Origin of the sequence: Paenibacillus sp. EC2-1 (assembly GCF_049311625.1) — a bacterium.
Classification (GTDB): Bacteria; Bacillota; Bacilli; order Paenibacillales; family Paenibacillaceae; genus Paenibacillus_AQ.
On the sequence record NZ_CP186006.1, the window covers coordinates 3117501 to 4040246 of the forward strand.

Here is a 922746-nt window from a genome sequence, read left to right on the forward strand (position 1 = left end):
CAGTCGTAATATCTTTTAAGTTATTATACAACTGCATATATGCGGTACCACTACTTTGCATATCTATCGTCTGTGGTGCCATGGTCAAAATAAAATCCGGTCCAACTTTTTGCTGTAGTTGACGTACAGCGTTCGTCAGATTCGCAACATTCATACCATTTTCTAAATCAATATCGAGACCATCCAATCCAAATTGGGTGATTACATTATATATACTATTCACAAAATTAGTTACATTGGGCGAGGCACTGCTCAGATTCACGTTCCCTTTTTCTCCGCCGATTGAAATAATGACCTTTTTGCCTTGAGCTCGTTTTGCCTGAATATCATTGATTAAATCCGCATTAGAATATCCACCAAGTGCATTAGAAAGACTTGAATCGACGTTAAAAGTTACTCCACCAGGTTTGGTTGGATCCATATCCGCAAAAGATAATACGATAATATCGTACTCACTAGGCACATCACTTAGTTTCAAGGCTGATGATCCATTGATAAAATTCTGCCAATAACCGGTTAATGTATGTTTAGGCAGGCTTCCATTACTTCCACCCGATAGAGTTGTTCCACTCACCGCCATACTTGCAGCAGAAACATTACCCACAGCATCTTTTGCTTTCACTGTAAATGTATAAGTTGATCCTGCCGAAAGACCAGTAACTGTAGCTGTCGTGCCTGGTACAGATAAGGCAAGTGTGTTCCCTTGATAAATATCATAACCAATAACACCTACGTTATCTGTTGAAGCGTTCCATGACAAAGAAATGCTGGAGAGAGTATTTCCTGTCACTAAGACATTTGTTGGAGCAGTAGGGGCCTGCGTGTCTGGACCGCTACTGTTATTATCCGTAGTAACACTGACAGCATTACTTGCATTCGATAGATTCCCCACTGCATCTTTCGCTTTAACAGTAAAGGAATAAGACGTATTTACATTCAGATTAGACACAGTATAAGCAAGTGTCGTGCCTGACACATTCCCTACCTCGGTCGAACCTTGATAAATACGGTATCCTGTGACACCTACATTATCTGTAGATGAGGACCAAGACAAAGACACGCTTGACGAGGTCTTTCCTGTGATTTGCAGATTACTTGGCGCAGTTGGCGCTTGTGTATCGGTACCGCCTCCACTGCCCTGAATTTCTTGCCATAGTGCTGGTACATTAGAAGGTTCCCATCCAGGAAGGGAGGTATGTGCTTGTATATCTTTATATGTCTTCCCTCCGTATGTGACTGTATCGTTTACAGCATAGGAAACGTAGGGAGCCCATGCGCCACGATCAGCTGCTGATGCCATCATCGGCAATGAGCTAAGAATAAGTAAAATAACTAAAACAAGCAGACCAATTTTCTTATGTCTGAGCCGGATAGCCTTAACACTTTTTTTCATAATATCTCCTCCTATAATTTCATATGGCCTCTCTCCAACCCGCTCAAAATTTCACCTCCTTTCATGAAAAACCAAATCAAGGCACGAAGAAATAATCGTCCAAAACAAATAAACCTGTATCTGTTGTGCAGTTCATTAATAGAAGGAGATCGAGAGAGTTGTACTGAAGCATAATATAGAAGAAAGGAATTGCAAAAAAACTGCGAATGGTATCCAAACAAAGAGGAACTTACAAAATTGGGGAGTTTTGAATTGTCTACAACCAATAATTACATTTTATATATGTATTGTAATTAATTGGGCTGATGCTGTCTATAACAATATTTTAGGGATGGGACAGGGGAAAGCAGATTAAGGAAACAAATTTATTAATTTTCATAAATATAGAAACTGTTTACATTTATAATGTGTCTATACTAAATATAGGAAAATCCAAGATGAAGCCAAGGAGGTTTATCGAATTGAAATTGAAATCATTTCTTCTCATTTGTTTTTCCATGTTTTTTGTAGTGTCCACGGTTCAAGCAGCCACAACAATATCAATAAGTGTTAATGGTACTACTGTTAAAACGGACGTTGCTCCTTTTATTGAAAACGGAACCACCTACGTTCCGTTGAGAAGTGTTGAGCAGATTGAAGGACTCTCTATAAAAAGCTGGAACAACAAAACTAAAACACTTATAATATCAGACCCTAGTAAGTCAATGACGTTTCGAGTCAATAATCAAAGCCAGTCGGATTCACCCCTAATTAAAAATAATCGTGTAATGGTTCCTATTCGTTTTATCGCTAGGAATTTCAGTAGTGATGTAGCCTGGAACGCTTATACAAAAACCGTTCATGTAGCAAAAATTAATGACAAAGAAAAAGCTAATTTGAAATCGGAAGACATAACAGAGTCCCGAATTGCAGCTATTAATATTCCGATAATCTCTACGTTAAAAGAGCTTACTGCAGGTGAAAGCAGTGCAGGATATTTCCAATTGATGTTTCCTGAAGGAGAGTCGAAAAATTTCTTCACAATACAGAATGGAATTATTAATCATTACCAAGTTAAAGAAAATGCAGCTTGGCTTACATGGAGTGGAATAATCGGAGGGAATAAGAATACAAATACATTCTGGGTAACAAACACCGACATATCAAGTGAAGTAGGGCAACGCCCTACGAGCAAAGATCGGTTATTTTTCTATAATATTTCTGAACATTCTGGGCAGTCTCAGCATGGATACATCTCCACTAATGGTGAGAAAACAATCCTTGGAAGCAAAGATATGAACAGCTTAAATGACTTATATCCAATCCCAGAAGAAGAACTAAAGCATTAAACTAAAGGACTGTGGGAAGCTTTATTAACCCAAGCAATTTCATATATACTGCGACTTCATCTTGCAGAGCCGCAGCAACATGCGAAATATCAGCATCAACAACATCGAGTCCGAACCCACACCAGTTAATACAAAAAACCTTTGTTGATGAACCATCAACAAAGGTTTTTCACGCTGATATATCGTAATTCTTATGCCGGAATAATCAGTCTTATCACTGTACCCTCACCCGGTGCCGTCTCGATAAGAAGTCTCGCCCCAATTCCATGTGCCCGCTCTTCCATACTGAACAGTCCGACACCTTGTTTCTCTTCACTACGGATAATACCTACGCCTTTATCAATAATACTGACCTCAACCGAAGTTGAGGTTTGTTCAATTCGGACTTCAGCTTGATCCACTTCAGCATATTTCCCGATATTTAACAGTGCTTCCTGGATGATACGGTAGATCACCGTCTCTTGTTGATAATTCAAACGTTTGGTTAAACCCGATTTGAAATCCACTCTTATACCATAGTGTTCGGTGAAGTTTTCGATATATGTGCGGATGGCAGGTACAACACCTAGGTCATCGAGTATAGAAGGTCGAAGCTGCCACGCCAATCCACGGACATCTTCTATAATATTAGAGACTTCTTGTCTAACAACAGTCAATTCATCAACAGTCGAACTCTTCATTTCTGAAATATTAGAGGAAGATTCCAACCGTTCCTGCTCAGCTATTAAGATCCGGTCCATACTAATTAACAATGAAAATAAACTTTGGCCAATGCCATCATGAAGTTCGCGCGAGAAACGCTTACGCTCTTCCTCCTGAATGTCCATCACCTTAACCATCATACGCTTTAATTCTTCTTCCGCAGCTTTAAGGCGGGTAACTTCATGGCGAATGGCTAAGAATTGTACAGGTTCTCCCTCTTCATCAAAAAGAGGCACGATTGTTGTATCAACCCAGTAGTACGTTCCATCCTTGGCTTTGTTTCTAATCTCCCCATGCCATACAGAACCAGATTTAATGGTATCCCAAAGTGTCTTCATAAATGCTTTATCATGATAATCCGAGTTGATAAGCCTATGATCCTTACCAAGTAATTCTTCACGAGAATATTTTGAAATCTGACAGAACTTATCATTCACATATAAAATTCGGCCTTTATAGTCCGTAACCGCAACAATGGAGGATTCATCTAGGGCGATTTTTAAATCACTTAATTGTCGCAGCGAATTTTTTACGTTATCCAAAATATCAGGATCTGCATGAATGCCATCAAGCTGATTCAAAAGTTCCATGACATGCTGACCAATCACCTCAGGGTAATGGGAACTTTGATTATTATTCAAAGGTTAGCAACCCCTTTTGCATCGCATATTTAATCAAGTCAGGACGTGATTTGAGACCTAACTTCTCCATCAAATTGCTTTTGTGGGTTTCGACTGTCTTTACACTAATAATCAGCTTCTCTGCAATTTCTTTGTTAGCATATCCCTTAGCAGTCCAGGATAACACTTCTTTTTCTCGATCTGAAAGGGATTCAAACTCGTCTGTCCCTTCGCCATTCTTAACTTTTTCAATATACTGCCCCATTAAACGTTTTGTAGCTAGTGGAGTTAAGTAAGCATTTCCCGCAGCCACATAACGGATAGCCGTTAGTAATTCTTCATGCGGAGCGTTCTTTAAAATATACCCTGAAGCACCCGCTTGAATGGCGCGAAATAAATATTGTTCATCATCATGCATCGTTAGAACTAATATGTAAATGTCCGGCATCAGCTTTTTCAATTCTTCTGTAGCTGTCATACCGTCTTTGCCGTGCGGCATGCTCAAATCCATTAGAACCACGTCAGGTTTTAATTCCTCAGCCATACGTATGGCCTCATCTCCGTCCGCAGCTTCCCCAACCACTTCTATATTCTGCTTCTCGCCTAGTAGCAACTTGAGTCCGGACCTTACTACAGCGTGGTCGTCCACAATCAACAGACGTATCATGATTCCCCTCCTAATATCCGTTCCAGTAAGTGTGACTTATATCATGATATAAGAAAACAACAATCCCAGCAAATACGGATTGTTGTTACTGTATAGAATATACAAGCATTAAGCACATTTAAATGTATACTAAGCTGTTTCTGGTTTTCTAGAAAAATACGTTGCTGCTTTCTCTAGCATCGCCAACTCAGGCGTCGTATAGATCGCGCCAATTCTTCTACCCATTAACAGAATACCCATCGTTTCATTGTCTTCTGTGCGCACAGGTGTAGCTGCAGCAACAACAAGACGTTCAGCCAGCATGATCGAATCAACACTTCGACGCTGTTCATCAGAAGTACATGTTCTCTGAACAGTTCGTCCGATCCGAATGACTTCACCTGAGATCCCCTGTCCTGGCCGATTTACCATATACCTGAACTTTTCATTGATGTTACCCGAAGCTGCAATCCATCGAATTTGACGGGATGAGGCATCATATAATGCAAGTGCACAAAAATCGCACTCTATATGTTGACGCAACTCCGATAAATAATGTTCCCACTCCGCTTCTCCGGCATTCATTTCGAGTCCCTCCCATATATAGTTGTTCATTATAATAATTATTGTATATTGATCAAAACAAATTGTAGATCGGGGTATTCCCTGAAAAAACACTAAGGGTACACGAGCATGAATTGCATGATTAGGCGATATCATAACGAATTCACTCGCTAAATTCTATGATATACCTCACTAAAATGAGGGGATACCCTCAGAAAAAATTCAGAGCGTTCCCCGATGTTCGATTGTTCCGTAATCTTTTATGATAGATACAACAAGAGAACAACACGGGAGGCTGATCATAATGGCCATGACGATTGAACATCAACAAACATTTAAAGCATGCTGTAATGCAGTGAAATCCAAGACAGAACATTCCGCTCTTAAAGGAATCGCTCAATATTTATCAGAAGAACAGTTCGGATGCTTAGAAATAATTATGCAGACAAGAAAAATTGCCAAGGGTTCCTATTTATTCTGGGAGAGCGAAGATGCAGATAAACTATATTACATTATTTCCGGACAGGTGAAACTGCTGAAATCAACAGAAGATGGCAAAGACCTTATTCTCTCCGTTATGCAGAAAGGTGATTTGATCGCACAATTCAACGGCCTAGCGAGCGCTCAGTACGGATTCAGTGCAGAAACAATGAGTAATGCTCAAGTGGGCGTGATTTTGCGAAAAGATCTGGAAGAACTATTGATCAACCGTGGCGATATTGCACTGCAATTCATGTATTGGTCGGGTCTAAACAATCAAATTATTGAATCTAAATTACGTGACCTTCTTCTACATGGTAAGCCAGGAGCACTTGCCTCCACTTTGATCCGTATGAGCAACACGTACGGTATTCCAGCTATAGATGGTTCCATTCATGTTCAATTAAAACTAACTAATGCTGAACTTGGTGAAATGATCGGCTGCACTCGTGAAAGTGTGAATCGTATGCTCGGAGATTGGAGAAACGAAGGAACTATTGATATCGAAGACGGAAAAATGATTATTCGTGAAATCGAAAAATTGCGCGAAATTTGCAAATGTCCGAATACTTCGGGCTGCCCTGTCCAAGTATGTCGTCTATAGGTCGATCTCTCGAATTAAAAAGACACCATTTTATTCAATGAATAATAATGGTGTCTTTTTATTTATTTTATAAAACTCGAGTTATGCGTCTTGTTGATTTTGTTTCAGCCGTGTCACAATTTCATGAGCAGTCTTCTCTCCATTACTTATACAGTCTGGAATGCCTACTCCATAATAAGAGCAGCCTGCCAACAATACATTAGGATATCTATGCTCAAAAGCTGTCTCAAGAGAATCCACGATTTCACGGTGCTTTAAATGATAATTCGGCATATTATTGTGCCATTTCGTCACTTCATAAGTAATGGGTCTAGCTGCTAAACCCAGACTTTTGTGGATATCCATCATCGCCACTTCTGTCAGTTCTTCTTCCGTCATATTCATCAGTTGATCGTAAGCAGGATTCGAACTTTTATAAAATAGCCTAAGAAGGAGACGACGCTCTTTAGACGTATGCTCCCATTTCCTACTGGTCCACGTACAAGCGTCACACATCAAATCACTATTCTTGGCTGTGATAAAACCTGTCCCATCACTCGGTAGTTGGCTATCCATAACATCAAACCCAAGATAAATACTAATCATCGACTTCGTGTGCAGCTGTGCTAATTGATTCGTGAGTGAATAATCCTGAAGCAGCTCTTGTGTCTGGTGGCTACCACCGCTGAGCACAACATAATCTGTCTTTAACTCGCGGCCATCCGCCAATGTAATAACATAACCCTCTTCACTCTTTCTCAAAGTCTCCGCTTTTACACCTTTATAGATAAGAGTATCTTCCAAGCGTTGTTCCATTCGGTCTATTAATGTAGACACACCCGATTTGAAGGAGATAAACTTTTTGTTGCTAGCGCCTAAATAGATGTGTCTGTTTTCACCGAGGCCCTTAATAATGCTTCCATATTTATTCTTGTATTCAAGTAGATAAGGAAATGTCGACGCGATGGTCAGATCATGCAAATCACCAGAATAAACACCAGAAATTACCGGTGCAATCTGTTTATCTACAAGCTCTTTACCGAGGAAGGCTTCTAAAAACAAACCAAGCGAATCTTTTTCCTCAAATGTTTCGTTTGGGATGTATAAATCTTTCAATGCCTCAACTTTTCCTTCGGCTGATACGAGCTCGCTTTCAGCGAGTGACCTCAGGTCGGTTGGAATGCCGAATACTGAATCCGCAGGGATCTTTTTCAATCCTGCTTCTGTATAAATATACGAAGTCCCTGTGGCGTTATAAACAACCTCTTCAGTCAATCCTAACTCTTCCAATAAAGGGGCAACATTTGTCTTCCTTGCAACGATGGAGTCCGCACCTGTCTCCATAATGAATTCACCATTCGAGAGGGTTCTTATTTTCCCCCCAAGGATTTCATCGCTCTCTACAAGAACCAATTGCATATCCAAGTCGCATTGTCTTGCTTCCTTCTGCAAATAATACAACGTAGATAATCCTGTAATACCACCACCAATAACAACCGTCGTTACCATGACAATAACACCTCGTATATGTAAGTTATGAACAATTGTTTATTATGATTTACTGTCTAACATTCTATCCAATTCAAAAGTATAACATAGGTGGACGGGCATACTGCGACATGAGCCTTTCAAATATGTGAACAGTTGTGAAATACTGGAGCCACTTGGGCATAAAAAAGAACTCTGCAAAAAAATCACAGAGTTCTTTATCGTGAGACAATGATCAATCTTGGGTCAATACATCTAACAAGCCCGAAGGAAGTTTAAATTGCTGGTTGCTGATCTGAATATTTCTTAACTCTTCTAATAATGACTCTTGAGGGTGTGAATCTTTAATAAGCTGTACTTCATGCTGCAAACGTTCCATTTGATGATCCAAAGCGTTAGCAGTATCTGCAGCAATCTTCAACTCAAGCAATAGTCTTTCCGGTACAGACTGGTTGTATTTATAAAAAATCTTGTGCTCTAAACTTGCCCAAAAGTCCATTGCAATGGTCCGAATCTGTAACTCGACACATACATGTTCCACGCGATCTGAAAGAAATACAGGTACTTCAAGAAGCAAATGTAGACTTTGATAGCCATTTGGCTTCGGATTCTTAATATAATCTTTAACATTAAGAACTTTCAAGTCGCTTTGATTCTCTAACATTTCACTGACTTTATATATATCAGAGAGAAAAGAACACGTGATTCGCAGGCCTGCAATATCCTTAATATTCTCTTCGACCGATTCTAGAGAGATTGGGACTCCTTTACGATTCAATTTTTTGAGAATACTTTCCGGAGACTTCAGCCTGGATTTCGTATGTTCAATCGGGCTGTAATCATGAAGAGCTTGAAACTCTTCCTTCAATATTTCAATTTTGGTTTCTATTTCGTCAAGTGCAAATTTATATTTCATCATAAAACGTGTGATTTCATTCTTCATTATTTTGAGCTGTCCGAGTTGCTGTTGGTTCATTTCTAGTCGTCCTTTCAGTACGATGATAGATCGAATGATGCATTTATGAATTGCATGTTACTCATTTATTATTCTAAACTTTTAAGGCTTACGACTGCAACTTTCATACATTAACTAATTGTTAGCTGTAATACTTCTGATACAAAAGACCGCTTAAAGCGGTCTACATCTTTACGTTGCTTGTGCTTTTTTAGTTCTTACCGCTGCGATCTGTGGATAGGCAATTCCAAGTAGGATAATAATGACGCCGATCCACTGTGTCATTGAAACATGTTCCCTTAACACAAGCATCGACACAATAACAGCCACAGGAAGTTCTCCGGCACCGAGAATCGTGGCGAGGCCTGTGCTAATCTTCGGCGCACCCAAAGCGAATAAAAGAACGGGTAGCACTACACCAAACGCCCCTAATATCAACCCATATATCCATAAGCCATTAGCAGGTGAAACCTCTAAGAATACTTTGGGGGTAAAGAGAACGGTCAACAAGATCAGTCCCCCACAGGACATATAGAAACTTCTTGTGATTGGCGACATCTGTGTCTCAACCCTGCCACTAAAGAATACGAACAACGCCATCATGAGTGCCGCAGCAAGACCTAACAGAGTCCCTCTCAAGTTAAGCTGTAGTTGCTCTGCTCCAATGATTCCACCTGCTAACACCGTTCCAACAAGCAAAATAATGATAGACACCAGCGTGGCTCGAGATGGAATCTTCCTGTTCACAATTGCTTCAATAACGACCCCCATCCAGGTAAATTGGAACAGGAGTACAACTGCTATAGAAGCTGGGATACTTTGAAGTGACAAATAATAAGTTACTCCAGTCAGACATGTACAAAGCCCCACACAAGCAAGTCTGCCAAACTGTTTCAGCGTTATTCTTCTCCTCGCAAAAACAAGCATTAATACAAGCAAGATGAGCCAACCTGTAAAGAACTGGCTGATCATCACTTCTTGAAACTTAAAACCCTTGCTGTACGCCAGCTTGACAACGGTTGACAAAATGCCGAAGCAGCATGCTCCTAAAAATACATACAGTGAATTTTTGAGTAATTGATACAATTGTTTCTCCTCCACAGAAAAACCCCGCTCCTTTTTGTTTTGGATACCAGAAAACAAAAAAAAGTGGGGTCAAAATTTACATTATTCATTTACGATTCATTGTATGATAAAAGTTGATTAAAGTAAACGGTTCGTAAAATATTGGTACAGCCTATCTTGCTCATAACATCGATTATATGCAAGATAAATTGCGGATAGGGTAACTTATCTTCCACGCTTAAGGCTCAATTAGAGCTTTCGTTGCATACCATCTTCCCTTCTTAAGTTTCAAAGAAAGACTAACCGGTTCATAAAATCCCATTTCTTTCGTGTCGTATTTATGTGTAACATACACTTTAGCCGTTAAGAACAAGTGAAAAGGAAAAGAAACTCCGATCTTATGAGCAGACGAATCGTATACATACCCTTTTTTTGTCATACCTCTTTCTACTGGATCTATTGATTTTAATGTAGATTTATTCATATAGTCAGTATAATCATAAGCACCACTCATTCCTCTTTCTAGGATGAAGCGAACATCCTTCGCAATCCAAAAGCTGAATGCAATATATACAGCGATAATGATTATCACAGAAGTTAATACCCAACCTTTCAATTTCACGTTACTCCCCCTTATTTGAGATTAATCTCCTTACTCTATATAACAACTTCAAAGATCATAATAAAGTTGCAGTACTCCTCAAAAAAATCCCCTCGGTCAACCGACCATAAGGGGAGCCTCTACACTTTTATGAGAATAATACGGGTTCAACCTCTTTTGACTTCCGGAAATAATTCACACTAGGTCTAGGTAACCCAAGATGATCCCTTAAAGTAGTCCCTGTGTAATCCTGACGAAACAATCCACGCTCCTGTAATACGGGAATGACTAGGTCAACAAACTCTTCTAATCCGCCCGGAAGAACCGGTGCCATGATGTTAAATCCATCGCAGGCGTAATCCTCATACCATTCCTGCATGAAGTCTGCAAGCTGTTCAGGTGTGCCAACAAACTGCATATGTCCTCTTGACGCAAGTACTTTTCTGCCGAGTTCTGCGATCGATAGTTTTTCTTTATAAGCCAAATCCAACAGAAGCTGAATTCGACTTTTCATTCCATTAGAAGCTGCTACAGGATCTGGAATATCAGATGGTAGCGGTTGATCTGGAGACAATCCACTCAAATCATAATTTAAAAATCCAGATAACACCGCAACTGCCGTAGACTCAGGAATTAGCGCTTGAAGCTCATAATATTTTCGCCATGCTTCTTGCTCCGTATTTCCGATGACGGGAGAGAGTCCAGGCATGATCTTGACATCTCCAGGTTCACGTCCATATTTAGACAACTTGGATTTCACAGATTTATAAAAACTCTTTGCTGCCTCAAGTGAAGTCTGGGCTGTAAAAATCACTTCAGCATACTGCGCAGCGAAATCTTGTCCCGCTTCTGATGAACCTGCCTGAATCAGTACTGGATAACCTTGTGGAGGTCTTGGTACATTCAGTGGTCCCAGGGTGGAAGACCACTGGCCTTTATAATCAACGGATCTAACCTTAGTAGAATCAGCAAACTTTCCTTGTTCCCGATCGAGTATCAGTGCATCATCCTGCCAGCTATCCCAGAGCCGTGTAGTCACATCGACGAATTCTTGCGCCATTTTATAGCGTAAACCATGCTCTGGATGCTTCTCTCTTCCGAAGTTTTGAGCTTCAATATCTAACTGCGAGGTTACGATATTCCATCCCGATCTTCCACCACTAATATAATCGAGTGAAGCAAACTTCCTAGCAACATTATACGGTTCATTATAGGTCGTAGACACCGTTGCAGTAAGACCTATCTTTTGAGTTACCATGGATAGCGCAGGCAGTAGAGTCATTGGATCAAGCATTCCCGAAACAGACTGCTCAACCTGCTGAACATGAACATATAACAAGTCTGCAAAGAATAGCATATCGAATTTACCTCGTTCTGCCGTTTCAGCTAGTTTTTGATAGAATGAGATATCAAAGAGTTGTTCTACTGCCGAATCAGGGTGACGCCAACCTGCATGATGGTGGCCGGTATAATAGATAAACGCTCCTAAATGCATCTGTTCATTTCTAATTCCCATATTGATTTCTCTCCTTTATTTACGTTAAGTCTTCAGCCCGTATAAGTATCTCTCCACCTCAGCCAGCGCTTCTCAAGCACTCTTACGACGGAATCCGACAGCTTGCCAATAATGGCAAAAATAATGATTCCTACAAATACAACATCTGTCTGAGAGTATGCTCTTGCATCCTGAATCATATATCCAATCCCTGCGCTCGTTCCCATCATCTCCGCAACAACCAGTACAAGCCACGATACGCCAAGAGACAATCGGACCCCTAGTAAAATATTCGGTAGAGCAGCCGGAATGATGACCTTATGAATCTGCTGCCATTTCGAAAATTGAAAAATCCGTGAAACCTCGAACAACTTAATATCCACACTTCGTATTCCAAGGAATGTGTTTACATATACCGGGAAAAAAGCTCCCAGGGAAATCATAAGCGTCTTGGAAAACTCACCAATTCCAAACCAAAGAATAAACAATGGGATAAGCGACAACAGTGGAACAGTTCTCAGCATTTGCAGAGACGGATCTAACGTTCGCTCAACGATCTTGCCTAATCCTGTAGACATTCCAAGTAGAAATCCTGCTAACCCACCCAGTACAAATCCAAGCATGGCCCGAATAAAACTAATCCGAAAATGATCCAGTATTTCCCCACTTACAACAAGTCTGAAGAACTGACGAACGATGGCATACGGCGTAGGTAGCAGGTTCGGTCCAATCCACCCTAGACTACCCGCGATCTGCCAAATAACTAGAAGAATCACAGGTAAAATCCAAGCATGCAATGAGCCCGGAATACCTTGAAGCCAAGCTCTGTGTGTAGTCTTCGAATTAACGTTGCTCTCAGTTTCAAAAAGCGGTGTAATATCTTTACTCATGATCGGCCACCTCCTTGGTAGCTATCTTGCCACTTCAGCATTCTCTTCTCCAACCACCGAACCAATGAATCTGATCCCTTCCCGATCAAAGCGAACACAATAATTCCAGAAAAGACGACTGTGGTTAATGAGAATGAACGCGCATCATTGATTAAATATCCGATTCCTGAACTTGATCCCATCATTTCTGCAACAACCAAGCCAAGCCATGCAACACCGATGGAAAGTCGCACCCCAAGAAATATATTCGGTAGTGATGCTGGTATGATCAGCTTCGTAATCAGATCCCAGCGACTGAACTGCAAGACACGTGCCACGTCGAACAGCTTACTGTCAACTGAACGAATACCCAGAAATGCATTCACGTACAGTGGAAAAAAAGAACCTTTTGCAATGAGCAGTATTTTGGAAGTCTCACCAAACCCAAACCACAAAATGAATAACGGAGCAATCGCCAAATGAGGTAGTGTCCTGAGCATTTGAAGGGATGGATCTAACAGGCGTTCTGCGGAGTAAGAGAATCCTACCCATATCCCCGCCGCTAGCCCAAGTCCGCCGCCAAGTAAAAAGCCTAGAAGCGCACGATATGCTGAAATGCCGAAATGACTAGCTAATTCTCCTGATTGGGCCAGACTAATCAGCTCTTCCAAAATATCGCTGGGTGCAGGGAGAAGGATCGGGTTTAAGATATTCAGCGCACCCGCAACTTCCCATATGATCAAGAGTGCCACAGGGACAAGTATGCCTAGAAGCGCATTCGTTATTGAAATCAAGACACGTCGATTTTTTGTTGTTCTCAGCTTATGATGAGTTCTCGGCTTTACAGCCGCTTGACTTATACCCTCTTGAAACATGTCCCTAGCCTCCCTTCATTTGAATCGTTCATTATTTCAACCTGTCTTTCAAAGCTTCTTCTATATATCTGTTATCGAATACTTGCTTCACGTCAATCTTCTTTCGAATGGTCTTTTGTTCGTACTGAAAATCTGCCGTCTTCTGCTGTTCAGCAATAATCTCATCTGAAACCGGAATATTGATCATATGAGATCTGTCGAATGTTCCTTGAATGACCTCACTAGGTACCCCACGCTCCTTAGCATATCGTTGAACAGCTTCCTCCCGATGCTCATTTTCCCAAGTCAACGTTTTATTGAGTACTTTTAAATACAAGGTAACAAGTTCAGGATACTGGTCGGCAAATTCTTTCCGAACAATGTTAAATGAAGGAGAAAGAACCCCCAGCTTCTCACCGTCAACCAGTACTTTACCTTTTCCGGTTAAGGAATTGAGCGTAATATACGGGTCCCATGTCGCCCAAGCATCCACGCCCCCTGATTCAAAAGCGGGCTGCGCCTCGTCAGGTTGGAGCTGTATAATCTCAAATTCGGATGGCTCTATTCCAGCCTCAGCAATGCTTCGATATAAGAAGTTATAAGCATTACTACCCTTCGCTACAGCAATCTTCTTCCCCTTAAGATCAAGTAGTTCTTTAGCAATACTATCTGGTGGCACAATAATGGCCACATTGTTCTTCCCCTCGAGTGTCTGGGAGATCACCTTAAACGAAATGTTCGCTGCTTGAGCAGCAACAATCGGCATGTTGCCAAGACCTGCGAAATCCAGTCGGTTCGATGCCATTGCTTCGGTCATGGGCGGTCCACTCTGAAACTCTGCCCACTCCACGTTGACGCCAAGTTTACCGAATTCGTCTTCGAACCACCGTTCTTCACGTGCTTTACCGAATAAACCTCCGCTTCCTTGTACCCCAAGCTTTACTGTTAACCCTTCATAACTCCCCTTAGTTAATGGTTTATCCGAGCTCGTATCCTGAGCTTGTTTCGCGCAGCCGCTCATCCAGACCGTTAACAGCAACAATAATATGGCTATGGCACGCAATGGTTTCATCGACAATCTCTCCCCTGATCAATTTAAATCTTTCTTGTACTCCCTTATATTCCGGCGCCATGATCAATTTCTGGCCCTTCTACTTTCTCGAATTCATCCAAAACCTTACGCCGAAACTCCTGAAAAGGCTGCGACGTTCTCTTTCTTGGAAAGGATAGTTCGATGGGCAGCACGGTACGAATATGTCCCGGTCTTGGGTTCATAATCACAACCCTTTGACCTAGGAAGACGGCTTCATCCAAATCATGAGTTACGAACATCATAGTTGTTCGGTTTTGTTGCCATATGTCAAGCAGTACCTCCTGCATATGTGAACGAGTAAAGGCATCGAGTGCGCCAAATGGTTCATCTAGTAGAAGCACTTCCGGATTACGAAGCAAAGCCCTTGCAATAGAAACACGCTGAGCCATACCACCAGATAGCTCCCTCGGGTAGGACTTTTCAAATCCCTTCAACCGAACCAACTCAATTAATTCATCCACTTTCTTTCGGACACGGAAATCTTTCAAGGCTAAATTTCCTGCAATATTTTTCTCTACCGTCATCCAAGGAAAAAGGCGTGGCTCTTGAAAGATGAAGCCTTTCTCGATCCCTGGTCCTTCAATCGGTTTGTCGTTAAGAAGTACCTTGCCTGTATAGTCTGTATCCAAACCAGCGATGATCTTGAGCAGCGTACTTTTACCACATCCACTTGGTCCAATAACCGTGACGAACTCACCTTTCTGAACCGACAACTCAATATTATGAAGGGCTCGAACTGTCCCCGTCGGTGCTGAGAAAGATTTATGCAATTGTTCGATTACCAGTGAATCTAATGCCATTACGATCACCCCTTTATATTTGATAAAACCTACCCGTTTACTAAGTATTATGCATAAAAAAAACTGGAGATTCAGCGTTAAAGAGTACTCTCGTAACAGAAGTACCGCGCTTTAATCTCCAGTTGTCTGGTCGATTGATTTAGTTAATCGTCATTTTAGCAACTTCATTTATGATTGTCAAACATTTTTTGGTCATCTTTAAGAATACAGTCCCGTAAAACTGCTCTCTCTCACACCCGGAGATACAGGTTTAATTTGTCCGCTACCACATACCGGAGCAGACACTCCGTCCTTGTCTGGAATGACATATTTTCCGAACCATTGTCCTAGACCCAAACGCAAAGATTCTAAGACAGGCAAGCAAGTTGGATCGTCAATCCGATTGTTGTTCTCATCAGGATCATTTAATACATTGTACAAAGCATGGGGGCCGTAAGGATAATTGTGAACATACTTCCACTCACGTGTTCTTATCATTCGTACTGGACCGTATTCATCATAAATGACGACGTCCTCACGTCCGGGTCCCTGCTTTCCAGCGAGCAATTCAGAGAAACTTCTTCCTGGAAGCGCGATCTCTAGCTCAGGTTGATTCAATCCTACGTATTCGAGTAGTGTTGGAAACACGTCATATTGGCTAAGTAATTCATCACAGACCTGTCCTTGAGCAATCACACCCGGATGACTAAATATAGCTGGTACTTTTACAGAGGTATCATACATATTGAGTGGAAATGTTCCATTTCCTTTGCCCCATACGCCGTGATGTCCCATGTTCATGCCGTTATCGCTCATAAAGATGACAAGGGTGTTACCGCGAATTCCCTTTTCCTCTAAGCTGTCAATAATCTGTCCAATGCCCATATCCATTGCGGTTATCGAAGCGTAATAACCTCTTAGAAGCTCTTTACGGTGTTCTCCTTCGCCGCGTGGACATGTTGCGATCTGATTCGGATGTATTGGAAGTTCCGGCACCGATTCAAACGGGCAATCATCATACATCGAGACATATTCTTCCGGATGCTCGGAGCGTTCCCATGGGGAATGAGGCGCTGTATAGTGAACACCTAAGTAAAATGGATTCGTCTCTTGAGTCAGATCATCCAGAAATGTAAGCGCATGGTCGGTTATAAACTCTGTAATGTATCCGTTCTCAATTTTGACCTCTCCATCCTCCACAACATCCGGTCTCATGTAAGAGCATCCACCGCGGGCGATAGAATACCAGCGACTAAATCCTTTTTGCGGAACGATGCTGTTGCCCAGATGCCACTTGCCGCTAAGCGCACAAGAATATCCTGCTTGCTCCAAGAGCTCGGTATAACAGGTCTGACCATCCAGATAACCTACCGCTTTCTCTTCATCTCTAAATACAGGATCAGCTGCGACAGATTCATCCAGTTTATCCTTATCCAGATTACCGGATCTGATCCAATCATGAACGCCATGCTGTGATGGAATGCGTCCTGTCATGATCGAGGCTCTGGCGGGAGAGCACACGGGTGATGCACAGAAAAAATTCTCAAACCGAACTCCTTCCGCAGCTAAACGATCAAGATTCGGCGTCTGAATCTCTTCATTCCCTTGTGAACCTAGTGCCCATGCCCCCATATCATCAGCTAAGATGAATACAATATTAGGCTTGTTTTGAACATGTTTCATAACTTATGAGTCCTCCGTTCAGTAGGATTAGAGATGAGCTTGTTCAATCATACATTGTACGCCCTCCATTATATTCCTTTATCCTTAAATGCCAAGGGAAAAATTGGTTGCCCTTTCACAGAACCAAAACAAGTAGATAGGACAATAAATATTGATAAAATAAAGGGATTCGCCATGACTTTTGCGACATCGTCTCATCCTTTCTTCCTTAAATAGCAGAAAACTATCCCCCGATTTCAGGAATAGTCATCTGCCATATTAGTATTAATACTTAAACAACCTGTTGATTTAACGTAAGCGTTTACAAGTAATTTTAAATTAACAATCCCTTCTCAAAATACCAATCAGTCAAATAAACAAATCATGTGTGAAATCGATATTGGCATACAAAAAGGCCACATTTCATAGGTCAAGCCTTGAGTTGTGGCCTTGTGCAATCAATTTTCCTTACTCACCCGTATATACAAAAGGTTCGTCGCCAACCTCTTGCTGGAGCCGGCCTAACTCTTGTTTCAACACATACACGACGTGTTCATAATCAGGGTCATTGTACACATTGATCATCTCATAAGGGTCTTTCTTTAAATCAAACAATTCCCATTCGGGCTTCTTCGGCTCATCCATTGTTCCTGAAGAACCTAGAGCATCAGCGTAGTAATATATCAATTTGTATTGATCGGTTCGTACACCATAGTGTGCGTAAACATTGTGCTCGGACATATGCATCCAGTATCGGTAGTACATGGAGTTACGCCAACCCTCAGGATTCCTTCCTTCAAGGATGGATCGAAAACTGACCCCTTGCATAAATTCAGGAGTAGCAATGCCCGCATAATCTAAAAATACAGGAGCAAAGTCCACATTAAGCACCATATGCTTACTTACTTGTCCTGCCGAAATCTCACGAGGGTAGCGAACTACAAATGGCATCTGCAAAGATTCCTCATACATAAATCGTTTATCATACCAACCGTGATCACCGAGAAAGAATCCTTGGTCTGAGGTATAGATTACCATCGTATCGTCGCTTAGCCCCTCTTGGTCCAAATAATCAAGCAATCGGCCCACATTATCATCTACAGAAGCAATGCAGCGCAAGTAATCTTTAATATATCGCTGATATTTCCAGCTTTTTAGAGCTCTTCCTTCCAGATGAGCAGGCGGGTCCATCTTCAAATCCGTCTTGGTAAGGTCACGGTCTATTCTCATTTCTGCGGCTGCGGCTGCACTAGCTCGATTAGCGTAATCATCATGGAAAGTTTCTGGTTCAGGGATATCGATATCTTCATACATATGGGCGTGCTTCTGATCCGGAATCCAAGGGCGATGGGGTGCTTTATGGTGACACATTAAGAAAAAAGGCCTATCTTTATCCCTCTTTGCGATCCAATCTATCGATTTATCTGTAATAATGTCGGTTGCATAACCCTCTTCATGAATTGTACTTCCCATTTCATAAAACTTTGGATCCATATAATCGCCTTGTCCAGGAAGCACACTCCAGAAATCAAACCCCGTTGGATCACTTTCCCCTCCATGACCGAGATGCCACTTCCCAATCATCGCGGTCTGATAGCCATCTTCTTGCAACAATTTCGACACGGTCATCTGCCTTCCATCAAACCTGTCAGATAATGTTTTGACACCGTTTACATGATTATATGTACCTGTTAATATGCTTGCTCTGCTTGGTGTACAGATGGAGTTGGTACAGAAGCAATGGTCAAATCGAATACCTTCATTGGCAATTCGGTCAATATTCGGCGTTTCGTTAATCTTACTACCGTAACAACTGATAGCATGGGCAGCATGATCATCACTCATCATAAAAATAATATTGGGACGCTTTACATTACTGTTGTTCATCGTAAATGGTCCTTTCATTTCAAAGTTTCAATTCGTTATACTTATATTCAAATTGTACACTGTTTATAATTCCCTTTTTATTATAGTATTCAGATAAGAAATTGACAACCATTAAAAGGGAAGTGTTCAAAATGTTATATGGCGCTTGTTACTATCCTGAACATAGGGAACAAGACCGTTGGGAAGAAGATCTACAATTGATGAACAGTGCAAAAATTAATGCTCTTCGAATTGGGGAATTTGCTTGGAAGAGGTTCGAACCTGAAGACGGAGGATATGATTTCTCATGGATGGATTCTTTTATTGAACTTGCAGGAAGCTACGGGATACAAATCGTATTGTGTCCACCCATGAGAACAATTCCTGTATGGTTAAGCGAAAATGACCCTTCATTGCATATTGAGAACCATAACGGAGATCGGTTAGAGCATGCTAGTAGATACACCTTTTGCATCAATCACCCACTTCTTCGGGTAAAAGCTCACGCTCTTGCTTCAAGTATGGCTATTCGTTACGGAAGTCATCCACAAGTGATCGGCTGGCATTTGGATAACGAAATTGGTGACGAACCTGATTGTCACTGCCATCGCTGTCGGTCAAAATGGCAGCAGTGGTTAGAGGGACGATATGGAGATATTCAAGCACTTAACCGTGCTTGGGGAACGGTATTTTGGTCTATGGAATATGATCATTTCGGTCAAATCCCTACTCCCCGCATAACTAAAGCAGATTATAATCCAGGCTTCATCCAAGCATGGCGACATTTTCGAAGTGACTGTAACATTGAAGTCGTAAAACTTCTTGCAACTGCGATTCGTCCCCATTTAGGAACTGAAGGATCTTATATTACTACGAATAGTCAGATGCCCTGGAATAACCGTACAGACAATTATGAAATGGCCGAACATTTAGATATTACGGGTACAAATTACTACCCTCCGTATGGAGACCGTTGCCATGCTAATGCACTAGGATTAGCAGCCAACCGAAGCTTTAAAAACGCACCATTTCATGTCTATGAGCTGCGTAATGAAGGTCATTCTATCATGGGGGCCTCAGGTAACACGCCTGCTCCTGGAGAGCTCGAAAGGCTGACCATGCATACAATCGCGAATGGGGCAGACGGTGTCTTTTATTTCCCGTGGAAGCGATTCCCTTTTGGCAGTGAACAAAATCATGGTGCGATAACAGATTTCGACGGTAAACCTACTCGGATTTATAATGAATGTCTAGCTATTGGAGAGAAATTAAATGAAGTAGCATCATTCATCCAAGGTTCCCATGTCATCAGCGAAATTGCCGTTTTGTACGATTTCCCTAGTCGCTGGCATGTAGAGCATCCCTCTCCTTGGACCGGAGATAGCAGTCTATACATGAATCATTCCAACAAGTTATATCATACCGTGCGTAAACTTGGTCATAACTGTGATGCCGTGGGTAGGAACAGTGACTTTTCCGCGTATAAGCTTATCCTTGTTCCCATGCTTCCAATTGTAGATGATCTGTTGGTGAAGAAGCTTCAGCGTTATACGGATGAAGGTGGAGTCCTGGTATTTCATCCAATGAGCGGGGTTAAAAATGAAGAGACACGTTATTTCAACGATCGCCTACATCCTGGCATGATCGATCTAATGGGAATACGAACTTTAGAGGTAGCTACTGCAGGAGTCGGTCATGCTATTGATTTTAGCTGGAACGGACAGTCTTACTCAGGAGGCTTATTCATTGAGCTTATTCAACCAACTACAGTACAAATCGAGGGATCATTTGCAGGTGAATGGTACGAAGGGTATCCGGCTGTCACTAAACGATCAAGTGGAGAAGGATATTGCTGGTTTGTTGCTACCTTTGCAGAGGAGAATTTCTATATTGAACTACTGACGCATCTTTGCAGTGACATCGGCTTGTCACCATTACTTAACATACGTCCACCTGCCGAAGTAGAGATAACCATGCGACAACATATTGATGGAACGAAGTATACGTTTCTAATCAATGCGTCCGCACGAGAGAAATATGTGGAGTTAAATAGCAGCCTGCAAGACATATGGAATAACGAGGTTGTATCTGGCACCGTAAGCTTGCAACCGTATCAAGTTCGTATATTACGTTCTGCTGAGTAGGTATATTAAGATATCAAGACGAGTGAGTCTAGCCTTTCAAGTTTTCAAATTTTGATAAACTTAACACTGAACAATAAGACTTCAGCTAGACTCTCTCGTCAACTAATATTGATTACTGAAGCACACCAGCTGGTAGTTGAAAGTTCCCCTCAGCATCAGGTGCGAATTCTAAAGTCTGGATGATCGCATCTAAATTCAGTGGTCCGTAGATATGTGGAAACAGTTTACCTAACTCATATAAGTCCTCATATACAATTTGAGATTCTACTTTTGTGTCATCAATAAGCATCAGTAGTAGATCTCTCTTCCCTTTATATAAAGAATTTGCCACTCCTAATACTTGATCGGTTGTAGAACAATGAATGAATCCTTCCTGTTGCAGGCTGCTTGGAGCATACTCTCCATCAAGAAGCATTTGTTTCAAGGCTGCATGGTTCAGAATATGCATGATCATGAAAATTCCACCTTTGTATGTATAATTATTCCTCATCTCTAAAACTACTTATAAATCGTTGTGCACTCTTCGATAAATAATGATCTTTAAGCCATACAATCCCTACTTCGGATTGAAAATCCGCATCCACTATATCCAGCATTTGTACGACGTTAACAGGAAAGGATGACATGACGGACTTCGGAAAAATCGTGATTCCGATGCCGCTAGCAATTAAGGACATAATGATCGCCACACTTGAACATTCGCAGATAATATTAGGTTCAAAGCCATGTCTCTTGCACTCATTCATAACCTGCTCATGCATTCTTGTAGTCTTCTCTGTCTTCAGCGTAAGGAATGGAAATGTCGCTAGTTCCTTCATATTAACCGTATGATTGTGAAACTGTGGGGTCCATGCACTTGGAATAACAGCAACATAAGGATCAGAGGGTAGTGGAAGCACTTCATATTGATCGATGTGAGTCTGCGCCTCAAATGGGAGTCTCGCAACGACCAATTCAATCACTCTTTTTTGAAGTAGTTCTCCTAAGTATACATGATCTCCCTCTATAATTTTAAACGTAACTTGAGGGTAAGATTCTCGAAAAAGCTGAATGCGATTAGGAAGTAGTGAAATACAAGAAACAACCGAACCAAGAGAAAGAACCCCTCTTACCCCTTCTTCCATCTCTTTAACTTCTCGAAGTGTTTCGTCAAATTGTGCAAGCAAGATTTCTGCTCTTTGCCGAAGAAGCTCCCCTGCATCTGTAAGGTTCAAGCATTTAGACGTCCGATCAAACAATCTTACGCCCAGCTCCTCCTCCATAAGCTTCAATTGACGGCTAAGTGGGGGTTGTTCCATATTTAATTGCTTCGCTGCCCTTGTCACCTGACCCTCTCTTGCAATTGCTAGGAAATACTTCATTTGACGCATATCCACGTTCCATTCCACCGCCCATACCTAAAAGATATGATATTTAAACAAAATAGATACTTTAAATATACCTCTCAAAATGATAGCATTCAATGTAAGAATAAATTTTTAGGGAGCGATGGGAATCATGGCTAGTACAATAGACATCCAAACAACAACGAAGAAAAAACAAAAACCGCTTCAACACGAGCTTGGTTTTGGCATTCATTTTACCGACCACATGTTCATTATGGATTATAGCGAAGGTAAGGGATGGTATGATCCCCGCATCGTACCTTATCAACCCATTGTGCTTGACCCTGCTGCAAAGGTATTTCACTACGGTCAGACGATCTTCGAAGGCTTGAAAGCTTTCAAGACCGAAGAAGGTAAAGTTCTCTTATTCAGACCAGACAGAAATATTCAACGTCTAAACCGTTCAAATGAACGTCTTGGAGTACCACACATCGATGAAGATTTGGCGCTTGAAGCCCTAAAAAAAGTGATTGCGGTTGATCAAGACTGGATTCCTACTGAACCAGGAACTTCTCTATATGTCCGCCCCTTCGTAATTGCAACACAGCCAGCACTAGGTGTTGATGCTTCTACACACTATCAATTCATCATCATTATGTCACCTGTTGGCAACTACTACACTGAGGGAGTAAACCCTGTAAAAATATTCGTTGAGAACGAATATGTACGTGCAGTTAAAGGTGGTATTGGCGAAGCTAAAACGGCGGGCAACTATGCTGCAAGCTTGAAAGCTCAAGAAATTGCCAAAGAAAAAGGTTATTCTCAAGTGCTATGGCTTGATGGCGTTCATCGTAAATATATTGAAGAAGTTGGTAGCATGAACGTCTTCTTCAAGATTAATGGAACCGTTTATACGCCGAAGCTAAACGGTAGTATACTGGATGGAATTACTCGTAGTTCTATTATTCAACTTCTCCGTCACTGGGATATCCCGGTTGAAGAAAGCACAATGTCTATTGAAGATTTGTACAACGATGCAAAGAGCGGTGCTCTTGAAGAAGCATTCGGTACAGGCACTGCTGCTGTAATCTCTCCAATTGGCGAGCTGAACTGGCGTGGTGAACAGCTGACTATTGCAGATGGAAAAACCGGTGAAGTTTCAAGCAAGCTTTATGATACATTAACAGGGATTCAGCGTGGGACAAAACCAGACCCATTCGGATGGATGGTTGAAGTTACACTGTAAATCCATATGAAACAAGGTTCCTAGAGTGATGTCAACTCTTGGAACCTTGTTTTTGTATATTATGTAATTGTATTCTCCTCTGAGATCGGTATTCGGATCGTAAATGTGGTTCCGATATTTAATTCGCTATGTACGTAAATCGCCCCTCCATGATCTTCAACAATTTTTTGACATAACGACAATCCTAGACCCGTCCCCTCCTCTTTCGTTGTATAAAAAGGATCAAAAATCTGATCCATATCACTTGCAGCAATTCCTCTTCCGGTATCTTGCACCTCAATGATAGCTATCTTCTTATCCACCTTCAAAGAAAAATGAACGTGTCCTGTGGTCTCCATAGCCTGAAACGCATTACGGATCAGATTGATCAATACCTGAATGACCTTATCTCTATCCATGTACACCATAGCCTGATCTTCAGGAGTTTCCATTGTAAAGGTATGCCCTCTAGAAGCGGCCTCGGACTCACATAAAGAATATACTCTGGCCATACAAAAATGCAGGGAGTCTAATTTCATGTTGCTGACATGGGGCTTAGAGAACTGAAGGAACTCAGCGGTCAACTCACCGACCCTCGTAATTTCACCCATAATGACATCATACCAAGGCTCAATATTATAGTTTTGTATTTTGGATAACTGAATAAATCCCTTAATCGAAGTTAATGGATTTCGAATCTCGTGAGCCATGCCGGCTGCAAGTTCTCCTACTGTTTTCATCTTTGCTGATCGCATAAATTCTTCCTGACTCTTAAGCCAGCTTTCCCTACGCATTTGGAATATACGTTCTTCGGCCATGCTAATTACTTCTTGAAAGGTTGGTGCTTCTTGAGGAAAATGTGTCACACTGTAGGTTACCTGAATACCTAGCTCATCAAAAGACATTAAATCTTTCACCTTGTCTGACGAAGGAAGAAGGATTGCAAATCGGTCTCCTGCATATCGAGCGGTTGCAAGCATGTTCGTGAAGTGGTTTCGAATCGAGTGTGAGAAATGAATAAGTATCTCATTTGCTGAGGCAATGTCTTTAGCATTCAAAGATTTGAAGTTATTGATGTCGAGCAGAACAAGCTGAAAACTATTATTCTTCTGCGTGAGTTGCTGAACTGTCTTCATGTAACCTTCATAGTTGAGAAAACCAGTAAGCGGATCATGATTAATTAAGTAATCATTCTGTTTCGTTAATGATTTCTTCTCAGATTCCATTCTTATAATAATATGGAACGCGAGAATTATAAAAAAAGAAGTGAGTATATCAAAAAATGAAACGAGTATTGCGTATGTAGACAGCGGTGTGTACGTCAAACGGATTAAGGTAAATTGAAGGATCAAAAGCATCCCTATGGTTATCGTTTCTTTGAACTTCTCCTTATGCTGTATCATATGGATGATCAGAATATAATAAATCAATATACTCCAATTCAAGTGACTCGTGTAATGAAAAGCACCGATAAGAACAAACTGAAAGAAGATAATTTTGGGATATTTACGATCCAGAGCCATACTTGTCATCAACAATAGAGCAGTGATGAGCAAAATTTCCAAATTCACATGTTTACCAAGACTAATTGAAGAGATCACAACAAAGGCTGTCACTAAAGGAACAAACAGGAGCTTGATGATATTAATGGACAATTACAATCACTCCTATCTTCATATACAAACACTAATTTATGGTTATCACCCTTCCATATGTTATAACAAATACGAAGATATGCACAGATAAATCAAGAAGTCAGAAAAATCTTTAATCCATATGGGTATTGGCACAGGTACATCTGTCCTCCACTTCATACTATAACCCAAGATAAACACATAATCTAACTGCAAGGGAGATGCCTTAATGACAGAATATAGTGGATCAATGGGCAATACAGGAATGGGCCATGGAGCACCGAATGCAGATGCCCTTATGAATACGAGTTGGGGTTCACACACGAACGTATCCGGTATGATGGAGAATGCTAATTATCCATTAATGAATGCTGTCCACCCCAATTCAAAGCATGAACATGGACATATGCATGGGCATAAGCATGTTCACGCACACGGCTGTGCTCCAGCGCATGTCGTTCCTGCTGTAGTCAAAACAAGTATTAGTGCAGAATTGGTACTTTTTATTCTCCTCGTTATTATCATCCGTTGCGCTAATTGGTAATCCCCGGCTTCAATAAATTAGACTGCTTTGTGGCCATATGGCTACGAGGCAGTCTTTACTTTTTTTCAAAAGATTTGTTATTTACACATGTGGTTAGAAAATGAGAAAATAGGATTTGGCTTATATGTTTAACGGGAAAGGAAATAAAAATGGCACAGTTATATTTCAAGTACGGAGCTATGAATAGTGGTAAATCCATTGAGATCTTGAAGGTTGCACATAATTACGAAGAGCAGAACAAACCTGTTCTCATCTTTACTTCCGCTTTAGATCATCGAGATGAAGTTGGTTATGTTTCCTCTCGCATCGGTCTTAGACGACAAGCTACCCCAATTACGGAAGATACAGATATATTCGGGATAGTACGCAATCATCAGCCAAAACCTTTTTGTGTTCTTGTGGATGAGTGTCAATTCCTGAGCAAAGACAGCATCCTCCAGCTTGTACGAATCGTGGATGAGTTAGACGTTCCGGTAATGGGCTTTGGACTTAAGAACGATTTCCAGAATCAACTTTTTGAGGGAAGTTGCTACATGCTGACCTACGCTGATAAAATTGAGGAAATGAAAACCATTTGCTGGTTTTGTGAACGAAAAGCGATCATGAATCTTCGTGTAAAAGATGGAAAGCCCGTGTACACTGGCGAACAGATCGTCATTGGTGGGAACGATACTTATTTCCCTGTATGTCGCAAATGTCACACCAACCCTCCACTCTAAAATAAATGTCAATCATAAAGGAGAATACGCGCTCATGCCTATTGTCAGACCTTTGAATACAGATCAAGATTTTCAGGAAGCCGTGGATCACAAATATAAAATACGGATATTTAAAGATAATCATCTCATCGATTCCGGAACCATCGTGATTCGCTTCACGGACGATACCATCGTGACTCAGTCAGGGGTCAGTTCCCTTGATTATCATAAGCGTGAGCAATGCGAATTTTTCGAAGTTCGAAAATAAAGGTATGATATAACAAAATCCCTGCTCGTGGTAATCCACGTAAGCAGGGATTTTGAGGTTTAATGAATATCTTTTTTTACGATGCTTCCACCGAGAACATCTGCAACATTTTGAATGGATATGAAAGCATTCTTATCAATTTCCTGAACGACTGTTTTCAGCTTAGATACTTCAAGTCTATTGACTACACAATAGATCATTTGAGTCTCTTCCTTCGAGTATCCACCTTTACCATACAAAAGTGTTGTGCTCCGGCCTAGACGATCATTGATCGCATCAGATATCTCTTCATAGTCGCTTGATATAATCGTAACAGACTTAGACTCGTCTAAACCTTCTACGACAATATCCATGACCTTTGCAGCAATGTAGTATGTGAAGATGGAAAACATTGCGGAATCCGCTCCAAATACGAAACCGGCCACAATAAAAATAAAGACATTGATAAACATGACAATTTGACCAACAGGAAGACGCAGCTTTTTCGAGAGAAGAATGGCCACGATTTCCGTACCATCAAGTGCACCACCGTAACGGATAACAAGTCCTACCCCGAAACCAAGAATAAGACCACCAAAGAGAACAGCGAGGATTGTCTCATTCGTAAACGGTTGAACATCATGTAGTAAGACCGTCGTAACAGATAGCACGATAATTCCGTACAACGCAGATAACGCAAACGTTTTGCCAATTTGCTTATATCCGATATACAGAAATGGTAAGTTAAAGATAAAGAGGAATGCACCGAGTGCAACAGGGGTAATCTTGGATAGTACCATTGAAATACCCGTGATACCTCCATCAATAATGGTATTCGGAACGAGGAAGATTTCCAGGGCAACTGCCATGGCTACAGCCCCGATCGTAATAAAAATAAAACGTTTAATGATTTCGCCGATAGACAGTTTTCGATGCGTTTTGGCCATACTTAGGACTCCTTCAATGTAGAATATCACCGCTAGTGCGATAATTATCGAAATTTTACTTAATAATAATATAGGAATTTGATACATTGTTCAAATCGGAACAATGTATTATGAGCCTTAGGTTCGTGCATGATTATACATAAGTATAAGCATAACAACACATAACAAGGAAATAATGCGCTACCAAAGTTAACTCAGATGCAGCGACAAAGGTTAATATGCTATAATGAAACTCGTTGTATTTTATACAAGAATTTAAAGACTTAGATACATATAAAGTGACTGGCGCGAGTTAAAAACCAGGTATCGACAGGGAGAGATCGTACTCATCATGATGGATTGGATTGAGCAAGCTTTTACCTTTTTGAAAAATATAGATATGAATCAAGTCGAATCCTGGCTTCAAGAATACTCTAGCTTGGGTCCCCTTCCAGGCATACTTCTTTCTTTCATTGAAGCTTTTCTTCCCATTCTACCTCTTATTGTCATTGTGATGGGCAATGCAGCCGCCTATGGCTTGTGGTGGGGGTTTCTATTCTCGTGGATCGGAGTGTGTGCTGGTGCTATCGCAGTCTTCTGGTTATCACGTAAATTAGGGGGTAAGCTTGGACTCTATATTCAAAAGCGTATGCCAGGTACCCAGCGTTTCTTTCACTGGATTGAAGAAAAGGGTTTCACGCCTATTTTCATACTCTATTGTTTCCCATTTACGCCATCGGCACTTATCAATGTTGCATCGGGTATAAGCACTGTATCCATGACTACTTTCATTATTGCCGTAATGGCAGGTAAATCGGTCATGATCTTTATGGTTGCTTTCATCGGTCATGATTGGCAAGGGTTTGTTCAGCAACCGTGGCGAATACTCATTGCTGTTGGTGTGCTCTGGCTGTTATGGCTCGCCGGTAAAAAGTTAGAGAACCGTTATCATCACGCATAATTAAACTTGCGCTCATAAAGAAGAAAGGCCACTTGAGAAATTATCCTCAGGTGGCCTTTTAGCATTGATTCTATTATACGAATTGCACAAATTCCTCAGGGTGAGTGTGAATATACTGAGCAGACTTGTGATGAATCACTTCATCACATTGTAAGAACTTTTCATAGAATGCACTGAATGAATTCAACAGCTCTGTATCCTCTTCCATGTCTGTTCGAGATACCTTGAATCCTTCGAGACTACTAGGGTAGCCTTTGGCCTTCAGATAGAATTCAATACTCTCCAGCAGCACTGACGCCTCTTCTTCTCCGAAGAAACGCAAGCTCCCTTTTAAAGCCATCCATTTCGGTTGTTGAGCCAGAAAGTAGGCACTCCACCAAAACAACTCTTCGGGTGAATGATGCACGTGGTCGTAGTATACACGGTACATGAACAATAACTGCTGACCATGTGTCAGTCCATCATAGAAACGACTCTCTTCCTCCCCCCGCATTCTCGCTTCCTTGAAAGCTTGAATTAATGGGGCAAAACAGACATCCCCTAGGCGATGCTCCTCTAGCGAATTGAATTCATTACGGTTCATGCACACTCTTAGCAATAGATCAGCTCCTTTAGAGTGATTATCGCTATGCGATGAAATGATGTCAATAAGTTATTTATGAAGTGTACGCTCAGTTTGCTTCTCTTGCTGTACATCCTTATATTCTTTCTCCAGTGCAGGGCGAAGATCATCGTTCGTACTCTCACTCCATAACGGAACCCCGGAACGATAAGCTGCTCTCCCGTTAAGATGACCCGCTACTGGAGCGGTAATAAATACGAAGATGATGCCAAGCAGAAGCTTTGCGCTAATATGCTCAACATAAAATGCAAAGTACAGAAATGCACCTGATAAAATGAGAAGCACACCGAGCGTTGAGCTTTTCGTTGCTGCATGTGAACGCAAGTACACATCAGGCAGACGAATTAACCCGAACGCACTTAAAGCGCTTATCAAAGCACCTAGCAATATCACGATACCGAGCAGCAATTCTCCAATTTCACTCATCGTTACTCCGTTCAATGACATCACCCCTTTCAATATATCTCGCTAAGGCTGTTGTGCCTATGAAAGTCAGAATACCAATTAACAAAATGATGTCTAGGTATGCTTCTGTTCGAAACAGCATCGACAGTACAGCGATCATGGACAGCAAGATAATTCCGATCGTATCTAGTGACATAATCCGGTCATTCATAGAAGGTCCTTTTATTAACCGATATAAGCACCCTAGAATAGCAAGAGACAGGACGGCAAGTGAAATAATAAGTAACGTATTCAACATTACCGTGTCACCTCCAGAATCGCCTTCTCGAAACTATCTTTGATCTGCTGAACAACTTCACCTTTGTCATCGATATCCATCGCGTGAATATACAGCTTCTTTTTATCATGTGAGACTTCCATCGTCAGCGTCCCCGGTGTTAAGCAGATTAGACAGGATAGTACGGTAATCTCCCAATCTGTCTTCAATTCAGTTTCGTATTCAAAAATCCCTGGGCGAATATTCAGTTTCGGTCTAATGATCTGACCAATGACCGTAAAGCTTGATTTAAACAGTTCCTTCAGGAATAGCAAGAGAAGGGCGATGACCGCCCACAACTTCCGCAGATAAAAATCATGTGGCCAAAACCGATTGAGCAAACCTATGAGCGCTGCACCAATCAAGTAGCCAACTATGAATTGCTTAGCAGACCAGTCCGAATAAAGAAACATCCAGACAAAGGCAATAATTAGATTTAGTAAAATTTGATGGCCCATCTACACTACTCCTTTAATACAGCATCGATGTATATGGACGGATTCGCTAATACCTCACCCGCCTGTCCGGCAAAAGAATAGATCCACTCCGAACCCAAGCCGAGACCAATAACTAAAATGAACAATCCGATCACAGAAATGTAAGCCGTACTATGCCACTTTTTCAAATCCCGGACAGGAAGTAAATGATCTTCCTTCCAAAATGCTCCCATAAACATTTTAATCAAGGAGTATAGCACGAGCAGGCTTGAGGCAACAGCAACAATCGTCAGCCATATTTCGCCTTCACTCAGACCACCACGTACCATCAGTACTTTACCAGGGAAGCCACTAAGAGGAGGAATACCAACGAGCGCTAGCGCCAAGATGAAGAACATCCAGCCAATGAGTGGATAACGCTTGATCAATCCGCCCATCTCGCTTAGCTTGCTCGTGCCTGCGGCAGAAATGATCATCCCTCCCAAAATGAACATCAATGCTTTTGCAATCATGTCATGCATGAGATACATCACTGTGCCATCTAGTGATTCCTTTGTGGCCACCGCTAAACCAAAAGCGATGAAGCCGACACTGATAATCACGTTATAGTTGAGAATTCGATGAATATCCTTGTAAGCTACAGCTCCCAGTCCACCTAATATCATCGTGGCTGCCGCCATCCATGCAATGATGTTATGAGTGAACCCTTGATCGTGATAAAAGATAAGCGTAAAGGTTCGAATGATCGCATACAATCCGACCTTTGTCAGCAGTGCCCCAAACAAAGCCGTTACAGCCGTTGGAGGAACACTGTATGAACCCGGTAACCAGAAGAATAGGAATAATCCAGCTTTTAAAGCGAAAACGATCAAGAACATGATCGCGATCACATTCAGGATTCCACCCTGCCCGGCTTCAGCCACTCGAACAGATAAATGAGCCATATTCAGCGTACCCACTACTCCATACAGATACGCCATCGCTGCGACAAATAAGCTCGATGAGATGATATTAATCAACACATATTTCAGCGTCTCCCTAAGCTGCCGTTTCGTACCCCCAAGTACAATCAATGCATACGAAGCGATGAGCATAACTTCAAAGCATACAAACAGGTTAAATAGATCACCCGTCAGAAAAGAGCCTATCACACCTGCAAGAATGAATTGAACAAAAGGGTAAAAATAATACTTTTCACGCTGTTCCCCTATCGTACGGAAGGCATACAAGAGACAGCCTGCCGCTACGACAAGCGTCGTTAAAACAAGCAGCGCTGCAAACATATCCGCTACAAATACAATCCCGTAAGGCGGCATCCAGCCCCCCATGTAAAGAGTCTGTATTCCCTTGTCCTGCACCTGTCCAATCAAAATGACAACAGAGATGATATTAATTACAACACTGATTATGCTGATCCACCGCTGCGCTTTAACCTGCTTGGGCAGGAATATGAGAACCACTGCAGTTAATAAAGGGATCAGAAGTGGGAGAACGATCAGGTTATTCATCTTCATTCCCCCTCAACTCTTCCATATCATCTGTTCCGAGCCGCTGATATGCCTTATAAGCTAGCACGAAAAAGAATGATGTCACACCGAAACTAATAACGATGGATGTCAGTATTAGCGCCTGAGGGAGCGGATCTACATAAGATTCCGCTTGCTCTCCTAAAAGCGGTGCTGCCCCTGTCTTCAATCTAGCTGTCGTGAGCAACAATAAGTGAATTCCATGCGTTAGCAGGGACGTTCCCAAAATGATACGGAGTAAACTTTTGGAGAGAATCAAGTAAACCCCTACGGCGAACAAGACGCCGATGGCAAGTGACATATATAGTTCCATGGCTAGTCGTCCCTCCCAATTGAATAAATAATCGTCATGGTGACTCCAACGACCGCCAAATATACACCTAAGTCGAATAATACAGCGGTCGCCAGCTCCGTATCACCAAGCAGTGGTAGATCAAAATGATTAAAAGCATGGCTGAGGAATGGTGCACCAAACAAAAATGATCCCATAGCTGTAAGGTAAGCGATCAGAAGACCAACAGCTGCCATTGCTCTGTAGTTTACTGGAACAATCTTTCGGCTTACATCCAGACCAAAAGCCATAGATAGAAGCACTAAGGCAGATGCAGTCATGAGCCCTCCAATGAAGCCGCCACCTGTACTGTTATGCCCTGCAAGGAAGAGATACAGCGCAAATGTCAGTACGATAAAAATGACAATCTTCGAGATGGTTCTTAAGATTACGTCGTTGCTATTCGGAAGAAGAATATCAAGTCTCCGCTCTCTCTGTCCCAGTATCGCATCACCTGGATCAATCTTAATCATTGCATATATTGCAAGTGCAGCAACACAGAGTACCGTAATTTCAAGCATCGTATCAAATCCACGGAAGTCAACGAGTATAACGTTAACTACGTTCTTACCTCCCGCGAGTTCTTTACTTCCTTTGATGAAGAAATCTGAAATGGGTTCAAACATTCTGCCGCTGGAAGCTCCTAATGCAATCAATGTCATTACGATACCAACACCTGCAGAAATGAGCGCATTTGTCCATTTGAAACTAAGTTTAACTTTCTCCTTCTTCAGTTTCGGCAAATGATAGAAGCAGAGCAGAAACAACATAACAGAGACCGTCTCTACAATCATCTGAGTGAGTGCCAGATCCGGCGCTCTGAAGATAACAAAGAACAGTGTAACCATATATCCTGACATACCGGTCAAAATAATCGCTACAAGTCGTGTGCGGACAAATAGAAGTGCCAGCACGGAAACAACAAGTACGACAATAACGATTGCTTCATAGAACGACACAGGCGCAAAATTCGAGGTATCGATCTTAATACCACCGGTATATACGATAGCGTAACTTAATAGCGCGATCATAAAAGCAAATATATAGATGACATAGTGACGAATGGATCCAGTCATATATGTTCCTGTAATCTTATGACCTCCACGCTCTAATGTAGAGAGACCACGGTCGTAAGCGCGATTAAAAGTGATTCGGTTAAATAACGGTCTGTTTAACAAGCGTACTTTTCCATAGAGCTTGTAAAGGATCGTCCCTAGAATGATAACTCCAATCGTCATAAAGATCTCTGTAGTCCAGCCGTGCCAGAACTCAATCTTCACGAGGAATTTATCACCAGGTGTTAGCATATCAGGCATAATAGCTGCCATTGCAGGCTCGATTAACGAGTATGACAAAATGTTTGGGAATAACCCGAACAATACGACAAGCGAAGCCAAGATCACCGGTGGAATAAGCATGCCGAGTGGAGCTTCATGAGGTTTCTTATTAAGCTTGTTCGGTTGAAACTTCCCTGTAAAAGTTTTGAACACCAAGATCATGCTGTACAGGAATGTAAATACACTTGCTACCCAAGCAACAACAGGAATGAGAATACTCCATGTCTCCGCATTCCAGAAATTCATTTCGGTGGCGTGAAGCACAGCCGTAAAGAACATTTCTTTACTTAGAAAACCATTAAAAGGTGGTAATCCTGCCATCGAGAATGCACCTATTGCGGCGATCGTAAAAGTGATGGGCATCAGTGACATCAAGCCGCCAAGCTTGCGGATATCACGCGTACCTGTCTCATGGTCAACGATACCTACCACCATAAACAATGCACCCTTAAATGTAGCGTGATTGATAAGATGGAAGATCGCTGCGGTTGTTGCTTTTGTGTAGATGAGGGAGTCAGGATTCCCCGAGTAAAAGGCGGCAGCGGAACCAAGACCTAGCAAGCTCATAATTAGACCCAACTGACTTATGGTTGAGAATGCTAGTAGAGCTTTAAGATCGGTCTGTTTAATAGCCCGTATTGAGCCGTATATGAGTGTGGTTAATCCCACGGCTGTTACAATCCAGAACCATTCGGCTTGACCTGCGAACACAGGACTAAAGCGGGCAACCAAATACAGTCCTGCTTTAACCATCGTAGCAGAGTGAAGATAAGCACTGACAGGTGTAGGTGCTTCCATTGCGTCAGGTAACCAAATATGAAATGGAAACTGAGCTGATTTCGTAAATGCCCCAAGCAGAATAAGAATCATAGCAGGAATAAATAATCCATGACTTGTCATCTCACTGCTATTAGCTATGATTTCGCGAACACTCATACTGTTTGACATGATGGATAGCATCAGGAATCCAGTAAACATAGCAAGACCACCAAATACAGTGATGAGCATGGACTTTAATGCTCCGTATCTGGAACGATCACGCGTATGCCAGAAAGCGATTAGAAGAAAAGACGATACACTTGTCAATTCCCAAAATCCATAAAGCACCAATACGTTGTCTGATAACACAACGCCGAGCATAGCTCCCATGAACAGAAGCAGATAAACATAAAAACGATGGATTGCTTCTTTGTTCTTATCCATATAGAACACGGAATAGAAGACAACAAGCATACCAATCCCTGTAATCAGGAGAGCAAATAACAAGCTTAGCCCATCCAGATATACGGTGAAGTTAATACCTAATGAAGGGATCCACCGTAAGGTTGAAAGTACACCTTCCCCATCTTGTATAAAAGGGATCCTGCCAATGAAATATGCAAATAATAAGGCAGGAACAGGTAGAATAAACCATCCTGTGTGTACTCGTTTCATGTACTTGTAAAGCAGAGGTACCAGAACGGCATAAAATATCGGTACCATAATGGCGACGTGAAGCAGCGACAAGTTGATTCCTCCTTAGCCCAAAAATGTTAATCTTCCCTTAGTATTGCCAATACAAAGATCGTAAGACCGAAAAAACGCAAAAAGAGCCCGCTGTTGGCAGGCTCCTCCGGTTACTTCCATATGTAATTAGCGTACAACTTCAAACTGTGAATCAGTATATCTTAAATTCAGCGTTTTTGTCAAAAGAAAAATGAATGAAAATAATTCAATTGGGCATCACTCTTAAGTGAGGAGTGATAAAGAATGATCATCAGAAAGATCACAGTTTGCGTATTGCTATTCGCTGTTCTACTTATGGGTGCAGTCCTCCTGGACAACCACATCAGCCGGATCCATTACCCTGATTCTACGATCTCACCATTTAGCTACAATGATAATATAAACATTCATAATCCAATGGAAACAGAAAGCACTCGATTCTTTTTACCACGAGAATATATCCGAATTCTGTATCACCTAGACGAGTAAACAAGCGTTTAGGGTATCTAGGGTATATGTGTTACAGATTTTTAAAAGCTTTAATGAAACGCTCCGGGCTATCTTTTACCATATAGGAGTATACGCCGAATTTCGTATGCAAGTAAAGAAAGCCGCCAGCCTCTCCCATCTGACGATAGGACAAGTCAAATACATCTGCAACCTTAAATTCACGATACTGTGTTACAATCCGATCGTGGTACAAATACAATGTCCGGTTATCCTCATACATGATTTGTTCCGTACTTCCAATCTCTCTTTGAATTTTGTAATAGGGCTGTACAGCCAACCAATCCATATTCGCCCTCCCTGATCTAATCATTTCAAATTTATTACCCATTGTAGCACATAAAATGTGTGGGATTATTTTACACCATAGTCGAATAACCCTTGTAACCATTGGTGATGCATTCATGATCTAACTCAGAAAAGGGGCTGTCCCAAAAGATCTAGGATCTTGCGGGATGGCCTCGTTTGTTGTTGTGAGATGCTCCGCGTACGAAACGTTCCTCCCCTCGCTGTTGCCCCCAAATTTCCGGGAATTATTCTAGCAAGGAAGAAATTCGGGGGCAAAGGCATATGCTTCCGGTGCTAGCTTTCCTTCGGAAAGCTTTTAGGCGACCGCTACCGCTGGTCCGGAATCGTTTCGTTCTCTCCGCTGCTTCGTGCATACCATCCAAAGACAGATAACACAAAGAAACCGCCCTCTAGTAGAATGGAAGTACGACCAACCATCTAAAAAAGGAGCGGTTTCATTTGTATATTCAATATACCATGGATCAACTTTATCTGCCAATGGATTTAGAGGACGATATTCCGTCCAATCACCTTGTTAGTGTAGTCAATGAAGCGATCAATCGCTTAGATGACCGAATCTTCCAAGCTGCCTATCCAGGTGGAAGACGAAATAGCTACCATCCCAAAATGCTCAACAAGGTCCTTATTTACGCCTACACCCAGCGAATGTATTCCTCTCGTCAAATCGCCAAGGCACTCCGAGAGAATGGACGTGTGTGGCTGGATGTAAGCTGAGATTTTGATATGAAAGTAAGGAAAAGACAGAGAGCAGATACGAGATTCGAAAGCGACCCTACCGGAGTGAAAGCTGTGAAGGTTGTCCACTCAAAGAAGCTTGCACCAAAGCAAAAGGAAATCGTGAAATCACGGTAAGCATGGAATACCTGCGCTACAAACAACAAGCTCGTGAGAAACTTAGAAGTGAGAAAGGGTACGCACTGTCAGTTCGAAGGATGATGGAACCGGAAAGTGTATTTGAGCAATTCAAGAACAACCGAGGGTTTAGACGATTTCTGCTTCGAGGCCTGTCGAAAGTGAGCCTTGAGGTCGGATGGCTTTCGCTCGCCCATAACCTGTTGAAGAAGGCGGCAATAGACCAAAATAAAGACATGGCGGTGCTGGGATAACCTCCCTGACTCCACCATGTCTATATTTTTCGCTTCATATTTCACTCATGTGAGCTGCCTCGTAAACAAGAATCTATTTTTGGAACAGCCTCTTGTTTCTCTTCTTTTTCATTATGGTTAGTATTACTTCACAGCAATCTTCTCTGCTGCATCAACCGTATGCTTGAGAAGTGTTGCAATCGTCACTGGGCCTACACCACCTGGAACGGGCGTTATCGCACTTGCACGCTCATAACACGCCTCGTAATCACAGTCTCCTATGTTCCCTTCATTATAGCCTGCATCCATAATCACGGCACCTGGCTTAATCCAGTCTCCTTGGATAAAGTTCGGCTTACCAACTGCAGCCACAACAATATCCCCTTGAGAGACCAATTGATCCAGGTTCTGTGTTCTCGAATGACAGATTGTAACCGTAGCATTTCGGTTCAGAAGCATCAAGGATACTGGCTTACCGAGGATTGGACTTCTGCCAACAACAACGGCATGCTTTCCTTCCATAGGAAGCTTGTATTCGTCCATAATAGCTAGAATGGCAGCAGGAGTACATGAAGGAAATGCAGCCTGATCAAATGCATTTTGTGCAAACCCTAGCATTGTAACGCCATCCACATCTTTTTCGATAGAAATAGCTTCAAATGCAGCACGTTCATCAATATGATGAGGAACAGGATGCTGCAGCAATATTCCGTGTACAGAGGGATCGTTATTCAGATCTTGAATAACGTTGATCAACTCCTCCGTAGAAGTAGACGCCTCCAACACAACCCGTTTGGAATCAATTCCAAGTCTTTTGCAGGCGTTACCTTTCATGCGGACATATGTTTCAGAAGCAGGGTCATCCCCAACAAGAATCGTGGCAAGACAAGGTGTTACACCTTTTTCTAACAATTGGTTTACACGATCCTTCAATACCTCTTTAATATTACTCGCTACTTGATTACCATCCAAAATCAACGGTTCGTTCTTCATGCTAATCAGCCCTTTCGACATTTATGTTAATAAAACACAAAGAGGTAAAGCGATTCTGATTAGAATCGCTTTACCTCTGCCCAGGCGTACGGCTGTTATCTATGTGCTCCCTCATGGTATTCCATGTTACGCCAGTTACACATAGTAGTTTTTTTTAATATATCACGTTTTGAAGTAAGGTGCACCTGAATTTCCTGATGTGATTTACGAATCTTTTTTTCTACGATTCCTCAAGTGTTCCATCAATTCAAGCGCTCCTATAAATAGAACGAACAATATAAACATTGAAATAGACCGGCCATAATCGATCAGACCGAACTGCGGAGCGACCGCAGCCGTGATCCCTACAACGATTATCCCGAGTACAGACAATTTCCACCCTCTAAACATTGATGTATGACTCCTCGCTATTCAGCTTCTTGTCCATCATTATACAATGTTCTCAGGCAGAAAAAATCTATTTTTTGTTAGCAAGGTCATTCAGCATTCGATCATTAAATCCAAAGAACCAAGTTAATGTGAACGCAACACCCATCGCGACTAAGTTACACAAAATATAAAGTGGGAGCTGACTGTTCAAGTACAAGAGCGTTCCTGGTATAACTGTTACAGCCATGCCTGTCGCTTTTAACTGTAACAAAGAAGCCATAAAACCACCAACACCACCACCGATAAGCCCCATCACAAATGGTTTGACATATCGAAGATTAACCCCGAAAATAGCCGGCTCTGAAATACCTAGAAAAGCAGAGAATGACGATGGAAGAGAAAGCGCCTTTAGCTTCTTATTCTTGGTCTTCAAGCCCACAGCTAGGCAAGCTGCCCCTTGAGCAGCCATTGCACTTGTGACAATCGCATTAAATGGATTAGCACCCGTACGCTCTAGCAACTGAATTTCTAGAAAATTAAAGATATGGTGCACACCGGTGACCACAATGATCTGATTAAAGAAGCCAATGATAAGCCCCGCCAGTCCAAATGGAAGCTCTAGCAAGTAAGTCGTTGCATTTAGAACAACCTCTTCAACCGAGTGAAATACCGGACCAATGGCAAATAGTCCAAGCGCAATCATAACCACAAGTGTTAGGAATGGAGTTACGATTAGATCCAGCGCTTCCGGAATTCTTTTTCTAAGAAAACGTTCAAACTTTGCCCCTATGAGTCCCATGAAAAAAGCGGGAAGCACGGACCCCTGGTAACCTACAACAGGTATGAATCCAAGGAAAATAAGTGCTTCTGATGAACCATTAGCTACTTCATAAGCATTTGGAAGAGCAGGATTAACAAGCATTAATCCGAGCACAATCCCTAGAACTGGACTACCTCCAAAAACCCTGAAGGCAGACCATGCCACTAGCGCAGGTAGAAAGGCGAACGCCGTATCTGTGAGCACCTGAGTGAATAATAGGAAATTAGGAGAAATATCTGCTGGGGTTGCACCAAACCAAGCAAGCATTTGTTCTTGTGTCAGTAGCCCCCTAAGCCCCATGAATAGCCCTGTTGCGACCAATACGGGAATAATTGGCACGAACACATCACCAAATGTACGAATGGCCCGTTGAAAAGCATTGCCTGATTTTTTTGATTCCTTCTTCAACTCATCTTTACTTGTACTCTCAAGCCCTAGGTTTTCAACGGCTTCAAATATTTGATTGACCGTACCTGTACCGAAGATGATCTGATACTGACCTGAGTTGAAAAATGCACCTTTAACCTTATCGATATTCTCCACTTTCTTCTGGTCAATCTTCTCCTTATCATGCACCATGATACGGAGTCTAGTTGCACAGTGAGCGAAAGAAGCGATGTTCTCCCTCCCACCGATTGCCTCCACTACTGATTTTGCGATTTCCCGATTGTCCGCCATCTTAATACTCCCCTTTCTTTAAGTCTACGGCTTGTTCAAGATCCCACTTCGTTACTGCTATATCAGCACTGCCTCCCTCGGTGAACACACGTATTCCCTCACTTCCAGGCTGCGGAAAGATTCTACTCGTAAACACGGCTGACCCATCATTAACAAATAACTCCACTGAGGATATATCTACAAAGAGATGAAGTTTTAGCTGCTCTCCATCCATATGACACGATCTAGTCATTCCATATTCTTGACCAACAGGTTCACCGGATGCGGATCGATCCAGCGTTAGTGCGCTGCGCTTCCTGTCATATTTAATCACCGTCTGTTCATGCTCACTAGCACGAATTGCAATCCCTACAACATCCGCCTTTATATCATGAAATTCACATATCATTTCGTAACAAGTTCCGGTGAGTCCCTTATAGGTACGAACTTCACTCGTAATCTTGTCCTCTATCTCCATAGGTTGTCCCCGTAGGAGCTGGAGTTCTGGAACTGGCTGCTGTATTACCTGACCCTGGTCGATTTTGAGTTCTCTTGGGATGGTAAGACAGTGAGCCCATCCATGCGAATCCGTTGGGTAGTCAACTTCAGGCTGTCCCATCCATGCGACCAGAATCCGGCGTCCCTTCTCATCCTCCATCGTCTGAGGAGCATAGAAATCAAATCCACGATCGAGCTCATCAAAATTTCCATGATCAAACTCCAATGTATCTCGGTTCAGCGGCCTTCCTATTACATATCCTGATTGGTATATATTGTGATAACGCTCTCCCTCTGGATCCAATCCTTGAGGTGAGAAGATGAGTACACCATTTCCATCCAATTCATAATAATCTGGACATTCCCACATATAACCGAAACCGTTCAATCCTGTCTTTATCTCTCCTCGGAGCTGCCACTTTATAAGGTCAGGCGATTCGTATACGACCGCAGCTCCTGTAAGGTCTTGCCTTTGGGCACCAATTACACAGCGATACATGTCTTCGTCTTTCCATACCTTCGGATCTCGAAAATGATCTGTATATCCTTGTGGAATATTAGCTATAAGGGGTTCGCTTCTTTTCTTAACTAAACCGCTTTCATCCATAGTGGCTAAGCATTGATAAGGTTGTCTGTTCCAGTCTTGATCCCGCGTATTACCTGTGTACATCAAGTAAAGCTTGTTATCTTTAACAATCCCACTTCCCGAGTAGGCACCATGGGAATCAAGAGGATCACCGGGAGCAATGGCGATACCTTCATTATGCCAATGCACGAGATCCTTGGACTTGGTATGATACCAGTATTTCATTCCATGATACGTCCCGAGTGGAAACCATTGATAGAAGAGATGATACTCTCCTGCATAGAAACAAAATCCATTGGGATCATTCAACAGTCCGGTTGCAGGCTGAACATGGAATTTTTGACGCCATGGACTTCGTGCAACCAAATCGGTTAAAGCGGCCATCTCTTCGGGAGAAGCCTGTGTGAGAAGCCGATACTTCTGTTCTCTGTTCATCTCTCTTCTCCTTTACAAAGAATTATTACTATTCTAACTTCAAAAAACAGATATAACGGAACCGGTTCCATTCATGAGTAAAAAAATGAACTCAGTTCCAATAAGCTTTTGATGTCTTTTTTGGAACCGGTTCCGCATTTAGTATAAATGATTATTTCAAACGCTGTCAACACTTTCACGATCCATAAAATCATACCCAAGAATTGTTAATGGTTGCACAGATTCTTCTCTCACGAGTTTTATGATATTTAATGCAGCCAATCGACCTGACTGTGAATAACCATATTTAACCGTTGTAAGACTTGGATGAATCACTTCAGTAACGTCATAACCGCCGAATCCAGTAACGGATAACCGCTCAGGAATCCTTATTCCTTTCATGTAAGCAGCCTTCATGACACCCAGTGCAATGTTATCCGTAGCACATACAATTATAGATGGGTTACTTTGATCTAGAATGGATGAGGCTGCTATAACGGCATCTGACATTTTAAAGCCACTCTCATAAAAATTCACAACAACATCATCTCGTTCGTGGATAGCATCTTGAAAACCTTGTTTTCGATGAACACCAACGGCTACATCTTTCTCAGTGACACCAAGATAAGCGATCTGCTTATGTCCTTTATTCAAGATATACTGACCCACATCATAACCTGCGCCATAATCGTCATACACCATGCTATGAACATCCGGATGTTGTTGACCAAGAAGGATAACCGGAACCTCTATTTCTTGAATCGCTGTCAAATGAGCTTCTGTGACATGTGTAGCAAATAGAATAATACCCGAAATTTTCTGTCTGGCCAGATCATATAGTGCTTCTATTTCACGGATTAAATCTTGGCTTGTATTTACAATGAGCAGCTGGTAGCCCTGAGACCTAAGCTCTTCATCAAGGCCGGTAACCGATTGAGAGGCAGAGAATGAATCAAGCCTCGGAACGATGGCTCCAATCATATTCGTCTTTTTCGCTTTTAGGCTTTGAGCAAATGTATTGGGAGTATATCCTGTTTCTTGAATCACTTGATCAAGCTTTCTACGGGTAGCGTCACTAACGGATCCCCCATTTAAATAACGGGATACCGTGCTTTTTGCCACCCCTGCAATCTTGGCTATATCGGTAATCGTATTTTTCATTCTTTATCCTCGGAGATTGTGGCTGAGGACACTTTGTCTTCGCTTATTGTAACCCGGATCGATTTAGGCAAGCTCTTAACCACCAGATCATAAGAATGATTGATCATATCGTGAAGGTCAGAATCTGTTAATGAACCATCTATAGTAACGGTATTCCAATGTTTTTTATTTAGGTGATAACCTGGCTGTACTGCGCTGTGTTGCTCTCGCAGGTTCTCAGCAATAAGAGGATCACACTTTAGGGATATGCTCGATATTTGCTTATTTTCCGATTTGGAGATCAATGCAAACATCTTCCCTCCAACCTTTATCACAAGCGGTTCTGGGCCGAACGGGTAGTCTTCAATTGCTCCCTTTTTGGACAAACAATAGGCTATAAAATCGCTATTCATGGATTTATTCTCCTTCATCCTTCATTATTCACTTAATATAACATGTCAAAAGGATGATAGCGTAGTTCTATACCGCAGACATCCCTGCAGAGGAGATTAAATTAAGCTGCATAAGCCCTCTCATGATCCCATCTTGATCAACATCACTCGTTATATATTTTGCTACTTCTTTAACCTCCGGTTGTGCATTCCCCATCGCTACACCGTGTCCAACAAACTGCAGCATTTCAAGATCATTGTAATGATCTCCAAAGGCTACAACCTTTTTGCGGTTAATCCCAAGATGATTGATCAGATGCTCAATTCCTGCGGCTTTAGAGCCTCCGAGCGGTAGGACGTCTGTAGCAAACTCATCCCAGCGCACAAAACGAAGTATATCCTTATATTCCTGTTCGTATAAGACCTGTTCTTGCTCGGTACAAAATACAATCGCCTGATATATCTCTCTATTCATATAATAATGTGGATCATATTCTGGCATCTCAATCTTCAAAGGACCGTAACTTGAATCTACACGTATATGTTTGGCCACATTCATTCTCATATGCTCTTCACTGACATAAAGAATCGGTTGGTCTGAACGAACAGCAAATGCAGTCAACGACTGAAGCACTTCAGAAGGAATAGGATGTGTATAAATGACTTCTCCCTTGTACACCACATACTGCCCATTCATGCTGACATAAGAATCAATTTCAAGTTCTTCTAAGAGATCTTTGAACAGAAAAGGAGATCTGCCCGTTGCAATCGCAACCTCATGACCATTCGCCTTTAACTCCTTTATGGAAGCTTTAGTGGAAGGTGGTATATTTTTATCATGATCTAGCAAGGTGCCATCTATATCAAAAAAGATCATTTTTTTAGACTCATTCATTTCATTTCCTCCTTTGGTGACTCTTTTTCACCATCCAAGCATAATGTATGAAACGCATTTCAGGTCAAGGGACTAATTATTAACCAGCTGCTGATTAAGCAAATGGTTTTTTCTTTGTAATTGATAGATTTTAAAAGTTTTATCTGGGATAATGTGGTATATAATCATGTTCAACACTATGAACTAGGGGGAATAACAACATGAATGATAAACGCGCGATCACTGCCGAAGACTTGTACCAAATACAGTGGGTGAATGATCCTGTCGTTTCTCCTGAGAACGGTGCCGTCGCCTACGTCTTAAGGAAAGTAAATGATAAACATGACGGATACCATTCCCATATCCGATTGATGAATGCGGATGGGACTCACGATATTCCTTTTACAACAGGAGAACAGGATACCGCACCTGCATGGTCTCCTGACGGATCTCAACTCGCTTTTCTTCGTCGTAAGGAAGGTGTAAGTCAAGTGTGGATCATGCCGGCTCATGGAGGTGAAGCTCATGCTATGACGGATTACAAATATGGGGTGAGCACATTTAAATGGTCTCCTGACGGCTCTTATCTACTTATCAAATCGGAAGCTGTAAGTGAACTTTCTTCGGAGCTAGATGTTGAGAGGAACGACACACCACAATTACCCGAAGAGGTAATTGTGGATCGTATGAAGTTCAAATCAGACGGTGGAGGTTTATGGAATGGTCGTCGAAGTCATTTGTTTCTATTCGACCTAACGGATACGGAAAGCACTCAGCTTACAGAAGGCGCTTATGATGTAGGCTCTTTCGCGTGGTCTCCAGATGGACTAGAGATTGCTTTCACCACTGCATCTTCATCTGATCATTATCCTGATCCAGACCTTAGGCTGACGAATGATCTATTCACTCTAGATCTGATCAATAAGTCAAAGAAGCAGCTAACAGACGGATCCCTCGCCATTGACTTTATTTCTTACACACCCGATGGACAATCTGTACTCATGCTGGCTGATGACTTATCACATGGATTTGCAACACTGACTAGAATCTACTTAATCTCAGTAAACGATTGTTCATATCAAGTACTGTTTGATGAACTAGATATTCAGCTGGGACATAGCTGTGTGAGTGATATGAGGTCTGGAGCCGGGACTCCACCGCAGTTCAGTAAGGATCAGAAATCGGTTTATGTACAACTCAGCCGAAATGGTAGTGTGCATATTGGTCGATTCTCACTTGACGGATCAGAGCATCAAGTTATGATCAGCGGTGATCGAGAGGTCTACCAGTTCGCACTTACCTCTGAGGAGAATCTGATATTTGCTGCTGCTGATCCTATGCAACCCGGTGATCTTTTTACATACAATCGTAATCGTGGGGAAGAAAGTAGACTAACCCGGTGGAATGAATCCTTGTTAGATGAACTTCAACTAAGTGAACCCGAAGAATTCACTTTTGAAACTTCTGACGGTTGGCCGATTCACGGATGGATCATAAAACCAACTCAAATTGTTGAAGGCTCCAAAGTTCCAGCCGTGTTAGAAATCCATGGTGGACCACAAGCGATGTACGGTCACACTTTCATGCAGGAGTTCCAATTGCTTGCTGCATCTGGATATGCTGTATTCTATACGAATCCTCGTGGAGGTCACGGCTATGGACAGGTTCATGTAAACACGGTACGCGGCGATTACGGAGGACGAGATTATCAAGATCTCATGGAAGCCGTAGATTATGTATTAAAGACTTACTCATATATCGATGAATCACGTTTAGGGGTAACCGGCGGAAGCTATGGTGGGTTTATGACCAACTGGATTGTCGGGCATACAGATCGCTTTAAAGCAGCGGTCACGCAGCGATCGATTTCTAACTGGATCTCCTTTTATGGCATAAGCGATATCGGATATTATTTCACAGAAGATCAGATTTGGGGTAACCCTTGGGATCATTTGGAGAAACTTTGGAAGCATTCACCTCTTGCTTATGTGAATAACGTTCACACCCCTCTGCTTATTCTTCATGGTGAACAAGATTTGAGATGTCCAATTGAGCAAGGCGAACAGCTGTTTATCGCCCTAAAGCGCCTTCATAAAGAAACCCAACTCATTCGATTTCCTGGAGCCGATCACAATTTATCCAGAAGTGGTCATCCGCACCTTCGTGTAAGAAGACTTCGTCATATTGTACGCTGGTTTGAAGAACATATTGAGCGATCCGTGGACTCATAAACATATTAAAAACCGCATGAACTGAATGTTCATGCGGTTTCTTCTACCTGTAATTATTAATTTAGTATTACTATAGAAAACTCAGATCCGCGTCATCGACGATTGTGGTCCAATCTTTATGACTTCAATATTATGACGCTCTGCCCAGCGTATAATTTCACGAATTCCTTCACAATTAGAATCCATGAATTTGAAGTTACTAGCAACTCTTGGACTCTTCTTTCCTTTCAGCTTAAAGCTAAATGCTGCACTCCGGCAACCAGAAACGCGAATAACTTCAACGTCTTCTGCTCTTATGGTCTCTTCATGTATTCTGATCGTACTTGTATCATTCTGAATTTCAACACGACGTTTTACCATTCTAGCGTAAAATTCGATGACCAGTGCTGTGACCATCACCAAGTTCACAAGCATCTGAGCATAAAACAATACTGGATATGACTGCTGCGTCCAAACACCGATTTGAAACATAACAATGCTGAATAATAAGGATAAGAAAATAACTTCTTTCATACGAGTGGCATATTTGATCTGATAGTTCATATTAAATCCGCTCCTATCTGTGTATTGACCATCATAATGTAAGTGCTTACAAAACATCTTACCTTATTATACCACCTTTGTACATATTTTAGACACATTTAAGCCACATTTTCGTCAAATATTTTTTGTTTAATTCCTTGCAATCCATCTTTATTGTTGTTCTCATTCATATTCTCTTCCTAAAGTTACAGAAATATTATTCTTATTGCTCTAAGAATGAAGTAGTATTATGGATGCAACATCAAATGTAAACATCTCGGAGGGATTACGGATTGCAAAATTCATCTAAGATCAAAAAACTTGCTCATCCAAAATGGAACTACTTTATTCTGCTGCTCGTTGTATTTGGAGGATTTCTTATCTTTGGATTCTCTGAGAATATTAAAGGTCCGGCTATTCCTAGAATGCAATCCGAATTTCAACTTGATGAAATGCAGCTTGGATTACTACTTGCTTTTAATTCATTAGGCTATTTGATCGCTTGTTCATTCACTGGCATTTTATCATCACGAATCGGAGTGAAGTGGACTGGGATATTAGCCTTTAGTTCAATGGCTATATCCGGTATACTCATGTATTTGTCTACTAACTACGCCTTCTTATCTGCATCTTATTTTCTTATGTACATAGGCAACGGAATGTTGGAAATCGGGCTTGCGATCATGGCTGCCCGAATCTTCACAAAAAACACAGGCACGATGATGAACTTGTCCCACTTCTTTTATGGTCTTAGTTCTACCGTTGCGCCAATTATCGCATCATCCATGATGGGTTGGAATGTATTTGGCGGTGAGCTTGGTTGGCGAGGAATGTATCTCATCATGCTATCTCTGTCACTACTTCCAATTATCCCTTCTGTAATCGGAAAGTTCCCAGGGGATGAACAAATGGCTGGTGAACGGATCCCACTTAAACACTTCTTTAAGGATAAGATTGCGTGGCTCATTGTTGCCGTCTTGTCTTTCGGGGTTGTGTCGGAGATGGCTGTAGGGGGCTGGCTTGTTTATTACTTAGAAAAAGCATATGGCTGGTCCATCGACTCAGCTTCAAGTATGCTCTCCATATTCTTTCTCTTCTTCATGTTATCTCGATTATTTGTCGGACCGATAACAGATCGAATTGGTTATACCGTATCCATCATGCTATTCTCCGCTTTTTCAGGAATATGCACACTTATAGCTATTTTCGTCGGACAAAAAGGTGCCATTCTATTCGCTGTCGCTGGTATCGGAATTGCACCGATCTATCCTACTGTTATGGCACTGCTCGCAAAACGTTATCCCAGCAGTACGGATTCGGCAATTACATTTACAGTTACATTGATGGGAATAGCGAGTGTTATAGGTAATTTGCTCATTGGTGTAATTATTGACGGGGTTCGTTCTCTGTTCCAAGGTTATGGCGAAGCGGACAGCTCTATTATAGGTCTTCAAGCAGGCTATGGATTTATCGGATTTCTTGCTCTTCTGTGCTCAGCTACCTGCGTCATCCTGTATTTATATCTTCGAAGACGAAATGAATTGGTTTAAGTATATACAAATGCGTTAATATGAGGGAACCCTTATTAAGCAAGTTGAGGGTTCCCCTATTCTTGTTTAATACCACAATCTTCCTCTTTTTCAGAACTAAATAACATAATTACCAAACTGGTCTTAATCTTGCTGATAATTTACCATTATTCGCTTCAAAAACTAGTTTTGTTAGATCTTCTTTAAGCATTTGCATACGTTCAAGACCTATATTTTCAATCCATCGTTGCTCAATCTCATTTAATATCTTCTCTTTAGCCTTCACGACTAACCAGCCTCGTTCGGTCAATACAATAATTTTCCCTCTCTTATCAGTGGGATGAGATCTGCGTGTTACATACCCACTTTGCTCAAGATAATCCACCATTTTACTTACAGCTTGCTTTGTAATTCCTAAATATTCAGCTAGTTCTATCCCTGTTGCTCCGTTATGAGTAATACATTTAAACATAAAACCATGCACCGGTCTAATATCTCCAAATCCCAACTCAGACAATCTATCATGTAGTTCATGAATAGACGTACTAAAGGACAATGATAAAAGTGATGTAAGATCCAACTCACTAAATATTTCCTGATCCATATATAAAACCTCCTCAAATAAAGTCAATTAAGTTGACTTTATTTGAGATACATTGTACTATGCAGAACATGGTCAATCAAGTTGACTATGTTCATTCTTGTTACCGCAGATGCACAATAGATCAATATAATTAGCCAAACTAAATTTTAAAATAGAGGTGTATCACATGAATAATGTCGTTAAAGTTAGAGCAAGTGTATTTATTCCAATGGCTTGGACTGATCCTACAAAAGATTTAGAAACAGGAAACGTAGTTCAATTTGAAGGTGACTCACGAGAATTCACTGCATATACAGTCAACACTATGCGATCCAGAATTGAACAAGAAGTTATAATAGATTTTCATAAAAAAGAAATATTCACTTATAAAAATACGGGTATAACAACGAAAAAAGTCATTTCAACTGATGATTCTGTTCATACAAAAACAGGAAAAGCTAGTACTGAAGGTATTTTATGCACAGATCTTATATGGGGATCTGATGATGTTAAATTTCAAATGAGTGCAAGTGCTAGCAATCCATTAAATGATTATGCACCTCCTGTAGACTACCTATTAAACGTACAAGTAACAAAAGACGGTACTGTCAAAATGCAAGGGACACATGATGGGTTTCCTTGTTTTGAATTTTATAAGCAAGTAAACTTTGGCCCGTTTGAACAAATTTATACACATGATTTCAGAGAAACTGGTGATACTCCTGAATCTATGGCCGGTGAAATGGAGTATAGCTTTAAAAAGTTACTATAAAGATTATTATTACCCTTCATGAGAGATCAAAAGAATTAACAACATAGAGGAAACTACAGGAGGAACAAAGAATGACAACCATTTTATTTGTAAAAGCAAACAATCGACCAGCGGATCAATCGGTTAGTGTTAGATTATATGAAACTTTCTTAAGGAGTTATAAAGAATCACATCCAAATGATTCAGTGATGGAGCTGGATTTATACAATGAGGAATTACCATACGTAGGAGTAGACATGATTAATGGTACATTTAAGTCTAGTAGAGGAATGGATTTAACGACAGAAGAAGCCAAGGCAGTTGCAGTTGCTGATAAATATTTAGATCCCTTTCTAGCTGCCGATAAAGTTGTATTTGGATTCCCCTTATGGAATTTAACAATTCCTGCTGTACTACACACATATATTGATTACTTAAACCGTGCGGGCAAAACGTTTAAATATACACCTCAAGGTCCAGTAGGTCTTATTGAGAATAAAAAAATAATATTACTAAACGCAAGCGGCGGTATATACTCTGAGGGACCACAAGCTAAAGTGGAAATGGCTGTTAAATATGTAACAAGTATGATGAATTTCTTCGGTGTCAAAAATCTGGAGACTATTGTGATTGAAGGACACAATCAATTCCCTAATAAGGCAGAAGAGATTATTACTAGAGGGCTTGAAAAGGCTGTTAAGGTAGCAAGCACGTTCTAATTAACAAAGTTGAATGTCACTCTATAGGGCAGTACCAACACTTATTTAGCGTTGGTACTGCTTTTCTTATATTAATAGAATAAAAAGTAGGTTTACATTTAGTCTATTTCCTATACAGTTTCATCCCCACACTTACAGAATCGATAATGGTTATGATCGCAATTATAATGATCAATCCACCTTTTGTTGTGTTATTCCATATGGTCATCACAGTCTGATACGCTTCACTTCCCATTCTGATCAACCCTGCATGTTCTAATTGGTTCATAAAATCAGCATTCCAAATGGACGGATTAGAGAACATCACAAATATAAGAATCAGAGACGTGATATTGAAAAAGAGATGGGAGATAACAATTTCAGGGGTCCACTTTCTCGTCATCATTTTCAAACAATCTCTAAGGATTGCAATCGCAGTAATCACCCAAATAAACGGAATGTATTTACTAAATACTTCCTCATTAAAGACGGGTATTACCCAGTACAAATCATCATTGTATCTGTGTACACCGACTAAATTTAATGCAAAAGTAAATAAAACTAAAGATAAGATCGAAATGATAATCCCGAAGATCGGCTCACTTACTTTAATAAGAGTTCTTGGATTGGGGATAGGTGGCAAATCAGATGGACTCCATGATTTCTTCGTATTTAATGTACGTTTGGAACTGCGGCCTCCCTTCCATTCTACCAATGCAAAGATGATGGTTACCCACGCGAAGCCTTGGATACATGCTGTCAATAAAGTTACTACATATTCCGCGAACTGCTTCATAATTTCAGTCGGGTTCAAAATCAATTCAATGATTGAAGCTACACTTATCGCTATAGCAATTGAAACAAGAACCACTTTCATAACGGTTACAAAAGGATCGAACATCTCCGGACTGATCAAATAACGCTCTTTCCCTCTATACTTTGCTGCTAATTCTGAAGGATCACCAAGCTCGATCAGTACTTCTTCCACATCATTTTCACGAATGGTTCCATCCCCAACTCTCTGCTCCAGCATATCTTCAATCAAGCCAGTTAATTCCTGCTCGATATCTGATCTTTGTTGTTCGGGAAGTTTCTGAGTTACCGCATAAACGTACTTCTTCACCAGATCCATTAATTAACCTCCTCCATGATCAATCAAGCCTTCAAGACTTCCAATCAAGCTTCTCCATTCCACACAAAGTTGTTCATAAACTTCCTTGCCTAACGGAGAAAGAGAGTAATATTTCCTCGGTCTTGTGTCATTGGTGTCCCACTGACTTTGAAGCAACTCTTGTTTCTCCAATCTCCGAAGAAGTGGATACAGCGTTCCAGGATCTACATTTATCCCCTTCTCCTCAAGCACTGTGACAAGGGAGTAGCCATATTGCGGCTCAGACAACTGGCTTAGTACACCCAAAATAATGGTTCCGCGTCTTAATTCCTGCATTAATCCATTGATGATTTCATTCACGTCAGCCATATGATCAACTCCTGGATCCAATATACTGTACGACACACACTATTGTAAATAGCAGAATATCATAAAGTGAATATTATTATCGAAATTCAGTCTTATTAACCTAATTTACACTAAAAAGAGCTGGTAACCGATTTTTGATCGGTACCAGCTCTCTTTACATTCATTGTTATCTCACATATTCCACGTATAATTCTTATGCTTACTTTGTCGCTACAGTATCCCAGCGATGACTGAATTTATCCAGTCTAGGATGAGGATGATCTGGATTCGAAGTGAGGATTAACCTAAGCTTTACAATCCATTCTTCGAATGACGAGAAGGAAGCAAAAGCATTAGCCATTTCTGGTGACATAAAAAGAAAATGAGGGGCTGGATATTTCTCCGTAAGATGACGCAGAGCCGCATCGATCGGTGTGTACTTCTTTCTTTTTCCTTCCCAGGATTCAACGATCACATCGGAACGACCAATCTCTTCCACCCAGTACCCAAGCGGCTTCTCACGCTTATGAAACGCGCTGGATGGTTCTTTAGACATTCGTTTCACCGTTTCCTCATGAAGCGGATACAGAATGAGTTTCTTAAAGGATAAGTTATCAAGTAGATCAAGAGCTACTTGTAAGTCTGACTCCTGGATGTTCTCAAATGTATCATAAAAGATCAGTGATCCTTTAACCCCTTCTTTAGGTGGCTCATACCCGTAAGGCACGTGTTGTAAATTGCGTGTCATTCGATTACCGCCCTTTCATCTTATGCGTTCCATTCCATGAAGCAATCCAAAATGGTTCTCTACAACTATTCCCCATTATTCGACTCATGACACAAATCGTCCATTATCGGAGGTTGGCGAAATAGGGTAGCCTGCTCATAACCGTAAGCTATTTTGAACAGGGTAGGTTCACTGAAGGCTGTACTCACAAATGTAACCCCCTGCGGTCCTTTCGTATTATACCCTCCCGGTGCAATAACACCATCTTTGGCATATCCACCTGGTACGGTGATGGATGGGTAACCAAGTCGTGCAGCCAGATCATTACAATCTTCATCACCTAAGAACATAAGGGCATCTAATTGATGCTCCCGAAGAACGTAATCAATTCCTTGTTTGCCAGCAAGTTCTAAGTTCCGCTGAACACTATCAAGGTATTCCTGCTCCGTAAGGGTACCACTAGTCTCTTCACACTTCATGAGGACATCCTGTCCGTATTTTAAAGTCTGTTCCGCATGTTTATTATTAAAAGCGATGACATCAGCCAACGAATGAACAGGAATGGAAACATCCAGCTTACTTAAGTAGTCATTCAAATACTTTTTGAACTCATAACGGAGAACATGAAAGTCCCATGATGTTTCTTGGCTAGATAGATCAACGGGATCGATGATTGTCGCTCCCTGCTCTTTCATGACTTCAATAGCTGCCTCTATGACTTCTAGTCTATCTTTATCTAGGTCCTTATAGTAGTGCCGGGGAATACCAATTCTTGCTTTCTTTAGATAGTCCTTGTCTAAAAATTGGGTGTAGTCTTGATTCACATGTTCAGCACTAGCAATTGTCTTCTCGTCTCTCTCGTCTACTCCAGTTAAAGCACTCAGAATAATCGCTGCATCTTCGACCGTTCTCGTCATGGGACCAGGAGAATCCTGAGTGTACGTAATTGGAATAATTCCGCTGCGACTCACTAAACCAACGGTAGGCTTTATACCAACAAGACAAGTCTGACTAGATGGCCTTATAATTGAACCAGAGGTTTCGGTACCGATGGATGCTGCGCATAAGTTGGCTGCTGTTGCAGCTGCAGAGCCAGAGCTTGACCCACCAATAAATACTTCTCCCGGTCCATACGGATTGAGCACAAGCCCTCCTCTTGAGCTGTAACCTGCCCACATGGTCGATGACATGGAGTTAGCCCATTCCGTCATGTTAGCTTTTCCGAGCAATACGGCGCCTGCAGACCTAAGCTTCTCAGCAACAAAGGAATCTTCTGATGCATATGAATCGGCTAAGGCTAAAGATCCTGCACTCGTATGCATCCGGTCTCCCGTATCAATATTATCTTTCAGTAGGATTGGAATTCCATGTAACTTTCCTCGACTGCCTTGCTCCCGGCGTTCTGCATCCAACCTTCTAGCGATCTCAGCGGCATCAGGATTTATTTCAAGAATCGAACGAAGTTTTGGATCATACTTGTTTATCCGATCTATATATAACTGCGTTATTTCTTCAGAGCTGACCCATCCCTGCTCCATGGCTTCCTGCATATCTGAGATCGTTGCTTCTATAATCCAGCTTTCTTTATCTATATTTTTTAGCATCTATGTGTTCCTCCTAATATTTATTCAACTATTGAAATAGATTTCGTATATTATTGATTCACATTTTCACCGCCAATATTTACAGATTATTCTATGTAATTCGGGGACAAGCACATATAATCCTCTATAATGAAGCGACACGAGGAAAAGCAAGCAGGCCACCCAAGGAATGTACCCTTGAATGGCCTGCCTTCTTCCGTTGAAGTTCTGTCACATTAATTTAAACTCTTTAGAAACATACTTTCGATAACTTCACTCCGTAATCTTACGAGCTACCAGAGCCAAGTCTTCTACATTAATAACGCCATCTTTGTTCACATCTGCACGCTTCGCTTGAACCCAATCTGGACTGTTGGTATCTTTGCCATAATTAGCAGCAATGATCGCCAAGTCACCGATCGAAACCTTGCCGTCTTTGTTTACATCGCCAGAAATACCTGGTTCAGGTTCTTCTGCGGTAATCGTGATTTTGTGATTAGAAGTCGCTGTAGTGCTTTCCTTACCTTCAGCATCTGCAACAATAACCTTTTCAATCTGGATGGTGCTTTCCACCGTATCTGTTACTGTCTTTGCACGGAAATCCAAAGATAACAGCTGCTGATCACCGGTTACAGCATGATCTGCACCTTCACTGACTACTAAAAATCTCAGTTTTCCTGGGATGCTATTCGCAGTCTCAAGAAGCTGTATTCCATTTTGCAAAGAGGCCGCTGTTTTGAATTCCAACTGCTCAGGATCATAGTTAACCATGATATCCATAGCATACACGGAATCTTTCACACTCTTCACGCCGAACTCCAGCTGGAAATCACTTCCTCCAGCGACAGTATCGACACCAGAGAGGACCGAAGTCATCTCGCCTGGAGGATCCACCTCACCATTTCCGTCTTTTTTGACAGTAATAATTTCGTGAATTTTAGGTTTTACTGCCCCCTCCCATTGGACCTTCACTTCAAATACATTGCCATACTTAGAAGTGTTAAATGAATTGTAGGATCGAGATAAGTTCCCAACATTATGCCATCCGCTTGCATCTCGAACAGACACCACTGCATTTGAAACATCTGAAGGGTTCTGTAAAATAATTACTTCTTTTACCTTCGTATCCTTCGACAACTTGTAATTTAACGTACCAGAGTTACCAGCACCCGGCATATAGAAGGTTGACAATCTTTGGTCAACCGACAAAGACGCCTCATTTCCAATACTTCCTGCAGGCTCCGCCTGAATCGCTGGTTTGGATGTTCCTGGTCTTTCAATTCCTTCATTAATCAAAATCTCATTCAGTGCAAGCCATGCATTATGATTGACGGTTGAAATCAATCTTACATACCTAGCTTGTTTGCCCCCATCAACTTGAACCCGCTTGTAACGATACGGCACTTCATGCTCTGGGAAATTTAAGCTTCGATCGCCTGGATTAGCAAAAGTATGGATTGTCTCCCATGTCTGTCCGTCCAAGGAAAGCTGAAGATCACCTTGACGGAAATAATCTCCTTCTCCGTCATTGATTACAACAGCAACATTCTGGACATTCACCACACCACCCATGTCCACCTGAACATACTTTCCTTTTGATTGTTCCGCACCAAACCAGACCTTGTTCTCCAGGGAAGCATTATATACATTATTGATTGAACCTTGATATATGCTTCCATAGTTATGAGAAATGACTGGAGCTGAGAACTTATTTAGTTTGATCAATAACTGTGTGAGATCCAAAGTGATATCTGTATTACCTTTGTTCACAACTCGGAAATAGGCAGCACTAGCATACGGACCATTCTCCGAGTTAACTTGTTCCCATTCAACACCATTCTTGGATGACTCAAGCACGGATTCACTGTTTGAAGTTTCTAACACCACTTGAGTGATCTCTTCGATCGCTTTTAAGTTAATCCCAACGTACTGAGATGGCTTCAATGTGATTCCAGTTAGATTCGTGAGTTGAGCAGAATTGTCCGTACCAGTAACGGTTGTATCCTTTAGCTCCGGCACATCCGTATATACAGACACCTTATTTTTATCTGGATTCACAGAGAACTCTCGCACCGCTGTCCATAAATCAGGCTTACCACCAGGTACACCCGCATGAGTCAAACGATATCGTACCATTCGTGCATCTACACTTAGCCCTGCAGCTGAGATTTTAAATCCAGAACGTTCTTCTCCGATCGCAGTCCATTCTTGACCGTCTACGGAATACTCAAGAATCCCTTTATGGAAAATGTCGTGATCTGCATCGTTTCTACCTTGCGTAATCGAGACATTCTCCACTTTAATGGTCTTGCCAAAATCAACGCCATACCAATCCCCATTCTTCTGAAGGGTTTGAATATATACATTCGTTGACAAATCACCATCGACCATCAGGTTGAGTCCTGTAGGTGATCCATAAGAGCTAATAGCTATCGGCTTAACATACTCTGGATCCATAGATGTATAAATCTGAGCATCCAGTTTGTTAATCAGTTGCTCAGCGAAAGGAACAAGTCGCTTTGCACCTGCTTCTACGGTCACATCCGGGTAATTTAATTTCTTGATTTTAAACGATTTAGATACGTTTAAGGCACTTGTCGCTTTAGCCAGCTCTTCCCAAGCCTTATCCGTATTCCCTTCTTGAATGGCCATGGCAGAGAGTACTGCCGATTTATCGGCAAGCACAACATTTTGCAAGCTATTCAGCCAAGGATTAATTTCCTCTAGCATCGCGTTGTTGTTACTCTTCCCTTTAAATGATTCGATTGCATTTAATATAAGATCAAATTCTTGAATCAAGGTATCCCCGGTTGCTTTCACGGACTGACCACTGGAATACTTACTTAAAAACTGCTCAAGATCAGTCTTGATATTCTCAGATTCACCTACCACGAGCCCATGACCGCTAGGGGAAGGGTCATTCATATGGTAAGCGATTGTGTTCAGCTCTGAAGCCACTTCAGGTGCAACGTATTTGAAGGAATCAAGCCAGCTCTGATCTTGATTAAATTCGTCTACATTCCAGCTGTAATCTGCTACAGCAAACAAACCAATTTTGGATAATTCTGCATGACCCATCGGATTAGACACAAGTCCAGAAATATTATGCGTACCCGGGATCAATATTTCTCCCTTACCGAGCATAAGTCTTGCATCTTTATAATCATTCACCGGCCAATTCAACCACATGTAAGGATCTCTTCCGTGTGCATCTTTTGGCCATTGCATGTCTGCAGCATTCAACGGTGCAACAACACTATTACCGGTCCACATAATATCTACATTCTCTGGTACATTTCTTAAAGCTTCAAGATAAGGTCTTCCGCCCGCTCCAGTCCAGCTTTTATTGTAATACGGAGGACAATAAATTAAAGGCTTAACATCTTTCTTGGATTTAACCCAGTTTGCAACATCCGTAATAAGTTTTACATGTTTGTCTTTATCAACTAAGGATTGCGAAGTACTGATGTCGTCCATGAATAATCCAAATTGGCGTACACCAACTCCGTATAATTGCTCAAGCTTTGCAAGTAAAGTTTGAAGTTCAGCATCGTAATTATTCCAGTTAATCATACTGAATCCAGGATGAATCGCCCATACGAACTGAGTCTTAGATTCATGACCTACATCCACCAGCTCTTTAATCTTTGCAAGCTCAGCTGCAGGATAAGGAGTTCTCCATGCTGAGTTATGATACTTATCATCCTTCGGCGCAAAAATGTAAGAGTTCATCTTCAGTTCTCCACCGAAACGCATCAAACTTATTCGATCTTCATGAGACCATGGGAATCCATAAAACCCTTCAATAAATCCACGAGACCCTGTATCAGCAAAATCCTCGATTTTCAGATCACGAATCTGCTTATCTGGCATTTGATCGAAGATCATCTTCAATGAAGCCAGACCATAATAAGCAGCATCGGTATCTTTACCTAATACCGCAATGACACCCTTCCCCTGTTGCTCACTACTTACACTTAGAACATAGGTGTCTTGTTGTGTGAAATTCGATTGTTCGTACGGAATATTCTGTGTAAAGTAATTGTCTACATAGCCTTTAGAATTACGGGTACCTATAATGACATTTGTCTTTCCTACTTCAACTGCTCCTGATTCTGATAGTTGCAATGACTTGGAGTCCAGTATTTTACGAAGAAACTGCCGTGTAGACTGGTCAATCGAATCTTCAATAACAACGTTTACATTTGGCGTAATTGCAAATGATGTTTCCTGTTCCGTTTGCTTCTGTGGCAATGGGTAGATTTCATAGGATGCCGCTACTTCAGCATTTTTTTGTGGGAGGTCACTCGAAATATCCGCTGCACCTGCGAAACCAGAGAACAAACCGGCCACCATCATAAGCGAGATGAAGGCACTGAAAATCTTCTTTGGCATGTACTTAACACCTCCGATAAATTAAATAGAAACAAGTTTAATAACCCTATCCCTTCAACGCCCCTGCAGTTAACCCACCAGTAATTTGACGTTGGTACAACACGTACATCACGATGACAGGTATCATAGAAATCGAAAGACCTGCAAATAGTGGTCCCCACTCGGTTCTGTACTGCATTTCGCCTTGCATAATTGCGATCCCTACAGGAATGGTGTACTTCATGGGATCGTTGATTAGTACCGTAGCCATAATGTACTCATTCCACACGGTTAGAGCATTCATGATACCAACAGTGATTAAACCAGGTTTTGATAACGGCAGCATGATCTTGAAGAAAACGCCGTATAGTGTAGAGCCATCAATGGTTGCGGCTTCTTCAAGCTCACGAGGAAGGGTTTTGAAGAATCCCACCAGAAAGAAAATACCAAAAGGAAGAATCCCAATCGTTCCGACAGAATAAACAAGGGTAAGCCCGAATAAGGAGTTGGACAAATTCATATCTCCGAGAAGAAAGAACAACGGTATTAGTCCAAGCGTTGTTGGAATCATCATCGAAGCAACGTATACAAAATAGAATAGTCCTCTTGCCTTAAATGTAAATCGAGCTAGTATGTATGCTGTCGTTGCAGCCATGATGAGCGATAACAGTGTACTGGATACAGTTACTATAATGGAGTTAAAGAAGTAATCGCCAAAATTCGCTCTACTCCATACGTTTGCATAATTCTCAAACCGAAAAACAGAAGGGAAATCCCACGGTTTTCCGAGCATGACCTGCTGGTTATCCTTTAGAGAAGTCAGGAATGTCCATAGAACTGGATATAGGACAACCAAACTCCACAAGATGAGGAAAAATCGAACTGCAATTTTGGATAGAATCAGCAGTGGTTTTGTGGTCGAATGATCGTTCAACAAATATACCCCCTTACATTTCAATGGACTCCCGATGCAGAAGACGTTGCAAAATTAAAGTTGTAATTAAAGATAGCAGTAATATCAATACGCCGATGGTTGCTCCGTAGCTCAAATGGAACTGCTTAAAGCCCATTTGGTACAAGTAATAACCGAGAACTTGTGTCTGATTATCTGGGCCACCATCCGTCATCAACTTCACGATGATAAAGGAACCATTTAGTGTCGTGATTACGATATGTATGATCGAGGTTTTGAATTGCTCCCAGATTAGAGGTAGTGTAATACGAGTGAATTGCTTCCATTGTCCCGCACCATCGATACTAGCAGCTTCGTAAAGTGAAGACGGAATACCTAGGATTGAAGCGATGATGAGCAGCATATAAAATCCGATACCCGCCCAAACGCTTGGAGGGAGAAGTGACCACATGGCAAGACTCGAATCACCAAGCCAGTTCGTTTCTACAGGTTCTCCTGTAAATAACGAGATGAAGGCATTCAGGAATCCAAGACGAGGATTATAAATGAAACTCCACAACACACCGATTACAGCTACGGAAATAATGTTCGGGAAGAAGAATACTACCCTGTAGAAACCGTATTCTTTCAACTTTAGACGGGTCAAGGATACGGCGAAGAACGTCGCAAGTAGCATAATTAAGATGACCTTCCAAAAAATCAAGAAATAATCATTCGAGATAGCCTTAGGTATGATCTCATCGGAGAATAATTGTCTATAATTATCAATACCGATAAAATTCATCGACTCCGAACCGCCTGACCAGTCAAAGAAACTTAAATACAAACCTCGAAACAGCGGATAGATTGTAAATAGACAAAAGACAGCAAACGTAGGCAACAAGAAACTTGCAATAAACAAATTACGTTTCAACCATTTATTGTTCTTCATGGGCGTAAGCATCCTCCCCTTTGATTTGAAAGAACAATCAGAGGAACACGTATGTCCTCTGATTGTTTGGAAAGAAGAGTATTGAACCTACTTACGGACTTTGGCTGCTGCCTTCTCCATACGGTCCATCCATTCTTCTGGTGTAATGGAACCTTGCAGCAAGGCGATGGTTGCATCATTCTCTGCCTGCTCAAGATCCGCGCTCAATTTAAATACTGGAGCAACAATGGTGTCACTACCGTTGAAATATTTCATTGCTGTTTTTACAACATCACTTGCACCTGAAGATTCCAGATCTGCCTTAACGTTCATCAAAGCACCTGTCAGCTCAGCCCAGCGTACTGCTGTTTGTTTCGTAAAGATAAATTCAATAAATGCTTTTGCAGCTTCTGGATTTTTAGCTTTTTTGGCAATGGCAATGTTACTAGTGTAAGGAATAGCTACAAATTTACCGCCTGGTTTTTGCATAACGGAAGGAATAAATCCGAATTTGAAGCCTTCTGGTACATCTTTTTTCATTTCATTCTCAAGCCACAGACCGTTAGGAATCATCGCATCCTTATGCTGCAAGAACAGCATTTGGGAATCCGTATGGTTCATACCGAATGATGCATTGTCGAAATAACCTTTTTCCCTCATATCAACGACCTTTTTCAAGGTGTTCGCTACAGCATCGTTCTTGAAAGATCCTTCTTTAGCCGCTTCTTGATCTTTTAAGATTTGTGGATTATCCCCATTCTCAGATACAAAACCTGTATTCAGGAGTCCACCTACAACGTAGTACGGGTATTTACCTGTATGGATGTAAGGGTATACACCATCAGCTTTAATCTTCTCACTAGTAGCTAGGAAGCTATCCCAATCCTTTGGAACTTCCCATCCTTTTTCAGTAAAGAGTGATTCATCGTAAAATGTTCCCCAAGATCCAAATACGAGTGGAATCGTGTAATTCTTGCCATCATAGTCTTGTGGAGGAGCGATCAGATTGCTTGTCAGCGGTTCGCCGTCCACATTCTTCGCATCTTTCACCCAATCTGTAATATCCATCAACTGATCATCAAGCACCATTTGTGTTTCGTTAGATCCAGCTCCATCGATGTATACAACATCAGGTGGATTACCTTGAATCCAACGTGGTTTCATTTGCTCATTGATCTGAGATCCTGCAGATTCTTTAATGTTGACATCTGGATACTTCTTCTTAAATTCACCGATGACTTCCTTCCACCACCCATCGCCATAACCACCGACAAAGTACTGGATTTCAAGATCACCTGCTACTTTTGGATCTTCTGCCTTCGCATCGTCTGTTTTTGGTGTTTCAGTCTGTGAAGTTTGTGTCTTCTCAGGTGTTGTCGGTGTCTCAGCCGTTTTTGCTCCTCCGCATCCAGCCAGTGATAATACGATGGACATCATTACTAGACTTAAAGCCGCTTTCTTTTTACCTTTTTTGCTTTTCATTAGCTATCCCCCTCTAATAATCTTGCTTGATTTCTTTATGCATTTTGAATTCACTATTCTGACTGATGGAATTTTAAGACATTTTCATTATATAGCTTGTGAAAACGCAACCAAATGATCTCTTTTGATGTAAAGTTGATACTTTTTGTACTATTAAAATTCTTATATACAAATTCGCGAAATATTAAAAACCACCAAATGCACCTTAATAGGTGTAATTGGTGGTATAAAAAAGGGCGAGGAAAGCAAATCGCTCCCTCACCCTTGAAATTCTATTTCCTTCTTAAATTAGTTTGCTGTATTACGATTTAGAATAGCCGCTGTTTGAGCTCTTGTGATGTTCGTGTCCGGTTTGAAGGTACCATACTAGACACATCGGGGAGTTACATTAAATCGTTCTGAATTAAAACTGAATAAAAACTTAACGTTTCGAAATTGATTTATCACAGTAAAGTGAACTTCATTTTTAGAGAACAAAAAAACAGTGTTAGCCGATGACATAAGCATCTTCCAACACTGTTCTCCATTCAATTGATCGAGCATTTATTCTTGCTGAACTTTCATTTCAGCAATCAATTGTCTCGAGGTCTTATCCAAAACAACCTTCAAACGATTGACCTCTTGTGCAATATCGACTCTGCCAGGATCTTTCACCCCGTTATATGGATCACGTTCGAGATCTCCGATCGCTTGCATAGTCCAAATGGCTGCATCAAGGTCTTTTCCTAGCGCTTGATCTTTTCCTGCGATATAGCTTACCTTAACAGCATCACGTATTCCTTCCTTCATGCGTTCGAATCGAACAGAACTGATGAGACCAGGATACACCATGGCTGAATCACCGGACTCCCAAGTTTTAAAGTCCGTCGTATCAAATGGATTTTCTACAAAAGAATCAAAAGCCCACCGAAGATAGCCATCCGCTTGGTGCCGAAGTGCATACCATGAAATCCATACCGATTCGGCTGGCACCGAGCGTGTGAAGCTGTTCGGGTAATGTCCCACACAATTATAGATCGTTGTCATAAGTCCAAGCGATCTTCGATGCTCCGCTATACTCGCTAACTGTTTGCTATCGTGCTCGATGTAGATCGAACCAATCGATATATTATAAATGCGATCCAGTCTAGCGTCATTCAGATTATTATAGTCCATAGCAGCCGATATTTTCAGTCTTCCACCGGATACCTCGTCAATTAAATCTGCTGCCTTGATCATATCATCTAAGGCACGTTCATCGTTCGCCATCGTCGTAATATCCAGCCATCCTTTTTCCTCAAGATGAGGCACGAATGCTTCAAGGAAAGCCCGCCACATCTCATCCCATTTAGGATCATGCACCGGCACAATTTCGATAATATCACGCGCCTCTGCCTCATCATAATATTTGATCTTACTCGCCCATGACACCATACTGTAAGCATCAATCTGTTTATTGATACCTAAATCCAACATAAACTGAACCCATTGATCAAAGATATCAAAATTAAATTCAAATTGGCCGTCCTTTTTCTTCGTCCATTTCACCATCGTGTCATACAGATCATAGGTTTGTGAATTCCAAGGATCGTACGTTACGGTCGTCGTAATCACTTTCTGACCGGCTGCTGCCAGCATCTCATAATGCGGTTTCATGGCATCAAAATGCGCCTTCGTCCATAACTGATCTTTCGGAATGTCATTCACCCTAGCAACGGCATAGGGATTCTGCCACAGATCCAGTGCAAAAGGCCATTCCTTTACTTCTGGCAGCGTTAGATCAAGTACTTCTAGTTCAAGATTGAAGATAACGCTTTCACTCGAAGCCGAAGATGCAATTAGTTGACCTTTATACACTCCGGCTGCAGCGTCTTTTGGAACATCGATGGATACCCAAATCGGCTGTACATGAAAGGCGTCCATATTTACAGATTCCGCAGAACCTAGTATATCTGGAATATCTTCCTGCGGATTACCAAGTGACGGATTTCCTCTAGCAGCCTTCGTCTTACTTATAAAATGAACGTTAATTTGGGAAGATTCTATACGATTGCTGCTGTCTGCAACCAAATCACCCATGGATAAAGTAACTTGTTCCAAATCTTCATTCGTAGTCCATAACACCAGTTGAGAACTTGCACGATCCCCCTTCCAAGCACTACCTTTCCATGTTGTTTCTTTCAATTGAATGGTTTCGTTGTAATCCATTCGCTTATAGTCATCAAATAAATTCTTGACGACATAGTGCATATCTGTCGTTCCAACAGCACCATTTAAAGTTCTGTTCTCTTGTCTGTTCAATAATATCATCCTCTCTGATGTCAATTTCGAGCCCACAGGTAAGTTGCTTCATCCGATTCACTCACTTTTATGCTGTGGCTCATTACATGAACCTTCTCTCTCAGTGGATCGATTCCCTGCCTTATTTTCTATGTATTTTCTACTATCTTATATATATAGCTGACATGAAATCGCTAGACGGCAAAAAGACAGCCCAAGATCAGATCTTGGACTGTCTTTTTATATAAAGAAGTATTACTTACCAACCGTTACTCTGTTATTTTTTTCGCTACAGCGGCAAGGTCTGCAATATCAATCTTACCGTCGCCGTTGACATCGGCACGCTTAGCCTGTTGCCAGTCTGGACTGCTCGTATTTTTACCATAATGAGCTGCTACAATGCCGAGATCACCAATACTCACTTTACCATCACCGTTCACATCAACTGTCTGTTCAGAGCCTCTTCCCGACACCTCAATGAGTTTCGACGAAACCGCTCCCTCCACTTCGTCCCCGTTCTCATCTCCAAGCGTTGCATTCTCCACGGAGATTTGACCTGCGGCGGAATCCTTAACGGAAGCTGCTGTAAAGCTCAGTTCAACTATTTGTGCATCACCCGTGATGGCGTGCGCCTCACCTGCACTTGCCATGATCAATCGAACTACGCCAGGAGTCTTTTCCTGTACTTCAATCAGCTGTATGCCATCAATAAGTGATCTCGCAGAAAGAAAATCCATAATCGCAGTATCATATTTCACCATAATATCTTGCGCATAACTGTGTCCGATTGTATTGCTTATACCAAGTTCAATCTCAAATTTATCCCCTTTATTCACTTTATCTGGTCCTGTCAGATATGTCGTTACTCCCTTCGTTTCCTCAGGAGGTAGAATGGGTTTTGCGGATATTTCGATTTTATCAAAATCGGGTGCGTAAGCATTTTTACCCGGGTTGCTTAATTTGATTGTGTTAACGCCTTTGTTTAATTCGATGTTCACATTTCGTGCCCGTACACTACTCCAACCACCTGAAGATGGAAAAGAAAGTTTCGAGCTCAGGTTTCCATTTACCGTGAGATCTGCATCCCTGTTTGCATCCCCGCTGACATAGTAAATGTTTAATCGGTATATTCCATTCTCAGGTACAGAGATATTGCTAAACTGCAGGGCATTTTCTGGCCCATCCCCAACATTGCCTACAACTCGCCCTCCCGATGCTTCAGCAACGGAACGGAAATTCGCCTTACCGCTGAGTGTGCCGGCTTCCGCTTCATGTACAACTGGCGGTGACGGTTCCGCCGGATTTGGATTATAAACACCAGAAATTTTCAGCATGACGCTACCATGTGCAGGAACGATATCTGAATAATTTGAAAGTCGTGTACCCATATTTTTCTTTTTCCAAAGATCTCGCACAGTAAACTTATCCTTCAGCCCAATCATATCAGAAGTGACCGTCATCTTGGCTGGAGCATTGGAGCGGTTAAGTAGTACTACAGCTCTTTCGCCGCTATTCTTACTTCCTAGTGGTTTTGAATAAACCTGCAAGTCTGGTATGGATTCATCAACTAGTTCGCCCTGAATACCAGCAGGGTCCTGATTAACAGCAATGACCTCAGCATTTTTAATAATATCGGCAAACTTGCTGCTGTACGATGTAGGATCATCAAGCGTCGTCACATCCAAACCTAGCATAAGAGGGGATGAAAGTACTGACCACATACTGAAATTAGATACAGACTCTTCGTAATTCAAGCTTTGTTGACCTGGGTATTTATCGGCTATAACCCCTACTTCAAGACTGTCTGGATCGTTAAAATGCCCGGGTCCAGCTACATCGGCATGCGGAGTTACCTTATCGATCTCATAAAGAACACCTTTCCAGTAATCTCCTTGGTTATCGATATCGTATCCCACTCTCCATGTATGGCCGATTTCCGGTGCCCATTTCCAAGGTTGCTGTTTCCCCCACTCACAAATATTAAATAAAATATCCCGTTTAGGATTCGCATTCTTTAGTGCATTACCGAACTGTTCATAATGGGTTTTAAAATCAAGCCCCATGGAATCCGCGCCACAGGCGTCCACCTTGATATAATCATAACCCCATTCCGCAAACAGATTCACATCCTGTTGATAGTATCCATAGCTTCCTAATTTTCCGCCACATCCAATTTTCCCAAGATCGGTATAAATTCCTATTTTCAAACCTTTGCTGTGGACGTAATCGGCAAGCGCCTTCATTCCATGTGGGAATTTTGTTTTGTCTGCATAAATGTTTCCGTTAGCATCCCTACCACCCTGCCAGCCATCATCAATATTAATGTACTCGTATCCAAGGTCCTGAAGTCCTGTTCTAACCATACTGTCAGCCACATCACGTATAAGCTGGTCGCTAACATTGAACCGCACCGCATTCCAAGTGCTATATCCCATCGGTGGTGTTAAACCAATCGTACCATTGGGTTTATGAGAAGCATTCGCTGTCTGGGCCTCAGATTCAAAGAAACCAAACGTTGTGAAGAGCAAAGCAGTACAAATTAAACTCAAGTAACCACGCTTAAGCCAGCCTACAGATTTCCCCAAGTAAAACCCTCCTTATTCTATTGCATAATTTTTGCTGCGATAGCCGCAAGATCCATGATGTCAATTTTCTTATCATTATTAATATCAACGTGTTTAATATTTGCCCAATCCGGACTGTTGAAATCTTTACCGTAATGAGCTGCTGCAATTGCCAAATCACCAATACTCACTTTACCATCCTTGTTAATATCCTCATCATTACCTACGGTAATTGGTAGAACCTCTACACCTATTGAAGCTGAAGCTACATCACTCTCAACACCCTGATCATCACTAATCATAAAAGCAGTAGTTTTGATAGAACTTGAAGCTGAGTCCACCAAAGTCTTAGCCCGGAAGTTCAGCTTAACGAACGTACCATCGGTGTCAATCTGATGGTCAGAGCCGACACCTGCCAGGATCAATCGAACCTTGCCTTCTTCCTTCATTGAACTCTCAATAAGTTTTAAGTTCTCAATAGTAGAAGTAGCTTCCCCAAAGACGAAATGATCCGGATTATAATTCACCGTCACATCCAATGCTTGAATAGGAGTCTTTACTCCCTTCAGCCCCAAATCCACTGAAAAAGTATCTCCGGCTTGAATAGATTTTGGTCCCTTAAGATCAGCGGTTGTTTCATCCGGTTGTATTACTTCGCCTTCCACTTGTTTAGAAGCGTCATATAGAACCGATTTCAATCGAGTAACTTCCAGTGGAATATCTACTTTCCCCGGATCTTTCACACCATTAAACGGATCGTAAGCCACCCCCACCGCTTCCATCTTCCAAATCTCTGCTTCGAGTGTTTTACCTACATCCGCATTCATATTCGAAATATACCTTACTTTCTCAACATCTCTAATGCCTTCTTTCATCTTCTCAAACCGGACGGAGCTTACGGCTCCAGGGTACACTTGAGCAGAATCACCTGATTCCCATGTTCTGAAATCTGTCGTTTCATACGGATTCTGAACAAAAGAGTCAAACGCCCATCTTAAATAACCGTCGGTTTTATGCCTAAGTGAATACCACATTACCCATACTGGCTCTGCAGGGTTCGAGCGGGTAAAGCTGTTCGGGAAATGTCCTACGCAGTTGTAGATCGTCGTCACAAGTCCGAGCGCTCTCCGATGTTCAGCCACCGCCGCAAGATCCTTGTTGTTATGTTGAATGTAGATTAATCCTACCGAAATATTATGAATCCGATCCAGTCTTGGATCGTTCAGGCTGTTGTAGTTCATGGCTGCTGATATTTTCAATCTTCCACCCGACACTTCATCAATTAAATCCGCAGCCTTAATCATGTCGTTTACAGATCGCTCATCATTCGCCATGGTTGTAATATCAAGCCATCCTTTTTCTTCGAGGTGAGGAACGAACGCTTCTAAGAAAGCTCTCCACATGACCGTCCACTTCGGATCACCCACTGGCACAGTTTCAATCATGTCACGCTGCGTCAATTCATCATAATATTTAATCTTACTAGCCCACGACACCATGCTATAAGCATCGATCTGCTCATCGATCCCTAAATCCATCATAAACTGAACCCATTGATCGAAGATGTCAAAATTAAATTCAAAGCTGCCGTCCGCTTTTTTCGTCCATTTCACCATCGAGTCATAACGGTCATACGTCTGTGAATTCCAAGGATCAAAGGTTACTGTCGTTGTGATAACTTTTTGACCCGCTTCAGCGAGCATCTTATAATGCGGCTTCATTGCATCAAAATGTGCCTTCGTCCATAACTGATCCTCCGGAATATGGTTCACTCTCGCTACAGCATAAGGGTTTTGCCAGAGATCGAGCGCAAAATCCCAATCTTTAACCTCTGGTAATGTCAGGTCTAACACTTCGAGTTCAAGATTAAACGTTACACTTTCTCCGGAAGCAGAAGTTGCTGTCAATAGTCCTTGATATATTCCAGGTGCTGCATCTCTTGGAACGTCAATGGACACCCAAAGTGGCTGAACGTTAAACGAGTCGATGTCTACTGGGTCAGATGAACCTAGAATATCTGGAATATCCTCTTGCGGACGTCCCTGGGAAGGATTCCCCCTTGCTGCTTTTGTTGTTTTCACAAAATGTGCTTTAATGTTCGATTTGTTTATTTTGTCGTTGTTACCAGCTGTCATATCACCAATAGTAAGCGTTACCTGTTCTTGCTTCTTGTTGGTTGACCATAATACAAGCTGAGCGCTTGCTCGATCCCCTTTCCAAGCATCTCCTTTCCATGTTTTTTCCGTCATCTGAACGATTTCGTTATAATCCACACGCTTGTAATCATCGAATACGTTCTCTACAACATAATGTGTATTCGTTGTTCCGACCGCACCCTTTAGACCATTACTTCCTGGTGTAATCTCAATTTCACGTACGGCTTTAAAGCCTCCATCTTCGGATGTTGCCGTTACACTCACTTTCCCGCTATTCAAAGCTTTTAACTTTCCTTTTGCGTCAACTTGGGCCAAAGTCACATCACTTGTGGACCATAGAACCTTCTTGTTCGTTGCATTAACCGGCTCAACTGACGCATTCATCTGCACGATGTCTCCTTCATTAATCGACGATGGAGTGTTATTTATTACGATCCCTGTAACGGGGACAACTTTAAAGGTAACTTCTGCATAATCAATCTGCATATCAGGTGCAGTTCCCGTCTTCTTTCCGGTTGCTCTGACCTTAATAGTATGTTCGCCAGATTTCAGCTTCCCTGTATCGAAAAGAACCTGTTTGAATTGTCTGGATGGTGCATAGGCATCAACCTCAACCTCTGTACCCCCATCTACAGATACGGCATAGATTCCATGATTAGGAGCTTTTATGCCGACTAGCTTAAGCTGTTCACCTTCGAACTTAACCGTGAAATAAACATTCTCAGGTTTACCTCCCCAGCTGCCAGAACTCGACCAATGCTCATCACCATTGTGCAAATTAGCAATACCAGTGCTGGTACTCCAAGGTCCATAAAATTTAAATTGATTCAAGCCATCCCCTGTTTCAAAATCATTAATAATCCGAGTCGTTGTCTCCACTGGTGGCTGCTGTACAGCTTCATCCAGCTCACTAAGTTTTAGTCGAACCGTCATTATATAAGGCGCTCGTGTGTCCTGCGGATTAAAGTAACCGTAAGATGTAAGTACAAAAGTTCCGTCTTTGAGCACCACATTGCCCGCATATCCTGTATCTCCCGCTCTAACGGATGGTGTAAAGTCATCCATCAATCTAACACGATACTGTCCTTCTTTATTGTTTACGAGGTCATCATATGTCCCAACCCATGCAACCCAATCCCCCGCAACCCAATCGTTAAGATCTGTAGAACTTCTCCGAATGATGTCCCTAAATGTAATTAAAAGTCTGCCTGATACTGGGTCATACTCTGCCTTATGACGTTCCCCCATTAATGCACCTTGCATCTCACGCGGCTCCGTCCACGTCTTACCTTCATCGTTCGAAAATGCGATCATCGCATTCGTTTTTTTATGCTGCGCTCTAGCTAGTAATGCCAGCTGATCGCCCTTAGGTGAACGTATTACTTCAATCTCACAAAGTCCGGCGTACTTCTCAATGTCATTATGTTCAGCAAGCAGTCTCTCGAGAGTACTCCATTGTTCATTCCCATTCTCATCAAAGGTTAAATATGTCTTCCAATTGTTATACTGAAAATCATGAAAGATTCCCATCCAGCGGTATGCCCAGCTACCGTCTGGATTCTTGAGTCTTGTTAGACTTGCCATAGCCACGATTCCTGCTTTGCCATTGTCCTTAAAGAAATGCTTGAGCTCCGACCAGGTCGCTCCATTGTCCTCGGAATAAGCCGTCTGAAATCCAACATCACCATTTCGAACCATTCCACTAATCAACTGAAGTCTGGTAGATCCATCAGGCATCTCCAACTTATAGATGGTTGGGGTTTCCTGACTCGATGCCCAAGAAGCTGGCGTACTCAGGCGATCACTCCAAGTTAACCCGCCGTCGGTGCTTTTCTTTACTACGATTGGACCAATTCCATGTCCTTTGGGATAGAACGTATAGATCGTTTTCCCGTCATCAAGAAGTACAGAATCCGGATGACCGAGATACTGACCGGGTTCTCTATCCGTCAGCACCTGACGATCGGTTTCACCAGCCAGGTCAATCATAGGAATGGTGTAGTCGAGCCGAACGGGCTTAGTACCACTAAGTTCAGCGATTTCTTCCAAAGTAAGTGTCCGGTTGTACACTTTTACGTACTCCATATCCCCGGCATAATGCCACTCGCCACCTGTACTATCTACATTTCTTCCTACCCACATGCCGTTTAGGGATGGAACGTTTGCAAAAAATGCAGTGGAGGTGCTACTCCCTTTCTCTGATCCATCTACATAAATCTTCGTGCCAGAGCTACCTACGTTCAGAACAGCGGTATGCCATTTTCCATCATTAAATGAACCGGTTGCCGTTATTTTTGTTGCATACACATTATTTTCACGGTTCTCAAAATAAATAGAGCCATTATTCATCGTAAATGAAATATTGCTAGAAGGCTTTGCTGTATTCGATGCGCTTAAGAATGTTTTTGCTATTGCACTGCTTGTTGACTTAAACTTCACTGCAATGGAGCCTTGGGACAACCCCGCTGCCTTGCCAATATCAGCTGTTTGATCGATAAAATCACTTGTTCCGTTGAATGATCGATTTACCTTGTAATCAAGCAATAATCCTTCCCCCAAATCTGAAGTTATTACATTCTCTTCCGGTTGTGAGGTTTTCGCAAAAACTGGATTCGCTAAGACCATAATTAATATGAGCGTTACGATGATAAAGCTGGATAATCTGCGATTCCTTATCATATAAAATTTCCCCTCCCTTTAATAAAGGTTCTGCCTCAAGGAAGGGGCCCTAGCTTAGGGCCCTCTAAGAAGAAAATGCTCACGTATTTATTTCAGTATGCTTTGCGCAATGGCTGCCAGATCCATAATATCGATTCTACCGTCATCGTTTATATCCGCACGTTTTGCAGTTTGCCAATCTGGACTGTTCTGATCCTTGCCATAGTGCGCTGCTGCAATCGCTAAGTCACCGATGGTAACTTTACCATCTCCATTCAAGTCTCCCGAATGAACCGGCGGATGTTCGTCTCCATTTATCTTGACCTGAGTACTTGAAGTGGCAGCTTCCGTTTCAATTCCCTCGCCGTCCCCCATCACCGCCTTCGATACTGTTATACTTGTGGTCGCTGTCTCTGTCACTGCCTTCGCGATAAAATCTAGATTCAGCAGCATCTTATCTTGTTTGATCGCATAATCCGGTCCTTCACTTACAACGATTAAACGTACTTGACCAGGAAAGCTATGGGTTGTATCAATTACATTAATGCCTTCTTGAGTAGAGCTAACCGATTTCAGCTCCATTAAGGAATGATCATAAGTTATCCGCACATCTTGTGCATAAATCGAATCAACTACATTTTTCACCCCATATTGAATGCTAAATGGTTCACCACCATTAACAGTGACGGGTCCTTTTAGTTCCGTCGATAATTTCAAGTCTTCCGGCGGAGTCTTACCATCACCTGGAACCAATATGATTTCGTGAATCATTGGTTTTATACCGCTAGCCCATTCCAGCTTCATCTCCAATACATGTTCAAAAGACGACGTATTAATCATGTTATAAGTCTGATTTAATACGCCAGCTTCGTGCCAGCCTTCAAGGTCTCGCACTTGAACTTTAGCATCCGATATGGATGATGGACTTTGAAGAATACGAATCTGATCAAGCCGCGTATGACGTGACATTTTATAGTTCAAATAGCCTGAAGTTGAATTCCCTTGTGGTGTATAAAAAGTTGCGATCTTTCCATCAATCGATGCCTGAGCTTCATTCCCAGCTTTTCCTTGGGGGACAGCTTGGATCGCTGGGTTATCCATTCCCGGTTTCTCGATCCCTTCATTGACAAGAATTTCATTCAGTGCAAGCCAGCCTGCGTTATCTACAGTCGTATATAAACGGATATACCGTGCGGGCTTATTGTCCACTTCAACTCTTAAATAACGGTATGGAGCCACGTGCTGAGGGAAGTTTTTAGTGATATCTTTAGGATTGTTAAAGGTATGGATCGTTTCCCATTTAACACCGTCAAGAGATATTTGTAGCTCTCCCTGGCGGAAGTAATCCCCTTCTCCGTCGTTAATTACAACTCCTGCATTTAGTACAGGAATAACACCACCCATATCAACCTGTACGAATCGTCCAGGTGTTTGTCGTCCGTTAAACCAGACCTTGCCGTCAATCTTACCGTCAAAAATTGCGGCTAGATTACCTTGATAAACCCCTTCATAATTATGGCTAACTACAGGCTCGGTAAATTTTTGATAACTGATCTGCAACTTTGCTAGATCGAATTGAATATCCTTTTCTCCCAAATTTATAAGTCTGATATAAGCAGCATTGGGATAAGTACCGCTGCCTGGAGATATCGTATTCCATTCAATCCCGTTCTCGGAAAGCTGCAATACGACTTCGTTGCTGGAACTTTCTAGCCTCACGTCCGATATCTTCTGCAAGCTAGGAAGTTGAAGACCCAGATATTCATGCTGCTTTAATGTAATTCCTGAAATTTCTGATAGATGTGAAGAAAAATCTGTTTCTGTCACAGAAGAATTCTTCAAAGAATCCACATTAGTAAACACGGCTGCTCTATCCTTTGTCTTATTTACGGTAAACTCCCGAACCGCAGTCCATAAATCTGGCTTTCCTCCAGGAATGCCTGCATGGGTTAGTCGATACCGAATATACCGGGCTTCCAAATCAAGTTGTGTCTCTGCAATATAGGTACCTGACTTCTCATCTCCGATCGATGTCCAATTCTCTCCATCCAAAGAGTATTCTAGCTGTCCTCTTTGAAAGATATCATGGTCTGTATCTGTTCTACCTTGAATGATATGGATGTCATTTACCTTAATGGTTTTACCAAAGTCAATACCATACCAATCGCCATTCTGCTGTTTCGTCTGTATGTATACAAAGGTGTTCAAGTCTCCATCCACCATTTTGCTGATATTCGGCAGAACTCCATAAGAACTAAGTGGAAGTGTTGAGTGATTGTTAGGATCTAAAGTGTTAGAAATTTGAGCATCAAGTGTCTGAATTAATTCATTAGCAAAAGGTACAAGGCGTTTGGCCCCTGCTTCAACCGTCTGAGGTTTATCGTTAATTACAGCTCTTGTAAACTTCTTCGATTCCGCCATCGAATTCGTTGCCTTTACGAGTGCTTCCACTGCAGCATTCATATCACCTTGCTTAAATGCCACGGCAGCTTGAACAGCATATTTATCAGCTTCAACGACATAGTTCAAGCTGTTAATCCAAGGGTTGATTTCGTCCAGCAAATTTTCATTCTTGATCTTAGACTTGAAACCTTGAATAGATTTCAGAATATGATCGAATTCAAGAACTAACTCTTCACCAATCTCCTGCAATGGGGTTCCCTTTCTGTACGCGTCTAAGAATGTTCCCAGCTGCTCCTTAACATTCTCAGATTCATCAAATACGACGCCCCGTCCGTTAGGTGATGGGTCGCTCATATGATAGGCAATGGTCTTATACTCTTCAGCTGCTTCGGGTTCGATAAATTGGAAGGAATTCTGCCAGCTGTCTGCCGCATCAAAATCATCAACGTTCCAAGTAAAATCAGCAACACCGAACAAAGCTACCTTAGAGAGTTCAGCCTGCTCTAGAGGGTTAGATACAATCCCAGAAAAATTGTGTGTACCCCTTTCAAGCATAGGTACTTCCCCGAGGAGAAGACGATTTTTCATGTAACCGTTTACCGGATAATTGAACCAAATATACGGATCTCTCCCAATCTCATTCTTAACCCACTGATTATCCGTCGTGTTCACACTACCGATAACATCTTTTCCGGTCCACATGATCTCGACATTGTCTGGAACATTTCTTAAAGCTTGGAGATAAGGCTTACCACTTGTTCCAGTCCATGCTTGATTATAGAAAGGCGGACAGTAAATTAGAGATTTCACATCTCCCTTGGAGGCTACCCAATTCGCCACATCGGTGACCAGCTTGACATGTCTATCTTTATCTGTAAGTGACTGTGCTGTACTAATGTCATCCAAAAATAAACCAAATTGCCTTACGCCAGCACCGTATAACTGTTCCAACTTGGCTAACAGAGTCTGAAGCTCAGCCTCATAATTGTTCCAATTAATCATGCTAAAGCCTGGATGGATAGCCCACACAAACTGCGTTTTTGTTTCATGACCCACATCGACCAGTTCCTTGACCTTGGCTAACTCATCTGGTGGATATAGCGTCCGCCAAGCAGAATTATGGTATTTATCATCTTTCGGTGCAAATATATAGGAATTCATCTTGAGCTTTCCGCCAAAGCGCATAAGACTAATTCGATCTTCATGTGACCATGGAAAACCGTAAAATCCTTCAATAAAACCTCGCCATTTCGAATCTGAAAAATCCTCAACTTTTAGGGAACGTAGTTCTTGCCCTGCGCTTTGTTCAAAAATCATGTTCAGTGTGGCTAAACCGTAATACACCGCATCTGAATCGTCTCCGAGAATTGCAATAAGTCCTTTCTGTTCCAATCCCTTGTCAGCTACTAACACATACGGATCTTCCTTACCACTGAAAATGGAAGCATCATATTCGACTTTCTCGGAGAAATAGGTATCAACCTGTTCACCAGAACCTTTAATACCGAGTAGAATATTTGTTTTACCTGTAGCAATGGCCCCTGATTCTGAATAGGTAATTGCTTTGGAGTCAAGGATCATCGCCAGAAAATCCTGTGTTTCGGCATCCACTGGGCCGTCTAGGACCAGATTCACCTCATCCGTAATTGTAAAACGGGTATCCGTATAAGTTACCTTTTGTGGTAATGGATATAGCGTGTATTCTCCGGTAGCAGGAGTACGATCCGCACTTGCTGGATATGAGAATAAATTTAAACATATAAAAATCGACAATAGGCAGCTCACCGTTCTTTTCACAATCAACTTCCTCTCTATTCAATTGAGATATCAAGAAGGAGCGGGCCCTTTAAAGGGCCCTCAAAGAACAAATAAACTTGTGATTTAGTTCAATATTCGCCGAGCAATAACAGCCAGATCCATAATATCGACCTTACCGTCATTGTTAATATCTGCACGCTGTGCGGTTTGCCAATCCGGACTATTCTTGTCTTTGCCATAATGGGAAGCCGCAATCGCTAAATCGCCAATGCTCACCTTGCCATCATCATTCAAGTCTTCGGAACGAACCGGCGGTTGTTCATCTTCCTTAATCTCAATCTGAATACTTGAGGTGCCCACTTCTTTCTCCTGTCCATTCTGATCCCCAAACAAAGCACTGGTTACTTTTATGTTGGCACCTTCGGACTTGGTAACGAGCTTCGCTTTGAAATTCAGTTCGAGAAGTTTTGCATCACCTTTTATGGCATGATCAGCGCCTGTACTTGCCGTAATCAGACGAAGCGTTCCATTTGGATCATTCTTTGACTCCAATACCTGAACACCATCCGAGACAGATTCACCCGAGATGAACTCAAGAAGATTTTCGTCGTATTTCAATCGAATGTCTTGTGCATAAGCTGCGTCCGTGACATGGGTAATACCCAGGTCTACAGTAAAGCTCTGCCCTTGATTAACCGACTTAGGACTGGATAAAGTCATAGCAGCAGATTCTTCAGGCTCATCATCGCCAACAGGTACATATTCAAAAGCATCAATCATCGCGATTGTATTCGAAGAGGCATTATTCTTTGTCCCCTTCACCACGATCTTGATCGTGTGTTCCTCTTTTGATAGATCTGCTTTTTGGAATAAAACCTGCTGTTTCAATGTTGCTGGACCATATCCATCCACACCTTCCGCCACAAGCTCTCCATCAAGATAGACATCAAAATAGCCGTGGTTCGGCTGAAGTGCACTGATGAATTTAATGGAGGTCCCAGTAAACGTGAAGGATGCAGATGCACCTTTCTCATTACTAAAGCTTTCTGTGCCTTGGTAGTTGCTAGGATTACTGTAAGGACTCCACACTCCGGTGTATACAATGGACGAATCTTTATCATCCACTTTGATCGGAAGCACTGGCGGTTTTCGACTAGACATAATCTTATACTGCTGCCCCTTCACTGTTGGGAATTCAATTACATTCCCATTCGCTGTATAGTTGACAGATTCCCCACTCCCAACATGTACAACCTTCGTTTTATTAAGCTCTGCAAATCCAGAATATTTTACTGTAGCTTTATTTCCTTGCTTCGAAGTAATCATTGCTTCTCTAAGAATCGTACCTTCCCAGCTCATATCGACTTCAAATCCACCTCTTGCAACAAGGCCTGTAACATTTCCAGTAGGCCATGAGTCTGGTAAAGCTGCTAGTAAATCAATACTTCCTGCATGGCTTTGCAGAAGCATCTCCGCAATTCCGGAAGTGGCTCCAAAGTTACCGTCGATTTGGAAAGGAGGATGTGTGTCGAATAAATTATCGAGTGTACTGCCCTTGAGCTGCTCCCCTAACAGTTTGTGTGCACGATTACCGTCTAGCAGACGTGCCCATAAATTGATCTTGTTCGCTTTACTCCAGCCCGTTCCCCCATCTCCACGCGAATTCAATGTAACTCTTGCTGCTGCAAACAACTCCGGATTATCTACTTCATTGATAAGTGTTCCTGGATATAATCCGATCAAATGCGAGATATGCCGATGTTGATCGGTAGGGCTATCAATGTCGTTCTTCCACTCCTGAACCTGTCCCCATCGCCCAACTTGCGGCATCCAGAGCTTGCTACGTTTCTCCATGACCTCACTACGAAGCGCTTCATCCACATCCAAAATCTCGCTTGCCTTTATGAACTGTGTAAATAACTCCCAGATTAATTCCTGATCATATGACACACCGATGGAAACATCCCCTTGCTCTGGAGAATACGAAGGAGATGATACAAGACTTCCATCGGAGTCTTCAACCAGGTACTTCACCCAAAATTGTGTGGTTTCTTTAATAATGTCATACACCTGACCCCTTAATAGATCTTTGTCTCCGCTGAATGCATAATGATCCCACACTTGTTGAACCATGAAGGCATTCGCCGCTGGAGACCAGCCCCAGTAGAAGTCAGATCCAGGTGCCGTATAACCAAACGGGTTATTTACCGTATGAATAGCCCAGCCTTCCCCTTCGATGCCATGATGTCTTTGCGCCGTCTCTCTTCCCGGTTCACGCAGTGAATCAATGTAATCAATGTAAGGAATGTCCGTTTCCGCTAGATTCACGACTTCAGAAGGCCAATAATTCATCTGCACATTGATATTGGTATGGTAATCACTATTCCAAGGTGGATTATTCACTTGATTCCACACCCCTTGCAGATTGGCAGGAAGTGATCCTTCCCGTGAGGATGCGATAAGTAGATAACGTCCATATTGGAAGAATAATGCCTCAAGGCTTCTTTTCTCTGACTCGCTAGCATTTGTTTTGTAACCGTTCAAAAGCTCATTCGTTGGAATATTCGCTACCGATCCACCTAGATCGAGAGAAACTCGATCAAACAACTCTTTATAATCTGTCACATGGGAGACACGCAGCTGATCAAACGACTTTATTGCTGCCGCCGCAAGATTGGCTTCAACAACTTCTTTTGGCGTCTTATCACTCTTATACGTTGGGTAGTCGCTCGCATAATCTGTTGCAGCGGTCATCAGGATCGTGACATTTGTCGCCCCGTTCACGGTTAATTTCCCGTTATTCGCTGTCACACTTCCTCCTTCATGTTGCACTTGAAGCTGAGCCTCATACGCCATCTTATTGCTCGGAACCTTACCGCTTAAAATCAGCTTCTTCCCTTCTGCCTTCACACTATTGGAGGGCTGAGCTCCGGTAAGACGAATATCAAAGGTCAGCGGCTGATTCTCTTCCGTGGTCAGTCTCATAACCATGACCTTATCGGGATAGCTTATAAAATACTCCCGCTTGTATTTCACATTGTTGGATGTATAAGACACTCTTGCCATTGCCTCATTAAGATCCAGCTCACGCCGATAATCCGAGAAAGTCTGACTTCCACTGTTATCAGAAGCACCTGTCATCTCCATTTCGGATAATTGAATTTTACTTCCACCTTTGCTTACCAGATCAAATTTATAAAACTTAAAAGCTGTACTATTGGCAAATGTATAAGATTTTTTCAACTTCCGACTCGCAAACTCTTCATTACTTCTTGTGTCCAACACGGTCCACTGCTGCCCATCATTCGAACCTTTTAGCGTCCAGTTCTTCGGATCTCGGTCCGGTACATCGTTTCCTGAAGTGAATGAATATCCAGTAATGATCTTGGATTCTTCATATGCCCATTGCACCCAGAAAGGAGGTGCTCCATCGCCTGAATACCATTTCGTATCCACTGAGCCGTCTGTTAGATTCGAAATCGGTTCACCGTATTGCGGATTATCTGAGCTTGCCGTTACGGTATAGGCTGATTGACGATTAAAATCCAGAAATACATCTCCAAATGCCTGATAAGCCCCAAAGGAACTATCTCCAGCACCCATGACACCTGTTATTTTCCCAACAAGCGCCTTGGCTTCATTGACCTTTCCTTCCTTTAAAAGTTGTCTTATCGTTTCAACATGGGCCTGCGCACCATCTTTAATTCCGTATTGATAATTTGGATCTGCACCAGGTCCACCGCTCCATAGCGTCTTTTCATTAAATTGAATACGCTCTTGTAAGACGCCTCCGAAAACCATGCCGCCCATGTGTCCATTTCCAATCGGTAGAGCCTGTGTCTCCCAATTCGTTGCCGACTGTCGATACCATAGGGACAAATCCTGATCACCCGCTGTTCTATCCACAGCCGGCTGTATATCCGCATGCAGTGTTGAACCTATAATTCCGTTAATCGGTAATAAACTGCTAAGTATCTGAGAACAAACGATCCAGATCGATAGCACCGCAGCTGTTCGCCTGAACAACCTTTTGTTGCCTATTTGCATTATGCTTACCCCTCTCATATTAGTCGTTTAAAAATAGCAGCCCCAAGATCAGCAAGTTTTTGTCACAGTGCTTTGTCCTGGGCTGCCATATGTTCTGGTTTTCCTATTCGATAATCTTTCTAGCTAGTGCCGCAAGATCAGCGATATCGATTTTTCCGTCGTTGTTCAGATCTGCATGCTTAATCTTAGTCCAATCTGTACTTGTGGATTCTTTACCGTAATGTGCGGCCATGATGCCCAGATCACCGATACTTACCTTTCCATCTCCGTTCAGATCGCCAGAGTATCCAGGTGTATCCGTAGTAATATCAAACGTGATTGACGAAGCTAGTGCCTTCGTTTCTGTTCCATTCTCATCACCAAGCGTCATGTTAGAAATTGTGATTTTACTTGAAGAACCTCCGGCACTTTCCTTCGCCTTAAATTCGAGATTCAGGATATCCGCAGCTGCTTTCACTGCATGCTCTGCACCTTCGCTCGCGGCAATCATTCGAACTTGACCAGGAACCTTCGTAACGGTTTCTACAAGTTGAACTCCCTCTACTAACGAATCAGCCGCGATAAATTCCATGGTCTGTTCATCGAACTGAATCGTCATATCTATTGCAAATATTTGTTCCGAAACATTGTTCAACCCAACTTTAACGGTGAAGGGTTCGCCTCCTTTTACCTTATCCGGTCCCGTTATGGTTGACGTCAAAATCTGCTCACCAATGACGGACGATTTGAATTTATCAAGTGCAACTTGCAGCTGATCTTTAGACTTTGTCACTTGTTCTTGCGTAGACGTCAGATCACTCGAAACGAGCTCGGCATCTTGAATTGCTTGATTTAATAATTGCTTGGAGCCTACCGGATATTGTCCCGTCTTGTTACCTTCCACAGCTTCATCATGGAAGCTTTTTGATTCCTGAATTAGTGCGTCTAGCTCCGCTGTATCAGCAACCTGAGAAACGGTTGGATATAGTCCAACTTCTTCCAAATGAACAGGACCTCTTGCTTTCAGAATGCGGATTCTGAATTCTGTGCCCGTTACAGCATTTTGAAGCAAAAGAACGCGTTTATAACCGATAACTCCTCCGGTTGCTATCTGTTCCCACTCCCCGGACGCTTTACGGACATCCACCGCAAAAGATTCTACTTGTTGACCCTGCGTAATATCTTCCTGAACAAGCACCTTATCAACCTCGACTGTTTGATTAAGCTTAAACGTAAGGGTGCTCGGCTGAACGGATGAAGATTGCCATGATGTCTTATTGTTTCTGTCAATGACCTTGTTCGGATCTGATCCTGCTGCACCGTTCTCTGCACTAACAACAGCACGAGAAGCATGATTCACCGCAAAATCACGTTTCATACGCAGATTCCATTCCTTCAAACGCGCAACATCTGCATCCGGAAGCTTTCCACGTTTATCGGGCGGGATATTAAGTAACAGAACTGAATTTCGAGCAATGGACTGATAATAAATGTTTCTTAGCTCTGCAACTGACTTTGGCTGTTGATTGGCATGATAGAACCAACCTGGACGTATGCTTACATCTACCTCAGCTGGGAACCAAGTTAAATACTCCATTCCTTTTGCAGCAGCATCTGCCAAAGCACTCCGACTTCCGAGATCCGATGAGCTATAAGAAGGATGATAGACCTGTTTTCCTTCTTCATCCATTTTCGCTCCCAGAACACTCCATTCGTTCTCTCTTGCACGGCCGGATTCGTTACCTACCCAACGAACATCATTTCCCGATACAGCGATTACGGCATTGGGAGCAAGTGAACGAATAAGTGAGTAATAGCTCTCCCAGTCATATTTCTCTGATCGATTGCCTGGAATGTTGCCTTGTGAGCCATCAAACCAGACTTCATCAATCTCTCCATACTCCGTTAACACCTCATATAGCTGATTAAGCATTCTTGAGCCGTAATCCGTTGCAGGCAGATTGAATGTTGGAAGTTCGCTTTTATTAGCACGATCATCTCCTTCAACCAGAGTAGGGATATTCCGTAAGCTCGGCTTGCTTCCATTGCCAAATATACCTTCGGTATAAGCTCGATGATCTGCTGGAGACAGGTACACGCCGACTTTGATACCGTATTTACGCATGGATGTTACAAATTCACGAAGAACATCCCCTTCTCCGTTCTGCCACGTACTCCCTTTCACACTAAAATCCGTGTACCTTGAAGGATACAGAAGGAACCCGTCATGATGTTTGACGGTTAGTATCGCCATCTTAAATCCGCTTTCCTTCAATGTTTTGGCCCACTGATCTGTATCTAGATCTGTTGGTTGGAATTTGTTCGGGTCTTCGTTAAAATTCCCCCATTCAACGTCATAGTAAGTATTGATTCCGTAATGTAAGAAGGCAGTTTGTTCATATTCCTGCCATGTGACCTGGCGAGGTTCCGGTCGTACTAAAGATGCTTTTGCAGCAAGTGCTGCTGGACATTCATTCTGATTGATAGGAATTCGGTAGCCAGGATTAAGTTCCGTAGGTACCAGACATGGTCCCCCTAGAAGCCCAAGCAGTTCAGGCTTGAAGTTTCCTTCCAAAGTACCAAAAGCGACTCCGTACACTTCACCCTTCAGACTTGCCTTGTCAGTTGGTACTCCTGATGCACCACCAAAGACGATAGAATCTTTAGTTACAGCTGGAACTTCAGCTAATGTTAACGTCTCACCTAGCTGTTCTTGACCTTTCCACAGACTAACTGAGGCAGTTCCATCACGATTTTCTGTGTAGACAAGCGATAAATGAATATAATCACCTGTCAATTTCCCTTCAATATCAATGGTCGCTAAAGTCTCCGAATGACTTACAATCTCCAAAGTCTCTTGTGAAGACCGACGAACCATTATAGCTCCTCCAATGTCAAACACTACCGTTCCAGATTGTATTGAAGAAGGAGCAGCCGATATTTCGATAGCAAAATCAGAATCAAACCTCCCTTCATTATTAAAGTTATGACTAGGAGCGAACACGATCTTTGATTGTTCGCCGCTCATTTTTAGACGTCCAAGTCCTGTGATTTGACCTCCTTCCACATTTAGCGTTCCTCTGACTATCTCATCCTCTGATGGGATGTATTGTGTTTGATTCACTGTCCCTAGAGCTCTGACCCCCAAATGTTTAGTGATGCTTGAAAGGCTCATTGTCTTTAATAGAGAGGGACTAAATTCCCCCTGATAGCCCGCCACCACTGCATGGGATATAGAACCTTTGAAACCACGATTAAGTGCTGCTGAATGAACCTCATTACCGAAACTGAATTTCCCTTTCTCACTGCCGCCACCACTTATAGCTGCACGGCCATTCTTAGATATTGCTGGCGTCAACTCTTTACCATTCAAAAATGCCTTTAGTTCTGCTCCCGAAGATGTAGGCTGATAAACGAGAGCAATAGCATGCTCTTTACCCGATTCAGGTGCTGAGGTCGTGCCCTTATACTCTGTCCAGCTACCGTTGTTGTTCACGGCAAAGCCATATTCCAGCGTAGTAGCGGATTGGTACCTCGCATACAAATTGCCCATCACCCCCATTAATGTACCTAAGGTATTTTGCGAGCTCTGGGGCTTAAAGACAGCTTCTACGATAAATGGTTCATCAATTGTAGTAGTCCCATAAGGATTTACGGTACGGAATTCTATCCCATTTGTACCACCACCCAATACAATACCTTCTCCAAATACAAGTTGCTCATTACCAGAACGACGATTTACCTCTCCGTCCATCGTTTCACCTGTAGAGGCTGTGTATCCTTTCTCCGTCGAGAACGAACCCCCAAAACCAATATCAAGCAAAGACTGGCTACTCCCTGCTGCCTCTGAAATCGAAGAGAATATGGGGAGTGTACTGAACACCATACATGTAGCCAATAAAAAAGAGGATAATCTTTTCTTCAAAGTATATTTCCTCCTGACCGCTATCAAATTTGTTCATGATATTCATATCGAATTGAGACAATCAAATGAGCGGGAAGATATCAATTATTGCATATCTCCCCGCCTCTACTTCTTACTCCACTAATTTTGTCGCGATGGCTGCAAGATCAGAGATATCAATTTTTCCATCCTTATTCAGATCTGCAATTTTCGCTTTATCCCAATCTGGACTTGTTGAATCCTTGCCATAATGGGATGCTGCAATTCCAAGGTCACCGATGCTGATCTTGCCGTCACCGTTAAGATCGCCAGAGATGCCCGTATTCTCAGGTGAAACATTGACTGTCAAAGCGGAACCTGTTACTTTCGACTCGACTCCGTTCGCATCTCCTGTCGTTACATCAGATATCCGAATTTCACCAGACTTAGCTTCAAGTAATTGTTTCGCTTTAAAGTTAAGTTCCATCAACTGAACATTACCTGATACCGCATGATCCGCACCCGTGCTAGCAAGAATGAATCGGCTCTGCCCAGATACTGAATCGACTGTTTCTACTAACTGCACACCATCAATTTTGGAGGTTCCAGATACGAAATCCATGATGTCTGTATTGAATTGTACGGTAATATCTTGCGCGAACACAGGATCCTTGATTTGATTCAGGCTCAATTGAACTTTAAAATCCTCACCAGAACGTACTTGATTAGGACCTGTCAACGTTGATGAAGTACCTTGTTCTTCTGTTACAGCTTTGGATTTAATAACTGTACTCAGTTTATTGATACTCGATTGTGTATCTAACGCGATTCCAAAGGTATTTCTAATGTCCAGACTTGTGCTGAATCCTGCTTCGAGAGGATATTCACCTGGAGCAAGCTCCGGGAATTCAGCTTCAAATACATACTCTGTACCTGCTGCATTGGATTTTTTGAGTTCAAAGACCACATCATTTTCACCAATCTTGCCTTTCAAAGTTCGGTTACCATTAAGCATCACATATTGATCAAAAATAGCTTTAATCTGTACTTTATCATTAGCAACATATCCATCTGATTGTACGGATTCAAGTTGAATCGAAGTTAATGAAGGATTCGGCAATTGTCCTTGACGTTGCCATTTGAGATACTCTGTGTTGAATTTAATGAAACTCATCGCTTCACTACCTGTTCCTTCATAGAACAAACCGATTTCTCCATTACCCAGATTCGCTAAACTGGAATACGCATAATGACCTTCCTTAACTAACTGAGAGTACTTCCAGTCAAACTTATACTTCGTTCTGCCATTGGCGTGTTTGCCTTCTTCCTTAATCAGACCAACTTTTACCGTTCCGTTAATTCGACTTGACGAATTACCAGGGCTTGCAAAGATCACGGCTTCGTGTCCGTCAATCTGACCGTCAAAACGAATAGCTGTCATTTGACAGTAAGCTGCTATTAGGTCACGCTCTGTCACCACTTCAGAATCCCAAGTCTCTCCACCATCAAAGCTCGTTGCAATTTGAGCATAACCGGAGTAATTCCGCATGAACATTTTCAATTGTCCATCTGGCATTTCTAATACTTGGGCTTCCGTAATCTCGTTAGCAGAACCATTAAAGGTTCTCTCATCAAGCGTTACTCCATTTACGATTCGACCATGGTTCGGCGACTCTCCACGATGCCATGTTGCTCCATGATCATCGCTATAAATTGTAGCGCTAGCCTGCCTATTATTCTCATTCGTAAAATACACAGGAAATACGAGTCTTCCAGCATGTTCCCCTTTAGTCAATTGAATACCTGTTCCTGGTCCAGCTCCGAGAAACACCATCCAGTCTTCTTTCGTTTCCGGATTTAGATTGACTGGACCTTCCCAAGTTGCTCCCTCGTCATCGCTATGCCACAGCTCAAGATATGAAGTGACAAGTGGCTTAAGCGGTGAATTACTAAGGAAGATGTTCCCGATCTTAACATTGTTGTTGTATAAATTTCTTAAGGAGTCCACTTTATAAGTTGTTTTTACATTTGAACTGTTGTAGACGTCTCCATTCTCGCGAACCGTAAATTCCTGATTACTGGAATCTTTCAGGAGTAAGTATTTTTTTCCGTCAATCGTCTTGTAGCCCGTGCCTCTTTGCGATGTAGGAAATCCACCGCCCTCAGGGAAACCAAGAACCAGAGAGAAGATCCGCTTTGTATCCTTATCCTGTAATAACGCCTGATCAATGTTTGAGGCATTACCAGGGTAGTTATTAATCAAAACTCCGTCATTCTCCCAAGTCTTTCCTTTATCAAAGCTACGTCTTACCAACATATCAATGTTAGCTGGTGAATCACCACCATGATTGATACGCTTGTCGATACCTGCAATGAGTGTTCCCGCCTCTGTGTACAGAAGTGCTGGAATACGGTATGCATTCGATCCATATAGACCTGGATAAAAAACGCTATACGGCTCTGTAATTAATGCATTATCAGGCAAAGGATTTTGAACCGGTGTTTTAGCAGTTACACCGGTGACTGCGATGAGATCCTGATCTGAAAGAGGTTCATTGTATACTTCTGCAAAATCAATCTCACCATTAAACGGATAATTATTCGACCCAGCTTTACGCTCAGTTCTGCCTAGCTCTGCGCGGTTTGGAGCATAGATATTATTTAGAAACTTTTTAGCTGTCGTTGTGTCCTGCTTGACAAGCTTTCCATCGAGGAAGTATTTGTAGCCATCTTCTTTATCCATGACCATTGCAACGGTATGCACTTCATTTTCTTTCACTGTAACATCTGCTTTAACGTGAGTATTTGATGCTGTCTTCCCAGGCTCTTCATATCGATTCTCACTTCCGATCGCAGAAGGTGTAATGTAAAGATGGAAATGTCCATTGGGTAGCGTATTATTGCTCAGTGAGAATAAGGACATGATCGAAGAACCAGTGTAGCGGAAGCGTACAATAATTGTGCCTTCGTCTAATGCTTTAAGCGCGTCTACCTTGTTATCTAGATTCGTAAAATTAGCATTGCGAATTTGTTGATTCTCCGCTCTAAGCACGAGTCTGGAATCAGCTTGTTCCTGTTGTTCTGCCGAATTGGCCATCGCTGTAAATGGCAACATAGCCGCTACCATCATAATGGTAAGAAAAATTGTCGCGAACTTCTTCAAAAAAATACCTCCTTAGTAATAGATCATCATTTTTCGACTAGCTAACATTTACTCTTGTTCTACTATTTTCTTAGCTACCATCGCTAGATCCGCAACATCAATTGCACCACTGCCATCCAGATCAAGATGCTTCACCTTATCCCAGTCCGGGTTGCTAGAATCCATACCATACTTTGCAGCAATAATCGCCAAGTCTCCGACACTCACCTTGCCATCACCATTTACGTCTTCAGATGATCCCGTCTTTGTTTTAATTTGAATCGTTAAGGACACCGGGGTAATAACAGATTCTTCTCCCTGCTCATTACTTAAGATGGCTTGGGTTAACTGGAGATTTCCGCCTTGATCTTGTGCTACATTTGCTGCTTTGAATCCAAGTTCAACGATTTCAGCATCTCCTGTAATTGGATATTGACTACCCAAACTCGCCAAGAAAACTCTTATTTTGCCAGGAGTACTTATCGTTGGTTCGTTGACAACAATTACACCTTCTTGAAGAGAGCGAATGGAATCTGGAATGTATTCCATGACAGCCGGATCATATTCAAACGTCAAGTCCTGTGCATACACCGCACTAGATACACTAGTGACTCCATATTTCACAGTAAAGGATTCCCCCGGTGCGACAATGCTTTTACTCCCAACCAAAGTCGCTGAAGTCCCTGCTTCAGGTGTCTCCGCGTTCACTGCCGGATTCGCCATGAATATCCAGCTCATAATCACAGCCATAAGAGTCACCATTACTCTCTTTTGAACCAATCCCATGCTTCTCATCAATTCTCACCCTCATCTTTTAAATTTTCGTTTTAGGATATCAGCGTGTATTATTGATTCACAATTTGTGTCGCTAGTTGAGCAAGATCCGTAATGTCAATCCTTCCGTCTTTATTCAGATCAGCGCGCTTAACGTACTCCCAATCCGGGCTGAACTGATTCTTACCGTAATTGGTTGCTACGATGGCGAGATCGCCAATGCTCACCTTGCCATCTCCGTTCAGATCGTAAGAGGTGACTCGATCTTGTATTGCAATCTGGGTTGAAGCCGATTTGGCCGAAAATTCATTCCCTTCAGCGTTTCCAAATAACGCACTCTCGATCGCTACATTTGTTGTTGTTTTCCCTTCGCCTTGATTAACTTGAAAGACCAGACTTAGAAGATAAACCACATCACCTTTTACAGCATTCTCCGACCCAGTACTTGCTACGATCAATCGCACTGAATCTGGATCCAACTGTTTCTCCTGTAAAACATTTAGACCAGATGCATATCCAACGCCAATATATTGCATAACATCAGGGTCATAATTAATCACGATATCCTGAGCTGTGAATGCCTGCTCTGCCTCCTTCACACCGAATTCAACCCATATCTTTTCATCCCAATTTGCCGTTTCTGGTCCTCGAAGTATCGTGCGAAAGCCCTCTTCAATCACGCTCTCACCTGGTATTTCTATAGCTACCTCATCTAGAAGAAAACTTCCGGTCGTATTTCCGCTAGGTACTTGAAGTCTAAGTTTAGAAATGGATTTGCTACTTGGCCCTAGACTCCCCGCCCCTACTATGACATTGTCTAAAAAGACGACATAGCGCGAACTATTACGATCGATAACAGCTTCGAGTGTATGCCACCGATTAGATGAATAAGGGGTTTGAGAATCGAAAAAGGTTCCTTGACTTGTATAACTAACCGTACCCAATCCATTCAGACTAAGCTTAAGAATCTCGCCGTCCTGCGCATCTAAATAGTGCAACCCTAGTGGCGTATTACTCTGTCCAGGTTTCACCCTAGCTACAAGTTTCACAGAATCGCTTTGTTCTGGAAATGTCCAGATACTTTTGTTTAGTGAACCTGATTGCGTTAACTGTAAGGCTTTATGGTCTAAAGTTTGTTTAATGACGGGTGGGTTGCTGCCACTCGTCTCCCATCCAGATGGAGACAGACCAACCGTCATGTTCTCGAAATCTTCAGACAGTAGCGTCTTCCACGAAGAAGAAAACAGCTCCGCTTCCACTCGTGACCTAGCTAACACCTTACCTTCAGCATCTTTTAAAGAAACATCGACCGGATAATCCCCCATAGCTTCAACCTTTTTTAGATGCAATTTGAAAACAACGCTAACTCCATTAAACGGTTTTAAACGCTCGATTGTCTTCATTTGAGGGCTAACCAATACATGTTCATATCCATCTGCAGAAATCGTAAGATCTGTAAAATCACCAGCACATGAACTTGTTAATAATGCCCTAATTCGTGTCTCTCCTTCTTTAGTGAAATCTCTTTCGTAATTCGTACTTATTCTAGGTTTACATCCCTCTCCAGAAGAAGCTGGTATTCCATCCCCTCCATACGCCCCGATATTAGGAGGAAAAGTACTCGATACTGGATTACCGAAATAATCCTTCCCCCCGTTACCGTTAATCAAGACTCCTGCGCCTATTGCTGGTGAACCTTCTCTCAAGCGATAGTCATTAGGTTCAAGCGTTCCAGCATTCAAGAACATCGGGTCAATCGTCATCGAATTCGTAGCCCAAGAAGGGATTGAAGAAAGTCCGTGAAGCACATTGCGATCCATCTTGAACTCATTTGAATTGAGGCCCCATCTGACAGTACCCGAACCCTCTTTATAAACAATGTTGTTGAAGAACTCCACATTCTGAATCGGTGAATTGTTCTGTGAATAGACATTAGGGGACAAGCCATCTCCGATATAAATCGTGTTGTTGTAGATTTTTCCATTTACGATTTTACCGCCACAACCATGTAAGAATATTTGCGCACGGTCGTTGATCGAAATATTGTATCTTACGATAAAATCTTTCGTATTCGCTGAATCAGGACAGAAGAGGAAGAATCCCCCTTCATTGTTGTAGGAAAGATTATATTGAAAGGTCACATGATTCGTCGCATGATCAATATCGTAAGCCATTCCATCCAGCGTACTTACACCGCCAGTGGTGCGATTGTATTGAAAAATAATGTTATCAGAGTTAGCTGTCCACATGCCGGCATTGTAAGATTTAGCGCGTACATTGAACCCATCAAGAACATTACGTTCGATAAGACCCCCATCTGTCATCTTGGCTACGATTCCGTCTCCTCCAATGTCAGATAATTGATTGCCCTGAATAAGCACATCCTTATGAGGGTACCAAGCGGCCGTGCAGTCATTCGCCCAACGACTTAAGTCCGGTCTCTTACACCAATTGGACCAGAAATAGATCCCACCGCGATCTACCGCTTCTATCCTATTATTCTTGATTTGAATCCCATGATAAGCAGTCGGTGTTACGGTCCCTTGTGCTTCTACAATAATGCCGCCAGATGCATTTCCAAATTTACCTGAGCTGGAATTCGCTCCACCACCCGTTGTCGAAGGCATTTGACCCCGAACATCATGTATGTACAAATCTCTCAACACAACACCCTTTAGATCTCCTGCATCCACGCCTAGTACATAAATACCGCGCTTCGCTGTACGATTATCACCGGGGGCAAGCAGTTCCAGATCCATTACTTGGACGTGGGCCATGTTCTTCAAAATAATTGCGTTGGTCTGACCATCAGCATTAATAATTGGCAGTTTATTGCCCGAACCATAGGCACCGATTACGATTGGAGCCGCCTCGGATCCTGATCCTTTTGGAGTGAATTGTCCAAGACAAGTAGATCCCCGCTTAAACAAAACAGAATCTCCCGGCTGTAATTGCTTGTTATTGATGGAACTTAGCTTGGAAAATGGACTATTTATAGCTCCGCTTCCTTCAACAGTGGCAGAACAATCAACGTGGTAAGCGGTTACATCAGTTGAATCTATTGGTGCAGCGTCTACTATTGTTGCTCTGCCTCCCATAAGGAGACAACATAATACTACCCCTGCTATAAGCATCCAAGCTTTCTGATTTAGCCCTTGCATTTGAAGTTTCTCCCTTCAATTTACTTGCAAGATAGGAGAGCAGCCGACGAGAAGGCTGCCCCACCTTCAATGCAAGGTTACTCCGTAATTTTCTTAGCAATGATTGCAAGATCGGCAATGTCGATCTTACCATCACCATTCACATCAGCACGCTTCGCTTGTTGCCAATCTGGACTTGATGAATCCTTTCCGTAATGGGAAGCGACAATACCAAGGTCACCGATGCTTACTTTTCCATCTCCGTTGACATCACTGTCTGGGATTGGCGTAGAATTCGGATTCACAGTTACACTAGTTGTTGAAGCTGCCGCCTCTGTTTCTTTCCCTTCCATATCACCAAGGATGGCCTTAGACACTTCAAGTTCTCCCGTTACAGACACGGGATTTTCCTTTCCTATGAAAGTTATCTCTGCGATGTCTGAGTTCTCTGACAAGGCATGATCAGGTCCCTCACTCGCAGCGATCAATCGTACTTTACCAGGCGAAGTTTTAGCCTCCACAAGGGCGATACCATCCTTGATAGATTCCGCAGATACATACTCCAGAACACTTGAATCGTATTCCAGCTCAATATCTAACGCGTATGCCGGATACGGAATGTCTTTCATCCCAAGTGTTACGGAAACAGTCTCGCCTGCACGGATCTCATCCTTATCTGTTATGAGGGTAGTACGAAGCTTCCCTTCTTCACCTGGCTCTTCGATGGCTTCCGCATTTACTCTGAACTCACGTACGATAACCCACTGCGTTTGTGATGCTGTTGAACGGAAACGAATAAATCTTGCTTTTACATCTTCATCAAGAGAGAGTTTAATTTCTGCCTGATTATTCGCCTCAGCTACCGTTCTCCATTCCTTAAAATCACTAGATACCTCAACAACACCTTGACGAATGTAATCATTCGGTTTCGCGGAAGTAGACATGAGTAGGTTAATCGCTTTAATCTTCTGAACGGACTTAAGATCAAGACCTACGTAATCTCCAATAGATGGATTGATATTCGACCAATAGACCGTCTCATCTTTACCATCTACAATGTTGCCAATGTCATTATTCTGGTAGGTACCAAACGTAGTCATTGGCGCTTGCTTCAGTTCTCCGCGATTCAGCTTATAGATCCAAGCCGATTGCCCAAAGCCACTCAGATATCTACGAAGAGAGTAAGAGTTCTGCAGCATGATGCCATCGAAACGATGGGAATATAATAAGGCTTGGGCTTGAAGCTTCGCTTCTCTTACTTTGGTTGCATCATTTCCTAATCTGTAAAACTCCGCTTCCGTATCCGCAATGGCAAAATCTATGTTCCATGCCAATCGTTCAATCATAAATGCCACAGAACTTGCGGTTGGCGCTATTTCTAAAGCAGCAGACAGTAGTGACTTAGACTGCAAGTAGTTATTCCGCGCCTTAGTTACGGCATTTAAGTTGTTATAATCACCTGTTGGTTGATTAAATACAGCTCTGCCCGCTTCCTCAACCAGATTGAAGTATTGAGCCATTTCCCCGGCGGCTATACCGAATCTAGCTTGCACATAATCGCTGATCAGTTCTTGCGGATTTGAGCCCGAATTCCAGGACATCTTCGCTAAGATTAGATGTGTGATTTCAAACGTAATCCAATCTCCTGGCTCTGAGTACGTACCTATTCCATTCATTCCAATCGTTTTATAGTAAGGAAGCTCCTCACCGATTAATTTTGGAAATACAACTGGAAGGGAATGAAATGCATACCTGCGGTAATATTCGTACATGGTAAGATCTCCGTTAAATACGCTACTCCATTTATTGATCAGATTAACCGATGGTTTATTCACCGAAGAATTCGGATCAAATACGGTATCCCGGTAGCTGCGGAAATAGGGAGCGAAGTCAATTAACACGGACTCATCATACATATACTCACTGCTTGGTGGTTGATCATGTGAGGAATACGCAATTGCCTCAATTCGGACACCAGGCAGTTCTTGCTGAACTTTCGCATGAAGCTTATTGACGACATATGCATATGCATTGGCGGAACTGCCGAACTTTGCAATAACGGCAGGTGGCCAGCTTGCGACATCCGGAGGCCATGCATCGAAAATTCCGATTTCAGGACGCTCTCTCAGATAAGAAATAACTTCATTCACATAGGTGTCTACAGCCTCTTCATTCGCGATATTGAATACGTTGTATCCAGAGATGAACCAATCTGGATGAGCTGCACCGTATTTATCCTTACGAAGGAAACTTTCAAACCCATGTCCACCTACCTCAACAATGATATCCCGCTTGCTTAGCTCTGGAATCATATGCTGACGCCAATCATCCCAGCGTGTATTCCCTTCGGCAATATAATCGTAAGGAACCACTAGGGTATTCAATTTGTTCTTCGCCATCCAATCAATTAGTGCAGGTAAATTATCCGATGAATGACTCCAACCTTCTTCAACATACTTTCTTCGAACCTTGAAATCAGGTTCTTGAAGTCCATTGATTAACTCCGAAATGACCACCGTATTAACCTGTGGCACTGATTCTGAGAAATTGTTATAGAACTTGAAATTAGGAGCGAAAAAGTGAACCCCCAAACTCTCAAGCATCTCATACGCAGAATACAAAGTTCCTCGATCATTCTCCCCTGCGAGTACTATGCGATTTCCAGCAGCCTCTGTTACAAATGAATCTTCTTTCGAACCATTAAGCTTGTTGTTAGCCGAACTCAGCCATTCACTAGGGAAGTTCGCATCTTGACTTGTATTCGTATAGTTCTTTGCATCATCCCCAGTGACAACAATCAGGGCACTCGTAAGGTGGTTAAGACCACTACTGTCGCCAGTTGCTATTCCTTTTACGATTGGTACTTTGCTACCCGTCATCTTCTTGAGGTAGCTCTGCAATTCTGAAGCGGCATATTGAGCAACAGTGGAGCTACTGTCCTTACTCCACCAGATTACAGCTGACTCCACACGCTTATTGTTGATCAAAGTTAGCTCACTCTGCTTCGTAACATCAACGTTCGAAGCAGAGGCGCTAACCAAAGGATTCATGGAGAAAGTTTGCAGAACCATGCACAGAATCATGACAGGTACAAGTCGCTTCGTTAATACTTCACGAATCACTTTGTACCCTCCTCATCTCGAAAAAGATTACTGAACGATTTTCTGAGCAATAACTGCTAAATCCATGAGATCGATCTTGCCGTCACCATTCACATCTGCACGCTTCGCTTGCTGCCAATCTGGACTTGATGAATCTTTTCCATAGTGTGCAGCAACAATACCCAGGTCACCAATGCTGACTTTGCCATCGCCGTTAAGATCACCGGATACTCCTGTTTGTTCTGGCTTCACTTCTACAGATACTGTCGCTGGAGCCGCCGTTGTCTCTGTTCCCTCTTCGTCACCTAAGAGTACATCTGACACGCTAATGTTAACGGTTACGGTCTCAGATACTTCTTTTGCCCGGAAGGTCAACTCAGCTATTTGTTGATTTCCGCTAATTCCATGTTCCGCACCTTCACTCGCCATAATTAGACGAAGCTTACCCGGTGTTTTGGTTGACTCTTCTACAATCGCAACACCTTCGATTAGTGATTTAGCGGAAACATAATCCAAGCGATCAGCGTCGTACTGAATCGTGATATCCTGGGCAAACACTTTACCGGAGATATGGTTCACATCATAACGGACAACAAAAGGCTGGCCTGAAGTCACAGATGAATCAGCACTCAATACAGCCTGCACTTGAGCGGTTTCCTGCTGTCCTTGATACACCGTAATTTCAGCTGCAGATGCGAATTCACCAACGCCTTTTACAGCTTCTAGCTTGATATGAGTCGCTTTCACCGGAGTGAAATTCGCTTCTTTCAGCTGCTTGTTTCTCAGCCAGTTCCCGCTTGTCACAAGCGTGTAATTCACACCATCGGTGCTTGTGTACACGTTGTAAGCGGTAATCGTTCCGTTGCCTTCATCCGGACGAGGTAAGTACCCAAGTTTACTAATGGTGTGCTCTCCGCCCAGATTCACTATGATGGACTGCGGAAGTGGATCAACGTTAAACCATTTTGTATGCCAGTGTGTATCTGGATCTCCATCGAGTACAAGACGAGGATCATTTACACCCGCTTCAGAGCTTGTAGCTGTAGCACTCATTTGGCTTTGTGGAATTTCAGTTAGGTTAATTTGACCCGAAACTGTCACCTCACTGGTTGCAGAGAACCCGCCTTCTTCCGTCGTCGCCGTTATCGTTGCTTTGCCCTGTCCTTTTGGTGTAACCATTCCCTTACTGTCAACACTTGCAATACCGGGATCACTACTCACCCACTTTACAGTCTTGTTCCCTGCATTGTCAGGTTCAATTATCGCCGTCAATTGAACCGGTGCGTTAAGCACCTGAAGTGAGAGTGTCTCAGGATTAAGCTTAATGCCAGTAACCTTTTGTCCATCTTCGAGCGGAATACCGAACAGCTTAAATTCCCGAATGGCTGCCTTGGACTCTGCATCAGGTAGTCCGGTAATCGTAATTCTAGCGTATCTACCTTGGCTTCCGAATGAATCCTTGATCGTACCTATTTCCTGATTGTCAGCTCGATTCGTTACCGTGATCCAGTTAGAGCTTGATGTCTCCCGAACTTCAATTTTGTATGAATATGGCTTGTTATTGTGTTCAAAAGAAACCTCGGAAGATTTAATCGAATGCAGCGCACCGAGATCAACCGTCCAGCTATGACCATTGTTTGTATCCGCTGCAGACCAGAATGTGTCCATGTTACCGTCGTTAGCGTGACCTGCTGGATGTGCTTGATCCACACTATCCGCTGTTGCAGACTTACCTTCTGAAATTAATCGAACTTCAGGCGCTGCCTTTGGCGCTTCATAAACATCAAGCTCAGAAGCCGATGCGAAACCTCCAAGTGCAACAACTGCTTCAAGCTTCACGTAGCGGGCGGAAACACTATCAAAAAGGATATATTTCTTCAAGTTGTTTCTAAGCCATGTACCACTTGAAACTTTCGTATAAGTCTCACCATCTGTACTAACGTATAGGTTGTATGAAGTAATAGTACCGTTCCCCGCATCTGTTCTTGGAGCATATCGGAATTGGCTAATATTGCGTACTTTACCTAAATCGAGAATGATGGACTGTGGAAGCTTATCGGACCCATCCCATTTGGTATGCCATACAGAGTTCCGATCTCCATCAATCGCTTTCGCTGCTTCTGATCCAGACTGGAAGCTTTTCGCTGAAGCTGTCATTTCATTCTTAGGAATCGCTGTAGGTGAAGGTTGTGTTAGATCACGATACAGGTTAATCTCTGCAGCGGATACGACACCCTGAACCGATTCTGTAGCTTCTAATTTCACAAAAACAGCTTCTACTGTATCAAAATTGATCGTCTTCACTAGTTTGTCATCGTTCCACTGTCCACTGCTTACGAGATTGAAGTTCGTTCCGTCCATACTCGTATACAGTTTATAAGCCGTGATTGTTCCATCTTTGCCACCGTATTGTCTTGGCATATATTTCAATTTATTCACATACTGCTTGATCCCCAAATCTAATGTGATGCTCTGCGAACCTCCAGCATTTGGAGAGGAGATCCATATGGATTCGTAGCTGCCATCCAGAACATTAGATGCAGGTGAAGCAGGGTCGCTGCTTGATGCTGTAGCAATCATATCTTCTTGTGGGATACGACTTGGATCTGTGTCCTCTTGAGGAAGCTCAATTTTGACTGCATCGATAAGTGGTGTAGTATCTGCCTTGAACCCTGCCACCTTCACCATGAATTCCTGAGTTGTCGAAATGGATGGTGTTTTAATGTACAAGATTCCACCTTTTTCTGATGCAGCATAATACCAGCCACTCGTTGCACTATCCCATGCCGCTTTCGACTGTAACTCTGGATAAGTAGCTTCATCTACATAAACCGCGGACGGCTGATTCGGCATGTGAATCGTGAATTGATTTTTACGGGATTCCAGTTTCCCTTGATAATCGCCTACACTTGCTCCTACTTTGATAACCAAATCTCCAGTTCCTTGTTCTGGAGCGGTAGATGTTATTAACGTTTTTGCAAATTTGCCACTGCGATGTTCTTTCGATGTACCGTCATCTTCATACATCGTAAAGCTTGATGTTTTATAAGGGTAAATATCATAAGTTATTGGATCAGGTGCCACTTGACCGTCGTATAACGAATCAGGGTACATCGGGATAATGGCCCCACCCTTCACGAGAAGAGGCAAACGATCCAGTGGAGCATTGTATTCATCTAACATTTTAGATCCGTAATGTTCTTCACCTGTCCAGTAATCAATCCATTTCCCTTTCGGGAGGTATATTCCATTTCTCATTGTTGTGTCGGTATATACTGGCGCTACCAAGAAGGATTCACCCGACATGAATTGGTACTGCGTCAACGTTCCCTTAGAGTTCGGATCATCTGGATAGGAATAGATCATCCCTCTCACCTGCGGAGCACCGCTTTCATAAGCTTCATTTAAATAGGTATACAAATATGGCGTTAATCGCTGTCTTAGTTTAAGGGCATCACGGTTGTAACTCGTGTATGGTTCCCCCCATACCCACGGCTGTTTATCTTTCGCTGCCCAACCGGACATATTTATCAAGATTGGAGTGAAGATCTTCCATTGCAGGTCGCGCACGTAGGTCTTAGCACTTCCTCCGAAAATCCCATCCACATCACCTGTCGAATATGGCATTCCGGAAAGTCCGGCACCGATCATCGACGGGATATGGAAACGAATATATTCCCAGTTACCGGACTGATCTCCGGACCATACTGTGGAATATCGCTGGGTACCAGCCCAGCCGCCTACGGACCAGACATAACCTCTACTATCTGAATTATTCTCTATCCCCGTATAAGCCTGCTTACTTGCGTCCAAGGCAAAATCATAACCTGGGCCTACCCAAGCCACATCGAGTTTGGCTAATCGAGTACCATCTACACCAACTTCCTGTGCAATTTTATCTACACCATTTTGAGTCCATAACCCGGTATAGAAACCTTCCTTATGTAGCTCATCAACCGTGTATTTCAGGTCCTGATAACCACAACCGTATCCGTCATTCGGTAAGATCCAGGCACCTGGCATATCATGCTCTCGATATTTTTTTGCGATAAGGTTAATGACATCAGATGTCTTTTCAGGAGCTCGGTTATAACAATCCGCATCACCAAGTCCCATACCCCAACGAGGAATTAAGGACGGCTTACCTGTAAGGTCAGTATAAGCATTCAAAATTTCTTTCATGGTGTTGCCGTAGAAGTAATAAGCATCAAACCGATTCTCATTGTGAGTCAGCTTGACCGTGGAATCAAAATCATAAGTACCACTTTGAAACGTGTTGCGAAGCACCCCATAACCCGCTGTGCTCAAATAGAATGGTGCTGGATTGGATACCGTGCCGCTTCCCCAATCCCCATAGTTGTTAGCAATGGCAATTTTGCGATCACGATGGTTAAAGAATCCATTCTGCATACCGCCGCCGTAGAAATATTCATCCTCACCACGGACAAGCTGTTGAGAAGATGATTGTCCGTTATAGTTCAAGCCAGCGGCTTCTTCCCACACTACCGTTTTGTTGTCACTTTGGTACATAGCGAACTTCAACGGATTTTTGTAGGCTCTTAGTACGAATTTGCCAGTTTCCATCTTGTAATACGTACCTTCGTCAGACCACTTCACATTAACGGGTCCGAAATCATCTTTAATAACGATAGGTTCCTTCGGCTTTTCCGAAGTTTTCCCTGACAATTCCTTGAATTGCCCGTTTACGCCAAGCCAAATCCGAAACATATCTTCCCTTTGAAAAATAACTTTGATTTTGTCTGAGCCGGAAGTGATTTCAAACGTTTTATCGTCTTTTTTGACGAATTCGGAAATATTGCCCACGGTAGCCCCGTGTGCGATTTCAGGACGCAAGATGAACCCCGTAAGAATAAAGATCATCAATGCAAACACCCACATACCAAATCGATTAATAGTGGTCGTCAATCATTTCCCTCCATTCAGCTTGCTTCATAAACTAAAAACAGCCATCCCCAACATTTTTTCTGATATGTTTCTGCTGATGATCACCTCCTTAAGCTTTAAAAAAAGAAAGCGGTAAGACAAGATACAGCCACTTCACTGTATTAAAATCCAAGTCTTACCGCTCTAATTCAGTCTGTTGTTAATTTACATGTTCTATTGCAGTATTTTTTGTGCGATAAATGCAAGGTCGCTAATATCTACCTTACCGTCTTTGTTCACATCCGCTTTCTTGAACTTGTTCCAATCGGAATCCGCTGATGTTTTTCCGTAAGCTGCCGCAGCAATGGACAAGTCACCGATCGAGAATTTACCATCCCCGTTCAGATCACCGATCTCTCCGGAAGGTTTAATAACAGATTCTAGGAATGTGTTGAGAGCATTCGTCAGTTCAAGAATCGATTGATCTACTTCGGATTGTTCAGCACCGCTGTTATCAGCTACACTTTGGGCTTTAAGAATCGCAGCCTGAAGTACTGCTTTAGAACCAACTGGATACTGACCTTCCTCAGTTCCTTCTACCGCTGCATCCAGTTTCGTCTGAGCATTGGCAATGAGACTGATCAGTGCTTCTTTATTAACGGTTTCACCTTTCTTGATCCGTATCTGATGTGAACCGCCAGATAACTCTTTCTCCTCACCCAGACTATTAGCAATCTGAAGTTTAGCAAGTGTAATCGTTGCCGTTTCCTCTTTCTCAGCTGCACTTGCACTGAAACGAAGTTTTAATGTATCTCCTTTGGCCTGACTGCCATTCGGGTTCGCAAGAATAATGCGAACTTGACCAGAAGATTGTAATTCATTGACAATCATCGTATCCTTGTCTGCTGCTTCAGCCGATATATACTCGAGCTGACTAGGATCGTAAGTGAAAGTCAAGTCTTGTGCAAAAGCCTCTTGTGGTGTGTTACCCATGCTGTAGATCAGATCAAAAGTCTTCCCAGCTGTAACTTCCTCTGGTCCTGAAAGATGAGAATCTGGTTCTTGAACTTCACCTTTGATCAACTTGGCATCCGCCCAATCACCATGGTCTTCGGAGTTGCTGTCGCCGTTGTCGTTCACTACAAGTTTGAGTTCCTTCACACCCGTAACATCTAAACTAACCTCTTTAGCTGGAGTAGCTGCCCGCATTAGACCACTATCAAAAGCTTTCTCGCCGTCAAGGAATACCTGGAACACAATCGTATTTTTACCTGCAGCGGTACTGCTGACTTCTTGGTCAACACCAACGAAAGTCTGGAATGTTTTAAAGTTTTGCCCTGTTAAATCATAAATCACTTCCGAATTAGCGTGTGTACCAATACCCTTCTCATAAGTTACTGCTCCTGTAGCACCTCTTAAACGGATCGGGTTACCTTCCACACTCTTATCCTTTTGTACGGTCATCCAACCTGTGGTTGCACTTTTCCAGTCCATATCACTAAGATAGTAATCCACCACATTAAACTTAATTTCATACGTTTGCGTTGTCTTTCCATCGGCAGACGTAGCCGTAATAATCGTTGTTCCAGTCAAGTCTTTAGCAGGCTTAATATCAATAATGACACTTTCACCTGCAGCTACAGCTGTAACAACCGGTACTTTCGTGGTGCCACGAAGTACATTGTAGGTGTAGTTAGACTTCTCCGGATCAAATCCCGTTAAAGGTTTTCCATCTACTTTAATCGCTCCAACCAGATGGACTGTTGAGACTGCTTTACTCAAGCTCATGAGATCTGTTGTATTCGATGGAATCGGTCTAAGAGTATAACTGTAGTTGTAAGTCTTATTAGCTAGAAGCATATACGGAGCGTGAGGTTTGGCTCCCCAGCTGTTGTCTCCTCCGAGACCCATCTGTTTATAATTCAATCTAAGTGTAATATCTTCACGATATGGCACTTCATGTGGATGTTTAGGACCATCTAGATCCTCTGGTGTATGATGCAGTGCATTGGCTTCAATCGTTGGACTACCGATAGCCATAAGCCCCGAACCATCATTATTTGTCAGAGCGACCCAACGAACGTCCGTCTTATTCCCCATTTCTGAAGGTTCAATATATGGGAAAAACTGATCTTTAACTGTCCCACTATACAGACCCACATCTGCGCCTGAATTACGATCTTGATAGTTCTCGATTGGACCGCGTCCATACCATGTCATCTGTTCGAACTGTCCAGGAATGGTCATCATATTCCCTACTTCAGGAATTTCTGGCAGGCTTGATGATCCTGGCTTAAGCTCACTAGATACCTTAACATCACCATTTCCAAAAATCGTAAATGAAGTTTTGTATGAAGATACGGTGGATGTAGGTAGCGTTTCTTCTACATCAATTCGTACCGTCTTCTCACCAATTTTTGTTACTTGAACCTTGTTCACAGTTCTATTCTTACCGGCATTCTTCCAGGTTGCCACTCTTGATGGGTGGCCATTTCCCTTATCGTTGTCGATTGGAGCTCTCCAGAAGTTCGGAACCGGACCATTCTTAATCAGTTCTGTTCCGTCATAACGGAAGGATTCAAGCGTACCTGTTGATTTATTAAATACAATTTCCATGTCTTCTGCTGATGCAGTGACGCGTTGATCATTCTCTTCCACTGTCAGATCAGGCATTTTGGAAAGATCCAGCGCAGGAGCACTCTCTTCATTCACAGGCAATTTGAATTGCTGTTTCGCAATTTCATGCCCCTTCTTCGCCCATAACTTATCTTGTTTTAATTTGAAGCTGATATTAATCCAGTACTCTACCCCTGGCTTCGCTGTAGGCATCTTGTAAGGAAGCGTAATTTGTTTGGTAGCAAGACCAGACGTATCAAGGACTGCTGCATCAATGACTCCTTGCTCAATCACCTGATTATCGGCTTTCACTTCCCACGTTGCGTCATATTCGTTAAGATTCGTAAATAAAAACTCATTTTTTAGTTCAATTTTGCCTGTAGTTAAGTCAACCGCTTTTACTTGAATGTCTTGATATACCTGCTTCACTTCCCACAGTTCAGGCTGAACAATGCGGTCAGCAGTAATCAATCCATTCGCCATGAAATTACCATCGTTCGGGGAATCTCCAAAATCTCCACCATAAGCGAGGTACTCGGTGGATTCGATCGGCTCCGATTTGGCATCCGCCGGATTAAAGTCCATCCATAGCACGGTATTACTATCTGGTGTGCGTGCATTGTCATTCAGTTCATCTAAAGTTAGTCCCTTGTTATAGACACGAACTTTATCGAACATCATGTTTGAAGTTCTTCCTAATTGAGCGTCTTTACCAATTGTCAGAGGATATGAACTAGCAGCAATATTTCCTGTAAATGCTTTCGTTGCAGCGATCTTTCCATCCACATAAAGTTTCAGATCCGTACCATTGTAAGAACCAGCTACATGATGCCAATTATTAAGCCAGTTGGTAGGTAGATCTGCAGAAACGGATGTCCATACACCGCTTCGGTAAACAAAGAATTCCAGCTTGTTATTCCCGTTCATCTTCAGCGCAAACTGCGTATCACCTTTGGCAATAATAGGACTATTTGCAATATTGGCAAGTGGCTTAACCCATGCTTCTACAGTTAAAGGTCCTGTAAGGTTATACTTTGAATCATTCGGCAACGTCACCGATGGAGCCGCGTTGTTGTTCGGCTTCAATACACCCGTTACATCCCCATCATTAGAAGCAACAACTCCTGTATAATTCGCTTCAAAACTCTGATTAGCATCCGTTAAGTAGGTTCGTTCAGATGGTGTTTTCACACGCACGGCCTGATCTACCCAATCCCAAATATGTCCACCTTGCAAGTTCGGGTACTTACGGATTACATCCCAATATTCTTGCAGATTACCTACGCTGTTACCCATAGCGTGAGCATATTCACACAAGATATAAGGACGAGGGTCACTGCTCTTAGCATAGGTCTCTACAGTTGTAACGGACGAATACATATGGCTCACCATATCCGTTACTCTCACATCGTTATATCCTTCATAGTGAATTGGCCGAGTCGGATCCAGACTACGAATGTATTCCGACTGTACGATAAAGTTAGATCCCGATCCAGATTCATTCCCAAGTGACCAGATGAGAACAGATGGATGATTCTTATCGCGCTCTACCAGACTTGCAGATCGATCTTTGACATTCTCTGTCCATTCTGGTTTATTCGTTGGAACTGAGTTCCAAACTCCATGCGTCTCTAGGTTCACTTCATTTAAAACGTAAATGCCATAACGGTTAGCAAGGTCATACCAGAACGGATGATTCGGATAGTGAGACGTACGTACGGAATTCACGTTAAACTGTTTCATCAATTCAATATCTTTAATCATGAGATCTAGATCCAGCGTTCGTCCCGTATCTGGACTTGTTTCATGACGGTTTACACCTTTTAGCAAAATTGGCTTACCATTCAGCTTCATTTGCTGCTTACCACTTCCATCGTCCGCAACCTCAACTTCAAACTCACGGAAACCGACTTTTGTTCCAGCAGCTTCGATTACACGCCCACTTGCGTCTTTCAGACTGAAGACAAGTGTATACAGATTCGGGGATTCTGCTGACCACTTCAATGGATTCGTTACTTGTTTCGATCCACTGACTTCGATCTCAGACTTTCCAGTCACTTTGGCATCCATCGTAATTGGAGCTTGAAACACCGGTTGATCGTTCGCATCATACAGCATAGCTTCAACGGTATGATTATCTGGTGCTGAATCGACTAAATTTCGAACATCTACCTTTACATTCAGGGAAGCATCTTTATACTGAGCATCCAAATCGGTGACTACTGTAAAATCACGGATCTGCACCGATGGAGTGCTATAAAGGAATACATCTCTAATAATTCCGCTGAGACGGAGGAAATCTTGATCCTCTAGCCAGCTGCCATCTGACCAGCGATAAACTTCAACGGATAGCTTGTTTTCGCCAGTCTTCAAATAAGGGGTAATATTAAAGTCTTTGGCTGTGAAGCTATCTTCGCTGTAACCGACTTTCTGACCATTTACCCATACATAAAAAGCACTTTCTACTCCTTGAAAGGAAAGGAATACCTGCCTGCCATCCCAATCGCTAGGAATTGTGAATGTACGCTGATATGAGCCGACAGGATTGTATTCTGTTGGTGCAAATGGCGGTTGTACATTGGTACTATTGCCATTCCCCCAGAAAGGATAAGTTACGTTCGTATAAATCGGAAAGTCATAACCTTGCAGCTGCCAATCCCCAGGGACTTTAATCTCATCCCAAGCACTTGTATCAAAATTATCTTTATAAAAGTCGACAGGTCTTGAAGCAGGATTCTTCGCCATATTAAATTTCCATTGTCCATTTAAGGATTGATAATAAGGTGAAGGGTTCTCTAGCATAGCCGATATCATATCCGCGCCTTTCAGCGCGGAATTGACATCACCATAGGGGATAAATGAAGCATGTGGAGCTTCCCGGTTAACTTGAAAAACTTCAGGATTATTATTCCATTCCGGATAATCTGCTGAGACGGCTGCATTCACTTTTAATCCGGAAAAACTGGAGGAAATCATCGATATGAGTAATAAGCACAGCATAGCTCGCCTTAATTTCATATTCTTATTCACCGTCCACTTCATTTTTTTGTAAGTTAATACAACCTTTATTCAATGACGATATCTTTGGCTATAAGCACCAGATCTGTCAGATCGATCTTGCCGTCACCGTTGATGTCAGCACGTTTCGCTGTATTCCAATCTGGGTCTGAAGATGTTTTGCCATAGTTAGCAGCAACAATTGCAAGATCACCGATGCTGACTTTACCATCACCATTCAGATCTGTGGAAGGTTCAGGATTCGTTGTTGTTGTAAACTCCACTTGTACATTAGAAGGGAGTGCACTGGTTTCCTGTCCTTCACCGTCACCAAGTATTGCTTGCTTTACAGCAATCTGTCCTGTTTTAGGTTCTGTCAGATCCTTAGCTTTAAAGGTAATATCAACAAGATCGACATTTCCTTTAATTTCTTTTCCAGAACCTTGGCTAGCCAAAATCAAACGTACGATACCTTCCGTACTCTTCGACTCTAGAATATCAACGCCATCCACTAACGATTTAGCGGATACAAAATCCATGAGGGAGGAATCGTATTCAATGATGACATCCTGTGCATACACAGCATCAGAAACCTGGCTAAGAGCTAACCTTACGTCAAAATTCTGTCCAGTTTGAACAGTCTGCGGAGCAGTTAAACGAGTTGCAGCCTCCCCTGGAACATCCGAAACCACGGTTAGCTTGCTTACTGCTTTATGCCCACCAGATACGGTTGTAGCGGTAATATCAGCTGTACCTGCTTTAATAGCAGTAATGATAGCTATCCCGTCTTTAACTTGAACCGTAGCTACAGCCTCATCACTGCTGGACCAATTCACTTGTTTATTCGTAGCATTAGCAGGTTGTAGTGAAGCGGTCAGCGCTGCGGTTTCACCTGGTTTCAGCGAAATCTCCGCCTTATCCAGCTCGATACCGGTTACCGCCACCTCAGGAACGTTATTGCTGTACACAAAGTCATCAAACACGGTGACTGAAGGACCGAATACTCTCGCGCCCATTTTCCCCGCTTCTGTCGGCAATTGAGCAATGGCACCTTCGTAATAAGTGGTGCCATTGACGATCAAAGTCACATGCTTCCCTTCAAACTTCACTTTCACGGTCGCTGTTTCGCCCTTTTTCAATTTCGCGCCTTGTGCATTTGACAATAAGCCATAGGTATCTTGAGCGTTAACCCAGTACCAAGCACCTTGATCAAAGCCCACAGATGCCCAAGCGTTATTATTGATATAGCGGAACAGAACTCCTGATCGAATCGCATCTGTCTGCGGAGTAATCTTAAACTCAATTTCTCCATCACCAATCATAGGAGACTGGCTATCGACAAACAGATTGTTTACACTATTAGACGTGAATTTAACAGCATGTTCACCTGCTTTGTCAGGTGCTTCTACAAGTTCCATCTTTCCGACACCCTTACCAATGACATGCTCCCAGCCATCCAGTGAATTATTCTCAAAGTTAGCTGTGTATCTCACTGGCTCTGGAACCTCTACTGGATCATCTGGATTAGGTGCGTAGACTTCAAACTCATACATGGAGTAACCATACGTTCCAGCTCGCTTCGTACCTAGCATTCGAACGTATCTAGCTTTTTCGGTTGGGAATTTAATGATTTCTACTCCCCCGACTCCAGCGTTGGTGGAATAAACATCTCGCCAGTTTTCTGCATTATCTGATACTTGAACTTTGTAGCCTTTGGCATAAGCGCTTTCCCATTTGAAGATGACTTTGCTTATGTCCTTACTCTCGCCAAGATCAACATAGATCCACTCGTTGTCTGTATATTTAGACGACCAACGAGAAGCACCTGAATCAATTTCATCCACAACAAGATTTGCTGGGAATTGAGGCACTTCTACAGAAGATGCTACTGCCGTTTTGTGAGCAGCCAAGTTGATGGTCCAATCTGGTGATCCTGCCTCCTCCGCAATTTCTTTCCCTGAAAGGGTGCGATTGAAGACCTTAACCTCATCGAGCAGTCCCTTAAATGATTTCGACTTGCTGCCAACAACCGCTGTATGAAGATATGTTGTTTCTGAAACGGAACCTTTTAGCTCCCCATCAATGAATAGAGAGGTTCCACTTAGATCTCCTTTGAACGCAACATGTACCCAGCGCCCGACCGGAATCGCAGTTTTAAAGCTGAAATCGTAACCTTCACGGCTAAATCCTGCATTCGGGGTGCCTTTTTGCTTCAGTTTAAGAGCACCATAAGCGGATTCCATCAATATCATCTCATCAGCCTGTTGCTCATCGAGCTTAACCCAAGCTGAGACAGTCCACGGAAGACCTTTAACCTTCAGAGGTGTCTCGATGTGATCCGTAACGCTTCCGAATCTCACCGCTTTCCCTGTTTTACCTCCATCAACATAAGTAGTGCCATTACTCTTTGTTCCATCGTAAGCATTGCCCGACTGATCAGCAGTTGTCTCCGCTGCATCCTCAAATGGATAATGCACAACGACATCAGAAGCAGATTCAACTTCCTGCAAAAGATTTGTTCCTGGCCCTTCTCCTAATTTTGCGAACAATTGTTTGAACTCGGCATACGTGCCGTCTGTGGATTTTCCTCTCCACATCTTTTCAGCCAGAACAGGCATAGCCTGCTTTATGCGGTCGTGAGCATCGGCTTCACTCACTTTTTGGCCCATCATATCGTTCCATGCACCGAACATACCGCCAAGCAGATTCGGTTCACCTTCCTGAAGCCGAACATTACCTCCGAAGTGTGTAGGGTCCCAGTTGTTATACAACCACTCGGAATTCAGATAATCATAGTAATATCCAGCCTTCGGCACGATGTACAACAAGCCATCCACCGTATTAATGATTTTAAAGCCGTCTTTCACGGATTTGACCGGATCTTGCCATCCGTTATTCCAAGCGTTTACTGCAATATCCTTATCTACTGCTGTCGATCCAGGGAATGCAGATAAACTGCCCCACATTCTTGCTTTTTTCCCCTTACTCTTAAAATGTTCATTCATCGTGTTCAGGAATTGTCGATAATCCTCAAATGTGGATGGATCATTCGGTGCGAATTCATCTCCACCAAAATGAAAAATTTCCGAATCAAACCAATTCCCATCTAGATATTCATCCCATACATCCTTGATAAAATCGATCGTTTCTGGACGAGTAATATCGAGATGATCAACAGGTAAATTCTCTTTTACAAGATCAGGTCTGATCTTCGTAAAAGAGAGAGCATGACTCGGTGTATCGATCTCAGGGGTTATGTTAAGCCCTCTGATTTTTGCGATATCCTGTAAATCACGCATATCCTGTTTCGTATAGTGTCCATCCTTTGCCGTTAATTCTGGGTACTTGGTACTTTCTAAGCGGAAAGCTGTGTATTTGTTCCAATGTTCACGGCTATTGTCTTTAAAGATTTCGTTATCATTCAGATGAAGCTGAAAATCATTCATTTTGTAATAGGACATGAATTTCGCGTAATCCTTCAGGAAATCAATCGTAAAGAATTTACGCCCTACATCGAGCATAAAGCCACGCTCACCGTACTTAGGAAAGTCTTTAGCTACTCCTTTTACAATGCTGGACTTCTCAGGGTCCTGCTCCAAAATTTGAAGGGCTGTTCTAGTTCCATAGAACACACCAGTCTCGGTGTTTGCATGGATTTTTACGTAATCTCCAACTTCAAAGAAATAGCCTTCCTTACCAATTGACTCATCCTCCGTCTTATCAATCGTTAGCAGGAAGTCGCCTTTGGAAGCGGATTTTGAAAGAACAATCGGAAGATCAAAGCCTGTTACTTCTTTCAGATCCTCCTGAAAGGCCTCTGCGGCAGCAGGGAGCTTGCATGAACAGACACTTGTAGGGATCACAATTTTGGAATTCGGTGTTAGCTTGAAAGAACCGCTTCCACCAGTCCACTCCTGCAAGCTAGGTATTACTTTTGGTTTAGCATTTTCTGATTCTGAAGCGGCTGCGGTTTGAAATGGAATGGAATATAGCAGCAGACAAAATACTGAAAAGGCATAAGCCCATCTCTTCATCCTTTTTCCCCCAGATTTTCAATTATTCGTACACTTTAAAAAAGCCAGGTACATCATGTTTTATTACTCACACATGTACCTGGCCTTGAAGCTGATTACTCTACAATTTTACGGGCTACAATAACCAGATCTTCCAATCCGATCTTGCCGTCACCATTAATATCTGCTTTTTTCGCTTTCTCCCAATCTGGGCTTGCTGTCGTCTTACCATACTGTGCTGCAATCATCGCCAGATCACCAATCGTTACTTTTCCATCACCGTTAATATCGCCATCCGTCGTCGTACCCTTCTTAGCAATCTCAACAATGACTGAAGAATTAGAAACCGGAATTTCCTTACCTTGATCATCTGACACGAGTGCGTTCTTAACCGCAATGGTACCGTTCGTCGTTTGATCTAGATCTTTGGCTTTGAATGTCAATTCCAGTACATCAGCACTATTCTTAATTCCGTTGGTTGCACCTTCACTAGCTACAATGAAACGAAGTTTGCCTGGTGTGCTGTTGATTGAATCGATGATACTCACTCCAGTGATTAACGAACGCGCATCGACATACTCCATAATGCTCGGGTCATACTCCACGTTAATGTCCTGTGCAAATATCGTATCACTCAGATTCTGGAGTCCGTACTGAACTCGGAATACTTCTCCTGCTTGAACTTTAGCTGGAGCAGTTAATGTGGACGCAGCTTGCAATTCACCGTCTGCTTCCTTGACATGAACTCGACTTGTCGCGGTAAATCCACCGTCCTCAGTCGTTACGGTAATGACCGCTTCACCAACCTTAATACCTCTAACAACAGCATGACCGTCTATCTCTTCTACGGTAGCGACAGACTCGTCACTGCTGCTCCAGCTTACTTTTTTATTCGTTGCATTTTCAGGCTGAATTACAGCATTTAATTCTCCAGAGTTCCCTACTTTGATCTCAAGTTGTTCTTTGTCAATTGTCACATTAGTTACTTTAATTTGTTCTGACTCATCCACGACCTTAAACACATTCAGCTCCGCTGCAGATGCAAAATTACCTACACCCTCTACAGCTTCCAGTCTCAGATGCGTCGCTTCTACAGCTTCGAAACGAACGGTTTTGGTCTTCTCGTCGCGTGCCCATGAGCCATTGGCGATTTTTGTGAAGTTCGTTCCATCAACACTTGTGTACAAATTGTAGCCTGTTATTGTACCGTTCGAAGCCCCTGATCTAGGTTTGTAATTCATTTGATTGATGTTATATTTACCGCCAAGATCTAGAGTAATAGACTCCGGTAAGTGAGCTGGGCTCCATTTGGTGTGCCATATTGTTGCTTCATCTCCATCAAGCGCGTTGCTTGGTTCATCACCAGGCTGAAAGCTGCTTGCTGTTGCAGACATCTGAGACTGCGGGATTAACGCGTTCGGTGCATACACATTCACGGTTGCACTTGCACTTAACTTACTACCGTCTTTCGTCGCTGCGGTAATAATGGCCGTGCCCGTTTGATGAGCTGTCACTTTACCCGTTTGATCCACGGATACCACCTCAGGTTTGTCAGAACTCCATTGCAATGTACGATCAAAGGCATTGACCGGTTCTACACGTGCAGTAATGGATGCTGACTGTCCCTTATTAAGATCAATCTGTTTCTGCGTAATTGTTACTTTCGTGACCAGAACACCTTCTTCTGGAACGATTGCACCCTTATCATCAACTCGAATGTTATCGACGACAAGTGTACCCGTTAATTCCTTCTGGTTGTTCACTTTGTTTTTGATAATCGCTAGATAAGCGTCTTTAGCATTCTCCGTCGCAAAAGACAGATCCAGTGTATGACGTCCTTCTTTCAAATTCTCAGAAACCAGATCACGAACGACACCATTCTCATTCACTCGAACAGCCACCGTATACATGTCAGTCTCGTCAGATTGATACTCCATCGTCAGATGGTAACGATTATCCTCTTTCATTCGAAGCGTGTGCGGAAGCGTACGAAGCCATTCACCCGTTCCTTCTTCGTTTGTTTTCAGCGACCATGTTCCATCCAAAACATAAGTCATGTTCTGATTGCCGCCTTTTTCAACCAAGTGGGTACGTACAGGACCTGATTTAGAATAAACGAATGGTCCCCAGCCCTCATCAACGTTCTCGAAATCCTCGAACAACACGGAATTACCTGCTTCAGTCTTGGTTGGGTTTTCCCAGATCTTAACATCATCAAAGGTAACTGCTGCATTCCCATCTTCTACATTAAAGAAGAGATTCGCAGTTTCACTTGTGGCATCAAACGAAACCTTGATCCGTTGGAAACTTGCTCCCACGTATTTGTGCTGTCCAGATAAGTACTTATGCTCTGTGTTATCAAGCATATTAGTCACTTCATCGTTCCCTTGCTTTACGCCAACTTCTACCTTACGCTTACCATCCACCTTGACCCATACCGATGCAGAATACGTCTTACCCGGTGTGAGACCTGTAAGTGTCTGCTCAATATGCGCATCTCCAGGACCTTTTACTTGAAGTTGGTCATCTGCATTACTGTTCTTCACGAAATTAATATGGTCTGTGCTCTCAGCTGTAGAAGATTTCTTCCAGTAGCCGAATTCTTGACTATCAAATCCCATGTCTTTCGCCGGACTTCCTTCACCCCATACCATTTCTGGCTCTTCTTGAGCCGTCGTCTTGTAAAGGGCATAACCAATGCCTTTTTCTGCTGTTAGTGTTACTTTTCCATCCGTAACTTCAACACTTCCAACATGTTCACGACCTAGGTCTGTCAGTTTGTACAACTGAGCTGTCTTTACACCATTCCATGATGCAGGAAGCGTCCATGTGGACTTACCACCAGCAGGATTCCAGTGATAGATTTTATTTTCCGTTTTTGGATCCCATGGAATAAATACGGTACTGTCACTGATGTTGCTGCTGTCTGTCATGATCGCAATGTCATTTCCATCCTTGCTCAGATGGATCTTGCCATTCTTTCTCTCCACAACAACATTGTTCTCGAAGTCGATACGGTTGTCGGTCATCTTAATGATCGGGAAATTCTGCATATACTTCGTCGGTAAATTGTGATTGAAGAATGCTGCTGTTGTAGAATTGTAACTGTAGAATGGAGAGCTATTCTGCCAGTAACCTACACCAACCTGTTTATTTCCTTTCAGTAAAGGAGTCGTTAAGAATCCGTCGAGGACCTGGTTACGGATAAAACGTACGACTTTACTTTCATTGCCTTGGTTCGGATATCCTGGATCTGTCCCCCAGTGAACCCATGCCGTCTGATCGAACAATGGGCCTGCATATTCCGTACCCAGCATCCATCCATTTCCGTTGATATATTCGGAGAGTTTTCTTGCATTGTAATCTGCCCCTGCATAGACATCTACATAAACAAAGGAAAGATTGTCTCCTGTATCGCTTTTCAGCATATCAAGGCGGCGTTTTAATTCACCTGACTCCACATCTTTCGTTTTGTTAACATAATAGGCTTGGTCTAACCAGCCCCACCCCTTGCTCAGTGGCTGAGTCAAGTTCTCCATCTTAATATCAAAAGCATCCAGCATATATTCTGTCGCATTAATATGAACTCCGCCGAGGATGTTGTATTTCTTGCCTTCACTTAATACATAGTTGAAATCTTCCGCTCCACCTTGACGAATACCAATATGACCGCCGTAGTCTGGATGAGAGTCATCATGACCTTCAGCTTGGTAACCTTTGAATAGAACTAGCTGTCCAAAACCGTCAGTGAGATTCGAAATTTTCTTCGCGTTATCAAATGCACGCAAGAATGGTGTGCTCGTTGTCGATCCGATGTTCATGCTAATGTAAGAAATATGATCTTTAATAATTTCACTGCCGTAAGGTGCAGCGGCCTGATCACGGTAGGCTATAGCGCCATCCTGCCAATCTACAACTTGGTCACCATTTGCATCAGGTGTCAGTACGACTTTGGCCCATGGCAGCGGCTCCGGATCAAGCACTTCACTTCCACGGTAAGTCCATGAACCACCAGATATTGCTGCTTTTTTGGTGCTCAGCGCTGAATCAGTCGCCACCTTCACATGTACTTTTTCCAAATCGCTAACGACGTTGGTAAGCACAGTGGCAGCCAGTTTATCGTTATTGGTAAATGCAAATGCGCGAGCTGCATTCACGTCTTTTACTGTACCTTTGAGGTCATAATGTTCATCAATTACGGGGATTGTAGCCCAGTCTGCACTCATCCAAACCGCTGTTTGCTGTGCTTTAGGCTCTGTACCTAGAACGGAGACAAAATCATGATTCGGAAATTCTATTCTCTTGACCTTCTCTGTTCCATTCTCTTCAATACCGGTTACATTAAAGTGGAGGACGTTATCCTTTAGTTCTAAGGCAACTTTAACGTTCACTTTAATTTCTGGCAGTTGAAGGGTGTAGGATGCCGTTTCCCCATGAGTAGCATCTGCTGCTTTTTTAGTAAAATCAGAAGCTACAGGAAAATAAGATTTCCCGTTTATTTTTAATTCATTAAATCCGTTTACCTGTCCGTGCATTTCCGCTCCGTTGCCTGACCATATGTACTTCTTCACCCGCGGGAATTCCTTGTCGATCTCAACGGTCATACGATCTGACACAAGAGAATCCGTTATTGTAATCGGCTTACGCTCTGGATCAGGAGTAGCCGTTACCGGACTCACTTTCACATCGTCGATGAGAATTGTTTTATTATCAAACCAGCTACGCAGCCCGATTTTACCTGCCTCCATGGATAAGGAAGGAAGGTTAGTCGTAAGTATGCTATTCCCGTCAATCCAGAGCTGCACACTATCTTTTTCATAACGCAGTTTCAGTGTATAAATCTGACCCGCAGCAAAGGTAAACGCAGGCGCCGAAATATTCCCGTAGGTTTCCTTGCCACCTTTCATTGCATCCCAACCCCAAGCACCCGCGTCATACTGAATAACGTTGTAGTTATCACTATCGACGAAACGATAAATGAGTCCAAAACGTGTCGCTGCTTGACTAAATTTCAATTTCACCTCATATTCAGCATTGGCAATAGAAGGTGATTCTTGATCTGCTAAAATAACAGCCCCTTGCGTTACTGCCTTTACTGCACCTTGATCTGCTGTAAAAGTAGTCGTACCTTTCGCAGCTTTCCATCCAGCGATGTTACCATCATTGTAATCCTTGAAATACACGTCCTTATCCTGGGCCGCAAATACCCCAGCCACTGGCAGACACATTTGTAAGCTCAACATCATCGTCAACAAAAAGCTAAGCGACTTGAAGCGTTTTTTCATTCCTACGAACCTCTTTTCACATTGAAATGATTTAAAACTACTTTTTTCCTGTGATCAACACCCTTTTATTTCTATATTTGTTTAATTTTTACATTTATTCCCTATAAAGACCCCTCCTTCCCTATGAAGGCGCGTCATGGTATGCTTTTTTGGAATAATGTCTACCGCACTTTCAATTGTTAATCTAACCCACATCTATTTGATTCCGGCTCTTCGCTTAGCGGTATATGCGAAGAGCCGGTACCAAGCCTTATTAAGATCTAAATTACTTTGAGTTTAACAAACGCTTGATAACGGAAGCAGATTCAGCTCTTGTCGCAGATGCTTTTGGAGCAAATGTAGTCTGTGTTCTACCTTTCATTAATCCGGATTTCAAAGCAAACCCTACCGATTTTTTAGCCCAAGAGCTAATTTTGCTATCATCTTTAAATGCACTCGTTGAACCAGAAGCCAGACTATCAACCTTTACACCCGAAGCATAGGCTTTCGCTCTCATCAACATCGTTGTCATTTCTTCACGGGTAATGCTTTTATCTGGGGCAAACTTCGTTTTAGACATACCACTGATAATACCAGCTGCATATGCTTTCTTAACCGTATCTTCGTACCATACTCCAGATTTCACATCCGTAAACGGATTTGTTCCTGAACCTTCTTTCAGGTCTAATGCTCTCGATATAAGAGCCGCAAATTGTGCACGGGTAATGTTTTTATTCGGGGCAAAGTTGTCAGCATCCATGCCTTCAACAACTCCCTTGGTTACCATCTCCATGATATCTTTCTTCGCCCAGTGTCCTACGATATCGCTGAATATCTTAGTAAACTCCGATGATTTATTTGGGGTGAATTCTTGATCCTTCAAATTACGATCCAGCATTTTAAGCGCTGTCCATTTCACAGCTGTTGTGCCTGCTTTTTTTGCTTTAAAAGTGATGGTTGCAATATCCAAATTACCCTTCTCACCATTCACATTTCCGATCTTGGTGTGGGCTATTGTAATTTCATTATCTTTAACGATCGGAGATACAGAGAAGCCTTTAATCTTCGTCTCTGCTTTTACAATCTCAAGAACCTTCGGATCAAAATTGAATTTGGCTTCATAGGCATATAAGTCTTGAATGTCTTTTCCCGTCAATGTAACGGTGAACGTAGAATTAGCCGATTCTGTTGCCGATTGCTTCATTTCAAAATCTGAGACTTTTTCCGCTGAGACTGTATTCAGCCACATCGACGAACATAGTGTACAGATTATTGCTAGCGTGAATGATTTGCGTTTCATAAGAACATCCCTTCTCCCGGAAATTTTATGTTTGAGTACGTTATGTATAAATCCCCTCTCTTAATAACTCATCCTATCCTTATCATATAAATTCTGAAAGCGGATACACATGATCTATTTTGATCAAAAAATGATCATTTTTGTTTTCCTTGGTTTTTTCGTGATTTATTTCATAGACTAGCTATCATTCTTTCTCTTTCCGGTATGCTAATGGGCTGACACCCGTGATTTTCTTGAAGATCCGGCTAAAATGTTCAGGATTCACGTATCCAACCTGCTCAGATACTTCATAAATTTTCATACCGCTTTCCAGTGCCTTCTTAGCTTTCTCAATCCGTAGATTGGTCAGAAACTGAATGAAATTAATACCTATTTCTTTGGAGAATTGTTTACTTAAATAACTCTCGCTTACACCAACAATCTGACTGATATTGGATAGATGAATATCTTCATTAAAGTTCTTCTCTAACAGTTCCTTTGTCTTAGCAACCACAGGACTTAGCGACGGCTCTTTAGGTTTGTATTTTGGATGAAGTTTCTGATGAAGATTTTCTAGGAACAATCGGCACCAATGCACTGTGTTCTCCCAGGTCTCCTGTTTATAGATATGATCCGTAATTGGATATGGCAGTTGATCATGGAGCTTCTCCCAAGACAACCCTTTTTGATAAATTAATGCACTCGCTTCCCAGATCATATCAACTAGATCTGATTTGATATTATCGGGCGATGAAGGATATCGCTGAATTAGGAAGCTCGAACAACGTTCGTATACTTCTTGCCATTTCGCTCCATCTGAATCACTTAACGATTGCAAAATTTCTGTTCTAGCCAAGTACCATATCTCTTTCCAATCATTCACTTGAATGGTGGGGCGTCTTTCAGCTTCAGGATAAAATAATCGGTTATATCCTTGGTAATAACTTAAACCTGCTAATCGTTCAGCTTGTCGAAATAATCGATTCCACTGCTGATGACCGTCCGCGATATCACTGATCCCCATCGAAAGATTTAGATTGATGAATTGCTTTAACCTCATATTCACATCGGACAGAATCATTTCAGTCAATCGGCGAATAGCCATAATGCTGCATTGCTCAGGAAAAGAGAAAAATAACACATAATGCCGATCATCGTACCTGCATACATGGCATATTCCTTCGTTTCTACTCCGATTTGTTACGGAGCGGATCGTCTGCATAATCATTCGGTGTGAATCCTCAAATTGAATAGAATCCGATAACCTGATAAGCGCAACCTCTAGATTTTTCTCTCCCATATGTGTCCGTACAAGTTCCATTGAGGAAGTTAGATCTTCATCCTCACTCGACACTTCGAGGGAATCGGCTAGAGATAGTCTGTGAAGTACAGAACAGATGCTAGCCTCCACATCTTCCGATGTGGATATTGATTTCGAGGAGCTTTGTCGTCTCTTCAGCTCATCCACCGTCTTCGTCAGTACGGGTGCGATGTACGTCTCATCCAACTTGGCTTTAAGCATGTAATCAAATGCGCCGAGCACAAAAGAATCTCTTACAAAAGAATAATCTCCGTAAGCACTCAGCATGATGGTTAGCGGTTGATTCGAAATTGATGTATTATTAATTGCTTCGAGTAGCTCTACACCGTTCATATGTGGCATATGAATGTCTGCCAGAACAAGATCGACATCCTGTCGGCTTTGTAACATATGGAGTGCCTCTTTACCATCTCCTGCTTCTCCTGCTATCTCGAAATCCGTCGATGCAAGTGAAATGTATTCCCGAAGTGCTAACCTTGCTAGTGGTTCGTCATCAACAATGAGTGCTTTATATTTCGTCATAGTTCCCTCCATAATTGAGCCTTATGATTACTTCAAAGCTTGAACCGCTCTTTCCCAGTCTTGATTCAGTTTCTGTTGAATATCGGACACCTTAGCTCCTGAGAATATTTCTTGTGCCGCTTTTTTTTCATCGAATTGTACTGCATTTTTCACTTTTTCAAATTTCTCATCGATTCCGAGATACATGAAGGGCTCAAACGGATGCTCTTCTTGAACCTTTTTAAAGAACGGTAGAATCGATTCGATATTTATTAGTGTCGATGAATTTTGCGAATAGTTAATATACACTTGATACACATCTGGGCTGAACACCCATTCCAGAAATGCTTTCACTTCCTCTGTGTTCTTTGAATTTTTATTAATCGCCATATACTGATCTGGCATCGTGATTGCTTGAAGACTCTCAGAAGTCGATTGTCTCCAAGGTAATGAGAATGCATCTAAATCTTTATCACTATTAGTCTTCGACAGATGATCTCTTAGATACCACTGTCCTAATGCAAGCATGGCCGCTTTATTCGTTTGAAACAGTTGTTTGGCTTGATCGAAACCGATATTAAGGGCATCGGGCCCTGCAAGTTCATGCTCTGCCATCTTCTTAATCATCATTGCAGACTGTTCGAATGGAGAGTCTTTCCCGAATGGTCGTTCCTGCTCAGCGATGAATGACAGGTAATTCTCATTGCCGGCTAACAGCGGGGGTCCAAATTCGGTGAAGGGATAAAATGTCCAGCTATCCTTACCACCGATCGCAATCGGAATGTATTTACCATGAGATTTGATCTTCATCATCACATCCATAAATTCATCCTTTGTTTGCGGAATTTCAACGCCGACTTCTTGAAATATACTCGGATGGTAATAGACATATTCAGAGAATGATACAAGGGGTAAGCCAAGGATTGAATTATCTAACTTCGCAGGATATTTGTTTTTGATCGCTGCAGTTAATCCGTCCAGTGGTAGAAGCGCCGCTTTATAAGTGATCAGATCAGCAGGCTTCAAGTAAAATATATCGGGTAAATCATTAGCTGCTAATCGAACCTTTAAGTATTGACCACTATTATCTGGGATGGTCTCGACCTCAACGGTTACATTGGGCTTAATGATCGAATACTCCTTGACCTTTTCAGTCCAAAATTCGATGTCACTCTTCGCTTCCCACATACCAAATTTAATTTTTATCGGTTGATCCTGATTCACTTTTCCTTGTTGCTGCATTGTTCCTTCCCTTGGGCTGATATTACTCAAAGAGAGAACACAGCCCATGAAAATAAGAGAAATGATTCCTATAAAGGATGCACGGAGTATTATTTTCACTTCGATTAATCACTGCCTTCAAAAAAAAGTTAAAAAGTATTAAAGTATGCGCTTACAAGATTGAACACCATCATACCTCCTCTGAAGTCACAGCTGAATGATGTTTTCCGCCTAGACATTGATCTTTTATGATCCTCCGCTATATTTTCAGTTTACCTCCTTACCCTAACATTTGATCCTGAGCTTCCTCTGTCGTATGGATTAATGGTAATCTAATCGTTACGATGGTTCCTTGGGGCTCATTCTTCCCGTACTTTAATCCGTAACGCATCCCGTAGTGAAGCTGAATCCGTTTATGAACATTCCTGTTTCCCATACCACTGAATGAATGTTTATGAGGACTGCCATCACTATCCAATGAAAGAGAGCTCGTATCCGCCATCCCTACACCATTATCTGCAATGGTTATCAGGAGATCTTCCCCTTGTTTTCGTACGACAATCTGAATCATCCCGGGATACTCTACATTTTTGAGGCCATGAATAATGCTGTTCTCCAAAATCGGTTGTAACAATAGCTTCAATATGTAGAAACCCGCTAAATCCCCCTCCACCTTCCACTCTGTTTGAATCGGTCTACCGAAACGAATTTCCATAATGTACAAATAATGTTTCAAATGATCCATCTCCTCATCAATCGTAGTCAAGATTCCACCACGATTAAATGAAGATGCTAATAAACGTGTCAGAGCATGTGTCATATTCCTGATGTTATCTGCTTTACTGATCAAAGCCATAAATTTGATTGAATTAAGCGTATTGATTAAAAAGTGAGGATTAATCTGCGACTGAAGTGCTGCGAACTCTGCCTTTCTCTTCTCGATCTCCTGCAATTCGTGATGACGTAACAAGTCTTGCACTCGCTCTGTCATATGGTTAAAAGATTCGCCAAGCTTAACCAGTTCCTGACTACCTGTGGTCATAAATTTAGCATTTAAATCTCCCTCTGTTACCCGATCCATTTGACGAAGAAGCTCGCTTAACGGCTTGGTCACATTAGATACTAAGTAGAAGGACACTAGAATAAATGCCACAATAATCATGATTGCAAAAATCCATACAATATAATTCACGCTCAGATAATTGGCTGTTAAATCTGCATACGGAATCGACTGTACAAGCCACCACTCCGTCTGATTTATCTTGGCATACGTGATCAAATTTGTATTATCTTCATTTACATCTACAAAGTACCCTTTGTCCTGTGGGCCTCGATTCACGAACCAATGCATTGGGAATTCACTTCCTCTAGAGGCAAGGGTGTTGGAGGAGACGATTCGCCCTCCTTCCGTAACGATGTGTAGAGTGGATTCCGTATTATCCCTCGATTGCAAAATATGATCAAAAGCACTACTCTCAAACGTAAATAAGATCATTTCTAGATTCGATAAAGGGTTGATGACACTTGGTGATAAGGCGGCCACCATATTATAAGGATTGTAATTTCCATATAGAACATTAGGCAACATACCTAGAAAATGAACACTATCCGAATTTTTCAGAACCTGATCATACCATGGCTGCTTACGGAAATATGAGTCATCCATGTTCAGGTTTTTTAAGTATGAATAAGATTTATTGTCTTTGAAAAAAAAGTTCACCGATAGTACTCGCCCTGATATGGATGCTGTATATTTCTCAATTAACACCTTTAGCTCATCACTTGCTTGCTGTCTTTCAATTCCTGTCGTTTGATTCATTTCATAAAGCTTTGCCATTACATCTTTGTCCATGCCGATTGAAGCGAATAGCCCTGTCAACCTGCTAATTTCCTGACTAACAGAATAAGATATCGCCTGTGCAGTCTGCTGGGATCGTGAAGTATTTTGCTGAAGAATGTCTCGTTCATAAATATTTAGAATAATGATGGAGAATAGAATGATCGGCAGAATGACCACAAGTATAAAGAACAATCTCAACGTGCTAGACATCCGCCAATTTTTTCTCATATGTTCCTCCCCTTTAAGAGATAAGCTCATATACTGTCACTCCCACCTCCCTTGGTATATGGATGAAACATATTCCCTCTATTTTGTCTAACTTCCTGCATGCTGACAAAAGTACTCACAATGTTACAAATACAGACTTACATAGCAAGCAATTCTGAGCAATTCCCCGCTTTTCGACATTCCTTTAAACCTCTATTTTGCACAAAAAAGAACTGTCACCATATGTAGAATCCTCTACTTTAGTGACAGTTCTTTTGAGGTACTCACTAACTAATAATAGTAATGGTTGGAGCAGATATCGTCGGCTGTGTTGTCATCACAGATGTTGCTCCTGCGAAACTAGAGATTTCTACTATAATTGGAATTCCTGCGAGAATATCTATCGAATTTATCGTAAGTTCGGTTGGAGAAAGCGTCGAAATCGAGCTTAGCTGAAGCATACCATTAATATATATATTGAAGTAATCCGTATTGGATAACGCAGGAAAGCCCTGAATTAGAGCATCTGAATCATCTACAAAATTAGCCGCAGGCATCGTTGTATTCGTTGCACCAATCATTTCTTCGGATATTGTTGCGTAATATCGAGTCACATTCGGTTCAACTTCCGTAGTTATTGATCCCCCTGTTGCAATCGGGTTTGATGCAATCGCTGTAAATACATGTTTGATAACTGGCATGATCTACACTCCTTTCTACACGTTATTATTAATTAGCAGCAGCAACTCTGCGCCACTATCATTTAATGATTGAACTACAATACTTGCTTGAGGCATACATACTATTTATATAAATAAATTCAAAGACATTCTTTTGATATAAGTAGAAGTCCATTCATTTGATAAGCAGGTACATATAATAAGTAAACGATTGGTACGAGGGTGTGATTATAGCTTATGAAGCTTGGATGCAAGAAGAAGCATACCCAAAAACGAAAACGAAAATGTCTACCTTCAAAAAAGGTCATTCTTATCTACAGAAAAATCCGCTTTAATAAAATAGTTATCGTTCCTAATATTCAACGGTTCTTTCACGAAACAAAGACTGATATTTCAATTGATGAACCGCTTACGATTTCCGCTCATGAATTCACAGACGATCAAGGTAGACCCGTAAAATTCTTCTCGAACATAAGATCACACAGCCACACCAATCTATTTATTAACGGGATGCTTCAAGAAGGACGTATATATAAAGTCAGCCCACATAATCTGATTATCCACTCTGTGGGAAATCAGATCATTGCTGGAACTCCAATCATTATTGAAGTACTATCCTTCTCTGCTCGAATCGTCTCATAGACCCTTATTCTTCAAAAAAAAGAAGGTGTACCACGGTCAGATTGACCTTGGTACACCTTCTTCTCTAATGCAATGCTACTTATTCTACCACAACACCTTTTTTCAAAATCACGTTAGCACAAAGCGCTTTCTCTCCAGTAGAGACAATTGCATATGCTTTCTTCGCACGCTCATAAAAAGCAAAGCGTTCCACCTCTTCAAGCTCGATCGCTTTGAAGTGATGTTCTTTGACAATTTGACGATATTCATCCCAGATTGGGGTTTCAATCGTATCACCTGGCGTAACAGCCATCAATGCGACTGGGGACTCCACATAGATGTCAAGTGGGAACAGCGGCAATACCGCCTTTAACAGCTCAGGAATGCCATGACCATCCGCGCGAACCAGACGCTGTGCATGACTTGCTGCAGGGAAATTTCCATCACCGAACACAATTTCGTCGGCGTGCCCCATTTCCATGAGCACTTTTAGTAGTTCAGGAGATATCAAGCTTGAGATTCCTTTTAGCATCTTTACACAACCTTCCACTAAGGATCATGATCATACTATTGGAATTAGCTATTCTATACAGACACTGTAGTAATACTTCTGAAACTAGCAAAAGCCTGATCCCACTCTTCACCTTGTTCCGGTTCATACGATGACATAGGGAAGGATCGCTTCACAAGCTGAATTCCCTCTTCCCGGTTTTGAATCGCACCACTTGCAATAAATTGAACAAGCATATTACCAATCGCGCTTGCTTCAACAGGTCCTGTCCACACCGGGCGGCCTAGAGCACTGGCCGTAAATTGACAGAGAAGCTCGTTCTGAATACCACCGCCGACCATATGCAGTCCAGCATACTGATTACCGGTGAGTTTTTCCACTCGCTCAAGCACTTCTCGATATCTTAGAGCAAGACTCTCTAGTATGCAGCGTACAATTTCCCCTGCACTTTGAGGTACCTTCTGGCCTGTTTCCCGACAATAACTCTGAATTTCAGCAATCATATCCGGTGGATTCATAAATCGCAGATCATCCGGTGCGATAAAGCTACGGAACGGTTCTGCTTCACGAGCTAAATCCACAAGTTCACTGAACGAGTATTCGTTGCCATTACGATCCCAATGACGTTTGCACTCCTGCACAATCCAAAGACCCATGATGTTCTTAAGCAGTTGGAAGGTGCCATATGCACCTCCCTCGTTAGAGAATTCAAGGTCCAGCACATCTGGATGAATAAGCGGCTCATCAAGCTCCGTTCCGAGAAGAGACCATGTACCGCTTACTAAGTATGCAAACGTCTTCGATTCTGCTGGTACAGCGACAACAGCGGACTCTGTATCATGTGAAGCTACTGCAATCGCTTGAATCGCCGGAACGTTCAATTCCTGACAGATCGAATCCTGTAATTTCCCAATAATAGTCCCAGGTTCAATCGGATCAATGAATAGAGAAGGATCTAAACCGAGCTCCTCAATAAGCTGCGTATTCCAAGCTCTGTTCTTCACATGATATAGCTGAGTTGTTGTAGCCATCGTAAACTCACAGACCTGTTGACCCGTAAGAAAATAATGTAGTAAATCAGGTGTTAATAGGAGCTTTTCCGCGATTTCCAGCTTCGGAGAGTCTGCCTTGACCATCGCATGTAATTGAAAAATCGTATTAAAGGGCATGAACGCCAGCCCGCTTTCATCGAACAATCTCTGACGTCCAACCTGGGCGCTCGTCTTCTCCACCATACCCATTGTCTGGGTATCCCTGTAATGATAAGGAATACCGACAAGCTCACCATTTCGGTCAATAAGCCCGAAATCAACGCCCCATGTATCCATTCCGTAGCTTTGCGGTGTATACCCAGACTGAAAAGCCTTCTGGATACCATTCTTTACTTCTTGGAACAGGGCAGCGATATTCCAGTGCAGATGCTCACCAAATTGTACAGGTATGTTAGGAAAACGATGAATCTCAGTAATTTGAAGCTTACCCTGGTCTCCCTCATCCTGCCGGATGATCTCTCCGATCAACGCGCGGCCACTACTTGCTCCCATATCAAATGCGAGCACTGCAGGTGTATCGTTCATCACTAGCACCACCCAATACTTTATTTCATTTTTTGAAGTAACTGGATCCGATAATCTTCACTTTCCAGTGCAGCTATATCATCGACTTCTTGATCAGTTAAAGGCACTGGGGTTCCAGCAGCACGTGCACTCAAATAGATTTTGGCACTTTCTTCGACAACTTGAGTGCGGTAGTATGCCTCACGAAGATTTCTACCTGTTGTCACCAGACCGTGATTACCTAGCAGAATCGAACTTGCTTGGACTACCTTCTCTGCTACAGCATCAGCAAGCAAATCCGTTGTTGGAATAATGTAAGGAATATAAGCTGTTCTACCAACGAGCGCTGCTTGATCTGGGAACATAATGGGAAGATTTTGTTCGATTAACGTAAACGCAATACAGTGTGACGGATGCGTATGCACCATGGCACCCATATCAGGGTTCGCACGATATCCATACAAGTGCATGAGCACTTCAGATGAAGGACGAAGCCCAATATCCGTAATCTCTCCTGTAGGAATATCGACTTCAATCCACTGTTCAGGTTCAATCTCTTCAAGTGCAAATCCGCTCGGAGATAAGTACATCTTATCTCCGGTTCTAGCACTGATATTTCCACCTGGACCCACAACGAGTCCATCATTCACGATTTTACGTGCGTATTTACATAGCTCGTTTCGTGTATCTAAGTTTTGCATATGGTTTCTCCTTTTCTCACACCTGTTTATTTATACAGTGGACCGAAATTTTGACATGCGCGGAAATCTGCGCTTTCAGCATGCTCTGTACCAAACATTCCCCATGCTCTAGGACGGAACACTTGCTCAGATGGCACATTGTGCATATTTACTGGAATTCGAAGAATAGATGCCAAGGTAATGAGGTCAGCTCCAATATGTCCGTAGCTGATTACGCCATGGTTCGCTCCCCAGTTGTTCATTACTTCATATACGCTTGTAAAAGCTCCCTGACCTGTGAGGTTTGGTACAAACCAAGTTGTAGGCCATGTCGGATCAGTACGCTTATCTAGCGTGTCATGTACATGCTCTGGAAGTTCAACGGAGTACCCCTCAGCTATCTGAAGCACAGGGCCAAGACCTTTAACCAGATTCAGACGGGACATCGTCATTGGCATACCGCCACGAGTCAGGTAATCCGTTGAGAATCCGCCGCCTCTGAAGTATTCTACAGAAGCCGGTCTCCACTGCGAAGCCTTTAATGTCTTCTCAACTTCTTCGTCCGTAATTTCCCAGAAAGGCTTCATCGCAGGCTTACCATCACGCTCCTGCTCCCCTGTCCCATCAAGTGTTGCAGAACCAGAGTTGATCAGGTGAAGGATTCCACCTTCTGCTGCACCTTCAAGCTTATAGCCTGTAACGCGTTCAACCGAAGCGGGACTCCAGTACGTTCTAACATCTGCAAAGATTTGAGCCGTGTTTGTTAGCAAATATCCGAATAACATATTCACACCGTTCAAACTATCGTTCTCTGTAGCAACGATGTACGGTGAACGTTTACCATTCCAATCAAAAGATGAATTTAGCATGGTTTCCAGGAAATCACCGTTCGGAGCATGGTCCGTCCATTGTCTTTGTCCTTGGAATCCAGAAGCAATCGCGTTATGGCCTTGCGCCTCTTCTTCGAATCCAAGTTCAGCAAGACGTGGGTTTCCGATCATGAGGTCACGTGTGATCAGTGTCATTTTTACAACCGTTTCCCACTCTAGATCTTTACGCTCACGACTGGACTGCAAGTGTTCAGGGTTGTTATCCGGTCCTTCTGTACAGCTTTCTTTAACCCATTTAAGAGCCGTTTCATATTCCTCAGGATCATAGATTCCTTCTTCCAAACGACGTGTAAATTCACTCATATCAACATACTCGTTACGCATGCCAAGGTATTCTTGGAAGAACGAATCATTTACGATCGAACCTGCGATCCCCATGGATACGGAACCCATTGACAAGTAAGATTTCCCACGAATATAGGCAGCAGATAGACCACTTCTTGCAAAACGAAGCAACTTCTCCTGAACATCATCTGGAATAACGCTATCTCCTTCATCTTGAACGTCTTCACCATATATACCGAACGCAGGAAGACCCTTCTGAGCATGGGCAGACAATACAGCTGCCAAGTATACTGCACCTGGGCGACCTGTCCCGTTAAAACCCCATACAGCCTTCGGCAGGGATGGATCTGTATCCATCGTTTCTGTACCGTAACACCAGCAAGGAGTAACGGTAATTGTCAAACCAACCTCGGAGTTTTTGAACTTTTTCGCAGCCGCTGCGGCTTCTGCCACGCCTCCGATGCAGGTATCGGCGATAACACACTCTACCGGTTCTCCGTTTGGATAACGCAGGCTATCAGATAGCAGCTTTGCAACCGATTTTGCCAAATTCATCGTTTGATCTTCGAGTGATTCACGAACGCCTTTTCTTCTACCATCAATCGTCGGCCGAATGCCTATTTTCGGAAATCCATCTTTCCATCTGTAATCGCTTTCAATCATGATCTATTACCTCCTTGGATTTCTATCATTAATTCTATTCTAAAGAGGTTTATTACATGAGATAACCCACTATATTGTTATATCTTAATTACAAGACAGCAATAAGAGTGAAGATTATTATATAATGAAGCTATCATAGGATTTTGGAGGAACATCAGGTGCCAAAAATCGAAATACCTTACAGCAAAAGTGATCAATTCAGTTTCAAGCGCAATCCAGAGCTTCTATTTGCAGGTCAGGTTGTAGATGAGTCTTTTTTCTACGGACCTCCGCAAATTCATGACTACTGCGAGATTATTTATATCGTTGAAGGAAGCGGCGAGTTTATTATTGGAGGCAAAACCTACGAGCTTCACCAAGGTGATGTCGCTATATATAATCCGGGTGTACCTCATGAAGAACATTTTAGAGCGTCAGGGCCATTCAAAGTCATATACTGCGGAGTAGATCATCTTCATATTGATGGTGTTCCACAAGGTATGCTGCTTCCTCCTTATGTTGATCCCGTTATATCTTGTGAGAAGTATGCTTATAAAGTTGAGAGCTATCTATCTGAGATCCTTCAAGAGTGTGATTCACAAGTTCTAGGTTACGAGACGTTAAGTACGAATCTACTTATGTCCTTGATTACGGTCATCTACCGAATTGTCGATGTAAAACATCAATTTCAAGAACTCAAAGGCAAGAATGAAATCGCACTTCGCACCAAGCAATTCATTGATAAAAACTATACACAGAGCATCAGCCTGAAAGATATTGCAGATACACTTTATGTTAGCCAGCATCATTTGTCCCATCTCTTCAAAAAAGAGCTTGGCGACTCTCCGTTCAATTACTTAATTTCTCGTAGAATTGAGGAAGCGAAGAGACTCCTTGCGAAATCCACTATCCCCGTGCATGAAGTAGCTTCGAAGGTCGGTTATGGGAATGAGAAATACTTCTCCATGTTATTTAAGAAGGTGACCGGGCAGACTCCGAGCTCATTTAGAGATCAAGAACGAAGCCTACCATCAGGGTAGTTCACTCGACAAATTGAAGAAGCCGACTACAAGGAGGTTAATATCCTCTTCGAGCGGCTTCTTCTTTTTAATTCATATCTACTTATTCATAGATTACAGCTTTGATCTCATCACTATCGATATTGTTCTTATCATACCAGTAAAATCCAGTATCGATAACCGGCTCGATCTTCTCGCCTTTGATCGCTGCTACAGCTGCCTTGACCGTTTCATAACCAATACCAACTGGATTTTGAGTAATCGCTCCCGCCATGCTTCCATTTTTAATCGCGTCAATTTGTTGTTTACCTGAGTCGAATCCGACCACTGTAATTTGCCCTTCTTTCTTCATCTCAGCAACCGCATTAATAACACCAATAGCTGAACCTTCATTAGCTCCAAAGAACCCCTTTAGATCTGGATGCGCTTGCATGATCGCTTTTGCAAGGTCTGTGGATTTCAAGTGGTCTCCGCCACCATATTGAATATCTACGATTTGAATATTTGGATACTTGTCTTCAATCTGTTTCTTAAATCCTTCTCTGCGGCTAACTCCCGTTACACTCGTCTGATCATGTACGATCATAGCGATCTTACCTTCATTACCGATTAGTTCTGCCATTTTGTCAGCTGCTAGAGCTGATGCTGCTAAATTGTCCGTAGAAGCTGTTGCCAGAGGAATATCGCTATCTACACCCGAGTCGAACGCGATAACCGGAATATTGTTCTCTTTCGCTTTCTTCAGCAGTGGAATGGAAGCTTGGCTGTCAAGCGCAGCGAATCCAATCGCACTTGGTTTTTTATCGAGCGCAGCCTGAAGCATTTCAATCTGCTTATCCACTTGAGATTCGGTTTCTGGTCCTTCAAAAGTAATCTTCACATTAAACTCTTTCCCCGCTTGCTCTGCACCCGATTTTACCGCTTGCCAGAATTGGTGCTGGAATCCCTTGGAGATGATCGGGATATAAATTTCACCTTCAGCTTTCGTACCTGTTTCTGATTCATTTGGACTCGGTGTGTCACCGCCGTTTGCTCCATTCTTTGAAGAACCACATCCAGCAAGCAGACTTGTAGTCAACATAAATACCATGGCCAATATGGATAACTTTTTCATCATTCATTCTCCCCTTGTTTATGAAATAGTTACAATCTATAGAACTTCCTTCAGGAAGTGTCTACCTCAGTCATTGAATGGGTAGGGCAAAGAATAAGCATAAAAGAACTATGCTACGCTTTACGACGTCGAAGGATATCTGCATAAACGGCTAAGATGATAACGATACCTACCACAACGGTCTGCCACTCTTGAGGAACGGATAGAATACGAAGACCATTAGTAAGCACACTCATAATCAATGCCCCGATGACCGTTCCAACAATCGTACCTTTGCCTCCACTTAGTGAAGTACCACCTATAACAACCGCTGCAATAGCTTCAAGCTCGTATCCTGCACCTAATGCAGGATTCGCTGAATTAAGACGCGAAGCCATAAGTACCCCTGCAAGTCCGGTAAAAGCTCCAGTTAGGGTATAAATGACGAGTTTCCAGTAGTTAACGTTAACCCCGGATAAGCGAGTTGCCTCTTCATTGCTGCCGAGTGCAAAATTGTATCGACCAATAATCGTCTTTGACAAAATAATGTAACCGAGAAACGCAGCGATAAAGAAAATCAAGACCGCATTCGGAATATCAAATCCTGGAATGATCGATCCCAGTATCGAACCTTGTGCCACTTCCATAAAGATTTCGTCATCATTAAAATAAATGGGTTTCGCTCCTGAGATCACGAGAGCCAACCCTTTGGCAATCATCATCATGGCAAGTGTCGCAATAAACGGTGGAATCTTCAGCTTAGCGACAGCTGTCCCTGAGATCAGACCACAGAGAGCACCGGTTAATATTCCTCCAAGAATACCAAGTGGGACAGGTACATCCCAGAATGTAATGAATACACCTGTCATCACCGCACTTAAGGTCATTACTGTACCGACAGAAAGATCAATTCCTCCAGTGATAATGACGAATGTGGAACCGAGTGCTAGAACACCAATAACAGCGGTTGAGAATAAAATACCGACAATGTTAGAGAACTGAAAAAAATTGCCTGATGATAGCGAAAATGTAACGATGAGTACAATTAAGCTGGCGAGTGCCAGTACTTGCTGAATTGCTCCTGATTTCGATCGCAGTTTGATGTTCATTCCATATCATCCTCCTGACGTGCATTATTCGGTTACATTACATTCTTAAAGTCGCCAAGTGCATGATTTTCTCCTGCGTGGCCTCTTGGTAATCGAGCTCACCTGTAATACGCCCTTCGCACATCACGAGGATCCGATGGCTCATACGAAGTATTTCCGGTAACTCTGACGATATCATAATGATGGATTTACCCTGCTCTGTCAGATCATTAAGTAGTTTATAGATCTCACTCTTGGCCCCCACATCAATCCCTCTGGTTGGCTCATCGAAGATAAGAATGTCACAATCGCGAGTTAGCCATTTCCCAATCACAACCTTCTGCTGATTCCCACCTGAGAGAAATTTCACCTCTTGATCGATATGCGGGGTCTTTACCTTGAGCTTGTCGACTATTTCCTGAGTTGTTCGTCTGATCTTGGAGGATTGAATAAATCCAGCAAATTTAAATTTTCGATAAGAAGCAATCACAACATTGGATTTCACGTCTAGATCGACCACACAGCCGAATCTCTTACGATCCTCTGACAAGTATCCAATACCTTGTCGTACCGCGTCGTGAGGTTCTTTAATTGTGACTTTACGATGATGAATCCGAATTTCTCCTGATTGTATTTTGTCTGCTCCAAATATGGCTCTAGCGAGCTCGGTCCTCCCTGCTCCTACCAATCCAGCTATTCCAAGAATTTCACCTTTCTTGAGCTTGAAGTGAATATCATGAAGAACCCTATTTCGATTCAGTCCAATGACCTCAAGCACGGTTTCGCTATTGGTGCGAGCATTCTCCGGTTTCGAAGAATCATAGATTTGTCTGCCAACCATCATCGTTATGATCTGCTGGTTCGTAACCTCAGATGTAAAGACGGTATCGATATAATGACCATCTCTCATCACTGTAATTCGATCTGTAATCTGCTTAATTTCATCCATCCGATGAGAAATGTACACAATTCCAACACCCTGCTTGCGAAGTTGATTTATAATCCGGAATAGATCGGCAATCTCCGTTTCACTTAAAGCTGCTGTCGGTTCATCCATCACTAACACCTCGGAGTTAAAAGACAACGCCTTGGCGATTTCCACCATTTGCTGCTTAGCGACGGTTAAATCCGCCACAAGCGTAGAAGGGTCCAGATCAAGATCCATTAATTCGAAGAGCTGAAGCACTTTGCGATTCAACTCCTTCTCATCCAAGAACAATCCAAAGCCTTTCTTCGGTTCACGTCCCATAAAAATATTCTGTGCAACACTCAAATCTTGAGAAAGATTCAATTCTTGATGAATCATTCCTATACCAGCATCCTGAGCGGCTTTAGGACTCAAAATTTCAATAGGCTTACCTTTATATACAATGGTACCTACATCCTTCTGATAAACACCCGTGAGAACTTTCATTAATGTGGATTTGCCTGCACCGTTCTCACCCATTAATGCATGAACCTCACCCTTTAACAATTCAAATCGGCAATCGCTTAGCGCCTGTACACCAGGAAAGCTCTTTTCGATGCCAGTCATGGATACGAGTACTTCTCCCAAGCTTCTCACCTCTTTACACGAAGTCTGTGTGATTAATTGTATAAGTCGTGCTCAATGGAAGGAATGGAATATTCTCTTCTCCATGTTGAAAATTCCACTAAAAATTAAAATATCTTACTGGTTTAGAGAATAAAAAAACTACTCTTCCACAAAGGGAAAGAGTAGTTTTTGATTTTCTTCTGTGTACATATTATCTTTATGGATAACAACAGAATCTGTATATATCTCAGGCGGGACCTTATCTCCGTTCAGAACGGACAATGCGGTTTTTACACCGAGGTAACCTATGCTAAAAGGCTTCTGAACGACCGTTGATTGAAGCACACCTGCTTCTAGCAACTTCACCTCGGCAATGGAGCTGTCGAATCCAACAAGCTTCACTTTACCCATAAGACCAAGCTCTTGAATAGCTCTCCCGGCACCAACAGTTGAAGGTTCATTAAGTCCAACAATGCCATCGAGATCCAGGCGCTTTTGAAGCAATTCCTTCGTAATGTTGTAAGCCGTCTCTTCCATCCCTTCACTGTAATAAGTTCCAACAATTTCGGTTCCTTTACGATAACTGAGGATGCTACGAACTCCTTGTTCCCGCTCTATCTGTGTTGACGTTCCTTGAACATAACTAATAATTGCAACCTTGGCATTAGGTGGTAGAAGTTCTGCCATTTCTCTACCTGCCTTCTCACCAGCATCGATATTATCCGTAGATATTAGACTTTCTGCATAATCGCCATTAATATCGGAATCAATCATGATCAGTGGGATGCCTGCTTTTCTGATCTTCTGCGCAGTAGGTACAAGACGGTTATAATCACCAGCAGCCATCACGATTGCATCCGGATTCTCTTGAATGGCTTGTTCGATCATCGAGATTTGTAGATCAACCTCGATCTCTTTAGGTGGGCCTATCACTGATGCTTGAACGTCAAATTCTTTAGAAGCTGTCTGAACCCCATCGGTTAATACTCGCCAGAACTCAATCTCCTCCGTAGCTTTCAATACAACAATAATCTTCTTGGGTCCTGCTGAAAATCCTTTTATCCATAATGCATTTAAGGAAAAGCCCACCAAGATCATCGCTATAAATGCTAGAACAATGTAACGTAATTTGAACATTCTGATCAGGCTAACTCCTCCTCCTTACTGCCCTGTTCATCAAAATGAATTGCAGGAATAGTCACAATCGCTGTCGTCCCCTCATTCAGGACACTTTTATAGGACAATCCATATTTTGAACCGAAGTATAACTGAATACGCTGATGAACATTTGCGATCCCAACCCCTACCTTAGTCGTATTATGTGAATCTGATGGATAAAGGATCGTTCGGATGGTCTCCTCATCCATACCAATACCATCATCTATAACCCGAAGCTCAATATCATGACCGATTCGAACTCCATGAATATGAATCATACCTCTTCCTCGCTTGTTCTTAACCCCATGATAGATCGCATTTTCTACAAGGGGTTGAAGTAGAACCTTAAGCGTCATATACCTTTTGAGTGATGAATCAATATGGACCGTAAATTCGATCTTATCCTGATACCTCATCTGCTGGATTTTGAGATAGCTTGTAATGTGTTCAATTTCAGTTGCTAAAGGTATCAGCTCTTGGCCTTTGCTCAGTGATGCCCGGAATAATTTAGCTAGCGCTGATGTCATCAGAATAACCTCGTCATGCTTCTTACCCTCAGCCATCCAAATGATTGAATCGAGTGTGTTATAGAGAAAATGCGGATTGATCTGGGCTTGAAGGGCATTTAGCTCACTCTTGCGTTTGAACTCTTGTTCAACAACGATTTGATTCATCAATTCTTTGATCTTCATCATCATCAGATTAAAACTACGGGCCAAGCTGGATATTTCCTTCGAATGTCCAACTGGAACACGGATATCGAAGTTTCCTTTTTCCACCTCGTTCATATTCTCCTGCAATCTCTTTATCGGCCTTGTCAGATTCCGAGATATGAGATAAGAGACCATCACACCTACTCCTAAACAGAACAAGCCAGCTACTGCAAAAGAGAGCTTCATTTTCTTTTTGTTCTCAACCAGCGCATTCTCATAAAACACTCCGACAATTTTCCAACCGAATCCCGAATCCTTAACGGTGTATATCCGGCTTACACCATCCTCTTGAGTAACAAATCCACCGCTTGGCTCTTGAAGTACTCGTTCAATCTGCTCTGTCTTCAAATTGCTATAAAGAAGCTGTTGTTGTGGATGGTACACAATATTACCTTCCCGATCCACTACAAATACATAGCCTCTATTCCCAAGGTCCAACTGATTTAACATATCATTAATGACTTTAAAATTAAGATCTATGAGCAGAATACCAAGTCCTTGTGAACGATCTATCCCGCGCAGTTCACGGCTTAGCGAGACTACCCATTGGTATTCATCTTTAATCACAGGTTGCACATGGGATGAAGAAATCACGGCCTGCCCAGCTGCCTTCTGTGCCTGCTGGTACCAAGACTGCTCTGCTGGTGGACTGTTCGGATTTAACTGAACACCGCGCCGATCTGAAATAAATGTCCCATTGTAGCCGAATATATTAACCGATGTAATATCTTTTCTAGAGACTAGAATAGAGTGGAAATACTCCGATATTTTGGACTCTAGCGATGACAAATCTTTCGGTGAAAGGGATTGGGCATACGCCAAGTATTCTCTCACGTCCGGATTATTCATTGCTGTCAAGGAGATATCCTTCATGCCTGTAATATAAGTCTGTATATTGGCGTTTACTTGATTGATTAATTCGGCGGTGTAACTCTCGGCCGTTTCTCGCACAGCCGATTCTGACAATCGGTAGGAAATGAATATTAACAGTAATGCCGTCAACAGAACAAGCAAGACAAAGGTGCCTGCTATTCTAGATTGGATACTTTTGATTTTCGTATTACGCCACATCATCATGCACCGTCTGCCATCATCTTCTGGCGGTAGTCAGTCGGTGTATCCCCTGTATTTTTCTTAAAGAGCACACTGAAATACTGAGCATCCTGATAACCTGTTTTCATAGCAATCTCATAAGTTTTGAGAGTAGAATGCTTTAACAGCTCCTTAGCCTTTTCCATTCGAATACGGGTTACAAATTCTACAAAAGTCTTTCCCGTATGGATCTTAAATAAAGAACTGAAATAGCTTGCACTCATAAAAATCCGGCTGCACACCGTTGTTACGGAAAGCCCTGGATCATCGTAATGGTTGTGGATAAATTGTACCGCTTCTGACATCTGATGACGCGAAATATCCTTACGTGTCTCGACGACTCCTTGGATGGCCTTCTTACACATATCCTTGAGCCAGTATTCTATCTCTTCCAATGAACGAAAAGAGTACAACTCTGTTAATAGACGAGTTTCCTTCCCAAGTAAATCTTTCTCACTACAGCCGATTTCGAGCAAAGCCTGAAGTACAGCCAGCATCGTCCTCAGCACTCGAATGTAGCACTGCTCAATGGATATCGATGCATGCTTAAGTTCTCCGATTAACCGACGGATCGAATGATCAACATCTCCTTGTGTACCTGTCTTTATAGCAGATATAAGGGCATTCTCCGCATTTGTTCCGTCATATAGTGGCATTGAACTTCTATTCTCTAGATCTAATATGCTTACAACTTGATCACTACCCATTAACAGACGATATTCCAGCGCCGCTACGGAAGCTTGGCAAGAGTGTCTGAGATCTTTCAGTTCACGACAGATCGTTCCCACACCAACCGTTACCGTAAAGGACAGATAGCGTTTAACGGAACTGCGAATGGCCTCGGCTATTTCTTGAGCATGTGTATATATCGCCTCTTCTCCCGTTCCGGTTAATACAGTAATCACCTTATTCCCTTTATAACGAAAAACAGCAGAAGCGGGTTCATCGCTCATAATTTCTTGAATAATATTGTAAACAGCAAAAGCATACAGCTCATTATCGGTACCATGGTCATCAGGACGCAGTTCATCCATATCTGTGGCTATAGCTACAAATAAAGGACCGGTCAGTGCAATATCGAAGTATGCCATTTTACTCGTGATTTCCCATTCGCTCAGTGCTGAGGATGCTAGACGTTCAAGAAACCTCTCTTTGAGCAGCGGAAGACTCTCGTTTAACTGTTGTTTCAATTGATTAAGATGTTCCTGATTTCCACGCTCTTCATCCATTTCGACTTTTAATTTATCCAGTATCTCACGGAGTTCTGCTGATGTAACCGGTTTCAAAATAAAATCTGTCACTTGTAGTTTCACTGCTTGCTGTGCGTATTCAAAATCATCATATCCCGTCAAAATTATGATCTTCGTGCGTGGATACAGCTCCACTATGCGACGGGAGAGTTCCAGTCCATCCATAAAAGGCATATAAATATCAGTTAATACAACATCTGGTCGAAGACTAGCAACGACTTCTAATGCCTCTTGTCCATTCTCACTGACACCCACACATACAAAGCCATGTTCTTCCCATTGAATACGATCCCTGATTCCTTCTCGGACAATGGGTTCATCATCCACTATGATGATCTTATACAATTGAAACGCCCCCAACCAACCTAATAATATAATGTACGGATGAGCATGTTACCTGATTACTCCCTGCAAATCATGAGAAGATTCCCATTTGGATCTTTAATAACAAACCATTGATTATTCTCGATCGTCGTCACGACATCAACTTCTGTTTCCACAGCGTAGGCGAATGCTGCTTCCAAATCATGCGTAAGCAGCATAAATGCAGGCGTTGTAATGTGTGGTGCTCCACCCAGTTCCTCTCCTCCCCACATGGGCATTGTGTCTAAGATGAGTCCGGTTCCTTGCATAGGGAGAGGACATAAATGTCCATTCAAAATTTCACAATCCATTACATTTAGCCCAAAGAGCTGGCAATACCACAGGCGAGATTCCTCAAGGTCTCGAACCGGTACAAAGACACTACCTATTTTGTTTTGAATCGGGCTCTGCAATATAGAGCAGTTTGTGTCACTATCGTAGCGCTTCATCATAATCCCTCCAAATTGAACTATTATTGTATTTAAGATAAAAAAAACCGGATAACCTGATTACAGGCCTCCGGGTACGATCATGATGAAATATGTTTAAAAGTATGGTGCGTGCTTAATAGAAACAACGCCTATTCTCTCGAATTTCGTCTGGCATCCTAAACGATAACCATCGTCAATCTCTTCAGGATCCAGTCTATTCTCTTCCGCTTCATTCGCAGCGGACATATGCTCCATTCCTTCACTTATATGACAACGACAGCGAGCGCAAGTCCCCCTTTTGCAAAAAGAGTTCCAATCGACCTCATTCCGTTCTGCAAGTTCGAGAATCGTCATACCGACAACCGGAGCAACATCCTGCTCGGTGTTCCTTCCTCGTAACAGTACAAGCTTCTCTTCTGTACTTGCTTGTATACTAGGAGTGGATGCCTCGGAAGCTTCAAGAACAGATTCTTTCTTCTCCCGACCTTTCCAAAATTTAAACACGCTGTACTTCCCTCCTCAAACAGATAGACTAAACTTATGTAATTAGGGAATTTGGCAGAAGATGCTTATGGAGCAATCTCTTGATTTCAAAAATATCATTCAGTTCTGTAATTTCTCTGCCCGTATATTTCTCATAAATCGCTCTTACAAAATTCGCGCCAAAATCATGCATCAGCGTTCCTGCAAATAATCGATCAATAAACTCATTATACTTCATCCCCAACCCCTTAATAAACTCAAAAATGCCTTCGATATCACTTTGCAATAACTCAAATATAATTGGAGGAAACTCATATTCAACCGGTGCAATTGTACTATCAGCGAAATCAATAATATAGAGCTGTCCAATCGAATTGATCAGTACATTGTCACCTGTTAGATCACCATGCACATGAACATAAGTTTGAATCTTATACTCTCTTAGATAATCATTAATTTGCTTGCCTACTTCGGGTGCTACAATATGCCATCTCTCGTTATGTAATGCTCTATTTATAATGAATTCACGACTAAACTCTTCATCAGGACGAATATTCAACTTCGATAAATTATGCTGCATCTCTTCGATGAACTGTTTCTTTTTTTCGAGAGTTAATTGAGTGAAGACATCGCCAGCACTTTCCCCTTCAATATAATCCATAATGAGGTATTTGAATGCATACTTATCCTCTAACGTGCCCGCAGCAACAATGGATGGTGTACGAATCCCTTGCTGGATGGCTCTTTGCATTGCTGTTTGTTCAGCTCTATAATCTAAGTCTGTATCTAAACCCGATTCTAATGGGGCAACAATCTTAATGACATAATCCCCTGTTTTGAACACCGCGTTGGTTCCTGGCTTCAAGTGAGAGATATGCTCTGCTCCAGTCAGTTGTTCTCTTGCAAATATTTCTTCGATTAATAGCCTGAAATCTTCTATGGACTGATAAACAGCTCCCCAGGAATGCCAGTTGTTAATTTCTCTTCGAAATAAGTAAGACATAACGAATAATCCCCCATGTTCATCACTTTGAAATACGATCATATATTTAAAAAGCCCGCGATATTAATCGCGGGCTTTGATTCATTATTAATTAATAGTTCCTACCATCTGAACATAATTCTCTTGACTGATCACGCGGCGTGCAGTTACATAACGAGTCTTATAGTAAGATTCAGACAATTTACTGATTCTTACACCCTTACTTGTTGATGCGTGAGCAAATTGATCATTTCCGACATAAATTCCTGCATGAGAGACTCCACGACCACTTGTATTAAAGAATACCAAATCTCCCATTCGAAGGTCTTCTTGATCAACATGAGTCCCCGCTTTGGCTTGTGCAGCTGATGTACGAGGTAAATCTAGATCATATTGATTCATTATGTACAGAATAAATCCTGAGCAGTCAAATCCACTTTCCGTTGTTCCACCCCATTTATACGGAGTTCCAACCAACTGTGTTACTTGACTTTGAAGCTTTGGCATATCAGCGTATGCTGTGAAGGCGCCAGAAGAAAAAATAAGTGCAGACCCTAGTAATGATATAATGACTTTCTTCAAAACACTTTCTCCCTTCGGTGCCTACGGAGTTAGCTAAGGGTTCGGCTGAAGGTCTCCTATATTCCCTCTATTGCAAGAATAATTCACCCGGATCGGTTCCCCCGTTTTCAAAAACGAAATTCGGCAAAATTCATTAATATTTTGTAACCCTATCATACTGTAATATATTTTGGCTAGATATGTCAATGATATGAGTGACAAAAATGTAATTTCTTCCTCTACTTATTCCTTCTCTCACTATCATTCCCCTATTATTTACCTATCCGTAAACGGTTGGACTATACCAGATGATATTTCAAATGAAGACATCAAAAAAGCAACCGGAAAAATCCGGCTGCTTTTATTCCTACTATTCGACTCTACTAATCTCGTTTAAGCTGCCATAGCTCGGCATGCATCAGCACATCTGAAACATGCCTCAGCGCAGCGCTGGCAGTGTTCATGATCATGCTTTTTGCATTCATTGCCGCATCTCTCACACATCTCTGCACATGCCTCGCAGATTTGTTTGACATAAGAGCTATTAATAGACATTGCATGTGCTGCAAAGGCACATAAATCTGCACACTCCCGATCTAGGCGGATACACTCCTTCATCATTTCCATATGTTCTTCTTCCAGACAAGCGGAATAACAGTGGTTACAAGCTTGCATACAACGTAGACATTCATCAATACATTTCTGCATTTGTTCATGTGACATAGGTAGTTCTCCCTTCAGAATCGAATTTCACCTTTTGCAAAACGAGGCTACCTCTTATTAAACAGAATTTGTGTGGTTTCTGTGTAGAATGGCTATATACTCACAAAATTTTCACAAAATACATCACAATCGAGCTTTCATTGACTAGTCGTTTCAACTTCTTTAAACTGAACTGAACAAGAAAATCGGCAATCAAGAAACATGTATAGAGGTGACTTATGATTAGAGAGATATTTGAAAGCAAAATGGCAACCATCATCGACCCCAATCTAAAACTTCCTTTGATTCAGATTGGATACATCCGAGATGTCATGTTGAAGGAAGACAAAGCTGCACTGACCCTGATCGCTACCGAACAAGATCAGACACAAGGCGTAACAGAAACCCAGAAACAACAGATCGAAGAGCTGCTTCGTACCATAGGAGTATTAAGTATACATATAAGAATAAAGACAGTATCCGAAGAGGAGAAACAACACATATCCATTAGAGCACTGGAGATGCAACAATCACAGACAAAATCAGCAGCAAGACCTGCAGCTCCGAATCCCTTTCCAGTGAGCCCCATGGTTAAAGCTGGGGTGAAATTCATCGCCATTGCTAGTGGCAAAGGAGGCGTTGGTAAATCTACTGTGACTCTGAATCTCGCAAAAGCTTTGCATAAAGTCGGTAAAAGAGTCGGCATTATTGATGCTGATATTTATGGCTTCAGTATACCTGACATGATGGGGATCCATGAGAAGCCTGAACCTACGAATAGTCGTCCCACACCACTGCAACGAGATGGAATCCAAGTGATCTCTACAGGTTTTTTTGTCAAAGGTAATGATCCTGTCTTGTGGCGTGGCCCTCGGCTTGGAAGAATGCTCTCTAGCTTTTTGAACGATGTAATGTGGGGTCCTCTGGATTACATGCTTATCGATCTTCCCCCGGGGACTGGTGATATTGCCCTAGCTATCCATCAGATGCTCCCAGAGTGCTCTGAAATTATCGTTACGACACCGCAATCCACAGCTACAGTTGTTGCAGAACGTGCAGGAATGATGGCACTCCAGACCCATCACCACATTATTGGGGTTATTGAGAATATGTCTTACTATGAAGATCCGACCGGAAATAAACATTATATCTTTGGTAAAGGCGGCGGTTCAAAGTTAGCAGAACAGCTAAATACCTCCGTGCTCGCTCAGGTTCCGATCATCCCGGATGAACAACAATCCACGAATCCTGATCTTCTGAAGCAAATCTACGATGATATAGCTATTCATGTTGTTCAGACGCTTTCATAATGATTGTAAATTAAAAACACCCTTCCCTATAGGTGAGCTGAAAGTAACTCTGCACCTATGAGGAAGGGTGTTTATTTAAGTATTAGCTTCATTTGTTCTTATAGTATTCTACAGCCTTTTCGTAATAAGGCTTCTCTTCTTCCGGCAAATCATCGATATAAAATACTGCTGTCACGGGACAAGCTGCTTCACAAGCGCCACAGGAAATACAAATATCCGGGTCAATGTAGAATTGATCTTCTCCTTCTTCAATGCAATCAACTGGACATACGTCGACACATTCACCAGCTTTTTCATCTATACAAGCTGAGCCAATAACATACATGGATTAATCCCCTCTTTTCACTAATCTACTCTAAGCTACCTCATTTAATCATACATCAAAACTAGAAAAAGTAGGACAAGAAATATCCTCACAAGGACTTTTTAAACAAAAACATATAATAATTATGTGAAACATTTGTTGCTTTGTCAATTCATTTTAGGAAAGATCTTCTATTCTAATCCTCCGTTAGTACTTATACGCTGGAATTATATAGATGTTTGAATTCAACAAAACTCTTGGGGAGCGTGAATGATAAATGGGACTATTTACTAATGACTTGTTAACAGACAAAGTTATATTAATTACCGGTGGTGCCACAGGACTTGGTCGCGCTATGGGTGAGAAGTTTTTAGAGCTGGGAGCTAAACTTGCGATCTGTGGCCGCCGCGAAGAAGTACTGAAGAATGCAGCAGAAGAAATGAGTCCCTTGGGACACGACGTCTATTATAGAAGCTGTGATGTACGTGATCCCCTTCAAGTCCACGCGCTTATCGATGCTGTAGAAAGTCACTATGGTGGCATAGATATTCTCGTGAATAACGCTGCCGGCAACTTCATCAGCCCCACAGAACGACTATCTTCACGAGCTGTCGATGCAGTACTCAACATTGTACTTCACGGGACTTTTTATACAACCCTGGAAGTCGGTAAGCGTTGGATTGAGAGAGGTTCATCTGGAACCATGCTTAATATCGTGACAACCTATGCTTCAACGGGTTCCGGTTATGTTGTACCATCCGCGGCAGCTAAGGCTGGGGTACTGGCGATCACCCGTTCACTTGCCGTAGAATGGGCCCCCTACGGTATACGTCAAGTTGCCATTGCCCCTGGTCCGTTTCCAACAGAAGGTGCATGGTCTCGGTTGGCTCCTACTCCAGAGTTTGAACAGAAGATGATTGACCGCGTTCCACTCGGGCGTGTTGGCAATAAGGATGAATTGTCCAATCTGGCAGCCTTCCTAATATCTGATTACGCAGCCTACATTAATGGCGACGTTATTACAATCGATGGCGGTGAGTGGCTTCAAGGTGCTGGACAATTTAATGATCTTGGTGAGTTAACCTCTGAACAGTGGGATGAGCTTACTGCATTAACCCGGCGAGGGAAGTAACCGGATTGGTATCCATGGTTAAAGTTAGGTTGAAGTTCGTGTTAAATACCTAAACACAAAACACCCTCTTCTGTGTACCTATTAAGCCCTGTACACGGAAGAGGATGCATATAAGAGTATTACACAATAAACATGAGTCTGCTCTATTCGAACTGATCCACAAGCAGTGCATAGACAATTCCAGGTCCATGGACACCAATCGTCAAGTCGTTCTCTATATCCGCAGAACGGCTAGGACCCGAGATAAAATGGATACCCGCTGGAAGACTCTCTCTTCCAACTTCATCAAAGTTCACTAATATTTCTCCAAGACGAGTCTTTAAGCGTTCTATCGGAATAATGACGATGAGTACTGTAGGAAGCAAACTAACAGATCGACCTTTATCCGGCGAGGACATGACAACCATCGATCCGGTATACGCGGCAGCATGATCCGCCACAACGAGTCCGAAGTCAGCTTCTGCTGCTGTTGAGCGCCAGTCTGTTTCAGGATTGTCATTCCATACGGAGATATTGATTTGAGGAAGTGCACCTTCCAGATTAAGTTCTGAGAGCTCCTTTTGATTTTGCCTTAAAATCCGACTAGCACTCATATCTCCTGCTTTCGTCGTAATGAATTGCTTCACTTGGTCCATGCCCGCTACATGCACAACATAACCACCTGCAGCTTCCATGTTCGATGTGAAATGTTGAATCCGCTCTTGGGGTGACCAGCTAAACTCATTCCAGAATTCGGGAGCGCCGCGGAAAGGCTGTTCCGGCTTCTTAAGCACACGTGGTCTGTTCAACTTAGCAGCAATTCTATTCATAAGCGCTTCCTGTTTCTTCTTCGACTGTGACTCTAGATCTGCAAGCCATTCCTGATGAGATTGCTGTTTAGTCATGGCGTCCCCCTCCCGTCTCCCGATCCTTCATGATCTGCTTCAGCCTATTCTCCATTCCTTCATCCATTTCCTTAACACCATTACGGATTTCCTGCTCCAGTGTCGGCCACTTATCTCGGAAAGATTCCTTCGGCAAGCTCGGAGTAACACGGTATGAGTTCCATCCTTTTAACGGGCCGAGTTTCGTACGGATCTCGCCACCACGAACAACTAACTTCTGTCCAATCTTCCCAAGTCTGATCACAGCTTTATAGCGCTTAGAATTGCCCATGATGGCTGCAAATCCACTCATTCCTGCTCCTTCAAGCTTATTGCCTCTGCCAGCCTCAACCTTACGCCGGCGCAAGGAGACAAGCATATCGTGTAGAGGGATTTTTACAGGGCAAGCTTCATAACAAGCACCACATAAACTTGACGCATTCGCAATGTCATCCCATTCCGCTACATTCTTCTTAAGAGCAGGTGTAAGTACCGCTCCTATAGGTCCACTGTAAGTTCCGCCATACGCATGTCCTCCGATCTGACGATAGACCGGGCAAGCATTTAAACAAGCTCCACAGCGAATACAATTCAGAAGCTCCTGAAACTCCGGATCTCCAAGTTGCAAGGAACGACCATTGTCGATAATAATGATATGCATTTCCTCAGGACCGTCTCCGTCACGTTCTCTACGTGGTCCTGAAATACCGGACATATAAACCGTCAGTTTCTGCCCTGTAGCCGAACGAGGAAGTAAAGTCGCCATCACTTCGAGATCGGTCCAAGACGGAATAATCCGTTCCATCCCCATCAGTGTAATCTGTGTCTTCGGAAGTGTCGTTACCATACGAGCATTACCTTCGTTCTCGAACAATACCATTGAACCTGTTTCGGCAATAGCAAAGTTACAACCGGTCATACCTATATCCGCATCCAAAAACTTTTCTCTTAGCTTGTTCCGAACAAATCCAGCTAATATCGAAGTATCCGGTGGCAATGTCTCTCCGGCCTCCTTCGATAACAAATCTGCAATCTGGTAACGGTTTTTGTGAATGGCAGGAATGATAATATGCGACGGAGTTTCGTCTGCTAGCTGTATTATATACTCTCCTAGATCGGTCTCTACGGCTTCCACCCCAATGGACTCGAGTGCTTTATTCAGATGCAGCTCCTCAGAAACCATCGATTTCGATTTCACAACGGATTTAGCAGAGTTCCACTCAGCAATCTGAAGAGAAAGATTCACGGCTTCTTCAGCCGTATCTGCAAAATGGACATGAACTCCATTCGCGCGGGCATTATCTGCAAAAAGATTCAAGTAATAGTCAAGATTCGCAATCGTATGGAGCCGGATTTGACGTCCACGTTCACGCCATGTATCCCAGTTGCCATGATCTGCGGATGCTTGAAGCTTCCCGCTTCGCAATCTCTCTGTCGTAAACCGTACCGCACTTCGTAGAAAATCATTGTTCAAGGCCAGGCTGGAGCGTTGTTTTACACTCATCTTTTTGATCTCCGTTGTGCTCATGCCTCTTTCACCCCTTCATAGAGAAGCTCGGCTAAATGCATGACCTGTACCTTCTCACCACGGTATCTCAGGTTACCCGCAATATTCATCAGGCATGCCATATCAAGGCCAACCAATACGGAAGCTTCGGTCTCAATGACATGATCTACCTTCTCTGTAACCATTGCTCCTGAAATATCCGCCATTTTCACAGCGAACGTACCACCAAATCCGCAGCAGTCTTCTGCTAAAGGAAGCGGTACGAACTCCAGACCCTTAACTTGCTGAAGCAGCTCCATCGGTTCATCCTTTACACCAAGCAAACGGCTGCCGTGACAGGATGGATGATAAGTTACTTTTTGAGCGAATGTAGCGCCGATATCTGTTACACCGAGAACCTTAACGAGGAACTGAGTAAATTCATAAGTTTTCTTTTGTAAATCTTCAGCTTTCATTAAATAGATAGGATCATCTTTAAATAAGTCTGGGTAGTGATGAATCATGTATGTGCATGAACCTGAGGGAGACACGACAAAGTCACTGTCCTCAAAAGCATCCAAAATGGTCTTGGCGGTTGTCCGTGCCTCATTCCAATAGCCGCTATTGTAAGCAGGCTGTCCGCAGCAGGTCTGAATGTCTGGAAATTCAAGTTTAACGCCATAACGGGCTAATAGCCGAACCATCGCTTCAGATACCCGTGGGAATAAAGCATCACTTAAACAGGTTACAAATAAGGATATTTTCATAAGTAGCACCCCACTTACTATTCAGTTAGTCATAAGCTGGCAGATTATACAGAGATCATTCTGATTCCACGCTTTATAAAAGGTTCCGCTTCGGTTGTCGCAAGACGCTGATCTGTAATAATGGTATTCACACGCTCAAGATCCGCCACTTTAGTGAAAGCTTGAACGCCGAATTTACTCGCATCTGCAAGAAGAATGACCTGATCCGCCATCCCGATCATTTTGTGTTTAATTCTCGCCTGCAGCTCATTGGATTCGCTTAACCCTCTCTCGACGTGAACACCTTTGAAGGAAAGAAATGCTTTATCCACATGATAGGAGTCCAGAGAACGCTCTGCTAAAGGACCTACAAACGACAAAGAACGATGAGCCAATATACCACCAGTGGAGATGACTTCAATCTTCTCCTTGCCACTTAATTCAGCCGCGACTTTAATCGAATTCGTCAGCACCGTTAGAGGGTAATCTGGAATCAGTCGTGCCATATACCAAGCAGTCGAGCTCGCATCGAGTAAAATCCGCTGATGAGGTTCGATCTGTTTCACAGCTTCCTCGGCAATGCGCTGCTTCTCTTCGGCATGCATAATTTCTCGTTCAGTAAAAGGAATCTCCGGTTGCGAACGCCAAGAAAACGGTTGATCTTTCACACTAACCGCGCCTCCATGGGACCGGCGAAGACGTCCTGAATCCTCAAGCCGATCTAAATCCCGGCGGATCGTTTCCTCCGTTACACCACAAAGCTCGCTCAGTTCGGTTACCCGGATACTTCCTCTTTCATTGACCAACTGCACAATTTTCTCATAACGTTCAGCAACCAGCATAAATCTCTTCATCCTTACTATTGTATTTTTGAAGTCAAATTCAAGATTTGACGAATATTTCGTAAGCTTCAGCCTACCTTGCCACTTATTCCGGCTCATTTACCTTAACCTCAAATGATTCACAGATCAACCGTCTGGCCTTTGAAATTCGTCCAACCTTTTCTTCTCAAAAGAGACGCTTCAAACTCCGCTATAATAACCGTGTCCAAAGCGTCTCTCTCCTATTATTCATTTATTGTATTACAGAGTTAATTCTGTTTTTAACGGGTAAATGCAGCAGGTACACCACCGTCAATGGTGAGCATACATCCTGTCGTTTTTTCCGAACGCGATGACGCGAAGAATGCGATTCCTTCTGCGATATCTCTTGGATAGATGTTTACTAATAGTGTTGTCCGCTTACGGTAATACTCTTCAAGCTGATCCGGTTCAATACCATAAGCGGCTGCACGCTCATTGCGCCAATTGGAATTCCAAATCGCAGAACCTTGCAAAATCGCATCCGGAAGGACCGTATTCACCCGAATACCATACTGTCCACCTTCAGCCGCAATACAACGTGCCAAGTGTGCTTCCAGTGCCTTCACAGAGCTATAAGCTGAGGCATTCTTGCCAGCATACACAGAGTTCTTCGAACCCACAAATACCATACTGCCCCCGATACTTTGCTGTTTCATGATCTTAAACGCTTCACGAGCAACCAGGAAGTAACCTGTTCCAAGAACATTCATGTTCAGATTCCATTCTTTAAGTGTTGTTTCATCAAAAGGACTGGAAGTTGCAAGACCAGCATTGTTCACGATGATATCAACACCGCCATAAGTAAGTGAAGTAGCTTGATAAGCAGCATACACCGCTTCTTCATCCGTTACATCCATCTTCACAGCGATCGCACGGTTTTCACCGTATGTCTCATTAATCTCTGCAGCCACCTTCTCTGCACCTTCAAGGTTCAGGTCTGCAAGGACAACATGTGCTCCTTCAGAAACGAGTCGACGTGCGGTTTCACTGCCAATTCCACCTGCTCCTCCAGTAATAAAAGCTACCTGACGGGAGAATTCAGCTTCCTTCGGAGCCAAAGTTAACTTATAAAGCTCTAATGGCCAATACTCTACGTTATAAGATTCGTTCTCACTCAGAGATACGAATTGACCGAGTGCTGTTGCCCCGCGCATAACAGCAATTGCCCGATGATAAAGCGCACCACTTACTTTAGAATTTGACCAGCTTTTGCCGGAGTTAATCATCCCAACACCCGGAATCAAAATAACACGAGGAGCGGCTTCAAACATTACATCTCCTTCATGCTTGTTACGGTCAAAATAAGCTTTGTATTGTTCTTTATATGAAGCAATACCTTCTTGCAGTTTCACTTTAAGTCCTTCAATATCATTTGCATTAGGTGTCCAGTCAATAAAAAGAGGGACCATTTTGGTATGTACCAGGTGATCTGGGCAAGCCGCTCCAACCTGTGAAAGCTCTGCTGAATTTTTACCACCGACAAAATCCAGCACATCTGCCTCGTCATCAAAGGAAAGGATCATCTTCTTCACATCACTTACCGCACCACGAACCAAAGGCATCACTTCTGCGGCAATTCGATGACGTACATCAGCAGGTAGCGCTTCATGTTTCACACCACCAAATAATTGATCTTGCTTAAATTTACTTTCAATAAAACTTTCCGCTTCACTGATGATTTTGATCGTTTGAGCATAGCACTCCTCAGAAGTTTCACCCCAGGTTACAAGGCCGTGCTTCTCCATTAATACCAGTTCAGCATTCGGATTACTTCGAACACCTTCAGCGATCATCTTGGATAGCGTAAATCCAGGTCGTACATAAGGAACCCAAACGAAACGGTCACCAAAGATCTCCTTCGCTAGCTCCTTACCGTTGTCCGCACAGCAAAGACTGATGATGGAGTCGGGATGGGTATGGTCCACATGTTTAAAAGGAAGAAACGCATGCAACAATGTTTCAATCGAAGCTCTTGGATCTTTGGCATCAATCATACAATTCGCGAGATATGCTACCATCTCTTCATCTGGCATTTGATCGCGCTCGAACAATGGTCTAATATCATCCATTCGAAGTCCTGTAAAATTGCCTGCTTTCATAGAAGCAAGATCAGACCCACTTCCCTTAACATACATCACTTCCACATCACGGCCGCGGAAATCTTTTACGATGGTTTTGCTTGATGTATTTCCTCCGCCCCAATTGCACACGCGGCGATCTGAACCAATAATATTAGAGCGGTATACAAGTTCATCTAGCGTGTTGTTCGCTTGAGCTGCCTCTGTATTGTTCCATAAACTTTGAACCATGAATGAATCTCCCTTCGGATGCGTTAATTTGGATTTGTAACGAAATATTCACAATGTATTTGAAAACATAATAACATGCCCGTTTACTTTTGAATAGGTGTTATTCAAAAATAAACGGGCTATAAGTTGATCGTATATTTCGTTTTTTTTGTTAACGAATAGCTTTATTCTAAGTGAAATGCTTCTTTAAGATCTTGGATCTTAGCCTCATCGATATGCTGTACAGGTCCCAAAATAAAAGTATCTATTAATGCTTTGGCACTGTACTCTGCCACTTCGAGCCGATCAAATGCGTTAAGCAAGGATGAGCCGGTTACGATGACGCAGTCATTCTCCGCAATGGCAAGTGGAGTATCCTTTTTGAAATAAGCTGCGGCCTGTTCAGCTTGATGAACGACCATACCAAACGGAAGTTTCGGCATTTCTCTAAGCAAGATATAACTTTCCGGAATCGTACGTGAATCGAATGATGTATCTGTCACAGCAAATGCCATAATGTTAGGTGGATGCGCAATAATAATGGACTTCACATGGGGTTGTGTCTTATAGATAAGCTCATGGAACTCCACCGAACGACTCGGTATTTTACCTGCCTCATATTTTCCTTGTTCAACTCGAACTAAATCTTTGGGTTGCAAATACTTCCTGTCATCCCCATAAGGCGTAATCACGAAGGAGCCATCTGACATTCGCTGCGAGAATGTTCCTTGTGTGCTGATGAATAATCTTTGGTCATACGCTCTAGAGATAAGCATACACATTTCTCTTCGTATTTCGCGTTCCTCGGTTGTATATTCTCCCGGTTGAAACTCACTCATTGTTACTTGAGGCTTATCTCGGCTAACCATCTGCAGTGTGATCGGCGTACCGATCCGATGAGCATTAATTTCTAATCTCGCGCAGTATTCCAACGTCTCAAACGCACGGAAGGCTTCAAATAAATTGTTCCCACCTACAACCACACCGTGATTCTCAAGCATGACACTATTCATACCTTTAGCGAACTCTGCCGCGATATTCTCACCAAGCTTTTCACTTCCTGGAAGCGCATATTCAGCCATTCCTACGTCGCCCACAATAAGTTCTTCATTCGGAAGCAGCTTCGTGTTTGGAATTTTCCGAACGATACTAAACGATACTAACGCAGGAGGATGAGCATGCACTACGGCTTTTAAATCTGGACGTGTGCGGTAAATTAAACGATGAAACGGAAATTCGCTTGAAGGTTTATGGTGACCGTTCACCGTTCCATCTAATTTTACACACACGATATCTGTTCGTGTTAAGGCTCCCTTATCCACTCCAGCGGGCGTGATCCATATATCCCCGTTCTCATCTTTAATGGACAGATTCCCTCCAGACGTCGTGGTCATTCCATAGCTGTAGATCCGTTCCATCATCATTAATAATTGATCAGCCGGATGAAGCATTTCTGTTTGCATGTTCAGCGCCTCCAATTAACAAAAGATTTCAAATAAATCCAGTATTTGTTTTCTTTTGTTTTTTTGTTTTTAAGTTTACTTCAAGGAATTGTATTCGCCAATGATGAATCGCACTCACTAATCCTTTTCTATGTATATGAATCATAAAAAAAGCAGCCCTGAATAGAGCTGCTTCATACTTATTCTATCTATAATATTAAATGAATAAAAAAGGCACTAAGAATAATAATGCAATCGAAGTCCAAGCTAAGGCAGCCCCAGGGTAACCAAACCCGCCTCCGTATCCATATCCGTAACCAAATCCAGGTCCAAAGGCCGAGGTTTCTGCCTTCTTCACCATAGACTTCAGTTGTTTTTTCGCCTTGTCTGGCTTTGTTGACATTATATTAGCGCTTGGATACGCTTCTTCAAACTCCAGTCCTTTGTCACTTACACCTCTAATAGTTCCAGTTATTTGTGTACCATCATGAAGCACTGCGCAAACCTGACGACCTATATAAGGCTTGCAAGTATCTGCTGAAAGTGGATAAATGTTATGCACCGCTCATCCTCCTCACCCGTTGAATTGATTCATTTTATTCCAATGGGTGAGTTCCTGTCAGATACAAACGTCTACTTTTTATAGATTACTTCAACTTATTAGCTGTATTATTTCGATTTTTCATAGGCTTTCACCATAATGCTATGATCAATGGCCCCTTGAAACCGGTCTGTAATAATTCCTTGCTTATTAAGAACATAAGTCGTAGGATATGCAACGATCTTGTACTTATCCGTCACCTCTCCCTGAAGATCATATACCATTGGAAATGTTGCCCCTACTTCTTCTAGAAAAGCTCCCGGATCCTCCGCATTCTTCTCCAGATGTGTCATATTCACCGCTAATACAACAGTATCCTTGTCTTGATATTCTTCATAGAAATCCTGCATATATGGCATTTCAATTTTACACGGTGGACACCATGAAGCCCAGAAATTCAAGAGCACAGTCTTTCCTCTGTAATCTGATAGTTGAATTGACTCCCCATCTTTCGTCTGGAGGGAAAACGCTGGTGCCCTATTTCCAACTTTAAGCCCCTCAGGTATCGTTTCATCCACTTCCATATTTCCATTGCTCATCTGCGTTTGAGTTTCGTCTCTCTTGCTGGAATAATCATATATACCCCAAGCAATAAGACCAAGTAATATCAAAATGGCAATTCCATTTTTCTTCACGAGCATCCCCCTTCATTAAGTTCATCCAATGATCAGCCTATTTTGTTCGATCTACTTAAAAACACATCCAATAACAGCAGGGCGAACGCTACAATGCCAAACGTAATTTGAACCGAATTAAATCCAGCCACAACAGCGTAACGATTCGGATCAAAGAAAGGGATCAGTACCGAGCCAATGCTGTACCATAAGGCGAGTGAGCTAAAGACACGTATCGAAACATCATATTTCACCCAAACGAGCACCAAGAATACGCCTTGGAGTATCACATACATAAAGCCAATGATCCATAAGGATTCATCCCACAACCATAAAAGGAGGCATCTTGTAAAAGCTCCTGCTAAATATGCTAATATGGACGCCTTTAACAATGGAATGATCCACAACTTATTTTTGTTCAGCCGAAATCCTATATATACAAGGGCTAATGCTGTTCCTAGAAGGATCCCTTTGTCCCCACCCGTAAAGTACAATAGAGATAACGGATTCTGAATCGTGCGTATCGGATCGAATACGATCATGCTGAACTTCCAGACGACAAACCCAATGATCAATGCATTAACATAGGTATCTAGAATAAAACTCGATTCTTCTCGATCTCGAAGACGAATCTTTAGAACGATAAAGCCGACTATCGCAGATAAAAGAAAGATCAATATATCCGCCCGGATCATGAATGGACCCAAAGCTATCGTACTCAAACGCTTCCCTCCTTATGTACCTCTCAACATAAATTACCTATAGGGGTATACTCTATATGTTAGTAAGATCAAGTTCATATGTCAACTCTCTCAACTATCTTTTGTCTGCGATAACTAGAAAAAAGGTAGCCACTGGACCTAACAGTAAAGAAAGCAAGAACCAGTTCAGGCCGCTTCGATTCTTCCCTTGAGCAATTCCTACATTAATTAGAGCCAGTGTGCCCCACCCTACAAAATAACCTCTATCCATCGTTAATTCCTCCAATCATGCGTTCATACTAACAACTACTACGTTTAACATATGTCATCGTTCCATCCTAATGCTCTAATACTATTCAAATTGTCTTCCAATCTAATAAAAAAAGAGGCCGAAATTGGCCTCTTGGTCAGCTCTTATATAGCTGCATTTCATTTTAGATAATATGATCAATACAACTTATTAAGCGCTGCTCAATCTCCTGAGCAATTGCAGACAGCTTATCGTTCTCTAAAAAATTAATGAGGGCAGTCGGTTTAGGCATACCGATCTTTGTGGTTCCCTGGTCCTCATATACAGCAATTTTACAAGGAAGAAAGTAACCGACGAGCACATTCTCGGATAGAACACGATTCGCCTCTACCGGGTTACATACCTCAAGAATATAATACAGCTGATTGAAGTCTACACTTTATCATTCAGCTTCTCTTTCATATCAAGGCTCCAGAGAACACCAAATTGTTCTTCTTTCAAGCTGTCCGTCAAATCTGAAATAGCCTGTGTCGGTGATTTATTCGTCTGAACGGTGTAATGAAACATGTTGACTCCTCCTTTAGAAGTAAAATACCTCTGACATATGATTACCCATACATTCAGGAGCAGATTCAACAATAGTAGAATACGCTTATTACAATTAAATCTTTACTGCCTCGTAAGTGAGCATTTGCTCAGCGTGGCTTGGTTGCTCACCATATTTATAATCTGCTGAAACTGTAATCTCACGAAACCCGATTTTCTCCAAAAGGAGTATAAATTCGTAGTGACCGTACCAACTAAGAGGAAATCTCTGCAGCTCTGATTGAAGTAGCCGCCCATCTTTCCACTTTTCATATTTTAATAAAGACACCATTCGCTGCTCAAGCAAATTAACCTCTATTCGTTTCTCCTCAAGGGTAAGGACCTCTCCCGCTTCTGTGTCCCAGGTTCTTGTGGAGACAGACTTGGTATCGTAATCCGTGGGAAGAAATAGGTCAAGTATGATTCTCCCGTCCGGAGCGAGATGTTCATATATCGTATGAAGTGCTGTGATAGCCGTCTCCCTGCCTTCGAGCAGTTGAAAAGAGCCCGCTGGAATGATAATGGCGTTGTACTGTTGCTTTAATTGGAAATTGTGCATTTCCTCCTTGTATAGACGCGGTGTTAATTCTAGCTCAGAACATCTACTACGACAAGACTCCAACATATCCTCTGAATTATCTAACCCATCCACCTTACATCCAGCCTGCAGCAGTGGGATTAGCACCCGTCCAGAACCGCAACCGACTTCCAGTACGCTCTCTGATGTATCGCCCAGACGTTCCTTATAATACTCTACATCACCAAAAGAATGTCCAAGCGGTTTGCTGAGATCATATACCTCTGTACATAGACTTCCATAATATTGCTGCATATACTCATTCCTTTACGAGTTAATAGATTACTAGATTACAGATCATACAAATTCAGTTCTTATTCACAGTATAAGACTTATAACGCCCGCTTACTGTTCCGTTTGTGCTAAATACAAGTTGAATGCCTTCTCCGTTGCTGGTATAAAAATACCCCCTAGAATTTCATTGGATTACCCTGGGGATAATCCAATGTATATCCTAAGAGGTACCCTTTACGAAAATGAACGCTAGAGGAGGTCATTATTAGGTCTTCTGTAATACCATCCACCACTTCGGATCAAAGCCTTCCAGTTCTACTTCTTGCAGCCCAAGATCTGCCTCATGAATCCATTCTCTGGCCAACTGAATGTAGTTACTGTGGAAATCTGAATTGTAGCCCATGTCCTCATAGCCTGCATAGGTACAATTATCAAATATAAAGTACCCATCTTCCTTCAGCAGTTTCATGCAGGTTTCTATAATGCTAATGAACTCGCTATAAGCTGCGGTCTTTAACTCTCCTCGGTTATGGTAGGCCATTACTGTCTGGAGCATCTGAGGTTCAGCGGTCCACCAATCCACATTAACGGTATCGTTTCCTTCTCGCTCTGCAATAATGGTCTGTACAATATCATTCATCGCATGATGAAATACAGCGACATCCACCTTACCTTCTCCGCAGTAACTCAGAATATTGATACCATTGTCTTCAATGATCTCTAGCTCAATACTTAACTCTGATGCCTTTTCCCTAAAACCGCTTGTTAGACTTTTATTGAGATTTGCTGTGATGTACTTGGCTCCTTCGTCTGCATAGGCATTCAACGCTTTAGGTATGAAGATTGTATCACCAGCAGCAATTTCAAACAGCTTCGCTTTTTTAGGAATATTGAAAGTCTCAAACAGATGAACATATGAAGAAGTGTAATAAAGTTCAAGTAATTCAGAATCAGTACGTTCATTCAGGGTAATCGGAGGAGTAATCATCCGAGCTAATTTCTGTTGCAGAGCCTCTTCAGATAAACTGGTTATTAATTCTAGCGTTTCAGCCGAAAAGCCTCTCGTCAACCGTTCCATCTGACTGCCATCATGGTGAGATTTCGTCCGGTCCATAACCGTCACTCTCCCTCTATTCAAAGATCGATGATGTATACACTCAGAAGACTTTCTAAATTATAAAATGAATATGTGAGAATAACATCCCCTACTATGTATAATAGTTTTTTTCAGCTCTTAGTCCATGATCTTCTTGATTATTCTTCCTCTAAAATAACCTCGCTCAATGAAAATACAGACATGTAAAAAACAACCTGTCTGGATAACTCCAAACAGGTTTCATACAACAACTCATATCTTAAGATTCTCACCAATAAACTCTCCTATAAAAAACTCACTCCATACCAACCTGCTCTTTATCCATAATACCTTGCTTCAGCGCATAGTTCCCCCAATGCGGCTTTCTCCCATCGATATCAATGAATCCATACACATCCGACAACACCCAACTACTCAGAGACTTACCCGACTTCGTAAATACATCTGGATCTGCAGCGAGTGCCGCTACTGCTTGCCCAACGAAATACGGTGTCTCCGATTCGATAAAATGCGGTTCTTTCGCTACAGCATCGCGCCAATTCTCTTCCTCCACCTCATAGAACGCAAGCATTTGCTCTGATCGTAAGAAGCCTGGCGTAACTGATACGGCGGTTACATTATAGGGACGAAGATCCTCCGCCATTGCGGTAGCTAAGTGGATCGGAGATATTTTGGCCAAGCTGTAATATAACTGCCCCCGGTAGCTGTAACCTACACCATCTGTCATCTCGATGATGATCCCCTGCTTGCGCTTCACCATAAGAGGAACACCATAATAGCTAGTAATCAGATGCGCCCGAACAGAGCGCTCTTGAAGCAGCATACCGGAAGCCAGAGAATGCTCCCAGAAAGGAACGCCCCACTCTACATACTGCTCTCCTCCCCATATATCGTTGACAAGGATATCTAGCTGTCCGTTCTGTTCTTCATCCACACGTTTAAAAAACGCTTCTACTTCTTTCTCTTCTGTATGGTCCACACGCACTGGAATACCCTTCCCGCCGCGTGCTGTAACCATCTCAGCCGTTTCCTCTATCGTCTCGGGTCGGTTGATATCTGACCTTCCTTCCCTCGTGCTTCTTCCTGTGCAATATACGGTCGCACCCGCAGCACCTAGCATAACTGCAATACCACGCCCAGCTCCTCTTGTTGCGCCCGCTACTACGGCTACTTTTCTTGACAAAGGTTTGTTATTCATATTATAAATCCTCCATTTATCATCGTGATCAGATTGAATATGTACCTAGTGTAGCAAACTATATATGACATCCTTTGTCTTATTTTCATGGTACACTAATAAAAACATTTACTTGAGAGAAACGGGGTGAGCATCATCAAAGCTGATCGATTGATATCTATCCTTCTAATCTTGCAAAACAAAGGCAAAATGACCTCCCGTCATCTTGCAGAACAATTAGAGGTATCTGAGCGAACGATTAATCGCGATATGGAAGCTCTTAGCGCCGCCGGTATTCCCATCTATGCAGAACGTGGAATTCACGGGGGCTGGCGTCTATCTGAGCACTACCAGACCAAGCTGACTGGCATGAAGAAGGAAGAACTGATGTCCCTGCTTCTCTCCAATCAGGATCATCTCCTCGGAGATTTAGGCATCTTGAAGCATTATGAGACAGCCTTTCAGAAAATATTAGCCTCATCTCCAGATTCCATCCGTAAGGAAGCAGAAGTGGTGAGATCTCGTATTCATATCGATGGTGCAGGCTGGAGCCCAGCACATGATACTATATCGTGCTTATCAACGGTTCAAGACGCGGTGTGGAGTGAGCGAAAGCTAGCGATTCAGTACCAGCGTGAAGATAAAATCGTCGAGCGAATCATTCATCCCCTAGGCCTCATCGCTAAACGGAACGTTTGGTATGTCGCCGCTGAAACTGATGGCGAAATGCGTACATATCGAATATCCCGGTTATTGAACGCCAAGATGCTCGAGGATTCTTTTGAACGGCCTGCTGACTTTAACTTATCCAGCTACTGGGAGTCCTCCATGAAGGAGTTTAAACAAAACTTGCCCCGTTATCCGGCTACTCTTTATCTCGAAGAGTCACGACTAAGTCGACTTGAGCGAGAGCGCTACGTTAAGATTCTCAACCAAGCCCCTTATAAGCAGGATTGGATAAAAGCCGAAGTACAATTCGATACATTGGAGTCTGCTTGCGAGATTATTTTGTCACACGGACCGTTTATTCGCGTACACAGCCCTGTAGAACTCAAGGAACGGGTAATCGCCCAAGTTAAGCTAATGATGGAACAGTATGAATCTACAAACGAGGAATGGATCTGATTCCTTTTCTATGACCGGAGGTATATCATGTCACAAGTTTCACGATCGACCAATAGCAGTATCAAAATCGCAGCACCCAAAATCCCCAAAGTACTTGATTCCATATCATTATCTAATCTTGAGATCGAGGACGAATCCAGCTTCAGACAAGTCGTTATTGAGGATGAACGCATCTCCTATACGAACGCCAAGAAAGTATTATTTGATCAAACGGTATTTAACCGGGCGACTTTTGAACACACTTCACTTCAAAATGCTGAGCTAACCGATGTCGTATTTAATCACTGCGATTTGTCTAATGTCGACTTAAGTGATGCCATCATTCACAGAACACAATTTAATCACTGCAAAATACTAGGGCTTGATCTTACAGCAGCAACCATCCGAAACACTTCATTTCATCATTGCACCGGAGATTATGCCACCCTTCGTTTTGCGAATATGAAGCAGGTATCCTTCTGCTCTACTTCACTAATTAAATCGGATTTCTATCATTCTGAATTATCGAAGGTAGATTTTGAAGATACCAACATTGACCAAGCGCAGTTCTCCGGTACGAAGCTCGCTGGAATCGATCTAAGCAAAACAGATTTTCATAATCTAGGTTGTACATTAGAGGACCTTCAGGGATGCATTATCTCACCCACTCAGGCCGTTTTATTCACCAAAATATTTGGACTGATCGTAAAAGAATGAACTATCCCAAAGAAGACAAGCTTTCGCCCAAGAGGACGATCACTTGTCTTCTTTATTCTTATGAGAAAAAGAGCGGACCTTAGCAAATGTTGTATAATAATAAAATGGTTATCTGTATCTATCTCATCACGAAGGAAGCGAACATACATGATTATCTTTTTCACCATGCTGCTCATGGGGCTTCTTCTTGGATTTGTAGGAGCCGGCGGTTCGGGATTCATCATCGCTTTACTTGTAACAATATTTCATATCCCCGTTCATACCGCTCTTGGCACATCAATTGCCGCAATGGTATTTACGATGCTCGCCGGATCGATCAGCCATATGCGGGAGCGCAACACCATCTTCTCCGTGGGATTGGCCGTCGGGCTATTTGGGGCAATCGGAGCTTATGCAGGTAGCTTTGCAGCCCGTCTCATTCCAGAGGACAAGCTGGTATGGTGTACGGCCCTAATGCTCTTTCTTTCCGGTATCTTAATATGGGCAAGGACCCGAATGACTCTTACGAGTCGTCCCATTCTCAATTCCGTTCGATCATCTCATTTTTGGATGATGGCTGCGATCTCAGGACTACTCACAGGTGGTATGTCAGGGGTATTCGGAATCGGCTCTACTCCCTTTATCCAGCTTGCACTTATGATTCTGTTCCATATGCCCATGAGGCTTGCTGTAGGCACAACAATGCTTGTCATCATGCCAATTGCTTTATTCGGAGGCTTCGGCTATTTCCAGGCCGGATATATCGATTGGAGTCTTCTTCTACAGGTGGTTGCCGGCACGATGATCGGTTCTTATATAGGTGCTAAGTTTACTGCTAGGGCACCTAAGATATTACTCAGATTAGCCATGATCGCCGTACCTATGTTAGGTGGAACAATCATGTTATTAGGATAAGATAATATATAAATACCGAATGATTCCCTTTTTAATCTGTATTTTCATCAGCTGACAAATTGTCCGTGAGAGGATCGATACTCTCATCAAATTTTTGGGGGCTCGGGACATTCGTTATTCCTTCAGACTGTTCCACCCAATACCCAATGTTTCGATATAATTCTGCATAAGATTGATCCAGTATCTCTTCGGGAATATGTTCTGCATTTATGAAATGATCCGGGTCTTGCTGCTCCATATTTATCGCCTCCTTGTGTAGATTCTCACCAATGTATTTCCCGCCCCCTTAATATTGTTGATGATACATTCTTTTATTCTTCTCACATCAAAACAATGCGCAATTCATAACTACAACAAAAAGACGAAAGCGCAGCATTTTTAATGCTATCACTTTCGTCTTTTCTAATTAATGTAATGCCCGGTTCAAAAAAGCACGGGTTCGCTCTACTTTCGGGTGATCAAATATTTGTTCCGGTGTACCAGACTCGATCACTTCACCATGATCCATGAAGATGACACGGTCTGCTACATCTCTTGCAAAGCCCATTTCATGCGTTACAATGACCATTGTCATATGTTCTTCAGCAATCTGCTTCATAACTTGCAGCACCTCTTCAGTGAGCTCTGGGTCCAATGCCGAGGTAGGTTCATCGAACAGCAAAATGTCAGGGTTCATCATTAGCGCTCGAGCAATGGCTACACGCTGCTTCTGCCCGCCTGATAGCTTGCCTGGGTGAACTCCTGCCTTGTCTGAAAGACCAACCTTCTTCAGCAGTTCTGCACTCTTATGACGTACATTCACATCTGACTCCCCTTTTACGTGTCTAGGAGCAAGTTCAAGATTCTTCTCAACCGTTAAATGTGGAAATAGATTAAAGTGTTGAAATACCATTCCCATACGCGAGGTAATTTGCTTAAGCCTTTTAGAATCTGTGTAATTCCCATTTTGAACGAGGTATTCATTCTGGACGCGGATCGACCCTCCATTAACTTCTTCCAGATGAACGAGGCTGCGAAGCATCGTGCTCTTTCCAGAACCCGATGGCCCTATGATGGCAACAACTTCGCCTTTATTTACTTCAAAGGACACATTTCTCAGCACGTCCAAATCACCAAATGATTTTTTAAGATTAGAAACTTCAATAATAGCCATTTCTTAGACAGTCCTTTATTCGAATTTGAACTTGCGTTCAAGGAACTTAAACAATAACGTTAACACGAGGGTCATAAGTAAGAATATTATCCCCGCTACAAAGAATGGTAGTAACTTGAAATCCCGATTGACAGCTGTCTGGGCAAAATACAGTATCTCGGGAACTGCGACAGCGTACAACAGTGCCGTATCTTTCACTAACGTGATCGACTCATTCGATACGGAGGGCAGAGCAATACGAAACATCTGAGGCAAAATAATACGAGTTGTAGTCTGCCAGCGACTGAGCCCTAGCACCTGTGCCGCTTCGTATTGACCTTTATCAATGGCAAGCAAGCCACCACGGAATATCTCCGCAAAGTATGCAGCATAATTCAGTACAAACGCCAGACTAGCCGCTACAAAGCGGTCCATAATTAAATGCTCTCCTATCCCAGGCAGCAAGGGAAGTCCATATACAAAGAACAACAGCTGAAGTAAAAGCGGTGTTCCTCGCATGACGTAAATATAAGCATTCGCGACCCACACTAGCGGTTTAATCGCACTCTTCGCCATCATAGTCAGACCGAAGCCAAGAGGAATGGAGGCAAGGATTGCGATTATAAACAGCAATATCGTCGCCTGAGCACCCTCCAGCATTGGGATCGTGATGTCAATTAAATAGTTGATGTCCATGATTTCAAGCTCCTATGTTATAACCTGGTGTTCAGGATTTTCTTTATTTAAAAACCTTATCTTCGCCAAACCACTTCTTCGATATTTCTGCGGATGTTCCATCTGAATTGAGTGTATCCAAAGCTGTCTGAAGCTCATTTAGAAGGTCATCCCTTCCTTTCTTGATACCAATTCCATAATCTTCTGGAGCCAATGTATCCTCAAGCAACGTATAAGTTCCTTCTTCTTTCGACATATAGTATTTAATAACAACTTCATCGATAATGACAGCATCCACACGGCCATTTTTTAAATCGCTAAGCGCAAGTACGTTGTCTGGATATTCAGAAATATTCTTGATTTGTGATTTGATCTCATTACTATCAAGCGCATTAGCAGCGGAGGAAAGTCCTTGCAGCCCTACATTCTTATCTGCTAAATCATCAATCTTTTTCATTTTCGAATCATTCAAGACAACCACGACTTGACTGTTCTCTAAGTATGGTTTCGTGAATAAAACCTTCTCCTTGCGTTCATCTGTAATCGTGTAACCATTCCATATCAGATCAATTCGGCCGCTCATTAACTCAGATTCTTTGGCCTTCCAATCTATAGGTTGAAACTTTACTTCATAGCCCATCTTCTCAACCGCGGCACGCGCATAATCAATATCAAATCCGACAATATTGTTCTTCTCATCACGGAATCCGAGCGGAGCGAACTTGTCATCAATGCCAATAATCAATTCTTTTTTTCCACTCGAGTTGTCAGCGCTGGAGCATCCAATCATAGAAAATAATAATAATCCACTCATCAAAAATAACAATGTCTTTCTCATTCCAAAATGCCCCCTAGTATGCTTGGACTGGACATGTCTTCATTGCCAGTCATTTCTTTTGCGCTTTAGCACGTTATCAGAGCTTCATGATACCATATTAGATGACAAAAGTCGACGTTTTGCGACACTTACTGTCATTGATCTCGTTTCAAATTCAGGAGATCTTAAGCAAACCTTAAGGATGAATTCAGGTTACACGGAAACAATGATGGATAGAAACACCAACTAACGATGAAAGGCGGTAGATTGTATTGCGTAATAAACACATATGGACCAAAAGGCTACTTAGCTTTGCTCTCACCTTGATATTCTCGTTAACACTTCAAGGAATATCTAATGCAGAGATGTCTAAAGAGGGAGTCCTTCAAGGAAGTGAACATATCTCTAAACATGGTAGCAGTATGCTGAAGGAACTCGCCACATTCCTTAACCTGGAGTCTAAAGTTATGTACGATAAGCTGCAGAAGGAATCACTCGCTGATATCGCAAAACAGCAAGGTGTTGAACGTGCAGCATTAAAGACTAAAGTGATTGAATTGATGAAGGAACGTGCAGCTTCAAGACCAACACCACTCGGTGCTAACATGGATTTTTCAGCAGTAGCTGATAAGCTTATTGATAAGAAAGGCGGATGGCATCATGGTAATAAACGGCGTCACGGTCGCCTAGCTAATGCCGATGAATTGTCAAAAATACTGAAAGTGACTCCTGAACAGCTTAAGCAATCCCTGCATTCCGGAAAATCACTCGCTGATATCGCTTCAGAAAACGGCGTCAGTGTTCAGACTGTCATTGATCAGCAAGTAAAAGCGGTTACGGATCATTTGGACCAACGTTTTGCAGAGGGGAAGCTAACTAAAGAATCGTACGAGGAACGTAAAGCGAAAGTTAAGGATTTTGTTACGAGTTTCGTTCATACACGGAACATTGAGCTTAAGAAAAATCCTTCCAAGCAGCGAAGTGTTTCACAGATCTCACCTGAACAATAAGCTAGTGTGAAGACAACGTGTTAGCTTCTTCAAACTATAAACAAAGGGGCAGTTCAGATCATTCGATCTGACTGCCCCTTTAATTTCGTTTATGGAGTGTATTGCTGAATAATTTTTACAACGGTACCATCTTCGATTGTAATATGATACGGGAACCACTTCATGTCGATGATATCATTCTTATTATACACAGCCAAGAATTTCTTCAAGCTTACGGCTTGGTTCCAATTAATCTGAGCATCTTCCATACGTCCTGTGTGATCGTATAGTTGAAGCTGTACTTCCGCATGATCAGCGACATTCAGAACCACTTGTTCTTCCTCGTCATTCACAATATAATAACCATCCGGCGCTTCTGTCATTTCAGGATCTTGTTCGCGTTCACGGAAGATTTCGTTCGCTTCTTCGCCTTCGTACCACTGGATCGGATCAACATTTAGATACACTTTTCCATCTTTTATGTCTATAGAATTAATGAACACAGCCTCTTGATTGGGTGTCTTCACAACCGGTGTATATTCCTCATTACTTGAAGCAACACCTACCGACGTCATCATCATCAATACCACTAACATCATCGCTATCATTTTCCATACTGGCTTTTTCATAAATAACAACTCCCCTTATGTATTCAATGGAGAACGGATATCTATATAACAATTACCCTGATTCATGGAACATAAAACCATTTCTTAGGTAAAACATCACATTTCTTCGTCGTTCTATATGATTATTATATTCAGATTAGCTACAAAAAGGGTTTCATTTCGTCTTCAAAACATTACAATAATTCAATCTTCCGCATGCAAATAACCCGTCTGTCACACCAAAGTGTAACAAACGGGTTACCAAATGAAAGTTTATTATTACTTGTTGAACGACTCCGTCAATACAGGGACAATCTGTGATTTACGGGAAACGACACCCTTTAAGAATGCTTGGTTATTGTTAAGAGTGACATTGTAAGCTTTCTCAACCGCGTGAGCTTCCTGTCCCAGCGCAAGTGCAACGGAATCATTATTCAAAATATCTGTGACAACAAAAACGAATAAGTCCAATTTCTTCTCTGCAATGATCGCGGAAATTGCATCTTCCAATTCAGCTTGACGGGAGAGAACATCATTCGTATCTACTGCGTTTACTTGTGCAATTTCAACTTTAGCTCCGCCCATTTGGAACTCTTTAGCATCTAAAGAGATCAATTGTGCAATCGTCTTATCACTTAGATCTGCTCCAGCTTTAAGCATGTCCAATCCGTAAGAATCAGCATCAACACCAGCAATCTCAGCTAATTCACGAGCTGCAGCTACATCTTCTTCTGTGCAAGTAGGAGATTTGAAGAGCAAGGAATCGGAAATAATAGCGGACAACATAAGACCAGCAATTTCCTTACGGATCGACACACCTTTTTCCTTGTAGATCTTGTTTAGGATAGTTGCCGTGCACCCTACCGGTTCAGCACGATAATAAAGCGGATGGCTTGTCTCAAAATTAGCAATACGGTGATGGTCAATTACTTCTACGACGCGAACCTGGTCAATATCACTTGCACTTTGTTGACGCTCATTATGGTCAACGAGAATAACTTCTTTTGCTTCATTGGCTACGGTCTCAACAAAACGTGGTGACTCCACTTTGAAGTAATCAAGTGCGTAACGGGTTTCTCCATTGATCTCTCCAAGGCGAACTGCTTCCGCTTCTAGACCGAGTTCTTTCTTCAATTCAGCATACGCAATTGCAGAACAGATTGTATCCGTGTCCGGATTTTTGTGTCCAAAGATTAAAGTTTTTTCCATAATAAATGCCCTCCGTCGTTTGATTATCTAAGACTCCTGAGAAACTTCTGTAGGTATAATTCTATCTGATTATATCGTTAAATTCTACTTATTCCAATTACTTTACACTGATTTTAAAAATTTCATTACACAATAACAATTTCAGGTTCCGGTACAAAACCAAATTTCCGATCAATCGCTTCCGTAATGACTTGCATTAGGTACTGAATATCGGAAGCTTTAGCATGATTCTGATTCAGAATCATGTTCCCATGATGAGGAGATATAATCGCTCCACCATGTTCCGTTCCTTTCAAATGAAGCTGTTCTACAAGTGATCCAATGGCGACTCCGTAATCGTAGTTATTCTTAAACACCGACCCGCATGAGGGATAATCAAAATGCTTTTTGCTTGTGCGGTATTTAATGATATCAAGCATGGACTGCGGTGCCTCGATTCCTTTTCCGGCTAGTGCATGTACTTCACCTAAGAAGAAGGAAAAGAAATGTGGAAGTGAGGAAGGATGACTCCCTCTTTCTTTCCAAGCAGGTACCAACGATGACATGTACTGAATCTGTTCTTCAGAGTGAACAGGAATCTTTAAATCTGCACCTACAATAATCCATGGGTGATGTTGAAAAATAGACTGCTTGTATGCAAAATCACATTCACCTGCCGGAATGGACTGAACGATGAATGACGAAGAAGATAGATCTATATAATATACGGTATCAATGATGTCGCAGATTTGCCGATGATTATACTTGGCATTCATATAAATACCTGCCCCCAGACAACCTGGAAGCAAGAACGTAAAGTCTAACTGATCCGAACCACCGCTAAGTCCCATTAAGGAGAGCATAGACATCGGCGTACCCGCAGATACAAACCATTTACCGTTCTCTGCCCGAAGCTCTGTCAGACGTTTGAGTGATATAAACACCCGATCTCGTTCAGGATGATCAGGAAATAAAATATTGGAACCCATGCCAAAATTGTACCAAGGAAGCCCTTTTGTTTGGCAATCTTGATACAAGGCTGTCAGATCTTCTACTGTTTCTGGCAGAGCCACATAATTAGCTGCTCCTCCAATGCCATACGTAGAGTAGCTCGACAACGGTATATCCCGTAAGCATAACCGCTCAATAGCGGATGTATGTAAACTCATCGGTGTCATGTCACTCCTCTATCAGTAATCGTGTTACCCTGATTAAATCTATTCACTTACGTTTCATAATTATGATGGAAGCCCTTGACCCATGTCAATTCATTCAAACGCAGTTTCCACTGTCAATAAAAAACAGCCCGTTGAAAATGGCATGTAAGCTGCCTTATTTCAACGGGCTGTTGTGAATATCATTTCTAAGATTTGGGATTAGAAATATCTCTCCATTCAACAACAAACTCTTCTTGTTCTGTGCCTTCATATTGACTGTGTTCCTCTAATGCATTTCCACACTCACAAGAGATTTGATCTGAGCCATAGTTATCCGTGCCGAATACAATCTGTTCTTTACGGTAGTTTCGCTTTCCTGGAACAACTGAATGCTCCGCTCCGCATTGCAAACATGTAATCAGAAATCCCGGTTTCATAACCTCAGCCTCCGTCTCATCAATTTAAGCAATCATGACACAAAACAGAACTATTCAAGAAAATCTTTCAATCGTTTGCTTCGGCTAGGGTGTCTTAATTTACGAAGTGCTTTTGCTTCAATCTGACGAATACGTTCACGAGTTACACCGAACACTTGGCCAACTTCCTCCAGGGTACGGGTTCTGCCATCCTCAAGTCCAAAACGAAGACGAAGTACATTCTCTTCACGCTCCGTGAGCGTATCAAGCACCTCTTCTAGTTGCTCCTTCAACAGTTCAAACGCTGCGGCATCCGCAGGAGCAAGTGCATCATGGTCCTCAATAAAGTCACCCAAGTTCGAATCACTTTCTTCCCCTACCGGAGTTTCAAGTGATACAGGTTCCTGTGAAACTTTAAGAATTTCGCGTACTTTTTCTGGACTGATGTCCATCTCTTTACCAATCTCTTCAGGTGTAGGTTCGCGTCCCAGATCTTGAAGAAGCTGACGAGAAATTCGAACAAGCTTGTTGATTGTCTCGACCATGTGCACAGGGATACGTATTGTTCTCGCCTGATCTGCAATAGAACGAGTAATCGCTTGTCTTATCCACCAGGTAGCATAGGTACTAAATTTGAAGCCTTTAGAATAATCAAATTTCTCAACAGCCTTGATCAGACCCATATTACCTTCTTGAATAAGATCTAAGAACTGCATGCCTCTTCCAGCATAACGTCTTGCTATGCTTACAACAAGTCGCAGGTTCGCTTCAGCCAGGCGACGCTTGGCTTCCTCATCACCATTGTTAATCCGCTTAGCAAGTTCCACTTCTTCCTCTGCCGATAGAAGGGGTACCCGACCAATTTCTTTCAAATACATACGAACTGGATCACTAATCTTAATACCCGGAGGAAGCGTTAGGTCATCATGCACCGAAAAATCCTCGGAAGGAGAACTCACTGTTTTTTCCGGTTCCGCAGCCTCTCGTTCCATTGCGAAATCCGCATCGTGACGGTTTTCCATTCTATGCCCCCCTGTTGACATTTCTGATATTTTATGCTAATCTTATTGTAGATTATTATGACTTTAAACAATAATTATTTATCCGTCATTCTATCATATTAAACCTATGATTTCAACTTCTACTTTATGTTAATACAACCGATCTCCTTAGAGATCGGTTTTTTTGTTGTCATTTCTTCTTACTCATCCGAAATACCGCTCTATGACCTCTATTAATTCGCCCCTCTTGATCGGTTTACTAATATAATCATCCATCCCAGCCGCAATACAATATTCCCGATCTCCCTTCAGTGCATTAGCGGTTACGGCTATGATGATAGGCACTTCATTTAAAGGGAACATCTTCTTAATCGCCTGCGTTGCTTCTATCCCGTTCACTTCTGGCATCTGCACATCCATCAAAATGAGATCATATGGCAGCATCTGAACCTTTTCCAGGACTTCCTTACCACTTGATGCGATATCCACTTGATAACCTGACTTCTCAAGCATTTTCTGAATAACGAGTTGATTCGTCTCATTATCTTCCCCAACCAATATCTGAAGGTTCTTGCTCTTCTCAAGCGGAGACAAGCTGCTAACGTTCTCTTCATTCTCAAGGATCTTTTCATTGCGATCAAAAATAACCTTGAATTTAAAAGTCGCACCCGGCTGCTCAGTCGGTTCGATCCAGATCTCACCGTTCATCATCTCTACCAGCTTACGACTAATTGCAAGACCTAGGCCCGTTCCCTCATGCTTACGTGTCATGAAGTGATCCAATTGATAAAAAGGTTGAAACAATCCCGCTACCTTTTCATCCGGTATGCCTATCCCTGTATCTTGAATCGTGAATTCCAATTGAATATGCTCCGGTTCTGATTCAAGCTCCTGAATGTTCATATATACTCCACCCGTAAATGTGAACTTCAAGGCATTGCCCAGAATATTTAACAACACTTGCTTTAATCTTTCTGGGTCTCCGATCATTATCTTTGGTATTTCTGGTGTCATTGTATACGCCATCTTTAAATTCTTCTGAATAGCTTTGGGATTTAATAGGTCGAACGTTTCATCAATAACTTCCTGTAGCCGAAATGGTTCATGGACTAGCGTCGTTTTTCCAGACTCGATCTTTGAAAAGTCCAGAATATCATTGATGATATTTAGTAAGGATTCTCCACTTTTCCGGATGATCCGGACATACTCTCTCTGCTCGTCATCAAGCCCATCTGAGTCCATAAGCAGATCTGTCATTCCTATAACCCCATTCATGGGAGTTCTAATTTCATGACTCATCATGGCTAGGAATGCACTCTTTGCACGATTCGTGTTTTCTGCTGTTTCCTTTTCAATCAGCAATTTTTTCTGTTCCGTAATATCCTTGGCAATGACATAGAATCCAACATTCTCCTCATTAATGATAATTGGAGCTATCGTTGTCATCACTTCAATTGAACGACCATCTTTATGTTCAAAGTAATCAATACTATGATTGCTTGATGTATCTTTTAACGAATCCTTCAAAACCTTGCTCAAATTGCGAACACCTGTAAAACGTGTCAAACTCATACCGGCCATATCTTTAATACTGTAACCCGTAAGCTTCTCAGCCATCATATTGCCATGTACGATATTTCCGTTTAGATCAAGAGATATCACGGCATCGTGATTGTATTTTTTGAGAGATGTATAGCGTTCAACCGTTTCCTGCAGTTTAAGTTCCATTTCAATTCGTTCTGTAATATCTTGAATGGTCCCAATCATCTTCAAGGGTCTGCCATTATCATCATAAGATACAATTCCTTTGAGATGAAAATATTGAATCGTATCATTATCATGTATTAGTCGATATTCATAATTGAAAGCACTTCCCTTTAGCGCCTTACGAATAGCTCTCTCTAAGTCTGCTCGATCACGTTTATCAACAAAATCTAATATATTAAAAGTAGCTACATCAAGCTTGTCCCGATCCATCCTACATATACGATATACCTGCTCCGATAAGTCAATCTTCTTACGCTTGATATCCCATTCCCAGCTGCCTATCGCTGCTATTCGTTCTGCTTCATTCAGCATCTCTTCACTACGTTTACGCTCTGTTATATCTCGACCTACACAAAGAAAATTCGTAGCATTAGCAACGGTTACTTTTTGAACTGTTGTTTCGAACCAACGATAACTCCCACTCTTTTGACGGAATCGATATTGTACAACCCCTAATTCCTGACTCACCATTTGATGAACTGTATCTAGATCATCGGGATGGTAAAGTTCCTCGTTATATAGCCCAATGAGTTCGGAGGGGTGATAGCCTAACAGTTCTAAGACTGAAGGTGAGCAGTCATTCCATATTCCTTCTGGCGAAAGGTAGAATATCATTTCCTGTGCATTGTTCGAGATGAGTCGGTATAACTCCTCCGTATCAAGCAGCTTTTGTTCCGCTTTCTTCTTCTCCGTAATGTCGATAACATAACTTACGAAGTATAATGGAGCATCTGATTCATCACGAACACAAGTTATATGTAATGATGTGTATACAATGGAACCATCCTTGCGAATAAAACGCTGCTCTATCTCATTATTCGTAATATGATTCTCTGCTAGCTTTGACATCTTTTCAAACCCTTTGTGATCCTTAGGGTGAGAAATATCATCGAATGAAACCCGCTTAATTTCCAATTCTGAATATCCAAGTATATGAGATACGGCAGGATTGATTTTCAACCACTTGCCTTCCAAAGAAACGATGGCGACACCAATAGGTGCGTGTTGGTACATATGTTCAAAAATGGATTGATGCTCTATTCCTTCACCTAACATAATCTTCCTCCGTCCCACTAAGCCAGCTTATCCCTAATAATAGTATGTAAACGTTTTAAAAGCGACACTTCAAACCCTTTCATTCAAAATATATATAAACTACTTAACGCTATTAATCAACTTCTGAGCATTCTTATTGAGTAATTTCACATCCGGCTCTTTAACAAATGTATCTTTAATACTGTATTTCATTTTTAGACGTAAAATAGGAAGCACTCGCTCATCAAGTACTTTTTCCGTGATACGCTTACTTTTAACCGCCTTGAGGAGAGCTTTAACCACCGTTTCTTCTTTATCGTACTCATGACCTACAAGAACGATATTACTCCCCGCAAGTACAGACCGAATTGCGATTTCACCGAGTTCGATCTTACCATTGTCAACTGCACCCATGGTCATATCATCCGTAATAACAACACCTTTGTACCCAAGTTGTTCTCTTAATAATCCTGTAATGATAGGCTTAGAATAGGAAGCTGGTGTTTTGGGATCAATCTTCGACATCAGCAGATGGGCCACCATCACAACATCAGCCCCTTGATCGATGGCTTCCTTAAAAGGAACCAATTCGAGCTTGTTAAGTCGATTCATATCAACATTTACAACAGGCAATCCTACATGAGAATCAACCACAGTATCACCATGACCAGGAAAATGTTTTACAGCCGCTACCACACCCGCTTCTTGAATCCCTTTCATCGCAGCCGTCCCTAGACGCGCCACCTGTGCTGCATTACTGCCGAATGAACGATCACCAATTACCGGATTATTTGGATTACTGTTCACATCAAGCACAGGAGCAAAAGCCATATTCAAACCAAAGCCACTTAATCTTTGACCAATTTGGCTCCCCATCTTGTAAGTTAGTGCGGTGTCATTCTTCTTCCCGACAACTCCACTCGCAGGTAGACGCAGAAACGATTCGGGCATACGCGACACACGACCACCTTCCTCATCAATACTCATCCAGAGTGGCACAGGATTAGTTGCATTCTCTTTTTTTAGATGGTTGAACAGATTTACCGCCTGCGTTGTACTAGCTATATTATCTTTAAAGAAAATGAATCCCCCGACATGATAATTATTTATCAGTTTTTGGGTGTACGAATCTACTGAAGTGCCCTCCATACCCACAATGACAAGTTGTCCCACTTTCTCTTCAAGGCTAAGTTCACTTAGCATCTCTAGTGCTGGGTCTATTTCGGGGGGTTCTGTTTTAGTATTGGGTTGATTTTCTGCATCTTTATTTCCCTTCGCACTTTCATTTGTTTGTGTATGAATTGGCTTGATTACTTCTAAAGCCCCTGTACCCTGATCGGAACTCTCTTCACAACCAATGATTCCAATGAACAAGAGACACACAAATAACGGAACGTATGTATAACGTCTCAATACCATACCTTCTTCCTAATCTTAGTATTCAAATCTTTATTTATATAGTATGATCCATAAACCAACACAGACAGAATAAAAAACAGCCCGCTTAATAGAATGTAGGCTGTTTAGTCAGTATATTCAATTCATTATGAAAAAGTAGGTTGATTTTTGATCCAACACATAGCAATGGTGCCTTCACCCGCAAGATAACCAACAACAGGTATAAATGTCATAATCTCTGTTTTTAGTGTTGGATTAATTTTGCTCAGTTCTTGCTCAATTTCCTTAGCCTCTTCCATGTTATTGGCATGCATGATGCATACCTTCTTAATCTTCTGAATATCTTCTTTTAGAATATCAACCATTTTTTGCCTTGCCTTTTTGAATGTGCGAATCTTCTCCGCAACGACAACTTTTCCTTCGTCAAATCGAAGTAACAAATGAATGCGTAGTAAGTTACTTAATAACAATTGGGTGCCTGATACTCTTCCGCTGCTATGGAGACGGCTAAGACTTGCCGGAATAACATAAAAAGATGTATTATGAATCATCTCTTCGATCTTTTCTTTAATTTCATTCGCTGAATGACCCATTTTATGCCAATGAACACCCGCGATAATCATCTCACGAAGTGGAAAAGCTCCAAATTTAGAATCAATTCCAATCACAGGCACTTCAGCAATTTCAGCACCTTGCATCGAGGAATTTAAGGTTCCGCTTAAAGCCGACGAGCAATGAATGGCGATCACATCATCATATTTTTGTTTAAGTGACTCATACAGTTCAATAAATTCACCTATGGGTGGCTGAGAGCTGCTGACTTTAGACTCTTGGCGCATCTTATCATAGAAATCGTCTGCCGATATATCAACACTTTCCCTATAAGTTTCATCACCAAGGATAAGCCGCAGCGGAACCATATAAATATGATTTTCTTTGGCAAATTCTAAGTCTATCGTACTTGTGCTGTCAGTAACCCATGCTATGGATCTCATTTCTGATCACGTCTCACTTTCGCGTATTTCAAACATAGTTGTAGTAAACATTATAAACCGTTATAAAAATAATATATCAACCTCATCCCCCCATGCAAATGGAAGTAATTATCCAGTTGTCATCTTGAATGGAATGGTTGAGGCTTTATTCATGTTCGTGGACGAACATTCCCTTATTGAAATGATCTATGCCCATAAATTTAACACAAATCAGACATCTTGTTCCATATGTATGTGTCGTTATAGTGTAGAATTAAATAAACAGAGGTGCGGACACTTCGCACCTCTGTTTATTTAATTCTGAACATGGATTTATATTATTACGTTCGTTTCATTGAGTTATACCCGCGTTCACCATAAGACTGCAGTTCAGAAATCCAGAATTCCTCTCTCTTATTCACTGCATCTTTTACATTATAAAACGGATCTTTTTGGGGCTCGATGATCTCTAGAATTTCAAATTCAAAAGAATCTTCACCATATTCATTCCACTCTTGCTGCAATACTTTATTGATACTCGTTCCCATTTGAAGTTCAAAGCGTTTACCGTTCATCGTCTTTAGATTAGGTGTTCCTACAACAAGAACTTTACCATTCTTCACATTTCTTATCTGATAAATACCTGCTTCAATCTTGATCTCCTTGTACTTTTGAACTAATTCAGTTCTCCGATTCATCATTCTGTTTCCTCCCTATTCCTAAAGTTACGATATTAGCCAGTACTTACTTCCGTCTGGTTCCCGGTCAATAAATCCATACTCAATTAAGAACCTTCTAACCGTAACATAATCATCATAGACACCTTTTAATATTTCGTTAACCTCAGCCTCAGTATAGATCTGCCCCGATTGAAATCTCGTCGATATTTCGCGGAGAACAACATATCTCTGTTTCTCTTTCAAATTGAATTTGAGTAATTTCCCGTTCGTGCCAGAAGGAAAAAGCTTATTCAGAATAGCTATTCGTTCTTCTTCGGTAACATTGTATCTGTCATCAATCATTTTGGCGGTTTTGTGCAAAGGTACAAAGGAAGGAGCATGCTCGTCTTTTTCCTTCAAAAGTTCCATCATCGTTAACAGAACCTTCGCTTGCCTCTCTTTCTCCTTCAAAGCAAATCGATGATTCCGTATCGTGGATGCACTTCCAATGCCCATTTCTTGTTGGACCTCTGTATCGCTCTTACCCTGATAGAACAATTGCAATAACCTGCTCTGATGCTCTGTAAGGCCCGTCAACTTCTTATCTAGCCCCGCTAAATATTGAAACACGGAACCATGCTCACGCTCTACATGTAAGGCAATATAACGTTTAGGCTCATATAGTAAGTCGTTATTAGGATAAATGATTCCCTTCTCTATTCCTCTTCCACATATTAAGCAAACAAAGCCCTGTACCTCTTCAACAAATCCCTGCTTCAACTCTTCAATAGAAGCATTCCAAAAGCGCTCATGAAGTTCCATGTTGTTAACACCCTCTCCTTCATTTATATAGACATAATAATAATCTGTCTATAAAATGTCAAACCTATATCTTCAGTAATAACCCTACCGAATAGAAGAATTATCCTTTAAAGGCCTCAATTAACCTGCTAGAATAGAGAAGTTGCTGGTGTAAAGGAGGTCTCTCGCGTGCGAATCATACAACAGTCGGCAAAAGAATGGAAAGATTGGCCACGGAACATCAAACTTTTTTTCTTGGCTAATGTGCTATACCAGATTGGAACAGGGATGTTTAGTGTTCTATACAATCTATACATAAAAGGTTTGGGCTATCCGGATGCCATGAATGGAACCGTCGTAAGTGTCCAGTCGTTGGCGACTGCACTTCTATTTATTCCAATCGGCTTTTTAGGTGATCGAGGTAGCCGCAAAAAAATTCTCGTGGTAGGCGCATTACTGAGTGGTATTGGACTTATGGCCCGCTCCATGCTGGAATCAGAGTTTAGTATGCTTGGCCTTGCAATATTCACTGGTATTTTCTCGTCCTTCTTTCAGGTGTTAGCGATTCCATTTCTGGCTGAGAACACGAAAAAAACGTATCGAATGCGAATTTTCAGCCTGCATGCTTCACTTGTTCTAGCTGCTCAAGTTCTTGGGGGCATGGGCGGCGGATTTCTAGCTGACTTCATTCAAATATTCGGTATCGAACAAGTGTTGAGTTTAAAAATCGTGTTAATGATCGGCGGAGCTTGTACTTTCTCAGCTTTTATTCCCTTGTTATTCACCAACGATTCTAAAATACAAGAAACCGTTATGCCTGAACCATCTAACATTTCAGAGCGTATAAAGACGTCTACCACCAAATCTGATTTCAAAATCATTGGTCAATTTGCCGTAGCACAGCTCCTAATTGGATTAGGTTCCGGTTTAGTTGTTCCCTATCTCAACCTTTATTTCACGAATCGTTTCTCGGTATCATTATCTGCAGTAGGTATCTTAATCTCACTTGGACAAGTTATGACGATCGTATCCATGTTGATCGGCCCTTTCCTTGTTAATAAGGTCGGAGCGGTACGTGCTGTCGTTAGCTTTCAGATTTTGTCGTTACCATTTTTATTACTGACAGGCTTTACGAATATTTTCGGTGTTGCTGCCATCGGCTTCTTATTCCGTCAAGCACTAATGAATGCGGCTAATCCGATTCAATCTTCGATTCTGATCGATCGAATCCCTGACCACCGCCGAGGCATAGCGAACTCATTCACTCAAACGGCCTTTATGCTTGGGTGGGCCACAATGGGCCCTGTACAAGCAATGCTAGTCACCACTTACGGGAATTACTGGGGGTACGCAATTACATTTTGTATTACAGGCACTCTCTATGTCGCTTCCTCCCTACTTTACTTCTGGATGTTCCGGGAACGGAACAAACAGATGGATAACTCGTTATCAACTACAGCTCTATAAGTCAGTAAATAGGAAAAGCGGAGTGGTCCAAGCCACTCCGCTTTTTTTAGATTAATCAACCACGCTCTCTATTCCGCTTAGTTATCTCATGGTATACACCGGACGCGAGGGTCCTGGTTCAGCCTGAATCCACCCTATACCTAACAGTACGATCAGGATAACTATTACTGCAGGAATAACGAGACGCCAACTCCTAATCAGCACTAGAAGTGCAGGATAGGCATATGACAGTATTAATGAAGCAATCATTGAACTAAAGAGATTTATGCTCAAAGGCATCATTATAAACAAGATATAGAAGAATGAAGTAAAAATGAGTATAGGTATGACCCACGTTAAAAGAAGGACAATGGGATGGTGTAATGTATGAGAAGGATCTTTGGAACGAACAACACACACAATTGCGATGGTATGAGAAAACAGTGGAATCGCAAATAAATAGCTTGCACCAGGCAGCATCCAAGTCGATAGAATGAGCAGCAAAAGGAATAGCAACATGCCACTAACCATCATCTCGATAACACGAACTTGCTTTTGCACCAACTTAAAAATCAACACATTTACGATGAGCGCTAACAGTAAAAAGCAAATACTGTACAGCATTGCATCATATGTAGCCCCCGATCGCATGGTCATCCGTTCAGCCCATCCATTATTTACTAACTGCCATAACCCATATGAAATGCCGCAGGATAGTAACATCGCCGTAATCGTCATGATTATGCCGAGCGTTATGCCCTTCCAACGGATTAGGGATCTCCGACTTAAGATCATGATCAATGCTAGCAAACAAGCTGCAAATATAATACTTATTACGGTGGCCCACGAAGCAGGGTATTGAATAAATAAACCTAATAAATTGAAATAGACATGATCTCCTGATTCCAGATTGGACAAGTCCATATTACCAAAATGCTGTGCAACAGATAGTGCATTCTCTCCTTGGTGCTGCATTGTATTTAGAGAAACATTATCGACATTGTCCATCGGTGTGTGGTATGCTGTCCAGCCATCCCCGTAAGCAAAATTCAATCCAGGTAAACCATAAGCTAAGGCTACGGTTAAATCGGTATCATTCGGCAGTTTTTTGTAAAGATCTGCAAGAAGAGAATTACTTACTGGATTCCGAACGGCTTTTGCAAATTCCTTAACTAAGCGGCCATTCCCTTCACTCGTCTGAAACATAATGTATGCACCCTTTGAACCTCTTGCTTCAAAATTAGCCACCATACCTACGGCCCCACGATGTATCGGATCTCGAAAAAACGCCTGTGCTCCCAGTAGCCCCTTCTCCTCCCCATCTGTTAACAAGAACCAGATGTCGTTCTGAAGCTGTGGTCCTGCCCTCAAAGCCCTGACCGTCTCAAGAAGTGCTGCAACACTTACCGTAGCATCATTTGCCCCTGGACCTGATGACACCGAATCATAATGAGACATTAGTAGTAGTGGTTTCCCACTCCCCGATCCTTTCAATACCCCCAAAATGTTCGTCAGCTCAACATTGCCTTCAAAATAATCTGTTTTTATATGATCCTTAGACTCCTGAAGCTCCGGATTCAAACCCATTTGCTCCATTTCACTCATGATATAACCTCTAACTTCTTCAATCGCTAGTGACCCGTTCGGATGTGGTTTCTGTGCCATTTGAATGACATGATGCATTGCTCGTTCTGAGGAAAAGTATAATTCCGATACATTCTCACCTTTCGTCTGAGGTGGTTTTTCCGACCATAACACCATTAATACAGCTAATACTAATGTTCCTGCGATAAGCATTGTTTGAACATAGGGCCGGACTTTTCGTGTCAGATTACTCGTGACGATATCCATCCTTCGCATCCACATCCTTAGGTAATAATTATATTCAGCACAACAAGGTAACTAATTGTTATCGCAATGTAAACTTTCAGTTTACATTCAGTTGTTCTTAAGAAAGGAATCAGGAAGGACTGTTAGTATAAATCCCATAGAAATCACCGTAGTTCAATGCTGATTGAACAACAGTGTAACCAATTTAGAAAGTAAAGGGGTGAAAACATGAATACGAAACTGAAATATCGACATGAGCTTAAGTTTTTTGTGAACCAACATCAATATCAGATTATTGCTAAACGACTGAGAAACTTGGTGTCTTATGATCAACACGCTAACCCATCTGGAGAATATCATATTCGCAGCTTATATTTTGATGACATCAATAACAAGGCACTTCACGAAAAACTTGGCGGAATCAGGGATCGAGTGAAATATAGAATTCGGATCTACAATGTTGAGGATACAACCATTCATTTTGAGAAGAAGATTAAATTCAAAGATTTCATAGCTAAAGTTAAGGAGCCTTTAACTAGAGAACTGACCGAAGAGATCATGGCTGGACACTTTGAAGGATTAAATAATCCGGACAAACCACTCTTTATGGAGCTTTATCATGAAATGAAACATAATCTTCTACGTCCAAAGGTCATTGTAGATTATGTCCGTGAACCTTATATTTGTCATCACGGAAATGTTAGGATCACATTCGATAAAGAACTCCGCAGCGGACTTCATTCTATTGATTTATTTAATAAGAATCTGAACCCCATTCGGGCGATTGATGAGAATCTTATTATTATGGAAGTCAAATACGATGAATATTTACCTGAATCCATTAAAGCAGCACTCCAGTTAGAGGGTCTAAACAGACAATCCGCCAGCAAATATGTCATGTGCAGAAAGTTTTTGAAATATAACACTTGGGAGGACTATTAAAAGAAATGAACACCACAACGACTGAAACAACCACTAATTTTTCTGATGTCATAAAAAAATCCGTCATGGAGAATTTCGTATCTGACATTAGTCTATCTAAAATGTTAATCACACTAGGTATCGCATTTATCATTGGATTATTTATCTACTTCCTATATAGACGTGTATTCAGTGGGGTCCTATACTCCAAAAGCTTTAATGTTTCGTTAATTGGAATGACGATGATCACAGCGATGGTTATTATCGCTATCAATTCTAACCTAGTACTATCGCTCGGTATGGTCGGTGCATTATCCATCGTTCGCTTCAGAACTCCGATCAAAGATCCTACAGATCTCATTTTCTTGTTCTGGGCTGCAGTCGCAGGTATTGTAACAGGCGCAGGATTCTATACGCTTGCTGCCGTAGGTTCTATTATTATTGGATTAATTCTGTTCTTCTTCATTAAGAAAGCATCTGTAGAAACCCCTTATCTACTTGTTATTAACTGCGATGGTGATTCCAGTGAACAAGAAGTTCATAAACAAATTAGCAAAATCGTCAAACGATACAATGTGAAACAGAAAACCGTTACACGCGGTAACATTGAAATCACGCTCGAAGTTCGTCTACAAGATGAGGAAGGTCGTTTTGTAAATCAAATTTCTGAACTGGGCGGTGTTAAGAATGCCGTACTAATCAGTTACAGCGGCGATTATGTATCATAAGACAGGCGGTGTCAGGAACATGAAATCTAATTTCAAACCCATTCTCATGGGCTTCTGTTGCCTACTTCTGCTCTTTAGTATTACGGGCTGTACTACTCTGACAAATCGTATTTCAGACACGGCAGAAACAAGCACAAGCACTGTAAATTCAAGTACTGATATGAATGGGAAAAAGGCTACTCTCAATGACATTTTCCCAAAAGATAAAGTCATTGATGTGAAAATAACGATCGATGAGGCAGATTTTCAAGATATGCTGGATAACGCCAGCAAAGAGGAATATAAGGAAGCATCCGTTAACTATAATGGATACCAGTTTGATCATGTAGGCATTCGGACCAAGGGTAACTTAAGTCTTAGAAGTGTAGTGAGTTCGGACTCGGATCGATACAGCTTCAAGTTATCTTTTGATGAGTATATAAACCAGCAATTAGGTGGTATCAGTAAAATAAATCTAAACAACAATTATAGCGATGCCTCCTATATGCGTGAATTCTTGACTTACGAACTGGCTGAATCCGTGGGGCTTCCAACACCTGGGTTCTCATACGTGAATGTTTATGTGAATGATGAGTTATGGGGCTTTTACCTAGCTATTGAACAAGTAGATGACGCATACCTCAACCGTAACTTCGGCAATGCTACAGGTGCCTTGTACAAAGGAGAAATGACAGGTTCAGGAAGTGACTTAACTTGGCTCGGAGATGACCTAGACTCTTATACAGGATTAGCAATGAAATCAGAGAAATCAAACGACGATATCCTGATTGATATGCTGGATGAACTAAATAATGGTTCCGATTATGAGAAGGTACTGAACGTCGAAAATATGCTTAAATATATCGCACTTAATGTGGCAGCCTCCAACATGGACAGCTATCTCGGATCCAATAAACAAAACTATTATTTATATGAAGATGATGGCATCTTTAACATTCTTCCATGGGATTATAATATGGCTTTTGGAGGATTCGGAGGTAGCAATATACTTATCGACGAGCCAACACAAGGCGCTGTTGCGGAACGTCCACTTGTAGCTAAATTGCTAGCAGTCGATGAGTACAAAGAACAGTATCATCAGATACTAAGCGAAATGATTAACGGTTATCTGAAAGAAGAGAATATTACAGCAAGAATTCAGGAATTACAAGAATTAATCTCTACTCATGTGAAGAACGATCCAAGACCATTCTATTCGTATGAACAATATGAACAAGCGATCCCTTCTCTTACGTCTTTCATTTCAAGTAGTAATGAGAGCATCTCGAAACAACTAGATGGGACGAGCCCTTCTTCAGGAGACGGAAGTGGAAGCGGAGGAGGAATGGGTGGTCCTGGCGGTGGTGGTGATCGCGGCATGGGACGAGAAATGAGACAAAATAGCACGAATACTGGAGACAACAATTCGAATACAGGCAATGTCGTAGATCAAATTCAATCACCTATGAATAATGGAGACACTGAGGCTAACGGGCAGGCCACACCGCCTTCCCCACCAGACGACATGCAAACAAACGCTGCTGTTGGTGTTCCTGGTGATGCTCCTACTAATGTTCCTGCAGGTAATCCACTTGGTAATGACACTATGCCTAATACTACCACGGGTGATCCAAACGAAACTTCTAGCAATGGTGCACCACAGATGCCGTCTACGACCACTCAAACCGAGTCGGAATCGTCTCAGAATGGGCAGCAGAACAATCGCCCCGATCTTAATGGCGGTGCTGGGATGAACCCAGGACAAATGGATGGAAAAATGCCAGAAGGAGGGTTTGGTGGTGGCGGCTTCCGGCCAGATGGCTTCGGCCGCGATGGGGTTAACGAGCAAGGAAGCAGTCGTGAAGCCCTCTATACAGGAGTTGCTCTAATATTACTTATATTATCCTCACTATTCGTGACCTTGTATAAGCGTAAACGATTGTAAAATAACCATAAAAAAAGAACAATTCTCCACTCTTGGAGGATTGTTCTTTTTTACCCTAACCATGAAAGAATAGCAGGTGTTACGATCAAAATAATCCCTAAAGATATAAAGCTACTCGTTACCTTTCCGGATAACTTTCGCTGGGTTTCAGCGGAGCGATACCATCCGTGAAATTGCAATTTATTGCGGTACAGAACAAGAAACAATAACACATTCCCACCGAGCAATATCATTCCATAGTAGTCATGCCACGTCATCATTGATGATAAAATCCTCTTTTCCACTTCTCCAAGCACAGCAACGATAACCATCAACATAATCATCATTCTTATCACTTCGATTAATGCGGTCCAAAGTTTGGTCATGGTTTGTAAATACTCCTTACTATCCATAGTTGTATCTATTATATACCAAACAATGGAAAATTTAAAATAATAGAAAAAGTGTTACAACTATTCAGGTGTAAGGTCTGTACTTTTCTGAGACGTATTTGTGCCTCTGAGAATAATTGCTTCTATTTTCTTACTGATCCAGAGAAGTACAATAACCGCAGCAACTACCCCCAACAGCAGCAATGGCTGATTGATAAATTCCATAAAGTTAGCACCTACAAAAGATACACAGAACACCATAATTCCCTTGCCTAATGTAACAGCTAGCAAGTAGGAACGAATATGCATCCTTGCAATTCCTGCAGCCATATTCACGGCCACAAATGGACCAACTGGAAGAATCCCCAGCAGAAATACATAACTAAATCCGTTTCGTTGAATCCATCTCATACCACGTTGTACCTTAGGTTTTGCTGCCCATTTATCCAGATATCGCGATCCAGATATTTTGCGAACGACCAGAAACGTAAGCAGACAACCACTCACAAGACCAATCCAAGAATATATAAACCCGGGCCAGAAACCATATACAGCCGCATTCACTCCAACAATAAGTACTGTCGGTAGCGGTGGAACAAATGACTTCATAAATGTTAGGAGGATCCCAGGAATAGGTCCAAGAGACCTGAATTTCTCAAGAAACAAGCTTAAATTTTCTTCTGTGAACAGAGCCATAATGTCTTGTACACTATCCAATCTATTTCCACCTACTTTATTAAACAATTAGATATCTTAAGTGTAACGGATAAATGGTGAACAATCACTATGATTTTATAAACTATAACGGGCTTTATTGGTTATTCATTAAAGACTTAATTTGATTCATATGGTGCTGATCATGCCAAATGAAATCACGAATAAATACAGGCACTTGAAATGGGTGCTCATCTGCATCTACATATTCCTTAGTATATTCCTCTTCAGATAGGCCCTTGATGCAGTCAATGATGTTTTGACGATAAGCCAGGGTTTGTTCTATCAATTCCTGAATAGACATTGTTCGACCATAAGTCTTAGCCCTTTCATTGAAAGAATCATAATCCAGATGCTTAACCGTCAGTTCTTCTTTACGGCTTATTTTCAGGATAGCCCCTTCTAGGAAATACTCGTCCCATTTCATGATGTGACTCACTACATCGCGAACTAACCATTTCCCTTCCCCCATCGATTGATTCCAGAGCGTTTCATCCTGTTCTTTCAACACCCTAACATAGTCAATCCACTCTGAATACTGCTCTAACAGTTGTTCTTTCTCGTTCATGGCAAGAGTACCTCTTTCTATATTATTTATCACATAAGTTCTGAGTCGGTCATCAGACCATTCTGATAACATGTTCCACACTCATGTGCATGTAACCATTCTGCAACGCAGTTGGTACGGGCTGTGCAATATTTCGAAGAGATTTCCTTGAGTTGAGGTTTATCCCCTCTACTTCCCCGTCCATGTAGTTCTTACATACCCGAGTTTCATCCCGGTCCTCTCCATATTTCGATGGCTTTGTGATAGAAATGAACACTGACTTACCGCCAGCCGACATTTCTCTTCGATTGCTTTAGCCAGTCGTCTTCTAAGAAGCGCTTGCTGCAAGCCTTTGGATCTGTGATCAGGTATAGTTGCTGCAAAGGTCAGGGATGCAATTCCATTCTTTATGTACATAACACCTACGGCGGCTGGCTTATGTTCAACATAAGCCATAAAAAAAGTCCAACCAGGACGTGCATAAAGCACTTCATTATTTCTAGCGACTGGGTCTATGCCTTGCGGTGGTAACCCTGTCCCCTCGCAGTGGACAGCTGCATACTTCTCGAACTCATCACACTTAATCGGTTGTATCTCTATACTGTGCTCTTCTTCTGGAATACCCAATTCCAGCTCCATATACATGGATGTATGGAACCCAGCATGATACAATCCTTTCTCTGACAAGACCTCTAGTAGTCCTTGATCCACCATAGATGGAACGATTTCAATCTGAATTTTACGGCCTTTTGATTGGTAGAATCGAATCATATCATCGATGTATGGGATATCTGTGGATCGTATTCCTTTCACTGTGTTAAAAGAAGGCCACGGCATGTTCTTACTGTATAAACATATCGCACTCCCTATATGCTCAATCTCTATTCCTTCCGGGTTCCCTCCTCGCTCCTTGATAGCCAGCATTCGGTCAGTCATATAATCCATTTCAGAAGTCTCTATATCAAGAATCAGGGACTCCGATAGAAGTGAGGGTTTCCTCATACAAACGCTCCCTTTCCTTCAACTTACATTATTTCCTATTATTATAGAACTTACGTTCCTATCTTACAAGAGTAAATTCCATATGATTCCAAACATAACCTTGTGCTAAAATCAAACAAGCGACTCACGGATTATGCTCCCGAGTCGCTTGTTCTGATACTATTATAAAGTGTAATAATTACGATTTTGACGGGATATCACAAGAACCATCGGTGCATGCTCCCGCGCTGTTGTCATCCTCATTTACTAGAACCAATGGCTTTTCTTCACCATACGCTTTTTGCAGCGCATCCATAAACACCTCTTCTGGTTGAGCACCAGACACCGCATATTTACCACCCAATACGAAGAATGGAACCCCCCTTACACCGATTCGCTGAGCTGCTTCTTCATCTGCACGAACTTCAGATGTGAATGTATCACTATTCAGAACAGAAGCTGCCTCATCGCGTGATAGACCAATTTCTGCGGCCAGATCAGCAAGTAGCTCTTTATCCTCCAGATTCCGTGTCTCCGTGAAATAAGCCAAGAAGAGACGCTCTGTCATTTCTTTCATCTTGTCATGCTGAGAAGCAAAGTGCACAAGACGATGAGCATCAAAAGAGTTCGCTGGAATGATTTTGTCCAAATGATATGTAAGACCTAATTGAGCCGCTTGCTGCGTAATATTACGGTTAGAAGCCTCTGCCTGCTCAATACTCATTCCATACTTACTCGCCAATAGTTCAGTCATGGATACACCTGGTTTATAAGATGCATTAGGGTCCAATTCAAAGCTACGGTACACCACTTCAACGTCTTCTTTATTCGGAAAATGGTTTAAAACCGCCTCAAAACGGCGCTTACCAATATAACAAAACGGACACATAAAGTCCGACCAGATCTCAACTTTCATTTAGCTAAACCCCCTATGGTATTTGAATTGACTTACTTATTGTAACCTACATTCGAAATTTCTTCAAGCTAATAAGTAAGCCTTTCTATAATTTATTAGTAATCATTCGGTATTAAAGCTTCTCTCGCTTCAACTAACCAGGGATGAACCACCTTCATGTTTTCCCTATTTTTCCACACATGTTCCAAGTATACCTGTGCTGCATTATCTAATGATTGTTCAACACTGATTCTCATTTCTTTAATATAAGGAGCTGCGTCTGTATGATCCCAGCTCAGCTTATCAGCTACAAATAACACTTTATCCATTGTAGTCATATTCTGCTTTAATGTGGTATGACATTCGATCGCATTGATTAGCTCCGGCTCTGTAAGACCGAATACTTTAATGGTCATATCTTTAGATAACTTCTGATGTAATATATAAGGAAATATCTTCTCCTCATCTATAACAGGAATATCTAGCTTTCCACACAATCGTACTTTCTCCTCATTCGGCACTACTGTTCCTATGTCATGTAGCCAACCAGCTTGCTCCGCGATTACAGGATCAACACGATTGGCTTGAGCAAGCTTTTTTGCTTCTTCCGCTACCTTTTTACAGTGCTCCCATGTATCTAAGCTATCATGACGAACATAGAATTTCTCCAAGTAATAATACAATCCTTCACTATCATTATACGTCTCAAAATAAGGTACTAATGCTTCATGATTCATCTTATCGTCTCCTCAGTCAACATTCATTGTAATATTACCTTTCATCATCACCGTAACGGCATTCAAATCGGAAAAAGTATATGTCGGTTGTATGGTGTCATGCTTCGCTTTCCGAGTTCGATTAAGCCACACGGCATCTATACCACACTGCATTGCACCCCAAGCGTCATTGTTAATGGAATCTCCGATATGCAGTACCTCACTCGGCTGTAGACCAGCTTTGCGTAATCCCTCTAAGAACATCTCTTGACGTGGCTTGTAGGATTGTACATCTTCACTTGAGATGACACCATCTACCTTTAAGCCATGATATTCAATTGCATTGCTGACATCCTCCGTATCAATATTTGACAGAATGTACAGAGGAACCTGACCGTTCCACTCTTCAAGAAATGGCTTCGTATCCTCGAAAATAACAGGCTTTTTCCAATTTTCAAATTGCAGCTGAATCAGTGTTTCCGCATCTGCATCCGATTGGAACTCCCGAATTGTCTCTGCAAGAGAGTCTACACCGATTTGTCGTTGCGGTCTAAAGGAGGGTCCATAACACGAATCCGATCGTCGCAGGAAAGCTTTCCACCAATATCCACCAATATCTCGAATCGAATATGCTGCACTCGAACTTGAACTTGTACGTACCCGTTCACAGATTAATGGCAGAATTTCATCATCTTCATGAACCAAGGTCCCATAAAAATCAATAAAAATAGCTTTATATTTCTTCATCATATCCTCCTGTTGTCACATGCCTCGACTTTTCATTTCAATCCACCGCAGAAGCATGTTCATTCCTTTTCTCGGACCTGTTGCTCCGTTCATGATGATATCTGCAAACCATTTCGTAGGTTCTACGTATTGGTCATGTCGATACCGGACTAAATCCAAATATTCGGCAACCGTATCATCATATGTATATCCTTTTTCAAGAAACCACTTCATGCGCCGCAAGGACCGTTCATCTGCTTGGCAGTCGATATATACCTTTAAGTCTAGTGTGTTTCTAAGCTCTGGAAAATGAAATAACAAAAATCCTTCGATGATAATCACATCAAAATTTTGCCCTTGAACAGCCGCGAAATAATCTTGAAGAATTCTGTGTACATCTACTGCATCCGGATGATTAAAATCCTCATATTCTTTATCCGTGAAGGAAGCACGAGATTGAGGTCTCACCTCTTTATAATAATGATCCATATGAAATATTTTGACTACTAGGGGTTGAAGTTGCTCTTCAAGTTGTAGGCTAAGCCTTGTCTTTCCACTACCAGATCCACCTGCTATACCAATCGTCTGAACGTGATTACGTCTCATGGGCTACCACAATAACATGCCTTCAACATATTTCCTCCATTCATAACGGAATTCTATAGAAGATTTTATCACCAGATATCACAGATCAACCTTCCATAATTATACATGGGTAAGCGAATGGATGATACCACTCGAAAAAAGCGAGTAGGCTAACCCTTAAAGGTCTAGCCACTCGCTTACATTTTTTCTTAATTCTTATTAAACAATGAATTTACTATGATTGATCCGTTCCTTCTTGATCTTCTTGAACTTCTTGATCTTCTTGACCATTCTCCGGCTCGCGAATCCAGCTTCGAATCATAGACAACAGTTGTTTACTATTCACTGGTTTTGTAATGTAATCAGATGCTCCTGCTTCCAGACACTCCTCACGGTCGCCTTTCATTGCCTTCGCTGTCAGAGCAATAATTGGCAGATCGCTGAATTGCGGTTGCTGGCGAATTGCGCGAGTCGTCTCATAACCATCCATGACCGGCATCATGATATCCATGAGGATCATATCTACATCCGGTGTCTGATTTAATATATTTAGAGCTTCATGGCCGTTCTCAGCAGGAATCACTTTCATATTGTGACGTTCAAGTATAGTCGTTAGCGCAAAAATATTTCGTATATCATCATCAACCACTAACACCTTCTTGTATTTAATCATCTCGTCAGATTGATGAAGTTTTACGAGTGTCTCCCTTGGACCCTCGGGGAGATTTTCCGACTTCCGGTGTAAATATAATGCTGTTTCATCCAGAATTTGAATCGGTGACTTCACTTCTTTTATCACTGCATATTTAGAAAGTTCCTCGAGTTCTTCCTCTTCTTCGGCACTCCACTTCTTACTGCGATTCAACACAATTGGCAGGTGTTTATGCTTCGCCGTCTTCTGAATTGTCTTGAGGAAAGTGAAGACGCGACCTCCTCTTATATCGTTATCAAGCATCATACAATCGAATTCTAGCGTCTCAAGCTGATCTAGCGCCTCTTCGGCTGATGATGCAGACGTTATATGGATATCGGTGTTATCGATCATCTCCACAATTTCCTGACGCCTTGCTTCATCGCTCACAATAAGAAGGAGTTGATGTATTGATTTCTGTGCATAATCTTTTAAACGATCAATCGCATTCTCAAGGTCTTCATTCGAGACTGGTTTGCACACATAATCAAACACGCCTTTCTGTTTCAATACAACCTCATCTTCTTCAATTGTAATGACGCATACCGGGATATGACGCACACTAAGATCGTTTTTTAATTGTTCGATGACAATCCAGCCATCCATGTCTGCTAGACGAAGATCTAGAGTTATTGCATCAGGCTTATATTGGCGAACCAGTTCGAGTGCATTAGATCCCATTGAAGTAATGATTGCTTTAATACCTTTTTTGTGCAAAACATCTAGCAAAATCTCATTAAAGGCCAGATCATCCTCAATGATCATAAAGACCTGATCACCTGGCTGAATGTGATTCCGATCGTCCACGATACTCTTAGGTGATGTTCTTGTGAAGGAGCGCGTTCGAAGCGGAGGTGTAACATCTATCACCTCAGGTTCGTACTTAGGCTTCGGTTCTGGTCCAGATAGCTCTTGATCAAGCGGTAGATACAATATGAAAGTACTTCCTTTACCCTCAACGCTGAATAAAGATATTTCACCACCTAAAAGTGCAGCAATCTCACGAGAAATCGCAAGACCTAACCCTGTTCCACCATATAATCGGTTCGTACTGCCATCAGCTTGCTGAAATGCTTCGAATATAATCTGCTGCTTATCTTCAGGAATACCAATTCCCGTATCATTTACAACGAAACTGAGAACCGTCTTCGCATGATTGAGGAACTCATTATCTCGGCTCCAGCCATCCACAGCAGGTGCAATATACAGAGAGACTTCTCCATCTTCTGTGAACTTAAAAGCGTTAGAGAGAAGGTTCTTCACAATTTGCTGAAGTCGTTTAAAATCCGTAAGGATTATCTCCGGAACTCCAGATGCGATCTTGATGTTATAGTCGATATGTTTATCTTCAGCGATATGCCTAAAACTACGGTCCAAACCGTCGACCAACTCGCTGATCTTAACCTCATTATAATCCGGCGTAACTGTACCAGATTCGATTTTAGATAAATCTAATATATCGTTAATTAAATTCAATAACTCAATGCCAGAATCCTGAATTGTTTTGGCGAATTTCACTTGGTTGGAGGTTAAATTCGCATCCGGATTCTCAGCCAACTGCTCGGCAAGTAGTAATAATGAATTCAGTGGTGTTCGCAATTCATGAGACATGTTTGCCAAGAACTCTGATTTATACTTTGAAGTCAAGGCGAGCTGTTCTGCTTTTTCTTCCAGAAAACGCTTTGCCAGTTCAATCTCGTCATTCTTACTCTCAACCTCAGCCTTTTGAATAACAAGCAGCTTTGCTTTATCTTCCAGTTCCTCATTCGTATGTTGAAGCTCTTGCTGCTGATATTGAAGCTCTTCCGTTAAGGATTGGGATTGGATTAATAATTCTTCCGTTCTACGGTTTACTTGCATGGTATTAATGACAATTCCAATCGATTCAGTCAGCTGATCAAGAAATGCCAGATCAATTTCATTAAACAGACGGAAAGAAGCAAGTTCAAGTACAGCAAGCACCTGATCTTCAAAAATAATCGGAAGAAGCACAATGTTCAGTGGCGTCGCTTCTCCAAGCCCTGACGATATGACAACATAATCGGATGGTACATTGGTAAGCAGAATACGCTGCTTCTCAACAAGACACTGTCCTACTAAGCCTTCTCCCGCACGGAACTCATTCGAAAGATGTTTACGCTGCTGATAACCATAACTTGAGAATAATCTTAGAAGCGGAGTACCATTCACATCTTCATTAAGATAAAACACGCCATGCTGAGCAGATACGAGTGGAGCAAGTTCAGACAATATCATACGACTGACCGCACTTAGATCCCGCTGGCCTTGAAGCATCCGAGAAAACTTCGCAAGATTCGTCTTGAGCCAATCCTGCTCGGTATTAATACGCGTGGTTTCTTTAAGGTTGCGAATCATCTCATTCACATTATCTTTCAGCGCAGCTACTTCACCAGCCGCAGCAACATCAATTGAACGAGACAAATCACCTTTTGTTACAGCTATAGCAACATTCGTAATCGCACGTACCTGTGTTGTCAGTGTGCTCGCCATATAGTTAACGTTGTAAGTAAGGTCACGCCAGGTGCCAGCTGCCCCGGGTACATTAGCTTGACCTCCAAGCTTCCCTTCAGCTCCCACCTCACGCGCAACGGTCGTTACTTGGTCGGCAAACGTTGCAAGGGTATCAATCATATTATTAATGGTGTCCGTTAATTCCGCTATCTCACCTTCAGCATCCACATTCAGCTTCTGCTTCAAGTTACCATTCGCTACTGCGGTTACGACTTTCGCAATACCCCGAACCTGATCTGTCAGATTGGAACCCATTGTATTCACATTATCGGTCAGATCTTTCCAGATGCCGCCGACACCATGAACCGTCGCTTGTCCACCTAACTTTCCATCGGTGCCCACTTCACGAGCGACCCGAGTGACCTCAGAAGCGAAGGAGTTAAGTTGATCCACCATCGTATTAATCGTATTTTTCAGCTCTAGTAGTTCACCTTTTACATCAACCGTGATTTTCTTAGACAAGTCACCATTCGCTACAGCTGTTGTTACTCCGGCTATGTTCCGCATCTGAATAGTCAGATTACTCGCCATAAAGTTAACGTTGTCGGTCAGATCTTTCCATGTTCCAGATACGTCTTTCACATCGGCTTGTGATCCAAGCTTCCCTTCCGTCCCAACTTCACGAGCAACACGCGTAACCTCTGATGCGAATGTACTAAGCTGATCTACCATCGTGTTTATGGTGTTCTTCAACTCTAAGATCTCACCTTGTACATCCGCTGTGATTTTCTTCGATAAATCCCCTTTTGCAACGGCTGTCGTGACCTCTGCGATATTACGCACCTGGTTCGTGAGGTTGCTGGCCATATCATTAACGCTTTCTGTGAGATCTCGCCAGGTTCCTGCAACTCCGGTGACCTCAGCTTGACCACCTAATATCCCTTCGGTCCCTACCTCGCGTGCCATCCGTGTAACTTCAGAAGCAAATGTACTAAGCTGATCCACCATCGTGTTTATGGTGTTCTTCAGCTCTAAGATTTCACCTTGTACATCCGCTGTAATCTTCTTCGACAGATCTCCATTAGCAACTGCGGTTGTAACCACGGCTATATTTCGAACCTGTTCGGTCAAATTACTAGCCATATCATTAACGCTCTCTGTCAGATCACGCCAAGTTCCAGATACACCTTTTACATTGGCTTGTCCACCTAGCTTACCTTCCGTACCTACCTCACGCGCCATACGCGTTACCTCTGATGCAAATGTGCTGAGCTGCTCGACCATCGTATTGATCGTATCTTTCAACTCCAAAATCTCGCCTTTGGCATTGACCGTAATCTGTTTCGATAGATCCCCTTTGGCGACCGCAGTTGTAACAGCGGCAATATTACGAACCTGATCAGTTAGATTATTCGCCATGTTATTGACACTATCCGTTAGGTCTTTCCATGTTCCAGATACACCCTTTACATCGGCTTGGCCACCAAGTATCCCTTCAGTACCTACTTCGCGGGCTACACGGTTTACTTCTGATGCAAATGTGCTTAATTGAGTTACCATCTGATTTATGTTATTGGCGGTTCGAAGGAATTCACCTGTAAGCGGGCGGCCTTCGATCTCCATCTCGACCTTTTGTGATAAATTACCTTGGGCTACTGCATTAATAACTCGAACCATTTCATTCGTAGGCTGGATAAGATTCGTTACAAGCCCGTTTAAGGACTCTACCATTGTCCCCCATGAACCACCATTATTCTTATGTATAAATCGACGATGAAGTTTACCATCTTCGCCAACCACCTTGGCTACCGTCTGTACTTCGGTCACCAAGCTTTCCTGCATATCCATAATCTCATTAAAAGAATCCGCAACTTTACCTGCTACACCCGTCCACTCATAAGGCATTCTATGGGAGAAATCGCCTTTCTTCAATGCCATTAAAGCGTTTAACAACAAACCTACGTCCAATTGATCTTGAGAAGCATCTTGGATCTGTTTTTGATCAGACATGGGCATATTCCTTTCATGTTTAAGATGATGGAATGAATACTATATATGAAAACAGACGACCGTTAAGCCGTCTGTTATTTGAATTTGCGCCAATCCATTCCACTGTTCTCCAGCAGATGTTCAAAATCATTATCCAATCTTTTTTGTTCTGCTTTTCTTGCTTCTTCCCGCTTCAGACGCTCTTCCTCAACTCTTTTAGCCTCGTCAGCTTTGAGTGAATCAGATTGGGCCTTCAGACGCTCAATAACCTGTGGATTCAGCAAATCTTTGAGTGTAGCAGGCTTATCTATGTGTTCATTCATACGGGGAGCTTGAGTTCTACCCTTTTTCTTCGCCATACTCTTATCACCTCGGTTCTTCTATATTATAACATCATCAATCTGTCACAGCATCCAGGCCATATGGATCAGACTTAAACAAAAGCATAACTAACATAAACCATAATCAATAACCCTATGATGAATGAATAGGTTGAAGGTCGCTCATAACCATGCCCATGACTTTCAGGAATTAGTTCTTTATAAACGATAAACATCATCGCACCCGCTGCAAAAGCTAGACCATAGCCAATTAATGATTCGATATAACTAGCTGTAAAATAGCCCACTACAGCTGAAATAAGCTCCATCATTCCAGTCAAGAAGACGATCATAAACGCTTTGAACTTATTTACACGAGAATTAATTAGGAATACGGCCAAGATCAATCCTTCAGGCATATTCTGAGCACCAATGGATATGGCCACCATAGGACCAAGTCCTACATTCTCACTCGCATAACTAAATCCAGTGCTTAATCCTTCCGGAATGTTATGAATGAACAAAGCGATAATAACAAGTAGCGATTTAGAATCAAAGGATCCGATCTTCGATTGGTTCTCCACATCGATATGTGGGATATTCTTCTCAATCAGATCCAGAACTACAATACCAAGCAGAAGTCCAACCGTGAGTGAGATAATTCCACCTTCCTGAAGTGCTTGCGGCATGAGTCCAAACGTGGAGGCCGAGACCATAATACCAGCTGTGAAAGCAATTAGTATATCTTTCCACTTCTCAGACAAAGTCTTTACAAATAATAAAGGTACAGCACCGAATACCGTTGCCATCGCGGAGATAAAGCTACCCCATAGTGCCGATTCCATATCTCGTATTCTCCTTTAAGTTATCAACTCAGCAGAATGCTTAGTACTGTTATTATATAAACATCGTTTTAGGAAAATGAACATGGGAAGAGATACCAAAATCAGAAATATCCGCCCCAATTGGAGCGGATATCGCTGTCAAATGATAGTATCTTTGTTCTTGCCCTTTATTATTCTTCGCCGTATATCCTTAAGCTTTTGATACTTCATATAACCTAGACTAAAGTCTAGGTTGACTTTCACCTAGAGACGGAAGACACGACTTCCTCCGCATGGTATTCTTTAGCATATTAGTACATAGGAAAGGGGCACGTTTAAATTTATGAAACGAACCATTTTCGCGCCGCTACTTATCTTGCTTGGTGTCTATTTGTTATTGAATCAAGGAGGATCTATCGGTGCAGGAACGATTTTTTCAACTTTCTGGCCAACACTCTTCGTCATTCCACTTGGCTTGTTCTTCCACTGGATGTACTTCTCTATGGTGGGACGCAAAGGAATCGGGCTCCTGATTCCAGGCGGAATATTGCTCATGGCAGGGATCACCAGCCAGTTCGCGATCTTGTTAGATAGCTGGGAGACCATGTGGCCTGGCTATATCCTTGCGGTTGCTACAGGACTCTTCGAGTTTTACTGGTTCGGTTCCCGCAATAAGTGGATGCTCATCCCAATCAATATTTTGTGTGTACTATCACTTTTATTCTTTGTTGTCTTCTCCATCGGACCCGTTCTTAACTACTTATCTTTTGTCCAGCCTTTAATTGCTGTCTTGCTTGTTCTAGGCGGTGTATGGCTCATTGTAAAACGTAAGACAACCTAAACAAAAAAGGAACGATCTAAGTAAATTACTTAGATCGTTCCTTTGTGCTGCATTATGAGGGCGATCGATGGGACTTGAACCCACGAATGCCGGAGCCACAGACCGGTGCGTTAACCCCTTCGCCACGACCGCCATATCCATCAGCGACTTTTATAATTTAACATACACGTACACACCTTCGCAAGTTGTAAGTTTTTCCAGCTATTATTAGTCATTCACCACTTGAAATATTGAATCCACGATGATGGGTAGATTATCACGAACGGAAACGGCCCCCAGTACTGATCGTGCATGGACACCCTGTTCCCTGAACACATCTAGCAGTAGATCAGAGTAGCCATTTAACACCTTATGATTCTTCAAAATTCGGCGTAGCATTAACAAATCCTTGGATTTTCACAACCCGCTTCACCTTATTAAGGGAACCCAGCGTTTCTTGAAGTACAGCAAGCACCTCAATCCCCGCCTGACGCGCAAACTCATACCCCTGTTCTGTTGAATATGTTTCTCCTAGTTTTCCATGGCATGGTCCTGGTAGTCCTTTACCGGATACATAGAGAAGATCGTTAATTAAGACAGCATTCGCGTACTTTGCAGCCGGGCTACTTGCTTCAGGGAGTGTGATACCGAGTGTCTTTAGGCGCTGTTCGATTGAATTCGACATACATCAAGCCTCCTAATCTCCAAGTTATGTGACGTGATCTCTTTTATTGTTAAGGACTGAACCAAATAATATTTGGTATATTATAGCATAAATCCAATCTTTTGTAGGAATAAATAAAGTGCATGCTTCTAATCAGCATGCACTTGTCAATTCGAATTCAGTTAAATATCAAACATATAGCTTTTATATCGCTCCATATTCATTATGGCTTGCCATACATCAGGCGTCTCTGAACCAACATACCAATATGCATATCCAGCTGGATTCCGATCTGCTAGCATATTGTGCTTCATAGATAAGGAACGTGCATCCTCCGTCCATATCCTTCGATCGATTCCGCCCTTCACATATCCTGCTTCATATTGACCTAGCCAATGATTCCACACCAAGGAAGTTGATGAAGAACGAATGCGTTGTCCTTGCTGCGTAAGACTAATTTCTTCTGATGACACCACTGGATTAATTCGCCATTCCCTAGTGTAAAGCGGCAATGCGATGACCGACTTAGAGGCTGGAACCTGTGTTAATAGCTTATCAACAGCTGCGGCGAGCCAGGGGAGTGAAGAAACGGATCCTGCCTTCGGCGACCCTCCCCAATGCTCATCATAGCCCATCAACACCACATAATCCGCATATCTTCCTAGTGCTTTATAATCGAATGCAGCCGTCCAATCCGTCCCCAGATCAGGAGATACATCTATCGAGATCACTGCACCTTGTTTATGCAACTCAGTCGATAATTCTTGAATAAAAGATGTTAGATAAGAGCGGTCCTCCGGTATAACATTCTCAAAGTCCACATTGATGCCGTCAAGCTTATACTTCTTCACATAGGCAGCAAGCTTTGTAATAACCTTTCTTCTGGCTGTTGAATCACTTAACACCTTATGGGTTATCTCTGCATTGGAGCGGTTTCCAAGCATCGCCCAAACCTTACGTCCATTATTTTGAGCCCAGTTTAGGAGCTCTATATCCGTTTCATCTGAGACGTTCCCTGTGCTCTCAATATAATACCAACGTGGCACTAGCGTATTTATCCCTGATGTCTTTGCATAGGAAATATATTGCTTCGTTGTCCCATTATATAACCATCCCATCTGGATCTCGGATGCATTATTAGCGAAAGCGGGATCATTTACCCTATTCAAGACATCAATTACATTTCCGTCATATAGTATACGGTCCATCAACACCGCTACCTCTTCTCTTGTAATTGGATCATGTGGTCGGAACTTCCCTCCACTTCCCTGCAACCAACCATGAAGTGTGGCAACACCCACCGCAGCACGAGACCAAGCTGCTAGTTCTGCTGCATCTTCATAACGACGGTATACAATCTCTTCTCCTGTAGAAGCATCAACCTTCATGGCACGCACCATCATTACAGCTGCTTCCTGTCTTGTAACAGGATCTATCGGTTTAAACAAGCGTTCACTTCTACCATGAATGATTCCTAAATTCGTTCCCGCGTGAACCCATCCGTAATACCAAGCCTGTTCCGGGACATCTCGAAAAGCTGAAATATCGTTATCAACCGGATTCATCTGTAGCAGTCTGCTCATCATTGTCGCCATTTCTGCACGAGTAACCTTATTACGAGGCAGAAAAGCCCCTGCGCCATTTCCACTCACTATATTTCTCTTCGTCAGGCGAAGAATTGCTTCTTTCGCATAGCTAGTAGAGATATCGTGATAGACGGTCTGGCTCGGGGCCTGCTTGGCTTCCACTGGTGATAATCCTGTTGAGAAGAATACTATACACACGAGCAGAAACAACATATATTTTTTCACTAGTACGCCTCGATTCTTTCATCCAATTCTTTCAACAGCATATCAGACGAAAGATATCATAGGCACTAATCAGTTGTTGGTAAATTATCAGTTTATAACCTACTAATCTCTTGAAGCGAGTATAATCGTTCCGATTCCGTCAACTCTTATCATTACATCGTTCATCATTTCAACACACTCTTCTCCAAACAATAATCGCCATTGTCCTAAATTCGGAAGTTTGACTTCTATGACTGATCTCCCAGCATAATGAAGCACATACAAGTGTTTCTCAGGGTCACCATTGGCATGATCCCGGATCGAGAAGGCAATCGCTTGCTCCGGAGCTTTCTCAAAAATCAAATGCTTGCGTATCGACTCAGCATCTTTCATTCTAAAAGCTGGGTGCTCCTTGCGTAGCTTAACCAGTCTTTGCACGAACGTTATCGCCTCACTGTGCGCTTTTGCCTGATCCCAATTCATTTGATTTACATCATCACCTAAGTTATAGCTATTGTCAGCACCGTTTTTCGAACGATAAAATTCTTGGCCAGCATGGAGAAAGGCAATCCCTTGACTGGTTAATAGTATTGAGGTTGCTAAACGATGCATAGCTCGTCGATTCTCATCATTCTCGCTCGGAGTAGATAGTACTATTTTGTCCCACAGGGTGTGATTATCATGACACTCCACAAAGTTCACCGTTTGATTCGGTTCAACTGCAAATGAAGAGAGTTCATTATTGTAATGGATTCCTGCAACGATACCTTTTTTCACTCCGGTTTCGAGCGTTTGACCACCACTAATGAACCCTTTCTTATCGAATACAAAAATATCACCCTTCACAGCATCTCTAAACCCATCGTTAAAGTATGCAATCCTCGGCATCTCTGCAGCCTGAAGCTGATTAGCTCGCTTTTCCTTGGCCAGTTCGGTCTCCATAATCCAGCCCTCACCAATCATAAGGAGCGAGGGATCTATCTCATCAAGTCGCCTGCGTATTTCATTCATCGTATCTTTATCCATTAGCCCCATTAGATCGAACCGAAAACCATCGACATGATATTCCTGAGCCCAATGCAGAATGGATTCGATGATATATTTACGCATCATCCCTCTCTCACTTGCCGTATCATTCCCACATCCCGAACCATTCGAGAGTGTCCGATCCGCAGCGTAACGAAGGTAATAACCCGGAACCAGCTTATTAAAATGAATGAGATACGCATCATACACATGATTGTATACAACATCCATGATAACCCGGAGTCCTTCATCATGTATCGCCTGAATCATCTGCTTCAGTTCTCGAATACGAACATCAGGTCGGTATGCATCTGTTGCGTATGATCCTTCTGGTACGTTGTAGTTCTTCGGATCATAACCCCAGTTATATTGCTCTTCTTGACAGGTCTCATCAACACTTTCTGTGGCAAAATCATAGAACGGAAGTACCTGGACGTGAGTCACACCAAGCCTTTTAATGTGTTCAAGTCCTGTAGCGATTCCACTAGCACCATGTGTACCGATTTCGGCGAGTCCGAGATACTTCCCCTGATGCTGTACACCGCTTCCAGGATGAACCGATATGTCCCGTATATGCAGTTCATAGATGATAGCATCAACTGCGTTCACAAACTCAGGTTTATCAGATGTCCATCGTAATGGATTCGTCTGATTCATATCTATGATCGCAGCACGATCTCCGTTAACTCCTACTGCTTTTGCATAAGGGTCGACAGCTTCATTCCACTGACTTCCGATTCGGACAAGATAAGTATAATAAAGTCCCGCCGCATCACCTTCTATTTCAGCGACCCACGTACCCTTTACGTCCTTTAGCATCTGTACTTTTTGAGTCGGCTTGCTATTCCAGTCTTCATAGAGCATGACAAAAGCCTCGCTTGCCGTTGGCGCCCATAAACGAAATTTAGAACTCTGCTGGGTATAGGTGAGCCCTAGGTCACTGCCTTCGTAATAGAAGAGATTGTCAAACTCATCCGTAAAGACGGAAACACCTCCTGTTACAGCGAGATCACCATAGTCGATTGCCGTCTTGTTGTCTTTTTGCACAGACACACTGTCCACTCCTTATTTATGGCGTTTTAGTTCTTTTAGATTGTTATTCAACTCCTCATCCCGAATAGAACGGTGCCCATATCTAGCCTGCTCGTACAATCTTATGAACTCATCTGAGATGGGCTCCTCTGATTCTTTCCATACCTTCATATCCCTTTTCGTTTCTCTCGGTGTCTTTGAAACTTTCCATTTGTATCCTTCCCGAATTTTATGGGTCAATATTCTTCTATACGCGCGCCGAATTTGAGTCGCATTATCTACAGATTCACTTTCCTTATGAATAGATCCATTTAAACGGACTCCTTCGAGCAGGCGTTTCAAACGACTTGACACCTTCTCATGCTCGATCTCTATTTCTTCATCCTCATAACCAAGAAAAGCTCCATCATGAACTTGGTGAGACATGAGTCGATTTAACCAAGCTGAACCTTTTCGGAGCAGCATCGGAAGCACTTTAACGAACCGATAGAGCAGGTAAATTATTAGTGCGATAGCTGCAATGTACACAACATAGAACGCAAGCTTTTCTAGGAATTCCATCAAGGAAGAAGGTTCTGATGGCTCATTAGCAAATGGCATCTCTGCAGCCTCTGGATCCATTTCAGGTGTTGATTCTGGTTCTCCAGGAGAGGTCTGTAGCAGTTGACCAATCCATCTAGCAAAGCTTCTGCCGAATGCAGATAGCCACGCTTGAAGCATCGGAAGTAAGGAAAGCCCCCCAATCGTGGCTGTTAAAATAATGATCATCCCTCTATTTTGCCGAAGAACCCGTTGTTCAACGATTGGTTTCTTAGAACCCGAAAGTGTCTGTTCTTCGACATAATGCCGATTTAACATAAATAAAGTCATGACTAGAGCAGACGCACCCGCTCCCGTCATCACTAAGGTATATGGCTGGAAACGTTCCATGAAGCTTAAGATAAAGCTACTTACTCCATAAATGGCTAGCCCTATAAAGAAGTACGATCCCGAATACAGAAAAGATATACCCGTCTGCTTTATACGTATACCTCGATAACATGTCACATATAAGCTAGGCACCGCCACTGCTAATCCAATATCTACACCGAACAAGATATAAGATACACTTACAGCAATGACAGATGACCATAGAAATGTCATGAGAAATGTCTTTATCCGAAGGATGTAACTCCCTGCATAGCCTAAGCCATAGCCAAGAATTACAATTAATGTCCATAATGGGATGAATGATTCTGGAAAAAGATATACCATCGGAATGAAAAGAACAGGAAAATATAACAACGTCTCAGCAAAACCCATGCCAAGAACACGAGAGAGTCCCTTCAGCTTCGCGCTCATGAAGTTCCCTCCTTCCATTCCCCTCCTCTTTCTTCAAGCATCGTTACCTGCACTCGGTGTCCATGCTCATGGAATTGGTCCAATACCTTTTGAAGACGATCGCTCATATAGGTGCTCAGGATGAGAATGTCATAACTTCCTTCCAAATGTTGAAGCTCTTGTTCCAAGTAATCATGAAAAGAAAGGACCCGAGTTAACTCCAATCTTGCAAGAGCTTCATAGATAAAGTTAAGCTGTTCCCTCCCACCTGAAACAGGGATATTGATTAATTCACTCCCACCATCGTCAAGACGTCCGTTCGCGCCAAGTCCAACTTCCATACCTTGTGTTAATAAATGAGCCGCCACCCCAGCGGCTAAACGAATTCCATATTCCACAGCCTCTGGACGGGTGGCATGACTCCACATCTGCTCGTGATCTTCGATGTTCAAATACAGTTTAATTCGGCAATCCGCCGTTGCATCTCGTCTACGTACTTGAAGTGAACCTCTTCGTGCGCTTGCTTTCCAGTGAACATCCTTTAACGGATCACCATCGCGGTAATCCCTTATTCCGGATACAAGGAAGGGGTCTTCTACGATCCATCTCCGGACGATAAGATCACCCAGCCAAGTCTGAACGGGCAGCGTCATTTCCTTAGGGTCTAATGGCTCAGGATAGACTGTCAAACCACCGTCAATTGGAAAACTTCGCACATCTGAACTACTACCCAGAAGATCACCCGAAGTCATCGATACCGTGCCAAGTTTATAAACACCTCTGTGAGTCGCTGTCACATGATGTCTGCGGACCATTTTGGTCCACGGCATAAGGCTGAAAAAACTTTTGTGATTCTGGTTGTATTGACCTTCACTAATATCTAGATTGTTTTGTCCACGGAAAGCTATTCCTGTTCTGAACTGAGACTCTACCCGTAACCATGGCACAGGAAGAACCTTGCGGTTCTCAATAATCTCTACAAGCTCAAGTGCCTCTCCTTCAAAACAAGTCGTCACTTTAAAGGATCGGCTATACGTGATTCGCTTCAGGGCAAGTCGTCGAAATAAGCCTGCCTGTAGCACGATCACAACTGCCGCAATGAGTAGTATCCAGTATGCTCCCATATGCAATCCTCCTATGGTGAGACGCTTTCTTCTGCAGGCACGGGGACTTCTTGCAAAATACGTTCAATGACGCCTTCTGCAGCTCCTGCACCACCTCTTGACCGTAACGTACCTTTGAGAAGCATGCGATGAGCCCATGTATAAGGCGCTAGGTACTTAACATCATCCGGCGTAACAAATTCTCTTCCTTGCAGAATAGCTTGCACCTGTGCTGCTTTCAATAAAGCTTGACATCCCCTTGGGCTAACACCCGATGCTACAGCTTCATCCTTACGTGTCCGCTCCGCAAGATCAACAATGTACTGCAGAACATCATCGTTCACATGAACTTTTGCAGCTGTCTCTCTTGCCTGTATCAATTCTTGAATGGACGCCGCAGCTTGCAGCTGTTCGAGGGGTTGCCCTTCTTTAAAGCGCTTTAAAATATGAACACTTTCATCAGCACTAGGATATCCCATACTGAGTTTGAACAAGAAACGATCTAACTGGGCCTCTGGGAGAGGGAAGGTACCTTGCTGCTCTAACGGATTTTGTGTGGCAATAACAAGAAACGGATCTTCTAAACGATGGGTTACTCCATCAATACTCATCTGCCGCTCCTCCATACATTCAAGCAAGCTGGACTGTGTACGTGGTGTAGCCCGATTTATTTCGTCTGCAAGCAATATATGGGTAAATAAAGGGCCTGGACGGAAATCGAATTCAGCACTTTTTTGATTAAAATAATAAATTCCACTTAAGTCAGAAGGGAGAAGATCCGGTGTAAACTGAACTCTTTTAAATGTACAATCTACGGATTTTGCCAGTGATTTTGCAAGTAGTGTCTTACCGGTACCCGGTACATCCTCAAGTAGAACATGCCCTGCAGTAATTAAAGCAATAAATAATTTATCGATGAGATCCTCTTTACCAACGATGACTTGACCAATATTCATTCTAACCTGTCCGGCTAACTCACGAACTGCGTTATAGTTTGAGATGGGAATCACTCCTTATGCATATCTACTTACTCACATAATAAAGTTCGGCAACTTCACCTAATAACCCTGTTTATTCACCCTCTTTTCTGTCGAATAAAAGCAAAAACCCCGATTCCAAGGAGTGGGACCGGAGCCTGAAAATAAGCATTATAATTTTTTGAGCCACGTATTTACCGTCTCATTGAATACATCTGATTGTTCCAAGTTTGGAAGATGTCCTGTATCATGAATTCGAATCAAGTGCGCATTCGGAAGATGCCTCTCCAGCAGCTTACACGTTTGAATATTGAATGATAGGTCGTCAGCCGGTTCCACAATTAAGGTTGGAGCCGATATTTCGGATAAGCGATTCATAGCCGGAGGTTGCAACTTCTTCGTTAGCTTCATATTCCATGTATAAAATGCTCCGTTCGATTGAAAAATGTCCATAAATCGTTGCCTTTTGCTCTCGTTCTTTGGTATAAAATACTTCCAATATCGATTGGCTTCAAATTTTGCCGCAGCCGTATGTATGCCTTTCTTCTTCGCTGTCATATAACATTTTATACCCTCGACCTTCATTCTGAATGGAAGCTTATTTCCGTTTACTGCAGGCCCAGCAAGTACTAAAGCTCTAACTCGGTCAGGATACGCTAATGCAAAATCAATAGCAACACTGCCACCAAAAGAAGCCCCAATAATAATTGCTTTCTCTACACCGAAATGGTCCAGAATCTGCCTAACATCCTCTTCATATGCGAAGGGCTCTAAAGGAATGTCCGTATGTCCATACCCCCGCTGATCATATGCAATAACCTTAAAGTTCTTATCGGCAAAATAGGCAAGTTGATCTTCCCATATATCAAGATTTGTGTGTCCACCATGGAGCAGAACCATTGTATCTCCTTGCCCGGCAACAAATATTCGGTAATTAACCCCTTTAATACTGCAAACTTCTGTTGACATCATTCTCATTAATCACCCCATTCCTCCAATCTCAAGGATCGGTCATTGCACCTAAAACTTCACTCGCCCATCGTTCACGTTCATACTCTCTTCCACCAACTCGGATATCGATATAATGCTTCACCTCTGGCTCTGGATCATAATAAGGCTGTAGGAGTTCTACCCACTCCTTATACTCCTGCGATTGACGGAATCCGATGGTATGGTCCTTAATTGCATTCCAGCGGATAAGTAACAGATATTCGTCCCTATTTTCCACACACTTATATAGTTCATGTCCAAGATAACCTCTCATTTTGGATATAATGCCATAGGCTGATCGGAATGCACTCTCAAAATCATTCATAGCTCCAGGCTTGATAACTAATGAAGATGCCTCTAATATCACGCTTATATCCCCACTTTCATATCGTAATAAGGTTATACTGTACCTATATATATGCTGATATAATAGGATAGAATACTGAATTGGAGATGAAGCATTCATGGCATTCGGCATCACGAAACAAGAGCTTAGAGAATGGCAGAAAGCAGTGGCACGAGGTGAAATTGCTTTCCTAACTCATTATTGGTATGACGAAAGATTTCCTCAGTACAAAACGGTAACCAAAGTCGGATGCAGTGATCTAAACCTCCTTAAACAATGGTGTGTGGATCATGGACTTGATCCTAGATACATTCATTACCGTATGCCTTACCCACACTTTGATCTGATAGGCCCAAAGCAAGTTGAATTGCTTCAAGCAGCATCATTAGATGAACAAGTACAACGTTTCCGTCTCTAGGTAAATAAGTGAAAGAATGCATAAAACCCACCGCCATCTCATCGCCAAGGTGATGATACTTCGGTGGGTTCTCTCATACCATATTATTACAAAAACTCTTCTATTTGTCTACGATATAGACTGTTCATTTATGGACATAAGTTCTTTGTGAATCCATATCGCAGCTGTTGCACCATCACCCATTGCTACGGTTGCTTGTTCCGCATGTACACCAAGATCACCAGCAATCCACACATTGGGAACGTTAGTCATCTTCGATCTCGGATCGGCCTTTACATGCTTGTTATTTTCGAGATCAGCACCAAGCTGCTCCGCCAGCTCCGAATGTACTTCATTACCTCCAAAAGAGATGAACCCACGCTCTGCTTCAATCTTCGCCCCGTTCTCCAGCATTACAGACCGGATCATTCCATCCGCATCACATAACACTTCCGCAATCGTTTCATCAATATACTTAATACCTTTAACTTTCATCTGCTGCAGAAGCTCATCGTCAACCGGTGTTCCCTCATGATTAATATATGATAAATCATCAGTCCGATTTGACAATAGCAGCGCCATGTTCGCCCCTGCTTCACCAGCACCTAATACAATGGTTTTACGGTTCTGCACTTCATATCCGTCGCAATCGGGACAGACGTAAACACTACGTCCGAGCGTCGGGACAAGCCCTGGAATATCAGGGAAACGGTCAGACAACCCCGTAGCAATTAATATTGTTCTCGCACGATATTCCTCCCCGCTCGTCCCGATCAGATGGAATGAATCACCCTGTGATTCTGCTTTATCGATGGTGTCATTAATAAATTGTACACCAACCGATTCAGCTTGACCTCTCCCACGCGACCTCAGCTCATCACCCGATATTCCTTCAGGCCAGCCTAAAATATTATGATAATCTCGGCACAATGTTGAGCGCCCTTTCCCTTTATCGATCACGAGAATATCGTGTACACTGTATCGACCTAATTGGATAGCCGCTTGCAAGCCAGCAATGCCTCCGCCGACAATAATGCAGTCTTTCATAGATTCACTTCCCTTCAACAATCATCACATGTGTATGGTTTCTGTTTATGTATTTATGTCCCTCAATACATTAAACAAAACCGAGCTTATTCACTCTATGTACTATTCTTTCCCAAGCTCTTCATCAACATAAAAAAACGTTGGCAACAATAGACACCAACGCTCTTCTAACTGATCATATTAGATTTCAAAGCTTCTCACAGCCATATCTGACCTGCCACTGCCCCTAAAATAACAATCGTCCATGGTGGAAGTTTCCAGAATACAAGTAACACGAATAAGGCAGCTGCAATAATAAATTCGATTGAGGTAGTAACAGAAGATGTCCATATGGGATCATAAAGTGCTGCAAATAAAATACCCACAACAGCTGCATTCATAGAAGCCATCGCACCTTGCAATCTAGTAATACGGCGCAAACTGTTCCAGAAGGGCATGGACCCGATGACTAGCAGAAATCCTGGAAGAAATACAGCAACTATTGCCAATACTGCTCCTGGAACACCTTGAATAAATACACCTATGTAGGCGGCAAACGTAAACAGTGGTCCTGGCACTGCTTGGACAGCTCCATATCCAGCCACAAACTCTTCCTTACTCATCCAACCATTCAGCATCGTTTCTGTCTCCAATAGTGGGACAACCACATGCCCACCCCCGAAAACAAGCGAACCTGTTCGGTAGAAGCTGTCCATAAGTACAACCCACTCATTCCCTGTGACCAGACGAACTATAGGCAAACCGATCAATATCACAACAAACAAGGACAAGCAGATGATCCCTGTCTTATAACTAACTCGAACAGACTGGTGCTGAACGTCAGGGGATCTTTCCTCCTTAAACAATAGCATTCCCGCTACTCCAGCTGCTGCAATGATGGCAACCTGAACCCAAGGAGCTTGCCAGAGCAGCACTGCAGCAAGTGCACCAAACGCAATACTCGCTCTTAATCGACCTGCTGCTAATTTGTTCGCCATACCTAATACTGCTTGAGCCACAATTGCAACAGCCACAAGTTTTAATCCATGAATCCACCCAGCCCCTCCTACATCAACGCCATAGATCAAATATGCAAATGCAATAAGGAGTAATACCGATGGCAGCGTAAAACCAAGCCATGCTACAATTGCGCCAGATAACCCTGCACGCATTGCACCGATACCAATTCCAACCTGACTGCTTGCCGGACCAGGCAGGAACTGACACAGTGCAACAAGATCAGCGAAAGATTTTTCATCAATCCACTTTTTTCGCACAACATAGGTCTTATGAAAATATCCTAAATGTGCGATTGGACCACCAAACGACATAAGCCCCAGTTGTAATGCTGTCCACCAGACATTCCATAACTCACGCCCCTGCTTTTTGTTTGAAGGGACATTGGGAACATGGTTTACCGGTTGTTTAGAAGACAATCGCTTTCCTCCTCATCCATTCTTAAACAGAACATTTCACATGCAGTTCCCATGATAACTGACATTTGTAAACCCTGTGTAAAATCACATAAAAAAAGAGCAACCGCTAATGACGGACTGCTCTCTCTACTCATAACAAGCTGAATCTATTTCACTTATTCACCTGAATGATTATACTACTTCAACATTCTTTTGTTTTACTCTGCTGACGTTGCAGATGATGTATATCCTGGTTTGGCTGCACCGAATCCAAATACGAACAGCATAACGACGACACCTGCCAGAATCATTAGCGGTATACTCCAACTGTTTGTAAAGTCATGCATATAACCGATCAACATCGGACCGATCGCTGCAAGTAAATAACCGAAGGACTGTGCCATTCCTGACAATGCTGCTGCTTCATGTACCGTTCGAGTCCGAAGCGTGAAGAACATGAGTGATAAGCTAAAATTCGCTCCACCAGATATTCCGATTAAGATCACCCACAATATATTAAGAGACTGTAGACCCGATAATAGACCTACATAACCTACAAACATACTTGCTGCGGATACAAACACCAGTAGACGCTGATTCGGTCTTCGACCGGCAAGAACAGGGATGATGAATGAGAACGGAAGACTGACGAACTGAAGAATTGACAGCATCCATCCTGCAGACGTGTAATCTAATCCCTGACTGTGTAAAATTTCTGGTAGCCAAGAAATATTTACATAGAAGGTGAAAGATTGGAGTCCCATGAATAATGTAATCTGCCAAGCAAGCTTTGACTTCATTAAACTTGATCCCTTTGGAGGTGCAGATACATTACTTACTGTAGCCCGTCCTTGGTGTCGTTGACCGATCCATACTAGACTAGCAAGCAAAGATAGCGCCGACCATACAATAAGTGATCCCTGCCAGCCAAGACTTGGTTGTGTAGCTAGAGGAATACTAATACCTGATGCGATTGCAGCAAGCATGTTCATTGACATGGAATATGTTCCAGTCATCAGGCCAATGTTACCCGGAAAATCCCGTTTTACAAGACTCGGAAGCAGGACATTGCCTACTGCGATAGCCATACCCAGCAGCGCTGTTCCGAGCATTAAAGTCCATGGTGACGATATGGAGCGCACCCAAATTCCTGCAGTCAAGACGATCATGCTTATGAGGAGCACGGTCTCGATTCCATATTTTCTAGCTAAACCAGGTGCCATAGGCGATAGTATAGCAAAGGCAAGCAAAGGAAGCGTGGTAAGCATCCCAGCTAATGCATTTGAAATTCCAGTATCATCACGAATGATCCCAATCAATGGACCAACGGACGTAATGCCAGCCCTCAAATTTACGGCAATTAAAATAATTCCGACAAAAAGAAGCCACTTCCGTGTCTTCGATGGCTGGTTCGTTTCTAAAGTTGTGTACCTTGATGCCATGATGCAAACCCCTCACTATAAAGTAAATATGTATATTCTAACATTTAAAAACAAACTTATCACAATTATAAGCTATCCAGCAAACACACTACCAAGTCAAAAAACCGCATCTTTTCGATGCGGTTCTTCATTACATGCTATTATTCCTTGGTTTATCGCAGTCTTGAGAAAGCTATCATACTTCAACCAAGCATTAGGCGATCATCGGACAGCTTATGTCCGCTAATCTGTTCAAATTCACCCAGTAGCTGTTCGACTGTCAGATCCTGCTTTCGATCTTCATTAACATCAAGAATGATTCTACCTTTGTCCATCATAATAAGACGATTTCCTAGACGTATAGCCTGCTCCATATTGTGAGTAACCATTAAAGTTGTTAGATGAAGGTCTTTAACGATCTCTTGAGTGAGCCGTGTAATAAGCTCTGCACGAGCTGGATCGAGCGCTGCTGTATGCTCGTCCAATAGTAAAATTTGTGGTTTTGTAAAGGTTGCCATCAGTAGACTAAGCGCCTGCCGTTCGCCACCTGACAACATACCAACCTTTGCGCGTAAACGGTTCTCAAGACCGATCCCGAGCCTTGCAAGCTGTTCTTTGAACATTTTCCGCTTATTTGTGGTCACCCCTATACTTAACCCACGAGATTGACCTCGGCGATAGGCCATCGCGAGATTCTCCTCAATCGTCATATGCGGCGCGGTACCTGCCATAGGGTCTTGGAACACCCGTCCAATCCAGCGGCTCCGCTTAAATTCTGGTAAATGACCAATGGAGTTACCATCAATCCTAACCTCTCCAGCATCAGGCTTCATCACCCCAGAAATAATGTTCATCAGTGTGGATTTACCTGCACCGTTACTACCGATCACAGTTACGAAATCTCCAGGATGTAAATGAAGGTTGATACCCATAAGAGCTACCTTCTCATCCACCGTACCGGGATTAAACAACTTAGATACACGATTCATCTGCAGCATTAGAATGCACCTCCCTCAGTTTTGCCCTGATCTAATAACTGAGCGGAACGCCTACGTGCCTGAGAGCGCTGTTTCATTGATCTTCGGATCGTTGGGACAACCAAGGCAATAATAACAATGATTGCTGTAATCAACTTCAAATCCGATGCTTCAAGCCATTTAATCTCATACGCAAGTGCAACAACAATACGATAAATGATCGAACCCAAGACCACTGCTGCTGTCGTACGGAAGACAGACCCCGTACCGAGAATTGCTTCACCGATAATAACAGAGGCCAAACCAATAACGATCATTCCGATCCCTGAACCAATGTCAGCAAAGCCAGACTGCTGCGCAACGACAGCGCCTGAAAGAGCAACTAGACCGTTAGAAATACTTAATCCAAGGATGGTTGTTGTATCTGTATTCACGCCGAAACTTCGAATCATGCGCTTGTTATCTCCAGTTGCTCGGAGTGATAAACCAAGATCCGTTCGGAAGAAACCATCGAGCAATAACTTTCCTACAATGACGATGACCAGCATAACGTACAGGGGATCCAGACTTGCAAAGATCGTCTCCTCATCCCCTATGGATACATTCGGCTTACCTAAAATTCTCATATTAATGGAATATAGTGCAATCATCATAATAATACCGGACAATAACCCGTTAATTTTCCCTTTAGTATGAAGCAAGCCTGTACACACTCCAGCCAGCATTCCTGCAGCTAAAGCACCTAGTGTAGCAACCCAAGGATCAACTCCTTTACTAATAAGAACAGCTGCTACCGCTCCACCCGTTGTGAAGCTTCCATCAACAGTTAAATCTGGAAAGTCCAATATTCTAAACGTGATATACACACCTAACGCCATCAGAGCATATAACAATCCCAATTCTATGGGACTATCAATCGTTTTGATAAAATCAATCAGGAATTCAAACATGCGTTACCCTCCTATAAGATTAAGCAAAGGCGCGGGCAGTGATGTCCGCGCCTTACTGTTACTGAATGATGTTGTTATCCGGGTCTTTGACTTCCTGCTTCATTGCATCCGTAACTTCAATACCGTACTCAGCAGCTACCTTAGTATTCAGAATCAAGTCCAATTTATCTGGAATCGTAATTTTCATATCCGCTGGCTTCTTACCATTCTTCAGGATATCTACAGCCATTTGCCCAACTTGATATCCATGGTCGTAGTACTTGAAACCAACTGTAGCAAATGCACCTTTCTCGACTGTATCACGGTCACTTGAGAAGAATGGAATCTTGTTCATTTTTGCAGTATTAATAATTGCATCTGCACCACTAACCACTTTGTTATCTAGCGTGATATAGAATGCATCGACCTTGCCTACTAATGACTCAGCAGCTTGTTTTACCTCAGAAGTATTCGTTATGGAAGCTTTTATAAGCTCAATTCCATGTTCTTTCAGTGCAGCTTCAGCTGTCTTTGACATTACAACTGCGTTGGCCTCACCTTCATCAATAATAAGTCCAATCTTCTTCACGTTAGGAAAATGAGTGCTAACAAATTTCATGAGTTGTGTCGTCGCTTCTGGATTCGTGTCCGATGCTCCTGTTACGTTGCCGCCTGGCTTTTCCAGATCGCTAACCAACTTAGCGTCAACCGGGTCAGTAACTGCTGCAAACAATACCGGAGTTTCCTTTACATTTTTGACAACTGCTTGTGCAGAGGGTGTTGCAATTGCGATGACTAGATCGTTCTTATTATCTTTGAGCTTTTGTCCAATTGTCAGGTTGTTGGTCGAATCGGCCTGAGCATTGTTATAATCCAGCTCCATATTGTCCTTCTCAATAATCCCGCCATCTTTAAGGGCTGCCATAATTCCCTCACGTGTTGCGTCAAGCGATGGATGCTCAACGTATTGGGAGATGGCAATCTTGAACGATTGCTTGTCCGTGCCACCTTCCGAACCTTTCGATGGCGTGTCTGCTCCTTCTTTATTTCCGCATCCAGCCGCTGTCAGCAACAAGGCTGACAATGTTAATGATAACCACATTTTTTTCTTCATGATATTAAAACCCCTCTCTTTATCGAACTAATTAATAATCGACATAAAGCGACACCGCTTAGTCGCTTTTATCAATCAAAGCATTACTGCAAAAAAAATTCGAACAACGGTATATTATGGATATTTTATATGGAGGGAGATGGTTACGTCAATTAAGATTTTTAAAGTGAATCATAAAAGTCTACAATATAAGTGCTTATATCAGAAGTTCTTATAATAGGTCCCCCTTCATTCGTAGAAATTTATCCTATTGGTAACTTTCTATACATTTAAGTTGACTATGTGGCAATAATTCACTACAATTTTAGAAGTATGCATTTTGAGTAGAAATCCGATAAAAGAACAGGTGATATATCATGGCTGAAGAACAGCAGTCCTACCAAATTTTATTATATTATAAATTCGTCCAAATCGAAGATCCTGAAACTTTCAAGAATGAGCATTTGCAATATTGTAAAGATCTCGGGTTAAAGGGCCGTATTCTCGTTTCCTCGGAAGGCATTAACGGTACGTTATCGGGAACTATTGAACAGACCGAACAATATATGAAAGATATGAAAGCAAATCCGCTATTCGCAGATATGGTCTTCAAAATTGATCCTTCCGAAGGTCATGCTTTTCACAAAATGTTCGTCCGTCACCGTAAAGAACTCGTAACCTTCCGTGTAGAAGATGAACTAGATCCTAATGTCATAAGCGGAAAAAGACTTTCTCCTCAACAATTCTTTGAGCAGCTTCAGCAAGACGATGTCATCGTACTTGACGGTCGCACAGATTACGAATATGATATTGGCCATTTCAGAAACGCGATTCGTCCAGAGGTAGAGTCGTTCCGTGAATTCCCTGATTGGATTCGTGAGAATATGAGTCAGTATAAAGATAAAACCATTCTTACCTACTGTACTGGTGGCATCCGCTGTGAGAAGCTTACCGGTTTCATGCTGAAGGAAGGCTTCCAGGATGTTGCTCAGCTAGATGGCGGCATTGTAACGTATGGTAAGGATCCAGAAGTACAAGGAAGACTTTTTGATGGAAAATGTTATGTGTTCGATGAGCGTATTTCCGTACCTATTAATCATACGGATGAGGATATTATTGTAGGTAAATGTCATCACTGTGGTGAACCTGCAGACCGCTACATCAACTGTGTCAATGATGCTTGCCATCTACAACACATTTGCTGTGACAAGTGTGACGAACTGCATAACGGCTTCTGCTCCGAAGCTTGTGAAGAGACCGTAGCAGCTGGATAATATATCGTATACGTTTATCGTAAACACAAACGGCATGCTCGCTTAATAAGCGAAGCATGCCGTTTTGTTATAGTAAAGTCTTATTAATCTTCATGAAATACAACGAGTTCCTGCTCAATAGCCGCTTTAATCAGCTCAACACACTCTTCTGTCGTCTTGCCGAATACACGTTTACCATTGACGAGGGCATACGGACGAATCTTACACAAACCACATAAATTCATACAGTCTGCGCGAAGGACAGCAATTTCAGGATACAGTTCCTCTAAGTGTTCAAGATCCAACGCACTCATTAAATTGCTATCACAAACTTCCACTACCACGATCCCCATCATTACAATCACCTGAATTCTTTTGTTAGAATGTCCGTTAATTATGAGGAAGGCAGACGTTTTTGTCAAATGGGAGTTCTTGAATCATAGATTAAACTTTAAACACAGCAGGTTTAACGCACACCGGTTTCGATTGCTCAATAGTCTTACCTGTAAACTGAAGCATTCCATTCTCTGGGTTAACCGTGTATAGCACTAGATTGTCACCGTCACGGTTCGCCACAACCATAAATTTACCTTCTGGCATTAGTGAGAAATGACGTGGATGACCACCTTCTGTTGAAATGAATTGAATAGGAGTTAGCTCACCTGTACTTGGATCAACGGAAAAGACCACAATACTATCATGACCACGATTCGATCCATACACTGTAAGACCGTCTTCAGAAACTGCAATTTCTGCACAATAGCTCTCACCCGTAAAATCATCAGGGAGTGTAGATAACATTTGAATTGCCTCTAAACGCCCCTCTTCAGATACATAACGGAAAGCTTTCACCGTTGAATTCAATTCATTAATAACATAGGCATATTTTCCGCTTGGATGGAAAGCCAAATGTCTTGGACCTGATCCTAACTCTAACAATGTTTCGCCATGAAACTTGAGTGTATTATCCTTCTTATCGATCTGATAGGAGATGATTTTATCTAATCCCAAATCCTGAATGAACACATATTTCCCATCAGGACTGAAGAAGGCCGAATGTGCTCTAGGCTGTTGTTCCGCATTCGAACGATGTCCCTCATGAAATTGCTCATTTAACCATTTCGAAGCCACAGCATGCTCATCTAACGCGATTAATCCAACACTGCCTCCGTGATAACTAGAGACAATCAAATACTGATCTTCAGGATCTCTCTGTATATGGCAAGTTGAACTGCTGCTTCCTTGAACTCGGTTTAATTCAAGCAACGCTCCTGTAGAAGGGTTAATCTCAAAAGTAATAACTTCTCCAATCTTCCCCCCATCTTTAGCAACTTCGCCAATGGCATATAAGCGATTTGTTTCTGTATTGATATTAAGGAATGTTGGATTCTTGACTCCAGATACTTGATGCAACAACGTCAAATCACCATTATCCTGATTGAATGAGTACACACAAATTCCATTTTCACTTGCTTCTGCATAAGAACCTGTAAAAACTAAAGTTTTTGTTGAAGTTTCCATATATGTACCTCTCCTTTAAACTGCCATCTTTCGATGGAGTATGTATATGTCTCTACCATGTTACACTTCCTACTTCGAAGAAATCAATCCTGCTTGTATTAATGATGCATATATAAAAAAAGCTGCCCGACAAAAATCCTTCTGCCGGGCAGCCTTATATCTTCTTATATTAACCTTCCAGCAATAGAGACTCCGGATCTTCAAGGAGTTCCTTAACGGTAACTAGGAAGCGTACGGCTTCTGCACCGTCAACGATACGGTGATCGTAAGAAAGCGCGATATACATCATCGGACGATTCTCAGAACGTTCTGCATCGATAGCAACCGGACGAAGCTGAATTTTATGCATGCCTAGAATACCTACCTGCGGAGTATTCAATATCGGAGTTGAGAGAAGTGAACCAAATACTCCTCCGTTCGTAATTGTAAAGGTTCCTCCTTGCAACTCAGATAAGGATAAAGTATTACTGCGGGCTTTGCCAGCAAGATCCACGATTTCCTTCTCAATCTGAGCGAATCCCAGTCGATCTGCATCACGAACCACAGGTACAACCAAACCTTCTTTGGCTGAAACAGCAATACCAATATCGTAATACTTCTTAAGGATAATATCCTCACCATCAATTTCAGCGTTCAATAAAGGATATCGTTTCAGAGCGCCTACAACTGCTTTGGTGAAGAATGACATAAATCCAAGGCCTACATCATGCTTTTCCTTGAAAGCATCCTTACGACGTTTACGAACGTCCAGAATAGCTGTCATATCTACTTCATTAAAAGTCGTAAGCATGGCCGCGGTATGTTGCGCTTCAACCAATCGATTAGCAATCGTCTGACGACGACGTGACATACGCTTACGTTCTGTTGGCTTCCCTGCAATCTCAGCGGGTGCAGATGGAGCCGCAGCCTGAGGGGCTGGTTTCTCAGACACAGCTGATTTACTTGCCCCATTCGAATGGTTCTTCACATCTTCATGATAGATACGACCGATTGGGTCACGGCCCTGTACCTGGTCCAGATCAATCCCGCGCTCACGTGCTAGTTTCCGTGCAGCAGGTGAAGCTTGAGGTATAGAACCTTCTCCACTCTCTGCCGGAGGTGCTGGCGATTTCGGTAACTCAGCAGCAGCCTGAGCTGCTGGTTGTACTGGTGCTGGAGCCTCAACCTTTGCTGGCTCACTGCCCACTCCTTCTTCTGGGGAAATCTGACCGATAACTTCTCCGATCGTTACATTGTCCCCTTCTTGGCGAAGGATCTTTTGCACAACACCGCTTGCCTCCGCGCTAATTTCAAGATTGACCTTATCCGTTTCTAACTCGAGCAAAACGTCACCGATGTTAACGCTATCCCCTTCTTTAACATGCCATTTGAATATCGTTCCTTCGGTGATGGATTCGCCCATAGCTGGTACAGTTATTTCGTTCACAGCCGCTTACCTCCCCAATGAGATCTGTTGATTTATAGTTTTGCGATTAAGGGCAAAAGAAATGATGGTCTGTTGTTCATAAATATGCACATCCTGATATCCGCTTGCAGGACTAGAACGCTCCGGACGTCCGCTATAACGAATTTCGGTTCCCTTAGGTGCAATTTCACGAATTCTTGGTTCCATGTAACTCCATGCGCCCATATTCTGAGGTTCTTCCTGAACCCAAAGAATTTCTTTCAACTTCGGATACTTGCTCATAATGCGTGCAATTTCCTCTTTCGGGAATGGATACAATTGCTCTACACGAATGATATGCAACCAAGAGTGATCTTCATCTTTCTGTTTCTCAATTGCTTCTTCGAGATCTACAGCAACTTTACCCGAGCATAATACGAGACGTTCAACTTTCTTCGGTGTTTCACCAAGACCTGGTTGTTCAATAACCTCTTGGAAAGAACCTTCGCTGAAAGCTGTCGCAGGTGATGCAACTCGTGGATTCCGTATAAGACTCTTTGGAGCCATAAGAACAAGTGGTCTAGCATCTTCCGTATTTACGATAGAAGCTTGACGACGAAGAAGATGGAAGTATTGAGCTGATGTTGTCAGGTTAGCAACCGTCCAGTTGTCTTCGCCACCCAGTTGCAAGAATCTTTCCAATCTTGCACTAGAATGTTCAGGGCCTTGACCTTCATAACCATGAGGAAGCATCATCACGAGACTAGATTTCTGTCTCCATTTGGAACTTCCAGATGTAATGAACTGATCAATAATAACTTGAGCACAGTTCGTAAAGTCACCGTATTGAGCTTCCCAAATGACAAGCGTTTCAGGTGAATACACGTTATATCCATACTCAAAGCCCAAGACTGATGCTTCGGAAAGCGGGCTATTGTGAATGGCAAAAGAAGCTTTTGCCTGCGGCAAACGGTGTAAAGGACAGAAAGTCGAGCCATCGACAGCATCGTGAAGCACAAGATTACGATGTGCAAAAGTTGCTCTTTCTGCATCCTGGCCCGTAATACGAATAGGCTGAGCGTCTGATAGAATGGTAGCAAACGCTAATGTTTCAGCATGTCCCCAGTCTACTTTTTCACCTTCTTGAAGTGCACCACTACGACGTTCAAGAATTCGTTGAAGTTTAGGATACACAGTAAATCCTTCAGGCCACTTAAGAAGCTCAGTATTGATTGCGCTGAGTGTCTCAACAGGTACACCTGTCTTCACTTTCGGCTTGACGTTCTCGTTCGATGGATTTAAACCAAGTAACACATGATCAACAGGCTCTTTAGACTTAACCCTGTCGTAAGCTTCTTTCAAACCATTAAGAACTTTAGCCTTCAACTCATCAGCTTCAACTTGGCTCATTTCTTGATTACTTACTAGTCTATTCATGTACAGATTTGCTACTGTCGCATGTTGTTTAACCTTTTGATAAATAAGAGGTTGCGTCGTTTCTGGATCATCTGTCTCGTTATGACCATATCTGCGATATCCAACAAGATCAATAAGGAAATCCTTCTTAAACTTGTTACGATATTCGCTTGCAAGACGCGCAGCAGCGATACATGCTTCTGGATCATCTGCATTCACATGCACAATTGGAATTTCATATCCTTTAGCGAGATCACTCGCATAATGAGTGGAGCGTGAGTCCTTACCTTCTGTTGTAAAACCGATACGATTGTTAACGATAATATGAATCGTTCCACCATTTCTGAATCCAGGAAGCTTATTAAAGTTAAGTGTCTCTGCTACAATGCCTTCGCCAGGGAATGCTGAATCACCATGAATAAGAATGGTCGCAGCTTTATTCACATCTTGTTTCGGATACCCTGGTTCACTGCGGTCTTCTTGTGCAGCGCGAGCAAAACCTTCTACTACTGGATTAACAAACTCCAAGTGACTCGGGTTATTCGCAAGGGTAACACGAACTTCATGAGCATCTTCTTCCTTCAAGAAACGATCTGCACCAAGATGGTACTTCACATCTCCCGTCCAGCCATAGTTAATTCCCATGGAACCTTCTGAAGGCACAAGGTGTTTATTCGGAGAATTAAGGAACTCCGAGAAGATTTTGCTATAAGATTTGCCGAGAACATGCGCAAGAACATTCAATCGTCCACGGTGAGCCATTCCCATGAGAATGGAGCTAACATCAGCGTGAGCCATTTCTCTTACAATCTCATCAAGCATTGGAATGAGAGCATCATTACCTTCAATAGAGAAACGCTTAGCTCCTACAAAAGTACGATGTAAGAACTCTTCAAACTGCTCCGCTTCGAGCAATCTCTTAAGAAGATGCTTCTTCTCTTCCGCGGTCAAAGGAGCTGGGTTAGTACCAGATTCAGCTTGGCTGTTCAGCCAGTTGCGCTCTTCTTCTTCATGCACATGACTGAATTCATAGGCGATCGTTCCCGTATATATTTGATGCAGCCTTTGGATCGCCTCCCACCCATTCTTTACATCGCTAGGAGCTTCCTCCCAGACAACTTCTGCAGGTAAGGCAGCTAAATCCGCTTGGCTGAGTTGGTATGTTTCAGGTTGAAGTAGACGCGTGTCCACTTCCATTCCGATGCCAATCGGATCAATGTCTGCAGCAAGATGACCGTAAGTTCTGATGTTCCACACCAGCTTACCGGCACTCACGCCCTTTTTCAATAAACTACGATCGCATGTACTACCGGATTCCTGCGTATCCGCTTTCTTTTCTTTGTTTGGCAAAGATGGAGGAGATCCCCAACTTGCGAACAATTCACGATATGCTGGTTCCACAGATTGTGGATTTTGTAAAAACTTCTCGTACTGGTCTTGAATGTACCCCAAATTCGGACCGTGATATTTCTGCCATGGTCCCTCTGTCATTCTGTCAAGGGTCTTCATCGCTGACTCCCTCCGTCAGATTATTTTGATAGTTCAAGGACGGAAATTCTAATTACAAGTTCATTATAATACACTTAAGCACTATACCGAAAATAACCTTTTTATATAATAATCATCTCATAAACAGATGAATTTACGAATATTTCGTGACATTTCAGTTATCAAAGAGCTGGCAAGTCCAATGAATTTACATTAAAAGGATTAATATCCATTAATACTGATATTCACAACCATTCCATCTGCCTAATAGGATCAGGCCCTGTTTCTTGACCGATAAGCCCCATCAATTGTTTAGCATTGGCTGCAGCATCTCCACCAGAGTTATTGTTAAATATAAGCCAGCATTCTTGGGTGCTGTTAAGCAAGGTTAGCAGATTCTGCTTCCATTCCTGCAATTCTTCTGTATTATAACGATATAAATATCGCACCTCACGCCAATTCGCTTCACCACTTGAATGCCAGCCCGCCGTATTTCGTCCGTGAAGACGGATCATCGTCGCATGAGACTGCGTGGGTTCAAGCACAACAGGTATCGAGCCAATACCTGCATCCGGTTCATCAGCAATACTATGAATCCAGCCCTCATCTCGCATGAACTGAAGCGTCTTATCACGATATCCAGGTGCAAACCAGCTCCTATTCCGGAATTCAAGCGCAACAGAATATCCGTCCATCCATTCCCTAGTTCTCTTTAGTATCTCAACATGTTTTCGATCACAATCGAACCATGGTGGATACTGGAATAAAATCGTCTTCAGCTTATTCTCTTTACGCAATACATCTGCCGACTCCTTAAATGCTTCAAACATGGATCTCATATCAGGATATGGGATTTTGCCGCGCGAATGACCCGTCATACCTTGATAAGCTTTGACAATAAAACCAAAGTCATCAGGGGTTTGGATGCTCCATTTGTACATTCGATCTGGCGCGGGTATAGCATAAAACGAATTATCCATCTCTAGGATCGAAAAATGCTGCGCATATACTTTTAGCTTATCCCCCGGCTTTGTACCCTCCACATAGAGATCATCGTGGTCTCCCCAACCTGACAAGCCAATATATATTGAGTCTCGTACCACTTCTTCTATGGGCATAATCTTTCCTCCCTCCATATCTCTGATTTAAGAAACAGCATCTTTCTTTATTAACCTATTCTTCAACATTTCAAAAGTCAGGGCTGCCAAAGCGTAGCCCCTTTTTCTTCCGCCTTTTTCACAATGAGCTCACATAAACGATGCGTCTCAAGAGATTCCTCCATTGAAGGATACGGATGAATGCTACCTGAAATACTTCTCAGGAAATGCGTAATAATATCATTGAAGCCCCTTCGCTTTAAAACAGGCACCCAATCTCCAAAGGTCCGATGCTTCTCTTCACCTTCACTTAAATAAATCTTATTGTTTAGATCACGCACCATATGTTTTTGACCAGAACCTATCACTTCAAGACGCTCTTCGGTCATGCCACTGTCACGGTTCATGAACCCGATAGATGTATAGTTGTCTCCATCAAGCTTGAGCATAACCTGCACCAACAATCCATTGTGGACCTTTACAGAAACAGAAACATCCTCTACTTTACCCGGAGACAAGTAAGATATAGTATCTACTACATGAATAAAATCATCGAAGATAAATCTTCGAGCAAAATCAGGTTGGTATACTCGGTTCTTCTCCATATAGATATAGCTTCTGTCGTTCACTTCTTTAAGCTCTGACACCAAAGGAGCAAACCTTCGATTAAAGCCCGTCATAAGCACACAGTTCTTCTCGCGAGCAAGTGCTGTAAGTGCTTCGGCCTCTCCGAAATGATAAGCAATCGGTTTATCGACATATACGTGTATGCCTGCGTTTAATAGCTGCTTAATAATATGCGGGTGAGATTCAGTTGAAGTATGTATAAAAGCAGCATCAATTCCTCTCTGTATCAAGTTCTCAATCGTAGGCTCTGTTTCAGTAAATCGATATTTCGCTTTAATCTGTTCAAGCACATCTTGATTTCGTGTACTAAGAATCCACTGCACCTCATGCATAGAAGACATGATTGGTAGGTAAGCTTTCTGTGCGATACTGCCTAATCCAATAACTCCAACCTTCATTTTTTCTCCCCTTTTCCTATGAAACGAACATATTTACTTCTATTATAAACATTACGTATTGAAAACAAAAAACACGCCTTGAATAAGGCATGTTCTCAGAGTGGAACAAAGATAGCTTCATGATTCACGGAAATTAAATATCGTCATGTTTACCTGGTACTACCATAATGTGATCCCAAATAAATTTCTTCTCTTGCTCCGTTAAATTGCTCTGTTCAAGTAATGATCGAATTCGTTCTTCAAGATGACCCACCCAATTTAGAAACTGATCAATATCCGGTAATCGTTCAGTTGCCACTTGCTATCCCCGCTTTCCGCATCATAAAAAGATTTAGGGCTAAAGCTGAAGTAGTCATACCTTGTTACTTGTATCAATCATACTTGAAATTTGTTAAGTAGGCGTCAACTGAACATAAAATTACAGTTAGTCATTCTTGTTTTCATAAAATACATGCTGCGCATTCAAAACACCGTTATTCAACTCGATTATTCCATATGAAAAATGCGATTGCCGACGTTTATCCGTTGGTGATCCAGGATTGAACAGGAGAACATCTCCTATCTGTTTCATCACAGGAATATGTGAGTGACCAAATATGATACAGTCCACCTTCTGGTCCGCAAAAGTATTTATAGCTCTACTCTCAGTCGTTCCCTTAGTTCCATGACCATGGACGATACCCAATCGGTGTCCCTCAATTAGCAACAGCTTACTTAACCCAAACCTCTCAATAATTCCCTCTGAATCTGCATTTCCTGCAACGCCCTCGACCGGTGCAATCTCTTGCAAAGCTTCATAAACTGATTCATTTGACCAGTCACCCGCATGAATAATCAAGTCCACGGATTGAAGCCCTTTTAACAGCTCATTAGGAAGCTTCTTCGCCATTCGAGGCATGTGTGTGTCTGACAATACCCCGATTCTAAATATGCTAGGCATCTCATCCCTCCTCCCCTCTCCATGTCATGTCTATACTACAGAGCCTATCATGAACATTTATTTTCATGAAGAGGTATTACATATTACATGTCCTGAATACAATGTGTACAAGCATTTTAATAACAATAAAATCCTTGTCTTAGTGAACAGGAGTGAGAACATGAGTCTATTTTTAAGCTATGTTATTCTTGGACTGTCTTTATCCGCCCCAATCGGGCCTATTAATGCCGCCCAACTGGACAGGGGTATCAAAAAAGGGTTCTGGCACTCTTGGTTATTCGGACTTGGAGCTGTGCTTGCAGATATTCTCTACATGGTACTTGTCTATTTAGGTGTTGTTCATTTTCTTAGCACACCATTCATGCAGACTTTCTTATGGCTATTTGGTGCATTTGTTCTAATATATACAGGCATCGAAAGTCTGATTAACGCAGGCAAGGTCAATATCAGTACCAAGAAGAAAGATGAGAGCTTAATCGCCAATCTATTCTCCGGCTTTCTCATGTCTCTTTCCAATCCCATGACAATCTTATTCTGGCTCGGAATCTACGGTTCCGTACTTGTTAAGACAGCATCCGATCACGGGAAAAGTGACCTGTTCTTATTCAGTACCGCGATTATTATCGGCGTATTGATCTGGGATTTGACGATGGCAGGTATATCAAGCATATTCCGGAAATTGTTAAGCACTCGGGCTATCACATTGATTTCTGTCCTATCTGGTCTTTCACTCATCATTTTTGGTATCTACTTCGGAGTACGAGCACTCAAGTTGTTACTATTGTAATAAAAGCTCATCTAATCCGTCTATTCTTAAGCTTCTTTGGCCTCTCGCCACTTTGTCCGCAGCATGATTAAGACGATTACAGCAATGATTACTATAAAACCAAGGCTTATCCAAAAACCAGGCCGGCTCGTTTTGTGAAAAAGTGTTCCGCTTACAGCAAGCAATATAAGGATCATTCCTAGGTATCTCTTCATTTTACCCCAAACCGATAAATCAAGATTTCGTCCCGCTGAGATTAGAATAAAGAACCAATTATACAAAAGCATAAGCCCGGCAGCCGTCGTTAAGTATTCGTATATTTTTCCTGGCATCAGTAGAGATAGAACAATAGAAACGATCAGCCCGGCTGCCGTTAAACCGAGTGCGTAAATGGGTGTCTTCCGTTTAAACATTTTCTTAGAGAATAGCTGCGGAGCATCATGATCTTCTGATAAGGTCACGAGCATTGTTGTCACCGCATATAGAGAAGCAACCATCGTTGAGAATCCCGCAATGATTAGAACAGCATTAAATACATGGGGAACAAAGGGTAAATGATAGGATTTTAAAGCTACAATAAATGGACTCTCTGTCGTTGAAAACTTATCCCATGACAACATCGTGAGCGCTAACCCTAAAGAAAGTACATAGACTATTGCCAGAAGAAGGATCATGACTCGACCTGATTTCGGAGCATCTTGCGGATTTTTTAGCCTTATCGCCATAACCCCCATTACCTCAATACCTCCAAAAGCATAAAACGCAAAAATGAGCGAGGACCATAATCCCAGTCCACCTGTTGGGAAAAATGAAGAGGATATGCCAGGTACCTTCGGCTCAGTCCCACCTTTTATCCACCCCATGAGTGCTATAAATGCGATCACAAGAAACATCACTATCGCAGCAATTTTAATAATTGCAAGCACATGTTCCAAACGATCAAAACCTTTATTCCCAATCCAAATAACGAATATGCCTAATGCAGCAAATATAGCAGCGAACACCCACAACGGAATGGCTGGAAACCAAAACCTCGAGAAAATCGAGAGTGCCGTCATCTGGCTCCCCATAATAAGCACTTCTGAACACCAGTACATCCAACCTGTCGAGAACCCCGCCCAGCGTCCATGAGCTTTCTTCGCATAAGATCGGAAAGATCCTTTTTGCGGGTCTTCTGCTGTCATACGAGCTAATACATCAAATACGATAAAAGTCCCGATTGCAGCTAATATAAATGATATCAATATTGCAGGTCCTCCAAGTTTAATCCCAAGACCTGATCCCAGAAAATACCCTGTACCAATTGTAGAAGCTACCCCAAGAAGCGATAGCTGCCACCATTTCAGCGTTCCTTCTGTTTTGCCTCCTGATTCCTTAGCAGCTGTCTTGCTCATGGGAATCCCTCCTTTAAATCGGTTGAATTATCCATATTTTTCAGCGCGAAAACGCAACTGTTCATGGATCATCCTCAGTATGTGCTGAGCGATTGATGCATAATCTCCCCTCTAATCGCGAAAGTTATCCTTAAACACCGTTTTTTGGAGGGATCTGTTTGACAGCAACCCGTGGCATTCCTATATCTCAAGGATTCATGCTGTTAATGTTGACAGCAGGATTAACTAATCATGTCATGATTATTCCAGTTGTATTAGAGAAATCGGACCGTAATGCTTGGATTACAGTGGTAGTTGCCGGTATTCTCTTTGTTCCCTGGGTACTTCTCGCTTACCGTTTAATGACAAAAATAGGGACTCGATCCATCAGTAAAGCCATAGAAGATAGCGCTGGTAAATTCGCTAGAATACTAATATCCACGATGATGGCTTTGTATTTAATAGCCTTTTCCTTTTACACATTAAAAGAAGTAATTGATTGGACAAAATCAACTTATCTGCTTCAAACTCCCATTCTTGTTACTTCGGTTTGTCTTATAGCTCTCTGCCTAATAACGGCTAGAAGCGGAATGACCACCATTGGTATTACCGCTGGTATCCTACTGCCGATCGTTATCATCCTCGGTATTTTTGTAGCAACAGTCAACGTGAAATATAAAGACTATTCATTTTTATTACCAATACTTGAGGATGGTTTCGGGCCCATATTAAAAGGTCTTCCCATTGTATTCGGAGGATTCACCCAGTTTATTCTTGCAGTATTTATCACACCACATACCAAAGGAAAGATGAAGCTATGGACAGCTTTAGCTTTTCATGTGGTGCTCGTTATTCTTACACTTGGACCTACAATAGCGGGTATAACAGAATTCGGTGCGGATGAGATGAAGTTGCAGCGCTATCCCGCCTATGAGCAGTGGAGACTCGTTAAGTTAGGGAAATTCATCGAACATGTAGATTTCCTATCCATTTATCAATGGTTAAGTGGCGCATATATTTCCATCAGTCTATGTATGTATCTGGCGGGGGAAGCGTTATTTAAGAAAATGAATCGGACTGCAGGGATGATAGGCTTCTCCTTTCTTCTGATCATTTTGTGCGCTGCACCAATCAGCAACTTAAAAATGTACTTTTGGATGAGGGATTATTTCATACCTGGTTCCGCAATCTATACCACCGTCCTCCTACTGCTTATGACATTCTTGATTCGGGGTGCTAATAATGAGCCGACCCATACTCAGAAAGGAGAGCCTCCATGTACTTCACCCCACAAAACTTGAAAGAGCAATTTAGAGAATGTGAAGATGTAATAATAAAAATATATCCCGATCCATATTCAGACGGCGATCAACAGCCATGGGCGATAATTATTTACAATGTGATGATATGTGATCCTTCCGTATTATCTGAAATACTACTACCGGTAATCGGTGATGAATGGAATCGTTCTTGCTCGGAAAACAGAAAACCAGATCCGGACGATCTCGAATCTACACTCACCTTACAGCGAATACCCGTCGAATCTGAAATACTTGTCGAAAATGTGTTTTCTGGGATGGCTGTCATTATCCTTGCAGGAGAAAACTTTTTCTTCACATATAATGCCGCATCAGATATAAACCGATCGCCCGAAGAAACCAATACAGAGATTGCGATCAAAGGGGCAAGAGATGGCTTTGTTGAGAGCTTGGAGACAAATATAGCTTTGATACGAAAAAGACTTAAAACAACAGATATGGTGTATTCCTCATTTAGTGTAGGTAGTATCTCACCAGCTAAAGTAGGAATGGTTTATTTAAAAGAGAAAGTTGTACCTGAAGCTGTAACTATGATAACTGATAAACTAAATAGCTACACAGGGGAGTCCCCAGCTGGACCTGGCGAACTGATTGAACATTTGTCCCCTTATAAATTCTCATTACTACCTGTTTTTGACTATACGGGCAGACCTGATTACATTTTGGATTCACTCATGAGAGGGAGACTAGCTCTTATCGTAGATGGGAGTCCGATAGCTATCATCGCTCCTTCGAGCTTAATGCAGTTCTTGTTCTCTGCTGAAGATCCGACACTACCTTATTATTTTGCTTTTCCTTGGAGGATTCTGAGGTTGATTGGGATCATCTCTGCTATTTTATTACCAGGCTTTTATATCGCATTGATGTCTTACCATCAGGATCAGATTCCTTTCCCTTTACTTGCTACCGTGGCCAATACAAGACTTGGACTTCCTCTTTCCGGTTTCTTTGAGATGGTTCTATTGCTTTTTCTACTCTCTTTACTCAAAGAAGCGGGCACAAGAATGCCAGCTCCTGTAGGTTCAACCATCACGGTTGTATCTGGTATTATCATTGGCGATGCAGCTATTAGAGGCGGATTATTCTCCCCTACGCTCACCGTAATTGGAGCCATATCGTTTGTTGCTGGTTCAACCATTTCAAACCAAGATGTAGGTGTATCCACAACATTAGGCAGATACTTCGTGCTTATCTTATCAGGGATTTTAGGGCTGTTTGGTTTTTTTGTTGCCTTGTTTTTTGTCGTTCAGTATGCTGCTTCACACCGTCCATTCGGACAGCCTTTTTTTGCACCTTTTTCCCCCTTCTCATGGCCAAAAATCATTCGAAATTTCATGAGATTTCCAGGCAAAAATAAAAAAGGTGGCTCCCTATGAAACGATTCATTCCGCTGTTCCTTATCGCTGTTTTTTCGTTATCGATCCTTCCGGGGTGTTGGGATATTCGAGAAATACAAGAAATAAACTATATTACAGCGCTTGGTATTGATTTTCGGAATGAAGAATACATCGTATACGCCCAGATGCTTGACTTCTCGAGCGTAGCAAAGCAGGATAGTGGAAAACAAACAGAACAAATACCAATTTGGGTCGGAAGAGGATCCGGTAAAACGTTATCCGAAGCTATAACTAACCTCTATACGACGAATCAGCAGCATCTATCATGGGCGCATGTAACTGCGCTGGTCCTTACAGAGCCCGTACTGACCGATGATCGTATGAATCAGGTATTTGATCTAACCAATCGCTCACAGGAAATTCGTTATACCAAATGGGTATATGGAACACAAAACCGAATAGAAGAACTATTCACGACCACCCCCTTTTTTCAGTTATCTCCCCTTCATTCACTGCTGCATGAACCGATGGAGAGTTTTAAACAATTTTCATTTATCCGACCCATACAATTCAATGAATTTATTATTCGTTACCGAGAGAAAGGGGCTACTGTTGTGCTACCATCTTTACAAATATCAAGTGCCAATTGGTCAGAAAATATGCGGCAACATCCGTTAATGCAACTTAGCGGAGCCTTTTTTATTCAGAATCAAAAGAATAAAGGATGGATGAGTCGGGAGGATATTTCCGGTATACGATGGTTAGCCAGCCGAGCAACAAGAGCTGCTGTAGAGATCAAGAAAGAGGGAGAATCCTTAGGTAGCATTATACTTGAAGCACCACACTCCGTTGTCGAGGTCATTTGTCAAAACAATGATGTTTCTTACCGTATTAAATTAAATGTCAATGCCACCGTTCAAAATGTTCGCCAACAAATTAGTCTACAAGAAATGAATGCATCGGCTAAAAAAGCTTTAACCGATGAAATTATCCAGACTTTTCGTAAAGCAACCAAAAAAAATATTGATCCATATCAGTTATCACTGCAACTGTATCGAAAAAACCCTAAGTTGTGGAAAAAATTACAAGAGGAAGGCAAGGATGTTACCTCTGATTCGCTACAGGATGTTGAAGTTACGATTGGTCTTCGTTTCTGGGGTCAGCGTAAGGATATGAGAAACTGAGAGAACAGTACACAAAGAAGCTGTCCCAACATTCATGGGGACAGCTTCTTTGCTGTTTTGATATTAAATTTTATTAGGGGGCTAACGTTTTATAACATTTTCTTAATATCTTCTTTAAGTGATTCCGCTTGTGGTCCAAACACGACCTGTACCGCGCCTTGACCCAGTCTCATTACACCGGAAGCGCCCAGTTTCTTAAGTTCAGAATCTTTAACAGCTTTATCGTCTTTTACGACAAGACGAAGACGGGTTATACAAGCATCAATACTTGTAATATTCTCTGGTCCACCGATGTTCGCAAGAACTTTTGCAGCTTTGGAATTCCCAGTTACCACACCCGATGCGTTCCCCTCGGATACTGCTACTTCCTCTACAACCGCTTCGTCCTCATCCTCTTCTCGTCCAGGAGTCATTAGATTTAGTTTTACAATGATGATCCGGAACAGGAAGTAGTACAACACGCCAAATGCCAAACCGACCGGTATTAGCAACCACGCATTGGTTGATAGTTTCAAGTTCACCAAGTAGTCAATCAGACCTGCTGAGAAAGCAAATCCTAAATGGACATCGAGGAGGTACATGATCAATCCGGAAAGGCCTGTCAGAATCGCATGCACTACGTATAACACAGGAGCAAGAAACATGAACGAGAATTCAAGTGGCTCAGTAATACCTGTCAAGAATGAGGCGATGGCTGAACCGATAAAGATGGATCCAACAAGTTTTCGTTTCGAAGGTTTCGCTGTGTGAATAAATGCAAGTGCAGCAGCTGGCATTGCAAACATCATAATTGGGAAGAAACCTGTCATAAACATACCTGCTGATTTATCACCCGCGAAGAATCGATATAAGTCACCTTGAACGACTTCACCAGCAGCATTCGTAAATGTACCGATTTGGAACCATGCGATAGAGTTAAGTACATGGTGCAAGCCAAGTGGGATCAAAAGACGGTTCGCTGTACCGAATAGGAATGCTCCGATACCACCAAGACTTACAATCCAGTTACCGAAGTCTGCAATCACATTCTGTATTGGGTACCAAATCATACCCACCAGTACAGTTAGAACCATCGTTGTGAAAGCTGTAATGATTGGTACAAACCGTTTACCTGCAAAGAACCCTAGCCAATCAGGCATCTTAATATCGTGGAACTTGTTATATAAGTACGCAGACCAGATACCGACGAAGATACCGCCAAGCACACCCATATTTAATTTAACATCGTCTGCGATAAAAGGCATTTGTCCAGGTACCGCAGCCAAAATGTTAATCATAACCTGATAGGAGATAAGCGCGGAAAGAGCGGCAACCGCATCTCCAGCGAATCCAATTGCAACCCCTATTGCAAAGATCAGAGCCAAATTATCTAGTATCGCTAGTGCTCCTGATGTCATAAAAGGGGTTACATATTGATTCAGGAATGCACCAACGGCACCTAAAGGTATATCTTTTTGATAGTCGATCAAGCCTAAACCTTGCAGGATACCTGCAGCAGGTAATGTAGCAACAGGTAGCATGAGTGACTTACCAAGCTTCTGTAATTTTGCCAACATGTTAATCATCCTTTCGATATCAATAATTTAACATCTCACTGAAAACGTTTACATAATGCATCGAATGAACAACCAGTTTGTTCCATCCCATTGTCTTTATACGCTTGTCTTTGGATACCCCCAAACCAAAAAATAGTGTATTAAACATTTGAATGCGTCTCACTCTGGCTATCCGGTCCTATGGGAATCAACAAAAAAAGCCAAGAAGAAAGGACGACTATATTCCTATAGTCTCATTCTTCTTGGCTCATGCCCATATTTATGGTAACACGCCTTAAACGTATTCATTTGATGTTGTTATCTTAAATCAGACGTTTAAGATTGTCAATAACAAAATATAATTATTAAGAATTTAGCGTGATGCTAAGTACGGAGTCCGAGCCCGCAGACACTTTTCCTGTATGACCTTCGACATCAGATGCTAATTCATCCGCATTCGTAACAATGACTGGCGTAACTGTTGGATAACCAGCAGCCTTAATAGCATCAATATCAAATTCGATTAAAGTTTGTCCTGGTTTAACGGTATCACCGACACTAACATGACTAGTGTAACCTTCACCCTTTAGACCAACGGTATTGATTCCGATATGGAACAAATATTGCAGACCTGTTGCTTTTTCTTCAAGCATAACTGCATGCTTTGTTTTTATGACATGAGCTACCGTACCTTCAAATGGTGACACTAAACGCCCTTCCGTCGGCTCTATAGCAATCCCTTTACCCATATGACCTGCAGCAAAGGCTTCGTCCGGCACTTGAGACAAAGGTACAGCCTCACCAGTTAATGGGGATTTTACCTCAACTTTATTTACTACTGCTTTCTTTCTCCAACGTTCAAACATTTAATTGTCCTCCTTATTAAGGGTGTTGTCTTGTGTGCGTCCTCTAAATAGTCGGTAAAGATGCATGGCTAAGAAACATACCTCAGCTTCAGGAATGGTTCTTCCCAAGTCCGTTTCCATAACAGTGGCAAGACGTTTAGCCAATTCATATTCATCTGTAAATTTAGCCTTGATCTGATCTGCGAATGGATTATCAACCTTAACAGAATGATTCAATATTCGATCTACAGAGAAACGCAAGTGCATCAGTAGACGGACGTAATCCATACTGCCATTCTTAAACTCCAAACCTCGTTCTTGTTCAATCATACTTACAAGGCGACCTACCATATTGGATGCTTTCACAAGCTGTCCAACGGGAACGTGGCTTACTGCAGAATACACGTGATACGTTAGAAAGCCCACCTCATCTTCCGGGACTTTTATGTCAAAAGCCCGGCCGATCATTTCAGCAGCTTTCAGAGCGATGTCATACTCTTTAGGAAAACTGATCTTCGTCTCTTCCAGAAATGGATTAATTATATCCATCCCTTTACGAATACGATAAATCGTAAACTGAATATGACTTGGTAATGCGAGATATACTTTGTCATTTAGTTTGCCCGGAAATTCTGTGGTGATGCTGTTCAAAATCTCATCTGTTATTTCAAGCACTTTCGGATCGAAATCCTCTAACAGATGATGATACTGGCTCCATTGTTCCCGATCCTCCAGCTTAAACAGCTTCTCGATGCGGGGATCATCCGCTGAGATCGTTCCACCAGTCTTTGTACCAAAACCGATACCTTTTCCAAGGATTACATATTCCAGTTCCTTTTTAATGCTTTGGACCATGACTACATTGTTTCCGATCACACGAATGACCTTAAACGTTTCCGTCCCGCTCATGTAGATCCCCCCTTCTATTAGCTTAAACCGAATATGGCTGAAGGATTCATTGGTTAAAAAAAGAAAAGCCAAGGAAAGCCTTTAATCCTAAAGGCTTTCCTTGGCTCATGCCCGTAAAACGGTAACACGCCATTACAATGTCGTAGTTATAGAATAATCATAATGCATATCAAATCCACCGTCAACTTGCACAGGGAGTCGTCTATATATGCCATTCACCATTCAGCCAAAGATCGGATAAGACGATTTTTCTACTATGCTTTTTGTTAAAACTCACAAAAAAACATTAAACAAAATCATGTTCAAATGAAACAAATCAACGGTTTATTTGCCATGTCACTTACTATCCATAAGAGATACTCGAATTGCTGCAATGACATCGCTCAACTGAACGGGTTTGTTCATATAGCCACTAGCACCCGCTGCTAGGCATTTATCTTTGTCTTCCTTCATCGCTTTGGCCGTTAGCATGATAACAGGCAGTGATGCTAGCTCCTTATTTTCTCGAATTCGCTTCAATGTTTCGTAACCATCCATCTCTGGCATCATGATATCAAGCAGCACCACATCTATGTCTTTCTCCATCTCGATAATTTCCAGACATTCATAACCATTCTGTGCCGTTAACACCTTCATCTTAACCTTCTCGAGAGCATTCGTAAGACCATAAACATTCCGAATATCATCATCAACCAGCAGGACCGTCCGTCCCTCTAATTGCAGGGTCTGATCCCATTCTTCAAAATCATCCTCAAGCAAAGAGTTTATATTCCAGCGACTAGTCTTCTCGATGGTTGCAGCAACTTCTGGAACGATGAATAAGTTTTCATTCTGAGGAACTTCTTGTTGAGATGGGAGATAGAGGGTGAATCGACTCCCCTTTCCTTCCCTGCTCTCAACAGATATGTGGCCTCCCAATAAATTAGCTAATTGTAAAGAAATCGACAAACCAAGTCCCGTACCGCCAAATCTTCGTGCTGTCGCTCCATCTCCTTGGCGGAACGCTTCAAAAATAGGTTTGAGATTCTCTTCCGAGATGCCAATACCTGTATCTTCGACCATAAAGGTAATCATTTGTCCACTACAACAATACTCCTGTGATTTCAAGAAATCTACTGTACCAATCGTTAGTTTCACACTGCCCTCATCCGTAAATTTAATGGCATTAGATATTAGGTTTCGTAGAATCTGATGCAGCCGCATGCCATCACTATATATCGTATCTGGGACATCATGCTGTACTTCAATATCAAAACTTAATTGTTTCCTTTCAGCAGATTTAGCGAAATAATCATTCATTATTTCTGGCAATTCTGTTAAGTTGACCATATCTATCTCTACTTGCATTTTACCAGCTTCAACCTTTGAAAGATCGAGAATATCATTAATTAAATGCAGCAATTCACTGCCAGACTTATGAATTACAGAAGCGTAATTCTCTTCTTCATCACTTAAATTCCCTTGCTTATTCTCAGTCAAAATTTGAGAAAGTATGAGCATACTGTTAAGAGGTGTACGCAACTCATGAGACATATTAGCCAAAAACTGCGACTTGTACCTAGAGCTCTGCTCTACCTGCTCCGCATACTTCTCTAATTCTATGGCAGTATGCTCTGCAGCTAATCTTTTCGCTTCTAATCGTTCGTTTAATATTTGCGTTTCTTCAGCATGCATCTGAAGCTCTTCCGTCTGCGCTTGAAGCTCTTCGGTCTGGCTCTGAAGCTCTTCAGACTGCACTTGCAATTCTTCATTTAACGCCTGTGAATCTCGGTACAATTGCTGTATTTCCATCTTGTGAAAGAGTGAATTCATCGTATTTCCTAAAAGTTGAAGAAACTGTTCTAGCAGTTGTACCCTTTGTTCATCTAATGGTTTAAACATCCCCATCTCTATTACAGCAAGCACCTTACCCTCGAACATAGCCGGTGCCACTAGCAAATTCGATGGTTCAGCATCTCCCAAACCTGATTCAATTCGAATATAGTTAGGTGGTATGTCATCAAACTGAATTGTACGTTTCTCCACCATACATTGTCCTACTAGTCCTTCACCTATGGAGAAACGGTCTCGAACCTTATCCCATGGTTCTCCATTCGGATCGGCAAAAGCTGCTGCCTTAACCAGTTCCTTATCATCACGATTAACGAAAAGAGCAGCATAAGGGACCCCCATCACACCGGCTGTTTTATGGATGAAAAAACGAGATAATGTGTCAAGACGATCCGCGCTTTGAAGAAGTGTGGACATGATGGTGACCTGATCTTTCACCCATGATTGACGGCTTACATTTGTTAGTAACTTATTCGTATTTTCAGCCAAATCATAGACCTCATCACGGCTGTTTACCTTAATTCGTTGTGATAGACTACCTCCAACAGCTACTCCGTCAGCGATATCAGAGATCATCTTAGAAACTGCACGTATCGGTCCAACAATGCTTTTCGATATGAATATAGCAGCCAAAATGGTAGCTAAAGCTATACCTATCCATAAGGAATACATTGTAATCATCAGATTTGTATTGCTGTTCTTCATCATTGCAATACGCTCGGAGGTAAGCTCCCTCTCTGTAGAACGAAATGTAGAAAATTGGTTGTGTATCGTTTCCATCGCTTGCTTGCCTGGATCGTTAATAAAAAACTGCAATGCTTCTTCGTCCTGACCAACTTGTTTTAGACGAACAGCTGGTTGTCCAGCAACTTCAATCCATTTATTAATATTACTCTTAATATTCACTAGGTTCTGTAATTGCGTCTTATTATCGGTAATAAGTTGATATAACTTATTGTAATTCAATTCCCAAGTTGATAAAGCTTGCTCGTAGGGTTCCAAGTATGCAGAGTCACCCGTAATAACAAATCCACGTTGTCCTGTTTCGAGTTCAAGCATATTCTTCTCTATCTCATGAGTAAGATTATGAACCTCTATATCATGTTTCTCTATAAAATCCGCTTCTTGTTGGAGTGAAGACAAACGTCCCGAAACAACAAATAGAAATACGCCAAGACAGATTAATACAAGGGTATAGCCAAGTATTATCTTTGTGCGAATATTTATTTTCAGGTTGCTAGACGACAACATGCCAACCTCCTTTGCACTATCATTTATTTCCTTATTATTATAGTAATTGTTATGAAAAAGGTTTACAAGAACAAAGGTGTCGCGTCCCTTTCAACGTGACTTTTGTCGTAGGCCCTCCCGCATGGATTTAGAACATTTTTAAAAAAACAAAACCACGATTCCCAATTAAAGAAATCGTGGTTTTTATGTAAGTATTCCTAAAAATTATGATTGATTTAATCAATAAAAAATTGCTGTTCAGGACGTATTCTTTTTTTAAGCAGTGCCAAATCCGCTTCCATCTTAACCACGATTTCCTCAATCGCAGAAGGATCGATGGTTGGACGATCTGGTTCTGGCCTTACTCCAGCTTTCAAATCGCGAATCAAGATCTGCTGTTCCTGCCACTTATCCATTAAATCGGAGATGGTAGCGTAGAATCGTTCGTAATCTTTAATAACATCATCTAAGAACGAATCAACTTCTTCCGCATCATAACCTCTCAATTTGTTTGCAAATTCTTTTTCATGGATAGACAAAGCGTCCAGTTGAATGCCCAGCTGTCGGAATAGTTTTTTTTGTTTATCCAATCGGCGTTTCATGTGTTCATCCATTATCGATTACCTCCAAATATTGGTGCGGACCCTGTCTTCACATCCTGCCCCTTTCTTTTTTATATCACATTCAACGTGTTGATTAAAACCGTCTACAGATTTTTTGGAGAAAGTTCCAAAATCCGCTCAATGACTTGAAATATTAAATCTGATTGCCAATAGCCCATTTAGGGTAAGGAATGTACAGAACGCAAGTCAACAGACCTAGGAAGGGAGAGTTATTTTATCATGCCACATCTTAATGACAAACAGCTAACTGAGCTGAAACATAAGTTGATTGATGAGAAAGAACAAATCTCCAAACATTTCAACCCTTCGGATAAAGATCATAGACAACATACATCCGACTCCTTACGAGAATCCACAGGTGAACTCAGTTCTGTAGATAATCACCCTGCTGATATTGGGACTGAAACATTTGAACGTGGGAGAGATCAGGCCATTGATAGTACCTTGGAAGCAGAACTGAGCCAGATCGATGCCGCTCTAGATCGTATGGAGGAGGGAACTAACGGATCCTGTGAAGTATGTGGAAATCCTATTCCATACGAGCGCTTAGAGGCTTTACCATACACACCTTACTGTATTAATCATGCTTCTGATCAGAAGTTATCAGACGATCGTCCTGTGGAAGAGGATGTTATGACCCCCCCTCCTTCTGGAGCAGGTGTACATCGTCAAAAAATCGCAGGCAGATTTGATGATGCAGGTGCTTGGGATGCAGTGGAAGATTACGGTACAGCAACTTCACCAGCGATGGATGTAGAACCTGAAAAGGATAGCTACAAAAAAGACGTATAGGTAGCAACGATTTCCTGACAAACCGGGCACCGGAGGATTCTCCGGTGCCCGATTTATTTCTATTCCAAATCATTTCGGATATTCGTAGCGAAAAATTCGTATGACCGGTATTGATCACCTTTTTTCTTATCTTTGTATTGCTCACACATTTTCGTGACTTCTTGAAAAAAATCACGTGCCTCTTCATCAGTCATATATAGTGTATTATTCACCATGCTTGCAAATGCCCTGTTGGAGTTCTTGACCTGATTGAAGAAGCGTTCTTTATTTTGCTCATATAGTTCAGATAGTAATTTATACGTTTCAGACCGCATCAACTCAGTGGCAGAAGGCTCATTATGCGCATCTTGACGTTTGATTTCAATCGTACCTGTAAAGGGCAAATAATATTTAGCAACAATACCATTTATCTCTTTGGTTGAAACCAAATAAACTAAACCAATCTTCTCCAGCTTTTTCACATGATAGTGAACTTTAGCAGGCACCTCTCCCATCTCATCAGATACTTCTTTCACTGTGGCTGGTCGATTCAATTTATGAAATATATTTAAAATTTGTAGACGGTACGGATCAGAATAAATCTTAATTTCTTCAAGCGTAGTCAGAACCTTTGTTTCCACGTCCGAGCACCTCAATTTCACGAATCAATAGTATGATTTCATTATAGGCCGGAAGGGTACAAATTACAAAGTTCAATCAGATCGCCCAAAAGCTCTTTTTACCCAATAGTATGATTACTGGAATAATTAGAACTATGCCCATTACCAAATAAAGAATTGCAGGTGTACTATATTGAGCTGCTAAACCGGTTAAAAAGCTTCCGATTGGCATAGCAGCTGTACAAATTACAGAAACCAGTGCTCCGATACGTCCGAGCATTTCCCTTGGCGTAACTTCCATGAGGTACGTAGAAAAGGGTGTACTTGAAAGTGTAACTGCAAAGCCTGATATGAACATACTTACAGTTGCTACCTCCATCCTCCCGACAGATATAGCTGCTGGCAGACTCATCATCATGTATCCGAAAGCAAGCAATAAAGTTCCCAATAAAATAAGTGCGCTTTTCCTGAACCGTCCTCCGTAATTACCAATCCATATTCCTCCGGTGATCATGCCTATGAGCAAGCCTGTTCCAAGCACACTCATACCACCAGCTCCACCACCTAGCGTTTCACGTACATAAATGGGTTGTAACACATTAAGAGGGATTAGACAAAAATTAATAAATGCACCTAAAAAAATTGTTGTCAGAAGAAGAGAATCTTTGTATATAAAGACCAATGCCTCTTTCATGTCCCCTATCACGTTATTAAATGCGCTTTGTGAACCCTTTGGATGCTGAGCCGTAACATGGTTTCCCTCACTACCTTCAGGATTAGGTATCAATGCGATAATTATAGCCGAAATAATAAAGGTCAGCGCATCGATTGCTATGGTTCCGGCCATACCTATAAATGCGATAAATGTACCAGCAACGGAAATCCCGATCAGCTCAGCCGTTCTGCTAACAGAAGAAGAAAATGAATTACCAGCAAGCAGTTTCTCTTTTGGAAGTAGTCTTGGGACAAGGGAGACCTCTGCGGGCCTTGAGAAACACTCCAGCGTGGAGTTCATGAAAGTAAGAACAAATAAATGCCAGACATGGAGTTGATCCAGCGCATACAAAATCGCTGTTAGAGTTACAAAAAAACCGCGACCTGTATAGGTAAGGATGAGTACCTGCTTTTTAGACCATCGATCTACCAATGCACCAGTCATCAAGCTAAACATTAATCCTGGAAGAAAGTTAATTGCAAATAACGAACCCATTAATATTTCGGATCCCGTTAGTGTGTAAACCATCCAACTATAAGCAATGGAGTCTAGTGAATCTCCGAATCTGGAAATGGTTTGTGCAATCATATACATCATGTATGATCGCACCTTAACAAGCTGACGAAACCCTTGTTTCTCCATGACCGTTGCCGTGTGCATGTTTAATCCCCTCTTCGATAAATTTATTATTACGTTAAATTTATTTTAACGTTAATTTTATTTTATCGTTTTTCTAATTTAATGCAATAGACAAAAAAAATAAACCGCTAAAGTTTAGCGGTTTATTGATCGCTCTACGCTTATCCAATTAGAACTCTAGTTGATGTTCGTGCTGATTCAAGGCAAGCATCAATGACACGGATATTCTGAATCGCATCTTCTGGGCTATACGGGAGTGGAATGCCGTCCTTGACAGCCGCAGCGATCGCATCGGCTTGAAGTGCGAAATGATTATGAGCTCCAAGTCGTTCTTCACGAGTACCCTTCGCGGTATGAATTAAAATCTGCGCTTGATCCTCCATACGTTCCCAACCAAAAGCCGATGGCAATTCTATCCTACCTTCACTTCCGGAGATCTCTAAGCTGCAACGTGAATAGGCCCACATGCCGCATTCAAAGGTTAATCCAAGACCATTCTCAAATTCGAGCAATCCATGCGCCATCATGTCTACACCGTCATGATCCTCAGAATAAGACGCATGGGCTGTAATCGCTAAGGGTTCTTGACCATATATCATACGGGCCGCAGAGATTGGATAACACCCAACATCATAGATCGAACCTCCACCCATTTCTTTGCTGTAACGGACGTTTCCCTTATCCGCTGCATTGTTAAAGGTAAAGCTTCCATGTATACTTCGGACTTCCCCAATTTCTCCACAATCAATCAACTCGCGAACACGGGCATGCTTCGGGTGATAGCGATACATAAATGCTTCGGCGAACACTACCTTATGCTCTTTTGCTGCATCTACCATTTGACGCACGTCCACTTCGTTTAAGGCAGCAGGCTTCTCACATAAAACATGCTTTCCTGCCATAATAGCCTTAATTGTCCATGGCTTATGCAGGTGATTAGGCAAAGGTATATAGACCGCATCAATCTCTGGATCATCAAGCAAAGCTTCGTAGGACCCATAATACTTTGGAATGTTAAAATGTTCTGCAACTTCAGCGGCTTTGTCCTTATTTCGGCTCGCGATGACGGTTACCTCACAGCGTTCTGACTTTAAAATACCTGGTATCATTGAGTTTCTAGCAATTCTAGCCGTACTCATAATACCAAAGCGAAGTTTATTACCCATGAAGTATTCCTCCTTTGATCTCCTCAATAATTATCTATTACCGCTTTATTCAGTATACCTAAACAACGATCGAGGTCACTTTTCACCTGTTTCTTATAGAGTTTGGCCTTTTCCTCCCCATCACTAGTAAAATGATAGAGTACGATCTCTTGAAAATCGACCTTAGGATCATTCCCCTTCAACTGCTTCGTTCGATACAGTACCCCTTCTTGTACAAGCTCATGAAGTGCTCTATAAATCTCACTCTGAGGAGGGGAGTAACCATGTTTCTTAAATTCCTTTCTCATTTCTTCCAGCATCTGATAACCATATCCTCGCTGCTGTTCTACCATTGTAATCAGATATACTTTAATAAATGCCCTTTGAGCGATCATGAAAGCCATCTTGCCGCCCCCTTCCTTGAGATCTTAAATTCGCTATATATACCATTATAAACCACCATTTCTCACTTTGCACAAAAGGGGTAGTCCTCCTTTTATCCTCTCAGAAAAGTAGATAGATACGAGAGTAATAGCAGAATATGAGCAAGCTGAAATAGATTAAGTTAATTTTTTATTATTGTGAATTTTTCACTTGTTGAAAATATTATGTATACATATAGCTAAAAAAAACCGCCATGTTGGCGGCTTTAATATATTTTACATTTTCACTGTCGTAATAGACTCCCTCTTCGCCCCTCGACTTCTACCACCAGGCACACCACCTAACCACTTACCATGAGGTAGGAGTGAAATAGCCCTAGTGCCCAGATAAGCCAAGGTTACACTAATTAACCAAGAAGAAATAATTCTTACCCCTGAAGGCATGGAGATCATGATGCTTTCATCTACCACATAACTAATACGTAATGTCAGCAGATGCATCAAATATGCACCAAATGAATATAGACCAATACTTGATAAAATCGTATTTACAGCGCGTCCACTTCTCCGACAAATCCAACTCGCAAGATCATACATGGACATAATCGAACTTATGAGAAAGAGCGCCATCAATGGACGAAGTAATGATAAAGAATAGAATGTAATCCTTGTTCCTTCTGCCATTCGAACTTCCTGTATTCCTTGAGTCAATAAGAAACCAAAAAAGAAGCAGAATACAGCCCAATATAATGGCCTAGCACGTGAAATCCATGAAGACCACATCCCCGGATTCATTCCCGCGGCTGCTCCCAGAATAAAATAGAATGAAAAATAGAGAGCGTTACGATCTGCATAGGTTGTAAACAAATCACTCCACACCGGAATATGTAAATTCTCCATCCAGCGCCCGATAGTCGTAATATTTGCTGTCATTACGATAAACAGAATCCCTGCCATAATTAACAAAATAATATTTATCTGTCGACTAAACCGACTAACAATACCCCGCAAAGCAGAACGAAACAGTGGGTATAGTAGATAAAATTGAAATAGCATAATGATGTACCACAGATGTGTACTTGCCTTACCCGTGATCAACATTAGACCTAATTCAGTCCATCCAGCAACAGAACCCAAATGAACAGAACCATTAATGACCACATGAATTACGGACCATACGACAAATGGAATATAGATATCACTGATGCGCCTTTTGACAAAGGGAGCATATCTAAATTGCTCAGAATCATTGTAGAACAGAACCATACCTGTAATAAATATAAAAACAGGAACAGCAAATTTTGATATCAAGAGCAGCACAGCCATAAGCACACCGTCATTCATCGTCATTCCTGGAGCTACTGTATAATGGGCAATAGAGTGCTGTAGGACAACAGCTAAGAATGCTAATCCCCTTAGACGTTCAATTTCCAGTATTCTCTCTTTCCTCAATCCATTTCTCTCCGATCGTATTAAACTATCAATCATTATATATTCCTACGACGGAAACAACACTGTTCATATCTTCCAAGTGATTTTAGATTCCACTGCTCTTATTCATTAAAAAGTCCGGTCCCTGATAAGGAACCGGACCAACCGTTTATCTTAATACCATTTTCCAACTACAAGATTACAGTATTGTACCACGAGGAGGTAGCTCGTCTTCTGCTTTTACACCATTCCTACCATAGGTTTCTGCGTTGAGAGAGCGATTCGTACGGAAAATATCATGAACATCAACATCCTGTCGACCTGCTTCAACGAGTACTAGAATACGTCCTTGATTCACGTAAGATTCATACTCTTTTGCTTCCTCTTCAGGAATGCCGAGCCCAATTAATCCGCCCACCAAACCTCCTGCTCCTGCTCCTACCGCTGCACCTGCGAAAGTAGCTGCGATCGGACCTGCAGCTAGAATAGGCCCAATCCCAGGAATAGCTAGAGCTCCGATTCCTGCGAGGAGTCCCGCTGCCCCGCCAAGAACACCTCCTGTAGCAGCACCCGTTGCTACACCTTCCGGCGCCTTCGTACCTGTTTCATCCGTTACTGCTTCAACATCGCGCTCATCCTTAGCAAGAATCGAGATTGCGTCCTTAGGGACACCTCTATGCTGTAGCTCTTTTATAGCCTCAGATGCTTCTTGCTCTGTTTCAAATACGCCAACAATTTTCCTTTCCATAATGCGTCCCTCCTGTAATCGATTGTGGATTTTAGTTATCCATCATTACCCGATTGAGGGACGGCCCAAACGTTACATTTTTGCTCGTGTTCGATTCGTAGCTACTGCCTGTAGCGGATCTTCTGGCCAATAATGCTTCGGATAACGTCCCTTTAGATCTTTCTTTACTTCAAAATAACCACTGCTCCAGAAACTCGCCAAATCTGAGGTCACTTGAACGGGTCTCTGCGCTGGCGAGAGTAAATGTATAGTTAACGGAACTTTCCCACCTGCAATACGAGGTGTTTCTGGTAATCCAAACATTTCTTGTAGTCGCACAGCCACAAATGGCTTGGATGGATCTTGATAGTTTATGGGGATGGATGAACCGCTAGGCACCTTGAAATGGGTCGGCGCTTCCTTTTGTAGTATCTGTCGATGTTCCCAGCTTAACAGATTCTCTAACAACGTAGCCGTTTGGAGCTTCTGTAAAGCTTGACGGTTGCGTGCATCATCCAGATAAGGTTCTAACCATCCTTCTAGTTGTTTCAATAGGGCTTCTTCTGAAACATCTGGCCAATCCGAATAATAGAGTCTCATAAAAGATAACCGCTGTCTGAATTGGAGGGCCTGCTTCGTCCATGACAGTAGTGATAATCCTTCTTTTCGAATTCCACTAATAACAGATGCTGCAATTTCTTCGTGCAGAGGTTGATTATAGACCTGTTCCTTCATAACTATTGCCCCAAGTGTCCGTTTGATGCGTGCGCGCACTGCACCTGCTGAGGAATCCCAGACAACTTCTTTTAGATCTGTAATTTCATCCTGATAATAGTGCCAGATCAGTGTCTCATCCAAAGCAGAGGCTAATTGAATATTGCCTTCTATCCCTTTGTCATCCACCGCCGCCACGACGATATAGTCAGCCTTACTTAATGACTGCCTAGTCTTCAATACCACTCCTCGCCCACTTCGAAGTAGGAAGCTGCCATCACCTCGATTTTTGGCAATACGATCGGGATAGGCAAATGAAAGAAGAAGACCTGTTAAATTAACGTCTATTATTTGTTCTTCCGGCACATCCAACTGCTTCCTTAGATTGCGAATTTCTTGAATGATACGTTTTTTTGTCCCCTCATTCCCCTCAGTCTGTCCCGTCTTATCATTGCCTTGCTCCATGAGCAGTAAGCGTTCCACTCTGGTCCTTATGTCACTATCTGTTGCTGCTTCTGGGCCTCCAATTAGATCTCTTTCTTGTAAAAGCACCGCGAGTCTGCAGGCTAATGCCCCTTGGGAGAGTTCCTTTCCCTTCAAAAGCATATGAGCAAGTCTAGGATGAACTCCGATCTCTGCCATCTTACGACCATGCTTGGATACTGCTCCTCCAGAATCCAGTGCACCGAGTTGATGCAGCAAAAGACGCCCTTGCTCGAAAGCTACAGTAGGAGGGACGTCTAACCAGGATAACTCCTCAGGATCTCTCACTCCCCAAATAGCCAATTCAAGTGCAAGCGGCGTGAGATCCGATTGCCGAATATCTGGTACATTCATCTCAGGCAGTCGCGAATGTTCATCTTCACTCCATAATCGATAACATCTTCCGGGTGCAAGTCTTCCTGCTCTACCTCTACGCTGGTCAGCAGATGCTTTGGAAACACGTTTGGTGATGAGCTGAGGAAGCCCGGTTCTTGATGAAAACACTTCTGTACGCATCAAACCACTGTCCACTACCACGCGTATACCTTCTATAGTTAAGCTCGTTTCCGCAATTGAAGTTGACAATACGATCTTACGTTGCCCTTCACCAGCAGGCTGTATTGCTTCATCCTGTTTCCCTGGGGGTAACTGACCGTAAAGTTCACGAACGATGACATGACTCGGCAACCCAGAACGATATAACTCCTGAGCTGTTCTACGGATTTCGCCGATTCCAGGTAAGAATACCAAAATATCGCCTTCATCTTCGTTCAAGGCACGTTGTATCACACTAGAACATACTTGTTCCATTCGTTCAGTTCCGACTCGTACATAGTTCGTTTCAACTGGGTAACTTCTGCCTGTACAATAAATGACAGGTGCTTGCCCTAAAAGTTCTGCCACAGGTTCAGCATCCAGTGTGGCCGACATAATAAGCAGCTTTAAATCTTCACGAAAGACAGATTGTGCTTCAAGCGCCAAAGCAAGCCCTGTGTCTGCATGTATACTTCGCTCATGAAATTCATCAAAAATAATCATAGCGATATCTGACAACTCTGGATCGTTTTGAAGCATTCGGGTTAGAATCCCCTCTGTAACAACCTCTATAATCGTCTCAGCACTCACTCTACTGTCCATACGGACTCGATAACCAACAGTCTTACCGACAGGCTCTCCTATCGCTGAGGCCATATATGAAGCTGCTGAACGAGCAGCTATCCTACGGGGTTCAAGCATTATGATTTTTCTGCCTTTAAGCCAAGGTTCATCTAGAAAGGCTATTGGTGTTTGTGTTGTTTTTCCCGCTCCTGGTTCAGCTATTAAGATTGCTGAATGATGATGACGAAATGTTTCTTGAATTAACGGTATCACTTGTTGAATGGGAAGCTCATTTCTATGCATGTATTCTATTCCTATCTTTTATCCGATTATTTCATTCCGTTAGTTGCTTCTTAATTTGTAGTTCATACTGCTCAAATACTCCGCTAGAACCGAGTCCCCGCTGTTCTAGAAGCAATTGTAGGCGTAATCTTTTCTCATTCAATTGCTCTAGATGCTGTTCTTTCTCACCATCGTTTCCACAAGCATGGATGAGATCGACTAGTCTAACACATTCTTTGTGAAGAACAATTTCCTCTGGAATGTAACCTGAATTTTTGAGCAGTCGATACGACATACGTAGATCTTCTGGAATATGTGACAGATCATCTATCGGCAGTGACTTACCAGCATAAGGTGATTGATCAAGTTCACCATTTCGAATAGCCTCTTCAATCTTCTGTTCAGCTAGTCGGGAGAACATACTCATTAGATAGGTACCTCCTCATTTATTCATTATTCCTATCATAAGGGATTCCGATATTAAAAGAAAACAGCTAAAAAACACCCTATAGAAGTACACTGGATTTACCGAAAGAGGTATGTCCTGTGTTTATTCTAAAGGGTGCAATTTACTCAAACGACTTCTGTTAATTGTTACCGCAGAAGAGATTCCGCGCCATCAATAAAAATTTGGGAACCTGTGATATGCCGCGATTCATCGGATGCCAAAAAAGCAACCAGGTCTGCAACTTCTTCCGGTTTACCAGGACCATCGGCAAGCGGCTGCCCACCATCTGGATATTCAATCGGAATAGTGATTTCATCCAAATCCCCTTGTCGATCCGTGCTCTGATCAATATTCGTAGATATAGCGCCAGGACAAATTACATTCACTCTGATCTTGTACCTAGCTAACTCCAAAGCTGCCATCTTGGCAAATGCAACTTGTCCAGCCTTCGTCGTACTATAGGCGATCATCCCAAAACCTGTGAACACCCGAGTACCGTTAACCGAACTCGTAATGATAATGCTGCCCTGACCTCGCTTCTTCAGATGAGGAATTGCATATTTGACAGTCAAGAAGGTACCATTCAGATTTATGTCCAGTGTCTTCTCCCAATCTTCCAGACTCAACTCTTCAATCGGAGCAAGAACACCATTTATACCTGCATTGGCGAACACGATGTCGATGCCACCAAAGATCTCCACCGCTTCGAGCACGGATCTTTCAACCCGCTCCGGATTCGAAGTATCTACATCGAAAGCCCGAGCACAGCCTTTGCGAATCGAATTTAATTCCTGCTCTACTTCAGCCGTACGATCATCCTTCATATCAAATAAAGCGACATTCGCGCCTTCTTGAACAAGCTTTATAGCAGCAGCTTTACCAATCCCCGAGCCTGCGCCAGTAATAATTGCTGTTCTTCCCATAAATCTATCTCTTCCATTATTCATATATAACACTCCTTTTTTCGTAACATAGTGAACCTACCTGTCACAAGATTACCCAAAAGGCAGATGTTTATAATCATAAAAGAAGAATTATTACCACATTATTTCAAGAAATGATGCGTCGTCTTCAAGCCCATCCGTATGAAGCGCATTCATTAAAACCTGTACTTCAGTATCCGGGACCCATTCTGAGATTGGATCTAAATCATTTAATCCATCACTATACATTAGCAATCTATAACCAGTCAGGTAATCCAAATTACATTGAAATACATGTGGCTTACCCCCTACAGAGCCATGACGTGTGGACCAGCGTTCAGATGTGTGAAAATTATCTCCGAACCTAGAAGAAAGTTCCGTCTGATTATGAAATAATCGAAGCCTGGAATCTCCTTGCCATGCGAGCCATAGTCTCCCTTTTCGGTGAATACGGTTAGGCAGATCAACTCGGCCACATATATACATGCTCTCACTACCGAGTCGCTGCTTCTCTTCGAGCACTTCCTTCAGCAATGGGGGTGTTCCTTCCTCAACACGATATAAGTCGGCCTCACGAGAAGACAACTCAGTCAACTCTTGTAATTTTCGTTCGAATGGTTGTGCTGACAAATCATTCCCTTTTCTCAGCCATTCAAGAAGGTTCCTCCCTAAAAATTTCGATGCAAAGTCCCCTCGATAACTCAATCCAACGCCGTCGCAGAGGACAAAACTGCAAGCACTGCTATCTACAGCAAAGCCCAAATAATCCTGACCCTTCTCTGAAAGTAATACCGTTTCAGCAGCTCGGCCATAAGCAAATCTACAGCTGAATACCTGTTCAAAACTTGAAATTGGCTGTTCACTATTCTGTTTACTCTCATAGAAATATGAAGGATGGGATTTAAAGGCGTCAGAACTTTTCATAAGCGTTACCTTACCGGAGTAGCAGCTGACATCTGAAAACCGATCGATACCAGTTCAGCACATGTTCCAGGAAGCATCATTAGCGCCCCTGGACTTAGTTGATAATCAGCTTCTACAAGCATCTCACGGTAACTTTCAGGCAAGGCTGAGGACATCAGCTTTAATTTATATGCATGCTCATCTTCAACTGCTGTATCAGGGAGTATTCCCTTCCACCTTCTTGGTTCGCTAATGGGCTGACTCATCAAATGATCAGATATAAAAATATTCTCAACGAGCACATTCCCATCGGGTACACTCATACTCATAATCCGGCGAGCGATCGGTTCGGGATCTTCACCTGTCGCAACACCGTCAGTCATATGACACACAAGGGGTGCCGGGCAATCCTGCATATTTGGAATTTCAGCTTGCAATATTCTCTCTGCTTGAAGGAATGCTTTCGCGGAATCAGAGAAGCGCTTTGGTGTTAAGTCCGGCAAAGTCCCCACAGCTGCAATCTCATCTATTCCTTTAATCCCATTTAAGAGATCATACACATCGTCACTGTATGCTAATATCGCTATCCGATATCGAGGGGTAAGACGATTTCCTTTCGTAGAACGAAATACCATCTGCCGGATCGCCAAGGATAATGCATCATAGACAACATCAATCCGTCTGCGTCCTTCCATCAACATATTCATAGATGCACTAATATCAATCAAGTATATAATGAGCGCTGGTGTGCGCTGTGAAGCTTGTATTGTATAATTCACTTGGAACACCCCTGCACTTTCGTTATGTCATATATTTGGTAGCCAGTAGCTGCTATTTTTTATAAAATTTTTAATGCTTCTAGCACGCATACTCATTTGTCCAATGCTTTTATAGTAAGCTGCATCCTTTTGATACAAGCTATGAAACTCTCTAGCAAAATTCCTAGCTCTGTCTGTGTTACCCGTAAGCTGGGCATTGTATGCTTTGTCATAGGTTGCAATAAGCTGCACAACATTTTCAGCACGTTGTTTTTTTAACTTTTGAGCTTGGTCAGCTTTCGCTTTCACTTGCGCTTTACGTTCTGCTTCCTTCCTTGCCGTTTCAGCTGCTATCGCGGCCGCAGTTGCCTCACGCTTCTTCTTCTCTGCAAGCTCTGCTTGGTAAGCTTCGTATTTAGCCTGATTATCATACTTCTCTTGAAGTGCTGCCTTCTTCTTATTCTCTTCCAATTGAGCTAAATATGCTTCGTACTTGGCTTGCTTGTCGTACTTGGCTTGAAGCTGTGCCTTCTCCTCATCAAGTTTTGCTGTCTTAGCTTGCTCGATGGCTTTCGCAGCTGCAGCTTTCTTGGCAGCTTCCGCTTTAGCACGCCGCTCTTGTTCCTGCTTTGCTTCCGCTTGCTTACGCTTCTCCGCAGCTTTCTCTTCGGCCGCTTTTAACGCCGCAGCCTCCTCTTCGGCTTTTTTCGCAGCTTCCGCTTCTTGCTGCTTTCGAGCGTCTTCTGCAGCTTGAGCTTCTCTCGCCGCTATCAACTGAGCCTCTTCCTGCTGCTTGCTGTCAGCTTTATCTGCTAATATTTGATTAACCGTTACAGCTAATCCTGCCAAAATAACAACAGTAGCAGCAGCGGCTATCAACCATTTCTTAGAGCTGATAATATTTCTCCACCCATGGTTACCTGTAACCGGTGGAAATAACTGTTGTTCAAGTCCTTGTATCGCCGCAGCTAATTCTACTTCTAGTGGGCTGTCTTTTTTCACAAAATGGTAAGCTGATCGAAAGATCTCAAGCGCTCCGACCAAGTTGCCTGCATGCTCAAGATCTCTAGCTTGATGAAATAAGCGACCCACGACATTATCATTAACTTCCCTGTTACCTGGTACAATGCCTAGTAGATCAGCGTTTTCGTCTTCGAAACGCTCAGGTAATGGTCTCGCTTCTTCAGATCCAGCAGCAGACAATGGGCCTGCATCCTCCTCCAGTTTCTCTTCCACGATCTCATCCTCAGATATCGAAGAAAGAACAACGAGCCATTCTCCAAAGGTAGGACAACTGCTCAAGTCATGGCTATCCCAAGCCCTAACAAACAAGTCCGAAATTTTAGTGCCGAACCGCTGTCCCAAGGATTTCTTAAGTAAGAAGTATCGTTCGCACGGGGTCTGCATCTCATGCTGATCGAAATAGCTTTCACCCCATGCTTTATTTACAATTGCTTGGTCGCTCCAGCCCAACATTTCAGCGATAATAATTGCCCCAGCAAAACGATCCGCATACGCACTCCATAATCCGCTATGTACTGTTCGGTGAGCAGCGTACCCTGGAGATCCAGCTAATAACACATCAGGACGATCCATCTTTGGACTATAAATCTGTTCTACATCAACGAGTTCTACAACTGTTGAGCCTTCAGGAAGCTCTACTTCCGAAAAAAACGGAAGCATGACGTTTGGTGCAGACAAATCGCAGTGTGCCAAACCGCGTTGTTCCATACTCGAGCCAATTGCAGCCAGTGCTTTTGCCAACATGAGGCTTTCGCCTCGACCAAGAGTACGCTGATCGCTAACAACATCGAACCACGTAAACCCATGAATCCACGGCATTAGAACGGCATATAACAGGTCCGGATATTCTGCAATCAAATTTCCGTTTCTTTCGGGAGTGAGCACATCGCGACTGCATACCTTCAGACCAGGAACCTCACGATAGTTCGCCATATGCTCTGACTGATAAACCATGGCAGGTATTCTGAACTTGGGAAAAAACACTTTAAGTGCTTTTGCCTCATGCAGCGCTCCATCAACTGGAAGTAATTGATATACAATGCCTTGCCTTCCCGCTTGAGCATAGGCAAGTCCTGGGGCGGCAGGATGCTGTCCCACCGTGTAGGTTGTTCCGTTTATGAGAATCTCATCACCCGGATTCGGCTGATAAGCCATAAACATCCCCCTCTCTATAGTGCTTCTAAATTTATTTGTTCTATCAATTTCACGCGAAGAATCTACGATTGCAAGAAAACCGGGAGTCAGCTTGAACACCCGGTTTTCTTGTATATGAACTTAATTATATATTACAAAAGCCCAACTTTAGAAAATTAACGAGATTCGTCCGCCATACGGAATTTTTGAGCAATAGCTTTCAATTCTGCGCTGATGCTGTCAAGGGTTTGAACGAAAGAGTTCATCAAACGGCTTGCTTCCTGAAACTCTTGGAAGAAGCGCTGTTTTGTCATACCGTCCCACTGACCTTCCATACCATTTACAGATTGAGTCAGACTATTCACGATTTGTTGACTCTGTTCACCACTTTGTTTGAATTGATTCGCTACTTGCTCCACTTGTTCTGGTGTAATTAAAATGCGACCTGCCATGTATGTACCTCCTTGGTATTATCGGTTCTGATCAACAATTGTCATCTTATTAGATATTGGTAAGATTTTCAAAATGTCCTCAGACCTAATTTCCAATTACCCCCAACGACCCAGTAATGAAACCTATACCCATGTATTAATTTGCGATACTCAAATTAGAAGGATCGGTAAACGTCCATGCTTGCCCATTTAACGCAGCTTGCTTTACTGAAACATCTCCATTATCACTATTCATACCTACAGCGGCAGCTGCTGAGCTAGGATTAGAAATGACAGCCCCTGATGTTCCAGACTCAGGTAAGATGGAGTTACCTCCTTCATGTTTGAATGCCGCAAACAAAGCAGTGGGGGATACTCCCCCAGCTGTGACATGCTCTAGAATTGTATGATATTGATGATCAACTTCCTGAAATTGATCAGCCTTCATTTGTAAATGCTTGCCCATTTCATTTAATAGAGCTCCCAAGCTCTCTCCAAGCCGCTGGGCCGACTGCCATTCATCAATTACCGCCGCTTTCATCGACGTTTCCCACACGAGCGAGCTCATTGCCTGATTAAGCTGATTTGTAATGGCTAAATACTGCTCGCCGGATTGCTGAAACTGACGGCTTAATGCCCGGAGTAATTCCGGTTCGACAGATATACGCATAGGTCCTCACCTTTCATACGGGCTCCTTTACTGTTTCAGCCACATGAGAAGCATATGATGAAATTGCTCCTTAGTTGCAGGTGCTGCGGTCAACCAATCCTGATCGCCTTGAAGACTCATACGCAGCAGCCAGTTCATAGAATCATTCACAATAAATGCTGCATTTTGACTCTCCCAGTTATACCCGTTCCATTTTGACAGCTGAATTTCTCCCGAAGAAACCTTGTTTTTCAAACATTTTGCAAGTGCAATCGAACCTTCGACATCATCCGTCAGCTTGGCCAACCTGTCGCTAAGTTCGTCACTGTTCATATCCGAAGCACAAGTATATATATCCGCAAATTCTTTACGGCTAAGCAAGAGGGCTGGAATCTCTCCCGGTGACTGATCACTAAGAGCTAAATCCTCCACTAGCTTATTGCAAGTATCTTCAATTGAGCCAAGCTCACTGAGCATATAGCACCGACCATTTTCATCGCATTTACATACTTGAATGACTTGTTCTTCCGTTACATGCAAATAGCCTTCGAAAGACTTATCATTGTTCTCGTATTTCAACCAACAGGCTCGTTCAGCCAGGCCAGCAATAGCTACACGTGAGAACACATCAGGCGGAATTGACAATTCTCCACTTTCCTCGCGAATCAAGTAGCTTTTTTCGAGAAGCGATACCTTCGACGCCTCCCACTCACTAGCAATTTCTTCCGTTAAATAACCGCTGAATGGGTCTTCTACACCAAGCAGACGATCTGAACCGAGAATGCCGGCCAAAAAGAAAAACTCTTTATCATTTAACGTTACGGTCTCCTGTTTGGAAGCATGAATTGTCAACATTATGAGCCACCTCCCCTCAAACTACAACATGCCATCGGTCGCGAATTTCCGTGACCCATTGTTGGGCGTTCCACTGCTCATCGAATGGAACTGCGCCTTTAATTCTGGAAAATTTTCGTTTAATGTAGTACCCTTGGCCTGCTGGTAATATTTTTAGTCCTCCAGGACTATTAGCTGACTCCGAAAAAGGGATTCTAAAGAACGATAAATCATTCGAATCGAGAGTCCCAAATAAAAATCCAGATTGTGACGCTTTGACGTCAGTAAACCAATCTACTCCATATGTTGGGAAATCTGCCGGCACTCCAGAGAGGACCACATGTACTTTCCGGTCTCTGCCAAGTCTCACGATTGAAGATAATTGATCTTTTATCGTAAAATCACTTAGTTGCTTACTCATCACATCTGCATCATCTATTAGTAATAGAATCGCAGGATCTTCACCTTCTTTTGTCCGACTCTGAACTTTTTCATAGATCTCAGTTATTAATGGAGCCAAATCTTCTTCATTCTCAGCATGGCCTTTAACATGTGGCAGATGGTTTAATCTGCTAAGTCCACTGCTTCCGTACCTTGTATCCACCGTATAAATCTCAAGTTCATCAGGTGATGCGTGATACGCAAGAGACAACATCCAACTAAGTAGAAATGACGTTTTCCCGCCTTCCATTGGACTTGCCACGATAAAATGCGGACCTTCTTGTAAATTCACAAGGAACGGAGATAGGTCATCTGTAGACAATCCGACGGGTACTTGATACTTTGACGTACCGGATTTTCGTTCATACGGTTGATCCACGCGAAGAAGCTCGGAGAGGGCTATCTTCTCCGGCAATGGATTAATGGAAGGAGCCTGCTCTCCATCCCAGGCACTCTTCAATCGTGCAATCAAACCACGCAGCTCAGAAGACCTTTCTCCCTCATCCTGACCAGACGCGGAAAGCGCAGTCTGAAATTCAAGTGGAGGCACTTGACCTTTAATAAGCCCTCTTCCTGGCGGAAGCTGGCTCGGCGCTTTAGAAGGACGCCCCACTGCATAATAATAGTCCGCAGGATCGGAAAGCTCAAATGAAACAGCTTGGCTGATGTTACTTCGCACTTTTTCAAACATATCAGAAATTCGGTTAGCAGAGATGACAAAGGTTATACCTAAGCTTCCGCCTTCTCTAAGCAAGTACTCCAGCATGTCATTCTCTTCTGGGTAAGAATTCCGGAAATTGAGATACCCATCAATGATAATGATCAATTGGGGAACCTTTATAGACATAGCACGCCTGTAAGCTGCAATGGTCTTTACACCAGCATCAGCGACTAAGTCTTTTCGTGCGCCAACATGCTTCGTTAAAAATCGGAATAATCGCTTTATACGATCATCTTCCTCGGCTGTCATAACACCACCTATATGCGGCAGACCTGAGAAATCTCTCATCATTCGTCCCATATCAATGATATATCCATGCCATTGTTCAGGGGTATACTGTTTAGCCAAAGATATCAGAAGAGTCTGAATAAAGGTTGTTTTTCCTAGCCCTGGCATCCCGTACACGGCCAAATGTCCTTGCTCCAAATTTAATTTCAGTGGTTTCTGACATTGGTTCGGTAGATCATCTACGACTCCCACATAGGCATTAAGCAGAGGGTTGACATACTCATGATCAGTATACTCTTTACCAACTGTCAGGACATCATCCAGCTCTAAGCTATCAGGTAAAGGAGGTAGCCAAGGACCTTGTAGTCTTTCAATTCCTTCATCTTTCGCAATTTCAGCCACCCGCTCAATTAGAACTTGAAGCTGCTTTGGTATCTCTTCACAGTGAACTTTAGTCGAGTGCATCTGTGCTAACATCGGCTCAAGCTTACCGTTAAGACGAACTTCACGAATATTAATCAAACCTTCTGAATCTTGTTCTTCTATATAAGGAGCACCGCTCCATGCGAACTGCATTTCTTCAAAAACCTCGTCGCTACCGACCTGGAAATATCCACGACCTGGCTTATTAATCCACGCAGCATTCGGAATTTTGAGCATATCCCGGCTGTCTCCTTCGCTCTGTACACGTAAACAGATCCGGAAACGGGAGTTACTCCAAATCTTATCATCCACGACGCCTGCAGGCTTTTGGGTAGCCAAGATTAAATGCACTCCAAGCGTTCGACCAATCGCAGCAATACTAATCAGCTCATCCATAAATTCGGGTTGATCCTTTTTGAGCTGTGCAAACTCATCAATAATAATAACAAGATGCGGGAGCGGCTCTCCATGTCTATTACGAAGAAGCTTATAGTATTCATCAATATGCTGTAAATTTCCTGCATCATTTAATATTTTCTGACGACGCACTAACTCCGCTTTCAATGAGATTTTAGCCCGTTCAATCAGATTATTGTCTAGATTCGTTATTGTACCGACGACATGGGGCAGATCAAGGAACGTATTCGACATGCCTCCCCCTTTATAATCAATTAACATGAAGGCAAGATCGTGAGGATGAAATTCTGCAGCAAGAGATGCAACGATAGACTGGATGACTTCACTCTTACCAGATCCCGTCGTACCTGCGATTAATCCATGTGGCCCATGACCCTGACGTTCAATCTTATCGTGAAGATTTAGATTGATCCTTTTGCTGCCCGCTCTAACACCCATCGGTACAGGCAGCGTATCTGGGTATCGATTCTTCTGCCATCGGCTCTTGACATCAAGCTCTGAAATATGATCAATATCCATCATTTCAAACAATGTCAATACTGCTGGAATATCAGAAGCGGACGAACGCTTTAATCGAATTGGAGCCATATAACGGGTCATTGCTTCCATCTGCTCACGGTTAATATGGTCAGGTTTATAGTTCTGCTGTCGAATGACACCATCCTTCTTCATGGTGTAGACAGCCTGCTCTTTTTCCACCTCGACGATCAACTGACAATGCATAGGTAGATTCTCTTTGCGGTCCGACAAAATAATCGTGACAGCATCAACCTCTTCCCCATGTTCTAGTAAAAGCGGTAAAAGTGGCTCTTCCTCAATTAGCTGACTGCTCGACAATATAACAAAGTACACGGGTACCTCAACCGATTTCCCCCCATACTCTGATCGGTTACCTTTACGACGATATAACTGCATAAAAAGCTCATCTGCCAGCTGATGAGCACTGCTCCGTCGATGTGCTAAATACCTAGACGAACGATCATCGTCCCATGTATGAGGAAGCCAGCGAAGATAGTCCCATTCATGGGCTTCCTTCTCCTCGTAAAATGCAGCTACTTTCACTTCATCCGGCGAGTGACGTACTGCAGTTTGAGATATAATGACTCGTAGTGTATTCAATACATTCTCTCTACTGCCTACAATACCGATGACTTTGGAATCGTATAACGGCACTGTAATAGAAGCATCATCAACCGTTTGATAAACATCTGCAAGTTGTTGGGCTGCTTCAATTAAAGGATCTTTCTCGTAGCCATCCGCTCGCGGTGCTCGAACCTGAATATGAAACGGCACAGTCCCTTTTCCTACGCAGATATCTAAAAAATCAACATCCTCAGGTGATCTTTCCCATAGAGAGCTGCTTCTGTTCTTCACAACCTGAAAGCAAACATCGGGGTCGCCGTGAATTTCAAACATAACTTCCACCTGATTACGCTGACGTTCCTTCAATTCTTCTCGGTGAAGATCAAGCTGAGCACGATAATTAAGATTCCGTTCTGCTAGCTTTTTCTGGTATGTCTTCTTATTACCTAGGTACATAAAAAAGGGTAACGTATATGAAGTAAGCATCATAAATATGGACAGCATATAAAACATCATATAGTTGGTGTTTCCCATCTTGCCACTCATATTCATATATATATAAAAACTAATAGTAACTACCGTCATTATAATAGGAATAATGATAGAGACGAGTGAAAAAGACGGTTTATTAGGCTCTGAAGGAGGTTTTAGTATCTCCATCTCTTCGCTTGGTAAAGCCGGTTTAATTCTTGGCGAACGCTGATATAAGACGTTCATCATGGTCCTCCCCTTTATAGTAAACATTGGGTAAATAGAATTATGTAATCTGCTGATTCCTTCTTAAATCAAAGGGTTATTTACCCATTCCTATGCTTCCTGAAACAATGATCTATGGCCATAGACAGGCGCTTCTTCATTCGTTGTTGAGAATGCACGCTGTAACCTGATATACGCCCCTTCTCTTAGGCCTGCCTCTCTGACTGCCAATTCATCTTTCACCGTAAACCATAGACCCTCGGGGAACTTCGCTTCCAATATATATTGTATTCCTGAACTTGAAGGCTCTTTAAAGAGTCGAATTCCTAGCAACTCGTTTAGTCGGGTAATTGAACAATCATCAGGAACATCAATATCAAACCATTCTCCTTCTGCTCGTCCACAAATCACTGTAAGAATCATCTTGCTCTTCCTGCCCTTCTATATATCGTAATGGTAGAGTATTCCCTATGAAAAGGCCGAACCCCTATATCATATGATATAAAAATAGGTTACAGTATTGTAACTGTATCACTCTAGAGTCTATCCTGTCAATTTGTGTCATATTTCCTATGTCCTATTTTCGTGCGGATTTGCGTAGTTCATAAGAACCTAATTTAATTTGAAACGGGTAAAATTGCTTTAATTTAACTTTAAAATAACAATTTTTGAGCATAAAAAGAGAGAGTTCACAAATTCGACACTCTCCTAAATCCGTCTATTGATTTATTCATTGATTTTAAGGTTATTTTAAGATTGGCAGTTTATAATGCAATTATCATGAAACAAGACTTTTCGTGAGGTGATTTGATGAAAGCACTCATTATGTTTCAAAACAAACCTGTACCTGTTTATTTTACAGAAGAAAACAAACAGCCAGTACAAAAAGTATTAAAGCTCTTAACCAGCGCACTTGATCATAAAATTCGGAATGGTAAAAATGCGCTGCAAAAATGCCTGAACTCCCTCATAAGCATTGAAATCGAGGGTTCCGAGGCAATTCTTCACAGTAAAAGTGAAAACGACTCTCTTGCGCTATCTCTCTTTTAAAAGGGGGATAGCCCTTTTTTTTTGCCTGAACACTGGTGGCCCTCCCCCTCATTAAGCTATATCTTGCGAATTAGTAGTGATAATAACGCTCTGCGACACTCTGGGCTTTATAAATACGAATCTGAAACAGCCGCACCAAATTCATTCGCGTATGCAGTTCTTGGCAGCTGTCCAGCTTCTTTAAAATAAAGCGATCAATGGACATGCCATTCACTCCTTCTATTCTTATTTACGTATGGGATTAATTGCCTCCCTCCGTATTTCCTATTAACCCTCCCTCATGATTTTAAACAAATATTTACATAAGATTTCTCAACAGTACCTTGCATTATTCAGTACCTAATGTTATTCTCTGAATATGCTATTGAATATTAATCAGTACTGGTTTCTATTCAGTTCCTAATAAGATCGGAGGTAACGTCTTTGGAAGTCAGTATTCAGTTTAAAAAGGGAGTCCTTGAATTGTGTGTGCTTGTACTCATCCACCGCAAAGACCAATACGGCTACGAGCTTGCTCAATCCGTCTCCCGTCACATAGAAGTTGCCGAAGGTGCACTCTATCCACTCCTGCGTAGGCTTGTAAATGAGGGGTACTGCACAACCTATCTTCAGGAATCATCTGAAGGACCTCCCCGTAAATATTACAGACTGACTGAAAGAGGGGCGAGTTACATGAACGCCATGGTGAAAGAGTGGAAATCATTTGTAGGCAATGTCACTAATTTAATTGAGGAAGGACAAGAGAATGAATAAAACACAATTTTTATCTATTTTAAAAACTAGGCTTGCCCCCCTTTCAAGGGAAGAACGCAATGAACTTCTTAGTGATGTGGAATCCCACTTTGAGTTTGGTCTACAAAATGGCCGCACAGAAGAAGAAATTGCTCGTGAACTCGGAGATCCGTTTGAAATAGCTAGAGAAGCACTTGGTGACCGATTTACGGATATGCCTATATATCTTGAGAAGTCACCATCAACTACAGGACGTATCTTCATAGGAATTGGTCTATTCTTCAGTGGTCTTGTCATGGTGCCTTTTCTCATCGCTCTTTGTGCAGGATGGATTGGACTCGCTGGGGGCGCTGCCGCCACTATACTCAGTCCATTACTCGTGCTACTGGATTATCTGTTTAACGGTACTTTCTATCCGGCAAAGCTATTCCTCTCCATATCTATGGTAGGTGTTGGCATTCTGCTTACGTACCTCGTAAAATGGGCCCTCACCGGTCTCAAAATGCTAATTCGAGCGTATTTCAGATGGAATAAACGAATGTTGAAAGGAAGAAACGTTTAATGAGACATAAATTTCTGGTAAGTACAGCAATTCTCCTTATATTAATAGGTGTGGTTGGAATGGCTGCATATAAGTTCAAGTTTCAAGACAAATATCCAGATCATAAACAAACCTGGACGCTTCAGGCTAATGAATTAAAGAAACTTTCAATTCTAAGTGATTATGATATGGATATTTCATTTACGACTACTTCAAGTCAAGAGGGGTATATCGAATTTGAAGGCACCGTTCATCCGAAGGTAGTGGAGCATCTCAGAAATCTAACCTTTAACGGTCCAGACTTTTCTATTGATTTGACTCCACCGTCTACAATGGAATTTTTCAGTGTCAATTTCACTTTCCCCAAAGCAAAAATAATTGTAGCGTTGCCTCAAGGAGCGGAACTCGATAACTTGAATGTCTCTAGTTACTCAGCACATATTAACATTGAGGGCGCAACTTCCAATAACATCGAGGTTTCTTCGTTATCAGGTGACATCTCCGTTTTAAACATCACTGCTAATCACTTGAAACTGGATACGATGTCTGGAAATATTGAAGGAGATACCCTCACTGCAGACGCGGAGATAACGAGCCGTTCTGGCGATATCGATTTATTACACGTCCAAGGTGATGCTATAATCGATAACGCATCAGGTAATATTTCAATTGGCCAGCATGGTGTGGCTTCAATCAACGCGAAGACCCTATCAGGAGATATCGACATAACTGTTGACCCGGAATTTAATGGTTTATATGAGGCTCATACTCTATCCGGCTCCGTGAACGTCCCTACTTCATTAAATGAAGGACAACAAAAGGTCATAGCTGACTCCCAATCTGGTGACATCGATATTCGCTTACCTTAACTTCAAAAAGCAAAAAAAACACCTTTCTGTAGCGGTTTAATACCGAAAAGAAAGGTGTTTTCCCATGTTTATCCCACTACATAAATAGACGCAGGATGAACCAACATCCAATCAAATTACGGGGTCAAAGCTCTCCAAATATGGTTATATACCGTATGTTGGATTGCTTCCAATGTGGATTTATCTGTTCAATTGCGGTAGGATTATTATTGCTGATTATTCGTACACGCTTATTACATAAGGAGGTTCATCATGCAAGACGTTCTAATCATCGGCGCTGGCCCGTGTGGTTTGTCCGCAGCTATTGAATGTGGAAAACGCGGCCTGTCTTCAGAGCTTATCGATAAACATAATATCGTTCACTCCATTTATCTGTATCCTACACATATGCAGTTTTTCAGCACAGCAGAAATGCTTGAAATCGGGGATGTGCCATTTGCTCTGTCGAACGATAAACCTTATCGAGACGAAGCGCTTGCCTACTATCGCAAAGTTGCCGAGCATTACAAGCTAAACATTTCACCTTACGAGGAAGCCACTTCTATCACCAAGCTTCCGGACGGATCGTTTCGGGTCTATACACGCAAACGCAGCGGTGTAGAAAGCTATCGCGAAGCTAAGAATGTCGTGATATCGACTGGATATTTTGATCACCCGAATTTTATCGGAATCCCCGGTGAAGATTTGGACAAAGTAACTCATTATTTCCGGGAAGCCCATCCATACGCTGGTATGAAAACAGCCATCATTGGAGGAAGTAATTCCGCTGTGGATGCTGCCATGGAGTTAATCCGTGTAGGAGCTGAAGTCACAGTAATTTACCGAGGTCAAGAAGTGTCTGAGAACATTAAACCATGGGTAAGACCACTTTTTGAAGGAATGGTGAATAAAGGAAAGATCAAGCTGCACATGGAGTCTACGGTTACCGAAATCCGGGAAAACTCTATAACAATCACTTCTAAAGACGGAGCTCAGCAATCCATTGATAATGACTTTGTTCTTGCTCTCACAGGATTCCGTCCAGATCGTAAGCTGTTAGCTTCTTCCGGTGTAGAACTTGACGATTCCATGGAGAAGCCGAAATACAACCCTGAGACCATGGAAACAACGGTACCTGGCCTTTACGTTGCTGGTGTTATTGCTTCCGGACGAAACGCGAATGAGGTATTCATTGAAACCGGTCGTTTACACGGACGTTTAATCGCTGAGCACCTTATAACCAAATCGTAGTATCTTTAACATGCACCCCAAAGGAGATGACGTACACGATGGATGTCACCTCACTCATCCTATTAGGTATGGCTGCGCTCGGAATTTTGAGCAATAACACGACGATCACGATTGCAATGCTGGCGCTTCTGCTAATTCGAGTAACTGGCTTTCAGCAGGCTTTTCCGTGGTTAGAGAAATACGGACTGACTATTGGAATCATCATCTTAACCCTTGGGGTTATGTCGCCACTGGCCAGTGGGAAGATGAGTCCACAACTCATCGGAGAATCGTTCCTTAACTGGAAGTCCCTTCTCGCTATCGGGGTAGGCATGCTTGTTGCTTATTTAGGCGGACGAGGAGCTTCTATGATGGGGACTAACCCTACAATTGTAGCTGGCCTATTAATTGGAACAGTTCTCGGCGTGGCTTTATTTCGCGGTGTTCCCGTTGGTCCTCTGATTGCGGCTGGTATTTTATCGTTGTTACTCGGAAAATCATAGTTTTACTTCAGAGCAAGAGGCTGCCCTAAGGCCTTCACAGACCTACAGGGAGCTTCTTGCTCATCTTATTTCCTAACATTTAACATTTATAGGAGGCATAGTCACGTGCAACCGCCTAACCCAATTAGCAAACCCGTTATTCATCGGCAGACTCCCTATCTGCTATTTAAACAATTGAGACCAAAGCAATGGACAAAGAACCTACTAATTTTTGCTGCCCCATTATTTTCATTCGAAATCGTAAATGCTGCCACACTTTTAGATACAATAGCAGGTTTCTTCTTACTCTGCTTCGTCTCCGGTTGTGTATACATCATTAATGACTACATGGACCGCGAGGCTGACCGTAACCATCCTGTGAAACGGCATCGCCCCATGGCTTCTGGGCAATTAAATCCAAACCTTGCACTCGCATTTGGTGCTGTACTTTTAATTGGCTCACTTGCAGTCTCATCCCTTTTAAGTCCATTGTTCACGGTACTGCTTGGACTTTATTTTATGATGAATGTCGCTTATTCTTTTCGATTGAAACACGTTGTCATTATTGATATTATGATCATTGCTGCTGGATTCGTACTGCGTGCAATAGCCGGTGGTTTAGTTATTCATGTACCTTTCACGCCCTGGTTCCTGTTATGCACAATGCTTCTCTCCCTCTTCCTTGCGATAGGAAAAAGGCGCCATGAACTTGTTCTTCTTCACGAGGACAAAGGTTCCCACAGAAAAGTACTAGAACATTATTCACTCGAGCTGCTAGATCAATTTAGCGGTATCGTAACGACTGCCACCATCATCAGTTATTCACTTTTCACCTTTACATCTGGCCGTACTGTTCATCTCATGTGGACGATTCCACTCGTTATTTATGGAATGTTTCGATACCTCTATCTCATTCATATTGAAAAAAAGGGTGGTGCACCCGATCGCATATTGTTTGAGGATAAGCATATTTTGATAACGGTGCTTATTTATGTTGTCAGCGTCATCGGAATTCTCGCCTATTTTGAATAATTCAAAGATTTGAGGATGTAATTATGAGACAAAAAGTAGCCTTGTTCGATGTAGACAAGACGATAATTCACAAAGATTCCATGTTTCAATTTATGCTATATGGATTAAAGAAAAAACCGACTTCCTTTTATATTCTATTTCTTATCTTTTTCTACTCTGTGCTGTACAAAACGAAGCTCATGAAGGCTGAAACGGCAAAGAGTTCTTATTTTCGGTTCATCAAGTTTATGAGCGAACAGGATTTGAAGGTCTTTTTTGATACGATGATCATGCCTTATGTATATCCTGAGGCGCTAACTGAAATGAGAAATAAAAAAAAGGACGGATATTACATCCTCCTTGTGACAGCTTCTCCCTATGCATATATGAAGTATTTCGAACAGCTTGATGTTGTTGATGGTGTAATTGGTACGACACTGGCGATGAAGGGTGAACAATTTACGCATGTCATCGATGGGAATAACTGTAAAGGTGAGGAAAAAGTCACTCGCATCAAATGTCATTTGGCAGACAAGGGAATCACAATCGATTATGACAATTCATGCGCATATTCTGATTCAATATCAGACATGCCGATGTTGAAGCTAGTGAACCATAAGTATCTGATCAACCGTCACCAACATACAGCAGGATGTGAGGGGCTAACATGGAGCTTGTAACCAAGAGCAAGAACCGGCATATCGGTAAATGGTTAATGATTATTTCTGCATTTTTGACAGCTACGGGCCAACTGTTCTGGAAATGGGGTCACACGAACCTGATCTATATGGCTATCGGATTTGTATGTTATGGTCTTGGGGCGATCTTCATGATCAAATCTTTAGCATTAGAGAAGCTTTCTGTTGCATACCCGCTTATGTGTATTAGTTATATTGTGGCCTTATTTTATGGTGATATCTTTCTTGGGGAGCCTATAACGATCAAAAAAACGGCGGCCGTAGTTCTCCTTGGAATCGGGGTGACCTTAACATCCTATGAAAAATGATCCGCTGTTGTACGCCCTTCTACTAGCTATGACCTTGTTTGGCTCCCTGGGAAGTGTACTTTTTAAAGGTTTTACTTCCAAAAAGAAGCTTTCCTTGCTGTTCCTCGGCTTTGCTTCCTATGGAACCGGCGCACTTTTGAATATCTATTTATTAAAAGAACTTCCGTACACCCTTGTCATGCCAGCAAATGCTCTAACTTTTTTATGGGCGCTGTTGTTTGCCAAGATCATATTCAAAGAAACGATTGGAGTAATAAAAATTGCAGGTGTTGTCTTTATTATGTCCGGTTTAATACTCTTAATCTGGTAAATCTAAATAACATTTGGAGACTGGTGGTTAAACATGACTTTTTACAATTATTTGTTCAGGGACAAAAAAGATAATTTGGCCGCATTAGGCTTATGGGTTCTCTTCTGTCTGTTTTATATGTATCTAAATATGCCATTCATTCAATATATTAGAGATAACGCAGAGATGCTAGGTAAGTTTAATCCGTTCTATGGTGCACCCTTCTCCCTCAACCTATTTAATTTCGATCCTTCAATGGAATATGGGAACGCCACAGCAACGATTATCCATCCACTATACACCTTTCTATCAACTCCGCTTACATACATATCAAATCATACGATAGGTAACCTGCTGTTTCTAATTCTGCAATCTGCAATGAATGCCCTTACTACTGTTCTGGTGTTTTTCATGCTCCGCAGAAATGGATCTGCGATGTCCGTTTCACTATTGTTCTCAGCTTTTTTCGGTGTAAGTTCTTACAGTATCTTTACAGCAGTTATTCCTGACTCATATCCCTATGCGCAGTTTATAATCGTATTGTCCGCATTGTATTTACAGAAATGCCGAGCAGAGCAATCGTTCCCGATTATACCTAATGCTGCGTTTACTGCACTTAACTTTGGGATCACTTCAACCAATGTAGTTACTTATGCAGGTGCACTCTTCATCAGTCTTTTTAGCCGAATCAGCAAGAAGACATCTTTTCGATGGTTCATGATTATTATGATAACTGCCCTGATGATCATCCTCGGTCTGACTGGATTACAGTATGTACTATTCTCAGGGAAAACATGGCTCTCCAATGTGTTCGGGGGACTATCTAGTGGTGGTCTAGGTTATGTAAGTCCGTTCTCCTTTGCCCATCATACTAAGGTATTCTACATGCTTATAATAAGCCCTATTTTAACACCAGACATTGCTTTGATCGATACGGGAATTACTGCATTCGCAACGGATCTCAGCAAGCCCTATCCGTTCTATGTCCATATTGTGGGCCTTGGTGTAATCTTAATGGCAGTTCTCGGATTCATTAAAGGAATCAAGTCCAAAGATACCTGGGCTGTCTCCACTTACATTTTATTCGCGTTAGTCCTCCATATTGTTGTAGGATTCGGACTCAGCGCTTACAGCTATGATATGTACCTTTATGCAGGTCACTATCTATTTGCTTTCTTTATTCTAGCAGCAGCCTTTGTTACGAGACTTCACAGCGCTAAGCTCAAAAGATTTATGCTTGTTGTGGTTGCGATCTTCCTCGTCATAACGGTTGTGAACAACCTAGTTAAACATCAATCAAGTCTAGATTATATTAAATCTTCCTATACGAATGTTCTGACACAGCAGGAGAAATAATATTTTCTATTCTGAGACGCTCCGCGTACGAATCGTTCCTACAATCGCTCTTGCCCCCGAATTTTTTTGGATTATTCTTTTGCGGAGAAAATTCGGGGACAAAGGCGAACGCTTACGCTTCTTCGGAATCGATTCGTCCTCTCCGCTGCTCCCTGCTTATTCACTTCATAATATAGACCAATAAAAGATAGCCCTTGAGCAGATTGGATTCGACGAACATCCACCTGTCCCAAGGGCTATTTTTTCTAAATAATCAACATAATAAGATCAATTTAAGACTCCAAATGCTGTACATTGTACAGCCTTGCATAACTACCATCACGTTCCATGAGTTCAATATGTGTTCCTTGCTCCGTAATTTGTCCATTCTCAAGCACTACAATCATATCCGCATGTGTGATTGTAGATAAACGGTGCGCTACAATCAAAGTCGTACGATCTGCTGACAACGATTGGAGCGATTGTTGGATGAGATGCTCTGATTCCAGATCCAGCGCTGATGTCGCCTCGTCCAGAACAAGTATATCAGGATCTTTCAAGAAGACACGGGCAATGGCAAGACGTTGTTTCTGTCCCCCAGACAATTTTACGCCCCGTTCTCCAACTTCTGTATCATATCCCTGTGGAAGATTACTAATAAATTCATGGGCATTAGCTGCCTTCGCTGCTGATATAATCTCCTCATCAGACGCTTCAGGATTACCAAACAATATATTCTCACGAACAGATCCACTGAACAGGAAGTTGTCTTGCAGAACCATCCCCACAGAGCCGCGAAGACTATCGAGAGTCCATTGTCGGATATCCGACCCGCTGATCTTAACGCTTCCCTGCTGCACATCATAGAACCTTGGAATAAGACCAATCAGTGAGGATTTACCTCCCCCGCTCATCCCAACGAACGCAACAGTCTGTCCCTGCTCAATTGTCAGATTAATATCTTGCAGGACCCAGCCCCCTTGTTCATTATACTGAAACCATACGTGATCAAACTCAATACGTCCAGCTGAAGATAATTTCTTAGCGCCGGGCGCATCCACAATATCATAGGGTTCGTCCAGCAACTCTTTGACACGCTCCAATGATGCAGTTGCTTGCGTGAGCACAGTCGAAGAATTAATCAATCTACGTAATGGCGCATATAGTCTATCCAAATAACCGAAGAACGCCACAAAAGTTCCCAAGGTTAAATCACCTTGAATAACCCGATAACCCCCGTAACCAATCACTAAAATAGGTGCGATGTCTGTTAATGTGTTAATAATCGAGAACGTCAGAGCATTCCAGCGTGTCTGAGCCATCGCTTTATTTAGAAAGTTTCCATTAATGCCTTCAAATTTCTTTTGATCATAGCGCTCTAGCGTAAAACTTCGAATCACCGAGATCCCTTGAACACGTTCATGGAGATACGACTGAATGCCAGCCAGTGCTTGTGATCTATCTTTGGTGAGCTTTTTAAGCCGCTTATATAATAGGTTTACTGCTATTGCATATAACGGCAATACCGAGATAGCCACAAGGGTCAACATGGGGTTCATAAAGAACATCACGATAAGGACAAATATTAATGTGAAAATATCCAGCCAGATGTTCATCATTCCAACTTCGACGAGGTTCTTAGATTGTTCGACATCATTGATAAAACGTGAAATCGCTTCACCAACTTTTGTATTCTGATAATATCTCAAGGACAGACGCTGTAGATGAGCATACAGACGATTCCGCATATCAAACAAAATCCGACTCGTAATAAACTGGGCAAAATACTGCCTCAGATATTCCACCGGACCACGAACAACAACAAACAATACCAGTGTTCCCCCGAGTATGAGCATTAACTGGTTCAACTTCTGTTCTACTGCCATCTGAGAGTTAATGAGAAGATCATCAACAACGTATTTCATAATCATTGGAAGCAACAAAGGAATTGAGAACTTAATCATGCCAATGATCAGCGTAAGAATGATCCACTTTAAATAAGGTTTAACGAATGGATAGTAAATTTTCCATGACTTCAAAAGTAATAACGACCCCTTTCTTATGCATCAGTCTAGTTGCATTATTTTTTCACCCGCGATTTGGCTGCTGGTTGACTTTTGTGCGCTTCAGTGCTTTATTATCTTTAAACTTATTTTATAATTGCATTACCCGCAGGAGGAATAACATGAGTACAATATTTGTAACCGAAGCCGTCATGCTCGCCATATATGGACAGCTTCTTACACCAACACAGCCCGTAGAATATATCATTCCCTATAAGACAGTCTTGGAGCTATATGAACTGAAGAGCAGTGATGAACCGCTCATGCATTCTACACCCGATGACCATCACGTTCGGACCAAAATCAATGAGTTAATTCGTTATTTTGAAGAGCCGCTCAATAAGAAAAAAATAGATCGAGCATTGCAAGTACCATGGGCAAAAAGCCCATCCATCCCACTCACAGAAACAACGCTTGTTACGATACTAAACGCAATGGATACAGCTCCTTATGGGGAATTATTCGATCCCGTGGAGACTGAACTCTTATTGACAGCACAACGCATCAAAGCTCCTATGCTTACGGATCAATATGAGTTTATCCAACGCATCATCGATGCTTCCATTCCGGTACAGGTTTATGACATTGATGATTTCGACTTTGCATTAGAAGTAACGGAGTGACTTACATCACAACAGGTTAAATCAACGCGAAAAAAAAATTCCCCTTCCGGGGAACCTCATCCACCTAATTGATTTCATTCAAACAGATACTGTGTTAGCGTATCTGTTTTTTGATTGTATCCATCAAGTGAACCGAAATCGTATCCATGATAGGCATATTCTCCATATCACAATACTTTAAAGATATTTCGCTTGCGACAGGCAGATCAATAGCGCTACGAAGTCCTATGGCTGAATACACACCAATGACATAATAAACTTCATCTCCACCCGCATGCCTTTTCACAAATTGTGGTCCTGATAACAGATCGATTAATCGCATATCATCCGCAATAAGGCCGCTTTCCTCCCAAAGTTCTCTGGATGCCGCGTCCTCCATGGATTCGCCGGGCTTCATACTGCCAATCGGAACACCCCAAACGTCTTTACCTTGACGTTTCAGGAGCAAAATCTCCTTATTGTCATTCAGCACGATCACAGCAGCCTTTACACTGACCGTCGTTCTCTTGCCAATATACTGACGAATATCACGGTGATATACGCTCATCTCTGGGAACCTCCTTTCCCTTAGATAGCGCTTCATGCTATTAATCTTTCGCGTTAGTTCACTGCGCTCTCTTCTTTATAAACATATACAATATCATCTGAGGAGTCTTCATATTCAACATGAAGATTATATCCCCGTAAATACCATAAATCATGCTCTTCCATAAAAAAAGTTACATCCTCTGCTTGCTCCGTTATCCCAGGACTAACAGGCTCTTCAATTGAAATGCCTAGTGAAAATCCGGGATGCAGTCCACCGCCAGAGCTGTAACGCGGGAAGAAACGAATAAAGGTGCCAGCGTTCAGTTCCAATTCTTTCTTGTACCAACGCGCTGCCTCATTGCTGACTTCTATAACCATGCTAACACACTCTCCCCTTGAGGTACTTGCCTGATTCTCAGGTCATTGCCTATTGGTCGTATATGTATCATAACGCATATCTACATGGGGTTACAAATCTTTTCGCAGGAAAATCGAAAGCTTTACATTCTCTCCATTTTTACTCATTTCAAAAATAGGTTTGACATTTTCAGCTACTCGGTGATAAAATTCAGTCCATACAAGTTTCAATTTATTGTAAATTCAAATGAAAGGGTGGTTAAGGTGTTCAATATGTTTATTGTCTATACTCATCGTCCGATGGATAATACTTTACAACTGAATACCGAAGACACCCAGCCGGTGCACCCTCAGTTCTAATTCTGACCAATGGTTCATGGATTAATTGAACTATAATTATCTCTTACGCATGGTTGTTGTCATAATCCGTGCGATGATAAGTTAATGATTGAAAGCATATCGTCCGTTTTCGGGACCGATATGCTTTTTTTGGTTTCATAAGAGAACTGAACAATGTCCGGCACACGAAAGGAAGGGATATTTTTGTTCGCTGTACTAAAAAATTTAGGATGGTTTTTCAAGCTTGAGAAGAAGCGATATCTAATCGGTCTGTTCTTTCTCATCTTTTGCGGCTTGCTTGAGCTGCTTCCGCCGCTCCTGCTTGGTAACGCCATCGATGATATCGTAAGCAGTTCGATATCATGGCAATCGCTCGCCAAGTATTTGCTCCTGATCATGGGAGTCGTCGCTATCATTTATGTGGGTACATACATATGGATGCATCGTATCTTTGGAGGAGCTAACCTTGTAGAGCGATTGCTACGCACACGTTATATGAACCACCTTCTCGGCATGCTGCCGCCATTCTTTGAGAAGAACCGTACAGGAGACCTGATGGCCAAGGCAACCAACGACCTCCGCTCCGTTGCTGCAACCGCTGGTTTTGGTATGCTCGTTATGACCGACTCTACAGTCTTCCTCATTGTCATTCTATTCGCAATGGGATTCATCATTAGTTGGAAGTTAACGCTTGCAGCCATCCTACCTTTGCCCATTATTGCAATTGGTATGGTTATCTACGGAAAAGCAATACATAAACGCTACACAGCTGCTCAAGACGCTTTCGGAGTCATGAATGACCAGGTACTGGAGTCCGTTGCGGGGATCCGCGTCGTTCGTGCCTATGTACAAGAACGAGAAGATCAGCGCCGTTTTCAAGAAATTACGGATGATGTATATCGCAAAAACCTGGCTGTCGCCAAAGTTGATGCATTATTTGAACCTACCATTAACTTTTCCATCGGCTTAAGTTACGTGATCGGTCTTACTTTCGGCGTATACATGGTGTTCCAGAATCAAATTACCCTTGGAGATCTGGTTTCCTTCAACATGTATCTAGGCATGATGATCTGGCCTATGTTCGCCATTGGAGAGTTAATTAACATTATGCAGCGTGGTAATGCTTCTCTTGACCGGGTAAATGATACACTATCCGTTCCGCCAGATGTAATAGATCCTACGGATCCTGTTCATATGACATCTCCAGATTCGATAGAACTGAAAGAGGTCACGTTTCGGTATCCGAGCTCATCAGTCGATAATCTGAAAGAAGTGTCTCTTACCCTGCTCAAAGGCCAAACTCTAGGTGTCGTTGGGCGTACTGGAAGCGGGAAGTCTACTCTTCTTAAACAACTGTTGCACGAATACCCAATGGGTTCTGGCGAGATTCTCATTTCAGGGGCTCCGCTTGAGATGTTGTCTAAAGATCTCCTTCACAGCTGGATCGGATATGTTCCTCAGGAGCAAATTCTATTCTCTAAAACCGTGAGACAAAACATTCAGTTTGGTAAAAAAGACGCCCCTGATGATGTCATCATGGAAGCCATTGCAACGGCCGCCTTCGATCGAGATCTGAATACCCTTACTGATGGTCTAGATACTCTTGTCGGGGAAAAAGGAGTCGCGTTATCCGGTGGACAGAAGCAGCGTGTATCACTGGCTCGGGCCTTTATCTCTGACCCAGAGATATTAATTCTGGACGATGCTCTTTCTGCGGTCGATGCACGCACCGAAGCTCGAATTATTGAGAATATTCGAAGTAAGCGCGCTGAAAAAACAACTTTAATATCTACTCATCGGTTATCCGCTGTCCAGCATGCTGACTGGATTGTAGTGCTTGATGAAGGAAGAATCATTGAGCAGGGAACGCACGATCAGCTTCTGACGCAGAACGGGTGGTACCGTGAGCAATATGAACGTCAACAAGTTGAGAACAATCTAACCTCCGAGGAGGTGTCTTAATTGACTCCGAACGATCAAACCATTTCGAATGAATCTGGATTTGCCAAGCGGCTCTTTCGTTACGCATTAACAGCGAAAGGAACTTTTATAGCAGCACTCATCATGCTCACGATCGGTGTAGCAGCTGAGTTGGCAGGTCCTTTTATAGCCAAGAACATGATAGACAATCACATTTTAGGTATTGAAAAACCATATTATGAAACATCATCGAAGGAACAAGCAGCTGCTTATAACGGAAAGTACTACAAACGTGAAGATCGGTTTGAAACTGGTGAAAGTAAGGGACCGGAGGTTCGTGTCCTCCAGACCGGAAGAAGCTTTTATTTTATTAATGAACCCGTTGTCCGTTCTGAGGGCGAACGCACTTACCAAGATGGGACACTCACCATTTCATACCGAAATGAAAATGCATCCTATCTCGCTACAAAGCTTGACACGAAAGAACTTTTTGCATTCTATGAACCTGAAATCCCGGGTATATACAGGCTGGTACAATTCTTTCTGATCGCGTTGGTTATCTCTATGATTACGGTATTCGCACGTACATACTGGTTACAATCTGCTGCCAATCGGGTTATTCAAAAGCTGCGTACAGATGTCTACGCCCATATTCAGCGTCTTCCCGTGTATTTCTTTGATAACTTACCTGCTGGAAAAGTCGTATCCCGGGTCACCAACGATACGGAAGCTGTAAAGGATCTGTTCGTAGCTGTACTGTCTAATTTCAGTTCTGGTATGGTCTACATTACTGGGGTCTACGTTGCACTGTTCCTCCTAGACCTAAAGTTAGGTCTGATCAGCTTGTTTATCATTCCAATGCTAATTACTTGGACAGTACTTTATCGAAAATTTGCTACGAAATACAATGTTATCATCAGATCGCGTTTAAGTGAGATTAATGCAATCATTAACGAATCCATTCAAGGGATGCCCATTATTCGTATTTTCCGACGTCAAAAAGCTACCAAAGAAGAGTTTGAAGCTCTAAACGAAGACTATATGGCACATCAGAATAAAATGCTGAATTTGAACTCCCTGACCACGCATAACTTGGTTAATGTGTTACGCAATCTCTCTTTCGTTGTTATCCTGTGGTATTTCGGAGCTGGATCTCTAGATGGTGCTGGCATTGTATCCATCGGCGTACTTTACGCTTATGTGGATCTTATGGGACGAATGTTCCAGCCGATTACCGGCATGGTTAATCAGCTCGCAGCGCTGGATTCCTCCATTGTATCTGCTAAACGTGTGTTCGAACTGATGGATGAGACTGGGGAAAAGGTTACTGATGGCACGATGCCGCGCTACGCAGGCAATGTGGAGTTCAAGGATGTATCTTTTGCTTACAAGAAAGACTACGTCCTTAAAGATATCTCCTTTGAAGCCAAGCAAGGACAGACGGTTGCTCTTGTAGGGCATACCGGTTCAGGAAAAAGCTCCATTATCAACCTGCTGTTCCGCTTCTATGATCCACAGAAAGGAACAATTACTATTGACGGCCAGCCTGTTACCGATATTCCGAAACAATGGCTCCGCCAGCATATGGGCATTGTTCTTCAAGACCCCTATCTGTTCACAGGCACAATTGCTTCTAATGTAAGTTTAGGGGATGCTCGAATCACACGTGAACAGATTAATAAAGCGCTCTGTGATGTTGGTGCCGACCGATTACTCGCTCATCTTCCTCAGGGGTTTGACGAACCTGTCATTGAAAAAGGAAGCACGTTGTCAGCAGGACAACGCCAGCTCATCTCTTTTGCACGAGCACTTGCATTTAATCCTGCTATCCTTATTCTAGATGAAGCAACCGCGAATATTGATACCGAGACAGAAGCTCTCATTCAAGATGCGCTGGAGGTGCTTAAAAAAGGACGTACCACGTTCATTATCGCCCATCGTTTGTCTACAATCCGTAGTGCAGATCAGATCCTTGTGCTCCATAGAGGAGAGATTGTTGAGCAAGGCTCCCATGATGAGCTTATGGAACAAAAAGGCCGCTATTTTAAGATGTATCAGCTTCAGCAAGGTGGGACGGCTGTTCCACAAGTAAATGATAACAGAGAACCTGTCATCTCAGGTGCGCCTGTAAATCTTGCAGGTGGTAACGTCTAATATTTTGTAATGAGAATTTGGTATGAATAGCAAAGAGGCTAACCTTGAGGTCAGAAGATACTCTGCCTAGGTTAGCCTCTTTATATTCACAAATACAAATCTCATCAAGCTCATTTCTGACTGATTGTAGCTTCTTCTTTCACTTTGACTTCATAATTAGATGGCACATAAGTTTCCACCGATGATTTAGAAATCACTTGAGGGTACATCTTGTCCGGGTCCGGTTGGATTATCATATAATTTATAACAGCTTCTTTACTGCTCACGAAATCAATAGAAGTAACTGCCAACCCGTATCCCGGATGAGGAAGGTTGTCTTTCGTTATGATGACCTTATTCACCTCGGCATTTACTTTCTCTACCTGAAACGAGACACCATCCTGTACTTTCTCGCTGTCATCTACATTTCTCAGCTTATGATTCTCGATAAACTGCATAGCTGCGTGTGTCATCTCAGCAGCTTCGATCCGCGTCATTTCCTGTTTTGGATTAAACTGACCTGCCTTACTAAGCTCAGCAATTTTAGTTAACAGGAGAAATTGAACAGCTCCACGACTCTCTTCCTTTATCTGGCTTTCATCAGCAATGTTCATATACATCAAGATCACAGGATAATTCCCTGTTTTCTGCACCGCTGTTGCAAGCAAATGAGCAAAATCCTCTCGTGTCATCGGTTCATTCCACTTGGTCTCGGTCGATACGGGTAGCCCATGCTGGGCTGCTATATTCACCGCATCCGCATACCATGCTCCATCCGGAACTGTACTGAATGATTTTCCACTGAAATTCGGGTGTTCTTTCAGAGCTGTTGCTTTTACGACCATTTGAATAGCTTGTGCCGATGTAATCGTTCGCTGTGGAGCAAACTTATCAGAAGTTATCCCCTGAATAATCCCTTTAGATTGCAATGATTTCACAATAGCCAACTGATCACTGTCCTGGACATCAGAGAAAGCTGATGCCGAAGCAGCTCCTGCACCAAGGAGCGAAGATGAGATAAGCAGCGCAGATAACAATTTAGTCGTTGTAGTCATAACTTGCACCTCCTATTATGTCTGACGTGCAGGTAATGGAAAATGTTTCAACCACGGAGTTGATTGGTTTACCTAAATTCATAAGTTAAAATTCGGAATCTCTCTCCCCTTCTAATCCTAACTTGATGTACATCTCTCTAGAGTATCCTTGCAGCTTCTGTTCCAATGCCTGAGCCTGATCTTTAAAGGCCGTCAGTTCACGTATCATACGCGAGCGCCCAGCAGGGCTGAATGTCTCATGAATGCGTTCTTTGAAATAGTCATGAACGATATGATTTCGCTGTTTCCAAACTTCTTTAAGCTGTAGCGTTTCTTCTTCGGAAAAAGGAAAGTAATGTTGTATTTCCTGAACTAGCTGTCCTAAAGAGCTGCTCAGTTTTCGTTGATACAATTGTGCAATATCCTCTTCCGACAGTACTTTACCCTTCGACAACTTGATGAGCATCAGCAAATTAGCTAACTGCTGCTCCAATGCCTGGGAGTAGTATACCGCCAATCCGAAATAGGCAAACAGCTCTTTGGAGTGGTCACTGTCCAGCAGTCTTGTTTGTTTCATGTTATCCTCCTGTTAGATAAGCTGCCTTTTTCGTCTTCATCTTTCCTTCTCTTTATGGTATAGGAAGATTCATCCTTCATCAACCTGATTTTCTATTAAATTCCGTTGCATCCTTCGCACATGCTGCTTTTATATAGACGATTCCTAAAACTACGGTGTATACCAAAGAATAGGTAAGCGCTATCACGCTAATCCATAACCGTCGTTCATCTGCATGCATCAGCATATCGATGATGAGTGACACTGGAGGTAGAAGGTACGCAATGAACACAAAACCATGTGGGAGGGAATCTGTAATGGATAAACCGGCTATGGAAAGTACGATAAGAACAAGCAACATACCAACAGCCCTACCATGGTTCTCCATCCATCCAGACTGAAAAAAGAGCGCAATTGTAGATCCTAGCCAAGCTAGGAATACATGTGCTAAGAGTGCTAGACAAAATCGAACAAACCCAACTGGTTCGGCAAACATGTGGGTCGCCATCGGATAGATTACAGATAGTATACTTACAACCAAACTCATCATGATAAGAACAGAATACTGTGTAATAAAGAACGTTCTCGCACGCCCCGTATGTAATATAAGCAGACTGATCTGCTGCCCTCGATCATGATTAAGATAATTCAAGCTAAGCCATGCAAATCCTATGAACAGCAGCGTGGAAGTTACAGCATAACTATCCAGGACAGGACTCGGTTTATAGGAGTATAACAACATAACGCTTATGATCATAAACGCAATAGGTGCGAAATATTTATAAGAACGTGTATAGCTTGCTAATAAGTATCGTAGAAGCGGCCAATTTAACATATGTTCTCCCCCTGACGCAGGGAAATCACAGAACCACCATGGGTCAATATGAACATCAAAAATGCATCTGAAAATTGTCTATCAATGACTACTTCAGAAGGTGAACCTCTCGAGATCCAGTATAGAAAACCATTCTTCGTCTCCAATTCCACCATCGATTCTGGTGAAATACCATAAAACCTCAATCTGCTTTCCACATTCGCTTCGGCACATTCATGTATAGCGTCACGTATGATTCTCCCTTGCTTCATAACGACCACTCGATCTGCCAGACTTGCCGTCAGAAGTGGCTCGTGTACTGACATCACAATAGCAGTTCCTTGTTGCTTGACTTCACGCAGAACAGCTATCATATCATGCTGAGAAGTTTCATCCAGCCCGGATAAAGGTTCATCCAGCATAAGCAAGTCCGGCTTTGCAAGCATGGCTTGCATCAGATTTACTTTTTGTAACATACCTTTGGAGAAGAGATTCATACTGCGTTCAGCATGTTCCTGCATATGGAACAGGGATAACATACCCGATATCATTGTAAGGGCATCCGCTGTTCTCATTCCTTGTATCCTAGCCATATGTAATAAGTATTGTGCTGGGGAGAATCTTAAAGTTGGGAATTTCTCAGGAACATAACCAATCTGTAGATGGCTAGGCATTATGACTCTCTTACCGTGAGATGGATTAGCCAGTCCAGCAACAATATGTAGAAAAGTGCTCTTACCCGCTCCATTTCTTCCCGTTACTGCTACACATTCTCCTCGACTAATGTGCCAGGACACCTCTAAGAGTGCCACATGCTGTCCGAATTGTTTACTCACATGATCTAAAACAATGAGTTCCTCCATCTTTAACTCCCCGCCTCTACAACCAATCTTTTAGCACATTGTACCTTTAAATTCCAAATAAATACAAGTCTTGGTTACTTCTATGTAAAAAAAGCCGCTCACGGCTAATCCATGATCGGCTTCCACTCAATCCATTGATTCACTTCCATCAATTCAACAAACTTGACTAGCCTAGGTATTAATGGCTCCGCCGCTTCCCCAAATTCAACTTGCAGAGACATTGCGATGTCGGAGATGGAGTGTTGACCATCGCATCTCGTAGCCACTGCCGCACCCAGATCATCAAGCTTTACTTTAATTATAGCCGGCTGATTTAAAAAGCGAACAGCTTGTCGTTCAATCCAGGATTGCCTTGGCATAAATACAATTACAAAATCATTTCCTTGCTCGATTGTCAATCCTTCCTTTAGTAAGGGAACCATATCGAGCAGGTTTTGATCTTCTGCATTTTTGTTACCTTTTATAAATCTCACTGTGCTCACTCCTTACTGTTTAAACTTGCTTCTCTTTACTAGCTAGCGTACCCCAGGTCAAGATCATCGTAACCATGAAGAATATCAGAAGTGGTAGCCAGTTATTCTCAAATCGTGTATTCGTCGGAATATTTACATTCATCCAGATTAACACAGCGATGATGACTCCGATTAACGACTCACCGGCAATAAGCCCCGAAGCAAGAAGCGTTCCTGTTTCTACGCGCGCTCTGAGCTTCGCTTCATTCTTACGGGACAATCTCTCAATCAACCAGCGTACAAGGCCCCCGACCATTATTGGTGTGCTCACATGTATAGGTAAATAAATACCTACTGCAATGGTTAAGGAGTTAAGTCCGAGCAGTTCGAATACGATGGCCGAGGCTGCCCCGATAAAGATTAATTCCCAAGGGAGATTACCAGCCATGATCCCCTCTACAATAATTCGCATCAATACCGCTTTAGGCGCTGGGAGATCTTCCGAGCCTAAACCGTAACTTTCATTCAATACAGACAGGATAAATCCGATCACGAGACCCGATACGAGCACGCCGATCATCATAGCCACCTGCTGTTTCCACGGAGTACCACCTACCAAATATCCAGTCTTTAAATCCTGTGAGATGTCACCGGATACCGCAAGTGCAACACACACGATGGCCCCAACTGTTAACGATGCAACCATACCGGTCATTCCCGTTAGACCCGTCAATTTGAACACAAAAGTAACGATCAACAGCGTCGCTATTGTCATACCGGATACCGGTGAAGAGGAACTTCCGACAAGCCCCACGATACGAGATGCTACGGTTACAAACAGAAAGCCGAATATAGCTATCGCGATTGCACCAACAATCCCCACATCCGTAAGTGGAGAAAATCCAATAATTACAATCAGTACAGCAATCATCGTAAAGACCCATACTCCAGGAATATCATGATCTGTTCGGTCCAGTGATACCTTGCTGTTATCCTTTTTTTGCAAACCACGAAGGGTTGCTGTTAATGAACCGAATAGCATGGGAAGTGTCTTCACAAGTGTGATTAACCCTCCTGCGGCTACGGCTCCTGCACCGATATAACGAATGTAATCACTCCATATACCCCATGCATCCAGCTTCCCAATTGGAGTGATTGAAGGTACAACGATATCTGCACTCCCAAATCCAATAAAACCAATGACAGGAATGAGAACAAGCCAAGCAAGAACGCCACCCGCAAGCATTTGCCCTGCAATTCGGGGACCAATAATGTAACCGACACCTAATAATGCCGGGAATATATCCATCCCTATGACTGCATTTTTAAATTTGAATACAGATCTTTCGATTTCGGTTCGGAACCATTTGAACCCGTCACCCATCGCTTTCACAGCTCCACCTATTACGAATCCATACACGACCATTGTTGCACTTTTTCCTCCAGTGTCCCCAGACATAAGCACTTCGGCACATGCAGTTCCTTCTGGATAAGGAAGTGTCGCATGTTCATTCACAATGAGGAGTCTGCGAAGGGGAACCATCATGGCCACGCCAAGAAATCCCCCTACCAGAACAATAAAGCTAATGGTCGCCATAGAAGGAATGTGATTCCACATATATAATGCAGGCAGTGTGAATATAGCACCTGCAGCAACCGCTTCACCTGCCGTCGTCATTGTCTGTACGATATTGTTCTCGAGAATTGATTTTCTTCGAAAGATTCCCCTTAATACACCTAATGATATGACCGCTGCTGGAATCGACGCACTAACCGTCAGACCAATTTTCAAGCCCAGATAAGCATTAGCTGCAGCAAAAATAACTGCAAGAACAACCCCAAGTACAACAGCAAACGCTGTTAACTCCGCCATTGATTTCGAGGCAGGTATGTAAGGAACGAACCCTGCAGGGTTGTCCTTCCCATTTCGATCTTGCATTTCGTTCTCTCCTCTCTAAGCTATGATTCAGTGTTCGCACCAATCCATCATTATCATTGTTCGTATAAAGGGACCAAAATATGATTTCATTTCAAAACAAAAAAAGCCTGCTGATTACATGACCGTTTGGGCCATCTATTCAGCAGGCTTTGTTATGAAGAAAGCGTATGACTACGCTACACAGTACATCGCACGGAACACCTCGACACATTTTCTGCAAGCTGCAGCACACTGTTTACAATGATCCTGCGCATGTCTCTCGCACTCAGCAGCACAAGATTCACACATCTTCATGCATAGTTCAGCAATTTCAGAAGCATATGGACTCATTCTTGTCATCGCCTCTGCCGTAAATGTACATATTTCTGCACATTCCCGAGTTAGGGTTATACAGTCACGTAACATAGCCAAATCATATTCTTTTAGACAAGATATGTAACATACATTACTAGCATTCATGGCTTGAAGACATGCATCGATACAATCTTGATATTGAAGTTCATTATACATTGCATTTTTCCTCCTAGACAGGTTTTTGCTCTGTTATGGTATTAAACCATTGACTACATAATGAACCAAGTAATATGTATATGACGTCATAAGAAAGCTCGTCCTTTTATTACCACCAACATCTCTACTGCGAAATCGATTGTTGATCCAATAAGACAAGACGATCGTGAAGCCATAACTTGTTGAAATGTTCACCAATAAATACGACTACATCCGGAAGATCACCTTGAGGATTGATTTTCATAAAATCGGATTCTCGGTAAGCGTATTGAAATAAGAAGCGACTAGCGGTGTCACTAAAGGTTAGAATCCCCTTCGCCCGATATATATCTCTTGGAAGGTCTGCAATGAATGCTTCAAAATCATGGCTATGAACAGGCCCCTGAAGATAATAAGTGTATGACATCACATGCTCATGTGTATGATGCGTATGATGATCATTTTCATGTCTATGCTCACTTTCATGCGTCGTATTGTCTGTTTCATCATGCACTTTCACATAACGATGATGATCTAATTCTCCTTCTAATAAGAGTTCTGGATCTACATTGCAACGGACCGCTGGAATCAATGGGGCAAAAGAATTCCACCCTCTTACAATTCGAGAACTTTCCTGTTGCTCTTCCTCAGAAATCTGATCTATTTTGTTCATAATCAACAAGGAAGCACAGCGGATTTGTTCTTGCATTAATCGATAGGTTTTTCCTTTTTGCTCTGCGTGTAAATGAAGTAAATGAGCGGAATCTACAACCGTAATTACATTTTTCACATCGATTTTAATATATAAAGATGCCTCCGCGACAGCATCCAAAATCTCCATAGGATTCGCAGCACCCGTAGCTTCAATCACAATTACATCAGGCTTCTCCTTCTGAATGAGCATCGCCAGCTCCGATGTGAGGTCCGCACGGATCGAACAACATATACAGCCGCTTAACATTTCTGCTGTTGGAACATCTTGCCCTGTAATCATTCCTTCGATATTGACCTCACCAATCTCATTCATCACAATGGCTGGCCTTAATCCCTTTGCTTTCCAGTAGGTAATCATTCTTGTTAAGAGTGTTGTTTTACCACTACCTAAGAAACCTGATAAAATATATATTGGAGTAATTTCATTATTCATATGTATCGTCCTCTCTAACGTTCCTCTGTTAGCGAGTTTACTACACAGAGCTTCTACAGAGCAAGGTAGGCATGCTTATCGGAGCGTTACAAGAAGATCATTTTGCTTAAAAGACAGGAGTTGTTCATGATATGAATGCTGTTGAAGAACATCGATTAACAAGCCCGCAGCAGGTATCCTGCTTCGTTGTAACTGTGTCTGATACGAGAACAGTAGATACTGATGAAAGTGGTCCCTTGATGAGAACCATGCTTGAGCAATCAGGATATCACGTTGTGGACTACCGGATTGTGCAAGATGATTACGAGCTAATCCGTGAACTCATTCACGAAGCATCAAGTAACCCAGAAGTGCATGCCCTTCTTTTATCTGGTGGAACAGGTATTTCGAGTCGTGACTGCACTTATGAAGCGGTCTCCTCCCTGCTCGATAAAGAATTAACAGGATTCGGTGAAATTTTTCGTTTGTTAAGTTATGAAGAGATTGGACCAGCTGCAATCTTAAGCCGAGCTATTGGCGGTACGGTTGGCAGAACAGCCGTCTTTTCAATGCCTGGCTCACGGAATGCTGTTCGCTTAGCAATGGACAAGATCCTGTTGCCTGAATTACGTCATGTCGTACGCGAACTAAACAAGCAGCCCTAGAATGACATGCTAAAAAGACGAGCACCGAAATGATTCGTTATACGCTCGTCTTTTTACTGTTATTCCGTAATGATTTGCATCGAGTTTGATCGGCGCGGTACATGTTGCAACACTTTCAAGGCCACCTGATTCACTTGTTCGATGTACTGGTCTCGTTTAATCCCTCCAGAGGTGTATACTAACGCCGCCTCTTTAAAACCAATAATCCTGTTATGATTCGTTTTCCCCGTATCATTGATGCCATCAACTCCGTACAATTCCTTCATGGCATTAACTCTTGTCTGCTCGTCAGTAAAAACATACACCGTGATGAGTTGACTAGAGTCACTATTCATTCGATATTGATACGACAAGTTCCCAGCATCATCTTCTGCATAAGTTTCATTCGTTAATTGAATATTCATGTCCTTAAATAATTGCTGCATGGTATCCAAAAACTGACCATTTAGCCCAAGCCCTTGTGATTCAGCCGCTTTATTCCCGTCCCGATAGGCTTGCATATTATACTTCCGCATTTCATCCTTAGCTGTGTCTCTGCTACATCCACTCAATAGAGACGTAAGTAATGATATCGCAAGTATCCCCATTACTGAGCGTTTCACCATCGTACATACCCATCCTTTCCAATCATACTTCATGAATAGCAGTATGACTTCCTAGGATTAGGATGCCAGGCAATGAACGTGATTATGCGAATATATTATGCGAATAAACCTTTTCTTCTTAGAGTGAGATGATACTTCTTCCGGCTGCTTCCCCTCTTAAGATACCCGCTAAAATATCCGGAAGCTCATTAAGCGTATGTACATGAATACCTAAGCGTAACGCCGATTCAGGTTTCCATTCATCTGCTAGCTTGGCCCAGATCTCTTGTCTTGTTTCCATCCTGCAAAAAACAGAATCAATTCCGAGCAGCTTCACGCCTCTAAGAATGAACGGATATACTGTAGCTTCGAATTGCCCCCCACCGGTTAGGCCGGATAAAGCAATCGCTCCATCATACTTAACACGTTTCAATAAAGAACTTAACTGAGTACCACCAACCGGGTCTATTACTGCAGCCCATTGCTCTGATGACAACACACCTTTCGATTCGGCTGCAGCTTCTTCTCTTGTCACTACAGAACTAGCACCGATTGACTTCAACCACTCACCTTGAGTAGAAGCTTTTCCTGTAGATGCTATAACATTGAACCCAAGCTTGGACAATATTGAAATTGCAAAGCTTCCTACGCCGCCTGTAGCGCCTGTCACAAGTACCGGACCATCCTTTGGATTAATCCCATTCCGAAGCAGACTTGCTACGGACAGAGCGGCTGTAAATCCTGCTGTGCCGATTCCCATGGCTTCTTTATGCGTAAGTCCTTCCGGTAATGGTAGCAACCATTCTCCCTTTAGCCGTGCGTACTGACTGTACCCTCCTTCATGAGTGACACCAACCTCATATCCGGTACAAAGAACCTGATCACCAGGCTTGTAAGAGGGATGCGTCGATTCCACAACAGTTCCAGCTAGATCGATGCCCGGGATAAATGGATAACGCTTCACAATTTTTCCTTCTGGAGTACTTGCAAGGCCATCCTTATAATTGACACCGCTGTACAGGACCTTAACGATTACATCCCCTTCTGGGAGTTGATCCAATCCCCAAGCTTCAACGCCGCTGCGAAACCCTTGATGATCATTCCTAACTACAAACGCATCAAATATGATGTCTTTCTTCATATCCATATCTATACCCCTTCCCTTCATCCTTCTATGATAAATTCTAATGGATCTGGGCCGCTATTAAAAATGTCCAAGCTGAATCCGTAGCATGTTTTGTCGTCTCCTGCGGTTTCCCGAGAAATAATGCGTGAGCAGCCTATTAAAAATGGCAGGTCAAGAGATATACCTCTTGCCTGCCATTCGTTTATTAGAGTTTCAATATCATGTATCTTACAATCAAGCGCTACTCTTCGCTACTTTCTCCTTGATGCTCTTCCAAGTAATCTGCAATCAGCTTTTGTTTCATGTCCCACACTTTCTCACTCAAATTCACACGATAAATTTCTGGGTTGAGCTTTCTCAAGTATTCGGGCCAGAACTGTTTCAGCTGAAGATTGTGGTACTCACGAATTTCTTGCAACGTCGGAAGCTGATATACCAATTCGCCGTTCTCATAGATCGGTTCAAGCATCGATACAGCCTCGAAATCACGTACGTTTTTGCGCATATAAGGATGAAGTGGATTAAACAACTTCAATTTACCCGAATCAGGAGGCATTTTCTCTTCCGGGAAGCTGATATAGTCAGCAATTGCCTTTCCGCTCCCTTTAGACACGATACGGAAAACATTCTTTTTACCTGGAGTGGATACCTTCTCAGGATTACCTGAGATCTTGATTGTAGGAACCATTACACCGTCCACTTCACGTTCAACCAGCTTATATACCCCGCCTAGTGCAGGTTGATCTGCTGCTGTAATGAGCTGGGTTCCAACACCCCAAGTATCGATGCGAGCCCCTTGTGCTTTCAGATCCAATATGGTTCCTTCATCCAAATCGTTCGATGCAACAATCTTAACGTAATCTAGACCTGCATCGTCAAGCATTTTACGAGCTTGAATCGACAAATATGCGAGATCACCACTGTCGAGTCGAATAGCATTCATTCGTTTACCCTGAGCTTCTAGCTTCTTCGCTGTATTAATTGCATGTGGCACGCCGCTTTCCAACGTATCAAATGTATCTACCAGCAGTGTAACTTGATCCGGCATGACTTTTGCAAATATATCAAAAGCTTCTTGCTCATTATGAAATGTCTGAACCCAAGAATGAGCATGTGTTCCCTTTGTAGGAATTCCAAACATTTCACCAGCAAGCATGTTCGAGGTTGCATGGAAACCAGCGATATACGCTGCTCTCGCCCCCCAAACCGCTGCATCGGCTTCTTGAGCACGGCGTGTACCAAACTCTAACAATATATCATTTGGAGCTACTTGACGAATACGTGAAGCTTTTGTAGCTATTAAAGTTTGAAAATTCATAAAGTTAAGTATCGCTGTTTCAACAAGCTGAGTTTCAAATATCGTACCTTCCACACGGATCAAAGGCTCATTCGGAAATACGAGTGCCCCTTCCTTCATAGCATGAATATTCCCTCTGAATCGGAACCCACGTAGTTCTTCCAAAAATGCCTGGTCGTAATTCTCCTCCTGCTTAGCAAGGTATGCAATATTATCTTCAGTAAAGTGGAGGTTCTCAATATAATTTACGATTCGTTCAAGACCAGCAAAAACCGCGTAACCATTACCGAAAGGAAGTTTTCGGAAATAAGCCTCAAACACGGCCTTTGTATGATGGGAACCATTGATCCAGTGTGCGTACATCATATTAATCTGATATTTATCTGTATGTAAAGCGAGTCCTGCTGTCAACATCATGATCCTCCTCCTGTCACTCGGCTAAGATGCCGAATGCTTCAAGCTGTCAGTTATCTCCACTTCGAACAACCGCTGCACCAAGGCTACCCTTAAAATGACCGAGTGCCCAATGATGTCCCTCCGGATTAAAGCTTGCTACAGCATCTTCATATATCTTGAGGGAATATCCACGGTTATATGCGTCAACAGCTGTGTGAAGTACACAAATATCGGTGCAGACCCCGATCAGATGAATCTCCCGAATACCACGCTCTCTCAACTTCACGTCAAGATCCGTGCCACAGAATGCACTATAACGTGTCTTATCCATCCAATAAATCTTATCTTTGCGGGACTCGTATACTTCTTGAAGCTCTCCGTATAGTTGACGTCCTCGTGTGCCCCGAATATTATGCGGAGGAAATAACTTGGCCTCAGGATGAAATGGATCATCCTCCTCATGCAAATCTACCGCCATTACAACGAAGTCACCTTCATCAACATACGCTTTCGTCAACTCGGCTACGGTATGTTGAATTTCTACAGCAGGCTCTCCAACAGGTAAATTGCCGTCTACAAAATCATTCGTAAAATCAACAACAATCAATGCTTTCATTTGCAGCTCACTCCCTTTGATATAAGTTATTATTAAACATTATCATTAGGTATAAATCGAAAGCAGTGGAGTGTGGTCTGTAAAACGGTACAACTGAGCAGGTCGCTGTGAGTATTGATTGGAGTTCAATAGTTTACCATCCTTATCCCGCACTTCTTCCAGAATGCCTTGCCGGCTACGGGTTGAAGTGATCTTACGAATGAAGTTCGGCTCTTTAAATTCAGGCACTACAGTCTGAATCACCTGATATAACTCACTCAGTGTAAAATGCTCAGGTAAGAACTGCTTGGCAATCGTTGTCTGCAGCATCTGATGTTGAATTTTTCGATATGCATCAAGAATGATCTCTCTGTGGTCGAAGGCAAGTTCAAGCTCTTCTAATGCTTCATCGATGGTAAATAGCCCCACCTCTTCGGCATCATCAGCTGCCTGTCTATGTTCCAGCATCCATTCTTCTACAAGAGCATAGAATGCCTGACTAATAATCCATCCCCGTGGATCGCGACCAGGAGTACTGTAAACACCTAGGTATTCCAGATGACCCCCATCTACACCTGTCTCTTCCTTCAGCTCACGCTTCGCTGCATCATAAATAGACTCACTCTCACGGCAAAATCCACCCGGTAAAGCCCACATACCGGCACATGGCCACGATCTGCGCCTAATCAGCATGACTTTAAGCTCTCGAATAGGAAGTGTCTTCGTCACCGTCTTACGTTCCCGCTTCGTCAGTGTAAACATGACGATATCTGCAGGAACTCCATCCGGTGTTCTGTATTTCTTGATGTTAGTCATCGGCTTCTGTTCATTAACCGTCATATTCATCACCATTTATTTTCATTTTGATAATATCATTATGACATATTGATTCTCGATGTCAAGTTGTTACTGTTGTTATTTCTTTATATTATTCAATTTAAACGCCATCCTTACTAGCGCAACAGAAAAGGCGCGGAAATTAATCCGCACCTTTGCTTTAACCGCAGCTGCTCGGTGGAGTGTCTTTACCGGTCTCTACGTTTACTTTTTGTGAAACGGTATCGTGAATAACGGATACGACCAACTGTAGCAAATAGTTAATATCACTTTGGCTTTGTTGGAATTCAACAACAAGTGGGATTCCATCAATCTCATCTTGGAGCTGTTCGATTTCACGTTCAATTTTTGCAACCATGTCTTTATTCTGGAATGTCTCAAATGCAACGATTTCCTTTTGCTTTTTCTTAATCGTCTTAATCAGATCTTGAACACGTTCGTGATTTCGAATTTTCTCTTCCGCTTGTTGGAACATTCTCACTTCTTCGCTTGTGGAGATCAGTTCAGCAAGTTCTCCAGCTTTTTCCATGATGTCTTCGCGAATAATCAAATCACGCGTATTGAATGTCGGCATTCCATATTTATTTACACGACCCTGCTCCTGTGTCACGTTCATCGCTCCCAATTATTCATAATGAAAACCATATGAGTTAAACCGCGTCTATCGCCACGCTCGGATCTGTAATCATATCACCTTTAATGTACCAGGTCATCGGATCTGTAATCCGAACATGTACAAAGCTGCCAATTAAATCCGCAGATCCTTCAAAGTGAACCAGCTTGTTAGAACGAGTCCGTCCAGACAGCATGGACTCATTGTTCTTGCTAACTCCTTCAACTAGAACCTCTACGGTTCTACCTAGCATACGGTCATTACTCTTGCGACTCTGCTCATTGATGAGTGCATTCAAGCGCTGAAGGCGTTCACTCTTCACTTCCATTGGAACGTTATCTTCCATCACTGCTGCCGGTGTACCCTCACGCGGTGAATAAATGTAGGTGTAAGCAAAATCATAGCCTACTTCTCGAACCAATGACAGTGTTTCCTCGAACTGCTCGTCCGTCTCGCCAGGGAAACCGACGATGAAGTCGCTCGTCAATACAACGTCTGGAATCGCTTTTTTGATTTTCTGAGCCAACTCTAGATACGCTTCACGCGTATATTTACGACTCATCTTCTTCAGCACTTGACTGCTGCCCGACTGAACTGGAAGATGGATGTGCTCCACCAGATTTCCACCCTTCGCCAAGACCTCGATCAAATGATCATCAAAATCCCTTGGATGAGAAGTGGTGAATCGAACACGCGGAATATCAATCTTGTGGATATCATCCATCAAGTTCGCAAATGTGTAATTTATGTCTGTAAAATCCTTACCATAAGCATTCACGTTCTGACCCAGAAGTGTAATTTCTTTAAAGCCTTGGCGCGCTAGCTCTCTTACTTCTGCAATAACATCCTCTGGTCTGCGGCTACGCTCCTTGCCCCGTGTAAACGGAACAATACAATACGTACAGAATTTATCACATCCGTACATTATGTTGACCCAACCCCGCAGCCCTTCACGCTTCTTAGGCAAATTCTCAACAATGTCGCCTTCTTTAGACCACACCTCAACAACCATTTCCTTACTGAAGAGCGCTTCTTGGATCAGATGTGGAAGACGGTGAATATTGTGCGTACCAAACACTAGATCTACGAATCCGTGTTTTGATAATATCCGTTTAACGACGCCCTCTTCCTGTGACATACAGCCACACACACCAAGTAACATATCCGGTTTCTCGGTCTTCAAATGCTTCAAATGACCCAACTCACCGAACACTTTGTCTTCTGCATTCTCACGAATTGCACAAGTATTCAGCAAAATAATATCGGCTTCCATTCGTTCTTCCGTAGGTTTATAGCCCATCTGTTCAAGCATACCCTTAATCGTCTCTGAATCATGTTCATTCATCTGACAACCAAATGTGTATACAAGATAGAACTTTCCTAATCCGATGGTCTTGAATTCCTCCGGTAAAGCCGTATCATACAGGACTTGAACATCCTGCTTACCGCGTTGTTTCTCTTGTCTATGGTTAGGCTCCGATAGAATGTTGATTTCCCGTCCCCGGATTCGAATTCTCTTACCGTTCTCGTCCTCAGACAAAATCTTGGCATCCGAAAAATCAAAATACTTGGAGTAGTCCTTCTGTTCTTTGGACATTCGCTCGGTCACTCCTTAAAATCTGCAATAAATCCATGCTTATTTCACAAAACCTGCCATATAGGCACTGCCTCTAATTATATCATGATCTTCCATCCTAGGCTACTGTCACACGATTGACTCTATTTATTTCTATTGATATAGCAAAAAGAGCCAGCCACTGGTAGATCCAGTAGCTGACTCTTGAATAAAATCGAAATTAATCAACGATTTCTGCAGTATCTCCTGTTTTGGCACCAGCAGCATTCGCTTCATCCGTATCAATGTGCATATCCAGTGCAAAGCTATCAGATACACGTGCAATGACATTCTCAAGCACAAGAGCACGCTCTCCGCCAAGACGTACTTTCAACATTTGCTTGTCTTTAATGCCCCACTTCTCAGCATCGGAAGTATGGAAGTGAATATGACGAGCTGCCACAATTACACCTTCATCTACAGTTACTTCGCCAGCAGGACCTTTGATTGTAACGCCTGGTGTGCCTTCGATGTTACCAGATTCGCGAACAGGTGCTTTAACACCAATCGCAAATGAGTCTGTACGGGAGATTTCCAGCTGAGTAGCAGGACGAGCTGGTCCCAAAATTCTGACTTTATCAAATTGTCCTTTCGTACCGATCACAGCCACTGTTTCGTTAGCTGCGAATTGTCCTGGTTGGGACAATGGTTTGAATTCGGTTAATTGATAACCAGGTCCGAACAATGCTTCAATATGTTCTTGAGTTAAGTGAATATGGCGGGCAGAAACACCCACAGGTACAGTTTTACTCATGTGTCTCACTCCTTGTTTTCTCTATAAGCTGTACATGCCAACATCTATTATACTCCCTATTACCCAAAAATAAAAAGGCAGTACGGATTTCCCGCCTGCCTTAATTGATTTTATTTGAATTCTGCTACAAGATTGTCAAATTGTTCAGGTGTTAGTTCCAGCTCTTGATGAGCGAGAGGTGTGTCCTTAAATCCAGAAATTTGATTCTCATAACTCTTACGGCTTTTATCTTGATAGATCAATCCTGTAACAAGTCCATTCGTTTCCATTAGTTTCGTCATTGCACTAATTCGATTGGAGGAATCGTATTCAGGGAAGCTGTCTAAATTAACAATATTCTCTTTAAACCACTCATACGTGTTCACTTTGTTAAACGTAACACATGGGCTGAATACATTAATGATCGAGAAGCCTTCATGTTTAATGCCTTCCTCGATTAGAGCAGTCAGCTGTTTAATGTCACTGGAGAACGACTGAGCCACAAATGTAGCTCCTGCTGAAAGTGCAAGTTCGAGCGGTGACAGTGTCGTCTCAATTGACCCTTCAGGCGTACTCTTCGTAACAAAGCCTTCTGCGCTTCTTGGTGAGGTCTGGCCTTTTGTCAAGCCATAGATCTGGTTGTCCATTACAATGTATGTAATGTTAATGTTTCTGCGGATCGCATGAATGGTATGACCCATACCGATAGCGAATCCATCCCCATCTCCTCCTGAAGCAATAACCGTCAGATCGCGGTTGGCGAGTTTTACACCTTGTGCAATGGGTAGAGCCCGTCCATGAATACTATGAACGCCGTAAGCGTGAATATAACCAGATATCCGACCCGAGCAGCCAATACCTGAGATGACAGCCAGCTGATCCGGTTCTAATCCACAGCTGGAAGCAGCACGCTGAATGGCAGCTTGAATGGAGAAGTCACCGCAGCCAGGACACCAGTTCGGTTTGACATTGTTTCTAAAATCTTTAAACGTAGCCATCTTTATACCAGCTCCTTGCTGTCGACATAGACACTTTTACATTCGTTATAAATAATGGATGGCAGGAACGGGTTCCCGTCATATTTAAGTACACTGCTTAGCTTTTCATTTCCACCTGCATTCAGCTTTATCAGGTTAGCAAGCTGTGCAGTCGCATTATTCTCCACCACAATTACTTGTCTTGCTCCCTCTATATACGGCTTCATCTCTTCTGCAGGGAATGGGTGCAGCAAGCGTACAGTTACGTGATTCGTGCTAATTCCATCACGTTCAAGCTGCTCTCTTGCCTGATCAATCGTTCCCCCCGTGGAACCCATACCGATAATCAGTAGATCCGGATTCTCATATGGAGCGTCTGCCAAGATTGGATTGGTCACAACCACATGATTCAATTTACCAAGGCGTTTATCCATCATTTTCTTACGGTTGTCTGCGGACTCCGATGGACGTCCAGTTTCATCATGCTCAACACCGGTCACGTGATGGATTCCGTTTTTGACACCGGGTAGAACGCGTGGAGATACTCCGTCATCAGTCAATTCATATCTTTTGAATAGAGCCTTGTCCTCTTGAGCAGGTACATCGCTGACAAGATTTCCACGATTAATAACAATGCGGTTGTAATCCAGTGGTTCACAGGACTGTTTACCAAGCGACAACTGCAGGTCTGTTACAACGATGACTGGCACTTGGTACTGCTCAGACAAGTTAAAAGCTTCGATCGTATCATAGAAGCACTCCTCAATAGAACTTGGAGCTAGTACAATTTTGGGAATTTCGCCATGAGTGCCGTGAATCATTGCATTAATATCACTCTGCTCTTGCTTCGTTGGAAGGCCCGTACTTGGACCCCCACGCTGGGTATCCACAATAACGACTGGCGTCTCTGTCATACCTGCAAGGCCAATGGCCTCCATCATAAGTGACAAGCCTGGTCCAGCAGATGCCGTCATCGTACGAACACCGGCATAGTTGGCACCAATCGCCATCGTTACAGCAGCGATTTCGTCTTCTGTCTGCACGACAGTCCCACCGAATTTAGGGAGTTTTTTAATTAAATATTCCATGATTTCAGAAGCAGGTGTAATCGGGTAGGCACTCATCAATCTGCATCCCGCAGCTACCGCACCCAGACCGATCGCATCATTTCCTATCATAAATAGCTTTTGCTTGCCATCAGCAGGCATAAGCTTAAACTCATCTAACGGGCCACCCGCCAGATCAAGCACATAATCAGCACCACGCTTTACCGCTTCAAGGTTCTTCTCAACTACAGCTGCACCTTTACGACCGAACTCTTCTTCCACAGCGCGATTAAATACGTCTAACGGTAGTCCAAGCAGCGCCCAAGATGCACCTGAAGCAACCATATTTTTCATCAAGGATGTTCCGAGCTCCTCAGCTATGGCTGTAATCGGTACAGGAAACAGACGAATGTTTGCACCTTCTGGAACGACAGGAGTAAACTTCGCATCTGCAACGACGACTCCACCTTCACGTAACTCATGGGCATTCAGATCGATACTCTCTTGGTCAAACGCAACAAGGATGTCTAAATCATCCGCAATGGATCGAATCGGTTGTGTACTAATACGTATTTTATTATTGGTATGTCCACCTTTAATTCGAGATGAGAAATGTCTATAACCATAAAGGTAATACCCCAGCCGGTTTAAGGCTGTAGAGAAAATACGGTCGGTACTTTCGACTCCTTCACCTTGTTGTCCCCCGATTTTCCAAGATAATTGACTGATCAAGCTCTCCACTCCCTTTTTTTCTATAACAGCAATAATATTGCATCATCAAGTTCATTTAATCACGATAAAGTTTATCGGCTTAATAGTTAAATATCAAGAAATTTTTTCTATTTAACATTTCATAGATTATATTTTAGTTAAATTTAGAGGCTGTGTCGGCAAATGTTTCTCCAAGAAATTGAAGGCATTCCTTGACATCCATCCTTGAACCAACTGCTCAGGATAGTGCTTTAGCAGTGTATTTCCCCACTCTTGATAACGGCGAGGACTCTCTAATCCATCAACCCATTCATCAATTCCATCAAAATCAGACCCGAACATCAAATGCTCCGATCCTCCAAGAGAGCAGACTCGCTCAATATGAGGTAATAAATCTTCAGGCTTCACAGGATGCTTATCACGCTGTATGAACCAGGGTACAAACGTCAGTCCGATGAGACCGTCCATTGCAATAATTGCACGAATCTGTTCATCATTCAAGTTGCGAGGGTGCGAACATACCTCAATGGCATTTGAATGAGACGCAATTAACGGCTTCGTAACAAGTTCTGTCAGCTCCCAGAATCCGGCAACAGACAAATGAGATACATCGAGTAAAATGCCGAGTTCATTGCATAATTCAATCATCTCACGTCCTTTGCTTGTAAGTCCACCCCCACGTTTCTCCATTACACCATCTGCAGCCCAATTGGCATGATTCCAAGTCAGTCCCATAAACCTTACTCCCAATTCATAACAAAGACGGACATAGAATAGATTCCCTTCTAGCCCGTCCACACCTTCAAGGGATAAAAGCCCCCATCTACGTCCTCCATTTCGCACACTGCTAACCTGTTCACGCCATTTAAGCCATTCCAGATGTCCTGCTTGCACCAATCGGTCACGAAATATATCAATCTGAGCCGTCACACGTTCAAATGAAGCCCGACCATAACGCTCTGTCAAGAATATAGCAAACACTTGAAGTGCTACGTCCCCTTCTTCCAATGTCTCCATCGTCACATCTAAATTTGGATTCTGGGCAAAGCAAGCTTTCGGATTTTCCCACAGCTTACTCAGTGCATCGCAATGAAAATCTACAACCTTCATCCATCAAACCCCTCTCTTCCATTCCATAGCAAAAAGCCTGTTTACTTAAGATCGGTAAACAGGCTCATCCTCAACATCCCATCATTATCTAGGTTCTACGATTAGCTTTATCGCCGTCCGGTCTTCGCCATCTATCACAATATCCGTAAAAGCAGGTATGCAGATTAAGTCTACCCCGCTTGGTGCTACAAATCCCCTGGCAATGGCTACAGCCTTAACAGCCTGGTTCAGTGCTCCCGCTCCAATTGCTTGCAACTCCGCTCCGCCGCGTTCACGGAGAACTCCTGCCAGTGCACCAGCAACTGAATTTGGATTGGATTTTGCTGAAACTTTTAATACTTCCATGGTAAGTACCTCCCCTGGGAATGTTGAGTGATGGTTTGCTTCCGTTTACTAGATGTTATTCGTGAGGTTGGAAAAGATTCCTTCTTTTTGCCAATCGTTCCTTATTAACTCTTAAACAACTGGCCTCACTTTTAATCCATCCGCCACTCATCTTCGTAAAGGCGAATCTTTTCGATTTTTTTTGCTTTGCCGGTTGTATCGTCCAGCTGCACATAAACCGCATGGAAGTGCCATTTTCCTTCATCAACTTGGAACCTGGCTGGAAGCTGTGTCTTGAATTTATACAGAACCGCCTCCCGCTGCATCCCCAGAATCCCTTCCTTGGAGCCTACCATTCCCGTATCCGTCAAATAAGCCGTGCCATTCGGCAGAATCGTATCGTCATTACTCTGTACATGTGTGTGTGTACCTACAACGATTGAAGCGCGACCATCTAGATGCCATCCCATAGCGATCTTCTCGGATGTAGCTTCCGCATGAAAATCAACTAGAATATGCTTATACTTTTTGCGAAGCTCGTCTACAATTTCATCTGCCGCTCGAAAAGGACAATCAAGCGCAGGTAGAAATGTCCGCCCCATCAAATTGACTATTGCGAGCTCCTTACCATTCGCTTTAATCAGCGTTGAGCCAAGTCCAGGTGTTCCTGGTGGGTAATTTGCAGGCCTTACCATCCGGGGTTCATGATCAATGAACTCAAAAATATCACGGTTATCCCATGTATGATTACCCATCGTTATACCATGAATCCCCCAGTTAAAGAACTCGTTAGCGATCGCGGAAGTAATTCCCCGTCCAGATGCTGCGTTCTCTCCGTTAGCAATAATAATATGTGGGTTATATTTAGATTTCAGCTCTGGTAATGATGCTTTAAGCGCCTTTCGACCTGTACTTCCAACAATATCTCCGATGAATAAAACGTTGATGTCAATCCACTCCTCTAATCGCTTAAAAATTGTTTATGAAAGATAAAAAGTGGCCAAGAAGCGGCCACTTTTTATCTAGGACATTATTTCGCGTAATCAACCGCTCTTGTTTCACGGATGACGGTGACTTTGATATGACCAGGATAGTCCAGTTCATTCTCAATAGTTTTGGTAATGTCACGCGCCAAGCGGAAAGCTTCGGCATCATCGATCTTATCAGGTTGTACCATAACACGAACTTCACGTCCGGCTTGAATAGCGTATGATTTCTCAACACCTTCAAAGGATTCGGTAATCGCTTCGAGCTTCTCAAGACGTTTAATATATGTCTCCAGCGTTTCTCTACGAGCTCCAGGTCTTGCTGCGGATAATGCGTCAGCAGCACCTACGAGCATTGCGATAACTGAAGTTGCTTCACAATCACCATGGTGGGAAGCGATACTGTTGATGACCACCGGATGTTCTTTATACTTTTTCGCCAGCTCCACGCCGATTTCAACGTGCGAACCTTCCACTTCGTGATCCAGCGCTTTACCGATGTCATGCAACAATCCGGCACGTTTCGCCAAGGTGATGTCTTCTCCAAGCTCTCCAGCCATCAGACCCGTTAGATAAGCTACTTCCATCGAATGTTTAAGCACATTTTGACCATAGCTTGTACGGAACTTCAAGCGGCCCAGGATTTTGATCAAATCCGGATGTAGTCCGTGAACACCAACCTCAAAGGTTGCTTGCTCTCCGTACTCGCGAATACGCTCGTCCACTTCTTTACGGGACTTCTCAACCATCTCTTCGATACGCGCCGGATGAATTCGACCGTCCGCAACCAATTTCTCCAATGCTGTTCGGGCGATTTCTCGGCGAATCGGATCGAAGCCTGACAGAATAACTGCTTCCGGAGTATCATCGATAATGAGGTCAATCCCTGTAAGGGTTTCAAGCGCACGGATGTTACGTCCTTCACGGCCAATAATTCGGCCCTTCATTTCTTCATTCGGCAGTGTAACGACGGAAACCGTCGTCTCTGCAACATGGTCTGCTGCACAACGCTGAATAGCAAGCGTAATAATTTCACGCGATTTCTTATCTGCTTCTTCCTTCGCTTGTTGCTCAAGCTCTTTAATCATTTGTGCAGTTTCATGGCGAACTTCCTGCTCTACATTACTCAAAATGATGCTTCTCGCATCCTCCATGGTCAGATTGGAGATACGCTCCAGTTCTGTTACCTGGTTTTTGTAAATTAAATCAATCTGTTGCTGGGTTTCTTCAATTCGTTTCTCTTTGTTCGCCACTTGTTCTTCTTTACGTTCCAAAGATTCTAATTTTTTATCCAGCGATTCTTCCTTTTGCAACAATCTGCGTTCTTGTCGTTGAATTTCATTCCGACGCTCGCGAGTGTCTTTGTCAGCCTCGGCTCGAATTTTGTGGACTTCATCCTTAGCTTCGAGAACCGTTTCTTTTTTCAGTGCCTCTGCTTCCTTTTTCGCGTTTTCTACGATTTGGACAGCAGCATGCTCAGCACTGGAAATTTTAGCTTCTGCAAGGTTTTTGCGAATAAAATAACCGAACCCAAAGAATATAGCGGCAACGAAGAGAACGATTATGATCCAGATCAAGGTCTCCATCTGTTCACCTCCTCGTTGGTTCCTCCAAGGCATTCCTTGGGATGTTCAATTGTCATGTCACTCTAGCTTCATTCATACATAAAATTTCGGCAGCTTCGTCTACCGTCAACATTGCGCATGTAACCATACGCATAGCCCGCCTTTCGGCAGATTACATTTCACTATGAATTGGCAAATCATGAATCTTTCATATAAGTAACTTTTTTGGAAGGAAAAAGGCACCTGTACATGATAAAGATTCATTTTCATTTTAGTATTTATGAAAAGATATTGTCAAGGGAAAGCAATGGTTAATGACCATGTTCATCCAAATATGATTCTATTAATACCATAATATTCCATTTTTCCTTATTCGAATACTTCTAACTCTTCTAGAGAATTTTCAGCCTCTTTATCCTCAGTTATTAATTTATTGATTACTTTGCGCACTTGTTCTCCTGTAAAGCCCCGGCGCATTAAAAAAGCACCTGTCTTACGTTTGCGCTCAAGTGCATCTCCTTTGATCTGCTGCCACTTCTTCTTTCCTATCAAATATGCACTATAAAACTCATCCTCTTCATTCACTTCATTTAAAGCTTCTACGATAAGTTCACTATCAATGCCCTTCTGTCGAAGCTCCTGCCGCACCCACATGCGTCCCTTCTTCTGCTTCGTAATCCGCTGTTCAGCCCATTGCTTAGCATAAAGCTCATCATCAACTAAACGTTCCTGCTGTAGACGCTCTATCGTCTTCTCGATCCCGTCAGCAGTCATTCCCTTCTGACCAAGACGCTGCGCAATCTCCTTCTCCGTACGGGGCTTTCGTTCCAAGAAACGCAGTGCCTCCACATAAGCTTGCTGCCGTTCATCAGCAACAACAATCTCCTCTAGCTCTTCCTTCTGGAATACGGCACCTTTCATCAATCGATATTTGATCATGATATCTTCATGAACAGACATGCTATACTGCCCAAATCTAATCAGGTAACAATGCTTAGGTTTTCGCATCATCTCAACGGAGGTGATCACTAAGTCCTGGTCATTCGGAAAAAGAGATATTCCTCTTGACTCATCGTCTTCTATTGAAGACTGTTGATCATTGTGTATGTCCATAAAATCCCCTCCTGCTACACTCATTCTTACAATTATAACATTTTCGATCAGATCTAGATTGTAAAGAAGACCGTTTGGTGTAATAACTAACACCAAACGGTCTATCAGATACCGCTAAATATACTATAAATTATTCAGCTTTAAACAGTTCTTCTTCTTCCTGTTCTTCCTTAAGCTTTTCACTTTCACTAGCTTCAGGTACATTAGTTGACAGATTGCTTGCCTCACGAATTTTCCGCTCAATAACATCAGCAATCTCCGGATGCTCCTTCAGGAATTGCTTAGCATTCTCACGGCCCTGACCCAAACGTTCACCTGTATAGGAATACCACGCGCCACTCTTATCAACGATATCTAGTTCTGTACCAATATCAATCAGGCTGCCTTCTTTCGAAATGCCTTCTCCATACATAATATCGATTTCAGCTTGTTTAAAAGGAGGGGCTACCTTATTCTTGACGACTTTGACACGTGTACGGTTACCTACGACGTCATTCCCCATCTTGATACTCTCAATACGACGAACATCCAAACGAACCGTTGAATAGAACTTCAACGCACGGCCCCCTGGGGTTGTTTCTGGGTTACCAAACATTACACCAACCTTCTCACGAAGCTGGTTGATAAAGATAGCAATCGTCTTCGACTTGCTAATTGCCCCTGACAATTTACGAAGTGCTTGAGACATCAAACGAGCCTGTAGACCTACGTGAGAGTCACCCATGTCACCTTCGATCTCCGCTTTCGGAACAAGCGCTGCTACCGAGTCGATAACGATAATATCGACAGCACCACTACGTACCAATGCTTCTGCAATCTCAAGAGCCTGTTCACCCGTATCTGGCTGAGACAGCAACAGCTCATCAATGTTAACACCTAGCTTGCTCGCGTAAGCAGGGTCTAGAGCATGCTCCGCATCGATAAATGCAGCTTGTCCACCCACTCTTTGAACTTCGGCCACAGCATGGAGTGCTACGGTAGTCTTACCGGAAGATTCAGGTCCATAGACTTCAATGATCCGGCCTTTCGGAAGACCGCCTGTTCCTAATGCTATATCCAATGCCAAAGATCCGCTCGGCACGATTTCGACTTGCATGTGAGTTGATTCACCCAACTTCATAATTGAACCTTTACCGAACTGTTTCTCTATCTGACGAAGCGCCATATCCAGCGCAGCACGACGATCTGACAATTCTTCCACAACCCTTCAATTGTTGATAGATTAATCATACCTTGTTTCGTTTCGTTTGCCAAGTATTTTTTCGAACATACATTCGTTTTTTTTACTGAAGCATTCCCTCCTTGGTTTGGACCGCAGGTGCTCCAGAAACAGCAAAAACCGCGGCAACATCATTTGATATGCCACGGTTCTTCCGTAAGTCGATTATACTGAACAATAGTCTTTGATTCAAGTCTATTGTTAATTTTTTACTGAAATTGAGTTGCTGTAAGTCTCAGCCACAAACGGTACAAGATCGCCTTAGTCGCACGTAGACGAACCATCTCTCTGTCACCTTTAAGGTGAAGCTCATGTACTTCTGTCTTCTTGCCACGCTCTGACAATCCGATATACACAAGTCCGACTGGTTTACGTTCTGCATATCCTGGACCAGCTACTCCTGTCACAGATAAACCGAAATCACTATCTGTCACCATGCGAATCTGTTCAGCAAGAACCTCCGCTACTTCAGGGGATACTGCACCTGGCGCATCCTCACCTTCTAGGAGCTGTTGTGGAACATTTATCAGCTTATGCTTGATCTGATTCGTATAGCAGACAATGCCTCCTAGAAGCATCGTCGCGCTGCCTGGAATTGAAGTGATATTCTCCATTACCAAACCACCTGTACAGCTTTCCGCAGCACTAATGGTCCATCCTTGATCAGCCATCATATCAACGATAACTTTTTCAATGGGAACATCCTCGTTTGCATACATATGTTCTGGAACAATCCCCTTGATCTGTTCTTCGAGAGCAGTAAGCCGCTCCATGGCCTCACCTTCGCTGGAAGCCTTGGTGGAGATGCGAACCGTCACTTCGCCTTCTTTTGCATACAGAGCGATGGTGGGGTCGCTTTGCTCGCTGATTAGATCACTAAGCCGGTCATCCAGCGCAGACTCACCGATCCCCGCAAATTTAAGCATCTTGGAGTAGAGTGGCAACTCATCGGTGAGTACATGCTGCATTAACCAAGGCTTCGCCTGTTGTTCAAACATCGGCATCAGCTCTCTTGGAGGTCCCGGAAGTACGATATAATGAGTGCCATCATGAGTAATAGCATTCCCTACAGCAAGTCCTGTCTCATTCGGCAGTGGTGTTCCTCCATCTATTGACAAGGCCTGGCGTTTATTATTCTCTGTCATTTTCTTACCACGATCCATAAAGAAGCGGTCTACATTGTCCATAGCCATTCTGTCAATATGAAGAGAAGTCCCGATAAATTCCGCTAATGCATCTTTCGTAATATCATCCTGTGTCGGTCCTAGACCCCCGGTCAAGATTATGATATCTGTCCGAGCACTGGAGATTGCAAGTGATTCCTTGATACGCTCCATGTTGTCACCAACGACGGTCTGATAATAAACATCGATCCCCATACTTGCAAGTTGTCTGGACAAATATTGTGCATTTGTATTTACGATTTGACCGAGCAACAGCTCGGTTCCGACCGCAATAATCTCTGCTTTCATTCCGCGTAAAACCTCCTGATCTATTCTCTTTATAATTTTCACCGTTTATAACAATCTAATTAACCCTCACCATTATGGAAGAAAAAAGCAATAGGATTTCTCCTATTGCTATTATGCCCCGGCCCCTCTGAGAAGGTGTTTGTTTTTCACAAAATATTCTGCGCCAGAGTAGATCGTAATCAATGCGGCAGCCCAAATTGCAATCTGATCAAACGGCACTCCAAAGAACACGAACGGAAAATTATTGATCAACAGAGCAACAATCGCAACAATCTGAATCACTGTCTTTAACTTACCCGAATTTCCAGCTGCTACAACAGCTCCATCAAGCAGAGCAATCTGACGCAGTCCAGTTACGGCAAATTCACGGCTAATAATCACCACAACAATCCATGATTCCACTTTTCCCATTTCCACTAAAGAGATAAGAACAGCAGCCACAAGCAATTTATCAGCCAATGGGTCGAGTAATTTACCAAGATTAGTTACCATGTTGTTCTTACGAGCGAGATAACCATCAATTCCATCTGTGCTGGCTGCCACAATAAAAATCAAAGCGGCGATAAGCTGGTTATATGGCAGTTTAAAACCATTCCATACGATCGGCTCTGGATAAAAATTGAAATCCACCAGCAAAAAAATCATCATAACGGGTATCAGGCAAATTCGGGCCAGCGTTATGCGATTCGGTAAATTCATGAAGCAGCCTCCCTCTATTGGGGTTGTTATTACCCGCAACCGACTTCATAACAGTCAGTTTTTCGACCTAAGATTTGAATCCTATGTACCTAAAAGCTCAATAAGCGGATAGCAGCACATGCTAATGAGTCTATCCACACCTTGATATATCGAATTTCAGTATAATATTAAGGCTGGTTCCATGTCAAAAAGAGAAAGACCTCCTCCTCGCACACGAAGGGAGGCCTGCAGCCTATTTAAAGTTGGTAAACTGCAGATCCAGCGGTAGATCGGCTTTGCGCAATAACTGCATGATAGCCTGAAGATCATTCTTACTCTTACCCGTAACCCGAATCTGATCACCTTGAATCTGACTCTTAACCTTGAGCTTCGAATCACGAATCAGAATATTGATCTTCTTCGAGTTCTCCTGATCGATTCCCTGCTTCAGCGAAAGACGCTGTCTAACGGTTCCTAGTGATGCAGGCTCAATCTTACCATAATCCACATTCTTCAGAGATAATCCACGCTTTACCATCTTGGATTGCAAAATATCGATAACCGCGTTCAGCTTGTATTCATCCTCAGATGCGATGACTAGCGCGTCTTTATCTAGTTTCAGACTGCTTTTGCTGCCCTTAAAATCGAAGCGATTCTCAATTTCTCGCTCCGCTTGGTTAATCGCATTACTCAATTCCTGCATGTCCATCTTGGACACAATATCAAATGAACTTTCAGAACTCATGGTCATTCCTTCCTTTCGTGCAATATGTCTACTCTATTATAGGTTATAACTCTGGTGGAAGTCTAATCCTTCAGACCATGATTCCTCCATCACCCTAATACATCTCTATACAAAAGACTTCGTCTTCCCTCTGAGAGAGAATACGAAGTCTTCATCTTCTAATTTCCTGCCCCGCTCTTACCAGGTCCGCGGAACATTTCGAGAACGCCCAGTAGGATATGAGCTAATCCAAACCCTAGTATACCGTAGCCCCAATTATTCGGGATTAGAAAATAACCCAAGAGACTTACAATTACACCTAATAAAGTTACAATCCAACTCACAGACATCTTGATGCCCACCTCACTTGCTATAGGATGAAAGATAGCGGTGCGCATAAACCGCACACCGCTATTACTTTATCCTGAGAAAGGAAAATTTATTCGATATCGTTAGTTCCGGTTTCGCTACTGCCCGTAGACCCTGCATCTGCAGGTTCAAATAGCAATCGTGATGATGTTTTACCATCCGTTACAGGTTGCCCACCTACCGTAATTTCTGTAGCTGGTGAGTATCCAGACTTCACGTACATACCTTGGCTATCTAACTCAAAACTTACAGATTCACCAGCGTTCATCATTCCGAAAGAGAGCTTCTCCCCCGTGGAATTGTATCCCCGGTAAACCTCCACCCAGCTCTGTCCAGAAGCTTTAATTTCTACTTTAACTGGGGCATCTCCTGATGAAGCTACTTTGAAGACCACATTCTTGCCTTCCTTACGGTCTTCTGTAACCGTTATTTGACCTTGCTCGCCTTCGGTATTGTTCTCATCAGGATTTTGGGTGTCGTCCTCACCGTTAGATTCATCTCCTGGTGCAACATCCGTTTCTGGGTCTTTATTCGTTCCTTCATCCGTAGTACCACCTTCACCTTGAGCACCTCCGGGATTCGGTGTCGTAGGCTCATCGCTTCCACCTTGTTCAGAAGGATCATTCTGAGTAACAGGCGGCACCTTATCAGGCACGTCACTGTTAGTTTTATAAGCATATAAAGCAATGACAGCGATAATCAAAATAGGGAATATCCACATTAGTAACGTTGGAACCCAACTGATATTCCGGTCTGATGATGTCCTTGTGGCACGTTTCTGCATCACAGGCTCCATTGTTGCTTCCGGCTCAGGCTTAGGCACATCCTGTTTATGTCCCTCAAGCAGCTCATCCGGATTTAAACCTACCGCTTCCGCATAGGTTTTGATGAATGCCCGGACATAAAAGCTGCCTGGAAGCACCTTATAGTCCCCAGCCTCGATGGCTTCTAAGTAGCGTTTGCGTATTTTTGTAACTTCCTGCACGTCGTCCAGACTCATGCCTTTTTGTAGACGTGCTTCTCTTAATTGTTGTCCCAGTTCGGACATACCATCACCTCCTCTTGGAATTTCTGCGGTCATTACAGATCGTCACTGTACGAACCGGTGAATGTATCATAAACGATTTCCTCGCCCGGATTGTTTCGAAGTTCGATCAGAATATCAAAATCATCGTATGAGTATTCGGATTCCCGCACAAATATATCCGGATGCTCAATTACTTTCGTGCTCTCCATAGACATAATGTCTTGAAGTAACTGATAGTGCTTTTCGTTAGAACGTATGGTACTCACAATTCCGTCAATAATGAAGACATTGGTTGGATTCATTTCATCCTCAGATAGCTGACTTCGAATCGTCTGTCTTAGCAATGTAGAGGATACAAATGTCCACCGTTTCATGGCACATACACTACCTGCAATAATGGATTCTGTCTTGCCGACACGTGGCATTCCTCGGAGACCAATGACCTGGTTTCCTTCCCGCTTAAACACTTCACCTAAAAAATCAACAAGTAAACCTAACTCATCACGAGTAAAGCGAAATGTTTTGTGATCGTCAGAATCCCGGTCAATATAACGGCCGTGACGAACTGCCAGTCGATCTACAAGCTTAGGAGGCCTTAGTGCCGTCACCGTAATATTCTCGACCTTGTTTAACATTTTACCCATTAAAGTGATTTTCTCTTCATCATCCGTCTCTAGAAGCATACCTCTAGTCTGACCTTCTACGCCGTTGATTGTTAGAATGTTCACTTCCATCATACCGAGCATAGACGCAATATCCCCTAGTAAACCAGGACGGTTCTTATGTATCTTATACTCCATATACCACTGTTTAGATTCCACCAAAACACCTCACCCGAACTTCTATTCCATTAACCTTCGACAGGATTTACCAATCATAGACATGCCGAAAAAAGTTTAATAAATGGGTCAAGTTAATGATATATAAAATGAAAATGAAAGGCAAGGGCAACTCTGTAACCAATTTCGAATAAAAAACCCCCTGCATCAGGGGGCTGCTCTTCTGAACTATGCGTTCGATTTGGCTAACTTGACCATGAGACGAGCAATCGTACGGCGTTCTTCCTCATTTCCTACTTCCCAGAGCTCTTTTAGAGCACGGTTGGAGGAGTTCTGTGGATCAACTTTCTCATCCAGAAAATCACCGATTTCGTAGGCAAGCTGAGAAATCGTGTCTTCACTCATTCCCGCTTTTTCTGCTTGAACAACACGCTCGCCAAGAAACTTTTTCCACGAATCGAAATTTTTGAGTACGGATGACATGGATTAAATCCTCCTTTTGCTTGCTTGCAATTGAGATTTAAAACGAACAATAATAATATGTCCCCGTACGCAATCCACTATGAGTGGTGAAATACACCATATACACGAAAGTCTCTCTAAGTCACCCATCCACCGTTCGGACTAATCACCTGCCCTGTAATGTAACCAGATTCCGGCAAAGCCAAAAAGTACACAAGCGAGGAGATTTCATCCGGATGGGCAAGACGTCCAACCGGAATTTCTTCCTCTAGCATGCGAATCTCATCTTCTTCCAAGTGACCCAGCATTGAAGTATCCACTGCACCAGGAGCAACAGCATTCACTGTAACGCCTGAAGGAGCCAGCTCTTTGGCTAATGCTTTTGTGAAAGCATTAAGTCCTCCCTTACTGGTGGAGTAGAGCACTTCACATGAAGCGCCTGAAATCCCCCACACGGAAGAAACATTAATAATTCGTCCGAACCTTTGTGAGACCATTCGTCCCATGAAGGCCTGGGTGCAAAGGAATGTCCCTTTTAGGTTAACAGACATCACCGTATCCCATTCTTTTTCCGTCACATCGGATAGAAGGCCATAATGAGAAATCCCCGCGTTATTGACCAAAATGTCCGGCTCCATGCCATGATTCTGTAGCTTTTCCTTCATCCGCAAAATTTGTTCCTTATCCTTCAAATCCGCAGACACAGTCATCACCTTAGATCCATGGCTCATACATCGCCGTGCTACCTCATTAGCAGCTTCATGAGAGTTCATGTAATGAATAATGATATTCATACCAACAGCTGCGAAACGTTCCGCTATAGCAGCCCCAATCCCTCTGCTGGCGCCTGTGATCAGAACCGTCATTTCCCCAATCGGTTTCTGAATCTCTCCCAATAGATCACTCATTCCGGGCTTAACACCAATGAAACAGCGAGTTGATCCCAATCTACATGTTCCTGAAGTCTGCGGTTAACATCTTCTAGCGTAATCGACTCGTATACTGGTAATACAGCGAATAAATTGCTGCCTCTAAACTCGTATCGAGTAAATTCATGTGCAATGTTTTCCGGGGAATTGAGCATCCGCAGATAGCCACCCATTTTCTTTTTGCGTGCCCGTTCAAAATCGGACTGATTAAATCCTTTTTCTTTCAAGCGATCCACTTCTTCACGAATGCGCTTCAGCATCTGCTCCGGATCCCTTGTATCACCACCTGCTGCGGAAAATGCATACTGAGGCGAACTACTATACTCATGAGAGAAGCTGTCGGAAATCAAGTCCTCATCATATAATTTCTGATACAATTCTGTGCTAGATCCAAACAACAAATCAAGCATCAATTTTGTAGTCAAATCACGTCGCAGCTGATCTTCTGGTGCAAGACCAACTTCTTTTTCTTTGAAGCCAAATAAGCATTTCGGTAAGGAGACAGCGAGTCTGCATATCTTTTGTTTCTCCGCAACCTGTTCTGGTTCTGGATCGAACAGCCGATCGATGCTTCCCTGCTTCTCGTATGTTTTACGAGCCTGGTTCCCCTTTACCGTAGCAATCGTTTCTTCCGGATCTACACCACCAACAACGAATAGCAACATATTACTCGGGTGATAGAAGGCGTTATAACAGGTGTATAAATCTTCTTTCGTTATCGTGCCAATGGATTCAATCGTTCCTGCAATATCAATGTGTACCGGATGGACTTTATACAAAGCTTCGATCAGTCCAAAATACACACGCCAATCCGGATTATCCTGATACATGTTAATTTCTTGACCGATAATCCCTTTTTCCTTCTCCACATTCTGATCCGTAAAATAAGGATTCTGAACAAAATCAATCAGCGTCTCTAGATTCGTCATAATATTCTCTGTAGCTGAGAACAAGTATACGGTTTGATCAAAGCTTGTAAATGCATTCGCAGATGCGCCATTAGAAGCAAATTTCGCGAATACATCGCCGCCCTCCGGTTCTTCGAACATTTTATGCTCAAGAAAGTGAGCGATTCCATCCGGAACGCGTATCTCAGGTTTTCCTTCAACACGAAAATGATTATCTACAGAACCATATTTCGTCGCAAAAGTAGCATATGTTTTCTGAAATCCTGGCTTAGGCAAAACATAGACGTGCAGCCCATTATCCAGCACTTCATAGTACAATGTTTCTTGGAGATTTTCATAATGAATGCTTTGCACCGGCTATTCCTCCTTTTGGCCTTTCAGGAAATAAATCGTATCGAGCGAAAAAGCGGATGCAGCGCGCGTAACGTCATCGATTGAAACATTTCCCACCTGCTCCAGAAGTTCCTCTGCCGTGCGCTCCTTACCGGACAGTACACGATTAAAATCATAAGCAATTAACTCAAATGCGGAATCTTGCATTTCCTTAACTACATTACGAATCATCGCTTTCGTCTGGGTCATTTCAACATCCGAAATTATTCCGTTAGCCATATCATCTAGCTGTTTACGGATGATTTCGACCGCTTTCTCATAGTTCTGAATTTCAATTCCTGACTGGATCGTAGCAATCCCTTTGTGTCCGTCATATCGTGAAGAAGCATAATAAGCAAGGCTCTCTTTCTCACGGACATTCACAAACAGTTTAGAATGCGGATATCCACCAAGAATACCGTTATACATTAAAGCCGCAGCGTAGTCTTTGTCACTGTAAGTAATTTTACTTCGAAGTCCAAGATTCAACTTCCCTTGATTGATGTCCAGCTTCTCTACCACCGTCTGAGGCTCGCTTGTGTCGGAACGGACGACAGAAGCTGCGTATTCAGAAGTCTTTAGGCGGTCCATCGAGAAATGCTCTTCCACAAGCTTTTGAACTTCCTCAATAGAGGTATCACCCACGACGTAAAGATCAAATACAGCTTCGTTCATCCATTTCTGATAAGCAGTATATAAACTGTCCGCTGAGATGCCGTCCAGGTCCTTACGCTGACCTAGTGGATGAAGGCGGTACGGTTCATTTCTACACATAACTTCAATACAACGTTCAGCCGCATATCGAATTTTATCATTCACAATCGCCTCTAACTTTTTACGAACCGTATCCCGCTCCGTCTGTACATAAGAACTGCGGAATACTCCATTCTCAAGAGCGGGCGCAGTAAGCGCTTCGCCTAAAAAAGCAAAAGACGATTTCAAGAGACTCTCGGAGCTCTGAACAAATGAATCATTAATCGTGTCCATTCGAAAATGTACAATTTGATGATCTCCTCGTTTATAAACATCAAATCCGAAACCAGCTCCATACAACTGTTCGAGTCTTTCTCGGAAAGCTCTTGTCTCCGGATAGGAGACTGTACCTCTCCGGAGTACAAACGGTGTCAAAGCCGTGGTCGTCACTGTGTCTTCTTTCAGTGGACTTCCGGCATACAGCGAAATTGCAAATGTTTTGAAGCGGCGTGTCGGTAGCACGTGAATACGGATACCACCTGCTGAGCCGTGTTCAAATCCCGTTTTCGTCGTCAAGGTCCAAAACTCCCTTACCACATGAATTGATGGTGCTCTAGGCTTAATTTAGTTCCATTCTAACCCATCGTAAAGTGAAGAAGCAACCGAAGACAAGCCCTCGGTTGCTTCATGTATTACATACAGAAGATATGCTGTCCAATGGTTTTGACTTGAGGACGGCTCCAAATCCAGGACGAGGTCGCCGTCTTCGGATTAAAGTAATAGAGGCAACCGCCTGAAGGGTCCCAACCGTTAACCGCTTGAAGTACTGCTTTTTTTGCCGTTTCATTAGGCTCGAGCCAAATCTGTCCATCTGCTACAGCCGTAAAAGCACGCGGTTGGAATATGACGCCGGATGGTGTATTTGGAAAGCTTGGTGACTTCACACGGTTCAATATAACAGCTGCTACAGCAACCTGGCCTTCAAAAGGTTCACCACGAGCCTCGCCGTACACCGCATTAGCCATAATTTTCAAGTCATTGTCGGATAACCCCAGGTTATTAGCAGAGGATAGATTAGACTCTTGCTTTTTACCGGAATTCGTCTTATTCCCTGTTTGTGTCTTCGGTTCCGTTGGACGCCAATTCTTTGTTGCATTGTAAAGCTTGAGCTTTACCTTTGGACCGACAATACCATCAACCTTCATTCCAAACTCGGATTGGAACCATTTCACGGAACTGCGTGTTTTGGAACCAAATACACTATCAATCTTGCCGTGATAAAATCCTAAGAACTTCAATCTGCCTTGAAGCTCATATACATCATCACCTGTGGAACCAAATTTCAAAATAGCCTGACTGAATGTAGGAACTGCTTCCTGTATAAGTGGGTTTTGCTCCGATGTTGGATTGGCATTTGTCTGTGAAAAAACGGCCGCCGATAACAATACCATGACACCGAACAGTAGCCAAATCTTTATGTTTTTCATGATGCGCTCTACCTTTCTCTTGTGGTTTAACAAGCCTCGCTAAAGATATTATGACAAGCGATCCCTTTTCCTATGCACATTTCCAAGAGAAGAAGTAGAGCCAGCAATTCTTCTGATCTAGATGAAACCATTCCATACTCTCATTAAAGTGAAACTGGCCACTATCATTAACCGAAAAAACAGGCATCTTTCGCATAATCAAAATGCGTAAAAGATACCTGTTTCCTTGTTGTACTTATTGAATTATGAGCTTACACGGCTCTGCTGATACTGCTCCATCGACATCAGTACCTCACGAGGTTTACTCCCCTCATACGGTCCGATCACACCTCTAGCTTCCATGGAGTCAATCAATCGAGCTGCACGTGTGTATCCAACTCGCATACGACGTTGAAGCAACGATACCGAAGCTTGCTTCGCCTCCAAAATAATAGTTACCGCTTGATCATATAACTCATCAAGGACTTCATCATCTGCAGCTCCAGATTCATCGATCTCAGGAACCAGAGACTCATCATATTCAGCCTGCCCTTGGTCACGAACAAACCCGACAATATTCTCTACTTCCTGATCGCTCATAAATGCACCTTGAACCCTTACAGGCTTAGACGATCCCATAGGCATGAATAACATATCTCCTCGACCAAGCAACTTCTCCGCCCCGGCCATATCTAGAATAGTTCTAGAATCGACTTGCGAAGAAACACCGAACGCAATCCTAGAAGGAATGTTCGCCTTAATAACCCCTGTAATAACATCCACAGAGGGACGCTGGGTAGCAATGATTAAGTGAATCCCTGCAGCACGTGCCATTTGGGCTAGACGTGTGATGGCCTCTTCAACATCATGTGCGGCAACCATCATTAGGTCTGCAAGCTCGTCAACGATTACGACAATATACGGCAATACAGCGGACGGATTCTCTTTCATCAATGTATTATAACCTTCAATGTTCCGTGTACTAGACTTGGAGAACAGCTCATACCGTTTCTCCATCTCAACAACAATCTTCTTAAGAGCCAGTGAAGCCCGTTTCGGATCTGTTACCACTGGTGCTAACAGATGTGGAATCCCGTTATATACATTTAGCTCGACCATCTTAGGATCGACCATTAGAAACTTCACTTCATCCGGCTTAGCCTTATAAAGAATGCTTGTGATGATCCCGTTAATACATACAGATTTACCAGATCCCGTAGCACCAGCAACGAGTAGATGGGGCATTCTTGCTAAATTACCGACAATAGTCTGTCCGGAGATGTCTCGCCCGAACGCGATAGAAAGCTTTGACTGTGCATCCTGAAAGAATGGTGTCTCCATCACTTCACGCATCGTTACAATGGAAACCTCATTATTCGGAACCTCAATCCCAATCGCCGATTTACCCGGTATAGGTGCTTCCATACGTATGTCCTTCGCCGCCAATGCAAGCGCGATGTCATCAGTAAGACTAACAATACGGCTAACCTTTACACCAATATCTGGCTGAATCTCATACCTAGTAACAGACGGACCTCTGACAACCTCCAGCACTTTAGCACGAACACCGAAACTTTCAAGCGTAGCCTCCAGCTTACGGGCTGTCTGCATATAATCCTTCTGATCACCAGACTTGCCACCATTGTTAGGCTTCGATAACAAGCGAAAAGGAGGAAGCTTATACGGTTTGGGTGGGGGCGGTGGGGGCGTAACAGGTGCTGCTTCCTGATCCGCTTCTCCTTCAGTGAATTCTTCATTTGAAACTGCGGAATCCAAGTCCTCCTTAACTTCTTCTTGTCCCGATTCCGTCCTACTCATATCAGCAGCCTCTTCTGGAGTATCATACTGCTGAGTTTCTAACTCATCCAAGTCCTCTTCATCCACATTATTTTCTTGTTTAACCTGCTCGAAGAAATCACGAATAATGGGCGAAGAAGATGTTGGTATGCTTGTAATCGGGGAATCAACGTATCCAAATGGAGTGGCTTCGCCCTCCTCTTGAACGAAATTCACAGCTCCATCGTTCGCTTTATGGGCTTGTTCAGAAAAGCCCTCGTTTACCTGCGTATCCTGCTCTGTATCAACTTTGGATTTCGAATTTTTGTTACTAAACAGTTGGAAGAATACAGGGGAACCTTTCTTTCTCGACAAAGGCATCTCAACATCTTCTAGATCATCACCGTCATCATCCTCATATTCTGGGATAACTTGAGGCTTTTTCTTTCGCGAGGATGCGGATGATTTAGCTTTGGCCTTCGTCTGCCGCCCTTGCATTCTCTTCTGTAGATGTTCACCTGCTTTTACCAAACGGACCCGCAGCATTCGTACCAGATCCACATACGATAAGTTAGTAATGAGCATAAAGCTGATGAACAGCATAACGATCATAATAAGACGCGCACCCACACTACCAAAGAACATCAATAATAGAGCAAACTGCAATGCACCTATATATCCCCCGCTAACATCCCTTCCCATTACGGGGTGATTTCCATCAGCTTTACTGTGAAGGAGCTCTCCTTGCAAATCACTATGTATTTGAGCAAGCACATTACCTGAGCTAAGTTGACCAATAGGTGCTAGCTTAGGCTCTAGGCCGCTGATGCTGCTCATTAAAGTCAGCGATAGGACAAACAGAAGAACGCCAGTACGACGACTATTCCAGCGTTTAGGCCATTTCCGATGAATCATCACCATTAATCCATAGAACATTCCAACAAGGGGGATGATGAAGTAATATTTACCTAGTAGATAGCCTGACATCTTAGATAAAGATCGCCCTACCGGAGCCTCCCCGGATAAAGCTATCACCGAGAGTGTCATCAGTATAATTCCATAAATTTCATATTTGAGAACCGAGGCAAATACAGCTCTCTTCTTTCGCTTGCGTTTTGCCAATAGTGTCACCCCCGAAGCCATATTATAACATATATTCCGGTGGCGCACCTATGTTCTGTTTTCAGACTTTAGCCCTATTTTGGTCAAGTACAGGTACGAAGGAAATTGTACTTCCAGGAGCATATTGTGGATTTAAATAATCAGCAAGCTCACAATTCAATAGACGAATGATTTTGGCCTTGTTGTCATTCAGAGGCTCCACCTGCATATGAAGACCACCAATATTAATTTCCATTGTGGAGGGCGTGTCCTGTTCTAATGTATTTTGCCAGATAACATCTTCTGGCATTACTGTATATAAGGTCATTGGGTAAGACCTCCTGCGCTCATATTTTTACCAGTTCCAATCATCTCGTTTAATTTTGCCAGCGCTTGTCCAATTCCACCAACCTCGCTCATCAATCCGTACTTCACAGCGTCCATGCCCGAAACTGCAGTTCCAATATCACGATTTAATTCCCCTGTTTTGAACATCAATGCTTTAAACTGATCCTCTGTAATTCCAGAATGAGAAGTCACAAACCGAACAACACGCTCTTGCATCTTCTCCATGTATTCAAAAGTCTGAGGAACCCCTATAACCAGTCCATTCATCCGAATCGGATGGATCGTCATGGTTGCACTTTCCGCGATGAAAGAATAGCTGGATGCTACAGCGATCGGAACACCAATACTATGCCCTCCCCCAATAACAACCGTAACGGTTGGTTTTGTTAAGGATGCAATCATTTCTGCTATTGCAAGTCCCGCTTCAACGTCACCACCAACCGTATTCAAAATAATGAGCAATCCCTCAATGCGAGGGTTTTGTTCAGCTGCAACCAACTGAGGAATTAGGTGCTCATATTTGGTCGTTTTGTTTTGCGGTGGAAGAATTAAATGACCTTCAATCTGACCGATAATAGTCATACAAAAAATGTTGGATTCTCCACTCGCCGGTACTCCAGTTTGACCTAACTGCTGAATTGTATCTACAACGTTTGGTTTATTGTTGTCATCCGTCTGGATTGAAGGAGCCCCGGTCTGTTCAGCCCTATTACTGTTTATCGATCTCTTATCCATTTCTGCACCCTGCCTTTTATCATAGTCGTCTTACGCTATGGTTTAGTATGGCAAAAAGACATACTGGATTATGCCTTTCTCGAAGATCTTATCCAGCAGTTCATCATTTGGAACGCAAAAAAGCCCCTTTCGCGGGAACCGTCCAATATGCCTGCGAAAGGGGCGACTGTGTGCCTTAATATTCTGTTCGTTCGCTCAATTATACTTCCATGATAATTGGAAGAATCATTGGTCTACGACGTGTTTGCTCATATAAGAAGCGACCCAAAGCATCTTTCACGCTTGTTTTGAGGGATGCCCATTCATTTACATTCTCACTCATCAACTTCTGTAATGTGCTCGAAACGATTCGGTTACTTTCCTCAAGTAATCCTTCCGACTCACGTACATATACAAAACCGCGAGATATAATATCTGGTCCAGATACAATGGAACCATTCTGCTTGCTAAGTGTTACAACTACAACCAAGATACCATCTTGTGATAACAGTTTACGGTCACGAAGCACGATATTGCCGACATCGCCAACACCAAGTCCATCGATTAGAACATTACCTGCCGTGACTTTACCTGCTTTACGAGCCGAACCGCCTTGAATTTCAACAATTTCTCCAAGGTCCGTAATGAAGATATTGTCTGGATCAACACCAACAGATTCAGCAAGCAAAGCATGACGACGCTGCATACGGAATTCACCGTGCACAGGTATGAAGAATTTCGGCTTCATTAAGTTTAGCATGAGCTTGAGTTCCTCTTGACTACCATGACCAGAAACGTGCACACCCGAATTGGAACCGCTATAAATAACATTTGCACCTAGACGGAATAATTCATCGATTGTACGTCCAACATACTTCTCGTTACCTGGTACGGGTGTTGCAGCAATAATAACCGTGTCACCTGGCAAAATATCCACCTTACGATGAGTCGAACGTGCCATACGCGTTAATGCAGACATCGGCTCACCTTGACTGCCTGTACACAATACAACGACACGGTCAGCCGCCATTTTATTTACTTCTTCTGGTTCAATCAACATTCCATCCGGAATGTGGAGATAACCCAAATCAGAAGCGATAGATACAACATTCACCATGCTTCGTCCAATGACCGTTACTTTACGTCCCGTTGATTCAGCGGCATTAATCACTTGCTGAATTCTGTGTACGTTCGAAGCGAATGTAGCAACAACTACACGCTGATCTGCTTTACGGAAAATATCTTCCATCACGATACCAACGTTCTTCTCAGATGGAGTAAAGCCCGGTTTCTCTGCATTCGTGCTATCCGACAGTAGTGCCAGAACGCCTTTACTTCCGATTTCAGCCATACGCTGCAAATCGGCATATTGATCATTAACTGGAGTATGATCGAATTTAAAGTCGCCGGTATGAACTACACTGCCTTCCGGAGTATCGATACAAATACCGACTGAATCTGGAATACTGTGGTTTGTTTTGAAGAAGGTAGCTTTAAGTGTGCTGCCAAGCTGAACTTCAGAATCTGCATTAATGAGAATTCGCTTTGTTTCGCCAAGCAAATTCGCTTCCTTCAACTTGTTCTCTACCAAGCCTAGTGTCAGCTTTGTTCCATATACAGGAACGTTCAGATGTTTCAGTACATACGGAAGTCCACCGATATGGTCTTCGTGTCCGTGAGTAAGTAGAATCCCTCTCACTTTATCACGATTTTCAGTTAAATAAGAAATATCAGGAATGACAATATCTATTCCAAGCATGTCCTCTTCCGGAAATTTAAGCCCCGCGTCCACGACAACGATGTCATTAGCGTATTGAATGACATACATATTTTTCCCGATTTCACCGACGCCGCCCAAGGCAAAAATCGATAGTTTATCGCTATTTATTTTTTTTGACAAATCAATCTAACCCTCCTATAGTTTTGGACGTCCACCAATTGTTATATTAAATTTCAAAAATATACCGCACCCAGTCACTTGCATTCATTATACATGATGAAAAACTGAAAACACAAGTCACCCACCCAGTAAGGGGTAGGATACCCCTAGAAAGCGGCGTTTTATAAAAGAAAAACCACCTTCTTGTGAAATGAAGGCGGTTTTTCGGGATTTATGGTATAAACACACATGATTCGAGTTTAATGACTAATAGTTAGTAGTCAGATAGTACTTTCCGGATATAATCAGCTTCGTCCTCACTTGGTGAAGTCAATGGTAAACGTACTCCTCCTACCTGATAACCTTTCTCCACTAGTGCAAATTTCACTGCAGATGGATTAGGGAGCGGATCAGGACATTCAAAGAGACCTTTAAATAGAGGGAAAAGTTTTTGATGCAATTGAGCAGCCACTTGAATCTGGCCTTCCAGGTAAGCATTTATCATATCCTTCATTTCACTACCCGCAATATGACTAGCCACACTAACAATTCCGTAGGCACCTACTGACAATGCAGGTAACGCTGCTGAATCATCACCGGAATATACAATAAACTCCTCAGGTGCTCCAGCTACAATCTGTGTCACCTGATCTAAGGATGCACACTCTTTCGTTGCTACAATGTTCGGTATTTGAGCAAGTCTAAGCGTAGTCGCTACGCTCAAACTAATTCCTGTTCGACCTGGTACATTATAGAGCATGATCGGAAGTGAACTTGATTCTGCAATAGCTTTAAAATGCAGGAACAAACCTTCCTGATTCGGTTTGTTGTAATAAGGTGCCACAAGTAGAATTCCGTCAACACCGCATTGTTCTGCTTGTTGTGTAAGCTTTACGGAGTGTTCCGTGTTATTACTCCCCGTTCCAGCAATTACTTTACATCTGCCAGCTGCATGGTCGACGACGAATTGGAACAGTTTAAGCTTCTCGTCTTCGCTTAATGTAGGAGACTCGCCTGTCGTTCCTGCCACGACAAGAGAATCAGACTTTTGATCTTCAATTAAATAATCAATTAGTCGTGCAGTCTCGTCCCAATTAATGTTCCCCTTCGAATCAAAGGGAGTAACCATTGCCGTAATCAATCTTCCAAAATCCACCGTGTTTCCTCCTTAACTATTGCCGGCAACATCAAACTCTACCGGTGAAGCTCAAATTTATTGTGCAACGCCCTCAATGCTTGAACCATATCCTCTTTCTTTACGAGCAGCCATATCGTTGTATTGGAATCTGCCGATTGTAGTATCGAGATATCATGTTCACTTAATGCTTCAACAATTTTAGCCATGATCCCGGGAACTCCGTTAATTCCACCGCCAATCACGGAAACTTTAGCACAACCAGACAAGCTCTTAGGTTTCAAGCTCAAGCCCTGCAGTGCCGAAATTGCTTTCTCTGAATCGCTGTCGAATATGGTATATAGAACTCCCGTAGGAGTGACATTAATAAAATCAACACTAATTGAGTTCTCCGCCATCGTCTTAAACACCTTCAATTGAAGCCCGTCCGAACAATCACACTCCACTGATATCTGAGTAATGTTACTGACATACGCTATCCCCGTGACATAACGGTCAACAATACCCGTTTGAACGTCCTTAAAGCCATCCGGTTGTGTAACAAGCGTACCCTCAGTTTCCATAAAGGTTGAACGAACACGAAGCGGAATGAGGGACTGCATTGCAATCTCTACAGCTCTCGGATGGATGACTTTCGCACCTTGATGCGCCATATTGCATATTTCAGAATAACTTACATGAGTAAGCGGCCTTGCGTTCTCTACTATTCTTGGATCTGCCGTTAATATACCGTCAACATCTGTATAAATATCAACCATCTCTGCACGTAGCGCAGCACCCAAGGCTGTAGCCGAAGTGTCACTACCACCTCGTCCAAACGTCGTAAAATCACCAGATTCCGTCTGTCCTTGAAATCCGGTTACAATAACGACTTGGAATTTCTCTAGCTCTACTCGGACCCTGTCTGGCCTCATATCCATAATACGCGCATTACCAAACTGATTATCGGTGATGAATCCAGCTTGCGCCCCCGTTAGAACAGTAGCTGGAATCCCCTCGTGCTGAAGTAGACTGCAAAGCGTTGCAGCAGATATGATCTCTCCGCAACAGAGCAATAGATCTTTCTCTCTTAGCGGAAGAGCGTTACCATTCTGCTCACTCCAATCGAGTAGAGTGTCTGTGGCATATGGTTCACCTCTGCGCCCCATCGCAGATACGACAACAACAAGTCGATAATTCTGGGCAAGCTCTCGGCGGATATGTTTAATGACATGTGCTCTCGCTTGAGGCGAAGACAAGGATGTACCTCCGAATTTCTGAACCAGAATGCGCATGAGAATTCCTCCGTTTATTATGCCGGAGACTAAAACACAGGCGTCGATTGAATGAAACGGCCAGCTTAGAGCCTGGCCGTTTCGCATGGAAACGATAATTTCTGCAATAAGGTTAACGTCTACAGATTCGCTCGCCCATTATTTTTTTGGCCTCACGGACCATTTTTCGACAAATAGCTACTCTTTGATTGCTGTCGGGGGTGCTTCGTCTAATGTTATAACTTGATCTTTGAAATGGATCACCTTCCCTGCGGATCTAACCGAGGACAGCTCGTTCACTGGTATGTCTCCCCTTCATGAGAAACTGTCTCTACTTCTGGTTATCGTTGTTATGCTGAATGAAACCGTTCAATTATCATTGGCTGCAGCTGTCTGCCTTCCAAGGCTGCATAACAGGTTTCCGGGATCAGTTCCATTTTGGCAACAAGCGAATTCGGTTTCTGCTGTGGATTATCCTGTCCGAAAGGAACAAAATAAATATTTTTTGTAACCAGCAGTTTTGCGATATTTGCAGCATTCAATCCAAGTCCGTCATTCGTGGATATCGCTAGCACAAGTGGTCGACAATTTCTCATCTGCGCCTTTGCAGCCATCAGCACAGGACCATCTGTCATGGCATTTGCGAGTTTACTCGTCGAATTCCCTGTACAAGGAGCAATAACCAGAACATCCAGAAGCTTAGAAGGGCCGAGTGGTTCCGCCTCAACAATTGTAGAAATAATATCATTACCTGTTATTTCTTTCAACTGTTTCTGCCAATTTTCCGATGTGCCGAATCGGGTATCTGTCGTCATGATTGTTCCTGATACGATGGGTACTACATTAGCTCCGTCTTCTTTAAAGCGTTTGATCTGTGGCATTACTTCTTCGAATGTACAGTGGGAACCAGTTAAGGCATAGCCAACCGTTTTACCTTTCCAATCCATTTACGCATCCCCCCGAATCTTGACTTCTTCTGAAATCAACTCCACCAACGTATTAGCCATAATAATACCGGCTGTCTTTGGAGCTACGATTCCGGGTAGTCCGGGTGCAAGCATGGCTTTGATTCCCCTCTTCTCGGCGTACCTGAAATCGCATCCTCCAGGTGCAGAGGCAAGGTCGATTATAACGGCCTCGCGGGGCATCTTAGATAAAATCTGTGCTGTGACAATCATCGTTGGAATCGTATTGAAAAGCAGATTAATATCGGACAATTCATCGCTGAGATCCTTTATCATAAAAGGCTTCCAGCCCATTTCCTCCGCTCTTGCGTAATGCTCGCTTTTGCGGACTCCCATTTTGATCTTTGCTCCCAAACCTTGTAAACTTCTAGCCATCGTAAATCCAGTCCGTCCCATACCTAACACCATACTGGTCGATCCATGAATCGTAAAATCTGTATTTTGAATAGCCATCATCAGCGCGCCTTCGGCAGTCGGAATTGAGTTGTATATCGCTACATCATCACGCTCTAACAGCTCAACCAGCTTGATGTTATTACTTGCGCACAGAGCTCTCAAGTAGCTCTTAGCCATGCCAGTGTATACAACAGCGTGCTTCGGCAGAGCCTGAATATGCTCCTCCTCCAGCTTTAGCGGACCTTCCGCATAAAGTGCGCCAATACGGCCCTCATCATCACAACCAACAACGGGCAGTATCAGGACATCGGCACCTGACAGCAGCTCAAGTGTAAGCGGCTCCCGGGTTACTCCCTGGAAGGAATCCTGCAATTTGTCAAATCCGGCTATTACAATAGAGGCATCCAATTCGGCACATTTGCGGATAACCTCAATCTGCCGTGCGTCACCGCCAAGAAATACGGTTCGGACTCCTGTCAGCATGCAAGGCGTCGCTCCTTTCCAAACCAATGTATAGACTATCTTATGCGCTGGCCTATGAAGAGGTGAGCAAGAGTGAACCTTAAACTTGAGTTAATGTGGTTGAGTCCGTATGGGATACAAAAAACCGTTACAGAAGTAAAACTCCGTAACGGTTCTTTGTTAATGCTCTAAAGGAGCATTATTCTTGTCTATTTGCCCGTATGACCAAACCCACCACTGCCGCGAACCGTATCTGATAGTTCATCGACTTGAACGAGCTCAATCGTCGGCACTTCTTGAAATACCATCTGAGCAATACGCTCATTACGAGTAATGGAGAATGGTTCTTGACCAAGATTGATCAACAGCACTTTAATCTCTCCACGATAATCGGCATCAATTGTGCCTGGTGTGTTTAAGCAAGTAATCCCATGCTTGAATGCCAGCCCGCTGCGTGGGCGAATCTGAGCTTCCAATCCTCCGGGCATAGCGATAGCGAATCCGGTTGGGATCAATTTTCGCTCTCCTGGCATCAGAACCACGGACTCATCCACCGCAGCATGCAGGTCAAAGCCGGAAGCTAGCTCCGACATTTTGACTGGGAGTTTTATATCTTCATTTTCTGATAATCTATTGATTTGAACGTAATGCAACAAATTCGTCCCTCCTAATTTTGTTAAGCACCTTATCTGAAGATCCGACCATCGCCAAAGAAAATGGGGTTTCAAACATCCGATCAAGGACAGCATTAATATCATTCATATTAACCTGTTCAATCCGCTGAATCAATTCATCCATGCTATTGTGACGACCAAGCATAAGTTCATTTTTTCCAAGGCGGTTCATACGGCTTCCCGTACTTTCCAGACTGAGAATCAGACTTCCTTTCAACTGTTCTTTGCCCTTATGTAGTTCATCCTCGGTCATTCCGTTCACTGCTAAATCGGACATGATTTCGTTCGTCAGATCGAGTACATCCTTGGTTTGTTTGGGGGCTGTACCTGCATAAATCGTAAACATCCCGCTGTCTGCATGAGAACTATGATAGGAATATACGGAATACGCAAGCCCTCTCTTCTCCCGAATCTCCTGGAATAGACGTGAGCTCATACCGCCACCAATCGCGTTGTTAAGCAACACCATAGCGTACTGGAGATCATCTCCGATAGAGCTACCGGGAAATGACAAACAAATATGGTTTTGTTCCGTCTTTTTCCTGCGGAATAGCAATCCGTCGTGGAATGCGGGAACCGTCAGACTCTGACTTGTGCCGCTATTCTTGAAAGCACCAAAATGACGTTCCAGCAGCTCAATAACACTGTCGTCAATGTTTCCAGCTAAAGCGATAACCGTATTCTCGATCGTATAATGATTGTTCATGTAAGATCTTAACGCATCAGAGTCCATTGCTTCCAGACGCTCTTTCGTGCCTAAAATCGGATAGGCTAGTGGATGTTCACCATACGCCGCCATCGACATCAGATCGTGCACAAGATCATCTGGCGTATCCTCATACATTGCAATTTCCTCAAGAATGACATTTTTCTCTTTTGCAAGCTCCACTGGATCGAGCTTAGAATTAAAGAACATATCTGACAACACATCTACAGCTATCGGAAGATGCTCATCAAGCACCTTAGCATAGTAACAGGTATATTCTTTCGATGTAAATGCATTCACATTCCCACCGATCGCGTCAAATTGCTCAGCAATTGCACGCGCATCGAAACGGTCTGTACCTTTAAACATCATATGCTCGATAAAATGTGTAATCCCGTTTATATCTAACGATTCATTGCGGGACCCCGTCTTGACCCAAATCCCAAAAGAAACTGACCGACATGTTGGAATTTGTTCCATAACTACTCTCAGGCCGTTTGACAACTGTATTTTTTTCACGAAAGGCCCTCCTAACCTGCTCCTTGGTTTCATTCCATGGATATAAATTGATGATTTGATGCCATCCATTCATTGTATCAAACTTAAACCAGTCACTCAACTTCCATACGGCATAATTCGTTCAGGTGATAATGTTTCACTCACCGTACCAATATGTAAACCTTTAGCGCGAATACCTTGGATCATACCTTTCATCGCTTTTGAGGAGGAAGAGGTCGGATGCATTAATATAAGAAAACCGGGTTCAACTCTTTTTGTAATTTTTTGCACGACAGATTCTGGTGATGGATTCATCCAATCCACCGTATCCAATGTCCACAGGACGGTCTTTAATCCTCTTCCATAGGCAATTGAAACCGTCTGCTGATTAAAATCCCCAGAAGGAGGCGCAAACCACTTGTTAGTAACTCCTAGGCTTTCTTTAAGGAGCTCCTGGGTCTTCGCAATCTCTAGTTCTGCGCGACTTCGACTGAGTTGACTCATATTAGGATGAGAGTATGCATGGTTCTCCACCTCATGCCCCCTCTTCAATATCATTGCAGCTAACTCTGGATTTTTCTTTAACCAACTTCCATCCAGAAAAAATGTTGTTTTGATCTTCTCCTCATCCAAAATGTTCAACATAGGCTCAATAAACTCATTCCCCCATGCCACATTGATCATGAACGAAACCATAGGTTTATTCGGATTCCCTCGGTAGATGGGCTGCTCACCTAAGTCCTCCAAGTTAACCTTTGCCGGAATTTGCTGATAAACATATGAAATCGGCTCACCCGATTTTCTTTTTAATGCACGCTTATACGTTTCTTCCACATTAACCTGCTGCCCGTTATAACCAGGCACCGCCTTCCATACCGAATCCACTTTGGCATCGATGGGCTCAATTCGTGTCTTAGCAGCCTCCGCTTCAATCTCACCAAGAAGATTCAAGTCGACAGACGCAGTCTGCTGTTCTAAGTTTATCGCACCTCTAGATGCACTTAACTGATTGATATAATCCCATGATCCCGTTAATATGGCGATCCCAGACACCGCTGCAATGCTTATAAGTAGAACAGCCACCTTTAATCCTTTCATTGGACGTATCCATCCCCTTTATTTGCTTTGTCCCATTTTATGAGACGAGGATACGTAATATGTGCCTTAACCATGTTAACTAACATGTAAGGAAAGGAAAAAGGTCGTTAGCAGGTTTGAAGCCATAAAAAAAAGAGCCAGAATAACATTTCTGTCTCTTTCCTTCATTATGATTCTTATCTATCCTTATTTCGTTTCAGCCGTCAAAACAGCTTTGCGAGAAAGGTTAATCCGACCCTGCTGATCGATTTCAGTTACTTTCACTGTAATCACATCACCAATGGCGATAACATCTTCCACTTTTGCTACACGCTCAGTAGACAACTGAGAAATATGAACAAGGCCGTCTTTATTCGGAAGAATTTCAACAAATGCGCCGAATTTCTCAATCCGCTTCACGGTACCTGTATAAATCTCACCTACAGCTACTTCACGTACAATACCTTCGATAATCGACAGCGCTTTTTGGTTCATCTCTGCATTTGATGAAGCGATAAACACGCGACCATCTTGTTCGATATCAATTTTTACGCCGGTTTCTTCAATAATTTTATTGATTATTTTACCACCAGCACCGATAACGTCACGGATTTTATCCGGATTAATATTCATGGTAATGATTTTAGGCGCGTATTGGGAAAGTGTTTCTCTTGGCTTTTGGATCACTTCCATCATCTTGCCAAGAATGTGCATACGGCCATCTTTGGCTTGATCTAGAGCTTCTTGCAAAATTTTACGGTCAATACCGTCAATTTTGATATCCATTTGAATCGCAGTAACGCCAGCTGGAGTTCCAGCTACCTTGAAGTCCATATCGCCGAGATGATCTTCCATACCTTGAATATCTGTCAAGATGGAAACATGCTCGCCATCTTTGATCAGACCCATAGCTACACCAGCAACAGGTGCTTTAATCGGTACACCCGCATCCATCATAGCAAGCGTGCTTGCGCAGATACTTGCCTGAGACGTTGATCCATTCGACTCAATAACCTCTGAAACGAGACGAATCGTGTATGGGAATTCAACCTCGGAAGGAATAACTTTAGACAATGCACGCTCTCCAAGCGCACCGTGTCCAATTTCACGACGTCCTGGTGCACGCAGTGGACGAGCCTCGCCGACACTGAACGGAGGGAAATTGTAATGATGCATGAAACGTTTAGTTTCTTCCAGATCGATACCGTCTAGAATTTGAACGTCACCAAGTGCGCCAAGTGTACAAACGCTAAGTGCTTGTGTTTGACCACGAGTAAATAGGCCTGAACCATGTGTACGCGGCAATAAGCTTGTATCACAATCAATTGGACGGATCTCAGATAGTCCACGACCGTCTGGACGAACCTTATCATGTGTTATAAGGCGTCTAACTTCTTCTTTTACGATATCATGAAGAACCTCTTTAACATCTTTCAAAAGCTCAGGAGTTTCAATATACTTCTCTTCAAACACGTTGAAGGTTTCATCGTTAATTGCATCGATTGCATCCTGACGAGCATGCTTTTCAGCTATGCGCACAGCTTCCACCAAACGCTCTGCTGCAAAATCACGAACTTCACGGTTTACAGTTTCATTGACAGCATGAAGCTTAACTGCCATCTTCTCTTTACCAGCAATGCTCACGAGTTCCTCGATGGTTGCAACAATGCTCTTAATCTCTTCATGACCGAACATAATCGCTTCAAGCATCACTTCTTCTGGCACTTCGTTCGCTTCAGCTTCAACCATCATAATTGCATCTTTTGTTCCAGAGACAACTAGATAAATGTCACTTACTTCCTGCTGAGCGATGTTTGGATTGACAACGAATTCTCCGTTGATACGTCCTACAGCTACTCCGCCGATCGGTCCGCTAAACGGAACATCAGAAATACTAAGAGCTGCCGAAGTACCAATCATAGCTGCAATGTCAGGTTCACAATCCTGATCTACACTCATAACTAGGTTTAATACCTGAACATCGTTCCGGAATCCTTCAGGAAACAATGGGCGAATCGGACGGTCAGTCAAACGACTGGATAGAATCGCTTTCTGGCTTGGTCTTCCTTCACGCTTAATGAAGCCGCCTGGAATTTTACCCACAGCATACAGTCTTTCTTCATAGTTCACAGTCAGCGGAAAGAAATCCAAGTCTTTCGGCTCGTTTGAAGCAGTTACCGTACACAGAACAACTGTATCACCATAACGAACCGTAACCGCAGCGTTAGCCTGTTTAGCTAAACGACCTGTTTCCAGAACTAGAGGTCTTCCTCCTAGCATCATTTCAACACGTTTTTCCATATAACCCCTCCTCGTGAGGATATTTATTTTACTCTGCTAAATTAAAGTATTACCTACACACGCATTCTTCATAAGAAAAACGTCTAGCGACGTTTCTTCTATGTAACAAAAAAACAATGTAACAAAAACAAGACGTATTCTAAGCTCCGATTCAAACCGAGCAAGAATCAAAATCAAAGGAAACTGCAATCGTTCCTATAATTTAAAAAAGAGCCTAGCTGCACCGCTGTCGTTCCAAGAAGGACAGTGGACAACCAGGCTGCTTTCGTACACCTTATAGATTATTAGCGGCGTAATCCAAGCTTCTCGATCAAAGCGCTGTAACGTTTAACATCCTTGTTTTTCAAGTATGCAAGCAACTTACGGCGTTGGCCGACCATTTTCAACAATCCACGACGGGAGTGGTGATCTTTCTTGTGCGTACGCAAGTGGTCAGTCAAGTTCGTAATGTTTTCCGTTAGGATAGCGATTTGCACCTCTGGAGATCCTGTATCGGACTCGTGAGTTCTGTGTGCATCAATCAGTTGTTGTTTACGTTCTTGAGTCAATGCCATCCTGTTCACCTCCTTCATAATAATCGCCTATGGCCTCGTTACCGACGGTGAGATCGAACAACCAAGCCAAGGTTACGGTGCCGGATAACCCGGGCAACCTCTACGAGTATATCATACTTTTTTCAAAAAAGAAAATATGATAATCAATAACATTATTAAAAATGAATTATCTTGCTAATATTTCTCTAGTCTTATCTACATCGCTTTGAATTCCTGCAATTAATTCGTCAATCGAATTAAATTTGAGTTCTCTACGTATAAACTCGACCACATCAACAACCATAGTTTGGCCGTAAAGGTCCTCATCAAAATCAAGCAAATGAACTTCATAGATTGGTTTAACGATGCCATCATGAAAAGTAGGCTTAAGGCCTACACTCATAACACCTGGAAGCCAGTCATCATGGTGAGTACAGCGGGCCCATACTGCGTATACACCTAGTGCAGGCGTAACGTAGTGTTCCTCAAGTTCCAGATTGGCTGTCCGAAACCCTAAAGCTCGTCCTCGCTTCTCGCCATGAATCACAGTGCCCCGAATTCGGTAATACCGTCCAAGCCAGCGTGTTGCGTCCGAGATTTGACCATTATATAAAGCTGCTCGTATCGATGAACTTCCTACCTTCTCACCATCTATTAAGAACGGTGGAACCGTAACAACTTGTATTGTTTCTCGGCTCAGGTCATGAAGCATGTCAGCACGACCAGCACCTTTAAAGCCAAACCGAAAATCAAAACCAACGACCGCTGTATGAAGCTGAAGCGGCATAAGCATCTCCGTTACGAAATCTTCAGGGCTGACTTGTGAGAATTCTTCATTGAAATCCACCACATATAATATGTCAACCCCCATATCAGCCAGCAGCTTCTGCTTGTCCTGTTGAGGTGTTAAATAGCCTTCATAATTCCCTTTTCTCATGACATCTTTAGGGTGAGGATAAAAGGTTATTACGGCTGATGGCAAACTCTCTTTACGCGCCAAATTAACAGCAGTCGATATAACACTGGCATGACCCGTATGGAGACCATCAAATTGACCGATTGCCGCGATTTGCGGGATGCCGTGTTCAATTTTCTGTTCTGAGGTTAACGGATAAGATAAGGATACGATTTTCATGTGCTTCTCACCTGCAATTCACTTAGATAGACATCAATAATATTAAACCGAGAAGACCTTAACAGGCGCAATTGCTCCGGACTCCTCTTGTTTTTGGAAAATACCCAAGAACTGGTTCTCGGTGTCATACAGACGTATGCATCCAAAATGATTGACCGGAGGACTCACAACCTGTGAAGACAGTCGCTGGCCTTGCAAGGCAGCACTTCTCTTCTCATCTGTTACCGTGTAGGCATGCAAGTGCACAATGGCCTCATCCGCCGGGACTAACCAGGATTGGAGTGTACCATCAGCCATAAATTGCTCAATTTGTTCAAGTGTCAGACATTTCGAGGCAGAAATACCAGCTGATAAGGTTCTCTCCAGCTTAGCCATCGTGGATGGAAGCCCAAGTTTCTTACCAATATCCACACAAAGTGTACGAATATAAGTACCTTTCGAGCACAACACTCGAAAAGAAACATCAGTGTAAGATCCATGCGCTTCAAAACCTGTCATCTCGATTTCATGCACGGTTACTATACGGCTTTTGCGTTCAATAGTCTTCCCCTCACGGGCAAGCTCATACAATCTCTTACCATCAACCTTCACAGCCGAATACATCGGTGGGACCTGAGAAATCTCTCCTAAAAAGGAAAGGAGCGTTTCCTGCGCTGCTTCTGGTGTAATGTTGACCTCTTCCACCGATTCAATCACAGTTCCAGTTAAATCCTCAGTATCTGTAGAGACTCCCAGACGAAGCACTGCTTGATATTCTTTTGGTAGGTCCTGCATGTATTCTACCACACGAGTTGCACGTCCAAGGCAGAGCGGCAATACGCCAGTCACCTCGGGATCAAGTGTACCCGCATGACCGATTCGTTTCATTTTAACAAGACGGCGCACTTTAGCAACAACATCATGTGAAGTCCATCCCGCTGGTTTGTTGACCGCCAAAACACCTTCAAGTTCTGTCATAATGCTTCTTTCACCCGCTCTACTACTTGAGTCATAATACTTCCTAGCTCACCTTCGATTCGGCAACCTGCCGCACGAACATGGCCTCCTCCACCGAAGGACTGGGCCAGAGCTGCAACATCCACTTTTCCAGCAGATCGTAGGCTTACCTTTACAGCCCCCGTATTTACCTGTTTAAACAATATACCAACTTCTACACCTTGAATATTACGTGGGTAATTAACGATTCCTTCCAGATCTTCATTAATCGCTCCGCTATCAACCATATCCTGCGGTGTAACATGGACCCAAGCTACTTTCCCATCCGAAGACATCTTTAGTGTATTGAGTGCTTTAACAAGCACGTTTAACTGGGGCAGTGTCATCTCTTCGAGCAGCGTTTCCGCAAGTTCCGGACCATTCACTCCATACGACAACAAAGTAGAGGCAATACCCATTACTTTAGGTGACGTATTGGAGTAACGGAATCCACCAGTGTCTGTTAAAAGTCCCGTATAAATGGCTGTAGCAATCTCTACATCCCATTCGATATCGAACAAGTTCAACAGATCAAACAGAATTTCCGCAGTTGCGGCTGCTTCAGGAAGAACGACATTGACAGCACCATATCTGTTATTCGTAGGATGATGATCAATATTTACAATGACTGCATCCTCTGTAAAGAGTTCCTTAGTCCTGCCAACGCGATCAAAGTCTGCACAATCTACGCAAATAATGGTATTAAAAGAACGCTGTGGCGACTGTTCAGACATATTAATGAGTTCAGCTGCATGCCATAAGGAATTCATTCTTTTCGGAATGACTCCTTCGTTGATCATTGTGAATTTCTTGCCCAAACGTGAGAGAAGCCAGCCCACCGCTAGGGTGGAACTGACTGCATCTCCATCGGGCTGAACGTGCGACACGATCAAGTAATCGTCATGCTCCAGCAGAAATTTTCTGACCTGCTGCAGCTCTTGTTCATAGGTCTGCATGCGCCCTCTCCTTTATAAAAAACAATCTGATCTGTCTAATCCTCTTCTCGTTCGATTTCACCAAGCAGCTTCTCAATTCGGCTACCATATGCAATCGACTCATCGAATTTGAAGATTAGCTCCGGCACATGCCGGAGACGAATTCTTTTCCCTAGCTCGGAGCGGAGAAAACCACTGGCTTTCTCAAGAGCTTTCAGCGTTCCCGCTTTCTGATCTTCGTCGCCAAGAACGCTAAGGTAAACCTTAGCCTGTGAAAAGTCGTTCGTCACATCAACCCCCGTTACGGTGATAAAACCAATTCGAGGATCCTTGAGCTCTGTCTGAATTAGCTGACTGAGCTCTTTCTTAATTTGTTCGCTGACGCGTCCTGTACGGATTTTAGCCATGTCTGATCACCTCTTTACGTTAGCGCTCTACCGTTTCCATGATAAAGGCTTCAATGACGTCGCCTTCTTTGACGTCACTATAGCTTTCCAAGGTAATACCACATTCATAACCCTGCGCTACTTCTTTTGCATCATCTTTGTAGCGCTTGAGGGAATCGATCTTACCTTCATGAATAACAATGCCGTCACGGATCAGACGCATTTCTGCGTTACGTGCAATTTTACCGGAAGTAACCATACAACCTGCAATGGTACCTACCTTAGTAACTTTAAAGGTATTACGTACTTCTGCGTGGCCGATGACGTTCTCTTTATAAATTGGATCCAGCATACCTTTCATAGCCTGCTCGATCTCTTCAATTACGTTGTAGATTACACGGTGTAGGCGAACATCCACTTTTTCTTGCTCAGCGGTCTGTTTCGCTTGTGTATCTGGACGAACGTTAAAACCAATTACAATCGCATTGGAAGCAGCAGCCAAGATAACATCTGACTCTGTAATAGCGCCTGCACCGCTGTGAATAATTTTCACGCGAACGCCTTCCACTTCGATTTTATTCAAGGAACCTTTCAGGGCTTCAACCGATCCCTGTACGTCACCTTTGATAATTACGTTAAGATCTTTGATCTCTCCATCTTTAATATGTTGGAACAGATCATCCAGCGTAACACGAGTATTCGTATTCAGCTCAGATTGACGATGTGTGATTGAACGTTTATCGGCAATCGAACGAGCTTTACGCTCATCTTCAAATACCATAAACGGATCCCCAGCACCAGGAACTTCAGTCAAACCTGTAATTTCTACAGGCGTTGAAGGTCCCGCTTCTTTCAAGCGACGGCCCTTATCGTTCACCATTGCACGGATACGTCCGAAGCAGTTACCTGCTACAAATGCGTCTCCAACTTTAAGTGTACCGTGTTGTACGAGAATTCTGGCAACAGGTCCTCTACCTTTATCAAGCTCTGCTTCAATAACGGTACCACGTGCACGCTTATCCGGGTTCGCTTTATATTCGTTAACCTCAGCTACGAGTAGAATCATCTCAAGGAGATCTTCGAGGCCCATGCGCTGTTTAGCCGAAACGTTTACGAAGATTGTATCTCCGCCCCACTCTTCAGGTACCAGTTCATACTCGGTTAATTCTTGTTTTACTTTATCTGGATTTGCATCCGGTTTATCGATTTTGTTAACGGCTACGATGATTGGAAGTCCAGCTGCTTTCGCATGGCTGATCGCTTCAACGGTCTGTGGCATTACACCGTCATCTGCTGCAACAACGATAATTGTCATGTCCGTAACCTGAGCACCACGAGCACGCATGGCAGTAAACGCTTCGTGACCTGGTGTATCCAGGAAAGTGATTTTCTTGTTGTTGATTTCCACTTGATACGCACCGATGTGCTGTGTAATACCACCAGCTTCACCGCTGGAGACATTCGCTGAACGGATCGCATCCAGTAGTGTTGTCTTACCATGGTCAACGTGACCCATGATCGTCACAACTGGAGGACGCTCAAGCAGATCCGTAGGGTCATCAACCTCTTCAACCGTTTCGAAGCGGTCTTCTTCAACCGGAATTTTCACTTCTACTTCTACGCCGAATTCGCCAGCCAATAGAAGGATTGTATCAATGTCAAGTTCCTGGTTAATCGTAGCCATCACGCCGAGGAAAATCAGCTTCTTAATGACCTCGGAAGCGTCCTTATGAAGCAGCTTCGCCGTTTCACCGACGGTCATGTTGCCACGGACGATAATTTTCTTCGGCGTGTTGTCGATTTTCTCACGAGGCGGCTGCTGGCTCTGATTCCGTCCGCGATTGTTCTTACCTCCACGGTTGTTACGGAAACCACCTTGACGATTATCATCAAAGCGCTTAGAGCCTGGACGGTTATTGTTGTTATTGTTGTTACTGCTGTTATTACCGTTACTTCTGTTACCACCACGGTTACCAGCACTACTATTGCTGCTACCTGCATTACTACTAGGACGGTTAGAGTCAAAACGTCCACCCTGGGACTGTCCTCCGCCTTGTGGTCGGTTTCCTTGGGATTGACTTGAACCTTGAGGGCGTGCTCCACCTTGTCCTGCACCTTGAGGACGGGAACCACCTTGTTGTCCTGCATTCTGAGGACGAGATCCACCTTGCTGACTAGAGCCCTGTTGCGGATTTCTGCTCCGGTTATTTTGCTGGCTTCCTTGGGAAGATCCAGTATTTGTTCTCCGGGAATCCTGACTACCTTGTGGGCGCTGTTGAGAGCCTGTTACATTTGAGTTGGTTTGATTTCTATTGTTCATACCTACCTGCTTTTCCTGTTGTTTTTTGGGCTGTCCTTGTTCCTGTCCATGACCAGATGGTCTTTGACCTTGATTACGGCTGCCGTCTTGCCCACCACGACTGCCTTCGCTGCTTTGTGTTGGAGCGTTTGTCTGAGTGCTTGCAGCTGGAGCTGGAGCTGTACTACTTGTACTTGCTGCTCCAGAGACCGCCGGTTTGCGGCTTTCACTACGAACTGTATCTGAGCCATCACGTTTAGCAGCAGCATTTGACTTAATGTCTTTGAAGAACTGCTCCACCCTTGATACTGTATCGTTCTCCATAACACTCATATGATTATTAACCGGAACATCTAGACGCTTGAGTATCGTTATAATTTCTTTACTGCTCATATTCAACGATTTAGCATACTCATATACTCGAAGTTTATTGTCTTTGTTTTCCTGTTTACTCAATATACTCCACCTCCGACATTATCCCCACTTGCTTGGAGATCATTTCTGCGAATCCTTGATCCGTAACTGCCAGCACAACACGTTCAGGTTTACCTACACTTGTGCCCAGACTTTCCCGGTCAAATCCGATTACCAGAGGGATTTTATAAGTACCGCACTTATCGCGGAACTTTTTTTTTGTATTATCTGAGGCGTCACCCGCCAGAATGACCATTTTCGCTTCAGAAGACCGGATTACTTTGAGCACGATCTCATCGCCGGTAACCACTTTACCTGCACGCATGGCAAGGCCTAAATGAGAAAGCGCCCTATTGTTCATCATCGGCACTCTCCTTAGCCGCTAGAAATTCATCTTCTACCTTAATGAAATCCTGAGCCAGCTGTTCATAAATTTCAGGCTGAACATGATGCTTTAAAGCACGATCAAGCGCTTTGTTTTTGTGGGCCAATTTAAAGCAGGATAACTTCCCGCACAAATAAGCGCCTCTACCCGACTTCTTGCCAGTCAGATCAATAAGCACTGTATCTTCGGGTGTTTTCACGACGCGAATAAGCTGCTTCTTGGACATCATTTCCTGACAAGCCACACATTTACGAAGCGGTATCTTTCTCTGTTTCAAAGCTAGCACCCCCGTCCCTTTACTTTAATCGACGGAGACGGAATCCTGATGCATTTCACCCGATAGGGTTTTTGGTCTGCCGTATTCCTGTTCCGCCTGACTCTCGCTTTTAATATCGATCTTCCATCCTGTCAGTTTAGCTGCAAGACGGGCATTCTGCCCTTTAATCCCGATAGCTAGGGACAGTTGGTAATCAGGAACAATGACGCGAGCCATCTTCTCATCCTCAAATACCTGCACTTCCAATACTTTAGAAGGACTCAAAGCATTTGCTACATACTCTTCAACCTGTTCTGAATACCGCACGATATCGATTTTCTCACCGCGAAGTTCGTTAACGATAGTCTGCACTCGCATACCTTTCGGTCCTACACAAGAGCCGACTGGATCAACTTCCTCATTGCGGGAGTATACAGCGATTTTGGATCGGAACCCAGCTTCACGAGCTACGGAACGAATTTCTACTACACCGTCAAAAATCTCAGGAACCTCAAGCTCGAACAGACGCTTCAAAAGACCAGGATGCGTACGAGACAACATAATCTGCGGTCCCTTTGTTGTGTTCTCTACTTTTGTAATGTACGCTTTGATCCGGTCGCCGTGCTTGAATTTTTCATTAGGCATCAGCTCGGTGAGCGGCAGAACCGCTTCAATCTTACCCAGGTCAATGTAAATGTTACGTGGATCCTGACGTTGTAGTGTACCTGTAACAATATCGTCTTCTTTATCAATGAAGGCGCTATAGATCAAGCCACGTTCCGCTTCACGAATACGTTGTGTAACAACCTGCTTCGCAGTTTGTGCAGCGATACGACCAAAATCACGTGGTGTTACTTCAATCTCGGCGATATCCTCGATTTGAAAATGCGGGTTGATATCTCTTGCCGCAGTCAGTGAAATTTCAGTACGTGAGTCAAGAACCTCTTCCACGATCAATTTCCGGGCATATACCTTAATAACACCAGTATTGCGGTTCATATCCACTCGCACATTCTGTGCAGCGTTAAAATTACGTTTATAGCTGGAAATGAGTGCCGCTTCAATCGCTTCAAACAGCACATCCTTGCTGATGCCTTTGTCTCTCTCCAACTCATTCATTGCTTCAATAAAATCCATACTCATTGAAAATCGGTTCCCCCTTTCAAAACTTCCGTCTAAAAAATGATGGCCAATCTGGCGCTGGCAACTCTTGCATATGGAATAACGTGCTGTTTCTTTCCGGATTTAATGACAAGCTCTTCATTCTCAAAGGACTCCAGCTTGCCTTCAAACTCCTTCATTCCATCCACAGCCTCGTAGACCGTAACGAAAACATCTTTTCCGACTGATTTAGCAACGTCTTCCATCTTCTTCAACGGACGCTCTGCACCAGGTGAAGAAACTTCAAGAAAGTAAGCTGTCGGAATGGGATCATTCTCATCCAGCTTTTGGCTCAGGTATTCGCTGACCAATCCGCAATCATCAATATCGATGCCGCCCTCTTTGTCTACAAACACACGTAAAAACCAATTGCTGCCTTCTTTAACATATTCCACATCTACCAGTTCAAAGCCGTGCTCATCCAAATACGGCTGCACCATTTCTTCCACAGTCGTTTTAATCTTCGGTGTGCTCAAAGAACATAACCTCCAACACTTTCATTTCCTATATACCAAAGAGTAAAGAGTGGGTTGCCCCACTCTTTACACAACGGTTTTATCTCCATGATTACCAAAAAAATTATAACATAGTCTGGCAGTAGTGACAAGTATGAGTCCTTGACTGTCAAGTTGTCAAGTGCCCTCATATCCCCTGTGTTTACAGTATTAATTTAAAACAATGAGAGTTGATTACTCTCCGGCAATCCTCGGAAGCAGCCCATTTGCGTGAGCAGTTCAACCGCTGTTTTACTCGCTTTAGATTTCTGTTGGAAGTCTTCGATTGACAGGAATTCCCCTGCCTCTTTAGCAGCAGCGATGTTCCGTGCCGCATTATCTCCGATCCCCTGTAGGGCTGAGAATGGAGGAATAAGCGCGTCCCCGTCCACCGTGAAACGAAGTGCATCGGAACGGTACAGGTCTATATTTTTAAATGTAAACCCACGCGCTGTCATCTCCAAGGCCATCTCGAGAATAGAAAGCATACTTTTCTCCTTAGTGCTTGCTTGGAACCCTAACTGTTCGATTTCAACAATCCGTCTTTGGATCGCATCGTAACCTTGACAGCATAATTCGATATCAAAATCCTCAGCACGAACAGAGAAATAGGTAGCGTAATATTCAATAGGATGATAAAGCTTAAAGTAGGCGGTACGAACAGCCGAGATAACATACGCGGCAGCGTGCGCCTTCGGGAACATGTACTGGATTTTCAGACATGAATCGATATACCACTGAGGTACTTTACATCTCTTCATTTCATCTATCCATTCCTGCGACAATCCTTTACCTTTACGAACGCTCTCCGTAATCTTAAATGCAAGTCCGGCATCCATTCCAGCCTTATAGATTAAGAATAGCATGATATCATCACGACAACCAATAACCGTCTTGATGTTGCATGTGCCATTCTTTATCAGCTCCTGAGCATTACCTAGCCATACGCCTGTTCCGTGAGAAAGTCCAGATATCTGCAAAAGGTCAGCAAAACTGGATGGCTTCGATTCAATCAACATCTGACGAACGAATTTAGTCCCCATCTCCGGAACACCATAGGTAGCAACCGGTGAGCGAATTTGTTCAGGCGTAACACCGAGCGCTTCCGTTGAGTTGAACATGCTCATAACCTTCGGATCATTCATCGGAATTGTCGTCGGATCCACCCCGGTTAAGTCCTGCAGCATGCGCATCATCGTCGGATCATCATGACCCAGAATATCAAGCTTGAGCAAGTTCGCATCAAATGCGTGATAATCAAAGTGAGTTGTTTTCCATTCAGCTTTCACATCATCAGCTGGGAACTGAACAGGCGTAATATCTTCAACTTCAATATAATCTGGAACAACTACGATACCGCCTGGATGCTGACCCGTGCTACGTTTGACACCAGTACATCCTGAAGCTAGACGATTAAGCTCAGCCCCGCGCCAACGCTTCTGATGTTCTTCTTCATACTTTTTGGCATAACCAAATGCCGTTTTCTCCGCAACCGTACCAATTGTTCCCGCACGGAATACGCTTTTTTCACCGAACATTACCTTGGTATAGTTATGCGCTTCTGGCTGGTATTCACCTGAGAAGTTCAAGTCAATATCAGGGACTTTGTCCCCTTTAAACCCAAGGAACGTTTCAAACGGTATATCCTGCCCCTCACCTTTTAGCGTGCTGTCACATTTAGGACATTGCTTATCGGGAAGGTCGAATCCACTGGGTACACTACCATCAAGGAACCATTCACTATATTTACAATCTGAATTTTTACAAATGTAGTGAGCTGGAAGCGGGTTTACCTCAGAAATGCCAAGAAACGTAGCAACAACAGACGAACCTACAGATCCCCGAGATCCTACCAAGTATCCATCCTTATTCGATTTCTTAACGAGCTTCTCGGAGATGAGATAGTTAGCGGAGAAACCGTACTTTATAATCGGCTCCAGTTCCTTCTCAAGTCGTGCTACAACTACCTCTGGCAAATCCTCACCATATATTGATTTGGCTGTATCGTAACATGTATTACGAATCTCCTCATCTGCTCCATCAATAATCGGGGTGAACAGCTTAGATGGGAATAATTCTAATTCTTCAAAACGATCGGCTAGATCATTTGTATTCTTAACGACGATTTCATAAGCTTTATCTTCCCCTAAATAAGCGAACTCCTCTAGCATCTCGTCCGTGGTTCGGAAGTGAGCATCAGGCTTACGGATATCTTTCAGGGGACTAAAGCCCGTAATACCATGAATCGTAATATCACGGAACAGCTTATGTCCTGGCTCAAGATAATGAACATTTCCTGTTGCAATAACCGGTTTGTTCAGCTTCTCGCCAATTTTAATTACTTTGCGAATGGCGTTCTTCAAATCATCTGGACTGGCTACAAAACCTTTATCCACGAGATGCATGTACATCGTAAGAGGCTGTACCTCCAGCACATCATAGAACTGAGCGATCTCTTCAGCTTCTTCCTCTGTTTTGTTCAGAACCGTTTCAAAGAATTCGCCCTTCTCGCAGCCTGATAGAACGATGAGCCCATCGCGCATTTCAACAAGCTTAGATTTCGGAATGCAAGGCACTCTTTTAAAATACTCGGTATGGGACATTGATATAAGCTTGTATAAATTCTTCTTACCAATCGGGTTCAGCGCATAGATTCCACAATGAAAAGGTCTTGTGTTGGATAAATCATTACCGACATAGTCGTTAAGTCGATCCAGCATCTTGATGCCTTTCATTTTATCCACATCTGCTAGGAGACCGTTCAAAATACCTGCAAGTGCAATTGTATCGTCAATCGCCCGGTGATGGCTCTCTAGCAATACCTTGTACTTATCAGCCAGCGTATTCAAACGGTGGTTCCTCATGCCCGGATAAAGCAGCCTTGCCAGCTCAAGCGTATCTAAGTATGGATTCTCAAGGATGGGCATGCCGGCATTCTTAAGTGAAGCTTGAATGAAACCCATATCGAATCGTGCATTATGAGCGACAATCACAGCGTCCCCTACAAATTCAACAAAATCTTTGAGTACGGGTTCGAGGTCTGGAGCGTCTTTGACCATCTCATCCGTAATATTCGTTAACTGCTGAATATGATAAGGGATTTTCTCATGCGGGTTAACGAAGGTAGCATATCTATCGATTTCTTTACCCTCGTGCATTTTGACTGCTGCAATCTCCGTAATTTTGTTACGGGTGATCGATAGACCTGTAGTCTCGATATCAAATACGACGTATGTGGCAGTTTTCAGGTCGATGCCCGGCTTCGCTTGCTCAACTACATTGACCGCGTCATTTACAACATTGGCTTCAACACCGTACATCATCTTGATACCGTTCTTTTTGGAGTGCTTATCCGCATCCGGGAAACACTGAACACCACCATGGTCACTAACAGCAATTGCCTTGTGCCCCCATGATGCAGCAGTCTTTATATATTTATCAATGGAAGTTACAGCATCCATTGTACTCATCGTTGTATGGAGGTGAAACTCAACTCGCTTCACTGGTGCATTATCTTTACGTGCTGGTGGAGCCTTCACTTCAGTCAAATCTGAAGGTATCATTACAAGTTCTGGGATTTGCATAAACCGATCAAATTCCACTCGGCCGCGTGCCTTCAACCATTTTCCGTTTTCTAACAAACCAAACACTTTTAGATCTTCTTTTGTTTTAGCAAACATCTTCATCTGAAGTGAATCTGTGAAATCTGTAAGATTGAACGTAAAGAGAGTCATTCCATTTCGAAGCTCCTTACGATCAAGACCGAAAATAGTTCCTTGAATGGCAATCTTCTTCTCTTCATCTTGAATTTCTTGAATCGGAACAGGCTGGTCCTTAATTTCATTTCCAACTTGAAGCTTGATGTCGCCTTCTTCCTCTTCTATAGCATCCTCGGACTCAAGACTCGTCATAAGGGCTTGAATTACTTCTCGTTCTTCCTCACGTTTCTTCTGTTCGAATTCTTCATAAGCAGCCAGTCCATTATCACCGACACTCATCTTCACTCGAAGATTAAGCGAAAAATACTGATTGAAAAAACGCGTAATCGCCTCATCAATCTGCTTCTTGCGCGCAAGCTCTAGAGACATCCCATCTGACATCGTGAGATGCAATTGACCTTCTTCTACTTCATGCTTAGCTCTAGCCATCCAGCCGTTAACGGATGGAATTTCCCGGTGTACCCACTCTAAGAAAAGCCCCCAGTATTCTTGTACAATATCTGCTTCACGAACTGAACCTTGATAACGGAACAAAAATCTAATTTTCGCAATATGGTTCATTTTTTCTTGGATTCTTAAGCAAAAAGTTCTATATACCTCTGACGGAACAAGGTTTTCCTTCGCAATGGTAACCAACCATTCCTTACTGCCGCGGCTTATTTCTACCTGTTCAATCCAGCCGTCCATAAAATAGGGTTCTATCAAACCTGCCGGGACTTCTCCCTGCTTCATCAGCAGCTCAAACCTTTTTCTCTTCTCTTCCGCTGTGCCCATGGTTCCCTCCCCCTGCTTACGAAAAAATGAGACGAAAACAAACGAAAAGCTTCTGAGGCAGCACCCATTCGTCCTGTTGCCCACAGAGCGTCATGCCATCCAGAAGCTTTCCGGAATACTTCTCTTTTATTCTCAAAGCAACTTTCGATATCTATTACTCTATCATATTAGTAAGCTCTTGCGAACAGTACGGTATGATTTGCCTCTTCTCCACATACTAGGCAAGTCTTCTTATGTTCACCTGGCTCAAATGGAATATTTCGGCTAGTAGCCCCTGTTTCCTGCTTCACTGTATCCTCACATGCACCAGATCCACACCAGCCAGCTAGTGTAAAGCCGCGCTTTTCTTCCATGCTTTCTTTCATTTCATCCAGTGTATCTACGGAATAGAAATGATCTTCGCGGAATGCTTTAGCGCGGTTAAACATTTCTTCATGCACCTGATCCAGCATTGCTTTTACTTCTTCTACCAGGTTCGCTTGCTCAATTACTTTCTTCTCTCCGGTGATGCGAGATACGAGCACACAAACGCCATTCTCCATATCACGAGGTCCGATTTCAAGGCGTACAGGTACACCACGCATTTCATATTCGTTAAACTTCCAACCTGGACGAACACTTGTGTTGTCGTCTACACGGACACGAACTCCTGCTGATTTCAGTTCTTTGAACAGCTCGTCTGTGCGACCTACAACAGCCTCCCATGTCTTCGGAGGTCCGATAGGAACCATAATTACTTGTGTTGGAGCAACTTTCGGTGGCAATACCAAACCGCGATCATCTCCGTGTACCATAATTAATGATCCAATGAGACGTGTACTTACACCCCAAGATGTAGTGTGTGCATACTCCAGTGTATTGTCACGATTCAGATATTCTATATCAAAGGCCTTGGAGAAATTAGTGCCCATGTAATGGGAAGTACCAGCTTGTACAGCTCTTCCGTCTTTCATCATAGCTTCGATGGAATACGTATCTACTGCACCCGCAAATTTCTCTGATGGTGTCTTCTGACCTTTAATAACCGGAATAGCTAAGTAATTCTCTACAAAATCACAATAGATATCCAGCATCTGCATTGTTTCTTGACGTGCTTCTTCTTCCGTCTCATGCGCAGTGTGACCTTCTTGCCATAGGAATTCACTTGTCCGCAAAAATGGAAGTGTACGTTTCTCCCAGCGAACAACGTTAGCCCACTGATTGATTAGTACAGGGAGATCACGATAAGATTGAATCCACTTCGAGTACATATGTCCAATCATCGTCTCGGAAGTTGGTCGAATTGCAAGACGCTCTTCGAGCTTCTCGCCTGCAGCTTCTGTTACCCAAGGCAGCTCTGGATTAAAGCCTTCCACATGTTCTTTCTCTTTCTGGAAAAAGCTCTCTGGAATAAAGAGTGGGAAATAAGCGTTACGGTGGCCCGTCTCTTTAAAGCGACGATCTAACTCATCCTTGATATGTTCCCAAATTTCAAAACCGTCCGGCTTAAATACGATACAGCCCCGAACTGGTGAGTAATCCATCAAATCTGCTTTTTTGATGACATCAATATACCAACGCGAAAAGTCCTCTCCTTGCGGTGTAATTTCAGTCACGAATTGTTTATCCTTAGACATAAGAATATTTGTCCTCCCATATGAAAAGCGTCAATTATGTAGCTTTAACAAGCTATTGTTAGATACTTTAATAATAAAAATAGTCAAAAAAATTTACGGCTCAGTGCGGCTGGCGCACCGAGCCGTAAATTAATCGTTAACCGTTAATTAATCGCAGTATATCGTTATAGGTTACAGCGATCATCAATAGGAATAGCATAGCAAACCCAATGAAATGCACCATACCTTCACGATTAGGATCGATTGGCTTGCCACGAAGTGCTTCCACGCCTAGGAACACAAGACGACTTCCATCTAGCGCAGGCACAGGCAACAAGTTAAAGATACCCAGATACAAGCTCAGTATCGCTGCCCAATAGGTCAGCTGAACGATGCCTTGCTTCGCGATCTGCCCTGTCACTTCAAACGTCCGAACTGGTCCTCCCAAGTCATCCATCGAGAATTGCTGAATAAGCTGACTGAATCCTTGGAAAATGATGTTGGTTGTATCCACCATCGCTTTTCCAGAGCCCGTAATGGTCTCACCAAGTCCTGCCGAACGAGTTGGAAGTTCAGGAACAATCCCGACCTTACCGCCTTCCTGCCCCTCCATAGAACGAGGGGTTAACGTCACATTAAATACTTGGTCACCGCGGCGTACGGTCCAATCCATCGGCTTGTCCTTTGAATCGGAGATGAGATCAATCATTTTTTTGTAATCTGCACCGATTGCGGTACCATTGACAGTTTCAATGATGTCTCCTTCACGAAGGTTAGCTTCAGCTGCAGGCATGTTCTCCGTAATCTTACCAATCTGTACGTAAGTTGGATTCTCAACCGGAATTCCCGCCATTTGAATATGAAGTGCGAACAATATAAATGCCAATATAAAGTTCATCACTGGTCCGGCAAAAATAGCAAGCGCCCGCTGTCCAACCGTTTTACTTCCAAACTGACGATTTTTAGGAGCGATTTGTGTTTCGACTCCCTTGGTCACCATCAGCGCCTGAGGGTGAACCTCGTACTGTTGAAATTCTCCATCCACATCTAGACGAAGGGATAAACGCTCCTCCAGATCGATAAACTGAACCTCGCCCCGAATTACATTCTTGCGATTATCAAGCTGATCTAGATAGATTCGCTTCACCTGATTGTCACTATTCACCCTAACGGCAATGGTCTGCCCAGGCTGAATTTCAACCAATTCAGGGTCTTCACCAGCCATTCGGGCATATCCACCAAATGGAAGAAGCCGCAATGTGAATTGAGTTTCGTTACGCTTATAAGAGAACAGTTTCGGACCGAAACCGATCGCGAATTCACGAACTAAAATCCCAGCTCGTTTGGCGAAATAGTAGTGCCCCCATTCATGCACCGTTACGATTACAAAAAACATGAGCACCGTTAAAAAAACAACCTGCACCATTTCCAATATTGACATCCCCCTTTTCCTCTGAGAACGCAGTATGTCCCTATAGATTATCATTATTCTCTTATTGACCACAAGAGAATCACATGTTGTCAGCTTTTTTCAGGGAGAATTTTCGAAATAGCTTTAGATTCCTATAGCTGCGCTGCTAATTCACGAGCCAAGGTGTCACTTTCTTCAATAGCCTCCAAAGCCGGTTCAGGTGTGTTTTGGTGCTTGTTAAGCACGCCTTCGATGATATCCTCAATCTGCAAGAAAGAAATTTCTCCACGCAGAAAACGGGAAACCGCAATTTCATTGGCGGCATTAAATACCGTTGTTGCCGTTCCACCCATTTTACCACATTCATAAGCAAGTCTTAAACAAGGGAACCGGTCAAAATCCATTTCTCGGAATTGAAGTTTCCCAGCTTCCGCTAAAGACAAGCCTTTGGATGGAGAGGGCCAGCGTTCAGGAAATGTAAGAGCATACTGAATTGGCACTCTCATATCTGGGTTTCCAAGTTGTGCGATGATACTGGAATCACGATATTGTACAAAAGAGTGAATAATGCTCTCTGGATGAAGCAGCACTTGTATCTGTTCATAAGGAAGTCCGAACAACCAGTGAGCTTCAATAACTTCCAAGCCTTTATTAACCATCGTTGCCGAATCAATGGTAATCTTGGCACCCATAGACCAGTTTGGATGTTTTAAAGCATCTTCAACCGTTACATTTTTCAGTTGTTCACGTGTGAGATCTCGAAATGATCCACCCGATGCAGTCAAAGTTATAAAATCAACATCCGCACGACGCTCTCCGTTCAAACATTGAAAAATTGCGGAGTGCTCACTATCGATAGGAATGATGTCAACACCCTGAGACTTGGCTAAGTCCATGACGAGATGCCCAGCGGTTACTAGTGTCTCTTTATTCGCTAAACCAATCGATTTACCCGCTTTGATGGCCGCTAAGGTTGATGGTAACCCCATACTTCCGACGACTGCGGTAACGACAAAATCAGCTTCCGTACCTGCTGCGACCTCGATCAAACCCTCTTGGCCATAATAAAGCTGTATACCTGCAGGAAGATCTGGACGAATGCGATCCGCCAGTTCTTTCGTAGCAACAGATACCTTTTTCGGATTAAATTCCTTCACTTGTTGTGTCAGTAAATCCACATTACTACCTGCTGCTAAACCCTCGATTTGAAAGGAGTCACGGTATTTTGACACAACATCTAATGTCTGGGTTCCAATGGAGCCAGTAGAACCTAGCACACTAATTTTTTTCATTCCTGCACCTTCCCTTTCATCAGTAAGGCAGAAGACTTAATATATGTACAAATGGGAATACAACAATCCAGCTATCACAGCGATCCAAAATCCCGCCATGACCTGGCAAAAGACTACCCGAATCTTTAATGCCGTATACCCGCTTATAAGCCGACTGCACGAGATCTCCAAGCTGTCCAATGACCGCACAAGCAATCCCGATCAACAGGGCGTTGCCGTAAGGAAGCAGCCCATTCGATAAGAGGGCAAAGATCATCGCAGTAAGAACTGCAATGACCACGCCCCCAACAGCACCTTCCACAGTTTTGTTCGGACTGATTGCTGGCCAGAGCTTGGTGCGACCCAGCTTACGACCTACAAAGTAGGCACCTGCGTCACTTGCCCATATCGATGCCAGAAGCAAGAACGTCCAAAACAGACCATGTCCATCAGGTGTGCTTCTCGATTCAGCAATATACATAAAGCCCATTCCGATGTAGATCGACGCAAGAAACAATAGCGAGACTTGCCCAATTGGAGTCTTGTTCTTGCTGAATACCGTAACGAATAAAAAGAGTAGCATCACAAGCCAGATTACGTGCTCCCACGAGAACGGGAACGTTATATCCAACAAATTCCATGGAAAGACAAACATAAGTACACCCAGATAACCTATCGCCGCTGTCCCACCAAAAGGTGCAATTTTTGTCATTCTAGCGAATTCATAAAAACCGATCAGGGACATAGCTAAAACGAGAAGATGATACCAAAGACCGCCCATGAAACATAATCCTAAAAAGACAGCTCCCGCTATAATTCCGGTAATCAAACGCTGTTTCATAACGTCCTATCCTCCATAACTACGTTAGGCCGCCGTAGCGCCGTGTTCTGCGTTGATATTCAGCAACAGCCTCCACCAGATGTTCACTGGTGAATTCAGGCCATAAAGTCTCGGTAAACCACATTTCGCTGTATGCGAGCTGCCACAACATAAAGTTGCTGAGACGCAGTTCACCGCTTGTTCGGATTAATAAATCCGGATCCGGCAAATCACCTGAAAGAAGCTGTTTGCCAATTAGTTCTTCGGTAATATCCTCAGGCCGAAGGGTCCCCTCGCTTATGTCCCGCCCAAGCGCTTTGACACATTCGGTGATCTCCTTGCGGCTGCCGTAATTCAACGCAAAATTCAAAACAAGCCCATCATTATTCGCCGTCCTTGCAACAGCTTCTTTCATAGCCTCCAGCGTATGCGAAGGAAGATCCTCGGGATAACCCATCATGGTGACCCGAACATTTTTCTCAATCAGTTCTTCCAACTCTAGCGCTAGAAACTCTTGCGGAAGCTTCATCAGGAAATCGACCTCATCCTTGGGACGCTTCCAGTTTTCCGTTGAAAAAGCATACATCGTCAATATTTTGATCCCCAAATCATCCGCTGCAATTGCGGTCCTTTTGACTGCCTTCATGCCATTCTGGTGTCCTAGAATCCGCGGTAATCCGCGCTTCTTGGCCCAGCGGCCGTTGCCGTCCATTATGATGGCCACATGCTGAGGGATGTTGTCGGGAGAGAGCCGGAGCGCCTGCTGACTGTCCTCCTGATTCAACCACGATCGAACCCGTTTGATCATTCCATTTCCTCCAGGCATCTTTCTGCAAAAAAGAGACAAACCCCACCTAACCGGAGGGGCCGAAGTCTCTATACTTCCATAATCTCTTTTTCTTTTGCAACGAGCACTTTGTCGACTTCGGCAGTATATTTATCCGTAGCCTTCTGGATATCTTCCTGATGTCTCCGGGACTCGTCCTCGGAAATATCAGTTTTCTCCAACTTCTTAATGTCGTCATTGGCATCACGGCGAATGTTACGGATGGCTACCTTCGCTTCTTCACCGAATTTCTTCGTCATTTTCACAAGGTCAGTTCTACGCTCTTCCGTAAGAGCAGGAATTGACAAGCGAATTTGATTACCATCATTCGCTGGTGTTAATCCAAGATCAGATTTCATGATCGCTTTCTCAATATCACCGAGCGAGGATTTATCCCACGGCTGAATCATAAGCGTACGGGAATCCGGTGTAGTAATATTAGCAAGCTGATTAACCGGAGTTGGAGCTCCGTAATATTCCACTTGAATACGGTCGAGCAGAGATGAACTTGCCCGGCCGGCACGCAACGTCGCGAGATCGCGTTTCAATGACAGGATCGCTTTTTCCATGCGTTCTTCTGCATTCTTTTTCACCGTTTGTGGCATTAATCTACACTCCCTTTAACGATCGTTCCAATCTTTTCACCTAGAACGACTCGCTTAATATTACCTTGCTCTGTAATGGCGAATACAATAAGCGGAATGTTATTGTCCATGCACAATGAAGAAGCTGTAGAGTCCATAACACCCAGGTTTTTATTCAACACATCAAGGTAAGTAAGCTGTTCATACTTCTCAGCTGTTTCATCCTTAAACGGATCTGCGGAATAAACACCATCCACTTTATTCTTAGCCATCAGAATTACTTCAGCTTCGATCTCAGCAGCTCTCAGAGCAGCCGTAGTATCGGTAGAGAAGTATGGGTTACCTGTGCCCGCTGCAAAGATAACAACACGGCCTTTTTCCAGATGACGGATCGCTCTACGGCGGATGTAAGGTTCAGCAATTTGCTGCATGGAGATCGATGTTTGAACCCGTGTAGGCACACCGATTTGTTCCAATGCATCTTGCAGTGCCAGTGAGTTCATCACGGTTGCAAGCATTCCCATGTAATCGGCAGTTGCACGATCAATACCGTTCGCGCTTCCAGCGATACCACGCCAAATATTACCACCACCACATACAATCGCTACTTCTACGCCGAGTGCAACAACTTCTTGCACCTGTTCTGCGATGGATGTAATCGTCTCCGCATCAATACCATAACCATTTTGGCCCGATAGGGATTCCCCACTGACCTTCAAAATAACTCGTTTAAATACAGGCTGTTCCAAATGTTAACCCTCCACTTTAAGACGGCGCCTTTCAAAAAGACGCCCGTTTGAAAAACGACAGACAGACGCAAAACACTGCTTGACGGCACATAAAAATCGGGTAAAAACTCCGTTTCGCGGGGAAACGTCTATCGACACATCTTCAGGTAGCAGACCGCCTTTAGATGAAGTTGTTCCTTCAAGATAAGGATCGTCTTTACTCCGAATTTTTACACTTTCTTATCTTATAAGAAAACCAAATATATCGATGTACTTCAAGTAGAAACGCTTCTTTCATCCTTATTTAAAAGGATGAGGATCGTTTCCGCGAGAATATAAGCCAAGTATAACATGAAGGTTATACTTTCTTACATTTTTAAAAAAGAAGGAACACAAAGTGTTCCACTCTTTTTTTAAAGCTATATTTAGCCTAAATGGCTTATTTATTCACCTGAGACATAACTTCTTCTACGAAGTTGTCAACTTTCTTCTCAAGACCTTCACCAAGCTCATAACGTACAAAACGACGGATGGAGATATTCTCACCGATCGTGCTGATTTTTTCGTTAAGAAGAGTGCTGATCGTTTTGTCTGGATCTTTAACGAAAGATTGATCAAGTAGGCAGTACTCTTCATAGTATTTGTTAATGCGGCCTTCAACCATTTTTTCAACGATTTTCTCAGGTTTACCTTCATTCAGAGCTTGAGCTTTCAAAATTTCTTTCTCTTTCTCTAGCTCATCCGCAGGAACTTCTTCACGACGAACATATTTCGGGCTTGCAGCAGCGATATGCATAGCGATGTCGCGTGCAAACTCTTTAAATTGATCTGTTTTACCAACGAAGTCAGTTTCGCAGTTGATTTCAACAAGAACACCGATACGACCGCCACCGTGGATGTAAGATTCTACTACACCTTCAGTTGCAATACGTCCAGCTTTGTTCGCAGCTGCAGACAAACCTTTTTCACGAAGAAGCGCGATCGCTTTATCGATATCACCATTTGTTTCGTCAAGTGCTTTTTTACAATCAAGCATACCTGCGCCTGTTCTTTCACGAAGTTCTTTTACCGCACTAGCTGATACTGCCATTGATATTCCCTCCAGTTATAATTAGCATATTAATGCTGTTTCTCAGCATTTTTTCACATTCTGACCTTAAAAAAAGGGCAGTGAGAGGTTATCCACCTACCAACCACCCTTTTCATTTAATTCAATCTTTATACGTCCAACCTATATTAGGCTGTAGTTTCTTCACCTTGGTGAGCTTCTACAACGGCATCAGCCATTTTACCTGTCAGCAACTTAACAGCGCGGATCGCGTCATCGTTACCTGGGATAACATAGTCGATTTCGTCTGGATCACAGTTAGTATCTACGATACCTACAATTGGGATACCCAATTTGCGAGCTTCTGCAACTGCGATACGCTCTTTACGAGGGTCGATGATGAACAAAGCGCTTGGAAGACCCTTCATGTTCTTAATACCGCCGAGGAATTTCTCAAGACGATCTTTCTCTTTGCGGAGAAGGATAACTTCTTTCTTAGGCAATACTTCGAACGTGCCATCTTCTTCCCACTTCTCAAGTTCCTTCAAACGATTAATACGTTTTTGGATTGTTTCGAAGTTAGTCAGCGTTCCGCCGAGCCAACGTTGGTTGATGTAGTACATACCACAACGTTCTGCTTCTTCTTTCACGGAATCTTGAGCTTGTTTCTTTGTTCCGACGAAAAGGATTGTTCCGTTCTCGCCAGCAACACTCTTAACAAAGTTGTAAGCTTCCTCTACCTTTTTAACCGTTTTTTGCAGGTCAATAATGTAAATTCCGTTTCTTTCAGTGAAGATATATCTGTCCATTTTCGGGTTCCAACGACGAGTCTGGTGACCGAAGTGTACCCCAGCTTCCAAAAGCTGCTTCATGGAGATTACTGCCATCTTCACACACCTCCTAAGTTTGGTTTTTGTGTGCCCTCCGCCAAGGTCATTTCTCGTTAAGACTCCCATAAGGAAGCACCCCTAACGAAATCTCTTAGCGTGTGTTTTAACACCGTCAATTAATATATCACAATTAAAAGGCTTATGCAATTATTTTATGTGCTTAAATGCACATTTTTCCTGTTTAATCCTAGGATGAATCATTATTCTAAAAGAACCTAAAAAAACCGTTCGGAACCTCTTAACGGTCGCCGGACGGCTTTTCAGAAATTTTTTTAATTATTGATTGAAAACTCTCTCCAGCTGTAAACGTGTATGTACCCGTCTGAATTTGAGAATTTATCTTTTTTGCTGAAGCTGCTTTTATAAAAGATACTTTATCGGTAATAACACCTGCTCGCTTCAAGCCTTCAGCTACATGGCTAAGATTACTTCCCTTCGTAATAACATAGCGAATTGTAGCTTCTTTAGGGGATGAAGGTTCTTTTACAGTAGGCGTATTTGTATTCTTCTTGTTATGATCTGGTTTCTCAGGTGTCTTGGGCGAATCTGGATTCTGCGCATCCGTTACCTTTGAGGGTGGTACTACAGATGTCCCATTTAATTTACCGCTGTCTTGCTTCATCTTCTCTTTCCATTGCTCTTCTGTCATCAGCGGATCTGCTTCATCGACTATAGTTAGGTTGAGTGATTTTGCCCCTTGTTCAATCTCTTCTTTAGTCCATTGCTTCTCCTGTAGTTCAGTAGAAGACATGCTGCGTTCACCCATAATACTGAGCTGAAGTAATACGGCTCCAAGGACGAGGCCAATGCCAAGACCCATCATAAATACACGGTTCTTGATCACGGGGTTTCCTCCTGTTTCGCTAACTGAATGATTAACTGTACCTCTCCACGCTGCATGCCCGTAGACTTAGCAATCATATCCATGGACTTACCCGCTTCATACATTTCAAAAAGTGCGGTGTAGCGCCGCTTAATTGTATTATCAGGAGACGGATTAGACTTCTCTCTATCAGTTATTGTAGATGCAGCCTCGTTATCTGCTATAACGGCTCTGTTTCCTGATGACATCAAACTCTCTACCGTATTTAGCTTTGCGTTAGTGGTAGAAAGCTGCTGTTCGACAACTAACAGTCGTTGACGCATTTCATGCATCTGCTCTTGCTGAGAATCTTGCTTAGCAGAATGCTCTTGCTTCATCTGACCAACTAAATGAAGTAATTGCTCATTTTCAAGTTGAACTTCACCCATATACTGCTCTAAGGTGGTTTCTATCTCTTTGACGATCTGTTCATTATTAACTGTCTCTTCACGACGTTTAGGCAGCATAAGAGCATAAAGGACAGCTCCAATGCCCAGGAGTACGATATAAATCCATGAGTCCAAAACGATTAACTCCTTTGTGCCAATAATCTACTTTATAGTGAAATGTCAAATATGCGTCCTTTGTAAGGATGCTCTGCAGGTTGTTCTACGACTTGCTCCTTCGAATCGGAAGAAGAATCTCCACCTTGTTCGGGTGTTTGCCTGTTTCCATCATCACGAATTGCAGATTCAGCTGTTTCGCTGACCTCTGTACTACGCTGTGCCGCCTGGCGGCTTTGTTTCATTTGTTCTCCGGCTAAAAATGTCTGGTCCTGGGTTGGGCGCTGATGGTTCTCTTGTTGAATCTTCCCTGCCTCGCTCGTTCTCGGAACCGCGATCTGCATCTCTACTGATTTCAAACTCAAGCGGAATCACCTCGTCCCTTATTGATTAACCTTCACTCGGCATCTCATATAAGATCCTATTCCTGCACTACACCAAAGGAACCATACTAATATCACCTTCATGATAATAAAAAGAAACCCGCTGAGTCGGATCCTTTATAAACCGTGTATAGCGTCCAATGACAATTTTGGCTCCGCCATAGATCGTCTTAACAATATCCACCTTTGCAATGGCGGTGTCCTCAAGCATTCGCTCAATTTCAAGCATCCTGTCTTTGATTTCAGCCTGTTCTGCCATATTAGACTTTTTGGTTACATTCAGCTTAACACGAAGAGCTAACTTGTCTGGAGAAAGTTGACCGGACGCAGCTAATTGATTCAGTAAATATAGCGCTTTATCCGTTTTATCCATACTATCAACCTGTTGCTTTAATTGAGCTCGAAGTTCAGCAAGTTCATTGCGTAGTTCAGGCAGAACACCGACTTCAATAACAGTTGCTGTTGACATTGTGTTTCCTATCGTGCGGGCAATGACTTTCTCACCAGCTTGAACAACCCCACCCACAATAAGTCCCTTTGTTCCATTACAGATAACATTCTGACCAGCTCGAATATTGGAATGCATAATACTTTGGCTAATTGTGATATCGGCTCCTGCAATGACATTGCCATCCTGCACAAATGTACTTTTCACATTTTGTCCAGCCTTAACATATCCCTTGTTATATCCGATAATGCCACCTGAAATATCGATTGAACCTTCCGCTTCAAGCTCAGCTCCTTCGACAAAACCCGTAACACGAATATCTCCCGCCGCTTTAATTCTGAACCCTGACAACACATTCCCTCGTATGACAACAGTCCCTACAAAGTCGATGTTGCCTACGCTGTAATCAACGTCGCCATTAATTTCATATACGGGAAATACGTTGATTTTACCTTTTTCGGTCTTCGTTAAAAGTCCATCTATAGCAGCATACATAGCTGTTTTTTCAGGATTGATGACGACATTCTTACCGATCTTAAATTGTGCCTCTTTACCAGGTTTGAATGGAATCTCATCGCCGGTAACTGCTGTTCCAGGAACCCCTGGTTTCGCCGGTATACGAGCTGCGATCAGTTGGCCTTTTTTAACATTATTAAGACGCGTTATTTCCTTATAATCCACTTTACCATCAACCGTTTCAAGTGGACGCAAGTGTTCCTGATCTCCCATTTCAACCCTTAACTCAATCCGACCATTCTCTCCGTGTACAGGCTCAGTCCCGATCGCTACGGGAGCTCTACTATATTGATATTCTTCGGAATGACTGACAATACGACCTAAGGTATCGTGCTGAAGCCCGTAGCGGATTTGGTGGCCTTGGAGAAATTGTTCAAGGGCTTCGATACTACATGTAAAACCCTCATCCCAATCAGACATCTGCACATAGGCTACTGTCTTATCATCCGAAAACGTGACATTAAAGTATTTATCAAGCGCATAATCAACAGACAATCCGTGAACCCCCTTCCATATTGGCAAGCGTCAATCGTTCTGCATTAACAAATCCCGATCCTTATCAAGCGTGCCTCTTAACCTTAGAATCGCTTTGGAATGAAGCTGCGATATTCTAGATGGAGACAACGACATGACTTCGGCGATTTCACTAAGCGATAGATCTTCGTAGTACAGTAAGGAGACAACTGTTCTTTCTTTTTCCGTCAACTTTCCAATCCCTTTCACTAGGGACTCGTGCAAATAAAACTCATGCACTTTATGATCTGGATTTTTTGCTTTTTCGTCTACCAAAAGGTTCATTCGAGTCTCTGACTCTTCTTCACGAATAGGATCTTCTAACGAGCTTAGTGTCATTACTGCAACTTCCTGCAGCATATGTCTAAACTCCTTTTCAGAAACTTCAAGATAATCGCTCATTTCGGAATCACTGACAGTTCTGAGATACTTCTGCTCCAACTGTTGATAGGCTGATTCGATCTTCTTTGCTTTCTCTCGAACAGAACGGGGGACCCAGTCTCCTTGACGGAGTGAATCCAGTATGGCACCTCGAACACGCCACGATGCATATGTTTCAAATTGGAGTCCACGTTTATAGTCAAACTTCTCAATGGCATCAATCAGGCCCATAACCCCATTACTTGCTAAATCGCCTTTAGAAACGTTACGGGGTAGTCCAATTGCCAAACGGCTTGAAACATAGTCAACGATGTGTAAATGGTATTCGATTAGCTTCTTCTTTGCTTCTTGATCTCCATCTTCCTTCCATGCTTCCCATAAATCCATATGGTTGAGGGGAGAAGCTTTGCGCTCGTCCAATTGCCTTCACCATCCTTATTTTTCTGTCAGGTGACGAACGGCCTTGGCCAGTTCTTCGGGATCCTTAGTTGAAACTAATTTCGGAGGATTTAATGGGACAAAGCCCCTACCCTCTTGACTCTGCTCTGGTTCCGGTTTAATAAGATTCATGAGTTCCTTATCTTCATCCGGTGTTGTCATATCAAGTCTATTTCCTAGCTGCCCATTAGCGGACTCGTCAGAAGTATCAAATCCTTCAGCAGGTTTAAATGCCAGAGTGAAGACCCATCTGAGCAGGTACGCTAATGCAAACCATATTACAAATGCTATTAAAGCCCTATTTAAGCTTGTCATCCACAGATTGTTTCGTAAAGTAAATAGAAACGTAAATACAAATCCGGCTAATCCAGCTAACAAATTAAATCGTATATTTCCTATCATGGCTACAATTCCTTTATACCCTTTTGTACACTACGTATGGTAAATATACCCGTTGAGCAGTTCAATTCAACCGTTCTTCCGTAATTTCCTCCGGTATCTTCCCCAATCAGTGGAATCCGTAGCTGTTCCAAAACATCTTTACAAGACTCCACATTCCGAGGTCCAATCCTCATGCTGTCACCTGCACCAGCAAAAGCAAACATCTGCGCTCCACCAGCCATCTTTGCGACCAACCTTCCTTGCGAAGCCCCCATATCCTTGAGCTTGGTTAAAAGAACTGGAAGGGCCGTATCTGCATACTTAGCCAAATTCACTTGGCCTTCTCTGGCAATGGAAGATGTGGGAAGCATCACATGCGCAAGGCCTCCAATCTTTAGCAGTGGATCATATAAAGTCAACCCCACGCAAGAGCCCAAACCTGTTGTACGAATGAATCCACTCGGACCCACAACGTTCAAATCCGCCATTGCCACTTTTACTACACTTTGTTCGTCAATCATTCTCTAGAGGCACTCCCAAAGCTTCGAATATTTGAGCAAATGACTGAGGATCAGGTATTAAAAAAAACTGTCCCTCCACTTCATAATGCTCTTCCAAGAACGTGGTATTGATTAGCAACGCATCATCGCCCATCTCGCCAAACTGGAGAAGACCGTAGCTCAGTATCGCACCTGCCATATCCATCGCAAGTCCTGGAACAGTCGGTGTCATCGAGAGCTTAGTGAAATCAGCTAACGAAGATAAATAAGACCCTGCTAAGATGTTTCCAATCTCATTTAGTGCAGATTGCTCCATCTCTGAGAATTCAACATCATGCAGCACTTCAATTCCAGCCAATCGCTGAAGAAGTTTCTTACCGGCCTCAGGACTCATGATAAAAAAGAGATTACCCGGTGCGTCACCCTCAACTCGGAGGAAGACTGCAATGACGATTCGTTCAGCTCCTCCAACACTTTCGGCTATCTCTTCAAACGATAGGAGTTGAACGGTTGGTACTGCCATATCAATCGGCTTATTCAAGAGTTGGGAGAGGGCGGTTGCGGCATTTCCCGCCCCTATATTGCCAACTTCCTTGAGAACGTCCATTTTGAAGTCTTTATCATACTTGAAGAGATCCACCAGACTATTCCTCTAGACCTTCAAGTTGAATAATTTCACTTTTGTTTAGAACCTCAGACAGGTTAAGCATAACAAGCAGGCGCTCGTCATCAATCTTAGCTACACCGCGGAGATACTTCGCTTTCACCCCACCTACAACTTCTGGTGGAGTATCAATACTGTCGCTGTTCAAATCGATAACATCACTAGCAGAATCCACTATAAATCCAACCTGCATTTCATTAACGGAAACAATGATAATTCGAGTCTGATCAGTGTATTCAGCTTCTGGCAAACCGAAACGCCCACGGAGATCAATTACAGGAATGACTACACCACGAAGATTTACAACGCCTTTAATAAATGCATATGTTTTGGGAACACGAGTAATCGGCATAAGCCGCTCAATCGTCTGAACCTTTTCAACTTCAATTCCATACTCTTCACTGCCGAGCTTAAAGACGATTACTTTTAATTCTTCTCCCATTTAAAACCCTCCTTATAATTTCACACTCTACTACCTAGCGGATATGTTACTAAGATCCTGCTACTTGATAAATGCATTGGGATCAATAATGAGTGCCACTTGTCCATCTCCAAGAATAGTAGCTCCGGAAACACCCTGTATCGAAGGTAGATACTTACCCAAGTTTTTAATTACGATCTCGTTTTGACCGATAAAATCGTCAATAGCCAAAGCAGCTAAACGCTCACCTTTACGAATAACAACAATTTCGGTTTCTTCCTCAGTCGATTCATTAAAATCTGGAACTTCAAACACACGGCTAAGTGATATAAGCGGAATATGGGCTTCCCTGAACGGAATCATGCGCGTACCGTGAACTGTACGAATCTGAGCTTGTTTTATAATTCCCGTTTCCACAATCGATGTCAGTGGGATTGCATATTTCTCAGAGCCCATCTTAATAAGCATTGCAGCTATGATGGATAGCGTTAGCGGAAGTTGTACTGAGAAGTTCGTCCCTCTACCAGGTGTTGAATAAATCGTGACATTTCCACCTAAGGAATTAATCTTTGATTTAACTACATCTAAGCCTACTCCCCGACCCGATACATCCGATATTTTCTCAGCCGTACTAAATCCAGCTGCGAACAAGAGTTGATGTGCCTCTTCATCAGACAGTGCAGCTGCTTGTTCTTCCGTTACAACGCCCTTTTTAATAGCACTATTGATGATATTTTCCCGAATGATTCCGCGACCATCGTCTTCGATCTCAATAAACACATGATTTCCGCTGTGGAAAGCTCTTAGATGAACCGTTCCCGTCTCTGACTTTCCAGCTGCAACTCGATCAGCAATCGGCTCAACACCATGATCGACAGAATTACGAATTAAATGGACCAACGGATCCCCAATCTCATCAATCACGGTGCGATCAAGTTCGGTTTCAGCACCTGTTATGATAAGATCAATTTTCTTATTCAAGGATTTGGCAAGATCGCGCACCATTCGTGGAAAACGATTAAATACAGTATCCACAGGTACCATCCGTAATTTGAGTACGATATTCTGGAGGTCACTGCTAACCCGGCTCATATGCTCAACGGTATCCGTTAGTTCTTGATTCTTGGCCTCATTGGCAAGCTGCTCCAGACGTACACGGTCGATCAATAGTTCACTAAATAGGTTCATCAATACATCAAGACGCTCGATATCCACCCTGATTGTTCGAGATGGCGCGGCTGTGCCGGTGTTTTTGGATGGAGCTTTACTTGGGGAAGGAGCACCACTTCCTTCATTTTTAGAAGAAGTTGTTGCGATAGCATCAGCCGATGTAGAGCTTGTCTCATTCTCTTTTTGAACTGGTTCGGCTGTTGCCGCACTCTGCTGAACCATCTGTTGCAATGACTCATGATCCAAATTAGTTACTGCTGCTGTATCCATTTCTGAAATATTCAAAATTTGGCTTTCAAGATTAATTGGATCTTTCTGGGTTATAAAGTACAGCGAGAACGTTTGGTCGAATTCTCCCTGTTCAATTTCCTGGACATCCGGGTAAGTCTTAACGATCTCACCCGATCTTTCCAGCAGTTCAAATACCATATAGGCTCGTACTGCCTTAAGCTGACAGTCTTCCCGAAGCTTTACCTGGATATAGAGTACCTTATGACCCTCTGCAATAGATTGATCAAGCACCGAGTACTGAAATTCATCCAGTTCAATACCCGGATAAACCGGAGCACTGTCTGGTTGCTGTGTAGAAGCAGCTTCTGCTGATGGAGCGACTGCGCCTTCACCACGTACGATAGCTTGAAGTGAAGCAACAATAGAGGAAACATCAGCCTTCCCTTCTCCACCCTGTACAATATCCTGGACCATCGATTCAAGTGCATCTAAGCTTTTAAATAAAGTGTCAAAAATAAAATCTTGCATCTTTAGCTTTTCATTCCGAACCAGGTCCAGCACATTCTCCATTTGGTGTGTCAGAGATGCCAGATCTTCAAATCCCATTGTTGCTGCCATCCCTTTTAAGGTATGAGCTGAACGGAAGATCACCTGTACTATACCTAAGTCATCCGGACTGCTTTCCAATTGAAGCATATTTTCATTTAATGACTGCAGATGATCATTCGACTCATCAATAAACATGGATAAATATTGATTCATGTCCACTTCCGAGATACCCCCTCTATGAGTTTCACTTACCGAGATTTACTGCTTGTACCAATTCCCCTGCAATATTTTGCAGTGGTAGTATATTGCTTACACAACCTAATTCAACGGCTGAACGAGGCATTCCATACACAACGCAAGTCTGCTCACTCTCAGCAAAAGTTGAGGTAACTCCAGAGTCGTATAGTTCTTTCATCATTCTCGCACCGTCACTTCCCATCCCCGTCATCAACACAATATGGCGTTTCAGATTAGTGAGTGGTAACAATGATTCAAACAGCACATCAACCGAAGGGCGGTGACCATTACAAGGATCACCCTTACGGATTGAAATCTGGTACTGTCCATTCCCAGAAGAATACATCGTCATATGGTTTCCACCTGGTGCGATATAAGCAGCCCCAGCGCGTAAGAACATTCCGTCTTGTGCTTCCATAACGTCCAGATCACTAAAGGAATCCAGTCGCTGAGCCAACGACTTCGTAAAGTTTGGTGGCATATGCTGAACAATCACAATCGGAGCTGGGAAATTCGCTGGCATTTGCTCCAGTAAAACCTTCAAAGCTCTTGGTCCGCCTGTAGAGCAACCTACTGCTACGATTTGAGTAAAGTTCCGCTGCATGATGCGATCTTGAACAATCTCACGCTTAACTTCCAAACTTTCCTTACGATCTGGGCTAACCATCTTATTAGGAGAAAGAATATCGCTTTTACTACTATTAATGACTTGGGCCCAAACTTCTCTCTCTTTAAGTATCGGTTCTGTGCCACGGATCATTTGGTTATCTTTATGATTTTCATCACCAAGCAGCCGATCTGGTATCAGCGGTTTAGGAGAAGGTTGCTCTACATTTTTCTTATGGATATGTCGAATAGTTGGAACATCTTTACGCACCGATCTTTGAATCGGGGTCTTTAGTGGCTCGTCCACACGTAACGAGCTTGATCGGTCGGAAGGCCTTGGCGAAAGACGACTAGCTTTTGATTTCTCTTGACGTTTCTGCTCTTCTTCCTCCCACAATGCCCTCCGCTCTTTGGCTTGCATTGCTGCTTCTAGCTGACAGAGCAATTCCCTGCCAACCTGTTCTATGTCTTGTGCATTTAATATAGAAGGCTTACGTAAGAAATCAAAAGCGCCAAACTCCAGTGCAAGAATTGTTTCTCGCATCCCCTGCTCATTAACGCCTGACAACATGATGACTGTTTGATTCTCTGTTTCCATAATGGACTTTAGTGCATCAAGACCATTCATTTCAGGCATTTCTACATCCATCGTGATAACATCAGGGCTCAGCTCTTTGACTTTCTCAACGGCTTCCTTGCCGTTACTTGCAGTACCTACGACTTGAAACTGGTGATCCCGTTCAATTAGATCCGAGAATATCTTCCTCATAAACGGTGAATCATCTACCACCAGCACACGAAATGGCTTCACCTAAGTCCACCTCTGTTCCCTTATAGTCAAAAAAAAGAATCATTACGTTCGTTTAAGCCACCGCTGCATGAATCCCTTGATTCCAGTAAGGGGGCCTGATTCCGAGGGTACCGGAACAGCCAGGTAACGAAGAGCTAATCGCTTTACATCTCGTGTTGCCTCACACGTTGGAAAAGCAATTGAGAATGGAATCTGACGTTTTACGGATTTCACAACAAATGGATCATCCGTTACGTAACCTAACATTTTTATATCTAAATTCAGAAACCTGTTTGCCGTTAAAATGATCTTTTCTGATGCTTGTCTCGCTTCTGATTCATCTCCAGCTTTATTGACTACCAAGCTAAAATCAACTTCAGGATAGCTCCCATGAACGACCTTAATTAATGCATAAGCATCTGTAATAGACGTCGGTTCAGGTGTAGTGACCACGAAACAGTAATCTGCAGAAGTAATGAATTTCATGTTTTCTTTAGAGATCCCCGCACCCGTGTCAAACAGAATATAATCCATCTCAGATGATATACGTTCAATTTGTGAGATAAAAAAATTCAAATTCTCCTCAGATAAAGAGAGCATATCTACGATTCCGGAGCCACCCGCTATGTATGGAAGATCTCCGGGGCCGTATTGAATAACATCTTCGATGTTCTTTTCTTTACGAAGTAGATGATACAAACTGAATCTCGAAGATACTCCCATAAGCACATCTATGTTCGCCATTCCAATATCGGCATCAAATACCAGTACCTTTTTGCCCATTGATTTAAGTGCCAGGGCAAAATTCAGTGTGAAGTTAGACTTACCAACTCCCCCTTTACCACTGGATACCGTGATAATCTTAGCTGAACCTCTCGAAGCCGATCTAGTTGAATCTGTAAATTTTGTAGAAGCTAGTTGTCTGAGCGCTTGAGCTTGATCCGTCATATCCAGCGCTCTCCAAGCAACATCTTGGATAACATCACAGTATCCGGCATTAAAAGATCATCAGGCACGTTTTGACCATTGGTCATGTAGGATAGTTTAAGTGGATAAGCATCCAGAAGATCAAACAATGAGCCATAGCTCCCAGTTTCATCAAGTTTCGTTAAGATCACCTTATCTAAACCAAACTTGCTGAAATGATTCGTTATCTCAACCATGTCACTACTCTTTGAAGTCAGACTCAGAACAAGATATGTTTCGCTAGAATCAGATTCTGTTAATAGACTCTGTAATTCAGCTACCAGCAGCTCGTTACGGTAGTTGCGACCTGCGGTATCCATCAATATTAAATCGCAGGCTTCCAAACGGTGCATTGCCCGCCTCATATCCCCTGGTGACTGAACCACCTCGAGCGGGACATTTAGTATGGAAGCATACGTTCTAAGCTGCTCAACGGCAGAGATTCGGTACGTATCTGATGTGATGAAACCTACTTTACGTTGATACTTGAATAGCTGTTCTGCTGCTAGTTTAGCGATTGTAGTCGTCTTTCCCACCCCTGTAGGACCAGCAACATAAACAATTCGAGTATCTCTTTTTATACCGCCACCAAAGCGACCATCTAAAAATGACTCAATCTGTTCTAAAACAGCATTGCTTAGCTGTTCATCTGTTAACGTCTTTCCGCTTTCATTCCATTGCTCCACGATAGGAAGTAACCATCTTTCCGATAGAAGATCTGATAACCCCTGTTTACTAAACTGATCTCTTACAGACTCCAAAGTTGCAGGAAGCTCCTGTGACACATGACTTTGACGTGATAGCTTAGCAATCCACTCTTTCATCTCTCGAAGCTCTTCTAGCAGCTTATGATCGGAGCTGGTCTGTGCATTAGCGTTCACAATTTCTTCCCCTTGAGACTTTACTGAGGCAGTTGCTTTCTCGTTGTTGCTCTGCTCATTAGTGTCCATATGGAACAATTCATGATGTTCAGGTTGACTGTTATCTGTCGCACCCGATGCCGTTTGAGCCATAGCCGCTACTAGATCAACTGCCGATCTCTCACGATCGGCTAGCTCCTCCGAAACCTCTATTTCCAGCTTTGAATCCTTCGAACTCCCCTCAGTTTCTGTTCCATTCTGATCCTGAGAAACAGCATTTGAGGTTTTTTTATAGGCTTGAGGTACTATATTCCTTGGCATGGGTGTGAAAGGTGTGTTCGTCTTTTCCGTACTAGCCTGTTTGTCCGCTTTTGATTTCTCTTCTTTATCCACTGCTGCGATGACTTCAATCTTCTTTTTGGTGAATAGCCCCATAATTCCGCCAATTTTAATCTCTTTCGAGCTTAGGATAACCGCATCACTACCGAGTTCTTTACGAATATGCAGCATTGCTTCCGGCATCGTGTCAACGATATATCGTTTCACTCTCATAAATTCACCACTCCGACGCTTTGAATTTCGACATTGGGTTCAAGTTCACTGTACGAAAGCACGGGTATATCCTGCATGCTGCGTTCAATAACTTGACGAAGATACATCCGAATCGCAGGGGAGGTTAACAAGACTGGCTGCTGACCCATTTGAATCAAACGATTCACCTGTTCGCTAAGCTTTTGGAAAACATTTTGAGTCGATACTGGGTCCATAGCGATATAACTACCCTGATCACTCTGTTGTACGCTTTCCGCGATCTTCTTCTCTAGAGCTGGTCCCACCGTAATAACTCGCATCGCTTCCCCTTCTTGCACATATTGCTGTGTAATTTGGCGCGACAGTGATTGTCTAACATATTCCGTAAGGACGTCGGGATCTTTAGAATAGTGTCCATAATCAGCTAGTGTCTCAAAAATAGTAACCAGATCTCGAATGGAGATCTTCTCCTTCAAGAGCTTAGCCAATACTTTCTGCACATCACCAATTGTAAGTACGGACGGAATAAGCTCATCGACCAGAACAGGGTAACTTTCTCGAATATTGTCGACCAATGTCTTCGTTTCTTGTCTTCCAAGTAACTCATGAGCATGTCTCTTAATCAGTTCAGTCAAATGGGTAGCGACCACGGATGGCGGATCAACTACCGTATAACCCGCAAGCTCTGCCCGCTCCTTAGCAGGCTCATCAATCCAAAGTGCAGGAAGACCAAAAGCTGGCTCTGTCGTTTCAATGCCTGTTACAGAATCATCCTCATACCCTGGACTCATGGCAAGATAGTGATTTAATAATAATTCACCACCGCCGACAGCATTCCCTTTAATTTTTATGACATATTCGTTCGGTTTTAGTTGAATATTGTCGCGAATACGAATAACAGGTACCACAAGACCTAATTCAAGTGCGCATTGTCTACGAATCATAATGATCCGGTCAAGCAGGTCACCACCTTGTTGTGTATCTGCTAGTGGGATCAGACCGTATCCAAATTCGAACTCGATAGGATCTACCTGCAACAGATTGATAACACTTTCTGGACTCCGTACTTCTTCAATCTGTTGTTCTTCTTCCATCTGTTCAACCTCCACCTGCTTCCGCTCCAGATTACTCTGCATTCGTCTTGCAGCAATAAAGAGAAGCACCGCAATAGGAAAGGTTGTTATGAAATGGATCGGGGTAAACAAGCCTAGAAATGTCACGGTAACCGCAACTATGTACAACAATTTTGGATATGAGAATAATTGCCCTGCCAAATCATCAGATAAATTACCCTCAGATGAGGCACGAGTGACAATAAGACCAGCAGCAGTGGAAATTAAAAGAGCTGGAATCTGACTCACCAAACCGTCACCAATTGTCAGTATTGAATATGTGCTCATCGCCTCAGCAAAAGGCATACCATGTATAGAAATACCAATGATAAATCCGCCGATCAGGTTGATCAAAAGGATAATGATTGATGCAATAGCATCACCTTTAACGAACTTACTCGCACCATCCATTGCACCGTAAAAGTCTGCTTCACGTTCAACCTTACGCCTGCGTTCGCGAGCTTGATTCTCATTGATCATGCCGGCATTCAAATCAGCATCAATACTCATCTGCTTACCTGGCATTGCATCGAGTGTAAATCTGGCTGCTACTTCTGCGACACGCTCAGAACCTTTCGTTATGACGATAAACTGAACAACTACAAGTATGAGAAACACGATGAACCCTATCGCGATTTCTCCTCCAGCAATCCAGCTTCCGAAAGTAGCAACAACTTCACCCGCTTTACCTTGCGATAGAATAAGTTTGGTTGTTGAGATATTGAGAGACAAGCGAAAAAGTGTGGTTATCAGCAATAGAGATGGGAAGATCGAAAATTCGAGCGCTTCCTTCGTATTCATTGCCACAAGTAATATCATGAGTGCAAGTGAGATATTAACAATAAGCAGTACATCCAATAGCCATACAGGGATCGGAAGAATCATCATGAGTACAATACCGATGACACCCGCTAGTACAGATATTTCTTTTATTTTCACTGCTGCCGGCCTCCGATCCCTAGTTATTTCGCTTTACCTTTAAGTTTGTATACATAAGCCAGCACTTCGGCTACAGCTTGAAACAAGTCACCGGGAATGGAATCCCCGATCTCTGCTCGTTGGTACAACGCACGTGCCAGCGGCTTGTTTTCCATGGTTATCACGCCATTCTTCTTGGCGATCTCTTTGATTCGCAGTGCCATATAATCCTGTCCCTTAGCAATAATCTGCGGTGCTTCCATGGAGGAACCATCATACTTAAGCGCTACAGCAAAGTGTGTAGGGTTCGTTATTATGACATCAGCGTTGGGGACTTCCTGCATCATACGTTGCAGTGCCATACGTCTTTGTCGTTCACGAATCTTACCTTTGATCAGCGGGTCCCCTTCCATTTTTTTGTACTCATCCTTAATGTCTTGCTTGGACATTCGTATGCTCTTCTCATGCTCATATTTCTGATATATGTAATCTAGCACGGCTAGAACGATGAGCCCTACCGCGATTTTGATACCAAGAGAAACGGTTACGTCAGCTGTAAACTGAAATATAGCTGTCGGACTCATCAAAGATAATGAAGACAAACCTTGTCTTGCACCCCACAGCGAGGTATAAACCAGATAACTGATAATACTTAATTTGAGAATCGATTTTAGAAACTCTGCAAGAGAGCGCATAGACGCAATATTCTTAAATCCTTTGATTGGATCTATCTTACTGAACTTCATCTTCAAGGATTCTCCTGTTAGAAGAAACCCTACCTGCATGTAGTTAACGGCTAATGCGATTACAAATACAACAAGAAACACTGGGGCAAGTAGTAGCAAGATTTGAATCCCGTATTCTCCGAGGAGCATGATCGTGTTATCTACCGTAACATCCATGGATAGACGGTTCAGGAACACATCGGTGAACAGCCTTACCAGATGATCTCTGATATAATCACCAAATATCATAAGGCATAAAAAAGCAGCCATTAGAACCGATGAACCAGACAACTCCATACTTTTAGCAATCTGCCCTTTTTTACGGGTTTCCTGCCTCTTTTTAGGCGTTGCCTTTTCCGTCTTCTCACCGCTATCACCAGCGAATAACTGCAGATCAATGCTATACTTCAATGTCACCCCTACCACTCCTAATTTCACCCCGCTGGTCTATTACCGATCGTTCCCAGCAGTTTCTGCATAGCTTCGAACATTTCAGCAAACAGATGATCAAATAGCGCTACTAGTCCTGGCATCAACAGAAATAGCAGAACCAACCCTACGATAATCTTCAGAATGATCCCGATTACAAATACATTAAACTGAGGTGCTGTTCTCGCCAAAAATCCAAGTCCAACGTCAGTTAGGAATAGTGCCGCTACTAGCGGAGCAGCCATTTGCAGAGATAATACAAACGAATGTGCAAAGGTTGTAATCAAAAAATCAGCTACACTTCCATCCTGAAACTTCGTAAAGACATTCCCTGTAATCGGCATCCAATCATAGCTGTACATAATCGCATCAAGCAGATAATGGTGTCCATTCATGCTTAGAAACACGAGAAGTCCTAACATATATTTAAAGTTACCGATCAGCGGTGATGAAGCTCCCGTAAATGGATCAATCACATTCGCCATACTGAAACCGATCTGAATATCTATCAGGGCCCCTGCTGTCTGAACGACAGCCATCATCAAAAATGCAGTAAATCCAAGTAATAACCCTACTAGAACCTCCTGTATGATCAGCAGAATGTATGACATATCTTGAGCGACTGTCTGACCAAGACCGGAGCTAAGAAACACGAGCACCGCAATCATAAAAGAAAATCCAATTTTATACTGTGTTGGAACACCTCGGGACGAATAAATCGGTGCTACAACAAAAAATGATGTTATTCGACAAAAAATAAGCATAAAGACAGGAATACTTTGTTCCAACCATTCCATGAACACTCAGCCTATCCAATATATTTGTGGAGGTTTTCTAATATCCCACGAGTAAAATCCACAAGTGTTGTTAATATCCAAGGACCAAACAGCAGTAGTGCGAGCAATACAACGATTATCTTCGGTACGAAGGCAAGTGTTTGCTCTTGGATTTGTGTCGTTGCTTGAAATATACTGATGACTAATCCCACGACCAACGCGAGTACAAGCATCGGCGCACTTACTTTAAGCACGATAAAAACTGCCTGTCCCGCTAAACCGATAATAAACTCAGCACTCACGGCGAGTCCTCCTGTACTTGAATTACTTGCCGCTACGGATTGAAGCTCATTAACAATGACTTCACAACGAGATACCAGCCGTCAACTAACACGAACAGTAGTATTTTGAACGGCAGCGAGATCATGACCGGTGGTAACATCATCATCCCCATAGCCATCAAGACACTCGCTACAACAATATCTATAACAAGAAATGGAATAAAGATCATGAAGCCCATTTGAAATCCGGTCTTTAGTTCACTAATAGCAAACGCCGGCACTAAAACCGTAAGCGGGATATCCTGATAATTGTCTGGCTTTTCGGCTCCCGTGTACTTCATAAACAGCAATAAATCTTTCTCTCGGGTATGCGAGAACATGAATTTCTTCATGGGCTCCTGAGCCTTGTCCAGCGCCTCAACCTGCGTCATTTCCCCTTTAAGATAAGGCTGCAATGCAACATCATTCATCGTTGAAAAAGTTGGAGCCATGACAAACAATGTCAAAAATAACGCTAGACCAATCAGTACCTGGTTCGGAGGAGTCTGCTGTGTACCTAGAGATGTTCTTACAAACCCTAGAACAATAACAATTCGCGTAAAACTCGTCATCAGGACAAGAATTGCGGGAGCCACACTTAATATCGTGATCAAAAGAATCAACGATATAGCACTCGTCCCCGGCTCATCTCCGCTATTACCAATCTGTAAATCAATATTCGGAATCGGATCCGCCCAAGCCGAGGTGGTCAGGATCAATCCGACTAACATGAGCAACGTGACAGCAAACGCAATCTTTTTATTCATGAATCTTTATGATCCTCCCGCAGCAATTCTTCAACCTTTTGTTTCCTGCCCGGTACGCTGCGAAGCTTCGATTCAAACACCTCATGAAAAGATGATGTATCTTCAAGCTCAATATCCTCAGACTTCTGTTCCTTACGGAACCGTCCCACAAAGTTAGCGATAAACGGCGGCAGAACTCCTGAATTCATTCCATGTTCCTGTTCTAACGAGGTAAGAATAAGTGCAACTTCAGTTGGATCGGAAATCTTGTCGATGAGCGAGACATTTTCACCAACACCGATCAGGTAAATACTGCCTCCTACCTCTACTAACTGAATGGATTTGTTCGGGCCAATTCCAACCGCACCAAGTGTCCGGATGGAACGGCCCTGCATCCAACTCTGATTCTTTCGGCCTAAAAACCGAATCAGAATGACTATGGCTGTTACGATAATAGCGAGAACAATAAATACATAAAAAAGTTGAAGATAATACCCTGACGTATCCGATCCTAATCCATCTGAAGCTGCTATCATAACCAAACTACCTTACACGCCAAGCGTTTTGTTGATCGCTTCAATAACACGGTCAGACTGGAATGGCTTCACGATAAAGTCCTTCGCGCCAGCTTGGATAGCGTCGATAACCATCGCTTGTTGTCCCATAGCAGAACACATAATAACTTTAGCGTTAGGATCAACTTTTTTGATTTCTTTCAAAGCAGCGATTCCGTCCATTTCAGGCATTGTAATATCCATCGTGATCAAGTCTGGGCGAAGCTCTTTAAATTTCTCGATCGCTTGGGATCCATCCTGAGCCTCTCCTACTACCTCGAACCCGTTCTTCGTCAAAATATCACGGATCATCATTCTCATAAATGCAGCGTCGTCCACAATCAGAATTCTGTTAGCCATTGATTAAAAATCCTCCCTAAATTTGTGCTATTGTAATTTTTGTATTCGGTCCCATTGACTTACGATATCTGTAACACGGACGCCAAAGTTCTCGTCAATAACAACAACTTCACCTTTGGCGACGAGCTTGTGATTCACAAGAATGTCTACAGGTTCACCAGCGAGCTTGTCCAGTTCAATGATAGATCCTTGAGACATTTCCAAGATATCCTTAATTTGCTTCTGGGTCCTTCCTAATTCTACGGTGACTTTAAGGGGAATGTCCATCAGTAAGTTCAGATTGTTTTCATCCACCTGAGCGTACGGTGCATTTTGCAGGTTTGCGAATTGCACAGGCTGTACATTAACATTACGATTTGGCATTCCGCCATATTGTTGTGGTGCGTGCTGATAAGGTACCTGTTGTCCATATGGCATTGATGTCGGCATTTCCCCTCCACCCATCATGCCTTGGTTGTATCCATAACCTTGATCCTGTGGATATCCTTGCTGATGCATTGGCATTTGCTGTTGCATTGGTACTTGATTTTGTGGTTGTACCTGTTCTTGTACTGGCTCAGATCTTGGAGCTTCAACTGAGGCTGAAGATTGAGCCGTTGGGGCAGGCTCTTCTGCTCCATTAATCAGCGTATTAACCATATCCTTCGCGAACTCGATCGGTAGAAGCTGCATAATCGAGGAATCGATTAAGTCACCAATAATGAGTCTAAAAGATATTTTAATCAGCGTCTCTTCAACAGGTAATTTATTAAGCCCATCACCACTTGACATATTCAAAATATCAATTCCTGGTGGAGAAATGTTCACGAATCGATTAAAGATCGTGGACATGCTCGTTGCCGATGACCCCATCATCTGGTTCATAGCTTCCTGTACAGCACTAATATGAATTTCGTTCAGCTCTTCTTCCTGAGGATCTCCCTCTCCCCCAAGCATCAGATCTGCAATAACCTGTGCATCCCTTGTCTTGATTACAAGAGAGTTAATCCCTTCAAATCCGTCGACATAAGTAACATGAACAGCCACATGTGGCTTTGGAAACTCTTCTTCAAACTGGCTTCTAGAAATAATAGATACTTTCGGAGTTGTGATATCTACTTTTTTGCCAAGTAATGTTGATAGAGCAGTCGCTGCGCTACCAAATGTAATGTTACCGATCTCACCTAACGCATCTTGCTCCAAAGGTGTTAATACTTCATCAACACTTTGCACCGAAGAAGAAGAGGGTGATGCCATTTCCGTTTGCTTTAACAATGCATCAATTTCTTCCTGGGATAAATAATCTTTACTCGTCAATTTCTTCAGCTCCTTCGCTGACGATTTCATCGATCTGCACCGCAACCCGATCTTTGATCGTTCCTGGGCTACCAATGTACTTCAGCTTATCGCCCACTTTAATGGACAGCCCATCATGAACAGGTTTATTCAGTGAAATAACATCACCTACACCTAATCCTAGAAATTCTGAAATGGTAAGCTGGGACTCACCAAGCTCAGCTATGATTGGTAGTTTGGCTTTGCTTACCCTCTGCTTTAAAGCATCTACTTCTTCAGGTACTCTTGCCTTTTTCTCCGATATAAACCATTGATGAGCTGACAGCTTCGACATGATTGGCTCCAGAACAACGTGTGGAATACAAAGATTAATCATTCCGGTCGTATCTCCGATTTTCGTGCTGAGCGATATCAATGCAATAGTTTCATTCGGAGAAACGATTTGCATAAATTGCGGATTAGTCTCCATCGCTTCGAGACGAGGAGAAATGTCAAGCACTGTCTTCCAAGCCTCTTGCAAGCTTTCGAATGCTCTACTAAAAATACGCTCCATAATGCTGGTTTCGATTTCAGTCAGTGCGTTCATCTTCGCTGGAGCGTTCCCTATCCCGCCAAGAAGGCGGTCTAGCATGGCATAAGCGATATTCGGGTGAACCTCTAGTACCATTCGCCCTACAAGCGGCTCCGCCTCAAAAATATTCAAGACTGTCATTTTAGGTATCGATCTTATAAATTCATCGTAAGGCAGCTGTTCTACCTGTACGACACTTATTTGCACAAAAGTACGTAGCTGAGCTGAGAAATAAGTTGTTAAGTATCGAGCGAAATTCTCATGAATACGAGTCAAGCTACGAATATGATCCTTGGAGAAACGCACCGCTCTTTTAAAATCATAGGAGCGAATCTTCTTTTGTGTATCTTCTTTTTTCAGTTCTTCTGCATCCATTTCGCCGGAAGAGAGAGCGGCCAGCAGAGCATCAATCTCATTTTGTGATAAAACATCAACCATCATCTCACCCCCTTACGTAATCCAAGTTTTCGGTCTATAAAGGTGTAACCAGCTTGTTTGTTATCTCTATCTGGTGGACCTTCCCGCTAGAAAGGGCTCCATTAATCTGATCTAACAGTTTAGAAGTAAATTGTTCTGTACTCTTGGAATCTTTAAAGCTTTCGGGTTTGGTATCAACCAGTGCTTTGATGATGATTGGTTTAATCTTAATTTCTTTGATCTTGTCAAAATCTTCTTTAGCTTTTTTGTCATTTAACTGAAATGAGAAACTCATTTTAGCAATATAATCAGGATCTGCTAAATTGGTAGTTACATCACTAATTTCAGAAGTCATTTCAACGATCTGATCAGCTGATAAATTGTGGCTCGGAGCCGGTGCAGCTGACACATCTTTCTCATTTTTGCCAACCAATTTATCAGACAGTAGAAACACAGCTAGAACGATTAACGTTATTGAGAGCATAATCGTAATTAACCATGGCAGCATCTTTTTCATGAAGGTTCCTCCATCTGTTGCACTTTAATAGTTGCTTGGTTCACACCGAGCTCACGATGATAGGCTTGGATCGAGGCGATAACAGCCGCAGCTTTCTCCAAAACAATCAATCTTTTACCAGTTGTCAAGGTCACGTAAGTGTCGGGTGTCTCCTCAACCATTTCAATCAATAGCGCATTCAGCCATAACTGCGATCCATTTAACCTTGTAACCGAAATCATGTGACAGCCTCCTTAAATTTGGGGAGGACTTAGCCTCCCCTCATCTCATTCTTATCGTTTCAGGTTAACGACTTCCTGAAGAATTTCATCAGAGGTTGTGATAATTCGGGAGTTAGACTGGAAACCACGTTGTGCCACAATCATTTCCGTAAACTCTCCTGTTAAATCCACGTTAGACATTTCAAGCTGCCCTGATATAATTGCACCCGTACCATCCTCAACACTATTCGCTGGGAGTCCTACGACCTCGCCGTCAGCATCACCGCCGAGTGCATTCGCAGTAACGCGGTACATGTTACCACCAATCTTCTCAAGACCTTCTGGGTTAATAACTTTAGCGATACCAATCTGGACACCATCGTCTCCATCTCCACCTTGCGTAACAATCGTTCCATCCTGAGCGATAGAGAAGCCAGTAACTTCTTCACCAAGCGTTATAATTCCACCATCTACGTCCAGTACAAACATACCGTCAGAAGTAACCAAGTTTCGATTACCGTCAATGTGGAAATCACCGGCTCTTGTCAAGAAAGGAACTTCTTGATCTTCAGACATCTTAACCATGAAGAATCCATCACCATCAATACGTAAGTCGGTCGGAACATTTGTCGTCTGGGCACTACCCGGTGTATGGATCGTATCAATGGAACCTACTGTGGTACCCAAACCGATTTGTTTGGCATTCACTCCGCCTTGAGTATCACTAGGAGCAGTTACACCAGAAACCGTCTGACTCAGAATATCCTTAAACATAACACGACCAGCTTTGAAACCTACCGTATTTACGTTCGCGATGTTATTACCGATTACATCAAGTTTCGTTTGAAATCCTCTCATACCGGAAACGCCCGAATACATGGATCTTAACATTGAACTTCCTCCTTATAGTTGGGCCGCGTCAGTCGATCAGCGGCCACCTGGTTTCCTTTACGGGCCAACCAGTAATTATGAAATAATGACGGCACTATCGATTTGGGTAAATACATTGTCTTTCATGGATTGATTATCCATAGCAGTTACAACTGTACGGTTAGGTACATTCACAATTAAAGCCATATCATTTAATAATATGAGTGAATCTTTGCTTCCTTTAGCGGCTGCCTTTTCAATAGCTGAATTGATCTGTGCAAGCTGATCACCTTTAATCTCAATGCCTCGTTGCTCCAGACGTTTCGCAGCATGATTGCTAAACTTAAGTAGGCTCTCTTCAAGAAGCTCCTTAAACTTTCCAGGCTGCACACTCGGGTTCGATGTTGTACTACGATCTCTTTGCAGTGATGCAGGTTGAATTTTCCCGGGAAATAGTTGCCCAATAGTTATGCGATCATTCATCACACTATCCCCCCGCTTTCACTACCATCTGGCTGAGAAGAATCATCAGTATCGACTGGAGTGTCAGGCGTTTCCGAAGGTGCTTCCGGTCCAGTAGTCTCCCCATCACCTGGATTGTTAGCATCCGGTACAACATTTTCAATCTGCGTAATGTAATCCAGTGCCACTTCGTCTTTACCAATTTTGGCATAATGTATCCCGTCACGAATAAGGACAGAATCAACAATACCACTCTTCACGACCGTCTGACCGCTGCTACCTTCAGCGAATTCAACCCAGCTCACTTTCTTTCCGATTAAGCTTGATGCCGTTCCGAGTGACTGCCTCATGTCTGTAATCTGTGAAGAAATATTCATCAGCTGTTCTAGTGATGTAAACTGAGCCATTTGCGCAATAAATTCCTTATCTTGCATAGGCTGCATCGGATCCTGATAACGGAGCTGAGTAATAAGTATCTTTAAAAATTCGTCTTTCCCTAGCTCCTGCCCATTAGATGTACCTACCTTATTCACATTCTCTTTTGAATAATTTGGCCAGACATTATTAACGGAATTAGTTGTAGCCATTTCATTCTCACCTCCTTTTGCCTATACTGATGCCGTAAACGCACCTGTATGAGACCGAGCATCCACTTCTTGACGTTCCGCTAACCATTCATTCCATTCCTCAGTTATAGCCGCTGTTGCAACCGCATCATCGGATGGAACATCCTTCTCTCTGGAGCGTCGATTCGAATCTTGTTGACCAGAACCTGGTTGTCTTCCCTCCTGATAGAACTGGGAGGAAGAGGACTGACTACTCTGAGTAACTTCAAGCTTCTCAACTTGTAGTCCCTGACCTTGAAGCGCAGAACGAAGCTGTGACATTTGCTGGTCAATTAATTCTCTGGCATCCGAATTTCGAGTCATAAACTGAGCTACCAATTGTCCATTTTGCATCGTGATCCTAATATCAACCTGACCTAAATGCTCTGGATTCAGGGAGATCCTCGCCTCAGTGAACCCTTGAAGTTTGACAAACTCCAATTTGTTAACGACCAGGTTTGTCATCTCGTTAGCGAATTGATTTACAGGTACAGGTTGAGCCATAGCTTTAACAGGAGCTGTGTTACCTGTTCGAAGCGCTAGCTGTCCAGCTGTAAAGTTCTGTTCCGTTATGCTGTCCGTATTTCCTGCAGCAGCTTCTTCCGTCGATCCACCGTCAATCAGTTTCGCTGTTAAGCGCTCTTTGGCGTCAAATGTTTGAACTGAAGAAGTGACAGGTTTCATACTAACTGGAAGTTCTTTACGATCTACACTCACCGGTGCCTCACCATCAAGATAACTGGCAACTGCTGACGCCACTTGAGACTTATTTTGAACGATTTCCTTGCTATTCCCGCTCCCTCCCTCTGTCAATAATGTCTGGAAGGATTGCGCTAATTGCATAAGCTGGGACTTCGCTTGATCGCCGAGCGTGTTGTTCTTCACCATGTTACTTAACTGTGTCAGTGTATCCTGAACAGCAAAGCGAATCGTGTCAGGGTGTGCAGCAAGTGGTGGAATACTCTGGAGCTCACCCTCAGGAAGTTGCTGCTGAACGCCTGCCTGCCCTTGTACCTGCACATTGCTGAGTACCGTCGTTGCCTGCATAAGCCATGCCTGAAGCTCTTGTAACAGAGAAGGATCTTTCTCTAGTGCCTCTTCTAGTTTCTCTAAGTCTTTCATTAGAGAAAGAATCATTTGACTAAGGTCTAAAGTTCCTTCTTGGTCAGTGTTACCCTCAGTCACAGAAAGTTCGGGCTTGTCTATCGCTTGGCTGACTTGTGAGAACATCGTTAAATCCTTTAGCATTTGAACGGAGGCATTTAACATCATCGCCGCTGTATCCTTAGCGGTAGGTGTGGATGTCGTTGGCGTCCCCGCATTCGTCATTTGTTGTACTAAAGCTTGTCCAAATCCATCGACAGAGCTTGTTTTGCCGTTATCTGATGTTTTCCCTCCAGATATCGCTCCGCCAACCGTTGATGTTGTGCTTTGAAATACTAGTGTCATAGTTTTCACCTCCCTTCATATAGGAGTGATTCTTATCACAAATACTACTTAGATCCCATCAACCTGTTAAGAACCTTGGCTGTAAGTTCAGGATCGATCGTGGACATCGCATTTAATATCCGAGCTCGTGTTCCGTCATCTACTGTGTTCAAGATCGTAATTGTCTTGGCTGAACTGATTTTATAAGTTTGTAAAAGTAAGTCTGCCGCATTCTTCGGCGTCATCTGCGAGAATGTTTGACTCAACTGATTTTTATCTAGATTCTCTGTCGATTTAACTGTCTCTTTGGTAGCTTCATTCTTCTTCAATCGTGCTTGTAATGCAGCAATTGCCAAATCTTCTGCCGGCTTAGCATCCTTAAGCATCATTGTTGCATCAGCAGCCGTTTTAGGGTCCATTTTCTCCAAAATTGCCACTCGCTTAGCACTCTTCATTTCACTAAGCATTAATACCATTTCCTCAAGCGTTAGGTTTTGCATGATCGGTGCTGCTTTACTAGGACTCATGTCAGCATACACTTTAGCCAACTCCCGAATTTGTTTTGTATAGGAATCTTCTTCGGGCTCATCCGTCGCTGACGTTCGATTCTGCATCTCTTCTACCTGTGCCTGGAGATCTTTCACCTTGTTCGATTCGACCTTCTTCTGCTCAGACAGTTCTTTCAGAGACGTTTCCTTCTCTGCTAGTTGTTTCTTCAGTTCCTTGATTGTGGCCTCATCACTTTCTTCTTGATCCTTAATTGCTTTAAGTTTCTCTTCTTCTGGTGTTAATACAGGATCAGGCACCCACTCTTTAATAATAGGTACTTTGTTAGCTAGATCTAGGACACCGTTCCGAACATTAATGTTGAAGAGTGTCAATAGCACCCCCACCAATACAATCGTAAAAATAATCGGTATCAGAAAGATCAGAATCCGTTCAAATCCTCCATTAGACTCTTCTTTATCTATTGGCATATCATTTCGAGCCACTCTCTACTCCTCCTTTGCGGGCATACCTTGTGGCAGTTAAGAGCTTAGCGGGCGTTTATGGCAAAACGAACCGTCGCCATTTCGTCCAGCTCGTTTTGTTCCCGAAGGAGACTTTCATGCCGGAACTTTTCTTTCGATTTATCCCTAGCTTTCAACCATACTTTTTCATCAAGCATTCTCTCATTCAATTGCTCTTGTTTCTTATTGACATTGACATGTGCAAGTCGTATATCATCACGCTTCTTCGCAATACAGGACTCTAGGTGTTCAACATACGCTTGTATATTCCGAATTTCGGCGACCGGAGCACTAGTCTTGGCCGCATTCTGCAGAGCTTCATACATCTGCTCACGCATCTCAAAAAGATCACTCAGACTTTTTTCTTCTGCCTGAAGCTTACCTATCGCGGATGATAACATCCACTCCGCTTGTGTCTTCTCGTTACTTTTTAGATCCACAATTTTCTGAAATGCGTAGTGAAATTTCATCTTTCAATGGTCATCTCCTTGAAAATTCGGATATTAAGCGCTCTTGCACCTCGCTCAATGTCACTTTTTCATTCACTTTTTGCTTCGTAAAGTCCCAAATGCTCTGCATGTACTCTATCGATTCATCAATTTCCGCATTTGATCCCCGTTGATAGGCACCGATATTAATGAGATCCTCTGAATCCTTATACACTGACATCAATCTCTTGATGTTATCTGCTGCTTCAATCTGCTCCTCTGGCGAAATATCTTTCATAACCCGGCTAATACTCGCAAGTACATCAATTGCAGGAAAATGCCCTTTATTCGCGATATTACGATTGAGAACAATATGCCCGTCCAATATACCCCGAACCGCATCAGCTATAGGCTCGTTCATATCATCACCATCTACCAATACCGTGTAAAAAGCAGTGATCGATCCTGTAGGACCCGTACCTGCACGTTCTAGCAGTTTAGGCAGATTGGCGAATACAGAAGGCGTATAACCACGCATTGCTGGCGGCTCCCCGACAGCTAAGCCGACCTCACGCTGCGCCATGGCATAACGTGTTACAGAATCCATCATAAGCATTACATTTAAGCCACGATCCCTGAAATATTCTGCAATCGTTGTTGCAATCAATGCACCTTTAATCCTTATTAGTGCAGGCTGGTCAGAAGTAGCTACGATAACTACAGAACGTTTCAGTCCTTCTGGTCCCAAATCTCTTTCAATGAAGTCTAGAACCTCTCTCCCACGTTCACCAATCAAGGCAATAACGTTAACATCTGCCGATGTATTTCTTGCAATCATGCCCATCAGTGTACTCTTTCCGACGCCCGAGCCAGCAAAAATTCCGACACGCTGGCCCTTACCAATGGTGAGAAGACCGTCGATCGCTCGAACACCGATGCTAATCGGCTCAAGCACCCGAGGTCTATTCAGTGGATTCTGAGGAATATTATTCGTTGCACTGTATGGCATTCTAGCCGGAATAAGTGATCCGTCTAACGGCTGACCTAATCCATCAAGTACTTTCCCCAGCAGTTCTGAGCCAACCTGTACGCTAAGGGGTTTACCTGTTCCGACTACGTCGCATCCAGGTCCAATCGAGTGCAATTCTCCGAGTGGCATCAGCAGCACCTTATTGTCGCGGAACCCTACAACTTCTGCTTGAAGGGGCTTGGATTGTTTACTTGGATAGATGTAACAAACTTCACCTACACTTGCATCAGGACCTTCTGATTCAACCATAAGACCAATGACCTGTGTAACTTTACCATTAATGCGTACAGGATCGATATGTCTTAGGTGATCTTTGTAACGGTTACTGTCAAGCTTCTTCATCTTGATTTCTCCGTTCTTCATCATCAAGTGATAGTCGGATCAGCTCTTTCTTAATCTCGGCTAGCTGTGTATCTATCCTCGCATCAACACTACCGAATGAAGAGCGAATAACACATCCACGATCTTTCACGGTAGCGTCAGGCAGAATCTGCAATTCAGCTTGAGAGTCGAGAGACATAGCTAGTTCTTCTCTAGCAGCATGCACAAATGCGAAGTGAGCTGGAGAAACACAAAGAGAGATAATCCCCTTTTCACGTTTCCGAGTAAGATTTTTTCTTATGAGCTCTAGCATATAATCCGATTCGACTTCTAACTGTCGATCCAACACTTTCTCAGCAATGGCACAACTCAGATCGACAAGAAACGGTTCTGCCTCTTGGATTAAGGATTCTTTAGCTTCATAAGCCTGCTTCAAGAGTTCTTTGGCCTCTTCCGTTGTCCGCATCCTCATCTCTTTCATCTCGGACTCGGCTTTGGCTGCTCCCTCTTCATATCCTTGGCGGTAACCTTCAGCTTTCAGTGCTTCAGCAAGGTCTTCATCCTGACTTCGTCTTTCTTCCCACCATGCTTCGATCTGTGCCTGCGTATCTGCTAGTATTTTCTCAGCTTCTTCAGAGGCTTCCCGAATTTGCCGTTCAGCGAATTCCTTCGCATCCCTTAGTATTTCTTCCTTGATCTTCTCAGCTTCCGCTATCGTGGGATGTAAGGCCGGCTCAACCGGCTGCAGGAATTCAGGAGAATCTTCATTCTCTGCGACCACTGCGTAGTGACGGGCTAAATCCAACTCTTTCAAGACATCCATCGGCATGTATTGGGACGATTTGATCAAGTTAGACAATAATGTCATCTCCTCCGCCGCGAGCGATAATCACTTCGCCTGCTTCTTCAAGTCTCCGGATTGTACTTACGATACGAGTTTGAGCTTCCTCTACATCACGCAATCGCACCGGTCCCATATATTCCATCTCTTCTTTGAAAGTCTCTGCCATGCGTTTGGACATATTTCGGAAAATAACATCTCTAACTTCTTCACTAGCCACTTTAAGCGCAAGCTGCAGGTCTGCATTCTCGATATCACGGATAATCCGCTGAATCGAACGATTGTCCACATTAACGATGTCTTCAAAGACAAACATCCGCTTCTTGATTTCTTCTGCAAGCTCCGGATCCTGAATTTCGAGAGCATCTAGAATGGTACGTTCTGTACCTCGGTCAACCCCATTAAGGATTTGTACAATCGATTCAATACCTCCAGCACTCGTGTAATCCTGAGTAACGGTTGCAGACAGTTTCTGTTCCAGTACACTCTCCACTTGAGAGATAACCTCAGGTGAAGTGCTATCCATTACAGCGACTCTCCGTGCAACTTCTGCCTGTTTCTCTTGCGGAAGGGACGAAAGAATTGCTGCAGCTTGCTCGAACTGTAGATATGAAAGCACAAGTGCAATGGTTTGAGCATTTTCATTCTGGATAAAGTTGAGAATCTGGCTTGGATCTGCTTTTCTGGCAAAATCGAAGGGCCGTACTTGCAAGGTAGCTGTCAATCGGTTAATGACTTCCATTGCCTTTTGTTGACCAAGAGCCTTCTCCAGAATTTCTTTTGCGTAAGTTATACCACCTTGCGTGATATATTCCTGTGCCAGACAGATCTGATGAAATTCGGACATGATGAGTTCCTTCTCACCACCGTCTACTTTACGCACATTGGCGATTTCTAACGTTAACTGTTCAATCTCTTCTTCACGAAGATGCTTGAATATCTGAGCAGAAACTTCAGGTCCCAGCGTGATTAATAAAATGGCTGCTTTCTGACGTCCGCTTAATGTTTGATTATTTCCTCTAGCCAATTGGTTCCACCCCTATTCCTCAGCAAGCCAAGTTCGAAGTAAATTAACGAATTCATCTGGTTTCTTCTTCGCGAGCGTTTCCAGCTGCTTACGAACTTGACTCTCATTCGTCACACTCTCTAAATTAATAGACGGGAATTCCGTTGTTGGCGGAAGTGGAATATCCTCTTCCAATAATTCCTGTTGTTGTTTCCGTCTCCGTATGATGAAATATGTTCCGCCTGCAAGTAATGCCAATGCAGCTAGACCAATACCCCACATGAGTGGCTGAGAAAGAAGTGTTTTCGCATTTTCTTCTGTTTTCGGATTCATAACTTGTGAAACGACCGAAACTTTCTTAGCTAGGTCCGCGTCTGTATAACTAACTCCTGAGTCAGCTAAAGATGCTCTAACGATATTGACCAAAATGTTCTCAACTGCACCTCTTGTTGTCTCATCCATAATTTCTTGTCCATTAGGTGGTTCAACGGATACATTAATGGTTAAGTCTTTAACAGTGTATGGACTTGAGATAATATCACGTGTGATCCGATTCACATCGTAATTTTTAGTACTGGACGTTTCCTCCGACTGTGTTTGCCCATTAGTCGAATCACTTGGATATCCAGGTACTTCTTCTTCTCCCGTACCAGCGACTCCGCCAGTTGGACTGCTCGTTCCAGAATAATTCTTCTGAATCTCCTGGACACTGATTTCAATCCCTTTCATCTCTTCTTCATCTACGGGTGTTACCAGATTTTCTTTGCTGGAAACCTGATCGAAATTCAGTTTGGACGCAACAAGTACGTTCACCTTGTTCGGTCCCATGTATTGGGATAAGAACTGTTGAACGTTTTGACGAACTTCTTTTTCAAAATTCCTCTGTAAAGCAAAGTTTTCTTCCACCTTACCGACTAACCCACCTTGACCACCTTTAGCCGTAGCCAGAAGTTCAACCTCATCATTTGAGATGGTAATGTTCTCGATTGGTAGATTCGGCACCGAAGTTTTGACCAAGTTATAATAGCTATCAATCGCTTCTTGGGTAGGACGATATCCTGGTTTAAATTGCATAACTACTGAAGCAGTCGCCTTCTCCCGATCCGCTGTTGTTGCAAAAACACTTTCTTTCGGCAGATTAAGGAGTACCGTTGCATCTTTTATTCCGTTCATCTTCTCGAGCATCCGCTCTACTTCACCATTCAGAGCATTTACATACTTCACTTCAAATTCATTCTCGGTCATACCGATAGCTGAAGCATTCTGCTCAAAAGTCTCTAGGCCTATTGTCCCATTCTGAATGATCCCCTGTGATCCAACATCAATTTGCACTTTGGTTGCATTGGTGCTTGGTACGGAAATACTAGTTCCATCTGGACTTAGTCTATACGGAATGCTCTGTGACTCAAGGTGACTAATAATACCAGCTGCATCACTAGAGTTTAAATCCCTAAATGCTACCTCATACTCCGTTTTAGAGAATTGCATCGTCAAAACGATAATCGCAATCAATGTAATTGCAATTGTGGAGATAAGCATAATTTTAGTTTTTTTGCTGAATTGGTTCCAATACTGGGTGAATTTCTCCCGATATTGGGCTATTCGTTCATTCACATTGTCACCCCATCCGAAACTTTGCTAGAAACATTAAATTTGCGTGCGCATGATCTCTTGGTAGGCTTCTACCACTTTATTTCGGACCTGTGTTGTGAGCTGCACGCTCAGCAAAGCCTGTTGGGCTGATATCATTGCTTGGTCTACATTGACCTGGCCTAGCATTAATTTGTCAGACATTATGTGTGAGTTTTGTTCTTGAGCTGAAACAGATTGAAGAGCGTCTTCAAGATATGAACCAAATTGGCGAAGCGATTCTGAAGGCGTTGAATCTACTTTTGCAGAGGTTTGCATCTGTAAGGGTTGTACTACACCATTGTTAAACATCGTGTTTTGAATCATGAATGTTCCCTCCTCTTCCCTCTATATGTATTTGAATGTCCCCTATCTTCCAATCTCTAATGCTTTCATCACCATCGCTTTCGAAGCATTTAATGCTGTTACATTTGCTTCATAAGATCTACTGGCTGAAATCATATCTACCATTTCTTTCGTGATATCTACATTTGGCATGTATACATATCCTTCGGCATTCGCATCCGGGTGAGATGGATTATACACAGGTTTTAGTGGTGACTGATCTTCTTGGATTGCACTCACCTTAACGCCTTGTCCAACTCCATTACTTCCGCCCATCTTCGATTGCAAAATACTATCAAAAGAATTCTTCTGTGGTTCCATAACAACGACCTTACGGCGATACGGAACGAATTCTCCATTACTAACCTGAGCACGTGTTGTTTCCGCATTTGCAATGTTAGATGAAATCACATCCATCCTTAGCCGCTGCGCAGTTAATGCAGAGGCACTAACACTGAAACTATTACTAAAATTCATACCACGTTATCTCCCTTCTACGGCAGCCCGCATAATCTTGATTTGTTCCGTTACGGATTGAACATAGGAATTATATCGAAGCTGGTTCTCCGCTAAAAGAGACATTTCACGTTCCACATCGACATTGTTTCCGTTATTGTTCATCGCACTCGATTCATCGGTATTTACCGATATTCCAGGGATATTGCTCGACGGTCCGATCTCAAAATGTCTAGGATCGGTTCTTTTTCCGGGCAATGTTGTCTTTACTCCGTTCATTTCCTTCTGCAAAAGACTCTCAAATGAAACATCCGACCTTTTGAAATAAGGGGTGTCCACATTTGCGATATTGTTGGCAAGTACCTGGTTTCTAAGGTTTGCCGCATCCAATCCGCTTTGCAGCTTTTGAAAGCTGCTGTTGCTTAATAGATTCACCAGTCATACCCCTTCTCTTCGACATTGTGAAAAAGATATTCAACATGACCCAACTAAATCCTCTTTTTTTCGACAGTAAGAATTAATACATATGCCCTATCCTAGGTCTTAAGTAGAAAACGACAACATGATGTCATATAAATTAAGTTTCGTAGAGATTGGGACTTTTTTCAATGAGAAAAAAGCCCTATCTTTTACCAAAAAGAAGGGCTTTTAGTTCATTTTTATTCATTTTTAACCTAAAATCTGCAAGTATTCGTGAAAATCTATAAATTGAGTATTCACAAAATTGTTGCTAACTAGGTCTTATCAGCGAGTTCGGCTATACCCTATCAGTCCCGTTTGCTTGCCCACTTGTGAAATGATTTCGACAATTGTAGCTTGCTAACTTCGACATTAAAGGATATATTGGCTCAAATCTCGATCCTGCGCAATATCCGATAACTTCTCTTTTACATACTGAGGGGTGATGATCATACGGTCCAACGTTAATTCTGGAGCTTCGAAAGACAAATCTTCAAGTAGCTTCTCCAAGATGGTATGCAATCTACGCGCACCAATGTTTTCAGTGTTCTGATTAACGGAAGCAGCAATTTGAGCGATTTCCCGAATTGCTTCAGGGGCAAACTCAATTTCGATATCTTCAGTTCTTAGCAGATTTACGTACTGTTTCGTTAATGCATTCTCTGGTTCTGTAAGAATAGATACAAAATCATCAAGTGAAAGACTGCTGAGCTCCACACGGATCGGAAAACGTCCTTGAAGCTCTGGGATGAGATCCGATGGCTTGGCAACATGGAATGCACCCGCTGCAATAAATAAGACGTAGTCCGTCTTCACAGGCCCGTATTTGGTCATAATCGTAGATCCTTCTACGATAGGTAAAATATCCCGCTGTACGCCTTCACGAGAGACGTCAGGGCCAGAGGAACTTCCTTGGCTTGCTACTTTATCAATTTCATCAATGAAAATGATCCCCGACTGCTCCGCACGTCTTACTGATTCCTGTATGACATCATCCATGTCAATTAACTTCGTTGCTTCTTCTTGGATTAGCACTTTCCGGGCTTCCTTAATCGCAAGCTTCCGTTTCTTCGTTCGCTTCGGCATTAAATTACCAAACATTTCCTGCATGTTCATGCCCATCTGGTCATTTCCCTGACCTGCAAACATATCAAACATATTCGGAGCTGTGTCTTCAACATCTATTTCAATTAAATCATCTTCAAGATTTCCTGAGAGCAAATTAAATCTTACTTGTCTACGCTTTTCTTTGATAGTGCTGTCTTTTTCAGGGGTTTCATCCTCGATATCATCATTCGAATTATTTCCTCCACCAAACAGCATTTCAAAAGGATTTCGCTGACTCTTTGTCTTCTCTGTGGAAGGAACTAGAAGCTTCACAATACGTTCATTGGCCATTTCCTCAGCTTTATCCTGAACTTTCTCGGTCCGCTCGGTCTTGATCATTCGAATTGCCGTCTCTACAAGATCCCGGACCATAGACTCTACATCACGCCCTACGTAACCGACCTCAGTAAACTTGGTGGCTTCAACCTTAACGAACGGGGCATTGACGAGCTTGGCAAGACGTCTGGCAATTTCCGTCTTACCTACGCCTGTTGGACCAATCATCAATATGTTTTTCGGAACAATTTCATCACGTTCTGCATCAGACAGACGACTTCTCCGATAACGATTGCGTAGCGCAACAGCTACTGATTTTTTAGCTTGTTTTTGACCAACGATATATTTATCTAGTTCTGCTACGATTTGTCTTGGGGTCATTGATTCGTTATTCATCGTCATTCCTCCACCCGTAAATGGCGTTCAATGTTTTGTTAGATTACAATTCTTCTACGATGATATTACTATTCGTATATACACATACTTCAGAAGCAATTTGAAGCGCTTCTCTAGCGATATCACGAGCTTCCATATGCCCAGCATGACGTTTCAACGCACGTCCAGCCGATAACGCAAAATTGCCGCCTGATCCTATGGCAAGCACATCATCATCAGGCTCAATGATTTCGCCTCCACCGGAAATGAGCAGCATTCCTGTTTTATCCATTACGATCATTAACGCCTCTAACTTACGAAGGATCCGGTCCTGTCGCCAATCCTTGGCTAATTCCACAGCAGCACGCTGCAGGTTCCCATGATGTTCCTCCAGTTTTCCTTCAAATTTCTCAAACAAAGTAATCGCATCCGCCACAGAACCGGCAAAACCGGCGACAACTTGTCCCCGGTAAAGACGGCGCACTTTTTTGGCGGTCTGCTTCATTACAACACTTTCCCCGAAAGTTACTTGTCCATCTCCAGCAATAGCGGCTTTACCGTTATGCCTAACTGCACAGATGGTCGTCGCGTGAAAAGTCATTTCCATGATGGCGGACCTCCCCTAATACGGATTATGGGTTTACGTTAAGAGCATTCGTTTCAATGAAACCGCGAACCTGATCGAGTGCTCGATTAGCAAGCGCCTCATTTTTCTCTTTTTTGTTACGAATACGAGTACCTAGACTTGGTAAGAGGCCAAAGTTCGCATTCATCGGCTGGAAATGCTCAGGATCAGCATTCGTGATGTAGTATGCCATACTTCCGATGGTCGATTCCTGTGGGAATACAACTCCATCAAGATTCTGTACAGCTCTAGCGGCGTTAATGCCGGCAATAAGTCCAGAAGCTGCTGACTCTACATAGCCTTCTACACCTGTCATCTGACCAGCCAAGTACAGGTTCGGACGATTCTTCACCTGATAAGTAGGCTCCAGCAATTTAGGAGAATTCACAAATGTGTTTCGGTGCATAACACCATAACGTACGATTTCTGCATTCTCAAGACCAGGAATCATGGATAAGACGCGCTTCTGCTCGCCCCATTTGAGATGAGTCTGGAAGCCAACGAGATTATAAAGTGTACCTGCTGCGTTATCCTGCCGAAGTTGTACAACAGCATAGGGTAACTCCCCTGTATGCGGGTTCACAAGTCCTACCGGTTTCATCGGACCAAAGAGTGCCGTCTGTTTCCCGCGTTTCATCATGACCTCAATTGGCATGCATCCTTCGAAGTAAATTTCCTTTTCGAATTCTTTAAGTTGTGCCACTTCGGCGTTGATTAGCGCATCATAGAATGCATCGAACTCTTCTTCTGTCATCGGACAATTTAGATATGCAGCCTCACCCTTATCATAACGGGAAGCAAGATAAACCTTGCTCATATCAATCGAGTCTTTTTCAATGATCGGAGCCGCTGCGTCATAAAAATAAAAATAATCTTCGCCCATGAGGTTTCGAATTTCTGCGGACAGCGAAGGTGAAGTGAGCGGTCCTGTTGCGATAACAACAATACCTTCTTCAGGTATATGCTGAATTTCTTCATTTACAACCTCGATCAAAGGATGATTATGAAGTGTATTCGTTATTTCACCTGAAAACCCATCACGGTCTACAGCAAGAGCTCCCCCGGCCGGAACGGCATTCCGATCGGCGGAGCCGATGACTAAGGAGTTCAGCATCCGCATTTCTTCCTTAAGTACGCCTACCGCATTGGTCATCCCATTAGCTCGAAGTGAATTACTGCATACGAGCTCGGCAAATTTATCTGTATGATGAGCCGGTGTCTTCACAACTGGCCGCATTTCATATAAAGTTACTGGCACGCCGCGACTTGCAATTTGCCAAGCCGCCTCGCTTCCAGCGAGTCCAGCGCCAATAACGGTAACTCTTTGTGTTTCTGTCAAGTTAATACCCCCTGTGTACCTTACAAATCATCTGTTTCGTCTTGTTCTTCCACCATTTCTGAGTGGTCGCATGCTGTACATTGCAGTTTGATACCCTGTTTACTCTTCTTCTCGACCATCAAACTACTGCAATTTGGACATGGCTTTAGTGATGGTTTATCCCAGGATACAAAGTCGCATTCCGGGTATCGGTCGCAACCATAGAAGACACGTCCCTTTTTGCTACGTCTCTCTACAACATGGCCATCTTTACACTTAGGACATGCTACTCCAATATCCTTTATAATCGGTTTTGTATTTCTGCAGTCTGGAAATCCTGAGCAAGCTAAGAACTTTCCAAATCTCCCGAGCTTATATACAAGATGCTTTCCGCATTTTTCACAAATTTCATCTGAAACTTCATCTTCAATCTCAATTTCTTTCATTTCTTCTTCAGCAACTTCAAGCCTTTTCTCAAAGGACTCATAGAATACGCCAAGCACTTTAACCCAATCCTCGGAGCCTTCCTCAACATGGTCAAGATCCTCTTCCATATTAGCTGTAAATTCAACATTCAGAATTTCAGGGAAGAACTGCTCCATCTGTTCAATAATGAGTTCACCTAATTCCGTTGGAACGAATTTCTTCTCTTCGATCGCAACGTATCCACGTTTCTGAATCGTTTCCAGTGTAGGCGCGTACGTACTTGGGCGTCCAATACCCAGCTCTTCCAAAGTACGAACCAAACGTGCCTCTGTATACCGCGGTGGCGGCTGAGTAAAATGCTGTTTCGGCTCAATCTCTTCTCTGGACAGCGCATCACCTGTATGTAATTCAGGCAAGAATTTCTCTTCTTCTGTCGTACCATCATCGTTACCCTCTACATAAACCTTCATAAAACCAGGGAAGCGTACTTTCGATCCCGTTGCACGGAATATAGTAGGCCCTGCGGTAATGTCAACAGATAAGGTATCCAGTATGGCTGAGGCCATCTGACTAGCCACAAAACGCTCAAATATTAATTTATACAACCGAAGTTGATCACGGCTCATAAAAGGCTTCATGCTTTCCGGATCACGAAGTACCGAAGTCGGACGAATCGCCTCATGCGCGTCCTGTGCATTAGCCGCTTTTTTAGAATAATTCCGAGGGCTCTCTGGTACAAATTTTTCACCGTATTTACCCGCAATAAACTCTTTGGCTTCATCTTGAGCTGTTGTTGAAATACGCGTGGAGTCCGTACGCATATACGTGATCAGACCGACTGTACCTTCTTTTCCGAGCTCAACGCCCTCATAGAGTTGTTGAGCAACTGACATCGTCTTAGCAGCCCGGAAACCTAACTTACGAGCAGCCTCCTGCTGAAGTGAACTCGTTGTAAATGGAGCAGATGGATGACGCTGACGTTCTCTTTCCTTAACATCCGCGACTTCGAACGAGGAACTCTGGATCAAAGAGAGAATCTCGTTAACTTCCTGCTCATTATTAAGTTCCTTCTTGACTCCATTAAGCTTCAGAAACTTCGCTTCAAAAGCAGTACCGTTGACTGCAAGCTTAGCTGTAATTGTCCAATACTCTTCCGGCTCGAAAGCACTGATCTCATTCTCTCGGTCCAAAATAATCTTAACCGCAACGGATTGTACACGTCCCGCGGATAAACCCTTTTTAACTTTCTTCCATAATAGTGGACTAATCTTATAACCCACCAGACGATCCAATATACGTCTTGCTTGCTGTGCATTTACTAAGTCCATATTAATTTTGCGAGGTGTTTTAAACGCATCTTTTACCGCTGTTTTTGTTATTTCGTTAAATACAACACGAAGGCTTTGAGTTTCATCCAGCTCTAGTGCATGAGCAAGGTGCCATGCAATTGCTTCCCCTTCACGATCGGGGTCAGCCGCCAGATACACTTTTTTCACCTTTTTGCTAGCATCCTTAAGTTCCTTCAAGACAGAACCTTTTCCGCGGATCGTAATGTATTTCGGATTGAAATCGTTTTCGACCTCAACCCCGATCTGGCTCTTCGGCAAATCGCGTACGTGACCCATCGAAGCTTTAACGATATATTTACTGCCGAGATATTTGCCAATCGTCTTCGCCTTGGCCGGCGACTCTACGATAACGAGTGAATCCGCCACAGGTTCATCCTCCTCTCCAACATTCAAACTTTCGATTAAATTATCTTATATAATGCACCAGGTAATTGGGTTATCTGCTTTTTTATGATTAAAGATAACAGAACTGAATGCAAATGTCCAAAATCCCAACGGGTCCGCTCCAGCAGATCATCTAGCGTCCCTGACCCCTGTTGCAACATATGGTATATTTCCATTTCGTCTTTTGTCAACCCGTTTACATCATATTTGTCGGAAGCAGTATCATCATTATCATCCTTAAAGACACTCTTTTTCACTTTAGGGAGCCATGAATCATACTCTTCCAGAACATCTTGACTACAAGTAACCAATTTAGCACCTTGCTTGATTAAATCCAGTGTTCCGCGACTCTTTGGTGATGTAATGGGACCTGGAACAGCAAAGACATCTCTTCCCGCCTCTAAAGCAGCATCGGCTGTGATCAGTGAACCACTTCTAGCATCTGCTTCTACCACCAAAGTGCCTAAGGTGATTCCAGCGATTATACGATTTCGTTGTGGAAAAAATCCCGGATGTGCCTTTGTTCCTGGAGGGTATTCAGAAATTATGAGACCTCTCAATGCTATCTCTTCATATAAAGATCGATTTTCCGGTGGATAAATAACATCAATTCCCGCTCCAAGAACAGCGATTGTTCCACCCCCGCATCGCAATGCTTGATCATGAATAACACTGTCAATCCCTCTTGCCATACCACTGACTGCGATAAATCCAGCCCCGCACAACTCTTCCGTTAACATCGAGCCGATCTTTCGACCATAGGCGGTTGGTACACGCGTGCCAACAATGGCAATTCCCGGTTGTTTAAGCAGATGAACATTACCTTTCAGATATATAACCCAAGGTGCCTGAGGAGATGACTTTAACATGTCAGGGTATGTCGCATCAAGTGCGGTTATGATCTGTTGGGATTCATTAGACAATTTCAGACAATTTTCATCAATAATCTGACGAAGTTGCGTAGACAATCGACGTGCAATTTCAACATTCAATCCAAACGCAACCCAATCCCTCTCTTCAAATCGAATCATATCCTCTCCAAAAATACCATTCACAATAAATCGGTGAATCGTCTTCCACCCAATTCCATCGGTCTCATGAAGAGCAACCAACAAAGCTCGTTCAATCAATTCCTTCATTAATATAACCCCCAAATTATTGTTATTAAAACACAAAAAGCAACCCTTCATTTCCGGTCAGGAAATAAAAGGTTGCTTACCTACTTCAATATGAAGCTACTTCGCGCTTAGTGTGTTGTACACAAACTAAGAATGCCTTTCTCTTCAAGCACACTTACAAGTGTTGAACCCATCTCAGATGGTGTTGGTGCGACTTTAATTCCACAGGCCTCAAGAACGGCCATTTTTTCCTTAGCCGTACCTTTTCCTCCAGAAATGATAGCGCCTGCGTGTCCCATCCGTTTGCCTGGAGGCGCTGTAACACCGCCGATAAAGCCAACAACTGGCTTCGTCATGTTCGCAGCAATCCATTCAGCCGCTTCCTCTTCTGCTGTACCACCGATCTCACCGATCATAATTACAGCGTGAGTCTGAGGATCTTCATTAAAGAGTTTAAGAATATCGATAAATTCAGAACCCTTAACCGGATCTCCACCGATACCTACGGCAGATGATTGTCCAATTCCGCGCGTAGTTAGCTGATGAACTGCTTCATACGTCAAAGTTCCGCTTCGGGAAACGACGCCCACATGACCTGGCATATGAATGTAGCCTGGCATGATACCGATCTTGCACTCACCTGGAGTAATTACGCCAGGGCAGTTAGGACCGATCAAGCGAGTCTTCTTACCTTCCATATAACGTGCAACTTTCACCATATCTAATACTGGAATACCTTCTGTGATACAGATGACAAGTTCCATTTCCGCATCTACGGCTTCCATGATGGAATCTGCTGCAAATGCTGGTGGTACGTAGATAACGCTAGCTGTTGCACCAGTTGATGCTTTAGCTTCTTCTACTGTATTAAATACAGGAAGGCTTACCGTTTCACCATTCTCTAGTGTAATCTCAACTTCAGTTCCGCCTTTACCGGGAGAAGTTCCTCCGACCATTTGCGTACCGTAATCGAGTGCACCTTTTGCATGAAACAGGGCCGTTTTACCTGTAATCCCTTGTGTGATGACTTTTGTATTTTTATCGACCAAAATACTCACGATTGATTCACATCCCCTATCTTTATTTGAAAATGAAAGCAACCGCACGGCTAGACGGACGAACCATCCTACGTGCCATGCCCCTTCAGGAATGAATATTACTGAACGAGTGAAACGATCTTCTGCGCTCCATCAGCCATGGAATCAGCAGGAACGATATTCAGTCCGGATTCAGCCAAAATCTGTTTGCCCAAATCAACGTTTGTACCTTCTAAGCGAACAACCAATGGACGTGTAAGTCCAAGCTGTTTCGCTGCTTCTACCACACCGGATGCAATGACATCACAGCGCATAATTCCACCAAAGATATTAACGAAAATACCTTTTACCTGTGGATCGGATAAAATAATCTTGAATGCTTCGGTTACTTTCTCCGTTGTAGCACCGCCCCCAACATCGAGGAAGTTAGCAGGGTCGCCGCCGTAATATTTAATAATATCCATGGTAGCCATAGCAAGACCTGCACCGTTAACCATGCAGCCAATATTACCATCTAATGCTATGTAACTCAGGTCATACTTGGATGCCTCAATTTCCTTCTCATCTTCTTCTTCCAGGTCACGCAGTTCTTGAATGTCTTTATGACGGAACAATGCGTTGGAATCAAAGTTAAGCTTGGCATCCAGAGCCATAACGTTTCCATCACCTGTTACAACCAATGGATTGATTTCAGCAATCGAGCAGTCTTTTTCAACAAATGCGGTATACAATGCGATCATAAATTGCGCCGCCTTGCCTACCAGCTCTTTCGGAATATTGATCGCATAAGCTAGTTTGCGAGCTTGGAACATCTGCATACCAACAGCTGGATCAATAGCTTCCTTAAAGATCTTCTCAGGAGTTGCTTCAGCAACTTCTTCGATCTCTGTGCCGCCTTCTTCAGAAGCCATCATAACAACGCGCCCGGTTCCCCGGTCCACAACCACGCCGATATAATACTCCTTACGGATATCGCAGCCTTCTTCGATAAGTAAACGCTTAACCTCTTTACCTTCTGGACCCGTCTGGTGAGTTACCAGCACCTTACCCAGAATCTCTTCGGCATAAGCACGAACCTCATCAAGGTTCTTGGCAACTTTAACGCCACCTGCTTTACCACGTCCACCTGCATGGATTTGAGCTTTGACAACGGTTACGGGACTGTTAAGCGACTTCGCTGCCTCAACAGCTTCCTCTACCGTGAAAGCAACCTTGCCGTTAGGAACGACAACTCCATATTGCTTCAGTACTTGTTTTCCTTGATATTCATGGATATTCATTCTGGAATCCTCCTATCAACATGACTGGAACAAGGCTTTATAAACCTATCTATACAAACCCAAGCTATTGTAACATGTTTTTAAAACGCTTACCTTAAAAAGTTCACAACTTATCCACAGCTTTTTGATATGGATATGATTGCACCGAGAGAATGATTGGGAATTTATGTAAAATAATCCTGTACTATCTTTGAATACTTCACTCCAAAACATTGCTATATCAACGCTTTTTTAACCATTTGATTAAAAGTAAAATTAATATGATAAATGCAACGATCAAGATCATAGCAAAAATTAATGATATGATAATCGTTTCCCAATGAATAGCCATGAGTTGCCTCCTATCATCTATTATTAATACACTTGTAAATCAATTTCTCTTCTTACTCATTAAAACACTAGCATTATGTGGGAAAATTGTAAACGTTATGGATCTCTTTACGTTTGACTTTAGGTATGTACTCTCTTAAAATACCAACTATAGAAAATAAGGAAGCACCTTTTTTCAGAAATCAGTCCGACTGTCCTTTTGACAGTGACAGAATTCAGAAAGCAGGTGTTTTTGATATGTACGGAAAACTTTACAGTGCCTGTCTATACGGTATTGACGGGGTTGTCATTCAAGTTGAAGTTGATCTGGCTAACGGTCTTCCACAGACCTCAATTATCGGACTCCCCGACTCTTCGATTCGGGAATCTGTCGAACGTGTAAGGGCTGCTATTAAGAATTGCGGCTATACCTACCCCATGCAAAGAGTTACAGTGAATTTAGCACCCGCCGATCTGCGTAAAGAAGGCTCCTCCTTCGACTTGGCTATTGCCCTTGGTATTCTAACAACAAGTGGACAACTGACTTTAGCTTCTTCAGATCGATTGCTCATGCTCGGAGAACTTGCACTAGATGGTAGCTTAAGACCTGTTACAGGTGTACTTTCGATGGTAGAACGTGCAAAGAGAGATGGATTTCAAGGCGTGCTCCTCCCACGTGACAATGCGGCCGAAGCTTCTTTAATCGGCGGCATAAAGATCTACGGTATAAGCCATCTGTCAGACCTTACAGAGGTAGAAATGCCGGATAAAGAGAACTCTAACGATCATAAATCTTCCGTATCACGTAATAAGAAAGAAGAGCCTATTACCGTATCTCTATCCCGCTTACAGTATCATCCTGAAATCACAACTAAGGATCGTAGGAATGACCGCCCGGAAGCTTCAATCGAGGATTATAGCGATGTTCTTGGACAGCTCCATGTCAAGCGAGCATTAACAATTGCAGCGGCGGGAATGCATAATATCTTACTTATAGGACCACCGGGTACAGGAAAGACGATGCTCATAAAAAGGCTTTCCACCATCCTACCTGCATTAAGTGAACAAGAATCTCTTGAAACGACCAAAATTTTTAGTGCAGCAGGAAAACTGAAACAAAGTGAAGGTCTAATTCATAACAGACCTTTCCGTTCACCTCATCACACAATATCAACCGGCGGCTTAATCGGCGGTGGAACGATCCCGAAACCTGGCGAGGTAAGTCTGGCACATCGTGGAATTTTGTTTCTTGATGAGCTACCCGAATTCTCTCGAAGTGTCCTTGAAGTGTTGCGGCAACCCTTAGAAGATCATGAGGTGACCATCAGCCGAGCACGTGCTGTATTTACCTTCCCTGCCCGCTTTATGCTGGCTTGTTCCATGAATCCTTGTCCGTGCGGGTATTACGGAAGTGATCACCCTCTTCATCGCTGCTCTTGTTCATACCAGCGTATTTCACAATACCGCGCCAAAATATCTGGCCCTCTACTTGATCGGATCGATCTTCAAGTAGATGTACCTAGACCGAAAGAATGGCCAAGCGGCACCATGCCATTGTCATCTGAGGAGATGCGTTTGCAGGTGAATACCGCTCAGCGTATACAAAGTGCTCGGTACCGAAATACTCCTTTTCGTTCCAATAGCGAACTATCGGGAAGCGCCTTACGTCGATTCACTAAACTTGGAAATGACGCAGCTGATCTTCTTCACTCCACGCTCGATATGCTTGGTCTGAGCATGCGCGCCTATGATCGAATATTGAAGCTTGCTCGAACTATTGCTGATCTCGAGGGGTTAGCTGAAATCTCCTTTGATCATGTTGCTGAGGCGATTCAATACAGGCAGCTGGATAAACAAGCAATTACCACGGATGAAGTTATGCATTAAATGCGATTTCTAGTTAATGATTAGGCTAGCCTGCGGATGTACCAGAGTTCCACAATCAAAATAAGAACAGGACCGTAAAATTGACGAACAATTAATTCGTTTGTTACAATCTCTCCAACACATAGGAAAAGGATGAGGACGATGATTCGTCGTTTGAAAAGGTTTAAGAACGTCGCTACTGCGTCAAGCTTCTAAGTAAAACTGATTTATACTACTTAGAAGCGAGGAAATAGAAATGAAACAACATCAATTCGAACATTGGTCTGAAATTAAGTATCTAAAAGATATTGTTACGAACCCCATGATCAAAGTAGGGCAATACTCTTACTATTCAGGTTATTACGATCAACATGATTTTGAAGATGGTTGCGTTAGATACTTATGGGGGGATGAAAAATCAAGAAAGTTGTTTAACCCCATCGAAGATTATGGTTGGCATATAGATCAATTGATTATTGGAAATTACGTTTGCATTGCAAGTGGAGTCATCATTTTGATGGGTGGAAATCATAATCATCATGCGGAATGGATTACCGTGTATCCGTTTGTGGATCAGCTTGAAACTTCTTACGAACCGAAAGGGGACACAATCATCGAAAGTGATGCTTGGATCGGTATGAATGCGATGATTATGCCCGGTGTGACTATAGGAGAAGGTGCGATTGTTGCTGCTGGATCGGTTGTTACAAAAGATGTTCCGCCATACACTATCGTAGGTGGTAACCCTGCTAAAGAGATAAAGAAACGCTTTTCAGACAAAGAAATCGAAATGTTAAAAGAAATGCGATGGTTCGATTGGGAACGCGGGGAAATCGAAAGATCCAGTCACCTCTTATCAAGTTCTTCTGTAAATCAACTGTATGATTTTTATAAACGGGAAATAAAAACACAACACTAATCTGTACCTTTTCTCTACTGCGCAGCTTATTTCTATTAATCATTTATCACACTAAAAAAGCCTGAAGTTCAAAAGGTCTCGACTAGACCCCCGAGCTTCAGGCTTTCTATTTATTCACATAAATTCTAATGCGTTCGCTAAAGTCATCCTTACTTAGAATGCTTGCTCAATATGTTCTATCGAAGTGACTGACATGTCAGAGTTAAGGATGACAGCCACCACGTCAAAACGAATGGGAACATCATAATGTTTCTTAAAATGAAGATATTGCTCGGCCATACTGCGAACTTGGTTAATCTTCCGCTGGTTAACGGATTCGGAAGGAGTTCCAAATGCCAAGTTTCCACTACGACTGCGAACCTCTATGAACACCAGCATATCCTTGTACTCTCCAATAATATCGATTTCCCCTGTACGATTCCGCCAATTCTGTTCCACAATACGGTAACCTTTTTCCATCAAAAAAGTCGCTGCTGCAGCTTCTGCCAAGGCTCCTTTTAGTTTACGAGTATCCTTCTTATCATCTGGGCTAGGACTCATATAATCGACTCCCTTCCTTCGCAGCACTTTCTGCTTGGTACACATAAGTTAGCACCTCAGCCACAAGTTGATAGAGTTCTGGAGGAATCTGCTGATCTAAATCAAGCTTGGATAGCACTTCTACGAGCGCTGCATCCTCCTGTACCGGAACACCATTCTCCTTGGCCCGCTCTAGAATGGTATCCGCCAGTTTACCTTGTCCCTTGGCAATGAGAATTGGCGCTTCATTTTCTTCAGGGGCATACTTGAGAGCTACTGCCTTTTTCATGGCTAGAGGGGTTTCTGATTCTTTACCCTTCATATTCTGTAGTCCACCCCTTTATAAGTTTGTGGTGTATATTCGGAAGCTGTGTTTCCATTACTTTGATCCATAACAGATTCGGAGATCTCAGGAAATGGACTTGTCTTCATGCTGAGAAGCTGATATCCAATAGATTCTACTCCAGCTGCCAGCTCTTTTTTTCTGGATTCAAAAAGTTCTGAAACCCAAGGCTGGTCATTACGCAAATTCAGGCTCACAATCCGGTCTACAACATGAACATCAATCACCGTCGGACCCAAATGCTTCATATCTAGGTCAAACCACAACCGGCAGTTTGTTGCATCCAGTTCACCTTTTCTACCCCTACGGGATTGAATATGTACGGACGCTGTCTGCTCTCCGTCTGCCCCATGAAGCGGGATAAACATCGTAACCTGAGCAAAGGGTGCTGTTCTATCTGTATTTAATAGGAGCTGTTGTCCGGTCATATGCTGAATAAGTTGTCCTGCAGCTTCTTTAAGGGCTGGGGGAATGTCATTGCTTGCAGCTAACTGAAGTAGCAAGCCCTTTAACGTTTCCTTCGCATCCGTTGAACTAGTGGCTAATGGTCCAGTGTTGTTGAGTGGCTGCTGCGTATTCATATCCGCTTGATCTACTGGGTTAGCAGCAGCTGCTAGATTGGCGGCTGCACTCTGAACACTATTAGCCGTCTGTACCTGAGCAGTTGAACCCGCCATTGTCGCTTGGGGCGCCTGAGTCGTCGATTGTAGGGGCGACCCTGGCTGGAATACACTCGACTCTTGTATGCCGCGCTGGGCAGCCTGTGTGACTGGCGTAGTGCCTGTCTTTTCTTGCGCAACAACAACAGAAGGAGCAACCGCCCCTTGAGCTGCTGGCGCCGCAGACGGCTCCCTAGGGGCTTCTGCAGCGATGTTAGCGCCGGTTCCCGAACCTCCGCCAAGCGGGTTCGGGCTACCGGCTTGCCCGGCGGCAGCGGTGCTCGCCGCCGCACCCTGCGCGGGTGGATGCGCCCCCCCGCGCAACACCTGCTGCTCGTGCTCTGCACCGAGCAGCTTCAGCAGCCGCCCCACCCACGGCTCCGCACCGTGGGTGGGCGGCTTCGGCGAAGGGCCTGCGGCCCCTTCGCCAGGCTGCGCCGCCTGTGCCAAAGGCGGCGGTGCACTCTCTGCCGCCGTCCCCGTGGCCACGGCGGCTTGCCCTGCTGCCGGCGGCATCGCCGAGCCGGCAGCCCCCGAGGCCGGCTGTGGCGTAGCCGCGCCGGCCCAGGGGCCTTGCTGCGCAAGCTCGCCGCGCAGCTGAGACAGCAGGCTCTGCAACTTCGTCAGCAGAGCCTGCTGTCCGCTGCGAGCGCTATCCGCAACAAGCGTTGATCTATCGCCCGGTCCTGTTTGCAGCGCAGCCCCCGCTGCTTTATCCAGATTAACTGCGGCCATGTTAGCCATTCCTTCATTTTTACCGTTCGTACCAGCCACAGGACTATTCCCAGCAGTTTGGACTGTTTGACCTTTATTAGATATCTGAACTTGCAGCGCTTCGCTAAGCTGATTTTCAAGCGATTCAAGCAATACATGAAGCTGAGGACCGAATACAGCCTGATACAATCCTTTGACGCTCTCCGGAGTAATCGGCAACCCCCGATGAAATGCAATAGCCGAAGACTCCATCCATTCCGTTAATGAAACTTGAGGAGGCTTCACAGCAAGCATCTCTTTAAACTGAGCTATATTTTCCTTCGTTAATGGAATTCCTACGCTCTGCATCCCGCGAATCATTTCCCGATTCTCTTTCGTATCCGGTAAATTAACGAATTCAAGCACTTCCATCATCGAGGATGGACTTAGCGTCTGATTGGCAGATGGACTTAAAGGTTTAAGTACAACCGCCCCTTCCTCCCCTGGTGGCTGTACTTGAAGAAGAGCTGTTTCCCCTGCTCGAAGCGGTGTCTCCAGCTTCGCCTTCACTTGAACTCCTTGTATTTGCACGACGGCTTCCTGTCCATCCTCTGATACATTCATAACAACACCGCGAACGACCTGACCTGGCTTCATATCCAGTGTCTTGCTCTCGCCCGCTCTCTGTTCACCAAGAAGCCCTCGAATCAACGATCCGATGTTCACGATCTGTTCCTCCCTAAGCATCCATTTTCCTTATATATCGGCAAAAGCCCGCCTTTTTACAAGGCGGGCTTTACAAGAAATTCAAAATAATGATAACTGCTCAAACTCAATATTTCTCAAAAAGCTCCGGCGATGCAGTGGTGTAGGACCCAGAATTCCGAGCTGCTCACGATGCAGCTTCGTTGCATAACCTTTATGTATAGCAATCCCGTATTCTGGATAAGCCTCGTTCCATGCTCCTTCGCATAACCGATCTCTAGTCACTTTTGCGACAATAGATGCTGCAGCAATCGATTGACTGTTGGCATCACCTTTTATAATCGCTAGTTGTGGAATATCACAATCCACCTTCTCTGCATCAACAAGTAAGAACTGCGGAGTCACCGCAAGCTCCTCAAGCGCCATCTTCATTGCCAACCGAGCAGCCTGTTTAATATTAATTCGATCTATAGTCTCGGCATCAACACATCCTATACCTACCGCAAGCGCCTCTTCCATAATCTGATCATACAAAGCATCCCGCTTCTTCGCACTCAGCTTCTTAGAATCATTAATTCCCTCAATCACTAATCCTTGCGGGAGAACAACAGCAGCAGCAATAACATCACCAAATAAACAACCGCGTCCTACCTCATCAATTCCCGCAATCAATTCATATGCAGGCCAATATTCACGTTCATAGGATAACAAATCACTCATCATAAAACTCCTTGGTGCCTGGTCAAAAAAGGCTACTATTTCATTTATTCTTAGAATAAAGAACAACATTCAAATCTATGAATCTATTCTAAAATCATATCATATGTACCTAAAGACAGTCACCTATCTTTAGGCTTTTTAAAATATCCCATAACAAAAAAACCACCTTTACGGTGGTTTCCCAAAAAGCGATTAATAAGGTGCTTCCATGGAGAAGCGTCCCATTTTTCCAGCACGTAACTCACGTAAGAATAAGCTTGAGGCTTTCTCCAAATCTACACGCCCCCCACTAACAATACAACCGCGTTTACGGCCAATGTCTTCCATTACAGTCACAATCTCGTCCGGATTCTCAAAATCCTCAGGACGCTGCTTTAAGTCAAAACGCTCACTCATCGGCTCCCAGTAATATTTCGACAAGTATTTAACCGCAAAAAACGCAATGTCCTCAACGTTCAATATTTCCTCTTTGATAGCACCGGTCACGGCTAGACGGTAACCAACATTTTGATCTTCAAACTTCGGCCACAAAATCCCTGGCGTATCGAGCAGTTCCATCTGGCCGCCTGCAACCTTAATCCATTGCTGACCTTTTGTTACACCTGGACGATCTCCTGTTGCTGCAATGCTGCGGCCAGCAAGACGGTTTATTAATGTAGATTTACCTACATTCGGAATCCCAACGATCAGGACTCGCATTGCACGGGGATTTATACCCTTGGATAACATTTTATCAATTTTTTCTTTCAACAAAAGTTTTACCTGATCTGGTATCTCTTTGACCCCTGATCCTGTCTGAGCATCTACCGGAAATGCAGTATGACCCTGCTCTTTAAAATAAGTTAGCCATTGACGTGTCACCTCTGGGTCAGCCAAATCTGCCTTGTTCATAATAATGAGGCGCGGCTTCCCCTGTAAAATATCGTCGATCATCGGATTGCGGCTAGATAGCGGCAGTCTGGCGTCAATCAGCTCTATAACAGCATCAATCAACTTCAGTTTATCCTGTATTTGACGGCGTGCTTTTGTCATATGTCCTGGAAACCATTGTATCGTCAACGTCGTCACCTCACAAAAATTCCAATTCCGTTATTCTTTTTATTCCCTGTTAGTGATTAATAAAACCAATATCTTTAAGTGGCCAGAAGATCAGATCTGCTCGGCCGATAATGTCTTCGAGTGGAACGTATCCAATCATTCGACTATCTGTACTATTGGATCGATTGTCTCCCATTACAAATACATGCCCTTCAGGTACCTTACCGTCTGGGAAGTCTGTGTTAGGGAAATTCAGACTGTTATATAGTCTGTCTTCTGAATGAGCTTGGTCAATTGCATCTTGTATGTAAGTCTCGCTTACGGTTTTACCATTCACAGTGACTTTGTCGCCTTCTACTTGAACTGTATCACCAGCAACAGCAATGACGCGTTTGATGAAATCTCTTCCCTCGGAAGGCACGTGGAATACGATGACCTCACCACGCTCCGGTTTACGAATGTCGTATAGGATTTCATTCACAATAAGCTTCTGACCTGTTACGAAGTTAGGCTGCATGGACGGTCCTTGTACGATGAAAGGCTGAAACAGAAGCCATCGAATAAGAACTACGAGAATTAGTGCAATCAGAAGGGCTTTTAGCCACTCCACTAACTCATTTTTTTTCTTCTTAGCGGGACTCTCTGATTCTTCTTTTGCTTCGAATGTTTCCTGATGTGTATCCTGTTGCATAATTCACCGTCCTCTCTTTTAATTGATGATCTACAGCACTATGATCAAATTTGGATATACAAAAGGGGCTTGTATATGCGCACAAGCCCCTTTTACCGTCCGTTGATTAACGACGAATTTCTTTAATTCTCGCTGCTTTACCACGAAGTTCACGAAGATAATAAAGCTTCGCACGACGTACTTTACCACGGCGAGCCACTTCGATTTTCTCGATTTTAGGCGAGTTGATTGGGAAAGTTCTTTCCACACCAACACCGTAAGAAATTTTACGAACTGTAAAAGTCTCACTGATTCCGCCACCGCGACGTTTAATTACAACACCTTCGAAAACTTGGACACGCTCACGAGATCCTTCGATAACCTTAACGTGCACTTTTAAAGTGTCGCCAGGACGAAAGCTCGGAATATCCTTACGAAGTTGTTCTTGAGTAATCGCTTGTACGATATTCATCTAGGACTCCCTCCTCTCACACAGGCGTTCTTGCATCTTCCGGAAAATCTTCTATTCCCCATCATTATCCGCAGAGGACCACCGTATTCACAACAAAAGAAATTTTAACACGAATCTTAGGAAGAAGCAAGCGAATAGTATATTTCAGACCAGATTGATGAATCCTATTTTATCATAGAAAAAGCCACTGCATCTTACAGTGGCTTAAAGACACGATCTATGACATGTGATAAATGAAATAACCAGTTCCTTAAGCATCCATCAGTTCAAAGCATCTTCACTACTCTTCTCCCTTGCCCCATGACGCTCAGCATAATATTCTAATATATCATCTACGGTATGGAACTCTACTTCATCATCCTGCTTATCCATACGGTTATATTGTTGATCATAGTTTGTATTTGTCATTTGATAAATCCTCCTAAATATCTTTCCAGTAGCTCAGCCATGATATAATTACCCCGATTTTTCGTTTTTGCATCGTTTTCACCTCTACTATTTTTAAGATTCGATTTTTATAACAGTGAATATTGTACTTACTGATGGAGAACCAATTTCTTTTGATCCAGAAGATAGATTATAAAGCTCCACCCTATTTCCTTCATCTAAATTCAACACAATTGAGCCGGAAACCGTGCTAGCCATAGCGCTGGACTTCGTATTTGACCGATTAACGATATCTCCATTGATCACAACACCAAATGCTTTAGGGTCCACTTGGTCATCTGTCAATATTATTTTCCATTCCATATAATAAAAACCTGATGTGGGGATAATTAAAGCTGATGTTCCATCAAAAGATATGTTATCCAAAGAGCTTTGATTAAAACGAATGGGCATTGCAGGCATCACCGTTTGGGATACTTCTCCACTAAGATAGAGCAAACTTCCACTCACAGTTGACTTTTTGCCTATGTTATTGGATTCTCCAATTAAACCTCCCGATTCCGAAAAACGTGTAGCACTTACAAGAACATTCAAGTCATCAATAGAAGTAGCCAAAGCTTCAGTAAAGTCCGTCATTTGTCCATGTATTTGAGAAGTTGGACGCAGTTTCTGAACATGTGATGATGCAACCTCAACCTTATCACCTAGCGTTAAAGATTGATCATTCAAAGAGGTCTTACTAATCGGATTCTCTTCTGTTGTAGACACGATCATCATTTGTAACATTCTCATAACAACATCTAGGTCGGGGCGAATTATCTCCTCTAGACCGATCCGGGCGGATAATGGTGTAATGATGGCATAAAAAGCGGTGATCTTCTCCCGGACGTCTTCAATGTTCGATAGACTTGGAATTACAGCGATCTTCTGAGCAGCAATGCGAGCAATTTTCTTTTCAGTTAAAGTGTATGGCATTTCATTTATCTGACGACTAAGATTCTGCACTTGAAACTTCAGAAGTGTAAAACTTTCATTCGCTTGAGTGGTTAATACTTGAGATGTATAGGTACCTATCTCTCTCAACAGAAACACGAACTGATCTGTTTCTGATTTTTTTACACTTAAACGTGAAGAAACTGGGATATGGACTTTTTGCTGCTTCTTTTTGGTACTGCTTTTTCTCCTCATATTATGTCCTCCATCCCTACTACTCCATCCCCTTCTACTCAGACCATGAACAAAAAAGCAATCATCCCTGGAGAGAAGGAAGATTGCAGGATCGGGATCACTCGATTCTCACCACATGCCGATCAGGTATAAAATGGATCTCTCTAGCAACAATCTCCGATGGATTATATCCACACTGATCAATTTCAAATGCCGAGTGACCAATACTCCATTTTTTACGAAATCTTTCGGCGTTTTCAAGTGATAAGAGCTTATACTTCATATCCCTTCCACCAAACGTCCCATGTCCTTCGTGATGTATAAAAACATTCTGGGCGACCCAAAGTTTATACCCCGCAATTCTGGCCCTGATACAAAAATCATCATCCTCGTAGTTTCCAGGGAAGAAGCGTTCATCAAGTACCCCGATTTTATCAACAACTTCCTTCGGGAATAACAAACACAATCCAATTAACCGATGCGGATAAAAACCTCGCCCTTGATAAATTACACTTCTAGACCTTGCGTAGTTATCCATTTCTTCCTGTGTTTTATACACAGCATCGTCTACTCGTTGAATTGGGGCTACAAAATTAGAAACCGGACCAACAATACCGATGGAAGGGTCCTTTTGAAGCCACTCATGTAAATGACGTAACCATCCCTCTGTGACTACAGTATCATTGTTAATCAACAGATAGTATTTACCCTCAGCTACCGCGATTCCCTGGTTGCATCCAGCAGCAAATCCCTTGTTCTCTTCATTCACGATTACTTTTGCACGATCGATGCTTTTCAAATACTCCACCGTGCCATCGGTGGAACCATTATCCACGAATACCCATTCATAGGGTACATCCGTATGTCGAATAATACTTTCAACACATTTTTTCGTGAGTTCAATTCGATCTCGGGTTAACATGATTATCGTGGTTAGCTCTAAAGTCATCTTATTTCCTCCATCCTTAGATAATGCTGAATCATAAACCCGAACTATCTAAAATATAACCGATCGTTGATTGAAGGCGAGAACCCTCTGGAATTAACACCCCCAGACCATTATTGGACTGTAATTTATAATAGTGAATAGGTATAGAAGTTTCATTCAGGAAATCATCGATGGCACCATGGACACCATTCTTTTCTCCGCCTTCTGAAAGTGCATTCAGTGCGATATGATTAAACCCACCAACCTCCAGCAGTTCAGATTGCCCTGGCTTCATCCCTTTTGCAGTATGTGGCTGTCGATATTCTTCTGGAATGGACTCAGGATAGTAATACATATCTCTCCGGCCATACGGCCAATCCACATCATGCATGAGAACGATTGGAAATCGTCCTGTTCTTAACGCCATTTGCTCTACCGATTTTAATTCGTGGTATACCGTATACCAATTATGGTCCCCATCAATGAGAATCAAATCATATTGATCAATCGTCGGGAGCGCCTCTAAACTGAATTGTTCAAGAATCGTCACGACTTGCTCACCATAATACTGCCGTAGCAAGGCAATATCATACTGCGGACTTGGATCCACTACAATGCAGCGGGACTCCATATGTTTACAATACTGAAGCAATTTGAACGTGTTAATCCCCGTTAAAGACCCTATCTCTACAATTGTCTTCGGCTCTGCTGCGATAAGCACAGGCTTAATAACGTCATTCCAGAAACGATGCATAACTAACCTCCATCCAAACAATATGAGACAATGATGATGGATTATGTTATGCAGTATAGCCCATCCAATATGTAACATTTTCCTACAAAAAAAGAGAAAGCCATTAGACAGGCTTTCTCTTCTACAATATTTGATAATCAATATCATTAATCGGTGTGCTTCTCACTCTCTGTTCGGAGCTTTTCTAAGTATATCTTATCCTTTTTAGTAAGCTCAATATCTTTCAGCATCTCGGGACGTCGCTCCCATGTCCGCTTCAAAGCCTGCTCTCTACGCCACACCTCTATATTCGCATGATGTCCGCTAAGCAGTATATCAGGCACCTTCCAACCTCTGAACTCAGCTGGACGGGTATAGTGTGGATACTCAAGAAGTCCTGTACTGAATGAATCTGTAACTGCAGACATTTCATTACCTAGTACGCCAGGAAGAAGTCTAACTACGGAATCAATGATTACCATCGCAGGAAGTTCTCCGCCTGTCAGAACATAATCTCCTATAGACAGCTCATCTGTTACCAGATGTTCGCGGATTCGCTCATCATAACCTTCATAATGACCACAAATAAAAACCAAGTGATCTTCTTTGGCAAGCTCCTCAGCCTTTTTCTGTGTAAAGGTCTCACCTTGAGGACACATCAAGATAACACGAGCTGGTTTCTTCTCAGCAATCTCCCCCGTTGATTGTGTTGCTTCATCTTTCGCAGCATCTACATCTACTGCAGACTTCATGGATGGCGTAGACAGTACTGCCTCAGCAGCTGCAAATATCGCTTCGGGCTTAAGTACCATGCCTCCTCCACCACCATATGGCGTATCATCTACCTGTGAATGTTTATTCCCAGAGTAAGGCCGGAAATTGACTGCATTCATAGATACAATCCCTTTCTCAGCAGCTTTACCCAAAATACTAGACTGAAATACTCCATCGAACATTTCAGGGAATAGCGTCAAAACATCAACTTTCATGTTATAACAGTCCCTCCATGAGGTGGACCCGAATAAGTTTAGCATTTTTATCAACATCGAGTACAACGTCTGGAATCGAAGGGAGTAAGATCTCTTTTCCCTCTGGAGTTTTAACTACCCATACATCATTAGCTCCTGGTGTAAGAATCTCAGTGATCGTGCCTAATTCTTCAGCAGGTTCTTCATCTGTTACTACGCGGCATCCAATAATTTCATGAAAATAATACTCGTTCTCCGGAAGTTCCTCTTGAAGATCTTCACTGATCTTAAGAAGACTATCCTTGAATTTTTCTGCTTCATTTATTCCGTTAATTTCTTTTAATTTAATGATGTACATATTTTTATGAAATCGGGATGTTTCCACCGTTACTGGTAAAGGTCTCCCGCCCTTTGCTGACACAATAAATAAAGAACTTTTACTAGCAAAACGTTGTTCTGCAAAATCCGTATGTGGTACTACCTTGATTTCTCCACGAATACCATGTGTATTCACGATTTTTCCTACAGTAAATAACTTCTCAGACATGGTCTTCCTCCTGCATCTTGTTATGAACTTAATTCACTAAGGCATATTATATTTCTTCAGCATGTACGAAAAAGGGCTAGGACATGCATCCTAACCCCCTTTCGTATATCTTTAAGAAAAATTCTCTTAAGAAATGATATCAACGGTTACCCGTTTATTCATTTTAACCGCCGCCGATGTTACGACCGTGCGCAGTGATTTGGCGATACGCCCTTGCTTGCCTATGACCTTCCCGACATCGTCAGGATGCACGTACAGTTCATATACAATCAAATGCTCCTTCTCCACTGTCTTCACGGTCACATCTTCTGGATGATCCACTAAAGCCTTAGCAATAACACGAACTAATTCTTCCATAGATGACCCTCGCGATCAGTCTTATTTCTGATGCTTAAGCTCATGAAACTTCTTCATTACGCCCGCTTTGCTTAGCAAGTTGCGAACAGTATCAGATGCTTGCGCACCATTTTGAAGCCAGTTCAGCGCTTTTTCTTCATCGATCTTAACTTCAGCCGGTTGAGCAACCGGGTTGTAATAACCGATTTCCTCGATAAAACGGCCGTCACGTGGGGAACGGGAATCAGATACCACCACACGGTAGAAAGGGGCTTTGTGAGCACCCATACGTTTCAGACGAATACGTACTGCCATTTGAAAATTCACCTCCTTCGAAAAATGTCCTACTCGTTCCTATCAATCTATCTAATCCTTAACGGAAAGGGAACTTCATACCTTTACCAGCTAGACCCTTCAATTGCTTCATGGCCTTGTTTTTGCCACCTTTAGGTCCCATCATATCAGAGAACTGTTTCATCATCCGGCGCATTTCATCAAACTGCTTGATAAGACGGTTCACTTCAGCAAGCGAAGTTCCGCTACCCGCAGCGATCCGTTTACGGCGATTATGATTAATAATGTCCGGTTGTTGTTTCTCCTCGGTCGTCATCGAGTGCACAATTGCCTCAATTCGGCCCATCTGCTTCTCGTCTACTTTCAGATCCTTAGCCTGCTTCATCTTGCCCATGCCAGGAATCATATCCATTAACTGATCTAATGGACCGAGCTTCTTCACTTGCTCCATTTGCTCTAGGAAATCTTCGAACGTGAACTCTGCATTACGCATCTTCCGTTCCATTTCCTTCGCTTTATCAGCATCGATATTCGACTGAGCTTTCTCAATCAAGGAGAGCATGTCTCCCATACCAAGAATACGAGACGCCATCCGTTCTGGATGGAACGGCTCCAATGCATCAATCTTCTCGCCAAGCGCAGCAAACTTAATTGGACAACCTGTAACTGCTTTGACGGACAGTGCAGCACCACCACGGGTGTCTCCGTCCAGCTTCGTCAATACAACACCAGTCAGTTCAAGCTGCTTATTAAAGCTCTCTGCCACATTAACGGCATCCTGACCTGTCATTGCATCTACAACGAGCAATACTTCATCCGGAGTAACCACACTATGAATCTGCTTCAGCTCTTCCATCAGCTCTTCATCAACATGAAGACGTCCGGCGGTATCGATAATGACATAATCATGACCATTATCTTTCGCATGTTGCAGACCTTGCTTAGCAATCTCTACCGGGCTTGTCTTGTCACCAAGAGAGAACACCGGAACTTTAATCTGCTCTCCCAGAACTTCCAACTGCTTGATCGCCGCAGGGCGATAAATATCACCAGCAACGAGCAATGGGCGGCTGTTCTGCTTCAGAAGAAGCTTCGCAAGCTTACCGGATGTTGTTGTCTTACCAGCACCCTGCAAACCTGCCATCATGATGACCGTCGGTGGCTTGTTGCTCTTCGCAAGCTTGGACTGGCTTCCACCCATCAGCTCTGTCAGTTCTTTATTGACGATATCAATAATGATCATGCCTGGCGTGAAGCTGTCCATAACTTCCTTACCAATAGCCTTTTCTTTAACCTTGGCTACAAATTCCTTTACTACTTTAAAGTTGACGTCGGCTTCAAGAAGCGCCAGACGAACCTCGCGCATGGCTTCAGTTACATCCTCTTCGGATACTTTACCTTTACCACGAAGCTTACTGAACACATTCTGCAGCCTGCTGGTCAATCCTTCAAATGCCATATCCGTCACCTCCGTCTATACAAACTTAATCCCATAACATTAATTGATTTACCATATCAGTCATTATCTTCTTATCGTGCTCATTCAGGCTACTGCAACTTAACAGACTCCGAAGTTTATCAAGCTCACGGATACGCTCATCATGCTTCTTCAAAAGCCCGAGCTTCTCTTCATAAGTCTCTAGCACCTGCTCTGCACGCTTTATGTGCTCATAAACCGCTTGACGGCTAATTTCAAATTCACTCGCAATTTCCCCTAACGAGAAATCCTCATGAAAGTAGTGCTTTAAAAACGTCTGCTGCTTCTCTGTAAGCAGTCGTTCATAGAAATCGAACAGCAGATTAATACGGTTCGTCTTCTCGAGTCGGTTATCCTGACTCATCTAAGGGCACCCCCTCGTCAAGTAAAAACACTTTACAGTTCACTTGACGAACATTATCATACAAAAAACAAAGAAGGATGTCAAGCTTTTCTCCTTGTCATCCTTTTTTAAAATGTTAATGGGTGCTCCTTAACAGATTATTGAATTGGGAGCAGATAGAACAGAACCGCAAAAAAGTGCAATATACTGCCGGCAAGCACGAATAAGTGCCAGATGGCATGATGGAACGGGAAGCCTCTCCAAACATAAAAAATCGTACCCAATGTATAGAGTAAACCACCTCCAACCAATAGATTTATGCCTTCTTGAGCCACGACTGCGGTCAGTGGACTCCACGCAATCACGATCAACCATCCCATCGCAATGTAAAACACGGTAGACATAAACAGAAACTTTTTGACAAAAAAGGCTTTGAAAATGCAGCCAAATATTGCAATACCCCAGATAATGCCGAACAAGCTCCATCCAAGAGAACCACGAACAGCTACGAGTAGAAACGGAGTATACGTCCCGGCGATGAATAAATAAATGGAGGAATGGTCCAGAAATTCAAACACATCTTTGGCCTTTCCTTCTTTAAAACTGTGTACCAGCGTGGAACTCATATATAGCAGCAGCATGGTTGTTCCATAGATCGTAAAGCTCACGACATGCCATACCGTTCCTTCTAAGCTGGAAAATACAATCAACAGCACGAGTGCAGCAACACTGAGCGCGGCACCAATACCATGGGTAATTGCATTGGCTATTTCTTCCCTACGGGGATAAGTATGCGTATTCGCCATAAGCAACTTCCTTTCGTTCTTTCATTTCTTTTCATTATACGTGTTGAGTAACTTCAAATCCAGCTATCGAAAGATGATTCCACTTAAATCAATGTAAATGCATTTTTTGCAAATAACCATCATTCATCCAATCTATTAAGATAGTATGGCATATAATAGCACATAACGTTGAAAGGAGGCTTCTTATGGCTGTAGTTATTTACCCCCAAACCTTGAACTGGACCTATATGAAGCAACGTCCTCAGCAGCTAATGACACAACTGGGAGCTCTTGGACACCAGGTTTTCTTCGAGAATCAATCCCCATTACCGCTAGATCAAGAGTTTATAGAAGTCGAAAAAAATGTATTTTTGTTTACAGATACCCAAACATTCATATATCGAACTCTCCCACAATTACGTAAGCAGCACTCGATTGTTGTCTGGACTACATGGTCAAAATTGCGAACACGGATCTACACTTTATTTAATCCGGATGCGGTCATATATGACTGCTGTGATGAATTTCCACAATGGGCTAAATATGAGCACAAAATGGTTGAATCTGCGGATCATCTCGTAGCAACTGCAGAAGTCATTCAAACTCGGTTAAGTCTAGCCTATCCTGAGAAAAAAATCACATTAATTCCTAATGGGGCCGATACTTCCTTTTTCCAAATTCCGTATCAAGAAAGGCCCTCCGATTTACCATCTGGACCGATAGTTGCATATATCGGAGCTTGGGCTTATTGGGTGGACCATGCATTATTCACCAAACTGGCCACTGTATTCCCTCATGTGCAGTTTATTTCGATAGGAGCTCCATATGGAGACACCCATGACTACAGCAATTTGCCTAATGTGCACATTCTTGGTGAAAAGCCACATGATCAACTTAAACGCTATCTGCCTTACATTGATGTAGCACTCATTCCATTTCAATACCATCCCATTACACTGGCTACTAACCCTATTAAAGCCTATGAATATATGGCAGCCGGTGTGCGAGTATTATCAACAGCCTTGCCTGAGTGCATACTCATGGAACCACATATAACTACAGCCACTACTCACGATGATTTCATTAATAAACTTTCTCTTATGCTTAATAATCCCGATAATCAAGATCAAAGACTTGCTCGAATAGCTTACGCACAACAACATCGTTGGGTGGATCGCGGCATCCAGGCAGACCTGGTAATTCAGAGTACCCTTGCAACCAAACGCTAGAACGGTGGTGTCAGGTATTGAGATCATTCGAATACAGCCATATGGCTACTCGTTAGAAGATATCAGCCGCTATCGTGACCAAGTTCTGAAAACCATAGTAGATTTGAAGGGAGAATGGGTATATTGGGAGCCGGGTGCTTTCCGCTACCCCCCACTAAACTTTTTTAATCCAGACAAACCTAACAAACAGATTGAGCATCAATTAAAGCACCTTAATTGTATATACGAATACAACTTACCTAGATACTGGCGTAAGGAATGGCTTCGAGCACGCTTGGAGGACTGGAAAGGTCACCTTCCGGCCGCACGTTTTCTGCCTCTTGACATCGCACCCTCTAATGCTCATTCCTATTTCCTACCTTCCACACTCAATGGCCAAGATACGAAAACATCAGGATATTGCAAGTATTCCAATCATCTATTTACAGGTTTTAGTGGAGTTCACGAACAAGAAAGAGAACATATCTCCATAGTTTTAAGCCGTACACAAAATGAAGAAGAAACAGTAAAAATTGATACGTGTTGCACTCATCCAACTAATGCCTACTCTAACCCGAAAGTATCGATCTTGATGAGTATTTATAACATGAGGGATACCGTCGGATGGAGTATTCGATCTGTGCTTGCACAAACTTTTCAAGAATGGGAGCTTTGGATTGGTGACGATGCGTCGAATGATGATAGTTTTATCGAAATGATGTCTATTCCCGACATGAGAATCAAGATATTAAAACAGCCACACAATACTGGAAAAGCGCAGACGATGAACAAATTACTTGAACACGCTAAAGGAAAATTCATCCTAGAGCTAGATGGAGATGATTGGCTTCCTCCGACAGCGCTCGAAAATTTAGTCGATATCCTCGAACGATCTCCTGCAGCTGGTATGGCAACCGGAAGTTATGGTTGCTGGTTCCGAAGCCGTCAATTGGGATGTAGATGGAACGGTGTGGTCCAACGAAATGATATTGAAGGGATTAACAGCCAACATCTAGTTCATCCCCCTGTACCAAGAATGTACTCTAAAGCCGCTCTACAAGACCTTGGAGGCTGGATAAATCAGTCGGATGACTGGAATCGTTTATTCGAAGATATGGAATTGACATCTAGGCTACAGAAACGATACCCCATTATATCTTCGCCCGAGGTTCTTTATCATCGTGTTATTCATCAGGGTAGTATGAGCCAACGTCACGGAGCTTGGTTTGCTTCATGGAATCAATACAACCAGCATAGGAGGTGAATCTTCATGAAAATTGCTGTGTCCGGATATTATGGTATGGGGAATTTCGGGGATGATCTATTTTTGCACACACTTCGCCAAATATTTGATAATCATACCCTTTACCCTTGGACATCACATATAGATCCTCAGCATAGTGATGCCGTAATTATCGGCGGTGGAGATCTGATCACTCCCTACTCCTTTAATTCTTACTATTTCCATCCATTGTTTAAGCAGCTCCCTACTTGGCTATACGGTGTTGGCATTGTCGATGTCTATCCTGAACATACCTGGCCGGCAGATCAAGTTGCAGAATACAGAGCGATAATCTCCAAAGCTAAACGTGCTGTGTTCCGGGATGACAGATCCGCAGCTATCGCAAAGCGAGTTCAATTCCACCATCATGTAGAGACTGATCCAGATATCGTCTTTGGCTACCGCGAACCACGCATTCCCATCAAACGTTACTCCAAGAAACCGACCATTGGCCTATGTGTGTTCTCCTATGATTCGTTTCCTTTGGACAATATGACAAAACTACTCTCTCACCTAATGCAACGTGGCTACCATGTGGTTCTCATTCCAGTTATCCACCATCCTGGAAACCGTTATGCCGACTACGAAACATGCCTTTCACTTCAAAAAATGGTGCAGACTAATTCTCCGGCTTCGTCTATTGAAACCATGCCGTTTCTATTGGACTTGGAGCTAACCTATAGTTATATTCAAGCCGTTGATTTCCTGATCAGTTTTAAACTTCATCCATCCCTCGTGGCCTTAAGAGCCGGCGTTCCAGTCCTTGCATTCAGTCATATGAATAAAGTCGAAAGTCTACTCAGCTGCTTCGATTTAGAGCGTTATTACTGTGATTATAATCTTCCTTTGGAAGCATTAATTGATCAGACAGAGTTGTTTTTACAAGAGAGCCCTGCTCTAGTTGATAAAGCCAAACCGAAGATACGAAGAATGGAAGAACGAAGTTTAACATCACTATATGAACTGAAAAAAAATATCGAGATGACTATTTCATAATAAGGAGGAATTCATTTATGAATTTATTATCCCTCGCTTTTCAAATCACCCTGAAACTCAAAAAAATATATTATAAAGTGGAGTCTCTCAGCAGAGAAATTCGAAGACTAACTCAAAGACTCAATTCCCTTGAGAACCAACTGGTCTCTGGACTTACTGTGATACCGGAATTCACTAAATATTTCACAAATCGAATTGGCCAAAATGTTCAAATTCAAACGATGCTTATTACACTTCAAGGTGAGGTTGTTTCCGTCGCTGATGATGGTGTACAAATCCGTGAAACCTCAGGCGAAATCGTATTGATCCCATTTGCAAAAATAACATCCATTCAATAAAGTTTATTTAATTTATAAAGGTGGTGTATATAGCTATGCGCTATATTGATTGGCTTAAAGCAAGTATCGGTTCAGAGGTCGAAGTATCTGTCGTAGGTGATGTTATTATTGGAGAGCTGTCGGAAGTGGATAATGCGTTCCTTTCTGTGAAAATCCCTCCCATTATTTATGGACCCCCTACCGAGACTTCAATGATACCACTTCAATCCGTTCAATTTGTCCGTATTGTATCGTTATAATGCCGGACATCGAAACTAGCAAGGAAGACACGTACCATAAGGGAAAATATAAAGGAGCGGCACACCAATAGACCCTAACAAAGAAATAGCGACGCGAGGGTGATCCCCCAGCATCGCTATTTCTTTGTTTTTTTTATTTTTACTCAGTTTCCTCTGTATTCTCTTCTTCTTTAATCAGCCCGGCAAATAATGCATGAACGAACTGTTCGGAATCGAAAGTCTGCAGGTCACCCATTTTCTCCCCGAGACCCACAAGCTTCACCGGCAGGTTCAGTTCTTGACGAATAGCCACGACGATACCACCCTTTGCTGTACCATCCAGCTTCGTCAATACAAGACCTGTAACTCCGCTCTTCTCACCGAATAGTTTTGCCTGACTGAGCGCATTTTGACCTGTAGTTGCATCAAGCACCATCAGCACTTCATGGGGAGCACTTGGAATTTCACGCTGGATAACACGAAAAATCTTGTTCAGCTCTTCCATTAGGTTGGTCTTGTTCTGTAATCGGCCTGCTGTATCACATAGCAGAACGTCTACTTGACGCTGCTTCGCTGCTTGAACGGCATCGAACATAACAGCTGCAGGGTCAGAACCAGGTTGCTGCTTAATTACCTCAACACCAACACGCTCTCCCCATACTTCCAATTGCTCGATCGCTCCAGCACGGAATGTATCACCCGCAGCCATAAGTACTTTTTTACCTTCTTGCTTAAATCGATGAGCGAGCTTTCCAATTGTAGTCGTCTTACCTACTCCATTCACACCAACAAATAGGATAACGGTAATTCCATCCGGATTCATGCGAAGCTCATTATTGTTATCGCCTTTTAGTAATCCCATAAGCTTCTCAGACAAGACGGGTTGAAGATCCGCTGCATCTTCGATGCGGCGTTTCTTCACTTCAGCACGGAGCTCATCCATAAGATCCATTACCGTGTTAACACCAACATCGGCGCCAATCAGAATCTCTTCGAGCTCCTCATAGAACTCCTCGTCAATTTTTTTGCGGCGAATCACCAAATCTGAAACTTTCTCCACAAGCCCCTTACGGGTCTTCTCGAGTCCATCTCGGAATTGTTTTGTTACACTTTCTGTTTTGTTTGAAATGCTTTCCTTGAGTTTCTTAAAAAAGCTCATACGTTCCCTCCATTGGTTGTATATAGTTAGGCGATTACCGCTTCCTCACTCTCAAGTTTAACGGAGACGAGCTTGGATACGCCGCCTTCTTCCATCGTTACGCCATACAATACATCGGCTTCTTCCATCGTTCCTTTACGGTGAGTAACCACGATGAATTGCGTTTGTTCCGAGAATTCACGTAAATATTGTGCGAAACGCACAACATTCGCTTCATCCAAAGCTGCTTCAACTTCATCAAGAACGCAGAATGGTACTGGTTTAACTTGTAATATGGCGAATAACAAGGCCATCGCTGTAAGTGCTCGCTCTCCACCCGAGAGCAGCTGCAGGTTTTGAAGCTTTTTGCCTGGTGGTTGAGCTACGATATCGATCCCTGTCTCAAGGAGACGTTCAGGATCAATCAAAATTAGATCAGCTCTTCCACCTCCGAACAGCTTCGTGAACACTGTGCCGAACTCTTTGCGAATCGCATCGAAGGTCGTTTTAAAACGTTTGGACATCTCATCGTCCATCTCTTTAATGACCTGATAGAGAGTCGTTTTAGCTTCTACTAAATCTGCCTTCTGCACACTGAGGAATTCGTAACGCTCGTTCACTCGCTGATACTCCTCAATTGCGCCAAGATTAACATCTCCAAGCGCAGCTATATTCCGCTTTATTTCACGGACTTCATCCTGCACAGCTGGCACATCCTCAGGTACGGGATAGCGATGTTTCGCCAGCTCATAACTGAGTTCATAATCTTCACTCAGCTTTTTCAGGATATTCTCCAGCTCGACATCCAGTCGATTCACACCAATCTCCGTTTGACGAAGCTGCTCCTCCACAGACCTCAGCTGTGTACGCTGCTCTTTCGTCTCGCTTTCCTCAAGCTCAAGCTTCTTGCTCAGCTGTGCTCGGGATGCACGCTTGAACTCAAGCTGCTTTGCTGCTTCGTCTTTTTTCAGTTTGAAATGATTCAAGTCTTCAATCTGCTTGACGCTTTCAGATGCGTTCTGTTCCAGTTCCGCAAGAACTGAGGATAACATAGTTCGGTTCTGCTTCTGTTCTTTCTCATGATTGTTTACATCTGACTGCATTCGCTTCAACTGTTCCTCAAGAGAGAACGTTTCTTGATCAAGTTTACCTTCCCGTACCTTCAGTGTAGTCAATTGGGTCTGAAGCTCATCCTTGGCAGACTCATTGGCTTTGCGGGCAAACTCTGCAGCTTGTATCGCCTGATGCGTCGCTTTCTCTTCATCCTCAAGTTCTGACAACAACTTAACCGCACGAGTCCGACTTTCCAAGATCTCTTTAGCTTCTTGCTCATGACTCGTCTTCTCCTGACCAGCCAGCTCAGCCTGCTCGAGGACGTGACGAAGCTCATGCTCCAGCTGCTTCCGGTCACTTGATGCCTGCTGTTCTTCAATTCGCTTGTCATCACCAGACTTACGTAAATGATCCAGCTTGTCCTGAGATTCAACCATTTGTCCTCTTACTTGTTCAATCCCCTTTTGAAGCTTGCCAATCTGCTTCTCTGTTTCCGTGATTTCCTGATCCAACTGATCCAATTGGCGCTTCCTACCTAAGAGATTATTGCTCTTCTTATGGTGGCTACCACCCGTCATCGAGCCGCCTGCATTGACAACATCGCCCTCAAGCGTTACGACACGGTAACGGTACTGAAAACGGGATGCTATTTTGTTAGCCTGCTCCAATGTCTCTGCAATGACAACATTTCCAAGTAAACTACCGACAATATTACTGTATCTTGGATCATATTGAACCAGTTCCGAACCAAAGCCTACGAATCCTGGTTCCCCTTCTGCCATAGAACGATCAGAGGATGAAACTTGTCTTGGACGAATTACATCCAATGGCAAGAACGTAGCTCGGCCTAGTTGCCGCTGTTTCAGGAACGAAATTGCTTGCCGAGATACAGCTTCATTATCCATGACGATATGCTGAACCGAAGCACCAAGTGCCGTTTCCATTGCTAACTCCAGCTTCTCTGGCACTCTGATGAGTTCTGCAACAGCGCCGTGAACTCCATGTAATGTAGATTTGCGGGACGCTTTGAGCACTTCTTTAACCCCAAGCATAAATCCGTCAAAATCATCCTGCATTTCTTTCATCGTATCGCGGCGAGAAATTTGCGCTTCTCGTTTCTGCTCCCATTTACGAAGGGCGCTCTGACTTTCTTCTAGCAGCTTTTGCAGTGATTGATAGCGCTCGCTCTCTGTGATATAACCGCTGCGTAGTTCTGCAATTTCCTTACCAAATCTTTCAACATTTCGGTCAATCTGCTCTTTGCGACTGAGAAGTTCTTCTTTTTGCTTCTCCCATTTCCCTGTTTCTTCTTGTGACCTGCTCATCCGTCGCCCAAGTGCCTCTGTCTGCTGATCCGCATAGCGAATCTCATTACGGGCTTGAGCCATTCGGTTCATCAGGTCAAGGAGATTGCCCTTCAGACTCTCTTCTTGTTGCTGGCTAATCCCACCCGTAACACCAACAAGCTTGGCTTCTTCTGCAGAAAGCGTATCTCTTAGCTCAGCTAATTCTTTTTGCAAGGCAGCAAGCTTATCCTTCATTCGGACCAATTCTTCCTGTCTTTCAGCGAGCCTCTCTCCTCCAGAATCCACACTCGTTGTCAGCTGTTCTCGGGTCCGCTCTAAGTTACGACGACGTTCCTTAAGCACTTCGCCGTAACCCTCATTCTTCTCAAAAGATTCACTATACTGAAGCAGCTCACTCTGGGTTCTCTCAACTTCTTCTTCGAGCTGTCTCAGCGCAGAACGATCACTTTCAAGCTTAGCATCATGAGCGGACACAACTGTGGAGAGTGCGAGCTGTTCTTCTTTGAGCTGTTCCAGCTTAGCATTCGCTTCGCTCCATGCGCCATGAATCTGTTCAATCTGATACACATATAGAGATATCTCTTTTTGCTTAAGCTGTTCTTTTAACTCTTTGTAACGAATTGCCTTCTCAGATTGATCCTTTAAGGGTCCTATCTGGTCCTCAAGTTCAGTCACAAGATCGTGGATCCGAAGCAAATTCTGTTCCGTTTCATCCAGTCTGCGCACAGACTCCTTCTTCCGGGATTTATATTTCACAATACCTGACGCTTCTTCAAAAATACCTCGACGATCCTCAGAACGAGTACTCAAGATTTCTTCGATTCGGCCTTGTCCGATAATGGAGTATGCTTCTTTACCAATACCTGTATCCATAAACAATTCCGTAATATCTTTAAGTCTACATGACTGCTTATTAATCAAATATTCACTGTCACCACTACGATGTACACGACGGGTAACCGTTACCTCATTAAAGTCGAGTGGCAACACATGATCCTCATTATCAAGGGTCAAAGAAACTTCGCCATAATTAACCGCTTTACGAGCATCACTTCCAGCAAAAATAATATCCTCCATCTTGCCGCCGCGAAGTGATTTCGCGCTCTGTTCACCGAGTACCCAGCGAATGCCGTCCGAGATATTGCTCTTCCCGCTTCCGTTGGGTCCGACGACTGCAGTAATTCCCCGCACAAATTCCATTTCCGTCTTATCGGCAAACGATTTGAAACCCGCTAGTTCTATCCGTTTCAAAAACATATATTCCAAATCACCTCTACCGTTATTGTACCATACCGAGTTACCACCAATAGCAAAGGGACAACGAAAAAGAGCAAAAAACAGTCGTGACCCCTTGGTTTCCGGTTGCCGCCTGACTGATCTTTGCTCTTTGTTTGTCCTCACATCGGCGAAGCTTAGGCGTTCAAGCGCTTCAGCTGCTTCAAGGCTACCGCCGCTGCCTGCTGCTCGGCTTCTTTCTTGGAACGACCGCTTCCTCGTCCAAGACATTCGCTTCCCATAAATACCTCAGAGACAAACTCACGTTCATGCGCAGGTCCCCGCTCTTCAACGATACGATATTCCAGCGTACCCATACCGTGATGCTGTGTTAGTTCTTGAAGCTCGGTCTTATAATCGCTCATTTGAGGCCGGCCGTTCACTGTGACGGACTGAAACACATGGTCACTTAGAAATGAACGAACTGCCTCTAACCCTTGATCGAGATAGAGCGCTCCCACAAAAGATTCGAACACGTCAGCAAGAAGAGCCGGGCGGGTTCTACCGCCCGTCATTTCTTCTCCCTTGCCTAAGAGCACATAACGGCCAAAATCTAATCTTTCAGCGAATTTGACCAGCGAGGGCTCGCATACGATTGCAGCCCGGAGTTTTGTCAGTTCCCCTTCTGGACGATCTGGGTAAAGGTTGTACAAAAACTCACTCACTGTAAGTTCTAGTACAGCATCCCCGAGAAATTCCAGACGCTCGTTATCCTGACTCTGACTAAAACGATGTTCGTTGACATATGAGGCGTGGGTAAAGGCCTGCTTCAGCAGCATTCCGTTACGAAACTGGATATGAAGTTTATGCTGTAACTGCTTCAGATCTCCACTCAACACACTGTCCCCTTACTCGGTGTATTTTTTCAGGATAATAGTGGCATTATGACCACCAAACCCGAATGAATTGGACATTACAATGTTCAACTCAGCTTCTCTTGGTTCATTCGGTACATAGTCAAGATCACATTCAGGATCTTGATCCTCCAGATTGATCGTTGGAGCGATAATCTGGTGTCCTAGACTCAAAGCACATATAACAGCTTCCACACCGCCTGCAGCACCTAACAAATGGCCTGTCATCGATTTCGTGGAGCTTACTGCAACTTTATAAGCATGATCACCTAATGCCATCTTCACAGCCTTCGTCTCCGATCGATCTCCGACCGGCGTTGATGTTCCGTGTGCATTGATGTAATCAATATCCTCCGGATTGATTCCTGCATCACGAATAGCCATCTTCATACAACGCGCTGCGCCATCCGGATCAGGTTCAGTCATATGGTGAGCATCGGCACTTAATCCATAACCGATAACTTCGGCATAAATTTTCGCACCACGCTCTTGAGCATGCTCTAAAGATTCCAGAATCAGAACTCCTGCACCCTCACCCATGACAAACCCGTCACGACCCGTGTCAAACGGACGACTTGCCTTAGCAGGCTCATCATTACGAGTTGACATTGCACGCATTGCACAGAAACCAGCCATGCCTGTTGGACGGATTGTTGCTTCTGCACCGCCACACACCATGACATCTGCATCTCCACGTTGAATCAAGCGGAAGGAATCTCCGATCGAATGGCTACCTGTCGCACAAGCTGTTACCTGTGTCGTATTCGGTCCCTTTGCTCCCAAGTTGATGGACATTTGGCCAGAAGCCATATTCGCGATCATCATTGGGATAAAAAATGGACTTACTCGCTTAGGACCTTTCTCCAGCAATACATTATGCTGATCTTCCCAAGTTCCCAAACCGCCAATACCGGATCCGATGGATACACCAACACGTTCTGCCTCAGCATTCTCACCGATCTTGATTCCACTATCTTCGAGTGCTTTCGTACCCGCAGCAACTGCGAATTGAACAAAACGGTCCATCTTGCGTGCTTCCTTACGGTCCATATAATCCTCTGGATTAAAATCCTTTATGGATGCAGCAATTTGTGTTGGGTAGTCGCTGACATCAAAAGCTTCAACATGGGACACTCCAGATTTACCAGTCATAAGACTGTTCCAAAACGTATCAATGTCCTTACCTATCGAAGTCATAACACCCATACCAGTAACAACAACTCTTTGCTTCAAACAAACTCACCTCTATATGGACTGCCCTTACACCCGTTAATTCTCTTCAGGGTGCTTGGATCAGCAATAATCTATCATTATTCAAACACTTGTAATATTAAAGTCAGGAAATGTGGAGAAGTCCCGCCTTACAACAAGAACGGGACTTTGGTTTTATGACTTAGGTATGAGATTGTATGTACTTAACAACTTCACCTACGGTCGTAATTTTCTCCGCATCTTCATCAGAGATCTCCATATCAAACTCATCTTCCAACTCCATCACTAATTCAACTACATCGAGAGAATCAGCTCCAAGGTCATCTTTGAAAGATGCTTCTAGTGTTACGTCGGCTTCGTCAGCACCCAGGCGGTCGACGACGATGCGTTTTACACGTTCCAATACATCGGACATCCGGCTCACCTCCTCTTGGTAATTATATAAGATATAATTTCAAATTGCCATAGAAGGCACTTGAAAACGTAATTAATGCAGACTCTTGAACGGTGGATTAACTCTTACATATACATTCCACCGTCTACATGAAGGGTCTGCCCTGTCATGTAACCCGCAGCGGAAGAGGCAAGGAAAGCAACAACACCTGCGATTTCTTCCGACTTTCCAAGGCGAGCAAGTGGGATATCTCCCATTAGCTTCTCACGCATGTCTTCAGGTAGTTCACGCGTCATGTCTGTATCAATGAAACCAGGCGCAACAGCGTTCACTGTAATGCCACGGGAAGCTAATTCACGGGCTGCCGATTTGGTCAGACCGATCACTCCCGCTTTTGCGGCAACGTAGTTAGCTTGCCCAGCATTACCAAGCGCACCTACAACCGATGAGATATTAATAATGCGACCATAGCGCTGTTTCATCATCGGACGGGTCACTGCTTTGAGACAATTAAAGACGCCCTTCAGATTCGTTTCAATCACTTGATCGAACTCTTCTTCTTTCATGCGCATGATTAAATTATCTCTAGTAATCCCAGCATTATTCACCAGAATATCAATTCTACCCCATGTGTCAAGCACTTGCTTGACGAGGGCATCCGCTTCAGCACTTTTTCCAACGTTAGCTTTTAACGCTATGGCCTCCACGCCTTTAGCCTTGATTTCAGAAACAACCGCATTGGCTGCCTCTTCATTACCAGAGTAATTCACAGCAACATTAACTCCCATATCAGCTAATGCAAGCGCAATACTGCGCCCAATGCCACGGGAAGCACCTGTAACTAGAGCTGTCTGTCCTTTTAAAGCTTCGATCATAAAATGTTCCTCCTTTCCCCGAGTCTACCCATAAAATGGAGATCTCAACTCTCAAATACATGTTCAGAATCAAAAGAATCATTAAATCTGGCCTCAGAACCAGACTTTTAGAACATGAATTAGAGAGTCTCCAGTTCTTTAATACTGGCTAGACTATTTATATTAATTAGCTTCACATTTTTGTCTATTTTCTTAATCAGACCCGTCAAAACATTCCCAGGTCCAATCTCCACAAAGGTATCGACACCTTGGCTTATCATCCATTCCACACTGTCATGCCATAGTACTGGAGAATATACTTGTTCAACAAGCAGCTTCCGGATTTGTTCAGGATCGCTGACCGGTGTCGCATTGACATTAGCAACTACAGGTACTGATGGAGCTGTTAATTGAACATCTTTAAGCTTTCCTGCAAGACGCTCAGCAGCTTCTCTCATCAATGAAGAGTGAAAAGGCCCACTAACTTCAAGTGGAATAGCTCGCTTGCCCCCCGCTTCCTTTACGCGACCAGATACAGCCGTAACCCCTTCTGTAGATCCAGAAATAACGATCTGTCCAGGACAGTTAATATTCGCAAGCTCAGCCGGAGTTCCTTCTTCCGTCACACTGCGGCACAATGTACTTAGCGCTTCACGATCCGCACCTAGCACTGCTGCCATAGCTCCTTGACCACCAGGGACAGCTTGCTCCATAAACTCACCACGAGCACGCACAATCGTTATCGCTTCCTTAAGAGATAATACGCCGGAAGCTACAAGTGCACTATATTCACCAAGACTGTGGCCTGCAACATAATCAGGAGTGATCCCTTTCTCACGGAAAGCTTCCAAATATGCCACACTTGCAGCAAGAAGTGCAGGCTGAGTGTTATATGTTTGCTTAAGTTCCTGATCCGGACCTTCAAATATAATTGAGCTCAGTGAAAAACCAAGTGCTTCATCTGCCGCTTCGATCACATGACGTGAAGCTGGAATTTCATCAAACACATCTTTTGCCATACCTACCGATTGGGCACCTTGCCCTGGAAATACAAATGCTATCTTTCCCAAATGTATCGCTCCTCCCAGCTAGATTACCAATTTCACTACCATTTGAGAACGGATGCGCCCCAAGTCAAACCGCCACCAAACCCAACCATAACAACCGTATCGCCTTCCTTCACTCGGCCTTCTTCAACCGCTTCAACCAGCGCAAGAGGAACGGATGCTGCGGAAGTATTAGCATACTTATCCACGTTAACAACGACTCGCTCAGCTGGTAGATTTAAACGCTCCATAGCGGATTGAATAATGCGAACATTTGCCTGATGCGGAATGAAAATATCGATATCTTCTTTCGTTATGCCAGCTTTAGTCAATACCGTCTCTGTTGCAGAGCTCATAACCCGAACAGCAAATTTAAACACTTCTCGTCCATTCATATAGATGTAATGCTTCTTCGCTTCCAAGGTTTCAGCAGATGCTGGTAGACGCGATCCACCTGCTTCAAGATACAAGTGAGCCCCACCTGCGCCCTCAGCCCCGAGATCGAAAGCTTGAAAGCCTCTTCCTTCCGGTACTTCGCCAAGCACAACAGCGCCTGCTCCGTCACCAAACAAGACACAGGTATTACGGTCTGTGTAATCCGTAATTCTGGACAGCGTGTCAGCACCTATGACAAGCGCATTATTATACATTCCCGTCTGTAAGAAGTTGGTCGCTGTCGCAAGCCCATAGACGAATCCCGAGCAAGCAGCAGACAGATCAAACGCTGCAGCTTTTTTTGCGCCAAGACGATCTTGCAATATACAAGCCGTTGAAGGGAAGGACATGTCTGGTGTTATCGTCGCTACGATGATCAGATCCAGCTCCTGAGCTGTAATACCCGCTGATTCAAGTGCTTTCACGGCAGCCTCGTAGGCCAAGTCAGATGTAGCTTGTTCAGGAGAGGCGATATGCCGTTCCTTTATTCCAGTACGAGATACAATCCATTCATCGCTCGTTTCTACGATTTTTTCCAGGTCACTATTCGTCAATATTTTCTCAGGTACATACTTACCTGTCCCAATAATTCCTACTGATCTTAAATTGTTGTTCATGTTCTCACTCATTTCCCGCTGATTTCGTTTGAAATACTTTCTACCAAACGATTTTGCATGGCTACTCGGGCCTGACGAACAGCGTTCTTAATCGCATTGCCGTCGGATGAGCCATGGCTCTTAACTACCAGACCACTTAATCCGAGGAGAGGTGCCCCTCCATGCTCTTTGTAATCCATAACAGATTTCAGGCTTCTTAACTGTGGCATCATCATCGCTGCCGCCATTTTTGTCTTTAGGTTTTGCCCGAACTGTTCTTTCAACAGTGAGAACAGTGCTCCCGCTGTTCCTTCAATGGATTTCAACAATATATTACCAGCAAATCCGTCGCATACCAGCACATCACACACACCATTCATCACATCACGCGCCTCAACATTACCTACAAAATGGATCGGCAACTGTTCAAGCAAGGGATACGCATGCTTTGTCAATTCATTTCCTTTACCTGGTTCGGTGCCGACATTTAGCAGTCCGATTCGCGGCTTGGCTATGCCATGTACCTTTTCACGGTACAAGCTTCCCATCAAAGCATACTGCTGAAGATGCTCAGGCTTGGAATCCATGTTCGCACCCAAATCAAGTGCCAGCATTCCTTTCCCATCCAAGGTAGGGATCATTGGAGCTAGCGCAGGACGCTCTATGCCTTGCATTCTGCCTACCACAAGCAATCCAGTAGTCATAAGAGCGCCTGTGTTCCCTGCGGAAATCATCGCATCTGCTTCACCCTCACGGATCATTCTTCCTGCGACCACCATGGATGCATCCTTCTTGCGTCGTACTGCTCTTACAGGCTCGTCTTCTGCATCAATGACTTCACTAGCATGGCGTAGTATCAGATTAGATGGTGTTTCCTTAAGAAGGGGCTGCAGTAGAGCCTGATCACCCACAAGAATAATTTCGGTATCTTTCCATTCTTGCGCTGCGGCTATTGCACCCTCCACATTACTCTTAGGAGCGTTATCGCCACCCATAGCATCTATAGCAATTCTCATGTTGAATCCTCCTTTTACCCAAGGCTCTGTTACTGTTATTCCCCTGTAGATCGGTATACGATAAAGTTCCCCTGGAATACCATTTCATCGCCCACATATGTGAACACTTCAACTTTAGCTTTGCCCTTCTGGCCAGTATTTGAACGCACATAAGCTTTTGCAATACATTTCTCTCCCAGACGAACCTGACGAATAAATCGGATATCTGCGGAAGAAGTCAGTGCAATCTCATCGTTAATTACCGCGACAGCTAAAGAATTCGCCTGTGCGAAAACATAATGTCCGCGAGCTATCAGCGTTTTGCTAAATACATGTTCTTCTCGAATTTCAAAAATCGATATCCCACTCTTGTCCAGCTGTAGATCTACCACATCACCGACAACTTCATCTAGGGACAGTGAGCGGACCTGATCATAGGAATGCTCCGCCATCTGCTTCATCCGTTCCCGTAGCTCCGGGATGCCGAGTTCCATTCGATCAAGACGAACGGTCTGTATGCTCACTTTGAGTTGGCGTGTTAGCTCTCGGTCCGTGACAAAAGGGTTCTCATCAATCAGCTGGATCAGCCGCTGGTGCCGGTCTTTTTTGGATAGACGTTCGATGACGGTGCAACTCCTTCTGCCTCCATTTGGCATGAATCTTTTTAATCTATGTAAAAGTTAATCCTTATATTAGAACCTGGTACTAATGTGTAGTATAAATCATGTGACTGCAAAAAGAAAGAGGCATTCAGACAAAAAAAATAGCACCTCACCAAAGATGAAGTACTACTTATTAAAAACTATTGTTTGATAATCTCTCTTGCTTTGTACGTTCCGCACACTTTACATACGCGGTGAGCTAGTTTCAATTCTCCGCACTGTTCGCATTTCACCATGCCTGGCACAGCCAACTTAAAGTGAGTACGACGCTTGTCACGACGTGTTTTGGACGTTCTACGTTGAGGTACTGCCATGTTCCCACCTCCTTATCAGTTAACCCGCTTTCACGGGATGTCATATCCATCATCATTTAAAGAAGTCTTTCAGCCCAGCTAATCTCGGGTCGATCACTTCCGTGTCGCAATTGCAGGAGCCTTCGTTCAGGTCTTTACCGCAATTTGGGCAAAGTCCTTTACAATCTTCACTGCACACCGGGGCAAGTGGTAAGTAGAGTACAAATGCTTCTTCCACATACTCAGCAAGATCCACACTCTCGCCTTTCACGTATGTAATGTCTTCTTTGTCATCCTGATGCTTGTCAGGATCCTCTACCGGCTGGAACACTTCATGAAAAGGGATGTCCAGTTGTTCAGTAACCGGTTTAAGACAGCGCGAGCATGTAATCTCAAGCTGACCTTTCAACCGACCATGAACGTCTACCGCGCCAGTGACGGATAGAATTGCTGTTAAATCCACTTCAAGCGGACTTACAGAAACAATTTCCTTCCGACCTTTTACTGCTTGGCTAACATCCACGGTTTGATGGAACTGTAACGGTTGATCGCTGGTTGTCAATTTTCGAAATTGAATAATCATATCCATCACTCCAAGCAAACAAAGATTATTATACCGATTTAAAGAGTCTTTTGTCAACAGCCTATCATTCATTTTTCTATACTGGACTTGTTATAGTATAGCACCGACCACCCTGTACTACTTCAATTATTCTTGCAGAATTGTCAAGGAATTATGATATATTTTTAGCAAGGAGTTGGTTTTGTGAAAACAGTAGGAATTATAGTGGAATATAACCCCCTGCACAATGGTCATGTGCTTCATTATACAAGATCCAAGGAAATAACAAATGCCGATGCAGTCGTAGCTATCATGAGTGGTCCTTTTTTGCAACGTGGTGAACCCGCTCTGGTTAGTAAACGTGCACGTACAGAGATGGCGCTACATATGGGCGTGGACCTGGTTATCGAGCTGCCAACAGCCTACGCTGTACAGCCCGCTGAGTGGTTCGCCTATGGGGCGGTTGCTCTTCTGAATGGGACTGGCGTAGTAGACTGTCTCTCTTTTGGCTCGGAAAGCGGATCGCTAGAGGATCTCTTCCCTCTGGCCGAGGCTCTCTCTGAGGAGAGTGGACAACTTCGTAATGAAATCACCAAGCACATGTCTTCCGGAAGCAACTTCCCATCTGCTTATGCGATTGCGGCTGCAAATGTAACAGGCTCATCCCAGCGTTCAATCAACGAACTAACACAGATGTTGGCAAAACCTAATAACTCACTTGGGCTACATTACTTGATTGCACTCAGGCGCCTCCAAAGCCGCATTACTGCCCATACAATAACACGGGAAAGCGCTAACTATCACGACTTAGTCCCCACAGACAAGACCATTGCCAGTGCAACTTCGATACGTAAGCTCATTCTCGAAGAAGGGCTTGAGACCATTTCATCATATGTCCCAAACTACACACTAGATATTCTCTATAGAGAATTTACTAATGGTCTCGGTCCCATGGACTGGGAGAGATTCCGTCAGCCAATGTTCCAGACATTGCTAACCCAGGAGCCAGAAGAACTAGAATCATATCATGAGGTTACAGAAGGGCTTGAACACCGAATCCAGAAAGTGTTGCCACAACTTGGCGAGCCAACGATAGACGCACTCCTTAGTGCTCTAAAAACCAAGAGATACACGCGAACCAAACTCCAACGTATGCTGCTGCATATTTTGCTTAATCATAACAAAGCAGAAATGAGCCGAACTAAGCTTACGGAAGGTCCCGGATATATCCGTGTGCTCGGTTTTAGCGATAAAGGCAGAGTGCTACTTAAGCAAATGAAAAAGACGGCCTCACTTCCAGTAGTCATGAGACCGTCCACCTTCTCGCACCCCTATTTAAATATGGATCTGCAAGCTTCTGCCGCTTATGCAAGCGCATATCCGAATCCTACAGTATCCAGCATGTTCAGCGACTATCTTGCGCCTCCAGTTATCCTTTAGGGGCAAGATCATTCATATAATCGATTGCGTCCTGCAATTTGTCAACTGGAATTAACTTCATGCTGGTACCGATGCGGTCAGCTTTTGCCTTGGCTTCATCGTAGTTCTTTCGTGGAACGAAGAACAGCTCTGCCCCTTCGCGGTCGGCTGCCACAATCTTGTGCTTCACGCCCCCGATCGGACCCACTGTGCCTTCTTTAACGATGGTTCCGGTTCCAGCTACACGGTAACCTTTACTAAGGTCTCCTGGTGTGAGTTGATTATAGATTTCCATCGTAAACATCAAACCCGCTGAAGGACCACCAATCTTCGTGTCAGCGAAGGTCACACGGTCATCTGGGTTGCTCGGCTCTATATCCTGCATGGTCGCGATGATGACACCTAGACCTGGTCGTTCTGACCCGGTCTTTTCATCTTTGATGGGTACGAGTGGCACCGTTCCAGTAACCACCTTATCACCACGAGATAGTTTCACTTCGATCCTGTCTCCGATCTCTTTGCTCGATAACTTCTCAGCTAACTTCGTATTATCTGAAGTTGGTTCTCCATCGACAGAAATCAGCTTATCACCAGGATGGAAAAACTCTTTGTTCGCAGAATCTTTTGGCACCGAGATAACAAACATATATGCAGGAACGATTTTATACTCTACATTCGCTGCATGGTAGGCCGCCTCCATGGCTAAAGACTGAGAAGAATTCATGTAGTAGACCTGAGTAGCTGCATACTCTTCCTTACTTTGGTTGCCCATCTTCTCTTCCTTTTGCACCACTTCCGCATCCGAATTAAACACAGACATCATCAGTAATGCCATATTGGCATAACTTGCTGATACAGTCGTCAGCATAAAAGTCCCTTCTTCAGTCGGATCACCTTGCTCAACAGATATCATCGGTTTGACATCCTCAGCACTACCGGGTTGATAGATCAAATAAGGTGTGGGCATATACACAACTACATAGAGCAATATTCCAATGAGCAAAAGATATAAAAGTACTCTTAATCCATTTGGTTTAACGGTTCTTTTCACGGTTTTCCCTTCCCTCTGGAATGTCTCTTGCCACTCCCCCTCAGACCTCGTTTGGTCTGACGGTTGTCTCCTCTGCATAAATTGGTACTAGCCATGTTCTCGGAGAGGAGATTCCTTATGAATAAAGCTCACATCTTCAAACGAATTTTTAGCCTCTGGTCCACAATTCTTCTAGGAGCAGCTGCTATTTTGCTTGTTTTCGCAGTCGTTAGTTCACCTGAAACCGCTTTTCAATCTTCTCTTCAAGCTTTAAAGCTATGGTGGAATATTGTTTTCCCAGCGCTTCTCCCTTTTCTTGTACTAGTAGAGATAATTAACGCTTATGGGTGGGCTCAAGGCATCGGGGTCCTTATGGAACCATTGATGCGCAAGGTATTTAGACTTCCTGGCAAAGGTGGTTCTGTTCTAATTACCGGCATGATCGCTGGCTTTCCGGCTGGAGCACAAGTCTCAGCTACGATGGTGGAACAAGGGGAGCTAGACGCTAAGGATGCTGGTAAACTTGCAGCACTTTCCCATTTCTGCAATCCCATGACCATTCTCATTGTTATTGGTAGCGGACTACTTCATCAACCTGCAGCAGGTTATTTTCTACTCGCGATCCATTGGATCTCAGGACTTCTCGCGGCTTGGACTTACTCCGCAAGACGCGTAACTCTGACACGAAAAATGTCTTTACAGTCTGAGTATGCTACCAAGCACAAAAAACAGAACAAAAACGCCTCATTACTACTTCAAGCTGCAAGAGCAGCTTCCGAGGCCAGAACGCGTGATGGGCGAAGCTTCGGAAAACTTCTCGGCGAATCCGTGTCACGTTCAGTCCATACCCTTATGATGACGGGTGGATTCATTATGATATTTTCAGTGATCGTGAACGCCATATCCAGCTATGTGTTACCAAATGTTCCTTCATATGCCACAGCTAGCTTGTTTGAATTCCATCTTGGAGCCCAAAGAATTAGTGAAGGTTCGTTCGTGTCTCCTACCATGCAGTTAGCTATTCTATCAGCGGTTTTAGCATGGAGTGGCGTCAGCGCACATCTTCAAACCCTTTCCGGAATGAAAACGAATAGTGGGTTAAAATGGACTGTTTTCGCCTTCAAACGACTTGTCCATGCCGCATATGCCTTCGGTCTTACCCTTGTGTTGTGGGAACCTGCTTCTTCAATCACTTCGTCAGTACTTCCCGCGTTTGGATATGTTCCACAGGACACGTTACAGAATGAACATTCATTTAGTCTATGGAGTGAGTTCTACAAGCTTTTTCAGTGGCAAATTGTAACGGCCATCGTGCTTATCGGATTATTCTTGACCATGTCACGGTTTATAGGCCGGCTTTCTCGTTGAACTTTTTGCGAAGTGCAGCATCAACCTCCGGACTAACTAGATCGGTTGTATCTCCATTGAAGTGAGCGATCTCTTTCACAAGACTTGAGCTAAGATAGGAATATTTCGGGTTGGTCATCATAAAGATCGTTTCCGCATCTGGGTTCAGCTTGTGATTCGTTGATGCCATCGTCAATTCATATTCGAAATCTGTAACGGACCGAATGCCGCGCACAATCACTTGAGCTTCTTTTTCCCGTACATAATTCGCAAGTAAATCCCGGAAACCATCCACCTCTATATTGGGCAAATGTGATGTGACCTTCCGGAGAAGATCTTTCCGTTCTTCTAAGCTAAAAAGCGGGTTCTTACTTAAGTTATTGAGCACTGCTACGATCAAGAGATCAAACTGTTTCGAAGCTCTAGTGATGATATCCATGTGCCCCATCGTTACAGGATCAAAGCTGCCGGGATATACCGCTACACGATATGTACTTTTTTGCTCAGTTCTCATGGATGACGTCCTCCTCGCCGGCTTGTCCGGGCTGTTCTTTTTCAATTGGATTATATTCAAATATAGATACAGCGGTCTCACCGTATTTGGCTGTACGCAAATGAAGGAACCCACTAATCTCCTCAGGATATGTGTAGTTAGATTCGTATTCCAGCACTAATAAGGCTCCTGCGCTTAGCAGCCCCCGCGTTGCCATCTCTGTCATCAGCGCATCGCCATTCTTCATACGGTAGGGGGGATCCAAGAAAACGAGGTCAAAAATATACTTCCTCTTTTCCAACGCTTTTATCGCCCTTCCCGCTTCGTTGCGGTATATTTCGGCATTTGATTCAAAACCTGTCGATTTCAAATTAGCTTTGACGGTTTCGATACTTTTCGACTCCATGTCAATAAACACAGCACGCTCCATACCACGACTTAGCGCCTCGATTCCTAATCCACCCGTTCCGGCGAACAAATCCAGGGCATCTCCTCCATCAAAATACGGACCAATCATGCTGAAAATTGCTTCTTTCACTTTATCCGTCGTTGGACGGGTACCCATACCAGGCACACTTTTCAGAGGCCGGCCTTTGGCACTTCCTGCTACTACTCTCACAACCACTATCACCCGTTCTATATCTAAATATGGAATGCCAACAGAACATTACGGCTGTCATCCCTTTAATGGGAAGGCGTCTTTTCTTAGTATGGCATTTTATGAGGTTATCGTAACACAATCACCCCGCATATGAAAAATGATTCATACGCAGGCCCATTGTTTTTTCAAAGAACAGGTATATTTCGGCGTGTAAGGGGCATCCTTGAACTATCGACATCAATGTATGTCGTAGACAACCGCGGAGAAGACTTACGTTTCCCCATAAGCTCTTCGTCCGGTTTCTCCTCTCCCATGAAGGAACCTCCTCGGAGGTTCCTGAACACAAACCCTTTAGAATCAAGCTTTTTCTAGAGGTTTTGTGTTCTTTTTTTATGTCGAATTCATTATTTGGGTACCATTTGGGTACCTAATCACTGACTCTTGTCTCTAAAGTGCTTATCTACTCTTTTCCTTCTCTCCCTTCCAACCAGTTAATAAATGATTGTTTTGGAATTAAAATTTTCCTTCCAATGGTTATATGATGAAATTGATTGGATTTCACCAAATTATAGGCCTGATTCAGTCCCACTTTTAAAATCCTCTGAACATCCTTTGGTGTTAATACCTCAGGTATGTCTTTCCAAGTATCTTGAACTACTAGTGATTTATTAGTAACTATCTTAGAACCATGAACTTCTTCTTTTTTCTCCAGTAACTTGATTTCATCTAATATCATATCGAATTCTCGATTAATGTATCGCTGTAGATCAGTAAGTCTCTTCTTCAGATATTCAATTTGTTGCTGTCCATTGTTCATACGATCTCTTGTCTCCTATATATAATCACCCTTTATCCTCCTTTTCATCGATAACCGGTTGGTCAAACTTCACATGCTTTCTAATTGCATCTTTGAGGTCAATTGTAAGACTTACTCCGTGCTTGGTCAGCAGTCTCTGTAGCTCTGGATAGATAATACCGTAGACGGCCTCTACTAGATCACCCTCGGAATGGACTGCCGTATACTCCCGAGACTTTTTTTCCTTCATAATCTTATCCCCTACTATTCTTCAGCTTGTAGATACTTCTTAACATGAACTGTATTTGCAAACTTAATTCAAAGAAAATATAAAATAAAGCTCCCATTTCACGAAGATTGAAACGGAAGCGAAAGTGAAAGTGATTTTAAAAATTAATATCTAGGGGTAGACCGGGCATTCGCCTACCCGCGATCGGTTTTATGCTGGCTGAGGACCCGTGGCTTAACCGCCATTTATCTAAGATCACTAAATGTTATTACCTCTGTCTTTAAATCCCCAGAGGCTGCTATTAACTTAGCTTTCCTGTATTCAGATATGGTCACATAGAGCACATTCGGAAAATCACCGTACTTCGCTTGCCATTTACCTGTATCTCGCAGTGATCGGTACGAAGCCAGTTTCTCCCCGTTCGTCTTCATACTCTGCGTAAGATCAATCTCCACAAATGTATATTCCATTCCTTTGCGATAGATCGCATCCGCTATGAGCTCATTACCTTCCCATTTCACGCTATATTCGGGTTTCCACATATCAGGTTCTCTTGCGATAAATACCTCATTCCTCATTATAGTGTGTTGCACCAGCTGGGTACGCCGCCTGATCTTCTGGCTTCCGATCTCTCGCCTTCCTCTGGCGGAAAGGTAGTAAACTGCCTCTCCTTCCCGAAATGATGAAAGTAACTCTCCCATATCAGTTAAGATTCTGTTTGTATTACGGCGACCCCCGAGCTTGTGTAAGCGTTGGATTTGTGATGTTGTAAGGAATCCATGACTATCCAAGCTCGATAAAATCTCTGTCCATCGGGTCAGTTTGGCTTGAACCATGTTCACGCTGTCCTTCCTCCTTCGTATTGGCTTCACGCTTTGGTAAACTCGAAATAATTGACTTAGCCTCGCGTACTGAAAGAAATGGAGCTTGTAACGTTTCATCTCTGGCCGTTTGAAATATTAGTCTTCCAGGTACATCCGGTAGCCGAGCTGCTCCATCATGATCCAAAACGATACGGGATTGAACTGAATCACGCGTTCTAAAACATATCGATGCGGCTATATTCGTCTTGATTAAGCCATCAATAACATCCGCGCTCGGTCTCTGGGTGCAAAGCAACAGCAGCACACCAGCTGCACGCCCCTTTGCAGATATCCTGGTGAGGATAGATTTGATCTCATGCTTTAACTTAGCGTCGGGATCTCCTGCTCTAGTCTTGAGATCCGCAAGTTCATCCATGACAAATATTACTTTGCGGCCTTCCCAAGACTGTGAACCATTAGAAAACATCACGGAATATCTCCGGTTCATTTCTGCTTCTACACATGTAGCTGCATCACGGCATTGCATGAGATTGATCGCAAGCCCGTTCACACATGCAAGAGTCCGGAAGATGCCGAGTTCCACTCCGCCCTTGAGATCGCAGAGCCACAGTTCAGGGGACGGACCAGAAACCAGCTGAGTCAGAATCGCTCTGAGAATTACAGATTTACCTCCACCAGAAATGCCTCCGATCAGCAAATGGGGGAATGGACCCTCAAAATCATAGTGCCTATCTTCACCCCGATTGTTTACGCCAATAAAGACCTTATACCCTCGGCCGCTGTAGTAAGGTACAATTGTCGGGATTGGTCGCTTGATAATATCGATAATTAGACCATCCTCATATCGCATCTCCATATTGTCCGGATTTACCCGGAGAGCCTCAGCAATAGCCCGCTGCTGATCCATAACTTTTGCAGACGAAAGTCCTATAGGAATTCCAACAAGGAGACGCGTTCCCCAAGGATTTTCATATGTAGCATTTACAATCGGAAGGGCATCTCCGGAGGACAGGTTGAGCGTTTTGCACGCCGAGATGAAGGAGTTACTTAAAGAAAATTGAGAAGAAGGAATTAATAATGAAATACACCCACAAATCAAACCAAATCCAATAGACCCCAACATGATAACGACCTCCTTTCAAAACTAGAGGTTATTTCACTTCATTGGAACATTCGTGTACAAGCATAAATACAGCTACAGTAGTAATCGAATCGAGATAGTGTTTGTTCTAGGGAGGAATACCAACTGGAATAGTAGTTCGATGATAATACATAAACAAGTCCTTACGTTTTCGGAATAACAAAAGGAATAAGAGCTGGTATAAATGTAGATGGGATAGGGATTGGGTCTCACGAGGGGATTCCCCCTCGACCCCACGTTAATTCAAGAGCTCGATCATGCCGGCGATCCATTGCCAAGATACTGCAACACCTGCCCCAAGCAAAAAGAATCGTCCAAACCTCTTAGCAGCCAATGCCGACGTAACGTTCCCCTCATTTAGTAGGCTTAATTCAAGCAATCCAGCAGAAATTGTAATAGCTACTATAACCCCATACGTTATCAATGTTCGTTCCTCCCTTCGGAATATTCCGCGGAGTATTCGTGCGGTATGGTGAAGTGTATGGGCTATCGCTTGTCTAGTATTCGCAAAAAATTGTGAAAGGTTCGTATATTTTCGCTAATCATGGACAACATGAGTAGTAAGGAGATGATTTATATGTGGGGATTAGGTAAGAAAAGAAGTCCTTTAGGAAAATGGATTGATCGATCAGGGTATAATCAGGAGGACTTGGTTAAAACGTCAGGAGTAAGCCGTAATACAATAAGTAAAGCGTGCTCTGATCAAGAGTATATTCCATCGACGATCATAATGAAGAAAATATTAAAGGCCCTTCGGGAAGTTGATTCCTCCGTCCGGGCCGATCAATTTTGGGATATTTAGAAGAAGAAGGTGGTTAAGTTTAATGTCTATCTTTTTTCATCTGTAATAACCTGCTAACATGTTTTATATCTTCGACCGGAACCCAAATAACACCATTGTTTCTACGTAACTTGACTCGATCAGAGCAATTCTCAGGAATTCCTTGAAGCACTTCTCCGTCTAAAAGTCTTATCGTTACAGAATGAATATTTTTAATAGCAGCATTTAATTCTTTACTCCACATTTTAGGCCATAGAACTCCCTTCATTTTGAGCTTTTATTGCGTAAGAAGAGATTAAAAAAGCCGCCTTATGACGACTTTTATGATTCTGTATCTTCACCTGTTGTAATAGCTGGATGTTTTTCAGCCAGAAACTTCTCAAAGTTTGTTTGTAATCGAAGTGCCTTCATTTTCGCATCAATTAACTCCAATAAACTCGCACCCTGATCAATTTTTTTAAAATCTTTAATGTTGATATCGATTATATAAGTACGATCCTCCAGTTTCTCTTTAAGCAAGAATACCTTCCTCGTTAACCCTGAAGCAGAATTCCAACTACTCCCGGCTAGACCATAATACGAAAAAAGAAAACCTATCTTTGACTGATTGGAAGCCAGCAAAGTATATAACTTCCCTACCCAAGTTACCCCAATTTTCTTATTGTAATTTTTACACTCAGAAAGAAAAATATCCCCAGGAAGAGTGATGAATTCTTTCATTTTTTTCCCAATATGATTTAATTCCATAAGTTGATCGATCTCATTGGTAGTATTTCTTATATTATCAAACACATTAAAAACACTTGATTTTTTCACTAAAAAAGACACCAAACCTTCCAATGCCTTTCCCTTTTCTTCGGTGGATGCATTTACAGATCCTTCATGTAGCTTTATTAAGTGGTCAAGAAGTTCTTTATATTGATGTTTGTCTTCTTCATCTAGTCGAGTAATTTCTCTAAACCTATCTTTTTCATCTTCATATTGACTCAACAGATATTGCTTAGTGGTAAGACCAATATTATTCATCTAGATATCACCTTATATATTACTATGCTGTCCTTAATAGGATCCAATTCATTAAGACATTCTTCACACTCCACATATGCCGGAAGATTATTAATTGTTTCAAACCCGATACCAGTAAATTTTCTACAAGAACTACAATAGATTTCGTAATGAGTTCTTATTATGCCAAGTTTTTTAATGACTTCCAATATATTATAGACCTCATTCATTGGAATATTAAGGTGTCTTATTAAAACGCCAGGATAAATGTATTCATCTCTATTATACGACCCTATTATCGAGAGCAAGTTCTCTAACTGATTCGGACTTAGATTCTGAGATTTGATTAAGTTCCTCTTGATTTTCAATAATATACTTGGTGACATCATTCATCTTCTCCATATCAGATTGTCGACCATAATATTGTAATATGGTGTAGTCATCATCTGTAGCACCGAATTTGAATTTCACTTTAGTTTTGTCACTTTTCCACACTAAAGTTACCCAAGGTAAGTCCGATAGGGTTTCAGTTTCAGTGATAAATGTTTCAATTAACTTTTTAATTTCGGGGCTTTTATCAAATGTATCTTGGTTAACCTTTATCAATTCTTTTAACTCACCAAGTAACGGAAGAACATAATTTTCATTTATTCCATTTTCAAGCACAGCTTTGCTACCATTCTTGAAGCACATCGATTGAGCATCTACAACAACTTCATTTTGTTTATGAGTTTTAATATACTCAATTATTGGCGGGAAATTAATTTTTCTAAAGTTACATTTGAGGTTTTCCTCAAACCAATCTAAAACCAAATTAATTTGTTCTTCATAAAAAAGCTCACTTTGTCGAAACATTGGACGAGTGCTGTCTAATCGAATTTCAAGAACATTCATTTTTTTGAAATAGACACCTATTATTGGATATTTGATCTGCTTTTTTACTCCTGATCCAGGGATAAAGCCAGTAAGCACTTTACTAAACTTAAACATCATAACATTCCCAATAAAATAGTTTGTTGGCTTGGTAACTCTATGATCACCACTTGAAATGTCATGATATTGCTCAGAATCAAAAAAATCTATAACTTCCTCTCGTTCTTGTAAGCTGTTAATAAGATCTACATCAATATTGTCGACATAAAATACAGCGGAATATTTGTAGGATTTATGAAATTCATTTCTTTCAAAATACTTTATAGCTTCCTCTTCATTCTCAATAGCCATAGAAATTTGGTCTAGGGTTTCTTCCACTTCTGACAAATCAAGAATATTGCTATTCTGTGGAGTCTTTGCTCTTTTCTTTAAAAGAAGAACCGCTCTTTTTTCCATACTCTTTAGTAAATTTTCTTGTAAGTACTTGGGATAACCTTCTGATATTGTTGATGTTAATAGCTCTTTGTAAAAGGCATCCGGCTGATCCATCGTCTCTGTTTTAATAATATCCGTCATAAAGACCACCTGTTTTATTATTTTGGGTATATCTTCCTAGAATAATAACACAGATCACAAAAAATGGAATCATCTTCCTCGAATAGCTTTATAAATTAAAATCGCCTTCAACGACTATTACGAAAAATATGCCTCGTTCGTTTTTTGCTTCCGATAATCGGAACATCAATTTCGAGGTTTCATAAAAAAACACCGTCCAAATAGGGAACGGTGTACTTGTTTCTCCAGCTACTGGAGGATAATATTGAGGATTTTGCTGCATGCACTATCCCGTATTTTTGCAAAAGTCAAAGGACTAACGGGAGGATCCATCTTTTCGCTGTACACAGTCTGATCGGTAATGTAATCATGCTCAACAGTCATGTATCTCTCTTCAATTACTACTTTCTCTCTACCCGGCAGCTGAGATACTAAATTCTCGATGTGCTCACAGTACTGAATAAATTCTTCAGATTTCGAAGGGTCGTCGGATCCTAAACATAAGAACTTGTATAGACGGTACTTCTCGAATATTCTTGCTATTGTCTTTTTGTTGGATTTGAAATCATGTACAGAACTCAATGAACGAACCTCCTACCGTGACAAACTCACTCTTTGTCTCTGCCTTTGCATCTCATTGAACATTTGTGTAAATTCCTTCAAGGACATTTTTAGGCCTGCTACGACCTGTTTGGAAACATCGCTACCACCACCTGATACTTGCACTGTGGGATTAAAATGAATCACTGTACTTTCACCTGATGATCCAGAATCTACTCCAAGCAGTCGCCCAGTAAGAGCGTGGAGATCTCTGGAGCGTTGGTCTTTCCGAAGTGGGATTGCCATCTCAGGACCTGCCTCGCCAAAGATAGAAGGTTGATCAGCATAACCACCATCAGCGAATGCTTGCATGGTCTGTTTACCGCCAATTCTCGGAGGTTCTCCATATTGTTTCCACTGAACACCGATGGTTACCATTTTCTCTATTGGAACTTCAAGATCGCGTGTTGCTTGGTTTAATTCCTGCATTTTCTCTTTGGCAGAATCAATTGACTTCCTAACTTTCTCATCAAATGTTCCATACTTGGAGATCGCTTCTTCGATCGGCATTCCCAAGTCTAGTTCAATCATCGCAACCTGTTTATCATAAAGATCTTGGAAACTATCCTTCGCACTGGCGAGATCCTTTTCAGTATTATTAAAGTTCAGTAAATTCTTCTCAAATGCTTTCTTGAGATCATCAGTGGCACCTTCAAGATTAGCCCAATTGTCTTTATAATACTGGCCTGTCGCTTCTCTAATCTCATTGGCCAGATCTTGAAGTTCTTTTTCTTTCTGGATCTCATTTGGGGCAGTTGCGATTATTTTCTGTTTTCTATTCAGGAATTCTTGATACTGAACATATGATTTACGAGCATCTTCGTAAGCTTGTTCGTATTCACCTAGATTTGAAGTCAGCTCGTCATATTCCTCTTTAAGCTGTGGGAGTTGGGACTTCTTATCAAGAATCTCTGCATCGATCTTTCGCTTTTCCATTTCGAGCTCAGTGGTGTTTAGTTTGTCTGCCAACCCAAGAAGTTCACGATAATTCTCTTTTTTAGCATCCCCCGCCTTGAGGATTTCAGGGTTTAACTCGATGAGCTGTTCTTCCACAATCTTTTGTTTCCTGAGCGCCTCGGCTAACTCAGCAGCTGGGGTTGCGCTATCGTCAATTTTTTTGGCAAGTCTGTCGTATTCACGAGTAAGGTTGCGGGTACGCTTCGTTCTATGCTCGATATCTTCATAGTTATCAAAAACACCATCGAGAGCATCACCCATGTTAAGGAGTTCTTGGCGAGCCTTTTCCTGATGGTTTTTGTAGGCAATTATTCCTGCAGTCAGTACCCCAACAGCCCCAACAGCTAACCCAACCGGGTTGGTCAGTAAACCAGCCATACGACCGAACTTGCTAACGCCCTCTGTTGTGTCAAATACAGCCTTGCCCACTTTACCGAAGTCCTTGGCGATCCCGACTGTATTTTTAGCAAGCAACGCAGCTGGAACCGCAAGACCAATAGCTTTAATTACATCTTTATTGTCTTTGGCCCATGCAGTTATATCCTTGAGTGTAGGCACTAATTCCTCACCGATTGGAATAATTACTTCATCCATTAATTCTCGGCCCAGCACCTTGAGTTCCTGTGTGAGATTGTCGTACTTAACGGCAGCCATGTCTTCCATCGTTTCCTTAGTCATGTCAAACTGACTTTGAGTTGATCCGAGAGCAGCTACAACTTCTTTCTCCAGGTCTTCCCACTGAGTACCAAAGAGCTCGACACCAAGAATGTTACGATAAACTGTGTCATCAATGCTGTTAAGCTCAGTGATGACCTGTTGCATAACATCCTTACCTTTGACCGCACCAGTACTTAACTGATCTAGGATACCGTAGCCATCTCCCATAATTCCGGAGAGTGCTTTGAAAGTATCCTCAGCCCTTTTACCGCCTTTTTGAAGGTTCTTTACCATCTCCTTAGCTGTATCAGCAGAAACATACTTAAGTAACTCAATGTATTGGGCTGACTTGGCTCCACCTTTGGTAAGTGCAGCTGTAAACTCTTCGATCCCATCAGGGGCAAATAAAGCGGCCATAGCATCAGCAGTCTTTTCACTACCATCTTGGAGACGGATATTAAACTCTTTCGCAAGGTCACCGACTTTATCACATTGTGTTCAGCAAGGATCGCTACACCTCGCCCGCCAGTTTTGGCAGCTACATGTTTCCATGCAGATCAGACTATATCAAGAACTCTTAACGAGTCCCCTCCCATTTCCACGCGCTTGCGTGTACTCGGTTTTTCACCGATAGTCGTTGCACGTTCCTGCTTTTAGCAGGCTTCGCTCATGATTTCCCTCGACTTTACGTTAGGGTTTCCCATGAATTAGAGAGGTTTCGATATGGTGTCGCCACCATAAAGCCCTAATAAAAAGGTTCCAGGCGCCAGCTTCTAATCCAGCATTAAAAATATCGAACATTTCATTCGCTGAGTATCCAAGAGCAGCAAATTGCGGAGCGTATTCGTTCGCTGAATCGAGCAATTCGCCAGACTTATCCAGCCCCCGCTGTGCCCCCTGAGCAAGCAGGTTCATGGATTCTTCAGAGCTGATGCCAAACTGCCGCATCATGGTGTCGGAAGCTTTCACAGATTCAGGAATATCAAAGCGGAATACATCCTGGAGCACGATCGCATTACGAGTGGTCTTCTCAAGTTCTTCACCTTCTTGTTTGGTGACGTTACGAGCAATAACAAGGGCGTCTGTGAGTTCGTTTACTCCTTCTCCAAGTCCTTTACCATATAAAGATCTAGAAATGTCTTGGAGTTGCTCTAACTCATCCGCAGTAGCTCCTGTGGCGGCTCCCAATTGGCCTGTTTGGGAATCGAGTTCGCCAACGGTACTAATCATGTTACTGATCGAATCAGTTGCCTTATCGATGATTGCATAAGCTCCTGTAAATTGCAGAGTCCGCTCGAAGACTTGACCAAAATCCCTAACATCTTCACGGAGCTCTTGAAAGGCGCCTCCGGCTTCTCCTGCATCTCGGGTTAGCCGATCAAATCCCTTCGCTTTCCTGATCATCCCCAGGTCTTTCTCAAGTCCTGTGAGATCTCCGCTAAGATCATCGAACGCCCTCTTTAGTCTGGGGTCAATTTCGCCGTTCAGTTCGAACTGCATCTGATATTTCTTTGACATGTTTTGCAGCCTCCTTTACTTTGAAATACTCTTTCACACTGTTCATCGATGACTTACGCCTGCAAGTGCAACCGATGCCTTCAAGACCTCTAAGGCAACATCAGACGCCGTTCGTCCGTCTCTAATTGCTTCGTTAACAAGTCCTGAACCTCCCGGAGATTTAGAAAGTGCAATAAGAGCTGTAACACGGTCGCGTTCATTCTGAATAGCCTCCTGAGCAACTTCCGCTACCACTTGTTTGTAAACTTCCGGGTATTTATTTATGAGTTCTTCTAATTTCATTGGATATTCATCCTTCCTTCGGTTCTTTTTATTAGCTCTTTAACTTTCGCTTTCACTTTCCTCAATTTGAAGATCCGACTTTCGCTTTTATGCCCGGTTATTAGGGGTATTTTTGGAATGACTTAATTTGAAGATATTTTTCAACTGTTTCTGTATCTAAAAGCGAAAGGGAAAGTGATTTTAAAAATTAATATCTAGGGGTAGACCGGGCATTCGCCTACCCGCGATCGGTTTTATGCTGGCTGAGGACCCGTAAATTCTGTGGGGTCGCTTCAACCGACCCCATGTTCCGTCGTACTAACAATCAGCTAACGTTTCTCGCAATTTGCGACAATCAATTCGTTGATATCGATAATTTTGAAGTAACTCAAATTGAATGCCAGACTATAAAACGCAGACCGCCTAATCTTTGCGTATGTGTCTCTGCTCATTGGCATAACGTCCGTATACATCCTTATATCAGTCACATGGTTGTCCTTCATGTAGCGTTCGGTGACCAAGAATTTCTCTTTGGCATAGATCTTATCGACTGCCCGTTCCACTTTCTCACAAAAGGACCGGCGTGCCTCAGGGTCAAAGACATTGCTATTGATCTCATCACAGACGCTTGATGCTATATTCGCTTCTGGTTCTTCAAACGTCGTTGACTTGAAGAATTGGTATTTCTTAAATACTTCCTCTATGACCACTTGAGTATTTTTATGATCTAACTCTACAAGTTCGTCCTTCACTGACATGGATTAAATTCCTCTCTGGATTTCAGATCCTATTTGGCACCTGTCTTCCCTGGAGTTCGAGTATGTCCTTTTTCCAGCTGAATGTGCCGGTGATCTGAATCCAGCCTTGTGGTTTGATACATTCTTTGCCTTCCACTGCTTAAAACTCTCGCGTTGCAGTCCCTTTTGCGCTTTGGTCCATGCCATTAGATCACTCCTCTCATCGTCTCCAGTTCTGATAATTCAACGTACAACTACTCTTTTCGTGATAATCCCGATCTTTCGAAGAGTTTCCTCATGGATCTTGATGTTGTCGTTACCCCCGAACTTCAAAGCATCTCTATTGAATTCACCGGTTACATAACCAGTCGCACGAACATTTGAATTGGTGGCATCGACCTCTGAATCTTCGAGTATCGCAAAGGAATCCTGGGAACCGTCTCTGCTGGTGGAATCCACTGGCCTGACAATATATGTCCCGTCCGATCGTTTGCCTTCGGGCTGCCTAACTACCCCAAGAACCATGCCTCTTCGTATCACACCTGATCCGGATTGGACGATTACTGGGAGTGTCCTGAATACCCCCGGTCCTGCAATTAAATTGTCATAACCGCATTCCTCGTTATCTTGGCGCATTGTTACCGCCCCGAGCTAAATCTAAGGCGCGATCCATTAGAACCGCGCCTCTCTTCACCTAGTCCCCGTATACTTTGGAATCACTCCCAGTGTATTTTCGTCATGTGTGGTAAAACATCCATTGGCCAAACTTCTTCTTTTTTGAAATACTGTTCTGTGTCATGACCAGCCAACCAGGATCTAATAAATAAATGTTTGCCGTGATCTTTGAGTGAATAAGCTCTCGGATCAATGGTCGCGAGATAGGGGTAATGATTCAATAAAATTTCAATACTACTTCTACCAATAGTTTCGCATTCTATTTCATTGATCTGTTTCTCGATTTCTTTAATCTTGGACTTCAATGCATCTCGTTTAGAAAAAGACTCTTGCTCCAAACGAATCCGTTCTTCCTCAGCTTTATTGGCGGCATCTCTAATCTTGTCTAAGTCCTTCCCATAGAAGTCACGTGAAGTTCCTAATTGATTTTCATACCCTGCAATAGAGTCCTGTATCTCTTCAAGCTCAAGCCGTAGTTTCCGGTTTTCCTTCTTAAATTTCTCAACACCACTGGTGTTATCCTCACTCATTTCAAACTCGATCATTTGATCAGAGTTCTCTTTGATCTTTGCCTGAATGACCGCCACTTGCTCTTGGAGTCCATTAATATTGCTTTGGATCAGTTGCTCTCGTTTCTCAACCTTATCGCTGAACTCCTGCAAGAGCTCCTTCCAGTCCTTTTTCTTTAGCATGTTTCTACCTCTCCCTTGATTTAGTTATTAACGATGTCCATTACCGACGATATTTTTTTGCCAGAGCGACCATTTGTTCAGTCGTTTCCTGCTGTTTCATAGATGCCCGAAGAATCCGTAAAGCTGCATCCTCAGGAGCTTCTTCAGAAGCTATAGCTGCGTCAATATGACGGCTGTTTTCTGGAGTCCTCCATGAATTAAGTACCTGGACTCGTTCCTGCTCGGTTTGATGAGAATTCTCTTTATTACTCATTGAAATTACATCCTCTCTATATTGGGTAGTGCCTTAATACGTCTTCATGAGTTGAGCTCCCCAAACGCCTATACTTATAAGCAAATGACGGGTAAAACGATGAGGTGGAGAACGACCACACTCTTTGGCACACATATGGCGCATACACTTATTCCTCCTAACAATAAAAATTAACTTTTCTATAGTTTATTCCTATAAGCGAAATCTGTATAATGACTATTAGTTGAAATTACATACATAGTTCGGTACTTGGATTCTCCGTTGTTGGCGCAACGGGGAATTTTCCGTTTTCTAAGACTTGTTCAAAAAAACCACTCGGTAATTCAAGATTTCTTTCAACTAACGTCAGCTCAATGGCTTTTTGTCCAGATGTTTCACTATCCACTATCGATAGGTTGAAGACTGAAGTTACCTCTTTTATTGATTTGTTGCAGTAAACCGAGAGAGCTTTGATCAGGATAGACACTAAGAAATCGTTATGCATGCTAAACTCCTCCTCTGATATAAGATGGTTACTACAGGGCCACCTCAGTTTCTTACATTCCGTATACTACGGCTGTTGATCCGGAGAATAGGCTGCTGAATGAATTCTATTTGAACTGCTGGTTTTATCTTCTTGACTCCCTTCTGTTGTTCAAACATCAAATACCGCCTTCTTCACTTGACCAACAATGAAGATTTCATCAGGAGAATATGGGTGTGAGATCCCCTCGGAATCTTTCAGTACCATGGTATCGCCTTCGTAATAGACTCGCTTCAATTCGCCTTCAATGTTGCCAATGACAACCAGACCTATTTTGCCGTTCTCACAATAACTCTGTCTCTGCACCAGCACTTGCATACCCTTTCGAATGCCTTCACCAGCCATGCTGTCATCCTTGACGTTCAAGTAAAAGCACTCTCCATCAATCGGTTCGCTTGAGGCTTGATTCCAGACCGCTAAGTTCATCGTATATCCCCTCCGATATTTAATTGTTTATTCCTGCGCTCCATCATTTACGTATGCTGCCTTGGTTGTATGTATGGTGATGGAGCGAGCTTATGTTGGAAAGTCTTAAGTCGCTTTCTTTCTTTGCAGATTACGAAGGATAATAGCGCATTGTAATGGATTTCGATCGCGCCACAGCTTAGCCAATTCATTTAGTGACATCCTACTCAACTCCTTCCGCAGGCATTGTTACCGTGCGAAGAAGCACCGCTCGAAGATATCCCTCTGAATCTAAGTGATTATCAAACTCCTCAAGAAGCCATCCTGTTTCAGTATGTTGAATAACACTAGCGAGCTTATCATCGGCTCCGGTTGGATTGTCGACCTTTGCATCAATAACAATCACTTTACGCTCACGGCAAGCCATTAACTGGTCATGTGCCTTCTTGATGGCCTTCAGCAACTGACGATATATTTCCGGATGTTGCTCTTTACTGAATCCTAGAATTTCAGTTGCAATTGGAGCAACAATCTCATACGCATCCTGCTGATCATGAGGCGATTGTAATGCTGCATCCAGAATGGACGAAAAGTAAGGTTCGTAGATCTCTCCGCTGTTGGTTAACGGAATCATGTGTCCCTCAAAGTTTATTTCTCCACTTTCAGCAATAATTGGGGCGACCAGGTTTCTTATTTGACTCATGGTTATCATCCTTATCTTTTTTTAGATTTAATTAGTTCTTACTGGTAGTGTTATTGCTGGATATTAGGATTAAGATCCTGCCAAGCTTCCCTGATTGCGAGTGCAAGTCTAAGGTGAATTCGTCTGTCCTCATGCTCGGCTGCTTCTGAGAGGACCTGACGAGTGATGGGTGCCAGATAATCGTCAACTTCGTCCCAGGGTGTGTGAGGATTTAAAGCCGCGTCAAGTATTTCTCTAATCCTTATAGTCGGGTTAAACAATTCACCATCACCCGCGTGATCACTCAAATATTGAGCAAAAGCAACCTCCTCGCCAGACTCGTTAGTGATTTTAGGAGCAATTTCACTTAACTGTTTATTCATGCTTATAATCCTCACTTTTCAATTGGTTTACTGGATGACTCCAGTTACAAAGGCATTTGGATCATTTGATAACTCGCTCTCCACGAACTTCCTGAACTCTTCCTGCAGCCCCATCTTCTCAACGAATTGCATAGCAGCCATCTCAGACAAATCCGAATTCAGTATGTTTGCAAGATGCTCTTTTAAGATCTCCATATTATCCGACGTCTCCTGGATCGCCTTCTGATAAGTCTGAACAATCTCCAAGATGTACTTCGTCACGACTTCTTGAGTTTCTGGTTGGGATCTAACGCATTGTATTAGTCCTCTAATTCGGTTTTGTATGGATTCGTTGATCACTTTTCTCCTCACCTCCCTCCCCATATTATCCAAGCTGTTTCAGACCGTCGATTTGAAGATTTAACATCAGTGCAAGTAGAGCCATTGCTTTATTCTTTAATTTCGCGTAGGTAGCTTCAGTGACTGGTGGATCCATTAGCAAGCTGTATACGGCATAATCGAAAGGCATATCTCTTTTCATGTATCGCTCTGTGATGAGGAAACGTTCCCTGTGGGGAAGTTGCTCAACTGCCTTCTCTAATCGATCGCAGAATGCTCTTCGGCGTGCAGGCTCGTCCACGTTATACACAGCTACATTTGATGTTTGATCACTTGTAGTACCCGTGAAACTTTTGGGTGTGTCGCTAATAACCGTTGTTATGTTCACTTCTCTGTCATGAAACAAGGTGTATTTGTATATGTGATACCGCTCGAGCTCGTTTTCGACTGCAATCCGGATCTCTTTTTTCACATCAGGCGGTAGCCTATCTATACACTTCACATTCATCTGCCCCTTTGGTAAGATAGATTTAACCACCGCACCTTACCAGGTGCTTTTTTTTATGACCTTCTGCTGGTCGTTGTGCAGGTCGCTCTTTTAAATCCTGCCGGTCGCCTTGCTCTGAAATACCTTGTGGCGTAAGGTTTTTTGCTGGTCGCTTTTCTTTTTCCTGCTGGTCATTCTGCTGGTCACTTTCTAGGTGTCAAACTGATCGTATCTTCCCACATCAAAATACCTGTAGGTTATTTCTAGAAAGTAAACAATACTGCCGTTGTTCCCCTCTGGTACTTCACTTTTCAGATACAACACGCTTTTTTCTACCCATTCCTCCTCTGTCACTCCAACATCTATGAGATAACCTATCTGTTGGTCTATAAAGACAAAACTTTCTTCGGAGATTCTAACGTGCTTCTTACCTCGTATCTTTTTGTAAAGATTTAGATAGATTGTTAAAAAGGGAATACCGTCGATTTTCTCAAAATCGATGTAATGTTTTTCTTTACTCTCTTTTTCTTTTGATTCTTTCTTTATATGACTATCTAATGAGTTAGTACCTCCACTATCTAATGAGTTAGTACCATTACTAACTAATGAGTTAGTTCCTTGAAGTGATTGGGGGATCGGATTAGTTCCCTCAACCTCGAGTAAAGGATTTATCCGCAACAACCTCTTGCCCTCTTCATACTTCTCGATGAGGATCTTTTGATCGATCAATTTTCCCAATTCTCGTGTAACCTGAGGATTGCTACAGCCTGTTAACAGTGAGAGGAAATTGAGAGAAAACCAGTTCCAACTTTTATGAAAGCCGTATGTGTTCCTAATGACCGCATTAATGATTCGGAACTGGGTCATATTTAACTTTGCTTTCATGAGAAAATCCATCACCCAATGTGGGACCTTAACAAAAAGTTCGTCTGTAGAATCAGGCATTTCACCTCACCGCCGCACCTGCCGTAAAAAGCAGACTTATAAAATCATGTTCTTCAATATCACCTGAAATGTAGTCGATCAAGGATAGATGCAAAGGGCCGACACTCATTGGCTTAACTCCATTTATTTCGAACATGGTAGCCGTTATTTTCTCAATCATCTCATCAGTAGCCACCAGTTTAATTCCAACCCCCTCGAGCTCCGTTGCCTTATTCGTCAAGTCTCGTATTAATTGCAGTAAACTAAGGGTAACCGAACGATTTATATTCATTTCATACTGTCCCCTATCTGCCACTGCAATCATTGGTGTTTTCCGATATCCATTTATCAAGTTCATACCGGCGGAAGAAATATCTGTTCTTTACCTTGAAAAATGGAATGCTCTTTGTTCGAATCAAGTCGTATATGGACCACGCCGACACTCTAAGATATTCAGCTGCCTCTTTCACATCGAATGTCTGGACAGGCGGTTCTGGTGATTGAACCTGTTGCTGGGTAATCATTTGAGCAAGCTGCATAAGCATACCTTGCTGATCGATGGGTTGTTGGCGCTCCACCACTTCAACAACTGAAGGTGTGTGATAGGTGGGTCGCTGAATAATTACAGTAGGTGACACTGAACGCACGTTTCTTTTCCGCATAGTTCGTTCCTCCTCAAAACATATATTGGTGATCACAACTCAATAATTCCTTTAATATTTTGGCGCGCAATGTTTCGAGGTAGATTTACCTCAACAACTTATTAGAGCCAAAAATATCTAAAGAACTCTAGACCATTTCCCACTAAGACAACCTGTTACTTACCAAACCGTTTCCTCGCACGTTCCGCCATGGCTGCACGTTGTTCATCTGTGTACTGTCTCTCTACTGCAAAACGAACCTGGTTTCCGTTAAGCTTCCATCTGGCTGCAGTAACTCTGTCGGTGCCCTCCGCTCTTTCCTCCCAATATGGCTGAGAAATCTTATACAACTTGGTCAAATGCTTTTGAACGCATGTATACACGTCCCAACTGTTATCTATAAAGTCGTATCGACAAATCGTTTCACGTTCTTCGTTTGTGTAGGTCATTGATTTGATCTCCTTCCCGAATTTCTAAAGAAACTGTTTATGTTTCTTTGTGTCTAACCATTAGTTAGGGATAATGTAGCGGATGGATTAGTTCTCCCATATTTTCAAAACAAATTCTTTAAATATTGATCATCTACTTAAATCGCAATGCAATCGCCTCGAACGCCAGCTGCTTATTCCTTGAATCCAAATAATCCATGTCACTGAGATTGACCTTGTTTCTTTGATTAAATAAGTGGAGCGCGAGATTAAGCATGAATTTCTCTGATTCACTCCAGGGACGAGCAGTCCGCTTGAGCGCAGCGAAATCAATTGTGCCTTCCTCGAAATCGAAATACTTTGAGTTTAGGCAGCCATTCAGCTGTCATGTTTCGAGAACAGATGTAATGTGCCTCTCCAGTAACGATCTTGTAATTCAAGATGAGCAGGAATTTCCATACCTTTGTCTCCTTTTGTAATAGAGGATTACTTTCCAGCACAGTTTTGTTCTTCTTGTTTCGCGATCCATTCATCAAGACTTGTTTTACGAAACATAATTTTGCTTCCGATCCTATATGCGGGAATATTTTTATCTCGGACCAATTCACGAAGTTTGTACTCACTTGCTCCAATATATAGTGCAGCTTGTTTGACAGTCATAGTACTCATATGTATTCACCACCTTTCGTTGATGTGTCAAATGTTGTTGATGTGTCAACTATAATGTCTTCTTGTTGTTGTGTCAAGAGTATTGTTGTTGTATTAACAAAGATGATGTATTATTGATTTGAAAGGGGCGTAATTACAATGGATATTGTTAAATTCGGAGAATATATCAGAGGAAAAAGAAAAGCGATGGGCTATAATTTGACTCAACTTTCTGAAGAGTCAGGTGTTTCGCATCCATATTTGTCCCAAATTGAAAATGGGAAACTAAAAAAAATTCCTTCTGCAGAAATACTGGGTAAACTAGCTCCACATTTAGGAGTGAGCCATACAGAACTTCTGGTACAGGCAGGGCACTTAACGAGCGAACAGTTAGATCAATTATCCGAATGGGAGAATCGAATCGATAATAGACCAGAACTGAAGGTATCGTTTATGGAGTTACAATTTCAGCTATGGGCCAACTATGGAGATGAGTTTTCGAAAAAAATGGCTCCAATAATTCAAGCCCTAAAGACTGGTTACAGTGATATTCTCGGAAACAACTTTAAATTCAATTTTAATTCACTCCGTGACTTAGAAAATAAAGCTTTAACTGCAGATCCCAAAGTGAGAGAGCGAATTGAGTCATTCTTCATCGAAATATTAAAAGCAACTCAAGCAACAAGAGACAATTTACTATTGCGTGGTGACCTGGATTATCTAATAAATCTCCCCATCGCTAACTACAAGGGGATCAACCTATCAGCGACGGATAGAAAACATATCCAAAGTTTTTTAGAAGGTCTTTTTGCCAACAGATTGCACAATAATGGAGAATAGACATGAAAAAGAAGATATCTATTAACGTAGAATTCGTAAGAATAGGTACCGATGAAGAAGCAGAGGCTGCCATCAGATCAGCAATCAAATATATCATGCTGGATTGCCTAGATAAACACGGGACTGTAGCACACAATCACGATGAAGTATTGGATAAGTACATTACTGTGGAATCCGGAGGAACTTAACATGAAAAAGAAAAAGGAGCTTGTCTTCACTCGTGCCTTTTATGATAAATATACAGGTGGATACTTGGGGGATAACCCGGAAGAGGTATTTGCTAAGCTAACCCCTGAGAGACTTGCTCCTCTGAAGGCTTTGACAATGGAGATCATAACCGGGAAACCGCACACGCCGGTTCTCTCCAAAGTTGAATATTGAGGTTCAGAGAGATCCCGCTGAATCATCGGCCGGACGTTACCACCTTGTACACCATTCGCGTATTAATCTGAATTTCATAAGAACTACCATACGAAAATACACCTAACGTCATTCAGAGGTACATTCACCCTATCTGATGAATTGGTGTCTTTGGCGCTTGCAAACTCTTTAGTTTTCAGTCGATGCCCGTTTTACTGGATTGAGGGTGCGCATCTAATACCCGCATGGATCTTCTTGGGGTATTACTCTCCACCACTAAAACACAAGAAACGCAATATATATTGTCTTTATTTCTTTTGTCTTTCTTGGGGGGGTCAAATCGTCCCCCTTTAGTGGGGGAGAATTACCCCCTTCTATCAACCAGCAGACCAACCAGCAGAACTTCAAGCGGCACAAGTCATTTCAGCTACAAGCAACCAGCACCCTAACCAGCAAAAGGAGATGAATCATGGATCAGTATAAAGATAAAATACTAGGCTCTAAAGTCATCAATGGACCTCATGGGAAAATAACGGTATTTGTTGTTGATGACGGAGAAAACTCAACTGCATTATCAGATCTGTACGATACTCTAGCGAAAATTATGGTAAACCAAGCAAAACGAAAGGCAATACGAGAAGCAAGAGAATTTACAGAACAAGAAACTGTGAATGATTAATCAATATGAAATAAGGAGGAGTCTTTTATGCCAAGTATTCAGAAACGAGGTGAGCGTTCTTGGCGACTCATAGCCGAACTAGGGTATGATGCAAACGGTAAACGAATCCAAGAGAAAAAAACCATCAGAGTTGAAGATCCAGCTCTTCTAAGAGCTCCAAAGCGACTTCAAAACTATCTAGATGCAGAACTCATCAAGTTTCAAATGGAAGTAGAAGCTGGTAACTATATAAAACCGGAGAAAATGAGCTTCGAGGCATTCGTGGAAAAGTGGACAAAAAAGTTTGTGGAGACAGAGCTTGAAGAGAAGACACAGTTAAATTATAAATTCCATGCAGAGAAAAGAATCGTCCCCTATTTTGGCGCCATGCACATGGACAAGATCAAAACCTTGCACATTACTGATTTCTTGGATTATCTAAAGACACCAGAAGCTATTCTGAGGGGTTCTAAGCCTCTAGGATCCGCAACTATAGTTTATAACTACCGAGTACTCAGAAGCATCTTTGCGAAGGCTGTAGAATGGCGTGTGCTCAAAGACAACCCTATGACGGGAGTTAAAAAGCCAAAGGAAGAGGATCTGAAGGAAATGGAAGTATATGATGAAAAAGAGATCGCCAAACTGTTCGAAGCGTTAACGGACGAGCCTCTTCATTTACGTGTTCTCGTTAGCCTTGCTGTTACAACTGGAATGCGCCGTGGAGAATTAGCTGGGCTCGAATGGAAGAACATCGATCTAAGTAACGGATTCATCGATATTAAACAGACCATTCCAATGTTCAAAGATAATGAGCCGGTGATCAAGGGACCAAAAAACAAAAAATCCGTTCGTAAGATAGCTCTCTCCCCTGCTGTTATAGAAGAACTAAAACTTTACTATTCAGAATGGCGGAAAGATCGATTTAAAATAGCTGATAAATGGGAAGGTGGAGCATATGAATTTTTGTTCTGTCTGCCCAACGGTAAACCAGTATCACCACAACGATTAACAGCTTGGTGGATAGACTTTCATCGTAAGCATAAATTAAAGCCTATTCGATTACATGACTTACGCCATACTTCTGTTTCATGGATGATATTTAAAAAGGTCCACTCTGAGGCTATAGCCAAACGTGTAGGTCATACAAACACAAAGATGCTTGAGATATACGGCCATATATTCGAATCGGTTGATAAGGCAGCTGCCAGTGTCTTTGATGATATAGCCATCCCATCCAAACGGAAAGCATAATTGGGCACGTAAGTTGGGTACCATTTGGGCACCAAATTCACAATATTAGCCCAAAATGACCTTAATCGAACATATGTAAAATGAACAAAAACCCTAATATACAAAGGATTTCGTTGATATGACAAAACATTCAAAACCGCATTTTTCACATCTCCCATGAGGGCGCTCTGCAAAGGGCGCCCAAATTTTTTTGTCCAAAAACCCTAACTAGCCTTTTTCACAGCTGTTTACTAACCCTTCCAAAAAACAACCCCAGAACATATCTGGGGTTTTCATGTTTTCATTTTCATATGTAAAAAAAGTAATCTCTTGAGCTATGTTGTAATCAATTCACTACGACACGGGTGTACTTATCCAGCTTTATTTAGGCATTTGTGTAAACGCGAAGTTGGGAAGATGGTTGGCTTGTGATGTCCTTCATCGTATATTCGCTCCTCGAGTATGGAAACTTCTTGAAATGTAACACGTATAACTTAGAAGGAGTGATTTCTATGTTAGTTATAGCTTTGTTTATTATATTGCTCGGAATTATAGTTACCGTACCAGCGTTTCTTTTTTTGTTAAAACCTGATTCCGACTGGGTTAGATGGATCAAAAAAATCCCTGAAGACGCCACTCTCGATGATACCGATATATTAGGTTTCAGAATTATTGGATTATTAAACATCGGAGTAGGAGCAGCTCTTATCGTTGGTTCAATTTTGAAAATTTTTGTATGGTAGTCGTAGATTATGCAAAGTTAAGGTTGTTAATCCTTAATAATAAATCACACATAAGGTGGCAATCTCGTGAGAAACGAGTTCCTCACTTTTAAGTAAAACAGACCAACCAGCATCGCCGGTTGGTCTGTTCATTTCGAAGCATGCTATCAAGATCTATACGACCACTAGAAGATGGCTGTTCGTTAACGCCTGACGCTGATTGCTGTATCATAAATTTTAACGAAAAATTAGATAAATGCGCGTGTAATAATAACTAACAGAATAAACAATACCAAGATAGCACCTACCGAGGAACCCATACCGTATCCACCGCAACCATAACCTCCGTGTACTCCGCTCACATAAATCCCTCCTCGTTTAGAACATAACACATGTTATGCTCTAGCCCTTCAAACGAACTAGGCGAGCGCCTTATATCCCAAATATTAAGTCAATTGCCTATAGGCGCTTCTGATTCTGTGTTGCAGATATAAGCTTCTAAATAAAAAGCGTGACGGAATTCGTTCTCCGCACGCTTATGTTGTAAGTTACTGTGGAAACAATGTTACTCAGCAGCTCCAGCTGTATGATCTTCCTCAGGAGAGGCTACCTTTCTACGCCGATCAATAAGCCCTTCTTCACCATGTTCCCTATACTTTCTCATCCATACTTTTAAACGGCCGATATCGGAAATTTCTAGAGCTGCTGCAACTTCTCTTTTAGTCATTCCATCTAGCCTCATGGCCACTGCCTTTTTCTTGGTCTCCAGGCTATAATAATGAAAAACCTGCCCCTTTTTAGCCATTGATATCACCTCTACCGATATATATCGGCTAGGCTTTGCATTTTTTCAATATATGCATGTCATCACAAGCTAATAATAATTAATGGAATGAACTACGGAAGTAAATATCCCTTCTGGACAGCATCAGCAATTAGCTCTTTCGCCCAACACCCTATTTCTGGTACAGATAACGTAATCGAATCAATCCGGGCTAATACCTGAGCCGAAGTTACCCCATGTTCAAGCCATGCCTTCCCCTCTGTCGCATAATTGTGAAGAATAGGCTGAAGACGATCCACTGCAGCAGCAAATTGCGCCTCTATTGTTGATCCATTCTCGAATTCAAGCCAAAGGTTCATCATCTCCTCGCCTTGATCCTTTGGTAAAATATCAAAAATTCGCTCTGCTGCTGCTCGCTCACGATCAAATTTATCCATGTTCCCTTGAACATCATATGCAAATGTATCGCCCGCATCGATCTCAACTAGATCATGAATCAATAACATTCGAAGTACATGTAACATATCCGGTTGTTCTCCAACAACATGTTCTTCTAGTACCGTGGCCATAAGTGCAATATGCCAAGTATGTTCCGCATCATTTTCACGTCTACTTCCATCTGTAATATATGATCTTCTTACAATATGTTTCAGTTTGTCCACTTCTCGAATAAAATCCAATTGTCTTAAAAATCGCTCGTTCATGTCTTGTTACCTCCCCTAGAAGTCTCTTATTAAATTAGCATAAAATTCGTATCTTCCAAAATTTATCCTATGCTATAATCATGAATCATAAGTATACAACAACAAGGAGCTTAAATAGATGCTTAAGACCCCGATTCGAAATGTCGGTATATTCGCCCATGTTGATGCCGGAAAGACAACAACAACCGAACATCTACTGTTTAAGAGTGGCGCTATTCGTAAACTGGGGAGTGTGAATGATGGAACTGCTCAGACAGATCGGATGGAAGTGGAACGCGAGCGCGGAATCTCAGTGAAATCTGCAACCGCCTCATTAGAATGGAATGGTGCGCGCCTCAATCTGATCGATACACCTGGACACGCTGACTTTCTCTCAGAGGTTGAACGTCCTCTTCGGGTCATGGATGGCGCAGTTCTGATCATTTCGGCGGCAGAGGGTATCCAGTCTCAGACCGAAACCATATGGCAAGCACTTCGTAAGTTCAATATCCCTACTTTAATCTATATTAACAAGATGGATCGAACAGGTATCGAAATAAAGAGACTTATGGAAGAAATACGCCTAGTTCTCTCACCAAATATCTTTCCTGTAACCGCACCTGATGGGGAAGGCCAAGCTTTTTATAAAGTGTATTCCATTTGGAATGATGAGAACCGATGTAATCCGGAAGTCATGACATCCTTGGAATATGCTTCAGAACTCTCAGCTGTACTAGATGAGAAACTGTTGGAACTTTATCTTGAACATGGGACTCTTCCGGTAGAGGACGTCCGGCGAAAGCTTCAAGCTTGTGCTCTAAACGGGGAGGCTTTCCCTGTCTGCTTCGGAGCTTCTCAGCAGGGGATTGGAATACCAGAACTACTTGATCATATTCACGAATATTTGCCTGAAGCTAGTGGTAGTGAAGACAATGATTTATCTGCGGTCGTCTTTAAGATCGAGCGCGATGCTCACATGGGCCGCATTGCATATGTACGCCTTTATCATGGTACCTTACAGAACCGCGATTCCATCTTAAACGTTACAAGAAATTCCACGGAGAAAATCACCCAAATCCGTAAAATAGATAGCGGTGGTAAGTTGATCGATACGGGGCAGGCTGCTGCAGGAGAGATTGCAGCGGTGTTTGGCCTAATCCAGACTCAGATTGGCGACATCCTTGGAAGTAACGAGGGAATTCCTGAATCTCCCGAAATAGCTGTACCCCTATTGACGGTACAAGCACGCAGCAAAGATCCCTTGAAATACCAAGAGCTTGCAGAAGCATTACATGAACTTACAGATGAAGACCCCCTACTCGATTGCCAGTGGCTCCCAGCGGAGCGTGAGTTGCATCTGAAAGTCATGGGAACCATTCAGCTCGAAATACTTGAAAACATATTACTGAACCGTTACCAATTAGATGTCGTGTTCGACACGCCTTCCGTGATTTACAAAGAAACGCTTGCTTCAAAGACGCAGGGCTTTGTCGCCTATACAATGCCGAAACCTTGTTGGGCCATTCTTCGTTTCGATATGGAGCCTCTCCCTTTGGGGAGTGGTATCCAGTATAGCTCTATCGTACGAAATGAAAATCTTCTACAGAGCTACCAAAACGAGGTTAAGCGGCGCGTACCTGAGGCACTTCGCCAAGGTTTATACAGCTGGGAAGTAACCGATCTTAAAATCACGCTCATCGAAGGTGAGCATCATGTATGGCATACACACCCACTAGATTTTGTTATCGCTACTCCGATGGCTTTGATGAATGGACTTGCGGAGGCGGGCACTATTCTCCTTGAACCCATGCTTCGTTTCCGAATGACCGTTCTGGAAGGAATCGGTGGACGAATGCTCAGCGATCTTGTACAGATGAGGGCTCGTTTTGATAGTCCTGTTATTGTGAATGGCCGCTGCATCGTAGAGGGTGTTGTCCCCGCTGCTGAATCACTCGATTTCCCAGTCAAGCTTCGCTCATTGACTGGAGGACGGGGTATATGGACTACGACATTCTTCGGATATGAGCCATGTCCGCCTGAGACGAAAGTGGCAAGAGAACGCCGTGGTGTTAATCCGTTAGACCAGGCCCATTTTATTCTCAGCATGCGGAATGCTTTATCAAGTGAGCATTGATTCTAGATCATTCCTAGAATTGATGAAATTCTATTCTTGAATTATTTATTAATGGGGGATATTCATGGGTAAATTCATTGGCTTTTTCTTATTATGGAGACTAATCGGTAATCCGTTCATTGCCATACTCATCATTTTATTGATTGTGTATCTACTGGATCGCCGGTTTGTTGGACTATTTCCGAGCATCACTCGTCCTTTCAAGCGGTTACGTCATATCTCTAAACTTCGTGCACAGATTGCAAGCAGTCCTAGTGATGTATCCTCAAGACATGAGCTTGCAAGACTTCTCATAGAGCGTCGTAAGTATAGTGAAGCGTTGGCTATTCTAGAATCCATTCGATTAAATTCAGAAGATTCTGCGGAATATTGGGATGATCTGGGCACCTGCTTCTTACATACAGGAAATATTCCACAAGGTGAACAACATATCTTAAAAGCATTACAGATGAATCCAAGAGTAAAGTACGGTCGACCTTACCTTCGTTTAGCAGCAGCTTTCAAACACAGCGATCGGGAAAAAGCGATTACTTATGTAAAAGAGTTCCATTCCATACACTCTTCCTCTAGCGAAGCTTACTATCTCTTAGGTTCCATGTATAAGGATCTGGGTAGGATAGATGAGGCAAAATCAGCCTTTAAGGAATCCGTAATGATTTATAAATCCTTACCTAAATATAAAAAGCGTCAAGAGCGCAAATGGGCCATTCGCAGCCTATTAAAAGGTGCTATTTAATTCTACAGTACTTAAACTTGTACCCTGATAAAAAAACCGACTATCCTTTTTGAACTAAACACCTCCAAGTCGTAAGTTATTCCCTTACAATGGAGGTGAAATTCAAAAGATGCCGGTTTTTTTGATTCTTTATTTATTCTAAAATTGATTATTTTAAAGGCATATAACCAAGCTGGTTAAGTTTCTCTGCGATCACTCGATATCCTTTAGAACTGGGATGTATTCCGTCAAAGGATAACATCTCTCGTTCTCGACCAGCAAACCACGAATATACATCAGCTACACCTAAGTAGCTTCCAGTAGTCAATCCAAATAAATATCTATTGAAACGAATTACATACTCTGCTGCCTCATCCCATGTGGGGTATGGATTATACAGACCGACCACTCTTAACACATAAGGGTGACCTTTACCTGATTTAAGCCTAGAGATAACTGAAAGACAGCCTGATATATTACGCTGACAACGCTCTAATGCTTTTTCCAATCGCTTTCGCTCAGGTAGATCCCCCCCTGACTTCACAGCTCGAATGAGATCATTCCCTCCGATCGAGATTGTGATGATATCCGCATGATTAAGCTGTCTCTTAAACACTGGATCTCGTAACAAGCGATCATACAATGCATCCGAAGTTAATCCGTTAATAACTAAATTCGTATAATCAATCGATTGCCGCAAATGCTCTTCTGCCATCCTCCGGTATATAGGAACAAAACCGCTGCCGGGCAACGCACCGATCCCAAAGGTCAGAGAGTCGCCAACAGCGGTGTAATGATACACCACTACACTCACCTCCACCCTGCTCAGCTCCATATTATATGTGGGACACCTGTGTACTGAAACTGACAATAGTCTGGTGTACTACAAGAATCCAAGCAAGGATGAGTGCAATCATGATTATAAGTGTACGTTATTTTGTTGTTGTTCCTGTTGACGGGCACCACTGAATGGCCACCAATTTGCTCTACCGAACATTTTCACCATCACGGGTACAAAGAACGGCAAGAACAACAGAGCATAGAGTATAAGCCCACTTAAAACAACCGTAGCAATCTGCATCATAGAGAGTACGCCGGATGGATACATCGCTGCAAATGTACCTCCTAATATTAAGACAGCAGATAGTATAACCGTACCCATGTTTCGCATCGCATGAAGTATTGCATCTTGTACGTTCATCGTCTTATTCTCGTTAAACCGATCCATAAGGAATATGCTGTAATCTACACCAAGCGCCGTAAGCATAACAAATCCAAAGAAAGGAGTTGCCCAGCTTATACCGGAATAACCGAGTAGATCAACAAATACAAATTCCGTTATACCTAGAGATACGTAGTAGGTAATTAATAATGAGAATAACAGGTATAGCGGCATTATAATGGAACGTAGAAGAACAATTAGAATAAGTAGTATTCCGGTTACCATCAGGATTACAGTCCGGTTATAATCTTCATCCGAGATCTTCTTCAAATCCGCATACGTACTCGTCACTCCACTAATCGCTCGCTCTGCATTCTCAAGCTTCGTACCTTTGACGGCACGGATTACCGCATCTTCGATATTGTTAATACTGTCCAAAGTTTGTGCCGCATAAGGATTCCCTGCGAAAACCACATCAATAGTCATCATTTTACGATCAGGTGACAAGTAGATATCAAACGCACGCTCCATGTCTTTATTATCAAGCGCCTCCTGAGGTATAAAGAAACCGCTCAGCTCTTGATCCGGAGCAGCTTGAATCTGTGCAAGATAATCTTGTGCTGTGGTTAACCCACCGCTAATCTTCCCAAGTCCATCCACACTTTGATCAAGACCATCCGTCAACTGTCCAAGCTGGCCAGCTAATTGATCGAATCCTTCAACGATCTGTTGTTGTCCTCCTCTTAACTGCTCCAAACCGTTCTCAATGGATGGAATCTTCTGAATAACCTGACCTTGGCCTGCAGTCGCTTGCTCCAGTCCTTGTTGTAAAGCATTCATACCAACGATCAACTGATCGAGTCCTTTACCTAGAGCTTGTTGACCAGCTATCGCAGTTGCAAAGCCTTTATTCGCCTTACCAAGCCCGTCTGCTGCTTGTTTGGTCTGCTTTTGTATTTGAGTAAGACCAGAGGCAAGTTGTGAGGAACCTTTACCTGTCTCTTCTACTGTTCCTCGAATCGTTAAATAATCTTTATTTTGAAGCAGTTCCGGTATCGATGTCTCTAAGTTTCTAAAAGAAGTTTCGAGTCCGTCCAGCGCTTTAGCAACACCGCTTAGCTGTCCCGATATCGTTTTCATAGCCTCGCTTAAAGCGCCCATACCTTGAGCTGCATCATTATAGCCTTTTAACAATTCCTGATTAGCGGCCACCAGCTGATCTGCGCTCTTCTTAGCAGTCTGAAGACCACTCTTTAGCTCAGATACACCCATAGAGCCACTTTGGATGCCTTTTTGAATTTGTTTCAGAGCATCTCCTAACTGCCCAATCCCCTGCCCCAAATCAGCAGTACCCTGTGTCAGCTTGCCGCTACTCGCGGCTGCTTCTTTCAGCTTAGGTTCATTCTGACTTAGCTGGCGACTTGCCTCAGACAATCCTTTCTGAATTTGGGTTAATCCATCCGTTGTCTGGTCCAGTCCATCATTCAAAGCGCCTACTTGCTCAGTAACTCTGAAATCCTTAATCTCATCACCAGCTGGTCGTGACAAGCTACGTACAGATTCAACACCATCTACCTTCAGAATCTCCCTAGATATTCTTTCTGTCAAAGCCATATATTCACCGGTATCCATCCGGTCATCATTCTTCATAACAATCGTTGCTGGCATAGACTGTCCTGCTCCGAATCCTGCCTCAATCAGATTAAATCCTCTTACAGATTCATAATCTTCACTGATTTCTTCCATACTGTTGAACGACAACTGCCCGTTATACGAAATCAGGAAAGGAGCGCAGATGATAGCAACGATGAGAAGAGCAGCCCATGGGCGTTTTAGCGAGAACTTACCTGCTATTCCCCATACTCTACTTTCTTTGTGCTCTAACGAACCTTTTGACGGCCAGAATAACTTATTACCTAACACCGCCATAAAGAAAGGTACAACGGTAAACAGTGCTATCAGCATCACGGCAACACCAACAGCCACCGCTACTGCAGAACGATACAATATAAATTGAGAAAAACCTATGGATAAGAATCCAATAAATACAGCAAGACCAGAGAAGAACACCGTTTTACCCGCAGTTCTGTAAGTTTCTACAATCGCAGATACCGTATCCTCCTGACGCATTAATTCTTCCTTATATCTACTAATTAACAGAATACAGTAGTCCGTACCGATCCCGAACATGACGGCGACCATAAAAATTTGTGTAAAGGTAGACAAAGGGAAATCAGCAGTGTCCACCAAAAAAGCTACAATTGACTGAGATACAAGGTAACTTATTCCTACAGTCAGCAAGGGAACAAATGGGGCTACTATAGAACGAAACACTGCAAAAAGGATAACGAGAATAAATATGATTGTTATGTATTCCGTCTTCTTAAGTCCATCTTCCGAGCCTTGAATGGTATCTTCGTTAATCAATTCATTACCCGTAAGATAATATTCTACTCCGATATCGCCAAGCGCTTCATGAACCTTAGATCTCATCTCATTCACAGGCAACTTATCCATGTCAGATGAGATGGCAACCATCATCGTCTTGCCATCTTTGGATATCATTTTGTCTGCAAGGGTTGGCTCATCAAAGGGATTCATGATTGTATCTATGCTTAAATCATCCCTTTTTGATTTTAATTCGGTCACAGCTTGCTTGACCTTATCCTTCCCTTCTTCACCTAGACCATTAGATGCGTAAAATACCATAGCTGATTGAACTAGATGTTCTCCACTCTGTGCTGTGTTCATCTCTTTCAACATCTCAGCAGCCTTAGTTGATGAGTAACCATCTGGAACAGAAAGCTGCCCTTTCTCTCGGACAAGCTCAGTCATTGAAGGCGCTGTAAACATCAACACAACGGTTGCCACCAACCACACTGCAATGACTGCCCACTTTGCTTTAAGTATCGCTCTCACGCTCTTGATCCCCTCCATGTTCCTGCATTAATCGAGCCAATTTTTCATATAGCGTAATAAAATGCTCCACTTCATTTTCATTAAAATGAGTTAAATAGGAAGCCACAAGCGACTGTAAATGCAGTTCTGCTTGTTCATGCACACGATGTCCGGCTTCGGTTAGTGTTAAATAAACGACTCTTCGATCATCCTCATCCCGAGATCTCTCAATCCAGTTTCGTTCTACCATCCGGTTCACAATGGCTGTAATGGAGCTCTTACCCACAAACAGATAGTCAGCCAAAAAAGTAGACGTACATCGTTCGTTACTGCGGATCAGGCACATCACTTGAAATTGTTCTCTTGTTAAATCCACATTGATGCCATCTCTGGTATCAGCAAGAATACGCCGGCTCACCATCATGTCCGCAGCAATATATCGCTTGATCCAACTTTCCGCATTTTGAAGTTCGATCTCATTCACCCCCCTGTCCAATTAGTTCGCTTATAAAACTATTCAATGATAAAACTATATTATTCCAAGACGCCATTGTCAAATTTAAACAATAAAAAAACCAGCATGCCTCAAATGAGACTTGCCGGTTGTTCTTTACAGTAAAATTTTATTCTTCTTCTACTTCATAAACGCAACGATAACGCTCTACACCAGGATAAAGTTCCCCTAGACTATAAATTTCAAAACCGATACTGCGGTAGAAACCTACAAATTCTTCATCCGTCTCTGCGATTACCCGTACAGGCTTTAGCTGAAGCATCAGCTCCAAAATCATTCCCCGTCCGTAATCTTTTCCACGGTTTTCCGGTGTTACTGCAATATGCTTAATCGTCAGTTCATCCTCACTAGCATCGACACCAATAATGCCGACTAGTACGTCATCTTCCTCATAGCCATATAAATCTAGACCATTCGGCTTACGATATGCCTCAACGGCTTGATCCATTCTCTCTGGATCTGGAAAGACAGCATAAGCGAGCAGTTCCTTTACTTCCAGATCATCTAATCGAGAGGAAATTTCTTTAATCATCATCCAATCTCCATTTCCACATTAAATTCCTGCGCTACAGCTACAGCAGTTCCTCTGCGGTTGTCCCGAGCTTCCGAAGCAACGCTGCTGCTTGTTCTTTCTCTTCATCAGACAGTCCACTTACTGCATTAACGATCTTATTCTTATGACCCGCGAAGATCCCCTCAAAAAAAGCAGTACCCTCCTCGGTCAATTCAGCATAAATCACCCGGCGATCCTCTGCTGAAGCTCTTCTGATGAGCAGATTTTTTTTCTGCAACTTGTCCACTACATATGTAATGTTCCCGCTCGAAATCAGAACCTTCTCACCGATTTTTTGAAGTGGCTGTGGTCCCTTATGATAGAGCACATCCAGTACACCAAATTCCGTTGAGTTCAGACCATGACTTTGAATACTTCGATTCGAATGAGCCATCACTGAATTATAAGCTCGTGAAAGCACTACTAGTAAATATAATGACAATTCTTCGTGTTCATGCTTATCTGACATGCTCCTATAACCTCCGAAATTATCTACTCTTTGTTGTTGTGTTACGTGGTTCGGTCAATAACAACAACAGAGCCGTCTTCATGTCCAATAAAAGCCCTGTCTGCCATACCAATAAACAAACCATGCTCAACAACACCCGGAATCTCCTTTAATTGCTTCTGCAGCTGTTCAGGAGAGTTTATTATACCAAAATTGCAATCAACTATATAATTTCCATTATCGGAAATATACAAATTATTCGATTCACTCTTTCGAAGCTGCACTTTGCACCCTAGCTGCTCTAAGGCAGACAATGTCCATTCACTTGCAAACGGGACTATTTCAACGGGCAGAGGAAAATTCCCAAGTCGATCTACAACCTTGCTCTCGTCTGCCACGATGAGCAGCTGATCGCTATGAAATGCTGTTATCTTCTCGCGTAATAGCGCTCCGCCACCTCCTTTAATTAATCGTAGCTGAGAATCTAACTCGTCCGCACCGTCAATGGTTAAATCCAGCCTATCGATCTGATGAAAAGGAATCAATGGTATCTCGTGCTGGACAGCTAATCTTTCTGATGCTGTGGATGTTGCTACGGCTTGAACCCGAAGCCCTTCCTTAACTAATTCTCCAATTCGTACGATTGCAAAGTATGCCGTTGAGCCGGTTCCAAGCCCAATCTTCATTCCATCACGTACGTACTGAACCGCTTTTTCTGCAGCATTTTTCTTCTTATTCATGTTGATTGATCTCCTTATTTATTCCTAAAATATAAACGGGGCTGCCTTGGCTAGCCCCGATAATCATAACGACCATGTTATTCAAAACGTTCAAGCCAACGCATATATAATTTAACATTATCCATTTCAAAACATACAAAATCAATCTGCTCAATCCGATGGTCCAGCGGTTCGACTTGCAGAAATTCAGATACCGCTTTCAATGCAACGTCACAAGCTGGAGATTTGGGATACCCATAAATACCGGTGCTGATATTGGGGAAAGCAATGGTGCGCGCGCCTACTTCAATTGCCAGCTGTAAGCTGCTACGATAACAATCCGCGAGGGTTAACGCTTCACCACGTCCTCCTCCTTCCCAAATAGGACCGACGGTATGAATAACGTGCTTCACATCCAAATTTCCAGCACCTGTTATAACCGCATGACCTGGAGGACAACCTCCCTGGAGCTTACGTATTTCTTTACACTGCTCCATAATCTCAGGCCCACCAGCTCTGTGGATGGCGCCGTCAACACCATTTCCGCCCAATAGGCCGGAATTTGCTGCATTAACGATTACATCGCCCTTCCAAGTTGTAATATCACCTGATAAGACGGAGATCCTTGTGTTTCCGATCATTACAGTTTTCATTCGGAAAATCTCCTTTCGGCCTTTTTCCTTCATTACCCCAGCAAAGGGCCGTTTGACCCGAACTTCAATCTGTGTTTTTTCAGCAGCTTTTTATTTGGTATTAGTATGTGTGAGTTGCAGCTCACTACCGACAACTTGAGCAATCCGGTCTGCCATTAGCATTTCCGCTTGACCTTGTAAAGAGCCTTCTTCGGTGTGATAAGTTCTAAATGTTCCTTTATGAAGGGATTGTTGTATGTGATTTATGAGAATACTTCCCGCCTCTTCTAACTTCAAATCACCACGGTCTTCATCTGTAACTCGGCATAAGATTACCCTCATCATTCCATTCAGATCATGATACTCTAAAGAGCCCAGCGGTACCATGGTCCTTCGGTCCTCTTCCGTAAATACTTTTGTCATATAAACTGTATATTCAGCTGGAGGCACTGAAATGTATGCTCCCTGCTTCTTCTCGGCAATCAATTTTGAATTTCGATAAGCCAAGTAACCCGAAATGCCCAACATCAGTACACATACCACGATCCCAAACCAAAGCATTCAAACCTCTCCTTATGTATAAACCTTGTATTTAAAGCCTAATAATCAGATGAATATCTTTCGGCTCAAGCTCAAACAACTCCGGATCTTTGTCTGCCGTGAGGATGCCTCCATTGAATCACCCTCCGTTAACCATTTTGATTAGTACTTCCACCATTGCAAAATAGCCAGCAGTGACAAATGAACCGGATAAAACGATCTCCATACCCAGGAACGAACACGGAGCAATTCTAATCGTCTCCATAATACGTCACCATATACGAAAATAACTGTCGGCAGGATGCTCCACAATTGTAGAACCCAACCGTTTAAGAACAAGAAGAGAATATTTAACAAGAAATGCCACCAAACCAGCAAATGTAGCGGTGCGTACCGGAAAATCAAGATTAACAATAGACCATAAGCTCCATAATCAAAAGGAATGAAATCCATGACAAAACTTGCCACAGCTACAATCAGAACGGAAATTAGCATAGATTCAGTGCGATCTAATATCAGAAGCACGAATACACCAGCTAGAAGAGACACAACCACATTTAAACCTGAGGAGTCTAGCGCTAATTGATAAGGTATCTGTGATAACAACGCAATGACACCAAGTCGCATGATGTACCGAGATCTTGATGATGTACGGGTATACCCTTGAACTAAGGCGTAAACATACAATGGAAAGGCGATTCGCCCTATAATTCTCCATATCTCTTGCTCTGGAAAAAAGACAAGTCCAACATGATCAATGAGCATGGTTAGCATCGCTAGCAGCTGCACAACGGTTCCTCCTATGATTATAGCTTCAAAGGCTAATTTCCATTTCACCCTTTCCATTATGAGTTTCTTTATGGTCCTCTGCAAGTTCATTTCGTCACGAATGAATCTGAGTCTTTAATTGCAAAAAAAAGCCCGTACCCATTAGGTGGGCACGAGCTTGCCTTACTTCGTTATATAGCGTGTATTACAAAAGTCTCTTACGAAGTTCAGCAGGTGAATGAGGAGAAAGCATGCCAAATGGAATATCAAACACGGTTTTCGCTCCAGCATCGCCAGCTTGTCCAAGCTTATAAGCAGCACGAGCATAAGCAACAAGCACGCTTGCAGTAAACTCAGGATTACTGTCCAGTGTCAGGCCGAATTCAATAATCTGTGTATTATTCTCGCCCGTCCGGCCACTGCGAAGAACCATACCACCATGTGGCATCGAGGAGTGATCTCGTTTCATATCTTCCTCACTGATAAAGTTCACCACAGTATCATAGTCAGCGAAGTAGTTCGGCATTTCTTTGATTTCAGTCTCGATTGCTGCTGTATCTGCACCTTCCTCAGCTACGATGAAGCATTCACGTAGGTGCTTATCACGCGTACTTAGTTCAGGGTTCTCACCATTACGAACACGCTGAATCGCCTCTTCACGAGGAATGGTGTATTGTACACCGTTCTTAACACCAGCAACGCGACGGATCGCATCAGAGTGTCCTTGGCTTACGCCTTTACCCCAGAAAGTATACTCATTACCTTCTGGAAGCACTGCTTCTGCAAGCAATCTGTTCAAAGAGAACAGGCCTGGATCCCAACCCGTGGAGATGACGCTAACCTTGCCACCTTCACGAGCAGCTGCATCTACACTCTCATAGTAAGCAGGGATCTTGGCATGGGTATCAAAGCTATCTACCGTATGGAACTTTCCTGCCAAAGCTGGACCTTGTTCCGGTAAATCTGTTGCTGAACCACCGCAAAGAATTAAGACATCAATTTGTTCTTTATAGTTATCTAGTTCAGATATGTGTACTGCTGTAGCCTCAGAGGAAACACCCTGTGGATCCCGACGAGAAAATACAGCCTTTAACTCGAAATCGGCATTTTGCTTAAGGGCTTTTTCAACCCCGCGGCCCAAATTTCCGTATCCTACAATCCCCACTCTTATCTTGTGTGTCATATTACGCCTCCTCTAAATCTTTAACTTTCGCTATTGTACCAAGAGTTTCGTAATATTTAAACAATTACCAGCATAGAAGTACAAACTTTCCGTCTAAATATCCATGTGGAATCCAACTATCGTTTTATACGTTAAAAACGATTAGTGATGAGCTTACGAATTCATCATGGATGAAGTGTCGCATTTGGCTTTGAACGACTCATTGTTTCCGGATGACGAATCATAGATACACAGAATAAAGCGACAAGCATACTGCCTGCTGCACAGTAGAATAAGATCGAGTAGCCGAATACATCAATAAGCTGTCCAAGCAATGGTGGAGAGGAAATAGCTGCTAACGAAGACACAAGATAGTACAAGCCAGTACGTGTCCCGATACTCTTCTCAGAGCCTGTCGATACGATGAACGGATAGGAATTAATATTAATGCATGCCCAGAATAGTCCCCCAATGATCAATAAAATCCGCAGCACAAGCAGGGAATTAATGAATGGAACGAGTGCAAAAACAACAAATAATCCAGTAACGCCCGTAAGAATAACTCGTTTCTTCCCAAACTTACTGCCAAGCAATCCGCTTGGAATGGCGAAAAGCACGAAGGCCAGAGAGAAGAATGTCAACGAGAAGGAAGCTTCTGATTCCGTTAACCCCATCTCATTTTTGCCATATAAAGTGAACAACGTTTCTACACCTTGATAACCTACAAACCAAAAGAAAATCGCAGCCAGTAAAAAAATCGTTGTACGATCTAACTGCCCTTTTAATGAAACTTTCGTCTTCATTTCGGCAGTCTGGGCCGCATAACCAGGCGCATCACGCCTTTCTTGAATAAACCGCAACAATATAAATAATGAAATGAGCGTAACACACGCAGCTGCTATAAATGGAAAGGATGGATTGGCTTTATACAGTATTGACCCGACACCGAAAGCCAGAATCGAACCAAGTCCCCCCATAAAGTTAATAATTCCGTTAGCTCGAGTTCTGTTCTTCTCAGCCGTGATATCAGGCATAAGCGCTACGGTTGGTGAGCGGTAGAGGCTCATCGCAAGATTCATCAGCATCATGAACAATATTAATGTACATATCCCAGTATGGAACGGTATGAAGGCTGTAAATAAAGCACCGAGTGGCATTCCGATAAGCAGGAACGGCATACGTCTCCCGAACCTCGTATGCGTCCGATCACTTTTGCTACCTATCCATGGCTGTAAGAACAGAGCAAAATAATTATCAATGGTCATTACAAAACCGATCATTGCCACGCTAGAGATGTAACCTTCTAGGAAAAAAGGTACAAACGCATTATATAAGGCCCAAGTAATACTGATACTGAAAAAACCAAAACCGAGCAGCCACGTTTTTTTCACTTATTTACGCTCCTTCGATCTGAAGCAAGTGGTGTAGCCGGTCTGGATGGTCGGTAATAATACCTGCCACTTTAGCTACAATCAGACGCTTCATTTCCTCAGAATCATTTACGGTAAAAGGGTGATACACTATGCCGTTTGCCTTCGCTTCTTCTATCCATTCTGGCAGGACCGCATACTTATTCGCATGCAGTGCATCTGCCGAAACCGTCTTAGCGTATTCCCATGGCTCATAGAGCCCCTCCATGTACAGAATACCTGTGCGAATTTCTGGGGCAATCGACTTGCATTTTACAAGGGAGTAATGATTAAAGCTGGATATGACAATCCGATCCTCCATCCCGAAGCTACGAATGGTAGCGATAACCCGCTCCTCTAATTCAGGATATTGAATAATTCCATTCTTTAGTTCGATATTGATGATTGTTTCTTTATCCTTTGTTAGCAGAAGTAGTTCCTCAAGAGATGGAAGATGCTCCCCACGGAATGATTCTTGAAACCAAGATCCCGCATCGAGCTGCTGAATTTCATCAAATGTATAATCTTTAACCCATCCTTGTCCATTCGTTGTACGATTTACCGATTCATCATGAATGAGAACAAGCTTTCCATCCTTCGCCATCTGGACATCGGTTTCAATTCCCGTTGCGCCTAGCTCCAATGCCTTACGAAAAGCCACCATCGTATTCTCTGGGCAAACAGCCGAAGCACCTCGGTGTGCGAAGTTGATGATTTGAGTCATTTTTGGATTCCTCCTGAATTGTCTTTAAGAATTTATACGTTCTATCATAGCCTTCAAGTGTTAAGGCTGTGTTTAATAAGAGAAGAATATATCGTACGTTATTCATTCTCTACTTTCCATATTCCACATCTGATCCACAAAACCTTGTAAGCGCAATCAATCGAGAGCGATTTTTGAGAAAAAAAAACAATCCATGCACTCTGCAGTACCTGGATTGTTAGACTAAGTTCACTTGGTGTTTTGATCAATAAATGCTTTTATATCTTCAAAGTTCGGCTCTTCAAATTTCACTCCATTTACGAAAATGGTTGGGGTGCCATTCACACCTTGTTTATCGGCAATATCCAAATCGCGCTTTACATTCTGTATATATTTCTCTGACTTCAAGTCCGCTTTAAACTGCTCGAGCGGCACTTCTGGCATTTCCTTCTCAACCAATTTCGTAATGAAAGAGTAAGTCGCCCATTCCGTATGCTTGTCACCCTGCTGCTCAGTCATAAGCTCGTGGTAAGTCCAGAAGTATTCGGGATTCATCTGGTATAGTGTCTCTCCCGCTAATGCAGCCATGACGGAATCCGGAGCGAGAAATGCCATATCAACATATACAAAATTGGCTTTTCCAGTATCGATATACTCCGATTTTAATCTAGGAAATACTTCCTCAGTCCAAATCTTACAATAAGGACATTTATAATCTGAAAATTCTACGATCTGAATCGGAGCATTCACATCACCTAAGACAGGCTGGTTCTGAACATCAAAATCTTCAGGTATATCACCTGCTTGTACTTTCGATAAATCAGGATACTCCACTTCAGATTTATTATTCATTACGATCAAGGCAGTCATCGCCGCAATAACAATAAGACTGATGATGATCCCTATATAGGTCTTGTTACGAGAAGCTGTTTTTTGTACTGATTTATTACGATGTGTACCCTGATCTGACGGATTTTTGCGTTTACTTTCTCCCAAGCTTGTCTTCCCCCTCCAATATTTTTAATACCAAAATTATAAATAACTACAATGCGCTTAACCTAGGACATATCTCTCTTAATCCAAAGTTTCTAATCATCATTATTATGCACAGGTTATTGACCACATTAACTTGTTTAACATATAATTGTCTAGACAACTATTTATATTTTAATGAAAGCTGGTGTATTTCTTGAAGGTACCTGAAGACAATCATTCCATCGGTTTTCAGCTTGGATATACATATCGCCGAGCCTCAAACCTATTCATGAGTAAATTAAAACCTTTTGATATTACACCTGAACAGTGGTCTGTTCTCAATCAGATTGCGCTCAGTGAAGGACTTAATCAAAAAGAAGTTGCAACAAGAGCAGATAAAGATCAGCCTACTACGACTAGAATACTCGATTTATTAGCAAAAAAAGGACTTATTTGGAGAGAGGTTTCCCCTCAAGACCGCAGAGCCTTTCTGCTTCACGTTACTGAAGCTGGTGAAGATCTACTCGCAATTACTACTCCCATCGAGCATGAATGCAGTCATCAGATTTCCGAAGGCATTGATCCGAGTGAGCTGAAGATATTTAAGGATATCCTCTCCCGAATGAATGCGAACCTCGAAGCGAAATAAACATAACAGGAGATTTGATACTTCATGAACCATGAACATAATAACAAGCTATGGACCAAAGAATTTATAACACTAACTGTAAGTAACCTCTTTCTATTCCTTACACTTCAGATGCTGTTAACCACACTTCCCGCTTATGCAAAAGAAGCGTTCGGGGCCAGTCCAACTCAGGTAAGCTTAATTACCAGCTTATTCGCATTCAGTGCTATCGCCTCGAGATTGTTCTCGAGTAAGGCCCTTGAAAAAGGAAAACGACGTCAGCTTCTTTATATCGGATTGTTCATTTCCTTACTTGCCATACTGGGATATTACGCTGCATCCAGCATTGGTTTTCTGCTGCTCATGCGTGTATTATTCGGCCTCGGCTTTGGTATGACCAGTACATCCTTTCCAACCATGGCCTCGGATATTATTCCGGCAAAACGACTAGGCGAAGGTATGGGATACTTCGGGTTATCAACGACACTAGCCATGTCCATTGGTCCGATGATTGGATTGACTTTACTTCAAGGTGGTGGTTTCACTCCACTTGTCTTTATAACATCAGCCATTAATATTCTTATCTTTCCGTTAGCATTTCTACTGACTTCAAGAACACCAAGACAACATAAAGAGCCTGCGCCAGCAACAATTCAAGATGGCAAGAAGAGTAAAGTCATGCGCCGTCTCCTTCTCCCAGCAGTGTTGAATTTTCTGACATCCATCACTTACGGTGGACTCCTCAGCTTCTTGGCATTGTACGGAAAAGAGGTTAATCTATCCAATCCTCAATATTTCTTCTTGTTCAACGCCCTAGCCATTATTCTTATTCGGCCTGTATCTGGAAGACTATATGATCGCTATGGACATAAAGCTATTCTCATCCCAGGAGCACTATTCATGGCTGCGGGATTAGTACTTCTTACGTATGCAACAACTACAAGCGGCCTACTTCTATCTGCACTGTGTTATGGTCTTGGGTTCGGATCTATGCAGCCATCACTTCAAACTTGGATGATTCAGGAGGTTCCACCTCAACAACGCGGGATGGCAAATGGTACCTTCCTGAACTCACTCGACTTTGGTGTCGCTATCGGCGCTATGGTTCTAGGTACTATAGCGCGGTTCTCAAGTTATACGATCATGTACCGTTATTCTGCCATTGCCGTCCTTTTAGTAGTCATTATTTATGCCGTAGCTCTGATCAGTAAATCGGCTTCTCGGAGAAAAACTGATTCTACCTCATCTATCTAAACTTAAACAAAAGGCATTAACATCAGATCTGCGTTATGAAGCCTTTACTTTGCACCGGATAGATTACACAAACAAAAACCTTGCCTATTTACGGGCAAGGTTTTTGTTTCCTAATGCAGACTGCTTTTGCTTTTTAAATGCCATTTTGTGTAGATCATTTCCTTTATCCCCCTCTTTTTTCTTCTCCTCAGGTTTAACTGCAAAGAAGGTAAGGAGGGCACCTATAGCTGAAACTGCCGCTAATACGCTGAACAAAACCCAATGATTAGCTCCGAGCAGGAGAGAAACAACGGGAGGCCCAAGTGAAACACCAATAAATCGCATACTGCTATATAATGATGTAATCGTACCACGTTGCTCTTTCTCCACTCCTTGCGTGAGCAAGGTGTCCATGCTTGGAAGGGCGAGACCGATACCAATGCTTCCCAAAGTCATGAAACCAACAACAAAGTAAATCTCATCACTGAACCCCGTAATAATTAGAGCTACTGTCAATAATGTCATTCCCACGAAAGCTGTCCATTTCATTCCTACCTTATTATCCCCAATAAACTTTCCAGCGAGAAATGATGCCAAACATAATGCCGCAAGAGGTATTGCTAATACTAGTCCTTTCATAACTCCTTTTAGCTGGTATGTTGACTCTAATGTCTCTGATAAATAAAACAACACACCAAATACACCAAACATCGCTATGCCGCCGATTGCAAAAATCGCATACAGCCATCGTCCTTTTTCATGGAGCACTTCTTTTGTCGTCTTCAAAAATTCACGGATGGATTGTTTATTTTCTTTAAGCTTCGGAGGCTTCACAAGAAAAACAACTAAAAGAATAGAAATTAAACACAATGCAGGAATCGCGATAAACGGTAAAAACCAAACTAAACTTCCGAGATAAGCTCCAAGAATTGGACTGATTACCTTACCGAACGTATTGGAGGTCTCTATTATTCCAAGACTTTTGCTAACTTCTTCTTCCTCTTTAAACATATCACCGACAAGTGGAATAACGATTGGAAAAGCTCCAGCAGCCCCTATACCCTGAAGCAATCTTCCCGCCAAAATCACGCTGTATGCTCCCATTCCATCCATCATCCAGGCAGCAACAGCCGAAACCCCTCCGCCCACGGCAGCAATGATTAAGCTTGGAATGATGATCTTTTTACGGCCATATCGATCCGAAAGATATCCCGCGATAGGAATAAGCAGTATAGCAACAACTGCATAAACCGTAATCAGCATACTGACCATTAATGAACTAATACCCAGTTCTTTAGAGATTTGAGGAAGAATAGGAATCAGCATGGAGTTGCCGAGTGTCATAATTAACGGTATGGATGCAAGGGCAACCAGATCCCACTTCTTATTTTCCACGAGAAGACCACCTTTAACATCATTTACGTCTGCTTATATTGTGGGTTCATTTGCCCATAATATGCATGACAAAAAGGTGGCTTGTTACACTTTAAATCCAGACATTAACTTCTTAAGATGAGCTGATAACTCATGAAGGGTCTGTACACTAACAGTAACTTCCTCCATAGAAGCGAGCTGCTCCTCTGTTGCAGCACTTACGCTTTGAGAGCCAGCTGCCGTTGTCTCCGTAATCTCTGTAATTCGACTGATCGAGGTTACAATTCCAGCTGCTCCATAGTTTAGCTGTTCCGTACCCGAACTTACTTCGGTGATCTTGTCGTTAAGTTGTCCTATCGACTGCTCAATCTTCATAAATGCATCTTTAGCTCCAGTCGCAACTTCCATCCCATCCGTTACGGACCTTAATCCTTCTTCCATAATTATCGTCATATCCTGGATGTCCAGCTGAATCTGCTTCACAAATTGACTAATTTCATCTGATGATGCAGATGTCTGTTCTGCAAGTTTTTTCACTTCAGAGGCTACAACAGCAAATCCTCGTCCATGTTCCCCAGCCCGGGCGGCCTCAATGGAAGCATTCAAGGAAAGTAACCCTGTTTGCGTCGCAACATTTGTTATCACGTCACCCATGGCCCCAATACTTTCAGCTTTGCGACCCAATCGTTGAACTGCCTCAGCTGATTTCGTTACAATGGTTCTTATATTCTTCATCTCCTGAAGGGTATGGACTATCGCTAAATCTCCTTCCCCAGCAAGTTGATTCGTCTTTTGCGAGAGTTCTGCAGTAGTTTGGGCAGATTTTGAAATCTGATTCATTCCTTGAGCCATTTCATTAACGACCGCTGATGTAGCTTCCGAATCTTTGAGTTGATTCTCAACTCCAGCGGCAAGCTCCTCCATAATGCCAGAAGTATGTTGTGTCGCTTGGTGAATTTCTTCAGCGCTAGACTTAAGCATAGTCGTAGAATCTGCCACCTGATCCGCTGCCTTCTGCACCTGCATAACAAGATTCCGGAATCCCTCAATCAACTTATTGTAAGCATCTGCAACACCCTTGATCTCATTGTTCGAACGCACGTCCAGACGTGTCACGAGGTCCCCACCCCCTTCTGCAATCGTGAGTAGCTGTTCACGCATCCGGTTCAGCGGTTGTATTGAACAAACGAGCATTAAATTGCTCAACCAAAAATAGAGGACAGCGATAATACCAATCCCCAAAATAATACTATTTCGGTGACTAGCACGTGTATTGATTGCTTCTTTACGCTCTTCTATATGTGCATATTTTTGATTTACAAAGTTCGAAATAACAGGAGCAAATGATTTGCGAATCTCTCTTTCTTTCTGAAACTCATCATGGTATTCGCTATATGAAGCGAGCACAACTCCCTGCTTATCCATACCCGCCTTCTTCAAGACCATATCCACAGCAGTATTATATGTAATGAATCCAGACTCTATATCATCTAACATCTTCAAATCATTAGGACTTGCTGTCACCAATGGTCTTGTCGCTTCACCTAACTGAATAAACAACTCTCTCTTCTGATTTAGAGAGTCTATATATGATGTATCTCCTGTAAGCAAAAATCCTCTTTCATCATTTGCCATTCCGGTAAAGTAGAGCTCCATCTCATTTAAATGATGAACGATCTGCTGGTCTACATCAATAATGGTTGTAAACTTCTTCTGCGTATTATGAGATGAAATAAATGCACTCAGGATCATGATCATGATAACCGTTGACATAATGATTGCGGAGATTAACATTTTTGTTTTGATTTTCATCGGTGAAAGCACCTATCCCTCAGTAATGTATTTGAGACCACTTATTATTTTCGACATTATTCCGGCGAAAATGAATAGTTGTAGCTGTCACAAAAAAAAGAAACCGCCCTTTATTTACTGGAGAATCCAGCAACCATTAAAGGAACGATTTCTTTAATATTCAATACTGATTTAGGTCATCTTCTATCTTTAATCACGAGGAAGAAAGCGACTCTTCTCACCTAAATGGTAAATATGAAGTTCATGCATTGCACGCGTGCATGCCGTATAGAACAATTTCCGTTCACTCTCTTTGTTATACACTTCATTCGAACCGTTATAGATGATCACGGCATCAAACTCTACACCTTTTGCCAAGTATGCTGGAACAACCAAAGTTCCTTTCTCAAATGCAGGGGTGCTTTTTGTAATCAACCTTACAGGAATTTCAGCAGATAACTGTTTGTGAACACGGAGACTTTCGGCCTCTGTCTTACATATGACCGCAACATAATGGTATCCCTTCTCATGAAGATTACGAATATCAGATATAACAGACTCGGTTAGTTCTGATTCGGTATCTACAGGGATGACACGAGGCTCCTCACCAGGTCGATTAAAGGGTACGATCACTTCGCCTCCTGGAATCATTTTTCGAGTGAAATCAACAATCTCATAGGTCGACCGATAGCTTCGAGTCAATGAAATAACTTCAGTCTCTTCCTCTCCATATAGACTAACCAGATTCTCCAGGCTACCTAGCGCTTCACCATGAGCATAAATGGCTTGGTTCAGGTCTCCTAAAACAGTCATCTTAGCACGAGGAAATAGTCGCTTTAGAAACTCCAGCTGAAAAGCAGAGTAATCCTGCACTTCATCGACAATAACATGCCGAATAACTGTATTCGTACGGAAACCTTGAAGAAGTTCTTTCAAATAAAGAAAGGGAGTTGCATCTTCATAAAATAACTCTTTATTCTGAATCATTTGCATAGTTTGACTGCACACTTCACTCCATGAATCAGGCAAGATAGCATCATTTCCGGCTAAACGACGGAATAATCGTTCATCTGCAAATAGCTTACGATATAAACCTTTAACATCGACAAATCGATATCGCTTCACCCAACGTCTTATAGGCTTGAGCCGATTGCTCACCACCATCCGACCCAGCAGTTCTCTTTCCTTATCAAAATCATTAAAACTAACTTCTTTCTTCTTCTGCTTGCGGCGAAGCGTCTGGAACGCCCGGTGATAATCATCTGGGTCCATCAATTCGATCTGGTCTTCAACCCACGGCTCTTTCCGCTCTTCATGTGCAAAATCTGACAGACGTTTAAGAATCCATTCCTTCATTAATTCGAGTCTGCCAGCAAGCTTCACTGCTGAGTCATAGCTATAAAAATGCTGAACCATCTCATCGCCGCTAACAATCACTTTACCTTGGAAAACGATCGGTCTAAACATCATACCTTCCCGCTCCAATAAATCTTTATAGGAACGGATAACATCAAGATAAGGTACTGAGGATTTATATGTGATTCCCTCTAAACGGGCACGATGTGCCGGTGTATCAGGAGCATTCAGTAAGACTTCTGTCTGGGTAAACACATCTTCTAACTCAAATTCTCTGCCAAGACGATGCTCCAGATAAGATTGGAAAGTTGTCTGCTGCATATTGTCTTCCCCGAGCTCAGGGAGAACGGTTGATACATAACTGTTAAAGAGTGGGTTGGGTGAGAACAATATCATCTGATCTGCACTTAACACCTCTCTGTATTTATACAGTAAATACGCAACCCTCTGTAAAGCTGCTGATGTTTTGCCGCTACCCGCAGCTCCTTGTACGATCATCATCCGCATCTTATCATTTCGTATCACAGCATTTTGTTCTCTTTGAATCGTTGCCACAATGCTCTTCATGCGATCATCAGCGCTATGACTTAGCACTTGCTGAAGCAGTTCATCCCCAATCGTCACCCCCGTATCGAAGAGAACTTCAATGACACGATCATGGATAACAAATTGGCGCTTCAAGCTCATCTCTCCGGAAACAGTGCCTGACGGGGTCTCATACTGAGTTATTCCTGGAGATCCATCATAATATAGACTGGAAATCGGAGCACGCCAGTCATAGACAAGAAAAGTGTCTGAATCTGAGTCCATGAAAGATCCAGTCCCAAGATAAATCGGCTCAACCTGACTCGTTCCTTCTTCTCGAAAATCAATTCGACCAAAATAGGGTGAATAAACAAGTCTTTTATACTTTTTCAATGCTTTACTGGACTGCAGGTGGGATCTCTCTCTTTCTGAAAGCACCTGTGATTGCTGTCGAAGATTGGTTGACGTCTCCCCCAAATCATCGGGATTGCTAAAATTGACAGTCACTTCATCCCAGAATTCTTTACGCATCTCAATGACATCACCGCGGACTAAGCCTACATCTGCCTCAAGTTGCGTAATTTTTCGGCCAATTTTGTCTGTGACTTCCGTGACCCGCGCTTGTTCATCCTTCCAGTCCTGATCGCTGATCGCCATTTCTTCACCCCCCTATTTTTAGTTGACAATGGATTTGATCTGTGCTAGAATTGAAATATATTAATTCTGTTCGAATGTAAACAAAAGAATCAGACCAAGATTTATTGTAACAGTCTATATTACAATAATCAATATGAATACCCAGAAGTCGGCTAATCTAGCCGGTTTTTTTATGTCTAAAAAAATAAATTCATACGATACTTCCCTTTAAATGTAAACAGGCTGCACCATATGTCAGCCTGTTTACATTTTGAAGAGCATCTTCATTTATTTTTTAAGCCATGCTAGTATGCCCCCAACGTTATCCTTTTTCTCTACGAAGCGGCTAATGTGATCCGCAACTCGATTTAGACGCTCTAATGTGTGGCCATAATCATACATGGCGGCAGCCACAACGGTCATCCGAAATCCTCCTGGTTCAGAGCCAGCGCCACAGATCACTTGATCCATAAATGCTTGATTCTGCTCAGCCATAATTTCTGCCTCATCCTCATTAGGCTTCAACTTGTCTTCGAATTTCCAAAGAATGTGTTCATGAAATTTAATCAGTTGTTCAAGATGTGCATCAAACTGCTCATCAATCTTCTCTGTACGATTTGCCTGAAAATAATGATTCTCCACAGCATTAAGTACTTCATATCCCTTTTGAAGAGAAACTAATAAGTGCTTATACACGACGAGCTGCCTAGAATGGCTATATTTCGCCCTCTTCAGCTTCTTTTGCTCTTCCTCGAACAAATTATATTTGTCAGCTAAGGATTTAATGGTTCCTTCTAAGCTGTTCATCTCATCACGGTACACGGTATCCTTAATCTCATGTGAAATCGCTGTACGCAATAATAACGACATTTTATCAAACACATTATTAATTTGTTTAAAATACTGTTCTCTCGGCTTTGGTGGGAAAACTATAATATTGATTAGAAATGCAGAAACAATACCAATCAGCGTTAGAAAAAATCGATTGAAGGCAAAGTCCCATTGTCCGGACGCTTCCATAACAGAAATAACTGTAACGAGTGTTAAACCTATGGTCTCGCCCATATTGAGTTTAATACAGATCATAATCACTAAAATACACACGAGCCCTACCGCAATCGGCTGATTCGTTAAAAAGTAACCACCAAGCATCGCAAGCCCCGCACCTAGCGTACTTGTCTGAAGCTGATCAAGGAAATACTTCCAGGACCGATAAATTGAAGGCTGCATGGCAAAAATCGCTGCAATTGCAGCTCCGACCGGTGATGAAATCCCTAGCAGCATCGTCAGATAGAGGGCTAAAGTTACAGCTAAGCCCGTCTTTAACATTCTTGCACCAAAGGCCACTGGCAGCCCTCCTTATAATATTTTCTTACCCACTAATCATGTATAATGGGGGTACGCACCATTTATTTTCTATGAAACATCTCATATACGAACTAATTACCCTATGCGTTGCAATATTATACAATTCTACTTCCGCCGAACCTCGTACACTCCAATGGAGAACATCAGCCAAGCACAGCTTGCCAAATAACCACCAAGTACATCACTTGGATAATGAACACCTAGATAAATTCGACTAAGTCCAATGCACAAAATGATGACACTAAATAATAACACAACCAGGTTTCTGCGAGAAGTCGTATGAAAGCTTTTCCACAGCAAGTATGTCAATATACCGTACATTGTAAATGCTGCCATCGAATGGCCGCTCGGAAAGCTATATCCTGTAATATCAATCAGACGGTTTATGTCAGGTCTAATACGTCTAAACATGTTTTTTAATATAACGTTTATCATAGCAGAACCCAATATCACAACAGCAAAAAACATCACTTCTCTTCGAAGATGCAGTACTTTGTACATCCATATAACAATCGCCAGACAAATAATAACAATCGGGATATTAGAGCCGAGATAGGTGAATCCCTTAGCAACCCATGTTAAGGAAGGCTGCTCAAATCCACGAACCAGCTTTATAAAGAAACTGTCGAAACTAACTACTTTTTCCGATATTACCAATAAGGATATGGCTACAAAAGCGATTAATGAAACAATGGAAATGATCCAAAACCACCTGATTCGGGTATTAGAATATGTGTGATGTTGACTCATGAAGTTCGCTCCTTACGCTTGTCTCCTAATAAACAGTCAGAAACAAGATAGTATCATGTTACATAACCCTTGTACAGCTCTTTCCAATCAGGTTCATATTTTCTTGAAATTTCAATTATTATCACCGATTTACTCGGAATCATTCAAGGGAGGTTCATATGAAACACAAACGCTGGATTAACGCTGCAATAGGTGTAATGGTAGGATTATCTTTAACTACACCGGCAGATGCTTTTACTGGAGAGACCTACGCTGGGGAAGGATCTTATAGTCATGTTCTACCCCACGCCGCTGTGGATGCACAGGCTGATATCTACAGAACTGCAAATGTAACAGGCAAGATGCCAACGAATAAATGGTGGAGCAGTCTAGCTTGGAACTCTTACTCTGAAGCGCAGTACCCGCATCCATTAGCTGTTAAAAACGAGCCCTCGGGCTTTCGGGTTTATAATCCGAGCCCTCGAATTGTATCAGACACTCATGCGATCTCTGGGTCAATGACATCCTCAGGTGACTTTACAGTTGGTCACTCCGAAACAGAGTCATTCCCTGATGCCAAAGTAGATGGGTATAATGATTGGTTCGTAAGAGCCAAATATAGTTTTGAATCCACTTCAATGCAGGTAACTTATGGACATGGATCACCTTATGTATTTTTTACTTATAACAACGGAAATCCTTACATATCATTTGAATCCTCCCCTAAGATCTGGTATGGCAATTCCTCCAGTCCGATACTTGGGGTTAGCATAAATGGAGCACATTATGGACTCTTTGGTCCATCAGGCAGTACATGGAGAGGCATTGGCACTCCCAAGCTCACCAATTCATTGAATGGCAAGAATTACTTCTCGATTGCGGCACTGCCAGACAACAAGCCTGAGACGCTTGAAAAGTTCAAGAAGTATGCGTATTCGCATGTTACAGACACCGAAGCAAACTGGGATTACGATACAGCAACAGGTGAAATTACCACGACCTATACATATAAGACAGAAGCAAAGGAAGGATTAAGCAATGGCACGATTTTCGCCATGTATCCTCATCAGTGGAAGCACTCCTCTAATGCTAATCTTCCGTATACCTATCCATCTGTTCGCGGAACAATGAAAACAGGCGAGGGAAATTCTTTTGTAACAACGATGAAATTCAACGGAGTCCTCCCTTCCCTACCAGATGATAAGGGCATCTATGATCGGGCCCCATTGGCAAAGTACATTGAAGAAGCTGCAGGCGAAGATTACTATGGTGCTCCAGACTCCTATTCCATCGGCAAAAGACTTGGTAAGCTAGCAACCTTGGCACCAATCGCTGAACAGATTGGAGATACGGCATCCGCGGACAAGTTCTATGATGAGATTAAATCTCGTCTGGAGAGCTGGTTAACCGCAAGTGATGAATACGGCAATGTTAAGCAATCCGAATTGTTCTATTATAACAATGTGTGGGGATCACTCATCGGTTATCCTGCAAGTTACGGTACAGACAGGGAGCTCAGCGACCATCAAGCGCATTATGGGTATTTCCTTAAGGCAGCGGCAGAGCTGGCTCGTAAAGACAAAAGCTGGGCCGAAGATAGTCATTACGGACCGATGATCGATCTCCTGATCCGAGATATCGCGAGCCATGACAGGAATGATCCTATGTTTCCATATCTTCGCCAATTTGATCCCTATGCTGGTCATTCTTGGTCATCAGGACATGGGAAATTTAATGACGGAAATAACAACAGCTCCTCTTCGGAATCTATGAATGCTTGGGCTGCTCTTATTCTGTGGGGAGAAGTAACTGGAGATATCGATACAAGAGACTTAGGAATATATTTGTATACAACAGAGATGAATGCCATTAATGAATACTGGTTCGACACTGAGGGTACCAATTACCCTCAAGCATTCACCCGCTCAAGTGGAAGTATCATCTGGGGTGGCAAAACTACGGGAGATTCCACCATGTGGACAGCAAATCCAGCTGAAGTTCATGGTGTTAACTGGCTTCCTATCACAGGGTCCTCCCTCTATCTTACACAGCATCCTGATTATGCGGCCCAGAACTACGCAACTATGGTTAAAGAGAACAATGGAACTGAGTTTACGACGTGGAATGATCTCATCATGATGTACTTGGCGATTTCAGATCCGGAAGAAGCGATAAAACAATTCAACACTCAGGCTGCTTCTATGATTCCTGAGCCAGGTAATTCGAAAGCGAATACGTATCACTGGATTCAGACGCTTAATAGTCTAGGTACTCAAGATTTAAGCATCACGTCGGACTACCCTCTATACGCTGTATTTAATAAGAATGGACATAAAACTTATGTGGTGTACAATATGAGCAATTCTATAAAGACGGTGCGCTTCTCCGACGGCACAGAGGTACAGGCATCCCCGGACCGTTTCACTACTTATGAAAGTAAGCACTAATCCATAACAACAATTTACATCCGCCCTTATTCATATGCTCAACATAAAATAAAGAGAGTCCTGTACGCAGACAGGACTCTCTTTATTAATACAAATGACTATTCACGTAAATCAGTTGTTCATTACCCATATGGTGATGAAAGCGATCAGAGAAACCCCATAAATCATGATCAAACGAACAATATTCGCTTTTGATCTTCGTTCATATTTTGGGTTCGACTTCTTGTTCTCTTGAGACATGCCTAACATTACCGTTGATATACCTCCGATTAACACTAAAGAAATGACGATGATATAAATAATCACGCCCATCCCCCTTCTGTATTAGAACCGCTGATTCACTAGCTCCTTCACCGCTTGCACCCCTTCAGTGGTACTTCGGACATGAACTACAAGCTGCTTACTCTCGTCGTAATGACGGGAAGAATGATCGTATTTCGGATCATAGTAATGTGTCAGCAGCAGATGAATAGCTTCCGGAAAGCGGTCTTCCGAAAGATGGCGGCCTATCTCTGCGGCAATCGGTGTATGAATTCGATCTTTAATTCGATTAAAGGCTTGAATGTATTCATCCTTATATTCGGCTGGACGATAATCATTCATAATCTGTGTAACACGCTCTTCTATCGGCATATCGATAACAATAGCCAACCCTTCTTCTTTCTTCTCTATCAGGAAGTCCGGAAGTACAACTTTGCCGATCCGTTTGCTCTCCGCTTCAAACAGAACATAGGGAGCTTCACCAATTTCTCGTAACTGTTCAAACAAGAGTGAATCAAAGGTCTTCTGGTTATGCGAGTTAAGACCGATATGACCAAAGATGGATCCGCGGTGACCCGATAATCCTTCCAGATCAAGCACAGGATAGCCTTCTTTCTGAAGCTGCTGGAGAATTGCAGTTTTACCCGTTCCAGTAAAGCCGTGCAACACCAAGGCTTCTGCATTTAAACGGGTTTGATTAAGCGTATCCACAACCAGCTTTCGGTATGCCTTTATTCCCCCATGAATTCGGTATACATGAACATCCATCAAGGAAAGCACAGTTGCTGCTGTCCTGCTCCGCATCCCACCTCGCCAGCAGAATACCACTTTGTTACCCTCTAACTGCTTGAATTCTTTCACAAAAGCAGGCAGCTTAGCGGACATGATCTCTAGTCCACGCTCCTTAGCTGCGTCAACACTTACCTGTTTATACAGGGTTCCGATCTCTGCTCTTTCCTCATCGTTAAACACTGGAATATTATAGCTACCAGGTATTGTTGACTCCTTAAATTCTGAAGGAGATCTTACATCAATTAGACTAAATTGCTTGTCCTTCTGAAGTTTTAAAAGTTCTTCCACACTGATGTCTTGAAACATATCGTACGCTCCTTTTATCCATACCGGACCACACTAGCTGTTATTCTACGACAATCGTTCCTGGATGCTGATCTGTCACGCGTCCAATTATCCCCGCTTCTACGCCAGCTTCTTGTAATTCTTGAAGCAGCTTTAAAGCTTCCTCTTGATCAAGCGCAATAAGTAAGCCCCCTGAGGTAACCGCATCACACAAAATTAAGCGATCGATGTCATCCATTGCTTCAGGGAACTGAACAGAACCACTCACATGTGCATGATTATTCTTAGAACCGCCCGGGATAACTCCTGCCTCCGCCATTTCACGTACACGTGGAAGCACCGGAACATCGTCTTTAACGATAACAATGCCAGTACCGCTTCCCTTAGCCATCTCAAGCGTGTGCCCCATAAGGCCAAAACCCGTCACATCTGTACATGCATGTACATCGTAACGATCCATAACTTCAGCAGCGGTCTTGTTCAAACCAGCCATCACAGATGTTACACGAGAGATTTCTTCTTCACTAAGGAGATCCTTCTTGATAGAGCTGGTCAGAATGCCTACACCGATTGGCTTTGTTAAGATAAGCGCATCTCCAGGCTTAGCCCCTGCATTGGTTCGAATCTTATCCGGATGAACAATGCCTGTTACAGCCAGACCGAATTTAGGTTCCTTATCATCAATAGAGTGTCCGCCAACAAGAGTAACTCCTGCCTCTTTCAATTTATCTCCTGCACCACGTAGAATATCGGAGAGGACCTGCTTGTCCAGTGTGGTGATCGGAAAGGCAACAATGTTAAGCGCAGTTAACGGTTTCCCGCCCATCGCATAAATATCACTGATCGCGTTCGCTGCTGCAACCTGACCAAATGAATATGGATCATCAACGATCGGAGTAAAAAAGTCAACCGTCTGCACCATTGCTAGTTCGTCCGTCAGGCGATACACACCAGCATCATCACTTGTATCCAAGCCAACGAGAAGGTTCGGATTCGGATCGGCAGGTGGAAGTGTACGAATCACTTGTGCCAGGTCAGCAGGACCGATTTTACAGCCGCATCCTCCTTTGGAAGAGAAAGAGGTTAGTTTAATTTTCTCAGGTTGTTTCATGATGGATCATCCCTTCTTATCTGTTCTATATCTACACTCAGCTTGAACATATAACAACCCCTGAAATACCACCATGCCGGAAAAGCAGCATGTTGACACCTCCAAGGGCTAATCAATAAACAGTCGTTTTTAGTTCATTTATTTTGCAAAATGCTCAATATCTTTATTATATGAAAATACCAGCTTTAAGTCTATTCATCCATTCTTCACACGAACGCTTTCACACGAAATTCCCAAGTAATCTAAATCTTGGAGATTCTTTTTCAGATTTTTTATCATTTCTTAAGGTAAGCTCGTACTTTATCTGGTAAAGTGATAAAAGATAATAACAACTCATTATTAGAAGCAGTTGAAGGGAGTCATTAATTTAATGAAAGAAAATGATGTACAGCCAACAAATAACGAACGTCCGGAGGATGATTTCGGGCAATCTCAGGAACAGAATCCAAATACAACACCGGAACCTGTTACACCTGAAGAGAATGATATGGTAACAGAAGCAACGAATTCAGACAGAAACGATGACCTTAATCCATTGGATGATACCTCGGTACAATCATCGGAATCACAGGTTGCAGGTGTGGTCTCATCTAACAATCATGATAATAATCAACCGCCTGCTACATCCTCTGGCGGCAATGGTGGTAAGGGCTGGATGATCGCATCCATCGTTCTAGCTGCAGCACTGATCGTTGTCTTGATCGTTAACCCATTCGGCAAAAACGATGGCGATAAAGCAATCGCAACGGTGAATAACGTAGATATTACGAAAGACAAGCTGTATGATGCACTGGTTGAAGCTGGCGGTGAACAGACGCTTGAGTCCATGATTACGAAAGAACTCGTTCAGCAAGAGTTGGACAAGAAGTCCATTGTAATTACGGATGCCCAAATCAACGAAGAAGTTGAATCCGTTAAGAAAATGTTCCCATCTGAAGAAGCATTCAACTCCGCTCTTACTTCAAGCGGTATGACACTTGAAACTTTGAAAGAACAGACTAAATTACAACTCGAATTGACTCAACTGTTGAAAGATAAAATTAAAATCACTGATGAAGAAATTAAAAGCACCTACGAGCAGTACAAAGACAGCTTTGCAACTCCTGAACAAGTTCGCGCTTCCCACATTCTTGTAAAGACTAAGGAAGAAGCTCAAGCCATTATCAAGCAGTTAGATGAAGGTGCCGACTTCGCTGCAATTGCTAAAGAGAAGAACGAAGATGCAACGAAGGATACTGGCGGAGACTTGGACTTCTTTAGTAAAGGTCAAATGGACCCTGCATTTGAAGAAGCAGCCTGGAAACTTGAAAAAGGTACTTATTCCAAAGAACCTGTAAAAAGCTCTTTTGGATACCATATTATCAAGGTAACGGATAAGAAAGCAGCAACCAACCCAACACTTGAGGATAAGAAAGAAGAAATTACGAAGCAGTTAGAGTCCACGAAATTGAATGAACTTACACCTGCATATCTGCAAGAGTTGAAAGATAAAGCAAAAATCACGAACACACTTGTAACAACAAAAGATAATGAGAAAGAAGACATTAAGACCGAAGAGCCAGCGAAGTAATATTAACTTTAAGTCCCTTATACCGCACAGGTATAAGGGACTTTTGTTGTTATTTCCAAAAAGTTCTTTTATGAAATGCAAAAACATGATAAAATGAAAGCGTTATCACAAAATGATAATTAAATAAGGGGGAGTCAGAATGATGAAGTGCGAACCAGAATCCAGAAATGTGTACGAGGACTTCGTGGTTGAGACGGACATTCTGTTCTTTAAAACCGGAACCCACGGTTTGGTCAGTTTTCACGGCAGGAATTATAATATAAAGAAAAGAATGAATGCCGAACAAATCAGCTCACTTTTATCCAGAAAACAATTCTTTAATGTTGGTGGCAACTGTTATGTTAATGTTAACAAAGCTACGGATGTCGAACAGGGAATTGTTTTTTTTGGTGAGAAAGCGCCGTCTTCAAAAATCCTTCGAATTCCTCGAAGAAAGCAAGAACCACTCAAACGGTTAATGATGGGGCACAAACAACCTGTTACTTAACCACGCCATAAAACCGCCTTATTCCCAATATAGGCGGTTTTATTATTTTATAATGATCTGAATGGTGATACCAATCTGTATCCTATGTAAAAGAACACCTCACGAGCAAGAAATGGCAGCTTCGTACGCATGCTTCGATATGCACTCGTTGTGGTAGGTGACGCATGCACATTCATATCTAAATCTCGCGCCAGTAACATAGCCCGCTTCATATGTAACGGATCACTGACTAGCAGGAACGACGACACACCAACCTCAGCTGCCGCGATCTTAGCATTTTGTAAATTCTCCTCTGTAATCGTAGACGTTATCTCAATGATGATGTCTTCGGCTGCTACACCCTGTTTTAATGCATACTTTTGCGAGGACTCCGCTTCACTGATCGCCCCTTTATCTCCACTTCCTCCTGTGAATATGATTTGGTTAACGTATCCGCCGTTATACAATCTCACAGCATGATCAATTCTTCCTTTCAATACGGGTGACGGTTCCTCACCATCAGTCGCCGCACCTAATACAATTGCTGCATCGGCATGAATGAGCTCTGATTTTTGACCAAAAGTCCATATCGAATAAGCCGTATAGCCTACAATCATTACGATGATTGCGAGTAGAGCAAGAAACAACCGGACCAACTTGCGCTTTCTCTTCATCTGTTTTGGATTGTATGACTCCAACATATGAGGTGACCTCCTTTCTTACATTTGAGCATCATCATAGAAAGCTAATTCATGGTAATATACATAACATAAGAAGCGTTAATACTACTGTACGAAGGGGGATTTCATGAGAGCATTATTTGATCCGAATTATCCATATGAATTCAAAGCTTTCTCCATAGAACATGTACTTGTTATCGGGTTACTCTTTGTCATGATTATGACATTATTCTTTTGCCGTAACATGATCTCTTCCAGACCTATCGTTCAATCTATTATCAAATGGATCTTAATCGCTGCTTTGTTACTTCCTGAAGTTTGTCTTCAACTATGGTACTTTACTAGCGGAATATGGGACCGGACCTCGTCTATCCCACTGGAGTTATGCAGCTTGACCATGTTTCTTTCGGCCATTATGCTCCTAACAGGCAGCCGAAAAATATACCCACTCGTTTATTTTGCCGGTATTGGTGGTGCACTGCAGGCTGTTCTTACTCCAAGTCTTGACTATCCATTTCCGCATTTTCGCTTCTTCCACTTCTTTACTGTCCATCTTGCCATCATTCTTGCCCCTCTTTATATGACTTGGGTCCGCAACTATCGCCCTCAATGGAGATCCATTGGCTGGACTATGATATTCTTGAACGTCGCTGCACTTGTGGTCGGTCTCATTAATTTCACTCTCGGTTCTAACTACATGTATTTGATGAGAAAGCCCTCCACTCCTTCTCTACTCGATGTATTGGGACCGCACCCCGTCTATCTTCTGGTTGAAGAACTGTTCGCGCTTGTATTCTTCACTGTGATGTACACGCTGTTCTTTGTTATACCTGATCGGATTAGAAAAAATCGCCTTTCTAACCGCTACCCGGCTAAAGAGCAATCCTACTAACCATTTCGGATAGGCAAATTCCAACTATACAAAGCTGAAAAAAGCGTATGGATCCCTCTTAACCTCACAGGAGTCCATACGCTCTTTTTAATGGAATACATTAAATTACTTCAAATAAATTCTTGCTGTCTCTTCCCAAATCTCTCCTGGGGCAAGACCGAATAACCCGATTTCTTCTGCGGGTAAATCCACATTCGGGGCATTAACCAGATTGATCTGTGGCTCTGGGCAGAAAAATTGCTCACAAGCGTTATTGTTCCAAATCATCCACTGCTTATAGGATGTGCCTACATCGTATACCAATGTCTTACCAAGTCTAGTATCGGTAAGCTCCATACGGTTTCTACCGTTCTGCGGCACAGCCTTATAGTGATTATCTAGCGAATCAAAATACGGACTAATACCTTCCGTGCGCATCTCTTCCTCTTCCGCCGTTAATTCTTGATGCTTGCCCGTTGGCAGCATACGATCGCTCATTTCCCAACGCTGACCGATTGTCATTTTCAACTTACAATCCTCAGGTGTACTGCCTTCCGCGAATGGTGCATTAATTGCAGTATGAAATGCAAGTAGACAAGGCATGTCTTGATCCCCGTTATTACGAATAAATACATGCTGAGACAAGCCCTCTGCACTGAGTGCATATCGAAGCCGGAAGGTAAACGAATGAGGTAACATAGCAAACACCGGGTGGTTATGATCAATGCTTACACTTACGGATACATAGCTTTCAGTGGCTGTAGTTCCAAATTCATCCACCGTCCAAGGAATAGTATGTAAAAAACCGTGAAGGTGATTACCCGTTGCTACTTCATTCACCGGAAATTGATAGGTTTGTCCATTCCATGGGAATTTACCATCTTCATATCGGTTCGGTGGGAATAATACGGGAATGCCATGCACACCAGGGTTTTGTTTGAAATGCTCCATCTCAGATTCAGCCGGCTCTCGCAAGAAACGGTAACCGCTTTCTAAATCTCGAAATGCAATCAAGTTGCCTCCGATTTCAGGTAAAACAACTGCTTCATATGGACCAAATTGCAGCCAAACGGCTTTTTCTCCTTGATAAGATCCTTCGTATGCCTTGTGATTCATCGGTTGATCTCTCCTCTCAATATGACTACTCTAGATTACCATACAGAAGGGCTAGGATTCTATATCTCACACCCTAGGTCAGCCATCGTTAAACATAGCAAACGAGGCTAACCGAAGATGTGCTCACTTGCTTTATCAGGTCAAAATGATTCGTTAGAACCTTATCTTACTCTGATCTTGCCGGGCTGGTTGCTTTCATGATCTCTCGCTCAAGCTCTAAAGCATAAACCTCCTGCTGCTCATTCGTCCAATTCAACGTATCAGCCATGTATTGAATGACGGATTCCTTCCATTTTAGGGTCCAGCCGATATTAAAGAGCAATGAACCCGTGCGACGAATAAAAAAGTCCATTGGCTTTAGGGCCATTTCGAATTGTACTGCATAAACGAGTGGTATAAACACCTCTAGTGGAAGCTCATAACTTTTGCCTTCTTCACCTACATCAAGAGCGAGCTGAAACAGCTTCTCCACATTAGAGCCATACGTGCGTACCCAGTTTTCAGAAAGTGTTACATCAAGACCAAGACTTACACCTTGCTCGGTCTGTTCTCGGATGTACGCGGGAAAATTTGCAGAGCCTCCTACATGACCTCCGGAAATGGGATGATTCTTCGTCTGGCAAATGCCAAAAGACTCACCACCATGTTCGCGTATTCGCTTCGCAACGAGATCAACAACGGTAGCAGCCATTTTTCGGTATCCCGTCAACTTCCCGCCTGCAATCGTAATAAGCCCCGAAGGAGATTCCCATATTTCATCTTTTCGTGAAATCTCGGAAGGATTTTTCCCCTCCTCCAATATAAGTGGCCTAACGCCTGCCCATGCTGACTCCACATCGGATTCGCTCAGCTGTACATCAGGAAACATATCGTGAATTGCCTGTAAAATATAGTCGCGATCCTGCACCGTTATAACTGGATACGTGGGATCCTTCTTGTAGACTGTATCCGTTGTTCCAACATACGTCTTCCCACTCCGAGGAATGGCGAATACCATTCGCCCATCGGGTGTATCAAAATATACAGCTTGACTGAGTGGAAACTTCGACTGATCGATAACCAGATGAACACCTTTGGTTAACTGAAGCATTTTCCCCTTCTTGGACTGATCCATTTCCCGGATATGATCAACCCATGGGCCTGTAGCATTCACGACTTTATTCCCGTAAGCCGTATAGACATTACCATGAATTAGATCTTTCACGGTAATTCCGATAATTCGACCACTTGGATCATAGTTTAAAGACTCTGCTCTTGTATAATTGATCAGCTCCGCTCCTTGCGCTGCGGCCTCTTTCATTACCTCTAGCGTGAGACGGGCATCATCGGTACGATATTCCACATAGTACCCGCTGCCCTTTAACCCCTCCTTCTTTAATAGGGGTTCTTTCTGCAACGTCTTCGCAGAGGATAGCATGGAGCGCCGCTCACCGCGTTTTACCCCAGCCAAGAAATCGTACACTTTTAGTCCGACCGAAGTACTTAGTTTACCGAACCCCCCACCTTGATAAATCGGTAAGAGCATCCACTCCGGAGTTGTTACATGAGGGCCATTCTCATAAACAACAGCACGCTCTTTCCCAACCTCAGCAACCATACTCACTTCAAATTGCTTCAAATATCGGAGTCCTCCATGTACAAGTTTCGTAGATCGACTGCTAGTTCCAGCAGCAAAATCCTGCATTTCAACTAATAAAATACGCATACCTCGCGTCACAGCATCTAATGCAATACCCGCACCTGTAATTCCACCGCCTATGACGATCAGATCATAGCTTTGACCATTCATCTCTTCAAATTTCTGAATCCGCTCCAAGCTTGAACAGGATTGTTTCTGAATCATCTTGTAATGCCCTCCCCGAATCACCATTCTTATTAAGAACCAAACCAAAAAAGAGACCACGAATCACGCAGTTAGCACCCTATTACGAGGTGTACCGCGATATGTGGTCTCTCCAGATCTCCTGACGAATATTAACTTATGGATTATTATAGCATATAAAAATTTAATGAAAAGCCATCGCTGCAAAAACTGCCTTTTTCCAGCCCTTATATAGCTGCTCCCGGATTTCTTCATCCATGCTTGGCTCGAATCTCCGCTCCACACTCCATTTACGGCAGATTTCATCTTGGTCCTTCCAGTATCCAACAGCGAGACCTGCTAAATAAGCGGCACCTAAGGCAGTCGTTTCACTGATGACGGGACGTTCCACAGGTACATCGAGGATGTCACTTTGGAACTCCATCATGAATGAGTTCGAAACGGCTCCCCCATCCACACGAAGCGCCATGATCTTACACCCTGAATCCTCTTCCATAACAGTTAGTACATCCCGCGTCTGATATGCAAGTGATTCCAACGTTGCGCGTATGAAATGCTCCTTCGTCGTTCCTCTTGTTAAACCGAATACAGCTCCCCGTACGTCGCTGTTCCAATAAGGACTGCCAAGCCCAACAAAAGCAGGAACGACGTACACACCCTCGGCTGATTCGACCCTGCGCGCATAGGGTTCACTATCCTTAGCCTCACGGAACATCCTCAATCCATCTCGGAGCCACTGTATGGCTGATCCCGCTACAAACACACTTCCTTCAAGTGCATACTGCACTTTTCCATTCAAACCCCAAGCAATTGTTGTGATCAAGCCATGCTCAGACTTAACAGGCTGGTCACCCGTGTTCATGAGCATGAAACTACCCGTACCATAGGTAGTCTTCACCATGCCCTCTTTGAAGCAAGTCTGCCCGAACAGCGCAGCTTGTTGGTCCCCTGCAGCACCCGCAATCGGTACTTCACGTCCGAAGAAATGATAAGATGCGGTAACTGCATAAACCTCAGAGGATGGTCTAACCTCAGGAAGCATGTGTGCGGGAATACCTAAGATTTCTAGTAATTCTTCATCCCATGTTAACTCATGAATATTAAATAGCATCGTACGTGAAGCATTGGAATAATCAGTCACATGCGCCTTTCCTCCAGAAAGCTTCCATATAAGCCATGTGTCTATCGTACCGAATAACAACTCTCCACGCTCAGCTCGATCCCGTACGCCTTCCACATGATCCAGAATCCACTTGATTTTCGTTCCGGAGAAATAGGGATCCACGAGTAAACCTGTTTTGTCACGGACTTTCTGATCATGCCCCTCCGCAATCATCTGTTCACATATTGCTAGGGTCTGACGAGATTGCCAAACAATTGCATTATAAACCGGAACGCCTGTCTTACGGTCCCATACCACCGTCGTCTCTCGTTGATTCGTTATCCCGATGCCGGCAATTTGGTCCGTCTTAACCCCGGATTCAGACAAACAGGTAGCAATGACTGCGAGAATTGAGCCCCATATTTCGTTTGCATTTTGTTCTACCCAACCAGGTTTGGGGAAATATTGCGGGAACTCTTTTTGAGCCGAATATACGATATTACCCTCTTGATTAAATAATATCGCCCTTGAGCTTGTCGTACCTTGATCCAGAGCTAATATGTATCGTTCCAATTCCATCTCACCCTCTCCAAATCGTTACATAAAAGATTACGTTCTCATAGAAATCATGTCAAATCATTGAGACAAATAATGCTTAAACAATTCTTTACTGGAGGTGGTAACCGCTGTGGCACCTGCTGCAATCGCTTCTTCCACTTGAGATGGCATCCGTATGAGTCCCCCTGCAAAGATTGGAATACCTGTACGCTTTTGCACTTCTTCAATCATATGTGGCATTGCACCGGGAAGCACTTCAATATAGTCAGGCTGCGTTTTTTCAAGGAGGGCATAATTCTTCTCAAGCGCAAGCGTATCCAGTAAGAACACTCTCTGAATAGCAACGATCCCTTTCTGTTTCGCCTTCAAAATCACACTGGAACGAGTTGAAATCAGTCCATCCGGACGGATCTCCTGACATAAGTACTCTGCGGCGTATTCATCATTCTTCAATCCTTGTACTAAATCTGCATGAAGAAACATTCGTTTCTCGGCTTCACGAATCAACCGGTACATATGACCTAGACGTGCCACATGTGTATCGAGCAGCACACCATACTGGTACGTACTCTCTAGAATCTTGTCTAACTGCTTCATCTGCTTTGCAGCTGGAAGTATTTTTTGACCGTGAAAGCTCAACTGGCTTCACTCCTCTGGTATGTCTTACGTCTGAATATTACATTAATTCGGTTATCGAACAATATAAACCTCTATTTTGTCTAATCATGGTTCGTATTCCTACTACAACCTTATTTCATTAAAGGAATTGCTATGAACGGAATTAAAGGGTAACCACATGTATATATTTGTACAAGATACTTGTATGCACATTGGCGTGTAGAAATGATGATGATTTGGGACGATCTCATAATCGGTACAAGGGGGACAAATATCATGCTGAAAGGAATAAATCAGTGGGGATTCCCAGAAGGAACTTCAATGGAAGACATCTTCCATCATGCTGAGGTAGCTGGTTATGATGCAGTAGAACTTAACCTTAATCCAGCTGGGGGTATCGGGTTAACCATGGAGAGTACAACAAGAGAAGCACAGGCTATTTTGGCACTAGCTTCGCGCCATGGAATCAAGCTTCGAAGCCTATCCACCAGTTTATTATGGCGTACACCTCTATCCTCAGCAGACCCGGATGTTAGAGCCTTAGGTGCAGCAGTTGTGACGAAACAGATTGAACTAGCATCTTTACTCGGAATGGATACGATTCTAGTTGTCCCTGGTGCAGTAAATGCTGACAATTCCTATGACGAATGCTACACTCGGAGCCAAGAAGAAATTAAAAAACTTCTCCCTCTGGCACAGCAGCATGGCGTGTACATCGGGATTGAGAACGTGTGGAACAAGTTTCTACTCTCACCACTTGAAATGAATCGTTACATCGACGAGATGGACTCGAAGATGGCTGGTGTCTATTTTGATGTTGGGAATATTTTATTGTACGGCTTTCCCGAACAGTGGATTCGAATTCTTGGATCACGGATCCGAAAGATACATGTTAAAGATTTTAACACTCAAGTTGGCAATGGAGCAGGGTTCGTCCCCCTACTTTCTGGAAACGTAAACTGGGTTCAAGTTCACCAAGCTTTACAAGAGATCGGGTACACGGATACACTAACAGCAGAGCTAAGCCCCTATGCCGCTAACCCTTTTCAAATGGTCTATGACACATCTCATCAACTAGATATCATTATAGGTAGGTCATCTATTTCGGCTAATTGATAGGCAACTTTAGAAAAGCCGCTCAGGATTAATCCTGAACGGCTTCTTTGACATGAGACACACATCTGTTTCAACGTAAGACTACAATTCCATTCATTATAGACCAAGAGAGATGTACTTCGTTTCAAGAAACTCTTCAATCCCAAAATGTCCACCTTCTCTGCCAAGACCACTCTCTTTGAAACCTCCAAAAGGAGCTTGCGCCGTCGAAGGAAGAGGATCGTTCACCCCTACAATGCCATATTCTAGAGCTTCAGCTATACGTACCGCTTCATTCAATCGTTCGGTGAAGACATAGGCAGCAAGTCCATAAGGACTATTATTCGCCCGCTTCACAGCTTCTTCAACTGAATTGAAGACCGCAATAGGAGCTAATGGACCAAAGGTCTCTTCCGTCATACATAACATGTCATCCGTCGCATGCATAATAACTGTAGGCTGTACATAATGCCCTTGCTCATCATTTAAGTGCTCTTCTTCTCCAGTCAATAGGATGCCACCCTTATCCTTCGCATCTTGAATATGCTGTCGCACTTTCTCGGCTGCTTCCTTATTAATAAGAGGGCCCACATCAACCCCCTCATCCATCCCGTTACCTACTCGAAGCTTCTTCGTCAATTCAGCCACTTTCTCCGAAAATGAAATTGCAACTGATTCCTCTACATATATTCGATTGGTACATACACAGGTTTGACCAGCATTTCGAAACTTTGATAAAATGACTCCTTCAGCGGCCTTGTCTAGATCAGCATGTGCAGTCACGATGAACGGGGCATGACCACCAAGTTCAAGCGATATTTTCTTCACATTAGCAGATGCTCCTGCCATAAGCTTCTTCCCTACAGCCGTTGAACCCGTGAATGATAGTTTTCTTACGCGATTGTCTTGTTGCCACACATCAGCAATTTCACTTGAGTTGCCCATGACAATATTTATCACACCTTTGGGCATATCCGCTTTCTCAGCTAACTCCACTAGTTTAAGCGCAGTAAATGGTGTCTCCGAAGAAGGTTTAATGACGAGCGTACAGCCTGCTGCAAGTGCTGGTGCAACCTTACGTGTAATCATAGAAGCAGGAAAATTCCATGGCGTTATAGCAGCCACTACACCAACGGGTTGCTTTGTCACAAGAATGCGTTTATTGGGAGAGGAGGATGGGATCGTCTCACCGTATATTCTTTTGCCTTCCTCTGCATACCACTCGATAAAAGCATTGGCATATTTTATTTCCCCAGCTGCTTCTTTTAACGGTTTACCTTGCTCAAGCGTCATTATTCTGGCTAACTCATCTGTATTTTCCTCAATCAACTCGTACCAGCGCCGAAGGTATTGTCCTCGGTTCTCAGCTGTTAACTTTGACCATGATGTAAATGCTTCATGTGCAGCATCAACGGCTTGGGCTGCTTCTGCCGAGCCTCCTTTACTCACGGTTCCAATAACTTCTCCAGTCGCTGGATTAAGAACTTCAACCTGTTGAGATGTGCTTATCCACTCTCCGCCTATATAAATTTGATTAGGATACATATGATAAACCTCCATTTAACTGTCAGTATATAATATTGTCCTCTAATAGTAACCGACTTTCAAATAAACAAAACACCGGACCCACGAAGTAGGAACCGGTGTTTGTGCTTAATAAATTATTTTACGCCTGCACTAACTTCTTTGACCATTTCAGTTACAGATGTTAGTCCACCACCAGAAAGGTACCAGTAGTTAGGATCCAGATAAACGATGTTTCCATCTTTATATGCACTCGTTGTTTTCACGAGCTCGTTCTCTACAACGTCTTTTGCACCTGAATTTTGACCTGTTGCCACGACAGCTCCGCGGTCAACCACGAACAAGTATTCCGGATCCTTCTCTACAATGTACTCACTGGAGATATCTTTACCATGTGTGCTTACTTCGATGCCAGGATCTACTGCTGTAAAGCCGAACACATCATGCAGTATGCCAAATCGGGATCCTGGACCATAAGCGCTGATTTTACCTTCGTTGGCGAGAATGATCAATGCATTCTTACCTGTTGCCTTAACCTTTTCATTGAGAGTAGCAATCTCTTTATCGATCGATTCCAGTTCCGATTTCACTTGATCTTCTTTACCAAAAATCTGTCCAAGCGTATTCATGTTCTCTTTGAAGGAATCCATGTACTTAGAAGTGTCTACACCCATGAAGATCGTTGGGGCGATTTCAGAAAGCTCTTTATAAGCATCACTTTGTCTACCAGAGATAATGATGAGATCTGGCTTGATTTTATTAATCTTTTCGAAATCAGGTTCTTTCAAGCTACCTACATTCTCGTACTTAGCATCTTCAAATTTAGACAGATACGGAGGAATATTGGCTTGAGGAACACCTGTAACTTCAACGCCTAATTTATCTAAGGAGTCAAGAACACCGAAATCAAATACGACGATTTTTTTAGGGTTTTTCGAGATTGTTGTTGTATCTAGTTGGTGCTTAATCGTTATTTTGTCCCCAGAAGTTTCCCCACCATTACCTGACGCTGCATCCTTCTTCTCGTCTGATCCGCAAGCTGCAAGAGCCAGTGTAAATACCGTAACCATAAGCAACATCAATACCTTTTTCATAACTCCACCCCTAATTATTATTTTTATATTGTATTGCAATCATAACAACTGTAATTTTTTATTAATAATGTAATATTTTTACAATATTATGTCATAGGAAGCCCTTCCGCTTATGAAGCAGACCCCCTAGAAGAATATTCGGGATAAGCATTCTGGTCCAGCTTTTTTTGAATCTCTCATCCCACTTTATGTGCACGAAGATTAAGCGTAGTAAACACAAATCTTATTATCATTAATTTCTTCAATCTCGATATCCATATCATAAATGCTTCGAAGTACATTGCTCTGAATAATCTTATCTGTCTTGCCTTCATTCTCAATCTTACCGTCTTTAAGCGCTACAATATAGTCGGAGTAGCAAGATGCAAAGTTAATGTCATGAATGACGATGACAATCGTTTTATTCAGGTCTTCGACAAGCTTTCTTAGAATCTTCATGATCTGAACAGAGTGTTTCATATCCAGATTATTCAGTGGCTCATCGAGTAGAATGTATTCTGTATTCTGGGCGATAACCATGGCAATATATGCACGCTGTGTCTGTCCACCACTTAGTTGATGTAGGTATTTGTCCTGCATTTCTTCAAGCTCCATGTAACGGATCGCTTCATCAACATATTTCTTGTCTTCAGCTGTCAATCTACCTTGAGAGTAAGGAAAGCGTCCGAAGGATACGAGTTCTCTCACGGTAAGACGAAGACTGATATGATTAGACTGCTTCAGAATTGAAATTTTCTTAGCCAGATCGCTGCTCTTCCACTCACCGACTTCTTTACCTTCAATCATGATCTGTCCACTGTCTTTCGTTACGAGTCTGCTGACCATGGACAAGAGGCTGCTTTTACCAGCTCCATTTGGGCCAATAAAGGACGTAATCTTACCTTTTGGTATCGAAACTGATACATTATCTACGACTTTTTTGCCACTGTAAGCTTTAGATACGTTAGTAACCTGGATCATGATTTACTCTCCTTTAATAACAGATAGATGAAGTACACGCCGCCGACAAAGTTAATGATGACACTGAGCGTAGTTGAGAATGTAAATACTCGTTCAACGATCAGCTGACCTCCGACCAGAGCAATAATACTGATCAGAACGGAGCCTGCAATTAAGTAAGAATGTCGAAATGTTTTTAAAAATTCATAGGATACGTTCACGACAAGAAGTCCGAGAAATGTAATTGGACCGACAAGTGCTGTAGCCACTGAGATAAGTATAGCCACAACAATAAGTAGTCTCTTCACCACAAAATCATAATTCACACCTAGATTGATTGCCTGCTCGCGTCCCAGCGCCAGCACATTTAGGTATTTAAAGAATCTGGCGAAATAGATCAATGTCACACCGACAACAATGAATGAAATAAGTAACAAGTCGGTTTTTACATTGTTGAAACTAGCAAACATTTTATCAGATACAAATTGAAACTCATTCGGATCAATCAGCACTTCCATGAAAGAAGACATGCTGGAGAATAATGAACCGAAAATCATGCCGACCAGTAGCAGAAAGAATATACTGTTTCCTTCCCTTCGGAACAAAATCTTGTATAAGATCCCAGAGAAGAGAATCATACCGCCGACATTAATTAGAAAGTTAAGATTGCCGAGCTCATACATTTTAAAAGAACCAAAGGCAAAGATAACGAATGTTTGTATTAAAACGTATAAGGAATCTAATCCCATGACGCTAGGGGTCAATATCCGGTTGTTGGTAATCGTTTGAAAAACCGTGGTCGACAGGGCAATTGCTCCGCCTGTTAATGCGATTGCCAACACCTTTTTGATTCTTCTCGGAAATGCGTAATCCCAGCTACCACCAAGATCTATAAATAGGAAGAGGGCAATTAGGATCAGCGCCACTGCGGCCAATATGCCGGTCTTGGCTTTATAAGTCATAGGCCTTTCTCCTCATCAGTAAGTAAATGAATATACCGCTTCCGATTACGCCCACGGTTAAGCTGATCGGAATTTCGTAGGGATAGATGATAATCCGGCCGATAATGTCACAAAAGAGAACAAACCCGGCCCCCAGCAGTGCGGTATGCGAAAGGCTTTTCTTCAAATGATCTCCTAAGTAAAGACTCACTATATTCGGAATGATTAACCCTAGAAAAGGTATCATACCTACAGTTAGAACAACTGAAGCAGTTACAAGTGCTACAATGATCAAACCAATGTTTACGACTCTCCGGTACTTGAGCCCTAGATTTGTTGCAAACTCTTCACCCATACCCGCCACCGTAAATTTATTGGCGAATAGGTAGGCTATGATAACCAGTGGAACACTTATGTACATCAGTTCATATTGTCCTTTGATAATCATCGAGAAGTCACCCTGCAACCAAGCAGACATGTTCTGAATAAGATCATACTTATAAGCAAAAAATGTAGCGATGGAGCTGATGATATTCCCGAACATCAAACCAACCAGCGGAATAAACACCGCGTCTTTGAATTTGATTTTGTCGAGGATCTTCATAAAGACAAGCGTACCAGCAAAAGCAAAGAGAAATGCAACTAACATCTTGATCAACGGCCCAGTAGTTGAGAACACCAGCATGGACACTAAAATCCCAAGTCTAGCCGAATCCATCGTTCCCGCGGTTGTCGGTGATACGAATTTATTCCGGCTAAGTTGCTGCATAATCAAACCGCAGATACTCATACTTACTCCAGCTAGAATCAAACTGATAAGTCTTGGTACACGACTGACTACAAAAATATGCTGTTGTTGCTCTGTCATACTGAACAGATCAAGTGGAGAAATATCCTTAACCCCTATAAATAAGGAGATGAAGGATAATACCACGACTGCTGCGATCAAGTATCTTTTCTTCATGGCTCTTCCTTCTATGCAGGTATGCAGTTACCGGTAAGTTCCGGTTAGATGTCGATTTCATTCTCAATGAGATTGATTATCAATCGCGATCTGTAATGAATTATATCATCCCATTCTCAACCCTTCAAGTACAATTGAGAATCAAACTCATTTAAATTTTTCATAATATGTACACTTGTTCACTAAATGTTCATATAATTCGGTTTCTTTCATTAAAACATCATCCAATCATCATGCCTGTTTAATGAATTGAGAAAATGAATAATTTCCCTTGACAAGACATTCTATAATATACTAAGATACTAACATATTAATCATCACTAACTATTAGTGAGTTAATAAGCATAAAATTAGCATGAGATCGAGCTTTGAAAGCATCAATGCATAATCCGAGATATTCGGACAACCTTATATCAGTGTGCATGCAAAAACAATTTCAGGAGGTATAATACCATGTCAACAGATTTCAACACAGCTCTTAAGAATCGCCGCTCTTATTACGCGATCAGTAAAGATCCTGTTATTTCCGATGATCGTATTCAAGAAATCGTTAACGATGCTGTAAAACATACTCCATCCTCTTTTAATTCCCAGAGCGCTCGCGTCTTAGTTCTTCTTGGAGAACAACATGATAAACTGTGGAACCTCACAGAAGAAGTACTTCGAGAAGTTGTTGGTGGAAGTGATGAAAAGTTCTCTTCTACAGCACAGAAAATGGCTGGGTTCCGTGCAGGGTACGGTACAGTTCTGTTCTTCGAAGACAGCAGTGTCATAGCAAACTTACAAGAAAATTTCGCTTTATATGCGGATAACTTCCCGATCTGGTCTCTTCAATCATCCGGTATGCTTCAGTTTGTTGTCTGGACAGCGCTTGAGGCAGAAGGACTTGGTGCTTCCTTGCAGCACTATAACCCACTGATTGACGAAAAAGTTAGACTTGAGTGGAACCTTCCTGAGAGCTGGAAACTGCTGGCTCAAATGCCTTTCGGTAAGCCAACGGCTGAACCAGGAGAGAAAGAATTCCAACCTCTCGAAGATCGCGTGAAAATTTTCAAATAAATTTAATTTCTTCTATATAGTAATGAATCGGTAATTGCAAAGCCCAGCCTATAAATAGGCCGGGCTTTTGTAATTATTTATGGTTTATTAAGCTAGACTACACCCAAACAGCAAGAATAATTACGAGCAGGATATAAAGAACCAAAACAATACCTACTGTGTTACCCCATCCGCCACCATATACTTCGCTCATTGAGAATCCCTCCTGAGTTTTAATATCGTGTGATCTGATCACAATACTAATGTATTGCGGCGAACCGTTTTGTGTAACGGCATTTATCCCTATATGATATTTACTCCTCATGTCCGATCAAATAAGGTCCTCCAAACGGCTTTAATAACTTCTCCGTTAGCTCAAGAAGAGATGACTTGTCTTTATGAACATACAATAACCGCAACGACCTCTCCAAATCAGCAGCTACCCGAGAGTCATGCATTAACAGTAAGCGAAATAACGTCTTCCCCTCCCCAATCCACTGGCGGTTTGCTCTTAGCACAAACTCACATAACAAAATAGTCATCTTCTGAGCAATAAACCACTGCTCGACCACCATGTCCGATCCTTTTAAGTCCATCATAAATTCAGTAATGACATAACGGTTAACATCAATATCATAGGAAGTAAGCGGCAGCGGCCCCCCTTCCAGATCACTCTTCGCTTCTTCACGAATCTTATCTCCCACGGTGCTGGTACATATAACTATTCCCTCTACAATAATTCTCTGCAAAGTCGGATTAGCAGCGATTACGCCCACATCAAATTGTTCCCGATAATCTAATGGGTTTAAGAAAAACAATTCAACGACCCAACCATAAGCCCCCACCGTTTTCCGAGTCAAACCTTCGGTGCTGTCATCTACAACCAGAATATCAAGGTCTGAATGTTCGTTATGTTCTCCTCTACTCGCACTTCCACCTAATACGGCCAGTAAACAAGCTGAATAATCCCGTAGGATCAGTTGTCGTGCTGCTACAATTGGCTCAGTTCTCACACAAGGTTCCTCCAAAAATGATCTTCTTTACTTCAAAAAAACGGGCTCAAATTATTAAATTCAGCAAAACCCCAAACGTACCTGAAACATATGCTAAATAACGAAGACTGTTTACACCGAATAAGGGAAGAATTGGGGGACCTAAATACATGAATTACATCAATATGCTATCTAAATTAGGAATGGGTAGTGCCCATCCTGGTGGATTCGAAGCAACACTACGTTTATTTCGAAACGAACCGATTGCTCCGAACAGTCGGATTCTGGAGGTCGGTTGTGGTACGGGAAGAACCGCCTGCTATTTGACGGAAATAGGGTATAACGTAACGGCCATTGATTTACATGAGAACATGCTTAAGAAAGCCCAAGTAAGAGCTGAAGCTATGGGGCTCAACATCAACTTTCTTAAAGCGGACGTTTGTGCGTTACCATTTGAAGATGAACAATTTGATCTTGTCATCGCGGAATCAGTCACTGTGTTCACAAATGCTTCAGAATCTTTATCTGAATATTGCAGAGTATTAGCTAAGGGAGGTACGCTCTACGACCGTGAATTATTATTAGACAAACCAATGCCATCGGATCATAAGAAGGAGCTGGAGAATTTTTTTGGGATCCCTCGCCTAATGGACCGTGAAGAATGGCATACACGTCTTATAGAGAGTGGGTTCTCACATGAGGAAGCACTGGAATATAATCATTTCACAGATCAAATGAAGCAAGAACAAACCCGTCACGTGGATACACTTGAACGCCGAGATGAAGGTGCTTTGCTTGATATGAACTTATGGGAAACGCTATTTCAACATGACAAAATGATACTGAACAACGCTGATTTCTTAGCATCTGCATTATTTAAGGCTATAAAGTAAGTAGGTTAATCATTCAGAGGGTGCAAGGTGCTCTGTTACCTGCACTCTTTCTGATCCATTTGTATTTATAGATCATTTGAACCACTTTTCGACAATGAACATAATTCTTTATATCTACTTTTGTCGAGCGATGTTATAATGATGGTAAAAATATCCTATGTCAAAGGGAGGAAGTCAATCAAATGTCGTGGTTTAATAAACTGCCGATCTCCAGTAAAATAACTGCCGCATGTTACATGGTTGCTCTGCTGTTTGCTGTTCCAATGCTGCTCACGTTAATACTACTTGGGAAAAGCTTAATTGGAATCTTGCTCGTCTCCTTACTCGCAATTCTTACATACCCTCTTTCACGCGTTGTTCAGAATGCGCTTACACACTCTTTTGCGGATATATCTAATGTTTCATCTAAGATTGCTAAAGGAGACTTCACTTTTAAAGTCGAAGAGGTCGGAGGCATGACAGATCTAAGCCGCACTTTTAACAGTATGGTGGATAGGCTTCGTAAAATCTTGCAAGAAACATCAGAGATCACACGACAAGTTATGAATTCCAGCCGAGATATAACGAATAAGAACCATGATCTCATTCAGGTAATGAACCAGGTTTCATTATCATCCAATGAACTCGCTTTGGGGGCCAATGAAATCTCTGAAGGGGTGTCCGAAATGACAGGCTCCATTCGCGAAATTGAACTAAAAGTCAGCAACTATACCGATTCGACTAAAGTAATGAACCAGCGTTCCCAGGAAACCCTCAATTTAGTGGAACAGGGACGAGTATCTGTTGCAAACCAGTCTGCCGGTATGCAAAGAAACATTGAAGCCACTGAAAAAGTTGCAGATTCAATTGAAGCACTCGCTAAGAATGCGAAGGGGATATCCAAAATCACCGAAACGATTTCAGAACTCGCTGAGCAGACCAATCTCCTCTCCCTAAATGCTTCTATAGAAGCCGCAAGAGCTGGAGAACATGGTGCTGGATTTGCCGTTGTCGCTCAAGAAGTACGTAAACTTGCCGAAGAATCGACTTCATCTACTCGTGAAGTATTCAGCTTAGTACGTAGCATTGAGCATGATGTTAAACTTGCAGGCCAGAATATAAAGATCAATGAAGAGGTAGTACGTCAACAAACCGAAATGATTCAAGAAGCAGAACAAATTTTTCTGCAGATCGTTAACAGCGTCCAATACATAACAGAGCAAATTTCTGCCTTCTCCGAGGAAAGTGACGCCATGCTGGAAAGCGCACAAAATATATCCACTGCCATACAGAATATATCTGCCATTACTCAGGAATCTGCGGCGGGAACAGAGCAGGTGTCCGCATCCATGAATGAAGGAATTAATTCGATCCAAAAAGTAGCTGATGAAGCAAATGCCATGACAGATGCTGTATTCCAGTTGCAGAAGACAATTAATATATTTAAGTTTTAAAAGTTAATATTATAATATAAACAGATCACCCTATATTCAGGGTGATCTGTTTATATACTCTGATATCTCAGAAATCATTCTTTCATCCATTTCCTCGGAAATAATTAAATGTACATTAATGTTCTGATGATAACTCTCCAATTAAAGTCGTCACAGCTTGACCCTCAATGATGACTCTCTCCGGATTCAACTTCAACTTAAGGATTCCTCCACGTGCTGAAATCTGCTCTGCAATCAATTCATCTTTACTCAATCTCTGCTGCCAGAAGGTGCCGAGACAGCAATGTGCAGAACCCGTGACTGGATCTTCATTGACCCCTAGAGCCGGATAGAAACATCTAGACACAAAATCAACACCTTCGCGATCACACTTACTCGTTACGATAACACCTCTAGCATCAAGCATTTTCCAAGCCGAGAAATCGGGATCTAGGTTCCTTACATCTTCTTCATGTTCTAATTCAACGATGTAATCTAATCTGTTTTTCCCTACATATTTATAATTAGTTCTAAGACCATCAGTAAGATGCTTTGGTGGAATGCAAGGTTTCTCGGCTTCTATAGGGAAGTTCATCTGAATCCAATCACGATCTTGTGACACAGTCAACAATCCACTTTTAGTCGTGAATTGCAAGTTTGGCTCATTACAGTAATGCTGTTCCCACAAAATATGAGCGCTAGCTAAAGTAGCATGACCACATAGATCTACCTCTGCCTTTGGGGTAAACCATCTCAATTGATAAGAGTCATCCTGCTTTATTAAAAAAGCCGTTTCTGATAAATTCATTTCGTTTGCAACTTTTTGCATCCATTCTTCAGTCTTTGCATCCTCTAGAATACAAACGGCCGCAGGATTACCTTGATAGGGAACGGCTGCAAATGCATCCACAATGTATATTTTCATAGGCTCATCCTCTTCTCTCACCATGATCAAATGGTGCTTAGCAAAATTCAACTTGGATATCTACTTATTAAACGATTCCTATCCATTGAATCTAGATTAACCCAGTTAAGCCGAATTAATCTTGATATTCCTCCTGCTCTTCAGGTAAAAACTGCTCTGTAACCATCTCTACAAAAGGAGTCAAAGGAATGAACTTCAACTTTTCAAGTGGTATCCACTCCGCCCCAAGTGAATCTTGTTGATCTCCCTCTCTCTTAATTGGAGCTCTCACATCGTCTATATTCACTTCATAAATAAGGCCAATATGGTGCATTTCCTCCAGTTCGCCTTCGGTGTATTCATAAACTATGGTACATGAAACAGCCGTCTTCATAGTTCCATGGATTCCAGACAATCCGGTCTCTTCCAAAAATTCGCGCTTTAACGTCTGCTCAGGCTCTTCCCCAAATTCAATGGCTCCCCCAGGTAAATCCCATTTCCCTAGATAGGGTCCCCTTGCTTTACGAATTAATAGAATTCGATCCTCATGAATTAGAACACCGTAAACTCCAAGATGTGTATATTTCTCCATTATACTCACAACCTTTTATCTGAAAGTCTTCCCTAGTCTAACATTGGTAGATCCTTATATTCCAGCAGACAGCACTAAGCTTATGGTTCCAACACTTCTGAACAACCATCTGTAAAACGGGCAACAAACTCAGCTACACTTGTAAAGCGATTCACTCGATCTGGACTAACTGCTTTCAACGCGATCTTATGTAATTCATTCCCCGCATCCCATCTCTCCAATGAGCGATCTCGTTCGCCTCCAAGTAGACTAAAAGCAATGGCACCCATATTAAATACATTGGTTATACTGTCAATAGGCGCGCCTAACTCAAACTCTTCCGGTGACATAAACCGCGACGAGCCCCAAAGTCTGCCCATCGTATTATAAAATGGCTTTCGTTGATACAAATCTATATCGCATACACGTACAAGGTGTTGATTGAAATCGTACAAGATGCTACCGTCATAAAAGTCTAAGGCCACATAGCCGCACTGTTCAACCTGAACATGGAAATCGAATATTTCATTCAGTGCTTGTAGTCTTTGAGCTACCGATAACTGTTTAAACCGGAAGTATGGGGAATTAGGATGAATATATTTCTCCGGGGGAGGATAGGTCTCATGAGGATGAAGGTTCTCACCATCAAACCATTCGAATTCTGCGACATATCCGTTTCCAGCAGGATAATGGTTCAGAAGTTTGATTAAAGAGGGATGGCTGAGTTCATCGTACAAGAGAACTGCTTCTTTTAGCCGAGTCACGGCATCATCCGTTTCTCCTCTATATTCCGTAGTCTTTGCACCTGCATACTTAATAAACTTTCTTCCTTGATCTTGAGTTTCTATACCAAAGCTGATATTACCTGAGTCCTGTTGAGCAAACACTTGAAAGATACGCCCTTGATTCTCAATCCAGCTAAAATCATGAAACTCCTGCAGAGGAAAAGACACCTTCCCCAAACGTATCTCTACATAAGAATCACTCATCCTATACACCCCTTTAGGCAAAAAAATAGACCGCTCTCACCAGGAAAACGGTCTTTACATCACTTGATTTGCAATCCTATTATAGGCGAATATTCTAACTATCTCAATCCAAGATCATCAAATCGATTATGCACATCTTCTGTAAATAACTTTCTTAATTCCTCAATGGCCATCGCTTCATACTGTTGTGCATTCTTAAATAGAGGTATCAGCAACTTGCCATCCTCATTAGTTCTACTAACTATGACATCAAATAAATCTGCTACGTGAGCATACAGTTCAGATACCCTAGTGCACGGTGGCCAAATATGTTGCAATGAGGACAGGTAACGAGCGGAATCCCGCTTAGCTGCACCATAACAACGAAACGTTTCAAATGCTCCATCGTGATCATAATCACCACTTGCTAGAGCTTCTACGATGGCATCATATGCCGCTCTACCACAAGCATAATCGTTCTGTGGAAGTAGCACATCGTGAGTTTCCCACTTGCTTACCGCCTGCATCAGCGATTCCTTGTACACTTCGTAACGGTCCAGTTGGATTTTCCCTTCATAGAGTTGATAGTACCAGTAAGGTGATTCATTTCGTCCGAAATCTTCATATTTTAAACTTTGAAGCTGTTCACTTGAACCATTACAATATAGCAGCACTCCCTGCTCATCATCGTATCCGGAGACGACAACAAATGAATCCTTCCAGATCATAGCCCCTGTTCCTTGACGAATGGACTGTTTGATGATGTGAACTGCTTGTTTTTGATACAAAGGAAAGGTAGGTTGAAATGAATATCCTGCATGCTGGGACGTCTTAACTCCTAGAAGATCAGCAGCTACGAAATGCTCTGCCATCCAGTTATAAGCTGTTGATGATTCAACAGTTAACCTCCGGTTTACAGTAAATCGAAATGACATGGCTGTCATACCAGCCATAAGTTCCTTGGAGCATGCTATCCAATCTTTAGATGTAAGAATGGCATGAAATGCATCTATATAGGAATAAGATTCGATCTTCATAGTTAAGCCAGTCAAAATAATCTGGTCCATCTGAATGTGTCCTTTCAATTATCTAACCATATGTGCTCCCCACCGAGGGATTATGCTACGCTTGGGATCAGGATGCTGTGCTATGATGGCTTTAAAACTGTTCATTGCCTGTTCTTCAAGTCCTTTAGACACTTGTAGATGTTCACATATTAGTGGAATATGTTCCTTATCAATCCTTCTTCCGCTTGTCGTTTCAATACAGTATCTAGCCTTTCCTTCCTCCAAGAGTTGCACAAGTTGTGAATAAATCTTATAAGCTTCCTGGAGGTCATGCCAGATCTCCTTGGCCTCTCTCAAATAATCACATATCTCATTCCTCGAATATATATAAGATTCCAATATATAAACCGCACCCGTCTCATCGTAATTGCCACACTTTAGTCCACCTACTAAAAAATCATAGGCAAGTCGTCCAGAAGCAATATCTGTGGAAGGGAGAGTCTTATATGGGGTATCCCAATCTTCAACTGCAAGTCGCATGGACTCTAATATCATATCTTGTATAGCGACATCTACCTTATCTCCTATAAACTGAATATACCAAAAAGGAGTACTGTTTAGACCAAAATTGTCGTAGAGTACGATTCGATCCCCATATGAGATCCCATCTTGAATAAAGAAGACGCCATCTTCATCATCATACCCACGAATAACGCCGAATTCCGGTAACCAATATATCACACCCTTACCTTGATCAAGGCTTTCTTTTACCCACTGAATAGCATCCTTCTGATAACTCTGCGATGTTGGATGCCTTGTGAACCCTCCATCAGTTATTGTAAGTATTCCGAGATTATCCACTGCAGGCCAGTGCTCAATTCCCCATTGACCGTAGGCTGTCACAGACATCGAAAGTAGTTGCTTATGCACAGTGAATTTAAATGCCATACCTGTAAGACCAGATAGCATGTACTTCGGTCCATCGAACAGCTCAGACGCTGAAAGAATGGCGTAGAGACTATCTACAAAGGATTTCGATTCTCGCTTCATTGAAATATCGTTCAAGTACACTTCTGACATGCCTTTACCTTGTACCTTTCCATATTTATTAAGATATTCATCCAAGTGAATTCAATTGTTCGATTAGTGTCTCACAACGAGTTCGCAGCTTTCCTCTCAACCATTTCGGGTTAATTATTACTGACCATTCGTCCATATGGAGCATTAGATCCTGTACAAACTGCTCAATATCGTAGAATTCGATCTTATATACCTTGGGTTCTATTTCCTTATAAGAGTAGCCATACCATGAATCTACAGATAATAGTTGCTTCATCTTAACCGTTGCCTGAAATGGCTTAGATCTTGACTGAAGTACCCGCTCGTTAAAAGACTCGCTGGTGATTCCGCACACTTGCTCCTTCGTTATTCTTAAATGCAAAATCCGGTCTAAACGAAGTTCGATCTCAGCCTGCTGCTCAAAATCATGGACACGCACATAGTCCGCACTAAACTTAGATAAAAGTGCAAGGGGACAGACCCTTAGAGAGCTCTCGTTATACTCTTCTCTATATTTGATATGTACGATGAGTGAGTCACGAATGGCATGGGACAGTTGTTCAAAATATTGTAGAGTCTGAGCACTCACATGAAATACTGGAAGACGGTAATTCTCCTTCATCTGCTCTTCTGTAAACCGACCTAGTAAGTGTGCCACCCGCTGAACGGAAGCAGAGTTCTCATAATCGTAGTTTCTGTAACGATGAATAAGATAGTTAAGGACACTTTTCTCTTCTTCCGTCATATATAGCAGGGGTAGCAGATACGTTTTATCTTCATAGCAATAGCCCCTTTTTTTCGCAACATAGGTGAGGGGAGCTCGTAAGGACATTTCCATGTACTCAATGTCACGCTGCGCCTGACGCATAGAGATTTCAAATTCAAGCGATAATAACCGGCTGTTAGGGTATTTCCCATCTCGAATCTGCTGATCGAACCATTGTATTCTATGAACATTACTCATGCTTTCTTGTCAACTCCCCCTCGACCGTCTTGGAACGAACATTAAACGCCCGCTCCCTATAAGGGAACGGGCGAGCGCTTGACCTAGCTGCTATGTTCAGCTAGCTGTTATGGCATCTATCTTCGATTGCGGCGCCTTATCACACCGTTTGCATACTTTAACAGTAATGCCATCGGCTTTTGTCCGAGGATATAGCAGCTTAATTCGTGTGCTGCAACAGACGGGACAGGTGCCTCTTCCTCGAGAAGGTAAATGCCAGAGCGAGCGCCCTCTTTTTGGCTTGGACATCTTTTTCTAACCTCTTTTCAACTAATATCTATCTTAGAGTGACTTCCTTATAATGGGAAGCACTTTTATTGTATTACACATGGTACGACATAAAATGTCGTATCAGTTGACGATCAGATTAGATTAAGGAAGTTTCAGACAACGAAAAAGAAGCCCTACAAAGGGGCTTCTCGCATATTTAAACTCTAACCTCTTCTTCAATCACTGCATATTCCTTGGCGTGGAACGGGCCACCTTCCTTCATCACCGTCCACAGTGGATCGACATCATACTCCATAGTAGACATCATCTCGTCATGCCATTCGTTAAGCAGGTAAACCGCCTGCATGCAAACATCACGACGCTCTTCAGCAAGATTATACTGCTCATACGGATCATCTTGTAGATTAAACAGCATCTCTTTAGGGAATCCATGATGCCCATCATGATAGGAACGAATGTACAGGTATTCTCCAAAACGGACGCTTCGTTGGCACACATGAGCACATTGCGACACAACTAGATAGTCTCTACCTGTATCTAAACCGGATGTAACTGAATCCGCATAGCTTATTCCGTCCCAATCCTTCGACTTTGGAGCACCAATAAGATCGGCAAGTGTCGGAGCAAGGTCTAGATGGTAATGAAGTCCCTCGTCTACCGTCCCCTGATTTCCACCATCCGGCCAGCGAATAATCATGGGAATTCGGCAAGTTCCCTGATCTGCAGTTCCATGTTCGGAATAGATCCCAAGTTCGCCCATGTTCTCTGCGTGATCTGCACTAACGAGAATAGCCGTATCTTCCAATATCCCGAGCTCTTCCAGCTTATTAAGTACCTGACCAATATGATCATCCATATAACGGATGGCGCAATCATAATTATCAATGATCGTCCGAAGGTCATTATATTGCTCGATCTGGGTGCCATGCCGCTGATGTCTGAAATAATGTGTCTTCGCAAGCTTATTCATATCCTCTATACTATGTTGGCCTTTCTTCTGTTTATGAAGCTGGAACACATCCTCCGTAATCCATTCCGGCATCGGATCGTTCGCAAAAGGATTACCTAGTTCATCCGGTGTTCGATAAGGGGTATGTGGATCCCAAAAATTCAAATGCAGGAACCAGTCCTCATTATCTGCGTTATCATTTAACCACTTAAGAGCAATAGGCAACACCTGCTCAGCCGTTTCATGCCCCTGTCCACCATTATTAAAAATCTCATTGAATCCAGCATTAAAAGTCCATACGGAATGTCTTTCAGCAAATGTACTAATTGAAGCGGTCTTATAACCTTTCTTCCGGAACATACCCGGAAGACTTTCCGAGCGCAGACGATCTCCGAAGCTACGGGACGCTCCTTCACGTCTCATATCCGCAGCTGTACCCCCATGCCCTACAACTCCGTTATGAATTCCGAATTTGCCAGACATAAGCGCCGTTCTAGACGGCATACAAGGAGCATCGGAGCAATAATAATTCGTAAAGCGCACACTTTTCTCTGCTATACGATCAATATGTGGAGATGTATTCCGATGATATCCGTAACATCCCAAGTGATCTGGGCGTAATGAATCTAAATCCAAATAAAGAATTCTCATAATTATATACCTGCCTTTGATGTTTGATAATTTCGCTAGTAAACGATGAAGTTAACCTTTCACAGCTCCGGCTATTCCATCGACAAAGTAACGCTGAAGGAATAAGAACACGATAATAATCGGAAGAATTGCAATGGTTCCCCCTGCCGCAATCCCAGTCCAATCCACTACATTTTCGCCACGAAGTGCATATAAACCGACAGCTAAAGGACGCAGATCTGGCTTACTCAGTGTTAATATCAATGGAACCATAAAGGAATTCCAAGACCAAATAAATTGCATAATGGTGACACTACCCACAATCGGTTTAGACAGCGGCAGCATGATCGAGGCGAAAGTTCTAAAAAAACCACTGCCATCCATGATTGAAGCTTCCTCAAGCTCCTTCGGAATTTGTCCGAAGAACGTGGCGAATAACAAAATGAATATAATATGAACCCCGCCAGCCTCTGCCAATATAACACCCATGAGGTTATTCAGAAGTCCCATGTTCTTAATCAGATCATAGATCGGAATAATGGCAAACTCCATCGGAACGAACATACTCGCTACGAGAAGTCCCATGACGATCTTCTTCCCTTTAAACACATATCTACCTAGCACGTATCCGCAAGTCGCCGTAGCCACAAGCACAATAAGAATGGTGCTGATCGACAGAATAACACTGTTCAAAAAATACCGTTCGAAATTGGCTTCATTCCAAGCACGAATTAAATTCTCCATGCTCGGGCTGCTCGGAATGAGTTTCAGACCATTCGTAAAGAACTCACTTTGAGTTTTAAACGAAGCCGATACCATCCATAAGAACGGGTAAATCCAAGCGATGCAAAATGCGATCATGACGGCATGGAACAAGCTATTTTTCAGTATCCTCATCTTATTTACCACGACCTTTAATTCGCTTATTGAGCACAGATTGGATAATCGCAAGTACACTAATCGTTATGGCGAAGAAAATACCGGCTGCCGATGCATAACCGAGCTGCGGAAGACCCATCTCACTGGAGAACGCATATCGGTAAATATACGTGGATACAACATCCGTAGCAAAGAACGGTCCACCGTTTGTCATCGTCTTGATTAAATCGAACACTTTTAATGAATTGACAACATTCAGAAGTAGAATCACCGCACCGATAGGTACTAGGAGTGGAACCGTAATATGAAAGAACAGCTTCGTCCCTCTAGCACCGTCTACTTCTGCCGCTTCATACAGATCTTTAGGTATACCTTGTAACCCTGCTAGCCAATAAATCATATTAATACCGAGATTCTTCCATACGGAGATCAGGATGACCGTGAACATTGACCACTTGGCATCACCCAGCCAATTGATTGGTGCGTCGAGCAGTCCGATTTTCACAAGTGCATCGTTAACCGCCCCATCACTTCCCCAGATGAAGACCATAATAATCCCGACGATTGAGGTGGTTGTCACAACAGGCAAGAAGATCAGTGTACGATAAATACTTGCACCTTTCAGACGAGGACGATTAAGAATTACCGCCAGTATTAATGGGACAAATAAATGAAGAGGTACAACACCGAGCATAAATACAAAACTATTTTTGTAGGCATTCCAGAAATAAGGATCTTTTGCAACATTGATGAAATTCTGCAACCCGACATAGGAGGAATCAGACGTAAGTCCTGACCAATCACGTGTTGCATAGAACAGGCTGGCCACAATTGGCCAGCCCTGAAACATAACAAACAGAGCTAAAGTAGGAAATAAGAATATCCAGCACCACAGTTCAACTTTTCTTTTTGCAATCATGGCAACGCCTTATAATCTTCCGCCGTATACGGTTTGTCTGAACTCCAGTTCGGGAAGACAAAATCATTCTTATCGACATTAGCTCCCTCAGATTTGGCTTGTGCGATCGCCGCATCAAGTGCTTTGTCAATGCCATCTGACAATTGTTTAAGTGGAGCTTCTGGATCATTCAGTGCACCTGCTACAACACCTTGAAGGATATCTCCGATGCCTGGCTGAACATCTTTGAAATTCGCATACACGGAAGCCAGTTCAGGGTTTCTAATCTGTGGACTTGGCACCAAACGTGACATATCCTGAGCAATATCATAATACTGTTTGAACTGTGGAATTTCCGAAGCGCTTTCATTTACATCTTTTAGAATCGAGAAACGATCGCCCGCTTTAACCAGGACAGATTGATAATCCTTACTGAAGTATTCCTTCAGATATAGTGCAGCCTCTTCTGGGTGCTTAGAAGTTTTAGACAATCCAATCCATGGACCGAAGTTTGCTCTAGGTAAGTAGCCCTTTTGCCCGTCATCCGGTACGGGAGGAGCCATTACACCAAAATCAAGATTCGGGTTGTCGCGCTTCCATACACCGATCGACCATTCGCCCTGGAGAATGAAACCTGCTTGACCTTCGCCAAACAACGCCCTGGCTTCTGGTGCAGAAATACTCATCGTTTTCGGATGAAAGCTTCCGTCATCCTTAATCCCTTTGAATAAATTCATGACATCCATAACGGGCTTCGAATCATAATTCGCATCATTCGTAATCAGACTAATCGGTGAGTGTGGATTCAGTCCACTTCCACCAAGCGCTGACCAATCCACCGCTGCTAACTTAAAGCGACCGATTTGTTTACCGCCTTCAATCATACCGAAGGCTTTACCATTGCCAGCTTCCGTAATTTTCTTAGCAGCCTCTCTAAATTCCGTATACGTTTTTGGAGGATTCTCCGGATCAAGCCCGGCATCCTTGAATAATTGCTTGTTATAAAAAACGAGTGTACTCGGAACGCTTGTCAAAGCCGGAATAGAATAAATCTTGCCATCCAGCATTGTAGAACCTTCAACGAATATTCCATCTACAAACTGATTCTTAAACTCATCATCGAGATACGGGTCGAGTGGCTGATACCATTCTCCTTTTACAGCCATGCTGAGAGACATATTAGCGGGTATCGGAAACAGATCTGGTGCGTCTCCTGATTTAATAGCCGTGGTAATCGTATTTTGGAATTGATCGACAGTTAATAGGGTGTATTCAATCTTGATGTTCGGATACTTGGCTTCAAAATCTTGTATAAATTTCTCACGGTATGGCTTCTCGCTGTCCGCCCAGTCCATGACACGAAGAACCACTTTGTCACCGTCTTTGCTACCGCTATTTCCATCCACTTCGGATTTACCGCTATCAGAACTAGCACAAGCCGTAGCGGCGAGAACATTAATCACAGCCAGACAAACCAATCCAAACGTCTTTAATTTCTTTATCATTGATATCCCCCTAGTATTCGATTTTTCCAAGTCTCTAGTAGCATGGTGTGAAAACGCTAACAACACCTCCCTGTATAGTATTTGATTCTAAGTTACACGTCTTCCTCGGACAATGTAGACATGATTCTTCTTTTTGTATTTTTGATACTTTTTCTATAATCGCTAGGAGATTGTTTGAATGCTTTTTGAAATGTGCGGTTAAAATGAGAGGCATCATAGAATCCACTTTTTTGAGCAATCTTCTCAATCGTATTTTCAGGGTCTTCTAACATTCTCTTCGCATGAAGGAGCCGAAGTTTATGCAGCATTTTCATCGGTGTTAGTCCGTGTACCTTCTTAAATGCCCTGCTAAAATAAACCGGATTCATATGATATAGACTCGCAAGCTCGTTTCTCGATATGCTCTTCTCCAAGCTTTTCTCCATATAATGAATCACTTTATTAAATCGATCAATTTCGTAGGGCTCTTTAGCTGAACGTCTCTCTCCTACTTTGGAGCTTTCAACCACTTCATGAAGGAGGAACAGAGCGAGAAATCCCGACTGAACTGTCCGAATCTCGCCTACCTCCTGAAGCCAAATACTCCATAGCTCGTCGAATTTCTTCTCATATATGAGAGCATCTCGTACCGGAATGACTCGGTCTAACGGGAAGAATTGAAAGAAATCTTCATTTCCCTTTACCTTCAAATCTAAATTGAACAGGTAATGTACCCCATCGGTTTGAGATATTACATTGAACGGAATATGAGGGCGATGAATCATGATATCCCCTGTTTTGGCTACATACTCTTTCCCCTCACAAATCGTAATGACATCCCCCTGATGTATATAAGATACGGTATAGCAGGATTGGATATAATCAAAGATAACTCTGGATTGATACTGGACTTTTTTCACATCAAACAGCGTGATTCCAATCTGGTCGCTAACGGTAAAAGACACCTTAACCCTCTTTTCCGGAGCAACTGCCCCTGTAAGTTAATTGAAGTATGTACGAAAAAACTTCCGGGTACTGTGCAATATATACAACACCGGAAGCTCATCAGTTGATCAAAGATACTTGCTATGTCTGAATGGTCGATTTGCGATATTGATCTGGCGTAAGCCCCGTAGCCTTACGGAAAGTACGGATAAAATAGTTCGTCTCCATCCCTACATACCCTGCAATATCTTTTATAGTAATCATTTCGTTTGAGCTTAAGAGATGGATCGCTTTCTGTAAGCGTAGTTTTTGAACATACTGAAGCATGCTCATCCCATAGGTCTTATGAAACAATTTATTAAGATATTGATGGGTGTATCCTAGAGATGAAGCTACGTTAGATAATGATATATTCTCATTGTAATGCTCATTTAGGTAGTTCGCTGCCTGTAATACGACATCTCTTGATAAATCCTCTGTAGATGGGGAAGCTGGCTGCTGATCCATCTGCTCTTGAGTCAGCCTCTCTCGATTTAATTCCAGTAACAGATTATATAAAAGGCGGGCCCCTTCCCACTCCGAACCGTCCTCATTGTTATCAGCAATCTTCCATAACTCCTCTAAAACAGACCAGACGCTATCTGCATCCATCATGCTGTGGAGCTCACAGCTTTCAAGACCGAAATGCTCCAGCAAGGATCTTACCTTTGTACCAGAAAAGGAGATATAACCGACTTCCCAAGGCTCGTCCGAAACAGGAAAATACTCATGGGGAATATCTGCTGGAAGAAGCATGTACTGCATCGGACCAAATGAGAACGCCTCTCCACCAGCTAAACGCACATGACCTTGTCCTCCTCGTACAAATAACAACTGGTGGGTTGAGAACCCCTCGGGTCTTGTCATTAAATTCTGTTTATTACAACCAACCGTATGAACATAAAGTGGCATCGGAACAACTGGCGGGCGGAATAACCGGATAATACGAATAAGCATGTGCATTCCCACTCCAATATAATTCATTTTGTTATATAGGATATTCAAATTTAATCTTTTATTCTGATAATTAGAGTATATAATTCGGCAATCTATTTGACAATAACTCCCTTACAGTATTTCAAAATGTTATATCCCTTCTACCAAATATACATACAAAAAAACTGCCAATTCTCGCCTAAACGAGAACTGACAGTTTTCTGTAGTGTTATATCCTATGTTGATGACATGTAGTAGGCAATCAGATCGCAGCATCAATGCGAGATTGAACTGCTTTGTCGCACCGCTTGCATACTTTCAAAGCCGTTCCGTCCGACTTGGTCCGTGGATACAGCAGTTTAATACGTGTACTGCGACATACGGGACAGGTTCCTCTGCCATGAGATGGAAGATGCCATAGAGAATGTCCTCTTTTTGATTTTGCCATGATTCAAAACCCCTTCGTCTCAAATAATAACATCGTTGTAAAGGGGCGGCGCTGCATAAACCGCTGATCTGTGACGCCTTAAGCCTATACTCAACAAAAGGTTGAACTAGTGCTGAATTCCCCTCATGTCTACATATCTATGATCCCTTTTGTTGAATTATCCATATAAAAGCTAAATTCATAGAGATTATTTATGAGACTTCCTACTTGTTGTGAGAATCCAGCGGATCGTACCGTATAGAACACTTAGCAGAACACATCCGCTCACATAGATCCAAGTATTGAATCTTTCGGTAACACCGAAACTAATCTTGGATGGTAAATTCTCCTGCTGAGCATAGTTATTTATAACTTCATGAACGAAGTTAGCCGTTAATATTTGACCTTGAATTACCGTAAACAAAATATAAGCAAAGAAGATCAGCATACCAAAAACAATAGATTCCAGTACAAGCCTTTTTTTACTCATGCTTACCTCCAAAGTATTTAAATAGATGATCTATAAAAAAGACACGACCACACCAATAAAATAAGAAGCAGGTATAAGGAGTAACTGAGCAAGCATCGTTCCGAAGAATCGCGATACCATGAGCAGCATATATATTTTTCCTAGCTGATCACGCATTCTTGGGTCATGTGTTGCTTTATCTGTTATGAGACCTAGCTGGGGATCAATGAATATCGTCAATATAATCGTAGCAATCCCATTAATAATTCCAGAGGACTGAGAAGCAGTTGTACTTAATGCAGGTATCAAATGAGCCGCATAGAGTGACGATAATACCCCTACAGTATAAGTGGCCGTCACAACAACATTTAATAGGATAAAACGTTTCGGAATGTCTAGGTAGCGGAATTGACTGATTTTTAACATCGGTTTACGCAGATAATGCTTCGTATTCTTAAGTTGGCCAATCGTTACGCTGGAGACTAGTTTGGGGATGGACCCCGCTACTTCGAGCTTGGTGATAATTCTTCCAAATATACTTACAAACGTAGGAAACAATATAATGGCTATGAGTGTGCCTATGGACGATGCCAGTATAATAAATCTTAAATATCTTAATACATCAAGCGAAGTATCCACTTTTGCATAATCTACGAATTTAGCTGTAAGTGGCGCTTGAATCAGGTTCGAAGTACGGGACACGAGCACGATAATCCCCGACAGAGATAGTGCAACAGCGAGCTTGTTCAGCTTTACCCCCGCATATCTCACCGAATATGACAGTGTCTCTGCCGTATGTATAATCATCGTGAGGACGAATGCAATAATTAAACTATTGATCATTATGCGCTTCCTTTCCCCAGAGGTTCACTAAAAGTCTTAGACCCTCGCTGATGTTAATCCAAGCACTTCAGCTACTCGGCGATACTCGTTATGTAATTCATCCTTACTTATTAATGTATGATCATGCTCAAAGGTAACATGAAAGGATGAATTCCGCTCAGCCAGAAACTTTAGATAAAGATAGGAGTCTCCATATTGTATGTCCTCATCGTGTTCTGGCAGTACAGGTAAATGGTGTTTAAAATCATCCGCTGTGTAGAATACGTTGCTATAGTGTACCAAATAGACCTGAGATGCGAGTGCATCCAAAAATGAATATGGATCAAACCCCGTAAATGCCCGTTTCGCGATATCAAGTCTTGCTGTATCCACAACCAACTGGATATCTGGATGATTCAGAAATGCGCGCGTAAATACATCTTCGTAATCCCCAAAAAAATCATGCTCTAACACGATCCGCTGCCGATACTGTTGTTGAATTTCAGAAAGGCGCTCAAATAATCGTTCTGAAATATCCTCAAATTCGGCTTTATTTAATTGGTCCGATTCATATCGCTTCAAATGGTCCGGGAGTCTTGGATAAGGAATAAACGGATGCTGGAACGTTGGATAAAAGGGATAGTGGAACAAAATATAATCCGCGCCACATTCCGAAGCCAGCTTCACTTCTGTCGTAATCTGTTCTAGCGCTTCAGCATATTGAGATGGGTCCGGTGAATTGAGTTTCGGCAGTTTATACCCATATGAATTCAAGATAGGACCATGTACCCCAAACTTGAAGTTGTAACTCTTGCAGAATCTTCTTACCTTTTCAATCGCTTCTTTATTTTGAAATTGTGAAATCTCCATGCCACGAATGAATTCACCCGACAGATCGTTCCAACGTTCTATCGTAAAATCCTTCCACATTCCGATTTGAAGACGTCTCATATGATAACCCCCAATTTACATTTCACCACAGCTCACTGTGATTGTTGTGCCAGTGCTGTTCGATTATTTTTTTCAATTCTTGATTTCGATACATTAAAAAGCGTCTCATATACGTCTTCAGCACAGCTCTTTCCGCGATCCAGCCCAGAGGACCAAGTGGAGCTTCTAATTTCAATACATCCTTCATGATTGTGCTTATCCCTAAATCAAAGAAATGATGTTCGTGCTTCAAGCTTTTGAAAGCACCCTTGGTCATGGTATCCACAAATAGATACGGCCTTCTATATTCCGTTATTTGTGAAGAAAGCTGCTGCCGGACTAAAAAATGGGTTGCCTCAAATGTAACTATACCGTCCTCACCGATCATGCCGCTCTTTACACCAGCAACTGCACGCTCTTGTGTATGAGGCCATACTGTCTGAGTATGCAGACCGATATCTCTGGCAAAGTCAAAACAAACATGAACAGGTGCCTGTATTTCAATTTCTGTCGTTATTTCAATCACAAGAATTCCCCCACCTTATGTATACTCTTTGCTGCTTAATACGACGGAAGTTTCAACTTGCCTTGCAGGAATGTTCCAATACGATTGGAGTAACTGCATCTTGTGATGCTCAGGTACCAAATAAAATCCGTTTTTGATATAAAACCGGATAGCCCATTCTGCTGATGCCCATGTCCCTATCAAAATTGGCTTATCACTTAAAGAGCACAAATGGGACAACAGCTTCGTTCCTAATCCACTGCCACGCTGATTTGTCCTGACATACGCATGCCTGATTAAGGAGACTTCGCCTTTTTTCTGAATTCCCATCACACCTACAAGCCCATTCTCATCCTCCAGGCCCCAGAAAATAACGCCATCTTCCATTTCCCTTATGAGCTCGTCTAGTGACATATAAGGTTCGTGATATCGATCCTCAGGAATGATCCCTTGATATGCCTGTGCAGCATCATTAATGATAGCAAGCACAGCTTCCAAATCTGAGCGATTACACCGTCTCAAGTCACTCACTCCTCCAACATAGATATTTATTAGGGTCAATAAGATTATCACTCCTTATCTAGTAAAAAAGACACCAAGCGTGATTAAGCTTGATGTCTGCTATTAAGACTGGTCCTTTGGTGTCATCTATTTGGTATTATACAACAAAACAATCCTATATTTAACAGAAGTTGTCTTCGCTTAATCAAACCACACGTCTTTCGCTGGATTCCGAAGATACTCGAACATCGCTTTGACCTGCACCTCCGTATTACGTTCCAGCGATAATTCAGGCAGGTTATCCTCTCGGAAAAAAGCTACTTCCGTTGTTTCTAATCCACCAGAAGCTTGTCCCCCAGTCAGTTCACATTGAATGAATATCTTATACACATGCTGAGAGGCCGGAGGATGATCGTGGAACTTCTTATCCAGTACGGCAAGCAGTCTGATCGGCAACACGTCATAACCGGACTCTTCCCGAATCTCTTTCACAGCAACCTCTTTGGCCGAAAGACCAACATCCGCCCAGCCCCCGGGAAGTGCCCAAGCTCCGTCTAGTCGTTCTTTGACCATGAGGATTGCGCCATCCTGAAAAACAACGCCACGAACATCCACTTTCGGTGTTGGATAACCGGTATCACTTGCAAATAGAGAACGGATCTTATCGTGCTCGATCTCGGTATATTCATGTAAAATTGAAACGCTTAAATCTCTTAATTGTTCAAATCGTTCGATATCATATATATCCTTGGAGTAAGCAAGACCAGCTTGACTTATTGCCTGAATCTCTTTCGCCCACTCTAGCCATTTCTGTGTCATCGTAGTTCCCTCTTTTCATTCAAGTGGCTTGGTCATACCCATCCAGTATGCTTTAAAATATCTATTGGATATTTCAAGTGCTTCTGCGCGATCTTCGGCAGGTGCGGAGATCATTAGACCGTCCTCGCTGTCCCAGCCTTTTATGCCTGAAGGGGTTTCCTCAAAGCGAGTAATCGTTAATTCACTCAAGTCCTCATTTGTAAACAAATCCCCGTATGGGAATTGATATATACTGCTATTATGAATGCCATGATAGATAATTAATTGGTGATAAGAATTTTTAGGGAATCTTACTTCGAGCTCTCTCTGATCAGGTGGTACGGAAATCTCTTCACCCTCAACTAGAATAGAGCCTGTAAATATCCGCTCTCCCTTCCAATTCCGGTTCATCCTGCCATCAATATTTACAGTTATCAGCTCTTCAAATTCTCTATTCTCTTCACCCAGTCTATACTTAATTCCGTCAAGGGAACGATGAATTTCTCTAGGGATGATATACCACACAGCAAAGGAGATAGCTGCAATTAATAACAATACAATCGAAATTCTGATTACTTTTCTTGCATGCCATATATGAATAAACCGCCCTCCCCCTTCCATAATTTTCAACAATAATATATCATATACAAAAAATAAAAAGGAAGCCGGAAAGCCGGCCCCCTTCAATTAAGGTTTCTTACTTGTTAAATGTCCAGTAAAAACTCCATAGCGATATCACTAAAACCAGGCAAATCCTCATGAGCAAAGTCAGGATATACCTTTAAATGCTTCGGCGCGGTGATCTTGTTATAAACGGCAAACTGAGAAGACGGCGGACAGACTGTATCCATTAATCCTGACGCAAATAAAGTCTCTGCCTGAATCCGCGGAGCTAGATGCTGTACATCAATATATCCAAGTCTATTAAAAATCTCATCCTCGCGCTCGTGAAGTGGATCGAACTTACGGAAGAAGGTCTGAATTTCTAAGTATGCCCCTTTCGTAAAGTCCATTTCCCATACACGTTTGTAATCACATAGGAATGGGAAGATCGCCACTGTTTTTTTAATCCTTGGCTCTAGTGCCGCACAAGCAAGAGATAGAGCTCCACCCTGTGAACCACCATTTGTTACTACACGATGCTCGTCCACCTCGGGAAGATTCATAATCACTCGTGCCAGCTGAACGGTATCCAGAAAAATATGACGGAACAATAACTGATCAGGCGCATCATCCAAACCACGGATAATATGTCCATGATGGGTGTTACCCTTGACTCCGCCAGTATCTTCAGACTCTCCTGCTTGTCCTCGGCAATCCATTGCTGCAACTGCAAATCCTTGGGATACATACGGCAGCAGCCCGCTCCAATCTCCCGCAGCACCGGTATAGCCGTGGAATTGTAGTATAACAGGAAGAGGTCCACTTACATGAGTTGGCTTTACATATTTCGCATGGATCGTTGCACCTCTCACACTTTTAAAATACAGATCATAACACTCTGCATAAGGCAGAGATCGTCCACTTGGTACGAATCGAGCTTCCGGATCAACCGCTTTCAATTCTTCTAATGCCGATGTCCAGTATTCATCAAAATCCTCTGGCCTCGGATTTCTTCCTGTGTATTTCTTTAATTCATCTAAAGACATATCAATAATAGGCATATCTGTCGTCTCCTTCTATGCATGTGCATTTAGTCAGTGCATTCCAAGCTTAGATGATACCGCTTACACATTCTCTGCCTACATCTTCATCATCTTCTCTCATAAGACCCGATATTAAATTCAAGAAATAACTAATGTTATACTACATTTCTCGATTTATATCGTCAATTTATAAAAGAGAAATGAATCTTAAAATATTTTGGCATGTTCCTCTCAATGTTGAAATATAAAGAAAGAAAACGTTGCACTATATTTGAGGAGGGTGATCATCCCGATGGATACCATAAAAGTAGCCATTATCGGATGCGGTACTATCGCTAAGACCGCTCATATTCCAGCTTATCTCAATCATCCAAATGCAGAAATTAAATATTTTTGTGATTATTACAAGGAAAATGCAGAGCGTTTCGTGAAAGAGTATGGGTGTGGTGTTGCAATACAAAATTATCATGACATCTTGAACGATCCCGAAATCGAAGCAGTCTCAGTCTGTACGCCAAATAATGCTCATGCAATCGTCTCTATTGATTGTTTACGTGCAGGCAAAAATGTACTTTGTGAAAAACCCGCAGCTAGAACGTACGCAGAAGCACTCGAGATGCAAAAAGTTCAGAACGAAACGGGTAAGGTACTCAATATCGGGGTGGTAAACCGTTTTAATAACGCGGTAAACATCATTAAAGGCTTGATTGAAGATGGCGAACTTGGTGAACTGTACCATATGTATGCGAGCTTCCGGGCTCACCGTTCAATCCCAGGTCTTGGAGGCGCTTTCACAACGAAATCCATTGCTGGCGGCGGTGTGATGATTGATTGGGGCGTTCATTTTCTAGATGTAGTTATGTATTGCTCCGGTGACCCCAAACCAGTCTCTGTATCGGCTCAGGCTTACTCGAAACTAGGCAAGAATATGAAGGGTTATACCTATACGAATATGTGGGCAGGCCCCCCGAAATATGGAGGAACCTATGACGTGGATGATTTTGTCTCCGCATTTATTCGTACCGAAGGTCCGAGCATTACACTCAATGGAGCATGGGCCCAAAATATTGGCGAGGAAGAAATGTATATCGATTTCCTAGGGGATAAAGCAGGCATTAGGCTGCAATATGGCGGAGGTTTCAAAATGTATAGCGCTAAAAACGGTGCTCTGCTGGAAACAAATCCGACATTCGTTACTGGTGACCATTTTAAAAATGAAATTAACGCATTTCTGGAATGCATTCGAACCGGGGAAAAGCTGCCATCACACATTGATACCGTCATTGTTACTGCAAAAATGATTCAAGCGATTTACGATTCTTCGGAACAGCGGTGTGAGATTACATTTGACTAATCATCTAGGAGTGTGAAGAAATGGTTAAAAAAATCGGCTTCATCGATTATTTTCTTGATGAGTGGCATGCAAACAAATACCCCACTTGGATTGAAAGTGCATCAGGCGGTATGATGAAAGTAACCTGTGCTTACGGTATGATCGATTCTCCTCATGGACGTAGCAATGCGCAGTGGTGTGAGGACCACGGTATTGAGCTTCACTCATCCATTGAGGAAGTGATCCAAGAGAGTGATTATCTAATCATCCTCTCCCCTGATCACCCAGAATATCACGAAGAACTAGCACAGCTTCCGCTTCGCTCAGGTAAACCAACTTACATGGATAAGACATTTGCCCCTGATCGAGGGACGGCAATCGCATTGTTTAATACAGCACGTGAATATAATACCCCCCTTTACTCCAGTTCAGCTCTCAGATTTGCCTCAGAGTATACAGAAATCGAACGAAAGGGCATTGAAACCATCTGCAGCGTCGGGTCTGGATCATTTAACAATTACTCTATCCATCAGATTGAGCCGATTGTGTCACTAATGGGTACAGAAGCTACACGTGTGATGTTTATTGGAACTGCGAATTCACCTGCAATGATTATTGAATTCTCTAACGGACGTCAGGCGACCATAAATCATTTCGGTCCTGAGTGTCCGTTTACGTTAACTATGAATTATGATTCCGGTGAGGCTAGGGTCGCCAAGCCAGAATCGGACTTTTTCGGTTCTTTTATCGCTCGGATGTTAGCATTCTTCGAGAACGGAGAGCCTGCTGTTGATCCAGCCGAGACCATTGCAATTATTACGATTATAGAGCATGGACTAAAAGCTATGCATACACCCTATCAATGGATCGAGCTACCTTCCTAAGTATGCACCCTATCAAAACAACCGACTAGATTTAACTAGACGGTTGTTTTGTATTAAGATCTATTTTTTAAACCTAATTCTCCGCTCCTCATTGTCCTCTCTCAGGTTACTCTTAATAATTGCGAATGCAATATAACCAGCCATCCCCAAGAACAGCCCACTTCCTACGACGATATATATCATGGTAAATACTTTACCAAGGTCGGTCTGGGGTACAAAATCAGGGTGCCCTACCGTACTTAGTGTAGCAATGCAAAAATATAGCGCATCGATAACGGACAATCCCTCTTCTTTTGTATAAAACAACGTTCCGGATACTAGCAGTAGCAGAATTAATACAAATAAAGCCTGAAAATTTCTAAGCTTAAAAGCTCCCCATATTCCGCCTAAGAGACGTTTAAGTGTCAGTAAAAATGATATCATGTTGTTCGTCACGACTCCTTCAAATCATCAATATTCCCCTTATTTCCTGCTCTGTTAGCGCAGAAAGAACTTCCTCACCAGGTTGTATGATTTCCTCGATTAAATCTTTTTTCTTCTGTTGCAGTTCATACATCTTCTCTTCGACCGTGCCCTGAGTAATAAGCCGAATCACCTGCACAACCTTCTTCTGGCCAATTCGGTGCGCACGGTCTGCCGCTTGCTGCTCCACAGCAGGGTTCCACCATAAATCGTATAATATCACCGTATCTGCTCCTGTAAGATTAAGCCCGGTTCCACCCGCTTTTAGTGAAGCTAGAAACAAATCCCGCTCGCCCTCATTAAATCGATTGCATAACGTAACACGTTCTACAGCAGGTGTGTTGCCATCCAGATAGAAATACGGAACACCCTGATCACCAAGTGTACGTCCAATCAGGCCTAGCATCTCTGTGAATTGGGAGAAGATGAGCACTCGTCTTCCTGAATGCTGGCACTCTTCTATCATTTCCATGAGCTGCTCAAACTTAGAAGAACCCCCATCATATCCCTCTACGAAAAGAGCAGGATGACAACAAAGCTGCCTCAATCTCGTGATTCCGGCGAGAATTTTTATGCGATTCTTCTGGAATCCCTTCTCATTGAGGTGCTTCAAGGTTTCATGCTGGAGCTTCGCTAGATATGCGGCATATAGCTTCTTTTGTTCCGGATATAGCTCAGACGCTTGAAGCGTCTCAATCTTCTCTGGCAGTTCTTTCAACACATCACGCTTCAGCCGCCGCAGCAAGAACGGACGAATACGCTTCGCCACTGCCTCCCTCGATAGCTCATGAAAAGCCATCCGATTAGTAAATAACGCTGGGAATACAGCATCATATATCGTCCATAACTCTTCAAGTTTGTTCTCAACCGGAGTTCCTGTTAATGCAAACCGATGAAGAGCCTTTAAAGATTTTACAGCTTGGGCCGTCTGGGTCACATGATTCTTAAAGACCTGCGCTTCATCCAATAAGAGTGTATGAAATGATTCACGTGCATAATCAGAGATGTCTCTGCGAAGAAGTGGATAAGAAGTAATAACAACATCAACTTGTCCTTTATTTCTAAGAGAGGTTATCCGCTCTGACTTCGTTCCGTCGGCAATGACGACTCGAACTTGCGGTGCAAACCGTTCAAATTCATGAAGCCAATTATACGTTAAAGATGCTGGAGCAACGACCAAAGCAGGCATCTCATGTTGCCTAATCTCATGCAAGACTGACACGATAAATGTGATCCCCTGTATCGTTTTGCCAAGACCCATGTCATCAGCTAAAATGCCTCCGAAACGGTAGAAAGCAAGTGTCTTCATCCATTGATAGCCATAGCTCTGGTAATCTCTTAATACCCCTGCCAAGCTTTCTGGTACTGGAAAATCTAGATGATCGGGATTACGCATATGCTCTAGCAATTGACGTAGCGATTTACCCAGTTTAATAGTGTCACCCTGTCGATCCGAATCCAGGAAGTACAATCCTTGAATGACAGGTAAGGTGAATTGCGCATCCTTAAGTTCAGGTTGATGTATACCGATCCCATTCATGAGACGAACAATTTCTTGAAATTCACTACTCTGTAGCGGCATCAGCGCACCGTCTGGCAGCTTATGATATTTACGTTTCTCTTCGAGCGATTTTAGAATGTTACGCACTTCCGCATCAGGTATACCAGCCATATCAAACTTGAACTTTAACCACTCTGTTCTCTCATCCATACTTACTGTGACTCTAGGTGGGGTGTCACCTCTATACAGCCGCACTTTTACGGCTGAGGTAGCATAGATCTTCAATAATTGCTCCAACTGAGGCACAATATGATACAAAAAGTCATATTCATCGTCCTCGTTATCAAGGAAATATCCCCCCTCCGTCCTAGTAAATCGGCTTTGTTCCATCAGTTCTAAAATACGATTCTCCTGATCTCCATTACGAATAAGAATCTGTCCATCTGCTCGTATATCTCTTTCTTCTTGGAGTGGGTTAATGATCAAATTTCCATAATGAAACTCAAGTCCTGCAAGCAAACGGTCCCTAACCCTGTCTAGATACAGATGTGCTGAGAGTGGTGTCTGCACAATCTTATTCGAAACCACTGTCGAGATTTCAACGCTGCCAAGCTTTCTTAACCCCGGTATAACCTTTTCCATAAAAGGCTCCATCTGTTCCGACAGGATAGAAATCGTGTTCTTGCCTGAATTGCCCAGCATATGCTTCATTTCAGACAGTCTTACACATTGATCCACCGGTATCCTCCACAATTTCCCCTCCACAATAACCAGCTCATATGCCTCCAAAACTGCCAACTGTTCTATTCCTTGAAGTTGCAATTGAAACTGCTCTGTTCCTTTGTCGGTCTGGTCAAATTTAAAGTGAAGAGGGGGTGGTCCGTCTGTCAGTGCAATTCCATCGTATATATATCCATCATGTTCTAGTTTAATCGAAGGCGACTTTAGAAGAAGTTCATACAAATCATCCCAAGCATAGGGTGGAATAACAAGCATCCGCTCACTACCTAGCTTGCTTGGATTCGATGATGTCTCATGAAGTAACGGTTCGCTGGCGGATATTTCGATAAGCTTCTGTACGATATCATCATGTTCTATTTGAAAGCTGTATAGTTCAGGGTCATAGGTGAAATGTTTAGAGAATGAATAACTTTCTCTACGCTGTACTCGGTCTAGAAAACTTCGAATATTGTGCACGATATAGGTTCGTTTGGGACCCACTTTCATCTCAATTCCAAACCGATACTTTCGAAAGCCATAAGAAACCACATGGCATATAAACTCTACTTCAAGCTTTGATCGTGTATCAAAATACGAACGAGCACCGCTCAGACGCTGATGGCCTCCACCGAATAGGTCCATCAGTTTGCTCGTCAGCTGAATATCTACATCATTTATTTCCTTTTCTCCCGTAAGGGCTTCAGATATGGCCGTTGATGAAGAAAGAAGGGGAAACTCCCCTTCTTTCTGAAGATTCATGATATATAACAGCGCTGCGGCTGTATGTTTACAGTGCTTGTCAAATGAAAACAAGGTTGAACAAGTGCATTCCGCTATAAGATCATCCTTACCTTGAATACGTACCTCTTCGGAATTAACCTGTGCATGTATAGTCATTTCATTGACATCATAACTTGCTATCGACACTTTGCCAGCCCGTACGTATGATGCTCCTTTATTTAAAGAGATTCGGCCGCACAACGATTCAATGACTCGCTCATTTATAGAAAAATTCATACCGATCCCTTTCTTCTTCCATCTGATTAATCCAGCAGACCGTTATGGATTGCCAATTTCTAATATAACAGAACAAGCCCAAGTAGAGCCACTAGCGAATGTGGTCGTCTTCCTGGGCTTGAACAAAAGACATATACAATTGCTGCGTAAAATCCAATAACATGATCGGATTGGTAGAAGTTAACGTTCATAACGTTACTCTTTTCCATATCTCACTTGAAACTCAGTGACCTTAACCGCTGTTCCTGATATATAAACATCCATCCCCTGATGCCTTACAGCATGAACATATACTCTTCCATCTCTACCTATTTCTTGTCCTTGTTCAACCACACATTGAAATTCACTTCGTTCCTGATCCACGTAGGTCAAGAAGTACGCACCCATTACACCTGAAGCTGTACCTGTTACGGGATCCTCTATTGTGCCTGAATATGGTGATGAGAAATGTCTTGCATGCATAAAGCACTCTTTATTATAGACCTCAAAGCAAAAAGGATGGATAGATGCTCTGGGATTCTCTGCTAATATGCTCGGAAATTGTTTATTATCTGGACGCATATGTTTGAAGGATTCAAGCTGCTTGATCGGCATTAATAAAGTCCAAGTCCCTGTGCTTCCATATACAATGGGCATCGTCTTATCAATACAATCTTCTGTCAAACCTATGGAAGCTGCTAGTTGCTTCATATCTCCTTCAAAAGGTAAAAACTCAGGACTGTGCTGTCTCATCGTAATTGTGAGATGATCATTCTCCGTCTTAAAAACGATTGGCAGTATTCCTATATTGGTTTCAATTTCTATCGTCTCTCGATTTCCCCAGTACCCTTGTGTCTTCAAACAGTATAATGAGGCTACTGTGGCATGTCCACATAAGTTTATTTCATGTCCAGGTGTGAAATACTTCAACCTTATATCGGCCTTGTCCGATTTCAATACAAATACCGTTTCATTAAAACCTACCTGCTTAGCGATATGCTGCATATCGTCATGTTCTAGATGGTCAGCACTCAGCACAACACCTGCTGGGTTGCCTTGATTAGGTGTATCTGAGAATGCATCAAAGTGGTATACCGTTACTTCAGCCATAAGCCCCTCCTTTATTATAAATGCACTTGTTGATTATCTCGCCTATCCGCGCGTTAGTGCTGAAAAACAAGATGTTAATTCGATTCATTATATCCTATAAAATGGAAACTAAATAGTTGAATAGCTGAATATATAACGCATAAAAAAAGCACCTCCTTTTGGAGATACTTTTCTACACAATCAACATTTGCTAATTACTACTTCGGAATGTTCCCACCCATGATACGGTCACCTGAATTTCCTGCTGGATCGGATTTATTATCATCTTCACCGGCATGGATAATGAGTGAACGTCCCAGAATCGAGTTCGGTTTATCTTTCTCTAACGTTGCATGCTGAATCGTGACTTCGGCCTCAACTGTGCCATCTTCTTTAACCATTAAATTCGGCATATCCCCGACATGGCTACCTTGCGGATTTTCAAGTCCGTGGTGCTTATCCGTAGGATTGAAGTGACCACCTGCTGACTTGAAGTCTAAGGATTCAATCGCATTCTCATGCACATGGAAACCATGTTTACCAGGGGTCAAGCCTGACGCAGATATTTTCACTCGCACACCATCTTCGACCTCTTCAAAAGTTGCTAACCCCAAAGCTTCACCCGATGCATTCAATAGCTTAACCGATGGCTTTCCTATTGAGACTGAGCGTGTAGTCTCGTCCCAGAACAACGACTTGTCCAGCTGATCTGCGATCATACGGACGGGAACATAAGTTGTACCCTGATGAATAATGGATGCTGGTACAGCCGTTCCATGATTCACATATTTACCGTCTTTATTGGAATGCTCTTCACCATTCAGAAAGAACATGATTTTTGCAGCAGTACCTGAAACGACATTCTTTGCTTCATTCGCATTAGCAGCTGCATAAGAAATCCCGGAAAACAACAATGCACCTGCTACAAAAGCTCCTGCCATTTGTTTTGTTGAAAATGATCTTTTTTTCATTTCATCGCCTCCTGTCTATAGTAATCACCTATACCCTCTTTTTTCATAAATAAACGTATTATTGGGGTAATTTAGTACTTTAGACAGATGATTCAAGATTTAATAACCTTCACTAAACTCTTTATAATAGATGACCGTATCCTCCAGAAGCCCGTTAGACGATTGGGCAAAATGAGGAATGCGCCCCGCTTCCACGTAACCCATTGACTGATATAGTTGATTAGATACATCACCTGCACGTGTATCTAACACAAGTAGTGTTCTTGCTTCAGCAGCAGCCTTTTTCTCTGCCTGTTGCATAAGGCCCCTTGCTACACCTCTATTTCGGTATCTTGGATGTACCATCAGCTTCGCAATCTCAGCTCGATGAGATGCATTCGGCTTCGTCGCTAGATGCAATTGAACCGTGCCAGCAAGTTCACCTGATATTCTAGCTATAAACAAGATTACACCTGGCTCGATTACACTTGTCCAATACGCTTTAGCCCGTTCAAATCCTACAGGTGCTAGAAAACCAACGGAAGCTCCATCTTCGACAATCCGAATCAATACATTGGAAAGTTCCTCTAGCACTGAGTTATCCAAGTCATTCATTTCAGAAATAATTAATTCCTCTCCCATTCTCGCTCCTCCAATCGCTCGGCCATACTAAAATAAATTCGTGACACTGCTCGCCCGACCATCTTTCCATCGTTTGAAGTAGTTTACAACGTACCCCTTAAACTCACTTAATTATACATGAGGATTATGAGTCGAATAACCTTATGGTACTTTTGACATAGTCCCGATTTACCATTGCAGAGTGTGGAAGTCTAATATATATTGTTGTTAAAGTTTTCCATTAATTAAATTTCGTGTTCAACTTACCTTCCAAATACATTTATATCTCAAATTTCGAGTTCATTCTCATTCCACGTATAACCTGATCTCACTCTAAACCACCCAACCATTACACCATTCCACTACCACTACTACCGAATTCACACACCAAATGATGACCCCTGAAAGGAGGTGAAATACAAGCTTGATAGCGATTACATTTCGGAATATGAAATGCTGATTTGTACATATTCCACCAACCAAAAAGGAGGCTTTTTTTAATGTCAACATTACAATTACCAAATCAAAGACTATTAAAAAAAATGATGACTGGCGGGTTATTGTTGACGCTAGCGATCATGGCACTATTCCTATTCGAATCAAAGGCATCAGCCCATGGATATGTAAGTAATCCATCCAGTCGTGCAGATCTTTGTGCAAAAGGAATTAACACGAATTGTGGACTTATTATTTATGAACCATACAGTCTTGAAGCAGCTAAAGGCTTCCCAGCAGCTGGACCTGCTGACGGCAAAATAGCAAGTGCTAACGGATTGTTCGCTCCACTGGATCAACAATCAGCAACACGCTGGACAAAAGTAAATATCTCCCCCGGCCCAACAACCTTCGATTGGAAATTAAAAGTTCCTCATGCAACTGCAAGCTGGAAGTATTACATTACTAAACAAGATTGGGATCCAAATGCACCACTGACTCGTTCTTCATTCGATCTGACTCCTTTCTGTAACGTGCCTTATAAAGGTCAACCTTCTAACACTTATTCTGATACTTGCAATGTTCCGAACAGAACAGGATACCAAGTTATCCTCGCTGTATGGGAAATCTCAGATACAGGAAATGCTTTCTACAATGTGATTGATGTTAATTTCACTGGAAGTGGTAATTCAGATACAACAGCTCCTACAGCTCCTACAAGTGCAGCAGCTTCTAACGTATCAACAACGAGTGCAAATATTACCTGGAACGCAGCTACTGATAATGTGGGAGTAACAAGCTATCGTCTGTTTAACGGTTCGACTCAAATAGGTTCCACGCCAGCTTTGAATTACAATCTGACTGGACTCACACCAAATACGGCTTACAATATTACGGTTAAAGCTGTCGATGCTGCAGGAAACCTCTCACCCGCAAGCAATACCGTATCTTTCACGACACTGGCTGTAACCGGACCTGATACGCAAGCTCCTTCAGCACCGACATCTTTACACGTCATGGGATCCTCCACATCCACAACAGTGCCACTGATGTGGAATGCATCGACAGATAATGTGGGCGTAACAGGTTACCAAGTATTTAAAGGAACAACTTTAGTTACGACTGTACCAGGAACAGCCACGGAATATCTTGTCACAGGACTTACGCCAAATATGGCTTACTCCTTTACTGTGAAGGCTGTAGATGCAGCTGGAAATATCTCATCGGCTAGTAATGTCATCAATGTAACAACACCAAACGCACCGACTACTTACCCAGCTTGGAGTGCCTCTTCCGTATACGTAGCTGGCAACAAAGTAACACACAACGGAGTGAATTATGAAGCGAAATGGTGGACACAAGGCGAAACTCCAGGAGCAGCTGGAGCAGATGTATGGAAAGTGATTCAGTAAACCATTTTACGAAAGTAGAAAAAGAGCTGTCCCTACGTAGAAAAATCTACGCAAGGACAGCTCAGCTCTACCTAAAAGACGATTATGATTGCTCCATTACAGCGAGTTAAATTTCATCCCAAATTCGTCTCAAGTTCTCAAGACCAATACGTGTTGCTTCACGACATTCTTCCATACCTTCAAATTCTAGTGTAATATCTCCATCATAACCAGATTCCTTAATTAAGCGCAGAACCCGGCGTACATCGATATCCCCTTGACCAAAGATCGAGCCCCGTAAGTAGTTACCATGGGAGGAACGGAACCAATCGCCGCCACCTGGATCTTGATCAAATGGACGGATATAGAAGTCTTTAACGTGTACGAGTGAAGCATATGGTAGGTTGCGTGCGACACCTACGAGCGGCTGTTCATCGACACACAAGAAGTTACCGATATCCAGTGTCGTCTTAAAGTTAGGACGATTGACAGCGTGGAGTACTCTCTGTACCCGATCACTTGCCTGAACACTAACTCCATGGTTTTCAATTGTTGTTGTAATACCATACTGTGCAGCATAATCAGCGATGATACGACATCCTTCAACAATCTGATCCAGATTGTTCTCCAAGTAATCGATACCGTGCTTCTCTGGTGGAAGCGTAAACGCTGTGACATCATGACGCATATGCTTCATGCCAAGTCGGTACACCGTGTCTACATGCCTTTTGACACGCGCCATCTCTGCTTCGAAAGCCTCTTCATCCTCTTGCACAAAGTTCGCAGGCATCGAATAATTAGATAACGTAATCCCTGCCTTCGCGGCGTGTTCACGGACAGCATCTGCAAGTTCTGGCTGATCCTCTAATGTAAATCCATAAGGAACAATCTCCATATGTTCCCCGCCATTCTCAGCGATCCAATCAATAACATCCAGTACGGTCATTTCTCCTGATTTAATTGCATTCAAGAGGCTATATGTGCTGACTCCAACTCTCATCGTTATTCTCTGCCCCCTACCTATTTTTGTTCAAATAATTCAAGTTCAATTACAGTGTCCAGCTCATCTGGAAGTCCTCCACCGGACAGATTGATAAAAGCTCCGCTTCCAACATCAGAATAATTCTCTGCCATCCACGGCGTTTCGACCTTGAGTTCACTTCCATCAGCAAGCAGTCTTGCTTTCTTAATTCTTCCTTTTAATCCTTGGAAATAGATCGGTCCAATACCACGATCAAAGACGTGAGCATACAGCTTATTTCCACGCTGTGTATAACGTCCCCATTCCGGTTTATCCAGCTCTGCGATTCCACATCCATAGATACTGTCTCCATTGCGGCGCATCCACTCTCCGACCGTCGACAAAATCTCAAGCGATTCCGAAGGTATTTCCCCTTCCGCATCCGGCCCTACATTCAGCAGCAGGTTTCCGTTCTTACTGACACACTCTACGAGTGCACGTACAACCTGGCGTGGAGTCTTATAAGCTTTATCTTGAGCATGATAGCCCCAGTTATTATTCAGCGTAATACACGCTTCCCAAGGCACTGGCTCTCCAACTTCGTTCACAATGCCACGCGGCGGAATAATCTGCTCTGGTGAGTAGAAATCGCCAGCGTAAACTTCCGGCTCAGCAGCCATAATGTTACCGCCTAGACGATTATCAATGACTATATCTGGCTGCAAGGAACGAATGGTCTCAATTAGCTCCGTTGCCCGCCACTTCTCTCCCGTCATATCATCATAAGAGAAGTCGAACCAAATGATATCGATCTTACCATAATTCGTAAGGAGTTCTTTCACTTGACCATGCATATAGTCCAGGTAACGGTTAAAATCCTGCTCTTTATCCTTAAAGGATTCAACACCACGCATCGGGTGAATGCGGTCATTGTATGCTGGATAGTCATCATGATACCAGTCAATAATGGAGTAATAAAATCCAACAGATATGCCTTCTTCACGAAATGCATCCACATATTCCCGAATCAAATCTCTACCCGCCGGCGTGTTGGTCACCTTGTATTCTGTCAGCTTACTATCAAAAAGACAGAAGCCATCATGATGCTTGGTTGTGAGTACTGCGTATTTCTGACCCGCAGCCTTCGCGGCTTTCGCCCAGCTGCGCGGATCATATCGCGATGGATTAAATTCATCAAAGAATGGCTGATACTGTTCGTTCGAAATTCGCTCAATGCTCCGAACCCATTCTCCTCTTGCTGGAATCGCATACAATCCCCAGTGAATAAAAAGGCCGAATCGATTATTCATGAGCAACTTGGCTCGGTCAAATCTTGGATGCATTTTTGTCATCCCTCCTTATAACATTATTTGCTCTTCGCATCGTAAGCCGTTTGATAAATCTCTAAGAAACGTGAGAGATTCATCGCGTCTAGTTGTTGTACATATCCATCCCACTCACTATCTAGATCTGCGTCACCAATAACAAAGCGAGCGATCATCTCATCCACGTAATCATTGACAGTCTTAGCTAGATCCGCAACCTCAGACGATTGTTCATTCGTCAGGAACAGTGGTGGTACGGTAGAAACATCCTTTGGCGCATAAGGCTCATACTTATTCTTCGTCTCTTTGTATAGGAATACCTCTAAATCATCGTCACCATTTGCTACAGAACTCAGACGAAACTCATTCGTACGCATCGCTGGACCTGTCTGTGCCCAGTTTACGTTCTGTACTGTACCGAAGGACTTAAGTTCAAACCAGACAGCTGGTTTACCATTAATTCCGATCTCGCCTTCTTTTGCATCACGCCATTCTTCATTCGGTCGGCCGTACACACTGCGAAGCGTATGCTCTCTTTCATACAAACCATCTGCCCAGCGCATAGCGAGTTCTGGATTTTTAGCCTTTTTTGTAATTACAAAAGAACCCGGTGTTAAAGCCGTCGTATCCGTAGGTGCATATTGAACACCATTTGGTCCTTTTAATGGAGGTACTGCTTTATACTCGCTCCAGCGTCCACTTTCACCCATCAGTTGTGTGAACACGCCTTGATGTCCACCCGTGGAAGCGCCCAATAATACGGTATCCGGATTTTCGCCAATCTGGATCAATTGATTATCGTCTTGTGTGAACGATTCCGGAGAAATAAGCCCTTCTGAATACAATTTATTCAGATAACGAAGACCTTCCTTCCACTCTGGCTTATTGTAAGCAACGTCAATCTTCCCATCTTTCACATACATATGTTTATAACTTGATCCGTAAATCGGGTTATAGACAAATGAATTCATCAGAAATGCATCAATGGAAGATCTCCAAGATTTCTGAGAAATAGACAGCGGAATCTCATCATTCTTCCCATTGCCGTTTGGATCCTGTTTTTTAAATGCCTTTAGTACATTATAAAACTCATCCGTTGTTGTTGGCATTTCAAGATTCAACTTCTTAAGCCACGGCTCATAAATCCACATCTTCTGACTCATGGAACAGTGATAGCAATCATTGATTTCCGGGAGAGCATATATGTTTCCATCAAGTGCTGTAATGGTTGATTTAATGTCAGGATAATCCTCAAACAACTTCTTGGTCTGTGGGCCCTGCTTCTCAATCAGATCATTAAGCGGAAGGAATGCACCTTGTGTACCGTAAATCATTTGTTGTGAAGGAGTAATATTAAGTCCCATGATGACATCTGGATAGTCCTCACTTGCTAGAACAAGATTCAGCTTCTCCTGCATACTTTGTTCCGGTACAACTTCCCATTCAATATGAACATTGGTCTTTTCTTCGTACCATTTCGTAAACTCATTGGTTGCAAAGTTCTCAACGAGCGGATTTCCTCTAACCATAATCTTTAAAGTTTCTTTCTCGGTTACAAGAGGATATGTTCCTGGCTCTGACAACTGTACAGGAGAAGCGGTATTATCCTTTCCTTTCTCCTCCGCTTTATCGGAACCGCTTGCACAACCCGCTAGCAAAATGCTGAGTGCTGTAAATGCACTAAATGCTACCTTCATTCTCTTCTTCATAATGACCCTCCCACATTTTCAAATGGATAATTAGCCTTTGATCGAACCGATCATGACACCTTTTACGAAAAACTTCTGAAGAAATGGATACACAATCAAAAGAGGAACAGATGTAACTACAATGAGTGCATACTTAAGCAATTCTCTTAATCCCTGACGTGCAGCTGCAGTCTTGGCATCGCCAAGCATCTCAATATTCACTTCGTTCTGCACCAAAATATCTCTAAGCACCAACTGCAGCGGATACAAATCCGCCTGTTTCAAATAAATCATCGCGTTAAAATATTGATTCCAATGTCCCACCGCGTAAAACAGCGCAATAACTGCTAGGATTGGGCCGGACAGGGGTAATACAATGCTCTTCAAGAATCGGAAATCAGTACATCCATCCAGCTGAGATGCTTCTAGCAGTTCGTTTGGAATCGTCGTCTGAAAATAGGTACGCATAATGATGACATTCCATACGGAAAGTGCCGCCGGAATTAACATAGCCCATACGGTATCGATCATGTGAAGATCCTTCACGATAAGATACGTCGGAATTAGTCCTCCATTAAACAACATCGTGAACACGAACAATAGCATAAAAAAATTACGACCCTTAAAGTCTTTACGGGAGAGCGGATAGGCTGCCATAACCGTAAAAATCAGGTTAATAGCTGTTCCCGCTACGGTATAAAAGACGGTGTTCATAAAGCCTTTGGTGACCATCGTGTTCTTGAATACGGCTTTGTAACCTTCCAGCGTAGGTTCAACCGGCCACAGCCACACTCGGCCTGATAGTACCGCACTACTTGAACTGAATGAAGCGCTTACAACATAAATGAGAGGATACAGAACAATGATGAGTACAATGGACAGCATGACATAATTAAAGATCGTAAACAGGCGATCAGAGCCGGATTCCTTTATAGTCTTCGAATGCATCTGTCTTCGCCACCCCCTACCATAAGCTTTCCTGTTTAAGTCGTTTGGCTGTTTGGTTAACAATAAGTAGCAAAATAAAGCCAATAACTGCTTTAAATAGTCCAATTGCTGTCGCATACGAGAAGTTCATGGCCTGTGAGACTAGACCCACCTTGTATACGTAGGTATCAATTACTTCAGATGATCGTAAATTGAGCGAGTTTTGCATGAGCAGGATTTTCTCAAAACCTGTTTCCATCATCTGCCCTGTATTCAGGATAAGCAGTATAACCGCAATGGGCATAATGCCAGGAAGGTCAATATGACGCATCCGCTGCACCTTTGAAGCCCCGTCAATGACAGCTGCTTCATGCAGAGCAGGATCGATCCCTGCAAGCGTTGCCAAAAATATGATGCAAGAGAAGCCTACGTTCTGCCACACGTGCGACCAGACATAAATGGACTGGAACCATGAAGCTTCCGCCATAAAGTGAAACGGTCCGAGGCCAATTCCGCCTAGAATGGTATTGATCAGACCTGTTCTCGGATCCAGAAACTGAAGGAGCAGACCCACAAGAACGACAAGAGAGATAAAATACGGAGCATATGTCACCATCTGAACCATATTTTTAAAACGTTGGTTTCGAACATAATTAAGTCCTAGCGCAAGCATAATTGGGAACGGAAAGCTCGCAATCAATGTGTAAAAACTAATGGAAAGTGTATTGCGTAAGAGCCTCCAGAATTCATGTGAATGGAAGAAGCGCTCAAAATGCTTAAGGCCTACCCAGTCACTTCCACCAATTCCTTTTGTTACATTAAAATCTTTAAAAGCGATTTGCGCTCCGTACATAGGCACATACTTAAAAATGATGATGTACAACAGCGGCAATGAGAACAATGCATACAACTGCCAGCTTTTCTTGATACCTTTCCAACCATTCAGCGCCTATCACTCCAATCCTACTTTGTCATATGAACCGGTCCGGTGATTTGAAGTATAGATGGGCCTCATGATCCCGTAAATCTACTCGTTTTAGGCATTATTCCGTTTTTTAGAATTGCATTATTCAGCATTTAAATATTTAACTATTCTTTAGAAAACAGCTTATCCAGCCGCATGGTTACGCCTATATTCCGTAGCACTGATTCCGTTGGCACGCTTGAAAGCGCGGCTAAATGTATTAAGTGATAAGTATCCCACAGTAGCTGCGATCTCGCTCACCGGCTGTCCACTCATTAACAATAGACGCTTGGCCTCACGCATACGAATATCCTCTAAATAATCCGAAAAGTTCAGCCCTGTTTGTTCCTTAAAAAAATAGGATACATATGCTTCAGAAGTTCTTGCCTCACGCGCTAATACGGTCAGACATAAATCACTTTCTGCGAAATGATCATCAATATATCGAATCAGACGATTTGTTAAGTCATCATTATGACTTCTCTTGCGTTCCTCATTCTTGCGGCATAAACTCAAGAATGAGCCGCATAACATTTCGATAGCCTCAGCAGGAGAGATCTTGGAATCAGCAGCTCGGAGCACTGTCTCCACCTCGTCTGTTGTATCGGCTCCTGCTGTCTGTTCACAGGACTTTAATAACGTTCCGCATAATTCATGAGCAAGTAGCCTTTCAACCACTAAAGTTAGCTGCCTTTCCTCCCCATTCTCCTTCAGGATCTGTTGAAGAAGTTCCCTTGTTTCCGTTTGATTTCCCGATTTCACAAGCTGAACAAGCCGTAACTCCACATCGGAAGGGTAGAAATAACTGGGTGCAGTTAGCTCCACATCAGAATGGTAAAGTATTGGTTTATTCTCACTCCATCTAGCATGTTGAAGTACAAATTTAGCTTCTCCGAATGAGCGATATAACTCCGTTAAGCGAGTCTGGCAACCACCAACAGCCATATAGAGTCCAGCCCCTGTTTCTAAAGTTAGAACTTCATGCATCTCTTGGAGTTGAATGCCCGTTTTTGCTACAAATTCATCAGTCTCATCTTCTTCACCATATAGCAATAAAGCAAGCAGATTCTCTCCCAAGTCGTGCACAAGAACACCTTGCGCTGAAGACTCTTCGATCCGATCACGAATTCTTAACTTAACGATGTCCATCTCCGTCAGTATTTCTTCATTATACGGAGCATGATATCCACGAAGGCGTAGAATAACGACAGTATACTGTAGCCCTTTTAACTCTAGACGCGAATGCTCCATTGCAGCTTCAACGTCACGCATTGATGTATATCCACCCTCAAAGAGTCGATCTACAAAAACGTTCCTCATCTGAGGGAGCTGTTCTTCGAGCCGTCCCTTCAAAGCATCGTGATTTTCAATTAACTCAGATACCGAGTTCCTTATGTATTCAACCGTGTTTCGGATCACCAATGGCTTATCCTCTACCTTGTTCACCGGCAGTATCTGCAACAGCTTCAGCATAGGTCGACTGCTCCGATAAGCAAAATATGCAGCTACAGCAAGACCAAGAATGAGCGCAAGTAAAAATACAGTGAACGTAAGCTGTTTAATATAATACGCTTTTTCAAGTACAACCGCTTTGGGCTGAGCCGAAACATAGGTCCATCCGTTATAGGCAGATGTCGTTTCGGTCACTAGCATCTCCTTACCCTTCCACGTTAACTGGGAGAAGTCTCCTTTTGTAGGAAGCGCTTTCAAATCTATCGATTCTTCATCAAGTCCAATATGACTAATTAAGTTCCCTTTCTGATCAGCAATGTATGCGAATCCTCCCTGTTCGGAGTCGATATTTCGAAGCATCTCTTGGATTTGCTGATTGTTAATGAGAACTGTAATAACACCTCCGCTACCCTTTACTCCGAAGGACTGCATAAAGCTAACAACAGAATATGGCTTTCCCTCGTACTCGACCGAAGTACCAGGCATATAAGTTTTATAATGATAAGTATCAAACAGATTACTTCTCCACTCTTCCAAGGTAAGATCATCATAATGAAGCTGTAGATCGTAAAACTGTTCCATGGTATAAATTTTGCGTGGGGAGATAAACATTCCATTGTTCTTAAAAGCCACATAGTAATCCACAATAAAATGATTAAACATACGATAATCGAACAGGCTCTTCTCCAAATCCCATAACGTATATGGATTTTTACCTCTAAATGGATCTTTTTCGAATTGAAAAGACTGCAGCTTTGGTTCACTGGACATCTGTCTAGCGATGGTTTCGATTTCAGCAAGACGCCGGTCTAACGCTTCCCGTATTTGCCCTAATACGGCCGAGCTACTCTTCATGGTTTCGCTTTCAACCAGCTCAGATGTCTTGTGATACGCGAACCAACCAACAAATAATGAGCATAAGAGAATCAACGCATACGGAACAAAAAACCGAATGAGAAGTGAAGCCTGCCTCCCTGATGTATCTTTCACGAATATCCCACCTTCATTAAGTTAGCAATAACAACAATATAGCAAAGAAGTACCACTGCGTCAGTAGCCCTCAGGTCTCTGATTTTAACGAAAAACAAAAGACTGCGCATCATGGATTAACAATCCTGCGCAGCCTTAATCAAGTATTGCTCCGTTTAAACCATGAGATCTAGTACGATTTCACCATGAATTACTTCGCCGGTCTCCACAAATCCAAACCGTTTATACAGTTGATTCACCACTGTATTTTCAGGTACATGAGATATTCGAATTTTGGTACATGCCGTAAAATTCTTCATATGTTGAAGAATTTCATCAAGAGCAGCTGAACCATACCCTCTACACTGATATCTCTCGTCAATCATAAATCGGCAGATCCAGAAATAACCGTCGTCAGGATATGGCTCTTCATCAAATAAAGCAAAACCAACCATGACATCCTCAGCATATATACCATAGGGTCTGGAAGATGGCTCTTTTTCGGCTTTCTTTAAAGAGTCTGCATTAGAAGCTACATATTTCTCCTGAGATACCTTCGGCTTTAACTGAATACACTCTTCTCTGTTCTCATCCGTGATTGGTTTTAAAATTACTGAACTCATGCGACACCTCCTTTATAATTAGGCTCCATCTTAGATCCCTTTCGTCCCAATCCGTTTCGCCAATTCAGCAAGGTCCTGTCCTTTAAGCGCCCCCTCCACTAGTTGCGGAAGTAAGGCTGGCGTACAAGCAAAACATGGTGTTCCATCTCTCGATAAAGACTTCGCAACCTGCTCATCATAGAAGGGCATTCCTTCATCTGACAGTGCAAGCAAGCACATCGTCTTGACTCCTGATTCCCGCATTTCACGCATACGCCGAATCAGTCCCGATTGATTGCCACCCTCATATAAATCCGAAATGATAATAAATAAGGTCTTCTTCGGTTCCTCGATAAACTGCTCGCAATACTTAACCGATTTATGAATATCTGTCCCGCCTCCGAGTTGAATACCGAACAGCATATCCACGGGATCATTCGCGCATTGCTCGGTTAAATCCACGACTTCGGTGTCAAATACGACAACTCGAGTATCTAGAGATGGAATGCTCGCAAAGATTGATCCAATGACGGATGCCCAGATGACCGATTCCGCCATCGACCCACTTTGATCAATATCCACAATAACAGTCCACTCTTTACTACGCTTTGCCCGGTCAAAATAATAAAATTTCTCCGGGATAATCTGTTTACTTCCCGAATCATAATTTTTCAAATTACGCTGAATCGTCCGCTTCCAATCGATCCCGCTTAATGAAGGAAGTGGTGTGTGCTGTCTCCGATTCAGAGCTCCCGTTACTGCCCGGCGTATGTCTTCATGCAGACGCTCAACCAATTCATCTACGACTGCTTTCACCAGCATTCGGGCGGTATCCTTCGTCTTCTCCGGAATTTTGCCTTTCAGCGACATAAGCGTACCTACTAATTGAATGTCTGGCTTCACCGTTGCCAGCACCTCTGGTTCGAACAAGAGCTGCTTCCAGCCCTTCCGCTCCATCGCATCATTCTGAATAACAGAAACAACATCCTCCGGAAAAAATGTACGCACATCGCCTAACCACTGTGCAAGCCGCGGCGCGGACTTACCTTGCCCTGCACCCTTCGCCCCTGAAGCGGCGCCTCCAGCTTCCATACTACCATCTGTGTTATCATAAATGGCTGCCAAAGCCCGGTCTATGATTAACTCTTCCTCGGACAGTTGAACACTGCCTTCAGGGGTATAGCCTGCTAACTGCGCTTCAGCTGACTCTCCGAGTATTAGCCGCCACCTTGTCATCATATGTGGATCTATCATTGTACTCATCTTTAAAAGTCCTCAAAATCAAAATCATTCAAATCGTCGATCATCTTCTCTTCTTCCTCCTTCAAGTCACCCGTCAATATCTCGGCAACCTGTTCCGCATTCACACCCCATAATTCACCCAGCAGCTCAGCGATCATCGTTTTCTCTTTTGGAGAAAATGTGCTGAACGCACGACGTAGAAATACAAGCGCACGCATAAATTCATCGTCTTCCAAAGATTGAATATAATCATTAAGCTGCTCCCATAGGCTTAATCGTGAGAGCAGTGCATAACGGTTACGCATCGATAAGCCCTCGAACCATCCTGCTCCTAGATCAGCCGGGATACCAGGAGACAATCTTCGGGATACTTCTTCTGCTGTCTGCTGCGGTGATATTGCATTTCGCTCCATTAATAGAGCACAGGCATAACCCGATAGCCGAGGATTAAGGTCATCCCGCTCTGACAGATGATGTAGCTCCTGAAACCTCATCACTACATTGACTCGCATCAAGTAAGAAGAGACATGCCCGCATAAACAGTTGCTGCAAGAGTGGAACTAACGGCTCGGTATCCATCCGTCTAATCCCTCCAAATCGGATCAAAACAGACAAATCCCTTGTCGCAGCAGCAATCTGAACAACATCTTTGCTATCAACGGCGAGCTTCTGCAGTGTTTGACGACCCTCTTCCATCTGATGAATCATACCGCACTCATAAGCCGTACGAATCAGTGCAGAAGCCTCTGCGATAGAAGCACATTCTGAAAGTTTCTGCTGCAGCACATAGGCCGCAGCGACTTCTATGGTCTCACCCAGTAAAGTCGATTCCACAATCTGAATCTCAACTTCTGGTGTCCACTTCACGATCCAATGCTCTGCCCACGAAGCCTGATCCTGCCCACTCGGTCTTTCACTTGCAAAATGAATGCCTAGCAGCTTCAGTCGATGCAATAACAAAGAACGGTTCAAATCGAGATAGGCGGATTCTTCCGACGATACTCTCCTGTTCTCGCGCAGATCCAGTACTAAGTCATTTGCCACAACCGATTTGTACTTATCCAGCTTCAATCGCTTGAGTTGACGATTCAAGTCATCTTGGATCGGAGTCTGACTCACCCCTTCAGCCAGCTCACCGATGGCGGTACCGATATCAGTCTTGGCAAGCTCTTCTGCAACCGTGGAAAACTCCCCACGTCCAAGTAAAGTCTGAGCTGCGTCACGTAGATCACGCAGTGTTGGAGCACTGCCACCATGCAGGGCTGCTAGAGACTCTGCAAGTCTAACGGCTTCTATAACTTCAGCTGTAGAACGATGCGTGCCTTTCTTCCTCATAGAGGCCGCTACGATAGATAAATAGCGATGCGGCAGCTCCGCTAACCTTCCTCGTAACATAAGGTCCCACATCATCTCAAAATATTGGGGGGCATTATTCCCCGCTCCATACCCTGATAGAGATGACAGCTTGTAATAGGAATAAGGCATAAGTGTGAGCTTTGTTCCACGAGATGGTAGACTCTTTAATTCCTGATCACTCATATAGTCAGACAGATCAGTAAGCGCTGAAGCATGATAAGCTCCACAGATGACCACAATTTGTTCTGGTTTATGCCCGGATTCAATGGCCTCTACAATCTGCCTGCGCATGTAAGCTTCTCTAACTGCGTTATAAGCATATTGAGCTGTATCCTCAAGACGTTCCTTCTCTTCCGACAACTCACGTATGTGACTAGAGTAGGCGAGTATCGCATCTTGATAGGCACCGGGATTTAGATTATGTTCATAATTACGCTCCCAGTACATATCGTAATCATATTCTCCAGCTAGCTCGGCGATATCTTCATAGATCGAATGACTGCTCTCTGTGCCGATCTCAAAGTTAAATCCATCATCAAGCGCTCTATCTTCCTGCTCCGGTTCGGGAATAATATCTAAATCCAACCCTTGAAGATCTTGCATGCATACGGCCACGGATGAAGGAAGATCGATAAATGCGGCATAAACACCCTTCTTCTGTGCCCATTTCATGGCCTGATACTCCGGTGAATACACTGCAAATGGCCACAGCACCGTCCTAACGGGTAAATCCTCTGTGAATCCTAATATCGCGACAGGAGGCTTCGTCGTGAGATTCGTCAGATGGATAATCTCAGAATTCGCATCTGACGGCCCTTCAATAAGCACGGCTGAGGGCTGGATTTGGTCCAAAAAGTCCAATAAATGCTTTGCTCCAGCAGGGGACAAATGCCGAACTCCAAAAATATGTACGCCAGCTGCGTTCACTGGTTTATCTCCTTGCATGCATTGTATAGACTACGCCACGAGGCCCCGCGCTTCTTCATCACATTATCCAGATATTCCTTCCACACCAGTCGATCCTTATCATCGTCTTTCACAATGGCCCCCTGAAGTCCAGCCGCTAAGTCTTCATCCGTCAGCTCACCGTTGCCGAAGCTTGCTGCAAGCGCCATGCTGTTCGTTAAGAGGGAAATCGCCTCAGCCGTCGAAATGACACCAGCTGGTGACTTCACCTTTTCCTTCTTATCGAGAGTCATGCCACTGCGTAGCTCTCGGAAGATCGTCACAACCTTAAGTAAAGCTTCCTCCGCAGGTACAGTTGCCTGTAAATCGTATGAAGCTGCTATTTCAGATACACGTTTCTTCACAATTTCAACTTCTGTATTTAGATCCGCTGGAGCTGGGAGGACAATAATATTAAAACGCCGCTTCAGCGCCGTCGACATTTCATTAACTCCCCGATCTCTCGTATTGGCTGTGGCAATAATAGAGAAGCCCTTCCGTGCATTCATTTCCTTGCCCAGCTCTGGCACGGATATGGTCTTTTCAGACAAAATCGAAATAAGTGCATCCTGAACCTCTGATGCGCACCGTGAAATCTCTTCAAACCGTGCAATCCCGCCCGTCTCCATCGCCCGCATAATCGGACTTTGAACAAGCGCCTCCGGTGTAGGTCCCTGAGCTAGTAACATGGCATAGTTCCATGAGTACCGCACATGCTCTTCACTTGTGCCTGCTGTTCCTTGTACGACCAGTCCAGAGTTGCCATAGATTGCTGCTGTCAGATTTTCCGATAACCATGACTTGGCTGTTCCAGGCTCACCAATCAGTAGCAGCGCTCGATCGGTTACAAGTGTAGCGATAGCCATTTCAATAAGCCGTTTGTTCCCGATATATTTCGGGGTAATATCAACCTTCCCAGCTTTCCCCCCTACGATAAACGTAAGCACGGATTGCGGAGACATCTGCCACCCTGCTGGAATTTTACCTGTGTCTGCTTTGCGAAGTGCCTCCAGTTCATCACGGAATAACACTTCCGCTGGCTGACGCATAATATCCTGCAATTGCTCTTGATCTGCTTTCATTTCTATCACTCCTTGAATTGGTCTTGTTATTCTTCTCTCATCTTCCGCATTACGTAATGAAGCTGTTCTTCAGCAAGGGCCATATATTTAGGTAACACCGCCTTAACACGGTCATAATAGCTTGAGGGCAGCTGAATAAGCTGTTGAAAAACAAAGGGCTCAATTTCATAGCACTCCGTATTACGCTCATCCTCCAAAGCGACCATCAACGCTTCATGAAGTGCATCCTCCTGAATACCAACTCGAACTAAGCCCATGATAAACAGATTCGCAAATCGGTTGCGAAACTCTGGAGACTTCTTGAGCTTGGCTAACAAATACGTCTCGGTTGCTTGATGACCAGGCCGTGCAAACGCGCTAACGAGCGTATATTCATCCTGCTCAATAAAATGATCAAGCCAGCGCCGATCAAAGCTTAGCTCTATCTGCTCTTGTGGCAGCATCTCCACGTAGTACGTATATCTTCCTTTGTCAGCGAAAAGAGTTACCTCATCGTAGTTTTTGTATTTACGATCGATGACGAGATCTGTGATGGTATCCAATAATCTTTTTCGTTCTCTGCCCGCATTACTCTGCGGCGACACTACATAACCTTTAAGCAAAATGTCCACATACTCCTCGTACACACGTTCAGGAGACAAAAATGATCGGGCGTTACGGAATACATCCTCTACATAGGGACCGCTATCCTTGTAATGAACTAGATCATACTCTGCATATTGACGCAGAAGTTCCCTTACATCCTCAGCCTCTATTCGACTCAAATAAATAACAGCTTCATGAACTAAATAATAAGACTCTAACATCTTCATATACATCGGGTATCGTTCCAGCACATTCCGATATAAAGCCTCTAGTTCCGTACTTTGCTTGTCAGACAATGCCCGGAGTTTCAGTCTCACACTAGACCAGATATCCTCTACCTTTTCTTTATCCTTCTGTACATCTGGAAGAGCAGAAAGCTCTGCGGATAAATCGCGAGTAAGCCGTTCTGTTAACTGGGTGGATTGGCATTTGTAAAGCGCAGAGTTTACTGTTTCTCTGTCTTTTCCAAGAGAAGCTTCATATAATCTCTCCACTGCAGAATCAGACCCATTCTCAGCAAGTGCATCATAAGCGGCTTCTCGGATCACTCTCTTCTTGCTCCGGCTCCATTCAATTAGCTCAGCTTCATATGCTTTATGAGGGGCTAGCAGCCTGATTGCAGTCGTTCTCACCTGATCCGATCCCGTCATGGCAGCCTGATAGATTAAATCAAGCACTTCATCTCCGCCTGTCTTTGCGATAACCTTCAGCTTGAGGGATTCTGCCTTTCCCCCTGCCGGATCAAAGTTCTCTACAAGTAGTGGAATAATCTGAGAACCGTACGCTGGCAAAATATGATCCGCAGCAAACTCAGCGATTTCTACATAGGAGTCATTCAGCGCCCCCATAGCAAGGTGTACCATACGAAGGTCATGGAACAATCCTTCTTTAAATGCTTCTTCGATAATCTCATAGCGTCCTCCGCCTTTTGTTGTTAGCGCAACCTGAACAGCGGAAAGCTTACGATAAGATAAATGTGAAGACAGAGACAAAGGGACGTTATTCAAGGAGAGTTGCTCTCCTTCCGGACTGGTTATTCCTTGTGTGTACAATACCGAGCTTAATAGCTGGTTTAATTCTTGTAGACGCTGTGCAGAATGCACCTCAGTCCCGATTTCCGGTTCTATGACTGCTATGATTCCTTCCCCTAAACGTTTGAATATCGGAGCTCGTTCACCGAGTTGCTCGAATTTCGGTAGTAACTTTTTTAATCGAAAATCACCAACAGTCAAGTCACTTCCAGCAATATATAAACGCCTAACTTCATCTTTAAGTTCTTGGAGTAATGCCGTACTCATGGTTGTTCCCCTTTCTTTAGCGACTCTAATATAACAATCTAATGATTTCCTTATCCGTTACGATCGAAAGTGGTTGAGCCAGTAGACGTCCTGACTTGATACAATGTTCAAACATTACTAATATAGAGACCTCGTTCAGCTGCTCCAACTTAAGATATCGAAGCATAGAGACGGTAGGCGTTAACAGCACATCTCCTAATCCAATCGCCTGACCAGACTCATCCGTGATGGCATATCGTCCTTCCGCATTCTGACTGATACTCGAAACATGAAGTAACAAGATTGGATTGGAATCGCTTAGTGGGTTCTTCAGTTGATTCTTCACCTTTTTAATAGATTCTGGGTACGATCTGGCTCCATACGCTTGGATCCACTTCATATCCGAACCCGTTACGGGTCTTGTTAGCACTTCCTCAAACCGCACTCTCCGGTTCATATCTCCTGGATATCGGTACAACACAGGAACTTGTGCTACGTCGAAGAAGCTATCATCCTCACGCATCAGCTTTGCGGCTTTAAAAGGGCGGTACTGAATCGTACGATGAATCTCTCCGCTATCCCTCTGAATCCAGTAACCAACATCTACATATTCCTGTCGTGCATCATCCGTATAACTATGAAATGAAAGCTGGATCAATTCCACCTGCTCGCTAATCAATCCAAAGCCCTGAAGCTCGGTTAATTGCCAGGCATGCCCTAACCACTCTTCTATCGTAGATTCATGATCAGGCTGCATTTCTGGATCTTCCAACTTTGCAGATAAATACTGCCGTCCCTTTTTAATAAAAGCGTTCATAACAGCAAGCTGTTCTACTGCATATGTATAAGAAGTCTCTTGATCGAGATCCCCAGAAGCTTGCAAAAGCTTCAATAATCGGCGAAGCTCGAACTGAGCGCCTGATAAGTAGTGATTCCCCATCTGTTTCACATGGTCTTGGATGAGCTTTAGATCCTTGGTATCGATCGTACCTAGTCCGCTCCGTATAAGCGAGTGAATTAGTTTCTCAAGTACGTCGAGTCCTTCGAGTTGGGATATGATCTTCTTCTTAAGCGCGGACTTATTCACTTTCTTCGGCTTAGGTGATGATCCTTCTGCGGATTCTTTAAGTTTTCGTTCTTCTCGTTTCTCTGCCTTCTCTCGCTTCGCGGCCAGATCATCCGGAATACCAGCTGGTGTGAAGGAAGCACCCTCAGCATAGGCGTATAATAGACCCAAGACATGCTTGCATGGAAACTGCCTGCTTGGACATGAACAACGCATGACCGGCTTTTCCGGTATAGCAAAATCAGCAGACGGCTGATAATTAGAACTACCACTGCCGGCACAGGTCCCAAACAACACGATGTTATCCTCTGAATGATTCAGCTGCAGAAACCGTCCTTTTTTCACAAGGCCCTGACCATTCTTAATTGCCGCACTATTCGGTGCAACAGAATCTATCCATGTCTCTGTAATTTCAATCAAACTCATACCCTCCTATTAACTGACTGATCGTCTACGATTTATTAAATGATTCACTACACTAAATCATACCTAATCTCCTACGGGTGCCCTACCTTCTAAAGACCTATTTAAGAACATTTATTCTTATTTTATTAATCATATTACCTTTATATGGAATGTATTGACTCCTGTTTCCACAAAAAAACCTCAGGTATTCTCCCAAGGTTTGATTACATCTTATGCATTTTAAAAGTGTACTATTTCATTTAGGGTTGATTCTTTTGGTATTCGTTCATCGTTTTAATGCCTGTATTTATCTCGTCAAGCGTCTTCTGCAAATGCTCCATTCTCCTCAATCCAGAGTACTGATTGCCAATAATCCCAAACAGACCAGCAAGCACAATAATTACAATAAAGACCTCCAAGCATATCCACCTCACTTTCAGAATTACAAATCGTTCACCGTTCCTTTTCTATTAGCTAACTTTCATTTCCGAATAATAATAATAAGGTATAATTTCTCCAGACTCATCGGTAAACCGCTTCAGCTATGTTAATGGGTGTATCCACCATCCCTTGATTAGCCCGCATTAAGATTTTCTTAAAACCGGTTTGACGACACACATCCTATTACATACATCATTTCTCACTATTTATATAACAATAATTTATGGTGATAGTTATGCAAAATATTAAATTGAAATCAATCATTTCAAATTCTTATAATTCCTTGCAATATAATTGCATCCAGAATATAGGGTCATCAGAGTCGCTAACGTCATTATGAGATTATCTACCCGATAAGCTGTGAATAGGCTAAAAGGATAGTTGTTTAATAACACGGCTGTAATTCCCATGACTTGAAGTACCATCTTCCATTTACCATAATGATCGGCCGCAAGAGCTACTTTCTGCGAAGCAGCTGCCATTCTAAGTGCTGTAATGATAAATTCCCGACCAATAATCACAACTACCATCCAAGTCGAAACCATATTTTTCTGAACCATCATTATGAGAGCCACGGAGACGAGGAGTTTATCAGCGAGTGGATCAAGTAGCTTACCTAGATTCGTAATTTGATTGTATTTTCTCGCAATATACCCATCCAGTTTATCTGTCGCAGAGGCGAGCACAAATAATATGGCTGCTATAATAACCCCATTCTGACTTAGGATTTCAAACAGCGTAAATTTAGAAGTTAACCAGATTGGATACTGCATAAGACATAGCATGAAAAAGGGGATAAGAAATATTCTTGCTATCGTTATTTTGTTCGCTAAGTTCACTTATTTCACTCCTTTATCTACGGTGTAACAGATCCTCGGCATAATTAGACCCAGCATAAGAATAGTAAGCATCTTAGGGCTGGGTCATGGATTGTAATATGGAATTACACTAACGTTCTAGAATATGAGAGAGTGCTTGGTCAATCTTCATATATTTAAAAGGGTAACCCGCTCTCTCTAGTCGATCTGGTATCACCCAGCGGCTCTTTAGAATAAGCTCCGTTTCTGTTTTAATAACAACTGCCCCTAGTTCAAGCAGCCACTTCGGGGAAGGCAAGCCGAATTTTATGTTCATTGTTCTACGTAGCTCTGCCATGAATTCTCGATTCGTGACCGGGTGTGGAGAAGAGCAATTAAACACGCCGCTAAGATCCTCCCGCTCCTTCAGAAACATTATAATGCCGAATATATCCTCAATATGAATCCAGCTAAACATCTGATTGCCTGGGCCTTGTACTCCGCCTAGTCCGAACCGTGCCAAATTAATAAACGGAGTCATAACGCCACCATCAGGACCAAGCACGATTGCGATCCGAAGCGCTACTTGTCTTGTATGCGGCAATTGAAATGAGAAAAAAGCCTGCTCCCACGCCTCAGCTACTTCCACGGAAAATCCACTACCTATTTCTCCATCTTCCTCGGTCATCGGGCGATCTTCCGCATGTCTGTAAATGGTTGCTGTACTGGAGTTGATCCACAGCGGTGGAGGGCTGCTACAATTCTCTATCGCCTCTCCTAGTATGCTTGTTGTCTCTGTTCTTGAACTCATTATTTCCTGCTTATTCTTCTCATTATAGCGGCAATCTACTGACTTCCCGGCAAGATTGATTAACAGATCAGCATCATCTATAGCAGCAATGATCCCTTCATGATCCTCCCAGGATATATGCTGTTTCTGTCTTGATATGATATGAACTTCATATCCAAGATCCTTGAATTTATCTTCTAAAAATGTACCGATAAAGCCCGTTCCACCAGCTAAAACTACTTTCGCGTGCATATGATCAACTCACTTCTCTACTTTTTCACTATACAATCGATCCGTCTACACAACATGGACAAACATACTAAAAACCATGAGGCTCTACCCTACCTATTCGATTCAGGGGGGATCATTCCCTTCATTTTGAAAGGGATCGAATAACCATTCGCGAAAAAAGGCACCTTCAGTTCATGACTGAAAGCACCATTAACATCAAGACTCAATATTGTTATTAGCTCATTAAGCCACCATTGATATGACACCCGATTGACTGAATGAATAACCGGAAGAAGTAAACCCTTGGGGCGATTGCGCTGTAAAAGAACCAAACGCCACAACCATCTCTTGCTCTTCATTGTTCTCTTGGACAAGTCTTAACACTTCATCCACTTCACCATCCATATACGCAATAGCAAGTGCATTTAATCGTGCCTTCAGTTCTTCCTCACGTGAATCAATGTGCACCTCTCCTAACTCTTGTTCCTTCGTTTCAAGTGTCTTTCGGGCTCTATGGTAGGCTGCTTTAACAGCTCCTTCCGTTGTAAACAGTTTTTCTGCTGTTTCGGCAACCGAATACCCAAGAACACTACGCAGGAGCAGCACAGTTCGCTGAAGCGGAGATAGATGTTTAATTAAATAATAAAATGCGATTTCAAGATCAAAGGTGCTATTGTCGCCAAGAGCTGCCTGTGCTTCTCTTGCCAGTTCCTGCTCCTTATCTAGAACTCGATCATAAACTTGTCTTCGTCGCACTTGATCAATCCAACCGTTCTTAGCTGTTCTTAGCAGCAGGGCCTCAGGATTATTGTGCTGCCTCTCCTTTATCTTTTCCAGGATCTTTACCCATGTATCTTGAACCAGATCATCCGAATCCCATGTTGATTGTGTAAGCGAGAGACAATATCTGTGAAGAAGGGCATTTAAATGTTCCAGATCAAACTCAGCCTGTGTATGGTTGATTTGTGGTGAATTCGTCATCTTCAGCAGTCCACTCCTTTACCCGATCTATAGATAGTTCATATATGTAAACGAATGAAGTCACTTATTCGTTACGGAACACACAAAAATATATTTTTGCTACCCTTCTCGTATCTTTTGGCATCGTCGGATCGTTTACCAATTGTTAAATAACCATAATAATGGAGGTTACAATATGTCTAGTTATATCCCTTATGTTGTGGAGCAAACGAGCCGGGGCGAAAGATCCTATGACATTTACTCAAGGTTATTGAAAGACCGAATTGTGTTCGTAGGCTCCGAAATAAACGATCCGTTGGCGAATAGTATCATTGCGCAGCTACTGTTATTATCGGCTGAAGATCCTGACAAAGATATTCATATGTACATTAATAGTCCGGGTGGATCTGTGAGTGCCGGTTTTGGGATCTACGATACTATGCAGCATATTAAGCCGCAGGTGCATACCATTTGTACAGGATTTGCTGCATCTTTTGGTTCTATGCTTCTCCTCGCGGGGGCAAAAGGAAAACGATTCGCACTCCCCAACAGTGAGATTATGATTCATCAGCCGCACGGCGGTGCACAAGGGCAGGCGAGTGATATCGCCATTAGTGCCAAGCGAATACTAAAAACACGAGAAAAAGTTGTTCAAATTACAGCAGAACGGACAGGGCAGTCAATTGAACGCGTAGAGCGCGATATGGATCGGGATTATTTCATGTCCGCCGAAGAGGCCGTGGAGTACGGCATAATTGATAAGGTACTTACGTCGATTTAAGCTCTTACCCCATTTAAAAGCCACCATAATGAATTTCCCTTCATGCTAAGACAATTTAACATTGAGGGCTCTTCATCCATGGTGGCTTTATTTCTTAGGACAATGATTAGCTTCATTGAATTAGAAAAATATCCAAAACAAGAACAATTGCACAACGATCATCACCAGACCTAGAATTAATAACATCTTGCCTGTATCTCGCTTCTCGCTATCGTCGCTGAAGGATGCCAAACCTCCAACAATAAGTCCCACAATAGGGATTACGATTGTTGAGATTACGATGAGTGTCAATGAAGTGCTGTCTGGTACGGATGGTGCCCACTCCGCGTCATAGCGTGAATTAAGCTGAGCTGATGGAGTTCTAGATACAAAAGTACCGCAGTACTTACATTTCATTGCTCCTTCGTCCAATGGTTCACGACAATGGGCGCAAATCGTTGACCTCCTACTGGGAGGTGTTACATACTCTTTTTCCGAATTAAGTGTACCTTGAGCAGTAACACTTTGAAGAGAAGTCCCACATACAACACATATAAGAGCCGCTTCTTTATTTCCTTCACCACAACTAGGACAAACCTTAACCGCCATTCCTTGTACCTCCTTAAAAGCCTCTGGTAAAATTAGAAACCCCCTACTCGGAATGAAATAGGAGGTTCGATAAATGTAATTATATACTATTTACGATTTGCATCACGGATACGTTGCAACTGTTTAATATGCGCTGTTTCATGTATCGCAATGAAATGAGCCCACTGAGCAACATTCAATTCAAATCCAAAAGGATGAGGATAGAGCAAGTCATTGGTGTTACGCTCTGCAAGCTTTAAAATTAGTAACTTCGTTGCTTCGCGAACGTGGTTTAGCCTCTCCATCGCCTCGGTGTAAGAAACCGTGCCCGTCGGTTTAGCTTCCGCTGGTGCATCAATCTTCTTTCCTATAATACCGCTGTTTCTAAGGATATCGCTCACATCCGTCTTCTTCTCATCAATCGGTTCGGATGGTTGAATTGGTTCTTGCTGAATCCGTTGTTGTATCTGATATTGAATAATTCTCTCTAATAAACCTAAATGTTCAACAACCTCCGTGACATTCCAACCATCTGGCTTTTCACGTAACTCTTTCTCATTCGGTCCAAAGGAGTTCAATACTTCTATCAATTGCTCGCGAACATGATTCATATAGGGTTCAATATCTTGGAACTTAACCATTCGGATCCCTCCAGGTCTACTTAGCTGATAATAAGAAATGCTCTACCAAGTTAATTAAACCTATTAAATCCCATCTAATCCTATGATCATCATATCGTCCGTTAAGCTAAACTTTTTTATCAATAATATGTTTATTATTCTTGATTTCTTTCCTCTACGATCTCCGACCAATATACAAAAGATGAGAAGACAGCCCGAGTATATACGGATTTGCTGCCTCTGTATAAATCAGTTCCATCACATCTCTGAAATCTTCTTCCCCACGCGAACGCCAATAATCGAACTGCTCAGATGAAAATGAACCAGCAACACTTGAAGAAGCGATCAAGTCCATACTTTCGAAGCCATGAGATTCCATAAACGGCTGAATATCTTCGATATTAAAATAATAAGCCCCCGTAAATCTTCCCTCATCACTATGATTAAATATGCCCGTTTCCATAAAGCTAGTTAGTTCACGCATATTATCATTCGGTCTCCACTGTAATGGATTAAGAAGTGAGTTGGTTAGGTGTCTCGTTCTGGTCATAAAAGCTACAAAGACAACTCCCCCTCTTTTGGTAACACGAGAAAGTTCTTCAATTGCTTGATTTCGCCCTATTTCATCTTGCAAATGATACATTGGACCGAGCATCAGGGAAGCGTCAAATTGCTCATCTTCAAATAGGTACAGATTCCGGGCATCTGCAACTTCAAGCGTTTTAAATCGATCAAGTAGATTAAGCTCATTAGCTTTTACAGAAGCTTGCTCTACCAATCTTGGCGTAAGATCTGTTAGAGATATGTCATATCCATGCATCGCCAGTTCCATCGAATACTTTCCAGGCCCAGCTCCATTATCTAGTACATGTCCCTGAACAGGCAAATACTTCTTCATATAATGGAGGTTTACCAAGTACTCCATAGGTTCCCGATCCAAGCGCCCCCACTCATCAAACCTATTGTAATACTCCAGAACGTTCCCCATATAAGCGTTCCTCCAATTGTTTGAAATACGCTAACTTGTCATCAATAAAATCATCACCGAAATCAATAGCACCATGGATATGAGGGTCCTTAAGACAAAGTCCCATCAACCATAGCTGTCTAATGCCGACAAAAATAGGCACTGCCTTCAGGTCATTCTCGGATAATACTCTGATCGATTGGTACCCATCTAGAAAAGCCCCCCAAATGCGCTCTAACTGATCCGGATCATGACCTAATCGAACCTCTCTAGCTAAACGAAATTCAGCAATATCATAGGCGCGCCAGCCATATCCACATAGATCAAAATCATAGTGAGTCATAACTAATTCCTCGGTGAAGCTAACATTGGTGTTACCATGAAGATCTCCGTGACATATTCCAAAGTCTAATTGTTCTAATGGAATTTCACGCAGGGATTGCTCCATTTGCAGCCCAAGCTTCTTCAAGAATTGTACATCTTCACCCCGATGCTGCATGTTAGATTCAATAATGGCAAGCGATTGATGAAGTAGGAAATCAAGATCGATTGGAGTTCTTTCGTAACCGCTCTCATAATGATCCGTTAGCATATGAATATTAGCAACAGCTTGGCCGAAGGAATAACTGATTTCTTCGTTATCCATTCCCCTTTCATTGCCCTCGGCAAAGGTGAACAGTACGCCGAATCGCGTCCCCTCTGGTGCCTCAAATGCTTGGATGTATTCATCGTGAACATCGGAGATCGGTAAGGAAACCGACACTCCCTTACGATCCAAATAGCGTAAGAGCTCTAGTTCAAAGGCAATTTCTGAATACTCTTGTCTCCGGTCCCCACGGTACACCCTGAATATGTAAAACTCATCTGATGTAGTCACTAAATAGGTATCATTCATCCCCCTTAGAAGATAAGTCGTGTTCTTTACTTGATCCAAGTTATAATTCTTCTTGATATATTCGTTAAGAGCTAGGTCTGATAGTGTTGAATAGGAAATTGGAAAAAACATATAATGAGCACATCCTTCAATGGTTTGTATGTCGAATAAATTCTTCCTTCATGTCTTCTTCTAGATCATATTTGGACCAAGCAGCTTCGAGTAAGTTCCCCTCATTGTCCCTAAAATAAAAATATTTTGCTTCTCCCGCGCCCAACGTGTGCAGTTCCTCTACGTCTACTCCATTCTTCATCATGTATTCATGCGTATACTCAATATTCGGACAATTGATCGCCATCACGGGAAAAGGTTGACCATTTCGTGAGATTTGTAATCTACCTTGATCCTCTGTTTCAATCAGTAATACTGCAATCGAATACTTACCAGGATGATGAAGTACCGCTATACACGAACCTCGATCCTCAAATTTATTGATTAATTTAAACTCAAGGTTACTGCAATACCATTCAATAGACGCATCAATATTCGATGTAGGAATATATACATATCCAACTCTCGTAAAGAGATAATCTTTATCCATATAACAACCTCCGCAATCAATAGACTTGAATACCTGTTGTTATTATACGTTATATCCCGATACCACTTCCATATTTAGTTAGCATAGTGAATATCAAACAAATGAAAAAGCCCGAAACATATTGTTCCAGGCTCTTCGTTAACTTTCCATTTCATTTCCGTATGCTCGAATACCTTTTAGGAAAAAATCGATCAACAACTGTAAACTGTAATCCGGATCAATAGGTATATTGAAGTTTCCCGTCTGCTCTAGCGAAGCAAAACCATGCAGTAAACTATGAAGCCCCCTTACCGTATGTATAGCTGCATCACCTTCAAGACCATATGCCTGAAGCACCCGAACGAGTAAATCCACCGGAAGCCTAGCCACTTTATTGGTCTCTTCATCATTCCAGTCAGGCATACGTACCAGAGCGTCATATAAACCGGGATGCTCACGGGCAAAACGGATATATGCTTGAGCAATCTCATGAATGGCTTCATCTTGTGCTCGTCCAATCGCAGCATAGGTCAAAGCTTCATTCAGCTGTTTCATTCCATATAGAGCCAGTTTATGACGCACACCGTTCAGACCATCTACATGGTTGTACAATGATGGCGAACGGATACCTAGCTTTTTCGATAATGAGGCTAATGTTACTTCATCCAAGCCTTCTTTATCTGCTATGTCTGCTGCCGCTTGCATGATCATCTGTACGTCGAGTTTCACCCTAGGCATCAGTTCTTTCAACTCCTTAAAATAACACTATTACTAATTTAACTAATAAGATTAGTCCAAGTCAAGCTATGTTCCATATGTTTCATATCTTCTATATGCTTCATTCATCGCGTTCACGACTACTTGCAAGTTCGCATCAAAATAAAAAAAACAAAGGCATAAACTCTAATCGAGCTTGCCTTCGATCTTCTTATCTGTCTCAACTTTTATCTTCAGTAATAGCACAACCGATTCATCTTGAATCATTTTTTCTACTGACTGGCTGTCTTGATAATCATAGCTGCTTATAGTTTTCTTATTCGTCTTCCGATAGACACCTAAAAGTCTAGTCTCACCTGAATTTAAGCCAATCTGCTCATCTCCAATTGCATAATCCCAAGAGCTAGCCATCGTATTACTATGAAGCTGCATCTGATTATTCAACCTTGTCGGTGGTGCTTTCACTTGACCGGAATAAAGGAATAAAGAACCATCTTCACTTGTTGGATTAATTAGGCCGAACCCCATTCGTCCTTCTACCATCGGCTCAGGATTTAGGCCATAGCTTAGCTCAGTGAGATGAAATGGTTCCATTTTCTTACCATCAAGATAACCTTCCACCCAAATATTAACCCAGCTCTGATCAGCATAAGGTAACTTATAATCAAAATCATATAAAATCCCGAGTCCTAAATCTTTATATACTTTCTCGTACTCCGAGTTCAGATTAGCTTTAATATAAGCGACTGTATCATCCTTGGTCTCTTGTTTACCGCAGCCGATCAGACTTAACAATAAGACCGTGACAATCAATACTATAACGTGACGATTCATATTCCCCAGTACAATTCCCTCCTCTCAAAGCAGTCATCTCAAGCGTTCATTCAGTTCTTCATACGCCTCTCTTAACCAAGGATGGACCACTCTAAGTGTCTCCTTGCGTTCCCATAAGTAATTGATATATGAAAAGGCTCCGTGCGCTAATGAAATTTCTAGACTTTTATGAATCTGCTGTATATAAGGTGGTTTACCTGGCTGATCCCAAGCGATTTTATCTGCGACAAATAATACTTGGTCAAGTGTTGTTGAATTGGCTTTCAAGGTTGTATGACAGCTAACCGCATCCAAGATCCCTTGATTTGTAATCTTGAAAATATCTTGAGCCATGACTTTGGAGAGCTTCTGATGAATAATCATAGGAAATGATTCTTCCTCAGGAAGAACATCAATATCAAGTTTCTTTGCAGCCACAATCCGTTCATTGTTGGGAATGACCACGCTGATATCGTGTAGCCAGCCTGCAAGTTCTGCCTCATCTGGATCTACTTGAAATAACTGAGCTAGTCTCCTAGCCTCTCTCCCGACATCCATACAATGTTGTGCTGTCTCTGAACATTGATTCTGGATTAGAAATGTGGAAATGTCTTGCTTTAGGTCATTCGTGAAACTCATATCTCTAGTTAATTCTTTTAAGATAGCTTTCATTGAATTCACCTCATCATTATTTTATTTCTTTTAAGTCTCAGCATTCGCCCACCACTCCTTACTATTCTACAATCATAACCATATGACAAAAGGGACTGCTCTACGGATCTTTATAGATCTTTGGAGTCAGTCCCTATACTGTAGTGTTATCCGCTTATTGATTATTCTTGTGGTCGTGGACCTGCGTCTAATCCCGTCGATTCTACCGTCTTGATTAAACGGATCGATACATCCTCATGCACACGAACCTGGCAGGACAAGCGGATGGACGGATCCTCAATTCCCTTATTCTGACGAACCGTAGCTTCTGCTTCACCGATTTCGCCCAAATCACCTGTTAGCACTTCAACTGCGCAGGTTGTACATCTTGCATTACCACCGCAGCGGTGCAGCACATCTACACCTTCATCCTCTAATGCAAGAACAAGCTTCTTACCTTCTTCAGCCTGAATGTCCTGCTTTCCTTCTACTTGAATTACTGGCATCAATACGTCCTCCTCATTATTCATCTTAGAGCAAACTGTTGGAATATAAAGTATATCATTATTTCAATGAACTTATATACTCACGTTACTATTACTTAGCCTTAACTAAGGAATCTAATCACCTATTAACGGTGATCATCAATCTCTATAATACCTTGCATCTCATAGGGATAGTCAATTTGCTGCTTAACTAGCTTCATTTCCTCTTCTCCTGCAAAAAGCTTTATGATATATAGCCCCAAATCGATCGAAGTGGATACTCCACCTGCTGTAATAATATTTCCATCCCTTACAATCCTGGACTTTACAACTTCTCTGCAGTATGGCTCCAGTAGGTCATATGCTCCCGGATGGGTCGTTGCCGCTTTATTGGTTAAGAAACCAGCAGCTCCCCATAGTAAGGAACCTGAACAGACCGATACTTTATATGGAACTGCCTCAGCTGTTCTAACCCATTCGATAAACTCCTGATCATAACGAAGACTTCTCGTCCCCATACCACCCGGAACAAACACCAGATCATAATCGCCTAAATTCGGCTTAATCTTATTCACTTTCACGGTTAACCCAAGTTCATCAGTAACCTCTTCACTCAGACCACAGATATCCCATGTGGTACCTTTCGTTTGTTCAAATAGGTTCAACCTGTATATCACATCATAGAATCCCACAAAGTCTAAAAAAGTCACTCCATTAAAGAGAACTAATCCGATCTTCATTTACATCCTCCTCTTGAGCTAGATCTCTATCAATCAATTGATCGATAGCGTTCGGAAACAAAGGCTTACTTAGCTCTAAAATAGCCTTAGCGTAATCTTGAATTTCCTTCTGAGCGTCTTGCTCCAGTCTCTGGTTGAGGAAATGACACACCGACTGAAGGGAGGCGGTCCAATACCATCGAACATACATTCCATATGCAGGTAGAAAAAGTCTCGCTTGTTCAGGACATACACCGCTATCTAACGCTTCTTCATACTTTCGCATTCCTGAATCTATGTATACCAGTAATTCCGCTGTAAGTTTAGCTCCGATCCTATCATCCAGAACCTCACCACTGCCTTGCTTCGAATTCTCGGGTTTACTTCTCCACTCATCAGTAGCTGGGATATAAAATGTTGCCTCTTCTGTAATATATCTTCGACTGGATTCATTCCATGCTTCAAGACTGTCTCCGGTTCCCTCAAAATGCGCAGATCCAATCACATACTTCCACCATTGTCTAGCGACCATAAGAGGTGCATAAATTTCGAATTGAAGCATCGCATGTCTAAATGGAGAGGTATGACCTTCTCTTGCTAAGAACTTAATAAGTCTAATATCTCTATCCGTTAACACTGTAGATTCCTTGGCATAGGATACCCGCGCCGCATTAACAACGGCTAAATCGGTACCCATATGATTCACTAGTCGAACATATCCCTTATCCAAAACATTTATAAATGACACTTTCGTCCACTCCTTGTTGTTACGCTATTCTTTTACTTCAATAAAGCCTCTTCTCATAAGATTCCTTTAATGATCTGGATACATCATCTTCCTTAGCTCCAGCATGAGCCGCTATGATTCTCGCGGGCTTAGGTAATTCATTCACATCTTGCCAGCTTTCAGGATCCCATAACTTTGATCTTTTGAAAGCTTTAGCACAGTGCATGTAGCACTCTTCGATGGTTACACCAATCCCCAAAGTTGGCACTTTACCATTCGCCCTCATCGATTCCAGTATATGAGCATCCTTTATAACACACGCTCTCCCGTTAATTCGCAAGGTTTCCTCTAACTGTGGGATTACGAGAATAATTCCAATATGAGGGTTTGATAAAATATTCAATATCGAATCGAGTCTTCGATTACCCGGTCTTTCAGGGATTACAATGTGCTGATTATCAATAATATGTATAAATCCTGCTTGATCTCCTCGAGGAGAAACATCACAATTTCCGTTATTATCTGAAGTGGATATGAATATCATAGGTGACTTCTGAATGAAATCAATACAGTGACTATCCAGAGAATGGATTGTCTTCTTGGATACCAATGGGCTTGGATACCCCAGTAGATCTCTGAGCTCTGACTCACTAGTAATTCTCTCTCGAAAAGGATGATCCATATTTCAACTCCTCTACCATGTAGCTAATAGTTACGTCACACCTGCAAATCATAGTGATAGAATTCCTCGTCCTTAATAAACCCATTTCTCTCATATAACTTTTGCGCTACTTCGTTATCTACTGCCGTAGATAGTGACAGTCCCTTAGACTTTGTTTCCTTGGCAAGAAGCTTCGCCTGATCTAATAACAATTGAGCTATCCCCTGACCTCGATAATGTTCAGCTACATATAGGTCATTTAATGTCCAAGCTCTGCGCATCGATATGGAGGAGAATGTGGGATATAACTGTGTAAAGGCTATGATTGCATCCGTTCCGTTATCCACAGCAATGTAGATAATCGATTCTTCAAGCTTCAGTCTCTCAGACAAGAACAGCTTAGCACCTTCAAGATTCGAATCTTGCTTATAAAACACTCGATAAAGATTGAATACATCGGCTAATGGATTCAAATCTTCTATAGTTGCCTGTCTAACGGTAAACATCCTACTCATCCTCATTCGTCCTTCCTTTACAAATAATATTTTTCACCCTACGCGAGCAGATAATTACAGATCACGGCGTTTACTTCATCCGCTTGCTCATGATTCACGGCATGCCCAGCATCCTTCACAATCTTGTAACACAATTGATTGTCTCGTAGTTTCAGTATTGCCTTCGGATAATTAGATAATATATCTAACTCCCCTATAATGAACAGAGACTTATCTCTTAATAATTGAAGCTGCGTGTCGTCGAAAATAATTGTCTTATGCTTCATCATTGATTTATTGTTGAAATACTTAAGTAGATAATACCAATGATTCATAAGGATTGGGTGATTCTCAAACACCGTATAATTCGGACCACATAGCTTCCTTAATAGCTTTTTACTGTTCTTCTCTGTTGGGAAGATTGCTTCCGGTAAAAATGCCTTCATCATCGTTCTTATGATTTCCCCTTGGCTGCTAGCCACTCTTCCTGCCATACATACAATCTTTCTAACCTTGGATGGTCTCATTATTGCATAATGATATGCTAGATAGGCTCCGTAGGAAACCCCTGCAATATTGACCTCTTCCAATTGTAACTGTTCCAATATTTCATCAAGCCAGATGGTCTGATCAAATGACCTATAATAATGTTCATTCGGTTCGCTCCTACCAGACCCTCCAATTGCATCCACAGCAATAACATAGAAATGTTCAGACAACCGCTTGATGTTGTACAGCCACATCATCGCTGAGTTATCACCTACGCCATGGAACAATAATAATGGAGGATTCGTTATGACGCCCGCAATGATGATATGTGTACTTCCATAAGAAGTCAGGATATCTTGTCGTTCGTGAATTACATTCCAGCTATCTAATAACCGATTATACGTATCATGAATGAGTTCCTGACCTTCTTTGCTTTTATACCTTTTCATAAGTCCTACGCTCCTTAGGGTATAGAAACGGTTAACGCGTCAATAAACTCTTTCGTTGAATATACATTCACACCGATGTTTTGAATTTCCTCAATTCCTTTAGGATACACACCTGAAACGGCATCCTCCACCATTACGACTTTAAAATCCCGTTCACTCGCTTCATACATACTTGTTCGAGGACAGTTTGGAAAGTTACAGCCGATAAAAACCAAGGTATCTATATCCTTCTCTTTCAAAAAATGCTCTAGGTCTGTCTTATAAAATGCCCCCCAGCGAGATTTGTACATTACCCATTCCTCCTCGGCGATACACTGCATTTCGCCATTTAATAGTGCCTCAAAGTTCAAATTCTCTGCATGCAGCGGCATTATAGAACGGACAAGTTCAGCTCCGGAAGATTGAGGGCACACAATGCGAGCTCCAGATTCAATGAGTGATCTTCGGCACAAATCAACGTTGGTTCCATCTTCCCTATAGATGCGAATCACATGTACAATGGGAATCTTTTGAACTCTGCATGCTTTTAGAATACTTTCCATGTGTGGAATCACTTCATATGTCCCTTTAATTTCAGCAACAGCCCCTGGCAAGCTAAAGTCATTTTGGGTATCGATCGTAATGACTGCACATTTCTCAAAATTAGGTTCGGTATAACTACTCACAGTATCATTCACCTCCTCCTTAGAATGAACTAGCCCATTCAAGACAACAAAACCCGACCACAGATAGTTCCTATCTAGGATCGGGTCATGTTGATCAATTGTAAGATGTCCTTCATCATTATACGACATAAACATTTCATTTCGTTACCTTTTATTCAAGTCCCACAAAAAGTATCATTTATCATTAAAATGTATACATTACTTCATCTCGGCTCGCATTTCACCTGCACTCTTGCCCGTATACTCCTTAAACTTCTTATAGAATGCATCAAGCTGCTTGAAGCCGACTTCAAGAGCAATTTCGTAAATCTTTTTATCCGTATGAACGACAAGGGATTTCGCCTTCTCCATACGTGTGCGCATCAGATAATCATTAAATGACATTCCCACCGTTGACTTAAATATCTGACCTAAGTACGTCGGATTCATATGAATTTCTTCAGCAATCATTTTCAGATGGATATTATTAGCATAGTTCTCTCTCACCATCGCTTTAACTCGCTCCACTGTCTTGGCAGAGGAGGACATCTTGAGTCTCGCCAGATATTGGATCACTTCGAAACACTTCTGCTCTGTGAAATTCATTATCTCATCAAGTGTCTTGATATCTAGAATAATTCGAGTTTCATGCGTCTCGTCTTCGAATATATGATGATACGGCTCCTCCATATCCTTAATTAGACTGAATAAATGTGTGAATAGTTCAAGCACAAAAGACTGGACCGTTCGCTTGGAAGCTCCGCATGCCAAGAACCGTCTTTTCTGATCAGCTAGTAAGGAGGATAGCAGTTCCTCATCCTTAGCACTTATCGAATCGATGATCGCCCGAATATACTTGATCGCTGGCGAATTCAATGGCATATCATAGGCATTAAACTGGGCTGAAGAGATGATCTGTCCATGAAACAAAAAGTTCATCTCCATTCTCCGCAGCGCCATTTCGAACGAACTTGCTAATTCTCTCAGATCTTGAATCTCATCACCAATCGCGATAGAAACGGGTAGCTTCACATATTTTCTAATACTATCCCTAATCAGTTCAGCTAGCTGCTGAACCACTTCTTCACCAGATTCTGAAGTATCACCTATTAATACAACGCCCAACCGATCTCGCGATTCTTCGAAAATATAACCACGATGCACAAGTAATTCTTCCAACACATTTAGGACCGCAAAACGCTGTATCCCCATCTCATCTTCTGTCCAAGAAGAATCCGTCAGATCTTGAAAATGCATCTCTATAAGCAGTGGACAAATCCAAGACTTCTCCTCTACTGGTATATTGAGAAATTCCAACTCCGTGCCAATCTCCTCATCCGTGAGAAATCCATGCGCCCAGCGTTTTAGAATCCGCTCTCTTAATGCTGGAATGCCGTGATGTAATTGCTTATTCATTTGAAGCTCATAAGTAAGTTCTTCCTTAATACTCTGAAGCAGTTCTGAGAGGTTCTCTTGATCCACTGGCTTGAGGAGATAGTCCTTTACCCCATGTTTAAGACACTCTTTTACGTAGTCGAATTCCTCGTACCCACTCATTACGATGATAGGAATATCTTCTGATAGGGTGCGAATACAACGGATTAACTCTAGCCCGCTCATCCCCGGCATTCGAATATCTGTAATAACAAGGTGAAATATTTCATTCTTTAATAGCTCCAACGCTTGTTTTCCATTCGCCGCTTCACCTGTAATGATATAACCGTATTCATTCCAATCCAACATATATTTCAAAGATTTGAGAGCACCCGGTTCATCGTCAACAATTAATACTCGAAACATCGATCTATTCCTCCTTCTGTCTGCTCCACACCGTCGGCAGTACCATACTTACGCGTGTCTCTTCACCTGCTACGCTGACAATATCAAGCCCGTAATCCGTGCCGAATGTCATCTGAATCCGTTGCTGTGTATTGAGGAGCCCTAGATGCTGATTATGAGTTTCTACCTCCGGATTCTGAAGACGCTCCCATATTTCAGATAACTTCTCAGCAGAGAAACCTGGACCATTGTCCTGCACTGAAATCCGGTAGTGCCGATCATCAATCCATTCTCCTCGAACCTTGATTATCGTGTCACTCTCGTTATTTTCTAGCGCATGGATCATCGCATTCTCTAGTAAGGTATGCAGAGCAAGCTTAGGGATCGGAAATGGATGTAGTGATTCGGGAACCTCACTAGAATAGATCAAGCGACTTCCATAACGGAACATCTGCACGTTCATGTATGTGTTCACAGCATCCAGTTCTTCCCCTAAGCGCACTACATCTCCTTTTCGATTCAACATATTTCTAAAGGATTGAGCGAACCATTTAACGATATCTGCATTCTTATGGTCACCGTTCTCTAGTAAGTTACCTCGGATCGCATTCAGTGTATTAAATAAATAATGTGGATTAATTTGGGCTTGAAGCGCATACAATTCAGACTCTCTGCGCTTTAGCTCAAGCTCTTTACGTTCGATTTCCGCTTCGTACACTTGCTTAATCAGGAGGTCCATACGAGCCATCATCTGATTAAATTTATAGCTCACTTGGCTGATCTCGTCATTGCCTCTAACTTCAATAAATGATTGCAAGTTATCGGTGTTCATCTCTTTAATCTTAAGAGCAAGTACTGTAAGCCTTTTCGTTAATCCAGTAGATATCGCATAAATGATAACCATACATAACAGTAAGGATCCCACATACAATGCAAGCGCTATCCATTTCATCTGATTAACTTTACTGATGTACTGATCTATCGAGACCAGAGAGACAATTTTCATGCCAGATACACTATGTCTTGTATCGAGCGTCTTGGATACGAGTAAATATTTCAATCCATCTTCCATATACATCGAAGTAATGTTATCGTGTGCTGCAATCTCATCATAAAACCCATAATCCTGAATATGCTGTCCTTCGATGCTCTTCATCCCATTGTCCGCAATAACTTGGCCATTGTTTAAAGCGATAACGTATCGCTGCTCCTGACCTTCTTTTGAGATTAAATCTTGTATGACGCGCTGATCGACATCTACGGCAATGAATAACTCGGATTGATTGAAAATATTGTACAGCTTACCTACGAGCCTGAGTACATCCGCCTTATAAATATCCGAACGCCCCAGATAGGTCCACACTCGAGATAATCGCTTGTCAGCATAATGCGCTGCTTTATACCAATCATGTTCTTGAATTTCATCATCAATATTCTTAACATCGGAGAACTGGAACGTTGGATTATTCGTATACATCATTAAATTCAAGGAATCTGTAGTAGCCCGAATAACATTCATATAAGGAGTTACTACGTCAAAATATACACCCTGCGCCTCTGAATCCGTTTCATAATGAGTGAGAAGGGCTTCTTGTATATCATTATTAATATAGAAAGAATCGATGACCTGCTCATATACCTTCATGGAGTTATCCAGATTTAAAGCCAGCTGAGAAACAGAATAGTTAACATTCTCTTTGGCTTTGTCTAATAAAATCCCACTAACATATTGGATGAGCACATTGGTCAGTACACCCAAGAGAATCGTAACGACAAGCATGTTTGCCACAAAGATTTTTGTCCTGATCTTCATATCTATATCTCCACTGGCTTCAACTGGACAATCGCAAAACTGTCAGTCTAGCCTCTATCGTTGTCTATTATTGTCGTATAATGTCACTATTCGATCTTTTTCTTTATTATAACGCTCTTATTCATTCTGCCTACCCCTTATTCCATAAAATACTACAGCGAAAAACCAGCCGGAAAACGGAATAATTGACTTTTTCTTGGGCTTCAGGGGAACACAGCTCTGTGCCTTAAGATATCTGTCTAATTATTCTGTAATCCAGCTGGCTTATGCTAGACAATAGAGTTCGTCACTACTTTACCGCTTGATTATAACGAGCCATAAAGTCCTGCCATACTTTAGTCATGCTCTCATCCAGTTTTTGCTTGCCGTTCTTCTCAATTTGAGATACAGCTCCGTTCCAGCTGCTCTCGAACTCAGCTTCTGTTTTGGAAAGAATGACTTTAGCCGCTTCTTTATGCCAAATCTCTTCAAGTTTGATTGCAATCGGCTTTGCATCTTCCGGGGTATTCAACTGCCATAGCATAGTTGGGTAAATAACTGGTTTAGCTGCGAAGTCAGCCCAAGTTTGTTTACCATATTTAGCGAGAACTTCTTTAGTACGATCATCGTAAGAAGAAGCTACAAAGTCCTTCGTAATTGGAGTTGCATAATCACCATCATCAAGCTTAGCACCGTTACCATAACTAAAACGATTAAATGGTCCTTGAATTCCTTCGCTTGTTCCAACCGTTGGATCAGCTTTTATTTTCGCATCGAAATCAGCATTACGAACACGCTTACCGTCTACAATATCAAAGTGCTGTCCTTCAATCCCCCAGTTCATCAGGATCTGACCTTCATCCGTGAACAAGTAATCAATCAATTGAATGATACGCTCTGGGTTTTTCGCTTTAGATGTAATCGCCAGGTTCGTACTTGAGTTTGTTGGCGGGAAACCATTAGATTGGTCTTCGATTCCTTCGTTCAGCATAATCGGGAATTTTGCGTACAGCTTATCGTAATCTCCATTGGCAATGATGGAACTTTCGTAACCTCTCATCAACCAAGCTGGCATATAAGTTGCTAGTACACGACCTTGAGTAATTTTAGCTCCAGCCGTTTCTGCATTTAAGCTGAATACTTCCTTATCAAGCATACCTGCATTTTGTAGTTTATTCAGAAACTTCATATACTGCTTCACTTCATCACTTGTCATAGCGAAGCTAACATTGTCATTCTTGATTTCGTAGAAACCATGGTCAGGCAGACCCGCTGCGTTCAGAGCAGGGTTAATATCAAGCAGACCACCACTGATTCCGGAGAAAGGAATCACATCTTTCCCGTCTTCTGTTTTTGGATGCTTCTTATAATAAGATTCAAGAACAGTGTACAACTGATCAAGAGTTTTAATCTCAGGGTATCCTGCTTCTGCCAATACATCATACTGAACTAAGAATGATGCTTGGGAATCTGGAGAAGGTTCTGTTGCAAGATTCACGCCATAAAGTGAATAGATATGTCCCTCTTCATCTTTAAGCAGATCAAAATACTTGCCGAATTTCTTCTTAATGTTCGGTCCATGCTCTTCGATCAATTCTTCCAGCGGAATTACAGCGCCCGCATCTTTGTACTTACCAATCGTCAGCGGAGAATCATTAATAATGTCAGGGTAATCTTCGGAAGCAAGCCATACATCGACTTTACTAGCTCCGCTACCGCCACCATCAACGATTGGAAGGTATTCGAATGATACGCCTGTCTTTTCTTCTAGCTTCTTGTTGATCGGTGTATCCCACTTGTAGCTGGAATCCCATACTTGCATTGAATAGTTAATCTTTCCACCATCGTCACCACTGCTCTTATCCGTACCCGCGTCTTTACTTCCACAGCCCGCAACCATCGAAGCTGCCAGAAGCAATGACAGGCCTGTTAGCCAGCGTTTACTCATTTCTATCGCCCCTTTTTATATGTGATGATATATTATGCGGAAACTATTCTTTAATAGCTCCGATCATAATCCCTTGAATAAAATACTTCTGTAAGAATGGATATACGAATAGAATCGGTATTGTTACGATAATAGTCATCGTTGCGCGAATTGACTGCGGCGTAATTTGTCGCAATGTCTCACCGGCGAGCGATCCTGTCGCATTACTCGTTACCTGCTGCGTAGACTGCATAAGAATTTTCATCAGCTCATATTGCAGTAGGTTTAAATTCTCCCTAGTGTTATACATATAGTTATCAAACCATGAATTCCAGTGACCTACCGATACGAACAACGTAATGGTTGCTAGCACGGGCATACTGACGGGCAGCACGATCTTAAACAGTGTCTGAAATTCATTAGCTCCATCTATTCTAGAAGCTTCAATCAACCCATCTGGGAGCTGATCAAAGTACGAACGAATGATGATGACATTAAAGACGCTGATCAAGCCTGGAATAATGTAAACCCAGAAACTGTTGGTAAGTCCGATATTTTTGATAAGCATGTAAGTAGGGATCAATCCACCACTCACGTACATACTGATGATCATAATCCAGTTAATTGCTTTACGCAGAATGAACTCTTTACGCGACAAAGTGTATGCTAACATCACAGAACAGATCAATGACAATCCGGTACCTAGAACGGTTCTTGTAATAGATCGCAATGTTGCCCCTAGCAAAGCATCATTCTGAAAGACGACTTTATAGTTATCCAAAGTAAAAACATTAGGCCATAAGTATACTTGACCTCTCAGTGTATCCCCCGATTCGTTCAAGGATATGGCGAGCAGGTTCCAGAATGGATATATCGTACAAATCGTCAATAAAGAAAGCAGTGTATAGTTCACGACATTAAATAGAATATCTCCGGTGCTTTGTGATTTTTTCATGCTCTCCCCCCTCTTAGAACAACGATGATTGTCCGGCTTTTTTCACAAACTTGTTGACGGTCAGCACCAGGAATAGACTCACAATACATTTGAAAATACTGAGTGCAACCCCGATGGAATATTGCCCTGCTCCGAAAGACAAGTTAAGCGCGTACAAGTCGAGCACCTCATAGTAATCAACTGTCAGGGAGTTACCGAGTAGCATTTGTGATTCGTAGCCCGTATTGACAATAGAACCGAGCGATAGAATCAAAAGAATTGTTGCGGTTGGCATCAGACCGGGAATAGAGATATGCCAAATTTTCTGGAAACGTCCAGCTCCATCCACTTCGGCTGCCTCAAAGGATTCTGGATTCAAACCAGCAATGACCGCCAAATAAATGATTGTACTCCAGCCAAGCTCTTTCCATAGACCCGTTAGCGTATGGATAACCCAGAACCACTCGCCCTTAGCCATAAAATAAATCGGCTCATCGATGATCCCGAGCATCATCAGAAACTGATTGACGAAACCGCTATCCGGAGATAGGAACGTAAGCACGATGTTCGCGATAACAACCATCGATACAAAGTGTGGTATGTAGGTAATGGTCTGCACCGTTCTTTTAAATCTCACATTCTTGATCTCATTAAGGAATAGTGCAAGCGCGATCGCCCCAACAAATCCGGTGATGAGACTCATTAAGCTCATCGCGAGTGTGTTTCTCAATACGAGAAAGAATCTTTCATCATGAAACAGTGTGACAAAGTTCTCGAGCCCGACAAACTTGCTTCCCATAATCCCTTTACCTGGGGAATACTTCTGAAAAGCCATAATCCAGCCCCACAGTGGAACAAAGCTAAACAATATCAGTAAAAGCACAAACGGAACGGACATGATCAGCAATTGATATTGCGCTGCCAATCGTCTTAACAAAGATTTCTTGCGCGGCGTATCAATCATGTTCGCATCTGCGTTGGTATGAAGTGATGTCTGTCTAATAGTAGGCGCCCCCTCTCTAAAGTGTCTCCTCGTTGTTTTTTCTCTATTTGGTTCATTTGACCTAACTCAATTATGTTGAATTTATCCCCTGCACAAAACCCGTATTTCGTTAGAACATAACCTGTAAAATCTTACAACTTACCTTGTAAATCATATTTTCGATGCAAAAACAAAAAGAAGATCACCCTTTGATTGGGGCAATCCTCTTCTTGAAACTAGCATTATTGGGCGTTATAAAACACTTGCGTTCATGTCTTCCTAAGTGAGAGCGTTCGCTGTAACAATACTTTGATACGATGCATTAACATTCAGCGGAGCTGTTGGTGTACCCGTCTGATCATAGATCAGGCGCGCCTCTTCCAACTCTTCAAGTGCTTCTATATCTCCATGGATATAATCGAGCAAACGGTCACCTGCGGATTGAATACGAGCTTTCAGTCCACCATAACGAATATCGAGTACTTCCCAGCCGAATGCTTTATATGTAAGCATCCATACTTTACGATGAGATAGTCTCAATTCTTCTACACGACGAATCAGCTCGGGCAGTTCGGTAGTAGCGATCGCTTTCAATTCCTCCATCGCACCCGCATCATAACTCCGCTTGATGCGAACACCAAGGGTCCCTTTCACAGACAAAACGCTAGCCAGTTTCTCATAAGTTTCAAACAGTGCATTGAAAGGAGCGGGCATCTGTCCTTTAACTTCATACCATTTCTGCTCCATCTTGTCGTAATAGTCTCCAAGCATTGATTCTGTCTCTGGTTCAATATGCCCATCGAACAGTCCTAACAACAAGTCCTGCCACAATAGAAACTTCGAAGTATTCGCCATCCAGTGATTTCCTTCATCTACACCAGGAACTTCGTCCATATATTTCAGTGAAACCAATGGTTCGAACAGGTCAAGTCCTGTACAAGCTTTCAGACGTTTAGCAAGACGAGCATCGTCAACCTCATCTCCATAGCCGTGTTCCGCGAACAGCTGAAGACCAGCCAAGATTACGAGATGATTCGTTTCATTTCCATTGTCACCCCAAGCTGTGGCCAGAACTTCCCGTAGTCCTTTTTTCTTCGCAGCTCGTAGTGCAGGATGACTCGTCGTCCATGTCTTACCGTAGTTTGGAGCAATGGAGTTCCACATATGAATACCACCAGCAAAAATCGGCATGGAGCCGAACTTCATGTGCATGTCATATATTTTCTCATAGCCCTGCTCATCACCTTTACCATAATCCCAATATACAAACTGGACGCCATCAGGAATCTTGTCCATGTTCTCTTCCGAGAAATTAGCATTGACGTTGTATAGATGACCTTGATAGTCATTGGAGAGTAGGTTGAAATACATATCACTCCAGATCATCGGACGAAGCTCATATTTATTCGTAATGTCGAGCACTTTGCTCACATGTTCATTCATAATTTCAAAGCGGTCACGGAAACCATGCTTTCTCAAATAATTCCCCAGACCCACCTGGAATGCTTCATCCATACCAATATGAATCCGCTTCGAACGGAAAGTCTCTGCAGCGGTACGAATCATCTGCTCAATAAATTCGTAAGTCTTCGGCTCTCCAGCGAGCAGGATGTCGTTATGATCTTTGATTGCTCCAGCATAATTCCATTTCAGTGCTTGATGAAGATGGCCAAGTGTCTGAATGCAAGCAATCATCTCGATTCCGAACACATCTGCATAATCATCACATTCACGAAGCTCTTCCTTGGTGTAACGCCCTCTCATATATCCAAAATAGGGTAGATCCTCGATTTCATAGGTATCCTCTGTATACATCATTAAACCGTTCATGCCCATGACAGCCATGTAACGAATAAACTGCTTAATGGTCTCTACCTTCATGACACCATTACGGGACACGTCCAGCATCGTACCATTAAAATCAAATCTCGGTTGCTCCGATATTTCAAATGTCTCGCTCTCCTTGGCCTGTTCTACGAACAATCCCAGGGCACGGTAAAAATGAATTTTATTCTGGTAGTGGATCCTTCCACTATCTCCATTTCTTGTTACGGTAAGCGGGCCCTCACCTTGAACTACTTCAACAGTAATACCTCCTGCTTGAATCTGAATACCTAGCATATCAGCTAGTTCAGCAGTACCGCGGGTTAAATCCTCAGTCAATCCTTGAAACAACATTTTCATCTCGATTGATACCTCCGTCTGTCCGACTATACCAGTAACTTAATCAATACTAGTAGACCTTACAACCCCTAATATAATAGATCATCACCTATAATTAGCAAGATGAATACTCACTTATTGTCCAACACGATCACGGTAAGTTCGAGGTGACATGCCAGTAATCCGCTTAAATACACGTGAGAAGTAGAATGAATCTTTGTAACCAAGTGCTTCGCCCACCTCTTTTACGGTAAGTTCTGTATTCAGCAAAATATTCTTCGCTTCGGCAACCTTGAGTCTGTGTAAAAACTCATTCAAGGGATACCCCGTATACTCGTGAACGATCCTTCTAAGCGTCGATACCGAAATATGATGCCTTGCAGCCATTTCGGAGGGTTCATAATTCTTATCCAGTGACTTGGATAAATCATCAATTACTTTTAGGACAAAGCTCTCTCGATTATTCATTTCGGTACGATCCGATTGCGACACCAGATCATATAGGAAGGATTCCAACATTAAAGCGGCACGGTCCATATTACTTGGCACGCCACTATCAATAAGCATGAACATCATTTCCATGCGATGAAAAAGGGAGTCGTCAAAGGCGGCGCTTTTGATGAGTTCCGGGTTCATAAGCCAGTGCCTAACCCACTCCTCCACCCGGTACCCCTCCACGGTAAAATAATATTCATCCCAATATCCTTCCGAATAAGGACCATAGTTAAAGGAAGAACCTGGAAAAAGACAAAACCAGCTCCCAGCTTCTACCCTTTGTATTTCTCCACCGTCAACCTGATAATATCCACTCCCGCCTGTGATCATAACAAACGCCCAATCGTGGAATTTAGCATCCACTCGCTGCATAGTTCTTCCAGGTAAATGACCTGCATTAACAACCGCTAGTGACTTGATCTTCTGCTTGCTGGAATCCATCCTTGGATTATAAATTCTAATAGGGTGAGAACTGATCATATAATCCATGTATTTTGTCATCCTGCACATTCTCCCTTTAAAACAACTATGATAAATTAAACTTGCTTGAATAAATATAACATATCTGCGTTTTGTATATCCTGTCAGAAACAGTAAAAAAAGACGTAGATACCGAGAGGATGTAAGCGTAATCATGAGCAAAATCAAAGTTGGTGTGATCGGCTGCGGCTCGATCTCCGAATCCCATTTCCATGCTTATCACATTAATCCCGATGTAGAGATTGTTGCAGTCTGTGATCTAGTTGAAGACAGAGCTCGTGCAAAGGCTGAAAAATACAACGCATCGAATGTATATACCGACTATCATGAATTGTTAGCGAATCCGGAAGTTCAGGCTGTTAGTGTCTGCACATGGAACAACACCCACGCTGAGATCAGTATCGCTGCGCTTCGTGCAGGTAAAAACGTACTGTGCGAAAAACCGCTATGTAAAACGGTAGATGAAGCCCTTCAAGTAGAACAAGCCGTACGTGAATCAGGTAAGTTCCTTCAAGTTGGTTATGTTCGCCGACATGCTTCTAACATTGCTGTATTGAAGAAGTTTATTGATGCTGGTGATCTCGGTGATATTTATTTTGCCAAAGCTAGCCTGATCCGTCGTCTTGGTAATCCAGGTGGATGGTTCTCTGATAAAGAGCGTTCCGGTGGCGGACCATTAATTGATATCGGTGTTCATGTTATCGATCTCTGCTGGTATCTGATGGGTAAACCGAAGGTGAAATCCGTGAGTGGTAATACATACAACAAGCTTGGCAACCGCTCACATATCGAGAACTACGATTTCTATAAAGCAGCTGATTACAATGCAGCTGATAACGTGAATACAGTTGAAGATATGGCGAACGTGCTCATCCGTTTTGAGAACGGTGCATCGCTGATGGTTGATGTCAGCTTCACACTTCATGCGAAACAAGATTCCGGAACCATTAATATTTATGGAGACAAAGGCGGCGCTGAAATTGAGCCTGTACTGTCCATCTCTACAGAGCGTCACAACACGATCATTAATGTCAGCCCACAGCTCACAACACCGGGATTTGATTTCCAAGGTGCTTTCAATAACGAAATCACTCACTTTGTCGACAGCTGTCTCGGCAAGATTGAAACGAACAGCCCAGTTGAAGACGGTGTAGAAATGATTAAAATTTTGAACGCGGTATATAAGTCCGCTGAAGAAGGCATCGAAATTCGCTTCTAGGCGACTTTTGATCACGGAGTAATAATCACATATTTAAAATGATAAGGAGGCTAATGCCGCTATGAATTTAACGAATAAGATTGGTGTAATTGTAGACAGCTTTGGAGTTGGGGTTATGGAAGGCCTCAAGAAAGCGAAGGAAGTCGGAGCAGACGGTGTACAAATCTATGCCGTATCTGGTGAGATGGACCCAGCTGCCCTTTCCCCTGCCAAGCGTAAAGAGCTTCGCAACTATATTGATGGATTAGGCCTTGAAATTTCCGCTCTTTGCGGAGATTTGGCTGGACATGGCTTCCAAGATGCTGAAGCTAACCCAGAGAAAGTTGAAAAGTCTAAACGTATCCTCGATCTTGCTGTAGAACTAGGTAGTAATGTGGTGACAACCCACATTGGTATCGTTCCAGACGATAAGAACGGAAGAATCTACGAAGCGATGCAGCGTGCATGTGACGATCTTGGAGTGTACGCCAAGAGCATGAATGCTTACTTCGCGATCGAGACAGGTCCAGAACCTGCTGCACATTTGAAGAGCTTCCTCGACACGCTGAGCACGAACGGAGTTTCGGTCAACTTCGATCCAGCGAACATGGTTATGGTTACAGGAGATGATCCTGTAGAGGGTGTTAAATTGCTGAAGGATTATCTGGTACACACGCATGTGAAAGACGGTAAGCGTCTTCGTCCTGTCGATCCAAGAGACGTATACGGATATCTTGGATACGGTGCTATGGATCATGAGAAGATTGCTGAAATGGCATCCTCTGGCGCCGCATTTGAAGAAGTACCACTTGGTGAAGGTAAAGTAGACTTCCCAGCCTATTTCGCAGCACTTCAGGAAATCGGGTATAACGGATATTTAACCATTGAAAGAGAAGTGGGCAGCAATCCTGAGAATGATATCCGTAAAGCCGTTGAATTCATTAAAACTTACCGTGGCTAAGTGAATGAACATCTGAAGGGAGCGATCATATTGAAATTAGGAATTAGTTCATATAGTTTATTTCAAGCGATGAATGCTGGCAGAATGTCTATCGAGGAAGTCATTGAGTGGGTAGCTGAGATTGGTGGTAAGCATATTGAAATCGTACCGAATCTTGGTTTCGACTTCAACGCCAATCCTGAGCTCGAAGATAAGATCGTAGACAAGGCAAAATCCGTAGGGATCGATATTTCTAACTACGCGATCGGCGCTAACTTCATCACCGAGACGGAAGAGCAGTATGAAGCTGAAATCGCTCGCGTTATTAGCGAAGTGGATCGTGTTCATCGTCTGGGTGCCAAGCTCATGCGTCATGACGTTGCTTCAAGACCAGATACATCTATTGCTAATTTTAATGCTGATGTCGAGAAAGTAGCTCTTGCTTGCAGACGAATTGCCGACCATGCGAAGCAGTATGATATCACCACCAGTGTGGAGAATCACGGATATTATGTTCAAGCGAGTGACCGTGTTCAAACGCTGATTCATGCCGTAGATCGTCCAAACTTTAAAACAACGCTGGATGTTGGTAACTTCTTATGTGTTGATGAGAATCCAGTTGCAGCTGTGAAGAGTAACTTGAAGTACGCATCCATGGTTCACATTAAGGATTTCTATGTTCGTCCTTCCTACCGTAATCCAGGTGAAGGTTGGTTCACTAGTGCGAGCGGCAACTTCCTTCGCGGAGCGATCGCTGGCCAAGGCGACCTCGACATGTATGAAATTCTGCGCATCGTGAAAGAATCCGGTTATGACGGCTACATGTCCATTGAGTATGAGGGCATGGAAGAATGCACGAAGGGTACGAAGATTGCCTTTGATAATGTCAACCGTATCTGGAACGAAGTATAGCTTTGATTCAAACGAAGTAACGGGAGTCCCCCAAGATCCAAGGATCTTGGGGGACTCCCGTTTTTGTTCATGTCAGATGATCCTTCTTACGGACACTTCCTCATCGCTACTATCTTATTCACCCATTGCATCAACTAAAGATATCAGCTTATTCATGGTCTTCCAATTTCGAACTGTCACGGGAACTCCTAATCTGTGAAGATTGTTCGCAAGCTTGGAGTCTCTTACGCTCATATCAAATAATAGATATACTTCTTTTCCTTCGATATGATACCTGTCATGATCACTTTGGTAAGTGGCTAAACGTTCCACCCCTCCGAGTATAGGTTCATCTTGGAGCATGGCTACATACATGCATTCTTTATCCGATCTAGCTTCAGCCTCTGCGATTTCTTCTTCGGAAAAAGGATTATTCACAACAATTCTTCTCAACTCTTCAGCTGTTCTCATCATTACACTCACCGGAAAACCAAATGTCTCTTCGATCCCAACCTCAATCTTCCTTTGTAATACGGCTTCCTTCTCTTCCAATTTAAACATTACATTTCCACTCTGAATATAGGTCTGTACTTGACTAAAACCAAGAGCTTCAAGCATTTTCTTCAACTCTGCCATCTTGATCTTGTTCTTGCCACCTACGTTAATTCCTCGTAATAAGGCGATATATACCATTATGTTTGCACCTCATGCATTCAATATATTTGTACTGGAGATATATCCATAGATGTAAATCGAATCATTTTGTTTTTGGTAAGGGATATTGTACTTGTGCAAGATCGTTATGAAATCCTCTGTACAATCAACAAGTTCTGGATCAATTAGATTCCCTCTATGCTTCTGATAACGAGGTCTCACCCTGATCCACTCTACATTATAATAAGGTAATAATCCTTCCATCCAGTCTCCCCAATACCAGACATCACTTTCAAAGTCCGCCGGATACAGTCTATCCTCTAGTACGTATTTGGCTTGGTAGGGCGGTGGAAATGGCAAGGTCTCCATGACGGCATCCTGCAGTTCCCTCCATTTTGTATTGCTCATTACAGAGCTTAACTGTCTATCAGTAACAGCCTCCAGCACTCTTTTCCTATGATTCTGTTCCTCAGACATCCTATTTCCTCCCGGAATGGCATACATTCTAAAACTTTCCTATTAAATCACCATCTTCCCTATAATATCATGGTCTCTAGAGGAATTGACATTACCTCTGTGAAAATAAAAGAGACCCGTCCATAATGGAAGGTCTCTCTTTCCTAGTGCATATATACAGTATTAGTTACTCTTTTTATCCGGAGTCACCTTAACAAAAATAGGGTTCGAGTAGAACCAAAGATCATTATAATTGCGTTTGTTAATTTCCGCGAAACGGGTTTCGTTGTCTTCAATATCCGTCTTCACATCCATAAGCGGATTCCCATTTCTTGTTTCACCTTCAACATTAACACCAAGGTTTGTACCTCTTAGACGGAAGTACTGGTCTTTAGTAACCTTCATTCTATATTTGATAACGTTGTAACCGTCCTTATCGGTCTTCCAATCCTTGCTCGTGAAACGCTTAATCACTTTGGTCGAATCATTCGTGTCTTTGCTGTACGCAGCTGTACCTGGTTTCGCTTTATCCGTTACATCACCCGCGATCAAGTCAATATGATTGACCTGAACCGCATCCCCATTGTTATTCTTCTTAGGGCTTTTAAATCGGATTGTTAATTCAATGGGCTTCCCTTTTTTCAATTGAAGCTCTCCGCCCATATCTTCGATATCTTTACCATGATGGACCTGGAAGTCTAGCTTATTTACAAGATCTCCAAACACAGAGAACGATTTGCCTGAACGCATACCATCTAGTACCGCTTGCATATCGTTACCCTTTACCCATGTATAGTTCTTGGAATATTGTCCTGGCCAATACCCGCTTGAGTACAGACGGTTATCACTAATTTCGAAATGAGAATCCGAATTGGCGAAATTCCAGAAGCGGCGGCCTTCCCCAAGCAACGCATCCCACACGCCGCCAACTTTTGCGATCATGTAGTCTGCCCCACCATAGGTCCGATTCTCAGCTGAATCGAGATTCAATCCACCCCGATCAGGCTCCATTTGATTTCCTGGCATACCTTCCATACCGAATACCACGTTCGGTGCAATATTGTTGAAGTCACGAATATCAGAGATGGTGTACACTTGTTTTCTAGATGGGTGATTCAACAGTGCGTAACTCGAGTTTTTATAATTTCTCTGGAGCCAGGCTAGTGCCTTCCGAGCATCTTCCTTCGTGGAATACGTTCTTTGATCTGTATCATTCCATTTAGCAACATCCAGTGGATTGAACATTGTCATGTCACGATCGGTAAACAAGTATTCAAACTGCTCTACTGCCTTCAGGCTTTTGGATGAACCTGCCTTATCCCCGATAATACCAACTCCGACGTGCTCATATGTAGGCATATCCCATTCAAACCCTGCGAACATAATTTTGTTCTTATATGTAGCGGATTGCTCCAGTTCTTTTAGTTTAGGAAATTGAAACTCAGCCAGCCCCTTTGAGAATGAAATGGGCCCCCCAGTAATCGTGTTCCCCTCATCGTCCTTTGATGACATTCTCAAATGATCGGAGACTGCGATCCAATCCATATCATACTTTTTAAATCCGTTGTACATCAGTTCTTGAAGTGATTGCTGTGCATCGTCGGATTGATAGGTATGAGCATGATACTCTCCAGTTAACCATTTTCCAGCTTCGTTCGGCTTTACATTTTCTTTTGCATGCACATCCAGCCCCTGTGAGAAGATGGATAAACTGAGCGCCAAAACCATGATTGTCTTCTTTTTTGATAGCATTTTACGGCACCTCCGCTGTATTATGAATCATCAGTAATGTTAACTCTAATACCCTTGTGTTAACAGCGTGTTATCGCAAATCGTTGTTTATGTAATGATTGATTCAATCAGGACTATAGCAAATAAAAAAAAGTGCGCACCGTCAAATACTCGGCACACACCGTAAAGTCATTGTCTTATTCCATCATCTTAAGTCCGACAAGCCCCATGTCTGTCACATCGATCATTCCATCCCCGTTCAAATCCATATGACGGTTCCCGGACTCAAGTGGTACTCCAACTTGTTTGGAGATGATCATGAGATCTAGTACATCGACCTTGTTATCACCGTTGAAATCTTCGGGCAGTTTCGGTAAGCCAATCGTAATCGTCACAGGTTTATCCTGCAGAAGTTTGTCCATATGTCCAGTTTCATCCCCATCCATACGGATGGTTTCTGCTCCCTTCAATAACGTAATTACATAATCCCCCTCTGCTCCGACAGCCTTAAACGTGATCTCGACGAGATCAGCATTCCCCGTAATGCTGTTATCTTTCATTTGGGTCCCTACGATCGTCATTAGATTGTCTTCAATAGACCACGTTAGGTAACCATCCCTCCAGTTATCTCCTAGATCTACATCAACAACTTCCCATACATCTCGATCAAACTGAATTTTGGCTTTATATCCATACAATTCAGAAGCTTGTTCCATCTGAAGAATGAATGAAAAGCTTTGTCCAGGAGCAACCGAAGTCGGTGCAGTGAGTTTTAACTGACCTGCCTCCTCGTACTTAGCATCGGTAATGGGGATCATCATGAGATTTCCCATGCTGGATGCATCTGCATAGTAGATATTTTCCCGTCCATTAGCATCTTCTGCAATGTTCATGAATTTCACTTCTACACTATCCTCTACTAGACGTATATGGTCCAGCGTTTTAGGATCTATGATCGTGATTCGATCAGCAAGGTCCATATACAACAAACCATCCTTGCTCCAGTAGGAATGGTATGGACGCCACATGCCGTAGCTTTTAATATCTGGATAAATATTTTTATAATCCATAATGTCGTAGGTTTTAGCATTTAGCTTGAACAGAATCCCATCAACCCCGCCCCAAATGTTGCCATCGGGTCCTACGGTTAATCCACTAATCATTGGCGGGTTGCTTAGACCCGGAATGTCTAACGAAAATTCCTTTATCTTCTTCTTGCTCGCTACGTCCCACACGAACATTTTGGCCGAACGTTCGGATGCAGATATCCCTAAGCCACCATGAACCGTGGTTGAACCATAGATCAGACCATCTTTATAAGCGAGACCTACTATGCTTTGATTTTTGACAATATCCCGGAATACTTCATACTGCCCCGTAGTCGGGTCATAAATCGTAAGCGCTCCGCCGAGTTGGCCATAGTCCGGAATCGTCCCGATCATAATCTTATCTTCCATCGTCTTCATAATGTAAGGCCGGTCTTGATGCTCGCCAATCGTAAATACCTTCTCTGCTGATAAAACGGATTTCTTCGTATCTGCTTTATACACATGTCCGCCCGGGTACACACCAAAGTACATATCATCACCATAAGCAATCATGCCTTCGGCTTGTTCCAAACTAAACGTTGAGTATTGAAGCGTCACGGGATCAAACTGTGCTCCAACACCGCCTGGATAACCGGACATATATAATTTTCCGTCTGCACCCCTCTCCATGTTATGAATCGGGTTGGGCTGACCTTTCAGGACCGAAGAGAAATTTTCAATCGTTTCGTCGACTACATTAAAAATACTGTAATCACCATTCCCCTTCATCGTAGCAAAAGATGTCCCTAGACCAGACGTTTCATCATATTCCACCCATCCCGCTCCCCGGAATGACGTGCCATACTTGATCGCCATCATACGTGCTTCAAAGCTATCCAGATTCACCTCGGTTACATGTCCGTTGGCAGGTATATACAACTTGTTATCCCTTGTCACCAACTGATTAAATGAAAAGACTCCAGCGCCTGTAACACCTCCGATTTCTTTCCCTACTTTATGAGGAAGCCACTGTTCATTCTTCAAATCATAGAATAGTAGTGTCATCAACGAATCGCTAAACTTCACCACCAAAAGATCATTCACAATCGCCATGTCATATGCAAAAGGAACCGCAGCTTTATCTACACCCAGGATCGCAGGAACCTCATCAGATATAACTTGCTTCTGTCCCGTTTCGACATCCAGACGAACGACATCCCCCTTGGTGCCTATTCCTGCATATACGTATCCCCCATAATAAGCGATAGATCGAACATATTCCTGACCTTGAACCATACTTCCATAATCCCGGTAATTCTTCTTAATGGGATCATACTTAAACACTTTACCGCTCTGAAACGTACCTCCATACACATTTCCATGTTCATCCGTCGTCAAAGTCCAGATTGATTTCTCACCTTTAATGGGCTCTCCGAGATTCTGAACTGTTTTTGTTACAGGAGAGTATGACCACAAATCCCCTTTACTTTGACCTGAAGTTGTAATCCCTCCGATATAAACCGTCCCATCTGGTGCGATGGTGTGTCTCCAGCTTTGCTGTGTTCCCGTCAATGGAAATGAACGAATTAACTTATTACCCTTAATGTCCACGATATTAAAAATAGCTGTGTCCCCGTTGACTGTTGTATAAAATACATCTTTTCCATCCTCTTTACCTATGACAGCATCACTAACGGAAGCCCTAGACACGGGCACACCCAGATCAACGGGTTGTCCGAAGCTCTTTCCCTTAAATCGAACTATCTCTCCTGAAGCTGCGCCTACGGGTTGGGTTATGGATAATGTGACGGAAGATATCATTAAGAGCGCAAATGAGAGAATCATCCATTTCTTCATCTTGATATGCATGGTATACCTCCTCATATTGTGGTGTAGTAGCCTACGGGCATATGAATCCTAGTTCTTCAATACGACTTGAGCCACTAAACCAAGATCCGTAACGTCGATATATCCATCTCCATTCAAGTCATAATGTAGAATTGAGCCTGCCGGCTTTTCATCTAACTTTTTCGCAATTAACAATAAATCGATTAGATTAACGACACCATCACGATTCAAGTCTTCCATACTATCCAAAATGGTCATTCTAGCTTTGACATCATTCAGTAGATGAACAAGTTCATCATCTGTCTGCGCATGTGCAGGAGCTAGGATCGAACCTTGTTCGATCGTTAGCGTAGTATTGCCTGTCTGATCCAGCACCTGAAACGTGACGTTTGCGATCCCTTTATTACCGTTCACAACTTGACTCTGGAGCTGCGAAGTAATGATTCGAAGCCTTCCATCCTTGGCTTTCCAAGTTAGAAATGCTTTCTGATCATGCTCAAACTCTGGATCGAGTACAACGTCAGTTACCTTTAAAACGTTAGGATCATAAATCAAATTCAGATCAGCTGCATATAGGTCAACAGCATCACTCACTCCAACCTTAACAGTTATGGATGTGCCTTTTGTCGCTGTAGCCGGAGCTTGCAGGGTTACATTCATATCCTTCTGTTCGTAGGTCAATTTGAAGTCATCATAATAAGCTACGGCCGTAAAAAAGTTACTCAGTGATGCAAATACCGATGCATATTTCGCGTTTGCTGGTGCCAGCCCTTTAATCTCAGCCTTGAACCACTCATTCTTAGGCGTCCGATAATGGAACAGCGAATCCGTACCAACCTGCTTGTTGTTCTCATCATAAAAGCGAAGAAGTAGTGTTGCCGCTACGGTCGGTTCCTCAAGATACATCATGGCAGAGGCGGTATACTCTATCCCTGGTTTAACGGGAAGGGCAGCGCTTTGGAGAATCGCTCCTTTCGTAGTAGAAGTATCTTTAAACCTCACACTTTGCTTACCTGAATATGCTCGATCTGTCGTAATCTCGTAATATGCATCTTCATAAGGCTTCCATAGCGGGGTCCATCCCGGGATAACTGAATTCGTAACCTCTTCTTCAAAGCCTGCATTTGGAATCTTGACTTCTTTGATCTGGAATCCAGCTGCGGCATCCACTTCTCTTACCTCCATGAACGTAAACGCTGAACTCACCATGAGAATAAAAGCGCTAAACCATACAACTCCTTGTCGCCAATGTCTCAATAGACTCCCTCCTTATGGTTGGTCTAACCAGCGAAGCAGAATGATTGCTGCTTCCACGCGGGAAGCATGAGCCTTAGGTAGATAGTGATTCGATGCATTTCCTTTGAGAAGTCCTTTTTCCACAGCAGCATAAATGTAGTCCTTGGCCCAGCTACTGATCTGACTATCATCACCGAATTTGTTATGACCTTTAGCTTCTTCCATCTTTCCAGCAGCACTCACCGCGTTCATCATCATGACGGCCATCTGTTCTCTAGTCAGCTTCGCATCAGGTTCGAATTTGCCTCCGCTGCCTTTAACAATTCCAGCTTCCCAAGCTGCGAGAACTTCTCTTTCGTACCAGGCCCCAGGCTTTACATCTGAGAATACGTTAAACGTCTGAGTTGAACTCTTAAGATCCAGCGCCCTTACCAAGAGTGATGTAAACTCAGCCCGTGTGATGTCCTGGTTAGGTGAGAATTTGTCCTGACCTGTGCCAAACATAAGATGCTTTGCTGTTAAAGCTTCAATTGCATGTTTCGCCTCTTGATACAAGTTCTGAATGTCTGTAAAATCCACGGAATACTCCATAACGGCATACGTCCCAGGCTTAATCACATCAAGCTCAAACATTCCATTCAGCTGCTTCGCGTTCCGAATGTATTTCCAAATACCTGACTGCTCGTCCCACGCATATACCCCTAGCTTGTGAAGCTGATGTTCCGCTGCTTTAAATGGAAGGAGAAGTCCGATCGCTTCTGGCATTTGGGTAACAGGTACATTCTCAGCCCCGTTTATCGTCAAAATGGAAAGATCATATGAAACAAGCTGCTGTAGTGCGTTATCACTTGGACTCGATGTAGATGTACCTTTAGAGGTGGATAGGCTTAACCTTACTGCTGCTTGCTTCGGAAGCGATTTTGGGTACACCTTTACTTTTCCCTCGGTCCAATTCAGCTCAATCGTCATTCCGTTCTGTTCTAACAGCGATATTTGTTCCGGCGTCATCTGTAGTGATGTCACTTTTTCAGAGAGTGCTGGAACCGAGAAGCGGATGAGTTTATCTACTTCCGTTGATAGACCATGCTTCTTGGACAAGGCCACAAGATCGGTTAACGACTTCACTGCATATTTCAATGATTCATCATTCATTGTGGCAACTCCGCCAGAATAATTTCCAGGGGTTATACTCGTTTGAAGACCTTCAAGCAGCTTATGGAGGGAATCCTCCAATTTTCGCTTTTGTTCACTTGAGAAGGAAGAGAGATTCATCGTTAGTAGGTTGTTTACCGCATATATTGCCTCTTTCCATTGATCAGCATTGAGTAAACGTTCAATATCTTGAAGAGACTTGTTTACATCTCCAACAGAAATATTAGGTGTGCCAGGCATACTAGGTGCGGTTGGAAAGGTTGGTGTATCTGGATTGGAAGGCACCTCAGGAATCGTTGAACTCTGGATGGATATACGCAGCGGACCTTTATCAATTAGTGAAATAGACTTTAAATCTTTCAAACCTGCTTCATTTGTAAAAGACTCTGTAGATACAGCCTTGATCTCCTTCAGTTCAATAACTGCATTTCCTGATCCTTGAGCTACAAAGCTTAACTCTGCCACATCGAGTAATGCCACCTCTGACTGATTAGTTACTTGTTCACGCAGTAGCGGCAACAGTATAACTCCTTGATCGGTAGATATTTTCTTCCCGCCAAAATCGCTATATCCACCCACCGGCACGGCTTCCTTCAATGTTAGCTTCGATGGGTCAAACTTCACTTTAAACTGCACACCATACAGATCAGTGACATGGTGGACTGAAACTTTGACTTTTACTACATCACCTTTAGATACCGAAAGTTGGTTAGCCCCTAAAGAGATAGCGCTTTCATTTTTTGTATTAGTTGCAGCAAATACCGAGGTTGGGGCGACAGTGGACAAGACGAGACATAGTATTAACACAGGCAAGGTGATTACAATCCATTTCATCATCATTGATATATCCTCTCCTCAAACTTTCTATCACTTCTCCATCATCGAGAATGCGATTAACGCGACATCATGCATACTAATTATTCCATCCCCACTCATATCCAGATTGGACAAGTCTTCTGTTACCGAATTACCTGACTGTTTAGCCACCTTTATTACATCAAGGATATCAACCTTCCCATCACCGTTCACATCCCTTGAAGGCTGCGTGCCTGGCCCGCCTGGATCAACTGAGCCATTGCTATCGACCGGAATCATTTTCAGACGAGTTCCCTCTGCATAATAAATGTGACCGTCATCCCCCAATACCATATAACTCGCTTTAGGCCCGGTATATACGACTTCCATCGTATTAGTATTGAGCACTGTTATTTGTCCATGGAGATCCGTATATAGTAGTCCATCTTGTCCCCATCGTAGATGAATGGGATTCCACATCCCGTAATCTTGAACTTCCGGATAGACTGCGGCTTCTTTCACTACTTCGAGGGTCTCTGGATTTACTGCGAATAGAATGCCATCAGCCGCTGCCCAGAGCAAGCCGTCAGGGCCGAAGCTTAAACCGCTAATCATGACCGGATTTTTCTTGGCAGAATATAGTTTTGGCGTGAACTCGGTTACTTTGCTATTCATTTCCGTATCCCAGACAAACATCTTAGCCTCCGTCGCCGTTGGCTGTATTCCTAGTCCACCATGGATGCTGGTAGATCCGTATACCTTACCACCTCGGTATGCCAAGCCAACAATACTCTGATCTTGAACCACGTTTCTATAAACGGAATAGCTAACGGTTGCAGCGTCGTCAGCAGGTTCATAAGTTACCAATGCACCACCAAGCTTGCCGTATAAAGGTACTGTACCGAAAAATACTTGATCATCCCCTGCTGCGAACACATATGGTCGGTCCTGATCTTCGCCAATACTGAATTTATACGCCGGATTCTCATTCGGTTTGATCGGAAGACCTGGCGTGAGCTCATGGATCTGCGCTCCGGGATAAATGCCCATAAACAGTTTATCTCCGTAGGCCCCCATACTCTCCGCTTGATTCATCGTAAACATCTCACGGAACTTCGTAGCAGGATTGTATTTAGCAGCGTTCGCACTCGGATAAGCACTCATATACAGATTCCCATCCGGACCCTTCTCAAGCACATGCAGTGGTGCGCTTTGCCCTTCCACGATTGGAAACATCTCCTCACGAATGCCCTGCTCAGGCTGCATTAGCGTAACTATGCCATTGAACTGAATACTGGCAAGCTTCATATTTTGAGGGTCTGTCCCAATCCAACCGCTGTTCTTCATCGTCATCTGCTGTGTAATGCCTGTATCTCTAATCTCGTGAGTGGCAAGGTCAAAAGAAACCAGCTGTTTATTCTGTAAAAAATACACTTTTCCGTTCATTTCGGGTGACACTTTCACACCTTCAAATCCTTCCACAACCACATCTAGCCACTCTTTATTTGCCAGGTCATACACATGCAGCTGCTTAATCGCGCCGCCCGATAGGTGGGTGAATAAGTAGTCTCCGGCTACATCAAGATTGTATACAAACGGGTACTCGTTAACGCCAGGAATCAGCTTCAGTGGAATTTCCTCTTTATCAGCTGTTTCCGGATTCATCTTTATTAAATGTCCGGTTGAACCGGTTCCTGCATAAATCGATCCGTTGTGATACGCCAGGGACCTTACATATTGCTGACCTTCAACCGCGCTTCCGAAATTAATAAACTGCTGCAGAGAAGCATCATATTTGAACACCTTCCCTCCTGGAAAAGTTCCACCGTAGACATTCCCTTCATCATCAAGCGTCATCGACCAGATACCACCTTCACCGGGAATCGGCGTACCGAGATTTTCAATCACTCCGGTGGAGCTATCATAACGGTACAAAATGTTAGAAGTCGACCCTACGTAAACGCTTCCATTTTTATCCGCTCTATGTACCCACGCTTGTGCACTTCCCTCTAGTGGTAAAGTGGCTACAACTTCATAATCACTCAAGTTGATTACGTTCAGGACAGCGGGTGTGCCGCTTACTGTTGTATACATATAATCCTGTCCGTTCACCTTGTTATACGTGCTGTCAAAAATACTAATCTGCTGAATCGGCGATCCCAAATCAATAGGTTGTCCGAATTTGGTACTGCTTGCCTCTGCTCGCTCGGAATTGCCTATAAGCAAGGAAATTGGAATGAGTACGGACAGACATAAGATCATCGATTTCCGAAATAATGAATACATCAATTCATCTTCCCTCTCCCATAAATTTGGTAACTCTACCATCCTCTTGCCTTCAATCTCTCACGCTCCCTTAATGGTTGTTATATGAAAATAACTTCCTTATGCCCGCCTCATGGTGCCTCAATTAGCGGCTGACTATATACTAGTGGAGGCGAATAATAACTGTCAACGATTTTGCATTTACAGACTTTTTTTGGACACGGAAGGAGTACGTCTGTTGATCAAAAGCGTTAGATGTATGTCATATATATTTCATTTTCGCTGTCAGTCTCGGAATTGATATCCATAAATTGGTGCAAGTTAATTTGCTAATCATTATTGTCTTCAAATAACAAGATATGTTAATCTAACATCCGCTGCCAGAAATTGTTTATACGATTAATTCAAAATGATTGGAATGAAATAATGAAGAACACTTCTTTAAAGATTACTGTTTTCTTATCCATTTTTTTAAATATTGTACTGATTGTTCTATTTGTAAATAGGTCTATTGAAATCCATACGTCTTATTCAACGGGTGATCCCGGAGCATATAGAAATTTTGTAAGTAGCCTAGGAATATATGAGAAATATCTTGAGAATGCTGCTCAACAAAGTGCTTCTAACGAAATTATGAATTCCTTAGTTAATGGTAACGAAAGGTTAAAACGTTCCATAAATTCGTTCGCAGAGTTTAGAAATTCTTTAAATGAAACAAATCTGAATACTCAATATATTGAGGTTGCTCTAGCAGAGATTGATGAAATCACCTCTCGGTTGTTAGCTAATTACTCCATAAAGAGCTATCAAGTAGATGCAGAAATTTCTCACCTAAAAAATTCAGTAAATCGTATGCTAAACTTACTTCCTAAACAATATGATGTTGACAATCAACAGGAATTTATAAAAACGATAAATACGCTAAGTGGATCAAATTGAATTCACGCCTTAACGAATCTTAAAACAATTCATTCTATAAACTTACAACTAAAAAAGTATCATTCTCCAATACGGGAGACTGATACTTTTTAACTATTCGCTATTCAAGTTCTTGTTCATGAAGTCAGGTACGTTCCATTCTTGAAACCTTTCATTCAATTCATTAGCTGTTCTAATAATAAAGTCGTTCACTCTATCTTCTGTAAAATAATGAGTGTTGATCTGTGGTTCATTGGCGGCGTCCTGTAACCATCCCAATTTCAAATCTCTATATTGAGCTACTTCAATTTCTGTAACTAATGGCTCTATTGAATAAGCTCTTGCGGTCTGCAGCTCAAACAGGACCCTATCTGCCCAATCTCTGGATCTCAGTATTTCAAACTCCAGTTGACTAACCTCTTGATTGTATGTTCGCCTGATATTCTTCATTTCACCTTCTTAATTCAACTCAAAGTCAGCATATATCGTCTGTATCCATCTAAGATCCGTATAAATATGCGCAAAGTAGCCTAACACGAACAATTCCCATTCTGGTTCTCTGTGCATCCTTAAATACTCTACATACTTAGTCTTTAGCACTTCCACGCTTGGCAACGTATTGTTAAATACGAAATGAGTACTACCTTTAGCTTCTCTTGTCACATGCTCTCTTACATGGATCGCATCCGGAGCAATACTGCCCAGTAGAAAGCTAGGAGATCGTTGAACCATCTGTGTATGTACAGCTACGGCAAAATGAACCATGGGCCAAGGCATATTTTCAACTCCTTATCTAGTAACTCTCCATCTTTCAATCAAGCTTCCACACGGGCAATTACCCGGGCAATAGAAGAATCCGCTTGGATGCAGAGTGGCAGTGCTATAATCTCAAAAGTTTTCTTGTTCAGCAGCTGTTCTACATTGGCCAAGTTTTCAGCAATAAGAATATTATTGTGAAACAGAAATTTATGTATTTCAAATGGATATCGATCTGGTGACGGTGTATCTAGGCCAATCATCTTCACCTGCTTACGAGCTAGTAACTCCGCAAATTCTAATGTTATTACAGGATAATCGCTAAAATATATGGACTCCCCAAAGTGCTCACCGTGCCCTGTGTACAGAATTACAATTTGCTTTGGCTTTATTAATTGCTCATATTCTCTTTTGTAAATAACCTCGGACTGTTCGGATACATCCAGAAGACATCAATCACCCATAAAAAAATCGAGTGGAATTTGATTGAGATACACGTTCGAATCCGTCAGATGCATAGGACCATCAATATGTGTTCCTGCATGCATGTTAATGCTTAGCTGATGATTGTTATAATGATCCTTATGATAGACCTTGGAATGCTGCAATGTAGTCTCTTCATCTCCCGGAAACACGGGCAGACCATCTTGTATGGTATGAGTAAGATCGATGATCATCATGCTCCAATCACTCCTTGATTAGCCTTTATCGGTCGCATACCACACGGTGCACAAATTCCGTTTTGCCTTCTGTATAAGCTTTACGATCGTTTCTGTATTTCTCAGCCAGTTCCCTCTTTAACGCTCCATACTGAACTACCAAGTCTGGGCGATGCCGGAGAGTGTCCCTGAAAGTTAGATGATTCATTAAAGCCTCACTATCTTTGCTGCAAACATACAGATGATGATTGAATTTCTCGATAGTGTTTATATGGTAGGGCACATTATCGTCTCTTCTCCCAAACGCCTCTCTGTTCTCTATGCCTCTATTCCCTTCGTGATAGTAACCTAATCTATCCAATCTAAGGATTACATCTGGGAGTAGTGTCATGGATTCAACCACAATATCAATGTCAATGATTGGCTTGGCTGCAAGACCTGGGACGGACGTGCTTCCAACATGCTCTATCGACAGTATTAATCCCTCTAGTGGTTGATGCAAAATAGACTTTATCTCGTTAAACCGCTTCGGCCAATCCTCATTGTAATCTTCAATTATCACAGGATGTATGATGATCCCTCCCTGCTGTTCTTCTTGAGCATGACTCATACCGATTTTAATTCCATCTACCAATAATCCTCACTTCATGTCCTAGGGTCTCTAGGATCTTAGTGGCTTTCTCAATCGTTTGCTCGCTACTCTTGGAATTCGCTTCGAGAAAAAATCGATAAGTTCCCAGTTTCCTTGCTGTAGGACGAGATTCAATCCATGACAAGTTGATTTCAAGCGCAGAAAACACATTGAGTATAGAGGATAGAACACCAGCTTGTTCTTGGTCTGGCGTGATGACAAACATCGCCTTATGAGTCTCTATATCCCTATGCCTGTCCTTACTGATAACAATAAAACGGGTTTCATTATCCGGATTATCTTGAATATTACGCTCCAAGATGTCTAGATCCAATAGATTAGCTATGGATTGTGAGCCAATCGCTGCCACGTCCATTCGTCCACTTTGTTTTAATAACGTAGCAGCCGATGCTGAACTATCATGTTGTAGGCTTTTTATCTTATGTTGTCTTATGTATTTACGACATTGCGTTAGTATTGGTGAGATCGACCATACTTCATTGATATCTGATGTACTTGCATTTCTATTACCAAGCAGATGAAGAGAAACCGGCAATTTAAGCTCGCCTTCGATAGATAACGAATCATAGGATAATATAGAATCAATCGTCATATTTATCGTTCCTTCAATGGTGTTCTCGAGTGGAACAATCGCTTTATCTACATGAGACTCTCCTATAGCCTCGATCACATCTGGAATCGTTTCGTACATTATTAATTCCAGTTCAACTGGATTAAAGTATTGCGTCGCTGCTTCTTCTGAGAAAGTTCCCTCAGGTCCGAGACAAGCCACTTTCATTATATATTCTCCTTTTTATTTACTTGAGTTAGTTGTGAATCTCACGCATCGAAGGTGTTTAATCGAATGAGAGCACATATCCTGTCTTAAGCCCCCTCTTGAATCCTAGAGTTTCATAAAAACGATGCACTTCTTCTTTCTTCGACCCGGTCAGTAGCATGATCTTGTAACAATTTTGCTGTTGTGCTAGTTCTATTGCACTTTGGATTAACAAATGTCCATATCCTTGCTTTCTATGTTCCCTGTGCGTAATTACGTTCTCGATCAGCCCGTAAGGTCTTGCATTCCGAGTCAAATTCTTAAGGATATTAAGTACACATGATGCTACCAATTTACCATTTGTCTCAACTACCATTACTTTCATATATCGATCTGCCAAAATATCATTCCAAAGCTGCTCTAGCTGCGAATTAAATTCCAATTCCGGATCTTCCTCATGCAAATGCTTATACAGTTCAAGCAGTTTAGGTAATTCATCATTACGAATAAGCCTTGTTATCGCACCAGACATCGATCAAGCCCTCCTATACATTTTTTTCGTTGTTACAAGATGTACAATCTCTATGTGTCCTTATTCCCAACCGCAATCCAACGACCATCCACATCTTCAAAGACAAACTCTTTATTATTGTAGTCTGTTGTCGATAGGGGACGTACAATTTTCACACCTAAATGAACGAGTTCCTGCTCTAAATCATGCTGCTGTACTGCAACAAAATAAGCGTCATAACCATACCCATGAATCTCACGATTGGGTACGTATTTATCTTGCTTGGATTGAGTCAACACAATTTCAATTGAATCTCGATATAGACATATATGTGGCTCAGTACTGTTCAGGTAATAGACAGCTCTAAATCCCAGACTTCCATAATATTCAGCAGTCTTGTGAATATCAGGTGATGGGAATATTTGCAGACAATGAGAGAATCCATGATTCAAGTGTGTAACCTCCTCTAACGTCTTAAAATCAACAGACCCAGCCTTCATAAATGTAGGCCGGGTCGTATGTGTTAGAATATTCTGTTTTTTAGATTACATGAAGTATCCAATAACGTAAATAATCCATAAGTGCGCTGGATAAAAAATATAAAACATATATTTTGTGAATGTGTTATTTAAACCCCGCTCTCCGTTGTACAGCCAAAAGAAAGGTAATGCAAATACCATCATCCACTGATTATTATACCCGAATAGCCCCATATCCGTAAAAACTTCTCCGCTAGCGAGTAACGAAGGCACCTCTATTAATGAAAATAAAAGATAGATGATCGTGAGCCAAACTTTTTTCTCTCTAAAGAAGTAGAAGATGAGCACCATACCTATTCCAATAATAGAAGCTTCTGTGAAAAGCCCTAATGCAGCAATAACAACGGCAGCTGGTATGCCTATTACATATTTTTTGGTGCGTTTTATATAATCCATTACACATAATAATAGAATACCAACACCAAGAGACAGGAAGATATTATTAGATAACGCTAGATCCCTCGGGAATAAATATTGAATGAGTGTTGAACCTACAAACATGATCGCCGCCCACATAAATACACGAGATGCATATTTAGTACGACTACGAGTGTAGAAAAAACCTTCTACTATAAAATAAAAGAAAATAGGTGCAACAATCCGTCCGGGATGATGCATCCACATCGGCATACCAGGAATGTATGTGTACACGTGGTCCACAACCATTAGGATCATTGCAAAAACCTTTAATTGAAAAGCAGTTAGCCTCATCAAAAATTCAAGTCCTCCTTATGAATACGATAATCTTTGAACACTATACTAAAAAGCGTCATATCGTACCATAAGCGTTACTTACACCAAACTTACATTTTTGTCAGGTTTCTATAGTCGGTAGACATACTTAGCATCCTAACTGCTCAACCAATAGCGATTTCACTTCTGTTAAATTTCTCCCCGTCTTAAACTCTTCCTTCGGTTCGGACCAACTAAATCCATCTCCTATGTATCTTGGGATGACATGCATATGATAATGCGTCAGGTCATTGAACAACCCGCCATTTTGACAAATTGTAATTCCATCCGGTCGAAATACTTTTTTCAATAGCTTAGACAATCTAGAAGAGGCATTCATAATCGCAGCCATTGTCTCCACATCGATCTCGTCAACATCCACATAATGCTTTTTGGGTAGAATTAATATATGTCCATCATTAAATGGTGCTATATCTAGCACACACACGACATGGCTGTTTTCATACACCATATTCACGGGTACTAATTGATTTACAATCCTACAACCTAGACACTCCATCCACGATCATCCCTTCTTACGATTCACGCTTCACGTAATGTGTTGAATAAGCTCCATCTTGATACATAAGACCATTCAACTGCATCCCATATGCACAGCCACCATCGATTCCGATCTTGCCCTCGCCAAACCAAATATCTGAAGTCTGATGAAGTTCTATAGCCCTTGTATGCCCGAATACAATGACTTTCTCCATATTTAGCTTGGCACGATGAAACTCCCCTTTAATATACATAAAATCATGATCGGATTGTTCTTTCCAGTTCACATAACTTGGATTAATCCCAGCATGAACATAAATATGTGCTTCATCCTCATAATAGAAAGGTAGCTTCTTCAGAAATTCAATATGTCTTCCATACTCGCTACGAATGTGTTTCACAGCATGTTCAAATGCATCCGGATGGAACACCTCATTAGTGTAGCTTTCGAGTGTTTCTCTTCCGCCATGTTCAAGGAATTTCTTCTGGATTTCTCCGTTATTTACCTGAATTAGATCGACAAGTCTTTGGTCATGATTGCCACGAAGAGCTATAGCCTGATGATTCTCTACTAAGTCTATCACTCGATCCACAACTTCTTTACTATGCGGACCTCGGTCCACATAATCACCAAGCAAAATAAGTTGATCTTTAGAAGAATCATACCCTACCTCTTGAAGTAATGTATCGAACTGCTTCATACAACCGTGAATGTCACTTATCATAAGTGTTCTTTTCATGACCACAACTCCTCTTCGCCTCGAATTTACTTTCAAGTTTTTACGAACATGAGATTTATTACATGATAATACATTGATTATCGTCATTCTCCAATATTCATAAATTAAACCGTAACATTTTCCTATTCTAACCGTTGTCTATGATGAGAAGAATGCGTTACACAGATTGAGAGAATCGTTCGCTCAGAGATACACTGCAATCGGAAGGGGGATTCATAGAATGAAAGATGATTTAAAAGAGAGGGCCCCAGACATAAGATGGAGAACAGGCGTAAGAGTGCTTACAAACGTTTCGGGTGCCATTGTGTTATTGTTCTTGGTTTATTCACTCTACATTGCCGCAATCAATATGTACTTAGATACTACAGGGATGAAGGGGAAATTTATACGGTCGGTTATTTCTGTAGCGGAACTTCTTGAGGATGGTATGAGGGTAGATAAAGGACCATTCCCGACTGTCGAAGTTACACCATTCATCACTCAGAAAACCACCTTGAAGCTATATCGAGATGTTGGCAAATGGCAAGTCGTTACTGGTGAGATTCGAGCGGAACGGACCGTAACAGGTCAATTTTCGTATTCCATCGTAGATCTCCCTACCTATCTGAATACACAGCGGCAGGCAGCGTTCAGCTTGCCTTACACGATCATGTTTAATAAACCAATGGAAGTCACTCCACGCCCAGAACACAGTTTAAAGCAATTAAGTAAGATTGCGGACGGAAACGTAGCCCGATTGTCTTTCTCTGTGAGTACATTAATGTCACCAGATCAGCTTATGGAAAAGCTCGCAAGCTATGATGTATTTGTAACTGAATTACCCGTATATGCAGGGGAACTCAAAGAATTTAACACCAGTTTTTCTAAAAGCGAGGCAGATTATTATGTTCCTCATTTATCTTTAAGGCCACTCAATCACTTCGACGAGAATAATCAACTTTCTTCTTCGGCCATGTACTTCACGCCTGAGGACAAAGGCGCAATGTCAGAGCATGTATCGTATATGATGTCTGATTTGGAATGGATGACCACCCATATCAAATATAACGGTGTTGATATAGATAAGAAGCGACTAGCTTATTTGAAGAAACATGGAGTTCAGGTATACGGCGCGACTGTTACAGGACCTGTACGAGAGCTTGAAAAGCTGCAAGAACAACCAGAATTTCGTGATTTTCGCTTGGGCCTTATCGAGGTATGGAATTGGGAGTGAAGGGGACTTCACTCCTCTGCAGCCCCCTTTTTAAAAGGGGGCTTGTTCCGATTTATAGCTCCATATTTACTTTTCTTTTCCTTGGTAGACTAAATGCGAAGTCTCTTCCCCTGACAAAAACCCCACACTCGAGTATAAATACTCCGCCTTATTACCAGACGTAACGAACAATCGTATGACCTCATAAACCGATTCTAAATGATGAATAGCCTTACATAACATATGTCTCCCAATTCCTTGATTACAATAAGTAGGCGTAACAGCTATTTCATAAATTAGAGGAATCTCTTCCCACAGCGAGACCAGACATAGCCCGATGATTTCATTAGTCTCTCTGTGAATGAGTACCGTAGAAGCATCTACTAGGTGTTCTTGTTTATTGTGTTCAAAATAATAGGTAAGGTCACGCCGGTATGTATCTAAATCTTCTTCCTCCATTCCGCCTCTATAGGCTTCTTCCATCAGGAGGACCATCTTTGATAGATGTTCAGGCTCAGGTCTTACACTTATGAATTCATTTAACGCCGAAATTGAAATCTTTTCTGTGGGACGAATCATACACTTCCTTGTACTTACTAGATCAAAACCTACGCTTTTGAACGCACCCATGTGCTCGTGAAGAACGTTGTAAGCCTCTACCCTATTTTTATCAGTAGAAATCTCCAAAACATAATCTCTCAGAAAAGAAACCAAGTCTACGGATAACGTATCGCACGGCGGTATGATGAACAATGACCCGATTGTATTGTCTTCTATGGAAATCCCTGCAATCCTTTGGTTATTTTGAATAACCCAATAACAATTGCATGCTTCTAACATCATATTATGAACAAACAGCCAGCTTGGTCGAAACCATATATTCTTTCTATATGTAGCAAAATATGTTGAGTATGTCCTTTGGTCTGCTTCTAGCAATGAGAATGGAGCTTCATTGTCATCTGTTTCATAATCACACTTTAGGATCGAATACAATTTTTGATTCATAAATGTCCCTTTAATCTTTAATTGGTCACGTAAAATCCCTTCAAGTTTCATTCCGAGTTTCTCCATCACCCGAGCCGATCCGGTATTATTATAATTACATCTTCCCTCGATTCGATTTAACCCTAAATGCTCAAATCCATAACGAATGATTTCTTCCGTCGCCTCTGTTATGATCCCTTTATTCCAGTACTCACTCCCTATAGCAAAACCGATCTCTGCATGGCTATGTCTTAGATCCCAGCTAATGAAGCCTGTTCTACCGATCAATTTCTGATCCGGCTTATAAATAATCCCCCAGCGGAATGCCTGCCTCGCTTTGTGTTTATCCACCACGCTCTGCAAGTAACTTTCGGTATCAACAATCGTCTCATGCCGATCCCAAAGGGTATGTAAAGATACAACAGGATCTGAAGCAAATTCAAAATACGCATCTAAATCACTTAAGTCTAGTTGTCTCAGTATTAGCCGCTCTGTCTCAAATACAGGTGTTTCTGCAAATAACAATTCTACGTTCATCATGATCATCCTTAGCTATATAGTTCGATTCAATCTACTTCTACTTCAGAACAACGTTTTATTTAACTAGTTTCCTTCCAAGTTCATGACCAAGTAAGACGATCGGTACCACCAACAACCCAACAGGAATACTGAGCAGAACCTCGCTCCAGGATACTAACTCCTCACTCAGCACTCGATAAAACATATAAAGTGTATAAGGGAGAACGCAAATCACTGCACTGATTACACCTGGCGTATACATTTTTAAGTACAGAGATTGACCTAGATGTGTGAATACATGAAGTAAGAATAGTGAATTAATGGATAAGAAGACAAAAAACTTCTCGTGCTCTGCAGCTATATACGTAAAGGGAATGAATACAATAAATTCAAGCAAAACAGCAAATGCGAATTGGCCACTTGTGATATTAAACATCTTATTAAGCGGCTTCTTGAATCGCTTAGGTACTGCATGTATGACATGAGATTTATTTTTCTTAATCCATGCCTCAACCCATATAATTTCTTCTAAATCATGCAGAACAAAGACCACGATGAATAGCCAGACCAGGGTTTGTGTGCTCATCTAATCTTTTAAGCCCCCTTGAATCTCCAACTGCTCTCTCAATTCATTGGCATATTTCAATGGGATTTCGTATCCCTGGCTGGAATTTGATGTATTCACTAATAAGCCATTCATGGTTCTATCTGTCCCTAAAGACAAATGATATTTCAACTCTGTATCGTTCGTGTATGTAACCATCATTTCATACTCTGCAATATAGTTCAGCTCACCTGGCATTATAACTGCATGATTTATGGCATTTTCGAACAATATAATGGATTGTGTGTCATCAAAAAATTGATCCTTGCAACTTTCACCTTTAGCAGGCTGAAGACACTCTAGACTTATGGAAATAATCGAATTTCCCGACTCCTCCTTAGCTTGAGTACATCCCACAAAAAACACCGAGATTAGCAGGAAAACGATCAAACAACTTGTTTTAATGGGCATCATCTGCCGAACTCCTTCATTAATTTTTACTTCCATTCGTTATCTCTTCAAGTCTTTGTCTGGTTTTCGGATGCAGAACTAATCCACTCGATGCCATCATTTTGTTCGTTAAGTGATCCGGATCCTTGATTAGACGTCCCCATTTTCTAGAGAAAGACCTCCAATCACATACCATTTCAATGATATACTTTTCAGGCATAGGCAGAACTTCATTGGAGTTTGGATTAACCACCCAATATTCCCAATGATGCTTATTCTTATGTTGATGATTCAGCCACGCATATTTCCACTGTAATTCAGTCTCTTCACTTTTACGGGTAGAGTAGAACTTTCTAGCATAAGGGACGAACTCTTTAGGTGAGAACTTCGAGAAGTCATGGACGATTCCCTGGAGATACAAACCTTCTTTCCAGCATTCAATACACACATTCAGTTTGTGGTCCACAACATATAAGAAATATCGCCAGTATGCTCGAATCGTTAATCCCTCCTAAGCCGTTTTTCTTATTTTCATACAGTAGAAGCTGATACTTGAATAACGCTTATACTCTTCTACATGTTCTATTTCCATATTAATTTTAGGTAATAGTGCAAGTAGTTCTTCTTTCTTGTGATACTTATCAAAATCCATGTACATGAAATAACCACCAGGTCTCATGATTTCACTAATCTTCTCAAAAGTTTGGGTATATGCTCCGATCTCATGAAGTGCCGACCCGATCATTGTGACTAGATCATATTCCACCTGCGGAAGCTCACATGTTAAAATGTCATTACATATCACCGTTGAAGGATTCGTATGCCCCTCCCGCTCTTGCCTGAATCTAAATGTGTCACAGATCTGCTGATCGATATCGACACTCGTTAGTTGACCGCCAGACCCATGCAAGCTATAGCTAATAAAATCATCCCATTCCCCAACCCCAATACCGATATTACAAGCCTTCATTCCATCCCGTATTTCAAAATGTCTAGAAAAAAAGTCGCGCGTCTCAAGCTCAAGATACAAGCTTCTGGGCGACAAATTCCATTGATAAGCTTCTGGTTCACGCATGTTCAGATAAAATTGGAGTAACTGTTGGTCGTTCAAGCAGATCATCTCCTACATATATAATTGAACTTCCTGCCCTCTTAATCGAAACGCCCCAGCCATTGTTAGACTCGAGCGTTAGTTATCTAAACATCTATTCATCCGCTAAAAAAACCTCTGGATTCAATCCTTTAAGTTCATCAATTACAAAATAACCATCTTCTCTAATAAGCACATCATCAAACCACAATTGACCTCCACCGTACTCTGGCCTTTGTATACAAACAATGTCCCAATGTATTGAGGAGAGATTTGAATGAGTACATTGAATAGGTGCTGTTCCTACAGCTAAATGAATACTTCCCCATATTTTCTCATCGAATAAAATATCATTCATATGCTGTGAAATATATGGATTCAATCCAATACCAAATTCTCCGATGTATCGCGCTCCTTCATCTGAATTTAGTATTTGGTTGAGCTTATTGCTATCGTTAGCTGAAGCCTCGACAATTTTACCATCCTTAAATGTAAGTTTTACTTGTTCAAAGGTCGTTCCCAGATAATTCACCGGAGCATTGAATGACATATAACCATTAAGTGAATGTTTTTGAGGGATACTGTATACTTCACCATCCGGTAGATTTTGATGACCTGCATCCATTGCAGCAGGCATGTCTTTAATAGAAAATATTAAATCACAGCCGGGTCCCAATATTCTTACTTTGTCTGTCTTTTTTAGTAACTCAACCATCTTTGCCATTTGTGTGGAAAGTTTAGAATAATCTAAATTGCAAACATTAAAGTAATAGTCCTCAAATTTATCTGTAGACATATTAGCTTTTTGAGCCGCAGAGGCGTTGGGATACCTCAATATACACCACTTCGTATCACTCCATCGATGTGCATGAACTTCATCCTGCGAGATATGTTTCTTCCACTATTGCTTTTACGAGAAAATTTTCATGTCCTTCCACTTCAATCAATAATTTTTCATCCTTCTTAATACTCAGTGAATATTGCACAACATTACGAGCAAGTGTCTGCATTCTAGGATCCTTCATTACAAGCCTCCATCCCAAATTTTGTATTGAGATTATGTCTTGAATACATTATCAATTCGTTGTTATATGTCGTTAACTTTAGAGAAAGTCCGTATCTTGATAGATATGAATTTCCCCTTCCGACTACTCATCTCATAACTTAAACTCTAATTGAAAATCCCGTGGATCATTTTGGTAAAGCTTCTTATTGATTTCGACCGACTCTTTACAACCAATCGCAAAATAAAATGCAACGGTCTCTTCTGCAGACCCAGCACATATATATATTTTGTCTGCTTGCCATTCCCTTGCTACGTCTGTGATGATGAAAAATAGCTTTTTACCGATCCCTTTATTTCGATATTCTAGTGATATAAATAATTGTTCTAATAAGACATATTGATAATCTTCACCAAACATCTCACGGTTTACTGTAGCGAAGCCTATTAACTTATTGTTATCATCAAATGCACCTACCGCATAACCTCCAGAAGTAATGGTTGCTCGCAAACTATTGAAATGATGTTCGTAACCACTCGCCCAATCTGAATCTTGATAATTAATTTCGACTAATTGGCGTACTCCATTCACTTCTCTCCATGCTCTTCCTATGTATTGTGATGGATTCATATCATTGAGACGTTCACAATCTTCAACCAATAGCTCTCTATATTCGACATTCATTATGTAACCCCCTGTTATTGTAAAACAATGCTTGTGCTTGCACTTCATTCTCCATCATTAAGAGCTATTGTCAGAGCTTCAAGCTCGCCTTGATGATCTAAATGTCTTAGCGTATTTTCGACATCTTCCCAGTTTAAAGTTTTCATTATAATTAAATGTCTAATATGTATTCCAGGTGGGTCGATACTGTTACTCGCAAAATGTTCTACTAATTTATCAGGTGTGGTTAAGATACACCAACGCCTAGATCCATCGTTGAATGTCAATGCCACTTCTACGAAGCACTCTGTTTCAATATCATCGTCAAAGCACCAATTCTGGTACATCTAATTGTGTGATCGCCCATATTGAATTCATACAACTCCTCGTGTCATCCACTCCAATATTCGCTAGATAAATAAATGATATCGTCCCATCATGAAAACAACCAATAGCGGATAGCATCATTCTTGTATTAGATCCGTTATCATTTGTTCGATGTCATCATACAAAGGGGTGACTACTTCTGTCTCATGATCGAGATAATAAATTGTTTCTTCCATCTTTCCTTCAGGGCCTACCTTGAAGCACAATAAATCCCCTGTTCCATCTTCAGCGATAAATATCATTCGGTCCTCTAAACCACTATAATTGGATTCCTTATTGTTTCTAACAATGTCATCCCAAGTCTTAGCTACTCGTTTACTATCAATAATCGGGTATATCACCCACTCATCAATTTCTGCCTGATTTACTAACTGGATAAGCTCTCGAAACTTATCTGGAAATCTAGCTCCTAATTGTTCTTCAGTACGTGCTATATCTATTTCTTCAGCTCCAGGCTTTCTTGTAAATATCAACTTCCGCAATTCCTTCAATGGTTTTACCTCCATATAACTAAAACTAACGAACCCATAAAAATTAGATCTGTCTTGATATCCTCAAGATCTTCAAAGTATTGCTTTGTATCCATGAAATAACTTTCCTTTCTTAACACACATCACAAAAGCAGTGTGTCCATGATCTGATGAAATTTCATTTTGTAATTATCCAAAACATCTATTCCATACCCGTTCATGAATTCTGAAACTTCTTCTTGTCTAGCTGAATAGACCGTTAAACTCTTGATCATATAGTAAATATCCAAATAAGGATCCGAGATCCCTGCTTCGCCAACATCTAAAAATGCGTTAAGGTCCCCATTATGAATCATGACATTCCCAGAACCGTAGTCACCGTGAGTGAAAGTCAATTGATCGTTAGTAGCTTTATTGCTTTTAAGAAAATCCATTAATTGTTCAAGCGTATGATCAGGGAATGAAGTGCGAACTACCTCATTTACTTCATCCATATGTTCTAGAATGTTTTTCCTAACCATGGCTGTTAAATTATCGGGGGAGAATTGTTTGAAGGGGCAACCATCGATTTTTACGTCATGTAGCTTTCTCAATGCCTCTCCTAAAATAAAGCCCATACTTTTTTCTCCATCTTTTGGCTGATACTTAGAGGCAACACATCCGTCTATATACGTCATTAACAAATACTCTTTTCCCTCTTCTTCTTCGTAACTAATCACTTTAGGAACAGGGAGTTTACCCTGCATCCATTTCAATCTCTCAACTTCATCAAACAAACTCCCAGGGTATTCTCTACTTTTAATTTTAATTATGTATTTTCCGGAATGAGTTTCTAGCTTATGTACGGTTTGATAGTGTCTTCCTTCATTTATGGGCGTAATGTTTGTAATTTCCCCAACCACATTAAGTATGGTTTGTGGTAAATAGAGCGAATGGTCTATCTGCACAGCGTTACTAGTCTCATATCTTTTATACCACTCAAATAACAAATTACTAAACTCCGTTTGTTTATAAATAAAACTCTCTTTATATTCGTTATCAATAGCCTTAATTCCCATTCCAAAGTGATCATCTAATTCATGAATGATATATTCAAAGATTTCTGCTTGGTTCGCGCCTTGTTTTAATAGATCTATTAATTGGATAGTAATACAATCATACTCGTCATCAGGTGCGCCTCCACCTATCAAACCTACAGGGTCCCATTCATTGACGAGTTCTTGAACTTGATCAAATATGTCTACGTACTTCATCTTCAGCCTTTTTATCTCATTGATTGAAGGGTGCTTCCACATGTTTACACCTCCACTTTATAGATACTATAAAAGTTAGACGCTCCATACTCCGCTAATGTTCCTTCTCTTCTAGGAATAAAAAAAGGAATGGGATCATTCGATCATCCCATTCCTCTAAGCCATAACATATTTCACATAAATTTTGTCTTCATTCTATCCGACATCCACGAACACACATCCCACAAATCAGCGACAGGTTGATTCGTATAGGGTAGTGTGTGCATGTATCCTGGTGGTCCGAATTCAGGCGTAACAGTTGTATAAGCATGTCCTTGCTCCGTTCGAGATTTCAAGATTTGCCCCCACCACGACTCATGCGCCGCTAATTCACGGCTATACTCTGGAGCGCCAGGATGCGGTACTTGCGGGCCTTCCGCGTAGCCTACCCGGGCATGAATATGAATTGTTCGATCTATGGCAAGTTGTAAATGCTCAGCTTGATCCTCGAGCAGAGATTCGCAGACGCAACACCAGTGGCTGAAATCGGCAGTTATTTTCAAATCTGGGATAGCATTGAGCAGTTTTGCTGTCGTCCACGGCGTAAACATGGCACGGTGCCGATGTGTTTCATGTCCGATTGGAATACCATACTGTTTCTCTACTTCAATCGCATGATCAAAAAATTGTAATTGACGCTCAAACTCCATACAATCCCGCGCGCTGTGAGAAATGATTAATTTCGGCTTCAAGGCTGCTGCAGCAGCAACTTGTGCAGTAAAATGTTCTTCATGATTTCCTGATGTGCTAATGAGAGCAATATAATCGAGATTATATTCCTCAAGCAGCGCTGCAAATTCCTTATGATACTCGACCGGAATCCCACCTTCAACTCCTGTATATCCTGCTGCTGCGATTTTTGCCAAGCTTTCCTTATAGGAATATTGCTCCATTCCCCATAACGACTTAAACATCCTTAATTCCATATTGATCTAATCCTCCTATACGCCCCACTCTTTACGTGCTTCCTTAACCGACTTCGAAGGAGTCTTCCCCCAAGCGTAATGACCCTTCGGCTTTTTGCCAATCCAGCGCTCATCGACTGGTTCAGAAGCCAGTTGGTAACGCGTGTCTGAGCTTATCCGGAAGCGGTTTGTCGTATTGTTAAGTGAAGCATGCATCATGAACATCCCGAAGATAATCACATCACCCGCTTCAAATGCTGTTGTTGCCCACTGTCCACCGTACATGTCCACGATTTCTACCGGATCATCGGAGAACCAACCTGTTGCCACATTATCCCGATCGACATCCATTTGACCGTAGGTTTGCTTAATTTTCTCGTAGTTTTGCGAACCAAGCAGCATGGCAAGCGTACCAAGCTCAAGCGGAATATCACTAAAAGGTGTCCACATCGTGTAGACATTCTTCGTCCCGCGTCCCATGTAAACGTTATCATAATGTGCGCCCGTATTGCCTCCTTTGGCAATCGCTCGTGGCCATTTGAAATCATAAGTCAGGATAGGTCCACCTAGAAGCTGCTCAAAGAACGAGAATACTTTAGGCGAATTCACAACGTTCAGGAAATGAGGGAACTCCTCTTGAAGATCAGCGGCGCTTCTTCCCCACATGCCGCCCTTGTTCTCAGGACCAATGATCCCTTCCTCAATCGGTGCATCAGGATCCAACTTGCCAGCTGCCTGCAAGGAACGAAGAAACTCCATTCGGGCCTCAAGTACCTCTTCTCGGTCGTGAAAACCACGAATCAATAGATAGCCATCCTCCTGCAATCGCTGACGAAGCGCCTCCGTGTCATTCAAAATATCATTAGAGCTGCGCAGCTCCGTCAAATATGTACTACCCATTTCGAGCTCATGCTCACCGATTTGTACCTTCATATTTATCTCTCCTTCCGCATTATATAAGATTTGAATATATTCAAAGTATAGGGAAGGAAGAGCACAAAGTCGTTAATGAAAACCAGACTCGATTTACGCAAAAACCGACATCAATGTTATTCGATGATCTCAAATCATCTACCTTTGATCACTTTAAGTTCTCCGGATTGAGTCCCTGTAATTTTTCAGGAATAAACAAGCCATCTTTACGGATTAAAGTATCGTCAAACCATATTTCTCCCCCACCATAATCAGCCCTCTGGATATTTACAATATCCCAGTGTAACTCGGACCAATTCTCATTCCCTGGTGATCCAAGCGGAACACATCCAGGCGTGAGATGGAAGCTTCCCCATATTTTTTCATCGAATAAAGTATCTTTCATCGCTCTTTCAATATAAGGGTTCAGACCTATGCCGAATTCACCAAAATACCTTGCACCCTGGTCCGTATCTAATAATTTATTTATACGCTCTGTATCATTCGCAGTAGCTTTAACAATTCTGCCATCCTTCACTTCAAGACAAATGTTATCGTATGTAAAGCCTTCTTTTAATGAGGGGGTATTATACGAGATTATGCCGTTGACCGATTCTTTCACTGGCATGGTATATACTTCTCCATCCGGAAGGTTCATGGTGCCCGCATCTTTAATCGAAGGCATACCCTTGATTGAAAAAGTTAAATCTGTTCCTACACCCTTGATTCTAACTTGATCGGTTTGATTCATGAACTCAACGAGATGATCCATTTCCTTATCCATTTTGGAATAATCTAAATTGCATACGTTGAAGTACAAGTCCTCAAAATCCTCTGTCGACATATTCGCCTGTTGAGCCATGGCATGGTTAGGGTAACGAAGAATACACCATTTCGTATGATTATATCGTCTTCCATTGATGGGTTGAGCATAATGCCTCCTATACATCGCCATCTTCTCGGGACTAATCCCGCTTAACTCACTCATATTCTCCCCGGCTCTAATGAGTATATAAGCTTGCATATCATTCACTCTGTTTAATTCATAGGATGCCATGGCTATTAATTGTTCCTCGGTACAATCGATTAATATTTCTCTCAACAATTCATGATTATTAACGAGCAGAAATGGGACTCCAGAGGCACGATATGCCTGTCTCACCAATTCTTTAGCCAGAGGAATTTCCAACCCATCCACTTCAATTAATATTTTCTCTCCGGGTTGTAGTTTCACCGAATATTGAATGAGATTTGTAGCCAGTTGTTCCATTCTTGGATCTTTCATCCTTAGTCTCCTTCAGTAAAGCATATTATTCTGGCACTTCAATATGTTCAGATACTCTTGATTTCAATATCTCAATCAACTCTTCATCCATAAACCTGTAATCATCAGGAATATCGAGACAAATCAAACGTTTATTCATTAATTTATTGGAGAATTTCTGTGTAAGCCGCTGCTTATGCTTCTTCTCCATCACAAGAATCATATCCGCCCAGCCAACATGTCCTTCGGTTACCTTAATTCTTGCGCCATCTTCCGTACCAGCGGAGCGAACCTCATAGCCATTGTATCCATCAAAAATCTTCTCCGCAGTTAAACTGCGCCATTTGTTGCGGCTGCATATAAATAGTAATTTTATATCTTGTCACCTACTTCTTAATAATATCTTGGGTGCATTCCCATAAGACCCTATCATTCTATCACACATAATTTTGGAATATATCTACATTTATTCATGCTTGAGGAACAAAAACAGCCCGTTCGCACAAAATGCGCCCCGGACTGCTTGGAATACGATTCTTCTTGTACACCAACAACTTTTCAACTAATACATCCTGATAATTACCCCTTAACACTACCTACCGTAATCCCCTTCACAAAATACTTCTGCAAAAATGGATATACCACCATAATTGGCAAAGCACCCAAAAAGATTTGTGCGGTTCTCAGCGTCTTCTCACCAAAGCTCTGCATCGAGGCCAAGTCCTCTACTGAAATACTCTCTCGATTAGAGGAAGAGATCAGCGTAGACAAATACGTCTGAAGCGGATATTTCTCCGGAGAGTTCATATAGATAATACCATCAAACCATGCGTTCCAATGTCCGATGATCGTGAACAGCAAGATGGTCGCAATCGCAGGCAGCGATACAGGTAAATATATTCGGAACAGTAGCGCTCCATGCCCCGCACCATCCATGAGTGCTGCCTCGTCCAAATCTTTCGGAATATTACGAAAAAAGTTAAGTAACATCACTACATTCCATACACTTAGTGCGCCTGGAATGACGAGAGCCCAAATCGTATTCAATAGCCCGGCATCCTTGATGACCATATAAGTAGGAATGAGGCCGCCACCAAAGAACATCGTGATGACAAAAAACCACACGTAAACCGTTCGAGACTTGAAGTCTCTCGTTTCTCTGGATAAAGGATAAGCACATAATATACATAGCAGCATACTAATAACGGTACCAATAACAACACGCTGGACAGAAACCCATAGGGACCGGAAGAACTCCACTTTCTGACCTAGATATACGTAAGCATCCCATGTGAATTCTACAGGCCATAACCGGACGAGTCCAGCGACGGCTGCCGAATTCGAACTGAACGAGACGGCTAGTAAATGAATGAACGGAATAACGCCGAGCATGGTGATCGAGGCGAGGACAATTCCGTTGATGATCTGAAACGCCACTCTAGACATTGACGGTTTATAGTGCATGTATGACCTCTCCTCTCGCTAGAATATGCGGTAATTGGTAAATCGATAAGCCATATAATATGAAATGGATACTAAGAGAACGGATACCACAGATTTAAACAATCCAAATGCAGCAGCAGGTGAGAATTGCTGATCGATTAATCCCATTCGATACACCAGCGTATCGACAACGTCAGCACTCTCATATACCAATGGGTTATATAGAAGCAAGATCTGCTCGAACCCAGCATTTAATACGGAACCTAGACTGAGCGTGGTGAGTAGTACAATAATTGGAACGATTCCTGGCAGCGTTATATTCAGAACTTGCTTCCACCTACCCGCTCCGTCAATCTCTGCCGCTTCATATAAATTGGGATTAATCCCGATAATAGCCGCGAGGAAGATGATCATGTTGTATCCCATCCCCTTCCAAACGTCGGAACCAATCAAGATACCTCGAAACCAGCCCTTTTCTCCCATGAACATAATTGGTTCGGCTCCAAAATAAGCAAGAATGGAGTTTAAAGGACCCTGCAGTGAGAAGATCTCAAATATGACACCTGCCAGTATGGTCCAAGACAAGAAGAACGGTAAGAAAACACTAGTCTGAACCGTTCTGACCACCCAATTCCTTCTGATCTCCTGCAACAGCAAGGCTACAATGAGTGGAACTAATAGCGAGAATATGATTTTGAGAACCGCGATTATTATTGTGTTCCATAACACCTGATAGAAATCCGGCATGTTGAAGATATACTCGAAGTTTTTAAACCCAACCCACTTGGAGCCAAAGAATCCTTTTGCCGGCGAATATTTCTGAAAAGCCATTACGATGCCAAACATAGGTCCATACGCAAATACCAGGGTAATTAAAACGCCCGGGATCAGCATAAGATGGAGCGGCAATGTAGGGACTCTTCGCTTCGACTTTGGAGCAAGATCTGCTGGAGCTTTTGTTGTATTCAACATTCGTTCTTCCCTCCTATAACCGCAAGGGAGAGAGTCGAATAATCCTACTCTCCCCTACTGTCTAACCGATGACTACTTGTTCTTATACCATTCATTTACTTCGTCTGTGATATCGTCACCACCAAGCTTCTTCCAGCTATCTACAAATTTATCGAATTCACTGATCGGAGCTGAACTCATAATAATCTTCGTAAATGTCTCATCCATCATTTTATTGAGAGAGGTGCTTTTCTCCGTCATAGTCTGTGTGGCTGTACCATAGAACTCATTCATGACATGCGGCTTATCACGTAATTGACGGGTTATTCCCCAGCCGCCGTTCTCTGCTACACGTCCTGCATACATGCCCCACTGCGACTCGTCTCCGTTCAAGTATTTCTTAGAAGATTCAAATACAGAAACGGATGTTGCATTGACAGATTCAAGTTTGTCCTGCTTATTCTTTAATGCTTCATTGACTTCTGTGTACGTTGTTTCCGTATTAAACGGATTGTAAATTCGAGGCTGATACCAGTTGTATACATAACCGTTCTCTGCTTTAACTTCATCTTTGTACTGAGGCTTTTGTAATTCATGATAGAAGTTAGCCATTTTTATGATAGCATCTGGATGCTCGTATCCTTTACGTACCGCGTAGATGGAGCTTAGTCGCTGACTTGGAACCAAGGTTGCGCCTGGTTTTCCGTTGTAGGAAGGAATCGGAACGGCTACCCAATCAGCATCTGGATTTTGTTCGCGGTTCGTGTTAAGCGGCCATCCTGGATACCACCATTCCCCAAACGATATACCAACTTTGCTAGCTACGATATCTTCAACCACTTTATCCATGTCCTTGAATGCAAACTCTTTGTCAATCAATCCTTTTCCATACCATTGATTTAAGCGTTCGAGTGCCACTTTGGTCTCCGGTTGAATCTCGCCTGCAATGAGAGCACCTTCCGCATTCTTGATCCACGCTTTCGGGTAAGCTCCCATGGAGTAGAAGAAGCCCCGTGTATCAAATCCCCAAGAGATTAGACTCTTATGAAAAGCAATTCCGTAGGTATCTTTCTTGCCATTTCCGTCTGGATCTTGGTTCACGAAGGCTTCTGCGACCTTCTCCAGTTCATCTAACGTCTGTGGCAAGCTAAGATTCAGCTTATCCAGCCAGTCCTGACGAAGCCATAAGATCTGAGCAGACATAAATGGATCTTCAAAGTTAGGAAGTGCTAATAGCTTTCCATCGCTTTTAAACATATCAAGCGTCTTGCCGCCATCCGCTTCCATATATCCCTTCAACTCTGGGGAAGCATACTTCTCGTACGCTTCCGATAAATCCTGAAGCATATCATCCTCTTTTAATTTCTCATAATCGGTGATCCCGATGGAGAACACGTCCGGTAAATCACCAGATGCGATGGACAAGGAGAATTTTTGCTGTGCTTGATCACTCGGTACTTGCCAGAGGAACTCAACCTCGATGTTCAGCATTTCTTTCAGCTTGGTTAGATAAGCATTGGTTGCTGGAGTAGTCCCTTTTGGTGTCTTCGGATCTTCTGGATCTCCAAAACCAATCACTTGGGTTACCTTCACCGGTTCCGGGTACTTCCACAGTGGATCTGTCGAGATCTCCTGATCTTTATTGACAGCCGGTGTATCCTTTGATGGCGCCGAAGCATCCTCCTTACCACCGCAACCAGCCAAAACGATGAAGATAACGGAAATAAGCATCGTCCAAACGAATCGTCTCTTTTGCAATAATGCTGCCATGTGAAGCCCCCTTTTCATTAGTTACATGCAAAATGTCTACATAAATAAGCGTATTCTTTTATGAATACGCTTTCAATATCACTCTTTTTACATTGCTTTCGATTTGTTTACCATCTTACTGTAAATGTGCTTCTCTGTATTCCTGAGGTGTTTGTCCGGTTAATTTTTTGAAAAAGGTAGTGAAATAAGAAGGTGAATTGAAACCAAGTCGGAAGGCGACATCCTGAAATTTCAGCCTCTCCTCTACAATCATTCTTTTTGCAACCTGAAGTCTGGTGTCTGTAATATACTCCGACAGATTGTGACCCGTAACCTGCTTGTAGTATCTAGATAGGTAACTAGGATTCATGTGTACCTGTTCGGCAATACGTACGAGCGACAGATCATCATTCAGATGATCCGAAATAAATGCCTGTACCTTCTGCACCCAGCTCTCATGCCCATGATCCTTCTGAATATGGCCTACATCCAATATGGATAGGTGAATAGGCTCAGCTATAATAGACTTTACTTTGGTTTGCAAGCAATCCATCTCTCTCTTCCATGTAGACCATGTCAGAGGTTTACTCTGAAATATGAAAGAAATTTCAAGCTTTAACAGAGCAAGAAATTCATCTTGAATGTCCTCAAGGACCCCTCGTAAATAATTCGTCAACTGATTCCAATCCATCTGCCCTTCTGGATTCTGAAATGTTGTATCCTCCGTTTGGGGCTGAATCAGCCACACAAATAAAGAATCCTGCGTAACGAATCCATTACTTCGAAGAAGCGGGGGTAACAGTTCATCAAACACATTTAATACATGTCCATAACTCTGAATTCTGGCGTCCCAAGATATCTCATCTGTCCAGCAGGCATAGCCCATAAGTAGAATAAATGGAGCATTCGTTTGAATCTGCCACTTCCCTCCTCCTTTTTCCATCAAGGAAATGCCTGTGGCTTGCTCTTCTAATAGTGCCTGAAGCCACTCTCTTGTCAGCAGTGGACGTAAATATTCCAGCTCCGTATGAACACGCTCCAAAATATTCTGTTTATTTCGCTCACCATCCAGCTCATCTATCACACTTTGAATAACACTTAACAAATGATCATCATGCTCTGTCTTCAGAATAAAGTGAGCAGCCCTCTTCTTCATGGCACTATAGATGTAATTAAAGTCGTTATAACCTGTCAAAAAAATAATGCGACACTTCGGCCAATAATGCATAATATCATCTGCCATTTCAAGCCCAGACTTCCACGGCATGTCAATATCGCTAATTACGATATCTAGTTTCGTTCTTTTCATCATATCCGCAGCCTCTTCAGAACCATACGCTTTGCATAGATCCAGCTCATCCTTGTAACGAGCTGTAAGCAATTGCGATAAACCTTCCACGACAATAGCATCGTCATCGACAATCAATATTCGGTACAATGATGGAACCTCCCTTTGTGTTATATAGGCAGTGTTAGCTCTACACACATACCTCCTAAGTGACTTCGACTGACCTGTAACTGACTTCTTCCTTCATATCGCAGCTGTAATCGACGATAAACATTAACAAGTCCGGTCTTCTCGTTCAAGGAATTAGGACTAGATAGCTGATAATTTAGATCCTCGATCGTTTTGTCCGAAAGTGACTTGCCACTGTCTTCCACACGTATCACAACCTCTTCTGGCCGATGTTCCACCGTAATTAAGCATGTCTCATGCTTTCTTCCTTGTTCAAAAGCATGTTTGAATACATTCTCAACAATCGGCTGGATAATGAGACGTGGTACAGAAATATGTGCAATTTCTTCTGGAAGTGGTTCAATGCCAATGTGTACCGAACGTGCAAAGCGAATACGCTGAATATCACAATAGACTTCTGCATGCTCATACTCTCGCTCTAACGGGACTTCATCATTCCCGCTTCGTGTAACAAATTCATAGAAGGTGGCAAGCTTCTGTGATAACTCTGCGGCTCCTTCCATATCCTCCGCCCTGCACATACGATACACATTATAAAAACTGTTATATAAAAAATGAGGATTGATCTGAGATTGCAGTTGACGCAGTTCAGATTGTTGAAGTAGCATCTTGTGCTCATAATTGAGCTCAATTGAAGCATTTAATTCACTCCGCATCCGTTCAAATCTATCATTTAGATAGGTAAACTCATTGACCGGGAATGAAGAGACCATAGCTAACTCTTGCGGGTTCATTTCTATTTTTCGAAACGCCCGAATTAAATGGAGCAACGGTCTATGAATCATTCGGTTGACCGACATAGCAAAGATGACGATGATGATTAAAGCACCGACCGTAACCGCTCCAATAAGCCAATTGTATTTGCTAATTACACTAGTAATTTCTCTCTCATCAATATATGTATACAGCGTACTCCCTAATGAATTAATTCGATTATAGAGTACGAGATAATTTTTGTCCTGAAAGGTTATTTCAAACTCACCGATCTGCCACCTGCCATCGTTCTGATCCAGCATATGCTTCGCAATCTGAGCTTGTATATCATATTGCTGAGTGGAACTAATAATAGAATAAAAGTGATCATCCGCTAAGAAAAAGCCATTATTCCCTTGCTTCGATACAACATTCTCAGATAGAGTGAGCATATTATTCTGAGGAATCTGGATGAAAGTGGTGATGGTTGCGTTCTTCGATGTCTCTACGAAATACATTTGTCCGTAATAGATATAATAAGGTTTCTTCTGCGTTATTGCCATTTGGCGAATTTCATCCCACTTACTACCGGAGGAGAACGCACGAACCCCGTCCCCGAGCGATACAACGCGCCCGAGAGGTTCTATATATACCGCAACATCTCGCACAAAATCGCTAGAATTCCCTATACTCTTCATGGTATCCTGAATCTCTTTCGTAAGCATCAGTTCCTCATACTTGGTCAGGGTACGCGCCTTGAAACTGAGTTCCTCCAATTTAGGATTCGTCATGAAGACGAGATGCTGATTGCGTATAAACGTAATTTGATTGTTTAATTGATCTCGATAATAATTCACCTTTTCTCTTGTCGATTCGAATAGCTTCTCTTTCATATATGAAACCGCATTCATATTTACGATGATTGTTGTTGCAGTAATGGGAATTACCAACGCAGCAAAGACGATAATCACTTTTTGATAAACTTGCAGGTTCCATCTCTTCATCTTATGAACCTCCGGACGTATTTTCATATGTGCAAAAAAGCCGCACTGTAATATAGTGAAGTGCAGCTAGAAGATAGCTAAGTTGTTTACATGATTCATCTCTAGTTCTAAGTTTCCACTACGGACTGTTATTTACGTTTTACAGATCAAAAAACATTTTCATTCTATGTTAGGAAGATAATAGTTGTATGATTATATTCACTCTTTGTCCTTATTTCATCTCCTCGATATAAACCGTTTCTTGTTCCACATGCAGCTTTAATCATCTCCTTAGTTAATTCAATGACAACGTCAGATTTCATCACTTCATCTATGTGCCAGAATCGCAAATCTGCAATCTCAAGTTCGTCTCTCATAACCATACCTGATCTATACTTCACTTCAAAAACCACGTAGATGCTTGTCAGGAGCACTCCATTACGTTCCTGGGTTCCTGAGCGCAAGCAAACCATTCTTACGATCTCAGTCTCTAAACCTGTCTCTTCTCTAAACTCGCGTACGGTCGCTTCTTCAATTGATTCTCCAAGCTCAACCATTCCTCCCGGTATCATCCACATTCCACGATTAGCACCATATTCAATCTTCACCAAAAGAACTTGATTATCCTTAAAACAGATACCACCCGCTGAAACTGAAAAAGCACTCATTGTTACACATCCCCTTACACATTTGCTCTCAGCATACGGCGTCTAGGGAAATGTATCCAATACTTACTTCATATAAGCTAGATCATAATTACCTATAGTTTCTTGACCGATTCCTTAATCGTCACCCTATTCTCTTGATCATATATCTCATATATTTCAAAAGTTCCTTCTTCAAAAAACAAAGGGAATCTTCGTTTAAACCAATCTTGCATCGGATAATTCATAGCTTCTTTGATCGGTATCCATTCCAATTCACCTTCAGGAGGATTCTGTAATAGCTCTCCCTCGAATGAAGTGGCCACATAATTAAATACCATATACCTGAAATTCTGTTTCGGGTCTACAAACTCATCAAGTCCTTTATATATGAGATCTGTTACTCTAAGTCCTGTTTCTTCCCAAACTTCACGTATAGCCCCTTCGGTAAGACTTTCTGGAAAGTCTACTTTCCCTCCAGGCCCGATCCACCCTGGAAATCCCTTACGGTTGGGTCTATTCACTAATAGAACCTTATCTTCGTCCTTTACCAAACACATGGTGTACATAGCAACTTTTACATCTTGAGGGTTCTGAGTCATTGAGTGCTGCTCCTATTCTTATGCATAGAATTTAGTTCATTTAAAAATCCACCATAGCGCTATATCCGCCACCCTTATAAAATAGATTAGTTTCTGTCATTTCGTCTAGATAACCTTTAATCTCAATATTAGGATTTTCGAAGTCAATTTTATTATTTCCTTCATACATTTCCTTCGCAGTATATACAGTAAGCATTACTTCTTCACCGGGCTTAATATGAAGTTTATTCTGCTTGGCTTCAATTTTATAGTCATTGCTCTTAGATCCATTTTCAATTTTTATAGGAAAACTTAAATAGACATTATTCTGAACAATCGTATATTTAGAGTTATTCTGTAATCTTAGTGTGAAGCGTGTTCCATCTCTATCTTCTTTTCGTTCCTTTAACACGAGTCTTATATTGTTTATTTCTTCAGGGGAGATTTCCTCTTTATTGCTACAGCCTACATTCATCAGTAAGAACAAGATCACAAGAAAGAATAGTGATTTTCTACCCATTTTTGAAATCGTGATAATCATCTTTCATCTCCTTTACTTTTTCTAATATCCCTACCACAATATCCCACTCAATTCCTCCATATTACGCGTATTCTTGCACTTCGTAAACACTACTTTCCTCCTGAGAGGATATCCCTCAAAGACAAAAAAGCCGCGACTAGCGCGGCTTCTTACCTAATACACTTCCAAATCCCTTATCTTCTGTCTCATTTGTTCTTGATGACAAGCAAATTGCTTATGGCGATGCCCGTTAGCACCAGAAGGATGTGGGAATCCCCATAAACACTGGTCAGTATTCAACTTTCCTAACTCCACAAGCTGCTGCAGTGCACTCTCCACTATTTTTCCCAGAGGAATTATAAGCAAGGGCTTGATCTGGCTCAGTTCTTCACATATAGAGGCAAGTGCTGCCTTTTGTAGAAAAGGATTCGTTAAAAGATGAGGATGTGCCCCACTGTAATTACTCTTCTCAACAAACACTGGAAACCGAAGTATTGATGTCGTATGTACAAGTGTCTGTTGTTCCTGAAACAATGCATCACAGCTTGAGATGTTCAGAAATCGATGAAGATCAATTCCATTAAGCATATGGATCAGATTCAATCTCATCGTACCTGCAAATCTTGCAGCTTCCTTCGCTGCTCTACATACTTCCTCATCTGATAATCCCTTTTCCAAGGCTGTTCTTGCTTCCAGTATTGCGGTTCTCATCTGTGTAAATCCAGGCGTTAATCCAACAATCATCACCTTAGCGGACGAATTAATGAACTCATTATGTGGTGCATAATACATTTCAAGCTTTCCGCTTTGAGCCATTAATAACTCATCTACGAGCAAATCATCTTTTACCAAGACCCTATCCTTAGGAAGCGCAAGTATTGCCTGTTTATACTGTTGTAAATGGGTCGAGATCAGCATTTATGTGCACACATCCTGCTATGAATGACTTATACTCTTTATTCGTTTAGGGAATAATTCCACCTGAGGTGTTGAAAAACATGATTATAAAAATATTATCCGTCGCATTGTTATCCTTTAATCTTTATTTTCAGAATCCAGATCAAACCACAGTGGAGATCTTTGATGTTAAGCAAGAAAAAGTAATAAAGCAGCGTCCTTTAACGCATGAACTTGAGAAATCAATCCTAACATTACTTCAAGCATCACCTGCCGTGCATAGTGGCTTTTCGATGGATCCGAAAGCTGGATTGATCTTGCATGTGGAGTTCAACCATCCAGTCAAGTTATCATCTGACATCTACCCTGACTTGGTTAAGGAAGCTTATCTCTTCCTTGAAAAAGGAGTGAGGCCAAAGGCTCTGTTATTCTTCAATACGAACAAGAATATGTTAGTCGTGCTTGATGGAGACAGTGAGCAGTTTATTAAGAAGAATGGCTTGTAAATAAAATCAACACCTAAAATCAATACCTTGTCGAATCCACTAACTAGATTCATTTCACCTTATAAAAATACGGTCCGCACATCGATTCATGGGTATTTACGTAAGTCCAAGTGAACTCTCTATCAAATAAATAGATATCTTGTTCATGATCAAAAATATCTGCGGTTAAATCCTTAGCGTTTTTGTACATGTAAACTTCAGGGGATCTTTGATACATGACATAGATCACATCTTTGGCTATATCATCAAAAGCTGTTCTAGCTTCTTCCCCCATTAAACAAGCTTGTTGTTCATAACTGAAGATATGCCATCTGAATTGGTCATAGTGAATCGCTTCCCTGATCACATCGCAAACGTTCTGTGCGAATGTATTGTCCCATCGATTAATGATCTTCTCAGATTCATCATTTGCGTCTGACAGCACTGAGATGAGTACTCCTTTATGCTCTAGGTTCTTCTTGAATTGAATTTGATTGTGCATGATCGTTTCAATCCAATACATCTTATGGAGCTCTTCATCGTGTAACTTGTCAATGAATTGATGGATCTCATCTCTCATCATATGAACCTCCAATATTACTACTTCCTACCTTAGTGTTCATTAAATCTTTATGCCGAAGATCATTAATCAACAAAACAATACTTAAGAGTAACAAAGCTACCGTTATACCAAAGCATACAATAAACATATCCTTAAAATCACTAACAGAAAACAATAAAAACTGACCCGGTATTAGTACAATACAACCAATAGGAAAAAGGTAGTGAATAACCGTTATAATCTTTCTTCTTCGATTCGAGTCACGCTCAATCATGATGTTGATGAATAATGATACGAAGATGGGTACAGGCACTAAAGTAATTAATGCATATAACCTATATCCATCATCCGGGCTTTTATCTGATACGAATAGAAATAGATCCATATATAAGTACAGCACATAACCAATAGCTGCAAGTAGCAAGGAATGAGTAGCTATTTTTAATCTTAGATTCCTAACGTTCAAATTGAAATCCCCTTCGCTAATTCATTACCTCCTAATGTATTAAACTAACGAATTGAATACAACTATGATTCATAAGAAAAACGCCCAAATCAGATCTGAGCGTTCAAAAAAAATCTTATGTGGTTACCCCTCATTCACTTCACTAACGCAACGGCTTTTCCTACTTCAAACACTTTACAATCATCAACCCGCCGCTCGGAGTGATGCATAAGCTGATTGCGATCAAATAGCTCTTCCAGCTCCTCTTTACTATGCCAGGTCCATCCTGCTGTAGTTGCTAGGTATGATACATAACTATCATTATATAAGAAGACGACCTTCTTACTGATCCGGTAAAGCTCTTTCAGCATGATTCCAATAAGCGGTTCGCTAAACATCCTGAAATAGTCAGTGACGATAATGACATCAAAGTGTTTGGAAGGATAGAGTGTATCTACCCCGAGAAGATAGACAAATTCTTTCTCAGGCCATACATTTGTATAACGCTCAAGCAATCTTTTATTCTGTAAAAAAACATGAGATACACCGAGTTCAGACAGCATCGCATGACTATCTGCTCCAATAACAGCGGTTCGCTCTGCGTCCTTCAAATACTCACCGTTCAGAAGCTCAATTAAACGATCACTATAGGCTGGAATATAATAATGAGCCACTAACCGATTAAACTTCGCCATAATCAGATCAAAATGCATATCTGCTGAATACGGATAAATCTCCGTGTCGAATGTACGATGCTTCATATGCATTTTTTTACGATTCAAGTAGCTTGACCTAATCTTCTGATCGATATTATCGTCTGAGGGATGCGGAAGATGTAGGGTATAAATATCATCTGTCGCATACATCAACGCTTTGTGCATGTGAAGCTGATACGAGAAATCCGTATCCTCCGCTCCCCAACCTTTCAGCGTCTCATCAAAACCGCCTGTTTGAAGCACAATATCACGTGAAGCGCATACGACTCCACCCCATCCCATCGACCATGGAGCATCCATTCGATTCAGGTCATGGTCCACCAATTCAAAATGTGAGGTTCGCATATCCTCCCATGCGGGATGATACTTCAACTGTTCACATACTGCAGCCAGATTTGAAGGTGTGATCTTCTCGATCACAGACAAATCGTCTTTACTTGGATCCGTGAATGCGCCCATGATATAAGGGTAGAGCACCGTGCTCCTACTCTCTCCAATCCGATTCACAACGCGTTTGATGAAGCATTCAGGAATAATAATTCCGCAGTCGAGAAAAACCAAAATGCTGCCGCTACTCTCTCGAATACCTACATTTCGAGTCCTTGATCTGCAAGAATGTTTATTTCGTTCGAGATAAAGATATTTGAGATTTGGGATCTTATCAGCATAAGAATCAATAATATTTTTGACAGGCTGGGTTGATCCATCGTCGATTACAACCACCTCAAGTGCGACTCCTATATCGATCTGGTGCGCAATGAAGTAAAGTGATTGCTCTAGCTGCTCCATTTTATTGTACACAGGGATAATGATTGAAACATCCAACATGCTCAATCCCTCCTATCTCTATTTACTTGCGAAGCTCCTCGATAAGCTGTGTAATCAATGCCTTCTCTGCAATCAACATCTCCTCGAGTGAGTTCACAAGTGGATGCAGTATGTCTCTATTGTTACTCATAAAACCTTTAAGCATGAGATTGCGATAAGTGTAAGACCGCTTTTCAAGACGCTTGGCCTCTTCTAAGAGTGGAGTCTCTTCTTGTAGATAACCCAACTCCATCAGATATTCGATCCTTGCAACCATCATTTTTTTATGTTCCCACAAGATATGAAGCTGTCTTACGTCGAAGTTCAATTCACCTTCAATCACGCGTGTTATGAACTTCTGGAGGTAAGGGTAAATCTCAACACCAAAGTAACCCTCCACGGGCTGCTGTTGTAACCGAAGACGCTCAGTGGAGTTTCTGCCTTCCAAGTAATCACTTAGCACATCAATGATCAGCTGTAGGTCGAAATCAAATCTACCCACTCCAGAACCGTATTTACTGCTCTCGTAATCTAAAGGCTCCAACCTTTTTATCGAATTGATTAGTGACTGTGTTGATTTACCTTGAGATAGATACGCCTGTTCAAATTGTTCAAAAGTAACTTCCTGCACTGTAAACTGACGATTCTTATCGAAGATAGCAACATGGTAGATTTGCCGGTCCAGATCAAAACCGTAAATAAATATGTCATGAACAAAATGATTCTCCTGATAACAAATCGAATTGTGAATATAGAATTCATCAACATACGTGACGACATAATAGTTATGTTCGAGCTGGCTAATCAGATAACGATGAATATCAACGCCTAGCTGATCAAGCAACACTTTATCGGAGTGCTTATATTGCAGCCATGGCGTATTGTTATATGCAATCATTAAATCTGGATAGAAATCCAGTCGATATTCTTGCAGATCATTCAAATAATGTTTGGATATAAATAATTGAATATAACTGGTATGAATCCAAGGCTTCGCATAATCATAAGGCTGGAGAATACCTAACACATAAGCATGGCCCAAAAATCCATATACCTGTGGCATCTCAAATGGCAGTTTAACACTTCGCATCGTCTTATCCGTAAGTACGGACTCCATATCCACAATATTCATGAGACTAACCTCCATATGTTGGACTACATTTTTGGAATTTTAGTAGGATTCTGGATCTGCAAACATCCGTGTACAGCGGTTGCACATCATCAGATTGCTTGTTCTCATGTAGTCACGGAATTTGGTAGCCCGTTCTCCCTCCCACATCTCCGTAAATGAATGTTCATAAATATTGCCGTATTTATAGTCCGGTAAATCCACACATGGGTAAACATCACCTGTACGGCGGATAACCATCTCATGCCATGGAGCCACGCACTTAGAACGACCAAAGACATTCTCAATGTCCGTATAATAATCGTGGATATCAATATAGTGGGAGGAATCGATGCCTTCGTCGGCCCACAGTTCTTCTAATTCTTTTTTCAAAAGCTGTGTATCCATCGGAATCGACTCTTCAACAAAGCCTTGCCATGCTGGAGACACATCACAATCCAGATCATGCTTCATCTGAGTCGCGTATGCGCGGCCTCGATCAGGTGTGGTGAACAGAAGGGGTGCCAAATTCACAGACAGATCACGTCGTGAAGACCAAGGATTCCGAGGATCATGAAGCTTAACATCTGTACCTTGGAAGCGTTCACGGAGCGCACTCATAAATTGCTTAATACTAAGATAATTAGAGGGAGAGAGAACCATTGTAATATGAATGAAAGGGAACATTTTTTTACGCTTACGCTTTTCTTCAATGAGTGACTCGATGTTCTCACATATCTTCTGGAAACTTCCCTTTCCACGAATGGCATCATGGAATTCTTCTGGCCCATCAATAGAAATGTTCATCCCTACGATGTTCTCCATAATAAACTCAACCCGGTTTTTGATTAACGAGCCATTGGTCAACAGATACACATTCGCCTTACGCTTCCTCAAATGTTCAACCAACTCTGTAAAATGCTTATACAGCATCGGCTCCCCACCTGTAATGATTACGCCTAGATTTTTGTTGATTGCGGTTACCTCATCAAGAAATTTCTTAAGTACATCGATATCTAGCTGCTCACGGATCGCTCGTTGCGGCTCTTTCAGAGCCCAACCTGTCTCTCCCCAAATGTGGCAGAAGTTGCAGCGATAATTACAAAGCTCGGATGGGAATAGTGTCAGTTGCTTAATTTCGGGTGCTAGATTGAGAACGTGTTCTTCTAGAGCCACGCCTCCAAGTTTACCTGCTTTGGTTAGCATGATGTATCCCTCCTATTGTTCTTCCTCATTCTGGTTCAGGCTAATATAGTTCATGATCTGATTAATGGTGCTAAAGTTACGAAAATCTAGATCCTCATCATCCCACGACACCCCAAACTCCATCTCTGTTGCAATCACAAGCTTGATAAAAGTTAGGGAATTAATACCCAGAGAAGATAAGTCATCGTCTGGTCCACATTGTTCTAGCATGCTAGGATCATCGACATTCTCCCTCAGCAGATCCATCACTCTATCTCTTAATTCATCCTTTATTTCAATCGTCATACGTTCTACCTCCTAATTATTGTTGTTATATGAACCTATATAGGTTGAAGCTCGTTAAAAAGTTCAGATAGAAACTGTTGCTCTGCGATAAGCAGCTGCTCCAATCTCGCATGCATTGCTTCGATTCGTACATTCTGGTAGATAGGCGCATAGAAGAATCGAACGATCCCTTTTCGAATGGTTTCCCAATGCTCTACGCAGGTAGAGTGCCTACTAAGAATTGAAGCTTCCTCGCCATATAATGCCGTCAGACGATATCCTTCAACTTGTTTAGCATTGAGAAACTGATTAAGCATTTCAATGATCGACTCCGTATGAAATTTAAGACTGACTTCGCTAGAGCTCACCTTGATAAACCAGGATACAAATTCCTGTAAGACATGCATGCTTTCTTGCAGACGTTGACGGTTATAGGTCAGATTCATTTCGAATTGTTGCTTTAACTCTTGGACACTAGTCTCTCTGTATAAAGAATCAGATTGATGTTGTTGAATGATATAATATGCAGCTCGGTGCTCAGATTCCTGATAATATGTTTCATAACCTTTGCAAGCACGGACAAGATCATTAAATGCAATTAAGCAAGGCTTGTAAGATAGATTCTCTCGCCGATCGTGCTCGATAATATGGAACATCTGAGTCCCTTCATCAAAGCCATAAACCAATATCGTATGATCTACATGCTGCTTCTTGTAGGCATCCGCACGGAAAGGGATTTCGTAGCAATCCACCCATACGATAACGGGATTTCCACGGCTTATGTTTTGAACGAGTACCGTTTCGATTTCTCCAAAATCGAATTCGGTCTGGAGGGATAGATTCATCTCTGTAAACAAGGTATTTTGCGGCTTAATCTCCTCATATCGCAGCTCATACCCTTCATCTTCCTCGTCGACATCATTTCGATTGAATAAGAGTAAATCATTAATAAGATACGGAAGGATACTTCCTCCAAAGTACTTGACCACAGGAAAAAAAGAATTATAAAAGCAGTTCCGATAATAGAGATCGTTAAAAGGTTCAATATTAGCTAGAATGACCGATTGTTGGGATTCGTGAAGATTATCATGTCTCCGCTGCGTGACTACAGCAGGCTTCTTGGATATGCTTGTTTTAACAAGGGGATCAGATCCGCTGGTCGGCACTTCTAGATAAGTAGCTATCTCCCGAATGGATGAGTACTGGTACAGGAGTTCTGAACTGAACGCAATCCCGACTTGCTCTAACTCAACTTCAACTCGTATAGCAAGAATGGAGTTACCACCAAGCTCAAAGAAATCATCATCCAGATCAACTTCCTTCACACCAAGCAATTGTCCCCATAACGTTGCTAGTTGTATCTCTAGGGTAGTGTATGAGTTGTCTTCCTTACCTTGTAGACTAATTCCAACATACATATCGTCGTCTACTGGATCGATCCAGCAACGCAGCGCTTCAAAGGGATACACAGGGAGATGCAGCTTCGTGAATGCCTGCCCCTCGTATAACTTCTCAAAATTCACATCAGCGCCTTGGACATAGTACTGGGCAAGCTGCGCAAGTATCCCCTTTTCGTTCGGAGATGCGGTTGAAGCAGCTTCATGAAACAGCCCATTTACTGACTCACTAAGAGCTTTAAGTTCGTCTGGTGTCCTCAATCTGTGGTTTTGATCCTCTTTTCGATGGCTTGATATGCGATACTCATTGTAAAAAATCCCGCTTTCTTCTGCTTCCCAAGGTTGATCAAAGCCTACTTCTAATGCAGTTTTCAGCTTGGTCATCAAGTTCTGAATTCCATCCGTAAGGATTGCCAATCTGCAAGTATAGTGACCTCGCCCCGTATTGGCTGTGAAGCATAGATCCGTAAATCTTTCATCAAGTTCAGGTAAAGCACACACATAGGTTTGGATGAGTCGCTCTAACGAAGATGTACTCTTCGCTGATAAGACAAACAACTGCTCCTCATGTTCTGGGCTAAATTGAGCCTGATCTGCAATTTCTGAAGGGGATTCCTCTAACACTAGATGACAGTTCGTTCCACTAAAACCGAATGAACTTACGCCGCACCTTCTTGGATAGGCTCCTTCCTTCTCCCAGGACTCCAAACGATCATTCACATAGAGTGGAGAGTTCTCAAAAGGAATATTTCGATTCGGTCTCGTGAAATTTAAGGTCGGCGGCAGCATTTTATACTTAAGCACTGCAATCGCCTTTGCAAGTCCGGCCACGCCTGAGGCTGCATCCAGATGCCCTACGTTAGTCTTAATCGATCCGATGGCACAGAACTGCTTACGATTCGTGTAGTGACGGAAAGCCCTCCGTATTCCATCCACCTCAATCGGATCACCCAATTTCGTTCCCGTACCGTGGGCTTCGATGTAACCTATCGTTTCCGGGTGAATCCCTGCATCCTTCCAAGCCTGCATTAGTAGCTTCTCCTGTGAGGCTGCATTCGGTGCAGTCAGTCCTACAGATGTACCGTCTTGGTTCATCGCACTGCCCCGAATAACTGCATGAATAGGGTCTTTATCCCGAATCGCTTGGTCCAGAGGTTTCAGCAGTAAAGCGACCGTACCCTCCCCCCAGACTGTTCCATCTGAACTGTCATCAAATGCACTTGTCTTTCGATTGGATGATTCAATACCAATCTCGAACAATCCATCTACAGGCATAAGGCTTACCTTTACTCCGCCTGCAATAGCCATGTCACACTCCTTATTCCGGAGCGCCATACAGGCGAGATGAACGGCAACAAGAGAGGAGGAACAAGCCGTATCTACCAGTAATGATGGACCTTGCAAATCTAGCAAATACGCAATCCGACCTGCGATAATGGAAGGGGTGTTACCCGTGCTTGCCATTGGAATCTGGGATGGCTGATTTCTCGTAATATACTGGCCATATACTGGCCAATCTGCGTACCCGATATAAATCCCCGTTCTACTACTCTGAATTCGATTTCCTCCATATCCTGCATCTTCAATTGCTCCCCATGCTGTCTGCAGAAATAGCCGCTGATTCGGGTCCATTAAGGCTGCCTCTTTAGGTGATAGATTAAAAAATCTGTAATCGAATTTATCGATATCAGGTATAAATCCACCATGACTATAACGAATACTGTCCTCCTGGAGCGGGGTAAAGGTACGGATAAAACCCAAGCTGTCTTGCTGCCGTGATTCGGGCAGAGGACCGATAAATTCTCGACCTTGCTGCAGGTTGTCCCAGAATTGCTGTAGGTTATCGGCGCCTGGCATCTTTAAGGAAAGACCGATAATCGCAACATCCTTAGACTCAGGTGGCTGCTGCTCCTCCTTAAGCGTTCGAAGTAGCTGCAGAGCAACCTTCTCATCCAATTGTCCACTAGCAACATGGTCAAAGATCTGGCTTGCTATTTTATCCATGTGCTACCTCCATCCCGCGATAAAGCTGGGTCGCTCGCTCGGAAGATAATTCTCTCTGCTTCACTTGCTTCAGTAGTTTCGTCAGAGCTTCATTCAAGGAGTCCGAAGCGATTATCTCAGCGGAAGTCTCATCTGTTTGTTTTTTCAGCAACACAACATCATAGAGATAGTCCGTTATCTTGGCTACCGTTGGATAGGAGAACATATCCGCTACCGTGGTCAGTCCAGGAAATACCTCATCAATGTAATGATGTACACGTGTGATCAGGATGGAATCTCCTCCGATCTCGAAGAAATTCGCGTGAATATCTAACGCATCATAGCCAAGCACTCGTTTCCAGATATCAATCACTTCTTCTTCAAGCTCACTTCGTGTTCCGGTCCAGTGGTCTGCGCCTGTATCCATTCCACCCGATGGTTCTGCTGAACGAAGATCATTTAACTGCGAGCCCTTCGACATGGATGAATTCAACAGCTGTTGAACCTGTTCGGATGGACGGAACGGCAGCCGATCTCCTAAGGCGAACAGATGGCTTCCGCGATTCCAGTTACCGACAATAACCTGCTGGATCGATACTGTTTTAGCTACAAGGAGAAGATGGCCGAATGCTTCTATTCCAACCTCCTGAGGCATGATGCAGAACATTTCCTTCGACTCATCAATCTGCTCTATCCCCGCTATATCTGATTGCTGCCAAGCCGGCCAATTTATTGTCAAGGTCCGCAATCCTAAGCGGTTTCGATAGGCCGAGTATCCGTCCAAATAGGCATTACCTGCCGTGTAGGGACCTGACCCGATTCCGCCAACTAATGTAATCGCTGAGGAGAAGAGGACGAAGAAATCAGGCTTATCCTGCCGCGTTAGATGATCCAGTAGCCAAGTACCTGTCATCTTGGAAGCAGTGATCTTTCGCAGATCTTCTTCCGACAAATGCTTTAGCAGATTTCCTTCGGACACCCCAGCTGCATGAACGATCCCTGCAATTCTGCCATGCCTTTCTCTTAAAGCGATGAGTGCATTGTTCAACTGATCTTCATTAGAAATATCCGCTTGGATGACTTCAATATGTGCCCCTGCATCTTCCATCTCTTGAATCGCATGTATGGCACGAGTCGTTCTCATGTCCTGATCGGTCTGACCCCATTCAGCCCACTGATCTCTTGGTGGTAATGGTGTCCTTCCAATTAAAGCCAGTTGAATGTTCCCTTTCATTTCTTTTACAAGATGTGATGCAATCAGAAGCCCTAAGCTGCCAAGCCCTCCTGTAATTAGGTATACACCACCTACAGCTAGAGAATTCTTCGATACGTATTCGCTCCCTAGGTTGGAATCTTTCTCATCAAGCCTCAATACATCGACTCGCTCTACATATCGTTTATTTTGACGATAAGCCGTCCAATATTCATTGGACGCACCTTCAAGCTCATTACATAAGCATTGTACGAGGTCGGATTGTTCGTCCAAATCGACCCAGCGCACTTTAAAATTTGGGTTCTCCCAACCAACAGCTTTACTTAATCCGATCATGGCAAGTTGTTCAGGACGAACCATCGTCTGCGCAGTGCTCACTTCATCCGCATAGGACGTCACCAGTGTCATGGCAATAGACTCACGCCCCCCCTGTTGTGCCAAGGCATGAAGTAGTCGGTAGAGTCGATACATCGTTTGATTCAAACCATGCTCATACGCCTCGATCGATTCACTTTCGTTATCCATAACAACAAACCGTAAATCCACAATATGGAGCGCTTGGTCATCATCCCTCTTCAATACATCAAGCAAAAGTCGCTCATAATCCTCGATTTTGTCACGAATCATAAATTTCATCTCATCGATTGGATCATAACGATCACCCATTACGGCCTCTATAATCGTTGATCCTTCTGTGATCCAGCGACTAATGAGCAGACTACTATCTTGATGAGCTTCAGTTAAGAGAAGAATGGTCCTTCGGTTATCGGGACTTATTCGATTCATCTCGGATAAGGGCTCGTGAAACCATCGCCGCGTGTGATAAAAGGAGCTTGGTTCTTGATGGCCCTCATTCAGCACTCCTTCGCCAGTATCATTCGGTCTAAGTGTAGGACGAACTCTACCTTTCAATGCTGTATCCGTCAGGTTCACCCAGCACCGATTCTGATTGAATGGATAAGCCGGAAAGCTAATCCGATTTCTAGGAGCTTGTCTATACAGACGATTCCAAGGAATACTGCCCCCTCGTACGTAGAGCCTTCCCAGTTCTGTGCAAATCGACCGACTATTCTGATTAGAGGACGAGCATGTCTCAAGGACACGATCCAAACGTATACGAATCGTTTCTGATTGTGATGGATCTCTATCTATTACATCTGCATACAGGGAGATCTCTTCTTCCTGTGAACGATCTTGGATAGCTTGGAATCCAGCATTTCTTAAACTCCTTAGCTCATCGATCAACTCATCCACACAGGTAGCTGCGATAGCAATACGATACTTGTGATGTCCTCTTCCTGTGGTGAGTGTATAGCACAAATCCTCATAATCAATGGATGGATGTTGCTCAAGATAATCAAGGCTTTCACCCACATAGGCCTCTAAGACTGTCTCTGTCTGCGCAGATAATACAAACAACCGATAATCACCATCATGAAGTGTATTCAACCGTAATCGCTTCTCAGGAGCTTCCTCCACAATGACGTGACAGTTCGTGCCACTAATTCCGAAGGAGCTTACCCCACATCGACGAGGATGAAGGCCATCCTCCCATTCCTTAAACTCATCGTTCACATAAACAGGAGATTGCGCGAAATCAATCACGCGGTTAGGCCGCTCAAAATGAAGGGTCGGATAGATGCATTTATTTTTGAGCGATAGAACTGCTTTGAGTAGGCCTGCAATACCTGCTGCATTATCTAGATGACCGACACTGCTCTTAAGTGACCCTATCGCACAAAACTGCTTCTTGTCTGTAAAGCGCTTGAACGCTCGGCTAAGCCCCTCCACTTCAATGGGGTCACCAAGTTTCGTAGCCGTTCCATGTGTCTCGATATATCCAATCGTCTCCGGATCGATGCCGGCCCGTTTCCATGCATCTACAATGACAGCTTCCTGAGCTTCGGCGTTCGGAGCTGTAATGCCAACAGACCCCCCATCCTGATTCAGGGCACTTGATTTAATGACCGCATATATGTGATCACGTGATTCAATCGCTTGCTCAAGTGGTTTAAGCATCATTACAACTACACCTTCACCCGTGCCTGTCCCGTCTGCTTGATCATCGAATGTTCTAGCCCTTGAAGTCGATGATTCAATGCCAACCTCATATTCCCGAATGGGGATTAGATGAAGCTGAATACCTCCTACAATCGCGGTATCACATTCCCCACTGCGAATGGCCTGACAAGCGAGATGAACCGCTACCAACGAAGAAGAACAAGTCGAATCGACAATAAAGCTTGGTCCACGAAGATCCATTAGATACGACAAGCGGCTAGCAATGATCGGGCGTACATTTCCCGCCATCGACAGGGGTACAGCCTCCGGCTCCATTTGTCTAATCAACTTCAAGTAGTCTGCATCTGAACCATAACCGGCATATACACCTGTTCGGCTTCCTTCAAGTTTCCCCCCACCATAACCGGCATCTTCGATTGCACGCCAAGCTGTCTGCAAGAACAAACGTTGATTTGGATCAAGTAAGCTTGCTTCACGCGGTGAGAGTTTAAAAAAGGAGTAATCGAATTTGTCGATCTCATCCAGATAGGCCGCCTCTCCGAAAGCTAACTCTTCTGGTTCGTTCCCCATCGCTTTGAAATACAATTCTGTATCTTGCCTACGTTGAGAAGGAATTGCTCTAATACAATCCCTCCCTGTCTTCAGATTGTGCGCAAATTGATCAATCGTATCTGCAAGCGGGAGCTTCACTGAAATTCCTATAATTGCGATATCCTGATGCGAGGTTGAATCTAAAGCAACAGCCTCAAGCTGAGCAGCAGACTTACGATTTAATTTGATTGACTGAAAATCCATCCAGATCACCTCCACACATCATCAAGTCATCACCCGTGAATCAGGCAAGAATTCTGGAAATAGTGCTTCTGTTCCGGTCTTTCTCAAAATATCTGCAAATCGCTCTTGCTGCTCTTGTTCCGGTACCATTTTCGTATCTAGCATCTGCTTTAGCCTTTCAAGCGCCTCCTGCATCTCAGCCTTAGTAGGAAGTGCCCCGCTCTCATCCAGTCGTTCCTGAAGTCGCTCGACTTCCCGATAAGGAAGAACGAAGCCTTGTTGATAAGCTTCAAGGTCCCAATTCCGATTGCGTGTACATACAGCAGCGGCAAGGCATTTTGTCACTACATTATTAGAAGCTTTTTGCCTTGCTTGTTCCAGCCTGTCAGCTTCCAGCTCTTTCTGAAGCAAATCTAGCTCTACTGAAGATTCATAGGGATAACAGACAATAGACTTGGCATCCGTTCGGATAAACTGTGTTAGCACTTGTTTCGCGCCTAGCTCAGCTGCCATACTAATGCCCTGCTCAACTAACAGTTTCATTGTCCAATCCCAGCGAACAGGAGCGGTAAGCTGCTTAGTCAAATAAGAGACAATCTGATCTGGCGAATCATATGGTTTCCCTGTGACGTTAGACACCACGGACCACTTAAATGGACTATAGGTATAAGCAGCTAGTTCTTCTTGAAAACGGGTCGCCGCTGTCTTCATTAGTGGACTGTGAAAAGGCGCACTCACTTTCAAAAATGCGATACGTGCTCCAAAAGATTCAAGCTCACGGGCCGCCTCTTCAACGGCACTGCGATGTCCGGAGATAACCAGCTGTCCGGAAGTATTGTAATTGGAGATCACCACCTCTTGCTGCTTAGCGATAGAAGCCTGTCTACATGCCTCTTCTACACGCCTTGGATCACTCCCCATCACGGCACACATCGCTCCAATTCCCTCAGCTGCCGCCTCCTGCATGAGTTGACCTCGACGTCTTACAAGCTTAAGCGCATCGTGAAATGTCATCGCACCCGCACATGTCAGTGCGGAGAATTCGCCCAGACTATGGCCTGCAGAAACAACCGGTTCTACACCAATCTCCTCCATGTATACACGGAAGGCTGCAATACTTACGGTAAGGAGTGCGGGCTGTGCGTTCTCGGTTCGTGTCAATTCCTCGGCACTCCCATGTGTAATAAGCGCTTGAAGATCGAAATGAAGTACATCATTGGCCTCAGCGAATATCTCTCTTGCTGCTGCCGATCGATTCAGTAAATCTTGCCCCATCCCGATGTACTGTGAGCCTTGACCTGGAAATAGAAGCGCGAGCTTTCTCATCTGTTACCTCCTCCTCACGACATCACGCGGTTTGCAGTCAGCTGGATTAGCAGATCAACATACCCACTAGCGAGCATTCGAACCGCCTCTTCTTTGATGCGTTTGTCGTTAAATTTGATTGAAATAGATAACTGACTTTCATCAACATGATCTTCTATTCCAAAAGCTATGTCGTATATTTCAAGCCAAGATGCTCCGACATCAAGATCTTGCAGACCATAAATAAGGGGGAGTACTTCATCTGCTGCCTTCTGAACATGTGTCGATGAAATATGATCTAATCGGTAAGCATTCAATCGATTCACTCGGCATCGGTTCACATACTGAAACAGCTCATCAAATCCATTCATCTTCATAAAATCAATCGGTATAGGCACTGCCTGTTCACCCTCCGCCAGCAAACAATGAATTGCAGCAAGTGGCTGATCATTCCATTCACGAAACATAAACAGCACCATACCTGTTAACAGATCAAGTGTTTCAACGTTGTGGTCCGAGGCAATTCCGGAAATAACCTCTCTATGATGAGACTTTAGATTAAATCGTACGACTCCTCTTCCATGCCCGTTCAAATTCTGATGAAAAAAGGTTGTTGGAAGCATTTGATATACATGCCACGTAGCTCGCTCGTCTTGCTTCCCTGTGCCCTTCTTATCATCAACCCATCTGGCTAATTTCGATATGGTTGTATAGGTGAAGAGATCAACGATCTCAATCCCAAATCCATATTCTTTCTCAAGCTTGGCATGGAGCTGCATAAGCAGAATCGAGTTACCACCAAGATCAAAGAAATGCTCATGAAGCCCAATATCCTCTACTTTAAGCACATCCTGCCACACACGCCGGATCTGTAGTTCAGACTCACTAGCAGCTCCCCATTCAATACTTGCTGCATCATCGATCACTGTTAATCTATCTGTGATCTGGAGCAGTGCATGTCGATCTAACTTACCGTTCGGCGTCTTAGGAACCTTATCAATACGGTAGAAAAAGCTTGGGATCATGTACGATGGTAGGCTACCAGTCAATGTATCCCGTAGTTCATTCTCAGTTATGTCTCGATTGACCTTAATATAAGCCGCAAGCGACATCATCCCATGTTCATTTAAATTCGTAAGCACAATCGCTTCATCAACAGCTAAAATCTCAAGCAAATGATGTTCGATCTCCCCTGGCTCCACCCGGTAGCCTCGGATTTTCACCTGTTGATCATTTCTGCCTACATAAAGCAGGCTTCCATCTGATCGCCAAAGTCCAATGTCGCCTGTACGGTACATGCGTATATGTGCATCAAACGGATCGCAAGTAAAATGTCGCTGCGTTAGCTCATCTCGATTCAGATAACCTCTCGCTACACCCGATCCGGCAATACAAATCTCCCCTGCAACCCCTACGGGTAGCGGATGTCCGTAACCATCAAGCACATATACACGGTAATTTAATATGGGTTCCCCGATGGGTATGCTCATTCGAGAGGTATATTCCGGCAAGCAACGATGGTATGTTGCACATACTGTCGCTTCAGTCGGTCCATAGGTGTTGTATACCTCTGCTCTCTTATGCAGCTCCGACATATACTCCGCTTTAAGGACATCACCACCACTGATAAAGATTCGAACACTGTCCATACCGGATTGCTTATTCAGCTCATTCATAAGCAGCGGGGAGCATGAGACAATCGTGACTTGATGACGATCGATTAATTGGACTAGTCTCGGCATGTCAATCACATCTGTCCTGCGAGCAATTACAATCTGTCCCCCCGCGAACAATACCGGATAGACTTCCTCTACGAACTGATCAAAAGAACATGATGACTGCTGTAAAAAGGTATCTTTATCTGTTAAATGAAACTCATGCTGAAAAGCATCCGCATAAGCCAGCAAGTTGCGATGTTCTACAACTACACCTTTCGGCGTACCTGTTGAGCCTGAAGTGTACAGGATATATGCGGTATCACTCGGTTTATGTGAAGGAATAACAGCATGAACCTTGGCTGTATCCAAACCTGACATCATCTTTTCTAAGCACAAGGTAGTACCATTAAACTCAATCGTATCTGGAATCACTGGATCATCCATTACCATGATTCTCGCCTTGCAATCAAGGAGAATCTGATTAATACGAGCTGGGGCATAATCATAATCAATAGGCACATAAGCTGCACCTGATTTGAGTACCGCTAACATCGCTATAATGAGTCGCTCAGATCGCTCTAGCCATAAGGCCACAGGTTCATCATTGCTGATACCAAGAGTGTTAATCTGATTCGCAAGCTGGTCAGCCCTCTGGTTCATTTCTTGATAGGTATAACTGTGTTCGCCACATATTACAGCTATTGCGTGGGGCGAGTCCTTAGCCTTTTTCTCAAACCGAAGATGCACAAGTTCTTCTAGGCAGGACTCATGTTGTATCGAAAATTCATGGGATGAAATACGCTTGTTAAACGAAGTGTCAATCTCATTCATTTCCTCTGCCGTCAAAAGACCAAGCTCACAGATCTTCATCTCTGTTTCACTGCACATTTGCATAACAATCTGTTTAAAGTGACCTGCTAGTCGGGTAATCATTGCTTCAGAGAACGATAATGGATCATACGCAAAATCTATTATCATTTCGCCAGACTCTACAGGCTGAACACCGACCGTCAGCCCATAGTGAGTAGATTCGGCCATCTCATATCGTTCAATTCCCAAGCTTCCCACTTGCCTGATGCTCGTATCTAGTGGGTAATTCTCCACGACCATAATAGAGTTAAACAAAGGTTCATGAGAATCAGCACTACAGTAAGTGTTCATATCCACGAGAGGGGTTAGCTCATAGTCAACACGATGCTTAAGCTTCTCGTTAACCGATTGGATCAACCGCCTGACCGATTCATCTCCTGACCAGCAAATGCGCAGTGGAATGGTATTTATAAATAAACCGATCATTTCTTCCATTCCAGGAAGCTCTGGTGTTCTCCCCGACACTGTTGTACCGAATAGTACATCCTCAGCTCGACAGTATCGCCCTAGGACTAATCCCCATGCAGTATACAAATACGCGGCAAGCGTCAACTCATGATGCTGAGTGTAGTGAGTAATAGCTTCTACCTCTTGAATGGAGAGTGCCAGAGTATGTGAACTCGTTGACTGTCCTGAAGCGTTTTCTATATACAGCTCTCTTGGTTCGGTCAGAGACGTACGTTCCTCCCACCCTTGAAATTCCTGCTCCCAATACTGCCGCTGCAAAGCTCTGTCTTGACGATGCAACAACTGTACGAACTGTTTGAATGGGGTCTTTCCAACTTTTCTTAAAGGTCTATGGTTCTCTTCAACCACAGCTTGATGTGCCTGCATAAACTCTTTTATAAGCAAGCCATTACTCCAACCATCGAACAAAATATGATGCCACGTGATAATCATCTCGCAAGAGTCATAATCGATAAGACATAGTGAAATCCGCATAGGCTCCACTTCGAGATCTATCTCTTGCGAACGATCATTAACTTTTAATTCAGCAATTAACGCCTCTGCTTGTTTAACCGAATAACTAGAGTAATCCAATACTGCAATTGGAAGATCTTTATCTTTTAACACAATTTGAACAGGCTTATCGAGCTGATCCCAACGGTACACGGTCCGAAGTACATCATTTGCGTTTACAACCTGCTTCCATGCTCCTCGAATAGATTCAACCGAGTAGAGACCCGACAATCGAACTGAAAACTGCTGAGTATAGTGGTCATGATTCTTATCGCTTCGGTAATGAAACAACAAGCCCTCCTGCATGGGCGTTAATGCTACGATATCTTCCACATTGGCCTTGTCCAATTTGGGTGAACGATTTTCTCTCATTTCGTTTCCTCCTCAACTTGCTGGAAGTAGATCGTTTCAACTCTTTGTCTAATAAACAATAGCCGCTTTACCTTGACCATCCTCAATCTGCTCCACCTTCACGACCTGGCCCAGATCCATCTTGATCACTTGATCTGCCATATGGAAATAACGGTCATCGTGTGTAATTGCAATAATGCATTTCCCTCTTTGTTTCAGCTCAGGCAGCAAGGTGTCATAGAAGAAAGCTCGATATTCTGGATCTTGGTCCGCTGCCCATTCATCAAACAAGCAGATTGGACGATCCTCAAGATAACTAATGAGCAGCGCCAGCCGCTTACGTTGTCCTGTTGATAGCTTGGTTGTATTGAGCGAGCCATCACGAATTTCAACTTTATCCTGTAGATGGAGTACATTGAGATAATGCTCAATTTCGGATTGCTTAGCATCATGAGGAACACCATAGAGTTTTTTAAATAAATAAAAGTCACTGAATATGGCGGAAAACTGCTCACTTAGCTCTTGTGTCGAAACATGATCGCCGTTCATCGTAATTGAGCCTTGAACGGGTTCATAGAGTCCAGTTATTAACTTCGCCAAAGTTGATTTTCCACTACCGTTACCGCCAGTTATAAACGTAATCTGACCTGCTCGGAATGAGCAGTCGATAGGCCCAACAGCGAAGTGTTCTCCTTCTTGATTGCCGTAGTGATATTCAACAGATTGCAGTTTAAGCTCTGTTGTTTCGGTCTTCTCCAAACTAGATGCAACCTGATGCTTCACTTCTTGAATTGAGTCCAGCTCACGCGACAGTTCATTAATTCGGTTCCAGCTGATACGAACGCGGAATATATTCGGGATTGTTCCCAAGATGCCATGCACAGGACCTGTCATATACAGAAGCACGAATACATAGTTGCGTAGCGTACCTACTTTCAGATCGGTGAATAGCAGCGGGAACAAGAAGACCACTGCACCAATGACGAACGTAAACAACAACTCACCAATTACATTTACATTCGCGAATTTCAAGTCGCCCCCGATACGTTTCTCACGATACGCATGGCAGTTATCCTGCATATCTTTCTTGAAATCCTCACGCTTGTTATGATTCAAGCTTAGTTCCTTGAACCCGCCTGTGAGGTCATGAATAAAGCGGAAAAACACATTTTGAATATCACGCATTTGCTCCCATAACCGATTCGCTTTCAAGCCTGTAAAGTAATGAATGCCTGCAGCTACTACAATAAAGCAGATTGCCATGACCACTCCCATGGGACTAATCATGCCCATATAGACAAAGCAACTGATTAAAGTAACTAGGCTTGTAGCTCCCGTAATCACAATATTGGAGAATCCACTGATCGTTTCCGTGTCATTATTAAGCGAAGCTGGTATTTTACCATCTTCAATGCCTTCTACTTTTTGATACGAAGTATTGAGAATTTTGCCAAGCAGCTCCATCCGTTTCTCGTAAACCATGTCATTGGCAATGCGTACGAGTCTTGTTCGAACAAGCTTCTGTCCAAATACATAAATCGCAATACCAAGTACAAAGTAAAGCAGCATACCGCTCTGGAATTGATCAAGATCTCGGTTTAGCGTCTCATTCACAATAAAAATAATAAGTGCATTACCGAATCCGCTTGCTACGCTAAGCAGTGTTATTGCAAAGAAAGAACGATCATCTGACTTCGGAAATACAGTCGTAAAGAGGAAGTACAATCCGAACAAGCAGATCGCAGCGAACAAGGAAAATACGGCATAGATTAAGGTGTTAGGCGCCCAGACCTGGACGAAGTCCCAGTTCACTCCCCAGAAGAGTGTATCTGGGATTTGATACAGGCAATAAGCAAGGCCTACCATGAATAAGCTAAAAATCATGAACCCCATAATTGTCGTTGAGTGACGACCTACATAATGTCGATTTTTCCGAAAGGCCTGCCATACCGCTTTCCCTGTCAGCCATAAGACCAACAACAGCACCGGCACCGTCAAGAGAAGCACCACAGAAGAAATAGCATCGATGCTCTTGTACATATCACCTGCAGGCTCAATTACTTCTTGGCCGACAAGCATATTCATGATGCCTTGCGCTGCTGCTCCCGAATAGGGAGAGTTCATATTAGCAAGAACCGCGACACCGTAACCATCGGTTGGACGAATGACAAAATAACTCGAGTAATTGGGATTGCCCCCCGCATGAGCCAGCATGCCAGTTCCATCCTGATATACGCTCCAGCCCGCTGCGTAGGAAGAACCATCAGAGGATGGAGCTACAGAGCGGTCAGGTTCATGAGATCGAGCTAGCCATCTCTCAAAATCTCGGGCTTCAACTGTTCCCATTTGGATTTTGAGCCACTTTGCTATATCTACGGCATTCGAAATGATATAACCGGCAGGTGTGTTTCCTCTATACATTGGAGCATCGTAGGCAGCTGGTCTTAACATGCTGAGCTTATACCCTACGGCCATGTCACCACGTGCAGCATCCTCACGAAACATATATGTCTGTTCCAAATTCAGTGGAGCTAAGACATTCTGTTCGACATACGCCTCGTACGAGATACCAGAGACCTGCTGAATAATAAGAGCGAGTACATCGTAATTAATCGTCGCGTATTCGTATTTCTCCCCGGGCTCGTGATTAAGCTTTTGCCCGATTTGAGTCCGAACCGTTCTCTCCAGCGCCAGCTCATCATCGGCCACTGGAATGTCCCGAATGCTATGGAATGGAATTCCACTCGTATGATGAAGTAAATGTTTGACTCGAATATCGGCTGGCTTCCCTTTATAGGTGGTGTTGAACCACGGAAGGTACTTCGTAACAGAATCTTCTAGATTCACGAGCCCCTGATCTTCTAATTGAATCAGTGACAAAGCCGTGAAGGCCTTACTTGTTGAACCAAGCTCAAATAATGTCTCTGGCAAAACCGGCACATCGTTGTCTGTATCTGCATATCCGAATCCTTTTTGATAGACCGTCTCTTCCCCTTGTACAATGACCACGGACATGCCAGGAATCTTCGACTTGTCCATCATATCCTCGATATAGGTATCAATATCATTTGTGGTAGTCGATCCAATCGAAAGGGGCGAAGCTGCCAAACTGCCTATGGGTGTACTCATTAGAAAAACAGCCATAAGGCCAATCAATAACAGCAACCGTGTAATTTTACTCATGGCACACCTTCTGCTTCCCGAATTGAATAATTTTTTGTACCGCGAAATCCATGCCACCTGCGGCCTTAAACGAATGCCTGATACGCTCGCAATTATCTTGATAAAGAGGCTTCTCCAGCACCTGCTTTACCGCCTCGCTCAATTGTTCTTTTGTAGGAAGTGGATCTCGTAGATATATCCCCGTTCCAGAACGCTCAACCATCAACGCTCCCATAAACTCATCAAACACCTGAGGTATGACAATCATAGGTACTACGCTGCATAAAGACTCGTAGATGCTATTCGCCCCACCATGGGTGATAAAAACGTCGGCTCTATTGAGTAGTTTAAGTTGAGGAACATAAGACTGAACAATGAAATTGTCCGGTACCGGACCTATGCATGAAAGATCTGTTTCCATGCCAAGGGACATAACGACCTGATACTTGGATTCACCCAACACATCAAAACATATCTGATAGAGCTCAGACAGATTATGTAAGATGGTCCCGAAAGCTATATAGATCAGCGGTCTATCATCCAATGCCTCAAAGGGAAAATCTGTAGATTCCACTCTTGGATACAGCTCATAACCGCAGAACACATGCGTATCGTCAAATACTTCCTCATACACTTGAAACTCCCGGGAACTAAACACCAAATTAAGCTGCTCTTTACTACAAAAGATGTCATTCATAACATTCATCGGAGGTTTACCATATTTGGTCCCAATGACACGGGAGAGCTTGTCCATCAGCTTACGATATACATCATGCTGTCCTTTATGCCGGAGATAGAGGGGTTCCTCCGATGCAAGCAGCACATACTCCATGAAAAATGCAGGGTCTTTCTGCGCCATCTCATCGATAAACGGAAAGTTTGCGAACAAGGAGATTCCCGGTATTTGAAGCTCTGCTGCCAGCTCTTTTCCCCATAAGCAAAAGCTGTCATGAATGATATAATCCGGCTGTAATTCACAGACCTCATCACGCAAAGCCTCAACGATGGACCTGCATTTGTCCATAATAAAATCCGCAAATACGAGCAGTGTCTCCATGCCTGTTCCGTTATGTCTCCCAAAACTTAGTAGACCTTGATAGCTGCGAAAAATGGCACCCGTTTGCTCAATTTTTTCACGGAAAGGCTCACTGCAATAGTAATAAACCTCCTCACCATTCTCACAAAGCTTATGGATCAAGCCAAGTGTCGGATTCACATGCCCATGCAAATCAACACCGAAGAACACGACTCTAGACATATTGAATGCCCCCTTTTTATCCCAGATCACGTACTTCCATTCATCTCTTGAAGAGATCTTGCTAGAAAAATAAACTGTCGAGATCCTCCTGAGATAACTTAGCAGCTTCAAAGTCTGAAGGAGTGTATTCCTTTACTTGATTCCCTGAACAATGGTTCAAGATCAACATAAGCGCTTTTTTATAGGAGTTCGTAAAACTCTCTATTGTCTGGTCTTCGAATCGAGCTCTGCTATAAGTGATACTAAACTGCAAGGATTGATTAACGACCATTGCCTGAATGTCTAGCAAGCAAGTTAGCTCATGTTGTCTACTCGTATCGAGTCCGCTGCTTTCTGGAGCTAATGCGAACCAAGGGTTATCCCAAGCACCATCAAAGTCACCCAGAAAATTAAAACGAATAAGCGTCTTAGGATCATACTCTTTAGATAGCTTTCCTCTCGACTGAAGGATGCCAAAGCCAATGCCTTGCATAGGAGTTGAGCGAATCTGCTCTTTTACCCCTTTGACAAGGGAAGCCACATTCGAACTACCATCTGGTTCATTAACCGGGTAAGTAATCTTTACGGGATACATGCTCGTGAACCAGCCTATTGTTCGAGAAAGATCAAGTTCCTCTACTGGCTCTCGTCCATGTGATTCCAATTCGATAACCTGCTCATGGATATGGAAGCTCTCATATATCGCTTGGGCCAAGGCTGCAACGAGCAATTCCAATGGCTTCGTCCCATACGCTTGATGGCATTCATATAATAAACAGTCCGTCTCCTCAGACGTAAATTTATGCTCCACTCTATGAGTACTACTCATCAATGCGACTCCATCACTACAATCAGCAGGGATTGGATGGATTGCAGTAATGGTCTCTTCCCAATATCGTTGTTCCTGTTCGGCAACTGAACATCTCGATAATGCGCTTGACCACATCTGTAAGGATGCTGTTTTAGAAGGAAGCAGGTACATTTCTCCACGCGAGTAGCTGCTGAGCGATTCTGCTAGGTCCTCCAGTAAGATGCGCCACGAGACACCATCAATAACTAGGTGATGAGCTGTAATTAACAGTCTCTTTCCCTTCGGTCCAAGATCAAATAGGCAACCTCCAATCAAACATGTATCTCGCAAGTGAAATTGCGCCTTTAAGGTCTCACCAATTTCAGACATGCGCTCCTGTTGTCTAGGATACTCAAATTCGGCTAAGGAAACGGATTGAAACAGCATCATTCGATCTGCTTGATTATGATACTCAAGCTCTTGGGTATCCATATTGCACTGCAATCGTAAACCGTCATGGTGCTCAATCAAACGTAGTAACATCATTCTTGCGATGTCAGCTTCAATATCAGCCTTTAACTCAAGGAGTACGGACTGATGATAGTAGTCTGGCTGCTCAAACTGCTGATTAAAGAACCAAGAAACAATCGGCCATGATGCAACATTTCCTACACAGCGCTCTTGAGAATAGATGTTTCCGTGATTCATAGATTCCAGCCTACACGCCATCTGCTCGATGATTGGATATTCCAGGATATCTCTGACCTTAAGCGAATATCCCATTCGATTCATCCGTGAAGAAACTTGGATCGCTTTAATCGAGTCTCCACCTAATTCATAAAAATGATCATGAACACTCACCACTTCAAGCTGCAAAACACCAGCAATTACTTCAATTAAACATTCTTCATCACGACTTAGCGATCCAGCATAATTGTGTTCCCGCGCTAAAGCGAAATCCGGCTCAGGAAGAAGAGCTCGATTCACTTTTCCATTAATCGTAAGCGGAATTTCGTCCAGTTCTATAAATGCTGAAGGCACCATAAAAGCTGGGAGTGTATGAGATAAATATTGCTTTAATTCATTCATATCTACTGATGATTGTTTCACAATGTAAGCACATAGATATTTTCCGAGCCTCTCATTTTCTCGATCCATAACAAATGCATCTAAGACTGCTTCATGCAAGGTGATAGACTTCTCAATCTCCCCGGTCTCAATACGATATCCTCGTATTTTCACTTGATGATCCACACGACCAACGTATTCAAGCTTGCCATCTGGAAGACGTTTTACAAGATCACCTGTACGGTACATCCGAGTACCCGGTATGAATGGATTATCTAGAAATCTCTCCTGAGTCAACTCTTTACGGTGCAAATATCCTCTAGCCACCCCATCCCCGGCAATATACATCTCTCCAATTTCACCGGGCAAAACCGGATTGTGATCCTGATCTAGGATATACAGCATGACGTTATCCGCTGGAATACCAATAGGTACAGATACTCGTGTATCTTCAATAGGATTAAACTTATGAATCATGCACCCCACCACGGTTTCGGTTGGTCCATATTCATTGTAAATTTCGATGGCTCCTCCAAATGAATCGGTGATTTCTCTAGCTAGACTTGTCTTTAGATCTTCACCACCAACAATAAAACGTTTTACGGAAGATTGTGAATTGTCACACTCTTTGAGCAGTGCTAAATGTGCTGGGGTGAGCTTCACGATGCTGGAAACATTGTCTCGCATAATTCGATATAGAATAAATTCATCTCCGTTATCTCGATAAACGATAATTGTTCCACCGCTTATGAGTGGCGTGAATATGGAGGTTACCGTTAGATCAAAGGCAAGTGAAGAATACAGCGGGAATGTAGGTGTAGAATCTCGAACATAGACTTTTTTTGCCCACCAAATGTAATTCGTTAGACCTCTATGTTCAATCATTGCACCTTTGGGCCGTCCCGTTGAACCCGAAGTATAAATGATATACGCTAGGTCACTAGGTTCATGAATATGACCAACATTGGAGGAATCGAAATCATATTCATGAAGTGAAAGATTATCGTAGATTAGAATCTCGCCTAAATACTCGTTAAGAGCCGTATCGGGTATATTTGTGATTACAAGCTTGGCACCTGAGTCCTCCAGCATATAGCGAATCCGTTCTTCAGGATAGGCTGGGTCAATCGGCAGATACGTTCCACCTGCCTTCATCACCGCTAGAATGGTAACGACTGCTTCAATCGAATGCAGCATCCATAATCCGACGATTGTCTCTCGTGTAATCCCTTTTTGGATCAAGTAATGTGCTAACCGATTGGCTTGCTCATTTAACTGTTGATATGTCCATTGATTCTGATCATGCGAAATAGCGATAAGATTCGGATGTCGTCTAACTTGTTTCTCAAACAGCTGTAATACGGTTTTATCCTCGGGATAAGGCGTGTCCGTTAGGTTATAGTCAATCAATTCACGTCGTCGTTCCGCAGGTGTTAGTAGACTAATACTTGTTATTGCTGACTGAGGTTTATCTAACATCTGTTCGATAATAAGTAACAACCTTCGAGACAGTTCCTCTATCTGCTCCGCCTGATACGCATCTAGCCGGTAATCATAATCTAGCGTTAACCCTCCATCAGCAGACCAATGTTTAATCACGATCTGGAGTTCGTATAGCTGATGCCCATTATAAAACTCTACATTCTCTACGGGGCTACCATTGAATCTGGTTTGAAGCTTCGTATTGTAATAATTAATGCTGGTTTGAAACAGCTGATCATAGCCTTTCCTCTTCAGCTCAAGTTCCTGCGCAAGTAAATCATATGGATAACGTTGGTGATAATAGCATTCCATCAAGCCTTTTTGAACAGATTGTATAGCATCTAGCACCGCCTCTTCAGCATTCAGCTCGTACCTGAATGGCATAGTGCTGGTGAACATTCCATACATCGACTTTTCCTTTTTGCCGGAACGATTTAATACAGGTGTTCCAACAACCTGATCACGCTGCTGTGTCGTCTTGTATGTGTAAATGAAATAGGCTAGTACAAAGAACGTATTCAATGATACTCCTGATTTCTCTGCCCATGATTGAATCCGGTGGGATAGGGCTGTATCGAGCTGTACCGTATACCTTCTTCCTTCTGTGTTACGAATAGCTGCTTGAGTTACGCTCTCGGGAATGGTTTGGAACTTATCATGCCAATATTGCTTGCTCTTCAAGAATCTAGGTGAGGTTGTGTAAGTCTGTGCCTGATTCACATACTCGAGATATGAAGGAGGTTCGAATGACATATCAATGGACTTGCCATCCAGAAGCTGAGTATAGAAGTTCGCAATCTGTGAGGTTGTTAATAGGTTTGACCAGCCATCTGAGATCATATGATGACTCTTTACTAGGTAGCCGTTATCTTCGTCTGATAGGCGAAACATAGCGAAGTAGTACAACTTGGAATTCACTAACGGAATTGGCTTCCTTGCCTCGCTATGCACCCAAGACCAGAAAGCAGCCTCAGGCTCAGGTTCATTCGAAAAATCAAAGTAAGGAAGAGTTGTCTTCTCAAAGGGACTGACCCTTTGTACCATCTCACCATCACATTCAGTAAGTTGAATTCGAAGCCCCTCATGAAGTTGAATAAAAGCATGAATCGCTTGCTCAAGTAAGACAAAATCAATTACACCTTTAATTCGAACAGGGCCGCCAATATTCGCCATGGATGTGCCAGGAAAAATCTGCTCCATATACCATATGCGCTTCTGAGCATGGATCAATGGATAAGTGACATCGTCGAGCGCTTGAACCGATGTCATTACACTCATGTGAAATTCCTCCCATATATTAAATTAGATGGATATATCTTTGTCCAAATCTAGAGTATAAAGTTCAAATGTGAGATCGATAGAAGTATAGATGGAGAAGATCCGAATAAATATTGCGGAAAATGTTGTTGGGTAGATTCTTGAAGGGGGAGAAATTTATTATTCATTAAATAAGCAAATGATTAGAAACATAATGGTTTAACAGCCTTAATCTACCAAATATTATCATAATAAGTCAATGTGACTATTGGATTATATTGTAAGTGATTTTTGTCGATATACGTCGATTTCCGTTGTATTTTAAGATTTTTAATCGATAACAATGATAAAAAACACACTATTTCTTACATTTAATCATGAATTATTGAAGAAAATTTGATAAATTGTAACATTTTCCAAGTGCTCATCTACATCCGACATTTTCGAAATTGCAACAACTAAAAAATCGAGCATTTACCATGGGATCTCCTGATAAACACTCGATTATATGAATTCGCTTCAAGCCCATTTCAAGCCAAATGATTAACTAAATCTTTATAGTCATAAATTTGTATGGATGCCGGTAGAGGAGTGCCAAGTGAACATGCAGATAGCTTATAAGCGGGATCAATGTCAAATTGAGTAAACTTACAGCCTTCGTCATTAGTTTCTAGCATGAAATGATTCTCTTTGAGGCGAATACTGAAAGAATCTAGCGGCGTAGACAACCCTGTACCTATGGCCTTGATATAGCTTTCTTTGAGTGTCCACAGATCATAGAAATATGTATTTCGCTCTGATTCTGGTCTAGATATAAGATCATTAAATTCAAGAGGGGAAAAGAACCTCCTAGCGATCTCAAGATCACTCTTCTGTATCATTTCAATATCGATCCCCACTGCGCCCTGTCCTCTAATCATGACAACCCAACAACCTGAATGGGAAATATTATAATTAAAATCTTCATGCCCTAACAGCATCGGTTTCCCATAATCATTCTTCACAAAATGTATCTCTTCGTTCAGCAATCCAAGCTCCTGACATATGACTGCCCTCACAAGCAATTCACCAAATAAAGAGCGGTACGCATCTTCTTGACGAGCAAATCGGTCTAATTGATTACGTCTTTCTACTGAAATATATGATATGCTTCGTTCATACTCTTGTATCTCCATCGTTACAGGAAGTTTAACAGCTACGATAGCAGACATTTTATTCATCCACACCTTCCAATTTCTAATCTCTCTAATACTACTTGAATACAGATATCCACTCAATATCCTGGATTAACTTTTCACCCGTAAAAGGTTACTACAGATTCAATGATACATACAACAAAGAGCCTTAGAGGTTCATGGCCTCTAAGGCTCTTTATAGATATTAAGGAATGACCTTCCACACGTTGTTACCCGTCGGCGTTTCCCCGAGTGTCCACCATTTAGCTTCATAGTTGACACCGTTGTATGACACCTTATTTCCGCCTACATAAACGGTTGTTGCACTCCAAGCTGGATATGTGGTCGTGGAGTTACCAGTGGTTGTAACCGTTAATATAGAAGATGCAGGAGAAGCGTTCCCTGAAGAATCTATGGCCGTCACCGTAAAGTTATATGATGTACCACTGACCAACCCCGTGTTTGTATAACTGGTAGAGGATGTCGTGGCTACTGCAACATTATTACGGAACACTTGATAACTTGCCGCATTCGCTACAGCGGACCAGCTAAGTGAAACACTGTTGTCTGTAACGGCAGTGGAAATAAGATTTGTTGGAGCCGGAATGGCACTTCCTCCGCCAAAATCCACATCAGCTACGTTAACATAAGCCGTTGGTGCTCCGGACACTTCCCAAATCGCCAGAATAACATGATAGCCTGTTCTTTCAGGAACATTGCAATTCGTTGTATGATAGTTGGTTGGACTCGATCCATTCAAATTTTCTTGGCAGAATGGCGTAAGATCAAAGGAATCACGAGTCAGGGGAGCATTCGAATTCCAGCCTGGTTTCGTGATAAAATATTTAAAGGTAGTTGTAGCATGCGCTGCGTTCAGTTGCCAACTGAAGGGTTGTGGACCTGCCTGTATAGGAACTTTGCTCCAACGCGTTGAGGTCTGCTCATCAAGTTTAGGAAAGGTATTGCTGGCACTCGCGATATGCCCATCGGCAGGTCCTCCATTAGGGAAACCTTTTGCTGCTTCAGCACTTTGAGGTTCGTAAGACGCCCCTCCGCAATCCGTATTCACTTTGTTTTTACATAGCAGTGCGCGACTTGCAGGGGAATCCAAGTACCCGTGAGCAGAGCTCGTTTTTGGAAATAAAAGCATAAGTACAGTGAAGACCAGCAGCATTCCACAGATAACGAACATTTTGTAGAGCAAAGCGTTTTTCGGTAAAGCCAAATTCATCTTTCCGTCCTCCTCAGATTCATTTATTCACCAACCACAATATGGTTACCTGTGTAAATTATGTAATAAGTATCCAGTTTATGACGATCCTTGCATATGAAAAACCCGCCTAACATTTAGACGGGGTGTATAACCGTTTTCTTGCGAGTTACTTGTAGGTAACAAGCAATAGAGTCAACTAAAAAAGAAAACCCGATTCGGGCACATTTCGTCCACAACCCCGATTTTTCTCTAACGGATTGGACGCAAAAAACGTCCTCTGTTCGCATCCCTGGAACAAAAGACGTGCTCATTTATCTTAGAATTGCTTCAAATTGCTAAGATGATTTGTGCTGAAGGTGCTTAGACATATTCACAAAACAACGGATTTTAGACATAAATTGGACTTGTGGTGGATATTATTGAAACTATTCTATCCTGTCTGCTAGCGTCGTAACGCGGCTGCCGATCCATACCGACAGCCGCGTTTTAGTTACTTTATTAAGCTATTGTATCCCGTTAATTTAATCCGAAATCTTGCGGGCAGACCGAGGGGTAATAGCCCCAATGCTTGAATATGTCGTTATCTGATGATTCGCCTTCTATTATGAAACAATAATCTCTCTTTTACTTAAATTCTTAAACACAGAGTAATCCTGATCGGACTTAATAAAACTTAATATTTTATCGGCACATTGAACTGGGCTGAGTTCTTCCGTGTTCACTTCAAGATCATATTCATCATAGGAATATATGTAGTCGAACTGGGAATGGGCAAGCCCAATCACGCGATCTCCCCTGCTTTGCTCTCTTCTGGTGATTTCTTCTTTCGAGCACCTTACCCCTACAAACAATATAGGATGATCAATAAGTACATCATAAAAATCATTAAACGACTTGTCATTTGCGATTATGGAATCTACTATTACATTAAAACCCATTTCAGATAACAGTTTAATTGTCGAATGGTATACTGACAATATGGAATGATCAATTATTTGCGAGACAACTTGATGATCTATTCCTCTTGGAGGTTCATCTGGAAATTTATTATTCACAAAATCATTGTAATTATTAAAAAATTCATCAATTGATAAATGATAAAAAGAAATCTCTTTCTGATTTATCAGTTCAGTCGATATGGAGGTCTTTCCAGAACTTGACGTTCCGTTCAAAAACACAATGAGTCCTCGCTTCACATGAACCACCCTTATGTATAAGATTTGCGTTTCAAATTTCATTTAATTATCCGACTGCTATAATATTCGAGGAACGATTCAACAATCCTGCCCGTTAACTTAATAAATTACGGACAAATATCGATCAGATTCATGCCTGATCGGTAATCGGATCATGTTCTTGTCCCCCGACAATTAGTTTTTTGTCTACTTAGAAAGGAGACTATAATGAGTTCTCTATACTATTTTATAATAGCTTCGATACTCCTTACTGATATTATTATGAATAAAAAACTAGTCGGGGATGAAGCTAGGAATTTATCTGAAGCAACTAATTATAAATGGTTTATTCTAATTTCAATAATTATTATGATTCCTTTTTTGGTTTCCATATGGATTTTAGATTTAAACCAACCGCAACCACTACCTGCATTATTTCTAGGACTGTGTTTCTGTTATAAAGCTTTTATGGAGTTTAGGTATATTAAGGAAACAAAACGCCATTTAGTTTCCTTACTGCAGTTTCTATATTATTAGGATTTGCGGGACTACTGCTAATACTTCGTATAATTTAGAAAACACCAGCGTTATTATAGGTGTATTCCAGGAACGCAGCTTCAAATTCAATTCGTTTATACTTAGAAGCATTCTATGAAAACCAAACATGCTTTGCTTCAAGTTTCTTTAGACCTGCGCTGATGAATTCTTTTAATTTTGGTTGGAAAGCTAAGTCATTTTTTTGTGTATACCCAATGCAATCTCCCCATCTACTGTAAGTCTTATGCTCATAACGATATCTTATTTAATATCAAAGTAATGTGTTATGTTCTCATCATTATAGACTTCTATAAAATTTAGTGTGTTATAGAATTTTCTCGCTTGAGAACTGTCTGTTTTTAATACAAGTCTTGTATAATAGGTTTGGGATTTATGTATTACGGCTTCAGTAAGTTTCCTTCCAATACAATGTCTTCTAAATTCTTTTAAAACATATAATCTTCTGAGCCTCCCCACTCCTTCGCCATAAAAAGGATCTCGATTTAAGCCGCATATTCCAATAACTCTGGTATCCGAAAAACACAAAAATAGAGCTTCACCGTCTTTACTAAATCGATTGGTGCCGCTCTTGTACTCCTCAACGAATCTCGTTATGTGCCGAAATCCTTCGCTAACACTTTCTGTTAGGAGTTCATCCAGCAACTCCAAGTTCAATTCTTTATGTATATCTTGAATAACATAATTCTTCATAAGAAAGTTCCTCTGTATTCTCTAAAATCTATCTTATCAGTAAATCCTGTCTCTCAGATCTTTATCCACAAATGATATTAGAATGTCTTCTACAACGTCTGTCCCGCTTAATATAATGAGGAACTCTCCGTTAGCATAAATCCCTGTGGCATTCTCAACTGACTTAAAATCATATGACCTTAAAATTTCCTCTGAGTCTTGTATTAAATCTCCATTCTTAATCCTAAATATTTCGAAATCCGTATTTGAGAACTTAATTTGACTTATTGCATTAAACAAATCATTATCTCGATCTGTTGCTATAGCAATCGATACACCTAAATCTTTGTACTCTCTAAACCGAGCACCAAAACCCTCATGGTATATTCCAGTCCCCCAGGATTTTATTAATTGCTCTTCAGTTAATCCGAGTTTTATTCCATTTGCATTCAAGTTATCGTTAATCATTGTTAATGTCATCTGGTCTTTAGAATTAGAATATAGATAAATAGCAGCTGCAATAAAAGCTAGTAAGCATAATATTATTCCTATGAATAGTATCTTTCGTCTTGGCCTTCTAATTATTGTATTCATATAAAAAAGGCTCCGTTTGATTCAAACAATATTCTAACTGTTCTTTAAAACCTCTCCAAGTAATTTTACTTAATGCTTCATCTATGGAAAAATAGCCTATTTCATAGCTTTCGTTTGATGTTCTAAACTCACCACCAACAGGTCTACCTAGAAACAAAGTGCTGCACACGGAATCCTGGACATTCTGAAATACCCCGCAAAATCTAACGATTTCAATGTCTATACCTGTTTCTTCTTTCGTTTCTCTGATAATGGCAGCTGACAAAGATTCTCCCTCTTCTACTCGCCCCGCAGGAATCTCCCATCCTCGCTTTGGACTATTAATTAGTAAAATCTCATTGTTAATGTTTATGACAACCGCAGCCGCAACTAAGATATGCCTTGGAGAAGTATCCACGATTTCATCCTTTCCTAAGCAAAATCTTTAACGTTTTACTCTTCTCAAAGCTTCTTCGTAAAGTTCTATGTGTTTTTGTACCCAAGGAATTAAGACGGCCTCATCCTTAGTGAAAAGCCCTCGACCCGATGATTCTGTATTTCCTTGAAAATCCATCAATTCAATAACCTCCGCACAATAAAACACCATATAGCTATCTGGAAATGGGTATCTATGTCCTTCCGGTTTAGCACCATGGAGCCTGATCATTTCGAACCCAATTAACTCTGCAGTACTAATCAAAGCTCCGGTTTCTTCATATACTTCTCTCTTTATTGCTTCTGCTGGAGATTCACCTAATTCAATATGTCCTCCAGGAATATCCCATCCACGTTCATTAAGATTCGTTAGTAATAACTTATCCTCTTTAAATGCCAATACAAACGAACAAGTTATTGATTCTTGGATTGGCATCTGGTTTGATAGCACCAACTGAATTTCATTCGGTAATGGCAAGCCATTTACATTTTTATGGACTCTAACAATAGACATATTGCTTGCCTCCTTGTTGACTCAAACATCGATCTTGAATCCAATATTAATCTCACTTGCAGGTAATCCACGTATCCCCCAATTCTCCATTGCAGGCTCGTGTAAGATGACCATGAAATCGTGTGGTTCTATTCCTAACTTGTTGAGGTTCGTCGCTAATGATCTATAAAGTGTTCTCTTAGCCACTAATGATCTACCGGCAAACATTTTAATTTCAATACTTGTGTATAATTCGGATTTATCAGGAGGTAACTCAAAGTGGGTTCTCTTATGCTCATTTAAGATTTGAATCCGATCATCATCAGGAATTTTTAGAGCTTCAACTAAAGCATGATGAACGGCATCAAGCAACGCTTTCTTATGTTCTTCGGATCGGCCTTCTAATATATCAATAATCACTTTTGGCATGGCAATACCTCCTATAGTCGATCCGGATTCAGTTCTTAAAGGTCAATCCCTTTTCCTGCAATGCAGCTCTAAGTTTAGGTAATGAAGCTGGGCCCATACCGTGTAATTGCAAAATTTCCTTTTCGCTATATGTTGATAACTCTTGTAGACTGGTTATTCCATGGTGCTCCAATGCTCTTCGTGCTGGCGCCGAGAGAAGCGAAAGAAATCCACTACTAGGCTTTCGTTGTTGTTCACACTTCGGGCAGGTTGGGCAATCACTGCTTTTGTAGTACTGGTGCCCTTTTTCACACGTTCTTAACTCTTTGTTCGCTGTCATTTCACTTCACCTTTCTTGTTGTATATCTTCGTCCGGGTTGATTCCAATCATCTAATTCGCTTTATATTCATGAAGATTTAATAACCTAAGCCTACCTTTATCATGCTCCTCCTCAGGAAAACGTGAAGAGTCAAGAGCATGTAGTGTTCTAGCAATGTTAACGCATTCTCGCATCTCATTATCAATTTCATATTTTCGTATGAGGATATTTTTCAAACGCTCAATCGTTCCCTCTTCCGCAGACTTAATCTCTATTAAAATACTTAAAAATGTCCACCGAGTGTTCTCTGTACTTTGAATAATCGTGCCATTTCCCGTCGGAATGTATCCCGAATACACCTCAAAAAGATTAACTACGTTGTCAGCAGCAATTGAACCTAATTTCACCAATTCGCCTTCGACATCAAACTCGGTTCGATACATTTGCTTGAATAAACGTACCTCCTCAGTATCTCTTTCACTTAAAAAATCACTTAATAAACCACACCAGTGGATAACTTGCTTTTCTTTAGGCAACGAATATATTATCTCTAAATAATGATCGTATTCTTTTATTTCAGGGAAGGCTCGATAGTATTCTTCAATAGTAACAGTCCTCTTAATATATTTATCAACATCTTCATCATGCTCAACGATATACGCTATGAAGTTGTCGGTCTTATTTAGAAGTGATAATGTTGTCTTAAGTTCATCTAATATCTCGACTAGAACATTAATAAATTTCTCCATTAACTCATTTAATGAGTGATCATCTTCACTATCGAAATAGTTAGTGATTGTCTCATCATACGACAGTCCAAATGTCTTTATTTCATTAGGCTGAATAGAATCCTCGTAGTAGAAATCTCCTACACTGTATTTTACTCCTGAAAAACCATTTAGCCTGTCCTCGGTGTATGATCCATAAAATTTTTCAACCCTCTTTTCAAAATCATATACCGTATTCCACCTCATATTAACGGTCCCATAGGTTGCATGTGAATCCAGTACAACAGCATAAACTTCCTTATTATTAACTGTCTTAGCAAAGTTCTCGAGATTAGTACGAAAATGATTAACTAATAAACTCTTATACATATTGAAATCTAGCTTCTTCATTTCCTTCTTTTCCTTTCTTGGCGCATTATATGATATGTAGGATTATTTTCTTATCGATCCACTTTCAATACCTTTTAAATGATTCATAAAATTCCTTTCCGTCATTCCCCACCCATTCGCTGTCCGCTCTATCGTATGTACACTTGTATTCTCAATCGAATGAAACGGAGATTTATTGGTCCATTCTTCACCATTCAGTAGATAATACAACACATTAATCACGCCACCATGCGTAACGATTAATACATTCGATTGCACTTTTTTGTTTTCTAGATTCATGCACAAATCATTAAATGCTTTACAAATTCTGTTATAAAAATCCTGTGGTATTTCTCCTCCTGGGAAAGCCGTATCCATTTGAAGGGTATTAAAATATATCCCCGGATACTTCACCTCCGCTTCTTTGTGTTCCATACCAGCGAGTTCCCCGTTATTCATTTCTCTCCATTCTACTGAATAGGTGGCTTCTAGCTTCAGAATGGATTCAATCTCCCTTGTTGTTTCAACCGCCCGAGTAAGATCACTACTCAAAATCGTGTTGATACCATATTGGTCTGATTGTTCAACGAGATATTGTGCAAGTTTTTTAGACTGATGGACGCCTTGCTCTATTAGCCCTCGGTTACTCCACCCTCCCCGAAATCCTTCCTCATCCATACCATGCCTTACTAAAAAAATCTTCACTAGCGACTTCCCCCTTCTAAAGTACGTTCCATTCCGTTGATTTCAATCCATACATGACTCGATTCAGAAATCTTCCGTTCATATATTCATAATCTCTGATTTCACCTTCACGCTTGAATCCTAGCTTCTCCGGAATAACACGACTCTTAGTGTTCTCTGTGGCTACACCTATTTCAATTTTATTTAAATGAAGCTTATCAAATCCATAATGGATTAACGCTTTAACGGAACTTGTCACATAACCTTTACCTTCATATTCTTGACCTAGCCAATATCCTATTTCCGTTTTCTTATTCTCTTGATCTATGTATAAAAAACCAATGGATCCTACTAACTCATTCTCATTCCATATGCCTAACCAGTATCCTTCTCCCTCGGAATATCTTAAACGGATTCTTTCGATAAAGGCCTTGGAATCATCCGATGTTAACGTCAGACTAGGGAACTTTAACCACTTCCCAATATGATCCCGATTCCTGTTAATTAATGCATATAACTTATCTGCATCCCTAATCTCTAACAAGGATAGATATGTAGAATGATCAATGGTATGTTTAAGCACGCTTCATCCCCCCTGCCTTTCACTTCCGAAGTTTATCACCAATATTCAACATTTTTTAGTCTAAGTAAGATGATACAGATTAAATAGAGCAAACTAATGAATCCGAAGAGCATATATATACTTGAAGTAATCAGCATATATACTGCATAAGGAATACCCCACAACAAAGCTAGAATCATTAACAGCACTTTTGATGTATATAACCCAATCTGAAAAAGAAGAGAAGGCAACAAGATCATAGTTACAGAATGAAATAAACGAATGCTATTCATTCCTTCAAAATATGGTTCATTCCAAATTAGAAGCAACCATAGCATGATCGAAGCATAGCAAGATAAATACCCCATGAATTGAATATGCCGTACCTTTATTTTCTCTATCATTTAATCTCCTTTATCTAGCAAAAAATAACCCAGCCTAAGATAGCCATTATCCTAAGCCGGGTAGTTCATCACTTATTCTGAATCAATCCGATACCATTCCTACGTGATCTAAAGAATCCATATATAGGAATATAATAAAGAATGCACGTTCGTGTGTAAAGAATATTATTTACTCGCACTCTAAAATTTCATTGATTTGTGCAATGTGTCTTTGTTCATGCAGAAATAGAGATTCAACCCATTGAATCAATAGCATCTCTTTAAAAAAAGGATGTTTATAATATCTTCTACTCAGCACAGAAGGATCTTCGATTGCGCTTAAGGTCTCATTTAATTTCTCTCTTGACCGGTTTAGTCTATCGATAATTTCTTCACATTCCAAAAGCTCGTCCTTTGGCTTTGCGATATCAGGAGCATTAATCTTTGTATTTCGATCAAGTAGTAATTCTAAAGGTTTGATCTCTATGAATGAATCCTTCGTGCTTTTTAATCCTCTGTTGATTGCTATGATATACAATTCTTCAGTCTTACTTAAGTGCTCACATATCTGACTAATATTCCAACTGAGCGGATCTCTCCGCTTGTTTAACTGTTCGCCACGAAGCCCGCTAAGAATGGTTAGTAATTCTTCTCTTGTTTGTTTTAATTGTTGATTCATTTCTTGAAGTTCCACCCGCAAACACCCTTTCATACAACTGGATTATTTCTTCCTCACTCAAGACTCCATATTATATTCTTATGTTCTAGTGCTATACCTACAGCTCTTTTTCCATTTGGATCGTGATTAATCTTCTATCGTCTTCTAGTTTCGTTATTCTTAGATCAAAGGGTCTAAACCTATGCTTATCATAAAATGCGAGTCCTCTTGAATTGGTGTTGTGACAGGAGAGAAGGAGCTTCTTCATTTCATATTTTTGTTTAGCATTAAACATCATTGTATTTAGCAAAACTTCCGCTACACCTTTGCCTCTATGGGCTGGTGAAACGATGACATTTCCAAGCCAACAATGCCTATCGCTTTTGCTTTCATCATAGAGATTGGCATATGCAACAGGTTGTCCTGATTCGATCTCAATCACAACCGTCGGCTCGAATCGATTTGTTAACATGGTAATAATCTGCTCTGGTGTTAGGGGGTATGTAAATCTCGGGCTCACGTACAATAGTTCCTCTGATGATTGCGGCCAGGTACATATTTTAATTAGATCCTCTTCTAAAAGTGGCCTGTGAGTATACATAGAGAACTCTCCTTAATTTACACGTCATTAAACGATTTCACTCAAATCTACATTAATCAAAAAACTTCATATGAGTTGTATTATTTCTATAATAATCCAATCTATCTTTCAATTGTCCTGTATGCAGTTCAAATTTATGTCCATCCGGATCTGTAAAATATATAGATCGCTTATCCCGCTCATCTCGATCTCTACCTGGCAAAATATGAACTTCATGCGCATGTAAATGTTCGATCCACCGTTCAAAATCTTCTTCTTGAACTGAAAAAGCCAGATGAGTATAAGAATAATTAATTTCTTTTCTTGGTATATCCTTCTCTTCATTTAATGCAATCCATAACCCGTTCAAATCAAAATAAGCAAGCTTTTTACCAACAACTAATGTTTTGGATTTAAAGACCTGCTCATAAAAAAGTATGGATTGCTTTAAGTCAGAGACGGAAAAACAAAAGTGATTAACTCCTTGAATCTGCATTACATTTCTCCTTACTCCGGTTTAAGCGTTTTAATATGTTCCAACGTCTACCCGCTCTTACACAACAATAGGATCTCTCATGGCACTGAATGTCATTTTAGCCTTATTATCAGCAGTCATGGTTAGTAATCCTACATAGATTTCTTCATTATCAATCCCAAATTTAAAATAATGTTCAATCATTGATTCAATAATCATGGGTTTATCTAATTCGTGAATGCTCTCAATATCTAACCAATGCAATTCACCTTCATCATTCTCTACTAGTTGCTGTTGATCCGTCCTCCCAAAATAGACGAATTGCTCTCTAATTTCATTACCTTTCTGACGAAGCAAAACATATCTCAAATTCAGATCCGATAATCTATGATTTTCTATTCCCGTTTCTTCATAGATCTCACGCTTAATAGCAATTTCAGGATTGTTTATTTCTTCGGGTTCAATATGACCCCCAATACCTGTCCAGACACCAGGAGCCAGCTTACGCTCTGCTGACCGTTTCATCATTAAAATTTTATCGTTATTAAACAAAAAGGCAGTAGACATTAAACGAGTCTTCATCATCTTCTCCTTATGAATCCTTAATACTTACTGTCCCAAAGGATATTTTCATGTTAGGTGCATAAACCAACCATGATTCATCATCAAATTCCTTTGCAAAAGTGGATTCAGCTTCATATTGTTTTCTAGCCTCAGCTTCGGTTAATCCTCTAGCCATTAAGTTGTTTGTGAACTCTGAACTATCATCAGAAGTTTGTTGTCCCAAGCCTTCTTCCTTCAATGCACTGAAGAGCATATGTTTACTTGAAGTATCCATGTTCTGATCAAGGAAGTTAACCTTATCGCTAACCCTGCACCCTACGTTCCTTACTCCCAACTGACTTAGCAGGACGGGTAGTTGGATTCCGATGTTCCCACTTTTTCCAGTTCGCTTCATATCTTCTTCATATAATTTCTGAAGTACACCCAGTTGAATCACTTTACTTAGTTCAATTCCATCCAGATAATAATTCGCCATATTCCCGATCCAATGCGGTTCGAAGCAGATCACCATTCCATTATCACGGACGCTATCCATCATTTTCTGTACAATTCTTTTGGGATCAACTATATGTAATAAAAAAGCATGACTTACTGCAATGTCATACTTCCGTTCTAACTCGATGTCTTCAATGTCAGACTCTATAAATTCAGTTTCATAAGATAGTTGTGAGAATATTTCTTTCGCTTCATTCATTAATGCAGAACCCTTGTCAATTCCCGTATATGTTGATCCCGGCGGTAGCAAAGGAAGGAGTTTCAACCCCAGATAGCCGAATCCACAACCATAATCTATGATCTTTACAGGTTTATGTATCTTCCACACACGCTGGATGAGAAATTCTAAGTAATCGTCGTTGTAATATAACCATCGGGTATTTTTAAGATATTCGATTTTGTTGTCCCAGTAGTATTTAGACATTAGCTCCTCAATCCTTCTCTAACCATTCTAATCAAGTCTTCTTTATGAGCTGGGTGGCAAGCAATAATATACGGCTCTTCATTCATACCGGTAAAGGGATTCCCCTCAAAATCGATCACAATTCCACCAGCCTCCTTAACCATCAAAATACCTGAATATAAATCGTCCCCTTCCGAATTGTAGAGAACAATTCCGTCTATATCACCTTTAGCGAGCATGCACCATTGAAGTGTGGGGGCCCATAATCTCATCATCCTTTTAAATTTAATATCAATATATTGCCTTAGCTTCACTGCCCTGATGTCGTTCTGTACTTTATGTCCTTGAATCCAGCCTATATTTCCTTTGAAAATGTTAGGGTTACTCTTCATTTGAATCGGTCGATTATTACAGGTTGTTCCTTGTCCAATCATAGATACGAATAATCGATCGGTTAAAGGTTCATATACGACTCCCAGGACAGGCTCTCTTCTATACATCAATGTTATGGAAGTCGAAAAGACAGGCAAACCAATCGCGAAATTATTCGTTCCATCAAGAGGATCAATTAACCATAACCAGTCACTCTGTGCTCCAATGGCTCCGGCCTCTTCGCTATGGATTTGGTGTTCTGGAAAAGTAGCTTGAATTTGCTTAATGATGATGTCTTCGGCTAAAAAGTCTACTTCGGTAACAACATCCCCAAACTCATCTTTAGATCTCACTTCAATAAAGTTATCAAACTTTTCTTTGGCAATCAGACCCGCTTCCCGAACGACCCTAACCGATAACTCTCTAGCACTTTGGATGACCTTGTTATCCATTTCGCACCTCACTTGTTTTAGAATCCACTGAGCCGTTTACCCCTATAATCATTGAGTGAAATTTCTAACTAAAACCTTCTTTTTCCCGGCAGGATGTGCTGCTTGCATGTCAGTATCACCGACATCAATTAACACAATGCACCTAGTTAAGTCCACTCCATATTTCTCGGCCCAGTATACAGCATTCCAGGATCAGTTTACGGAAGATACAACCTTCTGTTCTTCCATGTTGACATATAAAAGAATAATCAAAACCATATGTACAAAAATGTCATCAAGAGATTCTGTGCTGATTCGTAAAGACAAATACCTTTAACCTTCCTCCTTCAGGCTATGGATTGCTTCTTGAGCACTCTGGTACATCATGAAAATTGACCCGTACCTCCAATCGTACCGTCACGATCAGTAAATACCGCTTGCCATTGGTCCATTATTGATTTCTCCTTGACTAGCTAAAAATAAAGTTCAACACTTCATTAGTATATCTATTCGGTTCTTCAAGCCTCGGAAAGTGAGCACTGTGTTTGAATTCAACCACTTTACCATTACGTATATTGCTTAAATAAGCATGTTGCTGATCACTGCAGCAGACTGGATCGTATGACCCTGTGATTAGCATCGTTGGATGCGTTAAAGCTGATAATTCGGGCATCTGATTCTCGAAAAATTTACCTTCATCCTGTAATTTTTCATTATGAATCTTATTTTTGTTCCACATATCGTTTGAACTAATCCGACTATTAATTATCTCTTCATAATCATCTGGAGTTATCCCCTTAAAATATAGTAGATCTTTATCCTCACCAAGTAATTCAAAAACACTTCCGAGTGAATTCCATAGTTCTCCTGCTGTAAATTCGCTATCTAAATACTCATTGCATTGTATAATACCATCTTGATTACTATTTTTTTCAAAATGTTCCCTAGCTTTTGAGATGATCGATCTTGTTGCACTACGCACATCAAAACAAGGAGCTTCAAATATAATCTTTCGAATTGAATTCGGATAATCTAGCGCATACTTTACCGCTAAATAACCACCAAATGAATGCCCTAGTAATATCCAATTATTTATGCCTAATTGAATTCTCAGTTCCTCTAAATCGTTAATAATATCTTCTATTCCAAACTGTTCATCCTTATGTATTGGATCAGAACGTAATACACCTCGTTGGTCAATAGCTACTACCCTGAGTTGATTAGATAACGCCTTAGCTTGGTAGTAACAAAAATCAACGCAACTTGCCCCAGGACCTCCGTGCAAGTATAGTAGGGTAACTTTACAATCTTCGTTGTATTGTTCAACATATAATCGAGTACCACGAATAGTTAATAACGATGATTTCATAAGTCACTCCGATCTAATACATTATAGAAATAGATTTTGTAGTCAAAATAATGAGTCATCCCTATCGACTCAGCCAATCGAATGGACCCTTTATTCTCTGGGGTACAATCCCAGTAAGGATGAAGCCCTCGTTGAATGCACTCCTCTACAAAAGCGCTAGCCACGGCAACACCATAATTTTTTCTTCTATATTCTTCTAAAGTCTCGATATCAATGGCGTGAGTCTGATCCGCAACAAAAGAAGAAAAGCACGAACTTACCACATTGTTATTATGTACAGCTATATAGCCGAATCCATGCTGTAAGAAAGAGTCTATGGAATCCCAAAAATGATAGATCTTCTGCTCCAAAAACGAATGGTTATCTAATTGTATTGAATAGAGTAGTTCCCTATCGATACGTTGAATCGTTACTTCATGAATTTGAGACTCGATAGATGCCAATCGATCCATTAATCTAAACACATGTTGATTGTCGCTCGATATGTTGCGGTTACTGAATATTTCATCTAATGTACTGCCCCAAGTATCCATTTCGGCACCAATCTCCACCCAATGAACATCTATCTTTTGTAGCTGGGGTTCAATATGAGTTCTCATGTATCCTTCTAGATCGGAGAGGAAAGTACTACTACATACATCTCCAACGATCTGAAAGCCCTTTTGACCTTCAATCCAGATTAATGCTGCCGTAGGTTCTGCCGGATGGTCAACATATACTCTGCCAGGGTTATTCCCGTCTACTATTGCTCTAATCTCGATATTCTTACTCTTATCCGTTAAGTGTCGTACTTTATGAAAGTCTTGGTTTTTAAGTTCTGTTATCATGTCTTTATCCTCTTTTTTCATATAAATTCGCACTCCAGCCCTGCCCATCTATTCTTCTTATGTATTCAAATCCAAAGTCTGTATAGTACTGATTAAGCCTTGAATTATCTGCCATACAATCGAGTCTTATTAACGTCTTTCCATTTTGTTTAATATGGATTTCTGTCGATCTTAGAAGAACCCTTCCAATTCCTTGCCCTTGATAATCTCTATTTACTGCAAATCTATGAATATAGCCTGCATCTAGTGAATCTAGCTCTTTCCAAATCAACGGATCTGACCAGGTAATCACATAGGTTCCTACAATCTCATTGTCTAATTCAGCAAGATAAACATTCGATCCGTTCGTCATAAATTCCTGAACTTGCCCGAGATCAAAGTACTCTGGACGCCACTGATAAATTCCCTTTGAGTTAAGCCATTTTGCAGATTTCTGCCACAGCTCTAAGACCACAGCGGCCTCATCCAATAACGCAGGTCTAATATTGAGATCGGTTTCTAAGCGCTCCATAGACTTCACCTACTTAAGCAGATTTCGTTTCAGACTTTTTTGTTTAATGGAAAAGACCCCACCATAGATAACGCTTATCTTTGGCAGGGTCGTTGGTTGTCTAAAGCATATTCGATTATTATCAGTGTCCATTCACAATCATATCTTCTAGTCTACTAAAATACTCAAACTACTAATCTATTTTCCAACTCTTTAACGGTGTTAACCCAATCCTCATAATGTTCCGTTTCTTCCCATAAATCTTTGAGCTCGGATTCAGCAAGTATCTTTCTCAGCGCTTTTTGAGCCACTTCGAGTAGATTAGCTCCTTGTCCTTTATGCTGCTCGATCCACTCTTCAAGGTCTTCATCATCATGCTGTTCTGTTGCCGGTCTATTATGCAACGCCGCTAATACTTCAATCGCTCCAATTGCTGAAGATGCGGTATCTGCATCTAAATCATCTTCATCAAGCACCATTTCGATAAATTCAGAAACTAATTCCAAGCCTTCCGTTTCTACCAGGTCACCGATCCAATCTAGCACTGTATCATTATCAAAATTCCCATATCCCCAAGCTCCCATGTTTTAACCCCTTCAATCTGTTATTTATCCCAATCTTGTTTCAATAGTTTATAGTATACATTCACATTATCTTCAGATCCATTAATGATTCTCTTATATACTTTTGCGGGTGGGTAAATTTCTGATTCTCCTACTTTTAATGCAATTGCATCCTCAAATGCGCTGCTCATTATCCATTCCCCACCGCATTGTCTGATTATAGTTTCGCCTAAATACCCGCCCCATATCTTTGCCATATGATTAAGCTGTTCTTCCGTTGGACCTCTTGAAAAGATTTTCTTTATTCCTTTTGGAATACCCTTATGATACTGTTCAAGGATTTGATCCAATAGAATTAGACTTTCTTCAGTGAAATTCAATTCAACATTCAATTGTTTTGCAAGGTCTAAAGCATCCTCCGCATAGGCTTGCATCATGTCCGTCATGGTGTATTGTGTCATCGTCTCTGTCCTATTCTCTATGTATTTCCCAAGTGAAAAAATATAATAGGCTGTACATGGGCACACCAAGTATAGCCTATTTGATAACGTTTTTATAGAACAATGCCCTAACAGACTTGTATCAACCAGCTACGACAATGCCACATTTTTCCTGTCTTATTTATATATTTTATAATAGTTGTACTCTTCGTCATCAATTTCAATGACTCTCTTCAATTCAAAACCACACTTTGCAATTACTTTATTAGAAGGATTATTATTCAATAGAGCTAATGCGCTTAATTCTTCAATCTCTGTATTGTGAAACAGGTAATCTATCATTCCTTTAACAGCTTGTGTAGTATATCCTTTGTTTCTATAGTTTTTTGATATCCCAAACATAATCTCTCTATTAGGCTCAGGCAACTCGTCCTTTATTCCGGAACAACACCAGCCAATAAATTCACCACTGTCCTTTAATACCATAGCTAAACGTAACCTAAGCTGGTTCACATGTTCCTCTTCATTAACTGCCTGAAGAAACTGGTTATTCTCTGGAATCTCATAATGAGCTAACCAGTCGGCTCTCATCTCTTTGGATACATTCCATCCAGGTAAATATTCAAAAATCTCTGGCTGCCACGTAATCTCATGTAACGGATCAAGGTCCTCCATGCGGTATTCACGTAGAATGATATCTGTACAATCGATCGTAATTTGATGATTCGTGCTAGAATTCATGATCTAAGCTCCTTAATGTCTCGAATTGATGCTGTTATATCGACTTCCGTAGATCTTGATATAACTTCATAAAGAGGTCTATACCATCAACTACCCAATATCTTTCCTGAACAGGCACTAATCCATAGAAGTCTTTATATTCACCTAACCATCCCTCTGGAACATAATCTTCAAATGACATAGGTTCAGGATGCAGTGAATAGAACTCTCTCTTATCAAAATTAACATAGATCGTGGGTAGAAACTCCAACACTTCATCGTAATTTTCAAATGCATCCTTCAGATCTTCTAACATATCAGATAACTCTGAAGTTGGAACTCTATATTCTTCAATTCTTGGTAAAAAGTCCTTAGCTGTTGATTCATTCAATATTTCAATTCCAAATCGGTCTTCCATCTCAAGGTTCAAAAACCAATATTCTCGTTCAGTAATATACTAGCTCCACGAGCTCTGAAAAACAACTCCAACAATTAAAACATGGGCATATTCTGGCATTAACTTCATATCGTATATTTCCTTTTTTATTAGTTATTCGGACGAGTCCCAAGCATAAAGTCCTCGCCACACTCGGAATTTGTTACTTCCATCTTGGTGAAGTGGGTTTCAACACCATCTGAGCTCGTAGAGCCCCCAGTACCCTTCACCTGTACACATAGCGGATCAATTACCGTTCGTTTCCCTTTCTGGTCCACATAATAATATTGGTCTATAACCTCACCGTAATCATACATAGGATTAGAAGTTTCATATCTTCCGTTCGCATGAACCGGAATTACGTCATATTTCCCTTCTTTTTCAAGTTTAGGGGCATCTTTAACGTTATAAGTGACTGTAATAACTCCTTCATAACCTTCAGGTATTAGATAGAGATCATAGGTTCCTCGATTGTATTTAGATGTGCACCCAATGGTAAGAATCAATATCAGCACAGCAAAAACTGTACGTTTCATAATTCACTCATTCCTTATCAAGTAAATTGATAGTTTTATTGATAGAACAGATTAGAAAAGGCTGCCTTTCAAGGCAGCCTTTAATGTTATTTCTGAATGGAGAGAATAAATCTCTCGAGAGGTCCTGTATCTGTAATGCTCTGATTACATACCGTGTTATCCATACATACGTATTGGCCAAAAGCAGCGTAATTATCCGGTGAAGCACTTGAGGATTTCGTCTTAACCGAGAAGAATGCGAGCTCGTGATGTCGATTGCAGAACATGCAATACCCCTTCTTGTGTGTCGGCGTAATTCTTCCCTCGATACCGACGAACCGATCTTCGAACGGATATACAATGAACAATTTGTTCGTTGCAATATCTGTCCAGCTTAGATATGTCACATATCTAAAATCAATGGATCCTAGATCAGGTACCTTCAGCTTCTTATTCTTAGGAAACAACTTTTGAATTTGTTTTAACGTAATTGGCGGATACGGAACTAAATATGATTCTAGTGCACTAAGATATTTCTGAAAATCTTCCGCTGTCTCGAAAGTTGATACTTGCTCCAACATCTTCTGCTGTTCCTCTGACAAATAGGAGAACGCGTCAACAATGTTCTTCGCAGTAGTATATCTTACCGTTTCCAAGACCTTCCGATCTGCCACAGTTCGCAGCGTCTTCAACAGGAAATTCGCATTTTTCTTAATCATATTATATTGATAGTTTCTAATAAATGGTGTATTCATAGGTTTCAGCCCCTTATTTAATATGAAAATCATAAGGTGCAAAGCCCGTTATTAGAAACGATAAAATTAAGTTGGGCGATCGAATCCATTCTATCGCACCTCACACAAAGTATCGCCCTAGGTTAGGCTTTGCATGAGGACCTCCTAGCTAATGAGCAATTCAGCGTTGCCATCTACATAACCCCCAATCACATATCACTCAAAATTATAACAAAAAGTCCCAGCAGGAGCAATTTAGTCTCGGTGAAGGAAATCATCAAAACAGCTCAAGTCCACCTATGAGGTTACTTTTATGTTGTTAGATGATGTGTTTTTCATCACCTTATCAGCTTTCATGTTTTCTTTAAGCTTCTGAAATGCACTTCCAACCTTATTAGAATTAATAAAGGCCAAAATCTCCTCTGCACATTCTTGGATAGAGGAATCGTAAGTGTTTACCGTAAGATCATACTCTCCATGAGAATGTATATGAGCGTATTGTGATTTTGCTAACCCTATATGTCGATCTCCTCTAGCTAACTCTCTTCTCTCTAATTCTTCTAGTGGACATTGAACACCCACAAAAATTACATTTAGGTCCCCTATTGATTCTAAACATTCGCTCATTTGTTCTTCGCCTACGATCAAGGAATCGACAATTACGCACTTACCGATTACAGCGAAATATTTAATAGTTTCATAAAAAAGCTTTACAACAGGAGGAGACAGTATCTCGTTTGTTTTGTCGTTGTTATCTTCCATGATTTCTTTAAATTTCGGAAACATTTCAATATAACTCTGGATGAGACCTTCTGAAAAGCGATCCACGGATATATGCATGAAATCATGATTCGTAATTCTAATGAGTTCTTTCGAAATACTTGTTTTCCCTGAACTAGAGGTCCCATTCAAGAAAACTATTAATCCATTTTGCATAGACTACACCTTCCCTTTTAAAGTAGTACTAGTAATTTACTATCGGTACCCCTCGCTCCAGTCGCTCTTGGCTCTCCTTAATGTATGTACTAGTCCAGTTATCTAAATTTGAAAGATCAAAACTTCGGTACATTCCGATATAAACGATAAGCTCCCTCAATTGAAGAAACAAACGAATGTTATCCATTGAAGCCGTATCAATCGCTGTATTTCGTTCATAGCCTTTAAGGAAAGACTTTAGAAATCTACTAGCCTGCTTATTTCTTTCTACTATTGAATCATCAAGTACAACATAAACCATATAAAACATTTGAATAGCTATGTCTTCTGCGTACCAGCTATATTGGCATTCATCAAAATCAAATAGCGTTATTTTATCATTGTCCACAAAAAAGTTTCCTACATTGATGTCACCATGAATAAGTCCATACTGATCATCTTTTCTTAACTTATTTATCTGATCCGCGAGCTCTTCATATCTCTCATATACCTGATGTTGATTCAAGGGAACAAATCTCTTCATGTTCTTTAGATAAGAGTTCTCTGTCCAATGGTGACGCACTATTTCCTTCCTACTTGGAACATATCTCTTCGATAATTCATGAATTTTTCCTGTGATTTCGCCACACATTTCGGATAAGGCATCATTATTCATGCACTCTGGGTAAAAGATCTTTTTGCCCGGTGCTTTCTCGAATGAAGTTGTTATAAAACTGGAGTTCTCAAGTTCGATAACCTCAACTTGTCTATCATACTTCGATGGTACAGGCTTACTGACGGATACTCCATTTTGATGCAGATAATCTATCCATTCAAGTTCCCCTCTGACCCCATCTGAGTTTCTATGAGAGCTGTGAGTAATTCGAAGAATATATTGTTGTCCATTTCGGTCATACTCATAAACGAAATTTTGAAAGCCACCGATATACTTTAATTCTGAGAAGTTTAACCCAAATGAACTTGCGGCATTTTCAAGTACCTTGTCATTCATGAGTTCTTTAATTTGTTGTTCCAAATGAGTTCAACTCCTATTTGCGTTACTCCAAATCATTAATGATTCCGACCTTACTTCAGCTTAATCCATATTTACGCACCAAATAGTCTTTTCATAGGCAACCACTTTAAAACCACTAGATATCGCTGTCTTAATGGAATTTGTATTTTTGTTATTACAGCAATATTTAACAACATGACCCTTGTTGATTAAATACTTCGATATAGCAGCCACATTTGAATGTGCATAGCCATTTTGTCTGTAATCCTCATGCGTTTCAAGACCAATATCTACAGCAGTAGGCATTTGTGACGATTCGACTACTTGATTAGTACCTACGATTGACACAATTTTGTTTCCGAGCAGAGTACCGTAATAAATTCGATCATGCAATAATTCCGTATAAGAATCTGTTACATTTATATAAGATGTATCTGATTTAATTTGAACTGTCGAGGTTTGAATCTTCGTATGAGCAATATGCTCTTGATCACCTAATCCGTATATAATTAAATACTTTTCTTGTTCCTCATTTGCTGTATAAGGTCTTAAATCATAATCCCTAACTCTAACACTCAAATGTTCAAAAATGTACTCAAATGCATTTTTACTGAAGAGATTTTCGGAATATAACTCATACAACTTTTTTGCAAAATCTAAATATTCAGATATCGTAGATATTACTATATCTCCGTCTGCAAATTGTGTATATTTTAAAGGAATGAATGCATCAGAAGATGGATCGTACATGCGCTGTTTGTCATTTTCTATATCAATGGTTTGAAATATTACCTTATCCTTGTGATCTGTTATGTTATAACTAGTTAGCACCTCTGACTTAATCTTGTTGAACGCTAAATCCAGCGTAATGAAGTTGGTATTTTCGTTCATGTTATATCCCCCAATTAATGCTCAATAATCCAGAGCGAAATAGGATTTTAATAATCTTGAATCTGAATATTGTTCATGCACAAGTTGCATTAACTCCTTCCAACGCACTTTAATCTCACTGTAATCCATATCTGCTAATTGTTCCTCACTCACATTACTATTCATAATCTTTAATATTCCTTCTAAGTCTGCACATGCCTGCTTCCATATCGTATAATCATTTTCAGTTTTGATAATATCGTTTAGATTCACTCGAATGCTCTCAAAAAACCGAGACACCTCAGCTACAGAGTCATGTCTATTCCTATCTCCAATGGTAAGATTCCAATGATTAGAAGCAATTGAAGATGTCTCTGTAGCTATACTCATGTTTGAAATAATATCATGAAGCCACACTTTTACATCCGCTTCATCAAGAGTTCCGTTATTTATTTTTTCATTGACTAGATGAATCGAGTTATAGGGTATCGATATTCCATATGAGTAGAATCTGTTAACCAGAAGAGAGTAGGTTGTCATCTCTGACTTGTTAACTTCTTTATACTTCATGAAGAAGAATATACTCGTCCCCACTAAGGCAAGGATTAAGACGACGACACTGATCTTTTTAAAACGTTTTGGCATGTTATAGCCTCCTTACTAAAATGAAAGACCAAGTGTCCGAACACTCGGTCTTCGTTATTAACACATAGCTTGGGCAGATTGAAATGCCTGATATTCGACATCATCGTACTCAATTGAACCTTGTGGATAATATTCTCTGCTAATTATTTCAACTTGAGTCCGATGCATCTCATTAAAGCTTTTCGTTGGAATAAGAATCATAAGGGCAAGAACTTCATTTAGATATTCTAGTAAAGGATCTATAAATTTTTCACCGGCACGAACAGTTGCAATTTTTCGTATAACGATAAAAAATGACTCACTCATTAAAAAGTCATCGGAGCTGCTCATATATTTTGTATTAAAATCAGTAAATTCAATTATTAATTCATCATTCGTTGCAGTCTTAATATTCACTTCAAGAACTTCGTCTATTAAAATAAGACTAGATTTGGCACTTGAATCAACAAGCATAAATTTTTCAATAAGATCTTCTTTAGATTGATAAAAACGTTGGAGTCTCATAAAATCCTCACGATCACGTCAATTTCTTCGTTAAATAAAGTGCGACATCATCGTCAATTAATACGGTATCTCCACGTTCAACATATCCTTCACCACGATATATTCCCTTTCCATCAGGAATATACCCGCGTTTTGCGTATAGAATTTGTGCATTACCATAATCAGAGAATACACCAACACCAATCCCGGCGATATCAGAACGCTCTTTAATAACCGCTTCCGCCTGTTCCATCAATTTAGAACCCACACCATAACGACGATATTTGATTAACACATTAAAATCATTGATCTCAGGGATTCCCTTCTCTTTAAAAGAGGGATAATGAGATTGCCATAGTATATTTACATAACCCGCAAAAGCTTGGTCCACTTCAGCAATTAAAGACACTCGATCACCATTTTGTTGTTCCTCAAGATATCTTAGATACAAATCAACAGGTTTATCCCAGCCTTGTTCTTTGAATGATTCGGAGATAACTACAGGGTCTTGCTCATTCAATTGTCTAATTCGGATATTCATATGTACGTTCCCTACTTTCATCTTTTGAATGGATAGCCTAGCAAAAATTAGGAATGATTAAATTATACCAGATAAAAGAAACCCCCGGTTTCCCGGAGGTCTCGATATACGATGATTATTTAACTGCGATGACCTCAATCTCTACAAGTCCATCCTTTGGAAGCTTCGCAACCTGAACAGCACTGCGTGCGGGATAAGGCTCTACGAAAAATGTGGCATACACTTCATTCACCGTTTGGAAATCGTTCATATCTTTTAGAAAAACAGTAGTCTTAACAACGTGCTCCATCCCATATCCTGCCTCTTCCAATATCGCTTTCACATTAGATAAGGATTGCTTGGCTTGTTCAAGCACCGAGTCTGGAAACTCTCCAGCAGCATTCATACCAAGCTGTCCGGAAGTAATGATCATATTACCAAATTGCACAGCTTGTGAATAAGGACCGATAGCACCTGGAGCGTTTGGAGTTGCGATGGTTTTTCTATTTTGGATTGTCATTTAGAATCTCTCCTTTATTTTACATATCACTTGCGTTTCATTATTCGTTCATCCTGAAAATACACACTTTACTACTGTATAATGGCTAAACCGTTTTCACTTCATCGTACTCTTTAAGCATTTCTTCTTGCTGCTCTGGTGTCAGCTTGGTGATCCCAAAGCCTGTGAAGCCCCAGATTGTTGCAAAGATTATACCCGTCCAGCATAGGATAGCCCAAGGTAAGTAGGACAGCGTTGCGACGCCAAGCGTACCCGCCATGTATGCTCCTGCTGCGGTCCATGGGAGAATCGGTTCAACAATTGATGCCGAGTCTTCAATCGTCCGGCCTAGGTTCTTCGGATGCAATCCCCGGCGGATATAAGCTTCTCTCAGCATTTCACCAGGCATTAAGATGGATACCTGACCATTACTTGTTACACCAATCATTGTCAAACCGGTTGCAATCGTTGCCAGAATCAGTGAACCCGTTGAATGCACATACTTGAGAATTTTATTCACAATCAATTCAAGAGATTTCGTCAATGAAATGGTACCTGCGAACGTAATGGCACAGAAGCAGATCAACAATGTTCCCATCATCGAGTTCATACCACCGCGATTTAGAAGACGTGGAATGTCTGGAAGTACCGCTGCCGCATCAAATCCCTGAACGTTAACCATTGCTACATCGAAGCCGTTAATAACGGAAGAGATCACATCATGCAGTGTAAATCCTTGAAAGATCATGCCGTTCGCCAACGCTACAAACGAAGAGATCAACATCACTGGGATCGTAGGTTTTTTGCGAATCGATCCATATAATACGATCAACACCGGGAGTAACAAGAGGAGATTCCAGTTAAATATGGTACTTAGCGTATCCATAATCGTAACAACCTTCTCTGGTATTGCTACATCGGCGCCGCCGCTGTTGAACCCCGTAATCAGAAAGACCGTTCCAGCGACAATAAAGGATGGTACTGTTGTATAGAGTACGTGACCAATATGTTCATACAGATTTACACCAGTCGAAAGCGCTGCCAAGTTAGTTGTATCGGATAGAGGCGATAGTTTATCACCGAAATAGGCACCCGCTACGACTGCACCAGCAACAGCAGCCAAGTTTACATCCAGACCTGCTCCAACTCCCATAAATGCAACCCCGATTGTACCCGCAGATCCCCAAGAGGTACCTGTACATAAGGAAACAATTGAAGTAACAATAAATGCCGTGATGAGCAAAAATTGCGGATTAATAATGTCGAGTCCATAATAGATCATCATCGGTATCGTACCGCCGATCATCCATGCCCCAATCATAAATCCAACAGTAATCAAAATTAGAATCGCTGGCATGGTCTTTGCAATTTTTTGCGCGATTGAACTCATAATATCATCATAACTATGTCCCAACTTAATAGCGATGATCCCAGCTACCACGGTGGAGATGATGATCAGCGGTTCTGGTGGCAATTCGAACAGAACGTACCCTAAACATAAGAGCAAGATCATGGTCACAATCGGTAGTAAAGCTAAGAACAGCGTGGGTTGCTTAATCGTCTTTTCCTGTTGTAGTTTAGCCATTGTAGGTTCCCCCTATGGATGTGTTCAAATTATCTGCTTCTTAAAGGGTAGTTCCTTGCCATTCGTTCAAAAGCCTCTTGCAATACCGCTCTAGGAGCACCGATGTTCAAACGTATAAATCCTTCACCATCTGCACCGAACGAAGTCCCAAAACTCACGCTAACTCGGCTTTTAGTCTGAATCCATTCGATTAAATCGCTTTCATGATGACTAATACTTCTACAATCTACCCACAATAGATAGGTTCCTTCGGCTTTCACGATTTCTAGAGCAGGCATATGCTCAGCGAAGAAATCTTCCGTGAATGATATATTATCTGTAATATAATTCCGAAGCTCATTTAGCCAATCATCACATTCGGTGTATGCGACCTCAAGTGCTGGCGGAGCAAAAAAAGTAGGATTATGAATACCAGCCTGACGCAATCCCTGCTGAAACCGCTCTCTTAAATGTTTGTTCGGAATCACAATGTTAGCGATTTCAAGGCTTGCTAAATTGAAAGTTTTCCCGGGTGAAGTGCAGATGATTGAGCGTTCTGCGATATGTTCTGATAGAGTCGCAATAATGGTATGCTCATGTCCTTCGTGAATAAAATCTGCATGAATATCATCCGATACGATCAACGCATCATAAGTAATGCACAGCTCGGCTATGCGTTCGAGCTCGCATTTTGTCCACACACGCCCAGTTGGATTATGCGGAGAGATGAGCAAAACCATCTTAACTCCCGCTTGCATTTGCTGTTCCATCGCTTCAAAGTCGATTTCATATAGTCCATCTTTAAGTTGCAAACGACTCTCTACAAGTTCCCTGTCATTGAGCTCAACAGCATTTGCAATCGGTTGATAGGCTGGGGTATGCATTAGAATACGGTCCCCCGGTTCTGTAAATCGCTGAATCATAATGGATACCGCTTGAATAATCCGAGGACTAAAGACAATCCACTCTTGCGGTACACTCCATCCGTAGGCTCGATCCAGCCACTTCTGCACCGTCTGATAATATGGAGGGAACGGATCGGTATATCCGTAGATTCCATGCCTTGCCATCTCACTAACCTTTTCTACGACTTGTGGAGGCGCTTGCAAGTCCATGTCTGCTACAGAAATAACGACCATATCTTCACCAAGGCTGTCCACCACGCCGTCCCACTTGGCACTATTAGTACCCAATCTACTGATCACTTGATCAAAGTTATAACTCATCATGTTCACCTTCTTGTATGGGTTCTAGATGTTTATTTCAGCTTTTGTAAATAACGATAGACGGTTGGCTCCGATATCGATAATGCGTTTGCTACCTGTGAAACGCCGCCCTTCAGTAAGAAAACGCCAAGATCATTCAATTCACGAACAATTTCAATCTTCTCCTGCGATGACAATCGTTCCGGTGGAATTGTTAATCTATTCGTGACCGAAGATACCATATGCTGAAGCAGATCATCCGCATTCCCTTGCAAATACTCGGTAGCTTGCTTTTCTTCCTTTGGCGCTTGATCTAGAGTAGCAGGTGCAATATAAGGGGTAGGTCCTCCCTGCAAAATATGTTGAATCCATTCCGCTGCTACTTCCATATGTGTAATATCAATGTTCAAGCATAGCAGTCCAACCAGCTTACCCTGATCAGTCTTAATAAAGTAAGTAGATGAGCGGAAGCTCTGGCCCATTTTCCCCGACGCTCTATAGTTCGCAATATACTGTTCCTCATGGTAAGCTTCGGTTTTAAGAATTTTTAACACGAGGTCAGTAGATGCATCTCCCACTTGTCGACCACTAATGTGTCCATTCTCAATATGAACAATCGAGTGCTCCGGATCACTGATATCATGCACAACGACTTCACATTTCGGACCCATAATGGCTGCAATAAAGGATGCGATCGGAAAATATTTCTCAAGATATTGCCTATTCTCACTCCCCATGAACGCCGAACTCCCCTCTCGGTTACTTTTAAAAAACAATGTTTATTTATTCTCTTAATAATAATTTATTATCTTGATAAAATCATATCATGTTAATAAAACGCTTTCAACTATTTTTTTAGTGGAAAAAAATATCAAAAAGACTGTATAACCTACCTCGGTAGATATACAGTCTTTAAATTTGCGTGTTACCCCCACAATAAACATTCTATAACTTGAAAATATCTAACCTTTTCAGGGTCAATAATATCCAGTCCATATGTATTATAAAATAAATCAACATATCGCTTCCCGAAATTCATAATAATGCTTTTCTCGGCAACTGCCAAATCATAATACCGCTCACCTATACCGCAATGACCTAGATCAAGGTATCCAGTCATCTGACCATTTCCTATGATAATATTCGGCATACTATAATCACCATGGATAAATACCAAATCTTCCGTAAGGTCCATGGCATATTTATGAATCTCAACTAAGGTACTCTCAACGTTCTTAATTCCAAATCTTCTTTTCAACTTTTCTTCGTTGATAGATCCAGTCTTAACATTCCGTTGGACCTTTTCCAACATAACTGGCAAGCAATTATCAAAAGGACAGTCAATTATCGGTACCTCATGAATGGTTCGGAGCCCTTGTGCAGCCAATCTAATAGCCTTAGAAATGCCATTCTGATGCGTTATATTGGATACCGGGGTGCCAAGCACTTCTTCCGTTAATAGATACTCAAATTCACCCAAAGTACCTTTTTCTATAATCTGAGGAACTGGCAGTTTATTTTGTAACCATAATAATTTTTGATCTTGAAGATCGACTGACTCATCAGTACCAATGGGTTGGATCTTTAAGTAGCAGTTGCTGCTATACTCACGCTGAATGTAAAAAGTGCTTGCGATATTTTCCCAGCATAGCGTTATAAGGTCGTTCTCAAGTTTTAATATCGTGATGAATTCTTCGAGTAATTCTTGCTTTAATTTCATATTAGGATCTCCATATAATAAAGCTCTCAAGTAAATGACCCAATCTACTTAAACAATGTAATTGTCCAGCTTTGAAATCCATTCTTCTCGTAAAATTCCATAGTTTTCTTCAAATCCTTGTTAGCTGAACTCACAATTATTCTATTCGTACCCTTTTCTTTTACATGACTAGTTACTTCACTTAATAATACTGAACCTATTTTTCGTTCCCTGTAATCTGGATCAATATAGATCTCATCAATTTCAAAATAGGATTGTTCGGATTCCTCAAAGATTACGAAGCCTTCGTTCTTCTTCACTTCGCCTATTAAATATCCAATAACTTTTTCATGATCGATAACAATCCAGAATTCATTGCTTACGTAATGCAGTAGATCATCGATTGAATTCCCCTTTAATCCATAGGTAATATCCTCTTCTTCCCACACCTTCGATAATGCCGCAACTTGATGTAGATCATTCATTTCTGCCCTTCTTATTATCATCATAAATCCCTCGTTTGATGAATTGTGGTTGTATATGATGTTTCGCCTAGAGGATCTCTAGCAATTCTCTTAAATGCTTAATTGTATGTTGAGGTCTGATTGTTATTTCATGTTTCCAGGGCTGATTGACTTCAATCCAAATGGTGTTCATCCCAGCTTTTCCTGCTCCTTCAATATCATTTATGGGATGATCTCCAATATAGACGCATTCTTCAGGTTTTAGTTCGATCTTCTCGTATGCCATTTGAAATATCTTGATGTTCGGTTTCTTAATACCTGCTTCTTCAGAGACAATAATGAAGTCAAAATCATTTCTAATGCCTAGTTGATCAATCTTGCCATATTGAATCATGTTTCTTCCATTTGTAATTAATCCAACTTTATACTTCTGACGTACATACTGAATCGTTTCTGCTGCATGTTCCATGAATAATGCATTCGTACTATATTGAGCACTATAATAATTCAACAAATCAGTGATATCCGGTTTCACTAACCAAGGGAGTTCTTCCAATAGCTCTGCAAATAATTTATTCTTGTCCTTATATCCATCCTCATCTAACTCAACAATCCGATGTACTATGTCCTCAATCTCTTCTACATGTTGAAAATATGTATTAACAAACGAATTAACAAAGTCTCTAAATGTGCTCATTCGATCTAATAACGTATTATCCAAATCGAAGATGACTGCTTTTATGTTCTCCATGGTCTACCCTCCGACTCCTTGTTTCTACCAAGGCATGTTCTGAACAAAAGGCTGTACAAACAATCCTGTATCATTAATGTCAACCTTTCTTATCCATTTATAAATGTTTTCTGCAGCAATAGCTGGATCTGTATCTGCATCTGTTGAGCGCCCTCTTGTTAATAATTGTCCTGGATGAATCGCACAAACGGTTATGTTGTCCTTCATCAACTCTTCGCCAAGACATATCGTAAACATATTCTGAGCAGCCTTAGCCATCCTATATGAATATGAAAATCCTGAGTTTTTAAATTCTCCAGATGCCATTCGACTTAATGATCCTAATCTTGATGAGATATTAATCACCCTTGGATTATCTGATTTTCTTAAATATTGGATACATGCTTGAGTCGTTCTGATCGCCCCTAAACAATGAATATTAAATAGGTCATTTACCTCTTCTGTTCTAACCGTTTCGATTAAAAATTCAGACCCCGATATTCCTGCATTATTAATCACAATATCAAGTGAATCTGTATTTCTACTTAAGTTAGTTTTTATGATTTCTATAGAATCATCACTTGTTAAATCCGCAACTATTGGAAAACATCCTGAAGGAAATTGCTTCTGTAATTGTTCCGCTGCTTCAACAGTTCTTACTACCGGAAATGTAATAAACGAACCTGAATGAAATGATTTTTGCAACTCGAGGCCTAGCCCTCGGTTGGCACCCGTTATTAATACACTTTCCATTGAACCCTCCTACAAAATAGTTTTTGCGAACACTAATTTAACAGAGAATTTTCAACATACCATTTTCTAAGCTGATTAATATGAGCTTGATGGTAGCGATTATGATCAGCCATATGCCACAGTCCCCAACGGATCGTTGCTTGCTTTTCATTTTCATGTCCGAAAGTGACGGTTCGATCTAGGTCAGCATCCGTTAATTGTGTGCTTGAATCCTTCAATAGGTTTATTACATCTTCAGATCTAGAGATCAGCGTGCACAGCGACAACCCTTTGACCATCGGAAGTCTATTATTTTCATCAATCATGGGGCCATATTGTTCTTTTAATGTCTGAGGAAGGGGTTGACCCTTTATTCTATAGACCCAATTCAGATCCACAACCAAGATATGTTTTATTAACTGAGCCGTACTATTAAATTTATTGTTAGGACCCTTGTAGTCTACCTCTTCTTGCGACATACCATCAGTAATGAATCGTAGCCGCTCATTATTCTGTTTAACTGCAGAATATAACATGCCTACTGTAGGTGACATATTTGCTTCGCCTTGTAGATCGTAAAGCATTTTAGGTCCCTCCTCATTATTCATTTCAGTTATCTCGATACGTATTTTAAGAGAGCAGAAAGACCCAACCTTAGATAACTATAATCTTAGGCTAGGTCTATTGTTGTTTTACTATCTTCCATGATTATACATCTGTAAAAGGAGATACGATAGCAAATTCTTACGTAGCCATCACATAGTGGACCTTTTCACAACTTTCTAAAAAATCATCCCGCTCAACATAATACAGATCATAAATCTGCTCCGTATAATTAATCGAGTCACATAATTGCTGATTTATATCATTTGCTAATTTGACATAGGGAAGCTTTTCTACTGCTTTCTTCGATCGTATATTTTGTTTGCGAATCTTTAGAAATACCGTTTCAATAGGATGTTCAAGAAACAATTCAGCTAAAAACGATTCCTTCGCACGTTGATTATACCCTTTTCCAAAGTAAGGGGATCCAATCCAGGTAGCCAAGAAGCCTGTTTTATGAACCCTATTATAGAGATCAATCGTACCGATCGGATGACCCATCTCATTTAAAATGGTTCTAGAAATACATGTCTCCTGTTCTTCTTCAACGATTAATTGTCTGGTCACGAATACATATTCTTCATACGATTGGCATGTATAACGAACATAAGGAAAAACCGCAGGGTCCATCATTAAATTGTACAGTGAATGGCATTCGAGCAAATCACGTTTTTTCAACATGTTATCTACCACCTAGTCCTTTTGATTCGCGGTATCAATCCATTTCAGTATATAAAAGGACATAGGGGAATACATAAAGTCTACATTTTCGTAGTGTAAAATTCAGCAAAATAATTACATTCCAACTCATTTTAGGGGTATAAAAAATCACCTACCAAGGAACTTTGTTGATTTTTCTGGAAATTGATCTAGAATAGGGAAGTGACTAGAAAGATCTGCTTCATACTTTATTTTTACAATTTTTCTTGAGGAGTTGTATGTTTGATGGAGTCAAGGAAGCTTCGAAACCGCAAAAAAATAAACAAAAAGAAATGGATTAGTATATCACTCTTAATTCTCATCATATTGGCAGGTGCGGGTTATCTATTTAGAAAGGAATTATCTATTTTTGCCTTTAACACACTTCTAAAAAAAGACGTTCAAACCGCTCTAAAAGAATCTTATAAACCATTAGACAATAAAAAAAGAAATACGAAAACCGTAGACAATGAACCTTTTTCCTTACTTCTTCTTGGAATTGATCAGCGCGATCAAGAGCCTAGTCGCTCCGATACCATTATCTATTCGGTCATTCGACCTAAAGATAACAAAATATTGTTAGTCTCGATTCCTCGGGATTCCTATACGGACATTATTGGTAGGGACGTAAAATCAAAGATCAACTCCGCTTTTGCTCATGGAGGAGCAGAAATGAGTATAGACACGATTGAGAATCTACTAAAAAATAAAGTTGATTATTATGGCACTGTAAATTTCAATGCTGTTATAGACACGGTTGACGCCCTTGGAGGAGTAAAACTCCCTATAACTAAGTTGATCGAAAATAAAAATCCGATTCATGAGAAACTAAGAATTGAACCTAACAAGCCATTATATTACGGGAAAGAAGCCTTAAGTTACGTTAGATACCGTGAGGATTCTGACTTTAAACGTACCGAGCGCCAACGTATTTTTATAAAAGCCTTGATGGAGAAAGTTTTAGAATTAAAAAACATCACGAAAATACCTGAACTCATCGAAATTGCCGGTGCTAACTTTGCTACAAGTATGGATCCCGATTATATTTTAGATTTAGCTGAAACCATTTTTCTAAAGGACGCTGCCCCTGTTATTGAGAGTTATATGTTACACGGTTCGGGAAAAATGAGAGGAAACACTTGGTTCTATGATATTGATCCAGCAGATTTAGAGTATACACAAAGCCTTATTTCGAATTGGCTAAGCAGCAGTATCACTAGTGCGGAACTTATTCAACCTAAAGATAAAGACGCGGAGTAGACATCAATTAAAATACATAATAGTTTATATGAACTTTAAAGGCACCCGTTATTTAAAACGAGTGCCTTTTTATGTATTTCAGTACATATTTATATATACCATCCCGCTTGCAAAGACCACATATTATGGTACTCCCCTTTACATTTTAGCAACTCATCATGTGTACCTATCTCAGCAATACGGCCATTTTTCATGACCACAATACGATCACACAAGCGCGCCATACCAAGGCGGTGAGAAACTAAAATCGCAGTCTTATCTTTTGCCATGCTTAGAAACCGATCGAATACTTCCGCTTCTGCCTTTGGGTCTAACGCTGCACTTGGTTCATCCAATAACACAAAAGGGCTACTGCGCATAAATGCTCGCGAGATCGCTATCTTCTGCCACTGACCTCCAGATAAATCCGTACCGTTAGCAAATTCCCTTGTTAATGGGGTCTGATAACCATTAGCTAGAGAAGCTGCTACTAGGTCGGCTCCTCCCAGTTTTGAAGCATTTTCTACTGCTTCCTGTACATGCATGTGTTCTACGTTCCCGTAACCTATATTATCGTATAACGTAAAAGCATAACGGTTAAAGTCCTGAAATGCAGCCGTCGTATTTACTCTCAGACTAGTCAAATCTGCATCTATTAAGGACACAGAACCATATAAGACTCTCCCTTTTTGAGGTTGATATAGCCCAAGCAACACTTTTACTAACGTCGTTTTCCCTGAACCGTTGTCCCCAATGATAGCTAATCGCTCACCAGCTTGTATTGTGAAGGATATATCGTGAAGTGTATTTTCCTTTTGCTGTGGATAACAAAAAGAAACATCTTGAACATCAACATCTACATTAGCATTTACAAGCTCTCTTCCTTCTTCCTCTTCAGGTGCCAGATCAAGATAGATGAATAAATCGTTCACTCGAAATAACATGTCACGAAAATAACTAAATCTACCTACAATGGTGTTCACTCCATCTTTTAATACTTGTAAAGCAATAAGAATCGCACCAAATTGAGATGCTAATAGATCTCCTTGTGTGACCGACCATGCTGCCCAACCCACCCCGAATGCTAGTCCAATAATCCCAATGATCGATAGACCTGCTCGTACAAAGTTTTGATTCCGTTGTTGGCGATATAATGGATCAGCAACTTCCCAGTAAATATTGTGCCACCAGCGAAGGAGTGAAGAAGACATACTGAACATTCGAACTTCCTTTGCAGCCTCGCGAGATGTCATCACGTTCTCTAAATAGTTCAACACTCTTTCCTTCTCGGTTTGTTGTCTTTTCAAAAAAAATGTTGATTTGGATTGGACCCACTGTGCAATAGGTACAGGTAAAGCAACAACGATCAATGCGATGAACAACCACATATTCCATGTACTGAGCAAGATAATAACAGAACTGACCGTAATAACAGATCTGATAATATCGAATATTTCCATTAACAAATTAAAAAACTCTCCCGGCTCGGTCATATTTTGAGCTCTGTTCAGAATATCGTGGAAGTCAGCCCGTTCAAATGTTTCTAATCGAAGACGATGTGCTTTCTCCTGTAGCTGTTTTGTGAGCGAATCTTCTAACTCTTGTTGTAACTGCTCTATATAAATCGAATAGAACGGCTGAATGAATCGATCCACAAGAACGATAACAGCCCAGATGGAGATGATCACTAACAATTCGGTAAACCTATGACTTCCTTGAAAGACAAGAAGTACTTCCTGAAAAATCTTACTGACGATATACACAGAAACTCCTGGTAAAATGCCTTGAAAAAGCAGCATACTGAAAATGATCAATGATTTTTTAAGATCAACAGTCATCATCCAATAGAAAAAACGATACAGCGAATGTAAGGCATTACCATTATTCATTTGTACCATTGTGACTGGACCTCCCACATACCCGAGTAAACCCCTTTTTGATCCAATAATTCTTGGTGACTTCCTTCTTCTACGATACATCCATCTTGCATAACAACAATGCGATCTGCTAAACGTGCCGACCCTAATCGATGACTGACCAGAAGTACAGCTTTCCCTTGAAACGCTGCTGTATACTGTGCATAAATGTTTGCTTCGGCGTTAGGATCTAATGCTGCCGTAGGTTCGTCTAAGATGAGAAGTTGTGGATTCCTAATCATCGTCCTACTTATGGCTATACGCTGCCATTGACCGCCCGACAGACCTTGTCCGCCATGGAATAGATGACCGATGTGCGTATCATATCCACGAGAAAGATTGGAGATAAACTCGTCAGCACCGCCAACGTTAGCCGCTTGACGAATCGACTGCATCTGAGAGGATACATCTTCGAGACTTTCTCCCTTTCCGGCTGCAATGGATTGAGCAGCAGTAAACTCAAAATTGAAAAAATCTTGGAAGCAAGCGCTTACAGATTGCTGCATACTTTTATAATGGATATCACTATATTCTATATCATCCACAAGAATTCGACCTTGCGTAGGTTTATATAAACCTAATAGTATTTTGACAAGTGTACTTTTACCCGCACCATTCTCGCCCACAAGTGCAACAAGCTCTCCCTTTTTAAGGTGAAGATTAATGTGCTGCAACGATGGTTTGCTCTGACCTGGATAAGTGAAACTAATATCTTGCAAAGATATGCCTCTTTCTATGGTTTCAGGAAACTCTGAATGAGGTGTGGTCTTCTCTCCTTCACCCGCTTCCGATAAGAAATTTCGAACATAGCCCGTTGCGATCGAATCTGTTATCATCTCTCCATATCCAGAACTCACTTGCTGGGCCGCATTCTGCATCCGTTCTACAGCTTGAAATAAAGATATAAAAACCCCTACTGTGATGGCCTTTGCTGACACAAAAAAAGCCAATAGGATTACAATAGATACTTCAACAAAATAGTAAATAAGAATAGAAGGCAGCATAGATAATTCTAAGTTCCTCTTCTTATTTAACTGTGTCTTCCTGAACTGAGTACGCTCTTCTTTCCAACGACCTATGAGGGTGCTAGAGAGTCCAAACAATCGAATCTCCTTTTGCTCTTTACGACCCGTTAGCAATCGATCAATATAGGAGATCCTTCTCTGCTCCTCAGTTTGATTATAGATAAGTTCCATCCATTGATTCGAGTATCTTGCCTCATATAATGCTCGTGGAATAACTACAGCTACAAGAACAATACTTATCCACGGCGATATGATCCAAAACAAACTTGCTATCGAGACAACCCCTATTATTCCCTGTAAAAACCAGAGCATATAGTGAAAAAAATGTTCCACTTTCCCACCAGGATTTTTACTGCGTTCTAACCGGTCGTAGCTTGAGCTTTCTTCAAAAAACAATAGTGGCAACTGCGTTGCTTTCTCTAACCGTTCTTTCCCAACAGAGTAATTCAGCTTTTGCCTCAATCTCACATTTAAAGGATCACGAAATCTCCATAAGATTTCGCTCGTTAGGATCAGCGTTGCTGCTAGAGCTACAATCCATGACACAACATCTTTAAACGCATCACTACCAGCACCTGCTGTTTGAATTACTGTATCGATCAGCCTTTGGGTAACATAAATCGTCAAGGCAGGCGCAAGTCCTTCTAGCATATTAAGCAGTAATAGTAGACTAGCAGGAATCGGAGCATTTCTAAATATGATGACTAATGACCACTTCAAGTTGGATAGCATTTTTCTAAATGTGATTCTTTGATTTTCACTCTCCAAGCAAATTTACACCTCTATTTTTAGATGCACAATATTCATTGTTATATGAATCATCAATATGTTAACTTCCAACTACATGTTCCGTTTTTATCTGATATTTTCTATTTCGATTCATCCATTCTAAGGCGAAATCAACCATATCTTTCTGTGGTATCAAATAACTCACAGCTTCTCCTACTTGTCCTTCTATTACTAAGTTAGTTTTTGATTTAAACTCATCAAAAATGTTATCAAAATCATCAGATTCATTATTAACATCATCATAAGTTTCCCATTGTTCTATTCCATTCACTAACAATTTCACTTCCCAGACTTTAGGTTCTATAAAAGTATTTGTCTGTTTATACTCAGCAAGATGTAATGAAGTATTGGAATTCGTTGAAACACCAAGTAATAAAATATATCCTTCTAAGTCATAAATTCTACCTAGCGGTGATGTCTCGCTTAATGCGTAATCCAATTGATGATCTCTCGTTATATCCCTAGCAGCTTTACCCCAAGCAGCAAATGACATATGAGGGTGTAAACTTCTTATGACTCCATCTTGTTTTCGAAATGTTTCTGGTATGAAACCCATATATGCAGTTGGTGTTAAATCAGGGTAATATATTGGCATATTTTCTTTTATTATTCTTATCTGCTCTAAGGTTAAGACATCATTGTTTTCCGTCGGAGCACACAAATGTTCCGATTGCGTCGGCATTACAATATTTCCGTTACATCCTACCGCCTCTTCCAATGCCAATATAACTGTAACAGGTCCCCCTATAACGTTTCCTATAGCTTTCAGAGAGGAGTGAACGATCAAAGTCATTCCTTCCTTTATACCTAGTCGTTTTAAATCATCGATAATTGTCTGTTTCGTCTGTAGAGTACTAGAATTCATTGTTATCTCCTTTAAAGATTGATTAATAAATCATCGAATAGGCTTACAAAATTCCAGTTTGTTTAAGATAGTTCATTCCCTGTATCCTGTACCATTCTATAAAATCATTCGTTACGAGCTCATGCTTGAGTTTCCTTCATTTCTTTAAATCTTCCTGATATCCAATGGTTCTTCCCATTTGATCCTTTGCCTTTACATCATGAATCCTTTAATTCTTGAAGTCTCAATAAAATCTTTGTTCATGCACTTTTAATCTCACTCATCTATGTTCATTTTGGAAGCGCCCACCTACATAAAAAAGAAATAGACCACATTGCTAAAGTAACGGTCTATTTCTCCACCTAATCAGTATGACAGACTGTGCCCTTTATGATGGGAAAAGTTCTTCGAAATTACTAAGATGTCGTTTTTCCTGGCATCAATCGTTTATAGTACCGGAAGTGTTCATTCACCTTCATAACTCTTTCAATCTAGCTATTCGATCAGGCTCATTACTTGTAAGCCACTGATCAAGAGAAAGCAATTCATAGGCCTTGCTGAAGTAGGGACTTGCCTCCACTCGTCTATCCAAGGCATACAGGCATTCACCTATCTCCTCATACACATATCCATCGGGTTCAACACCTTGCTCAACTTCCGTTAACAATAACTGCTGCATCTCTAGTGCCCTCGATGTCTGCTTCATAAGACGTAGCACCTTAGCTATACTCCATTTAGCAATAAAGATCAGATCTTCTCTTCCTTGCCCCTGTCTAAACTGAAGGGCACGTTCAAACAGATCAAGTGCCTCAGGTAGATTGCCTGCCTCCACCTGAGCCCAGCCAATATTGTTGTAGAGCGCGCCAAGCCAGCGACTGGCATTCGGATGCTGCTCAGCATACTCAAGCGCTAGCATATTCCAATCCATCCGTAGCTCTGGAGTGGTTTCCGCAATACCTAGCATATGTGCGGCATCAACTGCCAAAGCGTCTTCTCCAGACTCCCCCCCTAGTTCCCAAGCCTCTACGAATAACGGTAAAGCCTCTTCTTGTCTCGCTGAAGAATTCAAAACACGACCACGCTCTAATAAGTATCGAATTTGTGTTTTTGGCTTAGTATCTACCAGATTACTTTCAACCTGATCCAAGATCTCATGAGCCTCATCAAACTTCCTTTGCAAACCTAGAGCTCGTGCAATTTGGGTCAATAGTTCTGATATGTAGTTGAGATCTGCTGTATTCTGAACTTCCATTAACACGCGCCTGAATTTTCGTTCCGACTCATCCGCATGATTATAGTCCCATAGCTTGTCGAAATCTATCATGAATGACACTCCTTGTTATACCCATAATTTTCTCATCTAAAGTTGAATCATAACCTTTTTTCATTACTCTTCTATTTTATTCGGGCTCTGCCCGTGGATAGCTCTTATCTCAAACTGGGTCGTTTGTTGTTTGAATATAACACGACTACACATCTTGAATCCTTTAATTTTTGAAGTCTTAATAAAATCTTTGTTACATGCCCTTTTAAAATTACAGCAATAAATAAACCTTCATTGAATCGATCACCACGAATATAGCTAGTCATTAATTTCCTGAGCGTTACTAAATCTGCACTCATAATTCGTTCGTGAATACCAAGGTTATTTATGTCTTTGTAAATTTTATTCTCATCAAGCCACTGGCCCCAATCAAAAATCATTAAGAATCCCGTATCATTTAATACTTCTCTAAAACGAATCACTTCTTGGCTCTCAAGTCGGTATCCGTTCTTCTCTGTAAAAAAGTTGCTTTTAGAATCCTGAAAGTAATCAAGATAATGAAGCAATTCCTTGATTTCTTCGTTTGTAATCACTTCATCGTACGGCATGCTACTCCCCCTCCAATCTATGCTGAGACTAATAATCCGTTATTAATCCATTCTATTAGATTATCAGAAACTTTGATTGCATTTTCCGGGTTCATGTCTCCGCAATCTAATATAAATACTTCTGTAGATTCAGCTTTTTCAGCCATTACAAATATCCTTCCACCACTATCATCACCTATTGCAACGTATCCTTTCGCATAATCTGCAACTTCCCAAGTTATGTTTCTCTCCTCAATATCTTGTGTTCCATAAATCAAAACTCCATTATTCGTCAAGAAGCCATCCATTTCTAATAGTACACTCTTAAAAAGAGATGGGAACGTACTGGTCATCACTGCTTCTACTGAATCAATATGTATACTATTCCCTTTACCATTTTTAACGTGAAAATTAATATTTGAGTAATCTAATATAGGCATTCTATTCTCCTCGTATTCTTGATCTCTTAAAATTTCTTTGATCTCTCTTAATTCCTGTAATACTTCTCTAGTGTATTGGTTAGTTTTGGAGTTATCCACTCCAATTTTAACAATGAATATACCAAGAAATACGGAAATGACCAGCATTATAATAATCTCCAATATGTATCTCCTTTCTCAAGTAACAAAATACATACGTAATCTACTCTTAACCATCTATTTAATACTCGATAACGTTATGCATTTATTATCTGCAAGTAAGGAAAATCTTCGGCTGCCAAGATTTCCTCGACAGCCAGAGGCCATGCCTATGAATGATGCTTTTCTTTTTACTTGTTAGCCGATTACAATTTACGAACCGCAAACCAAAGCTCGATATAGTTAAGTCCGTCTTTTGTGCCGTACATTTCGAATTCCATCCCGTCCACTTGTTCATATCCTGCCGTAGGCAGCCATTCCGTATAGAAGCGTTGATAAAGTTTTTCGATCGTTTCGTTGAATTTATCCCATGGATGTGGATCTGATGGGAAAATGACCCAAGTTCGTGCCGGGATCGTTACTGAGGTATAACCTTCTGTGTTACTATAATTGTTTTTGAAGGCGCACAGCATATATGGGAAAGTGTCTGGACCGGTCTTTCGGTAACTGCATACAGCATGCACTGAATAAAGATCCCTACTGACGAACACCGGTAACTCTCCCGCACATGATTCTAATCGCTTCACCTCACCATTTGCATGACTTTGCTCCCATAACTTAGCCGGCGTCTGAAGTTCCTCCGAATTTCCTTCTGTATAGAATATGCCTTCAATACCAAATACCTCAAAGCTTTCCTTAGTCTCGATCCGATAATTCATTGCCTCTGCTCCTTTAATCGTGATCGAGAAGGATAGACGAGGGTAGGCTTTCATTTCAATTCCATTTTGACGTGCCATAGCAGGCGTGATCCCGTGCATCGCTTGGAATGCTCTAGCAAATGAAATTGGTGACTCGTATCCATACTTCAATGCGATATCGATCACTTTCTCGGTCACACCCTGTTGAAGCTCGAACGCAGCAAGCGTCAAACGCCTCCGCCGAATATATTCCGCCAACGACACGCCAGTAATGAACGAGAACGTTCTCTGGAACTGGTAAGATGAACTGCAGGCCATGCGAGCAACATCACTCAGTTGGATCTCCCCGGCCAAGTTTGCTTCAATATAGTCTACAGCACGATTCATCCGTTCAAGCCACTCCATCTCATTCCCTCCTCCTCTCGGATTCAATTATAGACAGAGCAAAAGATTACTTCGCAACATTTTATGCCCGAAATAGTTACTTCTCTAGAATCCACCTTCCATTACCTGTGATTCTTATTAATTTATCCTGATATACACTTATTTTAGCTTCGAAATGTCCTCTATTTCTCTCAAAATCATTTGTCCATTCAAACATCATTTTCAGCATTTTGAAATCAGACTTGTAATGTGCCTTTTCAAGCCCTAACTGTTGTTTAAGAAATCTAGTAACTATTCTAACTCTACGTTTCCACAGAGGCGTGTCAAGAAATATGATGGTATCAGCCATATCGTATAAACACTGGTATGACTCTCGATCTGTTCCTTCAAAAATCCAATCCCCGTGTCTATCAATATCTTTAATGACTTCAATCTGTTCTTGTGGTGTGCGCTTGATTCTTCCATTATTCGTTTGAACATGAACGATAGAATCAAGTTCATACCAAGGTATTTCGATGTGCTTTGATAAGCGTTTAGCGAGTGTTGTTTTTCCGCTAGCCACGATTCCAATTATAAAGATCTTCTTCATTGAACTTACCACCTTATGCAGCCCTTATGGTTTACGGTTTACCCAACTTGGAATATGGTGTTCAAGAATTGATTTGATATTCATCGTTGATATAATGCTTTATCTGATTCTTATCCTTCAAATTAAATAATTCAGTCTTTAATATGTCTGGATACACATGTAATTGATCTAATTGTTCCAGTGGAAACCATTTAAATATAAGTTTTCCTCCTTCTTCAATCCCTAGGAATTCTTCGTCTGTTCTTGTAAGCTCATGCCCTTCGGGTAAATCAATTAAGTAATAAAATCCAATCTCATGATAGCGTTTACCATCATACTCAAAGAAGTCCTCATTCACAAAAAACAATTCTTTAATTCGAACGTCAATATCTAACTCCTCTTTAAATTCTCTAACAATCGTTTGATCTGTAGATTCATTAAATTCCACTCGCCCCCCAGGAAGATTCCAAAAATCGTCTGTTTGCGTGGTATGTAATAACACTCGATTGTTTTGAATTGCGATGCCAGCTACCCTAAAGTTAAATTTATTATTTTCTCTTTCAAACGTGATCATTGTACAGCTCCTTAGTTATTTATTAATAAAATTCATATATATTCTCACAACTCTACCTAGTATCTCAATGCTTTCAGCCACATTGTTGGATTCTAGAGAATGATTTGCATTAGGTATTTCAATGACCTCTCTAACTTCATCGACATGTATATGTTTTGCAAATTCGCTATTAAACACTTCATCCTTTGTTCCATAGACTACTAGTCCGTTAAACTTGTTGATATATGGAATGGTGTCTTTTATCGGTGTCAAAAATATATGTCTTATTGGAATATCCAGCTTCTCGTGAACTTCTCCAGCAACTATGGTTCCTATACTCTTACTAATAAAAATAACTTGTTCATACTTGCTTATGATTCGTTGTACCGATTCGTGGCTTTCTTCTATTACTCGATGCAATTCACTCATATCCAAGTTGTCTCTCGCAGCTTGATATCCATATTCAAGTACCATTAAGTCATAACCACTTTGAATTGCAGATGTTCCAGCAAAATGTAAAATTGGTTTATCACAAGGATAGTTTTTTCCGGGAAAAAGGACGACCAACTTATCGTTTTTCTCTTTAACTTGATAATATTTTTGTCTCATATCCGTTTTCCAAGACGAGGCCACATTTAAAATCTCTAATTTCACTGTCTCCCACCCTTTCCTGCTTCAAGAACTCTCAAAAGAGTCACCAAATTGAACTAATACGTGCCACATATATTTTAATTCCTGAAGCACTTCTTCATAGCTCCCACGGTCTTTCCACAACTCCGGACTGCGTTTCAAGTCGTTAACCGCAGCACCGATCACACTAGCATCTACGTAACTATTTTGAGCTATCCTCTTGCCTAAAGAAGGCATCGTAGGTCCTCTAAAATCTGAAGGGATTTCTTCTACACGCATAGAAAATCCCATATGCCAATATAGTTTGATTGAATATTTAAAGCATATTTGCTCTAATAACTCCCCTATATACGTTCCTTTGAACGATGGATCCGCAACAAGCATATCTATATCGTCTTTTAAACGGATGTCACCGTGAACCTGGGCTTCAATATAGTGGTTTTGATTTCTTTTGGGTTCTCGGTTTGAGGGATCTTTGAATGGACTTTCAAGATCAATTAACAAATGCTCAATTAATTTCCTTGGCGTCAGTTCTTTCTCACCTAACCCTCCATTTCGAATAAAAGCCTCTTTAAATAATGATGCTAAAATATCATCGAACTCACTATACGTACCTTTTTCCTTCGGGTCTAGATGTGAATCTAAATAACTGAATGTACAGCGTTGGGAAACTTCTGGGGCAAGAAGAAAATAACAGGAACCAAACATGGGAGCAGGCCCATCTGGGTGTAACAATAGATTTAGTGCCCCATACTTAGGACGCTGAGTATTCGTAACTCCCTCTACATGATAAGCATCTCCAAACATCTTTTTCTCCCAAAGGTCACGTGCACCTCCCGGATAAGCAGATACGCTGCCATTTGAAATGTTAGTTTCAAACTGACTTTTGTAGATCCCCTGCTCTAACAATGACTGCGCAACGCATTTCATGTCCTCAACTGGCCGGTCTGGATGAAAGTGTAGGGCAACCCTTGCATATTTATATATTTTTGAAATGGCATCCGCATAAGTTCCCCAAGGGATACTGGACATTAGTAAAACTTCCTCTATGGATTTCTGAGCTGCGTTTTTTCGTGTACGGGCATATTTTGTAATGTGTTCAATAGCTAAATACTGTGAATTTGATAAGTTACTAGACATTCATATCCCCCTTCCCACTTTAATGAAGAAACCTTACTGCATCTGTGCCATTAACCTCTCAATAAATAAGATCTTCTCGAAACTCTATTCCCATTTCATTACAATAGTCCTTATACTTCTTCATTACTGTATAAATATCATCTTGTCCAATGATTTGGTTATCTTCATCAAAATATTGAAGGCATCCACCTAATATAAACAAAGTAATGACTTCTTCATCTTCTGTAATAAGCGTATGAATATCCCCAGGTGGCTCAAATATGAAACTTCCTGGTTTTGCAATCCAATCACGCCCCTCATATCTCCATTGTCCTTGAAGATTATATCCAATAACAGATCCACCGGTATGCCGGTGACGAGCCAACACTTGATTGCTCTTAATTTTGAATAGATATATCCAAGTACCTGTTGCTAGGTCAAATCTGAGAGGCTTAAAGTAGCAATTCGCTTCTTTCCCTTCATCAAAAGGAACCCAAGGCAAATCATCAATATCGAATACTCTTTCAGGTAATTGAATCGATTCTGCTAGTTTTATAATTGAATCTTTAACGATTTGATTCATTATTCATGCTCCCTTTATATTTTTTTTAGATTGCTGGAATATCGTTCAAAAACCTGCAGTATTTTAAAGCTTTCTTGCTTTGATAACGAAGGTGACCGGAAACATCTTAGCCCTTCTTACAAAATCACTATTTTCATCGTGCATTTGTATGATCTCGCTCTCGGTCTCTTCAACCATTTGTTCAATCACAAACCCTGCTCTCGCAAGCGCATTGATATAGGTTGATAGTTTTCGATCCGATATAGCTAGTTCGCCTTGACAAAAATCAGGAGAAACGGAATACCATGATTCATCAAAATAACATTTGTTAAAAACAAATCTATCATTTTCTTTAACAACACATCTATGTATAGGATGAGACCAACTAAAAATAAATACGCCATCTTTTTTTAAATAAGAAGCAATACGGCAAAAAGTGCCTTCAAGATCGGTTGTCCAGCCTATGGCATAAATCGAATATACAAAGTCAAAATAATCGAGGGGTATGTCGCTTTCTTCTTCCATGGGAGAACAGATCAAGGTTGCTGAAAGACCACATGCCTTCAAGTGTTGCTCCGCCTTTTCAATCTGTTTCTCTGATAAGTCCATTCCCCACAATTCAGAAGCTTTGCGTTCCCCCTGATATTGCAGGGATTGGCCATTACCACAGCCTATTTCTAACATCTTTTTTCCTGAGACATCTCCAAAAAGTTGACATGTTTCTTCTGAGATAAATGATCCATAGTAAGGAAGCACAATTGCTTTTAAAAAATCATTTCCTTTGGTATCCCAGTAGAAGCTGTTTGTTTCATAAACATTATGCTTGTTCATCATGCTGAGCTCCTCTCTTACAATTTAGTTCGTAGCCATTTTTACTACATCAGCTTTTGTAAATTCATAATTCCTACGTTAACTGAAGTTTCAATATACCCTTTAATCTGTATGAAACTAAAGACATTTAGTGGTTCTTGAATTAATGATTGTTCATATTCCATATCAGCTAGAACATGTGGGACGAGATCAAGAGCCTCACTAGAGTTCACCTCTTGAAGATCAATGACTGCTCGGGCATTTTTCTGGAGGGCTTTCCTCATTTCTTCCGTACAATCATAGTGCTCTAAGAGCTTTCCATTAAGTAATCTGAAATCATGATGATAAAGTGGGTAGACTTCAGGATCTTCCTCCATCCGATTCCTCAACCATGGCATATAAAATCCCTTCATCCACTGTTCATCTGCGATCAAATGTGCAAAATATCCAAGAACATATAGGTTGTTAGAATGGATTTTATATTTATTTAAGAATCCAAGGTAATCTATATGTCTTGTGAAATTATGATGTTCTCCTTTATAGAAATGCGATTCATCTTTTGTTTGAACCGCATCTGGAGCAATGCTACCAAGTAAAAATGAAGTTCGATCTTCAACATTCAACTTCTCGGCAATTTGTTGTCCGATGATTAAGTGCATAATTCTCGATCCCATTATTAAATCTCCTCACAACTTAATGGTTATCTCCAATTTCCTATTTATTTCGAAAATCCATTATTAAACGATTCATTGACCTTTCGGGAGCAATCCCAGGCACTGAATAATTATCGCTTGTTGAACATATAACAGATTCTTCTTAAAGGAATGGCCTACAAAATAACTGGAATGTACTGTATCATCACTCACTTCCTGACCTCTGAAAAAAGGAGGACACGGGTTCAATAATGCATTTTTATTGGTTAAATTCAATCTTTCCATGTTTACTTGATACTGTGACAGGTATTCATCATTTTGATACTTAATTGGTAATGAATCGGTTAGAACAATATCACTGCCATTCATTGTTGTTTCTAGATCTGTTGAGAAATGATAATTCTCATCATCTTTGCATACATTATTTCCGCTAGTACAGACATGATTTAATTTGAGATTTAGGACTTTCGCGATTTCAACCCAAGACTTAACAATATTCCCGGCTGGGCTTACAAAAGTATACGTAAGTTCCCTAAATTCTGGCCGAATCTCTCGTATTGAATATATGTCCGAGAGAACTTCACATGGATGATTGTCAGAAGACATTGCATTAATAATCGGAATGAATGAATGTTCAGATATTTTCATCATTTTATTAAAATCAGGATGTCTAATAATGACACCATCAGCCCAGTTGTTTAAGTAACCTATTACATCTTCAAGTTCTTCTTTTTTATTTAATGTATCTGGAGGAAAGAGAATACAATTCCCACCGAGTTGTTGAATTCCTTTTTCAAAAGTCACTCTAGTCCTTAAGCTAGTTTCCGAAAAAAATAAGATGAAGGTTTTACCTTCTAGCACCTTTCTAAATTTATTATTTCTGAGTTCATCCGCAATATGAAATATCTCGTCAATTCTGTGTAATGATAAATCTGAAAGTTTCAAAAAATTCATAAAGAATCCCCTTTATTTCTATTCCTTGTATCTAAGAACCACTACAAATGAATTTTCAAAAATTCAATTAATTCTGTAAATGCCCTTTGAACCTGCTGATCTGTAAAATTGTGATCAAATACATGATCTGCACCATCAATTGTTATTAGCTTTGTATGTACTCCCATATCTTTGAGTTTTTCATGCATAATAATAGACTGTTCGTATGGAACATCCGTGTCCTGATTCCCATGAATAAATATAGTTGGCGGATATTCTTTTGTAACATTGTCAATTGGATTGTATGGTTTTAACTTCTCTATATCTAATGTAGGATCCATCTTCGTCACTTCTTGAATCCATCTTCCTTGTTGACGACAATAGACGTAATAATCAAACCTATCCCACTTACCATCTGTAATTTCAACATTACCAATTCGATTAACAGCACTTACCCTATCTATTAATGGTTTCTTACAGTAGTAGTCACTTGGATGTGTGTACCAACTGCCTAAAATATCCCCATACCCATAGAATGAGACAATAGCATTGGGTCTGTAATCCATTGTTCCAGTTAGTAGGCTAAGGTATCCACCTGCTGATCCACCCATTACTGCTATTTTATTAACGTCATAATCGTACCATTCCGTTGCTTCCGTTCGAACCCAATGGATGGCATCTCTAATATCTTCAATGATACATTCAAAGTCAGTTTCTGGCGCAAGGCGATAATCGATATTGACCAAGCTATACCCACGATTAGTCAAATACTCTATCTGTTCAACGGGCAACCATTCTCTTGTTCCAAATATTAAAGCACCACTATGGATATAGATGATTACAGGAGACTTGGCTCCTTGATAATATATATCTGCACGGATAGAACACTCTTCTGTCTGCTTATAGATCCTTGTTTCTTTCATGGATTCCTCCCAAGAGCTCGAGCATTTGCCCTTCACTTCATTGATTTTTGATTAATTACGATATACGAGCTTTTACAAAAAGGAATCCAGGTTTTCCAGATGGCTCCTAGTTCACTAATCAAAACTTTTCGGTTGTAAAGAGCCTCATTGCAGTTAATTGTGTATGGTAAAGAGTCAACTAAATAAATGAATTTTTCATCATATCCTACGGCTGGAACAAAGTGTAGATACCTCTTATTTGGAAACACTCTAACGAATAAGATCACCGGGATCCCTTGAGTTATTTGCTTCTTCAGTGTATCTATATTCCCAGAAAGATAAGTGCTATCCAATCCTAGTTTCTTGAAAAATACGATTATACCCTTTGCGTTTATAGTTCCATCTAATAATTTTCGAGGATATTTTTTATATAACTCATTACCATCAGCTTCTTTTCCGAAATGTCTCAAAATAAATGCACTTGAAAAAGCTGCACACTCATAATTTTTCTGAATATCTTTCCTGTTCATCGTTTGTATAAAATATGATTTTGGAAGGTCTCTCGTTTCTATTAAATCTTTTTTCGGAAATTTATAGTAATACGAAATAATAACGATAGTAATAATTACAAAGATCAAGGTATTAATAATTACCTTTACCTCCTTCTATATGTCTCCTTCTACAGTGCGGCTATTGTATTAATTTCTGGATCAAAATATGTAAGTTTTTTATTTTCCATGAAACAATCTCTCCTATATCGAGGTATGTAGTTAAACCGTCACATACTTCTATTTGCTTGAATCTAGTCTTTCACTTCAATTGCAAAAGCATAACTTGAGCTCCCTTCATTGAACTTCTTATCCTCAGAAAGCCAACTAGCTGATAAAGCATAATAATATATCCCCGGTTCACTCGGAGTTTCAAATTGATTGCTTGTAATTAGTCCATCATCGGTTTCATCCTTATTGTCTATATAAAGATATAACTCATTTGGCTGCTTGCCGTCGATCTGTATAGTGATAACTGTATTAGGTTTAACGATATTCTTCATTTCATCTTTTAGCATTTCTTCAGGATTGACATAATCAACGCAGCCAAGCTTCCCCCAGCAATAGGTACTCTGATGTGTAGTAATGGACTTACCGCCTGCTGTTAATTTGGGTGTTGGTGGATGGTTGCCTAACTTTGGATTGGATGGGTCTTCCCTTTCTCCGCAAGCGCTTAACATAAATAACATCAAGCACATAACAAGCAATAACTTTCTACTCACATCATCACTCCCCTTATAAAAGATAACGTAATGTGATCGATATAAGTTTCCTTATTATGTGAATACAAAATTCCATTGCAGATTCGATTCGTCCACATTTATACCTAACTATAAAAAAGAGCCACGCTACGCCATTAGATCATCAACGTAGTGTCGCTCAGTGTATAGTTAAAATATTCTAATATAAGGTGAAATACGACGATAGCAACCTTGATTTTGAATGCTGCTTGCGTACAAGTTCCATCGTTTCTTTCCACATGGTTTTGACCTCAGTATAATCAGCCGCTATGAGTTGTTCTTCACTAATATTGTCTTTAACGATTTTCAAAATATCCTCTAGCTCAGCACACGTCTGCTTCCAAACCCTAAAATCTTTCTCTGTGTTCAGTATATCTTTTAAGTTCATGCTTAAGTATCTAAAAAATCCAGAAATCTCACTTACAGAGTCAACTGCATTACTTTCAATCGTGAGATTCCAATGATTAGCTGCAATAGCGGAAGCTTCAGTTGCTATTGTTAGATCGGTTATAATTCCCTGCATCTTTCCTTCGAATCCATCCTGATCTAGACTATTATTCTTTAATCTTTCATTGATTAAATATACTTCGTCATAAGACTGTATCCCGTAACCATAAATTCTATTTACTAAGCTTTCATAAGTGTTCGTTTCTGTCTGCTTCATCTCTTTATATTTCATATAGGTCACGATATTGGCTATGAGCAGAATAATAATTACCAGCACAGTTATTAATTTATATTTCTTTGACAAAGAAACTCACCTTCCAGTAGTTCACAAGCTGACAAAAGAAAATCTGTAACGAAAAAGAATTTTAATTTTTAGCCTGAGACAATGATGTATGTAATGACCTGATTCATTATACAACACAGTCCCCTTCTTATGTGTAAAAATTGCACAGCCTGCCAGATCTTTATGGAATTACCTTAACTCTATAAATTCCCCATGACTTCTATCGGGCTTGAACATTTTCTAAACCCGCTTTTAATATGTGTATTAAACCAAGTTGCATGATATGGTATTAACCCTGCCCTAGCAGCTCCCTCAAGTTCCGATGAACCACCATCTCCAACAAAAATGGATTCTGACGGTTTAACCAATAAGCGTTCGCATGCTAATTCGTAAATTCTTTGATCTGGTTTCGCTAATCCAACCTCAAATGAGAAAATCGCATCATCAAAATAAGGAGTTAAAGCACTACCATTCCAATACCTCACTTCTTCTTCCGTGCAATTGCTAATTAATCCAATTTTAATCCCCTTACTTTTTATGTAAGTTAATAGATCAGTAATTTCGGAATGAATATTTCTAAAAGGTATACATTTCTCCTTAATTCGCTCTTGATGTAAGAAATCTATCGCTTCGATATCATCTTTAAGCCCTCTACTACTTAAAATGTCCCTTAGCACTGATGGATAATCAGAAAAGACCCCCGCCATTCGCCGTTCTCTTCGAATCCGCCATTCTTTCTTAAAATCTTCATTTGAAAGCCCAAGTATATTCATGTAGTCATAGTTTCGTTTGGAAATACGAATATTCTCAGAGAACTCAGTCACAAGAGTTTCAAATAAGTCAAAAAACACGGCCTTAATCGTCAAGTTGATCAACTCCTCCTGTATTCCTCCATTGTTTTCATAATGGTTTCCATCTTTTCTTCTAGTCTTCTTAATGAAGCCTTTGTTTCCAAGTGGTGTTTAATGATTCTGTTAACAAATAAAAACAAGCTAACAAAGAAAAGAATGATGAGTGCAAATACTATGACCTGAGCAGTTGCTGCTGTCCAAGAAAAATTCATTATTAAACCCTCCCTTCAGTATTTCATTTCTTTCTCAAGAGCAATGCTTGATAATTCAATTTCATTCCATCTAAATGTATTGTCCTGAATTCTTGAAGCTCAAATACTTGGCTTACCTTTTCTGTCATGGTTTCCTCATCATAAAATGAAAAAAATCGCTTAGGGTCACAAGAATCCTCTTCCCATATTCCTTCACTGTTGTACCCACCATAAACTCCTAAGTAAAAAGTTCCTCCGGGTTTCATTACACGTCTTATTTCTTTCAGAACTTCGATAAACTCTTTCTTGGGTACATGTAATAAAGTATTCATAGCCCATACATTATTAAAACTATGATCTTCAAATGTTAAATTGTAAAAATCCATTTCGTATGCCTTAAGTCCTTTTTGAAGACAGTTCTCTATCATTGTGGAACTTAAATCAATAGAAGTAACGTCCAGTCCCATTTCTTTCATATACAAGCTATGTTGACCTGTCCCTGCCCCGAGATCTAAAATTCTTGTCTGTTCACCTTTTTCTACAAATGATACAAAATAATCTATCTCCTTCATCTTCCATGGTTCAATGCTTAAAAGATTCCTTAGTTTTGCGTTCTCGTTATAACTGTTTTTCAGACTTTCTTTAAATTGCAAATCCAAATAAAATCATCCTCATCTAAAATTTATTCACGAATCACAACGCAAGCCGACCTTAGATAGTCGTATCTTAGGTCGGCTCGCAATTTGTCTCTGTCAGTAGCATGTTTCACTCTACTAATCTATAAAGTTTTAATAGTTCTTACAAAATACAAAACGATCCCAAGCATTCCAAACGTGAAGATGATCAGCTCGGTATCCTCGCAGCCACAACACATCGTTTATTCGTCTAAGATAAAAGCCTTTCGGAAAATCATCGTCTTCCGTTAGAATTTCCGATGCAATTGTAATGGAGCCAGAAGGAGCTTGTTGTCCCTGTAAGGAACTCCAACCATAATCTTCAGGCTGATCCAGATATGTCAGTCTTAAGTGAGGTCCTAGCTCATGCGGGCACAGTTCCAAACCAAGCTCGTTTGCTCTTTTGAAAATCTGAACTATAGTAGCTCCATCTGGGAAGCCAAGGTTACTAACGGTTAGCTCAACGGTCTGCAGGCTATATTTTGTATCCGAAGTTATAAATCTATCATCAGTCAGTAGCCGCTCTCCATACTCATTCATTAAGATAGAGAATTGTTGCAGTTTCTGGATAAGCTGTGATTTCGTAAGCCCGCCAATCTCTACTGTTCTTGTAACTACTGGGCATTCAGGGTATATTCCCTCATTATCGATATGCATTTATTGTCACTCCTAGTTGAGCTCTGCCTTGAGGAGAGCAAAGGGCAAATGCCATTTAATTACTAGTTCCTTATGTAGTCATTTAGCTTCTTGATATCATCTGTTATAAATTCGATATCCTGCGTCTTTTCTATTATTAGGACATATAATGGTGTATTGGATACATGAATTCTATAATTAAGAATACCTGCCCCTGGAGTTGTTATAGTGTGACTTCTTATTAAATGATTAGGATCTTCTAGTCCCTCAACATGGATGCTGTTACTTTTTGAATGTTCATACACAATAAGCGAATATTTAGTTTTCTCAAAAGCATTACTAGCACTTAAAAAGATGGAAAAACAAATAAATAGACCAATACCTAAGTAGTATAAATATTTATTTATTGAATCTTTCATATGCCGCTCCGACTTCTTAAAGATATTTTCATATTAATCTTTTCATGTCAGTAATGATCTGTAGACCGTCACTTCCGTTAATTTCTTTCAAGTTGTTCTGCCAAACCGATCAAAATTCCTTCGGTTCCACGAATATAGCAGAGCCGGTACGAGTCTCCGTACTGTACCACTTCACCAACGAGCTCAGCACCATACTTAATGAGTCGGGATACCATCTCGTCAATATTTTGAACTGTAAACATGACGCGTAGATACCCAAGGGAGTTTACAGGAGCTGTCCGGTGATCTGATGTCGTAGGTGGGTTGATAAATCGAGATAGTTCTATTCGGCTGTGGCCATCTGGGGTTACCATCATAGCAATCTCTACGCACTGAGAACCTAGTCCGGTTACGCGACCAGCCCATTCTCCTTCAACCGTGGTTCGACCTTCGAGATTCAATCCAATCTCCTCAAAAAAAGAAATTGCATCATCAAGCGATTCTACAACAATACCCACATTGTCCATTCTTAGTAATCTATTCATTTCCATCGAATTTCCCCTTCGTGTAAAAAGTCCTTATAAACTGCCGCAACTTAGATACGCTGTTATCTACTGGATTCCACTTCTATGAAACACTAATATTTCTTTCACCTAACTTCTTAAATACCGAGTACTCCTTATCAGACTTAATAAAACTTAATATCCTTTCGGCGCATTCTGATGAATTCAACTCTTCAGTGTTTACTTCAAGGTCATATTCATTAAAGCGGTATACTTGGTCGAACTGGGAATTTGCTAGTCCGATCTGTCTGTCTCCTCTTGTTTGCTCTCTTCTTATAAGTTCCTCTTTCGAGCATAGTACACCTACAAATAAGGTGGGATGATCAGAGAGTACATCAAGATAACCATTAAACCACTTCTCATTGTCGATTACGGTATCTACAATTACATTCAAACCCATTTCTGAAAACAGTTTAATTGTCGAACAGTACAACGAGTTTATGGGATCAAAAATGATTTGTGCGACAACATGATCATCTACTTCTCTTGTAGGCTCCATATCTGGGAATTTACGATCAATAAATTCATTATAATTATGTAGAAAATCATCTATTGATAAATGATAAAACGGAATCTCCTTCTGATTGATCAGTTCCATAGAGATACTAGTCTTTCCTGAACTTGATGTGCCGTTTAAAAAAACTATCATTCCTCGCTTCAAACGAATCACCCTCACATATAATATTTGCGTATCCTCAGACAAAATATTGTATTAACGAATTTGAGAACCTCAATCCACAAGTTACTCTATTCTTTCCAGAGTCTAGTGACTCCTTCTAACACTAGGTCTCTAAATTTCATTTTATAGATGTCCGGTTTCTTTGTTTGATTCATGAAATCTAATCCGTAATTCGAATTAAAATAATTCATCATCAATGTCATTACATTCCCATGTGTTCCAATAGCAACTTTCTTTCCTTTGTGTTCTTGTAATATATTTTTCAACACGACTACTGATCTATTCTGGCACACCGTATTAGACTCTCCTCCTGGCAATGAATAAGCAGGGTCATCAAACATCTTCTTCATAGTAGGTATGAATTCTTCATTCATAATAATATAGTCTGAAAAGTGCCTTTCCCTAAGGTCCTCAAATATCTGAGTCTCTAATTCTAATTCTTTGGCCAACCCTTCCAATGTTAGAATTGCTCGAGCATAAGGACTTGATATAATAGTGTTTATTCCTTCATCTTTTAATATTTCTGTTATTTTTTCAGCATCCACCTTACCCTTTGCGGTAAGCCCCCGAGTTCTTTCATTTCCTTCTGTATATGGTGACTCGGCATGTCTAACCATATAAATAATCGTCTCCATCTAACCCTCCCTAAATTGATTTCTTTAATGCAGTTATTTTCAAAAATCGCTCCCTTTAAATCCAAATCCCACCAATATATTCGATGGATCTAGGTGTGGCATCAGCCATTATGTAGTTATAGAATGTTGTTAGACGACGTTAATGCCTTCTAAAAATACTTATATTAAGTCCTTTTTAAAATAATAGTGATTACATCCAAGTGGAGCATTCTCAATTATTGCAATTTCTTTATAACCATATTTCTTATAAAACTCAGGAGCTTGAAAGCTGAATGTATTCAATTTAATAAATGTACAATTTTTTGATCGTGCTATCTTTTCTGCTTCAGCTAATAGTTTTTTACCAATCCCGTTTTTTCGATTTTCTTCTTCAACCCATAAAAATTCAATCTCCATCCAATTCCAACAAACAGCGCTGTTAAGACCTGCAATTATATCTCCGTTATCGTTCTTCAAACATAGATTGACCTCTTCGTAGATGCCTCTTGGACCATGTACGGAATTATATGCAATAAGTTTATTTCTTACATAACCAGCTTCCTCATTTGTTCCAAAATGTATCTGGGAGTTATATGGCATATTAGTCCTCCTATTATTCTTTTGTTTGACTTCACTTTTACCTGCCGCAATAAATAGCTGCAATACGATAACTAATATCATCTCATGAACTTCTGTATCCTTTGTTTTATTCTAATAGATTTATTTAAATGCAAAAAAATATGCCTTGTTACTGGCATGAGTATTAATCCTCCAATACGTTTATTCCCCCAATATTCAAGTAACCAAGAAGCTTCATCTTTGACAGCATTTTGGTCTTTCAGCTTTTGTATTCTATCTGTTTGAATTTTTAAATTAAAATCACCAGGCTTCAGCAATGATACAATCTCACGTGTTTTACGTCCTACTTCAATCCGATATTCAAATAATGCTGAGATATCAATCTGATTGCTTAAATTAGCAACCTCACCATCAGTCATTTCGTTTCCAGAATGAGGATAACTAATTCTAAGTTTCTTATTCCAATCATCAGTACTAAAAACTTGTTTATCATTATTGACTAAGACATTCATGGTCATATCTTCAATTCTTGTAATATGCCATATGTGCCAAGCAATAGAGTTCTTGGTATCTGGGGCTACTACAGGATACTTGCGGAAAGTCTCTTCTAAACTATCTTTAACTAATACATCTTCAAGAGTAGTAGATACAGAATGACTCATTTCTGAGCAATGTAACAAACTATGTTGATGTAAAAACAAATCTATACTTTCCTTATGTTCTTTGGGTTTCATAATGATACTTGTTAGTTTTTTGTGATTTTCATTCCATAGTTTTCGTTGGTTTAAATCCACGTTAAACCTCCATGTATTCCGCAATGATTTCCTATAATGTATTCGTACTACTGAACGCTGAATGGCCTAAGGTACGAATTGGCCGTGTCCGTCAGACTTAGTCTCGCAGGGTTGTGAGCTGAATCTTCCTTCGTCACTGCTATCTCTTCTAGCGAACTAACGAACCAAGGGTCGTACGGACCGCAGCGGAAATACTATGTTATATGAAGTCCATATCTTCTTGTGTTAGCTTAGAAAATCGTCTTGTTGTTCTGTTATAAATTGCAATTGGAGTTCTAATAAATCTTCTTTATACTCGTAAAACTTATTATCCAAGTCATTCAATTTCTCGCTTTGTATGTCTTTGTGTTCATCCGCTTTCATCCCTGGTGGATTCGGCTCTTCAACGATTCTTATCGCCTCTTCCAATAAACTAACAGTATAACTTGCATCAATTTTTCTTAAAGAATCCAGAGTTTCGTACTTATATTCACCACTACTATTCAAAAAGAATTGATCAAATCCACCATTGTTAACTTCTCTCTCTAATCCTAACATACAAAATATCACTTTTTCACTTTTTGTAAGTCCATTAAATCCAGTTGCATAGTACTTTTTATGTATTTCGTCTCCTACTGCAAGCAATAGCTTTAATTCTCCCTTTGTTTTCAAGAATTCTTTAACGTATTTCTGCACTGAGAATACCTCCTTATCTTGAGAACCAAAAGCTGCAAGTTCCGTAAATACGTTGTTATCCGATAAACACCTCCTCTTCTGAGTGTTTTCATTATCTACTTATATGTCTTTTCTACATTATTTTTTTATTCAATTTGTTCTTTGATTCATCTTTTCAAATATGGTAATATGCTACAATTGGCTTGGATTGGTAATCCCTTCTTAGTCACTTACGATCAGACACCCACCTTCGGCGGTCAACCTTAGGGTGGTTTTTCACTTTCTCTTGTTGTTATTATTAATGTAAGTTAAATGTGCAAGAATGAATGGATCCAAATAAAATAGAAACGTAATCGTTAGAGAATCTTTCACTTCCATGGCTTCACCTTCTCTCGAAGGGAAACCATGGCTACCCAGGATTCAGTTGTAGTTATATTTTACCTTTATTTACATTTACGTACAAGCGTTCTTATTACGCCTTTGAACCTTTTATTATACTCTTATAATGCGCTGCTGCTCTGATGCCCATGTAACTCTTAGATATATCTTAGATTCATATAAAAGAAGGCCCACAAGTCACTATCGTGACCTGCAGGCCTTCTTTCTTCGAAAACTTTAAGCTTGGCGTTATCTATCTCTATACTTCTATACCAATTTCATATCTCTGATTCAAAGCTTCTTACACTTTATCAATCTATCTACTCTACTTTCTCTCTATCTGTTCACATCCAACAGCTTAACTACACTTACTATATCCACAGTTGCTGCAAGTTTTGCAACCCTCGATGTTAATCAGCGAAGCGCCACCACAGGATGGGCATAGATCGCGAGAAGCTGACGCATGATTAACAGGTACACCATTTCCCTGTCCAGCGCCTGCAGTGATCTGCTCTGCCGGAGCCATCGTTGCTGCGACTGGTGCTGGATCAAAGTCATCGGAGATGCCGCTTGCCACATGGGTTTCAAGTGCTTTTGCTACGGCGTCCGCAATGGATTCCACACGGTTTGCACCGAAGCCAATGGCTCCAGAGCCACCAATACCTTTAAGATGTTTAATCAGCAGTTCTACCTTATTACCATGATCTCCGTAACGGAGGAACAAGGAGCAGACACGGCCGAGGGCTTCTGCCATCGCGAACACATCAGAACCCGCTTTACCTACATTCAAGAAGATTTCGCCCGGTATGCCGTTCAGATCATTGATTGTGATATATGCCATGCCGAATGGTGTATTGATCTTGTACGTTGCTCCACGTAGTATTTGCGGACGGCTCTTGTACTGCTTATCTAGACCACTCTTGCCAGCAGCAGGTGGTGCACTTACCGCCGTACTTGCAGATGCAGTCGTAGTTTCTACAGTTTCCTTCACTTCGTTCTCAGGCGCAGAGGTTACAGTTTCGGTCTTATCTTCCTTCTTCTCCGTCTGGAGTACCTGCACATCACGGCTACCATCACGGTAGATGGTTACTCCTTTACATCCAAGATCGAAGGCCAGTTCATACAGACGTTTCGTATCTTCCACGGTGAAGTCGGAAGGGCAGTTTGCTGTCTTCGAGATCGAGCTGTCAACCCAGCGCTGAATCGCTGCTTGAGTGCGAATGTGATCCTCAGCAGATAGATCCATTGCCGTCACGAAGTAATCTGGAAGCTGTTCACCCGGATGGCTGTCTATCCAATCCTGTGCAATCGGAACGAACTGCTCATCGAAGCCAAGACGACTTTGACGGAAGTATTTGAATGCGAAGTAAGGCTCAATACCTGTTGACGTACCAACCATCGTACCCGTGCTGCCTGTTGGTGCTTGGGTAATGACAGTCACGTTACGCGCACCCTTGGTGCGGACCGCTTCTTCAACTTCTGGGAACGCCTCGGACATATTTTTCATAAATCCGCTTTGCAGATAAAGATCCGCATCGAACGCCAGGAAGGAGCCCTTCTCTTCCGCAATATCCGCAGAAGCTAAGTAAGCCTCACGAGCGATGAATCCATACAACTTTTCTAGGAACTCCAACGATTCTGGACTACCATAACGGATTTTCAGCTTGATCATCAGCTCGGCAAGACCCATGGTGCCAAGACCTACACGACGTTCCTTCTTCTGGTTCGCTTCATTTTCCGGGAAATGATATGGAGTTGTATCAATCACGTTATCTAGGAATCGAACGGAGTAACGGGTTGTAATCGCTAGTTCTTCCCAGTCCACATCATCATTCTCTTCATCATAGAATTTAGACAGGTTCATTGCTGACAGGTTACATACACCCCATCCTGGCAAGCCCTGTTCACCACAAGGGTTCGTACAGATGATCGGATTGAAATACCAGCTGTTGGACATCTGATTGTAGTATTCCATGAATACGACACCCGGCTCCGCTGATTTCCAAGCAGACTCCATAATCGTTGTCCAGATTTCGCGAGCTTTCATGGTTTTGTAGGTAATGACTTTACGACCCGCTTGCTTCCACTTGTCGAGATCCCCATCCCATTCCTCATCATAAGCTGGTTCAGACGTATCCGGGAATACCAGATCCCAATCTAGATCTTCCTTCACAGCTTTCATGAAGTCGTTACTAACACATACAGATAAGTTCGCGTTTGTTACCTGACCCATCTGCTGTTTCACAGTGATGAAATCCATGATATCTGGATGCCAATCGTTCATCATCAGCATGAGTGCACCACGGCGGCTGCCACCTTGCTCAATGAGTCCTGTCGTATAGCTGAACAATCCACCCCAGGATACGGCACCACTAGAAGATCCATTAACACCTTTTACAATCGCACGGCGCGGACGAAGGGAGGACAAGTTAATACCTACGCCACCGCCACGAGCCATGATTTCAGTCATTTCAGACAACGTCTGCATAATGCCACCGCGGCTATCCTTCGGTGAAGGAATGACATAGCAGTTAAACAGTGTCAGTTCATCGCTTGCTCCTGCGCCAGCCGCAATCCGGCCCCCAGGAACAAGCTTCCAATCGTCCAAAATATGACGGAATTTAGCCTTCCATTCTTCCTGCAATTCGGGTGTTGCTTCTGCCGATGCCATCGCAGCTGCCAAGCGGTCCCACATTTCCTCAGGTGTCTTCTCAATTGTCAGCGTTAACTTTTCGACATCCGTCTCCACCAATTCACCTTTGCGGGTCTTCACGGTAACAAGTCGGCCATCACGCTTCACAATTTCTCCAACTTCCTTGGTTGGGAACTTCGGATCATCTTTTGTCAGAACCAGAACCACATCGCCAACCTTCGCGTTATGGGAATTCGCGTCCTTCCACGCATACCGGTCCAAAAAGATCTTCTCACTTAAACCTTCAAGCCGCTGATTTTGCATCGTACTCAAGGCAACTACCTCCTATATTAACTATAAATTCTTATTCATCCATACGTAAGCCGATATCTTCACGGTCTACTAAAATATAACCTTTATGTATACCGGCCAAACGTTAATTCCAACGAACACACACCATATATTGTGTCCGATATTCATAATAACACACTACATATGGTGAAACTATGCCGAAGATGTGAATTTTGAGGCTTGTAAGCCCATTAATATCAATCAACCTTCTTTTTTCTTATTCTCTCTCCTTTTTTCAAAAATCATCTTTGAAAAAACTTGAAAATATACAATCGCAGCATACATAAGGGCTGCCGAAAGCCATTTTAGTCCCCTTCATGAAATGAAAGGTTATGAAGTCTCCTTTTTTTGTCCATACTACACATACATCATGTGCCTTGAACCCTATAACAACTAGGAGGAGATTATGTGAATTACCAACCACCCGTCATTCCGGGATCTGTCCATGATTCGCGACTCCCTGTGCCTCTTCATATCGACCGTTCTTGGCTTGAAGACTTAGAGAACCGTCTGGAAAAAGGCGGACCATGGGGAGACTACCGCCTATCACGACTGGCCGTACAAGGAGAAGAATCTCGTCTTGTTACAAGCTTCGAAGAACTGCAATGTTTGAAATATATCGGAAATCTTTCTCCGCTACCCCATCAGACAGATACGGCACGAAAAGTGTTGTTTGAAATGTCCGGCAGAGCCATTCTCGCCGATGAAGTAGGTCTTGGTAAGACGATCGAGGCAGGTCTTATTCTGAAAGAATATATCGTTCGAGGGCTCGTCTCCAAAGTGTTGATCCTTGTACCCGCTTCTCTTGTATTGCAGTGGGTTCGTGAACTCAACTCGAAATTTGGTATCCCTGCCATCGCACAGAAAAAAGCCTACTCTTGGGGCAATGATATTGTCGTTGCGTCCATGGATACGGCTAAGCGGGACCCTCATCAAGAAATCCTATTAAATGAAGAATACGACATGCTCATTATTGACGAGGCTCATAAATTAAAGAACAAAAAAACGTCCAATTATCAATTCATTCAGAAGCTGCGTAAAAAATACTGCCTCCTCCTGACCGCGACGCCCGTGCAGAATGATCTCAGCGAGCTCTTTAATCTCATAACGCTCTTGAAGCCTGGGCAACTTGGACGTCAGGGAGACTTCTCAGCCAATTTCGTTGTAGACAAACGAAAAGCCAAGAACCAAGACCAGCTCAAGGATGAGCTATCTAAGGTTATGATCCGTAATCGCCGTGGCGAAGGACCTGTAAAATTCACCAAACGTACTGTACGTAACGTAGGCCTCGAGCTATCGCCCGAAGAAAAGTCATTATACGATGGTGTCACTTCCTTCGTCAAAGATCAGTATCAGGCAGCTGGGGGAAATTTAAGCAGTATGCTTTCACTAGTTACCCTGCAGCGCGAGGTGTGCAGTAGCCGAGATGCGGTCTTCGTTACGCTCGTTAACTTATCCAAAAAAATGCCTGAGGATTCTCCGCTCCGTGATAAGGTGTGGGAGCTTGTCCACTTAATTAAAGCAATCAAAGCCAATACTAAGGCCGAGAAAGCCATAGAACTCATCAAACAGATGAATGAGAAGGTCATTGTATTTACAGAATACCGGGCTACTCAAGAATATCTACTCAATTATTTTCGCGATCATGGCCTCATTTCCGTTCCATATCGAGGCGGCATGAACCGTGGCAAAAAAGACTGGATGATGGACCTATTCCGCGGCAAGGCTCAGGTTATGATCGCCACTGAAGCAGGTGGTGAAGGCATAAACCTGCAATTCTGTCACCAAATGATCAATTTCGATCTACCTTGGAATCCCATGCGAGTTGAGCAGCGAATCGGGCGAGTACACCGTTTAGGTCAGACGAACGATGTCCAGATTTTCAACCTGTCTACATCCGGTACGATTGAAGAACATATTCTGAATCTTTTGCACGAGAAGATCAATATGTTCGAGATGGTCATTGGCGGTCTGGATGTCATACTAGAACGGTTCGAGAAGAAGGAATCCATTGAGAAAAGCTTGTACAAGATCATGCTTGAATCTGAAAGCGATGACGAAATTCGAAATCGACTCAGCTCCTTAGGAGACTCACTTCATCATATTAAACAAGACTTAGAGCATGAATCATCCGCTGAAGAAGAAACCTTACGAGAGGAAGAAGCCTAATATGACCATGACGCCGCAGGAGGTGCAACAGCACTTCATGGCCTATTTGGAAGCCACCGAATGCACCGTCATTGAAAAATCGCCTGAGCATGTGACCGTTAAGCTGTCTCCCCAAGCCGATAAAATGCTGACCAATCGCCCGTATTACTGGGGATTTGTCGAACGAACCGGAGCACCAGCCGAAACGTTGTCGTTCAGCTTCGTATTCGATCCTCCTAAATATGATGAGAGGTTGCTCAAACAGACGGAACTCAGTCCAACGAAACCACAAGCAGGTGCACAAGATCCTCTTCTCTCCCGCTATTACGGCAGCGCCCCTATTCTACCTGTCATTGGTCCGGGGCGAATTCAGCGTGAAGATATACTTTACGGTAGCCGTAGGCTTGCTCAAATCTGGGATGCCTCCCGCGAGGAAGGCAATTACATGTTTATGTTCGAGCAGCCCGCTGATCCGCAGCGTCCCAAAGCTCGCTCTGCTCCGTATGAGCAGTGGCTTGGGATCTGTTTCAAGGCTGAGTTTAGCTGTGATTTGAAGCGAGAAGAGCTCCATTTTCTCGGAATATCCCTGTCACGTAAGACGATTGTAGAGAACTTCCCTGCACATCTGGACGGTCGGAATTTAACACCTAGACTTCCTGAGAATGTTCATGTGAGGCCAGCTGCAGTAACATTATCACAAGCCGCATCGATGCTCGAAGATCACCTGATTAATAAGCTCAGTAAACTTGATTATTCCTGGGCTGAGCAAGCGAAGGTTCGTCTTGCCGAAGAGCTGGCCATTGTGGACAGCTACTATCAAGATCTGTTAAACGAGCCAGATGAAGAGAAGAAGTCGGCTATTCAGCAGCAATATCAATCCAGGCGTTCCGAAATGGAGTGGCAATATTCTCCTAAAGTGAGCTTGTCCGCCATAACCTGCGGTATGTATCATCTCTGTTCGTCCAGTAACGGGGTCTCTTGAGCTTCATCAACAAAACAAGGCAAAAAAAGACCCCTTTTACAGGTCTTGACCGTGACAGCTTGTAACACTCTTTTTAAAGCTTGTCCTATAAGATAAATCTAACTTATGTGATTCCATTCGGTTGATTCTCGGAAAGGCGGTTGAACGTTGAAGGAACTTTCCTATCCAATCTTTATTCATGTCATTCGCATTACGATGTCCGTCATTTTGCTCACAACAGCATTCGTACCCGCCTCTTCTATATCTCACGCTGCCAATTCACCAACTACATCCGTGAAGCAACGGACATACACCAACGCTCCGAATAAGCTTGAAGTATTTGCAGAACAGACGATCGAAGATCTAGCAGAACATTTGCCTTTCAAAAGCTGGCAAGAAGCAAATCTGGACTACACCCCACTTGGACCAGGTACCCACAGCTGGCTTGTGACGATAGAAGACAACAGCAAGCCGCTTGGTTATTTAATTATTACCTCAGATGACATGGGGGGATATGTATTAAGTGAATATGGTATCGGATCGGAACTTCCCTACAGCCTTGCTCCATTAGAAGAAACATTGGTCAGGGTAGGATTACTTAAAGTAAATCCGAAAAAGCTATCCTCTACTCCTCCTTCCCTCCCGAAGGGAAGTAAAGTTGAAGCGTTGTACAGTCCGATCTCACCTTACTTCAAGGTTACTCTTAAAGGTAAGGCACCGACCTATGTTCACGCTGTGACATTTGATATAATGGATGACCCTTATATAGATAAGGTACCAACATCACTTACACCGAAGAATGGTACTGATCTTCTAAAAAGTTCATCCGAAGCCTGGCTACCTTCCTCTGTCATACGTACAGACGGCGAGTCTGATCCTTATCAGAATTTAAAATGGTTAACCACCCCTGCACTTTCCATCAAGAATGGGGATGATATCATTGACCTTCTCTCACCTGGGAATCGCAAGTCACTTGTTTTTACGGTTAAAGATCACAATGCTGCCTTCGGTGCCCCATTCAATCTGACCGGGTGGCAAAGCTGGTCTACAGGCAATCTTAGACACCAAGCGATCTACGTCACCGTTCCACAGCGAAATACAGACCTCATTCGGTTTGTTCCTGTTGTGAACTTGATCAGTACTGGCAAATTCCAAGAAGAAGTAAGTGAAATGAAATAACGCATACTCTTCATAACCATCCGCCCTTATCTAACTTTATCGCACACTAAAGGACGTACTCCTATTCTCAGGTGTACGTCCTTCATGTTTTCACTTTTAGTTGATCATCCATTTTCACCATAGATTCTCCAGCTTAACTCCTCCGTTTTTTATTCCCTTTTTTGGTCACGACTTCTTCCTTCCAGAGTGAAACTGAGAACGGAATCATACCGAACCAGCGAACAGACCATGGCTCCTTTGGCCGTTGTACTTGCTTTCGCTCTTCCTTGGGCGTGTCCATATAAGTTACTACACGCTCTGTAATATATTTTATAAGATCATTGCTACTCGCCATTATTACTCCTCCTTAGATCTTGGTTAGCGTCTACCTTATCAGGATGCACCGATTCGCCAATAATTAGACACCAGCATGATTTCAAGTTTATTGCACATCATAAAGGTTGAGGAAATAAGCTGTGCAATCGACAATTCACTTATTAACGAAAGAGGGCCGCATCAATGATCAAAAGAATCTCTATGGCAGTACTTCTGATCTACTCCTTCGCTCTCTTGGTGCCTAAGGCCTCGATTTACGCAGAGCAACAAGCGGCGGCCTCCACACCTAGTACCGTCATTCATACGAAACATCACGATCGACCGCGTCATGATCCTGCTGTCAGGTCCGAAGATAGCCTTTATCATGAACTGGTTAACCCTGAAACCACGCAGCACCACCCCTTCCCTCATGATGTCGTTCTAATTGATGTCGGACATGGAGGCATAGATGGGGGAACCTCATATGGCGATTTACTCGAAAAAGATATTAATCTCGCCATTTCACGCGAACTTTTTAAGCTACTCCGAAGCGAAGGATATCATGCCGTATTGAACCGAGATGCTGACTATGCCTTAAGTGATGATAACCGCTGGCACACCAGTCGATCTCGCCATCGCAAGGATTTAATTCAGCGGAAACAACTCAGCAGCGAGATCCCTACGAAGCTTGTCGTCAGTATTCACGTCAATTGGGGTAAGAACAAATCCAAGCATGGTGGTGTTGTCCTTCATCAAGCAGAGGGAAGGAGCGCCATGCTCGCAGAATCGATACAACGTCAGCTGAATCTGATGCATAAGAACAGCCATCAAACTTCGGTTGGCAAACCTTTTTACTTGTTGAATCGTATTGAAGTTCCGGCCGTTATTGTGGAGACCGGATTTATCAGTAATGCGGAGGACCGTGGGATGCTCACAAGTAAGGACGGACAGAAAAAAATTGCAAATGCCATAGCCAGCGGGATCGCCGAATACTTAACGGCCCTTTAACAGGGTCGTTTTTATTCATGGATCATAATACAAAAAGGGCGTGTTCACTCCAATCGAGTAAGCCGCCCTTTTCCTGTCTAAATCTAAAACAATGGTAGAGGATTCGGAGTCCAGCCAGATCTCTCCTGTACCAATTCTTGAATCCCTACGAACTGCACCTTCTTTTGAAGCTCAGGGATCGATCCCAAAATGCCAGTCGCTGTCCGTTCACCAAATACCCCAACATGCCCTATAGTAATGCAAGACTTATGTGTCTGTGCGTGCTTCGCTGCACTGTTCAGCTGTTTCGTAACATGCTGGACGGTGTGCACATCATCCAAAAAAATGTCATTCCCGATATTCGGCAGCCCTTTCTCAGCAGCCACCCGGCCAGCAACAGAATGATAATTTGTTTTGCTATCTATAAAGAACAGGCCGTGCTCCTTGCACACATCAAGTACAATGGACATAATCCGCTCATCGCCCGTGATTTTGGAACCCATATGATTATTTACACCTACCGCATGAGGAACCTGAGCTATAGCCTCTTCCATGCGTTTACGAACTTCTTCATCCGTCATTTCATTTGTAATGGCACCAGGCCCGAGCCAGTCTGCTTTGCCTTGTTTTGGTTCCATTGGCATATGGATAATCACATCATGCCCCATCTTATGAGCTTGTTCAGCGTCACTTTTACTCGTCGGTAAGAATGGCATGACTGCAACTGTGATTTTGATCGGCAGACTCAGCATCTGATCCGTTCCCTTTTGCCCATTACCAAAATCATCAATAATAATGGCCAACTTAGGCTTATCCACCTCATTAGCCTCCACTTCTTGAGGAAATACACTAGTCAACGACAGCATCAATATTGCAGTACATACCACGGTTAAGTATTTCTTCACATTTCGCATGGAATTCTCCCTTCACGATAGATCCTGTTCTATAGTGTTTGAGAAAGCGGCAACAAATATGTAGTTAAGCATACGAAAAGAAGACGTCTCCCAAAGGGAAACGTCTTCTTCATAATGCGGTCGAGAGGACTCGAACCTCCACGGGGGTTAGCCCACACGGACCTGAACCGTGCGCGTCTGCCAATTCCGCCACGACCGCGTATTGTTGATCACTGCATCAAGTACTCATTGCAGCGACAAGATATATCATATCACGCTAAATAAATGGAGTCAACATTTTTTTAGCTCTTGATTAAAGAATCGAAATTAGGTTAAAATAAGAACGTAAGTTCGTATAATATATTTAACTTCTAAATAAAGGCGGTGAGCATGTATGGCAATGACGGGAATCACTTCAGAAGAACGCGCCCTAATCAAAAGCTATTTGCTCCTCATATTCATTCATAAAGTCTTTGAACGAGACTGCCGAATCATTCAGGAAAGCGGTGTGTTTAAGACTCCACAGCTATACGTAGAGATTGTAGGTAATGGTGCCAAGAGAGCAGCTATTTTACTCCGTGAAGTGAAACAAGAGTTTATGAAGCGCACGATCAAAGTATACAACATTCAGCGAGGAGTAAATGGAATTGAGGCTCGTTATGCCTGTCGTGGATATGTGGGAAGTATGGAACTATTATGGCCTTCCTTCCGCGAGGAAATGATGTGCCGCATGCGTGCTTATCTTGGGCTGACACCCATAAATACGGAAGCTACCTCGCCCTCAACTCCAGAGCATTTGCATCTTAGCTTAAGTCAGTGATTTACCTTAACACTCTTATATACGAAGAATAACCAAACAACCGTCTCCTCACCAGCTTACAGCCGGTAACCAGAGACGGTTGATATGTTTGGCTTGTTCTGCATCTATTGTAAGTTAGGCTGAACACGCATTATTCCTTGGGCTAATGCATGCCCAGCACTGGCGGCTGAAGCAACAGCTACAGCTTCCATAATCTGAGCATCAGTAGCACCTTTCGATCGCGCTTCTTCCATATGATAATATGTGCACAATTCATTATTGGCGAATAAACCAATACCGAGCGCGATAAGCTGCTTCGTCATTTCATCGAGTTCTCCACCTTGAAAGCAGACACCTGTAAACTGATGATACGCTTCTGCCATTTGGGGCATTGCTTCTTTGAGATGCAATATCTCATTTTTGTACGAACTAATTTTATCACTTGATAAATCCATCGTGCAGGACACCTCACTCATTAGTCTGGTTTCCCGATTAAGGTGTCCTGCCTGATCTAGATCTATGCCTCTGTCTTCTTATGCCAATGGGCTTGTCCGTGGTTCTTCATACAGCTGGTAGCTGTATCTACGATCAAGCTTCACAACACGACGGTTACGTCTACGGATAATGACATGCTCCGGATCCCAAGCAACAACGATACCTGTCACGTCATTGCTTTCCAGATCATCCCGAACCACACGGACGCGATCCCCCGATAAACGCAGTTCATTCAACCGTTCATCACTTATCATGATTACATGCTCCTTTCGTACAATGTCGTTATTGTCAGGCGAGGTGTTAATATACGAAACGACAATTTCGCTAAAACGATTGTTCCCCAATTTCAAAAAGAGACCTAAATAGAATCATTTAGGTCTCTTGAGTGTGATATGGTTTAACATGAACACTCTGACAAAATGTTACTCTTTTGTTTAACGACTAGCGCTGTGCAGGCTCGATGCTATCATTCTTCTCAAACCAGAAATCAAGTACAGTTGACGACATGACTCGTTTTTCAACATATTCCACCTGCTGCGTTGTGAATTGTTCTCTCCAATCATAAGAGAGCTCCTCACACAATCCAGCGATCGTTAGTAGTTCAGACCAAGCAACATAGCGCTTATACCAGAAGAACTGAGGATGTTCAATCATATAGGGATAAAGATCATCAAACTCCGTATGCTTACAATCCAAAGCACGTTCAAAATGTACCTTCGCACCATTTAATTTTTCAATCAAAAACGGCTCGGTTACCGGTTCTTTCCCCATTGTGTTGCCTCCTCTCTCTTTCCTACCCTTTCATTATAAGACAAAAAAACGGGTCCGAAAAGAAGTTGTTAAGATTTTAGGCTTGGTTACATAAAAAAAGAGAATTAAGAATACATTCCTACCAGCTAGTCCCCAAATGTGATCTTTCCGTCTTCTAGAGAAGTGATCTGAACAAGCGATTCCACTTCAATTCCCTGTTCGCGAAGCGTTCTTGCACCTGCTTGAAAGCTCTTTTCGATGACAACACCAAGCCCTACTAGTTCTGCACCTGCACGCTCAATAATTTTGATCAATCCACGAGCTGCATCACCATTTGCAATAATATCATCAATAAACAACACCTTATCGGTCTCTCCGATAAATTGGCGGGACATCATGATATCGGTGACGATGCCTTTCGTGAATGAAGGAACCCGTTCACACAAAGCATCTGGATCGGCCAGCAGTGTTTTTTTGCGCCGTGCAAACACCATAGGCACCCCTAGCTCTAGCGCCACGGCAAAAGCAACGGAAATACCGGAAGACTCTAATGTGACGACTCTAGTGATACCCTTGTCCTTGAAACGAGCAGCAAATTCCTTGCCCATCTCCATCATTAATGCAGGATCCACCTGATGCGTCAGCAGTGCGTCGAGTTTAACAACCTGCTCCGATACGACCACGGCTTCTTCTATAATCTGCTTCTTTAACCAATCCATTATATATGACCTCCCACGACAATCCTTTGTCGTAAAAGTACCATATTAGCACTGGTCCGGCAAGTCTATAATCACAGAAGATCCGGACAAGATAGAGTCATGTCCTAGGACGAGAAGGCATACCTTGTACTAATGCAGTATAAGTGTAATCACTTCGAATAAGGAGGCTTCTCTGTGAAAAATCGAGTGCGCGTCTTCCAGATTGCTTTTACATATATCGGGACGATCGTGGGTGCAGGGTTCGCTACGGGCCGTGAGATTTTACAATTTTTTACCCAATATGGACACTTGGCAACCGCAACTATACTGATCTCTACAATCCTTTTTATTTGGCTTGGAACCAAAATTATGACCTTATCCAGAAAGATCGGTGCAAAGTCCTATGAAGATCTAAACAAACATTTATTCGGGGAACGTATGGGAGGCTGGATCAGTCTCGTCATGCTAGTTATTCTGATCGGGGTAAACTCCATTATGCTGGCAGGTGCTGGTTCGGTATTTATGGAGAATCTAAATCTTCACTACCAAACAGGTTTGATCTTAACGATGATCGGAACCTTTTTCATTCTTCGAAAAGGCATTCAATCCATACTATATATGAATAGCCTTGTCGTTCCGATGATGCTCATCCTATCAATATTGATCATTTCTCAGACCATGAAGGCACCAGGTGCAACCAAGTTCCTCACCCTGACAACAGAACATAGCCTCCCTACCGTTTGGCTTGCTCCCCTGCTTTATACTGCCTTTAACTTAGTGATGGCCATGCCGGTTCTCGTGCCTCTTGGCAGTCAGACCGGTAGCGCTAGAGCTGTCAAATGGGGAGGAGTGATTGGTGGAGCCGGAGTTGGCTTTATGCTTATGTCAGCACATTTTGCCTTGTCAGCACAAATGCCGGGAATTACTCAATTTGAGATACCCATGGGTAATATCGCCAATCAGCTCGGTTGGTTCGTACAAACCATATATATCATTCTCATCTTCCTTGAAATCTTCAGTACCTTCGTTGCCGATATTTATGGAATCACACTCCAACTACAGCAAAGAACTTCTCTGTCACGACAGACCATTACTATTGGAATCATGCTGATTTGCTATTTCTTCAGTCAGTTTGGATTTAGCTCGCTGCTTAGCGTACTCTATCCGCTGTTTGGATGTCTTTGCTTCTTTTGGGTACTTCGACTAACCATCTTTGGTTTCGTTCCTACGCGTAAATAAACAACTGCTGTCATGCTAAAGTGAAGATCAATAATGTTCTATACAAAAAGAAAACAGCAGTCCATCCAAGGATTACCTCTTAGATGAACTGCTGTTCTTACCGTGTTAAACCATCCTAGTATATCTACATCCGAATCAGTTGCACTGCCGGATATAGCTCTCTGATACGTTCCACTACATGTTCATGACAAGTCATCATTATAATCTGTCTCGAAGATGATACTTCCGATAATAGCTGAAGCGCATAGCTCAACCTCTCACTGTCAAAGTTAACAAAAATATCATCAAATACCATCGGTATAGATTCTTTATGCGGCATTAGCTCAGCAAGTGCAAGACGCATCGCAAGATATAATTGTTCTGCCGTCCCACGACTAAGACGGGAGCTTTCGATAACCGCTCCATCTTTCTGCTCAGCTAGCAGCATCTGATCACCCATTCGCATTAGTACGCGAATATAAGCGCCACCAGTCAGTTGAGATAGATATCCAGAGGCAAGTCTTAATACATGAGGCTGTTTCTCTTCTTCATAGAATTTTCTAGTCCTGCTGATGAGTTCATTCCCGATCGAACGAATGGCATATTGTACAACAATGTCTTTCAGCGCTGCTTGTTTTTCCTCCAGCTGCTGAAGCGCATCCTCTTGAACGCCCTTTTCTTCAAGATTCTCTTTCTCCTGTAATAATCGGCCCCGACGTTCTTGCAACTCATCTCTCAATATCTCGTCTGCTTCAGTCAGTTTTTCCTTTTCATTACACAATCTTTCTAACTCCAGTGCATCCGATTGTCCTAGAATAAATTCCAGTTGCTCCCGTTCATCCGAATTCCAACCACTGAACATTACAACTTCACCATGCCGAATATTCCGTTCCAATTGCTCCGAACGAATGGCTGCTGCACCAAGCCGAAGGAACTCTTCCTCTTGCTCGGCTCCACTCGCTGTCAACAGATCATTCATCTGTTCCTGTAGTCTATTTCTATCACTACTAACTTCTTGCTCCTCGTTCCATAACTCTGCTATACGAGCAGATAAAAGCTTTCTTTCATGAATGGTGGTCTTGTAACTCTCCCATTCCTTATAGATGGCTTCCAAATGAGGTACCTCTGTTGATTCGGTTACCCCCATCTCACGCCCAATAAGAAGACACTCTTCCTCATAATGAGCCTTCTCTTTAGAAAGGCCCTCTAATTTCGTAGCTAATTTCTTCAATTGCCTAATTAACTCATTGCCTTGTTCAGCCCATCCTAGGATATCCATTACCGCTTCCGGAGACAACTGATTCGGTAATGATCTCTCCAGCAACCAACTCTCCCATTGTTGTTCTAGCTCCAAGAACCGCTGTTCTTCCTGCTGGATTACCCGCTGAATATGCTGCAGTTCGAAGCGCTGCTGCGATACGCGCTCTTCAGCTGCATTTACTTCAGCCGTCAGGCGTTGAAGGCGTTGCTGCCAGGACTGCCATTCATCCATCATTTTCCGTATCTCTCGCAGACGCGCTTCCATCTGGACTGGATCTACAAGATAATTATCACTTCTTGTTAGTCCCCGCCGAAGTGTCATCTCGCCCGTTGCAGCCGCATACGGATCGTCAATAAGTTCAGTAATCAGGCTTGAAACCTCCTGCTCTCCAGCAGAACCATTCTCGCCTACTCCCCCCGAAACATCCGATAAACCTACTCCATCCCTTGATCTTTGACCAGTCCACCATATATAAATATCACTCGCAAGGAGCAGCACAGCTGACGCGATACCTGCCTCCGGAGCTCCTGTCCATAACAATACTGACGGCAACAGAATCGTAAGGATCGACATTCCTATTAACAATGTACGGTATTGCGGCGACATTCCTTTAGGTAGCTGCAGTTCACGGAAGTTTGAAGCGTCTGCACTGGACCTTGTTAAGCGAGCCTCCCGCCACCGCTCAGCTTCAAGCTGTAGCTTGCTCCAAATCGTCAGAATCTCGCGAGGTCCAGACGGCTTGATCATGAAGAAATGAGACTTTCCGTTTTCTGTTTCTTCTTGGAAACTCCGCTGCACCTCCCGCAAAGAAGATTCAGCAGCAGCCAATGTTCGCGTTGCCCCTCTATGTTCAAGAGATAATGTCTCCATCCTGCGATCATAACCTGCGAACGAAGCGCCCATTCTGCGGATTTCTTCCCGCTGAGCAGCAGATACTTTTAACGAAGCCAAATGGCTCGGAGTCCAAGAGTCATCAATATCCTGCAAGATACGGTAGAGACGATCTTCCAAAATTTCAAATTCAGATTTCAGCTTTTCTATTTCAGCCTGCCCTGCGATGTAGAGTGGTCTCCTAGACCATATATCTTCAATAGATGGTCCAAGCTTCTCCAGAAGCGGCTTTTCAGGTAACTGATCTAAATGTATCGTAGTATCTGCAACTTCTTTTTGAATCCGTGCTGAGCGTAGCTCCAATCCTTTGTATTCTTCACGCATCATTTCCCATCGGCTCAGCCCATCTAAAGGGAAACGGGAACAGTCAGGAAGTGAAGACCATTCAAGTGAATCTTCTTTCCACGCAAGCCAGACCGGCCGGATCTCCATCGCTTTACGAAACAATATTAGATCCTGTACATTACTGTGACGCCTTGCCTCGATTGCAGTTAAAGCAGTATCAATCTCGTCCAATTCAGTAATAACCTCATTGTACTGCATCAGATAGGAACCGCTCTCTGCCAGTAAAATACGTAGATGCTCAATATCTTGAATGATTTTAGCGCTTTCCTGCACCCTGCCCCTTGGTTTAAACAGCTTTTCCATTTCCTGATTCAGCTTCCGTTCCGCCTGCACAATCCCTTCCCCACCACCGATACCCGCATGGAATAAATACCGGTTCATCTCTTCGGATTGAAGTGTACGGATTTCTTGTAACTCACTCAGCGAAATGGCAAACAGCTGACGAAACATATGCTCAGACACACCACGGAGCAAATCACGTTCAAGTTCTTGAGCTCCTACCTCCTGGACCAATTCCTCACTGTTTCGGACCGTTACATGCAGGCGCTCCATTTTACTACCACCTGAAGCACCATCAGAGGAGCCGCTGTACCGCCGGATCACCCAGTTCCTCCCGTTCTCATCAAGCAGTGATAGTTCACCGCCGTGAACCCCTCCACCTAACGGTTCCCCGCGCTGTGCAGAATGAGCTCGACCCGGGAAACCATACAGCATAGCACGGATGAAATAAAGAACACTGCTCTTACCTGCCTCATTAGGTCCATACAAAATAGTGAATCTGCCGTTCAACTCCAATTCCCGCTCATGAACAGCACCGAAACCACGGATATTCAGCTTCTGTATCTTCATACCGAAGCACCCCCGGCTTGCTGATCATCAAGCAGTAGCATTGCCGTAAGTTCCATGGCCCTTCGCAGCCATTGCTTCTGCTCTTCTGGTGCAACTTCTGAGAGTAAATGTCTAATCTCGGCTTGTTCCATCAAAGGCTTTAGCGCATGATGTATGACACTATCTCTTCCTGTATCTCCATCAAGCTGAACCGCGGCTAACCGCAGCATTTCCCCCATAAAACTATCTTCCTGCAACAGCCGCTCCATCTGAATTTCCGCTCCCGATTCGAGACTGAAACGCTCAACCCAGACAACACCTGCAAAGCCAGCTACACCTGCTCGATTGTCTTCCCTCCGGCGCAGTTCAGTAATCATGTCATCTAAAATAAAACCATCTTCTAACTTACGATGAATTTTCCCTCTGCCCGTTAGACGTATTCGCACCATACTAAGACCTGAATCATAAGAACTTGCTATACTAGTAAGTCGTTCCTCTATATACAACCGTAATTCCTCAGTGTCTTGAAAAGGGTTGATAGGAACCTCTATCACACTCCAACGAACCGAATCCAGTTCGTGAAATTGCATGTTTACATTGCCGGTCTCCTCCACATCCACCACATAACAGCCCTTCGGACCGGTTTCACGAATGTGTCTTCCTTGAATATTTCCCGGATAAACAATATGTGGGGATTCTTGTAGAATCCTGCGGGAATGTACATGTCCAAGCGCCCAATAATGATAAGCAGAACGGATTAAATCCTTCTTCGTGCATGGTGCATACGTTTCATGATCCTGATTGCCATCAACATTCGCATGAAGCAGTCCAATATGAAACAAATCCGAGTCATGATTTCTTCTGCTGTATTGAAGGGAGATGTTCTCCTTCACCTTCGATGTCGGATAAGACATCCCCGTAATGACAGCAACCTCCTGTCCGTCACAACGACGAAATCCACTAACTGACTCAGACTCTGGCCCAAAGACATGTACACAAGGTGGCATGGTCACTGCAAGCCTCGGACTATCGAGTGGATCGTGATTTCCATGAATAATAAATACAGAGATATGTTCTTTATCTAGAACTTTAAGTGCCTCTGTAAAACGAAGCTGCGCTCGTAATGAGGTATTAGCACTGTCATAGATATCTCCGCTTATAACGACGAAATCGACCTTCTCCGCGATCGCCAGCTGTACCAAGCGGTCTAAAGCAATAAAGGTCGATTGCTGCAAATGTTTACGAACTCGATCCGTTAATCCAGACATGCCCGCGAACGGGCTGTCTAGATGCAGATCCGCTGCGTGAATGAAACGGAAGGGAAGCATGGTATGTCCTCTTTCTCATGATTGATATTTCAAATATAATTTCTTAAGCTCATTAACAGATTTGGCGAGTGAATATTCATTCTTCGCCTTATCCCAAGCTGTACGCGCAAGCTCGTAGCGATACATTGGATCAGCGATTACTTTCTCCAGCGCCTCACTAAGAGCCATATAATCTTCGGAAGGCACTAACAGCCCATTTATACCATCCTCTATCTGCTCTGAGATCCCTCCAACATCACTGCCTACAAGTGCGAGGCAACTAAGTGCTGCTTCTGCAAAGACGGAGCCAAAGGCCTCAGCGCGCGATGGAAGCACGAAGATATCAAAGAAAGGCATAAATTCTTCCGGATGAAGGGTGTATCCATAAAATATCGTTTCTTGATAAATACCAAGATCCTTAGCCATATCTTCAAGCTCTTGTCTGGAAGGGCCATCACCGATAATATGAAGTACATAATCATAGCCTTTATTCTTCAACTCTGCACAAGCTTTGAGAAGAATATCCAGACCTTTTGCGGGAACAAGCCGGCATACCGTGATCAGCTGAGGAACTTCATTCTCATGCGGAACAGGCTTAAATCTCTTCTCGTCAAATCCGTTTCTTAGAACCTTGATGGATTCAGGGGAATCAACATAGTCAGACAAATAATCCTTAAAGGATCGAGATACAGCAAGAAGCTGCTCACTCACGTGTTCCAGCTCCCGGTACAATGAGACGAGAAAACGATGTTCCAAGCCGTTCTCTTCGATCCTTCCATTCAAAATAAGTTCCCGCTCATAACTCGAATGAATCGTCTGGATAAGCGGTGTGTCTGGAAATACCGTTTTCATTGCCAAACCTGCAATCGGATGATGTGCGTGGATCAGATCATAGGGCTTCTGAATTCGAAGCCGAATCCACCATATGTAGTCAACATAAGTTTGTATATATTTACGAACAACAGGGCTCTGCTCGTATTCCTTCCAATCAAAGGTATGAAAAACGGGTTCCTCTTGTCCTTTGTTGCGGATCCTTTTTGGAAGCCAGAACATATCCATATCCCAGCGTGATGAGTGAAAGCGGTCCTGCAAGTAAGGAATCATCGAAGAGACGCCTCCCGGCTGTTCAGGAGGGAAAAATAACGCCTGCAGTAGTTTCATGAAGATCTCCCTTTCTGTCTATCTCTTTTCAGACACTTTTAGATTATGATATATTAGAACATATGTTTCAGTAAAGGAAAATAAATCCTATAGGAGTCTGATACTATTGCCGAGCGAACAAGCCATGTTCTCTTCTTTTCCTATCTTTAGCATTACAGCGATATGTGGTGCCTACTTAGCTGTACTCATGCTAATCATGTGTCTGTTAATTTATAATAAACAACGGAAAAAAGCATATATTTACATGGCTGCCGCGTTCTTCTTTATTATGACATATGAAAGTCTGAACATCCATCAGGCATTCTCAGGTCAAGCTATTTTGGAGGCTGCTACACGTCCTCTTCAGCTCTATTCCTTTGTTCTGCTCAACATGTCAGTGCTTCTCCTGTATCGACGTATCCGTCAAGTGAGATACTGGCTTCCTGCTATAACTGCTTCACTATTAACGATACCTATTTTACTTCCAGATTTTTTCACCCCTCGATGGACGAACCTTTATCTAGACCTATTTGAATGGATTACGATATACATAGGCTTCACCAAGATAACACCTCGAATTGGTCAGGGATTTAAATATGCCATTGGATTAAGCATATATGCACTTTCTGCGTTCATTCATAGTATTCAGCGCTACACCATAAGTGAGCATGGACAAGAATGGTTATCCTTTGCTGGTGCAATCCTGCCCATTGTCTTTTACAGCATCATATTCTTCATTTTAATTCAACGCATCATTGAATTAATGCAGTCAATCTATCGTTCTTCGATTACCGATGGATTAACTGGGTTGTACAACCGCCGATTTTTCATGAAAAATCTTCATCATTACGTCGCACAGCAACTAAAGGTATCCGCCATCTTCTGTGACATCGACAACTTTAAGAAGCTCAATGATACGGAAGGACACGCCCGTGCGGATGAAGTCTTGAAGCAAGTCTCCAACATATTGGAGGAAGAGCTTGATGGAATCGGACTTACAGGACGGTATGGAGGCGAAGAGTTAGTCGCGTTGGTTGTGAACCGAGGAACACGGGTCTCTCAAGTCGCCGAGAGAATTCGTTCCCGTGTTTCGGAGGAGACCATAGTAACCATCAGTGTCGGCTATAGTTCTCTGCGAAAAGGCGTAGATGGTGATGCGCTAATGAAACAGGCGGACCAAGCAATGTATATTTCCAAGACCAGTGGAAAGAACCGAGTAACTGCATACCGCAGCATCTCCTCTCGATCGTCCACTTCACATGAAGCAGCTAACTAACATTTAAACCGCGCACAAAAAAGTCTCCACTTCCCGTCGAACGAGAGGAGGAGACTTTTTCAATTCAGATTAAGACAAGCAGTACTTCACTAACGCTTCATGCACACCATCTTCATTATTCGAAGCAGTTATCGCATCTGCCGCCGCTTTCACTTCAACAGGGGAATTATCCATAGCTATTCCCATACCAGCGAACGTCAACATCGTAATGTCGTTATAATAATTGCCGATCGCAAGAACCTCTTCCGGCTTGACTCCGCGTTTTGCTGCCAGCTGTTTCAGTGCGTTACCCTTGGAAGCTTGCTCATGCATCAAATCCACAAAATACTCACCGCTGCGAAGCATATTGAATACAGGTGTCCATTTGCTCCATTCTTGGAATAATGCATCCAGATCCGCCACTTCGCCAAACGCAGTAAACTTCACAACCGGTTCAGTTAGTTCCTCCCAAGTAGGCAGATTAGATGGAAGCATCAGAAAATTCTCATACATATGACGAACAGGACCTGCCAATGTGTCCACGTTATCGACGTACATTTCAAATGCTGTGTTCACGTCAAAGTGAACTCCCTTACTCCGGCAGTAATCCATAAATGGATCCAAAGACTTCTTGTCCATCTCGAATTGATGAATAATCTTCCGCGTCTCCACTTCTACCGTAGCGGCTCCATTATGACTGATAACATAACCGCCTAAACCCATTTTCTCCATAAAAGGAATGGTGTTCTGAGGTCCGCGTCCGGTACAAAGAACGATCTCAACTCCTTGTTTCGAAGCTTCCATCACCGTATTCATCGTCCGCTCTGTCATCTTGTGATCATCATTTAACAATGTTCCATCCACGTCGAGTGCTACCAGTTTATAAGTCATGTCTCCACCCATCCTTTATGTGTATAATTCTCTATTTAGTTTGATTTAACGGGTCTACATTCTGTAATTTCCCAAGCATCGCTAGCTCATCTGCGGTGAGCTCCCGATAAGATCCGATTGGAAGTGACTCATCCAGCATGAGCTCCCCCATACGAACCCTTTTTAGATAAACAACCTTCTTACCAACCGCCTCAAACATTCGCTTCACCTGATGAAACTTGCCCTCATGAATCGTGAGCGATATTTTAGATAACGGTCCCTCTTCCTGCTCCCCCGTTGATAACACCATCAGTTCTGCGGGAAGTGTTACATAGCCATCATCTAACGTGACTCCTTGAGAAAACTGAATGATATCCTCTTCCGTCACAAGGCCCGCAACATCCGCCTCATATGTCTTTGGCACATGCTTTCTTGGAGACAAAAGCTCGTGTGCGAGCTTGCCATCATTCGTGAGAAGCAGTAGTCCTTCCGTATCTTTATCCAGCCTTCCAACCGGAAACGGCTCGTAGATCAGATAAGACTTATCAAGCAGATCCAGAACAGTCCGGTCTCTCATATCTTCTGTTGCTGAGATAACTCCCGGTGGTTTGTGTAGCATTAAATATATAAACTCCCTATATAGGACCTTCTCTCCTTCAACTTCAATGGCATCTAAATAGGGGTCCACATGCATCCCTGGATCTTTAGCAAGGGTACCATTCACGACGATTCCGCCCTGCTTCACCATCTTTTTCAACTCAGCACGAGAGCCGTAACCCATATTGGATAGTACTTTGTCCAATCTTTGGGTTGTTCTACCCTTAGAACTCATATTGATGTCCACCTCCAGCCTGCAGGATACTCATTTTTCAGTATTCCGGGATGCTGCCATTTACCCCAACCAGCCGCATACCCATCTATACATACTAACACATACCCTTTAGGCTCGGCGACTGACTTCCTATTAATCCTTTCGGCAGAAATCTCTAACGTTTCCCCTTTGAGATACCGGACAGCTTCGCCATCTGCTGAAGACAGATTTACCGATCTACAAGCTTCATTAGGATGAAGTGCGGTTGCAAGCGGATGTCCGGGCACGAACCGACCATTCTTGATCTGTCCCATATACCATCCAGCTCGTACTGTCTTTAGACCTTTCAACCGGCTCTCCGGCAATGGAGAGAGGTATATATTATTTCCATACATCACAGGATGCCCTGCAGAGATGTCCAGATGTAACTGTTCACGCACAAATTCATAAAAAGGCTCAAGCGAATCCACTTCCTGCCCTTTACGACCTTGCTCGTTCTGACTACGTCCATGTTTATGGCCAGCATTTCGTTTATCTTTTCGAGGAGAGTGGCCTCTTGCCTCTGACCGTTGTTCTATTTCAACTTCATTTATATTCATATAATCCGTCAGGTCACCGTCCCGCTGAAGAATCGCCATGAAATGCCCTTCCCCTTTAACACGATGCGGCCACAGTCTGCCGGTTCCTACCGTCTCTTGAATAAATGAATTAGCACCTTCTCCAGTTAATTCTGCCTGCTTCTCCAGCCACTGCGCTTCACCTGCCGAGAACCACTCGGAGTCACCAATAGGGACTACTGAAAACTCCGAATGGTCCTTCAGAAAAGCAGCGATCATCCCTTCATTCTCTTCTGGAGAGAATGTACATGTGGAATAGACAAGTCTTCCACCAGGACTTAGCATTTTCGCAGCCGAGGCCAATATCTCTTGTTGCATGTCTGCATATTTAAGTGGTGACGACTCTTCCCAGTATTTGAGCATATCTTCGTCTTTGCGGAACATACCTTCACCTGAACAAGGAGCATCAATAAGAATTTTTGTGAAAAACTCGGGAAAAGCCTCTGCAATTCGCTCTGGTTTCTCATTTAGAACGATAGCGTTTCTAACCCCGTACATCTCCACGTTCTTAGCAAGTGCTTTCGTCCGGTCTGGATGCAGATCATTCGTGATTAACAGCCCTGAACCAGCAAGCTTTGCTGCGATTTGAGTTGATTTCCCTCCTGGAGCAGCGCACAGATCAAGCACCCGGTCACCCGGCACCACGGATAACAATTCAACCGGCGCCATTGCACTAGGCTCCTGAATATAATAGAGACCTGCATGATAATAAGGATGACGTCCTGGTCGTACTCCTTCTTCTACATAATATCCTGTTTCAGTCCAAGGTATGGGTTCGAGAGCCAAAGGAGAAATCTCCTTAAATTGTTCCTTCGTAATCTTCAAAGTATTAATACGGATTCCTGCATAGGGTGTTTGCTCATAAGATTGTATAAATGAATCAAATTGTTCGCCAAGAAGTGATTTCATCTTCGCCTCAAAGGGCGCTGGAAGTCGAAAAGCCATGTATCTACCTACCTATCCTTTTTAAGTGTGTGAATAGCGGATTCCATGATATTCCGCAATGACATTTAATATTGTATAATAAAATACATTAAAAGGGACATGCCCTAATAATACTAATTGAATCGATGGGGGTGAGTAAATGAACGGCAAGAAGAAGAAATACACGGGGCTTTATGTTTTTGGCGGCGCTTTAGTTGTTCTCATTGGATTACTTGCATTTCTAAATACTCAAGGTGAGAAGAGCGAACTGTACGGAGGCAAAAAGGTAGCTGACATGAACCCTGCTACGAAGTTGATACTTGACGATCCTAACTATCAACAAATCATCCTGCCAGATAGTCTTAGCCAAAAAATCGAGAATAAAGAAAGCTTCTTTGTCTACTTCTTCGCATCAGACTGTCCAAGCTGTCAGGCAACTACACCGAAGCTGATGCCTCTCGCCCAAGAAAGCGGAGCATTCTTGCACCAGTACAATTTGCGCGAATTCCAAGATGGATTCAGACAATACAACATTGAATATACACCTACACTTGTATTCTTTGAGAATGGTGTCGAGAAAGAACGTCTTGTTGGTGGAATCACTGCTGAAGCAACGCAAGGCGGAAATACAGCAGAAGCGTTTACTGAATTTTTTGATAAATATAAAGGAAGTGTGAAGCCATGAAGCGGTCTTCCTCCCTTCTGATTACAGGAATGATTGGGATGCTTCTACTTTCCGGTTGTGGCGGGAAACAATCAGCAATGTCCTCCCATGATCATGGGCTTGACTCCGAAAGATATGAGACAACTTCCTCAGTCACTGTTATGCCTGAACTTCTATCCGTTTATACAGATAATACGCAAGCCTCGTATAAGGCTGTCGGAGAACTTGAAGACATTCTTAAAGAGCTAAAATGCTACTGTGGTTGTATGGATGACGATCAGAAACTGCATGACTCCCTTCACCGCTGCTTCATCGCTGAGAAGAATGATGACGGGGTGAAATGGACAGACCATGGTGCGCAGTGCGGTACCTGTCTATCTGAGCTTCAGGATGCAAAGCGTTTAAATGATGAAGGTAAATCTGTGGATGAGATTCGTGACTTTATTGATAATAAATATAAAGGAACGGCGCCGCAAGTTTAGTTTCTGCTGATTTCATGGAACGAAGATAAGCAAGAAGAAGCGAAGCTCCATAACTCTTGGAAGCTTCGCTTCTTTTTAATTTGCCTGACATATTTAATAGGATCAGAAACATTAGGAATAGAAAATGATTTAAGGATTGATGGAAATGAGCATAAATAATGAGCGGTGGGTCTATCAGCATGGAAACCATTCTAAGCTTGTACAACTATCGGAATTCGTTATGCTGGGTTATGATCGTTTCACCAAGGCAACGCCGCTGAGTGATCATATACATGAGCAAGATTATGAAATGGTTTATATTGAGCAGGGGGCTGTTAACTGGGAGGTCAATGGCGAGAGCTATCACACACGTGCGCAGCAATTATTCCGTACCTGGCCTGGCGAAAGACACAGAGCAAGTTTCAACTATATCGAGCCTTGTACAATATGGTGGATCATAATTAAGGATCCGATCCGCTGCTCAGACTGGTTCTCACTCAAAGGTGAGGAACGAGAGCAATTCAATCAAATTCTACAACAGCAACCGAGGATTATATCAGTAGATCGAGCGATCGCGGCTTCCTTTCGTCATTTGAGGAGAATCATTGAATCGACAGAAACAACACTTTTAGAATATCAAGTCCGTCATTACATTCTTGATATTCTTCTTCAACTGGTGAGGTCCTCTTTAACGTCAAACCACTCTCCAGATATCCATGATTTCACGATTAGCCTGGCCAGTCGAATAGAGGCAAACCCCACTCTTAGACTATCAACCGAACAATTAGCCACTACATTTGGACTGAGTGAATCTCATTTCTATCGTGTTTTTCGAGAAACGAACGGAATATCACCCGCTTCCTATATGGAGCGAGTTCGTATGGACTGTGCCTGTCGAATCCTTCTAGAATCGTCGACTTCTATTACGGATATTGCATTGGATCTAGGATTTAAGACGAGTCAGCACTTTGCAACCGTATTCAAAAAATACATTGGAATGACTCCGAAAGCTTGGCGCCTGATGCATAAGAGCTAAACCCTAAGCTCCTTCTGACATACCAATCAAAAATGCACCCCTTAGAATGCGATGGGCTTACCAGAAACTCGTGGTATTCCATACATTATTCTAAGGGGTGCATTTATATTTCACTACGTAATCACTTGGTTACTTACGAATGCTTCACCGCACGCTTCCGCCCTCGGCGCTGGAACAAGTTAGGCTTAATATCCTCCGAAGCATTAGCAACCATCTTCTTCAGTGCTGGGTCCAAAATTTCAATGGTAAGATCATAATATGCAAAGGGCTGCGTATCATAATTTGTTAACCGATCAGCATAAATTCGAACCTCATGAACGAGTTTTTCCATATGAATACCTAACTCTTCCGCAGAATACGGTCTTAACCTTACATAGGCACTATTCATCATTTTGTTTCCGCCGCGTACATTACCATTTCGAAAATGATATAGTCCCACAGCTACCTGCAACAACCCTTTATATCTCGGGTCCTTATTCTCAGCCAACCAGAGCTCCTCAAGGACCTCGTGGCATTCGAAGTAATCCCGATCACGATTGAAATATACCAGGTAAGCAGCGTACAACGGATCATATTTCATGATCGATGTCTTTCTTTTTGGCTTCAGCTAGTAGTTCCTTGACCTCCAAGAGCAGTTCCTTCACTGCTTCCATATCATGGTCCTGTCCCTCTTGCCAAATCTTATTAAATCGTTCCTGATAGTCAATCGCTTCATTAACCAGGTGGAAGAAGTACAATTGGTGAACTGCCTTAAGGAATTGAGAAGTAATATTGGAGTTATCCTCAAATTGCTTCTGAGCCACCAAGATATCCTCGCGGATACTCGACATTTCATTATCTAGTGTATTAGCAGCCTCCGCCGCTTTTTTCAAACGACCTCGAATCTCTTCCGGAAGGCTTTCACGATATTTATAACTTAAAGAATGTTCGATTGTCGCCCAGAAATTCATCGCAAGTGTACGCACCTGAATTTCGGCGAGCACGATTTTCTGACCTAACGCTGTCTGAACCGGATATTCAACAATCATATGAAAACTGCGGTATCCGCTATCTTTATAGTTGGTAATATAATCTTTCTCATAAACCACTTTCAAATCTTTTCTGCGACGAATGTATTCAGCGACTCGCCGAATATCCTCTACAAATTGACACATGATGCGGATGCCCGCAATATCCTCTATTCCTGTTTCCAACTGATCCATCGGAACATTAAGACGCTTTGCCTTATCCAGAATGCTAGATATCCGTTTGACCCGTCCGGTCACGAATTCGATTGGTGCATACTCTTCTCGTTTCTTCAACTCAGAGCGCATCGTCTTGAATTTCACTTTCAATTCTTCAACGGCCTGTTCATACGGAAGTAAAAATGTCCCCCAGTCTCTACCGTCCATCAATCGTGCCTCCTGTCTTTAACCCTTTAGCGGTGATTTGCTCCAACAGCTTCAGATATGTGTGCATATCCATCACGTTTAAGCAACTCTCTCAGGCCAGCATGCAGCCTACGATTCACCTCGGGCCCCTCATAGATGAGTGCTGTATATATTTCAACTAAACTTGCACCTGCGCGAATCTTATCGTACGCATCCTGGGCAGTAAAAATCCCGCCTGAACCGATAATCGGCAAGGCACCATGTGTCTGCTGATATATTCTTGAGACGATCTCAGTTGATCTCTCACGCAGCGGCTTGCCACTAAGACCGCCCGTTTCTTTCGCATTTCCATGGCTTAAACCATCACGAGACAATGTTGTGTTCGTTGCAATAATACCGGACACCCCACTGCGGGAAATCGTATCCACCATAAATTCAAGCTCTTCATTACTCACATCAGGAGCAATTTTGACGAGTACTGATTTTTGCTTCCCATGAATCTGGGCTTGGCGTGACATCTCGTTCATGACAGCTTCCAGTAATGAGGACAATTCACTGCCGTGTTGAAGGCTTCTCAAGTCCGGTGTATTCGGGGAGCTGATATTTACAACAAAGAAATCTCCATATGGGAACAGCTCCCGGATACATGCTTCATAGTCACGATGTGCATCTTCATTCGGTGTAACCTTGTTCTTCCCAATATTCACGGCTACTGGAATACGACGCTCCTTGAGACCCGCTAACCTGCGAGACATTGCCTCTGCACCTTCGTTATTAAAGCCCATTCGATTGATAAGTGCTTCATCCGGAGGTAATCTGAACAAACGAGGCTGCTCATTACCAGGCTGTCCTTTCGGCGTCACGGTACCTACTTCCATAAAACCAAAGCCAATGGAGGAGAACCCTCTAACAGCTTGCCCATTTTTATCTAATCCAGCAGCAAGTCCTACCGGCGTAGGAAAATGCAAACCGAACAAGTCAACAGCTAGATCAGGTGTTTCAGTGACCCCGTACATCCCTCTCATAGCGGCTTCAGCTCCAGGAAGCATCACCGAGCGTCCAAGTCCTCCAATGACAAGATGGTGAGCCTTTTCCGGATCCATTTTGAAAAATAAAGGTTTGCCTAAATTACGGTACAGCACATCATTCTTCCTCTCGTGGCTTATAATTTCTCTATCTTTCAGTTTATCCGTTTCTGGCGTAAAAAGAAAGTTTTCTTCATGTATTCGGGCCTCTATCCCCTATCCCTTATTGTAGCATTTCTGGGACAAACCCTTTACAATGTAAGAGAGCAAGTACGATAAAACGGGAAGAGGGGAATGGATATGTCAGCTAAGCGTAAACCACCGACACTGCAGCAGAAAAAAGAAGAGGTAAACAAAAAAGCTTTACTGTGGATCGGCGCAGGCATCTCTCTGCTGATCATTCTGATCATCGTTTTGATTATAATATCCCAGCCTTAATCCAGCCAGTGATATACCTTGCGGGGGTTACTCTGTTCAGCGGAATGTTTGAGCGCAAAACGCTCTTTCGGTATGACCAAGCCGCCTGGCAGTACCCCTTCTTCAATCCTCACTTTTGTCCCCATGGGTACGAGATCAAATAACTCTTCAACATCCTTCCTATGCATGCGAATACAGCCTTCCGATTCATTGCCACCTATACTATTTATATCCTGGGTGCCGTGAATTGCATAGTTTGAATCTGATAACTGCATTCCTCTTGAACCATATGTACCCGTAGCAGATCCGTTCGGATTTATAACCTTATCACTAATTCGGAAATCCCCAAGAGGGGTCTTCTCATCACGTCCCAGACCGACTTCATAATTTCGAATCAGTACCGAACCACTGACTACCCCAAGCCTGTGATTCTTACGGTCAATGATAACCTCCAAAGACTGCTTGAAAAATGCTGTCCCATCCGGCGAAGAACCGTACCCATCTGGTAAGCGTTGACTCACTTGACCACTTTCCTGGCCGTGAAGTAAACCTTCCCCATCTGTACCACTCGCTCCTGCATTAGCGCTGACTAATATGGGAAACAAGCGCTTCATCTCCGGTGATCGACCAGAAAGCCAGTTATTAGGGAATGGCTTTGTTAATTCCTCAAGACTCCTAGGCAGTCTACGGTTACGATCATGAAATTGTTGAATCGCCTCAGATAGAACAGCAATATGAACCTGTCTTTGTGCCCACGTCTTAGCTTCAATCTTCAATGCTCCATCATCTAGAGGTTTACAGTCGCATTCTGTGCCTACACCTTTGTAAGGTTGAATTCCAATACTCCCTGACTCAGCTCGATGGATTCCATACAAAACTGGCATCTTTTCAAACCATATTTCCCACTGACCCGCTCGCTTCATACCAAGTGCTATTGTCCACTCTGGCAGCTTATCTGGATTGGTAAGCAGTTGTGGCAGTGCGCTGGACCACTTCTTATCACGAGTGGCAGTTGCAGTAAATAACGGTCCTTTCCTCTTATCTCCTTCTTCCCTTTGGTTGACGCCAGCCCATTCTGTCTCTTTGACCTGATTATATACAACAAGATCTGCAGGGCTTCCCGGGGCATCCACCGAAGGAAGCAGAGCCAAGATCATTAGCATAACCGTCAAGAGTGCACGTCTGATTCTTTTGCGCTTCTTATCCTTTTCACTTTCAAGATGAAGAAGTCTTAACTCATAGTTCTTCCATATATCTGACGGGACCTTGCTTAACTCAAAAGCCTCGTACACTTCTTCGGCACGGTTGAAGCAATAATTAGCTTTCCCTTGCTCTCCATTAGCCGCATAATCCTTACCAAGCAAATACCAGGCCATTTTATTATCAGGATGAGTCTCCACATAGCGTTTGAGGTACAGCGAATTGTTCATCAGAACCTCCGTCTGGTGTTGTTTATTCTTATATTTTGTTTATCGGCACAACCTGTGCCTTTGTGTATTCCCCCTCATTTATTCGCTTGCATATGTGATGGAGTATATAAAAAAACGTCCCTGCCAGGGAGGCAGAGACGTTTCATTACTTCACTATAATAGAACCTGCGGAAGTCACCGCAGAATATGATGACTATTCGTTAAAAGGCTCATCTGCAACACGAATGGAGTCCGTTGGGCAGCCGTCACATGCATCTTCCATGTCCTCGTACATGTCCTCAGGAATTACCGTAACACCACGGTTATTGTCACCTTCGTAAATCACTTCAGCGATACCTTCGTCGTCATAATCATAAATATCGGGTGCCGTTGCTCCGCAAGCGCCGCAAGCAATGCAGGTATCTTTATCTACCCATGTATACTTCGCCATAGTTTCTCTGCCTCCTGTATATCTAAAACATTCTACAACATCGTCAACGATGCAGCACTTATCGCATTGCACCAACTACATATTAATACAAATTTTTGGGGAACACAAATAAATTTCACAACAATATTAGACAGTCTAAGCAACAATTATTCCTGTTCCGGTTTTCGTTCTGTATTTCTCACAAAGTCCATCTGCAATGATGTACCCCTGACTTTATGATTTCGAATCAGAGCGGAAGGATCATCCCCAAGCATCCCCGCTGTCAATACGGCACTCTCTCCAAACTTATTACGCAGTTCATCCATCACCTTCGTCAGTGATTCCTTTTTGGGCTGCTTCTCATAATTGAACAGATCCAATTGAACCACTGATTCTTCGCGGGCACTTAACTGCTGCAGTGTAATGCCAAGCAATCGAAGAGGCTTCCCCTGATTCCAATGCTTATCGTACAATAAACAGGCTTCCCGGTATATATCTTCTGTATTCTCCGTAGGTGTTCCAAGTTGGCGAGATCTCGTAATGGTCTTCATATCTGGCGTACGAAGTGTAAGCTGAACACCAGACGCCATCAGTTTCTGTTTTCTTAGCCGCCTCGCTACCTGATCACTTAGATTGAGCAGTACACGCTTCGCATCCTCTGTAGAAGTAATATCCGCTGGAAGCGTTGTGGTATGACCGATCGACTTGCTTTGCTCCCGGTCCGCATTCACAGGCGCATAATCCAGACCATGGGCAGCCTGCTTCATCCAATGTCCCATCACACCGAAGGTTGAGGTAAGGAGTCCTTCATCCGCAGCAGCCAGCTCACCTATGTTAGTTATGTTAAGTTTTCTAAGCTTCTCTGCTGTCTTGGAACCTATACCAAACAATTCGCCACAAGGACGTCCCCACAGAACTTTCGGCACATCACGGATACGCATGATCGAAATGCCGTTCGGCTTTTTCATATCAGAACCCATCTTCGCGAGCAATTTATTAGGAGCAATTCCAATGGAACAAGGTAATGACAGTTCCTCCCGAATACGGGTCTGAATCTCTTCAGCGATTTGAAGTGGTGTTCCGAACTGTTTCGAACCTGTAATATCTAAATAACATTCATCAATTGAAGTCGCTTCAAGTAACGGCGTATATGCATATGCTATATTCATAAATGCATTGGAGTATTTACGATACAAATGAAAATTGGGCTGAATAAGAATCAAATCCGGATAAATTTTGAGTGCTTGTCGCACATTCATGCCCGTTCTGATCCCCATGCCGCGAGCTGTATAGGAACAAGTAACAATAACCCCTTTACGAAGTTCTACACTGCCCGCCACAGCCGTCGCCTGTCCCCGGTAGCGTTCCGGCTCCTCCGCTTCATGAACAGAGCAATAAAATGCGTTCATATCCACATGGAGTATGACCCGGCCGCTCGTCGGGTAGTAATCGTTGATGTTTCCCACGATACATCCCTTCTTCTTATCCATAATTCTGGTCTAATTCAGCATACCGTTCTCTACAACAAAGGGTCAAGATTGGATGCTTGCAGAAAAGTTTCAATTCTTTGTCACTTTGCCGCAAGAAAATGCTATAATGACAACATTATATCACTGCACGGTCCATCCCGGACTCGCAAAAAGGAGGACATCATGTCTAAGTCCATTTCCATCTTTGATACGACTCTTCGCGACGGTACGCAGGGCGAAGGAATCAGCTTGTCGGCGGATGACAAACTCAAAATCGCCAAAAAGCTGGATACTCTTGGTGTCCACTATATTGAAGGCGGCATCCCGGGAAGCAACAGCAAAGACATCGAATTTTTCAAAAGAGTACAGGAACTTGGTCTGACATCAAAAGTAACAGCTTTCGGCAGTACGCGGCGTAAAGGCTCCATTGCTGATAAGGATGCCAACCTCCACCGGATTCTTGAATCCGGCGTTAGAGCCGCTACGCTTGTCGGTAAATCGTGGGACTTCCACGTTCATACCGCCTTGCAGACTACTCTAGAAGAGAATCTTGCGATGATTTTTGACTCCATAGCTTTCCTAAAGCAAAAAGGGCTTGAAGTGATCTTCGATGCAGAACATTTCTTCGATGGATTCAAGCACAATCCAGAGTATGCTGTCTCAGTATTGTCTAAAGCCCGTGAAGCTGGCGCAGATTGGCTTGTCATGTGTGATACCAATGGAGGTAGTCTTCCCCATGAGGTACACGATATTGTGACATCACTGAATGGCCTCTTACCTGGGGCTCCACTAGGCATTCATACGCATAATGATTGCGAGTTAGCTGTTGCGAATACACTTAGTGCTGTACAAGCAGGCGTTGGCCATGTTCAAGGGACAATTAACGGATATGGTGAGCGATGCGGTAACGCTAATCTGTGCTCCATCATCCCGAATTTGCAGCTTAAGCTTGGTTATAATTGCATTGGTGACGACAGTATTCACAACCTCACCAACACCGCTCGGTATGTGAGTGAAATTGCTAACGTGAATATGCCTGTGAATCAGCCTTATGTTGGTAACGCTGCATTTGCCCATAAGGGCGGTATCCATGTCTCTGCCATATTGCGTGACTCTAGAACGTACGAGCATATCGAGCCTGAGAAAGTTGGCAACAAACAACGGATCCTCGTCTCTGAACTTGCAGGCCAGAGCAACATTGTATCCAAGGCACAAGATATGGGACTGAATTTTGACCCAAGCAGTGACCAGTCCAAACATGTCATCGGTAAGATCAAAGATTTAGAGCATCAAGGATACCAATTCGAAGGCGCCGATGCTTCACTTGAGCTTCTCCTTCGGGAAGCCAATGGCGATCTTCAGGAGCTATTCACCTTCGAATCCTTCAAAATGCTTGTAGAGAAAACGGCAGGGCGACCTGTTGTCTCTGAAGCATTTGTAAAGATTAATGTAGCTGGTCAGAGCATCTACACAGCAGGCGAAGGTACAGGTCCAGTCAACGCACTGGATAATGCACTGCGAAAAGCGCTGCTTCAATATTTCCCTGCGTTGAAAGATATGCATCTGTCAGATTATAAGGTTCGTGTATTAGACGATCAGGATACGACAGCTGGTAGAGTTCGCGTTCTAATGGAGTCTAAGAACTACGAGAACTCCTGGAACACGGTCGGTGTGTCAGGTAATGTTATCGAAGCCAGTTGGGAAGCACTTGTCGACAGTATGCGCTATGCACTACTAGGACAGATTTCTCCTTCAGCGGCTGAAGATGAATCCTTACCACGACAAGGCCTTGTTAATCACTAGAGCCTGAGAGCTTTAGGAAAAGTAAAGAGAGCACGTCCCCACCTTATTTCAACGGGACGTGCTCTTCTTTATTTTATAATTTTCAAGATTTGATTAGCTTCTTTATCTTCTTCTCAAGTTCTTCGGGATCAGGTGCGCCCAGAATAATCTCCGTAATGACACCTCTGTGGTCAATCAAGACGTTCGTCGGAAACACTTTTCCCTTGTAAATCTGCTCAAACACCTTACCTTCAGTATCGAACATGATGGGATACTTTAGAGCGTATTCCTTAACAAATTCCTTCGCCTTCTTCTCATTATCATATTTTGTTACGTTAATCCCATATACCTCCAGATCGTCGGCATAGGCAGTAACTAATCTCGACAATTCAGGTGCTTCTTGTTTACAAGGATCACACCATGATGCCCAGAAGTTAATAATGAGCGCCTTATCTCTTGTCCCATGACCAGAGTACGTCTTTCCATCCAAACCTTGCAAGGAAAATTCTGGAGCGAGCAGACCAGCTTTCGCACCTGTCTCAGTAGGTAAGGGTTCTTCAGCCATAAACACTGACTGTATCTTATCTCCTGCTTGATTATAGATAACCACTGCTGCAGCGAATAGAATTATCGTTAATATGATCAAGTTACGCTTCATGAGTCAATTCCTTTACTGGTAGACTTTTTATAGTCACTATTGTACCCTGAATACCATAACTTTCAAACCAATTGGACCTAACTATCTTTATAATATAGAAGGAGGATGAATCGTGAACATTTATAATCCGGCTGAAGGGCACATTAAAATGACAACGAAAGTTCTAGATTCCATCCGCCAGCATACTTTTGCTTGTCTACCTGAGGAAGCTTGTGGAGTCCTTCTTGGACAGACTTCTAAGGATAATCAAATTATCGATGAGTATATCCCCGTCCGAAATACAGCTTCTGATCCACGTCATCATTTTTCCCTTGATCCCGTAACATGGACCTCTCTTGTATTAAAAGAACCTCGGATTTGCGGTCTGTTTCACAGTCATCCAGCAAGCTTTCCTATCCCTTCATGGGAGGACATTAGTCAGCTGCAATACTTTGGAAGCCTTCTTCAGATATACTTCATCGGCACCCCTAACCTATTCGTTCCTGATGATTTCAATCTCGAAGCATATCAGATCATGAAAGAACCCACACTCCAATCTGCGTGGAAATCCAATAGAAAAGTCGATGAAACGAAGCGCTACATGTTGAGACCACTAGATTACGTCATATCATGCTCCACTTAAGTATACATATAAATCGCCCAAGGTCTCAGCATATCCTAGGTTCTGAATCTCTTCTAAATAAACAGCCCATAACCTTGCGGTCATCACAGCGTCACACAGCGCATCATGGCGCCCTTTAACGGGGATGCTCTGTTCTTGAAGCAGATTATCTAGACTATAATCTGATCGACCAGGAAATAAATGCTCAGCCAGCATCATCGTATCCAGTAGTCGATGCGTTAATCGAACCTTAGAAGTTTTCCACAACGCTGCATTCAAAAAAGCACGATCATGACCTGCAGCATGGGCAACCAACACTTTCCCTTCAGCAAATGCCATGAAATCATGCAACCCCTCCATCAAGGAAACTGCATTATTAACCATTGCTTGAGAAATACCGGTCAGTGCAGTAATATGCTCTGGAACAGTTACACCGCCATTAACAATGATATGAAAGCATTCTCCCTCAATAACAGTCTTTCCGAGAGTACGTACGGCTCCAATGGACAAGATCTCATCCCCATGCTGATGTGAAAAACCTGTTGTCTCCAGATCAAATACGACAGTCTCCAGTTGGTTCAATGGTGTACCCAGCACCTCTGGTCGCCGCTGCTGCTTCATCTGTGAGCGAATGAAAGCAATCTGCTGCGCAGAAGGGTTCCCCTTCATGGACGTAATCGCCGAATTAATATCCCCCATACGTAGGGAACGCCAAAATCCTGCCCCAGATTCCCTTGGATCTTTCACAAGCCCTTCCGATCTAAGAAGCGAAGTTCTCTTTCAAGAGAGCGGTGTATACGGCGTATAACACCAAGTGAATCTTTAAGCTCGTATTGAACTTTTTTATTCATTAGTTGCTCTTTGGGAATGTAACCACTACTCACAACAAGCCCTTCATTAAAGTACACCGGTGTTTCCATCCTCATCCGAAATGAATACATCAAAGCACGTTGTACATTTTCCAGCAGCAAGCTGCCCCCTTCCAACTGAATAATCCGCTCCATTCGTTTTATCGAAGTGGTCTCTATGATTCCACGCTGTAAAGCCATCGTTCGAATACTGTTCACTAATGGAATGTACATACCATACTTCACATCAAAATCACCAGCATGCTCGCCAAACCGCTCCGTCACGATTCTACCCATGACATTAAGCGTCGCTTTATGGTGGACCGTATTGCGAAGAAGTGCCGCGTTCATAAGTGGCTGCTGCTGAACAGCGTTCCGAAGATGAATCTTCCAACTAGAAGATAGCTCTGCATTACCAGTTATATGTCTCATATCGGAAGCAATGATGAAGTGCCGAGTAGGTTCCCAAGCATGATCAGAACTCCAATCTGTTAATTGTTGCTTCCATCCCGATAAAGTTCGCCTCCACATCGGTTCAGAACACATTACCTTTCCCGTACATTTCGGATATCCAGCAAACTCAAGTATTCCTACCAAGCTGACCCCAAACTTCAGGAAATAGCCCGAATCTTCCTCCTCCATCTCATCACCAATAATGAGCCCATTATCCTGATCACTCCACAGTGTCGCTTCTTGTCTCCCACTGCTGCCAAAAGTAACGAAAGCATAACGGGCAGGAGGCTGGCCGAAGCCAGCCTCACTTAATTGCATTTCACATAGTTGAACAGCCCGCTGTGCGATCTCATCATGCATCTGGTTAACCCAAGCGATCCACACATCCAGTTTCGTATCATTCTTCATTTCAAGAAGTTTATTTTGACAGGAAATTCGTGCATTCCTCAGTTCTTGTTCTTCTCCTGCCTTCTGTATTTCCAAAAACTCCGGGAATGAATGTATCGATCCAAAAGTTTTCATGCTGAGCCCTCCCTACAACGAATGATTCTACTTTCGTTAAATGGCTGAATCGCCCCGAGCAGAAGTATTAGACATGCCGGGGGATCGAGCGGACTTAGCTTCCGATTCAGTAAGCAGCTTCATTTGTTCAGGGTAGCCATACGTTCCATGCTCACTAATATCAAGCCCCATTAATTCTTCCTCTTCTGTTACCCGAAGTCCCATAGTGATCTTAATCAAGCCAAGAATCAGGAAGGATAACACTAGCACGAATGCAAAAGTTCCAATTAAGCCAAGCAGCTGAACGCCAAGCTGTCCAAATCCACCACCATAAAACAATCCTGCGTTCCCCACGCCGGTAATCTCCACGAGCCTAGGAGCAGCGAAGAGTCCCGTCGATACAGCTCCCCACATCCCTGCAACACCGTGCACTGAGAATGCATATACGGGATCATCTACACCTCTGCGCTCAAACCACTGTGCAGTAAAGAAAGTAATACTTCCCGCTACAGCACCGATCACAACCGCTGCCCACGGCTCAACAAAAGCACAAGCTCCAGTAATCGCTACAAAAGCAGCCAGCACACCATTTAACATACTAGGTATATCAGCTTTTCCTAGGACAGCCCACGAAATGAACAATGCAGCTAATGCGCCTGCAGCCGCAGCAATATTGGTGTTGAGCGCTACAAATCCGAAGAAACCATCCGTCAACGCTGAAATTGTACTTCCAGGGTTAAATCCGAACCAGCCAATCCAGATAATTAATACCCCTAGAACAGATAAGACTTGATTGTGTCCAGGAATACTGTTAGGTTTACCATCTTTACTGTATTTTCCAAGACGAGGCTTCAGCATAATCGTTGCAACCAGAGCCGCTGTAGCACCTGTTAAATGAACGACCGTTGAGCCTGCGAAGTCCTGCATACCTAAACTTCCAAGCCATCCACCACCCCACACCCAATGTGCCACGACTGGATAAATGACGATCGTGAATAATATTCCGAATATAATATATACGCTTAATTTAGCTCGCTCTGCCATACCACCACAAGCAATTGCAAGCGATACAGCTGCAAAGGATAAATGGAACAAGAACATGATCGTTGTTGGAACATCATAAATCGCTAATGAACTAAATGATGCCGCCATGTTATCTCCACTTAGGAAGAATCCTTCCAATCCGAAAAAGCTATTTCCATTACCAAAAGCTAAGCCAAATCCCATCGCCCAAAAAGCAACCACACTGATTCCAAATGTCAGTACTGTCTTCCCCGCAACGTGGCCAGCGTTCTTCATTCTTACCGAACCCGCTTCAAGAAGTGCAAAGCCAGCTTGCATAAAGAAGACAAGTAATGCAGCTAGAAAGACAAACACAGAGTTCAGGCCGGCTTGAAGCTGAACATTAGTCGCTCCATCATCAGCAAATGCACTTACCGGAAACGCTAACAGGGTACTAATAGCCATGAATGAACCAATCCATCCTTTTTTCATACTCCCCACTCCTTAAATGTCATATTATCTGACGTAAACTAATTTATATGAACATTATAAGCAGGCATATTCGGAGTTAGCAATGGATTTATACCAATTTGACGCTTTTATCCATTCTTTATGTAATATAATATAACATAGTATAATGTTAATCCTATAAAACCAAAAAAGTATGACGTTTGACTGTATGGTTCACGATCATGTATCATATTTCTAACAGGAAATAATATTATAAATCATACAGGCCTGCGGGGTGATAATAACGTGAGTATGAGTAAACACATGAATCTTCTTCGCATTGGAGAGCTTGCAAAAGCAGCAGGGATCAGTGAGAGAACCATCGACTACTATACGAAGATTGGTCTGATCTCCCCTGAGAAACGGACGCTTAAGAATTACCGTTTATACAGTCATGAAACTTTAAAGACTTTGAAACGTATTAATCATTTAAAACAAGAGAAATATACCCTCGAAGAGATTAAGACTACACTGGAGCGTTGGAGTTCAGTCACTGAAGATGCTGAAGTCACTGATAAATTGACGAAGCTCGAAATCCAAATTCAGCAGTTAGAAAGGGATGTAAAAGAACTCAACCCTATACTGCAAGACTTAAAGCCGAACCAAGCACGTGCAGTATTATCCAATATCCTTCCAAAGGGAGCGGCTTGCATCGAGTCGCTACAAATATTACTCAACCATTTCACACCAATGTAACACCTACACTAAACTTGGAGGTTATTAAATGGACCCTATGTTTTTCCTAATTATCATCGCATTTATCTTCACGCTTGTTGCTCAGTTCCGGGTAAAAGGCACCTTTAATAAATGGGCTCAAGTCGAGAATACTAGCGGAATGACCGGATACGATGCAGCACGTCACATGCTTGATGCCAACGGACTTCAAGATGTACCTGTTGAACCCGTACCTGGTACATTGTCTGACCACTACGATCCCATACACCGTGTTGTTAGATTGTCCGAACCTGTTTACTACGAACGTTCGATCGCTGCTGTCTCAGTTGCTTGTCACGAGGTTGGCCACGCCATCCAGCACAAAGTAAGTTATCCAATGCTTGTTGCACGTCACAAGATGTTCCCAATTGTTAACTTCGCATCCGGAATCGCTCCTTTCTTATTGATCGCAGGATTCCTATTCCAAGCCTTCAACCTGATCGGACTCGGTATTATTTTCTTCTCGGCTGCAGTAGCCTTCCAACTTGTAACACTACCGGTCGAGTTCAATGCTAGTAACCGCGCTCGTGAGATTATGGTTTCTGAAGGTTATATTACGAACGAAGAAGAACGCGGTGTCGCTAAAGTCTTGAACGCCGCAGCATTAACTTATGTAGCAGCAGCTCTCTTGTCCTTGCTTGAATTGCTTCGCTACATTATGATTTTCTTGAATAATCGCGATTAATAACAAAAGGTTACCGCTCTTTATGAGCGGTAACCTTTTTGTTGTATGAGGTGGCTAAATTAGATTATAAAGTACTCGTATCTTTAGCAGATTTCGTTGATATTGAACCAAGTCCAAAATATTGCAATAAAAATGTTCTAAAAGCTTGAGCAACGGGCGGAAGCTTCTCATCTGCACGATGAATAAGTCCGATCGAGCGCGTTACTTTCGGTTCGGTAATACTAACACGTGCTGGCTGAAGTGGATTGGTCTGAAACAGTGCCATTTCTGGCAGCAGACTCACTCCCATGCCCGCGGCGACTAGACCTCGTATTGTATCTGTCTCTTCACCCTCAAAGGCAATCTTTGGTGTAAATCCAGCCTCCAGGCAAGCATGCCACACAATCGGGCGAAGGGAGTAACCTTTACTGAAAAGTACAAATCGCTCATCTTTAAGTTGCTCCAGCTTAATACTCTTCTCACCTGCTAAAGGATGGTTAGGAGGCAAGACAGCAAATAACTCTTCGGTAAGTACCACGTCTCCCTCTACTTGATCGTGTCGTTCTGGAAACGGAGATACGAAAGCAAGATCTACTTCTGCAGAGATAACATCTCGGATAAGCGTTGGAAACATCCCTTGTTTAAAACGAAATTTCACATTCGGATACTTCTTCCGGAATTCTGCTACGACTGAAGGAATCAGATGAATACCAAGACTGTGCGGGAATCCAATCCGGATTTCTCCCTGCTCGGGATCCAGAAATTCATGTATTTCGGTCACTGCACGATCTAGATCCTTCATAATCCCTTCAACCCGTTTACAAAATAATTGCCCCACAGGTGTCAACTGAAGATTTCGCCCTTTCTGCATAAAGAGATTCACACCAAGCTCTTCCTCTAGCTGATGAATCTGCCGGCTAACAGCCGATTGGGCAACGTGAAGCTCTTCTGCCGCTTGGGTAACGTGTTCTTTCTGCGCAACCTTTACGAAGTATTGCAACTGTCTTAATTCCACGCGATAATCGCTCCATTCTCAATTCCCTTGCTACTTTGAACTTATGAATACATACAGACTGCGAAACCTCACTCAGTTACGATGAACGTCGTTTGAATAGTCTTATAAGCAGGCCGTAAATGAAGAAACCACTGATCATACCGCCGAAGTGAGCCACCCATCCGATACCGGGAGCAAACGAAAACATAATACCCATGATTAGCAATGTGTAGAGCATCTTCCTAGATGCTTCATCCATCATATGACGCTGAAACAAGGCAATGTATAGAAACGCACCATAAACCCCGTAAATGGCACCTGAGGCGCCTACAAGAATAGTATCATCAACTTTAACATTAGTGTAATAGGCGACACTAATCACATTGCCTAATATACCACTCATCAGATATAACAGTGCATATCTAAACGTACCCATAATTCGCTCAAGCGGTGGTGTAATGACCAAGATGGCAAAACTGTTAAAGAACAAGTGATCAAACCCGCTATGCAAAAAAACAGCTGCAATATAACGCCATTCCTCGCTACGAAATGGCTCTAGGTTCGTAACTGCTCCATATTCAAGCTGTGTAAGATAGTTCGTCGATCCACCGTTAAACGTCATTACGAAGAACATAACGATGTTCGCAATGAGCAGCAGCGATGTGAACGGATAGTATCGCAGATAGCTTTTCCAATTCTCATATCTAATAAATATCATGGCATCCTCCTATCCCTTATGTATACACAAGATATCCTTAGGTGGACATTCCCTTTTTAAAAAGATTATAATGTACCATGAACTTGATCACAAACTTTGATACTCAAGGAGGAGATTTTTTCATGACTCAAGAACGTACAGGCGTTGCCACTTTTAAAGGTAACCCACTTACTCTTATCGGACCCGAACTTCAGGTAGGAGATACTGCTCCTGATTTCACGGTCAGCAAAAATCTGCTGGAAGATGCATCCCTTAAGGATTTCGCAGGCAAAATCAAGCTAATCAGTGTCGTCCCTTCACTCGATACTGGCGTTTGTGATGCACAAACACGTCGTTTCAACGAAGCTGCAGCTGGGCTAGGTGAGGATGTTGTCATCCTGACTGTCAGCGCTGACCTTCCATTCGCTCAAGCACGCTGGTGCGGAGCAGCAGGTGTTGACCAAGTCATCACACTGTCTGATTACAAATCTCGTTCCTTTGGGCAAGCTTATGGCGTGCTGATTAAGGAATTCCAACTTGATATGCGCTCCATCTTTGTCGTAGATCAGAACGATAAAATCACTTACGTAGAATATCTCGGTGAAATGACCGAGCATCCAAACTACGAAGCAGCAATCGAGGCCGTTAAATCACTGCAATAGTTAATGCTATATTGCGTGTACATATTTGAGGCCACACTTTTAAAAGCGGGAGAGCAGCTCTCCCGCTTTTTCATGTTTAGCTATCGATTTTGTACTTACTTAATTTTTTGTCCAATACGGAAAATAAATGTAAAATAACACGGTAGTTAGCCCCAAGGTCACCAAAGGAACCTCTTGAAGCCGAATACATATCAACAGCAGATCGTACAGGGTTAATCCCAAGTACTGATACTGTTATATCCAATGTTCGTCCAAATGAGGTCTTCTTCTCAATTGTAATTTCGCCAACAGATGCAACCTCGTGAAGCACTTTGTAACCTGGAATTTTTTTGAGTGTTGAGGATACTTCTTCAAAACATTTCTCTTTCGAGAGATTGTAATAACGCGTCTTCAGCTTGGGGTCTTTAGCACGGTCGCTTGTGCCGTCATAGCTGCGCACGATACCCGTTAGAACTCGTTTTAATGACAAAGACCGTTCCTCCTTTATATATGACCGTTCCCTTTTCACTCTCTAGTTTAACATTGTTTATGCTTTCAGCAAACCTTTATTCTATGTAAATACACGTTCTTTTGTTTTCAAAAAAGCGCCTCTTCACTTCGATGAATCGAAGGAAGAGGCGCTCATTCATAAGCTTGGTAAGAACCCGCCTATGCCGTCCGGTAACATTGTCTTCGAACCTGCGTAAACAGGTGGGTGATCTCAGAATCGTTTATGAATTCCCCTTGTCATATAGACAGGGCATTCCAGCCACGAAACGATGTTGATCTCCCGAGACATCGTCATTGGTTCAAAACAACGGAATACCGAAACGCACATCGCAGGATGTAGTCTTATTATAGGGGTTTTTTTCGAAAAAGTAAACCTAAGATTTTCTCGCTTTATCGTCAGATTTCACATGTTCCATCTCTTCTAGCATCGCTTGTTCTGCAGACTCTTCTTCTTCAATCTGTTTCAAGCGTTCTGCCTGTTCTTGCATCTTCAGATATGTCGCATAGAAGTTAAAGAATGCGAACACAGCCATAATGGAGAATAGGAAGAATACGAAGAGCACCGGCATTTTCGTACCAATAAATATTAAGACAGCGCTTCCCGCAAGCGTTGAAAAGACGCGGAAAGGTCGAATCAAAGTCAATAATATTGCATTTTTTAGTAACTGACGGGTCTTCATTTCATAGTGAACCGCCATGGAAAAGAAGTTAAACATCGACACGAACAGCACCAGCAGCAACACCAGCATCACAATTCCGACAAGTTGCATGCCTTTAATCTGTGTCATGTAAACAGTGTAATCTACGTACATGATAACAAATAATAGGGTGTATACAAAACCACCAATCATCGCTTGTTTGTAATTCTCTTTATAACCTCTGAAAAAAGTCTTGAAAATCGGAATGTCTGGATCGCCCATAACCCATTTTCTCACAACGGTAAACATTGCAGCAGTTGCTGGGAATACTAAGAACGGGGCCAGAATCCCCATCACCCAGTTAGCCAATAACTGCTCATTGTGCGCACCAGGCGTTTGCATCGCCATTAAGACTTTTGTTAGCAGCATAAATAAAAAAGGCGAACAACATAGCACCCACAAAACATTAGTAAAAGCGATGCGGGTTATCCATTCGGTAATTTTATATAAGCCGCCCATGGCTCCTTTCATTTCCAAAACGATTCCTCCTCACTCAGGTCACATGCATGTATATATTAATATACCTTATTTTATACACCTATGACCAGAGCCTAATTTACATATGAATGGACATTCGTCCAAACTGACAGAGTAGTGCCCCCATATGATATGGACGTAGTACATTCCAACCTTATAGAGAAGGAGTTGAATGTTACATGTCTAATTGTGGTGGCGGCGGTTATGGCTACGGTTCTACCGTAGGTATCGTATTGGTTCTCTTTATCCTATTGGTTATCGTTCTTCGTGCATTCTTCATCTAAGTAACTGACTAGTTCACTAGTTCCTATGAAAGAAAAAAGACGAGGATGCCGCAACAGCAGCAACCTCGTCTTTTCTATTAATACGGATATATCTTGAAATCAGATTAACCTTTGTAAGAATCTTCTCCACTACGGTTAGGACGGCGATCTCCGCTGTTTGTCCGTGGTTTGCGATCTCCGCTGTTATTACGATCACGGTTATATCCACCGCTACCGCTACCGCCACCATCACGGCTGTATCCACCTTTGGAGTATCCACCACGTCCACCGCCACTGCCGCTGCTATTACGGTCGCGGTTGTAACCGCCACTGTTGTTGCTACGGCCATATCCTGTACTAGGCTTACGTCCATTGCGGATGTCTGGCTTACGACGTTTAGCACGAATCGGATCTTCTGGTGTAAGTTGTACTTCTGCTTCTTTCTTGGCATCGCCTGTCAACAACTTCATAGCTGCTGCAAGCAATTGTACGGAATCATATTGCTCAAGAAGTTGGATAGCCAAACCTTTGTACTCGTTCAGTTCACCCTTCTCAACAATTTCAAGTACGCGTTCTGCAGTTACACGTTGTTTACCTTCAATAGCTTCAGCCATTGTAGGAAGTGGCTTACGTGGAATACGGTGACGTGTTACACGCTCGATGAAATGCAGGTGATCCATTTCGCGAGGTGTTACGAAGGACCATGCAGTACCTTCTTTACCAGCACGACCGGTACGGCCGATACGGTGTACATAGCTCTCCGGATCCTGTGGAAGGTCAAAGTTAACTACGTGGGAAACGCCTGATACGTCAAGACCACGAGCAGCTACGTCAGTTGCTACCAGTACATCGATGCTTCCGTCACGGAATTTACGCATAACAGTATCACGTTGATGTTGAGACAAGTCACCGTGCAATCCATCTGCGGAGTAGCCGCGTTTTTGAAGTGCTTCAGCAAGCTCATCTACACGACGCTTCGTACGACCGAAGACAATGGCAAGTTCTGGAGATTCCATGTCAATCAAACGGCTAAGAGCTTCAAACTTTTGACGCTCAGGCACTTCAATGTAAGCTTGATCAATCAATGGTGCACTTACGTGCTTAGGAATGACAGAAACATGCTCTGGATTCTTCAGGAACTGCTGCGCTAGCTTCTGGATGTTCGGAGGCATAGTAGCTGAGAACAACATCGTTTGACGCTCTTCTGGAACAAGCTTAAGAATGGACTGAATGTCATCCATGAAGCCCATGTCAAGCATTTCATCTGCTTCATCTAGGACGACAGTCTGTACATCATCTAAACGAATTGTTTTTCTGTTGATGTGATCAAGCAAACGACCTGGTGTACCGATAATAATCTGAGGCTTCTTTTTCAAAGCGCGAATTTGACGGCCGATATCTTGACCACCATAAATTGGAAGAGAACGAATCCCTTTAAATCGGGATAATTTACCGATCTCTTCAGCGACCTGAATAGCAAGCTCACGGGTTGGTGTCATTACAAGCGCTACGATACGCTCTTCCTCTTTAGCAATTTTACTGATCAATGGAAGACCGAATGCAGCCGTCTTACCTGTACCCGTCTGCGCTTGTCCAATCATATCTTTGCCGGAAAGGGCAATCGGAATAGATTGGGATTGGATTGGAGTGGCTTCTTCAAAGCCAAGCTCTGTAATTGCTTGGAGCACCTGGGGCTCCAAACCGAATTCTGCAAATGTTTTCAATAGGTTCATACTCCTTCTATCTAGTGGACATCCCACATTCTTCTCTGTATTCTTAAGTAGCGGTAACGTTTATAGGCTTTCCCGGCCCGCAGGATTTTCTGCATGAGGTGGACCGTTTTTTTATCTGACCGCCAGTCCATGGGTCGGCTAATGTATAATAATCCTGTTAAGCATGCAAAGTTTTCATTGAAACTAACTACTCAAGAATATCCAACACACATTATACCACAAAACAATCGAGGAATACCAGCAAGCTCCTTTAACTCATACTACTTCAGAGGTGATACCTTTTGCTAAAGCATATATGGAGCTATGCCGCCATTTTGTTCGGTGGATTCGTTATTGCATGTGGATTCAACTTGTTTCTAATACCACATCAAGTACTAAGCGGAGGGGTATCCGGTCTTGCGATGCTGATCGGCTATTTCTCACCGTTAGACATAAGTGTGATGTACTTCGTTCTTAACATTCCAATTCTAATCGCAGGCTGGATTAAACTCGGCAAACGATTTATCTGGCTCAGCATTTTATCCGTTATCGTCGTCACAATCTTACTGGAGATTATCCCTGTAAAAGCTGTGGCTTCCGACATGCTTCTCTCTTCTGTGTTCGGAGGTGTTCTTGTAGGACTTGGTGGTGGATTATCGTTTCGAGTTGGCGGATCTACAGGAGGATTTGACATTATTGGGTCACTCGTGACTCGATACCGTGATTTTCCAGTCGGAACCATACTGGTGGGGATGAACGCGTTGGTTATATTGGCTGTAGCGTATCTAAAAGGCGATTGGAATTTAGCCCTTGCCTCTATGCTCTCCATTTTTGTAACTGGAAAAATCATCGACCTGGTTCATATCAGTCATATTAAGGTAACTGTATTTATTGTCACTGACAGAACAGAGGCCCTCTTGGATAAGCTCCTTAAGCGACCTCGCGGCGTTACAAAGATCAAAACCGAAGGTGCTTTTACACATAAAGAGAAAGATATGCTAATGACTGTTACGACACGATATGAGCTGGCCGAGCTCAAAACGATCATTACGGAAACTGACCCCGAAGCATTCGTGAATGTTGTGGAAACGGTAGCCGTCATGGGACAGTTCCGCAGAAGTTAGTTTTTTCCAAACCTAGAGATAAAGATTTATAATTTGTGGTATAATATGAGTGTGTAGTCCTTACAATATTCTTGAGGTATCCGAAAGCACCCCTTCGGCAATTTTTATTAGCTTTTCCGTTTTACTGCAGACGACCAGCCTAACCTAATGACAAGGGAAGGAAAGGGTGATTTTTGTGGAAATGGAAACTGTAAAACTGTCAGAAATCGTCTTGAAATGGTTTCCGGACATGATGCCTTTCTTTAGGCAGAACGAGCTCAATTCCATGATCGTTTTGCGGGACGGACTGAGTATTCTGGAAGAGGACGACGCTTTGGAGATTATTCAATACAGTATTTGCGAGTATCAGAGTCAAGCTTATCTTCATTAATCTTGATCAATCGTTACAGGTTTTGTAAACAATGCCGTGTTTCCCGGTTACTAACTGTGGAAATACGGCATTTTTTATTTACTCTTCTCGCGTGAGTCACATTTCATTTTGTGTTTTTAGTTTGGATTGGAACGAATTCGTTTATAAACACTAAGTAAATGGTTAAAATAAAAAGCCCTCTTGTTACGTTTCTGCTTTATTGTAACAAACCTGTTCTTTTTATTTACAACATTTCCATTATAATCATGTGATGAGTGTACACAAGGGAGAGAAGCAATTATGAACATCATCTTAGCTTTAATGATCTGGGCAGCTGGAGGAATGGGACCTGTTAGTACATCTGATGGTCAGGTAAACAGTTTAATCCAAAGCTCTGTTAGCTCTGCATTCAACAATCAACAACAATCAGGAAAAACAGATTCACAAAGTGCCGTTAAAGGAGATCCCCAAGAGGAAGCTCCTAAAGTAAAAGGTGTATATGTTACAGCATACAGTGCGGGTGGAGCCCGTATGGATCAGCTTGTTGATCTGATGGACAAGACAGAACTGAACTCGATGGTAATAGACATCAAGGATGATGAAGGATACATAACGTACAAGACAGACAATCCTACACTTCAAGAGCTGGGCAAGCCTCAACCTTTCATCAAAGATATCCACAAGTTGATGAAGCGACTTGAGAAGCATGATATTTATCCAATAGCCAGAGTTGTTGTATTCAAAGATACGATTCTCGCTAAGAAAAACCCTGAGCTTTCTTTCACCAAAAGTGACGGAAGCGTGTGGGAAAATGGCGGTGGAGACAGCTTTGTCAATCCATACAGCAAGGAAGTGTGGGATTATAATATCGAAATCGCGAAGGAAGCAGCCAAACTTGGATTTAAAGAAATTCAGTTCGATTACGTACGCTTCCCTGAAGGATTTGAGAAACGAGCTGATTCGTTAAAATATACGAAGACCGATCAATCTCGTGTAGATATCGTCTCGGAGTTTGTTAAATATGCTCGGAAGGAACTTGCTCCTCTTGGTATCCGAGTGTCTGTTGATATTTTCGGGTATGCAGCTTCCGTGCCTGCAGCTGAAGGAATTGGTCAAGACTTTGTTAAGATCTCTAAGCATGTAGACGTTATAAGCCCTATGATCTACCCAAGTCATTATTCTACCGGCTGGTTCGGTTCTAAAGCACCCGACAAAGCCCCATATCAGACGATCAAAGGCTCGATGGTAGATACGCACAAGAAACTCGATCCACTGGGATCTTACAAACCAATTATCCGTCCCTGGATTCAGGATTTCACTGCTAGTTGGCTAGGAAGTGGAAATTATGTGAAATATGGTAAAAAGGAAGTTGAAGAACAAATTCGCGCGCTTAAAGATATGAATGTTGATGAATATCTGCTCTGGAACGCTGCAAATCGTTATACGGAAGGTGTAGATTACAAGTAAATTGCAATTATGCTTCATTTTTTGAAGTCCGGCCATAAATGCCGGACTTCTTTTTGTGGATTAAACGTTTGTTATACGAGGGAAAATTGTTTACAATAAGAGGTTGTGTTCAATAAACAATTTACTTAGTAAAGAAGGCTCTAGATCATTATGGAAGTAACTCACACAACCAGACAAAAAATCAAACAATTTGCAGTTATTCTGCTTCCTATTCTCATTACCCAACTTGCCTTGTCGGCCATTTCATTTTTTGATACGAATATGTCCGGTAAATTCAGCTCTGCTGATCTGGCCGGTGTTGCCATTGCGACAAGCCTCTGGATTCCCGTTCAGACCGGACTTAGTGGAGTGCTTATGGGGATTACCCCCATCGTCTCTCAATTCATAGGAGCGCGTAGAGAGGATAAAGTCGCTTATCAGGTCATTCAAGCTATATGGCTGTCTATAATCCTTGCTCTAGTCGTACTTGGCATTGGTTACATGGCAGTACCAAAAATCCTAAACGCGATGACCTTGGAACCTGCTGTAAGAGATATCGCCGCTCAGTTCTTAATGGCCATTTCTGCAGGTATCATTCCGTTGTTTGGATACACAGTACTCCGTAGTTTTATTGATGCTCTCGGTCAGACACGAATATCCATGGTAATTACACTTACGATGCTTCCCATTAACGTTACACTTAACGCTCTATTCATCTATGGTCTATGGGGGTTTCCAAGGCTAGGTGGGGTCGGAGCAGGAATTGCATCAGCGATTACCTACTGGGTCGTATTTATAATTGCGATTGGGATTGTTCATAAAATGAAACCTTTCTCCAGCTTTCAGCTGTTTCAAAGTCTTCCTAAAATTTCGTTTAAAGCTTGGAAAGACCTGCTGAAGATTGGCGTGCCCATTGGATTCTCAATCTTTTTTGAAACAGCCGTTTTTGCTGCCGTCACCCTGCTCATGAGTAATTTCGATACGGTTACCATAGCTGCCCACCAAGCTGCTATGAACTTCTCAACAACCTTGTATATGATCCCACTCAGTATTTGTATGAGCTTAACAATCTTAGTCGGATTTGAAGCTGGATCTGGACGTATGAAAGACGCCAGAAAATATGCCAAGCTCGGCATTATACTCGCTGTAATTCTCTCGCTGATCACAGCAGTGATTCTACTCGTTTTTGGACGCCAAGTAGCGAGTCTATATTCTAACGAACCCCAGGTGATAGAATTGGTTCAGCAATTCTTAATCTTCGCGATATTTTTCCAGATATCAGATGCCATTGCTACGCCTACACAAGGAGCTTTAAGAGGATATAAAGATGTTAATGTGGCATTCATACTTGCCTTCCTCTCCTACTGGGTCATCGGTCTACCGGTTGGATATGTCTTAGCTAATTTCACTTCTTTTGGCGCATTCGGTTACTGGATCGGTCTAATCTTAGGTCTTGCCGTTGGAGCCACGCTGCTGCTATTACGCTTAGTTAAGGTCCAGCGAAACTTTCACCAGCCATTGTCATCTAAATAACCATATAGAGAAAGGGACTGCCTGATTGGCAGTCCCTTTTTCTATTAAAATAACTTTTCGCAACGCCCGAAATTAAATAACCCCGCAGGATTCCCTGCAGGGCATATTCAAGAATGAACTATTGAGACAAGCGTAGAGCAAGCTCGTACATATCCATATCGAACTCTTTTTTCGTATTTACGACTTTATCGATATCAGTTAGCGTAAGCTCACCTTTGATAATGCCGCAGCCCTTATCGGACTCACCCTGGATCAAGCTGCGAACGGCAAAGTCACCGAGACGGCTTGCAAGATTGCGGTCAAATGGTGTTGGCGCTCCACCACGCTGAATATGACCAAGTACAGTTACACGCGCATCAATAGAAGCATGACGCTGTTTAAGCGCATCCGCAACATCTTCTCCGCGTCCAACACCTTCAGCTACAATGACGATACTATGACGCTTACCATTCTCAAAGTTATCTCTCATCCGGTCAGCGATTTCATCCATGTTGTAAGGAACCTCAGGAACTAAAATTGCTTCTGCTCCAGATGCAAGACCTGCATGCAAAGCGATATCTCCGCAGTGCCGTCCCATGACCTCTACAACAGATGAACGTGCATGAGATGACATGGTATCACGCAATTTGTTGATTGCATCCACAACAACGCTCACCGCAGTGTCAAAGCCGATTGTATAGTCAGTAAAAGAAATATCATTGTCGATGGTGCCTGGAAGTCCCATCGTTTTAATTCCCAATTTACTTAGTTTATTAGCTCCCTGATAGGAACCGTCACCACCAATAACAACAAGACCGTCAATTCCGTGCTCATTTAGTACATCAGCACCTCTTTGCTGGCCTTCAAGCGTCTTGAACTCCGGACAACGAGCAGATTGAAGAATTGTACCTCCACGCTGAATGATATCGCCAACACTGCGCAGATCCATTTTGTAAATTTCATTGTTAAGTAATCCCTGATATCCGCGTTGTACCCCGTATACTTCAAGACCGTGATACAGACCACTCCGGACAACGGAACGCAGCGCTGCGTTCATCCCTTGGGAGTCTCCCCCACTTGTTAGAACTGCGATTTTTTTAACTTCTGCCATGTAGTTCTTCCTCCTTATTGTCACTCATTCTTATGCCTACGGATCCATCTACTGTTGACAAAAAAGAAAAGACGGGTCATTGGGCTTCCCTTCATCAACCGTTTGGATACTGAGCGAACCAGGTGTTGTTCGCTGACTTTGGGATCGGATAAATATAAAGCCAGTAATCCCTCAATGATCATACGATGAAATGGCGTTGAGGGGATTTCCGTTACATCCTTCCGGGCCCATTCAACGATTGAAGTAATACGATTCAGCATCGTCTCGGCGTCTTCATAGTAGTTACAAAAGTTAAGGTCACCGCCGAGCCTGTCTTCATCTTGATCGATCAGATAATCCAGCATAATGTGGAGACTGCATACATTGGGAAAATATGAGGCATGAATGGCAGATGCATCCTGATCATCCAGAAATGGATCTGTCGCAGCTAGAAACAACATGAATACCCCTAATGTAGATCCTGTTGCAGCAGCAAACTCATTCCACCTCAAATGAGGCGTGCGATGGGCAAGTTCTGACCACCATTCCAGGAGTGCATCCTCCCTCTTTTCCGGATGGATATGCTTATACACTTGCAAATCGATATACAGCTTAGCCAGATCCAATATGTACGGCTTGGCAGCTTCATATCCCGAAAGCTGACTAATACAATCTCGGCAGGTTTGTACAAGACGTCCTAAGTAGCCACCGTCCTCTTTTTCCGAACGCAGTGCATAATAGTCCACTATCTTTGTATCCGGAGTCACCGCATCCAGCATTGATTGGTGCAACTGCCTAAAATCTGCAGGGTCCAAGGAAGTACTGCGGTCGCATAAATTATCGAGATAGTCACTAATTGTCTGATATGCCACAATTAATGGAATCAAAATATGCTTATCCGGTAAGCCTGCCGCGGCATAAACTGCTCCGCCCTGGCAATGAAACTTCTTCGTCTCAATGCTGGCAAGCGCCTGCTTTCGAAGCTCCTCATCGGGAATTTGTTCAGCGTCAAGACGCCACCTTTCCAGCTCGATTGACACTTCAGGGAGTATGTATTTATACACCCGTCTCATGAGGCTGATCGGGCTGCGCGGAACTTTACGGCTTAGCTCTTGATTATTCAATGAACTCTGCCTCCACATGGTTGTCTTTTTATAATATCCAAATCAAACCTATTATAATATGATCGTCAATTTTGCACAAATAACACATATCACAGAATAAATTTATGGATTATACGGGACCTAGCAATCAAGTAACTCGCTGAAATAACACAACGACACCAAAAAAGGCAGCCCCATGTCCATTAGACAAGGCTCCCCTATTTTGGATTAATTCACACCCATTATAATCAACATAAAAAGCAAAAAGACACAGATCTTCAACAAGATCTGTGTCTTCGTGCCTTAGTAAACAAATTCCTGATTAAGAAAAATTCTTAATCTATAAGATCTCCATTCTGGAGTTAACTTACAGTTTTGTTACGTTGGCTGCTTGAGGACCACGGTTACCGTCAGTGATTTCGAACTCAACCGCTTGGCCTTCTTCCAAAGTTTTGAAACCGTCTCCTTGGATTGCGGAGAAGTGTACGAATACGTCTTCGCCACCATCAACCGAAATAAAGCCGTAACCTTTTTCTGCATTAAACCATTTAACTGTACCTTTCAAATGAACAACCTCCTAAAATACCGCCATCTATGGCGAATACCCATATTATATCCCATGTTTTCTGACATTGCAATCCGTCATTTTACTGCCTGAGCTCTTTTTTTACGTTTATTCTTATTTGCTTTTCAGGCCATGTCTGCGTTATCATTTAGCCAAAACCCCAATAGTAAACGGAGATATGCATATGATTAAAAAACATGAAATATACAAAAAAGACAAGTGGAACATGATGACGGTTGAGGTACAGGGCCGATACATCGTTCTTCGCGAGATTTCAGATCAATGGGGTGAAGAAACACACACCTTCATGAGCCGCCCAGCCATGATGCAATGGGCAAACAACCGTTTTCCGAAAGAAGAATATGAAGGACAGGAAGAAGAATGGCACCGCATAATGGAAGCCTTCAAACAGGTTTAGTTCTATGGACTACAGCAATGCTGTTATCTTCATAATTCTTGCGTTCAGTTTAGGGCTTATCATGATCATGAACAAAGACCGCATCCCTCAAAAGATTCGAAGTGGAATGGCTTTGACTACTGTCGCCTTGATCCTGTTTGCCTTCTGGATTATTGTATACAGTCTACTCAATTTGGGTTCCTCCTAATTTAAGGATGAAAGTAGTGAACACGCGGCATACTATCCTTACGTAGCTACACTATTTAAGGAGTGTTGTCCATGAAATGTGCTAAAGCCGTTTGCTTAACTTTAGCGCTCAGTCTCCTGCCTGTTCCTACTTTCCATCCTGATATTTGGGCAGAAGGAGCCCAGTCTATATCATACTCTCATCATTCAAGGAGGATTCCCATGGGAAAATTATTGAAACGTTCTGAGGTACCAACTGAACATCAATGGAAGCTTTCTGATCTGTTCCCTGACCAAAAAGCTTGGGACAATACTTACACTGAAGTTCAGCAACTGATGAAAACCGCAAAAGATTTCCAAGGAAAATTAAACAATGCAAGTTCCATCAAGCAAGCCTTCGAACTTGAGGATGAAGTAGGTCTTCATATCGAAAGACTTTATGTGTATGCGCACATGCACCATGACGAAGATACAGCTAATCCTACATATCAAGCCCTTACACAAAAAGCAAAAAAACTGAGCGTTGAGGTCGGCGAAGCCCTTTCCTTCATCACACCTGAAATTCTCGCGTTGTCAGAATCTGAGCTCGACAAGCTAATCACCGATCCTACACTATCTGACTATAAATTCACGTTAACCGAAATGAAACGCGAGAAAGCGCATATCTTGACTAAAGCTGAGGAAGCGTTACTTGCTCAGGTTGGGAATCTTTCCTCCGCACCGCAGACTATTTTTGGCATGTTAAATAATGCGGATATGAAATTCCCTGCAATCAAGGACGAGACCGGCAAAGAAGTTGAATTGACTCACGGCAGCTACATTCAGTTCTTGGAGAGCCCAAACCGTGAAGTACGCGAATCCGCGTTCAAAGCCGTATATGAAACATACGGTAAGCAAAAGAACACGATAGCTGCTACCCTTACAGCTAACGTGAACAAGAATATTTTTTATTCTCGTGTCCGTAAATACCCTTCTGTTCTAGAGATGTCACTATATGGCGATAACATTCCGAAGGAAGTTTACACGAATCTTATCGATACGATCCATGAAAGTCTACCCCTACTTCACCGTTATATGGATCTGCGCAAGAAACTGCTCGGTGTGGATGAGCTTCATATGTATGACCTATTCGCTCCCCTTGTGGAAGAATACAAAATGGACATCACTTATGATGAAGCGAAGAAGACAATCAAGGATGGCCTGCACCCTCTTGGTGAGGACTACTTAAAGAATCTTCAAGACGGCTATGACGACGGCTGGATTGATGTTTATGAGAACGAAAACAAACGTACAGGCGCATATAGCTGGGGTGCTTACGGTACTCACCCTTATGTGCTTTTGAACCATAAAGACAATTTGAACAGCATGTTCACACTGGCGCACGAAATGGGCCATGCACTGCATTCCTTTTACTCTGACACGAACTTAAAGTATCGTGATGCACAGTACACTATTTTCCTTGCAGAGGTAGCTTCCACTACTAATGAGGCACTGCTGATGGACTATCTTCTTAAGAAATCCACAGATCCTAAAGAAAAAATGTACCTGCTCACCTATTATGCAGATCAGTTCCGTACTACCGTATTCCGTCAAACCATGTTTGCGGAATTCGAAAAAATCGTACATGAACGTTCAGAGAATGGTGAATCATTAACTCCGCAGGACCTATCGGAAATCTACTATGATCTGAATGTGAAATACCACGGTAAGAATATGACTGTAGATAAAGAAATTGGTATGGAGTGGGCTCGTATTCCTCACTTCTACAACAGTTTCTATGTTTACAAATATGCAACAGGCTTCTCGGCAGCAACAAGCTTTTCGAAGCAAATCCTTGAAGAAGGTCAGCCTGCAGTTGACCGCTATCTCGGCTTCTTAAAAAGCGGTGGCAGCGACTTCTCCATTAACATTTTGAAAAAAGCAGGTGTGGATATGTCTTCGCCAGAGCCAATTCGCGAAGCAATGAGCGTATTCGAGAATGTCATCTCTCAGATGGAAGAGTTGACAAAATAACACTCTCATCTAAGCCGTAATAAAATCCCTTGCCCATGCCGGCAAGGGATTTTATACTTGTGATGGAAGGAGGTGTCCAAATGAAAATGCAATGGTCCCTTATTGCCGGTCTTTTGTTCGCTTTACTCACAGCGATTTTTGCTGTCATCAATGTCGATCCCGTAAATGTAAACCTTCTATTTGGAACGGTTCGCGTCCCTCTTATTTTGTTGATCATTGGCTGTACGTTAATTGGCGGCCTCATTGTCGGGTCATACGGAATCTATCGGCAGTACCAAATGCAGAAGGAGATTAAATCTCTGGCAGGACAGCTTATACATATTCAGGAAGTAACAGGTTACACGCCTGACCCTACAGAGATGCCGGAAGCCGCACCTCAGGATAAGGATAATCTGCCGCAATAAAAATATTTGTAAAGATTTATCCATTATCCATCCAATTAGCCATCTATTACTCTACCCCAATCAAGTTAGGAGTGTTACATCATGTCTATACAACCAAATGAAACTTATATTCTGTCCTTACTCAAGGAGTTATTGGATACACCTAGCCCAACCGGATATACCCATCATATTATGAAACGAATTGAGCAAGAAGCAGCTAGTCTTGGCGTTAATCTGACGTGGAATGAAAAAGGTGGAGCGATCTTGAGCGTTTCAGGCCAAGACGAAAGCCACACCATCGGATTAAGTGGTCATGTGGATACGCTCGGCTCCATGGTCCGTGCCATTAAATCGGAAGGCACACTGCGTCTAACAAGAGTCGGCGGATTCATGATGAATAGCATTGAGAATGAGTACTGCGTGATCCATACACGTAGTGGAAAAACATATACAGGCACGATTCTTTCCACCCACCCTTCCGTCCATGTGTATAGCGATGCACGGACGTTTGATCGAGAAGAACATCATATGGAAGTTCGTATAGACGAACTTGTTGAAACGGCAGAAGATGTCAAGAAGCTAGGTATTTCTGTCGGCGACTATGTATCGTTTAATGCTCGTGCTGAATTAACACCTAGCGGTTATATTAAGTCACGCCATCTTGATGATAAAGCAAGTATTGCTGCGCTCTTTGGTCTGCTTGAATCGATGAAACGGGAACATTGGAAGCCGCGTTGTAATGTGAAGATCCTAATTTCGAACTACGAGGAAGTAGGTCATGGCGCTGCATATATCCCTGAAGATATTAAAGAATTGATCGCAGTCGATATGGGGTGTATTGGAGATGACTTAAGCTGTAAGGAAACGGATGTATCGATCTGTGCTAAAGATTCATCAGGGCCATATGATTATGACATGACAGGTCGTCTCATTGAATTAGCTGAAGCTGAAGGAATTCCATATGCAGTTGATGTGTATCCACACTATGGTTCTGACGCTTCTGCTGCTTTATCAGCCGGAAGCAATATCCGAGCAGCGCTCATCGGTCCTGGTGTTCACGCTTCCCACGCTATGGAAAGAACACACAAGCAAGCTGTTCTGAATACAACCAAGTTACTCGCAGCTTATGTGAAATAAAGTATAACAATGCAAAAAAGCAGGGTATCTCGAAGGTCCAACAACCTTCAGACGCCCTGCTTTTATTAATGATAAGCGATCATTCTTCGTGGCTTAACCTTTACTCTGTTCAATTCTTTCAGCCAGTTCATTCAGATAAGTCCAGCGATCCATCAAACGTTCAAGTTCTACTTCGGTGGCTTGAAGCTCATTCATGAGCTCCTGAAGACGTGAGGCATCACTTGCTGCGCTCTCCATCTCAGACTGAATCCGTACCATCTTCTCCTCGGCAGCTTCGATCATTCCATCAATCTGTTCATACTCTCGTTGCTCGTTATAACTGAACTTGACCTTCTCCCGTGGTGCTTCTTTTGCTGGAGTTGATACTTGCTCAGCGCTTGCTTCTGAACTTTCACTCTTCTTGGATGAAGATGTGACCCCGCCACTAACATTTCGGGACATCCACTCTGCGTATTCACTGTAAGAGCCGACGTGTACGCGAATTTGACCATCACCTTCAAAAGCCATGATCTTATCTACCGTCCGATCCAGGAAAAACCTGTCATGAGATACAACAATGACAACGCCTGGAAACTCATCGAGATACTGTTCCAGCACCGACAAAGTCTGAATATCCAAATCATTGGTCGGCTCATCTAATAGCAGAACATTGGGTGCGCTCATCAATACTCGCAGCAAATATAATCTACGTTTTTCTCCCCCAGACAGCTTAGAAATTGGGGTCCACTGGAGCGCAGGTGGAAACAAGAAACGCTCTAACATCTGCCCAGCTGTAATGGATGAACCGTCCGCAGTACGCACTACTTCTGCTTCATCTTTAATATATTCAATAACACGTTGATTACCATCCATATCCTGATGTTCTTGCGTGAAATAACCTAGCTTAACCGTTGGTCCTGTAAGCACTTCACCACCATCAGCCTCTAGGTTACCTGCGATCAGGTTCAGGAGTGTCGATTTACCGCTGCCGTTAGGCCCTACAATACCAATTCGATCTTCTGGAACGGCTATATAAGAAAGATCCTCAATCAGTACTTTCTCTCCCATCCGTTTATGAAGATGCTCTATCTCTAGTATTTTCTTACCTAAGCGCGTAGATGCTACTGATACATCGATCTCAGCAGATGAATGAACGAGCTCTTGATCTTTCAATGCTTCAAAGCGTTCAATTCTAGCCTTTTGCTTTGTCGTGCGGGCTTTAGCCCCTCTACGCATCCAAGCCAGTTCACTACGAAACAGATTCTGACGTTTCTGCTCTGCCGCAGCTTCTCTCTCTTCACGATCCGCTTTAAGTTCAAGAAATCTGCTATAGTTCGCTTCATACCTGAATAGTCGTCCATGATCCAATTCCAGCATAACATTGGCTACTCGATCAAGAAAATATCGATCATGGGTAATCATGAGAAGCGCACCACGTCGTTTCTGTAGATATTGCTCTAACCAAGCGACAGACTCATTATCAATATGGTTTGTCGGCTCATCGAGAATAAGCAAGTCCGATGGCTGAATCAGAGCAGCTGCAAGTGCTACCCGTTTCCGTTGTCCACCAGAGAGGGAACCCATTTTGTCCTCATAATTGTTAATGCCCAGTTTAGATAGAATTGTCTTAGCATCACTTTCTAACTGCCATGCCTGAAGCGTGTCCATACTTTGATTAAGCTTGAGCAGTTTTTCCTGAAGCTCTTTATGTTCGGGATTGATCTCCAGCAATTCCATCGTTTCAGTATAGTCACGAACAAGCTTCATTTCGGGTAGATCACCTGAAAATACTTGCTGCAACACAGTGTTATCCGGGTCAAAATCAGGATTTTGAGCCATATACTGAATCCTAATCCGGTTACCTACTGAGATCTTACCGGAATCGGGCGGTTCAATGCCTGCAATAACCTTCAAAAAAGTAGACTTACCCGTTCCGTTTACTCCAATTACACCAATCTTGTCTTGATCCTCCATGCCGAAAGAAGCGTTCTGAAACAATATTTTATCGCCATAGCTCTTGGCCAATTGCTCAACTGTCATAATATTCATCGATATATTCCCTACTTATATATGAATTTGATAAAAACAGGATAGCTTATCAAGCAAGTTTTCCCGGAACCTCATCATATCATGGCCGAGGTCGACTGTCGAAACCCATCCTTCACTATAATAATCCTGCTACCATCCAAGCAACAAGGCCGCCAATTAGTGAACTGATCAAATTTACTGCATCATTAGTCATCCAGCTCCAGCCACCGGAGCGCTCCGTGCGTGTATCACAATGAGAATGAACTTCTACTGATTTTCCGCAGACAACACATCGATACATTTTTTGTACCGTTGCACCCATCCATGAGTCAGAGAAAGCTCCTGCTAATCCTCCAATAAGACCCGCTAGTACATACGCAATAAAACTTGGATCGAAACCAGACCAAAGACCAAATAGCCAAGCTCCAGCTCCAATCATAGCTCCCCCTATAGCTGCCGCGGTAGAACCAAGCCAAGATACACCACCGGACGTTCCAGCAGGAAGCGGTCTGCCATTTAAGATCGATCTTGGAGGCTTGCGACTCAGACTTCCACATTCTGTAGCCCAAGTGTCCGCAGTAACTGTTGCCATCACGCCAATAAACAATAGCTTCCATATATCATGCGGATAAATAAAATGGAGGAGACACAACACCATACCTAAGCCACCATTAGCGAATACTTGTCCCGCATCCCGGTTGCCTGTTTTCGCATAAGACTTCTCTAAATCCTGTTTGCTTCCTTGACGGTATTTAGATAATGTTGTAGACGTAATGAAAAAAAGAAGCAGGGTTCCAAACCAAAACAGGTCCCCAGCTCCATAATAAATCGTCCCCATGAGAACAGCCGCTGCCGCTCCCGACAGGGTCAAGGATTGTTTGCGATACGCCGCTCCCGCTACGATCAGTGCACCTACAGCCCCAATCAGCCAGTTCAACACTTAACCACCTCTGTCTTCTTTTGAATCTCTATCCGATTTCACAGCGACCAAGTCGCACATCACCCCAGAACAGCTCAAATACATCTCCGCTCTCGGCTGGCCCTACGCCTGCTGGTGTACCTGTAAAGATTAAGTCTCCCTTGCCCAGACCGTAGTGCTTACCAATGTAATCGATGATATTTTGAAGAGAAAATAACATGTCCTTCGCATTGCCACGCTGTACCTCTTCCCCATTTTTAAGTACTGTAAAATCCGTAAGAAGTAAAGCATCATTTCCCGGGAAACTAATGTATGGAGTCAAAGGCGCTGAATTCTTAAATCCTTTAGCTGCAGTCCATGGATGTCCTTTCTCTTTAATGACCGTTTGTACATCCCTTAACGTGAAATCAATGCCAAGAGCCATCGTCTCGATCAGCTCATCTACGTTCATACCAGGGATATAATCCTTAGCCAACTGAATGACAAGTTCGCCTTCAAAGTGTACAACTCCCCGTCCCTTAGGTAGTTGTAACTTGGCGCCATCAAGCGGAACAACCGCATGAGATGGTTTCATAAATATCATGGGTTCATCCGGAACCGCATTCCCTAATTCAGCCGCGTGAAGCCGGTAATTACGACCAACACAATAAACGTTGTTCACTAAAGCACACATTTTAAAACCATCCTCTCCATTTTTTGCGCCAGAACGGAATCCGTGGTGCAATTTCGTCTAAAAATAATTCACCCCACATATCAGGACGATTGGTGCATATCATGATCTCTGGGTTCATCTTAGCTAGAGCAGCCATACTACGTTTATCATCTACAGTCCATGCCATAGGTGTAATCCCATTTCTAATCAACTCGGCTGCAAACGGTGCATCAAGATGAGAATATCCGATGGATAGGAAGGTACAACCCATTGTTTTAAGTCGCGATAGCAGATCTCTTGGATGTGCGTCTATGATAAGGCCTACCTTTACCTCTGGATCTATTTCCTTGGCTCGAAGAAGCGCCTTCGATTCAAATGATGTAAGTACAACATCAGACGTCATATGATGTGCATGAATTCGCTCCAGTACAGCTTCTTCCAACCCGGGATACATATTCCCACTCGTCTTAAGTTCGATATTCAGCTTTAGGCGACCTTTTACAAGCTGTAGCACTTCATCTAATGAGGGTACCTGTTCTCCTTGGAATTCCCGACCCTTCCAAATCCCTGCATCCAATCTGCGTATTTCCTGCCAAGTTAGATCTTTTACTTTCCCTTTGCCACTCGTTGTCCGATCCACACTAAAATCGTGAATAACAACAGGCACACCATCTCTCGTCAGCTGAACATCAATCTCCATCCAGTGTACAAAAGGTTCTTCCATGGCAAGTCTGAAGGCAGCATTTGTATTCTCAGGCGCTTTAGAAGAAAATCCACGGTGAGCCACACATAGATTGTTCATGATAGGACCTCCTCCGCCACTATTTTACATAATTGCAGATATACTAGGAACATATAAAGAGGTACCTATCCCCTCCTGTTCCTTCAATGAAAAATGATAAAAAAGCAAAAATGCAATGACAATAATAAGCCCCAAATTAAGGAAAGTCCATACACGTAATTGCTTTGTCTGTTTGGCCTTCATTTGAGTTTTTTTACGCTCTGTACGTGATGAGTACATCATTCACCCCTATTTCCCTCGCATATGCGGCTTTCCATGTGCTCCTTTCATTATAACAATTTACATCAGCAAGTAGAAACCACATCAAATTTTCTAAACAACAAAAATATACGAGAAATATTATACAAAATGAACCCTCCGACATAGCCGGAGGGTTGTGATGATTCTATTGATCGCTACCTTGTCTCCAGCGAGTAATGACACAATCACTCAATGTCTCCATATAGAGGGGATCGCTATTCAATGACTCAATACGTTCTAATCGCATGTCCATCTCTTTAGCCACAGCCTTAGCTTCAATATCCAAGTCATATAACACTTCTAGATGATCCGAAACAAAGCCAACAGGAGCTACCAGCACATCTTCCACTTGTTCCTTACTTAGTTCCTGAAGCGTTTCCAGAATGTCGGGTCCAAGCCAAGGCTCATGAGTCCGCCCTGCGCTTTGCCAAGTGAACTGCCATTTGCTTACATTAGCAAGCTCGGCAACAGCTTTTGACGTCTCTAGCAGCTGATCTTGGTATGGATCACCCATCGACAAAATCCGCTCAGGCAAGCTATGCGCACTAAATAATACGCGAACATCCTCACGAAGCGCACCAGCTTCAATGAATTGATCTAGCTTAGCACTCACACGTTTCGCTAGTGCTTCAATCAGTAATGGATGCAGATGATAGCTTTCTACAAAGGATATGTCTAGACCTAATTCCTCCGCCTTTGCTTGAGCACGTTTCACATAAGTACCAACACTCATGACCGAGTAGTGTGGTGCAAGAACAATACCGATTGCCTGTTTGATTCCATCCTTCACCATCTGCTCTACACCATCTTCAATGAGTGGAGCCGCATGCTTTAGACCTTGATAGCATACAAACTCTACACTCTCCGAGCGCTTGTCACGGTTAAGTGTATCTTGCAGCGTTCTGACTTGATGGTCTGTGTTCTCCCGAAGTGGAAACACACCACCCACGATCGCCTCATACCGGTCAGTCAGCTCCTTGAGCTGCTCCTCGGAAGGCTTGTTTCCACGCCGAATATGTGTGTAGTATTCCTCAATACCTTCCATACTTTCAGGTGTTCCATAAGACATCACCAATACACCAATCTTATTACTCATCCCAATCACCTCTGCTATTAAGAGTATTCTATATCATCATTTACCCGCTTTATGGTCGGGCACCTGCTTTAAGAGCTTCTTCTGAATATTCATGAATATAAGCGGTTAGTTCACGAAGCTTGTCCAGTGATGCTTCGGGGAATAAGCCATGCCCTAAATTGAATATATAACCTGGCTCCTGAATACCTTCATCGATAATTTCTTTGGCATATTGTTTAATAACTTCTATAGGTGCTGTCAGTACCGTAGGATCCAAATTACCTTGAACCGCAAATTTACCGTTAAGTCGCTTACGTCCTTGAGGAATGGATACTCTCCAATCCAATCCGATGACATCTGCCTGCAGATCTTTCAATGTTGGAAGCAATTCTCCCGAGCTTACACCAGGGAAATAAATTTTGGGTACATTCAAATCCTGAAGTTCGGCAAAAATACGGGTAACGGTTGGAAGTACGTAGATCTGAAAGTCACGAGGAGAAAGTGCACCCACCCAGCTATCGAATAACTGAAACGCCTTCCCTCCGTTAGAGATATGTGCACGCAAATATGCAATGACCATATCACCGAGTTTATCCATTAAGGAGAACCATACTTTAGGTTCACTGTACATCATTTCTTTCGTACGCAAGTAATTCTTGGATGGTCGGCCTTCAATTAAATAGCTAGCAATCGTAAATGGAGCACCAGCAAATGTAATTAAGGGAACTTCTAGTTCGCGATCTAGGATGCGAATCGTCTCAAGCACATGTCCAAGATCACCCTCAACATCAATAGGTCTAAGCTTCTCTACATCTGCACTACTTCGAATTGGATTATCAATGACAGGGCCGATATTCTTCACAATATCAAAATCTACGCCAATGGATGCGACAGGATTCATAATATCTGAATATAAAATAGCAGCATCTACACCAAGCTTACGAACAGGCATCAGCGTTACTTCTGCGGCGAGTTCAGGCTGCTGGCAAATTTCTAGAAGTGAATACTTCTCCTTAATCTTGCGGTATTCCGGATCATAGCGGCCAGCCTGCCGCATATACCATACGGGAATATGATTCACTTCCTGCTTTCGACAGGCTCGAATAAACTGATCGTTGTAAGTCATGTCTATGCCCCCATTAATGTATATAAAGTTACCTAGAATACATTATGCCCTACTTAAAAGTCAGTAACAACTATCACACCAGGGGATTACATGAAGAACAAATGACAATACTATGACATTGTTGCCTTTTGGAATAAAACTTATATGTTATACTGAAAGAACGGCTTTTTTCGAAGACTACATAATCTCGGTTGCATCTGAGATGGACAGCTTAGAAAGGAAGTGAAGGGCACATTGAAAACTTGGAAAATAAACCTCATTGTGCTTTGGTTCGGACAATTTCTAGTTAATGCGGGAATGACTATGATTACTCCCTTCCTGACATTGTATTTAGCTCAGGATTTGAACGTAGTGGGAGAGCATGAAATCGGGGTATGGGCAGGACTGATCTTCGCTGCCAACTTCTTGACTTCATTTATATTTCAGCCAATCTGGGGGAAAGTCGCGGATAAATACGGCCGTAAACTTATGCTTCTCCGATCAGGATTCGGCATGGCCCTCGTTATTGCATGTATGGGCTTTGCAACACATCCTTGGCATCTGCTTGTACTTAGGCTCTTGAATGGTACAATCTCAGGCTTTAATCCGGCTGCAATTTCGCTCGTGTCTGGTACAACACCAAAGAACCGAATGGGCTTTTCCATGGGGATTATGCAATCTGGACAAGTTGCTGGAACCATTCTGGGTCCGTTAATTGGCGGTTTGATGGCTGATTGGGTTGGGTTCCGCCCGATATTTTACATTACAGGTACACTTATCTTTATTGCTTCCTTGCTTGCGTTGTTTCTCGTTAAAGAGAAGTTCAATCGTGAAGAAGCACTTCAGACTCCTCAGGTATCGGTTCTGGCTGGTCTGAAAGAGCTCAGTCATACTCCGCAGCTACCTGCGCTGTTCGCTGTTACATTTCTACTTCAATTCGCTATGATCAGTCCGATGTCTCTTCTCCCTCTTTACGTGCAGAAGCTTCACGGGTCAAGTGTAGACATTGCACTATGGTCTGGATTTGTAATAGCCGTCACGGGGTTATCAAATATGATCGCCTCTCCGATTCTTGGCAAACTTAGTGATAAGGTCGGAGCTCATCGCATTCTGACGTATGCCTTGATTGGAACAGGTCTATCGCTCATTCCACAAGCATTCGTTCAATCGGTGTGGCAGCTTATTATTGTTCGTTTTATGATGGGTGTATTTATGGGGGGGCTTCTCCCAAGTGTAAATGCGCTTATAAGATCCTATACACCCGACGGTATGGAGAGCCGTTCCTTCGGCTTTAATACAAGTGCGTTAGCTCTGGGTAATATGCTTGGAGCGATCATTGGCGGATTTTTATCCGGATTCATCGGTATTGAAGGACTCTTCCTGGTTTCCGGAAGCCTCCTCATGATCAATATGATCTGGGTCAAAACAAAGCTGTATTCCAACAAGCCCACACCAAATTTCAGGTAATGTTAATATAGAATACGAATAAACACAAAACCCAGAAACAATCAGATTTCCGAACCGTGGAGGAATCTGATGTTTCTGGGTTTTTCATTCCAAGTCATTCTAGTATCTAACCTTTTTTTTCTTATCTACGTTAACCACCGTATCATCCTCAATCACGTTAAACTGCTGATCCTTATTGTGAAACCAATATGCAGGAGTATCCGTTACATGTCGAATACGCAGTTGAAACTCTTTTCTAGGCAATTGTTTTGATTGAATAATTAGCATGTTACCGTCTACTGTGATGTTCTCAGGTGCGATAGGAACCTCGCCCTTATTCGTTAAGATCATAAGACTACCCGGAAGCTTCGCAGAGGCCTCATCAATTCGCTTCTGAAAAGAAATAATTACTTCTTTACGATGTGGACGTGTTACGGTGATCGGTCTAGGTGGTTCATCGTACATATACTTTCCGAGATGGTATTCATATGCTGTCCACGTTTTGAACCCCATATCTTGTGCTACTTCACCCAGTCTGTGATACCATTGTCGATCCTTCACCATATCGGGATTTGAACCAATATCAACTTGAATACCTAAGGGAATATTCGGATGAACGGCGCGGATCTGATCTACAAAACTCTGATAATCTTGAATATATGTCGGTGGTAGTTCCATCTCTGGTTTCGTCCAGTCTGGCCAGTGGGTTTGAAGAATATGAATGTCCGGTCGAACAGAGGAGATCATCTCTGCGGCGTCTAGTCCTTGAAGCTCCCTCAGCTTGTCAACAGAATCATCACCTGCGATCGCAAGCGACCAAGTGGCTACACTTATATTTTTCCTGACATCTCGTATACCATCATTCCCATTGATCACTTCATTCAAAAAATGATTTACCGCGTTTACCCGAAACTGGACCCACTTCTGATACAGCTCTTTATTCGTAAGATAGTAATCTGGATGCGCAGCATCCGTGAAATTCGGAATGGAATCTACACCATACTGCTCTTGAAATGCTGCCTTGGCAAGCGGTCCAACATCACCATACGCCCCGGTCTCCATTCCGTCCCACTCTGGAAAATAAGGCTCCGCGATCTCGATACCATCAAAGGGTATATCTGTTACCAGATTCGCAAGCTTCTGCTTCTTCCATTCTACATAACTTGTACTATGTGGAGAAAAGCGGTAATATCCATCATTCACAGGCTTTAATAGTTCCATCTGCCAGCTAGGCCATTCCGAAGGGAAGCCCTCCACTGAATAAGAACCATTGCCTAACACAAGAGCCCAGACGAACAACCCTCGTTTCCTTAATACCTCAACAAGCTCACGGTCCACGTTATTCTCGTTAACAACAAAATACCGAACCGTTGTATATCCATTACGTACAAACTCATCGGCAATACTCTCAGGCGATCGATCTTGGTAATACTTTAAGCTGGGATCGAACTGAATACTTGGGCCTGACAAACCTGATTTCTTGCGTTCATCTTCATGACTCTTCTCAGCGTATGCAGCAGCGATTGTCAGAATTACGACGAGAAGACATATGATAAGTATACCTATTCCCAACTCGCGGATATGTTTGAAATTACGGGAGTTGTACAGTGTTAGTCTCCCCTCTCACTGTATGATTGCTAGGAATATATAAAGGTGGGACCTTCTTTCCTAAGCTCTTACCACTCTATGTGTTAGTTAACCCATATTCGGCGCCTCTTACACCCTAAGCGTATGAAATCTGCAATAAGTACGAATAAACCAAAGAATACATATCAAAAATGCCAGCCAAGCTTCCCTTGGATGGCATTTTCATATTACTTTCATCTTCAGCGCATAGCTGCGACCGAGCTCACACGCTTCCTTTTACTTTACACGCGCCAAGATAAGCCCATCATAAGCTGGCAGAAGCGTGCTTGTAAGTCTTTCGTCAGAAGCAATTCGCTCATTGAAATGTCTTACTGCTTGTACAGAAGGTCCGTTCTTCTCCGTATTCAGCGTCCGGCCACGTAAGAAGCAGTTATCTCCTGCGATGATCGCTCCAGGATTCGCAAGCTCAATCGCATAATCGAGATAGACAGGGTAATTCTCTTTATCTGCATCAATAAAAAAGAAATCAAAGCGTCTGCCTTCCTGTTTGAGCAGGGCCAAGTTGTCAGCTGCTGGGCCAATGCGGTATTCCACCTTATCCCCGAATCCTGATTTTTTCAAGTGTGATCCAGCAAGTGCTGCATATTCCTCTTTTAGCTCGAGTGAAGTCAATCTACCTTCCTCGCCTAAACCACGGCAAAGACAAATACCGCTATATCCACCCAGAGCCCCGATCTCGAGTATTTCCCTAGCCCCAGCTGTCTGAACCAACAAGGTCAATAAACGCCCATAGGCAGGTGCTACAGACACTTCAGGCATTCCCCGCTCCTTAATGGCTTGTTTCACATGCAGCAATTCCTCATCTTCTAGATATAATTGGTTAACATAATCATCAGGGGTGATATTCAAAGAGATTTCCTCCTTCAAGTCATACATAGATAATGTCCATTAGAACAGATTCCAACGAATCCTATCATATGATAATTGTCTTGCCTTGTACAATCGCCTATACTATATAGATTGACCGGCGGTGCTATTGCGCCGTACACATCGTAAATGGAGTTGACTTCGTTAATGCCTCGATTACAATTAATCGCTACCGCCCCTATGGGACTAGAAGCTGTAGTAGCACGCGAATTGAAAGAACTAGGATATACGGACACAGAAGTGGAGAACGGAAGAGTAACCTTTTCCGGTGATCTCATCGATATTTGCCGCTGTAACTTGTGGCTTCGTACATCGGACCGTATCCTTGTCAAAATGGGCGAATTTAACGCCCTCACATTTGACGAACTGTTTGAAGGTACCAAAGCTCTTCCTTGGGAAGACTGGATCCCTGCAAACGGCGAATTCCCTGTTGAGGGACGTTCTCACAAATCTCAATTAAGCAGCGTACCTGCCTGCCAAGGAATTGTGAAAAAAGCGATCGTCGAAAAGTTGAAACTTTCCCATCATACGGAATGGTTCCCTGAGAATGGTCCACGTTATGTCGTGGAAGTGTCTCTTCTTAAGGACCGAGCGATCTTAACGCTCGATACAACTGGTCCAGCGCTGCATAAGCGTGGATACCGCAAGCTGATCACAGAAGCACCGATTAAGGAAACGATGGCTGCAGCTCTTATTCAACTGAGTCGCTGGGGTCCACATCGTCCTCTGTATGACCCTTGCTGCGGGTCAGGTACGTTTCTCATTGAAGCAGCTATGATTGCTTGGAATATCGCTCCAGGTCTGCGTCGTTCATTCCCATCAGAGCATTGGGACATTATCGGCAGTGAACGCTGGGCAGATGCTCGTGATGAAGCTTTTGATGCGGTAACAGATGATATCCCACTTCAACTTGTGGGCAGCGATATCGACCCGAAAGCGATTGAAGTGGCTAAAGCTGCTGCTAAAAGCGCAGGACTGGCTGGCGTGATCGATTTCCGTGTACTTCCGGCTTCGAAGGCACTTCCAGAGGGTGAGTATGGTTGTCTCATCACTAATCCCCCGTATGGTGAACGTCTAAGTGAGAAGGAAGAAGTGGAACGTCTTATCCGACAGATTGGTGGAATGGCCAAGCGGCTTCCAACATGGTCATTTTTTGCGATTACTCCGACAAAACAGTTCGAGCATTATTTTGGCCGTAAAGCCGACAAGCGTCGTAAACTGTTCAACGGACGTATTGAATGCCAGTATCTTCAATTTCTCGGACCGCTTCCACCCCGTCCTCGTCCAGCAGAATAATCTAACCTAATCTAACATTTTAAGCCGCCGCCAAGGCGGCTTTCTTTCTTCACATCTAGGTTTGAAACGGTGTTTTATCGTTATATAATAAGTAGACTCGTCAGAAATAGGCTATTCCAGCCGCTTCAAGGAGGATATTCCATTGTACACATTGTCACCTCTAGGGATTAGGGACCGTCTTCGCCGGATATTTTTGAACCGGTATGCCGCCTATTCCTTGTTCATCATTATCATGTTAATTAAGCTAGTCCTATTTCATTACAATCTGAAGGTAAAGAGCATCGACATGAATCCAGTTGATTATATTATTGCTATTGGTTCACTTCTGCTCGTCTCATTCTGGACATTCTGGCTTCCTCCAAGAGGGAGAATTGCGTCTTTAATGCTAATGAATCTCATCCTTACGGGTTTGATTTATGCTGATTTGGTTTTTTATCGCTACTTTGAAGATTTTATTACAGTTCCTGTACTCATGCAGGCTGGACAGGTCGGTTCGCTTGGCGAAAGTATACGCTCGTTAATCCATTGGCAGGATCTATTCTTTTTCATCGACTGGATTATAATTGTACCACTCACCGTCTCCCTTAGCTTTCGCAAACGTCGCTTGCACAGCAACACAAGACCATCAATGAAACCTTCGCTCTCTCGTAAAAATATCATGGTACGGAGATTTATCGCGGGTACATTGACGCTTCTGCTAGGATGCCTTCTCACTTTCGCCCCGATCAAAATCGCATCCAAAACGTGGGCAGTGGGTCTATTTGAGAGCAATTGGTGGAATGTTACTCTTTACAATGTTGCCGGTCTTATCGGTTTTCACGGTTATGACATCTATCGTTATTCCAAAGACAACCTCGGTCCCAAGCCAGTCCTTGGTCAGGAGGAGGTTCAAAAGATTCAAACTTGGTTTGATGAGGAGCGTTCCAATCGAACAGTTAAAAACAACACTTTTGGCAAATATGAAGGCAGCAACGTCATTATGATTCAAGTCGAAGCATTTATGAATTTTGTTGTGAATCAATCCATTAACGGACAAGAAATTACGCCAAACTTCAACAAACTGATCAAGGAAAGTATGTATTACAGCAACTTCTATCATCAAACGGCTCTCGGAAGAACTTCTGATGCTGACTTTGTAACACAGAGCTCATTACTTCCACTGCCTATGGGATCTGTCTTTACACGGTATGCTAACCATAAATATGATACGATTCCATCCATTTTAAAAGAAAATGGCTATGCCGCTAACGTCTATCATTCCTATGACAGCAGTTTTTGGAATCGGAATAATGTATATAGAGAAATGAATTATGATCGCTACTATAGTAAAAAAGATTTCGTTCAGGATGAGATGATTGGCTGGTCAGTAAGTGACGCATCTTTCTTCAAGCAGTCCTTAAACATGATGAAGGATGTTAAAGAACCATTCTATTCTTTTCTAATTACGTTAAGCAGTCATCACCCTTATGGAATACCTAAAGAGAAACAGAAGCTAGATACTGGAGATTTTCAAGGAACGATATTCGGAAGTTATCTACAGTCCATGCACTATGTTGATGAAGCCCTCGGCCAATTCGAAGAACAGATGAAGTCCCAGGGATTGTGGGATAACTCGATATTGCTCATTTACGGTGACCATGACAACTCGATCAAAGATGAGGCTTTTTACGAACAGTTTCTCAAGCATGATGTTACGGAACTCGATATGAAGCAGATCATGAATCAGGTTCCGCTGTTAATTCACTTACCGGATGGTGGTCAAGCTGGAGTATATGAGGAAGCCGCAGGCATGATGAATACTGCACCAACAATTTATCATTTGCTCGGCATCTCTCAAGAGCCCTATTATCTTATGGGAGATAGCCTGCTAAGCGGTAAAGAACGACTTGTACCATTTCGCAGCGGCGCCTTCTCGAATCATGATGTGTTCTTTATTCCAGCAGAAACAGGAAGTTTTGAGAATGGAACATGTTACGATCTATCTACTCGAAATCCTACGGATATCAATGCATGTAAGCAAGGGTATGAAGAAACAAAGAACCAGCTGAAAATATCAGATCAAACGATCACTTATGATCTTCTCAAGCAGTTTAAAGCAACTTCATCCAACGAATAGTTTCTTATTTGCGTTTGTTATTTGCGTATGAGCCTACGTGTATCACCTAAGCTCATACGCTTTTTTTACGCAAAAAAACCCGCCAGGAGACTCTCTCAGGGCGGGTTAATACAGGACTAGCGCGTGTTACCTTTCATCTGAATGAAGCTTGGACAGACGTTCCTTCTCTTCACCGAGCAGTTCCTCTGCTAATTCAACAGCGTTCTTATTCGCATACCCTTGGGCTTGAATAACAGCCTGCTCTGTATGAGCTAAAGAATTGTTCGCTTGTTGAATTAATTGTTCCGTTGGATGGGACAATGCAGAAGATACGGCACGATGTAACTTCTCAGCCGAATCTAACGCGCTATTGGCCGGATTATTCGAGTGAAGACTGGAATCGTGACTGTTCATTATGGTTGCTCCCTTCTAAATTACAAGGTTCTGCCTGCACCCATAGCATGGATGTGTTAGCGAAGAACTATGCACTAAAGAAGAAAAATAATTAAACTGATAAAAATAAGTCAAACTACTTAATGAAAGGCTTTGCCTTGGCCAGTACTTCTTCTTCGGTCTGGGCACTGATATAGCGACCATTCACATAGACAAAAGCACGTTTCTTACAAGGTCCACAGTATGATTTGCAGCCGACTTTGATATCGGCATCAGGTGCAAGTTTCTTCAGCTTCGGAATGATTGTCTTCAAAGATGTAGCTTTACATTTTTCACATACGCGAATATCGTTTGCCATGTCATATAACCTCTTTATATGAACGACCTAATGGTCGCCGTGATTTCCTTTGGATGGATTGGTGATGATAAATCCTTCTTGCGGGAGATATAAGTAATCGATTTTGACGCCATCAAGCAGTTCTTGACCTGACTCCAAGATCACATCAATTTCTTTATCCGTAGATACCACTACATCCGTTTCCTTCGGCGTATCAAGATCGAGACCATAATGAGCATGATCTCCATGTGCGTGTGTAATGACAACACGGAGTTTCTTGCCTTGATTTTCTTCCTTTTCAAGTTCTCTCTTTATCACTTTAGCCGCATTGCGGGTAATTTTGCAGTTCATTTATGTTCATCTCCTCATGATTCACTCACTCAATATTTTATTTTATCCCTCGCGGAATGTTTTCGCAAGCAACGATTCGGTTAACGAGCAGGTGGAATCCGACCTGGCTTGTCCGAATTCAGCTCAGGGTATTTACGTTCAATTCTGCCAACGAACCAGTTCATAAGCAGCATCGTCACACCGATATCATCGATCGGCATGAAGGGCATAAAATCCGGTAAAACCCAGTACAGTGCAGCAGGAATAATAAATAACAACTTGTCCCCTACGGCAATACCCGGGGAGAACAAGTATTTGAATATTCGTTCAAAGACATGAGACCAACGCCGAAGCGACAGTAACCTTCTCCATTTCATGGCGTTCCCTCCGATTCATAAATGTATCGTCTACAAGTATTAATACCCTATCGTGACCGATATGATAGAAGGGACAACCACCGAAGTCTCTGATGCTCAATTACGGTGGCTGTCTCTTCACGTATAGCTTACGCATTATCACTGAAATAGTTTCACGCCATTTTCAATCAAGCGACATGAACGCCGCCATGACTGAACTCACCTCAACACACAAATCCTCGAAATCTTCTGCCGGTAGAGGATTTGTTCCTCGTCCGATCTCTACAGTGAAACCTGGTCTGCGAAAATTTTTAATAAACCAATCCTTATAACCCGCATCACTTCCTTGCAGCTTAACGGGCCGATGTCCACTTGCCTGGCCTAAACGAACTGCATATGTTTCACTATGAGGAGGTTCATATCCCCTATAGTTCCAATATATCTCTTGACCTTGACTATGAAGAGATATAGCGCGTTCAGGCAATGTGTGTATCGTGTGTTTAACTAAGGCTTCTGCCTCTGGTTCACATAGAGGTGCAATACCAGCATAATCTTGTGAACTCGGGGATGCCTTACCTCTTCTCTCTACTTCCTCTTCCCAATGTGCTGGAAACTGATCCCCGAGATCGACGCCTCGAATATTAGCTTTCCAGCGTCTGAAGTCTTCCCTTCCTTCATTCCACTGTATCAACTGATCATAGTATATGTGATTCGGCAAAATTCCCTCTTGAACGAGCTCAACACCATCAGGATTGGCCATCGGTACAAGCCATAGCGTGTAATTTTGGTACCATGTCTTTGGATCATATCCATGTATAGAGGAGCCTGTTGCCAACGCTGATGCATAAATCTCTAGGAATCTCAGGAGACATGGACTCGTGATCCATTCATTCGCATGTATCGCCGCATTGACATGAAGATGCTTTAGACCATCCCCTATTTTGACCGCATGTAGCGGTTTCCCCATGACACTTGAACCAATCGTATTGCATTCGATAACAGGAAACTGATCAGCCAAATAATCCAAATCTTTTGACAACTCCCTAGGACCATACTCTCCTGCAAGTCTTACGTGGTATTTCGGCTTAGAGGGAGGAAGAACGATGGTTTTTCCAATAGGAAAGGTATAGATCGACATCCCCGGGTTCATTTCCTCCAATTGTTCTGGCTGAAAATGAAATGTACGGGCAATACTTTCAGGACTATCTCCTTCTTGAATCACGTATCTTCGGCGTAGTGATGCCGGAAGATATATCATTTGACCAGGCAGCAAGTAAGGCTGCCGGTCTGCCCAAGGATTGGCGGTAATTAGCTGTTCACGAGCTAGACCATGTCTTGCCGCAATCCTTTGAAGCGTATCTCCTTTTTCCACGATATACTGCCGCATGACGTTTTCCTTTCCGGCAGCCGCAGCCACCCGCTTTTTTTACCGTCCATTGCATGTATATGAGTTACAGGTTGTACGAAATGTGTCGCTTGCCTGCGGATAAACGAAAGAAACCGGACTCCCGCGGGAATCCGGCTTCCAAAAGTATTAAAATACAAAATGAATTAGAGCTTCGTAATCTGCCAGACAACGGGTGTCCGCTTAATCTGTTCCCCTAGCCATTCTGTAGCAATGCTCTGGAACATCTCGGCATCACCAGTACAGAAAAATTGGTGAATTGGTGTCTCCTCACCACTCGAAAGTTGGCCTTTGTCATACAGAATCGTACTGATCTCCCGAGCCGTCTCATCGGCTGAGCTGATTAATTTTACACTAGGTCCCATTACCTGCTGTATTGTATCGACTAGGAATGGATAGTGAGTACATCCAAGGATCAAACAATCTATCGTGGTTTGTTTAATTTCACGGAGTGATTCTTGAACGATATCAAATGAATCTGAAGAACGAAAGAGACCATGTTCCACAAGTGGAACTAATGCAGGACATGCCTGGCTCTCTACCTCTACAAAGGGTGATAGTTGTTTAAGAGCTAACGTATACGCACCACTGCCTATCGTACCAACAGTACCGATGACACCAACATGTCCGGTCTTGGTTGCACTGATAGCAGCACGGGCACCAGGATGTATGACACCAATTACTGGAACAGACACCTTGGCTGAAATATAATCAAGGGCTGCCGCAGTTGCCGTATTGCACGCGATGACAATCATTTTGGGATCATATTGAAGTAAATAATCTACGATTTGTTCCGTAAATAAACGGACTTGTTCCGAGGTACGCGGTCCGTAGGGTGCGCGGGCAGTATCTCCGAAGTAAATAATTTTCTCTCTTGGGAGCTGCCTCATCACTTCTTTGGCAACGGTTAGCCCACCTACACCCGAGTCTAGTATTGCGATTGCTTGCTGCACGAACACACCGCTTCCTTCTTGTCATTATTCAAATCTTAGCTGTGTTACCATATGTAATACAGACATGAAACGTACCTAAATCTTAACCCAATTCCTTTCCTTCTTCAACTTGATATAGAGGCCAAAGTGGCATCCAGCTTCGTTTTTGTCCACAAAATGGAAAAGAACTACGCCTAATTGCGGCCCTTAAATATCGTATACTAGAGGGGGTTAATGCAACTAACAGAAAGTCAGGTGAGACGAAATCATGCTTGGCACAACGGAACTATTTAAAGCCGCTCAATCCTTCATTGAACAAGCGTTTGTTGAGATGAATAAGTCACCCGAGGAAACACGGGATCGAATAAATGAAATTTCATCTGAGATTCAGCAGACGGGAACTTATGTACATACGTTCGAGGAGCTAGAACATGGTGCCAAAATGGCTTGGCGTAACAGTAATCGCTGTATCGGCAGGCTGTTCTGGGACAAGCTTCGCATCATGGATGCAAGGGCAGCAGAATCCCCCACAGAAGTGGCATCATTTCTTCTTCAACATATCGAGAACGCAACGAATGGCGGGAGAATTATGCCTACCATTACAGTGTTCAGTCCAGATTCATTGCGCATTTGGAATCATCAACTCATCCGATATGCAGGTTACGAAACAACAGATGGTATTATTGGGGACCCGGCTTCCATCGCATTCACCCAGGTATGTGAAAAGCTTGGCTGGATTGGAAAAGGAACAGACTATGATGTTCTCCCCCTTGTTATTCAACTGAATAATCAAGAACCGGAATGGTTTAATATACCCGATCATTCCGTGATTGAAGTCAATTTAGAACACCCGGAAATCCCATCATTCTCATCCCTAGGACTGAAGTGGTACGCTGTCCCAATCATTTCCGATATGTCTCTTGAAATCGGAGGAATTATATACCAGGCTGCTCCGTTTAACGGATGGTATATGGGAACTGAAATCGGAGCTCGTAATCTTGCCGATACATTTCGCTATAACAAACTCCCGCAAATCGCCCAATTAATGGGTCTGGATACACACAGTGAAACGACACTATGGCGTGATCGGGCACTCGTTGAACTGAACGTTGCCGTTCTGCATTCTTACAAGAAGGCAGGTGTAAGCATCGTAGATCACCACACAGCTGCCATGCAATTCCGTTCATTTGAAGAACGGGAATCTAAGAGTGGCCGAGAAGTTACTGGGGACTGGACATGGCTCATTCCTCCGGTGTCTCCGGCGACAACGCATATTTTTCATAAATCCTATTCTGATGATTTGCGTAGTCCTTCTTTTCAATATATGGATAAAGCCTATTAAATCACATTAAATTCAAAAGTCACTCCTAAATAAAATGGTTTGGTTCACTCCTCCATTTTTCAAAGGGGTGATTTCTTTTTGTACAGGGGGATTTTCCATTCGAGTGAAGAAATTATACATAAACTAATTCTCGGAGATACGGAGGGAGTTTAATCCATGCTAAGGAAACATACAGTACTGTCCAGATCTCTAACATTATTAATGATCCTTACAGTCACTACTACGCTGACGGGTAGCTTAACCGAGACATCATTCGCTGATCAGTCCCCTTGGGATATTGCATCAAATGAATATGGTAAACCAGCAGCTGTATATTTTGACAATCTCAATGTAATACAGGGCAGCCCGCCCATAAACCACAAGGGAACGATCATGATCCAAGCGGGACCGTTCTTAAGAAGTATCGGTTATCAAGTGACATGGGACGCTACAACGAAGAAATTAAGTGCCACGAAGTCTGGGAAGCCACCTCTTACATTCTGGGAAAATCGTAAAGAAGCAGAAGTTGATAACCAACTCATTAAAAATTTGCCTGCCGCTCCATTTGTAATTGAGGATGAACTATGGGTTCCTCTTCGTTTTACTGCGTCAAGTTCTGGATTATTAGTAATTTGGAATCCATATGGTTCTTTTGCTACTATCCGCGATCCCCATGCACAAATTCAATTACGTGTAGGAACAAGAGCAGATAATGAAGTGACCGACAACCCCGATGCCCTAATCCAGTACATGAAAGATAACTGGGAAACGAACGTTCAAGTGAACCTTACTCCCCCTAGAAACTTCCCGGACAAGACCAAAATTAAAATAGCAGCCGGTGATATGGAGTCGCTTATGCTTCTTCCAGATAGCTTTGAATTTCAAAATGATCTATTCCAGTCAATAGCGCTGGATCTAAACCAAAGTCTTAAGTCTTACCCAGCCTTACAAAAGATTATCGATGAATCTGGCATGCCTGTCCGTAGAATCGATGGAAAGACATACACGATTCCAAGACCTTATGATCCAAACGACGCCCCTTTCCCTGCCCTGCGTCAAGACTGGCTCAACAACCTAGGAAGCAAGCATCCGATAACGATGGACGACATGTTCAACTTACTGAAACAATTTGTGAGTAAGGATCCTGACGGGGATGGGAAGAACAATACCATTGGAATGTATGCTTATGTGCAAGGCAACAACCTGGGATCACTTAGCTGGGTCGAGCATGCCTTTACAGGAAGTCCGGACCGGTTCACTCTTTCCAAGAATGGTGAAGTGATAGATCATGCGATAACAGCCGGCCAGAGACAAGCTTTAGAATGGCTCAATCGCGCCTATACTGATGGTCTATTCAATAAAGATTTTGCAACGATTGACCCTGATCAAGTGAAAGAAAAAATTCTTAAAGGTCAGACTGGTCTCGCTGTATTGAATTTTGATGTTGCGGCTAAACTGACACTGGATAACAAAGGAACCTGGACTCCGGTTTCTGGATTGAAAGCCACATCAACCGCAACAGAATTCGCTCCCTGGAATTCGATTGGTGGCGGCGCATATGTCGTATCCAGTATGTCGAGAATCGAGCCTGCGAAAGTCTTGAAATGGCTGGATCAAGGTATTCAAATGTCTGAGTCCGGGAAGTGGGATGCTATTAAGGAATTGAAGCAAGCAGACAAATCCGCCATTCAAAATTTATTCGGTCGCAAGGACGTTTTACAATCCAATGCACTTCTTGACGCGCTAGTACCTGAAACTAAGAAATTGTATGAACAAGCCGCTACAAGCTGGCACCGAATCTCTTATGCTGGTCAAACAATTCCAGAAGCGAGTCAATTGTGGAGCCAAGGTCTTTATGCTGAATCTATAAGTGAACTGAATGAGATGAAGATTAAAGTCATTCAAGGGGAAGCTACACTTCAGGACTGGGATCATTTCATAGAGAAACTGACAGCTAGTCGACAATACCAATCCATGATAAAAGACTTAAACAAGCTTATTAAGACCCAATAAGCATTCGCAGATTGAACAGCCCTGATCGAAGCTCGGTAATCCGAGGTTCGATCAGGGCTGTTCCGTTTCATATTTTGCTTATTTTTCTTCTTCCTTAACGCTGTCACCGCTATCATTGAAAGAGGAGATCTGAGCAACTTCCTCTGCTTCAGTAACCCAAGGTTCTTTCTTATTCCGCCAAGATTGAATGTCAGAGATCACGCCCTCAGCACGATCTGTTACAACACCGATCAGATTTATTCCTTGCTCTCCCACTTTACCTGCAACCTCCTGAACTTTCCCACCAACTTGGCGAGCGCCATCCGCAATATCCTGACGCAATTCTTTACCCGATTTTGGTGCCAAAAGAAGTGCAGTTATAGAGCCGGCAATACTCCCGATCAAAGCTCCCCACAAAAGCCCCTTATTCTTCTCTTTCATTGTCCATCTCTCCTTCTAGTCTATTCGGCATGCCCGTCACCTGACTTCGGAGTGCGGCGGTTCCACGTATACCAGAGAGTCATGCCTGCATCGACCCAGCGAAACACTTCACCAATGCGGCGTTCATTCTCTAGACGGGCCCGTTCCATATGTTCGATAGCTGCCAGCGAGGCCCGTTTGCTAACTGAATGTATAGCATCGGCAGTCTTCGTAACAGCGGATGCTGCCTCGCTCACAGATGTCACTATAGATTCACCTGCTGCCAGCTGACGCTGAATGCTGTTCAAGGAAACCGATGCCTGCTCTAGCACCCGCGTGGCTTCTTGCGATAACTGTGTACTTTGGATTTCCAGATTTCCAAGCACAGTTTCGGTGCGTTGTAGCATTCTTCGGACTGACAGCATGATACCTATCGTTGCTACGGCAATTAGCAAGACACCGACAGCAACGGCCAGCGCGCTCCATTCCACCATATGTCCACCCTCCTTAATGTTAGGCTGACCGGGCGAATGCCTAGTCGCATGATGCATTATAAGCAGAGTGGGCTTGGCTTGACACACGGTTTATGAATTTATTTTTTACTCGCACAAAAAAAGCCCCATACCAGAATTGAATCTGTACGAAGGCTTTCACAATAATTATTGCGGTAGCTATGTATAACTATAACTATAACTATAACTACATCCATCAAACGAATTACATCCTACAACTCTTGCTTCAGATAATTCCTAACATTCGTCGCAAACTGCTCCAATATATCCGCAAGAACTAGGGACAATGGATGAAGAGTGTGGCGCGGCCAATCATAATATTCCTGAACAAGAGGCTTACGCAGACGAACAAGTTCAATCAGAACAGAATGAACTTCACTTGTCATTACTTTCTCTTCATGAATAATATCCAGTATGTCCTCATAACTGCTGGCATCTCTCATAATAAAGCCGTCAATCAGATAACTACCTACATCCGTTACGACTTCAATAGCCAAATGAAGAGCACGTTCCTGAACTAATCCAAAGACCAGTCCCCCATCCCATGACTCCGCCGCCTGACGCAATCCGGCTGAAATTTCGGGAATCGCCCCCAGACGTCGTTCAATTTGTTCCTGATTTACATAATACACAGGTGATCTCCTCCAGCATTTCTTGTATGTGTTCTAACGATTCTGTTAAAGAACATATGGCAGCAAAGACCTACACTTCGTAATCTACACTTATGGAATGATCTTTGACCGTATTAATATAACGAATAACCTCTTGATGTACAGGATGTACTTGATACGCTTGTAAATCTTCCAATGTGTCCACTTCCGAGATCAAAGCGAGATCATAAGAACGTTCTGAGCGGATAATATCACTTCCAACTTCCAGTGAGCGAAGCTGCGGAATTTTCCCTTGCATGTCTCTCAGCACCTGCACGGTACGTTCGATATTATCAACTGTCGGCTCTTTCAACTTAAAAAATACGATATGTTTGATCATCATCTGTTCCTCCGTCACTGAAATATTGTTTCACTTGTCTATCATACCTCTCCTGCTAAAAAAAAGAAATCGCTGTCATGAGAACGATGACATTAGCATCACACTCGTATCAAATATAACCTGATTTATGATAAGTTATTTTATCTAAAAAAAGAACGAGCCTCTCGGCCCGCTCTACGAATTTACATTATTCGGTTGAGTCTCTACTATTCCCCTATCCGTTCTATCATATTTCGAGCAACCCATATTCCCGCTGCTCCGGCTTGCGCTAGTCCACGGGTTATTCCTGCCCCATCTCCGCCGCAATAAAGTCCCTTAATCTCCGTCTCAAACGTTTCCGTAAGCTTCGGACGTGCAGAGTAGAACTTCGCTTCCACCCCATAGAATAATGTATGCTCAGAGGCTATACCAGGGGTCACTTGATCCAGGGCTTCCACCATTTCAATAAGGCTCTTCATCGTATTGTACGGAAGCACAAGACCCAAATCCCCGGGTACAGCTTCTCTCAGTGTTGGCTCTAAGAATCCTTCTCGGATTCTTCCTTCCGTAGTTCTGCGTCCTCTCAGGATATCTCCATATTTCTGAACAATGACTCCACCGTTGGAAAGGTCGTTCGCTCGTTTGCATATTTCGCGTGCATATTCATTCGGCTTATCAAACGGTTCCGTGAATTTGTGGGACACAAGAAGTGCAAAATTCGTATTGGATGATCCAAGAGCTGGATCTTTAAAGGAGTGTCCATTTGCAGCCATGACACCGCTATGATTCTCTACGACCACATGTCCAGATGGATTGCTGCAAAAGGTGCGGACGCGTGTTCCAACCGAAGTATTAAAAATGAACTTGCCCTCATACAAATGTTCGTTGATCTCTCTCATTACGATGTCTGAAGTCTCGACCCGAACACCAACATCAACCTGATTGTTATGCATTTTGAGCCGGCGCTTCTTCAGCACACTGGTCAACCAACCCGATCCATCTCGCCCAGGGGCAATCATAACTAGATCCGCTTCATATACTTCACCATTTTTCATAGTGATACCGGTAATCCGGTGAGCACCATCCTCCTTAATGGTGTTTATATCTTCTACTTCTGCTTTAAAGACCATATCAATACGGGTATTCAGATACTCATAAATCGACTTAAGGATCTCCAAATTCTGCTCCGTACCCAAATGTCGAACTTGAGCACGCAATAGCTTGAGTCCTGCAGCATAACCACGCTGTTCAATATCTGTTATAGCTGCTGTTGTTGGATCCGTTATATTGGTCGTAGCACCATGCTTTATATTAATATCGTCTACATATTTGATGAGTTCAAGCACTTTTGATCCAGATAAATAGTCTGTCATCCAGCCGCCGAATTCTGTTGTTATATTGAACTTACCATCACTGTATGCCCCCGCCCCACCGAATCCGGCCGTGATCGAGCAAGCAGGCAAACAACCGGCAAAATCTTTCCGCCCTGCAGCAGGAGGACACAACTGAATCTTCTCTTCTAGTATCGGACAGCTTCTCCGGTAAATATTGTGTCCCTTATCTACAAGCAGCACTTTGCTCTGCGGCGACTTCAAACTTAATTCATAACAAGCGAAAATACCGGCCGGACCGGCTCCAACAACAATCACATCATATTTACTCATCTTATCCCCCTGTTTGACTATACTATTGTCGCAGATGGGTGCTGAACATCCTCGGGAAGTCCATGCAAATAAGCTGGCACAAAAAAATCCCGACTATGAACAGGTATGCAAAAGCACCCCTATTCGTAGCCAGGAATTTACGGTCCCCTGTAGAAACCCTCAAACCTTATCATTGAGGATATACGAATTTGTACCAATTCTATTGTTTTTGCTCAACAACAATTTACTTCAATTATACGAAAGTGTCAATAGATACAGTTTCAATTGTTCGTCTTTTTCAAGATTTAACTTCTTGATCGCTGACCAAATCGAATTACACCCCACCTATATACGAATGTTTAATTTCCAAATGCCATTTCTCAAAATTTAAGCCAATCATCACGATCTATAATTAATTGATATATATAGTTTTTATGGAAATAAATTATAGGCTCCGCCTATTGAAACTACCTTGTCGAATAATGTAGTATGGTGGTAAAAAAAGTCGGAGGAATTATGCCTACACAACAGCAACAAGTAAAACACTCCATCGAGGCGTGGTCCCTGATCAATCGCAAATATTTAGGAAAAGGTGTGCGAGTTAAAAGATTCCGCAGACCAACCCGATGCCAGATTCGTAACCGCGTGCTTCTCGCTATTTTAATGGCGAATGATATCAAGCTATCCCAGTTAGCCGAAGAGCTCGGCGTTTCTTCCCGAAGCGTTAGTGCTTGGGTATATGAGGGTCGTATTCCTGGAAAGAACAATCTTGAAAAAGCTTGTGATTACCTAGGGTATCCTCGTCATATTCTTTTCAGAGAAGAACTGCTTGAGCAATCACCACTGATCTGCCAACCTGAACCTTCTCGCTTTATGAAAAGAACGTTGACTCGATCACCTGTAAGCAACCGTATCTTAACCGGCCTTTGCATGGTTCATGATTTATCCGTAAGCGATGTAAGTCGGTGGATTGGCGTTCACCCTGGTACATTCCGTAAATGGCTACACCAAGGAACCCTGCCATCTAGTGCTTTTCAGGATAAAGCAGAACAATTTTTCCGCATTCCTAAATCCGTACTATTCGCAGATTGTGTACTACACCCGAATACGAAATCACCCAAAACGAAATCTTCCAAATAATTTATACGATGTTCCAAGCCTGGATATGTGCCACGGTTTGGAACATTTTTTCTAATTGTGCATATTTGTGCACCTAAAGGGAATACCAAGGAACAAAAACGAATAAAGGAGCATGCTCATATGATAAGGCGAGATTCCGGTATGGCTCTTGGCTTACTCGCAGGGACGACCTTCGGAAGTGGAATAGGTTTTCTCCTTGGCTGGCATTCCTACAACCTGGTGTGGATCGTAAGTATTTGCGGTGTAATAGGCGTACTGACTGGTCTTTGGTATGCTCATAGAACCTTGATATCTAACGAATCACAGTAAAAAAACAGTAAAAAAACAAGCTGCCTTTACGTTTACAATAACGATTCAGGCAGCTTATTTTTTGTTTGTCTATATTTTAATGACTTCTACTTTGTAATCATTTACTCGCCAGACTTCTTCCAGTGTATCCCGCCATCAGTAGTCTTATATAAAACTGCCGATTTCTCACTATCCAGCGTAATCATCCATCCATGGTTCTCATCTGCCATAGCAAGTATTTGCCCACGGCTTCCGTCCAGTGCCTGTTTACCATTCTCCCACGTCTTCCCACCGTCTGTCGTTCGCCCTACAGTATTAGGCTTATCACATGGTGCACAGAAGCCCCCCATAAGAGCTGTATTCTTGTTAACCACATATAGAGGTCCTGGGGCAACTCCCTCGTTCTTAGGCGCATCTGAGTCCCCCTTAGGATAACCAGGAGCCGGACCACCGCCTGCCGTTGAATTAGCTACAACCGTCGTCCAAGAGTTACCACCATCAGAAGTATGAAAGAGCGAATACGCCGTCTGATTCATTCCACTACCGCCGATAACTTCCATCCACGCATCCTGCTTACCCATCGAACGAATAACGACATCCCCAAGTGGATCCGTTGTTTCTTTAGATGCGGTCTTTCTCCATGTTGCTCCGCCATCAGTCGTTCTCATAAGCTGGAATGAATGATCATTTGACTGACTTACAGCCCACCCAATCGATTTGTCATGAAAATACACCTCACCTACTGTCCCGTCTGGAGCATTCAGCTCAGTCCAGGTCTGTCCCCCATCTTGTGTTAAGGCATGACCGATAAACCCAGTATCTGATGAAGTGAAATGAAGGAATCCCTCCATTGGTGCTTTACCGATCTTTCTCCACTCCTTGCCTCCGTCTTGTGTACGATAAAGTTCGAGTTCCTCCGTAACTGCCCAAGCTTCTTTATCATTTAATGCAAATATTTGCTTTACAGTACCTTGCAAATTCATTTGCACTATCCAACGTTTCCCACCATTATCAGTGCGAGCAAGAAAGCCTTCTCCCCCTACCCAACCAGAATCATGATTAATGAGACGTAGTGCCGATACTTTATTCATGTTGACTTTGGTATCATTCACTGGAATATCGACGGCTGAGTCATCACCGTCTCCCGCATTCGTGGACCCCGAATCGGAATCATCTGATGGAGAAGAAGGGTTATCAACCGGTGGAGATGTCGTTCCCTGTGATGGTTCCTTCTCTATAGGTTCTTTTGCAGTGCCTTCTTTCTGGCAACCTGTAACAAAGACGATCATGATTAACATCAATAATGCCCCATATGAAACAAAACGTTTAGATCTTAACATGCTTATTCCTTCTTTCAATAGAATTCATTCTTCAAATGCTCCTTACACTACTATGTATCCACTTTGGATAATTTCACACACAAATAATAGAAAAAAAAGAATCCCTTGATAGATATCAAGGGATTCTTCGTATGCGGTCGAGAGGACTCGAACCTCCACGGGGGTTAGCCCACACGGACCTGAACCGTGCGCGTCTGCCAATTCCGCCACGACCGCAAAATATGTATCTTCCTCGTATGAATGACGAAGATTTTAATGCCTAAATCGAAATATTAACTCAATTGCGGTAATTAAGATTATACCTCTTTTATAGATAAAAAGCAAGCATTTTTCAAGCTATTAAGGGACCCACGATGCCCAAGCATAGGGCCCCCTAAGCTTCAATCCATCAGATTGTCCATTCATCATTTATAACGCCGGATAACAACCAATTTCCACTCTCCTGTTGGAACACGAGCCTTAGACTCCGCCAATCTATACCAGCATAATCTGGATTAAAACCATCAAAATGGTATTCTACCATCACTGCATCAGGATACTGCATACTTGCATTGTTCAACGTATTTCCGTAGCTAAGCGATTCGTTGTAGCCTACGAAGGGTGCTTTTGCAAAATCCTCACTGTAAACAAACCGCTTATAATACGTCTCAAAATCCATCGAAATCGGTTTGCCACTCCCATCAAAACTTCCCCATTCATATATCCTTTGATTAGTAAATCCTTCCGATAAACTCTGGGCACTTAAAGTGATATCTTTAGTTCGATTAACGTAGGCATAAGGTGAAAAAGTGACTCCTGAAGGATGAGAGAGTTTAGCTAATGTCTCAAAATCTTGATCTTGTAAAGAATGAATAACCTGTTCAGCAATCTTTTTCACTTCTCTTTGAGCCTTTTCCGGAGTGAGATTAGGAAAGATTGATGCTTCTTTTAAAGTCTGATTCCATCGTATCGTTCCACCTAAACCTTCTACCGAAAATCGAAGCGGAATGAATAATCTGCCTTCACGCATCATGGGCGCTGAATCCAGTATAACCAATCGCCCATCCTTCTTAGCTTTCACCTCATTCGCTGCTACCTCAAACCCATGTTTACCTTTAACCACAAGGGCTGTCCTCTTAGCAGCATCCCATGTCACTTTGGCTCCCATAGCCTCCGATACAGTACGTAAAGGAACCATAATACGACCACCTTGGAGAAATTCAGGAATATCAGACAACAAGGATGCACCATTCACTTTAAGGACAATCGGAGCCCTCACATCTTGATCATCTGCCGCATAAGCCAAGTTCATTCTATAGCTATGCAAAGATAACAATAAGAACATAACTATCGTCAAAGCTACAACGCGAAACTGTTTCTTAGTATTAAAGTACATTTACTTACCTCCCCTAATTAAAACATTTATCATCTTTGATAGTTAATACCCTGTTTATTCTTCTCAAAACGTCCTTTATATCGAGATATCATCATACGCCATTCTTGAAGTTATCATGACACAAAAATAGCATTCTATCTAAAGACGCTACTTTGGCTTCGATGATATTAGACCCTATCCAGCACATTAGGAGAATATATGATCAATCTGCCACTGCAAAGCCCCGCTCATCGTACAATCCGTGTATTTCGAACATCAGTATTTTGTAAAATCAATGATATATATGTTTAATCTTGCAGTAGTTTGATGAAATCAAAAGTACGAATATTGTCAAATCGATTTTTATACTTATCCATGTTTTTTTATATTTTTCAATTAATTGTAAAAAAAGTACACACAAACTTCACAAATGCGTTTATAATCAGGACAAGTTTTCCAGTTCTTCCACGAGATAGACTGAAAGCGATTGCAGATTATGTGATTTCAGAAAGGAGAGATATGCTTCGTATTCATTACACAAGCAGAAATAAAGATTTTGAAGAATAATGGAAATTGAAGGAGGAATTTTACTATAGGCTTCAGAGTTCCGACACAAGGTATTGAAAACCACGTTATTCGCACATTTTCTTTTAAACTAAAGGAGGATAATTTAATGACATCTATTCGTCTTTCTAATTCTAAAACAGCAAAATTGTTTGCAGTCGGTGGAATTATGATCCTAGCTGCATTCCTAATGATTATCTTAGCTCAAAAAGCATCCGCCCACGGCTGGGTCGACAGCCCAGGAAGCAGAGCTCTCCTGTGCAAAACGGGTCAGAATACAGATTGTGGTGCAGTCGCTTATGAACCTCAAAGCTTAGAAGCTCCAAAAGGCTTCCCTGCAGCTGGTCCTGCAGACGGCAAAATTGCCAGTGCTGGCGGAGTGTTCCCGAAACTGGATGAGCAATCTGCTACTCGCTGGGCGAAAGTAAATATGTCCCCAGGACAAAATACATTCACTTGGAACTTGACAGCTGCACACGCAACTGCAAGCTGGAAGTACTACATTACGAAGCCTAACTGGAATCCTAATGCAGCACTTACTCGTGATTCCTTTGATCTTACTCCTTTCTGTTCCGTGAACTACGGCGGTACTCGTCCTCCATCAAACTATTCCGATACTTGTAATGTTCCTGAAAGAACAGGATACCAAGTAATCCTGGCTGTTTGGGAAGTTGCAGATACACCTAATGCATTCTATAACGTAATCGATGTTAACTTCAGCAGTGGCAACAACTCCGGTGACACTCAAGCTCCAACTGCTCCAACTGGATTGGCAGCAGCAGCTACTACTTCTACATCTACCTCCCTTTCCTGGAACGCATCTTCTGACAATGTTGGTGTAACAGGATACAAAATTTACAATGGTTCTTCCCTCGTAACAACCGTCTCCGCTTCAACTTTGAATTACACTGTTACTGGCTTAACAGCAAACACAGCTTATACCTTTACAGTAAAAGCTACAGACGCTGCTGGTAATGAGTCGGCTGCAAGCAATGCTGTCAGTGTCACAACAACAGGTGCATCGACTGGCTATCCTGCATGGAATGCATCAACAGTCTATGTAGGTGGTAACAAAGTAACGCATAACGGTGTTAATTATGAAGCAAAATGGTGGACTCAAGGCCAAACTCCAGGTACGCCTGGCGGAGATGTGTGGAAAGTTATTCAATAATAACAGCACATTAGGTCACACAACTAAATGTAAGAAACTTTGGTGACAACTAAGGACACGCATAACCTCGATTGCGTGTCCTTAGTTCATTCTAACACCCTATAAATAACCTCTTCAGGAAAATCACAATCGATGGATTTTCTTACACCAACACCTTCACTATTAATCGTAGCTTATACCTCCCCTAAATCGTAGAATAACCCCTTACCCTATATAAGCGCTTATGAATTTTGAAACGATGATATTTCTCCTACCCTACCTAAAATTCAAACCTCTATGATCTTCATGATCTCTATTCTTACTTCTATTCCTCCAAGGCGAAGTTTCTTTATGGAACACATCCAATACGACCTCACTATTCTTTGTGATTCACGCCAAGTGCTCTTTAACCACGGATATAAACTCTTTTTGAGTTTATATATATATTCGATCTAAGGAAAGGAGAGATGATCCAGCTCTATCGAAACATCCAGATACTAATCAATACCTAGGAAGAAAGGGGGCCTTCATTTTATATTCGCACCAGTATCAGCACCTAGCTACTTCGGAACGATCCCGTAAATCAATTTGATTTATAAAAATTAAAGGAGGCTTATTAATATGACTTCTATCCGTTTAGCTAATTCAAGAGTAACAAAGGGGTTTGCAGTCCTTGCAATCATGGTTCTAGCTGCATTCCTTATGGTTATCATTGCTCAGAAAGCATCTGCCCACGGTTGGGTTGACAGCCCAGGAAGCCGAGCCATTCTGTGTAAGAACGGACAAAATACAGATTGCGGAGCCATCGTGTATGAGCCTCAAAGTCTAGAAGCACCTAAAGGCTTCCCTGCAGCTGGTCCTGCAGACGGCAAAATCGCTAGTGCAGGTGGCGCCTTCCCGAAACTCGATGAGCAATCTGCTACTCGCTGGACGAAGGTCAATATGTCTTCCGGGCAAAACACATTTACGTGGAAGCTGACTGCCGCACATGCAACAGCAAGCTGGAAGTACTACATTACAAAGACTAACTGGAATCCGAATGCTCCACTTACACGTGACTCCTTCGACCTTACACCATTCTGTTCCGTAAATCATGGAGGATCACAGCCCCCATCCACCTATTCTGACACTTGCAACGTTCCTCAAAGAACAGGCTATCACGTCATTCTAGCCGTATGGGAAGTTGCCGATACAGCCAATGCATTCTACAACGTCATTGATGTTAATTTCAGTGGTGGAAGCACCCCCGTCGATAATCAAGCACCAACCGCTCCTAGTGGATTGGCTGCAGCAGCTACTACTTCTACATCCTCCTCCCTTTCCTGGAACGCATCTTCTGACAATGTTGGTGTAACAGGATACAAAATTTACAATGGTTCTTCCCTCGTAGCAACCGTCTCCGCTTCAACTTTGAACTATACGGTTACTGGCTTAACAGCAAACACAGCTTATACCTTTACTGTAAAAGCAATAGATGCTGCAGGTAATGAGTCAGCAGCTAGCAATGCTGTCAATGTTACGACAACGGGTGCATCAACTGGATACCCAGCCTGGAGCGCTTCCACTGTCTATGTAGGTGGCAACAAAGTGACGCATAATGGCGTAAACTATGAAGCTAGATGGTGGACCCTCGGTCAAACTCCAAGTTCTAGTTCAGATGTCTGGAAAGTGATTCCTTAAAAATAAGTTGATCTAGTCATTTAAACAACCCAAAAGGAGGCTAAATTCTATGACATCTACTCGTATATCTAACTCAAGAGTAGTGAAGCTTTGGGCCATCGGAGGAATCATGATTCTAGCTGCATTTCTCATGGTTATCTTAGCTCAGAAAGCTTCTGCCCACGGTTGGGTTGACAGTCCTGGAAGCCGGGCGATCTTGTGTAAGAACGGACAAAATACAGATTGCGGAGCCATCGTGTATGAACCTCAAAGTTTGGAAGCACCTAAAGGCTTCCCTGCAGCTGGACCTGCTGACGGCAAAATCGCTAGTGCAGGCGGCGCTTTTCCCAAACTGGATGAGCAATCTGCAACCCGCTGGACGAAGGTCAATATGTCTTCTGGACAGAACACATTTACGTGGAAACTGACTGCCGCACATGCAACAACGAGCTGGAAGTACTACATTACGAAACCTAACTGGAATCCCAATGCAGCACTTACTCGTGACTCCTTTGACCTTACCCCATTCTGTTCTGTGAATCACGGAGGCACACGCCCGCCATCCACCTATTCTGACACTTGCAACGTGCCCCAAAGAACAGGCTATCACGTCATTCTAGCCGTGTGGGAAATTGCTGACACTGCAAATGCCTTTTACAATGTCATTGATGTCAACTTCGGTGGCAACAACCCCGTCGATAATCAAGCACCAACAGTTCCTGGTGCGCTTACATCCACAGCCACAACATCCTCATCAACCTCCCTATCCTGGAATGCTTCTACGGATAACGTAGGGGTAACAGGATACAAGATTTACAAGGGTGCTTCTCTCGTAACAACGGTCTCCGCTTCAACGCTGAACTATACGGTTACAGGCTTAACAGCAAATACAGCCTATACCTTTAGCGTGAAAGCTGTAGATGCTGCAGGTAATGAGTCTGCAGCTAGCAACATCGTTAATGTAACCACAAGTCCTGTAGTCGTTGATACCGAAGCACCGAATGCTCCTAGTAACCTGCACGTTATGGGTGCAACTACGTCAACGAGTATTACACTCATGTGGAGTCCTTCAACAGACAATATTGGGGTAACTAGTTATAAAATCTATCGTGGTTCCGTACTCGCTGGAACAGTATCAGGAACGACAACTGAATACACTGTTTCCGGCCTGACGCCTAGTACCGCCTATACATTTGTCGTCAGCGCACTTGATGCAGCTGGTAATGAATCCACTGCAAGTAACTCCGCAAGTGCAACAACGTCGGATGCGCCAGCCGTTCAGGCTTGGGCACCTAATACTTCGTACACGACAGGATCAAAAGTAAGCTACAATGGTTCTGTCTATGAATGCCGTCAAGCACACACCTCATTGAATGGCTGGGAGCCATCTAATGTTCCTGCCCTTTGGAAGCTAATATAATTCTTGCTTCGTCTGCTTCTTTAGACAATCGACCTTAGAAGAAGAGTGCCCCTTTGATCGAATCCCCTCCTGAAAAGAGGAGATATTCTGATCAAAGGGGCTATTAGTGTTTACTTAGTCATCGAGACGCCTTAATTCGCTATCCGGTACACACTTCAAACCATTATTTCAAATTTTTTATAATTATTTTTAAAAAACTATTGATAATGATAATTATTATCAATATAATGATTATGTTATCAGTGATAATCATTATCAATTATGAAGGGAGAAACAAATGAAATTATCCAATTTCAAACCTGCACTTGTCCTTACCCTGTTTACGGTTATCGTTGCAGCCTGTGGTCAAGCACCGGCTTCCAATAATACATCGTCACAGTCCGTAGCTCCGTCCACAGCAACATCATCTACATCATCACAGGAGGATAAATCCAGTGCCTCTAACACTTCTATTCCTGTAGATGAAGCGAAAGTAGAAGAACTGCTCGCGCAATTCAAAGGAAAGACACCTGACACCGTCGTGACCGTGTCCGTATCTATCTCAGAATTACTGAATGAGCTTGGGGTTATGCCTGCCGGGGTACCGACAACAAGTAGCAAGCTGCCAGAAGCTTTCGATCAAGTCCCTCGCATTGGCTCATCTCATCAGCCAGATCTGGAACAGATCGCTAAGCTGAAGCCTGACTTTGTTCTTGGACCAGCGTCTATTAAAGAAAATCTGGATAAATTATTCCAATCTGCATCTCTTCCATCTGCATACATACCTGCTGATTCTTTAGAAGAATTGAAACTATCAATGGTAGCTCTCGGACGTCTATTTAATCAAGAAGCTAAGGCAGAGGCATTCCTGCAGCAATTCAACGAGAAAGAAACTAAACTCGTTGAAGCAACGAAAGGTAAAACAGCCCCATCCGTTATGATCCTATTCGGCTCAGCTGAATCACTTATGTTCATGAATGAAGATACATATACCGGTAGTTTGGTGAAAAAACTCGGCGCTGCAAATGTAGTCACCGATGTTCTTAAACTAAAGGAAACTTACATCCCGCTTAATATGGAGAGTATTGTCGCTGCGAATCCAGACATTATCCTACTCGTTGCACACGGTGATCCAACTGCTGTTGCTAAGAAATTCGAAGAGGATACGAAGAAGAACGGAGCTTGGGAGAAACTGAATGCTTTCAAGAATAACAAGCTGATCTCGCTCGACTATAACTTATTCGGCATTGCATCCATTACAAAAGCACCGGAAGCATACGAAGAAATGTATAACATACTGTATAACTGATGGAGGAATTCAGCGTGACGGAGAAACATATCAGGAAAGCCGCTTTACTTGGCATCACCGTCCTACTTCTTCTAGCGGCAATTCTGCTATCTATAGGCCTTGGAAGTGTCCGTTTATCTCCATCCGATACACTCAGTACATTGTTTGGTTCTGGAGATGATGCCAATCATACAATTCTGTGGGACATTCGAATACCGAGAGTCATTCTTGCACTCTTAATTGGAGCTAATCTGGCTGCTTCAGGAGCATTACTTCAAGCCGTCATGCTGAATCCGCTAGCTGACCCCGGTCTTACCGGGGTTTCAAGTGGTGCTGCAGTCGCTGTTTTGTTCATTATGCTTGCTCAGCCTAGTTACTCTTCACTGATTCCAGTAGCCGCAATTATTGGTGGTATTATCGCTGCGTTCCTCGTATATGCCTGGGCATGGAACCGGCGAACAGGATTCACGCCCATCCGCATTATTTTATCTGGTGTAGCTGTAAATGCCGTATTCGGCGGAGTCATAGGACTACTATCTCTCCTTTATAGTGATCAGCTACCCTCAGCCTTACAGTGGCTAAATGGTAGTCTATCTGGAAAAGGGATGAGTGCTGTATACGTTCTGCTCCCTTATTCTATTGTGGGATGGATCGCGGCACTTCTCTGTATTCGGCAAGCAAATATTTTACGCTTAGGTGAGCAGGTTGCCCATAACCTCGGACAGGATTTGAACCGCATCCGCTTTATGCTCTCATTCATTGCCGTTTATCTAGCAGCAATCTCTGTCTCCACTGTTGGACTTGTGGGATTTGTCGGACTCATTGTTCCGCATATTGCTCGAATGCTTGTTGGTACGGACTATAAACATGCATTACCGATGAGTCTCGTGCTAGGCGCTCTCATTCTGCTCGTGGCAGATACTGCTGGCCGTACCGTGTTCTCACCGACGGAAATACCTGCCGGAATTGTGATGGCGATGCTTGGTGGGCCTTATTTTCTTTATCTAATGCGTAAGGGGGATACATAAATGCTAGACGTTCAGTCGCTGACCATACGCTATTCAGATCGAACGATCGTGAGCAACTTTTCGCTCGAAGTACAAGAAGGCGAAATTGTATCGATTATTGGACCGAATGGTTCCGGTAAATCTACGATACTCAAAGGTTTGTCGCGCAGTATCCCTTGTGAGAGTGGGCGTATCTGTATTGCCAACCATGAGATATCCTCCCTCAGCAATAAGCAGGTATCTCGCATCATGTGTATGCTCTGTCAATCTAATACTTGTCCACTGGATATGACCGTCAAAGAACTCGTTGGATACGGGCGTGTACCGCACAAGAAATGGTACGAACGTTTCGATTCAAGCGATGAAGAAGTGATCCAATGGGCGCTTGAACAAACTGGAATGCTTCCATACGAAGACAGATTAATCGTCTCCCTATCCGGAGGCGAAGCACAACGAGCCTGGATTGCAATGGCACTGGCGCAACGACCGAAAGTACTTCTCCTTGATGAGCCGACCACTTATTTGGACATAGCCCATCAACTAGAAGTCCTTGAGTTGATAAGCAGGCTGAATCGCGAATTAAACCTTACGGTCGTCATGGTACTGCATGATTTGAATCATGCAGGTGCCTATAGTGATAAGATCGCTGTAATCAAAAGCGGCGTTATGCGGGAATACGGACCACCACAAAAAGTACTCACACCGAGATTGATCCGAGAGGTTTACGGTGTCGAGTCGGAAGTAGAATACGTTTTAGGCAGTACAGCTCCCCGGATTCATATTATAAAGAAAAGTAGAGGGATAACTCATGAAGCCATTGGATAAAGAAAAAGTTAAACAGCAATACCTTGATTTCTTAAAAAGCTTGAAAACGATCATGCTTAGTACGACAGATGATGAAGGCAAGCCGTTCATCTCTTATGCTCCTTTTGTTCAGAAGGATGGGCACTTATACATTTATATCAGCCAAATCGCAAACCATTATAAGCATCTTGAAAATGATCCCGCTGTAGATGTCATGTTCATTGAAGACGAATCACAATCCGCAAATTTATTCGCTCGCCAAAGAGCAAGATTTGTGTGTACCGCCGTCAATATTGGCAACGAAGGCCACGAGGACATTTTCGAGTTATTTGGTGAATCTTTTGGTGAGAATATGATTCGTATGCTGAAGGGTTTAGATTTCTCATTATTCAAGTTGACGGTTCACGAGGGGCGTTACGTGGTAGGATTCGGTCAAGCGTTTGACATGGATCTGTCAGGTGAACGTTTAGATCATGTTGCAAGGGATGGACATACACCTGTAACACAATCGAAATAGATAAAGGAAGTGAGCGAATGACAACACTAGATACTGTATCTCAAATCTGGAATTCCATTCAGGAACGATTCCATAAGACAGCTGAGAGTTTACCTGAACAGGATCTCCCTTTGAAAATAGGAAATGCTTCTATCGGCTATATGCTTCGCCATAATGCAGAGGTCGAGTATATGTTTGCTGATTGGTTCTTTAGCCGGCCCATACCAGAAGGATTTGTCATTCAGACCGCTCGAGGAGCTGCTGGTGCCGATATGGAGTTTACGAATCTGGAAGAACTCATTGCTACCCTGAAAGCTTCTAATGAACATATATTATCCGCTATGCGCGAGCTGCCTAAGGAGAAATGGAACGAACCGGTTAAATCTCCAATGGGCGTATCGACACCACTTGAAGCCGTGGGTAGATTGATGTATCACACAGGCATTCATGCCGGGCAGATTTCTCTCATTCAAAAAAATGCAGCCATCTGACAATATAGCGAAATGTTTCAATACATAAGAGAGGGAGCCGAACAACAGGCTCCCTCTTTTTTCATTCATAAACCTCATCACTCATTCTCCGTAATTGCTTCATAAAGCGCATCAACATAAGCAACCGCAAGCTTGGAGAGTGTAATGTTCTTATGGCTAATCCAACCTACATTAATACTCTCATCACTTTCAAGAGGTACTGGAATGATCTCGTTACCGTTCAGGTCGGCACTCAGCACTCCTGTGGAAATGGTGTACCCATTTAACCCGATTAGCAGATTAAAAAGTGTGGCCCGATCATTTACACGAATGCTTTTTTTGTGAGACAACGTACTCAGAATTTCTTCAGAGAAATGAAACGAATTGTATTCTCCTTGATCAAAAGACAAATACGGGTAGTCTTGTAGCTGTTCAATCTTCACAATGGATTGCTTCGCGAGCGGATTATGAATACTGATAAAAATATGTGGCTTCGCCCTGAACAAACTATGAAACTGCAGACCCGCATCCTTGAGCAGCTTGTTGATCACCTTGGAGTTAAATTCATTCAAATAGAGAATGCCTATTTCACTATGGAGTGTTTTGACATCCTGTATAATTTCATACGTCTTCGTCTCACGTAGAGCAAGCTCATATTCATCTTGTCCATACTCCCGTACGAGATTTACAAAGGCGTTGACTGCAAAGGCATAATGTTGGGTTGATACTGAAAAATGCTGCGGTGAAGGCTTAGCGTTTACATAACGATTCTCCAGTAGCTCTGCCTGTTCTACAACCTGCCGAGCATACCCTAGAAATTCAGCGCCCTCTTTGGAGAGTGATATCCCCTTGTTCGTACGTTCAAAAATCGTAATCTGGAATTCTTCCTCCAAATCTCGAATCGCATTTGAGAGACTCGGCTGGGATATGAACAACCGCTTCGCCGCTTCATTCATCGACCCCCGATTAGCAACTTCTATGGCGTACTTTAGCTGCTGCAGCGTCAATGGGTTCACTCCTCTTTTAAATTTACTACTTCTATTCTATTACATTTAAGGTTGTAACGACGATTTAATTAGCCATTTCAAAGTTAGAAAAAGAATGTATTCTATTAATCCCGTTTAACACAACCGGCTTTATGGGGATTGACGAGAAAATATGATACTATAATGAGAGTAGTCACCATATAAAGGAGTGATTCATCCTGGCCAGGTATATGGATCAATATATACGTAGTGAGGCAGAGCAGAAACGTTTGGATCAAGTTGAGCTTCTCGCCGAACGTTTTGCCACAAGAGCATCCCTTCATGATCAAGCGGGAAGCTTCCCATTCGAAAACTTCAACGATCTTCGAGAGACAGGATATTTAAAGCTAACCGTTCCCCGCAAGTATGGCGGTGATGAAATTTCGCTGTATGAGATGGTACAAGTGCAGGAACGTCTAGCTTATGGAGATGGATCGACGGCCTTAGCCGTAGGATGGCATCTAGGTCAAATACTACATCTAAGAATGACCGGTAAATGGCCGGAGGAATTATTCGCTAACTTATGTCATGATATCGTCCAACAAGGCTCCATGATGAATGTATTTGCGAGTGAAGCGGGTACAGGAAGCCCTAGTCGGGGTGGAAAACCTGAAACGACCGCTGTTCGCACCCTTGGAGGCTGGCTCATCACAGGACGTAAAACGTTCAGTACACTTTCCCCGATTTTAGATCAGTTCGTCGTAACCGCATATGTTACTGAAGAGGATACGGTTAGCGAATTTCTCATTCGTCGAAGTGATCGAACTACCATTGAAGAGACCTGGAACACGCTGGGTATGCGTGGAACAGGAAGCCACGATGTCGTACTCAAGGATGCTTTCGCCCCTGAGCAATTTCGCATTACAGGTTCGGGAATGGATGACGGTAGCGGATGGCTTCTTCATATTCCAGCCTGCTATATGGGAATTGCTTTGGCTGCAAGAGATTATGCCTTGAATTTTGCTAAATCATATAAACCAAGCAGCGTTCAGGCCTCCATTGCCACACTGTCAACCGTGCAGCAGTCCATTGGCAAGATGGAAGCGGAGCTTCGAACCGCTCGAGCGATGTTGTATGAAGCTGCAGAGCGGTGGGATAACTCCCCTTCGATCCGCTCCGATATGCGTGCACAACTGGGTCTCGCAAAATATACAGTCACCAACAATGCGATCACGGTTGTTGACTTGGCTATGCGAATTATAGGCGGATCGAGCTTGTCTAAAGATTTACCGCTCGAGCGATATTACCGAGACGTTCGCGCTGGCCTGCACAATCCACCGATGGATAACACGGTTTTAAATCAGCTTGCAGCTGAGGCATTAAATGAAGAATGATTAAACAACGTACTATTATTTGACAAGAACAACAAGCAGCTGCCCTGGCAAAATATTGACCTAGGACAGACAGCTGCTCTTTTGATTATTTAATATAGAATACAATAATAGTTCCGACGAAACCCCGACATCCTCAGGAACATTCCTTGGCTATTAGTCTCCATAATAGGTAACGAACTCACCGTTCGGTTTACGATAGCCGCGTGGTCTAGGTTTACTCGTGTCTTCCTTTCCTAGTGTTATCAGCATAACGGGGACATAACGCTCAGTGATCTCCAGTGCTTGCTGAATAGCGTCCGCATCGAATCCGATCATCGGACATGTCTCCCACCCTTTGTCTTTTGCAATAAGCATAAATTGCATCGCCGAAAGACTTGCGTTACGTATCGCTTCATCACGCTTAAATTGATCTCCTCTCGATTCATACATCGTATGTACTTCCCGAACGGTTTCATTAAACTCGATCTGATCCATGACACCAAGATGGAGCATCCCTTCATTCATCGCTCCCACATCCTGATAAGCTTCCAGATCACCTAAAACAACAATAACTGCTGAGCTACTTAACACTTTGTACTGTTTATATGCTGCGTCATATACTTTTTCTTTTAACGCTTTATCTGTAACGACTGCATAATGTGTATGCTGCAGATTAAACGCCGATGGTGCAAATTTCGCGAGGCTGAACATTTCTTCAAGTTCCTCTCTGCTGATCGGAACATCCGGGATAAATTTCATGGCAGATCTTCTGGATTTGACAAGCTCCGTAAATGAAATGGATGAATTAGCTACTTGATTCATGTCAGACTCTCCTTATGTATACAACTTTTATATTATTTTATCATAGTGACTATATAAAAGTAAGTATAAAATGTCATAGCTTTGGATATTTTTGCTATGTCCTGTATTTGGTACAGCCAAGAAAAACCCTTGCTAGGCAAGGGTTAATTAGGACTGAACTGACTACATTTGTTCCCAAAATGCATCAAAGACAACAGGATCCAATTGAAAAAAGACACCTGCATTTGCATAACTCACATAATTTCCGTCTTTAAACAACCTGAGTTGAACTTCGGTCTGATCCTGAAGCTTCAAATAGATAAACTTCTGATTCTCAGGTAATGAATCATAAATTCCTGCTTCATATAGCGCATCTGCTGATACAGGTCTAGCCTCATATAAAGAGTCAATAAAAGCTTGTAATGTATGGTCAACTTGGATATCTGTAAAATGGGCTTCACTAAAATTCCAACTGTTAAAATCCTGCCATTTTGCAGATTCAATATGCTCCTTCAAATGGAGCTTGCCAATGAGATCCTCACCCCGGGCAACCGTAATACCGTTAAGTTGTTCGTATAGCTCGGCAAATATCGCCCCATCCATCTGCATATATGACATGATTCTAAAATCTGAATCGTACCCCTTTACCGCGTATAAATCCATCTCGCCTATCGTCGACGCCATTTCAGTGTAATCAGAAGAAGTGCTCCATTCGTCTATCCCAGCTTTTGTACGCCCAAGCTGTTTTCCTTTCAAAAGCTTTGCGGTTTCAGGAGATATTGAAGTAGATGTCTGTGTATAGATGTTGCCTTTGTAAACGATCAATCCAATCATATTGGCTTGCGCATTAGATTCTTTCGGCAGTTCGATCTTCGGGATGGCCACGGCGTGTGAATCTTTATTACTTACCGACGGAGTCTGATCGAACTCAGGCACGTTATTAGATGTGACAATCGTGGTATGTTCAAGATTCAATACTAAAGCAACTACCAGTCCTAGGCATGCAATTACAGCCAATCCAGTTGCTGCTTTTAACAGTCGGTTTATACGGTTACGAGCGCCGCTCATACTTCTTTTATGTTCATCACGTTGTCTCAGCCTCTGAATGATCCGATGCTCCATTCCTTCATCCGGCTCGATCTGATTCATTAGATTCCTATAATCCTTCCGATCCATGATTCATTCCTCTCCTTCTAAATCCATCTTAAGCAGTTTCCTGCCACGATTGAGACGCATTTTTATAGCAGACTCACTGATCTGCAAGATTTCAGAGATCTCCCGAACCGAATAATCTTCATAATAATACAAGTGAATCACTGTCTTGTACTTGAACGGCAGCTTTAAGACATGATCCATAAGCGCTCGATCTGGAGAAGAAAACTCGAAATATTCGTTGATCTCTTCCACCTTCATGACACGTCTTCGCCACAAGCTGCCCTGCATATTCTTGCAGTGATTCGTTATGACCCGAATTAACCACGCCTTTTCATGCCCCTGATCTTTAAATTCTGGCGATTTATACAACAGCTTGATAAACGTTTCCTGCATAGCCTCTTCCGCATCTTCTTTGTTACCCAAATGAACCATCGCTATTTTAAATAGCATCCTCCCATAGATTTCATAGGCATCTGCTATATCTCCGCCCGGCCGGAGCGAGTCACTCTGCATGATGTTCTGACCTCCCTTTACCTCTAACACAACTACGGACGTTCTTTGGTCACATTTTGTTATCAAAAAAACGATGAGCACAAAAAAACACGCCATAAATGACGTGTTCTATTGCAGGTATCACTTACTTCTCAATACCACCTAGTACTGCACCTTTCGCAAACAATCGCTCAATATTCTTTTCTACGATTGGATCGGGTATTAACGGCGGCGCTTGATGAGGTTTGGTACGGGCATCAATAATAACATTATCGCATCCCCAGTGCTTGTACTCATAGCGGCTATTCACACCGTAAATATCATGAGACGGGTTACTCCTTGTGAAGGTAGCCCATAGGAAGTTATTCAGCGTTTCACTCATGAACGTACTGTCATCACAGACGATGAGCATCGGACAGGAGTCAAGCCCTCCTCTTTCCCGAATCGCATCACTGAAGCCATTCATATGCTGCTGCGCTTCTTCATAGCTCTTAAATGACGGTCCTTGGATCGCCACAACCCCTGGCATGACTAAGCTTGGAAGCTTAAATTCAGGTATATCCCTCAAAATCTCCGGAACCTCGCTGCACAGCTCCCGTATCGAATCACCTACAGCTGCGAATATGACCTTACTGCCCGTATTCAACCCTGTCCCTGAATAATCCAAGGTGTCAATCGTCGTATTCGTCTGGAAATGAAGATCCCGCTGCAGATCGATTCGTTCTAATATATAAGATAAAAACGCCTCAATCTTATACGAGCTTATCGGCTGCTTCTCTTCTGCAGTTATGAACAAATACTTCGCTAAGCTTAGTTGACCGGTTCCCAATATCCGATTGGCTTGGGTAAGGATTTCAGCAGGCTGTTTTACTTGCTCATAAGGCGTATAGCGTTCACTGCCAATCGCGAACAAAAGCGGATGTACACCTGCTGCATCAACAGCATGAACTTCTTTCACACCAGGGATTTCCTTCCGAATCGCTCCACCAGTCAGCTCATGAATTAACTCACCAAACGAGGTATCCTCTTGCGGAGGACGTCCTACGACAGTAAATGGAAGTATGGCATTCTGCTTCGCATACACTTTATGCACTCTCATGACCGGGAAAGGGTGGGTTAAACTATAGTAGCCCAGATGATCACCAAAAGGTCCCTCCGGCTTGGTCTCTCCAGGATGAATTTCTCCCGTAATCACGAAGTCTGCATCAAGGCTGATACAATATCCGTCTACATAGCTGTACCTGAAATGACGACCAGCAAGCAGCCCCGCAAAGGTCAGTTCACTCATCCCTTCAGGCAATGGCATAATCGCTGATAGCGTATGTGCTGGCGGACCTCCGATAAACACACTTACTTTCAGAGGTTCACCTTGCTTGGTCGCTTTGTCCTGATGGATTCCAATACCCCGATGAATCTGATAGTGTAGTCCCACCTCTTTATTCAACACATATTCATTCCCGCTAAGCTGAACACGGTACATCCCTAGGTTAGAGTTCATGATGCCTGGTTTCTCTGGATCCTCCGAATATACTTGGGGCAATGTGACAAAAGCGCCGCCATCTTCTTTCCAGTGCTTAATAAGTGGAAGATCCGATATTTGAATCTCCTGGAACCCGGCTGGCTGGCTGCCAGACTTCTTCAATGGTAAAGCTTTACTTCCTGACAAGCCGGTACCGATATATTTAAATGGATTTTTAACAACTTGCATTGGGTTGTTACGAACAGCGATTGCATTCTGCGCTGCATTCCAAGTATCCCTAAAGATAAACTTACTTCGCTCGATTGTACCAAACAGATTAGACACCGCTCTGTACTTCGAACCTTTTACATTCTCGAACAATAATGCTGGACCCCCAGCATCATATACTTTCCTATGTATCGCTGCCATTTCAAGATCAGGATCGACCTCTTCATGAATACGAACCAGATGTCCGTTCTTCTCTAAATCGATAATGCATTCTTCTAGATTCCGATAGCTCATCCATATTACTCCAATCCATAGAAGGTAGTGAACGCATACCCACACTTGTGAATATTGGCTGTGTAAATCATAACACAAATAAGCAGCAATTCCGATTCGTTAGGTCATGCTCAAGTATCCCAAAGAAAAGATGCCAAGAACCTCTTATCTCAATTTCATTGTCCCCGTTAAAAGATACAAAAACACATAAACCACCTGTCAAAATAACAAGCGATTTATGTGTTCATCTTTATGACTTATTCTCATGAGTTATTTAAAATCAAGAATGTAACTCTGACCCGCTTCTGTATTCAAAGATATCTGCTTACCTGAATAAGAAACGTTACAGATTCCACCGTTCAGCGATAAGATCTTGCATTGTATTAATTCGCCCTGCTCCCATTCGATATCCACTTCAAACCCGCCACGTGCTCTTAGACCTGTAACCGCCCCATGATCCCATGCTTTCGGGAGCGCCGGGAGCAATTCGATTAAGCCACCATGACTGTGAAGCAGCATCTCTGCAATTCCTGCCGTCCCACCGAAATTCCCATCAATTTGGAATGGCGGATGGTTATCAAACAGATTAGGGAGGGTGGAATGCTGAAGTAGCTGTTCGAGGTTAAAGAGCGCCTTCTCCCCATCCTTTAAACGAGACCAGAAATTGATGATCCAAGCCCTGCTCCACCCTGTGTGGCCACCGCCATGCTGCAAGCGATATTCTAGCGACTTGCGAGCAGCTTCCATTTGATCTGGCGTGGAAGCATAACTATACTGCTCACCTGGATACAGTGCATATAAATGGGACATGTGCCGGTGACCCGGCTCGGCTTCTTGAAGAGGATCACACCATTCCAATAGGCGTCCATCGGGGCCAATGTCTGGTAATGCTAACTCACTAAACATATCAGCGACCTTAGCAATAAACTCATCCTGTATCCCCAACTCCTTGGCTGCTTCCGTTACACAAGTAAACACATCCCATATAATCTGCTGATCCATGGCAGGCGCCATGCACAGAGCAACTCTGTTACCAGCAGGTGATATGTAGGTGTTCTCCGGTGAAGTCGAAGGGCCCGAGATCCACTTCCCCGTATCCGGATGCCTTACGAGCCAATCCAAGAAGAAAAGTGCTGCTTCCTTCAGTATAGGGTAAGCACGTTCGGCTAGAAATTCGCGATCTCCTGTGAAGCGATAATACTCCATAAAGTCGCGGACGCACCAGCCTGCCCCCATCGGCCACATGCCGTAATTCACATTCCCTACAGGTGCCGTAAACAACCACGCATCCGTCGTATAATGAGCGACGAATCCATTACAGTCATACACTTCACGCGCCGTCTTCCGCCCATTCTCCACCAGACCTTCTAGCAGTTGAAAGTATGGTAGATGACATTCAGACAGATTCGTCACTTGAGCGGGCCAATAATTCATCTGAATGTTGATGTTAATATGATAGTCACTGTCCCAAGGAGCTTCCATTAATGGATTCCAAATTCCTTGAAGGTTCGCTGGCATATATCCTGAGCGACTTGAGGAAATGAGCAAGTATCTGCCGTATTGAAAATACAAGGTAAGAAGCCCCTGATCCTTATTTCCCTTACGGAAAGATTCCAATCTCAGATCAGTAGGTATGTCTTGAAAGGATGATAATTGTTCATCCGCCTGACCTAAACGAAGCTGAACCCGCTGAAACAACCGCCTGTGTTCCTGAATATGATCCTCCTTAATTTGAAGGTAAGACTTCTTCAAGGCACTCTCCAGATCAGCTTCACACTGCTGTATCAAATTATGCTGAAGCGGCTCTGACGGATTCGCAAATTGGTAGTCTGTGCGTACAGCCAGATATAATGTGAGAACGTCTGCATCGCTTATGATGAGAGCTTCTCCCTCATGGCTAATCATACCTTCACCTGCATCTACCTTCAGCATACCGGTAAATTTAACACCAGGATGCGTCGAACCGTGTGCTGCTTGCGCAGTAAGCAGGAGGCTATCTTTACTATGCAGCTCAACACTTGCATCCGTTCCCCGAGATAGCTCTACTCGTGTATTAATCCGTCCTTGACCTTCCGTATAATAACGAACGACCAGAACTTGATCCATATTACTTGAGAAAGCTTCACGACAATAACGAACCCCTTCACGTACATAGGAGACTTTAGCTACAGCCGTATCCAAATCCAATTCACGTCTGTATTCACTGACGCTATGCTGCTCCGTAATCCCGAGATCTGTAATCCATAAATCCCCAAACGGCTGATAGCTTCTTGGTCCTGTATGAGGTGACAGTACTTTCTCTTGTACTAGCTTCTCTGCTTCTTCGCACTTGCCAGCAAGTAGCAGCTCTCTGGCTTCACGAACTGCTTCCTTTGCTTCAGGGAGATGTTCGGGCATAGGTGGCCCAGCCCAGATCGATTCTTCATTTATCTGTATCCGTTCGGAAGGACAATCCCCAAATATCATGGCACCAAGACGTCCGTTCCCAATCGGAAGTGCACGGTTCCAATTCTGCTCTGCTGTCTCATCTGACCTAGATGAGGGCTGATCGTACCATAACTTTAAATCACCCACAATTTTCGTGACTCCTCTCATACTTTGATGCCAAAACCACTACCAAGCTTGTTGCCAGCGATCAGAAAGGCTTTCGCTCTGCGCTGCAAACTTGTACGTTCCTCATATGAAGACGGATCGGAACATACGCTAATAAATATTCGCTGCTCAGCTTCTCTTGAGTTAGGATCGACCTCATAAATATGAAATTCACGCTGAAATTGAATGATGTTGGAGTCGCTAGGCAACACCTCATCTAATTGCGGATACAGTAGCCAGCTATGACATATAAAAACAGGATTGATTCCTCTGAAAAACGCCTTTGCCCTCTCGAACGACTCCTTCGTTCTCTTAGGATCCAGTGGCTCTCCTTCTGGAATATGAACATTAAGCACCACTTGATTTTTATAGATCATTCGACCATGCAGCTCGATATCACGATCAAATGCAGCGGGCTGGAACTGTAATCTTCCTAGTCTAAACAAACGGAGCTGGACATGCTCTTGCAACCAGCTGAACTCCTGAATTCCATACTCATCATAATCACGTTTACAGGTCGAACACCACAATTGAATATCGGAAAAGGTATCGAAATAGACCTCATTATCGATATCTCTAATCTGATATTCCTCATGGGCATCCACCGCAAACCTTACGAATAAATATAAGAATAATGCCCGGTATTCAGATACTTGCTTTACTCTTTCGAAGAAAGAGAAGCGATTGTTATGGAAGTGCTGTTTGTAACTTTGGTATTCCTGTTCATCCATGTCATATCCATATACAACTTCTTGGGCTGGAGGGGAGAGCTTGATCCCCTCGCAGAATGGTTTCAGTTCCACAGCACCAATCTCCTTTATTAGCGGCGAGTCATCCACTTTCCATTCGTGAAGTCAGGGATCGCCACAGGGTGTCCCCCCATCGCAATGGAGTCCTCAGACAACGTTGAGATACACATCCAAGAAGCCATATCATACACATCCAGCGGGGTTTGCGTACCTTTCTTCACACTTTCGAAGAAGTCAGCGAATACGAGCCAATCCATACCGCCATGACCACCCTTCACGCCTTCTTCAAGGAATTTCTTCCAAATTGGATGCTCGTATTTCTCTCTGTATTCGTCAGCATTGCCCCAGTTCTTATTCCAAGCCGAATGATGATCATGTTCTTTATCGATAAAGATCGAATGGTTATCTTCTGTATACATGCCCTTGGTACCTCTCACAGTGAAGCCTCTTGAGTAATATCTTGGAAGCGTAGTATCCAGCGTAATAGTAATCGTCTCACCGTGAGCACATTTAATAATCGTAGTTACAATGTCTCCTTGCATGAAATCTACATCAGCTAACCCACTATCGTGGCTTTTTTCATTCTTTATGTATTCTTTCATACCTTTAGCTTTAGAAGCCATTGAGACAAGGGAAACCATGCGGTTACCACGGTTGATATTAAGAACTTGAGCAATCGGTCCAATTTCATGCGTCGGATAATTCTCACAGTTACGATTGATATAATTATCCAAACGATAATGACGGTTCTCATAACCATAGGCAATCTCATCTCTCAAGTCATGCTGGTATCCGCCCGCGCAATGTACAATGTCACCAAATATCCCCTGCTTAACCATATTCAGAACCATGAGTTCATCTCGACCATAACAGCAGTTTTCCATGATCATCACAGGTACTTTAGTTCTCTCATAAGCTTCTACTAATCTCCAGCACTCCTGTACTGAATATGCACCACCTACTTCACTAGCTACATATTTACCCGCTTCCATCGCTGCAACAGCAATGTCAATATGATCTGCCCATGAAGCACCAATAATTACGGCATCAATTTCCTCAATAGCAAGTACTTCCGTATAATCATTCGTTACAACAGGTCTCTTGCCCCGCTTCTCTTCTACTTTATCTGCTGCTTTGTTCTGTCGATCTTCATATCGGTCACATACCGCAACAACCTCAACATCTGACATGTTAAGAATAATATGACCTAATAGTCCCATTCCCCGTGCGCCTAACCCGATCATTCCAATCTTCACGTTGTCCTTCATATTGTTTAATCCTCCTATTGATAGCGCTTTCCCAAAGGCGTTTCAACCACTTAACCTAACCATCCCAAATGACGGCAAAGAGCGAGTTATCCTCGCTCTTTATGACGTCACAGACAAGACAAACGCCTTAGTACTATCCATATTGAAAACGCTATAATGATTTATTTGATGATATAATAGATCATAATTATGATATTATCAATCATTATTTCGTGTTTTTTTGTCATATGTTTGACGAATTATGATACTGATCTATTATTTACTTGCATCATACGCCTTTTGATAAATCTCTAAATAACGATCAATTTGCAGTGGTTTGAAACCATTAAGATAACTGTCCCAATCCTTATCGATATTTTTAGATCCCGTCACAAACTGTACGATGTTTTCTTCAATATACTTATTGATATTAATTTTGAGTAAAGCAACTTCCTCTGCTTCTTTCGGATCGACCCAAGCCGCAGAAGCGTTAAATTGTTCTTTTGGTTCAAACCCATCATATTTTAACGTCGCATTATACAATCTTCTTTCATACCCTTGTGGTGACAATTCATCCGTTGAAGTCCCCATTACATCTCTAAACGCTCTCGTTTGTAGCAATGGTCCTCTCTCGCCCCATCCATAGTAAACTTTATCTTCTTCTTTCTGGTTCGGGTCACTTGGGATTTTCGCATACTTTGCCGGTTTACCATTCAGGTCAATATCCTCTGGTCCTCCTTTCTTCCAACTGACCCCTTCCTTACCGTAAGTTGCAGTCAGTGCACCCTCTTCGGAGTAAAAGAAATCAGCCAGCTTAATTAATGCTTCTGCTTTTTCACCTTTGGCTTTATCTGTAATTGCGAATGCAAAGTTATTCACTGAGCCGTAATTAGATGGAGTAAATTGAACACCATCAGGTCCCTGTATTGGAGGAACAACATCATATTTTTTGGAGTGCTCCGATTTTAGATCTACAAATACAGCCGGGTGAAGCGCAGAAGATGCTCCTAAGATCGAATCACTTTCAGGAGTACCTATTTGCTTTAATGCTTCTGTATTTTGTGTGAACGCTCCCTGATCGATCAGACCCTCATTGTAAAGAGAATTGATGTATTTCAATCCTTCTTTCCACCCTTCCTGCATTGGACCAAGAGATAGCTTGCCGTCATCTACATTAATATAATCGAGACCATTATTCGGAATAAATGCATTCATTAAGAACATCGTCGGATTATTTCCAAGTTCTCTTGTCTCACCACTGAGTGGGATTTCATCCTTTTTACCGTTACCATTCGGATCACCATTCTTAAATGCTTGCAACACTGCTATAAATTCTTCCGTTGTAGTCGGCATTTCTAAGCCTAGTTTTTCGAGCCACTCTTTATTAATCCACATCTTCCCGTATCTGGAACAGTGATAACATTCACCCAGCAAAGGTAACCCGTAAATATTACCATCTGGTGCAGTGATTCCTTTCTCTAAGTATGAAACATCGTTCATTGCTTTTTGTATGTTTGGCGCGTTTTCTTTGATGAGGTCGTTCAGAGGCAAGAAGATACCTTCTTGACCATATTTCTGAGCCTCCACTTTGGAAATATTATCAATCCAAGTCACTAGCCAGTAAGCATCCGGATAGTCTCCACTTGCGAGGGAAAGCTGGCGTTTTTCCTTGGCAGCATCTTGATTCGCAAATTCCCATTTAATTTTGATATTAAGCTTCTTTTCAATCATTTTGGTGAACTCATTCTCATTGAAATCGCCGTCACTTGTGAATTTAGGGGTAAAGATGGATACTTCGATTGGAGCATTCGCTCCATCCGTATTACCACTGTCGCTACTTTTAGGTGGTTCATTCTTTGAAGGTACACAAGCTGTTAACATAAGTGAGAATACGAAAAACAGAATAGCCCCTTTGGATAATAAACTCTTTTTCATTGACCTCATCCCTTTCAATCATCTTTTTATCCCTTAATTGAACCAATCAACATCCCTTTTACAAAGTGCTTTTGTACGAATGGATACAATACTAACACTGGTAAGCTAGAGACAACGATAAGCGAATATTTCATAAGTTCCTTGAGTCCTTGCAGCTTTAGAACCTCTTCGATGTTCCCCCCAGACTCCACATTCAATATCAGAATACTTCTTAAGATGATTTGCAGAGGGAACAATTCTTCTGACTTCAGATAGATTAAGGCGTCAAAATACATATTCCACTTCATGACTGCGTACATCAACACGAGTACAGCTAAGATTGGCTTGGATAAAGGCAGTACAACCTTCCAGAAAAATTTGGTTTCACTACACCCATCCATCTCACTTGCTTCGGATAATTCATCTGGAATCGTAGATTGGAAAAATGTCCGAGCAATAATAACCTGAAAAACGGCAAGTGCTTGTGGGAGTAACAATGCCCATATCGTATCTATCATATTTAAGTTCTTAACTACGAGATACAGAGGGATAAGCCCTCCATCAAAGATCATTGTAAATACGAGCAAAACCATAATGAACCTACGCCCGTAAAACGTCTTTTTTGATAAAGGATAGGCCAGTAAGATCGTAATCGTTACACTGATGAAGGTACCCACAACGGTGTAAAACAGTGAATTCGAAAAACCTTGAATAATCTGAGAGTTGTTAAAAATAGCCTTATACCCATCTAAAGTTGGTTCTACAGGAAACAGCCAGACCCGTCCGGAAACTACCGCAGACGCGCTGCTAAATGAAGCGCTTACAATAAAGACAAGTGGATAAAGAACGGCTATTAATACGAGAATTAGGAACGTGTAGATTGCTCCTATAAAAAGGCGATCGCCCACGGATTCATTAATTCTTGTTATCGCTTTAGTATTCATGCTTCTCCACCTACCATAAACTTGATGACGAGAATTTTTTAGATAAAGCATTTGCAGAAATTATTAAAATAAAGTTGACAATGGAGTTAAATAATCCAACAGCTGCGGCAAAGCTAAAGTTCGCTCCGAGTAGGCCTACCTTGTATACGTATGTGGCGATAACTTCTGAGGCGTTGATATTCAGCGGGTTCTGCAGGAGATAGATCTTCTCGAATCCGAGAGCCATGATCGAGCCAATGTTAAGAATCAAGACCACGATAATAACGGGAAGTATCCCCGGAATATCAACATTTGTAATCTTCTGGAAACGATTCGCTCCATCAACTTTAGCCGCTTCATACAATTGTGGATCTACCCCTGCTAGCGCAGCAAGATATATAATCGTTGCATATCCAGTATTCTGCCACACGTCAGACCACACGAAAATTGATTTAAAGTGAGAAGGAATTCCCATAAAATTGATAGGCTCGATTCCGAATAGACCAAGAATATTATTAATAAGCCCTGAATTCGGGGATAAGAACAAAATAATGATCGACACCATTATGACTGTAGAAATGAAATATGGAGCATAGGTTATAGTTTGTACCATTTTTTTGAAACGGGTATTCCTCACTTCATTTAATGATAGAGCTAGAATAATTGGACAAATAAAGCCGATGATTAAACCGTACACACTCAGTAAGAGTGTATTTTTTAATAACAAGCTAAAGTTTGGCCCTTCAAAGAAGTATCGAAAATACTTCAGCCCTACCCATTCACTGCCCATAATACCTTTAGTTACGCTGTAATCCTTAAATGCAATTACAACACCTGCCATCGGTACATATTTGAATATGATCAGAAAGGCTAAAGGAATCAGAACGAAGGTATATAACTGCCAATGTTTCTTTACTAATTTCCGTCTCGTTCGTGTTGTTTTTAGATTCTTGGCTATATCCAGGCTATCTGATCCCGTCTTATGAAGTGTGCTTCCTTGCATGTAACCCCCTCCAATCCAATATCCCAGTCCTTAACATGCCTCAGCGCTGAGCCAATCGATTGACTGTTGGGGTTATCATATTAGATAGAAGACGGTTATGAAAGATGCACTTTCTCATACAACGTACACGCTAAAAACCGCTCTACAACAAGGTTTTTAACCATTTTAATTATGGGAGCGTACAATAAAATCTCACCGTACATTTTTGGAAGCGTTATCATGATTTTAGTAGTGATTCGTCCTAAACCCAAAAAGACTGCTTTAAAGTCATTCCATTAGACTTTAAAAGTCAGTCTCTTCTCTAGATTTATTCTCTTACATCTTGCATCATTTTTTTGAAATCGGATGGAGATGTCCCTGTTTTCCGCTTAAAGGCCCGCCTGAAAGAGTGACCACTATTATACCCAGACATCGTTGCGATGTCCTCGATAGACTCGTCCGTTTGAATCAATTTCGACTTTGCATAGTTTAGCCTTACCTCTTCTAGATAATCCGACAAATTCATCCCGACATGTTCCTTAAATAACGAGGTCGCCATTTTCTCCGAAATGCCAGCGGACTCTGTAATATTAATGATCGATAAATTCGGATCATTAAAGTTTTGTTTTACCGCTTCTTTCATTTTGAGAATTACTTGTTGGCCACCAGCTACCTTCTTCTCATGTATTTTCATCGTTAAATCGATAAAAATATGTTTAAAGCGATCTAATTCCTGATATATATCCTGATTCTTGATGTTCATCTCTTTTATTCGAGTCAAAATATCATCGACTAATACTTGATTGATTTGTATATTTTTTGAGAACATTCTCATAATGGTATGATTTAAGGATGCTAACAGCTGGCTTCCTCTTTGTTTATTCAGCACTCGCAACTTTATGTTCTCTTCAAGTATTTTATCGAACAGCTCCTTAACCTCATCAACTTCTCCGTTGGTTACAGCATTGATTAGGCGCAGCTCTAATTCAATCGGATAATAACACTCCATCTGTCCTTCCTGAAACGTATTTACATATTTATAATAGGACATAGGCTGGTCAATCGATGGAACAAATGGCAAACTCAGCTTCGCCTCTTCATATGCTTGGTGGATATGTAAAATCTGATCGAAGTACTGGCCTAGCCCAACATTGACTTTCAAACTGTATTTCTCTACCATACGCTGGATCAAAAGACCAATTGCTATATCGACCTTAGTTTGCTCCACTTGGGATGGCTTGTTTGAATAAGACATTATAAATAAAACCTGATCAACACCATAATTACAGCACAGAATCTCTCCGTTGAAGACATCCATTAATTCATTCTGAATAAGTAATTGGGCAACATTCATCTCATCAAGCATTTCTTTATCCATTTCACTTAACATATGAATAATCTGAACGATACCGACATTACCAAATGGACCATGAATAGATAAATCAGCTTGTTCAATTAAAGCGCTCGCTTCTTTGGAAGAACTTATTTCCCCCGCAATCAGCTTTCGTATGATTGTGTCCTTTAGAATTGGAAGCTGACTTTGGATTTGTTCCTTTAACTCATCATTCTTGGCTAGAATATCTTCAACACTGCTATGTACAAAATCATAAGGATTTTTGACTTTTCCGGTTTGAGGAAAATGCATAATTCCTAACAAACGATTCAATGGAATACTGTTCTTATAGGAGAAAAGGAAGGCAATTGATAGCCCGACGAAGAGTGTAAACATTGCTATAACCATATTGATCGTCCGAATGTACTGTACATCTTCTGATAATTTTTCTTTTGATATGGCAGCTACATATGTCCAATGAGTATTGTTCGACTTGGATTCAAGCAGCATGTATTTCTCATTATTGTTCTTGAATTTATATTTGTTAGTCGACTCATCAAAATAAACCAATTCTTTATCTAGATTGTCATTAAAAATGATATTTCCTGTATCATCATAAACCATCGTAAACCCATCATACTGAGATGAGACCTGATGCAATAATGAAGAAATCTCCTGTTCATCGATCAAAACCACGACATTAGCTTTGGGACTTTGTTTCGAAAGAAATGGGATGGACTGTACGTAAGTAATGATGGATTCATCATTATTTCCTTGGGCGACTCGACTTGCTGGGAAATACTGTCGGGATAAATACGGTTTATTGAATTTTTTATTCCATTCCTCGTAACTAAGTCCTTCGTAACTATTCATCTTATAGAAATCCTTCGGTCGTAGAAAAGATGAATCCGGCGTGACAAGAATATCGATATTATTAAAATAAATATAAAAGTCCTCGAAAAAGTGATTCGTATACCAATAAGGACGAATACTATTCAGAACCTTATAAATATCGTATGTAATTTCTGGGTCCGATGGCTTTCGGTACATTAATTGGTTGATATCCTGATTCTTAGACATTTGATATACAAAGTTCTCGACTTCTTCATTTCTTTTATCGATCATACGACTTGTTTCTGTCATTAAGCTCTGACTATATTTCGTTGCTTGATCCGTAATTCGATAAACGCTAATCTGATATACGATTAAGTTAGAAATGAGAGGTATAACAAGGATCAAAAGATAGGATAGTAGAAACTTTCTGAAGATTTGAATTTTCTCAAAATACTTAAACAATTCAGAATCATCCCTTCCTATCTATATTTCCATAAATATACTGGTCAGTATATCAAAATTATAGAAACTTGAGAAGAAAGCATTAAGCGAACATCTATGGTACAATTCCTGGACAATTCTAGAATATTTTCAAAATAAAAAAACACGCCTGTAAAGGCGCGTCTAATCATTTAATCAATAAAGTTATTCAGTCTGTTCTACATCCAATACATCCAGCAGGAACATGAAGATGGGAATCCCGATAATAAGACCCCAGATTCCTAAGTAATGCTGAGAGAAAATAAGTACGATAAATGTATAGAACATCGGTAATTTTGTTTTTGACGCGTACAACCTTGGATTGAGGAAGTATGTTTCCAGCGCATGAACGATCAAGATCATTATAACAGTCCAGAATACCAAGGTGATTCCGCCAATCTGATATCCAATGATCCCAATCGGAATGAAGGATATGATAACACCAGCCACGGGAATGAGACTTAGCAGAAAGACCATAATCGTGAGCGCGAACAAATACGGGAATCCGAAGATCCAGAGTCCTCCAATCGTAAGCACGGTATTAAACACGGCGATTAGAAGCTGAACCTCAATTACTTTTCCAAAGGATGAAGTGAATTTCTGGCCAAAATAGTGGAACTCTTTATAAGCCCAGCTTATTTTGCTATACCGAAATTTTTCGGTGAATTGTACAACTTTCTTCTTTTGGATAAGATAGAAAAAGCTCAGTAGGATAACAAACAGAATGATCTCCAGCCATTTCCCTAGCTTCATTATATAATCGACTACACTTCCTAAATACTTCTGGAAATCCAGCTTCTCCAGCGCAGCTGCCGTCATCTTAACAAACTCATCTTGCTGGGAAGAACTAGACGTGTTAATAAATCGGGTGATGCTATTAAACATATCTACCACCTGATTCACGATCTTAGGCACATAGTTTATAAGCCCGAATACAAGAGAAGTTACCAGCAAAGCGTATAAGAGAATGTTAACTATCAAAGGCGAAATAGGAAATAGACGGTTAAGCTTTCTTGTAACGAATCCTTCTAGACGCCCCATAACAAATGTAACTAGAAATAATAAAAGTAATAAATTTAGCATATGCCGCAAACTATACAGCAACAAGAGAACTAGCAGCAGAAATAGTATTCTTTTCACAACGGATTGGGCAAAAAACGACTTCAAAAATTCCATAGGCTTCCCTCTTTTTGTATTTATGTCTATCCTATGATTATAGGTTACTCGCCATTCGTAAGCCAGAAATAAAATTTTGTGAAAAATACCCAATCTAAAATTCGATAAGTCCGTACTTCATTTTGACCCGATCAATCTTCTCAATCATAGGTTTTGAAATCATAAAGAGGAACGTAACCGTAGCGATGGCATGCACGATATCAAACCAAAAACCTGATATGTATGTCGCAAGCAAGGCTTCCCATGAAAACTCAGATGTGAACATCAGGACAGATCCTAAATTTATAATCCCCCCATAAATGATTAACGTGGATAATCCTCCGAATAAGCAAAGCGAGAACTTCGTCTTTCTTAGCAACCCCTTCTTAAATAGAAGACCTGCCACAAAACCAATGATACCGAAACAGAACATTTGCCACGGCGTCCATGGTCCTTGTCCAAAGAAAAAATTAGACACAAATCCTGTCATGGCACCCACAAGAAAGCCTGCTTCCGCCCCTAGCGTCACACCAGATATAATGACGATCGCAACGACCGGTTTAAACTGTGGCAGCATAAAGAATGCGCCCCTTCCTGCTACGGCAATAGCGACAAGCACACCGATCACGATTAATTCTCTGGCCTGAGGCTTGCGATTCTCAAACACCATAGCAAATGGAAGCATGGTATACAAAATAATTAAAAGGCTAATAAAATAGTATTTCCTATCATCTAATAGAAATACACCCATTAGGATTGTTGCGGGAATTATAATGAGGATCATGACTGCTGCAAGATTCGGCCGGCGACGATATCGCTGATTCTCTAATTGCTGTGAAGGCATCTTTCTATCACATCCTTAGTCGTTACACTATCATTCCATACATGCCTCACCATACGATTTGCTGCCGTCGTATAGAAGCTGTTACCTGCAAAGAATTTTCTTGTTGTGTTGCTCGTAATGAGACTCCCATCAAAAAACATCGCGCACCACTCCCCATGCTCCGCACAAAACTCAATGTCATGCGAAACCATGACAATGGTGACACCCTTGGCATTCAGCTGTTTCAAAAATGCAGCGAGCTTGTCTTTAAAGAAAGCATCCAGCCCTTTGGTTGGCTCATCAAGCAACAATATTTGGGGCTCCAATAGTAATACCTTCGCTAGTGCAGCACGCTGCTGTTCTCCTCCACTGAGATCGTACGGATGCATGGCCATTAACGGTTCAAGCTCTGTGAACATAATCATGGCTTTTACTTTTTCCGTTTTTTCAGCTTGGGTTAGTGTCGTATGGGATAACACTTCATATAAATCCTGCTCTACAGTCTTTTTCACGAATAAGGATTGTGGATTTTGGGGCAACACTCCTATATTGTTCGTGAAGAGTTCCTTGCTGCTCATCTTTGCTGGATTCTTCCCACCGATCAAAACTTTCCCTCGATATGGCTTTCGAAGTCCGCTTATGAGGGATAACGTTGAGGTCTTACCCGTTCCATTACCGCCCAGTATGCAGTAGAACTGCCCCTCTCTCACCTCTAAAGACAAGCCCTTGATGATATCGACTCCATGCTTCTCGTATTTAAACCATACATCTTTAAGGTTGATGACTATATTGTCTTGCAAAACAGCGTACTCATCCTTAGGGGGAAGTGAAGTGGCTATTTGATTATGTAGATATGCATCGACCCATTGACGTCCTTCTTTTACTGTAATGGGGCAAGGTAAATCATCATTTCCTACTGCGGCATAGATTCTCGTTGGGGATGGCATAGCCATGAACATATGATGATTCATCCTGCGTAAGGTCTCACAAGCTTGTTGCGGTGGAGCATCTGCAATGATTGTCCCTTCCTCCATCACAATAAGTCGATCCGAGATCGGGAGGACTTCCTCTAGGCGATGCTCTGTAATGATGACTGTGGTTCCCAGCTCTCGATTAATCTTCTTCACCGTTTCTAAAAAATCTGCAGCTGCAATGGGGTCCAGTTGTGAGGTTGGCTCATCCAGAATGAGAACGGAAGGGTGCATAGCCATAATAGAAGCTAAATTCAGAAGCTGCTTCTGACCACCGGAGAGCTCTGATACATTTTTATGAAACCATGTTTGAATCCCGAAGAAACTAGCCATCTCAGCTACACGCAACCTTATGGTGCTGGAGTCATAACCTAAACTCTCTAATCCAAATGCAAGTTCGTGCCACACTTTATCTGTCACAATCTGATTGTCAGGACTCTGAAGCACAAATCCGATCTCTGCAGACTGCGTGCGATGATCGATTGTTTCGAGAGACTGTCCGTCAAAATAGATAGTGCCTTCCCTTGACCCGTGCGGCGTAAGCACTGTTTTGAGATGTCTAAGCAGTGTACTCTTGCCGCAACCAGACTTCCCGCATACGGTAATAAACGCTCCTCTTGTGATCGATAGATTGATATGAGATAGTGCTGGGGTATCTTTTTCAGGAAAGGTAAATCCTAAATCTTCGATTCGATATACTTCCATTTCATTGCCTCCACCATATTAATGATCACAGGAACCGTACATAACAGGAAATAGGAAATATACACGAGCACACTATACACGGTTATCTCCATCATTTTAATAGAAGGAAAATAACGTATCGTATTCTCCCCCCTGAATGCACCTAGAAGAACTATAACGGTTAATCCGATTAGGAGAGAGAGTACAACCTTATCCCTTGAATCAAAACGAAAGATTGAAAAACTTGTTCGATTAGGCAGTCCATACCCTCTGGACTTCATCGAATCCGAGGTTTCAATTGCATTTTCCAGTGCCCAGGTGGTCATAATTGAGAGAATGGTAATTCCATGTTTGGCTCTTGAAAGCAAACTCCCTTGCGAAACGTCCCTCCCAATGCATTGTTGTGCATTCGAGATCACCTTTAATTGTGTTAAATAGCGGGGGACAAAACGCAAGACCATCGAGAAGATTAAGGATAGTGCGGGTAGTATTTTTCCAAAAATATATATAAATTTATCAGATGTCATGACAGAGTTATAACAGGAGAACCACATCATTACCGTCACGAACATACAAGCTGCGGCCACACCGAACAGAATAGATTCAAGCGTAATCGGATTTCCGTTATTTAAATAAAATAAAATCGTAACACCCTCATGATTAAAAGCCGGATTCAATACGGCCATGAACAAGAAGAGCGGGAGCATGTAGAGTAGATTGAATTTCATGGCCTTCCTTCCGTTGAGGAGAATGGAATAGATCGCAGCACTGAGTAGTGCAATGGCTTGAAGAATTGGATGCATAAAAATCATGCTGAATGTCAGAATGACGACAAAGTAGTAAAAATTCACGAAAGGATGAAACGTCGAAAAGGAATCTTTCATTATTTCTGTCCTCCTGCAGCTGTTCCTCCACCAACATCCCGTCCTAAATCACAGGTATACACCCACTCGACAACATCTCCGTCTTTCAGCATATAACGACTGCTACCATAATTCGGAAACCAGCCATTCACCTTGTACATCCATCCACTAAGCTCCCCGCAGTCGAATTCATATATATTATTAATGCCTTCAATATAATTGCTGTTGTAGATTGGGGTCATGGAAAATTCCATGTGGATCTTATTCTTCTTCATCTCTCTTAACAAAACATCAAACACAGATTCTCCTTCATAAAAGGTTACTTTTTTAGCTTTATATATCACCCCGTCGGCAGGCAATACCTCAAGTTTATCCTTATTGAATTTATCCATATTGTCTAATATGGTTCGGCTAGTTACTGACAAGGTGATCATTAATGGCTTAGCCGTGTTGACCTCTGTATCCTGCCACTCTACGGGCTTTGGCTTCCCTTCTGGAACAGGATCAGTCAGAAATTTATCCTTCTTAGGCTTAGGATTCGGTTCTTTGATATCCGGTTTGGTTGGTTCTGATTTAGGCTTATCTTTATCCTGGACTTTCGCTTCAGAGCTATTCCCCTTGTCAGTAGATGTGCTTGATTTGGGTGCTTCCGTGTTCTTCTCTACTGTATCCACAGGCTTCTTCACTGCTGGCTTCTCTTCTACATTATCTGATGGTTTGACTGATTCTACAGATTGAACTGAATTTGTTTTCTCCTCAGGCTCGGACTCCTTAGAGTTATCTTTTGGGTCTTTGGAGTCTTCTTGCTCTTTCTTCACTTCCGATTCGCTATTAGAATCATGTTCGTCAGTAATAACCGGTGGCTTAGTTTGCTTATCTTCTTCAAGCGGAGTGATTTCAGTAGTCTGAGACGATGTTGTTTCGTCTACAACAGGTGCTTTAGAGCTGCTGTCCTCAAGGCTGATCGGACTTTTCTGTACATCCCCACCCCAGAAGAATGCGATAGCCAAAATACCAAGGATCACAATCGCAGTTATCCATTTTTTCTTGTTCATATGTTTGTTTCCACCTTAAATAACTAAGCAAGGGTACACACATCCCCCCTTGCTTAGCACTTCAATTTAAGTTTAATGAAAAAAAATCATTTATTTAACATCTGTCAGGTCATAAAGACGACTCTGTCCATTGATAAATCGGTCAAATGCAACCAGAGCATAAAACGCCTGATCTGTAGCCATAAGATCCACTTCACCTGGTTTCGCCCCGCCATTTCCTGTACCACCAGATTTCACATGGTAGAAGCCTCCGGTTGGTGCAGCAAAACTCAACAAAGCATCAATAGGTGAGTGTCCATTCTTAATAAAACGGGCATCCGTGTGTGGGTTAATTCCTATGCTGGTTAAGCCTACAATTACCTGTGCTATGCTCTCAGAATTCGTAGAGCTCCAGCTTGAGAAACCTCCGTCAGCAGTCTGTGTCTTGGACAACCATGCAACACCGCGGTCCACAGCCACCTTCACTTTCGGATTTGAACTGTAATAAGGCGTTAGTGCTTGAAGTACCATCCCCGTAATATCCGGGTCAGAGACATCAGGGCGTTCTCCGAGTGCCCATCCACCACTACTAAGCTCACGATTCAGGATAAAATCAATCAGTTTCTCTCTAGTTGTCTGTGTCTTTACTTCTTTAACAACAGGTATTTCATACTTCTTACTATCTAATGCAATAAGAGCGAAGATCGGCCCATTAATGCCTTGTTTAATTAGCGTTTCATAATCGGCAAGCGGCTTGATTAAGTCATAACCCGCGACATTATCTATCTTCTTCCCCATAGCGGTTAAAGCAAGAATAACTCTGTCATATTCCGTATATTTGACGCTATGAAGCTTGCCTGACTTTTCCTTCAAGATCTTCTCCACATTGGCATAGTATCGAGCATAATAAGCATCTGGCACGGTTACACCTGAACGGGCCAGTCCAAATACAGTCCAATCTCCACCAACACTAGCGATTACAGGATCTTTAACTTCTTTCTGCAAAAATGAGGCTGTTTCTCGGATCTTGTTCTTTACTTCTTGATGAACAGCGTCGCTAGTATTCGTATCTTCTTCTTTACTGTTGTCTCTATATTTGTATGCCTTCAAGGCAACAACCGCTGCCATCTCTTTTGTTACGGAATCTTTTGGTTTGAATTGATTATTACTTCCAAGCATCAACTCTAGAGCAACAATCGTTTCAACATCCGTTCTAGCCCACTTCGATACGGAATTGATATCTTTAATAATTGCGGACGGCTTCGTAGGCGTGGCATCGAGCGCTCTTACAACCGTTGCTGCCATCTGCTCCCGCGTAATGATATCGGTCGGATTAAAGTTACTATTAGAACCAACTACTAATCCTTCTTTATAAGCCGCATTCACATAAGGGTAGAACCAATCATTCAGAGAGACATCTTTAAAGGTAATGCCTTTGCTTGTGTTTAGATCTAACCCCAGAACAGACACCAATATCTTGGTGAACTCCGCTCTCGTGATTGCAGATTTCGGCTTAAACTTACCTTGATTACCTTGAATAAATCCGTGCTCTGTTGCCTCGCCTACCGCACTGTATGCCCATGACGAAATGGTACTGGCATCGCTATAGACATCTTTCAAATCCACAGGCTTAACTACTGCTGACTTCGAAGTCGTATAGGTAACGAAGGTCGTCAGATGATTAGCTCTTATATACAGGTCGTTATTCTTAACAAAGGCATAGGCTTTCTTCTCGGTGCTATTTACAGCCTGCTTTCCTTGCTCCTCCGTGTCATAAATCTCAATTGCTGAGAATTTGTTATTCTCAACAAAGCCTGGAAGCTGTCCTTTGCCACCTTGAACGATGAATGTCAGCGGCTTATCGAACAAAGCTTGGTTTGACTTATTGCCCATAACAAAAGCATGGTGAATCTGATCAAGCTGATCATTTCCTTTGATACTGCCTTTAATCAACTCTCGTAATTGTGTATCTTGACTATTGATTGCTGTAAAGAGCTCGAGTTTGCGATCCCCTGACTTGAAAAGGGTGCCCTTCTCAATGATGGCTGAAATTTTTCCCTTAACCACCTTAATGGTAGGCATTGCATTCTTCACTTCGTCCAAATTCAGGAATACTCGATGTTTAACGTCCGGAATGTTAATGGTAATCTGATCTTTTTGGTTTAGCGCTTGTGTGATGTTTATGGTATAGTCCGCTGAAATATCCTTCGGAACTTGGATAACCGGAGTCTTATCATTCGAATCAACCACGATACCTGGAGCAACCGATGTCGATCCTCCTGGGGTACCTTCCCACTTACCAGGGTCTTCTCCTAAATCTGCTCCTAAGTTCTTCGTGTAGCGCCACTGAAGACGATCGCCATCACTTAAGGTGTAACTGCTCGCACCATAGCTAGGAAATGAACCGTTAACACTGTACATCCAGCCACTACCGCTTCCGTGATCAAATTCTCCATCACCAGCAATGGACTTTACATATACACTTCCATATTGCTCGGGCCAGTCATAGGAATAACTTATATTCCGCTTGTCCAGTTCTCTCTTCAACACACTCCAAGCCGTGTCACCAGACTGAATCTCCACGGTTACGGCTGAGATAACGTTCCCTTTGTTAATCGAATGTTTATCTACAGACAGGGTCACATATTGTGTTGGCTTCGGTGTTGTACCACCTCCGTTACCTGGCGTTTCAATTACACTTGTTGTGTAAGCGACAAAGTCTGTAAAATGTTTCGTTTTGACGATTAAGTCTTTTCCGCTATCATAGGCATATTCTTTCTTCCCACTGCTCAACCCTTGCTCATCGCCTGAGTACTTCGAAATTGCGTGGGCTGATCCGTCTTGGATATAGGCAGCCTCTTTCCCGCTCATTCCCTTGAAGGTTAAGGTAATGAAGGAGCTGAATTCGATCTTACCCTTACCACCCATTGTGAATGCCTGAACAATCTCATCCAGCTTATGTTCCTCTGGAATAATTGGTTTGATCTGATCTTTTAAAGAAGAATCCGTCTTATGGATTGAAGTTAATAACTCCAATGCTGAAGCGTCGCCCGTTGTGACCGCAGTACCTGCAGGGATCAAGACGGATACATTACCCTTTGTAGCCTCTATTTTTGGAAGGCTGCTATTCGAGGGAAGTTTAGCACTTACCTTTGAGTTTTTATCCGCCGGAATCGTTATCGTAATTTCTTTATTACTATCTTCTGGCTTTATAGGAACGATATAATCAAGCTCATCTTTCGGTATAACAACATCCGGTTTATCACCCGATGGCAATGTCACTACTATATCTTTAGGAGACTCGGGTTGTTCTGGAAGTTCTGGTTGTTCAGATTGAACATCAGTCATGTCATAGAGACGATTCTTACCATTCTTAAATCTGTCGTAAGCTACTAGGGCAAGTGTCCCCTGATCCGTAGCCATGCTGTTGACAGCACCTAACTTCGTGTTCATAAAGCCACCATCAGGTACAGCAAATGTTAGCAAGGCATCTAATGCTGAATTTCCATTCTTAATAAATCGATCATCTGTGTGTGGGTCTATCCTCAAACCGGTTAAGGCAATAATAACCTGAGCAATACTCTGGCTATTTGGCGATGATCCGTAACCATAACCTCCATCTTTCATTTGGGCCTTAGATAACGCCTCAATAGCCCGATCTACTGCTGCTTTTACATCCTCACGTTCATGATAATAAGGGGTCAGTCCTTGCATCGTCATTGCCGTGATATCCGGATCTATCGTGCTCCCAAAGAATGCCCATCCACCATTAGGAAGCTCTTTACCCAAGATGAGGTTTATAAAAGATTCTCTTGTGGATTGCACACTCTCTTTGGTGATATCTGGAATCTCATAACGATTGCTGTCAAGTGCCAGGAGAGCATAAACGGGTCCATTAATGCCTTGATTAGCAACATAGGTGTAGTCAGCAAGAGGATTTCGTACATCATGCCCGTTCACATTTGTTATATCTTTTCCGATTGAAGAAAGCCCCAGAATTAATCTGGAATGTTCAGTACTAAATACATTATTCTTAGACATTAATGCTTCATATTCTCGAACGACATTGTCGTAATAGATCTTATAATAATCGCTAGGCACCGGATAATTAGCCCGCGCTAAAGAGATGATAACCCACTCACCGTTGCCTGTCCCCAGAGTCGGAGCTTTTACTCTATCAAGAGTATAAGCAAGACTTTTATCCAGATGTTCTTTTGCGAGTGTTACAGTGTCAATCTTCTTGATAATCGTAAAGCTTGTCGTTGTCTCATTCCCTGCGCCATCGATAGCCGTTATGGTTATGCTATTCTCCCCATCAAGAAGAGTAGCCTTATATTGATCCTGAACCGCTGGTAACACGTCTTCATTCACTGCGACTTCTGGAATAATGTCCGTGTACACGTTATCTGTTACTGTAATTTTGAAGCTTATTTCACTAGATGATACCGTCTGGTTATCTTGTATTCCTTCTACCTTAATCGTCGGAGGTTCTTTATCTTCCTTGGGTTCTGTATCTACCTCTTCAATCTGCTCATTGTTAACAGTAGTAAGCTCTTCTATTGGAGCAACGGAAGTGTCAGCCTCATCCGCGTAGGATACCGTCATCCCGTTCGTGAACATCGTCATTACAATGCTTATGATCAGCAGCCATGCGATTAATTTATTTTTTCTCATCTCAATCCATCATCCTTCCAATTCATCTTTCGTTTAACAGCACACAAAAAGACCTCTCAACTTGAATCGTTAAGAGGTCTAATAGATTACGCAGCTATATTTAGCCAGCACTAATAAACACCTTCCTATCCATCGTAGAGTTGTGGTGTGACAAAACAGGCAGGTATTCTGGCTCAAGTATCAACATCCTAGCAGCCTTCCCAGTTCCCCAGTGGCATCGTTGCAAGGACTCCTCTTATACAGCGGCGGGACCGCGTGGGATTCTCACCCACTTCCCTTTTAACCAATTTATGAGATGGATGATTCCATTCACAATTGGCACCTGTTTCGCGTGTTCCATATTTGATTGTTATATTATTCATTCTAATAAATATATCACTTTTTACCAAGGAAAAGATTTCAAATATTGAAATATCGGAATATTTGTTTAATAGGACGCCGTATCAACGCTAAAGATATAATCCACCTTATATATAATGAATACATTTTTCGCAATGCAAATACGCCTGATTCTAGATGTAGATCAGGCGTATTGTTGAAACCTACTTATTAATAAAGCTCAAATATTGCAATGCATTTTGCAGAACGACTACAGCTTCAGCACGAGTCGTCATATCCTTTGGCGCAAAGGTTGTTGCTGCCTTGCCCTTAATTAGTCCCTTATCCACCGCTGCTGCAATGGCTTCTTGAGCATAGGATGAGATTTGATCCTGATCTGCAAAGGTTGGCTGGCTGGCTCCAGCCCCTGCTGTTCCTTGTACGAACTGAATCGCATTCATCATCATCACGACCATTTGCTCTCTCGTAATGAGTGCCTCAGGAGCAAATCTGTCGTTGCCTACTCCTTGTACGAACCCATATTTTACGGCTGTACTCACATCTGCTGCATACCACTTGCTTGCTGCTACATCAGAAAATGTTTGATCTACTTCTTTGTTCGACAAACCAAAACTTCTCACGAGCAAGGACGCAAATTCTGCACGCGTCACTCGACCAATTGGATCAAATGTTCCCTCTGTTTTCCCTTTCACGATCAGCTTGGAAGCCAGAGCTTCTACTGCCTGTTGTGCCCAGTGACCCTGTAGATCTGCGAACGTTTTCTTACCTTCCACGATCACATACAAACCATTTTTGTTATGTTGGATCGTCGCCACCGTTTTGCCGTCCTTTACCGTAAATACGGCTGGAACAAATCGAAGCTCTCCCGTTGCCGGATCGTATGTCATTACCGTTACTTCATTCGGATTGCTCAATACACCATTTACGATCAGCTTGCGCTCTACATAGCCTGTTGGTGTTAGCTCCGTTGTCGCTTCCTTTTCTTTCAGCTCTGCTTCAAAACTTACAGCTGCACTTCGTGCCTTTATACCTCTGTCTGTAAGCTTTTCTTCCAAACCTTTCTGTACTGTCAGGTCTGCTTGTTCAACCCGTACAATGATTTGTCCGTTTGCATCAAGACCTTTTCCTACCAGTTCAGAAACCGGCCATGCATAGCTTCCTAGTGGACTAGTTACTTCAATGACAGCATCAGGCTTGCTTCTTGCCAAACGGCTTAATGCTTCTGCTGGAATCGCAACCTCGTAACCATCGTAAGAACCGGAAATCGCAATTCTCAGTACAGAGCCTGCATTTTTCCCTGCTTGTTCGAATGCTTGAACCTTCTGCATAAACGCTGCAGCATCCAGCTTAGCCTTCACTTTGTTGTGAGCAGGATCAACCGTCAGCTCGCTTCCTTTGGATTCATACAATGCTGGATCTCCGACTGTCGGCACTGTTGTGCCACCACTGTTGCCGCCTTCTCCATTGTTGCCTCCACCGTTATTTCCACCGCCGTTGTTTCCTCCATTGTTATTTCCTCCGCCGTCATTACCGCCACCGCTTGTGCTTTGACCGCTAATTGTAATGACCTTGCTTCCGTTTACATTAGAGCCATCTGCTGCTGCTGCTGCGACTTTAACTACTCCGTACTTAACAGCTGTCAGTAATCCATTTGCATCAATCGTTGCTTTGTCTGTTACTGTCACGCCATCGGCTTCATACACGGACCACGTTACCGTTTTGTTCGTTGCATCCTCAGGTAGAACTGTCGCTCCTAGTTGCAGCGTGCCGCCTTTTGCAGTGATTGCATCAACTGTACTTGTTACGGCAATCGACTCTACTTTTACTGGATCTGGGTCTGGCGTATCGCTTTGACCGCTAATCGTAATGACCTTGCTTCCGTTTACTCCGGAACCATCAGCTGCTGTTGCTACGACTTGTACTTCGCCATCCTTCACGGCTGTAAGTAATCCATTTGCATCAATCGTTGCTTTATCTGTTACTGTTGTGCCGTCTGCTTCATACACGGACCACGTTACCGTTTTGTTTGTTGCATTCTCAGGTAGAACCGTCGCTCCTAGTTGCAGCGTGCCGCCTTTTATTGTGATTGCATCAACTGTACTTGTTACGGCAATCGACTCTACTTTTACTGGATCTGGGTCTGGCGTATCGCTTTGACCGCTAATCGTAATGACCTTGCTTCCGTTTACTCCGGAACCATCTGTTGCTGTTGCTACGACTTTAACTACTCCGTCCTTAGCGGCTGTCAGTAATCCATTTGCATCAATCATTGCTTTGTCTGTTAAAGTCGTTCCGTCTGCTTCATACACGGACCACGTTACCGTTTTGTTTGTTGTATTCTCAGGTAGAACTGTCGCTCCTAGTTGCAGCGTGCCGCCTTTTGTTGTGATTGTCGAGGAATTGCCTTCGCTCGTCACTGCAATGGAAGTAACGCTCACATCTTCTTCCACGCCAAATTCAGAGTAATTCCATTCCGATTCCCAATTCATCGAAATGCGCTGATTTGCACTATCTAGATGCAGCGGGAACCAAATATATCTAGAATCCGTCAAATTATTAGGATTCCAACGATCTGCCATAAAGATAAACTTATCTTTTACTAGCTCACCTTTGGAGTTACGATAAGGCAACACAAACGTACTTTGGCTCTCATGTGTTGTTCCCTTCCAATCATCCCAGAATGGATCCCCCTTATCTTTCCACCACCAGTCTAGCAGATTCTCTGTAGTATGGTATTTAGCTGGATTTGGATTCCAACCTGTTAAACCAGATGTAATAGAATAATAAATTCCATCTTGTTCAAATACTGTTGGAGCTTCTCTATTATCTTTATGTGCTTTAGCCCAAATCGCTTTTCCATTATCACCAATAGCTGGTTTTGTGTAAGTATCATCTAACTGTAAAACAATAGTGGCATTATTACCTTCGGAAGAGTAGATCAAATATCCGGTATTATTCTCATCATTGTCTACATACAGGGTCATATCTCGTAGCATACCTTGGCCTTCGCGCCAAGCATTATCCCAGTCATCGTTAGGCATTCGACCAATATCTAATACTTTGAAAGGACCTGTCGGAGAATCACTTACTGCAACGCCTCCTGAAGCAGTCCAATACTTACCTGCTATTGGCCCGTCATGGTGCCACCACATTACATAATTATCGTGTTTTGCATTGTAAACTACTTTCGGACGCTCAACTACCTTATCCCAGTTAAACAAACGATATAATCTTTGTTTTTCTTCTAAAGACTCATTTTTATAAAGTTCGTTTAATTCATCGATTTGATCACGTGAATTGTGTTTTTTCAACGTATTTACTGGAGATTTCATATTGCCAGTAAAATTGTAAAATCTTTTTTCATCATCACTTATGCCAAAGTTTGGATCATCTAGGTTCTGATAATGTTGTTCCTGACGCTCAAAACTAAATGCTTCACCGGCTTCCATATAAGTAGGATCATCTTCATGAATGTACATGGGAACTTCAGATGGATTCGCACCATCAAGTGTGTTATCGCCTAAATTTGGATTATTAAATACCGGCAGTACAATGCCTTCGTTCTCCCAATTATAAAGATCCTTAGAGGAGTAAGCATGAATACCTGTCATCGGTACGTAACCGGCTCCTAAGTTTGATTCTGTTTTATCTTCTCCATACCAGTAATACGTTTTCGTTTTTTCATCATAGATGATGCCACCGCCATGTGCCTGAATCGGCTCACCATCCGTGTCATACCACGTCTGACCATTTTTAATACGATTTACACTATAATTTTTCTCTGCATATTTCTCATACGCATGATTAAACTTGTAGCTATAATGCTCCACAGACTCTTCCGTGAGATATTGTAGATCTTCTCCCTTTATTTCCTCTAAATACTCCTTAATTTTAAACTGAATATAAGGGTTTTTACTTCCATAAATAGATTCTAGCTTCTCTACTAATTTAGCAATAGCTTCAATACCAAACTCTTCAGATGTTTTTTGGCTACGCTTTACACTTAAATCGCCAATTGAAACTGTTGAGCCGCCACCACCTGTTTTGAATACTTGAATGGCTACATAGCGTGCGGTTTGAGGCTGGAACGTAATCGTTTGTCGGTCGTTCTTATTAACATCAATTCCACCAAAAGCAACATAATTGAAGTGCTCTTCAAGTTGCTCTCTAGAACCGTCCCAAGCCAAATCATCCAGATTTTTATCACTAGTATAAATTTTGAAGTTCTTTATGCGTCCATTTTGTTTTTCATAATCTGCACCATTTTGTCTTGGCGTATATAAAAGCTGACCTATATCGTTCTTAACTTCGTTTAAATCGAGGACAATATAATCTCCTGACTTGTAACCTTCACCCTTCCAATTACTTTCGTACATGGTTTGAGAATTTCCGTCTACCATATTCCATACCGGAGAAGAGGGATATGCCTCTGGTGCATATGCAACACGAACACTTAAATTCTCCGCATTCTTAATAACAAACGTTGTAATTGACTTAGCTTCTACTTCTGCACTCAGCTTATTATTTTCAACGGTTGTATGGCTAAGTTCTAAATTCTTGTCCGCCGATGTCGTATATACATCAACCTCATTACCTACTTTAGAAAACTTGGAAACATCAAATTCCAATGACTGTGCATGATCTTCGGTATTCCGATAAACGACGATTACTTCATCTTTTTCGGGATTATAGGCTGTTAAAGTACGCCCCTTATCATCATTGTTTTCAAAAAAATGCGAACCTTGTGGAATGAACTTACTAAATTGCGCCATCGCATAATATTTTTTCGTATACGACCACTCTTCTTTGTTGAAATCAGCGTGAATTAGTCCCCAGTTCATATTTTCTTTATCTGCTTGCATATTAGCTTCACTTTCAATCGCTTGCCACAATACCCATGCCTGCGGCTCGAACCATTTAATGTCGACCATAATTTGATCTGCCAATGCTAATGCCGGTTCGATATTATCGTGATCATGCGCAATGCCGCCTGGACCTAAGTCCACTTCAGACATCCACAGCTTTTTATTTTCTTTTTTCGCTAGCTGACCAACTTCATAACGCTTATTCCCTCCGTAAGCATGCACATTCATTTGATCAATTGCGTTTTTAGTGTCGTCTGTATATTCGTTCCAATTTGTAAGAAACGTATCAATTATTGACTCTTCCATACCAGATATTCTCACGTCATCCCGCAATCCTTTGCGTTTCAACGCCTCGCTAGCCTCCCAGATAATCCAGGACTGCTGCCATGGAGCCCAATGTGAGCCTTCTTGTCTTCCACCCGCTCCCCAATAATTCGTGTTCGGTTCATTGATTGGAGATAATGTATCGAATGTAATACCATGCTCTGTCTTATAGTGGTCTACAACCTCCGCTAAATAATCCGCAAAGTCTTTGTAGTGCTCTTGCTTCAAGTTGCTTTGCCAGGAGTCATGATGACCCGATGTACAACCGCTATGTGTCATATAATATGGTGCCGAATTCGAAAAAGCTTCTGTAATTAGCTTAGATTCTCTAGCATCTAATCGCTCTTTAGCAGCTAGTAACCACCAAAGCTGGTTTTTGTCTGGATTGTCAGCAAAATTGTATTGAATATTTCCCTTCTCATCGAACCCCGTAGAGAACCCTGGCATATTTCCGCCTTCACGCATATGCGAATGAGCCGGATCATCACCGCCGCCAATATTATAACGGGCAATATTGTAATTAAGCCCTTCTTCACTATATAAAGCATCTACTAATTCATTTTTAGCTTGTTCGTTTGACCAGCCGCCGGTCGCATTGCCAAACCATACTAATGCTGTTCCCCAACCATCCCATTCTTTCTTCATTTTGTCGGGACTTAACGTAATTTCAGTTACACTTGGAGCTGCTGACACTTTACTCGGTAATCCAGCAAACACTGATGTTACTAAAGATACCGCCAGACCTGACATTGCTACTTTTTGAGCAATCTGCTTAATCCCCAATGATACTCCTCCTCGTTATGATTAAAGCCTTAAGTAGTTGTCCCCTACTTAACCCACCTGCTCTGGTAAGTCTGATCAACACTTTTGCAATCTCTTCTCTACTTTCAATTACAATCAGTAGTTTGACTTACCACCCCTAATTGTTAACGCTTTCATAATAGCATTCAATAAATTGGTTCATTATAACTTTTTACATGCTCTTTTGTATTTTCATTGTTTTATAAATCCGCTTTTAATTGGTTTTGGTACTATTTAATGATTTTTGTTTTATTTTTGGTTCTTTCCCCTATTGTTAGGTGTGAAGCCCAATATGGAAAAAACCCGCTCATTGAGCGGGCTGTTATACAACTCTATTCACTAAAACATCTGGAATAGTGTCTGAATACACGTTATCTGTTACTGTAATTTGTAAATTATCTCACTCGGGAATTTCCCCAAATCTCGGAATATACCAAGTAGGAACATACTTCTGAAATCCGTCAAACCATTCCATTACGTTCGCCGCTCTTTTGAGCATAAAATTCACCTCTGCTTCTCCAAAAGGAATGGCCCAAGAAACCGAAGAAAGCTGGTTACTTGCCAAATACAGAGCCATCAATCTAAAAAAAGCATCAGGTACATCATGATTAAAATAACCGTTAATACGCCCCGAAGCGAAATACTCACTTACGCTTGCATCAAACGAAATACGATTAAATTCTTCCCATGGATCTCCATAATCAAATCGATTAAAATCAATAATTCCAAGATCGCCTGAGGAAGTAACAACCATATTGCCTAGGTGGTAATCTCCGTGCTGAAAAACGTTAGGCCGATCATCTAATAGATAGCGGTTCTGTTCCACGTAACGCATAATCGTCTGGTCTTCCTTCAAATAAATCCCACAATCTTTATAATTCGCTATGTATTTATCGATTTTGCAATTATAGTATTCTGACCATGTCTGTTCATCATGATTGGCGGGGACTTGGTGGATCCGTCTTAAATACTCACCTGCCTTCACACCGATAAGATACTGCTCCTTCGCACTCAGCAGGGCGATAACTTCACCAGCATCCTCTCCTTCCATCCAAGTGAGTAAAGAAAAGACGGATTGACCGTTATTGCATAGCCCAAATTCAATAGGCCGAGACATGGGAACATCAATGCCATTCAGCAGCTTCATCGATTCGAACTCTATCTTCTTCTTCTCGTATTGAGAAAGGTCAGACATTCGAAGAAGCATTTCCGTGCCGTCAACCGTCTGGATGTAGTATTTCTTGTCTGCTGACCAGCCCTTATGAATCTCCTCTACGATCTTCCATGTTTCTGCACTCGGTATTCCCGTAAATACCTCATCCATGATGTGTACCTCCCGCTTAGGATAAATCACTAATCACTATCATTAGATATACATTGTAAAAAAGCAACTCCTTATCTACTCATCATTTAAGTTAGCTGCGGCATAAAAAACCATGTCCGGAATGGTCATGGTTAAATATCTTTCAATTGTACACTATCTATTTTCTAATCATAAAACTTCCTCGCATTCTACCCTTTCGTCCCGCCTTGTAACCCAAATCCTTTGGACATAAACTGCTGTGAGAGTATATACAGGATAATCGCAGGAATAGCGTACAGTACCGAAAATGCAGCCAAACTTCCATAGTCCACCATGCCATATTGTCCGAAGAACTGATACAGCTTTAAAGACGCTGGGAATTTCTCTGGTGACTGGAGCAGGATATAGGGCACAAAGAAATTACCCCAGCTTCCCGAAAAGGTGAAGATTGCAACCGTACAAATGCCTGGCACCATTAAAGGTGCCACTACTTTACGCATTCCGGTGAAGATTGAAGCCCCGTCAACCCAAGCAGCCTCTTCCAGATCATTCGGTACGGAATCCATAAAGTTCTTCATCATCCATATTCCATACGGCATGGACGATGCTACATAGAATAAAATAACGCCAAAAATATTATCATACAGCTTCAAACCGAGAAACAATTGATAAACAGGGACCATCACAGCTGTGATCGGTAAGGATGTCATGAACAAGATCGTCAGCATGAACGGCTTCTTATACTTCATCTGATAACGAGATAATGGATATGCCGCAAGTAGCGACAGTAACACGACGAGTATGGCTTGGCCGAGGGACATAAATAGTCCAATGAGGTAAGCACGCTGATTCTCGCTACTTGTGATCACCTCAATATAATTAGAACCGGTTATTTGATTCGGGAGTTTCAAGGACTGCATCGCATTGGCATCTACGGATGCCACTAGTACCCATAGAAGAGGCAGTATGAAGCAGATCCCGATCATGGTAAGTATCGTATACGGCATGATTCGATAGACTACTTTGCGTTGTTTGGCATTCATATGAATTCTCCTCAAAGTTTGGTGATCAATGCTTCGGAAGTATTCCGCGTCAGCCCTTACTCTTTCATCGATCGAATATAGAGTAGGCTGAGGACAATACCAATGAACAGCAGTAACAATGAAATCGCAGTTCCGTACCCCAGCTGATAATTAACGAAAGCTTGATTGTACATAAAAATAGGCAATGTCGTAGTAGACGTTCCCGGCCCACCGCCAGTCATTGCATAGATCAGTCCAAATACCCCTAGCGTTTGCAGTGTAACCAGCTCATATTTGTTGTAATGGTGCCTTTAATATAAGGAACAATGATTCTCGTGAATATTTTCCACTTGGATGCTCCATCGACAACAGCCGCTTCCTCAATCTCATTCGGGACGTCATCAAGAGCCGCCTGAAATACAAGCATCGAGAACGCTGTACCGTGCCAAATGTTCGCCAGAATGATCGTGAGCATAGGAACGGTGAATAGCCAAGTGACCTCTGAGAATCCGAAGAAGGTAATAATCGCATTAAGTGTGCCCTCGTCTCCGAAGAAGCTGTATAAACATAAGGCACATACAATCTCTGGAGTAACCCAACCAGCTAACACGATCGTGCCAATGACGCGTCTAAATGTTTTATTTTTATGCTTCATTAGAAGAGCGATGAGAAACCCGAGCACTTGTTGTCCAATCACAGCCGAACCGATTAGGAATATTAATGTGTTCCATATACTCACTCTCACGGTCGGATCTTCAAACATACGGACATAGTTATCAAATCCGATAAACTTCAGTTCCCTCGCCGCTTCCCCCGTTAACGCAAGATTCGTGAAGGAATAGAAGAAAGTTAACAAGATGGGATATATAAAAAACACCAGCATAATCGCAATCGAAGGAAGTAAGAAAAAGAGCCACGTATAGGTTGTTCTCTTCTTATTAAAATCTTGAACCGCAAGACTGCTCATGTACGTTCTCCTCCCGCTTGCTGAAGATCTGAATAAGTGCTTGCGTAGGACTCAATTCCGTGAAGGAAAGGAACTGCCTACGCAAGCTTTTGTTGTTATTTTTCCATCACACGATCTCCGCCAGCTATTCTCGTTACATCCTGAGCATATTTATTCATCGCATCCGCAGGAGAAGTTCCCGTAGCTACGGACTCCACCATGGTCTGTATTTGTGTTGACACTTCAGGATATTTCTCCTGAGCAGGTCGGAATTCAGCATTCTTCAAATACTCCGTGGCTATCTCATTAAACGGCATCTTTGTGTACTCCGGGTCTTTCGCCACGTCTGCACGAACCGTTATATTTCCAGAGGCAATGACAAGCTTCTGCGTGTTCTCTTTGTTAAGAGCATATTTGATGAAATTCCATGCCTCTTCTTTATGCTTCGAATTACTTGGAATGGATAAAGCCCAGCCTCCAGCAAGCGTGATTGATCCCGGTGCCTGACCTTTACTTGTAGGCATTGGTGCGAAACCGAGTACATCTTTATATTCCGGCCAAGGCGCAGCACCCTCTGCAAAATAATTGCCTGTAATCCACGATCCATCCAGTGATATCGCAAGCTTACCTTGCGGTAAATACTCCCGTGTCGCCGTATTTCCTGCTTGACCGTTCAATACTTTTGATAGCGGTGGACCAAGTTTCTCCTTGTTAATGGTCTCGATAAAAGTGAGTGCATCCGTGATTCCCTGACTCTTGATGATCCATTTCCCACTAGCGTCATCATAAAGTCTCTCCCCTGTTCCGTAGAGAAGCATTTCATACGTCTGCATGGAAGTCGCTTCGCCCGTTGCCTTCCCCATGTTCATCCAGATCGGAACGACATCCGGCGCTTTTTCTTTAATCGTTCTTGCTGCACTTAAGACGTCATCCCACGTTTTCGGTTGCCAATCTTCCGAAAGCCCCGCTTGTTTGAAAATCTCTTTGTTATACCACAGACCTCTGGAATCCGTATTGTAAGGTACGCCGTATACTTTTCCATCACTTGCTGTCACGCCTTTTTTCATCGCTTCAATAAAAGAACCGTTCGTCCAGTCTTCCCATCCCTTCAGCTGCTCATCAAGCGGCTCTAGGAACCCTGCGCTTGCATCTGAGTTCAAAATAAACGTATCCTCCGTTACGATATCCGGTGCAGTATCTTTAGATTTTAGCGCTAAAGCGACTTTTGCAAAATAATCCCCCTCTGATGCTTGAATAGGGGCTGGTTTAACCTCAACACTTTTATCTGGATAGCTCGCAGCCACTTCCTTAATCCATTTATATAACGTTCCGTTCTCACCGACTCCGTCATCTCGAAAGGTGATGTTAATGGTTGTCTTCGGGGTTTCTGTACCTTTAACCTCCCCTTTCCCTGGGCCACCGGAATCAGCTGGTTTATTCGTATTGCTGGTACAACCAAATAGCATCGACACACATAAGACTGTAATGGCGAACACAATAAATTTCCTCTTCCTTACCTTCATTCTTCACCCTTCTTTTGGATGCTGCGAATCGCTTTCGGCAGTAAAATGTATGCGCTTACTTTTAGTATCACTAAACATACTTTTGATGCTGGATATTTATTCTCACTTTATAGGGACCAATACTTTCTTCTCGTTAACGAATGATGCACAAAAAAACGCAACCGTTACGGATGCGCTTTAGATAGATATCCAAACATATTGTTATTTATATTCCGAAAAACGCACTGAATCATCCCACATTTTGTTAAATGCTTGTTGGAACTGTTCTCCCACCGATTCATCCTCAATGAAGACGGCTACATCATCATTCTCCTCAATAGAGGATTTCAAGTAATTAAACGATCCTGTCTCCACCTTGTTTCCATCAGCAATCATCATCTTAAGATGCATCTTGCCATCATGCGTATTTACTTTAATAGGAATACCCGCATTGTTAACAAGCTCCAACACCTTCTTCTGCTTAGCTTTCTCTTCAGCATGGCTCAGATCCGTGATCATTCTAACCTTCACTCCCCGCTCAGCGGCCTTAACCACAGCTTCAACGATTGGATCGTAGTTGATACTATATATAGCAATGTCAAGTGTCGAAGTCGCTTCATTAATAAGTTGTATGATTGCCGCTTCCGGATGTTCGCCTTCCTGCGTAAATTTTACTTGTATATTAGACGAACCAGACATCTTCTCTTCTGATAATGGTTGATTAGGCTTAGATGATTCTTGTTCAGATGTACTCGGGGAGCAACCGGCAATCCATATACAGGTGAATAACAATATAAACAATCGGTTAATCTTACTCATGGCTTATAAACTCCTCCGCAAATTTCTATCCGTTCATCATAACAAAAAGAAATGAACATCTTCAACTTACCCATCACTGCCAAAATCAAGTTATAGTTAATGAACGTGAAAAACTAACCTGAAGGGAGAATACACACATGGAATTCACAGAAATTGTAGCGGTCGTTGCACTCATCCTCTCACTCCTGCTGTTGATCAAAGTATTTAGCCTGCAAAGTCAACTTAATGATGTGAAATCTGATCTAGAATGGATGAACAATCGTCCGAACAACATCGGAATGATGAACAGTAGCAGCAACAAGGAAATCGTCTCTCAGCCGAAAGTAAACGATGTAGATGCAGATCTTGAAGAACGATTGCGCTTCATGGTTGCATCCAATCAGAAGATTAAAGCCATTAAAGTGCTGCGAGAAGCACGAAATTTATCGTTAAAAGATGCCAAAGATTACGTAGATCAATTGGAACGAGATATCTAAAATAGATGACCTCTACAAAAATAGAGACCGGATGTTATCATCATCCGGTCTCTTCGTCTAATTTATAATTTAGTTAACACTTTAATTTTCGAAAAACTCATCGTTTTATATTCGTAAATCCAAGCACTAGCATAATCAACAGGAATCGCAAAATTCAGGTTTCCCTGATCGATACCCGAAGTTGTAACTCCGATAACCTCACCTTTTTTATTAAACAGAGCTCCGCCGGAACTGCCAGCGGCAATGGGAGCTGTAAATTGGATAACTGACAAGCCATCCATGACTCGAAGACCACTAATGATTCCCGTAGAAATCGTATTTTGAAGCCCCTCCGGATTGCCGATCGTAACAACAGATTGACCCTTCGCTAGGTTATCCATGGAGCCGATCCGCAGTGGTGGCACATTTGTACGTATTTTTGTTTTGATCAAAGCCAGATCCGCTTCCTTATCCACTTCCACGATACCCGCCACCTCGTAATATTGATCATGAGCTGTATAGATACCGAAGTCAGTTCCTCCTTCAATCACATGATAATTCGTCAAGAACAATCCGTAGCCCACCGCAAACGCGCTGCCAAACCCCACAGGCTCACCTTCTTGATCTAGCGATTCCAGCACAACAACACTTTGCTCGAAATCCGCGATTTTTTGGGTCGATAGATTTTTTCCGGTATACGGGATCTTCTGATAAGGTGCAAGAACAAATTGCAAATAATCTACAATCTCCCAATCCTCGTACGGATGCAAAATCGTTGTGTTGCTGATCGCAATAATCCCGCGTTCGTAGAATACTTTCTTACCAAGCGTTTCACTTATAAACCGCAGGGGCACAAACACCCTACCTTGCTTGTATTGTGCTGGGGAATCCAAAGATGTTTTCTTCCCGTTTACGTACACCAACTTGCTTCCAAGGGTGATTTTAATTTCTTTACCAGCATTGGTAATGGTCGCCGTTGAAGTTGCCTGGTTCCAGACTATTCGTCCACCTAGACTCTCACTAATGAACCGGATCGGTACCAAAGTACGTTGATTAGCTACATAAGGAACGATATTAAAATTATACGGATCAATAATTTGATCCTTATTGTCATAGATAGCATTAGGACTGCTAACCGAGAGAACAACTGCATCCTCCAACACGTTCTCTAAATCTCTTTCAGCATGTTGTGCATACCCGGCAAGCGGGCAGCTCAAGAGCCCTAGTACTGTGATAATAATCAGTAAACTTCGTTTCATATGATTCGTCCTGTCTCCTTCTAGAAGTATATATGTATTGTGCTGGGACAGTGCCTGTTACCTCTGCTCCGCGATAATTAAACGCAAAATAATGAAAAATGTTACATTTTTAGGCGAAGGTAATATAACCCAGTTATTTCTGTGATGCATTTTTTTCTTCTATATAAAAAACAGCCGACCAAGGAAACCTTGATCGACTCGTTTCATTTATTTACCGTCTCTTCTTGAGTATTGATAATAGACTTTTCATACCTGCTGAGCTGGTATATCATGGGTTGTATCCAGCAAGACTGCATTAATTCCGTTGAGGAAAGCTAACGCACTTGCTTTAATTATATCAGTATCCATCGCTCTTCCTGAATAGATTTTCCCTTCATATTCAATCCGAATATTAACGCGGCCAATGGCCTCTTTCCCTCTGGACATACTGTTAATTTTGTAATCTTTTAATTGGACCTCCAAGCCGACCAATGACTTAATTGCACTGTAAAGTGCATCGATCGGACCATCACCAACCATACTGTCCCTAAATGTCTCATTACCTTTCTTCAGTTTGACCGTTGCTGTCGGATACAAGTCATTGGTCACAACTTGGAAAGATTCCAGCTCATACAGATGGCTGTTCACTTCTTCAAGTGTGCGATGCTTAGTGACTAGGTAATACACATCATGATCGTATACTTCCTTTTTCGTATCAGCAAGTTGAAGGAATTCCTCGAACAGCGCTTCGAAATCTTCACCTTCACCACTCTCGAAACCTAGTTTCTCAACCGCATTCTTGAATGCATGTCTTCCGGACCTAGCCGTCAGGATCAATTCCATACTATCAGCGCCTACATCCTCTGGTGCCATAATCTCATAAACCTGCTTATCCTTCAGAAGGCCATCCTGGTGAATACCCGAAGAATGCGCAAATGCGTTTTCACCTGTAATCGCCTTATTCACTTGTACATCCAGACCTGTTAAATGGGTTAACAGTTTCGAGGTTCTCATTAGTTCCTTTAGGTGAATATTCGTACTTGCATTATAGTGATTGGATCTAACGCTCAATCCCATGACGACTTCCTCAAGCGAAGTGTTGCCAGCCCGCTCCCCCAAACCATTAATCGTGCATTCTACTTTCTCCGCACCGTTCTTCACTGCACTTAGTGTGTTCGCTGTTGCCAGTCCAAGATCATTATGACAGTGGACACTTAGGATTACTTTGTCGTCCAGATTCTTCAGGCGTTCATTAATTTTGCGAATCAATTCACCGAATTCATCTGGTACCGCGTAGCCAACCGTATCCGGTATATTAATCATTGTTGCTCCTGCTCTTACAACGGCTTCGATTGTACTCCATAAGTATTCGAAGTCAGACCTAGAAGCATCCTCTGTAGAATACTGCACATGTGGAAGTAACGTCTTCGCATACTTCACAGCATCCACACCCATCTGAAGCACTGCATCTTTGGAGCGATTAAATTTCTTCTCAACATGAATATTTGAAGTGCCAAGCACAATATGAATTAGCGGATTCTGAGCAAGTTTAATACTTTCATATACCGCATCGATATCACCTTTAACAGCTCGCGCAAGAGCAGTAATCGAGATACGATCCCCTACGGTTCTCGCGATTTCTTGAACCGAATGAAAATCCCCTGCGGAAGATGCAGGAAAACCAGCTTCAATGATATCGACATTCAGTCGTTTCAACTGCTGCGCAAATTCTACCTTCTGGTGTACATTCAGTTTAGCGCCAGGTACTTGCTCCCCGTCTCTCAAAGTCGTATCTAATACAATAATATTGCGGTCCATTGCAATTCCTCCTTGGAAATTATAGTTAATTTATATGAAGCGGGGTTGGTTAAACCCGGAATTTAACCAACAAAAAAACCCCGCCTCTATATGCATAGAGGCGAGGTTGAACCCGCGGTACCACTCTAATTCATTTTATACAAAGTATACAAAATGATCTTCTTCGATGGCCAACACCATCTATCCCTGTAACGGTGGAATTCCGGCTAACCCTACATCATTCAGGTAGCTGTTCATAGACGAGTTCAAAGGGAACGACATTACCGTTTCTCACCAACCAACGGCTCTCTGAAAAGTCACTTCACTTTTACTATTTCTAATCAACACATTTACATATGAAATTCAAACTTGATAATATCTTAGGGAAAAAATAACATTTTGTCAACCCTCATTTTTCCATTATTCGCATGTCCTCATGATATTATAACAATCCAGAACCCTTAACATTCGCAAGAAATTCTTGGAATTCAGGAATGTTCAATTGCTGTGCCGCATCAGATAATGCTGTTGCTGGGTCAGGATGAACCTCCACCATGACACCATCTGCGCCAGCGGCCAGAGCTGCCTTCGCACAAGGTGCTAGGATATCCTTACGACCTGTTGAATGTGTCACATCTACGAGTACAGGAAGATGTGTTTCTTGTTTTAGAATCGGAACTGCAGAAATATCGAGCGTGTTTCGGGTTGCTTTTTCATAGGTCCGGATTCCACGTTCAATTAGCATAACCTGCGTATTTCCCCTTGATACAATGTACTCTGCCGCATGAACAAATTCATCGATTGTAGCTGCTAGCCCCCGTTTAAGGAGAACCGGAGTCTTCACATCCCCTGCTGCCTTTAACAGCTCAAAGTTTTGCATATTTCTCGCACCAATTTGAATCACATCAATATAATCACATGCAAGCTCGATATGAGCTGGATCTACGATTTCACTAATGGTCTTTAAACCAAATTCAGAAGCTACCTCCTTCAGAATCTTAAGCCCCTCAATACCTAACCCCTGGAAATCATACGGGGAAGTTCTTGGCTTAAATGCTCCACCACGCATCACCGTGATCCCTGCTTGTTTAAGCGCAGCTGCAACTTGACGCACCTGCTCATAACTCTCAACGGAGCATGGTCCTGCGATCATAACTGGTGTTCCACCGCCAATGATCGTGTTCCCAAGCTGAATGAGTGTATCTTCTGGCTTCTTTTTACGGCTGACAAGCAATTGCTTCTTCGTATCAACCTGTTGTAATTTAAGCGATGCTTGAAAAATCTGCTTGAACAAATGGCGAACCGTTTCATTATCGAAAGGACCTTTATTTTGGTCGATTAAGGCATCGAGCATTTTTTTCTCTCGAACCGGATCAAAATCAGGTACTCCTTGCTTTTGCTTCTCCAGTCCAATCTCTTGAGCAATACTTGCCCGTTCTGATAAGAGCTCTAATAGTTGATGATTAACCGAATCTAGCTTAGATCTTAATTCATCAAGACGTCCTTGACTCATACCGAATCTCTCCTTTTAATAGCTATTTATATACAAAAAGACCCCCCGCCCGCAAAGGGACGAGGAGTCGTGGTACCACCCTAATTAGATATGCAAAATAACTTAACACATCTCACTTGAACCTTTTAACGCAAGGTTACGGGCCATCCTACTTCTTGCAATTATCATGCAAGCGTTCAAATGCCAGCTCCGGAATGAACTTCAGCGCAGAACCTTCACTCGGGAGCTCTCAGTCGGTGGCTACCCTTTCCTGTCAGGAACGTTCTATCGCTTACTCTTTCCTTCATCGCTTGTATCATCATTGTATGAATCCATTAATTAAATAGCATTGTAATACAACCCCTACTGATATTGCAAGGGCTTTGTTTAACGCTTGGTTGCTTCATGGCAATGAAGGATGTGAGTATTACTTAAAGCTTCAACCGATAAATCGCCTTGTTATCAAGCCCACGAATCATAGGTGTCCAGGTTTCAGTTTCGGCCGTTGTATCTAGCGCATCCTCTACCATTTGCAGCTTAGCATCCATTGTGTCAATGTAATGTAAAGCTACTGCCTCCGCTGTTTGAGGCTGTACTGGACTTCCCCATTCTCCCAAATTATGATGCGATAGTACCAAGTGCTGTAAACCGAGAATGAGTTCTGAATCAAGTGATATATCGTTCTGTATCGCTGCTTCAACAATCCAGTTATTAGCCAACACGATATGACCAATTAGCTTCCCGTGGTTGCTATAATCTGTAACAATTCCCATCTGGGCAATCATTTCTTCCGGCTTCGCAATATCATGCAGAATAATTCCGGCTTTTAGTAAATCTGGATTCAAGAATGGTCGTTGCTTGCATAGGAAATCCCCAAGCTCTAACATGCGAACAATGTGATAGGCAAGCCCAGCAAAATAAGCATGATGAAACGTTTTGGCAGCGGGATAATGCATTAATTTCTCTTCTACCTTACTTACACAATGCTGTACAATCAATCGAATCTGAGGGTCCGTTATATCATTCATCGTAAGTTTAATGGTATGCAATAAATCAACCGGACGTATTGGAGCAGATCTTACAAAATCCGTCAGAGAAACGCCATCCTCATCTTTAGCTTTACGCATTTTGCTAATCTTCACTTGAGCCTGATCACGATAGCTATGAACAAACCCCTGAATTTTAACCAATTGCATAGGTAAGAACGTTTCTTTATCTTGAATGGTTACGTCCCAATATTTCGCTGAGATTTGGCCACTAGAATCCGATAGCACAATATCGAAATAATCTTTAGGTGGTGTGCTGTTCGTTTGTCTAAGATTCAATTCTTTGAGTAGATAAAAGCCAACAAATTCATCTTGCACGTTAAGTTTATTAATAGGTTTCATCTGTCTCCTCCTTCGAAGTCAGTATAGCACACTGAGAGAAATAGTAGATCAGATTATAATAGATTAGATCACATTACAAAAAGCCATCAAACCATTGAACCGTTTGACGGCTTTTGATTGTACAACTATGGATAACTGAGTCCAAATCCTTCGGGATAGTCTTCACTTATTGTTACAGGTAGTTTACCGATGGGTTTAGCCCCAAATATCACCTGAACAGCTGCCTCCCATGATACAGGAACTGGCGTCATCCAGTACCAATTATCTAATGCATATGTCGATAAATAGGCTTTCGTATTCGGATAACCAAGTATGTTAGCGGGATTACCAAGTGAGACAGTAACAACCGGTTTTCCCGTTGCGATTAATGCGTTCACAAGATCAATTTGACCTTGCGGGATCTCACGATCGGATTGTGTGAATACAATAATACGATCTGCCTGCTTAGACTGCTCAACCGCACGATTAATTGCTGGGGTATTCACATTTAAAGGCTCGCCCGAAGCTGGTGCAACCTGAACAGTAAACACCTCGCCTTGGCTCGCTTTACTAACAGCTTCACCTATAAAACTGGCATAGGCCACACTTACAACTAAAGTTTTTTCTTCCGATTTAGGATCAAAAGGGAGCACATTTTCATTTTTAACTAAAGTAATCGAATCTTGTGCAATCTGTTTAGATATTCTCCAATGTTCATCATTCCCAACTACATTGGTCGCGTTCTCTACGTCTACCAGACGATGATCAAATAAGTTCATTTTTATTTTATACTTGAGGATCCGCTCTACAGACTCATCAACCCGTCTTTTTTCAATTTTTCCATCCTGTAAAGCTTTATATAGCGAATCCAGCGTATCGATTTGATCGGTCGCAGATCCGTTAGCCATGATGATATCTGCTCCTGCATTAATCGCCATCACTGCAGCCTCGCCAGCTCCCCAGTTCTTAGAGATAGCCTCCATTACCATCGCATCGGTAACAATCATTCCGTCGAATCCCATTTCTTCTCTTAACAATCCGGTTAGCACTTTCTTGGACAAGGTTGCAGGTAATACTGGATCAATCGATTCAATAATGATATGAGATGTCATAATGGATTCAATCCCTTGATCAATTGCCGCTTGAAATGGCGGAAGATGCACACGCCTAAGCTCTTCAGCACTATAAGAGACTTTAGCCAGCGTGGAATGCGTATCAAATCCTGTATCTCCATGTCCCGGGAAATGTTTAGCACTCGATATTACTCCTTCAGCTTGATAACCTTTGACCTCAGCAATCGTCATATCCGTGACTAACTTCGTATTCTCGCCAAAAGAACGCACTCCGATAACTGGATTATGAAGATTGGAGTTTACGTCAGCAACAGGTGAATAGCTCCAATGGAATCCCATCGCTTTAGCCTCAATAGCCGTCAGACGAGCTGCTTGTTCAGCATGTTCAACATTACGAGTCGCCCCAATCGCCATCTGTCTTGGCAGGACTGTAGCCTCTTCCGGTACTCGTTGTGCTGCACCATATTCCATATCACCTGATATAAACATCGGTATCCCTAATCTGGATTTGGCCGCCCAGGTCTGAAGTTGGTTCGTAAATTCAGCATTCTTAGCAGCACTCTGGATATGACGATTCAAAAGAGCACTCCCCACGAAATATTCTTCGATCATTCTGCGTGAGAATTCATCTGCTTGATCCGTTGGCGTATACATGACAAGCTGTCCGATCTTTTCCTTGTCATTCATTTGCGCTACCAATCGGCGTGCCTTTTCTTCCATAGAAATTTGATCATTCTTGAGAATCTCAGAAACCGAATCCACCTTTACAGCCCGCTCTTCTTCAGGTCTATCCTCCATGTTCTTAGGGATCAGTAGGTATATAGCAACTGCTGCAATTACTACGATAGAGGTGGTAATTAAAGCGAATTTTCTCATTCCCATGGTTGCCCTCTTTTCTCATCTATTTTCACAGTAATTACCATACACGAGTGAGTTTAGGGAAACAATGTAAGAAAACAACCATTTTTTATAGTTATTCATTTGTTTCAATCCATAAAGAAACACAGCAGAACCCCACGCTCCAGTTGGGATCCTTGCTGTGTTCCAATTGACATATTGAGAATTTTAGAATTACTGCAAAATACGAGCAGCCACCGCTGCAAGATCAGCTATATCAATTTTACCATCTTTATTGACATCTGCTTTCTTCACCTGCAGCCAATCAGGGCTATTCGTGTCTTTGCCATAAGCGGCTGCCACAATTGCCAGATCGCCGATTGTTATTTTTCCATCGTTATTAAGATCTGGAACAATCTCCGTGCTTTCTGTCGTAATCTTGAAACTTAGCTCTGATGATCTAGCTTCAGATTCTACACCCTCAGCATCACCAAGCAGTGCTTTTGTAATAGATACCTTGCTTGTAATATCCTTATCAGTATCCTTTGCCTTGAACGTCAGTTCCACAACTTGGGCGTTGCCGGATACTGCATTCTCCATTCCTTGGCTGAATAGAATCATATGCAGCTTGCCTGCTGTATTCTTAATCGGCTCCAGTATCGAAACGTTCTTAAGCAATGATTCTGCGGATACAAACTCTACTCTCTCGGTATCATAGTTCATTAGAATTTCTTGGGCAAGTGCAGGCGACTTCATGTTGTTCAAACCATACTGAATCTTGAATGTCTCACCCGCTTTAATGATGTCAGGCCCCGTAAGAGTTGTAGAGAGTACGGACTCCGCTTCCCCAATATGAATCGTGACGGTCGCTGTTTCTGATTCCTTCTTCCCATCACTAACCTTGAATGTAAATGTATCTGTGCCAACAAATCCTGAATTCGGCGTGTAAGTAAATGAACCTTTCTCGGTATCATCAATCACTACACTACCCTTTGCCGCTTCCTTGACGATCTGGAACGTTAATGGATCTTGATCTTCATCGCTAGCACTCATCGTTCCACGAACAGGCGTGTCTATCGGTGTTGTTAATTCGATATTAGTTGCAATAGGGGCATGGTTGTTTATCTCTCCAGGAATGACTTCTGTGCCTTCCGGATAGGCTTCATACAACAGAACAGAGTGAGCCGGAATCGTAAATCTGTGTGGTGTTCCTGCTTTAAGATGAAGATCCGTTTCTTCACTAAGCTTGTTCTCTAATCGATAATTGGCCTTAGCCCCTGGAGGTAGCATAAAGTCTGTGCTTACATCTACAGAAATCGTCTGACTGGTGCTCGAAGGATTTCGAAGCATGAGCACACCTTTCGAGGTTGAATACGAAGCGATGCCGTAGGCATCTTTCCCCGGATCTCCGCCGATAAAGTGGGAGTCTAACAACACATTATGGTTTAATTCAGCCCATGCAGAAGCTTCGGCAAGAATATCCCACATTTTATCTGTCGTGTAGTCTTCCGTAGGCCTAATATATAATTCTTGCAGGTTATAACCAGAGGCGAAATAGGACCACACCTCATCTGAGAAGTCTTTTAAATTCTCTTCTTTCGTCATGTCGAGTAATGGTCCACTTTCAGTACCATTCTCATGGCTAACCCAAGCTCCTTGCCCAAATCTAGAATGCACGACCCCATGAACCATTAATGAATTCAGAGGATAGAACGGATTTTGTTGTAACAAATCACGACTTACTTTGTCACGGTAGTTAACCCACTGCTGCCTGATGGAGCCCGTTCCGGTCTTGCCCATATCTCCTCCACCGCGCCAGATGGAATCTACATAGAATGTGAAATACGGTGAAGCCCATGATCCAACCGTAGCGTTAATAAATACCGATGGATCATTCTCTCTCATATCTCCTGTCAGCCTCAGAAGAGCATGGAAGTCTTCAATTCCTTCTGTTCGATCGAATTTGAAGTGTTTCGTACCTTCCTGTAGCTGTTTCTTCGTCACTGCATCCTTAAATACGTTATAGTAATTCGGACCACTCATTTTAAAAATCTCTTCGTTACCGCTAGTTTTCGTTTCAGTCGGGTTACTCATCTTCTTCCCAACAGCAACTCTGGCAGGTAATTTCTGATAGTATCCGCCTGTAGGACTAAGCCAGAAGCCAAGACTTGCGCCATATCCCTCAGCAGCAGCCTTCATGACTGATGCACCGTTAGGATATGTGATTGGATTGAAATCCCAGATTGTTTTGGCGGAAGTGCTGTAATCATCATAACCATCGTCAAACAGGAAGTTTTTCAATGGGGCACCTCTTTGCTGTATGAACTCCTCGCCCCAGAGTCGAATTGTTTTTAGAGATTCCTCTTCCGTCATATACGTATCAAAAATCCAGCTAAGATCATACCAAGAATTGTAGTGAAGGAAGCTGTAATGCTCATGTGCTCTTTCTCTCTCGATATAGTATTGGAAGCCCCTGAGCTTCTGATTATAAGGATAGATTCCGATAACAGAACTTTGCTCAAACGACTGGCCCTCTAAGGTTTCGTCTCCCCGGTCTACATGTGCCTTTGCTGTATTTCCGTTGATGCTAACCTTAGCTACAGGTGTTTGCTGCGCGAAGAACACTTTACCTGCAAAGAATGGCGATCCATCCACCGCACCTGCTTTTTCAACCCCTGCTGCTGTAATATCTATGAGCTTGACCTTGGTCACATTCCAGTTTCCAGAAGTCGCCGTGTAAGATACATCCTGGATGATATAATTGGAGCCATCTCGTAGCGTTGCACTCCAATTTACCGTCAGCGTTTTTCCTTGATCTGTATAGGTAAAAGGTATATTTAATCGCCAGCCGTCATCACGATCAGATACCTTGGTACTGCTTGATTGGCCCGTGATTCGTGTTAATGTTGGCTCTCCTGCAGTCATATCCGTATCGAGCACATTTGTTGAACCCGACAGCTCAAGGGAGAAGAGCTGTCCGGCCTTAACCGGATTAACATTCCCCTCGATTTTGTCCCGGAATTCCGCTAGGGTCAGATCATTCTCCGATAACTGAAACTTAGCTGACAGTATAGAGTTACTTAGCTCATATACACCGTCTCCTGGATTTGTCCCTTTTGCCGTTCCCGGATCAGGCCCCATAAACCTTGAACCTACAGTAACAGGCGCTAGTGTGGTACCGCTAAAGGGTTGACTCCATCCACTAGTTCCAATAGCATTCTTGGCTCGAACTCGGTAAGTATGTGTGGTTTCCTGAGATAACCCGCTATGTCCAAATGGCATATTGACACCCGATATCACATTACCATCAACCTCAATATCATACGCTGAAGCTCCTTCAGGTATATTCCAGGCTGCATTGATTCGAGAAGTCCCCATCGGATAAGCATAACCCGTCGGTACAGCTGGAGCTTCAGTAGGTGGAGCTTCCACTCCCATCACTTCAACTTCAACAAAATGGTTGTTCGTGTTCGCTGTGCTTCCACCCGAATAAACTCTTAAATATCTCGCATTGGTCTTAGTAAAGCTAATACTTTTCCCTGCACTTGTCTCTACATATTCTGCATCGGTTCCGGTACCAAACCCTGCACTATTATTCGTGTCATTGTTAAAGACTGTCTTGACTTCGCCTGTGAAATCAGAAGTATTCGACAACCTGACGATCAGATCACGATATGTCCGCTTGTCATTCCAGTAACGCCAAATGTTCACCTCTGAAATATCATAACTTTTACCTAGGTCAAACTGAATCCACTGTAACCCGCTTCCATTCGGATAATCTTCAGAGTAGGCATTCGTATTGTTCTTAACCCCATCATTGATAACTCCCATGTTAGAAAATGCCACACTGCTAGTCATCTTCTTACCTAGCGCTACATTCTTAATCGGAGTATCCGATGATAGATTCGATGAATCGGCATTACTCACCTGGGGATATGCCCCAAATGATGTTAGAACCATAAGTAGTGTCATGAGAATTGCGAGATATTGTTTTTGTGTTTTTCTACATGAGATGTACATTAATTGCCCCCTTTTCTAATGGTTGATATCTAACTCATTATGTATGCGTATTCACATTTAGTTGAATTCATGACTTCACTGCTAGATATGCAAATGTCCATAGCCTGAGACGTCAGATCGTAATTACACAATAATTAGAATGATATAGATTTTTATCCATTTAATAGAATAATTCCGAGGTGGCTAAAGCCTTACCTCCTTCTTATTTTTATTTGTAATTATGTCTTCACTAAACTTCTCTTCGCACGTGTTACGATCCGCTTGGTCTCCTTCGTATCTGACTCACTCAACCATATATCGCAAGTACGAATTACCCAATCGGGGTTAGACTTGCTAGCATCGTTCAGCCAATTACTAACGGAATCTTGGACATATTTTGTTGAATCAGACTTCACAACTTCTAAGAGGGGGAGTGCGATGGCCGGGTTTTCTTTTAATGCATTAATATGTTTAGCCCACACCCCCTGTGGACGTGTTAATTCGATAGCAAACCTTCGAATATTCGCATCTTCATCACGTACCCATTCAGCTAAAAATTCAATAGCTTTATGCAAATCTCGGGCACAGGGTTCCCTTACAGCCATCCATGAAATTTCACGCACACCAAAATGAGAATCTGCAGCGAATGGACGAATACTTGCAAGTTTTTCAAGTGTACTCAAGCTCTCATCCTCTCCTACGATATACGCAGCCCAGCAGCGTACACTATCAGAGCGATGCTCACTTAACGAATTGAAAATTCGAGACTGTTCTGTCTTCGTAACTGAATCCAATAATGTGTGCCATTCGCGTGCAATTGCAGGAATAATCTTCATCACTTTGGTCTTATCCCGGAAATCATTCAGCCTTTGGATGATCTCAGTAGACACTTTCTCAAACCCCAAATCGTTCAGAACATTTTGCAGAAGTACGATATGGTTCACAGCAAGCCACTCTGTTAAATTAATCGACTGTAGTTGTCCCTTCTGGAGTCGTTCTACAACTTCATTTGGAATATCTGATATTTTACGAGCTCCTTTTCGTTGTAAAATATCACTTGAAATCAGCTTTCCTTGTTCATCATCCATAGCAATAGCAGTCCTCCTTCCACATAAGGGCATTCGCCTTTATGATACGGACCTCTCGCATAAATTAGATGTAATGCAGTTTACATCTTTATAAGATTTATATGAAATTTCTCTTCTGAATCTTTTCACGGTCGATATAAATCGTTCTAAATCCCGTCTTAATTAGTCCCCCTTTAACCAGCTCTTGCAACGCCACAGTCACAGCCTCTCTACTCGCCCCGATCATATGTGCAATATCTTGGTGGGAAAGTGGGACATCTATTTGGTGAAACGGATCATCACTTTCATCCCTTCTAACGACATGTTGAGCAGATAATTCCATAAGTACACACAAAATTTTATCATGCAAATTACCAATAGCTAGATTCTGTGTGAGCAGGCTCATGCTGTTAATGCGCTTACTCAATACCTGAATTAATGCCATCACAAATCTAGGACGATGCATGATAAATTGTTCAAATCTTGTGTGATCAATACGACAAATATGACTTTCTTCAATTGTTTCAATATAATGTTCCTTCGTTCCAAATGAAATCATATTCAACTCACCAAATACATTTCCTTCATTAAGGACATCAGATGTAAACTGCTTGCCATCTGAATTCAATCTATATAAGCGAACCTTTCCTTTTTTCACAAAATAAAGCCCCGGAGTAAATGTTTCCGGTGTTTGAATAAAGGTGTTCCTCGGGATTACGGTAATTCGAGTCAATTGTTCCATTTCGATAAGGTCTTCCGTCTCCAGCGAATGGAGCAGATTGAACTGAGATAAGTAATGAATATTATTCATGCTCCCTCCTGCTCATTGTTAATCATGAATTATACAACACGTAAGAACCGGATACCGCGAATCATCCCACAGCGTTACATCGTTAAATACATAGGACTTATCACCTCCTCAAGCTCCAATATTCTCACTGTTCTGGATTATAATATTGTTGATATTAGAGGCCAACGATATAATAGCAGAGTGAACGTCGTGAAGAACACGCCGCTTCTATACAATGACCATCCTGATTAATTAGGGTGCAATTGTATAGGGCGGCTTTTGTTTTATCTAGGTCAAAAAATTCATTGTAACAAAGGGGACTAGAAATCATGACAGGATTTGAGCAACAATATGAACAGTGGTTACAGGAAAATTTGAATCACGAGACAAATCCCAGAAGGCGCGAACTACTATCTAAGGGACTGGGCCATGGAACGGTAGAATTCCTGAGATCCGTATGGTTTCCTGCTGTCGGTAACTTGAGGCACCTACTTCCTGAGTGGGAGGTTCGTGATTTCAGTAATGGGTATCGTTATAGCGGAACGTCAGTCCGCAAACCACAAGAATGAGTCGATAGAGCTTCCCAAAGCATTAGGCCAAGACCAAGGACAAAGGCATCATGAACGTTCATTCATCACATATCAAAAGTGCCTGCCGGATCGTCTCATCGACAATATCCTCAGCAGATTGTTCAGAGGTTAGTAATCTTGTGCCTTGTCCCGCCCATAATGACATATAGTCTGGATTACTTTGGCGGTTAGCCGCATTTCTTATATCACGAGTCACAGTATTCTGAGTTGGAAAAGGAAGTGGCTCCACCCCGCTTGCATCCCATTCCCGAATAAAACCATTTTGTATTCCCCTGGCAGGTCGGCCTGAGAACCCCTTTGTTAGGACTGTGCTCTCTTCCGTGCTGTTCAGCAGCGCTTGTTTGTAAGCATCATGCGCGCCCGATTCAATCGCTGTCAGAAATCGCGTTCCCATCTGAACGCCTTGTGCCCCTAGAACCAGTGAGGCAACAAGCCCTCGACCATCCATAATCCCTCCCGCAGCAATAACAGGAATCTTAACCTGATCCACAATTTGCGGAACCAATGCAAACGTACCGATGTTGGCTCCCATCCTGTGCTCTGTAATATCAAACGTTCCTCGGTGCCCGCCCGCTTCGCTACCTTGGGCAACAATTGCATCACAGCCTGCTTGCTCCGCCAAAAGAGCTTCACGTACTGTTGTTACCATCGTAACAACAAGAAGTTTAGCCTTCTTAGCTTGCCGCATGAAAGGCTCAGGAAGTATACCAAATGCCGTGCTGATGACAGGCACCTTTTCTCCGATTAGCACCGCTATCTGCTCCTCAAATAGATTAGAGGTAGCCACATCCTCCCCAACTACACTCGCCATTCCAAGCTTCCTCCGCATAGGGTTTAACGCTTGCTGCACTTCTCTAATTCTTTCATTGTTATCCGAAGCCCTAGATGCAAAGAGATTAACTGCAAAGGGTTTATCCGTTAGCTTACGAATTTCTAGGATAGCTTCTCGAATTGCAGTAGGTTCCAAATACGCTGCACCCAGCGTTCCAAGTCCACCTGCATTCGACACAGCCGCAACTAACTCTACTGTTGTCATCCCCCCCGCCATTCCTGCTAAAAACAGTGGATAGCGAATATTGAACATAGCGCAAAGTTCGGTCTTAATTTGAATAGTCATGACTACCTCCTTCTATTTTTATAAGACGATTGATCTAATGATGTTGTATTCAATATAACGCATCTAAATACTGTTCTCCATAACGATTCTCAAGCTGAAACTGATTTTCATCGCTTGAACTTGTTGAAACTTGACACAGCTCAGACCATCTTTTAAAATACAATTATCTTGTTTATCGAGATATTCGATTAAAAAGAATCTTGATAATCGTTTAATGAACCACATTCGATTATCATTCTATATAAAGGGTGAGAACCAATGGCAACATTAGTTTTATACGCTACGAAATCAGGAGCAACAGAACAATGTGCAAGAATAATATCTGAAGAACTTTCTGATTGTACCATTTGTAATATTGATATAAACAAGCCCGATATCACGGCATTCGATAACATTATCTTAGGTGCTGGCGTAAGGGACGGGAAAATATATAAACCCATTCGAGACTTCATCAAAAAAAATCAAAATGATTTACTTAATAAGAGTATGGGCTACTATATTTGTAATGAAAAGCCCAAGAAAACAGAAGAAATCATAGAAGCGAATTTTCCTGAAGAGCTCAAAAAGGCAGCTGTCTGTATTGAATCATTTGGCGGTTATAAGGCCTATGCTGCACCCAAGGAAGGTACTGATCAGCTAAAGGGAATTTTCGTCGATAGAATAAAAACTTTCTCTGAAAAGTTTAAATAAAACAAATGGACTATGTCATTAAAGACATAGTCCATTTGTTTTATTGGGGGAACGTTTCATGTCTATCATCTTAACGATCGTACAAATCCCGATCTCCACGAAGGATAAAGTGGTACCCAGCCATACTTGCTGCGTGCTTTTACATTGGATGCGCCCCGCTGCCATCTATTACTTCCCGGTTGATAATCTGGAATAGGAGCTTGCAGAAGATCGGCATAAACGGGTAGCCACTGTGTACCAGGAACCGGTTCATCATCGGTAATGTTAACTGGACCCGTCGGCCAATCCAGCGCCAACATCGCTGCATGTGCTGCATCCTCCACGTGAAGGAAAGATATGATCCCATCGGTCGCTGGAAGCTTACGATTCACCACTTGTTCCGCTACCGAACCTTTGAAATCGTACCATGTACCGGGTCCGTAAAGCATTCCGTACCGCAGAATCACATGATGCGGGATCTCAGCAACCGCTCCTTCCAATGTCGCAATACCATCAATAGTCATCTTACGTGGCATTGGCGCTTGAATATCTAATGGAGCACTTTCGGTAGCCGGGTGATCGCCTGCTTCATATGCCCAAGCAATGCTTTGAGCAATCATTCGCTTTACACCTGCCGCGTGAGCAGCATCTACCAAATTCCGCGTCCCCTCTATTCTAATTCTTGCGTTGTCCGCCAAGTCCCACTGACTTAATGAAGTAAGCTGATGAATGATCACATCCGGCCGTACTTCTCCGACCCCTGAAAGAACCCCTTCTCGATCAAATGCATTAACCACAATAGCCTTAGCACCTAAACCTTCTATAAAAGATATTCGTTCCGGGCTATGCGTCATTCCAATGACTTCATGACCAGCCTTTACTAACTTCGGAAGCAACAACCTTCCAATCACTCCTGTGGAACCCGCTACGAATATTTTCATAAGTAGACTACCTCCATATTATTAATCATGAAAGAATTAGGGCGTAGAAACACGGCAAACTTATGATCATATATATTTCCATTTGATATTAAAGAACTCCTGTTTTATTAGTTAATCTAAGAATACTGGCATCTTTAGATTATGGTACAAAAAAACCGCCAACACGTCGGTGTGTTAGCGGTTTTCATGATTGATGCTATCTTAATCCTCTGTCTACTAAGACATCTTCACCAAGCTGTAATTCTTCTTACCTTTGCGGATGATGATAAAGCGGCCACCAATGGCTTCGTTAGCTGTCACTTCAAAGCCCACATCGGTGACGCGCTCACCATTCATTGAAATCGCACCTTTGGTAATATCCTCGCGAGCTTGACGCTTCGATGGTTCGATGCCTAAATCCACAAGCCAGTCCACAATATTCTTCGATTCTTGTGTAGCTTCGAAAGTCGGCATTTCTTTAAAGCCTTGCTCGATTTCATCTGCCGTAAGGGACTTAATATCTCCGCTGAACAAAGCTGCTGTAATACGCTTTGCCTGTTCCAGCATTTCTTCCCCATGCACGAATCTCGTCATTTCCTCAGCCAACGTTTTTTGTGCTTCACGTTTATGAGGCTCAGTCTCCACTTTCTCAGCGAGCTCATCAATTTGTTCTTTGGACAGGAATGTGAAGTACTTCAAGTACTTCACGACATCGCGGTCATCTGTGTTCGCCCAGAACTGGTAGAACTCGAATGGCGTCGTCTTTTTCGGATCAAGCCAAATCGCTCCACCGGCTGTTTTACCGAACTTCGTTCCGTCAGCTTTCAGCATTAGCGGAATCGTAAGACCGAAGGCTTTCGCTTCAGAGCCTTCTTTTTTGCGGATCAGATCCAGACCGCTTGTAATGTTCCCCCACTGATCAGAACCACCGATTTGCAGCTGCACATCCTCATGCTGGTACAGATGCAAGTAATCTAGGGATTGCAGGATTTGGTATGAGAACTCGGTAAACGAAATACCGCTATCCAGCCTGCTCGCTACGACATCCTTAGCAAGCATTGAGTTGAGGTTAAAGTTCTTACCATAGTCACGCAAGAATTCGATCACATTGATTTTGTGCGTCCAGTCATAGTTATTCACCATACGGATTTGATTGTCGCCTTCTGTAACGAAGAGCTTTTTCATTTGCTCAGTCAAGGCATCTACGTTTGCTTGAACTTGCTCCAGCGTTTGCAGTGAGCGTTCAGCGGAACGACCACTTGGGTCCCCAATCGTACCGGTTGCTCCCCCAATCAGAATGACAGGACGATGGCCCGCAAGCTGGAAGCGTTTCAGCACCATGAATGGAATCAAGTGACCGATATGCATACTGTCTCCTGTCGGATCTACACCGCAGTACAAGGATACAGCTTTCTGATTCGTTAACTCTCGAAGTCCTTCTGCATCCGTCTGTTGATTGATGGCATCGCGCCATTCCAGTTCATCGATAATATTCATAGCCATACACTCCCTTAAGTGTTATCCAAATTCTTATTACGAAATATCATGTCACGGCATACAAAAAAGTCCCTATGTCTATTGTAGACATAGGGACGATTGAACAACCGTGGTACCACCCAGATTGTACAAATGAACGCTTCGTTTGCTCATGCGCCATTCATACCGCTCTTAAGGCGAGTTATCGTTCGCCATTTCCGCTCGGCATTACCCGAGATACTCCAGAGTGTAATTCACGAACTTAGTGTGTACCGGGTCTCATCAACCCCCGGCTTTCTTAGAACAGGGACTAAGCTGCTACTGGGCTCTTTCAACGTATATCGCATATAAGATTACAGACAGTATAGTGAAATCATTTTTCATTGTCAACCATCCCCTTCATAAACTCTTCAAACTAGGTGGTGACCATTTCTGATTCCAAGTTACTCTCCATCCAAGAACAACCTTCTTTTTTTGGCCGGGAGGCGTATATCCACTGAAGTGCCAATCCCCACCCTGCTAAAAATGGAAACACCGTACTGTTCACCATACTGAAGCTGAACACGTTGATGAATATTCCGGATACCAAATCCGGTCTCACTCACCTCAGAAGTGTTCAGTAGTTCGTTGACACTTGCCTGGCTCACACCCATACCGTCGTCAATGACTCGATAGAGAATCTCACCCTTTTCGATTCGTGCAACAATTCGAATATGGATATGATCAGCACCACTCCAGGCATGTTTAAGGGCATTCTCAACGAAAGGCTGAAGAATCAACTTAATCGTCTCATATTTCCACACATCTACATCAATATCATAGGTTACTCCAAGTCTATTCCCATACTTCACCTTTTGGATATCCAGATAGGCGTTAACCTGTTCAATCTCGGACGAAACAGGAATAAACATCCTTCCTGAGTTAAGGGTTAGGCGATAAAACTTTGCCAGCTCTACGACCATTTTTCTCAGCTTTTCATTCTCTCCGAACTTCGCCAACTGATTAATAGACGAAAGCGTATTGTATAGAAAATGCGGATTAATTTGCGTCTGAAGCATTTCAAGTTCTGCTTCTTTTTTCGCAAGTTCCGTTAAATATACCTTTTCTATCAACATTTCGAAATCCTCGCCCATTTCATTCAGTGCCGTTGCAATTTGCGAAAATTCATCTTTCCCTTTATAAGTTATACGTCGCCGCAAATCCCCTTCCCTAAATGAGTTAAGAATTGAAACAAATTTCATCATACGCTTAGAGAAATAACGAGATATGTATATACCTAGACTGGTAAATAACACGAAGCATACAATACACACACCAATAATGAAGGCCCTAACACGCTCAGCCTCTTGCTTAATAATCGTCAGTGGAACATGAGCAACAATGGTCCAATCTTCCTTGGGCATATACTCTTTCAGTGTTAAAAATTCATCCGCAGGGTAATTGTCCTGGAGTGAATTTACTGTATGCACATTCGATTCATTACCTTGAAACGATGATGAAGGAATCTCTTCTGAAGCATAAATGATTTGCCCCGCTCGATTCTGAACATAGAGCTTCGCTCCCTTACCAAGCTTCCGATAATCAACGCTTTGGAACAACTCATTTTTACTTACACTGAACCTCATAATACCTTGTTCCCATAGGTCTGCTGACTCTTGTAAATCGATGATTCGGCGAATCATAGATATACGTTTACTGTCTTTGTCATCCTCAACTTCCATCCACTTTTTTGTAATCCCATATTCCTCTTTCGAAAGTAAGTTATACCAAGCTTTATCTTGAATCCGATCCATTTGATAAATATTATACGTCTGTTGATCTTCATAGCGGGAATCCGGTTTATAGGTATAATAGATCTCTGACATTGTGTCGTTGTTGGTATATAGAAACAATCGCAGATTAATCCCGATGGATTTTGAGACACTGTCTAACTTAGGGAAAAGTTCTTTTTTAAGACGTACGTATTCTTCATTACTATTCGTTGTCTTCCGTTTCAATTTCTCAACAAAATATTCATCGTCATAGATCGTTGAGGAGATCCGCCACATATCCTCTGTTTTATATAAGACATTGTCTCGAATCTGAATTAGTGTGCTTTGAATATTCGCGCTTGTCTGATCCCGCATTGAGGAGTCATACATAGAGTGGGAGACATATCCGTTAACCGTCACCAGAATAATTATAAAAATAAGATAGGACATCATGAGCTTATACCCTATAGGTATATAGCCACGTCGGTTTCTGCTCCCTAACACCAATTTCGTTTTCATCATCCTGACCTACTGTACTTTCTTTCGATATTCGAGAGGTGTCATGCCGAACTTTTCTTTGAATTGTCTACTGAAATATGGCAAGTGGCGATAGCCGATCTTATCTGATATTTCATATATTTTCATTCCTGGCATTTTCAGAAGCTCACAAGCCCTCTCCATACGCATCTGGACTAGTAGCTCATTGAATGTATATCCTGACTTCTCACGAACTAGATAGCCAAAATAACTTGGAGAGAATGAAAACTGCTGGGCAATGTCCTTAATTGTAATGTTCTCACTCATCCGTTCTTTAATCGTCTTGATCACGTTACGTATAAACGGACTATCGTTTGTATTATGCTTGTAATGAAGTTTCTCCGAAATTTCAAATACGCGATACAGCAACCATCGCCGTATATCACTAATCGTCTCAAATTGTAACAAGATATCTAACTTACGAATATCAATATCCAGAAGCTCGAAAAGATCCTCGTTTATTGTGCTTAGATATTGATCCAGCTTCCAAATGAAATAACTGGTTAGATTTTGTACGGTGTATTTGGAACGCAGACTTGTTACGGAGCGAAACATTTTCTCTAGTTCATCATAGATTTGGACAAGTTCATAATCTTTAACCGCTTTCATTAATGCGTTCATATGAGCATCAAGCATACGGAAATCAAGCATTACCGGTTCTACACTAATATCTTCATAATTAATTACACCGCCCTTACCAAGAAACATTTTACCTTCAACCGCTTGAATTGCTTGTACGTATGATTCGTAGAGTTGAACTGACGAATGTACAGGAGAGCCGAGTCCTGTAGTCACTGAAACAGAGACTCTTCTCTGCGCTGAATCCAGTATTCGGGTTATCGTATCTCGTATTCCTTCGGCTTCAAGAAGCAAGGCAACTCGGTGAGGACTCAGCTTACAATAAGGAACATGACCACCTCGATTCGTGGCTTCATGAAGCTGCTTCATAAAAAGTCTAGAGCCTTCCAGATTCGATTGATTTCTGTCACTGATCCGAGATACGAGATCGATCTCCATTACCGCTACTCGAACAGGCCATTTCAATCGATGCAAGTCATGAGTTCTCATCAACTTATCCATAAACTCTCGATCTAGTGTATCTTCTCCTTCGAATAATCGAAGCAACATATCGCTTTTCGCTATTGGAATCAAATCCTGATATGCTTCTTCTACTTCTCTAAGCTTAAGTTCTTCATCCAAGTCTCTTTTCACTTTCATAAGTGAAGCGATCAATTCGCTATCTTCCATCGGTTTAAGCACATAGCTATATGCTTTTAAAGAAAGCGCTTGCTGAACATAGCTGAATTCCTGATATCCACTCACAAATATAATTCTTATTTTAGGCTTACGCTGTAGAGCAATTCGTGCAAGTTCCAACCCGGACATGTAAGGCATATTTACATCACTTACGAGAATATCAATGGAATGCTGCTCCAATACCTCACAAGCTGACAAAGCGTTATTCACACAACCCTTCACTTCCATACCTAATTCAGACCAAGGAATAAATCTCTTCATTCCTTCCAAATCCAGCTCTTCATCATCTACCAACAGCACATTATACATAGCCTCTTCCCCCCATGATCCATGCTAAATGTTCCCCTGTTATATCTTGTTCAGCACCTCCAAGTTGTCTGCCACATCCTCATTAGACTGTCAAAATTAATTTGTAAAATTATAACAAGATTTAAATTGGTTTACACTATTATATTTTCATGGACTTTCATTTCCTCCCATCTACTTAAAGTTAGGGTCATGTGTGGTCATCGGCACTAACCTTAAGTAAATGGAGAGAATCCAACCCAAGGGAGCATGATTTCGCACGCTCCACTTGGGATGGATCCTATAACTCATATTACAATTATTCCATGCCGAGCAATTCTTTATTTTTGAGCCATTGCTCCGTACGCCATTCAAGCAACTCATTGTAACCAAGTGCAACAGCGTCTGCTTCCGCTTTATCCAGAATTTTGTCAACATCTTCATCACTCTTCGCTGTTCCAGAAGCAGATAATGCTTGTTGATAAACATCAATAATATTCACACTAACATCTGCAAGTTCTGTACCCGCATCTGGTGTCAAGTTCGTTCCTAGAGCTGTGTGATTATTATGTGTCTTCCATGTAATGGACTCTTGATAACGCGTACTCCACCCTTTTTTCTCAAAAGGTTTATCTGATTCATATTTCACTTTAACCGGATCGATATAACCTGCGTTCGCTGTAATAATTACTCGGTCATTACCTGATTCAAACTCTGAAACTTTAACCGCATCGTAGGCATCCGTAAAGATCGGTTGATCGTTCTCATCTAGACCGTTCCAATACAAGCCCTCAGGTCCATAATACGTCGTCGCCATACCTTCTGGCCCGGTCATCCAATCCAAGAATGCGAAGATTTTCTCCGGCTCTTTAGCAGCAGTCGTAATGACAGTAACGTTCCAGCCTAATTCGTCATAACTGCCTGGGAATACTTTGTTTTTATCCAATCCTGCCTTGTGGAACGGCCATGTTACGAAATAACCTGCATCCGGATCTTCTTTAGATAGACTCGCATCGGCTCGGGATGAAACAGCCATTGGACTCGCCCCAGCAAAGATAGCTACCTTACCCGTCATTACTCTTGCGTGAACCTGCTCCCGTGTTGTTGTAAACATATCCTGATTAATTAACTTTTCGCGATAAAGTTTGGAGACAAATTTCTGAGATTCACGGAATGTTGGATCAGTAAATAGGGAAACCAACTTATTGTTGTCGTAGTCAATAACAGCCAGTGTGTTCGAGTTAAGCGACCTGTAAAAAGCGTTTTCTTGGTGGCCCGTATAGAGCATACCGATGCCTTGAGCATCTAGGGCACGTTCGGGGTCAAAAGGAACAACCTCCTCACCATACTTTTCTTTAACTTTCACGAGGTAGCTATATAAGTCGTCCATCGTTTCCAAAGGCGGTGAACCTAATTCTTTGTATATCTTTTTGTTCACGACGTACCCAGCACTTCCGTTAGGAGTTTTGGTGTAGTAATTCGGGAATTGATACAGCTTACCATCTGAAGAACGAAGCAAGTCGGCAGCGTCCGAACTCAACCATTTTTTTAGGTTAGGGTACTTTTCCATATAATCGTCTAAGGCAACAAGCTTGCCTGCTTTGATAAGCTTTAGAAAATCCCGATGGTTTCGATCTCCATACATGAGATCAGGAAGCTTATTGTCCGCCATCATGGTAGCCACTAGCTGATCATTGTTCCCACTAGCAAGGATTGGTGTAATATTCACTTTCTTGTTTTCCTTTAAGTATTTCCAGAGAGGAACGTCCTCCATCTTCTCCGGGAAGTCCTGCCAACTATAATGGGTAAATGCCGAGAAGTTTAACTCACTCGATCCAAATTCCCAAATATCCGCGGGCTTCTCATTTGATGGTTCCTTGTCTGTATTTGAGGTGTTTGTTTTAGAAGAATTCTTGTCTGTCTCTGGCGAACTTGCCGATTGGGTGCAACCTGCAAGTACAGTCGTCAGAAGGAATAGTGCTGTAATCATCAATAGTAGTGCTTTTCTTTTGTTCACTCCTTTATTTCCCCTCTCCATTAATTTAATTTATGTCCAAAGCGACTCTGCGCCTCAAACCGTAGGATACGTACTACTCTTTCAATGAACCCACCATGACGCCATTAACAAAATATTTTTGAACAAATGGATACACCGCAATGATCGGTAACGAGACAACCATAATGGTTGCGCTTATGAGTGACTTGGAAGTGATATTCCTCTTGTCCAATCTTTCCTGTGCCAAACTGTCAGCCCCGATCGCCTCATTAAGCAGATTGGCATTCAATATCCGCCGTAGTATCGTCTGAATCGGCATTAAATCATGGTTCGTAATATAGATTGTCGGGACAAACCAATCATTCCAGTGTGAAATAGCAGTGAATAATCCTAGTGTTGCTATAACAGGCCCCGATAGGGGAAGCACAATTTTAAAGAAAACACCCCAGTTGCTACATCCATCAATCTGAGCGGATTCTTCAAGCCCATTGGGTAGACTTTTAAAAAATGTACGAAAAACAATCATATTCCACACGCTGATTAATCCAGGAATAATAAAGACGAGGAAATTATTCATAAGCCCTAATGATTTGATAAGAAGGAATGTAGGGATAAGACCCCCACCAAAATACAGCGTAAAGATAAAAAACACGGTGAAAAACTTCCGACCAATCAAATGTGATTTACTCATGCCATAAGCCAGTAATGATGTCATGAATATGGCAGCGATCGTACCTATCACCGTTCGAAGAATACTAATTCCGAAAGCCTGAAGTAATCGTTCGTTATTAAATACGATCTCATAATTACTCCATGTAAATTCTCTAGGCCAGAACGTAACCCCACCTTTTGACGTATCCAGCCCTTCATTCAAGGAAACGACAAGCGTGTTCCAAAACGGATATAGAGCAGAGAAGGATAGTAGAATCAGGAATACGTAAATCGATACAACCATGGCGCGGTCACCATACCCCAAACGCTTGAATGCCAACGAATGTCAACTCCTCTCTTAAAAAAAATGACTCACCATAGACTATTTCCCGATCTTCTAGCCAAGTAGTTCGCTATCGTTAATAAAGTGACACTTACAACTGCACGAAACAATCCAACAGCTACACCAAAATCATATCTCTGATTCTGTAAACCTACCCGATACACATACGTATCAATAACGTCTGACACCGGTCGTAAACTCGGGTTTTGGGCCAAAATTAAGATATCTTCAAACCCTGCATTCAGTAGATTCCCCATCTGTAAGATCATAAAAATGATAATGACAGGCATGATCGTCGGAATCGTGATCAGATAAATTTGTTTAAATCGGCTCGCTCCATCAATTTCCGCGGCTTCATAAAGACTCGGATTAACCCCCGCGATCGCAGCCAGATACAGAATGGAGTTAAAGCCAATATCTTTCCACACATTGGTTGTTACAAGAATCCCCCAGAAATACTCTTTCATCGAAAGAAAGTTAATGGGTTCATCAATGGCTCCCATTCCTTTCAGTAACATGTTAATGCTTCCATTTTCCGTTGACAGCAGGCTCATCACGATACTGCCTACGATAACCCAAGACATGAAGTATGGCAGATATGTAATCGTTTGAATGGTTCGCTTGAACACTCGGTTACGTACCTCATTCAACATGAGAGCTAGAATGATCGGTGCGGGAAAACCGATGATAAATTTCAATAGACTGATAGCAAGCGTGTTTCTCATGATGGTTCCAAACCTCGGAGCATTAAAGAATTCCTCAAAGTGCTTAAATCCTACCCATGGATTATCAAATATCCTTGCTCCTGTAAAAATGTTATACTCCACAAACCCTGTCAGTAAGCCGTACATGGGAATGTAAGCAAATACAAAAATGAGGAGTACTCCTGGCCAGACCATTAATTGAAGATCGACCTGCTTCCACCAACGCTGTAGAAAGCTCTTCTTCATCTCTGTTCGATGTTCTGGCGGGATATTTGTATACTGTCCCCTGGTCGTTGCCTGCGACATGACCGTCCTCCCATACTAAAGTGTTATTGTTCCTTTTTTATCACCGGCGAAAGTGCTAACACTTGTTCCAATTGGAATGTTTTTCCTTAGCGTTATACCTATTGTACTTCCTTCAAATTCATGGAACGAGACCATAGGAGCATGATTTTTTGCGTTTACACATTAACTTTTTTTCAGGAAATTATAAAAATTAACGATGGACGAGAATTAACCCTTAAATCTGTAATTAATGATAGAAAATCAAAAGAACACGATCCATTGGATCGTGCAGACATAACGTAAACAGCCCTCATCCATGTTCTGAATGAGGGCTGCTAACAAATTCAAATGTAGTTCCTAGTCATTTAACTTTCGTCGGCCTTACTCCACCATTTTACGAGCAACAAATCCAAGATCCACGATATCAATCTTGCCATCGCCATTAACATCCAAGTGCTTAATTTGTTGCCAATCCGTGCTGTCAGATGTTTTGCCGTAATGAGCCGCGATCATGGCAAGATCTCCGATACTTACCTTGCCGTCATTGTTAACATCACCTGGAATTCCCGGAGGTGATGTCTCTGGTGTAATCTCAATGTTGATTGAAGAAGAAGAAGCCTTTATTTCTTCCCCTGTATCATTCCCCATGGTTGTGTCGGTCACGGATACAGATGCCGTAACAGACTTCTCCACGGTAGCTGCTTTAAAAGTCAGATTAAGCAGCTGACGATCTGCGGTAATGGCATTGTCCGCTCCTGTACTCGCCATGATGAACCGCAACTTACCAGGTGTAGTCTTTACAACTTCTACGAGACTTACACCCTCTATCGCTGACGTAGCCGTAATGAATTCAAGCAGTTGAGGATCATAGTCCATCTTAACATCGAGTGCATAAACACTTTGTTTCACATGGTTTAATCCCAGTTGAACATTAAACTCTTTACCAGATTGAACGCTGCTATCAGAAGATAGTGTCGTTGCTGGTGTATTTGGCTCTGGAGTGATATTGTCTTTGGTTGTAACCACTACCGAGCTGAACCTTGATTTGTAGCCATAAATGTCGAGCGCTCTCACTTTAATGGTATAACTTGTGTTAACGGTCAATCCACTTAGGTTATAGCTCGAATCATTAACTATATCAAGCATGTTGTTATTCAAATACACCTCATAGCCAAAAACACCTATTTCGCTTGGGGAAGTATTCCAAGTAATCGTAGCCGTTGTGTCCGTCACATCAGAAGCCGCAAGATTCATTGGTGCCGGAGGTAGAAACTGATTATCTGTAACAACAACGCTCACTGAATCGCTCTTCACAGATTCATTTCCCGCTCGATCGATCGCTGTGACCGTTACTGTATATTCCGTATCCACTATAAGCCCCTGAATAATTGAGAACGTTGTACCTGCACCGTTAACATAGGTGATGTTGTCACTATTGCCATCGTTCACGTAAACGTAATAACCAAGAACATCATCATCTGCTGGAGCTGTCCAGCGTATGATTACCGAGTCATGTGTCGCCCCACTCTCATCAATAGTAACTCCCGTAGGTGTATCCGGAGGAGTGGTGTCACCATCTGCCTTCTCGTAACCCGTTAAACGAATTTCTGCAGCCGAAGCAAATAGTTTACTACTTTCAGCACTAAGAGTCTCAACTCCGTAAAGGCGGATTGCCTTCGCAGCCACAGGAGCAAATTGAACATCCTGCCAACCGGAGAGATTCCAATCACCCGTTCCACCTGGCACATCTATGAAATCTGTGCCGTTTGTGCTGTATTGAACTTTATATTTGTGGATGATTCCGTTATTTCCGCCACCTGTCCGAGGCAGATACCTTAATCCATCGACCATATAAGGCTTATCGGATAGAGTCAGTGTAATATAAAGATTCTCACGGACATCGCCCTTCCACAATGAATGCCATATCGTATTTGGATTGTTGTCCAGAACCAATCTGGCAGGTCCTTCATTCGCACCACCGTTAGATTCAGCACTACCTGCAGTTGCGGTTAACTGTGCAACTGGGATATCCCGATCACTAGATCCTGCATTATGAAGCATCGTAATACCATAAACCATTGAATAACTGCCTTTTTCAAACTTAACGAGATCACCAATGCTAATAGTATCTGAACCGCTAATCTCTTTAGATCCTCGGAGCACGGTAACCTTAAGTCCAGAATTATAGATGAGGTTATCGAGCATCTTATCTACCGTCGTTGTCTGATCTTGCGGAACACCAATGGTCTTCTTAGAAAAATCCACGTTATAAACATTGGAATAAATCCACAGAAGATTTGAATCCTGCATGATTGAGAAGGTGTAACTCATTTCTGTACCGTCCTTCTCAAGCTTTAAGATATCACCTGTCTCAATTTCTTCCATTCCAGTGATCTCTTCGAGACCACGGTATACCTTTAACTTAATACCCTGATCATAGACAAGGTTCGAGAGGATTGCATGCACGGCCAGTAACTCACTATTGAGAATTGAAATGATTTTGCGCTGTTGGTTAACATAATATACAGGCGAATCTACATTCAAAGAGAATGTTCCAGACTCATATGCTCCAATATCAGGAATTCCAGCAACCTGATTACCGAAGTAGTCTCTTCCCCCATTATCCGCTATTGGCTTTCCTGCGTTGATCGCTGGAGAACCAGGCTGTAGATGGTACCCTGACAGGCTTGAAGGGTCAACTGGCTTTCCAACTCCCGTTCCTCCCTTACCAGGTTCCACAAACATCGGATCTGCTGTAATCACACCGCTATCGTTCGAAGGCGTATTCTTGAAGTTATAGAACAGATTGTTCTTCCAATCGATGTTATGCTCGCTAAAATTCTTCTCTTCATGCGGCGTAGTCCCAGGATAATAAAAGATATTATTGTAGAATTTAGCATCGGAGATACCGCCACTGCCATACATAAACTTCTTGTATCCATCTGCTTTCATGTAAACCGTATTATTGTAAGCCATTGCGCCAAAGGATCCCGTTCGCCAGTCGATCACACCGTGTTCAGTGTCATCGTTCTGGCTAATGTTGTACCTGAATATGCCGTTAAACCCATATAAGGTAGGTGTATTGCACCACATGAACGTTCCGCCCGCATTATCGTGCACATAATTGTACTGCACCAATGTACCATCATTCAGCGCATCGATTTCAATACCTTGCCCGTCTCCCGCACGTTTTGTATCGTATACTTCATTGAACTGGAAGGTCGTGTTGTCTGAATTCCAGTTAAACAGTCCCACCGCATAGGAGCCGCTGGAAGCAGCACGATACACGAGATTATTTTCGATGACTGCATCTTTATTGTTATCTATAATCGCACCATCGCCATCAATATCGTAAATGAGATTATTAGCTAGATAGAAATCTTCATATGGCTTCCAAGCGTACCCCGCTCGACCCGGTGCATGGTTACTTGGATAGGGTCCCCACTTGGTATCGGTCGTCTCCGCTCTACGGGCCCACACGGATACAAAATTCACACCTGAACGTCCTAAATCATATAACTCACTATTCGTGATGCGAATGTCATTAATCGAAGTCGGAATATGCTCTGATGCAGGAGTGTTTGGCTTGGCCAGTACCTCCATCAGAATCCCTCCAGACGATTTACCCTGATTCGTATCCGGTCCATGGAACCCGTGAATAACAAGGTTGTCAAAGTAGAAATGGTTTAGATCTCCAGCATCTTCTCCCGTAATGTTAATTCCTCTACGATACACTTGAGAATCGGGCTTATGGCTAGGTCCAGAGAGCTCAAGGTCTCGAACTTCCCAATATGCCTGATTGTAGAATGAGATCACATTATTAACGGTGACCGTCCTGCTAAATTCCGCACTCATCAGTGTGGCTGACCAGTTCTGATCGCTAGGTTGAAGCACGGGTCTGTTCCCATTCTCATCCCCATAACTAGCCACAATAATTGGATATCCATCCACTCCAGAACCTTTTGGTTTAAATGCCCCCTTGAATATATCACCTTTTTTGAAATAGATATGGTCGCCTGGCATAAATTCAATTGTATTCAACTTGTCAATGGTCTTAAACGCTTGGTCAGGGCTAAGTCCATCGTTAGTGTCAGATCCTGAATTTGCGACATAATAGCTAACACCTTCTGCTACATCAATCGTAAAACTTGTTGTAGTCTCCTCCCCCTGATAGCTTGCTTCGATTGTAATCGCCTGCTCTGATGAACTAGACGGAAGACGATTATAGTTAAACGTAGCTTGAAGCTGATCACTGTCATAAGCGAAATCTTTCGTATCTAAAGTTAACAATTCACCTTCGTTTATTTTGTATTTAAAGGTAAAGTCGGACGCCACAGGAGCAGCTGATGGTTTCTGGTCCAATACGGCTGTAAGCTTACCATTCGTAGCGGATAGGTTCTTTATCTTCGCCGTCACCACTTCTTCTCCAGAAGCAGCAATAGGGAAATCTAGTGTCAGCGTTGTATTCACTTTATACTTCACATATACCGTAACCGTCTGGTCTACGGGCTGAGCCGGAATTGGATAAAATTTCATTGATAATACCTTGTTATCCGCACTCATATTTGATTCTGTGATTGATATTGGCGTAATCAAGTTCGGATTAAGTGATGAAGAATACGATATTTCAAAATCATTGGCCGTTGGATTTGATGCCGCACCACTGAATACCGATGTTATCAGCCCATTCTCAACGTTCACTTGTTTCAGGTCACTCTTTACTGTCAATTTCGCATTGTCGATGTAAAAGTTGTTTCCTGCCTGATTGGATTCAAGCCATGCGAATAAGCGCGCACGATCGGTACCTGTAGGTGTAAACTGTATCGAATATTGTGTCCACTCATTCTTTGTTGCCTTAACTGTAAGCTGTCCGCTTCCATGATTTTTGACACCGATCTGCATAGAGCCTTTGGATACATTGTCAGCCTTCACCCATACGGAGTATTCATAGGTTAGGCCTGGTTGTAATCCTTTCACATCCTGCTCTAGTGAACCACTAGCCGTAGCACTTTTTACTGCAGCATTTCCATCATAAGCAGTCTCAGCCCCCGTTACTTTTACAGGGCCCTTGTAAGCATACCAATTGTTAAAAAACTCTTTTACAGAGCCATCATTAGAAACTAATTCCGCATCTTCAAAGCTAGGGTTCTTAAGTAGATTCATCTCTTCTAAGTTGATGCTAGATGCTGCCATCGTTGAGTTCTGCGGAAACATGGAAACGAGCATTGTAAACACGACGGACAAGATCAAACTTCGTTTGAATAAGTCATATTTTCGTTTTATATTCATCACTTCAAACCCTTCCCCTATAAAATCTAACATTATTTGTAAACGCTTACTAAAATCCTGATAATGTAGCACTTTCGTTTTATTTCTCCGAGAATACGACTGCATTATGATCACTGATTTCTTGCAACAACTGCTTATAGTAACCACTTTTCAAAAAATCACTAGTGATTGCAATTTGTTGTTGTTCGAAATCGGTCTGTACATCCGTTCGGGAAATAATCTCACCTGTTCTCTGCAAATCTCCGAAAGTATAGGAAAAGGTTTGACCTACTTTACCTACCCTCAGTATTTCCGCTAGCTCAGAATCCGCATTGTTCAAGGAACTTAATTGCCCCCAGTCGATCGTATGCTTTTCCGTATTCCCTTGATCAGTAATGGAGTAGACGATCTGCTCCGCATGATTGTACAGTGCTTTGTTCTCTTCAAAGTAAGCCCGCGCCTGCTGTAGCAAAGACTCATCTGCGTTGGCAGCTAAGTATTCAATAATTCTCACTTCAAGATTACTAGCAACATATTGATAGTAGCTGTATATATCGAATTGTTCCGGACCATATAAGGCTTTACCATTCTTCTTATCTAATTTCCGCTGGGCATTCTCCATCTGCATCTGATCCTGCAAATATGAAAAAGAATAGGGTCCAGAAAGCCCTAGTTTATTCCCTAAAAAAAATTGTGCATTAATGCGACTGGCTATTTCCTTCGTTTTCTGATCCAGCTGGTCACGATTGTCGATATCATCTACTTCTCGTCTTGCTAATTGGTTATAAAACGCCGCCTCCGTTTGCTCGATGACACGAGTAAATCCGGAATAAGAAAGAATCTGTTCTGTGATTCCAGGTTCGTTCTTTTCCCCATCTGGCTTACTAAGAAAACCTACAAGCACAACGACTGCTGCCAAAGAATATGCAAGTCCCATAACAACCCACAAAGGGGATTTTCGCTCGGACCGAGAACGATTCTTGCGTGACATCATGAACACTCCATTCTAAGGTTGGGTTAAGCAATATGTAGAATTTCAACCTCCTTGTATTTTAAATAGACTATTTATACTTAAGTATGTTATGGGCATCCGCTACTTCTGTAAATCAATATTCGTGCAATAAAGTTATAAAAATGCAAATCCCCCTTCATACATCACCTATAAATCTAATCGTGGAAAATCGACAGATTCTGCGCTTTCTCCGTGATATAGTATTGATCAAATTACGGCCTTTAAGGGCAAATTAATGAGAATAACTGAGAGGAGTAAACTTATGTATTTTGATTTTTATTCGGTGAATGACTGGATCAAAACGTATCCAATGAGTGTGAAAACCGTCTATAAATTACACACCTTGCCTGACTATGACATCAATCACCGGATTATCGAGAGCAATAAATACATATTATTTTACACTCTTGATGGCGAAGGCAGTATTCAGGTGGACGGACAAGGATTTACGGTTCAATCTAACAGCCTTATTTTTGCAAACGCTACCAAATCACTAGCCTACCAGTGCTCGGGTGAGCAATGGAACTTCTGGTTGTTCGAGTTCAAGACTGAACCCTTCTTATTAACACCTAACTACATTTATCATACTCCCTTCAAAATGAACTACTTTGATCTGTGCGATCAAATTCTACTTAGTCTAAAAGAAGATCGGCAGCAACTTGCCTCTGCTTACTTCTACCTTTTCTATTCTGTACTCGTAAGTACGCTGGAAAGTGGCGGGAACTCATTCAATATGAGTGTCATTAATAAGAGTCTTGAATATATGAAGGAAAATATCATGAATTTCTCGGTTCAATCTCTCTCCCAATACTTAAATGTTCCGATACGGACTCTGTTCTATATATTCAATAAAGAAGTTGGAACTTCACCGAATCGATATTTCCAAGGGATCAGAACAGAGCTTGGAAAAGAATACTTAGAGAGCACCAACCTGAGTATTTCAGAGATATCCCACCACTTAGGTTATTGCAGCTCAAGTCATTTTTCTACCGTGTTTAAGCAATTTGTAGGTGTTAGACCCGCGCAATACAGACGTGAGTTCGAACTCCGAAATTTAGGTTAGCACCACAACGGAATACATGTAGACATTTTGACATATTTCAAACTCCCTTACTTGCCTCCTAAAATGTTAGAATAGAATGATCCGTCACAATATACTATAGGAGCAAGATAAGTGAGAACACATCCAATCTATTTTTTACGTATAGCAGGTCTTCTTGATGGGATATCTTTATTAGTACTACTGTTAATCGCCATGCCCTTGAAATATGTTTGGGGGATCGATCAAGCCGTATCGATCACTGGCAGTATTCATGGTGGGATATTCATGTTATATGCGCTGTCCATCCTATATGCTGCAGTTCGAGTGGAATGGAGCTTTTTCTGGCCTGTTACTGCATTGATCGTGGCCTTTATACCATTCGGTAATTTCGTGCTAGACTGGAAGCTCAAGAAGGTACAGAGCAAGTTTAGTGTTAAGCCTTTTAACTATGCCCTGCTTGTGTACAGCATCGTATTTTTCTCGTTTTTTGATTTATTCTCTCAGCTGCCAGTGATGAGTACATTTGCAGCTTCTGTTGGGGCAAGTGCATTTATTGTAGGATTTGTCATCGGCTTATACTCGTTAGCGAATACCTTTGGTAATATATTATCCGGCATCCTAACAGACAAGTTTGGCCCTTTCAAAATCTTAATGCTCGGATTGATTCTATCAAGCTGTGCGCTGTTGTTATATCATTTCGTAGAAGAGCCGACATTCTTAATTATAGTCCGAATCATACATGGTTTTGTCTCCGGGATGATTGTTCCGGCTGCCTTTACCTTCTCTGCGAATACAACGATTAATGAACAGCAAGGAAAAAAATCGGCTTTAACCGGCACGTTTGTCGGACTTGCCGCCATTATCGGTCCCGCATTTAGCGGAATCATGGCAAGTAAAACGTCAGTTCCCTTTGTATTTACATGCGTTGCACTGATCGGGTTCGTTCTTGCGATCGTTTCTGCTATCTTCCTCGGCAGGTATAAGCCTATAAAGAAAGAGAAGAGTGAGAGTAGCAATCTTACATCAGCTTCAATTTTTAATTCAGGTGTGGTTAAGGCATATGCGGGGGCCTTCTTCTTAATGTTCTCCCAAGGCGTCATCGCTTACTTGCTACCTCTACATGTTCAGACCCTTGGATATGATTCAAAACTAAGCGGTACGCTAATGAGCACATTCGGAATTATTGCTGTTCTCGTATTTGTTCTGCCAACGAATCGCATATTCGATCGTGTGGCCTCTTCGATAACGATGGCCTTAGGCATTGGATTCATGGGAATCAGCCAGCTGCTTATTGGTCAGTCTACATCCACAACAGCTCTTTATTTCGTATTAGGTCTCTATGGTATAGGTTTCGCTTTCTTATTCCCATCGATCAATACGATGCTCATTAAAGCAACACCTAAAGAACTCCGCGGAAAAGCCTACGGTTACTTCTACGCATTCTTTTCATTAGGTGTTGTTGCCGGATCTACCGTGTTAGGATGGCTGCCATTCAACATCGTTGGAGGATTTACATTTACAGGTATCCTACTTCTCTTATTTGCAGGTGTCGTCGTCTTTACCAAGCAGAAACAAAGAGCACTAACATAGATTGCCCATCAACAAAACACGCCCCTCTTGAAAGGGCGTGTTTTGTTCAATTATATTGATTTATCTTCTGTCTATCCTTTAATGGCAGCAGCTGCACGATCATGAAAGTTCATGCCGTCCGTCACGGCCTCTACATAGCCAGCGCGGATGACAAAATCACCAAAGTGCTCACCGTCTTTACGTTCAGCAGCATAACGCTGAATGATCGGCTTTAAGGTATCGATGATTTCTTCTTCACCAATATTTTCACGGTACAACTTACTTAGTCGATCCCCAGAGAATCCAGCACCCATGTACATATTATATTTACCAGGTGATTTCCCAATAAACGCGATTTCACCTAGAGCAGGACGTGCGCATCCGTTCGGACATCCCGTCATACGAATATTAATTTCCTCATCCCTTAAGCCAGCTTCCTCAAGAATCGGCTCCAGCTTGTCGATCAGGGTCGGTAAGTAGCGTTCTGCCTCTGCCATAGCCAGACCGCAAGTCGGGAGTGCGACACATGACAACGCACTGCGGCGCAGAGCCGAATACTGCGTCCCTTCTGCAATACCGTATTCCTGAAGTATAGCTATAATTTTCGTCTTTTTCTGACTACTCACGTTAGCAATTACGAGGTTCTGATTAGCCGTAAGACGAAAATCTCCCGTATGGATCTTCGCGATTTCACGCAGCGCGGTTCTGAGCTTATAATCTTCAGAATCCACAATTCGTCCACTTTGAATGTACAGCGTCAAATTCCATTTGCCATCCTTACCTTTAATCCAGCCATATCGGTCACCTGTATGATCGAACTTGAATTCACGTGCAGCCTCAAGCTCCCAGCCAAGTCGATCATGGAGTTCATCGACAAACCACTCTAGGCCGTGACGATCAATCGTATATTTGAATCGCGCATATTTACGAACCGAACGATTTCCATAATCTCGCTGAATCGTAACCGTCTTCTCTGCTACATCCAGTATACGATCCGGTGTTACGAAGCCAATAACGCGGGCCAGCTGTGGATACGTAGCGGCGTCACCATGGGTCATTCCCATACCGCCCCCAACACTGACATTAAAACCAACAAGCTTTCCTTCTTCAACGATTGCGATAAAACCAAGATCCTGTGAATACACATCAACGTCGTTGGACGGCGGTACTGCAATACCGATCTTAAACTTCCGTGGCAGGTATACAGGGCCATAGATAGGCTCAACTTCATCAGTAGTAGCACCGTTCTGCTCCAGACTGTCTACAACCTTCTCTCCATCAAGCCAGATCTCATGGTATGCAGGTGTCTTTGGCGCTAAATGTGACGTCAACTGCTGTGACCAATAGAAAACCTCACTATGAATTTCGGATTGATAAGGATTCGGATTACACATCACATTACGGCTAACATCACCGCAAGCCGCCAGTGTCGTAAGTAAGGCTTCATTGATTTCTTGGATGGTTTTTTTCAAATTCCATTTCAGTACACCATGTAGTTGGAACGCCTGACGTGTTGTTATACGAAGACTTCCAGTTCCGTACTTGTCAGCTAGCTCATCCATAACGAGCCACTGTTCTGGGGTAGATACACCTCCCGGTGTAACAATCCGAAGCATGAATTGATAGTACGGTTCGAGCTTTTGCTTCTCACGCTCATTCCGGTAATCACGATCATCCTGCATATAGCTGCCGTGGAATTTAAGCAACCTGTTATCAAGCTCAGGTAATCCACCTGTAATTCGGTTAGCAAGTGACTTCGTCAATGATCCACGTAAATAGTTACTTTCTTCCTTCAATTGTTCTACATCGCTCGGAGGCCCGCCAATTGGCTCTACCTTATGTTTTTTTGCCATTGCTAATAGCTCCTTTACCCCATGATTTGTTTATTCACTTATTTCGATATGAAGCGTCCGCTATAGCTAAAACACTTAGTATACGTCACGTTGGTATCGTCCTTGCTCTTGTAGTTCAGACAGATATGTCGCTGCTTCTTCCGGAGATTTCCTTCCGTACTGACCAATAATCGCAAGCAAAGCAGCTTGAACATCATGCGCCATATGCTTCTCGTCGCCACATACATATACATGCGCACCTTTCTCCAGCCAATCGTAAAACTCCTGACCATTCTCCAGCATCCGCTGCTGCACATAAACTTTCTCATCCGTGTCTCTCGAGAAAGCAACGTCCAACTTCGTCAATACACCATCACTCAGCATGCGCTGCCAGTCTGTCTGATACAGGAAGTCTGTTACAAAATGTCTATCACCGTAAAATAACCATGAATCTCCAGTGGCACCAAGTTCCTCGCGTTCCTCAAGAAAAGCACGGAACGGTGCAACCCCCGTACCAGGTCCCACCATGATTACAGGTGCTTCCGGATTAACCGGAAGCTTGAAATTCGGATTTTGCTGAATGAAAATCGGTAGTTTATCACCCGGTTCTAGTCGCTCGGACGTAAATCCAGAACAAACGCCCTTGCGTTCACGACCATGAGCATCGTATTCCACTTTCCGAATCGTTAAATGCACTTCCTCGGGATGAGAATTCGAGCTACTTGCTATGGAATATAACCTTGGCGGTAACTTACGGAGTATCATAGCAATATCACTTGCTGTAAGTGTCCAAGGCGCATAATCATGAAGCAGATCAAGCAGATCGCGTCCATGAATATAAGCTTTCAAATCTTCTTTATTCTCTGGTTTCACCAGTTCTGCTAATTGGCTGTTTCCGGAGAAGGCTGCCGCTTTCTCAATTAAAGGTTTGGTTAACACCGTAATCTCGTAATGATGTAGAAGTGCCGCTTGCAGAGACGAAGTTTCTCCTGCCTTACCGATGACAACGGTCTCTTCCGGATCCCATCCTAAAAATGAAATAATATCATTCACTAAATCCGGATCGTTCTGCGCATATACACCAACTGCATCTCCTGGTTTATATGTCAGACCGGAGTCTTCAAGCGAAAGCTCAATATGCCTAGTCTCACGATCCGAACCTCTGCCATTCAGATTTATATTTTCCAACACTTCGGCCATAAATGGGTTCGTTCGCGTATACTCTGATGAATCAGCAGTAGCGATAGGTGTGAATGCAGTTGCCGATGCAAATTGTGAAGAAACCGATGTATGAACTGTACTCACTGCACTATTAATAGCTGCAATCCATCCCGCAGCAGAATCCTCAAAATCCACATCACAGTCTACTCGGTTTACAATTCGTTCTGCACCAAGTTCAGCAAGCCTTGTGTCAAAATCCTGTCCAGTCTTGCAGAAGAATTCATAAGATACATCCCCGAGGGCAAGGACTGAAAATTTAGTATCATCCAGTCTAGGTGCACGCTTGCTATACAAATACTCATAGAAAGTCAGCGCATTATCCGGCGGGTCGCCTTCTCCATGTGTACTGACAAGAATAAACAGATAACCGGCTTTCTTGAGATTATTCGTCTTGTATTTGTTCATTGCAGACAATGTAACATTAAAGCCTTGCTCCTTGAGACTGTCAGCAAGCCTGCCTGCTAATCTCTGCGAGTTACCGGTCTGTGATCCGAATAATATGGTCGCTTCGCGCGGAACTTGAGGTACGACTGCCGCTGCAGATGCCTCCAATACGTCCGTTACAGCCAATTCCGATGCAACGGTGTTAACAACATTACCAGTACCAGCATGATAAAACGTTAAATATCCACCTAGCCAATTCAATTGGGCCTCCGTTAATGTTGGGAGCAGCTTATTGATTAACTCTGCTTGCTCGCTTGTAAACGGACTATTCGTCACTTGAAGTTGCAACAACATCCACCTCACATTAATATGTATAAATCCGACCGTATTACTTTGTTTTAATCTACATTTATACTAACTCAGTCTCATGAAAGGTTCAATGTGTTCTTTAATATTTTTTTATAATAATTCCCAAAATAATTATTTAGCTTGCTTCTTCACAGAACTGCGAGTCCATTCCCCCGCTATTTGTTATCATCTTCTCTATGGAGTAGACTGTATTTTAATACAAGGAGGTTAATGATGGGTATTATTATTAGACAAGAAACTACCGACGATATGAATGAGGTATATCATGTTGTTGAAAACGCTTTTGAGAATGCAGAACACTCCGACCATGACGAACATCATTTAGTAAACAGGCTTCGAGGGAGTTCCAACTTCATACCTGAACTCTCACTAGTTGCTGAATACAATGGAAGTATTGTCGGCCATATTCTGTTCACAGAAATAACTGTTGGAGATGATACCTTGATTGCTTTGGCACCTGTTGCAGTTTTACCAGAAATGCAAAATAAGGGCATTGGAAAACGCCTGATTATAGAAGGTCACAACATTGCTTCAAAGCTTGGGTACAGAGGTTCCGTTGTTCTCGGTCATGCGTCGTACTATCCAAAGTTCGGATATAAAAAAGCGAGTCAATATGGCATTACAGCACCCTTTGAAGTTTCAGACGATAACTTTATGGCACTAGAGCTTATAAACGGAGGACTTTCAGGGGTTCAAGGTGTTGTGGAATACGCCAAAGAATTTTTTCAACAGTAGATCATTTTGAACATGTATTTAAAAGAATTCTATTAAAAAACCAGATACCACATGAATGTGGTATCTGGTTTTTGTCTTTAATCTACTACTTCTTCGGAGTATGCGCTATTTGAGTTTTATGTTGATATGTGGATAATAAAACACCGCCTACAATGAACATTGATCCTAATAGTTCTACTCCTGCAATTGGTTTGTACAGTAATATGAATCCCATAATCATGGCAACAAAAGGCTCTAAGTTAGATAAAATGGACGCCTTCGAAGCATCAACATGGCGAATGTTATTATTCCAGATCAGTGTGGCAATACCATGCACTAAAACCGCTGTTCCAATGAGCAGTAGCCAAGCGTAGGAATTCGTACTTATTCGCACTAAAGGATCTGCGAAAAATGCAAATGGTATAGACACGAAAAGTCCCACTACGTTGGAGTAAAAAGTGATTGTTAGTGAATCGACTTTTTGTGAGAGGACCCTGGTCATCACGATCATGATTGAAAATGTTACCATGGTTACAACAATCCACATCAATCCTTTTTCAAAATGCACAGATGATAAGTCGCCTTTCGCAACAACAAAATAAATCCCGATAATGGCAACGATAGAACCGAGAAGCATACGCATCGTTAATTTTTCCTTTAAGAAAACAGCTGCCAAGAACCCTGTTAATATAGGAGTCGTTGCTAATATTAATGCAGATGTTGTTGGATCTGCCGTTTCTAGACCTACAAAAAAAGACCATTGATTTATAAATACCCCAATCACACCTAGCACAATTATTGAAATAAATTCAGATCTATTCACTCGTTTGAAATGTTTTTTATGCAATGACAAACCAAGTAAGAAGATAACAATAAATAAAAGTCTCAGTGATGTTAATAAAGATGGAGAGAAATCTTGGACTAGCATCTTACCGAATACAAAATTACTGCCCCATACGACTACACATAAAGTGAGCCAAAGATAAGATTTGAACATTTATTACACTTCTCCTTAATCATGCTGTTTTTATCTACCCGATTTTGACCCACAAAAAAAAAGACCGAGTCCTAGAGAAAGGTACGCGGTCTACATGTATTGTCATTACCTAGTGCCTTACTTGATGTGGTAGAAAGATCTATTATGGTGCATCCTGATGGGTATAGTCAATAAAAAAACATCCTTACTTATCATTGGGGATTGCCTTCGAACCGAGAGACCCCTTCCCTCACGCGAGGCGCGACTTCTGTTCCCATGAGTCTTATAGATTCCATCACATCCGCATGTGGCATCGTACCGTGCGGCACATGTAAGAAGAATCGTCTGATCCCCACATGCTTGCGAAGGTGAATGATTTTGTTCGCAACCGTTTCTGGATCGCCAACATATAAAGCACCTTCAAAACTACAAGCTGCATCATAATCTGAACGATGATAGGGAGGCGTCCCTTTCTCGATCGCCCTCACGTTCGTACGTGCAAATGTTGAAGGGAAGAACTTCTCAATAGCCAATGGCGTAGTTGCCGCAACAAAGCCATGAGAGTGCGACGCAATGGGTAACCGCGAAACATCATACCCAGCCTCAGCCGCTGACTTCTTGTAATGTTGCACCTGAGAAACGAAATCTAAAGGACGTACTCCTCCAATAATGGCTAAAACGAAGGGCAATCCAAGTGAACCTGTACGGATTGCAGATGCTGGACTTCCCGCACTTCCAATCCATATCGGCAAAGGATTCTGTACAGGTCGTGGGTAGATCCCCAGATTGTGTATTGCTGGTCTATGTTTACCTGTCCAATTAACGATCTCTGACTTCTGAATTGCTAATAGCAGCTCTAATTTTTCATCAAACAAAGTTTCATAATCATTCAGGTCGTAGCCGAATAACGGGAATGACTCTAGGAATGAACCTCGACCTACCATAATCTCTGCACGTCCATTCGAAATACCATCTAGCGTTGCAAAATCCTGAAATACACGTACAGGATCCGCTGATGACAGGATCATGACTGCACTAGTTAATCGAATCCGACTTGTTAGGGACGCGCCGGCTGCTAGTACCACGGCGGGAGATGAAGCAGCGTAATCATGACGGTGATGTTCACCCACACCGAATACATCGAGTCCTACCTGATCCGCTAGTACAATCTCCTCTACCACTTCACGCAAACGTTCAGCGTGGCTAATTGTCTCCCCTGTCTGAACATCTGGTGTTGTCTCGACAAATGTGCTTATCCCAAGCTCCACGCTTTGTTTCCTCCTCCTCCTTTTTCATTGGTCTTATTTTCTAATTATTCATGGTGAATTATTCACTGACTATCATATAACCTTGCGTAATACCCTCCACTTGCTAGCAATTCATCATGTGTACCACTCTCCACGATATCTCCGTCTTTCATGAATAGAATCAAATCCGAATCACGAATCGTAGACAATCGGTGAGCGATAACAAAACTCGTGCGACCGGATATCATTTTCAGAAAAGCCTTCTGAATTCGGATCTCCGTAAGCGTATCGATACTGCTGGTAGCTTCATCTAATATGAGCATAGGCGGATCTACCAGCATAACCCTTGCAATTGTCAACAACTGTTTCTGACCCTGGGAGAGATTATCCCCCGAGCCACTGATTTTCGTAGCATATCCTTCGGGTAAACGCTTGATGAAGCTGTGAGCATTAGCCGCCTTAGCGGCAGCAATAACTTCTTCATCCGTTGCCTCAGGCTTACCATACGCGATATTATCTCTGATACTGCCCCCAAAGAGCCAAGTGTCCTGCAGAACCATACCGAAATTACGACGTAGACTGTCTCTAGTCATCATCTTAATATCTATACCGTCAATCTTAATCGAGCCACGATCCACATCGTAGAAACGCATAAGCAAATTTACAAGTGTAGTCTTGCCTGCACCCGTCTGTCCAACGATGGCCACCCGAGTTCCTGGCTTTACCTCTAAACTAAAATTGTTAATAAGCGGACGATCTGACTGATATGCGAAACTAACTTGGTCAAATACTATAGTGCCTTGACTCGTGCTATTTTCTTTCGCTTCTATAGCATCCGGCTGTTCTGGAGTTGCATCCAAAACAGCGAATATACGCTGGGCAGAGGCTGTTGCAGATTGAAGCTGCGTAATAACACCCGTAATTTCATTAAACGGTTTCGCGAACAGATTCGAATAAATCAAGAAACTCGACAAGTCTCCTACACTTACTAAACCGCGAATGACCATAACACTTCCTATCATCGCGATCACTGAGAACGTAATGTTATTTACCAGCCGTGTCGTCGGATTCGATAAAGACCCGTAAAACTGTGACTTCACTCCTGCCTGATATAAGGTCTCATTCTGGTCTACAAAGTTCTTAATCGCCCGTTCCTCATAATGATAGGCGGTGACCACCTTCTGACCACCAATCATTTCTTCAACATACCCATTTAACCCACCAAGGATCTTCGCCTGCTCCCTAAACATCTTTTGAGAACGCATCGTAATGAAACGCGCTACAAAAAATGTAACTGGAGCCGATATAAGCACAACCAACGTCATGATCGGACTAATGTACAACATAAGTGCAATCGCACCCACAATGGTAATGGCACCGGTTAGTAATGTAGACAAGCCTTGCAGCAGTCCATCAGAAACAGCGTCCATATCGTTAACAAAACGACTGATGCTGTCCCCTTGTGGATGGTTATCGTGAAACTTTAGCGGCAAAACATTCAGTTTATTAAAAAGTTCACGACGCAAATCATATACGGTTCGATAGGCGATTCGATTACTTAAATAGGTAAGCAACCAGCCGAAGAAACTTCCAACAGCATACACTATCGCCAAAATAACAAGCAGTCGAAGTACGGCCTTGAAATCCACTTCACCCGGTCCAACCATATAATCTATCGCCCAACCGATGAGTAGGGGGCCGACTAGACTAGCAATGACACTGAGGATAGCGCATATGGTTGCCCAGAGGGTTAATCTTCTATATTGACCTGTATATGCAATCAATCTCTTCCAAATATTATTCTTATTCATTGGCCTGACTCCTCACTTGCTCCCTGAGACAAGCAGATTTCTTGGTACACTTCGCAACCAATCAGTAGTTCTTCATGGGTTCCGATACCAGCAATTCGCCCTTCCTCAAACACTAAGATTTTATCTGCTCTCCGAACTGTACTTACTCTCTGTGATACCACAAGTACTGTCATTTCCCGGCTATGCTCCTTCAGCGCCTGACGCAGTGCTGCATCTGTAGCAAAATCGAGTGCACTGGACGAGTCATCTAAAATAAGTATTGAGGGTTTACCCACTACAGCGCGAGCTATCGTCAAGCGTTGCTTTTGCCCACCAGATAAGTTCAATCCTCCCCGAGAAATATTCGTCTCGAATCCCTCCGGTAGCTTACTTATAAATTCTTCTGCTTGTGCGATGGATGCAGCTTGCATAATCTCTTCATCAGTTGCATCTTCTTTACCCCAGCGAATATTCTCAGCAACTGTTCCCGTAAAAAGAACGGCTTTCTGCGGGACGATCCCAATCTTTTTGCGGAGCTGTTGTAGCTTATAATCCTTAACATTCAACCCATCCACCTTAACTTCACCCTGAACCGCATCATAAAATCGAGGAATTAAGTTCACAAAGGTGGATTTACCGGAACCCGTACTTCCAATCAGACCAACGGTCTCCCCCGGATGGATATCAACCGAGATCTCCTCGAGCGCCATATCCCCCGTGCTGTTATAGGCAAAAGATACGTGATCAAATGAAATCGCAGGAACGTGATGCTTCACAGACAGAGGCTCTGCATTTCCTTCTTCAGAGACAGATGCTTGAACAGCCAGAACCTCACTAACCCGGTTAGCGGAAGATGATGCTTTTGTAAAAATAATAACGAGATTCGATACCACAATGAGGGCAAGTAGGATTTGGGTGATGTAATTAATGAAGGCAATAATCTCGCCCTGAGATAAGTTACCTGCTTCAATATGGATGCCGCCTACCCACAGAATAGCAATGATTGCAGCATTTACGACAAGTGTAGTCATAGGACCTAACAAAGCCGAAATCCGAGAGACTCGAATCGCTGTCGACGTCAAATCATCCGAAGCTTCGTCGAACCGTTCTTTCTCTTTACGTCTTTTTGCAAACGCACGAATAACCCTTATACCCGATAGATTCTCACTAAGCACGAGCGCAAGTCTATCCAGCTTCTGTTGGTATTGGCGATATAACGGAGCGCTACGAGTAATGATGAAATAAAGAATGATACCTACGATTGGTGTTGCAGCAAGCAAAATCAGCGACAGTCTAAAATCGAGGATCATGGACATCATGATCGCCCCGATACAAATAAAAGGTGCACGAATTACGAGACGAATGAGCATCGCAACCGCAAGCTGAAGCTGATTCACATCATTTGTAAGCCGATTAATCAGAGTCGGTGTCCCGAAGGTATCCAGCTCTGTGTACGATAAAGATGTAATATGCTTGAACAACTTATTCCGAAGCGTAGTACCGAATCCTTGAGATGCCCGTGCCGCGTAATATTGACACACCATGGAACAAGCGAAGCCTAATAACGACATCATTAACATAAGTCCACCCATACGGTACACATATGTACTGTCATGATTGCCAACTCCGTTGTTAATGATCAGTGCAACAATGGTTGGCAACAGTAGCTCCAAAATCGCTTCAAGCAACTTGAAAAATGGACCGATAATCACTTCTTTTCTGTACGGCTTTAGAAACACAGCAATTTTCAACACAATCATTCACACCCAATTAAGTATTTGATATATGTATAAGAACAGCTATGATTATGTCATAATCATTAACATATTAATAATATTGGTTTCATATCAATTCAATACGAAAAACGTATGTCAGTTCTCGGAGGATTCTTTTCATGGATATTAGACAACTGAAATATTTCTTAGCTATAGCAGAGGAAGGCCAGATTACATCAGCCGCCCGAAAACTAAAAATGGCACAGCCACCACTCAGTCAACAACTAAAACTGCTTGAGGAAGAGCTCGGAGTAAAGCTCGTCGACCGTGGGCCGCGTAGCATTAAGCTTACCGAAGCAGGTACGATTCTGAGGAACCGAGCCCAGCAGATTCTGGAGTTAACCGAATCCACAACTCGGGAAATCCATGATTGTGTCAAAGGCGTAAAGGGAACACTCTCCATCGGCACGGTTTCTTCTTCAGGAGCGACATTGCTACAGGATCGATTATGTGAGTTCCACAAAACATATCTTGGCGTTAAGTTTGAAATCCATGAAGGAAACACCTTTACTATCATCGATCTGCTGAATAAAGGCATCGTGGAAATCGGAATCATACGCACACCTTTTAACGTTACAAATCTCGAATGTTTATACACAAAAGCTGAACCCATGATTGCTGTAATGACACCTGATTATGATTGGACAAGAGATGAACAATTCATTAATATCGGTGAATTAGAAAATAAGCCACTCATTATTTACCGACGTTTTGAACAGTTAATCCGCGAGACTTGTCTGGAGAATGGTTTCGATCCACTCATTTTCTGTATGAACGACGACGCACGAACTACATTACTTTGGGCGAATGCTGGACTAGGGATCGGCATTATACCTAAATCCGCCTTTGAATTAACGAACAACTCCAATCTGATCTATAAAACCATTCACAATGAATCACTTCAAACCAGCGTAGCAGCTGTCTGGATTAAGGATAAATATTTGTCTTCGCTTGCTTCTAAGTTTATTGATAGCTTTCAGGGAGCTTAGTTGTCTAATACTTCCGATGTGATAGTTCCCTTTCTGTTGTGAGGCGCTCCGCGTACGAATCATTCCTCCCATCGCTGCTTCGTGCATATTCATTAAAAATTAACGCAATCAAATTGCTCTGTTCCAAAAAAGGAAGCAAGGTTCTTACTTACCCATAGTCTATTATAGTGGGCGACAATAAATAAAAAGGCCGAAGACTGGGGCTCCTGTAGAGCCTGCCTTCGACCTTTTTGATTTGAAATCACTACATATTCGCAATTAACTTTGCAATGGCTGCGAGATCCGCAATATCGATTTTGCCATCACCGTTCATGTCCGCTGCTTTCGCTTTCTGCCAATCAGGACTTGCTTCTGTTAAACCATAATGAGCCGCTGCAATCGCCAGATCACCGATGCTAACCTTGCCATCCTGATTAATATCCCCTAGAGTTCCACCCGTCGTAACCTGAATGCTAATAGAGGACGGAGTTGCTGTTTCTTCGTCGCCTATATGATCCCCAAGCAGAGCATTCGATATTGAGATCGTACCTGAAGTAGATTGTGACACGTTTTTAGCTTGAAAAGTCACTTCAAGTATTTGTGCTTCGCCATTCACTGCATTGTTCTGACCTTGGCTTGCAGCAATAAACCTTAACTTGCCTGGAGTATCACTCACAGTCTCCAGAAGGTTGAATCCGTCTATCAACGACCTAGCGGAAACATACTCAAATACATTCGAATCGTAATTCATCGTGATATCTTGTGCGAATATCTCTTTAGTCAGGTGACTCAGACCAAAATCAATCTGGAATTGTTGCCCGGCTGATACAGAAGCATTGCCATGCAATGTAGTACTCGGTTTCTCTACTGTTCCAGATCCAACTGTGATGAGACTTACTGAAGTATGACCGCCATCTACGGTTGTCGCGGTTATGGTTGCCGTACCCACCTGTAAGCCGGTCACTGTGGCACGACCGTCCGTCACCATCACTTTTGCGATGTTGTCGTCGCTACTTGACCAGGTTACGGATTTGTCCGTTGCGTCGACAGGTGTTACAGTTGCTGTTAACTCTACCGTTTCTCCTGGTTTCAGCGTGATGGCAGTCTGATCGATTTGAACACCGCTAGCAGGTACGCGTAGTGGGTGTCCAAATACAAGAAACTCTTGAAACGCTGTCCAGTTCTGTCCAGGCGCTTGATCGAATGTGATCCGAACATACCTTCCCTGTGCATTGAAAGGATGAGACTGCACCTGGCTTGTGTCGGTATTATTCACTTTATCTACAACCGTTTTCCAAGTCGTGTTATCCTTAGAAACCTCGATCTTATACTTCCACAACACTTGCTTCTCAAAATGAATTTCGCTGCCTAACAGATCGTAGTTATCTCCCAAGTCGACTGCCCACCAATTGCCGGCACTTCCGCCGCTTGCAATCCACATGCTGGACAAATCACCATCGTTGCCCTTAGATGAAGGGCTGGACGAGCTAATAGCAGTTGATGGCTTATTCAAGGCAAGATTCGAAGGCCGAGGTGAGACGGTTACCTGGCTTGTCGCTTTGAAATCTCCATCCATGCTGGTCGCAGTAATCTTTACGCTCCCTGCTTTTAAGCCTGTAATAACGGCTTTTCCTTCAACGGATGCTTGCACTTTTGCTATAGCTTCATCACTGCTGGACCAAGTTACTTTCCTGTTCCAAGCGTCCAATGGCAGCACCGTTGCAGTAAGTTCTGAAGTTTCACCCTCGATTATTGTAATCGTTATTTTGTCCAGCTGAACCCCGGTTGCAAAAGGGCCTGTTTCCACAACCTTAATCTCCATCGTCGCTTTAAATCCTCCGTCCACCGTAGTTGCGGTTATGGTTGCCGTGCCTTTCCCTTTTGCTGTAACAGTACCATCGTTGTCTACGGTAGCAATACTCTCATTACTTGTCTTCCAGACAAGGGCCTTGTTGCTGGCATGGATCGGTACGACCGAAGCGATCAACTTCGCAGATTTGTTGGTATCCAAGTTGAGTGTCAACTGCGGTTTCTCCATCGTAATACCGGTTACCGGTACGCCCTTTGTATTTACTCCAAAACCTTTAAACTCTACTAATCCGTTGATTTGGGAGGATACATTGACTGCGCTCATAAACAAACCAACATCCTGCTTCTCAGCGCTACTCGGCACATTTGCGGTGCCAACGGTCGTCCAGGTCGTTCCATCTGAACTACATGAACCTGTGAACTTAGTACCTGCACGGTCAAGCTTAATGTATACAGGCGCAGCAAAGCCCGCTTTGGACGATACAGATTCGAACATCCCGTCACCGTTCGCATCCCATGAAAACACACAGCCATTACTTGGCGTAACTGCAATATTTACATAGCCGCCAGAGTTATTTGCTGCTAAATCGTTTCTGACGATAATGCCAGCCCTTGCCCATCCCCACGTATTATCCTGATGGATGACATCTGTTGTCACCGAGGAATCCGCGGTTAATGTTTGATCCTGATAAATGGCTCCGTAACCATTCGTACCGCCCCACAAATCTTCTCCGCCACCATATATTCCAAACGTATCCCCCGACTGCCCAAACTGAGCATTGTTAAATGAGACCGTTTTATAGGGCGCTTCAATACCTTTTGATACAAAAAGGCGAAGTTTACTGATGGCTTTCTCTGTAAGATCTCCTATCTCGTACGTTGACTCCACTGACAATGCTTGAAGTAGTTGATCAAGAGTGCTTAGATCGGACATAGTTGTCACTTCGAATTTCACTGTGAATGACTCTCCAGGATTGATCTGATCAATCGTTGTTGCTGTCAGAGCTTTCACTGTAAATGAAGAAACCGGAGCAACGGAAACAGCTACCTTTTTAGCAAATGTAAAGCTATAGTCATTTTTCAAGGTTGCCGTAATGGTTACCGGTATCCCAGGCATGATAACAGCTTTATCTGCGGTAACGGTAATCCCTAATGGAGACGAGTTGCTGATTTCATCCATTACCTTTTGCGCCAATTCATAAATGTCACCTTGCGGCTCAGTTGCATATTTATTTTGTTGTCTCGACCATGCTTCTCCTTTAGCGTACCAATCGATTTGTTTTTCCGGTCGACCTTCTTCAAGCGCCGACTTTAACTCATCGAAATACGTTTTCCACCGTGAATAATAAAAGTCTCCCACCAAACCGGCCCATTCCCGGTTCGCGTAATCATGAAGCCCGCCTGATGTAGAACCTGAACGGTCCCCCCAAACGGTAAGAATCGACCTGACATCATACTCCAGCAGCGCCTTTTCGGCTTCGTTAGCCGCCATAGCCTTTGCACTTTCCAGCCTTGGCCCAAGTAATGTCTGCGGATTCGTCGCCACGACTTCATCAAGAAGCTTCATCCACTTTAGCCATGTACCCGTGAGCTTATTAAACGTATCCTTGTCTTGTGCATCATAGGCTGCCTTAATCTGAGGCAGAAGGATGCGGCTACGATTGGATAGTACCTGGCGGGTGACATCCATGAGATCATAGCGATATGCGTCATTATTGCGTAATTCCGATTTCACCCGGAGTAAATCAGTTAAGGCTTGATCGAAAGCAAGACCATCATATCGCATACTGCCCGGTGACCAGGCTGCAGCCGTATTTACGGTAAGGCTAGGCTGGGCCCCAAATAGACCATCCTGCGATTCGCTCCATCCATTCGCGGGAGTTTGATAAGCAGTCTGACGAAGGATCTGCCATGCATCCTGCGCGTTCTGATCCGTACCGCCATATCGTCTCTCCGCCCAAGTGTCGAACCACTTTTCCAAGTTAACAGGTCCTTGCTGCCACGCGATTTCTGTGAAAAAGTCAAAGGCAACCGGATTATTCTCACTTCCTTCCGGCATCAATGCAATTCCGGATAGTTTGCTGCCGGACTTCGCCTTCCACTTCCAGTAACTTGTATTCCATTCCGCCAAATTAGCCCCCATTGTCGTATGACCACCGAAATTCCAAATGGACCCGTACGCATATGGGATATTCAGCCAAGATTGTTCTCGATTCAGATTGGCATAGCGGTCTGATAACCCGTCAAGAATGAGCATCTTGGATTTATCAAGTGATGACAGCAACGTTGAAGAAGGATTGTCCTGCCATCCAAGAATCGCCCATATGGCACCAGGATGTGCCGTCTGAAGTGCGGTTTCTACGGCCTTAGCTGCCGTACTGACCGGGACATCTCCCGCATTCCCACCTTCGTGCAGCAGATCCATCTTAAACATCGTTGTAGTACCAAAACGCTGGACTTGATTACGATAAAATGATTCAGCAACTCGCGTGAAAAGTGCATTACGCGGGTCAAGCCAATCGGGACGGTTAAAGCCTACCCAATTGCCCTGAGGAATGATGCGTGCTCCGGGATTCTTATCTACAAACTTTGTAGGTACGGTGCCAAAATAACCAGGAAACACAGGCGTCATTCCGAGTTCTCTTAACCGGTCCGCTATTTTCTTGCCTAATATGGCACGTTCATCAATCAAGTTTTCTGTGATCGGCCCTGTAAAGCAGCACATGTTCTGCAGCAGCCACCACGGCTGATGACTCGGCTGTGGAATCCAATCGCGCATCTCCTGAGCGGAATATCCGAATTCCTGAAAAGTGTCATAGTAGACTGCTTCCTGACCTACTGTCACTAAAACCTCGTTTATTCCGTTTAAAGCCAATACGTCAATCATTCGCTCCCAATCCTGCCAATTCCGGTAGGCTCCGGTATATCCGTCATCCGTATCATTCAGTGCAAAACGATGAGGAACGTTGGCCTTCTGAACAATCTCCTGCTTCGGCAATGGAAGTTGCTCTGGAAGGTTTAGCTGATCCCCGTTCCAGTTAACATTCGCTTTTGCAACATATTTCAAATACCAGTTGAACCCTGTTAGGAGGACAGCTGGACTTGTTCCCGATATTTCTACTAGTCCATCTTGACTTGTAATCTTGAAATGTTCTCCTGTTGTACCTAGAGGTACAGCTAGAAATCGAACCTGTTCGTAGTGATTCGGAACGATCCGTTTCAGCACGTCAACGGCAGGCTTCGTGTTGAATGTTGCTGGTTCAGCCTGGGCTGTTGAAGTCATAGGCGAATCAACTCCAGTTCCTTTGACCGTTACCAGTGTGAAAATCAAACACACAAGAAAAATTACTTTTTTCATACATTCACCTCTTTCATTATTTTCATCCTGTTCGTCCATATCAACTTTAAAGGTACAATTCATGTAAGCGCTTAACAATGATCATCTTTGAAGCAAGTTTGATAATAATTGTGCTAGTATAACAAAAAGAAGCCCCCGAGTTAGACGCTCTATCCGGTCTGACGCTGTAGGGATCAGATACCGATTTTTATACGGAATGGAATCAGTTACTTGATGACCTATTTTGTACAAATAGATTTCGTTTAGCGATTATGATAATCTATTGTAATGATCAATTCTGTACACAAGCAGGAGGAATACCATATGAATGAAGGTCCATTTCGGATGCAATCACAATCAAAACCTAAACGGAAACGCAAAATCGGGAAATGGCTACTTCTCTCTCTATCTTCACTTGTTTTGCTTGTTGTGTTAGGAATGGCAATTGCTTATCCACTACTGAAATATGAACCCCTTGAAGAAGCGAAGCAGGCGATGAATAGTGACACGGTTGTCGAAGTGAAACAAGGAGATAATAGCTTTATATTCGAACCAGCTGGTGAATCGGCAAATCAGCCAAGCGTAATCTTTTATCCGGGTGCTTTCGTTGATGCAGAAAGCTATGCGCCGCTTGCACGTAAGCTAGCAGAAGCAGGACATCGCGTATATATTGCGGAGATGCCGTTCGACCTGGCTATCTTCGGGCAGAACAAAGCGGATACCATAATGGAGCAACATCCCAATGATCGTTATGTCATCGGCGGTCATTCACTAGGCGGAGCTTTTGCAGCAAGATATGCATCGGAGAATACAGACAAACTTGAGGGAGTATTTTTCCTTGGCTCATATGCCGATAAGGGTGGTAGCTTGAAAGACACCCATTTGAATGTCCTGCAAATCACAGGTACTAACGATGGTGTGCTGAATTGGGACGTATGGGAAGAGAGCAAACAGAACTTGCCTGAAGCCACAACCAAGTTTGTTTCCATTGAAGGCGGCAACCACGCTCAGTTCGGAACCTACGGAAAGCAAAAAGGTGATCAGGATGCAGCCATTTCCCCGCAACAGCAACTGGATGAGGTTAGCGGAGCTATAGTTGATTGGATGCAGACACTTAAGAAATAAGCATACGAACAAATTAAGTCATTCGGAATCAATAACAAAAGGCAGTCTAACCTATTCCTACAGGTTAAGACTGCCTTTTTAGTATGCTTTTTTTGCATTCGAGATCATGTTATGTTCTTCCCAAGTATCAGGTCTGCTCCAATGACCTTTCTTGCTGTAAATGTCATAAGAGCTACACACTCAGCTTCTGTGTATTCCAATCCTTCGTATACCATCCCGCTTGCTTGCGAAACATCGCAGCGTATTCCCCATCATTGTTCATTAACGTCTCGTGATCTCCACTCTCGACTAGGCGCCCCTCCTTGAGAACGATAATCCGATCCGCAAAGCGACAGCTTCCGAGTCGATGGGTGACAAAAACGGCTGTTCTGCCACGTGTCAGCGTCATCAGATTTTCAAAAATAGCTGCTTCCGTCATCGGATCAAGCGAAGCTGTCGGCTCGTCAAGCACAATAACATCAAATTCCCGAAAAAATGCCCGATTCAATGCAATCCGCTGCCATTGTCCGTAAGATAGTTCATGTCCTCCGTCAAATTGAATACCAAGAACCGTTTCCCATCCATCCGGAAGTTTATCGATAAAGGACATTGTATTCGCTTGTTCGGCGGATTGCCTAAGCCTGTCCTGATTATTCAGTTCCGCTACATCTCCCAATCCGATATTCTCCCATACCGGGAATGGGTATTGCACAAAATCTTGAAAAATGGCGCTCATCCGGCTGCGTAGACTACTTGCACGCATTTCGGCATAATCGATGCCATCTATTGTAATGGACCCACGGCTAGGACTGTATAAACCGAGCAAACATTTGGCCAATGTGCTTTTTCCAGCTCCGTTATCTCCTACAATGGCAATCGTTTCCCCCGCATTAATGGAAAAGCTCAATGCTTCAATCGCTGAATTAGAAGCGCCTTCATATTGAAAAGACAAATTATCGACTTTGATCCCTTGTTTAATCGGAGATGGAAAATCCACTTTACCGCTTTGATCACTCTGTTCCGTAAGCTTGATAAAAGCAAGTACTTCATTCGCATGAAGCAAGCTTTGATGAAGGTTAGAATACCCTTGGGCAAGACCTTGAATGAGCATTTGTGAGTTGAACAACGCTTGAGCCAAAGCTACATATTGTCCGATTTCCAGCCCCCCGTTCGCTCCAGTATTCAAAGCGAATAGCAGCATGCCGCTTAATAGCGCCAATGAAATCATCTGCATTCCAAATGAAATACCGATCGTTTTTCGTTCTAAAGCGAGCTTCCGCCAGGCATTCTTCTTCGCAATCAACTTCCATTTTCCTATTAAATAATCAGCCAATTCAAATACACGAATCTCCTTGGCCCCTTCCCGGCTTTTCAGGAAATAGCTAAGAAAAGATGCCATACGCTCATCCGGTGTTTGTTGAACAAAAAGCTTGAAAGATGCTTTACTCTCGTACAAGTAAGTCCAAAGCATGGGAACAACCAGAAGTAGCATTCCCACCGACAAAAGCCAGTGAAATTGATACAACACAACCATAAAGCCGATGACAGTAATGGTACTTTGAAGCATTGTCAGAACGATAAAGACGATTCCGAGCCCTTGCATCTGTATGCTGAAGGATGTCCGCTGCATCCGATCATAATTAAAATGATCATCAAAATACGATAAGGATAAACGATTCACCTTGGCCGACATCATCTCGTCAAAGTATAAGGTAGCCCGCTCATTAAAAAACTGCTGTGTATATTTAAAAATGCTTGCCATTAGTGCACTTGTCAAGAGCAGAGCGAATTGAAGCCACACGAGCCTCCACACATCTTGAAAGCCTCTCTCGCTATTCCCTTGAAACAATTGCGCAGCTTCCTCTACAAGCTTGCTTGTGAGCGAAAGCTGCGCAATTGGGATAACTGCCTGAGCCAACGTTATTCCAATTAGTAACACTAGGGCTACACCTGATATTTTCCACAGAATAGGCAGTAAGAACCGAAGTGTTTGCAGCTTGCTGAATGAAGGTTCCATTAGGACTCGCTATGAGATATATAAAGAGGATAATGTGCCAACGTCGTGCCATATTCGTCTGTCATTACAAAGTGAAATATTCCTTCTTCATGTACAACGAAACGCGGCTGAAATGCCATATCTATTCCTGCCGGGACAGGCTCCATCCTTTTATTTACGAGACCTTCACATCTTTTTTGCCACACCACGTTTTTATTCGAGTCGTAAACCTTAATCCATACAACACCCTCATTCACGCCAAAAAACAACACTTTGGCCCACAAATAAAAAAGCGTAACCGCTGGAAATGTCCGTAGTCGCACTTCATTGCGCACGTTTTGAATACAATGCGCCCTTGTTTCATAATTATCAACCACCTGATCAGCTATAAGAAGTTGTCCGCTGATTTCTGCGTGCATAATGGTTCCTCCTCCGATTGAAAAACTCTTATTTTGAGCTCCAAAAGCATTTCTATCTCTGTGAAGCGATGTAGCTTCTGTCCGTCCCACTCGTAAGCGACCGTTTCCCCATCCAGCAGTTCAAGCCACCTGGAACTTGTCCATTCGGGCGTGTAGCGCACACGATAACAACTATTCCATCCACGCTGCTTTAATAGGTGGATAAACGGAGGGGCGTCCAAAAATACGATGACATTCTGAAAAGCCTTATCTTTTGTTGACAATATTTCATCTAGCCTTTTGAATGATGGGTCCTTGTAATGAATACCGATGACCGTCATTTTTTCCGTATCCGGCCATGACTCGTCTTGGATTGCCGCTTGTACTAGATGTAGCTCCATCCTTTTCAACCTATACTTCATGACCAACACTTGCAGCAGGCCTACCGACAAAATCGTTAAAGCGAAAACGATCCACAAGATCATCATTCTCTTACCTGCAGCGCAATGTATCGTTTTCGAGTCTGCATATAATCAACAAGCAACAAACAACTGCATGTCACTACACTATGGAGTATAAATTGCTGGAAGGAAGCTTGAGCTGACAGGACAGCGGCCGGCAGTAGACATTTAATCGCGCATATCCCGATCAGAATCGAATTTCTACTCAAAGGATATCGGTTTAAAAAGTCGATTGAACCGAAGCAAGAGCATGCACTCCCCTTCTCCTGATCCAATCGGCGCTTTCTAACAAGAAGAACGCTGAAGGCAAGCAACAGCACAATAGCACCCAGCTCCTTATAATAAAGTGCTTGTCCGGATGCAAAGGAAATAAAAAGAACAAGTTCGAACAGAAGTAATCCGATCGCAGCGGGACGAGTAAGCGAGAACGGGAGGACATGATAGGACTGCACGGAAAGTTCGAAGTCGCGAAAGGTGTTTAACTTATAGTAAAATGCCGCAAAGAATAAAGCGCCCAATACAAAATCCAATAAAAAAGCCGTAATTGAAAGCAAATTAGCCGCCTCCTCTTCGCACTCCGCTCTCATCGTACAGATGTCCAATATCCACGATCGTAAATTGTCTCATGACAAGACCCTGTTCCAGCATAATCGCCGCTGGTGTCGCTTCCAGTCCAAATCGTGCTTTATATTCCTTTTCCTCCATCGTCAAAACAGGGAAGGAATAATCGTAATACTGCACTAGCTCTTCGTTATCCTCAATAGATCCGCTGCTAACGACAAGTAGCACTCCTTCGTGTCTGGCGTCAAATTCAGCAAGATCGGCTAGCAAATCAATGCAACTGCTGCAAGTTAAAGAGATAAAAAGAATTGTTGCCGTTGCCGCGTCGGCAAGCCTGGCATCCAATTCAAGACCACGGAAAAGTTGACCTTGTACCAAAGGAGATTCCATCAGTATCTCTTGATCAAGTAGTGGCGCAGCATAAACTTGTTCTCGCTCCAGCGTCTCACGCTTGAATAAATCTCGAAAGCTAAGTTTGCTCATTATGATTCCTCCTCTAATAAAGTCACATATTCATCGGGGTTGCCTCCTAAGGATTCAAAAACCTTTTAAAAGGGAAAAAGAGTTTTTCCAAAGATTCCAGACTTCCAACATGTTCCATCGTAATAATCTGTCCCTCCGCATTTAATCCGTAGGCCCACGGATAGCCCCGAGTCTTCAGTTGTCCAAACAGGACATCATCCGTTGCGTGGTAAATCCGGGCGGAATGATGAAAGACTTGCTTGGCTTTCTCGAATGTACTCTCTTCCGTTTCTATGAATAGTAGGAAATTGATGCCAAGGTATTGTTGAATAAATATATCAATCGCTTCCATCGCCGGAAGACAAGGCGCGCAGGAAGTACTAATAGTCGCCACCAAAAGATAGTCGTTAATACAATCATACAAATCTATCGAGTCATTGTCCGGAATCATGATATTGGGCAAATAATCTCCGATCTGCAAACCCTCTTCAACTTTTAGAAATGACGGTATCGCTTTTTCAGTCTGATTCACATGAACATACTCCCTTCATTCTGTGTCTGCCTGCATAATAGAAAGAGAATCTCTCGCTAAACTGAGAGATTCTCCACTTATGAGTTCTACCAGCAATCACATGCTCCATTCACACTGCAATTTTCAGACGGACAAACCATTACTCTTCTTCTAGTGTGACTATTAATATTACTAGGGCATTTTTCAGTGCAGTATGTAACCCATACCCCAGCTGTGCAACGATTAGGACAAGCCATTATTATTCACCTCCTTTCAATATTCTCTCTTATGGGAACAATCTATCTTCTATATTACCAATTAATTCATATTATTATATTTATTTATATTTTCACTGAAATATATATGATAAACCACAATATGTAAACGGTTTCAACAAAAGAAGTTATACTATTACAAGTTTCAAGTATTCTCCTCTGTTGATTTGACATATTTCTTTGTTCTTCTCCTCTCAAATGTCCATACACCTAAATATTGTCACAACCTCAACGTCTGCTCACTAACGCAAAAAAAAAGACCACGATTTCGTGGCCTTCTATCACTATTTATTGTTACTTAACACAAGTTCCCACCTTACTGTCTACTTCGTGTCTAACGCTTTCTGGTGAATCTCTAAGTATTGATTTAACTGAAGTCCATCAAGCCCCTTCACATAAGCGTCCCATTCCTTATCAATACTTTTGGAGCCCGTAACAAACTGCGCCATGTTCGACTTCACATAATCAAGCAAAGTTGTTTTGATCTGTGCAGTGATCTCAGCATCTTCCAGAGCAATAAACACACCGTTGGGGTACTGCTCCTTCGAGTGGAATGGTTCATATTCTTTAGATACTTTATTAAGACGTGTACCATAACCGTCTGCTGCTAACTCATCTTGTGGTGCTGTCCAGGAAGCACGATAAGCGTAAGTTCTAAGCGATGGACCAATCTGTTCCCAGCCATCGTTATGCGTAGGTTTCTTATCCGTCTGAGGAATACTTGCATACTTCGCTTGTTTGCCATCCAGACTCATTTCTCCCTCTTTTGCCTTGCGCCATCCTTTTTCTTCCGGTCCGTTCTCCTGAAGAACAATCGATTCCTCTGTATACAGATAATCTGCTAAGCGGATCGCAGCAATCTGTTGTTCTTGTGAAGCTTTATTCGTAATGGCAAACTGGGAATTGTTAATACCTGCAAAATTAAGCGTTCTCTGAATACCGTCTGGTCCTTTAAGCGGTGGAACAACAACATAATCTTTATGACGCGGCACCGTATCATCCATACTGTATGCATAGCTGATTAACGCGGTTGAAAGAGCTCCCATCACATTGTCAGGTTCCCGATTAGCCATTTGTTGAATGGCATCGGCATTTTGAGTGAAGGCAGCCGGATCAATCAAGCCCTCGTTGTACAAGCGATTTAAGTAGATCAAGCCTTGCTTCCACTCTTCTTTATCTGCCACGAATTCCACTTTCCCATCTACAACTCGAAGAAAGGTTCCTGCCGTTCTTTCCGTATAATCATCCACAATAAATGAATTCATTAAGAAGGCTGTAACGTTCCCTGCCCACATCTCATCGGAGCCCGTGAGCGGAATCTCATCTTGCTTGCCATTTCCATTCGGGTCCTTTTCTTTAAAAGCCTTAAGTACTGTGTAAAATTCATCCGTTGTCGTGGGTACGGACAAGCCTACTGTATCTAACCATTTTTTGTTGATCCACATCTTCAGTGCATTGTCACAATGATAGCATTCATTAACCTGTGGTAAAGCATAGATATTTCCATCAGGAGATGTAATGGAAGCTTTCATATATGGAATATCCTGAATAGCCTTCACAATGTTTGGCGCATATTTTTCAATCAAGTCGTTAAGTGGGATAAATACCCCTTGTGTACCGTATTTCATCTGCTCTTCTTTGGAAAGATCTCCATGCAGGATGACCTCTGGGTAATCACCACTCGCCAGCATCAATTGTTTACGGTCCTTCAAAGCGTTATTCGGCACCAGATCCCAAGCGATCTTTATATTTGTTTTCTCTTCTAGAAACTTGGTATAGGCGTTCGTCTCCATATTCTCAATCGTAGCGAGCTGCGGAGCAAACATCTTGATCGTCATCGGTTGTTTAACAATAGGGTAGGTTCCCACCTCGTTAAACATTTCCCCTTGCTCAGGTACTGCATCACCTTCGGGTTTAGTAGCTGCACCAGGCTCTGATGTATTAGAATCACCACACGCGCTTAACAAGAATACCAATGCGATGAACAAGCTAAATGTACCCGTTACCTTTTTAGTCCACTTCTTTCTCATAAAGACCGACACCTCCGATTTTCATCCTACCGTATTACATGTGACCCTGAGTCCTTTGAAATGAATTGGTGGCTCCTTTAAACGTTTTAGGGCATCACCCCCTTCTAATAACCAACAGTCGTTTTGTTACCCTTTTAACGAACCAATCATGACCCCTTTAACAAAATGCTTCTGCACGAATGGATATATGATGAGCACAGGTGCGCTCGCTACAACAATCAACGCGTACTTCAATAAATCCTTTAGTCCTTGCTGCGCTTGCATCTGATCTACATTAGCCATCATGGAAGCATCAACCGTGTTCAGGATAAGAACGTTACGTAGAATGATCTGGAGTGGGAATAACCCTGGATCTCTCAAAAAGATCAAAGCATCAAAGTAAGCATTCCAATGTCCAACGGCATACATAAGCGTCATGACGGCAATAATCGGCTTGGATAATGGAAGAACCATGCTCAGGATGAAGCGAAAATCACTGCATCCATCAAGCTCAGCTGCTTCGGAGAGTTCATCGGGAATCGTTGTCTGAAAAAAGGTACGAGCAATGATGACCTGAAATACCGCGAGCGCGCCTGGTAAAATCATGGCCCAGCGTGTATCTAACAAATGTAGTTCCTTTACAAGGAGATAATAAGGAATGAGTCCACCTTCAAACATCATCGTGATAACCAGCATCACCATGATGATATTGCGTCCATATAGTGTCTTCTTGGCTAATGGATAAGCGAGCATGATCGTAAGAAGCACATTAATCAAAGTCCCTACCACCGTATAAAATAGAGAATTCAGATAGCCGACACCGATTTGTGGATTCTGGAATACCGCTTTATAGCCGTCCAGTGTAAAATCTACCGGAAACAGCCACACCTTGCCAGAGATCACCGATTGCGGTGAGCTCACCGAAGAACTCACGATATAAATCAACGGAAGCGCAACAATCAACAGCACTAATGTCAAAAACAGATAGACAAAAAAGATAAATATGCGGTCGCTTTTTGATTCCTGAACCGTATTTACTTTGGACATATAAAACCCTCTCTTTCCATGTTGTTCTTCACTCCCATCATCTATCAGGACCCCTCACCACAAGCTGCTGTTGGAAAGCTTTCTCGCTATATAATTCACAGTTATAAGAAGTATTAAGTTGATGATGGAATTGAAAAAACCAATAGCTGCAGAGAAGCTGAAACTCGAACCGAGCAGACCGACCTTGTACACATAGGTAGAAATGACTTCCGAAGTGCTGAGGTTCAGTGCATTTTGCATCAGATATATTTTCTCAAAACCTAATTTCATAATGTTTCCGAGGTTCAGGATAAGTAGAATCACGGACACAGGGATTAAACTCGGAATATCAATGTTCAGAATCTTCTGTATTCTCGAAGCACCGTCTACTTTGGCGGACTCATACAACTCTGGATTTACTCCAGAAAGAGCTGCTATGTAGATAATTGCTCCATAACCTGTGAACTGCCATACATCAGACCACACATAGATACTCTTGAACAACCCTGGTATACCCATGAAATTCGTATTCGTTACGCCAATAAATTCGAAAAACTTACTAATCATACCTACATTCGGTGTTAGATTGACGATAATAATAGACACCATTATAACGGTTGAAATAAAGTAAGGTGCGTACGATACCATCTGAACGGTTTTCTTAAACAGTCCATTTCGAATCTCATTTAATGCAAGTGCTAAAATGATCGGAGCCGGAAAACCAATGGATAGACCATAAAGACTGATCCCAAGCGTATTCTTAAAATACAGCCAAAAATTCGGGGAATCGAAAAACTGTTGAAAGTATTTCAAACCCACCCATGGACTACCCCAGATTCCCTTAATTACGTTGTAATCCTTGAATGCAATCACAATGCCACCCATCGGTATATATTTGAAGATCACTAAGTATAAAACAGGCAATACCAAGACCAGGTACAATTGCCAATGACGTTTTATTTTCTTGCCTACTGATTTCTTACGAGGACCCACATTAGTTCGTACCGGGACATTAGATGGAAGGTTAGAATCCGTTTGTAACTTATTCTTCAGAGTTGGCAAATTTGTTTCTCCTTTCTGTTATGGATTCATAAGTGGTGTGTTGGAATTAGATTTGATTGTAAACGCTTTCTAAATTCCCAACAAGAAACAATAATTAAGGGGGAAACCATTTTCACCCCGGCTGTTATTACAAGAAAAAAGCAGCGATATGATCGCTGCTGCAAACCGATTTCTACATCGGCATCATTTTCACCCATGCTTATTCAGAGCACATTCTGTTCGGTACTCTCCAGGCGATACTCCAACCGTGCGCTTAAATACACGGCGAAAAGATATGACATTCGTATAGCCAACCCGTTCTGCTATTTCTTGAATAGAATAAGAAGTTTCCACAAGAAGCCGTTTTGCTTCCTCCATTCGATTATCAATAAGGAAATCAACAAATCGCTGTCCTGTATTTTCCTTGAACAATTTACTTAAATATTTAGCATTAATATCAAACCGTTCACCTAATAATTCAAGAGACATACTCGGATTCGAATACTCAAGTTCAATCGATTTCCTTATGTCACAAATCACTGAAAAATACTGCTTCGTATCCTGCATCTGCCGCATCGCTTCATAATGTTCCGTCAGTATCTGCTTGATTCCATCACGAAGTTGTTCCAATGTATGACCATTATCCACTCTTTCTGTAAGCCTCGGTAGCCCTTCTTGAATCCATCTATTATAAATTTCTGTATTCATCCCCGACATCTCTCTACCTATGTAGTAAATTAGATAATTCATCAAGTTGAATATCTCATCATTGGTGAGAAGCCCCATCTTCAGTTGAGCGAACCACTGTTCATAATCCTCACTCCAATGGTCCTTGAGTAATCGTAAGGACTGCACAATCGAACGAATCTCACCTAAGTGGTTATAGACCTCTGCGCTGCCATGCATCGATATATCCTCACTGCTAATCAAACGATTTTCTCCTAGAACAATTTTATAACTTAGCGCTTTTAAAGCACTGTTGTATGACCTCTGGATGTCAGGAAGCGTCTTTGCCTCTTCACCCATACCAATCGTGATTGAGAATTTTAAATTTTGTGATGTCCAGGCAATAATTTGCCCTGCAAGTAAGGATATAGCGCTATTGTCATTCTTATCATTTGTGTTAGATTGTAGCACCATGACTGATAAATTAGCTGCCGTTGTCCACTCTGACCACAATATTTGCTCTAACTTCATCCCTAATTCGTCCACAACTGAACGAAGTGTGAATTTAAGTAAGTCCTGATCACTTTTTGAATACATGCGGCAGAAGTCTCCATATTTATCAATGTCAAGGATGAAGATACGGCTCGTGTCTAACGGTTGCGGGAGATTTAGCTGAATAGCTTCTTCTCTCCATTCTGAAATCGTAAGCGAAGAATTCCCTTCAATCAGCTGGTGGAACAGATACCTGGTTTTCAAATGAAGATCTTCGTGGTATTTCTCCTGATACTGCTTAAATTGTTCTAAAACATGGTCAAATGCAGACTCAATAAAGGCAAACTCATCCGGCTTCCCCTTCCATATGCCTCCACTCGTAATTGGCAGTGCATAACTACTGAAACGAGCTGCGATCTGCTCAATTGGTCTTGCATTACGCCTCGTCACATAGATCATCCAGATGAACCCAAGGGTAATCATGATTAAGCCGATGATAAACCATAAATTATAGAGATAAGAAATGGTACTCACGAATCCCCCAGGTACGAGTCCACTCCCATACGTCCAGTTCGTATAACTAGATACACTATGCGAATAGATTGCAGATTGATCGACATCGATCTCACTACCAAATAAAAGATGACCCGATGTATCCTTAACTTGAACAAAACTAACTTTAGACTGATACATATCTCTGGTTAACTTATATAAGGAATCCGTAGAGACATTAACAACAATCATCCCATGATCATTTTTCATGAAAGATGATCCTTTGACCAGACTTATCACCTGCTTACTACCCATCCGGGTAAACTGTTCGAATTGTCGTCCATCCGTCCATTTGGCTGTCTGCGAGAATTGATATTGTTCAATAAATGCCTTATCTTGGTAAGCGTTTACATTTGAACTTGTAGCATCACTCAGTACAAATCCGTCAGCATTGCGGACCAGATAGATAGAATCAATCAAGGGATAATAAGCGATCATTTCTTTTAACTTTTGAACCGCTTGGATATTGATGTAGTTATTACTGTCTACACTAGCATTGAAGAAATCTTGCAACGCTTTACTATTAATGCTTTCAAGGACAACCATATTATCAATCACTTTTAATGATGCATCCACAATCCGCATGGTTTGTAAGGAGAGTTGCTTACTCGCTTGAAGTGCATCTTTACGATTCTGCTCACTGATCAGTTGAAAGCACACAAAGAACACAAATGTGATCACGACAACAAAAGCTGGCATATACGAGAGCAAAAGTCGTCGAAACCATGATTTCCGCATAACACACCCCGCTTCTTCTCCATAAAGAATGATTCGTATTCATTTTTTGTATAGTATAGCTTATTATCGATGCGAAAAGGGATACCAATAGGAAAAACCCGGAAAGAGCACTCTCTCTTTCCGGGTTTCTCGATGAAGGAATATGTTTATATGACTCCCTTTAACAAACTCAAAATGGTATAAGGATTACTGCTTGAAATAAATTCGATACTCGGCTGATTTTTTGCCGTCTTCCGATTTTGCGATCAATCTTGCAGCAGATGATGTCTTGGATGTCGGTATGAGCGTTATTGAAGTATTGCCCGCCCCAGACCCACTCAGTAACGGATCGCCGGGTTCAAGTTGCACAACACACTCATAAATGGAACCCATCTTGCTAACAAAATCATCCATGATGTTTTTTCCGTCCAGTGTAATTCTACTCACTTCAACCTTATGATTTGCCTTTGGAAGCTTGTCGTATATTCTAAGTTCAGTTAGTCCAATTGCCCTATCCCCTCTCGCAATCATATCAACTCGAATTGCAGAGGTCTTAACAGGATCAAATGTGTAAGTGCTTGGTTGTTTCGGTACCACATTCTCCGGAACTTGCATATTGGAGACTTCTACCCACTGGCTATCTTGCATGTAACTTACCTTTAATGAAGCAGGAATTGAACACTCTTTGTCCTCATACCAGTAAAACTCCACTTGATCCACAACATATTCTACCGGTCCGAAATCTCCGAATGTAATGGATATCCAGTCGCTAGAACGAGGCGAAGCTGACTGATTCGTCCACCGATTGCCTGGTTGCTCCTCATATGAAATGACATCATCATGTATCGTTTCAACACCATGTTCATGATGCGCATAAGAGGTTTCAGCTTTTGGATAATCGTAGCCGTTCTTAGCTCTGCTAATATTATGCATAATACCGGTCTCATCGGTTACTCGAATTCGCGCTTTAGCCTTAACGTCTAAACCGGTCATTGTACCCTCGACCTCGAACACAGAAGCGGCTTGAAGATTCTCAGATGAAATAATATCCCACTCCACCTCTTGGCGTTCCTCCGTACCATCATTGAAATACACCGTTACCATCGTCGGTAACTCTGGTTGTCTCCCCTGCAATACAGCCATACTAATCTGTTCAACAGCGATATGAGTTCTAGGCATCAATAACATGTCGTCTAACTGACTTTCTGCATGGTTTGCATCTACCACATTCCCGCTATTCATCTGAACAAGGAATGAAAGCTTCGGTGTTGTCAGTACAACATCTTCGTAATGAATTGTCGCCGATACACAAGCTTGTCCTTCTGCTTCAGCATGGAGTCTTCCGTTTCGAATTTGAATAGCGCTACCTTCGATTTCATAAGTTACTGTCGCCGTCGGTGGAATCTCGGTAAGTTCGCCATGACTAAACGTACCCATGATGCTAAAATCTATTGACTCGTCTACTCCTAATTGTGTCTTAACAACTCTGAGATCGGCAGAGATCAGCTTGGTTGCCTGCCGTGGAACTTCCGTAATAATCTCAACGGAACTACCGGAGAGACCTGACGAACTCGCATTCACTACAAGCTCGCCCGGTTCCTTTAGGACTTGAACGATCGCGAGTGCTTTCCCGTAAAATGCCTTCCGATTGTCAGCTTTGTAGCGCTCAATACTTGCGGCATCCCCATTATCAACCCCCACGAGAATGCCCTTATCTGATACACTAAATTCAATTAAATGGTCCGCTGTCGGTACGATATTTCCGTCACTGTCTACGATATCTGCGGTTATGAACACAAGGTCACGCCCATCGGCTTGAATGTGATTACGATCTGCGGTTAGCCTGATTTCCACCGGATCTCCAGAAGTGATCACGCTTGCTTCTTCAATGATATGACCTTGCTCATCCTTGGCTAAAGCGGTTAATCTCCCTTTCTCAAAAGGCACGGACCATTCCAAATAGGTCTTGCCATCCGCCGTCTCTTGATAATTTTGCCCCCAGGAGGTTACCTTCGCTTCGAAGCTTCGCTCACCTAATGACTTGCCGTTAAGCTGCAATTCGACTGTCCTTGCATTCGTATAGACGAGCACTCGAACCGTTTCACCAGCAGTCCAATTCCAGTGCGGAAGAATGTGCACCATGGGCTTGTCGCTCCACTGGCTCTGATAATAATAGTATATATCTTTTGGAAAACCTGCTGTATCCACCGCTCCGAAATAGGAACTCTTGGATGGAAAAGCGTTGTAATACGGTGTGGGCTCTCCAATGTAATCGAATCCCGTCCATATAAATTGTCCTGCAATATGTTTAAAATCTCGGTCATATTTCCAGGCCTCTTCGGCCGTTCTTCCCCAGGCTACATAATCATTGTCATAAGAAGATTGCTGCCGATCCTCATAAGTGGTGCTCATGTTATATTCATAAGGATGTGTATATACACCTCTCGAACGCGTAGCAGAAGAGGTCTCAGAACCGTACAACTTCCATTCTGTATTATGTTCATGGTATCCAAGGTAATTGTTCTCCGAGTAATTGAGACCCACGATGTCGACTTCGTTAAAAATAGCTTCGATATGCTCATTTAACGGTGTAATGGACACTTTGTCGCCTCTCGTTTTATCTTCCCCGATCGTTGTCGGCCTTGTCGTATCTATCTCCTTAACCCATTTCACCAGGTTTCGAACGATTTCCACCCCTTCTGGGCTGGTTGTATCGTATATTTCATTACCAATCGACCACATAATGATGGAAGGTTCATTCTTATTCCTATCTACCATTTCCTTGGTATCATGCTCTGCCCACTGAGAGAAGAACCTACCATAATCATATTCTTTCTTCGAGAGGTTCCAAGTATCGAAAGTCTCTTCGACAACAAGAAGTCCCAGTCGATTGCATGCCTCGATCAATTCAGGTGCAGCCGGATTATGAGTAACCCGTATGGCATTCACACCCATGCCCTTCATAATCTGCATTTGCCGTTCTACAGCTCGCTCGTTCACTGCTGCCCCTAGTGCTCCCAGATCATGATGCATGCACACGCCATGCAGCTTCATATATTGTCCATTTAGCGAGAATCCTTCACTTGAATCAAAGGAAAAATATCGAAGCCCGAATAGGGTCTCATAAACATCCATCACTTGTCCGTCAACTACAACCTCTGTGACCAGTCGATAGCGGTAACTCTCGCTGGTGCTCCACAGTCTTGGATTCTGAATATAAGCTTGGTCTTCGAAAAGTCCAACGGTACCGCTCTCCAGGACCATCTCATCGGATACTTCGCTTGCCGCTACATTTCCATCCATATCATAGATCACTGATTTCACCGTCACAGATGCTCGGTCCAGAGAGTCGTTCTTCACTTTTGTCTTTAGATCAACACACGCTTTGTTATGTTTGAGTTCCTCCTCAAGTCCAGGCGTGGTTACAAAGGTTCCGTATCTTTCCACGTAAATTGTATTTGTGACCGTAAGATATACATTTCTATAGATTCCGCTTCCGGAGTACCAGCGGCTACTTGGCTGAATATTTTCTACTCTTACAGCAAGCACATTCTCCCTGCCGTCTGTATAAGCTTTTCCGGTGATGTCATAGCTAAAAGCATTGTAGCCGTATGGATATGTACCTAATGCCTCACCATTCAAGTAAACTGTGCTGTTCATATATACACCATCAAAATCAATGGACACCTTTTTTCCAGTCATCCACTGAGGTAGTGTGAACGTCTTTCGGTACCACCCGATGCCACCGTCTAAGTAACCACCCTCATGTGTCGAAGCCGAGTCGGGATTGAAATCCAGCTCGATGCTCCAATCATGCGGTACATTCACCTTGCGCCAATTTGAATCATCAAAGCCTTTCTGCCTCGCATCCAATAAGCTCTCGCCATCTTCTCTGTGGAACCGCCAATCCTCACTAAAGCGTAATTTCCTAATCATTGTACCCAGCCTCTCTGCAAGTTGTTATTTTCCCGAAATCGCCAGATTTAAATTAAAGCGATTTCAATTGTTGTTATCCGCTGTGATTTGCGTCATCATCCTAGGTGCTTAAGGTTACTATACCGTCCTTTAGCTATAAGGTTCAAGCTTATATTCCGCTCATAAACTTTGCCTATGATTTTCTTATCGCTTCTATTACTAAGTTAAGCGTATTACCAGTTTGTCTTCCGCTCTGGTAACGGGTCTTCATCCTCAATGAGCCGGTGTACAAGCTCCTCCAAAAGCTTCAGCTTCACTTCCCTAGCTTCTGGATCGAAGAATAAATTGTGCCGCTCTTCAGGATCCTCAAGTAGATCAAAGAATTCACCATAAGTCTCGCCTGCGAATACCACAAGCTTGTAACGAGCAGTACGCAGGCATTTAACGTGGATACCACGGTCATGCGCATCGTAGGAGGTCACTGCCGATGATCGGAGATGGGTTACATCGCCCTCTACTACTTTGAGTTGAGATATTCCTTGTACACCGTATGGACGATCCCGGCCGATTACATCTAGAACAGTGGGTACAATATCAACATGTTCGATCAGTGCCTCGGTTTTTCTGCCTTTAGTTAAGCCTGGTAGCCGCATAATCATCGGAATACGGGTCAATCCTTCGTAGAACCACGGACCCTTATACATCAATCCATGGTCGCCAAGCAGCTCTCCATGGTCACTAGTAAATACGATCATTAGATTATCCTCGATGCCTTTCTGCTTCCAGGCATGAAGAATTCGGCCGATTTGTTCATCAATAAACGTAACCATTGCGTAATAGTTTCGAATGACCCTCCGCAGACGCTCATTTGAAGATTGATGTTGTTCACCGCCTCCTGGCCAGTATCCACGTTCGCCTTGCCTTAATAGATGTTCTGGGCGCATCTGGAGCTCATTGTTCTCCCCGGCATGCGGAAGATCAATATCCATATCAGCATAAAGTTCAGCATACGCGTGCGGCGGATCGAATGGATGATGTGGATCGACAAAGCTCGTCCATAAGAATAACGGTTGCTCCGTGTCATGGGCCTGTATCGCCTCAATACTTTTCTCCGCGATCCAGTAGCTCTGATGCAATTCTTCCGGCATATCACTTTCCCATACATCCCCATCCGCATTCTCTGTTCGGCACCTGTTCTTAGTAAAACGCTCTGCAACGGCAGGGTCCTGCTCCCGAAGCCAATCAAGATATTCGCCTATCGCATTATCCTCAGAAATATGATGCTCGTCAAAACCGTAATACGTACCATCCTTCTCCCTGCCGCGATCTCGGTAACTTACGTCTTCTGCCATAGTAGAGAAATCGGTCTTACATTGCGGGCGAAAATGCATCTTACCTACACCCACCGTCTTGTAACCAGATTCCTTCAAATGATCACATAGCGTCATTTCATCCTCGTTTAACGATACGCCAATATTCCACGCACCATGGACATGTGGATAGCGTCCCGTGAAGATCGAAGCACGTGAAGGTGTGCATACAGGGCTGGCGCAGTAAGCGTTCGTGAAGACGGTTCCTTCAGCGGCAATCTTATCCAACATCGGTGTCTTTACCTTAGGATTCTCGAAGCCCAAAGCGTCAGCTCGCATTTGGTCTGTTGTGATTAGCCATACATGAGTTTTTCTTGTCACGATCTGTATTCCTCCTTAATAGGCCGTAAAATAGGGATTCAGGCCGTTTTTCTCCTATGCTACAATGGTAGGTGAAGATCGTATACAAGCATTCAACTCACTTTTATAACAATCCTGATCACTCGAAAGAGAGAAGGTCTTGCACTTGAATTCTTCTTACATCTCTAAAACCATTCCCCATACCCCCAGCCAGTTAGCCAAATCACTTCTACTCTTCGTCTATGATCTGGGATGGTACCAATGCCAGTCCGATTACCGGGTGAAACGTATCTATCACCCCTATTCAATCCGTCTCGTTCTGCGAGGAAGAGGAGATGCGGTATGGCGGGGCAAGACACATTCCGTGGGTCCAGGACAGCTTCTATTCTTGGATTTAACGGAAGAACATGAATATTACGTTGATGCGGAAGATCCCTGGGAGATCATATGGGTCCGTTTCGGCGGTACCCAAGCTGCCGAGTATCATAGAGTACTTGGATGCATGAGAAACCCTGTCTTGAATACACGCGATTCTGTATTGGTAAGACGACTGTTCGAAGAATTAGTCACCTTATTCGAGCAAAGGCCACCGGGCTATGAATTTACTGCCTCGTCTCTTCTGACCCAAATTTTCACCGATGCTGCAATTGCCTTGGCAGAACATGATCATTCTGCGAATAAAGGATCACCGCTGCGCTATCCGGAACACATTCACCAAGTCATTCAATATATTGAAGAGAATTATCTGCTCCCATTAACGATTGAGGAGCTTGCGAGCCACGTATTCATCAGTCCTGGTTACTTATCGCGCTCGTTCAAGCTTGCCACAGGCTGTACCGTTACAGAATATATCATTAAACATCGACTTCTGGTGGCCAAGAAACTTCTTGCTGATTCCGAGCATAGCCTCGGGGAAGTCGCTCAAGCAGCTGGGTTTTGTAGTCAAAGCTATTTTTCAAAACTCTTCAAAAGAGACGAAGGTGTTTCGCCGCTCCTGTATCGACGTAGTGTGAAGCAATAAAGGAAAGAGAATGAATAACAACAGTATCGTTAAATACACTTATCTAAAAAGGCCTCGAGGATGCACCTCAAGGCCTTTTGTTTCTATTAATTCTATCAAAATGATTAGCTTAAAGAGATACGTTATTCTTTCCGAATGGTAAATTCAAAAGTCCTATCTATGGAAGCATCGATGAGAAACTCGTCATGTACCGGAGCACCCCAGCTATCATCACCGCCTACTCCCATTTGGCGTCCTGCTATGGTAATAACGGTGTAGTGAACATCTGGAAGCTCATAGTGGTGGCTCGCATTTTCCAGCTCAAATGCTGTAAACGGACAGATATTAGCCTCAACGGGCGCTGTTGAAGATGCCTCAATCTTAATGCCATGACCTTGATTGTTAGTTATGGATACTTCCCGCACACCTGTGCGATTTCCCGATTCCTGAGGCACTAAATATGCAGAGACATTATCAACCGCTCGATTGCGGAAACGGCACAACCTTGCTCCTGAAACACGGTCGATATAATTTTCTTCCGGGCCATTCGCATACCAATCCAAGTTGTCATAATCAGCAGGCACCTTGAATGTAAGTGCAAAAATCGGCATTTTGGGTAAGTTCGGTTCTCCATGGTACTTTGACTTGACCTTGATGCTGCCATCTGCAAATACCGTATAAGCTACGCTCACTTGTGCTGCCTTCGATACACTTAATTTATATACATAAGTCACAGTCGCACAATTTGCTTCTTCTTTAAACTCGCAGTTTATCGTTCTTCGAGTAAGGCTAGCTGCGTACCAAAGAGAGGAATCAAAATGAAGACCTGCTCCCTTATCATTATCCGTCATTGCTCGCCAGAAGATCGGCACCGGGGGGGAAGAGATCATCTCCCGTCCCGAGTATTTGATGGATATCATACTTCCCGCTTGCTTCGAGAACATAACGGAGAAGTCGCGTCCATGTACACCGATGTTCACGTCCCCTTCAACTACATGGAACTCATCCACGACCTGATCGATCGAAGAATCTAAACCTTGGCCTTCGCTCATCTTAAATGTAGGAACGCCGGTAGCCGGTTGATTATCTCCAACCCCAAAAATGTACTGACCAAAAGCAACCTCGTAACCTGCCTCTGCCCAAAGCGCGTCTTCCTTAAGGACGAGAGAAACGTCCAACGTATATTCACCAGATTGATATAAATCTTGTGGCAAGTTCAGCTTTATATATTTCTCCTCGCCCGGGTTAACCTGAGTGATTACAGCACCTTTGTGAACTTCACTCCCCTCATAATTCAGACAATATATAATTTCATACGCAGCCAATGTAGCAAATAAGTTCTCATTGCGAATCCTAACACCATGAGAATCCGGAGAGAGTATGACGTTCTGATACAGGAATTTCACTTCCTGCATTTTCGGAGACCATCTTCGATCAGCATACACAATACCGTTTCCGGAAAAATTATAATCCGTGGAACGGTCATCAAAATCTCCTCCATAAGCCATAAATGGTTTACCGTAACGATCATGCTTCACAATGACCTGATCCATGAAATCCCAGATAAACCCGCCTTGATACATCGGAAACTTCTGTGCCAGCTCTGTGTACTTATGTAAACCACCAACGGAGTTTCCCATCGCGTGCATATACTCGCAACTGATATATGGCTTGGACGGGTTAGCAAGCAGATACTGTTCAATATCGGCAGGCTTCGCGTACATCCGGCTCTCCATGTCGCTTGCATCATCAAACTCACGGTTATGAAAGACTCCTTCATAATGAACCAAACGTGTTGGGTCCTTCTTGCGAAAATAATTCGCTACGCTCCGAATAACTTCCCCAGCATAAGATTCATTACCACAAGACCAGATCAAAATGGATGGGTGATTCTTATCTCTCTCCAGCATGGAAACTGCACGATCCATCACAATATCATGCCATTCTGGTTTAGAGCCCGGTATGTTCCAGGACGGCTCAATAGCCCCCATTTTTTGCCACGATCCATGCGTCTCCAAATTCATCTCGTCGATAACATATACACCATATTCATCACATAGATCATACCATGTCGTCTGATTCGGATAGTGAGAAGTCCTAACAGCATTGATATTCGCCTGCTTCAATGTCTTGATATCCCATAGCATATCCTCTTTTGTAATACTGCGCCCATGATGAGGATTGAACTCATGACGGTTAACTCCTTTGAAGACGATACGTTTGCCATTTAAGTGCATGATCTTGTCTTTGATCTCAAATTTACGGAAGCCTATTTTTTGCGGTACTACTTCCACAACGTTTCCATACATGTCATAGAGAGAAATATACAGCGTGTACAAATAAGGCTCTTCTGCACTCCACAACTTGATCTTCTCTGCACTTAGTGTGCATGACACATTTTTTACTGGGCGCTCTTCTTCTCCCCGGACCACAAGCTGGCCGGCTGAATCCTTAAGCTCTAGCACCACTTTCAAGGCGACATTCCCCATCAGTTGCATATCGACCTTTATTATCCCTTGCTCATAGTTCTCGTCCAAATCAGTCTGAACCAAGAGATCATGCACGTGAGCTTCCGGAACAGTATACAAATACACATCACGAAAGATTCCAGAAAATCGCCAAAAATCCTGATCCTCGAGCCAGCTTCCCGTACTGCGCTGATAGACCTCGACAGCCAGTTTATTCTCACCTTCCACCAAGTACGGTGTAAGATCGAATTCACTTGGAGTAAAGCTGTCTTCGCTATAACCGACAAACTCTCCATTTAGCCATAAATAGAAGGCAGATTCAACACCCTGAAAAGATATGTAAACGGGCCTCTGCTGCCAATCTGCAGGAACTACGAAATACTTCACATAACTACCTACCGGATTATGATTCGCTGATATCATCGGAGGTCTAAGATGCTCTTGACCATCCCAAGGATACATCGTATTCACATATTGCGGTTGTCCGTAACCCTGCAGCTGAATATGCCCTGGTACCTCTATCTCATCCCACTCTCGGCAGGATACCTCTTGTTTATAAAAGTCCATTTTACGTCCCATCGCATTATCAGCATAACTGAATTTCCAAATTCCGTTCAGACTATAACGCAGGGGCATGTCTCCAAGATGTTCGGCTTCAAGTATTGTTTCGTAGTACCGATGATCGGAGTGTGCCTGCAATCTGCCCACTGCAAAAATCTGTGGATCTGATAACCACTCTAGTCTTGGCAGGACTTCTTCCTTCATCTCTTGCTTCATCGTCTTCATTCCTCCATCATCTGCATGCTTATTTCACGGATCCAGTCATCCCTGCAACAAATTGTTTCTGCATGATAAAGAATACCAGTGCCGTTGGCAGCGTCGTTATAACAATCGCGGACATAATCAGGCCATAATCTGGAGAATATCCCGATCCAAGATTTGAGATAAGCAGAGGCACGGTCATGTTCTCTGGTGATTGCAATACAATTAGCGGCCACAGATAATTATTCCAGCTGTTGAGGAACGTGATAATTGCCGCAGCAGCATAGGTTGATTTCATCGTTGGCATATAGATACGAAAGAACAAACCCAATTCTGACAAACCATCTATCCGCCCTGCCTCCATCATATCTTTGGGGAACATCTTCGTGCTCTGGCGGAAAAAGAAAATTAGAAATGCGGTAGTGAATGTTGGTAAGATTACAGCCGCTGCCGTATCAATGCCAAGGAAAGGCACGACACCCGATATTTTTGCAAACATTTGAAACAAAGGTACCATCATTGCCGCAAACGGAATCATCATGGATGCAAGCAAGATATTAAAAACAAAATCTTTAGCTCGGCTTCTATACATTTCAAAACCGTAACCAGCCGCTGATGCTACCAACAGGGAGAGCAGTGTAGTTACCACCGAGATTTTTGCAGAGTTCCACAGCGCTTGCCACATATCCACGGAACTAAATAGATTATTTATATTCTTCACCAGATGTGTTCCTGGGAGTAATGTACCTTTTGTTACGTCAACCGACTGATTCGTACTACTAACAATCATCCAAAGAAATGGAAAAATAGAAATAAATGCTGCGATCGTTAGAAATAGATAAGTAAATATGCGTTTGCTTTCTTTCATCGCTTATCGCCCCCAACTTTGTTCTGTATCATCGTTAGAACGACCACCATGAGTACGATGGAATAGGAGACGGTAGCTGCGTATCCAAAGTCTGGCGTATATTCAAAGGACAAGTTATAGATATATTGTGAGATCGACATGGTTGCATTTCCGGGTCCGCCTTTGGTGATGTTTACCACCTCGTCAAACAACTGAAGTGTTCCGATTGTCGATGTGATCGTCGTAAACAATATGATAGGTTTCAATAGCGGAATCGTAATTCTGTAGAATTGTGTAAATGCACTCGCCCCATCTATCCGAGCAGCTTCGTAAACAGACTTGTCGATATTTTGCAGTGAAGATAAATAAAAAATCATGTTATAACCCGTAAAACGCCATGTAATCGCAATAATAATCGTAACCTTCGCCCAAAAAGGATCGGTGATCCATTGAATCGGTTCACTTATAATATGAAGACTTCCTAGAAACTTATTGACGATACCGTCAATTCCGAACATGTACTTAAAGACAACAGAGTACGCTACAAGCGAAGTTACCGTCGGTAGGAAAATAGCTGTACGGAAGAACCCTTTAAACTTCAGTCTTTCGTCATTAAGGAGTACCGCAATAAAAAGCGCAAGCACCAACATGACGGGAACTTGAATGATTAAGTAAATGAAGGTATTCTTAACTGCTGTCAGGAACGTGGTATCATTAAACAACCGAATATAATTATCGAATCCGACATATTGAAGATTGCTGCCTCTTCCAGATTTAAAGGATAGAATGAATGCTTGAACCATCGGATAAAAATAAAAAACACTAATCATAATGACCGGAATAAGAACAAAGAACCAACCTGTCCATTGAATCCGCCTTTGACTGTTAAACCCTTTATGTCTTTGAGTGCTCAGTCCGGCTTTTTCTGTATGCACACCACTCCACACCCTTCTGTCAATTATGTTTCCTTGGATTTTTGATAAAAAAAGCCCTGACTCCTCTCCGTAATAAACCCACATGTAAGAGGAGAAGGAGCAAGGGCATCATCTGTGCAATTGAGTGTGTTTAACGAATTTGAGTATCTGCTTGCGTTTGTGCATCTTTCAAAACAGTGTCTATATCTTTCCCGCCAAGATACGCTTGCATCGCAACCACCATAATGTCCTCGATGGCATAAGTATTCATACCGTAGTTGACGTTTGGAATCTGCTCCGTCCAACTCGCGAAGTCTGAAACAACTTTTTGACCTTGGAAGAAATCATCAGCGACTGAGTAAGCTTCTCCGCTTGCCGCCGCTTTCAGAGTGCCGATTACACCAACTTTAGTATTCAATGTCTGATACAGTTTAACGTCTGAAGCAAATGTCTTGGACAGAAACTCTGCAGCAGCTTCTTTACCATCAATGTTCAGGACATACCAAGAGCTGCCCCCAAGGTTAGATGCATGAACAGAGCCACCGGTTGTCGTCAGTTTAGGAAGTGGAGCAACAGCCCACTTACCTGATTGAGAGGCTTCTGCCTTGATGGATGGTGTGATCCAGTTCCCCGTTGGAACCGTTGCTACTTCACCACTATTAAAGGCACCAACGAATTGGCTCCAATCCGATGTCACTTTCACGATTCCTGAATCCATCATTTCTTTATAAATTTGGAGGGCTTCCTTCAAGGCAGCGTTGTCAGCCAATGTTGGAGTTTTACCATCATCTCCTGTATACCAAGCTCCCGCGGATTGGATCATCATACGAATCTGACCGAGATCGTTCGGATCAAGTGTGAGCATGCTTTTTCCTGTCTTCTCTTTTACAGCTTTACCGATCTCGATATACTTCTTCCAATCGATATCCTGCATATCACTCACACTGTAGCCTGCTTGTTCAAGATAATCTGTACGTACGTACATTCCTGTCACACCGGAATCAAACGGAACGCCGTATTGCTTGCCGTCAACACTAGTCGGACCAATCTTATAATCCGCGAAGTCACTGGCTTTAACTACACCCGTTAGTTCAAAGAACGAATCTGGATACGCTTGCAGAAAGCTTTGTGCACGATAATCTTCAATAAGAACAATATTAGGCAAGCCTTTTGTAGAACCTGAATTGAGCCCCGTATTCAGCTTTTGCACAATGTCTGCTTGTGCGTTCTCTACGATGTTAATCGTTAAGTCTGAGTCCACTTGCCCGTACGCCTCTTTGGCAACATTCATGGCAGCAATATTAAAAGCCGGATCCCAAGCCCAAACCGTAATTTCCTTAGGCTCAGCAGTATTTTCGACTTCAGGTTTTGCAGGCGTCTCGGAATTCCCCTTATTCCCAGACTCGCCCCCAGTTCCACCTGAGGAACATGCTGATAAGAGCACCACACTCATCAGCAGTAAGCTAAGTAATTTTTTCAATGCATAAACCCCCTTTTTAATCTGAAAAACAACAAAAGATGGAAGCGTTATCCTATCTACGCACCCATCTTATCATTTGGCATTCGGTTTCATTGGCATTATCTTTGTTAGATTTTGTGCTATTATTGGACTTTTGTTATCGCTTACATTTAGTCCTGGTAGTATATTTGGATTCTGGTAAATTATTCAGCATTGAATCAATGGAAGTGTAACCTTGATCTTCGTGCCTTCACTCCGCTTACTTGTAATGTGGATGCCGCAATGATCTCCGTACATCAATTTAATTCGGTCATCTACATTACGAATACCGATGCCCGAGAATAATTGGCGATGTCTCGTCGGTGCAGGAAATTGCTCCTGTTCGGGCAATGTTGGATCCAAATCCATACCATCTCCGTTATCTACAATCTCGCATACAAGATGATCTCCCTCGACGGCAATCATAATCAGAATCCTCCCCTCTTCTTTCAGGTTGAATCCATGAAAGAACGCATTCTCAATAAAGGGCTGCAGAATTAACTTCGGAAGATGGTAAGAAAGGCTCTCTGGCTCAACAAAGAAATTCACCCTGATCTTCTCCCCGTAGCGCACATGATTAATATAAATATAATGCTCCAACGTCTGCAGCTCCTGACGAACAGGAATCGTGGAATGAATATCGCTAACTGTATTTTGAAGAAGTGAGATCAAAGCATTAATTGTTCCAGCAGCCTTTTCCTTATTCCCTTGCTGTACAAGAAACTTTATTGAGGCTAAAGTGTTATATAAAAAATGTGGGTTTATCTGCATTTGTAGAGCTGCCAACTCCGCATGGCGCTGCTGTTTCTGGGTCTCGACCAATTGTTCGACATAATCTTGCAATGAATCAAGCATAAAATTGAAGGCATTACCCAGTTCCCTAACTTCATAACTACTGTTGGTAATATCCACATGATTATTAAATTTACTGTGGGGTATATTCGACATCTGCTCTACAAGGGTTCGAAGGGACTTCGTCATCTTCCGTGTGATCAAAAACACAATGATAAGAGAGATCGCAACGATAGCCATGATCGTCAACGTCACTGCTTTAGCATTAATCATCTGACCTATTACGGCTTTTTTATCGATCTGATTCACCAGATACATATCCAGTTCAGGCAAATATTCTGAGAACATGATCACTTCATTACCCATACTATCCGCGAATTCCCCATTATCTTTCCTGCCCTGATCAGTTACTACCTCTTGCAAAAGCTCCTTGTTCCACAGCCCGATCCATTCACTTCTGTTACTCGATACAATTAAGCCCTCCTCATTAAGTAAAACAACGTCATTACCTTCACTTGTGAAATTTGCGTAGAAAGTTTTGAACTGATGATCACGAATGGCCACATACATAGTGCCATATATATTGCCTGTCGTCTGATCGAATAGAGCTTTGGTGGCCACTATCATAGGTTCGTTAGCATTGGCAGTATTCTTGCTATCAAAGTAGAGCTGGTATAAGATTTGTTCTGGATAGTCTGTGGTCTTTTTCGTGATTGAATGATGCTTCAAATTATCCGCCGAAACGGACCAATACCATGGATCTGTTGAGTAAGTCCGGCCATTCTTGCCCACAATCATCATACTCACGTCATAGGCGCTAAGATTAGATCGAATCGATTTCATCGCCTCTGTCATCTGGTATATTTTCATGGCAAGAGCCACGCTCTCTGTCTCTCCACTAGATAAATAACTTCGAATTGCAGCATTCTGAGCCATCTTTGTCGCACCAGTAGCTACGGCATTATTATAAGATTCCAGGTTTGCTTTCATCTGATTTAGGAGCTTCCCATTCGTAATACTGAAAGTTTTCATAAATAGTTGCTCCGAATTGTTAATCGTAATTGCGAGCGTCAAAAGCGATACGGTAACAATACTGACAAGGGTTACTAAAAAAAGTTTGAGAAATAAGCCCTGTTTCCGAAGCTTATCCACTATTTGTCTAATCATGACTCCGATGTCTCCTGTATAACCATTCTCCGATACTTGCTTGGCGAAATCCCTGTCTGTTTCTTGAACACCTTCGTAAAATAACTCTGATCAGAATACCCGACTCTTGCACTGATATCTGAAATTGTATGTTCCGTTGTTTGCAGCATTTCCATCGCTTTTTCTAAACGAACTTTATTCAGGTATTCACTGAATCCTTCCTCATTGTGTGCTGCGAAATAACTCGATAGATACGAAGCATTGAAATGGAATTGCCTTGCTACTTCGGTCAGCGTAATTGGATCTGCGTAATGCTCCTGTATGTATGCAAGTAATCTATTCATACTTGGATTGATAGAGGTGTTGGTCTCACCGATGATGTGTTCAGCTTCAAGTATAAAAGCTTCTACGACGGCGATCGCCTCTACTGCATAATTCGCCTCATCAATCTTTCTAAAATAGTCATATTTCGAAGAATCAAGCGCTCCAGTCTCATACTTCATTTTTCCAAGGGTGGTGGTCACGTTAAATATAAAATTCCCCAAGAATGATTTGAACTCAAAAATATCTGTTCGATAATCTGCTGAACGCTGGTGAACATATTCCATAAACCCGGTGAATGCCTTATGGTATTGCTTACGTTTTAACTGCTCCATAAATTGACTCATATCATACTCAAGAATAGAAGATGTAGATGCGGGCAAATGGTCATGTTCAATTAAACTTCGGCCCGGCATATAAAAAGTGTAACGTGTGAGCTTCAAATAGTTGTCTCGATAAATCTCGCCTAAACAATTAAAACTTTCGAAGCGCTGACTTATATAGAAATGCAATCCTCTCGCATTGTAATCCATTCCCGAAATAAGATGCCTTATTTCCATAACAAGTTCATCCCAACGCTCCGGATTCACATTAAGCAAACAAAGAAAGGAGTCATTAACGAATTTCAACCGCATATACACGGCCTCGACCAAACCGAGCTTACTTAATCCGCTTTCCACTTCCCTAATTAAGATCAACTTATCGTCAGTATCCTTTAGATGCTTCATACCCAACCCGAAAAATGCATACTGTCCGTATGGAAACTTAGAATACAGCAGTGAAGGATCGTAAGAAGCTTCATATCCTGTCATAAACTTCTCAATAACTTGTAATAGTTGCCTTTCACCTACATCAGCTACCAGATGATTATCCATCTGCATCGAGGCCATTTTTACAGTCGTTTTGTTGAGCACAGACAACAAGTAATCCGCTTCAAGCTTCGGTTTCAGAATATAATCAGCTACACCACTCTGAAATGTCGACCGTACATAATCGTATTCACTGAAACTGCTGAGAACGATGATCTCAATATGTGGATATTTCTCCTTCACAACCTTAACAAGCTGCTCCCCGCTCATCACAGGCATGACAATATCCGTAAGAATGACATGAGGAGATAGCTCATCTATCCTATTTAATGCTTCAACACCATTAGAAGCCTCACCCACGATTTCGTATCCCTCTTGTTCCCAATCCAACAAGTGCTTTATCCCCTGTCTCACAAGCATCTCATCATCCACAATCATAATCTTAAACATCGATTTCATATCTGTTCCCCCCTGTAGCTATCATCCTATTTGATTCACTCAATACTTGATTGTATTTCAATCTAACCCTTTTTGAGCTGCCATTCCTATATACGAAACAAAAGATGTAACCGCTTACTGTTTTGGGATCAATCTAGGCCTCAACCTAAATACAACAGACATCGCTCATTGATTCTCAGTTCTTATTGCATCAATTGTCTAACAATAGAACTCAATAACTTCATTATAATTATCAATTATTGATAAAAAATAGTGTTTGATTGCTTTTTTATACCTTTTCTTGATATTGAAACTTCAGAATATTCAAATCACGGTTGTATCAATCAAATACGATATCCTTGCATATACCGTTCATCTCCCGATGTTTCCATTGTCCCGGGCTTATGCCCTCAACTTGCTTAAACACTCTATTGAAATGTTGGATCGTTTTGAATCCAACGTTTTCTGCGATTTGCTTAAGCGATAGACTGGAATACAAGATTAACACTTTTGATTGTTCTACTCTTAAATTTTGCAAATAATGAGTAAACGAGCAACCGAAATTGTGCTTTATCATTTGACTAACATAGTTCTTGCTGTAACAGGTTCTCTCCGCCACCAATTGCAAAGTAAGGGACTCGTTGTAGTGTTCCCCCAAGTAATGCTCCACTCGTTTGGCAGCTTCCGTAGGCTCAGATGCCTTCTGACCAACTTCACTTGAGTTGTATTCGGGTTTACCCGAATCACCCTCACTCGTATTTCGGCACAACATGTACAGCAATTGCACTAAACACAAGCAAGCCGTTTCACCGTAAAATAATGCTTTCCTCTCCCCTTCCTTTCGTATACGTTCGAGCAATGATTTCAATTCCGTTGTCGTATCTTTGTGACGTGTCGGCAACTTCTTGACCTCATCAATCAGCTGATTATCGTGTATTCGAAATTTTAAATCAAGCGTCTTGTTCTTATTTGCTTCATGTACACGAGGTACAAATCCATGCATTCGCTTGGGTTGTATGAAGAATAGTGTACCTGATTCGATCGGATATTCTGCACCATCACAAGTAAATACTCCCGCGCCACTTAAAAAATAGATGATTTGATAATAATCGTGCAAGTGTGGTTGCAGCCTGCTGGCCATTTCATAATCGTATCTGGAGGCCCATAATAGGTTTATCCCGAATTTATCCATGAATTACCTCCACTAATAAACATGATATAGATAAAATTCACCCTTCAATAGATAAACAAAGAGGTCCTTCTGTCAGATAAAATAAAAGAAGATCCTCCCATTTGATTATGCCACAAAGGAGAGAGTTATGTTGCATATTAGTGATCATTTCCCCCGCTACAATGACTATAACCCACTGGTCCCGGTATGGTGTATAACCCCCCAAACGAAACGCTGTTTTCATCGTTTTTTCGATACGTCGCCAGTCAGTCCGTCTGGACATTACGTTGCCTTACTGCAACTGCCGCAGGAGCATCGACTTCCTGAACCAGGAGAAGCAGCCAACATTGTACTCGTCGATCTGCATACATCAGAAGAGAGGGTTATCGCGGAAACCTACGGATGGGAGCCGCAACTGGGTGCTAACATCAATTGGGGCGCTGATGATGATTCGATCTACTATAATGATGTGGATACTGCCAGCTGGGAGCCCCTTTGTATTTGCCTAAACCCCCACACTGGCGAAAAACGGAGCCTGCCAGGCAGCATCTATCGCATCTCTCCTGATGGTAAGACGATTATTTCAGCCTGTGTTACAAAAATGCGCCGAACGCAGTCCGGATACGGTATTGTTGTTCCAGATGAGTACGTTCCACGAAACTATGGTTTTCGAGAAGACGATGGCCTCTATGCGTTGAATGTGGAAACTGGTGAGCGTAAGCTGCTCGCATCAATCAAGGATATATTCGACCTTGCCGAACCACCAATTAATAAAAGGTTGTACGAAAATGGCGAATGCTATGGCTTTCATTGTAAATTCAACCCACAGGGCGACCGCATTTTATTTACATTAAGATGGTTCCAATCAAATAAGGAACAGCCTTGGAACATGATTGAGAGTGGATTAAAGTATTGGGTTGTCACGATGAAAGCTGATGGCAGCGATATTCGTGTTGCAGTAGGCCCTGAGCAGTGGGATAAAGGCGGACACCATATCCATTGGTTTCCCGATGGTAGGCGTCTCTCCATGAATTTGTGCCTTGATGGCGACAATCGGATGTATTTTGTTCAAGTCAATGAGGATGGAAGCAACATTGGCAAAATGATCGATACCATTCCCGGCTCCGGTCACCCGACTGTTCACCCGAACGGAAGACATATCGTAACGGATGCCTATGCACACGAGGCAGTAGCATTCGGTGACGGAACGGTTCCACTTCGGCTCATTGATTTACAGTTGAAGAACGAGGTGACATTCGTTCGCATCAATATTAGGAATCCGGGTACGAAAGTCTCAGGCACGCTACGCGTCGATCCCCATCCCGCATGGACACCAGACGCGAAGCATCTTGTCTTCAATGGCTATGTAGGTGACACGCGTCGCGTTTTCATTGCTGATTTGTCTAGTTTAATATCATGATATAGAGACCGGATTCATTAGAACTATTGGTTCTGGCGAATCCGGTCTTTCCATAACTAAGTATTCAGTTCTTACCCTCTAACACGTAATACATCGAATAGATATTTGCGAACATCAGCGTCCTTGTGCGTATGGTCCGATTCTTAATATCAATGTTCGGTCTTCGCAATTCCTTTTAACATATCTCGGTACATACCGGGCGTTATGCCTTCTAATTTCTTGAATGTTCGAATAAATGTATTGCTGCTGTAAAAACCAACTTTCTCCGCGATTTCTTTAACCGCCAGCTCGTTCTGTGAGAGAAGCGTTCTTGCAGCATCCATTCTTATCTTATTGATTGCGTCCAGCAAGGTGTCTTTCGTATGTTCTTTATACACGCGAGTCAAATAGACCGGATTCATTCCGAAATGCTCGGCAATCGTTGCTACTCCGAGATTAGAATCCTGATAATTCGCCTGGATATAAGCCCTCAACTCCTCCACCAAGCCGGAAGGCCGGCTTTTTTTCTGTCCGAACTCCTTGGTGATTTGCTTGATAATATCGAACAGTCCTTGCTGGATTTCGGCAACACGCTCACATTCCAGCAATCTCCAGAGTACTTTCTGATGCACAGTTATGGAAGCACGGCTATAATCCGCTTCATAAAGAGCTTTCATAACCGTTCCGCCCATATCGAAGAGAAAACATCTGACCATCTCTATCGGAAGAAGTCCATGGGAATGCATCTCTTCAAATACCTCTTCGAGGATGAGAAGAGCCAAATCCGTCTCACCCGCTTTAATTGACATAATTAATCGCTGCTCTTTCTCCCATGTAAACCAATATTCAGGTTCGTTGCTTTGCAACTGTTCATACTGAATAATTTCGGTACTGCCCAGCAACATCTTATACTCCATCGCTTTTAGTGCTTCTTGATAAGCAGAAGGAATACCGCCAATTGACGTATGAACACGGCTTATCGAAGTCGTAAAATGGATATTAAACTTGATCTGAATCAATTGCCTGGCTTCTCCGATTATCCGATAAAGTTCTCCCTGAACCTCTTCATCTGAACTGTCCTGTACATTGACCAAGCATGCCAACATATCATCCAACTCCGCAATGTAAGCGTGATGGCGCTGCCTACACATCTCCTCTACGATATTTCCAACGATCATATGAACAAACTTTCGCTGACGCTCAACATCCCCATTCTGATGTTTAAACAGTTCCGTATAATCCTCAATATATAGCAGAATTACAAGGTATCGTTCGCCAACAAATGAGATGCCGTGGGTATCCAATGCTTCACTTAGCGGAAAGTTCGTCTCCAACCTCCCCTTCATCAGCCGCTCGAAAAAATAGTTCCGCAATACTTTATTTTGCTGATCTAGCGCATGAAAAATAATGGAATATTCATTCTTGATTTCAGCGAGTGAAAACTGAGCCTGGCTAGACAGTGAACGTACCAAATTATGAACCGGATGATAACTACGTCTGGCCAAATAATAAGCGGCAGCAGCACCTAATAACAGGACAATCAGTAACGCTGCAATCATCAAATTGCGAATATAGGATGATTTTTCCATGAACACTTTAACAGGCAGTACGGATATATACTTTAAATTGGCGCTTTCCGAGGAAATATAAGAAACAGCCATCTTTTCTCCATCCACCGTTTCATAGACGATACCACCCCCACCGTTTAACCGTTCATATGAAATAGAGGGAGGAAGGCGCATATTTTTAGTAGATACAAGCACTTCATTATTCTCGTCCAATATAAGGACTGATCCTTGATTGATCCAATTGACCTTTTGAATCGGTGCCTGAAACCGCTCTAGTTCCAACACGATGACACTCGTTGCTAACGACTCTCCACGGTCTTCGACGGGAAGAGAACGCATATAAAGAATGGCTTGTTTGGTCATACCGTTATCAGTCGTGTAAGGGTATACGATCAAATCTCCCATATACTTGCGGTCAAGCAACGAATACCAATCTTCTTTTACGTTTTCATTCGTTTCATGATGCGTTTGAAAATAATCATCTGGATCATACAAAGCGCTCTGCGATAAAACAAAGTTACCTCTCTTATAATAAACGTAGGAGTCGGTGACCATTTCATGCGCCATCGTTAACCCTTTAAATTCCTTGAGCGCTAAAGTGATGGAATACCGGTCCTCCTCGGCTAAAGGCTGGTTCGCATAAAGTAGTCCCCTGACTTGGGGAAGAAACGCTGTCTGGACGCTCATTCGGTTGACACTTTCGATTTGCCCATCCAATACCTGCTTGACCTGCTGGAGAAGGGCCGCATTGGCACGGTTAATCTCCGTCTCTACCAATTGGCGAACTTGCAAGTATACGAACAGCCCTATCATGATGGGAATAAGTAGGATAAGGGAATGGGAGAGGAACCATGACCACAAAATGCTCCACCGTTTTAATTCAAATTTTCTCTTCACTGTGATCCCCCTCGCTCCTTATCGTTCTCTGACTTAAGACCTCTTGTTATAGCGCTCTACCGCAGCCTGCTGTAATTGGATTGCTTTCTCGATATTCATCTTCTTTAACTGATTGACAAATTGGTTAAAATTTTCAATCGGCTCTTCTCCCAAAATGAACTTCGTGTACATTTCGTCACCGTATGTCCGTACTTCAGCCATAATCTTTGCGAGGTGCTCCGACTCCTCTTTGGTTGCGCTTACAAGTGGTAGAATAACACGCTCCGCATTTTTCTCGAATTCACCCCATACTTGAATAGCCTCCTTTTGTTGCTCAAGCTCGTAAAATTGTTCCAAATAACGCGCATCATTCACGAACCCAGGAGACGGATAGTTGGCGCGTAAATACTTAGTCATGGCTAAGGAGACGGCCAGCTTATCCGGGTTTTTCATAATCAGGTCAGTATATTTTGGATACCCATTTTCATTCGTGTAGGTTAAACCTTCAACGCCAAAATTTTTTAGCATATGACCCTCATTGCTAAATAAATAATCGAGCCATTCTACGGCCTCTTGCGGATTTTTGTTGGCGGTAGTAATCGCTGTGCTTCCGGTAGCCCGATACTTGTTCGCACGATTGATAAACCGAGGTTCCTCCCCTCTCTTTAAGACTGGGTACTGCGCGGCTATTATATTATAATCTTCATTCTTCTTCGAGCCGATGCCCATATAGACACCGATACTGCTACCAGCAAACCCAAAGACCGCACCGGATTTACCCGAAAGCATTCTGGCGTCAATCGTTTTCCTATCAATGGCTCCAAAATCTGGATCGATTAACCCCTCTCTGTACCAGCTGCGCAAGAAAATTAAATATTCTTTGAAGCCAGACTCCATAGGACCGTATTTCACTTCTCCGTTGTCCAGGTAAAAATCTCTTCCGACGCCAAAGGCTCCTACAATGAAATCATTAAGCTTGTTGGGATCCACTTTGTCAATATAGGTCGTGTATGGCGCCGTGGCACCTTTCTTCTCCTTGAATGCTCGGAGCATTTCCGTCCAATCCTCCAGAGTTTCCGGAACGGCAAGTCCCAGTTCATCAAGCCAATCTTTACGAATTAGGGGACCACTAAACGTATTCACTTTGCCGATTCCAATAGATGGGATTACATACATTGTTCCGCTATCCGTACTGAATTCCTTAGCGATTTGCGGATTATTACTCAAGTATTTTTTCAAGTTAGGCGCATGTTGATCAATCAGATCATTCAATTTAATGATGACCCCGTCATGAATGGCCTTCTCTGGTCCTCCTGGATATGATAACCAATCATATTCAATCATGTCAGGTAAGTCCCTTGAAGCGATTAACAGGTTGAACTGTTCTTTTTCATCCCCCTGAGGTGGGTGGGAGAATTCAATATGGATACCCGTTCGCTCCTCTATTACTTTATACATCTCCACATCTCCTAAATGTTGAACAACGGACGCAGCATTGGGATTAAGTGGCGACCAATAGGTATAGCCTATTCGGTCAGAACGATTGACTGAGGAAGGTGCGCTTTCTCTAGAGGAATCTTGCTTCGTACATCCTGTAGACAAGCCTACAATCGATACACATGTTAGAAGCAGACTTGCTAAAAATTTTATTGTAAACGATTTCATATTTATCATCAGTTCTTCTTCCTTTCCTCATTCTCGCGCAATCAGTCTGTATCTGGAAGCATCATATCGAAATCGCAAATGAATTCTTAGATCCTCTTTCATAGGTCACATCATTTAACTCATTTTTTTCTTCTCAATCTAAAAGTTTCCACATTTTAAATGTCTTTACTTTAGAGGAGAAGAAGTGGACTTGTCAATCCATCATTTCCGATAAGTAGCAAATGGAATATCGATATCGGATTCTGGTTATGGCAGATGTTGCGTTTGGATGATGTTGATATCATATGGATGATTTTACAATCATTACAGGACTTATATGATGAAACAGGTAACCGACACGAACTCAAGAATTATAGGGAGGAAAAAAGTCATGATAACCCGTACATTAAAAATGGTTTCATCCAGACACAGAAAAACAGCACGTGCAATACTCGCTTTTACTTTGATTGGCAGTCTTATGGCTGGCTGCTCTAAGGAAACACAGACACCTACTGCTAATGGCAATGTCGACAAACCTGCGAGCAGCTTCTCCTATTGGTCAACCTTGGATGCGAATGCTTCATCCTCTGTTACTCAGCTTGGTGAAGTTGAATTTTACAAAGAATTAGAAAAAAGAACCGGCATTAAAATCAACTTCTCTCACCCTCCAGTCGGTAGCGAGGACGAACAATTTAATTTGCTTATCGCCTCAAGGGATTTGCCGGACATGATGGAGTACGGATGGCTTGTATATCCTGGTGGGCCAGAAAAAGCGATTAAAGATAAGGTGATTATCGAACTTAATGATTTGATCGACAAACATGCCCCTAACATCAAAAAATATCTGGATGAAAACCCAGAGATTTCAAAACAAGTAAAGACAGATAATGGTGTATTATATGTCGTTCCATCCATTGGTACTGGTACTGTCAACACCTTTAGTGGTCCCCTTGTTCGTAAAGATTGGTTAGAAGAAACGGGGCTTCAAACACCAGAAACCATCGATGAATGGACGACGATGTTGCGAGCATTCAAAGAGAAGCAAGGAGCCACCGCACCATTTACAATGCTTCTCAACCGAAAAGAATACGACATTATCGTTGGTGCTTTCGGTGTCAATCGGGAATTCTACCTCGACAATGGGCAAGTAAAGTTCGGTCCAATGGAGCCTGGCTTTAAAGATTATCTCAGTTTAATGCGGGAATGGTACAAAGAGGGCTTACTCGATCCTGATATTGGCGCTAATGACAAAAAGACGCTCGATGCCAAGATGGCCTCAGGAAAATCCGGCGCCGTATATGGGTTTGCCGGCAGCAGCATAGGCGTTTATATGAATGCCAACAAAGATAAAGATCCAAAGTATGATCTGACAGCTGTGCAATATCCGGTCCTAAGGAAAGGAGATAAACCTAAGTTTGTTAATATGGCTGACCGTTATCGCATGACAGGAAGTGTTGCCATCACAACGAAGAACCCTGATCCGGTATCTGCGATCAAATGGCTAGACTACTATTTTACAGAAGAGGGAAATATTCTGAAGAACTTTGGAGTTGAAGGACTAACATATACGAACGAGAATGGCTATCCGAAATATACAGACCTAATTTTAAAAAATCCGGATAATCTCTCGATCGCTCAAGCCATGGGCAAATATTTAAGATCAAACTATCCGTCACCTGGTTTCGTCAACGACGATCGCTATCTAGAACAGTATTATCAGCTTCCGCAGCAACAAGAGTCAATAAAAGTATGGGGTAAGTACGAGGACAATACAGTAGGTACGAAAATGCCGCTTGTTAGTGCAACGCCGGAAGAATCTGAGCAACTCGCCAAAATAATGGCTGAAGTCAACACCTATGCAGACGAAATGTATATTCGATTCGTTCAAGGCCAAGAATCACTCGACAACTTTGATAAATATGTAGAGCAGATGAAGAAAATGAAAATTGAAGAAGCCATCCAATTGCAGCAAGCTGCCGTGGAACGCTTCAATAAGAGATAACAGCGAGAGAGGTGAGAAACATGCCGCAGTTGCCGTCCAACCGGACAGCTGCGGCCGATGTTCAACATGCCGGGGAAGCCCCTGGCCTGAACTTCGGCCACAGATTACTACGAGATCTTGTCCGCAATAAATCAATTTATATCATGTTAATTCCTGTCATTATCTATTATGCGATTTTCCATTATGGGCCAATGTATGGGGCTGTTATTGCCTTCAAACAATTTAATGTCGCCTCGGGTATTTGGGACAGCCCTTGGGTAGGTTTTCAACACTTCAAAGATTTTTTTGAAAGCTTCTATTTCTGGAGAGTGCTACGAAACACAGTCCTTATCAGTCTATATCAGCTGATGTTCGCATTCCCAGCACCCATTATTCTTGCACTTTTGTTGAACGAAATTTCGAAAAATTGGTTCAAAAAGCTCGTTCAAACGATCTCATATATGCCACATTTTATTTCATTGGTCGTTGTTGGTGGCATGATTACTCAATTTTTGGCACGCGATGGCTTTATCACGGATATCATCGTCTGGTTCGGCGGCGAAAGAACAGCGCTACTTGCACATGCTGAGAACTTCCGGACTATCTTCATAAGCTCCGGAATTTGGCAACAAATTGGCTGGGGTTCCATCATCTATCTTGCTGCACTTTCCGGGATCAATCCCGAACAATACGAAGCAGCTACCGTTGATGGTGCAGGCAGACTAAGAAAGCTATGGAATATCACCTTGCCAGGCATTATGCCTGTTATCGTCATTCTGTTTATTATGCAAGTGGGACATATGATGGATGTCGGATTCGAAAAAGTCATCTTACTCTACAACCCGAACACCTATGAAACAGCTGATGTCATCAACTCATTTGTTTATCGCAAAGGTCTGGGCGGCAGCTTTGAATACAGTTTTACAACCGCTGTCGGACTATTCCAGTCTCTAATCAACTTTGCCCTTCTTATAAGCGCGAACTATATCAGCCGCAAACTCAATGAAACAAGTTTATGGTAGTGTTCAGAAAATAAAGGCAGGAGGAAACTTTGTGCATAAAAAGTCATTAGGCTCCTTGCTGTTCGATATGGTTAACGTCATCCTCATGTGCTTACTCATCATCATCACAGCATATCCTTTTATCTATGTTATTTTTGCTTCGTTTAGTGATTCCAATCAGTTGGTTAGTCATACAGGCTTGCTATTCCAACCTCTCGGTTTGCAATTGGATGCCTATAAAATGGTGTTTGCGAATCCGAATATCCTATCCGGATATGGAAATACGCTGCTCATTGTGATTGGCGGCACCATGATTAACTTGTTCTTCACATCCCTTGGCGCTTATGGTTTGTCACGCAAAGGGACGATGCTAATTCGGCCGTTAACAATCGCGATTGTATTCACGATGTTTTTTTCCGGTGGTATGATTCCGGTTTATCTGCTCGTTTATAACGGATTGAACCTCGGCAACACGTTGTGGGCGCTTGTCCTGCCAACAGCTATATCTACCTTTAACCTTATTGTGATGCGTACTTCCTTTGCTGCTATTCCCGATAGTTTAATTGAGTCCGGCAGAATTGATGGCGCTGGAGAGTTTACGATATTGTTCAGAATCGTTCTTCCCTTATCCATGCCGGTCATCGCAGTAATGATCTTGTATTATGGTGTAGCGCATTGGAATTCTTGGTTCTCAGCCATGATTTATTTACGTGATCGGGAACTTTACCCGCTTCAACTCATTTTACGGGAAATTCTCATTCAGAACAGCGTGGATTCGATGACTAGTACAGCCGGAGGAGCCGATGACAAATTCTCCATCGGTGAAAGTATTAAATATGCGACGATTGTTATCGCTACCGTACCAATTCTGCTCGTCTATCCATTTCTACAGAAATACTTTGCAAAAGGTGTTATGGTCGGAGCGATCAAAGAATAAACGAAAGAGGAGTGAAGAAAATGCCTATGCCTCAAGCCGATTTCTTCGGTGTCTGGGATAAGAAATCCAGTCAATGGACCTTGATGGGCAAACTAAATTACACCAATTTCCCAGAGATGAGTCTCGTTGAATCCTGCGTCAAGCAGGGAGATTATAAGAATGCCGAAATCGAACTGCTTCAATACTTCAGGCAGCGTCAGACAAGAGTTGCACCGTCTTATGAATCTAACTCAGCGTACACAAAGCTCGCCCCACTGCTCGCGGATCAGATCATCCCGGTCCTGAAAGAAATATATTTGGACACATTCCATGTTACCCAAACGCCAAACACCTTTTCACTGGATGTGCTCGCCCCTATCAGGGTAGCAGCGAGCTCCGATAAGGTGATCAGTTTCATGCTGATGGGACGTCATAAAGGAACGGATCCGGCTTACATATACAGCATGCAGCATGATGGATCCCCCCCTATTCTCACCTTAGAGTATAACGGTCATGAAGGGCAGCAGACTTTAGCTCTCATTCCAATTATGGATACGTACATTCGGGGTTACGACAGCGACGATCATAGCCAGGAACCGCTGCTTGAGGTACTCGAGTCCGGCTCCCCTTATGACAAACATACAAGTAAATCTTATCTGAAATTCGATTTATCTACGATCCCAGGAGACGTGACGTCAGCGATACTACAATTAACGGGCTATACCGATTCGGAGGAATCGGTTGGCATCATGGTATTCCAAACCGGTGATAACGCATGGGATGAACATACGTTTACTTTCGATACCCATAACGGAAAAACCTTCTCCTGGCAAGGGATACCCGAAGGCACAGATTGGATCGGACCTCCGGCCACAGTATCCGACAATCAATATCCATTACAAATTGGGAATTTCACGTGGCTGAATCCGCTTATCGCTGAATACGCTGCCACGAACAATGAAGCTTACGCAGGCAAATATATCGATTATATGGTCGACTTTATTCAAGATGCCGAGCACTATGTTACACCGGGGGCAATCAACATGGGATCCGGTACATTCCCCAAATGTTTCCATGCTTCGCACCGGGCAGCCAACTGGGTGAAAGCATACCATCAGTTAAAAGGGAGCCCCTCCATGAATGCTGAGGATCACACGATGATATTAAAAGCATTGTGGAAGAAAGCCGCGGCCTTATCAACCGAAGCTGGTTATGATCCCCGAAATAACCACGGCATCTACGAAACACAGGGGTTATACAGCGTCGCCGTTTATTTCCCTGAGTTTACTGAGTCCTATCACTGGATTGAATTGGCTAATAGCCGGATTGACACCTTGATCGTCAAATTGAATTTCAGTGACGGTTCTTATTCCGAATCAAGCTCCAGCTATTCAATCGGCGCCGCTGAAGCCTATATGGCCATTAAGTCGATAGGTCATATGAATAGCCAAAACTTCAGCGAGACCTTTGACATCTATCTGAGGAGAATGGGATACTATATCGCCAATCTCGCATTTCCGGACGGTTATCTCCCCCTCTTCGGTGATGGAAGCAGCCTGAACAGCCGATCGACAGTTAAAAAACTGGGTGAACTCTATGAGGATGATGTTCTACTGTATTTAGGGACGGGAGGAGAAGCAGGATCTCCGCCTACGCATACCTCTTCTATCTATCCGGTTAGCAAAACAGCCACGATGCGGAGCGGATGGGGAACTGATGCTCGATATTTATTCATGAACGTGAAGCAGGAGCGCTCCCATAGGCATTCGGATGACAATAGCATTATTTATTATGCATACGGCAGACAGCTGCTCGTTGATCCAGGCACCTATTCGTATAGCGACGAACCCATTTCAAACTGGCTGCGGTTTTCTACGGAAGCGCATAACACGGTTGAGATCAATCAGCAATCACAGGACCTAACTGAAGGTGCATTCCGGCATTGGACAGATAATAATAGGTTCAATTTTATAGAAGGCGTTATTTATAATGTGCCGGGATTCGCCTATTCCCGTAATGTTCTCTTCTTAAAGACTTCCTTTACTATCGTATCGGATTATATCTGCGCGCCTGAAGGCAAACATCTGTATCGTCAGCACTGGCATTTTCTCCCTACCGCAAATGTTAACCTGGATTCTGTCTCGAAGAAAGCGCAGACGAACTTTCTTGACCATTTAGGAGATATTCACGTTATCCCTGTCGACCCGCAACGATTGTCTGAAGCGACGATGAAACAAGGTTATTATTCCAATGCCTTCTATACAGTGACCAACTCTAAATATGTAGCCTATACGAAGGAGGATGTCCAAGGGGACGTCACCTTTGATACCATACTCTATCCCACGTTAGGGAGCACACCGCCGAGTATTAAAGTTGAGCGTCTTGAAGTTAGGCCGACTGTGCCCACTACAATTGCCAGTGCGATTCGAATAGACAATATCTCCGAGAATTTCCATACAGGATATTACTATTTATCTCACGAAGAAGACCCACAGGAGCAACGCTTTTTTGATATGTTCGCTTATGAAGGGAAATTAGCTTATATCGAGACCGACGGAAATGGCGAGATTCGAACGGCTTTGATCCAGACAGGTCGTGCGCTTATGTATAATTCGATTCCAATCATCTCTTCCAATCAAAGTATTCATGACATCGCCGTAGCGTGGAATAACTCGATCATGGAAATTTGCGGATCACATCTAACAATTGCCAAGCAGACAGAGATAGAATCTGCTATCGCAGTCTACGCTCAAGGCGTGACCTTCCTACGAATAAACGGGAAAACAACACCAAACTTCACCGCTTACGATGACTACATCTATGTAATTAATAGGAGAGTATGCGACTATGCTCACGAACAATGATAAGAAACCGCATGTAGTGATCATTATGGCAGATCAATTACGTGCTGACATAATCACTCCAGATTTTGCTCCAAATATTTATAGCCTGTCACAGGAAAGCTTCCGGTTCAATCGAGCCTACTGCGCTTCTCCTCTTTGTGTTCCAGCCCGTGGATCCTTCTTCACCGGACAGTATCCGAACGAGACTGGTTGTCTCATCAATCCTTGGGAGAAGCAAGATGCTGCTTACGGATTCGTAAGAGAAGGAATTCCTAATCTCTATCAACTTTTAGAAGACGACTGGGATAGTTGGCATACGGGAAAGCAGCATCTTTTGACACAAGAGAGATTTGATCTTTCCGAGGATTCACGCACAAATTGGTTGCCGCTCGAAGGAAGATATGACCGGCACCTTAAGGAACAAGGAAAGCGCAAGCCCGGTGGTGCTCCCTTTCAAGGGATAGTTCCGGAGATGGCTGGAGGTACCACCACTCGCGTGGCAGGATACTCTATCCCAACAACGGGTTGTTATGATGAAGGTTTCGACGCCTTCTTCGACGGTTTCATTCTGAACGATTCGCTTCGAGCTTTACGTGAGCGGGACCGGAACAAACCACTGTTTCTAAGTTCCATGTTCCTTGCCCCCCATCCTCCTCTCGAAATTCCAGAGCCGTGGTATTCCATGTACGCGCAGGCCGACATCTCACTTCCTGAGAACGTAGGTTTATGGGCAGCGAATCAATCACCTCTTCAGCTATATAACTTAACGGGAGCCATCGGAACTCGTTATTCTAGGGATGAATGGCACCAAGTTTGGAAGGTCTACGCTGGGCTTGTTCGATTGTTAGATGACTGCGTAGGACGAATTATCGAGGAATTGAAGATACAGGGGATATATGACAATACAATTCTCATCTTCACAAGCGATCATGGCGAAATGCTTGGCTCCCACCGCCTATGGCAAAAAATGTGTATGTACGAGGAGTCCGTGAGGACGCCTTTGTTCATCAAATTTCCGGTCAGCTTCCAACCCGCTATTAATGAAACGAATACCCTTGTTAGTGCAATCGATATCATGCCGACATTATGTGATGGGTTGGGGATTCCTGTTCCCGAAAGCGTGGCTGGATTATCTTTGATGCCCATCGTTCAGGGTAAATGCTTGGAGCGTCAGCGTATCTTTATTCAATTCGATGGCAACGGTGCGAGAGGAAACTTCCAGCGATGCGTCATCGAAGGAAACTATAAACTCATCGTGGATATTTTCAAGGACGAATTATACCTGGAGCTGTACAACACGGCGACCGATCCTCAAGAACTCATTAATCTCGCCTTTGAAAAAGGTTACCAGGAAATAATTCACACGCTTCTTGGACATTTAAAGAATTATATGTTGGATACCGGCGATTTACTGGCGATACCCGGCGATGCATATACCACATTCATCAACAAATATTCCCCTTTCCATATATCTTTATCTGAAGTGCAATTTTGAAATAACGAAAGGAGAGAACCCTATGATAACTTTACACGAGCAGGATCAAGTCTGGTTAGAAGAGGTCACCCGAAAACTCACGCAGAAGATGAGCTGGGTCAGCGAAAAATCCAAACATAAAATTCCATACACAACAATCAACGGGACGCATGACAACCGCATCGTCGACAACCCGAGAGACACAATGACGGATGGAATCAGCTGGTGGACGAACGGATTCTGGGGCGGTATGATGTGGCTTATGTTTCACGAGACCGGAACAAATACTTATAAAGAAATTGCCAACTTCTCCGAGGAAGCGCTAGACGAGTGCTTTCGACAATATTACGGTCTTCATCATGATGTCGGATTCATGTGGCTTCCGACCAGCGTCGCCAATTATAAGTGTACTGGTAATCCAGAGTCCCGCAAAAGAGCTATGCATGCTGCCAATCTGCTTACCGGACGTTTCAACTTAGCAGGCGGCTTCATTCGTGCATGGAATGATAACGAAGATACAGATACTCGAGGATGGGCAATCGTGGATTGCTTAATGAATCTTCCGCTCTTGTATTGGGCGACTGAAGAAAGTGGAGATCCTAGATTCATGCAGATTGCTATGAAGCATGCAGATACTGCTCTTGAGGCTTTCATCAGGCCCGATGGTTCTGTTCATCATATCGTGGAGTTCGATCCGTATCATGGTGGCATAGTCAAGACCTATGGAGGGCAGGGGTACGAAGATGGGTCTTCTTGGACTCGAGGACAGACATGGGCTTTGTATGGCTTTATGATAAGCTATTTGCATACGGGGAAAATAGAATATTTGCATACAGCCAAACGCATCGCGCATTATTTTATGGCCAACATCCCTGACAATGGCATCATTCCGATCGATTTCCGACAACCTAAGGAACCAGCCTATGAAGATTCCACGGCCGCAGCGATCGCAGCTTGTGGACTTATTGAAATCGCTAAAGTCGTCGGCCCCTACGAAAAGGAAGTTTATCTGAACGCCGCACTAAAGATGCTAAGAACGCTTGATGAATTCCGCTGCGACTGGACGAAAAGCTCCGATTGCATACTGATTAATGGATCTTCCGCTTATCATAATAATGATAAACATTCATCGATCATCTATGGCGACTATTATTTTATGGAGGCAATTTTCAAATTAAAAGGTAACGACTTGAATGTATGGTAACAAGAAAATTATCACTATTTCTCCCAGATGCGTCCTCCAAAATCAATTGATGTGTATCATAAATAGAAGAAAATCCCTTGATAATCAAGGGTTTTTCTTCATATAGAACCAGAGAATCAAATCGCTGACCTCTCTTCGGCCATAATACATGCCTATAGAGCAGCCCTCCCCGGTACAAAGATTATAACAACTTCAATAAGTTATACACCGCTTGTGCAGCTTCGACGCGGGTCGAAAGCTCTGCCGGAACAAACAAACCATTTTGACGTCCTTTTAATAGCCCTATATTCATGGCCGTTTGTACATGCTGCAAAGCCCAAGTGCTTATCTTAGCCTTATCCTTAATGTCGATTGAAACATCTTCCTGCTTCAGCATCTTTTTATACTCATAAGCGCGTACGGTCATCGACGCCATTTCTTCCCGGGTGATATTCCGTTCCGGCTCAAAACGATTCTTCATCCCGACAATAATCCCCGCCTGCTTAGCTGCTACAACTTCGCCGGCATACCAAACATCTTCATCTACATCGGTGAAGCTAGGTACACCGGATGACGACAATTCCAATGCACGCGCAAGTAACGCTGCAAATTCAGCTCTCGTCACTTTAAGGTTCGGGGAAAAGCTCGTTTTCGTTGTGCCTTTAACAATCTGCTTGGCTGCCATCTCCTGTACCGTTGAAAAAGCCCAGTGACTGCTGGCAAGGTCCGCATATGTTTTTTCCAAAGACAACAACGCATACTCACCAAACTCGTCCACTTCAACTTCCAGTTCAGTTTCTTTGGCATTCAGTTTACCGCCTGTATACTGGATCGTTCCATCTGTTTTCACTTGGTATATGCCTACTAAATTCGGATTCATACCCGATGGAATGACGAAGGAAATCTTCATTGGCTTATCCACTGTCTCCAGCTTATATGC

General features: G+C 42.5%; 833 protein-coding genes, 3 tRNA genes, 1 other RNA gene, 10 pseudogenes, 4 riboswitches and 3 other annotated features (2 of these 854 running past the window's edge). Of the genes and pseudogenes, 150 read left to right on the plus strand and 697 right to left on the minus strand.

Annotation, left to right across the window (positions count from 1 at the left end; all coding sequences use genetic code 11):
* On the minus strand, nucleotides 1-1393 hold the 5' portion of the coding sequence (locus ACK8P5_RS14615) for a fibronectin type III domain-containing protein (protein ID WP_422657002.1). 362 nt of this gene lie to the left of the window's left edge; the window shows 1393 of its 1755 coding nt (coding positions 1-1393); it begins with the start codon at nucleotides 1391-1393; the stop codon falls past the left edge of the window.
* Nucleotides 1394-1854: 461 nt separating this feature from the next.
* Here ACK8P5_RS14615 and ACK8P5_RS14620 point away from each other — a divergent pair, with 461 nt between their 5' ends.
* Complete coding sequence (locus ACK8P5_RS14620; protein WP_422657003.1) at nucleotides 1855-2721, plus strand: copper amine oxidase N-terminal domain-containing protein; 867 nt, start codon at nucleotides 1855-1857, stop codon at nucleotides 2719-2721.
* A 191-nt stretch (nucleotides 2722-2912) separates the two neighbouring features.
* Here ACK8P5_RS14620 and ACK8P5_RS14625 read toward each other — a convergent pair whose 3' ends face one another.
* The 3 genes from ACK8P5_RS14625 to ACK8P5_RS14635 form a co-directional block, all read right to left on the minus strand.
* The gene (locus ACK8P5_RS14625) at nucleotides 2913-4064 is read right to left on the minus strand and encodes a PAS domain-containing sensor histidine kinase (RefSeq protein WP_422657004.1); all 1152 of its coding nucleotides are present in this window, start codon (nucleotides 4062-4064) and stop codon (nucleotides 2913-2915) included.
* Nucleotides 4057-4710 (minus strand): response regulator transcription factor, encoded by a 654-nt coding sequence (locus ACK8P5_RS14630; protein ID WP_422657005.1) that lies wholly within the window; start codon nucleotides 4708-4710, stop codon nucleotides 4057-4059. Before ACK8P5_RS14630 ends, ACK8P5_RS14625 begins: the two co-directional genes overlap by 8 nt.
* Before the next feature lie 129 nt (nucleotides 4711-4839).
* Complete coding sequence (locus ACK8P5_RS14635) at nucleotides 4840-5274, minus strand: GAF domain-containing protein (RefSeq protein ID WP_422657006.1); 435 nt, start codon at nucleotides 5272-5274, stop codon at nucleotides 4840-4842.
* 283 nt (nucleotides 5275-5557) lie between these two features.
* Here ACK8P5_RS14635 and ACK8P5_RS14640 point away from each other — a divergent pair, with 283 nt between their 5' ends.
* Nucleotides 5558-6337, plus strand: coding sequence for a Crp/Fnr family transcriptional regulator (locus tag ACK8P5_RS14640; RefSeq protein ID WP_422657007.1), 780 nt, complete (start codon nucleotides 5558-5560; stop codon nucleotides 6335-6337).
* Nucleotides 6338-6418: 81 nt separating this feature from the next.
* On the opposite strand, the gene ACK8P5_RS14645 is transcribed toward ACK8P5_RS14640, so the two are convergent.
* From ACK8P5_RS14645 to ACK8P5_RS14695, 11 genes are all read right to left on the minus strand, one after another.
* The gene (locus tag ACK8P5_RS14645; RefSeq protein WP_422657008.1) at nucleotides 6419-7825 is read right to left on the minus strand and encodes a protoporphyrinogen oxidase; all 1407 of its coding nucleotides are present in this window, start codon (nucleotides 7823-7825) and stop codon (nucleotides 6419-6421) included.
* A gap of 214 nt (nucleotides 7826-8039) precedes the next feature.
* The gene (locus tag ACK8P5_RS14650; RefSeq protein ID WP_422657009.1) at nucleotides 8040-8780 is read right to left on the minus strand and encodes a GTP pyrophosphokinase; all 741 of its coding nucleotides are present in this window, start codon (nucleotides 8778-8780) and stop codon (nucleotides 8040-8042) included.
* Nucleotides 8781-8951: 171 nt separating this feature from the next.
* A complete protein-coding gene (locus tag ACK8P5_RS14655; RefSeq protein ID WP_422657010.1) occupies nucleotides 8952-9860 on the minus strand; it encodes an EamA family transporter in 909 nt (302 codons plus the stop codon).
* 202 nt (nucleotides 9861-10062) lie between these two features.
* Nucleotides 10063-10446: a hypothetical protein gene (locus tag ACK8P5_RS14660; RefSeq protein WP_422657011.1), complete on the minus strand. Its 384-nt coding sequence runs from the start codon at nucleotides 10444-10446 to the stop codon at nucleotides 10063-10065.
* A gap of 127 nt (nucleotides 10447-10573) precedes the next feature.
* Nucleotides 10574-11941 carry an LLM class flavin-dependent oxidoreductase gene (locus ACK8P5_RS14665; RefSeq protein ID WP_422657012.1) on the minus strand — a complete coding sequence of 456 codons (1368 nt, stop codon included), beginning with the start codon at nucleotides 11939-11941 and terminating at the stop codon, nucleotides 10574-10576.
* 32 nt (nucleotides 11942-11973) lie between these two features.
* Nucleotides 11974-12810, minus strand: a complete 837-nt coding sequence (locus tag ACK8P5_RS14670) for an ABC transporter permease (protein WP_422657013.1) — start codon at nucleotides 12808-12810, stop codon at nucleotides 11974-11976.
* The gene (locus ACK8P5_RS14675; RefSeq protein ID WP_422657014.1) at nucleotides 12807-13664 is read right to left on the minus strand and encodes an ABC transporter permease; all 858 of its coding nucleotides are present in this window, start codon (nucleotides 13662-13664) and stop codon (nucleotides 12807-12809) included. The genes ACK8P5_RS14670 and ACK8P5_RS14675 overlap by 4 nt, the downstream gene beginning before the upstream one ends.
* Nucleotides 13665-13695: 31 nt before the next feature.
* Complete coding sequence (locus tag ACK8P5_RS14680; protein WP_422657015.1) at nucleotides 13696-14715, minus strand: aliphatic sulfonate ABC transporter substrate-binding protein; 1020 nt, start codon at nucleotides 14713-14715, stop codon at nucleotides 13696-13698.
* 44 nt (nucleotides 14716-14759) lie between these two features.
* Nucleotides 14760-15536, minus strand: a complete 777-nt coding sequence (locus ACK8P5_RS14685) for an ABC transporter ATP-binding protein (protein WP_422657016.1) — start codon at nucleotides 15534-15536, stop codon at nucleotides 14760-14762.
* 198 nt (nucleotides 15537-15734) lie between these two features.
* Nucleotides 15735-17198, minus strand: coding sequence for a sulfatase-like hydrolase/transferase (locus ACK8P5_RS14690; protein ID WP_422657017.1), 1464 nt, complete (start codon nucleotides 17196-17198; stop codon nucleotides 15735-15737).
* Nucleotides 17199-17645: 447 nt separating this feature from the next.
* Nucleotides 17646-19064, minus strand: coding sequence for a sulfatase (locus ACK8P5_RS14695; protein WP_422657018.1), 1419 nt, complete (start codon nucleotides 19062-19064; stop codon nucleotides 17646-17648).
* A gap of 131 nt (nucleotides 19065-19195) precedes the next feature.
* Here ACK8P5_RS14695 and ACK8P5_RS14700 point away from each other — a divergent pair, with 131 nt between their 5' ends.
* Nucleotides 19196-21187, plus strand: coding sequence for a beta-galactosidase (locus ACK8P5_RS14700; RefSeq protein ID WP_422661480.1), 1992 nt, complete (start codon nucleotides 19196-19198; stop codon nucleotides 21185-21187).
* 112 nt (nucleotides 21188-21299) lie between these two features.
* Here ACK8P5_RS14700 and ACK8P5_RS14705 read toward each other — a convergent pair whose 3' ends face one another.
* Nucleotides 21300-21641, minus strand: coding sequence for a DUF952 domain-containing protein (locus tag ACK8P5_RS14705; RefSeq protein WP_422657019.1), 342 nt, complete (start codon nucleotides 21639-21641; stop codon nucleotides 21300-21302).
* A gap of 25 nt (nucleotides 21642-21666) precedes the next feature.
* The gene (locus tag ACK8P5_RS14710) at nucleotides 21667-22563 is read right to left on the minus strand and encodes a LysR family transcriptional regulator (protein ID WP_422657020.1); all 897 of its coding nucleotides are present in this window, start codon (nucleotides 22561-22563) and stop codon (nucleotides 21667-21669) included.
* A 121-nt stretch (nucleotides 22564-22684) separates the two neighbouring features.
* Here ACK8P5_RS14710 and ACK8P5_RS14715 point away from each other — a divergent pair, with 121 nt between their 5' ends.
* On the plus strand, nucleotides 22685-23758 hold the full coding sequence (locus ACK8P5_RS14715) for a branched-chain amino acid aminotransferase (RefSeq protein ID WP_422657021.1): 1074 nt from the start codon (nucleotides 22685-22687) through the stop codon (nucleotides 23756-23758).
* A 59-nt stretch (nucleotides 23759-23817) separates the two neighbouring features.
* Here ACK8P5_RS14715 and ACK8P5_RS14720 read toward each other — a convergent pair whose 3' ends face one another.
* Nucleotides 23818-25392: an ATP-binding protein gene (locus ACK8P5_RS14720; protein WP_422657022.1), complete on the minus strand. Its 1575-nt coding sequence runs from the start codon at nucleotides 25390-25392 to the stop codon at nucleotides 23818-23820.
* A 208-nt stretch (nucleotides 25393-25600) separates the two neighbouring features.
* Here ACK8P5_RS14720 and ACK8P5_RS14725 point away from each other — a divergent pair, with 208 nt between their 5' ends.
* The 3 genes from ACK8P5_RS14725 (at nucleotide 25601) to ACK8P5_RS14735 (ending at nucleotide 26881) form a co-directional block, all read left to right on the plus strand.
* Nucleotides 25601-25915: a hypothetical protein gene (locus ACK8P5_RS14725; RefSeq protein WP_422657023.1), complete on the plus strand. Its 315-nt coding sequence runs from the start codon at nucleotides 25601-25603 to the stop codon at nucleotides 25913-25915.
* Between the two features lie 149 nt (nucleotides 25916-26064).
* Nucleotides 26065-26634: a thymidine kinase gene (locus tag ACK8P5_RS14730; RefSeq protein ID WP_422657024.1), complete on the plus strand. Its 570-nt coding sequence runs from the start codon at nucleotides 26065-26067 to the stop codon at nucleotides 26632-26634.
* Between the two features lie 34 nt (nucleotides 26635-26668).
* Nucleotides 26669-26881, plus strand: coding sequence for a hypothetical protein (locus ACK8P5_RS14735; RefSeq protein ID WP_422657025.1), 213 nt, complete (start codon nucleotides 26669-26671; stop codon nucleotides 26879-26881).
* 59 nt (nucleotides 26882-26940) lie between these two features.
* Here ACK8P5_RS14735 and ACK8P5_RS14740 read toward each other — a convergent pair whose 3' ends face one another.
* Nucleotides 26941-27807: a YitT family protein gene (locus tag ACK8P5_RS14740; protein WP_422657026.1), complete on the minus strand. Its 867-nt coding sequence runs from the start codon at nucleotides 27805-27807 to the stop codon at nucleotides 26941-26943.
* Between the two features lie 331 nt (nucleotides 27808-28138).
* On the opposite strand from ACK8P5_RS14740, the gene ACK8P5_RS14745 reads away from it, so the two are divergent.
* A complete protein-coding gene (locus ACK8P5_RS14745) occupies nucleotides 28139-28747 on the plus strand; it encodes a TVP38/TMEM64 family protein (RefSeq protein WP_422657027.1) in 609 nt (202 codons plus the stop codon).
* A 73-nt stretch (nucleotides 28748-28820) separates the two neighbouring features.
* Here ACK8P5_RS14745 and ACK8P5_RS14750 read toward each other — a convergent pair whose 3' ends face one another.
* The 7 genes from ACK8P5_RS14750 to ACK8P5_RS14780 form a co-directional block, all read right to left on the minus strand.
* Complete coding sequence (locus ACK8P5_RS14750) at nucleotides 28821-29330, minus strand: hypothetical protein (RefSeq protein ID WP_422657028.1); 510 nt, start codon at nucleotides 29328-29330, stop codon at nucleotides 28821-28823.
* Nucleotides 29331-29399: 69 nt separating this feature from the next.
* Complete coding sequence (gene mnhG, locus ACK8P5_RS14755) at nucleotides 29400-29795, minus strand: monovalent cation/H(+) antiporter subunit G (RefSeq protein ID WP_422661481.1); 396 nt, start codon at nucleotides 29793-29795, stop codon at nucleotides 29400-29402.
* Nucleotides 29788-30072, minus strand: a complete 285-nt coding sequence (locus tag ACK8P5_RS14760) for a Na(+)/H(+) antiporter subunit F1 (RefSeq protein WP_422657029.1) — start codon at nucleotides 30070-30072, stop codon at nucleotides 29788-29790. The genes mnhG and ACK8P5_RS14760 overlap by 8 nt, the downstream gene beginning before the upstream one ends.
* A complete protein-coding gene (locus tag ACK8P5_RS14765) occupies nucleotides 30072-30548 on the minus strand; it encodes a Na+/H+ antiporter subunit E (RefSeq protein WP_422657030.1) in 477 nt (158 codons plus the stop codon). The genes ACK8P5_RS14760 and ACK8P5_RS14765 overlap by 1 nt, the downstream gene beginning before the upstream one ends.
* 5 nt (nucleotides 30549-30553) lie before the next feature.
* A complete protein-coding gene (locus tag ACK8P5_RS14770) occupies nucleotides 30554-32035 on the minus strand; it encodes a Na+/H+ antiporter subunit D (RefSeq protein ID WP_422657031.1) in 1482 nt (493 codons plus the stop codon).
* Complete coding sequence (locus tag ACK8P5_RS14775; protein ID WP_422657032.1) at nucleotides 32028-32366, minus strand: Na(+)/H(+) antiporter subunit C; 339 nt, start codon at nucleotides 32364-32366, stop codon at nucleotides 32028-32030. The genes ACK8P5_RS14770 and ACK8P5_RS14775 overlap by 8 nt, the downstream gene beginning before the upstream one ends.
* Before the next feature lie 2 nt (nucleotides 32367-32368).
* Entirely contained in the window at nucleotides 32369-35227 is a 2859-nt protein-coding gene (locus tag ACK8P5_RS14780; RefSeq protein ID WP_422657033.1) for a Na+/H+ antiporter subunit A, read from the minus strand.
* A 243-nt stretch (nucleotides 35228-35470) separates the two neighbouring features.
* Here ACK8P5_RS14780 and ACK8P5_RS14785 point away from each other — a divergent pair, with 243 nt between their 5' ends.
* On the plus strand, nucleotides 35471-35695 hold the full coding sequence (locus ACK8P5_RS14785; protein ID WP_422657034.1) for a hypothetical protein: 225 nt from the start codon (nucleotides 35471-35473) through the stop codon (nucleotides 35693-35695).
* 31 nt (nucleotides 35696-35726) lie between these two features.
* Here the strand turns inward: ACK8P5_RS14785 and ACK8P5_RS14790 are convergent, their stop codons facing one another.
* The gene (locus ACK8P5_RS14790) at nucleotides 35727-36002 is read right to left on the minus strand and encodes a hypothetical protein (protein WP_422657035.1); all 276 of its coding nucleotides are present in this window, start codon (nucleotides 36000-36002) and stop codon (nucleotides 35727-35729) included.
* A gap of 626 nt (nucleotides 36003-36628) precedes the next feature.
* Here ACK8P5_RS14790 and ACK8P5_RS14795 point away from each other — a divergent pair.
* Both ACK8P5_RS14795 and ACK8P5_RS14800 read left to right on the plus strand, forming a co-directional pair.
* Nucleotides 36629-36736 (plus strand): hypothetical protein, encoded by a 108-nt coding sequence (locus ACK8P5_RS14795; protein WP_422661482.1) that lies wholly within the window; start codon nucleotides 36629-36631, stop codon nucleotides 36734-36736.
* Nucleotides 36709-37128, plus strand: a pseudogene (locus ACK8P5_RS14800) (transposase); the annotation flags it as partial. The gene ACK8P5_RS14795 and the pseudogene ACK8P5_RS14800, both read left to right, overlap by 28 nt.
* Nucleotides 37129-37251: 123 nt before the next feature.
* Here the strand turns inward: ACK8P5_RS14800 and ACK8P5_RS14805 are convergent.
* The 7 genes from ACK8P5_RS14805 to ACK8P5_RS14835 all read right to left on the minus strand — a co-directional run bounded on the left by ACK8P5_RS14805 (nucleotide 37252) and on the right by ACK8P5_RS14835 (nucleotide 43871).
* On the minus strand, nucleotides 37252-38100 hold the full coding sequence (locus ACK8P5_RS14805; RefSeq protein WP_422657036.1) for a bifunctional 5,10-methylenetetrahydrofolate dehydrogenase/5,10-methenyltetrahydrofolate cyclohydrolase: 849 nt from the start codon (nucleotides 38098-38100) through the stop codon (nucleotides 37252-37254).
* Nucleotides 38101-38171: 71 nt separating this feature from the next.
* Nucleotides 38172-38249: riboswitch (ZMP/ZTP riboswitch) on the minus strand.
* 55 nt (nucleotides 38250-38304) lie between these two features.
* Nucleotides 38305-38490 (minus strand): hypothetical protein, encoded by a 186-nt coding sequence (locus ACK8P5_RS14810; protein WP_422657037.1) that lies wholly within the window; start codon nucleotides 38488-38490, stop codon nucleotides 38305-38307.
* A gap of 67 nt (nucleotides 38491-38557) precedes the next feature.
* On the minus strand, nucleotides 38558-39967 hold the full coding sequence (locus ACK8P5_RS14815; RefSeq protein WP_422657038.1) for a sucrose-specific PTS transporter subunit IIBC: 1410 nt from the start codon (nucleotides 39965-39967) through the stop codon (nucleotides 38558-38560).
* A gap of 1 nt (nucleotide 39968) precedes the next feature.
* The gene (locus tag ACK8P5_RS14820) at nucleotides 39969-41465 is read right to left on the minus strand and encodes a glycoside hydrolase family 32 protein (RefSeq protein WP_422657039.1); all 1497 of its coding nucleotides are present in this window, start codon (nucleotides 41463-41465) and stop codon (nucleotides 39969-39971) included.
* A gap of 156 nt (nucleotides 41466-41621) precedes the next feature.
* Complete coding sequence (locus tag ACK8P5_RS14825) at nucleotides 41622-42605, minus strand: LacI family DNA-binding transcriptional regulator (protein WP_422657040.1); 984 nt, start codon at nucleotides 42603-42605, stop codon at nucleotides 41622-41624.
* Complete coding sequence (locus ACK8P5_RS14830; protein ID WP_422657041.1) at nucleotides 42602-42997, minus strand: MmcQ/YjbR family DNA-binding protein; 396 nt, start codon at nucleotides 42995-42997, stop codon at nucleotides 42602-42604. Before ACK8P5_RS14830 ends, ACK8P5_RS14825 begins: the two co-directional genes overlap by 4 nt.
* Nucleotides 42998-43064: 67 nt before the next feature.
* Nucleotides 43065-43871, minus strand: a complete 807-nt coding sequence (locus tag ACK8P5_RS14835; protein WP_422657042.1) for a Cof-type HAD-IIB family hydrolase — start codon at nucleotides 43869-43871, stop codon at nucleotides 43065-43067.
* A 200-nt stretch (nucleotides 43872-44071) separates the two neighbouring features.
* Between ACK8P5_RS14835 and ACK8P5_RS14840 the strand changes: the two genes are divergently transcribed.
* Nucleotides 44072-46081 carry a prolyl oligopeptidase family serine peptidase gene (locus ACK8P5_RS14840; RefSeq protein ID WP_422657043.1) on the plus strand — a complete coding sequence of 670 codons (2010 nt, stop codon included), beginning with the start codon at nucleotides 44072-44074 and terminating at the stop codon, nucleotides 46079-46081.
* A gap of 81 nt (nucleotides 46082-46162) precedes the next feature.
* On the opposite strand, the gene ACK8P5_RS14845 is transcribed toward ACK8P5_RS14840, so the two are convergent.
* Nucleotides 46163-46624: a hypothetical protein gene (locus ACK8P5_RS14845; protein ID WP_422657044.1), complete on the minus strand. Its 462-nt coding sequence runs from the start codon at nucleotides 46622-46624 to the stop codon at nucleotides 46163-46165.
* A gap of 272 nt (nucleotides 46625-46896) precedes the next feature.
* Between ACK8P5_RS14845 and ACK8P5_RS14850 the strand changes: the two genes are divergently transcribed.
* On the plus strand, nucleotides 46897-48153 hold the full coding sequence (locus ACK8P5_RS14850; RefSeq protein WP_422657045.1) for an MFS transporter: 1257 nt from the start codon (nucleotides 46897-46899) through the stop codon (nucleotides 48151-48153).
* A gap of 109 nt (nucleotides 48154-48262) precedes the next feature.
* On the opposite strand, the gene ACK8P5_RS14855 is transcribed toward ACK8P5_RS14850, so the two are convergent.
* The gene (locus ACK8P5_RS14855; RefSeq protein WP_422657046.1) at nucleotides 48263-48736 is read right to left on the minus strand and encodes a MarR family winged helix-turn-helix transcriptional regulator; all 474 of its coding nucleotides are present in this window, start codon (nucleotides 48734-48736) and stop codon (nucleotides 48263-48265) included.
* A 166-nt stretch (nucleotides 48737-48902) separates the two neighbouring features.
* Here ACK8P5_RS14855 and ACK8P5_RS14860 point away from each other — a divergent pair, with 166 nt between their 5' ends.
* Together ACK8P5_RS14860 and ACK8P5_RS14865 are read left to right on the plus strand one after the other, a co-directional pair.
* Nucleotides 48903-49487 (plus strand): DUF3238 domain-containing protein, encoded by a 585-nt coding sequence (locus tag ACK8P5_RS14860; RefSeq protein ID WP_422657047.1) that lies wholly within the window; start codon nucleotides 48903-48905, stop codon nucleotides 49485-49487.
* Between the two features lie 71 nt (nucleotides 49488-49558).
* Nucleotides 49559-50185 (plus strand): FMN-dependent NADH-azoreductase, encoded by a 627-nt coding sequence (locus ACK8P5_RS14865; protein WP_422657048.1) that lies wholly within the window; start codon nucleotides 49559-49561, stop codon nucleotides 50183-50185.
* 103 nt (nucleotides 50186-50288) lie between these two features.
* Here ACK8P5_RS14865 and ACK8P5_RS14870 read toward each other — a convergent pair whose 3' ends face one another.
* The 29 genes and pseudogenes from ACK8P5_RS14870 to ACK8P5_RS15010 all read right to left on the minus strand — a co-directional run bounded on the left by ACK8P5_RS14870 (nucleotide 50289) and on the right by ACK8P5_RS15010 (nucleotide 120320).
* Complete coding sequence (locus ACK8P5_RS14870) at nucleotides 50289-51296, minus strand: HAAS signaling domain-containing protein (RefSeq protein WP_422657049.1); 1008 nt, start codon at nucleotides 51294-51296, stop codon at nucleotides 50289-50291.
* A 3-nt stretch (nucleotides 51297-51299) separates the two neighbouring features.
* Nucleotides 51300-51644, minus strand: a complete 345-nt coding sequence (locus ACK8P5_RS14875; protein ID WP_422657050.1) for a PadR family transcriptional regulator — start codon at nucleotides 51642-51644, stop codon at nucleotides 51300-51302.
* Nucleotides 51645-51843: 199 nt separating this feature from the next.
* Entirely contained in the window at nucleotides 51844-52371 is a 528-nt protein-coding gene (locus tag ACK8P5_RS14880) for a hypothetical protein (RefSeq protein WP_422657051.1), read from the minus strand.
* Between the two features lie 65 nt (nucleotides 52372-52436).
* The gene (locus ACK8P5_RS14885) at nucleotides 52437-53954 is read right to left on the minus strand and encodes an amidase family protein (RefSeq protein WP_422657052.1); all 1518 of its coding nucleotides are present in this window, start codon (nucleotides 53952-53954) and stop codon (nucleotides 52437-52439) included.
* A gap of 252 nt (nucleotides 53955-54206) precedes the next feature.
* A complete protein-coding gene (locus ACK8P5_RS14890) occupies nucleotides 54207-58328 on the minus strand; it encodes a beta-N-acetylglucosaminidase domain-containing protein (RefSeq protein WP_422657053.1) in 4122 nt (1373 codons plus the stop codon).
* Nucleotides 58329-58374: 46 nt separating this feature from the next.
* Nucleotides 58375-59241: a carbohydrate ABC transporter permease gene (locus ACK8P5_RS14895; protein WP_422657054.1), complete on the minus strand. Its 867-nt coding sequence runs from the start codon at nucleotides 59239-59241 to the stop codon at nucleotides 58375-58377.
* A 13-nt stretch (nucleotides 59242-59254) separates the two neighbouring features.
* The gene (locus ACK8P5_RS14900; RefSeq protein WP_422657055.1) at nucleotides 59255-60151 is read right to left on the minus strand and encodes a carbohydrate ABC transporter permease; all 897 of its coding nucleotides are present in this window, start codon (nucleotides 60149-60151) and stop codon (nucleotides 59255-59257) included.
* Nucleotides 60152-60238: 87 nt separating this feature from the next.
* On the minus strand, nucleotides 60239-61612 hold the full coding sequence (locus tag ACK8P5_RS14905; protein WP_422657056.1) for an extracellular solute-binding protein: 1374 nt from the start codon (nucleotides 61610-61612) through the stop codon (nucleotides 60239-60241).
* Between the two features lie 288 nt (nucleotides 61613-61900).
* Nucleotides 61901-61975, minus strand: a pseudogene (locus tag ACK8P5_RS14910) (S-layer homology domain-containing protein); the annotation flags it as partial.
* 180 nt (nucleotides 61976-62155) lie between these two features.
* Nucleotides 62156-63892, minus strand: a complete 1737-nt coding sequence (locus tag ACK8P5_RS14915) for a glycoside hydrolase domain-containing protein (RefSeq protein ID WP_422657057.1) — start codon at nucleotides 63890-63892, stop codon at nucleotides 62156-62158.
* Nucleotides 63893-64140: 248 nt separating this feature from the next.
* Nucleotides 64141-66456: a dockerin type I domain-containing protein gene (locus ACK8P5_RS14920; RefSeq protein ID WP_422657058.1), complete on the minus strand. Its 2316-nt coding sequence runs from the start codon at nucleotides 66454-66456 to the stop codon at nucleotides 64141-64143.
* A 17-nt stretch (nucleotides 66457-66473) separates the two neighbouring features.
* Nucleotides 66474-71270 (minus strand): glycoside hydrolase domain-containing protein, encoded by a 4797-nt coding sequence (locus tag ACK8P5_RS14925; protein WP_422657059.1) that lies wholly within the window; start codon nucleotides 71268-71270, stop codon nucleotides 66474-66476.
* Nucleotides 71271-71357: 87 nt separating this feature from the next.
* A complete protein-coding gene (locus ACK8P5_RS14930) occupies nucleotides 71358-75425 on the minus strand; it encodes a beta-N-acetylglucosaminidase domain-containing protein (RefSeq protein WP_422657060.1) in 4068 nt (1355 codons plus the stop codon).
* A 108-nt stretch (nucleotides 75426-75533) separates the two neighbouring features.
* Nucleotides 75534-79457, minus strand: a complete 3924-nt coding sequence (locus ACK8P5_RS14935; protein WP_422657061.1) for a glycosyl hydrolase family 95 catalytic domain-containing protein — start codon at nucleotides 79455-79457, stop codon at nucleotides 75534-75536.
* Nucleotides 79458-79560: 103 nt separating this feature from the next.
* A complete protein-coding gene (locus ACK8P5_RS14940; RefSeq protein WP_422657062.1) occupies nucleotides 79561-83361 on the minus strand; it encodes an alpha-L-fucosidase in 3801 nt (1266 codons plus the stop codon).
* Between the two features lie 112 nt (nucleotides 83362-83473).
* Nucleotides 83474-86482 carry a sialidase domain-containing protein gene (locus ACK8P5_RS14945; protein ID WP_422657063.1) on the minus strand — a complete coding sequence of 1003 codons (3009 nt, stop codon included), beginning with the start codon at nucleotides 86480-86482 and terminating at the stop codon, nucleotides 83474-83476.
* Between the two features lie 48 nt (nucleotides 86483-86530).
* Entirely contained in the window at nucleotides 86531-87184 is a 654-nt protein-coding gene (locus ACK8P5_RS14950) for a cohesin domain-containing protein (protein WP_422657064.1), read from the minus strand.
* The gene (locus ACK8P5_RS14955) at nucleotides 87150-87272 is read right to left on the minus strand and encodes a hypothetical protein (protein ID WP_422657065.1); all 123 of its coding nucleotides are present in this window, start codon (nucleotides 87270-87272) and stop codon (nucleotides 87150-87152) included. The genes ACK8P5_RS14950 and ACK8P5_RS14955 overlap by 35 nt, the downstream gene beginning before the upstream one ends.
* Nucleotides 87273-87306: 34 nt before the next feature.
* Nucleotides 87307-90396, minus strand: coding sequence for a dockerin type I domain-containing protein (locus ACK8P5_RS14960; RefSeq protein WP_422657066.1), 3090 nt, complete (start codon nucleotides 90394-90396; stop codon nucleotides 87307-87309).
* A 77-nt stretch (nucleotides 90397-90473) separates the two neighbouring features.
* Nucleotides 90474-93497, minus strand: a complete 3024-nt coding sequence (locus ACK8P5_RS14965; RefSeq protein ID WP_422657067.1) for a DUF4838 domain-containing protein — start codon at nucleotides 93495-93497, stop codon at nucleotides 90474-90476.
* 27 nt (nucleotides 93498-93524) lie between these two features.
* Entirely contained in the window at nucleotides 93525-98402 is a 4878-nt protein-coding gene (locus ACK8P5_RS14970) for a discoidin domain-containing protein (RefSeq protein WP_422657068.1), read from the minus strand.
* A gap of 192 nt (nucleotides 98403-98594) precedes the next feature.
* Nucleotides 98595-103976 carry a glycoside hydrolase family 2 TIM barrel-domain containing protein gene (locus ACK8P5_RS14975; protein ID WP_422657069.1) on the minus strand — a complete coding sequence of 1794 codons (5382 nt, stop codon included), beginning with the start codon at nucleotides 103974-103976 and terminating at the stop codon, nucleotides 98595-98597.
* 65 nt (nucleotides 103977-104041) lie between these two features.
* The gene (locus ACK8P5_RS14980; RefSeq protein WP_422657070.1) at nucleotides 104042-108007 is read right to left on the minus strand and encodes a family 20 glycosylhydrolase; all 3966 of its coding nucleotides are present in this window, start codon (nucleotides 108005-108007) and stop codon (nucleotides 104042-104044) included.
* A gap of 95 nt (nucleotides 108008-108102) precedes the next feature.
* Nucleotides 108103-113271: an endo-alpha-N-acetylgalactosaminidase family protein gene (locus tag ACK8P5_RS14985; protein ID WP_422657071.1), complete on the minus strand. Its 5169-nt coding sequence runs from the start codon at nucleotides 113269-113271 to the stop codon at nucleotides 108103-108105.
* 265 nt (nucleotides 113272-113536) lie between these two features.
* Entirely contained in the window at nucleotides 113537-114550 is a 1014-nt protein-coding gene (locus ACK8P5_RS14990) for an S-layer homology domain-containing protein (protein ID WP_422657072.1), read from the minus strand.
* A gap of 184 nt (nucleotides 114551-114734) precedes the next feature.
* The gene (locus ACK8P5_RS14995) at nucleotides 114735-116372 is read right to left on the minus strand and encodes a response regulator transcription factor (protein ID WP_422657073.1); all 1638 of its coding nucleotides are present in this window, start codon (nucleotides 116370-116372) and stop codon (nucleotides 114735-114737) included.
* 27 nt (nucleotides 116373-116399) lie between these two features.
* Nucleotides 116400-117593 carry an ABC transporter substrate-binding protein gene (locus tag ACK8P5_RS15000; protein ID WP_422657074.1) on the minus strand — a complete coding sequence of 398 codons (1194 nt, stop codon included), beginning with the start codon at nucleotides 117591-117593 and terminating at the stop codon, nucleotides 116400-116402.
* Nucleotides 117594-117852: 259 nt separating this feature from the next.
* Nucleotides 117853-119640 carry a sensor histidine kinase gene (locus ACK8P5_RS15005; RefSeq protein WP_422657075.1) on the minus strand — a complete coding sequence of 596 codons (1788 nt, stop codon included), beginning with the start codon at nucleotides 119638-119640 and terminating at the stop codon, nucleotides 117853-117855.
* A gap of 266 nt (nucleotides 119641-119906) precedes the next feature.
* A complete protein-coding gene (locus ACK8P5_RS15010; RefSeq protein WP_422657076.1) occupies nucleotides 119907-120320 on the minus strand; it encodes a DUF4183 domain-containing protein in 414 nt (137 codons plus the stop codon).
* A gap of 216 nt (nucleotides 120321-120536) precedes the next feature.
* On the opposite strand from ACK8P5_RS15010, the gene ACK8P5_RS15015 reads away from it, so the two are divergent.
* Nucleotides 120537-120941: a DUF4183 domain-containing protein gene (locus tag ACK8P5_RS15015; protein WP_422657077.1), complete on the plus strand. Its 405-nt coding sequence runs from the start codon at nucleotides 120537-120539 to the stop codon at nucleotides 120939-120941.
* Between the two features lie 79 nt (nucleotides 120942-121020).
* Here the strand turns inward: ACK8P5_RS15015 and fucU are convergent, their stop codons facing one another.
* The 4 genes from fucU to ACK8P5_RS15035 are packed head-to-tail and all read right to left on the minus strand — an operon-like array spanning nucleotide 121021 to nucleotide 125505.
* Nucleotides 121021-121452, minus strand: coding sequence for an L-fucose mutarotase (gene fucU, locus ACK8P5_RS15020; RefSeq protein ID WP_422657078.1), 432 nt, complete (start codon nucleotides 121450-121452; stop codon nucleotides 121021-121023).
* A 53-nt stretch (nucleotides 121453-121505) separates the two neighbouring features.
* Nucleotides 121506-123008: a rhamnulokinase gene (locus tag ACK8P5_RS15025; protein ID WP_422657079.1), complete on the minus strand. Its 1503-nt coding sequence runs from the start codon at nucleotides 123006-123008 to the stop codon at nucleotides 121506-121508.
* A gap of 20 nt (nucleotides 123009-123028) precedes the next feature.
* Nucleotides 123029-123688 carry a class II aldolase/adducin family protein gene (locus ACK8P5_RS15030; RefSeq protein WP_422657080.1) on the minus strand — a complete coding sequence of 220 codons (660 nt, stop codon included), beginning with the start codon at nucleotides 123686-123688 and terminating at the stop codon, nucleotides 123029-123031.
* A gap of 26 nt (nucleotides 123689-123714) precedes the next feature.
* The gene (locus tag ACK8P5_RS15035) at nucleotides 123715-125505 is read right to left on the minus strand and encodes an L-fucose isomerase (RefSeq protein ID WP_422657081.1); all 1791 of its coding nucleotides are present in this window, start codon (nucleotides 125503-125505) and stop codon (nucleotides 123715-123717) included.
* A 158-nt stretch (nucleotides 125506-125663) separates the two neighbouring features.
* Between ACK8P5_RS15035 and ACK8P5_RS15040 the strand changes: the two genes are divergently transcribed.
* A complete protein-coding gene (locus ACK8P5_RS15040) occupies nucleotides 125664-126524 on the plus strand; it encodes an AraC family transcriptional regulator (protein WP_422657082.1) in 861 nt (286 codons plus the stop codon).
* An 82-nt stretch (nucleotides 126525-126606) separates the two neighbouring features.
* Here the strand turns inward: ACK8P5_RS15040 and ACK8P5_RS15045 are convergent, their stop codons facing one another.
* The 11 genes from ACK8P5_RS15045 to ACK8P5_RS15095 form a co-directional block, all read right to left on the minus strand.
* Nucleotides 126607-127617: an ABC transporter substrate-binding protein gene (locus tag ACK8P5_RS15045; protein WP_422657083.1), complete on the minus strand. Its 1011-nt coding sequence runs from the start codon at nucleotides 127615-127617 to the stop codon at nucleotides 126607-126609.
* Between the two features lie 113 nt (nucleotides 127618-127730).
* On the minus strand, nucleotides 127731-128705 hold the full coding sequence (locus ACK8P5_RS15050; protein ID WP_422657084.1) for an ABC transporter permease: 975 nt from the start codon (nucleotides 128703-128705) through the stop codon (nucleotides 127731-127733).
* Between the two features lie 37 nt (nucleotides 128706-128742).
* On the minus strand, nucleotides 128743-130239 hold the full coding sequence (locus ACK8P5_RS15055) for a sugar ABC transporter ATP-binding protein (protein ID WP_422657085.1): 1497 nt from the start codon (nucleotides 130237-130239) through the stop codon (nucleotides 128743-128745).
* A gap of 138 nt (nucleotides 130240-130377) precedes the next feature.
* Nucleotides 130378-131355, minus strand: a complete 978-nt coding sequence (locus tag ACK8P5_RS15060; RefSeq protein WP_422657086.1) for a substrate-binding domain-containing protein — start codon at nucleotides 131353-131355, stop codon at nucleotides 130378-130380.
* Between the two features lie 5 nt (nucleotides 131356-131360).
* Complete coding sequence (locus ACK8P5_RS15065) at nucleotides 131361-133166, minus strand: sensor histidine kinase (RefSeq protein ID WP_422657087.1); 1806 nt, start codon at nucleotides 133164-133166, stop codon at nucleotides 131361-131363.
* Nucleotides 133163-134776, minus strand: a complete 1614-nt coding sequence (locus tag ACK8P5_RS15070) for a response regulator (RefSeq protein WP_422657088.1) — start codon at nucleotides 134774-134776, stop codon at nucleotides 133163-133165. The genes ACK8P5_RS15065 and ACK8P5_RS15070 overlap by 4 nt, the downstream gene beginning before the upstream one ends.
* 56 nt (nucleotides 134777-134832) lie before the next feature.
* Nucleotides 134833-135243: a VOC family protein gene (locus ACK8P5_RS15075; protein ID WP_422657089.1), complete on the minus strand. Its 411-nt coding sequence runs from the start codon at nucleotides 135241-135243 to the stop codon at nucleotides 134833-134835.
* Between the two features lie 96 nt (nucleotides 135244-135339).
* The gene (locus ACK8P5_RS15080; protein WP_422657090.1) at nucleotides 135340-135729 is read right to left on the minus strand and encodes a 2Fe-2S iron-sulfur cluster-binding protein; all 390 of its coding nucleotides are present in this window, start codon (nucleotides 135727-135729) and stop codon (nucleotides 135340-135342) included.
* Between the two features lie 34 nt (nucleotides 135730-135763).
* Entirely contained in the window at nucleotides 135764-136711 is a 948-nt protein-coding gene (locus ACK8P5_RS15085) for a phosphotransferase family protein (protein WP_422657091.1), read from the minus strand.
* A gap of 87 nt (nucleotides 136712-136798) precedes the next feature.
* Nucleotides 136799-137272, minus strand: coding sequence for a C40 family peptidase (locus ACK8P5_RS15090; protein WP_422657092.1), 474 nt, complete (start codon nucleotides 137270-137272; stop codon nucleotides 136799-136801).
* A 3-nt stretch (nucleotides 137273-137275) separates the two neighbouring features.
* Nucleotides 137276-137408, minus strand: a riboswitch (cyclic di-AMP (ydaO/yuaA leader).
* A gap of 236 nt (nucleotides 137409-137644) precedes the next feature.
* The gene (locus ACK8P5_RS15095) at nucleotides 137645-137974 is read right to left on the minus strand and encodes a four-helix bundle copper-binding protein (protein ID WP_422657093.1); all 330 of its coding nucleotides are present in this window, start codon (nucleotides 137972-137974) and stop codon (nucleotides 137645-137647) included.
* 218 nt (nucleotides 137975-138192) lie between these two features.
* On the opposite strand from ACK8P5_RS15095, the gene ACK8P5_RS15100 reads away from it, so the two are divergent.
* Complete coding sequence (locus ACK8P5_RS15100; RefSeq protein WP_422657094.1) at nucleotides 138193-139263, plus strand: P-loop NTPase; 1071 nt, start codon at nucleotides 138193-138195, stop codon at nucleotides 139261-139263.
* An 88-nt stretch (nucleotides 139264-139351) separates the two neighbouring features.
* On the opposite strand, the gene ACK8P5_RS15105 is transcribed toward ACK8P5_RS15100, so the two are convergent.
* Nucleotides 139352-139588, minus strand: a complete 237-nt coding sequence (locus ACK8P5_RS15105) for an indolepyruvate ferredoxin oxidoreductase subunit alpha (protein ID WP_379246529.1) — start codon at nucleotides 139586-139588, stop codon at nucleotides 139352-139354.
* Nucleotides 139589-139844: 256 nt separating this feature from the next.
* On the opposite strand from ACK8P5_RS15105, the gene ACK8P5_RS15110 reads away from it, so the two are divergent.
* Entirely contained in the window at nucleotides 139845-140699 is an 855-nt protein-coding gene (locus ACK8P5_RS15110) for an SDR family oxidoreductase (RefSeq protein WP_422657095.1), read from the plus strand.
* Between the two features lie 143 nt (nucleotides 140700-140842).
* On the opposite strand, the gene ACK8P5_RS15115 is transcribed toward ACK8P5_RS15110, so the two are convergent.
* From ACK8P5_RS15115 to ACK8P5_RS15180, 14 genes and pseudogenes are all read right to left on the minus strand, one after another.
* Nucleotides 140843-141583, minus strand: coding sequence for a LutC/YkgG family protein (locus ACK8P5_RS15115; protein ID WP_422657096.1), 741 nt, complete (start codon nucleotides 141581-141583; stop codon nucleotides 140843-140845).
* The gene (locus ACK8P5_RS15120; RefSeq protein ID WP_422657097.1) at nucleotides 141576-143090 is read right to left on the minus strand and encodes a LutB/LldF family L-lactate oxidation iron-sulfur protein; all 1515 of its coding nucleotides are present in this window, start codon (nucleotides 143088-143090) and stop codon (nucleotides 141576-141578) included. Before ACK8P5_RS15120 ends, ACK8P5_RS15115 begins: the two co-directional genes overlap by 8 nt.
* A complete protein-coding gene (locus ACK8P5_RS15125) occupies nucleotides 143087-143815 on the minus strand; it encodes a (Fe-S)-binding protein (protein WP_422657098.1) in 729 nt (242 codons plus the stop codon). The genes ACK8P5_RS15120 and ACK8P5_RS15125 overlap by 4 nt, the downstream gene beginning before the upstream one ends.
* Nucleotides 143816-143859: 44 nt before the next feature.
* Complete coding sequence (locus ACK8P5_RS15130; RefSeq protein WP_422661483.1) at nucleotides 143860-144636, minus strand: DeoR/GlpR family DNA-binding transcription regulator; 777 nt, start codon at nucleotides 144634-144636, stop codon at nucleotides 143860-143862.
* Between the two features lie 260 nt (nucleotides 144637-144896).
* Complete coding sequence (locus ACK8P5_RS15135) at nucleotides 144897-146966, minus strand: bifunctional aldolase/short-chain dehydrogenase (protein WP_422657099.1); 2070 nt, start codon at nucleotides 146964-146966, stop codon at nucleotides 144897-144899.
* Between the two features lie 164 nt (nucleotides 146967-147130).
* Entirely contained in the window at nucleotides 147131-148408 is a 1278-nt protein-coding gene (locus tag ACK8P5_RS15140) for a class II aldolase/adducin family protein (protein ID WP_422657100.1), read from the minus strand.
* A gap of 196 nt (nucleotides 148409-148604) precedes the next feature.
* Entirely contained in the window at nucleotides 148605-148949 is a 345-nt protein-coding gene (locus tag ACK8P5_RS15145) for a hypothetical protein (protein ID WP_422657101.1), read from the minus strand.
* A 107-nt stretch (nucleotides 148950-149056) separates the two neighbouring features.
* Nucleotides 149057-149623: a peroxiredoxin family protein gene (locus tag ACK8P5_RS15150; RefSeq protein WP_422657102.1), complete on the minus strand. Its 567-nt coding sequence runs from the start codon at nucleotides 149621-149623 to the stop codon at nucleotides 149057-149059.
* Nucleotides 149624-149655: 32 nt separating this feature from the next.
* Nucleotides 149656-150324 (minus strand): hypothetical protein, encoded by a 669-nt coding sequence (locus ACK8P5_RS15155; protein ID WP_422657103.1) that lies wholly within the window; start codon nucleotides 150322-150324, stop codon nucleotides 149656-149658.
* A 94-nt stretch (nucleotides 150325-150418) separates the two neighbouring features.
* Nucleotides 150419-150574 carry a hypothetical protein gene (locus ACK8P5_RS15160; RefSeq protein ID WP_422657104.1) on the minus strand — a complete coding sequence of 52 codons (156 nt, stop codon included), beginning with the start codon at nucleotides 150572-150574 and terminating at the stop codon, nucleotides 150419-150421.
* A gap of 163 nt (nucleotides 150575-150737) precedes the next feature.
* Nucleotides 150738-151120 (minus strand): annotated as a pseudogene (locus tag ACK8P5_RS15165) (DUF302 domain-containing protein).
* A gap of 94 nt (nucleotides 151121-151214) precedes the next feature.
* Nucleotides 151215-151970 carry a class I SAM-dependent methyltransferase gene (locus ACK8P5_RS15170; protein WP_422657105.1) on the minus strand — a complete coding sequence of 252 codons (756 nt, stop codon included), beginning with the start codon at nucleotides 151968-151970 and terminating at the stop codon, nucleotides 151215-151217.
* A gap of 244 nt (nucleotides 151971-152214) precedes the next feature.
* On the minus strand, nucleotides 152215-153063 hold the full coding sequence (locus ACK8P5_RS15175) for a hypothetical protein (RefSeq protein WP_422657106.1): 849 nt from the start codon (nucleotides 153061-153063) through the stop codon (nucleotides 152215-152217).
* Nucleotides 153064-153340: 277 nt separating this feature from the next.
* Nucleotides 153341-154243 carry an SDR family oxidoreductase gene (locus tag ACK8P5_RS15180; RefSeq protein ID WP_422657107.1) on the minus strand — a complete coding sequence of 301 codons (903 nt, stop codon included), beginning with the start codon at nucleotides 154241-154243 and terminating at the stop codon, nucleotides 153341-153343.
* A gap of 135 nt (nucleotides 154244-154378) precedes the next feature.
* On the opposite strand from ACK8P5_RS15180, the gene ACK8P5_RS15185 reads away from it, so the two are divergent.
* The 3 genes from ACK8P5_RS15185 (at nucleotide 154379) to ACK8P5_RS15195 (ending at nucleotide 156937) form a co-directional block, all read left to right on the plus strand.
* Nucleotides 154379-155347: a helix-turn-helix transcriptional regulator gene (locus ACK8P5_RS15185; protein WP_422661484.1), complete on the plus strand. Its 969-nt coding sequence runs from the start codon at nucleotides 154379-154381 to the stop codon at nucleotides 155345-155347.
* 27 nt (nucleotides 155348-155374) lie between these two features.
* The gene (locus ACK8P5_RS15190; RefSeq protein ID WP_422657108.1) at nucleotides 155375-156043 is read left to right on the plus strand and encodes a pentapeptide repeat-containing protein; all 669 of its coding nucleotides are present in this window, start codon (nucleotides 155375-155377) and stop codon (nucleotides 156041-156043) included.
* Nucleotides 156044-156190: 147 nt separating this feature from the next.
* Entirely contained in the window at nucleotides 156191-156937 is a 747-nt protein-coding gene (locus tag ACK8P5_RS15195) for a sulfite exporter TauE/SafE family protein (protein WP_422657109.1), read from the plus strand.
* A gap of 31 nt (nucleotides 156938-156968) precedes the next feature.
* Here the strand turns inward: ACK8P5_RS15195 and ACK8P5_RS15200 are convergent, their stop codons facing one another.
* The 4 genes from ACK8P5_RS15200 to ACK8P5_RS15215 form a co-directional block, all read right to left on the minus strand.
* The gene (locus tag ACK8P5_RS15200; protein WP_422657110.1) at nucleotides 156969-157175 is read right to left on the minus strand and encodes a hypothetical protein; all 207 of its coding nucleotides are present in this window, start codon (nucleotides 157173-157175) and stop codon (nucleotides 156969-156971) included.
* Nucleotides 157176-157343: 168 nt separating this feature from the next.
* A complete protein-coding gene (locus tag ACK8P5_RS15205) occupies nucleotides 157344-158090 on the minus strand; it encodes an amino acid ABC transporter ATP-binding protein (protein WP_422657111.1) in 747 nt (248 codons plus the stop codon).
* A 15-nt stretch (nucleotides 158091-158105) separates the two neighbouring features.
* Nucleotides 158106-158765: an amino acid ABC transporter permease gene (locus tag ACK8P5_RS15210; protein ID WP_422657112.1), complete on the minus strand. Its 660-nt coding sequence runs from the start codon at nucleotides 158763-158765 to the stop codon at nucleotides 158106-158108.
* A gap of 43 nt (nucleotides 158766-158808) precedes the next feature.
* Nucleotides 158809-159582, minus strand: coding sequence for an amino acid ABC transporter substrate-binding protein (locus tag ACK8P5_RS15215; RefSeq protein ID WP_422657113.1), 774 nt, complete (start codon nucleotides 159580-159582; stop codon nucleotides 158809-158811).
* Between the two features lie 251 nt (nucleotides 159583-159833).
* Between ACK8P5_RS15215 and ACK8P5_RS15220 the strand changes: the two genes are divergently transcribed.
* Nucleotides 159834-160571, plus strand: coding sequence for a hypothetical protein (locus ACK8P5_RS15220; protein ID WP_422657114.1), 738 nt, complete (start codon nucleotides 159834-159836; stop codon nucleotides 160569-160571).
* Nucleotides 160572-160660: 89 nt separating this feature from the next.
* On the opposite strand, the gene ACK8P5_RS15225 is transcribed toward ACK8P5_RS15220, so the two are convergent.
* The 10 genes from ACK8P5_RS15225 to ACK8P5_RS15270 all read right to left on the minus strand — a co-directional run bounded on the left by ACK8P5_RS15225 (nucleotide 160661) and on the right by ACK8P5_RS15270 (nucleotide 171575).
* Nucleotides 160661-161179: a hypothetical protein gene (locus tag ACK8P5_RS15225; protein ID WP_422657115.1), complete on the minus strand. Its 519-nt coding sequence runs from the start codon at nucleotides 161177-161179 to the stop codon at nucleotides 160661-160663.
* 258 nt (nucleotides 161180-161437) lie between these two features.
* Nucleotides 161438-162367 carry a manganese-dependent inorganic pyrophosphatase gene (locus tag ACK8P5_RS15230; protein ID WP_422657116.1) on the minus strand — a complete coding sequence of 310 codons (930 nt, stop codon included), beginning with the start codon at nucleotides 162365-162367 and terminating at the stop codon, nucleotides 161438-161440.
* Between the two features lie 125 nt (nucleotides 162368-162492).
* Nucleotides 162493-163515, minus strand: a complete 1023-nt coding sequence (locus tag ACK8P5_RS15235) for a UDP-N-acetylmuramate dehydrogenase (protein WP_422657117.1) — start codon at nucleotides 163513-163515, stop codon at nucleotides 162493-162495.
* 194 nt (nucleotides 163516-163709) lie between these two features.
* Complete coding sequence (locus ACK8P5_RS15240; RefSeq protein ID WP_422657118.1) at nucleotides 163710-163940, minus strand: hypothetical protein; 231 nt, start codon at nucleotides 163938-163940, stop codon at nucleotides 163710-163712.
* 50 nt (nucleotides 163941-163990) lie between these two features.
* Nucleotides 163991-164941: an RNA polymerase sigma factor RpoD gene (gene rpoD / locus ACK8P5_RS15245; RefSeq protein ID WP_422657119.1), complete on the minus strand. Its 951-nt coding sequence runs from the start codon at nucleotides 164939-164941 to the stop codon at nucleotides 163991-163993.
* Between the two features lie 183 nt (nucleotides 164942-165124).
* Entirely contained in the window at nucleotides 165125-167743 is a 2619-nt protein-coding gene (locus ACK8P5_RS15250) for a PAS domain S-box protein (RefSeq protein ID WP_422657120.1), read from the minus strand.
* A 99-nt stretch (nucleotides 167744-167842) separates the two neighbouring features.
* Entirely contained in the window at nucleotides 167843-169141 is a 1299-nt protein-coding gene (gene nagZ, locus ACK8P5_RS15255) for a beta-N-acetylhexosaminidase (RefSeq protein ID WP_422657121.1), read from the minus strand.
* 125 nt (nucleotides 169142-169266) lie between these two features.
* Nucleotides 169267-170115 carry a DegV family protein gene (locus ACK8P5_RS15260; RefSeq protein WP_422657122.1) on the minus strand — a complete coding sequence of 283 codons (849 nt, stop codon included), beginning with the start codon at nucleotides 170113-170115 and terminating at the stop codon, nucleotides 169267-169269.
* A gap of 320 nt (nucleotides 170116-170435) precedes the next feature.
* Nucleotides 170436-170792, minus strand: a complete 357-nt coding sequence (locus tag ACK8P5_RS15265) for a GIY-YIG nuclease family protein (protein ID WP_422661485.1) — start codon at nucleotides 170790-170792, stop codon at nucleotides 170436-170438.
* A 27-nt stretch (nucleotides 170793-170819) separates the two neighbouring features.
* Nucleotides 170820-171575: a DUF2087 domain-containing protein gene (locus ACK8P5_RS15270; protein ID WP_422657123.1), complete on the minus strand. Its 756-nt coding sequence runs from the start codon at nucleotides 171573-171575 to the stop codon at nucleotides 170820-170822.
* A gap of 168 nt (nucleotides 171576-171743) precedes the next feature.
* Between ACK8P5_RS15270 and ACK8P5_RS15275 the strand changes: the two genes are divergently transcribed.
* Nucleotides 171744-173021 carry an MFS transporter gene (locus ACK8P5_RS15275; RefSeq protein ID WP_422657124.1) on the plus strand — a complete coding sequence of 426 codons (1278 nt, stop codon included), beginning with the start codon at nucleotides 171744-171746 and terminating at the stop codon, nucleotides 173019-173021.
* Between the two features lie 81 nt (nucleotides 173022-173102).
* Here ACK8P5_RS15275 and ACK8P5_RS15280 read toward each other — a convergent pair whose 3' ends face one another.
* A complete protein-coding gene (locus ACK8P5_RS15280) occupies nucleotides 173103-174851 on the minus strand; it encodes a M28 family peptidase (RefSeq protein WP_422657125.1) in 1749 nt (582 codons plus the stop codon).
* A 207-nt stretch (nucleotides 174852-175058) separates the two neighbouring features.
* Between ACK8P5_RS15280 and ACK8P5_RS15285 the strand changes: the two genes are divergently transcribed.
* From ACK8P5_RS15285 to ACK8P5_RS15295, 3 genes are read left to right on the plus strand one after another with little or no spacing between them, the layout of a single operon-like run.
* Nucleotides 175059-175772 carry a polyphosphate polymerase domain-containing protein gene (locus tag ACK8P5_RS15285; RefSeq protein ID WP_422657126.1) on the plus strand — a complete coding sequence of 238 codons (714 nt, stop codon included), beginning with the start codon at nucleotides 175059-175061 and terminating at the stop codon, nucleotides 175770-175772.
* Nucleotides 175773-175777: 5 nt separating this feature from the next.
* The gene (locus ACK8P5_RS15290) at nucleotides 175778-176479 is read left to right on the plus strand and encodes a DUF4956 domain-containing protein (protein WP_422657127.1); all 702 of its coding nucleotides are present in this window, start codon (nucleotides 175778-175780) and stop codon (nucleotides 176477-176479) included.
* Nucleotides 176480-176498: 19 nt separating this feature from the next.
* Entirely contained in the window at nucleotides 176499-178403 is a 1905-nt protein-coding gene (locus ACK8P5_RS15295) for a CotH kinase family protein (protein ID WP_422657128.1), read from the plus strand.
* A 50-nt stretch (nucleotides 178404-178453) separates the two neighbouring features.
* Here the strand turns inward: ACK8P5_RS15295 and ACK8P5_RS15300 are convergent, their stop codons facing one another.
* From ACK8P5_RS15300 to ACK8P5_RS15350, 11 genes are all read right to left on the minus strand, one after another.
* A complete protein-coding gene (locus ACK8P5_RS15300; protein WP_422657129.1) occupies nucleotides 178454-178768 on the minus strand; it encodes a hypothetical protein in 315 nt (104 codons plus the stop codon).
* A gap of 87 nt (nucleotides 178769-178855) precedes the next feature.
* The gene (locus tag ACK8P5_RS15305; protein WP_422661486.1) at nucleotides 178856-179470 is read right to left on the minus strand and encodes a TVP38/TMEM64 family protein; all 615 of its coding nucleotides are present in this window, start codon (nucleotides 179468-179470) and stop codon (nucleotides 178856-178858) included.
* A 115-nt stretch (nucleotides 179471-179585) separates the two neighbouring features.
* Nucleotides 179586-180056, minus strand: coding sequence for a DinB family protein (locus tag ACK8P5_RS15310; protein WP_422657130.1), 471 nt, complete (start codon nucleotides 180054-180056; stop codon nucleotides 179586-179588).
* A 168-nt stretch (nucleotides 180057-180224) separates the two neighbouring features.
* Nucleotides 180225-181037 (minus strand): GNAT family N-acetyltransferase, encoded by an 813-nt coding sequence (locus tag ACK8P5_RS15315; protein ID WP_422657131.1) that lies wholly within the window; start codon nucleotides 181035-181037, stop codon nucleotides 180225-180227.
* A gap of 178 nt (nucleotides 181038-181215) precedes the next feature.
* A complete protein-coding gene (locus ACK8P5_RS15320) occupies nucleotides 181216-181932 on the minus strand; it encodes a DsbA family oxidoreductase (RefSeq protein ID WP_422657132.1) in 717 nt (238 codons plus the stop codon).
* Between the two features lie 95 nt (nucleotides 181933-182027).
* Entirely contained in the window at nucleotides 182028-182648 is a 621-nt protein-coding gene (yqeK, locus tag ACK8P5_RS15325; protein ID WP_422657133.1) for a bis(5'-nucleosyl)-tetraphosphatase (symmetrical) YqeK, read from the minus strand.
* Between the two features lie 12 nt (nucleotides 182649-182660).
* Nucleotides 182661-183374, minus strand: a complete 714-nt coding sequence (locus ACK8P5_RS15330) for an HAD family hydrolase (protein ID WP_422657134.1) — start codon at nucleotides 183372-183374, stop codon at nucleotides 182661-182663.
* 15 nt (nucleotides 183375-183389) lie between these two features.
* The gene (locus tag ACK8P5_RS15335) at nucleotides 183390-183959 is read right to left on the minus strand and encodes an AAA family ATPase (RefSeq protein ID WP_422657135.1); all 570 of its coding nucleotides are present in this window, start codon (nucleotides 183957-183959) and stop codon (nucleotides 183390-183392) included.
* 214 nt (nucleotides 183960-184173) lie between these two features.
* The gene (locus tag ACK8P5_RS15340; RefSeq protein ID WP_422657136.1) at nucleotides 184174-189111 is read right to left on the minus strand and encodes a HAMP domain-containing protein; all 4938 of its coding nucleotides are present in this window, start codon (nucleotides 189109-189111) and stop codon (nucleotides 184174-184176) included.
* Between the two features lie 74 nt (nucleotides 189112-189185).
* Complete coding sequence (locus ACK8P5_RS15345; protein ID WP_422657137.1) at nucleotides 189186-189449, minus strand: YqkE family protein; 264 nt, start codon at nucleotides 189447-189449, stop codon at nucleotides 189186-189188.
* Between the two features lie 74 nt (nucleotides 189450-189523).
* Entirely contained in the window at nucleotides 189524-190255 is a 732-nt protein-coding gene (locus ACK8P5_RS15350) for a ZIP family metal transporter (protein WP_422657138.1), read from the minus strand.
* Between the two features lie 322 nt (nucleotides 190256-190577).
* On the opposite strand from ACK8P5_RS15350, the gene ACK8P5_RS15355 reads away from it, so the two are divergent.
* A complete protein-coding gene (locus tag ACK8P5_RS15355; RefSeq protein WP_422657139.1) occupies nucleotides 190578-191075 on the plus strand; it encodes a hypothetical protein in 498 nt (165 codons plus the stop codon).
* 59 nt (nucleotides 191076-191134) lie between these two features.
* On the opposite strand, the gene ACK8P5_RS15360 is transcribed toward ACK8P5_RS15355, so the two are convergent.
* The 10 genes from ACK8P5_RS15360 to ACK8P5_RS15405 form a co-directional block, all read right to left on the minus strand.
* Nucleotides 191135-191207 (minus strand) — tRNA-His (locus ACK8P5_RS15360).
* 75 nt (nucleotides 191208-191282) lie between these two features.
* Complete coding sequence (locus tag ACK8P5_RS15365) at nucleotides 191283-191438, minus strand: hypothetical protein (protein ID WP_422657140.1); 156 nt, start codon at nucleotides 191436-191438, stop codon at nucleotides 191283-191285.
* On the minus strand, nucleotides 191425-191739 hold the full coding sequence (locus ACK8P5_RS15370) for a RidA family protein (protein WP_422657141.1): 315 nt from the start codon (nucleotides 191737-191739) through the stop codon (nucleotides 191425-191427). Before ACK8P5_RS15370 ends, ACK8P5_RS15365 begins: the two co-directional genes overlap by 14 nt.
* Before the next feature lie 161 nt (nucleotides 191740-191900).
* Complete coding sequence (locus tag ACK8P5_RS15375) at nucleotides 191901-193529, minus strand: S-layer homology domain-containing protein (protein WP_422657142.1); 1629 nt, start codon at nucleotides 193527-193529, stop codon at nucleotides 191901-191903.
* Nucleotides 193530-193631: 102 nt separating this feature from the next.
* Entirely contained in the window at nucleotides 193632-195587 is a 1956-nt protein-coding gene (pulA, locus tag ACK8P5_RS15380) for a type I pullulanase (RefSeq protein ID WP_422657143.1), read from the minus strand.
* Between the two features lie 12 nt (nucleotides 195588-195599).
* Nucleotides 195600-196907, minus strand: coding sequence for a DUF4129 domain-containing protein (locus tag ACK8P5_RS15385; protein ID WP_422657144.1), 1308 nt, complete (start codon nucleotides 196905-196907; stop codon nucleotides 195600-195602).
* Nucleotides 196904-198010 carry a DUF58 domain-containing protein gene (locus ACK8P5_RS15390; RefSeq protein ID WP_422657145.1) on the minus strand — a complete coding sequence of 369 codons (1107 nt, stop codon included), beginning with the start codon at nucleotides 198008-198010 and terminating at the stop codon, nucleotides 196904-196906. The genes ACK8P5_RS15385 and ACK8P5_RS15390 overlap by 4 nt, the downstream gene beginning before the upstream one ends.
* Before the next feature lie 11 nt (nucleotides 198011-198021).
* Nucleotides 198022-198945 (minus strand): AAA family ATPase, encoded by a 924-nt coding sequence (locus ACK8P5_RS15395; RefSeq protein ID WP_422661487.1) that lies wholly within the window; start codon nucleotides 198943-198945, stop codon nucleotides 198022-198024.
* A gap of 192 nt (nucleotides 198946-199137) precedes the next feature.
* Nucleotides 199138-199938 carry an alpha/beta fold hydrolase gene (locus ACK8P5_RS15400; protein WP_422657146.1) on the minus strand — a complete coding sequence of 267 codons (801 nt, stop codon included), beginning with the start codon at nucleotides 199936-199938 and terminating at the stop codon, nucleotides 199138-199140.
* Nucleotides 199939-199966: 28 nt separating this feature from the next.
* Nucleotides 199967-200323: an antibiotic biosynthesis monooxygenase family protein gene (locus ACK8P5_RS15405; RefSeq protein WP_422657147.1), complete on the minus strand. Its 357-nt coding sequence runs from the start codon at nucleotides 200321-200323 to the stop codon at nucleotides 199967-199969.
* A gap of 97 nt (nucleotides 200324-200420) precedes the next feature.
* Here ACK8P5_RS15405 and ACK8P5_RS15410 point away from each other — a divergent pair, with 97 nt between their 5' ends.
* Nucleotides 200421-200720, plus strand: a complete 300-nt coding sequence (locus ACK8P5_RS15410; RefSeq protein WP_422657148.1) for a hypothetical protein — start codon at nucleotides 200421-200423, stop codon at nucleotides 200718-200720.
* 108 nt (nucleotides 200721-200828) lie between these two features.
* Here ACK8P5_RS15410 and ACK8P5_RS15415 read toward each other — a convergent pair whose 3' ends face one another.
* The 6 genes from ACK8P5_RS15415 to ACK8P5_RS15440 all read right to left on the minus strand — a co-directional run bounded on the left by ACK8P5_RS15415 (nucleotide 200829) and on the right by ACK8P5_RS15440 (nucleotide 207581).
* Complete coding sequence (locus ACK8P5_RS15415) at nucleotides 200829-201746, minus strand: NAD(P)/FAD-dependent oxidoreductase (protein WP_422657149.1); 918 nt, start codon at nucleotides 201744-201746, stop codon at nucleotides 200829-200831.
* 197 nt (nucleotides 201747-201943) lie between these two features.
* Nucleotides 201944-203056 (minus strand): chromate efflux transporter, encoded by a 1113-nt coding sequence (gene chrA / locus ACK8P5_RS15420; protein WP_422661488.1) that lies wholly within the window; start codon nucleotides 203054-203056, stop codon nucleotides 201944-201946.
* A gap of 302 nt (nucleotides 203057-203358) precedes the next feature.
* Nucleotides 203359-204582, minus strand: a complete 1224-nt coding sequence (locus ACK8P5_RS15425; protein ID WP_422657150.1) for a CynX/NimT family MFS transporter — start codon at nucleotides 204580-204582, stop codon at nucleotides 203359-203361.
* 182 nt (nucleotides 204583-204764) lie between these two features.
* Nucleotides 204765-205559, minus strand: a complete 795-nt coding sequence (locus tag ACK8P5_RS15430) for an ABC transporter ATP-binding protein (RefSeq protein ID WP_422657151.1) — start codon at nucleotides 205557-205559, stop codon at nucleotides 204765-204767.
* Nucleotides 205559-206488 (minus strand): ABC transporter permease, encoded by a 930-nt coding sequence (locus ACK8P5_RS15435; RefSeq protein ID WP_422657152.1) that lies wholly within the window; start codon nucleotides 206486-206488, stop codon nucleotides 205559-205561. Before ACK8P5_RS15435 ends, ACK8P5_RS15430 begins: the two co-directional genes overlap by 1 nt.
* Nucleotides 206489-206546: 58 nt before the next feature.
* A complete protein-coding gene (locus ACK8P5_RS15440) occupies nucleotides 206547-207581 on the minus strand; it encodes an ABC transporter substrate-binding protein (RefSeq protein ID WP_422657153.1) in 1035 nt (344 codons plus the stop codon).
* 356 nt (nucleotides 207582-207937) lie between these two features.
* Here ACK8P5_RS15440 and ACK8P5_RS15445 point away from each other — a divergent pair, with 356 nt between their 5' ends.
* A complete protein-coding gene (locus tag ACK8P5_RS15445) occupies nucleotides 207938-208834 on the plus strand; it encodes a rhodanese-related sulfurtransferase (protein WP_422657154.1) in 897 nt (298 codons plus the stop codon).
* 83 nt (nucleotides 208835-208917) lie between these two features.
* Here the strand turns inward: ACK8P5_RS15445 and ACK8P5_RS15450 are convergent, their stop codons facing one another.
* The 8 genes from ACK8P5_RS15450 to ACK8P5_RS15485 form a co-directional block, all read right to left on the minus strand.
* Complete coding sequence (locus tag ACK8P5_RS15450) at nucleotides 208918-209166, minus strand: DUF1450 domain-containing protein (RefSeq protein ID WP_422657155.1); 249 nt, start codon at nucleotides 209164-209166, stop codon at nucleotides 208918-208920.
* A gap of 91 nt (nucleotides 209167-209257) precedes the next feature.
* On the minus strand, nucleotides 209258-210334 hold the full coding sequence (locus ACK8P5_RS15455) for a lactonase family protein (protein ID WP_422657156.1): 1077 nt from the start codon (nucleotides 210332-210334) through the stop codon (nucleotides 209258-209260).
* A 169-nt stretch (nucleotides 210335-210503) separates the two neighbouring features.
* Entirely contained in the window at nucleotides 210504-211760 is a 1257-nt protein-coding gene (gene odhB / locus ACK8P5_RS15460; RefSeq protein WP_422657157.1) for a 2-oxoglutarate dehydrogenase complex dihydrolipoyllysine-residue succinyltransferase, read from the minus strand.
* Between the two features lie 6 nt (nucleotides 211761-211766).
* On the minus strand, nucleotides 211767-214643 hold the full coding sequence (locus ACK8P5_RS15465; RefSeq protein WP_422657158.1) for a 2-oxoglutarate dehydrogenase E1 component: 2877 nt from the start codon (nucleotides 214641-214643) through the stop codon (nucleotides 211767-211769).
* Between the two features lie 224 nt (nucleotides 214644-214867).
* Nucleotides 214868-215740, minus strand: a complete 873-nt coding sequence (locus ACK8P5_RS15470; protein WP_422657159.1) for a DUF72 domain-containing protein — start codon at nucleotides 215738-215740, stop codon at nucleotides 214868-214870.
* Nucleotides 215741-215817: 77 nt separating this feature from the next.
* Nucleotides 215818-216744 (minus strand): Gfo/Idh/MocA family protein, encoded by a 927-nt coding sequence (locus ACK8P5_RS15475; RefSeq protein WP_422657160.1) that lies wholly within the window; start codon nucleotides 216742-216744, stop codon nucleotides 215818-215820.
* Nucleotides 216745-216877: 133 nt separating this feature from the next.
* Nucleotides 216878-217042, minus strand: coding sequence for a hypothetical protein (locus ACK8P5_RS15480; RefSeq protein WP_422657161.1), 165 nt, complete (start codon nucleotides 217040-217042; stop codon nucleotides 216878-216880).
* 126 nt (nucleotides 217043-217168) lie between these two features.
* Nucleotides 217169-217684, minus strand: coding sequence for a metallophosphoesterase family protein (locus ACK8P5_RS15485; protein WP_422657162.1), 516 nt, complete (start codon nucleotides 217682-217684; stop codon nucleotides 217169-217171).
* A gap of 160 nt (nucleotides 217685-217844) precedes the next feature.
* Between ACK8P5_RS15485 and ACK8P5_RS15490 the strand changes: the two genes are divergently transcribed.
* Nucleotides 217845-218471, plus strand: coding sequence for a LysE family translocator (locus ACK8P5_RS15490; RefSeq protein ID WP_422657163.1), 627 nt, complete (start codon nucleotides 217845-217847; stop codon nucleotides 218469-218471).
* A 26-nt stretch (nucleotides 218472-218497) separates the two neighbouring features.
* On the opposite strand, the gene ACK8P5_RS15495 is transcribed toward ACK8P5_RS15490, so the two are convergent.
* On the minus strand, nucleotides 218498-219844 hold the full coding sequence (locus ACK8P5_RS15495; RefSeq protein ID WP_422657164.1) for an amino acid permease: 1347 nt from the start codon (nucleotides 219842-219844) through the stop codon (nucleotides 218498-218500).
* Nucleotides 219845-220002: 158 nt separating this feature from the next.
* Between ACK8P5_RS15495 and ACK8P5_RS15500 the strand changes: the two genes are divergently transcribed.
* From ACK8P5_RS15500 to ACK8P5_RS15510, 3 genes are read left to right on the plus strand one after another with little or no spacing between them, the layout of a single operon-like run.
* Entirely contained in the window at nucleotides 220003-221124 is a 1122-nt protein-coding gene (locus tag ACK8P5_RS15500; RefSeq protein ID WP_422657165.1) for a GerAB/ArcD/ProY family transporter, read from the plus strand.
* Nucleotides 221100-222518, plus strand: a complete 1419-nt coding sequence (locus ACK8P5_RS15505; protein WP_422657166.1) for a spore germination protein — start codon at nucleotides 221100-221102, stop codon at nucleotides 222516-222518. The genes ACK8P5_RS15500 and ACK8P5_RS15505 overlap by 25 nt, the downstream gene beginning before the upstream one ends.
* Nucleotides 222515-223663, plus strand: a complete 1149-nt coding sequence (locus ACK8P5_RS15510) for a Ger(x)C family spore germination protein (RefSeq protein ID WP_422657167.1) — start codon at nucleotides 222515-222517, stop codon at nucleotides 223661-223663. The genes ACK8P5_RS15505 and ACK8P5_RS15510 overlap by 4 nt, the downstream gene beginning before the upstream one ends.
* 89 nt (nucleotides 223664-223752) lie before the next feature.
* On the opposite strand, the gene ACK8P5_RS15515 is transcribed toward ACK8P5_RS15510, so the two are convergent.
* The 5 genes from ACK8P5_RS15515 to ACK8P5_RS15535 all read right to left on the minus strand — a co-directional run bounded on the left by ACK8P5_RS15515 (nucleotide 223753) and on the right by ACK8P5_RS15535 (nucleotide 230626).
* A complete protein-coding gene (locus tag ACK8P5_RS15515; protein WP_422657168.1) occupies nucleotides 223753-225219 on the minus strand; it encodes a PTS transporter subunit EIIC in 1467 nt (488 codons plus the stop codon).
* Nucleotides 225220-225563: 344 nt separating this feature from the next.
* A complete protein-coding gene (locus ACK8P5_RS15520; protein WP_422657169.1) occupies nucleotides 225564-226064 on the minus strand; it encodes a PTS sugar transporter subunit IIA in 501 nt (166 codons plus the stop codon).
* On the minus strand, nucleotides 226065-226952 hold the full coding sequence (locus ACK8P5_RS15525) for a PRD domain-containing protein (RefSeq protein WP_422657170.1): 888 nt from the start codon (nucleotides 226950-226952) through the stop codon (nucleotides 226065-226067).
* A 336-nt stretch (nucleotides 226953-227288) separates the two neighbouring features.
* A complete protein-coding gene (locus tag ACK8P5_RS15530) occupies nucleotides 227289-230033 on the minus strand; it encodes a CHASE3 domain-containing protein (RefSeq protein WP_422657171.1) in 2745 nt (914 codons plus the stop codon).
* A gap of 215 nt (nucleotides 230034-230248) precedes the next feature.
* Nucleotides 230249-230626: a DivIVA domain-containing protein gene (locus tag ACK8P5_RS15535; protein WP_422657172.1), complete on the minus strand. Its 378-nt coding sequence runs from the start codon at nucleotides 230624-230626 to the stop codon at nucleotides 230249-230251.
* A 228-nt stretch (nucleotides 230627-230854) separates the two neighbouring features.
* On the opposite strand from ACK8P5_RS15535, the gene ACK8P5_RS15540 reads away from it, so the two are divergent.
* Nucleotides 230855-231427 carry a TraR/DksA C4-type zinc finger protein gene (locus ACK8P5_RS15540; protein WP_422657173.1) on the plus strand — a complete coding sequence of 191 codons (573 nt, stop codon included), beginning with the start codon at nucleotides 230855-230857 and terminating at the stop codon, nucleotides 231425-231427.
* A gap of 59 nt (nucleotides 231428-231486) precedes the next feature.
* Here ACK8P5_RS15540 and ACK8P5_RS15545 read toward each other — a convergent pair whose 3' ends face one another.
* The 17 genes from ACK8P5_RS15545 to ACK8P5_RS15625 all read right to left on the minus strand — a co-directional run bounded on the left by ACK8P5_RS15545 (nucleotide 231487) and on the right by ACK8P5_RS15625 (nucleotide 251178).
* Entirely contained in the window at nucleotides 231487-232047 is a 561-nt protein-coding gene (locus tag ACK8P5_RS15545; protein ID WP_422657174.1) for a helix-turn-helix domain-containing protein, read from the minus strand.
* A gap of 76 nt (nucleotides 232048-232123) precedes the next feature.
* Entirely contained in the window at nucleotides 232124-233401 is a 1278-nt protein-coding gene (locus tag ACK8P5_RS15550) for an MFS transporter (protein ID WP_422657175.1), read from the minus strand.
* Nucleotides 233402-233541: 140 nt separating this feature from the next.
* Nucleotides 233542-234546 (minus strand): Gfo/Idh/MocA family protein, encoded by a 1005-nt coding sequence (locus ACK8P5_RS15555; RefSeq protein WP_422657176.1) that lies wholly within the window; start codon nucleotides 234544-234546, stop codon nucleotides 233542-233544.
* A gap of 23 nt (nucleotides 234547-234569) precedes the next feature.
* A complete protein-coding gene (locus ACK8P5_RS15560; protein ID WP_422657177.1) occupies nucleotides 234570-234929 on the minus strand; it encodes a helix-turn-helix transcriptional regulator in 360 nt (119 codons plus the stop codon).
* A 255-nt stretch (nucleotides 234930-235184) separates the two neighbouring features.
* Nucleotides 235185-236360, minus strand: coding sequence for an acyltransferase (locus tag ACK8P5_RS15565; RefSeq protein WP_422657178.1), 1176 nt, complete (start codon nucleotides 236358-236360; stop codon nucleotides 235185-235187).
* 178 nt (nucleotides 236361-236538) lie between these two features.
* A complete protein-coding gene (locus ACK8P5_RS15570) occupies nucleotides 236539-237087 on the minus strand; it encodes a general stress protein (protein ID WP_422657179.1) in 549 nt (182 codons plus the stop codon).
* Nucleotides 237088-237159: 72 nt separating this feature from the next.
* The gene (gene hrpB / locus ACK8P5_RS15575) at nucleotides 237160-239664 is read right to left on the minus strand and encodes an ATP-dependent helicase HrpB (RefSeq protein WP_422657180.1); all 2505 of its coding nucleotides are present in this window, start codon (nucleotides 239662-239664) and stop codon (nucleotides 237160-237162) included.
* Nucleotides 239665-239695: 31 nt separating this feature from the next.
* Entirely contained in the window at nucleotides 239696-240070 is a 375-nt protein-coding gene (locus tag ACK8P5_RS15580) for a DnaJ family domain-containing protein (protein ID WP_422657181.1), read from the minus strand.
* Between the two features lie 167 nt (nucleotides 240071-240237).
* On the minus strand, nucleotides 240238-241038 hold the full coding sequence (locus ACK8P5_RS15585; RefSeq protein ID WP_422657182.1) for an SDR family oxidoreductase: 801 nt from the start codon (nucleotides 241036-241038) through the stop codon (nucleotides 240238-240240).
* Between the two features lie 90 nt (nucleotides 241039-241128).
* Nucleotides 241129-241938 carry a hypothetical protein gene (locus ACK8P5_RS15590; protein ID WP_422657183.1) on the minus strand — a complete coding sequence of 270 codons (810 nt, stop codon included), beginning with the start codon at nucleotides 241936-241938 and terminating at the stop codon, nucleotides 241129-241131.
* A 5-nt stretch (nucleotides 241939-241943) separates the two neighbouring features.
* Nucleotides 241944-242696: a vWA domain-containing protein gene (locus tag ACK8P5_RS15595; RefSeq protein WP_422657184.1), complete on the minus strand. Its 753-nt coding sequence runs from the start codon at nucleotides 242694-242696 to the stop codon at nucleotides 241944-241946.
* Between the two features lie 27 nt (nucleotides 242697-242723).
* Nucleotides 242724-244853 (minus strand): hypothetical protein, encoded by a 2130-nt coding sequence (locus ACK8P5_RS15600; RefSeq protein ID WP_422657185.1) that lies wholly within the window; start codon nucleotides 244851-244853, stop codon nucleotides 242724-242726.
* 155 nt (nucleotides 244854-245008) lie between these two features.
* Nucleotides 245009-245284: a WXG100 family type VII secretion target gene (locus tag ACK8P5_RS15605; protein ID WP_422657186.1), complete on the minus strand. Its 276-nt coding sequence runs from the start codon at nucleotides 245282-245284 to the stop codon at nucleotides 245009-245011.
* Between the two features lie 136 nt (nucleotides 245285-245420).
* Complete coding sequence (locus ACK8P5_RS15610) at nucleotides 245421-245933, minus strand: WXG100 family type VII secretion target (RefSeq protein ID WP_422657187.1); 513 nt, start codon at nucleotides 245931-245933, stop codon at nucleotides 245421-245423.
* Nucleotides 245934-245960: 27 nt separating this feature from the next.
* On the minus strand, nucleotides 245961-246767 hold the full coding sequence (locus ACK8P5_RS15615; RefSeq protein WP_422657188.1) for a hypothetical protein: 807 nt from the start codon (nucleotides 246765-246767) through the stop codon (nucleotides 245961-245963).
* A gap of 16 nt (nucleotides 246768-246783) precedes the next feature.
* Nucleotides 246784-250776 carry a type VII secretion protein EssC gene (gene essC, locus ACK8P5_RS15620; RefSeq protein WP_422657189.1) on the minus strand — a complete coding sequence of 1331 codons (3993 nt, stop codon included), beginning with the start codon at nucleotides 250774-250776 and terminating at the stop codon, nucleotides 246784-246786.
* A gap of 90 nt (nucleotides 250777-250866) precedes the next feature.
* Complete coding sequence (locus ACK8P5_RS15625; protein ID WP_422657190.1) at nucleotides 250867-251178, minus strand: hypothetical protein; 312 nt, start codon at nucleotides 251176-251178, stop codon at nucleotides 250867-250869.
* Nucleotides 251179-251565: 387 nt separating this feature from the next.
* Here ACK8P5_RS15625 and ACK8P5_RS15630 point away from each other — a divergent pair, with 387 nt between their 5' ends.
* Nucleotides 251566-251805, plus strand: a complete 240-nt coding sequence (locus ACK8P5_RS15630) for a hypothetical protein (RefSeq protein WP_422657191.1) — start codon at nucleotides 251566-251568, stop codon at nucleotides 251803-251805.
* A gap of 70 nt (nucleotides 251806-251875) precedes the next feature.
* On the opposite strand, the gene ACK8P5_RS15635 is transcribed toward ACK8P5_RS15630, so the two are convergent.
* Entirely contained in the window at nucleotides 251876-252010 is a 135-nt protein-coding gene (locus ACK8P5_RS15635) for a hypothetical protein (protein WP_422657192.1), read from the minus strand.
* A 218-nt stretch (nucleotides 252011-252228) separates the two neighbouring features.
* Here ACK8P5_RS15635 and ACK8P5_RS15640 point away from each other — a divergent pair, with 218 nt between their 5' ends.
* The 10 genes from ACK8P5_RS15640 (at nucleotide 252229) to ACK8P5_RS15685 (ending at nucleotide 259300) form a co-directional block, all read left to right on the plus strand.
* Nucleotides 252229-252558, plus strand: coding sequence for a PadR family transcriptional regulator (locus ACK8P5_RS15640; protein WP_422657193.1), 330 nt, complete (start codon nucleotides 252229-252231; stop codon nucleotides 252556-252558).
* The gene (locus ACK8P5_RS15645; protein ID WP_422657194.1) at nucleotides 252551-253099 is read left to right on the plus strand and encodes an HAAS signaling domain-containing protein; all 549 of its coding nucleotides are present in this window, start codon (nucleotides 252551-252553) and stop codon (nucleotides 253097-253099) included. Before ACK8P5_RS15640 ends, ACK8P5_RS15645 begins: the two co-directional genes overlap by 8 nt.
* Complete coding sequence (locus ACK8P5_RS15650) at nucleotides 253099-253947, plus strand: DUF4097 family beta strand repeat-containing protein (RefSeq protein ID WP_422657195.1); 849 nt, start codon at nucleotides 253099-253101, stop codon at nucleotides 253945-253947. Before ACK8P5_RS15645 ends, ACK8P5_RS15650 begins: the two co-directional genes overlap by 1 nt.
* A 252-nt stretch (nucleotides 253948-254199) precedes the next feature.
* Nucleotides 254200-255177, plus strand: coding sequence for a YpdA family putative bacillithiol disulfide reductase (locus tag ACK8P5_RS15655; RefSeq protein WP_422657196.1), 978 nt, complete (start codon nucleotides 254200-254202; stop codon nucleotides 255175-255177).
* A gap of 38 nt (nucleotides 255178-255215) precedes the next feature.
* Nucleotides 255216-255659, plus strand: a complete 444-nt coding sequence (locus ACK8P5_RS15660; protein WP_422657197.1) for a DUF441 domain-containing protein — start codon at nucleotides 255216-255218, stop codon at nucleotides 255657-255659.
* A 105-nt stretch (nucleotides 255660-255764) separates the two neighbouring features.
* Nucleotides 255765-256670 (plus strand): decaprenyl-phosphate phosphoribosyltransferase, encoded by a 906-nt coding sequence (locus ACK8P5_RS15665; RefSeq protein WP_422657198.1) that lies wholly within the window; start codon nucleotides 255765-255767, stop codon nucleotides 256668-256670.
* A gap of 23 nt (nucleotides 256671-256693) precedes the next feature.
* A complete protein-coding gene (locus ACK8P5_RS15670) occupies nucleotides 256694-257329 on the plus strand; it encodes an HAD family hydrolase (protein WP_422657199.1) in 636 nt (211 codons plus the stop codon).
* Complete coding sequence (locus ACK8P5_RS15675) at nucleotides 257317-257655, plus strand: EamA family transporter (protein WP_422657200.1); 339 nt, start codon at nucleotides 257317-257319, stop codon at nucleotides 257653-257655. Before ACK8P5_RS15670 ends, ACK8P5_RS15675 begins: the two co-directional genes overlap by 13 nt.
* Nucleotides 257645-257965, plus strand: a complete 321-nt coding sequence (locus ACK8P5_RS15680) for an EamA family transporter (protein ID WP_422657201.1) — start codon at nucleotides 257645-257647, stop codon at nucleotides 257963-257965. The genes ACK8P5_RS15675 and ACK8P5_RS15680 overlap by 11 nt, the downstream gene beginning before the upstream one ends.
* Nucleotides 257966-257998: 33 nt before the next feature.
* Entirely contained in the window at nucleotides 257999-259300 is a 1302-nt protein-coding gene (locus ACK8P5_RS15685) for a DUF6080 domain-containing protein (protein WP_422657202.1), read from the plus strand.
* Between the two features lie 272 nt (nucleotides 259301-259572).
* Here ACK8P5_RS15685 and ACK8P5_RS15690 read toward each other — a convergent pair whose 3' ends face one another.
* Nucleotides 259573-261318, minus strand: a complete 1746-nt coding sequence (locus ACK8P5_RS15690) for an ABC transporter ATP-binding protein (RefSeq protein WP_422657203.1) — start codon at nucleotides 261316-261318, stop codon at nucleotides 259573-259575.
* 146 nt (nucleotides 261319-261464) lie between these two features.
* Between ACK8P5_RS15690 and ACK8P5_RS15695 the strand changes: the two genes are divergently transcribed.
* The gene (locus ACK8P5_RS15695) at nucleotides 261465-261965 is read left to right on the plus strand and encodes an ADP-heptose synthase (RefSeq protein ID WP_422657204.1); all 501 of its coding nucleotides are present in this window, start codon (nucleotides 261465-261467) and stop codon (nucleotides 261963-261965) included.
* 94 nt (nucleotides 261966-262059) lie between these two features.
* Here the strand turns inward: ACK8P5_RS15695 and ACK8P5_RS15700 are convergent, their stop codons facing one another.
* Nucleotides 262060-262512 carry an NUDIX domain-containing protein gene (locus ACK8P5_RS15700; RefSeq protein WP_422657205.1) on the minus strand — a complete coding sequence of 151 codons (453 nt, stop codon included), beginning with the start codon at nucleotides 262510-262512 and terminating at the stop codon, nucleotides 262060-262062.
* A 53-nt stretch (nucleotides 262513-262565) separates the two neighbouring features.
* Entirely contained in the window at nucleotides 262566-262871 is a 306-nt protein-coding gene (locus ACK8P5_RS15705) for a HesB/YadR/YfhF family protein (protein ID WP_422657206.1), read from the minus strand.
* Between the two features lie 522 nt (nucleotides 262872-263393).
* On the opposite strand from ACK8P5_RS15705, the gene ACK8P5_RS15710 reads away from it, so the two are divergent.
* Complete coding sequence (locus tag ACK8P5_RS15710; RefSeq protein ID WP_422661489.1) at nucleotides 263394-265151, plus strand: ABC transporter ATP-binding protein; 1758 nt, start codon at nucleotides 263394-263396, stop codon at nucleotides 265149-265151.
* Entirely contained in the window at nucleotides 265152-267263 is a 2112-nt protein-coding gene (locus ACK8P5_RS15715) for an ABC transporter ATP-binding protein (protein ID WP_422657207.1), read from the plus strand.
* 110 nt (nucleotides 267264-267373) lie between these two features.
* Here the strand turns inward: ACK8P5_RS15715 and ACK8P5_RS15720 are convergent, their stop codons facing one another.
* The 8 genes from ACK8P5_RS15720 to ACK8P5_RS15755 all read right to left on the minus strand — a co-directional run bounded on the left by ACK8P5_RS15720 (nucleotide 267374) and on the right by ACK8P5_RS15755 (nucleotide 274536).
* The gene (locus tag ACK8P5_RS15720; RefSeq protein ID WP_422657208.1) at nucleotides 267374-268297 is read right to left on the minus strand and encodes an S-layer homology domain-containing protein; all 924 of its coding nucleotides are present in this window, start codon (nucleotides 268295-268297) and stop codon (nucleotides 267374-267376) included.
* 85 nt (nucleotides 268298-268382) lie between these two features.
* Nucleotides 268383-268853 carry a hypothetical protein gene (locus ACK8P5_RS15725; protein ID WP_422657209.1) on the minus strand — a complete coding sequence of 157 codons (471 nt, stop codon included), beginning with the start codon at nucleotides 268851-268853 and terminating at the stop codon, nucleotides 268383-268385.
* Between the two features lie 79 nt (nucleotides 268854-268932).
* Nucleotides 268933-269667, minus strand: coding sequence for a hypothetical protein (locus tag ACK8P5_RS15730; protein ID WP_422657210.1), 735 nt, complete (start codon nucleotides 269665-269667; stop codon nucleotides 268933-268935).
* Nucleotides 269661-270482, minus strand: coding sequence for an ATP-binding cassette domain-containing protein (locus tag ACK8P5_RS15735; protein WP_422657211.1), 822 nt, complete (start codon nucleotides 270480-270482; stop codon nucleotides 269661-269663). The genes ACK8P5_RS15730 and ACK8P5_RS15735 overlap by 7 nt, the downstream gene beginning before the upstream one ends.
* Nucleotides 270483-270613: 131 nt before the next feature.
* The gene (locus ACK8P5_RS15740; RefSeq protein ID WP_422657212.1) at nucleotides 270614-270982 is read right to left on the minus strand and encodes a PqqD family peptide modification chaperone; all 369 of its coding nucleotides are present in this window, start codon (nucleotides 270980-270982) and stop codon (nucleotides 270614-270616) included.
* 19 nt (nucleotides 270983-271001) lie between these two features.
* A complete protein-coding gene (locus ACK8P5_RS15745; protein WP_422657213.1) occupies nucleotides 271002-272900 on the minus strand; it encodes an OPT family oligopeptide transporter in 1899 nt (632 codons plus the stop codon).
* Nucleotides 272901-273071: 171 nt separating this feature from the next.
* The gene (locus tag ACK8P5_RS15750) at nucleotides 273072-273410 is read right to left on the minus strand and encodes a four-helix bundle copper-binding protein (protein ID WP_422657214.1); all 339 of its coding nucleotides are present in this window, start codon (nucleotides 273408-273410) and stop codon (nucleotides 273072-273074) included.
* A gap of 124 nt (nucleotides 273411-273534) precedes the next feature.
* Nucleotides 273535-274536, minus strand: coding sequence for a CobW family GTP-binding protein (locus ACK8P5_RS15755; RefSeq protein WP_422657215.1), 1002 nt, complete (start codon nucleotides 274534-274536; stop codon nucleotides 273535-273537).
* Between the two features lie 131 nt (nucleotides 274537-274667).
* Between ACK8P5_RS15755 and ACK8P5_RS15760 the strand changes: the two genes are divergently transcribed.
* On the plus strand, nucleotides 274668-275180 hold the full coding sequence (locus tag ACK8P5_RS15760) for a MogA/MoaB family molybdenum cofactor biosynthesis protein (RefSeq protein ID WP_422657216.1): 513 nt from the start codon (nucleotides 274668-274670) through the stop codon (nucleotides 275178-275180).
* Between the two features lie 59 nt (nucleotides 275181-275239).
* Here ACK8P5_RS15760 and ACK8P5_RS15765 read toward each other — a convergent pair whose 3' ends face one another.
* The 103 genes from ACK8P5_RS15765 to sucC form a co-directional block, all read right to left on the minus strand.
* Nucleotides 275240-275818, minus strand: coding sequence for a hypothetical protein (locus ACK8P5_RS15765; RefSeq protein ID WP_422657217.1), 579 nt, complete (start codon nucleotides 275816-275818; stop codon nucleotides 275240-275242).
* A gap of 85 nt (nucleotides 275819-275903) precedes the next feature.
* Entirely contained in the window at nucleotides 275904-276905 is a 1002-nt protein-coding gene (locus tag ACK8P5_RS15770) for an acryloyl-CoA reductase (protein WP_422661490.1), read from the minus strand.
* Nucleotides 276906-277131: 226 nt separating this feature from the next.
* Nucleotides 277132-278601 carry a nicotinate phosphoribosyltransferase gene (locus tag ACK8P5_RS15775; protein ID WP_422661491.1) on the minus strand — a complete coding sequence of 490 codons (1470 nt, stop codon included), beginning with the start codon at nucleotides 278599-278601 and terminating at the stop codon, nucleotides 277132-277134.
* Between the two features lie 49 nt (nucleotides 278602-278650).
* Nucleotides 278651-279199, minus strand: coding sequence for a cysteine hydrolase family protein (locus ACK8P5_RS15780; RefSeq protein ID WP_422657218.1), 549 nt, complete (start codon nucleotides 279197-279199; stop codon nucleotides 278651-278653).
* Nucleotides 279200-279244: 45 nt separating this feature from the next.
* Entirely contained in the window at nucleotides 279245-280030 is a 786-nt protein-coding gene (locus tag ACK8P5_RS15785; protein ID WP_422657219.1) for an NUDIX hydrolase, read from the minus strand.
* Between the two features lie 145 nt (nucleotides 280031-280175).
* A complete protein-coding gene (locus ACK8P5_RS15790; protein ID WP_422661492.1) occupies nucleotides 280176-280589 on the minus strand; it encodes a RicAFT regulatory complex protein RicA family protein in 414 nt (137 codons plus the stop codon).
* 76 nt (nucleotides 280590-280665) lie between these two features.
* Complete coding sequence (gene miaB / locus ACK8P5_RS15795) at nucleotides 280666-282225, minus strand: tRNA (N6-isopentenyl adenosine(37)-C2)-methylthiotransferase MiaB (protein WP_422657220.1); 1560 nt, start codon at nucleotides 282223-282225, stop codon at nucleotides 280666-280668.
* 199 nt (nucleotides 282226-282424) lie between these two features.
* On the minus strand, nucleotides 282425-282997 hold the full coding sequence (pduL, locus tag ACK8P5_RS15800) for a phosphate propanoyltransferase (RefSeq protein ID WP_422657221.1): 573 nt from the start codon (nucleotides 282995-282997) through the stop codon (nucleotides 282425-282427).
* Nucleotides 282998-283107: 110 nt separating this feature from the next.
* Complete coding sequence (locus tag ACK8P5_RS15805) at nucleotides 283108-283974, minus strand: 2-oxoacid:ferredoxin oxidoreductase subunit beta (RefSeq protein ID WP_422657222.1); 867 nt, start codon at nucleotides 283972-283974, stop codon at nucleotides 283108-283110.
* A gap of 2 nt (nucleotides 283975-283976) precedes the next feature.
* A complete protein-coding gene (locus ACK8P5_RS15810; protein ID WP_422657223.1) occupies nucleotides 283977-285731 on the minus strand; it encodes a 2-oxoacid:acceptor oxidoreductase subunit alpha in 1755 nt (584 codons plus the stop codon).
* Nucleotides 285732-285857: 126 nt separating this feature from the next.
* Nucleotides 285858-286820, minus strand: a complete 963-nt coding sequence (locus ACK8P5_RS15815) for a dipeptidase (RefSeq protein ID WP_422657224.1) — start codon at nucleotides 286818-286820, stop codon at nucleotides 285858-285860.
* A gap of 84 nt (nucleotides 286821-286904) precedes the next feature.
* Nucleotides 286905-287165, minus strand: coding sequence for a stage V sporulation protein S (locus ACK8P5_RS15820; protein ID WP_054956146.1), 261 nt, complete (start codon nucleotides 287163-287165; stop codon nucleotides 286905-286907).
* Nucleotides 287166-287296: 131 nt separating this feature from the next.
* The gene (locus ACK8P5_RS15825; protein ID WP_422661493.1) at nucleotides 287297-288091 is read right to left on the minus strand and encodes a TIGR00282 family metallophosphoesterase; all 795 of its coding nucleotides are present in this window, start codon (nucleotides 288089-288091) and stop codon (nucleotides 287297-287299) included.
* Nucleotides 288092-288174: 83 nt separating this feature from the next.
* A complete protein-coding gene (gene rny, locus ACK8P5_RS15830) occupies nucleotides 288175-289716 on the minus strand; it encodes a ribonuclease Y (protein ID WP_422657225.1) in 1542 nt (513 codons plus the stop codon).
* 348 nt (nucleotides 289717-290064) lie between these two features.
* The gene (locus tag ACK8P5_RS15835; RefSeq protein WP_422657226.1) at nucleotides 290065-290808 is read right to left on the minus strand and encodes a regulatory protein RecX; all 744 of its coding nucleotides are present in this window, start codon (nucleotides 290806-290808) and stop codon (nucleotides 290065-290067) included.
* Nucleotides 290809-290938: 130 nt separating this feature from the next.
* Nucleotides 290939-292000 carry a recombinase RecA gene (gene recA / locus ACK8P5_RS15840; protein ID WP_422661494.1) on the minus strand — a complete coding sequence of 354 codons (1062 nt, stop codon included), beginning with the start codon at nucleotides 291998-292000 and terminating at the stop codon, nucleotides 290939-290941.
* A 236-nt stretch (nucleotides 292001-292236) separates the two neighbouring features.
* Nucleotides 292237-293499, minus strand: coding sequence for a competence/damage-inducible protein A (locus ACK8P5_RS15845; RefSeq protein ID WP_422657227.1), 1263 nt, complete (start codon nucleotides 293497-293499; stop codon nucleotides 292237-292239).
* A gap of 111 nt (nucleotides 293500-293610) precedes the next feature.
* Complete coding sequence (gene pgsA / locus ACK8P5_RS15850; RefSeq protein WP_422657228.1) at nucleotides 293611-294198, minus strand: CDP-diacylglycerol--glycerol-3-phosphate 3-phosphatidyltransferase; 588 nt, start codon at nucleotides 294196-294198, stop codon at nucleotides 293611-293613.
* 232 nt (nucleotides 294199-294430) lie between these two features.
* Complete coding sequence (locus ACK8P5_RS15855) at nucleotides 294431-294922, minus strand: YajQ family cyclic di-GMP-binding protein (protein WP_422657229.1); 492 nt, start codon at nucleotides 294920-294922, stop codon at nucleotides 294431-294433.
* 158 nt (nucleotides 294923-295080) lie between these two features.
* Nucleotides 295081-295251, minus strand: a complete 171-nt coding sequence (locus ACK8P5_RS15860) for a hypothetical protein (protein WP_422657230.1) — start codon at nucleotides 295249-295251, stop codon at nucleotides 295081-295083.
* 89 nt (nucleotides 295252-295340) lie between these two features.
* On the minus strand, nucleotides 295341-296318 hold the full coding sequence (locus ACK8P5_RS15865) for a RodZ domain-containing protein (RefSeq protein ID WP_422657231.1): 978 nt from the start codon (nucleotides 296316-296318) through the stop codon (nucleotides 295341-295343).
* 32 nt (nucleotides 296319-296350) lie between these two features.
* Nucleotides 296351-297118, minus strand: a complete 768-nt coding sequence (locus ACK8P5_RS15870) for a DUF3388 domain-containing protein (protein ID WP_422657232.1) — start codon at nucleotides 297116-297118, stop codon at nucleotides 296351-296353.
* A 186-nt stretch (nucleotides 297119-297304) separates the two neighbouring features.
* On the minus strand, nucleotides 297305-297559 hold the full coding sequence (locus ACK8P5_RS15875) for a DUF3243 domain-containing protein (RefSeq protein ID WP_422657233.1): 255 nt from the start codon (nucleotides 297557-297559) through the stop codon (nucleotides 297305-297307).
* Nucleotides 297560-297675: 116 nt separating this feature from the next.
* A complete protein-coding gene (ymfI, locus tag ACK8P5_RS15880) occupies nucleotides 297676-298446 on the minus strand; it encodes an elongation factor P 5-aminopentanone reductase (protein WP_422657234.1) in 771 nt (256 codons plus the stop codon).
* Nucleotides 298443-299729: an EF-P 5-aminopentanol modification-associated protein YfmH gene (gene yfmH / locus ACK8P5_RS15885; protein WP_422657235.1), complete on the minus strand. Its 1287-nt coding sequence runs from the start codon at nucleotides 299727-299729 to the stop codon at nucleotides 298443-298445. The genes ymfI and yfmH overlap by 4 nt, the downstream gene beginning before the upstream one ends.
* Nucleotides 299730-299732: 3 nt before the next feature.
* Nucleotides 299733-301016 (minus strand): EF-P 5-aminopentanol modification-associated protein YfmF, encoded by a 1284-nt coding sequence (gene yfmF / locus ACK8P5_RS15890; protein ID WP_422657236.1) that lies wholly within the window; start codon nucleotides 301014-301016, stop codon nucleotides 299733-299735.
* A 116-nt stretch (nucleotides 301017-301132) separates the two neighbouring features.
* Nucleotides 301133-301927 carry a spore cortex-lytic enzyme gene (sleB, locus tag ACK8P5_RS15895; RefSeq protein WP_422657237.1) on the minus strand — a complete coding sequence of 265 codons (795 nt, stop codon included), beginning with the start codon at nucleotides 301925-301927 and terminating at the stop codon, nucleotides 301133-301135.
* Nucleotides 301928-302170: 243 nt separating this feature from the next.
* The gene (locus ACK8P5_RS15900; RefSeq protein WP_422657238.1) at nucleotides 302171-304825 is read right to left on the minus strand and encodes a DNA translocase FtsK 4TM domain-containing protein; all 2655 of its coding nucleotides are present in this window, start codon (nucleotides 304823-304825) and stop codon (nucleotides 302171-302173) included.
* A gap of 40 nt (nucleotides 304826-304865) precedes the next feature.
* A complete protein-coding gene (locus ACK8P5_RS15905) occupies nucleotides 304866-305111 on the minus strand; it encodes a YlzJ-like family protein (protein ID WP_422657239.1) in 246 nt (81 codons plus the stop codon).
* Nucleotides 305108-305866 carry a ClpP family protease gene (locus ACK8P5_RS15910; RefSeq protein WP_422657240.1) on the minus strand — a complete coding sequence of 253 codons (759 nt, stop codon included), beginning with the start codon at nucleotides 305864-305866 and terminating at the stop codon, nucleotides 305108-305110. Before ACK8P5_RS15910 ends, ACK8P5_RS15905 begins: the two co-directional genes overlap by 4 nt.
* 199 nt (nucleotides 305867-306065) lie before the next feature.
* Nucleotides 306066-307745, minus strand: coding sequence for a ribonuclease J (locus ACK8P5_RS15915; RefSeq protein ID WP_422657241.1), 1680 nt, complete (start codon nucleotides 307743-307745; stop codon nucleotides 306066-306068).
* A gap of 253 nt (nucleotides 307746-307998) precedes the next feature.
* Entirely contained in the window at nucleotides 307999-308880 is an 882-nt protein-coding gene (gene dapA, locus ACK8P5_RS15920; protein WP_422657242.1) for a 4-hydroxy-tetrahydrodipicolinate synthase, read from the minus strand.
* 38 nt (nucleotides 308881-308918) lie between these two features.
* The gene (gene dapG, locus ACK8P5_RS15925; protein ID WP_422657243.1) at nucleotides 308919-310133 is read right to left on the minus strand and encodes an aspartate kinase; all 1215 of its coding nucleotides are present in this window, start codon (nucleotides 310131-310133) and stop codon (nucleotides 308919-308921) included.
* A 329-nt stretch (nucleotides 310134-310462) separates the two neighbouring features.
* Nucleotides 310463-311059 carry a dipicolinate synthase subunit B gene (locus tag ACK8P5_RS15930; RefSeq protein WP_422657244.1) on the minus strand — a complete coding sequence of 199 codons (597 nt, stop codon included), beginning with the start codon at nucleotides 311057-311059 and terminating at the stop codon, nucleotides 310463-310465.
* Nucleotides 311060-311956 (minus strand): dipicolinate synthase subunit DpsA, encoded by an 897-nt coding sequence (gene dpsA, locus ACK8P5_RS15935; protein ID WP_422657245.1) that lies wholly within the window; start codon nucleotides 311954-311956, stop codon nucleotides 311060-311062.
* Nucleotides 311957-312144: 188 nt separating this feature from the next.
* On the minus strand, nucleotides 312145-312591 hold the full coding sequence (gene dut, locus ACK8P5_RS15940) for a dUTP diphosphatase (RefSeq protein WP_422657246.1): 447 nt from the start codon (nucleotides 312589-312591) through the stop codon (nucleotides 312145-312147).
* Nucleotides 312566-313834 carry a M16 family metallopeptidase gene (locus ACK8P5_RS15945; RefSeq protein WP_422657247.1) on the minus strand — a complete coding sequence of 423 codons (1269 nt, stop codon included), beginning with the start codon at nucleotides 313832-313834 and terminating at the stop codon, nucleotides 312566-312568. Before ACK8P5_RS15945 ends, dut begins: the two co-directional genes overlap by 26 nt.
* A gap of 96 nt (nucleotides 313835-313930) precedes the next feature.
* Nucleotides 313931-314911 (minus strand): polysaccharide deacetylase family protein, encoded by a 981-nt coding sequence (locus ACK8P5_RS15950; RefSeq protein WP_422657248.1) that lies wholly within the window; start codon nucleotides 314909-314911, stop codon nucleotides 313931-313933.
* A gap of 186 nt (nucleotides 314912-315097) precedes the next feature.
* Complete coding sequence (pnp, locus tag ACK8P5_RS15955) at nucleotides 315098-317191, minus strand: polyribonucleotide nucleotidyltransferase (RefSeq protein WP_422657249.1); 2094 nt, start codon at nucleotides 317189-317191, stop codon at nucleotides 315098-315100.
* A gap of 284 nt (nucleotides 317192-317475) precedes the next feature.
* On the minus strand, nucleotides 317476-317745 hold the full coding sequence (rpsO, locus tag ACK8P5_RS15960) for a 30S ribosomal protein S15 (protein WP_422657250.1): 270 nt from the start codon (nucleotides 317743-317745) through the stop codon (nucleotides 317476-317478).
* Between the two features lie 166 nt (nucleotides 317746-317911).
* Nucleotides 317912-318859 carry a bifunctional riboflavin kinase/FAD synthetase gene (locus ACK8P5_RS15965; RefSeq protein WP_422657251.1) on the minus strand — a complete coding sequence of 316 codons (948 nt, stop codon included), beginning with the start codon at nucleotides 318857-318859 and terminating at the stop codon, nucleotides 317912-317914.
* 42 nt (nucleotides 318860-318901) lie between these two features.
* Nucleotides 318902-319816 carry a tRNA pseudouridine(55) synthase TruB gene (gene truB, locus ACK8P5_RS15970; RefSeq protein ID WP_422657252.1) on the minus strand — a complete coding sequence of 305 codons (915 nt, stop codon included), beginning with the start codon at nucleotides 319814-319816 and terminating at the stop codon, nucleotides 318902-318904.
* A complete protein-coding gene (locus tag ACK8P5_RS15975; RefSeq protein ID WP_422657253.1) occupies nucleotides 319813-320790 on the minus strand; it encodes a DHH family phosphoesterase in 978 nt (325 codons plus the stop codon). The genes truB and ACK8P5_RS15975 overlap by 4 nt, the downstream gene beginning before the upstream one ends.
* A gap of 35 nt (nucleotides 320791-320825) precedes the next feature.
* Nucleotides 320826-321176 (minus strand): 30S ribosome-binding factor RbfA, encoded by a 351-nt coding sequence (gene rbfA, locus ACK8P5_RS15980; protein ID WP_422657254.1) that lies wholly within the window; start codon nucleotides 321174-321176, stop codon nucleotides 320826-320828.
* Between the two features lie 19 nt (nucleotides 321177-321195).
* Nucleotides 321196-323910 (minus strand): translation initiation factor IF-2, encoded by a 2715-nt coding sequence (gene infB / locus ACK8P5_RS15985; protein ID WP_422657255.1) that lies wholly within the window; start codon nucleotides 323908-323910, stop codon nucleotides 321196-321198.
* Nucleotides 323903-324232, minus strand: a complete 330-nt coding sequence (locus ACK8P5_RS15990) for a L7Ae/L30e/S12e/Gadd45 family ribosomal protein (protein ID WP_422657256.1) — start codon at nucleotides 324230-324232, stop codon at nucleotides 323903-323905. The genes infB and ACK8P5_RS15990 overlap by 8 nt, the downstream gene beginning before the upstream one ends.
* Nucleotides 324219-324530, minus strand: coding sequence for an RNase P modulator RnpM (rnpM, locus tag ACK8P5_RS15995; RefSeq protein WP_422657257.1), 312 nt, complete (start codon nucleotides 324528-324530; stop codon nucleotides 324219-324221). The genes ACK8P5_RS15990 and rnpM overlap by 14 nt, the downstream gene beginning before the upstream one ends.
* A 24-nt stretch (nucleotides 324531-324554) precedes the next feature.
* Nucleotides 324555-325652, minus strand: coding sequence for a transcription termination factor NusA (nusA, locus tag ACK8P5_RS16000; RefSeq protein ID WP_422657258.1), 1098 nt, complete (start codon nucleotides 325650-325652; stop codon nucleotides 324555-324557).
* Between the two features lie 32 nt (nucleotides 325653-325684).
* Entirely contained in the window at nucleotides 325685-326146 is a 462-nt protein-coding gene (rimP, locus tag ACK8P5_RS16005; protein WP_422657259.1) for a ribosome maturation factor RimP, read from the minus strand.
* Nucleotides 326147-326340: 194 nt separating this feature from the next.
* A complete protein-coding gene (locus ACK8P5_RS16010) occupies nucleotides 326341-330657 on the minus strand; it encodes a PolC-type DNA polymerase III (RefSeq protein WP_422657260.1) in 4317 nt (1438 codons plus the stop codon).
* Nucleotides 330658-330824: 167 nt separating this feature from the next.
* The gene (gene proS / locus ACK8P5_RS16015; RefSeq protein WP_422657261.1) at nucleotides 330825-332273 is read right to left on the minus strand and encodes a proline--tRNA ligase; all 1449 of its coding nucleotides are present in this window, start codon (nucleotides 332271-332273) and stop codon (nucleotides 330825-330827) included.
* A gap of 136 nt (nucleotides 332274-332409) precedes the next feature.
* On the minus strand, nucleotides 332410-333678 hold the full coding sequence (gene rseP, locus ACK8P5_RS16020; protein ID WP_422661495.1) for an RIP metalloprotease RseP: 1269 nt from the start codon (nucleotides 333676-333678) through the stop codon (nucleotides 332410-332412).
* Nucleotides 333679-333815: 137 nt separating this feature from the next.
* A complete protein-coding gene (locus tag ACK8P5_RS16025; protein WP_422657262.1) occupies nucleotides 333816-334955 on the minus strand; it encodes a 1-deoxy-D-xylulose-5-phosphate reductoisomerase in 1140 nt (379 codons plus the stop codon).
* A 19-nt stretch (nucleotides 334956-334974) separates the two neighbouring features.
* Nucleotides 334975-335775 carry a phosphatidate cytidylyltransferase gene (locus tag ACK8P5_RS16030; RefSeq protein WP_422657263.1) on the minus strand — a complete coding sequence of 267 codons (801 nt, stop codon included), beginning with the start codon at nucleotides 335773-335775 and terminating at the stop codon, nucleotides 334975-334977.
* Between the two features lie 19 nt (nucleotides 335776-335794).
* On the minus strand, nucleotides 335795-336562 hold the full coding sequence (locus ACK8P5_RS16035; RefSeq protein ID WP_422661496.1) for an isoprenyl transferase: 768 nt from the start codon (nucleotides 336560-336562) through the stop codon (nucleotides 335795-335797).
* 68 nt (nucleotides 336563-336630) lie between these two features.
* Nucleotides 336631-337185: a ribosome recycling factor gene (frr, locus tag ACK8P5_RS16040; RefSeq protein ID WP_422657264.1), complete on the minus strand. Its 555-nt coding sequence runs from the start codon at nucleotides 337183-337185 to the stop codon at nucleotides 336631-336633.
* Nucleotides 337185-337913, minus strand: a complete 729-nt coding sequence (pyrH, locus tag ACK8P5_RS16045; protein WP_208918882.1) for a UMP kinase — start codon at nucleotides 337911-337913, stop codon at nucleotides 337185-337187. The genes frr and pyrH overlap by 1 nt, the downstream gene beginning before the upstream one ends.
* A 418-nt stretch (nucleotides 337914-338331) precedes the next feature.
* Nucleotides 338332-338982, minus strand: a complete 651-nt coding sequence (gene tsf, locus ACK8P5_RS16050) for a translation elongation factor Ts (RefSeq protein ID WP_422657265.1) — start codon at nucleotides 338980-338982, stop codon at nucleotides 338332-338334.
* A gap of 146 nt (nucleotides 338983-339128) precedes the next feature.
* Nucleotides 339129-339827, minus strand: a complete 699-nt coding sequence (gene rpsB, locus ACK8P5_RS16055; RefSeq protein WP_422657266.1) for a 30S ribosomal protein S2 — start codon at nucleotides 339825-339827, stop codon at nucleotides 339129-339131.
* 241 nt (nucleotides 339828-340068) lie between these two features.
* Complete coding sequence (locus tag ACK8P5_RS16060; protein ID WP_422657267.1) at nucleotides 340069-340674, minus strand: hypothetical protein; 606 nt, start codon at nucleotides 340672-340674, stop codon at nucleotides 340069-340071.
* Entirely contained in the window at nucleotides 340671-341216 is a 546-nt protein-coding gene (locus tag ACK8P5_RS16065) for a hypothetical protein (RefSeq protein ID WP_422657268.1), read from the minus strand. The genes ACK8P5_RS16060 and ACK8P5_RS16065 overlap by 4 nt, the downstream gene beginning before the upstream one ends.
* Before the next feature lie 32 nt (nucleotides 341217-341248).
* Nucleotides 341249-341560 carry a hypothetical protein gene (locus ACK8P5_RS16070; protein WP_422657269.1) on the minus strand — a complete coding sequence of 104 codons (312 nt, stop codon included), beginning with the start codon at nucleotides 341558-341560 and terminating at the stop codon, nucleotides 341249-341251.
* A gap of 67 nt (nucleotides 341561-341627) precedes the next feature.
* Complete coding sequence (locus tag ACK8P5_RS16075; protein WP_422657270.1) at nucleotides 341628-343037, minus strand: DUF342 domain-containing protein; 1410 nt, start codon at nucleotides 343035-343037, stop codon at nucleotides 341628-341630.
* Nucleotides 343038-343067: 30 nt separating this feature from the next.
* On the minus strand, nucleotides 343068-343856 hold the full coding sequence (locus ACK8P5_RS16080; protein WP_422657271.1) for a FliA/WhiG family RNA polymerase sigma factor: 789 nt from the start codon (nucleotides 343854-343856) through the stop codon (nucleotides 343068-343070).
* Between the two features lie 15 nt (nucleotides 343857-343871).
* Nucleotides 343872-344276 carry a hypothetical protein gene (locus ACK8P5_RS16085; protein ID WP_422657272.1) on the minus strand — a complete coding sequence of 135 codons (405 nt, stop codon included), beginning with the start codon at nucleotides 344274-344276 and terminating at the stop codon, nucleotides 343872-343874.
* Between the two features lie 2 nt (nucleotides 344277-344278).
* Entirely contained in the window at nucleotides 344279-344776 is a 498-nt protein-coding gene (locus ACK8P5_RS16090; RefSeq protein WP_422657273.1) for a chemotaxis protein CheD, read from the minus strand.
* The gene (locus tag ACK8P5_RS16095; RefSeq protein ID WP_422657274.1) at nucleotides 344769-345395 is read right to left on the minus strand and encodes a chemotaxis protein CheC; all 627 of its coding nucleotides are present in this window, start codon (nucleotides 345393-345395) and stop codon (nucleotides 344769-344771) included. Before ACK8P5_RS16095 ends, ACK8P5_RS16090 begins: the two co-directional genes overlap by 8 nt.
* Nucleotides 345396-345399: 4 nt before the next feature.
* A complete protein-coding gene (locus ACK8P5_RS16100; protein ID WP_422657275.1) occupies nucleotides 345400-345861 on the minus strand; it encodes a chemotaxis protein CheW in 462 nt (153 codons plus the stop codon).
* A 60-nt stretch (nucleotides 345862-345921) separates the two neighbouring features.
* On the minus strand, nucleotides 345922-348009 hold the full coding sequence (locus ACK8P5_RS16105) for a chemotaxis protein CheW (RefSeq protein ID WP_422657276.1): 2088 nt from the start codon (nucleotides 348007-348009) through the stop codon (nucleotides 345922-345924).
* A gap of 25 nt (nucleotides 348010-348034) precedes the next feature.
* Complete coding sequence (locus tag ACK8P5_RS16110; protein ID WP_422657277.1) at nucleotides 348035-349444, minus strand: protein-glutamate methylesterase/protein-glutamine glutaminase; 1410 nt, start codon at nucleotides 349442-349444, stop codon at nucleotides 348035-348037.
* 42 nt (nucleotides 349445-349486) lie between these two features.
* Entirely contained in the window at nucleotides 349487-350371 is an 885-nt protein-coding gene (locus ACK8P5_RS16115; RefSeq protein ID WP_422657278.1) for a MinD/ParA family protein, read from the minus strand.
* The gene (locus ACK8P5_RS16120; RefSeq protein ID WP_422657279.1) at nucleotides 350368-351801 is read right to left on the minus strand and encodes a flagellar biosynthesis protein FlhF; all 1434 of its coding nucleotides are present in this window, start codon (nucleotides 351799-351801) and stop codon (nucleotides 350368-350370) included. Before ACK8P5_RS16120 ends, ACK8P5_RS16115 begins: the two co-directional genes overlap by 4 nt.
* Nucleotides 351798-353831, minus strand: coding sequence for a flagellar biosynthesis protein FlhA (gene flhA, locus ACK8P5_RS16125; RefSeq protein WP_422657280.1), 2034 nt, complete (start codon nucleotides 353829-353831; stop codon nucleotides 351798-351800). Before flhA ends, ACK8P5_RS16120 begins: the two co-directional genes overlap by 4 nt.
* 23 nt (nucleotides 353832-353854) lie before the next feature.
* On the minus strand, nucleotides 353855-354952 hold the full coding sequence (flhB, locus tag ACK8P5_RS16130) for a flagellar biosynthesis protein FlhB (RefSeq protein WP_422657281.1): 1098 nt from the start codon (nucleotides 354950-354952) through the stop codon (nucleotides 353855-353857).
* Between the two features lie 17 nt (nucleotides 354953-354969).
* On the minus strand, nucleotides 354970-355761 hold the full coding sequence (gene fliR, locus ACK8P5_RS16135) for a flagellar biosynthetic protein FliR (RefSeq protein WP_422657282.1): 792 nt from the start codon (nucleotides 355759-355761) through the stop codon (nucleotides 354970-354972).
* Nucleotides 355762-355772: 11 nt separating this feature from the next.
* Nucleotides 355773-356042, minus strand: a complete 270-nt coding sequence (gene fliQ / locus ACK8P5_RS16140) for a flagellar biosynthesis protein FliQ (RefSeq protein WP_422657283.1) — start codon at nucleotides 356040-356042, stop codon at nucleotides 355773-355775.
* 32 nt (nucleotides 356043-356074) lie between these two features.
* A complete protein-coding gene (fliP, locus tag ACK8P5_RS16145) occupies nucleotides 356075-356827 on the minus strand; it encodes a flagellar type III secretion system pore protein FliP (protein WP_422657284.1) in 753 nt (250 codons plus the stop codon).
* Complete coding sequence (locus tag ACK8P5_RS16150; RefSeq protein WP_422657285.1) at nucleotides 356824-357342, minus strand: flagellar biosynthetic protein FliO; 519 nt, start codon at nucleotides 357340-357342, stop codon at nucleotides 356824-356826. The genes fliP and ACK8P5_RS16150 overlap by 4 nt, the downstream gene beginning before the upstream one ends.
* A gap of 12 nt (nucleotides 357343-357354) precedes the next feature.
* On the minus strand, nucleotides 357355-357720 hold the full coding sequence (locus ACK8P5_RS16155) for a response regulator (RefSeq protein ID WP_422657286.1): 366 nt from the start codon (nucleotides 357718-357720) through the stop codon (nucleotides 357355-357357).
* Between the two features lie 27 nt (nucleotides 357721-357747).
* On the minus strand, nucleotides 357748-359016 hold the full coding sequence (gene fliY, locus ACK8P5_RS16160; RefSeq protein ID WP_422661497.1) for a flagellar motor switch phosphatase FliY: 1269 nt from the start codon (nucleotides 359014-359016) through the stop codon (nucleotides 357748-357750).
* Nucleotides 359006-360004: a flagellar motor switch protein FliM gene (fliM, locus tag ACK8P5_RS16165; protein WP_422657287.1), complete on the minus strand. Its 999-nt coding sequence runs from the start codon at nucleotides 360002-360004 to the stop codon at nucleotides 359006-359008. Before fliM ends, fliY begins: the two co-directional genes overlap by 11 nt.
* Before the next feature lie 34 nt (nucleotides 360005-360038).
* The gene (locus ACK8P5_RS16170; protein WP_422657288.1) at nucleotides 360039-360500 is read right to left on the minus strand and encodes a flagellar basal body-associated FliL family protein; all 462 of its coding nucleotides are present in this window, start codon (nucleotides 360498-360500) and stop codon (nucleotides 360039-360041) included.
* On the minus strand, nucleotides 360497-360721 hold the full coding sequence (locus ACK8P5_RS16175) for a flagellar FlbD family protein (protein WP_422657289.1): 225 nt from the start codon (nucleotides 360719-360721) through the stop codon (nucleotides 360497-360499). The genes ACK8P5_RS16170 and ACK8P5_RS16175 overlap by 4 nt, the downstream gene beginning before the upstream one ends.
* Before the next feature lie 51 nt (nucleotides 360722-360772).
* A complete protein-coding gene (flgG, locus tag ACK8P5_RS16180; protein ID WP_422657290.1) occupies nucleotides 360773-361591 on the minus strand; it encodes a flagellar basal body rod protein FlgG in 819 nt (272 codons plus the stop codon).
* Between the two features lie 75 nt (nucleotides 361592-361666).
* Entirely contained in the window at nucleotides 361667-362053 is a 387-nt protein-coding gene (locus ACK8P5_RS16185) for a TIGR02530 family flagellar biosynthesis protein (RefSeq protein ID WP_422657291.1), read from the minus strand.
* Nucleotides 362053-362619, minus strand: coding sequence for a flagellar hook capping FlgD N-terminal domain-containing protein (locus tag ACK8P5_RS16190; protein ID WP_422657292.1), 567 nt, complete (start codon nucleotides 362617-362619; stop codon nucleotides 362053-362055). Before ACK8P5_RS16190 ends, ACK8P5_RS16185 begins: the two co-directional genes overlap by 1 nt.
* 21 nt (nucleotides 362620-362640) lie before the next feature.
* Entirely contained in the window at nucleotides 362641-364086 is a 1446-nt protein-coding gene (locus ACK8P5_RS16195; protein WP_422657293.1) for a flagellar hook-length control protein FliK, read from the minus strand.
* Between the two features lie 44 nt (nucleotides 364087-364130).
* On the minus strand, nucleotides 364131-365057 hold the full coding sequence (locus tag ACK8P5_RS16200) for a MotE family protein (RefSeq protein WP_422657294.1): 927 nt from the start codon (nucleotides 365055-365057) through the stop codon (nucleotides 364131-364133).
* A gap of 44 nt (nucleotides 365058-365101) precedes the next feature.
* On the minus strand, nucleotides 365102-365545 hold the full coding sequence (fliJ, locus tag ACK8P5_RS16205; RefSeq protein WP_422657295.1) for a flagellar export protein FliJ: 444 nt from the start codon (nucleotides 365543-365545) through the stop codon (nucleotides 365102-365104).
* Between the two features lie 10 nt (nucleotides 365546-365555).
* A complete protein-coding gene (gene fliI, locus ACK8P5_RS16210) occupies nucleotides 365556-366875 on the minus strand; it encodes a flagellar protein export ATPase FliI (RefSeq protein WP_422661498.1) in 1320 nt (439 codons plus the stop codon).
* Nucleotides 366862-367713: a FliH/SctL family protein gene (locus tag ACK8P5_RS16215; RefSeq protein ID WP_422657296.1), complete on the minus strand. Its 852-nt coding sequence runs from the start codon at nucleotides 367711-367713 to the stop codon at nucleotides 366862-366864. Before ACK8P5_RS16215 ends, fliI begins: the two co-directional genes overlap by 14 nt.
* Nucleotides 367706-368722, minus strand: coding sequence for a flagellar motor switch protein FliG (fliG, locus tag ACK8P5_RS16220; protein WP_422657297.1), 1017 nt, complete (start codon nucleotides 368720-368722; stop codon nucleotides 367706-367708). The genes ACK8P5_RS16215 and fliG overlap by 8 nt, the downstream gene beginning before the upstream one ends.
* Before the next feature lie 12 nt (nucleotides 368723-368734).
* Nucleotides 368735-370315, minus strand: coding sequence for a flagellar basal-body MS-ring/collar protein FliF (fliF, locus tag ACK8P5_RS16225; RefSeq protein ID WP_422657298.1), 1581 nt, complete (start codon nucleotides 370313-370315; stop codon nucleotides 368735-368737).
* Nucleotides 370316-370348: 33 nt separating this feature from the next.
* Nucleotides 370349-370657, minus strand: a complete 309-nt coding sequence (gene fliE, locus ACK8P5_RS16230; protein ID WP_422657299.1) for a flagellar hook-basal body complex protein FliE — start codon at nucleotides 370655-370657, stop codon at nucleotides 370349-370351.
* 42 nt (nucleotides 370658-370699) lie between these two features.
* On the minus strand, nucleotides 370700-371152 hold the full coding sequence (gene flgC / locus ACK8P5_RS16235) for a flagellar basal body rod protein FlgC (RefSeq protein ID WP_422657300.1): 453 nt from the start codon (nucleotides 371150-371152) through the stop codon (nucleotides 370700-370702).
* 6 nt (nucleotides 371153-371158) lie between these two features.
* Nucleotides 371159-371566 (minus strand): flagellar basal body rod protein FlgB, encoded by a 408-nt coding sequence (gene flgB, locus ACK8P5_RS16240; RefSeq protein ID WP_422657301.1) that lies wholly within the window; start codon nucleotides 371564-371566, stop codon nucleotides 371159-371161.
* Between the two features lie 396 nt (nucleotides 371567-371962).
* Nucleotides 371963-373369: an ATP-dependent protease ATPase subunit HslU gene (gene hslU / locus ACK8P5_RS16245; RefSeq protein ID WP_422657302.1), complete on the minus strand. Its 1407-nt coding sequence runs from the start codon at nucleotides 373367-373369 to the stop codon at nucleotides 371963-371965.
* Nucleotides 373370-373412: 43 nt separating this feature from the next.
* Nucleotides 373413-373955, minus strand: a complete 543-nt coding sequence (gene hslV, locus ACK8P5_RS16250) for an ATP-dependent protease subunit HslV (RefSeq protein ID WP_422657303.1) — start codon at nucleotides 373953-373955, stop codon at nucleotides 373413-373415.
* 25 nt (nucleotides 373956-373980) lie between these two features.
* Entirely contained in the window at nucleotides 373981-375312 is a 1332-nt protein-coding gene (gene trmFO / locus ACK8P5_RS16255) for an FADH(2)-oxidizing methylenetetrahydrofolate--tRNA-(uracil(54)-C(5))-methyltransferase TrmFO (protein ID WP_422657304.1), read from the minus strand.
* 20 nt (nucleotides 375313-375332) lie between these two features.
* Nucleotides 375333-377432 (minus strand): type I DNA topoisomerase, encoded by a 2100-nt coding sequence (topA, locus tag ACK8P5_RS16260; protein WP_422657305.1) that lies wholly within the window; start codon nucleotides 377430-377432, stop codon nucleotides 375333-375335.
* 35 nt (nucleotides 377433-377467) lie between these two features.
* Nucleotides 377468-378589, minus strand: a complete 1122-nt coding sequence (gene dprA, locus ACK8P5_RS16265) for a DNA-processing protein DprA (RefSeq protein ID WP_422657306.1) — start codon at nucleotides 378587-378589, stop codon at nucleotides 377468-377470.
* Between the two features lie 107 nt (nucleotides 378590-378696).
* The gene (gene sucD, locus ACK8P5_RS16270) at nucleotides 378697-379626 is read right to left on the minus strand and encodes a succinate--CoA ligase subunit alpha (RefSeq protein WP_422657307.1); all 930 of its coding nucleotides are present in this window, start codon (nucleotides 379624-379626) and stop codon (nucleotides 378697-378699) included.
* 98 nt (nucleotides 379627-379724) lie between these two features.
* Entirely contained in the window at nucleotides 379725-380885 is a 1161-nt protein-coding gene (gene sucC, locus ACK8P5_RS16275) for an ADP-forming succinate--CoA ligase subunit beta (RefSeq protein ID WP_422657308.1), read from the minus strand.
* Nucleotides 380886-381452: 567 nt separating this feature from the next.
* On the opposite strand from sucC, the gene ACK8P5_RS16280 reads away from it, so the two are divergent.
* The gene (locus ACK8P5_RS16280; protein WP_422657309.1) at nucleotides 381453-383081 is read left to right on the plus strand and encodes a YifB family Mg chelatase-like AAA ATPase; all 1629 of its coding nucleotides are present in this window, start codon (nucleotides 381453-381455) and stop codon (nucleotides 383079-383081) included.
* 235 nt (nucleotides 383082-383316) lie between these two features.
* The gene (locus ACK8P5_RS16285; RefSeq protein ID WP_422657310.1) at nucleotides 383317-383979 is read left to right on the plus strand and encodes a CatB-related O-acetyltransferase; all 663 of its coding nucleotides are present in this window, start codon (nucleotides 383317-383319) and stop codon (nucleotides 383977-383979) included.
* Between the two features lie 153 nt (nucleotides 383980-384132).
* On the opposite strand, the gene ACK8P5_RS16290 is transcribed toward ACK8P5_RS16285, so the two are convergent.
* The 18 genes from ACK8P5_RS16290 to trhA all read right to left on the minus strand — a co-directional run bounded on the left by ACK8P5_RS16290 (nucleotide 384133) and on the right by trhA (nucleotide 397784).
* Nucleotides 384133-384519: a YraN family protein gene (locus ACK8P5_RS16290; RefSeq protein ID WP_422657311.1), complete on the minus strand. Its 387-nt coding sequence runs from the start codon at nucleotides 384517-384519 to the stop codon at nucleotides 384133-384135.
* Entirely contained in the window at nucleotides 384509-384820 is a 312-nt protein-coding gene (locus ACK8P5_RS16295) for an EscU/YscU/HrcU family type III secretion system export apparatus switch protein (protein WP_422657312.1), read from the minus strand. The genes ACK8P5_RS16290 and ACK8P5_RS16295 overlap by 11 nt, the downstream gene beginning before the upstream one ends.
* Nucleotides 384817-386919, minus strand: a complete 2103-nt coding sequence (locus ACK8P5_RS16300) for a hypothetical protein (protein WP_422657313.1) — start codon at nucleotides 386917-386919, stop codon at nucleotides 384817-384819. The genes ACK8P5_RS16295 and ACK8P5_RS16300 overlap by 4 nt, the downstream gene beginning before the upstream one ends.
* Before the next feature lie 81 nt (nucleotides 386920-387000).
* Nucleotides 387001-387618: a ribonuclease HII gene (locus tag ACK8P5_RS16305; RefSeq protein ID WP_422657314.1), complete on the minus strand. Its 618-nt coding sequence runs from the start codon at nucleotides 387616-387618 to the stop codon at nucleotides 387001-387003.
* A gap of 192 nt (nucleotides 387619-387810) precedes the next feature.
* Nucleotides 387811-388677 (minus strand): ribosome biogenesis GTPase YlqF, encoded by an 867-nt coding sequence (ylqF, locus tag ACK8P5_RS16310; RefSeq protein WP_422657315.1) that lies wholly within the window; start codon nucleotides 388675-388677, stop codon nucleotides 387811-387813.
* A 49-nt stretch (nucleotides 388678-388726) separates the two neighbouring features.
* Nucleotides 388727-389347 (minus strand): signal peptidase I, encoded by a 621-nt coding sequence (gene lepB, locus ACK8P5_RS16315; RefSeq protein WP_422657316.1) that lies wholly within the window; start codon nucleotides 389345-389347, stop codon nucleotides 388727-388729.
* Between the two features lie 106 nt (nucleotides 389348-389453).
* Complete coding sequence (rplS, locus tag ACK8P5_RS16320) at nucleotides 389454-389798, minus strand: 50S ribosomal protein L19 (RefSeq protein ID WP_422657317.1); 345 nt, start codon at nucleotides 389796-389798, stop codon at nucleotides 389454-389456.
* Between the two features lie 261 nt (nucleotides 389799-390059).
* Nucleotides 390060-390206 (minus strand): hypothetical protein, encoded by a 147-nt coding sequence (locus ACK8P5_RS16325; protein ID WP_422657318.1) that lies wholly within the window; start codon nucleotides 390204-390206, stop codon nucleotides 390060-390062.
* 93 nt (nucleotides 390207-390299) lie between these two features.
* Nucleotides 390300-391373, minus strand: coding sequence for a hypothetical protein (locus ACK8P5_RS16330; RefSeq protein ID WP_422657319.1), 1074 nt, complete (start codon nucleotides 391371-391373; stop codon nucleotides 390300-390302).
* A 97-nt stretch (nucleotides 391374-391470) separates the two neighbouring features.
* Nucleotides 391471-392301 carry a glycosyltransferase family 2 protein gene (locus tag ACK8P5_RS16335; protein ID WP_422657320.1) on the minus strand — a complete coding sequence of 277 codons (831 nt, stop codon included), beginning with the start codon at nucleotides 392299-392301 and terminating at the stop codon, nucleotides 391471-391473.
* A 31-nt stretch (nucleotides 392302-392332) separates the two neighbouring features.
* Nucleotides 392333-393034 (minus strand): class I SAM-dependent methyltransferase, encoded by a 702-nt coding sequence (locus ACK8P5_RS16340; protein WP_422657321.1) that lies wholly within the window; start codon nucleotides 393032-393034, stop codon nucleotides 392333-392335.
* Between the two features lie 146 nt (nucleotides 393035-393180).
* Entirely contained in the window at nucleotides 393181-394002 is an 822-nt protein-coding gene (gene trmD, locus ACK8P5_RS16345; RefSeq protein ID WP_422657322.1) for a tRNA (guanosine(37)-N1)-methyltransferase TrmD, read from the minus strand.
* Nucleotide 394003: 1 nt separating this feature from the next.
* Complete coding sequence (gene rimM / locus ACK8P5_RS16350) at nucleotides 394004-394528, minus strand: ribosome maturation factor RimM (protein WP_422657323.1); 525 nt, start codon at nucleotides 394526-394528, stop codon at nucleotides 394004-394006.
* A gap of 126 nt (nucleotides 394529-394654) precedes the next feature.
* On the minus strand, nucleotides 394655-394885 hold the full coding sequence (locus ACK8P5_RS16355) for a KH domain-containing protein (protein WP_422657324.1): 231 nt from the start codon (nucleotides 394883-394885) through the stop codon (nucleotides 394655-394657).
* Nucleotides 394886-394906: 21 nt separating this feature from the next.
* Nucleotides 394907-395179 carry a 30S ribosomal protein S16 gene (gene rpsP, locus ACK8P5_RS16360; RefSeq protein ID WP_006211361.1) on the minus strand — a complete coding sequence of 91 codons (273 nt, stop codon included), beginning with the start codon at nucleotides 395177-395179 and terminating at the stop codon, nucleotides 394907-394909.
* A gap of 58 nt (nucleotides 395180-395237) precedes the next feature.
* A complete protein-coding gene (ffh, locus tag ACK8P5_RS16365; RefSeq protein ID WP_422657325.1) occupies nucleotides 395238-396617 on the minus strand; it encodes a signal recognition particle protein in 1380 nt (459 codons plus the stop codon).
* A gap of 25 nt (nucleotides 396618-396642) precedes the next feature.
* On the minus strand, nucleotides 396643-396999 hold the full coding sequence (locus ACK8P5_RS16370) for a putative DNA-binding protein (protein ID WP_422657326.1): 357 nt from the start codon (nucleotides 396997-396999) through the stop codon (nucleotides 396643-396645).
* Between the two features lie 137 nt (nucleotides 397000-397136).
* Nucleotides 397137-397784 (minus strand): PAQR family membrane homeostasis protein TrhA, encoded by a 648-nt coding sequence (gene trhA / locus ACK8P5_RS16375; protein ID WP_422657327.1) that lies wholly within the window; start codon nucleotides 397782-397784, stop codon nucleotides 397137-397139.
* A gap of 185 nt (nucleotides 397785-397969) precedes the next feature.
* Here trhA and ACK8P5_RS16380 point away from each other — a divergent pair, with 185 nt between their 5' ends.
* Genes ACK8P5_RS16380 through ACK8P5_RS16400 form a run of 5 tightly spaced genes read left to right on the plus strand, consistent with a single transcriptional unit; the run spans nucleotide 397970 to nucleotide 401826 of the window.
* Nucleotides 397970-398992 (plus strand): glycosyl transferase family 1, encoded by a 1023-nt coding sequence (locus ACK8P5_RS16380; protein WP_422657328.1) that lies wholly within the window; start codon nucleotides 397970-397972, stop codon nucleotides 398990-398992.
* On the plus strand, nucleotides 398976-400235 hold the full coding sequence (locus ACK8P5_RS16385; RefSeq protein WP_422657329.1) for a glycosyltransferase family 2 protein: 1260 nt from the start codon (nucleotides 398976-398978) through the stop codon (nucleotides 400233-400235). The genes ACK8P5_RS16380 and ACK8P5_RS16385 overlap by 17 nt, the downstream gene beginning before the upstream one ends.
* Nucleotides 400236-400241: 6 nt before the next feature.
* Nucleotides 400242-401249 carry a polysaccharide pyruvyl transferase family protein gene (locus ACK8P5_RS16390; protein ID WP_422657330.1) on the plus strand — a complete coding sequence of 336 codons (1008 nt, stop codon included), beginning with the start codon at nucleotides 400242-400244 and terminating at the stop codon, nucleotides 401247-401249.
* Between the two features lie 17 nt (nucleotides 401250-401266).
* A complete protein-coding gene (locus ACK8P5_RS16395) occupies nucleotides 401267-401587 on the plus strand; it encodes a hypothetical protein (protein WP_422657331.1) in 321 nt (106 codons plus the stop codon).
* A gap of 35 nt (nucleotides 401588-401622) precedes the next feature.
* Nucleotides 401623-401826, plus strand: coding sequence for a hypothetical protein (locus tag ACK8P5_RS16400; RefSeq protein WP_422657332.1), 204 nt, complete (start codon nucleotides 401623-401625; stop codon nucleotides 401824-401826).
* Between the two features lie 139 nt (nucleotides 401827-401965).
* Here the strand turns inward: ACK8P5_RS16400 and ftsY are convergent, their stop codons facing one another.
* The 12 genes from ftsY to ACK8P5_RS16460 form a co-directional block, all read right to left on the minus strand.
* Complete coding sequence (gene ftsY, locus ACK8P5_RS16405; RefSeq protein ID WP_422657333.1) at nucleotides 401966-402964, minus strand: signal recognition particle-docking protein FtsY; 999 nt, start codon at nucleotides 402962-402964, stop codon at nucleotides 401966-401968.
* A gap of 26 nt (nucleotides 402965-402990) precedes the next feature.
* On the minus strand, nucleotides 402991-406560 hold the full coding sequence (gene smc / locus ACK8P5_RS16410; protein ID WP_422661499.1) for a chromosome segregation protein SMC: 3570 nt from the start codon (nucleotides 406558-406560) through the stop codon (nucleotides 402991-402993).
* A gap of 155 nt (nucleotides 406561-406715) precedes the next feature.
* Nucleotides 406716-407414, minus strand: a complete 699-nt coding sequence (gene rnc / locus ACK8P5_RS16415; protein WP_422657334.1) for a ribonuclease III — start codon at nucleotides 407412-407414, stop codon at nucleotides 406716-406718.
* A 12-nt stretch (nucleotides 407415-407426) separates the two neighbouring features.
* A complete protein-coding gene (fabF, locus tag ACK8P5_RS16420; protein WP_422657335.1) occupies nucleotides 407427-408665 on the minus strand; it encodes a beta-ketoacyl-ACP synthase II in 1239 nt (412 codons plus the stop codon).
* A 160-nt stretch (nucleotides 408666-408825) separates the two neighbouring features.
* The gene (gene acpP, locus ACK8P5_RS16425; RefSeq protein WP_046677908.1) at nucleotides 408826-409059 is read right to left on the minus strand and encodes an acyl carrier protein; all 234 of its coding nucleotides are present in this window, start codon (nucleotides 409057-409059) and stop codon (nucleotides 408826-408828) included.
* A gap of 104 nt (nucleotides 409060-409163) precedes the next feature.
* Entirely contained in the window at nucleotides 409164-409913 is a 750-nt protein-coding gene (fabG, locus tag ACK8P5_RS16430; protein ID WP_422657336.1) for a 3-oxoacyl-[acyl-carrier-protein] reductase, read from the minus strand.
* Nucleotides 409914-410032: 119 nt separating this feature from the next.
* Nucleotides 410033-410962, minus strand: coding sequence for an ACP S-malonyltransferase (fabD, locus tag ACK8P5_RS16435; protein WP_422657337.1), 930 nt, complete (start codon nucleotides 410960-410962; stop codon nucleotides 410033-410035).
* 35 nt (nucleotides 410963-410997) lie between these two features.
* Nucleotides 410998-412002 (minus strand): beta-ketoacyl-ACP synthase III, encoded by a 1005-nt coding sequence (locus tag ACK8P5_RS16440; RefSeq protein WP_422657338.1) that lies wholly within the window; start codon nucleotides 412000-412002, stop codon nucleotides 410998-411000.
* The gene (gene plsX, locus ACK8P5_RS16445; protein ID WP_422657339.1) at nucleotides 411999-412985 is read right to left on the minus strand and encodes a phosphate acyltransferase PlsX; all 987 of its coding nucleotides are present in this window, start codon (nucleotides 412983-412985) and stop codon (nucleotides 411999-412001) included. The genes ACK8P5_RS16440 and plsX overlap by 4 nt, the downstream gene beginning before the upstream one ends.
* A gap of 35 nt (nucleotides 412986-413020) precedes the next feature.
* The gene (gene fapR, locus ACK8P5_RS16450) at nucleotides 413021-413620 is read right to left on the minus strand and encodes a transcription factor FapR (RefSeq protein WP_422657340.1); all 600 of its coding nucleotides are present in this window, start codon (nucleotides 413618-413620) and stop codon (nucleotides 413021-413023) included.
* Between the two features lie 146 nt (nucleotides 413621-413766).
* A complete protein-coding gene (gene rpmF / locus ACK8P5_RS16455; protein ID WP_006211382.1) occupies nucleotides 413767-413940 on the minus strand; it encodes a 50S ribosomal protein L32 in 174 nt (57 codons plus the stop codon).
* 52 nt (nucleotides 413941-413992) lie between these two features.
* Nucleotides 413993-414502: a YceD family protein gene (locus ACK8P5_RS16460; protein ID WP_422657341.1), complete on the minus strand. Its 510-nt coding sequence runs from the start codon at nucleotides 414500-414502 to the stop codon at nucleotides 413993-413995.
* 183 nt (nucleotides 414503-414685) lie between these two features.
* On the opposite strand from ACK8P5_RS16460, the gene ACK8P5_RS16465 reads away from it, so the two are divergent.
* Entirely contained in the window at nucleotides 414686-415921 is a 1236-nt protein-coding gene (locus ACK8P5_RS16465; protein ID WP_422657342.1) for a nucleotidyltransferase, read from the plus strand.
* On the opposite strand, the gene ACK8P5_RS16470 is transcribed toward ACK8P5_RS16465, so the two are convergent.
* On the minus strand, nucleotides 415911-416951 hold the full coding sequence (locus ACK8P5_RS16470) for a SepM family pheromone-processing serine protease (protein ID WP_422657343.1): 1041 nt from the start codon (nucleotides 416949-416951) through the stop codon (nucleotides 415911-415913). The genes ACK8P5_RS16465 and ACK8P5_RS16470 overlap by 11 nt on opposite strands.
* A 117-nt stretch (nucleotides 416952-417068) precedes the next feature.
* Here ACK8P5_RS16470 and ACK8P5_RS16475 point away from each other — a divergent pair, with 117 nt between their 5' ends.
* Nucleotides 417069-418298, plus strand: coding sequence for a nucleoside recognition domain-containing protein (locus ACK8P5_RS16475; RefSeq protein ID WP_422657344.1), 1230 nt, complete (start codon nucleotides 417069-417071; stop codon nucleotides 418296-418298).
* Here the strand turns inward: ACK8P5_RS16475 and coaD are convergent.
* The 8 genes from coaD to ACK8P5_RS16515 form a co-directional block, all read right to left on the minus strand.
* The gene (coaD, locus tag ACK8P5_RS16480; RefSeq protein WP_422657345.1) at nucleotides 418276-418791 is read right to left on the minus strand and encodes a pantetheine-phosphate adenylyltransferase; all 516 of its coding nucleotides are present in this window, start codon (nucleotides 418789-418791) and stop codon (nucleotides 418276-418278) included. The genes ACK8P5_RS16475 and coaD overlap by 23 nt on opposite strands.
* Nucleotides 418781-419389 carry a 16S rRNA (guanine(966)-N(2))-methyltransferase RsmD gene (gene rsmD, locus ACK8P5_RS16485; RefSeq protein WP_422657346.1) on the minus strand — a complete coding sequence of 203 codons (609 nt, stop codon included), beginning with the start codon at nucleotides 419387-419389 and terminating at the stop codon, nucleotides 418781-418783. The genes coaD and rsmD overlap by 11 nt, the downstream gene beginning before the upstream one ends.
* A gap of 167 nt (nucleotides 419390-419556) precedes the next feature.
* Nucleotides 419557-419685 (minus strand): hypothetical protein, encoded by a 129-nt coding sequence (locus tag ACK8P5_RS16490; RefSeq protein WP_422657347.1) that lies wholly within the window; start codon nucleotides 419683-419685, stop codon nucleotides 419557-419559.
* A 146-nt stretch (nucleotides 419686-419831) separates the two neighbouring features.
* Nucleotides 419832-420188 carry a helix-turn-helix domain-containing protein gene (locus tag ACK8P5_RS16495; RefSeq protein ID WP_422657348.1) on the minus strand — a complete coding sequence of 119 codons (357 nt, stop codon included), beginning with the start codon at nucleotides 420186-420188 and terminating at the stop codon, nucleotides 419832-419834.
* A gap of 25 nt (nucleotides 420189-420213) precedes the next feature.
* Nucleotides 420214-420417 carry a hypothetical protein gene (locus ACK8P5_RS16500; RefSeq protein WP_422657349.1) on the minus strand — a complete coding sequence of 68 codons (204 nt, stop codon included), beginning with the start codon at nucleotides 420415-420417 and terminating at the stop codon, nucleotides 420214-420216.
* 224 nt (nucleotides 420418-420641) lie between these two features.
* Nucleotides 420642-421232, minus strand: a complete 591-nt coding sequence (locus ACK8P5_RS16505) for a replication-relaxation family protein (protein WP_422661500.1) — start codon at nucleotides 421230-421232, stop codon at nucleotides 420642-420644.
* Complete coding sequence (locus ACK8P5_RS16510) at nucleotides 421180-422343, minus strand: FtsK/SpoIIIE domain-containing protein (protein WP_422657350.1); 1164 nt, start codon at nucleotides 422341-422343, stop codon at nucleotides 421180-421182. Before ACK8P5_RS16510 ends, ACK8P5_RS16505 begins: the two co-directional genes overlap by 53 nt.
* Nucleotides 422344-422599: 256 nt before the next feature.
* The gene (locus ACK8P5_RS16515) at nucleotides 422600-422785 is read right to left on the minus strand and encodes a hypothetical protein (protein WP_422657351.1); all 186 of its coding nucleotides are present in this window, start codon (nucleotides 422783-422785) and stop codon (nucleotides 422600-422602) included.
* 120 nt (nucleotides 422786-422905) lie between these two features.
* Between ACK8P5_RS16515 and ACK8P5_RS16520 the strand changes: the two genes are divergently transcribed.
* Nucleotides 422906-423163, plus strand: coding sequence for a helix-turn-helix domain-containing protein (locus tag ACK8P5_RS16520; RefSeq protein ID WP_422657352.1), 258 nt, complete (start codon nucleotides 422906-422908; stop codon nucleotides 423161-423163).
* Nucleotides 423164-423182: 19 nt separating this feature from the next.
* Here ACK8P5_RS16520 and ACK8P5_RS16525 read toward each other — a convergent pair whose 3' ends face one another.
* The 22 genes from ACK8P5_RS16525 to ACK8P5_RS16630 form a co-directional block, all read right to left on the minus strand.
* On the minus strand, nucleotides 423183-423386 hold the full coding sequence (locus tag ACK8P5_RS16525; protein ID WP_422657353.1) for a hypothetical protein: 204 nt from the start codon (nucleotides 423384-423386) through the stop codon (nucleotides 423183-423185).
* A gap of 77 nt (nucleotides 423387-423463) precedes the next feature.
* Complete coding sequence (locus tag ACK8P5_RS16530) at nucleotides 423464-424168, minus strand: acetylglutamate semialdehyde dehydrogenase (protein WP_422657354.1); 705 nt, start codon at nucleotides 424166-424168, stop codon at nucleotides 423464-423466.
* Between the two features lie 261 nt (nucleotides 424169-424429).
* Nucleotides 424430-425596, minus strand: coding sequence for a hypothetical protein (locus ACK8P5_RS16535; protein ID WP_422657355.1), 1167 nt, complete (start codon nucleotides 425594-425596; stop codon nucleotides 424430-424432).
* Between the two features lie 228 nt (nucleotides 425597-425824).
* Nucleotides 425825-426157 (minus strand): hypothetical protein, encoded by a 333-nt coding sequence (locus ACK8P5_RS16540; protein ID WP_422657356.1) that lies wholly within the window; start codon nucleotides 426155-426157, stop codon nucleotides 425825-425827.
* Nucleotides 426158-426169: 12 nt separating this feature from the next.
* On the minus strand, nucleotides 426170-428206 hold the full coding sequence (locus ACK8P5_RS16545; protein WP_422657357.1) for a hypothetical protein: 2037 nt from the start codon (nucleotides 428204-428206) through the stop codon (nucleotides 426170-426172).
* 273 nt (nucleotides 428207-428479) lie between these two features.
* Nucleotides 428480-429307, minus strand: a complete 828-nt coding sequence (locus tag ACK8P5_RS16550; RefSeq protein WP_422657358.1) for a phage tail tape measure protein — start codon at nucleotides 429305-429307, stop codon at nucleotides 428480-428482.
* Nucleotides 429308-429349: 42 nt separating this feature from the next.
* A complete protein-coding gene (locus ACK8P5_RS16555) occupies nucleotides 429350-429589 on the minus strand; it encodes a hypothetical protein (protein ID WP_422657359.1) in 240 nt (79 codons plus the stop codon).
* Nucleotides 429590-429897: 308 nt separating this feature from the next.
* Nucleotides 429898-430326, minus strand: coding sequence for a hypothetical protein (locus ACK8P5_RS16560; RefSeq protein WP_422657360.1), 429 nt, complete (start codon nucleotides 430324-430326; stop codon nucleotides 429898-429900).
* Nucleotides 430327-430548: 222 nt separating this feature from the next.
* Entirely contained in the window at nucleotides 430549-430941 is a 393-nt protein-coding gene (locus ACK8P5_RS16565; protein ID WP_422657361.1) for a head decoration protein, read from the minus strand.
* 80 nt (nucleotides 430942-431021) lie between these two features.
* A complete protein-coding gene (locus ACK8P5_RS16570; RefSeq protein ID WP_422657362.1) occupies nucleotides 431022-431672 on the minus strand; it encodes a hypothetical protein in 651 nt (216 codons plus the stop codon).
* 40 nt (nucleotides 431673-431712) lie between these two features.
* A complete protein-coding gene (locus ACK8P5_RS16575; protein WP_422657363.1) occupies nucleotides 431713-431925 on the minus strand; it encodes a hypothetical protein in 213 nt (70 codons plus the stop codon).
* A 229-nt stretch (nucleotides 431926-432154) separates the two neighbouring features.
* Nucleotides 432155-432409, minus strand: coding sequence for a hypothetical protein (locus ACK8P5_RS16580; protein ID WP_422657364.1), 255 nt, complete (start codon nucleotides 432407-432409; stop codon nucleotides 432155-432157).
* Nucleotides 432410-432559: 150 nt separating this feature from the next.
* Nucleotides 432560-432874 (minus strand): LexA family protein, encoded by a 315-nt coding sequence (locus ACK8P5_RS16585; RefSeq protein WP_422657365.1) that lies wholly within the window; start codon nucleotides 432872-432874, stop codon nucleotides 432560-432562.
* 202 nt (nucleotides 432875-433076) lie between these two features.
* Nucleotides 433077-433556 (minus strand): hypothetical protein, encoded by a 480-nt coding sequence (locus ACK8P5_RS16590; protein ID WP_422657366.1) that lies wholly within the window; start codon nucleotides 433554-433556, stop codon nucleotides 433077-433079.
* Between the two features lie 50 nt (nucleotides 433557-433606).
* On the minus strand, nucleotides 433607-433918 hold the full coding sequence (locus ACK8P5_RS16595) for a hypothetical protein (protein WP_422657367.1): 312 nt from the start codon (nucleotides 433916-433918) through the stop codon (nucleotides 433607-433609).
* Nucleotides 433919-433945: 27 nt separating this feature from the next.
* Nucleotides 433946-434257 carry a hypothetical protein gene (locus ACK8P5_RS16600; RefSeq protein WP_422657368.1) on the minus strand — a complete coding sequence of 104 codons (312 nt, stop codon included), beginning with the start codon at nucleotides 434255-434257 and terminating at the stop codon, nucleotides 433946-433948.
* 25 nt (nucleotides 434258-434282) lie between these two features.
* The gene (locus tag ACK8P5_RS16605; protein ID WP_422657369.1) at nucleotides 434283-434738 is read right to left on the minus strand and encodes an ArpU family phage packaging/lysis transcriptional regulator; all 456 of its coding nucleotides are present in this window, start codon (nucleotides 434736-434738) and stop codon (nucleotides 434283-434285) included.
* A gap of 195 nt (nucleotides 434739-434933) precedes the next feature.
* The gene (locus tag ACK8P5_RS16610) at nucleotides 434934-435668 is read right to left on the minus strand and encodes a replication protein (RefSeq protein ID WP_422657370.1); all 735 of its coding nucleotides are present in this window, start codon (nucleotides 435666-435668) and stop codon (nucleotides 434934-434936) included.
* Nucleotide 435669: 1 nt separating this feature from the next.
* Nucleotides 435670-435939: a hypothetical protein gene (locus tag ACK8P5_RS16615; RefSeq protein WP_422657371.1), complete on the minus strand. Its 270-nt coding sequence runs from the start codon at nucleotides 435937-435939 to the stop codon at nucleotides 435670-435672.
* Nucleotides 435940-435952: 13 nt separating this feature from the next.
* The gene (locus ACK8P5_RS16620) at nucleotides 435953-436309 is read right to left on the minus strand and encodes a helix-turn-helix domain-containing protein (RefSeq protein ID WP_422657372.1); all 357 of its coding nucleotides are present in this window, start codon (nucleotides 436307-436309) and stop codon (nucleotides 435953-435955) included.
* A 155-nt stretch (nucleotides 436310-436464) separates the two neighbouring features.
* Nucleotides 436465-436737 carry a hypothetical protein gene (locus tag ACK8P5_RS16625; RefSeq protein ID WP_422657373.1) on the minus strand — a complete coding sequence of 91 codons (273 nt, stop codon included), beginning with the start codon at nucleotides 436735-436737 and terminating at the stop codon, nucleotides 436465-436467.
* Nucleotides 436738-437202: 465 nt separating this feature from the next.
* A complete protein-coding gene (locus ACK8P5_RS16630; protein WP_422657374.1) occupies nucleotides 437203-437385 on the minus strand; it encodes a helix-turn-helix domain-containing protein in 183 nt (60 codons plus the stop codon).
* A gap of 138 nt (nucleotides 437386-437523) precedes the next feature.
* On the opposite strand from ACK8P5_RS16630, the gene ACK8P5_RS16635 reads away from it, so the two are divergent.
* The 6 genes from ACK8P5_RS16635 (at nucleotide 437524) to ACK8P5_RS16660 (ending at nucleotide 441195) form a co-directional block, all read left to right on the plus strand.
* The gene (locus tag ACK8P5_RS16635; protein ID WP_422657375.1) at nucleotides 437524-438204 is read left to right on the plus strand and encodes a helix-turn-helix domain-containing protein; all 681 of its coding nucleotides are present in this window, start codon (nucleotides 437524-437526) and stop codon (nucleotides 438202-438204) included.
* Between the two features lie 2 nt (nucleotides 438205-438206).
* On the plus strand, nucleotides 438207-438392 hold the full coding sequence (locus ACK8P5_RS16640) for a hypothetical protein (RefSeq protein WP_422657376.1): 186 nt from the start codon (nucleotides 438207-438209) through the stop codon (nucleotides 438390-438392).
* A 1-nt stretch (nucleotide 438393) separates the two neighbouring features.
* Entirely contained in the window at nucleotides 438394-438585 is a 192-nt protein-coding gene (locus tag ACK8P5_RS16645) for a hypothetical protein (protein WP_422657377.1), read from the plus strand.
* A 448-nt stretch (nucleotides 438586-439033) separates the two neighbouring features.
* On the plus strand, nucleotides 439034-439243 hold the full coding sequence (locus ACK8P5_RS16650; protein ID WP_422657378.1) for a hypothetical protein: 210 nt from the start codon (nucleotides 439034-439036) through the stop codon (nucleotides 439241-439243).
* Between the two features lie 27 nt (nucleotides 439244-439270).
* Nucleotides 439271-440473 carry a site-specific integrase gene (locus ACK8P5_RS16655; RefSeq protein WP_422657379.1) on the plus strand — a complete coding sequence of 401 codons (1203 nt, stop codon included), beginning with the start codon at nucleotides 439271-439273 and terminating at the stop codon, nucleotides 440471-440473.
* Between the two features lie 491 nt (nucleotides 440474-440964).
* Nucleotides 440965-441195 carry a hypothetical protein gene (locus ACK8P5_RS16660; RefSeq protein ID WP_422657380.1) on the plus strand — a complete coding sequence of 77 codons (231 nt, stop codon included), beginning with the start codon at nucleotides 440965-440967 and terminating at the stop codon, nucleotides 441193-441195.
* Between the two features lie 227 nt (nucleotides 441196-441422).
* On the opposite strand, the gene ACK8P5_RS16665 is transcribed toward ACK8P5_RS16660, so the two are convergent.
* From ACK8P5_RS16665 to ACK8P5_RS16675, 3 genes are all read right to left on the minus strand, one after another.
* Entirely contained in the window at nucleotides 441423-441536 is a 114-nt protein-coding gene (locus tag ACK8P5_RS16665) for a YjcZ family sporulation protein (RefSeq protein WP_422657381.1), read from the minus strand.
* A gap of 203 nt (nucleotides 441537-441739) precedes the next feature.
* Nucleotides 441740-441979 (minus strand): helix-turn-helix domain-containing protein, encoded by a 240-nt coding sequence (locus ACK8P5_RS16670; protein WP_422657382.1) that lies wholly within the window; start codon nucleotides 441977-441979, stop codon nucleotides 441740-441742.
* Nucleotides 441980-442071: 92 nt separating this feature from the next.
* Nucleotides 442072-442662: an HD domain-containing protein gene (locus ACK8P5_RS16675; RefSeq protein ID WP_422657383.1), complete on the minus strand. Its 591-nt coding sequence runs from the start codon at nucleotides 442660-442662 to the stop codon at nucleotides 442072-442074.
* Nucleotides 442663-442780: 118 nt separating this feature from the next.
* Between ACK8P5_RS16675 and ACK8P5_RS16680 the strand changes: the two genes are divergently transcribed.
* Both ACK8P5_RS16680 and ACK8P5_RS16685 read left to right on the plus strand, forming a co-directional pair.
* The gene (locus ACK8P5_RS16680) at nucleotides 442781-444775 is read left to right on the plus strand and encodes a GTP-binding protein (RefSeq protein WP_422657384.1); all 1995 of its coding nucleotides are present in this window, start codon (nucleotides 442781-442783) and stop codon (nucleotides 444773-444775) included.
* Between the two features lie 64 nt (nucleotides 444776-444839).
* A complete protein-coding gene (locus tag ACK8P5_RS16685) occupies nucleotides 444840-445511 on the plus strand; it encodes a tetratricopeptide repeat protein (RefSeq protein WP_422657385.1) in 672 nt (223 codons plus the stop codon).
* A 148-nt stretch (nucleotides 445512-445659) separates the two neighbouring features.
* On the opposite strand, the gene ACK8P5_RS16690 is transcribed toward ACK8P5_RS16685, so the two are convergent.
* The 13 genes from ACK8P5_RS16690 to ACK8P5_RS16750 form a co-directional block, all read right to left on the minus strand.
* Nucleotides 445660-446295, minus strand: a complete 636-nt coding sequence (locus ACK8P5_RS16690; RefSeq protein ID WP_422657386.1) for a GDSL-type esterase/lipase family protein — start codon at nucleotides 446293-446295, stop codon at nucleotides 445660-445662.
* A gap of 114 nt (nucleotides 446296-446409) precedes the next feature.
* Nucleotides 446410-449571, minus strand: a complete 3162-nt coding sequence (locus ACK8P5_RS16695) for an MMPL family transporter (protein WP_422657387.1) — start codon at nucleotides 449569-449571, stop codon at nucleotides 446410-446412.
* Entirely contained in the window at nucleotides 449555-450034 is a 480-nt protein-coding gene (locus ACK8P5_RS16700) for a MarR family winged helix-turn-helix transcriptional regulator (protein WP_422657388.1), read from the minus strand. Before ACK8P5_RS16700 ends, ACK8P5_RS16695 begins: the two co-directional genes overlap by 17 nt.
* A gap of 139 nt (nucleotides 450035-450173) precedes the next feature.
* A complete protein-coding gene (locus ACK8P5_RS16705) occupies nucleotides 450174-450596 on the minus strand; it encodes a GNAT family N-acetyltransferase (RefSeq protein WP_422657389.1) in 423 nt (140 codons plus the stop codon).
* Nucleotides 450597-450636: 40 nt separating this feature from the next.
* Nucleotides 450637-451086: a MarR family winged helix-turn-helix transcriptional regulator gene (locus ACK8P5_RS16710; RefSeq protein WP_422657390.1), complete on the minus strand. Its 450-nt coding sequence runs from the start codon at nucleotides 451084-451086 to the stop codon at nucleotides 450637-450639.
* Between the two features lie 41 nt (nucleotides 451087-451127).
* Complete coding sequence (gene rpiA, locus ACK8P5_RS16715; RefSeq protein WP_422657391.1) at nucleotides 451128-451805, minus strand: ribose-5-phosphate isomerase RpiA; 678 nt, start codon at nucleotides 451803-451805, stop codon at nucleotides 451128-451130.
* Nucleotides 451806-451882: 77 nt separating this feature from the next.
* Nucleotides 451883-452437 carry an O-acetyl-ADP-ribose deacetylase gene (locus ACK8P5_RS16720; RefSeq protein WP_422657392.1) on the minus strand — a complete coding sequence of 185 codons (555 nt, stop codon included), beginning with the start codon at nucleotides 452435-452437 and terminating at the stop codon, nucleotides 451883-451885.
* Nucleotides 452438-452527: 90 nt separating this feature from the next.
* A complete protein-coding gene (locus tag ACK8P5_RS16725; protein ID WP_422657393.1) occupies nucleotides 452528-452977 on the minus strand; it encodes a hypothetical protein in 450 nt (149 codons plus the stop codon).
* A 141-nt stretch (nucleotides 452978-453118) separates the two neighbouring features.
* Nucleotides 453119-453745, minus strand: a complete 627-nt coding sequence (locus tag ACK8P5_RS16730) for a TraX family protein (RefSeq protein ID WP_422657394.1) — start codon at nucleotides 453743-453745, stop codon at nucleotides 453119-453121.
* Between the two features lie 184 nt (nucleotides 453746-453929).
* Nucleotides 453930-454907 (minus strand): diaminopimelate dehydrogenase, encoded by a 978-nt coding sequence (locus ACK8P5_RS16735; RefSeq protein ID WP_422657395.1) that lies wholly within the window; start codon nucleotides 454905-454907, stop codon nucleotides 453930-453932.
* A gap of 164 nt (nucleotides 454908-455071) precedes the next feature.
* On the minus strand, nucleotides 455072-456277 hold the full coding sequence (locus tag ACK8P5_RS16740; protein WP_422657396.1) for an SLC45 family MFS transporter: 1206 nt from the start codon (nucleotides 456275-456277) through the stop codon (nucleotides 455072-455074).
* Nucleotides 456278-456281: 4 nt separating this feature from the next.
* Complete coding sequence (locus ACK8P5_RS16745; RefSeq protein ID WP_422657397.1) at nucleotides 456282-457019, minus strand: glycerophosphodiester phosphodiesterase; 738 nt, start codon at nucleotides 457017-457019, stop codon at nucleotides 456282-456284.
* A 228-nt stretch (nucleotides 457020-457247) separates the two neighbouring features.
* On the minus strand, nucleotides 457248-457994 hold the full coding sequence (locus ACK8P5_RS16750; protein WP_422657398.1) for a DsbA family protein: 747 nt from the start codon (nucleotides 457992-457994) through the stop codon (nucleotides 457248-457250).
* Between the two features lie 268 nt (nucleotides 457995-458262).
* Here ACK8P5_RS16750 and ACK8P5_RS16755 point away from each other — a divergent pair, with 268 nt between their 5' ends.
* Both ACK8P5_RS16755 and ACK8P5_RS16760 read left to right on the plus strand, forming a co-directional pair.
* Nucleotides 458263-458622, plus strand: coding sequence for a MarR family winged helix-turn-helix transcriptional regulator (locus ACK8P5_RS16755; RefSeq protein WP_422657399.1), 360 nt, complete (start codon nucleotides 458263-458265; stop codon nucleotides 458620-458622).
* A gap of 24 nt (nucleotides 458623-458646) precedes the next feature.
* Nucleotides 458647-459855 carry an MFS transporter gene (locus tag ACK8P5_RS16760; RefSeq protein ID WP_422657400.1) on the plus strand — a complete coding sequence of 403 codons (1209 nt, stop codon included), beginning with the start codon at nucleotides 458647-458649 and terminating at the stop codon, nucleotides 459853-459855.
* 84 nt (nucleotides 459856-459939) lie between these two features.
* Here ACK8P5_RS16760 and ACK8P5_RS16765 read toward each other — a convergent pair whose 3' ends face one another.
* From ACK8P5_RS16765 to ACK8P5_RS16785, 5 genes are all read right to left on the minus strand, one after another.
* A complete protein-coding gene (locus ACK8P5_RS16765) occupies nucleotides 459940-461229 on the minus strand; it encodes an MFS transporter (RefSeq protein WP_422657401.1) in 1290 nt (429 codons plus the stop codon).
* A gap of 84 nt (nucleotides 461230-461313) precedes the next feature.
* Complete coding sequence (locus ACK8P5_RS16770; protein ID WP_422657402.1) at nucleotides 461314-463020, minus strand: methyl-accepting chemotaxis protein; 1707 nt, start codon at nucleotides 463018-463020, stop codon at nucleotides 461314-461316.
* 189 nt (nucleotides 463021-463209) lie between these two features.
* On the minus strand, nucleotides 463210-465537 hold the full coding sequence (helD, locus tag ACK8P5_RS16775) for an RNA polymerase recycling motor HelD (protein ID WP_422657403.1): 2328 nt from the start codon (nucleotides 465535-465537) through the stop codon (nucleotides 463210-463212).
* Between the two features lie 267 nt (nucleotides 465538-465804).
* Complete coding sequence (locus ACK8P5_RS16780) at nucleotides 465805-466863, minus strand: aromatic acid exporter family protein (RefSeq protein ID WP_422657404.1); 1059 nt, start codon at nucleotides 466861-466863, stop codon at nucleotides 465805-465807.
* Nucleotides 466864-466989: 126 nt separating this feature from the next.
* Nucleotides 466990-467634, minus strand: a complete 645-nt coding sequence (locus ACK8P5_RS16785; RefSeq protein WP_422657405.1) for a phosphatase PAP2 family protein — start codon at nucleotides 467632-467634, stop codon at nucleotides 466990-466992.
* A 158-nt stretch (nucleotides 467635-467792) separates the two neighbouring features.
* On the opposite strand from ACK8P5_RS16785, the gene ACK8P5_RS16790 reads away from it, so the two are divergent.
* Nucleotides 467793-470060, plus strand: a complete 2268-nt coding sequence (locus ACK8P5_RS16790) for a glycosyl hydrolase (protein ID WP_422657406.1) — start codon at nucleotides 467793-467795, stop codon at nucleotides 470058-470060.
* A gap of 111 nt (nucleotides 470061-470171) precedes the next feature.
* Here ACK8P5_RS16790 and ACK8P5_RS16795 read toward each other — a convergent pair whose 3' ends face one another.
* Genes ACK8P5_RS16795 through selD form a run of 3 tightly spaced genes read right to left on the minus strand, consistent with a single transcriptional unit; the run spans nucleotide 470172 to nucleotide 472509 of the window.
* Nucleotides 470172-470366: a hypothetical protein gene (locus ACK8P5_RS16795; RefSeq protein ID WP_422657407.1), complete on the minus strand. Its 195-nt coding sequence runs from the start codon at nucleotides 470364-470366 to the stop codon at nucleotides 470172-470174.
* Nucleotides 470367-470384: 18 nt separating this feature from the next.
* Nucleotides 470385-471419 carry a tRNA 2-selenouridine(34) synthase MnmH gene (mnmH, locus tag ACK8P5_RS16800; protein WP_422657408.1) on the minus strand — a complete coding sequence of 345 codons (1035 nt, stop codon included), beginning with the start codon at nucleotides 471417-471419 and terminating at the stop codon, nucleotides 470385-470387.
* 40 nt (nucleotides 471420-471459) lie between these two features.
* Nucleotides 471460-472509 (minus strand): selenide, water dikinase SelD, encoded by a 1050-nt coding sequence (selD, locus tag ACK8P5_RS16805; RefSeq protein WP_422657409.1) that lies wholly within the window; start codon nucleotides 472507-472509, stop codon nucleotides 471460-471462.
* 370 nt (nucleotides 472510-472879) lie between these two features.
* On the opposite strand from selD, the gene ACK8P5_RS16810 reads away from it, so the two are divergent.
* A complete protein-coding gene (locus ACK8P5_RS16810; protein ID WP_422657410.1) occupies nucleotides 472880-474079 on the plus strand; it encodes a foldase protein PrsA in 1200 nt (399 codons plus the stop codon).
* A 139-nt stretch (nucleotides 474080-474218) separates the two neighbouring features.
* Nucleotides 474219-474566 carry a hypothetical protein gene (locus tag ACK8P5_RS16815; protein WP_422657411.1) on the plus strand — a complete coding sequence of 116 codons (348 nt, stop codon included), beginning with the start codon at nucleotides 474219-474221 and terminating at the stop codon, nucleotides 474564-474566.
* 47 nt (nucleotides 474567-474613) lie between these two features.
* Here ACK8P5_RS16815 and ACK8P5_RS16820 read toward each other — a convergent pair whose 3' ends face one another.
* Entirely contained in the window at nucleotides 474614-475246 is a 633-nt protein-coding gene (locus ACK8P5_RS16820; RefSeq protein ID WP_422657412.1) for a YdcF family protein, read from the minus strand.
* A gap of 106 nt (nucleotides 475247-475352) precedes the next feature.
* Between ACK8P5_RS16820 and ACK8P5_RS16825 the strand changes: the two genes are divergently transcribed.
* The gene (locus ACK8P5_RS16825; protein ID WP_422657413.1) at nucleotides 475353-476117 is read left to right on the plus strand and encodes a TIGR02206 family membrane protein; all 765 of its coding nucleotides are present in this window, start codon (nucleotides 475353-475355) and stop codon (nucleotides 476115-476117) included.
* A 105-nt stretch (nucleotides 476118-476222) separates the two neighbouring features.
* Here ACK8P5_RS16825 and ACK8P5_RS16830 read toward each other — a convergent pair whose 3' ends face one another.
* From ACK8P5_RS16830 to ACK8P5_RS16845, 4 genes are all read right to left on the minus strand, one after another.
* Complete coding sequence (locus ACK8P5_RS16830) at nucleotides 476223-477212, minus strand: aldose 1-epimerase (protein WP_422657414.1); 990 nt, start codon at nucleotides 477210-477212, stop codon at nucleotides 476223-476225.
* 166 nt (nucleotides 477213-477378) lie between these two features.
* Nucleotides 477379-479055 (minus strand): glycerol-3-phosphate dehydrogenase/oxidase, encoded by a 1677-nt coding sequence (locus ACK8P5_RS16835; protein WP_422657415.1) that lies wholly within the window; start codon nucleotides 479053-479055, stop codon nucleotides 477379-477381.
* A 163-nt stretch (nucleotides 479056-479218) separates the two neighbouring features.
* Nucleotides 479219-480709, minus strand: a complete 1491-nt coding sequence (gene glpK / locus ACK8P5_RS16840) for a glycerol kinase GlpK (protein ID WP_422661501.1) — start codon at nucleotides 480707-480709, stop codon at nucleotides 479219-479221.
* Between the two features lie 63 nt (nucleotides 480710-480772).
* Nucleotides 480773-481333: a glycerol-3-phosphate responsive antiterminator gene (locus ACK8P5_RS16845; RefSeq protein ID WP_422657416.1), complete on the minus strand. Its 561-nt coding sequence runs from the start codon at nucleotides 481331-481333 to the stop codon at nucleotides 480773-480775.
* Nucleotides 481334-481588: 255 nt separating this feature from the next.
* Between ACK8P5_RS16845 and ACK8P5_RS16850 the strand changes: the two genes are divergently transcribed.
* Nucleotides 481589-482428 carry a sugar phosphate isomerase/epimerase family protein gene (locus tag ACK8P5_RS16850; protein WP_422657417.1) on the plus strand — a complete coding sequence of 280 codons (840 nt, stop codon included), beginning with the start codon at nucleotides 481589-481591 and terminating at the stop codon, nucleotides 482426-482428.
* A gap of 96 nt (nucleotides 482429-482524) precedes the next feature.
* Here ACK8P5_RS16850 and ACK8P5_RS16855 read toward each other — a convergent pair whose 3' ends face one another.
* The 5 genes from ACK8P5_RS16855 to ACK8P5_RS16875 all read right to left on the minus strand — a co-directional run bounded on the left by ACK8P5_RS16855 (nucleotide 482525) and on the right by ACK8P5_RS16875 (nucleotide 487869).
* Nucleotides 482525-483952 (minus strand): NAD-dependent succinate-semialdehyde dehydrogenase, encoded by a 1428-nt coding sequence (locus tag ACK8P5_RS16855; RefSeq protein ID WP_422657418.1) that lies wholly within the window; start codon nucleotides 483950-483952, stop codon nucleotides 482525-482527.
* 116 nt (nucleotides 483953-484068) lie between these two features.
* Nucleotides 484069-485025, minus strand: coding sequence for a siderophore ABC transporter substrate-binding protein (locus tag ACK8P5_RS16860; protein ID WP_422657419.1), 957 nt, complete (start codon nucleotides 485023-485025; stop codon nucleotides 484069-484071).
* 201 nt (nucleotides 485026-485226) lie between these two features.
* Nucleotides 485227-485985, minus strand: a complete 759-nt coding sequence (locus tag ACK8P5_RS16865; RefSeq protein WP_422657420.1) for an ABC transporter ATP-binding protein — start codon at nucleotides 485983-485985, stop codon at nucleotides 485227-485229.
* Nucleotides 485982-486926 (minus strand): iron chelate uptake ABC transporter family permease subunit, encoded by a 945-nt coding sequence (locus ACK8P5_RS16870; RefSeq protein WP_422657421.1) that lies wholly within the window; start codon nucleotides 486924-486926, stop codon nucleotides 485982-485984. Before ACK8P5_RS16870 ends, ACK8P5_RS16865 begins: the two co-directional genes overlap by 4 nt.
* Nucleotides 486916-487869 carry an ABC transporter permease gene (locus ACK8P5_RS16875; protein WP_422657422.1) on the minus strand — a complete coding sequence of 318 codons (954 nt, stop codon included), beginning with the start codon at nucleotides 487867-487869 and terminating at the stop codon, nucleotides 486916-486918. The genes ACK8P5_RS16870 and ACK8P5_RS16875 overlap by 11 nt, the downstream gene beginning before the upstream one ends.
* A 453-nt stretch (nucleotides 487870-488322) precedes the next feature.
* Between ACK8P5_RS16875 and ACK8P5_RS16880 the strand changes: the two genes are divergently transcribed.
* Nucleotides 488323-488928: a nitroreductase family protein gene (locus ACK8P5_RS16880; protein ID WP_422657423.1), complete on the plus strand. Its 606-nt coding sequence runs from the start codon at nucleotides 488323-488325 to the stop codon at nucleotides 488926-488928.
* A 97-nt stretch (nucleotides 488929-489025) separates the two neighbouring features.
* Here ACK8P5_RS16880 and ACK8P5_RS16885 read toward each other — a convergent pair whose 3' ends face one another.
* Nucleotides 489026-489121 carry a sporulation protein YjcZ gene (locus tag ACK8P5_RS16885; RefSeq protein WP_422657424.1) on the minus strand — a complete coding sequence of 32 codons (96 nt, stop codon included), beginning with the start codon at nucleotides 489119-489121 and terminating at the stop codon, nucleotides 489026-489028.
* A 100-nt stretch (nucleotides 489122-489221) separates the two neighbouring features.
* Nucleotides 489222-489920: a nucleotidyltransferase domain-containing protein gene (locus ACK8P5_RS16890; RefSeq protein WP_422657425.1), complete on the minus strand. Its 699-nt coding sequence runs from the start codon at nucleotides 489918-489920 to the stop codon at nucleotides 489222-489224.
* Between the two features lie 149 nt (nucleotides 489921-490069).
* On the opposite strand from ACK8P5_RS16890, the gene ACK8P5_RS16895 reads away from it, so the two are divergent.
* Both ACK8P5_RS16895 and ACK8P5_RS16900 read left to right on the plus strand, forming a co-directional pair.
* Nucleotides 490070-490792, plus strand: a complete 723-nt coding sequence (locus ACK8P5_RS16895) for a class I SAM-dependent methyltransferase (protein ID WP_422657426.1) — start codon at nucleotides 490070-490072, stop codon at nucleotides 490790-490792.
* Nucleotides 490793-490974: 182 nt separating this feature from the next.
* Nucleotides 490975-492225 carry a methyl-accepting chemotaxis protein gene (locus ACK8P5_RS16900; protein WP_422657427.1) on the plus strand — a complete coding sequence of 417 codons (1251 nt, stop codon included), beginning with the start codon at nucleotides 490975-490977 and terminating at the stop codon, nucleotides 492223-492225.
* Nucleotides 492226-492340: 115 nt separating this feature from the next.
* On the opposite strand, the gene ACK8P5_RS16905 is transcribed toward ACK8P5_RS16900, so the two are convergent.
* The 22 genes from ACK8P5_RS16905 to ACK8P5_RS17010 all read right to left on the minus strand — a co-directional run bounded on the left by ACK8P5_RS16905 (nucleotide 492341) and on the right by ACK8P5_RS17010 (nucleotide 510823).
* The gene (locus ACK8P5_RS16905; RefSeq protein WP_422657428.1) at nucleotides 492341-493129 is read right to left on the minus strand and encodes a PhzF family phenazine biosynthesis protein; all 789 of its coding nucleotides are present in this window, start codon (nucleotides 493127-493129) and stop codon (nucleotides 492341-492343) included.
* Nucleotides 493130-493244: 115 nt separating this feature from the next.
* On the minus strand, nucleotides 493245-493700 hold the full coding sequence (locus tag ACK8P5_RS16910) for an NUDIX hydrolase (RefSeq protein WP_422657429.1): 456 nt from the start codon (nucleotides 493698-493700) through the stop codon (nucleotides 493245-493247).
* An 80-nt stretch (nucleotides 493701-493780) separates the two neighbouring features.
* The gene (locus tag ACK8P5_RS16915; RefSeq protein ID WP_422657430.1) at nucleotides 493781-494668 is read right to left on the minus strand and encodes a serine/threonine protein kinase; all 888 of its coding nucleotides are present in this window, start codon (nucleotides 494666-494668) and stop codon (nucleotides 493781-493783) included.
* Nucleotides 494669-494766: 98 nt separating this feature from the next.
* Entirely contained in the window at nucleotides 494767-495714 is a 948-nt protein-coding gene (locus ACK8P5_RS16920; RefSeq protein WP_422657431.1) for a hypothetical protein, read from the minus strand.
* Between the two features lie 18 nt (nucleotides 495715-495732).
* A complete protein-coding gene (locus ACK8P5_RS16925; RefSeq protein WP_422657432.1) occupies nucleotides 495733-496704 on the minus strand; it encodes a hypothetical protein in 972 nt (323 codons plus the stop codon).
* Between the two features lie 67 nt (nucleotides 496705-496771).
* Entirely contained in the window at nucleotides 496772-497677 is a 906-nt protein-coding gene (locus ACK8P5_RS16930) for a helix-turn-helix transcriptional regulator (RefSeq protein WP_422657433.1), read from the minus strand.
* Nucleotides 497678-497773: 96 nt separating this feature from the next.
* Nucleotides 497774-497965 (minus strand): hypothetical protein, encoded by a 192-nt coding sequence (locus ACK8P5_RS16935; RefSeq protein ID WP_422657434.1) that lies wholly within the window; start codon nucleotides 497963-497965, stop codon nucleotides 497774-497776.
* A 178-nt stretch (nucleotides 497966-498143) separates the two neighbouring features.
* The gene (locus tag ACK8P5_RS16940; RefSeq protein WP_422657435.1) at nucleotides 498144-499547 is read right to left on the minus strand and encodes a sulfatase; all 1404 of its coding nucleotides are present in this window, start codon (nucleotides 499545-499547) and stop codon (nucleotides 498144-498146) included.
* Between the two features lie 51 nt (nucleotides 499548-499598).
* A complete protein-coding gene (locus ACK8P5_RS16945) occupies nucleotides 499599-500423 on the minus strand; it encodes a carbohydrate ABC transporter permease (RefSeq protein ID WP_422657436.1) in 825 nt (274 codons plus the stop codon).
* Between the two features lies 1 nt (nucleotide 500424).
* Nucleotides 500425-501324, minus strand: a complete 900-nt coding sequence (locus tag ACK8P5_RS16950) for a carbohydrate ABC transporter permease (RefSeq protein WP_422657437.1) — start codon at nucleotides 501322-501324, stop codon at nucleotides 500425-500427.
* Nucleotides 501321-502808 (minus strand): ABC transporter substrate-binding protein, encoded by a 1488-nt coding sequence (locus ACK8P5_RS16955; protein WP_422657438.1) that lies wholly within the window; start codon nucleotides 502806-502808, stop codon nucleotides 501321-501323. The genes ACK8P5_RS16950 and ACK8P5_RS16955 overlap by 4 nt, the downstream gene beginning before the upstream one ends.
* A 92-nt stretch (nucleotides 502809-502900) precedes the next feature.
* Nucleotides 502901-503752, minus strand: a complete 852-nt coding sequence (locus tag ACK8P5_RS16960; RefSeq protein WP_422657439.1) for a helix-turn-helix domain-containing protein — start codon at nucleotides 503750-503752, stop codon at nucleotides 502901-502903.
* A 121-nt stretch (nucleotides 503753-503873) separates the two neighbouring features.
* Nucleotides 503874-504728: a helix-turn-helix domain-containing protein gene (locus tag ACK8P5_RS16965; protein ID WP_422657440.1), complete on the minus strand. Its 855-nt coding sequence runs from the start codon at nucleotides 504726-504728 to the stop codon at nucleotides 503874-503876.
* 241 nt (nucleotides 504729-504969) lie between these two features.
* On the minus strand, nucleotides 504970-505155 hold the full coding sequence (locus tag ACK8P5_RS16970; protein WP_422657441.1) for a hypothetical protein: 186 nt from the start codon (nucleotides 505153-505155) through the stop codon (nucleotides 504970-504972).
* 187 nt (nucleotides 505156-505342) lie between these two features.
* Nucleotides 505343-505624 carry a hypothetical protein gene (locus tag ACK8P5_RS16975; protein ID WP_422657442.1) on the minus strand — a complete coding sequence of 94 codons (282 nt, stop codon included), beginning with the start codon at nucleotides 505622-505624 and terminating at the stop codon, nucleotides 505343-505345.
* Between the two features lie 30 nt (nucleotides 505625-505654).
* A complete protein-coding gene (locus tag ACK8P5_RS16980) occupies nucleotides 505655-506446 on the minus strand; it encodes a lipid II flippase Amj family protein (RefSeq protein ID WP_422657443.1) in 792 nt (263 codons plus the stop codon).
* A 36-nt stretch (nucleotides 506447-506482) separates the two neighbouring features.
* Nucleotides 506483-507376: a sugar phosphate isomerase/epimerase family protein gene (locus ACK8P5_RS16985; protein WP_422657444.1), complete on the minus strand. Its 894-nt coding sequence runs from the start codon at nucleotides 507374-507376 to the stop codon at nucleotides 506483-506485.
* A 22-nt stretch (nucleotides 507377-507398) separates the two neighbouring features.
* Entirely contained in the window at nucleotides 507399-507881 is a 483-nt protein-coding gene (locus ACK8P5_RS16990; RefSeq protein WP_422657445.1) for an SRPBCC family protein, read from the minus strand.
* A 15-nt stretch (nucleotides 507882-507896) separates the two neighbouring features.
* Nucleotides 507897-508382: a GNAT family N-acetyltransferase gene (locus ACK8P5_RS16995; protein WP_422657446.1), complete on the minus strand. Its 486-nt coding sequence runs from the start codon at nucleotides 508380-508382 to the stop codon at nucleotides 507897-507899.
* 180 nt (nucleotides 508383-508562) lie between these two features.
* A complete protein-coding gene (locus ACK8P5_RS17000) occupies nucleotides 508563-509180 on the minus strand; it encodes an NUDIX hydrolase (protein ID WP_422657447.1) in 618 nt (205 codons plus the stop codon).
* 15 nt (nucleotides 509181-509195) lie between these two features.
* Nucleotides 509196-509714: a hypothetical protein gene (locus ACK8P5_RS17005; RefSeq protein ID WP_422657448.1), complete on the minus strand. Its 519-nt coding sequence runs from the start codon at nucleotides 509712-509714 to the stop codon at nucleotides 509196-509198.
* A 149-nt stretch (nucleotides 509715-509863) separates the two neighbouring features.
* A complete protein-coding gene (locus ACK8P5_RS17010; RefSeq protein WP_422657449.1) occupies nucleotides 509864-510823 on the minus strand; it encodes an alpha/beta fold hydrolase in 960 nt (319 codons plus the stop codon).
* Between the two features lie 274 nt (nucleotides 510824-511097).
* On the opposite strand from ACK8P5_RS17010, the gene ACK8P5_RS17015 reads away from it, so the two are divergent.
* On the plus strand, nucleotides 511098-512159 hold the full coding sequence (locus tag ACK8P5_RS17015) for a Gfo/Idh/MocA family protein (RefSeq protein WP_422657450.1): 1062 nt from the start codon (nucleotides 511098-511100) through the stop codon (nucleotides 512157-512159).
* A gap of 20 nt (nucleotides 512160-512179) precedes the next feature.
* A complete protein-coding gene (locus ACK8P5_RS17020; protein ID WP_422657451.1) occupies nucleotides 512180-513022 on the plus strand; it encodes a hypothetical protein in 843 nt (280 codons plus the stop codon).
* 60 nt (nucleotides 513023-513082) lie between these two features.
* Here the strand turns inward: ACK8P5_RS17020 and ACK8P5_RS17025 are convergent, their stop codons facing one another.
* Together ACK8P5_RS17025 and ACK8P5_RS17030 are read right to left on the minus strand one after the other, a co-directional pair.
* On the minus strand, nucleotides 513083-513445 hold the full coding sequence (locus tag ACK8P5_RS17025) for a potassium channel family protein (RefSeq protein ID WP_422657452.1): 363 nt from the start codon (nucleotides 513443-513445) through the stop codon (nucleotides 513083-513085).
* A 19-nt stretch (nucleotides 513446-513464) separates the two neighbouring features.
* On the minus strand, nucleotides 513465-516722 hold the full coding sequence (locus ACK8P5_RS17030; protein WP_422657453.1) for an SNF2 helicase associated domain-containing protein: 3258 nt from the start codon (nucleotides 516720-516722) through the stop codon (nucleotides 513465-513467).
* Here ACK8P5_RS17030 and ACK8P5_RS17035 point away from each other — a divergent pair.
* Complete coding sequence (locus tag ACK8P5_RS17035) at nucleotides 516694-516882, plus strand: hypothetical protein (protein WP_422657454.1); 189 nt, start codon at nucleotides 516694-516696, stop codon at nucleotides 516880-516882. The two genes, ACK8P5_RS17030 and ACK8P5_RS17035, sit on opposite strands and share 29 nt — an antisense overlap.
* A 35-nt stretch (nucleotides 516883-516917) precedes the next feature.
* Here ACK8P5_RS17035 and ACK8P5_RS17040 read toward each other — a convergent pair whose 3' ends face one another.
* From ACK8P5_RS17040 to ACK8P5_RS17050, 3 genes are all read right to left on the minus strand, one after another.
* Nucleotides 516918-517811 carry a PhzF family phenazine biosynthesis isomerase gene (locus tag ACK8P5_RS17040; protein ID WP_422657455.1) on the minus strand — a complete coding sequence of 298 codons (894 nt, stop codon included), beginning with the start codon at nucleotides 517809-517811 and terminating at the stop codon, nucleotides 516918-516920.
* A 197-nt stretch (nucleotides 517812-518008) separates the two neighbouring features.
* Complete coding sequence (locus ACK8P5_RS17045; RefSeq protein ID WP_422657456.1) at nucleotides 518009-518761, minus strand: superoxide dismutase family protein; 753 nt, start codon at nucleotides 518759-518761, stop codon at nucleotides 518009-518011.
* 99 nt (nucleotides 518762-518860) lie between these two features.
* Complete coding sequence (locus ACK8P5_RS17050) at nucleotides 518861-519382, minus strand: GNAT family N-acetyltransferase (protein WP_422657457.1); 522 nt, start codon at nucleotides 519380-519382, stop codon at nucleotides 518861-518863.
* A 479-nt stretch (nucleotides 519383-519861) separates the two neighbouring features.
* Here ACK8P5_RS17050 and ACK8P5_RS17055 point away from each other — a divergent pair, with 479 nt between their 5' ends.
* A complete protein-coding gene (locus ACK8P5_RS17055; protein WP_422657458.1) occupies nucleotides 519862-521208 on the plus strand; it encodes a lytic polysaccharide monooxygenase in 1347 nt (448 codons plus the stop codon).
* Nucleotides 521209-521314: 106 nt separating this feature from the next.
* Here ACK8P5_RS17055 and ACK8P5_RS17060 read toward each other — a convergent pair whose 3' ends face one another.
* The 16 genes and pseudogenes from ACK8P5_RS17060 to ACK8P5_RS17135 all read right to left on the minus strand — a co-directional run bounded on the left by ACK8P5_RS17060 (nucleotide 521315) and on the right by ACK8P5_RS17135 (nucleotide 541273).
* Entirely contained in the window at nucleotides 521315-522187 is an 873-nt protein-coding gene (locus tag ACK8P5_RS17060) for a sugar phosphate isomerase/epimerase family protein (protein WP_422657459.1), read from the minus strand.
* Nucleotides 522188-522207: 20 nt separating this feature from the next.
* Nucleotides 522208-523491 carry an alpha-L-fucosidase gene (locus ACK8P5_RS17065; protein WP_422657460.1) on the minus strand — a complete coding sequence of 428 codons (1284 nt, stop codon included), beginning with the start codon at nucleotides 523489-523491 and terminating at the stop codon, nucleotides 522208-522210.
* 23 nt (nucleotides 523492-523514) lie between these two features.
* The gene (locus ACK8P5_RS17070; RefSeq protein ID WP_422657462.1) at nucleotides 523515-525182 is read right to left on the minus strand and encodes an ABC transporter substrate-binding protein; all 1668 of its coding nucleotides are present in this window, start codon (nucleotides 525180-525182) and stop codon (nucleotides 523515-523517) included.
* Nucleotides 525183-525212: 30 nt separating this feature from the next.
* The gene (locus ACK8P5_RS17075; RefSeq protein WP_422657463.1) at nucleotides 525213-526109 is read right to left on the minus strand and encodes a carbohydrate ABC transporter permease; all 897 of its coding nucleotides are present in this window, start codon (nucleotides 526107-526109) and stop codon (nucleotides 525213-525215) included.
* A 16-nt stretch (nucleotides 526110-526125) separates the two neighbouring features.
* Nucleotides 526126-526998 carry an ABC transporter permease gene (locus ACK8P5_RS17080; RefSeq protein ID WP_422657464.1) on the minus strand — a complete coding sequence of 291 codons (873 nt, stop codon included), beginning with the start codon at nucleotides 526996-526998 and terminating at the stop codon, nucleotides 526126-526128.
* Nucleotides 526999-527196: 198 nt separating this feature from the next.
* A complete protein-coding gene (locus tag ACK8P5_RS17085) occupies nucleotides 527197-529494 on the minus strand; it encodes a helix-turn-helix domain-containing protein (RefSeq protein WP_422657465.1) in 2298 nt (765 codons plus the stop codon).
* A gap of 155 nt (nucleotides 529495-529649) precedes the next feature.
* Nucleotides 529650-530096: a GNAT family N-acetyltransferase gene (locus ACK8P5_RS17090; RefSeq protein WP_422657466.1), complete on the minus strand. Its 447-nt coding sequence runs from the start codon at nucleotides 530094-530096 to the stop codon at nucleotides 529650-529652.
* A gap of 30 nt (nucleotides 530097-530126) precedes the next feature.
* The gene (locus ACK8P5_RS17095) at nucleotides 530127-531338 is read right to left on the minus strand and encodes a VWA domain-containing protein (protein ID WP_422657467.1); all 1212 of its coding nucleotides are present in this window, start codon (nucleotides 531336-531338) and stop codon (nucleotides 530127-530129) included.
* A gap of 2 nt (nucleotides 531339-531340) precedes the next feature.
* Nucleotides 531341-533618 (minus strand): annotated as a pseudogene (locus ACK8P5_RS17100) (DUF5682 family protein).
* Nucleotides 533597-534700, minus strand: a complete 1104-nt coding sequence (locus ACK8P5_RS17105; RefSeq protein ID WP_422657468.1) for an AAA family ATPase — start codon at nucleotides 534698-534700, stop codon at nucleotides 533597-533599. Before ACK8P5_RS17105 ends, ACK8P5_RS17100 begins: the two are co-directional and overlap by 22 nt.
* A gap of 26 nt (nucleotides 534701-534726) precedes the next feature.
* Nucleotides 534727-536583: a HEAT repeat domain-containing protein gene (locus ACK8P5_RS17110; RefSeq protein ID WP_422657469.1), complete on the minus strand. Its 1857-nt coding sequence runs from the start codon at nucleotides 536581-536583 to the stop codon at nucleotides 534727-534729.
* A gap of 25 nt (nucleotides 536584-536608) precedes the next feature.
* On the minus strand, nucleotides 536609-538048 hold the full coding sequence (locus ACK8P5_RS17115; RefSeq protein ID WP_422657470.1) for an SWIM zinc finger family protein: 1440 nt from the start codon (nucleotides 538046-538048) through the stop codon (nucleotides 536609-536611).
* Nucleotides 538049-538293: 245 nt separating this feature from the next.
* Entirely contained in the window at nucleotides 538294-538452 is a 159-nt protein-coding gene (locus ACK8P5_RS17120) for a hypothetical protein (protein WP_422657471.1), read from the minus strand.
* A 282-nt stretch (nucleotides 538453-538734) separates the two neighbouring features.
* Nucleotides 538735-539313, minus strand: coding sequence for a CDP-diacylglycerol--glycerol-3-phosphate 3-phosphatidyltransferase (pgsA, locus tag ACK8P5_RS17125; RefSeq protein WP_422657472.1), 579 nt, complete (start codon nucleotides 539311-539313; stop codon nucleotides 538735-538737).
* A 109-nt stretch (nucleotides 539314-539422) separates the two neighbouring features.
* Complete coding sequence (locus tag ACK8P5_RS17130; protein ID WP_422657473.1) at nucleotides 539423-540313, minus strand: TIGR01777 family oxidoreductase; 891 nt, start codon at nucleotides 540311-540313, stop codon at nucleotides 539423-539425.
* Between the two features lie 222 nt (nucleotides 540314-540535).
* Nucleotides 540536-541273, minus strand: a complete 738-nt coding sequence (locus ACK8P5_RS17135) for an RNA polymerase sigma factor (protein WP_422657474.1) — start codon at nucleotides 541271-541273, stop codon at nucleotides 540536-540538.
* 175 nt (nucleotides 541274-541448) lie between these two features.
* Here ACK8P5_RS17135 and clpP point away from each other — a divergent pair, with 175 nt between their 5' ends.
* A complete protein-coding gene (gene clpP, locus ACK8P5_RS17140; RefSeq protein ID WP_422657475.1) occupies nucleotides 541449-542033 on the plus strand; it encodes an ATP-dependent Clp endopeptidase proteolytic subunit ClpP in 585 nt (194 codons plus the stop codon).
* Between the two features lie 120 nt (nucleotides 542034-542153).
* Here clpP and ACK8P5_RS17145 read toward each other — a convergent pair whose 3' ends face one another.
* From ACK8P5_RS17145 to ACK8P5_RS17250, 22 genes are all read right to left on the minus strand, one after another.
* Nucleotides 542154-542621 carry a double zinc ribbon domain-containing protein gene (locus ACK8P5_RS17145; protein ID WP_422657476.1) on the minus strand — a complete coding sequence of 156 codons (468 nt, stop codon included), beginning with the start codon at nucleotides 542619-542621 and terminating at the stop codon, nucleotides 542154-542156.
* An 86-nt stretch (nucleotides 542622-542707) separates the two neighbouring features.
* Nucleotides 542708-543241, minus strand: coding sequence for a DinB family protein (locus tag ACK8P5_RS17150; protein ID WP_422657477.1), 534 nt, complete (start codon nucleotides 543239-543241; stop codon nucleotides 542708-542710).
* 154 nt (nucleotides 543242-543395) lie between these two features.
* Nucleotides 543396-544208, minus strand: coding sequence for a class I SAM-dependent methyltransferase (locus ACK8P5_RS17155; protein ID WP_422657478.1), 813 nt, complete (start codon nucleotides 544206-544208; stop codon nucleotides 543396-543398).
* On the minus strand, nucleotides 544180-545121 hold the full coding sequence (locus ACK8P5_RS17160; protein WP_422657479.1) for a phosphotransferase: 942 nt from the start codon (nucleotides 545119-545121) through the stop codon (nucleotides 544180-544182). Before ACK8P5_RS17160 ends, ACK8P5_RS17155 begins: the two co-directional genes overlap by 29 nt.
* Nucleotides 545122-545209: 88 nt before the next feature.
* Nucleotides 545210-545662: a VOC family protein gene (locus ACK8P5_RS17165; RefSeq protein ID WP_422657480.1), complete on the minus strand. Its 453-nt coding sequence runs from the start codon at nucleotides 545660-545662 to the stop codon at nucleotides 545210-545212.
* A 138-nt stretch (nucleotides 545663-545800) separates the two neighbouring features.
* The gene (locus tag ACK8P5_RS17170; RefSeq protein ID WP_422661502.1) at nucleotides 545801-546382 is read right to left on the minus strand and encodes a TetR/AcrR family transcriptional regulator; all 582 of its coding nucleotides are present in this window, start codon (nucleotides 546380-546382) and stop codon (nucleotides 545801-545803) included.
* Between the two features lie 162 nt (nucleotides 546383-546544).
* Nucleotides 546545-547192 (minus strand): hypothetical protein, encoded by a 648-nt coding sequence (locus ACK8P5_RS17175; protein WP_422657481.1) that lies wholly within the window; start codon nucleotides 547190-547192, stop codon nucleotides 546545-546547.
* 33 nt (nucleotides 547193-547225) lie between these two features.
* On the minus strand, nucleotides 547226-547843 hold the full coding sequence (yqeK, locus tag ACK8P5_RS17180) for a bis(5'-nucleosyl)-tetraphosphatase (symmetrical) YqeK (RefSeq protein ID WP_422657482.1): 618 nt from the start codon (nucleotides 547841-547843) through the stop codon (nucleotides 547226-547228).
* A gap of 161 nt (nucleotides 547844-548004) precedes the next feature.
* Nucleotides 548005-548328: a 2Fe-2S iron-sulfur cluster-binding protein gene (locus ACK8P5_RS17185; RefSeq protein ID WP_422657483.1), complete on the minus strand. Its 324-nt coding sequence runs from the start codon at nucleotides 548326-548328 to the stop codon at nucleotides 548005-548007.
* Nucleotides 548329-548453: 125 nt separating this feature from the next.
* Nucleotides 548454-549047, minus strand: coding sequence for a DJ-1/PfpI family protein (locus ACK8P5_RS17190; protein ID WP_422657484.1), 594 nt, complete (start codon nucleotides 549045-549047; stop codon nucleotides 548454-548456).
* Entirely contained in the window at nucleotides 549022-549774 is a 753-nt protein-coding gene (gene thyX, locus ACK8P5_RS17195) for an FAD-dependent thymidylate synthase (RefSeq protein ID WP_422657485.1), read from the minus strand. The genes ACK8P5_RS17190 and thyX overlap by 26 nt, the downstream gene beginning before the upstream one ends.
* Nucleotides 549775-549811: 37 nt before the next feature.
* A complete protein-coding gene (locus tag ACK8P5_RS17200) occupies nucleotides 549812-550435 on the minus strand; it encodes a pyridoxamine 5'-phosphate oxidase family protein (RefSeq protein ID WP_422657486.1) in 624 nt (207 codons plus the stop codon).
* Nucleotides 550436-550470: 35 nt separating this feature from the next.
* Nucleotides 550471-550929: a GNAT family N-acetyltransferase gene (locus ACK8P5_RS17205; RefSeq protein WP_422657487.1), complete on the minus strand. Its 459-nt coding sequence runs from the start codon at nucleotides 550927-550929 to the stop codon at nucleotides 550471-550473.
* A 38-nt stretch (nucleotides 550930-550967) separates the two neighbouring features.
* Nucleotides 550968-551846, minus strand: a complete 879-nt coding sequence (locus ACK8P5_RS17210) for an alpha/beta fold hydrolase (RefSeq protein WP_422657488.1) — start codon at nucleotides 551844-551846, stop codon at nucleotides 550968-550970.
* A gap of 14 nt (nucleotides 551847-551860) precedes the next feature.
* Nucleotides 551861-552511 (minus strand): cysteine hydrolase family protein, encoded by a 651-nt coding sequence (locus ACK8P5_RS17215; RefSeq protein ID WP_422657489.1) that lies wholly within the window; start codon nucleotides 552509-552511, stop codon nucleotides 551861-551863.
* 198 nt (nucleotides 552512-552709) lie between these two features.
* Complete coding sequence (locus ACK8P5_RS17220) at nucleotides 552710-554290, minus strand: response regulator (protein ID WP_422657490.1); 1581 nt, start codon at nucleotides 554288-554290, stop codon at nucleotides 552710-552712.
* Between the two features lie 4 nt (nucleotides 554291-554294).
* Nucleotides 554295-556082, minus strand: a complete 1788-nt coding sequence (locus ACK8P5_RS17225; protein ID WP_422657491.1) for a sensor histidine kinase — start codon at nucleotides 556080-556082, stop codon at nucleotides 554295-554297.
* A 289-nt stretch (nucleotides 556083-556371) separates the two neighbouring features.
* Nucleotides 556372-558009 (minus strand): extracellular solute-binding protein, encoded by a 1638-nt coding sequence (locus tag ACK8P5_RS17230; protein WP_422657492.1) that lies wholly within the window; start codon nucleotides 558007-558009, stop codon nucleotides 556372-556374.
* Between the two features lie 43 nt (nucleotides 558010-558052).
* Nucleotides 558053-558943: a carbohydrate ABC transporter permease gene (locus ACK8P5_RS17235; RefSeq protein ID WP_422657493.1), complete on the minus strand. Its 891-nt coding sequence runs from the start codon at nucleotides 558941-558943 to the stop codon at nucleotides 558053-558055.
* Nucleotides 558944-558956: 13 nt separating this feature from the next.
* Complete coding sequence (locus ACK8P5_RS17240; RefSeq protein ID WP_422657494.1) at nucleotides 558957-559886, minus strand: ABC transporter permease; 930 nt, start codon at nucleotides 559884-559886, stop codon at nucleotides 558957-558959.
* Nucleotides 559887-560183: 297 nt separating this feature from the next.
* Nucleotides 560184-562088, minus strand: coding sequence for a beta-N-acetylhexosaminidase (locus tag ACK8P5_RS17245; RefSeq protein ID WP_422657495.1), 1905 nt, complete (start codon nucleotides 562086-562088; stop codon nucleotides 560184-560186).
* A gap of 114 nt (nucleotides 562089-562202) precedes the next feature.
* Nucleotides 562203-563063 (minus strand): helix-turn-helix domain-containing protein, encoded by an 861-nt coding sequence (locus tag ACK8P5_RS17250; protein WP_422657496.1) that lies wholly within the window; start codon nucleotides 563061-563063, stop codon nucleotides 562203-562205.
* A 133-nt stretch (nucleotides 563064-563196) separates the two neighbouring features.
* On the opposite strand from ACK8P5_RS17250, the gene ACK8P5_RS17255 reads away from it, so the two are divergent.
* The 3 genes from ACK8P5_RS17255 to ACK8P5_RS17265 all read left to right on the plus strand — a co-directional run bounded on the left by ACK8P5_RS17255 (nucleotide 563197) and on the right by ACK8P5_RS17265 (nucleotide 566092).
* Nucleotides 563197-564261 carry a Gfo/Idh/MocA family protein gene (locus tag ACK8P5_RS17255; protein ID WP_422657497.1) on the plus strand — a complete coding sequence of 355 codons (1065 nt, stop codon included), beginning with the start codon at nucleotides 563197-563199 and terminating at the stop codon, nucleotides 564259-564261.
* Nucleotides 564262-564322: 61 nt separating this feature from the next.
* Nucleotides 564323-565201 (plus strand): sugar phosphate isomerase/epimerase family protein, encoded by an 879-nt coding sequence (locus tag ACK8P5_RS17260; RefSeq protein WP_422657498.1) that lies wholly within the window; start codon nucleotides 564323-564325, stop codon nucleotides 565199-565201.
* A 30-nt stretch (nucleotides 565202-565231) separates the two neighbouring features.
* Complete coding sequence (locus tag ACK8P5_RS17265; protein WP_422657499.1) at nucleotides 565232-566092, plus strand: sugar phosphate isomerase/epimerase family protein; 861 nt, start codon at nucleotides 565232-565234, stop codon at nucleotides 566090-566092.
* A 114-nt stretch (nucleotides 566093-566206) separates the two neighbouring features.
* On the opposite strand, the gene ACK8P5_RS17270 is transcribed toward ACK8P5_RS17265, so the two are convergent.
* From ACK8P5_RS17270 to ACK8P5_RS17300, 7 genes are all read right to left on the minus strand, one after another.
* Nucleotides 566207-566764 carry a DUF1697 domain-containing protein gene (locus tag ACK8P5_RS17270; protein WP_422657500.1) on the minus strand — a complete coding sequence of 186 codons (558 nt, stop codon included), beginning with the start codon at nucleotides 566762-566764 and terminating at the stop codon, nucleotides 566207-566209.
* A 12-nt stretch (nucleotides 566765-566776) separates the two neighbouring features.
* Nucleotides 566777-567202, minus strand: a complete 426-nt coding sequence (locus ACK8P5_RS17275) for a DUF6678 family protein (RefSeq protein WP_422657501.1) — start codon at nucleotides 567200-567202, stop codon at nucleotides 566777-566779.
* Between the two features lie 162 nt (nucleotides 567203-567364).
* Nucleotides 567365-568933: an S-layer protein gene (locus ACK8P5_RS17280; protein WP_422657502.1), complete on the minus strand. Its 1569-nt coding sequence runs from the start codon at nucleotides 568931-568933 to the stop codon at nucleotides 567365-567367.
* A 176-nt stretch (nucleotides 568934-569109) separates the two neighbouring features.
* Nucleotides 569110-571809, minus strand: coding sequence for a cohesin domain-containing protein (locus tag ACK8P5_RS17285; RefSeq protein ID WP_422657503.1), 2700 nt, complete (start codon nucleotides 571807-571809; stop codon nucleotides 569110-569112).
* 48 nt (nucleotides 571810-571857) lie between these two features.
* A complete protein-coding gene (locus ACK8P5_RS17290) occupies nucleotides 571858-573045 on the minus strand; it encodes a cohesin domain-containing protein (protein WP_422657504.1) in 1188 nt (395 codons plus the stop codon).
* Between the two features lie 12 nt (nucleotides 573046-573057).
* The gene (locus tag ACK8P5_RS17295) at nucleotides 573058-575016 is read right to left on the minus strand and encodes an S-layer homology domain-containing protein (protein ID WP_422657505.1); all 1959 of its coding nucleotides are present in this window, start codon (nucleotides 575014-575016) and stop codon (nucleotides 573058-573060) included.
* Between the two features lie 27 nt (nucleotides 575017-575043).
* On the minus strand, nucleotides 575044-577257 hold the full coding sequence (locus ACK8P5_RS17300; protein ID WP_422657506.1) for a dockerin type I domain-containing protein: 2214 nt from the start codon (nucleotides 577255-577257) through the stop codon (nucleotides 575044-575046).
* A gap of 405 nt (nucleotides 577258-577662) precedes the next feature.
* On the opposite strand from ACK8P5_RS17300, the gene ACK8P5_RS17305 reads away from it, so the two are divergent.
* The gene (locus ACK8P5_RS17305) at nucleotides 577663-578175 is read left to right on the plus strand and encodes a hypothetical protein (protein ID WP_422657507.1); all 513 of its coding nucleotides are present in this window, start codon (nucleotides 577663-577665) and stop codon (nucleotides 578173-578175) included.
* Nucleotides 578176-578268: 93 nt separating this feature from the next.
* Here ACK8P5_RS17305 and ACK8P5_RS17310 read toward each other — a convergent pair whose 3' ends face one another.
* The 10 genes and pseudogenes from ACK8P5_RS17310 to ACK8P5_RS17355 form a co-directional block, all read right to left on the minus strand.
* Nucleotides 578269-578604 (minus strand): hypothetical protein, encoded by a 336-nt coding sequence (locus ACK8P5_RS17310; protein WP_422657508.1) that lies wholly within the window; start codon nucleotides 578602-578604, stop codon nucleotides 578269-578271.
* A gap of 9 nt (nucleotides 578605-578613) precedes the next feature.
* Entirely contained in the window at nucleotides 578614-578931 is a 318-nt protein-coding gene (locus tag ACK8P5_RS17315) for a hypothetical protein (RefSeq protein WP_422657509.1), read from the minus strand.
* A gap of 38 nt (nucleotides 578932-578969) precedes the next feature.
* Nucleotides 578970-579590: pseudogene (locus ACK8P5_RS17320) on the minus strand (cyclase family protein).
* A gap of 25 nt (nucleotides 579591-579615) precedes the next feature.
* Entirely contained in the window at nucleotides 579616-580179 is a 564-nt protein-coding gene (locus ACK8P5_RS17325) for a GrpB family protein (protein ID WP_422657510.1), read from the minus strand.
* Between the two features lie 7 nt (nucleotides 580180-580186).
* Nucleotides 580187-580999: a prephenate dehydratase gene (pheA, locus tag ACK8P5_RS17330; protein ID WP_422657511.1), complete on the minus strand. Its 813-nt coding sequence runs from the start codon at nucleotides 580997-580999 to the stop codon at nucleotides 580187-580189.
* Nucleotides 581000-581057: 58 nt separating this feature from the next.
* Complete coding sequence (locus tag ACK8P5_RS17335; protein WP_422657512.1) at nucleotides 581058-581510, minus strand: GNAT family N-acetyltransferase; 453 nt, start codon at nucleotides 581508-581510, stop codon at nucleotides 581058-581060.
* 50 nt (nucleotides 581511-581560) lie between these two features.
* Nucleotides 581561-581941: a VOC family protein gene (locus ACK8P5_RS17340; protein WP_422657513.1), complete on the minus strand. Its 381-nt coding sequence runs from the start codon at nucleotides 581939-581941 to the stop codon at nucleotides 581561-581563.
* Between the two features lie 93 nt (nucleotides 581942-582034).
* Nucleotides 582035-582739, minus strand: a complete 705-nt coding sequence (locus ACK8P5_RS17345; protein WP_422661503.1) for a TraX family protein — start codon at nucleotides 582737-582739, stop codon at nucleotides 582035-582037.
* A 130-nt stretch (nucleotides 582740-582869) separates the two neighbouring features.
* Entirely contained in the window at nucleotides 582870-583280 is a 411-nt protein-coding gene (locus ACK8P5_RS17350) for an HIT family protein (RefSeq protein WP_422657514.1), read from the minus strand.
* Between the two features lie 16 nt (nucleotides 583281-583296).
* The gene (locus tag ACK8P5_RS17355; RefSeq protein WP_422657515.1) at nucleotides 583297-584001 is read right to left on the minus strand and encodes a metallophosphoesterase family protein; all 705 of its coding nucleotides are present in this window, start codon (nucleotides 583999-584001) and stop codon (nucleotides 583297-583299) included.
* Between the two features lie 220 nt (nucleotides 584002-584221).
* Here ACK8P5_RS17355 and ACK8P5_RS17360 point away from each other — a divergent pair, with 220 nt between their 5' ends.
* Nucleotides 584222-585214, plus strand: a complete 993-nt coding sequence (locus ACK8P5_RS17360) for an anti sigma factor C-terminal domain-containing protein (RefSeq protein WP_422657516.1) — start codon at nucleotides 584222-584224, stop codon at nucleotides 585212-585214.
* Between the two features lie 66 nt (nucleotides 585215-585280).
* Here the strand turns inward: ACK8P5_RS17360 and ACK8P5_RS17365 are convergent, their stop codons facing one another.
* The 23 genes and pseudogenes from ACK8P5_RS17365 to ACK8P5_RS17475 all read right to left on the minus strand — a co-directional run bounded on the left by ACK8P5_RS17365 (nucleotide 585281) and on the right by ACK8P5_RS17475 (nucleotide 605636).
* Nucleotides 585281-586717, minus strand: coding sequence for a GNAT family N-acetyltransferase (locus ACK8P5_RS17365; RefSeq protein WP_422657517.1), 1437 nt, complete (start codon nucleotides 586715-586717; stop codon nucleotides 585281-585283).
* Nucleotides 586718-586772: 55 nt separating this feature from the next.
* Nucleotides 586773-587282 carry an HXXEE domain-containing protein gene (locus ACK8P5_RS17370; protein WP_422657518.1) on the minus strand — a complete coding sequence of 170 codons (510 nt, stop codon included), beginning with the start codon at nucleotides 587280-587282 and terminating at the stop codon, nucleotides 586773-586775.
* The gene (locus ACK8P5_RS17375; RefSeq protein ID WP_422657519.1) at nucleotides 587283-587714 is read right to left on the minus strand and encodes a hypothetical protein; all 432 of its coding nucleotides are present in this window, start codon (nucleotides 587712-587714) and stop codon (nucleotides 587283-587285) included.
* Nucleotides 587715-587730: 16 nt separating this feature from the next.
* Nucleotides 587731-588189, minus strand: a complete 459-nt coding sequence (locus ACK8P5_RS17380; protein ID WP_422661504.1) for a DUF5662 family protein — start codon at nucleotides 588187-588189, stop codon at nucleotides 587731-587733.
* A 12-nt stretch (nucleotides 588190-588201) separates the two neighbouring features.
* Nucleotides 588202-588801, minus strand: coding sequence for a methyltransferase domain-containing protein (locus ACK8P5_RS17385; protein ID WP_422657520.1), 600 nt, complete (start codon nucleotides 588799-588801; stop codon nucleotides 588202-588204).
* Between the two features lie 94 nt (nucleotides 588802-588895).
* A pseudogene (locus ACK8P5_RS17390) lies at nucleotides 588896-589805 on the minus strand (aminopeptidase).
* Nucleotides 589806-589937: 132 nt separating this feature from the next.
* Nucleotides 589938-590468 carry a GNAT family N-acetyltransferase gene (locus ACK8P5_RS17395; RefSeq protein ID WP_422657521.1) on the minus strand — a complete coding sequence of 177 codons (531 nt, stop codon included), beginning with the start codon at nucleotides 590466-590468 and terminating at the stop codon, nucleotides 589938-589940.
* Nucleotides 590469-590512: 44 nt separating this feature from the next.
* Nucleotides 590513-590794, minus strand: coding sequence for a hypothetical protein (locus tag ACK8P5_RS17400; RefSeq protein WP_422657522.1), 282 nt, complete (start codon nucleotides 590792-590794; stop codon nucleotides 590513-590515).
* A 117-nt stretch (nucleotides 590795-590911) separates the two neighbouring features.
* A complete protein-coding gene (locus ACK8P5_RS17405) occupies nucleotides 590912-591325 on the minus strand; it encodes an SMI1/KNR4 family protein (protein ID WP_422657523.1) in 414 nt (137 codons plus the stop codon).
* A gap of 122 nt (nucleotides 591326-591447) precedes the next feature.
* Nucleotides 591448-592599: a phosphotransferase gene (locus tag ACK8P5_RS17410; RefSeq protein ID WP_422657524.1), complete on the minus strand. Its 1152-nt coding sequence runs from the start codon at nucleotides 592597-592599 to the stop codon at nucleotides 591448-591450.
* 131 nt (nucleotides 592600-592730) lie between these two features.
* Nucleotides 592731-593522 (minus strand): sugar phosphate isomerase/epimerase family protein, encoded by a 792-nt coding sequence (locus ACK8P5_RS17415; protein ID WP_422657525.1) that lies wholly within the window; start codon nucleotides 593520-593522, stop codon nucleotides 592731-592733.
* 15 nt (nucleotides 593523-593537) lie between these two features.
* Nucleotides 593538-594434, minus strand: a complete 897-nt coding sequence (locus tag ACK8P5_RS17420) for a phytanoyl-CoA dioxygenase family protein (protein WP_422657526.1) — start codon at nucleotides 594432-594434, stop codon at nucleotides 593538-593540.
* 148 nt (nucleotides 594435-594582) lie between these two features.
* On the minus strand, nucleotides 594583-595698 hold the full coding sequence (locus tag ACK8P5_RS17425; protein WP_422657527.1) for an aminopeptidase: 1116 nt from the start codon (nucleotides 595696-595698) through the stop codon (nucleotides 594583-594585).
* A gap of 25 nt (nucleotides 595699-595723) precedes the next feature.
* Nucleotides 595724-596053 carry a low molecular weight protein tyrosine phosphatase family protein gene (locus tag ACK8P5_RS17430; RefSeq protein WP_422661505.1) on the minus strand — a complete coding sequence of 110 codons (330 nt, stop codon included), beginning with the start codon at nucleotides 596051-596053 and terminating at the stop codon, nucleotides 595724-595726.
* Between the two features lie 203 nt (nucleotides 596054-596256).
* Entirely contained in the window at nucleotides 596257-597141 is an 885-nt protein-coding gene (locus ACK8P5_RS17435) for a carbohydrate ABC transporter permease (protein ID WP_422657528.1), read from the minus strand.
* Between the two features lie 18 nt (nucleotides 597142-597159).
* Nucleotides 597160-598092 carry an ABC transporter permease gene (locus tag ACK8P5_RS17440; protein ID WP_422657529.1) on the minus strand — a complete coding sequence of 311 codons (933 nt, stop codon included), beginning with the start codon at nucleotides 598090-598092 and terminating at the stop codon, nucleotides 597160-597162.
* Between the two features lie 72 nt (nucleotides 598093-598164).
* Entirely contained in the window at nucleotides 598165-599841 is a 1677-nt protein-coding gene (locus ACK8P5_RS17445; RefSeq protein ID WP_422657530.1) for an extracellular solute-binding protein, read from the minus strand.
* 115 nt (nucleotides 599842-599956) lie between these two features.
* Nucleotides 599957-601258, minus strand: coding sequence for a response regulator transcription factor (locus ACK8P5_RS17450; RefSeq protein WP_422657531.1), 1302 nt, complete (start codon nucleotides 601256-601258; stop codon nucleotides 599957-599959).
* Nucleotides 601259-601278: 20 nt separating this feature from the next.
* Complete coding sequence (locus ACK8P5_RS17455; RefSeq protein WP_422657532.1) at nucleotides 601279-602994, minus strand: sensor histidine kinase; 1716 nt, start codon at nucleotides 602992-602994, stop codon at nucleotides 601279-601281.
* A gap of 164 nt (nucleotides 602995-603158) precedes the next feature.
* Nucleotides 603159-603641 (minus strand): NUDIX domain-containing protein, encoded by a 483-nt coding sequence (locus ACK8P5_RS17460; RefSeq protein WP_422657533.1) that lies wholly within the window; start codon nucleotides 603639-603641, stop codon nucleotides 603159-603161.
* 92 nt (nucleotides 603642-603733) lie between these two features.
* The gene (locus tag ACK8P5_RS17465; RefSeq protein WP_422657534.1) at nucleotides 603734-604219 is read right to left on the minus strand and encodes an 8-oxo-dGTP diphosphatase; all 486 of its coding nucleotides are present in this window, start codon (nucleotides 604217-604219) and stop codon (nucleotides 603734-603736) included.
* A gap of 40 nt (nucleotides 604220-604259) precedes the next feature.
* Nucleotides 604260-604739 (minus strand): hypothetical protein, encoded by a 480-nt coding sequence (locus ACK8P5_RS17470; protein ID WP_422657535.1) that lies wholly within the window; start codon nucleotides 604737-604739, stop codon nucleotides 604260-604262.
* Nucleotides 604740-604892: 153 nt separating this feature from the next.
* Nucleotides 604893-605636, minus strand: a complete 744-nt coding sequence (locus ACK8P5_RS17475) for a uracil-DNA glycosylase family protein (protein ID WP_422657536.1) — start codon at nucleotides 605634-605636, stop codon at nucleotides 604893-604895.
* Nucleotides 605637-605716: 80 nt separating this feature from the next.
* Here ACK8P5_RS17475 and ACK8P5_RS17480 point away from each other — a divergent pair, with 80 nt between their 5' ends.
* Nucleotides 605717-606121 (plus strand): hypothetical protein, encoded by a 405-nt coding sequence (locus ACK8P5_RS17480; protein WP_422657537.1) that lies wholly within the window; start codon nucleotides 605717-605719, stop codon nucleotides 606119-606121.
* A gap of 49 nt (nucleotides 606122-606170) precedes the next feature.
* On the opposite strand, the gene ACK8P5_RS17485 is transcribed toward ACK8P5_RS17480, so the two are convergent.
* The 16 genes from ACK8P5_RS17485 to ACK8P5_RS17560 all read right to left on the minus strand — a co-directional run bounded on the left by ACK8P5_RS17485 (nucleotide 606171) and on the right by ACK8P5_RS17560 (nucleotide 636321).
* The gene (locus ACK8P5_RS17485; protein ID WP_422657538.1) at nucleotides 606171-606680 is read right to left on the minus strand and encodes a DUF4275 family protein; all 510 of its coding nucleotides are present in this window, start codon (nucleotides 606678-606680) and stop codon (nucleotides 606171-606173) included.
* The gene (locus tag ACK8P5_RS17490; RefSeq protein WP_422657539.1) at nucleotides 606670-607128 is read right to left on the minus strand and encodes a hypothetical protein; all 459 of its coding nucleotides are present in this window, start codon (nucleotides 607126-607128) and stop codon (nucleotides 606670-606672) included. Before ACK8P5_RS17490 ends, ACK8P5_RS17485 begins: the two co-directional genes overlap by 11 nt.
* Before the next feature lie 134 nt (nucleotides 607129-607262).
* Complete coding sequence (locus ACK8P5_RS17495; RefSeq protein WP_422657540.1) at nucleotides 607263-608651, minus strand: glycosyltransferase family 2 protein; 1389 nt, start codon at nucleotides 608649-608651, stop codon at nucleotides 607263-607265.
* A gap of 22 nt (nucleotides 608652-608673) precedes the next feature.
* A complete protein-coding gene (locus ACK8P5_RS17500) occupies nucleotides 608674-609762 on the minus strand; it encodes a hypothetical protein (protein ID WP_422657541.1) in 1089 nt (362 codons plus the stop codon).
* Nucleotides 609763-609801: 39 nt separating this feature from the next.
* Complete coding sequence (locus ACK8P5_RS17505) at nucleotides 609802-610944, minus strand: radical SAM protein (RefSeq protein WP_422657542.1); 1143 nt, start codon at nucleotides 610942-610944, stop codon at nucleotides 609802-609804.
* Between the two features lie 12 nt (nucleotides 610945-610956).
* The gene (locus tag ACK8P5_RS17510; protein WP_422657543.1) at nucleotides 610957-611229 is read right to left on the minus strand and encodes an acyl carrier protein; all 273 of its coding nucleotides are present in this window, start codon (nucleotides 611227-611229) and stop codon (nucleotides 610957-610959) included.
* A 35-nt stretch (nucleotides 611230-611264) separates the two neighbouring features.
* Entirely contained in the window at nucleotides 611265-614609 is a 3345-nt protein-coding gene (locus tag ACK8P5_RS17515) for a beta-ketoacyl synthase N-terminal-like domain-containing protein (RefSeq protein ID WP_422657544.1), read from the minus strand.
* Nucleotides 614602-618618, minus strand: a complete 4017-nt coding sequence (locus ACK8P5_RS17520) for an SDR family NAD(P)-dependent oxidoreductase (RefSeq protein ID WP_422657545.1) — start codon at nucleotides 618616-618618, stop codon at nucleotides 614602-614604. The genes ACK8P5_RS17515 and ACK8P5_RS17520 overlap by 8 nt, the downstream gene beginning before the upstream one ends.
* A 21-nt stretch (nucleotides 618619-618639) precedes the next feature.
* Nucleotides 618640-619923 carry an ACP S-malonyltransferase gene (fabD, locus tag ACK8P5_RS17525; RefSeq protein ID WP_422657546.1) on the minus strand — a complete coding sequence of 428 codons (1284 nt, stop codon included), beginning with the start codon at nucleotides 619921-619923 and terminating at the stop codon, nucleotides 618640-618642.
* Between the two features lie 14 nt (nucleotides 619924-619937).
* Complete coding sequence (locus tag ACK8P5_RS17530) at nucleotides 619938-623762, minus strand: non-ribosomal peptide synthetase (protein ID WP_422657547.1); 3825 nt, start codon at nucleotides 623760-623762, stop codon at nucleotides 619938-619940.
* A 48-nt stretch (nucleotides 623763-623810) separates the two neighbouring features.
* Nucleotides 623811-626924, minus strand: a complete 3114-nt coding sequence (locus ACK8P5_RS17535) for a cyclic peptide export ABC transporter (protein ID WP_422657548.1) — start codon at nucleotides 626922-626924, stop codon at nucleotides 623811-623813.
* Nucleotides 626917-628161 (minus strand): macrolide family glycosyltransferase, encoded by a 1245-nt coding sequence (locus tag ACK8P5_RS17540; RefSeq protein WP_422657549.1) that lies wholly within the window; start codon nucleotides 628159-628161, stop codon nucleotides 626917-626919. The genes ACK8P5_RS17535 and ACK8P5_RS17540 overlap by 8 nt, the downstream gene beginning before the upstream one ends.
* 61 nt (nucleotides 628162-628222) lie before the next feature.
* Nucleotides 628223-632758 (minus strand): amino acid adenylation domain-containing protein, encoded by a 4536-nt coding sequence (locus ACK8P5_RS17545; protein ID WP_422657550.1) that lies wholly within the window; start codon nucleotides 632756-632758, stop codon nucleotides 628223-628225.
* 509 nt (nucleotides 632759-633267) lie between these two features.
* Entirely contained in the window at nucleotides 633268-633957 is a 690-nt protein-coding gene (locus ACK8P5_RS17550; RefSeq protein WP_422657551.1) for a 4'-phosphopantetheinyl transferase family protein, read from the minus strand.
* A 160-nt stretch (nucleotides 633958-634117) separates the two neighbouring features.
* A complete protein-coding gene (locus ACK8P5_RS17555) occupies nucleotides 634118-635143 on the minus strand; it encodes a lytic polysaccharide monooxygenase (protein ID WP_422657552.1) in 1026 nt (341 codons plus the stop codon).
* A gap of 584 nt (nucleotides 635144-635727) precedes the next feature.
* Nucleotides 635728-636321: a chloramphenicol phosphotransferase CPT family protein gene (locus ACK8P5_RS17560; protein WP_422661506.1), complete on the minus strand. Its 594-nt coding sequence runs from the start codon at nucleotides 636319-636321 to the stop codon at nucleotides 635728-635730.
* Between the two features lie 207 nt (nucleotides 636322-636528).
* Between ACK8P5_RS17560 and ACK8P5_RS17565 the strand changes: the two genes are divergently transcribed.
* Entirely contained in the window at nucleotides 636529-636837 is a 309-nt protein-coding gene (locus ACK8P5_RS17565; RefSeq protein ID WP_422657553.1) for a DUF4181 domain-containing protein, read from the plus strand.
* A 261-nt stretch (nucleotides 636838-637098) separates the two neighbouring features.
* Here ACK8P5_RS17565 and ACK8P5_RS17570 read toward each other — a convergent pair whose 3' ends face one another.
* The 40 genes from ACK8P5_RS17570 to ACK8P5_RS17765 all read right to left on the minus strand — a co-directional run bounded on the left by ACK8P5_RS17570 (nucleotide 637099) and on the right by ACK8P5_RS17765 (nucleotide 665179).
* On the minus strand, nucleotides 637099-637548 hold the full coding sequence (locus ACK8P5_RS17570; RefSeq protein WP_422657554.1) for a GNAT family N-acetyltransferase: 450 nt from the start codon (nucleotides 637546-637548) through the stop codon (nucleotides 637099-637101).
* Nucleotides 637549-637584: 36 nt separating this feature from the next.
* Nucleotides 637585-638121, minus strand: coding sequence for a hypothetical protein (locus tag ACK8P5_RS17575; RefSeq protein ID WP_422657555.1), 537 nt, complete (start codon nucleotides 638119-638121; stop codon nucleotides 637585-637587).
* Nucleotides 638105-638518 (minus strand): NUDIX hydrolase, encoded by a 414-nt coding sequence (locus ACK8P5_RS17580; RefSeq protein WP_422657556.1) that lies wholly within the window; start codon nucleotides 638516-638518, stop codon nucleotides 638105-638107. Before ACK8P5_RS17580 ends, ACK8P5_RS17575 begins: the two co-directional genes overlap by 17 nt.
* Before the next feature lie 27 nt (nucleotides 638519-638545).
* Entirely contained in the window at nucleotides 638546-639049 is a 504-nt protein-coding gene (locus tag ACK8P5_RS17585) for an NUDIX domain-containing protein (protein ID WP_422657557.1), read from the minus strand.
* Between the two features lie 21 nt (nucleotides 639050-639070).
* Nucleotides 639071-639457, minus strand: coding sequence for a tautomerase family protein (locus ACK8P5_RS17590; RefSeq protein WP_422657558.1), 387 nt, complete (start codon nucleotides 639455-639457; stop codon nucleotides 639071-639073).
* Between the two features lie 28 nt (nucleotides 639458-639485).
* A complete protein-coding gene (locus ACK8P5_RS17595; RefSeq protein WP_422657559.1) occupies nucleotides 639486-639776 on the minus strand; it encodes an RNA polymerase alpha subunit C-terminal domain-containing protein in 291 nt (96 codons plus the stop codon).
* A 51-nt stretch (nucleotides 639777-639827) separates the two neighbouring features.
* The gene (locus tag ACK8P5_RS17600; protein ID WP_422657560.1) at nucleotides 639828-640874 is read right to left on the minus strand and encodes a hypothetical protein; all 1047 of its coding nucleotides are present in this window, start codon (nucleotides 640872-640874) and stop codon (nucleotides 639828-639830) included.
* Between the two features lie 42 nt (nucleotides 640875-640916).
* Nucleotides 640917-641558, minus strand: coding sequence for a histidine phosphatase family protein (locus ACK8P5_RS17605; RefSeq protein WP_422657561.1), 642 nt, complete (start codon nucleotides 641556-641558; stop codon nucleotides 640917-640919).
* Between the two features lie 16 nt (nucleotides 641559-641574).
* The gene (locus ACK8P5_RS17610; protein WP_422657562.1) at nucleotides 641575-642120 is read right to left on the minus strand and encodes a GNAT family N-acetyltransferase; all 546 of its coding nucleotides are present in this window, start codon (nucleotides 642118-642120) and stop codon (nucleotides 641575-641577) included.
* A 552-nt stretch (nucleotides 642121-642672) separates the two neighbouring features.
* Nucleotides 642673-643176, minus strand: a complete 504-nt coding sequence (locus tag ACK8P5_RS17615) for a DinB family protein (protein WP_422657563.1) — start codon at nucleotides 643174-643176, stop codon at nucleotides 642673-642675.
* An 82-nt stretch (nucleotides 643177-643258) separates the two neighbouring features.
* Nucleotides 643259-643741, minus strand: a complete 483-nt coding sequence (locus ACK8P5_RS17620) for a GNAT family N-acetyltransferase (RefSeq protein WP_422657564.1) — start codon at nucleotides 643739-643741, stop codon at nucleotides 643259-643261.
* 52 nt (nucleotides 643742-643793) lie between these two features.
* On the minus strand, nucleotides 643794-644216 hold the full coding sequence (gene fosB, locus ACK8P5_RS17625; RefSeq protein ID WP_422657565.1) for a metallothiol transferase FosB: 423 nt from the start codon (nucleotides 644214-644216) through the stop codon (nucleotides 643794-643796).
* A gap of 57 nt (nucleotides 644217-644273) precedes the next feature.
* Nucleotides 644274-644762, minus strand: a complete 489-nt coding sequence (locus ACK8P5_RS17630) for an NUDIX domain-containing protein (RefSeq protein WP_422657566.1) — start codon at nucleotides 644760-644762, stop codon at nucleotides 644274-644276.
* Nucleotides 644763-644787: 25 nt separating this feature from the next.
* Nucleotides 644788-645678, minus strand: coding sequence for a methyltransferase domain-containing protein (locus ACK8P5_RS17635; protein WP_422657567.1), 891 nt, complete (start codon nucleotides 645676-645678; stop codon nucleotides 644788-644790).
* Nucleotides 645678-646481, minus strand: a complete 804-nt coding sequence (locus ACK8P5_RS17640) for an inositol monophosphatase family protein (protein WP_422657568.1) — start codon at nucleotides 646479-646481, stop codon at nucleotides 645678-645680. Before ACK8P5_RS17640 ends, ACK8P5_RS17635 begins: the two co-directional genes overlap by 1 nt.
* A 448-nt stretch (nucleotides 646482-646929) precedes the next feature.
* Nucleotides 646930-647829 carry an alpha/beta fold hydrolase gene (locus ACK8P5_RS17645; protein ID WP_422657569.1) on the minus strand — a complete coding sequence of 300 codons (900 nt, stop codon included), beginning with the start codon at nucleotides 647827-647829 and terminating at the stop codon, nucleotides 646930-646932.
* Nucleotides 647826-648677 (minus strand): GNAT family N-acetyltransferase, encoded by an 852-nt coding sequence (locus tag ACK8P5_RS17650; protein ID WP_422657570.1) that lies wholly within the window; start codon nucleotides 648675-648677, stop codon nucleotides 647826-647828. The genes ACK8P5_RS17645 and ACK8P5_RS17650 overlap by 4 nt, the downstream gene beginning before the upstream one ends.
* A complete protein-coding gene (locus ACK8P5_RS17655; protein WP_422657571.1) occupies nucleotides 648661-649167 on the minus strand; it encodes a GNAT family N-acetyltransferase in 507 nt (168 codons plus the stop codon). The genes ACK8P5_RS17650 and ACK8P5_RS17655 overlap by 17 nt, the downstream gene beginning before the upstream one ends.
* A gap of 164 nt (nucleotides 649168-649331) precedes the next feature.
* A complete protein-coding gene (locus ACK8P5_RS17660) occupies nucleotides 649332-649730 on the minus strand; it encodes a DUF4259 domain-containing protein (protein WP_422657572.1) in 399 nt (132 codons plus the stop codon).
* A 20-nt stretch (nucleotides 649731-649750) separates the two neighbouring features.
* Complete coding sequence (locus ACK8P5_RS17665) at nucleotides 649751-650155, minus strand: hypothetical protein (RefSeq protein WP_422657573.1); 405 nt, start codon at nucleotides 650153-650155, stop codon at nucleotides 649751-649753.
* Between the two features lie 171 nt (nucleotides 650156-650326).
* Nucleotides 650327-650890, minus strand: coding sequence for a GNAT family N-acetyltransferase (locus ACK8P5_RS17670; protein WP_422657574.1), 564 nt, complete (start codon nucleotides 650888-650890; stop codon nucleotides 650327-650329).
* Nucleotides 650891-650924: 34 nt separating this feature from the next.
* The gene (locus tag ACK8P5_RS17675; RefSeq protein ID WP_422657575.1) at nucleotides 650925-651287 is read right to left on the minus strand and encodes a hypothetical protein; all 363 of its coding nucleotides are present in this window, start codon (nucleotides 651285-651287) and stop codon (nucleotides 650925-650927) included.
* 128 nt (nucleotides 651288-651415) lie between these two features.
* Entirely contained in the window at nucleotides 651416-651841 is a 426-nt protein-coding gene (locus ACK8P5_RS17680) for a DUF6843 domain-containing protein (RefSeq protein ID WP_422657576.1), read from the minus strand.
* 86 nt (nucleotides 651842-651927) lie between these two features.
* Nucleotides 651928-652575, minus strand: coding sequence for a FusB/FusC family EF-G-binding protein (locus ACK8P5_RS17685; RefSeq protein ID WP_422657577.1), 648 nt, complete (start codon nucleotides 652573-652575; stop codon nucleotides 651928-651930).
* Between the two features lie 276 nt (nucleotides 652576-652851).
* Nucleotides 652852-653490 carry a chloramphenicol phosphotransferase CPT family protein gene (locus tag ACK8P5_RS17690; protein WP_422657578.1) on the minus strand — a complete coding sequence of 213 codons (639 nt, stop codon included), beginning with the start codon at nucleotides 653488-653490 and terminating at the stop codon, nucleotides 652852-652854.
* 28 nt (nucleotides 653491-653518) lie between these two features.
* Nucleotides 653519-654505: a phosphotransferase enzyme family protein gene (locus ACK8P5_RS17695; protein WP_422657579.1), complete on the minus strand. Its 987-nt coding sequence runs from the start codon at nucleotides 654503-654505 to the stop codon at nucleotides 653519-653521.
* A gap of 60 nt (nucleotides 654506-654565) precedes the next feature.
* On the minus strand, nucleotides 654566-655375 hold the full coding sequence (locus tag ACK8P5_RS17700; protein WP_422657580.1) for a GNAT family N-acetyltransferase: 810 nt from the start codon (nucleotides 655373-655375) through the stop codon (nucleotides 654566-654568).
* A gap of 21 nt (nucleotides 655376-655396) precedes the next feature.
* Complete coding sequence (locus tag ACK8P5_RS17705; RefSeq protein ID WP_422657581.1) at nucleotides 655397-655999, minus strand: hypothetical protein; 603 nt, start codon at nucleotides 655997-655999, stop codon at nucleotides 655397-655399.
* A 57-nt stretch (nucleotides 656000-656056) separates the two neighbouring features.
* A complete protein-coding gene (locus ACK8P5_RS17710) occupies nucleotides 656057-656503 on the minus strand; it encodes a hypothetical protein (RefSeq protein ID WP_422657582.1) in 447 nt (148 codons plus the stop codon).
* A 13-nt stretch (nucleotides 656504-656516) separates the two neighbouring features.
* Nucleotides 656517-657023, minus strand: a complete 507-nt coding sequence (locus tag ACK8P5_RS17715; RefSeq protein WP_422657583.1) for a GNAT family N-acetyltransferase — start codon at nucleotides 657021-657023, stop codon at nucleotides 656517-656519.
* Nucleotides 657024-657138: 115 nt separating this feature from the next.
* Complete coding sequence (locus tag ACK8P5_RS17720) at nucleotides 657139-657522, minus strand: RidA family protein (protein WP_422657584.1); 384 nt, start codon at nucleotides 657520-657522, stop codon at nucleotides 657139-657141.
* Nucleotides 657523-657607: 85 nt separating this feature from the next.
* Complete coding sequence (gene nhaC, locus ACK8P5_RS17725) at nucleotides 657608-659086, minus strand: Na+/H+ antiporter NhaC (RefSeq protein ID WP_422657585.1); 1479 nt, start codon at nucleotides 659084-659086, stop codon at nucleotides 657608-657610.
* Between the two features lie 29 nt (nucleotides 659087-659115).
* Entirely contained in the window at nucleotides 659116-660291 is a 1176-nt protein-coding gene (locus ACK8P5_RS17730; protein ID WP_422657586.1) for a MalY/PatB family protein, read from the minus strand.
* Nucleotides 660292-660323: 32 nt separating this feature from the next.
* On the minus strand, nucleotides 660324-661007 hold the full coding sequence (locus tag ACK8P5_RS17735) for a helix-turn-helix transcriptional regulator (RefSeq protein ID WP_422657587.1): 684 nt from the start codon (nucleotides 661005-661007) through the stop codon (nucleotides 660324-660326).
* A gap of 188 nt (nucleotides 661008-661195) precedes the next feature.
* Nucleotides 661196-661990 (minus strand): aminoglycoside 3'-phosphotransferase, encoded by a 795-nt coding sequence (locus tag ACK8P5_RS17740; protein ID WP_422657588.1) that lies wholly within the window; start codon nucleotides 661988-661990, stop codon nucleotides 661196-661198.
* A gap of 44 nt (nucleotides 661991-662034) precedes the next feature.
* Nucleotides 662035-662454, minus strand: coding sequence for a GNAT family N-acetyltransferase (locus ACK8P5_RS17745; protein ID WP_422657589.1), 420 nt, complete (start codon nucleotides 662452-662454; stop codon nucleotides 662035-662037).
* A gap of 67 nt (nucleotides 662455-662521) precedes the next feature.
* Nucleotides 662522-663184, minus strand: coding sequence for an HAD family hydrolase (locus ACK8P5_RS17750; protein ID WP_422657590.1), 663 nt, complete (start codon nucleotides 663182-663184; stop codon nucleotides 662522-662524).
* Nucleotides 663185-663208: 24 nt separating this feature from the next.
* Entirely contained in the window at nucleotides 663209-663916 is a 708-nt protein-coding gene (locus tag ACK8P5_RS17755; RefSeq protein ID WP_422657591.1) for an SDR family NAD(P)-dependent oxidoreductase, read from the minus strand.
* 32 nt (nucleotides 663917-663948) lie between these two features.
* On the minus strand, nucleotides 663949-664479 hold the full coding sequence (locus tag ACK8P5_RS17760; RefSeq protein WP_422657592.1) for a DinB family protein: 531 nt from the start codon (nucleotides 664477-664479) through the stop codon (nucleotides 663949-663951).
* A gap of 160 nt (nucleotides 664480-664639) precedes the next feature.
* Nucleotides 664640-665179 carry a GNAT family N-acetyltransferase gene (locus ACK8P5_RS17765; protein ID WP_422657593.1) on the minus strand — a complete coding sequence of 180 codons (540 nt, stop codon included), beginning with the start codon at nucleotides 665177-665179 and terminating at the stop codon, nucleotides 664640-664642.
* 264 nt (nucleotides 665180-665443) lie between these two features.
* On the opposite strand from ACK8P5_RS17765, the gene ACK8P5_RS17770 reads away from it, so the two are divergent.
* Nucleotides 665444-666457, plus strand: coding sequence for an LCP family protein (locus ACK8P5_RS17770; RefSeq protein WP_422657594.1), 1014 nt, complete (start codon nucleotides 665444-665446; stop codon nucleotides 666455-666457).
* An 89-nt stretch (nucleotides 666458-666546) separates the two neighbouring features.
* Here the strand turns inward: ACK8P5_RS17770 and ACK8P5_RS17775 are convergent, their stop codons facing one another.
* The 31 genes and pseudogenes from ACK8P5_RS17775 to ACK8P5_RS17925 form a co-directional block, all read right to left on the minus strand.
* On the minus strand, nucleotides 666547-668334 hold the full coding sequence (locus tag ACK8P5_RS17775) for an ABC transporter ATP-binding protein (protein WP_422657595.1): 1788 nt from the start codon (nucleotides 668332-668334) through the stop codon (nucleotides 666547-666549).
* Nucleotides 668322-670097 carry an ABC transporter ATP-binding protein gene (locus tag ACK8P5_RS17780; RefSeq protein ID WP_422657596.1) on the minus strand — a complete coding sequence of 592 codons (1776 nt, stop codon included), beginning with the start codon at nucleotides 670095-670097 and terminating at the stop codon, nucleotides 668322-668324. Before ACK8P5_RS17780 ends, ACK8P5_RS17775 begins: the two co-directional genes overlap by 13 nt.
* A 109-nt stretch (nucleotides 670098-670206) precedes the next feature.
* A complete protein-coding gene (locus tag ACK8P5_RS17785; RefSeq protein ID WP_422657597.1) occupies nucleotides 670207-671031 on the minus strand; it encodes an aminoglycoside N(3)-acetyltransferase in 825 nt (274 codons plus the stop codon).
* A gap of 454 nt (nucleotides 671032-671485) precedes the next feature.
* Nucleotides 671486-672334 (minus strand): tetratricopeptide repeat protein, encoded by an 849-nt coding sequence (locus tag ACK8P5_RS17790; protein ID WP_422657598.1) that lies wholly within the window; start codon nucleotides 672332-672334, stop codon nucleotides 671486-671488.
* A gap of 104 nt (nucleotides 672335-672438) precedes the next feature.
* Nucleotides 672439-672882: a DUF6508 domain-containing protein gene (locus tag ACK8P5_RS17795; protein ID WP_422657599.1), complete on the minus strand. Its 444-nt coding sequence runs from the start codon at nucleotides 672880-672882 to the stop codon at nucleotides 672439-672441.
* A gap of 17 nt (nucleotides 672883-672899) precedes the next feature.
* Nucleotides 672900-673463 (minus strand): SMI1/KNR4 family protein, encoded by a 564-nt coding sequence (locus tag ACK8P5_RS17800; RefSeq protein WP_422657600.1) that lies wholly within the window; start codon nucleotides 673461-673463, stop codon nucleotides 672900-672902.
* A 182-nt stretch (nucleotides 673464-673645) separates the two neighbouring features.
* Nucleotides 673646-674542, minus strand: coding sequence for an AraC family transcriptional regulator (locus ACK8P5_RS17805; protein WP_422657601.1), 897 nt, complete (start codon nucleotides 674540-674542; stop codon nucleotides 673646-673648).
* Between the two features lie 76 nt (nucleotides 674543-674618).
* On the minus strand, nucleotides 674619-675110 hold the full coding sequence (locus ACK8P5_RS17810; protein WP_422657602.1) for a hypothetical protein: 492 nt from the start codon (nucleotides 675108-675110) through the stop codon (nucleotides 674619-674621).
* A gap of 61 nt (nucleotides 675111-675171) precedes the next feature.
* Nucleotides 675172-675663, minus strand: coding sequence for an NUDIX hydrolase (locus tag ACK8P5_RS17815; protein ID WP_422657603.1), 492 nt, complete (start codon nucleotides 675661-675663; stop codon nucleotides 675172-675174).
* A 15-nt stretch (nucleotides 675664-675678) separates the two neighbouring features.
* Nucleotides 675679-676296 (minus strand): alpha/beta hydrolase, encoded by a 618-nt coding sequence (locus ACK8P5_RS17820; RefSeq protein WP_422657604.1) that lies wholly within the window; start codon nucleotides 676294-676296, stop codon nucleotides 675679-675681.
* Between the two features lie 21 nt (nucleotides 676297-676317).
* A complete protein-coding gene (locus ACK8P5_RS17825) occupies nucleotides 676318-677412 on the minus strand; it encodes a DUF3626 domain-containing protein (protein ID WP_422657605.1) in 1095 nt (364 codons plus the stop codon).
* Between the two features lie 58 nt (nucleotides 677413-677470).
* On the minus strand, nucleotides 677471-677974 hold the full coding sequence (locus ACK8P5_RS17830; protein ID WP_422657606.1) for a 2,4'-dihydroxyacetophenone dioxygenase family protein: 504 nt from the start codon (nucleotides 677972-677974) through the stop codon (nucleotides 677471-677473).
* Between the two features lie 195 nt (nucleotides 677975-678169).
* Nucleotides 678170-678280: pseudogene (locus ACK8P5_RS17835) on the minus strand (class I SAM-dependent methyltransferase); the annotation flags it as partial.
* A gap of 69 nt (nucleotides 678281-678349) precedes the next feature.
* Nucleotides 678350-678787: pseudogene (locus ACK8P5_RS17840) on the minus strand (class I SAM-dependent methyltransferase); the annotation flags it as partial.
* 41 nt (nucleotides 678788-678828) lie between these two features.
* Entirely contained in the window at nucleotides 678829-679437 is a 609-nt protein-coding gene (locus tag ACK8P5_RS17845) for a zinc dependent phospholipase C family protein (protein WP_422657607.1), read from the minus strand.
* A 72-nt stretch (nucleotides 679438-679509) separates the two neighbouring features.
* Nucleotides 679510-680370 carry an ornithine carbamoyltransferase gene (locus ACK8P5_RS17850; RefSeq protein WP_422657608.1) on the minus strand — a complete coding sequence of 287 codons (861 nt, stop codon included), beginning with the start codon at nucleotides 680368-680370 and terminating at the stop codon, nucleotides 679510-679512.
* Between the two features lie 41 nt (nucleotides 680371-680411).
* Entirely contained in the window at nucleotides 680412-681272 is an 861-nt protein-coding gene (locus ACK8P5_RS17855) for an alpha/beta hydrolase fold domain-containing protein (RefSeq protein ID WP_422657609.1), read from the minus strand.
* Between the two features lie 32 nt (nucleotides 681273-681304).
* Complete coding sequence (locus ACK8P5_RS17860; protein WP_422657610.1) at nucleotides 681305-681781, minus strand: cysteine peptidase family C39 domain-containing protein; 477 nt, start codon at nucleotides 681779-681781, stop codon at nucleotides 681305-681307.
* A 272-nt stretch (nucleotides 681782-682053) separates the two neighbouring features.
* Nucleotides 682054-682521: a hypothetical protein gene (locus ACK8P5_RS17865; protein WP_422657611.1), complete on the minus strand. Its 468-nt coding sequence runs from the start codon at nucleotides 682519-682521 to the stop codon at nucleotides 682054-682056.
* Nucleotides 682522-682699: 178 nt separating this feature from the next.
* Complete coding sequence (locus ACK8P5_RS17870; RefSeq protein WP_422657612.1) at nucleotides 682700-683263, minus strand: hypothetical protein; 564 nt, start codon at nucleotides 683261-683263, stop codon at nucleotides 682700-682702.
* A gap of 206 nt (nucleotides 683264-683469) precedes the next feature.
* Complete coding sequence (locus ACK8P5_RS17875) at nucleotides 683470-684135, minus strand: HAD family hydrolase (protein ID WP_422657613.1); 666 nt, start codon at nucleotides 684133-684135, stop codon at nucleotides 683470-683472.
* Nucleotides 684136-684140: 5 nt separating this feature from the next.
* Complete coding sequence (locus ACK8P5_RS17880) at nucleotides 684141-684332, minus strand: hypothetical protein (RefSeq protein ID WP_422657614.1); 192 nt, start codon at nucleotides 684330-684332, stop codon at nucleotides 684141-684143.
* A 23-nt stretch (nucleotides 684333-684355) separates the two neighbouring features.
* Nucleotides 684356-684970 carry a class I SAM-dependent methyltransferase gene (locus tag ACK8P5_RS17885; RefSeq protein ID WP_422657615.1) on the minus strand — a complete coding sequence of 205 codons (615 nt, stop codon included), beginning with the start codon at nucleotides 684968-684970 and terminating at the stop codon, nucleotides 684356-684358.
* Nucleotides 684971-685099: 129 nt separating this feature from the next.
* Nucleotides 685100-685642, minus strand: coding sequence for a helicase (locus ACK8P5_RS17890; protein WP_422657616.1), 543 nt, complete (start codon nucleotides 685640-685642; stop codon nucleotides 685100-685102).
* Nucleotides 685643-686117: 475 nt separating this feature from the next.
* On the minus strand, nucleotides 686118-686570 hold the full coding sequence (locus ACK8P5_RS17895) for a VOC family protein (protein ID WP_422657617.1): 453 nt from the start codon (nucleotides 686568-686570) through the stop codon (nucleotides 686118-686120).
* Nucleotides 686571-686646: 76 nt separating this feature from the next.
* Nucleotides 686647-687243, minus strand: coding sequence for a chloramphenicol phosphotransferase CPT family protein (locus ACK8P5_RS17900; protein WP_422661507.1), 597 nt, complete (start codon nucleotides 687241-687243; stop codon nucleotides 686647-686649).
* A gap of 86 nt (nucleotides 687244-687329) precedes the next feature.
* Nucleotides 687330-687896 carry a histidine phosphatase family protein gene (locus ACK8P5_RS17905; RefSeq protein ID WP_422657618.1) on the minus strand — a complete coding sequence of 189 codons (567 nt, stop codon included), beginning with the start codon at nucleotides 687894-687896 and terminating at the stop codon, nucleotides 687330-687332.
* Between the two features lie 159 nt (nucleotides 687897-688055).
* On the minus strand, nucleotides 688056-688475 hold the full coding sequence (locus ACK8P5_RS17910; protein ID WP_422657619.1) for a GNAT family N-acetyltransferase: 420 nt from the start codon (nucleotides 688473-688475) through the stop codon (nucleotides 688056-688058).
* Nucleotides 688476-688552: 77 nt separating this feature from the next.
* Complete coding sequence (locus tag ACK8P5_RS17915; RefSeq protein WP_422657620.1) at nucleotides 688553-689248, minus strand: DinB family protein; 696 nt, start codon at nucleotides 689246-689248, stop codon at nucleotides 688553-688555.
* Nucleotides 689249-689473: 225 nt separating this feature from the next.
* On the minus strand, nucleotides 689474-689923 hold the full coding sequence (locus tag ACK8P5_RS17920) for a DMP19 family protein (protein WP_422657621.1): 450 nt from the start codon (nucleotides 689921-689923) through the stop codon (nucleotides 689474-689476).
* Nucleotides 689924-690638: 715 nt separating this feature from the next.
* Nucleotides 690639-693236 carry an adenosylcobalamin-dependent ribonucleoside-diphosphate reductase gene (locus ACK8P5_RS17925; RefSeq protein ID WP_422661508.1) on the minus strand — a complete coding sequence of 866 codons (2598 nt, stop codon included), beginning with the start codon at nucleotides 693234-693236 and terminating at the stop codon, nucleotides 690639-690641.
* Between the two features lie 435 nt (nucleotides 693237-693671).
* On the opposite strand from ACK8P5_RS17925, the gene ACK8P5_RS17930 reads away from it, so the two are divergent.
* The 3 genes from ACK8P5_RS17930 to ACK8P5_RS17940 all read left to right on the plus strand — a co-directional run bounded on the left by ACK8P5_RS17930 (nucleotide 693672) and on the right by ACK8P5_RS17940 (nucleotide 697551).
* Nucleotides 693672-695432, plus strand: a complete 1761-nt coding sequence (locus ACK8P5_RS17930; protein WP_422657622.1) for a DEAD/DEAH box helicase — start codon at nucleotides 693672-693674, stop codon at nucleotides 695430-695432.
* Nucleotide 695433: 1 nt separating this feature from the next.
* Entirely contained in the window at nucleotides 695434-696393 is a 960-nt protein-coding gene (locus tag ACK8P5_RS17935; RefSeq protein ID WP_422657623.1) for a YqhG family protein, read from the plus strand.
* A 147-nt stretch (nucleotides 696394-696540) separates the two neighbouring features.
* A complete protein-coding gene (locus tag ACK8P5_RS17940) occupies nucleotides 696541-697551 on the plus strand; it encodes a hypothetical protein (protein WP_422657624.1) in 1011 nt (336 codons plus the stop codon).
* A 133-nt stretch (nucleotides 697552-697684) separates the two neighbouring features.
* On the opposite strand, the gene ACK8P5_RS17945 is transcribed toward ACK8P5_RS17940, so the two are convergent.
* On the minus strand, nucleotides 697685-697885 hold the full coding sequence (locus ACK8P5_RS17945) for a YqzE family protein (RefSeq protein ID WP_422657625.1): 201 nt from the start codon (nucleotides 697883-697885) through the stop codon (nucleotides 697685-697687).
* A gap of 164 nt (nucleotides 697886-698049) precedes the next feature.
* Between ACK8P5_RS17945 and ACK8P5_RS17950 the strand changes: the two genes are divergently transcribed.
* Nucleotides 698050-698853, plus strand: coding sequence for an N-acetylmuramoyl-L-alanine amidase (locus ACK8P5_RS17950; protein ID WP_422657626.1), 804 nt, complete (start codon nucleotides 698050-698052; stop codon nucleotides 698851-698853).
* An 83-nt stretch (nucleotides 698854-698936) separates the two neighbouring features.
* Here the strand turns inward: ACK8P5_RS17950 and ACK8P5_RS17955 are convergent, their stop codons facing one another.
* Together ACK8P5_RS17955 and ACK8P5_RS17960 are read right to left on the minus strand one after the other, a co-directional pair.
* Nucleotides 698937-699698, minus strand: a complete 762-nt coding sequence (locus ACK8P5_RS17955) for a divergent polysaccharide deacetylase family protein (protein WP_422661509.1) — start codon at nucleotides 699696-699698, stop codon at nucleotides 698937-698939.
* Between the two features lie 163 nt (nucleotides 699699-699861).
* Nucleotides 699862-699945: transfer RNA gene (locus tag ACK8P5_RS17960), tRNA-Leu, on the minus strand.
* Nucleotides 699946-700119: 174 nt separating this feature from the next.
* Here ACK8P5_RS17960 and ACK8P5_RS17965 point away from each other — a divergent pair.
* On the plus strand, nucleotides 700120-700545 hold the full coding sequence (locus tag ACK8P5_RS17965) for a hypothetical protein (protein WP_422657627.1): 426 nt from the start codon (nucleotides 700120-700122) through the stop codon (nucleotides 700543-700545).
* 104 nt (nucleotides 700546-700649) lie between these two features.
* On the opposite strand, the gene ACK8P5_RS17970 is transcribed toward ACK8P5_RS17965, so the two are convergent.
* From ACK8P5_RS17970 to ACK8P5_RS17985, 4 genes are all read right to left on the minus strand, one after another.
* Complete coding sequence (locus tag ACK8P5_RS17970; protein ID WP_422661510.1) at nucleotides 700650-700979, minus strand: carboxymuconolactone decarboxylase family protein; 330 nt, start codon at nucleotides 700977-700979, stop codon at nucleotides 700650-700652.
* Nucleotides 700980-701057: 78 nt separating this feature from the next.
* Nucleotides 701058-701273: a hypothetical protein gene (locus ACK8P5_RS17975; protein ID WP_422657628.1), complete on the minus strand. Its 216-nt coding sequence runs from the start codon at nucleotides 701271-701273 to the stop codon at nucleotides 701058-701060.
* A gap of 187 nt (nucleotides 701274-701460) precedes the next feature.
* Nucleotides 701461-701790 (minus strand): hypothetical protein, encoded by a 330-nt coding sequence (locus tag ACK8P5_RS17980; RefSeq protein WP_422657629.1) that lies wholly within the window; start codon nucleotides 701788-701790, stop codon nucleotides 701461-701463.
* Between the two features lie 125 nt (nucleotides 701791-701915).
* Nucleotides 701916-702488: a xanthine phosphoribosyltransferase gene (locus ACK8P5_RS17985; RefSeq protein ID WP_422657630.1), complete on the minus strand. Its 573-nt coding sequence runs from the start codon at nucleotides 702486-702488 to the stop codon at nucleotides 701916-701918.
* Between the two features lie 174 nt (nucleotides 702489-702662).
* On the opposite strand from ACK8P5_RS17985, the gene ACK8P5_RS17990 reads away from it, so the two are divergent.
* Nucleotides 702663-703706, plus strand: a complete 1044-nt coding sequence (locus ACK8P5_RS17990; protein ID WP_422657631.1) for a hypothetical protein — start codon at nucleotides 702663-702665, stop codon at nucleotides 703704-703706.
* 124 nt (nucleotides 703707-703830) lie between these two features.
* Here the strand turns inward: ACK8P5_RS17990 and ACK8P5_RS17995 are convergent, their stop codons facing one another.
* Genes ACK8P5_RS17995 through ACK8P5_RS18005 form a run of 3 tightly spaced genes read right to left on the minus strand, consistent with a single transcriptional unit; the run spans nucleotide 703831 to nucleotide 709478 of the window.
* Entirely contained in the window at nucleotides 703831-707031 is a 3201-nt protein-coding gene (locus tag ACK8P5_RS17995; RefSeq protein ID WP_422657632.1) for an AAA family ATPase, read from the minus strand.
* Complete coding sequence (locus tag ACK8P5_RS18000; protein WP_422657633.1) at nucleotides 707028-708338, minus strand: metallophosphoesterase family protein; 1311 nt, start codon at nucleotides 708336-708338, stop codon at nucleotides 707028-707030. Before ACK8P5_RS18000 ends, ACK8P5_RS17995 begins: the two co-directional genes overlap by 4 nt.
* Before the next feature lie 15 nt (nucleotides 708339-708353).
* Nucleotides 708354-709478: a glycosyltransferase family 4 protein gene (locus tag ACK8P5_RS18005; RefSeq protein WP_422657634.1), complete on the minus strand. Its 1125-nt coding sequence runs from the start codon at nucleotides 709476-709478 to the stop codon at nucleotides 708354-708356.
* Between the two features lie 106 nt (nucleotides 709479-709584).
* Here ACK8P5_RS18005 and ACK8P5_RS18010 point away from each other — a divergent pair, with 106 nt between their 5' ends.
* Entirely contained in the window at nucleotides 709585-710733 is a 1149-nt protein-coding gene (locus ACK8P5_RS18010; RefSeq protein WP_422657635.1) for a GGDEF domain-containing protein, read from the plus strand.
* 69 nt (nucleotides 710734-710802) lie between these two features.
* On the opposite strand, the gene ACK8P5_RS18015 is transcribed toward ACK8P5_RS18010, so the two are convergent.
* The 3 genes from ACK8P5_RS18015 to ACK8P5_RS18025 are packed head-to-tail and all read right to left on the minus strand — an operon-like array spanning nucleotide 710803 to nucleotide 713955.
* Entirely contained in the window at nucleotides 710803-711603 is an 801-nt protein-coding gene (locus tag ACK8P5_RS18015) for an HAD family hydrolase (protein ID WP_422657636.1), read from the minus strand.
* Between the two features lie 31 nt (nucleotides 711604-711634).
* The gene (locus ACK8P5_RS18020) at nucleotides 711635-712414 is read right to left on the minus strand and encodes a pseudouridine synthase (RefSeq protein WP_422657637.1); all 780 of its coding nucleotides are present in this window, start codon (nucleotides 712412-712414) and stop codon (nucleotides 711635-711637) included.
* A complete protein-coding gene (locus ACK8P5_RS18025) occupies nucleotides 712411-713955 on the minus strand; it encodes an RsmB/NOP family class I SAM-dependent RNA methyltransferase (protein ID WP_422657638.1) in 1545 nt (514 codons plus the stop codon). The genes ACK8P5_RS18020 and ACK8P5_RS18025 overlap by 4 nt, the downstream gene beginning before the upstream one ends.
* 139 nt (nucleotides 713956-714094) lie before the next feature.
* Here ACK8P5_RS18025 and ACK8P5_RS18030 point away from each other — a divergent pair, with 139 nt between their 5' ends.
* The 3 genes from ACK8P5_RS18030 to ACK8P5_RS18040 all read left to right on the plus strand — a co-directional run bounded on the left by ACK8P5_RS18030 (nucleotide 714095) and on the right by ACK8P5_RS18040 (nucleotide 716095).
* Entirely contained in the window at nucleotides 714095-714619 is a 525-nt protein-coding gene (locus ACK8P5_RS18030) for a thioredoxin family protein (protein ID WP_422657639.1), read from the plus strand.
* On the plus strand, nucleotides 714616-715080 hold the full coding sequence (locus tag ACK8P5_RS18035) for a PCYCGC motif-containing (lipo)protein (protein WP_422657640.1): 465 nt from the start codon (nucleotides 714616-714618) through the stop codon (nucleotides 715078-715080). Before ACK8P5_RS18030 ends, ACK8P5_RS18035 begins: the two co-directional genes overlap by 4 nt.
* 145 nt (nucleotides 715081-715225) lie before the next feature.
* Entirely contained in the window at nucleotides 715226-716095 is an 870-nt protein-coding gene (locus tag ACK8P5_RS18040) for a helix-turn-helix domain-containing protein (RefSeq protein WP_422657641.1), read from the plus strand.
* A 133-nt stretch (nucleotides 716096-716228) separates the two neighbouring features.
* Here the strand turns inward: ACK8P5_RS18040 and ACK8P5_RS18045 are convergent, their stop codons facing one another.
* The 3 genes from ACK8P5_RS18045 to ACK8P5_RS18055 are packed head-to-tail and all read right to left on the minus strand — an operon-like array spanning nucleotide 716229 to nucleotide 718607.
* Nucleotides 716229-716675: a DUF309 domain-containing protein gene (locus ACK8P5_RS18045; RefSeq protein ID WP_422657642.1), complete on the minus strand. Its 447-nt coding sequence runs from the start codon at nucleotides 716673-716675 to the stop codon at nucleotides 716229-716231.
* A complete protein-coding gene (locus ACK8P5_RS18050; protein ID WP_422657643.1) occupies nucleotides 716665-717486 on the minus strand; it encodes a GTP pyrophosphokinase in 822 nt (273 codons plus the stop codon). The genes ACK8P5_RS18045 and ACK8P5_RS18050 overlap by 11 nt, the downstream gene beginning before the upstream one ends.
* Before the next feature lie 26 nt (nucleotides 717487-717512).
* Complete coding sequence (locus ACK8P5_RS18055) at nucleotides 717513-718607, minus strand: quinone-dependent dihydroorotate dehydrogenase (protein ID WP_422657644.1); 1095 nt, start codon at nucleotides 718605-718607, stop codon at nucleotides 717513-717515.
* Nucleotides 718608-718790: 183 nt separating this feature from the next.
* Between ACK8P5_RS18055 and ACK8P5_RS18060 the strand changes: the two genes are divergently transcribed.
* A complete protein-coding gene (locus tag ACK8P5_RS18060) occupies nucleotides 718791-718928 on the plus strand; it encodes a hypothetical protein (protein WP_422657645.1) in 138 nt (45 codons plus the stop codon).
* On the opposite strand, the gene ACK8P5_RS18065 is transcribed toward ACK8P5_RS18060, so the two are convergent.
* The 3 genes from ACK8P5_RS18065 to ACK8P5_RS18075 form a co-directional block, all read right to left on the minus strand.
* Nucleotides 718925-720337, minus strand: a complete 1413-nt coding sequence (locus ACK8P5_RS18065; protein WP_422657646.1) for a L,D-transpeptidase family protein — start codon at nucleotides 720335-720337, stop codon at nucleotides 718925-718927. The two genes, ACK8P5_RS18060 and ACK8P5_RS18065, sit on opposite strands and share 4 nt — an antisense overlap.
* A gap of 193 nt (nucleotides 720338-720530) precedes the next feature.
* Nucleotides 720531-720767, minus strand: a complete 237-nt coding sequence (locus ACK8P5_RS18070) for a ferredoxin (protein ID WP_422657647.1) — start codon at nucleotides 720765-720767, stop codon at nucleotides 720531-720533.
* A gap of 146 nt (nucleotides 720768-720913) precedes the next feature.
* Nucleotides 720914-722212, minus strand: a complete 1299-nt coding sequence (locus ACK8P5_RS18075) for a DNA polymerase IV (RefSeq protein WP_422661511.1) — start codon at nucleotides 722210-722212, stop codon at nucleotides 720914-720916.
* A gap of 186 nt (nucleotides 722213-722398) precedes the next feature.
* On the opposite strand from ACK8P5_RS18075, the gene cimA reads away from it, so the two are divergent.
* On the plus strand, nucleotides 722399-724018 hold the full coding sequence (gene cimA / locus ACK8P5_RS18080; protein WP_422657648.1) for a citramalate synthase: 1620 nt from the start codon (nucleotides 722399-722401) through the stop codon (nucleotides 724016-724018).
* Between the two features lie 82 nt (nucleotides 724019-724100).
* On the opposite strand, the gene ACK8P5_RS18085 is transcribed toward cimA, so the two are convergent.
* Nucleotides 724101-724655 (minus strand): TlpA disulfide reductase family protein, encoded by a 555-nt coding sequence (locus tag ACK8P5_RS18085; RefSeq protein ID WP_422657649.1) that lies wholly within the window; start codon nucleotides 724653-724655, stop codon nucleotides 724101-724103.
* Between the two features lie 112 nt (nucleotides 724656-724767).
* Here ACK8P5_RS18085 and ACK8P5_RS18090 point away from each other — a divergent pair, with 112 nt between their 5' ends.
* Nucleotides 724768-725277, plus strand: coding sequence for a Mov34/MPN/PAD-1 family protein (locus ACK8P5_RS18090; RefSeq protein ID WP_422657650.1), 510 nt, complete (start codon nucleotides 724768-724770; stop codon nucleotides 725275-725277).
* Here the strand turns inward: ACK8P5_RS18090 and ACK8P5_RS18095 are convergent.
* Genes ACK8P5_RS18095 through ACK8P5_RS18105 form a run of 3 tightly spaced genes read right to left on the minus strand, consistent with a single transcriptional unit; the run spans nucleotide 725263 to nucleotide 728552 of the window.
* A complete protein-coding gene (locus tag ACK8P5_RS18095; protein ID WP_422657651.1) occupies nucleotides 725263-726003 on the minus strand; it encodes an exonuclease domain-containing protein in 741 nt (246 codons plus the stop codon). The two genes, ACK8P5_RS18090 and ACK8P5_RS18095, sit on opposite strands and share 15 nt — an antisense overlap.
* Entirely contained in the window at nucleotides 726000-727079 is a 1080-nt protein-coding gene (locus ACK8P5_RS18100) for a DUF294 nucleotidyltransferase-like domain-containing protein (protein ID WP_422657652.1), read from the minus strand. The genes ACK8P5_RS18095 and ACK8P5_RS18100 overlap by 4 nt, the downstream gene beginning before the upstream one ends.
* Before the next feature lie 36 nt (nucleotides 727080-727115).
* Complete coding sequence (locus tag ACK8P5_RS18105; RefSeq protein WP_422657653.1) at nucleotides 727116-728552, minus strand: ammonium transporter; 1437 nt, start codon at nucleotides 728550-728552, stop codon at nucleotides 727116-727118.
* Between the two features lie 270 nt (nucleotides 728553-728822).
* On the opposite strand from ACK8P5_RS18105, the gene ACK8P5_RS18110 reads away from it, so the two are divergent.
* Together ACK8P5_RS18110 and ACK8P5_RS18115 are read left to right on the plus strand one after the other, a co-directional pair.
* Nucleotides 728823-729266: a MerR family transcriptional regulator gene (locus ACK8P5_RS18110; protein ID WP_422657654.1), complete on the plus strand. Its 444-nt coding sequence runs from the start codon at nucleotides 728823-728825 to the stop codon at nucleotides 729264-729266.
* Between the two features lie 28 nt (nucleotides 729267-729294).
* On the plus strand, nucleotides 729295-729969 hold the full coding sequence (locus ACK8P5_RS18115; RefSeq protein WP_422657655.1) for a zinc metallopeptidase: 675 nt from the start codon (nucleotides 729295-729297) through the stop codon (nucleotides 729967-729969).
* A 64-nt stretch (nucleotides 729970-730033) separates the two neighbouring features.
* Here ACK8P5_RS18115 and ACK8P5_RS18120 read toward each other — a convergent pair whose 3' ends face one another.
* Both ACK8P5_RS18120 and ACK8P5_RS18125 read right to left on the minus strand, forming a co-directional pair.
* A complete protein-coding gene (locus ACK8P5_RS18120; RefSeq protein ID WP_422657656.1) occupies nucleotides 730034-730963 on the minus strand; it encodes a LysR family transcriptional regulator in 930 nt (309 codons plus the stop codon).
* A 76-nt stretch (nucleotides 730964-731039) separates the two neighbouring features.
* The gene (locus tag ACK8P5_RS18125) at nucleotides 731040-731660 is read right to left on the minus strand and encodes a rhomboid family intramembrane serine protease (protein ID WP_422657657.1); all 621 of its coding nucleotides are present in this window, start codon (nucleotides 731658-731660) and stop codon (nucleotides 731040-731042) included.
* A gap of 122 nt (nucleotides 731661-731782) precedes the next feature.
* Between ACK8P5_RS18125 and tpx the strand changes: the two genes are divergently transcribed.
* Entirely contained in the window at nucleotides 731783-732301 is a 519-nt protein-coding gene (tpx, locus tag ACK8P5_RS18130; RefSeq protein ID WP_422657658.1) for a thiol peroxidase, read from the plus strand.
* A gap of 76 nt (nucleotides 732302-732377) precedes the next feature.
* Here the strand turns inward: tpx and ACK8P5_RS18135 are convergent, their stop codons facing one another.
* The 3 genes from ACK8P5_RS18135 to ACK8P5_RS18145 form a co-directional block, all read right to left on the minus strand.
* On the minus strand, nucleotides 732378-732770 hold the full coding sequence (locus ACK8P5_RS18135) for a DUF1499 domain-containing protein (protein ID WP_422657659.1): 393 nt from the start codon (nucleotides 732768-732770) through the stop codon (nucleotides 732378-732380).
* A 168-nt stretch (nucleotides 732771-732938) separates the two neighbouring features.
* A non-coding RNA gene (ssrS, locus tag ACK8P5_RS18140) (6S RNA) lies at nucleotides 732939-733129 on the minus strand.
* A 35-nt stretch (nucleotides 733130-733164) separates the two neighbouring features.
* Complete coding sequence (locus ACK8P5_RS18145; protein WP_422657660.1) at nucleotides 733165-733965, minus strand: DUF624 domain-containing protein; 801 nt, start codon at nucleotides 733963-733965, stop codon at nucleotides 733165-733167.
* A 179-nt stretch (nucleotides 733966-734144) separates the two neighbouring features.
* Between ACK8P5_RS18145 and ACK8P5_RS18150 the strand changes: the two genes are divergently transcribed.
* A complete protein-coding gene (locus tag ACK8P5_RS18150) occupies nucleotides 734145-734249 on the plus strand; it encodes a YjcZ family sporulation protein (protein WP_422657661.1) in 105 nt (34 codons plus the stop codon).
* A gap of 104 nt (nucleotides 734250-734353) precedes the next feature.
* Here the strand turns inward: ACK8P5_RS18150 and ACK8P5_RS18155 are convergent, their stop codons facing one another.
* A complete protein-coding gene (locus ACK8P5_RS18155) occupies nucleotides 734354-735952 on the minus strand; it encodes a DEAD/DEAH box helicase (RefSeq protein WP_422657662.1) in 1599 nt (532 codons plus the stop codon).
* A gap of 290 nt (nucleotides 735953-736242) precedes the next feature.
* Between ACK8P5_RS18155 and ACK8P5_RS18160 the strand changes: the two genes are divergently transcribed.
* The 4 genes from ACK8P5_RS18160 (at nucleotide 736243) to ACK8P5_RS18175 (ending at nucleotide 740392) form a co-directional block, all read left to right on the plus strand.
* On the plus strand, nucleotides 736243-737064 hold the full coding sequence (locus ACK8P5_RS18160) for a YitT family protein (protein ID WP_422657663.1): 822 nt from the start codon (nucleotides 736243-736245) through the stop codon (nucleotides 737062-737064).
* A gap of 181 nt (nucleotides 737065-737245) precedes the next feature.
* Complete coding sequence (locus ACK8P5_RS18165) at nucleotides 737246-737434, plus strand: hypothetical protein (protein WP_422657664.1); 189 nt, start codon at nucleotides 737246-737248, stop codon at nucleotides 737432-737434.
* Nucleotides 737435-737713: 279 nt separating this feature from the next.
* A complete protein-coding gene (locus ACK8P5_RS18170; RefSeq protein ID WP_422657665.1) occupies nucleotides 737714-738880 on the plus strand; it encodes a putative glycoside hydrolase in 1167 nt (388 codons plus the stop codon).
* A gap of 150 nt (nucleotides 738881-739030) precedes the next feature.
* Nucleotides 739031-740392, plus strand: a complete 1362-nt coding sequence (locus tag ACK8P5_RS18175; RefSeq protein ID WP_422657666.1) for an MATE family efflux transporter — start codon at nucleotides 739031-739033, stop codon at nucleotides 740390-740392.
* Between the two features lie 118 nt (nucleotides 740393-740510).
* On the opposite strand, the gene pfkA is transcribed toward ACK8P5_RS18175, so the two are convergent.
* The 3 genes from pfkA to ACK8P5_RS18190 form a co-directional block, all read right to left on the minus strand.
* Complete coding sequence (gene pfkA, locus ACK8P5_RS18180) at nucleotides 740511-741482, minus strand: 6-phosphofructokinase (protein ID WP_422657667.1); 972 nt, start codon at nucleotides 741480-741482, stop codon at nucleotides 740511-740513.
* 20 nt (nucleotides 741483-741502) lie between these two features.
* A complete protein-coding gene (locus ACK8P5_RS18185; protein WP_422657668.1) occupies nucleotides 741503-742585 on the minus strand; it encodes a tetraprenyl-beta-curcumene synthase family protein in 1083 nt (360 codons plus the stop codon).
* A gap of 346 nt (nucleotides 742586-742931) precedes the next feature.
* Nucleotides 742932-743129, minus strand: coding sequence for a cold shock domain-containing protein (locus ACK8P5_RS18190; protein WP_422657669.1), 198 nt, complete (start codon nucleotides 743127-743129; stop codon nucleotides 742932-742934).
* Between the two features lie 184 nt (nucleotides 743130-743313).
* Here ACK8P5_RS18190 and ACK8P5_RS18195 point away from each other — a divergent pair, with 184 nt between their 5' ends.
* From ACK8P5_RS18195 to ACK8P5_RS18215, 5 genes are all read left to right on the plus strand, one after another.
* Nucleotides 743314-743547, plus strand: coding sequence for a hypothetical protein (locus tag ACK8P5_RS18195; protein WP_422657670.1), 234 nt, complete (start codon nucleotides 743314-743316; stop codon nucleotides 743545-743547).
* 4 nt (nucleotides 743548-743551) lie between these two features.
* Complete coding sequence (locus ACK8P5_RS18200) at nucleotides 743552-743734, plus strand: hypothetical protein (protein WP_422657671.1); 183 nt, start codon at nucleotides 743552-743554, stop codon at nucleotides 743732-743734.
* 200 nt (nucleotides 743735-743934) lie between these two features.
* A complete protein-coding gene (pepF, locus tag ACK8P5_RS18205) occupies nucleotides 743935-745725 on the plus strand; it encodes an oligoendopeptidase F (RefSeq protein ID WP_422657672.1) in 1791 nt (596 codons plus the stop codon).
* Nucleotides 745726-745805: 80 nt separating this feature from the next.
* On the plus strand, nucleotides 745806-746129 hold the full coding sequence (locus tag ACK8P5_RS18210; protein WP_422657673.1) for a LapA family protein: 324 nt from the start codon (nucleotides 745806-745808) through the stop codon (nucleotides 746127-746129).
* An 81-nt stretch (nucleotides 746130-746210) separates the two neighbouring features.
* Nucleotides 746211-747245 carry a M42 family metallopeptidase gene (locus tag ACK8P5_RS18215; protein ID WP_422657674.1) on the plus strand — a complete coding sequence of 345 codons (1035 nt, stop codon included), beginning with the start codon at nucleotides 746211-746213 and terminating at the stop codon, nucleotides 747243-747245.
* A 93-nt stretch (nucleotides 747246-747338) separates the two neighbouring features.
* Here the strand turns inward: ACK8P5_RS18215 and ACK8P5_RS18220 are convergent, their stop codons facing one another.
* The 6 genes from ACK8P5_RS18220 to hemE form a co-directional block, all read right to left on the minus strand.
* On the minus strand, nucleotides 747339-749273 hold the full coding sequence (locus tag ACK8P5_RS18220; RefSeq protein WP_422657675.1) for an ABC-F family ATP-binding cassette domain-containing protein: 1935 nt from the start codon (nucleotides 749271-749273) through the stop codon (nucleotides 747339-747341).
* Nucleotides 749274-749388: 115 nt separating this feature from the next.
* Entirely contained in the window at nucleotides 749389-750189 is an 801-nt protein-coding gene (locus ACK8P5_RS18225) for a DUF92 domain-containing protein (protein ID WP_422657676.1), read from the minus strand.
* 31 nt (nucleotides 750190-750220) lie between these two features.
* The gene (locus tag ACK8P5_RS18230; protein ID WP_422657677.1) at nucleotides 750221-750844 is read right to left on the minus strand and encodes a fumarylacetoacetate hydrolase family protein; all 624 of its coding nucleotides are present in this window, start codon (nucleotides 750842-750844) and stop codon (nucleotides 750221-750223) included.
* 1 nt (nucleotide 750845) lies between these two features.
* Nucleotides 750846-751625 (minus strand): glycerophosphodiester phosphodiesterase, encoded by a 780-nt coding sequence (locus ACK8P5_RS18235; RefSeq protein WP_422657678.1) that lies wholly within the window; start codon nucleotides 751623-751625, stop codon nucleotides 750846-750848.
* A 385-nt stretch (nucleotides 751626-752010) separates the two neighbouring features.
* Nucleotides 752011-752961, minus strand: a complete 951-nt coding sequence (gene hemH, locus ACK8P5_RS18240; protein WP_422657679.1) for a ferrochelatase — start codon at nucleotides 752959-752961, stop codon at nucleotides 752011-752013.
* A 49-nt stretch (nucleotides 752962-753010) separates the two neighbouring features.
* Nucleotides 753011-754066: a uroporphyrinogen decarboxylase gene (gene hemE, locus ACK8P5_RS18245; protein WP_422657680.1), complete on the minus strand. Its 1056-nt coding sequence runs from the start codon at nucleotides 754064-754066 to the stop codon at nucleotides 753011-753013.
* A gap of 234 nt (nucleotides 754067-754300) precedes the next feature.
* Between hemE and ACK8P5_RS18250 the strand changes: the two genes are divergently transcribed.
* Entirely contained in the window at nucleotides 754301-755512 is a 1212-nt protein-coding gene (locus tag ACK8P5_RS18250) for an MFS transporter (protein ID WP_422657681.1), read from the plus strand.
* 99 nt (nucleotides 755513-755611) lie between these two features.
* On the opposite strand, the gene ACK8P5_RS18255 is transcribed toward ACK8P5_RS18250, so the two are convergent.
* Together ACK8P5_RS18255 and ACK8P5_RS18260 are read right to left on the minus strand one after the other, a co-directional pair.
* Nucleotides 755612-757063, minus strand: a complete 1452-nt coding sequence (locus ACK8P5_RS18255; RefSeq protein WP_422657682.1) for an N-acyl-D-glucosamine 2-epimerase — start codon at nucleotides 757061-757063, stop codon at nucleotides 755612-755614.
* A gap of 291 nt (nucleotides 757064-757354) precedes the next feature.
* Nucleotides 757355-758014, minus strand: coding sequence for an O-methyltransferase (locus tag ACK8P5_RS18260; protein ID WP_422657683.1), 660 nt, complete (start codon nucleotides 758012-758014; stop codon nucleotides 757355-757357).
* 138 nt (nucleotides 758015-758152) lie between these two features.
* Here ACK8P5_RS18260 and ACK8P5_RS18265 point away from each other — a divergent pair, with 138 nt between their 5' ends.
* Both ACK8P5_RS18265 and ACK8P5_RS18270 read left to right on the plus strand, forming a co-directional pair.
* Nucleotides 758153-759301, plus strand: a complete 1149-nt coding sequence (locus ACK8P5_RS18265; RefSeq protein WP_422657684.1) for a THUMP domain-containing class I SAM-dependent RNA methyltransferase — start codon at nucleotides 758153-758155, stop codon at nucleotides 759299-759301.
* A 136-nt stretch (nucleotides 759302-759437) separates the two neighbouring features.
* Nucleotides 759438-761417, plus strand: a complete 1980-nt coding sequence (locus tag ACK8P5_RS18270) for an LTA synthase family protein (RefSeq protein WP_422661512.1) — start codon at nucleotides 759438-759440, stop codon at nucleotides 761415-761417.
* A gap of 126 nt (nucleotides 761418-761543) precedes the next feature.
* Here ACK8P5_RS18270 and ACK8P5_RS18275 read toward each other — a convergent pair whose 3' ends face one another.
* The 6 genes from ACK8P5_RS18275 to racE form a co-directional block, all read right to left on the minus strand.
* The gene (locus ACK8P5_RS18275; protein WP_422657685.1) at nucleotides 761544-761810 is read right to left on the minus strand and encodes a hypothetical protein; all 267 of its coding nucleotides are present in this window, start codon (nucleotides 761808-761810) and stop codon (nucleotides 761544-761546) included.
* A gap of 115 nt (nucleotides 761811-761925) precedes the next feature.
* On the minus strand, nucleotides 761926-762147 hold the full coding sequence (locus ACK8P5_RS18280; RefSeq protein WP_422657686.1) for a DUF1450 domain-containing protein: 222 nt from the start codon (nucleotides 762145-762147) through the stop codon (nucleotides 761926-761928).
* A 27-nt stretch (nucleotides 762148-762174) separates the two neighbouring features.
* On the minus strand, nucleotides 762175-762477 hold the full coding sequence (locus tag ACK8P5_RS18285) for an iron-sulfur cluster assembly accessory protein (protein WP_422657687.1): 303 nt from the start codon (nucleotides 762475-762477) through the stop codon (nucleotides 762175-762177).
* An 80-nt stretch (nucleotides 762478-762557) separates the two neighbouring features.
* A complete protein-coding gene (locus ACK8P5_RS18290) occupies nucleotides 762558-762833 on the minus strand; it encodes a hypothetical protein (protein ID WP_422657688.1) in 276 nt (91 codons plus the stop codon).
* Nucleotides 762834-762996: 163 nt separating this feature from the next.
* Nucleotides 762997-764199: a M14 family zinc carboxypeptidase gene (locus ACK8P5_RS18295; RefSeq protein WP_422657689.1), complete on the minus strand. Its 1203-nt coding sequence runs from the start codon at nucleotides 764197-764199 to the stop codon at nucleotides 762997-762999.
* 164 nt (nucleotides 764200-764363) lie between these two features.
* A complete protein-coding gene (racE, locus tag ACK8P5_RS18300) occupies nucleotides 764364-765170 on the minus strand; it encodes a glutamate racemase (protein WP_422657690.1) in 807 nt (268 codons plus the stop codon).
* 247 nt (nucleotides 765171-765417) lie between these two features.
* On the opposite strand from racE, the gene ACK8P5_RS18305 reads away from it, so the two are divergent.
* Nucleotides 765418-766491, plus strand: coding sequence for a nitric oxide synthase oxygenase (locus ACK8P5_RS18305; protein ID WP_422657691.1), 1074 nt, complete (start codon nucleotides 765418-765420; stop codon nucleotides 766489-766491).
* 156 nt (nucleotides 766492-766647) lie between these two features.
* The gene (locus tag ACK8P5_RS18310) at nucleotides 766648-768483 is read left to right on the plus strand and encodes a stalk domain-containing protein (protein WP_422657692.1); all 1836 of its coding nucleotides are present in this window, start codon (nucleotides 766648-766650) and stop codon (nucleotides 768481-768483) included.
* Nucleotides 768484-768561: 78 nt separating this feature from the next.
* Here ACK8P5_RS18310 and ACK8P5_RS18315 read toward each other — a convergent pair whose 3' ends face one another.
* The 5 genes from ACK8P5_RS18315 to ACK8P5_RS18335 form a co-directional block, all read right to left on the minus strand.
* Entirely contained in the window at nucleotides 768562-768903 is a 342-nt protein-coding gene (locus ACK8P5_RS18315) for a YtxH domain-containing protein (RefSeq protein ID WP_422657693.1), read from the minus strand.
* 20 nt (nucleotides 768904-768923) lie between these two features.
* Nucleotides 768924-769376 carry a DUF948 domain-containing protein gene (locus ACK8P5_RS18320; RefSeq protein ID WP_422657694.1) on the minus strand — a complete coding sequence of 151 codons (453 nt, stop codon included), beginning with the start codon at nucleotides 769374-769376 and terminating at the stop codon, nucleotides 768924-768926.
* A gap of 230 nt (nucleotides 769377-769606) precedes the next feature.
* Complete coding sequence (locus tag ACK8P5_RS18325) at nucleotides 769607-770026, minus strand: DUF86 domain-containing protein (protein WP_422657695.1); 420 nt, start codon at nucleotides 770024-770026, stop codon at nucleotides 769607-769609.
* Nucleotides 770027-770096: 70 nt separating this feature from the next.
* Nucleotides 770097-770384 (minus strand): Dabb family protein, encoded by a 288-nt coding sequence (locus ACK8P5_RS18330; RefSeq protein WP_422661513.1) that lies wholly within the window; start codon nucleotides 770382-770384, stop codon nucleotides 770097-770099.
* 206 nt (nucleotides 770385-770590) lie between these two features.
* The gene (locus ACK8P5_RS18335) at nucleotides 770591-772027 is read right to left on the minus strand and encodes an NAD(P)/FAD-dependent oxidoreductase (RefSeq protein ID WP_422657696.1); all 1437 of its coding nucleotides are present in this window, start codon (nucleotides 772025-772027) and stop codon (nucleotides 770591-770593) included.
* A 106-nt stretch (nucleotides 772028-772133) separates the two neighbouring features.
* Nucleotides 772134-772233: riboswitch (purine riboswitch) on the minus strand.
* A gap of 289 nt (nucleotides 772234-772522) precedes the next feature.
* On the opposite strand from ACK8P5_RS18335, the gene ACK8P5_RS18340 reads away from it, so the two are divergent.
* Both ACK8P5_RS18340 and ACK8P5_RS18345 read left to right on the plus strand, forming a co-directional pair.
* Nucleotides 772523-773146 (plus strand): helix-turn-helix domain-containing protein, encoded by a 624-nt coding sequence (locus tag ACK8P5_RS18340; protein WP_422661514.1) that lies wholly within the window; start codon nucleotides 772523-772525, stop codon nucleotides 773144-773146.
* Nucleotides 773147-773266: 120 nt separating this feature from the next.
* Nucleotides 773267-773455, plus strand: coding sequence for a hypothetical protein (locus ACK8P5_RS18345; RefSeq protein WP_422657697.1), 189 nt, complete (start codon nucleotides 773267-773269; stop codon nucleotides 773453-773455).
* 101 nt (nucleotides 773456-773556) lie between these two features.
* On the opposite strand, the gene ACK8P5_RS18350 is transcribed toward ACK8P5_RS18345, so the two are convergent.
* The 3 genes from ACK8P5_RS18350 to ACK8P5_RS18360 form a co-directional block, all read right to left on the minus strand.
* Entirely contained in the window at nucleotides 773557-774774 is a 1218-nt protein-coding gene (locus ACK8P5_RS18350) for a WD40/YVTN/BNR-like repeat-containing protein (RefSeq protein ID WP_422657698.1), read from the minus strand.
* 132 nt (nucleotides 774775-774906) lie between these two features.
* A tRNA-Leu gene (locus ACK8P5_RS18355) sits at nucleotides 774907-774990 on the minus strand.
* A gap of 172 nt (nucleotides 774991-775162) precedes the next feature.
* Nucleotides 775163-776149: a copper amine oxidase N-terminal domain-containing protein gene (locus ACK8P5_RS18360; RefSeq protein WP_422657699.1), complete on the minus strand. Its 987-nt coding sequence runs from the start codon at nucleotides 776147-776149 to the stop codon at nucleotides 775163-775165.
* A gap of 652 nt (nucleotides 776150-776801) precedes the next feature.
* Between ACK8P5_RS18360 and ACK8P5_RS18365 the strand changes: the two genes are divergently transcribed.
* The 8 genes from ACK8P5_RS18365 to ACK8P5_RS18400 all read left to right on the plus strand — a co-directional run bounded on the left by ACK8P5_RS18365 (nucleotide 776802) and on the right by ACK8P5_RS18400 (nucleotide 784986).
* Nucleotides 776802-777863, plus strand: a complete 1062-nt coding sequence (locus ACK8P5_RS18365; protein WP_422657700.1) for a lytic polysaccharide monooxygenase — start codon at nucleotides 776802-776804, stop codon at nucleotides 777861-777863.
* Between the two features lie 600 nt (nucleotides 777864-778463).
* The gene (locus ACK8P5_RS18370) at nucleotides 778464-779522 is read left to right on the plus strand and encodes a lytic polysaccharide monooxygenase (protein WP_422657701.1); all 1059 of its coding nucleotides are present in this window, start codon (nucleotides 778464-778466) and stop codon (nucleotides 779520-779522) included.
* A gap of 49 nt (nucleotides 779523-779571) precedes the next feature.
* Nucleotides 779572-780921 (plus strand): lytic polysaccharide monooxygenase, encoded by a 1350-nt coding sequence (locus ACK8P5_RS18375; protein WP_422657702.1) that lies wholly within the window; start codon nucleotides 779572-779574, stop codon nucleotides 780919-780921.
* Nucleotides 780922-781198: 277 nt separating this feature from the next.
* Nucleotides 781199-782209 (plus strand): helical backbone metal receptor, encoded by a 1011-nt coding sequence (locus ACK8P5_RS18380; protein WP_422657703.1) that lies wholly within the window; start codon nucleotides 781199-781201, stop codon nucleotides 782207-782209.
* Nucleotides 782209-783216, plus strand: a complete 1008-nt coding sequence (locus tag ACK8P5_RS18385) for a FecCD family ABC transporter permease (protein WP_422657704.1) — start codon at nucleotides 782209-782211, stop codon at nucleotides 783214-783216. The genes ACK8P5_RS18380 and ACK8P5_RS18385 overlap by 1 nt, the downstream gene beginning before the upstream one ends.
* The gene (locus ACK8P5_RS18390) at nucleotides 783217-784020 is read left to right on the plus strand and encodes an ABC transporter ATP-binding protein (RefSeq protein WP_422657705.1); all 804 of its coding nucleotides are present in this window, start codon (nucleotides 783217-783219) and stop codon (nucleotides 784018-784020) included. It begins immediately after the preceding gene.
* Nucleotides 784004-784516, plus strand: a complete 513-nt coding sequence (locus ACK8P5_RS18395; RefSeq protein ID WP_422657706.1) for a HugZ family protein — start codon at nucleotides 784004-784006, stop codon at nucleotides 784514-784516. The genes ACK8P5_RS18390 and ACK8P5_RS18395 overlap by 17 nt, the downstream gene beginning before the upstream one ends.
* Nucleotides 784517-784533: 17 nt before the next feature.
* Nucleotides 784534-784986, plus strand: coding sequence for a DinB family protein (locus tag ACK8P5_RS18400; RefSeq protein ID WP_422657707.1), 453 nt, complete (start codon nucleotides 784534-784536; stop codon nucleotides 784984-784986).
* 77 nt (nucleotides 784987-785063) lie between these two features.
* Here the strand turns inward: ACK8P5_RS18400 and ACK8P5_RS18405 are convergent, their stop codons facing one another.
* Nucleotides 785064-785972: a LysR family transcriptional regulator gene (locus ACK8P5_RS18405; RefSeq protein ID WP_422657708.1), complete on the minus strand. Its 909-nt coding sequence runs from the start codon at nucleotides 785970-785972 to the stop codon at nucleotides 785064-785066.
* Between the two features lie 209 nt (nucleotides 785973-786181).
* Here ACK8P5_RS18405 and ACK8P5_RS18410 point away from each other — a divergent pair, with 209 nt between their 5' ends.
* On the plus strand, nucleotides 786182-787324 hold the full coding sequence (locus ACK8P5_RS18410) for an acyl-CoA dehydrogenase family protein (protein WP_422657709.1): 1143 nt from the start codon (nucleotides 786182-786184) through the stop codon (nucleotides 787322-787324).
* Between the two features lie 153 nt (nucleotides 787325-787477).
* Here the strand turns inward: ACK8P5_RS18410 and ACK8P5_RS18415 are convergent, their stop codons facing one another.
* The 23 genes and pseudogenes from ACK8P5_RS18415 to ACK8P5_RS18525 form a co-directional block, all read right to left on the minus strand.
* On the minus strand, nucleotides 787478-788125 hold the full coding sequence (locus tag ACK8P5_RS18415) for a nitroreductase family protein (RefSeq protein WP_422657710.1): 648 nt from the start codon (nucleotides 788123-788125) through the stop codon (nucleotides 787478-787480).
* Nucleotides 788126-788287: 162 nt separating this feature from the next.
* Nucleotides 788288-789280: a hypothetical protein gene (locus tag ACK8P5_RS18420; protein WP_422657711.1), complete on the minus strand. Its 993-nt coding sequence runs from the start codon at nucleotides 789278-789280 to the stop codon at nucleotides 788288-788290.
* 3 nt (nucleotides 789281-789283) lie between these two features.
* Complete coding sequence (locus tag ACK8P5_RS18425) at nucleotides 789284-789772, minus strand: RNA polymerase sigma factor (protein WP_422657712.1); 489 nt, start codon at nucleotides 789770-789772, stop codon at nucleotides 789284-789286.
* Between the two features lie 124 nt (nucleotides 789773-789896).
* Complete coding sequence (locus ACK8P5_RS18430; RefSeq protein ID WP_422657713.1) at nucleotides 789897-791732, minus strand: UbiD family decarboxylase; 1836 nt, start codon at nucleotides 791730-791732, stop codon at nucleotides 789897-789899.
* Nucleotides 791733-791981: 249 nt separating this feature from the next.
* Entirely contained in the window at nucleotides 791982-794285 is a 2304-nt protein-coding gene (locus ACK8P5_RS18435) for a glycosyl hydrolase family 95 catalytic domain-containing protein (protein ID WP_422657714.1), read from the minus strand.
* 17 nt (nucleotides 794286-794302) lie between these two features.
* The gene (locus ACK8P5_RS18440) at nucleotides 794303-795106 is read right to left on the minus strand and encodes an acyltransferase domain-containing protein (protein WP_422657715.1); all 804 of its coding nucleotides are present in this window, start codon (nucleotides 795104-795106) and stop codon (nucleotides 794303-794305) included.
* Between the two features lie 17 nt (nucleotides 795107-795123).
* Nucleotides 795124-796320 (minus strand): Gfo/Idh/MocA family protein, encoded by a 1197-nt coding sequence (locus ACK8P5_RS18445; protein WP_422657716.1) that lies wholly within the window; start codon nucleotides 796318-796320, stop codon nucleotides 795124-795126.
* 255 nt (nucleotides 796321-796575) lie between these two features.
* Nucleotides 796576-798234 carry an extracellular solute-binding protein gene (locus tag ACK8P5_RS18450; RefSeq protein WP_422657717.1) on the minus strand — a complete coding sequence of 553 codons (1659 nt, stop codon included), beginning with the start codon at nucleotides 798232-798234 and terminating at the stop codon, nucleotides 796576-796578.
* A gap of 26 nt (nucleotides 798235-798260) precedes the next feature.
* Complete coding sequence (locus ACK8P5_RS18455) at nucleotides 798261-799157, minus strand: carbohydrate ABC transporter permease (RefSeq protein WP_422657718.1); 897 nt, start codon at nucleotides 799155-799157, stop codon at nucleotides 798261-798263.
* A 10-nt stretch (nucleotides 799158-799167) separates the two neighbouring features.
* A complete protein-coding gene (locus ACK8P5_RS18460) occupies nucleotides 799168-800139 on the minus strand; it encodes an ABC transporter permease (RefSeq protein WP_422657719.1) in 972 nt (323 codons plus the stop codon).
* A gap of 307 nt (nucleotides 800140-800446) precedes the next feature.
* The gene (locus ACK8P5_RS18465; RefSeq protein ID WP_422657720.1) at nucleotides 800447-802747 is read right to left on the minus strand and encodes a helix-turn-helix domain-containing protein; all 2301 of its coding nucleotides are present in this window, start codon (nucleotides 802745-802747) and stop codon (nucleotides 800447-800449) included.
* A 183-nt stretch (nucleotides 802748-802930) separates the two neighbouring features.
* Nucleotides 802931-803941, minus strand: a complete 1011-nt coding sequence (locus ACK8P5_RS18470) for an AI-2E family transporter (RefSeq protein WP_422657721.1) — start codon at nucleotides 803939-803941, stop codon at nucleotides 802931-802933.
* A 94-nt stretch (nucleotides 803942-804035) separates the two neighbouring features.
* Complete coding sequence (locus tag ACK8P5_RS18475) at nucleotides 804036-804764, minus strand: ECF transporter S component (protein ID WP_422657722.1); 729 nt, start codon at nucleotides 804762-804764, stop codon at nucleotides 804036-804038.
* Complete coding sequence (locus tag ACK8P5_RS18480) at nucleotides 804746-806419, minus strand: ABC transporter ATP-binding protein (protein ID WP_422657723.1); 1674 nt, start codon at nucleotides 806417-806419, stop codon at nucleotides 804746-804748. Before ACK8P5_RS18480 ends, ACK8P5_RS18475 begins: the two co-directional genes overlap by 19 nt.
* The gene (locus ACK8P5_RS18485; RefSeq protein ID WP_422657724.1) at nucleotides 806392-807282 is read right to left on the minus strand and encodes an energy-coupling factor transporter transmembrane component T; all 891 of its coding nucleotides are present in this window, start codon (nucleotides 807280-807282) and stop codon (nucleotides 806392-806394) included. Before ACK8P5_RS18485 ends, ACK8P5_RS18480 begins: the two co-directional genes overlap by 28 nt.
* Entirely contained in the window at nucleotides 807282-808316 is a 1035-nt protein-coding gene (locus ACK8P5_RS18490) for a DUF4430 domain-containing protein (protein ID WP_422657725.1), read from the minus strand. Before ACK8P5_RS18490 ends, ACK8P5_RS18485 begins: the two co-directional genes overlap by 1 nt.
* 90 nt (nucleotides 808317-808406) lie before the next feature.
* Nucleotides 808407-812969: an S-layer homology domain-containing protein gene (locus ACK8P5_RS18495; RefSeq protein ID WP_422657726.1), complete on the minus strand. Its 4563-nt coding sequence runs from the start codon at nucleotides 812967-812969 to the stop codon at nucleotides 808407-808409.
* A 141-nt stretch (nucleotides 812970-813110) separates the two neighbouring features.
* Nucleotides 813111-813310, minus strand: a riboswitch (cobalamin riboswitch).
* 201 nt (nucleotides 813311-813511) lie between these two features.
* Nucleotides 813512-819280 (minus strand): S-layer homology domain-containing protein, encoded by a 5769-nt coding sequence (locus ACK8P5_RS18500; protein WP_422657727.1) that lies wholly within the window; start codon nucleotides 819278-819280, stop codon nucleotides 813512-813514.
* A 418-nt stretch (nucleotides 819281-819698) separates the two neighbouring features.
* On the minus strand, nucleotides 819699-820622 hold the full coding sequence (locus tag ACK8P5_RS18505) for an aminoglycoside phosphotransferase family protein (RefSeq protein WP_422657728.1): 924 nt from the start codon (nucleotides 820620-820622) through the stop codon (nucleotides 819699-819701).
* Between the two features lie 188 nt (nucleotides 820623-820810).
* Nucleotides 820811-821644 carry a carbohydrate ABC transporter permease gene (locus ACK8P5_RS18510; protein ID WP_422657729.1) on the minus strand — a complete coding sequence of 278 codons (834 nt, stop codon included), beginning with the start codon at nucleotides 821642-821644 and terminating at the stop codon, nucleotides 820811-820813.
* A 56-nt stretch (nucleotides 821645-821700) separates the two neighbouring features.
* Nucleotides 821701-822590: pseudogene (locus ACK8P5_RS18515) on the minus strand (carbohydrate ABC transporter permease).
* 95 nt (nucleotides 822591-822685) lie between these two features.
* Nucleotides 822686-824092, minus strand: a complete 1407-nt coding sequence (locus tag ACK8P5_RS18520) for an ABC transporter substrate-binding protein (RefSeq protein WP_422657730.1) — start codon at nucleotides 824090-824092, stop codon at nucleotides 822686-822688.
* 201 nt (nucleotides 824093-824293) lie between these two features.
* Nucleotides 824294-824890, minus strand: a complete 597-nt coding sequence (locus ACK8P5_RS18525; protein ID WP_422657731.1) for a phospholipase D-like domain-containing protein — start codon at nucleotides 824888-824890, stop codon at nucleotides 824294-824296.
* A 137-nt stretch (nucleotides 824891-825027) separates the two neighbouring features.
* On the opposite strand from ACK8P5_RS18525, the gene ACK8P5_RS18530 reads away from it, so the two are divergent.
* On the plus strand, nucleotides 825028-825366 hold the full coding sequence (locus tag ACK8P5_RS18530; RefSeq protein WP_422657732.1) for a ribosomal protein L7/L12: 339 nt from the start codon (nucleotides 825028-825030) through the stop codon (nucleotides 825364-825366).
* A 62-nt stretch (nucleotides 825367-825428) separates the two neighbouring features.
* Here ACK8P5_RS18530 and ACK8P5_RS18535 read toward each other — a convergent pair whose 3' ends face one another.
* From ACK8P5_RS18535 to ACK8P5_RS18570, 8 genes are all read right to left on the minus strand, one after another.
* Nucleotides 825429-826604 carry a stalk domain-containing protein gene (locus tag ACK8P5_RS18535; RefSeq protein ID WP_422657733.1) on the minus strand — a complete coding sequence of 392 codons (1176 nt, stop codon included), beginning with the start codon at nucleotides 826602-826604 and terminating at the stop codon, nucleotides 825429-825431.
* 246 nt (nucleotides 826605-826850) lie between these two features.
* Nucleotides 826851-828401 (minus strand): 2-isopropylmalate synthase, encoded by a 1551-nt coding sequence (locus tag ACK8P5_RS18540; RefSeq protein WP_422657734.1) that lies wholly within the window; start codon nucleotides 828399-828401, stop codon nucleotides 826851-826853.
* 93 nt (nucleotides 828402-828494) lie between these two features.
* Nucleotides 828495-828734, minus strand: a binding site (T-box leader).
* A gap of 88 nt (nucleotides 828735-828822) precedes the next feature.
* Complete coding sequence (locus ACK8P5_RS18545; RefSeq protein ID WP_422657735.1) at nucleotides 828823-829893, minus strand: bifunctional 3-deoxy-7-phosphoheptulonate synthase/chorismate mutase; 1071 nt, start codon at nucleotides 829891-829893, stop codon at nucleotides 828823-828825.
* 52 nt (nucleotides 829894-829945) lie between these two features.
* Nucleotides 829946-830189, minus strand: a binding site (T-box leader).
* A gap of 114 nt (nucleotides 830190-830303) precedes the next feature.
* The gene (locus ACK8P5_RS18550) at nucleotides 830304-831260 is read right to left on the minus strand and encodes a 3'-5' exoribonuclease YhaM family protein (protein ID WP_422657736.1); all 957 of its coding nucleotides are present in this window, start codon (nucleotides 831258-831260) and stop codon (nucleotides 830304-830306) included.
* A gap of 125 nt (nucleotides 831261-831385) precedes the next feature.
* Nucleotides 831386-833194: a glycoside hydrolase family 3 protein gene (locus ACK8P5_RS18555; protein WP_422657737.1), complete on the minus strand. Its 1809-nt coding sequence runs from the start codon at nucleotides 833192-833194 to the stop codon at nucleotides 831386-831388.
* A 189-nt stretch (nucleotides 833195-833383) separates the two neighbouring features.
* Nucleotides 833384-837169 carry an Ig-like domain-containing protein gene (locus tag ACK8P5_RS18560; RefSeq protein ID WP_422657738.1) on the minus strand — a complete coding sequence of 1262 codons (3786 nt, stop codon included), beginning with the start codon at nucleotides 837167-837169 and terminating at the stop codon, nucleotides 833384-833386.
* 218 nt (nucleotides 837170-837387) lie between these two features.
* Nucleotides 837388-838236 carry a DNA alkylation repair protein gene (locus tag ACK8P5_RS18565; protein ID WP_422657739.1) on the minus strand — a complete coding sequence of 283 codons (849 nt, stop codon included), beginning with the start codon at nucleotides 838234-838236 and terminating at the stop codon, nucleotides 837388-837390.
* Between the two features lie 97 nt (nucleotides 838237-838333).
* Nucleotides 838334-839026, minus strand: a complete 693-nt coding sequence (locus ACK8P5_RS18570; protein WP_422657740.1) for a Crp/Fnr family transcriptional regulator — start codon at nucleotides 839024-839026, stop codon at nucleotides 838334-838336.
* Nucleotides 839027-839050: 24 nt separating this feature from the next.
* On the opposite strand from ACK8P5_RS18570, the gene ACK8P5_RS18575 reads away from it, so the two are divergent.
* Together ACK8P5_RS18575 and ACK8P5_RS18580 are read left to right on the plus strand one after the other, a co-directional pair.
* Nucleotides 839051-839257, plus strand: a complete 207-nt coding sequence (locus tag ACK8P5_RS18575) for a hypothetical protein (protein WP_422657741.1) — start codon at nucleotides 839051-839053, stop codon at nucleotides 839255-839257.
* Nucleotides 839258-839334: 77 nt separating this feature from the next.
* A pseudogene (locus tag ACK8P5_RS18580) lies at nucleotides 839335-839541 on the plus strand (transcriptional regulator); the annotation flags it as partial.
* Nucleotides 839542-839632: 91 nt separating this feature from the next.
* Here the strand turns inward: ACK8P5_RS18580 and ACK8P5_RS18585 are convergent.
* Nucleotides 839633-840712 carry an NAD(P)H-dependent flavin oxidoreductase gene (locus ACK8P5_RS18585; protein ID WP_422657742.1) on the minus strand — a complete coding sequence of 360 codons (1080 nt, stop codon included), beginning with the start codon at nucleotides 840710-840712 and terminating at the stop codon, nucleotides 839633-839635.
* 258 nt (nucleotides 840713-840970) lie between these two features.
* Here ACK8P5_RS18585 and ACK8P5_RS18590 point away from each other — a divergent pair, with 258 nt between their 5' ends.
* Nucleotides 840971-841402, plus strand: a complete 432-nt coding sequence (locus tag ACK8P5_RS18590) for a flavodoxin domain-containing protein (protein WP_422657743.1) — start codon at nucleotides 840971-840973, stop codon at nucleotides 841400-841402.
* A 65-nt stretch (nucleotides 841403-841467) separates the two neighbouring features.
* On the opposite strand, the gene ACK8P5_RS18595 is transcribed toward ACK8P5_RS18590, so the two are convergent.
* The 9 genes from ACK8P5_RS18595 to ACK8P5_RS18635 all read right to left on the minus strand — a co-directional run bounded on the left by ACK8P5_RS18595 (nucleotide 841468) and on the right by ACK8P5_RS18635 (nucleotide 857845).
* Nucleotides 841468-842322, minus strand: a complete 855-nt coding sequence (locus ACK8P5_RS18595; RefSeq protein ID WP_422657744.1) for an NAD-dependent epimerase/dehydratase family protein — start codon at nucleotides 842320-842322, stop codon at nucleotides 841468-841470.
* 216 nt (nucleotides 842323-842538) lie between these two features.
* Nucleotides 842539-843798, minus strand: a complete 1260-nt coding sequence (tyrS, locus tag ACK8P5_RS18600; RefSeq protein WP_422657745.1) for a tyrosine--tRNA ligase — start codon at nucleotides 843796-843798, stop codon at nucleotides 842539-842541.
* Nucleotides 843799-843886: 88 nt separating this feature from the next.
* Nucleotides 843887-844121: a binding site (T-box leader), on the minus strand.
* 99 nt (nucleotides 844122-844220) lie between these two features.
* On the minus strand, nucleotides 844221-846047 hold the full coding sequence (locus tag ACK8P5_RS18605) for a sensor histidine kinase (protein WP_422657746.1): 1827 nt from the start codon (nucleotides 846045-846047) through the stop codon (nucleotides 844221-844223).
* Between the two features lie 9 nt (nucleotides 846048-846056).
* The gene (locus tag ACK8P5_RS18610; protein WP_422657747.1) at nucleotides 846057-847631 is read right to left on the minus strand and encodes a response regulator; all 1575 of its coding nucleotides are present in this window, start codon (nucleotides 847629-847631) and stop codon (nucleotides 846057-846059) included.
* Between the two features lie 295 nt (nucleotides 847632-847926).
* Nucleotides 847927-849624, minus strand: a complete 1698-nt coding sequence (locus ACK8P5_RS18615; RefSeq protein WP_422657748.1) for an extracellular solute-binding protein — start codon at nucleotides 849622-849624, stop codon at nucleotides 847927-847929.
* A gap of 73 nt (nucleotides 849625-849697) precedes the next feature.
* Nucleotides 849698-850558 (minus strand): carbohydrate ABC transporter permease, encoded by an 861-nt coding sequence (locus tag ACK8P5_RS18620; protein ID WP_422661515.1) that lies wholly within the window; start codon nucleotides 850556-850558, stop codon nucleotides 849698-849700.
* A gap of 68 nt (nucleotides 850559-850626) precedes the next feature.
* Nucleotides 850627-851607: an ABC transporter permease gene (locus ACK8P5_RS18625; RefSeq protein WP_422657749.1), complete on the minus strand. Its 981-nt coding sequence runs from the start codon at nucleotides 851605-851607 to the stop codon at nucleotides 850627-850629.
* Nucleotides 851608-851967: 360 nt separating this feature from the next.
* On the minus strand, nucleotides 851968-856875 hold the full coding sequence (locus tag ACK8P5_RS18630) for a fibronectin type III domain-containing protein (RefSeq protein WP_422657750.1): 4908 nt from the start codon (nucleotides 856873-856875) through the stop codon (nucleotides 851968-851970).
* A 79-nt stretch (nucleotides 856876-856954) separates the two neighbouring features.
* A complete protein-coding gene (locus ACK8P5_RS18635) occupies nucleotides 856955-857845 on the minus strand; it encodes a hypothetical protein (RefSeq protein ID WP_422657751.1) in 891 nt (296 codons plus the stop codon).
* Between the two features lie 283 nt (nucleotides 857846-858128).
* Here ACK8P5_RS18635 and ACK8P5_RS18640 point away from each other — a divergent pair, with 283 nt between their 5' ends.
* Together ACK8P5_RS18640 and ACK8P5_RS18645 are read left to right on the plus strand one after the other, a co-directional pair.
* Complete coding sequence (locus tag ACK8P5_RS18640; RefSeq protein WP_422657752.1) at nucleotides 858129-858929, plus strand: helix-turn-helix domain-containing protein; 801 nt, start codon at nucleotides 858129-858131, stop codon at nucleotides 858927-858929.
* A 111-nt stretch (nucleotides 858930-859040) separates the two neighbouring features.
* Nucleotides 859041-860498, plus strand: coding sequence for an MFS transporter (locus tag ACK8P5_RS18645; RefSeq protein WP_422657753.1), 1458 nt, complete (start codon nucleotides 859041-859043; stop codon nucleotides 860496-860498).
* Between the two features lie 71 nt (nucleotides 860499-860569).
* Here the strand turns inward: ACK8P5_RS18645 and cysI are convergent, their stop codons facing one another.
* Both cysI and ACK8P5_RS18655 read right to left on the minus strand, forming a co-directional pair.
* The gene (gene cysI / locus ACK8P5_RS18650) at nucleotides 860570-862330 is read right to left on the minus strand and encodes an assimilatory sulfite reductase (NADPH) hemoprotein subunit (RefSeq protein WP_422657754.1); all 1761 of its coding nucleotides are present in this window, start codon (nucleotides 862328-862330) and stop codon (nucleotides 860570-860572) included.
* 75 nt (nucleotides 862331-862405) lie between these two features.
* Complete coding sequence (locus ACK8P5_RS18655) at nucleotides 862406-864262, minus strand: assimilatory sulfite reductase (NADPH) flavoprotein subunit (protein ID WP_422657755.1); 1857 nt, start codon at nucleotides 864260-864262, stop codon at nucleotides 862406-862408.
* Between the two features lie 234 nt (nucleotides 864263-864496).
* On the opposite strand from ACK8P5_RS18655, the gene ACK8P5_RS18660 reads away from it, so the two are divergent.
* On the plus strand, nucleotides 864497-865018 hold the full coding sequence (locus ACK8P5_RS18660) for a GNAT family N-acetyltransferase (RefSeq protein WP_422657756.1): 522 nt from the start codon (nucleotides 864497-864499) through the stop codon (nucleotides 865016-865018).
* Nucleotides 865019-865103: 85 nt separating this feature from the next.
* On the opposite strand, the gene ACK8P5_RS18665 is transcribed toward ACK8P5_RS18660, so the two are convergent.
* The 4 genes from ACK8P5_RS18665 to ACK8P5_RS18680 form a co-directional block, all read right to left on the minus strand.
* The gene (locus ACK8P5_RS18665) at nucleotides 865104-865994 is read right to left on the minus strand and encodes a DMT family transporter (protein ID WP_422657757.1); all 891 of its coding nucleotides are present in this window, start codon (nucleotides 865992-865994) and stop codon (nucleotides 865104-865106) included.
* Nucleotides 865995-866185: 191 nt separating this feature from the next.
* Nucleotides 866186-867241, minus strand: coding sequence for an LLM class flavin-dependent oxidoreductase (locus ACK8P5_RS18670; RefSeq protein ID WP_422657758.1), 1056 nt, complete (start codon nucleotides 867239-867241; stop codon nucleotides 866186-866188).
* A gap of 62 nt (nucleotides 867242-867303) precedes the next feature.
* On the minus strand, nucleotides 867304-869031 hold the full coding sequence (locus ACK8P5_RS18675; protein WP_422657759.1) for an ABC transporter ATP-binding protein: 1728 nt from the start codon (nucleotides 869029-869031) through the stop codon (nucleotides 867304-867306).
* Nucleotides 869028-870764, minus strand: a complete 1737-nt coding sequence (locus ACK8P5_RS18680; RefSeq protein ID WP_422657760.1) for an ABC transporter ATP-binding protein — start codon at nucleotides 870762-870764, stop codon at nucleotides 869028-869030. The genes ACK8P5_RS18675 and ACK8P5_RS18680 overlap by 4 nt, the downstream gene beginning before the upstream one ends.
* A gap of 140 nt (nucleotides 870765-870904) precedes the next feature.
* Here ACK8P5_RS18680 and ACK8P5_RS18685 point away from each other — a divergent pair, with 140 nt between their 5' ends.
* The gene (locus tag ACK8P5_RS18685) at nucleotides 870905-871774 is read left to right on the plus strand and encodes a LysR family transcriptional regulator (protein ID WP_422657761.1); all 870 of its coding nucleotides are present in this window, start codon (nucleotides 870905-870907) and stop codon (nucleotides 871772-871774) included.
* Nucleotides 871775-872018: 244 nt separating this feature from the next.
* On the opposite strand, the gene ACK8P5_RS18690 is transcribed toward ACK8P5_RS18685, so the two are convergent.
* Complete coding sequence (locus ACK8P5_RS18690) at nucleotides 872019-876920, minus strand: alpha-N-acetylglucosaminidase TIM-barrel domain-containing protein (protein WP_422657762.1); 4902 nt, start codon at nucleotides 876918-876920, stop codon at nucleotides 872019-872021.
* Nucleotides 876921-877223: 303 nt separating this feature from the next.
* On the opposite strand from ACK8P5_RS18690, the gene ACK8P5_RS18695 reads away from it, so the two are divergent.
* Complete coding sequence (locus ACK8P5_RS18695) at nucleotides 877224-878024, plus strand: alpha/beta fold hydrolase (protein ID WP_422657763.1); 801 nt, start codon at nucleotides 877224-877226, stop codon at nucleotides 878022-878024.
* Nucleotides 878025-878196: 172 nt separating this feature from the next.
* Here ACK8P5_RS18695 and ACK8P5_RS18700 read toward each other — a convergent pair whose 3' ends face one another.
* From ACK8P5_RS18700 to ACK8P5_RS18755, 12 genes are all read right to left on the minus strand, one after another.
* Complete coding sequence (locus ACK8P5_RS18700; RefSeq protein WP_422657764.1) at nucleotides 878197-880020, minus strand: ABC transporter ATP-binding protein; 1824 nt, start codon at nucleotides 880018-880020, stop codon at nucleotides 878197-878199.
* Nucleotides 880020-880418: a hypothetical protein gene (locus ACK8P5_RS18705; RefSeq protein WP_422657765.1), complete on the minus strand. Its 399-nt coding sequence runs from the start codon at nucleotides 880416-880418 to the stop codon at nucleotides 880020-880022. Before ACK8P5_RS18705 ends, ACK8P5_RS18700 begins: the two co-directional genes overlap by 1 nt.
* Complete coding sequence (locus ACK8P5_RS18710; RefSeq protein ID WP_422657766.1) at nucleotides 880385-880876, minus strand: hypothetical protein; 492 nt, start codon at nucleotides 880874-880876, stop codon at nucleotides 880385-880387. The genes ACK8P5_RS18705 and ACK8P5_RS18710 overlap by 34 nt, the downstream gene beginning before the upstream one ends.
* 5 nt (nucleotides 880877-880881) lie before the next feature.
* On the minus strand, nucleotides 880882-881412 hold the full coding sequence (locus ACK8P5_RS18715) for a MauE/DoxX family redox-associated membrane protein (RefSeq protein ID WP_422657767.1): 531 nt from the start codon (nucleotides 881410-881412) through the stop codon (nucleotides 880882-880884).
* Between the two features lies 1 nt (nucleotide 881413).
* Nucleotides 881414-881902 carry a hypothetical protein gene (locus ACK8P5_RS18720; RefSeq protein ID WP_422657768.1) on the minus strand — a complete coding sequence of 163 codons (489 nt, stop codon included), beginning with the start codon at nucleotides 881900-881902 and terminating at the stop codon, nucleotides 881414-881416.
* Nucleotides 881903-881948: 46 nt separating this feature from the next.
* Nucleotides 881949-882413 (minus strand): TlpA family protein disulfide reductase, encoded by a 465-nt coding sequence (locus ACK8P5_RS18725; RefSeq protein WP_422657769.1) that lies wholly within the window; start codon nucleotides 882411-882413, stop codon nucleotides 881949-881951.
* A gap of 577 nt (nucleotides 882414-882990) precedes the next feature.
* Complete coding sequence (locus tag ACK8P5_RS18730) at nucleotides 882991-884697, minus strand: ABC transporter substrate-binding protein (RefSeq protein WP_422657770.1); 1707 nt, start codon at nucleotides 884695-884697, stop codon at nucleotides 882991-882993.
* A 126-nt stretch (nucleotides 884698-884823) separates the two neighbouring features.
* Entirely contained in the window at nucleotides 884824-885723 is a 900-nt protein-coding gene (locus ACK8P5_RS18735) for a carbohydrate ABC transporter permease (RefSeq protein ID WP_422657771.1), read from the minus strand.
* A 54-nt stretch (nucleotides 885724-885777) separates the two neighbouring features.
* Nucleotides 885778-886695, minus strand: a complete 918-nt coding sequence (locus ACK8P5_RS18740; protein WP_422661516.1) for an ABC transporter permease — start codon at nucleotides 886693-886695, stop codon at nucleotides 885778-885780.
* 258 nt (nucleotides 886696-886953) lie between these two features.
* Complete coding sequence (locus tag ACK8P5_RS18745) at nucleotides 886954-889191, minus strand: helix-turn-helix transcriptional regulator (RefSeq protein WP_422657772.1); 2238 nt, start codon at nucleotides 889189-889191, stop codon at nucleotides 886954-886956.
* 186 nt (nucleotides 889192-889377) lie between these two features.
* Nucleotides 889378-893106, minus strand: a complete 3729-nt coding sequence (locus tag ACK8P5_RS18750; protein WP_422657773.1) for a glycoside hydrolase family 2 TIM barrel-domain containing protein — start codon at nucleotides 893104-893106, stop codon at nucleotides 889378-889380.
* A 212-nt stretch (nucleotides 893107-893318) separates the two neighbouring features.
* Nucleotides 893319-894776, minus strand: a complete 1458-nt coding sequence (locus ACK8P5_RS18755; protein WP_422657774.1) for a sulfatase — start codon at nucleotides 894774-894776, stop codon at nucleotides 893319-893321.
* 145 nt (nucleotides 894777-894921) lie between these two features.
* On the opposite strand from ACK8P5_RS18755, the gene ACK8P5_RS18760 reads away from it, so the two are divergent.
* Complete coding sequence (locus ACK8P5_RS18760; RefSeq protein WP_422657775.1) at nucleotides 894922-895776, plus strand: AraC family transcriptional regulator; 855 nt, start codon at nucleotides 894922-894924, stop codon at nucleotides 895774-895776.
* Between the two features lie 122 nt (nucleotides 895777-895898).
* On the opposite strand, the gene ACK8P5_RS18765 is transcribed toward ACK8P5_RS18760, so the two are convergent.
* The 7 genes from ACK8P5_RS18765 to ACK8P5_RS18795 all read right to left on the minus strand — a co-directional run bounded on the left by ACK8P5_RS18765 (nucleotide 895899) and on the right by ACK8P5_RS18795 (nucleotide 906942).
* Entirely contained in the window at nucleotides 895899-899000 is a 3102-nt protein-coding gene (locus tag ACK8P5_RS18765) for a glycoside hydrolase family 2 TIM barrel-domain containing protein (protein WP_422657776.1), read from the minus strand.
* A gap of 28 nt (nucleotides 899001-899028) precedes the next feature.
* Nucleotides 899029-899853, minus strand: a complete 825-nt coding sequence (locus tag ACK8P5_RS18770; RefSeq protein WP_422657777.1) for a carbohydrate ABC transporter permease — start codon at nucleotides 899851-899853, stop codon at nucleotides 899029-899031.
* A complete protein-coding gene (locus ACK8P5_RS18775) occupies nucleotides 899850-900662 on the minus strand; it encodes a carbohydrate ABC transporter permease (RefSeq protein ID WP_422661517.1) in 813 nt (270 codons plus the stop codon). The genes ACK8P5_RS18770 and ACK8P5_RS18775 overlap by 4 nt, the downstream gene beginning before the upstream one ends.
* Before the next feature lie 235 nt (nucleotides 900663-900897).
* Nucleotides 900898-902226 (minus strand): ABC transporter substrate-binding protein, encoded by a 1329-nt coding sequence (locus tag ACK8P5_RS18780; RefSeq protein ID WP_422657778.1) that lies wholly within the window; start codon nucleotides 902224-902226, stop codon nucleotides 900898-900900.
* Nucleotides 902227-902412: 186 nt separating this feature from the next.
* A complete protein-coding gene (locus tag ACK8P5_RS18785) occupies nucleotides 902413-904203 on the minus strand; it encodes a sensor histidine kinase (protein ID WP_422657779.1) in 1791 nt (596 codons plus the stop codon).
* Entirely contained in the window at nucleotides 904200-905771 is a 1572-nt protein-coding gene (locus ACK8P5_RS18790) for a response regulator transcription factor (protein ID WP_422657780.1), read from the minus strand. Before ACK8P5_RS18790 ends, ACK8P5_RS18785 begins: the two co-directional genes overlap by 4 nt.
* Before the next feature lie 319 nt (nucleotides 905772-906090).
* Entirely contained in the window at nucleotides 906091-906942 is an 852-nt protein-coding gene (locus tag ACK8P5_RS18795; protein ID WP_422657781.1) for an AraC family transcriptional regulator, read from the minus strand.
* Nucleotides 906943-907069: 127 nt separating this feature from the next.
* Here ACK8P5_RS18795 and ACK8P5_RS18800 point away from each other — a divergent pair, with 127 nt between their 5' ends.
* The gene (locus ACK8P5_RS18800; RefSeq protein ID WP_422657782.1) at nucleotides 907070-908341 is read left to right on the plus strand and encodes a TolB family protein; all 1272 of its coding nucleotides are present in this window, start codon (nucleotides 907070-907072) and stop codon (nucleotides 908339-908341) included.
* Between the two features lie 149 nt (nucleotides 908342-908490).
* Here ACK8P5_RS18800 and ACK8P5_RS18805 read toward each other — a convergent pair whose 3' ends face one another.
* Together ACK8P5_RS18805 and ACK8P5_RS18810 are read right to left on the minus strand one after the other, a co-directional pair.
* On the minus strand, nucleotides 908491-910785 hold the full coding sequence (locus tag ACK8P5_RS18805) for a helix-turn-helix domain-containing protein (RefSeq protein WP_422657783.1): 2295 nt from the start codon (nucleotides 910783-910785) through the stop codon (nucleotides 908491-908493).
* Between the two features lie 33 nt (nucleotides 910786-910818).
* Nucleotides 910819-912438 (minus strand): extracellular solute-binding protein, encoded by a 1620-nt coding sequence (locus ACK8P5_RS18810; RefSeq protein WP_422657784.1) that lies wholly within the window; start codon nucleotides 912436-912438, stop codon nucleotides 910819-910821.
* Between the two features lie 361 nt (nucleotides 912439-912799).
* Here ACK8P5_RS18810 and ACK8P5_RS18815 point away from each other — a divergent pair, with 361 nt between their 5' ends.
* From ACK8P5_RS18815 to ACK8P5_RS18840, 6 genes are all read left to right on the plus strand, one after another.
* Entirely contained in the window at nucleotides 912800-914410 is a 1611-nt protein-coding gene (locus ACK8P5_RS18815) for an extracellular solute-binding protein (protein ID WP_422657785.1), read from the plus strand.
* Nucleotides 914411-914553: 143 nt separating this feature from the next.
* Nucleotides 914554-915411: an ABC transporter permease gene (locus ACK8P5_RS18820; RefSeq protein WP_422661518.1), complete on the plus strand. Its 858-nt coding sequence runs from the start codon at nucleotides 914554-914556 to the stop codon at nucleotides 915409-915411.
* The gene (locus ACK8P5_RS18825) at nucleotides 915392-916327 is read left to right on the plus strand and encodes a carbohydrate ABC transporter permease (RefSeq protein WP_422657786.1); all 936 of its coding nucleotides are present in this window, start codon (nucleotides 915392-915394) and stop codon (nucleotides 916325-916327) included. The genes ACK8P5_RS18820 and ACK8P5_RS18825 overlap by 20 nt, the downstream gene beginning before the upstream one ends.
* Before the next feature lie 20 nt (nucleotides 916328-916347).
* Entirely contained in the window at nucleotides 916348-919170 is a 2823-nt protein-coding gene (locus tag ACK8P5_RS18830; protein ID WP_422657787.1) for a heparinase II/III family protein, read from the plus strand.
* Nucleotides 919154-920644: a sulfatase-like hydrolase/transferase gene (locus ACK8P5_RS18835; RefSeq protein ID WP_422657788.1), complete on the plus strand. Its 1491-nt coding sequence runs from the start codon at nucleotides 919154-919156 to the stop codon at nucleotides 920642-920644. The genes ACK8P5_RS18830 and ACK8P5_RS18835 overlap by 17 nt, the downstream gene beginning before the upstream one ends.
* 22 nt (nucleotides 920645-920666) lie before the next feature.
* Entirely contained in the window at nucleotides 920667-921827 is a 1161-nt protein-coding gene (locus ACK8P5_RS18840) for a glycoside hydrolase family 88 protein (protein ID WP_422657789.1), read from the plus strand.
* Between the two features lie 181 nt (nucleotides 921828-922008).
* On the opposite strand, the gene ACK8P5_RS18845 is transcribed toward ACK8P5_RS18840, so the two are convergent.
* Nucleotides 922009-922746, minus strand: partial view of an S-layer homology domain-containing protein gene (locus ACK8P5_RS18845; protein ID WP_422657790.1) — the 3' end only. It continues 4110 nt past the right edge of the window; 738 of the gene's 4848 nt are visible here — the last part of the coding sequence; its start codon lies beyond the right edge, outside the window — the gene reads right to left on this strand; the stop codon is at nucleotides 922009-922011.

What these genes read in the sequence shown, in the direction of transcription:
- ACK8P5_RS14630 (WP_422657005.1), bottom strand. Translation starts at nt 4,710, where the DNA reads ATGATACGTCTGTTGATTGTGGACGACCACGCTGTAGTAAGGTCCGGA.
- ACK8P5_RS14635 (WP_422657006.1), bottom strand. Translation starts at nt 5,274, where the DNA reads ATGAATGCCGGAGAAGCGGAGTGGGAACATTATTTATCGGAGTTGCGT.
- ACK8P5_RS14640 (WP_422657007.1), top strand. Translation starts at nt 5,558, where the DNA reads ATGGCCATGACGATTGAACATCAACAAACATTTAAAGCATGCTGTAAT.
- ACK8P5_RS14645 (WP_422657008.1), bottom strand. Translation starts at nt 7,825, where the DNA reads ATGGTAACGACGGTTGTTATTGGTGGTGGTATTACAGGATTATCTACG.
- ACK8P5_RS14650 (WP_422657009.1), bottom strand. Translation starts at nt 8,780, where the DNA reads ATGAACCAACAGCAACTCGGACAGCTCAAAATAATGAAGAATGAAATC.
- ACK8P5_RS14665 (WP_422657012.1), bottom strand. Translation starts at nt 11,941, where the DNA reads ATGGGAATTAGAAATGAACAGATGCATTTAGGAGCGTTTATCTATTAT.
- ACK8P5_RS14670 (WP_422657013.1), bottom strand. Translation starts at nt 12,810, where the DNA reads ATGAGTAAAGATATTACACCGCTTTTTGAAACTGAGAGCAACGTTAAT.
- ACK8P5_RS14675 (WP_422657014.1), bottom strand. Translation starts at nt 13,664, where the DNA reads ATGTTTCAAGAGGGTATAAGTCAAGCGGCTGTAAAGCCGAGAACTCAT.
- ACK8P5_RS14680 (WP_422657015.1), bottom strand. Translation starts at nt 14,715, where the DNA reads ATGAAACCATTGCGTGCCATAGCCATATTATTGTTGCTGTTAACGGTC.
- ACK8P5_RS14685 (WP_422657016.1), bottom strand. Translation starts at nt 15,536, where the DNA reads ATGGCATTAGATTCACTGGTAATCGAACAATTGCATAAATCTTTCTCA.
- ACK8P5_RS14690 (WP_422657017.1), bottom strand. Translation starts at nt 17,198, where the DNA reads ATGAAACATGTTCAAAACAAGCCTAATATTGTATTCATCTTAGCTGAT.
- ACK8P5_RS14695 (WP_422657018.1), bottom strand. Translation starts at nt 19,064, where the DNA reads ATGAACAACAGTAATGTAAAGCGTCCCAATATTATTTTTATGATGAGT.
- ACK8P5_RS14700 (WP_422661480.1), top strand. Translation starts at nt 19,196, where the DNA reads ATGTTATATGGCGCTTGTTACTATCCTGAACATAGGGAACAAGACCGT.
- ACK8P5_RS14705 (WP_422657019.1), bottom strand. Translation starts at nt 21,641, where the DNA reads ATGATCATGCATATTCTGAACCATGCAGCCTTGAAACAAATGCTTCTT.
- ACK8P5_RS14715 (WP_422657021.1), top strand. Translation starts at nt 22,685, where the DNA reads ATGGCTAGTACAATAGACATCCAAACAACAACGAAGAAAAAACAAAAA.
- ACK8P5_RS14725 (WP_422657023.1), top strand. Translation starts at nt 25,601, where the DNA reads ATGACAGAATATAGTGGATCAATGGGCAATACAGGAATGGGCCATGGA.
- ACK8P5_RS14730 (WP_422657024.1), top strand. Translation starts at nt 26,065, where the DNA reads ATGGCACAGTTATATTTCAAGTACGGAGCTATGAATAGTGGTAAATCC.
- ACK8P5_RS14735 (WP_422657025.1), top strand. Translation starts at nt 26,669, where the DNA reads ATGCCTATTGTCAGACCTTTGAATACAGATCAAGATTTTCAGGAAGCC.
- ACK8P5_RS14740 (WP_422657026.1), bottom strand. Translation starts at nt 27,807, where the DNA reads ATGGCCAAAACGCATCGAAAACTGTCTATCGGCGAAATCATTAAACGT.
- ACK8P5_RS14745 (WP_422657027.1), top strand. Translation starts at nt 28,139, where the DNA reads ATGATGGATTGGATTGAGCAAGCTTTTACCTTTTTGAAAAATATAGAT.
- ACK8P5_RS14750 (WP_422657028.1), bottom strand. Translation starts at nt 29,330, where the DNA reads ATGAACCGTAATGAATTCAATTCGCTAGAGGAGCATCGCCTAGGGGAT.
- mnhG (WP_422661481.1), bottom strand. Translation starts at nt 29,795, where the DNA reads ATGAGTGAAATTGGAGAATTGCTGCTCGGTATCGTGATATTGCTAGGT.
- ACK8P5_RS14760 (WP_422657029.1), bottom strand. Translation starts at nt 30,072, where the DNA reads ATGTTGAATACGTTACTTATTATTTCACTTGCCGTCCTGTCTCTTGCT.
- ACK8P5_RS14765 (WP_422657030.1), bottom strand. Translation starts at nt 30,548, where the DNA reads ATGGGCCATCAAATTTTACTAAATCTAATTATTGCCTTTGTCTGGATG.
- ACK8P5_RS14770 (WP_422657031.1), bottom strand. Translation starts at nt 32,035, where the DNA reads ATGAATAACCTGATCGTTCTCCCACTTCTGATCCCTTTATTAACTGCA.
- ACK8P5_RS14775 (WP_422657032.1), bottom strand. Translation starts at nt 32,366, where the DNA reads ATGGAACTATATATGTCACTTGCCATCGGCGTCTTGTTCGCCGTAGGG.
- ACK8P5_RS14785 (WP_422657034.1), top strand. Translation starts at nt 35,471, where the DNA reads ATGATCATCAGAAAGATCACAGTTTGCGTATTGCTATTCGCTGTTCTA.
- ACK8P5_RS14790 (WP_422657035.1), bottom strand. Translation starts at nt 36,002, where the DNA reads ATGGATTGGTTGGCTGTACAGCCCTATTACAAAATTCAAAGAGAGATT.
- ACK8P5_RS14795 (WP_422661482.1), top strand. Translation starts at nt 36,629, where the DNA reads ATGCTCAACAAGGTCCTTATTTACGCCTACACCCAGCGAATGTATTCC.
- ACK8P5_RS14805 (WP_422657036.1), bottom strand. Translation starts at nt 38,100, where the DNA reads ATGAAGAACGAACCGTTGATTTTGGATGGTAATCAAGTAGCGAGTAAT.
- ACK8P5_RS14810 (WP_422657037.1), bottom strand. Translation starts at nt 38,490, where the DNA reads ATGTTTAGAGGGTGGAAATTGTCTGTACTCGGGATAATCGTTGTAGGG.
- ACK8P5_RS14815 (WP_422657038.1), bottom strand. Translation starts at nt 39,967, where the DNA reads ATGGCGGACAATCGGGAAATCGCAAAATCAGTAGTGGAGGCAATCGGT.
- ACK8P5_RS14820 (WP_422657039.1), bottom strand. Translation starts at nt 41,465, where the DNA reads ATGAACAGAGAACAGAAGTATCGGCTTCTCACACAGGCTTCTCCCGAA.
- ACK8P5_RS14825 (WP_422657040.1), bottom strand. Translation starts at nt 42,605, where the DNA reads ATGAAAAATACGATTACCGATATAGCCAAGATTGCAGGGGTGGCAAAA.
- ACK8P5_RS14830 (WP_422657041.1), bottom strand. Translation starts at nt 42,997, where the DNA reads ATGAATAGCGATTTTATAGCCTATTGTTTGTCCAAAAAGGGAGCAATT.
- ACK8P5_RS14835 (WP_422657042.1), bottom strand. Translation starts at nt 43,871, where the DNA reads ATGAATGAGTCTAAAAAAATGATCTTTTTTGATATAGATGGCACCTTG.
- ACK8P5_RS14840 (WP_422657043.1), top strand. Translation starts at nt 44,072, where the DNA reads ATGAATGATAAACGCGCGATCACTGCCGAAGACTTGTACCAAATACAG.
- ACK8P5_RS14845 (WP_422657044.1), bottom strand. Translation starts at nt 46,624, where the DNA reads ATGAACTATCAGATCAAATATGCCACTCGTATGAAAGAAGTTATTTTC.
- ACK8P5_RS14855 (WP_422657046.1), bottom strand. Translation starts at nt 48,736, where the DNA reads ATGGATCAGGAAATATTTAGTGAGTTGGATCTTACATCACTTTTATCA.
- ACK8P5_RS14860 (WP_422657047.1), top strand. Translation starts at nt 48,903, where the DNA reads ATGAATAATGTCGTTAAAGTTAGAGCAAGTGTATTTATTCCAATGGCT.
- ACK8P5_RS14865 (WP_422657048.1), top strand. Translation starts at nt 49,559, where the DNA reads ATGACAACCATTTTATTTGTAAAAGCAAACAATCGACCAGCGGATCAA.
- ACK8P5_RS14870 (WP_422657049.1), bottom strand. Translation starts at nt 51,296, where the DNA reads ATGGATCTGGTGAAGAAGTACGTTTATGCGGTAACTCAGAAACTTCCC.
- ACK8P5_RS14875 (WP_422657050.1), bottom strand. Translation starts at nt 51,644, where the DNA reads ATGGCTGACGTGAATGAAATCATCAATGGATTAATGCAGGAATTAAGA.
- ACK8P5_RS14880 (WP_422657051.1), bottom strand. Translation starts at nt 52,371, where the DNA reads ATGACACGCAATTTACAACACGTGCCTTACGGGTATGAGCCACCTAAA.
- ACK8P5_RS14885 (WP_422657052.1), bottom strand. Translation starts at nt 53,954, where the DNA reads ATGCTAAAAAATATAGATAAAGAAAGCTGGATTATAGAAGCAACGATC.
- ACK8P5_RS14890 (WP_422657053.1), bottom strand. Translation starts at nt 58,328, where the DNA reads ATGCCAAAGAAGATTTTCAGTGCCTTCATCTCGCTTATGATGGTGGCC.
- ACK8P5_RS14900 (WP_422657055.1), bottom strand. Translation starts at nt 60,151, where the DNA reads ATGAAGAACAATAAATGGTTGAAACGTAATTTGTTTATTGCAAGTTTC.
- ACK8P5_RS14905 (WP_422657056.1), bottom strand. Translation starts at nt 61,612, where the DNA reads ATGAAAAGCAAAAAAGGTAAAAAGAAAGCGGCTTTAAGTCTAGTAATG.
- ACK8P5_RS14925 (WP_422657059.1), bottom strand. Translation starts at nt 71,270, where the DNA reads ATGATAAGGAATCGCAGATTATCCAGCTTTATCATCGTAACGCTCATA.
- ACK8P5_RS14935 (WP_422657061.1), bottom strand. Translation starts at nt 79,457, where the DNA reads ATGCAAATAGGCAACAAAAGGTTGTTCAGGCGAACAGCTGCGGTGCTA.
- ACK8P5_RS14950 (WP_422657064.1), bottom strand. Translation starts at nt 87,184, where the DNA reads ATGGCGAATCCGGCAGTGAACGCGGAGACACCTGAAGCAGGGACTTCA.
- ACK8P5_RS14955 (WP_422657065.1), bottom strand. Translation starts at nt 87,272, where the DNA reads ATGAGGGTGAGAATTGATGAGAAGCATGGGATTGGTTCAAAAGAGAGT.
- ACK8P5_RS14960 (WP_422657066.1), bottom strand. Translation starts at nt 90,396, where the DNA reads ATGCAAGGGCTAAATCAGAAAGCTTGGATGCTTATAGCAGGGGTAGTA.
- ACK8P5_RS14975 (WP_422657069.1), bottom strand. Translation starts at nt 103,976, where the DNA reads ATGCTGTGCTTATTACTCATATCGATGATTTCCTCCAGTTTTTCCGGA.
- ACK8P5_RS14980 (WP_422657070.1), bottom strand. Translation starts at nt 108,007, where the DNA reads ATGAAGAGATGGGCTTATGCCTTTTCAGTATTTTGTCTGCTGCTATAT.
- ACK8P5_RS14985 (WP_422657071.1), bottom strand. Translation starts at nt 113,271, where the DNA reads ATGAAAAAACGCTTCAAGTCGCTTAGCTTTTTGTTGACGATGATGTTG.
- ACK8P5_RS14990 (WP_422657072.1), bottom strand. Translation starts at nt 114,550, where the DNA reads ATGAAACGCAAATCATTCACGCTAGCAATAATCTGTACACTATGTTCG.
- ACK8P5_RS14995 (WP_422657073.1), bottom strand. Translation starts at nt 116,372, where the DNA reads ATGACGAAATATAAAGCACTCATTGTTGATGACGAACCACTAGCAAGG.
- ACK8P5_RS15000 (WP_422657074.1), bottom strand. Translation starts at nt 117,593, where the DNA reads ATGCAGCAACAAGGAAAAGTGAATCAGGATCAACCGATAAAAATTAAA.
- ACK8P5_RS15005 (WP_422657075.1), bottom strand. Translation starts at nt 119,640, where the DNA reads ATGAGAAAAAATTGGCGGATGTCTAGCACGTTGAGATTGTTCTTTATA.
- ACK8P5_RS15010 (WP_422657076.1), bottom strand. Translation starts at nt 120,320, where the DNA reads ATGCCAGTTATCAAACATGTATTTACAGCGATTGCATCAAACCCGATT.
- ACK8P5_RS15015 (WP_422657077.1), top strand. Translation starts at nt 120,537, where the DNA reads ATGAAGCTTGGATGCAAGAAGAAGCATACCCAAAAACGAAAACGAAAA.
- fucU (WP_422657078.1), bottom strand. Translation starts at nt 121,452, where the DNA reads ATGCTAAAAGGAATCTCAAGCTTGATATCTCCTGAACTACTAAAAGTG.
- ACK8P5_RS15025 (WP_422657079.1), bottom strand. Translation starts at nt 123,008, where the DNA reads ATGAACGATACACCTGCAGTGCTCGCATTTGATATGGGAGCAAGTAGT.
- ACK8P5_RS15030 (WP_422657080.1), bottom strand. Translation starts at nt 123,688, where the DNA reads ATGCAAAACTTAGATACACGAAACGAGCTATGTAAATACGCACGTAAA.
- ACK8P5_RS15035 (WP_422657081.1), bottom strand. Translation starts at nt 125,505, where the DNA reads ATGATTGAAAGCGATTACAGATGGAAAGATGGATTTCCGAAAATAGGC.
- ACK8P5_RS15045 (WP_422657083.1), bottom strand. Translation starts at nt 127,617, where the DNA reads ATGAAAAAGTTATCCATATTGGCCATGGTATTTATGTTGACTACAAGT.
- ACK8P5_RS15050 (WP_422657084.1), bottom strand. Translation starts at nt 128,705, where the DNA reads ATGAACATCAAACTGCGATCGAAATCAGGAGCAATTCAGCAAGTACTG.
- ACK8P5_RS15060 (WP_422657086.1), bottom strand. Translation starts at nt 131,355, where the DNA reads ATGTTCAAATTACGTTACATTGTTCTAGCATTTATAGCGATGATCTTG.
- ACK8P5_RS15065 (WP_422657087.1), bottom strand. Translation starts at nt 133,166, where the DNA reads ATGATGATGTGGCGTAATACGAAAATCAAAAGTATCCAATCTAGAATA.
- ACK8P5_RS15075 (WP_422657089.1), bottom strand. Translation starts at nt 135,243, where the DNA reads ATGAAGCGCTACGATAGTGACACAAACTGCTCTATATTGCAGAGCCCG.
- ACK8P5_RS15085 (WP_422657091.1), bottom strand. Translation starts at nt 136,711, where the DNA reads ATGTCTTACTTATTTCGAAGAGAAATTAACAACTGGCATTCCTGGGGA.
- ACK8P5_RS15095 (WP_422657093.1), bottom strand. Translation starts at nt 137,974, where the DNA reads ATGTCACATGAACAAATGCAGAAATGTATTGATGAATGTCTACGTTGT.
- ACK8P5_RS15100 (WP_422657094.1), top strand. Translation starts at nt 138,193, where the DNA reads ATGATTAGAGAGATATTTGAAAGCAAAATGGCAACCATCATCGACCCC.
- ACK8P5_RS15105 (WP_379246529.1), bottom strand. Translation starts at nt 139,588, where the DNA reads ATGTATGTTATTGGCTCAGCTTGTATAGATGAAAAAGCTGGTGAATGT.
- ACK8P5_RS15110 (WP_422657095.1), top strand. Translation starts at nt 139,845, where the DNA reads ATGGGACTATTTACTAATGACTTGTTAACAGACAAAGTTATATTAATT.
- ACK8P5_RS15115 (WP_422657096.1), bottom strand. Translation starts at nt 141,583, where the DNA reads ATGACTAAACAGCAATCTCATCAGGAATGGCTTGCAGATCTAGAGTCA.
- ACK8P5_RS15120 (WP_422657097.1), bottom strand. Translation starts at nt 143,090, where the DNA reads ATGAGCACAACGGAGATCAAAAAGATGAGTGTAAAACAACGCTCCAGC.
- ACK8P5_RS15125 (WP_422657098.1), bottom strand. Translation starts at nt 143,815, where the DNA reads ATGAAAATATCCTTATTTGTAACCTGTTTAAGTGATGCTTTATTCCCA.
- ACK8P5_RS15130 (WP_422661483.1), bottom strand. Translation starts at nt 144,636, where the DNA reads ATGCTGGTTGCTGAACGTTATGAGAAAATTGTGCAGTTGGTCAATGAA.
- ACK8P5_RS15135 (WP_422657099.1), bottom strand. Translation starts at nt 146,966, where the DNA reads ATGGTTCAAAGTTTATGGAACAATACAGAGGCAGCTCAAGCGAACAAC.
- ACK8P5_RS15140 (WP_422657100.1), bottom strand. Translation starts at nt 148,408, where the DNA reads ATGCAAACAGAAATGCTTCATCCGGCTGATCAATTATTAATGATGATG.
- ACK8P5_RS15160 (WP_422657104.1), bottom strand. Translation starts at nt 150,574, where the DNA reads ATGGATAGAGGTTATTTTGTAGGGTGGGGCACACTGGCTCTAATTAAT.
- ACK8P5_RS15170 (WP_422657105.1), bottom strand. Translation starts at nt 151,970, where the DNA reads ATGCAGCAATATTATGGAAGTCTATGTACAGAGGTATATGATCTCAGC.
- ACK8P5_RS15175 (WP_422657106.1), bottom strand. Translation starts at nt 153,063, where the DNA reads ATGGACCGGACGAAATCTCACCATGATGGCAGTCAGATGGAACGGTTG.
- ACK8P5_RS15180 (WP_422657107.1), bottom strand. Translation starts at nt 154,243, where the DNA reads ATGAATAACAAACCTTTGTCAAGAAAAGTAGCCGTAGTAGCGGGCGCA.
- ACK8P5_RS15190 (WP_422657108.1), top strand. Translation starts at nt 155,375, where the DNA reads ATGTCACAAGTTTCACGATCGACCAATAGCAGTATCAAAATCGCAGCA.
- ACK8P5_RS15195 (WP_422657109.1), top strand. Translation starts at nt 156,191, where the DNA reads ATGATTATCTTTTTCACCATGCTGCTCATGGGGCTTCTTCTTGGATTT.
- ACK8P5_RS15200 (WP_422657110.1), bottom strand. Translation starts at nt 157,175, where the DNA reads ATGGAGCAGCAAGACCCGGATCATTTCATAAATGCAGAACATATTCCC.
- ACK8P5_RS15205 (WP_422657111.1), bottom strand. Translation starts at nt 158,090, where the DNA reads ATGGCTATTATTGAAGTTTCTAATCTTAAAAAATCATTTGGTGATTTG.
- ACK8P5_RS15210 (WP_422657112.1), bottom strand. Translation starts at nt 158,765, where the DNA reads ATGGACATCAACTATTTAATTGACATCACGATCCCAATGCTGGAGGGT.
- ACK8P5_RS15215 (WP_422657113.1), bottom strand. Translation starts at nt 159,582, where the DNA reads ATGAGAAAGACATTGTTATTTTTGATGAGTGGATTATTATTATTTTCT.
- ACK8P5_RS15225 (WP_422657115.1), bottom strand. Translation starts at nt 161,179, where the DNA reads ATGAAAAAGCCAGTATGGAAAATGATAGCGATGATGTTAGTGGTATTG.
- ACK8P5_RS15230 (WP_422657116.1), bottom strand. Translation starts at nt 162,367, where the DNA reads ATGGAAAAAACTTTAATCTTTGGACACAAAAATCCGGACACGGATACA.
- ACK8P5_RS15235 (WP_422657117.1), bottom strand. Translation starts at nt 163,515, where the DNA reads ATGAGTTTACATACATCCGCTATTGAGCGGTTATGCTTACGGGATATA.
- ACK8P5_RS15240 (WP_422657118.1), bottom strand. Translation starts at nt 163,940, where the DNA reads ATGAAACCGGGATTTCTGATTACATGTTTGCAATGCGGAGCGGAGCAT.
- rpoD (WP_422657119.1), bottom strand. Translation starts at nt 164,941, where the DNA reads ATGGAAAACCGTCACGATGCGGATTTCGCAATGGAACGAGAGGCTGCG.
- ACK8P5_RS15250 (WP_422657120.1), bottom strand. Translation starts at nt 167,743, where the DNA reads ATGTTAGGTGAAGGAATAGAGCATCAATCCATTTTTGAACATATGTAC.
- nagZ (WP_422657121.1), bottom strand. Translation starts at nt 169,141, where the DNA reads ATGGTATTGAGACGTTATACATACGTTCCGTTATTTGTGTGTCTCTTG.
- ACK8P5_RS15260 (WP_422657122.1), bottom strand. Translation starts at nt 170,115, where the DNA reads ATGAGATCCATAGCATGGGTTACTGACAGCACAAGTACGATAGACTTA.
- ACK8P5_RS15265 (WP_422661485.1), bottom strand. Translation starts at nt 170,792, where the DNA reads ATGAATCGGAGAACTGAATTAGTTCAAAAGTACAAGGAGATCAAGATT.
- ACK8P5_RS15270 (WP_422657123.1), bottom strand. Translation starts at nt 171,575, where the DNA reads ATGGAACTTCATGAGCGCTTTTGGAATGCTTCTATTGAAGAGTTGAAG.
- ACK8P5_RS15280 (WP_422657125.1), bottom strand. Translation starts at nt 174,851, where the DNA reads ATGGATATCGTCACGAGTAATCTGACACGAAAAGTCCGGCCCTATGTT.
- ACK8P5_RS15285 (WP_422657126.1), top strand. Translation starts at nt 175,059, where the DNA reads ATGAATACGAAACTGAAATATCGACATGAGCTTAAGTTTTTTGTGAAC.
- ACK8P5_RS15290 (WP_422657127.1), top strand. Translation starts at nt 175,778, where the DNA reads ATGAACACCACAACGACTGAAACAACCACTAATTTTTCTGATGTCATA.
- ACK8P5_RS15295 (WP_422657128.1), top strand. Translation starts at nt 176,499, where the DNA reads ATGAAATCTAATTTCAAACCCATTCTCATGGGCTTCTGTTGCCTACTT.
- ACK8P5_RS15300 (WP_422657129.1), bottom strand. Translation starts at nt 178,768, where the DNA reads ATGACCAAACTTTGGACCGCATTAATCGAAGTGATAAGAATGATGATT.
- ACK8P5_RS15305 (WP_422661486.1), bottom strand. Translation starts at nt 179,470, where the DNA reads ATGGCTCTGTTCACAGAAGAAAATTTAAGCTTGTTTCTTGAGAAATTC.
- ACK8P5_RS15310 (WP_422657130.1), bottom strand. Translation starts at nt 180,056, where the DNA reads ATGAACGAGAAAGAACAACTGTTAGAGCAGTATTCAGAGTGGATTGAC.
- ACK8P5_RS15315 (WP_422657131.1), bottom strand. Translation starts at nt 181,037, where the DNA reads ATGAGGAAACCCTCACTTCTATCGGAGTCCCTGATTCTTGATATAGAG.
- ACK8P5_RS15320 (WP_422657132.1), bottom strand. Translation starts at nt 181,932, where the DNA reads ATGAAAGTTGAGATCTGGTCGGACTTTATGTGTCCGTTTTGTTATATT.
- yqeK (WP_422657133.1), bottom strand. Translation starts at nt 182,648, where the DNA reads ATGAATCATGAAGCATTAGTACCTTATTTTGAGACGTATAATGATAGT.
- ACK8P5_RS15330 (WP_422657134.1), bottom strand. Translation starts at nt 183,374, where the DNA reads ATGAAGAAATATAAAGCTATTTTTATTGATTTTTATGGGACCTTGGTT.
- ACK8P5_RS15335 (WP_422657135.1), bottom strand. Translation starts at nt 183,959, where the DNA reads ATGAGACGTAATCACGTTCAGACGATTGGTATAGCAGGTGGATCTGGT.
- ACK8P5_RS15340 (WP_422657136.1), bottom strand. Translation starts at nt 189,111, where the DNA reads ATGTCTGATCAAAAACAGATCCAAGATGCTTCTCAAGATCAATTGGAC.
- ACK8P5_RS15345 (WP_422657137.1), bottom strand. Translation starts at nt 189,449, where the DNA reads ATGGCGAAGAAAAAGGGTAGAACTCAAGCTCCCCGTATGAATGAACAC.
- ACK8P5_RS15350 (WP_422657138.1), bottom strand. Translation starts at nt 190,255, where the DNA reads ATGGAATCGGCACTATGGGGTAGCTTTATCTCCGCGATGGCAACGGTA.
- ACK8P5_RS15355 (WP_422657139.1), top strand. Translation starts at nt 190,578, where the DNA reads ATGAAACGAACCATTTTCGCGCCGCTACTTATCTTGCTTGGTGTCTAT.
- ACK8P5_RS15370 (WP_422657141.1), bottom strand. Translation starts at nt 191,739, where the DNA reads ATGTCGAATTCAATCGAACAGCGCCTAAAGACACTCGGTATCACACTC.
- ACK8P5_RS15385 (WP_422657144.1), bottom strand. Translation starts at nt 196,907, where the DNA reads ATGAGCGCGAAGCTGAAGGGACTCTCTCGTGTTCTTGGCATGGGTTTT.
- ACK8P5_RS15390 (WP_422657145.1), bottom strand. Translation starts at nt 198,010, where the DNA reads ATGGGAGCATACTGGATACTACTCATTGCGGCAGTTGTGATCGTGCTA.
- ACK8P5_RS15395 (WP_422661487.1), bottom strand. Translation starts at nt 198,945, where the DNA reads ATGAATATTGGTCAAGTCATCGTTGGTAAAGAGGATCTCATCGATAAA.
- ACK8P5_RS15400 (WP_422657146.1), bottom strand. Translation starts at nt 199,938, where the DNA reads ATGATGTCAACAGAAGTTTGCAGTATTAAAGGGGTTAATTACCGAATA.
- ACK8P5_RS15410 (WP_422657148.1), top strand. Translation starts at nt 200,421, where the DNA reads ATGGCATTCGGCATCACGAAACAAGAGCTTAGAGAATGGCAGAAAGCA.
- ACK8P5_RS15415 (WP_422657149.1), bottom strand. Translation starts at nt 201,746, where the DNA reads ATGAAAGACTGCATTATTGTCGGCGGAGGCATTGCTGGCTTGCAAGCG.
- chrA (WP_422661488.1), bottom strand. Translation starts at nt 203,056, where the DNA reads ATGTCGTTTGGTGGTCCAATCGCACATTTAGGATATTTTCATAAGACC.
- ACK8P5_RS15425 (WP_422657150.1), bottom strand. Translation starts at nt 204,582, where the DNA reads ATGGCATCAAGGTACACAACTTTAGAAACGAACCAGCCATCGAAGACA.
- ACK8P5_RS15430 (WP_422657151.1), bottom strand. Translation starts at nt 205,559, where the DNA reads ATGCTGCAGATGAATCGTGTATCTAAGTTGTTTAATCCCGGTACGGTG.
- ACK8P5_RS15435 (WP_422657152.1), bottom strand. Translation starts at nt 206,488, where the DNA reads ATGTTTGAATTCCTGATTGATTTTATCAAAACGATTGATAGTCCCATA.
- ACK8P5_RS15440 (WP_422657153.1), bottom strand. Translation starts at nt 207,581, where the DNA reads ATGAAGAAAAAAATGTGGTTATCATTAACATTGTCAGCCTTGTTGCTG.
- ACK8P5_RS15445 (WP_422657154.1), top strand. Translation starts at nt 207,938, where the DNA reads ATGGCTGAAGAACAGCAGTCCTACCAAATTTTATTATATTATAAATTC.
- ACK8P5_RS15450 (WP_422657155.1), bottom strand. Translation starts at nt 209,166, where the DNA reads ATGGGGATCGTGGTAGTGGAAGTTTGTGATAGCAATTTAATGAGTGCG.
- ACK8P5_RS15455 (WP_422657156.1), bottom strand. Translation starts at nt 210,334, where the DNA reads ATGGAAACTTCAACAAAAACTTTAGTTTTTACAGGTTCTTATGCAGAA.
- ACK8P5_RS15465 (WP_422657158.1), bottom strand. Translation starts at nt 214,643, where the DNA reads ATGAAGACCCTTGACAGAATGACAGAGGGACCATGGCAGAAATATCAC.
- ACK8P5_RS15470 (WP_422657159.1), bottom strand. Translation starts at nt 215,740, where the DNA reads ATGCCCATAGAAGAAGTGGTACGAGACTCAATATATATTGGCTTGTCA.
- ACK8P5_RS15475 (WP_422657160.1), bottom strand. Translation starts at nt 216,744, where the DNA reads ATGAAGGTTGGAGTTATTGGATTAGGCAGTATCGCACAGAAAGCTTAC.
- ACK8P5_RS15485 (WP_422657162.1), bottom strand. Translation starts at nt 217,684, where the DNA reads ATGCCTAGCATATTTAGAATCGGGGTATTGTCAGACACACACATGCCT.
- ACK8P5_RS15490 (WP_422657163.1), top strand. Translation starts at nt 217,845, where the DNA reads ATGAGTCTATTTTTAAGCTATGTTATTCTTGGACTGTCTTTATCCGCC.
- ACK8P5_RS15495 (WP_422657164.1), bottom strand. Translation starts at nt 219,844, where the DNA reads ATGAGCAAGACAGCTGCTAAGGAATCAGGAGGCAAAACAGAAGGAACG.
- ACK8P5_RS15505 (WP_422657166.1), top strand. Translation starts at nt 221,100, where the DNA reads ATGTACTTCACCCCACAAAACTTGAAAGAGCAATTTAGAGAATGTGAA.
- ACK8P5_RS15510 (WP_422657167.1), top strand. Translation starts at nt 222,515, where the DNA reads ATGAAACGATTCATTCCGCTGTTCCTTATCGCTGTTTTTTCGTTATCG.
- ACK8P5_RS15515 (WP_422657168.1), bottom strand. Translation starts at nt 225,219, where the DNA reads ATGTTGGCAAAATTACAGAAGCTTGGTAAGTCACTCATGCTACCTGTT.
- ACK8P5_RS15520 (WP_422657169.1), bottom strand. Translation starts at nt 226,064, where the DNA reads ATGTTTGAACGTTGGAGAAAGAAAGCAGTAGTAAATAAAGTTGAGGTA.
- ACK8P5_RS15525 (WP_422657170.1), bottom strand. Translation starts at nt 226,952, where the DNA reads ATGAGCGGGACGGAAACGTTTAAGGTCATTCGTGTGATCGGAAACAAT.
- ACK8P5_RS15530 (WP_422657171.1), bottom strand. Translation starts at nt 230,033, where the DNA reads ATGTTGTCGTCTAGCAACCTGAAAATAAATATTCGCACAAAGATAATA.
- ACK8P5_RS15535 (WP_422657172.1), bottom strand. Translation starts at nt 230,626, where the DNA reads ATGGATGAACACATGAAACGCCGATTGGATAAACAAAAAAAACTATTC.
- ACK8P5_RS15540 (WP_422657173.1), top strand. Translation starts at nt 230,855, where the DNA reads ATGCCACATCTTAATGACAAACAGCTAACTGAGCTGAAACATAAGTTG.
- ACK8P5_RS15550 (WP_422657175.1), bottom strand. Translation starts at nt 233,401, where the DNA reads ATGCACACGGCAACGGTCATGGAGAAACAAGGGTTTCGTCAGCTTGTT.
- ACK8P5_RS15555 (WP_422657176.1), bottom strand. Translation starts at nt 234,546, where the DNA reads ATGGGTAATAAACTTCGCTTTGGTATTATGAGTACGGCTAGAATTGCT.
- ACK8P5_RS15560 (WP_422657177.1), bottom strand. Translation starts at nt 234,929, where the DNA reads ATGGCTTTCATGATCGCTCAAAGGGCATTTATTAAAGTATATCTGATT.
- ACK8P5_RS15570 (WP_422657179.1), bottom strand. Translation starts at nt 237,087, where the DNA reads ATGGAAAGGAAAATTGTTGGCGTATTTGAAACAGAGCAAGAAGCATCT.
- hrpB (WP_422657180.1), bottom strand. Translation starts at nt 239,664, where the DNA reads ATGCATAGAAATGAGCTTCCCATTCAACAAGTGATACCGTTAATTCAA.
- ACK8P5_RS15580 (WP_422657181.1), bottom strand. Translation starts at nt 240,070, where the DNA reads ATGAGTATGTTCTCCCGACTAGCTGAACAGAAGATTGAAGAGGCTATT.
- ACK8P5_RS15585 (WP_422657182.1), bottom strand. Translation starts at nt 241,038, where the DNA reads ATGAATAATGGAAGAGATAGATTTATGGGAAGAACAGCAATTATTACT.
- ACK8P5_RS15590 (WP_422657183.1), bottom strand. Translation starts at nt 241,938, where the DNA reads ATGAAAAGTTCTGACGCCTTTAAATCCCATCCTTCATATTTCTATGAG.
- ACK8P5_RS15600 (WP_422657185.1), bottom strand. Translation starts at nt 244,853, where the DNA reads ATGGCTTATCAGCCGAATCCGGGTGATGAGATTCTCATAAACGGAACA.
- ACK8P5_RS15605 (WP_422657186.1), bottom strand. Translation starts at nt 245,284, where the DNA reads ATGGCAGGTCGCATTTTAATTACACCAGAACAAGTGGAGCAAGTAGCG.
- ACK8P5_RS15610 (WP_422657187.1), bottom strand. Translation starts at nt 245,933, where the DNA reads ATGCGTATATCTGTCGAACCGGAATTACTCCGGGCATTAAGCCGTCAG.
- ACK8P5_RS15615 (WP_422657188.1), bottom strand. Translation starts at nt 246,767, where the DNA reads ATGTTGACAATTCATGCTTCCAAACAGGAGACCGTAACGTTAAATGAT.
- essC (WP_422657189.1), bottom strand. Translation starts at nt 250,776, where the DNA reads ATGAACGTCTTATATCAGCGTTCGCCAAGAATTAAACCGGCTTTACCA.
- ACK8P5_RS15625 (WP_422657190.1), bottom strand. Translation starts at nt 251,178, where the DNA reads ATGATTCTTACAGTGATTTGTGGACGAGCAGAAGGAGAATGGTTTGAT.
- ACK8P5_RS15630 (WP_422657191.1), top strand. Translation starts at nt 251,566, where the DNA reads ATGAAAGCACTCATTATGTTTCAAAACAAACCTGTACCTGTTTATTTT.
- ACK8P5_RS15635 (WP_422657192.1), bottom strand. Translation starts at nt 252,010, where the DNA reads ATGTCCATTGATCGCTTTATTTTAAAGAAGCTGGACAGCTGCCAAGAA.
- ACK8P5_RS15645 (WP_422657194.1), top strand. Translation starts at nt 252,551, where the DNA reads ATGAATAAAACACAATTTTTATCTATTTTAAAAACTAGGCTTGCCCCC.
- ACK8P5_RS15650 (WP_422657195.1), top strand. Translation starts at nt 253,099, where the DNA reads ATGAGACATAAATTTCTGGTAAGTACAGCAATTCTCCTTATATTAATA.
- ACK8P5_RS15655 (WP_422657196.1), top strand. Translation starts at nt 254,200, where the DNA reads ATGCAAGACGTTCTAATCATCGGCGCTGGCCCGTGTGGTTTGTCCGCA.
- ACK8P5_RS15660 (WP_422657197.1), top strand. Translation starts at nt 255,216, where the DNA reads ATGGATGTCACCTCACTCATCCTATTAGGTATGGCTGCGCTCGGAATT.
- ACK8P5_RS15670 (WP_422657199.1), top strand. Translation starts at nt 256,694, where the DNA reads ATGAGACAAAAAGTAGCCTTGTTCGATGTAGACAAGACGATAATTCAC.
- ACK8P5_RS15675 (WP_422657200.1), top strand. Translation starts at nt 257,317, where the DNA reads ATGGAGCTTGTAACCAAGAGCAAGAACCGGCATATCGGTAAATGGTTA.
- ACK8P5_RS15680 (WP_422657201.1), top strand. Translation starts at nt 257,645, where the DNA reads ATGAAAAATGATCCGCTGTTGTACGCCCTTCTACTAGCTATGACCTTG.
- ACK8P5_RS15685 (WP_422657202.1), top strand. Translation starts at nt 257,999, where the DNA reads ATGACTTTTTACAATTATTTGTTCAGGGACAAAAAAGATAATTTGGCC.
- ACK8P5_RS15695 (WP_422657204.1), top strand. Translation starts at nt 261,465, where the DNA reads ATGAGTACAATATTTGTAACCGAAGCCGTCATGCTCGCCATATATGGA.
- ACK8P5_RS15700 (WP_422657205.1), bottom strand. Translation starts at nt 262,512, where the DNA reads ATGAGCGTATATCACCGTGATATTCGTCAGTATATTGGCAAGAGAACG.
- ACK8P5_RS15705 (WP_422657206.1), bottom strand. Translation starts at nt 262,871, where the DNA reads ATGGTTATAGAAGTCAGCAATGAGGCAGCGCGTTGGTACAAGAAAGAA.
- ACK8P5_RS15720 (WP_422657208.1), bottom strand. Translation starts at nt 268,297, where the DNA reads ATGACTACAACGACTAAATTGTTATCTGCGCTGCTTATCTCATCTTCG.
- ACK8P5_RS15725 (WP_422657209.1), bottom strand. Translation starts at nt 268,853, where the DNA reads ATGAAACAAACAAGACTGCTGGACAGTGACCACTCCAAAGAGCTGTTT.
- ACK8P5_RS15730 (WP_422657210.1), bottom strand. Translation starts at nt 269,667, where the DNA reads ATGTTAAATTGGCCGCTTCTACGATACTTATTAGCAAGCTATACACGT.
- ACK8P5_RS15745 (WP_422657213.1), bottom strand. Translation starts at nt 272,900, where the DNA reads ATGCAAGATCGAAATGGGAAGGACAACCCTGCAGGGTTCGTTCCTTAC.
- ACK8P5_RS15750 (WP_422657214.1), bottom strand. Translation starts at nt 273,410, where the DNA reads ATGTATAATGAACTTCAATATCAAGATTGTATCGATGCATGTCTTCAA.
- ACK8P5_RS15755 (WP_422657215.1), bottom strand. Translation starts at nt 274,536, where the DNA reads ATGAATAATGAAATTACTCCAATATATATTTTATCAGGTTTCTTAGGT.
- ACK8P5_RS15760 (WP_422657216.1), top strand. Translation starts at nt 274,668, where the DNA reads ATGAATGCTGTTGAAGAACATCGATTAACAAGCCCGCAGCAGGTATCC.
- ACK8P5_RS15765 (WP_422657217.1), bottom strand. Translation starts at nt 275,818, where the DNA reads ATGAAGTATGATTGGAAAGGATGGGTATGTACGATGGTGAAACGCTCA.
- ACK8P5_RS15770 (WP_422661490.1), bottom strand. Translation starts at nt 276,905, where the DNA reads ATGAAGAAAGACATCATATTTGATGCGTTTGTAGTTAGGAATGATCAT.
- ACK8P5_RS15775 (WP_422661491.1), bottom strand. Translation starts at nt 278,601, where the DNA reads ATGTTGACAGCAGGACTCGCTTTACATACAGATAAATATCAGATTAAT.
- ACK8P5_RS15780 (WP_422657218.1), bottom strand. Translation starts at nt 279,199, where the DNA reads ATGAAAGCATTGATTGTTGTTGATTTTACGAATGATTTTGTAGACGGC.
- ACK8P5_RS15785 (WP_422657219.1), bottom strand. Translation starts at nt 280,030, where the DNA reads ATGGTGATGAATATGACGGTTAATGAACAGAAGCCGATGACTAACATC.
- ACK8P5_RS15790 (WP_422661492.1), bottom strand. Translation starts at nt 280,589, where the DNA reads ATGCCGACATTCAATACGCGTGATTTGATTATTCGCGAAGACATCATG.
- miaB (WP_422657220.1), bottom strand. Translation starts at nt 282,225, where the DNA reads ATGTCCAAAGAACAGAAGGACTACTCCAAGTATTTTGATTTTTCGGAT.
- pduL (WP_422657221.1), bottom strand. Translation starts at nt 282,997, where the DNA reads ATGAGTAAAACTGTACCTGTGGGTGTTTCTGCCCGCCATATTCACTTA.
- ACK8P5_RS15805 (WP_422657222.1), bottom strand. Translation starts at nt 283,974, where the DNA reads ATGGCTACGTTTAAAGATTTTAGAAACAATGTCAAACCGAACTGGTGT.
- ACK8P5_RS15815 (WP_422657224.1), bottom strand. Translation starts at nt 286,820, where the DNA reads ATGAAGGTTGTAGATTTTCATTGCGATGCACTGAGTAAGCTGTGGGAA.
- ACK8P5_RS15820 (WP_054956146.1), bottom strand. Translation starts at nt 287,165, where the DNA reads ATGGAAGTATTAAAAGTTTCAGCAAAATCCAATCCAAATTCAGTTGCT.
- rny (WP_422657225.1), bottom strand. Translation starts at nt 289,716, where the DNA reads ATGGAGACCTTGATCTGGATCATAATCGTTCTCTTCGTTGCCGCTATA.
- ACK8P5_RS15835 (WP_422657226.1), bottom strand. Translation starts at nt 290,808, where the DNA reads ATGGACATACACAATGATCAACAGTCTTCAATAGAAGACGATGAGTCA.
- ACK8P5_RS15845 (WP_422657227.1), bottom strand. Translation starts at nt 293,499, where the DNA reads ATGAAAGCAGAGATTATTGCGGTCGGAACCGAGCTGTTGCTCGGTCAA.
- pgsA (WP_422657228.1), bottom strand. Translation starts at nt 294,198, where the DNA reads ATGAATTTACCGAATCGCATAACGCTGGCCCGAATTTGCCTGATACCC.
- ACK8P5_RS15855 (WP_422657229.1), bottom strand. Translation starts at nt 294,922, where the DNA reads ATGAGTTCTGAAAGTTCATTTGATATTGTGTCCAAGATGGACATGCAG.
- ACK8P5_RS15860 (WP_422657230.1), bottom strand. Translation starts at nt 295,251, where the DNA reads ATGTCTGTGAGTTGGATTGTAACTTTATTAGGTGTAATTGTAAGTCTC.
- ACK8P5_RS15865 (WP_422657231.1), bottom strand. Translation starts at nt 296,318, where the DNA reads ATGTCCGAACTGGGACAACAATTAAGAGAAGCACGTCTACAAAAAGGC.
- ACK8P5_RS15875 (WP_422657233.1), bottom strand. Translation starts at nt 297,559, where the DNA reads ATGTCATCCGTACTCAAAAATTTCGATTCGTGGAAAAAGTTTCTTGGC.
- ymfI (WP_422657234.1), bottom strand. Translation starts at nt 298,446, where the DNA reads ATGAGTGATCTATTGGGAGAGATTCAGAAACCGATTGGGGAAATGACG.
- sleB (WP_422657237.1), bottom strand. Translation starts at nt 301,927, where the DNA reads ATGAAAAACATAAAGATTTGGCTACTGTTCGGTGTCATGGTATTGTTA.
- ACK8P5_RS15900 (WP_422657238.1), bottom strand. Translation starts at nt 304,825, where the DNA reads ATGGCTTCGGGGGTGACACTATTGGCAAAACGCAAGCGAAAGAAGAGA.
- ACK8P5_RS15905 (WP_422657239.1), bottom strand. Translation starts at nt 305,111, where the DNA reads ATGACCTTATATACAGTAATGCCAGAAGATGTTATCTGGCAAAATACA.
- ACK8P5_RS15910 (WP_422657240.1), bottom strand. Translation starts at nt 305,866, where the DNA reads ATGGATAAGAGATCGATAAACAGTAATAGGGCTGAACAGACCGGGGCT.
- dapG (WP_422657243.1), bottom strand. Translation starts at nt 310,133, where the DNA reads ATGCGCATTCTGGTTCAGAAATTCGGAGGTACATCCTTGTCTTCGCCT.
- ACK8P5_RS15930 (WP_422657244.1), bottom strand. Translation starts at nt 311,059, where the DNA reads ATGGATTGGAAAGGTAAAACGGTTGGCTATGCCTTAACTGGTTCCCAC.
- dpsA (WP_422657245.1), bottom strand. Translation starts at nt 311,956, where the DNA reads ATGCTGACAGGAGTCCGAACCGTATTTCTTGGCGGTGACGCACGGCAG.
- ACK8P5_RS15950 (WP_422657248.1), bottom strand. Translation starts at nt 314,911, where the DNA reads ATGAAAGGATTAAAGGTGGCTGTTCTACTTATAAGCATTGCAGCGGTG.
- pnp (WP_422657249.1), bottom strand. Translation starts at nt 317,191, where the DNA reads ATGGAAAAACGTGTTGAAATGATGCTAGGAGGAAGACCTCTAGTTCTG.
- rpsO (WP_422657250.1), bottom strand. Translation starts at nt 317,745, where the DNA reads ATGGCATTGACTCAAGAACGTAAACAACAACTGATTGATGCACACAGA.
- ACK8P5_RS15965 (WP_422657251.1), bottom strand. Translation starts at nt 318,859, where the DNA reads ATGAAAATCGTATCCTTATCTTATCCGTTAACCTCAGAACAGAAAATT.
- truB (WP_422657252.1), bottom strand. Translation starts at nt 319,816, where the DNA reads ATGACAGAACTTGAAGGTGTTTTGGCGGTCAACAAACCAGCGGGATGG.
- ACK8P5_RS15975 (WP_422657253.1), bottom strand. Translation starts at nt 320,790, where the DNA reads ATGCAGACCTATGAACAAGAGCTGCAGCAGGTCAGAAAATTTCTGCTG.
- rbfA (WP_422657254.1), bottom strand. Translation starts at nt 321,176, where the DNA reads ATGGCTAAAATCCGTACAGGACGCGTCAGCGAACAAATTAAGAAAGAG.
- ACK8P5_RS15990 (WP_422657256.1), bottom strand. Translation starts at nt 324,232, where the DNA reads ATGATGAACAATAGGGCGCTTTCTCATTTAGGCCTTGCCATGCGTGCA.
- nusA (WP_422657258.1), bottom strand. Translation starts at nt 325,652, where the DNA reads ATGAGTATGGATTTTATTGAAGCAATGAATGAGTTGGAGAGAGACAAA.
- ACK8P5_RS16010 (WP_422657260.1), bottom strand. Translation starts at nt 330,657, where the DNA reads ATGGGCACAGCGGAAGAGAAGAGAAAAAGGTTTGAGCTGCTGATGAAG.
- proS (WP_422657261.1), bottom strand. Translation starts at nt 332,273, where the DNA reads ATGTCTAAGGATAAACAATTCGTGACTGAAATTACACCGCAAGGAGAG.
- rseP (WP_422661495.1), bottom strand. Translation starts at nt 333,678, where the DNA reads ATGGTGCAGGTTGTTTTTTTAACGGTGCTCATGTTTTTTGTAATCGTA.
- ACK8P5_RS16025 (WP_422657262.1), bottom strand. Translation starts at nt 334,955, where the DNA reads ATGAAAAAAATTAGTGTGCTAGGTTCTACTGGCTCCATTGGAACCCAG.
- ACK8P5_RS16030 (WP_422657263.1), bottom strand. Translation starts at nt 335,775, where the DNA reads ATGAAACAGCGTTTGATTACCGGAATTATAGCGGGAGCTGTCTTTTTA.
- ACK8P5_RS16035 (WP_422661496.1), bottom strand. Translation starts at nt 336,562, where the DNA reads ATGATCAAACGGGTTCGATCGTGGTTGAATCAGGAGGACAGTCAGCAG.
- frr (WP_422657264.1), bottom strand. Translation starts at nt 337,185, where the DNA reads ATGCCACAAACGGTGAAAAAGAATGCAGAAGAACGCATGGAAAAAGCG.
- tsf (WP_422657265.1), bottom strand. Translation starts at nt 338,982, where the DNA reads ATGGCAGTATCAGCTAGTGCGGTAAAAGAACTTCGTGAAAGAACAGGC.
- rpsB (WP_422657266.1), bottom strand. Translation starts at nt 339,827, where the DNA reads ATGGCAGTAATCTCCATGAAGCAGCTTTTGGAAGCTGGGGTACACTTC.
- ACK8P5_RS16085 (WP_422657272.1), bottom strand. Translation starts at nt 344,276, where the DNA reads ATGATAGGAAATATACGATTTAATTTGTTAGCTGGATTAGCCGGATTT.
- ACK8P5_RS16090 (WP_422657273.1), bottom strand. Translation starts at nt 344,776, where the DNA reads ATGATTGACGAACAAAGTGTAGTAAAAGTGGCAATGGCGGATTTGAAC.
- ACK8P5_RS16100 (WP_422657275.1), bottom strand. Translation starts at nt 345,861, where the DNA reads ATGGGAGAAGAATTAAAAGTAATCGTCTTTAAGCTCGGCAGTGAAGAG.
- ACK8P5_RS16115 (WP_422657278.1), bottom strand. Translation starts at nt 350,371, where the DNA reads ATGACGGATCAAGCTCAAGCGCTCAGACAACTAGCTTCTACAAAATTT.
- ACK8P5_RS16120 (WP_422657279.1), bottom strand. Translation starts at nt 351,801, where the DNA reads ATGAGAGTGAAACGATATATCGTTGACACGATGCCGGAAGCAATGCTG.
- fliR (WP_422657282.1), bottom strand. Translation starts at nt 355,761, where the DNA reads ATGGAATGGTTGGAACAAAGTATTCCTGTCTTTATGCTTATTTTTTGT.
- fliP (WP_422657284.1), bottom strand. Translation starts at nt 356,827, where the DNA reads ATGAATAAAAAGATTGCGTTTGCTGTCACGTTGCTCATGTTAGTCGGA.
- ACK8P5_RS16150 (WP_422657285.1), bottom strand. Translation starts at nt 357,342, where the DNA reads ATGATAGCAGCTTCAGATGGATTAGGATCGGATACGTCAGGGTATTAT.
- ACK8P5_RS16155 (WP_422657286.1), bottom strand. Translation starts at nt 357,720, where the DNA reads ATGGCTAACAGAATTCTGATTGTGGACGACGCTGCATTTATGAGAATG.
- fliM (WP_422657287.1), bottom strand. Translation starts at nt 360,004, where the DNA reads ATGGTTGATGTTTTATCACAAAATGAGATTGATGCTCTGCTGGCCGCT.
- ACK8P5_RS16170 (WP_422657288.1), bottom strand. Translation starts at nt 360,500, where the DNA reads ATGAAAAAGATGCTGCCATGGTTAATTACGATTATGCTCTCAATAACG.
- ACK8P5_RS16175 (WP_422657289.1), bottom strand. Translation starts at nt 360,721, where the DNA reads ATGATTTCGGTTACAAGGTTAAATGGATCGCAGTTATGGCTGAATGCG.
- flgG (WP_422657290.1), bottom strand. Translation starts at nt 361,591, where the DNA reads ATGTTAAGATCCATGTATTCGGGCGTTTCCGGTATGAGAGGATTTCAA.
- ACK8P5_RS16185 (WP_422657291.1), bottom strand. Translation starts at nt 362,053, where the DNA reads ATGAATGATCGCATAACTATTGGGCAACTATTTCCCGGGAAAATTCAA.
- ACK8P5_RS16190 (WP_422657292.1), bottom strand. Translation starts at nt 362,619, where the DNA reads ATGGCTACAACTAATTCCGTTAATAATGTCTGGCCAAATTATTCAAAA.
- ACK8P5_RS16195 (WP_422657293.1), bottom strand. Translation starts at nt 364,086, where the DNA reads ATGACACTAGTATTTCAAAGCACAACATCAACGGTTGGCGGAGCGATA.
- fliJ (WP_422657295.1), bottom strand. Translation starts at nt 365,545, where the DNA reads ATGAAATTTCACTACGCATTTCAGAAAATTGTGGATCTAAAAAGTAAC.
- fliI (WP_422661498.1), bottom strand. Translation starts at nt 366,875, where the DNA reads ATGAAGAAGCTTGACAGTAACCGTTACAAAGATCACCTAAGACATATC.
- fliE (WP_422657299.1), bottom strand. Translation starts at nt 370,657, where the DNA reads ATGATTCAAAACACGATGTTTAACAATGGTGTAGTACAACCCTTACAG.
- flgC (WP_422657300.1), bottom strand. Translation starts at nt 371,152, where the DNA reads ATGAATTTTAGTAATAGTTTCAGTGTTAGTGCCTCTGCATTAACTGCG.
- hslU (WP_422657302.1), bottom strand. Translation starts at nt 373,369, where the DNA reads ATGAATAACGAATCAATGACCCCAAGACAAATCGTAGCAGAACTAGAT.
- hslV (WP_422657303.1), bottom strand. Translation starts at nt 373,955, where the DNA reads ATGGAAATGACTTTTCACGCGACGACCATCTGTGCAGTTAGGCATAAC.
- dprA (WP_422657306.1), bottom strand. Translation starts at nt 378,589, where the DNA reads ATGAAGGAATTGATTGAACGAGCTTTGTTGGTTGCTCTTCATGAGACC.
- sucC (WP_422657308.1), bottom strand. Translation starts at nt 380,885, where the DNA reads ATGAATATCCATGAATATCAAGGAAAACAAGTACTGAAGCAATATGGA.
- ACK8P5_RS16280 (WP_422657309.1), top strand. Translation starts at nt 381,453, where the DNA reads ATGTACGGAAAACTTTACAGTGCCTGTCTATACGGTATTGACGGGGTT.
- ACK8P5_RS16285 (WP_422657310.1), top strand. Translation starts at nt 383,317, where the DNA reads ATGAAACAACATCAATTCGAACATTGGTCTGAAATTAAGTATCTAAAA.
- ACK8P5_RS16290 (WP_422657311.1), bottom strand. Translation starts at nt 384,519, where the DNA reads ATGAGTCCTAGCCCAGATGATAAGAAGGATACTCGTAAACTAAAAGGA.
- ACK8P5_RS16295 (WP_422657312.1), bottom strand. Translation starts at nt 384,820, where the DNA reads ATGAAGGGTAAAGAATCAGAAACCCCTCTAGCCATGAAAAAGGCAGTA.
- ACK8P5_RS16305 (WP_422657314.1), bottom strand. Translation starts at nt 387,618, where the DNA reads ATGAGTGATTTGTTATCCTATGAACGTGAATATTGGCCTGCATATGAA.
- lepB (WP_422657316.1), bottom strand. Translation starts at nt 389,347, where the DNA reads ATGCAACAGGATACACATCAGGAAACATTCGAAGCAAAAGAAGAATCA.
- rplS (WP_422657317.1), bottom strand. Translation starts at nt 389,798, where the DNA reads ATGAATATCGTACAAGCGATTACTCAAGAACAACTTCGTAAGGATATT.
- ACK8P5_RS16325 (WP_422657318.1), bottom strand. Translation starts at nt 390,206, where the DNA reads ATGACAAATACAAACTATGATCAACAATATAACCGTATGGATAAGCAG.
- ACK8P5_RS16330 (WP_422657319.1), bottom strand. Translation starts at nt 391,373, where the DNA reads ATGAGGAGAAAAAGCAGTACCAAAAAGAAGCAGCAAAAAGTCCATATC.
- ACK8P5_RS16335 (WP_422657320.1), bottom strand. Translation starts at nt 392,301, where the DNA reads ATGACTTTAGAGCTAACCACGATAATCATGTTAACCCGAGATCGAATT.
- ACK8P5_RS16340 (WP_422657321.1), bottom strand. Translation starts at nt 393,034, where the DNA reads ATGCATCGTTTCTGGAATGACGTTATTAAGCCTGTGCTTATCGCAGCA.
- trmD (WP_422657322.1), bottom strand. Translation starts at nt 394,002, where the DNA reads ATGAAAGTTGATGTTTTGACGCTATTCCCTGAAATGTTCGATGGAGTA.
- rimM (WP_422657323.1), bottom strand. Translation starts at nt 394,528, where the DNA reads ATGTCTGAGAAGTTATTTACTGTAGGAAAAATCGTGAATACACATGGT.
- ACK8P5_RS16355 (WP_422657324.1), bottom strand. Translation starts at nt 394,885, where the DNA reads ATGGAAGAATTAGTTCGTGTTATTGCTAAGGCTTTAGTGGATCATCCA.
- rpsP (WP_006211361.1), bottom strand. Translation starts at nt 395,179, where the DNA reads ATGGCAGTACGTATTCGTCTGAAACGTATGGGTGCTCACAAAGCCCCT.
- ffh (WP_422657325.1), bottom strand. Translation starts at nt 396,617, where the DNA reads ATGGCATTTGAAGGATTGACCAGCAGGCTGCAGAATGTGTTCAGTAAG.
- ACK8P5_RS16370 (WP_422657326.1), bottom strand. Translation starts at nt 396,999, where the DNA reads ATGAGTCAGGATAACCGACTCGAGAAGACGAACCGTATTAATCTGCTG.
- trhA (WP_422657327.1), bottom strand. Translation starts at nt 397,784, where the DNA reads ATGGCGAATACGCATACTTATCCCCGTAGGGAAGAAATAGCCAATGCA.
- ACK8P5_RS16380 (WP_422657328.1), top strand. Translation starts at nt 397,970, where the DNA reads ATGGCTGTAGTTATTTACCCCCAAACCTTGAACTGGACCTATATGAAG.
- ACK8P5_RS16390 (WP_422657330.1), top strand. Translation starts at nt 400,242, where the DNA reads ATGAAAATTGCTGTGTCCGGATATTATGGTATGGGGAATTTCGGGGAT.
- ACK8P5_RS16395 (WP_422657331.1), top strand. Translation starts at nt 401,267, where the DNA reads ATGAATTTATTATCCCTCGCTTTTCAAATCACCCTGAAACTCAAAAAA.
- ACK8P5_RS16400 (WP_422657332.1), top strand. Translation starts at nt 401,623, where the DNA reads ATGCGCTATATTGATTGGCTTAAAGCAAGTATCGGTTCAGAGGTCGAA.
- ftsY (WP_422657333.1), bottom strand. Translation starts at nt 402,964, where the DNA reads ATGAGCTTTTTTAAGAAACTCAAGGAAAGCATTTCAAACAAAACAGAA.
- smc (WP_422661499.1), bottom strand. Translation starts at nt 406,560, where the DNA reads ATGTTTTTGAAACGGATAGAACTAGCGGGTTTCAAATCGTTTGCCGAT.
- acpP (WP_046677908.1), bottom strand. Translation starts at nt 409,059, where the DNA reads ATGTCCGATGTATTGGAACGTGTAAAACGCATCGTCGTCGACCGCCTG.
- fabG (WP_422657336.1), bottom strand. Translation starts at nt 409,913, where the DNA reads ATGATCGAAGCTTTAAAAGGACAGACAGCTCTAGTTACAGGTGCTTCC.
- ACK8P5_RS16440 (WP_422657338.1), bottom strand. Translation starts at nt 412,002, where the DNA reads ATGAGTGAGAACATGAACAACAATTTAAGATCAGTAGGAATTATTGGG.
- plsX (WP_422657339.1), bottom strand. Translation starts at nt 412,985, where the DNA reads ATGAGAATTGCTATAGATGCTATGGGTGGCGATAACGCTCCTAAGAGT.
- fapR (WP_422657340.1), bottom strand. Translation starts at nt 413,620, where the DNA reads ATGCCAAATGGAGGCAGAAGGAGTTGCACCGTCATCGAACGTCTATCC.
- rpmF (WP_006211382.1), bottom strand. Translation starts at nt 413,940, where the DNA reads ATGGCAGTACCTCAACGTAGAACGTCCAAAACACGTCGTGACAAGCGT.
- ACK8P5_RS16460 (WP_422657341.1), bottom strand. Translation starts at nt 414,502, where the DNA reads ATGATTATTCAATTTCGAAAATTGACAACCAGCGATCAACCGTTACAG.
- ACK8P5_RS16475 (WP_422657344.1), top strand. Translation starts at nt 417,069, where the DNA reads ATGAATAAAGCTCACATCTTCAAACGAATTTTTAGCCTCTGGTCCACA.
- coaD (WP_422657345.1), bottom strand. Translation starts at nt 418,791, where the DNA reads ATGAGAACTGAGCAAAAAAGTACATATCGTGTAGCGGTATATCCCGGC.
- ACK8P5_RS16490 (WP_422657347.1), bottom strand. Translation starts at nt 419,685, where the DNA reads ATGGGAGAGGAGAAACCGGACGAAGAGCTTATGGGGAAACGTAAGTCT.
- ACK8P5_RS16495 (WP_422657348.1), bottom strand. Translation starts at nt 420,188, where the DNA reads ATGAACAATGGACAGCAACAAATTGAATATCTGAAGAAGAGACTTACT.
- ACK8P5_RS16500 (WP_422657349.1), bottom strand. Translation starts at nt 420,417, where the DNA reads ATGAAGGAAAAAAAGTCTCGGGAGTATACGGCAGTCCATTCCGAGGGT.
- ACK8P5_RS16505 (WP_422661500.1), bottom strand. Translation starts at nt 421,232, where the DNA reads ATGGTTCAAGCCAAACTGACCCGATGGACAGAGATTTTATCGAGCTTG.
- ACK8P5_RS16510 (WP_422657350.1), bottom strand. Translation starts at nt 422,343, where the DNA reads ATGTTGGGGTCTATTGGATTTGGTTTGATTTGTGGGTGTATTTCATTA.
- ACK8P5_RS16520 (WP_422657352.1), top strand. Translation starts at nt 422,906, where the DNA reads ATGGACAACATGAGTAGTAAGGAGATGATTTATATGTGGGGATTAGGT.
- ACK8P5_RS16525 (WP_422657353.1), bottom strand. Translation starts at nt 423,386, where the DNA reads ATGTGGAGTAAAGAATTAAATGCTGCTATTAAAAATATTCATTCTGTA.
- ACK8P5_RS16530 (WP_422657354.1), bottom strand. Translation starts at nt 424,168, where the DNA reads ATGAATAATATTGGTCTTACCACTAAGCAATATCTGTTGAGTCAATAT.
- ACK8P5_RS16535 (WP_422657355.1), bottom strand. Translation starts at nt 425,596, where the DNA reads ATGACGGATATTATTAAAACAGAGACGATGGATCAGCCGGATGCCTTT.
- ACK8P5_RS16545 (WP_422657357.1), bottom strand. Translation starts at nt 428,206, where the DNA reads ATGGCCGCTTTATTTGCCCCTGATGGGATCGAAGAGTTTACAGCTGCA.
- ACK8P5_RS16550 (WP_422657358.1), bottom strand. Translation starts at nt 429,307, where the DNA reads ATGTCAAAGAAATATCAGATGCAGTTCGAACTGAACGGCGAAATTGAC.
- ACK8P5_RS16555 (WP_422657359.1), bottom strand. Translation starts at nt 429,589, where the DNA reads ATGAAATTAGAAGAACTCATAAATAAATACCCGGAAGTTTACAAACAA.
- ACK8P5_RS16560 (WP_422657360.1), bottom strand. Translation starts at nt 430,326, where the DNA reads ATGTCAGTGAAGGACGAACTTGTAGAGTTAGATCATAAAAATACTCAA.
- ACK8P5_RS16565 (WP_422657361.1), bottom strand. Translation starts at nt 430,941, where the DNA reads ATGCGCCAAGATAACGAGGAATGCGGTTATGACAATTTAATTGCAGGA.
- ACK8P5_RS16570 (WP_422657362.1), bottom strand. Translation starts at nt 431,672, where the DNA reads ATGCTAAAGAAAAAGGACTGGAAGGAGCTCTTGCAGGAGTTCAGCGAT.
- ACK8P5_RS16575 (WP_422657363.1), bottom strand. Translation starts at nt 431,925, where the DNA reads ATGAGTAATAAAGAGAATTCTCATCAAACCGAGCAGGAACGAGTCCAG.
- ACK8P5_RS16580 (WP_422657364.1), bottom strand. Translation starts at nt 432,409, where the DNA reads ATGCATAACGATTTCTTAGTGTCTATCCTGATCAAAGCTCTCTCGGTT.
- ACK8P5_RS16585 (WP_422657365.1), bottom strand. Translation starts at nt 432,874, where the DNA reads ATGAACTTAGCGGTCTGGAATCAAGCCTCAAGCGAACCGATTGATGGA.
- ACK8P5_RS16590 (WP_422657366.1), bottom strand. Translation starts at nt 433,556, where the DNA reads ATGAGTCAAATAAGAAACCTGGTCGCCCCAATTATTGCTGAAAGTGGA.
- ACK8P5_RS16595 (WP_422657367.1), bottom strand. Translation starts at nt 433,918, where the DNA reads ATGAATAAACAGTTAAGTGAAATTGCTCCTAAAATCACTAACGAGTCT.
- ACK8P5_RS16610 (WP_422657370.1), bottom strand. Translation starts at nt 435,668, where the DNA reads ATGCCTGATTCTACAGACGAACTTTTTGTTAAGGTCCCACATTGGGTG.
- ACK8P5_RS16615 (WP_422657371.1), bottom strand. Translation starts at nt 435,939, where the DNA reads ATGAATATAAATCGTTCGGTTACCCTTAGTTTACTGCAATTAATACGA.
- ACK8P5_RS16620 (WP_422657372.1), bottom strand. Translation starts at nt 436,309, where the DNA reads ATGCGGAAAAGAAACGTGCGTTCAGTGTCACCTACTGTAATTATTCAG.
- ACK8P5_RS16625 (WP_422657373.1), bottom strand. Translation starts at nt 436,737, where the DNA reads ATGACCTACACAAACGAAGAACGTGAAACGATTTGTCGATACGACTTT.
- ACK8P5_RS16630 (WP_422657374.1), bottom strand. Translation starts at nt 437,385, where the DNA reads ATGAGTACTATGACTGTCAAACAAGCTGCACTATATATTGGAGCAAGT.
- ACK8P5_RS16635 (WP_422657375.1), top strand. Translation starts at nt 437,524, where the DNA reads ATGGATATTGTTAAATTCGGAGAATATATCAGAGGAAAAAGAAAAGCG.
- ACK8P5_RS16640 (WP_422657376.1), top strand. Translation starts at nt 438,207, where the DNA reads ATGAAAAAGAAGATATCTATTAACGTAGAATTCGTAAGAATAGGTACC.
- ACK8P5_RS16645 (WP_422657377.1), top strand. Translation starts at nt 438,394, where the DNA reads ATGAAAAAGAAAAAGGAGCTTGTCTTCACTCGTGCCTTTTATGATAAA.
- ACK8P5_RS16650 (WP_422657378.1), top strand. Translation starts at nt 439,034, where the DNA reads ATGGATCAGTATAAAGATAAAATACTAGGCTCTAAAGTCATCAATGGA.
- ACK8P5_RS16655 (WP_422657379.1), top strand. Translation starts at nt 439,271, where the DNA reads ATGCCAAGTATTCAGAAACGAGGTGAGCGTTCTTGGCGACTCATAGCC.
- ACK8P5_RS16660 (WP_422657380.1), top strand. Translation starts at nt 440,965, where the DNA reads ATGTTAGTTATAGCTTTGTTTATTATATTGCTCGGAATTATAGTTACC.
- ACK8P5_RS16670 (WP_422657382.1), bottom strand. Translation starts at nt 441,979, where the DNA reads ATGGCTAAAAAGGGGCAGGTTTTTCATTATTATAGCCTGGAGACCAAG.
- ACK8P5_RS16675 (WP_422657383.1), bottom strand. Translation starts at nt 442,662, where the DNA reads ATGAACGAGCGATTTTTAAGACAATTGGATTTTATTCGAGAAGTGGAC.
- ACK8P5_RS16680 (WP_422657384.1), top strand. Translation starts at nt 442,781, where the DNA reads ATGCTTAAGACCCCGATTCGAAATGTCGGTATATTCGCCCATGTTGAT.
- ACK8P5_RS16685 (WP_422657385.1), top strand. Translation starts at nt 444,840, where the DNA reads ATGGGTAAATTCATTGGCTTTTTCTTATTATGGAGACTAATCGGTAAT.
- ACK8P5_RS16705 (WP_422657389.1), bottom strand. Translation starts at nt 450,596, where the DNA reads ATGATTAAAGAAATTTCCTCTCGATTAGATGATCTGGAAGTAAAGGAA.
- ACK8P5_RS16710 (WP_422657390.1), bottom strand. Translation starts at nt 451,086, where the DNA reads ATGTCAGATAAGCATGAACACGAAGAATTGTCATTATATTTACTAGTA.
- rpiA (WP_422657391.1), bottom strand. Translation starts at nt 451,805, where the DNA reads ATGAATAAGAAGAAAAATGCTGCAGAAAAAGCGGTTCAGTACGTACGT.
- ACK8P5_RS16720 (WP_422657392.1), bottom strand. Translation starts at nt 452,437, where the DNA reads ATGAAAACTGTAATGATCGGAAACACAAGGATCTCCGTCTTATCAGGT.
- ACK8P5_RS16725 (WP_422657393.1), bottom strand. Translation starts at nt 452,977, where the DNA reads ATGCTTTGGTTTGGGATCGTGGTATGTGTACTGATGTTGGGCATTTCG.
- ACK8P5_RS16735 (WP_422657395.1), bottom strand. Translation starts at nt 454,907, where the DNA reads ATGACACACAAGATAAGAGTGGGGATTGTAGGATACGGAAATTTGGGC.
- ACK8P5_RS16745 (WP_422657397.1), bottom strand. Translation starts at nt 457,019, where the DNA reads ATGACTCAAATCATCAACTTCGCACACCGAGGTGCTTCGGCTGTTTGC.
- ACK8P5_RS16755 (WP_422657399.1), top strand. Translation starts at nt 458,263, where the DNA reads ATGAGTAAATTAAAACCTTTTGATATTACACCTGAACAGTGGTCTGTT.
- ACK8P5_RS16760 (WP_422657400.1), top strand. Translation starts at nt 458,647, where the DNA reads ATGAACCATGAACATAATAACAAGCTATGGACCAAAGAATTTATAACA.
- ACK8P5_RS16770 (WP_422657402.1), bottom strand. Translation starts at nt 463,020, where the DNA reads ATGAAAATCAAAACAAAAATGTTAATCTCCGCAATCATTATGTCAACG.
- helD (WP_422657403.1), bottom strand. Translation starts at nt 465,537, where the DNA reads ATGGCGATCAGCGATCAGGACTGGAAGGATGAACAAGCGCGGGTCACG.
- ACK8P5_RS16785 (WP_422657405.1), bottom strand. Translation starts at nt 467,634, where the DNA reads ATGAGTCAACATCACACATATTCTAATACCCGAATCAGGTGGTTTTGG.
- ACK8P5_RS16790 (WP_422657406.1), top strand. Translation starts at nt 467,793, where the DNA reads ATGAAACACAAACGCTGGATTAACGCTGCAATAGGTGTAATGGTAGGA.
- mnmH (WP_422657408.1), bottom strand. Translation starts at nt 471,419, where the DNA reads ATGTTTCAAGACATCAGTGTGGAAGAACTTTTAAAACTTCAGAAGGAC.
- selD (WP_422657409.1), bottom strand. Translation starts at nt 472,509, where the DNA reads ATGAAACAACCTGAGAAAATTAAACTAACCTCTTTCTCTTCCAAAGGA.
- ACK8P5_RS16810 (WP_422657410.1), top strand. Translation starts at nt 472,880, where the DNA reads ATGAAAGAAAATGATGTACAGCCAACAAATAACGAACGTCCGGAGGAT.
- ACK8P5_RS16815 (WP_422657411.1), top strand. Translation starts at nt 474,219, where the DNA reads ATGATGAAGTGCGAACCAGAATCCAGAAATGTGTACGAGGACTTCGTG.
- ACK8P5_RS16820 (WP_422657412.1), bottom strand. Translation starts at nt 475,246, where the DNA reads ATGTTGGAGTCATACAATCCAAAACAGATGAAGAGAAAGCGCAAGTTG.
- ACK8P5_RS16825 (WP_422657413.1), top strand. Translation starts at nt 475,353, where the DNA reads ATGAGAGCATTATTTGATCCGAATTATCCATATGAATTCAAAGCTTTC.
- ACK8P5_RS16830 (WP_422657414.1), bottom strand. Translation starts at nt 477,212, where the DNA reads ATGAATCACAAGGCATACGAAGGATCTTATCAAGGAGAAAAAGCCGTT.
- ACK8P5_RS16835 (WP_422657415.1), bottom strand. Translation starts at nt 479,055, where the DNA reads ATGATTCAGAAACAATCCTGTTCAAGCTTGGAGCGGATTCAGAAATTT.
- ACK8P5_RS16850 (WP_422657417.1), top strand. Translation starts at nt 481,589, where the DNA reads ATGCTGAAAGGAATAAATCAGTGGGGATTCCCAGAAGGAACTTCAATG.
- ACK8P5_RS16855 (WP_422657418.1), bottom strand. Translation starts at nt 483,952, where the DNA reads ATGTATCCTAATCAAATTTATATAGGCGGAGAGTGGATAAGCACATCT.
- ACK8P5_RS16860 (WP_422657419.1), bottom strand. Translation starts at nt 485,025, where the DNA reads ATGAAAAAGGTATTGATGTTGCTTATGGTTACGGTATTTACACTGGCT.
- ACK8P5_RS16865 (WP_422657420.1), bottom strand. Translation starts at nt 485,985, where the DNA reads ATGATCCAGGTTACTAACGTATCTAAAGCTTACAGTGGCAAAAAAGTC.
- ACK8P5_RS16870 (WP_422657421.1), bottom strand. Translation starts at nt 486,926, where the DNA reads ATGACTTATAAAGCCAAGACCGGCATATTGGCCGCAGTGGCGCTGATC.
- ACK8P5_RS16875 (WP_422657422.1), bottom strand. Translation starts at nt 487,869, where the DNA reads ATGAAGAAAAGATACTTGATCGCAGCAGTCGTGGTATTATCCTTCATC.
- ACK8P5_RS16880 (WP_422657423.1), top strand. Translation starts at nt 488,323, where the DNA reads ATGTCAACAGATTTCAACACAGCTCTTAAGAATCGCCGCTCTTATTAC.
- ACK8P5_RS16885 (WP_422657424.1), bottom strand. Translation starts at nt 489,121, where the DNA reads ATGAGCGAAGTATATGGTGGCGGATGGGGTAACACAGTAGGTATTGTT.
- ACK8P5_RS16895 (WP_422657426.1), top strand. Translation starts at nt 490,070, where the DNA reads ATGAATTACATCAATATGCTATCTAAATTAGGAATGGGTAGTGCCCAT.
- ACK8P5_RS16900 (WP_422657427.1), top strand. Translation starts at nt 490,975, where the DNA reads ATGTCGTGGTTTAATAAACTGCCGATCTCCAGTAAAATAACTGCCGCA.
- ACK8P5_RS16905 (WP_422657428.1), bottom strand. Translation starts at nt 493,129, where the DNA reads ATGAAAATATACATTGTGGATGCATTTGCAGCCGTTCCCTATCAAGGT.
- ACK8P5_RS16910 (WP_422657429.1), bottom strand. Translation starts at nt 493,700, where the DNA reads ATGGAGAAATATACACATCTTGGAGTTTACGGTGTTCTAATTCATGAG.
- ACK8P5_RS16915 (WP_422657430.1), bottom strand. Translation starts at nt 494,668, where the DNA reads ATGAGTGATTCTTATGTAGAGATACGTTTGGGGAAGGTGTCTTTTCCT.
- ACK8P5_RS16920 (WP_422657431.1), bottom strand. Translation starts at nt 495,714, where the DNA reads ATGGACCAGATTATTTTGACTGGCTTAACTATGAAGATCGAATCTTAT.
- ACK8P5_RS16925 (WP_422657432.1), bottom strand. Translation starts at nt 496,704, where the DNA reads ATGAAGCGAGAATCGAAATCCTTTGTAGATAGTCTCTACGCCATTCTT.
- ACK8P5_RS16930 (WP_422657433.1), bottom strand. Translation starts at nt 497,677, where the DNA reads ATGAGTAATGTTCATAGAATACAATGGTTCGATCAGCAGATTCGAGAT.
- ACK8P5_RS16935 (WP_422657434.1), bottom strand. Translation starts at nt 497,965, where the DNA reads ATGTCCAAGCCAAAAAGAGGGCGCTCGCTCTGGCATTTACCTTCTCGA.
- ACK8P5_RS16940 (WP_422657435.1), bottom strand. Translation starts at nt 499,547, where the DNA reads ATGAGAATTCTTTATTTGGATTTAGATTCATTACGCCCAGATCACTTG.
- ACK8P5_RS16945 (WP_422657436.1), bottom strand. Translation starts at nt 500,423, where the DNA reads ATGAGGATACTGAAAAATAGCTTGTTCCATGCCGTCATGATCGCATTT.
- ACK8P5_RS16950 (WP_422657437.1), bottom strand. Translation starts at nt 501,324, where the DNA reads ATGATTGCAAAAAGAAAAGTTGAACTGTGGTGCTGGATATTCTTATTT.
- ACK8P5_RS16955 (WP_422657438.1), bottom strand. Translation starts at nt 502,808, where the DNA reads ATGATAAAGAAATTAAAGACGTTTGGATTGGTTTGTCTGGCTGTGATT.
- ACK8P5_RS16965 (WP_422657440.1), bottom strand. Translation starts at nt 504,728, where the DNA reads ATGCTTATTCGTATTATCCGGTTATTCCGCCCGCCAGTTGTTCCGATG.
- ACK8P5_RS16970 (WP_422657441.1), bottom strand. Translation starts at nt 505,155, where the DNA reads ATGGCAAAATCAAAAAGAGGACATTCTCTATGGCATCTTCCATCTCAT.
- ACK8P5_RS16975 (WP_422657442.1), bottom strand. Translation starts at nt 505,624, where the DNA reads ATGAGTAAAAAAAGGCTTGTACTGGAATCTATTGTTTTTGGTATGCTG.
- ACK8P5_RS16980 (WP_422657443.1), bottom strand. Translation starts at nt 506,446, where the DNA reads ATGATCAATAGTTTAATTATTGCATTCGTCCTCACGATGATTATACAT.
- ACK8P5_RS16985 (WP_422657444.1), bottom strand. Translation starts at nt 507,376, where the DNA reads ATGAGACGTCTTCAAATCGGAATGTGGAAGGATTTTACGATAGAACGT.
- ACK8P5_RS17000 (WP_422657447.1), bottom strand. Translation starts at nt 509,180, where the DNA reads ATGACACAGAAATGGCTAGAGTGGGCGAAAGAGATTCAGGCAATAAGT.
- ACK8P5_RS17010 (WP_422657449.1), bottom strand. Translation starts at nt 510,823, where the DNA reads ATGCCTATTATTGATATGTCTTTAGATGAATTAAAGAAATACACAGGA.
- ACK8P5_RS17015 (WP_422657450.1), top strand. Translation starts at nt 511,098, where the DNA reads ATGGATACCATAAAAGTAGCCATTATCGGATGCGGTACTATCGCTAAG.
- ACK8P5_RS17020 (WP_422657451.1), top strand. Translation starts at nt 512,180, where the DNA reads ATGGTTAAAAAAATCGGCTTCATCGATTATTTTCTTGATGAGTGGCAT.
- ACK8P5_RS17025 (WP_422657452.1), bottom strand. Translation starts at nt 513,445, where the DNA reads ATGATATCATTTTTACTGACACTTAAACGTCTCTTAGGCGGAATATGG.
- ACK8P5_RS17035 (WP_422657454.1), top strand. Translation starts at nt 516,694, where the DNA reads ATGACTCGCTCATTTATAGAAAAATTCATACCGATCCCTTTCTTCTTC.
- ACK8P5_RS17030 (WP_422657453.1), bottom strand. Translation starts at nt 516,722, where the DNA reads ATGAATTTTTCTATAAATGAGCGAGTCATTGAATCGTTGTGCGGCCGA.
- ACK8P5_RS17040 (WP_422657455.1), bottom strand. Translation starts at nt 517,811, where the DNA reads ATGGCTGAAGTAACGGTATACCACTTTGATGCATTCTCAGATACACCT.
- ACK8P5_RS17045 (WP_422657456.1), bottom strand. Translation starts at nt 518,761, where the DNA reads ATGAAAAAAAGATCATTTTCAACAAAACAAATGGCAGGAGCTTTTGTA.
- ACK8P5_RS17050 (WP_422657457.1), bottom strand. Translation starts at nt 519,382, where the DNA reads ATGGGAGAGGAATTAATTATTTCTGAAATGAATGACTTGGATAACTCA.
- ACK8P5_RS17055 (WP_422657458.1), top strand. Translation starts at nt 519,862, where the DNA reads ATGTCAACATTACAATTACCAAATCAAAGACTATTAAAAAAAATGATG.
- ACK8P5_RS17060 (WP_422657459.1), bottom strand. Translation starts at nt 522,187, where the DNA reads ATGAGAGTTGGAGTCAGCACATATAGCCTCTTGAATGCAATTAAATCA.
- ACK8P5_RS17065 (WP_422657460.1), bottom strand. Translation starts at nt 523,491, where the DNA reads ATGCATCCAAGATTTGACCGAGCCAAGTTGCTCATGAATAATCGATTC.
- ACK8P5_RS17070 (WP_422657462.1), bottom strand. Translation starts at nt 525,182, where the DNA reads ATGAAGAAGAGAATGAAGGTAGCATTTAGTGCATTTACAGCACTCAGC.
- ACK8P5_RS17075 (WP_422657463.1), bottom strand. Translation starts at nt 526,109, where the DNA reads ATGCATTCGAAGACTATAAAGGAATCCGGCTCTGATCGCCTGTTTACG.
- ACK8P5_RS17090 (WP_422657466.1), bottom strand. Translation starts at nt 530,096, where the DNA reads ATGAGTTCAGTAATTTTAAAACCAATCACGGATGAGAACAGAGAAGAG.
- ACK8P5_RS17095 (WP_422657467.1), bottom strand. Translation starts at nt 531,338, where the DNA reads ATGAGTACAATGATAGATCCACATATGATGACAAGGTGGCGGCTAATA.
- ACK8P5_RS17105 (WP_422657468.1), bottom strand. Translation starts at nt 534,700, where the DNA reads ATGAAAGCAGATCAAGAGCAATTGCAGGATATTATGCGTCAGCCAGCG.
- ACK8P5_RS17110 (WP_422657469.1), bottom strand. Translation starts at nt 536,583, where the DNA reads ATGAGTACGGCATTACTCCAAGAACTTAAAGATGAAGTTAGGCGTTTA.
- ACK8P5_RS17130 (WP_422657473.1), bottom strand. Translation starts at nt 540,313, where the DNA reads ATGCACGCGAAAGTAGTTTTAGCTGGTGGAACGGGCTTTATCGGTACA.
- ACK8P5_RS17135 (WP_422657474.1), bottom strand. Translation starts at nt 541,273, where the DNA reads ATGACGAATTCACCACAAATCAACCATACACAGGCTGAGTTTGATCTG.
- clpP (WP_422657475.1), top strand. Translation starts at nt 541,449, where the DNA reads ATGTCTAGTTATATCCCTTATGTTGTGGAGCAAACGAGCCGGGGCGAA.
- ACK8P5_RS17145 (WP_422657476.1), bottom strand. Translation starts at nt 542,621, where the DNA reads ATGGCGGTTAAGGTTTGTCCTAGTTGTGGTGAAGGAAATAAAGAAGCG.
- ACK8P5_RS17150 (WP_422657477.1), bottom strand. Translation starts at nt 543,241, where the DNA reads ATGGTTAAGTTCCAAGATATTGAACCCTATATGAATCATGTTCGCGAG.
- ACK8P5_RS17155 (WP_422657478.1), bottom strand. Translation starts at nt 544,208, where the DNA reads ATGGGGAACGTTCTGGAGTATTACAATAGGTTTGATGAGTGGGGGCGC.
- ACK8P5_RS17165 (WP_422657480.1), bottom strand. Translation starts at nt 545,662, where the DNA reads ATGGATAAAGATTATCTCTTTACGAGAGTTGGATATGTATATATTCCT.
- ACK8P5_RS17175 (WP_422657481.1), bottom strand. Translation starts at nt 547,192, where the DNA reads ATGAATCGTCACGTTATAGTATTGATTGTCACGGTCTTATTGTTAAGT.
- yqeK (WP_422657482.1), bottom strand. Translation starts at nt 547,843, where the DNA reads ATGAAAGCTATCTTAAAAGAATTAACTAGAGATATGAGTTTCACGAAT.
- ACK8P5_RS17185 (WP_422657483.1), bottom strand. Translation starts at nt 548,328, where the DNA reads ATGCCAGTAATTCAAGTAGAAGGAAAGCAGGACATTCAGGCTGAAGAA.
- ACK8P5_RS17190 (WP_422657484.1), bottom strand. Translation starts at nt 549,047, where the DNA reads ATGAAGATCGGATTAGTTCTCTTTAATGGAGTGACTTTTTTAGACTTT.
- ACK8P5_RS17200 (WP_422657486.1), bottom strand. Translation starts at nt 550,435, where the DNA reads ATGGATCATCCTTTTCGAGAGAGAATTACTAGTGAGTCAGAGCTCAGA.
- ACK8P5_RS17205 (WP_422657487.1), bottom strand. Translation starts at nt 550,929, where the DNA reads ATGAGTAGGATGTTTACCGTTAGACAGGCAACTATAGAAGATTTGAAT.
- ACK8P5_RS17210 (WP_422657488.1), bottom strand. Translation starts at nt 551,846, where the DNA reads ATGAAAAGGTATAAAAGCAAAGAAGGTCAGGAACTCATTCATGATACG.
- ACK8P5_RS17220 (WP_422657490.1), bottom strand. Translation starts at nt 554,290, where the DNA reads ATGTTTCGAGTATTAATTGTTGACGATGAACCGGGTGCTCTCAAATCT.
- ACK8P5_RS17225 (WP_422657491.1), bottom strand. Translation starts at nt 556,082, where the DNA reads ATGAAGATCAGGACAAAAATCTTTGTGGCAAACATGCTTGTCGTTACG.
- ACK8P5_RS17230 (WP_422657492.1), bottom strand. Translation starts at nt 558,009, where the DNA reads ATGAGTAAACGCTGGCTAACAGGCCTGTCATTGCTTCTGGCAGCTTCG.
- ACK8P5_RS17235 (WP_422657493.1), bottom strand. Translation starts at nt 558,943, where the DNA reads ATGAAAAAATCACAAAGCACCGGAGATATTCTATTTAATGTCGTGAAC.
- ACK8P5_RS17240 (WP_422657494.1), bottom strand. Translation starts at nt 559,886, where the DNA reads ATGATTGATACGCCGCGCAAGAAATCTTTGTTAAGACGATTGGCAGCG.
- ACK8P5_RS17245 (WP_422657495.1), bottom strand. Translation starts at nt 562,088, where the DNA reads ATGAAAATGTTGTTTCAAGGATTGACTGAGGATTTAACCCGCGGTACT.
- ACK8P5_RS17250 (WP_422657496.1), bottom strand. Translation starts at nt 563,063, where the DNA reads ATGACAAAATACATGGATTATATGATCAGTTCTCACCCTATTAGAATT.
- ACK8P5_RS17255 (WP_422657497.1), top strand. Translation starts at nt 563,197, where the DNA reads ATGAGCAAAATCAAAGTTGGTGTGATCGGCTGCGGCTCGATCTCCGAA.
- ACK8P5_RS17260 (WP_422657498.1), top strand. Translation starts at nt 564,323, where the DNA reads ATGAATTTAACGAATAAGATTGGTGTAATTGTAGACAGCTTTGGAGTT.
- ACK8P5_RS17270 (WP_422657500.1), bottom strand. Translation starts at nt 566,764, where the DNA reads ATGGTATATATCGCCTTATTACGAGGAATTAACGTAGGTGGCAAGAAC.
- ACK8P5_RS17275 (WP_422657501.1), bottom strand. Translation starts at nt 567,202, where the DNA reads ATGTCTGAGGAACAGAATCATAGGAAAAGAGTGCTGGAGGCTGTTACT.
- ACK8P5_RS17280 (WP_422657502.1), bottom strand. Translation starts at nt 568,933, where the DNA reads ATGCTATCAAAAAAGAAGACAATCATGGTTTTGGCGCTCAGTTTATCC.
- ACK8P5_RS17285 (WP_422657503.1), bottom strand. Translation starts at nt 571,809, where the DNA reads ATGCATATCAAGATGAAGAAATGGATGATTCTCTCATTTGCGCTCTTA.
- ACK8P5_RS17295 (WP_422657505.1), bottom strand. Translation starts at nt 575,016, where the DNA reads ATGATGATGAAATGGATTGTAATCACCTTGCCTGTGTTAATACTATGT.
- ACK8P5_RS17300 (WP_422657506.1), bottom strand. Translation starts at nt 577,257, where the DNA reads ATGTATTCATTATTTCGGAAATCGATGATCTTATGTCTGTCCGTACTC.
- ACK8P5_RS17305 (WP_422657507.1), top strand. Translation starts at nt 577,663, where the DNA reads ATGAAGAACACTTCTTTAAAGATTACTGTTTTCTTATCCATTTTTTTA.
- ACK8P5_RS17310 (WP_422657508.1), bottom strand. Translation starts at nt 578,604, where the DNA reads ATGAAGAATATCAGGCGAACATACAATCAAGAGGTTAGTCAACTGGAG.
- ACK8P5_RS17315 (WP_422657509.1), bottom strand. Translation starts at nt 578,931, where the DNA reads ATGCCTTGGCCCATGGTTCATTTTGCCGTAGCTGTACATACACAGATG.
- ACK8P5_RS17325 (WP_422657510.1), bottom strand. Translation starts at nt 580,179, where the DNA reads ATGAGTCATGCTCAAGAAGAACAGCAGGGAGGGATCATCATACATCCT.
- pheA (WP_422657511.1), bottom strand. Translation starts at nt 580,999, where the DNA reads ATGAAAGTGGCTTGTCTCGGACCTGAGGGAACTTTCTCAGAAGAAGCA.
- ACK8P5_RS17335 (WP_422657512.1), bottom strand. Translation starts at nt 581,510, where the DNA reads ATGTCTGGTGCGATAACAAGGCTTATTCGTAATGATGAATTACCTAAA.
- ACK8P5_RS17345 (WP_422661503.1), bottom strand. Translation starts at nt 582,739, where the DNA reads ATGAGGCTAACTGCTTTTCAATTAAAGGTTTTTGCAATGATCCTAATG.
- ACK8P5_RS17350 (WP_422657514.1), bottom strand. Translation starts at nt 583,280, where the DNA reads ATGGAGTGTCTAGGTTGTAGGATTGTAAATCAATTAGTACCCGTGAAT.
- ACK8P5_RS17355 (WP_422657515.1), bottom strand. Translation starts at nt 584,001, where the DNA reads ATGAAAAGAACACTTATGATAAGTGACATTCACGGTTGTATGAAGCAG.
- ACK8P5_RS17360 (WP_422657516.1), top strand. Translation starts at nt 584,222, where the DNA reads ATGAAAGATGATTTAAAAGAGAGGGCCCCAGACATAAGATGGAGAACA.
- ACK8P5_RS17365 (WP_422657517.1), bottom strand. Translation starts at nt 586,717, where the DNA reads ATGATGAACGTAGAATTGTTATTTGCAGAAACACCTGTATTTGAGACA.
- ACK8P5_RS17370 (WP_422657518.1), bottom strand. Translation starts at nt 587,282, where the DNA reads ATGAGCACACAAACCCTGGTCTGGCTATTCATCGTGGTCTTTGTTCTG.
- ACK8P5_RS17375 (WP_422657519.1), bottom strand. Translation starts at nt 587,714, where the DNA reads ATGATGCCCATTAAAACAAGTTGTTTGATCGTTTTCCTGCTAATCTCG.
- ACK8P5_RS17395 (WP_422657521.1), bottom strand. Translation starts at nt 590,468, where the DNA reads ATGAATGTCGAATATAGAGAGCTATTGGTTGAAGATTGTGAACGTCTC.
- ACK8P5_RS17400 (WP_422657522.1), bottom strand. Translation starts at nt 590,794, where the DNA reads ATGTACCAGAATTGGTGCTTTGACGATGATATTGAAACAGAGTGCTTC.
- ACK8P5_RS17410 (WP_422657524.1), bottom strand. Translation starts at nt 592,599, where the DNA reads ATGTGGAAGCACCCTTCAATCAATGAGATAAAAAGGCTGAAGATGAAG.
- ACK8P5_RS17415 (WP_422657525.1), bottom strand. Translation starts at nt 593,522, where the DNA reads ATGGAATTAAGGATGTTTAAGTCGTTATGGGGAATGGAGCAATATTCC.
- ACK8P5_RS17420 (WP_422657526.1), bottom strand. Translation starts at nt 594,434, where the DNA reads ATGAAGGTACAAATCGGTGAGCATGAGCTCGAAATGGGTAGTACATAT.
- ACK8P5_RS17425 (WP_422657527.1), bottom strand. Translation starts at nt 595,698, where the DNA reads ATGAAAGATCCAAGAATGGAACAACTGGCTACAAATCTCATTCAATAT.
- ACK8P5_RS17435 (WP_422657528.1), bottom strand. Translation starts at nt 597,141, where the DNA reads ATGCACTATAAACCGTCAATGTCTAGAGTGGCGTTTCAGATCATCAAC.
- ACK8P5_RS17440 (WP_422657529.1), bottom strand. Translation starts at nt 598,092, where the DNA reads ATGTTGAATACAACAAAAGCTCCAGCAGATCTTGCTCCAAAGTCGAAG.
- ACK8P5_RS17445 (WP_422657530.1), bottom strand. Translation starts at nt 599,841, where the DNA reads ATGGCAGCATTATTGCAAAAGAGACGATTCGTTTGGACGATGCTTATT.
- ACK8P5_RS17455 (WP_422657532.1), bottom strand. Translation starts at nt 602,994, where the DNA reads ATGAAGAGATGGAACCTGCAAGTTTATCAAAAAGTGATTATCGTCTTT.
- ACK8P5_RS17460 (WP_422657533.1), bottom strand. Translation starts at nt 603,641, where the DNA reads ATGAGTGCTTTTTCAGTTTCAGCGGGTGGTATCTGTTTTAAGGATAAT.
- ACK8P5_RS17465 (WP_422657534.1), bottom strand. Translation starts at nt 604,219, where the DNA reads ATGACTCAGAACCCTCAAGATGTAAAAGTTGCTATGTACACCATGTGT.
- ACK8P5_RS17470 (WP_422657535.1), bottom strand. Translation starts at nt 604,739, where the DNA reads ATGATTATCACGATTTCAAAAATGGGTAGAAAATCACTATTCTTTCTT.
- ACK8P5_RS17475 (WP_422657536.1), bottom strand. Translation starts at nt 605,636, where the DNA reads ATGCTGATCTCGACCCATTTACAACAGTATAAACAGGCAATACTTGCG.
- ACK8P5_RS17480 (WP_422657537.1), top strand. Translation starts at nt 605,717, where the DNA reads ATGATTATAAAAATATTATCCGTCGCATTGTTATCCTTTAATCTTTAT.
- ACK8P5_RS17485 (WP_422657538.1), bottom strand. Translation starts at nt 606,680, where the DNA reads ATGAGAGATGAGATCCATCAATTCATTGACAAGTTACACGATGAAGAG.
- ACK8P5_RS17495 (WP_422657540.1), bottom strand. Translation starts at nt 608,651, where the DNA reads ATGTTGGATGTTTCAATCATTATCCCTGTGTACAATAAAATGGAGCAG.
- ACK8P5_RS17500 (WP_422657541.1), bottom strand. Translation starts at nt 609,762, where the DNA reads ATGAATATTGTGGATATGGAGTCCGTACTTACGGATAAGACGATGCGA.
- ACK8P5_RS17505 (WP_422657542.1), bottom strand. Translation starts at nt 610,944, where the DNA reads ATGCTAACCAAAGCAGGTAAACTTGGAGGCGTGGCTCTAGAAGAACAC.
- ACK8P5_RS17510 (WP_422657543.1), bottom strand. Translation starts at nt 611,229, where the DNA reads ATGACGATTGAAATAAAGGATGAATTAAGAGATAGAGTGATGGATCTG.
- ACK8P5_RS17515 (WP_422657544.1), bottom strand. Translation starts at nt 614,609, where the DNA reads ATGGATAAAATAGCAAGCCAGATCTTTGACCATGTTGCTAGTGGACAA.
- ACK8P5_RS17520 (WP_422657545.1), bottom strand. Translation starts at nt 618,618, where the DNA reads ATGGATTTTCAGTCAATCAAATTAAATCGTAAGTCTGCTGCTCAGCTT.
- fabD (WP_422657546.1), bottom strand. Translation starts at nt 619,923, where the DNA reads ATGAGAAAGCTCGCGCTTCTATTTCCAGGTCAAGGCTCACAGTACATC.
- ACK8P5_RS17530 (WP_422657547.1), bottom strand. Translation starts at nt 623,762, where the DNA reads ATGAGAGAAAATCGTTCACCCAAATTGGACAAGGCCAATGTGGAAGAT.
- ACK8P5_RS17535 (WP_422657548.1), bottom strand. Translation starts at nt 626,924, where the DNA reads ATGAGTAAAATTACACGGTTGCTGTTATTGATTGGCCTTATGGCTGTT.
- ACK8P5_RS17540 (WP_422657549.1), bottom strand. Translation starts at nt 628,161, where the DNA reads ATGTCTAGAGTCGTGTTCTTCGGTGTTGATTTGCATGGGCATGTGAAT.
- ACK8P5_RS17545 (WP_422657550.1), bottom strand. Translation starts at nt 632,758, where the DNA reads ATGAGTGTAATGACATCGGTTCAAGCGCTCGACGATGTCACTTATCCA.
- ACK8P5_RS17550 (WP_422657551.1), bottom strand. Translation starts at nt 633,957, where the DNA reads ATGAATAAAATGTCTGCTATCGTAGCTGTTAAACTTCCTGTAACGATG.
- ACK8P5_RS17555 (WP_422657552.1), bottom strand. Translation starts at nt 635,143, where the DNA reads ATGAATTTGGCTTTACCGAAAAACGCTTTGCTCTACAAAATGTTCGTT.
- ACK8P5_RS17565 (WP_422657553.1), top strand. Translation starts at nt 636,529, where the DNA reads ATGAGTTCTCTATACTATTTTATAATAGCTTCGATACTCCTTACTGAT.
- ACK8P5_RS17570 (WP_422657554.1), bottom strand. Translation starts at nt 637,548, where the DNA reads ATGAAGAATTATGTTATTCAAGATATACATAAAGAATTGAACTTGGAG.
- ACK8P5_RS17575 (WP_422657555.1), bottom strand. Translation starts at nt 638,121, where the DNA reads ATGAATACAATAATTAGAAGGCCAAGACGAAAGATACTATTCATAGGA.
- ACK8P5_RS17585 (WP_422657557.1), bottom strand. Translation starts at nt 639,049, where the DNA reads ATGTCTATTGTTAGAGTCCATAAAAATGTAAATGGCTTGCCATTACCG.
- ACK8P5_RS17590 (WP_422657558.1), bottom strand. Translation starts at nt 639,457, where the DNA reads ATGCCAAAAGTGATTATTGATATATTAGAAGGCCGATCCGAAGAACAT.
- ACK8P5_RS17595 (WP_422657559.1), bottom strand. Translation starts at nt 639,776, where the DNA reads ATGACAGCGAACAAAGAGTTAAGAACGTGTGAAAAAGGGCACCAGTAC.
- ACK8P5_RS17600 (WP_422657560.1), bottom strand. Translation starts at nt 640,874, where the DNA reads ATGAAGAAGCTAGATTTCAATATGTATAAGAGTTTATTAGTTAATCAT.
- ACK8P5_RS17620 (WP_422657564.1), bottom strand. Translation starts at nt 643,741, where the DNA reads ATGTATACTCACAGGCCACTTTTAGAAGAGGATCTAATTAAAATATGT.
- fosB (WP_422657565.1), bottom strand. Translation starts at nt 644,216, where the DNA reads ATGCAGATTCAAGGAGTTAATCACTTTTGTTTTTCCGTCTCTGACTTA.
- ACK8P5_RS17630 (WP_422657566.1), bottom strand. Translation starts at nt 644,762, where the DNA reads ATGTCTACTGCCTTTTTGTTTAATAACGATAAAATTTTAATGATGAAA.
- ACK8P5_RS17635 (WP_422657567.1), bottom strand. Translation starts at nt 645,678, where the DNA reads ATGTCTAAATACTACTGGGACAACAAAATCGAATATCTTAAAAATACC.
- ACK8P5_RS17640 (WP_422657568.1), bottom strand. Translation starts at nt 646,481, where the DNA reads ATGGATAACAAGGTCATCCAAAGTGCTAGAGAGTTATCGGTTAGGGTC.
- ACK8P5_RS17645 (WP_422657569.1), bottom strand. Translation starts at nt 647,829, where the DNA reads ATGAAATCATCGTTATTAACTATTCGTGGTACTCGATTATATGTTGAA.
- ACK8P5_RS17650 (WP_422657570.1), bottom strand. Translation starts at nt 648,677, where the DNA reads ATGAAAAAAGAGGATAAAGACATGATAACAGAACTTAAAAACCAAGAC.
- ACK8P5_RS17655 (WP_422657571.1), bottom strand. Translation starts at nt 649,167, where the DNA reads ATGGAGCGCTTAGAAACCGATCTCAATATTAGACCTGCGTTATTGGAT.
- ACK8P5_RS17660 (WP_422657572.1), bottom strand. Translation starts at nt 649,730, where the DNA reads ATGGGAGCTTGGGGATATGGGAATTTTGATAATGATACAGTGCTAGAT.
- ACK8P5_RS17665 (WP_422657573.1), bottom strand. Translation starts at nt 650,155, where the DNA reads ATGACGGACATGATGCAAGCCTATGCGGAGGATGCTTTAGACCTTGCA.
- ACK8P5_RS17670 (WP_422657574.1), bottom strand. Translation starts at nt 650,890, where the DNA reads ATGAATTCTAGCACGAATCATCAAATTACGATCGATTGTACAGATATC.
- ACK8P5_RS17675 (WP_422657575.1), bottom strand. Translation starts at nt 651,287, where the DNA reads ATGGAAGACCGATTTGGAATTGAAATATTGAATGAATCAACAGCTAAG.
- ACK8P5_RS17680 (WP_422657576.1), bottom strand. Translation starts at nt 651,841, where the DNA reads ATGAAACGTACAGTTTTTGCTGTGCTGATATTGATTCTTACCATTGGG.
- ACK8P5_RS17685 (WP_422657577.1), bottom strand. Translation starts at nt 652,575, where the DNA reads ATGAATACACCATTTATTAGAAACTATCAATATAATATGATTAAGAAA.
- ACK8P5_RS17690 (WP_422657578.1), bottom strand. Translation starts at nt 653,490, where the DNA reads ATGCAAAATGGATTAATAGTTTTCTTGAATGGGACCTCTAGTTCAGGG.
- ACK8P5_RS17700 (WP_422657580.1), bottom strand. Translation starts at nt 655,375, where the DNA reads ATGAACGAAAATACCAACTTCATTACGCTGGATTTAGCGTTCAACAAG.
- ACK8P5_RS17705 (WP_422657581.1), bottom strand. Translation starts at nt 655,999, where the DNA reads ATGCCAAAACGTTTTAAAAAGATCAGTGTCGTCGTCTTAATCCTTGCC.
- ACK8P5_RS17710 (WP_422657582.1), bottom strand. Translation starts at nt 656,503, where the DNA reads ATGAGACTCCAACGTTTTTATCAATCTAAAGAAGATCTTATTGAAAAA.
- ACK8P5_RS17715 (WP_422657583.1), bottom strand. Translation starts at nt 657,023, where the DNA reads ATGAATATCCGAATTAGACAATTGAATGAGCAAGACCCTGTAGTTATC.
- ACK8P5_RS17720 (WP_422657584.1), bottom strand. Translation starts at nt 657,522, where the DNA reads ATGACAATCCAAAATAGAAAAACCATCGCAACTCCAAACGCTCCAGGT.
- nhaC (WP_422657585.1), bottom strand. Translation starts at nt 659,086, where the DNA reads ATGGCTAAACTACAACAGGAAAAGACGATTAAGCAACCCACGCTGTTC.
- ACK8P5_RS17730 (WP_422657586.1), bottom strand. Translation starts at nt 660,291, where the DNA reads ATGAGTTATAACTTTGATCAAGTGATCAGTAGATTGGGTACTAATAGT.
- ACK8P5_RS17735 (WP_422657587.1), bottom strand. Translation starts at nt 661,007, where the DNA reads ATGGGGAGTGAGAATAGGCAATATCTTGAGAAATATTTTCCGATCGCA.
- ACK8P5_RS17740 (WP_422657588.1), bottom strand. Translation starts at nt 661,990, where the DNA reads ATGAAATTAAAGCAAGAATTACTCGAAGAATTCATCACGATATTAAAA.
- ACK8P5_RS17745 (WP_422657589.1), bottom strand. Translation starts at nt 662,454, where the DNA reads ATGAATGATCTACATCAAGTTGCGGCATTATCGAAGGTGTGGGAAGAA.
- ACK8P5_RS17750 (WP_422657590.1), bottom strand. Translation starts at nt 663,184, where the DNA reads ATGGAGAACATAAAAGCAGTCATCTTCGATTTGGATAATACGTTATTA.
- ACK8P5_RS17755 (WP_422657591.1), bottom strand. Translation starts at nt 663,916, where the DNA reads ATGGAAAGTGTATTAATAACGGGTGCCAACCGAGGGCTAGGCCTCGAG.
- ACK8P5_RS17760 (WP_422657592.1), bottom strand. Translation starts at nt 664,479, where the DNA reads ATGCTTTACGATCTACAAGGCGAAGCAAATATGTCACCTACAGTAGGC.
- ACK8P5_RS17765 (WP_422657593.1), bottom strand. Translation starts at nt 665,179, where the DNA reads ATGTTGAAAAAACGTGATTTGCTCGAATGCCATTCACTGTACAATTTA.
- ACK8P5_RS17770 (WP_422657594.1), top strand. Translation starts at nt 665,444, where the DNA reads ATGGAGTCAAGGAAGCTTCGAAACCGCAAAAAAATAAACAAAAAGAAA.
- ACK8P5_RS17775 (WP_422657595.1), bottom strand. Translation starts at nt 668,334, where the DNA reads ATGGTACAAATGAATAATGGTAATGCCTTACATTCGCTGTATCGTTTT.
- ACK8P5_RS17785 (WP_422657597.1), bottom strand. Translation starts at nt 671,031, where the DNA reads ATGAATTCTAGTACTCTACAGACGAAACAGACAATTATCGATGATTTA.
- ACK8P5_RS17790 (WP_422657598.1), bottom strand. Translation starts at nt 672,334, where the DNA reads ATGATAGATTTCGACAAGCTATGGGACTATAATCATGCGGATGAGTCG.
- ACK8P5_RS17795 (WP_422657599.1), bottom strand. Translation starts at nt 672,882, where the DNA reads ATGCCGTACGATGAAGTGATTACAAACGAAGAAATCAAGGAATTGCTT.
- ACK8P5_RS17805 (WP_422657601.1), bottom strand. Translation starts at nt 674,542, where the DNA reads ATGGAGTGGCTTGAACGGATGAATCGTGCTGTAGACTATATTGAAGCA.
- ACK8P5_RS17810 (WP_422657602.1), bottom strand. Translation starts at nt 675,110, where the DNA reads ATGAAGAAGATCTTTATAATTGGAATCGTGGCTAGCGGAAAAACAACA.
- ACK8P5_RS17815 (WP_422657603.1), bottom strand. Translation starts at nt 675,663, where the DNA reads ATGATCACGTTTGAAAGAGAAAATAATAAATTTAACTTTAGGGTAGCT.
- ACK8P5_RS17825 (WP_422657605.1), bottom strand. Translation starts at nt 677,412, where the DNA reads ATGTCTAGTAACTTATCAAATTCACAGTATTTAGCTATTGAACACATT.
- ACK8P5_RS17830 (WP_422657606.1), bottom strand. Translation starts at nt 677,974, where the DNA reads ATGAATCAAATCGTTAAAGATTCAATTATAAAACTAGCAGAATCGATT.
- ACK8P5_RS17845 (WP_422657607.1), bottom strand. Translation starts at nt 679,437, where the DNA reads ATGGGATCGAGAATTATGCACTTAATCATCGGACAACAAATTGCCGAG.
- ACK8P5_RS17850 (WP_422657608.1), bottom strand. Translation starts at nt 680,370, where the DNA reads ATGAATTTTTTGAAACTTTCAGATTTATCATTACACAGAATTGACGAG.
- ACK8P5_RS17855 (WP_422657609.1), bottom strand. Translation starts at nt 681,272, where the DNA reads ATGAAAGAAACAAGGATCTATAAGCAGACAGAAGAGTGTTCTATCCGT.
- ACK8P5_RS17860 (WP_422657610.1), bottom strand. Translation starts at nt 681,781, where the DNA reads ATGAACAGGAAAGATATTCAGAAAAATTATGAGTGTGCAGCTTTTTCA.
- ACK8P5_RS17880 (WP_422657614.1), bottom strand. Translation starts at nt 684,332, where the DNA reads ATGAATTTTTCTTGGACAGCAGCAACTGCTCAGGTCATAGTATTTGCA.
- ACK8P5_RS17890 (WP_422657616.1), bottom strand. Translation starts at nt 685,642, where the DNA reads ATGCATATCGATAATGAGGGAATATACCCTGAATGCCCAGTAGTTACA.
- ACK8P5_RS17895 (WP_422657617.1), bottom strand. Translation starts at nt 686,570, where the DNA reads ATGGAAATGAATAGATTACTAAGAATGGACAATGTGGGTATTGTTGTA.
- ACK8P5_RS17905 (WP_422657618.1), bottom strand. Translation starts at nt 687,896, where the DNA reads ATGGAGACGATTATTTATATGGTTAGACATGCCGAGTCACCATATACA.
- ACK8P5_RS17910 (WP_422657619.1), bottom strand. Translation starts at nt 688,475, where the DNA reads ATGCCATATAACTCCCAGATACATTTTGGAACAAATGAGGAAGCTGGT.
- ACK8P5_RS17925 (WP_422661508.1), bottom strand. Translation starts at nt 693,236, where the DNA reads ATGCAAAATCAGCGGCTTGAAGGTTTAAGTGAGAAGATCTTTTTGGAC.
- ACK8P5_RS17935 (WP_422657623.1), top strand. Translation starts at nt 695,434, where the DNA reads ATGACCATGACGCCGCAGGAGGTGCAACAGCACTTCATGGCCTATTTG.
- ACK8P5_RS17945 (WP_422657625.1), bottom strand. Translation starts at nt 697,885, where the DNA reads ATGGCGAGTAGCAATGATCTTATAAAATATATTACAGAGCGTGTAGTA.
- ACK8P5_RS17950 (WP_422657626.1), top strand. Translation starts at nt 698,050, where the DNA reads ATGATCAAAAGAATCTCTATGGCAGTACTTCTGATCTACTCCTTCGCT.
- ACK8P5_RS17955 (WP_422661509.1), bottom strand. Translation starts at nt 699,698, where the DNA reads ATGCTGTCGTTGACTAGTGTATTTCCTCAAGAAGTGGAGGCTAATGAG.
- ACK8P5_RS17965 (WP_422657627.1), top strand. Translation starts at nt 700,120, where the DNA reads ATGGCAATGACGGGAATCACTTCAGAAGAACGCGCCCTAATCAAAAGC.
- ACK8P5_RS17970 (WP_422661510.1), bottom strand. Translation starts at nt 700,979, where the DNA reads ATGGATTTATCAAGTGATAAAATTAGTTCGTACAAAAATGAGATATTG.
- ACK8P5_RS17975 (WP_422657628.1), bottom strand. Translation starts at nt 701,273, where the DNA reads ATGATAAGTGATGAACGGTTGAATGAACTGCGTTTATCGGGGGATCGC.
- ACK8P5_RS17980 (WP_422657629.1), bottom strand. Translation starts at nt 701,790, where the DNA reads ATGGGGAAAGAACCGGTAACCGAGCCGTTTTTGATTGAAAAATTAAAT.
- ACK8P5_RS17985 (WP_422657630.1), bottom strand. Translation starts at nt 702,488, where the DNA reads ATGGATTGGTTAAAGAAGCAGATTATAGAAGAAGCCGTGGTCGTATCG.
- ACK8P5_RS17995 (WP_422657632.1), bottom strand. Translation starts at nt 707,031, where the DNA reads ATGAAGATACAGAAGCTGAATATCCGTGGTTTCGGTGCTGTTCATGAG.
- ACK8P5_RS18000 (WP_422657633.1), bottom strand. Translation starts at nt 708,338, where the DNA reads ATGCTTCCCTTCCGTTTCATTCACGCAGCGGATCTGCATCTAGACAGC.
- ACK8P5_RS18005 (WP_422657634.1), bottom strand. Translation starts at nt 709,478, where the DNA reads ATGAAACTACTGCAGGCGTTATTTTTCCCTCCTGAACAGCCGGGAGGC.
- ACK8P5_RS18015 (WP_422657636.1), bottom strand. Translation starts at nt 711,603, where the DNA reads ATGACTTATAAACTGGTAGCACTCGACGTGGATGGAACATTGTTAAAT.
- ACK8P5_RS18020 (WP_422657637.1), bottom strand. Translation starts at nt 712,414, where the DNA reads ATGAGTTCTAAGGGTAGAACAACCCAAAGATTGGACAAAGTACTATCC.
- ACK8P5_RS18025 (WP_422657638.1), bottom strand. Translation starts at nt 713,955, where the DNA reads ATGGCTTTTCGACTTCCAGCGCCCTTTGAGGCGAAGATGAAATCACTT.
- ACK8P5_RS18030 (WP_422657639.1), top strand. Translation starts at nt 714,095, where the DNA reads ATGAACGGCAAGAAGAAGAAATACACGGGGCTTTATGTTTTTGGCGGC.
- ACK8P5_RS18035 (WP_422657640.1), top strand. Translation starts at nt 714,616, where the DNA reads ATGAAGCGGTCTTCCTCCCTTCTGATTACAGGAATGATTGGGATGCTT.
- ACK8P5_RS18040 (WP_422657641.1), top strand. Translation starts at nt 715,226, where the DNA reads ATGAGCATAAATAATGAGCGGTGGGTCTATCAGCATGGAAACCATTCT.
- ACK8P5_RS18045 (WP_422657642.1), bottom strand. Translation starts at nt 716,675, where the DNA reads ATGAAATATGATCCGTTGTACGCTGCTTACCTGGTATATTTCAATCGT.
- ACK8P5_RS18050 (WP_422657643.1), bottom strand. Translation starts at nt 717,486, where the DNA reads ATGGACGGTAGAGACTGGGGGACATTTTTACTTCCGTATGAACAGGCC.
- ACK8P5_RS18060 (WP_422657645.1), top strand. Translation starts at nt 718,791, where the DNA reads ATGTCAGCTAAGCGTAAACCACCGACACTGCAGCAGAAAAAAGAAGAG.
- ACK8P5_RS18065 (WP_422657646.1), bottom strand. Translation starts at nt 720,337, where the DNA reads ATGAACAATTCGCTGTACCTCAAACGCTATGTGGAGACTCATCCTGAT.
- ACK8P5_RS18070 (WP_422657647.1), bottom strand. Translation starts at nt 720,767, where the DNA reads ATGGCGAAGTATACATGGGTAGATAAAGATACCTGCATTGCTTGCGGC.
- cimA (WP_422657648.1), top strand. Translation starts at nt 722,399, where the DNA reads ATGTCTAAGTCCATTTCCATCTTTGATACGACTCTTCGCGACGGTACG.
- ACK8P5_RS18085 (WP_422657649.1), bottom strand. Translation starts at nt 724,655, where the DNA reads ATGAAGCGTAACTTGATCATATTAACGATAATTCTATTCGCTGCAGCA.
- ACK8P5_RS18100 (WP_422657652.1), bottom strand. Translation starts at nt 727,079, where the DNA reads ATGAAAACTTTTGGATCGATACATTCATTCCCGGAGTTTTTGGAAATA.
- ACK8P5_RS18105 (WP_422657653.1), bottom strand. Translation starts at nt 728,552, where the DNA reads ATGAAAAAAGGATGGATTGGTTCATTCATGGCTATTAGTACCCTGTTA.
- ACK8P5_RS18110 (WP_422657654.1), top strand. Translation starts at nt 728,823, where the DNA reads ATGAGTAAACACATGAATCTTCTTCGCATTGGAGAGCTTGCAAAAGCA.
- ACK8P5_RS18115 (WP_422657655.1), top strand. Translation starts at nt 729,295, where the DNA reads ATGGACCCTATGTTTTTCCTAATTATCATCGCATTTATCTTCACGCTT.
- ACK8P5_RS18125 (WP_422657657.1), bottom strand. Translation starts at nt 731,660, where the DNA reads ATGATATTTATTAGATATGAGAATTGGAAAAGCTATCTGCGATACTAT.
- tpx (WP_422657658.1), top strand. Translation starts at nt 731,783, where the DNA reads ATGACTCAAGAACGTACAGGCGTTGCCACTTTTAAAGGTAACCCACTT.
- ACK8P5_RS18150 (WP_422657661.1), top strand. Translation starts at nt 734,145, where the DNA reads ATGTCTAATTGTGGTGGCGGCGGTTATGGCTACGGTTCTACCGTAGGT.
- ACK8P5_RS18165 (WP_422657664.1), top strand. Translation starts at nt 737,246, where the DNA reads ATGGAAACTGTAAAACTGTCAGAAATCGTCTTGAAATGGTTTCCGGAC.
- ACK8P5_RS18170 (WP_422657665.1), top strand. Translation starts at nt 737,714, where the DNA reads ATGAACATCATCTTAGCTTTAATGATCTGGGCAGCTGGAGGAATGGGA.
- ACK8P5_RS18175 (WP_422657666.1), top strand. Translation starts at nt 739,031, where the DNA reads ATGGAAGTAACTCACACAACCAGACAAAAAATCAAACAATTTGCAGTT.
- pfkA (WP_422657667.1), bottom strand. Translation starts at nt 741,482, where the DNA reads ATGGCAGAAGTTAAAAAAATCGCAGTTCTAACAAGTGGGGGAGACTCC.
- ACK8P5_RS18195 (WP_422657670.1), top strand. Translation starts at nt 743,314, where the DNA reads ATGATTAAAAAACATGAAATATACAAAAAAGACAAGTGGAACATGATG.
- ACK8P5_RS18200 (WP_422657671.1), top strand. Translation starts at nt 743,552, where the DNA reads ATGGACTACAGCAATGCTGTTATCTTCATAATTCTTGCGTTCAGTTTA.
- pepF (WP_422657672.1), top strand. Translation starts at nt 743,935, where the DNA reads ATGGGAAAATTATTGAAACGTTCTGAGGTACCAACTGAACATCAATGG.
- ACK8P5_RS18210 (WP_422657673.1), top strand. Translation starts at nt 745,806, where the DNA reads ATGAAAATGCAATGGTCCCTTATTGCCGGTCTTTTGTTCGCTTTACTC.
- ACK8P5_RS18215 (WP_422657674.1), top strand. Translation starts at nt 746,211, where the DNA reads ATGTCTATACAACCAAATGAAACTTATATTCTGTCCTTACTCAAGGAG.
- ACK8P5_RS18220 (WP_422657675.1), bottom strand. Translation starts at nt 749,273, where the DNA reads ATGAATATTATGACAGTTGAGCAATTGGCCAAGAGCTATGGCGATAAA.
- ACK8P5_RS18230 (WP_422657677.1), bottom strand. Translation starts at nt 750,844, where the DNA reads ATGTGTGCTTTAGTGAACAACGTTTATTGTGTTGGTCGTAATTACCGG.
- ACK8P5_RS18235 (WP_422657678.1), bottom strand. Translation starts at nt 751,625, where the DNA reads ATGAACAATCTATGTGTGGCTCACCGTGGATTTTCTTCTAAAGCGCCT.
- hemH (WP_422657679.1), bottom strand. Translation starts at nt 752,961, where the DNA reads ATGAGTAATAAGATTGGTGTATTGGTGATGTCTTATGGAACACCTGAA.
- hemE (WP_422657680.1), bottom strand. Translation starts at nt 754,066, where the DNA reads ATGACTTACAACGATCAGTTTATTCGAGCCTGTCGAAAGCAGGAAGTG.
- ACK8P5_RS18260 (WP_422657683.1), bottom strand. Translation starts at nt 758,014, where the DNA reads ATGTATGACTTGAAGGAGGAAATCTCTTTGAATATCACCCCTGATGAT.
- ACK8P5_RS18265 (WP_422657684.1), top strand. Translation starts at nt 758,153, where the DNA reads ATGCCTCGATTACAATTAATCGCTACCGCCCCTATGGGACTAGAAGCT.
- ACK8P5_RS18275 (WP_422657685.1), bottom strand. Translation starts at nt 761,810, where the DNA reads ATGAACAGTCACGATTCCAGTCTTCACTCGAATAATCCGGCCAATAGC.
- ACK8P5_RS18280 (WP_422657686.1), bottom strand. Translation starts at nt 762,147, where the DNA reads ATGGCAAACGATATTCGCGTATGTGAAAAATGTAAAGCTACATCTTTG.
- ACK8P5_RS18285 (WP_422657687.1), bottom strand. Translation starts at nt 762,477, where the DNA reads ATGAACTGCAAAATTACCCGCAATGCGGCTAAAGTGATAAAGAGAGAA.
- ACK8P5_RS18290 (WP_422657688.1), bottom strand. Translation starts at nt 762,833, where the DNA reads ATGAAATGGAGAAGGTTACTGTCGCTTCGGCGTTGGTCTCATGTCTTT.
- ACK8P5_RS18295 (WP_422657689.1), bottom strand. Translation starts at nt 764,199, where the DNA reads ATGCGGCAGTATATCGTGGAAAAAGGAGATACGCTTCAAAGGATTGCG.
- ACK8P5_RS18305 (WP_422657691.1), top strand. Translation starts at nt 765,418, where the DNA reads ATGCTTGGCACAACGGAACTATTTAAAGCCGCTCAATCCTTCATTGAA.
- ACK8P5_RS18310 (WP_422657692.1), top strand. Translation starts at nt 766,648, where the DNA reads ATGCTAAGGAAACATACAGTACTGTCCAGATCTCTAACATTATTAATG.
- ACK8P5_RS18315 (WP_422657693.1), bottom strand. Translation starts at nt 768,903, where the DNA reads ATGAAAGAGAAGAATAAGGGGCTTTTGTGGGGAGCTTTGATCGGGAGT.
- ACK8P5_RS18320 (WP_422657694.1), bottom strand. Translation starts at nt 769,376, where the DNA reads ATGGTGGAATGGAGCGCGCTGGCCGTTGCTGTCGGTGTCTTGCTAATT.
- ACK8P5_RS18330 (WP_422661513.1), bottom strand. Translation starts at nt 770,384, where the DNA reads ATGATCAAACATATCGTATTTTTTAAGTTGAAAGAGCCGACAGTTGAT.
- ACK8P5_RS18335 (WP_422657696.1), bottom strand. Translation starts at nt 772,027, where the DNA reads ATGAGTAAATATGATGTGATTGTTGTTGGAGCCGGTCCGGCCGGTATT.
- ACK8P5_RS18340 (WP_422661514.1), top strand. Translation starts at nt 772,523, where the DNA reads ATGCCTACACAACAGCAACAAGTAAAACACTCCATCGAGGCGTGGTCC.
- ACK8P5_RS18345 (WP_422657697.1), top strand. Translation starts at nt 773,267, where the DNA reads ATGATAAGGCGAGATTCCGGTATGGCTCTTGGCTTACTCGCAGGGACG.
- ACK8P5_RS18350 (WP_422657698.1), bottom strand. Translation starts at nt 774,774, where the DNA reads ATGTTAAGATCTAAACGTTTTGTTTCATATGGGGCATTATTGATGTTA.
- ACK8P5_RS18360 (WP_422657699.1), bottom strand. Translation starts at nt 776,149, where the DNA reads ATGTACTTTAATACTAAGAAACAGTTTCGCGTTGTAGCTTTGACGATA.
- ACK8P5_RS18365 (WP_422657700.1), top strand. Translation starts at nt 776,802, where the DNA reads ATGACATCTATTCGTCTTTCTAATTCTAAAACAGCAAAATTGTTTGCA.
- ACK8P5_RS18370 (WP_422657701.1), top strand. Translation starts at nt 778,464, where the DNA reads ATGACTTCTATCCGTTTAGCTAATTCAAGAGTAACAAAGGGGTTTGCA.
- ACK8P5_RS18375 (WP_422657702.1), top strand. Translation starts at nt 779,572, where the DNA reads ATGACATCTACTCGTATATCTAACTCAAGAGTAGTGAAGCTTTGGGCC.
- ACK8P5_RS18380 (WP_422657703.1), top strand. Translation starts at nt 781,199, where the DNA reads ATGAAATTATCCAATTTCAAACCTGCACTTGTCCTTACCCTGTTTACG.
- ACK8P5_RS18385 (WP_422657704.1), top strand. Translation starts at nt 782,209, where the DNA reads ATGGAGGAATTCAGCGTGACGGAGAAACATATCAGGAAAGCCGCTTTA.
- ACK8P5_RS18390 (WP_422657705.1), top strand. Translation starts at nt 783,217, where the DNA reads ATGCTAGACGTTCAGTCGCTGACCATACGCTATTCAGATCGAACGATC.
- ACK8P5_RS18395 (WP_422657706.1), top strand. Translation starts at nt 784,004, where the DNA reads ATGAAGCCATTGGATAAAGAAAAAGTTAAACAGCAATACCTTGATTTC.
- ACK8P5_RS18400 (WP_422657707.1), top strand. Translation starts at nt 784,534, where the DNA reads ATGACAACACTAGATACTGTATCTCAAATCTGGAATTCCATTCAGGAA.
- ACK8P5_RS18410 (WP_422657709.1), top strand. Translation starts at nt 786,182, where the DNA reads ATGGATCAATATATACGTAGTGAGGCAGAGCAGAAACGTTTGGATCAA.
- ACK8P5_RS18415 (WP_422657710.1), bottom strand. Translation starts at nt 788,125, where the DNA reads ATGAATCAAGTAGCTAATTCATCCATTTCATTTACGGAGCTTGTCAAA.
- ACK8P5_RS18420 (WP_422657711.1), bottom strand. Translation starts at nt 789,280, where the DNA reads ATGGATCGGAAGGATTATAGGAATCTAATGAATCAGATCGAGCCGGAT.
- ACK8P5_RS18425 (WP_422657712.1), bottom strand. Translation starts at nt 789,772, where the DNA reads ATGCAGAGTGACTCGCTCCGGCCGGGCGGAGATATAGCAGATGCCTAT.
- ACK8P5_RS18430 (WP_422657713.1), bottom strand. Translation starts at nt 791,732, where the DNA reads ATGAGCTATCGGAATCTAGAAGAATGCATTATCGATTTAGAGAAGAAC.
- ACK8P5_RS18445 (WP_422657716.1), bottom strand. Translation starts at nt 796,320, where the DNA reads ATGAAGGACAACGTGAAGATTGGAATGATCGGGTTAGGCGCACGGGGA.
- ACK8P5_RS18450 (WP_422657717.1), bottom strand. Translation starts at nt 798,234, where the DNA reads ATGAAAAAGAGTTTATTATCCAAAGGGGCTATTCTGTTTTTCGTATTC.
- ACK8P5_RS18455 (WP_422657718.1), bottom strand. Translation starts at nt 799,157, where the DNA reads ATGAATACTAAAGCGATAACAAGAATTAATGAATCCGTGGGCGATCGC.
- ACK8P5_RS18460 (WP_422657719.1), bottom strand. Translation starts at nt 800,139, where the DNA reads ATGCAAGGAAGCACACTTCATAAGACGGGATCAGATAGCCTGGATATA.
- ACK8P5_RS18470 (WP_422657721.1), bottom strand. Translation starts at nt 803,941, where the DNA reads ATGGAATTTTTGAAGTCGTTTTTTGCCCAATCCGTTGTGAAAAGAATA.
- ACK8P5_RS18475 (WP_422657722.1), bottom strand. Translation starts at nt 804,764, where the DNA reads ATGCCTTCACAGCAATTAGAGAATCAGCGATATCGTCGCCGGCCGAAT.
- ACK8P5_RS18480 (WP_422657723.1), bottom strand. Translation starts at nt 806,419, where the DNA reads ATGGAAGTATATCGAATCGAAGATTTAGGATTTACCTTTCCTGAAAAA.
- ACK8P5_RS18485 (WP_422657724.1), bottom strand. Translation starts at nt 807,282, where the DNA reads ATGAAAGATTCCTTTTCGACGTTTCATCCTTTCGTGAATTTTTACTAC.
- ACK8P5_RS18490 (WP_422657725.1), bottom strand. Translation starts at nt 808,316, where the DNA reads ATGAACAAGAAAAAATGGATAACTGCGATTGTGATCCTTGGTATTTTG.
- ACK8P5_RS18495 (WP_422657726.1), bottom strand. Translation starts at nt 812,969, where the DNA reads ATGAGAAAAAATAAATTAATCGCATGGCTGCTGATCATAAGCATTGTA.
- ACK8P5_RS18505 (WP_422657728.1), bottom strand. Translation starts at nt 820,622, where the DNA reads ATGGATGAGGTATTTACGGGAATACCGAGTGCAGAAACATGGAAGATC.
- ACK8P5_RS18510 (WP_422657729.1), bottom strand. Translation starts at nt 821,644, where the DNA reads ATGAATGCCAAACAACGCAAAGTAGTCTATCGAATCATGCCGTATACG.
- ACK8P5_RS18520 (WP_422657730.1), bottom strand. Translation starts at nt 824,092, where the DNA reads ATGAAGGTAAGGAAGAGGAAATTTATTGTGTTCGCCATTACAGTCTTA.
- ACK8P5_RS18525 (WP_422657731.1), bottom strand. Translation starts at nt 824,890, where the DNA reads ATGAGTAAGATTAACCGATTGTTTATATTGTTATTCACCTGTATATGG.
- ACK8P5_RS18530 (WP_422657732.1), top strand. Translation starts at nt 825,028, where the DNA reads ATGGAATTCACAGAAATTGTAGCGGTCGTTGCACTCATCCTCTCACTC.
- ACK8P5_RS18535 (WP_422657733.1), bottom strand. Translation starts at nt 826,604, where the DNA reads ATGAAACGAAGTTTACTGATTATTATCACAGTACTAGGGCTCTTGAGC.
- ACK8P5_RS18540 (WP_422657734.1), bottom strand. Translation starts at nt 828,401, where the DNA reads ATGGACCGCAATATTATTGTATTAGATACGACTTTGAGAGACGGGGAG.
- ACK8P5_RS18545 (WP_422657735.1), bottom strand. Translation starts at nt 829,893, where the DNA reads ATGAGTCAAGGACGTCTTGATGAATTAAGATCTAAGCTAGATTCGGTT.
- ACK8P5_RS18550 (WP_422657736.1), bottom strand. Translation starts at nt 831,260, where the DNA reads ATGAAACCTATTAATAAACTTAACGTGCAAGATGAATTTGTTGGCTTT.
- ACK8P5_RS18555 (WP_422657737.1), bottom strand. Translation starts at nt 833,194, where the DNA reads ATGGGAATGAGAAAATTCGCTTTAATTACCACCTCTATCGTAGTAATT.
- ACK8P5_RS18560 (WP_422657738.1), bottom strand. Translation starts at nt 837,169, where the DNA reads ATGTACATCTCATGTAGAAAAACACAAAAACAATATCTCGCAATTCTC.
- ACK8P5_RS18565 (WP_422657739.1), bottom strand. Translation starts at nt 838,236, where the DNA reads ATGGATGATGAACAAGGAAAGCTGATTTCAAGTGATATTTTACAACGA.
- ACK8P5_RS18570 (WP_422657740.1), bottom strand. Translation starts at nt 839,026, where the DNA reads ATGAATAATATTCATTACTTATCTCAGTTCAATCTGCTCCATTCGCTG.
- ACK8P5_RS18575 (WP_422657741.1), top strand. Translation starts at nt 839,051, where the DNA reads ATGAATTATACAACACGTAAGAACCGGATACCGCGAATCATCCCACAG.
- ACK8P5_RS18585 (WP_422657742.1), bottom strand. Translation starts at nt 840,712, where the DNA reads ATGACTATTCAAATTAAGACCGAACTTTGCGCTATGTTCAATATTCGC.
- ACK8P5_RS18590 (WP_422657743.1), top strand. Translation starts at nt 840,971, where the DNA reads ATGGCAACATTAGTTTTATACGCTACGAAATCAGGAGCAACAGAACAA.
- ACK8P5_RS18595 (WP_422657744.1), bottom strand. Translation starts at nt 842,322, where the DNA reads ATGAAAATATTCGTAGCGGGTTCCACAGGAGTGATTGGAAGGTTGTTG.
- tyrS (WP_422657745.1), bottom strand. Translation starts at nt 843,798, where the DNA reads ATGAATATTATCGATGAACTGGAATGGCGCGATGCCATCAATCAACAG.
- ACK8P5_RS18605 (WP_422657746.1), bottom strand. Translation starts at nt 846,047, where the DNA reads ATGAAAACGAAATTGGTGTTAGGGAGCAGAAACCGACGTGGCTATATA.
- ACK8P5_RS18610 (WP_422657747.1), bottom strand. Translation starts at nt 847,631, where the DNA reads ATGTATAATGTGCTGTTGGTAGATGATGAAGAGCTGGATTTGGAAGGA.
- ACK8P5_RS18620 (WP_422661515.1), bottom strand. Translation starts at nt 850,558, where the DNA reads ATGGTTGTATCGATTTACGTATTCCTGATTCTACTATCCTTCTCTGCT.
- ACK8P5_RS18625 (WP_422657749.1), bottom strand. Translation starts at nt 851,607, where the DNA reads ATGTCGCAGGCAACGACCAGGGGACAGTATACAAATATCCCGCCAGAA.
- ACK8P5_RS18630 (WP_422657750.1), bottom strand. Translation starts at nt 856,875, where the DNA reads ATGAATATAAAACGAAAATATGACTTATTCAAACGAAGTTTGATCTTG.
- ACK8P5_RS18635 (WP_422657751.1), bottom strand. Translation starts at nt 857,845, where the DNA reads ATGTCACGCAAGAATCGTTCTCGGTCCGAGCGAAAATCCCCTTTGTGG.
- ACK8P5_RS18640 (WP_422657752.1), top strand. Translation starts at nt 858,129, where the DNA reads ATGTATTTTGATTTTTATTCGGTGAATGACTGGATCAAAACGTATCCA.
- cysI (WP_422657754.1), bottom strand. Translation starts at nt 862,330, where the DNA reads ATGGCAAAAAAACATAAGGTAGAGCCAATTGGCGGGCCTCCGAGCGAT.
- ACK8P5_RS18660 (WP_422657756.1), top strand. Translation starts at nt 864,497, where the DNA reads ATGGGTATTATTATTAGACAAGAAACTACCGACGATATGAATGAGGTA.
- ACK8P5_RS18665 (WP_422657757.1), bottom strand. Translation starts at nt 865,994, where the DNA reads ATGTTCAAATCTTATCTTTGGCTCACTTTATGTGTAGTCGTATGGGGC.
- ACK8P5_RS18675 (WP_422657759.1), bottom strand. Translation starts at nt 869,031, where the DNA reads ATGAATAAGAATAATATTTGGAAGAGATTGATTGCATATACAGGTCAA.
- ACK8P5_RS18685 (WP_422657761.1), top strand. Translation starts at nt 870,905, where the DNA reads ATGGATATTAGACAACTGAAATATTTCTTAGCTATAGCAGAGGAAGGC.
- ACK8P5_RS18690 (WP_422657762.1), bottom strand. Translation starts at nt 876,920, where the DNA reads ATGAAAAAAGTAATTTTTCTTGTGTGTTTGATTTTCACACTGGTAACG.
- ACK8P5_RS18695 (WP_422657763.1), top strand. Translation starts at nt 877,224, where the DNA reads ATGAATGAAGGTCCATTTCGGATGCAATCACAATCAAAACCTAAACGG.
- ACK8P5_RS18700 (WP_422657764.1), bottom strand. Translation starts at nt 880,020, where the DNA reads ATGGAACCTTCATTCAGCAAGCTGCAAACACTTCGGTTCTTACTGCCT.
- ACK8P5_RS18705 (WP_422657765.1), bottom strand. Translation starts at nt 880,418, where the DNA reads ATGCACGCAGAAATCAGCGGACAACTTCTTATAGCTGATCAGGTGGTT.
- ACK8P5_RS18720 (WP_422657768.1), bottom strand. Translation starts at nt 881,902, where the DNA reads ATGAGCAAACTTAGCTTTCGAGATTTATTCAAGCGTGAGACGCTGGAG.
- ACK8P5_RS18730 (WP_422657770.1), bottom strand. Translation starts at nt 884,697, where the DNA reads ATGAGAAAGAAGTGGACTAAAAAGGTAACGGGTACATTTAGCTTGTTC.
- ACK8P5_RS18735 (WP_422657771.1), bottom strand. Translation starts at nt 885,723, where the DNA reads ATGTCCAAAGTAAATACGGTTCAGGAATCAAAAAGCGACCGCATATTT.
- ACK8P5_RS18745 (WP_422657772.1), bottom strand. Translation starts at nt 889,191, where the DNA reads ATGCGGAAATCATGGTTTCGACGACTTTTGCTCTCGTATATGCCAGCT.
- ACK8P5_RS18750 (WP_422657773.1), bottom strand. Translation starts at nt 893,106, where the DNA reads ATGATTAGGAAATTACGCTTTAGTGAGGATTGGCGGTTCCACAGAGAA.
- ACK8P5_RS18765 (WP_422657776.1), bottom strand. Translation starts at nt 899,000, where the DNA reads ATGAAGCAAGAGATGAAGGAAGAAGTCCTGCCAAGACTAGAGTGGTTA.
- ACK8P5_RS18770 (WP_422657777.1), bottom strand. Translation starts at nt 899,853, where the DNA reads ATGAAAGAAAGCAAACGCATATTTACTTATCTATTTCTAACGATCGCA.
- ACK8P5_RS18775 (WP_422661517.1), bottom strand. Translation starts at nt 900,662, where the DNA reads ATGATTAGTGTTTTTTATTTTTATCCGATGGTTCAAGCATTCATTCTA.
- ACK8P5_RS18785 (WP_422657779.1), bottom strand. Translation starts at nt 904,203, where the DNA reads ATGATTAGACAAATAGTGGATAAGCTTCGGAAACAGGGCTTATTTCTC.
- ACK8P5_RS18790 (WP_422657780.1), bottom strand. Translation starts at nt 905,771, where the DNA reads ATGAAATCGATGTTTAAGATTATGATTGTGGATGATGAGATGCTTGTG.
- ACK8P5_RS18795 (WP_422657781.1), bottom strand. Translation starts at nt 906,942, where the DNA reads ATGGATAAATTCGGGATAAACCTATTATGGGCCTCCAGATACGATTAT.
- ACK8P5_RS18800 (WP_422657782.1), top strand. Translation starts at nt 907,070, where the DNA reads ATGTTGCATATTAGTGATCATTTCCCCCGCTACAATGACTATAACCCA.
- ACK8P5_RS18810 (WP_422657784.1), bottom strand. Translation starts at nt 912,438, where the DNA reads ATGATAAATATGAAATCGTTTACAATAAAATTTTTAGCAAGTCTGCTT.
- ACK8P5_RS18815 (WP_422657785.1), top strand. Translation starts at nt 912,800, where the DNA reads ATGATAACCCGTACATTAAAAATGGTTTCATCCAGACACAGAAAAACA.
- ACK8P5_RS18820 (WP_422661518.1), top strand. Translation starts at nt 914,554, where the DNA reads ATGTTAATTCCTGTCATTATCTATTATGCGATTTTCCATTATGGGCCA.
- ACK8P5_RS18825 (WP_422657786.1), top strand. Translation starts at nt 915,392, where the DNA reads ATGAAACAAGTTTATGGTAGTGTTCAGAAAATAAAGGCAGGAGGAAAC.
- ACK8P5_RS18830 (WP_422657787.1), top strand. Translation starts at nt 916,348, where the DNA reads ATGCCTATGCCTCAAGCCGATTTCTTCGGTGTCTGGGATAAGAAATCC.
- ACK8P5_RS18835 (WP_422657788.1), top strand. Translation starts at nt 919,154, where the DNA reads ATGCTCACGAACAATGATAAGAAACCGCATGTAGTGATCATTATGGCA.
- ACK8P5_RS18840 (WP_422657789.1), top strand. Translation starts at nt 920,667, where the DNA reads ATGATAACTTTACACGAGCAGGATCAAGTCTGGTTAGAAGAGGTCACC.